Origin of the sequence: Streptococcus sp. V728 (genome assembly GCF_052077995.1) — a bacterium.
GTDB lineage: Bacteria > Bacillota > Bacilli > Lactobacillales > Streptococcaceae > Streptococcus > Streptococcus infantis_B.
Map to the genome: position 1 here is coordinate 168060 of NZ_JBQJJH010000002.1, position 691282 is coordinate 859341.

656 protein-coding genes, 16 tRNA genes, 1 rRNA gene, 1 other RNA gene, 9 pseudogenes, 2 riboswitches and 2 other annotated features (1 of these 687 running past the window's edge) are annotated in these 691282 nt (G+C 39.2%); of the genes and pseudogenes, 153 read left to right on the forward strand and 530 right to left on the reverse strand.

The features are described from left to right. From eno to lacD, 19 genes are all read left to right on the forward strand, one after another. A protein-coding gene (eno, locus tag ACTO1Y_RS02210; protein WP_006151137.1) for a surface-displayed alpha-enolase crosses the window boundary here: on the forward strand, positions 1 to 273 show its final stretch. The gene continues 1032 nt to the left of window position 1, outside the view; the window shows 273 of its 1305 coding nt (coding positions 1033–1305); the start codon falls outside the window, past its left edge; its stop codon occupies positions 271 to 273. A 177-nt stretch (positions 274 to 450) separates the two neighbouring features. After that, a complete protein-coding gene (gene xseA, locus ACTO1Y_RS02215; RefSeq protein WP_441348193.1) occupies positions 451 to 1791 on the forward strand; it encodes an exodeoxyribonuclease VII large subunit in 1341 nt (446 codons plus the stop codon). Next, on the forward strand, positions 1769 to 1981 hold the full coding sequence (locus ACTO1Y_RS02220; RefSeq protein WP_214261855.1) for an exodeoxyribonuclease VII small subunit: 213 nt from the start codon (positions 1769 to 1771) through the stop codon (positions 1979 to 1981). The genes xseA and ACTO1Y_RS02220 overlap by 23 nt, the downstream gene beginning before the upstream one ends. Further along, positions 1978 to 2853, forward strand: a complete 876-nt coding sequence (locus ACTO1Y_RS02225; RefSeq protein ID WP_441348194.1) for a polyprenyl synthetase family protein — start codon at positions 1978 to 1980, stop codon at positions 2851 to 2853. Before ACTO1Y_RS02220 ends, ACTO1Y_RS02225 begins: the two co-directional genes overlap by 4 nt. Then, positions 2846 to 3661, forward strand: coding sequence for a TlyA family RNA methyltransferase (locus tag ACTO1Y_RS02230; RefSeq protein WP_441348195.1), 816 nt, complete (start codon positions 2846 to 2848; stop codon positions 3659 to 3661). Before ACTO1Y_RS02225 ends, ACTO1Y_RS02230 begins: the two co-directional genes overlap by 8 nt. After that, complete coding sequence (locus tag ACTO1Y_RS02235; protein WP_254725819.1) at positions 3654 to 4085, forward strand: arginine repressor; 432 nt, start codon at positions 3654 to 3656, stop codon at positions 4083 to 4085. The genes ACTO1Y_RS02230 and ACTO1Y_RS02235 overlap by 8 nt, the downstream gene beginning before the upstream one ends. A gap of 6 nt (positions 4086 to 4091) precedes the next feature. After that, positions 4092 to 5759, forward strand: coding sequence for a DNA repair protein RecN (gene recN, locus ACTO1Y_RS02240; protein WP_441348196.1), 1668 nt, complete (start codon positions 4092 to 4094; stop codon positions 5757 to 5759). Continuing rightward, positions 5760 to 6488 (forward strand): metallophosphoesterase family protein, encoded by a 729-nt coding sequence (locus tag ACTO1Y_RS02245; protein WP_441348197.1) that lies wholly within the window; start codon positions 5760 to 5762, stop codon positions 6486 to 6488. It begins immediately after the preceding gene. A gap of 78 nt (positions 6489 to 6566) precedes the next feature. Beyond that, positions 6567 to 8390 carry a translation elongation factor 4 gene (lepA, locus tag ACTO1Y_RS02250; protein ID WP_441348198.1) on the forward strand — a complete coding sequence of 608 codons (1824 nt, stop codon included), beginning with the start codon at positions 6567 to 6569 and terminating at the stop codon, positions 8388 to 8390. A gap of 90 nt (positions 8391 to 8480) precedes the next feature. Beyond that, positions 8481 to 9092 (forward strand): hypothetical protein, encoded by a 612-nt coding sequence (locus ACTO1Y_RS02255; RefSeq protein WP_441348199.1) that lies wholly within the window; start codon positions 8481 to 8483, stop codon positions 9090 to 9092. A gap of 216 nt (positions 9093 to 9308) precedes the next feature. Further along, positions 9309 to 9893 (forward strand): hypothetical protein, encoded by a 585-nt coding sequence (locus ACTO1Y_RS02260; protein ID WP_441348200.1) that lies wholly within the window; start codon positions 9309 to 9311, stop codon positions 9891 to 9893. 189 nt (positions 9894 to 10082) lie between these two features. Beyond that, complete coding sequence (locus tag ACTO1Y_RS02265) at positions 10083 to 10559, forward strand: PTS sugar transporter subunit IIA (protein WP_441348201.1); 477 nt, start codon at positions 10083 to 10085, stop codon at positions 10557 to 10559. A gap of 40 nt (positions 10560 to 10599) precedes the next feature. Further along, positions 10600 to 10905 (forward strand): PTS sugar transporter subunit IIB, encoded by a 306-nt coding sequence (locus ACTO1Y_RS02270; RefSeq protein WP_000590575.1) that lies wholly within the window; start codon positions 10600 to 10602, stop codon positions 10903 to 10905. Between the two features lie 43 nt (positions 10906 to 10948). Next, the gene (locus ACTO1Y_RS02275) at positions 10949 to 12424 is read left to right on the forward strand and encodes a PTS galactitol transporter subunit IIC (protein ID WP_441348202.1); all 1476 of its coding nucleotides are present in this window, start codon (positions 10949 to 10951) and stop codon (positions 12422 to 12424) included. An 80-nt stretch (positions 12425 to 12504) separates the two neighbouring features. Beyond that, positions 12505 to 13413, forward strand: a complete 909-nt coding sequence (locus ACTO1Y_RS02280; protein ID WP_441348203.1) for an aldose 1-epimerase family protein — start codon at positions 12505 to 12507, stop codon at positions 13411 to 13413. A 265-nt stretch (positions 13414 to 13678) separates the two neighbouring features. Beyond that, positions 13679 to 14104, forward strand: a complete 426-nt coding sequence (gene lacA / locus ACTO1Y_RS02285) for a galactose-6-phosphate isomerase subunit LacA (RefSeq protein ID WP_000029280.1) — start codon at positions 13679 to 13681, stop codon at positions 14102 to 14104. 31 nt (positions 14105 to 14135) lie between these two features. Next, positions 14136 to 14651: a galactose-6-phosphate isomerase subunit LacB gene (gene lacB / locus ACTO1Y_RS02290; protein ID WP_001216925.1), complete on the forward strand. Its 516-nt coding sequence runs from the start codon at positions 14136 to 14138 to the stop codon at positions 14649 to 14651. A gap of 10 nt (positions 14652 to 14661) precedes the next feature. Further along, complete coding sequence (locus ACTO1Y_RS02295) at positions 14662 to 15591, forward strand: tagatose-6-phosphate kinase (protein WP_441348204.1); 930 nt, start codon at positions 14662 to 14664, stop codon at positions 15589 to 15591. Position 15592: 1 nt separating this feature from the next. Then, positions 15593 to 16573: a tagatose-bisphosphate aldolase gene (gene lacD, locus ACTO1Y_RS02300; protein WP_441348205.1), complete on the forward strand. Its 981-nt coding sequence runs from the start codon at positions 15593 to 15595 to the stop codon at positions 16571 to 16573. Positions 16574 to 16622: 49 nt separating this feature from the next. Here lacD and ACTO1Y_RS02305 read toward each other — a convergent pair whose 3' ends face one another. The 4 genes from ACTO1Y_RS02305 to nrdH all read right to left on the reverse strand — a co-directional run bounded on the left by ACTO1Y_RS02305 (position 16623) and on the right by nrdH (position 21076). Continuing rightward, positions 16623 to 17390: a DeoR/GlpR family DNA-binding transcription regulator gene (locus ACTO1Y_RS02305; protein WP_373113400.1), complete on the reverse strand. Its 768-nt coding sequence runs from the start codon at positions 17388 to 17390 to the stop codon at positions 16623 to 16625. A gap of 134 nt (positions 17391 to 17524) precedes the next feature. Beyond that, on the reverse strand, positions 17525 to 18487 hold the full coding sequence (gene nrdF, locus ACTO1Y_RS02310) for a class 1b ribonucleoside-diphosphate reductase subunit beta (protein ID WP_441348206.1): 963 nt from the start codon (positions 18485 to 18487) through the stop codon (positions 17525 to 17527). A 141-nt stretch (positions 18488 to 18628) separates the two neighbouring features. After that, the gene (gene nrdE / locus ACTO1Y_RS02315) at positions 18629 to 20788 is read right to left on the reverse strand and encodes a class 1b ribonucleoside-diphosphate reductase subunit alpha (protein WP_441348207.1); all 2160 of its coding nucleotides are present in this window, start codon (positions 20786 to 20788) and stop codon (positions 18629 to 18631) included. A 69-nt stretch (positions 20789 to 20857) separates the two neighbouring features. Continuing rightward, positions 20858 to 21076, reverse strand: coding sequence for a glutaredoxin-like protein NrdH (nrdH, locus tag ACTO1Y_RS02320; protein ID WP_006151154.1), 219 nt, complete (start codon positions 21074 to 21076; stop codon positions 20858 to 20860). Between the two features lie 362 nt (positions 21077 to 21438). Between nrdH and ACTO1Y_RS02325 the strand changes: the two genes are divergently transcribed. The 3 genes from ACTO1Y_RS02325 (at position 21439) to udk (ending at position 24202) form a co-directional block, all read left to right on the forward strand. Next, entirely contained in the window at positions 21439 to 21702 is a 264-nt protein-coding gene (locus ACTO1Y_RS02325) for a phosphocarrier protein HPr (protein WP_000146952.1), read from the forward strand. A gap of 4 nt (positions 21703 to 21706) precedes the next feature. Continuing rightward, entirely contained in the window at positions 21707 to 23440 is a 1734-nt protein-coding gene (gene ptsP / locus ACTO1Y_RS02330) for a phosphoenolpyruvate--protein phosphotransferase (protein WP_254726652.1), read from the forward strand. Between the two features lie 123 nt (positions 23441 to 23563). Then, entirely contained in the window at positions 23564 to 24202 is a 639-nt protein-coding gene (gene udk, locus ACTO1Y_RS02335; protein ID WP_006151141.1) for a uridine kinase, read from the forward strand. A gap of 33 nt (positions 24203 to 24235) precedes the next feature. On the opposite strand, the gene ACTO1Y_RS02340 is transcribed toward udk, so the two are convergent. Genes ACTO1Y_RS02340 through ACTO1Y_RS02350 form a run of 3 tightly spaced genes read right to left on the reverse strand, consistent with a single transcriptional unit; the run spans position 24236 to position 26035 of the window. After that, on the reverse strand, positions 24236 to 24799 hold the full coding sequence (locus ACTO1Y_RS02340; protein WP_006151113.1) for an ECF transporter S component: 564 nt from the start codon (positions 24797 to 24799) through the stop codon (positions 24236 to 24238). Continuing rightward, positions 24783 to 25334 carry a phosphopantothenoylcysteine decarboxylase gene (coaC, locus tag ACTO1Y_RS02345; RefSeq protein WP_441348208.1) on the reverse strand — a complete coding sequence of 184 codons (552 nt, stop codon included), beginning with the start codon at positions 25332 to 25334 and terminating at the stop codon, positions 24783 to 24785. The genes ACTO1Y_RS02340 and coaC overlap by 17 nt, the downstream gene beginning before the upstream one ends. Positions 25335 to 25345: 11 nt before the next feature. Next, positions 25346 to 26035 (reverse strand): phosphopantothenate--cysteine ligase, encoded by a 690-nt coding sequence (locus tag ACTO1Y_RS02350; protein WP_441348209.1) that lies wholly within the window; start codon positions 26033 to 26035, stop codon positions 25346 to 25348. A 220-nt stretch (positions 26036 to 26255) separates the two neighbouring features. On the opposite strand from ACTO1Y_RS02350, the gene ACTO1Y_RS02355 reads away from it, so the two are divergent. After that, on the forward strand, positions 26256 to 27926 hold the full coding sequence (locus ACTO1Y_RS02355) for a formate--tetrahydrofolate ligase (RefSeq protein WP_373113409.1): 1671 nt from the start codon (positions 26256 to 26258) through the stop codon (positions 27924 to 27926). Positions 27927 to 28010: 84 nt separating this feature from the next. Here the strand turns inward: ACTO1Y_RS02355 and lysS are convergent, their stop codons facing one another. From lysS to ACTO1Y_RS02380, 5 genes are all read right to left on the reverse strand, one after another. Further along, positions 28011 to 29501 carry a lysine--tRNA ligase gene (lysS, locus tag ACTO1Y_RS02360; protein WP_235083285.1) on the reverse strand — a complete coding sequence of 497 codons (1491 nt, stop codon included), beginning with the start codon at positions 29499 to 29501 and terminating at the stop codon, positions 28011 to 28013. Between the two features lie 140 nt (positions 29502 to 29641). Next, complete coding sequence (locus ACTO1Y_RS02365) at positions 29642 to 30265, reverse strand: histidine phosphatase family protein (protein ID WP_441348210.1); 624 nt, start codon at positions 30263 to 30265, stop codon at positions 29642 to 29644. Next, positions 30262 to 30747, reverse strand: coding sequence for an aminoacyl-tRNA deacylase (locus ACTO1Y_RS02370; RefSeq protein WP_414330428.1), 486 nt, complete (start codon positions 30745 to 30747; stop codon positions 30262 to 30264). The genes ACTO1Y_RS02365 and ACTO1Y_RS02370 overlap by 4 nt, the downstream gene beginning before the upstream one ends. Then, entirely contained in the window at positions 30747 to 31589 is an 843-nt protein-coding gene (locus tag ACTO1Y_RS02375) for a DUF368 domain-containing protein (RefSeq protein ID WP_441348211.1), read from the reverse strand. Before ACTO1Y_RS02375 ends, ACTO1Y_RS02370 begins: the two co-directional genes overlap by 1 nt. Before the next feature lie 108 nt (positions 31590 to 31697). Continuing rightward, on the reverse strand, positions 31698 to 32498 hold the full coding sequence (locus ACTO1Y_RS02380) for a glycoside hydrolase family 25 protein (protein WP_441348212.1): 801 nt from the start codon (positions 32496 to 32498) through the stop codon (positions 31698 to 31700). 157 nt (positions 32499 to 32655) lie between these two features. On the opposite strand from ACTO1Y_RS02380, the gene glmU reads away from it, so the two are divergent. From glmU to ACTO1Y_RS02410, 6 genes are all read left to right on the forward strand, one after another. Beyond that, complete coding sequence (glmU, locus tag ACTO1Y_RS02385) at positions 32656 to 34035, forward strand: bifunctional UDP-N-acetylglucosamine diphosphorylase/glucosamine-1-phosphate N-acetyltransferase GlmU (RefSeq protein WP_441348213.1); 1380 nt, start codon at positions 32656 to 32658, stop codon at positions 34033 to 34035. 9 nt (positions 34036 to 34044) lie between these two features. Next, positions 34045 to 34590: an NUDIX hydrolase gene (locus ACTO1Y_RS02390; RefSeq protein WP_006150703.1), complete on the forward strand. Its 546-nt coding sequence runs from the start codon at positions 34045 to 34047 to the stop codon at positions 34588 to 34590. A gap of 11 nt (positions 34591 to 34601) precedes the next feature. Further along, a complete protein-coding gene (gene macP, locus ACTO1Y_RS02395; RefSeq protein ID WP_441348214.1) occupies positions 34602 to 34913 on the forward strand; it encodes a cell wall synthase accessory phosphoprotein MacP in 312 nt (103 codons plus the stop codon). Between the two features lie 11 nt (positions 34914 to 34924). Then, positions 34925 to 35620: a 5'-methylthioadenosine/adenosylhomocysteine nucleosidase gene (locus ACTO1Y_RS02400; protein WP_441348215.1), complete on the forward strand. Its 696-nt coding sequence runs from the start codon at positions 34925 to 34927 to the stop codon at positions 35618 to 35620. A gap of 117 nt (positions 35621 to 35737) precedes the next feature. Further along, complete coding sequence (gene pcrA / locus ACTO1Y_RS02405; protein WP_441348216.1) at positions 35738 to 38026, forward strand: DNA helicase PcrA; 2289 nt, start codon at positions 35738 to 35740, stop codon at positions 38024 to 38026. Between the two features lie 167 nt (positions 38027 to 38193). Next, positions 38194 to 38454, forward strand: a complete 261-nt coding sequence (locus ACTO1Y_RS02410) for a SemiSWEET family transporter (RefSeq protein WP_006150712.1) — start codon at positions 38194 to 38196, stop codon at positions 38452 to 38454. Positions 38455 to 38501: 47 nt separating this feature from the next. Here ACTO1Y_RS02410 and ACTO1Y_RS02415 read toward each other — a convergent pair whose 3' ends face one another. Then, positions 38502 to 39311, reverse strand: coding sequence for a Cof-type HAD-IIB family hydrolase (locus ACTO1Y_RS02415; RefSeq protein WP_441348217.1), 810 nt, complete (start codon positions 39309 to 39311; stop codon positions 38502 to 38504). A 188-nt stretch (positions 39312 to 39499) separates the two neighbouring features. Between ACTO1Y_RS02415 and ACTO1Y_RS02420 the strand changes: the two genes are divergently transcribed. The 9 genes from ACTO1Y_RS02420 to ACTO1Y_RS02460 all read left to right on the forward strand — a co-directional run bounded on the left by ACTO1Y_RS02420 (position 39500) and on the right by ACTO1Y_RS02460 (position 54627). After that, positions 39500 to 40171 (forward strand): CPBP family intramembrane glutamic endopeptidase, encoded by a 672-nt coding sequence (locus tag ACTO1Y_RS02420; protein WP_441348218.1) that lies wholly within the window; start codon positions 39500 to 39502, stop codon positions 40169 to 40171. Between the two features lie 130 nt (positions 40172 to 40301). After that, positions 40302 to 43553 (forward strand): ATP-dependent nuclease subunit B, encoded by a 3252-nt coding sequence (rexB, locus tag ACTO1Y_RS02425; protein WP_441348617.1) that lies wholly within the window; start codon positions 40302 to 40304, stop codon positions 43551 to 43553. Then, positions 43550 to 47200: a helicase-exonuclease AddAB subunit AddA gene (gene addA, locus ACTO1Y_RS02430; protein ID WP_441348219.1), complete on the forward strand. Its 3651-nt coding sequence runs from the start codon at positions 43550 to 43552 to the stop codon at positions 47198 to 47200. The genes rexB and addA overlap by 4 nt, the downstream gene beginning before the upstream one ends. 87 nt (positions 47201 to 47287) lie before the next feature. Continuing rightward, on the forward strand, positions 47288 to 47785 hold the full coding sequence (locus tag ACTO1Y_RS02435; RefSeq protein ID WP_441348220.1) for a YkgJ family cysteine cluster protein: 498 nt from the start codon (positions 47288 to 47290) through the stop codon (positions 47783 to 47785). A gap of 197 nt (positions 47786 to 47982) precedes the next feature. Continuing rightward, positions 47983 to 49740 (forward strand): LPXTG cell wall anchor domain-containing protein, encoded by a 1758-nt coding sequence (locus tag ACTO1Y_RS02440; protein WP_441348221.1) that lies wholly within the window; start codon positions 47983 to 47985, stop codon positions 49738 to 49740. Between the two features lie 239 nt (positions 49741 to 49979). Further along, the gene (locus ACTO1Y_RS02445; protein WP_441348222.1) at positions 49980 to 51002 is read left to right on the forward strand and encodes a glycosyltransferase; all 1023 of its coding nucleotides are present in this window, start codon (positions 49980 to 49982) and stop codon (positions 51000 to 51002) included. 17 nt (positions 51003 to 51019) lie between these two features. After that, the gene (locus ACTO1Y_RS02450) at positions 51020 to 51931 is read left to right on the forward strand and encodes a phosphodiester glycosidase family protein (RefSeq protein ID WP_441348223.1); all 912 of its coding nucleotides are present in this window, start codon (positions 51020 to 51022) and stop codon (positions 51929 to 51931) included. Next, positions 51906 to 52331 carry a hypothetical protein gene (locus ACTO1Y_RS02455; protein WP_441348224.1) on the forward strand — a complete coding sequence of 142 codons (426 nt, stop codon included), beginning with the start codon at positions 51906 to 51908 and terminating at the stop codon, positions 52329 to 52331. Before ACTO1Y_RS02450 ends, ACTO1Y_RS02455 begins: the two co-directional genes overlap by 26 nt. A gap of 217 nt (positions 52332 to 52548) precedes the next feature. Further along, on the forward strand, positions 52549 to 54627 hold the full coding sequence (locus ACTO1Y_RS02460; protein WP_441348225.1) for a glucosaminidase domain-containing protein: 2079 nt from the start codon (positions 52549 to 52551) through the stop codon (positions 54625 to 54627). Between the two features lie 114 nt (positions 54628 to 54741). Here ACTO1Y_RS02460 and ACTO1Y_RS02465 read toward each other — a convergent pair whose 3' ends face one another. After that, positions 54742 to 56595, reverse strand: coding sequence for an Ig-like domain-containing protein (locus ACTO1Y_RS02465; protein ID WP_441348226.1), 1854 nt, complete (start codon positions 56593 to 56595; stop codon positions 54742 to 54744). Between the two features lie 512 nt (positions 56596 to 57107). On the opposite strand from ACTO1Y_RS02465, the gene ACTO1Y_RS02470 reads away from it, so the two are divergent. The 8 genes and pseudogenes from ACTO1Y_RS02470 (at position 57108) to ACTO1Y_RS02505 (ending at position 63213) form a co-directional block, all read left to right on the forward strand. Next, entirely contained in the window at positions 57108 to 57800 is a 693-nt protein-coding gene (locus ACTO1Y_RS02470; RefSeq protein WP_441348227.1) for a YjjG family noncanonical pyrimidine nucleotidase, read from the forward strand. A 61-nt stretch (positions 57801 to 57861) separates the two neighbouring features. Beyond that, entirely contained in the window at positions 57862 to 58515 is a 654-nt protein-coding gene (locus ACTO1Y_RS02475) for a uracil-DNA glycosylase (RefSeq protein WP_441348228.1), read from the forward strand. Between the two features lie 9 nt (positions 58516 to 58524). Continuing rightward, positions 58525 to 58989, forward strand: coding sequence for an NUDIX hydrolase (locus ACTO1Y_RS02480; protein ID WP_075567577.1), 465 nt, complete (start codon positions 58525 to 58527; stop codon positions 58987 to 58989). A gap of 12 nt (positions 58990 to 59001) precedes the next feature. Further along, entirely contained in the window at positions 59002 to 60270 is a 1269-nt protein-coding gene (locus tag ACTO1Y_RS02485; RefSeq protein ID WP_441348229.1) for a dihydroorotase, read from the forward strand. Positions 60271 to 60312: 42 nt separating this feature from the next. Beyond that, positions 60313 to 61653, forward strand: a complete 1341-nt coding sequence (locus ACTO1Y_RS02490) for an MATE family efflux transporter (protein ID WP_441348230.1) — start codon at positions 60313 to 60315, stop codon at positions 61651 to 61653. A gap of 181 nt (positions 61654 to 61834) precedes the next feature. After that, positions 61835 to 61954, forward strand: a pseudogene (locus ACTO1Y_RS02495) (pyruvate dehydrogenase); the annotation flags it as partial. Beyond that, positions 61945 to 62460: pseudogene (locus ACTO1Y_RS02500) on the forward strand (lipoate protein ligase C-terminal domain-containing protein); the annotation flags it as partial. The pseudogenes ACTO1Y_RS02495 and ACTO1Y_RS02500, both read left to right, overlap by 10 nt. 111 nt (positions 62461 to 62571) lie before the next feature. Continuing rightward, a complete protein-coding gene (locus tag ACTO1Y_RS02505; RefSeq protein WP_441348231.1) occupies positions 62572 to 63213 on the forward strand; it encodes a hypothetical protein in 642 nt (213 codons plus the stop codon). Positions 63214 to 63297: 84 nt separating this feature from the next. On the opposite strand, the gene xerS is transcribed toward ACTO1Y_RS02505, so the two are convergent. The 8 genes from xerS to ACTO1Y_RS02545 form a co-directional block, all read right to left on the reverse strand. Next, complete coding sequence (xerS, locus tag ACTO1Y_RS02510; RefSeq protein WP_441348232.1) at positions 63298 to 64368, reverse strand: tyrosine recombinase XerS; 1071 nt, start codon at positions 64366 to 64368, stop codon at positions 63298 to 63300. 357 nt (positions 64369 to 64725) lie between these two features. Beyond that, positions 64726 to 66276 carry a chloride channel protein gene (locus tag ACTO1Y_RS02515; RefSeq protein WP_441348233.1) on the reverse strand — a complete coding sequence of 517 codons (1551 nt, stop codon included), beginning with the start codon at positions 66274 to 66276 and terminating at the stop codon, positions 64726 to 64728. Positions 66277 to 66287: 11 nt separating this feature from the next. Further along, a complete protein-coding gene (locus tag ACTO1Y_RS02520) occupies positions 66288 to 67070 on the reverse strand; it encodes a ribonuclease HII (RefSeq protein ID WP_441348234.1) in 783 nt (260 codons plus the stop codon). Beyond that, a complete protein-coding gene (gene ylqF, locus ACTO1Y_RS02525) occupies positions 67057 to 67908 on the reverse strand; it encodes a ribosome biogenesis GTPase YlqF (protein WP_441348235.1) in 852 nt (283 codons plus the stop codon). Before ylqF ends, ACTO1Y_RS02520 begins: the two co-directional genes overlap by 14 nt. A 145-nt stretch (positions 67909 to 68053) precedes the next feature. After that, positions 68054 to 69028 carry a phosphate acetyltransferase gene (gene pta / locus ACTO1Y_RS02530; protein WP_006150671.1) on the reverse strand — a complete coding sequence of 325 codons (975 nt, stop codon included), beginning with the start codon at positions 69026 to 69028 and terminating at the stop codon, positions 68054 to 68056. A gap of 18 nt (positions 69029 to 69046) precedes the next feature. Next, the gene (locus tag ACTO1Y_RS02535; RefSeq protein WP_441348236.1) at positions 69047 to 69937 is read right to left on the reverse strand and encodes an RluA family pseudouridine synthase; all 891 of its coding nucleotides are present in this window, start codon (positions 69935 to 69937) and stop codon (positions 69047 to 69049) included. Further along, on the reverse strand, positions 69934 to 70752 hold the full coding sequence (locus tag ACTO1Y_RS02540) for an NAD kinase (RefSeq protein ID WP_303942013.1): 819 nt from the start codon (positions 70750 to 70752) through the stop codon (positions 69934 to 69936). Before ACTO1Y_RS02540 ends, ACTO1Y_RS02535 begins: the two co-directional genes overlap by 4 nt. Next, positions 70736 to 71407: a GTP pyrophosphokinase gene (locus ACTO1Y_RS02545; RefSeq protein ID WP_006150695.1), complete on the reverse strand. Its 672-nt coding sequence runs from the start codon at positions 71405 to 71407 to the stop codon at positions 70736 to 70738. Before ACTO1Y_RS02545 ends, ACTO1Y_RS02540 begins: the two co-directional genes overlap by 17 nt. A gap of 133 nt (positions 71408 to 71540) precedes the next feature. Here ACTO1Y_RS02545 and ACTO1Y_RS02550 point away from each other — a divergent pair, with 133 nt between their 5' ends. From ACTO1Y_RS02550 to ACTO1Y_RS02580, 7 genes are all read left to right on the forward strand, one after another. Further along, the gene (locus ACTO1Y_RS02550) at positions 71541 to 72110 is read left to right on the forward strand and encodes a CYTH domain-containing protein (RefSeq protein ID WP_441348237.1); all 570 of its coding nucleotides are present in this window, start codon (positions 71541 to 71543) and stop codon (positions 72108 to 72110) included. A gap of 123 nt (positions 72111 to 72233) precedes the next feature. Continuing rightward, positions 72234 to 73184: a ribose-phosphate diphosphokinase gene (locus ACTO1Y_RS02555; protein WP_006150727.1), complete on the forward strand. Its 951-nt coding sequence runs from the start codon at positions 72234 to 72236 to the stop codon at positions 73182 to 73184. A 15-nt stretch (positions 73185 to 73199) separates the two neighbouring features. Beyond that, positions 73200 to 74315, forward strand: a complete 1116-nt coding sequence (locus ACTO1Y_RS02560; RefSeq protein ID WP_441348238.1) for a cysteine desulfurase family protein — start codon at positions 73200 to 73202, stop codon at positions 74313 to 74315. A 4-nt stretch (positions 74316 to 74319) separates the two neighbouring features. Next, positions 74320 to 74667 (forward strand): DUF1831 domain-containing protein, encoded by a 348-nt coding sequence (locus ACTO1Y_RS02565; RefSeq protein WP_441348239.1) that lies wholly within the window; start codon positions 74320 to 74322, stop codon positions 74665 to 74667. Between the two features lie 9 nt (positions 74668 to 74676). Further along, complete coding sequence (locus tag ACTO1Y_RS02570) at positions 74677 to 74886, forward strand: DUF4649 family protein (RefSeq protein ID WP_006150724.1); 210 nt, start codon at positions 74677 to 74679, stop codon at positions 74884 to 74886. Between the two features lie 86 nt (positions 74887 to 74972). Continuing rightward, complete coding sequence (locus tag ACTO1Y_RS02575) at positions 74973 to 75614, forward strand: redox-sensing transcriptional repressor Rex (RefSeq protein ID WP_254725911.1); 642 nt, start codon at positions 74973 to 74975, stop codon at positions 75612 to 75614. Between the two features lie 15 nt (positions 75615 to 75629). Continuing rightward, the gene (locus ACTO1Y_RS02580) at positions 75630 to 76319 is read left to right on the forward strand and encodes a gamma-glutamyl-gamma-aminobutyrate hydrolase family protein (RefSeq protein WP_441348240.1); all 690 of its coding nucleotides are present in this window, start codon (positions 75630 to 75632) and stop codon (positions 76317 to 76319) included. Positions 76320 to 76342: 23 nt separating this feature from the next. On the opposite strand, the gene radC is transcribed toward ACTO1Y_RS02580, so the two are convergent. Together radC and ACTO1Y_RS02590 are read right to left on the reverse strand one after the other, a co-directional pair. Beyond that, positions 76343 to 77023 carry a RadC family protein gene (gene radC / locus ACTO1Y_RS02585; protein ID WP_414290801.1) on the reverse strand — a complete coding sequence of 227 codons (681 nt, stop codon included), beginning with the start codon at positions 77021 to 77023 and terminating at the stop codon, positions 76343 to 76345. Positions 77024 to 77086: 63 nt separating this feature from the next. Beyond that, positions 77087 to 78367 (reverse strand): O-acetylhomoserine aminocarboxypropyltransferase/cysteine synthase family protein, encoded by a 1281-nt coding sequence (locus ACTO1Y_RS02590; RefSeq protein WP_441348241.1) that lies wholly within the window; start codon positions 78365 to 78367, stop codon positions 77087 to 77089. Positions 78368 to 78558: 191 nt separating this feature from the next. Between ACTO1Y_RS02590 and ACTO1Y_RS02595 the strand changes: the two genes are divergently transcribed. Then, a complete protein-coding gene (locus ACTO1Y_RS02595) occupies positions 78559 to 79254 on the forward strand; it encodes a VIT1/CCC1 transporter family protein (protein WP_441348242.1) in 696 nt (231 codons plus the stop codon). A 37-nt stretch (positions 79255 to 79291) separates the two neighbouring features. Here the strand turns inward: ACTO1Y_RS02595 and ACTO1Y_RS02600 are convergent, their stop codons facing one another. The 5 genes from ACTO1Y_RS02600 to ACTO1Y_RS02620 form a co-directional block, all read right to left on the reverse strand. Further along, on the reverse strand, positions 79292 to 81283 hold the full coding sequence (locus tag ACTO1Y_RS02600; RefSeq protein WP_441348243.1) for an ABC transporter permease: 1992 nt from the start codon (positions 81281 to 81283) through the stop codon (positions 79292 to 79294). Between the two features lies 1 nt (position 81284). Continuing rightward, positions 81285 to 82043 (reverse strand): ABC transporter ATP-binding protein, encoded by a 759-nt coding sequence (locus ACTO1Y_RS02605; protein WP_006152604.1) that lies wholly within the window; start codon positions 82041 to 82043, stop codon positions 81285 to 81287. 339 nt (positions 82044 to 82382) lie between these two features. Further along, complete coding sequence (locus tag ACTO1Y_RS02610; RefSeq protein WP_441348244.1) at positions 82383 to 82655, reverse strand: PspC domain-containing protein; 273 nt, start codon at positions 82653 to 82655, stop codon at positions 82383 to 82385. A 59-nt stretch (positions 82656 to 82714) separates the two neighbouring features. Then, positions 82715 to 83164, reverse strand: a complete 450-nt coding sequence (locus ACTO1Y_RS02615) for a SprT family protein (RefSeq protein ID WP_441348245.1) — start codon at positions 83162 to 83164, stop codon at positions 82715 to 82717. Next, a complete protein-coding gene (locus tag ACTO1Y_RS02620; RefSeq protein WP_441348246.1) occupies positions 83151 to 85289 on the reverse strand; it encodes a Tex family protein in 2139 nt (712 codons plus the stop codon). The genes ACTO1Y_RS02615 and ACTO1Y_RS02620 overlap by 14 nt, the downstream gene beginning before the upstream one ends. A 155-nt stretch (positions 85290 to 85444) precedes the next feature. Here ACTO1Y_RS02620 and ACTO1Y_RS02625 point away from each other — a divergent pair, with 155 nt between their 5' ends. From ACTO1Y_RS02625 to ACTO1Y_RS02635, 3 genes are read left to right on the forward strand one after another with little or no spacing between them, the layout of a single operon-like run. Further along, the gene (locus ACTO1Y_RS02625) at positions 85445 to 85576 is read left to right on the forward strand and encodes an SPJ_0845 family protein (RefSeq protein WP_148131582.1); all 132 of its coding nucleotides are present in this window, start codon (positions 85445 to 85447) and stop codon (positions 85574 to 85576) included. Continuing rightward, positions 85577 to 86482, forward strand: coding sequence for a permease (locus tag ACTO1Y_RS02630; protein WP_441348247.1), 906 nt, complete (start codon positions 85577 to 85579; stop codon positions 86480 to 86482). Beyond that, positions 86479 to 87294: a TIGR03943 family putative permease subunit gene (locus tag ACTO1Y_RS02635; RefSeq protein ID WP_441348248.1), complete on the forward strand. Its 816-nt coding sequence runs from the start codon at positions 86479 to 86481 to the stop codon at positions 87292 to 87294. Before ACTO1Y_RS02630 ends, ACTO1Y_RS02635 begins: the two co-directional genes overlap by 4 nt. A 31-nt stretch (positions 87295 to 87325) precedes the next feature. On the opposite strand, the gene aguB is transcribed toward ACTO1Y_RS02635, so the two are convergent. The 7 genes from aguB to ACTO1Y_RS02670 form a co-directional block, all read right to left on the reverse strand. Then, the gene (gene aguB, locus ACTO1Y_RS02640) at positions 87326 to 88201 is read right to left on the reverse strand and encodes an N-carbamoylputrescine amidase (protein WP_441348249.1); all 876 of its coding nucleotides are present in this window, start codon (positions 88199 to 88201) and stop codon (positions 87326 to 87328) included. Positions 88202 to 88210: 9 nt separating this feature from the next. After that, positions 88211 to 89296 carry an agmatine deiminase gene (gene aguA, locus ACTO1Y_RS02645; protein ID WP_441348250.1) on the reverse strand — a complete coding sequence of 362 codons (1086 nt, stop codon included), beginning with the start codon at positions 89294 to 89296 and terminating at the stop codon, positions 88211 to 88213. After that, positions 89293 to 90420, reverse strand: coding sequence for a carboxynorspermidine decarboxylase (gene nspC / locus ACTO1Y_RS02650; RefSeq protein WP_441348251.1), 1128 nt, complete (start codon positions 90418 to 90420; stop codon positions 89293 to 89295). The genes aguA and nspC overlap by 4 nt, the downstream gene beginning before the upstream one ends. Further along, positions 90420 to 91679, reverse strand: a complete 1260-nt coding sequence (locus tag ACTO1Y_RS02655) for a saccharopine dehydrogenase family protein (protein ID WP_441348252.1) — start codon at positions 91677 to 91679, stop codon at positions 90420 to 90422. The genes nspC and ACTO1Y_RS02655 overlap by 1 nt, the downstream gene beginning before the upstream one ends. Continuing rightward, a complete protein-coding gene (gene speE, locus ACTO1Y_RS02660; protein WP_049504668.1) occupies positions 91676 to 92536 on the reverse strand; it encodes a polyamine aminopropyltransferase in 861 nt (286 codons plus the stop codon). Before speE ends, ACTO1Y_RS02655 begins: the two co-directional genes overlap by 4 nt. Further along, positions 92537 to 93991: an aminotransferase class I/II-fold pyridoxal phosphate-dependent enzyme gene (locus tag ACTO1Y_RS02665; protein WP_254804010.1), complete on the reverse strand. Its 1455-nt coding sequence runs from the start codon at positions 93989 to 93991 to the stop codon at positions 92537 to 92539. It lies immediately after the preceding gene. A 598-nt stretch (positions 93992 to 94589) separates the two neighbouring features. Next, positions 94590 to 95606, reverse strand: a complete 1017-nt coding sequence (locus ACTO1Y_RS02670; protein ID WP_441348253.1) for a hypothetical protein — start codon at positions 95604 to 95606, stop codon at positions 94590 to 94592. Positions 95607 to 95857: 251 nt separating this feature from the next. Between ACTO1Y_RS02670 and ACTO1Y_RS02675 the strand changes: the two genes are divergently transcribed. Beyond that, on the forward strand, positions 95858 to 96877 hold the full coding sequence (locus ACTO1Y_RS02675) for a hypothetical protein (RefSeq protein ID WP_441348254.1): 1020 nt from the start codon (positions 95858 to 95860) through the stop codon (positions 96875 to 96877). 52 nt (positions 96878 to 96929) lie between these two features. On the opposite strand, the gene ACTO1Y_RS02680 is transcribed toward ACTO1Y_RS02675, so the two are convergent. From ACTO1Y_RS02680 to ACTO1Y_RS02785, 22 genes and pseudogenes are all read right to left on the reverse strand, one after another. Further along, positions 96930 to 97241: a hypothetical protein gene (locus tag ACTO1Y_RS02680; RefSeq protein WP_006150722.1), complete on the reverse strand. Its 312-nt coding sequence runs from the start codon at positions 97239 to 97241 to the stop codon at positions 96930 to 96932. Positions 97242 to 97353: 112 nt separating this feature from the next. After that, positions 97354 to 98235, reverse strand: a complete 882-nt coding sequence (locus tag ACTO1Y_RS02685) for a diacylglycerol/lipid kinase family protein (RefSeq protein WP_006150701.1) — start codon at positions 98233 to 98235, stop codon at positions 97354 to 97356. A gap of 172 nt (positions 98236 to 98407) precedes the next feature. Next, complete coding sequence (locus tag ACTO1Y_RS02690; protein ID WP_441348255.1) at positions 98408 to 98767, reverse strand: insulin activator factor; 360 nt, start codon at positions 98765 to 98767, stop codon at positions 98408 to 98410. 29 nt (positions 98768 to 98796) lie between these two features. Further along, on the reverse strand, positions 98797 to 99558 hold the full coding sequence (locus ACTO1Y_RS02695) for a hypothetical protein (RefSeq protein ID WP_006150707.1): 762 nt from the start codon (positions 99556 to 99558) through the stop codon (positions 98797 to 98799). A 166-nt stretch (positions 99559 to 99724) separates the two neighbouring features. Continuing rightward, a complete protein-coding gene (locus ACTO1Y_RS02700) occupies positions 99725 to 100387 on the reverse strand; it encodes a DUF443 family protein (RefSeq protein WP_006150696.1) in 663 nt (220 codons plus the stop codon). Between the two features lie 115 nt (positions 100388 to 100502). Then, the gene (locus ACTO1Y_RS02705) at positions 100503 to 101120 is read right to left on the reverse strand and encodes an SAP domain-containing protein (protein WP_006150683.1); all 618 of its coding nucleotides are present in this window, start codon (positions 101118 to 101120) and stop codon (positions 100503 to 100505) included. A gap of 104 nt (positions 101121 to 101224) precedes the next feature. Next, on the reverse strand, positions 101225 to 101353 hold the full coding sequence (locus ACTO1Y_RS02710) for an ADP-ribosylglycohydrolase (RefSeq protein ID WP_080560899.1): 129 nt from the start codon (positions 101351 to 101353) through the stop codon (positions 101225 to 101227). A gap of 21 nt (positions 101354 to 101374) precedes the next feature. Next, positions 101375 to 102160 carry an alpha/beta fold hydrolase gene (locus ACTO1Y_RS02715; protein ID WP_235084115.1) on the reverse strand — a complete coding sequence of 262 codons (786 nt, stop codon included), beginning with the start codon at positions 102158 to 102160 and terminating at the stop codon, positions 101375 to 101377. A gap of 232 nt (positions 102161 to 102392) precedes the next feature. Further along, positions 102393 to 102884, reverse strand: a complete 492-nt coding sequence (locus tag ACTO1Y_RS02720) for a phosphoribosylanthranilate isomerase (protein ID WP_254725953.1) — start codon at positions 102882 to 102884, stop codon at positions 102393 to 102395. A gap of 88 nt (positions 102885 to 102972) precedes the next feature. Continuing rightward, complete coding sequence (locus tag ACTO1Y_RS02725; RefSeq protein WP_254725954.1) at positions 102973 to 103725, reverse strand: CPBP family intramembrane glutamic endopeptidase; 753 nt, start codon at positions 103723 to 103725, stop codon at positions 102973 to 102975. Between the two features lie 178 nt (positions 103726 to 103903). After that, positions 103904 to 104512, reverse strand: a pseudogene (locus tag ACTO1Y_RS02730) (Type 1 glutamine amidotransferase-like domain-containing protein). Positions 104513 to 104560: 48 nt separating this feature from the next. Further along, on the reverse strand, positions 104561 to 104989 hold the full coding sequence (aac(6'), locus tag ACTO1Y_RS02735; RefSeq protein WP_006149746.1) for an aminoglycoside 6'-N-acetyltransferase: 429 nt from the start codon (positions 104987 to 104989) through the stop codon (positions 104561 to 104563). 225 nt (positions 104990 to 105214) lie between these two features. Further along, positions 105215 to 106573 carry a 23S rRNA (uracil(1939)-C(5))-methyltransferase RlmD gene (rlmD, locus tag ACTO1Y_RS02740; protein ID WP_441348256.1) on the reverse strand — a complete coding sequence of 453 codons (1359 nt, stop codon included), beginning with the start codon at positions 106571 to 106573 and terminating at the stop codon, positions 105215 to 105217. A gap of 74 nt (positions 106574 to 106647) precedes the next feature. After that, a complete protein-coding gene (locus tag ACTO1Y_RS02745) occupies positions 106648 to 107622 on the reverse strand; it encodes a DUF1002 domain-containing protein (RefSeq protein ID WP_441348257.1) in 975 nt (324 codons plus the stop codon). An 81-nt stretch (positions 107623 to 107703) separates the two neighbouring features. Next, positions 107704 to 108306: a lysozyme family protein gene (locus ACTO1Y_RS02750; protein ID WP_441348258.1), complete on the reverse strand. Its 603-nt coding sequence runs from the start codon at positions 108304 to 108306 to the stop codon at positions 107704 to 107706. After that, a complete protein-coding gene (locus ACTO1Y_RS02755; protein WP_441348259.1) occupies positions 108306 to 109280 on the reverse strand; it encodes a nucleoid-associated protein in 975 nt (324 codons plus the stop codon). Before ACTO1Y_RS02755 ends, ACTO1Y_RS02750 begins: the two co-directional genes overlap by 1 nt. Before the next feature lie 6 nt (positions 109281 to 109286). Further along, positions 109287 to 110543: a serine hydroxymethyltransferase gene (glyA, locus tag ACTO1Y_RS02760; RefSeq protein ID WP_441348260.1), complete on the reverse strand. Its 1257-nt coding sequence runs from the start codon at positions 110541 to 110543 to the stop codon at positions 109287 to 109289. After that, a complete protein-coding gene (locus ACTO1Y_RS02765; RefSeq protein WP_263393635.1) occupies positions 110540 to 110986 on the reverse strand; it encodes a GNAT family N-acetyltransferase in 447 nt (148 codons plus the stop codon). The genes glyA and ACTO1Y_RS02765 overlap by 4 nt, the downstream gene beginning before the upstream one ends. Before the next feature lies 1 nt (position 110987). Then, positions 110988 to 111590, reverse strand: a complete 603-nt coding sequence (locus tag ACTO1Y_RS02770) for an L-threonylcarbamoyladenylate synthase (RefSeq protein ID WP_441348261.1) — start codon at positions 111588 to 111590, stop codon at positions 110988 to 110990. Continuing rightward, complete coding sequence (gene prmC / locus ACTO1Y_RS02775; protein WP_441348262.1) at positions 111574 to 112410, reverse strand: peptide chain release factor N(5)-glutamine methyltransferase; 837 nt, start codon at positions 112408 to 112410, stop codon at positions 111574 to 111576. The genes ACTO1Y_RS02770 and prmC overlap by 17 nt, the downstream gene beginning before the upstream one ends. After that, positions 112410 to 113489 carry a peptide chain release factor 1 gene (prfA, locus tag ACTO1Y_RS02780; protein ID WP_414264598.1) on the reverse strand — a complete coding sequence of 360 codons (1080 nt, stop codon included), beginning with the start codon at positions 113487 to 113489 and terminating at the stop codon, positions 112410 to 112412. Before prfA ends, prmC begins: the two co-directional genes overlap by 1 nt. Continuing rightward, positions 113486 to 114076, reverse strand: coding sequence for a thymidine kinase (locus ACTO1Y_RS02785; protein ID WP_441348263.1), 591 nt, complete (start codon positions 114074 to 114076; stop codon positions 113486 to 113488). The genes prfA and ACTO1Y_RS02785 overlap by 4 nt, the downstream gene beginning before the upstream one ends. Before the next feature lie 123 nt (positions 114077 to 114199). On the opposite strand from ACTO1Y_RS02785, the gene ACTO1Y_RS02790 reads away from it, so the two are divergent. The 3 genes from ACTO1Y_RS02790 to pepT all read left to right on the forward strand — a co-directional run bounded on the left by ACTO1Y_RS02790 (position 114200) and on the right by pepT (position 117116). Continuing rightward, positions 114200 to 114382, forward strand: coding sequence for a 4-oxalocrotonate tautomerase (locus ACTO1Y_RS02790; RefSeq protein ID WP_001117401.1), 183 nt, complete (start codon positions 114200 to 114202; stop codon positions 114380 to 114382). A 114-nt stretch (positions 114383 to 114496) separates the two neighbouring features. Further along, the gene (mnmE, locus tag ACTO1Y_RS02795; protein WP_441348264.1) at positions 114497 to 115870 is read left to right on the forward strand and encodes a tRNA uridine-5-carboxymethylaminomethyl(34) synthesis GTPase MnmE; all 1374 of its coding nucleotides are present in this window, start codon (positions 114497 to 114499) and stop codon (positions 115868 to 115870) included. Between the two features lie 22 nt (positions 115871 to 115892). Beyond that, complete coding sequence (gene pepT / locus ACTO1Y_RS02800; RefSeq protein WP_441348265.1) at positions 115893 to 117116, forward strand: peptidase T; 1224 nt, start codon at positions 115893 to 115895, stop codon at positions 117114 to 117116. 58 nt (positions 117117 to 117174) lie between these two features. Here pepT and ACTO1Y_RS02805 read toward each other — a convergent pair. The 10 genes and pseudogenes from ACTO1Y_RS02805 to ACTO1Y_RS02850 form a co-directional block, all read right to left on the reverse strand. Further along, positions 117175 to 120435, reverse strand: a pseudogene (locus ACTO1Y_RS02805) (pneumococcal-type histidine triad protein); the annotation flags it as partial. A gap of 7 nt (positions 120436 to 120442) precedes the next feature. After that, complete coding sequence (locus ACTO1Y_RS02810) at positions 120443 to 121369, reverse strand: metal ABC transporter solute-binding protein, Zn/Mn family (protein ID WP_441348266.1); 927 nt, start codon at positions 121367 to 121369, stop codon at positions 120443 to 120445. A 191-nt stretch (positions 121370 to 121560) separates the two neighbouring features. Continuing rightward, entirely contained in the window at positions 121561 to 122472 is a 912-nt protein-coding gene (locus ACTO1Y_RS02815; protein ID WP_441348267.1) for a bifunctional riboflavin kinase/FAD synthetase, read from the reverse strand. A 55-nt stretch (positions 122473 to 122527) separates the two neighbouring features. Beyond that, positions 122528 to 123463, reverse strand: coding sequence for a dihydroorotate dehydrogenase (locus tag ACTO1Y_RS02820; protein WP_441348268.1), 936 nt, complete (start codon positions 123461 to 123463; stop codon positions 122528 to 122530). 10 nt (positions 123464 to 123473) lie between these two features. After that, entirely contained in the window at positions 123474 to 124274 is an 801-nt protein-coding gene (locus ACTO1Y_RS02825; protein ID WP_441348269.1) for a dihydroorotate dehydrogenase electron transfer subunit, read from the reverse strand. 248 nt (positions 124275 to 124522) lie between these two features. Beyond that, entirely contained in the window at positions 124523 to 125212 is a 690-nt protein-coding gene (locus ACTO1Y_RS02830; RefSeq protein ID WP_441348270.1) for a sugar phosphate nucleotidyltransferase, read from the reverse strand. A gap of 12 nt (positions 125213 to 125224) precedes the next feature. Next, positions 125225 to 126103 carry a DMT family transporter gene (locus ACTO1Y_RS02835; RefSeq protein WP_441348271.1) on the reverse strand — a complete coding sequence of 293 codons (879 nt, stop codon included), beginning with the start codon at positions 126101 to 126103 and terminating at the stop codon, positions 125225 to 125227. Next, complete coding sequence (locus ACTO1Y_RS02840; RefSeq protein WP_441348272.1) at positions 126093 to 126962, reverse strand: phosphotransferase; 870 nt, start codon at positions 126960 to 126962, stop codon at positions 126093 to 126095. Before ACTO1Y_RS02840 ends, ACTO1Y_RS02835 begins: the two co-directional genes overlap by 11 nt. A 12-nt stretch (positions 126963 to 126974) precedes the next feature. Next, positions 126975 to 127997 carry a ribitol-5-phosphate dehydrogenase gene (locus tag ACTO1Y_RS02845; RefSeq protein ID WP_441348273.1) on the reverse strand — a complete coding sequence of 341 codons (1023 nt, stop codon included), beginning with the start codon at positions 127995 to 127997 and terminating at the stop codon, positions 126975 to 126977. Between the two features lie 4 nt (positions 127998 to 128001). Further along, positions 128002 to 128709 (reverse strand): IspD/TarI family cytidylyltransferase, encoded by a 708-nt coding sequence (locus ACTO1Y_RS02850; protein WP_006149770.1) that lies wholly within the window; start codon positions 128707 to 128709, stop codon positions 128002 to 128004. A 314-nt stretch (positions 128710 to 129023) separates the two neighbouring features. Here ACTO1Y_RS02850 and ACTO1Y_RS02855 point away from each other — a divergent pair, with 314 nt between their 5' ends. Next, positions 129024 to 129323, forward strand: a complete 300-nt coding sequence (locus ACTO1Y_RS02855; protein ID WP_441348274.1) for a YbaB/EbfC family nucleoid-associated protein — start codon at positions 129024 to 129026, stop codon at positions 129321 to 129323. A 40-nt stretch (positions 129324 to 129363) separates the two neighbouring features. Here ACTO1Y_RS02855 and ACTO1Y_RS02860 read toward each other — a convergent pair whose 3' ends face one another. From ACTO1Y_RS02860 to ACTO1Y_RS02915, 12 genes are all read right to left on the reverse strand, one after another. Next, on the reverse strand, positions 129364 to 131127 hold the full coding sequence (locus tag ACTO1Y_RS02860; RefSeq protein WP_441348275.1) for a glycerophosphoryl diester phosphodiesterase membrane domain-containing protein: 1764 nt from the start codon (positions 131125 to 131127) through the stop codon (positions 129364 to 129366). A 10-nt stretch (positions 131128 to 131137) separates the two neighbouring features. Next, positions 131138 to 131728, reverse strand: a complete 591-nt coding sequence (locus ACTO1Y_RS02865; protein WP_441348276.1) for a 3'-5' exonuclease — start codon at positions 131726 to 131728, stop codon at positions 131138 to 131140. Positions 131729 to 131797: 69 nt separating this feature from the next. Continuing rightward, positions 131798 to 132289 carry a DUF536 domain-containing protein gene (locus ACTO1Y_RS02870; protein WP_004252719.1) on the reverse strand — a complete coding sequence of 164 codons (492 nt, stop codon included), beginning with the start codon at positions 132287 to 132289 and terminating at the stop codon, positions 131798 to 131800. A 194-nt stretch (positions 132290 to 132483) separates the two neighbouring features. After that, complete coding sequence (gene truB / locus ACTO1Y_RS02875) at positions 132484 to 133362, reverse strand: tRNA pseudouridine(55) synthase TruB (RefSeq protein WP_441348277.1); 879 nt, start codon at positions 133360 to 133362, stop codon at positions 132484 to 132486. 19 nt (positions 133363 to 133381) lie between these two features. Further along, positions 133382 to 134467 (reverse strand): AAA family ATPase, encoded by a 1086-nt coding sequence (locus ACTO1Y_RS02880; RefSeq protein ID WP_441348278.1) that lies wholly within the window; start codon positions 134465 to 134467, stop codon positions 133382 to 133384. Continuing rightward, the gene (locus ACTO1Y_RS02885; RefSeq protein WP_441348279.1) at positions 134468 to 135268 is read right to left on the reverse strand and encodes a hypothetical protein; all 801 of its coding nucleotides are present in this window, start codon (positions 135266 to 135268) and stop codon (positions 134468 to 134470) included. It lies immediately after the preceding gene. A 9-nt stretch (positions 135269 to 135277) separates the two neighbouring features. After that, positions 135278 to 136948 (reverse strand): hypothetical protein, encoded by a 1671-nt coding sequence (locus tag ACTO1Y_RS02890; protein WP_441348280.1) that lies wholly within the window; start codon positions 136946 to 136948, stop codon positions 135278 to 135280. Further along, positions 136938 to 138230: a DUF2130 domain-containing protein gene (locus ACTO1Y_RS02895; protein ID WP_441348281.1), complete on the reverse strand. Its 1293-nt coding sequence runs from the start codon at positions 138228 to 138230 to the stop codon at positions 136938 to 136940. The genes ACTO1Y_RS02890 and ACTO1Y_RS02895 overlap by 11 nt, the downstream gene beginning before the upstream one ends. Positions 138231 to 138310: 80 nt before the next feature. Further along, positions 138311 to 139108: a formate/nitrite transporter family protein gene (locus tag ACTO1Y_RS02900; protein ID WP_016465911.1), complete on the reverse strand. Its 798-nt coding sequence runs from the start codon at positions 139106 to 139108 to the stop codon at positions 138311 to 138313. A 125-nt stretch (positions 139109 to 139233) separates the two neighbouring features. Beyond that, positions 139234 to 139893: a hypothetical protein gene (locus ACTO1Y_RS02905; protein ID WP_441348282.1), complete on the reverse strand. Its 660-nt coding sequence runs from the start codon at positions 139891 to 139893 to the stop codon at positions 139234 to 139236. A gap of 66 nt (positions 139894 to 139959) precedes the next feature. Next, the gene (locus tag ACTO1Y_RS02910; protein ID WP_315639080.1) at positions 139960 to 140373 is read right to left on the reverse strand and encodes a hypothetical protein; all 414 of its coding nucleotides are present in this window, start codon (positions 140371 to 140373) and stop codon (positions 139960 to 139962) included. A gap of 117 nt (positions 140374 to 140490) precedes the next feature. Beyond that, on the reverse strand, positions 140491 to 141000 hold the full coding sequence (locus ACTO1Y_RS02915) for a QueT transporter family protein (RefSeq protein WP_441348283.1): 510 nt from the start codon (positions 140998 to 141000) through the stop codon (positions 140491 to 140493). Further along, a riboswitch (PreQ1 riboswitch) is annotated at positions 140998 to 141095 on the reverse strand. Its footprint overlaps the gene before it by 3 nt. 28 nt (positions 141096 to 141123) lie before the next feature. On the opposite strand from ACTO1Y_RS02915, the gene ACTO1Y_RS02920 reads away from it, so the two are divergent. From ACTO1Y_RS02920 to ACTO1Y_RS02930, 3 genes are all read left to right on the forward strand, one after another. Further along, entirely contained in the window at positions 141124 to 141558 is a 435-nt protein-coding gene (locus ACTO1Y_RS02920; protein ID WP_441348284.1) for a GtrA family protein, read from the forward strand. A 70-nt stretch (positions 141559 to 141628) separates the two neighbouring features. After that, on the forward strand, positions 141629 to 142006 hold the full coding sequence (gene mscL, locus ACTO1Y_RS02925) for a large conductance mechanosensitive channel protein MscL (RefSeq protein WP_303942763.1): 378 nt from the start codon (positions 141629 to 141631) through the stop codon (positions 142004 to 142006). Between the two features lie 105 nt (positions 142007 to 142111). Beyond that, positions 142112 to 142183, forward strand: a tRNA-Arg gene (locus tag ACTO1Y_RS02930). Positions 142184 to 142220: 37 nt separating this feature from the next. Here the strand turns inward: ACTO1Y_RS02930 and ACTO1Y_RS02935 are convergent. Then, complete coding sequence (locus tag ACTO1Y_RS02935; protein ID WP_441348285.1) at positions 142221 to 144122, reverse strand: ABC-F family ATP-binding cassette domain-containing protein; 1902 nt, start codon at positions 144120 to 144122, stop codon at positions 142221 to 142223. Positions 144123 to 144273: 151 nt separating this feature from the next. Between ACTO1Y_RS02935 and ACTO1Y_RS02940 the strand changes: the two genes are divergently transcribed. Continuing rightward, positions 144274 to 145992, forward strand: coding sequence for a phospho-sugar mutase (locus ACTO1Y_RS02940; protein ID WP_441348286.1), 1719 nt, complete (start codon positions 144274 to 144276; stop codon positions 145990 to 145992). Positions 145993 to 146100: 108 nt separating this feature from the next. Beyond that, positions 146101 to 146448 (forward strand): thioredoxin, encoded by a 348-nt coding sequence (locus ACTO1Y_RS02945; protein ID WP_441348287.1) that lies wholly within the window; start codon positions 146101 to 146103, stop codon positions 146446 to 146448. A 36-nt stretch (positions 146449 to 146484) separates the two neighbouring features. Here the strand turns inward: ACTO1Y_RS02945 and ACTO1Y_RS02950 are convergent, their stop codons facing one another. From ACTO1Y_RS02950 to mutY, 4 genes are all read right to left on the reverse strand, one after another. After that, the gene (locus ACTO1Y_RS02950) at positions 146485 to 147294 is read right to left on the reverse strand and encodes an MBL fold metallo-hydrolase (RefSeq protein WP_441348288.1); all 810 of its coding nucleotides are present in this window, start codon (positions 147292 to 147294) and stop codon (positions 146485 to 146487) included. 1 nt (position 147295) lies between these two features. Continuing rightward, a complete protein-coding gene (gene vicK / locus ACTO1Y_RS02955) occupies positions 147296 to 148645 on the reverse strand; it encodes a cell wall metabolism sensor histidine kinase VicK (protein ID WP_441348289.1) in 1350 nt (449 codons plus the stop codon). Beyond that, positions 148638 to 149342, reverse strand: a complete 705-nt coding sequence (yycF, locus tag ACTO1Y_RS02960; RefSeq protein ID WP_235084093.1) for a response regulator YycF — start codon at positions 149340 to 149342, stop codon at positions 148638 to 148640. The genes vicK and yycF overlap by 8 nt, the downstream gene beginning before the upstream one ends. Positions 149343 to 149410: 68 nt before the next feature. Then, entirely contained in the window at positions 149411 to 150568 is a 1158-nt protein-coding gene (gene mutY, locus ACTO1Y_RS02965; RefSeq protein WP_441348290.1) for an A/G-specific adenine glycosylase, read from the reverse strand. Between the two features lie 171 nt (positions 150569 to 150739). Between mutY and ACTO1Y_RS02970 the strand changes: the two genes are divergently transcribed. Continuing rightward, positions 150740 to 153019, forward strand: coding sequence for a Xaa-Pro dipeptidyl-peptidase (locus ACTO1Y_RS02970; protein WP_441348291.1), 2280 nt, complete (start codon positions 150740 to 150742; stop codon positions 153017 to 153019). Between the two features lie 32 nt (positions 153020 to 153051). Here ACTO1Y_RS02970 and ACTO1Y_RS02975 read toward each other — a convergent pair whose 3' ends face one another. The 32 genes from ACTO1Y_RS02975 to ybeY all read right to left on the reverse strand — a co-directional run bounded on the left by ACTO1Y_RS02975 (position 153052) and on the right by ybeY (position 184095). Further along, on the reverse strand, positions 153052 to 153231 hold the full coding sequence (locus ACTO1Y_RS02975; protein ID WP_441348292.1) for a hypothetical protein: 180 nt from the start codon (positions 153229 to 153231) through the stop codon (positions 153052 to 153054). A gap of 9 nt (positions 153232 to 153240) precedes the next feature. After that, positions 153241 to 154551, reverse strand: a complete 1311-nt coding sequence (gene obgE, locus ACTO1Y_RS02980) for a GTPase ObgE (RefSeq protein WP_016465925.1) — start codon at positions 154549 to 154551, stop codon at positions 153241 to 153243. A gap of 75 nt (positions 154552 to 154626) precedes the next feature. Next, positions 154627 to 154761: a DUF4044 domain-containing protein gene (locus ACTO1Y_RS02985; protein WP_000863850.1), complete on the reverse strand. Its 135-nt coding sequence runs from the start codon at positions 154759 to 154761 to the stop codon at positions 154627 to 154629. 170 nt (positions 154762 to 154931) lie between these two features. Further along, a complete protein-coding gene (locus ACTO1Y_RS02990) occupies positions 154932 to 155381 on the reverse strand; it encodes a hypothetical protein (RefSeq protein WP_441348293.1) in 450 nt (149 codons plus the stop codon). Between the two features lie 20 nt (positions 155382 to 155401). Next, entirely contained in the window at positions 155402 to 155767 is a 366-nt protein-coding gene (locus tag ACTO1Y_RS02995; RefSeq protein ID WP_441348294.1) for a hypothetical protein, read from the reverse strand. Between the two features lie 229 nt (positions 155768 to 155996). Beyond that, on the reverse strand, positions 155997 to 156188 hold the full coding sequence (locus ACTO1Y_RS03000; protein WP_441348295.1) for a PspC domain-containing protein: 192 nt from the start codon (positions 156186 to 156188) through the stop codon (positions 155997 to 155999). Between the two features lie 26 nt (positions 156189 to 156214). After that, positions 156215 to 157531: a glycosyltransferase family 4 protein gene (locus ACTO1Y_RS03005; RefSeq protein ID WP_441348296.1), complete on the reverse strand. Its 1317-nt coding sequence runs from the start codon at positions 157529 to 157531 to the stop codon at positions 156215 to 156217. Positions 157532 to 157539: 8 nt separating this feature from the next. Next, complete coding sequence (locus ACTO1Y_RS03010; protein ID WP_235084085.1) at positions 157540 to 158583, reverse strand: glycosyltransferase family 4 protein; 1044 nt, start codon at positions 158581 to 158583, stop codon at positions 157540 to 157542. 111 nt (positions 158584 to 158694) lie between these two features. Further along, complete coding sequence (locus tag ACTO1Y_RS03015; protein WP_441348297.1) at positions 158695 to 159024, reverse strand: metal-sulfur cluster assembly factor; 330 nt, start codon at positions 159022 to 159024, stop codon at positions 158695 to 158697. 17 nt (positions 159025 to 159041) lie between these two features. Beyond that, positions 159042 to 160151 (reverse strand): RNA polymerase sigma factor RpoD, encoded by a 1110-nt coding sequence (gene rpoD / locus ACTO1Y_RS03020; RefSeq protein WP_004252673.1) that lies wholly within the window; start codon positions 160149 to 160151, stop codon positions 159042 to 159044. Positions 160152 to 160153: 2 nt separating this feature from the next. Continuing rightward, positions 160154 to 161914: a DNA primase gene (gene dnaG, locus ACTO1Y_RS03025; protein WP_441348298.1), complete on the reverse strand. Its 1761-nt coding sequence runs from the start codon at positions 161912 to 161914 to the stop codon at positions 160154 to 160156. 246 nt (positions 161915 to 162160) lie between these two features. Next, the gene (locus ACTO1Y_RS03030; RefSeq protein WP_441348299.1) at positions 162161 to 162919 is read right to left on the reverse strand and encodes an ABC transporter ATP-binding protein; all 759 of its coding nucleotides are present in this window, start codon (positions 162917 to 162919) and stop codon (positions 162161 to 162163) included. Beyond that, entirely contained in the window at positions 162916 to 163782 is an 867-nt protein-coding gene (locus ACTO1Y_RS03035; RefSeq protein ID WP_441348300.1) for an ABC transporter permease, read from the reverse strand. The genes ACTO1Y_RS03030 and ACTO1Y_RS03035 overlap by 4 nt, the downstream gene beginning before the upstream one ends. Positions 163783 to 163843: 61 nt before the next feature. Continuing rightward, on the reverse strand, positions 163844 to 164842 hold the full coding sequence (gene trpX / locus ACTO1Y_RS03040; protein ID WP_441348301.1) for a tryptophan ABC transporter substrate-binding protein: 999 nt from the start codon (positions 164840 to 164842) through the stop codon (positions 163844 to 163846). A gap of 133 nt (positions 164843 to 164975) precedes the next feature. Continuing rightward, positions 164976 to 165191: a binding site (T-box leader), on the reverse strand. Between the two features lie 94 nt (positions 165192 to 165285). Next, complete coding sequence (gene ppc / locus ACTO1Y_RS03045) at positions 165286 to 168111, reverse strand: phosphoenolpyruvate carboxylase (protein ID WP_441348302.1); 2826 nt, start codon at positions 168109 to 168111, stop codon at positions 165286 to 165288. A gap of 23 nt (positions 168112 to 168134) precedes the next feature. Continuing rightward, positions 168135 to 169346 carry a cell division peptidoglycan polymerase FtsW gene (gene ftsW, locus ACTO1Y_RS03050; RefSeq protein WP_441348303.1) on the reverse strand — a complete coding sequence of 404 codons (1212 nt, stop codon included), beginning with the start codon at positions 169344 to 169346 and terminating at the stop codon, positions 168135 to 168137. Positions 169347 to 169550: 204 nt separating this feature from the next. Next, positions 169551 to 170492: a peptidylprolyl isomerase PrsA gene (prsA, locus tag ACTO1Y_RS03055; RefSeq protein ID WP_441348304.1), complete on the reverse strand. Its 942-nt coding sequence runs from the start codon at positions 170490 to 170492 to the stop codon at positions 169551 to 169553. A 74-nt stretch (positions 170493 to 170566) separates the two neighbouring features. Further along, positions 170567 to 171280 (reverse strand): O-methyltransferase, encoded by a 714-nt coding sequence (locus ACTO1Y_RS03060; RefSeq protein ID WP_441348305.1) that lies wholly within the window; start codon positions 171278 to 171280, stop codon positions 170567 to 170569. A gap of 1 nt (position 171281) precedes the next feature. Next, entirely contained in the window at positions 171282 to 173084 is a 1803-nt protein-coding gene (gene pepF, locus ACTO1Y_RS03065) for an oligoendopeptidase F (RefSeq protein ID WP_441348306.1), read from the reverse strand. 18 nt (positions 173085 to 173102) lie between these two features. Next, positions 173103 to 174059 carry a competence protein CoiA gene (locus tag ACTO1Y_RS03070; RefSeq protein WP_441348307.1) on the reverse strand — a complete coding sequence of 319 codons (957 nt, stop codon included), beginning with the start codon at positions 174057 to 174059 and terminating at the stop codon, positions 173103 to 173105. Between the two features lie 81 nt (positions 174060 to 174140). Beyond that, positions 174141 to 175289, reverse strand: coding sequence for a hypothetical protein (locus tag ACTO1Y_RS03075; RefSeq protein WP_441348308.1), 1149 nt, complete (start codon positions 175287 to 175289; stop codon positions 174141 to 174143). 187 nt (positions 175290 to 175476) lie between these two features. Continuing rightward, positions 175477 to 176337: an SAM-dependent methyltransferase TehB gene (gene tehB / locus ACTO1Y_RS03080; protein WP_441348309.1), complete on the reverse strand. Its 861-nt coding sequence runs from the start codon at positions 176335 to 176337 to the stop codon at positions 175477 to 175479. Positions 176338 to 176351: 14 nt separating this feature from the next. Further along, positions 176352 to 176819, reverse strand: a complete 468-nt coding sequence (gene smpB / locus ACTO1Y_RS03085) for an SsrA-binding protein SmpB (RefSeq protein ID WP_006150623.1) — start codon at positions 176817 to 176819, stop codon at positions 176352 to 176354. Next, the gene (gene rnr, locus ACTO1Y_RS03090; RefSeq protein WP_441348310.1) at positions 176782 to 179124 is read right to left on the reverse strand and encodes a ribonuclease R; all 2343 of its coding nucleotides are present in this window, start codon (positions 179122 to 179124) and stop codon (positions 176782 to 176784) included. Before rnr ends, smpB begins: the two co-directional genes overlap by 38 nt. Positions 179125 to 179218: 94 nt before the next feature. Beyond that, positions 179219 to 179452 (reverse strand): preprotein translocase subunit SecG, encoded by a 234-nt coding sequence (secG, locus tag ACTO1Y_RS03095; RefSeq protein WP_000282517.1) that lies wholly within the window; start codon positions 179450 to 179452, stop codon positions 179219 to 179221. 39 nt (positions 179453 to 179491) lie between these two features. Continuing rightward, a complete protein-coding gene (gene rpmG, locus ACTO1Y_RS03100) occupies positions 179492 to 179641 on the reverse strand; it encodes a 50S ribosomal protein L33 (protein WP_001809104.1) in 150 nt (49 codons plus the stop codon). Then, a complete protein-coding gene (locus ACTO1Y_RS03105; RefSeq protein WP_254726020.1) occupies positions 179641 to 180840 on the reverse strand; it encodes a multidrug efflux MFS transporter in 1200 nt (399 codons plus the stop codon). Before ACTO1Y_RS03105 ends, rpmG begins: the two co-directional genes overlap by 1 nt. Further along, complete coding sequence (gene coaE / locus ACTO1Y_RS03110) at positions 180827 to 181432, reverse strand: dephospho-CoA kinase (RefSeq protein WP_441348311.1); 606 nt, start codon at positions 181430 to 181432, stop codon at positions 180827 to 180829. The genes ACTO1Y_RS03105 and coaE overlap by 14 nt, the downstream gene beginning before the upstream one ends. Further along, positions 181432 to 182256, reverse strand: a complete 825-nt coding sequence (gene mutM / locus ACTO1Y_RS03115) for a DNA-formamidopyrimidine glycosylase (protein WP_441348312.1) — start codon at positions 182254 to 182256, stop codon at positions 181432 to 181434. The genes coaE and mutM overlap by 1 nt, the downstream gene beginning before the upstream one ends. A 48-nt stretch (positions 182257 to 182304) precedes the next feature. Then, complete coding sequence (gene era / locus ACTO1Y_RS03120) at positions 182305 to 183204, reverse strand: GTPase Era (protein WP_006150601.1); 900 nt, start codon at positions 183202 to 183204, stop codon at positions 182305 to 182307. Between the two features lie 17 nt (positions 183205 to 183221). Further along, positions 183222 to 183617, reverse strand: coding sequence for a diacylglycerol kinase family protein (locus ACTO1Y_RS03125; protein ID WP_441348313.1), 396 nt, complete (start codon positions 183615 to 183617; stop codon positions 183222 to 183224). Further along, positions 183598 to 184095 (reverse strand): rRNA maturation RNase YbeY, encoded by a 498-nt coding sequence (gene ybeY / locus ACTO1Y_RS03130; protein ID WP_441348314.1) that lies wholly within the window; start codon positions 184093 to 184095, stop codon positions 183598 to 183600. Before ybeY ends, ACTO1Y_RS03125 begins: the two co-directional genes overlap by 20 nt. A gap of 104 nt (positions 184096 to 184199) precedes the next feature. Between ybeY and ACTO1Y_RS03135 the strand changes: the two genes are divergently transcribed. Together ACTO1Y_RS03135 and ACTO1Y_RS03140 are read left to right on the forward strand one after the other, a co-directional pair. Then, the gene (locus ACTO1Y_RS03135) at positions 184200 to 185852 is read left to right on the forward strand and encodes an Rqc2 family fibronectin-binding protein (RefSeq protein ID WP_441348315.1); all 1653 of its coding nucleotides are present in this window, start codon (positions 184200 to 184202) and stop codon (positions 185850 to 185852) included. A 62-nt stretch (positions 185853 to 185914) separates the two neighbouring features. Beyond that, the gene (locus ACTO1Y_RS03140; protein ID WP_303943719.1) at positions 185915 to 186763 is read left to right on the forward strand and encodes a YitT family protein; all 849 of its coding nucleotides are present in this window, start codon (positions 185915 to 185917) and stop codon (positions 186761 to 186763) included. 100 nt (positions 186764 to 186863) lie between these two features. On the opposite strand, the gene nox is transcribed toward ACTO1Y_RS03140, so the two are convergent. Then, positions 186864 to 188243: a H2O-forming NADH oxidase gene (gene nox / locus ACTO1Y_RS03145; RefSeq protein ID WP_441348316.1), complete on the reverse strand. Its 1380-nt coding sequence runs from the start codon at positions 188241 to 188243 to the stop codon at positions 186864 to 186866. Between the two features lie 318 nt (positions 188244 to 188561). On the opposite strand from nox, the gene ACTO1Y_RS03150 reads away from it, so the two are divergent. The 3 genes from ACTO1Y_RS03150 to ACTO1Y_RS03160 are packed head-to-tail and all read left to right on the forward strand — an operon-like array spanning position 188562 to position 191368. Continuing rightward, complete coding sequence (locus ACTO1Y_RS03150) at positions 188562 to 189482, forward strand: FAD:protein FMN transferase (RefSeq protein WP_441348317.1); 921 nt, start codon at positions 188562 to 188564, stop codon at positions 189480 to 189482. 33 nt (positions 189483 to 189515) lie between these two features. Further along, on the forward strand, positions 189516 to 190121 hold the full coding sequence (locus ACTO1Y_RS03155; protein ID WP_006150642.1) for an NADPH-dependent FMN reductase: 606 nt from the start codon (positions 189516 to 189518) through the stop codon (positions 190119 to 190121). A 17-nt stretch (positions 190122 to 190138) separates the two neighbouring features. After that, positions 190139 to 191368 carry an NAD(P)H-dependent oxidoreductase gene (locus ACTO1Y_RS03160; protein WP_441348318.1) on the forward strand — a complete coding sequence of 410 codons (1230 nt, stop codon included), beginning with the start codon at positions 190139 to 190141 and terminating at the stop codon, positions 191366 to 191368. 84 nt (positions 191369 to 191452) lie between these two features. Here ACTO1Y_RS03160 and ACTO1Y_RS03165 read toward each other — a convergent pair whose 3' ends face one another. The 5 genes from ACTO1Y_RS03165 to rplJ form a co-directional block, all read right to left on the reverse strand. Continuing rightward, positions 191453 to 191710, reverse strand: coding sequence for a DUF896 family protein (locus ACTO1Y_RS03165; protein WP_016465955.1), 258 nt, complete (start codon positions 191708 to 191710; stop codon positions 191453 to 191455). Positions 191711 to 191731: 21 nt separating this feature from the next. Then, positions 191732 to 193768 (reverse strand): glycine--tRNA ligase subunit beta, encoded by a 2037-nt coding sequence (gene glyS, locus ACTO1Y_RS03170; protein ID WP_441348319.1) that lies wholly within the window; start codon positions 193766 to 193768, stop codon positions 191732 to 191734. Between the two features lie 212 nt (positions 193769 to 193980). Continuing rightward, entirely contained in the window at positions 193981 to 194898 is a 918-nt protein-coding gene (gene glyQ / locus ACTO1Y_RS03175) for a glycine--tRNA ligase subunit alpha (RefSeq protein WP_000038760.1), read from the reverse strand. A 399-nt stretch (positions 194899 to 195297) separates the two neighbouring features. Further along, a complete protein-coding gene (gene rplL, locus ACTO1Y_RS03180) occupies positions 195298 to 195666 on the reverse strand; it encodes a 50S ribosomal protein L7/L12 (RefSeq protein ID WP_001196964.1) in 369 nt (122 codons plus the stop codon). Positions 195667 to 195742: 76 nt separating this feature from the next. After that, on the reverse strand, positions 195743 to 196243 hold the full coding sequence (gene rplJ, locus ACTO1Y_RS03185) for a 50S ribosomal protein L10 (RefSeq protein WP_001287274.1): 501 nt from the start codon (positions 196241 to 196243) through the stop codon (positions 195743 to 195745). Positions 196244 to 196281: 38 nt separating this feature from the next. Continuing rightward, positions 196282 to 196417: a sequence feature (ribosomal protein L10 leader region), on the reverse strand. A gap of 640 nt (positions 196418 to 197057) precedes the next feature. Between rplJ and ACTO1Y_RS03190 the strand changes: the two genes are divergently transcribed. After that, positions 197058 to 197603 carry an ECF transporter S component gene (locus ACTO1Y_RS03190; RefSeq protein ID WP_441348320.1) on the forward strand — a complete coding sequence of 182 codons (546 nt, stop codon included), beginning with the start codon at positions 197058 to 197060 and terminating at the stop codon, positions 197601 to 197603. After that, the gene (locus ACTO1Y_RS03195) at positions 197596 to 198111 is read left to right on the forward strand and encodes a transcription repressor NadR (protein ID WP_441348321.1); all 516 of its coding nucleotides are present in this window, start codon (positions 197596 to 197598) and stop codon (positions 198109 to 198111) included. Before ACTO1Y_RS03190 ends, ACTO1Y_RS03195 begins: the two co-directional genes overlap by 8 nt. Here the strand turns inward: ACTO1Y_RS03195 and ACTO1Y_RS03200 are convergent. The 5 genes from ACTO1Y_RS03200 to uvrB all read right to left on the reverse strand — a co-directional run bounded on the left by ACTO1Y_RS03200 (position 198108) and on the right by uvrB (position 204192). Continuing rightward, entirely contained in the window at positions 198108 to 198575 is a 468-nt protein-coding gene (locus ACTO1Y_RS03200; RefSeq protein ID WP_441348322.1) for an 8-oxo-dGTP diphosphatase, read from the reverse strand. The two genes, ACTO1Y_RS03195 and ACTO1Y_RS03200, sit on opposite strands and share 4 nt — an antisense overlap. A gap of 19 nt (positions 198576 to 198594) precedes the next feature. Further along, a complete protein-coding gene (locus tag ACTO1Y_RS03205; RefSeq protein WP_441348323.1) occupies positions 198595 to 199029 on the reverse strand; it encodes a hypothetical protein in 435 nt (144 codons plus the stop codon). Positions 199030 to 199031: 2 nt separating this feature from the next. Then, positions 199032 to 199532: a hypothetical protein gene (locus tag ACTO1Y_RS03210; protein ID WP_441348324.1), complete on the reverse strand. Its 501-nt coding sequence runs from the start codon at positions 199530 to 199532 to the stop codon at positions 199032 to 199034. Positions 199533 to 200372: 840 nt separating this feature from the next. Further along, positions 200373 to 202187 carry a DUF2971 domain-containing protein gene (locus ACTO1Y_RS03215; RefSeq protein ID WP_441348325.1) on the reverse strand — a complete coding sequence of 605 codons (1815 nt, stop codon included), beginning with the start codon at positions 202185 to 202187 and terminating at the stop codon, positions 200373 to 200375. 16 nt (positions 202188 to 202203) lie between these two features. Beyond that, positions 202204 to 204192: an excinuclease ABC subunit UvrB gene (gene uvrB, locus ACTO1Y_RS03220; protein ID WP_441348326.1), complete on the reverse strand. Its 1989-nt coding sequence runs from the start codon at positions 204190 to 204192 to the stop codon at positions 202204 to 202206. Between the two features lie 179 nt (positions 204193 to 204371). Between uvrB and ACTO1Y_RS03225 the strand changes: the two genes are divergently transcribed. The 3 genes from ACTO1Y_RS03225 to zwf all read left to right on the forward strand — a co-directional run bounded on the left by ACTO1Y_RS03225 (position 204372) and on the right by zwf (position 208194). Beyond that, complete coding sequence (locus ACTO1Y_RS03225) at positions 204372 to 205817, forward strand: amino acid ABC transporter substrate-binding protein/permease (RefSeq protein ID WP_441348327.1); 1446 nt, start codon at positions 204372 to 204374, stop codon at positions 205815 to 205817. Next, positions 205817 to 206557: an amino acid ABC transporter ATP-binding protein gene (locus ACTO1Y_RS03230; protein WP_441348328.1), complete on the forward strand. Its 741-nt coding sequence runs from the start codon at positions 205817 to 205819 to the stop codon at positions 206555 to 206557. Before ACTO1Y_RS03225 ends, ACTO1Y_RS03230 begins: the two co-directional genes overlap by 1 nt. Positions 206558 to 206706: 149 nt before the next feature. Further along, positions 206707 to 208194, forward strand: a complete 1488-nt coding sequence (gene zwf, locus ACTO1Y_RS03235) for a glucose-6-phosphate dehydrogenase (protein ID WP_441348329.1) — start codon at positions 206707 to 206709, stop codon at positions 208192 to 208194. A gap of 39 nt (positions 208195 to 208233) precedes the next feature. Here zwf and ftsY read toward each other — a convergent pair whose 3' ends face one another. The 6 genes from ftsY to rnc all read right to left on the reverse strand — a co-directional run bounded on the left by ftsY (position 208234) and on the right by rnc (position 216307). After that, positions 208234 to 209604: a signal recognition particle-docking protein FtsY gene (gene ftsY, locus ACTO1Y_RS03240; protein ID WP_441348330.1), complete on the reverse strand. Its 1371-nt coding sequence runs from the start codon at positions 209602 to 209604 to the stop codon at positions 208234 to 208236. Positions 209605 to 209607: 3 nt separating this feature from the next. Next, on the reverse strand, positions 209608 to 210426 hold the full coding sequence (locus ACTO1Y_RS03245) for a Cof-type HAD-IIB family hydrolase (RefSeq protein WP_441348331.1): 819 nt from the start codon (positions 210424 to 210426) through the stop codon (positions 209608 to 209610). Further along, the gene (locus ACTO1Y_RS03250; RefSeq protein ID WP_441348332.1) at positions 210426 to 211217 is read right to left on the reverse strand and encodes a Cof-type HAD-IIB family hydrolase; all 792 of its coding nucleotides are present in this window, start codon (positions 211215 to 211217) and stop codon (positions 210426 to 210428) included. Before ACTO1Y_RS03250 ends, ACTO1Y_RS03245 begins: the two co-directional genes overlap by 1 nt. A 114-nt stretch (positions 211218 to 211331) precedes the next feature. Continuing rightward, a complete protein-coding gene (locus tag ACTO1Y_RS03255) occupies positions 211332 to 211991 on the reverse strand; it encodes a trimeric intracellular cation channel family protein (RefSeq protein ID WP_441348333.1) in 660 nt (219 codons plus the stop codon). 87 nt (positions 211992 to 212078) lie between these two features. After that, a complete protein-coding gene (gene smc / locus ACTO1Y_RS03260) occupies positions 212079 to 215618 on the reverse strand; it encodes a chromosome segregation protein SMC (RefSeq protein WP_441348334.1) in 3540 nt (1179 codons plus the stop codon). Next, a complete protein-coding gene (gene rnc / locus ACTO1Y_RS03265; protein WP_441348335.1) occupies positions 215609 to 216307 on the reverse strand; it encodes a ribonuclease III in 699 nt (232 codons plus the stop codon). The genes smc and rnc overlap by 10 nt, the downstream gene beginning before the upstream one ends. A gap of 153 nt (positions 216308 to 216460) precedes the next feature. Here rnc and ACTO1Y_RS03270 point away from each other — a divergent pair, with 153 nt between their 5' ends. Together ACTO1Y_RS03270 and ffh are read left to right on the forward strand one after the other, a co-directional pair. After that, the gene (locus tag ACTO1Y_RS03270) at positions 216461 to 216793 is read left to right on the forward strand and encodes a putative DNA-binding protein (protein WP_000402062.1); all 333 of its coding nucleotides are present in this window, start codon (positions 216461 to 216463) and stop codon (positions 216791 to 216793) included. 12 nt (positions 216794 to 216805) lie between these two features. Next, positions 216806 to 218371 carry a signal recognition particle protein gene (gene ffh / locus ACTO1Y_RS03275; RefSeq protein ID WP_441348336.1) on the forward strand — a complete coding sequence of 522 codons (1566 nt, stop codon included), beginning with the start codon at positions 216806 to 216808 and terminating at the stop codon, positions 218369 to 218371. Between the two features lie 27 nt (positions 218372 to 218398). On the opposite strand, the gene ACTO1Y_RS03280 is transcribed toward ffh, so the two are convergent. The 6 genes from ACTO1Y_RS03280 to ACTO1Y_RS03305 all read right to left on the reverse strand — a co-directional run bounded on the left by ACTO1Y_RS03280 (position 218399) and on the right by ACTO1Y_RS03305 (position 223477). Beyond that, positions 218399 to 219289: an RluA family pseudouridine synthase gene (locus ACTO1Y_RS03280; RefSeq protein ID WP_441348337.1), complete on the reverse strand. Its 891-nt coding sequence runs from the start codon at positions 219287 to 219289 to the stop codon at positions 218399 to 218401. Further along, on the reverse strand, positions 219279 to 219740 hold the full coding sequence (gene lspA / locus ACTO1Y_RS03285; RefSeq protein WP_441348338.1) for a signal peptidase II: 462 nt from the start codon (positions 219738 to 219740) through the stop codon (positions 219279 to 219281). Before lspA ends, ACTO1Y_RS03280 begins: the two co-directional genes overlap by 11 nt. Then, positions 219737 to 220645 carry a LysR family transcriptional regulator gene (locus ACTO1Y_RS03290; RefSeq protein ID WP_441348339.1) on the reverse strand — a complete coding sequence of 303 codons (909 nt, stop codon included), beginning with the start codon at positions 220643 to 220645 and terminating at the stop codon, positions 219737 to 219739. Before ACTO1Y_RS03290 ends, lspA begins: the two co-directional genes overlap by 4 nt. Positions 220646 to 220796: 151 nt before the next feature. Next, the gene (gene sodA / locus ACTO1Y_RS03295; RefSeq protein WP_441348340.1) at positions 220797 to 221402 is read right to left on the reverse strand and encodes a superoxide dismutase SodA; all 606 of its coding nucleotides are present in this window, start codon (positions 221400 to 221402) and stop codon (positions 220797 to 220799) included. A gap of 69 nt (positions 221403 to 221471) precedes the next feature. Continuing rightward, positions 221472 to 222509 carry a DNA polymerase III subunit delta gene (gene holA / locus ACTO1Y_RS03300; protein WP_441348341.1) on the reverse strand — a complete coding sequence of 346 codons (1038 nt, stop codon included), beginning with the start codon at positions 222507 to 222509 and terminating at the stop codon, positions 221472 to 221474. A gap of 32 nt (positions 222510 to 222541) precedes the next feature. Next, a complete protein-coding gene (locus ACTO1Y_RS03305; RefSeq protein WP_441348342.1) occupies positions 222542 to 223477 on the reverse strand; it encodes a dihydroorotate oxidase in 936 nt (311 codons plus the stop codon). Positions 223478 to 223709: 232 nt separating this feature from the next. Here ACTO1Y_RS03305 and gdhA point away from each other — a divergent pair, with 232 nt between their 5' ends. After that, on the forward strand, positions 223710 to 225056 hold the full coding sequence (gene gdhA / locus ACTO1Y_RS03310) for an NADP-specific glutamate dehydrogenase (RefSeq protein WP_036754601.1): 1347 nt from the start codon (positions 223710 to 223712) through the stop codon (positions 225054 to 225056). Positions 225057 to 225195: 139 nt separating this feature from the next. Here gdhA and ACTO1Y_RS03315 read toward each other — a convergent pair whose 3' ends face one another. The 10 genes from ACTO1Y_RS03315 to budA all read right to left on the reverse strand — a co-directional run bounded on the left by ACTO1Y_RS03315 (position 225196) and on the right by budA (position 240651). Continuing rightward, positions 225196 to 230526 carry a Cna B-type domain-containing protein gene (locus ACTO1Y_RS03315; RefSeq protein ID WP_441348343.1) on the reverse strand — a complete coding sequence of 1777 codons (5331 nt, stop codon included), beginning with the start codon at positions 230524 to 230526 and terminating at the stop codon, positions 225196 to 225198. A gap of 286 nt (positions 230527 to 230812) precedes the next feature. After that, entirely contained in the window at positions 230813 to 233431 is a 2619-nt protein-coding gene (gene alaS, locus ACTO1Y_RS03320) for an alanine--tRNA ligase (protein ID WP_441348344.1), read from the reverse strand. Between the two features lie 16 nt (positions 233432 to 233447). Then, positions 233448 to 233933: an LURP-one-related/scramblase family protein gene (locus ACTO1Y_RS03325; RefSeq protein ID WP_441348345.1), complete on the reverse strand. Its 486-nt coding sequence runs from the start codon at positions 233931 to 233933 to the stop codon at positions 233448 to 233450. Between the two features lie 284 nt (positions 233934 to 234217). Continuing rightward, complete coding sequence (locus ACTO1Y_RS03330) at positions 234218 to 235288, reverse strand: ABC transporter substrate-binding protein (RefSeq protein ID WP_441348346.1); 1071 nt, start codon at positions 235286 to 235288, stop codon at positions 234218 to 234220. Continuing rightward, a complete protein-coding gene (locus ACTO1Y_RS03335; RefSeq protein ID WP_441348347.1) occupies positions 235285 to 236058 on the reverse strand; it encodes an ABC transporter permease in 774 nt (257 codons plus the stop codon). The genes ACTO1Y_RS03330 and ACTO1Y_RS03335 overlap by 4 nt, the downstream gene beginning before the upstream one ends. Continuing rightward, positions 236055 to 236861, reverse strand: a complete 807-nt coding sequence (locus tag ACTO1Y_RS03340) for an ABC transporter permease (RefSeq protein WP_006150748.1) — start codon at positions 236859 to 236861, stop codon at positions 236055 to 236057. Before ACTO1Y_RS03340 ends, ACTO1Y_RS03335 begins: the two co-directional genes overlap by 4 nt. Then, entirely contained in the window at positions 236842 to 237999 is a 1158-nt protein-coding gene (locus tag ACTO1Y_RS03345) for an ABC transporter ATP-binding protein (protein WP_006150793.1), read from the reverse strand. The genes ACTO1Y_RS03340 and ACTO1Y_RS03345 overlap by 20 nt, the downstream gene beginning before the upstream one ends. A gap of 138 nt (positions 238000 to 238137) precedes the next feature. Next, entirely contained in the window at positions 238138 to 239043 is a 906-nt protein-coding gene (gene murB, locus ACTO1Y_RS03350; protein WP_441348348.1) for a UDP-N-acetylmuramate dehydrogenase, read from the reverse strand. 114 nt (positions 239044 to 239157) lie between these two features. After that, positions 239158 to 239910, reverse strand: a complete 753-nt coding sequence (locus ACTO1Y_RS03355; RefSeq protein ID WP_441348349.1) for a YhfC family intramembrane metalloprotease — start codon at positions 239908 to 239910, stop codon at positions 239158 to 239160. 12 nt (positions 239911 to 239922) lie between these two features. Beyond that, a complete protein-coding gene (gene budA / locus ACTO1Y_RS03360) occupies positions 239923 to 240651 on the reverse strand; it encodes an acetolactate decarboxylase (RefSeq protein WP_441348350.1) in 729 nt (242 codons plus the stop codon). Positions 240652 to 240981: 330 nt separating this feature from the next. Here budA and ACTO1Y_RS03365 point away from each other — a divergent pair, with 330 nt between their 5' ends. Next, positions 240982 to 242256 carry an aminotransferase-like domain-containing protein gene (locus ACTO1Y_RS03365; protein ID WP_441348351.1) on the forward strand — a complete coding sequence of 425 codons (1275 nt, stop codon included), beginning with the start codon at positions 240982 to 240984 and terminating at the stop codon, positions 242254 to 242256. Between the two features lie 19 nt (positions 242257 to 242275). On the opposite strand, the gene ACTO1Y_RS03370 is transcribed toward ACTO1Y_RS03365, so the two are convergent. The 31 genes from ACTO1Y_RS03370 to ACTO1Y_RS03520 all read right to left on the reverse strand — a co-directional run bounded on the left by ACTO1Y_RS03370 (position 242276) and on the right by ACTO1Y_RS03520 (position 281160). Then, on the reverse strand, positions 242276 to 243091 hold the full coding sequence (locus tag ACTO1Y_RS03370) for an ABC transporter substrate-binding protein (RefSeq protein WP_441348352.1): 816 nt from the start codon (positions 243089 to 243091) through the stop codon (positions 242276 to 242278). Positions 243092 to 243248: 157 nt separating this feature from the next. Beyond that, positions 243249 to 243902 carry a phosphate signaling complex protein PhoU gene (gene phoU, locus ACTO1Y_RS03375; RefSeq protein WP_441348353.1) on the reverse strand — a complete coding sequence of 218 codons (654 nt, stop codon included), beginning with the start codon at positions 243900 to 243902 and terminating at the stop codon, positions 243249 to 243251. Positions 243903 to 243912: 10 nt separating this feature from the next. Further along, positions 243913 to 244671, reverse strand: coding sequence for a phosphate ABC transporter ATP-binding protein PstB (pstB, locus tag ACTO1Y_RS03380; protein ID WP_006148225.1), 759 nt, complete (start codon positions 244669 to 244671; stop codon positions 243913 to 243915). Between the two features lie 12 nt (positions 244672 to 244683). Beyond that, on the reverse strand, positions 244684 to 245487 hold the full coding sequence (pstB, locus tag ACTO1Y_RS03385) for a phosphate ABC transporter ATP-binding protein PstB (RefSeq protein WP_049495489.1): 804 nt from the start codon (positions 245485 to 245487) through the stop codon (positions 244684 to 244686). A 10-nt stretch (positions 245488 to 245497) separates the two neighbouring features. Further along, on the reverse strand, positions 245498 to 246382 hold the full coding sequence (pstA, locus tag ACTO1Y_RS03390; RefSeq protein WP_006150807.1) for a phosphate ABC transporter permease PstA: 885 nt from the start codon (positions 246380 to 246382) through the stop codon (positions 245498 to 245500). Further along, entirely contained in the window at positions 246372 to 247289 is a 918-nt protein-coding gene (gene pstC / locus ACTO1Y_RS03395) for a phosphate ABC transporter permease subunit PstC (RefSeq protein ID WP_441348354.1), read from the reverse strand. The genes pstA and pstC overlap by 11 nt, the downstream gene beginning before the upstream one ends. Then, a complete protein-coding gene (locus ACTO1Y_RS03400; RefSeq protein WP_441348355.1) occupies positions 247289 to 248167 on the reverse strand; it encodes a phosphate ABC transporter substrate-binding protein PstS in 879 nt (292 codons plus the stop codon). The genes pstC and ACTO1Y_RS03400 overlap by 1 nt, the downstream gene beginning before the upstream one ends. Before the next feature lie 110 nt (positions 248168 to 248277). Then, positions 248278 to 249591 carry an RsmF rRNA methyltransferase first C-terminal domain-containing protein gene (locus ACTO1Y_RS03405; protein ID WP_441348356.1) on the reverse strand — a complete coding sequence of 438 codons (1314 nt, stop codon included), beginning with the start codon at positions 249589 to 249591 and terminating at the stop codon, positions 248278 to 248280. 6 nt (positions 249592 to 249597) lie between these two features. Further along, complete coding sequence (locus ACTO1Y_RS03410; RefSeq protein ID WP_441348357.1) at positions 249598 to 250365, reverse strand: inositol monophosphatase family protein; 768 nt, start codon at positions 250363 to 250365, stop codon at positions 249598 to 249600. After that, positions 250355 to 250633 carry a UPF0223 family protein gene (locus ACTO1Y_RS03415; protein WP_441348358.1) on the reverse strand — a complete coding sequence of 93 codons (279 nt, stop codon included), beginning with the start codon at positions 250631 to 250633 and terminating at the stop codon, positions 250355 to 250357. Before ACTO1Y_RS03415 ends, ACTO1Y_RS03410 begins: the two co-directional genes overlap by 11 nt. Beyond that, entirely contained in the window at positions 250634 to 251035 is a 402-nt protein-coding gene (locus ACTO1Y_RS03420) for a Spx/MgsR family RNA polymerase-binding regulatory protein (protein WP_025170030.1), read from the reverse strand. It lies immediately after the preceding gene. Between the two features lie 137 nt (positions 251036 to 251172). After that, the gene (locus ACTO1Y_RS03425; protein WP_006150769.1) at positions 251173 to 251805 is read right to left on the reverse strand and encodes a TIGR01906 family membrane protein; all 633 of its coding nucleotides are present in this window, start codon (positions 251803 to 251805) and stop codon (positions 251173 to 251175) included. Next, on the reverse strand, positions 251795 to 252568 hold the full coding sequence (locus tag ACTO1Y_RS03430; protein WP_441348359.1) for a TIGR01457 family HAD-type hydrolase: 774 nt from the start codon (positions 252566 to 252568) through the stop codon (positions 251795 to 251797). Before ACTO1Y_RS03430 ends, ACTO1Y_RS03425 begins: the two co-directional genes overlap by 11 nt. A gap of 10 nt (positions 252569 to 252578) precedes the next feature. Then, positions 252579 to 253316 (reverse strand): acyl-[acyl-carrier-protein] thioesterase, encoded by a 738-nt coding sequence (locus ACTO1Y_RS03435; protein WP_006150809.1) that lies wholly within the window; start codon positions 253314 to 253316, stop codon positions 252579 to 252581. A 4-nt stretch (positions 253317 to 253320) separates the two neighbouring features. Further along, positions 253321 to 254451, reverse strand: a complete 1131-nt coding sequence (hemW, locus tag ACTO1Y_RS03440) for a radical SAM family heme chaperone HemW (RefSeq protein ID WP_441348360.1) — start codon at positions 254449 to 254451, stop codon at positions 253321 to 253323. A gap of 85 nt (positions 254452 to 254536) precedes the next feature. After that, positions 254537 to 254932 (reverse strand): YtxH domain-containing protein, encoded by a 396-nt coding sequence (locus tag ACTO1Y_RS03445; RefSeq protein WP_006150786.1) that lies wholly within the window; start codon positions 254930 to 254932, stop codon positions 254537 to 254539. A 14-nt stretch (positions 254933 to 254946) separates the two neighbouring features. Next, a complete protein-coding gene (locus tag ACTO1Y_RS03450; protein WP_441348361.1) occupies positions 254947 to 255330 on the reverse strand; it encodes a DUF948 domain-containing protein in 384 nt (127 codons plus the stop codon). 1 nt (position 255331) lies between these two features. Next, a complete protein-coding gene (gene lgt / locus ACTO1Y_RS03455) occupies positions 255332 to 256120 on the reverse strand; it encodes a prolipoprotein diacylglyceryl transferase (RefSeq protein ID WP_441348362.1) in 789 nt (262 codons plus the stop codon). Continuing rightward, positions 256113 to 257048, reverse strand: a complete 936-nt coding sequence (gene hprK / locus ACTO1Y_RS03460; RefSeq protein WP_441348363.1) for an HPr(Ser) kinase/phosphatase — start codon at positions 257046 to 257048, stop codon at positions 256113 to 256115. The genes lgt and hprK overlap by 8 nt, the downstream gene beginning before the upstream one ends. Before the next feature lie 183 nt (positions 257049 to 257231). Beyond that, positions 257232 to 259934, reverse strand: a complete 2703-nt coding sequence (locus ACTO1Y_RS03465) for an MBL fold metallo-hydrolase (protein ID WP_441348364.1) — start codon at positions 259932 to 259934, stop codon at positions 257232 to 257234. A gap of 429 nt (positions 259935 to 260363) precedes the next feature. Further along, complete coding sequence (gene rpsU / locus ACTO1Y_RS03470) at positions 260364 to 260540, reverse strand: 30S ribosomal protein S21 (protein WP_000048054.1); 177 nt, start codon at positions 260538 to 260540, stop codon at positions 260364 to 260366. Between the two features lie 149 nt (positions 260541 to 260689). After that, entirely contained in the window at positions 260690 to 262537 is a 1848-nt protein-coding gene (locus tag ACTO1Y_RS03475; protein WP_441348365.1) for an Ig-like domain-containing protein, read from the reverse strand. Positions 262538 to 262774: 237 nt separating this feature from the next. After that, positions 262775 to 263482 (reverse strand): glucosamine-6-phosphate deaminase, encoded by a 708-nt coding sequence (locus ACTO1Y_RS03480; RefSeq protein ID WP_006150776.1) that lies wholly within the window; start codon positions 263480 to 263482, stop codon positions 262775 to 262777. Between the two features lie 150 nt (positions 263483 to 263632). After that, positions 263633 to 266254, reverse strand: a complete 2622-nt coding sequence (locus ACTO1Y_RS03485; RefSeq protein WP_441348366.1) for a GbpC/Spa domain-containing protein — start codon at positions 266252 to 266254, stop codon at positions 263633 to 263635. 237 nt (positions 266255 to 266491) lie between these two features. Beyond that, positions 266492 to 273418: a Spy0128 family protein gene (locus tag ACTO1Y_RS03490; RefSeq protein WP_441348367.1), complete on the reverse strand. Its 6927-nt coding sequence runs from the start codon at positions 273416 to 273418 to the stop codon at positions 266492 to 266494. 390 nt (positions 273419 to 273808) lie between these two features. After that, complete coding sequence (carB, locus tag ACTO1Y_RS03495) at positions 273809 to 276985, reverse strand: carbamoyl-phosphate synthase large subunit (RefSeq protein WP_441348368.1); 3177 nt, start codon at positions 276983 to 276985, stop codon at positions 273809 to 273811. 201 nt (positions 276986 to 277186) lie between these two features. Next, complete coding sequence (locus ACTO1Y_RS03500; protein WP_254733501.1) at positions 277187 to 278266, reverse strand: carbamoyl phosphate synthase small subunit; 1080 nt, start codon at positions 278264 to 278266, stop codon at positions 277187 to 277189. 49 nt (positions 278267 to 278315) lie between these two features. Further along, positions 278316 to 279239 (reverse strand): aspartate carbamoyltransferase catalytic subunit, encoded by a 924-nt coding sequence (locus ACTO1Y_RS03505; protein WP_235084009.1) that lies wholly within the window; start codon positions 279237 to 279239, stop codon positions 278316 to 278318. 17 nt (positions 279240 to 279256) lie between these two features. Next, positions 279257 to 279778, reverse strand: a complete 522-nt coding sequence (gene pyrR, locus ACTO1Y_RS03510; RefSeq protein WP_000850019.1) for a bifunctional pyr operon transcriptional regulator/uracil phosphoribosyltransferase PyrR — start codon at positions 279776 to 279778, stop codon at positions 279257 to 279259. Positions 279779 to 279987: 209 nt separating this feature from the next. Then, the gene (gene nth, locus ACTO1Y_RS03515; protein ID WP_441348369.1) at positions 279988 to 280617 is read right to left on the reverse strand and encodes an endonuclease III; all 630 of its coding nucleotides are present in this window, start codon (positions 280615 to 280617) and stop codon (positions 279988 to 279990) included. Continuing rightward, positions 280618 to 281160: a YceD family protein gene (locus ACTO1Y_RS03520; RefSeq protein WP_441348370.1), complete on the reverse strand. Its 543-nt coding sequence runs from the start codon at positions 281158 to 281160 to the stop codon at positions 280618 to 280620. 168 nt (positions 281161 to 281328) lie between these two features. On the opposite strand from ACTO1Y_RS03520, the gene ACTO1Y_RS03525 reads away from it, so the two are divergent. Together ACTO1Y_RS03525 and ACTO1Y_RS03530 are read left to right on the forward strand one after the other, a co-directional pair. Beyond that, on the forward strand, positions 281329 to 281658 hold the full coding sequence (locus tag ACTO1Y_RS03525; RefSeq protein WP_441348371.1) for a helicase BlpT: 330 nt from the start codon (positions 281329 to 281331) through the stop codon (positions 281656 to 281658). Positions 281659 to 281902: 244 nt separating this feature from the next. After that, positions 281903 to 283462, forward strand: coding sequence for an ATP-binding cassette domain-containing protein (locus ACTO1Y_RS03530; RefSeq protein WP_441348372.1), 1560 nt, complete (start codon positions 281903 to 281905; stop codon positions 283460 to 283462). A gap of 43 nt (positions 283463 to 283505) precedes the next feature. On the opposite strand, the gene htpX is transcribed toward ACTO1Y_RS03530, so the two are convergent. Together htpX and ACTO1Y_RS03540 are read right to left on the reverse strand one after the other, a co-directional pair. After that, entirely contained in the window at positions 283506 to 284405 is a 900-nt protein-coding gene (htpX, locus tag ACTO1Y_RS03535; protein WP_441348373.1) for a zinc metalloprotease HtpX, read from the reverse strand. Position 284406: 1 nt separating this feature from the next. After that, positions 284407 to 284967, reverse strand: a complete 561-nt coding sequence (locus ACTO1Y_RS03540; RefSeq protein WP_178895183.1) for a LemA family protein — start codon at positions 284965 to 284967, stop codon at positions 284407 to 284409. 94 nt (positions 284968 to 285061) lie between these two features. Here ACTO1Y_RS03540 and rsmG point away from each other — a divergent pair, with 94 nt between their 5' ends. Together rsmG and ACTO1Y_RS03550 are read left to right on the forward strand one after the other, a co-directional pair. Then, positions 285062 to 285775, forward strand: coding sequence for a 16S rRNA (guanine(527)-N(7))-methyltransferase RsmG (gene rsmG / locus ACTO1Y_RS03545; protein ID WP_441348374.1), 714 nt, complete (start codon positions 285062 to 285064; stop codon positions 285773 to 285775). A 408-nt stretch (positions 285776 to 286183) separates the two neighbouring features. Further along, on the forward strand, positions 286184 to 287467 hold the full coding sequence (locus tag ACTO1Y_RS03550; protein ID WP_441348375.1) for a uracil-xanthine permease family protein: 1284 nt from the start codon (positions 286184 to 286186) through the stop codon (positions 287465 to 287467). A 51-nt stretch (positions 287468 to 287518) separates the two neighbouring features. Here the strand turns inward: ACTO1Y_RS03550 and ACTO1Y_RS03555 are convergent, their stop codons facing one another. The 5 genes from ACTO1Y_RS03555 to ACTO1Y_RS03575 all read right to left on the reverse strand — a co-directional run bounded on the left by ACTO1Y_RS03555 (position 287519) and on the right by ACTO1Y_RS03575 (position 293306). Then, positions 287519 to 288436: a DMT family transporter gene (locus ACTO1Y_RS03555; protein ID WP_441348376.1), complete on the reverse strand. Its 918-nt coding sequence runs from the start codon at positions 288434 to 288436 to the stop codon at positions 287519 to 287521. 9 nt (positions 288437 to 288445) lie between these two features. Further along, complete coding sequence (locus tag ACTO1Y_RS03560; protein WP_441348377.1) at positions 288446 to 289378, reverse strand: serine hydrolase domain-containing protein; 933 nt, start codon at positions 289376 to 289378, stop codon at positions 288446 to 288448. Then, positions 289375 to 290100, reverse strand: coding sequence for a CppA N-terminal domain-containing protein (locus tag ACTO1Y_RS03565; RefSeq protein WP_441348378.1), 726 nt, complete (start codon positions 290098 to 290100; stop codon positions 289375 to 289377). The genes ACTO1Y_RS03560 and ACTO1Y_RS03565 overlap by 4 nt, the downstream gene beginning before the upstream one ends. Before the next feature lie 148 nt (positions 290101 to 290248). Further along, positions 290249 to 291067: an endonuclease/exonuclease/phosphatase family protein gene (locus tag ACTO1Y_RS03570; protein WP_441348379.1), complete on the reverse strand. Its 819-nt coding sequence runs from the start codon at positions 291065 to 291067 to the stop codon at positions 290249 to 290251. Between the two features lie 52 nt (positions 291068 to 291119). Further along, positions 291120 to 293306: a PTS transporter subunit IIBC gene (locus ACTO1Y_RS03575; RefSeq protein WP_441348380.1), complete on the reverse strand. Its 2187-nt coding sequence runs from the start codon at positions 293304 to 293306 to the stop codon at positions 291120 to 291122. Positions 293307 to 293496: 190 nt separating this feature from the next. Between ACTO1Y_RS03575 and ACTO1Y_RS03580 the strand changes: the two genes are divergently transcribed. The 5 genes from ACTO1Y_RS03580 to ACTO1Y_RS03600 are packed head-to-tail and all read left to right on the forward strand — an operon-like array spanning position 293497 to position 298204. Continuing rightward, positions 293497 to 294444, forward strand: coding sequence for a TIGR01212 family radical SAM protein (locus ACTO1Y_RS03580; RefSeq protein ID WP_302851806.1), 948 nt, complete (start codon positions 293497 to 293499; stop codon positions 294442 to 294444). After that, a complete protein-coding gene (locus tag ACTO1Y_RS03585; RefSeq protein ID WP_254726150.1) occupies positions 294428 to 294985 on the forward strand; it encodes a tRNA (mnm(5)s(2)U34)-methyltransferase in 558 nt (185 codons plus the stop codon). Before ACTO1Y_RS03580 ends, ACTO1Y_RS03585 begins: the two co-directional genes overlap by 17 nt. Next, positions 294978 to 295232 carry a hypothetical protein gene (locus ACTO1Y_RS03590; protein WP_006150587.1) on the forward strand — a complete coding sequence of 85 codons (255 nt, stop codon included), beginning with the start codon at positions 294978 to 294980 and terminating at the stop codon, positions 295230 to 295232. Before ACTO1Y_RS03585 ends, ACTO1Y_RS03590 begins: the two co-directional genes overlap by 8 nt. Positions 295233 to 295243: 11 nt before the next feature. After that, positions 295244 to 297298: a cation:proton antiporter gene (locus tag ACTO1Y_RS03595; RefSeq protein WP_441348381.1), complete on the forward strand. Its 2055-nt coding sequence runs from the start codon at positions 295244 to 295246 to the stop codon at positions 297296 to 297298. 42 nt (positions 297299 to 297340) lie between these two features. Next, positions 297341 to 298204: a YihY/virulence factor BrkB family protein gene (locus ACTO1Y_RS03600; RefSeq protein ID WP_006150571.1), complete on the forward strand. Its 864-nt coding sequence runs from the start codon at positions 297341 to 297343 to the stop codon at positions 298202 to 298204. Positions 298205 to 298278: 74 nt separating this feature from the next. Here the strand turns inward: ACTO1Y_RS03600 and ACTO1Y_RS03605 are convergent, their stop codons facing one another. Together ACTO1Y_RS03605 and ACTO1Y_RS03610 are read right to left on the reverse strand one after the other, a co-directional pair. Continuing rightward, entirely contained in the window at positions 298279 to 299220 is a 942-nt protein-coding gene (locus ACTO1Y_RS03605; protein WP_441348382.1) for an ATP-grasp domain-containing protein, read from the reverse strand. A 14-nt stretch (positions 299221 to 299234) separates the two neighbouring features. Then, positions 299235 to 300485, reverse strand: a complete 1251-nt coding sequence (locus ACTO1Y_RS03610) for a dicarboxylate/amino acid:cation symporter (protein ID WP_441348383.1) — start codon at positions 300483 to 300485, stop codon at positions 299235 to 299237. A 245-nt stretch (positions 300486 to 300730) separates the two neighbouring features. Between ACTO1Y_RS03610 and ACTO1Y_RS03615 the strand changes: the two genes are divergently transcribed. The 3 genes from ACTO1Y_RS03615 (at position 300731) to ACTO1Y_RS03625 (ending at position 303778) form a co-directional block, all read left to right on the forward strand. Beyond that, positions 300731 to 301090 (forward strand): DUF3397 domain-containing protein, encoded by a 360-nt coding sequence (locus ACTO1Y_RS03615; RefSeq protein WP_025170012.1) that lies wholly within the window; start codon positions 300731 to 300733, stop codon positions 301088 to 301090. Positions 301091 to 301208: 118 nt separating this feature from the next. Further along, the gene (locus ACTO1Y_RS03620; RefSeq protein WP_441348384.1) at positions 301209 to 302879 is read left to right on the forward strand and encodes an N-acetylmuramoyl-L-alanine amidase; all 1671 of its coding nucleotides are present in this window, start codon (positions 301209 to 301211) and stop codon (positions 302877 to 302879) included. 167 nt (positions 302880 to 303046) lie between these two features. Then, the gene (locus tag ACTO1Y_RS03625) at positions 303047 to 303778 is read left to right on the forward strand and encodes a hypothetical protein (protein ID WP_441348385.1); all 732 of its coding nucleotides are present in this window, start codon (positions 303047 to 303049) and stop codon (positions 303776 to 303778) included. A 155-nt stretch (positions 303779 to 303933) separates the two neighbouring features. Here the strand turns inward: ACTO1Y_RS03625 and ACTO1Y_RS03630 are convergent, their stop codons facing one another. The 17 genes and pseudogenes from ACTO1Y_RS03630 to ACTO1Y_RS03710 all read right to left on the reverse strand — a co-directional run bounded on the left by ACTO1Y_RS03630 (position 303934) and on the right by ACTO1Y_RS03710 (position 319116). Next, positions 303934 to 304248: a hypothetical protein gene (locus ACTO1Y_RS03630; RefSeq protein ID WP_441348386.1), complete on the reverse strand. Its 315-nt coding sequence runs from the start codon at positions 304246 to 304248 to the stop codon at positions 303934 to 303936. Positions 304249 to 304423: 175 nt separating this feature from the next. Next, positions 304424 to 304496 (reverse strand) — tRNA-Thr (locus ACTO1Y_RS03635). Between the two features lie 101 nt (positions 304497 to 304597). Next, positions 304598 to 305383, reverse strand: a complete 786-nt coding sequence (locus ACTO1Y_RS03640) for an ABC transporter permease (protein ID WP_235083989.1) — start codon at positions 305381 to 305383, stop codon at positions 304598 to 304600. A gap of 1 nt (position 305384) precedes the next feature. Beyond that, positions 305385 to 306203, reverse strand: a complete 819-nt coding sequence (locus ACTO1Y_RS03645) for an ABC transporter permease (RefSeq protein WP_441348387.1) — start codon at positions 306201 to 306203, stop codon at positions 305385 to 305387. 1 nt (position 306204) lies between these two features. After that, on the reverse strand, positions 306205 to 307197 hold the full coding sequence (locus ACTO1Y_RS03650) for an ABC transporter ATP-binding protein (RefSeq protein ID WP_441348388.1): 993 nt from the start codon (positions 307195 to 307197) through the stop codon (positions 306205 to 306207). Positions 307198 to 307511: 314 nt separating this feature from the next. Beyond that, positions 307512 to 308057 (reverse strand): annotated as a pseudogene (locus ACTO1Y_RS03655) (histidine phosphatase family protein). 50 nt (positions 308058 to 308107) lie between these two features. After that, positions 308108 to 309040, reverse strand: a complete 933-nt coding sequence (locus tag ACTO1Y_RS03660; RefSeq protein ID WP_441348389.1) for an alpha/beta fold hydrolase — start codon at positions 309038 to 309040, stop codon at positions 308108 to 308110. A gap of 130 nt (positions 309041 to 309170) precedes the next feature. After that, a complete protein-coding gene (locus tag ACTO1Y_RS03665) occupies positions 309171 to 310052 on the reverse strand; it encodes a class II fructose-bisphosphate aldolase (RefSeq protein ID WP_001019005.1) in 882 nt (293 codons plus the stop codon). A 135-nt stretch (positions 310053 to 310187) separates the two neighbouring features. Continuing rightward, positions 310188 to 311519, reverse strand: a complete 1332-nt coding sequence (vncS, locus tag ACTO1Y_RS03670; protein WP_441348390.1) for a sensor histidine kinase VncS — start codon at positions 311517 to 311519, stop codon at positions 310188 to 310190. Further along, positions 311516 to 312172: a response regulator transcription factor VncR gene (vncR, locus tag ACTO1Y_RS03675; RefSeq protein WP_441348391.1), complete on the reverse strand. Its 657-nt coding sequence runs from the start codon at positions 312170 to 312172 to the stop codon at positions 311516 to 311518. Before vncR ends, vncS begins: the two co-directional genes overlap by 4 nt. Positions 312173 to 312242: 70 nt before the next feature. Beyond that, a complete protein-coding gene (vex3, locus tag ACTO1Y_RS03680) occupies positions 312243 to 313622 on the reverse strand; it encodes an ABC transporter permease subunit Vex3 (protein WP_441348392.1) in 1380 nt (459 codons plus the stop codon). A gap of 54 nt (positions 313623 to 313676) precedes the next feature. Beyond that, positions 313677 to 314318 carry an ABC transporter ATP-binding subunit Vex2 gene (gene vex2, locus ACTO1Y_RS03685; RefSeq protein ID WP_441348393.1) on the reverse strand — a complete coding sequence of 214 codons (642 nt, stop codon included), beginning with the start codon at positions 314316 to 314318 and terminating at the stop codon, positions 313677 to 313679. A gap of 13 nt (positions 314319 to 314331) precedes the next feature. Further along, positions 314332 to 315609, reverse strand: coding sequence for an ABC transporter permease (locus ACTO1Y_RS03690; RefSeq protein WP_441348394.1), 1278 nt, complete (start codon positions 315607 to 315609; stop codon positions 314332 to 314334). 134 nt (positions 315610 to 315743) lie between these two features. Next, positions 315744 to 315829 (reverse strand) — tRNA-Leu (locus tag ACTO1Y_RS03695). Positions 315830 to 315906: 77 nt separating this feature from the next. Next, the gene (locus ACTO1Y_RS03700; protein WP_441348395.1) at positions 315907 to 316482 is read right to left on the reverse strand and encodes a cysteine hydrolase family protein; all 576 of its coding nucleotides are present in this window, start codon (positions 316480 to 316482) and stop codon (positions 315907 to 315909) included. Further along, positions 316482 to 317270, reverse strand: a complete 789-nt coding sequence (gene codY, locus ACTO1Y_RS03705; protein ID WP_441348396.1) for a GTP-sensing pleiotropic transcriptional regulator CodY — start codon at positions 317268 to 317270, stop codon at positions 316482 to 316484. Before codY ends, ACTO1Y_RS03700 begins: the two co-directional genes overlap by 1 nt. Positions 317271 to 317541: 271 nt before the next feature. Further along, entirely contained in the window at positions 317542 to 319116 is a 1575-nt protein-coding gene (locus ACTO1Y_RS03710; RefSeq protein ID WP_441348397.1) for a DEAD/DEAH box helicase, read from the reverse strand. 340 nt (positions 319117 to 319456) lie between these two features. On the opposite strand from ACTO1Y_RS03710, the gene ACTO1Y_RS03715 reads away from it, so the two are divergent. The 6 genes from ACTO1Y_RS03715 to ACTO1Y_RS03740 all read left to right on the forward strand — a co-directional run bounded on the left by ACTO1Y_RS03715 (position 319457) and on the right by ACTO1Y_RS03740 (position 324800). After that, a complete protein-coding gene (locus ACTO1Y_RS03715) occupies positions 319457 to 320773 on the forward strand; it encodes an FAD-containing oxidoreductase (RefSeq protein ID WP_049503099.1) in 1317 nt (438 codons plus the stop codon). A gap of 89 nt (positions 320774 to 320862) precedes the next feature. Continuing rightward, positions 320863 to 321069, forward strand: a complete 207-nt coding sequence (locus ACTO1Y_RS03720) for a hypothetical protein (protein ID WP_441348398.1) — start codon at positions 320863 to 320865, stop codon at positions 321067 to 321069. 84 nt (positions 321070 to 321153) lie between these two features. After that, complete coding sequence (locus ACTO1Y_RS03725) at positions 321154 to 321393, forward strand: hypothetical protein (RefSeq protein WP_441348399.1); 240 nt, start codon at positions 321154 to 321156, stop codon at positions 321391 to 321393. An 82-nt stretch (positions 321394 to 321475) separates the two neighbouring features. Further along, on the forward strand, positions 321476 to 322819 hold the full coding sequence (gene murT / locus ACTO1Y_RS03730; protein ID WP_441348400.1) for a lipid II isoglutaminyl synthase subunit MurT: 1344 nt from the start codon (positions 321476 to 321478) through the stop codon (positions 322817 to 322819). After that, positions 322819 to 323601, forward strand: coding sequence for a lipid II isoglutaminyl synthase subunit GatD (gene gatD / locus ACTO1Y_RS03735; RefSeq protein ID WP_441348401.1), 783 nt, complete (start codon positions 322819 to 322821; stop codon positions 323599 to 323601). The genes murT and gatD overlap by 1 nt, the downstream gene beginning before the upstream one ends. A gap of 116 nt (positions 323602 to 323717) precedes the next feature. After that, the gene (locus ACTO1Y_RS03740; RefSeq protein WP_254726201.1) at positions 323718 to 324800 is read left to right on the forward strand and encodes a M24 family metallopeptidase; all 1083 of its coding nucleotides are present in this window, start codon (positions 323718 to 323720) and stop codon (positions 324798 to 324800) included. Between the two features lie 345 nt (positions 324801 to 325145). On the opposite strand, the gene nadE is transcribed toward ACTO1Y_RS03740, so the two are convergent. From nadE to ACTO1Y_RS03820, 16 genes are all read right to left on the reverse strand, one after another. Further along, complete coding sequence (gene nadE / locus ACTO1Y_RS03745) at positions 325146 to 325970, reverse strand: ammonia-dependent NAD(+) synthetase (RefSeq protein ID WP_441348402.1); 825 nt, start codon at positions 325968 to 325970, stop codon at positions 325146 to 325148. Further along, entirely contained in the window at positions 325967 to 327427 is a 1461-nt protein-coding gene (locus ACTO1Y_RS03750; protein WP_441348403.1) for a nicotinate phosphoribosyltransferase, read from the reverse strand. The genes nadE and ACTO1Y_RS03750 overlap by 4 nt, the downstream gene beginning before the upstream one ends. A 182-nt stretch (positions 327428 to 327609) precedes the next feature. Next, positions 327610 to 328206, reverse strand: a complete 597-nt coding sequence (locus ACTO1Y_RS03755; RefSeq protein WP_441348404.1) for an HAD family hydrolase — start codon at positions 328204 to 328206, stop codon at positions 327610 to 327612. A 52-nt stretch (positions 328207 to 328258) separates the two neighbouring features. Further along, positions 328259 to 328669 carry a GNAT family N-acetyltransferase gene (locus ACTO1Y_RS03760; protein WP_303942364.1) on the reverse strand — a complete coding sequence of 137 codons (411 nt, stop codon included), beginning with the start codon at positions 328667 to 328669 and terminating at the stop codon, positions 328259 to 328261. Between the two features lie 99 nt (positions 328670 to 328768). Then, positions 328769 to 330142, reverse strand: a complete 1374-nt coding sequence (locus ACTO1Y_RS03765; RefSeq protein ID WP_303942362.1) for an amino acid permease — start codon at positions 330140 to 330142, stop codon at positions 328769 to 328771. Between the two features lie 82 nt (positions 330143 to 330224). Continuing rightward, the gene (greA, locus tag ACTO1Y_RS03770; RefSeq protein ID WP_004252406.1) at positions 330225 to 330707 is read right to left on the reverse strand and encodes a transcription elongation factor GreA; all 483 of its coding nucleotides are present in this window, start codon (positions 330705 to 330707) and stop codon (positions 330225 to 330227) included. 76 nt (positions 330708 to 330783) lie between these two features. Then, positions 330784 to 332421, reverse strand: coding sequence for an endolytic transglycosylase MltG (mltG, locus tag ACTO1Y_RS03775; RefSeq protein ID WP_441348405.1), 1638 nt, complete (start codon positions 332419 to 332421; stop codon positions 330784 to 330786). Between the two features lie 82 nt (positions 332422 to 332503). Beyond that, positions 332504 to 332998 carry a GNAT family N-acetyltransferase gene (locus ACTO1Y_RS03780; protein WP_441348406.1) on the reverse strand — a complete coding sequence of 165 codons (495 nt, stop codon included), beginning with the start codon at positions 332996 to 332998 and terminating at the stop codon, positions 332504 to 332506. Beyond that, complete coding sequence (locus tag ACTO1Y_RS03785; RefSeq protein WP_441348407.1) at positions 332995 to 333510, reverse strand: GNAT family N-acetyltransferase; 516 nt, start codon at positions 333508 to 333510, stop codon at positions 332995 to 332997. The genes ACTO1Y_RS03780 and ACTO1Y_RS03785 overlap by 4 nt, the downstream gene beginning before the upstream one ends. A gap of 8 nt (positions 333511 to 333518) precedes the next feature. Beyond that, positions 333519 to 334853 carry a UDP-N-acetylmuramate--L-alanine ligase gene (gene murC / locus ACTO1Y_RS03790; protein WP_006150197.1) on the reverse strand — a complete coding sequence of 445 codons (1335 nt, stop codon included), beginning with the start codon at positions 334851 to 334853 and terminating at the stop codon, positions 333519 to 333521. 11 nt (positions 334854 to 334864) lie between these two features. Continuing rightward, positions 334865 to 335458 (reverse strand): cystathionine gamma-synthase, encoded by a 594-nt coding sequence (locus tag ACTO1Y_RS03795; protein WP_441348408.1) that lies wholly within the window; start codon positions 335456 to 335458, stop codon positions 334865 to 334867. A gap of 46 nt (positions 335459 to 335504) precedes the next feature. Beyond that, on the reverse strand, positions 335505 to 338603 hold the full coding sequence (locus ACTO1Y_RS03800) for a DEAD/DEAH box helicase (RefSeq protein ID WP_441348409.1): 3099 nt from the start codon (positions 338601 to 338603) through the stop codon (positions 335505 to 335507). Positions 338604 to 338695: 92 nt separating this feature from the next. After that, a complete protein-coding gene (locus ACTO1Y_RS03805) occupies positions 338696 to 339862 on the reverse strand; it encodes a MalY/PatB family protein (protein ID WP_441348410.1) in 1167 nt (388 codons plus the stop codon). Positions 339863 to 339866: 4 nt separating this feature from the next. Further along, the gene (locus tag ACTO1Y_RS03810; RefSeq protein ID WP_441348411.1) at positions 339867 to 340961 is read right to left on the reverse strand and encodes a cystathionine gamma-synthase; all 1095 of its coding nucleotides are present in this window, start codon (positions 340959 to 340961) and stop codon (positions 339867 to 339869) included. 145 nt (positions 340962 to 341106) lie between these two features. Further along, a complete protein-coding gene (locus ACTO1Y_RS03815) occupies positions 341107 to 343065 on the reverse strand; it encodes a peptide ABC transporter substrate-binding protein (RefSeq protein ID WP_441348412.1) in 1959 nt (652 codons plus the stop codon). 188 nt (positions 343066 to 343253) lie between these two features. Then, complete coding sequence (locus ACTO1Y_RS03820; protein ID WP_441348413.1) at positions 343254 to 344876, reverse strand: putative polysaccharide biosynthesis protein; 1623 nt, start codon at positions 344874 to 344876, stop codon at positions 343254 to 343256. Between the two features lie 105 nt (positions 344877 to 344981). On the opposite strand from ACTO1Y_RS03820, the gene ACTO1Y_RS03825 reads away from it, so the two are divergent. Continuing rightward, positions 344982 to 346427, forward strand: coding sequence for a UDP-N-acetylmuramoyl-L-alanyl-D-glutamate--L-lysine ligase (locus ACTO1Y_RS03825; protein ID WP_441348414.1), 1446 nt, complete (start codon positions 344982 to 344984; stop codon positions 346425 to 346427). Positions 346428 to 346461: 34 nt separating this feature from the next. Here the strand turns inward: ACTO1Y_RS03825 and ACTO1Y_RS03830 are convergent, their stop codons facing one another. The 22 genes and pseudogenes from ACTO1Y_RS03830 to ACTO1Y_RS03935 all read right to left on the reverse strand — a co-directional run bounded on the left by ACTO1Y_RS03830 (position 346462) and on the right by ACTO1Y_RS03935 (position 361965). After that, positions 346462 to 347112: a DUF1803 domain-containing protein gene (locus ACTO1Y_RS03830; protein WP_441348415.1), complete on the reverse strand. Its 651-nt coding sequence runs from the start codon at positions 347110 to 347112 to the stop codon at positions 346462 to 346464. Then, on the reverse strand, positions 347096 to 347608 hold the full coding sequence (locus ACTO1Y_RS03835; RefSeq protein ID WP_006150157.1) for a YiiX/YebB-like N1pC/P60 family cysteine hydrolase: 513 nt from the start codon (positions 347606 to 347608) through the stop codon (positions 347096 to 347098). The genes ACTO1Y_RS03830 and ACTO1Y_RS03835 overlap by 17 nt, the downstream gene beginning before the upstream one ends. A 63-nt stretch (positions 347609 to 347671) precedes the next feature. Continuing rightward, complete coding sequence (locus tag ACTO1Y_RS03840) at positions 347672 to 348607, reverse strand: manganese-dependent inorganic pyrophosphatase (RefSeq protein WP_006150313.1); 936 nt, start codon at positions 348605 to 348607, stop codon at positions 347672 to 347674. An 83-nt stretch (positions 348608 to 348690) separates the two neighbouring features. Next, positions 348691 to 348975: a GIY-YIG nuclease family protein gene (locus ACTO1Y_RS03845; protein WP_006150413.1), complete on the reverse strand. Its 285-nt coding sequence runs from the start codon at positions 348973 to 348975 to the stop codon at positions 348691 to 348693. After that, the gene (locus tag ACTO1Y_RS03850; RefSeq protein WP_441348416.1) at positions 348965 to 349714 is read right to left on the reverse strand and encodes a tRNA1(Val) (adenine(37)-N6)-methyltransferase; all 750 of its coding nucleotides are present in this window, start codon (positions 349712 to 349714) and stop codon (positions 348965 to 348967) included. The genes ACTO1Y_RS03845 and ACTO1Y_RS03850 overlap by 11 nt, the downstream gene beginning before the upstream one ends. A 48-nt stretch (positions 349715 to 349762) precedes the next feature. Then, on the reverse strand, positions 349763 to 350125 hold the full coding sequence (locus tag ACTO1Y_RS03855) for a S1 RNA-binding domain-containing protein (protein ID WP_025169983.1): 363 nt from the start codon (positions 350123 to 350125) through the stop codon (positions 349763 to 349765). 1 nt (position 350126) lies between these two features. After that, positions 350127 to 351527, reverse strand: coding sequence for a bifunctional Cof-type HAD-IIB family hydrolase/peptidylprolyl isomerase (locus ACTO1Y_RS03860; RefSeq protein ID WP_441348417.1), 1401 nt, complete (start codon positions 351525 to 351527; stop codon positions 350127 to 350129). Positions 351528 to 351606: 79 nt separating this feature from the next. After that, positions 351607 to 352116 (reverse strand): GNAT family N-acetyltransferase, encoded by a 510-nt coding sequence (locus tag ACTO1Y_RS03865; RefSeq protein WP_441348418.1) that lies wholly within the window; start codon positions 352114 to 352116, stop codon positions 351607 to 351609. A gap of 166 nt (positions 352117 to 352282) precedes the next feature. Next, positions 352283 to 352522 (reverse strand): 30S ribosomal protein S18, encoded by a 240-nt coding sequence (gene rpsR, locus ACTO1Y_RS03870; protein ID WP_000068664.1) that lies wholly within the window; start codon positions 352520 to 352522, stop codon positions 352283 to 352285. Between the two features lie 31 nt (positions 352523 to 352553). Further along, positions 352554 to 353024, reverse strand: coding sequence for a single-stranded DNA-binding protein (locus ACTO1Y_RS03875; RefSeq protein ID WP_254726245.1), 471 nt, complete (start codon positions 353022 to 353024; stop codon positions 352554 to 352556). Positions 353025 to 353035: 11 nt separating this feature from the next. Next, on the reverse strand, positions 353036 to 353326 hold the full coding sequence (rpsF, locus tag ACTO1Y_RS03880; RefSeq protein WP_001151775.1) for a 30S ribosomal protein S6: 291 nt from the start codon (positions 353324 to 353326) through the stop codon (positions 353036 to 353038). 128 nt (positions 353327 to 353454) lie between these two features. Further along, on the reverse strand, positions 353455 to 354111 hold the full coding sequence (locus ACTO1Y_RS03885) for a CBS domain-containing protein (protein ID WP_441348419.1): 657 nt from the start codon (positions 354109 to 354111) through the stop codon (positions 353455 to 353457). 315 nt (positions 354112 to 354426) lie between these two features. Then, positions 354427 to 355137 carry an ABC transporter ATP-binding protein gene (locus ACTO1Y_RS03890; protein WP_441348420.1) on the reverse strand — a complete coding sequence of 237 codons (711 nt, stop codon included), beginning with the start codon at positions 355135 to 355137 and terminating at the stop codon, positions 354427 to 354429. Further along, complete coding sequence (locus ACTO1Y_RS03895) at positions 355137 to 355901, reverse strand: ABC transporter ATP-binding protein (RefSeq protein ID WP_049503117.1); 765 nt, start codon at positions 355899 to 355901, stop codon at positions 355137 to 355139. Before ACTO1Y_RS03895 ends, ACTO1Y_RS03890 begins: the two co-directional genes overlap by 1 nt. Further along, entirely contained in the window at positions 355901 to 356857 is a 957-nt protein-coding gene (locus ACTO1Y_RS03900) for a branched-chain amino acid ABC transporter permease (RefSeq protein WP_441348421.1), read from the reverse strand. The genes ACTO1Y_RS03895 and ACTO1Y_RS03900 overlap by 1 nt, the downstream gene beginning before the upstream one ends. Before the next feature lie 3 nt (positions 356858 to 356860). Then, positions 356861 to 357730, reverse strand: coding sequence for a branched-chain amino acid ABC transporter permease (locus tag ACTO1Y_RS03905; protein WP_441348422.1), 870 nt, complete (start codon positions 357728 to 357730; stop codon positions 356861 to 356863). A 116-nt stretch (positions 357731 to 357846) separates the two neighbouring features. After that, entirely contained in the window at positions 357847 to 359007 is a 1161-nt protein-coding gene (locus ACTO1Y_RS03910; RefSeq protein ID WP_441348423.1) for an ABC transporter substrate-binding protein, read from the reverse strand. 88 nt (positions 359008 to 359095) lie between these two features. Then, positions 359096 to 359365 carry a YlbG family protein gene (locus tag ACTO1Y_RS03915; protein WP_235083949.1) on the reverse strand — a complete coding sequence of 90 codons (270 nt, stop codon included), beginning with the start codon at positions 359363 to 359365 and terminating at the stop codon, positions 359096 to 359098. Positions 359366 to 359440: 75 nt separating this feature from the next. After that, a pseudogene (locus ACTO1Y_RS03920) lies at positions 359441 to 360034 on the reverse strand (ATP-dependent Clp protease proteolytic subunit); the annotation flags it as partial. 169 nt (positions 360035 to 360203) lie between these two features. Further along, positions 360204 to 360833 (reverse strand): uracil phosphoribosyltransferase, encoded by a 630-nt coding sequence (gene upp / locus ACTO1Y_RS03925; RefSeq protein WP_006150334.1) that lies wholly within the window; start codon positions 360831 to 360833, stop codon positions 360204 to 360206. 88 nt (positions 360834 to 360921) lie between these two features. Next, on the reverse strand, positions 360922 to 361389 hold the full coding sequence (locus tag ACTO1Y_RS03930; RefSeq protein ID WP_006150202.1) for a deoxycytidylate deaminase: 468 nt from the start codon (positions 361387 to 361389) through the stop codon (positions 360922 to 360924). Positions 361390 to 361407: 18 nt separating this feature from the next. Beyond that, positions 361408 to 361965: a TetR/AcrR family transcriptional regulator gene (locus tag ACTO1Y_RS03935; RefSeq protein ID WP_004252362.1), complete on the reverse strand. Its 558-nt coding sequence runs from the start codon at positions 361963 to 361965 to the stop codon at positions 361408 to 361410. Positions 361966 to 362089: 124 nt separating this feature from the next. Between ACTO1Y_RS03935 and ACTO1Y_RS03940 the strand changes: the two genes are divergently transcribed. Together ACTO1Y_RS03940 and ACTO1Y_RS03945 are read left to right on the forward strand one after the other, a co-directional pair. Further along, positions 362090 to 362935, forward strand: a complete 846-nt coding sequence (locus ACTO1Y_RS03940) for a DegV family protein (RefSeq protein WP_254726252.1) — start codon at positions 362090 to 362092, stop codon at positions 362933 to 362935. Between the two features lie 56 nt (positions 362936 to 362991). Beyond that, a complete protein-coding gene (locus ACTO1Y_RS03945; RefSeq protein ID WP_235083947.1) occupies positions 362992 to 364167 on the forward strand; it encodes an NAD(P)/FAD-dependent oxidoreductase in 1176 nt (391 codons plus the stop codon). Positions 364168 to 364208: 41 nt separating this feature from the next. Here the strand turns inward: ACTO1Y_RS03945 and ACTO1Y_RS03950 are convergent, their stop codons facing one another. Next, complete coding sequence (locus tag ACTO1Y_RS03950) at positions 364209 to 364949, reverse strand: MerR family transcriptional regulator (RefSeq protein ID WP_441348424.1); 741 nt, start codon at positions 364947 to 364949, stop codon at positions 364209 to 364211. A gap of 197 nt (positions 364950 to 365146) precedes the next feature. Here ACTO1Y_RS03950 and ACTO1Y_RS03955 point away from each other — a divergent pair. After that, positions 365147 to 366541: pseudogene (locus tag ACTO1Y_RS03955) on the forward strand (sodium-dependent transporter). Positions 366542 to 366583: 42 nt separating this feature from the next. On the opposite strand, the gene manA reads toward ACTO1Y_RS03955, so the two are convergent. The 22 genes and pseudogenes from manA to miaA all read right to left on the reverse strand — a co-directional run bounded on the left by manA (position 366584) and on the right by miaA (position 395037). Further along, on the reverse strand, positions 366584 to 367528 hold the full coding sequence (gene manA, locus ACTO1Y_RS03960) for a mannose-6-phosphate isomerase, class I (protein WP_441348425.1): 945 nt from the start codon (positions 367526 to 367528) through the stop codon (positions 366584 to 366586). A 139-nt stretch (positions 367529 to 367667) separates the two neighbouring features. Then, a complete protein-coding gene (locus tag ACTO1Y_RS03965; protein WP_441348426.1) occupies positions 367668 to 368246 on the reverse strand; it encodes a DUF3592 domain-containing protein in 579 nt (192 codons plus the stop codon). Between the two features lie 147 nt (positions 368247 to 368393). Then, a complete protein-coding gene (locus ACTO1Y_RS03970; protein ID WP_441348427.1) occupies positions 368394 to 368741 on the reverse strand; it encodes a VOC family protein in 348 nt (115 codons plus the stop codon). Between the two features lie 109 nt (positions 368742 to 368850). Continuing rightward, positions 368851 to 370626, reverse strand: coding sequence for a pyruvate oxidase (gene spxB / locus ACTO1Y_RS03975; protein ID WP_441348428.1), 1776 nt, complete (start codon positions 370624 to 370626; stop codon positions 368851 to 368853). Between the two features lie 219 nt (positions 370627 to 370845). After that, on the reverse strand, positions 370846 to 373068 hold the full coding sequence (locus ACTO1Y_RS03980) for a heavy metal translocating P-type ATPase (RefSeq protein WP_441348429.1): 2223 nt from the start codon (positions 373066 to 373068) through the stop codon (positions 370846 to 370848). A gap of 9 nt (positions 373069 to 373077) precedes the next feature. Continuing rightward, positions 373078 to 373449 carry a cupredoxin domain-containing protein gene (locus tag ACTO1Y_RS03985; protein WP_441348430.1) on the reverse strand — a complete coding sequence of 124 codons (372 nt, stop codon included), beginning with the start codon at positions 373447 to 373449 and terminating at the stop codon, positions 373078 to 373080. Between the two features lie 10 nt (positions 373450 to 373459). Next, positions 373460 to 373855: a CopY/TcrY family copper transport repressor gene (locus ACTO1Y_RS03990; protein ID WP_441348431.1), complete on the reverse strand. Its 396-nt coding sequence runs from the start codon at positions 373853 to 373855 to the stop codon at positions 373460 to 373462. 216 nt (positions 373856 to 374071) lie between these two features. Next, entirely contained in the window at positions 374072 to 375208 is a 1137-nt protein-coding gene (gene lctO / locus ACTO1Y_RS03995; RefSeq protein ID WP_441348432.1) for an L-lactate oxidase, read from the reverse strand. Positions 375209 to 375451: 243 nt separating this feature from the next. Then, on the reverse strand, positions 375452 to 376084 hold the full coding sequence (gene pyrE / locus ACTO1Y_RS04000) for an orotate phosphoribosyltransferase (protein ID WP_303942299.1): 633 nt from the start codon (positions 376082 to 376084) through the stop codon (positions 375452 to 375454). Positions 376085 to 376123: 39 nt separating this feature from the next. Further along, positions 376124 to 376819 (reverse strand): orotidine-5'-phosphate decarboxylase, encoded by a 696-nt coding sequence (gene pyrF / locus ACTO1Y_RS04005; RefSeq protein WP_303942297.1) that lies wholly within the window; start codon positions 376817 to 376819, stop codon positions 376124 to 376126. Positions 376820 to 377026: 207 nt separating this feature from the next. Then, complete coding sequence (locus ACTO1Y_RS04010; RefSeq protein WP_441348433.1) at positions 377027 to 378292, reverse strand: cell division protein FtsQ/DivIB; 1266 nt, start codon at positions 378290 to 378292, stop codon at positions 377027 to 377029. A 9-nt stretch (positions 378293 to 378301) separates the two neighbouring features. Beyond that, on the reverse strand, positions 378302 to 379360 hold the full coding sequence (locus ACTO1Y_RS04015) for a UDP-N-acetylglucosamine--N-acetylmuramyl-(pentapeptide) pyrophosphoryl-undecaprenol N-acetylglucosamine transferase (protein WP_441348434.1): 1059 nt from the start codon (positions 379358 to 379360) through the stop codon (positions 378302 to 378304). A gap of 1 nt (position 379361) precedes the next feature. Then, positions 379362 to 380714 (reverse strand): UDP-N-acetylmuramoyl-L-alanine--D-glutamate ligase, encoded by a 1353-nt coding sequence (murD, locus tag ACTO1Y_RS04020; protein ID WP_441348435.1) that lies wholly within the window; start codon positions 380712 to 380714, stop codon positions 379362 to 379364. Between the two features lie 262 nt (positions 380715 to 380976). Continuing rightward, entirely contained in the window at positions 380977 to 381084 is a 108-nt protein-coding gene (locus ACTO1Y_RS04025; protein WP_441348618.1) for an LPXTG cell wall anchor domain-containing protein, read from the reverse strand. Then, positions 381082 to 387849: pseudogene (locus ACTO1Y_RS04030) on the reverse strand (SIALI-17 repeat-containing surface protein); the annotation flags it as partial. The gene ACTO1Y_RS04025 and the pseudogene ACTO1Y_RS04030, both read right to left, overlap by 3 nt. Before the next feature lie 257 nt (positions 387850 to 388106). After that, a complete protein-coding gene (locus ACTO1Y_RS04035; protein WP_441348436.1) occupies positions 388107 to 388664 on the reverse strand; it encodes an SMI1/KNR4 family protein in 558 nt (185 codons plus the stop codon). 15 nt (positions 388665 to 388679) lie between these two features. Further along, complete coding sequence (locus ACTO1Y_RS04040) at positions 388680 to 390428, reverse strand: glycoside hydrolase family 13 protein (RefSeq protein ID WP_441348437.1); 1749 nt, start codon at positions 390426 to 390428, stop codon at positions 388680 to 388682. Between the two features lie 157 nt (positions 390429 to 390585). Continuing rightward, positions 390586 to 391341: an SDR family NAD(P)-dependent oxidoreductase gene (locus ACTO1Y_RS04045; RefSeq protein WP_441348438.1), complete on the reverse strand. Its 756-nt coding sequence runs from the start codon at positions 391339 to 391341 to the stop codon at positions 390586 to 390588. A 20-nt stretch (positions 391342 to 391361) separates the two neighbouring features. Further along, positions 391362 to 392291, reverse strand: coding sequence for a ribonuclease Z (rnz, locus tag ACTO1Y_RS04050; protein ID WP_441348439.1), 930 nt, complete (start codon positions 392289 to 392291; stop codon positions 391362 to 391364). Positions 392292 to 392305: 14 nt separating this feature from the next. Then, positions 392306 to 392929, reverse strand: coding sequence for a cystathionine beta-lyase (locus ACTO1Y_RS04055; protein ID WP_441348440.1), 624 nt, complete (start codon positions 392927 to 392929; stop codon positions 392306 to 392308). Then, complete coding sequence (gene hflX, locus ACTO1Y_RS04060; RefSeq protein WP_441348441.1) at positions 392922 to 394160, reverse strand: GTPase HflX; 1239 nt, start codon at positions 394158 to 394160, stop codon at positions 392922 to 392924. The genes ACTO1Y_RS04055 and hflX overlap by 8 nt, the downstream gene beginning before the upstream one ends. Next, positions 394153 to 395037 (reverse strand): tRNA (adenosine(37)-N6)-dimethylallyltransferase MiaA, encoded by an 885-nt coding sequence (miaA, locus tag ACTO1Y_RS04065; protein WP_441348442.1) that lies wholly within the window; start codon positions 395035 to 395037, stop codon positions 394153 to 394155. The genes hflX and miaA overlap by 8 nt, the downstream gene beginning before the upstream one ends. A gap of 122 nt (positions 395038 to 395159) precedes the next feature. On the opposite strand from miaA, the gene ACTO1Y_RS04070 reads away from it, so the two are divergent. Then, on the forward strand, positions 395160 to 395330 hold the full coding sequence (locus tag ACTO1Y_RS04070) for a DUF3042 family protein (RefSeq protein ID WP_001051780.1): 171 nt from the start codon (positions 395160 to 395162) through the stop codon (positions 395328 to 395330). A 43-nt stretch (positions 395331 to 395373) separates the two neighbouring features. Here ACTO1Y_RS04070 and ACTO1Y_RS04075 read toward each other — a convergent pair whose 3' ends face one another. The 28 genes from ACTO1Y_RS04075 to ACTO1Y_RS04210 all read right to left on the reverse strand — a co-directional run bounded on the left by ACTO1Y_RS04075 (position 395374) and on the right by ACTO1Y_RS04210 (position 423391). Further along, complete coding sequence (locus ACTO1Y_RS04075; protein WP_441348443.1) at positions 395374 to 396213, reverse strand: thymidylate synthase; 840 nt, start codon at positions 396211 to 396213, stop codon at positions 395374 to 395376. 98 nt (positions 396214 to 396311) lie between these two features. Beyond that, entirely contained in the window at positions 396312 to 397271 is a 960-nt protein-coding gene (locus tag ACTO1Y_RS04080) for an ROK family glucokinase (RefSeq protein WP_441348444.1), read from the reverse strand. Positions 397272 to 397373: 102 nt separating this feature from the next. Continuing rightward, positions 397374 to 398219: an excalibur calcium-binding domain-containing protein gene (locus ACTO1Y_RS04085; RefSeq protein WP_441348445.1), complete on the reverse strand. Its 846-nt coding sequence runs from the start codon at positions 398217 to 398219 to the stop codon at positions 397374 to 397376. Between the two features lie 49 nt (positions 398220 to 398268). Further along, complete coding sequence (locus tag ACTO1Y_RS04090) at positions 398269 to 398892, reverse strand: alpha/beta fold hydrolase (RefSeq protein ID WP_441348446.1); 624 nt, start codon at positions 398890 to 398892, stop codon at positions 398269 to 398271. Further along, positions 398893 to 400614, reverse strand: coding sequence for an aminodeoxychorismate synthase component I (gene pabB, locus ACTO1Y_RS04095; RefSeq protein ID WP_441348447.1), 1722 nt, complete (start codon positions 400612 to 400614; stop codon positions 398893 to 398895). Between the two features lie 77 nt (positions 400615 to 400691). Then, a complete protein-coding gene (gene msrB, locus ACTO1Y_RS04100; protein WP_441348448.1) occupies positions 400692 to 401807 on the reverse strand; it encodes a peptide-methionine (R)-S-oxide reductase MsrB in 1116 nt (371 codons plus the stop codon). A 9-nt stretch (positions 401808 to 401816) separates the two neighbouring features. Further along, entirely contained in the window at positions 401817 to 402377 is a 561-nt protein-coding gene (locus tag ACTO1Y_RS04105; RefSeq protein ID WP_441348449.1) for a TlpA family protein disulfide reductase, read from the reverse strand. 167 nt (positions 402378 to 402544) lie between these two features. Then, the gene (locus ACTO1Y_RS04110; RefSeq protein WP_441348450.1) at positions 402545 to 403108 is read right to left on the reverse strand and encodes a TIGR01440 family protein; all 564 of its coding nucleotides are present in this window, start codon (positions 403106 to 403108) and stop codon (positions 402545 to 402547) included. A gap of 146 nt (positions 403109 to 403254) precedes the next feature. Beyond that, positions 403255 to 403992 carry an adaptor protein MecA gene (gene mecA, locus ACTO1Y_RS04115; RefSeq protein WP_006150176.1) on the reverse strand — a complete coding sequence of 246 codons (738 nt, stop codon included), beginning with the start codon at positions 403990 to 403992 and terminating at the stop codon, positions 403255 to 403257. Between the two features lie 147 nt (positions 403993 to 404139). Further along, positions 404140 to 404946 carry a LicD family protein gene (locus ACTO1Y_RS04120; protein ID WP_195183746.1) on the reverse strand — a complete coding sequence of 269 codons (807 nt, stop codon included), beginning with the start codon at positions 404944 to 404946 and terminating at the stop codon, positions 404140 to 404142. Continuing rightward, entirely contained in the window at positions 404947 to 405750 is an 804-nt protein-coding gene (locus tag ACTO1Y_RS04125) for a LicD family protein (RefSeq protein ID WP_254726312.1), read from the reverse strand. Between the two features lie 9 nt (positions 405751 to 405759). Next, a complete protein-coding gene (locus ACTO1Y_RS04130) occupies positions 405760 to 407247 on the reverse strand; it encodes an oligosaccharide flippase family protein (protein ID WP_441348451.1) in 1488 nt (495 codons plus the stop codon). Positions 407248 to 407400: 153 nt separating this feature from the next. Then, a complete protein-coding gene (locus ACTO1Y_RS04135) occupies positions 407401 to 408438 on the reverse strand; it encodes a prephenate dehydratase (RefSeq protein WP_441348452.1) in 1038 nt (345 codons plus the stop codon). Beyond that, a complete protein-coding gene (locus ACTO1Y_RS04140; RefSeq protein WP_441348453.1) occupies positions 408431 to 409897 on the reverse strand; it encodes an O-antigen polysaccharide polymerase Wzy family protein in 1467 nt (488 codons plus the stop codon). Before ACTO1Y_RS04140 ends, ACTO1Y_RS04135 begins: the two co-directional genes overlap by 8 nt. Positions 409898 to 409912: 15 nt before the next feature. Then, positions 409913 to 410899, reverse strand: coding sequence for a glycosyltransferase family 2 protein (locus ACTO1Y_RS04145; RefSeq protein WP_441348454.1), 987 nt, complete (start codon positions 410897 to 410899; stop codon positions 409913 to 409915). 1 nt (position 410900) lies between these two features. Continuing rightward, entirely contained in the window at positions 410901 to 412004 is a 1104-nt protein-coding gene (locus tag ACTO1Y_RS04150; protein ID WP_441348455.1) for a glycosyltransferase, read from the reverse strand. Beyond that, positions 411994 to 412830: a LicD family protein gene (locus ACTO1Y_RS04155; protein ID WP_441348456.1), complete on the reverse strand. Its 837-nt coding sequence runs from the start codon at positions 412828 to 412830 to the stop codon at positions 411994 to 411996. Before ACTO1Y_RS04155 ends, ACTO1Y_RS04150 begins: the two co-directional genes overlap by 11 nt. Positions 412831 to 412972: 142 nt before the next feature. Next, complete coding sequence (locus tag ACTO1Y_RS04160; protein ID WP_441348457.1) at positions 412973 to 414301, reverse strand: LCP family protein; 1329 nt, start codon at positions 414299 to 414301, stop codon at positions 412973 to 412975. Next, positions 414298 to 415146, reverse strand: coding sequence for a prephenate dehydratase (gene pheA / locus ACTO1Y_RS04165; protein ID WP_441348458.1), 849 nt, complete (start codon positions 415144 to 415146; stop codon positions 414298 to 414300). Before pheA ends, ACTO1Y_RS04160 begins: the two co-directional genes overlap by 4 nt. Continuing rightward, complete coding sequence (locus ACTO1Y_RS04170; RefSeq protein ID WP_441348459.1) at positions 415143 to 415619, reverse strand: shikimate kinase; 477 nt, start codon at positions 415617 to 415619, stop codon at positions 415143 to 415145. The genes pheA and ACTO1Y_RS04170 overlap by 4 nt, the downstream gene beginning before the upstream one ends. Then, a complete protein-coding gene (gene aroA, locus ACTO1Y_RS04175; RefSeq protein ID WP_441348460.1) occupies positions 415612 to 416895 on the reverse strand; it encodes a 3-phosphoshikimate 1-carboxyvinyltransferase in 1284 nt (427 codons plus the stop codon). Before aroA ends, ACTO1Y_RS04170 begins: the two co-directional genes overlap by 8 nt. An 89-nt stretch (positions 416896 to 416984) precedes the next feature. Continuing rightward, positions 416985 to 417323 carry a YlbF/YmcA family competence regulator gene (locus ACTO1Y_RS04180; RefSeq protein WP_006150064.1) on the reverse strand — a complete coding sequence of 113 codons (339 nt, stop codon included), beginning with the start codon at positions 417321 to 417323 and terminating at the stop codon, positions 416985 to 416987. 11 nt (positions 417324 to 417334) lie between these two features. Continuing rightward, positions 417335 to 418438: a prephenate dehydrogenase gene (locus tag ACTO1Y_RS04185; RefSeq protein ID WP_441348461.1), complete on the reverse strand. Its 1104-nt coding sequence runs from the start codon at positions 418436 to 418438 to the stop codon at positions 417335 to 417337. A gap of 9 nt (positions 418439 to 418447) precedes the next feature. Then, a complete protein-coding gene (gene aroC, locus ACTO1Y_RS04190; protein WP_441348462.1) occupies positions 418448 to 419614 on the reverse strand; it encodes a chorismate synthase in 1167 nt (388 codons plus the stop codon). Between the two features lie 9 nt (positions 419615 to 419623). Then, on the reverse strand, positions 419624 to 420691 hold the full coding sequence (aroB, locus tag ACTO1Y_RS04195) for a 3-dehydroquinate synthase (RefSeq protein ID WP_441348463.1): 1068 nt from the start codon (positions 420689 to 420691) through the stop codon (positions 419624 to 419626). 18 nt (positions 420692 to 420709) lie between these two features. Beyond that, positions 420710 to 421564, reverse strand: a complete 855-nt coding sequence (locus ACTO1Y_RS04200; protein WP_441348464.1) for a shikimate dehydrogenase — start codon at positions 421562 to 421564, stop codon at positions 420710 to 420712. Then, positions 421554 to 422231 carry a type I 3-dehydroquinate dehydratase gene (gene aroD, locus ACTO1Y_RS04205; protein ID WP_178895307.1) on the reverse strand — a complete coding sequence of 226 codons (678 nt, stop codon included), beginning with the start codon at positions 422229 to 422231 and terminating at the stop codon, positions 421554 to 421556. The genes ACTO1Y_RS04200 and aroD overlap by 11 nt, the downstream gene beginning before the upstream one ends. Continuing rightward, positions 422228 to 423391, reverse strand: coding sequence for a class I SAM-dependent methyltransferase (locus ACTO1Y_RS04210; protein WP_441348465.1), 1164 nt, complete (start codon positions 423389 to 423391; stop codon positions 422228 to 422230). Before ACTO1Y_RS04210 ends, aroD begins: the two co-directional genes overlap by 4 nt. Positions 423392 to 423651: 260 nt before the next feature. On the opposite strand from ACTO1Y_RS04210, the gene ACTO1Y_RS04215 reads away from it, so the two are divergent. Further along, entirely contained in the window at positions 423652 to 425103 is a 1452-nt protein-coding gene (locus ACTO1Y_RS04215; protein WP_441348466.1) for an alpha-amylase, read from the forward strand. A gap of 46 nt (positions 425104 to 425149) precedes the next feature. Here the strand turns inward: ACTO1Y_RS04215 and ACTO1Y_RS04220 are convergent, their stop codons facing one another. The 12 genes from ACTO1Y_RS04220 to cdaA form a co-directional block, all read right to left on the reverse strand. Further along, complete coding sequence (locus tag ACTO1Y_RS04220) at positions 425150 to 425824, reverse strand: DnaD domain-containing protein (RefSeq protein WP_303404259.1); 675 nt, start codon at positions 425822 to 425824, stop codon at positions 425150 to 425152. An 8-nt stretch (positions 425825 to 425832) separates the two neighbouring features. Next, a complete protein-coding gene (gene metA / locus ACTO1Y_RS04225; RefSeq protein WP_441348467.1) occupies positions 425833 to 426777 on the reverse strand; it encodes a homoserine O-acetyltransferase MetA in 945 nt (314 codons plus the stop codon). Positions 426778 to 426970: 193 nt separating this feature from the next. Beyond that, the gene (locus ACTO1Y_RS04230) at positions 426971 to 427483 is read right to left on the reverse strand and encodes an adenine phosphoribosyltransferase (RefSeq protein ID WP_006145170.1); all 513 of its coding nucleotides are present in this window, start codon (positions 427481 to 427483) and stop codon (positions 426971 to 426973) included. A gap of 139 nt (positions 427484 to 427622) precedes the next feature. Next, on the reverse strand, positions 427623 to 428216 hold the full coding sequence (locus ACTO1Y_RS04235) for a hypothetical protein (RefSeq protein ID WP_441348468.1): 594 nt from the start codon (positions 428214 to 428216) through the stop codon (positions 427623 to 427625). Further along, positions 428216 to 430084, reverse strand: a complete 1869-nt coding sequence (locus tag ACTO1Y_RS04240) for an ABC-F family ATP-binding cassette domain-containing protein (RefSeq protein ID WP_441348469.1) — start codon at positions 430082 to 430084, stop codon at positions 428216 to 428218. The genes ACTO1Y_RS04235 and ACTO1Y_RS04240 overlap by 1 nt, the downstream gene beginning before the upstream one ends. Further along, the gene (locus ACTO1Y_RS04245; RefSeq protein ID WP_441348470.1) at positions 430081 to 431280 is read right to left on the reverse strand and encodes a CCA tRNA nucleotidyltransferase; all 1200 of its coding nucleotides are present in this window, start codon (positions 431278 to 431280) and stop codon (positions 430081 to 430083) included. Before ACTO1Y_RS04245 ends, ACTO1Y_RS04240 begins: the two co-directional genes overlap by 4 nt. Then, a complete protein-coding gene (dapB, locus tag ACTO1Y_RS04250) occupies positions 431277 to 432044 on the reverse strand; it encodes a 4-hydroxy-tetrahydrodipicolinate reductase (protein ID WP_441348471.1) in 768 nt (255 codons plus the stop codon). The genes ACTO1Y_RS04245 and dapB overlap by 4 nt, the downstream gene beginning before the upstream one ends. Before the next feature lie 262 nt (positions 432045 to 432306). Continuing rightward, on the reverse strand, positions 432307 to 433155 hold the full coding sequence (locus tag ACTO1Y_RS04255) for a DegV family protein (protein WP_441348472.1): 849 nt from the start codon (positions 433153 to 433155) through the stop codon (positions 432307 to 432309). Positions 433156 to 433159: 4 nt separating this feature from the next. Next, positions 433160 to 433534 (reverse strand): DUF1149 family protein, encoded by a 375-nt coding sequence (locus ACTO1Y_RS04260; RefSeq protein WP_045614200.1) that lies wholly within the window; start codon positions 433532 to 433534, stop codon positions 433160 to 433162. A gap of 66 nt (positions 433535 to 433600) precedes the next feature. Further along, on the reverse strand, positions 433601 to 434950 hold the full coding sequence (gene glmM / locus ACTO1Y_RS04265) for a phosphoglucosamine mutase (protein WP_441348473.1): 1350 nt from the start codon (positions 434948 to 434950) through the stop codon (positions 433601 to 433603). 32 nt (positions 434951 to 434982) lie between these two features. Next, on the reverse strand, positions 434983 to 435762 hold the full coding sequence (locus ACTO1Y_RS04270; protein WP_441348474.1) for a CdaR family protein: 780 nt from the start codon (positions 435760 to 435762) through the stop codon (positions 434983 to 434985). Continuing rightward, entirely contained in the window at positions 435749 to 436606 is an 858-nt protein-coding gene (gene cdaA, locus ACTO1Y_RS04275) for a diadenylate cyclase CdaA (RefSeq protein ID WP_441348475.1), read from the reverse strand. Before cdaA ends, ACTO1Y_RS04270 begins: the two co-directional genes overlap by 14 nt. A gap of 134 nt (positions 436607 to 436740) precedes the next feature. Here cdaA and ACTO1Y_RS04280 point away from each other — a divergent pair, with 134 nt between their 5' ends. Then, positions 436741 to 437709: an NAD(P)/FAD-dependent oxidoreductase gene (locus tag ACTO1Y_RS04280; RefSeq protein ID WP_441348476.1), complete on the forward strand. Its 969-nt coding sequence runs from the start codon at positions 436741 to 436743 to the stop codon at positions 437707 to 437709. A gap of 31 nt (positions 437710 to 437740) precedes the next feature. On the opposite strand, the gene whiA is transcribed toward ACTO1Y_RS04280, so the two are convergent. From whiA to rlmD (ACTO1Y_RS04345), 13 genes are all read right to left on the reverse strand, one after another. Beyond that, positions 437741 to 438652, reverse strand: a complete 912-nt coding sequence (gene whiA, locus ACTO1Y_RS04285; RefSeq protein ID WP_006150403.1) for a DNA-binding protein WhiA — start codon at positions 438650 to 438652, stop codon at positions 437741 to 437743. After that, positions 438649 to 439626: a YvcK family protein gene (locus ACTO1Y_RS04290; RefSeq protein ID WP_441348477.1), complete on the reverse strand. Its 978-nt coding sequence runs from the start codon at positions 439624 to 439626 to the stop codon at positions 438649 to 438651. Before ACTO1Y_RS04290 ends, whiA begins: the two co-directional genes overlap by 4 nt. Beyond that, positions 439623 to 440513: an RNase adapter RapZ gene (rapZ, locus tag ACTO1Y_RS04295; protein ID WP_414293009.1), complete on the reverse strand. Its 891-nt coding sequence runs from the start codon at positions 440511 to 440513 to the stop codon at positions 439623 to 439625. Before rapZ ends, ACTO1Y_RS04290 begins: the two co-directional genes overlap by 4 nt. Positions 440514 to 440564: 51 nt before the next feature. Beyond that, complete coding sequence (locus ACTO1Y_RS04300) at positions 440565 to 440945, reverse strand: RidA family protein (protein ID WP_001140424.1); 381 nt, start codon at positions 440943 to 440945, stop codon at positions 440565 to 440567. 9 nt (positions 440946 to 440954) lie between these two features. Then, positions 440955 to 441542: a ribosome biogenesis GTP-binding protein YihA/YsxC gene (gene yihA, locus ACTO1Y_RS04305; RefSeq protein WP_006148034.1), complete on the reverse strand. Its 588-nt coding sequence runs from the start codon at positions 441540 to 441542 to the stop codon at positions 440955 to 440957. Positions 441543 to 441550: 8 nt separating this feature from the next. After that, positions 441551 to 442783, reverse strand: coding sequence for an ATP-dependent Clp protease ATP-binding subunit ClpX (clpX, locus tag ACTO1Y_RS04310; RefSeq protein WP_414259472.1), 1233 nt, complete (start codon positions 442781 to 442783; stop codon positions 441551 to 441553). A gap of 31 nt (positions 442784 to 442814) precedes the next feature. Further along, complete coding sequence (locus ACTO1Y_RS04315) at positions 442815 to 442985, reverse strand: hypothetical protein (RefSeq protein WP_000442255.1); 171 nt, start codon at positions 442983 to 442985, stop codon at positions 442815 to 442817. Beyond that, positions 442985 to 443491, reverse strand: coding sequence for a dihydrofolate reductase (locus ACTO1Y_RS04320; protein ID WP_441348478.1), 507 nt, complete (start codon positions 443489 to 443491; stop codon positions 442985 to 442987). The genes ACTO1Y_RS04315 and ACTO1Y_RS04320 overlap by 1 nt, the downstream gene beginning before the upstream one ends. Before the next feature lie 127 nt (positions 443492 to 443618). Then, positions 443619 to 444137, reverse strand: a complete 519-nt coding sequence (locus tag ACTO1Y_RS04325) for a Dps family protein (RefSeq protein ID WP_441348479.1) — start codon at positions 444135 to 444137, stop codon at positions 443619 to 443621. A gap of 149 nt (positions 444138 to 444286) precedes the next feature. After that, a complete protein-coding gene (locus ACTO1Y_RS04330) occupies positions 444287 to 446068 on the reverse strand; it encodes an ABC transporter ATP-binding protein (RefSeq protein ID WP_441348480.1) in 1782 nt (593 codons plus the stop codon). Between the two features lie 10 nt (positions 446069 to 446078). Beyond that, positions 446079 to 447815: an ABC transporter ATP-binding protein gene (locus ACTO1Y_RS04335; protein ID WP_441348481.1), complete on the reverse strand. Its 1737-nt coding sequence runs from the start codon at positions 447813 to 447815 to the stop codon at positions 446079 to 446081. A gap of 124 nt (positions 447816 to 447939) precedes the next feature. Further along, on the reverse strand, positions 447940 to 448695 hold the full coding sequence (gene tpiA / locus ACTO1Y_RS04340; protein ID WP_441348482.1) for a triose-phosphate isomerase: 756 nt from the start codon (positions 448693 to 448695) through the stop codon (positions 447940 to 447942). A gap of 117 nt (positions 448696 to 448812) precedes the next feature. Further along, positions 448813 to 450180: a 23S rRNA (uracil(1939)-C(5))-methyltransferase RlmD gene (gene rlmD, locus ACTO1Y_RS04345; RefSeq protein ID WP_441348483.1), complete on the reverse strand. Its 1368-nt coding sequence runs from the start codon at positions 450178 to 450180 to the stop codon at positions 448813 to 448815. 55 nt (positions 450181 to 450235) lie between these two features. Between rlmD (ACTO1Y_RS04345) and ACTO1Y_RS04350 the strand changes: the two genes are divergently transcribed. From ACTO1Y_RS04350 to ntdP, 3 genes are all read left to right on the forward strand, one after another. Beyond that, the gene (locus ACTO1Y_RS04350; RefSeq protein ID WP_441348484.1) at positions 450236 to 451012 is read left to right on the forward strand and encodes an aminoglycoside 3'-phosphotransferase; all 777 of its coding nucleotides are present in this window, start codon (positions 450236 to 450238) and stop codon (positions 451010 to 451012) included. Between the two features lie 10 nt (positions 451013 to 451022). After that, positions 451023 to 451799 carry a recombination regulator RecX gene (recX, locus tag ACTO1Y_RS04355; protein WP_441348485.1) on the forward strand — a complete coding sequence of 259 codons (777 nt, stop codon included), beginning with the start codon at positions 451023 to 451025 and terminating at the stop codon, positions 451797 to 451799. Between the two features lie 88 nt (positions 451800 to 451887). Then, a complete protein-coding gene (ntdP, locus tag ACTO1Y_RS04360) occupies positions 451888 to 452421 on the forward strand; it encodes a nucleoside tri-diphosphate phosphatase (protein ID WP_004252157.1) in 534 nt (177 codons plus the stop codon). Positions 452422 to 452498: 77 nt separating this feature from the next. Here the strand turns inward: ntdP and ACTO1Y_RS04365 are convergent, their stop codons facing one another. The 5 genes from ACTO1Y_RS04365 to ACTO1Y_RS04385 all read right to left on the reverse strand — a co-directional run bounded on the left by ACTO1Y_RS04365 (position 452499) and on the right by ACTO1Y_RS04385 (position 457914). Continuing rightward, positions 452499 to 453266 carry an epoxyqueuosine reductase QueH gene (locus ACTO1Y_RS04365; protein WP_006150335.1) on the reverse strand — a complete coding sequence of 256 codons (768 nt, stop codon included), beginning with the start codon at positions 453264 to 453266 and terminating at the stop codon, positions 452499 to 452501. 67 nt (positions 453267 to 453333) lie between these two features. Then, the gene (locus tag ACTO1Y_RS04370) at positions 453334 to 454533 is read right to left on the reverse strand and encodes an MFS transporter (RefSeq protein ID WP_441348486.1); all 1200 of its coding nucleotides are present in this window, start codon (positions 454531 to 454533) and stop codon (positions 453334 to 453336) included. Positions 454534 to 454756: 223 nt separating this feature from the next. Further along, complete coding sequence (asnS, locus tag ACTO1Y_RS04375; protein ID WP_441348619.1) at positions 454757 to 456100, reverse strand: asparagine--tRNA ligase; 1344 nt, start codon at positions 456098 to 456100, stop codon at positions 454757 to 454759. 150 nt (positions 456101 to 456250) lie between these two features. Beyond that, complete coding sequence (locus ACTO1Y_RS04380) at positions 456251 to 457429, reverse strand: pyridoxal phosphate-dependent aminotransferase (protein ID WP_441348487.1); 1179 nt, start codon at positions 457427 to 457429, stop codon at positions 456251 to 456253. Beyond that, a complete protein-coding gene (locus ACTO1Y_RS04385) occupies positions 457426 to 457914 on the reverse strand; it encodes a cell wall elongation regulator TseB-like domain-containing protein (RefSeq protein ID WP_441348488.1) in 489 nt (162 codons plus the stop codon). The genes ACTO1Y_RS04380 and ACTO1Y_RS04385 overlap by 4 nt, the downstream gene beginning before the upstream one ends. Positions 457915 to 458176: 262 nt before the next feature. On the opposite strand from ACTO1Y_RS04385, the gene ACTO1Y_RS04390 reads away from it, so the two are divergent. Beyond that, a complete protein-coding gene (locus tag ACTO1Y_RS04390) occupies positions 458177 to 458725 on the forward strand; it encodes an NADPH-dependent FMN reductase (protein ID WP_441348489.1) in 549 nt (182 codons plus the stop codon). A gap of 55 nt (positions 458726 to 458780) precedes the next feature. Here ACTO1Y_RS04390 and ACTO1Y_RS04395 read toward each other — a convergent pair whose 3' ends face one another. Then, positions 458781 to 459971: an O-antigen ligase family protein gene (locus ACTO1Y_RS04395; RefSeq protein ID WP_441348490.1), complete on the reverse strand. Its 1191-nt coding sequence runs from the start codon at positions 459969 to 459971 to the stop codon at positions 458781 to 458783. A 214-nt stretch (positions 459972 to 460185) separates the two neighbouring features. Between ACTO1Y_RS04395 and birA the strand changes: the two genes are divergently transcribed. Further along, positions 460186 to 461121 (forward strand): bifunctional biotin--[acetyl-CoA-carboxylase] ligase/biotin operon repressor BirA, encoded by a 936-nt coding sequence (gene birA, locus ACTO1Y_RS04400; protein ID WP_441348491.1) that lies wholly within the window; start codon positions 460186 to 460188, stop codon positions 461119 to 461121. A 60-nt stretch (positions 461122 to 461181) separates the two neighbouring features. Here birA and ACTO1Y_RS04405 read toward each other — a convergent pair whose 3' ends face one another. The 11 genes from ACTO1Y_RS04405 to ACTO1Y_RS04455 form a co-directional block, all read right to left on the reverse strand. Next, complete coding sequence (locus ACTO1Y_RS04405; RefSeq protein ID WP_235083873.1) at positions 461182 to 462372, reverse strand: acetate kinase; 1191 nt, start codon at positions 462370 to 462372, stop codon at positions 461182 to 461184. A 49-nt stretch (positions 462373 to 462421) separates the two neighbouring features. After that, the gene (locus ACTO1Y_RS04410; RefSeq protein WP_441348492.1) at positions 462422 to 463375 is read right to left on the reverse strand and encodes a class I SAM-dependent methyltransferase; all 954 of its coding nucleotides are present in this window, start codon (positions 463373 to 463375) and stop codon (positions 462422 to 462424) included. Positions 463376 to 463471: 96 nt separating this feature from the next. Continuing rightward, a complete protein-coding gene (locus tag ACTO1Y_RS04415; RefSeq protein ID WP_441348493.1) occupies positions 463472 to 465079 on the reverse strand; it encodes a CTP synthase in 1608 nt (535 codons plus the stop codon). A gap of 280 nt (positions 465080 to 465359) precedes the next feature. Next, positions 465360 to 465935, reverse strand: coding sequence for a DNA-directed RNA polymerase subunit delta (gene rpoE, locus ACTO1Y_RS04420; RefSeq protein WP_441348494.1), 576 nt, complete (start codon positions 465933 to 465935; stop codon positions 465360 to 465362). Positions 465936 to 466112: 177 nt separating this feature from the next. Beyond that, on the reverse strand, positions 466113 to 467312 hold the full coding sequence (locus tag ACTO1Y_RS04425; RefSeq protein WP_441348495.1) for an ABC transporter permease: 1200 nt from the start codon (positions 467310 to 467312) through the stop codon (positions 466113 to 466115). Beyond that, complete coding sequence (locus ACTO1Y_RS04430; protein ID WP_303943457.1) at positions 467309 to 468202, reverse strand: ABC transporter ATP-binding protein; 894 nt, start codon at positions 468200 to 468202, stop codon at positions 467309 to 467311. The genes ACTO1Y_RS04425 and ACTO1Y_RS04430 overlap by 4 nt, the downstream gene beginning before the upstream one ends. Positions 468203 to 468397: 195 nt before the next feature. Next, positions 468398 to 470803 carry a phenylalanine--tRNA ligase subunit beta gene (gene pheT, locus ACTO1Y_RS04435; protein WP_441348496.1) on the reverse strand — a complete coding sequence of 802 codons (2406 nt, stop codon included), beginning with the start codon at positions 470801 to 470803 and terminating at the stop codon, positions 468398 to 468400. A gap of 130 nt (positions 470804 to 470933) precedes the next feature. Then, positions 470934 to 471980 (reverse strand): phenylalanine--tRNA ligase subunit alpha, encoded by a 1047-nt coding sequence (gene pheS, locus ACTO1Y_RS04440; protein ID WP_441348497.1) that lies wholly within the window; start codon positions 471978 to 471980, stop codon positions 470934 to 470936. Positions 471981 to 472257: 277 nt separating this feature from the next. Further along, a complete protein-coding gene (gene ldcB, locus ACTO1Y_RS04445; protein WP_441348498.1) occupies positions 472258 to 472974 on the reverse strand; it encodes an LD-carboxypeptidase LdcB/DacB in 717 nt (238 codons plus the stop codon). 11 nt (positions 472975 to 472985) lie between these two features. Continuing rightward, entirely contained in the window at positions 472986 to 473447 is a 462-nt protein-coding gene (locus tag ACTO1Y_RS04450; RefSeq protein ID WP_441348499.1) for an HIT family protein, read from the reverse strand. 1 nt (position 473448) lies between these two features. Next, positions 473449 to 474486, reverse strand: coding sequence for a M42 family metallopeptidase (locus ACTO1Y_RS04455; protein WP_303943461.1), 1038 nt, complete (start codon positions 474484 to 474486; stop codon positions 473449 to 473451). 133 nt (positions 474487 to 474619) lie between these two features. Between ACTO1Y_RS04455 and ACTO1Y_RS04460 the strand changes: the two genes are divergently transcribed. Then, positions 474620 to 475159: a DUF1307 domain-containing protein gene (locus ACTO1Y_RS04460; RefSeq protein ID WP_303943462.1), complete on the forward strand. Its 540-nt coding sequence runs from the start codon at positions 474620 to 474622 to the stop codon at positions 475157 to 475159. A gap of 37 nt (positions 475160 to 475196) precedes the next feature. Here the strand turns inward: ACTO1Y_RS04460 and brnQ are convergent, their stop codons facing one another. From brnQ to ACTO1Y_RS04485, 5 genes are all read right to left on the reverse strand, one after another. Beyond that, complete coding sequence (gene brnQ, locus ACTO1Y_RS04465) at positions 475197 to 476522, reverse strand: branched-chain amino acid transport system II carrier protein (protein ID WP_303943463.1); 1326 nt, start codon at positions 476520 to 476522, stop codon at positions 475197 to 475199. Positions 476523 to 476683: 161 nt separating this feature from the next. Then, positions 476684 to 476965 carry a rhodanese-like domain-containing protein gene (locus ACTO1Y_RS04470; RefSeq protein ID WP_303943464.1) on the reverse strand — a complete coding sequence of 94 codons (282 nt, stop codon included), beginning with the start codon at positions 476963 to 476965 and terminating at the stop codon, positions 476684 to 476686. Further along, a complete protein-coding gene (locus ACTO1Y_RS04475) occupies positions 476962 to 477552 on the reverse strand; it encodes a uracil-DNA glycosylase family protein (protein ID WP_441348500.1) in 591 nt (196 codons plus the stop codon). Before ACTO1Y_RS04475 ends, ACTO1Y_RS04470 begins: the two co-directional genes overlap by 4 nt. A gap of 52 nt (positions 477553 to 477604) precedes the next feature. After that, a complete protein-coding gene (gene pepV / locus ACTO1Y_RS04480) occupies positions 477605 to 479005 on the reverse strand; it encodes a dipeptidase PepV (RefSeq protein ID WP_441348501.1) in 1401 nt (466 codons plus the stop codon). Positions 479006 to 479014: 9 nt separating this feature from the next. Continuing rightward, entirely contained in the window at positions 479015 to 479620 is a 606-nt protein-coding gene (locus ACTO1Y_RS04485) for a nitroreductase family protein (RefSeq protein WP_441348502.1), read from the reverse strand. A gap of 230 nt (positions 479621 to 479850) precedes the next feature. Between ACTO1Y_RS04485 and ACTO1Y_RS04490 the strand changes: the two genes are divergently transcribed. After that, complete coding sequence (locus ACTO1Y_RS04490) at positions 479851 to 480660, forward strand: amino acid ABC transporter substrate-binding protein (RefSeq protein ID WP_441348503.1); 810 nt, start codon at positions 479851 to 479853, stop codon at positions 480658 to 480660. A 63-nt stretch (positions 480661 to 480723) separates the two neighbouring features. On the opposite strand, the gene ACTO1Y_RS04495 is transcribed toward ACTO1Y_RS04490, so the two are convergent. The 5 genes from ACTO1Y_RS04495 to zapA form a co-directional block, all read right to left on the reverse strand. Further along, positions 480724 to 481557, reverse strand: a complete 834-nt coding sequence (locus ACTO1Y_RS04495; RefSeq protein WP_441348504.1) for a metallophosphoesterase family protein — start codon at positions 481555 to 481557, stop codon at positions 480724 to 480726. 102 nt (positions 481558 to 481659) lie between these two features. Continuing rightward, positions 481660 to 482556 carry a TDT family transporter gene (locus tag ACTO1Y_RS04500; RefSeq protein ID WP_441348505.1) on the reverse strand — a complete coding sequence of 299 codons (897 nt, stop codon included), beginning with the start codon at positions 482554 to 482556 and terminating at the stop codon, positions 481660 to 481662. Between the two features lie 199 nt (positions 482557 to 482755). Then, complete coding sequence (locus ACTO1Y_RS04505) at positions 482756 to 485092, reverse strand: endonuclease MutS2 (protein ID WP_441348506.1); 2337 nt, start codon at positions 485090 to 485092, stop codon at positions 482756 to 482758. Positions 485093 to 485201: 109 nt separating this feature from the next. After that, positions 485202 to 485750 carry a CvpA family protein gene (locus tag ACTO1Y_RS04510; protein WP_006150346.1) on the reverse strand — a complete coding sequence of 183 codons (549 nt, stop codon included), beginning with the start codon at positions 485748 to 485750 and terminating at the stop codon, positions 485202 to 485204. After that, a complete protein-coding gene (zapA, locus tag ACTO1Y_RS04515; RefSeq protein WP_006150060.1) occupies positions 485747 to 486049 on the reverse strand; it encodes a cell division protein ZapA in 303 nt (100 codons plus the stop codon). Before zapA ends, ACTO1Y_RS04510 begins: the two co-directional genes overlap by 4 nt. A gap of 86 nt (positions 486050 to 486135) precedes the next feature. Between zapA and rnhC the strand changes: the two genes are divergently transcribed. The 3 genes from rnhC to recD2 all read left to right on the forward strand — a co-directional run bounded on the left by rnhC (position 486136) and on the right by recD2 (position 490092). Continuing rightward, positions 486136 to 487017 (forward strand): ribonuclease HIII, encoded by an 882-nt coding sequence (rnhC, locus tag ACTO1Y_RS04520; RefSeq protein ID WP_441348507.1) that lies wholly within the window; start codon positions 486136 to 486138, stop codon positions 487015 to 487017. A gap of 3 nt (positions 487018 to 487020) precedes the next feature. Next, positions 487021 to 487635, forward strand: coding sequence for a signal peptidase I (gene lepB, locus ACTO1Y_RS04525; RefSeq protein ID WP_025169989.1), 615 nt, complete (start codon positions 487021 to 487023; stop codon positions 487633 to 487635). A 90-nt stretch (positions 487636 to 487725) separates the two neighbouring features. Further along, a complete protein-coding gene (gene recD2, locus ACTO1Y_RS04530) occupies positions 487726 to 490092 on the forward strand; it encodes an SF1B family DNA helicase RecD2 (protein ID WP_006150395.1) in 2367 nt (788 codons plus the stop codon). Between the two features lie 47 nt (positions 490093 to 490139). Here recD2 and tig read toward each other — a convergent pair whose 3' ends face one another. From tig to ACTO1Y_RS04605, 15 genes are all read right to left on the reverse strand, one after another. After that, on the reverse strand, positions 490140 to 491423 hold the full coding sequence (tig, locus tag ACTO1Y_RS04535; protein WP_006150120.1) for a trigger factor: 1284 nt from the start codon (positions 491421 to 491423) through the stop codon (positions 490140 to 490142). Positions 491424 to 491535: 112 nt separating this feature from the next. Then, positions 491536 to 492168: a response regulator transcription factor gene (locus tag ACTO1Y_RS04540; RefSeq protein WP_254726446.1), complete on the reverse strand. Its 633-nt coding sequence runs from the start codon at positions 492166 to 492168 to the stop codon at positions 491536 to 491538. Positions 492169 to 492179: 11 nt separating this feature from the next. Further along, positions 492180 to 493178: a sensor histidine kinase gene (locus ACTO1Y_RS04545; protein WP_006150180.1), complete on the reverse strand. Its 999-nt coding sequence runs from the start codon at positions 493176 to 493178 to the stop codon at positions 492180 to 492182. Continuing rightward, the gene (gene liaF, locus ACTO1Y_RS04550) at positions 493175 to 493873 is read right to left on the reverse strand and encodes a cell wall-active antibiotics response protein LiaF (protein WP_303943475.1); all 699 of its coding nucleotides are present in this window, start codon (positions 493871 to 493873) and stop codon (positions 493175 to 493177) included. The genes ACTO1Y_RS04545 and liaF overlap by 4 nt, the downstream gene beginning before the upstream one ends. A 94-nt stretch (positions 493874 to 493967) precedes the next feature. Next, complete coding sequence (gene fni, locus ACTO1Y_RS04555; protein WP_441348508.1) at positions 493968 to 494969, reverse strand: type 2 isopentenyl-diphosphate Delta-isomerase; 1002 nt, start codon at positions 494967 to 494969, stop codon at positions 493968 to 493970. Further along, positions 494947 to 495960, reverse strand: a complete 1014-nt coding sequence (locus ACTO1Y_RS04560) for a phosphomevalonate kinase (RefSeq protein ID WP_441348509.1) — start codon at positions 495958 to 495960, stop codon at positions 494947 to 494949. Before ACTO1Y_RS04560 ends, fni begins: the two co-directional genes overlap by 23 nt. Continuing rightward, positions 495947 to 496900 carry a diphosphomevalonate decarboxylase gene (gene mvaD / locus ACTO1Y_RS04565; RefSeq protein WP_441348510.1) on the reverse strand — a complete coding sequence of 318 codons (954 nt, stop codon included), beginning with the start codon at positions 496898 to 496900 and terminating at the stop codon, positions 495947 to 495949. The genes ACTO1Y_RS04560 and mvaD overlap by 14 nt, the downstream gene beginning before the upstream one ends. Beyond that, positions 496882 to 497760, reverse strand: coding sequence for a mevalonate kinase (gene mvk, locus ACTO1Y_RS04570; protein WP_235083847.1), 879 nt, complete (start codon positions 497758 to 497760; stop codon positions 496882 to 496884). The genes mvaD and mvk overlap by 19 nt, the downstream gene beginning before the upstream one ends. Positions 497761 to 497966: 206 nt before the next feature. Beyond that, positions 497967 to 498656, reverse strand: coding sequence for a response regulator transcription factor (locus tag ACTO1Y_RS04575; protein ID WP_441348511.1), 690 nt, complete (start codon positions 498654 to 498656; stop codon positions 497967 to 497969). 11 nt (positions 498657 to 498667) lie between these two features. Continuing rightward, positions 498668 to 500092, reverse strand: a complete 1425-nt coding sequence (gene gndA / locus ACTO1Y_RS04580) for an NADP-dependent phosphogluconate dehydrogenase (protein ID WP_006150418.1) — start codon at positions 500090 to 500092, stop codon at positions 498668 to 498670. 76 nt (positions 500093 to 500168) lie between these two features. Continuing rightward, on the reverse strand, positions 500169 to 501608 hold the full coding sequence (mapZ, locus tag ACTO1Y_RS04585; RefSeq protein ID WP_006150220.1) for a cell division site-positioning protein MapZ: 1440 nt from the start codon (positions 501606 to 501608) through the stop codon (positions 500169 to 500171). Continuing rightward, entirely contained in the window at positions 501601 to 502779 is a 1179-nt protein-coding gene (locus ACTO1Y_RS04590; RefSeq protein ID WP_441348512.1) for a THUMP domain-containing class I SAM-dependent RNA methyltransferase, read from the reverse strand. Before ACTO1Y_RS04590 ends, mapZ begins: the two co-directional genes overlap by 8 nt. 82 nt (positions 502780 to 502861) lie before the next feature. Continuing rightward, positions 502862 to 503243, reverse strand: an RNA gene (gene rnpB / locus ACTO1Y_RS04595) — RNase P RNA component class B. An 18-nt stretch (positions 503244 to 503261) separates the two neighbouring features. After that, entirely contained in the window at positions 503262 to 503597 is a 336-nt protein-coding gene (gene gpsB, locus ACTO1Y_RS04600; protein ID WP_441348513.1) for a cell division regulator GpsB, read from the reverse strand. A 69-nt stretch (positions 503598 to 503666) separates the two neighbouring features. Continuing rightward, a complete protein-coding gene (locus ACTO1Y_RS04605) occupies positions 503667 to 504194 on the reverse strand; it encodes an SLOG family protein (RefSeq protein WP_441348514.1) in 528 nt (175 codons plus the stop codon). Positions 504195 to 504261: 67 nt separating this feature from the next. Here ACTO1Y_RS04605 and recU point away from each other — a divergent pair, with 67 nt between their 5' ends. Both recU and pbp1a read left to right on the forward strand, forming a co-directional pair. Next, complete coding sequence (gene recU / locus ACTO1Y_RS04610; RefSeq protein WP_441348515.1) at positions 504262 to 504858, forward strand: Holliday junction resolvase RecU; 597 nt, start codon at positions 504262 to 504264, stop codon at positions 504856 to 504858. Further along, entirely contained in the window at positions 504855 to 507002 is a 2148-nt protein-coding gene (gene pbp1a, locus ACTO1Y_RS04615) for a penicillin-binding protein PBP1A (RefSeq protein WP_441348516.1), read from the forward strand. Before recU ends, pbp1a begins: the two co-directional genes overlap by 4 nt. 76 nt (positions 507003 to 507078) lie before the next feature. Here pbp1a and ACTO1Y_RS04620 read toward each other — a convergent pair whose 3' ends face one another. Next, entirely contained in the window at positions 507079 to 509055 is a 1977-nt protein-coding gene (locus tag ACTO1Y_RS04620) for a peptide ABC transporter substrate-binding protein (protein WP_375555696.1), read from the reverse strand. A 201-nt stretch (positions 509056 to 509256) separates the two neighbouring features. On the opposite strand from ACTO1Y_RS04620, the gene ACTO1Y_RS04625 reads away from it, so the two are divergent. Next, positions 509257 to 509739: an S-ribosylhomocysteine lyase gene (locus tag ACTO1Y_RS04625; protein ID WP_235083837.1), complete on the forward strand. Its 483-nt coding sequence runs from the start codon at positions 509257 to 509259 to the stop codon at positions 509737 to 509739. 55 nt (positions 509740 to 509794) lie between these two features. Here the strand turns inward: ACTO1Y_RS04625 and ACTO1Y_RS04630 are convergent, their stop codons facing one another. Together ACTO1Y_RS04630 and pflB are read right to left on the reverse strand one after the other, a co-directional pair. Further along, positions 509795 to 511897: an AAA family ATPase gene (locus tag ACTO1Y_RS04630; RefSeq protein WP_441348517.1), complete on the reverse strand. Its 2103-nt coding sequence runs from the start codon at positions 511895 to 511897 to the stop codon at positions 509795 to 509797. A 403-nt stretch (positions 511898 to 512300) separates the two neighbouring features. Continuing rightward, positions 512301 to 514616, reverse strand: coding sequence for a formate C-acetyltransferase (pflB, locus tag ACTO1Y_RS04635; RefSeq protein ID WP_006150108.1), 2316 nt, complete (start codon positions 514614 to 514616; stop codon positions 512301 to 512303). Positions 514617 to 514855: 239 nt separating this feature from the next. On the opposite strand from pflB, the gene dinB reads away from it, so the two are divergent. Continuing rightward, a complete protein-coding gene (dinB, locus tag ACTO1Y_RS04640) occupies positions 514856 to 515917 on the forward strand; it encodes a DNA polymerase IV (RefSeq protein ID WP_441348518.1) in 1062 nt (353 codons plus the stop codon). A 35-nt stretch (positions 515918 to 515952) separates the two neighbouring features. Here the strand turns inward: dinB and ACTO1Y_RS04645 are convergent, their stop codons facing one another. Both ACTO1Y_RS04645 and ACTO1Y_RS04650 read right to left on the reverse strand, forming a co-directional pair. After that, positions 515953 to 516798: an undecaprenyl-diphosphate phosphatase gene (locus tag ACTO1Y_RS04645; RefSeq protein ID WP_441348519.1), complete on the reverse strand. Its 846-nt coding sequence runs from the start codon at positions 516796 to 516798 to the stop codon at positions 515953 to 515955. A 62-nt stretch (positions 516799 to 516860) separates the two neighbouring features. Then, positions 516861 to 518756, reverse strand: a complete 1896-nt coding sequence (locus ACTO1Y_RS04650) for a DUF2207 family protein (RefSeq protein ID WP_441348520.1) — start codon at positions 518754 to 518756, stop codon at positions 516861 to 516863. Positions 518757 to 518886: 130 nt separating this feature from the next. Here ACTO1Y_RS04650 and ACTO1Y_RS04655 point away from each other — a divergent pair, with 130 nt between their 5' ends. Further along, positions 518887 to 520452 (forward strand): ABC transporter substrate-binding protein/permease, encoded by a 1566-nt coding sequence (locus tag ACTO1Y_RS04655; RefSeq protein WP_441348521.1) that lies wholly within the window; start codon positions 518887 to 518889, stop codon positions 520450 to 520452. Next, positions 520452 to 521192 (forward strand): amino acid ABC transporter ATP-binding protein, encoded by a 741-nt coding sequence (locus ACTO1Y_RS04660; RefSeq protein ID WP_235083828.1) that lies wholly within the window; start codon positions 520452 to 520454, stop codon positions 521190 to 521192. The genes ACTO1Y_RS04655 and ACTO1Y_RS04660 overlap by 1 nt, the downstream gene beginning before the upstream one ends. Before the next feature lie 84 nt (positions 521193 to 521276). On the opposite strand, the gene ACTO1Y_RS04665 is transcribed toward ACTO1Y_RS04660, so the two are convergent. The 13 genes from ACTO1Y_RS04665 to ACTO1Y_RS04725 form a co-directional block, all read right to left on the reverse strand. Next, positions 521277 to 521492: a capsule biosynthesis transcriptional regulator gene (locus ACTO1Y_RS04665; RefSeq protein WP_002893653.1), complete on the reverse strand. Its 216-nt coding sequence runs from the start codon at positions 521490 to 521492 to the stop codon at positions 521277 to 521279. A 105-nt stretch (positions 521493 to 521597) separates the two neighbouring features. Next, a complete protein-coding gene (locus tag ACTO1Y_RS04670; RefSeq protein ID WP_006150392.1) occupies positions 521598 to 522503 on the reverse strand; it encodes an SPFH domain-containing protein in 906 nt (301 codons plus the stop codon). 82 nt (positions 522504 to 522585) lie between these two features. Further along, positions 522586 to 523836, reverse strand: coding sequence for a threonine ammonia-lyase IlvA (gene ilvA / locus ACTO1Y_RS04675; protein WP_441348522.1), 1251 nt, complete (start codon positions 523834 to 523836; stop codon positions 522586 to 522588). 79 nt (positions 523837 to 523915) lie between these two features. After that, positions 523916 to 524938 carry a ketol-acid reductoisomerase gene (gene ilvC, locus ACTO1Y_RS04680; protein WP_441348523.1) on the reverse strand — a complete coding sequence of 341 codons (1023 nt, stop codon included), beginning with the start codon at positions 524936 to 524938 and terminating at the stop codon, positions 523916 to 523918. Between the two features lie 171 nt (positions 524939 to 525109). Then, positions 525110 to 525586 (reverse strand): acetolactate synthase small subunit, encoded by a 477-nt coding sequence (gene ilvN, locus ACTO1Y_RS04685; RefSeq protein WP_195184011.1) that lies wholly within the window; start codon positions 525584 to 525586, stop codon positions 525110 to 525112. After that, positions 525579 to 527279 (reverse strand): acetolactate synthase large subunit, encoded by a 1701-nt coding sequence (locus tag ACTO1Y_RS04690; RefSeq protein WP_441348524.1) that lies wholly within the window; start codon positions 527277 to 527279, stop codon positions 525579 to 525581. Before ACTO1Y_RS04690 ends, ilvN begins: the two co-directional genes overlap by 8 nt. A gap of 206 nt (positions 527280 to 527485) precedes the next feature. Continuing rightward, positions 527486 to 528175 carry a 50S ribosomal protein L1 gene (gene rplA, locus ACTO1Y_RS04695; protein WP_001085675.1) on the reverse strand — a complete coding sequence of 230 codons (690 nt, stop codon included), beginning with the start codon at positions 528173 to 528175 and terminating at the stop codon, positions 527486 to 527488. Between the two features lie 97 nt (positions 528176 to 528272). After that, positions 528273 to 528698, reverse strand: coding sequence for a 50S ribosomal protein L11 (gene rplK / locus ACTO1Y_RS04700; RefSeq protein WP_001085808.1), 426 nt, complete (start codon positions 528696 to 528698; stop codon positions 528273 to 528275). Between the two features lie 233 nt (positions 528699 to 528931). After that, positions 528932 to 529417 carry a GNAT family N-acetyltransferase gene (locus ACTO1Y_RS04705; RefSeq protein ID WP_441348620.1) on the reverse strand — a complete coding sequence of 162 codons (486 nt, stop codon included), beginning with the start codon at positions 529415 to 529417 and terminating at the stop codon, positions 528932 to 528934. Continuing rightward, on the reverse strand, positions 529392 to 529811 hold the full coding sequence (locus ACTO1Y_RS04710; protein ID WP_441348525.1) for a chromosome partitioning protein ParB: 420 nt from the start codon (positions 529809 to 529811) through the stop codon (positions 529392 to 529394). Before ACTO1Y_RS04710 ends, ACTO1Y_RS04705 begins: the two co-directional genes overlap by 26 nt. 27 nt (positions 529812 to 529838) lie before the next feature. After that, positions 529839 to 530489: a phosphatase PAP2 family protein gene (locus ACTO1Y_RS04715; protein WP_441348526.1), complete on the reverse strand. Its 651-nt coding sequence runs from the start codon at positions 530487 to 530489 to the stop codon at positions 529839 to 529841. Then, entirely contained in the window at positions 530479 to 531042 is a 564-nt protein-coding gene (locus tag ACTO1Y_RS04720) for an ECF transporter S component (protein WP_441348527.1), read from the reverse strand. Before ACTO1Y_RS04720 ends, ACTO1Y_RS04715 begins: the two co-directional genes overlap by 11 nt. Positions 531043 to 531188: 146 nt before the next feature. Continuing rightward, a riboswitch (FMN riboswitch) is annotated at positions 531189 to 531423 on the reverse strand. Positions 531424 to 531477: 54 nt separating this feature from the next. Beyond that, positions 531478 to 531981: a tRNA (cytidine(34)-2'-O)-methyltransferase gene (locus ACTO1Y_RS04725; RefSeq protein WP_006150349.1), complete on the reverse strand. Its 504-nt coding sequence runs from the start codon at positions 531979 to 531981 to the stop codon at positions 531478 to 531480. Positions 531982 to 532394: 413 nt separating this feature from the next. Between ACTO1Y_RS04725 and trkA the strand changes: the two genes are divergently transcribed. From trkA to ACTO1Y_RS04745, 4 genes are all read left to right on the forward strand, one after another. Further along, positions 532395 to 533744 carry a Trk system potassium transporter TrkA gene (gene trkA / locus ACTO1Y_RS04730; RefSeq protein WP_441348528.1) on the forward strand — a complete coding sequence of 450 codons (1350 nt, stop codon included), beginning with the start codon at positions 532395 to 532397 and terminating at the stop codon, positions 533742 to 533744. Between the two features lie 3 nt (positions 533745 to 533747). Then, the gene (locus tag ACTO1Y_RS04735) at positions 533748 to 535187 is read left to right on the forward strand and encodes a TrkH family potassium uptake protein (protein ID WP_006150084.1); all 1440 of its coding nucleotides are present in this window, start codon (positions 533748 to 533750) and stop codon (positions 535185 to 535187) included. 163 nt (positions 535188 to 535350) lie between these two features. Beyond that, positions 535351 to 535977 carry a hypothetical protein gene (locus tag ACTO1Y_RS04740; RefSeq protein WP_441348529.1) on the forward strand — a complete coding sequence of 209 codons (627 nt, stop codon included), beginning with the start codon at positions 535351 to 535353 and terminating at the stop codon, positions 535975 to 535977. A gap of 60 nt (positions 535978 to 536037) precedes the next feature. After that, positions 536038 to 536742, forward strand: a complete 705-nt coding sequence (locus tag ACTO1Y_RS04745; protein WP_006150425.1) for a CPBP family intramembrane glutamic endopeptidase — start codon at positions 536038 to 536040, stop codon at positions 536740 to 536742. 268 nt (positions 536743 to 537010) lie between these two features. On the opposite strand, the gene ACTO1Y_RS04750 is transcribed toward ACTO1Y_RS04745, so the two are convergent. The 3 genes from ACTO1Y_RS04750 to ACTO1Y_RS04760 form a co-directional block, all read right to left on the reverse strand. Then, positions 537011 to 538555, reverse strand: a complete 1545-nt coding sequence (locus tag ACTO1Y_RS04750; RefSeq protein WP_254726500.1) for a peptide chain release factor 3 — start codon at positions 538553 to 538555, stop codon at positions 537011 to 537013. 231 nt (positions 538556 to 538786) lie between these two features. Then, positions 538787 to 539479 (reverse strand): YwaF family protein, encoded by a 693-nt coding sequence (locus tag ACTO1Y_RS04755; RefSeq protein ID WP_254726503.1) that lies wholly within the window; start codon positions 539477 to 539479, stop codon positions 538787 to 538789. A 34-nt stretch (positions 539480 to 539513) separates the two neighbouring features. Then, positions 539514 to 540188, reverse strand: a complete 675-nt coding sequence (locus tag ACTO1Y_RS04760) for a YwaF family protein (protein WP_441348530.1) — start codon at positions 540186 to 540188, stop codon at positions 539514 to 539516. A 212-nt stretch (positions 540189 to 540400) separates the two neighbouring features. On the opposite strand from ACTO1Y_RS04760, the gene gatC reads away from it, so the two are divergent. From gatC to nusB, 8 genes are all read left to right on the forward strand, one after another. Further along, complete coding sequence (gene gatC / locus ACTO1Y_RS04765; protein ID WP_441348531.1) at positions 540401 to 540703, forward strand: Asp-tRNA(Asn)/Glu-tRNA(Gln) amidotransferase subunit GatC; 303 nt, start codon at positions 540401 to 540403, stop codon at positions 540701 to 540703. Beyond that, entirely contained in the window at positions 540703 to 542169 is a 1467-nt protein-coding gene (gatA, locus tag ACTO1Y_RS04770; RefSeq protein ID WP_441348532.1) for an Asp-tRNA(Asn)/Glu-tRNA(Gln) amidotransferase subunit GatA, read from the forward strand. Before gatC ends, gatA begins: the two co-directional genes overlap by 1 nt. Further along, positions 542169 to 543611 (forward strand): Asp-tRNA(Asn)/Glu-tRNA(Gln) amidotransferase subunit GatB, encoded by a 1443-nt coding sequence (gatB, locus tag ACTO1Y_RS04775; RefSeq protein WP_441348533.1) that lies wholly within the window; start codon positions 542169 to 542171, stop codon positions 543609 to 543611. Before gatA ends, gatB begins: the two co-directional genes overlap by 1 nt. Positions 543612 to 543698: 87 nt before the next feature. Further along, complete coding sequence (locus ACTO1Y_RS04780; RefSeq protein WP_441348534.1) at positions 543699 to 544694, forward strand: TIM44-like domain-containing protein; 996 nt, start codon at positions 543699 to 543701, stop codon at positions 544692 to 544694. Positions 544695 to 544703: 9 nt separating this feature from the next. Continuing rightward, complete coding sequence (locus ACTO1Y_RS04785; protein ID WP_441348535.1) at positions 544704 to 546068, forward strand: SPFH domain-containing protein; 1365 nt, start codon at positions 544704 to 544706, stop codon at positions 546066 to 546068. A gap of 79 nt (positions 546069 to 546147) precedes the next feature. Beyond that, the gene (gene efp / locus ACTO1Y_RS04790; protein ID WP_006150235.1) at positions 546148 to 546708 is read left to right on the forward strand and encodes an elongation factor P; all 561 of its coding nucleotides are present in this window, start codon (positions 546148 to 546150) and stop codon (positions 546706 to 546708) included. Positions 546709 to 546729: 21 nt separating this feature from the next. Beyond that, complete coding sequence (locus tag ACTO1Y_RS04795; RefSeq protein ID WP_006150382.1) at positions 546730 to 547119, forward strand: Asp23/Gls24 family envelope stress response protein; 390 nt, start codon at positions 546730 to 546732, stop codon at positions 547117 to 547119. After that, on the forward strand, positions 547112 to 547534 hold the full coding sequence (nusB, locus tag ACTO1Y_RS04800; RefSeq protein WP_006150319.1) for a transcription antitermination factor NusB: 423 nt from the start codon (positions 547112 to 547114) through the stop codon (positions 547532 to 547534). Before ACTO1Y_RS04795 ends, nusB begins: the two co-directional genes overlap by 8 nt. Before the next feature lie 118 nt (positions 547535 to 547652). Here nusB and ACTO1Y_RS04805 read toward each other — a convergent pair whose 3' ends face one another. From ACTO1Y_RS04805 to ACTO1Y_RS04865, 13 genes are all read right to left on the reverse strand, one after another. Further along, the gene (locus tag ACTO1Y_RS04805; protein ID WP_006150350.1) at positions 547653 to 548420 is read right to left on the reverse strand and encodes an acetyl-CoA carboxylase carboxyl transferase subunit alpha; all 768 of its coding nucleotides are present in this window, start codon (positions 548418 to 548420) and stop codon (positions 547653 to 547655) included. Further along, on the reverse strand, positions 548420 to 549283 hold the full coding sequence (accD, locus tag ACTO1Y_RS04810) for an acetyl-CoA carboxylase, carboxyltransferase subunit beta (protein ID WP_006150078.1): 864 nt from the start codon (positions 549281 to 549283) through the stop codon (positions 548420 to 548422). The genes ACTO1Y_RS04805 and accD overlap by 1 nt, the downstream gene beginning before the upstream one ends. Before the next feature lie 34 nt (positions 549284 to 549317). Continuing rightward, positions 549318 to 550685: an acetyl-CoA carboxylase biotin carboxylase subunit gene (gene accC, locus ACTO1Y_RS04815; protein WP_441348536.1), complete on the reverse strand. Its 1368-nt coding sequence runs from the start codon at positions 550683 to 550685 to the stop codon at positions 549318 to 549320. Between the two features lie 11 nt (positions 550686 to 550696). Beyond that, the gene (fabZ, locus tag ACTO1Y_RS04820; protein ID WP_006150183.1) at positions 550697 to 551119 is read right to left on the reverse strand and encodes a 3-hydroxyacyl-ACP dehydratase FabZ; all 423 of its coding nucleotides are present in this window, start codon (positions 551117 to 551119) and stop codon (positions 550697 to 550699) included. Continuing rightward, a complete protein-coding gene (accB, locus tag ACTO1Y_RS04825; protein WP_006150115.1) occupies positions 551116 to 551598 on the reverse strand; it encodes an acetyl-CoA carboxylase biotin carboxyl carrier protein in 483 nt (160 codons plus the stop codon). Before accB ends, fabZ begins: the two co-directional genes overlap by 4 nt. Before the next feature lie 2 nt (positions 551599 to 551600). Further along, on the reverse strand, positions 551601 to 552836 hold the full coding sequence (fabF, locus tag ACTO1Y_RS04830; RefSeq protein WP_006150427.1) for a beta-ketoacyl-ACP synthase II: 1236 nt from the start codon (positions 552834 to 552836) through the stop codon (positions 551601 to 551603). A gap of 22 nt (positions 552837 to 552858) precedes the next feature. Continuing rightward, on the reverse strand, positions 552859 to 553593 hold the full coding sequence (gene fabG, locus ACTO1Y_RS04835) for a 3-oxoacyl-[acyl-carrier-protein] reductase (RefSeq protein ID WP_006150279.1): 735 nt from the start codon (positions 553591 to 553593) through the stop codon (positions 552859 to 552861). A 32-nt stretch (positions 553594 to 553625) separates the two neighbouring features. Then, entirely contained in the window at positions 553626 to 554546 is a 921-nt protein-coding gene (gene fabD / locus ACTO1Y_RS04840; RefSeq protein WP_006150173.1) for an ACP S-malonyltransferase, read from the reverse strand. Continuing rightward, positions 554539 to 555513 (reverse strand): enoyl-[acyl-carrier-protein] reductase FabK, encoded by a 975-nt coding sequence (gene fabK / locus ACTO1Y_RS04845; RefSeq protein ID WP_006150194.1) that lies wholly within the window; start codon positions 555511 to 555513, stop codon positions 554539 to 554541. The genes fabD and fabK overlap by 8 nt, the downstream gene beginning before the upstream one ends. A gap of 116 nt (positions 555514 to 555629) precedes the next feature. Further along, complete coding sequence (locus ACTO1Y_RS04850; RefSeq protein WP_000257840.1) at positions 555630 to 555854, reverse strand: acyl carrier protein; 225 nt, start codon at positions 555852 to 555854, stop codon at positions 555630 to 555632. A gap of 59 nt (positions 555855 to 555913) precedes the next feature. Next, positions 555914 to 556888, reverse strand: a complete 975-nt coding sequence (locus ACTO1Y_RS04855) for a beta-ketoacyl-ACP synthase III (RefSeq protein ID WP_441348537.1) — start codon at positions 556886 to 556888, stop codon at positions 555914 to 555916. Then, positions 556888 to 557322: a fatty acid biosynthesis transcriptional regulator FabT gene (gene fabT / locus ACTO1Y_RS04860; RefSeq protein WP_441348538.1), complete on the reverse strand. Its 435-nt coding sequence runs from the start codon at positions 557320 to 557322 to the stop codon at positions 556888 to 556890. Before fabT ends, ACTO1Y_RS04855 begins: the two co-directional genes overlap by 1 nt. Before the next feature lie 91 nt (positions 557323 to 557413). Further along, a complete protein-coding gene (locus ACTO1Y_RS04865) occupies positions 557414 to 558199 on the reverse strand; it encodes an enoyl-CoA hydratase (RefSeq protein WP_254726521.1) in 786 nt (261 codons plus the stop codon). A 253-nt stretch (positions 558200 to 558452) separates the two neighbouring features. Here ACTO1Y_RS04865 and ACTO1Y_RS04870 point away from each other — a divergent pair, with 253 nt between their 5' ends. The 3 genes from ACTO1Y_RS04870 (at position 558453) to serS (ending at position 561679) form a co-directional block, all read left to right on the forward strand. Further along, on the forward strand, positions 558453 to 559817 hold the full coding sequence (locus ACTO1Y_RS04870; protein ID WP_441348539.1) for an aspartate kinase: 1365 nt from the start codon (positions 558453 to 558455) through the stop codon (positions 559815 to 559817). 2 nt (positions 559818 to 559819) lie between these two features. Beyond that, complete coding sequence (locus ACTO1Y_RS04875) at positions 559820 to 560191, forward strand: DUF956 family protein (protein ID WP_441348540.1); 372 nt, start codon at positions 559820 to 559822, stop codon at positions 560189 to 560191. A gap of 213 nt (positions 560192 to 560404) precedes the next feature. Next, positions 560405 to 561679 (forward strand): serine--tRNA ligase, encoded by a 1275-nt coding sequence (gene serS / locus ACTO1Y_RS04880; protein WP_441348541.1) that lies wholly within the window; start codon positions 560405 to 560407, stop codon positions 561677 to 561679. Positions 561680 to 561779: 100 nt separating this feature from the next. Here serS and groL read toward each other — a convergent pair whose 3' ends face one another. The 30 genes from groL to ACTO1Y_RS05030 all read right to left on the reverse strand — a co-directional run bounded on the left by groL (position 561780) and on the right by ACTO1Y_RS05030 (position 585904). Beyond that, positions 561780 to 563399 carry a chaperonin GroEL gene (gene groL, locus ACTO1Y_RS04885; protein ID WP_441348542.1) on the reverse strand — a complete coding sequence of 540 codons (1620 nt, stop codon included), beginning with the start codon at positions 563397 to 563399 and terminating at the stop codon, positions 561780 to 561782. Between the two features lie 15 nt (positions 563400 to 563414). Continuing rightward, complete coding sequence (gene groES / locus ACTO1Y_RS04890) at positions 563415 to 563699, reverse strand: co-chaperone GroES (RefSeq protein ID WP_441348543.1); 285 nt, start codon at positions 563697 to 563699, stop codon at positions 563415 to 563417. 135 nt (positions 563700 to 563834) lie between these two features. Continuing rightward, positions 563835 to 564128 (reverse strand): hypothetical protein, encoded by a 294-nt coding sequence (locus tag ACTO1Y_RS04895; RefSeq protein ID WP_000256768.1) that lies wholly within the window; start codon positions 564126 to 564128, stop codon positions 563835 to 563837. 101 nt (positions 564129 to 564229) lie between these two features. Continuing rightward, positions 564230 to 565084, reverse strand: coding sequence for a PTS system mannose/fructose/sorbose family transporter subunit IID (locus tag ACTO1Y_RS04900; protein ID WP_029689583.1), 855 nt, complete (start codon positions 565082 to 565084; stop codon positions 564230 to 564232). Continuing rightward, complete coding sequence (locus ACTO1Y_RS04905) at positions 565068 to 565910, reverse strand: PTS mannose/fructose/sorbose/N-acetylgalactosamine transporter subunit IIC (RefSeq protein ID WP_000156207.1); 843 nt, start codon at positions 565908 to 565910, stop codon at positions 565068 to 565070. Before ACTO1Y_RS04905 ends, ACTO1Y_RS04900 begins: the two co-directional genes overlap by 17 nt. A gap of 57 nt (positions 565911 to 565967) precedes the next feature. After that, positions 565968 to 566462, reverse strand: a complete 495-nt coding sequence (locus ACTO1Y_RS04910) for a PTS system mannose/fructose/N-acetylgalactosamine-transporter subunit IIB (RefSeq protein WP_006150277.1) — start codon at positions 566460 to 566462, stop codon at positions 565968 to 565970. A 14-nt stretch (positions 566463 to 566476) separates the two neighbouring features. Beyond that, entirely contained in the window at positions 566477 to 566914 is a 438-nt protein-coding gene (locus ACTO1Y_RS04915) for a PTS sugar transporter subunit IIA (protein WP_441348544.1), read from the reverse strand. Between the two features lie 139 nt (positions 566915 to 567053). Beyond that, complete coding sequence (locus ACTO1Y_RS04920; RefSeq protein ID WP_006150426.1) at positions 567054 to 568352, reverse strand: ABC transporter substrate-binding protein; 1299 nt, start codon at positions 568350 to 568352, stop codon at positions 567054 to 567056. Further along, on the reverse strand, positions 568349 to 569032 hold the full coding sequence (locus ACTO1Y_RS04925; RefSeq protein ID WP_004251853.1) for a response regulator transcription factor: 684 nt from the start codon (positions 569030 to 569032) through the stop codon (positions 568349 to 568351). Before ACTO1Y_RS04925 ends, ACTO1Y_RS04920 begins: the two co-directional genes overlap by 4 nt. Before the next feature lie 6 nt (positions 569033 to 569038). Continuing rightward, complete coding sequence (locus tag ACTO1Y_RS04930) at positions 569039 to 570355, reverse strand: sensor histidine kinase (protein WP_004251849.1); 1317 nt, start codon at positions 570353 to 570355, stop codon at positions 569039 to 569041. Continuing rightward, positions 570355 to 571299: a substrate-binding domain-containing protein gene (locus tag ACTO1Y_RS04935; protein WP_398577643.1), complete on the reverse strand. Its 945-nt coding sequence runs from the start codon at positions 571297 to 571299 to the stop codon at positions 570355 to 570357. The genes ACTO1Y_RS04930 and ACTO1Y_RS04935 overlap by 1 nt, the downstream gene beginning before the upstream one ends. A gap of 229 nt (positions 571300 to 571528) precedes the next feature. Next, the gene (locus ACTO1Y_RS04940; RefSeq protein ID WP_006151850.1) at positions 571529 to 571924 is read right to left on the reverse strand and encodes a single-stranded DNA-binding protein; all 396 of its coding nucleotides are present in this window, start codon (positions 571922 to 571924) and stop codon (positions 571529 to 571531) included. A gap of 75 nt (positions 571925 to 571999) precedes the next feature. Then, positions 572000 to 572761 (reverse strand): SDR family NAD(P)-dependent oxidoreductase, encoded by a 762-nt coding sequence (locus tag ACTO1Y_RS04945; RefSeq protein ID WP_024053718.1) that lies wholly within the window; start codon positions 572759 to 572761, stop codon positions 572000 to 572002. Between the two features lie 41 nt (positions 572762 to 572802). After that, positions 572803 to 573429 (reverse strand): YtpR family tRNA-binding protein, encoded by a 627-nt coding sequence (gene ytpR / locus ACTO1Y_RS04950; protein WP_303943511.1) that lies wholly within the window; start codon positions 573427 to 573429, stop codon positions 572803 to 572805. A 9-nt stretch (positions 573430 to 573438) separates the two neighbouring features. After that, positions 573439 to 573756, reverse strand: coding sequence for a thioredoxin family protein (locus ACTO1Y_RS04955; RefSeq protein ID WP_441348545.1), 318 nt, complete (start codon positions 573754 to 573756; stop codon positions 573439 to 573441). Then, on the reverse strand, positions 573753 to 574043 hold the full coding sequence (locus tag ACTO1Y_RS04960) for a DUF4651 domain-containing protein (RefSeq protein ID WP_441348546.1): 291 nt from the start codon (positions 574041 to 574043) through the stop codon (positions 573753 to 573755). Before ACTO1Y_RS04960 ends, ACTO1Y_RS04955 begins: the two co-directional genes overlap by 4 nt. 75 nt (positions 574044 to 574118) lie before the next feature. Further along, positions 574119 to 574373 carry a DUF1912 family protein gene (locus ACTO1Y_RS04965; protein WP_016466781.1) on the reverse strand — a complete coding sequence of 85 codons (255 nt, stop codon included), beginning with the start codon at positions 574371 to 574373 and terminating at the stop codon, positions 574119 to 574121. 9 nt (positions 574374 to 574382) lie between these two features. Continuing rightward, positions 574383 to 575717, reverse strand: coding sequence for a DUF438 domain-containing protein (locus ACTO1Y_RS04970; RefSeq protein ID WP_441348547.1), 1335 nt, complete (start codon positions 575715 to 575717; stop codon positions 574383 to 574385). Beyond that, on the reverse strand, positions 575717 to 575950 hold the full coding sequence (locus tag ACTO1Y_RS04975; RefSeq protein ID WP_000368739.1) for a DUF1858 domain-containing protein: 234 nt from the start codon (positions 575948 to 575950) through the stop codon (positions 575717 to 575719). Before ACTO1Y_RS04975 ends, ACTO1Y_RS04970 begins: the two co-directional genes overlap by 1 nt. Positions 575951 to 576054: 104 nt before the next feature. Continuing rightward, positions 576055 to 576834 (reverse strand): hypothetical protein, encoded by a 780-nt coding sequence (locus ACTO1Y_RS04980; RefSeq protein ID WP_441348621.1) that lies wholly within the window; start codon positions 576832 to 576834, stop codon positions 576055 to 576057. Positions 576835 to 576986: 152 nt separating this feature from the next. Continuing rightward, the gene (gene rbfA, locus ACTO1Y_RS04985; protein ID WP_006150303.1) at positions 576987 to 577337 is read right to left on the reverse strand and encodes a 30S ribosome-binding factor RbfA; all 351 of its coding nucleotides are present in this window, start codon (positions 577335 to 577337) and stop codon (positions 576987 to 576989) included. A 166-nt stretch (positions 577338 to 577503) separates the two neighbouring features. Continuing rightward, the gene (gene infB / locus ACTO1Y_RS04990) at positions 577504 to 580245 is read right to left on the reverse strand and encodes a translation initiation factor IF-2 (protein WP_441348548.1); all 2742 of its coding nucleotides are present in this window, start codon (positions 580243 to 580245) and stop codon (positions 577504 to 577506) included. Positions 580246 to 580261: 16 nt separating this feature from the next. Further along, the gene (locus tag ACTO1Y_RS04995; RefSeq protein ID WP_303943518.1) at positions 580262 to 580561 is read right to left on the reverse strand and encodes a YlxQ-related RNA-binding protein; all 300 of its coding nucleotides are present in this window, start codon (positions 580559 to 580561) and stop codon (positions 580262 to 580264) included. Next, a complete protein-coding gene (rnpM, locus tag ACTO1Y_RS05000) occupies positions 580554 to 580847 on the reverse strand; it encodes an RNase P modulator RnpM (RefSeq protein ID WP_006144965.1) in 294 nt (97 codons plus the stop codon). Before rnpM ends, ACTO1Y_RS04995 begins: the two co-directional genes overlap by 8 nt. Before the next feature lie 20 nt (positions 580848 to 580867). Next, a complete protein-coding gene (gene nusA / locus ACTO1Y_RS05005; protein ID WP_441348549.1) occupies positions 580868 to 582004 on the reverse strand; it encodes a transcription termination factor NusA in 1137 nt (378 codons plus the stop codon). 42 nt (positions 582005 to 582046) lie between these two features. Next, complete coding sequence (rimP, locus tag ACTO1Y_RS05010) at positions 582047 to 582526, reverse strand: ribosome maturation factor RimP (RefSeq protein ID WP_254726543.1); 480 nt, start codon at positions 582524 to 582526, stop codon at positions 582047 to 582049. 126 nt (positions 582527 to 582652) lie between these two features. Beyond that, complete coding sequence (gene trmB / locus ACTO1Y_RS05015; RefSeq protein ID WP_235083779.1) at positions 582653 to 583288, reverse strand: tRNA (guanosine(46)-N7)-methyltransferase TrmB; 636 nt, start codon at positions 583286 to 583288, stop codon at positions 582653 to 582655. Then, complete coding sequence (gene ccrZ / locus ACTO1Y_RS05020; RefSeq protein WP_441348550.1) at positions 583285 to 584079, reverse strand: cell cycle regulator CcrZ; 795 nt, start codon at positions 584077 to 584079, stop codon at positions 583285 to 583287. The genes trmB and ccrZ overlap by 4 nt, the downstream gene beginning before the upstream one ends. Positions 584080 to 584126: 47 nt before the next feature. Beyond that, positions 584127 to 585176 (reverse strand): ABC transporter permease, encoded by a 1050-nt coding sequence (locus ACTO1Y_RS05025; RefSeq protein WP_441348551.1) that lies wholly within the window; start codon positions 585174 to 585176, stop codon positions 584127 to 584129. After that, the gene (locus tag ACTO1Y_RS05030) at positions 585173 to 585904 is read right to left on the reverse strand and encodes an ABC transporter ATP-binding protein (protein ID WP_441348552.1); all 732 of its coding nucleotides are present in this window, start codon (positions 585902 to 585904) and stop codon (positions 585173 to 585175) included. The genes ACTO1Y_RS05025 and ACTO1Y_RS05030 overlap by 4 nt, the downstream gene beginning before the upstream one ends. A 67-nt stretch (positions 585905 to 585971) precedes the next feature. On the opposite strand from ACTO1Y_RS05030, the gene ACTO1Y_RS05035 reads away from it, so the two are divergent. The 3 genes from ACTO1Y_RS05035 (at position 585972) to ACTO1Y_RS05045 (ending at position 587406) form a co-directional block, all read left to right on the forward strand. Then, positions 585972 to 586382 (forward strand): HIT family protein, encoded by a 411-nt coding sequence (locus ACTO1Y_RS05035; RefSeq protein WP_441348553.1) that lies wholly within the window; start codon positions 585972 to 585974, stop codon positions 586380 to 586382. Between the two features lie 9 nt (positions 586383 to 586391). After that, a complete protein-coding gene (locus ACTO1Y_RS05040) occupies positions 586392 to 586679 on the forward strand; it encodes a hypothetical protein (RefSeq protein WP_254726550.1) in 288 nt (95 codons plus the stop codon). An 85-nt stretch (positions 586680 to 586764) separates the two neighbouring features. Next, on the forward strand, positions 586765 to 587406 hold the full coding sequence (locus ACTO1Y_RS05045; protein WP_441348554.1) for a hypothetical protein: 642 nt from the start codon (positions 586765 to 586767) through the stop codon (positions 587404 to 587406). A 69-nt stretch (positions 587407 to 587475) separates the two neighbouring features. On the opposite strand, the gene dnaJ is transcribed toward ACTO1Y_RS05045, so the two are convergent. The 22 genes from dnaJ to ACTO1Y_RS05155 form a co-directional block, all read right to left on the reverse strand. Next, entirely contained in the window at positions 587476 to 588612 is a 1137-nt protein-coding gene (gene dnaJ, locus ACTO1Y_RS05050; RefSeq protein WP_441348555.1) for a molecular chaperone DnaJ, read from the reverse strand. 421 nt (positions 588613 to 589033) lie between these two features. Further along, complete coding sequence (dnaK, locus tag ACTO1Y_RS05055; RefSeq protein WP_006150158.1) at positions 589034 to 590857, reverse strand: molecular chaperone DnaK; 1824 nt, start codon at positions 590855 to 590857, stop codon at positions 589034 to 589036. A 255-nt stretch (positions 590858 to 591112) separates the two neighbouring features. Next, complete coding sequence (grpE, locus tag ACTO1Y_RS05060; protein ID WP_235083768.1) at positions 591113 to 591628, reverse strand: nucleotide exchange factor GrpE; 516 nt, start codon at positions 591626 to 591628, stop codon at positions 591113 to 591115. Between the two features lie 26 nt (positions 591629 to 591654). Then, positions 591655 to 592689 carry a heat-inducible transcriptional repressor HrcA gene (gene hrcA / locus ACTO1Y_RS05065; protein ID WP_441348556.1) on the reverse strand — a complete coding sequence of 345 codons (1035 nt, stop codon included), beginning with the start codon at positions 592687 to 592689 and terminating at the stop codon, positions 591655 to 591657. 166 nt (positions 592690 to 592855) lie between these two features. Beyond that, positions 592856 to 593362, reverse strand: coding sequence for a DUF2812 domain-containing protein (locus ACTO1Y_RS05070; protein WP_441348557.1), 507 nt, complete (start codon positions 593360 to 593362; stop codon positions 592856 to 592858). A 34-nt stretch (positions 593363 to 593396) separates the two neighbouring features. Beyond that, entirely contained in the window at positions 593397 to 593972 is a 576-nt protein-coding gene (locus ACTO1Y_RS05075; protein WP_441348558.1) for a DUF2812 domain-containing protein, read from the reverse strand. Then, positions 593972 to 594292 carry a PadR family transcriptional regulator gene (locus ACTO1Y_RS05080; RefSeq protein WP_045763631.1) on the reverse strand — a complete coding sequence of 107 codons (321 nt, stop codon included), beginning with the start codon at positions 594290 to 594292 and terminating at the stop codon, positions 593972 to 593974. Before ACTO1Y_RS05080 ends, ACTO1Y_RS05075 begins: the two co-directional genes overlap by 1 nt. A 119-nt stretch (positions 594293 to 594411) precedes the next feature. Next, positions 594412 to 595758: a type I glutamate--ammonia ligase gene (gene glnA, locus ACTO1Y_RS05085; RefSeq protein ID WP_004251784.1), complete on the reverse strand. Its 1347-nt coding sequence runs from the start codon at positions 595756 to 595758 to the stop codon at positions 594412 to 594414. Between the two features lie 35 nt (positions 595759 to 595793). Beyond that, positions 595794 to 596150: a transcriptional repressor GlnR gene (gene glnR, locus ACTO1Y_RS05090; RefSeq protein ID WP_000659542.1), complete on the reverse strand. Its 357-nt coding sequence runs from the start codon at positions 596148 to 596150 to the stop codon at positions 595794 to 595796. A gap of 82 nt (positions 596151 to 596232) precedes the next feature. Beyond that, complete coding sequence (locus tag ACTO1Y_RS05095; protein WP_075568048.1) at positions 596233 to 596754, reverse strand: FUSC family protein; 522 nt, start codon at positions 596752 to 596754, stop codon at positions 596233 to 596235. A 131-nt stretch (positions 596755 to 596885) separates the two neighbouring features. Then, the gene (gene mraY, locus ACTO1Y_RS05100; RefSeq protein ID WP_254724542.1) at positions 596886 to 597866 is read right to left on the reverse strand and encodes a phospho-N-acetylmuramoyl-pentapeptide-transferase; all 981 of its coding nucleotides are present in this window, start codon (positions 597864 to 597866) and stop codon (positions 596886 to 596888) included. A gap of 1 nt (position 597867) precedes the next feature. Continuing rightward, positions 597868 to 600123, reverse strand: coding sequence for a penicillin-binding protein PBP2X (pbp2x, locus tag ACTO1Y_RS05105; protein ID WP_441348559.1), 2256 nt, complete (start codon positions 600121 to 600123; stop codon positions 597868 to 597870). Between the two features lie 3 nt (positions 600124 to 600126). Continuing rightward, positions 600127 to 600444 carry a cell division protein FtsL gene (gene ftsL, locus ACTO1Y_RS05110; RefSeq protein WP_235083757.1) on the reverse strand — a complete coding sequence of 106 codons (318 nt, stop codon included), beginning with the start codon at positions 600442 to 600444 and terminating at the stop codon, positions 600127 to 600129. Positions 600445 to 600453: 9 nt separating this feature from the next. Then, complete coding sequence (rsmH, locus tag ACTO1Y_RS05115) at positions 600454 to 601404, reverse strand: 16S rRNA (cytosine(1402)-N(4))-methyltransferase RsmH (protein WP_075230631.1); 951 nt, start codon at positions 601402 to 601404, stop codon at positions 600454 to 600456. 68 nt (positions 601405 to 601472) lie between these two features. Beyond that, complete coding sequence (gene uvrC / locus ACTO1Y_RS05120; RefSeq protein WP_441348560.1) at positions 601473 to 603299, reverse strand: excinuclease ABC subunit UvrC; 1827 nt, start codon at positions 603297 to 603299, stop codon at positions 601473 to 601475. Between the two features lie 68 nt (positions 603300 to 603367). Then, positions 603368 to 604069: a matrixin family metalloprotease gene (locus tag ACTO1Y_RS05125; protein WP_441348561.1), complete on the reverse strand. Its 702-nt coding sequence runs from the start codon at positions 604067 to 604069 to the stop codon at positions 603368 to 603370. A gap of 106 nt (positions 604070 to 604175) precedes the next feature. Further along, the gene (locus tag ACTO1Y_RS05130) at positions 604176 to 604955 is read right to left on the reverse strand and encodes an alpha/beta hydrolase (RefSeq protein ID WP_441348562.1); all 780 of its coding nucleotides are present in this window, start codon (positions 604953 to 604955) and stop codon (positions 604176 to 604178) included. 68 nt (positions 604956 to 605023) lie between these two features. Beyond that, positions 605024 to 606685 (reverse strand): ribonuclease J, encoded by a 1662-nt coding sequence (locus tag ACTO1Y_RS05135; RefSeq protein ID WP_441348563.1) that lies wholly within the window; start codon positions 606683 to 606685, stop codon positions 605024 to 605026. A 326-nt stretch (positions 606686 to 607011) separates the two neighbouring features. After that, positions 607012 to 607674 (reverse strand): COG3942 and LysM peptidoglycan-binding domain-containing protein, encoded by a 663-nt coding sequence (locus tag ACTO1Y_RS05140; RefSeq protein WP_006150122.1) that lies wholly within the window; start codon positions 607672 to 607674, stop codon positions 607012 to 607014. Between the two features lie 212 nt (positions 607675 to 607886). Continuing rightward, positions 607887 to 610106, reverse strand: a complete 2220-nt coding sequence (recJ, locus tag ACTO1Y_RS05145) for a single-stranded-DNA-specific exonuclease RecJ (protein ID WP_441348564.1) — start codon at positions 610104 to 610106, stop codon at positions 607887 to 607889. A 196-nt stretch (positions 610107 to 610302) separates the two neighbouring features. Next, positions 610303 to 610740, reverse strand: a complete 438-nt coding sequence (locus ACTO1Y_RS05150) for an Rrf2 family transcriptional regulator (protein WP_441348565.1) — start codon at positions 610738 to 610740, stop codon at positions 610303 to 610305. A 70-nt stretch (positions 610741 to 610810) separates the two neighbouring features. Then, complete coding sequence (locus ACTO1Y_RS05155; protein ID WP_441348566.1) at positions 610811 to 611650, reverse strand: metallophosphoesterase family protein; 840 nt, start codon at positions 611648 to 611650, stop codon at positions 610811 to 610813. 144 nt (positions 611651 to 611794) lie between these two features. On the opposite strand from ACTO1Y_RS05155, the gene ACTO1Y_RS05160 reads away from it, so the two are divergent. The 4 genes from ACTO1Y_RS05160 (at position 611795) to ACTO1Y_RS05175 (ending at position 614078) form a co-directional block, all read left to right on the forward strand. Further along, a complete protein-coding gene (locus ACTO1Y_RS05160; RefSeq protein WP_303943541.1) occupies positions 611795 to 612247 on the forward strand; it encodes a universal stress protein in 453 nt (150 codons plus the stop codon). Between the two features lie 477 nt (positions 612248 to 612724). Continuing rightward, positions 612725 to 613288: an alkaline shock response membrane anchor protein AmaP gene (gene amaP / locus ACTO1Y_RS05165; RefSeq protein WP_441348567.1), complete on the forward strand. Its 564-nt coding sequence runs from the start codon at positions 612725 to 612727 to the stop codon at positions 613286 to 613288. A 12-nt stretch (positions 613289 to 613300) separates the two neighbouring features. After that, the gene (locus ACTO1Y_RS05170; protein ID WP_006144923.1) at positions 613301 to 613471 is read left to right on the forward strand and encodes a DUF2273 domain-containing protein; all 171 of its coding nucleotides are present in this window, start codon (positions 613301 to 613303) and stop codon (positions 613469 to 613471) included. Between the two features lie 13 nt (positions 613472 to 613484). Beyond that, positions 613485 to 614078 carry an Asp23/Gls24 family envelope stress response protein gene (locus ACTO1Y_RS05175; RefSeq protein ID WP_006150062.1) on the forward strand — a complete coding sequence of 198 codons (594 nt, stop codon included), beginning with the start codon at positions 613485 to 613487 and terminating at the stop codon, positions 614076 to 614078. A gap of 75 nt (positions 614079 to 614153) precedes the next feature. On the opposite strand, the gene ACTO1Y_RS05180 is transcribed toward ACTO1Y_RS05175, so the two are convergent. After that, complete coding sequence (locus tag ACTO1Y_RS05180; protein ID WP_441348568.1) at positions 614154 to 615548, reverse strand: Cof-type HAD-IIB family hydrolase; 1395 nt, start codon at positions 615546 to 615548, stop codon at positions 614154 to 614156. A 65-nt stretch (positions 615549 to 615613) separates the two neighbouring features. On the opposite strand from ACTO1Y_RS05180, the gene ACTO1Y_RS05185 reads away from it, so the two are divergent. Then, a complete protein-coding gene (locus tag ACTO1Y_RS05185) occupies positions 615614 to 616576 on the forward strand; it encodes an asparaginase (protein WP_414277157.1) in 963 nt (320 codons plus the stop codon). A 38-nt stretch (positions 616577 to 616614) separates the two neighbouring features. Here ACTO1Y_RS05185 and ccpA read toward each other — a convergent pair whose 3' ends face one another. Then, positions 616615 to 617622: a catabolite control protein A gene (gene ccpA, locus ACTO1Y_RS05190; protein WP_441348569.1), complete on the reverse strand. Its 1008-nt coding sequence runs from the start codon at positions 617620 to 617622 to the stop codon at positions 616615 to 616617. Between the two features lie 205 nt (positions 617623 to 617827). On the opposite strand from ccpA, the gene ACTO1Y_RS05195 reads away from it, so the two are divergent. Further along, positions 617828 to 618145 (forward strand): DUF960 domain-containing protein, encoded by a 318-nt coding sequence (locus tag ACTO1Y_RS05195; protein ID WP_441348570.1) that lies wholly within the window; start codon positions 617828 to 617830, stop codon positions 618143 to 618145. Between the two features lie 34 nt (positions 618146 to 618179). On the opposite strand, the gene ACTO1Y_RS05200 is transcribed toward ACTO1Y_RS05195, so the two are convergent. The 7 genes from ACTO1Y_RS05200 to ACTO1Y_RS05230 all read right to left on the reverse strand — a co-directional run bounded on the left by ACTO1Y_RS05200 (position 618180) and on the right by ACTO1Y_RS05230 (position 629553). Next, complete coding sequence (locus tag ACTO1Y_RS05200; protein WP_441348571.1) at positions 618180 to 619463, reverse strand: DUF308 domain-containing protein; 1284 nt, start codon at positions 619461 to 619463, stop codon at positions 618180 to 618182. Next, positions 619456 to 620277, reverse strand: a complete 822-nt coding sequence (folK, locus tag ACTO1Y_RS05205) for a 2-amino-4-hydroxy-6-hydroxymethyldihydropteridine diphosphokinase (protein WP_441348572.1) — start codon at positions 620275 to 620277, stop codon at positions 619456 to 619458. The genes ACTO1Y_RS05200 and folK overlap by 8 nt, the downstream gene beginning before the upstream one ends. A gap of 38 nt (positions 620278 to 620315) precedes the next feature. Continuing rightward, the gene (gene folE / locus ACTO1Y_RS05210) at positions 620316 to 620870 is read right to left on the reverse strand and encodes a GTP cyclohydrolase I FolE (RefSeq protein WP_441348573.1); all 555 of its coding nucleotides are present in this window, start codon (positions 620868 to 620870) and stop codon (positions 620316 to 620318) included. A gap of 3 nt (positions 620871 to 620873) precedes the next feature. Then, complete coding sequence (locus ACTO1Y_RS05215; protein ID WP_441348574.1) at positions 620874 to 622172, reverse strand: bifunctional folylpolyglutamate synthase/dihydrofolate synthase; 1299 nt, start codon at positions 622170 to 622172, stop codon at positions 620874 to 620876. 1 nt (position 622173) lies between these two features. After that, on the reverse strand, positions 622174 to 623118 hold the full coding sequence (gene folP / locus ACTO1Y_RS05220) for a dihydropteroate synthase (protein WP_441348575.1): 945 nt from the start codon (positions 623116 to 623118) through the stop codon (positions 622174 to 622176). 141 nt (positions 623119 to 623259) lie between these two features. Continuing rightward, positions 623260 to 624459, reverse strand: coding sequence for a phosphoglycerate kinase (locus ACTO1Y_RS05225; RefSeq protein WP_441348576.1), 1200 nt, complete (start codon positions 624457 to 624459; stop codon positions 623260 to 623262). 228 nt (positions 624460 to 624687) lie between these two features. Continuing rightward, on the reverse strand, positions 624688 to 629553 hold the full coding sequence (locus ACTO1Y_RS05230; RefSeq protein WP_441348577.1) for an endo-beta-N-acetylglucosaminidase: 4866 nt from the start codon (positions 629551 to 629553) through the stop codon (positions 624688 to 624690). A gap of 299 nt (positions 629554 to 629852) precedes the next feature. Here ACTO1Y_RS05230 and ACTO1Y_RS05235 point away from each other — a divergent pair, with 299 nt between their 5' ends. Next, positions 629853 to 631484: a Na/Pi cotransporter family protein gene (locus ACTO1Y_RS05235; RefSeq protein ID WP_441348578.1), complete on the forward strand. Its 1632-nt coding sequence runs from the start codon at positions 629853 to 629855 to the stop codon at positions 631482 to 631484. 28 nt (positions 631485 to 631512) lie between these two features. On the opposite strand, the gene ACTO1Y_RS05240 is transcribed toward ACTO1Y_RS05235, so the two are convergent. The 12 genes from ACTO1Y_RS05240 to ACTO1Y_RS05295 all read right to left on the reverse strand — a co-directional run bounded on the left by ACTO1Y_RS05240 (position 631513) and on the right by ACTO1Y_RS05295 (position 639185). Beyond that, positions 631513 to 631809: an enterocin immunity protein gene (locus ACTO1Y_RS05240; protein ID WP_049510283.1), complete on the reverse strand. Its 297-nt coding sequence runs from the start codon at positions 631807 to 631809 to the stop codon at positions 631513 to 631515. A gap of 24 nt (positions 631810 to 631833) precedes the next feature. After that, the gene (gene pepA / locus ACTO1Y_RS05245) at positions 631834 to 632898 is read right to left on the reverse strand and encodes a glutamyl aminopeptidase (protein WP_441348579.1); all 1065 of its coding nucleotides are present in this window, start codon (positions 632896 to 632898) and stop codon (positions 631834 to 631836) included. 120 nt (positions 632899 to 633018) lie between these two features. Then, positions 633019 to 633255 (reverse strand): membrane protein insertion efficiency factor YidD, encoded by a 237-nt coding sequence (yidD, locus tag ACTO1Y_RS05250; RefSeq protein ID WP_016466835.1) that lies wholly within the window; start codon positions 633253 to 633255, stop codon positions 633019 to 633021. After that, positions 633255 to 633980: a pseudouridine synthase gene (locus ACTO1Y_RS05255; protein WP_016466836.1), complete on the reverse strand. Its 726-nt coding sequence runs from the start codon at positions 633978 to 633980 to the stop codon at positions 633255 to 633257. The genes yidD and ACTO1Y_RS05255 overlap by 1 nt, the downstream gene beginning before the upstream one ends. Further along, entirely contained in the window at positions 633967 to 634536 is a 570-nt protein-coding gene (gene scpB, locus ACTO1Y_RS05260; protein WP_441348580.1) for an SMC-Scp complex subunit ScpB, read from the reverse strand. The genes ACTO1Y_RS05255 and scpB overlap by 14 nt, the downstream gene beginning before the upstream one ends. Before the next feature lie 12 nt (positions 634537 to 634548). Then, complete coding sequence (locus ACTO1Y_RS05265) at positions 634549 to 635283, reverse strand: segregation/condensation protein A (protein WP_016466838.1); 735 nt, start codon at positions 635281 to 635283, stop codon at positions 634549 to 634551. Beyond that, on the reverse strand, positions 635283 to 636017 hold the full coding sequence (gene xerD, locus ACTO1Y_RS05270) for a site-specific tyrosine recombinase XerD (protein ID WP_441348581.1): 735 nt from the start codon (positions 636015 to 636017) through the stop codon (positions 635283 to 635285). Before xerD ends, ACTO1Y_RS05265 begins: the two co-directional genes overlap by 1 nt. Continuing rightward, complete coding sequence (gene cbpB / locus ACTO1Y_RS05275; RefSeq protein ID WP_049530037.1) at positions 636014 to 636475, reverse strand: cyclic-di-AMP-binding protein CbpB; 462 nt, start codon at positions 636473 to 636475, stop codon at positions 636014 to 636016. The genes xerD and cbpB overlap by 4 nt, the downstream gene beginning before the upstream one ends. Continuing rightward, entirely contained in the window at positions 636472 to 636993 is a 522-nt protein-coding gene (locus ACTO1Y_RS05280) for a metallophosphoesterase (protein ID WP_006150069.1), read from the reverse strand. Before ACTO1Y_RS05280 ends, cbpB begins: the two co-directional genes overlap by 4 nt. Beyond that, entirely contained in the window at positions 636969 to 637940 is a 972-nt protein-coding gene (locus ACTO1Y_RS05285; RefSeq protein ID WP_441348582.1) for a nucleoside-triphosphate diphosphatase, read from the reverse strand. Before ACTO1Y_RS05285 ends, ACTO1Y_RS05280 begins: the two co-directional genes overlap by 25 nt. Next, positions 637937 to 638731 carry a glutamate racemase gene (gene racE, locus ACTO1Y_RS05290; protein WP_441348583.1) on the reverse strand — a complete coding sequence of 265 codons (795 nt, stop codon included), beginning with the start codon at positions 638729 to 638731 and terminating at the stop codon, positions 637937 to 637939. The genes ACTO1Y_RS05285 and racE overlap by 4 nt, the downstream gene beginning before the upstream one ends. A gap of 208 nt (positions 638732 to 638939) precedes the next feature. Continuing rightward, a complete protein-coding gene (locus ACTO1Y_RS05295; protein WP_004251708.1) occupies positions 638940 to 639185 on the reverse strand; it encodes a YneF family protein in 246 nt (81 codons plus the stop codon). 283 nt (positions 639186 to 639468) lie between these two features. Between ACTO1Y_RS05295 and ACTO1Y_RS05300 the strand changes: the two are divergent. Then, positions 639469 to 641868, forward strand: a pseudogene (locus ACTO1Y_RS05300) (glycosyl hydrolase family 95 catalytic domain-containing protein); the annotation flags it as partial. Between the two features lie 347 nt (positions 641869 to 642215). Here the strand turns inward: ACTO1Y_RS05300 and ACTO1Y_RS05305 are convergent. The 6 genes from ACTO1Y_RS05305 to ACTO1Y_RS05330 form a co-directional block, all read right to left on the reverse strand. Further along, positions 642216 to 642416 carry a hypothetical protein gene (locus ACTO1Y_RS05305; protein ID WP_006147852.1) on the reverse strand — a complete coding sequence of 67 codons (201 nt, stop codon included), beginning with the start codon at positions 642414 to 642416 and terminating at the stop codon, positions 642216 to 642218. Between the two features lie 155 nt (positions 642417 to 642571). Continuing rightward, positions 642572 to 643498, reverse strand: coding sequence for an ATP-binding cassette domain-containing protein (locus ACTO1Y_RS05310; protein ID WP_441348584.1), 927 nt, complete (start codon positions 643496 to 643498; stop codon positions 642572 to 642574). A 10-nt stretch (positions 643499 to 643508) separates the two neighbouring features. Further along, positions 643509 to 644576 (reverse strand): ABC transporter ATP-binding protein, encoded by a 1068-nt coding sequence (locus tag ACTO1Y_RS05315; RefSeq protein WP_441348585.1) that lies wholly within the window; start codon positions 644574 to 644576, stop codon positions 643509 to 643511. A gap of 8 nt (positions 644577 to 644584) precedes the next feature. Then, a complete protein-coding gene (gene oppC / locus ACTO1Y_RS05320) occupies positions 644585 to 645511 on the reverse strand; it encodes an oligopeptide ABC transporter permease OppC (protein ID WP_441348586.1) in 927 nt (308 codons plus the stop codon). Next, complete coding sequence (locus ACTO1Y_RS05325; protein WP_441348587.1) at positions 645511 to 647007, reverse strand: ABC transporter permease; 1497 nt, start codon at positions 647005 to 647007, stop codon at positions 645511 to 645513. Before ACTO1Y_RS05325 ends, oppC begins: the two co-directional genes overlap by 1 nt. Before the next feature lie 65 nt (positions 647008 to 647072). After that, positions 647073 to 649052, reverse strand: coding sequence for a peptide ABC transporter substrate-binding protein (locus ACTO1Y_RS05330; RefSeq protein ID WP_441348588.1), 1980 nt, complete (start codon positions 649050 to 649052; stop codon positions 647073 to 647075). A gap of 179 nt (positions 649053 to 649231) precedes the next feature. Here ACTO1Y_RS05330 and ACTO1Y_RS05335 point away from each other — a divergent pair. Continuing rightward, positions 649232 to 649302: transfer RNA gene (locus ACTO1Y_RS05335), tRNA-Cys, on the forward strand. 85 nt (positions 649303 to 649387) lie between these two features. On the opposite strand, the gene ACTO1Y_RS05340 is transcribed toward ACTO1Y_RS05335, so the two are convergent. From ACTO1Y_RS05340 to ACTO1Y_RS05390, 11 genes are all read right to left on the reverse strand, one after another. Next, positions 649388 to 650719, reverse strand: a complete 1332-nt coding sequence (locus ACTO1Y_RS05340) for a hemolysin family protein (RefSeq protein WP_441348589.1) — start codon at positions 650717 to 650719, stop codon at positions 649388 to 649390. A gap of 118 nt (positions 650720 to 650837) precedes the next feature. After that, positions 650838 to 651665 (reverse strand): DNA/RNA non-specific endonuclease, encoded by an 828-nt coding sequence (locus ACTO1Y_RS05345; protein WP_441348590.1) that lies wholly within the window; start codon positions 651663 to 651665, stop codon positions 650838 to 650840. Between the two features lie 45 nt (positions 651666 to 651710). Continuing rightward, entirely contained in the window at positions 651711 to 651899 is a 189-nt protein-coding gene (locus ACTO1Y_RS05350; RefSeq protein WP_006150292.1) for a DNA-directed RNA polymerase subunit beta, read from the reverse strand. Further along, positions 651892 to 653178 (reverse strand): UDP-N-acetylglucosamine 1-carboxyvinyltransferase, encoded by a 1287-nt coding sequence (gene murA, locus ACTO1Y_RS05355; protein WP_441348591.1) that lies wholly within the window; start codon positions 653176 to 653178, stop codon positions 651892 to 651894. Before murA ends, ACTO1Y_RS05350 begins: the two co-directional genes overlap by 8 nt. A gap of 24 nt (positions 653179 to 653202) precedes the next feature. Beyond that, entirely contained in the window at positions 653203 to 653433 is a 231-nt protein-coding gene (locus tag ACTO1Y_RS05360) for a DUF1146 family protein (protein WP_033587493.1), read from the reverse strand. Between the two features lie 57 nt (positions 653434 to 653490). Continuing rightward, entirely contained in the window at positions 653491 to 654528 is a 1038-nt protein-coding gene (locus ACTO1Y_RS05365) for a SepM family pheromone-processing serine protease (protein ID WP_441348592.1), read from the reverse strand. Continuing rightward, entirely contained in the window at positions 654512 to 655000 is a 489-nt protein-coding gene (coaD, locus tag ACTO1Y_RS05370; protein WP_235083734.1) for a pantetheine-phosphate adenylyltransferase, read from the reverse strand. The genes ACTO1Y_RS05365 and coaD overlap by 17 nt, the downstream gene beginning before the upstream one ends. After that, positions 654990 to 655529 carry a 16S rRNA (guanine(966)-N(2))-methyltransferase RsmD gene (gene rsmD / locus ACTO1Y_RS05375; RefSeq protein WP_045762698.1) on the reverse strand — a complete coding sequence of 180 codons (540 nt, stop codon included), beginning with the start codon at positions 655527 to 655529 and terminating at the stop codon, positions 654990 to 654992. The genes coaD and rsmD overlap by 11 nt, the downstream gene beginning before the upstream one ends. Before the next feature lie 60 nt (positions 655530 to 655589). Beyond that, the gene (gene asnA / locus ACTO1Y_RS05380; protein ID WP_006150123.1) at positions 655590 to 656582 is read right to left on the reverse strand and encodes an aspartate--ammonia ligase; all 993 of its coding nucleotides are present in this window, start codon (positions 656580 to 656582) and stop codon (positions 655590 to 655592) included. A gap of 97 nt (positions 656583 to 656679) precedes the next feature. Next, entirely contained in the window at positions 656680 to 657363 is a 684-nt protein-coding gene (locus tag ACTO1Y_RS05385) for a Bax inhibitor-1/YccA family protein (RefSeq protein ID WP_006150400.1), read from the reverse strand. A gap of 53 nt (positions 657364 to 657416) precedes the next feature. Further along, positions 657417 to 658157, reverse strand: a complete 741-nt coding sequence (locus ACTO1Y_RS05390; RefSeq protein ID WP_025169994.1) for a TrmH family RNA methyltransferase — start codon at positions 658155 to 658157, stop codon at positions 657417 to 657419. 33 nt (positions 658158 to 658190) lie between these two features. Between ACTO1Y_RS05390 and ACTO1Y_RS05395 the strand changes: the two genes are divergently transcribed. Next, positions 658191 to 658469: an acylphosphatase gene (locus ACTO1Y_RS05395; RefSeq protein WP_001174501.1), complete on the forward strand. Its 279-nt coding sequence runs from the start codon at positions 658191 to 658193 to the stop codon at positions 658467 to 658469. A 77-nt stretch (positions 658470 to 658546) separates the two neighbouring features. Further along, positions 658547 to 659473, forward strand: coding sequence for a membrane protein insertase YidC (gene yidC / locus ACTO1Y_RS05400; RefSeq protein ID WP_303943586.1), 927 nt, complete (start codon positions 658547 to 658549; stop codon positions 659471 to 659473). 80 nt (positions 659474 to 659553) lie between these two features. Here yidC and pflA read toward each other — a convergent pair whose 3' ends face one another. The 13 genes from pflA to ACTO1Y_RS05465 all read right to left on the reverse strand — a co-directional run bounded on the left by pflA (position 659554) and on the right by ACTO1Y_RS05465 (position 671673). Next, on the reverse strand, positions 659554 to 660348 hold the full coding sequence (gene pflA, locus ACTO1Y_RS05405) for a pyruvate formate-lyase-activating protein (RefSeq protein WP_006150223.1): 795 nt from the start codon (positions 660346 to 660348) through the stop codon (positions 659554 to 659556). A gap of 132 nt (positions 660349 to 660480) precedes the next feature. Then, positions 660481 to 661734: a diaminopimelate decarboxylase gene (locus ACTO1Y_RS05410; RefSeq protein ID WP_441348593.1), complete on the reverse strand. Its 1254-nt coding sequence runs from the start codon at positions 661732 to 661734 to the stop codon at positions 660481 to 660483. A 72-nt stretch (positions 661735 to 661806) separates the two neighbouring features. Further along, entirely contained in the window at positions 661807 to 662631 is an 825-nt protein-coding gene (gene purR, locus ACTO1Y_RS05415; RefSeq protein WP_235083730.1) for a pur operon repressor, read from the reverse strand. 102 nt (positions 662632 to 662733) lie between these two features. After that, positions 662734 to 663675 carry a 3'-5' exoribonuclease YhaM family protein gene (locus tag ACTO1Y_RS05420; RefSeq protein ID WP_441348594.1) on the reverse strand — a complete coding sequence of 314 codons (942 nt, stop codon included), beginning with the start codon at positions 663673 to 663675 and terminating at the stop codon, positions 662734 to 662736. Further along, entirely contained in the window at positions 663665 to 664921 is a 1257-nt protein-coding gene (gene rmuC, locus ACTO1Y_RS05425) for a DNA recombination protein RmuC (RefSeq protein WP_441348595.1), read from the reverse strand. Before rmuC ends, ACTO1Y_RS05420 begins: the two co-directional genes overlap by 11 nt. A 1-nt stretch (position 664922) precedes the next feature. Beyond that, entirely contained in the window at positions 664923 to 665585 is a 663-nt protein-coding gene (locus ACTO1Y_RS05430; protein ID WP_441348596.1) for a thiamine diphosphokinase, read from the reverse strand. Further along, on the reverse strand, positions 665548 to 666204 hold the full coding sequence (rpe, locus tag ACTO1Y_RS05435) for a ribulose-phosphate 3-epimerase (protein WP_414278225.1): 657 nt from the start codon (positions 666202 to 666204) through the stop codon (positions 665548 to 665550). Before rpe ends, ACTO1Y_RS05430 begins: the two co-directional genes overlap by 38 nt. 11 nt (positions 666205 to 666215) lie before the next feature. After that, positions 666216 to 667094, reverse strand: a complete 879-nt coding sequence (gene rsgA, locus ACTO1Y_RS05440) for a ribosome small subunit-dependent GTPase A (protein ID WP_441348597.1) — start codon at positions 667092 to 667094, stop codon at positions 666216 to 666218. A 1-nt stretch (position 667095) separates the two neighbouring features. Then, positions 667096 to 667968, reverse strand: a complete 873-nt coding sequence (rsmA, locus tag ACTO1Y_RS05445; protein WP_441348598.1) for a 16S rRNA (adenine(1518)-N(6)/adenine(1519)-N(6))-dimethyltransferase RsmA — start codon at positions 667966 to 667968, stop codon at positions 667096 to 667098. Positions 667969 to 667980: 12 nt separating this feature from the next. Beyond that, positions 667981 to 668697, reverse strand: a complete 717-nt coding sequence (locus ACTO1Y_RS05450; protein WP_441348599.1) for a dimethyladenosine transferase — start codon at positions 668695 to 668697, stop codon at positions 667981 to 667983. Between the two features lie 89 nt (positions 668698 to 668786). Continuing rightward, positions 668787 to 670205: an SseB family protein gene (locus ACTO1Y_RS05455; RefSeq protein WP_441348600.1), complete on the reverse strand. Its 1419-nt coding sequence runs from the start codon at positions 670203 to 670205 to the stop codon at positions 668787 to 668789. Positions 670206 to 670336: 131 nt separating this feature from the next. Next, positions 670337 to 670900: a ribonuclease M5 gene (rnmV, locus tag ACTO1Y_RS05460; protein WP_441348601.1), complete on the reverse strand. Its 564-nt coding sequence runs from the start codon at positions 670898 to 670900 to the stop codon at positions 670337 to 670339. Further along, the gene (locus ACTO1Y_RS05465) at positions 670897 to 671673 is read right to left on the reverse strand and encodes a TatD family hydrolase (RefSeq protein ID WP_441348602.1); all 777 of its coding nucleotides are present in this window, start codon (positions 671671 to 671673) and stop codon (positions 670897 to 670899) included. Before ACTO1Y_RS05465 ends, rnmV begins: the two co-directional genes overlap by 4 nt. Positions 671674 to 671829: 156 nt before the next feature. Between ACTO1Y_RS05465 and ACTO1Y_RS05470 the strand changes: the two genes are divergently transcribed. Further along, positions 671830 to 673674, forward strand: a complete 1845-nt coding sequence (locus ACTO1Y_RS05470) for an APC family permease (protein WP_441348603.1) — start codon at positions 671830 to 671832, stop codon at positions 673672 to 673674. A 179-nt stretch (positions 673675 to 673853) separates the two neighbouring features. On the opposite strand, the gene rpmH is transcribed toward ACTO1Y_RS05470, so the two are convergent. The 30 genes from rpmH to rrf form a co-directional block, all read right to left on the reverse strand. Continuing rightward, on the reverse strand, positions 673854 to 673988 hold the full coding sequence (gene rpmH, locus ACTO1Y_RS05475; protein WP_000831905.1) for a 50S ribosomal protein L34: 135 nt from the start codon (positions 673986 to 673988) through the stop codon (positions 673854 to 673856). 144 nt (positions 673989 to 674132) lie between these two features. Then, positions 674133 to 675347: a pyridoxal phosphate-dependent aminotransferase gene (locus tag ACTO1Y_RS05480; protein WP_303943610.1), complete on the reverse strand. Its 1215-nt coding sequence runs from the start codon at positions 675345 to 675347 to the stop codon at positions 674133 to 674135. A gap of 474 nt (positions 675348 to 675821) precedes the next feature. After that, positions 675822 to 677282, reverse strand: coding sequence for a glutamate--tRNA ligase (gene gltX, locus ACTO1Y_RS05485; protein ID WP_441348604.1), 1461 nt, complete (start codon positions 677280 to 677282; stop codon positions 675822 to 675824). Positions 677283 to 677413: 131 nt separating this feature from the next. Further along, positions 677414 to 678763, reverse strand: a complete 1350-nt coding sequence (locus ACTO1Y_RS05490) for a glucose-6-phosphate isomerase (RefSeq protein WP_061564458.1) — start codon at positions 678761 to 678763, stop codon at positions 677414 to 677416. Positions 678764 to 678933: 170 nt separating this feature from the next. Then, on the reverse strand, positions 678934 to 679623 hold the full coding sequence (locus ACTO1Y_RS05495; RefSeq protein ID WP_049528328.1) for a gamma-glutamyl-gamma-aminobutyrate hydrolase family protein: 690 nt from the start codon (positions 679621 to 679623) through the stop codon (positions 678934 to 678936). Between the two features lie 289 nt (positions 679624 to 679912). Next, positions 679913 to 681679, reverse strand: a complete 1767-nt coding sequence (locus tag ACTO1Y_RS05500) for an ABC transporter ATP-binding protein (protein ID WP_441348605.1) — start codon at positions 681677 to 681679, stop codon at positions 679913 to 679915. Between the two features lies 1 nt (position 681680). Next, positions 681681 to 683387 carry an ABC transporter ATP-binding protein gene (locus ACTO1Y_RS05505; RefSeq protein WP_441348606.1) on the reverse strand — a complete coding sequence of 569 codons (1707 nt, stop codon included), beginning with the start codon at positions 683385 to 683387 and terminating at the stop codon, positions 681681 to 681683. Positions 683388 to 683578: 191 nt separating this feature from the next. Continuing rightward, positions 683579 to 684280, reverse strand: a complete 702-nt coding sequence (locus ACTO1Y_RS05510) for a histidine phosphatase family protein (protein ID WP_441348607.1) — start codon at positions 684278 to 684280, stop codon at positions 683579 to 683581. A 99-nt stretch (positions 684281 to 684379) separates the two neighbouring features. Then, on the reverse strand, positions 684380 to 684817 hold the full coding sequence (gene comGG / locus ACTO1Y_RS05515) for a competence type IV pilus minor pilin ComGG (protein WP_441348608.1): 438 nt from the start codon (positions 684815 to 684817) through the stop codon (positions 684380 to 684382). Further along, positions 684795 to 685256 (reverse strand): competence type IV pilus minor pilin ComGF, encoded by a 462-nt coding sequence (gene comGF / locus ACTO1Y_RS05520; protein WP_441348609.1) that lies wholly within the window; start codon positions 685254 to 685256, stop codon positions 684795 to 684797. Before comGF ends, comGG begins: the two co-directional genes overlap by 23 nt. Then, positions 685219 to 685521: a competence type IV pilus minor pilin ComGE gene (comGE, locus tag ACTO1Y_RS05525; protein WP_178895505.1), complete on the reverse strand. Its 303-nt coding sequence runs from the start codon at positions 685519 to 685521 to the stop codon at positions 685219 to 685221. The genes comGF and comGE overlap by 38 nt, the downstream gene beginning before the upstream one ends. Continuing rightward, entirely contained in the window at positions 685484 to 685918 is a 435-nt protein-coding gene (gene comGD, locus ACTO1Y_RS05530; RefSeq protein ID WP_441348610.1) for a competence type IV pilus minor pilin ComGD, read from the reverse strand. The genes comGE and comGD overlap by 38 nt, the downstream gene beginning before the upstream one ends. Next, positions 685881 to 686204: a competence type IV pilus major pilin ComGC gene (gene comGC, locus ACTO1Y_RS05535; RefSeq protein WP_441348611.1), complete on the reverse strand. Its 324-nt coding sequence runs from the start codon at positions 686202 to 686204 to the stop codon at positions 685881 to 685883. The genes comGD and comGC overlap by 38 nt, the downstream gene beginning before the upstream one ends. Then, complete coding sequence (comGB, locus tag ACTO1Y_RS05540; RefSeq protein WP_441348612.1) at positions 686205 to 687248, reverse strand: competence type IV pilus assembly protein ComGB; 1044 nt, start codon at positions 687246 to 687248, stop codon at positions 686205 to 686207. After that, the gene (gene comGA, locus ACTO1Y_RS05545; protein ID WP_441348613.1) at positions 687172 to 688110 is read right to left on the reverse strand and encodes a competence type IV pilus ATPase ComGA; all 939 of its coding nucleotides are present in this window, start codon (positions 688108 to 688110) and stop codon (positions 687172 to 687174) included. Before comGA ends, comGB begins: the two co-directional genes overlap by 77 nt. 51 nt (positions 688111 to 688161) lie before the next feature. Further along, positions 688162 to 688539 (reverse strand): DUF1033 family protein, encoded by a 378-nt coding sequence (locus ACTO1Y_RS05550; RefSeq protein ID WP_006150119.1) that lies wholly within the window; start codon positions 688537 to 688539, stop codon positions 688162 to 688164. Positions 688540 to 688705: 166 nt separating this feature from the next. Next, on the reverse strand, positions 688706 to 689857 hold the full coding sequence (gene nagA, locus ACTO1Y_RS05555; protein WP_441348614.1) for an N-acetylglucosamine-6-phosphate deacetylase: 1152 nt from the start codon (positions 689855 to 689857) through the stop codon (positions 688706 to 688708). Between the two features lie 254 nt (positions 689858 to 690111). Then, positions 690112 to 690195, reverse strand: a tRNA-Leu gene (locus ACTO1Y_RS05560). Positions 690196 to 690204: 9 nt separating this feature from the next. After that, positions 690205 to 690276, reverse strand: a tRNA-Gln gene (locus ACTO1Y_RS05565). A 13-nt stretch (positions 690277 to 690289) separates the two neighbouring features. Continuing rightward, positions 690290 to 690362: transfer RNA gene (locus ACTO1Y_RS05570), tRNA-His, on the reverse strand. A 12-nt stretch (positions 690363 to 690374) separates the two neighbouring features. Beyond that, positions 690375 to 690445, reverse strand: a tRNA-Trp gene (locus ACTO1Y_RS05575). Positions 690446 to 690451: 6 nt separating this feature from the next. After that, a tRNA-Tyr gene (locus ACTO1Y_RS05580) sits at positions 690452 to 690532 on the reverse strand. 16 nt (positions 690533 to 690548) lie between these two features. Then, a tRNA-Phe gene (locus ACTO1Y_RS05585) sits at positions 690549 to 690621 on the reverse strand. 4 nt (positions 690622 to 690625) lie between these two features. After that, positions 690626 to 690699 (reverse strand) — tRNA-Met (locus ACTO1Y_RS05590). Positions 690700 to 690713: 14 nt separating this feature from the next. After that, positions 690714 to 690803: transfer RNA gene (locus ACTO1Y_RS05595), tRNA-Ser, on the reverse strand. 7 nt (positions 690804 to 690810) lie between these two features. Then, a tRNA-Glu gene (locus ACTO1Y_RS05600) sits at positions 690811 to 690882 on the reverse strand. Positions 690883 to 690896: 14 nt separating this feature from the next. After that, a tRNA-Ile gene (locus ACTO1Y_RS05605) sits at positions 690897 to 690970 on the reverse strand. Between the two features lie 33 nt (positions 690971 to 691003). Then, positions 691004 to 691074 (reverse strand) — tRNA-Gly (locus ACTO1Y_RS05610). A 5-nt stretch (positions 691075 to 691079) separates the two neighbouring features. Beyond that, positions 691080 to 691152 (reverse strand) — tRNA-Val (locus ACTO1Y_RS05615). Between the two features lie 4 nt (positions 691153 to 691156). Continuing rightward, positions 691157 to 691272 (reverse strand): 5S ribosomal RNA (rrf, locus tag ACTO1Y_RS05620). Between the last annotated feature and the right edge of the window lie 10 nt (positions 691273 to 691282).

Below are 691282 nucleotides of genomic sequence, written 5' to 3' on the forward strand. Positions count from 1 at the left end.
AACCAAATCGGTACTCTTACTGAAACATTCGACGCTATCGAAATGGCGAAAGAAGCTGGTTACACTGCTGTTGTATCACACCGTTCAGGTGAAACTGAAGATTCAACAATCGCTGACATCGCAGTTGCAACAAACGCAGGACAAATCAAGACTGGTTCACTTTCACGTACAGACCGTATCGCTAAATACAACCAATTGCTTCGTATCGAAGATCAACTTGGTGAAGTAGCTGAATACCGTGGATTGAAATCATTCTACAACCTTAAAAAATAAAATAGTTCAGTGAACTAATAAAAGCCCTTGGAGTTTTCCAAGGGCTTTTGTATCTTATAAGACAAGGTCAAAGAAATCCAGTCTTGTTTTCGTATTCTAGAGGTGAAAAAAGAGATTTTTAAACGTTTTTTTGGTATAATAATACCCAGGAAAAACTAGAGAAAGAAGGAGGTTGAGATGGAAAAGTATTTATCGGTAACAACTTTGACTAAGTATCTGAAAATGAAATTCGATAAAGACCCATACTTAGAGAGGGTCTATTTAACTGGTCAGGTTTCTAACTTCCGGAAGCGTCCAACTCATCAATATTTTTCTCTAAAAGATGATCGAGCTGTTATCCAAGCAACCATATGGTCTGGTATCTATCAGAAACTTGGGTTCGACTTGGAAGAAGGCATGAAGATTAATGTAGTCGGCCGAGTTCAAGTCTATGAACCAAGTGGAAGTTATTCAATTATTATTGAAAAGGCAGAGCCTGATGGTGTCGGCGCACTTGCCCTTCAGTTTGAACAATTAAAAAAGAAACTTTCAGAAGAAGGTCTGTTTCAGGATCGTTTTAAACAGGCAATACCACAATTTGCAAAAAAAATTGGAGTTGTGACTAGTCGTAGTGGAGCCGTTATCCAGGATATCATTACAACAGTTACTAGACGTTTTCCAGGTGTAGAAATTATTTTATATCCAACCAAGGTTCAAGGCGAAGGTGCTGCAGAGGAGATTGCTCGGAATATTGCGAGGGCTAATGAACGTGACGACTTAGATGTTCTGATTATTGGGCGTGGAGGTGGATCGATTGAGGATCTTTGGGCCTTTAACGAAGAAATTGTTGTCCGCGCTATTTTTGAATCACGCCTACCTGTTATTTCAAGTGTAGGGCATGAAACAGATGTAACCTTATCAGACTTTGTAGCAGATAAGAGAGCAGCAACTCCGACTGCTGCAGCAGAACTAGCGACTCCTGTTACTAAGTTAGATCTTTTGACTTATCTGAAGAATCAAGAGAGACGTATGGCTACAGCTGTACAAAATACTTTATCTAAGAAAGAAAAAGCATTAAAAGTACTAAGTCAATCCGTTATTTTCAGGCAACCTGAACGCTTATATGATGGTTATTTACAACGATTGGATCAGTTACAGCTTCGTCTCAAACAAAGTGTAAATTCTGAACTTGTTAGACAGGAGCAAAGAGTATTAGAACTAGTTCATCGATTAGAGCAGTTATCACCAATCAATAAGGTTCATCGTTATCAGGACCGTCTACTCCAATTTGAAAAGTTACTTCGTAGTCAGATGGCAGTAGTTTATGATGCCAAGGTGGCCGAAGTTAAACGTTTGTCAGAAGCGCTACTCATGTTAGATACTAGTCGTATCGTAGCCAGAGGTTATGCCATTGTGAAAAAAGAGGATGCCGTAGTATCGTCAGCAAAAGATTTGAAAAAAACTGATCAAGTAACGTTATTGATGCGAGATGGTCAGGTAGAATTAGAGGTTAAAGATGTCAAAACAGAAGAAATTTGAGGAAAATTTAGCAGAACTTGAGACTATTGTTCAGAGCTTAGAAAATGGAGAAATTGCTTTAGAAGATGCCATTGCAGCTTTTCAAAAAGGGATGATCTTATCAAAGGAATTGCAGGCAACACTTGATAAAGCTGAAAAGACCTTAGTTAAAGTCATGCAAGAAGATGGAACAGAGAGCGAACTCGTATGAACAAGCAAGAAAAACTAGACTTGGTTGAGTCAGCGCTTGAGGAGTTTTATGGTGAACAGCAAATAGCTTCAAATCTTAGAGAAGCCGTTCTCTATTCCATTCATGCTGGTGGCAAGCGGATTCGTCCTTATCTTCTCTTAGAAGTTTTGGACTCTTTGCAGGTGCCAATCACACCAGCTCATGCTCAGGTTGCAGCAGCGCTTGAGATGATTCACACAGGTAGTTTGATTCATGATGATTTACCTGCTATGGATAATGATGATTATCGCCGAGGACGTTTGACCAATCATAAAGTCTATGGAGAGAATTTAGCAATCTTGGCAGGCGATGCGCTTTTCCTGGATCCCTATGCCATAATAGCGCGGGCAGGATTGCCAAACGAAATCAAGGTAGACTTAATAGCAAATCTATCACTTGCTTCTGGAAGTATGGGGATGGTAGCTGGACAAGTTTTAGATATGGAAGGAGAAGGAAAATACTTGAATTTAGAGGAACTTCGGACTATCCATGCTAATAAGACTGGTAAACTATTAGCCTTTCCTTTTCATGCAGCTGGAATCATCGCTGGATTGGATACAACTATTCAAATAGCTCTTAAAACTGTTGGAGAGTTGATTGGTCTTGCCTTTCAAGTGAGAGATGATATTCTTGATGTTACAGCTAGCTTTGAAGAAATTGGTAAAACACCCCAGAAAGATTTACAAGCTGAGAAATCGACCTATCCTGCCTTATTAGGATTAGATGAAGCAAAAGTTTTTTGTAACCAAACTTTGGATCAGGCAAATGCAAAGCTGGAAGAGATTAGTCAGTTAGTCACCTTTGCTAAGGAACCAATTGTAAAAATAGTAGAAAGTTTGAGAATCAATGGCTAAGGAAAGAGTAGATGTACTTGCCTACAAACAAGGTTTATTTGAGACGAGAGAACAAGCTAAGCGTGGCGTAATGGCTGGATTAGTAATTGCGGTCCTTAATGGTGAGCGTTTTGATAAACCAGGAGAAAAAATTCCTGATGATACTGAATTAAAACTCAAGGGTGAGAAACTCAAGTATGTTAGTCGAGGCGGCTTGAAACTTGAGAAAGCCTTAGAAAAATTTGACATATCAGTTGAAGGCAAAACGACCATTGATATCGGCGCTTCAACAGGAGGCTTTACGGATGTCATGCTTCAAAATGGAGCAAAATTAGTTTATGCAGTTGATGTCGGGACCAATCAGCTGGCTTGGAAATTGCGCCAAGACTCACGTGTTGTTAGTATGGAGCAGTTTAATTTTCGTTATGCTGAAAAGACTGATTTTGAACAAGAACCTAGTTTTGCAAGTATTGACGTGAGTTTTATATCATTGAGTCTCATCCTTCCAGTTCTACATAGAGTCTTAGCTGATCAAGGACAAGTTGTTGCCCTCATAAAACCACAGTTCGAAGCCGGTCGAGAACAAATTGGGAAAAATGGGATTATTAGAGATGCTAAGGTTCACAAAAATGTTTTAGAAACGGTAACAGAAATGGCGGTCAAAGAAGGATTTTCCGTTTTAGGATTGGATTTTTCACCTATACAAGGCGGCCACGGTAATATTGAATTTCTTGCTTATTTACGTAAGGAAGAACACGCAAGCAATCAGGTGGTTTCTGAAATAGAACCACTAGTAGAAAAAGCACATAGAGAGTTTAAAGATGAATAAAAAAGAGAGACTTGAGAAGATTAGAAGATTTGTGACTGATTATCAAATCGGTACTCAGGAAGAAATCGTTGAACATTTAAAAGAAGCAGGAATCACTGCTACTCAAGCAACTGTTTCACGAGATATCAAAGAACTAGGGATTGTAAAAATTCCATTGAAAGACAATACTTATGTCTATGAATTGCCAAAGTCAGTAGTCAAAAGTTTACAGTTGGCTGAGAACAATATTGAAAGTTTTGAGAGAATGGGAAATCTCATCAATTTAGATGTTATTCCTGGAAATACAATTTTTGTTAAAAGCCAATTAACCCAAACATTTTCAGATAAGATTTTTAGCTGTTTAGCAGATGATAATTCAATTTTAATTATAGCGCGAACTGAAGAAGCAGCTGTAGAAATTGTAGAGCAAGTTAAAAAGTGGTAGGACCTTATGTTACTTGAAATTTCAATTAAAAACTTTGCCATCATTGAGGCTATTTCACTTAATTTTGAGAAAGGAATGACAGTTCTTACTGGGGAAACTGGTGCTGGGAAGTCTATCATCATCGATGCTATGAACATGATGCTGGGAGCCAGAGCAACAACAGATGTCATTCGTCATGGTGCACCTAAAGCAGAAATCGAAGGTCTTTTCTCAATCGAAAATAGTCAAGCTTTACAAGAGATTTTTGATGAGCAAGGTCTGGAGTTAGGCGATGAAATCATCATCCGTCGTGAAATTTTACAAAACGGGCGCAGTGTTAGTCGAGTTAATGGACAGATGGTCAATCTTTCTGTTCTACGCGCAATAGGACAACATCTAGTCGATATTCATGGTCAGCATGATCAAGAAGAGTTAATGCGTCCACAATTACATATTCAGATGCTGGATGAGTTTGGTGATACAGATTTTCTTGAACTGAAACAATCTTATCAGACCAACTTTGAAGCCTACCGTCAAATGCGTAAGCAACTTCTTGAGATTAAGAAAAATCAAGAGGAACACAAGGCTCGTATTGAGATGTTGGAATTTCAAATGGCAGAGATTGAATCTGCAGCATTACAGCCAGGTGAAGACCTCAAACTCAATCAAGAACGCGATAAACTTCTGAATCATAAAAATATTGCTGATACGCTAACTAATGCTTATACCATGCTAGATAATGAAGAATTTTCAAGTCTGGCTAACGTGCGTTCTGCTATGAATGACATGGAAAGTTTAGAAGAGTATGATGCTGAGTACCGTGAAATATCAACTTCTTTATCAGAATCTTATTATGCATTAGAAGATGTCACCAAACGTTTAGAGGATATTATCGAAGATTTAGATTTTGACGGCAATCGCTTGATGCAGATTGAGAGTCGTTTAGATCTCATACATGCCATTACACGTAAGTATGGTGGAAATGTCGATGATGTCTTGTTATACTTTGCAAAAATAACTGAAGAATACAATTTACTTACTGGTAATAATCTTTCTTCAGAAGATATGGAAGCAGAACTCAAGCAATTAGAAGTAAGTCTGGTTGATTTAGCAAGTAAACTTGCATCTGCTCGCCATAACTTAGCTCAACAATTAGAAATTGAGATTCAACAAGAGCTTAAAGACCTTTATATGGACAAGGCTCGATTTCAGGTTCAGTTTACTAAAGGAAAATTCAGTCGTGAAGGGAATGAGAGTGTTGAATTTTATATTTCAACCAACCCTGGAGAAGACTTTAAACCATTAGTAAAAGTAGCTTCTGGTGGTGAGTTATCTCGTTTGATGTTGGCTATTAAGTCTGCCTTTTCTCGTAAGGAAGGTAAGACGAGCATTGTATTTGATGAGGTAGACACAGGAGTTTCAGGTCGTGTAGCTCAAGCAATCGCACAGAAAATTCATAAGATTGGTCAGCATGGCCAAGTTCTAGCTATTTCGCATCTTCCTCAAGTCATCGCTATCGCTGATTATCAGTTCTTCATTGAAAAGATTAGCAATGAGCATTCAACCGTTTCAACCGTTCGCTTGTTGACAGTTGAGGAAAGAGTAGAAGAAGTTGCTAAGATGTTGGCAGGTGAAAATGTAACTGAAGCAGCACTTAGTCAAGCGCGAGAATTATTGCAAAGTAAGGAGAAATAAATGACAGACTATTATGTTATTGGAGATGTTCATGGGAAAGCAGGGATGCTTGAGGATCTTCTAAAAACATGGGATGGTAAGACTCAATTACTCTTTCTTGGAGATTTGATTGATAGAGGTGAAGATAGTCGCCGAGTTCTAGAAATGGTTAAAGATTTGGTCGACAATCAGGGAGCTATTTGTTTGTCAGGAAACCATGAGTATATGTTTTTAACTTGGTTGGATAACCCTGAAGAAAGCTATGACCACTATCGTCGTAATGGTGGGGATACAACTATTAATTCTATTCTAGGTCGCCCATTGGATGCACCAGTAGATGGTGTAGCAGATGCTAAGCGTGTTGAAACTGAAGCGGCAGACTTAGTGGAGTTTATCCGTCAGATGCCTTTTGTGATTGAGACGGATAAATATATCTTTGTTCATGCTGGTATTGATTTGACTTTGGATGACTGGCATGATACTACAGATTACAAGAAAGTTTGGCTCAGAAAACCATTCCATGAAGTAGCTAATCATACTGGTAAAACGATTGTCTTTGGACATACACCAGTCTATGGTTTACTGAATCAAGAACGCGGTACAGCAGAACTTTGGATTACAGAAGACGGTAAGATTGGAATGGATGGAGGAGCTGTTTACGGCGGTGTCCTTCACGGTATTGTCTTTACTGACCAAGGTATGACTGACCGCTATTTCATCGAAAATGATGGCTTTATTGCTGAAGATTAGTACTCCTAGCAGGGTATGGTCTTGTCAAAATATTAAAAACATTTTATAATTAATAGATACCCTGAAAGGAAGAGAATCATGAACGTAGAAGAATTAAAAAAACGACAGGAGAAGATTCGTAACTTCTCTATTATCGCCCATATTGACCATGGGAAATCAACGTTAGCAGACCGTATTTTAGAGAAGACAGAGACAGTTTCCAGCCGTGAAATGCAAGCTCAACTTCTGGATAGCATGGATCTTGAGCGTGAACGTGGGATTACCATTAAACTCAACGCCATTGAGTTGAATTATGCTGCAAAAGATGGCGAGACCTATATTTTCCACTTGATTGATACACCAGGACACGTGGACTTTACTTATGAGGTATCACGTTCTCTAGCTGCCTGCGAGGGAGCAATTTTGGTTGTTGATGCCGCCCAAGGAATTGAGGCTCAAACTCTGGCAAACGTCTATCTTGCTTTGGATAATGATTTAGAAATCCTTCCAGTTATCAATAAGATTGATTTGCCTGCAGCAGATCCGGAGCGCGTGCGTACGGAAATCGAAGATGTTATTGGTCTAGATGCTAGTGAAGCAGTTTTAGCATCAGCCAAAGCTGGTATTGGTATCGAAGAAATTCTCGAGCAAATCGTAGAGAAAGTTCCTGCTCCAACCGGTGATGTTTCAGCACCATTGAAAGCCTTGATTTTCGACTCAGTATACGATGCCTATCGTGGTGTTATTCTTCAAGTCCGTGTTATGGACGGAGTCGTTAAACCTGGTGATAAGATTCAGCTCATGAGTAATGGTAAAACCTTTGATGTTATCGAAGTGGGAATCTTCACACCTAAAGCAGTGGGACGTGATTTCCTAGCAACAGGTGATGTTGGTTATATTGCAGCGTCTATCAAGACTGTTCAGGATACTCGTGTCGGTGATACAGTTACCTTGGCGTCGTATCCTGCTTCAGAGCCACTAGACGGCTACAAGCAAATGAACCCCATGGTCTTTGCAGGTCTCTATCCAATTGAGTCAAATAAATATAACGATCTTCGTGAAGCCCTTGAAAAATTGCAACTCAATGATGCTAGTTTGCAGTTTGAACCAGAAACATCTCAAGCACTTGGATTTGGTTTCCGTTGTGGTTTCCTTGGATTACTTCATATGGATGTTATTCAGGAACGTTTGGAACGTGAGTTTAACATCGATCTTATCATGACTGCACCATCCGTTATCTACAAGGTCAATCAAACTGATGGTGAATCTATGGATGTATCGAACCCATCTGAGTTTCCTGATCCTACAAAGATTGCGACCATTGAAGAACCATATGTAAAGGCACAAATCATGGTACCACAAGAATTCGTTGGAGCAGTAATGGAACTAGCTCAGCGCAAACGTGGTGACTTTGTGACGATGGATTATATTGATGATAATCGTGTCAATGTCATCTATCAAATTCCCCTTGCTGAGATTGTCTTTGACTTCTTTGATAAGCTCAAGTCTTCGACACGTGGTTATGCTAGCTTTGATTATGAATTGTCAGAGTATAGACCATCTAAGTTGGTTAAGATGGATATCCTTCTCAATGGAGACAAGGTGGACGCTCTTAGCTTTATCGTTCACAAGGACTTTGCTTATGAACGTGGGAAACTTATCGTAGATAAACTTAAGAAAATCATTCCTCGTCAACAATTTGAAGTTCCAATTCAAGCTGCAATTGGACACAAGATTGTAGCTCGTACAGATATCAAAGCCCTTCGTAAGAACGTACTTGCTAAGTGCTATGGAGGAGATGTTTCGCGTAAACGTAAACTTCTTGAAAAACAAAAAGCTGGTAAGAAACGCATGAAAGCTATCGGATCAGTAGAAGTCCCACAAGAAGCCTTCCTTAGCGTCTTAAGCATGGATGAAGAATAATTAATTTCTATTATTATTTAGAATGAATTACAGTTATCTTTTGACACTTTTATTTACATACATTAAAATAGGGATGAAAGGAGAAAGATTATGAAAAAAATCATCAGCTTATCTACGCTTTTAGTATGTTGCTTAACTCTTGCTGCTTGTAATACTTCAAAAACTAAGAAAGAAGCAGCCTCAGATACAACAACAGTTCAGGAAACTACCTCAGCACAAGAAACAACAACTGTAGCCGAATCAACGATTAAAGATACTCAGGTAATTGGTTCAGATGCTTATGGCTACGTAAAGGTTCCAAAATCATGGATTCATTTTACAGAAGTTGAGGGTGGTGATGATATTCAGTACTGTGATGGAACAGATGTCAATATTGTAACTTTAAATACCTTTAAACCAGAGCATTTAGGTGTTAGTGAAAGTGAATATGCTGCTCTTGATCCCGTTCAAGTTTCTACTAGTGTCTATCAAACCAAAAAACAAAGCAAGGATTTCTCTAAAGTATGGGGATCTAAGTCAAAAATTGGTGGTTATGATGCCTATGTTGTAAACTGTATTGCTAAAAACGGAAAATATCTAGTTATTTATATCTTTAAATCAGATGATGGTAAGTTTAGATATGTTTCTCTAGAAGGAACACGTGAAGTATTGAAAGATATGCTTCCGCTGATAGAAGAAAGTTGGACTAATAAAAAGGTTTAAAAGGCAGGATTTTTCCTGCTTTTTTATTTTATCCAGTTTTATTTAGGACTTCAAATAGATTTCCTGATTAGAACTTTTTGCAATGAAAATTAAAAGAATGAGTTTTTGTAAATATAGTAGTAGATTTATTGTATTTTCGATAATACTGCCAGTTTACAGTATATATTTGACACTTTGTTCTGCTTACTTTAGAATAGTAGTGAAAGGAGAATTATCATGAAAAAATTGATAACTTTATCTTCACTTTTGCTTTGTGGTATCACTCTTGCTGCTTGTAATACAAATACTGGTAAAAATGATGTAACAGCTGAAACTACCACAATTGTTCAGGAAACTACTAGTCAGGAAACAGCAGAAGCTACAACAACCGTTCCAACTAAAGATACACAATGGGTTGGATCAGATGATTATGGATACTTGAAAGTACCTAAATCTTGGGTTCAAAGTAATTTCGGTGAGAAAAGTGTTGATTTTAAGTACAATGATGGTACTGACAAGAATGCCATTTCAGTTAAAAGTATAAATGCAGACGTAAAAAATTTCACTAATTTTGAGACCAAATTTGTACAAAATATAAAAGAAAATCCTAGATTTACAAATGTTAGAACTAATAGGGGAAATATTGGGGGCTATGATGCCCTCAAAATTTATGCAGATTATAAAAATAGTAAAAAAGTACTTATTTGGGTATTTAAGTCGGATGATAATATGATTAGATTAGTTACTCTTGAAGGTGATTTAGAAATCGTAAACGAAATGACTCCAATAGTAGAAGAAAGCTGGACAGTGAAAAAGAATTAAAACTAAAACAGGATATTTATCCTGTTTTTTTATATATTTTCAACCTTTAAAGAATATGTATAAAATCAAATTGTTTACAATCAAACAAAAAAAATAAAAATCAAACAAAATACAACAAAAAAATATTGACAACGGTTTCATATAATGTTATACTTGTATCATAAAAGTTAAATATGAAGGGAGAAGATCATGGGATTAGATCATTTCTTCAGCAAAGACTTAGTCTTTTGTCTAGAAGCAGATAATCAAGAGCAGCTATTTGATCAAGTTGCAACCCTATTGGAAGAAAAGAAAGTTGTTACGGATACCTATCGATCGGCTTTGATTGAACGTGAAAAAATGTTCCCAACCGGTTTAGATATGGAATTTCTAGGGAAGGACTTGCCAAATGTAGCAATCCCTCACACAGATACGATTCATAATTTAACTGAAAATGTTGTTGTGGTTCGCTTACCAAATCCAGTAACATTCCACAACATGATTGCTCCTGACAAGGAAGTAGAAGTATCATTACTTTTCTTTATTATCAACAATTCAAGTTCAAGTCAAACAAACATTCTTGCTCAATTGATGGACTTCTTTACAGGTAACGGTCATCTAGAGGCGCTTTCTAAGATTACAGAACCAGAAGCTCTGTACCAGTATATCTCAGAAGCAACTGCTTAATTTTAAAATAAATAGAAACTAAAAAACGGAGGAAATCCAAATGATTAAAATTCTTGCTGCTTGTGGTGCGGGTGTTAACTCAAGCCACCAAATTAAAAGTGCTCTAGAAGAAGAGCTTTCAAACCGTGGGTACGATGTAAAATGTGACGCAGTTATGGTAAAAGACGTCAATGAAGACTTGATTAAAGGTTATGATATCTTCACACCAATCGCTGCAACTGACTTAGGTTTTGACCCTGGTATCCCAGTAGTTGAAGCTGGACCAATCTTGTTCCGTATTCCTGCTATGAGCGCTCCAGTTTATGACAATATTGAAGCAGCAATCAAAGAACACGGATTAAGTTAAATATTATTTTGTAAGTTTCCATAAAAAAAAGGGAGGAAAAATTATGGACGTCATTATTAACATAGCCAATGAGGTCTTTAAACCTATTTTGGAAATGGGTGCACCAGTCATCATGCTGATCGTGTTGACACTCTTGGCTTTACTCTTTGGAGTGAAATTCTCCAAAGCGCTTGAAGGTGGTATCAAACTTGCCATCGCACTTACTGGTATCGGTGCTATCATCGGAATGCTTAATGGAGCTTTCTCTGCTTCTCTTGCAAAATTCGTTGAAAATACTGGTATTCAATTGAACATCACCGACGTTGGTTGGGCACCACTTGCTACAATCACTTGGGGTTCTGCCTGGACACTTTACTTCTTGCTCATCATGTTGATTGTCAACGTTGTGATGCTTGCAATGAAGAAAACTGATACACTTGACGTTGATATCTTCGATATCTGGCACTTGTCTATCACAGGTCTTTTGATCAAATGGTACGCTGACAACAATGGAGTTAGCCAAGGAGTTTCACTCTTTATCGCGACTGCAGCAGTTGTTCTTGTTGGGGTTCTTAAAATCATTAACTCTGACTTGATGAAACCTACATTTGATGACCTACTTAACGCACCAAGTTCATCACCAATGACTTCAACTCACATGAACTACATGATGAACCCAGTTATCATGGTTTTGGATAAGATTTTTGACAAACTTTTCCCAGGTCTTGATAAATACGACTTCGACGCTGCTAAACTAAACAAGAAAATCGGTTTCTGGGGATCTAAATTCTTCATCGGTTTCATCCTTGGTATCGTTATCGGTTTGATGGGAACTCCACATCCAGTTGCTGGTGTAGAAGGCGCTGAAAAATGGGAACTTGTTATTAAAGGTTGGTTGTCACTTGGTTTGACTGCCGGTGTCTGCTTGGAGCTATTCTCTCTTATCGGTTCATGGTTCATCGCAGCCGTAGAACCACTTTCACAAGGTATTACAAACGTTGCTACTAAACGTCTTCAAGGACGTAAATTCAACATCGGTCTTGACTGGCCATTCATCGCTGGTCGCGCTGAAATCTGGGCTTGTGCCAACGTACTTGCACCAATCATGTTGGTTGAAGCTGTGCTTCTTTCTAATGTCGGAAATGGTATCTTGCCACTTGCTGGTATCATCGCAATGGGTGTAACTCCAGCTCTCTTGGTAGTTACTCGTGGTAAATTGCTCCGTATGATCATCTTCGGAACTCTCTTGTTGCCACTCTTCCTTCTTTCAGGTACACTTATCGCACCATTTGCAACTGAACTTGCTAAAGGTGTAGGTGCCTTCCCAGAAGGTGTGAACCAATCACAATTGATTACTCACTCAACTCTTGAAGGACCAATCGAAAAACTATTTGGTTGGGCAATTGGTAACGCTACAACTGGTGATATCAAAGCAATCCTTGGCGCATTAGTATTCCTTGTATTCTACGTTGGTATCTTTGCATGGTACAGAAAACAAATGATCAAACGTAACGAAGAATATGCAGCAAATGCTAAATAATTTGCTCCTAAAAATGTAAATTGTAAAAACTAGGTTGTCAGTTTCCAGCGTGGAGCAGTCAGCCTAGTTTTTTTGAAAAAATGGAGGTAACAGCTGTGATTGAAATAAAATCAGATCAATTGCAAGTACAGTTTCAAACTTTTGGAGGTGCTTTATCTTCAATTAAGGATAAAGATGGTGTAGAGTATCTGTGGCAAGGTGATCCAACTTATTGGAGTGGACAAGCACCTGTTTTATTCCCAATTTGCGGATCAGTTAGAAATGATACCGTCGTTTATGAGAATAAAGTCGGAAGTCATGAAATAGGAAAAATTCCGCGTCATGGTTTGGTAAGAAAAAAGGAATTTGATTTAGTTGATCAAACAGATAATTCTGTTACATTTGCTATTGAAGATACTGAGGAAATGTATGAGAATTATCCCTATCATTTCCGACTAGAAATCACTTATATTGTGACTGGTAAAACAATTCGTACAGAGTATAAAATTTACAATAAAGAATCTGAAAAGTGTATGCCATTTTTTATCGGTGGGCATCCTGGTTTTAACTGTCCCTTATTAGATGACGAGACATATGAAGACTACTATTTGGAATTTGAAAAGCCAGAGACTTGTTCAGTTCCAAAACCATTCCCAGAAACAGGAATGTTAGATTTCAAAGATAGAAGTCCTTGGTTAAATAATCAAAAAGAATTGGACCTAAATTATGATTTGTTTAGCTATGATGCAGTGACATTAGATGAGTTAGAATCTCGCACAGTAGCTTTGCGTTCACGAAAACATGATAAAGGTTTGAAACTTCACTTTGAAGAATTTTCTAACTTAATCGTATGGTCAACTCTTAATAAAGGGCCTTTTATTGCCTTGGAACCATGGTCAGGTTTGTCTACTTCAATAGAAGAAGGAGATAGACTGGAAGTTAAAAAGAATGTTAAGATTTTGAAACCTGGCGATTTTGATCACGTTGGATTTGATATCGAAATTTTATAAAAAAATAAACAAAAACAAACATAAATTGTTGACTTTTCCAACTAATAGTAGTATATTATGTTTATAAAGAACAATTTGTGTTTATTTTAACAAAGTGACTGTTCTAGTTTTTCTATGAAAAAAACTTATTAAGAACGGAATATGGTCTTCGTTCTTAATTAAAATTATTGTCAACAAAACTACTAGTGGACTTTTTGATGAAAGGATAATCTTTATCCATATCCATAAAATTCACTGGTCTATTATAAAAAAAGGAGTATACAATATGTCTATTGTTATTGGTGCAGATGCTGCAGGTTTAAGATTGAAAGAAGTTGTTAAAGACTTCTTGGAAAAAGAAAACTTCCATGTTGTGGATGTTACTGCTGAAGGTCAAGACTTCGTCGATGTAACTCTCGCAGTTGCTGAAGAAGTTAAGAAAGAAGAACAAAACCTTGGTATTGTTATTGATGCTTATGGTGCAGGTCCATTTATGGTTGCGACAAAAATCAAAGGAATGGTTGCGGCAGAAGTTTCTGATGAACGTTCAGCTTATATGACTCGCGGCCACAACAACTCCCGTATGATTACTATGGGTGCTCAACTCGTTGGTGATGAATTGGCTAAAAACATTGCTAAAGGCTTTGTAAATGGTAAGTACGACGGTGGTCGTCACCAAATCCGTGTCGACATGTTGAACAAAATGTGCTAATTTTTGATATTGAAAGAAAGGTAAGAAAAAAATGAGAATTGCAATCGGATGTGACCACATCGTAACTAATGAAAAAATGGCGGTTTCAGAATTTTTGAAATCAAAAGGACATGAAGTCATTGACTTTGGTACATATGACCATGCACGTACACACTACCCAATCTTTGGTAAAAAAGTTGGGGAAGCAGTAGTTAGCGGTCAAGCTGATCTTGGTGTATGTATTTGTGGTACTGGTGTAGGTATCAATAACGCTGTTAACAAAGTTCCAGGTGTTCGTTCTGCTTTGGTTCGTGATATGACAACAGCTCTTTATGCAAAAGAACAATTGAATGCCAACGTTATCGGATTTGGTGGTAAAATCACTGGTGAATTGCTCATGTGTGATATCATTGAAGCTTTCATCAATGCTGAATACAAACCATCTGAAGAAAACAAAAAATTGATCGCTAAAATCCAACACGTTGAAACTCATAACGATCACCAAACTGATGCCAACTTCTTTACAGAATTCCTTGAAAAATGGGATCGTGGTGAATACCACGACTAAGAGGTGACTTATGATTTTAACAGTCACAATGAATCCATCCATTGATATTTCTTATCCTTTGGATGAATTGAAAATTGACACTGTCAACCGTGTTGTTGATGTTACGAAAACAGCTGGTGGTAAAGGTCTTAATGTTACACGCGTCCTATCAGAATTTGGCGATTCTGTAGTCGCAACTGGTCTAGTTGGTGGTAAACTGGGTGATTTTCTAGTTGAAAATATTGACGATAAAGTCACCAAGCGTTTCTTCTCTATCCAAGGTGAAACACGTAACTGTATCGCTATTCTTCACGGTGATAATCAAACTGAAATTCTTGAAAAAGGTCCTGAGGTTCAAGAAAAAGAAGGACAAGATTTCTTGGCTTACTTCAAAAAACTTCTTAATACTGTAGAAGTTGTAGCTATTTCAGGTAGTCTACCAGCTGGACTCCCAGTTGATTATTATGCTAGTTTAGTGGAACTTGCTAATCAAGCAGGAAAACCAGTTGTCTTGGACTGTTCAGGAGCAGCTCTTCAGGCTGTTCTTGAATCACCACACAAACCAACGGTTATCAAACCAAATAATGAAGAATTGTCTCAACTATTGGGAAGAGAAATTTCTAAAGATTTGGATGAATTAAAAGAAGTTCTTCAAGATCCTTTATTTGATGGAATTGAGTGGATTATCGTTTCTCTAGGTGCTAACGGTGCCTTTGCAAAACACGGGGATACTTTCTATAAAGTAGATATTCCAAAAATTCAAGTAGTAAATCCAGTTGGTTCTGGTGATTCTACTGTAGCAGGTATTGCATCAGGTCTTTTCCATAAAGAATCTGATCAAGAATTATTGACTAAGGCGAATGTCCTTGGTATGCTAAATGCTCAAGAAAAAATGACCGGGCATGTCAATATGGCTAACTATCAAAATTTATTTGACCAATTAATTGTGAAAGAGGTATAAAATGACTTTAACAGAAAATAAACGTGCTTGTTTGAAAAAACTCTCAGATGAAAATGGAATCATCTCAGCTCTTGCATTTGACCAACGTGGTGCTTTGAAACGTTTGATGGCTCAATACCAAACAGAAGAGCCTACAGTAGCTCAAATGGAAGAACTCAAAGTTTTGGTAGCAGATGAATTGACTAAATACGCTTCATCAATGCTTCTTGACCCTGAATATGGTCTTCCTGCTACAAAAGCTCTTGCACCAAATGCCGGTCTTCTCCTTGCTTATGAAAAAACAGGATATGACACAACAAGTACAAAACGTTTGCCAGACTGCTTGGATGTTTGGTCTGCAAAACGTATTAAAGAACAAGGTGCTGATGCAGTTAAATTCTTGCTTTACTACGATGTAGATAGCTCTGACGAACTTAACCAACAAAAACAAGCCTACATCGAACGTATTGGTTCTGAGTGTGTGGCAGAAGATATTCCATTCTTCCTTGAAATCCTTGCTTACGATGAAAAAATTGCGGATGCAGGTTCTGCTGAATACGCTAAAGTAAAACCACACAAAGTTATTGGTGCTATGAAAGTCTTCTCAGACCCACGCTTTAACATTGATGTTTTGAAAGTGGAAGTTCCAGTTAACGTTAAATACGTTGAAGGATTCGCTGAAGGAGAGGTTGTTCACACTCGTGAAGAAGCAGCAGCATTCTTCAAAGCACAAGACGAAGCAACTAATCTTCCATACATCTATTTGAGTGCGGGTGTATCAGCTAAACTCTTCCAAGAAACACTTGTCTTTGCCCACGAATCAGGTGCAAACTTCAATGGTGTTCTTTGTGGACGTGCAACATGGGCTGGATCAGTTGAGGCTTACATCAAAAATGGTGAAGCAGCGGCACGTGAATGGCTTCGTACAACTGGTTTTGAAAACATCGATGAACTTAATAAAGTACTTCAAAAAACAGCTACTTCATGGACTGAACGCGTATAAAGTTCAGTAAGATATAATAATAAAAAAGTCTCACCAATGGTGAGACTTTTTAAGATGTTGATTTAATAATTTTTGTTTGTTTGGACAAAGCTTTTAGGGTTTCATCGCTAAGTTTTGAATCGGAGATAATGGTATCGATATCTACAATATTGTAAAAGGTGTAAAAATCAAATTTATCAAATTTACTATGGTCAGCCAAAAGGATTTTTTTATTTGCATTATTTAATGCTAGTTTTTGAACCTCACCTTCGTCTTCGCTAAATGTAGCAATAGCTTGATCTTTAATTCCGTTGCAACTAACAAAAGCTTTAGAGAATTGAAGGCTTTCGATATCTTGGAGAGTCAAAGTACCAACAAAAGCGCCAGTGATTTCTCGATAATTTCCACCAATTAAAATTAAATCTGTAAGTTTTCGTTCATTCAAGATAATAAAAACGGGTAGGCTATTTGTTACGACACGAATATTATCAATCGGAAGTTCACGAGCAAAGAACTCAAGAGTAGTTCCAGGACCGATAAAAATTGTTTCTCTTTCTTCAACTAAGTGACCGGCAAATCGAGCAATCTCTTGCTTTTCGGCGATTTGCAAGCCTTGTTTTTCGATATTAGAGCGCTCGTTTGCTAATAGAGAGCCTGAACGAAGCTTTTCAGCACCTCCGTGCACTCGAACAAGTAAATCCTTGTCAGCTAGCTCTTGTAGATAACGCCGAGCTGTCATATCCGAGATATCTAAACGACTCATAATTTCTTTGACAGTGATTGTTCCTTTGGTATTGACAATATCTAAAATCAAATCAAGTTTTTCTTGTTTTAGCATTGAATCACCCCCTATATCTAATATCATTTTATCATATTTTAAACATATCAGCAACTTAAAGAAAACAAAAATAAACAAAAATAAAAGAACATCTAAGTTTAAAACAAACACAGATGTTCTTTTCTAATTTCAAATTAATCTAACCCGTAGTTATAGTCATCGTCCTGCATAGCTTCAACTTCACCAAGTAGATATCCATTACCAACTTGAGAAAAGAAGTCGTGGTTAGATGTACCGGTTGAAATCCCGTTCATAACGATAGGGTTGACATCGTCAGCTGAATCAGGGAAGAGTGGATCTTGTCCCAAGTTCATGAGAGCTTTGTTGGCGTTGTAACGTAGGAATGTTTTCACTTCTTCAGTCCATCCAACACCATCATAAAGGCTTTCGGTATAACCTTCTTCATTTTCATAAAGTGTGTAGAGAAGGTCGTACATCCAATCTTTTAATTTTTCTTGCTCTTCTTCAGGTAATTCATTGAAACCAAGTTGGAATTTATACCCGATATAAGTACCGTGAACTGACTCATCACGAATAATCAACTTAATGATTTCAGCAACGTTAGCCAATTTGTTATTTCCGAGGTAGTAGAGTGGTGTAAAGAAACCAGAATAGAAGAGGAAGGTTTCAAGGAATACACTGGCTACTTTCTTTTCAAGAGGAGTACCATTGAGGTAAATTTCATTGATGATTTGTGCTTTTTTCTGAAGATATGGGTTTGTATTAGTCCATTCAAAGATTTCTTCAATCTCAGTCTTGGTATTCAAGGTTGAAAAGATAGAAGAATAAGATTTAGCATGGACAGATTCCATAAATTGGATGTTGTTAAATACAGCTTCCTCATGTGGTGTACGGATATCTGCACGTAGCGCTTGAACCCCAGTTTCAGACTGCATGGTATCCAAAAGTGTCAAACCACCAAAGACTTTTCCTACTAAGTCTTTTTCCTTGTTTGATAATTTTCTCCAGTCATCAAGGTCATTTGACAAGGGAATACGTGTATCGAGCCAAAATTGCTCAGTCAACTTCTCCCAAGTTGATTTATCGATGACATCCTCGATGGCATTCCAGTTAATGGCTTTGTAGTAAGTTTCCATTACAAATCTCTTTCTTTTGATTTTAATAAATAAAATAAGGATGAATAGTGTATCACTCTATGATTGGACTACCGCACAAAAAGTCGGAATACCGACTTTTTGTTACTGCCTAATCTTAGTATAGAGGTTATCAGTTAGTCCTTAAATCACACAGCTTTCACATTGGTTAGCACCAACTTCACCGCCGTCATCTGTATAGGTACGAACGTAGTAGATCGACTTGATGCCCTTGTTAAAGGCGTAGTTACGAAGGATAGATAAATCACGTGTTGTTTGTTTGTTCTCTTTCTTCCATTCGTAAAGACCTGTTGGGATATCACTACGCATGAAGAGTGTAAGTGAAAGCCCTTGGTCTACGTGCTCAGTTGCAGCAGCATAGACATCGATAACCTTACGCATATCCATATCGTATGCTGAAGTGTAGTAAGGGATGGTGTCAGTTGACAATCCTGCTGCAGGATAGTAAATCTTACCGATTTTCTTTTCTTGACGTTCTTCAATACGTTGAGTGATTGGGTGGATAGAAGCAGAAACATCGTTGATGTAGCTGATAGAACCATTTGGTGCTACAGCAAGACGATTTTGGTGGTAAAGCCCATCTGCTTTAACTTTATCACGAAGTACAGCCCAATCAGCTGCAGATGGGATAAAGATACCTTCAAAGAGTTCTTTAACACGATCAGATTTTGGTACAAACTCGCCTGTTACATACTTGTCGAAGTAGCTTCCGTTTGCGTAGTCTGATTTTTCAAAGTTGTGGAAGGTAACACCTCGTTCACGTGCGATGTTGTTTGATTCAACGAGAGTCCAGTAGTTCATGAGCATAAAGTAAATGCTGGTGAACTCAATAGACTCAGGTGATCCATATTCGATCAGTTGTTGGGCTAGGTAGCTGTGAAGTCCCATAGCACCAAGTCCGAATGTGTGAGCTTGGCTATTTCCATGGTCGATAGTAGGAACAGCTACAATGTGAGAACTATCAGTAACGAAGGTCAAAGCACGTACCATAGCTCGGATTGAGCGACCAAAATCAGGTGAAGTCATCATGTTGACCACGTTGGTTGAACCAAGGTTACATGAAACGTCAGTACCCATTTTAATGAATTCTTGTGCGTCATTAATCAAGCTTGGTTCTTGAACTTGAAGAATCTCAGAACACAAGTTACTCATAATGATTTTTCCATCAACTGGATTTGCGCGGTTAGCCGTATCGATATTGACAACATATGGATAGCCAGATTCTTGTTGCAATTTAGAGATTTCTGTTTCCAAATCACGCGCCTTTATTCTTGTCTTGCGGATGTTTGGATTTGCAACCAATTCATCGTATTTTTCAGTGATATCAATATAGTTGAAAGGTACGCCATACTCTTTTTCAACAGAATAAGGACTGAAGAGATACATTTCTTCGTTTTTACGTGCTAATTCGTAGAATTTATCTGGTACCACAACACCAAGTGATAAAGTCTTCACACGAACTTTTTCATCGGCATTTTCTTTCTTAGTTGAAAGGAAGGCGATAATGTCTGGGTGGAAGACGTTGAGGTAAACAACCCCAGCACCTTGACGTTGACCAAGTTGGTTAGAGTAAGAAAAGCTATCTTCGAAAAGCTTCATAACTGGAACGACACCAGAAGCCGCACCTTCATATCCTTTGATAGGGGCTCCAGCTTCACGAAGGTTGTTGAGGGAAATTCCGACACCGCCTCCGATACGTGAAAGCTGAAGAGCTGAGTTGATAGAACGTCCGATAGAGTTCATATCATCTGTTACCTGAATCAAGAAACAGGATACCAATTCACCACGACGTGCACGACCTGCATTTAAGAAAGATGGTGTAGCAGGTTGGTAGCGTTGGTGGATGATTTCATTTGCGATATCAGTTGCGATAGTTTCATTGCCATCAGCAAAGTAAAGAGCGTTAAAGAAGACACGGTCTTCCATGCTCTCAAGATAGTATTCCCCATCATTAGTTTTCAAGGCATATTGATTGTAAAACTTGTATGCTGCCATGAATGACTTGAATTGGAAGTTTTGATCTTTAATAAATTGATAAAGCTCTTCTAAGAATTCTGGACGATATTTTTGGATAAAGGCTGTTTCGATGTAGTCGTGTTTGATAAGGTAATCAATTTTATCAGTGATAGAATTAAATACCATAGAATTTGGTACAACGTTCTCTTTAAAGAAAGCATCCAAAGCTTCTTTATCTTTGTGGAGCATAATTTGTCCATTAACAGGACGGTTGATTTCATTGTTTAGACGGAAGTATGTTACATCCTCAAGTTGTTTTAATCCCATAAAATTCCCTTTATTTCATTACAAAAGAAAGGCTTCTAAGATTTACATAGAAGCTTTTAATCCTGATACTTAAGCAAGTTTTTTAAGTTTTGCTGGTTGGAAACCAGAGAAAACTTCAGTTGGTGTTTGAATGATAGGAGCAGCGCTGAAGCCTAGCTCTTTAACTTGTTCGATATATTCAGGTTGTTCATCAAGATTGATTTCGCGATAAGCGATGTTGTTACTATCTAAGAAACGTTTGGTCATTTTACATTGAACACAATTATTTTTAGAATAAACGGTTACCATTCTGTAACTCCTCCTTCAAAAATTTAATTACTTCTTAAGTATATCAGAAAAAAAATCTTTGTCAACGAAGAAAAACTAAATATTGTAGATTTCTTTTGGTCGAAAGACAACTAAACACAATATGTAGTGATTACAAAAAAATAAAACCCATAAATAACAGCGTTTTCTAAATGTTAAAATTATAAAAAACTACATGATGTATTTTGATATATAAAATAGAAGATTTTCAGCAAGTTATCTGAAAGGAAAAAGAAGAAATCCCATAAAATACTTGAAAAAAATCCCAGAAGATGATATAATACCAAACTGTAAGGGTTATCACATATAACTCAAAAAAGAAAGAACAAAAGGAGAGTCAAACTATGGCTTCTAAAGATTTCCACGTAGTGGCAGAAACAGGTATTCACGCACGTCCAGCAACATTGTTGGTACAAACTGCTAGCAAATTTGCTTCAGATATCACACTTGAATACAAAGGTAAATCAGTTAACCTTAAATCTATCATGGGTGTTATGAGTCTTGGTGTTGGTCAAGGCGCTGACGTAACAATCACTGCTGAAGGTGCAGACGCTGATGACGCTATCGCTGCTATCTCAGAAACAATGGAAAAAGAAGGATTGGCATAAGGAAATGACAGAAATGCTTAAAGGAATTGCGGCATCTGATGGTGTTGCCGTTGCCAAAGCATATCTACTCGTTCAACCGGATTTATCTTTTGAAACTATTACTGTCGAAGATACAAATGCAGAAGAGGCTCGTTTGGATGTTGCTCTTGAAGCTTCTCAAAACGAGCTTTCTCTTATCCGCGAGAAAGCTGTAGGTACGCTTGGAGAAGAAGCGGCACAAGTATTTGACGCTCACTTGATGGTTCTTGCCGACCCTGAATTGATCGGTCAAATCAAAGAAACTATCCGCGCTAAGAAAGTAAATGCAGAAGCAGGTCTGAAAGAAGTTACAGACATGTTTATCACTATCTTCGAAGGAATGGAAGACAATCCATACATGCAAGAACGTGCAGCGGATATCCGCGACGTTACAAAACGTGTTTTGGCAAATCTTCTTGGTAAGAAGTTACCAAACCCAGCTTCTATTAATGAAGAAGTAATCGTGATTGCACATGACTTAACTCCATCTGATACTGCTCAATTGGACAAAAACTTTGTAAAAGCTTTTGTAACAAACATTGGTGGACGTACAAGCCACTCAGCTATCATGGCTCGTACACTTGAAATTGCTGCTGTTTTAGGTACAAACAACATTACTGAACTTGTTAAAGATGGTGATGTTTTAGCAGTTTCAGGTATTACTGGTGAAGTTGTAATTAACCCAAGTGAAGAACAAATTGCAGAATTCAAAGCAGCTGGTGAAGCTTACGCTAAACAAAAAGCTGAATGGGCTCTTTTGAAAGACGCTAAAACAGTTACTGCTGATGGAAAACACTTTGAGTTGGCTGCCAACATTGGTACACCTAAAGACGTTGAAGGTGTGAATGATAACGGTGCAGAAGCTGTTGGTCTTTACCGTACAGAATTCTTGTACATGGATTCACAAGACTTCCCAACAGAAGATGACCAATACGAAGCCTACAAAGCAGTTCTTGAAGGTATGAATGGTAAACCTGTTGTCGTTCGTACAATGGATATCGGTGGGGATAAAGAACTTCCTTACTTCGATCTTCCTAAAGAAATGAACCCATTCTTGGGTTACCGTGCTTTGCGTATCTCTATTTCTGAAACTGGTAACCAAATGTTCCGTACACAATTGCGTGCCTTGCTTCGTGCATCTGTTCACGGTAAATTGCGTATCATGTTCCCAATGGTTGCTTTGTTGAAAGAGTTCCGTACTGCTAAAGGTATTCTTGAAGAAGAAAAAGCAAAATTGGTTGCTGAAGGCGTTGCTGTTGCAGATGATATCCAAGTTGGTATCATGATTGAAATCCCAGCTGCAGCGATGCTTGCGGATCAATTTGCTAAAGAAGTTGATTTCTTCTCAATTGGTACAAACGATCTTATCCAATACACAATGGCTGCTGACCGTATGAACGAACAAGTTTCATACCTTTACCAACCATATAACCCATCAATCCTTCGTTTGATCAACAACGTGATCAAAGCGGCACATGCTGAAGGTAAATGGGCAGGTATGTGTGGTGAAATGGCCGGTGACCAAACTGCTGTTCCACTTCTTGTCGGAATGGGCTTGGATGAGTTCTCAATGTCAGCCACATCTGTACTTCGTACTCGTAGCTTGATGAAGAAACTTGACACAGCTAAGATGCAAGAATATGCTAACCGTGCTCTTACTGAATGTTCAACGATGGAAGAAGTTCTTGAACTTTCAAAAGAATACGTTAACTTCGATTAATAATTTAAAAACCTTGTAACAATAAGTTACAAGGTTTTTTTGTTTCTGCGTATAGAAAACTCTGTCTGTAAAATTTCCAAAAATTATGGTAAAATAGACAACGGACAATACAAGGAGGCAACTATGCAAAATAGACCAATCATTATCGGAGTAACAGGAGGTTCTGGAGGAGGAAAAACAAGTGTTTCTAAAGCAATTTTATCTCATTTTCCAAACGAAAAAATTGCTATGATCGAACACGATTCCTACTATAAAGATCAATCTCATCTAACTTTTGAAGAACGAATCAAGACTAACTATGATCATCCTTTTGCTTTTGATACTGACTTGATGATTGAGCAAATCAAGGAATTGTTGGCGGGTCGTCCTGTAGATATTCCTACCTATGATTATGCTGCCCATACTAGAAGTTCGAAAACCTATCGTCAAGAACCTCAAGATGTCTTTATCGTAGAGGGAATCTTAGTTCTAGAAGACAAACGCCTTCGTGATTTGATGGATATTAAGATTTTTGTAGATACTGATGACGATGTACGTATCATTCGCCGTATTAAACGAGATATGGAAGAGCGTGGTCGTAGCTTGGATAGCGTTATTGATCAATATCTTGGTGTAGTAAAACCTATGTATCACCAATTTATTGAACCTACAAAACGTTACGCTGATATTGTGATTCCTGAAGGAGTAACCAATACGGTAGCGATTGATTTGTTGACTACTAAGATTGAAAAGATTTTAGAAGAAGCTCGTTTAGCTCAGTAATAACTAAAAAAACTGTATCTCTTGATACAGTTTTTATTGTTTAATTTTTTCAAGTCTTGGAACAATGGCGAGAGTTAAAATAGCCGAGATAATTAATTCTGCTATCGAATTTGTAGAGATAACAGTCGCTAATAGTTTTTGAATATTTCCATCAAAAACATTACCAAAGAGGAAGAAGATACCACCTAAGACAAATACTGTATTTGTCAGCGAGCCAAGTGCACCAGCAAAAATGAGCCCGGCTTTTCCCTTTAGTAGTTTATAAACGAAATAAGGTGTCAAACCAATCAAGATACGTGGGACAATTGCAATCACAACTGAATATAGGTTACCATTAGGTACAAAAGGTGAGAAGAGATAGCTGGTTGGTAGAATTGTAAGTGTATTAACTGTTAAGCTAATCATACCCATTAAAAATCCAAGGATTGCACCAATCCGTGGGCCGTAAATGATACTTCCAATAATAACAGGAATATGTACAATAGTAGGTTTAATTGGGAATGGTAATACATTAAATAAGATTGAGGTCAGCAGATGGATGACAATCATACTGGCAAAAAAGATAGCAACAGGTGCGATGTTAGAGCGTTTGTTCATTAAGAGTTTCCTTTATTCTTTCTATAATAATTTCCAAATCGGCTAAAGCGCCGCTTCCGAAATCGCCACAAGCTAAGAGAGATTCTTTAGGAGAGATGATCTCGTATCCATAGCTTTCAAGAGTTTTAAGATTTGTCTGTGTGGCAGGGTGGGTAAACATTTTTGTATTCATGGCAGGAGCAAGTAATTTAGGGATATTATCTGGTAATGCCAGAGCAGTACTAGTCACCATATTATCAGCAAAACCATATGCTAATTTTGCAATGGTATTAGCAGTTGCTGGAGCAATGATAAACAAGTCAGTTTCTTTTCCTCTTTCGATGTGATTGACTTGGTCTGGATAAGGTTCTTGCATGACATCGAGATGAACCAGATTTTGGGACAAAACTTGCAGTGTTAATGGTTGTATAAAATCTGTAGCAGCTTTTGTCATCAAGACCGATACACTATGTCCTTGCTTTTTCAAAGAACTGACTAAATCGGCAGCCTTGTAGGAAGCAATTGAACCAGTAATTGCAAGAGTAATATGAGCCATAACTTTCCTTTCTAAAAAGTAAATCCTTGAATTTTTTTAATTATTAGCTCAGCGATTTCTTGTTTGCTGTATGCTGTTTGATAATCGTTTTCTTCAACTAAGTAAGCCAGGTGTTGTTCAGAGTTTATTTGATTCAAATCGTTAGCAACAATAATGTCTGCTTGATTCTTTTTAAGACTTTCTCTAGCAACATCTATCAAATGATCCTTTGTGACATCAACCAGGAGTTTAAAACCTATTAGATGAATTTTAGGATTCCATTCTTTGACCAGAGAAATAATCTTAGGATTTTTCTTAAGAAAGAGAATCTGAGTATCTTCCTTTGAAGAAATTTTGGACTCAGTATTCTGCTTAGTTAGAAATTTAGATAGATCTTGACTTGCTTGTACCTCATCTATACTTGTCATGTAGACTGGGGTGTAGTCAGATACAGCCATAGAATGAATTAAAACTTGATAATCTTTAACAAGATTTCGCATCTCCTCAAGTAAATCCAAAGTATTCTTTATTTCTATGATTTTAAGATTTGGATGACTAGCTGGTCTAACTGCCTGAGAAGTTGTAATCAAGCAAACTTCATGACCTGCTTTTATTAAAGCTTCTGTTATAACCAAGCCAAGATGACCTGTAGAGTGATTAGTGATAGAGCGAACACGGTCTATAGCCTCACTAGTACCACCAGAAGTTACTAAAATTTTCATAGAACCATTTTACACAAAAAAGACTTTTAAGTCAAAGAAAGCGGTTTAGTTTAGCTTTGAGTTATTATAGTTATTATCTATAAAGACATATAAAAAATAGATAATTCTTGTAATTTCACAGAATTATGGCAAAAAATACGAACAATAAATTCATTTTTGTATAAATAAATCTTGTTTTATGATATAATGAGTTAACACATTAGATGTAGAGGAGTTTTGAATGAAAACAGATATTGAAATCGCACAGAGTATCGAGCTAAAACCAATCGTTGATGTTGTAGAGAAACTTGGTATTTCTTACGACGATTTGGAATTGTACGGAAAGTACAAGGCTAAGCTCAGTTTTGATAAAATCCGTGCAGTTGAGAGCAATCCAGTCGGGAAATTGATCTTGGTAACAGCCATTAACCCAACACCAGCAGGTGAAGGAAAATCAACCATCACTATCGGGCTTGCAGACGCCTTAAATAAGATTGGTAAGAAAACCATGATTGCTATCCGCGAACCATCTCTTGGTCCTGTTATGGGGATTAAAGGTGGTGCAGCTGGTGGTGGTTATGCGCAAGTTTTACCAATGGAAGATATCAACCTTCACTTTACTGGTGATATGCATGCTATTACAACTGCAAACAATGCTCTTTCTGCCTTGATTGACAATCACTTGCATCAAGGGAATGATCTAGGTATCGACCAACGCCGTATTCTCTGGAAACGTGTAGTCGACTTGAATGACCGCGCTCTTCGTCACGTAACTGTTGGCCTTGGTGGTCCGCTTAATGGTATTCCACGTGAAGATGGATTTGATATCACTGTTGCTTCAGAAATCATGGCAATCCTTTGCTTAGCAACTGATGTTGAAGATTTAAAACGTCGTTTGGCTAATATCGTTATCGGTTACCGTTATGACCGTACACCAGTTTCAGTTGGTGATTTACAGGTTGAAGGTGCCTTGGCATTGATATTGAAAGATGCTATCAAACCGAACTTGGTTCAAACCATCTATGGAACACCTGCCTTTGTACATGGTGGCCCATTTGCCAATATCGCACACGGATGTAACTCTGTCTTGGCTACAACTACAGCCCTCCATTTGGCAGATTACACAGTAACAGAAGCAGGTTTTGGTGCTGACCTTGGTGCAGAGAAATTCCTCGATATCAAAACTCCAAACTTGCCAACTGCGCCAGATGCAGTAGTTATCGTTGCAACCCTTCGTGCTCTTAAGATGAATGGTGGAGTTGCTAAGGATGCTCTTACAGAGGAAAATGTGGAAGCAGTTCGTGCAGGTTTTGCAAACTTGAAACGTCACGTTGAAAATATCCGTAAATTTGGTATTCCAGCAGTTGTTGCTATTAACGAATTTGTATCTGATACAGAAGCAGAAATCGCAGCTTTGAAAGAACTTTGTGCTTCCATTGATGTTCCGGTTGAGTTAGCTAGCGTATGGGCTGATGGAGCTGAAGGAGGAGTGGCTCTAGCTGAAACGCTTGTCAAAACAATTGACGAAAAACCTGCTAACTACAAACGTTTGTATGACAATGACCTTTCAGTACAAGAAAAGATTGAAAAGATTGTCACTGAAATCTATCGTGGAAGCAAAGTAAACTTCGAGAAGAAAGCTCAAACTCAAATCGCACAAATCGTACAAAACGGTTGGGACAAATTGCCAATCTGTATGGCCAAAACTCAATATAGTTTCTCAGATAATCCAAATGCTCTTGGTGCACCTGAAAACTTTGAAATTACTATTCGTGAATTGGTACCAAAATTGGGGGCAGGCTTTATCGTCGCACTTACTGGTGACGTTATGACCATGCCTGGACTTCCAAAACGACCAGCTGCTCTCAACATGGATGTTGAAAGCGATGGAACAGTTCTTGGTTTATTCTAAGTAAACAAAAAAAGACAACCTTACATTTGGAGGTTGTCTTTCTAGTTATTTAAAACTCCTAGAAAATTTCTAGGAGTTTTGTTTTTATTTCATAGTTGGGAAGAGCAATACATCACGGATAGTAGTAGTATCTGTGAGGAGCATGCAGAGACGGTCGATACCGATTCCCAAACCACCTGTTGGCGGCATACCGTATTCAAGGGCTTCGATGTAGTCATAGTCAATGCCTGTTGCTTCATCGTCACCAAGTTCTTTAGCTTTAGCTTGGGCTTCGAAACGGCTAAGTTGATCGATTGGATCATTCAACTCAGTAAAGGCATTTCCGTATTCTTTAGTCATGATGAAGAGCTCGAAACGATCTGTAAAGCGCTCATCTTCAGGATTTTTCTTAGCAAGTGGTGATACAGCTACTGGGTGACCGTATACAAATGTTGGTTGAATCAATGTTTCTTCAACAAATTCTTCAAAGAAGGCATTGATGATGTGACCAACTTCTGTGTAGTGTTTTTCAACTGGAACTTTCTTCTCAGCTGCGATAGCTTTAGCTTCTTCGAAAGTCATATCTTTCCAGAAATCAACACCAGTAATTTCCTTGATTGCATCAACCATGTGTACACGTTTAAATGGTTCATTGATTTTGATTTCAGTTCCTTGATAGATAACTGGACCGTCACCTTTAACAGCTTTAGCTACGTGTTGGATAATACCTTCAGTCAAGTCCATGATATCGTGGAAGTCTGCATAAGCTTGATAAACCTCGATAGAAGTGAACTCAGGGTTATGTGTAGCATCCATTCCTTCGTTACGGAAGATACGACCAATCTCATACACACGTTCCATACCACCAACGATAAGGCGTTTCAAGTGAAGCTCAGTCGCGATACGAAGTACCATGTCGATGTTTTGTGCATTGTGGTGTGTGATGAATGGGCGAGCAGCAGCACCACCAGCTTCGTTGTGAAGAACAGGTGTTTCGACTTCAAGGAAACCTTGAGCATCGAGGTAGCGACGAATTTCAGAAATGATTTTTGAACGTGTGACGAAGCGATCAAAGCTTTCACGGTTAGAAATCAAATCAAGGTAACGTTTACGGTAGATTGTTTCAACGTCTGAAAGTCCGTGGAATTTCTCTGGAAGGGGACGAAGGGCTTTAGACAAGTGTGTGATGTGAGTAGCCTTGATAGAGAGTTCTCCCATATCCGTACGCATCACTTCACCTTCAACACCTAGGAAGTCACCAAGGTCAGCTTTCTTAAAGATTTCGTAGTTTTCTTCACCGACAGCATCTTTACGAACGTAGATTTGGATTTGTCCTTCGCGGTCTTGGAGGTGAGCAAAACCAACCTTACCCTTACCGCGTTTTGTTACCAAACGTCCAGCGATAGTAGCAGTTTCGTTTAATTCGTGTAGTTGTTCTTTATCAAGGTCAGCAAATTTATCTTTTAGTTCTTGAGAGTTAGCAGTACGTTCAAAACGTTTCCCGAATGGATCAATTCCTTGTTCACGGAGCGCAGCCATTTTTTCACGGCGAACGATCTGTTGGTCATTCAATTCTTCCATATGTTCTGTTGACATGGGTTCCTCCTAGTTTTTAATCAAATTTTGAAATAATAAATCAATTTTTCACGATACTCCCATTTTATCATAAAAAGTCAAGAAATTCACGGATATTCTATAAAAACTAAAAAGAACTTGACGTAATTGATCAAGTTCAATTATTTTTTTTGATAAGAAGTATCGTTCCAAGTCTTAAGAGTAAATTTTTCGAAGTCGTCGGTCTCTATAATTGTTAGACTTGCATTGGCCAAACCACCATTATTACGAAGATGCGCTTCATTAAATCCTAAAAGTGTTCGAAGACTTGCAGTAAGATTTGCTCCGTGGCCAACCAGTAATAGTTGTTCTGTCTTCGTGTTTTTCAAAGATTTAATAAATTGAATGGTGCGTTGAGTTGTGCTGTAGAGTGATTCAGCTTCAAACATACTTGTATCAAACTTAGCTAAGTTCGTTTTAAAGGCTTGAATTTGCTGAGGGTAGATTGCGTTTAAAGTAGCAATTTTTAACCCTTCTAGTTTTCCAAGGTGCCATTCTCTTAGCTCGGGAACACTTTCCAAAGGACATGGGTTTGTCAGTTGGCTTTGGATAATTTCAGCTGATTTAACAGCTCTCGGTAAATCACTTGAATAAATCTTGTCGAATGAAATATCTTTAAGATATTGGCCTAGTTCCTTTAAAGTCTCAATGGATTCAGGAAGAAGTGGGGAATCTCCACCTGCACCTTGAAAGCGACCTTCTAGATTCCAGACTGTTCGACCATGACGAACAAAGTAAAGTTTCATAACTTGTTTTCCTCCAAAATATCTACAAAGTTCGCTTTAACAAAGTTTGCCAAATCTTGTGGAGTAATGATGATGCTGTGTCCGACTTCTCCAGCAGAAACAATCATTTTTTCCAATTCCAATGCCCTTTCATCAATATAAATAGGGTAGTTGTGTTTTTGACGGATACCGACAGGGTTATTTGCACCATGGATATATCCAGTTGTTTTTTCTAAATCCTTTTGCGGAATCATACTCACTTTTTTATTACCAGAAATCTTTGCTAATTTCTTTTCAGAAAGATGTTCAGTAATAGGAACAATCCCAATAACTGGACCAGTCTTGTCCCCTAAAAGAGCTAATGTTTTAAAAATGTGACTTCTCTCATACTCAGAAGGAAGCTCTCCCTCTAAAGCATTGATTTGAATCCCTTGGTGTTCAACACCTGCCTTAGCTAATATTTGCTCGACTAAGGTCTTTTTTACTTTAGTTTTTTTTGCCATTATTTGTACTTATCCTCCAATTGACTCATCCAAATCCCTAACCAAATGCCAAGGGCGAAGAAGAAGGCGATAATGACATAGGAAACAAGAGATAAGCCTCTATAGCTGATGCTTTCAGCATTGCCAGTATTTGGAATCAAAATCAGGAGAGTGCTTGAAAGGACGATCCCAATGATAAAGTGATAGACACGAGAGTGGTAGACACGAAGAGCATAATCCATTAATTTTGAGAAAATAATCAAAGTTGCTCCAGCTCCAATTGCGATTGGAAGAAAAGTTCCGATTAAATCAAAAGTCTTGAAACCGGTCAACATTGGACTATACAGTCCTAAAATTAAGAGAAGGTTTGAAGGACTTAATCCTGGGACTAAAACTCCTAAAGCAAGAAGGGCACCAGCTAAGATAAAGCTTGTAAAACTTGCATTTAGTGAACCTACTACAAAGTTTAAAGCATAAAGTCCAATCCCTGAAATGATGAAGGTTGCCCAAAACCAAATCATATCTATCTTATCTCTTTCGGAGTCCTTAGTAGCTTCCCTTACAAGACTTGGGACCGTTCCAATAATGGCACCCGCAAAGCTCCATAATACATAAACCTGATAGTGTTCAAGGAGATATTCAATAGGATATGAAAATAGTCCAATACCTAGTAACATCCCAATTGCAACTGGTAAAAAATAAAGAACATCTTCTTTAAAATTTTTAAATGGGTGAGCTAAGAATCGAATCATTCTCTCGTAAATACCCAAGATTGCTGCTAGAACACCTCCAGAAATTCCTGGTAAAATAAAGCCTAGCGCAATAACAATTCCCTTAATAATTTTTGAAATCCAAGATAACATAAACTCTCTCCGTACATTATTTTCATTAAAAACTCTTCTAGTATTATAACACAAAGTAAGAGAAATAAAAAAAGCAAGCAGAAGTAATGTCTAACTTGCTAATTACATTTAAGGTTTTAAGAATAACTTTCTAAATGTCTCTTCCTTATCTTTTGATAAGGAAATGATGTTTAAGTCTAAATGATGTTCAAATCCTACTATTTTTCCTTTTGAGGTATATTGGTGAAGGTCAAAGTCAAGTTCTGTATTTGGTGAACTTTCAAAGTAACCTGAGTCAAGTCCATAAGAAGGAATCCAAATAGCAGAAAATTTATCTGTACTGATGCTATGTTCTTGCATGAAGTAAACACCAATATAGATACCGATGTTTTTAGCACCAAGTGATTCTAGTTTAGCACGGAAAGCTTCAACCCCTTTGTTCATATCAGACATGGTTTTTTCTTCGACATCTAACCAATAGTAACTAGGGTTATAAGGCGAGGCTGAATTATAAAATGATTCAGCTGCTTTTTCCATTTCCTCTACACTTTTTCCAGAAACGTATGCATATACAGCAACTGGGATATTTCGTTTTTGAAACTCTGAAATATGACTTTTATAAGCTTTATCTATTCCATTTGTATAAGATGCATCGTTCTCAGTAGTGATCTGGTTTCCTCCGTGAACTCGAACAATCGCACCAGAGATGTTTTGAGATAAAATATCATAGTTGATTTCTGAAGGTCTTTGCCAGCCAGAGATATCGATGATAGGCTTATCCAAGTTATGTAGAGCTTGTGTTTCTATTTGTACTGGATTTTGTTTAGTTTTTACAGGGTGTTCTTCGAATCGTGGACGATTGAGAATCAAGAGTCCTATAAAAGCAGCAAATATAATAACTATACAAGCTGGACGAATTTTTTTTCTCATACCTCTCTAGTTTATCGTAAATATGTTAAAAAATCAAAAAAAACACTCAAAACTAGCAGTTTGAAGCAATAAGTCTCCATTTGTTTTATACAATTTTATCTTTGAAGAGGTAAAATATGGTATAATGTAATGGAAATTCTATAGAAAAGAGAAAAATATGGCAAATTATGCAATTATTTTAGCAGCGGGTAAGGGTACCCGTATGAAATCAGATTTACCGAAGGTTATGCACAAGGTTGCGGGAATTTCAATGCTTGAGCATGTTTTTCGTAGTGTAGGTGCAATTGACCCAGAAAAGACTGTTACAGTTGTTGGACATAAAGCAGAGTTGGTTGAGCAAGTGTTAGCTGGTCAAACTGATTTTGTGAGACAGTCTGAGCAATTGGGAACTGGTCATGCAGTAATGATGGCTGAGCCAATTCTTGAGGGTCTTTCTGGACAAACATTGGTTATTGCAGGTGATACACCATTAATCACGGGTGAAAGTCTAAAGAACTTGATTGATTTCCATGTAAACCACAAGAATGTAGCTACAATCTTAACTGCAGAAGCTGACGACCCATTTGGTTATGGACGTATTGTTCGTAATGACAACGCCGAAGTGCTCCGTATTGTTGAACAAAAAGACGCGACTGACTTTGAAAAACAAATCAAAGAAATTAATACAGGAACTTATGTTTTTGATAATGCTCGTCTGTTTGAGGCTCTTAAGAATATCAATACGAACAACGCACAAGGTGAATACTATATTACTGATGTAATTGGTATTTTCCGTGAAGCCGGTGAGAAAGTTGGAGCTTATACTCTGAAAGACTTTGATGAAAGTCTCGGTGTAAATGACCGTGTGGCACTAGCTACAGCAGAAACTGTTATGCGTCGTCGTATTAACCAAGCTCACATGGTCAATGGTGTTAGTTTTGTAAATCCAGATGCGACTTATATTGATGTTGATGTTGAGATTGCTCCAGATGTTCAAATTGAAGCAAATGTAACCCTCAAAGGTTCTAGTAAGATTGGTTCAGAGACTGTTTTGACAAATGGAACATATATTGTTGATAGTACTATCGGATCAGGGGCAGTGATTACTAATTCGATGATTGAGGAAAGTAGTGTTGCAGATGGTGCTACAGTTGGCCCTTACGCTCATATTCGTCCAGGTTCTAGCTTGGCAAAAGATGTTCATATCGGAAACTTTGTCGAAGTAAAAGGTTCTTCAATTGGTGAAAATACTAAAGCGGGTCATTTGACTTATATTGGAAACTGTGAAGTTGGAAGTGATGTCAATTTTGGTGCTGGAACAATCACTGTGAATTACGATGGTCAACACAAGTTTAAAACTGTCATCGGTAACAATGTCTTTGTCGGATCAAATTCAACGATTATCGCTCCAGTAGAACTAGGGGATAACTCTCTTGTTGGTGCAGGTTCAACAATTACTAAAGATGTGCCTGCTGACGCTATTGCCATCGGGCGAAGTCGTCAAGTCAATAAGGATGAGTACGCTACTCGCCTTCCTCACCATCCTAAAAACAAATAGGAGCTAACCATGGAATTTGAAGAGAAGACGATTAGTCGAAAAGAAATCTATAAAGGTCCTATTTTCCAATTGGTTCAAGACCAGGTTGAACTTCCTTCAGGAAAAGGGACGGCTCAACGCGATTTGATTTTCCATAACGGTGCAGTATGTGTTCTTGCAGTTACTCAAGAAAACAAGATTGTCTTAGTGAAGCAATATCGCAAGGCAATTGAAAAAGTTTCTTACGAAATTCCTGCTGGAAAATTAGAAGTCGGTGAAAATGCAGATCCAGAAGCAGCAGCTCTTCGTGAATTAGAAGAAGAAGCAGCCTACACAGGGGATTTGACTCTTTTATATGATTTCTATTCAGCTATTGGATTTTGTAATGAAAGATTGAAACTGTACTTGGCAAGCAACCTATCCAAAGTCGAAAATCCACGTCCACAAGATGAAGATGAAACTTTAGAATTACTAGAAGTTAGCCTTGAACAAGCAAAACAACTCATCCAGTCTGGTGATATTTGTGATGCCAAAACTATCATGGCCATCCAGTACTGGGAATTACAAGAAAAATAGAGGAGGAACCCATGGGAAAACCTTTATTAACAGACGAAATTATTGAACGCGCTAATCGCGGTGAAGACATCTCTGGTCCTACTTTAGTGGATGATCAAGAGACAAAGATATTATCTACTTCATCTCAACATTATAGAGCTTCACGTTCAAGTGACCATGGATTTAGTGAAGATACTCTAACGATTGAGGTTGAACCTCAAATCCATAAGAGTCGTCGAATCGAAAATACCAAGAGAAATGTCTTTAACTCAAAACTGAATAAGATTCTATTTGCTGTTATTCTTCTCTTGATTTTGCTAGTTTTAGCAATGAGATTTATTTAATGGGGGATGTCATGAAAATCGGTATTATTGCAGCGATGCCAGAAGAACTTGCCTACCTGATTCAACACTTGGAGAATGCCAGTCAAGAAAAGGTTCTGGGCAATACTTATCACACTGGAAGGATTGGGGCTGTTGAGCTTGTATTAGTGGAGAGTGGTATTGGAAAAGTCATGGCTGCCATGAGTGTCGCAATCTTAGCTGATCACTTTAAAGTGGATGCTGTCATCAATACGGGTTCAGCGGGTGCCCTTGCTGAAGGTATCTCAGTAGGAGATGTAGTGATTGCTGAAAAACTAGCCTACCACGATGTTGATGTGACTGCTTTTGGTTATGAATACGGTCAAATGGCCCAACAACCACTTTACTTTGAATCAGACAAAAAGTTTGTTACTTTGATTCAAGAGAGCTTGTCTAAACTTGATCAAAATTGGCATTTAGGTTTGATTGCGACTGGAGACAGTTTTGTAGCTGGTGATGATAAGATTGTAATGATAAAAGAAAATTTTCCTCAGGTTCTTGCAGTAGAGATGGAAGGAGCAGCTATTGCTCAGGCAGCACATGCCTTGGAACTACCATTCTTGGTTGTTCGTGCCATGAGTGATAATGCTAACCATGAAGCTTCTATTTCTTTTGATGAATTTATCGTAGAAGCTGGACGTCGCTCAGCACAAGCACTCTTGACACTCTTAGAATCAATTCATGATTAAAATACAAAGAACACTGCTTGGTGTTCTTTTTTTGTAAAATAAGCTCGTCCAAGTCCGAGTTATTTTCCGTCTTTTTTGATATAATAGAAACATTGATTTGAAGAATAGGAAGAGAAAATGAACCCTTTATTAAACGGTATGAATGACCGCCAAGCAGAAGCGGTACAGACTACAGAAGGTCCACTGCTAATCATGGCAGGGGCTGGTTCTGGTAAAACACGAGTTTTAACCCATCGTATTGCTTACTTGATTGATGAAAAGATGGTCAATCCATGGAATATCCTAGCTATTACCTTTACCAATAAGGCCGCTCGTGAAATGAAGGAGCGTGCCTATGGTTTGAATCCAGCTACCCAGGATTGTTTGATTGCGACTTTTCACTCTATGTGTGTTCGTATCTTACGTCGGGATGCAGATCATATTGGCTATAATCGTAATTTTACAATCATCGATCCAGGTGAGCAACGAACACTGATGAAGCGTATCTTAAAACAATTAAACTTAGATCCTAAAAAATGGAATGAACGTTCTATTTTAGGAACTATTTCTAATGCTAAGAATGACCTGATTGATGATGTGGCTTATGCTGCTCAAGCTGGAGATTTGTATACTGATATTGTGGCTAAATGTTATACTGCATACCAAAAGGAGCTTCGTCAATCTGAATCAGTAGACTTTGATGATTTGATCATGTTGACGCTGAGACTTTTTGATCAAAATCCTGATGTCTTGACTTACTATCAGCAAAAGTTCCAATATATTCATGTTGATGAGTACCAAGATACCAACCATGCCCAGTATCAACTAGTCAAACTTTTGGCTTCACGCTTCAAAAATATCTGTGTTGTTGGAGATGCCGACCAGTCTATCTACGGTTGGCGTGGCGCTGATATGCAGAATATCCTCGATTTTGAAAAAGATTATCCAGATGCCAAGGTTGTTTTGTTAGAGGAGAATTACCGGTCAACCAAAACCATTCTCCAAGCAGCTAACGACGTCATTAAAAACAATAAAAATCGTCGTCCTAAAAACCTTTGGACTCAAAATGCTGATGGAGAGCAGATTATTTACTATCGTGCAAATGACGAACAGGATGAGGCTGTTTTTGTAGCCAAAACCATTGATGAACTTGGACGTAGCCACAACTTCCTACATAAAGACTTTGCAGTTCTTTATCGTACTAATGCCCAGTCACGTACTATTGAGGAAGCTTTGCTTAAGTCAAATATTCCGTATACAATGGTTGGTGGAACGAAATTCTACAGTCGTAAGGAAATTCGTGATATTATTGCTTACCTCAATCTTATTGCTAATTTGAGTGACAATATCAGTTTCGAACGAATTATCAATGAACCAAAACGTGGTATTGGCCCAGGAACTGTTGAGAAGATTCGTGACTTTGCGAACATGCAAGAAATGTCTATGTTAGATGCCTCTGCAAATATCATGTTGTCTGGTATCAAGGGGAAAGCTGCACAATCTATTTGGGACTTCGCTAATATGATTCTTGATTTGCGTGAACAACTGGACCGATTGACAATCACTGAGTTGGTAGAAGCAGTAATAGAAAGAACAGGTTACGTTGATTTACTTAAGGCCCAAGCAACCTTGGAAAGTAAGGCTCGGGTTGAAAATATCGAGGAGTTCCTCTCTGTTACGAAAAACTTCGATGATGATCCTGAAAGTGACGAAGAGGAAACAGGACTAGATAAACTTAGTCGATTCCTGAACGACTTGGCTTTGATAGCAGATACGGACTCTGGTAGCCAAGAGACATCTGAAGTAACCTTGATGACTCTTCACGCGGCCAAAGGGCTTGAGTTTCCTGTTGTCTTTATCATTGGTATGGAGGAAAATGTCTTCCCACTCAGTCGCGCTACTGAAGATCCAGATGAATTAGAAGAAGAACGTCGTTTGGCTTATGTAGGAATCACGCGAGCTGAGAAAATTCTTTATCTGACCAATGCAAGCTCTCGCTTGCTATTCGGACGTACTAGTTACAATCGTCCCACGCGCTTTATCAATGAGATTAGTTCAGATTTGTTGACCTATCAAGGATTAGCACGTCCAGCTAATACGAGTTTTAAAGCGTCTTATAGTGGCGGAGGAACAGCATTTGGTAAAGGAATGAGTTTGGCTCAGGCGCTTCAAGAACGAAAACGGAATGTTGCTCCTACATCAATCCAATCAAGTGGTTTACCATTTGGACAATTTGCGGCTGGGAATAAGCAAGATTCTAGTGATACAAACTGGTCTGTTGGGGATATTGCCCTTCATAAAAAATGGGGTGAAGGAACTGTGCTGGAAGTTTCAGGCAGTGGATCCACTCAAGAATTGAAAATCAATTTTCCAGAGGTTGGTCTCAAAAAACTCTTAGCCAGCGTAGCACCAATTTCGAAAAAGTAAGTTTCTAAACGAATAAAATACCCTCTTGAAATAGCAAGAGGGTATTTTTTGATTCTCTTATCACAAGATTGTGATAATTTACGTTTTCATAACAATGGAAATTTTTGCTTACATGGTTTTGAAAAATAGTGTATAATACAGTGGTTCTAAGTCGAAAGGAGAAGAAAATGACTGAAAAGCAAATGAAAACGTTGGGTTGGATTGCAACCTTTATGTCTGTTATGATGTATATCTCATATATTCCACAAATTATGAACAACCTTGCAGGTCAAAAGGGAAACTTTATCCAGCCAGCAGTAGCTGCAATTAACTGCAGTCTTTGGGTTTACTACGGACTCTTTAAAAAAGAACGTGATATTCCTTTGGCAGCAGCTAATGCACCAGGTATTGTTTTTGGGATTATCACAGCTTTGACAGCTTTATTTTAAAAATAAAAAGCAACTAGCAGAATGTTCTGCTGGTTGCTTTTATTTGTTTACAAAATATATTTTTCAATAGCGCGTGCAACGCCCTCTTCTTCGTTGCTAGTTGTTACGGCATCCGCGAGAGATTTGACGTAGTCGCTGGCATTTCCCATAGCAATCCCTAACCCTGCAAACTCCAACATCTCAATGTCGTTATTGGCATCACCCATTGCCATGATTTCAGAAGGTTGGATATCCAAAATCTCAGCCAAACGAGAAAGTGCTGAAGCCTTGGTTGTACCGAGTGGCATTGCCTCATAGATAACAGGTTGAGAACGAACTCCGCTAAATCTCTGACAAAGTTCTTCAGCAAAACGTTGTTCAAAGTCATCCGTTTGTTCTTTTGTGCCTAGGAACATGCCTTGGAACATACGATACTTACCACTAGTAGCTTCTTCCAGTGAGATTTCAGTCAGATCAGCAAAGACAAGTGTCGCATCATATTGAACGATAGGATTCGGTTTACCTCCGAGAACGAAGTAGTGTTCCTCGTCAAAGAGAGTCAACTGGACCTTACTCTTTTCAGCAAGGTCATTCAGGTATTCGATGTCTGATTTGCTAAGTTCTCGCCAGTCAACAAGGCCCCAGTCACTAGTTTGGTGGGTAGAACAACCATTGTTGACAATAACGTATTCATTCTGCAAATCAAGACCTAGTTTTTTATAGTAGGGAAGAACTCCAAAGAGAGGACGACCAGTACAGAGGACCAGTTTGACACCTTTTTCGATAGCCTTATGAATAGCATCAATATGAGCCTGAGGAATTTCCTTGGCTTCGTTGAGAAGAGTACCATCCATATCTAGGGCAAGTAATTTAATCATAGTATTTACCTTTTTACGTGTTTTGCCTATATTATAGCATATTTTAGACAAATAAGGCTAAAGTAAGGAAAAATGCTATTTCTTTTTAGGATTTTTACTAGATAGATAACAAAAATATGATATACTAAATTTGCGAGCATTTAATATTAATATTATAGAGTAAAGTATAAAAAAGCAGAGGTCTTATCATGAAAAGAAGAACAGTACAGGTTTTACTAGCCTTATTGGTAATCATTTATAGGAAGACATGGTTTTGGTGGATTTTTAATCATTTTGCAGGTAGACTTGTGCCTGCTAGTAGAGAATTTTTTCAAATTCTTTCTTTTTTAGAGTTTAGCGTTACTTTTCTAGCTATTCTTTATTTACTAGTATTCGAAGGTAGGAAAATTCTTGAGTTGAAGTGGAAATGGAGATATCCAGTTTATTTGCTTCTTGCTTATGGAGTCAATCATCTTTCAGGTATTGTGTTTTCCTTTTTAACCCCAGCAACGTCCAATCAAATGGCTTTAAATGAATTAGTTGAGATGACAGGGAGACAAGAGTTACTATATTTATTGCTTATTACTTGTCTGCTAGGACCAATTACAGAAGAATTGGTTTATCGAGGAGTTCTCATGAATACATTTTTGAAGGATCCACCTTGGTATGGAGATGTTTTACTATCAGCCTGTGTCTTTGGCTATGTGCATGTTTCTGATGGTATAACACCACTTGCCTTTTTCACCTATGCAAGCGGAGGAGCGATTGTAGCATTCCTCTACCGAAAAACTCACTCTCTCTATTATCCTATTTTACTTCACATCATGATCAACATTACTGCATTTTGGGAATTATGGGTACTCTTGTTTTCTGGTAGGTAAATAATAAAAAGTCGGAGTTTATTCCGACTTTTTTGATATGGGACAGGTTAAAATTAGGGCTTTATATCAATCTGTTTTGACTTAAAAAATGATATAATAAAAGGTAATGACAAAAACAAATGAGGCAGAGATGAAACTACTTTATACCGATACTCGGACTTCTTTGACAGAAATCCTAACCAAGGAGGCTCAAGGACTAGTTGACCAAGGTAAACGTGTCTTTTATATTGCCCCTAACTCTCTTTCTTTTGAAAAGGAACGTGCCGTGCTGGAGTGCTTGAGTCAGCAGGCTTCTTTTGCGATTACAGTCACGCGCTTTGCTCAAATGGCTCGTTATCTGGTTTTAAACGATATACCAGCAAAGTCTAGTCTCGATGATATTGGTCTGGGTATGGCTTTCTATAAATGTTTGTCTGAGATAGATGCTAAGGATTTGCGTGTTTATGGGGCTATTAAGCAAGATCCTCAATTCATCCAACAACTGATTGAGATTTACCATGAAATGACAACTGCAAAGATGAGCTTTTTGGATTTAGAAAGTCTATCTGACGCTGATAAACGTTCTGATTTACTCATGATTTTTGAAAAGGTAACAGCTTATCTCAATCAAGGTCAAGTTTCGCAAGGGAGTCAATTATCATATCTGATCAATGCTATCGAAGTAAACAAAGTAAGTAGTGATTTTAGCCAGATTGCCTTAGTTATTGATGGTTTTACTCGTTTCTCTTCAGAAGAAGAACACCTAGTGGATTTGCTTCATCGTAAGGGTGTTGAAATTATCATTGGTGTATATGCGACTAAGAAAGCCTACAATAGCCCTTTTAGTGAAGGGAATCTCTATCAAGCTAGTGTTGAATTTCTACGTCATTTAGCCTTTAAATATCAGACCAAGGCCGAAGATGCATGTCAAGAACACGGAAATCTTGATGCCTTTGCTAAAGCCTCAAGGCTTCTAGAAAGTGCTTATGATTATTCCGAAATTAATTTAGACGTGAATGACGAAGATAGAAAGGACTTGCAAATCTGGTCTTGTCTAACACAAAAAGAAGAGTTGGAGTTAGTAGCTCGTAGTATTCGCCAGAAATTGCATCAAGATTCAGAACTTAGTTATAAGAATTTTCGAATCCTGCTAGGAGATGTAGAGTCATATAAACTGTCTTTGCAGACAATATTTAATCAGTATCAGATTCCATTTTATCTGGGCAAGAGTGAGTCCATGGCTCATCATCCTTTAACGCAATTTGTAGAATCCATCGGACGTTTGAAACGATACAATTTCCGTCAGGAAGATTTGATTAATCTCCTACGAACTAACTTGTATACGGACCTTAGTCAAGAGGAAATTGATAGCTTTGAACAATATCTTCGCTATCTGGGGATTGATGGTCTTTCTAATTTTAAACAAGAGTTTACAAAGTCACATCACGGAAAGTTTGATCTAGAAAAATTAAATGAATTTCGACTTCGTATCATTACACCTTTAGAAAATTTACTAGGAAGTCGCAAGCAAAAGGCTGAAAATCTTCTTGCTAAATGGAACAACTTTTTGAAGGAAGCTCATTTGACCGAGCAGTTACAAGTCTTAACAGAAACATTGGAGGTATCTGAACAAGAAAGACAAGAAGAAGTCTGGAAGGCTTTTTGTCATGTCATGGAGCAATTTGCAACCGTGTTTGAAGGTTCTCAGGTCACTTTAGATGATTTCTTGGCACTTCTTCTTTCGGGTATGTCTTTGTCAAATTACCGTACAATTCCAGCAACAGTAGATACTGTTCTGGTGCAGAGTTATGATTTAATTTCACCGTTGACATCCGATTATATCTATGCGCTTGGTTTAAGTCAGAACAACTTGCCAAAAATCACTCAAAATAACAGTTTGTTGAGCGATGAAGAAAGAGAAACCTTGAATCAAGTGACTCAAGAAGGTTCACAATTGATGATTGCTAGCCAGGAAAATCTTAAAAAGAATCGTTATACTATGCTTTCTCTGGTTAACTCTGCTCGTAAACAGTTAGTTTTGTCAGCTCCAAGTTTATTCAATGAAGACGAGAGTGAAGAGTCAATATATTTGAAGGAATTGCAGAACTTAGGATTTAGCAAAATCGAAAAGAAAATCGACAGAAAAAATCTATCGAAAGATGATATCGGTTCTTATCACAGTCTTTTGTCTAGTCTCATTGCCTATCACCAACAAGGTGAATCAACTTCAAGTGATGAAGACTTAACTTTTATAAAAGTTCTGGCTCGTGTCATGGGGAAAAAGTTGGAAGACCAAGGTTTAGAAAATCCAGTTTTACCAACAAGTCCAAAAAGTAAAACTTTAGCTAGTGATACACTGGAAGCTTTATATCCTCAGAAGCAAGATTTTTATCTATCAACATCTGGTCTAACAGAATTCTATCGAAATGAATACAGCTATTACCTCCGATATGTATTGGGTTTACAGGAAGAATTGCGATTGAAACCTGACGCTAGAAGTCACGGGAATTTCTTGCACCGTATTTTTGAACGTGCAATGAAACTTCCTGCTGATACATCCTTTGACCGACGTTTAGAACAGGCCATCTCTGAAACTAGTCAAGAAAGAGACTTTCAAGCTATTTATCAAGAAAGTTTAGAATCTCAATTTGCTAAGGAAGTTCTCTTAGATGTGGCACGCGCTACTGGACATATTCTTCGTCACAATGCTGATGTCGAAACAATTCAAGAGGAGGCTGTTTTTGGTGGCAAGGAACAAGCTTTTGTACAGTTAGATAATGGTCGTAATATTTATGTTCGTGGGAAGGTCGATCGTATTGACCGTTTGAAAACATCAGATGCTATTGGTGTTGTAGACTACAAATCTTCTCTAACTCAATTTAACTTTCCTCTCTTTTTTAACGGTCTAAACTCACAATTGCCAACATACTTGGCTGCTCTTAAGAAAGAAGGAAATAAAGACTTCTTTGGAGCTATGTACTTAGAAATGTCTGAACCAACTCAGTCATTACAAACTGTTAAAACTCTTTCAAAGGCAGTAACTGAAACCAATAAGAGCATGAAATACCAAGGTCTCTTTCTCGAAAAAGAGATGCAACACCTTGGAGAGTTTTACAATAAAAATAAGACGTATCAATTATCTGATGAAGAATTCCAATTATTACTAGACTATAATGCCCTTATCTACAAAAAGGCAGCAGAGAAGATTTTATCTGGTCAATTTGCTATCAATCCATATACAGAAAACGGTAGAAGCATTGCGCCCTATGTTCAGCAATATCAGTCTATTACAGGTTTTGAAGCTAATTATCATCTAGGTCAGGCTAGATTGTTAGATAAGGTAGCTAAGAGCAATGACAAGGAAGCATGGTTTAATAAAATCAGAGAGGAGTTGGAGCGATGAAATTTTTATCTCAAGAAGAGATTAAAGAGTTACAAATAGCAGAAGCTCAGTCTAACAAGAAACCTAAGAAAACAGCTGAACAAATTCAAGCAATCTATAGTTCTGGTCAAAATATTCTAGTCTCAGCTTCTGCTGGTTCGGGGAAAACCTTTGTCATGGCTGAACGTATTCTTGACCAACTAGCGCGTGGTGTAGAAATTCGCCAACTCTTTATCTCTACCTTTACCGTTAAGGCAGCAACCGAGTTAAAAGAACGCTTGGAAAAGAAAATCAGCCAACAGATCCAAGAAACGCAAGATGTGGAACTAAAAAAACATCTTGGTAGACAATTAGCCGATTTACCCAATGCTGCAATTGGAACCATGGACTCATTTACCCAAAAATTCATGGCCAAGCATGGATATCTACTAGATCTTGCTCCAAACTTTCGTATCCTTCAGAACGAAAGTGAACAACTTCTCTTAAAAAATGAGGTTTTTCGACAAGTTTTTGAAAGTCATTACCAAGACAAGGAGAAAGATGATTTTAGTCGATTGGTCAAGAACTTTGCTGGTAGGAGTAAAGATGCGCGTGGACTACGTAAACAGGTCTATATGATTTATGATTTTTTGCAATCTACTAGCAATCCTCAGGCTTGGCTAGAGGAATCTTTCCTAAAAGGTTTTGAAAAGGCTGATTTTACAGTTGCTAAAGAAAAACTTGTAGACGATATAAGGGAGAAACTCTGGGATTTAGAAAGCTTTTTCCGTTACCATTTGGATAATGATGCCAAGGAATTTGGTAAAGCAGCTTATTTAGAATCTGTCCAACAAGTTCTTGATGAAATCGGTTCTTTAACTCATGAATCTACTTTTGAACAATACCAAGAAGTTTTAGAGCGAGTTGTTAGTATCTCTAAGGATAAGGGAGGTCGTGCTCTTACAAATGCTAGTCGTAAGGCCGAACTGCAAGACTTGAAAGAAACCTACAACCAAGAGAGAAAAGCAAAATTTGAGAAGCTGATTGCACTCAATGATCAAATCACTTTACTAAAATTCCAAGAAGATTATCATCAAGAGTCCTGGGACTTGGCAAAGACATTCCAAGTGTTCATGAGAGATTTTGTTGATGCCTATCGACAACGAAAACGCGAAGAAAATGCCTTCGAATTTGCTGATATTAGCCACTATACCATTGAGATTTTGGAAAACTTCCAACAGGTTCGACAAGAGTATCAGGAACGCTTCCACGAAGTCATGGTCGATGAATATCAGGATACCAACCACATCCAGGAAAGAATGCTAGAACTCCTCTCAAACGGTCATAATCGTTTTATGGTGGGTGACATTAAGCAGTCAATTTATCGTTTTAGACAGGCAGATCCCCAAATCTTCAATGAAAAATTCCACAGCTTCGCTCAAGATGACAAAGAAGGTCAGTTAATTCTACTTAAGGAAAACTTCCGGAGCGGTTCAGAGGTTCTTGATGCTACGAACGATGTCTTTAAACACCTCATGGACGAGGAAGTTGGAGAGATATCTTATGACGGTATGCACCAGCTTGTTTTTGGAAATACTGATATTCAATCAAATCCAGAAAACAAGGCAGAAGTTCTCTTGTACGATAAGGATGATGATAGCGATTCTGATGATGAGGAGGACCTTGCAACTAACAAACTGACTGGTGAAATGCGGATGGTGCTTAAGGAGATAATTCACCTTCATAATGATAAGGGTGTACCTTTCAAGGACATGGCTCTCTTAACTGCTAGTCGAAGTCGTAATGATCAAGTTCTGCTCGCCTTGTCTGAATATGGTATTCCTGTCAAGACAGACGGTGCTCAAGCAAACTATTTGCAATCCCTAGAAGTCCAGGTTATGTTGGATACTCTTCGTGTCATCCACAACCCTCTTCAAGACTTTGCTTTGGTTGCTCTAATGAAATCTCCAATGTTTAGCTTTGATGAGGATGAGTTGGCTCGTCTCGCTCTCCAAAAATCTGAAGATAAAGTTCAAGAGAACTTTTATGAGAAACTAGTCAATGCTCAAGCGAAAACTAGTCTTCATAAGGATTTAATTAAGTCTGAACTCCATAAAAAATTAGAATTTTTCATGGAAACAGTCCAGGGTTGGCGCTTGTATTCCAAAACACATTCTCTTTATGACCTCATTTGGAAAATCTATAGCGACCGCTTTTACTATGACTATGTCGGTGCGTTGCCAAATGGACAGGCCAGACAGGCAAATCTCTACGCCCTTGCTCTAAGAGCTGATCAGTTTGAAAAGAGTAATTACAAGGGATTATCCCGTTTTATTCGAATGATTGACCAAGTCTTGGAAGCCCAGCATGATCTTGCCAATGTTGCTGTAGCACCACCTAAGGATGCAGTAGAACTTATGAGTATTCATAAGAGTAAAGGGCTTGAATTTCCTTATGTCTTTATCCTCAATATTGATCAAAAATTCAACAAGAAGGATACTATGTCTGAGGTTATCCTCAGTCGAACAAATGGAATTGGGTTAAATTATGTAGCTAGAGTCGCTACAAATGCAAAAGAGAAATATGTTCCAGCTACGATTAAGTTATCTATCCCAAGCTTAACATATACGCAAAATGAGGAAGAACTCCAATTAGCAAGTTATTCTGAACTCATGCGTTTGCTCTATGTAGCCATGACACGTGCTGAGAAGAAACTCTATCTGGTCGGAAAAGGATCACGTGAAAAATTAGAGTCTAAAGAATATCCGACAAATGGAAAAGGTCTTTTGACTCGAGAAACGAGACTAGATGCTCAAAATTTCCAGGATTGGATTTGGGCCATCTATCAAGCATTTTCTAAAGAGGATTTACACTTTAGTGTACGCTTTGAAGGTGAAGAAGACCTAACCAAAGAAGCTATCGGAGAATTGGAACATAAAAGTCAACTTCAAGACCTATCCCAAGCAGACAACCGCCAGTCAGAAACCATCAGGGAAGCTCTACAAATGCTGAAAGAAGTGGAAGTGTATAACGAAATCCACCGTGCAGCAATCAATCTTCCAAGTGTTCAGACACCGAGTCAGATTAAAAAGTTCTATGAACCGATCATGGATATGGAAGGAGTTGTAGTAGCTGGTCAAAGTAAACCAAAAGAGACTACTGTTCAGTTTGAGCTTCCAGATTTTTCAAAAACTGAAAAGGCTACAGGAGCTGAGATTGGTAGTGCAACTCACGAACTCATGCAGCGAATTAATCTTGTCAAGGAACCTACTTTAGAGATTTTGACAGAGGCTTTAGAGCAAGTGCAAGCAAGCCCTGCTGTTAAAGATAAAGTTAATCTTAATAAAATCTTGTCTTTCTTTGATACAGCTCTTGGTCAAGAGATTCTTAAAAATCAAGATAAACTTTATCGAGAACAACCCTTCTCTATGTTAAAAAGAGATGCTAAGAGTCAGGAAGACTTTGTTGTCCGTGGTATTTTAGATGGTTATTTGCTTTATAATGATAAGATTGTTCTAATTGACTATAAGACAGACCGATACGATTACGCTAGTCAACTGATTGAACGTTATCGTGGTCAATTAGAATTATATGCTGAGGCTCTATCTCGTTCTTATCAGATAGATAGAATTGAGAAACACCTAATTTTACTTGGCAAGGATACTGTAGAAGTAGTCGAGGTTAACTAACCTATTAAAACTATTGCTTTTTGGCAGTAGTTTTTATTTGTTTTCAGTTATGGTATACTAGTTTCAGAAAAGGATGTAAAAGAATTTATGCCAAAAGAAATCGATATTGAATATTATCATCAATTAGCATTGCATAAACAAAAGGAACACCGTAAGTTTCTTGGAAATTTGAAGAAAAAAGCACCAAAAAATTTAGATAAAATTGCTCTTGAGATTCACCAAGAGGTTTTTGAAGAGATTGATTGTACAGCTTGTGCTAACTGTTGTAAAACTCTTGGTCCCGACTTTAAAGAAGCTGATATCACACGCATTGCTAAGTATTTTAAGATGAAACTTCCTGCCTTCGAAGCCGAATTCTTACAAGTTGATGAAGATGGAGATAAGGTTTTTAAATCTATGCCTTGTCCATTTCTAGGTGGCGATAATCTGTGTTCTATCTATGATGTTCGTCCCAAGGCTTGTAGAGAATTTCCACATACTGACCGAAAGAAAATCTACCAAATCAACAACCTCACAATCAAAAATACTCTAACCTGTCCAGCAGCCTATCTTTTTGTCGAGAAGTTAAGAGAAAAAATAGAATAAAAGAAAAAACCTCCACTAGATAGAATTTGGTGGAATTTTTCTTGGATATAGATTATAGGTAAAATGTTCTTTAAAGAAGGAATTTATATAATTTGTTGCAATCTTAATCTTTTTTATTTATAATAAAGGATGATTTTTTTAGACTATGAGTCTAATTTTATTAACTGATATTATATTATAAGTAGGAGTCCTTAATCATGAATAAATTATTAAAATTCGGTATAGCATCTCTTTCAGTCTTCGTATTAAATTCTTATATCCAAACTAATGCTAAAGCAGATGAACAAGTTGGTGACACTAATAGTGCCATTCTTGAATCTCCAAGTGCAAATTTGAATTCAAACAACTCTGAGAATGCAATTCCGCATGTAGATAGTGTTACAGAAACACAAGGGAATGGATCTAATGAAACAGCAAATTTTTCTACTTCGGCAACTGATGAAAACACTACAAGTACTGAAATTTTAAAGAATGACAATATCATTTCTAATGGTGGTCAGGTTAATGTAGAGGGGCAAAATGCTACTGTAAGTGCCGATGGGAAAAGTGTCACTTATAGCTATACAGTTGCCTATCAGAGGATAAGTTCTAGCACTCATGGACAGACAGTAAATGATCTTTTGATTCGAATTCCTAAGATTAAGGATGCTACGGTAAAATTTACTCTTATTGGTACACGAGACGCAAAGGGCAAACCTATCAATGTCAATGCTCCAATGAAAGAGATTGGCTTTGATGATACAGAAAATTATGATCGAGAAACCTTTAATACACCGACTTCTGAAGAACTGGAATCTGGGAAAACACCTTATGTAGTCAATACTAGCAACTACGAATATGGATATATGACAGATGGCAAAGTTGAATCTTATGGTTTGTTTACCAATTTTGATAAGAGTCAAGCTTACAAAGTAGAAGTTACAGTTCCAATTGATGAAGCAAAGAAAATAAAATACTTACCAATTGATGCCAGAATGATTTGGAAATCTAGTCAAGAAGGTGGTGTTCAGAGTTATGAAACCGGATCTCAAAACTTAGAAGAATATTCTAACCATCATTTAGCAGTTGATTTGGATAATGGAGATATTGGTGGTATGGGAGACCCTTCATCCATTGATGAAAGTTATGTAAGGAATGGTCATCTTATCAAGTCAGTGTCCAATCCCAATACCTATATCACCCCAAATAATGGTGATTGGACAAGAATTCCTGAAGATACCAATATAGATAAATCAACTTTTTTCAATTATGTTGATAAATTTACGCTAAGGGCAAACACGAATGTAGTTTATTATGTATCTGAAAAAGAAGATATGGCTGACCAAGATGTATCGGCTTTATATACAGGTAATGTAGTTGTAGATTATCTTATCAAAGGTACTAACCAAAAATTAAAAGAAACATACAACAAGATTTCTGAACTTCCTATTTATGATTCAACTGGAGAGTTAGTTACATACAAAGTCGGGGATAATAACATTGAACGACCTGACAAAATAATGGTTGATGGAATCACATATCGTCTTGTTGGACTCTCGACTTCTTCTGATTCGGAAACTGGAACGTTGAAAAATGGAACAGTTCATATTGCTTATGAATATGAAAAGGAAATCATAACAACGACAGTAGAGCCGACAACTACAACGACAGTAGAACCGACAACTACAACGACAGTAGAGCCGACAACTACAACGACAGTAGAACCAACAATTACAACAGTAGAGCCAACAACTACAACTACGGTAGATCCGATTCCTGGTTCTAGTTCTGAATCTGGACAGATACAGTCTTTTAGTTCCGAAAAAGCAACAGAAGCAGAGTCAAAATCTGTAGCAGAACAAGCACAGTTACCAAATACAGGTGAGGCAAATTCTCAATTATTCTATACAATCGCAGCTATTCTAATGGGATTCTTTGGAATTTCACTATTAAAAGCGACACACGATAATAAGTGAGTCTCAATCAAAGATTTAACATGAGTCAACCCTTTGGGGCTGACTTTTTTATTTGAATGATTTGTTAAGTAAAGTTTGAAGCCATTTAAAGGACACCATGTATATTTATTATCAAGTAACATTCTTGTTTCTTTCAAAATCTTAAATTATTCTAAACTTTTTCTTAAAGAAAACTGATACAAGGTATCTTTAAGCGATATTCTGTATAGTTATACCATTACTAAGAAAGGAGTGCCGGTATGAACTATATTGTAATTCCAGCTTATCAACCTGATAATAAACTTATCAAACTCATCGAAAAAATTCACGAAAAGAGTGATTTTCATATTCTAGTTATCGACGACGGCAGTTCATCAAAGTGTCAAAATATCTTTGAAAAAGCTGAGCAATATACTACGGTACTCCGTCACGAAGTGAATCGAGGTAAAGGGCAAGCACTAAAAACAGCCTTCCAATTTATCAAAGAACAAAATAGTTATGGAACAGTAGTTACAGCAGATGCCGATGGTCAGCATAAGATTTGGGATATTTTCCGTACAGCTAACAAAGCTTCTGAAAATCCTAACAAACTAATCTTGGGTGTGCGTGCCTTCACAGGTAAGGTTCCCCTCCGTAGTCGTTTTGGGAATAGCTTGACAAAAGCACTTTTTAAATTACAAACAGGAGTAGGAGTAACAGATACTCAGACAGGCCTTCGTGCTTTTACAACAAATCTGATTCCTTTTATGTTGATAATAGAAGGTCAACGTTATGAATACGAAATGAACATGCTTCTGGAAGCAAGCAAAGAATATGAAATCTTAGAAGTACCAATCGAAACGGTCTATATCAATGATAATGAGGATTCACACTTCCGACCAATAAAAGATGGGCTCATGATTTATAAAAATATCTTTAAATTTGCCTTATCATCCCTTAGTAGCTTTGTTGTAGACTATATCGTTTACGCTATTGCAATCTTGTTTTTACCAACAGCGCTAACAAGTTTCCGAATTTTCCTAGCTAACGGACTAGCTCGTGTGACCAGTTCCATTTTTAACTATTCAACCAATAAAAAACTAGTCTTTAAAAACGAGGATAGTCTTGTAAAAACAGGTATGGGATACTTGGGTCTAGCAGTAGGACTCTTTGTTCTAGATACGCTTCTTATTCGTCTATTCTATGCAGTCTTTGGAATGAATCTATTAATCGTTAAGATTATTGTTGGAATTCTTCTCTTTGCTGTTTCTTGGACCATTCAGAAGAAATTCATTTTTAAGTAAAGGACATCAACTGTACTATGAAATTTTTAAAGAAACGATATGCTTATGCTTCGGTTTTCGGATTACTTCTGACAGGATCCTTTAGCTACTCCATGCTGAAGACTTTTGTCCTTGCTGAGACTATTTCGACAGTAGCAACAACTAGCACTAGTACAAATACTGCCACGGCAAGCCAAGCAGCTAAAACAGCAACAGTAACAGACTCAAGTTATAAGGATGATAATATCTCCATCAATTTGACTGAAACAACGGTCAAAAATACGCAAGTCTACGTTGCAGATATTACAGTAAGCTCATCAGATTATTTAAAAACAGCATTCGCTCAAAATGCCTTCGGAACCAATGTAACTGCAAAAACTTCTGAAACCGCTACTGATAACAATGCTATTCTAGCGATCAATGGAGATTACTACGGAGCTAACTCTACAGGATATGTTATCCGTAATGGAGTCGTCTATCGTGATACTGTCCGTGAAAATTCAAATAATGGTGATTTAGCCATTTATAAAGATGGTTCTTTCAAGATTATTTACGAGGATCAGATTTCAGCTGAGCAACTAGTTAAAGATGGTGTTGTCAATCTCTTGGCTTTTGGACCAACCTTAGTTGAAAATGGTGAGATTGCAGTAGGAACGAATGAAGAAGTTGGACGAGCTATGGCATCAAATCCTCGTTCTGCGATTGGCATTATTGATGAAAACCACTATATTATCGTAGTTTCAGATGGACGTACTTCTGAAAGCAAGGGGCTATCACTGTACCAAATGGCTGAAGTCATGAAATCATACGGTGTAAAATCGGCCTACAACCTTGATGGTGGTGGATCATCTACGCTTTACTTCAACGGTCAGGTTATTAACAAACCAACAACTGGAGGAAACAGAATTTCAGAAAGGGCGGTGAGTGATATTGTCTACATCGGTTATTAATCCTAACAAAAAACGCTTTAAAAAAACTGTCATCTCTTATATACTAATTACGGTTTTCTTCTTTGCTTTTTCTAGAATTTATGAAGCATTTAGTTTTGGAGAGACATCAGTTCATATGCATTACTTGTTCGCTGTACCTCTGGTGGGTGGGATAATACTAGCAATTTTGCTCAAAGTCCTTCCGTATTTGTCCAGAATTAGCCTTAATTTATGGAATTCGGCAGTAGCTATTTTTACAACAGGCACACTATTCCGTGGTATTGTCAATTTATCTGGTCGTTCAACCACACTCGATGCACCATATTGGTATGTAGGTATTAGTTTTGCAATCATAGCTATTCTATCTATATTTATAAATCCGCTTCTAACTAATAAACGTACCAAAATAATAGAAGGTTAATTATTAGAAAAAAATGTAGTCGTTCAGTTACTGTTCGACTGCTTTTTATTGACTTTTATTTCTAAAATGTTTTAACAATATTACAACTTTCTTTCTTCTTAATTATTCTACTTTTATCTTTAATAGAATATTGTATAATATAATGGATAATTGCTGTGTTTTAAACATTATGTATCAAAAACGAATAGATCATTTATATAATGATAAGGAGAATACAATGAAAAGGATTTTACTGGCAAGTACAGTTGCTCTCTCGATTGCAGGCTTTGCAAAATCTACTGTTTATGCCGATGATTCACAAACTAGAAATAAAGCTCAAACTTCAGAACAGGCTGTAGCTAATGGAGTTGAAAAAGAAGATCAAAAACAATCAAACAATCGTGATAAATCGACTAAACAAAGTTCTAACGAAAGTCTGAACAAGGCAGAAAAAGAATCTTCGCAAATTACGCCGAAGAAAGAAACACCTGAAAATAAGGAAAAAACAACAACTGAAACAAAAGTTGAGGAAGTTAATAAAGATGGCTGGCAAAAAGAAAATGGCCAATGGCGTTATTATGAGAATAAAAAGGCTGTCACAAATTGGAAAAAAATAGCAGGTCGCTGGTACTATTTTAACCAGGATGGCGTGATGCTTAGTGATACTGTTTATGATGACTACCTCTTAAGTAAAAGTGGTGCTATGGTTGAGGATTCTTGGGTTAAAATAGATGACAAGTGGTACTTTGCTACAAACTCAGGAAAAATCATCCGCAACAAATGGGAAAAAATCAACGGTGCTTGGTATTGCTTCGATGAATCTGGTGCCATGTTAACTAATACTGTTTACAATGACTACCTTCTTCAGAGTAGTGGAGCTATGCACGAAAGGGGTTGGGCGAAAATTGATGAGAAGTGGTACTATGCTACTGATTCAGGAAAAATCATCCGTAATAAATGGGAGAAAATCAATGGTTCATGGTATCGTTTTGATGAATCAGGTACCATGTTAAGTAAAACCATTTATAATGACTACCTTCTCAAAACTAGTGGCGCTATGGCTGAAAAGGATTGGGTGCAGATGGATGAGAAGTGGTATTATGCTACTGATTCAGGAAAAGCTATCCGGGATAAATGGGAAAAAATCAATGGTTCATGGTACTCTTTTCATAAAGATGGTGACATGTTAAGTAGCCAATGGAAAGAGAAATATTATCTAAAAGATAGTGGGGCCATGGCTCAAAGTGAATGGTTCTTTGATAAAAAGTTCGATAGTTGGTTCTACTTAAAATCTGATGGTGCTTATGCTGAAAACCAATGGCAAGGCTCTTACTATCTCAAATCTTATGGTTATATGGCCAAGAATGAGTGGATTTTTGATAAAAGTTATAACGCCTGGTATTATCTCAAAGAAGATGGGGCATATGTAACTGGTAATTTCACCATTAACGGTAAAGACTATTCTTTCCAAAGCAATGGAAAATGGATTTCCGATACAGCAGCATACTATAAAGTAAAACCAATTACAGCAAATGTATATAGTGCTTCTGGTGAAAAACTAAGCTATATTTCGCAAGGAAGTATTGTATCGATTGATGGAACCGAGACCAAAGACGGTCGACTTCCAGTCAAAATTTCAGGTCTTTCAGGATATATGAATAAGAGTGATTTAGTAGCTGTCAGCTCAGACAGTGAATTCATTCCTCACTATGCCACTGACGGTAATTATCTTTATCATGAGTTATCACCTTACACAAGTATTCGTGTAGCCCCTCATAGCTCATCAATGGCTATTGGTAAAAAATATTATTCAGCTGATGGTATTAACTTTGAAAACTTTACAGCGGAAAATCCTTTCTTATTTAGAGATTTAAGAAAACCAACAAATTACACAGCTGAAGAATTAGATAAAGTATATTCAGTTATGAATATTAAAGGAAGTCGTTTGGCAGGTAAGGGAGCTATCTTTAAAGAAGCTGAAGAACGCTATCAGGTAAATGCACTCTACCTTATAGCTCACAGCGCTCTAGAAAGCGCATGGGGACGTAGTCAGATTGCTAAGGATAAGAATAATTTCTTTGGTATTGCAGCCTACGATACTACTCCGTACGATTCAGCTAAGAGTTTCGATAATGTAGATAAGGGAATCTTAGGTGCAGCCAAATGGATTCGTCAAAATTATATAGATAATGGCAGAACTTACCTAGGAAATAAATCATCTGGTATGAACGTTCTTTACGCTTCAGATCCATATTGGGGTGAAAAGATTGCAAGTATCATGATGACTATCAATAGTAAACTTGGTGAAAAGGACTAAAATATTTTAAAATCGATAACTACAAACAGTTATCGATTTTTTATTGTTAATCATAAATATAAAAAAAGAATTTACTCATTAAAAGTAAATCCTTTTTTAAGTTCCTAATTTATATTAGTCTTCTTTTGACTTATGCAAGATTGCTACTAGGACAATTGATGAAATTAAAGTTACAGCCCCAATGATTGTAATCAATGTTCCTTTGCTTTCACCTGTATTTGGAAGACCTGACTCCTCTTCTGTAGTTGTAGTTTCAGAAGAAGCTGACGGAGCTGTAGATGTTGTTGTAGTTTCAGAAGATGAAGAAGGAGTTGGCACTTCTGGAGTTGTAGTAGTAGTTGAAGTTATAGGAGCTTCGGTTGTCGTAGTTGAAGTCGTAGGAGCTTCGGTTGTCGTAGTTGAAGTCGTAGGAGCTTCGGTTGCCGTAGTTGAAGTCGTAGGAGCTTCGGTTGTAGTAGTTGAAGTTATAGGAGCTTCGGTTGTCGTAGTTGAAGTCGTAGGAGCTTCGGTTGTAGTAGTTGAAGTCGTAGGAGCTTCGGTTGTAGTAGTTGAAGTCGTAGGAGCTTCGGTTGTAGTAGTTGAAGTCGTAGGAGCTTCGGTTGTAGTAGTTGAAGTCGTAGGAGCTTCAGTTGTAGTCGTTGTAGTCGTTGTAGTTGTTGTAGTTGTTGTAGTTGTTTCTTCTTTCGGATTCACGATTGTTTTTGTAACTGCGTGATCTGTTCCAAAGTCTTCAACGTTAACGACAGTATCAGCGTCTTTAATAACGAATCCTGCAGGAGCTTCTGTTTCTGTCAAGATATATTTATCTTTTAATAATGCATTAACAGTAATATTACCATTTTCATCAGTTTCGTATTCACCGATTACTTGATTGTTCGCTTCACGTACTACTTTAAATTTAGCACCTTTAATTGGTTGGTTAGCGTCATCCACTTTATGAACGTTGATTGTAAATACATAACCAACACCGGCACCACCAGCAATTTGAACTGCAGCAGCATTGGTTACTTCTTTAACAACGACACCTTTACCTTTTAATGTAGCGTCATTCTTTAATAATTCACCATCTACAGGTTCATAATTCAATTGTACTTTATAATCGATACGGTATTGATCTTGATCAGTAATATCACCTAAATCAATAACAAATGATTGTCCATCTTCACTGATTGTTATCTTGTGTTGATCAGTTACGTCGACGCGATTAGAGAATACCCACTCACCAGTTTCGTAAGAAAACTTACCTTTGATAACTTTGATACTATCTTTTACATAGGATGCATTAGTAAATTTCAAGTGATCTTCAATTGTTACACCATTGATATTTTGTTTGTTACGATTGACAGAAATTGTGTATTGAACTTCTTTACGATTTCCGCTATTAACCCAGCTAGTCTTTGTTAAAAGTCTTGGGTTACCGTCCCCGATACCTTTAAATGTTACTTTACCAGCTACTTTTGTTACTGAGTTCACTGTCACTTCAATTGGAATTTCTCCTTGTTGAGGGTGTTTTTTGAAGTCAATACGCGCATAAAAGAAGAACGATCCATTTGTATCGGAATGTTTTTCAACATAGTCTGTATACGTTAATGTTAATTTTTTGTTTTCAGCATCAACAGTAGCATGAGCGATAATTTCATTTGTGTTAATATCGCGAATTTCAAAACTATCAGATGTGATGATTAATGCATCTGGTACGGTAACTGTAGTTTGGTCACCAGCCTTAACATTTTTACCTGCTAAGTCATACGTTGCATTAATACGGAAAGTAGCCCATTGCTCTAAATCCCAATTTAGATTGCCACCTTCATTGCTTGTAACGTTCACAACCGTGATTGTATCTGCAAATTTACCAGTTACTGAAACTTCTGGAGTTTCAGCAAAAGTTTTATTCAAACTAAAAACAAAAATAGTTGTCAGGACGCAAATCAAAAACGAGAAAATACTAAACTTTTTCTTATTGCTCATAGTGTTTTACCTTCTAATAGAATTATTTAAAAATCAAAATAAACGACTTAACGATATAGGTTAATTTTGCAGACAAATCTTAATAAAGCCTCCCCCTAGTCTAATACTAAAACTCCCCTATACTGTGAATTATATCACATTAAAATAAGGACAGCAATGTTAAAGGTATCAAATTAATATTAAAATGTAAATTTTTCGAAATATTAGAAGTTTTATGTTTCTAATAACATAAAAAGATAGAATAACCGCTTACATCTTTTATTTTACAGGAAAAATAAAATAGGAAATTTACCTAAAATCCTAGTCAAATATTTCAAGGAGATTACAAGATTTAATATATTTTTTGTAGAATGTCCTTTTAATATTTTAATCAATTTTCACAGATTATTTCTCGATTTTTAAATTATTAGTCTATTTATAACAACAGTCGTTGCATAAGTGTATTTGGTTATTCTTGTTCTTTATGCTATACTTTGAAATGTGTAAATTATCGAAAGAAGGATATAAAACGGATGAGCTACAAATTTTTACTTTTCGACCTTGATCATACCTTGCTTGATTTTGATGCTGCTGAGGATGTGGCTTTAACACAACTACTAAAAGAAGAGGGAGTTTCTGATATTCAAATTTTTAAAGATTATTACGTTCCAATGAACAAGGCTCTCTGGAAGGATTTGGAAGAGAAAAAGATTACAAAACAAGAACTAGTCAACACACGTTTTTCTCGTTTATTTGCTCATTTTGGAATGATCAAAGATGGCATTCATTTAGCAGAACGCTACCAGTTTTATTTAGCACAACAGGGGCAAATTTTTTCTGGCGCTATGGAGCTTTTAGATAATCTGATTGATCGTGGCTATGAACTTTATGCAGCCACAAATGGGATAACTACCATTCAGACAGGGCGCTTAACTCAATCAGGACTTGCTCCTTATTTCAACCAAGTATTCATATCTGAACAGTTGAAAACACAAAAACCAGATGCTCTTTTCTACGAAAGAATTGGTCAACAAATACCTGGATTTTCCAAAGAAAAAACAGTCATGATTGGTGATTCACTAACAGCAGATATTCAAGGTGGCAATAATGCTGGGATTGATACTATCTGGTACAACCCTCATCATCTGGAAAATAAGACCCAAGCTCATCCAACTTATGAAGTCGACTCATATCAAGCTCTGCTAGAAATCTTAGATAAACTGTAAAAAGTGGTTTAGATAGCCACTTTTTGCTATAATAGAGGCAGTATAAATGAAGGAGTCAGCTATGGAACACTCGTCTTGGCATGCTTTGATTAAAGAGCAATTACCTGAGGGTTATTTTGGGAAAATTAATCACTTTATGGAACAGGTCTATGCTCATGGGACTGTTTATCCACCCAAGGAAAAGGTTTTTCAGGCTCTTTTGACGACTCCTCTGGAAGAGGTTAAGGTAGTGATTCTGGGGCAGGATCCCTATCATGGACCTGGTCAAGCTCAGGGTTTGAGTTTTTCAGTTCCTGATTCGATCCCAGCACCTCCTTCGCTTCAAAATATTCTAAAAGAACTGTCAGACGATATCGGAGTTAAGAAATCGCATGATTTGACAGCTTGGGCTGAGCAGGGAGTCTTACTCCTTAATGCATGTTTAACAGTGCCAGCAGGTCAAGCAAATGGTCATGCTGGTCAGATTTGGGAACCATTTACAGATGCTGTTATTAAGGTCGTCAATAACATAGATAGACCCGTAGTTTTTGTACTTTGGGGTGCCTACGCCCGTAAGAAGAAGGCTTTAGTGACCAATCCTCAACATTTGATTATCGAATCAGCACATCCAAGTCCTCTTTCTGTTTACAGAGGATTTTGGGGTTCCAAGCCTTTTTCTAAGGCCAATGCATTCTTAAAAGAAACAGGACAAGAGCCAATCGATTGGCTTAGATAAGGAGTTTATATGCCTCAGTTAGCGACAATTTGCTACATTGATAATGGAAAAGAATTGCTCATGCTTCATCGCAATAAAAAGCCTAATGATGTTCATGAAGGAAAATGGATCGGTGTAGGTGGAAAGTTAGAACGCGGGGAAACTCCACAAGAATGTGCTGCCCGTGAGATTTTAGAAGAAACAGGGTTGAAAGCTAAGCCGGTTTTAAAGGGTGTTATCACTTTCCCTGAATTCACTCCGGGCTTGGACTGGTACACCTATGTATTTAAGGTGACTGAGTTTGAGGGTGAGTTAATTGACTGTAATGAAGGAACATTAGAATGGGTTCCTTATGATGAGGTCCTCAGCAAGCCGACCTGGGAAGGGGACCACACCTTTGTTGAGTGGCTCTTAGAGGATAAACCCTTCTTTTCAGCCAAGTTTGTCTATGATGGTGATAAATTATTGGATACACAAGTGGATTTCTACGAGTAAAGGAGTATAGATATGTTACTAATCAAAAATGGCCGTGTAATGGATCCAAAGTCTGGTTTGGATCAAGTTTGTGATGTTTTGGTTGATGAAGGGAAAATCATTCAAATTGCTCCTCAAATTGATAAGGATGAAGCTCAAGTCATTGATGCAACTGGACTTGTGGTTGCGCCTGGACTAGTTGATATTCATGTTCATTTCCGTGAACCTGGTCAAACACACAAGGAGGACATCCATACTGGGGCACTAGCGGCTGCCGCAGGTGGTTTTACAACTGTCGTTATGATGGCTAATACCAATCCAACTATATCAAATGTTGAGACTTTAGAGGAAGTTCTTCAATCTGCAGCTAAGGAAAAGATTAACGTTAAGTCTGTGGCTACAATTACCAAAAACTTTAATGGTCAAGACCTAACTGACTTTAAAGCCCTTTTAGAAGCAGGGGCAGTTGGTTTTTCTGATGACGGGATTCCTCTTGAAAGTAGTAATGTTGTCAAGGAAGCCATGGAAGAAGCCAAGAAACTAAATACTTTTATTAGTCTTCATGAAGAAGATCCTGGCTTGAATGGTACGCTTGGTTTTAACGAGAATATCGCTAAAGAGCATTTTCATATCTGCGGTGCAACAGGAGTTGCAGAGTACGCTATGATTGCTCGTGATGTCATGATTGCCTATGCAACTAAGGCTCATGTTCATATTCAGCATTTGTCTAAGGAAGAAAGTGTCAAGGTTGTGGAGTTTGCTCAAAATTTGGGAGCTAACGTAACTGCAGAAGTAGCTCCACAGCATTTTTCGAAGACTGAAGCTCTTCTCTTGACTAAAGGAAGTAATGCAAAGATGAATCCACCTCTACGTCTGGAATCTGACCGACGTGCTGTTATTGAAGGTTTAAAATCTGGAATCATTTCTGTCATTGCTACTGACCACGCGCCTCACCATGCTGACGAAAAAAATGTTGAGGATATTACCAAAGCGCCATCAGGTATGACAGGTTTGGAAACTTCTTTGTCACTAGGTTTAACTTACTTAGTCGAAGCTGGTGAGCTGAGCTTGATGGAATTATTAGAAAAAATGTCTTACAACCCAGCTAAACTTTATAACTTTGAAGCAGGTTATCTATCAGAAAACGGTCCAGCTGATATTACTATTTTTGATGATAAAGCGGACCGAATCGTGGATAGTCATTTTGCTTCTAAAGCAGCGAATTCACCATTTATCGGTGAATCTTTGAAAGGGCAGGTCAAATACACCATTTGTAATGGACAGATTGTCTATAAAAATTAGGTGAAATCTGGTCTTTCGAATCATTGATTAGAGAGAGACGATATGTACCCAACCCATCATTTTAAAGACAAATTTATCTTATTTCTTAAGATTTTCTTTCCAATTCTAGTCTATCAATTTGCCAATTTCTCGGCTTCCTTTGTCGACACAACCATGACTGGCCAGTATAATACCATAGATTTGGCTGGGGTATCAATGGCGACAAGTCTATGGAATCCTTTTTTCACCTTCCTAACTGGTATTGTCTCAGCCTTGGTTCCTATAGTTGGACATCATTTGGGTCGAGGAAAGAAAAATGAAGTGGCTTCTGATTTTTATCAATTTCTTTATCTTTCACTTGGTTTATCAATTGTTCTATTTGCTTTAGTTTTTCTTGGTGCGCCACTAATTCTAAACAATATGGGTTTAGAAACAGCAGTAGCAGATATAGCAGTACGCTATCTATGGTTTTTAGCAATTGGGATTATTCCACTTTTACTTTTTAGTGTAATTCGATCACTGTTGGATGCGCTGGGACTGACCAAACTATCCATGTATTTAATGCTTTTATTGTTACCTCTAAATAGTGGTTTTAACTATTTACTAATCTATGGAGCCTTTGCTTTACCTGAGTTAGGAGGAGCAGGAGCAGGTCTTGGGACATCTTTAGCTTATTGGGCTTTGCTGGGGATTTCCATACTAGTCCTTCTTAAACAGGAAAAATTAAAAGAACTGCATTTAGAGAAACTATTACCCTTAGACTGCGATAAAATAAAAGAAGCAATCAAATTAGGCTTACCGATAGGTGGAACCGTATTTGCAGAGGTTGCTATTTTTTCAGCAGTTGGTTTGATTATGGCAAAATTTTCATCATTGACAATAGCTAGTCATCAGTCCGCTATGAACTTTTCGTCACTCATGTATGCTTTTCCGATGAGTATTTCAACAGCAATGGCGATTGTTGTTTCTTACGAAGTTGGAGCCAAACGTCTAGAGGACGCTAAGAAATACATTAAAATTGGACGACTATCAGCTATGGTATTCGCCGTTTTGACTCTCTCCTTTTTGTATATTTTCCGAGAAAATGTTGCGAGACTTTACGGTTATGATCCTGAATTCATTCAGTTAACTGCAAGTTTTATGACCTATAGCCTATTTTTTCAGTTGGCTGATACATTTGCTGCTCCGTTACAAGGTATTTTACGAGGCTATAAAGATACAGTCATACCTTTCTATCTCGGTCTCGTTGGTTACTGGGGAGTTGCTATACCTCTTGGTTTGTTTCTAGATTATTCAACAAATCTCGATGCTTATTCATATTGGATAGGTCTTATTGTAAGTTTACTTGTCAGTGGATTACTCTATCAGTGGCGTTTACAAGTTATTATGAAAAGATTCAAATAATTTGTTGAAAGCATCCTTGAAAATCACTTTGTGAAATAGTCATTTTATGTAAAGAAAAGTCAATGAAATCAAGACTTTTCTTTTTTTATATTGTGAAAAATTATCAAGCATAATCTTTGACTCTCATTAACGTATAAGTTAGAATAGAAATTTAAGAAATTAAACTTAGAAAGGCAAGATTATGTCAACTTTAGATAAAAATCTTTTGCTTGAGATGTTCCGTAAGATGGAAGAAATCCGTCGCATGGACTTGAAGATTACACAATTAGTAAAAAAAGGGAAAGTGCCAGGAATGACGCACTTAAAGTGTCTAAAGATAAGTTTGAATCAAAAGGTGTTAAATCAGTTCGCGCACGTGTAACCAATATCGTAGATGAATTGCCAGAAAAAATCACCGTAGAAGAATTCCGTGACCTACTTTTGGAATACATGAAAAAAGAATACCCTGAAATGACAGAGTATGTCTTCTCAGATGAGGAATTGGCTGAAATCAATCGTATCAAGGAAACTAAGTTTGGGACTTGGGACTGGAACTATGGTAAATCACCTGAATATAATGTCCGTCGTGGAACTAAATTCCCAAGCGGTAAGGTTGAAATCTTTGCTAACGTTATTGAGTCAAAAATTCAAGACATCAAGATCTACGGTGACTTCTTTGGTATCGAAGACGTTGCAGCTGTAGAAGATGTCCTTCGTGGTGTTAAATACGAACGTGAAGATGTCCTCAAAGCTCTTCAAACCATTAACCTAGGGCGTTACTTCGCAGGAATCACTGCAGAAGAAATTGCTGAGGCAGTGGTGGAATAAAGAAAGAGAGATCCATGTAATGTGGATTTCTTTTTTATTTAAACTTGATAATCGATCATCATGAGAGTATAATATAGTGGAAATTTTAAATATATAGAGGAAAAATTAATAATGATAAAGATTCCAGTTGAAAATCTTGGTCTATTTGAACAGTTAGATCGTACTGTGGTAGCATTTTTTAAGAAACAAGAAACTACAAATCCATACGATTTGAATGTCAGTATCACACAAGAACACTTCGATAAGAAAAGACAAGAGTTAGAACCTTTAGGTTTGCAAGCTGCCCAAATCCCTCTGGGAATGGCCTTAGACAATGTTATTCAGCAAGCTCATTTTAAAGACTTGATTATTGGGGGTCTTGCTCCTGAGGAAATCATCGTAAGCAAAGAAGCGTTAATGCCAATGAAAGACATCGTGGATAGTTTTTGTATTATGTACGCAGCAGCGAATAACCGACTTGAAAATTGTAAAGCTTATGAATTAATGAAAGATAAAACGGTCTACTTTATTGGAAAACTGCTTACTGACATTCCTCAAAAAGGTGATGAAATTGCTTATATGGGTATTGATAGAACAGCTAACGATGGTACGCCATATGAAGCTGTTAAATGCTTTCTAACAAAAGAAAGTGCTGAGAAGTACAACGAAGAGAAAAGACCTGTTAGCCCTGCGAATCTGGCTTATCTAAAGTCGTTTTGGGGAAAACCAGTCATTATTGAGCCACACCGTAATTATTGGATCGAATTTTTATAGAATAATAAAAGAGCGTAAGATTCGATAAAAAATCCTACGCTCTTTTTCTAACTCTAAAACATTACATAATTTATGTTATGTATCTTACAAACTATCCAGGGCATTCTTTTGCTCATCATTAACGATATGGGTATACAAGTCGGTAACTTGTGTGCTTGCATGTCCCAGCTGGTGACTGACCAGAACCTGTGATTTGGTTGCATCATATAGACGTGTTGCAAGCGTATGGCGTAGTTTGTGGGGGGTTACGCGAACTTTAAAGTCTTCCGAATACTTGGCGACCATTTTTTCAACACTAGAAGCATCGATACGGTTTGGAACACCTCGATACAAGGTCAGAAAGAGAGCTGTATCAGTCTTTTCTGTCTTATAACGTTTGTCTCTTATAGCAAGATATTGTTCTAAATAAGGCTTAGCAAATGCAGCAACATTGACTGAGTCTCGTTTTCCACCCTTTCGAGTGACGTCAATCACCATCATCTTTAGATTGAGATCTCGAAGGTCAAGGTTAACGGCTTCGGAGAGACGGACACCAGAGGCGAGAAGGAGTGCGATAATGGCTAAATCTCGCTCTTTATTCTTATTAAAAGAGGATAAAGCGCGATTAGAGAGAGTTTTAGGGTATTCCTCATCTATATAATTCAAAAATCCCTCTGTTTCATCACCTAAAAAGAGCTTTTGTTTGATATTTTCAGCTCGCGCAGCCAAGGTTTCTTTCTTTTTCTTGGTAGCAACCTTCTTCATGACGTTGCGGTAGAAATAAGGTTCTCCTTGCTCATTTTCAACTTCCTCAGTCAAATACTTATAAAGGCTAGACAATGCTGATAAAGTTCGGTTAATAGTTGTTTGGGAGACACCATTCTTTGTCGTATTAGCATTGAGTAAAGGACGTTCGCGTAAGTAAAGAATAAAAGATTCCATGTCTTTCTTGGTCATGTTCTCAAGAACATCCAAAGGAATATTAGCCATATTGTCAGCATTCGATATACCAGATTCCAAGACCCAGGTAAAAAATCGATCGTATTCCTTTAAGTATTCGTACAAGGTCGTAAAACTGTATGGAACAGCTAGTTTTGATTGATAGTATTCCAGAACGTACCAGGGCATGACTTGTTTGAGTTTATCAATCCGTTCTAATAAGATCTCGCGTTTCATGTTTTTCTCCAAATCTTTCTATACTAGTAGTATAGCATAGTTATATATTTTTTTCAAGAAAATTATAGTTTTTCGGAAAGATATTATAGGGGATATTTAGGCTTGCCTAACTAAGCTATATAATACCCAAAAAAATTATAATTTGTTAATCATTTCTTTATTGAACTTATAGGTTTAAATTTTTAAACTTCTACAGTTATTTGATTGTAATAAAAAACTCGATTCCAATTTTTTAGGAACGAGTTTTAATTTTGAAATTATTTCGATCTGTATGAATCTATCGTCTTAGTTACAAAATATTTTTCTTAAATTATAAACAACATTTTATACATAACATAATTTATGTAATATTATCTTCTACAACAACAAATCTTTTACTTTTCCAATTTCACTTTTTGGAATCACGAGATGAATCATATCCCCTAGATACATCCTTGTAGAACCATTAACTGTCTTACTTTTACCGTTATGTACCTGGGTTGTGATAAGTACGTTATGTGGTAAATTGAGTTCATGTACTTGCTTACCAGCTATCTTATCAGAAACTGGGATTTCTATCAGGGTAACTTCTCCATCATCAGTTGCTGATTCAGGTAACATTTTCTCAAGCATGGCTTCATAGACGGGCGCCCCTTTTAGCAGATCCATAACAATATAGGCAACTAGGGTCACCATCCCTAATGGCATTAGATTGCGGATATCACCGACCATTTCCGTCACGAGAATCATTGCTGTCAAAGGTGCTTTTGAGATAGCCCCAAAATAACCACTCATTCCAAGAATTACAAAAATAGGGAATTGCTGCTGGGTAACAAGTCCAAGATTGACACAAATAATACCGACCAGAGCACCAAGTATGGAACCTAAAGCTAAAATAGGTAGGAAAATTCCACCAGGAAGTCCACTTCCGTAACTGATCATACTCCAGATAAAGCGAATGATAAAGTAAATTAAGAGAATTTTAAAACTAAAATCCTGCTCTGTTAAAGATAAAACAACCTGATTTCCTCCACCAAGTATTTGAGGTAGAAATATTCCAACTGGAATAATCAGGAAAAAAGCTAGAATAGGGTAATAGGCCTTATCTAGATGAATTTTTGGACCAATCCAATCATATACTTTTCCGACATTTAGAACGGCTTTCTCATAAAGAAAACCTGAGAATCCAAGAAAAATTCCCATTACCAGATAAATCCAATATTGACTAAGACTCATGTGAGGAATATTATCCGGCATATCAAGCACAGGTGTTAAGCCAAAGATGAGAAGGGAAACAAAGTTTGCTACTAGACTGGCTGCCAAGGTAGAAACCCAGAAGAATCGTGAAAAATGGTGATAGACTTCTTCTACTACAAATAATAACCCTGCAATTGGTGCGTTAAAGGCTGCAGCAAGTCCAGCAGCAGCTCCACTAGCTATTAAAGAGCGCTCTTCTACTGGACTAGATTTCAGCCATTTAGCAATTCCTTTACCTCCAACGGCACCTAGTTGAATACTTGGACCTTCACGACCGAGCATGAGTCCACTAGCAATGGCCAAGGTACCTAGAATGTATTTTTTCCAGAGGACACCCCACCAATTGAGAGACATGAGACCTTTTAACTCTGCTTCAACTTGAGGAATACCAGAACCTTTAATATCTTTTTCTGAGCGTGTTAATTTGGCACTAAGTAAGCAAATTAGAATATAAAACAATAAAATGATCAATAGATTTCGAAGTAGATTTTCTTGGTCTAGATATAGTCCTTGAACTACATGAAAGCCTTTTTCAATCAAAAACCGAAATGACCCAACAATAAGGCCCACGACTAATCCAACGATAATTCCTCGCCCTACTTGAGATAGAATTGTACTTGACGCAAAGGCAAATTCTTTCTTGGAACTAAGTGTTTCCGACTGTTCCTCCATAATTTTCTCCTTTAATTATCTTTTTCAGCTTCTGAAACGATCGTTTTAATCGGTTCAAAGCTTGTGCGATGAATGGGTGTAACACCGTGCTTTTCTAAACCTTCTAAATGTTTAGCCGTTCCATAACCAGCATTTTGAGAAAAATCATAACCTGGGAATTCCTGGTCATAGTTAGCCATAATCTTATCTCTGGAAACCTTAGCAATGATGGATGCTGCTGCAATGGATAGAGAATTCGCATCTCCTTTGATGATGGATGTCTGAGAAATCGGCAAATCCAACTTCATTGCATCAATCAAAAGGTGTTCTGGTTGAGGGTCAAGCTGAGAGATAGCTTCTTTCATAGCTAGTTTAGTTGCTTCATAGATATTGACCTGATCAATGACTTGATTGTCCATAATGCCAATACCAATTGCTAGTGCATTGTTCTTAACGGCCTGAAAAATCTCCTCGTGTTTTTTCTTAGGGATTTTTTTACTGTCATTTAAACCTTTAATCTTACAATTTTTAGGAATAATGACTGCTGCAGCAACAACAGGACCAGCTAAAGGTCCACGACCAACTTCATCTACACCCGCAATTAAGCTAATACCTTGAGCATAAAGCTCTTTTTCATAAGATAACATTGCTTCTAAGCGGAGATTTTCATCAATTTCAGCTTGAATGGCTTTCTTACGCTTTTCGATTTCCTTTTGAACACCTGAGCGAGAATCTTTTTCAAATTTCTTAAACAAGGGACTTTCAAGATTTGTTATCTTTGCTAATTCTTCTTTTATTTCTTTAATCGTTGCCATTGAGGTCTTCCAATGTATCTAATGTATAATTGCCTAATTTTCCGTCACGAACTTCTTTGACGAAGAGGTTGTAAAAACGATCATAATCATCACGGAAACCAAGAATACGAGTCATATCCATGATGATTTCAGGAGCTTCATCTTCCAGATTCATTTGTTTAAAACGTTCCTGTAGCTTTTCAGGGTAATGTGTTTTAAAGTAATTAAGACCAAAAATCGTCACTTCATCCATTGGAAGCAACTGGTCCTTGATAGCTCCAGTTAAAGCCAACTTTAAAGCAACGGTTTCATCTTCAAATTTTGGCCAGAGAATCCCTGGAGTGTCCAAGATTTCCAAATCTTTATTTGTTTTGAGCCATTGTTGGCCCTTTGTCACACCTGGTTTGTTACCAACTACAGCAATTTTCTTACCAGCCAAACGGTTCATCAGGGTTGATTTACCAGCGTTTGGAATCCCGATAATCATGGTACGCAAGGTCTCGATTTGAATACCACGTTCTTTTTGACGAGCAATTTTATCTGCCATGAGTTTCTTAGCAGCGTCTGTTACGACTTTAACTGTAATTTGCTCTTTAGAATTGATTGCAAGTGTTTGAATTCCTTGGGATTCGAAGTACTGACGCCATTCTTTTGTCAATACTGGGTCTGCAAGATCTGCCTTGTTTAAAATCAATAGTCTAGGTTTGTCACCGATAATTTTAGTCAGCATCGGATTTTGACTAGACAAGGGTAAACGTGCATCAACTAAAACTGTCACAAAATCAACAAATTTTAAATTTTCCTGAACCTGTCTTCTCGCTTTTGACATATGGCCAGGAAACCATTGAATAATAGCCATTCTATTTCCTTTTCTTCATACAAACTTAATCGATAAATCATAGATGATTACTATCTATTTTACCATAATTTAGCTAGTTTTGCAGGGTGTTAGACAATTAAAAGACTAGAAAAGCCCCTCTTAAAGAAGTGGGGCTTTGGAAATTTTATTGGTAAATAGCTTGTGCTGCAGTGATGAGAGTAAGATTATAAACATCATCTGAGCTACATCCACGTGAAAGGTCATTAACTGGCTTATTCAAACCTTGTAAAACAGGTCCTACAGCTGAGAAACCACCTAGACGTTCTGCAATCTTGTATCCAATATTTCCTGCTTCGATACTTGGGAAGATGAAGACAGTTGCATGTCCAGCCACTTTACTTCCTGGAGCTTTCAAAGCTGCTGTTTCAGGGTGGAAGGCAGCGTCAAATTGCAATTCTCCATCAATTTCAAGGTCAGGACGCAATTCGTGTGCACGTTTAGTAGCTGCTACCACTTTATCAACGTTTTCACCGAAACCAGAACCTTTACTTGAGTAACTTAACATTGCAATTTTTGGCTCGATACCAAACATTTTAGCTGTGATTGCTGAGTTAATAGCAATTTCAGCTAGGGCATCAGCATCAGGATTAATGTTGATTGCACAGTCTCCGAAAAGATAACGTTCTGAACCACGAGTCATTAAGAAAGCACCTGAAGTACGAGTTACATTTGGACGAGTTTTAATGATTTGAAGTGCTGGGCGAACAGTTGCAGCAGTTGAGTGAAGTGCACCTGAAACCATACCGTCAACCAAGCCCATATAAACTAGCATAACACCAAAGTAGTTAACGTCTTCACTCAAGAGTTTAGTAGCTTCTTCTTCTGTTATCTTACCGTTACGACGTTCTACAAGAGAAGCAACCATATCGTCAAATTTATCGTAATGATCTGGGTCGATGACTTCATACCCCTCATGAATTCCTTCGATTTCAAGGTAGATTTTGATTTTTTCAGGTTTACCAAGCAAAACTGGGATAACATCTGTTTCTTTCACCAAACGTTTTGTAGCTTGTAGGATACGAGGTTCTTTCCCTTCGGGTAGAACGATGCGTACATTTTTACCAACTAGGTTGGTTTTTAGACTTTCAAAAACTTCCATGAGTTTTCTCCTTTAATATTAATTAATTGATAACTTAGTTATTAAATTCTTAAAATCATCTGGCAGCGGAGATGATATTTCCAACTGTTCTTCAAGAAAAGGATGATAAAAAGATAAGAAATGGCAATGTAGCGCTTGACGCTGTATGCCATGCTCTAAACTTCCGCCATAGAGGTCATCTCCAAGTAAGGGAAAACCAATATGTGAAAAATGAACACGAATTTGGTGTGTTCTCCCAGTATGTAATCGAATATCGACTAAATGTATGTCTCCATAGGATGCTATGACCTTGTATTCTGTGTGAGCATATTTACCACCTTTAGCTACACGCCTTGTGATGATAGAATCTTCGTCTCTCGCAATGGGAGCTATGATATTTCCTTCTGGTTCTAAAATACCTGCTCCTTTTACAAGAGCAAAGTACCGTTTTTCAATACTTTTTTTCTGAAGTTGTTTATCTAGCCTTGCATGAGCATATCCATGTTTGGCAAATAGCATCAAACCAGACGTGTCTCTATCTAATCTAGTTACAATGTGCACTTGCTGATTCTCGTAAACTTGTTTTATGTAGTAACCTTTAATAAAATTAGCAATAGTATTTGAGTGATTAACACTAGGAATAGAGGCCACACCGAATGGTTTGTTCAGAATTAGAAAGTGGTCATCTTCAAACAAAATATCCAAGGGATAATCTATGGCTTCCAGTGTCTCGAAACCTTCTTCTGGAGGAATATCAATGACAACCTCATCCCCAATATCTAAGAGGTAGGTAGCGTTCTGCGGATGCCCATTCACCCGAATATCACCACCTCGAAACTTAATCTTGGCAAGTAAACCTTTGGAAACTTCATGTTTCTTTAGAAAGGTTTTTACCTTAACATGTTCGTCTGCAATAAATTGAAACCTCATTCGTCCACCTCACCAATAAAGGCATCCTTAACTCGATTCCAAAAACTGGTGTGGCTTGGAGTGGCAACGAAATGAATCTTGTGGTGGTCGATTTGGTACTCTATTTTTTCAATATTTCGGAAAGAATAGATACTATTATCGATAGAGATAGTATGATAATCATTTCGAGTTGGTATTAGTTCGATTTTATCTTTCTTAGGAACAATGATTGAAGAACCAAGTGTTCGATAAATTCGATTATTCAGACTAGCAATTTCCGCTAATTGTAATGCTTCTATGGTCGGATGTAGGACAGCACCACCAAGTGATTTATTGTAGGCTGTACTTCCTGTTGGAGTTGATACAGTCAATCCATCACCTCGAAAGCGTTCGAAGGGGACGTGATTTATCACGACATCAGCAACCATAGTTCGATCTGCTCTACGAATACTAGCTTCGTTTAGAGCACGGAAGATTTTAACTTCACCATTTTCTAGATAAATTTTGACATTTAATAATGGATACGAAACCTTAGCTCCTGTATCCAACTGTAAATTAGTAACTAGCTGATCTAATTCAAAGTCTCTATAATCAGTATAGAAACCAAGATGTCCCGTATGAACCCCAACAAAACGAACCTTATCTAACTGATCTTCATACTTGTGAAAAGCAGATAGAAGCATTCCATCTCCTCCAATGGAGATAACAATATCAGGATTTTTATCATTAAGTATAAAATTATGCTTCTTCAAACGATCCTTGAGTTCGTACAACACTTTTCTACTTTGAGGTTTACGGTTGGCGATCAGATCAACCCTTTTACCTGTATTCTTCATCTGTATCGTCACTATTTCCTACCCCGTCATTTAATTTCCGATGCAAAGGATCAAAGAGTGCTTGTGCTTCTTGAATGTCATCTCGAATCTTGCTCATTTCCTCGTCTAGCTGATGAGAAATTCTAGCGGTAATCTCAAGCCTTTCCTTAATTTCTTCTGGGAAATCTCCTTGATATTTATAGTTGAGTGAATGTTCAATCGTCGCCCAAAAGTTCATTGCCAAAGTACGAATTTGAATCTCAACTAAGATGGTTTTTGCACCATTTATGGTATCGACTGTATATTCAATAACTACATGGTAAGAACGATAACCTGACGCCTTACGATGAGTGATATAATCTCGTTCTTGAACAACTCTCATATCCTGTCTTTTACGAAGGATAGATACAACCTCATTCACATCGTCTACAAATTGAACCATCACACGCAATCCTGCAATATCTTGCAAATCTTGTTCAAGCGTGTCATAGGTTATTCCACGACGAACCATTTTTTCTTTGATACTTTCAATAGGTTTCACACGCCCTGTTACGAATTCAATTGGTGAATGTCGATTTTGTTTGCGGTACTGTTTTCGAATCCCCCGTAGTTTTATTTTTAACTCGCCAACAGCTTGAATGTAAGGATCTAAAAATTCTTCCCATTCAGTAATCATAGATTTTATAGATTCACCCCTCTTTAGCTACAATATTCATTTACTCTTTGATTTTCATTTAAAAATCATATACAATAAATACAGTTATTATTATACCATAAATCGCTTTCAAACAAAATAAAAGGTTCTCAAAATGAAACATTTAGAAATAGAATTAAAAACTCTTCTAAAAAAAGAAGACTATATAAAATTAAAAGAATATTTTTCGGATATTACTCCTATTACGCAAAACAACTACTACTTAGATACTTGTGACTATAAGCTACGTAGCAATAAGATAGCCATGCGTATTCGGACATCTGAAAATAGTGCCGAATTAACCATAAAAATCCCACAAAAAGTTGGAAATATGGAATATAATCAAGCTCTCACTCTAGAAGAAGCAAAGAAATGTTTAGAGGAATGCAAACTTCCTCAGGGAATGATTTTAGAAGAACTTTCAAATCGAGGTGTTTCACCAAGTGGCTGGGTTGTCTTAGGTTGTTTAACTACTGTTCGTTATGAGAAAGAGACTTCTATCGGACTCATGGCTCTTGATCAAAGCAGCTACTTCGATGTTGTTGATTATGAACTAGAGTTGGAAGTCGAAAATGGAGACCAGGGAAGTCTTGATTTTCAGGAGTTTTTACAGGCAAATGATATCGAATACAAGAAAGCACCTTCAAAATTAGTACGATTTATAGAAAATATGAAAAATAACTGAAATAATCAACTTTTTTTGATAAAATATAAGAGATAAAAAATAATAGAATCTGTAATGGACTACAGTTGCTAATAAAATGTTTCCTTTTACTGATTCACATAGTTTATAGAGGACGGTTTATCAATGTCAGATACAAAGAATATGAAGCTTTTTTCACTTTCGTCAAATCATGAAATTGCTCAAAAAATCGCAGATGCTGCAGGTGTTCCGCTTGGAAAATTATCATCACGTCAATTTTCAGATGGTGAAATCCAAGTTAACATCGAAGAAAGTGTTCGTGGCTATGATGTTTATATCATCCAGTCTACTTCTTATCCTGTTAGCAATCATTTGATGGAACTTTTAATCACTGTTGATGCCTGTGTTCGTGCTAGTGCAAATACAATCAATGTTGTCATGCCTTATTTTGGTTATGCTCGTCAAGACCGTATCGCTTCTTCTCGCGAACCCCTTACAGCTAAACTTGTTGCAAATATGTTGGTTAAAGCCGGAGTTAGTCGTGTATTGACACTTGATCTTCACGCTGTTCAGGTTCAAGGTTTCTTTGATATTCCTGTTGACAACCTCTACACAATTCCTCTTTTTGCAAAACATTATTGTGATAAAGGTTTGACAGGTTCAGATGTGGTTGTTGTTAGCCCTAAAAATTCAGGTGTAAAACGTGCTCGTAGCCTTGCTGAGTACCTTGATGCACCGATTGCTATCATCGACTATGCTCAAGATGATTCTGAACGTAGCCAAGGATATATTATCGGTGAGGTTGAAGGCAAGAAAGCAATCTTGATTGATGATATTCTAAATACAGGTCGTACTTTCTCTGAAGCTGCTAAAATCCTAGAACGCGATGGTGCAACTGAAATCTATGCAGTTTCAAGTCATGGACTTTTCGTTGACAGCGCTGCAGAATTGCTTGATGCAGCTAATATCAAAGAAATCTTGGTTACAGATTCTGTCGTAACAGAAAGTAAAAAACCAAAAAATGTAAAATACATTACTGCAAGCGAATTAATTGGTGATGCCATGGTTCGTATTCATGAAAGAAAACCAGTTAGTCCACTATTCAAATTTAAATAGAAATTAGGTGAGTTTTTGATTTATTTGGATAATGCTGCTACGACACCCATGTCACCTGTAGCTATCTCAGCAATGACTCAAGTCATGCAAGAAACATATGGGAACCCTTCTAGTATTCATAGCCATGGACGTCAAGCAGGTAAATTATTACGAGAAGCGCGTCAAGAGTTAGCGAGTTTACTAGGAACAAAGCCACAGCACGTTTTCTTCACCTCTGGTGGTACAGAAAGTAATAATACAGCAATTATTGGTTACTGCCTTCGCCACCAAGGGCGTGGGAAACACATCATTACTACTGCTATTGAGCATCACGCAGTTCTTGAACCAATTGAATATTTGGTTGAAAATTTCGGGTTTGAAGTAACTGTTTTGAAACCTGTAAATCAAGAAATCACTGCAGACCAAGTCAAAAATGCACTCCGTGAAGATACCATCTTAGTATCTACTATGTTTGCAAACAATGAAACAGGAACTCTATTACCGATTGATGAAATTGGTGATGTTCTAAAAAATCATCCAGCTGTTTATCATGTTGATGCAGTTCAGGCGGTTGGTAAATTAGAGATTCTCCCTGAAGAATTGGGGATTGATTTTCTCAGTGCTTCTGCTCATAAGTTTTATGGTCCTAAAGGCGTTGGTTTCCTCTATGCAGCTTCTACAGATTTTGATTCTTATCTACACGGTGGAGATCAAGAACAGAAAAAAAGAGCAGGAACAGAAAACCTTCCTGCAATTATAGGGATGATCGCAGCTCTAAAGGATGATCTTGAACATATAGAGCCTAATTTCGAAAAAGTTCAAAAACTACAAGAAACATTTCTAGCTGAAATGGATGGATCAAACTACTATCTAAACCAAGGTAAAGAGCAACTTCCCTATGTCCTCAACATTGGATTTCCAGGACAACGAAACGACCTACTGCTACTTCGTCTAGACCTTGAAGGGATTTCTATCTCGACTGGTTCTGCTTGTACTGCTGGTGTTGTTCAGGTCAGTCATGTTCTTCAGGCACTCTACGGAGAAGATTCACCTCGTTTGCACGAATCCGTTCGTGTCAGCATTTCACCTCAAAATACAGAACAAGAGATGATAACTCTCGCTAATACTCTTAAAAATATCATCGGAGGATAACTCAATGGCATTCGAACAAACAATTAAACTAAACAATTGCCGTTACGATTACACACTTAGCCCAACTGTAAAGAAATTTACTCTTAAAGATAATACTTTTTTTGAAACTAAAGTTGGTAACTATGAACTGACACGTCTACTTGAAAAGGTTCCAAATAGTGGAGAAGGTTTCCAGCTGAAAATTATCATTAATAAAGACTTAACAGGCGCAAAAATTAATATCACTGATAAATCTGGTCTGCGTTTAGTTGATATTTTCAAATCAGAAGAAACACATATCCACCAAGAGAAATTCTACTTCTTGATGGATAGTCTTGTTGAGCGTGACGTATTTACAAAAAGCGAAAGATAGAAGATTATTATGTTTCGATTAACTTACAAGGACTCCTATCAAGTAGAGCGTGTGCAAGAATATGAAGACTATGAAGCTCTTATGCTCTCTCTATCGGGTTGTGTAACCCTTCCTGATACGACTCTTATCACTTCATTAACACACAATGGAGTTGAAATCTATCAAGGTCTTCTTGGGAACCTCTATCGTTTTTTAACAACCTATCACGAAAATACCTAAACTAAGATTTTTCTTAGTTTTTTTTCGTTATTGTTGCAATTTTCACAAGCTTTCTATAAAATAGTAGTTAGAAAGGTTGTGATTTTGTGAAAGAAAAACAGTCTGCTATTCCAAAGGCAACAGCAAAGAGACTTTCTCTCTACTACCGTATTTTTAAAAGATTTAATGCTGAGAAAATTGAAAGAGCTAATTCCAAACAAATTGCAGAGGCAATTGGAATTGATTCTGCAACGGTTCGTCGTGACTTCTCTTACTTTGGCGAACTTGGAAGACGTGGCTTTGGCTATGATGTCAAGAAGCTCATGAATTTTTTTGCCGATCTTTTAAATGATAACTCTATTACCAACGTTATGCTGGTTGGTATTGGAAATATGGGACATGCCCTCCTCCACTACCGCTTTCACGAGCGTAATAAGATGAAAATCGTTATGGCTTTTGACCTAGATGATCATCCTGAGGTTGGTACCCAGACTCCTGACGGTGTTCCAATCTACGGAATATCGCAAATAAAAGAAAAAATCAAGGATGCCAATATAAAGACAGCGATTCTAACTGTTCCTAGTGTTAAATCTCAGGAAGTTGCTGAATTGTTGGTTGATGCTGGCATCAAAGGTATTCTCAGTTTTTCTCCTGTTCACCTACATCTTCCTAAAGATGTAGTTGTTCAGTATGTCGATCTTACAAGTGAACTTCAAACTCTCCTCTATTTTATGCGTAAAGAGGATTAGAAAGCGTAAGTATTTATGAATAAACCAGTTATTGGGATTACAGGAAATGAAAAAGCTCATCCAGATGATGATATCATGCTCAGTTATGCAGCAAAAGGTTTTGTTGAAGGTGTTAAAGAAGCTGGCGGAATTCCCATTATCCTACCGATTGGTGATGAAGAAATGGCTAGCTATTACATCAGTTTGATTGATAAACTTATCCTTACAGGTGGGCAAAATGTTGACCCAAAATACTATGGTGAGCCAAAAGCCATTGATAGCGACGACTACCACCTTCAACGTGATATTTTTGAGTTGGCCCTCATTAAAGAAGCAATTAAGCAAAATAAACCAATTTTTTCTGTCTGTCGTGGTACTCAACTTTTTAACGTAGCCATGGGCGGGTCTCTTCATCAAGATATCGAAGATCATTGGCAAGATACTTCTGCCGAATACACCACTCAGCGGCTTGTTACCGAACCAGATACTGTTCTTAGAGAAATTTATGGAGAAATCTCTCATATCAATTCTTTCCACCATCAGAGCATCAAAGATTTAGCTCCTAATCTTCAGGTTGTAGCACATGATCCTAAAGATGGTATTATCGAAGCTGTGACAACTACGGATGGTTTCCCTTATCTCGGTGTTCAATGGCATCCAGAATTTCTCTTTGAAAATCGCCCCAAAGATAAAACGCTTTTTGACTATGTTGTCAATGAATTGTAAAACCTGTATATGATGCAGGTTTTTTATATCATATCCGTCTTCTCACGGTAACTAAAATAATCTGAATGTGAGACAATTAGATGGTCCAATAAGACCAATCCCATCAATTCGCAGGCTTCTTTAACAAGCTTCGTAACATGGTCATCATTGGGGCTAGGAACTACTGCACCTGATGGATGATTGTGAACCAGAATCACAGACGTTGCCATGTGCTTTAGGGCATAGTGGAGAATTTCTCTCGGTTCAGCAATGCTTCTAGTAGCTGACCCAATAAAAATAGTCTGCTGATGAATAATTTGATTTTGTGTATTCAGATAGAGCGCCACTAGGTGCTCTTGTTTTTTATCTCCAAGCTCAGCTTGCATCTTTTTAGCTAATTTACGACTGCTAAGAATGCTCTCCATTTCCACTGTTTCCCTTTTATGGATACGGTAGCCTAATTCGATAACAGCTTGTAATTCGATAGCCTTAACACGTCCAATACCCGATAGAGTCTGCAATTCCTGTAGGCTCATTCTTTTTAGGTCGGTTAAACATGTTAGCTGATTTAAGACCTTCTGTGCTATTTCAAAAACATTGGCCTGTTTTGTTCCTGTCCTTAGTAATATTGCTAGTAATTCTTGATTGCTGAGTGCTTCTACTCCTTCTCTGACTAGTCTCTCTCTTGGTAAAAGCGAATCTTCTTGAAATGAAATACTATACATAAAAATCCTCCTCACTTAATTATTCGTGAGAAGGATCCTTAATTCGATAAAAACTAGTTATTTTTAGATTTTTTCAAGAGCTAGTCGCAAATCTTCAATCAAATCATCGTCATTTTCAAGACCAATTGAAAGACGGATTTGATTTTTAGTTACTCCTGCTGCTTCTAAATCTGAGTCAGACAACTGAGCATGAGTTGTGGTTGCGGGATGAACGACCAATGATTTAGCGTCTGCTACATTGGCTAAGTTCGAAAAGATTTCCAAGTTGTCAATCACTTTACGTGCTTCTGCTTCTCCACCTTTAACGTGGAAAGTAAAGATTGAGCCAACACCTTTTGGTAGGTATTTTTCAGCCAAGGTATGGTAAGGACTATCTGGAAGTTTCGGATAGTTGACCTTTTCAACCTTTGGATGGTTCACAAGGAAATCTACGATTTTCTCAGCATTTTGAACATGGCGTTCAACACGAAGAGAAAGAGTTTCAAGACCTTGTAAGAGCAAGAATGAGTTAAATGGTGATAGCGCAGCTCCCATATCGCGAAGCAATTGCACGCGAGCAGCAACGATAAAGGCTGCAGCACCAACATCACGGGTATAACTGATATTGTGGTAGCTTGGGTCCTCATCGACTAATTGAGGGAATTTCCCTGAAGCAGCCCAGTCAAATTTACCGCTATCAACGATGACACCACCAATAGTTGTCCCATGACCACCGATAAACTTAGTTGCTGAATGAACTGCAATGTCAACACCGTGTGAAAAGACATTGATAAGATATGGTGTTGCAAAAGTATTGTCTGCAACCAAAGGAATCTGGTGTTTATGAGCAATTTCAGCGATTTTTTCGATATCAGGAATGTTGATAACAGGATTTCCCAAGGTTTCAATCAATACAAGTTTTGTATTGTCTTTAATTGCTGCTTCTACTTCTTCTAGATTATCAATATCAACAAAAGTTGTGGTGATTCCATAACGAGGAAGTGTTTCTTTCAAGAGGTTAAAGGTACCGCCGTAAATAGTTGATGCTGCAACGACGTGGTCTCCTGCGTGAGCTAGAGCTAAAATTGTGTAGGTAATAGCTGCCATACCTGACGCAGTTGCAAGTGCACCTACACCACCTTCAAGGGCTGCGATACGCTCTTCAAAGGCTGATGTTGTTGGGTTAGTGATACGAGTATAGATATTACCAGCCTTTTGAAGGGCAAAAAGATCTGCTCCTTCTTGGGTATCTTCAAATACAAAAGATGTTGTTTGGTAAATTGGTACAGCACGGGATTTTGTAGTCGCATCTACCACTTGTCCTGCATGCAATTGTAGGGTTTCAAATTTAAATTCACGAGTCATATTTAGACCTCCAAAGATTTCATTAGGTTCATTTTATCACCTAATTCGTTCAGTTACAAATACAACTTTGTTATATCTTGGCATAAGCAAAAGCTATGGCTATTATTAGAATTGTAGAACTTTTTTCAGATAGTTTAAAAAGTTTGTATTCACTGCTCCTATACTTTATAATGTTTAGAAAGGAGAACACTATGTCAGAAATTACACATGAAATCGATTCAAACTTTGCCGGTCGTTTAAATATCTTGCGTGCTGGTGTACTGGGTGCAAATGATGGAATTATCTCTATTGCTGGGGTTGTTATCGGTGTTGCCAGTGCTACAACTAATATCTGGATTATCTTCCTCTCAGGATTAGCTGCTATTCTTGCTGGCGCCTTTTCTATGGCTGGTGGCGAGTATGTATCCGTATCTACTCAAAAAGACACGGAGGAAGCCGCTGTAGCCCGCGAACAACTTCTTTTGGATAAAGATATCGATGCAGCTAAAAAATCTCTCTACGCAGCTTATCTTCAAAATGGTGAGTGTGAAACATCGGCCCAACTATTAGTTAACAAAGCCTTTCTAAAAAATCCACTTAAGGCTCTAGTCGAGGAAAAGTACGGAATCGAATATGAAGAATTCACCAATCCTTGGCATGCTGCAGCATCTAGCTTTATTGCCTTTGTCCTCGGAAGTCTCCCGCCAATGCTTTCAATAACTATCTTCCCAAGCGACTATCGAATCCCTGCTACTGTTGTTATTGTAGCAATTTCCCTTTTGATTACTGGATATACCAGTGCAAAACTTGGAAAAGCTCCCACTAAAACAGCTATGATTCGGAACCTTTGTATTGGCCTTTTGACCATGGGTGTTACTTATCTATTTGGACAATTGTTTAGCATTTAAAACATAAAAATACCTCGAAAAAATCGAGGTTTTTTTATTATAGCTGGATAATCTTACGATAGCTTCTTGAAGTAATCATAAATATTAGGACATAAACTAAAGCAAAGATTCCACAAATAGAAAGTGTTACGCTTAACATCATAGCTGTATCCACACCACCAATAACTTTGAGAATCAAACTCAACATATGATAGGCAAAGGCTAGATGTAGGAAGGCGAAGATTACAGGGAGGAAAAAGACAGTCAAGACTTGCTTGTTAATGGTTTGCTTAATTTGTTTTTGATCCAAACCAACCTTTTGCAGGATGACAAAGCGTTCACGATCCTCATAGCCTTCTGAGATTTGTTTATAGTAAATAACGAGTACAGTACCTATCATAAAGATTATAGAGAGGAAAATACCAATAAAGAGGACACCTCCATAGAGTGCATTCATTTGTGCAATTGCATCACTTGAACCATTACCCCCGTAAACCATAGCATCTTCACTCTTGAGATTATGGCTAAAGTTGTTCACATACGCATCAAAATCATCAGCTAGTTTTAACTGTTCCTCTTGACTTGCAGTCACATCCATACCACCATAAAACTGAGGGTAGACAGCGGAATCCTGGTACTGTTCCAAAAAACTTTGAAGATCTGGTACAACTAGGTAGTTAAAATCTGAAACTAAAAGAATATAGAGATTGGAAACATGGTTAGCTAAAAAATCTTGCTGGATTTCTTGCTTGATACTATACTCCTGACCGTTAAGACTAAATGATTTCTGACCTTTTAGTTGGTTATTTTTAGCCCAAAGACCTACTTCATTACCAGTAAGATTTAGCTTTTGTCCAGTCATTTTTTCGTAATCTTTTTGGTCAAAAACTAAGAAGACAGTCTTGGGCATAACACTATTCTCCCCTTTTTCAAAGGTGGTTAATTTGGTCCCATCTTGACTGGAAATGCCGAAGCTGGCATATCTAAGAACGTCTTTGTTGCTAATCGTTAAGTTCTTTTCACTTGCATACTGAGTCAAAAGTTTGTCTAAATCCTCAACTTCAATATTATTTCCCTTAACATCAAAATCGTGAGGATACATAATATTTTTTATATTTTCAGATCCGTTGTAGATACTGGTTGCTGCTGACATGGTAACCAAAACCATGGTTGAAAGGATGGCAATGGTTGCTAAACCGACAGCATTTTTCTTCATACGAAAGATGAGGTTAGATACAGAGATGAGGTTATTGGGTTTATAGTAATATCTTTTGTTTTTCTTGAGTAACTGTAAGAAAACTGTAATACCCGCATTGAATAAAAGATAGGTCGCAACTATTACCAACATGACGGCAATAAAGAAAGTAAGGGTTGCTGAAATTGGGTCTTTTACGCTTTGTGCTAGATAGTAGCCACCGCCTAGAGTAATTAGCCCTACAAGTGTCTGAAGGACTAGGAAACGCCCTTTTTTTTCACCTTTTGATTTCTCACGAGAGAGTTGGAGGGCATCCATACGGATAATGCGGATAGCATTTAGGAAGACAATGAGTAAAAATACAAGCCCAAATACCAGAAGGATAGAAAAAACAACAGACCATTGGAAAGTAGCTACTAGCTCTACCTTCATCTTTGCAAGTTTAAGCAATAATGCAAAGATGAGATTGTCAAAGAGGGCACCAATCCCAATACCAGCAGTGACTGTTACTAGCCCAAAAATCAAGAGTTCCTTGAAGGTCATACCAATCAAGTGACGTTTTTCTAAGCCCAACATGCCATACAAACCCAGTTCTTTGGATCGATTTTTCATGACAAAACTGTTGGCATAAAGAACGATAATGGCAGATGCAAGTGTCACTACGACAAGCCCTAGTTGTAGGGTAAATTGTATAGCAGATGCACCACGCAAATCACCAATTTTAGGATTAAAGGCTAGGGAATAAAAGAGATAGCTAATAGTGACTGCCAAAATGACAGACAGAGCAAAAGGATAATAGAGTTTGCGGTTTTTGATTAAGTTGGATATGGCCAACTTATTGGTTAATCGAAACATACTAGTTCACCTCACTTGCCATTACAGTCAAGGTGTCAGAGATTTCTTGGAACATCTGACGATCAGTCTTTTCACCACGGTAGATTTGATTATAGAGAATGCCGTCCTTGATGAAGAGGACGCGTTTAGCACGGCTAGCAGCTGCTGTTGAGTGGGTTACCATGAGAATGGTCTGTCCTTGTTCGTTGATCTGATCAAAAATATCAAGAAGGGCTGCAGATGATTTAGAATCTAGAGCTCCTGTCGGTTCGTCAGCAAGGAGAATTTCTGGTTCTGTGATGATGGCGCGTGCAACTGCTACACGTTGTTTTTGTCCACCAGAAATTTCATAAGGGTACTTCTCCTGCAATTGATTGATGCCAAGATTTTCAGCAGTCACCACCAATTTTTTCATCATTTCTGTAATAGGCTTTCTAGACAATACCAAAGGGAGTAAGATATTGTCTTTAACAGAAAGCGTATCTAACAAATTGAAGTCTTGGAAGACAAAGCCTAACTTCTCACGACGGAAACTTGATGCTTCAGAATTTTTAATGGTCGCTGTGTCAGTTCCGTTTAGGAAAACCTGGCCACGAGTTGGTTTGTCAAGCATGGCGAGAATATTGAGTAGGGTAGATTTCCCAGAACCAGACTCACCCATGATAGCAACATAATCGCCTTTTTCTACAGTAAAGTGAATGTCTTTCAGGGCTTCTACTTGGTTGCCTTGGAAACGAGTTTTATAAATTTTTTGAACGTGTTTTACATCTAAAAGTGTCATGATAATCTCCTTTTTAATATCCCATTAATTGAAACTGAGCCTGCATCATTTGAATGCCGAGCTCAACTCGCTCGATTTCCTTAGGACTCGGTTTACTTGTTTGTTTCTTTTGTAAAATTTTTTTCATAGTTTCGCTCCTTTATCTTTATGATATAAGTGTACTCTAAAAAAAGAGTTGGTTCCATAACATAACCTTACATTTGGAGCTTTAATCTTACATTTTTGTAAGATAAAGATATTTTTTTGAAATCAACTACTATTAGTTTACCACAAATTGTTAAGCAAAAGAAAAACCCTTGATACTACAAGGGTTTGATTTTTTATGAATGGTAAAGCGATTTACCAAAACCAACCTTTATCATCATCGATAGGTTCCGCTTCTTTCATCTTGCGTGGGCCAGTTCCGTACATCTCCGCTTCGATATCTTCCTTAGTTGGCAGGATATAGGCTAGGATGATGTAGATGATGATTCCGAGTCCAAAATTTGCGATTGTAAAGATAGCAAAAATGAAGCGCACCAATGTCACATCAAGATCCCAGCTATCAGATAGACCAGCAAGTACACCTGATATCATACGATTTCGTCTCATTTTATAAAATTTTCTATTCATGATTTGTACCTCTTTCGGTATTCTTGAAATAAGTATAACATGAACTAAAGCTCCCTGCATCAGTCCTTAGGCGGATTTTGTAGGATAAGTTTTCCATGACAAAGACCACATAGATAACGTTTGGTATCAATTCGACGCTTTCTTTGATAGACTTGGCCACAAGAGTGACATTTATAAACCAAAGCTGGTTTTTGACGAGCACTTGATAAAGGAGGTACAAAGCGGAGACCGTCCACTTCTTTTAGCAGTTCTTTAAAAGCTATATCTTTATGCTTATAACCCTTACCTTCATAGTATAGATGATAATGACAGAGTTCGTGACGAACAATCTTCCGAAAAACTTCTAAGCCTAGCTCTTGATAGACTTTAGGATTAAAATCCAAATGCCCATCCTTAGGGAAAAATCGTCCACCTGTCGACCGCAGACGAGTATTCCATTGAGCCTGGTGTTTGAAAGGTTTTCCGAAGTCTTCTAAAGAAACTTGCCTAACGTAATCAGTTAGATTCATTAGAGTCAGCTGGTGCAAGGAGCGACAGATTTACTTTTTCACGTTGGATATCGATTTTCTTCACCCAAACAGTAACCAAATCACCGACCGAAACGACTTGACTTGGATGTTTGATAAATTTCTTGCTCATGTGAGAAATATGAATGAGACCATCCTCATGGATACCGATATCAACAAAGGCACCGAAGTCAACGACATTGCGAACTACTCCCTCAAGTTTCTGTCCAACTTTTAAATCCTTGATATCCAAAACATCTTGGCGTAGAACTGGAGCATCGAAAGAATCACGGAAATCACGACCTGGTTTGAGAAGATCAGCAATAATATCTTTCAGAGTTTCCTGACCAAGTTCTAGCTCTTGAGCCATGTCAAAAACTGAAACCGATTTGAGCTTAGCTTGTGCTTCTTCATTTAGGTCTTTAATGTCCAAACGTTTGAAAAGTTCTTTAACCGCTGCATAGTTTTCTGGGTGAACACCTGTATTATCAAGGATATTGCTGCTTTCAGGAATGCGAAGGAAACCTGCTGCCTGTTCAAAAGCTTTTGCTCCCAGTCGAGGAACTTTCTTGATTTGAGCACGTGAAGTGACTTTGCCTTCTTCTTCACGATACTTAACGATGTTTTCTGAAATCGTTTTGTTAAGCCCTGCAACATGTGAAAGTAGCGCTGGACTGGCTGTGTTGACATTGACACCGACTTGGTTAACGACGGTATCTACGACAAAGTCCAGACTTTCAGACAATTTCTTTTGACTAACATCGTGCTGGTACTGGCCGACACCGATAGATTTGGGATCAATTTTAACCAATTCTGCAAGTGGGTCTTGCAAACGACGAGCGATAGAAATGGCCGACCGTTTTTCAACGGTTAACTCAGGAAACTCTTGACGGGCAAGTTCGCTGGCAGAGTATACAGAAGCACCACTTTCGCTAACAATAACATAGCTGACTTTTGGAAAATCTTTAAGAACTTCAGCAACAAAGGCTTCACTCTCACGGCTGGCAGTTCCATTTCCGATAGCGATGATTTCAACACCGTATTGGCCAATCAAATCTGCTAAATCACGTTTGGCTTCCTCAATCTGACGAGCTGAAGCTGGTTTGACTGGATAAATAACTTGTGTTGTCAACATCTTACCAGTCGCATCAACTACTGCAAGCTTAGCCCCTGTACGAAAGGCTGGGTCAAAACCTAGAACCACGCGTCCTTTTAGTGGTGCTACGAGAAGGAGATTACGAAGGTTTTCTGAGAAGAGTTGGATAGCTCCTTCTTCTGCCTTTTCTGTCAATTCAGTGCGAATACGGCGCTCGATAGCTGGCAATACTTTTTTCTTAACAGATTGTTGAATCACTTCGTCTATATAAGCATTCTTAACCTTGAAACGAGCAGCAAAGAAGGCTTGAATACGATCAACTGCATGCTCAAATCCAATCTTCAAAATGCCTAGCTTCTCACCACGATTAAGAGCAAGCGTACGGTAACCCTGCATATTGGCAACTGTTTCTGAGAAATCGTAATAAATCTGAAAGACTTGCTTCTCATCCAAACTTTCGTCCTTGACTTGTGAAGTAATCTTAGAATGTCTAAGGACCTCTTGATAAGTCATTGAACGCAAGTTGACATCTTCAGATAGTGCTTCAACCAAGATATCAACTGCACCCGCTAAAGCATCTTGTGGAGTCTCAAAACCTTCACAGACAAATGTTTCTGCTTCTTTTTCTAGGTCAGATACATTTTGTAAGATTAAGCGAGCAAGAGGAAAGAGTCCCGCCTCACGAGCAATCGTTGCCTTAGTGCGACGTTTTTCCTTATAGGGAAGGTAGAGTTCTTCGACATCTGCTAATTTTTCGGCAGCAAGAATTGCTTCTTCTAATTCCTTGGTTAACTTACCTTGCTCTTTGATTTTTGCTAAAACAGCTTCTTTACGATCGTTAAGAGCAGTTAGGCTTGTATCAAGGTCGATAATAGCTTTAATAGCTACTTCGTCCAGGCTTCCAGTCATGTCTTTCCGATAACGAGCGATAAAGGGAATGGTTGCTCCTTCGGCTGTCAAAGATAGGACTGTATCAATTTGTTTTAAGGTTACACCCAAATCTTGGGAAATTTTTTCATATTTTTTATCCATGAAACTATTATACCATAAGCAGGAAAGCTTGTTTTCATTAATTTGTTGCTTTATTTCAACTTTATAAAGATAAAAAGGAACTTGATTATAAAATATAACTATTTCCCAGAAATAATAGTATAATAGTGTTAACTAAAAGAATCGAGGTATGCCTTATGGCTGTTAAATTTACAAAAACTGATGACTTAGATAAAATGTTCGAAGAGTTTGCCAAACTTCCTGATTTGAAACAAGTAACATTTCCTGATGACAAAGAAAAGAAAGAAAAAGCAGAAAAGAAAAAATAGATGGATCTCTTTCAAAACCTGCATTCAAGTGTTTTACAAGCTGGTGCCATTTTTCTATCAATTATCCTTGAAGCTTTACCCTTTGTCTTAATTGGTAGCATAATCTCTGGTGCTATTGGAGTCTATGTCACTCCTGAAAAAGTTTATCAATTTCTCCCTAAAAATCGCTTGGGGAGAATCTTTTTTGGTACCTTTATAGGATTTCTCTTTCCTTCTTGTGAATGTGGAATTGTTCCTATCATTAATCGTTTCTTGGAGAAGAAGGTTCCAAGCTATACAGCTGTACCCTTTCTAGTAACAGCTCCTATCATCAATCCTATCGTACTCTTTTCGACCTATTCAGCTTTTGGCAATTCCTTTCAAATGGTTCTTCTAAGAGCTTTGGGCGCAATTCTAGTTGGTACTATATTGGGTATTTTCCTTGGATTTTTCTGGGAGGGACCTATTCAAAAGGAATATAAATTGGCTTGTCATGAGCATTATTTTTCTCACTTGAGTAAAGGTCAAAAAATCCTTCAGGTCTTTATCCAAGCTATTGATGAATTTTTTGATATGGGACGTTATTTGGTTTTCGGTTGTCTGTTTGCTAGCATAGTCCAGGTCTATGTACCAACTCGGGTTCTGACATCTATCAGCTCAACACCACTATTTGCGATTGTTCTTCTTATGGTCTTATCTTTCCTACTATCACTCTGTAGTGAAGCTGATGCCTTTATTGGCTCTTCACTTCTCTCCAGTTTTGGCTTTGCTCCAGTGCTTGCCTTTCTGGTTATTGGACCAATGCTTGATGTCAAAAACTTACTCATGATGAAGAACTATCTTAAAACTCGTTTTATTTGGCAGTTCATGACAATAGTGACTCTCGTTGTACTTATTTATTCTTATCTAGTCGGGGTGATGCTATGATACGATTTCTTATTTTGATGAGTTATTTTTTCTTAACCCTTTATCTACATCTATCAGGTAAGCTCAATCAGTATCTAAATCTCCACTATTCTTATCTGGCTTATATCACTATGGTTTTATCTTTGCTACTAGCCATCGTTCAAGCCTATATTTGCTTCAAGCGTTTGAAAGAACATAGTCACTTACATAGTATTTCAGCCAAGCTTGCTAGTTTTGTCCTCTTAAGTTTGCCTTTGTTAGTTGGATTCACTTTTCCAACAGTTACTCTGGATTCACAAACAGTATCGGCAAAAGGATATTATTTCCCTTTGTCGGAAGGAACTGACAAGGCAATCCAAGCAAGTGAAGGAACGAGCAGTCAGTATCTTAAGCCGGATACCAGTCGCTTTTATTCGCAAACAGCTCATGAAAATATTATTCGGAAGAGTGCTGATAAATACATAGCTCAATCTAGTATAGTTATCAATGATGAAAACTACCTAGAGGTCATGGAAGCTATCTACGATTATCCAAATGAATTTGAAGGCAAGGAAATCGAGTTTACTGGCTTTGTTTATAACGATCCAAATCATGCTAATAGTCAATTTGTTTTTCGCTTTGGCATCATGCACTGTATCGCTGATTCAGGAGTTTTTGGCCTCTTAACCATAGGAAATACCAATCATTATGAGAATAACACCTGGGTGAGAGTCAAAGGCAAGATTAGGAATAACTATCACAAGGAACTCAACCAGGTTCTCCCAACCCTTGAGGTCCAGTCTTTCATCAAAGTGGACAAACCTGAGAACCCTTATGTTTATAAAGAATTTTAAAAAAGTAGCCTGAGCGGGCTACTTTTTGTTATTATCTCACAATATCTTTATACATTTCCGGCCTTCTATCTCTAAACAAGCCCCAGTTTAGGCGTTCATTTGCACCCTTGTCGAGATCATAAGTAGTTAACAGGATGGCTTCGTCTTGTCGTTCTGCTTGGGTCAAGATAGCTCCTGTTTCATCGGTCATAAAGGATGAACCGTAGAAATTCAGACTTGAACTTTGTCCTCCATTTTCCTCGCAAGGAGTGACTTCTTCCAAACCATAACGATTGGCTGCAATAACTGGGACAATATTTGCTGCTGCGTGTCCTTGCATGGTACGTTGCCAATGTCCACAACTATCTGTATCTAAAATTGGCTCCGAACCAATGGCTGTTGGGTAAAAGAGCAATTCTGCACCATTTAAGGCAAGGCAACGGGCTGTTTCAGGGAACCACTGGTCCCAGCAGATTCCAATACCAATCTTGGCATAGCGAGTATCCCAAACTTTAAAACCAGTATTTCCAGGAGTAAAGAAGAATTTCTCTTGATAATAATGGTCATCAGGAATGTGAGTCTTCCGATAAACGCCTAGTACTTCTCCATCTGCATCAATGACAGCTATCGAATTGTATAAGACATTACCATCCTTTTCGTAGAAACTGATCGGTAAAACGACCATTAGTTCCTTGGCAATTACTTTAAAATGCTGAATAGCTGTATTTTCTGTCACCGACTGGGCATACTGGTAGTATTCATACTGACGTTCCTGACAGAAATAGGGACGTTCAAATAATTCAGGCAAGAGAATAATTTGCGCACCATGATCTGCAGCTTTACGGACCAAACGTTCAGCTGTTTGGATATTCGTTTCCACATCCTTAGCGCATTGCATCTGAATAGCTGCAACCGTTACATTTCTCATCTTTTTCTCCTATTCTGGAATTTGTTGGGTAATACAGTGGATATTTCCACCACCTAAAAGAATATCTCTTGCAGGGATTCCTACGACTTCACGGTCTGGGAAACACTTACTCAGGATATCCAAGGCCACTTGGTCGTTTTCGTCCTGAAATTGTGGCACCAAGACAGATTTATTGGCAATATAGAAGTTCACATAGGATGCTGCTAAACGCTCACCAGCATAGCGCTCCTCTTCTCCTTCTTCATATGAATAGCCCGGCAAATCTTCTTCCGTCACTACTTGATGAAGCGCTGGAATTGGAAGTTTATGGATGGTGAAACTCCGCCCCTTTGCATCTGTTTCATTCTCCAAAAGAGCTAGATTTGCAGCAGACATGGCATACTGGGGATCGTCTTGGTCGTCCGTCCAAGCTAAAACAACCTCAGCAGGACCAACAAAGGCTACTACATTGTCGACGTGTTCATTGGTTTCGTCCTGATAAATGCCGTAAGGTAGCCAGATGACTTTTTCAGCTCCAAGACTCTCTAGTAAGGCATTTTCAATCTCCTCTTTAGTCATGTGAGGATTACGACCCGGACTGAGGAGGCAACTTTCAGTTACAAGAATGGTTCCTTGACCGTCACTATGAATAGCTCCACCTTCCAGTACAAATGGTTTGGCATCGTAAACAGGTATTTCCAACTCATCAGCAAAACGACTGGCTACTTGGTCATCTGCTTCATAGTCTTGGTAAAGACCGTCAACAGCACCACCCCATGCATTGAAAGACCAATCTACCGCCAACTTTTCCCTTTGATCATTGAGGAGAATGGTCGGACCTGTATCACGAGCCCAGGCATCATTTGTCGGAATATCTAGATAAACAACATTGTCTTCAAGATAGGATTGTGCTTCAGATAGATAGTCCTTCTCCACCAAAAGGTAGACTGTTTCCCCTTGGACAATGGTTTTGATAATCTGGCTAAATGCTGTTTTTGCAGCTTTTCCTTGAAAAGGCCAAGAACCTGGTCGAGTAGGCCATATCATGAGAGTCCCATGATGGGGTTCATACTCTGCAGGCATACGATAACCTAATTTTTTGGGACTGTCCATCATGATAATCTCTCCTTAAAGTCTTGGTAGCCAAATGCTTTGACTAGACTGCACTCACCCTCTTTATCCATCAGATACAAACTTGGCAGTCCAATCCCATTAAAGGTATTATTTTTGACAAAGGAGTAGATTGCCATGTCCTCGAAGTACAGTCTATCTCCAATCTCAACTGGATTTTCGAAACTGTAGTCTCCAATGATATCACCAGTTAGACAGGTATTGGAAGAAAGTCTATATGTATAGTTTTTTTCTTGCACTTCAAAACCATCTCTCAATGGGGGACGATAAGGCATTTCAAGGACATCAGGCATATGACAGCTTGCTGAAGCGTCTAGCACTAAGGTCTCAATCCCATTTTCAACGATGTCTAAGACTTCAGTAGCTAAATAACCAGCATTAAGAGCAATCGCTTCTCCTGGTTCAATATAGACGTCAAGATTATAGGTTTCTCGAATTCGCTTAATCTCAGAAATCAGTAAGTCCACATCGTAGTCGGCTCTAGTAATATGGTGTCCACCACCCATATTAAGCCATTTAACCTGATGCAAGTATTGCCCAAACTGCTCTTCTACTGCTTTCAAGGTTGTCGCTAAATCATCTGCCCCTTGCTCACAAAGAGTGTGGAAATGAAGTCCGTCCACCAAGTCCAGCAAATCACTCGGTATCTTATCTGAAGTCACTCCGAAACGGGATCCAGGAGCACAAGGGTCATAGAGCGCGTGATCTCCCTGAGTAGAACACTGAGGATTGAGGCGTAGACCTACACTGATACCAGCCTCACGACAAATTTGACCGTATTTTCGTAGTTGTCTCTCCGAATTAAAAACAATGTGATCAGATATTTGAAGCAACTCTTCCATGTCAGCTTCCTTGAAAGCAGGCGCAAATACATGGACTTCCCCTGGGAACTCTTCTCTAGCTAACCTAGCTTCATAGAGACCACTAGCCGTTGTACCAGAAAGATACTGGCTAATCAAAGGATAGGTTTTATAGAGGGAATAAGCCTTTTGAGCTAGCAAAACCTTACAACCTGCCTTTTCCTGAACCTCTTGTAGAATGCGACAATTCTCTTCTAATTTTCCTAAGTCAATGATATAAGAAGGTGTTGGTACTTGTTCTAACTTCATTAGTCCACCATTTGTGGATTTTCAACCACAACCCATGGCAAACCGTATTTATTTAAAGCTTCCATGAATGGATCTGGATCCAACTCTTCAAGATTATACACTCCTGGTTGTTTCCAAGTGCCATCCATCACTAATTTTGTCCCAATCATGGCAGGAACACCTGTTGTGTAAGAAATTGCCTGTGAACCAACTTCTGCGTAACACTCCTGATGGTCACAAACATTGTAGATGTAGATAGTCTTTTCAACACCATCTTTGACACCTGTAAAGATACAACCAATATTGGTTTTTCCAACTGTACGTGGGCCAAGGCTTGCAGGATCTGGAAGCAAGGCTTTCAAGAATTGGATTGGCACGATTTCTTGACCGTTAAAGTTAATGGTATCTGTACGAAGGAGCCCAACATTTTCCAAGCATTTCATGTGAGTTAGATAGGATTGGCCAAAAGTCATAAAGAAACGAATACGTTTAACACCTGGGATGTTTTTAGCCAATGATTCAATTTCTTCATGGTGGAGGAGATACATGTCTTTTTGACCAACTTGAGGGAAATCATACTCACGCTTGATAGACATGGCTTCAACTTCTACCCATTTTCCATCTTCCCAGTAAGAACCTGGTGCAGACACCTCGCGTAGATTGATTTCGGGATTAAAGTTAGTTGCAAATGGATAACCGTGGTCCCCACCATTACAGTCTAAAATGTCGATATAGTGGATTTCATCAAAATAGTGTTTCAATGCATATGCAGTAAAGACGCTGGTTACACCTGGGTCAAAACCAGAACCAAGAAGAGCGGTCAAGCCTGCTTCTTTGAATTTTTCTTGGTAAGCCCATTGCCATGAATAGTCAAAATAAGCCGTAAATCCAAGCTCTTTGCAGCGTTTCTCATAAATCGCACGCCATTCTGGGTCTTCTGTATCCTCAGCCTCATAGTTGGCTGTGTCGATATAGTGGACTCCTGTCGCCAAACAAGCGTCCATAATAGTCAAATCTTGGTATGGTAAAGCTACGTTCAAAACGGCTTCTGGCTTGTAGCTTTCAATCAAGGCAATCACTTCTTCTACCTTATCAGCATCAAGAGCAGCTGTTTCAATTTTAGTACTTGTCTTGCCCTCTAATTTAGCTTTCAAGTCATCACATTTTGACTTGGTACGGCTAGCAATCATAATCTCTGTAAAGGTTTCGCTATCTTGGCAAATCTTTGAAATAGCAACTTGGGCAACGCCCCCACATCCGATAACTAATAAACGACTCATTTTTTTCCTTCCTCTTCTTCTAAAATGTCTTCTACATACTTAGGCAACATAAAGGCACCAATATGCAAGTTTGCAGTGTAGTATTCTGTGAAAAGCTGGCGTTTTTTCCAGCCTTCCTTATCAAAATCTTTGACAGGGTGATATTTTTTCGATGCAAACCCAAATAACCAATAGCCAGCAGGACTGGTTGGAATATGCGCCTGATAAACCCGACTGATTGGAAAGGCTTGATTGACCTTGCGATGCATGCTTCGGCAAGCAGACTCATCTTCGTCAAAAAATGGACTACCATGCTGATAAATCATGATTCCGTCTTCTTTCAAGGCTCTATAGCTATTGCCGTAAAATTCCTTGGTAAAGAGCCCTTCTGTATGTCCAAATGGATCTGTCGCATCGTTGATGATGATGTCGTAATCATCTTCACAGTTTCTCAAAAATCTCAGTCCATTTTGGTAGTAAATGGTAACGCGAGGATCATCAAGTCCTGCAGCAAAATCTGGGAAGTATTCTCGACAAACCTCAACCAGCATCTCATCTGGTTCCACAATATCGATTTGTTCCAATTCAGGATAAAGCGTTAATACTTGGGCAACACCCCCGTCGCCACCCCCGATAACCAAGACTTTCTTTGGATTGGGATGGACAGCCATGGGAACGTGGACAGTCATTTCGTTGTATACAAAATCATCTGCATCTGAAAACAAGACATGCCCATTTAAAATCAAAATCTTTCCAAAAGCTGGTGTGTCTAAAACTTCGATATCCTGCCATTCACTTTTACCAGCGTACAGTTGTTTGGCTGTTCTCAGGGATAATTTCACATCTGGAGTATGAACTTCAGAAAACCATAAATCCATTTAGTTCTCCTTTCTCTCAATAACATTGATGTGATTGACCTCTGGATCTTCCGTTCCTTGGAGGGAACAACCACGTTCTTTGGCGAATTGAATATAATCGACAATTTCTCGTGTAATGCGTTCACCTGGCGCTAGGATTGGAATTCCTGGAGGATAGCACATGACAAATTCCCCACAGACCTGGCCAACGGACTCGTCTAATGTTAAGCTTCTTCTCTCTGCATAGAAGGCTTCCTGAGGAGATAGCACCAACTCAGGCTGAATATATTCTCCAGCAATCAAGTCTTTTCCATCTCTAGAATAAAGTCTCTTGATATCAGCCAAAGCACCAACCAAGCGTTCAATGTCTTGGATACGGTCACCAATCGAAATGTAGGCCAAGATATTCCCTATGTCTCCAAACTCAATCTGAATGTCATATTCGTCTCGTAGGAGATCATAAACTTCAATACCTGTTAGCCCAATTCCCTGAGTATAAACGGACAGTTTGGTCACGTCAAAATCGCAAACAGACACACCGTCTACTAGCTCTTTTGAGTAGGCATAGTAGCCACCGATGGCATTGATTTCACGACGAGCGTACTCAGATAGCTCAATGACCTTCTCAAAGGACTCTTTACCACGAAGGGCTAGATTTCTACGAGAAACATCTAAACTAGCCATTAACAGATAAGATGCTGATGTTGACTGTGTCAGGTTAATGATTTGACGTACATACTCAGGATTCATCTGATCACCAACTAAAAGAAGCGAACTTTGTGTCAAGCTGCCACCAGACTTATGCATGGATACAGCTGACATATCTGCTCCTGCATCCATAGCGGATAGAGGAAGTTTATCTGTAAAATGCAGATGAGCACCGTGCGCCTCGTCTACTAACACTTTCATTCCTGCGGCGTGAGCCATCTCTGTTAATCCCTTAAGGTCTGAACAAATCCCATAATAGGTTGGATTGTTGATTAGGATAGCCTTAGCATCTGGATGGTCCTTTATAGCTTGTGCTACACGCTCATTTTCAAGTCCCAGTGCAATACCGATTTTTGGATCCACACTCATCTCGATATAGATAGGAATAGCACCACATAAAACGAGAGCGTTGATGGCTGACTTATGGACATTTCGAGGAAGGATGATCTTATCTCCCGCTTTACAGGTGGAGAGAATCATGGTTTGTACTGATGATGTTGTTCCACCGATCATTAAAAAGGCATGGGCCGCACCAAAAGCTTCTGCTGCTAACTCCTCTGCTTCTCGGATAATCGAAATGGGATGCCCTAGATTGTCCAAAGGTTTCATAGAATTAACATCTATACCTACACATTTTTCCCCTAAAAGTTCCACTAATTCTGGGTTACCACGTCCACGCTTATGACCTGGTACATCGAAAGGAACAATTCTTTTTTTTCGTAACTTGACCAGTCCCTCATAAATTGGAGCTTGGTTTTGATTTAACATTATAGAGACATACTCCTTTATCATATTTTTTACACCTTAACCATGTAAGGTTCTAAAGGATACTTATGAAAAAAGAGCAGGTTAGCACCTGCTCTACAATCTACTGACGTGTTTATGTTTGTTTCTTTTGAGTATGTCTGTTCCTGATGTTTCCTAACTCTCTAGTAGCAAATATTACGTACTTTATTGATCGTTTCACAAGATGACGTGTGCTTTCACCACACTAACAAATCTATACGAATTAGGACAAATGTCCTAACATCAACTTATAAAAGTAGGCTTTTAACCCTATCAATAATGTGGCTTTTCAACCACGCTTCGGCATTCAACCCTGCCTGTCCGTAGGCATTTTTTACTCGGGTTTATATTTGCTAGAAAACATCATCTCATTTTCTAAGCTTCATTACTATATCATGTTTTCAGATACTTGTAAAGTATTTTTAGAAACTTTTTTAAATAAATTCATTTTTTTGTTCGTAATAATTAACGAACCATAAAATAGAAACCGTTTTAAAATAAGTTCAAAAAAATTAAAAAGGAACTAAATCGATTAGTTCCTTAATTAGTTATAAGTACAGTCAACTATTCAAAAACCCATCTACTCATCACGTGCTATTTTCGCAGCCAGTTCAAAATCAGTCATCAAATAATTTTCATCTAGACGGATAAGGCTGTAATATTCATTCCAAAATAGAGAGTCACTGTTGCTGGACCACTGTAATCCATACCACAATTGAGTGACATCACTTGTATGTGATGGGGGAATTGACCATAGATGCTTTTTAAAAGTTTTTTGAACAAGAGGAAGGTCCAATCTCTTAGTTAAGTCGAGTTCATCTAACTTGAAAGTGATAGAATGTTTTTTCGCTGCCTCGATACTGTCCTTGTTAAATCGAACCTGAATAATCTTAGAATCTTTTAAAGCCACATCCTGGTCCTCAGCACCGTAAAAGGAAATACTGCCCAGTACTATGCCATCTTTTGCCAGGAGATAGGGAGCGTAAGGAACAGCATTGCTATCAAGTCTGAAGCCTTTTTCAATGGTGACTGTTTTATCGCCTGGATACTTTTGGAAATTGCCATCTGTCAGGAGGTCTTCGTAGTCGCTACCACCATCACCTTGTCTTACATAGATATCAAATCCAGCTTCCATCAGATCACTTGCTTTTGTTTCTGCTAACGTGATTTTACTTTCATTAATTTGCAAAATCGGTGCTTGAGGTGGGAGTCCAATCGAGAGATTAAACATGACTCCTACTAGAAAGACAAGGAAGGTTATAAGGAGGGCAAGTAATGACTTTCCAGTCCTTTTTCTCGCATTGAAAAGAGCCATTAGTGCAGGTAGGAGGATCATTTTGGCTAAAATAGAATTCCCAACACCACCTCTATTTAAGGTCTGAAAAGCAAAGATCCCTGCAATAGCAATCAGGGACAGGTAGACCAAAATCTCGCCTAAACCCAGTTTTTCTGTTCGAGTTTGTTGATTTACAGGGGTTTCGTACAATGACTGCCCATTCTCTTTCCTCTTTTTTAGAAAGAGATAAAAGCCCAGACCGAGCAGCAGATTAAAGATTGTAAAAACCATTAAAGTTCCTATAATTACCGCTCTACCCATGGCTCTCTACTCCTTTATGTTCTATCTCAAATCTTATCTTTCTCTTTAAAAGCAAATTCCCGACTAATAAAACGATTAGTAAGAAAGGACTACCTTCTATCAGTAAAATCGGTATAGCCTAAATGGCAATGATTCCCATCTTTTTATCTTTAAGGATTTTGCTGATATTTCTGGCGCTATTTCCCTAGAAAGTGCTATAATGGAGCTAATAAATTGATCTGTATTCATTGGTGAAAAAAGGGGAAATAGCCATGTTCACTACTATTGTTTTGATTTTTTATGCTCTTTTCTTTCTATCCTTATCCTTTACCTTTTATCTCTATATCAGACTTGTAATCGCAGTAAAAAAAGGCAAGGAAATTCCCAAATGGATTTATAAACTTGGGCATGCTATTCAAGGAAGAATTCACGTTGATTATGAAGAAATCACTGATGCCAATGCCCTAAAAGAGATCCATTGGTTCTTGTTGATCTATTTAATCGTAAATCTACTCGTTTTGGCTGTCTTCTACTATCATGGTAATAGCTTTCCTCAAGCAGTTTATGAATGTTTGAAAAAACAATTTTTCATCGTACTTGTTAGTATGGTTTTAAAAAGTATTGGTAAATTTATTGTACTAACTATCAGAAAAAACTTTCATAACAGTCATGCCTATGCATCAACCAATGCTTTTATTGGGACAGTTTTTTTAACAAGTTATGTTTTTATGTTCTGCATCATGATGAGTGGTCTTCCAGCTCAACCAGTTCCAGTTACCATTCAAGATACCACTATCATTATCGGAGAAACCAAGGCTTCCGAGCTTTTAGAGCATGGATTCACCTTCGAAGATAAAGGCGCAGATAGTCCAATCACCAATCCAAAAAACGACCACTTCTACTACGGTCAGCTTCTTGAAGTCAAGCGGGATGATCAATCCTATGGCTTTATGAGCCTTACTCCTACAGGAAAAGATACTGATCAACTCAAAAACTGTGTCATTACCTACTATAGAACGCCCAAGGATCCCCATCAGTTGCAGGAAATTTCTATCAATCATGTCAGTTTAGCCAATCTCAAGCTCCAAGATTTTCAAACACGAAAATTAATCGATATCTTTGAAGTCAATCCTGCTGATTACAATGTCTCTGATAAGGATAACAACTTTATCCTAACTATTCAAACAGCAGATTACGACCTCTGGAAAAGATACCTGATTGAAGCCAAGTTCAATTCAGACGGTTCTATAGAGAGTTATGGTGTTAGAGCTCAACACAGTATGTGGGAATAAGATAGTATCATTTCAATACGAGCAAGTATAGGATTAAGTAAATGATTAAAAACTACTTTATCTTATGCTTGTTCATTTTTTCTTGGAAAATATCTGTAAGAATTTGTCGCAATTCTTGGGCTTCCTTTGTTGGAAGCTGGCCTTCTTGTTCAGCGACTGCGTATAATTCTGGGTACTCAAGCGAAATTCTCTTGACTGTGCGTGTAATAGCATGTTTTCTAACGAAAAACGGTATACGTTTTATATAATCTTGAGGGATTAAGGCGATAATCTTATCAGCAGTTTCTTTATCACTAAGTTTAGAGAAAGTTAATCCCTTTTTTATCATTTCTTGTTCTTTTTCGGTAAAATCTTGTAATTCCATATTTTTACTCCTTATCTTCAACGACTTGTTTTTGTATGAGAGCTATTCTTACTATTCATGAAAATGGTATATCTAGATACCCACGTTTATGTATTTCTTTGTTAAAAATTTCTTATTCTTTTAACTGTGAATAAAGTTCTATATGCTGCCCTAGTACCTTGATTTCTACTGGTAAATTATCTGATTTGTCACCATCAACATCTGTTTCTAATTCACTATCTGAAGAGATTTTGATGTGACGAGCTTTTAGATACTCGATATTATCATTTACGACAACATCTCCCTTTAATAAATCAGGGATTACAGACAATTTAGTGAGAATAGACGCATCTTTTAAAATCAAAATATTGGCATAACCATCCTTGTTTTCGTCAAAAATCTTCTTGTCAGCGAAATAATTGGTGAGGAGAACTAAAACATGGCTGGCTGGGCCAATATAATTTCCATTTTCAGTCTCAACTGTAATGTTAAATACTTGATCTGTAACCACAGACTTCATGGTATTAATCGCATAGGCGAGCATGCCAAACTTCGTCTTATCTTCTATCCCAACATTATGTATGGCTTCTGGTAATGAACCAATACTAAAGATATAACCAAAATAGTTTCCGTTAGATTTTCCGATATCAATCTTGTTGGTAGAACTAAAATCAAGCTCGTCAATCGCACCGTCAATATCTTGATTGATTTCTAATAGTTTCGTGATGAGATTTCCAGTTCCTCCTGGAATAATCGCAAGTTTCGGAATGTAGTCTTTCTCAGCGATGCCAGAGATTACTTCATTAACAGTACCATCCCCACCAAAAACAAGGACTGCATCGTACTGCTCACGAGAGGCTTCCTCAGCAAAGTGTGTTGCATCCAGCGCTTTTTCAGTAATTTTGGTTTCCACGTGCTCAAAATAATCTTTGGCCTTATTCTCCAGCTTGACCTTATAATCCAAAGCCTTTTCCCCACCAGAGGTAGGGTTTATAATTAACATTGCTTTTTTCATTGATAATACTCCTTAATTTTTAAATAGAAATGTTAGTGTAACTACATCAGTCATTACATATAATGCTATTATAAAATGAAACCTCAGAAAATAGAAATCAGACGTACTGGAGATTGAGAGAATCAGTTCTAAAAAAGGTTGGATATGCTGAAAATGATAAATACCTTCTAGTTTATTCTTTTACCAATCGATTAAAATCAACCAGATATAAAATTCCAGCAATAAGAGCAAAAATTGCTGAAAAAAATGAAAGGAAGGGGATAAAACCTGTGATAGATGCAACTAAAAGAAACAAAAAGCTTTTCTTACGACCATTTGATTCTTTTCTATAAATGAAAATTGCAAGTATAGAACAAACAAGAAATATAAAACTAATTAAATTTACTGAAAAAGCCCATGCTGGTTTATCAACAAAACGAAGAGCCCCATTGATAAATCTTATCTCCCATCTATAGAAAAATGCAAATGCAATAATGGGAGAGCACGTTAAAGCAAAAATTTCATTAAAAAAAAATAAACTGTTTGATTTCATATTCAATCCTTTTCTGTACTTATTCATTGCTAATTAATAGATTCACTATTTAAAAATCCTTTAGACTTCTGGACGATATAGAGCTGTTCATCTTCTTGAGCGAGTATTCTAAACAATTCATTCGCCCTAGTCATATCTCCTTTTAATTCAGAGTTCAAAGCTTGATAGTAAGTGATTTCCAATTGTTGATATTTAAATTCGTTTTCCAAGTCTTCAAAGTAATCATTGGATTGATGAGCAATTGTTAAATCGTAAAGTGCGATACTCACGCTTTTTGTTTTCTCGGCTAGAGAGGAATCTGAGATGGACATTTTGTTTAGCATAAGATTAAGCTGGTCCCTGGTCAGGTTAGGATTTGCAAGAACTGTCGAACGAATAAGATAACTTTCTAAAAAATCCCTATATTTCAGCTTCAGTTTTTGATCAGTCATTGCTTCAGAAGCCTCCTTAATGGCAGCATCGAAATCACCAATCATATAGGAATACCCAACAGATGTTAGTGTCACATCCATTTTTATAATAGCTCTTTTTGCATCTTTCTTCAATTCAATGTATTGCTTCCAAGATGGTAAATCTAAGTCCATATACAGTAACTTAGTACCACTCCTTACATACCCTCTTCTGATTAGTGCAATGAAAAGAAATAAGAGTGCATTTATGAATAAAATACAAAGGGTTTGAATAGTCCTATCTTTCACCATCCAAGCTACAGAAAGAATGAGAAGAACAGCCAAAACAATCACGACTTTTCTATAAAATCCATATTTCTTGCGTATTTCTAAATAATTCATTTTTACACCTTTTCTAAATTATAAAATGTCATTACGAGAGAAGTTCTGAACCTTAAATGAGTTATTGAGCAACATAAACACTTTCTTCGCTATTACATAATTTTTTCTGATAAAATAACCCAATGTGACCTGCAAAAGAGGATCATAAAATAGCTTTCATCTTAACTTATAACTGCTCGATTTTTTCAAAAATAATCTCTTGCTTTTCGACACTTTCTCGGAGTGGTGACATGCCTAAAATCACTGTAAAGAATCCCAACAATAGAATACTATTAATAACAAGTAAGGCTCCCTCTGTTCCATTAACAGTATATAGATAGAATGCAAAACATCCAAGAGTCGGAACAAGGATAAAAGGAAGAAGTTTGTAATGTTTTAATTGACGTTTATTTCCTACTGGTTTAAAGGTTATTTGATAGTTTGAAACTTTATTCTCAAGTCTTTTTTGGACACTATGACGAGCTCTTATGGCAATGAACCAGAAAACAAGATAAGCTAGGAAGATGAACAGGCCATATAAGCCTATCTTTAAAGGAAGGTTGTGACTAATCCCATTGTTTCTAAAAAAATTCGTCACTAGACGATAGCCAGAACCCCCTATTGCTGTACCAATTGCAACCCCAATCGATTTACTCATAGTTGGAGCCACACTTTCAAAACGCGTATCTCTTTTATCTAACTTTTGCATTTTTGCAGTAATCTCATCAGGAATAGAACCCCAGAAATAGGATTTGGGGCTAACGGTCGTCAAATCTAGAATATACTTTTCTCCCTCTACTTCTACTATTTTGAAAAAAAACTTATTCGTTTCTTTAAATTTTACTTTCATAATCACCTTTCAAATCTTATCAGAGTTAAATTAATTCTTATATCAAAGACCTTATTTGTTTTACTTTTTTTGTATTGGCTTTTTTAAATTGTTTATTAAGCAAATAAATAATATCCTACTCACCATACTCGTTTATTTTATCTGCATATTTAGTTAAAAGATTCTTTGAATAAATTTTTTCATTACTTGAATTTCTAACTTCTTTCCAAAGAATAGAAGCTACTTTTAGTTTATTCAAGTAGTTGGCACTATTTTCGTCTACACAGAAATCCTTTAAAAATTGATTCCATTGACAAACCGAATGGTCATACTTGGCATAATCTGAATCTCCATAATAAACTTTTAGCATGTCTTGGATTGTAAAACTCAAATCATGTTCCCTTTTTACTTTTCTCCAGGCAGTGGCCATATCAGCAGTAAATTTAAAGGGCGAAACACCTGTTAAAGTAGAGAAATATTCTCTAAAGTGTGCATTAAAGGCGAATCTACATTCAAGTAAGGGCGTATCTAAGGTAACGACTTCTACTCGTTTCTTATTTCTTTTTACTGATGGTTTTTTAATCAAGTTTCCCTTGAAGTACTGCTCAATAATATCATTGAGTTCTTGTTTTGTACCTCTATATTCAAGCCCTAATGACCTGCATATCTGTGAAAGTTCATCACGATACCAGTAATATTTATTAAATTCATCAAAGGATGAGATTTTTTCAAACATAGGTCTGCTTTCTATCAATATTTCACCTCCTTAAAAACAGTTTAGGTTTTCATCTCAAAATAATGGAGTTTTAGTTTCTTTATTTTGAGGATTAACTACGTTTCACTAACAAACTCACACACTCAGCGGTTCGAACTTACCGTATCGTCCGTGAAAAAACAATCCTCACGAAATAATGGAAAGCCTTTCGTTTTAATATTTCCCCATTCGTAAACAGAACCTACAATGTCTCCTACTATTGCTCCTAGCATAAGATTCCTCCTTACAGCATATCAGATTCCCAATGGATCACTCTTTAAAAATGGTACTACCAAATCAATCCACTCTTGAGGTAGGTAAGCTGATAAATAGCCATGGTTATAGCCCTTTGCTTCATACAGGATCGTATTTGGATGTAGCTGCTGAAATAATTTCGCTGATGCTTTCACACAGTTTAATTCTTTTTCACCATAGATATACAGAACCTGGGCCTTACTAGCAGAAATCGTATCCTTCAGCTTGTAACGTCCCATATAGGTTTTGTAAATGGTCACCAATGTTTTGATAGGTGTCCTTGGCAGATCCTCTAAATAATATGCTTTTATCTCCTCTGGATAAGCCAGTTTAGGATAGAGTTTGTCCATCATGCTTAATTGAAGTTTGCAAGAGAATTTACTGAACAACAGTTTATCAAATAGTGATACTAGAAAGATGCTGATTTTAGCTAACCTTGGTTGAGGAATACAGAGGCTTCCATCTATGATGGCCTTCTCAGCTATCTCGCTGTCTAAGGATAAAAGTTCCATGGCAATTTGACCACCAAGAGAAACGCCACCGATCGCAAACAACTTTCCACCATAGTTTGCTTTGATATAGTTTAGGATCTCCAAAGCAGAATCTTCCGTAGAAACATAATCGAGTTGATACTCTTCACCATGGCCATTCAAAGTGGGTAGAATAACACGGTAGTCTTCTGACAAAATCCGTGCTTGACGAAGATAATTCCACCAAGAACTGCCACCGCCATGTATCAATAGGATAGGAAGCAAATTCTTATCCCCAAATTCATGGAATTTCATATATAAACTCCTTACTGTGAGACTTTCAATAGATACGTCCTTGTTTAATCTGTTTAAAGAAGCAGTAATCTAAATACATCAATCGTTACTTTCAATAATAGTTAAGCTGATCAAAAATTTAAAATATTTTTTAATTACTAATTCTATTACTCGCCAATATTGTATAAATTAAATAAGCAATAAAAATAACATAGCAGCCAGTCTTACAACTTACTACTTTTCATATGATAATTTATAAATGTCTTTCCAGCCACTCGATCTTTTTAAAATCCTTATTGTTATTGTGATCATTTCGATAGGAGTCTTGAGAAGAAGCTTTGTAAATACTTAGATACTGCTCCAGACTTGGAAGACGAAAAGTGATGCCTTCAATGTGAATAAGCTCTATATCCGATTCTGAAACTCCTGCAAAATCAAGTAAGGAATCGATACTTCCAAATTCAACACTCTCTCTATCCTTTTTGAATTCATGCTCATGAATATCTATTAGGACGTAGCCTAAGTCTTTCATCACTTTCATTATCTTGTCCCAGTCATAAATTCTGAGATGGTCAGGTGCTTCCCAACCTCTTGGATCACCAGGCACATGAATGTCAATGTCAGACGGCCCCCAATTTTCTTTCGTTCTAAACTCCAATCCCAAAGACCCCATCAATGTCGGTGTAATTCCGACTCGATTTAAATGGAAACAAATGGTTTTAAATTCTTCAAATAAGAGACTCATGTATACTCTAAACCTTTCATATAAATGTTCGTTATTTCTACTTTATTACCTTGAACAAAATCATCTTCATTTTCTAGAGTGTATCCATTTATTTTGGATACAAATTCTTTTCCTTACTAATTCTATTACTCGCCAATATTGTATAAATTAAATAAGCAATAAAAATGATAATAAAAATAAGATTAATCTTCAGCACAAAATAGAGATTTAACAAATTTGCGAACGCATGAAATAATATGCAGTAACCGACAGATTGGGTTTGACGGTAAAGAAGTCCTAAAACAAAACTTAAAAATAACGTATATATAAAAAATAAAATAAAAGGAAATCCTTGATGACTTTCTCCTACTATAAACCATAAAGGCAGATGCCAAATCCCCCAAATTGATCCTACAATCAAATTAGATTTCCAATAAGTATATTTTTTATCAAGTAAGGGTTGTAGTATGCCTCTCCATCCTAATTCTTCGTGACCACCACCAAAAAAGAGTAATTGAATAAAGAATAATGGCATCAGATAAATTGATAATTCATTTAATTCTAAGGAAGATACAGAAAATAGTATCAAAATTGCTAACAAATGAATAATGAAATAAATACTACTATTTCCTTTCTTACCAAATAGAAAATGTTGAAATTTTATATTATTCCTTTTTAAATAAAAGCCACTTGCAATAGCTGGTCCAAGTGCACCTACTATATGTAATGATCTCGCTATAATCGTTTCTAATCCCAAAATATGAGATTGCGTAATTATGGCGAGAAGCCCCCATGTTATATAAGTAATTCCAAATGTAATATAAAGATAATTTTTTAAATTCCTTTTATCAATTTCTGTCATTTCATCTCCATATCTTGATTATTTTAAATGTAATATTTGTTACTGCTTATTAGTTGGTCTTGATTATAACTACCTATATTTTATCACAAAAATACAAAAAAAGCCTTACAATCAAGGCTTTTCATTATTCATTTCGTCAATACTTTAGTTTCATAGATTCAGATTCGCATGATAAAAACTAGTCAATTTTCTCTATGATATTTCCAAGTTTATTCAATATAAGACATGAGTGATCATTTAGTGGAATTATGGGAACATCAACAAGTCCTTCAGCTATATCCTTATTTGCTTTATCATTCCATGAATCATAATGGACACTAATTAAAAACTGACTAAAGATTCCTAATCCATTTTTTATCTTTATCTGATGATCTGAATTATCATTAGGTGAGACATAGACTTTTTCTCCTAATAATAGGGCTCCTGCAGAAAAACCTATAACTTTCGCCCCTTTATTAATCATGTGATCGATATAATTTTTGAATTCCTGATTGACGTAAGTAGCTATATATTTTTCCGTATTTCCACCACCAATGATAATTAGATCAGCATCTAAATAGCTATCAAAATCAATCTGCTAAGAGTCCAAAAGTAAGTAATCAGTGTTTAGATTAGGAAATTGACTTTGGAAAACTTCCGTGTACTTTTTCATATAGGGTTGCCAATTATCTCGAAAAACTGTAAAAATAACAATTCTTCCAATCTTCCTTGATGACACAATTTTATTAACAATCGTATGGTTCTTTATCGGCGGATTTCCACCCATTAAAAAAATTTGTTCGTCCAATCTTTCACACTTTCTAAAAAATACATAAGTTTTGACCGCGTTCTGAAATTATAATTCTTTCTTAAAATGGATAATTCTATTTGCCTCCTGAAATCCAATATTGAGATGAAATTTTATAGAATCGGTATTCGTTAAAGTACAGTCACTTGCAAATTCCTTACATCCTTTATTTTTCGCCCATTCCTCACATTTTGTACAGAGATTTTTAGCAATATCCTTTAAACGATATTCATCGTCGACAATAATCCCTTCTAAGAATCCAACAGGACTATATTTACAACCTTCAACATAATCAAATCTGAGTGAACATAGTGCTAGACCTATAATTGTGTCACCTTCAACTTCAGTAAAGATTGCAGTATTTTTGCCATTCGTATATCTCTTTACTTCATCAATAGCTTCTTTATCGGTCAATTGGGGCCATAATTGTTTCATTAATTTAGCCGTTTTTATAGAATCTTTTGTTATTCCATCCATATTGATGTTCCTCCGCGAATTACAAGCAAATGTTACGAATCATGCTGTTACTTTGTTACTCATTGATTGATACCAATACCATCCCCTTCTACTTTTCGACTGTCTCAGATCGGAAGAGTAGAGCCACGCACTCAGCGGTTCGGACTTACCGTATCATCGCGTCGGTGCCCCTCCTCATTCTACGAGTCCTATCCCATGGGCGGAGCATCTACTTCTACTTCGCTACTATGTAGCTCGTACAAGTAGTGATACCGCCTCAACATGATGCGTTTGCGGAAAAAGATCCACCGGCTGGACTTTCTTCAATTCATAGCCCAACTCTTGGTAGAGTTTGATATCACGCGCCATGGTTGCGACGTTACAGGAGATATAGGCGATGCGTTTAGCTCCTGTTTGGGCGCTTGCTTTGATAAAGCTTTCGGTTAAGCCCTTGCGGGGTGGATCGACCAAGATCACGGTTGGTTGGATACCTTCCTTGAGCCAATTCTTCATGGCATTTTCAGCTGTATCGCAGACATAGTGGGCATTGGTGATGCCGTTTAAACTAGCATTCTTCTGGCTATTCTCCACGGCTTCTGGGATGACTTCTACGCCATAAACTTCCTTAACGTGTTTAGCGACGGATAGTCCAATGGTCCCAATTCCTGAGTAGGCATCAATAACCACATCGTCTTCTCTTAAATCAGCAAAGTCAATTGCTGTCTGATAGAGCTTCTCCGCCATTTCTGTATTGACCTGGTAAAAGGCTGGTCCAGAGATTTGGAAATCATTACCCAACATTTGATCGGTAATGTAGTCTTGACCATAGAGAACCCGCCATTCTTTCCCGAAAATCGCATTGGTGTTTTGGTCATTGATATTCTGCATGACAGACACAATTTCTGGGAAATGCTTAATCAATTGTTCAATCAACTGTTCAACTCGAAAGACTTTTGGACGAGTTGTCACTAATATAACCATGATTTGACCTGAATGATGTCCGCGACGAACAACAAGGTTACGAATCAAGCCAGACTGCTCCTTCTCATCATAAGACTTCAAGTCATAACGGCGAAGCAAATCACGTAAAGCCAAAATAACCTGATCAATAACTGGATCCTGAATGTAAAAATCTTCCAAGGGCATAAGGTCGTGAGAATTCTTACGAAAGAAACCCGTTTCTAGAACACCATTTACTCGGCGAACAGGGACTTGTGCCTTGTTACGATACTTGATCGGATGTTTCATACCAAGTGTATCAGCGACCTCTACATCCGTGATTTCGGCAATCTTATAAAGGCTGTCTTTTACTTGTTTAGTTTTAAACTTAAGTTGCTCTGGATAAGCAAAATGCCCCAAGTCAGCGATACCCGAACGCAAATAAGCCATATCTAAATCTTGATTACGATGAGGTGACTGAACGAGATACTTCTCGACCTTACCAAAACCAATCTTCTTGTTGACTTTAAGGACACGCATAAGGATTTTTTCAGTCGGCAGAGCATTCTCTACAAAAAAGACCAAGCCATCTACCTTGGCAACACCTGCTCCTTCATGGGTCAAATCGACAATCTCAACTTCTACAATATCATTTTTCTTTAACATAATTTTCACTTTCTATGAGCCGACAAAAAAAGACGGCAACAATCCTGTTACCATCTATTATACCATGAATTAACCTAAGCACCAAAACTCTTGAAGAAATCAAGGATGGCTTGCCAAATAGAGCTGAGGATGTTTCCTCCATCTTGAATAGCTTTATTGGCGTCAAAGTTAAGGTCGATATTGCTGAAACTGTCACCAGCTTGTGCAACGATACTTTGTTTCAAATCTTTTAGAGTCTTTGTAAAGTCTTCGTTATTAAGAATATCGCTCTTAGAAAGATTAAAGGCAAAGTTGATGATGACATTGACTTGATTGCCTGTAACAACTTGATCCAGTTTGTAGTTCTTCAAAGTATCTTCGACAATCTTACGAACATCATCCTCAGTAAGCTCTCCTTTAGACTCTTTAGCCTTAGCGACTGCAGCCTTGATATCGGCAAGGGCTACGTTCAGCTTGTTAGCATCGAAGCCTGATTTGTCCTTGTTTTCATCGTTAATATCTGACAAGGCCTTGAGCTCTTCCTGAGCTAAGTCTTTATTTTCTTGAGGCAACTGAACACCGTTAGATTCAAGAGAATAGTAAATACCTGCTAGAGCACTTTCGCCTGTAACAGGGATAGGTGCAGCAACGGTGATACGCGCGTGTTCAACACCCAAGGTAACAGCCGCATTACGGTACATATCTTGAGTTACTTTTGTGATATTTTCAGGTGTCTCAATCTTGACCTCAAGGGGAGATTTATCTCCTAGTTTTTGAATTTTCGCTGATGAATAAAGTTGAAGACTAGAGTCGTTGGCGACATTCATAATTTTTGAGTAGACATCTGGTGTCATGGTCTTCAAGTCTTTAGTATCTTTAGAGGCATCATAGCCTAGTTTTTTAAGTGTTTGATTTTTTTGATCTTCTGTTAGTGAAGAACCCAAGACATACTCAGGTTGAACATAGGTTTCATCAATGACTTTTTGAACATCAGTAGCTGCCTGGGCGCTTTGCAGTGTTGCAACTGCTAAAAGTACTGCAGCGCTAGTCAGAAAGAATTTCTTTCGCATGAGACGTTCCTCCTTTTCTCCTCTAGCATATTAAAGTATCCTTAAAGAAAACTTATAAAAGCACCTAGAATTTCTAGATGCTTAAAATAGATTAAAAATTTTCATGATATAGAGATTTACTTGAACCTGTCTAGAGTAATAATAGTTTCCCCCATCGACATAAAGTTCTCCACCCTGAAAAATGGAAATAGGATTGATGTAACGATAGGTTTTTCCTGTTGTATTCCCTAATGTCGGCGCAACTGTATCTCTAGAATATTGTTTAGCTAGAGCAATCGTGTTTTTCTTGCCATTTTGGGCGATAAAATCAATATAAGCAGGCCCAAAGTTATAAGCTTGAATGGCTGTCCAGACATCCACTCCTTTTTCTTGAGATAGATAGAGATTATCTGTCAAAGTTTGAACACCTTGACGAATACTACTAGCGTTATCGTTAATGGTATCAGTAGAACCGGTAGCAGACTCACTAGACTGCATCACGTCTCCTTCTTTACCCTTGGTTTCTGTATAGATCATGGCGAGCACAAGCTCTTCGTTTGCTGGAGTATCTCTTTCATTCAAGATTTCACGTACCATGGGTTGGTAGGTCATAACTTGTTTGACATCCTGACGAATGAGATAGGCTTTGTATCCAGCGAAAAGGAAGACTGCTAGCACCAGCACTCTTCGTATTAATTTAAACATTATTTATTTTGTATATCCTCGATGTTTTTGATTAAGATAGAGTAGGTTCCATTATCGTTTTGGATGAACTCAACGGATTCTGCATCTTGATAGACATTGTTTGGTACGATCAGTTCAATCCCGTTTGACAAGGAAAGTTTCTGATTCTCAAATCTCTTTAACTGACGACTGGCATCAATCTCATCAAACTGTACTGGCTCTGGTACTGCATCTTTGACCTGGTCAATGAAGCTAAGTCGAGCAGTAAGATTATTGTCAAAAAGATCATTGGCTAATTTTTCTGGAGATAGCTCATTATTCTCTTCAAGATTATTGAAAATTGCAGATTTTACCTTGGATTGAAATTGAAAATCATCCTTATTAAAAGTTTCGGCAATCTTTTGAGCCGTTTTTTCTAGTTCCTTAATGGATTTCTTAGGTGAAATCTTTGGTTGTGCTTGAATAAGATTCTCAGAAAAATAGTTTAAAAAGGCTCCATTATACTTGATGCGTTTTTCAATCAAGTGATACTTACGACTTTGAAGATTAACAACTAGGGCTTCATCTGCTCCAGTTCCAAACCCAGGTAAGTTATTTTGAGTCAGTTTGATTGGATTGTCAACCTCGCCACCCAAGTGTGTCAAGGTTTCACGCAATGCAATTCTTAGAAAGGCAAAGTGGTCTACTCCCTCTTTTGAAAACTGGACAAAAACCAAGTCATTAGTCTTTTGGTTTTCAGATACAGAGAATTCCTCTTTCCAGAGATTAGCAATTGTAACAGATGTTTCCATTAAATCTTCTGTGATGTGATTGAAAAAAGGATTATCCTTTTCAAAAATACCAGTTTTGGCATCATCCGAATACACACGCTCCACTTTTTTACGCAAGTATTCTTCGATTTTAGGAGTGATATTGAGAAACTTATCCGTCAAGAACAACTCTGTGTCATCAGGGCTGAACTGATGGATAATGGCTTTCTTAATATAAATATCCATAAAATATTAGTCCTCATATAATGGGAAGGCATCTGTCAAGGATTTGACTGCACTTCTCACTTCTTCTAAGACAGCTTCGTTTTCTGCATTCTTAAGGGCTTTAATAATAAGTTCAGCAACTTGACGACTTTCTTTTTCACCAAAACCACGAGCAGTAATTGCTGCCGCTCCGATACGAATACCACTAGTCTTAAATGGTGACAAGGTTTCGTAAGGGATTGAGTTTTTATTAAGGGTAATGTTGACCTCATCCAATAAGTTTTGGGCTACTTTTCCACTTTCTACAACCTTTGTGACATCCACTAAGAAGAGGTGGTTTTCAGTACCGCCAGAGATAATGCGGAAATCAGGATCTTGCAGGAATACTTCAGCCATAGCCTTGCTGTTCTTGATAACATTAGCAGCATATTCTTTAAAGGCTGGATCCAATACTTCTTTAAAGACTACAGCCTTAGCAGCAACAACATGCTCTAATGGTCCACCTTGGATACCTGGGAAAATAGCGGAATTGATTTTCTTAGCAAGGTCTTCGTCGTTAGTCAAAATCAACCCCCCACGTGGTCCTCGAAGTGTTTTGTGGGTCGTTGTCGTTGTGATATGTGCATATGGAACTGGACTTGGATGAAGGCCAGCTGCCACCAAACCAGCAATATGAGCCATATCAACCATGAGTTTTGCACCCACTGCATCCGCAATTTCACGGAATTTTGAGAAATCAATGATGTGAGAATAGGCTGAGGCACCAGCTACGATAAGTTTTGGCTGCACTTCTTGGGCTTGTTTCAAAATAGCATCAAAATCCAAGAGTTCTGTCTCCGGATCAACGCTATATGAAACAAAGTTATAGGTTTGACCTGAGAAGCTAACAGGAGCTCCGTGAGTCAAGTGCCCACCCGCAGCTAAATCCATCCCCATAACTGTATCACCTGGCTCAATCAAAGCCATGTATGCTGCACAGTTGGCTTGACTTCCTGAGTGGGGTTGTACATTAGCAAACTTTGCTCCAAAAATCTCCTTCGCACGTTCAATAGCTAGAGTTTCGATAATATCTACTACATCAGTTCCACCGTAATAACGACGTCCTGGATAACCTTCGGCGTATTTATTAGTCAAGATAGACCCTTGAGCAGCCATAACAGCCTTAGAGACTACGTTCTCTGAAGCGATTAATTCAATATTGTTTTGTTGGCGTTCCTCTTCTTTGGCAATGGCATTCCAAAGATCCGCGTCATAGGCTTTAAAATCATCTTTGTCAAAAATCATAGGTCTTCTCCTTTTATTAATTTAATGAATCGTTTCTGCATTTTATCGCAGGTATAACCAACTCTTTCATAAAATGCATGCGCACCTGTACGATGGTCTGCAGAATTTAAGCGAATAAAGTTATAGCTACGTTTTTCTGCTTCCTGTTCTAATCCTTCAAGCAATGTTTTACCGATTCCTTTACCTTGTGTTTGAGGTAAAACAGCTAAAGCCAGGATATTAAAACCTGGTTTTGAATAAAGGGATTCATAAACCTCAGCATGAACATAACCAAGTAAGTCATGGCTAATTGAATCCTCAAAACCAAGTAGGAAGTGATGGGAGTCTTGTGTCAACTTAGCTAGTTGACCAGCCGTTTCCTCTGGACTAAAAGCATAACCTAGCGCTTCTTTGTTAATGACACAAATTGTTTCGACATCTGTCGCTTTTAATTCACGTAGCATATCATACCTCCTCAAAAGGAATTTCAGGTATCTTGGCAAGGATATCTTCTCGAGTTATCGAACCTTGGCGTAGAATCTTCACCTTGCTGCCAGATAAGTCTATAATAGTCGAATCTTGACCAGTTAAAAAAGCATCGTCTTCCAAACCTAGAACATTTTGGTTAAAATCCTGCAGAATTTCCTTATAGGTCACACCGCTATCCTGTCCTGAAATGTTAGCAGACGGGCCGATTAAGGGACCTAACTCACGAATCAATTCTAGAGTGACGGGATGACTGGGCATGCGAAATCCAACAGTCGTCAAGTCTGAATTGACCCAGTAAGGGACCTTGTCATTAGCTTCTAGGATAATAGTTAAAGGCCCTGGCAAAAAACTTTTAACAAGTTGTTGTAAACAAGGTGGCTGATTCTTGGAAAAGTTCAAGATATCGTCTAAACTAGCAACATTGAGATTGAGAGCCTTATCTCTAGGGCGACGTTTGAGCCGATAAACATGGTCAACAGCCTTCTCATCCAAAGCTTTCGCAAAAAGGCCATAAACTGTCTCAGTTGGCAAAACTACTGCTCCACCCTTTTCCAACTCTTGCTTAATCTTCTCCATCATCAATGACAACCATCCTATCTTGGCCAAATTGGTCTTTGAGCGTTCGAACTCGTTTCTCAGGAAGATTTTCCATAAAGAGAGCGGGTACACTTTGACCTTGTTTGTAGCCAATTTCAAGATAAATCTTACCACCGTCATTTAGATAGTCCTTTGATTCTTCTGCGATTCTGCGATAGATCGCTAGACCTTCCTCGTCTGCAAAAAGGGCTAAATGTGGCTCTGAATGCAGAACATTCAAACCAACTTCTTCCTCATCTGCTCGAGAAATGTATGGTGGATTGGATACAATTATATCATATTTTGAAGAAATTTCGGAGAAACAGTCAGATTTGATAAATGTGATTTCTAAATCTAAACTCTTTGCATTCTCCGTTGCTAGGTCTAATGCATCTTGTGAAATATCAGCAGCTGTGACTGACCAATCTGCTCTATTTTTAGCTAAAGAAAGGGCAATTGCACCACTTCCTGTACCAATATCCAAGACCTTGAGATTTCCATTAGGATTTTCAGCTAGGATAAGCTCCACCAACTCTTCTGTTTCAAGTCGTGGTATCAAGACCCGCTCATCTACTTTTAACTGCATCCCAAAGAATTCAGCATGACCTATAATGTACTGGGCAGGAATATGGCTAGCTAGCTTGATGAAAATGTTCTCTACAAATTTGTAATCTTCATCAGTGACTTCTTGCTGAAGGGTAAAGATGAAGTCTGTAAAAGATAGATTTTTCAGGCTACGATAGACAAAAGAGAGGCTTTCTGCTTCCTCTCCTTGTACTATTAACTTTTCCTCAAAATCTTTAAATAGTTGAGTTAATTTCATTACTTGTTTAATTCTTCCAATTTTTGTGTTTGGTCGTAAAGAACCAAGGCATCTACAACTTCATCTAATTTACCAGCTAGAATTGTGTCAAGTTTTTGTAACGTCAAACCAATACGGTGGTCTGTCACACGGTTCTGTGGGAAGTTATATGTACGAATACGCTCTGAACGGTCACCAGTACCGATAGTAGACTTACGTTCAGCATCTTGCTCATCTTGGGCAATCTGAGCAAAGTGGTCTGCCACACGTGCACGAATGATCTTCATGGCCTTCTCACGATTCTTCTGCTGGGTACGTTCTTCCTGCATCTCAACCTTGATATTAGTTGGTAAGTGAACGATACGAACGGCTGTCGCAACCTTGTTGACGTTCTGTCCACCAGCACCAGATGCGTGGTAAATATCTACACGAAGGTCTTTTGGATCAATATCGTATTCAACTTCTTCGATTTCAGGCATGACCAGAACTGTCGCTGTTGAAGTGTGTACACGACCTTGGCTTTCTGTCACAGGGACACGTTGAACACGGTGGGCACCTGATTCGTACTTAAGTTTAGAGTAAACAGACTGACCTGATACCATGGCAACCACTTCTTTAAAACCACCAACACCATTCATAGAAGCTTCCATGACTTCAAAGCGCCAACCTTGGGCTTCAGCATACTTTTGGTACATAGTTAGAAGATCTCCAGCGAAGAGAGCTGCTTCATCTCCACCAGCTGCACCACGGATTTCTAGGATAATGTTCTTATCATCGTTTGGATCTTTAGGAAGGAGCAAGATTTTCAGTTTTTCTTCGTACTCTTCTTTTTCGGCCTTAGCATCCTTGAGTTCTTGCTTGGCCATTTCTTCCAAATCCGCATCTCCACCTGATTCCTTAATCATTTCCTCAGCGTCGACAATGTTTTGAAGAACTTGTTTGTATTCACGGTAGGTTGTAACGGTATCACGAGTAGAAGCTTCTTCTTTTGAAAGCTCCATAAAACGTTTGGTATCAGAGACCACATCAGGGTCACTCAGCAATTCTCCCAATTCTTCATAACGGTCTTCTACTGCTTGTAGTTGATCATAGATATTCATTCTTTCTTATTCTCCTTATTGATTTCAGGGGCAAAATAATGCTTGCGGCAAACTGAGATATAGGTTTCATTTCCACCAATCTGGATTTGTTCACCATCATAAACAGGCAGTCCGTTCTGCGTACGCAAGACCATAGTCGCTTTTTTCTTACAATACTGACAGATGGTCTTGATTTCATCGATCTTATCTGCTAAGAGCAAGAGGTGTTTGGAACCTTCAAATAATTCATTTCGAAAGTCATTTTTTAAACCAAATGTCATAACAGGTATATCTAACTCATCGACAACACGAGCTAGGTCGTAAACATTGTGACGCTTTAAAAACTGGGCTTCATCGACAAGTACACAGTAAGGTTTTTCAGGTAAATCTCGGATAAATCCAAAGATATCTGTTGTTTCGTCAATAGCAATTGCTGGTCTTTTCATCCCAATGCGACTTGAAACATAGCCAACACCGTCACGTGTATCCAGAGCTGAAGTCATAATCACAACTCCTTTTCCTTGCTCCTCATAGTTATAGGCAACCTTGAGAATCTCGATGGTTTTGCCAGAGTTCATGGTCCCATAACGATAATACAACTGTGCCATGCTTCTATTTCACGTCCATTTCTAAATTTTTGCTACATTCTAGTATACCATAATTTCTCAAAGCTTTAAATGGCAAAATGTGGTAAAATAGAAGAAATCAAATAACTAGTGGAGGACGCAATTATGCCATTTGTACGCATTGATTTATTTGAAGGACGCACTCTAGAGCAAAAAAAAGCCCTAGCTAAGGAAGTAACAGAAGCTGTTGTTCGTAACACAGGAGCACCTCAGTCAGCTGTTCACGTTATTATTAACGATATGCCTGAAGGAACTTATTTCCCACAAGGTGAAATGCGCACTAAATAAAGCTTAAGCAATCTGCTTAGGCTTTTCTTTATAAGTGGCATTCGTTGAATAAAACGCTATATTTTGATACAATTTTAAATGATATTTGTATATAAATTGTAAAAAGGAAATGAAATGATTACACGTGAATTTGATACCATCGCAGCAATCTCGACTCCGCTTGGTGAAGGGGCTATTGGGATTGTTCGTTTAAGTGGAACGGATAGTTTTACTATCGCCCAGAAAATTTTTAAAGGCAAGGATTTGAGCAAGGTTGCTAGCCACACCCTAAACTACGGACACATCGTTGATCCTCAGACAGGGAAGGTTATGGACGAGGTCATGGTTGGTGCTATGAAATCTCCAAAGACCTTTACTCGTGAGGATATTATAGAGATTAACACCCATGGAGGGATAGCCGTAACCAATGAAATTCTCCAGCTAGCTATTCGTGAAGGAGCTCGGTTGGCAGAACCAGGAGAGTTTACTAAACGTGCCTTCCTTAACGGTCGTGTGGACTTAACTCAGGCTGAAGCTGTCATGGATATTATTCGCGCCAAGACGGACAAGGCTATGAATATTGCGGTCAAACAATTAGATGGCTCCCTTTCTGAACTCATTAACAATACTCGCCAGGAGATTCTTAATACACTTGCACAAGTTGAGGTTAATATCGACTACCCAGAGTACGACGATGTTGAAGAAGCTACCACTGCTGTTGTCCGTGAAAAAACCATGGAATTTGAACAATTATTAACCAATCTCCTTAGAACAGCTCGTCGTGGTAAAATCCTTCGTGAGGGAATTTCTACCGCTATCATCGGACGCCCCAACGTTGGAAAATCAAGCCTTCTTAACAACCTTCTACGAGAAGATAAGGCCATTGTCACTGATATTGCCGGAACTACTCGTGATGTCATCGAAGAATACGTCAATATCAACGGTGTTCCACTGAAATTGATTGATACTGCAGGTATTCGTGAAACAGATGATATCGTCGAGCAAATCGGTGTTGAACGCTCCAAGAAAGCCCTCAAGGAAGCTGACTTGGTACTACTAGTACTGAACGCTAGTGAACCTCTTACTGCCCAGGACCGACAACTTCTCGAAATTAGTCAAGATACCAACCGTATTATTCTTCTCAACAAGACTGATTTACCAGAAGCGATTGAAACTGCTGAGCTTCCAGATGATGTCATCCGCATTTCAGTCCTCAAAAATCAGAATATAGATAAAATCGAGGAACGCATCAACAACCTCTTCTTTGAAAATGCTGGCTTGGTCGAACAGGATGCAACCTACCTATCCAATGCCCGTCATATTTCATTAATTGAAAAGGCAGTTGAAAGTCTGCAAGCAGTTAATGAAGGTCTTGAACTCGGTATGCCAGTTGATTTACTTCAAGTTGATTTGACACGTACTTGGGAAATTCTTGGGGAAATCACCGGTGATGCAGCGCCAGATGAACTCATTACTCAATTGTTTAGCCAATTCTGTTTAGGTAAATAAAAAATTATAAAAAGGAGTTACGATGAAATATCCAACATTACTAGATCGTTTTTTAACTTATGTCAAGGTTAACACACGTTCTGATGAACACTCAACTACTACACCTAGTACTCAAAGCCAAGTAGACTTCGCAACCAATGTCCTCATCCCTGAGATGAAACGTGTCGGTTTGCAAAATGTCTATTATTTGCCAAACGGTTTTGCTATCGGTACTCTACCAGCTAACGATCCAAGTCTAACTCGCAAGATTGGCTTTATCTCTCACATGGATACAGCAGATTTTAATGCTGAAGGCGTTAATCCTCAAGTTATTGAAAATTACGACGGTGGGGTTATCGAACTTGGCACTTCTGGTTTCAAACTTGATCCAGCAGATTTTAAGAGCTTAGAGAAATATCCAGGGCAAACTTTGATTACAACGGACGGAACTACATTGCTCGGTGCAGATGATAAGTCAGGTATCGCTGAAATCATGACAGCTATCGAATACTTGAACGCTCATCCTGAAATTAAACACTGTGAAATCCGTGTTGGCTTTGGTCCTGATGAAGAAATCGGTGTTGGCGCCAACAAATTTGATGCAGAAGACTTCAATGTTGACTTCGCTTATACAGTTGATGGCGGCCCTCTTGGAGAATTGCAATACGAAACCTTTTCTGCTGCAGGTGCTGAACTTCACTTCCAAGGACGTAATGTACACCCAGGTACTGCTAAAGGACAAATGGTCAATGCTCTCCAGTTAGCCATCGATTTCCACAATCAACTCCCAGCTGGTGACCGACCTGAGTTGACCGAGGGTTACCAAGGTTTCTTCCATCTTATGGATGTAACAGGTACTGTCGAGGAAGCGCGTGCTAGCTACATCATTCGCGATTTTGAAAAAGAAAGCTTTGAAGCGCGTAAGGCTGCCATGCAAGCTATTGCTGACAAGATGAACCAAGAACTTGGTAGTGATCGTGTAACCCTGACTTTGACAGACCAATACTACAACATGAAAGAAGTTATCAAAAAGGATATGACTCCAATCACCATCGCTAAAGCAGTCATGGAAAGTCTTGATATTACACCAATTATCGAGCCTATTCGTGGTGGAACTGACGGTTCTAAGATTTCCTTCATGGGAATTCCTACTCCAAATATCTTCGCTGGTGGCGAGAATATGCACGGACGTTTTGAATACGTCAGCCTCCAAACTATGGAGCGTGCAGTTGATACAATCATTGGAATTGTATCTTATAAAGACTAAAAAAAGAAGTAGCTTTGCTACTTCTTTTTTAGTTGACTTCTTTCTCTGTCGTTTCCGGAGAACTAGTCGTTGGATTGCTTGATTCAGTCTGTTTGTCGCTTACTTGTTTGCTAGTTGTTTCAGAACTTGCTTCACCCGGCTTAGCTTTAGATTGAAGTTCTTGGTTTAATGAGACAATTTCTTGCGCAAGTGCTAGAAGAGCTTGTTTGTCTTTGCTTGCAGCAGATAATTTATCAAACAAGGCGTCTACTTTTTCAAAGTCCGCATCAGAACCATTATTCATTTCCAAATAAGTATGAAGGGCAAGGACTCCATTATATAATTTTTGATAGAGAACCAAAACCTCTGGGTCTTGATTAGCATTCTCACGTTCAGTCTGAATGGTTTGAGAAATTCGTTTTATAAGATCTTGGACTTGCGTGTTTAATTCATCAAGGTCTACGTCCTCTTTATCTAGAGCAGCTTTCAGATTTTTCACTTCGTCAGCGAGTGAAGCTTTTACGCCTTCTTCTTTGACTTGAGCAACTAATTCATCAGCTTTCGTTAAGAGTCCTTCTACTTGAGCTTTTCGAACATGATTGCTTTGTTCCTCAGGCTTAATATCATCATACAAACCTTTCAAAAACTCATAGACTGCAGTTTTTGCACTATGGCCATCCACTTTTTCTGTATCTAAGATTGTTTCAGAAGGCTTACTTGTACCAGGTTCATTCTTCAGAGCTTCTTCAACTTCCAGTTTTGTTTGATAGATATCTGGGAATAGTTTGTTTAAGTCAGTCGCCTTAAGGAAGGATTGTGATTGATAAAGTGTCCAAGTTAAGTTAGCAACTTTATTTCTAAGAGTGTCATTTAAGTGATTATCAGATAAATGTTGATAGAAATACTTAATGTACTCAACTGTTGTAACTCCAGTTCGATCATTAAAGTCTTGAAGAGCTTCTAGTTTTGCTTCTACTGCATCTAAACCTGCTTCATCTTGGGCTAGTTTATTTTCCTGAAGCTGAGTCAAGAGATCCTTCTTAGGAAGTCCATATGCATCTGTATCCAAGGTATTAATCTTATCTACTAAAGCTTGATATTTCTTGTCTAAAGGACTGATTTCTGTTGGTTTTACGCTAGCATCAACATGGATATACTGCTTGTCAAAGAGATCTAATGCAGCTAGATACCCAGCTGTAGAGTTGGTTGAGAGCTTCTTCATATTTTCAGAAAATTGTCCCAAAGCAAGCTCGATCTGTCTTTGTTGAATTGGTTTATCCTTGTAAACTTCACGACTATCTGCTAGAAGTTGATCAACCTTATTTTGAACAGTCGCTTCATCAAAGGCTCCTGGCTGGTAGTTGGATTGCAAGGCAGGAATCTTATGTTTCAAAGCAACTTCATAACCTTTAGTCTGAACTTTAATGTAGTGGTTATGGTCACCATGGGGTATGACGAAGCTACCATTTTCAACCTGCAAGCTATAAGGAGAGACACCGTCACGAAGTGCAGTTGTATAGAGTTCGTTTAGAAAATCAAGCTCTGCAACACCTGTTTGAAGCGGAATTCGAACGTGTTCCTTTCGAACCGCATAAGGGTGAATGTGAGTTGGATCATAAGCTTGGTCTGGATTACCAAATACAAAGAATCCATTTGAAATACGGATCGCTTCAAGCGGAACACCATAGGTTTTAGAGATATAAGCCATCTTTTCTTCATCGCTGGCATCTCGAGAGAAACTTTCAACAGTCTTGGCAAGAGGTTTTACAGGCTCTGCCTGATGGTGTCTATGCAAATGTTCTTGAGCAGCTTTAATCTGATCTTGCGTCAAATCTTTTTTAAAGAAATAGTGATTATGATCTCCATGAGAAACAACAAATCCTTTTTCATCTTCACTGATCACTCGATCAACTGCAAAGCCATGATCATGTTCTTCTTCATGATGGTTTCCATGGTTATCATGATGGTGTTCTTCTGGTTTACTACTGTGGTTATTTGGGCTAGTTTCTGAATGTTTATTGCCGTACAAGTGATCTTGTGCGGCCTTGATTTGAGCAGGGGATAAATCTTTTTTAAAGAAGTAATGATTGTGATCTCCATGACTCATGATAAAACCAGCTGCATCTTCACTGATGACTCTATCCGCATCAAAGCCGTGATCATGGTCTTCACCATGATGGTGGTCATGCTCATCTTCATCATGGTCCTCATGACTTGGACTTGGTGTCACTGGTGACTTAGCTTTCAAATGATCTTGTGCTGCCTTGATTTGCTCAGGTGTCAAATCTTTCTTAAAGAAGTAATGATTGTGATCTCCATGACTCATGACAAAACCTTCTGAATCTTCACTTATAATTCTATTTGCATCAAAACCATGATCGTGTTCCTCTTCTTCATGGTGAACATGTGGTAACGGATTATTTGGTGTAGAATTAGAAGGACTTTCTAAGCTTGGAGTGTTAGATTGTGCTTGATGATTGTTAAGAGATGATTTAGGGATATAGTGATAGTGGTCCCCATGTCGTACGATATAAGCATCGCCAGTATCTCTGACAATATCATTAGGGTTAAAGACATAACCATCATCTGCTGCAGAAACACCATTATTCGGTGTCAGTGGCAAGGGTTGACTGAGAGCTGAACTATTGCCAGATAAATAAGCCTTTGCGGCAGCTAATTCACCCGCTGACAGATCACTCTTAGGAATATAATGGAAGTGTCCTCCGTGGGGAACGATATAAGCATCACCTGTATCTTTAATGATATCTGAAGCGTTAAAAACATAACCGTCATCAGTTGTATAACGTCCCTGTAATTTTGCTACTGATACTTCTGCGCTAGTTCCTTTCTCGTCTTTACCATGTTCTTGTTTTTGTTTTTCAATTTGCTCTTTGGTACGTATATTATCTGCATGACTAGCATCCTTCAAGTAGACATAGTATTTCCCATCCACCTTGATAATGTAGCCACCCTTAATCTCATTAACAATATCTTCATCTTTCAACTGATAGTTTGGATCTTTCATGACTAACTCTTCGCTAAAGATGGCATCATATGGTACCTTACCATTGTAAAAATGAAAATGGTCGCCATGTGATGTCACATATCCTTGATCCGTAATCTTAATAACAATTTGTTCTGCTTCTATTCCTTCCTTCTTGCTAACTTGGTCCGGTGTCAGAGATTCATTTTTCTTAGCTTCAGATTCTTTTCCATCAACATATGATACACGATTGCTTTCTTTTGTCTCAGGTGCTTGATGTTGATTTAAAGCATAGACACACACACTTAAGGCAAGGACCACTGCAGATCCTGCTAAATATTTTTTATTAATCTTCATAATCTCCTCATTTCAATTCTTGTGCTAAGATAGCCATATTTTCTTCAAGATTCTCCAAGTAAGACTTGTCATTTTGTGGATCAGCCTCTAAAGGATTTAAAGTTTTAAGACTCACACCTGTTGATTTTACAAGTGTGTCAGCAACTTTAGACGAAGCGTTGCTCTCTGTAAAAATAGTTTTAACTTTATAGGTCTTAACAAATTCTTGGATTTCACTCAGTTGTCTTGGGTTTGGTTCTTGATCAGGAGAAATACCAGCAATACCAAGTTGATTCAAGTCAAATCTCTTTGCTAAATAAGAAAAAGCAGTGTGTTGTGTCACAAACGTTCTTTGCTCCACTTTATCGAAAATAGGTTTATATTTAATTGTTAACTCATGAGCTTGATCAATAAACTTCTTAGCATTCGACTGATATATTTCTTTATTCTCACTATCTAATTCTGATAATTTATCAGCAATAATTTGTGCTTCCTCAGCTACCTTTTCAGGGTCTAACCAAGTATGGGGATCATAAAGACTTTTCTCATCAACACCGTTTCCGGCTTCCATATCTTCCAAGCCAGGCACACGCTCCAAGGTCATACCTTCAGACGCTTCTATGACTTTTACCTTAGATTTTTGCAAGTTCGGATCTAAACTTCCTGCCCATGACTCCAAGGTATGTGAATGATAAATAAAGACATCAGCATCATAAATAGCTGCAATATCATTTGCGGATGGTTCATAGGAATGAATACCGGAGCTAGACTGAATCATCCGAACATCATTTAAATCACCAGAAACCTCTTTAACCATGGCATAGACTGGATAAAAACTGGTCACTATTTTCATTCCCTTAGCTTTCTTGCTTTCTTGATTGCCCTTTTGTCCGCAAGCTCCTAAAATCAGAACAAAAAGACCAATCATAAACCAAAGGACACTTCTTTGTTTCATCACAACTCCTTAACTAGTGTTTAACCATTTAATTAACTAGTAAACATTCTACTCCTTAAAATTTAAGATGTCAAGCTAAAACTTTGCTTTTTCCCAAAATTTTACCGATAGTAAAAATATCTCCAAGACTCTTAATAGACTACTTTTGCAAAACAAAAAGCTCGAACAATCATTCGAACTTTTTCATTCTTTTATTTTCTTGCAGCTTTTTCATCTTCTTCAAGTTGTTTGACCAGTTGTTCAACACTGTCAAATTTTACCATATCTCGGATACGATCTAACCAGTAGACGGTCACAGTCTCTCCATAAATATCCTCATCAAAATCAAAGATATTGACTTCAAAGCGCTCTTCTTCTCCATCAAAGGTAACATTCTTACCGACACTTGCCATCCCTCGATAGAGTTTTCTCTTGATTTCGATATCAACAGTATAGACACCATCTGCTGGCATATAAGTACGGTCTAAGAGGACAAGATTAGCAGTAGGATATCCAATTGTACGTCCACGGGCATTACCATGTACCACAATTCCTCTTGTCGGAAGAGGGCTTCCTAGTAATTGCCCAGCTTCTTTCACATCCCCTTCTAGGATGGCTTGACGAATACGAGTAGAGCTAATCTTTCCTTTTTCATCTTCTACAGGTGGTACTACAACTACTTCTCCGTCGAAGATTTCTTTTAAATCCTCTGCAGATTTTCGATCTGAACCTAAACTATAGTCAAATCCAACTACAATGGTATCAGCTTTAACTTCTTTGACAAAGGTATCTACGAACTCTTGCGCTGTCATATTAGCAATACGACTTGAGAAATCTATCAGATAAAGATTTTCAACTCCTGCTCGTTTAAATTTGCGTTCACGATCGTCCGCATTTAGGATATGAAGCAAATTTTCTGGCGAATAAGCTTTTAAGGTTAATTTTGGTGATTCATGAAAAGTAATTAAGGCAACGCTTAATCTTTTCTTTGCAGCTATTTCACCAGCTATACTAAATAGTTTTTGATGCCCTAGGTGGATACCATCAAAATATCCTAATACTAGGACAGTCGGTCCTGGGGTTGCAATGTCTTTTTCAATTTTAATAGGTATTGTTACAATCATAGTTATATTATACCAAAAAGAAGAAGGCATTCAAAACATTACGAATTTAAAAAGACTATAAGCTACTTTTTACTTCTTTCCTAAGTTGTTCCAGACTTTCGATGTTATATTTGTCCATAACTTTTGGCAGATTTTCGATAATATCTGGACAAGCATACGGATTTGTAAAGTTTGCTGTTCCGACACCGATTGCTGAAGCACCTGCTAGATACATTTCTAGAGCGGCTTCAGCTGAATCTACTCCCCCCATACCGATAATTGGCAGACTCGTTGTTTGTGCTACCTGGCGAATTAATTTAAGTGCAACTGGAAAGACTGCTGGACCTGACATCCCACCTGTTCCATTTGCGAGGATTGGTTTTCTTGTCTTGAGATCAAAACGCATCCCAACAAGAGTATTAATCATGGTGAGACCTCTAGCTCCAGCATCTTCTACTGCTTTTGCAATAGTTACGATATCCGTCACACTAGGTGTTAATTTAACGTAAACGGGTACATCAGAAGCCTCAACAGCTGCCTTTACCACATCATAAGCCAACTCAGGGTCTTGCCCGATTAAAAGACCGTGATTTCCATGGTCAACGTTAGGACATGAAATATTGAGCTCGATAGCTTTTACATTATTTGCCTTTGAAATTCCATGAGAAACGGTTGCATACTCCTGTTTTGAAAATCCAGCAACATTGGCGATGATAGGGAGATTTGGATATTCTCTTTCAAGCCAAGGTAACTTTTCAGACAGAACGACCTCTAAACCAGGATTTTGTAGACCAATAGCATTAAGCATACCAGCAGGAGTTTCTGCCACTCTTGGAGTAGGATTCCCAAAACGTGGCTCAAGTGTAGTTGCTTTAATCATGATAGACCCTAAGAGATCTAAATCATAGTATTTAGCATACTCTTGACCAAAACCAAAACAGCCTGATGCGGGAATGATAGGATTCTTTAACTCTAAGCCAGGTAGAGAAACTTGTAATCGATTTGTAGTCATGACACTCTCCTTATAAAACTACTGTTCCGGTTTTAAATACAGGTCCATCTTCACAGACACGTTGACTAACTGTTTCACTATCTGGTACTTTTAGGACACAAGCATAGCAAGCCCCCATACCACAGGCCATACGTGATTCTAAAGATAGATAGGCTCTTGGATGGTCGTAAAAGGTTTGATTGATGTATTTCATCATACCAGGTGCTCCACAAGAGTATACAGCATCAAATTCAGTGTCTAATTCCTTAATCACAACTGAGACATTTCCCTTGATCCCATAAGAGCCATCATCAGTCGTCACAAAGACTTTGCTGTATTGGGATAATTCACTTTCTAAAATGACAGCATCTTTAGTAGCAAATCCTAGAACAGTTGTAATTTCCACACCACTCTTATGTAGTTGTTTAGCTACTTCGAGTAAGGGTGGTACTCCGATTCCTCCACCAACTAGAAGAACACGATTCTGCTTGTCTAAATCAGACAAATCAAATCCATTTCCTTGAGGTCCCATAACATCTAAGCTATCACCAGTTTTTAAGGTTGAAAAGATAGCTGTACCAGAGCCTTCGATGCGATAAATCAGATGACATTGTTTCTTAGATTTATCTATGGATGAGATTGAAATTGGACGACGCAAGAGGTGGGCATCATCAGGTACACGTAAATGAAGAAATTGTCCAGCTTTCATAGCTTCAACCATGTCTCCTTCAAGTACCAGCTCAAAGATTGCTGGTGCGATTTCCTCTTGAACAATCACTTTCATATTTTCCAAGCGAATAGCACCCATGCGTTTTCTACAATTTGGATTCATAACTTTTCCTCCTTAAATTTTAAGGGGATCAGATAAAGAAAAACCTTGCTATTGCAAGGTTTCAGTTAAGATATTTACACAAAAGTAGCAAATAAGCACTTGCTTACTTGTTCCTATTGTAGCTTCTTTTCTCTGACACCTTGTGAGTCTCTCTGGACTTCCCTTAAAGGTTAAATTTTCACTAGTATACTGTATCAAACATGAAAAGTCAAGTAAAAATAGGTAAGGTATCAGTTCATATAAGTTGCTTATTTTTGTGAAGAAAGAATTTTTTCTAGTTTTTGATAATCTTTAACACTGTCAATTTCGTAGATAGAATTTTCTTCTAACTCCTCTACGTAAACATCTAGTTCTTTGATATTATCTTTAACCATGTTGTCCCAGTAAAGGTCTACAAACTCGCCGCTTGCATAAGCCTCATCGATAAATCCAACAATTTTTTCAGCTGTTGGAGCATCCCAGAACGACACTCCACTCAAGATACGTCCGTTTTTGCTATCGACAATGATATCTTGAACTTTGTAATCATCTCCGTAAACTAGGAACCACTCATTATCACAATCTTCACGATAAACACTAAAATATGTTGAACGCTCGATATCATTGCGGAACATATTCTTGAAAAGATAATTATCAGCATCAATAACGTAGCTGTTAGCCAACTCTTCTTTTACCAAGTAAAGAGAGTAAAAGTTATTGTAATCCGCATACTTATCGTTGAAGACTAAACGCACACCGTACCTTTCTTTAAGATAGTCGAATTGTTCTTTTAAATAACCTACAACGATGATAATGTCATCAATTCCACGTTCTTTTAAAAATTCAATTTGATATTCAACCAAAGGTTTTTGATTGACTTGTACCAAGGCTTTGGGAGTATTTTCTGTCATGGGTCTCAAACGAGTTCCCAATCCCGCTGCTAAGATAATCGCTTTCACGCGTTTTCTCCTTTATTCTTTAATAATAATGTAAACACCAGCCATTACGATAAGTGAAGTAATGATGGTCAGCAAATTAAGGGGCGAACCCAAGAAAATTGCTGCAAACAGGACAGTCCATACTACATAACTCACATTTAATCCAGTAGCTTTTGCTGGCTGCAATCGATTGATAGCAATGTAGTAGGCAAGATAAGAAATCATATTACATGCTGCAAAGATAATCAAAAGTCCCAATAATTGTCCATTTGCCACTTCTGCAAATGAATGATGCGAGAAGAGAACAATAACAAGGTAGGACAAGAAAGATGTGACTTGTCGTATCAAGAGTGCTTCGAGTTCACTGAGTTCACTTTCCATAGCAAATGAGCTGAGAACACTTTCACTTCCCCAAGCAAGGGCACAGATCAAGGCACAGAGGATACCAATATAGAATGAATTGACCTGTTCAACCTTGTAGGTCTGAGCAATAATTCCTGCAATGATTAATAAAATTCCAAATACTGTATTCTTAGAAACCTTATGCTTTAAGAAAAAGAAAGCAAGAATGACAGATACTGCAGGATAAATAGCTGAAACAGACGAAGCTAAGGAACTACCGATATACTTGACTGCATAGAGATTGGCCTGCATGCCAATTGGTCCAGCCAATAGTGCTCCAATAATAACACTGACATTTCGAATGTTCAAGAAGATTGAAAAACGTACCTTACCTTCTTTAACTAAAAGATATCCTAGCAAGATAAAAATACTAAGAAAGTCGTGCGCTGCTGCTACTACAAAGGGCGATAAATCCGTGAATATTGAAAAGATATAAGCACTAATAGTTAATCCTAATCCCCAGAACACACCTGATAGTAGCCCAAAAGAAACTCCATTTTTAGTTTTCATCTAAATCTCCTTCACAATCTAATTCTTTTACAGCTCTATTGTAACGAGAGATTCCATAATCTCCGAAATCTGCACCATTTTCTTCTTTGTAAATAGTCCAAAGACTCCAAATGATATCTTGCAAGATTTTGTAAATACGAATTTTATCCCTTGAAACTGGAGTCTTGTCACTCTCGTAATGACTTAAAAAGTCTTCTTCTTCTGCACTGGTAAATTCAGACTCTAGGAAGAGAGCTGCCAAATCCCACATAGGATCATTCATAGATGAATATTCCCAATCAATGAGATAAAGGTGGCCATCCGGTCCTTCTATAAAGTTTTCTGGAACCAAATCAATGTGACACGATTTCTTATCCATTCCAATTTCTTCAAGTTGGTCTTTCAGAGAAAATACAGATTTTCTGACAACTTCATAATTAGGATAAGAAATCTCCCCTTGAATCAATGATTCATATTTTTTAATTTCCTCAAAAGGAGCAAACTCTCCTTTTAATTCTTTACCCGAAGCATGGATCGTTTGTAAAATTGGAGCTATCTTCTCAAATTTAGTTTTAATAGTAGTTGAATCAAGTGTCTCTGCATTTTCAATATATTGATTGACCTTGATACCTGCATCAATATCGAAAAGATAATTTTCTACATCTAATTTCAAATCTTTCAACAATTCAAGATTGAACTTTTCATTTTGGCGGTCGATTAATTTATCTGTACCTTTTCCGAAAAACTTAACAATATATTGATTCGAAGATGTTTTGACCAAGTAGTTTTGATTGGTCATCCCACCTAATTGTTCAACACTCTGAATTTCTTCACCACCAGATAATAAAGATGCAATCTTTTCTTTAACGATTTCCTTCATAATCATCCTCCATTAGACTTCCCACTTAAAGACTGTCTTAAAAGCAGTATTTAAGTCGGTTGCAAAAACTCGGTGAATATCTTTAATTTCTCTTACAGGTTCCTCTAGATAAATGATATTCTTCAAACGATTTGCAAATTTCTTGACTTCCATCATTTGAATTGCCTTTTCAAAGTCAATTCGCCCAGAACGAGAAGAACCTACAAGTAACAAACCTTTTTCGAGGGCATCACGGGTATTTATATTTACCTTATACTCACTAACACCCATCATTAATAGAGTTCCCTGGGGTTTGATGTAACGAATCAAGTCATTTATAGCAGGTCCACATCCATCACCACCACAGCATTCAAAACCATGGTCAAAACTAAGATCCTCTGGGATACTATCAGTGATGTAAAGCTCTTTAGCAAAAGAGAAGAGTTCCAACTTTTCCCAGTGACGACCAATTACGATAATTTCAGCTTCAGGCAAGGTATAGTTGATAATATTTGCCATGACAAAGGCTAGACTACCATCACCAATGACAGCTATTCTCTGTCTTCTGCTATGAGAAACTGTCAAAAAACGATTCATGGCATGCATACCAACACTGACAAATTCAGTGATAGCAGCTACCGTATCTTCGATGTCATCATAAGCTACTACACGATCTTTTGGAAGAGAAACAAACTCACGCATGAATCCATCATAACCACTTGACAAGAAGTAGGTACCTGTCATGTAGTTTTCATAGAACTCCTCGTCACTTTGCATAGGTGGTTGATTTGGAATCATAACAACCTTCTGACCAACCTTATAGGTACCTGTTGGATCAGAAATAACAGTTCCACAAGACTCATGAATCATAGCCATTGGAAGCTTTTTAGATAATATTTTGGGATCACGCTTTCCTTGGTAATAGCGTTGATCCGCATGACAAACCGCCATATAATTTGGTCGAATGAGGATATGATTCTCTTGGTCAATCTCTTCTTCCTGATATTTAATATTGATAAATTTTGGTTTTGTCAGTTGATAAATTTGATTAATCATGTCTCTAGTCTTTCTCAATCATGCTTTTAGCAATCTTCAAGTCTGTAACTGTTGTAATTTTAAGGTTTGAGTATTCACCTTTAGCCAAGGCCACATCTTTACCCTTAATGACAAAGATTTTACATGCATCTGTTAAAATTTCTTTTTCTTCTGCTGATAATGAACCATACAAATCAATAAAGTCTTTACAACGGAATGTTTGTGGAGTCTGTCCTTGGTAAAGATGAGCACGATTTGGAATATCTGTGATAAATTGTCCGTTTGTACTTTCAACAATTGTATCCACCGCTTCAACCACAGTGTCAACCGCATCATGTTTTTGAGCAAGAGCGATATTGTCTTGAATCATACGAAGAGTGATAAAGGGACGAACCGAATCATGTGTTACTACGATATCATCTTCTGTTAGTGGACGGTAAGCATCGATGGCTTCAATAATCTTTTCAATACTAGAATTACGATCAGCCCCACCTTTTGTAATGATGATACGTTCCTTGTGGAGTGGAAGGAATTTTTCAACTAAATCTTCTGCATGTGTCACCCAGTCGCCATGAACCCCAACAACGATTTTTTCAATACTTGGTTCTAAGACGAATTTTTCAATTGTATGAATTAGAATTGGGCGATCTCCCAACTCAAGAAATTGTTTGGGTAAATTACTAATTCCCATGCGCGTGCCGGTTCCACCTGCTAAAATTCCAGCATAAATCATATTGATTCTCCTTTGGTTTGTACTAAAAACTCATTCTTTCCTATTATATCATAATCTAGCACTATCTTAAAATAAATACTAGGTCCCTCTAGCTAGAAACTAGTATCAAAATCACGTTTTTGGCAAAATTGAGTTCTAATCTGTCATTTCTAGCTCTCGATTAATATAGAGTTCTTCAGAATAGTATAGAAAACTTAAAGAAACCTTAAAATGAATTTAGATAGAAAAAGAGCACTAAAATTAAAAATAGACTTTTCGTATTAAAATTGATAAAATAAAATAGAAAATAAAAGAAAAGGAAGCTAACTACCGCCATGATGAATATGCAAAACATGATGCGCCAAGCTCAAAAACTTCAAAAACAAATGGAACAAAGTCAAGCTGAGCTTGCTGCTACTGAATTTGTTGGAACTTCTGCTCAAAATCTGGTAACTGCAACATTAACTGGTGATAAAAAAGTCGTTAAAATTGATTTTGATCCAGCAGTCGTAGATCCAGAAGATATTGAGACACTATCTGATATGACTGTCCAAGCATTCAATGCTGCTCTCGAGCAAATTGACGAAACTACTAAGAAGAAACTTGGTGCATTCGCAGGTAAATTACCTTTTTAATATCGTACAAAAAGAGGCTGGTTAACAGCCTCTTTTTTGATTAGAATGCAAAGAATTCAGTTGCCTTTTTTAAAAGCAAGTCTGTATACTCAGGATCTTCCTGAGCTGTTTCTAGTTCATCTTTAATCATTTTCAAGTTATCCGTTATCATGCCGTTGACACCTAAGCGGAAAGACTTATCAAATGACTCAGAACTATTGATTGTCCATACATAGAGTTTCTGCTCTGTATTCCAAAGTTTGGTTACAAAGTATTCATCCAATGTAGAGTACTCCATAGTATAACCCGTTGCATTCGTTCTCGGAAAAACAGAATTGTAAGGAAGAATAAAGTAGATTGGAATATCCTTGTCATACTGAGTTACTTTCTCAACAACATGGTAATCCAAGGATTGCATTTGATGACCATAAACCTTTATTTTTGCAGCATACTTTTCGAGAAAATGATCCATCATTTGCGGACTATCTTTGTGGCTAGTCTTAATTTCAATAAGAAGTTTCTGATGCAATTCATTTGCGCGATTCAGGTAATCATCAAAACTCGAAATCTTCGTCGTATAACCATTCTCGTGTATGTCGATCTGTTGTAACTCTTCCAGAGTCAAATCCTGTGGCGTCTTATTCAAACCTGCTAATCCTCTAAGATTTGCATCGTGCATCATGACAAATTGACCATCCTTGGTTTCCTGGATATCCATTTCTATTAAATCCGGTTTTAATTGAGCAGTTTTTTCCAAGGATTGGATTGTATTTTGTACACCATTGCCATTTGATACGCCACGATGTGAAATTACAAGTGGCGGATTGACTACAGGAGCTTCTAGATAATTATATCCTTCAATTGCAAAGAAAGTACTTGCACAGACCATCACACCCCATCTCATGATATGGTCCTTCTCCCGTCTTGGCATAATGTCAAGTTCTTCTCCTGTTAGAAAAGAAGAGAATTTAATAAGGAAATAGGTTAATGCCATATAGTGAAAATTCTTGATGAGAGCAAAGTTAATAATAGCAAGAACTAGGGATTCTTTCTGTGTTATGCTATCCACTATAAACTGAATTGATAATATAGGGATGAGAGGTAGGTAAAAGAATAGGTTTGTCTTTACAATAATTAAGAATAAATGCCAGGCATAAAACCAAAAGTTATTCTTGGTTTTTTCAAGACTATAAAGAACGGAGTCCTTAACTGACATCTTTTCGTAAAAGACTTTTGGTAATGCGAACATCAACCGAACCGAAACATAGAAGAATAAAAGCGATAAGCTAATAATAGCTACCCACCACATCCAATATTTATCTTCCATGTAAGTTTGGATAAACTCCGGAATCACTATTTTATTGAAATAATAAATCTTAAATATCTTTCTGATAAAAGGAAATAGCATTGCCACAAAAAGAAAGATAAATAATGCTTTAGAAATAGTCAACTTCTTCATAAAAGCAAGGCTTTCACGGAATACTTTTCGACTATATTCTATGAGAGTTCTTTTTTCATGATAAAGGAGATGACGTGCTCCAATAAAGAGAATACTGAGTTGAAAATAGGCTACCAGTAGATTAATGGCTATCAAAACCACAAAACCAAGACTGACTATAGGAGCATTTTTTATGACTGAAAAAATATTGTTATAAGAAATAAACAAATATCCAGTCTGACTAAGTAAAAATCCAGCTATGACTGAGTTTAATGGCAACCAAATATAGTCAACCAGCATAAAGATTAGAAAGAATAGAAATAGGATTTTATCTAGATTAAGGTAAATCTTTTTAAAACCCAATTTTTTCGGTTTTTCAGGTTTCATAAAAAACCTCCTAATCAAAAAGTTGTGATAAATCTAAACCACCAAAAGGATTAGAATTGAGGTTGCTCTGAGTATTGAGTAAAAGCCGACTCTCATCCGACTCCAGAAAAGCTTCATAAACTTGCGCAGTCATGCGAGCGTCTTCTAAACTATTATGAGATTTTCCTTTAAAACCTAGAAAACTTGCAACAGTTTGCAATTTTAGATTAGTGATTCCGTGTAGATCAGAACTACGACGTTCAAAAGCCTCATCATACAGATCAACTTTATATTGATCACGATAGTCAAACCCATGTTCTAGTAAAATCGGTAAATCACTCTTTGCAGCATTGTATCCAACAAGGGGCAAGTTACCAACGAAATCTTGAAACTTTTGGAGAACTTCTTCTACCTTTGGAGCATCTTTGAGAGTCTCCGAAGTAATACCAGTCAAACCATTGATAAAACTTTTCAAAGGAACATCAGTGTAAACATAAGAGTCAAACGCTCCTACTTCTTCACCGTCTTTAAAATGTACCGCTGATACTTGAATCAAATGAGTCTTATACTGGTGTTTGTTAAATTCTAAATCAAATGAGATATAATCTCTTACTGTTTCCATCTTATCGTACCTAATTAGTTTGTAAAAAGAAACCACCTGGTCTATTTATAGAAACCAAGCAGTTTTTTCTTATTTTCCAAATAAGCGAGCAAAGAAGCCTTTCTTCGATGCTTGTACTTCTTGCTTAGCTTGATCCAACTCCAACTGAAGTGTTTCTTGATCCTTCATTGCTTGAAGAGTCAACTGTTGTTGTTGATCCAATTGCTTATCTTTTTCAGCGATTTGGCGGTCTTTAACACGCATCTGTTCATCTTTTTCAGCCAGTTGCTTGTCTTTAGCTTTTAATTGCTCATAAAGACGGATGATTTCGGCATTCTTTTCATCAACAAGAATCTCCATGAGTTCTCGCTGCTTAACTTCATCACTAACTGGTTCATCTTCAAAGATAGTCTTTTTGTAGATTTCCTCAAGTTTGATCAATCCACTACGGGTAACAACAGTGACACCTTTGTCGTTTTTTGTAATATCTTCTTCAGGTAATTCTTTGACACGATTATTGATTGCTTGTCGGGATAGACCCAAGACCTCAGCAATCTCACTGACAGTCATTTCAATACTCATAATATCCTCTATTTTTCTCTAACTTTTCTTAAATTAAATCTTATCATAAGTAAACCAAACTGTCAAATAACACTGTATTTTCAATGGTTTTTTAGGACATAAAATTTTAAAACTATTAATCTGCAAATATTTTAAAAAGATGAGAAGATCTCATCTTTGGACTAGTAAATAAAAATCATTAGTTTGTCAAATACTTAAGAGAAAACCTTTCTCGGTTTGTAAAGCTGTTCTCGTTTCTCCAATATAGCAAGAAGCTTCTCGCCTTCAAAAGCAGCTAATTGGTTTTCTGGTTGTTCTAACTCAATAAATCGTCCAAAACGGATTTCTTCTGCCTGTTCAGGTGTAAGAAAAACTTTGACAAGGTCACCAGTCCCAATCTCTAGAGGATGGAGAAAGTCCAATTCACCAGCTTGAACCTTTTCCTCAATTTCATTCAAGGTCAAAGCATCATCTAACCGCAAGCCTGCAGCGCTTGTTCGTGTTAAATGAGACATATGCGCAGCATAGCCAAGTTTCTCTCCCAAGTCGACTGACAAAGTACGGATATAAGTTCCCTTACTGCATTTTACACGAAAAGTGAATCGTGCAAGATGCCCATCATAAGAAATCGGACTCGTTCTTTCAAAACTATAAATCGTCACCTGACGTTCAGGACGCTCGACTTCCTGACCAGCACGCGCATACTCATAGAGTTTGCGACCATTGACCTTGACAGCTGAGTACATTGGTGGGATTTGAGTGATAGAACCAGTCAAACTAGCAATGGCTTCATCGACAAGTTTTTCATCCAGTGGAGCTAAAACAGGAGTTTCTGCAACAACTTCACCACTAGCATCCTCAGTTGTCGTTGAATAGCCTAGGGTGATTTCACCCTCATAGATCTTGCCCTCATCCTGCATAAACTCGACCATGCGGGTTGCCTTACCAACTGCAATGGGTAAAACGCCCACTACATCCGGATCCAAGGTACCACCATGGCCAATCTTCTTAGTCCCTAAAATCTTACGCAGTTTAAAAACCGCATCATGCGAGGTCATCCCTGCTTCTTTTTTTAAGTTGATAATACCATTCATGTGTTGCTTTCTATTTTATTTAAAATATGTCCTCTTCAAGAATTGTTAAATAATTCTCTTTTGTAACCAAAGAAAGTTTACTTAAACGTTTTGCTTGATTCATAACTATTTTATCAAATACATTTCTTACAAATCGACCATTCGCATTCTTATTTTCGGAAATATCACTTTGTTTTTCAAGAAATGTTTTTAACTTATCTGCAGCCGTTTCTTCTAAAATATAGTCTTCGTTCTTACAGTATGATAGAAAAATCTCGAACATTTGATTTACTGAATAATCTTCAAAATTAATAAAGTAATTAAAACGTGATTTTAAACCAGGATTAGATTCAAAAAATTTCTTCATTAGGTCATCATATCCTGCTACAATTACAACTAAATCATCACGATAGTCTTCCAAAGCTTTTGTAAGTTCTGTTAAACACTCTCTACCATAACTATCACTTTTTTCATTTTCTGTGATACTGTATGCTTCATCAATGAATAAAACACCTCCCTTAGCTTTTTGGATTAGTCTTTTAACTTTTAAAGCAGTTTGTCCTTGGTATTCAGCTATTAAGTCCGTTCTAGTCGCTTCAATAAAATGACCTTTGCTTAGTATTCCTAGAGAACGATACATATTACCAACAATTCTAGCAACTGTTGTTTTACCTGTACCTGGATTTCCGAGGAAAGCCATATGCATCGTTCTATTAGTTTTTTTCAGCCCAATCTTTTCTCGATTTTTCTGAACTTTATTAAAGATTACTAGATCTTCTATTTCTTGCTTTACGTTTTCTAATCCTATCAGTGAGTTTAATTCATCGGACAGCTCCTCAAATGATTTGGCATTGATTTCTTTTAAAATAGCATACTCACTATCTATTAATCTAGAACCAAGATATTTATAAAGTAACTCTAAAACTGTTGATTGTCTATCTTTAATTTTAGAAAATTTATCGTTATTTGATAAATTGCCTAAACGCTTTATAAATTCTAATTCTGAATGCTTTTTATTATCAACAATTTCTTGAATAATAGTCTCAAATTCATAAGAATTATTTGTTAAATCATCAAGCTTTTTCACTTCTGACTTTAACAATTTTAAATAAGTTTCACTAATCATCTACATTCCTTTAAACAATAGAAATAATACTATTAAAACAACGGCCACTCCAAGAGTATAGAATCCTTTTTTTAGAAAAACAATCTCCTCTTGCTTTTCTTCTAATTTTGTTTCAAGACCTTCAACAACTAACTTTAGATTATTTCCCTCTGTTATTGATTTATTACTGATTTCATCAAGATAATTTTTAAAATTATTTTGTGTTTCTTCAACTTGTAAATGCAAATCGTTAAAACTATTTTCTATTTTCACTAATGTTTTTAGCTCCGCTTTTAAACTATCAATTTCAATTTGAATTTCACTTTGCTTTTCTTCAAGTTGTTCTAACTCTTCTAGCTTTCTATGATGTTTCTTCAATATATCAATTAAATCTTTATTCTGTTTAAAAACATCATCTAATAGTTTTTTATTACCTGTTTGATATTCTTCTATCTCGTGCAATCCTTGTATAGCTTTATTATTTGCCTCTTGGGCTGCAATCAAAGATTCTGAAATTCTTTTAATATAGTCATCATCTAATAACTGAAAAGTTTCGTAAATTGTATTAAATTCTTGAATAATTTTTTTAATATGCTTGTTTTGTTCAATCATTCTATTTTGAACAGCATCCGTGAGTGCGTTTAAATCCTTACCTTTAACATCATATTCCGTACCAATAAATCCTAACATAAGTTCGTCTTGTGGAACGGTTGGTAAATCTGATTGTTCTGGAATCTCTTCACTAAAAGCTTTTAACGCATCTTTTTTCTCATTAAATTTTTCAGATATTGCTAAAACTTGAATCTCTAATTCTTCTGACATAACATTCTCCTATAATAAATCGTTTAATGCACTTTGCATTTCTTCAAGTTCACTTTGCTTTTCATCAAAGTACATTTCATTAGCTAATAATCGTTGTTTGAAATCAATCTTTGAATTAGAAAACTCATCTTGAACATTACCAAGGAGTTCTCTTAGTTTTTGATGATTCTTAGCCATCCTACTGAAGATATCATTTCTCTTAACAGCAACATTCTGCTCAGCAACAAAAATTTGAACATCCTGAATTCTTAACAATTCATTTTTCTTATTAGCTTGTTTCTTTTGATGTTCCTCAATTAACTTTCTGGAAATAAATTGATCAATTCCATTAATAATTATTGCTCCCAAAATTCCGGTTAGTAAACTAGCTAAAAACATTCCCAAGATATTTGCTATGGTCCCTAAAAATTTAATCTCAAATCCCATTCCTGGTAGTGGTAATAAGTACTTTTCAAAATATTCTCCTAAAAACATTGCTCCTACTCCTACTAATGCAGAAGTAATGATTTTTGAAATATGTGCAATTTTAATCTCAGTAGAATGTGACTGACTTTCGGGATTTGATAGATAAGAAATACTCTCTCTTATTGATCCAAATATTTGCTTAATCAAGTTTGGTAACTTTTTCAACTTTTGAGCGAAAGCTCCAATAATTTCTCCCACGATACTCCCAACAAAACTATCAATACCTACTTTGATAAAATCTCTAATTTTACCAAAGAAGGAATGAAGTGCATTTTTCATTTCATCTAAGAATGTATCAAACGAACGTTTTTTAGATTTGAAAAAGCGAACCAAAGCATTCATTATTTCTTTTAACATTCCAAATAGAGCATCAACAAACATTGCTTTTATAGCATCTTTACCAGCTTTATTGGCCATTCTGACAGAAGCTTTCTTTGCAATATCCTTATTAATAGCTTTCTTTGCTCTTTTCTCAGCCTTCAGCATCTTCTTTGAATCAGCTGCTAATTTATCATTTAATCTTTTATTATTTTCAGCTTTAAGATTTCGCTTTTCGGCATCTGAGATATTCATCTTATCAATTTTTTCATTGGCTCTTTGAACTTGATTCCTAAGTTCTTTTTCCCTCAGTTCTCTATTCTTTATATATTCACTATTGGATTTTGCTCCTTTACTTTTATTAAGTGATTCGTTTGTTGCAGCAAGATTTTCTGATTTGTTTGCTAAATCCGCAGTTTCTATATCAGCAATCTTTCTCCAAGGTTTTTCAAAAATTTGTTTTCTTGGTATGACATGATCCAAATTAGCTTTTTCGTTAATTTTAATTGTTTTTCCAGTATATTCATCCTTTAAATTTCCATTTTTTTGCTTTTCTTTCATAGCATTATTTGCATCAGTATACCTTTTATCTTTCATTATTTTAGCACCCTCTTCTTTTGTATAACTATTAGGATGTTTATCGTTATACTGCTTAAGAAGAGTGTCACTTGTCATATCTAAACCAATTTGATTCGCAAATTGATCCCAGATTTCATCCAAAATAACATCTCCTAATTTATCTGGTGAACTAATCTCTTTACATTCTAGTTTTAATTTTTCAAGATTAGAAAACTCCATTGTAAATTGCTCTTCCAATAGTTTTTCTAACTCATCATAGTTTAAATTTTCAGACTCATTTACTTCTTCAGTATTCAATACTAATAATTCATTTTCCACTGCTTTCTACTCCCCCCTTCAAGGCATCAAATTTCGCTTTCATAGTCGGATTTTTTCTTGTCAATTTTTTGACAGAAACATCATCTAGCTTGTTGTTAGCGAGACGAAGTTGATTTTCTGATGTGGTCAAGAATTTCTTGACTTCTTCCATACGTTTGATGGCCTTGTCAATTTCATCGATGGCCTTACCGAAGTTGACAGAAGCTGAATTGTAGTTCTTAGCAAAGGCGATCTTAAAGGCATCCAAGTCTTCTTCAAAATGAGTAATATCAATATTTTGTTCACGAATAAGCGCTAACTCCTGCTTGTATTTTAGAGAGTTAAGAGCCGCATTGCGCAAGAGACCAATCAACTGGATAAAGAACTGAGGACGGACAACGTACATTTTCTCATACTCATGACTGACATCGACAATCCCAGTGTTGAAGTAGTCATTATCAGCCTCTAGCATACTTACCAAAACTGCATACTCACAGTTTTTCTCACGGCGGTCCTTGTCCAACTCCTTGTAGAAATCAGCATTCTTGTGCTTCTTCTCAGTTCCATCCGCTTCATTTTTCATCTCAAACATGATGGAAATAAATTCCAGCCCATTTTCATCAAAATCACGGAAGATGAAGTCTCCTTTAGAACCACGCGCTGAAATCTTGTTGTCCTTTTCAAAATAAGCATTTGGAAAGGCAAAACTACGAACCTTGTTAAACTCGCTCTCCGCATACTGTTCTAGACTTTCACCAATAGCTTTTGTAGATTGTTGTGCCTTAAAATTCTTGTAAAACTCAACTTGCTCACTAGCTGCCTTAAGCTGGGCTTCATAGTTTTGTTTCACCGAAGCAAGAGAAAGTTCGTTTTCTTTTTCTTGTAAAAGGAGCTGATTTTTGACCTGATCGCGTTCTTTTTCAAGATCAGAAAGAGTTTTTTGTAGTTGATTTTCATGCTCCAAGCGCAAGGTAGCCAATTGATTCTCAAGAGCTTGGACCTCTTTTTCTTTTTCCAACAGACTTTGGCTAGCACTTTGCTCCACTTCTTTTTTGGCCAATTCTTTTTCTGTATCGAAGTTTTGGATTTGACTTTGTAGCTGGGCAATTTCTTGATCCTTTTGAGCGAGTTTTGCCTGTTGTTCATTTAAAGCTTTTTGTTCCACCAACGTTAATTCTTGCTTGATTCGGGCATGTAACTCCTTGTCAAACTCTACAGTGCGAACTTGAGAAATTAGTTCTGCATATTGACTTTCATTAACAGTAAAAACTTCGCCACAATTTGGACATTTAATTTCGTTCATGATTTTCCTCTAAATTTAACATTACTACTTTCATTATAGCATGGAAAAACAAAAAGAAAAAGTTGGAATCAATCCAACTTTTAATCTACATATGTATCTTCGTTTTTGTTTAAGAAAGCGTAAGGTAATCCAATTAGTAAACCACCACCAATAAAGTTACCGATAAAGGTCACACCCCAGTGACGAAGGATATTTCCAATACCGAAGTTTGCAATTGAATCAGCAGCGACACTGAATTTCACAATCGCAAATGATGCAAAGTTTGCGGCGATGTGTTCGTTCGTTAAGAATACAAACATGTAAATGGCTGAAAGAACCAACCAAAGTTTAGCTCCACCATCTTTAACCAAAACAAATGATAGAATTGCGATATTTACAAAGATATTCGCTAAAATACCTTCAAGTAATACCAATTCATTCGAACGTGCCAACTTCATTTCTACAACGCCAGAAATAAAGCTATCATGTGTTAAGTTTGCGTAAGCTGCTGAGTGTGCGAATCCCCAACCAGCGATAAGCGCACCAATTAAGTTAAAGAAAGTACAATACAAGAGAATTTCAGCTGTTTTTCTCCAGCTAATTTTTTTCAAAAAGCTACCAGCTGTAAGGAACATCATGTTTGATGTTACCAACTCAGCATTCAAGAAGACAATGTAAGCCAATCCCCAAGCAAAGACAAACGGGAAAAGGAAGCGTCCGCTACCTGGTGCAATCTTATTAATCAAATCTGCACCAACTGCTCCTGCTGCTGTACTGAAGGTAAGAAATGCACCTGCAAACATTGAACGGATAGCATACTTGAATTTGCTATTTGAATAAAGACTTTCTTTCTTTTTACAAGCAAATTCAATTTTTGAGATAAATTCTGATGAGACCATATAAACTCCTTAAGCTTTTATTTGTGAATATTATAACATAAAACTACATTTATGGGAAGCGTTTTCTTGAATCTAACAGGAGTATATTTCTAATCAAGATACTTAAAATAGACACAATACTTTAATTAAATAGAACCTCTTTCATCAATATTTCCGAAACGATTATAATTCATAATTTCTTCTGCAGTCAACCCTACCATCTCTGAAACCCACAAGCCGACAATATCAGACAAAACAGAATCGCAGACATATTCATTCTCACCATGACCATATTTACAAGTGAATAGAAGGGTTCTTATCGCTGATTGATAAAAATTGAACGCTAACTCTTGCAGTTTCTCTGGCTGAAATTCGAGTCCCAACTCTTGTGCAAGTCCAGCTCTCACTTTATCCCACTCTTCGCCTTTTGACTGGTAGTTTTCTCGTGCTTTATTGAGAAATCCTTGACAGAATTTTACCAACAGATCCTTGTTTTGATAGAGTAAACGACAAGAAAAATCAGTGATAGAACCAGCATGGAGTAAGAAGGTAAGCAAGTCATCAAGGCTTTCTGCTATCCGACCAACTTGGCCTTCACTCCCTATAAATCCGATACTATCATCTTCAAGAATTACATATTCTCCCCCACTACCGTCTTTAGCAAAGGCTATGGGCGAATGAGAATAAACTTCATTGTTCTGAGAAAATTCAACCTCTTTCAACTGGTCATAAAAGAGAATATCGCATTCTTGCATCAATAAAATTCTTAGTTGTTTATCTTCTCTTATTACTTGTAGTTGAAGCATATTAGCTACTCTCCTGGCTTTGACAATTGTCACAAGTGACAACAATTCAATTTTAGCAATCGACTCTTAATAATAATAGATTTTAATATGGCACTTCTTGGCCACATTGGCAAGATTTTTCAATAACTCCTCGTTTCTTTTGCTTTTTCCAAAATGAAAAGTAAAAGATTTTCCATCTTTCCTTGTAAAGTACAGATGATACCTGTCCCCATTCATTCTTCTCCCTCGAACGTAATCAATATCAATCTGTCTAATTTCAGCTAGAGGAACAATCCTTTTTCTAAAAAGAATAATCGTGTGAATGTATAATCTTCCCTTTGCAATATGAAAAGGATCCAACATACTCCCACCACTTTTTAAAGATGTCTTAACTCTTTGGAAAAAAAGATAGAAATAAAATAGTGCTAAAAAAATTAACAAAAATCTAATGACCTGATTTTTCCAAAGGACTTCAAAAACTGAAATACGATAACCATACATATTAAAATAATTCCTTTTTTCTTCATTATACCACTTTTGTTGAGCAACTAGTTTTATGTACAAAGAAAAAGACTGAACAACGTTCAGCCCTTTTCACAAATATTTGATGTGATATCTTTATCTAGTCAAATCTATACGTTGACCAATTTTACCAATGATAATTGCTCCTACAATAAGTGAGGCGAATTCTCCGATACCAGTCGTGAACCATGTAAAGAAGAAAGGTGCTTCTGCTACAATGTTCAATTCAGCAGCAATGGTTACCATTGAAATTGAAAATAGAATTGAAAAGAAGAAATGATCTTTACGAATCAATCCATTAAAAAGATAGTCTTTACTGTATTTGCTAAATAACAAGACTCCTAAACTTAGAAAGACAAGTGTTGACCCTCCACCTACAGCGACATCAATGAGTCCAAAACTGAAGAAGTTGGCAATCATACATCCAAGAGTAACACCGATAATGTACTTAGGATTGTAAAAAGCTAGGAAGTTCATCATTTCAGAAATACGGAACTGATAAGCACCATAACTGATAGCATTGAGTGGTGGTGTGATTGTCAAAACCACGTAAATAGCTGCGACAATGGCAATATCTGCCAAATCACGAACAGTTAGTTTTTTCATATTTTCTCCTTTAGCGGCTATCCCGCGTATAATATGCTTGGTGAAAGAAGCTAAGCACCAAGGGTTGAGCAAGTCAACTTTATAAGTATAGCACAATTATAGTCTTTATGCTATACTAATCTTATGAAAAGATACATAAAAAAATTCTTCGATAACGAAATTTTATCCTATTTATTTTTCGGTGTTGCTACTACCGTAGTATCGATATTTGTCCGCATCGTCATCTTTTATCTAACACAGCAAGAGCTAGTTGCGACTGCTCTAGGGAATATTGCTGGAATTCTATTTGCCTTTTTTACAAATGACACATTTGTATTTAAGCAACAAAGAAAAAACTGGTTTAACCGATTAATTAAATTTACCTCTGCAAGACTAATCACCTTTTTATTAGATCTTCTACTAACTTTTATTTTTGTAACAAGCTTCCCTCAGATCATTGGTTACTTTGTTGGAAATGATATTAATACAATTAATACAGTTGAAATCTTTATTGCACAGGTTACGATGGTTGTTCTCAACTACGTTTTTAGTAAGCTTTTTGTATTTAAAAAAAAATAAGCACTTTTCTTGCATTTAATATAAATTTACGATATAATCTAGACTGAAAAATTTCGAAAGGAAAAAGAAAATGTTAAAAGATCTTAAAGATTTCTTGCTCCGTGGCAACGTCGTTGACCTTGCTGTCGGTGTGATCATCGCTACTGCTTTTGGTGCTATCGTAACTTCATTCGTTAACGATATCATCACTCCACTTCTATTGAACCCAGCTTTGAAAGCTGCGAAAGTTGACCGTATTGCTGAACTTTCATGGAACGGTGTTGCTTACGGTAACTTCTTGAGCGCTGTCATCAACTTCGTAGTAGTTGGTACTGTTCTTTTCTTTGTAGTTAAAGGAATTGAGAAAGCTCAAAACCTTCGTAAGAAAGAAGAAGTTGAAGCAGCTCCAGCTGGTCCAACTGAATTGGAAGTTCTTCAAGAAATCAAAGCACTTCTTGAAAAAAACTAAGAATGTAAAAGGATTTAGATTTGTCTAAATCCTTTTTTTTACTTTTATTTAGCATTATATTGGTCTTGAGTAAAACTCCTATTTTTGATATAATGATGAGAGTTTCCACCCTTAGTGTAATGGATATCACGTAAGATTCCGGTTCTTGAAATGGGGGTTCGATTCCCTCAGGGTGGATAGATAGAATAAAAAAACAGCGTCAATCGCTGTTTTTTTATACCTGCTCGGACAACTCTTCCCACTCAAGCATAGCTTCTTCCTGCCGCTGGATAATCTTATCCAGTTCTGCTTGTAATTGCATCAGTTCATCTGCATCATTGGTAGTGTGCATTTGGTCAGAAATATCTTGGGTTTTATTTTCCAGTTCTTCAATTTCCATTTCCAGACTCTCAATCTGGCGCATCAACTTACGCAGTTCTTTTTGACTCTCTTTCTGAGCTTGGTAATCATTAACTGAAGAAACTTCTTTTTCTTGGTTAACAGCTGCCACTTCTTCCGCTTGACTAGCTACTAGCTCTGCTTTCTTTTCGACATAATAGTCATAATCACCAAGATAGAGGGTTGAGCCATTTTCAGATAATTCTAGAACATGAGTGGCTACTCGGTTGATAAAGTAACGATCATGACTGACAAAAAGTAAAGTCCCATCAAAGTCAATCAAAGCATTTTCCAAGACTTCCTTGCTATCGATGTCCAAGTGGTTTGTAGGCTCGTCGAGAATCAGGAAGTTATTGTTTTCCATAGAAAGTTTAGCTAAGAGCAAGCGAGCTTTCTCTCCACCTGAAAGCATACCAACTGATTTCTTAACATCGTCCCCAGAGAAAAGAAATGCACCTAAGCGATTACGGATTTCAACTTCTGGCGTCAATCTAAAATCATTCCAAAGTTCATCTAAAACTGTATTGCTTGGTGTTAACTTACTTTGAGTTTGGTCATAGTAGCCAACTTCGACATTAGCGCCAAAACGCTTCTCACCCTTAATAAAAGGAATCTGATCAACAATAGACTTGATAAAGGTCGTCTTACCAATACCATTAGGACCTACAATCGCTACTGCATTCATCTTACGAAGGTCGAGGTTGATAGGCTCTGATAATATTTCTCCATCATAGCCAATCGCAGCATTTTCAACAGTTAAAACAATATTACCAGATGTTTTATCAGAGTGGAAGGTCATATTAGCAGATTTAGTTCCAGCTTCAGGCTTGTCCAAACGCTCCATTTTTTCTAGTTGTTTGCGCCGTGATTGCGCACGCTTTGTTGTCGAAGCTCGAACAAGATTGCGATTGACGAAGTCTTCTAGAGCAGCAATTTCCTTCTGTTGCTTTTCGTAGTTTTTGGCTTCAGTTGCGAGTTTTTGCTCCTTCTGCTCCACAAAGCTAGTGTAGTTTCCTACGTATCTGTCTAAGGAATGTTTGGTTAAGTCAAGTGTTATAGTTGCAACCTTATCGAGGAAATAACGGTCATGACTGACGATAATAAGGGCACCATTATAGTTTACGAGGTAATTTTCTAACCAGGCGATAGTTTCAATATCTAAGTGGTTGGTTGGCTCATCCAAAACCAAGAGATTCGGTTTTTCAAGGAGCATTTTTGCCAGTGCAAGACGAGTATTTTGACCACCAGAGAGCTCGGCAATCTTCATCTGCCACATCGATTCATCGAATTTAAATCCGTTTAAAATAGCCCGAATATCCGCTTCGTAGGTGAAACCTCCGGCCTGACGGAAGTTTTCTGACAAACGATCGTAGTCAGCCATTAGTTTTTCTAAATCCGCACCTGTCTTTTCACCCATCTCGAGCTCCATCTGACGAAGCTGTTTCTCAGTAGACCGTAAGTCATCAAAAACATGCAACATCTCGTCATAGATTGTGTTGTCTGATTCAAATCTACTATCCTGTGCTAAGGAAGAAAGGGAAATATCTTTTTTCTTATTAATCTCTCCAGAGGTTGGTTCTTCTTCTCCGACTAATATCTTTAATAGTGTAGACTTACCCGCTCCATTTTTCCCAACAAGACCGATACGATCTCTTTCATCTACTTGGAGGTTAATATTCTCAAAAAGAACCTCTCCTGCAAAAGAGCGTTCGATTTTATTTGCTTGTAAAATAATCATACAGTTAGTATAGCATGTTTCTTTAAGCCGTTCAAGGCATGTTCTTAAGCTACATTTTACAACTTATCAGAAACTCATGCTAACGTTTTACTAAAACTTCATTTCATGGTATAATGAAGCCGATTAGAATATATAATAAAGGAGATTTCCTATGACTTATCAAGAAAATTACCAAAAATGGGTAAATTTTGCAGAACTTCCTGACTACCTTCGTCAAGATTTAGAAAATATGGATGAAAAAACAAAGGAAGACGCCTTCTATACTAATCTTGAATTTGGTACAGCTGGTATGCGAGGATTGATTGGTGCAGGTACAAACCGTATTAACATCTATGTAGTCCGTCAAGCAACTGAAGGTTTGGCTCGTTTGATTGAGTCAAAAGGGGGAAATGAAAAAGAACGTGGTGTAGCCATTGCTTATGATAGCCGTCACTTCTCTCCAGAATTTGCCTTTGAGTCTGCAGCAGTTCTTGCTAAACACGGTATTAAATCCTATGTCTTTGAAAGTCTTCGTCCAACTCCAGAACTTTCATTTGCTGTTCGTCACCTCAACTGTTTTGCAGGAATCATGATTACAGCTAGTCACAACCCAGCTCCATTTAATGGATACAAGGTTTATGGTGAAGATGGTGGTCAAATGCCTCCGCATGATGCAGATGCTTTGACAACTTATATTCGTGCTATCGAAAACCCATTTGCTGTTGAAGTTGCTGATGTAGAAGCTGAAAAAGCTTCTGGTTTGATTGAAGTTATTGGCGAAGCAGTCGATACCGAATACCTCAAAGAAGTTAAAGATGTAAACATCAACCCAGCCTTGATTAAGGAATTTGGTAAAGACATGAAGATTGTCTACACACCACTTCACGGTACTGGTGAAATGTTGGCTCGCCGTGCACTTGCACAAGCAGGATTTGATTCAGTTCAAGTCGTTGAAGCTCAAGCAACACCAGATCCAGACTTCTCTACTGTTAAATCACCAAACCCAGAAAATCAAGCAGCCTTTGCTCTCGCTGAAGAACTTGGTCGCCAAGTTGGCGCTGATGTTCTTGTTGCAACAGACCCTGACGCTGACCGTGTCGGTGTTGAAGTCCTTCAAAAAGATGGTAGCTACCTCAACCTTTCAGGAAACCAAATCGGTGCTATCATGGCTAAGTACATTTTAGAAGCCCACAAAAATGCTGGAACTCTTCCAGAAAACGCTGCTCTCTGCAAATCTATCGTTTCAACTGACTTGGTTACTAAGATTGCTGAAAGCTACGGCGCAACTATGTTCAACGTTTTGACTGGTTTCAAATTTATCGCTGAAAAAATCCAAGAATTCGAAGAAAAACACAATCACACTTACATGATGGGATTTGAAGAAAGCTTCGGTTACTTGATTAAACCATTCGTACGTGATAAAGATGCTATCCAAGCCGTTCTTGTAGTTGCTGAGCTTGCTGCCTACTACCGCTCTCGTGGTTTGACACTTGCAGATGGTATCGAAGAAATCTACAAAGAATACGGCTACTATGCTGAAAAGACTATTTCTGTTACCCTTTCAGGTGTTGATGGTGCTGAGCAGATCAAGGCAATTATGGCTAAATTCCGTGACAATGGTCCAAAAGAATTCAATAATACAGCAATTACTGTTGTTGAAGACTTTAAAGCTCAAACATCTACTGCTACAGATGGCACTGTAACAGCCTTGACAACTCCTCCAAGTGATGTCTTGAAATACACACTTGCGGATGGTTCTTGGATTGCTGTTCGTCCTTCAGGTACTGAACCAAAAATTAAATTCTATATTGCAGTGGTTGGTGAAAGCAATGAAGATTCACAAACCAAAATTGCAAACATTGAAGCTGAAATCAACGCTTTTGTAAAATAACAACTTAAAAAGATGAGATAGACCATCTCATCTTTTTTCGTATCAAATCTAAGCATTTTTAAAAACTTTATGGCATACTAGATTTATCAATGAAAGCGAGGTAAACTCATGGAACAATTCTTAGAAGATATTAAACATCTTGAAGTTACAACTGTAGCGCGTGCTCAAGAAGCCCTTGATAACAAAGAAACTGCAACTTTCTTTGTTGGACGTAAAACTTGTCCTTACTGCCGTAAATTTGCCGGAACTTTGGCTGGTGTCGTTGCCGAAACAAAAGCACACATCTACTTCATCAACAGCGAAGAACCAAGCCAGCTCGATGCATTGCAAGACTTCCGCTCACGTTATGAAATCCCTACAGTACCTGGATTCGTACATGTTGCTAACGGAGAAATCAAGGTTCGTTGTGATTCTTCAATGTCAGCTCAAGAAATCAAAGAATTTGCTGGTTTGTAAAAAACATAATAAAAAGGAGGCATTTGCCTTCTTTTTTTATATATCTGTCAATGGTGTTGCGGTGTCTGGAGATGTATCATAAACTTGGAAGTCTACTCCTACTCCCATATCAGCCTGGGCTAGTTGATTAACCATAGTCATATGAGCGAGTTCTTTAATATTATTTTCCTTAGATAAATGTCCTAAGTAAATTTTTTTGGTTCGGTTTCCAAGTGTACGTATCATGGCATCTGCACCATCTTCATTCGAAAGGTGACCGAGGTCAGAAAGAATCCGTTGTTTGAGTCGCCAAGCGTAAGATCCAGCTCGCAAAATTTCCACATCATGATTGGACTCAATCAGATAGCCATCTGCATTTTCAACGATACCAGCCATACGGTCACTGACATAGCCTGTATCTGTCAGCATGACGAAACTTTTATCGTCCTTCATAAAACGATAAAACTGTGGAGCCGCTGCATCATGACTAACACCAAAACTCTCGATATCAATATCTCCAAATGTTTTGGTTTTTCCCATTTCAAAAATATGCTTTTGAGAAGAATCAACTTTACCTAAGTACTTACTATTCTCCATAGCTTGCCAAGTTTTCTCATTGGCATAGAGATCCATGCCATATTTACGCGCTAAAACTCCAACACCGTGTATGTGATCCGTGTGTTCATGCGTGATTAATATCGCATCCAAATCTTCTGGTTTACGATTGATTTCACCTAATAAACTTGTGATTTTTTTACCGGATAAGCCGGCATCTACTAAAATCTTTTTCTTAGGGGTTTCTAGATAGAAGGAATTTCCACTAGAACCCGATGCTAAAATACTATATTTAAAGCCAGTTTCACTCATTCTAGTCTTCTACGTCATCCTCCCATACTTCTTCCTTCACAGCATCTCTATCATAAGGAAGTACAATGGTAAAGGTTGAACCCTTACCGTATTCACTCTTAGCCCAGATAAAACCATTATGTTGTTTGACTATTTCTTTTGCAATAGCAAGTCCTAGACCAGTACCACCTTGCGCACGACTTCTTGCCTTGTCAACACGATAAAAACGGTCAAAAATCTTTGGTAAATCTTCTTTAGGAATCCCAAGTCCTTGATCCGAAATAGATAAAATCATCTGATCATCAGTGGTTTTCATGCTAACCGTAATTTTCCCACCATCTGGAGAATACTTGATAGCATTGTTAAGAATATTATCAATCACCTGAGTCATCTTATCGGTGTCAATCTCAATCCATACAGAAGTAATCGGATAGTCTCGAACAATCTCATATTTCTTCTCCTCATCCTGGGCTCGAATCTTGTCAAAACGGTTCAGGATAAAAGTAATAAAAGCTGTAAAGTTAATCAATTCAACATCTAAATGACTGGTTGCATTATCAATACGAGATAGATGTAAGAGATCTGTGACCATTCGCATCATACGATTGGTCTCATCAAGCGAAACCTTTATAAAGTCTGGTGCAACTGGTTCTGAAAGTGCACCTTCATCTAAGGCTTCAAGATAAGATTTTACACTAGTCAATGGAGTCCGTAACTCATGACTAACGTTCGAAACGAAAAGTCTTCTCTCACGTTCTTCCTTCTCCTGTTCAGTCGTATCATGTAAGACTGCTACCAAACCAGAGATAAAACCAGACTCTCTACGAATCAAGGCAAAACGAACACGTAAACTGATATACTCCCCATTAACATTTTGAGAATAGATCATCAATTCTGGAATCTGTGTAATCAAGTCTCTAAGTTCGTACTCATCTTCAATCTTAAGCAACTCAAGTATATTCTGATTTAGAGCTTCATCACTTTCTACCCCAAGTTGTCTTTTAGCCATATCATTAATCATAGTGATTTGGCCACGACGGTTGGTTGCAAGGACACCATCAGTCATGTATGACAAGATACTGTGCAATCTTTTGCTTTCTTGCTCTAAGTTTTCCTGGGTCAGACGAATAACTTCTGACAAATCATTTAAGTTATTCGTGATATTAGTGATTTCACTATTCCCCTGCATATCCAGTACTTGGGAATAATCACCGGCTATCAAATCTTTAACCTTCTGATTTAATTGTTTGAGACGAATATTATCCCTTCGGCCTTCAAGCAAAAGGAAACTCACGAGCATGATAAATCCAATTAAAATGAGAACAAAGATAAAATCTCTTGTCAGAATCGTTTGTTTAATTATATTAATCATTATTTCTCATGTAATAACCCACACCACGACGAGTCAAGATATACTCAGGTCTGCTTGGTGTGTCTTCAATCTTCTCACGTAGACGTCTAATGGTAACGTCAACAGTACGAACATCACCGAAATAATCATATCCCCAAACAGTTTCAAGAAGGTGTTCACGGGTAATAACTTGACCAAGGTGAGAAGCTAAGTGATGCAATAACTCAAACTCTCTATGAGTTAAATCCAATTCTTCACCATATTTTTTAGCCACATAAGCATCAGGAAGAATCTCTAAATCCCCAATTTGAAGACTTTGTAATTTTGTATCTTCTTCTTGGTTCTCCACTGCTATTAAATCAGTGCGACGAAGAAGAGCCTTAACACGCGCTTGTAGCTCACGGTTTGAAAATGGTTTTGTTACATAATCATCAGCTCCAAGCTCAAGACCAATAACCTTATCAAACTCGCTATCTTTTGCTGAAAGCATGATAATTGGAACACTACTTGTCTTGCGAATCGTTTTAGCCACTTCCAGACCATCAATTTCTGGTAACATCAAGTCCAAAATAATAATATCAGGTTTTTCAGCTTCGAACAGTTCAATAGCTTCACGTCCATTAAAGGCTGTTACAACTTCATAACCCTCTTTAGTCATATTAAACTTAATGATATCTGAGATTGGTTTCTCATCATCAACAATCAATATTTTTTTCATATAGTCACCTTTTTCCTTATATCAATTATACCAAAAAAATGCAAAGAAGACACGAAAGACTAGTATTATCAGCATCTTTTTGAATACACTTGCCAAATCTTTTGTTGAGGTTTTGCTAGTGGGTAAAGGTCAAACTCTTCTGGAGTTAACCAAACAACTTCTTTATCGCTATATTCTTTGTCATCAACTACCTGCCCGGCTAAAATTCGGACATGCCACTTTCGATGGCTAAAGACATGTTTCACTTCTTCAAAATGGGTATCCTGCCAGTCAACCTCTAAATCATAATCCTGCTCAAAGCTTTCTTGAGGTGAAGGACCGAGCTGCTGGAATGATTCAGCCACTTGACTAAAGAGATTTAATTCTTCGTCTTTTGAAAATTCCTCTACCTCAATCAAGGGGAAATGCCAAAATCCAGCAAGCAACTTTTCACTTTCATTTTTCTCTAGTAAAAACTGTCCTTTACTATTTTGTACCACTAAAGCATTGAGATAAATAGGAACCGGCTTTTTCTTTGGTGCTTTAACGGGATAGCGATCCATAGTTCCATGTTTATAGGCAGCGCTAAATTCTTTAACAGGACTATCCTCTGGTCTAGGGTTAACTGGAGCCTCAATATCTGAACCTAAATCCATCAAAGCCTGATTAAAATCACCTGGACGATCAGGATCAATCAAAACTTCCATCATAGCTTGAAATATTTTACGATTGCTTGGATTGCCAATGTCGTGATTGACTTCAAATAGACGAGCCAAAACTCGCATGACATTCCCATCAACTGCAGGTTGTGAAAGATTAAAGGCAATGCTTGAAATTGCACCAGCCGTATAGGGACCAATCCCCTTCAGACTTGAAATTCCTTCGTAAGTTGAAGGAAATTCTCCATTAAACTCATTCATAATCTGCTGAGCTGCTGTTTGCATATTGCGAACACGAGAATAATAACCAAGTCCTTCCCATGCTTTTAATAAACGTTCTTCAGGTGCGATTGCTAAACTCTCTACAGTCGGAAACCATTCTAGGAAACGCTCGTAATAGGGAATGACAGTATCAACTCTTGTTTGCTGCAACATAATTTCAGATACCCAAATATGGTAAGGATTCTTGCTTCTTCTCCAAGGTAAATCTCGCTTATTTTCATCATACCAAGCTAATAACTTTTTGCGAAAAGAGCGAATTTTATCTTCTTCCCACATGGATACGCCATATTTCTCCAAATCTAACATATATCTAGTATAGCATATCCTTATAAGATACTCAAAAAATGGAAATAAGGCTTTATACTAGCCACATATGATTCTTTTCACTCGCCTATCACATATCTATCAACTGTTTCTGTTATTTTCCATATTTTTTTGATATAATGACTTTTGAATGAATCTTTAAAGGAGATATCAATGCGTTTTAATCAATTTAGTTATTATCCCGTTACAAATCAACAAGCACTAAAGGAATTATCTGATCTTTGCTTTAAACTTGATCTATCAGCTTCAAATAAAGAACAGTTTGAAGCTTTTGTTAGAACTTGTTTTTTCAATTACAAAAATACCGACTATCCACTTTCCGCTTTAGCAGTTGATAAAGAAACTGATCTGCTCACTTTCTTCAATTCAGAACGTGAATTAACTGCAGAGATTTTCTATACTGTAGCATTCCAGTTACTTGGATTCAGTTACTTAGTAGACTTTGAAGATAGTATTGCTTTTCATGAAGATACAGCATTCCCAATTGTTTACGGAAATTTGATTGATAATCTCTATCAACTCCTTAACACGCGCACTAAAAAGGGAAATACCTTGATTGACCAATTGGTGAGTGATGGTCTTATTCCTGAGGACAATAACTACCACTACTTCAATGGTAAGAGTTTGGCAACCTTCTCTGCAAACAATGTCATTCGTGAAGTTGTTTATGTAGAAACTTGTGTTGATTCTGATAGAGATGGACTTCCTGATCTCATTAAGGTGAGCATAATCCGACCAACATACCATGGAAAGATTCCTGCAGTTATGACAGCTAGTCCATACCATCAAGGAACCAATGATAAAGCAAGCGATAAAGCTCTTTACAAAATGGAAGCTGTGCTAGAAGTCAAGGAACCACATGAAATTACGCTAGATAAGCCAAACCTAGACTTGGTTGAACCAGTTGGTGACGCAGCACTCGTTTCTAATGCTGAAGAAAAACTCACTCATATCAATAGTAGCTACACACTTAATGACTACTTCCTTCCAAGAGGATTTGCAAATATCTATGTATCAGGTCTTGGTACCAAGGATTCTCAAGGTCAAATGACCAATGGTGACTACCGACAAGTCGAAGCTTATAAAAATGTTATTGATTGGATAAATAGTCGTTGTCGTGCCTTCACAGACCACAGTCGTAAACGTCAAGTCAAAGCTTACTGGTCAAATGGTAAAGTAGCAACTACTGGACTTTCTTACCTGGGAACAATGTCTAATGGTCTGGCTACTACAGGAGTTGATGGTTTAGAAGTCATTATTGCTGAAGCAGGTATTTCTTCTTGGTACAACTATTATCGTGAAAATGGCCTTGTGACAAGCCCAGGCGGCTATCCTGGAGAGGACTTCGATTCATTAGATGAATTAACTTATTCTCGTAACCTCTTAGCTGGTGACTATATCCGAGGAAACGAGGCTCATAAAGAGTCTATAGAAGAACTAAAGAAAAATCTTGACCGTAAAACTGGGGATTATAACCAATTTTGGCATGACAGAAACTACCTCCTTAAGGCTTCTAAGGTTAAGGCTGAAGTTGTCTTTACTCACGGTTCACAAGACTGGAATGTCAAACCACTACATGTCTATCAAATGTTCAATGCTCTTCCAAGCGATATTAATAAACACCTCTTTTATCATAACGGGGCACATGTTTATATGAACAACTGGCAGTCTATTGATTTCCGTGAATCCATGAATGCTCTTTTAACACAGAAATTATTGGGGCAAGAAACTGATTACCAGCTTCCAAGAGTCGTTTGGCAAGATAACACCATTCCACAAACCTGGCTAGCTCTTGAAGATTTTGGAAATCAAACCAACTACAAAACTTTCACATTAGGTACTGAAGAAGCTGTCATTCAAAACCACTATGAAGACTCTGATTTTGAACGATTCGGAAAAACCTACCAAACCTTTAATAATGAACTCTATCAAGGTAAGATCAATCAGGTTACCATTGACCTGCCAGTGACGGAAGACCTTCATCTTAATGGGCCTGTTAAACTGAACCTTCGTCTCAAGTCAAGTACAAACAAAGGCTTATTTTCTGCTCAACTTCTCGAACTTGGTCAAAAGAAATACCTACAACCTTACCCAGGAGTCTTGTCCGTTCGTACAATCGATAATGGTCGTTACCACATGCTTGAAAATCTTTGTGAACTTCCATTTACTCCAAATGCTCAGCGTGTTATTACCAAAGGCTACCTCAATCTTCAAAATCGTCATGATTTATTGAAAATTGAAGAAGTTAAGCCAGATGAATGGATGGAATTCCAATTTGAACTACAACCAACTATTTATAAACTAAAAGAAGGCGATACAGTCCGTCTCGTTCTTTATACAACTGATTTTGAGATTACGGTACGTGATAATACAGACTATCAATTAACTGTAGATCTTGCTCAGTCTAGTCTAGAAATTCCTTATCAAAAGTAGTTAGTTAATTAGAAAACCCGTGATAATAAATATCACGGGTTCTTATATTCTGATTTTTTTCCTTCTGCTTGTTTCTTCATTCTCGCAAGTCTCAATGAACGATTTGGATTAAGGCGATTAAAAAGTTCTTCTAATTTCTTTTCATTCCAAACATCAGCTGCTGAAACAAAATTTCCGTCAGCATCTCGGAAAGATATTGGTTTATCACCCATAGCTATCTCCTAGTCTACAAATTCAAACTCAAATTTACCAATACGAACAAGGTCACCATCCTTAGCACCGCGAGCACGCAGAGCTTCATCAACTCCCATTCCACGCAACTGACGGGCAAACTTCATAACAGACTCATCACGGTCAAAGTTGGTCATGTTAAAGAGTTTCATGAGTTTTTCACCTGAAAGAACCCATGTCGCATCATCGTCACGACCAATCTCAAATGGTTTTTCTTCTTCATCAAAGCCATAGTATGCTTCTTCTTCCATTTCAGATTCATCGTAAATTGGAAATTCTGGCGTCTTATCAAGAAGTTCAGCAGTTGCATCTAATAAAGGTGCAAGACCTTGCTTGGTCAAACCTGAGATTGGGAAGATTGGCGGTAATTCCTCAAATTCATCATAATTTGCAGCCAATTTTTTCTTGAACTCTTCAAGGTTTTCCTGACTCTCTGGCATATCCATCTTGTTGGCAACAATGATTTGTGGACGCTCCATCAGACGAAGATTGTAAGATTCAAGTTCCTTATTAATCGCTAGATAATCCTCGTAAGGATCACGTCCTTCACTGGCAGACATATCAATGATATGCAAGATAACGCGGGTACGCTCAATATGACGCAAGAACTGAGTTCCTAGGCCGACACCTTGACTAGCACCTTCAATCAATCCAGGAAGGTCTGCTACTGCAAAGGACTCACCTGATTGAGTACGTACCATACCAAGATTAGGAACGATTGTTGTAAAGTGGTAGGCACCAATTTTAGGTTTTGCAGAAGTGATGACACTAAGTAGAGTTGATTTACCAACAGATGGGAATCCAACTAAACCAACATCAGCAAGGATTTTAAGCTCTAGCTGTAATTCACGTTCCTGACCTGGTTCTCCATTTTCTGAGATTTCTGGCGCAGGATTTTTTGGTGTTGCAAAACGGATATTTCCACGTCCACCACGTCCACCATGAGCTACAATAAACTCTTGACCATTCTCAATCAAATCAGTAATGACTTTTCCAGTCTCGGCATCACGCACAGTTGTCCCTTGAGGTACACGGACAATTAAGTCTTCTGCCCCTCTACCGTGCATCCCTTTGGTCATTCCCTTCTCGCCAGATTGGGCTTTGAAATGACGATTGTAACGGAAGTCCATAAGGGTACGTAAACCTTCGTCTACAACGAAAACAACGTTACCACCACGTCCTCCATCACCGCCCCATGGTCCACCATTAGGGACGTATTTTTCACGACGAAAAGCAACCATGCCATCGCCACCATTACCAGCCTTTACCTTAATCTTGGCTGTGTCTAAAAACATACTCATATTCTCTTCTCACTTTAAAAAGGGCTGGGAAATCCCAGTCACCAACTATTTGAAATAAATCCTACAACTAGCAATTTAGAATCTGCTAAATACACCAATTGCAGTCGCAAAAATACCTGCTAAAGTAACAAACAACATGATTAATACGACAAACATTGTTAGTTTTTCAAAGAAAGTTTTTTTACGTTTACCATTATCACCGAATGCCATAATCTCTCCTTTATTATTATTCTCTAATTTTAAAAATCATTTGATACAGATGTATCACCAACAAAAACACATCAGATTCCCTATTTTATATCTGTCAAATTCGCATTTCCTCTCTATTTGTAATTTCCGAATATCTTATCAATAAAAGTCTCGAAAAAATCCGCTTTACATTATTCTCTGAAGTTTTTCAAGCTGATCGCATATCCGATGCCACTGATAATCGATAGGATCGCGACAAACTCTACCACTAGAAAAAATAGAGAGAAGGCATCTTGTCCAGAAAAAACCGTACTAAACAACCAATATAACAAGTCATTTAAGAAGGGAATATAGCCTATAAACCAAATAAAGATTGGGGCATATCCAATCGTCCCTGCTATTAAAAACGTATTGGTCACGAATTTAGAGACTCTATCATCGCCTTTATAGTAAAGCTTACTCTTCAACGCTACACAGAAACTCGTCAGATACGTAGACAGTATTAGAATTAATATAGAACCAAACATCTGGCCATTTGCTCCGATTCCTGCCGCGAGTAATCCCACGGGAGATACCATTAAAAATGCTCCTCCAACAATGCCCACAAAAACACACCAGATTACCCATTTCTTACTTTGCATGTTCTCGTCTCCTTTAAGTGTTAGTCCTCAAATTTCCATAGGCACATGGCATAATAAATGCCCCAGACAACGGATAAAATCGCTGATAGAAACATGAAACCGAGGGCACGTGCAAAGCCATCGCTTCCGTCGAACAAGGCATCCATTATCCAATCAATAAGTCCGCTGAACATTGGAATATTTGTCAAGGCAATCAGTAAGGTTACAACGAATCCTACCCCGCTTGAAGTTACAAATAAATTCGCAATCAACTGATTCACACGTTCGTCTTTTTTATAATAGTAAGAACTTTTCAATGCTACGAAAAAGATAATGGCAAATGTCACTACTGCTAAAGCAAGAGATATCAGTGCCCCCGAACGACTAGCACCAATCGCAGCAGCCAATAACGCACATATAAAGAAGATCGATAAGGGCCCTCCTACAATACCTACCAGTGCACTGATTTTGGCCCATCTTTTCTTTTTCATTATCTCAACTCCTTTAACGGACAAATCTATTTAATGAAATTTAATATCCCGCACCAGAAATCAACCCCAAATGAATCCCATTTTACCGATTTGAAGTTTCAAATCATTGAATATTATTAGTCTCGCTTTTACTCTAATCTTTTTCTTAAAATTCATCTGATACAGGAGCAATTGCCCACAAAATCAAGTAAGCAACGATTCCAGCTCCATAACAGAAAGCCAAAACTCCCCAAATAACACGAACAATGGTAGGATCAATATCAAAATAATGTGCTACTCCTGCGCATACTCCACCAATTTTTTGATCTCTACCGCTTCTCATCAATTTCTTTTTCATTGTTATTTTCCTTTCTTCAGCACATCTTAATCATTCAAGTATTCTCTTAAATTTCTTAATTGTTTTCTTGATGCCTTAAGCATACGTCTAGAACCTTTAACTGGCATCTTAACGGCCTGTTGCGGAATATAAAAGACTGTCTTTAGAATACGTTTTGTAACAGGTTCGTCAGCCCCTGTTTCTTTGGCAAAATTATTTGAAATAATGAGGTCTAGATAAAATTCATGGACTCTTCTACCAAAATTCTCAGCAGAAATTTCATATAATTTTTCAGCTAAGTGTTTTTCATCCATTGACGGTGTAGCAAGTAAGGCTTCGAGAATCGCTCCTGCCAAATCTCTTTCCTCATAATAAAGGGTTCCAAACATTTTATCGTTGATAAGATTATCCAGATAAGGATTCCCATGGGCAATAACAGGAGTCTTACTTGCCAAACTTTCAAGATAAGTCAATCCCTGAGTCTCACTTGTAGAAGCCGATATAAAGAAATCAGCTGCCTTATAATAAAGTGCCGTTTCATTTGGCGGAATCATACCTGTAAAGATAACAGAATCTTGAATCTGTAAGTCTTCTGCTTGCTCCTTAAGATTTTTCAAATAAGGACCATCACCAGCTACAACCAATTTAACATTTTGTTCTTCTTTTAAAACATCTGGTAAAGCTGCCAGAACTGCTTGAATGTTCTTCTCGTACGAAACACGAGAAAGACTTAGAAGCATCTTTTCATTTTTCTTGATACCAAGTTTATCTCGGAGGTCACTGATGTGCTCAGGACCAATCTCGGGCCGTTCAAACTTGGCGAGTTCAATACCTGTAGGAATGACACGCTTTTCAACCTTTACCTTATAATCGGATAACAAATCACGGACTATCTCACTAGGACAAATAACTCCGTCGACATCATGTAGAAAACCACGGACTAGGTATTTGACCATACCTGGACGAATCAACATCCCCTTAGCAATATAGTGAACATAATCCTCATATTGGGTATGATATGTATGAATGACTGGGATTTTCAGTTCACGAGCAATCCAAATTCCCAATAAACCAAGAGAAAACTCAGTCTGGGTATGAATTATATCGAGTTTGTATTGCTTCGCAATTTCAAGAGCTTTCGTAAATCCACGGTAAGCGAAACGACGGTCTTTAAAGGCAAAGAAAGGAACACTAGGAATACGGATAATTTGCCAGTCTTCATAACGATTGACGTCCTTATCGGTTGTCGTGAAGATAAAGACTGCATGCCCTTGCTTTTCAAGCTCTGTTTTTAAGGTTCGAATACTGGTCGCAACACCCGAGACCTGTGGGAAATAAGTATCTGTAAATAATCCAATTCGCATATACTACCTCATTTTTTTCCTAAAGCTGCTTGCTCCCGATAGAATTTAAGCCAGATTTCCAAGAGATGATCTTCTGAATATTCTCTAGAAATAGCCTTAGCCCTCTCTTTTAATTCTTTTAGTGCTTCTGGATGCGCTCTGTATTCCAAAATGGCTTCTTTCATATCTTCCACATCAGTAGTTGGTCGATAATTTCCTTCTAGAATCACCTTATAAAGATCTAAATCTCGAAGCATAATGGGTGCTTCACAACTTGCAGCTTCAAGAATGGTCATTGGAAAGAGCTCGTTATAACTAGGAAGTAAGAACAAATCTGCCAAAGCGTACAGCTCTCTCATCCGTTCTGGCTCAACAATCCCAGGGAAAATTAAATTTTTTGGAGGATTATCCATGATTTTTTTATAGCGTTCATAACCATCCGTGATACCACCAAAAGAGAAGCCACCAGCCCAAATAAAGGTAATATCTGGTAACTCTTCAGCAAGTGTAATGAAATCATCAATCCCTTTACGCTTTTGAACCTGCCCAGCTCCTACTACTACGAATTGATTTTCGCTCAACCCCATGTCATGTCGAAGTTTACTTACTTCTTCTACAGGAAGTGGATGCCATTTTTCTTTATTCACAAAGTTTGGGATATAGGTTACTTTTTCACGGGGAATCCCAGCTGCAACCAAATCTTCGATGAAAGTAGGATTGACCACAACCAAATGTTCCATACGGTCATAAAAGGAAAATACGTACCGCTTCACGATTCCTTTTAGGAAGAATGGAATCTTCAAGCTACCTTCTAAGGTATCAGGCAAGAAATGGACATAACCAATTCTACGACCAGAACGCTTCTTTTGGAATGTTGACAAATAATAAGGAAGATCGATTGTATGAAAATGAGTAACATCAGCTTCTACAGGAAGATTCTCCGTTACAATTAGTTGGTCTTTCGCATCACGTTTCAAAAGTTGCACAAGTTCACGGTAAGCTCCAGAAACACCTTGGCCTGCTACCTTTTCACTTGAGCTTAGCATATTGATGCGTAATTTCTCTTTTTCCATACTATCCATTATATCATTTTATTGAAAGAAAATCAGCAAATTAAAAGAGAGATAGCATAAAAGCCAGGGAAATTCCTAACAATTATGCTATTTCTCTTTTTTTGTTTTATTCTACTTAATTCCTAAAGCAATGCGCGCATAGCGACTCATTTTTTCAACCGTCCAAGCTGGATACCAAACTAATTTAACTTCGACGTTGGTAACCTCTGGAACATCTGTCATTGCATCATAAATTTGATCGGTTAAGAGATCTGCCAATGGACAACCCATAGTTGTCAAAGTCATATCGATCTCTGTATCTCCTGTATCACCATCAAAACGAATCTCATAAATCAGACCTAGGTTAACGATATCGATGCCTAATTCTGGGTCAATAACTTCTTCTAAAGCTGTCAAAATCCGTGTTTTGATATTTTCAATTTGCTCTTCTGTGTAAGTCATATTCAGTCTCCTCTATCTTAATCCTCGATAAAGTCACGAAGCGGTTTGCTTCGACTTGGTTGGCGAAGTTTTCTCAAAGCTTTTGCTTCAATCTGACGAATACGCTCACGTGTAACATTGAAGACTTTACCCACATCTTCTAGCGTACGCATTTTCCCATCATCGAGACCAAAACGAAGACGAAGAACATTCTCTTCACGATCTGTAAGAGTATCCAAAACTTCATCCAACTGTTCGCGCAAAACGATACGAGTTGTGTAGTCAACTGGATTTTCAATCACTTCATCTTCGATAAAGTCACCAAGATGGCTATCATCTTCTTCACCAATAGGCGTTTCTAGAGAAACTGGTTCTTGAGCAATCTTAAGGATTTCACGAACCTTATCAGGCGTCATATCCATTCGTTCAGCAATTTGCTCAGGAGTAGGATCTTGTCCTAACTCTTGAAGAAGATTACGTTGTTCACGAACAAGTTTGTTAATGGTTTCAACCATATGAACTGGGATACGGATGGTACGAGCTTGGTCAGCAATGGCACGGGTAATAGCCTGACGGATCCACCAAGTTGCATAAGTTGAGAATTTGAACCCTTTAGAGTAGTCAAATTTATCAACGGCTTTCATAAGCCCCATGTTACCCTCTTGGATTAAGTCAAGGAATTGCATTCCACGTCCAACATAGCGTTTCGCGATAGACACAACCAAACGAAGGTTAGCTTCTGCTAGACGTTGCTTAGCTTCAACATCGCCAGCCTCAACAGCAAGGGCCAACTCTTTTTCCTCTTCGTTTGTAAGAAGAGGTACAACTCCAATTTCTTTCAAGTACATACGAACAGGGTCATTGACCTTGGCAGATGTAGAACCAATTAAGTCCTCATCACTTAGTTCCGGTTCTTCTTCTGTACTTAGAACACGTTCACTTGGATTTCCTTCGTTATCCGTGATTGCAATACCTGCATCTTGAATACGTTGTAAAAGATTTTCAATCCCTTCAACATCAAGAGCAAAAGGAATTACAAGGACATTGTTAATTTCATCATCTGTCGCAGTACCAGTTTTCTTATGGTTACGAATAAACTCAGCGACTTGGACATCAAAAGTTGTTACTTCTTTTTGTTTTTTTGCCATTCTTACTCCATTCTTCTTTTTTGGGCAATTAAGCGTTCAAGCTCTTCTAAAGCAGTTTCTGTATCACCTACATGACTAGCTTCCTGAACCTTCTTTTTAATCTGCAAATTTTGTTGATTCAACAGAGCACGATTTCTCGACTCTTCCACTTCTTTTAACTCTTCTGGAGACATTTCAGAAGGTAAATCCAAGGCTAACACTTGGTACCAAGCATTTTCAACTTCTCTAGTCTGGTTAGCCAAATCTTCCGAAGTGATCGATCCATTATCAATCAGCAGACCATACAAGGTTTGAAACTCAGGTGTTTCAAATACAAAATTATCTCTCAAGCGATAATCATTGAGCACCAAAGGATGTTCCATCATACGGTAAAGAATATGCGCTTCAGCCCCCATAACTGCTGTCAGTTGTTTAGAAACTGACATAGTGACAGGTGTCGGATTAATGACTTGCTTAACCTTTTCTTGTCTCTGTCTAACACGACTTTCATTAATAATGTGCTCTACTTGTTGATAATCAAAAGATGGTAAATGATCAGTCAGTAAATGAATATAGGTGTTCTGAGCTGTGATAGAGGGTTCTTTGACGATAAGAGGTGCAATTTTCTCGATAAAATCAATCTGTGCTTGGAGATTTTCACTATTACTAGGTTTGTAATGATGGATATAAAACTCAATCGGACTGATTCGAGTATTGGATAAAAGATAAGCCAAATCCTCTGGAGAATTCTTTTGTAAATACTCATCAGGGTCCATTGCATCTGGAATCTGAACAATTTGAACTGGCAAATCACCAAGTTCCTCTAGAACTTTAGCGGTTGCTGCTTGTCCTGCCTTATCACCATCATAAGTGATAATCACTTTTTTAGTAAAGCGTTTGAGATGTTCAACGTGTTCAGCAGTCAAGGCTGTTCCCATGGAAGCTACAGCATTTTCAATACCAGCACGGTAGGCTGCAATGACATCCATAAAACCTTCCATCAGATAAATTTCAGGAGCTTTACCAGACCCTTTTTTTACTCTATCCAAATGATATAATTCGTAACTCTTATTAAAAATTGCCGTCGCTCGACTATTTTTATACTTGGCAGTTTGAGAATCCGTCTCTTGCCAAACACGACCAGAAAAAGCAATTACCTTACCTTGATCATTAGAGAGTGGAAATATAATCCGGTTATGGAAGGTATCAAAGAATTGATTACTCTCGGAAAGATAAAACAGACCTGAATCCAGCAAGTCCTTTTCGCTATAATCATTAGCTAAACGTTGGTAGAGATAAGAACGTTCAGCAGGAGCTAAACCAATCATAAAATGTTTAATGACATCATCAGTCAAGCCACGTTTATAGAGATAGTTTCTTGCTTCCTCACCCATTTTTGTTGTCATGAGAATAGCATGATAAAAGCGTGCAGCCTTATCATGCATCTCATAAAGATTTTGATGAGGGGACGTATGTTGAGCAGTGTTATGGACAGGAGTTTCCAGGTGCATCCCAAGACGTTCGCCTAGAATCCTCACGGCATCGGCAAAGGTAACTTGTTGATATTCTTCAATAAACTTAAAGACATCTCCAGAACGGCCACAACCAAAACAGTGGTAAAACTGCTTATCTTCCACTACGTTAAAGGAAGGGGTCTTTTCACCATGAAAAGGACAGAGCCCTAAAAAGTTCCGTCCAGATTTTTGTAAGGAAATTACTTCTCCTATGATTTCGACAATATTGGTATTGTTTTTGATTTCTTCGATGACTCTCTTGTCAACCATAGACAATACCTCCATTTTATCACAGTTTACTTTATATAGTATACTTTATTTCTGAAAAAAAGTAAACCATTTCATACCCTTTGCATGCTTCTATTTCATAGATTATGAACTTTTTTAAAGTTAAATTTCATTTAAAAGCAAATAACCTTGAAAATAAAAAAACGTAGTTAAAATTTTCTATTCGTTTCAAAAACAAAAAACTTAGAGGTAAAATACTCCCCCTAAGCTTATAGTTAATGTGAATTCTTAATCAAACAGTTGATAGTAATCGGAAATCTTCATTCTAGCTTTTTCATCCTTGTTCAAATCTTGGATGATTTGTCCTTCTTTCATAACAATGAGACGATTGCCATATTTGAGCGCATCTTCCATATGATGGGTAATCATCAAAGCTGTTAGATGGTCCTTGTTGACAAAGTCATTTGTCAATTCCATCAAGGCAATACTTGTTTTAGGGTCAAGTGCAGCCGTGTGCTCATCTAACAAAAGTAGTTCTGGACGTTTTAAGGTTGCCATTAAGAGACTCAAGGCCTGTCTTTGTCCACCTGACAAGAATTCAATCGGTGTATCCAAATGCTTCTCTAGACCATTGCCAACCTTCTCAATGGTTGCTTGAAATTCTTCTTTATAGGCTGAAAGTTTTCTTGGAAATAAACCACGTTTTTCTCCACGAAACTTAGCAATCAAAAGGTTTTCTGCGACTGTCATACGTGGAGCAGTCCCCATCTTAGGATCTTGAAAAACTCGAGAAAGATACTTGGCACGCTTTTCAGGGCTAAAATGAGTTACATCCTCGCCCATGATGCGAATGCTACCACTTGTCAAAGGTAGAGTTCCCGCAATGCAGTTAAAGAGGGTTGACTTCCCTGCTCCATTTCCACCCAATATCGTGATAAAGTCATGTTCATAAATTTCAAGTGAAACATCGTTTAGGATAATTTTTTCCTCGTCGAAGCCATTTTTCACAATTTTTGTGGCATTTTTTAATTCTACAATTGCTGTCATTTGCTTAATTTGACTCCTTTCAAGTATTTATCCTTAAGGCTTGGAATTACCAAGCAAGTTGCCAGGATAAGAGCACTGTACAAACGAAGGTAGCTAGTGTTAAAGCCGAGAGCAATAACCCCCCATACCAAGAATTGATAACTGATGGAACCAACAACAATAGTAACCAAACGCTCTGCTAGGGTAAGGCTTTTGAAGAGGACTTCACCAATAATCAAGCTGGCAAGACCAACTACGATAACCCCGATACCACGAGAGACATCTGCATAGCCTTCTTGTTGAGCGATAAGGGCACCAGCAAGTGCAATAACACCATTTGACAAGACCAAGCCCATAAGCTCCATGCGTCCTGTATTGATACCAAAACTACGAGCCATATCTGGATTATCTCCTGTCGCGATATAAGCTTGTCCCAATTTAGTATCTAGGAAGAAAAGCATGAGTAAAATGACCAAAGTCACAAAAATCAAACCTGTCAGTAATTGATTAATCTCAGATGAAAAAGGAAGAACATCTTGGATTTGCTTGGTATTTAAAAGCCCAAGGTTTGCTCGTCCCATAATCATGAGCATGATAGAATGACAAGAAGTCATGACTAAAATTCCTGATAAAAGGGTAGGAATCTTCCCTTTCGTATAAATAAGGCCCGCTGCTAAACCAGCAAGACAACCCGCTCCTACAGCTGCTAAAGTCGCAAGAAAAGGATTAACCCCTTGGGTAATGAGAGTAACTGCAACTGCTCCTCCCAAAGGGAAGGAACCTTCAGTTGTCATATCTGGAAAGTTCAGGATTCGAAAGGTCATAAAGATTCCCAAACCTAGAATAGCCCAGACCAATCCCTGTGAAATAATAGATATTAGCATGTTTGATTCATTTCCTTTATTCTAAAAATTGGAGGAGATGTCTCCAACTCCTCCTTTATTCTTATTCGATTACTTGACCAGCTTCTTTGATAACTGATTCAGGAATAGTAATTCCAAGTTCTTGAGCAACTTTCTTGTTGATCACTGATTTACCAGTTGAGAAGACATTGACTGGTGTATCTGCAGGTTTTTCACCCTTCAAGACTTTGGCAATCATTTTACCAGTAGCAACACCAAGATCATGTTGGTCCACAACGACTGATGCCAAACCTCCAGCTTCTACCATGGCAGTCGCACTTGGGTAGATTGGTTTTTTAGCTGTTTGGTTACTTGATACTACAGTTGAAAATGCAGATGCGATTGTGTTATCAATTGGAACCCAGATTGCATCAACTTTACCAGTCATAACGTTCACTGTTGAAGCAATTTCGTTCGTTGAAGGTACTGCAAAAGTTTCTACTTTCAAACCAGCTTTTTCAGCGTAAACTTTGAACTCTTCGACTTGTGATTTAGAGTTATCTTCACTACTTGAGTAAAGAGCTCCAACTGTCTTAACATCAGGAGTCAATGTTTTGATCAATTCAACCTGTTGTTCAGCAGGGTTGTGGTCAGACACCCCAGTGATGTTCCCACCTGGTTTTTCCAAGTTTTGTACAAGGTTAGCACCAATTGGGTCTGTGATAGCAGCCATGATAACAGGAAGGTCTTTTGTTGCACTTGCAAGACCTTGAGCCGCAGGTGTTGCGATTCCGACAACGACATCATTTCCGTTTGCCACCAATTGTTTACTCATTGTAGCAACCTTACTTTGGTCACCTTCAGAGTTCATAAAGTCGATTTTAACTTGGTCACCTTTATAACCTTCTTCAGCAAGTCCATCTTGGATTCCTTGGTAAATCAAATCAAGTGATGGATGGCTGACAAATTGTAGGACACCAACTTTAGCGGTCTTGTTAGCTGTCTCGGTTTTAGTTTCTTGTTTCGTCAAGTTAGAGTAGACCAAGCTTCCTCCAACTACAAGTGCTAGTGCTGCAATAATACCAATTAAACGTTTATTCATATCTATTTCTCCTTATTTTATTAAACTTAGTAATGTTCATTTCACTTTCAATACAACTTTACCAAGCGTCGCCATCGTTTTATTTCCATAATTTTTTCCTCCCCATAGAAAAAGTCCTCACACAAAAAACTTGTGTGAGGACGTCGATGCGCGGTGCCACCTCAATTATAGGAACTATTCCTATCGCTCTTACTCGCTTCACGAGTTGCACTATAAGGTGTGCTCACCGAATTCTTATGATTTCAAATTCTTAATAGCATTCAGCCCAATTTCATCATCTTCATCTATCTGTTTTCACCAACCACAGATTCGCTAGAAAAAATTCGATGATTACTTTCTGAATGCTTAAATTATATCATTTTACTAAAACTTGTCAAGGCTTTTTATGAATTATTTTTACAAATTATAAAAATTCCTACGGTTTTTAAATAATATAGCTTGTATTAACCTGAATTACGTAATCCTGTAGCAATTCCGTTAATAGTCGTATGAATTAATCTTTCTTCATCTGAAGAAAGCTCACCACGACGTTGACGCTTAATCAACTCCAACTGAATATAGTTAAGGATATTGAAATAAGGCATACGGTAGTTTAGACTATCTTTCAAGTACGTATTTTCTGCCAGAAGTTCTTCGTAGCCTTCGATGGCCAAGATAACGTTCTTGGTCAATTGCCATTCATCTAAGATAGTATAGAAGACTGCTTGTACTTCTTCACTTTCACATAGTTTAGCGTATTCAAAGGCAATGTTCATGTTAGATTTTGACAAAACCATATCTACGTTAGAGAGAAGAGACTGGAAGAATGGCCAGTTTTGATACATTTCTCTAAGCGTTTCGATATTTTTAGGATCCTGATCGATAAATTCCTTAAAGCTTGAACCCACTCCATACCAACCTGGGAACATAACACGACTTTGTGACCATGAGAATACCCAAGGGATGGCGCGTAGACCACCAATTTCAGTAATCGTTTTACGAGCTGCTGGACGAGAACCAATATTGAAACTTGAGATTGCCTTGATTGGACTAGATTCAAAGAAATAATCATAGAAATGTTCATTTCCAAATACGAGCTCACGGTAGATATCGTAGCTGCGTTCTACCACTTGATCCATGATGGCTTCATAGCGATTTGATGTATTGGTATCACTCTTCTTCTTAGTAATCATACGGTTAATAGCTGCTGAAACCAGCATTTCAAGGTTATAGTAGGCTGCATCCTTGTTTCCGTATTTATTTCCGATAACTTCACCTTGTTCAGTCAAACGGATACGATCCTTGATGGATTTGAGTGGTTGAGAAGCAATGGCATCATAAGTAGGGCCACCACCACGACCAACGGTACCACCACGACCGTGGAAGAAGGTTACTTTGACACCAAACTCATCACCAATAGCAGTCAATTGTTTTTGTGCCTTATAGAGTGTCCAACAAGATGAGAGGTATCCACCATCTTTGTTACTATCAGAGTAGCCAAGCATGATTTCCTGGTAATTATCTCTAGAAGCAATCCACTTCTTAGCAAGTGGTAAAGAGAAATACTTTCTCATTGTTTCTTCAGAATGATCTAAGTCTTCGATTGTTTCAAAAAGAGGAACGATTTGTACACGCGCTTTTTCATCATCTACAAGACCAACTTCTTTAAGCATGATTGCTAATTCTAACATATCAGATACGCTAGTTGCATGAGAGATAATTGTTTGACGAATAACGTCTTCTCCCAAACGATCTTTTAATTCACGAGCAGTTTGGAAAATAGCCAATTCTTTTTCGAGCAGTTCAGACTTCTCAGCATGAGTCGCTGACAAGATTCGAGGATCTTCTAACAATTCATGTAAAAGCAACTCGCACTTTTCATCTTCTGACAAATCGCTATAGTGGTCATTGATTCCAGCAGATGCCAACAATTCAGCCACACAGGCTTCGTGAACGCTTGAGTCTTGACGCATATCGATTGATGCCAGGAAGAATCCGAATACTTCGACTGCTTCTAAAAGCTCTGCAAACTCACCAGTGAGCAAAGCCTCTGCTTTATTCTCAAGTAATGAATCCTTAATAACATTTAAATCATGCTTAAACTCTTCAATTGTTTCATAGTAAGGAGGCCGCTCATCTGCTAAGTCTTGGATAGCACCTGTAAGTCGGCTACTGATATAGTCGGTTATCTCTCCCTGTTGGTACCCTTGAGCACCAAGAAGACGTTCGACATGATGACGTTCATCTGCTGATGAACCAACTACCGCCCACTCTTTTAGATTTAAAAGTGTTTGAATTAATTTAGATTGGATAAAGTGAAAAGCACGACGATAAGGTTCTTTCTCACGGAAGACAGATGTGTCACGAGATTGTGATGCCATTTCTTCGACAGCTTTGCTTGTCTTAGATAAATTTGTCGAAAGCGAGAATGTACGATAGAGACTAGAAATCTTACTGATATAATAATTTAATATTACTTCACTCTGAATAGTTGCTGAACGCATGAGAGTTTCAGCAGTTACAAATGGGTTCCCATCTCGGTCTCCACCAATCCACATTCCCATAGTAATAGGTTTTGCTTGTTTTAGGTCAATACCTTGCTCTTTTGCTAGACGTTTATACTCTAGCATTAGATTTGGTACTGCTTGAAGGAAGGAACTATTGTAGTATTCCATCACATTTGTGATTTCATTAGTTACTTTTAGTTTCTTTTCACGAATCATATCCGTCTGCATGATAATCTCTATATAGCGACGCAGATCATTGTGCCATTTTTCCTCGTTAATAAGACCCATTTTCACATCACGATACTTACGCAAAAGAGTATGAATATGTGTGGTCAAATCCAACATACTCTTCCGTTGCACTTGTGTTGGGTGGGCGGTCAATACTGGCACGACATTCAGACGTTCAAGAATCTCGGCCGCATTTTCTTTTTCTGCTACCATTTCAATGGTTGTTGACAATTTTCCAAGGTAATCTTGATCGATATTGTTTAAATGGTTAATCTCGTAAGCCAAGTCAACGTCTTCAGAAATATTGATTAATAGTGGCAAAATAGAGAAATATCTAGAGATGTAGACCATTTCATCATTTGAAAGTCCCGCCACAACTTTATCCAGTCCTTGATAGTCAAGCTTTGATGAAAGTTCCTTTAATTGTATAATTTTGTCAAAGGTCTCAGCAGGAAGCATATTTTTCGTGATATCTTCAAGTAAATCTGTCAAGATTTGAACTTCTTCTTGCACGACAGTTTTGTTACCAAAATTTTCTAACTTTTGAAGAGACATTTTTTTCTCCTTGTTACTATTTCTTAAAGCTGTGCTTCATATTCGCTATAGAGTTTTGCACGTTTTTCACTAGCATCGATATTTAAGACAAAGGCGATTGCTACAGACAGAACCAATAGACTATTACCCCCTTGTGAAAGGAATGGGAAGGTTACACCTGTAGATGGAATCAAGCCTGAGATTCCACCGATATTGACGAATACCTGAATCAATATCATTCCACCAATACCAATTGCTACCATTGAGTTGAATGGATCTTTTGCACGAACACCCACCAAGATAATACGGAGGATTAAAAAGAACAATAGAGCTAAGATAAGACTTGCACCTACAAACCCAAATTCTTCGATGACGATTGAGAACACAAAGTCCGTATGCGCCTCAGGTAGATAGCCACGCTTTTCGATTGAGTTACCTAAACCTAAGCCAAACCAGCCACCATTAACCATTGCATAGTACGAATTGGCTAATTGGTGTCCGGCACCAGCGACGTCATCAAATGGATTAAAGAAAGCACTGAATCGTTTAGCTACGTATCCAAATACTGGAATCTTAGAAAACTTATCCACACCAATCAATTTAATGGCTGTAAGGGAAACAAAGGATAAACTAGTCAATATTCCAAGAATAGTTGCAAACCATCGATGAGCAATCCCACTGATTGAGTACATCAGTAAAGCTACCAAAAAGAGAATTGTCGCATTTCCAAGGTCAGGGAAAATAGCCAAGCTACCAATCATGACTATGAGTACAAATCGCCAATCATTAAAAGATCTTGGTAACCATTGGTTTTGAGTTAAAACTTGAAAGTCATAGACACCAATTTCTTCTTGTTGTTTTGAAAAACGTTGAGCCAAGTACCAGATAATAATAATTTTCAAGTATTCGGCAGGTTGAACAGTAATTGGTCCTACTTTAATCCAACCGTAGGCGCCATTAATAGGAATCCCAATCAAACGTGCTAGAGCAAGCAATACTAACTCTGAAAACATCACAATGAATAACAAGCGTTCATTACGTAAAAATCCTAGCTTCAACTTATAGATAACTGCAATCAGTATTAAACTAGCGAACCAAAATATACCTTGGTTTCGAACTAATTGAAAAGCGCTCTGTCCTTCTTGGATTAAGGACGCACTCGTTGTCGAATATACCACTATCAAGCCCAAAACAGACAAGAGGATATAGGGCACTAAAATGGAATAATTCAACAGGTGCCGTTTACTAATTTTCATACTTCACCACTAACAAATCTTATTTTTTATTAATTTTAGTTTTCTTGCTATTATACCATTTTTTGAGTTAGAAAAAAACTCTTACCCTTTAACCAACTGAATTTCTATTTATTGAGATTCTCTATCAATTTTTGTTTTTAGAATTGGTATTCCAAATATATTAAAAACTCTACCTTTCTTAGTAGAAAGATAGAGTCTTAATCTTTAGTTAGAAGATGTAGTTGTAGTTTCTGTTGTTGAATCACTTTGGATGTATTGAGTAAAGATATTTTGGAAGGCTGGATCTTTAACCTTGATATTTGCAGCTTGCAATTCTTTACTAATGACACCTTGAACAAAAGTTGCATCATTTTGTTTTTGAGTTAAAATGATTGTTTTAAGCTTGTCTTTGTAGTCTTCCCAGTTACTTGATTTTTCAGTTTTTTTAGTCAATTTAACAATATAGAAACTGCTAGAATAAGCTTGTGTTCCTGGAGCTGTGATTACATCTGAAATACCATCTACATCAAGAGCAAATGCAGCTTTTTTAACAACGTCTGGCAATTCTGTTGACGCAGAGTCAAAAGTGATTTCTCCACCATTTGCTTTTGTCTTTTCGTCAGTTGAATTATCTTTAGCCAATTGTGCGAAGTCAGCTCCAGATTCTTTTGCTTTAGCAAGAACTTCTTTAGCCTTATCTTCACTATCAAGTTTAATAATTTGCGCAGTTACATCTGGTGTGTACTCATCGTAAGCTTTTTTGTAGTTCTCATCTGTCAATTCAGCTTCTGCAGCTTTTTTAACAGCGTATTCAACTAATTTACTTGTACGAATTTGAGCTTTACGACTTTCAGCTGTCATACCAGCACGAGAAAGAACGATTTGATAGCTATCACCATATTTCTTCTGTTCTTCTGCTACAGCGTCATCTACTTCTTTTTCACTTACTTCAGAACCATATTGTTTTTCGAAAACTTTTTGAATAGTCATGTTAAGTAAGACTTGTTGAGCAGTTGGATTATTCTTAACTTCTTCAAAGAATTGATGTTCAGTGATGACATCACCTTTCATACTGATTAAGTCAGCTCCTTGAGAGCTATTTGAACAAGCAGCCAAAGTAGCTACTGATAACAAAGTGATGGCACCAGCCAATAATTTTTTCTTCATGTTTACTCCTTTTTATACACTAGATAAATGTTTACCTTATCTATTTTACTAAATTGTCTTAAAAATATCTGAAATTAGTCAATATCAGGCAGTTCAACTTCTGCTTGATTCTTTCTCAGCATCAATATCCCATCTCCAAGAGGAACTAGACTAGCTGTTAATCCTGGATTATCAAGAGTTGCCTCAAAGAGCCTTTGTAAACCACGATAAATGGTTCGTTGTCCACGTCGAACTTCCATGATATCCTTAGCGATGTCTCCACCTTGAAAAACATCATCCAAGACGACTACTCCTCCAACATCTAGGTGTTTGAGAATTTCTGGAAGAAATACGATGTATTTAGACTTGGCAGAATCCATAAAAACAAAGTCATAGGTCTCTGTCAATGTTGACAAGATATCTACCGCATCCCCTTCTAAGAGAGTGATTTGTTTACGACTGTCAAATTTTGCAAAATTTTCTTTAGCAAAACCAATCATTTCAGGATTACGGTCAATGGTTGTAATCTTTGCATTTGGGGTATGTTGAGCCATCAAAAGTGCAGAAAAACCAATTGCGGTTCCAATCTCTAAAATGTTTTTGGGTTGTATTGTTTCCATTAGGAAACGAAAATAAGCGACAGTTTCATGAGGGATGATGGGAATGTTTTCCTTGCGAGCAAAGTTTTCTAGTTCTTTTAAGGAACCTGACACTTGCTTTTGTCGTTGACGTAAAAATTCGACGATTTCTTCTTTTACGACAGGACGTCGCATGTTGTGGTTAGCATTTTTACTGTATGACTCAACCATCTTATGCTAATCCTAATTTTTCAACAAGGGCTTCAAACTCATCCAAACGACGTTCAAAGACTGCAAAGGCATCGTTGAGATAATCTTCTTTTTCCATGTCAACACCAGCTTTACGCATGATGTTGAGTGGATAGTCTGACTTCCCAGCCTTCAGGTATTCAATATAACGGTCACGATCCTCTTGGCTACCATGAACAATCTTTTCAGCCAAGGCTGAAGCTGCTGCAAAACCAGTTGAATATTGATATACATAGTAATTATAGTAGAAATGAGGAATTCGAGCCCACTCGTACTGGATTTGTGGATTATCTTCTTTGCTCAAACCATAGTATTCTTGGTTCAAGTCTGCATAGAGTTTGTTTAGGAACTCGCTTGTTAAGACTTCACCGTTTTGATCTGCTTGGTGGATGGCATGTTCAAATTCTGCAAATTGAGTTTGGCGGAATACTGTTCCACGGAAACCATCCAAGAAGTTGTTGAGAATGGCAAAGCGTGTTGCATCATCTTGAACTTCTTGCAATAATTTTTCTGTCAGGATGTTTTCATTGGTTGTTGAAGCAATCTCAGCTAGGAAAATTGAGTAATCTCCGTAAACGTAAGGCTGAGTTTCACGTGTATAGCTAGAATGCATACTGTGACCTGTCTCATGTACAAGAGTAAAGAGATTATCGAGGTTATCCTGCCAGTTAAGAAGCATAAAGGCGTTGGTATCATATGATCCACCAGAGTAGGCACCTGATCGCTTCCCTTGATTCTCATAAACATCAATCCAACGTTCGCTGAAGGCACGTTTCACACGACTCAAGTAATCTTCACCAAGAACTGCCAAAGCTTCTTCTGCTTTCTTTAAGGCTTCCTCATAAGTAAAGCTGTATTCCACTGAAGACAAAGGAGTGTAGACATCGTACATCTTGAGGTCTGGAATACCCAAGATTTTTGAGCGAAGAGCTAGATAACGGTGCAAGAGTGGCAAATGCTTGCGAACAGCAGATACTAGATTGTCATAAACACTTTCTGGCACAAAGTTTGCTGCAAGAGCTGCTTCACGCGCACTCTTGTAGTTACGAACCTTAGCACGATAGTTTTGCACTTTAACATTGGTCTGCAAAGTTTTTGCGTAAGTGTGCTGGTATTGCTCATAGGTAGAGTAAAGAGCTTCAAAAGCTCCACGACGAACCTCACGATTTTTAGATTCTACCAAGCGCATATAAACACCGTGTGACAATTGAACTTCATTTCCATCTTCATCTTTAACGAATGGAAAGACAATATCTGCATTATCTAAAATAGCAAAGGTTTCACTAGCAGCACCGAAGATTTCACCAGCACCTGCAAGCAACTCTTCTTCACGTTGTGAAAGGACATGGTCCTTATTTTGCAATAGTTTATCAAAGAAGTGTTTATATGGTTGGAGTTTTGGTTCTTCTGCTAGAAAGTTTTGATATTGCTCTTCTGTGATAGCCATAAATTCTGGCTCATAGAATGAAAAGACTTGATCAAGTTGACTATAAAGAGCCATAGCTTTTGCATAGTATTCTTGATACTTAGCTACTCTTGTATCTTGATCGTTTTTCATATGTGCATAAACATAAAGTTTTTCAAGACGACGACTCAATTCTAGATAACGCTCTGTAATGTCAAGAAGACTCTCTGCACTATCCAAGAGATGTCCCTCAAGACTAGCTGCTTGTTTTGTATCTTCCGTTAGAAGGACAAGTTCTTCTTCCCATTTCTGGTCAGTTTCAAAGATCGTTGATAGATCCCATGTATCTTTTTCATTGATTTCATTTCGTTGTAATACCATAAGTTTCCTCCATCCTTTCTATTTTACCATATTTTTTAAGAAATATTGCTGATAAAAGGCAGGTGGATAGAGCTTTTGTAACTCAGTTTGAGGATTTTTTTGATAATAAATTCGAAAGTTGCGATAATAATCATGAATATCTTGTTTAATTTGACAAAAAGATCCGTTTTCTATCGGCCTTAATTGGGGATACCAGTCCTGTTTCTTCCGATTCAAAAGATTCTCTCCGCTCAAATAGGCTTGAGCTTGTTGCTTCATCCAATAGGGATTTTGATAGTAGAGTTGTTTTTGAATGTAATAACAGATGTTCCTGTCTTGCTCAACTGAAAAAGAAATCAGGTTTTGTTGTTGATAAGGAGTCCGTAATATTTCTAGAAGATTCCCTTTGCCATAAGAAAATTCGTTGACCTGATAATGAAGTTTTCCCTTCAAATCTTGGTGGAGTAAGTACTTAAGTCTCAAAACTCGTCTTTTATGGTCTAACTCCCAAAGATAAAAGCCCATATTATTACTGAAATAAAGAAAATCTCTCTGTAGTTGAGTTAGTCGCTCTTTTATCCATAGTTTTTCTCCAAGTAACCACAAAACTTGAATACCGAGTCTTCGATAACCATTGCTTCTCTCCCTTAAAAGTTCACAAGAAATTGGACTACACTGAACTTCTAGGGCTAGTTGTTTATTGATAAAGATATCAGCAATTTGCTTCAGTTCAGGTATCGGATATTCCATTTCAACCTCATCATTCTTCTTAGCCCAATAAAACAATTGCTCCTTGTTTTCCAGGTGTTCTGGTCCTTCATTTTCATGGAAAAAATCACATTTTTTTAGACTTTCATGAGCAAAATGCGTTCGTACATTTTTCCCTTTTCTCAAGCGAACACGTGCTCCACAAGCTGGGCAATAATAAGTTTGTTTCTTTACTTCATCCCCTAAAGCGCTAATTAAATTCCCATTTTTATCCCTCGCTAGAAACATAGAGACCTCCTTTTCTATTCCATTCGAAAAGAAGAAGAAAAAGGTTGATAGATTCAACCTTTTATACTATATAATTCTCAACTATTTTCTTTGATTTTTAATATATTTCTGAACCATAGGGATGAGATTTTGTATTTGATCCTGCTTAATCACAGTCACACCATATTCCTGACAACGATTGCTGTAGACGGGATTAATCCTACCAGAGCAAACAATCATCTTCAAACAATTATCACCTGCAAAATGATTGGCATAAACTTCAAGTTCATTAATAGCTTCAACTGATAAATCTGTCATTTTACAAGAAATGAAGATTACTGAGTGACCTTTACGAAAGATAACATCAATCTCATTTTGAACATTGTCCATCTCAGGAAAGATACCATTCCAATCAATCTCAGCGCCAATCAGGCATTCGTCAAAATACTCAGACTCAAGGGCTAGTAAATAGATATAAAGCTCCAAAATATGTCCCTTGGTGCGACATAATAAATGTGCTTCTGGACTGAGAAATGTATAGGCAACCCTATCACTTTTTTCCTCTTCGATTTTTAGTAAATTGGCATCCTTAAATAGAGGAATCAATTTAGCTGGATAGGAGTATGTTTTTCCGTTACTTTCCAAAACTTTTGCTGTTTCAGAGTGAAAATCGGCTGTTTTTGCTAGCGCAAAAAATTGAGTAATCTGATACCATTCTTCTGGATTCTCAATAGCGTACTTGGCCAATTTTTTGATAGCTTCAATTTGCTTAACCGTATGCTGAGGTCGTCTTGATTTCAAAATTTTCCCACCACGTAAGGCTACCAACTGTTCAATGGATAGACTAGGAATGTCTAGGACTTCATCCTCAATTTTAGTCCTTCCTAATGCATACTGTTTTCCTTGTTCAACATCCATAGCAATAATCGGAATATTATTTTCTAAACCATATTGAAATAAGACGATTGCTAATAGATTATCTCCACCAAAAACATCAATTGTAACTGAATCATAACTTTCTATAAAGAGGTCTAAATCCTGCCAGACTTTATTTAGCTTAAATTGACGAAAATGTACTTGTTTTAAGTGGGGTACTTGTTCCAATAAAAAATGTTTCAGGGACAATCTTTCTTCTTCAGCAATTTTTTTCAAAGATAAAAATAAAATTTCATCACAATCACTGACAAAAGCTTGGTAGACATTTTTCTCAATGGTATGACGGTCATACAGTTCAATTAAAAGACTAGTCATCCTAAGACCTCCTAGACAAAAAAGTCCGATGGAATAGTGGTCGATTAGAATCATTTTAAAACTATCACGATTCTGTTTAACTTCATCGACTTCTCCTACTTCTAGTATAGCATAAATTGAGAACTTCCTTTCTTATTAGGGTAACAAAAAAGGAAATAGAAAAATCCTTTTCTATTCCCTTAGTCTTTTATTTTACTTTTCTTGCCAACATGGTCGCAAAGCGTAGTTGAATACGATTGCCGTTTTCGTCACGACGATGTAAATGACCTGGATTTTCATTGTATTTAACCAATTCCCAGTCCTTGTAGTAATTAGCCAACTCCCCCTCTTTAAAGGTGAATGGGAAATTAACAGAACATGGGTAATCCTCTGTATCCATAGCACAAACAATCAAATTATAGCCACCGATAGAGGTTTGTTCTTGCATATTTTGAATGATAGACGAAATACGATCTGCTTGTAAAAACATGAGAACAACTGTCGATACGATAAAATCGTAAGTTTGGCCTATGCTTGCTGAATTAATATCATAGAGACCGACAGGCATTTCTAAATCTTCTTGCTCTACGATGCTTTGCAAGATTTCAAGGGATAGCTCATTTTGATCCACTGCTGTAACATCAAATCCTTGCCGAGCTAAAAAGAGTGCATTTCTTCCTTGACCACAGCCCAGGTCTAGTGCTTTACACGATTTCACGGTCTGCATAGCTTCTAAGACTTCCGAATGAACTGGATTGCTATTGTATTTCTTTGGGAAATAATCCTCTGGTTTACAATAAAATTCCAAGTACCACTCCACATCATCTGTGGCAGCTTCCACTCTGTGCCAAGCTTGAGGTTGTGCCATAGGATTATCAGCACCTGCTTCAAAGAGGTGCTCAGCTATAACTTCTCCCTCTTCAGTCAATTCAATAAACTTAAGAGCTCCTTTTAATACGGTAATCTTCCCCCAGGTTCCGACCTTAGTATTGTGTTTTCTTTGAACAGCCTCTGGCATGGTGTCTTTATTCCAGACAGGCATGCGTTTGTAGGCAACTAGTTTTTCCATATTCTTCACTCTTTCTATCGGTGGTTAACAGCTTTCATAACACGCGCGATATCACGATTTTGCTCACGACGTTTGATTGACTCCCGTTTATCGTAGTCATGTTTCCCTTTAGCAAGCCCTAAGAGGAGTTTGGCATAGCCGTCTTTGATATAGACTTTAAGTGGAACCAGAGTCATTCCTGTTCCTTTTGTTTCTTGCTCTAGTTTCTGGATTTGTTTTTTATGAAGGAGAAGTTTTCGACGACGTTCTGGTTCTTGGTTCCAGATATTGCCCTCCTCATAAGGAGCGATATGAACATTGCTCAACCAAACTTCGCCGTTTTTCACTTGGGCAAACCCATCTTTCAAATTGATACGAGCTGCTCGAACGCTCTTGATTTCAGTTCCTGTCAAAACCATTCCTGCTTCTAGCGTATCTACGATTGTATAGTCGTGGTGCGCCTTTTTATTTTGCGCGACGACCTTTCCCTCGCCCTTTGCCATGCTTGGCTCCTTTCTTTGCTACTTCCTTATAAAAAGGTTTCTTGCTCTTTTTCTTCTTGTCTTTTGATGAATGCTTGCGCTTATCACTTGAGTGACCGGCTTTTCTCTTGTCTTCTTTCTTATCCGAACGACGACCTCTATCCTTAGGACCAGACTGTTTCAAACCTTTCTCAATCACATCAAATTCACTTGGAATAAAGGAGAAATCAATCTCACCAGTCATCTTATCAGCTCTTTCAACACGAATACGTATCTGCTGACCCACTCGGAAAGTAATTCCTGATTTCTCCCCACGAAGGGTTAAATCACGTTCGTTAAAATGATAGAATTCAGGCAAATTGGTAATGTGAATTAAGCCTTCGACTGTATTTGGCAATTCAACAAAGAGTCCGAATTTTACAATACTGGAAACAACAGCATCATACTCTTCACCCACAAACTCTTCCATGTATTCGGCTTTTTTCATAGCTTCAACTTCACGCTCTGCCTCAATAGCTCTGCGCTCACGATTGGATGACTGGGTCGCAATCTCTGGAATGACCTGTTCAAAATGTTCCGCCACTTCTTTAGAACGTCCATAGTCACGAATCATACGGTGAACCAAGAGATCCGGATAACGGCGAATCGGACTGGTAAAGTGAGTGTAATAGTCTGCTGCTAGGCCATAGTGCCCATGGTTATGCTCAGAATAACGAGCCTGTTGCATCGAACGCAAAAGCATCATCGACAACACATCCGCGTAAGGTTCTCCCTCAACGGCGCGCATGATATCTTGGAGGGCTTCTTGACTAATCTCACTAGCAGTTCCGTAGATTCGTAAGCCAAAACTAGAAGCGTAATCAATAAACTTCTGAACTTTCTCAGCTTTAGGTTCCTCATGGATACGATAGATGAAAGGTAAATCAAGCTTGCTAAAATGCTCAGCAACTGTTTCGTTAGCAATCAACATAAAGGACTCAATCATACGTTCTGCAGTCCCACGATGACGAAGAACAATATCTACTGGTTTCCCTTTCTTGTCAACCAATATTTTAGCTTCATTGGTATCAAAATTTAGAGCTCCACGCTTAATCCGCATATCTTCAAGAATTTCATGAAGCTTGGCCATGAGTTCGATGCTAGGAACAATTTTCTTATACTCTTGTCTCTTCTCCTCGTCACCAGCTAAAATGTCATTGACATCACTATAGGTCATACGGTAGCTTGTCTTGATAACAGTCTGCGTAATAGTGTAATTACGAACACGACCATGTTTATCAATTTCCATAATAGCCGATTGGGTCAAACGATCTACTTGAGGATTGAGGGAACAAATACCATTTGAAAGGCGTTCTGGAAGCATTGGAACCACGCGGTCTGTTACATAGACAGAGGTCGCACGATTAAGGGCTTCCTTATCAAGGGCTGAACTCTCAGTAACATAATAGGAAACGTCTGCAATGTGGACTCCAAGTTCAAAATTACCATTTTTTAAAGACTTGATGTGAACTGCATCATCCAAATCCTTAGCATCCGCTCCATCTATGGTAAATGTAATTTCATCTCTCAGATCTAGACGTCCTTCCAAATCCGCCTCAGATGGTGTATCTGGAACGCTCTCTGCTTCCTTAAGAACAGCCTCTGGAAACTCTGAGACGATATCCATGGACTCTAGTACTTCTAGAACATCAATTCCTGCATCTGTCGAATGTCCTACCACATCCAGAACACTTGCGACAAAGAAATCATGCTTTTTACTTGGGTACTTTTCAATAAAAACCTTGAGAACTTCTGTTCCTTCTAGCTTGAGAGCAGGTTTCTTGACATAAATCGGTTGGCTAATTTTTTGATTTTTAGAACGGATATAACCAGCATACTTAGGTTTTTCCTCATCAAGAATGATTTGGCCAACAACTGTTGTTAAACTGTGTTCTAAAATATCGATAATCTTAGCTTCTGCAGCAGTTCCTTTTTGGCGATCTGCAACTTTCTTAATAACAATCTCTACAGTATCCCCATCAATAGCATAGTTAACATCATTTTTCCCAACAAAAAGATCGTCTTCTTCACCTTCTAAACTGACAAAACCAAAGCCGTTTTTATGAGCATGAAAAGTCCCTTTAAGGGTAATTTCATGCTTCTTCTTTTTGCTTAAACTGAGACTACCATCTTCTTCAAAGCGAATCTGGTGCTTTCTTTCCATCAGAGACAAAGTTTTGATGAGCTCACTAAAATCCTTAGAGCTCTCCTTTCCCAGAGCTTGAGCTAGATTATTTACCGTAACTCTTCCCTTCTCTTCTAAATATTCTTTTATTTTATCTTTCATGTTTTCTTTCTAGATTTGTATACTATTTTTTGTGTAAAACCTTATTTCTTTCAAAATAAAAATAGGCTAAGACCTAGTCTCGCCCATTATTTTCTTATCTACTTGATAATACCGTCAATGCTAAGGCAATGGCTAGCCAGAAAAAGACTAAGATTCCTGTCAAACGTTGCATTACGGCTTCAAAACCACGCGCTTTGCTACGTTCAAACAAATCACCTGAGCTGGCGTCAAATACATTGCTAGATTGGTTTTTAGTTGGTTGCATAAAAATTGCAATCACAATCACAACAGATAATACTAATAGAATGGTTAATAATAGGTTATACATATCAAACTCCTTAAAATCCCTATTATTTTACCATAATTTCTACTTAGATTCAAGATGTAGAGTCACTTTTCTTTCTTTGGGACAATACTTTAAGACTTCAATCTTATCTGGATGTGTTTTTGAGTTTTTACTGGTTAGATAATTGATGCTACCACAAGAGGAGCATTTTAAATTTATTTTTACGCGCACTAGATTTCCTTCACTTTTAATAATGTTCTAAATTGGATAAGATTAAATGTACAACTCAGAGCTACACAAAGAGCTGTTGCATAAAATACAGAGTGGTTGCCAAATTGGCCAGCTACTGCTGATCCTGCCAAGGGACCTATCACACCCCCTAGATAAAAGAAGACTTGATTAAAGGCAAATACTCTTGAAATGCCTGCTTTGGGAGTTATTTTACTGAGGAGTGCATTAACCCCCGGTATCAAAGCGCCTGTACCTAGCCCGAATAGAAAACGATAGAATCCTAATTGAAATGGACTTGTTGCATTTGCGCATAATAGATATATGAAAACTGAATATACCTGAGCCACAACAAGTAGTCGATGATTCCCTACTTTATCACCTAATTTCCCCATGACTCCTGCACTCATCATACTTGAAAACCCCATGCTAGACACAATCAAACCAGATACGAAGAGAAGATTCTCTTTCTGTCCAAGATCTCGTACATAAAGGGCAAGGATGGGACCTATCGATTGTGCAGAAAACTGAATTACAAAACTAGTTAAAAATAGATTTATCAAGAGAAAAGGATACTTAACAGATTTAAAAAGCTCTTTGGTCGGGAGTGCTTTTTCTTTCGTCACAGGTTGAAAGTCTTCTTTAATAAAAAGAATGGTTAGAATAGCAGCTAAAAACAAGAAACTGCCAACCAATAAAAACACATTCCGAATTCCAAAAAATTCTGCAATAAGACCACCAACAAATGGACCTGTTAAAGTTCCAGCGACAACGCCAGTTGATAAAGTTCCTAGGGCGTACCCCGACTTGTCTTTAGGGACTTGACTCGCAATCAAAGCTGTCGCATTTGGTACGAAACCTGTAAAAACGCCATTGAGAAAACGTAGAAACAAGAGCCAGAAAATATTTGGGACAAAAGCCAGTCCTCCCATGGTAATAGTCATGGCTAGCCCCGCACGAATCATCATAGGTTTTCGCCCATATTTGTCTGCTAAGATACCCCAGATTGGTGATACAAAGGCTGCAGAAACGGCAGAAACAGAAATAGCTAAACCTGAATAAAAAGCAACTTGATCCCCTTCAACTCCTAATTGCTCTACAAAAATAGGCATAAAAGGAACAACGAGAGAAATGCTGGCTCCTGTTAAAAAACAGCCAAACCAAGCAATACGAAGATTATCCTTCCAACTAATCTCTTGCATGGGTATCGCCTCCTTCAAGTATACTTACTACTTGACTCAAGAGCTGATCTCGACTTCCATTGTTGTTTAATATATGACTAGCCATTTTTTTCTTTTCTTCTAAAGGCCACTGAGAAGCTAACCGAGCTTCAGCTGCTTCATTTGATAGATTATCTCTCTTCATCAAACGTTCTAATTGCACATTTGGTGATACATAAACTAACCAAGTTTCATCAAACCATGAAGCATAGTCCTGTTCAAAAAGTAACGGAATATCCATGAAAAATATATCCTCAGTCTGAGCTAACTTTTCTCTCAGAGACCCCAATTCTTGACAGATAATTTTACCTTGAGTCTGTTTAGACCATTCTCTCTCATCAGAGTTGTTGAAAATTAGACTAGCAAGTAAGGGGCGATTCAGGTCTCCATTTTTCAGAAGGATTTTCTCACCAAAGTGTTCCACTAAAATCTGAAAAAGTCGGCCACCAGGCTTTTGGAGTTGGTGGACGACTGCATCCGCATCTACCACTTCAAATCCTTTTTGTCTTAGAAAATTTGTGACGGTGGATTTCCCAGATGCAATACCACCAGTTATTCCGATTATTTTTCCCATCACTTTCTCCTTTGACATTTTGGACAAAAATAGGTTCCACGTCCACCAAGTTGAATTTTTTCGATGGTGGATCCACAACGTGAACAAGCTTGTCCAGCTTTATCATAGACCTGATGAAACTCTTGCATGGTCCCGTCCTCGCCAAAAGCATTGGTATAGCTACGAATCGTTGAACCACCCTTTTCAACAGCCTGTCCTAAAACCTTAATCGTTTCATCATGGACTTTTCTGGCCTCTTGAGCAGTTAAACTGTTAGAATGTCTAGAAGGGTGAACCTTCGCTCTCCAAAGAACTTCATCAACATAGATATTTCCTAATCCCGCTACAAGAGTCTGGTCCAGCAAATGAGATTTAATTGGCTTTTTAGACTTTTTCAAGGCTAGTTTAAATCTTCCTAAATCAAAATCTTGATCAGTTGGTTCTGGTCCAAGTTTTTTTGAAATAAAGTAAGAATCCAAGAGTTCAGGCGCCAACAGTTCCATGGTACCAAACTTACGGACATCCTCATAAACTAAGGTGGTACCATCTTCAAAATGAACTAAGATATGGGCGTGCTTTCGTTCAGGAATCTCGTCAGGATAATAAAAATACTTCCCTTCCATCCGAAGATGAGAAATCAAAACTTTATCTCTAAGGTTAAAAAGTAGATATTTTCCTCGACGTCCCATTGACTGAATCACTTGACCAGGTAACTCTTTCTGAAATTGGTTTAAATCCGTCTTAATCATCTTAGGATAGCGAATCTCAATGTTTGAAATCTTCTTCCCTAGAATCAATTTTTCAAGACCTCGTCGAACTGTTTCGACCTCAGGTAATTCAGGCATAACTCCTCCTTCACTAAAAACAAGAAGCAGGCTACCGCCCACCTCTTCTTAATATTCTTTTTTGTTATAGCCAAAGTCAGCCAAATCCAGCTTTTTATCACGCCAGTTTTTCTTGACCTTAACCCAGGTTTCTAGGAAAACCTTATCTCCTAGCATAAGTTCGATATCTTTACGAGCCATGGTACCAATTTTCTTAAGCATGGCACCACCTTTACCGATGACAATTCCTTTTTGGCTGTCGCGTTCAACCATGATGGTTGCTCGGATATGAACTTTATCAGACTCCTCATCTCGTTTCATAGAGTCTACCACCACTGCAACTGAATGTGGAATTTCTTCACGAGTTAAGTGTAACACTTTTTCACGAATCATCTCAGAAACCAAGAAACGTTCTGGATGGTCTGTAATTTGGTCTGCTGGGAAATATTGGAATCCTTCTTCAAGGTTTTCACTGAGAATGTCGATTAGACGAGAAACATTATTTCCTTGAAGAGCTGAAATTGGCACAATTTCCTTAAAGTCCATCTGATTACGGAAATCATCGATTTGAGCTAAAAGTTGATCAGGGTGAACCTTGTCAATTTTATTCACCACCAAAATCACAGGAACCTTAGCAGCTTTGAGGCGTTCGATAATCATATCGTCCCCCTTCCCTCGTGGTTCATCTGCTGGCACCATAAAAAGAACTGTATCGACTTCACGAAGAGTGCTATAGGCTGACTCTACCATGAAATCTCCAAGAGCTGTCTTAGGTTTGTGAATCCCTGGGGTATCGATAAAGACAATCTGTTCCTTATCGGTCGTGTAGATCCCCATAATCTTGTTGCGCGTTGTCTGCGCCTTGTCACTCATGATGGCAATTTTTTGCCCCATGACATGATTCAAAAAAGTTGACTTCCCAACATTGGGACGTCCTAAAATGGCTACAAAGCCTGATTTAAATGTCATAGTTACCTCTATAATGTTTAAAATATCAAATCCCAAATCCTAGGGATGAAAATGATAAGTCCAGTCACTGCAGCAAATAAAGACACAACAAGAACTGCACCTGCAGCCATGTCTTTAGCCTTCTTTGCAAGCATATCGAAGTGATAATGGCTAGCCAAATCCACTACATTTTCAATAGCAGAATTCAAAATCTCAAAAGCAATTACTAAAAAAATGCTTAATAGGAGAAAGAGCCATTCAATTCTGGAAACTTGAAAAACAATGCCTGCAAGTAGAACTAAGAGAGAAGTCACCGCATGCTTTCTCATATTACGCTCTTCTTTTATGGCAGTAAAAATACCTGTCAGGGCAAAATCTAAACTTGAAAGCAAGTCGCGATTCTTCCATTTTCGTTTATTGTCTTGTGAGTCCATAGGCTGTTAAAATTTCTTCTTGTAAACCGAACATCTCCGCTTCTTCTTCCGGAGTGTAGTGATCATAACCGTTTATATGTAAAAATCCATGAACCGCTAGGAAGCCCATTTCACGTTCAAAACTATGACCGTACTCTTCAGCTTGCTCATGCGCTTTATCAATTGAAATGAATAACTCGCCGATATAAGAATCAAATTCTGACATCATTTCTGCTAAGTCAGGATCTTCTGCCAAATCCTCTTCGTCAAAGGTAATCTCTAATTCAGGTTTGTATTCAAGACTAATAACGTCTGTTGGACGGTCAGTATCACGAAACTCTAAATTGAGTACATGACTGCGTTCATTGGTAACAAAAGTGACTGCCATCTCCTTGTCTTCTTTTCCAATTTTTTTAGCAGCAAATTCCAAAATTTCTTTTGTTTGCTTTAAAATTTCTTTAGAAACCTGACCAGTTTCATCTACCATTTCAATATACATGTGCTTCTCGATTCTCTTTACTTGGCCTTATTATACCATATTTTTATGATTTTATTCTACCTTTTTGATATAATACTATGGAATACATTCATAAGGAGAGAACCATGTCATTTGATGGATTTTTTTTACACCACATGGTTGAGGAATTGCGAGCTGAACTACTAAACGGTCGCATTCAAAAGATTAATCAACCCTTTGACCAAGAATTGGTCTTACAAATCCGTAGCAATCGCCAAAGTCATCGTCTGCTCCTTTCTGCTCACCCTGTTTTTGGACGCATCCAGTTGACAGAAACGACCTTTGAAAACCCTGCTCAACCTTCTACCTTTATCATGGTTTTGAGGAAATATTTACAGGGTGCTGTTATCGAGTCTATCGAGCAGATTGAAAACGATCGAATCGTTGAAATCACTGTTTCTAACAAAAATGAGATCGGAGACGATATTCAAGCCACCCTCATCATTGAGATTATGAGTAAACATAGTAATATTCTCCTTGTAGATAAGTCTAGCAACAAAGTTCTTGAGGTTATCAAACACATTGGTTTCTCTCAAAATAGTTACCGTACACTCCTACCTGGTGCAACGTACATAGCCCCTCCAAGCACAGATGCTCTAAACCCCTTTACCATCAAAGATGAAAAACTCTTTGAAATTCTCCAAACACAGGAATTAACAGCGAGAAACATTCAAAGTCTGTTTCAAGGACTAGGTCGTGATACGGCGAATGAATTGGAAAATTTATTAGTTAATGATAAACTTTCTAATTTCCGTAACTTTTTTAAACAAGAAACTAAACCTTGCCTAACAGATAAGTCTTTTTCTTGTGTCCCTTTTTCTAATGCTATTGATGATCATTTTTCAAGTCTTTCTCAATTACTTGATGTTTTTTACAAAGATAAGGCTGAACGTGACCGTGTGAAACAACAAGCTAGTGAACTTATTCGCCGAGTTGAAAATGAACTACAAAAAAATCGCCAAAAACTTAGGAAACAAGAAAAAGAACTTCAGGCTACCGAAAATGCGGAAGAATTCAGACAAAAAGGGGAGTTACTAACGACTTTCCTTCATCAAGTCCCAAACGACCAAGACCAAGTCGTCTTAGATAACTACTATACCAATCAACCCATCACTATCGCTCTTGATAAAGCATTGACACCTAATCAGAATGCGCAAAAATACTTCAAACGATATCAGAAGTTAAAAGAGGCTGTTAAATATCTGACAGAGTTGATAGAGGAAACCAAGGCTACTATTCTTTATCTGGAAAGCGTAGAAACTGTTCTAAACCAAGCTGGACTAGATGAGATTGCTGAAATTCGTGAGGAATTAATCCAAACTGGATTCATCAGAAGACGTCAACGAGAGAAAATCCAGAAGCGGAAAAAACCTGAGAAGTATCTGGCTAGTGACGGTAAAACCATTATCCTCGTTGGACGAAATAACCTGCAGAACGAAGAATTGACCTTTAAAATAGCTCGTAAAGAAGAACTTTGGTTCCATGCCAAGGATATACCAGGAAGCCACGTCGTCATCTCAGGAAATCTTAATCCTACTGATGAAGTGAAGACAGATGCTGCAGAACTTGCAGCCTACTATTCGAAAGGACGCCTCTCAAATCTCGTTCAAGTTGACATGATTGAGGTTAAAAAGCTTAATAAACCAACCGGCGGAAAACCAGGATTCGTGACTTATACTGGTCAAAAAACGCTTCGTGTCACACCTGATCCTGATAAGATTCATTCCATGAAACTGTAAAATAAATTCTTATAGTCCAACTCTTACTACTTCATTTTTGTACAAAAATAGGAGGGAGCTCTATGCTACGGCATATTAAATCAACAATAACTATCATATTCGGAGCTGCTATCTTCGCCTTCGGACTCACCTATTTTGTTGTTCCACATCATTTATTTGAAGGTGGAGCCACAGGGATTACCTTGATTACCTACTATCTCTTTAATATCCCTATCTCATTGATGAACATCATCATTAACATCCCGCTCTTTATTCTCGCTTGGAAAATTTTTGGACTAAGATCACTATATTCCAGTCTACTTGGAACCATTGCCGTCTCCGTCTGGTTAGCTATCTTTGAGAAGATTCCTCTTCAGTTTAATCTTGAAGGTGATTTAGTTATCGTAGCTTTGGTCTCAGGAGTACTCCTAGGTGTTGGACTTGGTGTTATTTTCAACGCGGGTGGAACAACTGGTGGTACTGATATCGTCGCTCGTATCCTTAATAAATATACCAATATTTCAGTCGGAAAATTACTTTTTGGCTTAGACTTCTTCATTCTTATGCTAATTTTAATTATCTTCCAAGATCTACGTTTAGTAACCTATACTCTTCTATTCGACTTTATAGTATCTCGAGTTATCGATTTGATTGGAGAGGGTGGTTATGCTGGTAAAGGCTTCATGATTATCACACAAAAGCCAATGGAACTAGCTGATAAAATTAATGATGAACTTGGTCGAGGTGTAACTTTTATCTCCGGTCAAGGTTACTACAGTAAAAACGATTTAAAGATTGTCTACTGTATTGTAGCTAGAAATGAAATGGTTAAGATGAAAGAAATGATTCATTCTGTAGATCCTATGGCTTTTATCACTATTACTGAAGCCCATGAAATCCTAGGGGAAGGATTTACATTTGACCCAAGGTAAACTAGCAATTTAAAACAGAAAAGCAACCTAATCATAGGATTGCTTTTTTATTTCAATATACAAAAAAACAGAAGAGCATGCTCTTCTGTTTTAATAGATATTATTTTTCAGCTGACAATGCTGCCATTGTGATGTAGTTGTATGGTTTGTTGAAGTGTGGCAAGAAGAATAGATCAGTCAATGCCAATTTATCAATTGTAACATGTTCTTGGATAGCAAGTGAGAACATGTGGATAGCCATACTGATTGCTGAATCGCGAGATACCATTTGAGCACCAAGGATTTCACGGCTGTCGCGATCAAAAACAATCTTGATAGCAACTTCATGGTTATCATGTTTCATAAATTCTGGTTTTTGAAGGTCGTTAAATCCAGTTTCAGTTGCATTGTAGCCTGCAGCTTTAGCTTTTTCAAGTGTCAAACCAGTTGAAACCATGTGAAGACCATAGATAGAGATACCATTTGAGCCTTGAACACCGATTCCTTCAAGTTCATGTCCACAAGCGTTGTAAGCAGCGACAATACCAGTACGAACGGCGTTTGAAGCAAGTGCGATGTAGCTAGTGTCTTTACGAGCGTTGTCATAAACAGTCGCACAGTCACCAATAGCGTATACACCTGGGATTGATGTTTCTTGTTTCTTGTCAACAAGGAAAGCACCGTTACGGAAGAGTTCGATCTTACCGTCAGCAAGAGCAGTGTTTGGACGGAAACCAACTGCAAGAACAACCATATCAACGTCAAATGTTTCTTTGTCAGTTACCAAGCGTTCAACTTTACCTTCACCTTCGATAGCTTTAACAGTTTGTCCAAGAGCCAAACGGATGTTGTGGTCTTCCAAGTTTTTAGCCATCATTTGTGTGAAGTCTTTGTCATAGTATCCGTTCAATACTGTGTCAACGATATCAACAAGGACAACTTCTTTTCCAAGACGTTCGAAAGCTTCAGCAAGCTCAACACCAATGTAACCACCACCAACTACAGCGATACGTTCAAGGTGTTTGCTCTTATCAGCAAGTTTGTTGATAACTTCTTCAGCATTTTGGTATAACTTAACAAATTGTACGTTTTCAAGAGTTGCTTTGAACTCACGGTTACCTTTAACAATTTCAACACCTTCAATTGGAGGCAAAATTGGTGTAGAACCAGTAGCCAAGATCAACTTATCGTATGATTCTTTGTGTTCTTTTCCTTCAACTTCTGCAGTAACAACTTTGTTATCGTAGTCGATTGAAAGTACAGGTGAGTTCATGTAAATTTTCGCACCTTTAGCTTCAAGCGTTTCTTTATCAGAGTAGAACAAGCCTTCAGGACCGTCGATTTGCTCACCGATCCAAAGAGCCATTCCACATCCAAGGAATGAAATATTTGAGTTTTGGTCAAATACAACGATCTCGTTTTCGTTTCCAAAATTGTCCAACATTGTGTTGATACATGCAGTTCCAGCGTGGTTAGCACCCACAACTACGATTTTACTCATAAGATAATTCCTACCTTTTATTTAAAATTTTTTACTGTACTAGTATATCATTTTCTGTTAGCGTTTACAAGTTTTTTGTTTGAAATTACTTAATTTTGACTAGAATTAAATATTAATTTATTATAAAAAAAACTTATCAAGAGTATTATTTTTCATAATTATGTTTTTAAGCATTTTTCTTGACTTTTTGTTAAAAATAAATTGTGAAAACGCTGACTTTATGATATTCTATTTATATGGAAATGAAATATAAATCTTTAGAATACTATCAATTCAAGATTTAAACTCTTTCCAATCGATTTGAAGGGAGTTGATTTTTTGCCTCTCAGTTCATCATCTGAGCGATTAATGGGAACTACGATTACTATTTCCTTAGTACATGAACAAGCGGATAATCTTCTCCGTCAAGCTTTTAATTTGCTCAAGGAACTTGAATTCCGTTTCAATGCTAACAGTACTGAATCTGAATTAATGGAAATTAACTATCAGGCAGGTATTGCCCCAGTTAAAGTCCACCCTGATTTGCTTGAACTGATTTCATTAGGTCTAGAACAAAGTCAAGCACCTAAAAGTCATCTCAATATCAGTATCGGTCCTTTGGTTCAAACCTGGCGTATTGGTTTTTCCGACGCAAAGGTTGCTAGTCCTGAAGAGATTGCTTCTGTTCTACCATTGATAAACCCCAGTTATATCAAACTCGATTCAATACATTCCACAGTTTTCCTAGAAAAAAAGGGAATGAAAATTGACTTAGGATGTTTAGCGAAGGGCTATAGTGCAGATAAGGTTGCTGCTTTCCTGAGAGAAAAAGGTGTCACCTCTGCTCTTATCAATCTTGGAGGAAACATCCTCACAATTGGGAACAATCAATCAAAAGATGGACGTCCGTGGCAAATCGGCATTCAAGATCCAAATAATCCACGCGGTAATCACCTGATGACCTTATCTATTACTGGAAAATCAGTTGTTACATCTGGGATTTATGAACGGCATCTTGAAATCAATGGTAAGGATTATCATCACATTTTCGATAGTGAAACAGGTTATCCCATTGAAACGGATTTAGCCAGTTTAACCATTGTATCTGACCGTTCAGTCGACGGTGAGATATGGACCACTCGTTTGTTTGGCGAACGTAGCGCCTCTATTATGTGGCAAGTCGAAAATATTGATGGTATCGAAGCCATCCTCATTGACAAAGATGGACATGTCGCTTGTTCATCTGGTATCCAACGGTAATTAATTAATAATGCAAAAGAGAAAGGAAAGCCCATGCTTAAACTTATTGCTATTGTAGGAACAAACTCAAAACGTTCCACAAACCGCCAACTGCTTCAATATATGCAGAAACACTTTGCTGACAAAGCAGAAATCGAATTGGTAGAAATTAAAGATCTACCTGTATTTAACAAACCAGCTGACAAACAAATCCCAGCTGAAGCTACGGAAATCGCTGCTAAAATCGAAGCTGCTGATGGAGTTATTATCGGTACACCTGAATACGATCACTCAATCCCAGCTGTTCTTATGAGCGCTCTTGCTTGGATTTCATATGGTGTATTCCCACTTTTGAACAAACCTGTTATGATTACAGGTGCTTCATACGGTACACTTGGTTCTTCACGTGCTCAATTGCAACTTCGTCAAATTCTAAATGCTCCTGAAATCAAAGCAAATGTTCTCCCAGATGAATTCTTGCTTTCTCATTCTCTTCAAGCATTTGATCAGAATGGTGACTTGGTAGATCTTGATGTTATCAAGAAATTGGATGCCATCTTTGATGACTTCCGTATCTTTGTTAAAGTTACTGAAAAATTGCGTAACGCTCAAGAACTTCTTCGCAAAGATGCTGAAGACTTTGACTGGGAAAAATTGTAAGATAGGAGATCGAAAGAATGAAATTTGTTGGACTTGTTGGATCAAACTATGATCAATCATATAACCGCAAACTCTTGGAATTCATCCGCCGTCAGTTTAAATTTAAATTTGAACTAGAAGTTTTGGAAATCGATGAAGTTCCAATGTTTAACCAAGACGAAAAATGGGATGACAGCTTCCAGTTGCGCCTTCTTTACAACAAAATTACTCGTGCCGATGGTGTAATCATTGCAACTCCTGAACACAACCACACTATTTCTGCTTCACTTAAGTCTGTACTTGAATGGCTTTCATTTGAAGTTCATCCATTTGAAAACAAACCAGTTATGATTGTGGGTGCATCATACTATGACCAAGGAACTTCACGTGCTCAAGTTCACCTTCGTAAAATTCTTGATGCACCAGGAGTGAATGCCTACACATTGCCAGGTAATGAATTCCTCCTTGGAAAAGCTAAAGAAGCTTTTGACGCTAATGGAAACATTATTAACGAAGGAACAGTTAAATTCCTTGAAACTTGCTTAGATAACTTTGTCAAATACGTAGGAGTCGTTTCTAAATTGAAAAAACCAAAACCAATTGAACCAGAAGACTTGGATTGTGGCAAACCAATCGCTACAACTATTACAGAGGTTGATCCAGACGATCCAAACTGGGTAGAAAAAGTTGCAGAAATCACAGGTGCTGTTTCAGGTGATACATATGTTAAACTTGACCATGGTATCTTGACTGTTAACCAGATTGATATGTTCTTGAAAGCTATGCCTTTTGAATTGACATACGCTGACGATAACAATCAATTCCTCTACTATAACAATGCCCACCAAGACCCTAATACTATGTTTGCGAAGCGAGTTCCTTCCCAATCAGGCGGTCGTATGTCTACTATTCATGGTTCACTCCCTCCAGCACGTATGAAAAATGTAGAGTGGGTTATCGGAACACTTCGCAATGGCAACCAAGAATACGTACGTACAATTGTTCCTGGTTCACCTGCAGGTGTTATCAATACTCACAACTACCAAGCTATGTACTATCCTGATGGATCATATGCTGGTATCAATGAAATTGTCTTTAACTTCCAACCATGGCTTGATTGGTACTTGAAAGAAACCGGTCAACGTTTGGTAGGAGGTAGCGGCCCATTTGCTCCTGCTGGAGGACATGGTGATGCTGATGCTACTTCTGGTGCATCTGACGCTGGAGGACATAGTGATGCTGATGCTACTTCTGGTGCAAGTAACTAAAAAATAACCCAAAGGAACCAAATGGTTCCTTTTTTCAATATAAAAAACTTCGGTTAGCAGACACTAACCGAGGTTTTATTTAGCTTATGAATTGGGATCGTCTAGACTTCGACCGTGTAAACCTTTTTCGCGTTGCACTTGACGAAGCTTTTCAGGTGTAACGTCATTTCCTTCCTCATCCACGATTTTAATTCCTTCAACGTGGTGACGAACCGCACGACGATAGCCTTCGATATACTCTTCACGAAGTTTGGCTTGTTCTACTTTTTCTTCAGCAGTCAACCCTTCTGTTTTTTTCTTTTTAGCAAGCTCATTAATACGAGCAATTTTTTCTGGTGTCATATTAAGACCTCCAATTATTTTTTATTTTGTATTGAGAAGATTGAAAGCAGCCACTGTTTTTGCTTTATTTACAAGCTCAGCAAGAATAGCTAAACGGTTATTCTTCACATCCACATCCTCTGCCATAACCATTGTATTATCAAAGAAAGCATCAATTACTGGACTAAGAGCAAATAGTTGCGTTAATTTATCACTAGCTGAACCTTGCAATTCAAGACTTTCTACTGCTTGAGCAAGTTCTTTTTCTTGTTCATTTTCAAAAAGACTTGCATCGACTTTAACCAAACCATTTGCTTTTTCAGCTAAATTAAAGGCACGAGATAGAGACTCAACTGATGATTTGTAATCTTCAGTATTTGCAGCTTCGCTTAAAGCTTCTGCAGCTTCAATCATATCAGAAACAACAAAATTCGAACTTGCGAGAACAGCTTCTTTGATATCTTTTGCAGTAGAACCCATCATCTTATCAACACGAGCTTTAATGAAGTTAAGCACTTCTTCTTGATTATCATAAGTTAGACTTTCAAATGATAAGGCATAAAGGCTCGCAATCAATTCGTCCATTGGAATCTTCCAACCAAAGTCTTCCAAGATTCGAACAATTCCTTGTGTTGCACGTCGAAGAGCATATGGGTCGTTTGAGCCTGATGGAATCAAGCCAACCGAGAAGAAAGATAAGAGAGTATCTAATTTATCAGCTAGTGCAAGGATAGCCCCGACTTTAGACTCAGGAAGGGCTCCGTCAGCTGAATCTGGAAGATAGTGCTCGCGAATGGCTTGCGCAACTGTAGGATTTTCACAAGCAAGCAGAGCATACTTCTCACCCATGATTCCTTGAAGCTCATCAAATTCACCTACCATACCAGTCAAGAGATCAAACTTATAAATAGCTGCAGCACGTGCCAAATCTACAGTTTCATCAACTGATAAGCCAGCTTTTTCTGCTAGAAGGATCGCAATTTGCCCGGTACGGATCATGTGTTCACGTAATGAACCAATCTTTTCATGGAAAGTTACATGAGATAATTTAGCTACAAGATCTTCAATCTTCAATTTTTGGTCTTCACGCCAGAAGAATTCTCCATCTTCTAAACGAGCCACCAAGACTTTCTCATTTCCTCGAACAACATTTTCTAAGTGCTCAGCATTCCCATTACGAACTGAGATGAAGTTTGGTTTAAGATTCCCTTCAAGGTCACGGACAACAAAGTAGCGTTGATGAGTTTCCATTGAAGTAACCAAAACTTCTTCTGGAACTTCTAGGTATTTAGGGTCAAAATTCCCCATGAAGGCAGTTGGGTATTCAACCAAATTCAAAACTTCATTTAAAAGACCTTCATCAACCTGAACTTGAACACCTTGTTCTACTTCAATAGCCTTGATTTGTTCCCGAATCATATTTTCGCGTTCAATGCTATCAGCAATGACATAAACTTTACGCAAATCTTCTTCGTAACTATCAGCATGACGAATTTCCACTTCATGTCCAAGGAAACGATGTCCACGGCTAATTCGTCCCGAATGAATATCTAGAAAGTCCATATCAAGAGCTTCATCATCCAAAAGGACGATCAAAGTATGGACCGGACGAATGTATTCAAAGGTATTATTTGCCCAGTGCATACTTACTGGGAAGCTAAGGCTAGCCAATACCTCTGGAATTCCTGTCAATACTTCCTCAGCTGGTTTTCCAGCTTCATGTTTAGTCACGTAGACATATTCTTCACCCTTAATTTCACGGAATTCAATATCATCCACAGTTAAGCCTTTTCCACGGACAAATCCTTGAGCAGCTTTAGAAAAGTTCCCATCTGCGTCCAAGGCGATTTTCTTTGAAGGACCTTTAAAATCTTCAGTCAAATCTGTTTGTTGGTCTGCTAAACCAAGTACACGAACAGCCAAACGACGTGGTGTTGAGAAAGTTTGAATTCCTTCGTATGAAAGGCGATTTTCATCTAAGAAAGCTGCCATTTTTTCACCTAGTTGTTTTTCACTTGGTGTGACAACGTAGGCTGGTAACTCTTCGAGTCCTAGTTCTACTAATAAGTTTTTTGTCATGTTTTTTCCTTTACACAATTAATGTTCTTCAACAAGACCTTTAGTAGTGGGGGACGCAAGCAAACCTTCGGTTTCATTGCTAACTGTCAAGCCTTAAGTCTCGTCAGTTCCCCAGTCGGATAAGAAACTTCTTATCCGACTTTCACTACAGCGGTCTTGTTTTATTTAGCGACCTACGGTCGACTTTCAGTCATTTATTCCTGTAATTCTGTCTATTCTTCCTCTTCTGCTAGGAGTTTTGCGCGTGTGGCTTCATCTAGAAGTGGGTAGCCGAGTTTCTTGCGTTCTGCAACGAAGGTTTTGGCTACGACACGAGCCAAGTTACGGATGCGGGCAATGTAACCTGCACGTTCTGTAACTGATACCGCTCCACGAGCATCAAGCAAGTTGAAGGTATGTGAACATTTCAAAACGTAATCATAGGCAGGGTGAACAAGACCCAATTCCAAAGCACGTCCTGCTTCTTTTTCAAATTTCTCAAAGTTTTCAAGCAACATATCTTGATCTGAAACTTCAAAGCTGTATTTTGAATGCTCGTATTCTGGTTGAAGGAAGATTTCTCCGTATTTCACTCCTGGAGCCCACTCAATATCGTAAACTGAGTCTACTTCTTGAATATAAGAAGCCAAACGTTCCAATCCGTAGGTAACCTCAGCAGTAACAGGACCTGTTGCCAAACCACCTACTTGTTGGAAGTAAGTGAACTGAGTGATTTCCATACCATCAAGCCATACTTCCCATCCAAGACCAGCTGAACCAGTTGATGGGTTTTCCCAGTTATCTTCAACGAAACGAATATCGTGTTCCAAAGGATTGATTCCCAATTTCTCCAACGACTCAAGGTAGAGTTCTTGGATGTTTGAAGGTGATGGTTTCATAACCACTTGGAATTGGTGGTGTTGGTAAAGACGGTTTGGGTTTTCCCCGTAACGACCATCTGCTGGACGACGAGATGGCTCTACATAAGCAGCATTCCATGGCTCAGGACCGATGGCACGGAGGAAAGTATAAGGACTCATGGTTCCCGCACCCTTTTCATTATCATAAGCCTGCATCAGCATACAACCCTGGTCATTCCAGTATTGTTGCAAAGTCAAAATAATTTCTTGGAAGGTTAGTTTTTTAGACATCTTCTACTCCTTTTTTAAATTCTAACGACTTTGGATACAAAAAGAACCAAGTCTCTGCTCCTAAGTCTGTGACCTAGGGGCGTCAAAAACGCGGTTCCACCCTAATTTATTACTTCATTATTTTTCATTAAAATACCAAAAGCGCCACACTTATCTCTTAACCACCTGACTCCCACTACCACAGGCTCGCTTAGGATCTACTGATAAGATATTCTTTCTTGCCATCTATTATAACAAAAAGGAATTAAAAAGTAAATTTTTTACATAAGGAATCACTACTAAATAATCTAAAGATAGATCAACTATTGTTCTTGTAACACTTTTCGGACAAAAGAAAAACCACTACTCCTAAGAATAGTGGTTTAATCATGTTTTTTAGCTACAAGTGTAGTCGCTCTATTATTTAAGAGTAACTGAAGCTCCAGCTTCTTCCAATTTAGCTTTGATTTCTTCAGCTTCTGCAGTTGGAACGCCTTCTTTGATGACACCTGGTGCACCATCAACAAGTTCTTTAGCTTCTTTAAGTCCAAGACCAGTGATTTCACGTACAACTTTGATAACGCCAACTTTTTTGTCACCAGCAGCTGTTAATTCAACGTCAAATGAGTCTTTAGCAGCACCAGCGTCAGCAGCACCAGCTGCAGCAACAGCTACAGGAGCAGCTGCAGTTACACCAAATTCTTCTTCGATAGCTTTTACAAGGTCGTTCAATTCAAGGATTGAAGCTTCTTTAATTTCAGCAATAATGTTTTCAATGTTCAATGCCATTGTTATTTCCTCCAAAATAAGTTTAATTTTAATTTTTATAATTTTTTGTAGCTAGGCTACGCTGCGTAGCTTATGATTAAGCTGCGTCTTCTTTGTTGTCTGCAACCGCTTTGACTGCAAGAGCAACGTTGCGAACTGGCGCTTGAAGTACAGAAAGGAGCATAGAAAGAAGTCCTTCGCGGTTTGGAAGAGTTGCAAGAGCAACGATTTCTTCTTTTGATGCGACAGCGCCTTCGATTGCACCACCTTTGATTTCAAGTGCTTCAGCGTTTTTAGCAAAGTCGTTCAAGATTTTCGCTGGTGCGATAACATCTTCGTTAGAAAATGCTACTGCAGATGGTCCAACAAAAACAGATGCAAGATCTTCAAGACCAGCTTTTTCAGCTGCACGACGTAAGATTGAGTTTTTAATAACTTTATACTCAACTTCGCTTCCACGAAGCTCACGACGAAGAACTGTATCTTGTTCAACTGTCAAACCACGAGCGTCTACAACGACGATTGATGCAGCAGCTTTCATTTTCTCAGCTACTACGTCAACTAGTTCCGCTTTCTTAGCAATAATTGCTTCACTCATTAGTGTGTTCACCTCCGTAATTATTTTGCTTGGGGAATTTTTCCAAAAGAAAAACGCGCCCAAACCTAGACACGAAAGTACAATACGCTTCTTTTTACATGATACGTTTTGTCCTCGGTAGGATATTTATGAGTCGAGCTCCCCTACTGTCTTAGGCAGTTTTTTCAAACCGTTAATAAGTATATCACACTTGTTACTTCAAAGCAAGTCTTTTTGTAAAAAAAATTGATTATTTTTTGTCCTGCTTCTACTGATGTTTATGGAAGAAAATAATTAGATTTTATCATTGAATGGAAAAGATTGGTACCAAGGTAGTATAGATTAAGAGCGCATGAAAGATCAACATTAACACATGAAATATAAATGGAGAATTTTCTGTTATTTGGATATCCTGATTACTTTTTTGACTATCTAAGAAACAAGTTAAGGACAAGAAAAGTAAAATGATTCCGTAAATGATGCTAATATGAAAAAGAATTTCACCTATAACTGCAAAATAGAGGAAACCGAATATGGGAATCGAGAAAAGGAATAGTCCTAAGGATCCAAATGCAATTCTAATTAAAGATATAATCAAAAAACTATAGGCTGTAAATGTTGTGAATTTTGATACTTGGAATCCTATTTTTTTCTGCTTAGATATAAAATGAATGATAAAAATTGGATAAAGAATATCTATCATCTTGACTCTCTGCTCTTTCTAAGATACTTTACTTTATTTTAACTATTTTTTCCTCAAAATTCAATTTCTCTCTTGACGGGGAAAAATATATAGTGTACTATACAACAGTATATACAGATAAAAGGAGTTATGATGAATACAAAAAAGAAAACCCAATTCATGACTTTAACCGCATTGCTGACAGCTATCGCTATTTTGATTCCTATAGTGATGCCATTTAAAATCGTTATCCCACCCGCTTCCTACACTCTTGGAAGTCACGTAGCTATTTTTATCGCTATGTTTCTCTCGCCTTGGATGGCAATTTTTGTCATCATTGCTTCTAGTATCGGCTTCCTGCTAGCGGGTTATCCAATTGTCATCGTACTTCGCGCCTTCTCTCATATCTTCTTTGGAACCCTGGGAGCTTTCTACCTTCAAAAACATCCTCAAACCTTGGACAACAAGAAATCTTCCTTGATTTTTAACTTTGTACTTGGTATAGTACATGCTATCGCGGAAGTCTTTGCTTGTATCATCTTTTATGCAAGTACAGGAACTGTCCTAAAAAACATGTTCTATGTTCTCTTTGTATTAGTTGGTTTTGGAACTATTGTTCATAGTATGATAGACTATTACTTGGCACTGGCTGTGTATAAAGCCTTAAAAAACGCCGTTAAGAAAGTAAAACATGACTAAAGACCGCAAAGAATCACTTATTAAACTTTTAAAGGAAGCTCAAAAGCCAATGAACGGCCAAAATTTAGCAGAACATTTTCACGTGACTCGACAGATCATTGTCCAGGATATCGCTGTGTTGCGTGCTAATGGGGCTCCCATTCTATCAACCAATCGTGGCTATATTTATAAAGAAAATAAAGCCAATTCTTTTGTTCATAAACTCTTTAAGGTTAAACATAGAGAGGAAGATATGGAGCAGGAACTACTTGCTATCGTTGATAACGGAGGTCGGGTGCAAAATATTCTCATTGATCATCCTGTCTACGGTGAAATCGAAACCCTTCTCAAGTTGAGTTGTAGACGCGATGTCGAGCACTTTTTAAACCAGGTCAAGACGTCTGATTTCCGTCCTTTATCTGAATTAACAGATGGCGTCCATTATCACCTAGTCGAAGCTGAAAACGAACAAGACCTCCTCTATATCGAGAAGGCCTTGGACAAGTTAGGATATTTGGTAAAAGACTAAAATATTTCCTTTTCCCATCCGTCTTCGGTACGATGACGGTAGAAAAATTCTGACTTATCTGGAGCTTCCATCATCTCCATCAAAGGTAACATATCATAGGCCAGATCCAAATTTGGAATCTGGTCTTTTTGTACCCAGGAAACTTCTCCTTCTTCTGAAGAACGGAGAGCCCCAGTAAACTCAGTCGCCTTGTAACAAAAGACAATGTAACGCTCACCTGTATCTAACGGCCAATTTTTAATGCCGACAAGTTGGGGATTTCGAATCGTCAGACCTGTCTCTTCATAGATTTCTCGGATAACTGACTCTGCAAAAGCCTCTCCATTTTCAACGTGACCTCCTGGAAAGGCATAGCCAGACCAGTGGTTGGTTTCAGGTGATCGATACTGCATAACCACGCGCTTCTTTTCTAGATCTTCAATCATACAAATATTGGTAAGAATGGTTAATTGTGCTCGGGACATAGGACTCACTTTCTAATCTTTAATTCTCTATCATATATTTAATTTTAGACTTCATAAACAAGGGATTAATCCAGTCGTGATATTCTCGAATATCATCAAGAAAAGATCCTCTATTAATCCTTATCTCCTTGTCTTTAGTATTAACTTGATAGTCTATACTGACAGGAATCGATGAGTCTGGAATGAAAGATAGGAAAAAGAATATCATCAACCAGATTAAAAGTGCAAAAAAACCACTGAGAGCCTGAAAAATAAGATGATGCCATTGAAAAATTCTAGTCTTATAGAAGATTGTCCATGGATGAATAAACAAGGTTAAGCCAAGGGCCAAAAACCAGATATTCCACACGATAGGTGTAAAAGCTAAACCGAACAAACCTAAGATAAAATGAATCAGTACAAATACCAGGAACAAAAGGTAAATAATTCTAAAAACAGTTAGATGTTTCGTCATGATTAACTCCTTTTCTTTTCAATATATTTCATTACTAGAGTTATAATAAATGCCAAACTGAAAAAGATCAGATAGGTTGCTATAGGGAACCAGATATAGCGGTGATCTAGGGATAAGAGAGATGGCAAAATCCCTTTACTATTTTTTCCACCAACCCCGATAAAGAGATGGACTATTAAACCTATACTATTAAGATAGATAAATAAATCTGCATATCTTTTTATTGTCATCCTTGCCCCAGACAAGTCTAGGAACCAATAGTCAAATAATCGATACACCAGACAAAAAAGATTTAAATATAATGGAAAACTATAATTGATATCTCTATAGGGCGACGGAATAGGAAGACTATTAAAAATAAGATTAATACCTACTCCTAATCCTAAGATGAGACCAAGGATCAGGAAAAAGCCTATAATTTTATGAGAATCTAGCCAGAGCTGAAAACTTTCTTTCCTTGATAGATCCTTTTTTGTATTTGATTTTCTTTGATTATTTTTCATTTGAGTGGATTTTCCCCATTTTCTTCTTCTCTCTTTTTGTTATCAAGATGCTTGGAAATTAAAATGATCAACATAGCCACAAGAAAGAAGACTACATAGGTAAGAATAGGAAACCAGATGTAGCGGCGGTCTACAGTTAGCAAGGGAGGAATAGTCTTTCTATTTCGACCCATTATTCCGAAAAATGAGTGAAACAACAAACCTACTCCATTTAGGTACAAGAATGGATCTGCAAAATCTTGTATTGTCAGCATTCCATCGAAATTATCTCTAAAAACACCTTGATAAAGCATGTTCACTAAGAAGATAAGATTCAGAAAGAGCGGAAAGACATAATTGAAGTTTTGATAGGGTTTTGAAACAAGAGTTGTCCCAAGCCACAAATAGATTATCCCAAAAGCTGATAAAAAAATATACTACTATCTAATAGAAAGGCTATTTTTGAATGCTGTAGCAACCACAACTTTACTTTATCCGGCCAACTTATTTTTTGATTTGGCTTATAGTATTTTTTTGATTTTTTCTGTGTACTGTCTTTCTTACTCATTGCTTTTTAATCTTTCGTGTTAATAACTGTTCAAAGAGATTTATATTATAATCTCATTTTTGAGATACAATCTGATAAGTTTAATTTTATCAGCTAAATCCTACCAGTTCTGTTTTTTTCGTAACTTATAAGTTTATGATTCTGAATTTTTAAAGAGACACTGCTTCCTGAACGATAACCTTTAGCACCATAGTAGTAAGAGACAGTATAAATAGCATCTGGCAACTCTGCACTATCAATCCCATTTGAAATAAATTTTGTAAAATAATCTTCTTCTTTAAATTTTTCTCAACTTAACGATAAGGAATTTTCGAACTTTCTATCTCTATATCGGGATTAGCAAGTTTGAGATAAGGAGCAATATAGTCTGCATCCGTAACCTTTGGACCTAGAATTACTTTTGAGTATTTCAAAGGTAATAAATTGATGTATACAAATAAAGCATATCGCCCATCCTCCTTTGATTCTAAGTGAATATATTTCCTAAAATCATCATAACCGGATTCCTCATTTTCACTTAGGCCAATACTACCTGATAAACTTATGATTTCTTCTATTTTAATTCTATCATCTGTTAAGTGCTTCGGATTAAGTAGTCGCTCTATTTCCGAATCATCAAAGTTGATTAGTATACGAAACTCACTCTCATATTCATAATCAGACACCTTAAAAAGGTAAGATATTTTTGCTAAATTTTTAAAGATAGTTGTCATTATCAATTTGCTCTCTTTAGTATGTCTACCTTTTAATTCCTTAATTACCCTTTTTAATTCATTAAGTTTTTTAACAATATCAGAATCGTCTTCCCTTGTATTGTTTAAATAGAATATTCTCACAAATTCTAATGCTTCATGTTCAATTATTTTTTGCAAATACTTCTTATCGTACTGTAAAAATGCACCTCTAGATTCTTCTGCATATTCTTTCCACATTGGAAGACTATCTGATATAGTTGTCATTGAAGATAAGAAGACATTGGAATTCTGATAGCATTCCGATGAATCTTCTATTTCCAAGTAATCATAGACAGCTCTTCCTTCCATAGGATCATTTAATTGTTTAGAATTTGTTAATCTCAAATACGCAGGTTTACTTGCATCGCCAGATTTTATTGTTTTAATTAAATGATTCGTTAAAGTTTCAATTTTAGTATAATGACCAAATTCTTCACTATTTTCAAGGTCTTGAGCATTAATTGTCAAAAGTGAGCGAATTTTATCTATGAGAGTGTTTGCAATTTTCCCCAATTCATCTACTTGAATTTCTTGTAAATTTCTTTTCTCTTCATCTTGTATTTCATTCTCTTTCTCTAATATCTTAAGAATTGCACTTTTCCAAATATCTGAGTCTTCATAACTCAATATAGTTTTAAGTGTTTCTATAGATTCTTTGATAATATCTGTATGTTTAGTCTCTAACCACATCAAATAAAATCTTACAGTATAATGATCAGGATTATTTTTATAAAACTGATTAATTATATCTAAATGTTCCGCTTTAAAAAACTTTACGATGTTATCAAGTTGAAAATATTGAAAAGCTATGGAGCCGAATGGAAAATTTAAAAGAATTATATCACAAACAGATACTAAATCTTGTTTTATTTGTTCTTTTACTCTTTCAAAATCTTTACCTTTTTCAAAAATTGTCAGCATTATATTGAGTATGCCATAACAAACAAATTCATCAATACCATTTAAATCAAGATTTTTAATACGTTTAATAATTAAAAAGAAAATGCTATCATCATACAAAAAGTCTTCAAAGTCCTCAACTACAATATTTTTTCCCATATAGTTGTTCAAAGACCGTAAGTAATTATATAGAATATCAGCATCAATAGAAGCTTCAGCATTTTCTTTAATTAATGATTCTGCATCCAATAAAAAATTCTTAAAAATTGTTTTATCGACAAGGTTACTAAATTCTAATATTATATATAAAGTTGTTTCTAATTTTTCCCATTTTTCTTTTGGAGAAAATTGTAAAAAAGCTTCAGTTATATTCTTAATTTTCTCTACTTTACTATCTATGTTATCTAAAGACCGTATGTCAGTTTCTAATTCAAAATAGTAAGCACCATTTTTATAAGCATCTAATATATCCATTTCTTTTTTCCTTTCCCTAATCCAACGCCTTGACTTCCAACATCATATCACGGATTTGCGCTGCCAACTCGAAATCAAGCACTTCTACGGCTTCTTGCATTTGTTTTTCCAGTTTCTTAATCAATTCTTTGCGTTCTTGTTTGTTAAGACTATTGATATCGACTTCTTTGTCTTCTTCCTTAGCAACAGCTTTTGTAACAGAAATCAAGTCACGGATTTCCTTCTTGATAGTTTGTGGGACAATACCATGCTCTTCATTATAAGCCATTTGAATCTTACGACGACGGGCTGTTTCATCGATAGCTTTTTGCATGGATTGAGTCATAGTATCAGCATACATAATCACATGTCCTTCACTATTACGGGCAGCACGACCGATGGTTTGGATTAGACCACGTTCATTTCGGAGGAAACCTTCCTTGTCAGCATCAAGAATGGCAACCAAACTTACCTCTGGAACGTCAATCCCTTCACGAAGGAGGTTAATCCCGATTAAGACATCAAAAACGCCAAGACGCAAATCACGAATAATCTCCGTTCGCTCCAAGGTCTTGATATCCGAGTGCATGTACTTGACTTTGATGCCCATTTCTTTGAAATAGTCAGTCAAATCTTCTGCCATTTTCTTGGTCAAGGTAGTAATAAAGGTACGCTCGTTCTTTTCAACACGGGCATTGATTTCACCTAAGAGGTCATCAATCTGTCCCATAGTTGGGCGCACTTCCACTTCTGGATCCAAAAGACCTGTTGGACGGATGATTTGCTCAATCACGGTGTCTGTTTGCTCCATCTCGTAATCACCTGGCGTCGCTGAAACGTAGACAATCTGATGAACATGACTTTCAAATTCTTCACGACGAAGAGGACGGTTGTCTAGGGCAGAAGGTAAACGGAAACCATAATTAACCAACATTTCCTTACGAGAACGGTCTCCATTATACATCCCTTTAATTTGCCCCATGGTCATATGACTCTCATCTATCATAATCAAAAAATCATCAGGGAAGAAATCAAGAAGCGTATACGGAGGCTCTCCTTCGCTTCGTCCATCCATGTGACGGGAGTAGTTTTCGACACCATTTGTATAACCCATTTCACGGAGCATCTCAATATCATACTCCGTACGCTGTTTCAAACGCTGGGCTTCAAGGAGCTTACCTTCCTTCTCAAAGATAGCTAACTGCTCCTCCAACTCAGCCTCAATCTTAGCAATAGCTACTTCCATGTGGTCGTCATTGGTCATAAAGTGAGTGGCTGGGAAAATCGCCAAATGGTCCACTTCACCAAGGACTTGACCAGTTAGAGCTTCAACCTCACGGATGCGGTCTATCTCGTCCCCAAAGAACTCAACCCGGAAGGCATGTTCATCACGCGAAGCAGGGAAAATCTCTACCACATCGCCACGTACACGGAATTTCCCACGTTGAAAGTCAATATCATTACGTTCGAACTGAATATCAACCAAGTCATTCAAAAGTTTGTCACGAGAAATCTCAAGTCCTGGTCGCAGACTCACCACACTATCAGCATATTCCTTAGGAGAACCCAACCCATAGATACAAGAAACAGATGCGACAACGATGACATCGTTGCGTTCTAATAGAGCTGATGTTGCTGAGTGACGAAGCTTATCAATCTCGTCATTAACAGAGCTGTCCTTCTCAATGTAGGTATCGCTAGATGGCACATAAGCCTCAGGCTGATAATAATCATAGTAGGAAACAAAATACTCGACAGCATTCTCTGGGAAAAATTCTTTGAACTCCCCATAGAGCTGGCCTGCTAGGGTCTTATTGTGGGCGATGACTAGAGTTGGTTTATTAACTTTGGAAATCACCTGACTCATGGTATAGGTTTTCCCTGTACCAGTCGCCCCCATCAAGATTTGAGCTTTTTCACCACCCTCGATGTTATCTACCAACTGCTCAATAGCCTGCGGTTGATCCCCAGACGGTTGGTATTTAGATACTAGTTTAAATTTATTGTCTGTAATTCTATTGATCATAATAGCCTCATACACATTTTCTATCCTTCTATTTTACCATAAAAAGGAAAGAGTTTCTGTTTCTCAACAGACCACCTCACTTTATTATATGTTATATCTTCTAACATATAAATATAAAATATTTGCCGGATACAATTTTTTCTGCTATAATTTGAAAATACCCTGAAAGGAGACATCACATGAAGAAAAAAATCCTAGCATGTTTGCTTATTTTATTTCCTATTTTTTCACTAGGATTAGCAAAAGCTGATACAGAAAAAACCAAGTATGTCATTGCCAGTGACTCATCATTTGCACCATTTGTTTTCCAGGACTCAAGCAACCAATACACTGGTATCGATATGGATCTAATCAAGGCTATCGCTGAAGACCAAGGCTTTGAGGTAGAGATTACCAATCCTGGTTTTGATGCTGCTATTAACGCAGTCCAATCTGGACAAGCAGACGGTATCATTGCAGGTATGTCAGTGACTGATGCTCGTAAAGAAACCTTTGATTTTTCTGATTCTTACTATACAGCTAATACTATTCTTGGAGTTAAGGAATCAAGTACCATTTCTTCTTATGAAGATTTGAACGGTAAGACTGTAGGTGTGAAAAACGGTACTGCTTCACAAACATTCTTAAACGAGAATCAAAGCAAATACGGATACAAAATTAAGACCTTTTCAGATGCTGCATCTATGTATGATAGTTTAAATACTGGTTCAATTGATGCCGTTATGGATGACGAACCTGTTATTAAATATTCTATCAGTCAAGGACAAAAGTTGAAAACACCTATCGAAGGTACACCAATTGGCGAAACTGCTTTTGCTGTAAAAAAAGGAAGTAATCCAGAATTGCTAGAGAAGTTCAATAACGGACTTGCAAATCTTAAAGCAAATGGAGAATTCCAAAAAATTCTTGATAAGTATCTAGCAAGCAACTCTACTACTACAAGTTCAACTGCTGATGAAACAACTATTTGGGGATTGTTGAAAAACAACTACAAACAACTCCTCAGCGGACTTGGAATTACTCTCTCATTAGCCCTTATTTCATTTGTAATTGCGATTTTTATCGGAATTGTCTTTGGTATTTTTAGCGTCAGTCCTTATAAATCACTCCGTTTGATTTCAGAAATCTTTGTCGATGTGATCCGTGGTATTCCATTGATGATTCTTGCAGCATTTATTTTCTGGGGCATTCCTAACTTTATCGAATCTCTTACAGGACAACAAAACCCAATCAACGACTTTGTCGCTGGTACAATAGCCCTCTCCCTAAACTCAGCAGCTTACATCGCTGAAATCGTACGTGGTGGTATCAAGGCCGTTCCTGTTGGGCAAATGGAAGCTAGTCGAAGTCTGGGTATTTCATATGGAAAAACCATGCGTAAGATTGTCTTGCCTCAAGCAACCAAACTCATGCTTCCAAATTTCGTTAACCAATTTGTTATCGCATTGAAAGATACAACGATCGTATCTGCGATCGGTTTGGTAGAACTCTTCCAAACTGGTAAGATTATCATTGCTCGTAACTACCAAAGTTTCAAAATGTACGCAATTCTCGCAGTCTTTTACCTTGCGATTATCACTCTTCTAACTAGACTAGCAAAACGCTTAGAAAAGAGGATTCAATAATGGCAAAATTAAAAATTGATGTCGATAATTTACATAAACAATATGGGAAAAACAAGGTACTAAAAGGAATCTCTGTAAAATTCTACGAAGGTGACGTTGTTTGTATCATCGGTCCTTCTGGGTCAGGTAAGTCAACTTTCTTGCGTAGCTTGAATCTCCTTGAGGAAGGTACAAAAGGTCATATCACAGTTAATGGTTATGATTTGACTGACAAAGCAACCAACGTGGACCATGTTCGTGAAAATGTAGGAATGGTATTCCAGCACTTCAATCTCTTTCCACATATGACTGTCTTGGAAAATATCATTTTTGCTCCTATCGAGCATAAGTTATTAACCAAACCAGAAGCTGAAAAATTGGGGATGGAACTTCTTGAAAAAGTTGGACTTGCTGACAAGGCCAATGCTAATCCTGATAGTTTGTCTGGTGGACAAAAACAACGTGTAGCTATTGCTCGAGGTTTAGCAATGAACCCTGATATCATGCTCTTTGATGAGCCAACTTCTGCCCTTGACCCTGAAATGGTTGGCGACGTTCTTAACGTTATGAAGGAATTGGCAGAGCAAGGCATGACCATGATCATCGTAACTCACGAGATGGGATTTGCTCGTAAGGTTGCCAATCGTGTTATATTTACTGCAGACGGTGAATTTCTAGAAGATGGAACTCCTGATCAAATCTTTGATAACCCACAACACCCTCGTCTAAAAGAATTTTTGGACAAGGTCCTCAACGCTTAAAAAAACTGCAAGGTATCCCTTGCAGTTTTTTTCTTACTTGTATTGGAATTTTGGATTTTTTAGAAAATTATGATAAAATAAAGGATATGAAAATGGGGTTTTCCCCTGCCTAGTTGGACTAGGAAACAAAATAGAAATTAGGTAGCTGGATGTCATCTAAAGTTATTGTTACAATTTTCGGTGCAAGTGGAGATTTGGCTAAACGCAAGCTCTACCCTTCACTTTTTAGACTTTACAAATCAGGTAATCTATCTGATCATTTTGCTGTTATTGGAACTGCTCGTAGACCTTGGAGTAAAGAGTATTTCGAATCTGTTGTTGTCGAATCTATTTTGGACTTGGCAGATAGCGTAGAAGAAGCTCAAGCATTTGCTAGTCATTTTTACTATCAAAGTCACGATGTTAATGACACTGAGCACTACATCGAATTACGCAAGCTTCAGGCTGAGTTAAACGAAAAATATCAAGCTGAACACAACAAACTTTTCTTCCTCTCAATGGCACCTCAATTCTTTGGTACCATCGCCAAGCACCTCAAGTCAGAGCAAATCGTTGACGGTAAAGGCTTTGAACGTTTGATTGTTGAAAAACCTTTTGGAACAGACTATGAGACTGCAAGCAAACTAAACGAAGAACTCCTTGCTACTTTTAACGAAGACCAAATCTATCGTATTGACCACTATCTCGGTAAGGAAATGATTCAGAGCATTTTTGCCATTCGTTTTGCCAATATGATTTTTGAAAATGTTTGGAATCGTGAGCACATCGATAATGTTCAGATTACCTTTGCAGAGCGTCTCGGTGTTGAAGAACGTGGTGGCTACTATGATGAGTCTGGTGCCCTTCGTGATATGGTTCAAAACCATACTCTACAACTTCTATCACTCCTAGCTATGGATAAGCCCGCAAGCTTTACCAAAGATGACATTCGTGCGGAGAAAATCAAGGTCTTCAAGAACCTCTACCAACCTACAGACGAGGAACTCAAAGAACAATTTATCCGTGGCCAATATCGTTCTGGTAAAGTCGATGGCATGAAATATATTTCTTACCGTAGCGAACCAAATGTCAACCCTGAATCTATGACAGAAACATTTGCTTCAGGTACATTCTTTGTAGATACTGACCGCTTCCGTGGTGTACCTTTCTTCTTCCGTACAGGTAAACGAATGACTGAAAAGGGAACGCATGTTAATATCGTCTTTAAGCAAATGGATTCAATTTTTGGAGAGCCTCTAGCACCAAATATTTTGACCATCTATATCCAACCAACAGAAGGTTTCTCTCTCAGCCTTAACGGTAAAGAAGTTGGAGAAGAGTTCAAGCTTGCACCTAATTCGCTTGACTATAGAACCGATGCTACTGCTACAGGTGCTTCACCAGACCCATATGAAAAACTCATCTATGATGTTTTGAACAATAATTCAACCAACTTCAGCCACTGGGAAGAAGTAAGCGCATCATGGAAATTGATTGACCGTATTGAGAAACTTTGGGCTGAAAACGGTGCTCCCCTTCATGACTACAAAGCTGGTAGCATGGGACCTCAAGCTAGCTTTGATTTACTCAAAAAATACGGAGCTGAATGGACTTGGCAACCGGATATCGCCTATCGCAAGGATGGCCGATTAGAATAATCAAAAACAATCCTGCAAGAATTCTTGCAGGATTTTCTTTTATAGCAAACCTTCTAAAAGCCCCTTCATAAAGTTTTCAGAATTGAATTCACCGATATCATCGATTTTTTCACCAAAACCAATTAACTTAACAGGGATATTAAGTTCCTCACGGATAGCCAACACAACACCACCTCGAGCAGTCCCATCAATCTTGGTTAAGACAATCCCTGTAACAGGAGTAATTTTTGAGAATTCTTTGGCTTGTACAAGAGCGTTTTGCCCAGTTGACGCATCAAGAGCTAGGAAGGTTTCATGAGGTGCTTCTGGCACAACACGCTTAATGATACGACCAATTTTTTCCAACTCTGCCATCAGGTTTTCTTTGTTTTGCAAACGTCCAGCTGTATCAATCATGAGAATATCAATGCCTTCTGCTACTGCGCGTTCCATCCCATCAAAGACCACACTGGCCGGATCTGCTTTTTCTGGACCAGTAACGACAGGAACATCTACACGACGCCCCCATTCTGCTAACTGAGCAACCGCACCCGCACGGAAGGTATCAGCAGCAACAAGCATAACCTTTTTACCAGCTTGTTTGTATCGATGTGCCAATTTACCGATTGATGTTGTCTTTCCGACACCATTAACACCTACAAAAAGCATGACAGTCAACCCATCTTGGAAGTTAATGCTTTCGTTGTAGTTGCCATCCTTCTCATAGAGCTCCACCAATTTTTCGATGATAACACGACGAAGGGCTTCTGGTTTCTTGGCATTTTCAAGCTTGACTTCATAACGTAGCTCTTCTGTTAAATTGGATGCTACCTGAACACCAACGTCACTCATGATGAGCAGTTCTTCTAGCTCTTCAAAGAATACTTCATCAACTGAGCGGAAATTAGCAAAGAAGGCATTTAAACGGGCACCAAATCCCGTACGAGTTTTCTTGAGACTACGATCATACTTTTCCTGTACAGTCTCTTGTACTTGAGGAGTTTCCTCGGTTGCTTGATTTGCTTCCTCTTCTTCAAAAATTTCTGATTCTGTTTCGTCTGATTGAAGTTGATTAAAATCCTCTTCTTCTTCATCGCTTGAAGTCATATCTTCAACGTGAGATGATTCCACTTGAGGACTTTTTGCCTCTTCAAATAGATTTGATTCATCTTGAGAAACTTCAACTTCATCAAGAGGTTCAATGATAGCTTCTTCTACAACCTCTACTGCAGGTGAGTCTTCATTTGTTTCTTCCTGAGGTTCTGCAGGTAAGCTAACTTCTTCTGGTTCTGTCACTGTAGCATTTTCAGATTCCGATGTATCGTTTTGCTCGTTATCATCAGATAAATCAATATTTTCTAAAGCTTCTTTTACAACATCTTCAATTTTCGGTTCTTCTATTTTTCCAAATAAACGGTCAAATAATCCCATACTTTAATTCTCCTTCAGTACATATTTTTCAATAGCCCATGCGACGGCTTCTTCGTCGTTGGTCATAGGTGTTACCACATTTGCAACTGCTTTGACTTCAGGAACAGCATTTTGCATAGCTACACCAAGACCTGCCCATTCAATCATCGAAAGGTCATTAGCTTCATCTCCACAAGCCATCACTTGACTTCGATCAATTCCTAAATGCTCAATTAACTTAGCTAGTCCTGTCGCTTTATGAACATTCTTTGGTGACCATTCTAGCAAGAGTTCACGTGATTTAAAAATTTCATATTTGTCAAACAATTCAGGAGAAATCTTTTGAATAGCTGCATCCAAGGGTTCTTGAGGAAAGGCAGTGACACATTTATTGTAAGTAATCTGACTAGACAAATCTTCAAAAGCAGTTGGAACAAAAGTTAGAGCTGGGTTAAACTGAGCATATAAACTTTCCTGGTCTGATTGAATCTGATAAACGATGCCTTCAGAAATAGCATCTAATGGAATATTTAGTTTTTCAGTTTCTTCGTAAATACGGCTCACATCATCAATTGAAAAGACTGTCTTATCAAGTATTTCGCCCGTATTTTTCTGAACCAAACCGCCGTTGAATGTGATGGTATATTCGTCATCGTGACCATCTGTTCCAAGTTCTTTGAGGAAGAAATCCATAGCCTTTAGGGGACGTCCAGTTGTTAGGACTACCTTGACTCCTTGTTCACGCGCAGCCTTCAAAGTTGCCTTGGTACGTTCTGTCAATTTCTTGTCTGTCGTTAGCAAAGTTCCATCCAAATCCAAAGCAATTAATTTAATATCTGCCATTACAATTCCTCCATATATGCAATAACTGACTGGTCCTTGTGGTGACCGATAACTGTTTCAGCAAGTTCTAAAATCTCTGGACGTGCATTTTCAGGTGCGACCGGATGTCCTACAACCTGCATCATGTGAAGGTCATTGAGATTATCACCGAAAGCCATCACTTGATCCATATCCAGATTTAATTTTTTCGCTAGCTCTACAATTGCTACTCCCTTATCAACATAGTCTAAAACAATATCGATTGATTCAAAACCAGTAGTCATAGCCTTAACACCAGGCACATGTTCATTGACCCAAGCTTCTCCGGCTTCTACTGTCTCTTCAGTAAAGTTCGTTGTGAATTTGAAAATCTCATCGGTAATATCTTCGAGACTGGCTACCTTTTGGATGTTCTCATTGTAATGATGGCTAAACATAAGATAGGTCTCATCCACCGTATCAAGCACATAACAAGCCTCTTTACCAGTCAAAAGCATCTTCTTCTCATCAAAATATGGTGAAGTTTTTAGTTTTTCAAAAGTTGACAGGTAAAAATCACGTGGCATGGTTGCTTCATAGAGGTCTTGTCCATGAAAGCGAACGAGACTCCCATTTTCAGCAATGAAGATAATCTCATCTTTGACATCCGCAAAATGCTTTTCAAGTGACAAGAGTCCACGTCCCGATGCAACAGCAAAATAAATTCCTCGTTTTTTATATGAAGAGAGAAGAGCTTTTAAACGCTCCATATCAAATTGACCAGCTTCATCTAGAAAAGTCCCGTCCATATCAGTTGCGACTAGTTTAATCATAAATCCTTCTATTCTCCAGTAGTAAATCTACCTTCTATTATACCATAGAAAAAGTAAATAGCGCCTAATCCATACGAGATTAGACGCCTATATAAAATAAGTTTCGTTTATTCCTTAGTTCAAAGTTCTCTTATCCATATTTGGCAAAGAGAGCTTAAACTTAATAATACAGAGTCGAATCACAAAACCGACAATTGAGAGAATAATAAAGGCAGTAATTCTTGGAAAATGGAGGACAAAGGCCAACCAGTAATAAATAACTCCAATTACGAAAGATAGAAGGGCATAGATGTCTTCTTTTAGAACACTTGGAACTTCATTGATCAGGAGGTCTCGGATAATACCACCACCTGCTCCCGTTAAACAGGCCAAAATCCCTGCAGACATCAAATTCAATTTACTATCAGCTAAAGCTGTAGCTCCAATTAGAGAGAAGATAATTAAGCCAATGGAATCAAATATGAGATAAGCTTCTCTCAGCCACTTGTAGAATTTTTTTTCTTGACTTGCATTGGCTTGTTTTGAAGTCACAAAGATATACATGATAACCGCTACAAATATAGAGACATAAATCGGTCCAGGATCTGCGAGAGCGGAGGGAAAACGACTGATAATAGAATCTCTCAAAATCCCACCGCCTACTGCCGTTACAATTGCCAATAAACTAATCCCGAAAATGTCTAAACGTTTACCAAATCCTTTGATGGCTCCTGACGCCGCAAAGGCTATAGTCCCAATATAATTACAAATCATTAGGAATAGGTCAAAATCCATATAAACTCCTCAATTTATTTTTGTAACCTTTCCGACTTCTTAAAGGTCATTCTAAATGCTTAGCTGAAAGTTTGTATCAAGCACTAACTAAGCATCCATATTCTCTAAATCTTTTAGTTTTACAGAGACAATCTTTGATACACCAGATTCTTGCATGGTCACCCCATAGATAGAGTCTGCTGCTGCCATTGTACCCTTACGGTGGGTAACGACGATAAACTGGCTGTCTTTATCAAATCGATTGAGATAATCACCAAAACGCTTAACGTTAGCCTCATCGAGTGCGGCCTCCACCTCATCCAGAATTACAAATGGAATGGTCTTAACACGAATGATTGAGAAGAGTAAAGCTAGAGCTGACAAGGCCTTCTCCCCACCACTCATGAGGTTGAGGGATTGGATTTTCTTACCTGGTGGTTGCACAGAGATTTCGACACCTGCAGTCAATAAATCTCCTTCTGTCAGAATTAGGTCTGCTTGACCACCACCAAACATCTGCTTAAAGGTCACTTTAAAGGACTCACGAATAGCTTCGAAGGTTGACTTAAAGCGTTCTTTCACTTCATCGTTCATCTCTGTAATGGTTTCAAGAAGTAAGTTTTTAGCAGAAAGAATATCATCTCGTTGAGTATTCAAGAATTCCAAGCGTTCGTGTACTTCGTCAAACTGTTCAATGGCATCCAAATTGACCGGACCAAGTGAACGAATGGATTTCTCCAAATCCTTCACCTTTTGTTCAGCGATTGCCAAATCTTCTAACGGATTGACTTGCTCTAAAGCTTCCGTATAGCTAATCTGATATTCCTCTGTCAGCTGGCCTTGAAGATAACGAAGACGATCTGTAATCTTCTCTTTAGTCGCTTCCGCACGTGTTTGCTTACGAATCCATTCTTCATTTTGCTGACGAGCTTGTTCTAAATGACTGGCAATATCATCCAGTTGTCCCTCAATGTCGTCGAGTTCAAACTGCTTACGAATGAGTCCCTGTTGAATTTCTTCTTTTTGACTCTTGGCTTCTGCTTCCTGCTTGGCCAAAAGTTCTGTATCAACTTTTTCAAGATTGTCTACTTTTTCTTGCAAAAGACGTTCAATCTCTTCTTGCTCGATATTGAGGTTCTCAAGTTCTTTGTTAATCCGTTCAATATCCGCAACTTCGTAACGTTTTCGCCCTATCATTTCTGTTTTGAGCAGACGTTCTTGAGAAAGTTTATCCTGCAAGTTTTGGTAGCGTTCCTGAATAGCATTTTTATTGGACTTGATTTCTTCGATTTCAGATTCCAGCTTTTGCTTTTCAGTTGCAATAAATGCAAGTCGTTCTTGACATTTTTCCTTTTCAGCTTGCCAATCTCCACCTCTGAGGTTATTTAATTCTTTTTCCTGAAGTTCTAGAAGGGTTTCGAGTTCTTCGACCTGCTGGCTAGTTTGTTGATAAGCTAGGTACAAGCCTTGTTCCTGGATACGAGCTTGCTCCCCTTGGAACTTAATGGTCTCCAAAGTTTGACTAAGTTCATTCAAGGCTTCTTGAACTGACTTCAGATTTTCTTCCTCTTGGCGAAGAAGTTTTTCTTCTTGAGCGATTTCTTTTTGCAACTGCTCCAATTCAGGTTTGATGAATATGCTGTTATTTTGACGATTAGCACCACCTGCATAAGAACCACCTGTTCGTAGCTCTGTTCCATCTAGCGTTACCATACGAACTTGATAGCGTACCTTACGAGCAGCATCACATGCATGCTCCACTGTATCAAAGATAGCTGTCGTAGCTAGCAGATTTTTAAAGATAGCTTCAAGCTTGACATCAAAAGTAACCAGTTCATCTGCCATGCCAAGAAAACCAGGACTTGAGGCAATCACATCTTGATTCTGCCCAGAAATGCTCCGAGCCTTAATAGTTGTCAAAGGTAGGAAAGTCGCACGACCGGCTCGATTTCGCTTAAGGAAATCGATAGCTTTAGTCGCTGCCTGTTCATCTTCAACGATGATGTGTTGGCTACTTGCACCGAGAGCAATCTCAAGGGCTGTCTGATAATGAACATCAAAGGTTAAATGTTCACTAACTGCTCCAATAATACCACCCAAGCGATTTTTTTCTTGGAGAACACTCTTGACACCTGCATAAAAATTGCTATGGTTTTTAAGAATATTTTCCAAACTTTGCGCCTTGGCCTGTTTGTTTTTCAGACTATCCAAACGGTCAAAGAGTTGATTTTGCTGACTTTGATAAGCCTGCTTTTGTTCTTCTTCTTGCTTGGCATTGGTCTGGTATTCAGCAAGTAAGCTTTGTACTTCTTCTTTAGCTGATTTAAGGGCAAGCTCTTGTTCACTAGCCTTGGACTTGGCAGAAGCCAATTGTTCCTTCAAGGATTCTAATTGTTCTTCTTGCTTTTGAGTCTGTTGGCGACTATTTTCAAGGTCATTTTCAATACGTGTCAATTGGTTAGAGACATCCGCTTCTTCCTGTAAGAATACCACGAAACGTTCACGCAATTGCTCAATCATTTGATCTGGATCATCAGAAAAAGCTAATAATTCTGCTTCTAAACGATTGAGTTCCTTAGTATTGACCGCTAAATTTTCTTCTAACTGACTGAGATTTGCTTCTTTTTCTTCCTTCTCCTGAATGAGAGCATTTCTCTTTTCGTCCAAACTAGCCAAACGTGCCTGAGCTTCTTGTTGATTGAGAGCGACTTGCTCTGTTTCCAATTTTGATAAGGCTAACTTACGCTCTAAATCACTGATTAGACCAGTTAAATCCATCAGTGTGGACTGGTCTTTTGACATTTCAGCTTGTAAATCATGACGTTTCTTTTTAAGTGTTTGATTTTCTTCTTCTAATTCTTCACGTTTCTGATAGTAGCTCGTCAAAAGTTCTTGAACTTGGTTTAATTCTTCTTCTGTTAGTTCTAATTCAGTCTTACTAGCTTGAATCTGAGCGACCAGAACATCTAGATAGATTGCTTTACGTTGGCCGTCCAGGTCCATAAATTTACGAGCTGTTGCTGCTTGCTTTTCTAACGGCTTGATTTGATTATCTAGCTCATAGATGATATCTTCCAAGCGGTCTAGATTGTCTTGAGTTTGTTGCAGTTTGCTTTCTGTCTCTTTGCGACGAGTTTTATATTTTAAAACTCCAGCTGCTTCTTCAAAAATAGCGCGGCGTTCCTCAGGTTTGGAGTTAAAGATTTCTTCGACCTTCCCTTGGGAAATAATAGAGAAGGAATCGCGCCCAAGTCCAGTATCTAAGAAGAGATCATGTATATCACGAAGACGGACTTTTTTGCCGTCAATCTTGTACTCACTATCTCCTGTACGATAGATGTGACGCTCTACCTTAATTTCCTGACCTGCATCTTTGATGAAGCCGTCCTGGTTATCTAGGGTAACAACCACAGAAGCATAGTTTAAAGGTTTTCTACTTTCTGTTCCTGCAAAGATAACATCAGGCATCTTCCCACCACGCAAGCTTTTCACACTAGATTCACCTAGTGCCCAACGCAGACTTTCCGTGATGTTTGATTTTCCAGAACCATTAGGTCCTACAACAGCTGTAACCCCCTGGTCAAAAACAACCTTGGTCTTGTCAGCAAAGGACTTAAACCCCTGAATCTCAATTTCCTTTAAATACATGAATCCAGCCCTTCCTCAACTGCATTTTTTGCGGCTTCCTGCTCTGCTAATTTTTTTGAACGTCCTTGACCAGTTCCAAGACTTTTCCCTTCAACAAGGACTTCCACTTGGAACATCTTATCGTGGGCAGGTCCAATCTCTGATATCACTTGATAACGAATATCGACATCACCATTGACTTGGAGTAATTCTTGCAAGTGAGTCTTGTAGTCTTTAATCATTTCAAAATCGCCGGCTTCTACTTTTGGTATCATGACTTGATAGATAAAATCTTTCACTCTAGCCAGATTCTTGTCTAAAAGAAGAGCACCCAAAAAGGCTTCAAAGGCATCTCCCAAGATGGTATCACGATTGCGACCACCTGATTTTTCTTCTCCCTTGCCTAGCTTGATAAACTGATCAAACTGGCAATCACGCGCAAAACCAGCTAAACTCTCCTCGCGAACAATCATGGCACGAAGTTTAGATAAATCACCTTCTGGCTTTTTAGGATATTTCTTGTACAGATATTCTGAAATCAATAATTGCAGAACAGCGTCTCCTAAAAATTCCAAGCGTTCATTGTGTGAAATTTTTAAGAGGCGGTGCTCGTTTGCATAACTAGTGTGAGTAAAAGCTGTTTCAAGTAATTGTTTATCTGAAAAAACAAGATCAAAACGTTGCTCTAACACGGTTTCTAATTCCTTCATAAGAACCTCTTTCTAAAACATTATAATACACTCCATTATATCAAAAAAAGAATTCATAGTCAGAAAATAACCCTTAAAACGACTTTTTCTCACTTGCTTCTAAAATCAATCCATTACTAGCAGTCTAGCCTATTTTTTGGTATAATAAATCTTATGGAAATTGAAAAAACCAATCGAATGAATGCTCTGTTTGAATTTTATGCAGCCCTTTTGACTGATAAGCAGATGAACTATATCGAACTCTACTATGCAGATGACTATAGTTTGGCTGAAATCGCTGAAGAGTTCGGTGTCAGTCGCCAGGCTGTTTATGACAATATCAAACGTACAGAAAAGATACTGGAAGATTATGAAATGAAGCTTCATATGTATTCTGACTACATTGTTCGCAGTCAGATTTTTGATCAAATTTTGGAGCGTTATCCAGAAGATGCTTTTCTACAAGAGCAAATTGAGATTTTAACAAGTATCGACAATAGAGAATAAGAGGAATAAATAATGGCATTTGAAAATTTAACAGAACGTTTACAGAACGTCTTTAAAAATTTACGTAAAAAAGGGAAAATTACAGAGAGCGATATCCAAGAAGCAACCAAGGAAATTCGTCTTGCACTTTTAGAAGCCGACGTTGCTCTTCCAGTTGTCAAGGATTTTATCAAAAAAGTTCGTGAACGTGCGATTGGGCATGAAGTTATTGATACCCTCAATCCAGCTCAACAAATCATCAAGATTGTCAATGAAGAGTTAACCGCAGTTCTTGGTTCTGACACAGCTGAGATTATTAAGTCTCCAAAAATCCCAACTATTATCATGATGGTTGGTTTGCAGGGGGCTGGTAAAACAACTTTTGCAGGTAAACTTGCTAATAAACTCAAAAAGGAAGAGGATGCTCGTCCTTTAATGATCGCGGCCGATATCTATCGTCCTGCAGCTATTGACCAGCTCAAAACACTTGGACAACAAATTGATGTTCCTGTGTTTGCACTTGGAACTGAAGTTCCTGCGGTTGAGATTGTTCGCCAAGGTTTGGAGCAAGCCAAAGCCAACCATAACGACTATGTCTTGATTGATACAGCTGGTCGTTTACAAATTGACGAACTTCTCATGAATGAGCTCCGTGATGTTAAAGCACTTGCTCAACCAAATGAAATTCTTCTTGTCATCGATGCCATGATTGGTCAAGAAGCTGCCAACGTTGCACGCGAATTTAACAATCAATTAGAAGTTACTGGTGTCATCCTTACAAAGATTGACGGTGACACTCGTGGTGGTGCTGCCCTTTCTGTTCGTCACATCACTGGAAAACCAATCAAGTTCACTGGTACTGGTGAAAAGATTACTGACATTGAAACCTTCCACCCAGATCGTATGGCCAGCCGTATTCTCGGTATGGGAGATATGCTGACTCTGATTGAGAAAGCTTCCCAAGAATACGATGAGCAAAAAGCCCTTGAAATGGCTGAAAAAATGCGTGAAAATACCTTTGATTTCAACGATTTCATTGATCAGTTGGATCAGGTACAAAATATGGGACCAATGGAAGATTTGCTCAAGATGATTCCTGGTATGGCCAATAACCCTGCCGTCCAAAATATGAAGGTAGACGAAAAGCAAATTGCTCGCAAACGTGCTATCGTGTCTTCTATGACTCCGGAAGAACGTGAAAATCCAGATTTGCTCACTCCAAGTCGTCGTCGTCGTATCGCCGCTGGTTCTGGTAATACTTTTATCGAAGTCAACAAGTTCATTAAGGACTTTAACCAAGCTAAGCAACTCATGCAAGGTGTCATGTCTGGTGATATGAACAAGATGATGAAACAAATGGGCATCAACCCTAACAACCTTCCTAAAAATATGCCTGGTGGCATGGATATGTCAGCCCTTGAAGGTATAATGGGACAAGGTGGTATGCCGGATATGTCTGCTCTTGGAGGAGCCGGAATGCCGGATATGAGCCAGATGCTTGGTGGAGGCCTCAAGGGTAAAATCGGTGAATTTGCCATGAAGCAATCCATGAAACGCATGGCTAACAAAATGAAAAAAGCTAAGAAAAAACGCAAATAAAAAGGACTCAACTGAGTCCTTTTTTGTTTAGTTATTTCGAAGTTTTTCCAAAGTCTCTTTAAAGATAATTGGAATATCAGAAGTAAATTCCATAGTTTCACCAGTTCTAGGATGGGTAAAACCTAGAGTTTTGGCATGTAGAAATTGCCCATGACCTTTCAAGGTTTTACGAGGGCCGTAAACCTCATCTCCAGCAACAGGATGACCGATGTAAGCCATGTGCACACGAATCTGATGAGTACGTCCTGTTTCCAGTTGTAATTCCAGCAATGTATAATCACCAAAGCGTTCCAAGACTTGGAAACGTGTCACTGCTGGTTTCCCTTTAGCGGTAACAGCTTGTTTCTTACGGTCTTTTTCACTACGTCCGATCGGCGCTTCAATGACTCCACGATCATTTGGGAGATTACCGTGAACAATAGCCCAATACTTACGAAGAGATTTCTTGTCCTTCAATTCTTGAGCCAGTGCCATATGCGCTTCATCATTTTTAGCAATCATTAAGAGACCTGAAGTATCCTTATCAATACGATGGACAATACCTGGACGCAATACACCATTGATGCCTGATAGGTCCTTGATATGATACATGAGGGCATTAACCAAGGTACCACTGGTGTGACCAGCGCTTGGATGAACGACCATCCCTTGAGGCTTGTTAACTACTGCTACATCCTCATCTTGATAAATGATTTCTAAGGGAATATCTTCAGCCACATACTCTAAAACTTCTGGTTCTGGAACTTGATAAGTGATAACATCCCCTTCTTGAACCGAGTACTTAGCTTTTTTTAACTGACCATTGACCAAGACCTGACCAGACTTGATTTGTTCATTGGCGAGACTACGAGACAATTCTGTCAAATCGGACAAAGCCTTATCTAAGCGTACTCCACCGGTTTCAATTTTAATTTCCATTCATTTCCTCTTTTAGCATTGCAATCAATAACACAACTACTCCTACTGTCAGATAACTATCAGCTACATTGAAAATCGCGAAATTGATAAAGTCTAAGTGGAACATATCCACGACAAATCCTTGACTGATGCGATCGATAAAGTTCCCAAGGCCACCTGCAATAATCAAAATCAATCCAAAGACTGTCCAGGAGGAATCCTCTATATGCTTATGAAGATACCAGATACCTCCAACCATGACTACCAGGGTAATCACTGCAAAAAACCACTGTTGATCTTGAAGCATCGAGAATGCCGCCCCCCTATTTTGTAGATAGGTTAAACTGACTAGATTTGGGATCCATGACTTGATTTCACCAAGAGCAATATTCTTAACGACATAAGACTTTACCAATTGATCTAAGACAATCAAGGCTGCTATAATCCCTGCTACTATTCCTCTTTTTTTCATGCTTTCCTCTTCTGATCAAAATACTCTTGCATGACCTCTACAAATAAAGTCCCTGCTTGGCTCAAGTCTACTTCTTCACGTTTCACATAAACCATGCGATTATTGAGATTATCATTTAATGGAATAACGGTGATTCCGTTCACACTGTCGCTATCCAAGAATCCAGAACCAGTCGCATAAGCATTTGTTCTTTCAAGAATCCCATTTAAGGTAGCACGGTCAGTTACGTTAAACATTTGAGAGCTAGCACTAGTATCCACAAAGTTCTCTGAATAATAAAGATACTCATCCTTTTCCTGTGTGAATCGCACTGTTGGTAAATCTGCCAAATCATCCATGACCAGCTCTTTTTTCTTGGCTAAAGGATGTTCTTCACGCAGATAGATATGGGTTTGGAAAGGAATCAACTCAATCACTTCAAGTCCTAGCTTTTCAACCCGCTGCATGATTCCCTTTTGGTTTTGATTATTGAGGTAAATAATCCCAATCTCACTATGTCCTTGGGCTACTTCATCCAAGATTTGAACAGTTGTAGATTCAAAAATACGGAAATTCTTATATTCAGGATATTGTTGCGAAAAAGCTGTAATGGTTGGTGGCAAGAAATCATAGTGCTGGCTGGCTATTGAAAACTCATCCTTTTCCTCTTCAGGATTGGCATACTGGTTCTGGAAAACATCAAATCCTTTGACCAACTCTTGTGCCTTTTCATAAAATTCCATACCGCGACGAGTAAGGAAAGTTCCCGAACTGGTTCTGCGAAAAATCTTGAAGCCGAGCTCTTTTTCCAAGTCTCTTACAGAAATAGATAGACTGGGTTGGCTAACGTACATCTTCTCAGCCGCTTCACGAAAAGTACCACTATTAGCAATAGCCACAACGTAGCGTAATTGTTGAATATTCATGATTTCTCCTTCGATTTCTATCTTATCATTATACCATAAATCAAGCCTATCCAACAAAGGAAAATCATGAGACAGACACTTCTAATCCAAGCAAACAAAAAACACCTTTTAAGGTAGATAAAATTCTAACCAAAAGGTGTTAGTGTTACTATTATTTAGCTGCTGCGTAAAGTTCATCTACTTTATTCCAGTTAATCACTGAGAAGAAAGCTTTGATGTAGTCAGGACGAACGTTGCGGTATTTCACGTAGTAAGCATGTTCCCAAACGTCCAAGCCCAAGATTGGTTTCTTACCTTCTGAGATTGGTGTGTCTTGGTTTGCAGTTGAAGTCACTTCAAGCTTACCTTCTTTGTTAACAACCAACCATGCCCATCCAGAACCGAAACGAGTCGTTGCTGCTGCAGTGAAAGCTGCTTGGAATTCTTCGAATGAACCAAAAGCTTCATCGATTGCTGCTGCAAGTTCTGCTGAAGGAGCTGTCTTTTCAGGAGTCATCAATTTCCAGAAAAGAGCGTGGTTCAAGTGTCCACCACCGTTGTTGATAAGCGCTTGACGAATATCAGCTGGGATAGATTCAACATCTGCAAGCAATGCTTCGAGGTCTTCACCAATTTCAGGGTGTTTTTCAAGAGCTGCGTTTGCGTTGTTTACGTATGTTTGGTGGTGTTTGTCATGGTGCAAGTGCATTGTTTCAGCATCAATGTATGGTTCCAATGCATCGTAAGCGTATGGAAGATCTGGTAAGATAATAGCCATCTGTAATACCTCTTTTTCTTTTTATATAAAAATGATAACGCAAACAACCTATTTTTTCAAGTTTTTTGCTCAATTTGACTGGCTTGCAATTTGCAACAAAGCATTCTCAAACAGGTAGCCTTTTTCGTAAACACCAGTCTTAATTTGATAATCTGCTTGAATAAGATAACGGATAGAATCCTGTAAGAAATTCAAGGACAAACCTCGTGTGTCACGAAGAGCAAATTTTATTTGGTAAGGATTAGGATTGCGACCAAGATAGTGACCTAAACTGCTGACCATCTGAGATTCTGTCTGACCAGACTCTTGCAATATTTTTACCTGGGTATAGAGTCTAAACTGTCCCAGCATAATGGCAATCAGTTTAATCTCATCTTCTCCCTGCAAGGTCAAATCTTTTACTAAATCACGCGCCTGATCGATCTTCTTCCCTAAAATTAACTGAGTTAAATCAAAGATATTATCCTGCAAAGTCTTTGGTATGGCTTCAACAATGTCTTCTTCTGTAATGTCACCATTATCCTTGTAAGCCTGTAGGAAGAGTAGATTTTTTTGAATTTCACTGAATTGAAAACCTGATTTGATAAGCAACTGTTCGAAGGATTTTCCAGCAAAGGTAAGTCCTAATTCCTGAGCCCACTTTTGAAAATAAGCTCGTATTTCTTGCTCTTTTGGCTCGATGGCTTCAAAAACTGTCGCATCGCGCTTGAGCAATTTGACCAAACGTCTCTTACTATCCAACTTCCCTTCAGCAAAAATGACTAGTTTACTAGAAGGTAAAGGATTTTCCAGGTAGGCTTCGAAAGATTTAAGTTCATCATCAGATAGATAGCGTTTTTTAGCTGTCGTTATGTCGAGAAAATGATCTAAAATAACAATCTTTTCATCCGCAAAGAAAGGAAGACTAACTAGCTCTAATTCCAAGCTTTTGTAGTCTACTTCTTTCATGTCAAAATAAGCAAAGTTCAAATCTGCATGATCGTAGCCGATTTGTTTGAGAACCTGTGTTTTCATGACGTCATACTGGCCTTGGTCGCCCCCTGTAAACAGGGTCAAACTCGAAAGGTTAGCTAAGGACAATTTTCGACTTTCTTCTATGGCTAGCATCTATTCTCCTTTCTTTTTAGTTTCACTTTTATTTAATCAATATAATGTAATTTACCACGGAAATCATCTAGGCTTTGATAACCTTTTTCCACCATGATTTCTTTTAGTTCCTGGGTAATACGCTCAAAAGCACCTACTCCTTCTTTATGAAGAGTAGTTCCTACTTGTACCATGCTGGCACCACATAAAATATGTTCAAAGGCATCACGTCCTGTAAGCACACCACCAGTTCCGATGATTTGGATTTCTGGATTTAAGCGTTGATAGAAAGCATGGACATTAGCAAGGGCAGTTGGTTTAATGTATTCTCCACCAATTCCACCAAAGCCGTTCTTAGGACGAATCACGACAGACTCGTCTTCTATATAAAGACCATTTCCAATAGAGTTGACACAATTGACAAACTTGAGTGGGTATTTGTTGAAAATTTCTGCAGCTTGATCAAAATGTACAATATCAAAATAAGGTGGAAGCTTAATCCCTAGGGGTTTTGTAAAATACTCAAAAACTTCTGACAAGATACGGTCTGTTGTTTCAAAATCATAGGCAATCTGAGGCTTACCTGGAACATTTGGGCATGAGAGATTGAGTTCGGTTAAACCACGAAAATCACTTTCTTGCACCTTTTTTAAGATAGTATGAGTTTCCTCTGGAGACATTCCAACTAAAGATAGGAAAAAAGTACGATTTGGTTCCTTTTCTTGCAATTCCAAAAGGTAGTTCAAATAATAGTCTAAACCATTATTCGGTAGACCCATAGAGTTAATAGAACCAAGTGGAACATCTTGATAGCGTGGTTCAGGATTTCCCTGACGAAATTCCAAGGTTGCAGTCTTAGTGACAAAGGTTCCTGCTGCTGAATTTTTGACACCTTCCAATTCCTCAATTGTCATACAAGCAACACCTGCTGCATTCATCAAGCAATTATCAAACTCAAAACCAGCAATCTGTGTTTTCGTTGATACCATGATTCTATTCCTCCAAAATCCATTATTTATTTATTTATTATTATACCATACTTTGGCAGGAGCCATTTAATAAAACTAACCCTATAAAAAGGTTTCTAATTCAACTAATAAAACTAGCTTATTCAAATTGAAAGAATTTTTAGAAAATTTATGTTTTTTTCTTTACACTGAAAATTTTTTCTGCTATAATGTCTCATGTAATAAAATATGACAACAAAAAAAGGAGAACGATATGACATCTGCTAAAGAATATATCCAAAGCGTGTTTGAAACTGTAAAAGCTCGTAACGGGCATGAGGCTGAATTTCTCCAGGCGGTTGAAGAATTCTTCAGTACTTTGGAACCTGTCTTTGAAAAACACCCTGAGTATATTGAAGAAAACATCTTGGCACGTATCACTGAACCTGAGCGCGTAATTTCTTTCCGTGTTCCTTGGGTTGACCGTGATGGAAAAGTTCAAGTTAACCGTGGTTACCGTGTTCAATTTAACTCTGCTGTTGGACCATATAAAGGCGGACTTCGTTTCCACCCAACTGTAAACCAAGGGATCTTGAAATTCCTCGGCTTCGAACAAATCTTTAAAAACGTTTTGACTGGACTTCCAATCGGTGGAGGTAAAGGTGGGTCCGACTTCGATCCTAAAGGCAAAACTGATGCTGAAGTGATGCGCTTCTGCCAAAGCTTCATGACTGAATTGCAAAAATACATCGGACCTTCTCTTGACGTACCTGCTGGTGATATCGGTGTCGGTGGACGTGAAATTGGTTACCTTTACGGACAATACAAACGCCTCAACCAATTTGATGCTGGTGTCTTGACTGGTAAACCTCTTGGATTTGGTGGTAGCCTGATTCGTCCAGAAGCGACTGGTTACGGTTTGGTTTACTACACTGAAGAAATGCTCAAAGCAAACGGAAACAGTTTTGCAGGTAAGAAAGTGGTTATTTCTGGTTCTGGTAACGTTGCTCAGTTTGCCCTTCAAAAAGCAACTGAACTTGGTGCTACAGTTATATCTGTATCTGACTCAAATGGTTATGTCATTGATGAAAATGGTATCGACTTCGACCTTTTGTCAGATGTTAAAAACAACCGTCGTGCTCGCTTGACTGAGTATGCTGCAGAAAAACCTACTGCTACTTATTATGAAGGTTCTGTATGGACTTACACTGGTAACTACGATATCGCTCTTCCATGTGCGACTCAAAACGAGATCAACGGTGAAGCTGCGAAACGCTTGGTTGCTCAAGGCGTTATCTGTGTCTCTGAAGGAGCCAACATGCCTAGCGACCTTGAAGCTATCAAAGTCTACAAGGAAAACGGAATCCTTTATGGACCTGCCAAAGCTGCCAATGCTGGTGGTGTAGCTGTATCTGCTCTTGAAATGAGCCAAAACAGCCTTCGTCTTTCATGGACACGTGAAGAAGTTGACGGTCGCTTGAAAGATATTATGACTAACATCTTCAACACAGCTAAAACAACTGCAGAAACATACGGTCTTGGTACTGACTACCTTGCAGGTGCAAATATTGCAGCCTTTGAGAACGTAGCAAATGCTATGATTGCCCAAGGTATCGTTTAAAATGAATAACTAAAAACCCCAATCACTCCGACTGAGGTTTTTAGTTTCGCATTTAAGAGCTTTACATAATAAAAATAAGAGGCCCTATGGACCTCTTATTTTTTTGGATTCTTAAACAAGATTTTATTGAAGCTTACTCTTAATTTTTCTTCTTTTTAAGCAGATAAGCTGCAAGGCTAACTCCAGCAAGAGCTAAGATTAGGCTAAGAATAAATTCAGTCGAACCAGTATTTGGCAACTCAACTTTCTTTTTCGGTTCTTCAGTTGTTGTATTTGGAGGAATACTTGGTTCATGTTTATTTGTAAGAACAACATTACCTTGACCGTCATCGGTTTTCGTCACTTGATAACCTGTTGGAACATCGACTTCTTCCACCGTGTAGGTGATAGCTTTGCCCTTGACATTTTTGTCCAAATCCGCAAAGGTATGAGTCCACTTGTTCTCAGCTGACAATTCAATGATTTCACCAGATTTCTTACCATCCGCATAAAGTTGCACTTTCACACTCTTCGGACGAAGGCCGTCTTTGTCCTCTTGGTCATCCCACTGTTTGGTTACAGAGAGGGTTGTCTTACCTGGAGTGTGCGTATTGGTAATAGTATAGCTTTCTTGGTCAATGCTTGGTGAATAGTTTTCAACCTTTTCTTCTTGAAGGGTGTAGACGATTTCCTTGCCATCCTTAAACTTAGGAAGACCAGTAAAGGTTGCTTTCCAATCGGTCTCGCTTGTAATATCTTTGCGAGCCACTTCTCCACCATTGGCCAGAAGCTTCACAGTGATTTTAGCCGGACGAAGACCATCTTGGTTGTCATTGTCCACCCAGATTTTAGTGACTGGAATATCCACCGTACTTGGAGTGTGCGTGTTGGTCAAGACGACATCGCCCTTCTCCTTGCTCTCTTCTGTTACGGTGTAACCTTCCGGAACGTCCACTTCTTTCACAGAATAGTGAATGTCTTGTCCGTTTGCTTTTTCAGCAAGTTTCTCAAAGGTATGAGTCCATTTATTGTCTACAGACAAGACAACTTCCTTGCCTAGCTTTTGATCACCCGCATACAATTGGACGCGAATTTCTTTTGGACGTAGGCCATCTTGGTTATTAGCGTCATCCCATTTCTTTGTGACCTTAACTTGAGTGACAGTTGGTTCATGCTTATTGGTCAAGACAAGATGTGCTGGATCTTTATCATCGATCGAAAGAGTATAGCCTTCTGGGACATTCTCTTCTTTTACAGTGTAGTTAAGAGCCTTACCAGCTACATTTACATCAAGGTTTTCAAAGGTTCCATGCCATTGATTAGCTTCTGACAATTCCAGAGTCTGGTCTGTAGGTGCACCATCCTTATAGAGTCTAACCGTAATTGATGCTGGACGAATACCATCTTGGTTGTTGGCATCATCCCATTTCTTAGTTACTTGAACTTTAGTCTTAGAAGGAGTGTGGGTATTCGTAATCACTACCTGACCTGGATTAGTTGCTTCAACCGTTTGAGTATAACCTTCTGGCACTTCTGTTTCTTTCACTGTATATTGAACAGCTTTGCCATCTTTTTTCTCATCCAATTCAGAGAAGGTGTAAGTCCATTTGTTATCTTCAGAGAGCTCTACTACTTTACCTAATTCTTGACCATCAGCATAGAGTTGAACCTTGATAGTCTTTGGACGAAGGCCGTCTTGGTTTTCTGCATCATCCCATTTCTTAGTCACTGTTAAACTAGTTTTACCTGGTTTGTAAGTGTTTGTGATAGTTGTACCGTCGATAGTTGTTGTGTAGTTTGCTACAGTATCTTCTGTCACAGTGTAGATGATTTTTTGACCTTTTTTATAGACTGGTAGGTTTGTGAAGATATGACTCCATGTTTCACCCTTACCAGAAACTGTTACTGTTTGGACTTTCTCACCATTAGCTAAGAGATGAACTGTAATGCTGGCAGGACGGAGACCGTCTTGATTTTTAGCATCATCCCAAACTTTTTTCACGGTTACTTCTGTTGTTTCAGGAGTACGCTTATTGGTAATTGTTGCTTTTCCATCTACAAACTGAGCTTCTTCTTTATCAACTGTGTAATAAGTTGGTACTTTAACTTCTTTTACTGTATAGCTGATGAGGTTACCATCGCTATCTTTATCTGGAAGATTGCTAAAGGTTACTTTCCAGTCACTTCCTGCTGAAAGTGCTACTGGTTTGCCTTCTGCTTTTCCATTTTTGTACAATTGGAACTCGATGGATTCAGGACGAAGACCTTCTACGTTGTCTTGGTCATCCCAAACTTTAGTCGCTTCTAGATTGAGATATTTGATATCATTCTCATTTGTGATTAGTTTTGGTGAAGCTTTTGAACCAATAGCTTCTCCGTCAATTGTGACATGATAGATTTGTTGATCTGCATCGTAGGTCACCACGACTGCATGTTCAGTCTCATCCAACTTATAATTAGTTGGTGCTTTAGTTTCTTTAAGAGTATAAGTTCCTTCTGTTAAGGTTGTAAAAGCAACATTTCCATCCTTATCAGAAACTTGAGTCGCAAGGACTGCACCACTAGCATCCAATAAATTGAACTCAGCACCAGCTAATCCTTTGCTAGTATCATCTTTATCAACTTTCTTCACATGGAAGCTAGCCCCAAAAATTTGAGAAGTTACAGTATTAGACTCACGGTTTCCTTCATGGCCTTTAGCCTTGTAACCAAATTGGTTATGAGCTTGTACGACACCTGAACGACCACCATTATCCTTGTTATCTTCTGTACGGTCTAGCATCAATTGCTTAACTTGGTCTGTCAATTCACTTGGATTGACAACAGGTACAGCAATATCTACTTGACTACGAGCACCAATAGTGGTTCCTTCATTAGCAACAATCTTAATTCCTGTTACTTGACTGTAGTCTGTGATATCTGTTGTCCAAATATCTTTATCTGCAGCTTGTGCCATGGTACTAGATGTAACTGTGGTATCTGTTGTGTAGTATGCTGTCCATCCTTCTGGCGCAGTGATAGGACCGCGAAGACTTACAGTGTATTCTGTCTTACGGGCTGAAGCATCAAGTGTATTGACATCACCTACTTTTGGAAGGGCATCAAAAATAACAGTATTTTCAACAGGAGTATCTGTATTATTTTTGATTGTTAATTTATAATTAAAGGTTTCTCCTGGTTTAAAGGTACGAGTTACTGTTGATGCATCAGATAAGTCGTCATTCTTAGCAATGAACTTACGAGAATAAACACCTTCAGCTGCAACAATGGTATAGTTGGATTCCGCATGAGGGATTTTATCCGTTGTAGAACCATTGTTATTTAAATCATAGCTATCTACTGCAACTGTATTCGGGTTAGCAGTTTCTAAATCCCAAAGTCCTTCTCCCGCCATATAGATATGGTTGGTAAAGGTTCCGCCATCTGCCTTCCCTTTTAGTTTGGTATAGATAAATGGCAAACGAACTTGACCACCAGTCTCTAGAGAGCGTTTGATAAATTCCTTCTGATCCAAGTGAATAATCAAGGCAGAACGTCCAGAGTTGTGGTAGTTTTCGATGACCTCATAGGATTTATACCAAGGGCTATAATAGCGACCGTTCTTATCAAAATATTGATCTAAGTTATTGAAGTCGATATCCAGCGTATTTGGATCAAAGAGGTCAATGACTCGCAAGTCTTTGTAGTCCTTACCTGGATCCAAACGCACATTCTCCGCAGATAGAGCAAAACGAATAGTTTTCCCATCTGTGAACTGGACATTGTTATAATCAGTATTTTTAGTTAGTTCAACATTTTCTGTCAATGGAAGAAGCTTAAATTTCCATTTAGCAGATTGATCTCTATCTGCGCCTGATTGAGTTTTGTAAGTAATGCGACCAGTATTTTCATAGACATTCTTGGTCTCATCATTCTGATCAATATGAGTTTTTTCTGGATCTTTGAAGGCTGTGTAGGTAGTAATAAAAATCCCTTGGCCTGATGGAAGCTCGAAGTCGTCTTTCATCTCCAGTCTCCAGCCGACAACTGTACCATATTTGGTCAAATCAGTGCTTCCAAATCCATCCTTGTCTGCCTCTGGTTGGATTTCTTTAGTCGAACCATCTTCCATGGTTAAGATGATGCGTTTCACATATTGACTGATCAGAGGTCCATTCCCATAGATCCCAATCATCATACGAGCATATTCAATCTTAGTAAACTTCAAGCGCGAGTCTACTTGCTCATCATAAAAGACAACATTCTTTTGAGCAAATGGTGTGACGTTATTGTATTTCAAGAGCCACTTGTAGTTAGCTGCCTTGTAGTCTGTCGAATCGTAGACATTGCCTTCAGCTTGTTTGGCAAAAGACCCTTTACCTTCCAAGTCACGAGAAGTAAGTCGGAAGATGAGAGAATCTTCGGCAGTTACGTCCGGTTCGCCATCACCACGTTCCGCAGGAATCCCCATGACAGACGCAGTGTTGGTCAAATCTTTAACTAAAACATCCTCTAGGGTTTGGTCTTTTTCCATGACCAAGTCTGGGAATTTCAAGTACAAGAAACTCTTGTCTTGGATCTGTTGCATCAAATCAGAATGGTAGCTTTGAAGATTGGTATTTGCATTTGCTACAAAGGTTTTTGAAACCGTACCATCCCCATTGTCGACCCAGCCTTCAGATTTTTCCGTATCTAGAACCGCTGTACGAGTTTTTCCATCTTTGTCCGTATAGGTTGGCAGTTTATCTGTGATCGTTGCAGATTCCAGCTGGCGATAGCTACCGTTGTACTGTCCACGCATCCCATCTAACAAGAAGGCAAACGGAACTGAAGTTGCTTTTTCGATGTATTTTTTACCATCAGCTCCTGTCACAATCCCTGGAGATGCTTCCGCATAGTCCCTAGACATGGTAGCGTCATAGTTCTGATTAATAAACTTGGTCAAGGTATAGTCCTTGTATTGAGGTTTCCAGGTAATACTATTTAGGGCGGTTTCGGCACCATTAACATTCAATGTCCCTGTGATATCCATCGAGTAGTTGCTAGGAGGAAATCCTAGCTTAAACTTAGCGATGAATGGTAGTGTCAACACCTCTGACTTTTGGTAATTGGTGAAATGTAGGCTGATTTGGTAATCATCTCCCACCTTAGTCACTGTTGGTTCATCATGTTGGGAACTACTAGTGAATCCTGGAACACTGACTTCCGATAAGTATTTCCCAGGTAGGACTACATTCACCACGACATCATTGATATCTGTCGTCAGATTTTTTGGGGTAATCTGAATATAGCCAGACATGGTATCAGATGTGTTATAGGCCATACCACCCGGATGCTCTTGTTTATCTCCGTACAAGAGACTAACATCTAAGGCACCATTATCTCCGACTGCTAGTTCTTTAGCCAGAACCAATACAGTTCCTTGGCTCATTTGTCCTAGCATCATCAATATGGTAAATAGGGCAAAACCTTTCCTCAAAAAAGTTTTCCATAAGGACGTTCTCCTTTTCATTTTTCTTCTCCTTTATATTAATTTGAAACACAATGGCTCAAATTAATTTTATCACAATTTATAAAAATAATCTATAAAATTATACATTTTTTAATCCCTATGTGCATTTTTTTTATATTTCTGTGTTTTGAATACATCATATTTTTAGTGTTTGTTTCACCATTGGATGGATTGGATTCATTTACTAGTAAAGAAATGACCGTTATTTTCTAAATAGTTATGAAGAGAATATTTCTAATACCCCTAATCAATAAAAAAATCTACCAAAATTGGTAGATTTTTTATATTACAATTTACCTGCTACGGCATCCAACAATTCTTGGATTTTTGCTTGGTTGCTTCCTCCTGCCATGGCCATGTCTGGTTTACCACCACCACGTCCATCGACGATTGGAGCCAATTCTTTAACCAAGTTACCTGCGTGGATGTCTTTTGTCTTGCTGGCTACAAGGACATTCACCTTGTCACCGATGGCTGCGACAAGAACAAGCACATCAGAGTAGTCTTTCTGTTTCCAGTTATCCGCAAATGTACGAAGAGCACCTGCATCTGATACAGACACTTGGCTAGCAATGTAACGGTGTCCGTTTGCTTCTTGAACATTCTTGAAGATATCGCCTGCGGCTGCAGCTGCAGCTTTTTCCTTCAATTCTGCATTTTCTTTTTGCAATTGACGAAGTTGCTCTTGAAGTCCTTCAACTTTGTGAGGAACTTCCTTGAGTTGAGGAGCTTTCAAGGTTGCTGCGACTGCTTTCAGTGCATCTTCTTGTTGACGATAAGCTTCAAAGGCTTCCTTACCAGTCACTGCCAAGATACGACGAGTTCCTGAGCCAATTCCTTCTTCTTTGACAATCTTGAAGAGACCAATCTCAGAAGTATTGCCTACGTGAGTACCACCACAGAGCTCAACAGAGTAATCACCAATCGTTACAACACGGACTTCCTTACCATATTTCTCACCAAAGAGGGCCATAGCTCCCATTTCTTTAGCGGTGTCAATATCTGTCTCAACAGTTTCCACTGCGATGGCTTCCCAAATCTTCTCATTGACTTGTTGCTCAATAGCACGCAACTCTTCTGGAGTCACAGCTTGGAAGTGAGTGAAGTCAAAGCGGAGGAATTCTACCTCATTCAGAGATCCCGCCTGAGTGGCGTGGTGACCAAGGATATTGTGAAGGGCTGCATGGAGCAAGTGAGTTGCTGTGTGGTTCTTCATGACACGGTGACGACGATTGGTATCGATAGCCAAGGTGTATTCTTGGTTCAAAGCAAGTGGCGCAAGAACTTCAACGGTATGGAGTGGTTGTCCGTTTGGTGCTTTTTGAACATCTGTCACTGTCGCTACGACGTTTCCTGCAGCGTCCAAAATCTGACCGTGGTCTGCAACTTGTCCACCCATTTCAGCGTAGAAAGGTGTCTCTGCAAAGATAAGTGACGCAGTTCCTTCAGCTACAGCTTCTACTTCTGCATTGTCCGCTACGATAGCCACCAACTTAGAAGGCAACTGGCTGGCATTGTAGTTGAAGACACTCTCAACAGTGATGTTTTGAAGGGTTTCGTTTTGCATCCCCATAGATCCACCTTTGACAGCAGATGCACGCGCACGTTCTTGTTGTTCCTTCATGGCTGCTTCAAAACCTTCACGGTCGACCGTCATGCCAGCTTCTTCTGCGATTTCTTCTGTCAATTCCACAGGGAATCCGTATGTATCATAAAGTTTGAAGACATCTTGACCAGCGATGACGCTTTGACCTTTAGCTTTCAAGTCTGCTACGATGGTTTCTGCAAAGTGTTGACCTGAGTGAAGGGTACGAGCAAATGACTCTTCCTCACTCTTCACGATTTTTTCGATAAAGTCACGTTTTTCAAGCACTTCTGGGTAGTAGCTTTCCATGATTTTTCCAACAGTTGGAACGAGTTTGTAAAGGAAAGGCTCGTTGATGCCCAATTTTTGTCCATGCATAGAGGCACGACGGAGAAGACGACGAAGGACATAACCACGACCTTCATTTCCAGGAAGGGCACCATCCCCAATCGCAAATGAAAGCGAACGGATGTGGTCTGCAATAACCTTGAAGCTCATGTTGTCGCCATCTTGGTCGTAGACCTTACCAGACAACTTCTCAACTTCGCGAATAATAGGCATAAATAGGTCTGTTTCAAAGTTTGTCTTCGCCCCTTGGATCACCGCTACCAAACGCTCTAAACCAGCGCCCGTATCAATGTTTTTGTGTGGCAATTCTTTGTACTCGCTACGAGGAACCGCAGGGTCTGCGTTAAATTGTGACAATACAATGTTCCAGATTTCGATGTAACGGTCGTTTTCGATATCTTCTGCAAGAAGGCGAATACCGATATTTTCTGGGTCAAAAGCTTCTCCACGGTCAAAGAAGATTTCTGTATCAGGTCCAGAAGGTCCCGCACCGATTTCCCAGAAGTTGTCTTCGATTGGGATCAAGTGGCTTGGGTCCACTCCTACTTCAATCCAGCGGTTGTAAGAATCTGTATCATCTGGATAGTAGGTCATGTAGAGTTTGTCTTTAGGGAAGTCAAACCACTCAGGACTTGTCAAAAGCTCATATGCCCAAGTAATGGCTTCGTCACGGAAGTAATCCCCGATTGAGAAGTTCCCCAACATTTCAAACATAGTATGGTGACGAGCAGTCTTCCCTACGTTTTCGATATCATTGGTACGGATGGCTTTTTGCGCATTGGTAATACGTGGATTTTCAGGTTTGATAGTTCCATCAAAGTATTTCTTAAGGGTTGCGACCCCTGAGTTGATCCACAAAAGTGTTGGGTCGTTTACTGGAACCAAGCTAACAGATGGTTCTACTGAGTGTCCTTTACTTGCCCAGAAATCAAGCCACATTTGGCGGACTCGTGCACTAGATAATTGTTTCATATATATCTCCTTTTTACTAATTTGATTGGCTTTCTAGCATTTCTACATAGTCGATAGCGACACAGAGGGAAATAACTAGATCAGCATAAGATTCGTCGTAGACTGTTACAGTATAGGTAGAGGTTAAATGAAAAAGTTCCTTGGTAATCTCAGCAATCACTTGATCACGATCATCTAGGAGTCTAAAATTCAAATCCCATATATTTCCTTCAATACGAAGACCGAGATTGTCGAACTCATACTTATCTCTAAAGAAAGTCAGCTTCTTTCGAATATAGAAACTATCTCCATTACTTAGTTGAATCTCAAAACGTGGCATGAAGGTAAGAATTTCTTTACTAATTCCACTGACCTGTTCACCAACTGCATCACAGATGGTAAAGGTCTTTGGAATCTTTAAAAATGAACCCTCAACCTGATAGGCAACATTGCCCATTTCATCTTTGATATCAAATCGTTCGCCACCTAGACGAAACTTTTGTTTGACAAGAAATGTCTTCATAAGCACCTCCAAAAATAAAAGACAAATCCATATCACGAAGGGCGAAAAACCGCGGTACCACCTTCATTCAATGAACTTGTCATTCTTTGATTCTTATGCAATTGTTACAATCGAGTAGCATGATTTTCTATCTTAGATGGCTCGCAGCACCGCCAATTCTCTGAACTAAGATGGAGAGAAAATCAATTCTCAACTTTCTTATTATACCGTTTTTTTAAATTTGAGTCAACTGGGAATGCTAACAAAAAACGAACCAGCTTAACTGATTCGTTTTATTTATACTCCTACTTCCGATACATCTTAAATTGTAGGAAGAGGTCGCTGTAGATTCCTGTCCATTTATGGTCAAACTTCTCATAAACTTCTAAGTGTTTCATAGTATCTGCATCTGGATAGAAGGACTTATCCTCTTTTGTCTCCTCGGGGAGCATTTCCTTAGCAGCATTGTTTGGTGTTGAATAACCGACATACTCTGCATTTTTGAGAGCATTTTCGGGTTTTAACATGAAGTTGATGAAGGCATAAGCTGCATCCTGGTTCTTAACTGTCTTTGGTATCACCATATTATCAAACCAGAGGTTACTTGCTTCTGTCGGAACGACATATTTGAGGTTAGGATTTTTTTCCAACATCTGGCTAGCTTCCCCTGAGAAAGTCACACCGATGGCAGCGTTATTCTGAATCATGTAACCCTTCATCTCATCGGCTACAATAGCCTTGATATTAGGAGTTAGCTCATAAAGTTTATCGACCGTTTGTGACAGTTGTTGTGGATCTTTAGAGTTGAGGCTATAGCCTAATGAGTTAAGACCTAAACCAAGCACTTCACGCGCCCCATCAAAGAGCATGATTGAATCCTTGTATTCTGGTTTCCAGAGGTCATCCCAATGTTCAGGTGCTTCTTCTACCATGGTTTCATTGTAGACAATTCCCAAAGTTCCCCAGAAGTATGGGATTGAATACTGGTTGTTTGGGTCAAAAGACTGGTTTAGAAACTCTGGACCAATATTCTCAATTCCCTCAATCTTACTATAATCTAATGGAACCAAGAGGTCTTCGTCCTTCATTTTGTTAATCATGTACTCACTTGGTATGGCAATATCATAGGTTGTCCCGCCCTGCTTGATTTTCGTGTACATGGCTTCGTTGGAATCAAAGGTCTCATACTGAACTTGGATTCCCGTTTCTTCCGTAAATTTCTCCAGAAGTTCAGGGGCGATATAGTCTCCCCAGTTGTAGATAACCAATTTTTGACTATCACGACTATTGATTTTACTATCAAGATGGTAAGAAATTCCCCACAAGACGAGGATAATCGCAAGAATTCCTGCTAAAAATGAATAGAGTCGTTTCATGATTGCTCCTCCTTCTCACGTGAAATAAAGTAATATCCAACAACCAGGATAATACTAAAGAGAAAGACCAAGGCTGAGAGTGCATTGATTTCAAGTGAAATTCCCTTACGAGCTCGAGAGTAGATCTCAACTGAGAGAGTTGAAAAACCATTCCCCGTTACAAAGAAGGTCACGGCAAAGTCATCTAGCGAGTAGGTGAAAGCCATGAAATAACCTGCAATGATAGACGGTGTTAGGTAAGGAAGCATAATTTCCTTAAACATCTGGAACTGGCTAGCTCCAAGGTCATAGGCCGCATGAATCATATCTCCATTCATCTCTTTCAATCGAGGCAAAACCATGAGCACTACGATTGGAATGGAGAAGGCCACATGACTAGAAAGAACTGTTAAAAATCCAAGTGAAAACTTGAGTTGTGTAAAGAGAATCAAGAAACTAGCACCAATCATAACGTCTGGAGCAACCATCAAAATGTTATTGAGTGATAGAAATGCTTCTTGGTATCTCTTGCGTGATTGGTAGATATAGATAGCTCCAAAGGTACCAATCACTGTCGCAATCAAGGCTGATAGAAATGCAAGTAAAAAGGTCTGAACTAAAATCAGCATAAGCCTTCCATCACCAAACATAGTTTCAAAGTGAGATAAGCTAAAACCTGTAAAACTATTCATATCATCCCCAGCATTGAAGGCATAACCAATCAAGTAGAAGATTGGCAGATAGAGGACGATAAAGACGAAGGCTAGGTATAGATTCGATAATTTTTTCATCGTTCTCTCCTTTCCTTAGTCACCCACATAGTGACGAACATAGTCAGGATAAGAACAACACCTATAGTTGACCCCATACCGTAGTTATCATTAGTCAGGAAGTTCTGCTCGATAGCAGTCCCCAAAGTAATCACTCGGTTTCCCCCAATCAAACGCGTTAACATGAAAAGACTTAAACTAGGGATAAAGACAGATTGGACACCACTTCGCACTCCATTCATAGATAGAGGGAAGATGACATGCCGGAAGGTTTCCCACTTGGTCGCACCGAGGTCATAGCTGGCATTGATGAGATTGTTATCCATATCATCCAAAACATTGAAGATGGGCAAAATCATAAATGGAAGCTCGATATAGCTTGCTACAAAGATAAATGAGAAATCTGTAAAGAGCAACTGCTGCGAACCGATTCCGATAAATTCGAGGAATTGGTTGATAGAACCGTTTTGCCCAAAAATCCCGATAAAGGCATAGGCCTTAAGGAGCAGGTTAATCCAGGTTGGCAAAATAATCAGCATAAGCCATAGTTGACGGTGTTTAAGGCGGGTCAAAAAGAGGGCTGTTGGATAACTGATAAGTAGCGTCACTAAGGTAACAATCCCTGCATAGAGCACTGAGTTAAAACTCATTTTGAGATAGGTCAAGTTTTGTGACGCAAAGTAGGATTTATAGTTTTCTATACTGAACTGGCCTTCGATGTTAAAAAAGGATTGTCCAAAAATCAAGACCAAGGGTGCCAATACAAAGAGTGCAATCCAAAGCATGTAAGGCACTACAAAGAGTTTAGAGGTTGTTTTCTTCATCTCTTTCCTCCTCAATAGCGTTAATCAAACCTGCTTCATGCTCTTCGATTTCTACGTACTCTTCGATACGAGCATCAAACTCTTCTTCTGTTTCATTGAGACGCATGATGTGGATATCTTCTGGTTCAAAGTCCAGACCGATTTCCTCACCAACGATAGCCTTGCGAGTTGAGTGAATCATCCATTCATTGCCGAGTTCATCATAGGCAATGATCTCATAGTGAACCCCACGGAAAAGTTGGGTATCAACCTTCACTTGGAGCTTCCCTTCTTCTGGAAGAGTAATGCGCAAGTCTTCTGGACGAATGACGACTTCGACTGGTTCATTTGGCTTCATACCACCGTCGACTGCTTCAAAGCGTTTGCCGTTGAACTCGACCAAGTAGTCCTCAATCATGGTTCCTGGCAAGATGTTTGATTCACCAATAAAAGTTGCAACAAAGTGGTTGATGGGCTCATCGTAGATGTCCACTGGTGTACCTGACTGAACAATTTCACCATCATTCATGACAAAAATCCAGTCACTCATAGCCAGGGCTTCTTCCTGATCGTGGGTAACAAAAACAAAGGTAATACCCAATCGTTGTTGCAATTCACGCAATTCGTACTGCATGTCGGTTCGCAACTTCAGGTCAAGAGCTGACAAAGGCTCATCCAAGAGTACCACACGTGGTTGGTTGATAATCGCACGCGCAATGGCCACACGCTGACGTTGTCCTCCAGAAAGCTTACGAATAGAACGTTTTTCAAAACCTTCCAACTGTACCATCTTGAGAACTTCAAGCACACGTCGTTCGATTTCTTTCTTATCAACCTTACGCAAACGCAATGGAAAGGCAACATTTTCAAAGACATTCATATGCGGGAACAAGGCATAAGACTGGAAGACTGTATGAACATCACGCTTGTTGGTCGGGATATCATTGATTCGCACGCCGTCCAACAAAATATCACCAGTCGTTGCATCCAGCAAACCTGCGATGATATTCAGAATAGTTGATTTCCCTGAACCAGATGCTCCTAAAAGCGTGTAGAACTTTCCTTCTTCCAACTCAAAGTTAATATCCTTGAGAACCTTGGTGTCGCTATCTTCAAAAACTTTAGAAACGTTTCTGAATTCGATAATTGGTTTTTTCAATTCCTCTAAATTCCTTTTTCTTCGTAAATTAACAGATTGGGACCTTTTTGAATGCTAGAAAGAAGCTTAGGACATAAAATGCCCTAAATCTCATCTAGCGATAAAATCCCAATCTTTGAATGATGTGTAAAAATAATGTTATTCGTGCTCACCCAGGATACGAACTTCTCTCTCGAGGGTAACGCCTGAATGTTCTTTAACTTTTTCAATGACAGACTCAATTAAGTCTTCATAATCTCTAGCAGTTCCATCAGCTACATTTATCATAAAGCCTGCATGCTTTTCTGAGACTTCTACACCACCGATACGGTAGCCCTTCAAACCAGCTTCTGAAATCAATTGCCCTGCAAAATACCCAACCGGACGTTTAAAGACAGAACCACAAGATGGATACTCCAACGGTTGTTTGAGTTCTCGTAAATGAGTCAAGCGTTCCATTTCTTGTTTGATAGTCTCATAATTTCCTGGAGATAGTGCGAATTTAGCTGATAAAACGACTCCTCCAGATTCTTGAATGGCTGAATGACGATAACCAAAGGCTAAGTCTTTGGCAGATAAAGTCTCGATTTCACCATCTTTTGTTAAAATCTGACACGATTGCAAGATATGAGCAATCTCACCACCATAGGCACCAGCGTTCATAAAGACAGCACCACCGACGCTTCCTGGAATTCCACAAGCAAACTCAAAACCCGTCAAACTATGACGCAGAGCTATACGAGTCGTTTCAATCAAGTTAGCTCCAGCTTCTGCCTCAATCGTATAACCATCAACTGTGACATCATTCAATTTGTCACACATGATTACAAAACCACGAACTCCACCTTCACGAACGATAATATTACTTGCATTTCCAAGAACCATCCATGGGATATTTTCTTGATTGGCAAATTTAACGACACGAGCCATCTCGTAGCGATTACGAGGAAAAACTAAGTAATCTGCCTTCCCTCCAACTTTTGTATAGGTATAAGTTTTTAATGGCTCATCGAATCGAATGTCAATTCCTTCTAAGGTTTCTTTTAATTTATCTAATACAGTCATTTTTCTTATCCTTTTATAAAATCCATTCCATTATACCATTTTTAGCGATTTTTTTCGATGATTTTCTAAGCTTTTTCTCTGACAATATTAAAAAGAGGCTAGGCCTCTTTTGGTTTATTGTTTTTTATAAAAAATTGACTTTGTAAAGTATACAAATAAGATAACTTCCACGGCTAGTAATCCTTCCACTATTAGTGGATTTGAAATCCAACCAACCTGTGAAAGACTCGGAGCCAAATCAAATAGGGCATGTAGACCATAGGCAGCTACTAAGTAAATCCAATTCTTTTGACGAACTGCTTGATAAACCCAGAAAGAGAGTCCGATTTGCATCACCAGAGCAAGCACACGTTCAACACCTAGTAAATAAACTTGCCATACAGATAGGGACTGAACTGCTTCAAGTGTAGTTTTTGGAAGGAGATTCGCTACATCGGGATTTGAAGACTCTAATAATGATAGGAGGATCAAAAGACTAATCAAACTTCCCATTCCGAGGTAGAGCAATTCCAAACCTCCATGCCCCAACCCATAAGCTAAGGCATCTGAATCTTCTAAGTTTCTCTTCTTCTCTAACCATTTAAAGAAGACAAGGCGAGCCGTTTCTTCAAAGATAGCTGCCATAGCAATTCCATAAAAGACATATAAAAAAGGATGCTCCTGCATAAGCGAAATGGTTCCGTCTTTTTGTGGATGAAGCACCAAAAGGTGAACGATTTTCTCCAAGACTTGAGAAGAAACAAAGAATGCCACTGCCCCAAGACCTAGTACCGAAAGGTTAATCTTGTATTTCTTTTTTGCATACCAAATGGCTGCTATGAGAAATACAACTAAAGCTATCATAGTAATTATTACATGAATTTTCATACTTTGCACCTCTTACTCTGCTTGTTCGATATCTTTTTTCATCTCATCTACATTAAACTTAGCAAAAAGATATTTACGATCCTGAACAGGGAAACGTTGATCCAGCTGGTCAACAGCACCTACCTCTACAATACCTTCCTTGATAACAAAGTCCATAACGTGGCCACCAAAGGTTAAATCGTCTGAGATAAAGTGCAAATGGTAACCAGCAACACTGACGCCATGGAAAATTTCAGGTGTCCAGAATCCAACAATTGTTCCTGAAACATTGTCACAGCTATATTCAGGCTGATGAGTTGCAACCTCAGCAAACTTCGTTTCGCTTGTCGATTTTGGAATCATACGAACATGCATATGTTTAAAATCACCATGAATTTTAATCGAACGAAATAGGTTTTCCCCATCATAGTAGGACTCAATACGTTTTTCAAGTTCCTGATCAGTCATTTCAAAACGCTGACGAAAAATAACTTCTGCCTGGTGGGGTACAACTGCCGCATAAGGAATCAGAGCATCTGGCGACACTTCAACGATTTCAGGTTTATCACCTGACCCCTTAGCTTGATAAGCCTTTCCATCTAAGACAATTAACTCTCCATCAATAGAATCTAGGGTTCCTAGTCCTAAATCTCCATGTTCAAGCAATTCACCAACGGTCATAGTCCCACCGTAAAGTCCAGCCATCAAGGCTCCCAAAGTATTGTATTGGAATAATTTCACTGGTTCTTGCACCTTCATCATCTCACTATTCTTTGAAAATTTTACTTACTAAGTATATCACATTTCTGATTAGAATTGAATGCTAGACTGCCTTTTAATACTTAATGAAAATTAAAGAGTAAACTAGGAAACTAGCCGCAGGTTGCTCAAAGCACTGCTTTGAGGTTGTAGATAGAACTGACGTAGTCAGCTCAAAACACTGTTTTGAGGTTGTAGATGGAACTGACGTAGTCAGTAACATATATACGGCAAGGCGACGTTGACGCGGTTTGAATTTAATTTTCGAAAAGTATAACATTGCCAAACTTTTAAAAAAAAGGTACAATGTAACAAAATCAAGAGAGGTCTGGGATGAAGCAAGAAAGCAAGTACGAACAAGTCATACACTATCTAAAAAATAAGATAGAATCAGGTAGATTTGCGACAGGAAGTCGCCTGCCATCTATTCGAAAACTCAGTCAAGATTTCCACTGCAGTAAGGACACTATTCAGCGTGCACTCATGGAACTTCGATACGAGAAATACATCTACTCCAAACCTCAAAGTGGTTATTATGTATTGGAGCAACAAACCAGTCACGAAGACCTCATTATCTCCGTTAACGATGAACATGTGGCTGCCTATGATGATTTTCGGCTTTGCGTCAATGAAAGCTTGATTGGACGAGAAAATTATCTCTACAACTACTATGAAAACCAAGAGGGACTAGAAGAATTAAGAAAATCTGTTCAGACATTACTTTTTGATCAAGCGATTTATAGTAAAGCAGATCAGTTAGTCATGACATCTGGAACCCAGCAAGCACTGTTTATTCTTTCTCAGATTGATTTTCCAGGTCAAGCTCAGGAAATACTGGTTGAACAACCGACCTATCATCGGATGAATCAACTACTACTAGCTCAAAACATTCCCTATCAAACCATTGAACGTCGGGTGGACGGTATTGATTTAAACGAACTTGAAAAACAGTTTAAGAGTGGAAAGATTAAGTTTTTCTATACTATTCCCCGTTTTCATTATCCTCTGGGCCATTCCTATTCCGAGGAGGAAAAACTTGCTATCCTTGACTTGGCTGCAAAACACCAGATCTATATCGTTGAAGATGACTATCTAGGTGACTTGGATCCTAAAATGGGACAAACCTTTCATTATCTGGACCAGCATGATTTGGTCATTTATATTAAATCTTTTTCTACGAGTCTTTTTCCAGCCCTCCGGATAACTGCACTTCTTCTTCCAAATGCTATCAAGGATGCTTTTGTAACTTATAAAAATATTCTGGACTATGATAACAACCTTATCATGCAAAAAGCCTTATCTCTTTATATTGATAGTCAACTCTTTGAGAAAAACAGACTAGCAAGATTAGCACTTCAGGAAAAAAGTCAGGAGTATATCCAACAACTTTTACATAACTATCCCATTTCCTTGCCAATCTATCCTCTCCATGATGGAGTCTTACTTGATCTTAGAGACTATCCTAAGATTGCAAGTCTCAAACATAGTCCTTTAAATCTCGACTTTTTCGAATCATCCTACATAGGGACTTGTCCCTATCACTTTGCAAAAGTTCCCTTTGAAAATATTGAAGCAACACTAAACTACTTAAAAACAGAGCTGGACTAAAGTCCAACTCTGTTATTTTTTATTGTTCTAATTCGGTTAATTTAGAAGCTTTCTCAAGATAGGTTTGGTAAGTTCCGTCATCTTTCAATTTTTGGATGACCTTATCTACTACTTCCTTCAAATCTGAATTGCCTTTTTTGATAGCTACAGCATTTGCTTCGCCTTCTTTCATGGGCAAGCTTACTGTAGCAACTGCCAAGTCAGAGTTTTTACCAGCATAGCTTAGAGCAACTGGTTCATCCATATGAACAGCATCAACCTTGCCTGATTGAAGTTCATTGACTGCCTCACCCATGTTAGTCAAAGATGTTAACTGCACTTTAGGAAGTTGTTCTTTGACCATAGATTCAGGAACAGTTCCTTTTTGAGCCGCAATATTAGCACTTGCAAGAGAATCTAAATCCTTGTATTTTTCAAGGTCAGATTTTCTGATAAGGAAGCTAATTTTGTTTTCATAGTAAGGAATTGAGAAATCAAAGACTTCTTTTCTTTCTTCAGTTGCACTGATTCCAGCAATTGCCAAATCTGCTTTACCTGTTTGAAGACTAGTCAAGACATTATCAAAACTCATGCTTGAAACTTCCAATTTCACTCCAAGTTCATCAGCGATTGCTTGTGCCATGTCAATATCAGCACCTACGACTTGGTTCTTGCCATCCACAAGTGCTTGAAATTCAAATGGTGCATAGTCTGGGCTAGTTGCGACAACTAATTTACCTTTTTGTTTGATTGCCTCTACTGCAGACTGTGAACTTGAGCTAGATGACTGGCAAGCAACTAAAAAGAAACTTGCAAGAAAACTACATAAGACAAATATCCATTTTTTTAATTTCATAAATAAACAACCTCTCTGTCGATTTTGTATAATTATAACTCGGAAAACCTCGTTTGTCAAGTATAAATTTAATATTTATTTATTTTTTTCATTTTATTAAACAAAAAAGAAGCTTTTATTCATTATTCTGCTTCTTTTTCTGTATATTTAATCAATTTTACAATTCTACAATTTTACCTGTTTCAAAGTAAACAACCCATTCACAGATATTTTTAGCATAGTCACCGATGCGCTCCAAGTATGAAATCACTTGGAAGTAATCACGACCTGTAACAATTGCATCCGGGTTCTTTCTAATTTCTTCAGTTGCCAAATCACGAATATTTTCGAAGTAATGGTTGATTTTCTCATCCATGGTTGCGACTTCGTAGGCCTTATCAACTGATCCGTTTAGATAAAGTTCGAGGGTTGTTTCTACGAAATCTTTAACATCACGTCCCATCTTTTTGATTTCTTCTTCAACTGCTGGGATGCGTTGTTCACCCTTCATACGAATGGTTGCCTCAGCAATGGATACAGCGTGGTCACCCATACGTTCCAAGTCAGACACTGCCTTAAGTACTGTTAAAACTGTACGCAAGTCTTGTGAAACAGGCTGCTGAAGCGCAATAATTTCAAATGATTTCTTTTCAAGTTTTACTTCATATTCGTTTACTTCTGCGTCTTGCTCGATGACTTCTTTAGCCAAGTCACGGTCATGAGTCACAAAAGCACGTACAGTACGATTGATTTGGGAAAGAACTTCTTGTCCCATAGCGTAAAATTGGTTATGCAATTTCTCTAAATCTTCTTCAAATTGAGATCGTAACATCTTTTTCTCCTTATCCAAATTTACCTGAAATGTAATCTTCTGTTTCCTTATGTTGTGGATAGAGGAACATTTCCTTGGTATCGTTAAATTCAATCAAATCTCCATTGAGGAAAAAGCCTGTTTTATCAGAGATTCGAGATGCTTGCTGCATGGAACGAGTAACCAATAGCATGGTGTACTTGTCCTTAAGACTATATAGGGTTTCTTCGATTTTTCCAGCCGAGATAGGGTCTAAGGCTGAGGTTGGCTCATCCAAGAGGATAATCTTTGGACTAGTCGCCAATACACGGGCTACACAGACACGTTGCTGCTGTCCACCTGAAAGTCCAATAGCTGAATCATGCAAGCGATCCTTGACCTCATCCCAGATTGAAGCACGCTGTAAAGCTTTCTCCACAGCTTCGTCCAAGACTTGCTTGTCTTTCTCTCCATTAATTCTTAGTCCATAAACAACATTTTCGTAGATAGACATTGGGAATGGATTGGGTTGTTGGAAAACCATTCCGATTTCCTTACGTAACTCAACGGTATCAGTACGAGGGCTATAAATATTGTGCCCATTATAAACCACTGAACCAGTAGTAGTCACCTCTGGATTTAAATCTCCCATACGATTGATAGCCTTTAGAAGTGTTGATTTCCCAGATCCAGAGGGACCGATAAGGGCGGTAATTTCCTTAGGTTGGAAAGATAAGGAAACACTATTCAAAGCCTTCTTTTTATTGTAATAAACAGACAGGTCTTTGACCTGCAAAATCGGTTCTGTCATAGTGCTTCCTTTCTAACCAAAGTGTCCAGTTACATAATCATTGGTTGACTGTAGCTTAGCATTTTGGAAAATATTTGACGTTTTATCGTACTCAATTAAATCACCTAAGTAGAAAAATCCAGTATAGTCACTTGCACGCGCAGCCTGTTGCATGCTATGGGTCACGATGATGATGGTGAAGTCCTTCTTCAACTCCAACATAGTTTCCTCTAGCTGAGCTGTCGCAATCGGATCCAAAGCAGATGCCGGCTCATCCATCAAGAGGATGTCTGGTTTTACAGAAATAGCACGTGCGATACAGAGACGTTGCTGCTGGCCTCCTGAAAGCGTCAAAGCTGACTTATGAAGGTCGTCTTTAACCTGATCCCAAAGGGCGGCCTGACGAAGAGAGGTTTCTACAATTTCATCAAGGACTTTCTTATCCTTAACACCTGCACGTTCATGTGCAAAGGTGATGTTGCGGTAGATTGACTTCGCAAATGGATTAGGACGTTGGAAAACCATTCCAATGTGCTTACGCATTTCATAGACATTGATTTCAGGGCGGTTGACGTCAATTCCTTGATAGAGAATTTGTCCTGTAACCTTAGCAATGTCAATAGTATCATTCATACGATTGAGACTGCGTAGGTAGGTTGATTTTCCAGATCCTGATGGACCGATCAAGGCAGTAATTTTATTTTTTTCGAATTGCATATCCACGCCCTTGATGGATTCATTCTTACCATAGTAAACATGTAAATCCTTCGTAGAGAGGGCCACTTTTTCTTCTGGAAAAGTAATGATATGCCTTTCATCCCAATTATATTTTGACATGGCTTCTCCTTTAGGCTGCGGTTAATTTCTTGTGTAGATAGCTTCCGAGTTTACGAGCTCCAAAGTTAAAGATTAAGATAAAGATGAGGAGCACCGCAGCTGAACCTGCTGAAACCAAAGTTCCATCAGGAATAGTTCCTTCACTGTTGACTTTCCAGATATGAACAGCCAAGGTTTCTGCTTGACGGAAGATAGAGATTGGACTAGATACACTTAGAACGTTCCAGTTAGACCAGTCAAGTGCTGGTGCTGATTGTCCTGCTGTGTAGATAAGAGCTGCAGCTTCACCAAAGATACGACCTGATGCAAGTACTACACCTGTAACGATTCCAGGTAGAGCTTCAGGAATGACGACATGAAGGACTGTTTCCCAACGAGAAAGTCCAAGCGCCAAACCAGCTTCACGTTGTGTATGGTGAACGTGTTTCAAACTGTCTTCAACATTACGTGTCATCTGTGGAAGGTTAAAGACGGTCAAAGCCAAGGCACCTGAAATAATAGAAAATCCATACTCAAACTGAACTACAAAGATGAGGTAACCAAAGAGACCTACAACAACAGATGGTAGAGAAGACAAGATCTCAATACAGGTACGAACGAAATTGGTAACACGGCCTTTTTTAGCATACTCAGCCAAGTAAATTCCAGCCCCCATTGATAGAGGTACAGAGATGAATAAGGTAATGACCAAAAGGAAGAAGGAATTATAAAGCTGAATCCCAATACCACCACCTGCTTGATAAGAAGATGATTTTCCTGTCAAAAATGACCATGAAACATGAGGCAAGCCTCGTACCAGAATATAAAGAATCAAAGAAGCTAGAATAGTCACGATGATTCCTGCGATGGTATAGAGGACAGCTGTTGCAAGTTTATCTAATTTCTTAGCGTGCATAGTTTTTCTTTCCTCTTTCTTTCGTAATCAATTTAATCACACTGTTAAAGGCCAAACTCATCAAGAGCAATACTAAGGCCAGTGACCAAAGAACATTATTATCAACGGTACCCATAACAGTATTTCCGATTCCCATGGTCAAAACAGATGTCAGAGTCGCAGCTGGTGTCGTCAAAGAAGTTGGGATAACTGCTGAGTTTCCGACAACCATCTGAATCGCAAGGGCTTCACCAAAAGCACGCGCCATACCAAAGACTACTGCCGTAAAAATACCTGAACGAGCAGCCTTCAAGGTCACACGCCAAATGGTTTGCCAACGAGTCGCTCCCATAGCTAAACTAGCTTCACGGTAGTGACGAGGAACAGCACGTAGGCTATCTGTTGTCATGAAGGTTACAGTCGGCAAAATCATAACAAAGAGAACGAAAATCCCCGATAAAATACCAAAACCTGTTCCACCAAAGACACTACGTACAAAAGGTACGACGACCTGCAAACCGATAAATCCGTAAACTACCGAAGGAATCCCAACTAGAAGTTCGATAGCTGGTTGCAAAATCTTAGCTCCTTTTGGTGATACTTCTGTCATAAAGACTGCTGCCCCAATGGCAAATGGTGTTGCGATAAGAGCAGATAGGATGGTAACAATAAAGGAACCTAAAATCATTGGAAGGGCACCAAATTGCTTACCTGATGGATTCCAAGTTGCACCAAAGAGAAAATCAAAGATATTCACACCATTGACAAAGAAGGTCGACAAACCTTTTTGGGCTACAAAGATTAAAATCATAGCCACAATGATAACAATCAAAGAGAGGCAGGAAAAAGTTAGACCTTTCCCTAATTTCTCAAGACGAGAGTTCTTTGAAGGAGAGAGCAATTTTTTAGATAATTCTTCTTGATTCATTATTGACTCCCTTCTATCGCTGTCACAGTACCTGCAGCATCTTTTTCAACCTTCATTTCCTTGACAGAAATATAGCCCATTCCCTTAACGATTCCGTTCTGAACTTCGTCTGAAAGGACAAAGTTTAAGAATTCGGCAACCAATTCATTTGGTTCACCAAGTGTATACATGTGTTCATAAGACCACAACGGCCAATTATTAGTGGTTACATTCTCTGAAATTGGTTCATAGCCATTAAGTTTGATGGTCCCAACTGAATCATCAACATATGCAAATGCTAGGTAGGAAATAGCCCCAGGAGTTTGGGAAACGATTGATTTCACCATACCGTTAGAATCCTGCTCCTGACTTTGCACCGCTGACTGACCATTCATAATCACACTATCAAAGGTCGCACGAGAACCTGAACTCGCAGCACGGTTGATAATAGAAATAGCCAAATCTTTCCCACCAACTTCTTTCCAGTTGGTAATTTCTCCTGTAAAGATTTGACGGAGCTGGTCTGTCGTTAGATTATCGACATCCACCTCTTTATTAATAATAACAGCAATTTCAGCAACGGCTACCTTATGGTCTACCAAGGCAGAGGCATCAATACCGTCTTTTTCCTCAGCAAATACATCAGAGTTTCCAACATCTACTGCACCTGACTGAACTTGAGATAGACCTGTACCAGATCCACCACCTTGAACATTGACTGTTTTACCAATGTGAGCTGACGCAAACTCATCTGCTGCCGCCTCGACTAAAGGTTGAAGGGCAGTTGAACCGACAGCCGTCATAGACTCCCCACGGTCAATCCAACTTGCACATCCTGCTAGCGAACCAGCAAGTAAAAGAGTTGCAAGAGAAATGGTGAGTTTTTTAAATTTTTTCACTATTTGTCTCCTTGAAAATAATGATGAATAGCTTGGAATTTCGCCCGTATTTTCCATTGATTTTCACGAAAATTCCATACTTCCACTATAACATAGAATACTGATTTTGACTAGTTTTTTACCTTAAACCTCAAACCCTTAGGGAAATAATTCTTTAGAGTATTTCCGGTCACTTTTGCAAAGCCCAGACCATTCCCACCAACTAAAACTTGATACCAACCATTTTGCTGAGTTTCAGACAATTGAACTGTTTCACCAGATACGTATTTGACAAAATCTTCTTGATGAATCTCAATAACTTGCTTTACTTGACTCGGTTTTAAAGCCAGGCCAAGAGCAAAGCTTGGTTCAAAACGTTTCTTCTTAAAAGTTCCGAGATGAAGACCATTACGAGCAATTCTAAGTTTTTCTAAATCTGGTAGGATTTCTGGCAAGAGATAAAGCTGGTCACCGAAAACTTGTAGAACACCAGTCAGTTTTTCTTTTAGATGTTTCTTCTCAAAATCCTGCCATAAGGAAATCTGTTCACGAGAAAGGTTTGATTTAGAAGGTTTGAACTTCCCAGCCTTGTTTTGACCTTTAAACTGAAGATGAGCCACGAACTGACCTTCTCCCTTAAAGTGATGAGGGTACATTCTAGCTGTCTCAGCTTGGTTGATTCCTTGTGACATACCATTTATATGTTCTACTGGAATGAGTTCAAAGTCATAATTATCCTTGAGCCAGCTAATGATTTCTTCATTTTCTTCTGGCGCCCAGGTACAGGTTGAATAGACTAGTCGACCACCATCAGCCAACATTGTAACTGCATCTGCTAAAATCTCACGTTGTAAACTAGCGCACTGACTAGGATAATCGACACTCCAATAATCCATAGCATCAGGTTGTTTACGAAACATCCCTTCTCCTGAGCAAGGTGCATCTAAAACGATTAGGTCAAAATAGCCTTTAAAAATCTTAGCTAAACGGTCTGCTGATTCATTGGTCACAACGACATTAGTCGCACCAAAACGTTCCATATTTTCAACCAGTATTTTTGCTCGCTTACTTGAAATTTCATTGGAAACGAGAAGCCCCTCACCTTCTAGATAGGCTGCCAATTGTGTCGATTTTCCACCTGGTGCTGCTGCCAAATCCAAGACCTTCATGCCAGGAGTTGGATGAGCTACTTGCGCCACCATTTGTGCAGCTGGTTCTTGGGAATAGACCAAGCCAGTTACATGCTCTGGAGACTTTCCAGAAACCTTACCATAGTAGCCCCAAGGTGTATTGGGAATAGCGTCTGAAAAAGAAACTTGACTTTCTTTTAAGGGATTGACACGAAAAGCAGAAACGGCTTCATCATCAAAAGAGGCAAGAAAAGCTCTTGCCTCATCTCCCAATATTGTTTCATATTTTTTTACAAATCCTTCTGGAAATTGCATGTAAGTTTATTTCCTTTCGTAGATATAGGATTGAATTTCATCTTGCATCTCGACTGGTACCATCATAACAGCCTGCCGTGTTTGGAAATCAACTTCCTCACCAGCAATCGTAAGAACCTTATAACCTAAACTTTCACCTAGGATACTCGCTGCTGCATAATCCCAGGGTTGAAGATAAGTGATATACGTTAGTAGTCGACCTGATAGCACCTTTGCAAAACTAATGGCAGCACTGCCATAAACTCGTGTGCCAAGTGCAGCATTTCCCAATTCTGCCAAGCCCCATTCGTTGGTTTCTAGCATACCAGAATTACCAGCCACCAAAAATTCTCTTAACGGTTTCTTTTTAAATGCTGGTAAAGGTTCATCATTGCGACAAGGCGGAAAGTCTCCTCCACCGTGGTAGCAGTCACCTTTCATAACATCATAAATAATCCCAAATTTCCCAGCACCATCCTCAAAATAGGCTAGCATAACGGCAAAATCTTCACCTTGTGCAACGAAGTTGTTGGTCCCATCAATGGGATCGATAATCCAAACAGAACCTTTTTCTACTGCTGCACGCAGGCAACCTTCTTCTGCACAAAATAAATCATCGGGATAACGAGATCGAATTTTCTCAATGAGTATGGCTTGAACTTCTTTATCTAACTTAGTGACCAAATCTGTAGGCGAAGATTTTCTCTCAACATGGAGATCTTCTTTCATATGCTGGAGAATATATTCTCCAGCATCCCTAACAATTTCTTTGGCAAATGTAAATTTATTCTCCAAGTGAAATCTTCCCTTCTCCTTTTTCTTTTGCCAATTGGACTGCACGGTAGAAAGAATATCCACTAACTGCTTCAAATTCACGTCCCAAACGTTTTTCTTCACTCTTACTTGGAACAACTGACTTAAATACCTTGTAGGAATCTAAAAGTTTTTTTGCTTCTACCTTAGTTTCATAGGCGGCTTCAACATCATTAAAAAAAGAAAGCACTGAAGCAAGTTCTTCAGTGCTCCACGACAAATCTAGTGGGTAACTATACTGTTTATTCATCTAATTAATACCAGCTCTTAATGTAGCTTCTTTCAATTCTTGCTTACGGTAACTACGAGGAAGAAATGCACGAATCTCATCTTCATTAAAGCCAATCTGCATACGCTTATCATCAATAATGATAGGACGACGCAAAAGACTAGGGTATTGCTCAATTAAACTAAGCAACTCCGTCACCGAGATACTTTCCACATCGATATTTAACTTTTGGAAAATTTTTGAACGAGTTGAAATAATGTCATCGGTACCGTTTTCGGTCAAGGAAAGAATTTGTTGCAATTCTTTTCTTGATAAAGGACTGGTCATAATATTGTGCTCTTGGAAAGGCACCTTATGATTATTAAGCCAGGCCTTTGCCTTACGACATGATGTACAACTCGGTGATAAAAATAGTGTAATCATGCTATTCTCTTCTTTGCATACTTTTCTCACTCTATTATACAAAAAAATAAAGCGCTTGACTAGTTATTTCCGTAAAAAAACCTATTTTTTCAAGAAAATAGGTTTTTCGTACAATTTTTTAAAACATTTTTATGCATTTATTCTCTTTTTGGTAATTTTTTCCAACTTAAAAGATAAACGAATCCAAAAATCAACTCATACAAGCAGAAAAATAGGAGAAAGGCATGCAGGAAAAAGTCCTCTGGTAGAATAAGAATGACTGGGTCTTTTGCTGGATCAAAAAGCCAGGTATCATCACCTACAAAAAGAATTTGATGAAACAATGTAAAGAATTGTTCAAACCCAATGAAGACACCAACTAAACCAAGTACCAAAGGTAAAGACAGCATAATCAAGAGACCTCTGCGATATAGAGGCAGAAAACCTTTCTGAATGACTTGCTTCCAAAAAAGATAAAAAATCGGTAGGGTAACTATTGCTACTCCTTGCGCTAGGTGAAAGAGTCGCTTTACAACCACAAAGTGGTGAATTCCAGAGGCAGACGAAGGAAAATCTGGCATTGCTAATACTTGACTCAATGGATTGGTCAAATAATCCATCAAAACATTAAAGTTATGTTGGATGGTCTGAGGTTGGACATGAACTCGACTTGTCAGATTTAACCAAGAAATCTCCAGAGGGTAAATCAACCAAGACAGGTAGATGCTCAATAAAATAGCAAGCGAGAGGAGAAAGAACAGACTTCCTACAAAAGTATATTTAGTTTTCATCAAAATTCCACTCCGCTAGACTTGAGAGGACATGGGTTGGGGCGATTGGTAAATCCGCTACTTCTTCAGGTTTTGTAAAACCAGTAGTTACTAACAAAGTTGGAATTCCATTATCGATACCAGCTCGAATATCAGTAAGATAATTATCCCCCACCATGACAATTTCTTGGCGTTCAAGTCCTAGATGTTCAACAGCTTTATCCATAATAATCGCATTAGGTTTCCCAATATAAACTGGCTTTACGCGAGTTGCTGCTTCGAGCAGAGTAACCAGTGAACCAGCACCAGGTAAAAGGCCTCGTTCCGTTGGGATGTTCAAATCTGGGTTGGTGCCGATAAAATGAGCACCTTTATGGATAGCTAGGGTTGCCGTAGCAAATTTTTCATAGTCTACCTGCCAGTCCAAACCTACAACCACATAGGCAGGATTTTCTTTATCTTCAACATAACCAGCTGCTTGTATCGCTTCCTTGAGCCCTGCTTCTCCAATCACATAGACTGTCTTTTCAAGCCCCAAATCATTCATATAATCAATAGTCGCTAAGGTTGCAGTATAAATTGTCGATACAGGTGTGTCGATGTTAAAGTGATTGGCTAACATCTCCTGAACACTTTCTGGTGTGCGAGTTGTATTGTTAGTTACAAAAAGGTAGGGAATTCTACGCTTTTGCAAGTCATGAACAAAAGCTTCTCCTTCAGGGATGCGGTCTTTACCCTTGTAAATCGTTCCGTCTAAATCTATCAAATAGCCTTTATAAGTCATATATTTCTTTCTAATCTTTGTTAATTTCTTGCCAAGTTATCTTTGCCTGAGCATTGATGTCGCCATCACTTGTAACTTGGTGATTGCTTTCTAGTTGATTCAATTCATAACTAGAAGTAATCATACCACCTGGTCGAACTTCCTTGACATACTTTAGATTGATTTTTTTAGGGATATGATTGGTTAGGAACTCTGCTCCCATGACCTCAAAAATCCAGTCTAGGTATTTGCTATTATTGACATGGCCATTCATATCTAAGTCGTAAAAACGGACATGATAGTCCTTGCTAATCGCTTCTTCCAACTCAGCGTATTTTGGTCCACGGATCAGTTTCTTAGAAAACTCAGATTGATAAGGTGCGACTATTTCAGGTTCTACAGGATGAACCTTCCGACTATCACGATCCATAAGGACAAATGTAGCTACCATGCGAATGATTTCTTGACCATCTTCATCATAAATAGTAAATCGGCGGTAGCAAAATAGACGATTGTAGCTCAAGGCCTCTGTTTCGATGGTAATTTCCTCAGCAAAACGAGGAAGTCTAATCACATCGATATCATAATCAGTGATAATCCAAACTAGATTATACTGTTCTAAAACATCCTTGTCACTCACTCCTAGATTAATTGATTGCATTCCTGATACTTGTAGGGATAACAAGATAACATCTGGTAGCTTGATATGTCCGTTCATGTCAGCCATATCAAAAGGGATTTTAGTTTTCATTTGATAAGTTAAGCCCATAATTTTACTCCAATATAAATCGTTCTGCTACTGTATCACCTAAGAAGAGACCTCTCTTAGTCATACGAACATGATCGCCATCAACCTGCATAAGACCTTGTTGAATCAAGTCTTTGATGATATCTCCATAAAGTTCTTGGAAAGACTGTCCAAATTTTTCTTCAAATCTCTCCATGGAAACTCCAGACTTCTTGCGAAGTCCAAGGAACATCTCTTCTTCCATTTGCTCCCTTTGAGTCAGATGTTCTTCGTTGATACGAGCATTCCCATCTTCTACTGCCTTTAAATAATGGCGAATAGGCCCATGATTTTTATAGCGAACACCATCTACATAGCCAGATGCACCTGCACCAATACCATAATACTCAGCATTATCCCAGTACATAAGATTGTGACGACTTTCAAATCCTCGTTTAGAAAAATTAGAAATCTCATAATGCTCGAAGCCAGCTTTTTCTAGCTTTGAAATGATATACTCAAACATCTCAGCTTCTAATTCTTCCTTAGGAAGAGGTAATTTCCCTCGTCTCATACGATTCATAAAGACCGTATGGTTTTCCAAAATCAAACTATAAAGGCTCATATGAGGAATATCCAGAGCGATAGCCTTGGCAACATTCTCCTTAACCTGGTCCATAGTCTGACCAGGAAGTGCGTAGATTAAATCAATAGAGATATTATCAAAACCAGCCAATTTGAGGCGGTCAATATTTTCATAAATATCCTTCTCCAAATGACTACGCCCTATTTTTTTCAACATTTTGTCATCAAAGGTCTGAACACCTAGTGAAACACGATTGACTGCAGAATTTTTCAAAACAGCAATCTTATCAGCATCTAAATCACCGGGATTGGCCTCAATGGTCAATTCTTCTAAGACTGATAAATCTAAGTTTTTAGTCAATCCATCCAGAAGCAACTCTAACTGTGGCGCAGACAAGGCTGTCGGTGTTCCACCTCCAATATAAAGCGTACGCAACTTTTGAATGTCATAAGAATGAAATTCTTGCAGCAGATGCTCTAGATAGCTATCTACCGGTTGATTCTTGATAAAAACTTTTGAAAAGTCACAATAATAACAGATTTGTGTACAAAATGGAATGTGCACATAAGCTGATGTCGGTTTCTTCTGCATAGTATTTATTATACCACAAAGAGTTCACTCAAGAAAAAAATCACCATTCCTGATTCATTTGAAAATCAGGAAATGGCGATTCTATTTAGTCTTCTTGAATATCGATGACAATTTCTTGACCATCTTCTTGGTCTTCAACAACTACTTTTTCTTCCAATTGTTCTTTGAGACTGTTCAAGGTTTCTTTCGAAGCTTCAGTAGCTTGTTGAGCGTGATATTTTGCTTTATCGAGGACGGTATCGAGAGTAATTTCCCCAGATTCGATTTGTTCCTTTGTTTTAAGAACAAATTCTTTGGTTTGATCTTTGACATCAGTCAGCTTTTCGCAGACTTGTTCTTTAGCGTATTCAGGATCTTCTTTCAAATCTTCAATAAAGTCTTGTGCTCGACTCGTAACTCGTTTCCCTTTTTCACTTGTTAGGAATAAAGCAACGGCAACACCTGAAACAGTTCCTAAAAGGATTGATGATAATTTACCCATGAGCTATCTCCTTTTTATTTTTTAAAAAATTTACTTGCAACACGAATGGCAGACAAACCAGCACTAGTCTTTAACGTTTTTGAACCTGCAGATGAAGCTTTTTTACTCAAGACACGAGCCTGCTCATTTAAGTCAGAGACAGAAACAGAAAGGTCTGCAACTGCTGTAAAGAGTGGATCAATCGTTGCAACTTTGACATTGATATCGTCAGCAAGTACATTGACTTTTGCAAGCAGTTCATTTGTGTGATGTAGAGTGACATTTACATCCGAAGTTAGCGTTTTAACAGTATTTTCAGTTTCATCGATTACACGTCCAACTTTTTGAAGGGTTATAATCAAATAAACTAAGAATACAACCAAGGCAATAGCCACAATAATATAAGCAACTTCTAACATTTTAATTCTCCTTTTTTACATTATAAAATGGTGCTTTTTTCCGATTTTGATAAACGATAATATAAATTCCAAGTCCAATTAGAAGGACTGACAACCATTGAGATACTCGAAGTCCAAAGAACATGAGACTATCTGTTCGCATACCTTCAATGATCATACGTCCAAATCCATACCAAATTAGATAGAAGGCAGTGATATAACCACGACGAATACTCTTTAATCGACGTCTAAAAATAATAATCAACGTAAACCCAATGAGATTCCAGATAGATTCATAAAGGAAGGTTGGTTGCCGATATGAGCCATCGATATACATCTGATTCTTAATAAAACCAGGTAGGTAATCAAGATTTTCAACAGCTGCTCCGTAGGCTTCCTGGTTAAAGAAATTCCCCCAACGTCCAAGGCTCTGTGCAATCATAACGCTTGGAGCAGCAATATCCAAGAAATCCCATGTGTTGATTAATCTACGATCAGCAAAGAAATAGAGTACGATTGCTCCGGTGATTAAACCGCCGTATATGGCAAGACCTCCATTCCAAATGGCAAAAATCTCTCCCATGTGCTGACTATAGTAGTCAAATCTAAAAATGACATAATAAAGTCGAGCACCAATGATAGCTAAAGGAAAAGCAATTAAAATAAAGTCTAAAATGTCATCGGATAAGATGTTCTTTTTTGGTGCTTCTTTACTTGCAAGATAGACTGCTAAAATAAGACCTGAAACGATGCAGAGTGCATACCATCTAATACCCAAAGGACCAATTTGAAAAGCAACTGGATCAATCATTCTTCATCTCGTTCCTTTCAATTAGTTTTGTCAATCGTTCTTCAAAGAGGCGTGTCGCATCAAAGCCCATCTCCTTCGAACGATAATTCATTGCAGCCGCCTCGATAACGACAGAGATATTACGTCCTGTTTTTACTGGGATACGAATACGTGGAATAGAAACACCTGAGATTTCCAATTCTTCCGCATTATTCCCCAAACGGTCAAAGACCTTATCAGTATCGTAATTTTCTAAATAGACAGCCAATTGAACTTGTGAAGAATCCTTAACGGCACTAGCCCCATAAAGGCTCATGACGTCAATGATACCTACTCCACGAATTTCTAACAAATGTTTCAAAATTTCAGCAGGTTCTCCCCAAAGTGTCATCTCATCCTTAGAATAGATATCTACACGGTCATCTGCTACTAGACGATGTCCACGTTTGACGAGTTCAAGTCCAGTCTCACTTTTACCGATACCACTATCACCTTGAATGAGAACACCCATACCATAGATATCCATCAGTACACCATGCACACTTGCGCGTTCGGCCAAACGAGAGTCCAAGTAACTTGATAGTTCACCAGATAGACGACTGGTTGCAGTACGACTTGTTAAAATAGCGATTTTACATTCTCTAGCAGCCTTTAGCATTTCTTCTGGAACTACTAAACCACGCGAAACAATAACTGCAGGTGTTTCTGGTTGAAATAATTTCTTCAAAACCTGGTAGCGGTTGTGAGAAGACATGCTAATGAGATAGGACCACTCCTTCATTCCCAACAATTGAATACGCTCTGGAGTATAGTAATCAAAATAGCCTGTCATTTCGAGACCAGGTCGCGTTATATCTGCAGTATTAATTTCCTTTTCAAGTAATTCAGGCTCCCCATAGACAACGTCTAATCTAAGCTTATCAATTACTTCTTTGACTAAAACCGACATATATTTCTCCTTAAATCGAGTTCTCTTACTATTATATCAGATTGTAGAAATAAGTTTATGTTTTTAACAGTCTTTACGCTATTTATTTAGGAAGAACTCTTTAAAAGATTTAACCTATAGAAAAAGAGATTAAACAACAAACTGTTATTTAATCCCTTCTTTAAAATCTATTCGACAAAGTGATTAGTTAGAAGCTTTGTCATCACTAACTGGAACTGATTTTTCCTCACTAGTTTGGGTAGCATCTGTTGTAGGTTCAAAAGCTTCTCTAAGCGATGAATCTTTTGAAGTTGTTTCTTCTACACTCGTCGTTGTGGTAGTCACTCCATTTGAACGCCATCTACCATCACTAGCGACTTTATAGCCATCAGGTGTAATTCCATCACGAAGCATTTCACCACTTGGTTTGAAATAATACCAGTCCCCTTTTTTTTGAATCCAACCAACTTGCATTTCACCTGCAATATTAAAGTAATAATTATCTCCAGAGATTTCATGGATACCAGTAAGCATTTTTCCAGAATCACCATCTAGGAAGAACCATTTGCCAGAATATTTAAACCAACCAGTTTCCATGGCTCCAGATTCTTTATGATAGTACCAATCTTTGCCGTCAAATACCCATCCGGTTTCCATAGCTCCAGATTGGTTAAAGCTATATTTGACACCATCAATTTCCTGTCTGCCGGTCACCATAACGCCGTCATTTTGATTCAAGTAGTACCACTTACCTGCAGATTTTATCCAACCTTTTTTCTGTTCACCACTTGATGCATAATAGTACCATTTGTCTTCTGCTTGTTTCCAGCCAGTAACCATAGCACCACTAGCCTTAAAGCTATATTGTTGCCCATCGATTTCTTTGGTTCCTGTAACCATCTCTCCATCTTTCGAATCAAGATAGTACCAATCACCAGCATATTTAATCCAGCCTTTTTTCAATTCACCACTTGATGCATAATAGTACCATTTGTCATCTGTTTGTTTCCAGCCAGTAACCATAGCACCACTATCTTTAAAGCTATATTGTTGCCCATCGATTTCTTTGGTTCCTGTAACCATCTCTCCATCTTTCAGTTCGAGATAGTACCAGTCATTGTTGTATTTAAGCCAGCCTTTTTTCTGATCGCCACTAGATGTATAATAGTACCATTTGCCATCAAACTGTTCCCAACCAGTTGCCATGACGCCTCCATCATTGAAGCGATAGAGTTTGCCGTCAATTTTATTTGAACCAGTGAACATTTCTCCAGTTTTAGGATCTAGATAATACCATTTACCTGCATCATTGAGCCAACCACGTTTCATTTCACCTGAAGCGCTAAAGTAATACCATTTTTGGTGCGTATATTGCCAATAAGTTCCCATTTCTCCGGCTTCATTGAAATAGTACATCTTTCCATCAATTTCTTTGAAACCAATGGTCATTTTTTTATTTTCATCTAGGTAATACCATTTATTACCGATTTTATTCCAGGATGATGCTCTTAGTTCATTTGAAAGCGCACCTGTATCATCAAAGACCAGAGTTGCTCCATTCACTGTTCTGGTACCAGTTTGCATAATCCCTTTTTCGTCAAAGTAATAGGTCTTACCGTCAATGATTGCTAACTCGGACTCTTTTCGATATCCTTTAGAATCCACATAATACCATTGCTTGTCAATTTGAAGCCATTTGGAAGTTTGTAACTTCCCATCTTTATCCATATATAAAGACTTAAGAGTACCTTCGTCATCAAAATCTTGAAGCCATTTATCTTGTTGCAGATGTCCTTTCCCATTGAAGAAGTATTTTGCTCCATCAATTGTATGCCAACCTGTTGCCATCTGATCATCAGCGAAATAATACTTCTTATATCCATCTTCAGTGATCCAACGTGAATTCGTATTTGGAATATCCGGGAATTCTTGAGAAATATTATTAATACCATCTGTTTTTATATCAAAAACAGTCGCATCTTTCTTATCACTTGAAGCATGAACAACTTGGACATTCATCTGTTTCAATTTATCTCTCGTTGCTTGGACATTTATATCCAATCCTGTTGTTTGCACAACAATAGATGGGGAAAGATTATTAAGAAAATTAATGCTGTTTGAAACTTTTCCGTCAAGGTGATGGTTCCATTTCATTAAATCGACTTTCCCAATTTGTGGGCCTAAGCGATCTTCAGCTCCATAAACGTTATCAAGATCCCCACCCAGATAAATTTTCTTCCCATTTACTGTAACTACAGCAACAATAGAATTGGGATTGTCATCATATACTTTCTTTAATTTCCCATCTGGGCCATATTCATTTTTGTAGTTATACAACTGAATATCCATATCACCCAATTTGAAATGACTATCATTATCTGAGATATCTTGAATAAGATTAACGCCATATTTTCTAGCTGCATTCAGTGCATTATTATAGTTAAAAAGATTATCCCACAAGCCCCATTGAGTGGCAATTCGATCATCCGAATATCGTTTTAGATAAAATTTATCAACCTTATATTTTTTTAGAACTTCATCAGCTCCACCAATATGGTCACTATGGACATGCGTTCCAAGCATAAAGTCCAACTTCTTAACACCTACATGGTCAAGATGACGGAAAAGTCGATCTTCAATTGCATAGACATTTGAAGTAATAATACCCGATCTTAATGGATAAAGCGGATCGCTCCCATCTGGAAAGTCATAGTCTTCACCCATATCTATCAACGCATAATGCCCGTTACTTTCAAGTAAAATGGCATCAGTCCCTGGACTTCCTTTGGTATTAATGAAATGAATCCGATTGACGTCGGACCGCGAAGTTGTGTCCGCCTCTACTCTCGCGCCGACACTAAGAAACAAAAATGCTCCTAAAGCGACTGCGACTTTTGTTTTTCTCATGATAAAGCCCTCTCAGATTTTTTCTACTAATATTTTTAATTATACCAAAAAAACAAGAAAAAAGGGGGGTAAAATACAAAATGTCATTTTTACTGCGCCAAATGACTTTAGCAACACTGTTTCAGATTAATTGATGAGTTTTAATTTTCTTTTATCAGTAAATCTATTCTCAAAAATTGACTTTTAATAGTTTTTGTCAGCACCTATATCTAGCAGTTTTCCTATACTTCTGTCAGTATGTTTTTAATTTCCTCAACGAGGATACTTTCTCAACGTCAACATTTTAACTTTATATAAAACACATAACTACAATCAAAAAGCTTCCAAGTTTAGAATATCTGTTTAACACTGAATTAACAATCTTCACTGTGATTTTACTCTTTGTGATTAGCAAAAAAAGACTAGATAAGTCTAGTCTTTCATTTCAAATTAGAATTTTTTACGTTTACGAGCTGCTTCTGATTTACGTTTACGTTTTACAGAAGGTTTTTCATAGAATTCACGTTTGCGTGTTTCTTGAAGAGTACCAGCTTTAGTAACCGCACGTTTGAAACGACGAAGTGCATCGTCAAGAGATTCATTCTTACGTACTACTGTTTTAGACATTATTTTCACTCCCTTCAAGTTCAAGATCTATTCTATTTTACATGTATTGATGAAAATTGTCAAGAAAAATAGTGCATTTCATTATTTTTCATTGACAAATAAAAAGGACCCTAAAGTCCTTTTTATTAACTATCTTATTCTAAACTCAATTATTTAGAAAATTTCTTTTTCATAACGAGACTACCTGCCAAGATAGATACACCAGCAATTACTAATGCAATACCTGTAGACTCACCAGTATATGGAAGACCTGGCTTATCTTCTGTAGTAGTTGTCTCAGATACTTCTGGTTTTGAAGTTGTTATAGTCGTTGAAGTAGTCGTTGGCTCTTCTGTCGTTGTACTCGTTGATGTTGTTGTCGGCGCTTCTATCGTTGTAGTCGTTGATGTTGTCGTCGGCGCTTCTGTCGTTGTACTCGTTGATGTTGTTGTCGGCACTTCTGTCGTTGTACTCGTTGATGTTGTTGTCGGCGCTTCTGTCGTTGTACTCGTTGATGTTGTCGTCGGCGCTTCTGTCGTTGTACTCGTTGATGTTGTCGTCGGCGCTTCTGTTGTGGTTGTCGTTGATGTTGTCGGCGGCGCTTCTGTTGTGGTTGTCGTTGATGTTGTCGTCGGCGCTTCTGTCGTTGTAGTCGTTGATGTTGTCGTCGGCGCTTCTGTTGTGGTTGTCGTAGTTGTGGTTTGTTCTTTTGGATTGACGATTGTTTTTGTAACTGATTTATCAGCTCCAAAATCTGTTGCATTCACTTCTGTGTCTGCTGTATTTATCACATAACCTGTTGGTGCTTCAACTTCAGTTAAGATATACTTGTCTTTCAAAAGGCCAGTTACTGTAATTTTCCCTTCAGCATCTGTAACATACTCACCAATCACTTGATTGTTAGCTTGTCGAACAACCTTAAATTTAGCACCAGCTACCGGTTGGTTTTCATCATCAACTTTATGGATGTGAATCGTGAATACATATCCAATACCTGACCCACCAGATACTTGAACTACAGTTGATTGTACAACCTCTTTAATAGTTATTCCTTTACCTTTTAAGACAGCGTCATTATTCAAGATTTCGCCATCTGCTGGTGAATAATTGGCTTGAACATTATATTCAATGCGGTACTGGTCATTTTCTGTAATATCACCAAGTTGAATAACAAATGACTGACCATCTTCACTGACTGTAACAGTATGTTGGTCTGTTACATCTGTTCTATCTGTAAATTCCCAGAGACCTTTCACATAGTCAAACTTACCCTTGATCACTCGAATACTATCTTTGATATAAGATGCATTAGAAAACTTCAACGTGTCTTCTACAGTTGCATCTTGGACACTTTCTTTAGTACGGTTAATTGAGATAGTGTAAGAAAGTATATTTTGCTCTGCATTACTTACCCAACCTGTTTTAGAAAAAAGCTCTGGGTTTCCATCTCCAACACCGGTAAAGTTAACCTTGTCAACGATCTGTGTTTTTCCATTAATTGTTACCTCGACAGGGATTTCTCCTTTTTCAGGGTGTTTTTGGAAATCCACTCGAGTATAGACAAAGAAAGATCCACTGGTATCAGAGTGCTTTTCTACATAATCCGTATACGTTAATACGATATGTTTTTTAGTTTCGTCGATTTTAGCATTTGCGATGACTTCATTTGTTTTTTCATCACGAATCTCAAAATTTTCTGATTCGATATATAAAGCATCTGACAAATCTACAACCGTGGTATCACCAGCTTTAACATCTTTATCTGTCAAATCATATGTTGCGTTAAGCCTAAATGTAACCCACTGTTCCAAATCTTTCTCAAGATTACCACCTGAATTATTTGCAATATCTAATGATGTTATGGCATCAATAGTCTTACTACTTGCTGCATTTTCTGCAAAAGCTTTGTTCAAGCTAAGAGAAAAAATGATCGTAAATAAGCAAATAATGAACGAAAAAAAAGCTATTTTTTTCTTATTCACCTTAAATAGTCTCCTTAAATTTAATTGTTTAGACATTAAACGATATCAGTATACCAGTATTTTTTACTAAAGTCTAGTTTTATTCATAAAATAGTTTGAAATATATTTATAAAAAAACACTTTTTATATATTTTACGTTTATTAGGTGTTGTTATTTTATAATCCGTTCTTTTTTAAACCTGACTGCTAGATATTTTTAAATGTTTACTTATCAAATATCAAACAAAAAGACCAATCAAAGTAAGCCATAGATTGGTCTATATAAATGTCAACTTATTTCTTTAACAAGCTAAGTGCTTCTGCATCCGCAATAATAGTCACATCCGAATGATTTTGCAAACTACTTGCTGGTAGATTTTCAGTCACTGGACCTTCAACAGTTCCGGCAATAGCTTCTGCTTTTGATGGGCCATAAGCGAAGAGAAGAATAGATTTGGCATCTAAGATATTTTTAATACCCATTGAAATAGCTTGTGTTGGTACGTCTTCGATTTTATCAAAGAAACGAGCATTAGCCTCAATGGTAGACTGATCAAGGTCTACAAGATGAGTTTGGCTATCGAACGGAGTTCCTGGTTCGTTAAATCCAATGTGACCATTTCGACCAATTCCCAAGATTTGCAAATCAACCGGATGATCAGCAAGAATTTGATTATAGCGTTCTACTTCTTCTTCTGCATTGTCTTTAACTCCACGAGGCAAAAAGCTTTCTTTAAATGGCTTTTTATTGAACAGATGTTCTTGCATGAAATAACGATAAGATTGAGGATTATCTCCATCTAATCCTACATATTCGTCCAAGTTGACACTTGTAAGGTTTGAAAAATCAAGGTCACTCTCTACGATTTCTCTGTAGAACTCAAGTGGACTGCTACCTGTCGCAAGTCCTAATGTTTGAGCACCCTTTGCTAACTTTTCTTTTAAAATTTCAAAAGCTACTTTTCCACCTTCTTCAGGATTTTTTACTTGAATAACTTTCATAATTGTTCCTCCACATTTCTTTATTTCATTATATGGTATAGACCAATTTTTGTCAAGTGTAAACGGTTTAATATTTTAAATTTTATTGGATAAAGTTAAGTAAAAAAAGAAGACTAAACTAGTCTTCTTTTTTAAAACTGTCAGAATGAATTAGTCTTCTTTTTTCTTTCTTGACAAAGCATAACCGGCAGTAGCTAAACCAATAAGTGCTGAATAAGTCATGAATGATTGATCAGCTGAACCAGTATTTGGTAATACTCTCTCTGAATCTTTTTGATTAGTTTCTGATTTTGACTCTGACTTAGACTCTAGCTTAGGTTCTGGCTTAGGCTCTGGTTTTGGTTCCGGCTTAGGCTCTGGTTTTGGTTCTGGCTTAGGCTCTGGTTTTGGTTCTGGTTTAGGTTGTGGTTTTTCATTTTCCTTGATAAGCACAACATTTTTATTCCATTTAACAACTGGTTTTTCTGTTTCTTTCTTAACAGGATCCTTCACCAACTCAGGTGCTTCTGGTTTAACCGGTTCACTTGGTAAGACAGGTACAGTTTTATATTCTGGTTCTGTCGGTGGAACTGGTTTTTCTTTAACAGTTGGTACTTCTGTCAATTCTGGTTTTTCAGGTTTAACTGGAGGTGTTGGTTCTGTTGGTTTAACTGGCTCTTCACCTGGATCTTGAGGGAAGCCAACGTTTGAGTTGATAGAGAACCAATAGAGAGTTGCTTCGTCTGTTGCGTTAGCACCTTTTGCTGTAAATTCAAGATGACCATCTTTCAAAATAACAGCAGCACCACCATAGTAAAGGTAAGGGCTCTTAGGATCATCCCAACCCTTAGTTTCACTTGAAGAGTCTGCATTAAATGTAGCACCTTGAGCCATGTATTGGTTTTGTTCTTTAGCAGATACTTCTTTTGTCGATGAATATTGGTCTACACTTGAATTTGGAAGTTTAATAAACTCTTTGTCACCAATGTTTACAGACTCAACGTGAGGAGTATCTTGGTGTTTCATTTTTGGTGTGTATCTCAAAACACCTGATTTAGCGTCTACAGTGTAAGAACCGATAACGTCTGATTTATCACCGAATGTGTACTCTTCAGTACCAACTGAGTGACCATTTCCGCCACCAGATGCGTTCACTGTTGTAGCATCAACTGTTATTTCTTCAGTTACTTTGAAGGCATCAGCATCCCATGTTGCTTTTTGAGCAACAATTTTCAAAGGATTATCAGCATTGATATCAACTTCTGCACTACCGAAGTCAGCTTTACCGCTTTTCACAACAACGTCTGCACCATCAAGTTTTGGTTCACTTCCGTCTGAATATGGATCCCAAGTTCCACGAACTGTATTGCCTTCGCTATCTTTAGCTTCAACAACTAGAGGACGAGGTTTGTCATTTTCAACATAAGATGCACCATTCCAGTGGTTAAGTGAGTTAAGGGCAAGGATTGCATTGTGTTGTGACAAATCAATCAATTGGTCATTTTCATCATAAAACTCAATGTCAACACCAACTGTAACTGGGTTTTCAGTATCTGTTGAGCTACCAATTGTCATTGTAACTGCTGGATCGTTGTAAATTTGAACGATTCCTTTTCCATCTGATGATGGAAGGCTCTTCACTTCGTATTTATAAACAACTTTTGCAATACGTTTTTCTTCGCTACCTTTTACAATTTTAGCTTGAGTAAGTCCTGTGTATGTAACATCAAATTTGTCTCCGACTTTTACAACTCCCCACTCAATTTCATTGTTGGCATATGGATTTGTAGTTGTCACATCAGAATCTTGTAGATTCTTAGTTTCATACATCTTAGTAGCTTTACCATCACCGTACATACGAGCTTGACCTTCTTTTGTCAAGTAAGTTGTTAATCCAGTTGTTTGGTGTGTGATTTTAGTTGTTTCACCATCAGCAAGTTCTTCAGAGAGGAATGTCAAATCTTGTTTGTATTTCTCAGGATTTCCACCACGCTCTGCAACCATCTTATTGAAGGCATCTTTAGCATCATCGTATTGTGCTTTTTTCTTGTTGTAAATTTCGAGCTCAATCAAGTAAGCAGCTTGTGCTTCATCATAAGCAGCTTTTTTAGTCTTGTAGTCAGCTAATTTAGCTTCATATTCTGCTTGAGCTAATTTATTACTTTCAGTAGCTTCTTGATTTGCTGTTACAGATGCATTGTATGCTGCAAGTGCTGTGTTATATTCTTCAAGAGCTTTTTCATAAGCAACACGTGCCTCTTCATTACTCTGTTCTACTGCTGTTTTTTCTGCTGATTTTTCAGTCAATTCTTTTTTATAAGCAGTAAGTTTTTCGTTGTAAGCTTCAAGCTCTTTATCGTAGTTTGCTTGTGCAGCAGCATTTTTAGCATCAACTTCAGCTTTTTCTTTTTCGTAAGCTTCTTGATTTGCTGCTACTTCAGCTTTATAATCAGCTACAGTTTTATTAATATCTGTAACTTGTTTTTCGTAATCTTTAGCAGCAGCTTCCTCAGAATCTTGCTTTTTAGTCTCAGTTTCTTTAACTTCAAGACCTTCATTTGTGGCAGCAGTTTTAGCTTCTTCCAACTTCTCTGGAACCGCAACTTCTTTTGTTTCTTCTCCAGCTACTGTTGTAGTTGAAACAACAGGTGTAGTTGCTGATGAAGTTTCATCGGCTGATACAGTGGCGATACCTGCAGCAGCAATCACCGTTGCGACTGCAACAGAACCAAAAGCAACTGAGGTTTTTCTCAAGGCATACTTAATCGTTTTATTATTCTTTAACGATGACATGACAATTCCTTCTTTTATTTTAAATTTAAAATGTTCTCAAGCATAAAAGATTTGATTCTTAAAAACATACTAATTTTATCAAAAAAAATATGTGATTTCAATAATTTTCATTTTCTTTCAATAAAATTTCATAAATATTTCAAAATAATAAAAAGGCCTTGCTCTTTCGAGCAAAGCCTTTTCATTTCAGAACTAAAATCGTTAGTTCATCGCTAAATGAATGCGATTTTGTATATTTTATTCTTCACGTTTTTTACGTTTTACAACCAAACCTAGACCTACAAGACCAAGCGCAGCACCAAGTGCGGCAACTCCAGATTTAGATTGTTCACCAGTATTTGGCAACTCAGGACCTTTAGGTTTTTCTGGAGTTGGTGGTGTTACCGGTGTTGGTGGTGTTACCGGTGTTGGCGGCGTTGGTGGTGTTGGTGGTGTTGGCGGTGTTGGTGGTGTTGGCGGTGTTGGTGGTGTTGGCGGTGTTGGCGGTGTTGGCGGTGTTGGTGGTGTTGGTGGTGTTGGTGGTGTTGGTGGTGTTGGCGGTGTTGGCGGTGTTGGTGGTGTTGGTGGTGTTGGCGGTGTTGGTGGTGTTGGCGGCGTTGGTGGTGTTGGCGGTGTTGGCGGCGTTGGCGGTGTTGGCGGTGTTGGCGGTGTTACCTTGTTGTTAAACTCAGTATCTTCAGGCATTTGTGAAGTAAGGGTTAACACTTTACCATCCTTAGTTACAGTAACTCCAACAGTCACTATCATCTTGTCATACTCAACTCCAGCCTCTGTACCTTTCACTTCTTCTACATGATAGATATGAGTGCCTTCTTGACCACGTTTGAACTCAAGAGCTGAGAACTTGATCTTACCTTCTGCATCGTTGCTTACAGTTTCAATTACGTTGCCATCTTTGTCTTTCAATACGAAGCTGAATTCTCCAGCTTTCAACGCACGACCTTCCAATTTCTTCGTGAAGTTGAATTCAACTTTTACTGGGATATTAACAACACGTTTTTCAGTTGGTTTTTCTGGTTTTTCAACTGATTTCTTAGTTGGATCATATTGGTGAACAATTTGAGAAGCCGTATTTTCAATATCTACACCTTCCTTAGCAGTGTCCTTGATACGTGCAAGAATATCAAACTTATAGTAACGACCAAACGCTAGCTTAGTAGTATCAATTACTTGTGTATCTTCCGCATCTCCAAGAGACTTAGTCAAGTCAGCCTTAGATGTAGCAGTAATGACACCATCTTCAACCTTGATATCGAACTTGTCAGTCACATCAGCTCCAGTTACTGAATCGTAAGCCTTAATTTCAGATACATTAACATCCAAGTTTTCGTTGTCATATTTATCTGTAATTCCTACAGATTGAATATTGTGACCTTCTTTGAATTTAGTTGTATCCAACCATACTTGGTAAACAACCTTATCACCTTTATGGAGTGTTTGAGTATTGATATTTTGCTTTTCATTATTATCAACATTGTCCACATATGGATCTTTGTTGGTATCAGCTACTTTATCAGTCAACTCTTTATCATCATCCAGAAGTTTAGTTCCAGTAATATCAAATTTTTCTTCATTAAGGATGTATTTTTCTGGGTTAAACTCAGGAGTTTCTGGTGGAGTCACACGGTTGTTAAATTCTTTATCCGCAGGTTCTGTCACGTTTGTGATCAAGGCTTTCGCAGTACCGTCATGAGATACTGTTACAGTTACTTCTGCTTTCATTGTATCGTATGATACAGTTGCGTCTGTACCCTTAACCTCTGTTACAGTGTACTTGTAAGTACCTTCTTGACCCTTCTTGTATTTAAGGGCAGTAACAGTTTCACCAGCTTTATTAGTGTAATCTACTGGATCAAACTTGATCTTGCCAGCTGCATCGTTGGTTGCAGTCGCAATCACAACATTGTCGCTGTCTTTCAACTCGAATGTGAATTCGTTAGCTTTCAGTTCACGACCTTCCAATTTCTTAGTGAAGTTAAATTCTACTGAGATTGGAACACTGTTGACACGTTTTTCAGTTGGTTTGTTTGGTTTTTCAACAGTCTTGCTTACTGGGTTGTAGTAGTTAACGACTTGTGCTGCCTTGTTTTCAATATCTGCACCAGCTACGACATCGTCTTTCACTGTTGCTGGGATATCGAACTTGTAGTAACGTCCGAATTCGAATTTAGTTGTATCGATCACTTGTGTGTTTTCAGCGTCGCCAAGTGACTTCGTGAAGCCATCTTTCAGGTTAGCTGTCAGAACACCATTGTTATCAGAGATATCGAATTTCGTCGTAACGTCTGCACCAGTAACGGAATCGTAAACCTTGATATCTGAAGCACTAACAGTCAATTTATCCTTGTCGTAGTTATCTGTGATTCCTACTGTTTGGATATTGTCTTTGTTGTTTGCGTCAAATTTAGTTGTATCCAACCATACTTGATAGTAAAGTTTTTGACCACGTTCAACTGGTTTCGTATTCAAATTTTCATCTTCGTTGTTGTTAGTTGTATCCACATATGGGTTTGTATTTGTTTCACCATATTTATCTGTCAACTCAGAATCGTCATCAGCGAGCTTAGTACCTGTAATATCGAATTTAGCTTTAGAAACAACGTATTTCTCTGGTTGGAACTTAGGCTCTTCTGGAGGGCGAACTGTGTTATTAAATTCTTTATCGGCAATATCTCCGACCTTAGCAACTAAAGCTTTAGCTGTACCATCATGAGAAACAGTGACTGTTACAACAGCCTTCATATTGTCATACGTAACGGTTGAGTCTGTACCAGCAACTTCTACTACTTTGTAACGGTAAACACCGAGATCATTGTTTGTGTATTTAAGGCTAGTGAATTTAATCTTACCATCCTTATCATTAGTTGCTGTTTCAAGAACATTGAATTCATCATCGTCTAACAATTGGAAAGTAAACTCATTCGCTTTCAATTGACGACCTGCAAGAGCTTTCTTGAAGTCAAGTTCAATTTGAATTGGGACGTTGTTTACACGTTTTTCAGTTGGTTTACTTGGTTTTTCAACTTTTTTAGTCGTTGGGTTGTAGTAGTTTACTACTTGAGCCGCACTATTCTCGATGTCTACACCACCAGGAACATCAGCTTTCACTGTTGTTGGGATATCGAACTTGTAGTAACGTCCGAATTCGAATTTAGTTGTATCGATCACTTGTGTGTTTTCTGCGTCACCAAGTGACTTCGTGAAGCCATCTTTAAGGGTTGCAGTAATCACACCATCATTTACAGCGATATCGAATTTATCAGTTACTTCTGCACCTGTTACAGAGTCGTAGGCTTTGATGTCAGCTGCATTAAGATTTAATTTAGCTTCATCATAGTTATCTGAGATACCAACTGTTTGGATGTTGTCCTTGTTAGCTGCATCAAATTTAGTTGTATCCAACCATACTTGGTAAACTAATTTAGAACCACGTTCAACAGTCTTAGTATTTAAGTTTTCCACTTCATTATTGATGGTATTATCCGCGTATGGATTCGCGTTTGTTTCACCATATTTATCTGTCAACTCAGAATCGTCATCAATGAGCTTATCACCAGTGATATCGTATTTCTCTTTAGAAACAACGTATTTCTCTGGTTGGAACTTAGGTTCTTCTGGAGGAGTAACTGTATTGTTGAACTCTTTATCATCAGCATCTGTTACGTTGGCAACAATTGCCTTTGCTGTACCATCATGTGATACAACTACTTTAACAGTAGCAACCATTGTGTCATAATTGACAGTTGCATCTGCACCAGGAGTTTCTTCTACTGTGTAGTTGTATGTCTTACCAAGATCATCGCGACCGAACTCGAGAGTCTTGAAGACAACATTACCAGCAGCATCATTCTTCACGCGTTCAACTTCAACGCCGTCTTTCTTCAATACGAATTCGAATTCGTTGGCTTGAAGTTCACGACCATCCAAACGTTTAGTGAAGTTCATTTCCACTGGAACTGGAACGTTGTTGACGCGTTTTTGTGTTGGTTTTTCAGGTTTTTCAACTGTCTTGCTTACTGGGTTGTAAACGTGAACTGTTTGGTTGGCTGTATTTTCAATATCAGCACCAGCTTTAACAGATTCTTTCACAGTTGCTGGAATATCAAATTTATAGTAACGTCCAAATTCGAACTCAGTTGTGTTGATAACAGGAGCATGCACTTTATCTTTGATAAATTCATCTTTTGAAGTTGCAGTAATCGTACCATTTTCAACTTTGATGTCGAATTTATTGGTTACTTCTGCACCAGTTACTGAATCATATGCTTTGATATCCGCTGCATTGACGTCCAATTTATCAGCGTCGTATGTATCAGATACACCAACGTATTGGATGTTATTTGCTTCAGTGAATTTAGTAGTATCAAGCCATACTTGGTAAACTAATTTAGAACCACGTTTAACTGTCTTGGTATTCAAGTTTTCTGGTTCGTTGTTAGTGGTCTTGTCTACATATGGATCTGCATTTGTTTCAGTGTATTCATTTGCCAACTCATCGTCGTCGTTCATCAACTTGTTGCCAGTAATATCATATTTCTCTTTAGAAACGACAAATTTTTCTGGTTGGAATTCAGGTGTGGCTGGAGGAGTGACTTTGTTGTTGAATTCAGTATCTTCTTGAGTGTCAGTTGATTCCCCAGCAGCATTCTTACCACCTGTTGAAGCAATATCTGTAACAGTTGTTAAGGTATGGCCATTTTTAGCAACTTTTACACGGACAAATGCTTTCATGGTATCGTATGTCATACCAAATTCTTTATCTGCATCAGCTGGGATAACTTCCTCAACAGAGTATGAGTGGGTACCAATTTTAGTATTGTCATATGACAATTCAGTAAAGGTCACATTTCCTTCTTCATCATTCTTAACTGTTTCAATAACATTACCATCTTGATCTTTGAGAACAAAGCTGAATTCACCAGCTTTTAACTTACGACCGGCTAATTTTTTAGTAAAGTCAAATCTTGTAACAACTGGAGCAACAACATAGTTATTGAAGATTTTATCATCATTACTTGCGCTAAATCCACCTTCTGAACTGTATTTAACTGTAGCTTCCAAGTCACCCTGAGTGTTCTCAGTTACATTGACAGTCATGGTAACTGTCATTGAATCGTAATCTACATTTGCATCAGAGCCCTTCTGTTCAGTGATCTTGTATTTATAAGTACCAACTTTGTTAAAAGAAAGCTTGCTGAATGTAGCTTTTCCATCTTTATTGCTAACTGTTTCTTCATGTTTATCAGGTGTACTTTTCTCTTCTGTTAATTTGAATGTAAACTCACCGTCTGTCAAGACACGTCCGTCCAATTGTTTTTCAACTTCCGGAGTCACTTCAACTGGATTTTGTTTGACATAGTAATAAATTGGTTGTTTGTATGGTGTCAATGAGTTGAGCAAGTCAACGTTAGTACCGATACCGTTTACTCCACGAACCAATTGTTCGTTTGGAGAAAGGTGACCAATCTTATCTCCTAAGAATGGTACAAAGACTGTTTTCTTAGGTGTATATCCAGCAGCTGTTTGGAAGTCAAATGGAACTTCTTTACCGTTTGGATAGTTTACACCTTTACTATCTGTGAAAGCAATTGTGTTAAGAGGTGATTTCTTAACAACTAAATCTTCTTTATTGTAATCACCTGGTTTAATAGGCTTCGTTTCTGCTAGCAACATGTAGCCGTCAGTGCTCAATGTACCATCAGAACGTTTGCTTTGTTGTTTTGGATCAAGAAGATAAACACGAACAACTACAGATCCATCTTCACCTACGATTTCTTTAATCCGTTTAATTCCTGCACGCTCAGCGTCCATAAATTTAGTACCGACTTTGTATGGGCGACTTACATAGCCTGATTTATCGTTTGCATCAGCTGTTTGATACAACTTGTAGCCATCAAATTGACGCTCACCTGATGCTGTAAAGCTTTGTCCTTCCATAGCTTTAAGAGTATATCTAGCTAGGTCTACTTCATTACCATTTGGTACATAGTCTTGAACAGTTTTATCTGTCTTATTTGCGTTGAACGTCGCATTGTTTTTATCAACTACTCTATAGTAAGTTGTTTTTTCAACTGCTTCTGGGATTTTTGCATTTGAATCGGTAATTGTACGACCGTTATAAGCTGGTTCTACAACGTTTAAAATATCTGTTGTCGTACGAGCGTTATAAACCGCAGTATAAAGAGCTTGTTCAGCAGGTGTAAGGTTATGACCTGGTGCGACTAAATCTGTGATGCTCTTTCCAACTTCATAACCATTTTGAATAAATGGCTGAGTTGTTTTACCTTTTTCAGAAGTACCAGCTTGATAATCTATTTGGAACGTTAATTGACTATTAGACGCTGTTGTGGTAGTTGTGAATTTTTGAACACCACTTGTAGCTGTTACTGTTTTTGTTTCTACGACATTACCAGTTGTTTTATCAATCAATTCAACTGTTGTATCTGTAGATTCATCAAATCTCTTATAAGCACGTGCATAGTATTTTGTACCATAACGATTATTGAATTCAGTTAAATCCCAAACCGCATATGTATAGTAATCACCTTCTTTTCTTGCATATCCAGCTGGTACAGTTTGAGACCTAACCGTAGCTCCATTTGGATTCTGTATAGTTGGATCAACTGTTTCACCATCTTTTAGATAGGTACTAATACTGACAGGCTTAGAGTTGTGATCTCCAGAAACTGCATCTTCAGTTGTAGCACGACGATTACGAACTTTAGGTTTATCACCTTCTGAAATAGCTGGCTTAGTTTCTTCAGCTTTTTCAACCGGCTTAGCAGTTTCCTTATTAGCAACCTCAGTCTCAGTTGAAGCAGGTTTTACCTCTGATGCTTTTTCTGAAGTAGTCGCTTCAGATTTAGCTTCTTCTACTTTAGACTCAGAAGTAGGTTTTGCTTCTTCTACTTTATTTTCTTCAGCAAGCTCAGCTGTTGGAACATTTGCTACAACATCTTGTTCCTTTTTAGAGGAATCCTCACTGCTGACATCCTTTTTCACCAACTCAATTTTTTCTTCAGAAGCTGATTGTGTAGGAAGCTCAGAAGCTTGAACTGCACCACCATTAGCCATCAAAAAGCTAAGAGTTGTCCCTAAAAATACAGATGCAACACCTACCTTATATTTTCTCAAAGAAAAACGTTGTTGTTCCTTTCTTATCATATGGATAAGTTCTCCTTTTATATATTTAACTAACAGAAGGTAATATTTCTACAAATCTTGTACCCTATGCACAATAATTGAAAGCTGGAATTTACCCACTTTAGCATTTCCATCATATCAAAAAATCAATATTAATTCAATTAATTACATACTCTGGAAAACACTTTCTTATGGATTTTAACAGTGTTTTTAGCTATCTATAATTTATAATATATATTTACATATATGCATAAATCAGTCCTTATATACAAGATTTTTTTATTTAATAATCTTTTCATTTATTATATTTCTTTTTCTAAATATTTCAATTTGATTACATTTTAATGATTGTGAAAACCTTATCATTGTTTTCATAAATAAAAAAAGATTCTCCAAAGAGAATCTTATTTTTTAAATCGCTTCTGTGACAAAACTTCTGCTTTCTAATACTTTTAGCATGGCATCTGCTGTATCCAAAGCTGTAAAGAGAGGCACCCCATGTTCGATGGCAGATCGACGGATTTGTTCTCCGTCTTCGTCGGCTGTCCGTTTGGTACCGACGGTATTGATAATGGCTTGAATTTTTCCTTTGCGGACGTAGCTTGGGATATCGTGTTCATCATGACCGATTTTACCAACAAGTTGAGTCTGTAATCCATGACTTGCAAAGAACTCCGCTGTTCCTGCAGTTGCAAGGATTCCGTAACCAATATTTTGGAAACGACGCGCTAAATCTAAAGCTTCTTCTTTTGCATCGTCTGCGATGGTAAAGACAACGTTCCCAAAGGTTGGCAAGTGGAGGTATGAAGCTTCAAAAGCTTTATAGAGGGCTTTTTCAAGAGTGGTATCAGACCCCATAACTTCCCCTGTTGACTTCATTTCAGGACCAAGAAGGCTGTCTACCTTAGCTAGTTTGGTAAAGGAGAAGACTGGTGCCTTGATATGGACGCGAGTACTTTCTGGGTAAAGTCCATCTTGGTAACCAAGTTCTTCGAGACTTTGACCAAGAATCAACTTAGTCGCTACCTGTGCCATAGGGATATTGGTTACTTTTGAAAGGAACGGTACGGTACGGCTAGCACGAGGGTTTACTTCAATGACGTATACTTTCTCATCCTTGATAACAAACTGAATGTTCATCATACCAAGACAGTTGAGGCCAATTGCAAGACGCTTAGTGTAATCTGCAATCGTTTCTTGCACCTTTTGAGACAAGGTTTGTGGAGGGTAAACAGCCATTGAGTCACCTGAGTGGACACCAGCACGTTCGATATGTTCCATGATACCTGGAATGAGGACATTTTGTCCGTCTGAGATGGCATCAACTTCACATTCTTGTCCAACGATATAAGAGTCGACAAGAACTGGATGGTCTGGACTTGCCTTAACCGCAGTACGCATGTAAGAACGAAGGTCTTCTTCGTTCTCTACGATTTCCATAGCACGTCCACCCAAAACATATGAAGGACGAACAAGGACTGGGAAACCAATCTTACGAGCTGCAAGCACCGCTTCTTCTTCGTTTGTTGCAGTCTGGCCAGGTGGCTGTGGAATATCCAAGTCTTTAAGGGCTTGTTCGAAGAGGTCGCGGTCTTCGGCACGGTCTAGGTCAGCGACTTGTGTACCAAGAATGGTCACACCAGCTTTGGCTAAAGGCTCAGCAAGGTTGATAGCTGTTTGACCACCAAATTGAACGATAACACCTTTTGGTTGCTCTAAATCGATAACATTCATAACATCTTCGAACGTTAATGGTTCAAAGTAGAGTTTATCAGATACAGAGAAGTCTGTTGAAACTGTCTCTGGGTTTGAGTTCATGATGATAGCTTCATAGCCAGCAGCTTGGATTGCCTTAACAGAGTGAACAGTTGCGTAGTCAAACTCCACACCTTGACCGATACGGATTGGACCAGAACCCAAGACTAGAACAGATTCCTTATCAGACTTGATAGATTCATTTTCCCAACCATAGGTTGAATAGAAGTACGGAGTTTCTGATTCAAACTCTGCAGCACAAGTATCAACCATCTTGTAAACTGGGACAATCTTGTTTTCTAAACGTAGTTGGCGAACATGGTCAGCCGTAGTTCCCCAAAGTTCAGCAATTTTACGATCTGAGAAACCATTGAGTTTTGCTGTTTTTAGGACTGCTAGATCTTGTGGATGTGCGCCCAATTCTTGCTCAATCTCAAAGATATGCAAGAGTTTATCAAGATAGAAGATATCAATCTTAGTCAAGTCAGCAATCTCTTCTGGTGTATAACCACGACGAATGGCTTCAGATACGTAGAAAAGACGGTCATCTTGAGCTTTGACAACTTTTTCAATCAAGGCATCATCTGAGACTTCTGCAAGTTCAGGCATTTCATTGTGGTGAACTCCAATTTCAAGAGAACGACAAGCCTTAAGAAGTGATTCCTCGATGTTACGACCGATAGCCATAACTTCTCCAGTTGCCTTCATCTGAGTACCAAGACGACGTTCACCCTTTTCAAACTTGTCAAATGGGAAGCGTGGAATCTTTGCAACCACATAGTCAAGGGCTGGTTCAAACATAGCATAAGTTGAACCTGTAACAGGGTTAATAACCTCATCCAATGTCAATCCTACTGCAATCTTAGCAGCCAATTTAGCGATTGGGTAACCTGTCGCCTTAGAAGCAAGGGCAGAAGAACGAGATACACGAGGATTTACTTCGATGACATAATACTTAAAGCTGTGCGGATCCAGAGCTAATTGAACGTTACATCCACCTTCAATCTTGAGAGCACGGATAATGCTCAAACTTGCATCACGAAGCATTTGGTTTTCATAATCTGACATGGTTTGCGCTGGAGCAAATACAATGGAATCCCCTGTGTGGATCCCAACTGGGTCAAAGTTTTCCATGTTACAAACAACAAGGGCATTATCAGCTGAGTCACGCATGACTTCATACTCAATTTCCTTGAAACCAGCAATGGAACGTTCAATCAAACACTGGGTAACAGGTGACAACTTCAAACCATTTTCAGCAATCTCTCGCAATTCTGCTTCGTTGGCACACATACCACCACCAGTACCACCTAGAGTAAAGGCAGGACGGACGATAACTGGGTATCCAATCGTCGCAGCAAAGGCAACAGCTTCTTCAACTGTATTTACAATTTCTGATTCAGGAATTGGTTGGTTCAGCTCTTCCATCAACTGTTTAAAGAGGTCACGGTCCTCCGCTTGATCGATGGCTGACAATTTAGTACCGAGAAGTTCTACTCCGAGCTCATCTAAGATTCCGTTTTTGGACAATTCCATTGCCATGTTAAGCCCTGTTTGACCTCCAAGAGTTGGAAGCAAAGCATCTGGACGTTCCTTGCGGAGAATACGAGTTACAAACTCAAGTGTGATTGGTTCGATGTAAACCTTATCTGCAATCTCTTTATCAGTCATAATAGTCGCAGGGTTTGAGTTTACCAAGACAACCTCGTAACCCTCCTCTTTCAAAGACAAGCAGGCTTGGGTTCCAGCATAGTCAAACTCAGCAGCCTGACCAATAATAATTGGACCAGAACCAATCACCATAATTTTTTGAATATCAGTACGTTTAGGCATTTATAAGATATTAAGGGCGTCAAGCGGACAAAGCTAAAATAGGAGTTATGACGAAGAACTGTCAGTTCTAGTTATAACTATCTTTTTAGCACCGTCCGTAGCCCGTATTCAGTTCAGCAAATACGGACCACCCTTCTCCTTTCTATTCGGCAACTCTCAGGTTGCCATTAAATAAATTCTCCGACGATTTCACACTCGTCATTAATTTGTTTGTTTGAAGGCTTCCATCATCTCGATGAATTCATCAAATAGATAACTTGCATCATGAGGACCAGGAGCTGCGTCTGGGTGAAATTGCACAGAGAAACCTGGTTGGTATCTGTGGCGTACCCCTTCAACTGACTTATCATTAATTTCTTCATGGGTGATAATCAAGTGATCTGGTAAATCCTCACGGCTAACGGCGTAGCCATGGTTTTGACTTGTGAAGTCCACGCGCCCAGTTGCAATTTCTCGAACTGCATGGTTAAAGCCACGGTGACCAAACTTCATCTTGTAAGTCTTTGCACCATTTGCCATTGCAAAGAGCTGGTGACCCATACAAATACCAAAGATCGGAATCTTACCAAGAATCCCACGAATCATATCAAGTGCTTCTGGTACATCTTCTGGATTTCCCGGACCATTTGACAACATAACTCCATCAGGATTCAAATGTAGGATTTCCTCAGCTGTAGTTGTGTATGGAACTACAGTCACGTTACAATCACGTTTTGAAAGTTCTCGTAAAATAGAATGCTTAAGGCCAAAGTCTACTAGAACAACACTCAAACCAACTCCTGGAGCTGGATAAGAAGTCTTGGTTGAAACTTGTCTGATATTATCAGTCGGTAAAACAGTCGCTTTAAGTTGATCAGCAACATGATCCATACTGTCTCCAGCGTGTGTCAAAGTTGCTCGCATGGTTCCATGTTTACGGATAATCTTTGTAAGCGCACGTGTATCAATTCCTGAAATACCAGGAATTTTCTTAGCTTTCAAGAACTCATCCAGCGTCATCTGGTTACGCCAGTTGCTAGCTCTACGTGCCTCTTCGAAAACTACAACTCCCTTACAAGTAGGGCTGATAGATTCGTAGTCATCACGGTTAATCCCATAATTCCCTACCAGTGGATAAGTGAAGGTCAAGATTTGTCCATTATAAGACTGGTCTGTAATGGATTCTTGATAGCCTGTCATCCCTGTATTAAAGACGATTTCCCCTGTTACATCAATATCTGCACCGAAGGCTTTACCTTCAAAAACTGTGCCATCTTCTAAAACTAGAAGTCGTTTTGTCATATTCTCACCTCTCGTGGACGCTCACTGGCGTCTTTTAACGTTTTGTGTCTTATTTGGCTTTTCTGCTTGCCAATACGGATTCTAAGATTGCCATTCGAACAAAGACTCCATTGGTCATTTGTTGGACAATACGTGATTTTGGAGCTTCAACCAAGTGGTCAGCAATTTCTACATCCCGATTTACTGGAGCAGGATGCATAATGATTGCTTCTTCTTTTAAGCGATTGTAGCGTTCTTGGTTCAAGCCATGTTGAGCATGATAGCCTTCTTTTGAAAAGACGGCTCCACTCTCGTGGCGTTCATGTTGGACTCGAAGCAACATCAGAACATCCACCTGGTCAACAATCTCATCAATGGTAACAAACTGGCCATAGTCAGCAAATTCTTGGCTTCTCCATTCCTCAGGTCCTGCAAAGTAAAGTTCAGCTCCCAAACGTTTCAAAATCTGCATATTGGATTTGGCAACACGTGAATGATCCAAGTCTCCAGCAATCGCGACCTTGAGTCCTTCAAAATGTCCGAATTCTTCGTAAATTGTCATTAAATCAAGCAGACTCTGACTAGGATGTTGCCCTGAACCGTCGCCACCGTTGATAATCGAAGTCGTGATCGTCGGACTCGCAATCAATTCTCTGTAGTAATCAACTTCAGGGTGACGAATAACGCAGACATCTACACCAAGCGCTGACAAAGTCAGGATGGTATCATAGAGTGTCTCACCCTTGTTGACTGAACTTGTCTTTACATCAAAGTCAAGTCGTTCCAATCCTAGTTTAATCTCTGCAACTTCGAACGATTTATGCGTTCTTGTCGAATTTTCAAAGAAAAGATTGGAAACAATGGGATGGTCTTCGTAAGGCAACTGAGCTCCATTCTTAAACTCAATCCCTCGTTTAATCAATTTCATAACCTGATCCACAGTGAGATCTTCCATGGACACCACATGTTTCAGTACTTGTTGATTTTCTGACATGGCTACTCCTTTAGCTATTAAGCTTCTTCAGTAATCAAAACTCTATCTTGGCCATCAAGTTCTGTCATCTCAACGATGATTTCTTCAGAACGACTGGTTGGAATATTTTTCCCAACGTAATCTGGTCGAATTGGCAATTCTCTGTGTCCACGGTCAACTAACACCGCAAGACTCACGCGCGCTGGGCGACCATGTCCGACAATGTTATCGATAGCAGCTCGAATTGTACGACCTGTATAGAGCACATCATCCACCAAGATGACTTCGCGATCTGTCACATCGACAGAAATCAATGAAGTATCCTCACCACTCTTAACATCGTCACGGAAAGGTTTAGTATCTAATTCTACAACGGGAACAGAGATATTTTCCAATTGTTCCAAGCGTTCTTGAATACGGTGAGCAATAAAGACACCACGTGTTTTGATACCCGCTAAAATGATTTTATTCAAATCTTTGTTGCGTTCGATGATTTCATAAGTGATACGCGTAATTGCTCGCTTGACGGTTAATTCGTCTACAACTTCTTTTGTCTTCATGACAAACCTCCAAAAAGAAAAGTCTCCTTTTTCAAGGAGACTTGAGAATGTATAACTAAGCGAGCCTTACTGTAAACAGTAAAGACTTACCCTTCTACTTAATCCAGCTCCTTGCCTGCCTCACGGGACAGGTTTAAAGGAATATTTTATTGTCCTTACTATATCACAAAGCCTAGTTCAAAGCAAGTAAAAACATTCAATACGCGACCTTATAAAGAACTAAAATCGTACAACTGTGGATAGTGTTCGCATTCTGGATTTTTCGGATGGCAAATAGCACGACCAAAGTAAATCATAGCCTGATGGGCTGCCAACCATTCTTCTGGTGGCAAGACATCCATGACACGTTTTTCAACTTCAAGTGGCGTAGCTGATTTTTTAACGATATCGTGATGTTTACAGATACGCTCAACATGAGTATCTACTGCAAAAGCCGGAATTCCAAAGCCAACACTCATGACAACATTAGCTGTTTTACGACCAACACCAGCTAAGCTTTCTAATTCCTCACGTGTCTGAGGTACTTGACCATCAAAATCTTCTAATAACTGTTGCGCACATTTCTTGAGGAACTTAGCCTTGTTGCGGTAAAGTCCTAAACGAGAAATATGTTTAGCAATGTCACTCTCACTTGCGTCTGCCATAGCTTGAGGCGTTGGAAAAGCTGCAAAGAGGCCTGGTGTGGCCTTGTTGACCGCAGCATCTGTCGTCTGAGCAGATAGCATAACGGCAACTAAAAGTTCAAAATGATTACGAAAGTCTAGACTAGGTTTTGCATCTGGAAAAAGAGCGATGATTTCTTCAATGACATGACGGGCACGTTTCTTGGATAAAACCATCTACTCATCTCCATTAAACAGTCCTTGTAAACCTGCAAAAGGACTGTTTTCTTCTTTCTTAACTGCTTGTTGAGCTTGGTACTCTTCCTCAGACATGATTTGCCAGTCATTTCCGGAAACAAATCCCTGGCCAGCTTCTTCTTCAGCTGTTAAGACTTTGATTGGAATATTGAGCAAGATATTATCAGATACGCTCTCAGATAGGTCTATTTCATCATTTTCAATCGGTAATACTAAATCACCATCTAGAACTTCTTGGTCCAATTGATTGGTAGCACCTTCCATAAAGACTTCCGTCACTGGATATGATTCTTTCAATTTTACCGGTTCCATACTACGGCTAGAAGCTAAAACGATTGTATAAGATAAGAGATAGTCCAAGAAAAACATACGGTCTTCGTACTGAACCTTCCCTACTGCTTGGATATCTTTTACATCTATAATTTCTTGATTACGAGCACGTAAGTCAGCTGCCAAGTCTAAAGTTTGCTCAAAATGCAAACCTTCAGGCTGCTTACGAATTTCTTGAATATTTAATTTCATACTTCCTCCTTAAAGATTTACTCACTTGATTATACCATGAAAGGAGGTCAAGTAAAGCCTCTAAACTTTTAAAACATCTTTCTGTGTTTTTTGATATATTTATTATGACAATTTTATTTTTTGTGCTATACTATAGGCATTAATACATAAGCAAAGGAGGACGCTCATATGGAAGACAAAGAACTAATCATAGAAGCACATCAACTCATTTCCGAGTTAAATAAAGCTTACCAGACCTGTAAACAAGGTTTACCTGATGATCTACGCTTACAGCAAAATATAGACGAAATTCTCAGAGCGCTTAAAAAAGCTGAGAAAGTAGACAACGCCATCTTAATTGAACTGGAATCTTTTTACCAACGGACTAGCCTTTTGATTGGACTTGGCACACTTAAGCTAAATGAGCAAACTCGCACTGCTTGGAGAAACTATGACAAGTTCCACTACGATCACGTTAAACATACATTGACACTTTACGGACCTGTTTTTGGTCTTTAAAAATAGAGGATTTTCTGGCTTAATCTTGACAAATATTCTCAAAAAGAGTATAATGATTGCAATAATACTCGGAGGTAAGGGAGACATGAACAACTAAGTCTATCAAATAAAGAACCTTTATTTAGTAGACCTTGTTCTTGTCTCTTTTTGTGTACTCTTTTTTGTGGTGAATTTTCAGCCTTTTTAAAAGAGGATTTTTTGACATAGACGATTGGCTCTACTAGGTAAAGTAGAGCTTTTTATTATGCACTATCGACATTCTAGAAAGGGCAACAATATGATAAAAATCAATCACCTGACCATCACACAAAACAAAGATTTAAGAGACCTTGTTTCCGATTTAAACATTACCATCCAAGACGGAGAAAAGGTCGCTATTATAGGCGAAGAAGGAAATGGAAAATCAACCTTACTACGAGCTTTAATGGGGGAAGCTTTGCCTGATTTTACTATCAAGGGCGACATCCAGTCTGACCTTCAGTCCCTGACCTACATTCCCCAACATCTCCCTGAAGAACTGAAAAAAAAATCTCTGCAGGACTACTTCTTTTTAGAGTCTACAGATTTGGACTACAGCCTTCTCTATCGCTTGTCTGATGAATTACACTTTGACAGCAGTCGTTTTGCAAGTGATCAAGAAATTGGTAGTCTCTCGGGTGGTGAAGCTTTGAAAATTCAGCTCATCCATGAATTTGCCAAACCCTTTGAGATTTTATTTTTAGATGAACCTTCAAATGACCTGGATATAGAGATGGTTGATTGGCTAAAAAAACATATTCAAAAGATGAGGCAAACCGTTATTTTCATTTCTCATGATGAAGATTTTCTATCTCAAACAGCAGACACCATTACCCACTTGCGACTGATCAAGCACCGGAAAGAAGCGGAAACGCTAGTAGAGCATTTAGACTACGATAGCTATAGTGAGCAGAGAAAGGCTAGTTTTGTCAGACAAAGCCAGCAAGCTTCCAACGACCAAAGAGCCTATAGCAAAACTATGGAAAAACATCGCAGAGTTAAGCAGAATGTCGAAACTGCACTTCGAGCTACCAAAGACAGTACTGCTGGTCGCCTATTGGCTAAAAAGATGAAAACTATTCTCTCTCAAGAAAAACGCTTTGAAAAGGAAGCTCAGTCCATGACCCAAAAGCCACTTGAAGAGGAACAAATCCAACTTTTCTTTTCAGATATAGAGCCATTAGCAGCTTCTAAAGTCTTAGTTCGACTAGAAAATGAGACTTTATCCATTGGCCAACGAATTCTGTCTCAAGGGCTACAATTAACTGTCCGTGGTCAAGATAAAATCGGCATTATCGGTCCCAATGGCGTTGGCAAATCCACTCTTTTAGCAAAGTTACATCAACTACTAAGCGGCAAAAGAGAGATTTCGCTTGGTTTTATGCCACAAGATTACCAAGAAACACTGCAATTGGATCTATCCCCAGTAGAATTTCTCAGCCAATCTGGACACAAAGAGGAAATACAGAAAATCCAATCTCGCTTAGCCAGTCTTAATTTCAGCTATCCAGAGATGCACCACCAAATCCACTCCTTATCTGGAGGTCAACAAGGTAAACTCCTTCTTTTGAATTTAGTTCTGCGAAAACCAAACTTTCTCCTTCTGGATGAACCCACACGAAATTTTTCTCCAACTTCTCAACCAGAAATCAGAAAACTCTTTGCCACTTATCCTGGTGGTCTCGTCACTGTTTCGCATAATCGACGTTTCTTAAAAGAAGTCTGTACGAGTATCTATAGTCTGACAGAGCATGGTTTAGAAGTAGTGGATTTACAAGATCTTTAACTTTTGGAAATAAAACATCCATAGGAAAACCTCTGGATGTTTTTTACATATTTTTCAAACGTTCAATCCGCTCTGAAATGGGCGGATGAGTATAAAATAGTTTTTTCAAGAAACCTCGTTTTTGAGGATCATTGATATAAAGCGCACTACTAGCATCATCCACATGATGACTCATGGGTTGACTATTGTCTAATTTTTGTAAAGCATTGATCATCCCTTGAGGATTACGAGTTAGTTCTACGCTTGAAGCATCCGCCAAAAATTCTCGTTGGCGAGAAATAGCTAATTGTACTAAAGTTGCTGCAAGAGGCGCTAGAACGATGGCTAGGAGAGAAACAACTAACATAATCACTTCAAGTCCTCCACCATCACGGTCATTACTTCTACGACTACGACTAGCTCCACCCCACCACATCATACGACCAGCCATACTCGATAAAAGAGTGATGGCACTAGCAAGAGCAACAGCAATGGTAGAGATTCGAATATCTAAGTTGCGAATGTGACTAACTTCATGCCCGATTACTGCTTCTAACTCCTCACGATTCATAATCTCTAGAAGGCCTGACGTAGCAGCAACAGCAGCATTTTGAGGATTCGAACCTGTAGCGAAAGCATTCAAACCCGGGTCATCAATTACATAAACTCGTGGCATAGGAATCTGCGCCACCATTGCCATATCCTCGACAACATGATAGAGAACAGGTTCTTCGTTTCTATCAACCTCACGCGCACCATTCATACTCATGACAATCTCTGTAGATTGAAATATCATGGTCAAGGCATAGATCAAACCGATAATCATAGCTACAGTCACGCCCCAGATACCTGAGTTCATGAAGAGAAAACCAGCAGCATAACCAACCAAGGCTAGCAAAAGAAAGAAGACAATTAAAAGAATCCAAGTTTTACGTTTATTACTAGCAATTTGTTTGTACAGCATCTTAGTCACCTAAACCACTAAAATCAACTCTAGGCACAGCCTTTTCTTCTTCTGGAGTTTGAAGGAAATCCGCTGCCTTAAAGCCAAATATAGCCGCAACCAGATTACTTGGGAAAGTTTCTAATTTAATATTGTAGTTGCTAACGACACTATTATAGAGCTGACGTGAATAAGAAATTTTATTTTCTGTGTTAGTCAGTTCTTCTTGTAAGTGAGCAAAATTGCTACTAGCCTTCAAGTCAGGATAATTCTCTGCAACCGCAAAAATACCAGATACCTGACGAGTCAATGCATCACTAGCTTTCATGGCTTCTGCAGGTGTAGTTGCTGCAGCTACTTGTCTACGGAGTTCAGTCACCTTTTCTAGAGTAGAACTTTCGTATTTAGCGTAACCTTTTACTGTTTCAATTAAGTTTGGTAAGAGATCATTTCGACGCTTCAACTGAACATCAATCTGACTCCAAGCTTCCTTGGTCTGCATACGATTTTTCACCAATTTATTATAGCAGTCAATTACCAAGAAAATAATTAGAGCAAGAAGTCCATAAAAAATCCAATTCATCATAAAGCTCCTTTCTGCCTTTTGATTAGTACAAGTATATCAAAATTCCATGTTTTTGTGGTAAAATAAGATGATATACAAGAAGGATATAACTATGAAACCAGAAACTTTTTACACACTACTTGCTGAACAGAATATTAATCTTACTGACCAGCAAAAAGCACAATTTGAGCGCTATTTTGAACTCTTAGTCGAGTGGAACCAAAAAATCAACCTGACTGCAATTACTAAAAAGGAAGAAGTTTATCTTAAACACTTTTATGATTCCATCGCTCCTATCCTACAAGGGTTGATAGAAAACCAAGAAATTAAGTTACTTGATATTGGCGCTGGTGCAGGATTCCCAAGTCTTCCTATGAATATTCTCTACCCTCAGCTAGATGTGACCATCATTGATTCACTCAATAAGCGCATTAACTTTCTTCAGCTTTTAGCTGAGGAGCTTAATCTAGAAGGTGTTCATTTCTACCATGGGCGCGCAGAAGATTTTGCTCAAGAGAAGAATTTCCGTGCCCAATTCGACATTGTGACAGCTCGTGCAGTTGCCCGTATGCAGGTTCTCTCTGAGTTAACCATTCCCTACCTTAAAGTTGGTGGAAAACTTTTGGCCCTTAAGGCAAGTAATGCACCTGAGGAATTAACAGAAGCCAAGAATGCCCTTAACCTTCTCTTTAGTAAGGTTGAAGATAACATCAGCTACACGCTTCCTAATGGAGACCCTCGCTACATCACCATTGTAGAAAAGAAAAAAGAAACTCCAAACAAATATCCACGTAAGGCTGGTATGCCCAATAAACGCCCTCTTTAAGATATTTTAAAAAGATACCTACAAAATTAGCCTCGCGTCTTTATTTCCTTGCTCGGGAAAAATGATTTACAAAATCATGCCTCGCTCTCTTGTTTCAAGGCTCGGGAAAAAATGATTTACAAAATCATGCCTCGCTTTCTTGTTTCAAGGCTCGGGAAAAAATGATTTACAAAATCACACCTCGCTTTTTTGTTTCTTGGCTCGGGAAAAAATGATTTACAAAATCATTTTTTTCTGCTATACTATCACAAGCAAAGGTTTTTAATGTCATCCCGTGAGGTGACGAAGACGCAGATATACATAACATTCATTAAAATGTGGTCAATTATTTTTTAATGAAGTCTTACTCTGAGAGCCTATTGCTGTAAAATAATGGGCTCTTTTTTGATGCCCAAAAGTGAGGTATTTATGAAACAAGAATCAACTGTTGATTTGTTATTAGACGTCGACCAACGTCCTTCTGCTGGTAAGGGAATTCTTCTCAGCTTCCAGCACGTTTTTGCTATGTTTGGTGCAACAATTTTGGTCCCACTGATTTTGGGAATGCCTGTATCCGTTGCCCTCTTTGCTTCAGGGGTTGGTACCCTCATCTATATGATTGCAACAGGTTTTAGAGTTCCTGTTTATCTCGGTTCTTCTTTCGCCTTTATTACAGCCATGTCACTTGCCATGAAAGAAATGGGTGGTGATGTATCTGCTGCTCAGACAGGGGTTATCCTAACTGGTTTTGTTTATGTCCTTGTTGCTGCAAGCGTTCGCTTCGCAGGTACAAAATGGATTGATAAACTCTTGCCACCAATCATTATCGGGCCAATGATTATCGTTATCGGTCTCGGTCTTGCAGGATCTGCCGTAACCAATGCTGGTCTTGTAGCTGACGGAAACTGGAAAAACGCTCTTGTAGCAGTTGTTACTTTCTTGATTGCTGCTTTTATCAATACAAAAGGAAAAGGTTTCCTTCGTATCATTCCTTTCCTCTTTGCAATTATTGGTGGATATCTCTTCGCGCTAGCACTTGGCTTAGTTGACTTCACTCCTGTTCTTCAAGCTAACTGGTTTGAAATTCCTGGTTTCTACCTACCATTTAATACAGGTGGTGCCTTCAAACAATACGACCTTTACTTTGGTCCGGAAACAATCGCCATCTTACCAATCGCTATCGTAACCATTTCTGAACATATCGGAGACCACACCGTTCTAGGTCAGATCTGTGGACGCCAATTCTTGAAAGATCCAGGTCTTCATCGTACCCTTCTCGGTGATGGTATCGCAACTTCTGTTTCTGCCTTCCTTGGTGGACCAGCCAATACGACTTATGGTGAAAATACAGGAGTTATCGGTATGACTCGCATCGCTTCTGTATCTGTTATTCGTAACGCTGCTTTTATCGCTATCGCCCTTAGCTTCCTTGGAAAATTCACTGCCTTGATTTCTACAATTCCAAACGCTGTACTTGGTGGAATGTCAATCCTTCTTTATGGGGTTATCGCCAGCAACGGTTTGAAAGTTTTGATCAAGGAACGTGTAGACTTTGGTCAAATGCGTAATCTTATCATCGCAAGTGCAATGCTCGTGCTTGGACTTGGTGGAGCAATCCTTAAACTTGGTCCAGTTACCCTTTCAGGTACTGCCCTTTCAGCCATGACAGGTATCATCCTAAACTTGATCTTGCCATACGAAAACAAAGATTAAATATTTAAATATCTAAATATAAAAAATCCACTCAAATAAAGAGTGGATTTTTTATGACCTTTTTGGAGTCTGTTTCTTTTCTAACATTAAATCCTTCAAAGAAATAATAGTCACAGCCAGTAAAATCATTGCCATACCAAGAAAATCTACTGGATAAAAAATATCTCCCATAATCATAAAGGCAAAGAATACTGCAGAGATAGGCTCAATCGAAGCTAGAAGGCTAGACTTGACTGGTCCAATCATACTGGCACCTTTAAGAAAGGCAGTATAGGCAAAGACCGTACCTATCAGAATGATTCCTGCAAAAGCTAGAAAGATATCAAAAGATAAGGGAATACTAGCCCCGATAATCCCTGTAAAAGGCACTGCTAGAAAACCTGAGATCATCATTCCCACACCGATGACCAAAATACTCCCCCACTTTTGAATCAAATTAATGGGTAAAATGATATAAAGAGCATAGGTCAGAGCTGAGAATAAGCCCCAGAAGAGTCCAGCTGGTGTCATAGAAAGCTGATCCAACTGCCCATGGGTTGCAATGAGAAAGGTCCCACCTATAGCCAAAATCATAGAAATAATTTCAGCTATAGTAGGCGCTACCCTATCTTTTATACAAGTATAAGCTAAGATTCCAACTGGACAGACATACTGTAAGACCGTCGCTGTTCCAGCATTTGTCCCCTGAATAGCTGATAAATAGGCCAATTGATTTAAAAAGAGCCCAAATAAAGAAAATAACAAGAGAGAAAACAGACTTGATTTATCTTTTAGAAAAGATATGAATTGCTCCTTAGACTTGATATAGGACAAAAGAACCAAAAGGAGTCCTGCAATAATCAAACGGATATTGGTTAAAACAAGAGCAGAAATTCCATGAGCCATTAAGTATTGACCGCTAGTCCCTGATAGACCCCATGCGATACCTGCAATCACTGTAAAAAGAGTTCCTTTTAACGCTTTAGACATGGGCCCTCCCTAGTCTGCTTCACGAATCAAGTCCATGACCTGATTACGATCCAATATCCACTGAGCACGCTCATCTTTCTCATAAGTTCGATTAGATAAAAAGATTGCCGCCTCTTGTTTCTGTCGATTCCACATGATAAAAGTTCCAGTATAACCTGTGTGATCCAGCCAATCACCTTCTACATTCCAAGCCAATGAACGTTCCTTGTCATCCAAGTCTGAATAATTTTGACTTAAGTCTTCAGCAAAGGAATCCTGTAAATAATGCTCTAGGAAGATTTTTAAATCATGAACAGTTGAAAATAAACCTGCACTCCCAGCGTGTCTACCTAGTAAACGTGCCTTGGGATCATGTACCACTCCTGCTTTCTGTCCACGAACCGTTGGAACAGCACTGCTAACTGGACCAAACCGAGTTTCCTTCATTCCCCAAGGATTCAAAACTTGCTCTTGTAAAATCTGATCCAAGACCTTTTCAAAATAAGATTCTAAAAGAAAACCTAGTAAGAGAAAGTGCACATCTGAGTATAGAAAAGCTCTTTTCTCTCGACGATTCAGATGAAACATAGCTTCTCTTAACTGGTCTGCTGAAAGCTGATCTCTATTAGGAATAAAAGGATCTAAATCCGTTGCATGCGTCAGTAACTGTCGAATGGTGATATCTGGATAATCCGCCTCTGGTAGATAAGCTGTTATGGACTGGTCCAACTCGATTTTTCCTTCCTTCCAGAAGAAAGTTAAAACCGTCCCAACTCCAACGACCTTGCTCACACTTGCTAAATCATAGACCAACCCTTCACTCGTCTTCTCACCAATTTCAGGATTTGCTTTTCCTAGATACCAGTCTGACCAAACGCCATCCTGATAATACGCAAAAGAGGCACCAGGATAAATCCCTGCCTCAATTTGTTGCTCTATTTTTTGAATGATTTTTTGTTTCATACTGCTTCAAACCACAATTCGACATTGTTGGTATCCTTAGTTAGGAAGAACTTCTCAGATTTAGGAATAAAGTAACCTGTAGCTTCAAAACGTTGGCGAAGACTTGCTAGGTCAAGTTCTTTCACTTGGAATTTCAACATGGACAAGTCCCAAGTTACATTATTTTCAACAAGTAAATCACCGCCTTGAGCTTCTCTAAAAGCGATTCGATTTTCGATTTCTTCTTTTTCAAGTAAGCTGCTTGTATCTTCTGGCAAGTTAACTTCCACTGAGATTTCAAACGCCGTCAAATATTGCACGTTCTCATCTTTTGAAAAAGTGACTTCTTCTTCAACCTTTTCCAAATCTCTAATATCATCTTCCGCATGAACAAGGACACAATCGCCTTCTGGAGAAAGAACCTCAAAAGCATATCCCTTGTTTCCTTTATAGAGTTGAGGAAGCTTTTCCATTCTAGCTAGTAGCGCTTCAATCTCAGATGAATTTTCTACTTTTACAATCAATCTAGCTAATTTTTTTACCCCTTCAACCTTACGGCTTCTCATACTTGGTGATTCTTCTAAAACTAACTTTTCAATGCCTGACTGGTCTCCAAGTGATAAGAAGGCTGACTCTTCAAGTAAGGGTTTCATACCCAAAGTCTCAATATAAAATGATTCATTTAAATTTCTATTATTTACCTTTAGCGTCGGGATCATACGCATAATTTGATTTACAATCATAAATTCCTCCAACATTTTTATTTTAAAGGATTTTATGATATTTTACAAGTTATTCAATAAAAAACTTTAACTATATTAACTCTTTAAATAAATCAACCCCTTCTGTCAGTAGAAGGGGAACTTATTTATTTTTACTAAAAATCCTGGTTTAGTTTTTCCATGAGAGTTCTGCCTGAAGACCATAGTGATCGCTAACTTGAGGACTTTGTTTGCCATCGAAAACTACTTGCAGACGCTCTACCTGAATATCTTTACTTGTAAAGACATAATCAATTCGTAGAGGTTCAGTATTTCCTTTCCAACCATCAATTTCAGGCGGAACAGTATAACTACCACTTCTTTCTTTTGCAACTTCAAATGCATCTTGTAAGTCTAGTGGACTAGCTAGAATTGCTTGGTAACCCTCTTGGCCTGCAGGATTATTGAAATCACCTGCTAGTAAGAGAGGCTTATTTAATTCTTTCAAAACTGCTTCAAAACGCGCCCATTCCTCTTGGAAGCCTTTATCCCACCAAGAGAGATGCACACTCGCAACAGCAAGTTCTTTACCTTCAACTACTGTTTCTGCTAAAGCAACTCGTCGTGTGTGGTAATCTGTCGGGTCATCCACATCTGAAACTAAAATCTCACGCGCTTCAATCGGTGTTTTAGATAAGATTGCAACACCTTCATGATAGCGGTCATAACCGATATGGTTATAAGCCCATGTCCAATAGTATTTGAGTCCTTTTTCAGCTAATTTCTCTACCAAGAGACGAACATAGTGGTCTTGATGAATTGGCTCAGCAGATGGTAATGGCTGATAAAGTGGACCAGCCTCTACTTGCTCTGAGGTGATTTCTTGGTTAATTTCCTGAAAACAAATCACATCATAATTGTTTTCAAGGATGTCTTTTAATAAGAGCTGAAATTTTTCTTCAGGATTTTTTTCCATCCAACTATGAGTATTAAGGGTTAAAAATTTCATACTTTTTCTCCTATAAACAAGAGGTTGGAAAAAACTTCCAACCCCTAAACGATTACAATTCTACTTTTGCAACTGCTGTGTTAGCTGCAAGAGAACCTGTTTGTTCTAATTTAACTGACTTGATCGCGTCTCCATTTGTAAAGACAACTACAGTTGTAGTTTCACGACCTGCTGCTTGAATAGCACCTAAGTCAGCTGTGACAAGAAGATCACCAGCAGCAACTTGTTGTCCTTCAGCAACACGAACTGTAAATGGTTTTCCTTCAAGACTTACTGTGTCTAAACCAATGTGAACAAGTACTTCGAGGCCTGCTTCAGTCACAAGACCAAGAGCATGTTTAGTTGGGAAGATGCTTGATACAGTACCTGATACTGGAGATACAATGTTTCCGTTAGCTGGTTCTACTGCAAATCCATCACCCATCATTTTTTGTGCGAATACAGGATCCTTCACTTGTTCCAATTCAATAACTTGACCGTCAGCAACTGAGTAAACTTCTTCAGTCACACCTTTGTATACAACAGCGTCTTTTTGAGAAGATGCCATTTGACTTGGAAGAGTTTCAGGAATCACTTCACCTGAATCAAGAAGGTCTTGAATATCTGATTTCAAAACGTCAGCTTTAGGTCCATAAATAGCTTGGACACCTTGTCCTTTCATGACAAGACCCATAGCTCCTTCAGACTTCCATTGTTCTTCTGTTCCGACTTTTTCAGCGTCTTTTACAGTAACACGAAGACGAGTCATACATGCGTCCACATCAACGATATTAGCACGTCCACCAAGAAGGTTAATGATGTTAACAGCTTGAGAAGCTTCTGCAACTTTTGACTCACCAGAAGCAGCAGATTCTGATGAACCTTCAGCAGTTTCGTAGTTTCCGTTACGTCCTGGAGTAGCATAGTTGAATTTTTGAATCATGAAGTTGGCGATAAAGTACATGATAACTGCAAATAGTGCTGTTACCCAGATAAAGTTAATGATATCCATACCAAGACCAGCATTGATAGCTAGTGGAGTACGAGTCAAGAATTCAATTGAACCGAATGAGTGCACACGAAGGTGAACAATATCAGCCATAGCAAAGGCAGCACCTTGAACAAGAGCGTAGACAAGGTAAAGAGGTGTTGCAACGAACATGAACATATATTCAATTGGCTCAGTAACACCAGTCAAGAAAGTTGCAAGAGCTGTCGCAATCATCATACCTTTGTATTGGTGTTTCTTGTCTGCTTCAACATTACGGTAAATAGCAGCAGCCACACCCATCAAAATACCGAATGAACCAATCATTTGTCCAACTTTGAAACGAGCTGGAGTTACAGTTGTAAGTAAGTGTTGGTATTGGTCTGGATCTGTTCCTTTAAGGTTGACAAGGTCTGTTACCCATGCAAGCCAAAGTGGATCTTGACCAAATACTTGAGTTCCTTTTGCTGCACCAGTTAAGACATCATAAGTACCACCAAGAGCTGTGTAGTTCATTGGGATAGTCAACATGTGGTGAAGTCCAAATGGCAAGAGCAAACGTTCCAAAGTACCATACAAGAACGGTGCTAGAACTGGAGCTGTTTCTTGTGAGTTAGCAATCCAAATACCAAAGTTGTTGATACCTGTTTGTACAACTGGCCAAGCAACTGAAAGAACAATCGCTGCAATCGCTGAACGAAGGATAACAACAAACGGTACAAAACGTTTTCCGTTAAAGAATGAAAGTGCATCAGGCAATTTACGGAAGTTGTAGTATTTGTTAAAGGCAGTTGCCCCTACAAAACCAGAAATAATCCCTACAAACACACCCATGTTAAGGGCTGGAGCTTCAAACACACTGATAAAGTAATCAGAAACTTTGATAGAGTTACCAAAGATTGTTGAAACCATAGCATTTGGATCTTTCAGCATGTCTCCTGATACACCAAAGATTGTACCAGTGATACGGTTGATTAAGATAAATGCTAGACCGGCAGCAAAAGCACCACCTGCACGTTCTTTAGCCCAGCTACCACCGATAGCAAGAGCAAATAAGATATGTAGGTTACCGATAACTCCCCAACCAATTTGCTCTAGTACGCCACCAGTAATAACTAGGGGAGCAAGGTTTGGGTCAATCAATGCAAGTGACTTACCGATTGAAATCATCAATCCAGCCGCTGGCATAACAGCGATAACCACCATTAAAGCCTTACCGAATTTTTGCCAAAATTCGAAAGACAAGACATTTTTGAATGTATCTTTCATCATTCAAATCTCCTTAATTTATATTAATGCAAACGATTTACGAAAACGTTTGCACCGGTTATGTCTTAATTATACCACTTTTTATTTTTTTGTAAAGGCTTTTTTTTATTTTTTTGATATTCAAACTTTTTAACTTCTTACCAAGCGTTAACTGACTTTGAGTTTACAGGTGTTTTTTGATATAATATTAGCTATGAAATCCTATAATACCTTGAATGATTATTATCGAAATTTATTTGGAGAAAAGACATTTAAAGTTCCAATTGATGCTGGATTTGATTGTCCCAACCGTGATGGTACAGTAGCCCATGGAGGATGTACTTTTTGTACGGTTTCTGGTTCTGGAGATGCAATCGTTGCTCCTGATGCTCCGATTCGAGAGCAATTCTATAAAGAGATTGACTTTATGCATCGTAAATGGCCTGATGTCAAAAAGTATTTGGTTTATTTCCAAAATTTCACCAATACACATGAAAAGTTGGAAGTGATTCGCGAGCGTTATGAGCAAGCCATCAATGAACCAGGTGTTGTCGGCATCAATATCGGTACTCGACCTGACTGTCTTCCTGATGAGACTATCGAATACTTGGCAGAGTTATCAGAGCGAATGCATGTTACTGTAGAGTTAGGCTTACAAACTACTTATGAAGAAACTTCTGAATTGATTAACCGTGCCCACTCCTATGAACTCTACGTGGAGACTGTTAAACGCTTAAGAAAATATCCTAAGATTGAGATTGTTGCTCACTTGATTAATGGTTTGCCAGGTGAAACCCATGAGATGATGGTTGAAAATGTTCGCCGTTGTGTAACAGATAATGATATTCAAGGAATTAAGCTTCACCTACTTCACCTCATGACCAACACTCGAATGCAACGGGATTATCATGAAGGGCGCTTGCAACTGATGAGTCAAGATGCATATATCAAAGTCATCTGCGACCAGCTAGAAATTATTCCCAAACATATTGTCATTCATCGAATTACAGGAGATGCACCTAGAGATATGTTGATTGGTCCTATGTGGAGTCTCAACAAATGGGAAGTTTTAAATAGCATTGAAGCCGAAATGAGACGTCGAGGAAGTGTACAAGGTTGCAAGGCTTTAAAACAGGAGTTTATGAATGAAAAGACCACTTGAAATGGCGCATGATTTTCTTTCCCAAGTCATTACCCCAGAGGATATTGTTGTGGATGCAACCATGGGAAATGGCTACGATACACTTTTTCTTGCCAAATTGGCTAAACAAGTCTATGCTTTTGACATCCAAGAACAAGCTCTGGAAAAAACAAGTCAACGTATCCAAGAAGCAGGTTTGACCAATGTAGACTTAATCCTGCAGGGCCACGAAACCGTGGATCAATTTGTGACAGAAGTCAAGGCCGCCATCTTTAATCTAGGTTATCTGCCTTCTGCTGATAAAAGCATTATCACTCAACCTCAGACAACCCTTGAGGCACTAGAAAAACTCTGTCGGATGCTCGTTAAGGGCGGACGGATAGCCATTATGATATACTACGGGCATGAAGGCGGAGATATAGAGCGAGATGCTGTCTTAGATTTTGTCAGTCAGTTGCCACAACAAGAATACACTGCTACGATCTATCGTACTCTCAATCAAATCAACAATCCACCGTTTTTAGTTATGATTGAAAAATTAGAAAGGTATCGCCATGGATAAACAATACCTACGAGATAAAATAGAAGGACTTCGCCACAAATTCGTTGAATCAACCCAACATGAACGTGCGGTTGGTATGTTAGATGAAGCCCATATGAGTAAGAAGATGCTAAAAATCAAGAAAAAAATGATTACACTTGAAATGGAGCGTTGTCAAAAGAAAATTGAGCACAAGGATTGCTCGAAGATTGATCAAAAAATCCAAGAACAAAAGGAACTTTTTGAAGCTTGTCGAAAACAAAAATAAGGAGGTAGAAGATGGACTTACTTTTTTATCTCTTGATATTTTTACTTGTTCTCATTGTTTCTAGTACGACCAATAAACTACTTCCCTTTTTACCCATGCCCCTGATTCAAATACTTCTGGGGATTGGGATTGGTCTGTGCTTACCGAATAACCAGTATCACTTAGACACTGAATTGTTTCTAGCTTTAGTGATTGGTCCTCTCCTCTTTCGCGAGGCTCAAGAGGCAGATGTAACCTCTATTCTAAAGCACTGGAAAATTGTTCTCTACCTTATTTTCCCTGTTATCTTTGTATCAACATTGAGTATGGGAGGACTTGCCCATGTCCTTTGGATTGGCTTGCCATTAGCTGCCTGCGTCGCAGTCGGTGCTGCACTTGGTCCTACAGATCTCGTTGCTTTTGCTTCCCTTTCTGAACGTTTTACCTTTCCAAAACGCATTTCAAATATCTTAAAAGGAGAAGGCCTGTTAAATGACGCTTCTGGGCTAATTGCTTTTCGTGTAGCCCTCATCGCTTGGACAACGGGAACTTTTTCAATAACTCAAGCAGGGATATCTCTGGCTATCTCTATCGTTGGAGGGCTTGCAGTTGGTCTTATGACGGCTTTAATCAACCGATTCCTCCACTCCTTTCTTCTAAGTGTCCGTGCTACTGACATAGCCAGTGAATTGCTGCTAGATCTTAGTTTACCACTTCTAACCTTCTTCATCGCTGAAGGAATTCATGTTTCTGGAATTATCGCAGTCGTTGTTGCTGGTATTTTAAAAGCGAGTCGTTTTAAAAAGATAAATCTTCTTGAAGCCCAGGTTGATACTGTAACTGAAACCGTCTGGCACACTGTAACCTTTATGCTCAATGGTTCTGTCTTCGTTCTGTTGGGAATGGAACTGGAGATGATTGCGGAGCCGATTCTGAAGAGTGATTTTTATAACAATGTGCTTCTTCTGGTCACAGTCTTTCTTTTAACCTTCCTACTCTTTGCCATCCGCTTTGTAATGATTTATGGGTTTTACGCTTTGCGTATTAAGAAACTTCAAAAAAGTCTCCACAAGTATGTCAAAGATATGCTTCTTCTAACATTTTCTGGAGTTAAGGGAACAGTTTCTATTGCTACTATCCTCTTGATACCGTCAAATCTAGAGCAAGAATATCCTCTCCTTCTCTTTCTCGTCGCAGGTGTAACACTGGTCAGTTTTCTTACTGGTTTAGTAGTTTTGCCACACCTTTCGGAAGAGCAAGAACCATCTAAAGATCAGCTCATGCACATTGCTATCTTAAACGATGTTGCCATGGAACTAGAGAAAGATTTGGACAATACCAAAAATAAGGTTCCCCTCTATGCGGCGATCGATAATTATCATGGACGGATTGAAAACCTCATCCTCAGCCAGGAAAATAAGGAAATCCAGGAAGACTGGGAAGCTCTGAAACTATTGATTCTCAGTATCGAGAGCGATGGTTTGGAGCAGGCCTACGAAGAAGGCAAAATCGGCGAAAGAGGATATCGTGTCTACCAACGTTATCTGAAAAGCATGGAGAAAAATATTAAACGAAACTTCACTTCTCGACTAACCTACTACTTCCTTGTTTCTATTCGGATTATACGTTTTCTCCTACACGAGTTGCTTACATTTGGCAAAACCCTTCGTTCCTTGAAGAACAAAGAAACCCAAAGACTTCTGGCCATTGACTATGACCAGATTGCTGAACTCTACCTAGCCAACACTGAAATCATCATCGAAAGTTTGGAAAACCTCAAAGGAATTTATAAGAGTTCTCTAATTAGCTTTATGCAGGAATCTCGTCTACGTGAAACCAGTCATATTACCAGTGGTGCCTTTGTGGAGCGGGTTATCAATCGTATTAAACCCAATAATATCGACGAAATGTTGAGAGGTTATTATCTAGAACGTAAATGCATCTTTGAGTACGAGAAACAAAAACTCATCTCAGCCAAGTATGCTAAAAAACTACGACAAAATGTAAACAACCTAGAAACTTATTCCCTAAAAAAATCAGCCAACACGCTACCTTATGATATGATGGAGTTGGTTCGACGAAATTAAGATTAAGCTTAAAAGAGAGATTTTATTGTGGAGGATTATGCAATGAAAGAGTTGTGGAAACAACTAACTAATAGGCCCTTATTGAAAGCTTTTTTACACTACTATCGTGTTTCAGATATTGAATTAACCAGTGTAGCTGTGGCCTATTATTGGTTGATTTCAATCTTTCCACTTCTCATGATAGTGGTCAATATCCTTCCCTATTTTCAGATTCCAATCTCTGATTTTCTGATTTCACTGAAGGAATTTTTACCAGATACAATCTATGACGTAGTAGCAAAGATTGCCCGCGAAGTACTGACACAACCATCTGCTGGACTCTTGAGTTTTGCGGTGATATCAGCCCTTTGGACCTTCTCAAAATCCATGAATTTCCTCCAAAAGGCTTTTAACAAAGCTTATGGAATCGCTAAGAACAGAGGTCTTATTTCTCATCAACTGATGAGTATCCTGGTAAGTTTGGGTCTACAGATTCTCTTTGCCATCATTCTCTTCTTTAGTATGTTTGGTCATATGTTACTAGACTTTCTTAAGAACTACTGGAAATCTGAGAGTTCCCTATTTAGTTACTTACAAAATTTTACAGGGCCTTTAGTTTATGTATTCCTCTTTGCAATCCTCATCATGATTTATTACTTACTTCCAAACGTGAAAATCGGTCGTATTCGCTTCGTACTTCCTGGAAGTCTATTCGTATTCGTCACTCTTATTTCATTGTTAACTATCTTTTCAGCTTATTTCAATAACTATGTCAACTATCTCGTTGATGTTCGCTTTTTCAGTTCCATCATTGTTGTTGTCATGATGTTTTGGTTCATTATCATTGCCAAGTTATTGATTGTCGGTGCTGTGATTAATGCGAGTGTCCAAAGTCTTAAAGATCCAGACTTCAAGGTCAATCAATAATTCTCATCTACTTGTATGTAACGAAAACGTATAAATCCCCCAGTCATTGATACTGGGGGATTTTCTTTAGTACTTTATTGTCCACTCGTTAGGGCTTGCAATTCTGTTTTTAGATATTGAGCCAAATGTTGGTGAGCAAAAATATTGGCATTTTTTTCTGCGGTAGGATTGTAGTTTGTGTTGGTATTTACATCATAAACATAAATATCACCATTCTCTGACTGAACCCATTCAATAGCAGCAACTTCAATCTGAGCATTCTTAAGAAAATTTTCATAAGCTTCTCTTCGAGAATCTGGTAGAGGTTCTGTAATCTGGAATTTTTCAGACGTTTCTAGTTCTTCTGGTCTCTTGCCAATTTGACAACCATCTGCTGGACACAGTTGGAAACCATCTGAAGAATCGATTGAAACAGTATAAAGGAACTTTTGGTTGATAAACTCTGAACGGCGAATGCGTCCATCACTTGGTTTGATGTAGGCTTGTAACAAGGTAATCCCATCCACTGATGGTTCAAAGAGAGGACTATTGACATAAGCTTCCAATTCTTCTTCATTTTGGAAGAGTTGAACGCCTAACCCCTTACCTGCTCGATTGTGCTTGGTAATCAATGGATAGATGTTCAATTTTCTGGCTGCTTCAATAATATTTTCTTGACCTAAAACTGCAACTGTCGCAGGAGTCTCAATACCAGACTCGTTTAACTTCAAATATTGTTTGACTTTACTGATTTCTAGGTTGATAGCCCCAGTTCCATTCACAACCTTGCGTCCGTGTGCTTCTAACCAAGTAATCACCTGCTCTGTAAATTCTGGCGCATAGCGATGTCCTCTTGTGTGAGAAGACGCAGACATACGATTGTAGAAGATACCCTGTGGCGGTGGACTTTGCAGATCCAAAATTCCACTAGACAAATCCCACAGTTCATATGGAACTTCTAATTCTTCCAACCATTTGACCAAATGTTGGGTCCATTCAAGATTCTCATGAATTACATAAACTTTTGCTTCACTCATTACTTATAAACTCCTTAAGAAAAGCTGACTGATAATTGGCTTTCCTTTTCTTCTTCTAAAATATATCCTTCTGTTTTTTCGATAACGCTAACTGTTAAGATTTGACCCAAAACATTGATCATAGTACGGCCAGCATTGACAAAGAAATCAACTGCAAAAATCAAGGCTACTCCTTCTACTGGCAAGCCTAACTGAGGTGCTGCAGCTAGTAGAACCACGATAGCTCCTGATGGCACGGTTGCTGCAGTTTTTCCAATCAAGGTCAAGAGTAAAACAGTAAACAAGAGACTTGATAATGAAAATTGAATGCCATAGGCATGGGCGATAAAGATTGTCGCTACTGAGAAGTAAACCGCTGCTCCTTCTAAGTTAAAAGTATATCCTAAAGGAACAACTAAATCAATCGTGTGCTCGTCATGCCCTTGTTTTTTCAAATCTTTAAGAAGGGAAGGCAAGACAACACTAGAACTACCCGTAACAAAAGCCAGTGTCAAGAGACTCCAATTTTCACGAAAGGCTGACAAATACGGTACTTTAAAGAAGACAGCAATCAAAGGGAAAATAAGCAGAACCAAAACTGCATAAGCCAAATAAGTTCCGATTACAAATTGACCAAGTCCAATCAATTTGTCAACACCAGTCGTTGCAACATCTTTTGCGATAAATCCAAAAATTCCAATCGGTGATAGTTTAACAATCACTGCAACAATCTTGTAGATGGCTTCAATCCAGATTTGGAAACCTTCGATAATTTTCTGAGATTTCTCAGACTTAAGGTTACCAATTCCATAACCAAGAAAGATAGCGAAAACGATAATCGGCAATAGAGCACCATCTGAAAGAGATTTGACGATATTTGACGGAATAAAACCAAGGAGAAATTCGCTAAATTTTACATTATTGGCAATTCCATCAAGGTTTCCACCAGTTTGACCAATGTTCACACCTTGTCCAAATCCCAAATAATAACTAGCAAATACAAACAATAGGGTAATAGCAGTTGTTACTGCGAAAAAGTAAACCAAGCTCTTGGTCAAGATTTTCCCGAAAGATTTTTTCCCGATAACGCCGGCTACTGCAACAACGATAGTCGGGAAGATTAGTGGAATGATAACCATATTGATCAATTTAATAAAGGCTTGACCTAAAAATTGATAAAATCCTGCAAACTGTGGCCAGATGACTGCGGCAATCACACCCAAGACCAAAGCCACCAATAATTGGATTCCTAGTGAGAGTTTTGACCATAACGTAACTAATTTCATAATAAACTCCTTTGTTTTATTTGCTACTCATTCTACTACTATTCTTGCTTTCTGACTAATATATATTTTCTATGGTCACCATAAAAAAGATATATATTGAAGACTCTAACTATTACCTTTTTTGTATCCAACATACACTGAATTTGTATAAAGTATAAAAAATCAATTTCTAAACAAAAATTTTTAGAAAAACACTGTTAAATCAAAGAATATGCTTTTCTATTATTCAAGTTTTATGATACAATATTGTTATGATTTTAATGAAACTCGCTTCCGTCTTGCTTTTGGTATTAACCTTGGCTCTAGCAATTATTCTGAGCAGATTCTTTAAGTTAAAGAAAAGAGGCATTAACTTTGCTGATTTGGCTTTTCCTTTTCTAATTTTTGAATATTATTTTATCAGTGCTAAGGTTTTTACACACAATCAACTTCCCGTTTTGGGAGCAGCATTATCCTTACTAGCTATCATTCTAGCCTTTTTCTTCTTGAGCAAAAAACGTAGTTTTTATTATCCAAAATTCCTGAAATTCTTTTGGAGAGCTGGATTTCTACTTACATTGCTCATCTACATCATCATGATTGTTCAAATCTTCATGATGAAATAAATGGCAACAAATTTTGCCAGCACCTCAACAAAGTTGGCAACCCAACGTTCCATTTGAGGTGCTTTTCTAATGACATTTCAAAAAAAGATTATTAAAAAATAAATAGGAGATGAAACAAGTGAAAAAAACGCTCTTGGCAAGTGCCATCACGCTTACTTATCTAGGATTCGCAACAAGCTCAGCTTTAGCTGAAGAAAATCAAGCACAAACTACTTCAGCAGAGACGACGCAACAAACTACAACAGCTAACAAGGTTGAAACAAAGGAACCAGTTCCTTCTACTGAAGCAAGTTCAAGCATACCGACAACTTCTACAACAAACCCAAGTACTAGTCCAGCTAAGAAAGAAGAAAGCAAGGCTCCAGAAGTCAAAAAAGAAGGTTGGGTCTTTGAAGAAAACATCTGGCGCTTCTATGAAGCTCATAAACCTGCTTTAAATTGGAAAAAAATTAACGGAAAATGGTACTACTTCAATAAGGATGGTATCATGCTCAGCGATACAATCTATGATGGGTACATCTTGACTAGTAGCGGGGCTATGGTCGATAGTGGCTGGGCTAAAATCAAAGATAACTGGTATTATGCTAATCCATCTGGAAAAATCGTTAAACAAGATTGGAAAAAGATTGGCGGTGTATGGTACTACTTTGATAAAGACGGTATCATGCTCAGCAACACCATTTTTGATGATTATCTCTTTACCAATAGTGGGGCTATGGCTGAGAGGGCTTGGGTCAAACAAGATGGACAATGGTACTATGCTCAAGCTTCTGGTAGATTAATCAAAAATAAGTGGGATAAAATTGGTGGTATCTGGTACTACTTTAACAAAGATGCCACAATGGGAAGCAACCAATGGCAAGGTAGCTTCTACCTAAAATCTAGCGGTGCCATGGCTGAAAAAGAATGGATTTTCGATAAAAACTACAATAGTTGGTTCTATTTGAAATCAGGTGGTACTTATGCAGCGCGTGAATGGATTGGCTCATACTACCTCAAGGCCGGTGGTTACATGGCTAAGAATGAATGGATTTTTGATAACTACTATAATGCTTGGTATTACCTGGAAGATAGCGGGGTCTATGTCACAGGAACTCGTAAAATCGATGGAAAAGCACATCAGTTCCAAAGTAATGGAAAATGGATTGGTGAAGTGCCAGTAAGTCGTGGATTTGAAAAAGGAAAATACACATATACCGTTTTCATAGATCCAGGACACGGTGGTAAAGATCCAGGTGCTGTTTATTATAACACTAATGAAAAAGACCTCACCATGCAAGTTTATCAAAAACTACGCAAGGAACTCCAAGGTCTTGGTTATACAGTTCTTTCTTCGAGAGATAGTGATGTCTATGTCGACTTTGTCACCGAACGTTCAAAAATAGCCAACAACACGAACTCCGATATCTTCATTAGCATCCACTTCAATGCTAGCGGAAGCCCTGCTTCTAACCGTTCTGGTATTCAGACTTATTCTTACGAAGAAGCTGCTGGCTATCCTTCTCGGATTAATTCATACTGGCATAATCACCCTGATCGTATCAGTGAAAGCAATCGCCTTGCTGCTGATATCCACTCTTCACTCCTAGCTGAAACTGGCGCTAAGGATGCTGGCCTCCTCCAAAGCAGCTTTGCTGTCCTTCGAGAAACAGATAAACCAGCCGTTCTATTGGAGCTTGGTTATATTGACAATTTCAATGAAAACCAACAAATTCGTAGCGATGCCTACCAAAATAGATTGGTTGCTGGGATTGTCAAAGGTATTCAAAAATATTACGCAGGTAAATAAAGTAAAAGTCTCGAGAAAACTCGAGACTTTTTTTGCTTAAGAATTTTGAATGAAAAAATTTGTTTTTAAAAATTATAAATACTTGACAATATATACATATATGATACAATTAAAATAATAAGGTTCGCCTTAGAAATAAAATGAAAAATTAAAGAGGAGATAAAACAATGAAAAAAGTTTTATTAACAAGTGCATTAGCATTGTCAGCAATCGCTAGCGTTTCTTATGCAGCTACTGAAGTTCCTTCTATCCCAGGAGTAACTGCTTCAACTGCTGGGACAGTTACAAAGGCAAATGCTGCTAATAACCATAACAACCGTTTTGGTTTCGCAGTTTCTCCATTAAACAAGAAAGCTTTCAGTTTTGCAGGTGCTAAGACTTATCCAGCTAAGCCAGTTGCAGGTACTGATGGCAAACCATTGGATGATTCAACTCGTGAGTTTGGACACAACACTCGTTTTGGTGCAGGATTTAACGCTGCTAAATCAGCTAAACCAGCTACTCCAGCTCCAGCTAAACCAGCTAAACCAGCTACTCCAGCTAAACCAGCTACTCCAGCTCCAGCTAAACCAGCTACTCCAGCTCCAGCTAAACCAGCTACTCCAGCTCCAGCTAAACCAGCTACTCCAGCTCCAGCTAAACCAGCTACTCCAGATCCAAAAGCAATTCCAGGTGTAACACGTCCAACTACAGAAATTGTTACAGAAGCAGGTGCTGCAAATAACCACAACAACCGTTTTGGTTATGCTGTTTCAAAACAATATGACAAAGCTTACAGTGTATCAGGTGCTGAAACCTATCCAGCTAAACCAGTTGCAGGTACTGACGGAAAACCTTTGAATGATGCAACTCGTGAGTTTGGTAACAACACTCGCTTTGGTGCAGGATTCAATAAATAATCTTAGTAATTTACCTATTCTAGTTAATTTTTAACAAGTTAATTATAGGAGAAAATCATATTTGATTTTCTCCTTTTTCTTTTTCCAGAAATAAAATTTATATATTTATCTTTCTGTGTATACTTTAGCGTTATTATTTTTTTATGTACTTTAAATTACTTTACTTTCATATTTTTATCTGGAAAGAGAAATCCAATTCCCACGCAAGCCAGCACTCCAGCACCGATAACCAAACCACTTGAAAGTGGTAAGATATCCAGAATAGCATTTGCAATGATAAAAGCAATGATCAGGCACATGAGACTAGCCTTGTAATCTTTTTTCACTAGATTTTCAAGTGTAAAGAATAGAAATAGACCTACTGGAAAGAGGGCCCAGATGTTGACATCCAAACTTAGCCATCCAACAAAACCAAAATACAAGACCGCTACTGCAATAACTAAAAATCCGATCCCTAATACTTTTTTCATAATATTACCTCATTTTCTAATTTGTTAGGAAGTTTTATCTCCCTTTGACAGCTACTACTATAACAGAAATAAAAAACTCAAACAACAACTTTTGTCTATGTGGTAGTCATGATAGACTATGTGGTCAAAATCTTATTAAAAGAAAAAAAGAAGTCCAAGAGGACTTCTTTCACACTGCCGATTGCAGGGCTTGAACCTGTGACCTACGCGTTACGAGTGCGTTGCTCTACCAACTGAGCTAAATCGGCGATTACCCTTATAGTATAGCACTATAAGGAAGGATGTCAAGGAATTTTATCTCCATTAAAAAAAAAGCCTGTCCTAAGACGAGACTTTAAGTTTCTTCCTTTTACGAACCCGCACTTTCGTAGGCATCCAAGCCCCTGTCCCAGAGTTTCAAAGAAATGATAAAGAAGACAAGGGAAATCAGAATCAAACCACCAATATTAAAAAGTCCATCCTTGCCCTGCAAGAAATAGCTGGCAGGATAGTAGGCCGTAAAGGCAAAAGGCACGATAAAACTGATCAACCAACGAAGGAGCGAATTGTAAATGGAAATCGGGTACTTGGCAAAATCATTAAACATATAGAAAATGTAAATCATGGCACCTGACTGCTTGGTCCAAAAAGCGATGCTGGCTGTTGCAATTTTCAAGGAAGTATAAATCAAGGTCGCAAAAGGAATACAAACTAGAAAAATCAGGAATTTTGGAAGAGTCCAAGCAATGCTAGTCGCCGTTGTCGCTAGTAAAATTCCACCGACCAAAAGTTCACCCAAGGCATCAATCTGAAAGGTCTCAACGAGGATGTGAAAGAGAGGATTGATAGGACGAGTCAGATACTTGTCAAACTCCCCTTTTCGAACTAGTCGTTGACCTAAAGCCCAGAGATTGTCAAAAAAGAGATGATCTAATCCCTTTGGAATTAAGGAAAATCCATAGATAAAGGCAATCTCTTGAAAGGTCCAACCTTCTAGCGAGGGGATGTGTTGAAAGAGTACATTAAGAAACAAGAGGTTCAGGCCTTGAGTCAGAAAGACTCCCAACACACCAACCACAAAATCTACCTTGTATTCCATGATTTGCTTGATGTACTGTCTGATAAAAATCAGATGCATGCGTTGATATTTTTTCATACTATCCTCCCTGAATGGTGATAAATGACTGGACTCGTTTCCAAATCAACTGAGACAAGCCCACCATCACTATAAGCCAGAAAAGCTGAAGCAAAAGTGCTTGAAGAATCTGACTAGCATCGTATTTCCCAACAATAATCATGACCGGAGTGTAAATCAAGGATGAGAAAGGTAAGAAGGACAGAATATCTGAAATGACCTTTGGAAAGAAAGCCAAGGGAATCAAACTCCCAGACATAAAGGCCACTATGGAAGTCTTAAGTAGGTTGGAACCCCAAAGATTTTTAAATACAAAGGCTGAAAATCCAAAGCAGATATTAAAGAAAAAGTTAATCAGATAGGCCAGCGTTAAGCTAAAAAGATAAAGGGTAGTTAGTCCCAGCACTTCTACAATCCCTTGCCCAGATAAGATTTTCATCAAAACAATGACACTTAAAAATGGCAGTGCAACAGAGATAAAAATCAACCACTTGGAACCAAGCTCCGTAAAGAGGTAAGAAGCCGCAAAATGCACTGGTCGCAACAAGCGCATGATAATGGAACCATCCTTGACCTCATCACCAATCATAAAGGAAGAATCCGACCTAGTCAGAAGATTAGTCACAAAACTCATGATGATGTAGAGGGTGATATCCGCCATACTGAAGCCCTGAATCAAAGGCTCCTGGGAGGAATCAAAGACAGCCTTCCATAGATAAAAAGCCACAAAAGCACCCATGACATCGCCAATCCGATAAAGAATAAAGTTGACTCGATAGCTAATCAACTCCTGAATCCCTGCATTGATAAAGGGTTTATAACGTCTCCACAATTTGACCATCTTAGAGCTCCTTTCGATAGAAGCGACGGATAATATCTTCAATATCCGTATCTACCATCTTCAAATCACGGACCTCAAAATCAGATAAGGTTTGCTTGATAATATCGGCCGACTGGTAGCGAGAACTATCGAATTCAATATTGAGAGTATTTCCTTGTCTATCAATGGACATATCAGGCAAGCCCTCATAATGAGAGACTAGATGATTTTGACCTGGCGTCAGGTCAAAGGAGAGAGTCTTCATCTTTCCAAAGGTCTCCTTGAGCTGGCTAACCGTTCCATCAAAAATCTCTTGCCCCTTATCAATCATAAAAATCCGATCACAGAGTTGCTCAATATCACTCAAATCATGAGTAGTCAAGAGAATAGTTGTCTCTTCCTCCTGATTAATCTGGGTAATGGCCCGACGAATGTTGTCCTTGACCGACACATCCAAACCAATAGTCGGTTCATCTAAAAAGAGAACTTTGGGATTGTGAAGCAAGGAAGCCGCAATATCCGCCCGCATCCGTTGACCTAGAGAAAGAGTCCGCACAGGATCCTTGAAAAATTCCTTCAAATCCAAAACTTCATTCAAAAAGTCCATGCGCTTATGGAAAAGCGAGTCCGGTACATCATAGATTTCTTTCAAAACCGTGTAGGTCTCTTGCAGTGCCAAATCCCACCATAGCTGGGTGCGTTGTCCGAAAACGACTCCAATATCCTTGACATAATCTTGGCGATTATCCTGGGGAATCTTGCCGTTAATCCGACAAAAACCAGATGTCGGTTTTAAAATCCCTGTCAGCATTTTGATGGTGGTTGACTTCCCAGCACCATTTGCCCCGATAAATCCTAAAATCTGTCCTTTTGGAACTTCAAAGGTTAAATCCTTGACCGCTTCAAAGGTCTGCTTTTCAGGATGAATAAAGGAACGCAAAGCCCCCTTCAAACCTGGCTCCTTTACTGTCTTCACAAAATTTTTCTGAAGATGTTCCACTTCTATCATTGCCATATATCTCTCCCTTTAGTAAGAAACAACTTTGTATTTTTGACGACAAATATTCTAAACCCTTACTTTCTACACCTTCTCAATATTATTACAGAAGGATTTATACCAACCTATTATAATCCAATAAAAAAAGGAATGCAAGCGTTTGCTTATAGATTATGAAATTAGATATTTCTCTCTTAAAATAGTGCTTTTGAGTCAGAAATTCTGGTTTAATAGTTCCTTAAAACACCAAAAAACCTGCCATTAGGGGCAGGCTACGAATTGTAAAAAGGCAAACTATTTTGATCAATATGAATCACTATTTAATCAAAGAACTAATCTTTCATAATTCTTTTCACAATCCCATTTCTATCAATTAGAAAACAATCTGGAAAGGTCATCTGCTCCCACTTTTCATAATCAAAACTGGAATCAAAATGATGTAGTAGTATTCCTATCAAATTCCCGTGTGAACTAAGTAAAATCGTTTTTTCTGAGTATCTCTCTTCCAATTCCATTAAAAAATTTAGTACTCTAGCTAGTGCACCTTGATTTGATTCCCCTTCTGAAAGAGATTCACTGGGATTTTGCCATCAATATTTAATACTGTCTTCAAACTCAGAATCTTTTATAAAGGTTGAAGATAATTTTCGCTCTCGTAACCGATTATCAAGAACTATTTTATCAAATTGAATTGGCGAGCTATTAATCGTTTCAAATGCTCGTTTATAAGGACTAGAAAAATAATAATCAATATTAAAAGAATTCAAAAACTCTAACTGATCAAGAGATGAAAATCCTTTTTCTGACAAAGTTCTATTAAAATCATCACTTGAAAATCTTGAATGAGCATGTCTAAGTAAAATATAAGAATTATTCATAAGTCATTCCTTTCAATTATTGTCATCAGTCTCAATGGATTTTTAAGCGCTCAATTATTCTCTAAAAATTCTTCAATTCGAGAAACTATTTCATGACTTTGATAATGATAAAGTTCGTGAGGCGCATCCATATAGATGACTTGAACATTAGACTGGTCGCTTGCAAATGTCTCTGCATAATGATACCATTCTGACTTGCTAAAAGTCGTGCCTTTACCATTAGAAACCATGAGTAAGGTAGGAATTTTAGGATTGATGCTAGAAGGAACTTTCTTGGCATTTTCCTTTACCAAATGGGATTCATGAAGCATGGCTTGTGAGATTAACTGCTTATAGGCTAGTAATTTATATTGTTGTCGTTCATTTTCGGTCAGAGTTGGATTTTTTATATAAAAGGACTCAGGGAAATAGCGTAATAAGCCAATCTTACTGCTCCAATAAGCCACAGTAAGCAAGGCCTGATTATCCTTTAAATCCTCATAACTTGATGGCAATGCCCAATCTAGACCAACCAAGGCTTTCACTTCATTAGGATACTTCTCCTGCCAAGCCAGACTCTCAAGACTAGCCATTGAATGAGACAGAATGATAAAAGGTCCTGTTATATTTGCTTGTGATAGAGCTTGACGTGTCTCAGACAAAACCTCCATCACATCTCTTGATTGATTGCTATCATCACTATAACCATAGCCAGCTCGCTCCACGATGACTACCTTATATTTTTTTGATAAGGAATCCGACACATTCTTAAAGTCCAAGATTGGAGAAGCAATTCCAGCACCTGAGAGAATTACTATAGTTTCAGGACCATCCCCCTCAACGTAAACATTCATTTGGTGTCCATTGACAAGAACTTGTTGTCCCACAGGTGTTAGCGAGGCTTGTTCCTTTTCTAAACTGATACGGTGAAAGATAAATGTTGTCCCTAAAAACAAAAGAATAAAACTAAGAAAGCCAAGACTCCATTTTTTCAGTTTTTTCATAGCATTATTGTACAAAAATTAGAGTCTTTTAGCAACTTAAGTTAAAGAATTTTCCAATATAATCTGTATATATCCAGAAACAAAAAACCCACCTTCACAGGCGGGTTTCATTTTGTATGGTTCAGCTAGATTAAGCTTTACCTTCTGAACCGAATACGTCGATACGTTCTTCAACTGATGCTTGGATAGCTTTTACACCGTCAGCCAAGAATTTACGTGGGTCGAAGAGTTTTTTCTTGTCGTATTCTGCTTCGTTTGCTTCGTAGTCACGAGCAAATTTACGAGTTGCGTTAGCGAATGCGATTTGGCATTCAGTGTTAACGTTAACTTTAGCAACACCAAGTTTGATAGCTGCTTGGATTTGGTCATCAGGAATACCTGATCCACCGTGCAATACGATTGGGAATCCTGGTACAGCTTCAGTCAATTTTTGCAAGTGGTCAAGGTGAAGACCTTTCCAGTTTGCAGGGTAAGGACCGTGGATGTTACCGATACCAGCTGCCAAGAAGTCGATACCAGTTGCAACCATTGCTTTAGCGTCTTCGATTGGAGCCAATTCGCCATCACCGATGATTCCGTCTTCTTCACCACCGATAGTTCCAACTTCAGCTTCTACTGATACACCATTTGCGTGAGCAAATTCTACAACTTTACGAGCTTTTTCAAGGTTTTCTTCAACTGGAAGGTGTGAACCGTCAAACATTACTGAAGTATAACCAACTTGAATACACTCAAGTGCATCTTCGTAGTGACCGTGGTCAAGGTGGATAGCTACTGGTACAGTGATACCCATTGATTCTACAAGGTTAGCGATCAAGTTGCGAGCAACTTTGTAACCACCCATGTATTTAGCAGCACCCATTGAAGTTTGGATCAAAACTGGAGCTTTTTTAGCTTCTGCTGCGCGCAAGATAGCTTGAGTCCACTCAAGGTTGTTTGTGTTAAATCCACCAACTGCATAACCGTTGTCACGAGCTGCTTGGACAAATTTTTCTGCTGAAACGATTGCCATTTTATCAGGCCTCCTGTATATTTTTATGGGATATCCCATTTACATTGTTCATTTTATCACTTTTTGATAAAAAAATCTAGTTTTTCCCATACTTTAGATTGAATTTCTTCCAATCAGATTGATGTAAACCCTTTCTTAATCACTTTCCGGATTGACCTGTGGTAGCTTCATGAAAAATACTAAGTGATTCTTATCTCTTTCAAAATAATAGTCAATTTCTTCGTTCTCTAATAAACTCTTGACCACAAATAGTCCCAAACCAGCTCCCTTACTTTGGCGACTAGAAGTTGTAAAGGATTGTTCAAACTTATCTTGCTCTTCTGTTGTACAGGTATTTTCAATAAAAAACCAGTCATCTTCTGTCCCAATTTTTAGATAGCCACCTTGGATAGAATGCTTCACCGCATTACTGATAAGATTTGAAAGAATCAGCTTGAGTACCGAAGGATTTAGATAAACCTTCTGGTTAGTCAACTGATTCTCAATAGAGATTTCTCTCTCCTTGGCTAACAAGTCATAATCCATCAATAGGAGATTGGTCATATCCAGAAGGTTGATTTGCTCCTTCTTATCTCGTAATTCTTGCACCGAAGAAAGGGATAAAATCTGCTGGACATGGTGGCTTAAATCATCCACGATCCCCAAAGAAACACCCAGGTAATAGTCGCGATCTTTATAGCGACCTATGTTTGCTTGCATGTTTTCCAAAAGGATTTTCAGACTAGCAAGAGGTGTTTTCAGTTCATGGGAAGCTCCTCGCAAAAACTCAACCTTCATCTTTTCTAACTGGAGGATGGATTCATTTTTCTCATGCAAGTCCGCAATGACGGTCAAGAGATGCTGATAGAGACTATTGATTTGCTCCTTGAGATCCCCAATCTCATCCTTGGAATCCACGCGCAATCTCACTTCTTCATCCAAGTCCATCATCCTTCGAGTTACTCTCTTGATTTCCAATATCGGAGCTACGATAGTTCTGGCATAGATATATGCAATCAGGAGTGAAATCAGAAAAGAAGCTAACAGAGTATAGGGTAGGAATTGCAGACTCATATCTTCTGCTTCTTTCTGCAAATCCATAGAAGCAATAAACTGTATGGTCAAGGTCTGATCATCCTTAGATTGGACCTCTCTTTCCTCAATGACCAAGGAAGCCGTCTGTCGATCTCTATCAATTGGAAGATTGTCCTTGACTTCTAACTTATCCTGAGTCATTTCACCCTTGATGGATCCCTTAATATCACTGCTTTTAGAATAAAGTTCCAGGACTTCCTGAATAGCTTGACTGTCTTTGCCTTGGAGGGACTGGGCAATTTCTGTAGCCTTTTGCCCGATGCTTTCCTGACGATGACTGAGATAGGTCGGAGGAAAGAGGAAATAGATAGCCAAATGCAAACAAATGACCAAGGTAGAAAATACCGAGAAGGTATAGATAAAAATCTTTTTAAATAAACCTGAACGTCTCATTTTCTCTCCAATTTATAACCAACATTGCGCACGGTAAGAATACAGTCTAAATCCAATTTTTTCCGTAATTCCTTGATATAGACATCGATCACTCTGTCAAAAGGAACCTCATCTGTCATCTTCCATACAGCATCGATAATCTGCGACCGTGTTAAGGCTCGACCTTCATTTTTAACCAGATAGTCTAAAATTTCTAGTTCTTTTGCATTCACTGCAACTTCTTGACCTGCTACTTTAGCGCTATAACTGTCAAAGTCTACCTGGGTGTCCCTATAGGTAAAAATACGACCGGTATCATAATAACGTTTAAAGATGGCATCCACTCGTACTTTTAACAAAGATAGAGAAAAAGGCTTTTCCAAATATCCATCTGCTAATGCAGCAAAGGCACTCATCTTATATTCTTCGTCCTGAAAGGCTGTCAACATCAAGACCGGAACTTGACTGCTTTTACGGATTTCTGACAAAACCTCTAAACCATTGAGTTTCGGCATTTGAATATCTAAGAGAACCAAGGCAACTTGGTGATTGGAAAATTGTTCTAAGGCCTCAAGGCCATCTGCTGCCTGAAGGGTTTCGTAGCCACAATCCGTCAAATAATCACTAATTCCCTCACGGATCATGTCTTCATCTTCTACAATTAGAATTTTCATATAAATCCTTTTCTATCAAAAATGCTACCTATATTATATCTCATTTGAATGAGAATAGGTAGCATGTTTTTTATTCACTATCCAACAAGAGTTCTTTTGGTTGTTTAAAGAGGAGATTGCTTGAAGCAAGTGCCATAACTAATACTACAAGAACTAAACCAAGTACAAAGATGATAGCAAAGTCAGAAGGTTGAATGGATATATCCAGACTTGAAAGTGTCTTGCTAAAGCCATCAACTTCTGCACCACCACCAAGATTAGAGGCTTGTGCTGCCTTACTAGCTTGCTTAGCCACATCTGATGTGACATTTGCAAGCACTGTATTTCCAATAGTACGAGCAGTATAGTTGGCTAGGAAATAAGCTGAAATTAGTGCTGGAATAGCAATCATAACTGCTTCTGTGATAAATTGACCTAGAATACTTGCTTGTTTAAGACCAATTGAAAGGAGAATTCCAACCTCTTTACGACGAGCGTTAATCCATAGTGTAAGTAAGAGAGCCAGTAGAAGAGCAGAGAAGCTCAAGCTACCCCAGAAGAGAAGATTAGCCATCTTGTACATACCTGAGATAGATTGTTCGAGGGCAGGATAGTTAGATGAACTCTTAATCAAGCTATACATCTTCCAGTTGATACCATTGATCGACCCTAATTCTTGCATAACAGTATCTAGGTTCTTATCCCCAGCCACAAAGAAGGTAGCATCGCCATAAATCGCTGTATCTTCTGTATAACCATAGAGCTGGGCAGCTGTGTGAATATCTGTGATAGCTGTATTCTCATAAAGTTCTTGTGAGTAGGTTACAGCAGATTTGTTGTGTCCATCAAAAAGTCCTTTGATCGTTACTTCTACTGTTTCCTTGGCTCCTTTTTCATTATCTGCATCGTAAATATTGGAGTTCAGTTTGACCTTATCTCCTACCTTCCAGCTATGTTTAGCAGCCAAGTCTTTGTGCATGAGAATCTGGTATTTGTCATCGTTTGTTAAATGTTCTCCTTCGACCAGTTTGTAAGAGCCTGACACAAACTTGTCTTCTTTAGCCGAATCATTAACTCCTGTTATCATCAAGCTACTTCCAAAACGTTGAGCTCGATCTGCAGTTAGATTTTTCTTAGTTTCAGGCGTTTCAATCAGTTCATAGCCTGTCAAATCACCGATAGCATTAATCCGTTTGATGTAGGATTCAATAGCCTTATTCTCGGTAATTTTTTTGATATCTTCACCCTTGATATTCCCAGCACCACGTGGAGTTCCTTGGTTGACCCTACGGTTGATTTGCATGGAGAAACTATTGGTGATATTTTTAAAGGTTTCTTGAGAAGCCTTGGCTGTTGCTCCCTTGATAGACAAGCCGACTAAACTCAAACTAGCCATCAAGAGAATGATAAGAAAGATCACAATAGACTTGAAAAATTTTCTTGTGACGTAGGCAAATGCGTTGTGTAACATAAGATTCCTTTCTAGATTTACTTCCGTTTTTAATATGTTTAAAAGTTTTAGTTACTATTTTTTTCTTGTTTCAGTCAGTTTCTTATCCTTCAATTCAAGTGTAATATCTGACGCCTGTGCCACTTCCTTACTGTGGGTCACAACGATTACACACTTGCCTGTTTTCTCAGCGAGAGATTTGAGCAAATCGATGATATCTCCAGCAGTCTTAGGATCCAAGTTTCCTGTTGGTTCATCCGCTAAAATCACTGGTGCTTCAGATACAAGGCTACGAGCAATGGCTACACGTTGTTGCTGCCCACCTGATAATTGGAGAACATTCCGCTTGATCTGACTTTCATCTAAACCAAGTTCAAGAAGCGTATCCTTACTAGCCTTCTTATTAACCAAGCGGATATTTTCTAATGGAGAAAGATAATCAATCAAGTTATAGTTTTGGAAAACTAGTGAGATATGGTGCATACGGTGATAAGAATAACCTTGTTCACGAATGTCCTTACCTTCGAATAAGATTGCTCCTTCGACTGGGCTATCAAGTCCTGCCAATAGGGACAAGAGCGTAGATTTCCCTGCCCCTGATTCTCCAATGATACTATAGAATTTTCCAGGTTCAAAATCGTAATTGATTTTATATAAGACTGCTTCTGCAGTGTTTTTATAACGATAAGTAAGATCTTGTAATTGTAGTAAAGTCATGATTTCTCCTTTATTAACTGATGGATGATAAAATTTCTTTCGGTGATTTTCTAAATAAAAATAGGAAACAAAGTGCAACTGACAAGCAGCTGATTATAAGTAGGAAGATATAAGATTCTCCAAATGATAGAAGACTTGTTGGGAGATTTGTTGCTTTTGCTAGCGTATCTTGTAGTGTAGCTTGGTCGCCGCTTGCAAGTACAGTCTTCAAGAGATAGGAAGTAATGGCATTCCCAGCCACAAATGCAGGCAGAATAGATGCCAATGAAACTATGATGACTTCCAGGCAGAATTGGCTAAAGATTGCTACTTTTCCCTTACCTAGTGCCAATAAAATACCAACCTCGTAGACTCGCTCTCGTAACCAAAGTGACAAGACCAAGATCAGCGCTCCTACACCAGCAATCATAATGCCATAGAGGAAAATTTGTAAGAAGGTTTGGAAGGTCGAAACTGAATCCTTGATTTGTTCAAAAGCCTTATTTTCCTTTTCGATTTGGTAACCTTTAGTTTCTAGGGATAACTTTTCAACCTCTTGAATGATGCTGTCCATATCTTTTGGATTTTCTAGATAGAAACGAGCGGCAGTAACTTGAGCTTCCTTATTTCCAAGAAGAGTTTGGCTACTTTCGTAGTCTGTATAGACCGTGTTTTCACTAAAATCTGACGAAAGACCAGTGAATTTCTCTTGCTTCTTACCTGAGAAAATACCTACGATTTCATAGTCTAGCCTTTGTCCACTATTTCCTTCAACTTGACCAGGATTTAAACTAATCTTATCCCCAAGTTTTAAGTTATTCTTCTTAGCTAATTCTTCATGGACTAGGATTTTCTGACTATCTCCTTTTTCTAGGTGTCTTCCTTCTTTAAGGGTAAAGGCGGAACTTGTAAAAGAAACATCCTTGGAAGAGTCTTCTAATGCAATCAAACTGATAAGATTTTTTTCAGCCTCTGTCAAATCATCCCTTTGGATACTTTGTTCTCCAGTAACGACTTCTTTGTCAGTTAACTTGGCTATTGTTTCTAGCTCAGGTGAAATCTTCTCAAGACCCTTTATCTTTTTAAGGTCATCTAGTTGAGACAGTTGAAAGGTCTGATCTGCTTCTATTCTTTTAATAGAAAAAGACGTATTCAATGAGCGATAGAGATTATTTTCTACTGTTTTGTTGGACTTCATGAGCGTCAAACAAGCCGATATTCCAGCCAATAAGACAAATAGAATCAAGAATAATATGAGACTTCTCAGTCGTTTTCTGCTGACGTAAGCCCAAGCTCTTTGAGTGGGATTCATATAGCACCTCCATATTTGTAAAACCATTATAATATTCAAATATGAAATGTTTATGAAATACCAAAAAAAGAGCAAAAATATTTTTGCTCTTTTTAATGAAAAATAAAAAGCTAGCCAAAGCTAGCTCACTAATATGCGGAGAGAGGGACTTGAACCCTCACGACCTAAAGCGGTCACAGGATCCTTAGTCCTGCGCGTCTGCCAATTCCGCCATCCCCGCGTCGATTACTTTACTAGTATATCAACTTTGAAAAAAATTGTCAAGACTTTTTTCAGATTTTTTCATCTTGAAATGTATTATTCTGTAATTTCAAGCAAATTTTCATCAACCAATTTCGCACCAAGTGTATTCTTAAAATGTCCAAGTGCAAAGGCATGATTTTCAGGCCAAATGGATGCTACTGCTGGTTTGACAACTTCTATCTGATAACCAAGATTATAAGCATCAATGGCTGTATGCAAGACACAGATATCTGTAAGAACTCCCGTCAAAATGACAGTATCCACTTTACGCTCTCTGAGACGGATATCCAAATCAGTCCCGGAAAATGCTGAATAGTGACGCTTATCCATCCAGAAAACACGACTATCATCGGCGTATTCCTGATAGAACTCGGCTAGTTTGCCATACAAGTTTCGTCCACTAGTCCCAATAATATTATGTGGTGGGAATAGTTTGCTTTCAGGATGAAAGACATCATTTTCCTCATGAGCATCGATGGTAAAAAAGATATAATCTCCACGTTCAAAAGCCTTTTGAGTCACCCCATATATATCATCAGATATTGCTTGAGCTGGAGCTCCCGCAGTTAGTTTCCCATGATCCGCTACAAAATCTTCTGTATAGTCAATAGAAATTAAAGCCTTAGCCATTAATAGTCCCTCTTTTTCACTTCTTCAAAAATATCTGGAATGAGAACTTTGAGATAAGTTCCTTTCATACCAAGAGAACGACTCTCAATAATCCCTGCCGATTCAAGTTTACGAAGGGCATTAACAATTACAGAACGAGTGATACCGATACGGTCTGCAATGACTGAAGCTGTTAATTGACCTTCATTACCATTTAATTCAGTTAGAATAGCCGATACTGCTCTAAGTTCAGAGTACGAAAGGGTATTAACCGCCATAGTTACAGCCGTACGACGACGAATATTTTTCTCATCTTCCTCACGTTGGAAGTTCAAGAGTTGAATTCCTACTACTGTGCTGGCAATTTCAACAAGAATTAAATCTTCATCTTCAAACTTTTTATCATTACGCCATATAATCAATGAACCCAAGCGAATCCCTGAGACATGGATTGGAGCAATTGTTGTCAAACCATCTGGGAAATCAGAACGACTCTCAGTTGGGAAAATTGTCAAATCATGCTCTACTGGAAGATTGGCCTCCGTATCGTAGATCATGTTCGCACCTTGCACATAATCTTCTGGGAAAGTCTTTGATTGGAAGAATTGCTCAACTCGGTCATTATTAGTTTTGTAGCGCATAAAGTAGCCCAACAAACGACCCTTGCTATTCACAATACAAGCGTTACAGTCAATAATATCTGCTAATTGACGTGTAATGGCATTATAAGGAAGCTCATCTTGTAATTGCTCCTCCGAACGTTTTAACATTGATGTGATTTTTCTTGTTTTTTCTAATAAATGTGCCATTTTTTACCTCGCATATAATCGCTTTCATTATATCATAAAATTCTGACTACTTCAACAATTATCTGAAAATTGTTTATTGAATTGCAATTCAAGTGTATTCGAAAATTTTTCCTATTTTTTATTATTTTCTTATTGACAGCTTCCTGATTTTTTGATAGAATAATATTACAAGATAACAAATTTATAAATACAAACTTCTCGTATTAATTTCATATGACTCTCGGTCTCCTTATATATAAAAGCGATCCACCTCAGTGAACCGCTTTTTTTGTTATTTATCTCCTTTGTTACGAATAACAAAGCCTGTTTTCTTCTCGCTTGAAGTATTGCGTGGTTTTTTAGTATCCTTGCGGTAACGCTTCTCTTTATCAAAGCGATCCTTTGAACGTCCACCTTTACGATAGTCATCACGACGTCCATTTCCACGGCGATCACGGTCTCGACGGTCATCCCCACGACGGCCTCCTCGACCACCCTTGCCTTTGCCACCAAAGCCACCACCAGATGGTTTAAATGGTAAAGGTTTTTCACGTGCAATCTCAACCTCAGGAAGACTGTCTGGGTCTTGAACAGTTAAGCTGAGGATATACATAGCCAATTCTTCAGGACTGAATTCTGAGGCCAATTGACGAGCATCCTTACCAAACTTCTCAAAGTTGCTACGAATCTCCTCATTCGCAAAATCACGCTCAATTTTCTTAAGAGCTACTTGCTTCTTAGCTTGGAAGGCTTCTTCTGCACTCGCAGGCTTAAGACCTTTCATGCGTTTCTTAGTTAAGTTCTCAATGATTTGGAGATAACCCATTTCATTAGGTGAAACGAAAGTAATAGACTGACCTGACTTACCTGCACGTCCTGTACGACCAATACGGTGAACATAACTCTCAGGGTCTTGTGGGATATCGTAGTTGTAGACATGAGTCACACCTGAAATATCCAAACCACGAGCAGCTACGTCTGTTGCAACGAGGACATCAAGATTGCCATTTTTAAAATCACGAAGGACACGAAGACGTTTGTTTTGGTCCAAATCTCCATGAATCCCTTCTGCACGGAAACCACGGATTTTAAGCCCACGAGTTAACTCGTCCACACGACGTTTGGTACGACCGAAGACAATAGACAACTCAGGTTGATCAACATCCATAAGACGAGTCATTGTGTCGAATTTTTCTTGTTCTTTAACACGGATATAGTACTGGTCTACTAATTCTGTAGTTAATTCTTTGGCAACAATCTTCACATGCTCAGGTTCTTTCATGAACTGAACACCAATACGTTTGATGGCATCTGGCATAGTTGCTGAAAAGAGTAGAGTTTGACGTTTTTCTGGGACACGTGAGATAATTGCTTCGATGTCTTCAAGGAATCCCATGTTAAGCATTTCATCAGCTTCGTCTAAGATCAAGGTTTCAATATCATGTAATTTCAGAGCCTTACGTTTAATGAGGTCAAGTAGTCGTCCTGGTGTTCCTACAACGATATGAGCCCCTGATTTAAGAGCCTTGATTTGTTTTTCAATACTTGAACCACCGTATACTGAACGGACTTTCACACCCTTGCTTCGACCAAAGCGGAAAAGCTCTTCCTGGCTTTGAACTGCAAGTTCACGAGTTGGAGCAATTACCAAAGCTTGGATAGTTGCTTCTTCTGTACGAATTTTTTCAAGGGTTGGCAAGCCAAAGGCTGCTGTTTTTCCTGTACCAGTCTGTGCTTGACCGATAACATCTTTCCCTTCAAGAGCCAAAGGAATGGTTTGCTCTTGGATAGGACTTGCTTCTACAAATCCTGCTTTTTCGATTTCTGCTAACAAATCTGCAGAAAGATTAAATTCATTAAATTTCACGTTATTCTTCTTTCTAAAGATGGTGCGAAGCCATCCTATAGCGCTTAGTTTATACTTTTCTTGTCATGACGTACTTTCATACCTTTTATGAAAGACCGTGTTGCTTCTTTTCCACTAAAGAAAAGTACTGCTTTTTTGCAACTTATCTAGTATAACACAAGACAGGGGCAAAAGATAGTCTAACCACCTGATTAAATCATGTAAACGATTTTTCTATCTTTTGAAGTCGATTTATCTAAGCATTCTCGAGACTATTTTGTTTGGATATTTTTTCCCGTAGCAGATTTGTGCAAAAGTTTTTTTCTTGTGCTAGAATGAAATCAAATAGGAGGATTTAAAAATGTTAACATACGATTTAATTGTAATTGGATTTGGTAAAGCCGGTAAGACTTTGGCTGCTAAGATGAATGCGGCTGGTAAGAAAGTTGCTGTCATCGAGCGCAGTAAAGCGATGTATGGTGGTATTTGCATTAATTTTGCTTGTATCCCAACCAAGACTATGATTGTAGCAGCTGAAAAGGGCTGGTCATTTGACGATACCATGAAAGAGCGTGGTGCGGTGACTGGTCGTCTTAACGCTAAGAATTATAAAATGTTGGCAGACAATGGCGTTGATGTCATTGATGCAGAGGCACATTTCGTGTCAAATAAGGTCATCGAAGTAGTGGCTGGTGATGACCGCCAAGAGCTTACGGCTGAAACTATTGTCATCAATACAGGTGCTGTGTCTAATGTCTTGCCGATTCCTGGGTTGACAACAACTGAGCATGTCTACGATTCAACTGGTATTCAAACCCTTGAAGCCTTGCCAAAACGTTTAGGTGTCTTAGGTGGTGGTAATATCGGTCTTGAATTTGCTGGCCTTTATAACCGTTTGGGTAGCCAAGTGACTGTCTTGGATGCAGCGACTAGCTTCTTGCCACGTGTGGAGCCATCTATTGCTAAGTTGGCTAAGGAATACATGGAAGAGGACGGCATTGTCTTTGAGCAAGGTGTTAAAACTTCCGAAGTTAAGAATGACGGTGATGAAGTTGTCGTTGTTACTGATAAAGGAGACTTCCGTTTTGATGCACTCCTTTATGCGACAGGACGCAAGCCTAATATTGAACCTCTTCACTTGGAAAACACCGATATTGCCTTGACTGAGCGTGGTGGTATCCAGGTTAATAAGCATTTGGAAACAAGCGTTCCAGGTGTCTTTGCAGTAGGTGATGTCAATGGTGGTCTTCAATTCACTTATATTTCATTAGATGATTTCCGTATTGTCTTTAATTACTTGACAGGGGATGGTAGCTATAATCTTGAAACACGTGGAGCTGTTCCAACCGCTATGTTCCTCAACCCACCTTTGGCACAAGTTGGTCTTACTGAAGACCAAGCCAGAGCAGCAGGTGGACCAGTTGCTGTCAAGGAACTTCCAGTTGCTGGCATGCCTCGTGGTCATGTTAATGGCGATTTGCGTGGTGCCTTCAAAGCTGTGGTAAACCCTGAAACTAAGGAAATCTTGGGTGTGACCCTCTTTGGTCAAGAATCTCATGAAATTATCAATTTGATTACTCTTGCTATGAACCATCATATCCCATACACAGATTTGGCTAAACAAATCTTTACTCACCCAACTATGGCTGAGAACCTAAACGATTTGTTTGCGATTTAATTATTGTATAAAAAAGCATTTTCTGTATAGAAATGCTTTTTTTATTTTAAAAATATGTTATAATGGTATTAAAATAAAAAGGGGGGGTTATGATGAATAAAACACGAAAACTAATTGCCTTAGGACTATCTTGTTTATCAGTCCTTACACTTGTTGCTTGTAGTGGTGGAGCAAAGAAAGACGAAAACACTTCAAAAGATACAAAGGTAGAAACAACTTCAAGTCAAAAATATTCTGAGAATAAAGGCAAATTCACTATTGGAGATAAAGTAACTTTTGATAATGTAGCTGAGTAAACCATCACCAATGTTGAATGGACCGACGAACGAAATCAGTTTGATAAAAGCAATCCTGATAAGGTCCTAAAAGTTACTTATAACGTGAAAAATCTTTCTGAAAAAGATTTACCTGTAGGAATAGGAATGACTCTCTATGCTGGTGGTAAAAAAATGGAATCTTACCCTAATACAAATACCATGGATGCAATTTCTGCTGGTAGATCTATTGAAGGCGCAGTTGCTCACTTTGGTGTTACTGGTCAAGGTGATTTAGAATTAGAAATAAAACCTGCTTTTGATTTTAAATCAAAAGCTGCCATTGTGGCGTTTACAGTTGAATAAACAATACAGCCCTCTTTGGGCTGTTTTTTTATAAGTGAAATATCAAATCTATCTTTTCCATCTTTTATGATATAATAGAAACATGAAACTTGAAACTACTTTTGGGCTCCTAGTTGGACGTTCTTCTCACTTTATTTTAAGTCGTCTTGGACGTGGAAGTACCCTCCCAGGAAAACTTGCCCTTCAATTTGATAAAGATATTTTACAGCATCTAGCAAAAAACTATGAGATTGTCGTGGTAACTGGTACAAATGGTAAAACTTTGACAACAGCACTTACTGTCGGGATTTTAAAAGAAGTCTATGGCCAAGTATTAACCAATCCAAGTGGTGCCAACATGATTTCAGGAATCACCACTACTTTTTTGAATGCCAAATCTTCTAAAACAGGTAAAAACATAGCTGTCCTAGAGATCGATGAAGCCAGCCTCTCGCGTATCTGTGACTACATCCAACCTAGTCTTTTTGTGATTACTAACATCTTCCGTGACCAGATGGATCGTTACGGTGAGATTTATACTACCTACAAGATGATTTTGGATGCTATCCGAAAGGTTCCTACTGCTACGGTTCTCCTTAATGGAGATAGCCCACTTTTCTACAAGCCAGCTATTCCTAATCCTATTCAATATTTTGGCTTTGACTTAGAAAAAGGGCCAGCTCAGTTGGCACACTACAATACCGAGGGTATCCTATGTCCTAATTGCCACAGCATTCTCAAGTACGAACTTAATACTTATGCTAACTTAGGGGCTTATATCTGCGAGAATTGCGGATGCAAACGCCCTGATTTAGACTATCGAGTGACAGAACTGGTTGAGTTAACCAACAATCGCTCTCGCTTTGTTATCGACGGCCAAGAATACGGTATTCAAATTGGTGGACTCTACAATATCTACAATGCCCTTGCTGCTGTTTCTATTGCTCGCTTCCTCGGAGCTGAGCCACAACTTATCAAACAAGGATTTGATAAGAGTCGTGCTGTCTTTGGACGTCAAGAAACCTTCCAAATCGGGGATAAGGAATGTACACTCGTTCTTATCAAGAACCCCGTAGGAGCTACTCAAGCGATTGAGATGATTAAACTGGCTCCATATCCGTTTAGTTTATCAGTTCTTCTTAATGCATTCTATGCAGATGGCATTGATACCAGTTGGATTTGGGATGCTGACTTTGAACAAATTACTGATATGGACATTCCAGAAATCAACGCTGGGGGCGTTCGTCATTCTGAAATCGCTCGTCGTCTTCGTGTCACTGGCTATCCAGCTGATAAAATCACTGAAACAAGCAGTTTGGAACAAGTTCTTAAAACGATTGAAAATCAAGACTGCAAACATGCTTATATCCTTGCGACCTACACAGCTATGCTTGAATTCCGAGAATTACTAGCTAATCGTCAGATTGTTAGAAAGGAGATGAACTAATGGTTTATACTTCACTTTCATCAATAGACGGCAACTATCCTTACCAGCTAAATATAGCCCATCTTTATGGCAATCTCATGAATACCTACGGAGATAATGGGAATATCCTCATGCTCAAGTATGTAGCTGAAAAGCTTGGTGCCCATGTGACAGTTGACATCGTTTCTCTCCATGATGATTTTGATGAGAACTACTATGATATTGCCTTTTTTGGTGGTGGTCAAGACTTTGAACAGAGCATCATTGCTGGTGATTTACCTGCTAAAAAAGATAATATTGACAACTTTATCCAAAATGATGGTGTCGTTCTTGCTATCTGTGGTGGCTTCCAACTATTGGGTCAATACTATATCGAAGCTTCTGGCAAACGTATCGAAGGATTGGGTGTTATGGGACACTACACCCTCAACCAAACCAACAACCGCTTTATTGGGGACATTAAAATTCATAATGAAGAATTCGATGAAACCTACTATGGCTTTGAGAACCACCAAGGCCGTACCTTCCTCTCAGATGACCAAAAACCACTCGGTCAGGTCGTATACGGAAACGGAAATAATGAAGAAAAAATCGGTGAAGGTGTTCACTATAAAAATGTTTTCGGTTCTTATTTCCACGGACCCATTTTATCCCGTAATGCAAATCTAGCCTATCGTTTGGTCACTACTGCCCTCAAGAAAAAATATGGTCAGGACATTGTCCTTCCAGCTTATGAAGATATCCTTAGCCAAGAAGTTGCTGAAGAATACAGCGATGTGAAAAGTAAGGCAGAATTCAACTAATCTTTCTATTCCAACATGCTATTAGCTGTTGGAATTTTTTTGTAGTCTTTTCCCCCTTCTCTCTTGCATTTTCTACTAATTTTTGCAAAAATAGAGGGGTAGAAAGAAGGTAACATATGTCTAAATTACAACAAATTGTAACATATCTCGAATCTGAAAAGTTAGACGTCGCAGTCGTATCTGACCCCGTCACTATCAATTACCTCACTGGTTTTTACAGTGATCCACACGAACGCCAAATGTTCCTCTTTGTCCTTGGAGACCAGGAACCACTTCTCTTTGTCCCAGCCCTTGAAGTTGAGCGAGCAACTAGCACTGTTTCATTCCCGGTTGTTGGTTATGTGGACTCTGAAAACCCTTGGAAAAAAATCCAAAACGCCTTGCCACAACTTGATTTCAAACGTGTCGCAGTTGAGTTTGACAACCTTATTTTGACTAAATATCACGGTTTGAAAACTGTCTTTGAAACTGCTGAGTTTGAAAACTTGACTCCACTAATTCAGCGTATGCGCTTGATCAAGTCAGCTGACGAAGTGCAAAAGATGATGGTAGCAGGTGTCTATGCAGACAAGTCTGTCAAAGTTGGTTTTGACAATATCTCTCTTGATAATACTGAAACTGATATTATCGCACAGATTGATTTTGCCATGAAACGCGAAGGCTATGAAATGAGTTTTGATACTATGGTTTTGACAGGTGATAACGCTGCAAACCCTCATGGTATTCCTGGAGCCAATAAGGTTGAAAACAATGCCCTTCTCCTCTTTGACCTCGGTGTAATGGTGAATGGTTATGCATCAGATATGACTCGTACAGTCGCTGTCGGTAAACCTGATCAATTCAAGAAAGACATTTACAACTTGACTCTGGAAGCTCAACAAGCTGCCCTTGACTTTATCAAACCTGGTGTGACTGCGCATGAAGTAGACCGCGCAGCTCGTGAAGTGATTGAAAAAGCTGGCTACGGTGAATACTTCAACCACCGTCTCGGCCACGGTATTGGTATGGACGTCCACGAATTCCCTTCAATCATGGAAGGAAATGATATGGTCATCGAAGAAGGTATGTGCTTCTCAGTTGAACCTGGTATCTACATCCCTGGTAAAGTCGGTGTCCGCATCGAAGACTGTGGTGTTGTGACCAAGGACGGCTTTGACCTCTTTACAAGTACCAGCAAAGATTTGCTTTACTTTGATTAAGCTAAATCATTTACGATAAAAAAAGGACGAGATTTTATATCTCGTCCTTTTCTGATATTTAGTTTCTCATTTCTATGCTCAGGGTAAAAAGGTCCCCCGGACCTTCTTCGCTTTCTCATTTCTAGTCTCAGGGTAAAAACACTATACTCATAAACATTGAGAAAACAACAGTTCCCTCTAATTTCATGACGCAGTCGCTGTCTGGCTTGAAATGCACTTTAGCAAGTTTTTTCAAGCCTAGTCAGCCTTGCGGGGGTGAGACAACGAAATCGAACTCTTAGAGTTACCGGACCTTCCTCGCTTCTCTATTTTCATGCTCGGGCTAAAAAAGTCCCCCGGACTTTTTTACTCCCAAAACGTATCAAACACGGTGATTGGTAAGTGGCGTTTGTGTTGGCCTTTGTACCACCATTTTTCAATGGTTGCTTGGGCTTCTGGGCTGACTTGTTTACCTTCGAGGTAATCATCAATTTCATTGTAAGTGACTCCCAAGGCTACTTCGTCTGCAATGCCTGGTTTTTCTTCTTCTAAGTCTGCTGTTGGAACTTTTTCATAGAGGGCTGGATCAGCTCCAAGTTCTTTCAAGAGTTGTTTTCCTTGGCGTTTATTGAGGCGATAGAGTGGGAGAATATCTGCACCACCGTCACCAAACTTGGTAAAGAAACCTGTGATATTTTCCGCAGCATGGTCTGTCCCGATAACAGCTCCGCTATGAGCACCTGCAAGGGCATATTGGGCAATCATACGGCTACGAGCCTTGATATTTCCTTTGTTAAAATCGGAAACTACACTTCCTGTTGCTTCGACTGCTACTGTCATAGCATCAGCAGATTCCTTGATATTCACTACTAAACTCACATCTGGCTGGATAAAAGCTAGGGCTTTTTGAGCATCATCCTCGTCAGCTTGCACCCCATAAGGCAAACGAACTGCTATAAATTTATAACTATCATCGCCTGTTTCTGCTCGCATTTCTTCCATAGCTAGTTGAGCAAGACGTCCTGCTAAGGTCGAGTCTTGACCTCCAGAAATGCCTAATACAAACGTTTTTAAGAAGGGATGCTTCTTTAAATATCGTTTTAAAAAGTCAATCGAACAACGGATTTCTTCCTTGGCGTCAATCACTGGTTTTACACCTAGTTGCTGGATAATGGTTTCTTGCAAACTCATTCTTCTTCTCCTTCGCCTAGAGCTTCCTTACGCATCTTATCAATCAAGTCCATCTTGTCTTGCCATACGTCACGAGCCAAGTCCACAGGGTAATGTTGTGGGTTCAGTACACGTTTGTATTCATCCCAGAGCTTATCAAATTCCTTACGAGCATAGGCTTGAATTTCAGGCAGACTTGGTAAGTCATAAACCAGCTTACCTTCCTTAAAAATATCTACCAAGAGAGGAACAGCATCAAAATTACGGACAGTTTTCTTGATGTAAGTATAGGTTGGATGGAACATCTTGATTTCAGTCATGCTAGCAACATCGACACCATCATAGGTAATATAGTCACCTTCTGACTTGCCTTTTTCACGACTGGTGATGCGCCAAACTTGTTTCTTACCTGGTGTTGAAACTTTCTCTGCATTATTTGAAAGTTTAATGGTATTGCGCATATGACCATTCTCATCTTCAATAGCAACAACTTTGTAAACTGCTCCAAGTGCTGGTTGGTCATAAGCAGTGATGAGTTTAGTACCTACACCCCAGACGTCAATCTTAGCTTTTTGCATCTTGAGGTTAAGGATGGTATTTTCATCAAGATCATTGGATGCATAGATCTTAGCATCCGTAAATCCTGCTTCATCCAGTTGTTGACGAACTTTTTTAGAGATATAGGCCATATCTCCAGAGTCAATGCGGACACCAAGGAAATTAATCTTGTCACCAAGTTCACGCGCAACCTGAATCGCTGCTGGAACACCGATGCGAAGAGTATCGTATGTATCTACTAGAAAGACACAGTTTTTGTGCGTTGAGGCATAAGCCTTGAAAGCCTGATAATCATTTCCATAAACTTGTACTAAAGCATGGGCATGAGTCCCTAAAACCGGAATACCAAAGAGCTTCCCTGCGCGTACATTACTAGTTCCATTGGCACCACCAATAACAGCCGCACGAGTTCCCCAGATAGCTGCATCCATCTCTTGCGCACGACGTGTACCGAACTCCATCAAAGGCTCATCTTCAATGACTGAACGAATACGAGCAGCCTTGGTCGCAATCAAGGTTTGAAAGTTGACGATGTTCAAGAGGGCTGTTTCAACCAATTGACACTGAGCCAAAGGCCCTTCCACTTGAACGATCGGTTCATTAGCAAATACTAAGTCCCCTTCTTGAGCAGAACTTACAGTCAATTCCATCTTGAGAGTACGGAGATATTCCAAGAAGGCGCCATGATAGCCAAGTGATTCCAAATAAGCAATATCGCTCTCAGAAAAGCGCAGGTTTTCTAAGTAGTTCACAATTCGTTCCAAACCTGCAAATACAGCATAACCGTTTTTGAAAGGTTGTTGGCGGAAAAAAACTTCAAAAACTGCTTTCTTGTTATGAATGCCTTGGTCGAAGTAAACTTGCATCATGTTAATTTGATACAAATCAGTGTGCAAAGTTAAACTATCATCTGGGTACATATACTGTCCTTCTTCCCTATTTGTAAAAAGATGAAAATGTTTCTTCTTTTCTCATAAATTAGTACTATTATAACACATTTTAGGCACATTGAGAAAAGATGAACATAGTGCTACCTTATTCTGTTTTGTATTTTTTTTAACACAAAAACTCTCTACCACCAAAATGATAGAGAGTTTTCAGCTTATTCAAATTTTTTCAAAATATCTACAACGTCACTTCTCTGTTTGACTTGATAGGCTTTGATGCCTAAACTTTCAGCCATGTTGGTATTATCTTTTACATCATCTAGAAAAATACAATTTGAAGGATCCAACTCGTATTTACGGAGGATTTCTTCAAACATTTTTCGATCAGGTTTGATAGCCTTAATATCACAGGAAAGAACAAACCCATCTAAAATCTTTTCTAGAGGTGCTAGTTGATCTTTCAATAATTCATAAAAAACTGGTGAGGTATTAGATAGGACAAAAATACGATGGCCTTTTTCCTTTAAACGTGCAAGAAGCGGAAAGACTTCCGTGTAAATATCGATATAGGCAGGCCAGTTCCAAATGACTTCTTCAACCTTTTTCTGATAGCAATCTCCTAATAGGGAAAGAACCTTATCAACCAATTCTTCTCGAGTCAAGGTCCCCAGGTCCAACCTTTCCCATAGTCCCGACTGAAAAATAGCCTTGTCTAATATCAGATAATCTTTCTGGGTTTTAGCTACAGCTTTCAAAATCTTATCCTTGTTCCATTCCAGTAGAACATTACCCATATCCAGTATGATCTCCATCAACCTACCTCCATCATTATGTGAACAATCTCTTTAAGCGTCCAATGTCTGTTTATAAATCTTTTTGATAATAGTGCCTTTGTCCAGTGCAGGGATAGTCTTTTAAGGTAAAGACTTCCTGGTAATCATGTTTCTGATAGAAGGCTGGCGCTTGAAACTGATACGTATTCACAAAAACGTAGCGACAATTTCTATTCTTAGCTTCACTTTCTGCTCGCTGCAATAGTTGGGAACCAATTCCTTGTCCTCGCAAGTCATCCTTCACAAACAAATACTCAATTTCTAACCAATTCCCGAAAGTCTCTGCTACTAAGCCAGCTAGGAGTTGACCTTGTTCATCTTCGATATAAAGATTAAGTGGCTCACTTTCAGCAGTTTCCCTTATAGAACGATTATAAGAGCGAATCAAATTCCCTATTTCTTGTGCTTTCTGAGACTCTGTATTCTCCAATCTAATATGCATCAAACCCTCCTCAAAGACACTTACGCCTTGATTATATTCCTATTTTAAATAACTGTCAAATTAAAAAAACTCACCAACCTGAGTTGATGAGCTTCTGACTTATTTTCTAAACTTCCATTGGCTGTAAATCCCAAAAGCGACAATCCAGATTGCTGAACCTCTAGCTCCCATTACAGTTGACTCTTGTAAGAAGAGTGTTCCAAACACAAAGATAAAGAAGAGCATGGTCAGAGGATTTAGCAAGCGATATTGAGGCATGAGATAGCCATCTGCCATAAAGTCTTTAGACTTACGATATTTGAGATGGGCTACCATGATCAAGATGTAGATAGCGATATAAACACCTGATGAAGAAGCTGTAATCAAAGCAAAGGCATCTGATACTCCAGGAAGAACATTGATGAAGGCAGCAAAACCAATCAATACGGCAGAAGCAATGATTGCATTCTGAGGAACGTTGTGGCGTGAGAGAGTATCTGCCTTAATAGCCTTCAAGAAACGATTGGGTGAATCATGGGCAATTTGATACAAGTGACGACCTGTTGAGTAAAGGGTTGAATTCAAGGCTGACGCTGCTGAAGTCAAGACAACAAAGTTAATCAAAGCAGCCGCCCACTTAAGACCAACAAGTTCAAATACCGTTACAAATGGTGAATCTGCTGCAGAAAGCTCACGCCAAGGAATAATAGACATAATAGCTAAGAGAGCTCCACCGTAGAAAAAGATAATTCGCAAAGGAATTTCCTTAACAGCCTTAGGCAATACTTTTCTTGGATCCTTAGTTTCAGATGTAGTAACACCGATAAATTCAATCATCAAGTAGGCAAAGAAAACCATCTGGAAGGCCATGACAAAGTTCATACCACCATTTGGGAAAAGGGAGAAATGCTCACTGATATTTGTCAGGCTTGCTGAACCATAAGGAGTTTCAAAGCCGGTCAAAACCATAAAAACACCTGTCGCAATCATGGCAAGAATAGCCACAATTTTAATCATGGCAAACCAAAATTCTACTTCTCCAAAGATTTTAACAGCAATCAGATTGACCAGTCCTAAAATTGTTAGAAAAACAACCTGAATCAACCAAGATGGCCAGGATGGAAACCAAAACTGAACATAGTGAGAGATGGCTGTTATTTCAGCCATTCCGATAAAGATCACCGATAACCAATAAGACCAAACTGAGAAATAGCCCCAGCCCTTACCTAGATAACGAGTAATAAAATTGATAAAGGTATGTTGCTCTGGGTCCTGGTACAACATCTCTCCGATAGCTCGCATCATGAGATACATAAAACCACCCGTAATCATATAGACAAGGACAATCGAAGGTCCCGTTAAACTAATAGAGCGACCAGCTCCCAAAAATAGTCCAGTCCCAATTGTTCCCGCAATGGCCATCACCTGAACGTGACGATTGGTTAATCCACGTTCCATTTTACTTTTCTTTTTATGTTTATTTTCTGAATTCATCTAGTCTCCTCAAGTTTTTAGAATGAAGAAAAGGAGTGATAGGAAGCGCTTTCCCTGTATCTACTCCTTCTTTTCTATCCTATTAAACTGTTTTTTCAACTTTTAAAATCTTAACATCATAGCTTCCAGCAGGTGTTTCGATTGTAGCAATATCACCTGTTTTCTTACCAATCAAGGCTTGACCAATTGGGCTTTCATTTGATACTTTACCTGCAAAAGCGTCTGCACCAGCTGAACCAACGATAATGTAAACTTCCTCTTCGTCTTCTCCAACTTCTTGGATGGTTACAGTTTTTCCAATGGCAACTTCATCTTGAGCAACTGCATCGCTATTAACGATTTCTGCATAACGAATTTTTGTCTCCAAGCTTGAGATTTGTCCTTCAACAAAGGCTTGTTCATCCTTAGCTGCTTCATACTCACTATTTTCGGACAAATCACCGTATGAACGAGCAATCTTGATACGTTCTACAACTTCAGGACGACGCACTAATTTTAATTCTTCTAATTCTTTTTCTAGTTTTTCCTTTTCTTCCAATGTCATTGGATAAGTTTTTTCTACCATTTTTCTCAACTTTCTTTTAATTTTTTAAATATATTTTACTTTTTTAAAGCAAAATTATGTGGAAAACCACATAATTTTAGTTTGTGCTATTTGATTGATGTAATTTACTATTGATATGTTCTTGAACGTTACGGTCATGTTCTTCTCGTGTTGTTGCATAGTAAACTTTACCATCTTGAACATTGGCCACAAAGTAGAGATAATCACTCTTTGTTTGATTGATACTTGATTCGATAGCATCTAAGCTTGGACTATCAACCGGTCCAGGCATAAGACCTACTTTTGTATAAACATTGTACGGTGAATCGATAGAGATATCAATAGCTGCATCATCAGCAAGACTGATGTTTTGACCAAGTTTACCTTCTGCATAAAGGATAGCAATATTACTTTGAAGAGGCATATTTTGATTCAAGCGATTGTAGAAAATTCCAGCAATCAACTTACGATCCTCTGTTTTTGCTCCTTCTTTCTCAACAAGTGACGCAATTGTCAAGAGCTCATTAACAGTTAAGTTCTTTTCCTTGATAGCCGCATAATGTGGAGAGAGGTTCTTGTCCATAGCTGCAAGCATGTTATCAATTAAGCTTTCAATTGTAGTGCTTTCTTTGATAGCATATGTTGCAGGGAAAAGATATCCTTCTAAGCGATAACGGACACCGCTATCTTTAGCTGGTAAGCTTTCAAGTAAGTTTGGATATTTGGCAACCTCTTGGGCAATAAAGGTCTCATCTTGGACCTTAGCCATGAAAGCTTCTGCTGTCATAGGCTCTTTAAATTCACCTTGAAGTTGACCAACAGTATGAGCAATCTGTTCCAAAGTATAACCTTCAGGAATCGTTAATTCTGCAAGAGTAACTTCTTGAGGTTCAGGTGTGCCACCCTTTTGTAATTCTTTAATCACATCCTCAACACTCATGCTCTTTTGCAAGTTGTAATAACCAGACTTCAATTCAGTGTAGTTTTTATACTTGGCATATACTGTAAAGACCAAACCATTTTTAATGACTCCAGATTTTTCCAAAGCTGAACCAATTTGTTGTGTATTGGCTCCATCTGGAATTTGAACTCTCACATATTGTTTAGAATTTGGGTCTACAGGTTGTAGGGCTGATTTAGCATAACTAAGGCCAAAGAATCCACCAGCACCAAATAGAATCAATAGTACCAACGTTGTTACTAAACATCCTTTTAAGCGAGATTTTTTCTTTTTCTTAATTGGTTTTACAGATTCTCTACGACTTCTTCTAGGAAGTTCTGCCGCTTCAGTTTTATCTTCAGCATGATTTTCATTTGTAAACTCTTCTTTTCTTGAGGCAAAGCTTACTGCTTCATCTTCATCGGGAGAAGCATCTTGAGTTTGGTAAGAAACTGAAACCCTAGTTGGAATCGAGTATTTTTCTTCTTTTTCAGAGATTGTTTGAGGTGACTCAACTACCTCTTCTGCAGTTTCTTCTGTAACAGTTGGACGCGGAGGGACAACTGGTGCATTATCAATCAATTGGTCCACAGTTGAAACTGTTTTTGCAATTAACTCTTCTTCAGAAATACTTGGTTCTTTTTTTTCTGGAGTTGATTTAGAAGAATCTTCTAAAGCTGAAAAGAGATCATCAGTTTGTTCGGCTTCGTTGGCCTCTCTTTTAAGTCGTTCTAAATCGCGTAAAATTTGCTCTTTAAAACTTAACTTTTCTTCTTCATTTGAATTTTCGCTCAAAGGTATTTACCTCCTTGTTGATAATCCTTAATATTATATCTTAAAAACTAGAGAAAAGCAACCTTATAAGCCTTTCTCCCCTCTAATTCCTATTTTCCCAGACCATGTCATACCATTCTTCTCCAGCAAATTGAGACTTAGACTTGCCTTCATTCACAAAACCATGCTTTTCATAGTATTCAATGAGGTAGTCGTGGCAGGTCAGATTGATCCCCTCACGTTCATGCTTGAGAGCCACCTCCTTTAAGGCAGTTAAGAGTTTTCTTCCAAGCCCCAAGGATTGAGCCTTCTTTGCAACAGACAGACATGTCACAGATATATACCCACCTTCTTGATGACTGTGGTCTTCTATTTCTTCTGTAAAGGATTGGTCCTGCAAATAGCGATGAGGGACTACTGGACCTTCAATATAACCGAGAATCTCACCTTCTTTTTCTGCAACTAGAAAACTAGTTTTAATCTCCTTTAAATGTGCTTCAAAAACAGAGCGAGGTATGGCTTCTTCAATTGAGAAATTCTCTAATTCAATTTCCAAAATACGATCTAAGTCACTAAGTCTAGCTTGTCGAATAATCATAATTCCTCCTGGTAAAAAGGATTTCTCCAACACATAAGAAAGGCAACTTCACTGCTCCTTTCCTCTTCTACAATTCCTTGTTCCAGAAACCCATTCATTTCAAAGTAGGAAAGCAACTCATCTTTACAGAGCAAATAAATAGCTGGACTATTTTTCTGACAGGCAACTTCCTTGAGACTTGCAAGTAACAAGGTTCCAAAACCTTGTTTCTGAAAGTCTGGATGTACGGATATCTCTTCAAGGATGATTGCGTTATCTCGCCTAAAACCTTCCTTACTAATAGTTACTATCCATTTGTCTAAAGAGTCGTTCGTGAGAATCGTCGCTGAGATATAAGCAATCCCTTGCTCATTCAGACTAGCTAAGAGAAACGTATCCGCAAAATTGCGGATACGTTCTTCTAATATTTCTCGAGTCAATATATCTTTGGAATTCTGGCTACTCTCTTGTATCAAACAAATTTGTTCAATATCTGAAAACTGAGCTTCCCTGATGTTGATTGAAAACTCCATATTTTTCCTTACTGAACATTGCTTGTCAAATTAGACAAAAGACGTTCAAATGAATATTCGTAGGTTTGGATATCGCCAGCTCCCATGAAGACATAGACAGCATTATCATGGTCTAGGAGAGGAGATACATTTTCAACAGTGATGACTTGATGTTTTTTATGAATCTTATTTGCCAAATCTTCAACCTTGACATCTCCATGGTCAACTTCACGAGCTGATCCGTAGATTTGTGCGAGGTAAACTGCATCTGCTTGATTCAAGGCTTGGGCAAAATCATCCAACAAGGCAATTGTACGAGTAAAGGTATGTGGTTGGAAGATAGCAACAATTTCTTTACTTGGGTATTTCTGACGTGCTGCGTCAAGAGTCGCTACAATTTCAGTTGGATGGTGAGCAAAATCATCGATAATAACAGTATCATTGACAATCTTTTCTGTAAAGCGACGTTTCACTCCGCCAAAAGTCTTCAAGTGTTCACGCACTAGATTCAAGTCAAAACCAGCAGTATAAAGTAAACCAATCACTGCTGTTGCATTCATGATATTGTGGCGACCAAAAGTTGGAATGTGGAATTGACCCAATTCTTGACCACGGAAGTGAACTGTAAAAGTTGAACCTGTCGTAGAACGTAGAAGTTCGCTAGCTACAAAGTCATTGCCCTCTGCTTCAAAGCCATAATAATAGATTGGAGCATCAGACGTAATCTTACGCAACTCTGGATCTTCACCATAGACAAACAAACCTTTGCTGATTTGTTTCGCATAATCATTGAAGGCGTTGAAGACATCCTCTAAACTTGTAAAATAGTCAGGGTGGTCAAAGTCGATATTAGTAATAATAGAGTACTCTGGGTGATATGGCATAAAGTGGCGTTCATACTCGTCAGATTCAAATACAAAATACTTGGCATTTTCAGAGCCACGACCTGTACCATCTCCAATTAGATAGCTAGTATCAGTAATGTGTGACAAGACGTGAGAAAGCATCCCAGTTGTTGAGGTCTTACCGTGTGCACCAGCAACCCCCATGCTGATAAAGTCACGCATAAAGCTACCAAGAAACTCATGATAACGTTTGTAGCTTAGCCCATTCTTATCTGCATAGGCGATTTCAACGTTGTTATCTGGACGAAAGGCATTCCCAGCGATAATTTCTAAATCACCTTGAAGATTTTTCTCATCGAAAGGTAAAATTTTAATTCCTGCTTGCTCTAGCCCACGTTGTGTAAAGTAATATTTTTCCACATCAGATCCTTGGACCTTGTGCCCCATTTGGTGCAACATCAAAGCCAAGGCACTCATTCCTGATCCTTTAATTCCGATAAAATGATAGGTTTTTGCCATCTTTTTCCCCTTTACTCTGTCATCGTTGTCAAGTTTAATTCTTGAGCAATTTTACGTTCTTTTTCTGTTTGATTTACTTTTTTGTTATAAATCTGGCTTTTCTTTAGAAAATCATAATTATTCTTTTTTAGTCCGAGATGCTCTTCTTTGGTAGTTTGCTGCATCTGAGGTGTCATTTCAGCCAAAATATAATGGCTCTGAGTTAGTTTGTCACTATATTTGGTAAGCTCACCAGGATTTTCCTTTTGAAAAGGAGTTGTTGGCTGATTTGCCTGTCTAACTATATTATTTGAAGATTTATGACGTTTCGTAAAACTAACATCTTGAGTCAAATACTTTGCTGAACGTTTTCGTTTCAAATCAGCTCTTGCTTCCTCACGAGCTAGTTCAGCATAGGATTTTTCCTTGTGTTCAGACAGTTTCTCTGGCGCTTTAGTCAGTGACTTTTTTTCAGTAGTAATTGGGGAACACTCCAAGTAATTTTTATCTTGGTATTCTCCCTTGATGTTACTAATGAGATCCGACTCATCATATAAATTCATAAATGGCATCTCTGTCAGCATAATTTCATCATCTGACACTATTGGAAATCGTTCTAGCTTCATTTTTATTTCCTTTCAATACTCCATTATAGCGTAAAGTCTTGATTTTTCAAGTCTTGGCTTCAGAAATTCCTAATATTTCTTGAATTTCAGAAAGTGTCAGACTTCCACGAGACTCTGTTCCGTCCAAGACTTCTGAGACCAGATTTCTTTTCTGCTCTTGTAGCTCTTGAATCTTCTCTTCAATTGTTCCTCGAGTTACTAGGCGATATACTTCAACAGCTTGTTCTTGTCCCATACGATGAGCCCTACCAATAGCCTGCGATTCAACTGCTGGATTCCACCATAGGTCGACCAAAATAACTGTGTCCGCACCAGTAAGATTGAGACCAACTCCACCAGCTTTTAGAGAAATCAAAAATACATCGCATTCTCCTTGGTTAAAAGCCTTGGTCATTTCTTGGCGGTCCTGTGAAGGAGTTGAACCTGTAACCTTAAAGGAAGTTAAGCCAAGCTGTGGTAACTCCTCTTCTATGCGGTCCAACATTCCCCTAAATTGAGAGAAGATAAGTACACGATGATTTCCTTCAGCAATCTGACTCAGCAAATCTCGTAAACTATCCAGCTTCCCACTATCTCCCTTGTAATCCTCCATAAATAAGGCTGGAGTATCACAAATCTGGCGGAGACGCATGAGACCTGTTAAAATTTCGACACGATTTCGTTGAAATTCTGCAACTGTCACATGCTCTATACGTTCTTGCATCTGTTGCAGTTGAGCTAGATAGATGGCCTTTTGCTGATCTTCCAGTTCATTTTTATAAACGACTTCTATCAGGTCAGGCAATTCAGTTAGGACTTCTTCTTTTTTACGACGCATGACAAATGGTTTGATAAACTGAGCCACTCTCTCAGCCGGTAATTTCATAAAGTCTTTTTTTGCTGGTAAAAGTCCTGGCAAGACTATTTGAAAAATAGACCACAATTCGCCAATGTTATTTTCAATCGGTGTTCCAGATAGAGCAAAAACTGATGGTACCACAAACTTTCTCAACGTTTTCGCAATTTTAGTCTGGGCATTTTTCATCACCTGGGCTTCATCTAGAAATAGAAAGTCAAAAGATAAATCCTGATAAATCTCGCTATCTTGCCTGAAAGTAGCATAACTAGTCACATAAATCTGATGTTTTTCTGCTAAAATAGTCTCGCGATAAGGCTTCAATCCATGCACAACAACTACATCCAAATTTGGTGCAAATTTTTGAAACTCATCGGCCCAATTATAGATGAGACCCGATGGAGCAAGAATCAAGACACGGCTATTCTCCTGAAGCTGGCTACTCAGAAAGGCAATAGCTTGCAAGGTCTTACCAAGTCCCATATCATCCGCTAAAATCCCACCAAATCCATAATGGTGAAGCATTTGAAGCCATTGAATCCCCTTTTTCTGATAATCTCTGAGATCAGCTTTGATATTCAGAGCTGTCATCGGAAAATCCTCTGGATGCGTCAAATCGTGGGCCAAATGACGAAATTCTTCGGTAAATGTTACTTGGTCTTGATCCTTAAAAAGATGAGAAAGGGTATAAGCCAAAGATTTCCGTGCATGGAAAGAATCACTCTCTATCTCTTCCATTCCCAAATCATCCAAATCCTGACGGATACGTTTGGTCTCTTCGTCGAAATAATAAACCTGGTTAGTGGAAGAAATATAATAATCTTGCTTTTCAACCAGAGCCTTCATTGCTCGATTGATTTCTTCTTGATCTATATCTTGAAAATCAAATTGAATTTCTAAAAGACTCCCCTTGGATGAGATATGAATTTGAGGTTTCTGAACCTGATAAAGATTTTGCAAGCTCTCAGAAATCTTTAATTCTCCTAGTGCTTCAAAGGCTGGTAATACTTCCTGAAAGAACGTATGGACTGCTTCGGCTTTCAAACTCTGACGCCATGAACGAAAGTCTGCTTCAAATCCAGCAGATAAAGCCAACTGAAAAATCTGTTTTTCTAGTTGAATATCACTCGCAAAAGGGAGATTCTCTAGTTCATTTCGAGTAGTTACTAAGCAAGTTTCATATTGGAACTGCATATCTAAACGAATAGATCCGTCCTCTTCTCGTTCCATGTAGAAAGAGGGACGAAAAGATTGGATTTTAAGAGACTCAGGTGCCTCTACTTTTCCGAGTTCTTTAAACTGGAACAGAGTCGAAGCTAAGAGATCTCGAACGCTACTATCAAACTGCAAGATTTTCCTGCCACTATGATCTAAAGGAACTTTTCTAAGCGCATCTAATAAACTAGCCTGTTTTTTCGTCATCAGGTAAAATTTGCCTTTAGAGAATAAGACTTGTCCCCCATAAAAGACATTGACCCCTGTCCGTTCGAGGATTTCCATCTCATAATAGTTGGATTGTTCTTTAATCTCAAAAGAAAACAAACCTGCTTGACCATCAAAATCTTGGAAAAGAAGATGATGATATGTTGTAAGCTGGTGATCAAATTGGAATACATCTAAGCCCATCAGAAGACTGACACCTTGCTCAAAAAAAGTCTTAGGGAAATAGAGATGTCGCCCTTGATTTTGGAAAAAAGTAGGATTGTCTCTTTTCTCCTCAATCAAGCCTAGCAAGAAACTCAAAACTTCTTGGCTGGCTTTATCAAATTGTTCAAGTCTTAATGAAGACTCGTAATGTTTTCCTATCATGTAAGGTTTTGAAAGCTCTATGACTTTTAAGAAAAGAGGGATATCCCTAATCACATAAAACTTTTCTTGCTTAGAAAGACCAATTCTTAAGGTCCAGATAATACGATTAGTTCCTGCTTCTACCTGACCCTGTGCAGAAAGCTGATAAATGTTGGATTGACATGGCATTTGGATAGACTTTAAGAATTCTCCTCCAAAAGTCACTTGCGTCTCAACAGTCTCCTTCTCTTCCTGATTAGCCTCCAGATTAAGTAAAATTTTTTGTCCTAGTTGGTCATTTTTTAGGTAATATTCCAATGCCGCTAAATGAACACAGTAAGCTCTTTTTTTGAAAAAAGCACAGGTACAAAAAATCAAATCATCATCCAAACTATAGCGAATTTCTTCATCCGCTACACGCGCATAGATACGATGCTCTTGTTCTTTGATGATTTCAATCTGACCAGTTTCGTAGAATTCTACTCCCTCCATTCGAAGCTTTCCTGGAATCAATTTAGCCATAGTTTCCCCTTTACTTTATCTCTTAATTATACCACATTTCTGCCTATAAAAATAGCCTTCTAGGAGTACTTTTCTCCTAAAAGGCTAGATTTTTAATAATTTGAAAAAGTGGCAATGATTCGTTGACAAACTTCTTCCAAGACAGATGTCGGCATGGCTACATTCAAGCGAGCGTGAAGGGTTCCTTCTTCACCAAAGTCCAAGCCCCTATTCAGGATAACCTTGGCTTCGTCTCTTAAGACTTTTCTTAGTTCTTCATCGCTAATATCATAGGCTGAAAAATCAAGCCAAATAAGATAGGTCCCTTGAGGTTTCATGACCTTGATTTTAGTTTCTTTACCAAACAAATCGACTACATAATTGATGTGTTTCTCGATTAGTTCTTTGAGTTCTGACAACCAATCTTCCCCATAACGATAGGCTGCTTCTGTTGCCAAATATCCTAAACCTGAGATTTCATGTTGATTATTAGCCAGCTGACGTTTTTGGAAAGCCACTCTCAACTTAGGATTCTCGATAATAGCGTAAGAATTTTTCGTTCCCGCAATGTTGAAAGTCTTGGTAGCGCTACTTAAAATCAGTGAAAATTCTTTGAAGTCTTCATTTACCGTATTGAATGACTGGTGCTTGTTTCCAAACAAGGCCAAGTCTTGGTGGATTTCATCAGACACCAACAAAACTCCATGTTTTTGACACAGTTGTCCAATCTTCTCTAAGACTTCCTTCTCCCAAACACGTCCACCAGGATTATGAGGGTTGCAGAGAACATAGAGTTTCACTTCCTCTTCGACAAAATCTTTCTCCAATTGATCAAAGTCAATCTCAAAAAGTCCGTCTTTTTCTACTAGAGAGTTGGTGATTAGTCTACGATTATTAAGCTTAATACTACGAGCAAAAGGAGGATAAACTGGAGTGTTTATGAGCACTGCTTCACCCTCTTTGGTAAAGGCTTGAATGGCTGTTGAAATAGCTGGCACTACCCCTTCAATAAAGACTAGAGCATCCTTATCAAAGCGATAACCATGATGTTTTTCCTCCCAGTTTTGAACGGCTTCAATCAAGCCATCACTAGCATAGGTATAGCCATAGACTAATTGCTCTGCATAGTCATGGACTGTCTGACGAATCTCAGGTAACACTTCAAAGTCCATATCAGCAATCCAGGCTGGCAATACTTGACGGTCAGTCTCTGCTTCTTTCCATTTATAGGTATGGTGTCCAAAACGATTGGGCAAGGTCGTAAAATCATATTTTCCCATAGTTTTATCCTTCCAAGGCTTGACGCAAGTCTTCAATCAAATCTCTAACATCCTCAATACCAATAGACAAGCGTAAAAGGTCATCTGTCAATCCATAAGAATGACGAACCTCTGCAGGAATATCTGCATGGGTTTGAGTAGTTGGATATGTAATCAGACTTTCAACCCCACCTAAACTTTCAGCAAAAGAGAATACTTTCAAGGTATTTAAGATATGAGGAATACGCTTCTCATCAGCTACTTTAAAGGAAATCATCCCCCCACGTCCTGTATACAGGACTTCTTTAACTGCAGGTGATTGTTCTAAAAAGGCTACAATTTCTTGGGCATTGGCTGTTGAGCGCTCCATACGAAGTGACAAGGTCTTAAGACCACGAATCAATTGATAACTATCAAATGGTGACAAAACAGCCCCAGTCGTATTGAGATTGTAAAAGAGTTTTTCGTATAAATCCGCACTGTCTGTCACAACTACACCAGCTAGAACATCATTATGTCCTGCAAGGTATTTTGTCGCTGAATGAAGGACGATATCTGCCCCGTCTTCAATTGGACGTTGGTAAATCGGGCTATAGAAGGTATTATCAACGACAACTTTAGCACCTTTTGCATGAGCTAGTTTTGACAATTTTTCAATATCAAATTCCAACATCAAAGGGTTGGTTGGTGTTTCGATATAGAGTACATCCACATCCTTTTCTAGCTCAGCAATTAACTCTTCTTCTGTGTTGGCATAGGTAAAGTGGAAACGTCCTTCCTGCTCCACTTGATTGAACCAACGGAAAGAACCACCGTAAAGGTCACGGACAGCCAAAACCTTGCTTCCTACTGGGAAGACACTAAAGGCCAACACAATCGCAGACATACCTGAACTAGTTGCTAGAGCATAGTGGGCTGATTCAATAGCTGCCAAGACTTCCTCTGCTTTGCTACGAGTTGGGTTTTTAGTGCGAGTATAGTCAAATCCAGTGGATTGACCAAATTCTGGATGCTGATAAGTCGTTGAAAAGTGGATTGGTGTAACCAAAGCACCTGTTGCTTCATCAGACTTGATCCCTGCTTGTGCTAAAATTGTGTTGATGTGAAATGATTTACTCATACAATACCTCCAAATCTATAGTAACTATTGTACCACTTATTTTGGATCCTTCGTTTTCTTGTTTTCAAGAGCTAGTTATAGTTTCAAACTATACAAAAACGATAGCTTCCTGAGAAACTATCGTTTTTCCTGTTGAATAGACTGATTATTTAACGTGTTTTGCTAATTCTTCTTGGGCTTTTTTATTAGATTCTTCTTTTTCTTTCAGCCATTTTTGTCTAGCTTCTTCATATTCAGCTGTTGTGACAATCTTATCTTGCAGTTTAACGTATTTGTATGATTCAACACCCTTGTTACCCGCTTGAGAGAAAGCAGCAGAGAATGGAACTGTTTTTCTGATTCCTGGTGTTCCACCAAGAGATACGCTTGGAAGCGTGAGAGAGCTATCCACCAACCAAGCTTGTGCTTCAGCGTATTTGTCATAACGTTTTGTCAAATCTTGTTCAGTATTGGCTTCTTCTAGCATCTTAGTGTAGGTATCCAAGCCAACCGCAGTTGCTTTAGCATTACTTTCACCAGGTTCTAAGCCAAGGTTTTGCAATGAACCACCATTTGTAAGGTTAAGCGTATCAAGATAAGTTGATGGATCCTGGTAGTCAGGGCTCCAACCACCATTGTAGAGGTCATAGTCTTTTTGAGCCGCTGTATTGGCAAGGTAACCGATGCTATCCATTTCTTCAGTGCTCAACATTTGAATATCGATGACGACATTATCTGTACCCAAGACAGACTCGATAGATTGTTTGAAGGAACTTGCCTCTTGGACACCCTTCTTATATGATTGGTCTACTGGCAAGTCTAGGTGAATAGGGAATTGTACGCCTTTAGCTTCCAATTCTTTCTTGGCTTGTGCAAAAGCTTCTTTGGCCTTATCAGCATTATAATAGGCATCTTGTGCATCCGCAAAGTTCACATTTTGCCATACTTGGCCGTAGTTAACCATCTTAGAAGCGACGACATCCCCAAAATCTTTACCATCAAGTGTTACAAATGAAGGTGGAACAAGCAAGTTTCTGATAATCTTTGTTGCTCCCTCTTCCCCTTGTGACTGAGCTCCATAAGCTGTACGGTCATAGGCAAAGTTAATGGCTTGACGGAATGATTTGTTTAAAACTGCTTCTTGTTGGGCTGTCTTTTCAGCGTCTGTCGTTTTTGATGTGTGGTTATAAGATTTTCTATCTAAGTTAAAGTTAAAGTAGAAAGAAGTTGCAGTTTGCATACTGTAGATAATATTATCCTTGTATTTCTCTTGCACACCTGCAAAACTTGAACTATTTGGATAGAGACGGGCAAAACTATAGACACCTTCGCTAAAGTTACGAACAAGCGCATCTTGGTCGCTTCCATCATAGTAAGTCAATTTGACATCATCTACAAATACATTTTTTGCATCCCAATAGTTTGGATTTTTCTTGTATTCAAGAACAGATTTCGAAGTGAATGATTTGAGAATAAATGGACCATTATACAAGATGTTTGCTGGATCCACCTTACCAAAATCATCCCCTTTTGAGTTCAAGAAATCAGCATTTACTGGGAACAGAATAGTTGCAGTTGTTTTTGAATTCCAATAAGGTTCTGGTTGAGTCAAAGTATATTGAACAGTCTGGTCGTCAATAGCTTTTACTCCAACTGTTGAAAAGTCTGTAGTTTTTCCGCTAACATAGTCTGCCAAACCAGCAACAGAATCTTGCACTAGATACAAGGCTTCTGAATTTTTATCCGCGGCATACTTCAATCCTGTCACAAAATCTTGTGCTGTCACTGGTGCATACTCTTCACCATCTGCTGTATACCATTTGGCGTCCTTACGAAGTTTGTAAGTATAAGTCAAACCATCTTTGGAAACAGTCCAATCTTCTGCCAATGAAGGAATGTAGTTCCCGTATTGATCATTTTCCATCAAACCATCAACCAAGTTTGTCACAACATCACCTGTTGTTGCACGGTTTTCTAGGAGATAGTTAAGACTTGAGGGGTCATTACTATATACATAATTATATGTCTTTGTAGAACTAGCTGAGTTGCTACAAGCAGTCAATAATAAACCAGCACTTAGGACAGCGCCTGCCAGCGTCAGATATTTTGCCTTAGACTTTTTCATAAACAGAACCTCCAAATTTAAATATTTGTATCATTATACAGTTATTGTTTTTTTTAGTCAAGTCTTATGCTCTAAAAATTTATTTTTTTCTACATTTTTTATATTTTTTTGTATTTTTTCAAGAAAAAAAGAACAATTTAGACCTTTGTACGTAAAAAGTTCAAATCGTTCGTTTTATTTATTAAATATTATGATAATTTTAAGCGCGCTCGTAACTGGTCCGCTTTTGCCTGACCAATAACCTTATCCAAGAGTCGAGTATAGAGACTCATGACTCCGTAGAGCCCACCTCCGATTACACCGATTAGAGCGACATATATGAAGCTCCAGAAACGTCCAGTTGGTTGGAAGACAAATCCAATAATCCATTGCAAGAGTCCTACTAGAATAAACATAACTAAAGTCAAAATAGTAACCAAGATTGTTCTCTTCAGAATAATCTTTCGACGCGCACCTGTAATCTGACAGATTTCACGGTACATTAAAACAATTGGGATGATGAGGCCGATGGTCGTTGAAATTAATGGTCCATAACTGTGGAAAATCGCTATTGATGGTAGTTGTAAAACAATCTTAGCAAGCGAACCATAGATAAAATATAGAACTGCCTTACGGTTACGGAACATAGCCTGAAGCATTGGTGACAAGACCATGTACAAACCTAGGATTGTTGACTGCAAGACTGCAAAGATAAACAAGCCCAAAGCCAAACTATCAGGTTTACCGTAGAAAACTGTATAGAGCGGTTCTCCTACCATGACTACTCCAACTGTTGCAGGTAGTAGGAATAAGAAGAGCAAGGTGATACTATCTTGAACGAGACGAGAAGCTGCTGGCAAATCCCCTTTGACATAGTTCTCGGTCAAGAGGGGCAAACCAACGCTACCGATTGATACTCCTACGGAAATCAAAATCATGGTGATTTTATTAGGATTGGCAGAGAAATAAGAAAACATGACAACCAAATCTTCATTACTATAGTTAGTAAACCACTTCATGCTATTGATAAAGGTCATTTGGTCCAAGATTTGGAAAAGCTGAATAGCTGAACCTGTTATGATAAAAGGAATAGCTTCCTTAATCGTATCAACCAAAAGACTCTTACTATCAATCTTATCTCGGGTTTCAAATACCTTTTGAAGCAATCCTTCCTTGTAAAGGAAATAAAACAAGACTGCAAAACTAGCTACCATTCCCACAAAGGCAGCAAAGGTAGATTGGGTAACTGCTGATAGATAATCTTTTGAACCTAGCTTCATGATGATAAAGGTCGCTAAGAGCATCCAAATGACACGGATAACCTGCTCAGCGATTTGGCTCATAGCATAAGGCTTGAGATTATTCATCCCTTGGAAAAATCCACGGATAACACTCATAGATGGAAAAATCAAGACCGCCCACGCTAAACTTTGCATAATTGGAATTAAGTCCTTACCGACTCCGGAAAGGTCCGCCAACCAAGGTGCAAAGAGGTATAAGATCAAGGCAAAGGCAAGTCCTAGCACAGTCATAAAGCCCAAGAAACTTCGAATCAGGGCAAAACTATGCTCTTCTTCTTGCATGGTATTGTATTTAGCAACCTGCTTAGCTACAGCCACCGGGATACCTGCTGTCGAAATCAACAAGAACCAGGCGTAGATATTATAGCCCATGGTAAAGAGACCGTTAGCAGTTGCAGCATAAGTCCCCATCCAGATATACCAGGGAATAATGTAAATAGCCCCGAGCAGGCGACTGATAAAGTTACTAGCTGTAAGCCAGGCAGTCCCGCGTAACATCTGGGCCTGCTGATGATTATTTTCGTTAGACATAACTTCCTCATTCATTTTTAATCACTAGGAAAAGTTCCTTATCTTCCATTATAAACTTTTCCTTGTTACTTGTAAAATTCAGACTTTCAGTTTACAATAGAAAGTATGATAAAGATTGAAACCGTATTAGATATTTTGAAGAAAGATGGTCTCTTCCGTGAGATTATCGACCAAGGACATTACCACTATAATTACAGTGACGTCGTTTTTGATAGCATCTGCTACGATAGCCGAAAAGCAAATGAAAATAGCCTCTTTTTTGTCAAAGGAGCAGCCTTCAAAAAAGAATTTCTCCTTTCGGCAATTGAACAAGGACTTGGATGGTATGTAGCAGAACAGGACTATGAAGTCGGTATTCCCGTTATTGTCGTTAGCGATATTAAGAAAGCCATGAGTTTGATTGCCATGGAGTTTTATGGCAACCCTCAAGAGAAATTAAAATTACTTGCTTTCACTGGAACTAAAGGAAAAACTACAGCAGCTTACTTTGCTTATAACATCTTAAATCAAGAATATCGTCCAGCTATGTTGTCAACCATGAACACTACTTTGGACGGTAAGACTTTCTTTAAATCTGCTCTAACAACTCCTGAAAGCATTGATCTCTTTGAGATGATGGCCCAGGCAGTTGATAATGGAAGAACTCATCTTATTATGGAAGTATCCAGCCAAGCCTACTTGGTGAAACGGGTTTACGGCCTGACCTTTGATGTCGGTGTCTTCCTCAACATTAGTCCTGACCATATTGGTCCTATTGAGCATCCGACCTTTGAAGATTATTTCTATCACAAGCGTCTCTTGATGAAAAATAGTCGAGCAGTTGTCATTAATAGCGATATGGATCACTTCTCTGTTCTGAAAGAACAAGTTGAGAACCAAGAGCATGACTTCTACGGTAGCCAGTCAAGTAACCAAATCGAGAACTCCAAAGCCTTTAGCTTCTCAGCTACTGGTAAATTAGCTGGCGATTATGATATCCAACTAATTGGACACTTCAACCAAGAGAATGCTGTCGCAGCTGGACTGGCTTGTCTTCGTTTAGGTGCTAGTCTTGAAGACATTAAAAAAGGGATTGCTACAACACGCGTCCCTGGCCGTATGGAAGTTCTCACTCAAAAAAATGGCGCAAAAGTTTTCATAGACTACGCCCATAATGGAGATAGCTTGAAAAAACTACTCTCAGTTGTTGAAAGCCATCAAACTGGAAAGATTGCTTTAGTACTTGGTTCAACTGGAAACAAGGGAGAAAGCCGTCGTAAGGACTTTGGACTTCTCCTCGATCAACATCCTGAAATTCAAGTATTTCTAACGGCTGACGATCCAAACTATGAAGATCCAATGGCCATTGCTAATGAAATTAGTAGCTACATCCATCGTCCTGTTAAAAAGATTGCTGACCGTGAGCAAGCCATCAAGGCTGCTATGTCTGTTACAAGTCAAGAACTGGACGCTGTGATTATCGCTGGTAAAGGAGCTGATTGCTACCAAATCATCCAAGGGCAAAAAGAAGACTATCCTGGAGATGCTGCTGTTGCAGAACGTTATCTATAGTATATTTAAAGAAGGCTAGGAAAATTCCTAGCCTTTATTTTTTTATAAAGATGAAGCGTTCTTTATCAAATTCTACAGCTAACTCGTATTTCCCATCTTCATTTTGAATGATGTAACCCAATAAAACTAAACTATCGATAAAGATATCACGACGTTTCTGCATGAGTTGATCTTTTTTGAGGAACTTGAGCAAAAAAGTAGTCATATACTTAAGAGCATACTCAGGATTGACATCCCCTAAAATTTCATACAGTCTCTGCTGTTCTTCCGTCAGTGGATACTGATGCTTAACCTTATAAAAATAATTAGACAAGGTCATCTTTTCCCTAGCAAAATCCGTACGCTCTTCTAGGATAGCTGCATTTGTTTGATTGCGTAATTCCGTCTGAAAATGTTTCTCCAGGATTTCTTGATAAACAGGACTATCATCTCTCACAAAGACTTCCTGGTCTAGTTCAAGAGAATTTGTAGATTCTAGAAATGGGAGATTGAGAGAATAGCGTTTGTTCTCTCTCAAAATCAATCCCGCTTTAATATATTCCTCCAAATACTTGTCAACTGCAACCCCTGGAAACTGAGCCTTGATTTCACGGAGAATAACATCATCATGCTGATCAAGATAGTCAACCAAATCTCTAAAGAATGGTTGTCGTGTCAAACGAGATGGATTAAAAATCTGAATCATGAAGATTCCTTTCTTTACAAACTAAAAGTGGTGATGTTGCTAAATGACTCGGATTAGTGCCAGGCTGATTCAGAGGTACAGCTAGCCCTAGTTCTCTATAATATTCACTCCAGAAATCACTAATTTCCTGTGTATCACTCCCAAACTTCATGGGAATGGTCTCAAAAATAGGGAGTAGTTCAGCAATGAACTGGGAACAGTAATAACCATCTCCATCCGGATAAAAGGAAGAATTGTAGGGCGAACCCAAAAGGCTTTCTGCCTGCTTTTTGACTTCTTTGTGATCGATTTTCGGATAGTGATAAAGGTCATAGACTTTCTCAACTTCAAAGAAATCTTCAGGAGATTGGGCAAGGACGCCACCTTCCACCGTTGCATGATAAATGGAATCGTCCAAAAAGATGGCCACATGGCTATAGTTGCCAGTTGATGCCTGGATGGCCTGTCCCATATCTGACAGGTCCTTTACAAAAATCAAATCGCCATTTTCCAACATACTTCTCTCCTAGCAAAAAAGGAGCCGAAACTCCTTTTTAATAATGGGTTTCCCCATCGAACATTATGCATTAAAACTTTCAGTCAATTGTGGTACCACTTGTTTCTTACGTGAAACAGCACCTGGAAGGAAAGCGTGGTTGTTTTCAAGTTTGAAGTCGAAAGCTGCTTCTACTTTGTCCATGTTGGCGCCAAGAGCCAAAATTTCTGAGTTTGAGTTGACGATATCTGTAATCATCAAGACAAAATCAGAGTATCCGTTAGCTACATTTGCGGCTTGGATGGCTGCTTCGATTTCAGCTTGGCGTTCCAAAACTTCAGCGATATCAACTGTATTGACTTGAGCCACACGAACGTTGTTTCCGTTCAATTCAAAAGTCTTAGCATCGATGTCGATCAATTCTTCTGCTGATTTGCTTGCCAAGTTCGTACCAGCCTTGAGCATTGCAAGACCGTATTCTTCCAAGTTCACACCAGCCAATTCAGCCAATTCAGGCGCAATCACTTTATCAGATGGATGAGTTGTTGGAGATTTCAAAAGAAGGGTATCTGAAATCAAACCTGAAAGCATCAAACCTGCAATTTCTTTTGGTACAGCTACGCCATGCTCTTTGAACATGCGGTATACGATAGAAGATGCTGATCCGACCGGCTCCAAGCGCATATAAAGTGGGCTCGCCGTTTCAAAGTTAGCCACACGGTGGTGGTCCACAACACCATAAACTTCTACTTCAGCGATATCTGATACTGATTGTTGGAATTCATTGTGGTCAGTCAAGATAACTTGTTCTGCACCTTCTGCTTTAACTGATGTGATCACGCGTGGTGCTTCCACACCAAAATAGTCCAATACGAAAGCTGTTTCTTCATTTGGAGTACCAAGAGCTACTGCTTCTGTATCCAAACCATAAGCTTCTTTTGCAAGATAAGCAAAGGCTACAGATGAACCGATAGCATCTGAATCTGGATTTTGGTGACCAAATACTAGAATCTTAGACATGATAATACCTCGTTTCTTTATTCTCCTTATTGTAGCATTTTTTTCAATTTTTGACAAAAGTAAGAGGAGTCAAAGGACTCCCCCTACTCTTCAAAATGACTGAGTAAATTTTTTTCTTGGTTTTCAGATAAAAATCTTTCCTTTTGCGCTCTCTTCTTACGTTTGAGAAGGGCTTCAGCCGACATGGCTTCTTCTTTACTATCGAAACCTTGAGCATAGATGAGTTTTACCGGTAATCGAGCTCGTGTATATTTGGCTCCTTTGCCACTATTGTGGACAGCAACTCGTTTCTTCACATCTGTTGTATAGCCTGTATAGTAAGAACCATCACGACACTCAACTACATACATATAAGCCTTATGATCCATAATAAATCTCTTGAATTCCTGGTGTGTAGGAACCATCACTATTATGAACAATGAGTGGTGGTAAAACCTTAAAGCCACTAGTGGAGCCGTCTTTGATAGCCTCAATCAAAAGCATATTGGCTTCCTTTTCCCGTTTAGGGTAGACAAATTGCAGCCGCTTTGGAGCTAAATTGTGTTGTTGAAGGGTTTCTAAAATATCTAACAAACGATCAGGACGGTGAACCATGGCTAGACGCCCGTTAGATTTGAGTATACTTTGGGCACTACGACAAATTTCTTTTAGATTAGTCGTAATTTCGTGTCGAGCCAACAAGTAGTGTTCGCTTTCGTTCAGATTAGAATTTGCGTCCACCTTAAAATAAGGCGGATTGCACAAAATCAAATCAACCTTACTCCCCTGAATGTGGCTAGGCATATTTTTCAAATCATCACAAATAACCTGCATCTGCTCTTCTAAGCCATTTAAACGAACCGACCGTTCAGCCATATCAGCTAGGCGTTCTTGGATTTCTACAGAGAGAATTTTAGCCTTGGTACGACTACTGGCAAATAGTCCAACAGCTCCATTACCTGCACAGAAATCCACTATCAACCCATTTTTAGGAAAACGAGGAAAACGAGACAGGAGAACACTATCCACTGAATAGCTGAAAACCTCTCTATTTTGAATAATCTTGATATCTGTAGAGAAGAGTTGGTTAATGCGCTCTCCTGATTTTAATAATTGTTCTTCGTTCATACTTCTATTGCCACAAATTAAATAACATCAAAGATGGTTAGAAATTTATCAATTACTGTTTTTCTTTAAATGCTCCAAGGCTTCTCGAGTCCAAATAGGCATCATGCGACCAAGCGGTGCAAAACCATGTTTGATGCGATCATTCGAAAAACGTCTCCGTCTAGGAAGTTGATGCTTTTCTTCTTCCAAGGTACGAATGGAAAGGCTAGCTTTCCCAGTATATTCATCAAAATCTACTACCTGTACCTGGACTTCATCACCGATTTTTAAAACTTCATAGATATTTTCGATAAATCCTGTCCGAATCTCTGAGATATGAATCAGTCCAGTCACTCCTGTCTCAAGCTCAACAAAAGCACCATAAGGCTGAATCCCAGTAATACGGCCATTTAGCTTATCACCGATTTTCATTTTAGTCCTCAATTTCAATAGTTTCAATGACTACATCTTCAACTGGCTTGTCCATTGCACCTGTTTCTACACCTGCAATTGCATCCAGAACTTCATAAGAAGCTTCATCCGCAAGTTGACCAAATACAGTATGACGGCGGTCTAGATGAGGAGTCCCACCTTGTTCAGCATAAATTTCCGCAATTGGTTCTGGCCAGCCACCACGAGCAATTTCTTTCTTAGAATATGGCAAGTGTTGGTTCTGTACGATAAAGAACTGGCTACCATTTGTATTTGGTCCAGCATTTGCCATAGAAAGAGCTCCGCGAACATTGTAAAGCTCTTCTGAAAATTCATCTTCAAATGACTCACCATAGATAGATTCGCCCCCCATACCAGTACCAGTTGGGTCTCCACCTTGAATCATAAAGTCTTTAATAATACGGTGGAAAATGACACCGTCATAGTAACCATCTTTTGATAGAGCAATAAAGTTGGCTACTGTTTTTGGTGCATGCTCAGGGAAAAGCTTGATGCGCATATCTCCATGATTTGTCTTAATAGTCGCAATTGGACCATCTACTGCTTCAATGTCTACTTGTGGAAAATGTAATTCTTTTTCTACCATACCAAATCCTTCTAAGGCATCAAAAATGCCATCTTCTTCTAATGTTTTTGTAACATAATCTGCTTTTTCTTTGATTATGTCATGAGATATTCCCATAGCAACACAAATACCTGCATAATCAAAGAGTTCTAAATCGTTAAGTTCGTCTCCAAAAACCATGACGTTTTCAGGTTTTAAACCTAATTGGTCTACCACTTTGGCAACTCCAGCTGCTTTTGAGCCCGAAATCGGCACCACATCTGACGAATGTTCATGCCAACGAACTAGACGTAAAGTCGATGATAAGTTTTCAGGCAACGTCAAGTCATCTCCCTGATCCTCAAAGGTCCACATCTGATAAATATCTTCTTTTTGATAAAAATCAGGGTCCACATCTAAATCAGGATAAATTGGATCAATAGCCTGGCTAATCATTTCTGTTCGTCTAGATAGTTTAGCCTCATGACTACCAACTAAACCGTAGTCAATCCCAACTTCCTTAGTCCAAGCAATATACTCTTCAACCTTATCTCTAGCAATTTTATTACTATATATGACATTACCCTTTTTGTCCTCAATATAAGCACCATTCAAGGTTACAAAGAAATCAGGTTTGAGGGCTTTAATCTCTGGTACGACGCCGAAAATACCTCGACCAGTCGCAATTCCTGTCAAGATTCCCTTCTCGCGTAATTGTTGAAACACTGTTGGAATAGTGCTTGGAATAAAGCCAGTCTTTGAATTTCGTAAAGTATCATCTATATCAAAAAAGATAATCTTAATCTTCTTAGCCTTGTATCTTAACTTGGCATCCATTGTAAGACCTCCTTTAATTCACTCTTTCCATTATACCATAAAGTAGAGAAATCCCATACCCCAATAAAATCCTTGTCTCTTATCCGAATTCCTTTACTAGATACAAAACCAAATCATCATTATTTTGGCTAGTTGCGTTTATTTCCAAGGGTTGATTTCGATACCAGACACCTGTCCCATCTGGAATGTAGCCCCGTCTGATATACAATCTCTGAGCAGGTCCATAACCTGAGTGGAGCCCAACACCAAGCGTCACCTTATCCGATACGAGTTTAACTCGTTTTTCCGCTTCTTCCATCAAGAGATTTCCAATACCTTGATTTTGAAAAGTCTCAAAGACATTGAAATCTGAAAGTTCTGGATAGATTTCTGCAAAAGGACCATGTTTAGCAGAGGGCAAAATGGTAATGTAGCCCGCTACAACACTATCGACCTCTGCAACTAAGACTTCTCTCTCCCCACTTTCTTGCTCCTTAAAGTATCGAGTTAAATTTTCCTCTCTACTAGGCCAACCCTGATTGATAAAACCTTGGGACAGGTGTTGGATATCCGATTCAATCATTTTTCTAATAATAGCGTTTCCCTTCATAAGATACTCCTTTAGAATTACTACTATCATTATAGCACGTTTTAGAGAAAGAAAAAAAACTAGCCAGCTCTTACTCGCTGAGCTCATGAAAAAGAGCTCCACCCTGACCCCAACTCGTTCTCTTGTTTTCAAGTTCATGAAAAAAAGACCCGTAAGGGTCTTTCCTTTAATCTTCGTTTACGAAAGGCATCAAAGCCATTACGCGAGCACGTTTGATAGCTGTTGTTACTTTACGTTGGTTTTTAGCTGAAGTTCCAGTTACACGACGTGGAAGGATTTTCCCACGTTCTGAAACGAAACGGCTAAGAAGCTCAGTATCTTTGTAATCAACATATTCAATTTTGTTTGCTGCGATGTAATCAACTTTTTTACGGCGTTTGAATCCGCCACGACGTTGTTGAGCCATGTTTTTTCTCCTTTATAGTATTAATTGTCCATTAGAATGGTAAATCATCGTCTGAAATATCCAATGGATTGGTTGTTCCAAATGGATTTTCATCTCGTGAAAAGTCAGGTACTGATTGTGTAGGTGCTGAATAACTTGAACTTGGTGCAGAATGACCTCCACCAGTTTGGCCTTCACGCACGCTACGGCTTTCCAACATTTGGAAATTCTCAGCTACGACTTCAGTCACGTAGACACGTTGTCCTTGCTGGTTATCGTAACTACGAGTCTGGATACGACCTGTCACCCCGATAAGTGAGCCTTTTTTAGCCCAGTTAGCAAGGTTTTCAGCCTGTTGGCGCCACATGACGACATTGATAAAATCAGCCTCACGTTCACCATTTTGACTCTTAAATGTACGGTTTACTGCAAGAGTAAAAGTAGCTACTGCTACATTTGATGGGGTATAACGCAACTCAGCGTCACGTACCATACGCCCTACAAGTACAACATTGTTAATCATAATCTACCTTCTTACGCGTCAAGTTTGACGATCATGTGACGAAGAATGTCAGCGTTGATTTTTGACAAACGGTCAAACTCTTTAAGAGCTACGTCATCGTTTGCTTCAACGTTAACGATGTGGTAAAGTCCTTCACGGAAATCTTGGATTTCGTATGCAAGACGACGTTTTTCCCAATCTTTTGATTCAACAACAGTTGCACCGTTGTCAGTCAAGATAGAGTCAAAACGTGCCACCAAAGCGTTTTTCGCTTCTTCTTCAATGTTTGGACGAATGATATAAAGAATTTCGTATTTAGCCATTGATATGTTCCTCCTTTTGGTCTAATGACCCCAAGTCTTTGCATGGGGTAAGTGAGGTTTGCTCACAATAAACTATTATACTAGAAAAAAATTTTTTTCGCAAGTATAAAACAATAATTGTTTACTTTTTAGAGTTTCTTTGCAGAAGTCTGGGTAATTTCATCAACCAGAATATTCTCTTGTTCGAATTTCTTTTTCAAAGAAGTAAGATCAATTGTTCCCTCAATTTGAACTTCAATGACAATCTTACCATCTTTACGAGGGATATTAACGGTATGAGAAATATTAAGATTTTCTTCAACGATTAGAGAAACAATCTTACCTAGCACCCCAACTTCATTTTCTGTGATAAAACGAACACGGATTCCCTCTTCACCATAACCAGCAATTTCAAGAAAGGCTCCGAATACATCTCGATCTGTTATAACGCCATACAATTGATCATTATCAACAACTGGTAAGATACCAATCTTATTTTTCAACATGAGATAGGTTGCATCTTCTAAACTTGCATAGCCTGAGACAGTAACAACATCTCGAATCATGACGTCTTTTACTTTTGTCTTATTAAGCAGATAATTCATCTCGAAGATTGAAAGACTAGTCGCTTTTGAAGGACTAGCTTCAGCGATTGTACCTTCTGTTACCAAGCCTACTAATTTATCATTCTCAATAACAGGGAGACGGTGCAAGCCTTGTTCGCGCATCAAATCTGCTGCGTGTGCAACAGTTGTATCAGGACTGATATAAACGACCTTGCGTGTCATAAAATCTTTAACTGCCATAGGAAATCTCCTTTATGTTTATAGTTTTATTATACACTTTTTACGGAAAGCTATCAAACGCTTTCATCTCTTTTTCAAGATTCAGAAAAATCTGGTGAACTTTACGAAAAAGAGCTCCACCTAAGAGCTCTTAATCATTTACTTATGTGGATTCTATGGTTGCTTTGCAATCTCTATCCGCCGACTAAAAAGGTCCCCCGGAATAATGTGGATTGCTTGCGCAATCCTTATCCGCAACCTAAACTAGTCTCTCAGACTATACGAAGATTACTACACAATCCTTATCCGCCGACTAAAACAATCCACTGGATTGTTTTAGCCACCTAGATATGCTTTTCTGACTTCGTCTGAAGCTGCGAGTTCTTTACCTGTTCCTGAAAGAACGATTTTACCTGTTTCAAGAACATATCCTCGATCTGCAATGGCAAGTGCTTTATTGGCATTTTGTTCAATCAAAAGAACGGTTGTCCCTTGTTTTTGAATATCTTGGATGATATCAAAAATTTCTTGAATGAAAATTGGTGCCAGCCCCATTGATGGCTCATCCAAAAGAAGGAGTTTAGGAGTCGACATAAGTGCACGTCCCATAGCAAGCATCTGTTGCTCACCTCCAGATAGGGTTGCTGCATCCTGGTCTTTACGTTCTTCCAAACGTGGAAAACGTGAAAAGACTTTCTTCAAATTTGCTTGGTTCTCTTCACGGTTCTTCTTAAGAAAGGCTCCCATCTCCAAGTTTTCCATAACTGTCAAACCAGGGAAGACATGACGTCCTTCTGGCACTTGAGAAAGTCCTGATGCCACAATCTTTTGAGCAGGCATCTTTTGGATTTCTTGGCCCAAAAATTCAATTCGACCAGAACTTGGGCGAACAAGTCCTGATAGAGTACGAAGAATTGTTGTTTTACCTGCACCGTTAGCACCGATTAGAGAAACAACTTCTCCTTCATTAACTTCAAAGCTCACATCACGTACAGCTTGAATCATACCATAGTGTACTGAGAGGTTTTCAACTTTTAACATAGACATTAGGCTTCACCTCCAAGATAAGCTTCGATAACACGTTTATTACTCTTGATTTCATCTGGTGTACCATGAGCAATCAAACGACCATACTCAAGAACGTAGATACGTTCAGTAACTTCCATGACCAAGTTCATATCATGTTCAATCAGCATAATGGTAATGTTGAATTCATCCTTTATCCGACGAATCAACTCAGTCAATTCTGCCGTTTCTTGTGGGTTCATACCAGCTGCAGGCTCATCCAAGAAAAGGATTTTAGGCTCTGTAGCAAGAGCACGAACAATCTCCAAACGACGTTGTTGACCATAAGCTAGGTTTTTTGCTAAAGTTTCAGCATCTCCATCCAAATCAAAGATTTTTAGTAATTCTAAGGCTTTAGCTTTCAATTCTTTTTCATTCTTGTAAAAAGCTGGTAAGCGTAAGAAACTAGCAAATACATGTTGTTTATGATGATTGCTAAATGCAATGAGAACATTGTCTAAAACAGTTAAGTCTTTAAAAAGACGAATATTTTGGAAGGTACGCCCTAAACCAAGGGATGCGATTTTATAAGGTTGCTTTCCATTTAGTAGGTGCCCATCCAAAGTAACAGTTCCTTCACTCGGTTCATAAACTCCTGTCAGCAAGTTGAAAAGAGTTGTTTTCCCCGCTCCATTCGGTCCAATCAAGCCAACAAGTTCACCTTCATTCAATTCGAGAGTTACATCTCCAACAGCCGTCAAACCACCAAAATGTTTGGTTAAGTTTTTTACTTCAAGTAATGCCATTAGTTTTGTCCCTCCTTCTTACCTTTTTTAAAGAGACGTGATAGGCTCAATTCCCATGTACTAAGGAGTCCACCTGGTCTGAAAATCATAACAAGTACCAAAGCCAAAGCATAGATAATCATACGAACGCTAGCAACGTCTTGGAGTAACATGTTCAAAATTCCAAGAACAATGGCTGCGACAATTGATCCTGTGATTGATCCCAAACCACCAAATACAACGATGATTAAAACGTTGATAGAGTTGATAAAACTATAATCTTTTGGTACAACTGAACCGACAAATCCTGCTTGGAGTGATCCTGCAATACTTGCAGTCATAGCTCCAAATACGAAAGCAATAATTTTGATTTTTGTTGTATTGACCCCTACTGACTCAGCCGCAATTTCATCTTCACGAACAGACAAGGTTAAACGACCGATTGGACTACGTAAAAAGTTCAGTGTTAAAATAGTTGTAATCACGGCAAAGATATATACCATTTGCCAGTTAGTGAAGTTTGGAATTCCTAAAATACCTGCAGCTCCATTAGTTAGGCTACCACCATTGACAATCAAGATACGAATAATCTCAGCAACCCCAAGTGTCGCAACTGCAAGATAATCCCCCTTCAAACGAAGGGTAGGAATTCCTACGATGAGGGCAACCAAACCAGCAATGATGGCGCCGAGCAACATAGCTCCAAAGAAGGCACCATAAGTTGGAGATTTTGATCCAATAATAGCTGCTGCATAGGCACCGATAGCCATAAATCCAGCATGTCCAAGTGAAAATTGGCCAGAGAAACCAACGATTAGGTTAAGTCCTACTGCAAGAATAATATTAATACCGATTTGTTCCAGAATTTGAATATGGAAAAGGTTTAAAATACCAAGTGAAACTAAGAGGCTAATCATACCATATCCAAGCAACAAAAGGAATATCCAGAGAATATTAGCTTTTACATTTACTTTCATTGTTTACACCTTCTCTTTCACATTCTTACCAAGAATACCAGCTGGACGAACAATCAAGATTAAGAGCAAGATTCCATACACGATGGCATCACGGAAATCTGACAATCCAAAAGCAATTGCAAAAGTTTCCAATAGACCAATTACAAAACCTCCAAGAGCTGCACCAGGGATGATACTGATACCACCAAGAACGGCAGCAACGAAAGATTTAATACCTGGAGTCATTCCCATCAATGGTTCGAGAGAGTTGTAATAAAGGGCAATCAAGACACCTGCTGCTCCAGCCAAAGCTGAACCCAAAGCAAAGGTAAAGCTGATTGTACGGTTCACGTTAATCCCCATCAACTGAGCAGCATCGCTATCTACAGAAACGGCACGCATAGCTTTCCCCATCTTGGTTTTTTGTACGATAAGTTGCAAAAGAATCATTAAGACAATTGAGACAGTCAAAATCAACAATTGGATATTTGTAAGACTAATTGGTCCCAAGTCGTATCGTACAGTTTGGATTGCTTGAGGGAAGGCACGTGTATTGGCACCCACCAGATAGACCATTCCGTATTCCAATAAGAAGGATACCCCGATAGCTGTAATCAGTACAGAGATACGAGTTGAATGACGCAGTGGGCGATAAGCTAGAAACTCAATGATAACACCAAGAATGGCTGAACCAATCATCGATAAAATTAAAGCTAAAAAGAAATTTAATTGTAGGGAATTAATCAAGAAATAGCCCATAAAAGCCCCCATCATATAAATATCGCCGTGGGCGAAGTTTATGAGCTTGATAATTCCATAAACCATGGTATATCCAAGGGCTAATAATGCATAAACACTACCCAGGATTAAACCATTAACAAGTTGTTGGAGCATATAGTTCACTCTTTCTAATTATTTTTCTTAGGATTTATATAAAAAAATAATCCCTTTATAAACACCGAAACAGGGAGTGAGTAAAAGCTCATTCCCCATTTACGATATCTATAAAATTAAGGTTTTACGACTTCTGCTGCTTCTACTTTACCATTATTCATGGTCATCATGAAGGCTGTTTTCACAGTGTTATGATCTGCATCAAAGCTTGTTTGACCTGTAACACCTTCGAAGTTTTGTGTTTTAGCAAGGTTGTTCTTGAGATCGACTGAAGTTTTTGCACCTTTTGCTGCGTTAGCTACAAGGTAAACTGAGTCATAAGCAAGAGCTGCAAAAGTTGAAGGCTCTTCATTGTATTTCGCACGGTATGCTTCAAGGAAAGCTTTCGCCTTATCTGACACATCAACTGTTGATGAGAAACCAGAGATGAAGTAAATGTTTGATGCGCGTTCTGCTGTTGCTTGTTGAACAAACTCTTCACCATTAAATCCATCACCACCGATGATTGGTTTGTCAATACCCATACCACGAGCTTGGTTTACAATTTTACCTGCTTCAGTGTAGTAACCTGGTAATACGATTGCATCAAATTCTTTATCTTTGATTTTTGTAAGAGCTGCTTGGAAGTCAGTATCTCCTGATACAAATGTTTCATCAGCTACGATTTCACCTTTAAATGATTCACGGAAAGCTTTTGCAACACCTTTAGCATAGTCACTTGAGTTATCAGTATACAAAACAACTTTCTTAGCGTTCAATTTGTTTGAAACGTAGTTTGAGATGATTTTTCCTTGGAAACTATCTTGGAATGTTCCAATAAATAGGAAGTCTTGTCCTTTTGTCAAACCATCTTGAGTAGCACTTGGCGAGATTAATGGCACACCAGCTTGAGTAGCGTTTGCCACTGCAGCAGCAGTTGCTCCAGAAGTCGCAGGCCCTACGATAGCTGCTACTTTTGATTGAGTAACAAGGTTTGTAGAAACTGAAGCCGCTTCAGCAGTTTCAGATTTGTTATCTTTATCTACAACTTCGATTTGTTTTCCATCAACACCACCAGCAGCATTGATTTGATCAACTGCAAGTTGAGCACCCTTTTGTTCAGATGTACCGTAAGCAGCTACTGCTCCAGTCTCTTCGAAGTTGAAACCAATTTTTACAACTTTTTCATCAATTGGGTTACCAGTTGCATTCGATGCTCCTGACTTCACTTCCCCACAAGCTGCTAAGAGTGCTGTACTTGCAAGAGCTACGAGTGACAATGCAAATTTTTTCTTCATGTTTATCTCCTTTTAATGTTAAATTTAAATTACATGTTAAGAATATACCGAATTATCAGAAAATTGTCAACAAGTTTCTCTCACTTTTTTAAATGATAACGTTTTCGTTGGTTTTATATAGGTTCCCAACGAAAGGAGTTTCTAATTCTTGGATGTGACATCGTCTCACTTTCTTGATAAATTTCTCTTTATCTAAACGACCTACCAGGTTTTCTACTTCTTCTGTTGGAACATAAAGTTGTAGATAACGGTGTTTTTTTGAGTGATAACAAATATCGCCATAATTTGCGAGTTTTTTTGCATCACGATTATAGTATAGGTAGATAATCAGACCAGACCGATTTTCTTTTTGAAACATAATTCATCTTCCTTCTAGTAATCTTCCTCTTATTATACCAAAAAAAGCAAACTCAGTCGAGTTTGCTTTAGTAGATTAATTCAAAGAATTATTGGCCATAATTTCATCAATGAAACCATATTCAAGTGTTTCTTGAGCACTCATCCAGTAATCACGTTCAGCATCTGCATGTATTTGCTCAACTGATTTACCAGAGTTATCTGCAAGAATTTGCTCTAAAGTCTTACGAGTTTTAAGCAAATGTTCAGCAGCGATAGCCATATCTGTTTGCTGAGTACCACCACCTGTACCACCCATTGGTTGGTGAATCATGTACTCTGCATTTGGAAGCATGAAACGTTTGCCTTTTGCTCCACTTGAGGCAATAATTGTTCCCATTGAAGCTGCCATCCCCATAACGATAGTTTGGACATCTGCCTTGATAAAGTTCATGGTATCAACGATTGCCAAACCAGCTGATACAGACCCACCTGGTGTATTTACATAAAGGTAAATATCTTTTGTACTATCTTGGGCATCCAAGAAAAGCAATTGGGCGATAACTGAGTTTGCCATATTGTCTTCGACTGGTCCAGTCAACATGATGATACGATCTTTTAGAAGACGTGAGTATATGTCATATGAACGTTCTCCACGACTTGTTTGTTCAATAACTACAGGAATCATTCTTTTCTCCTTCTGATTTCAATATTTCTTAGTCAAACGACTCGATACAGGATTATTATATCTTTTTGGTCAAAAAAGGTCAAATTTTTGCTCCATTCTAAAGACAGACACAAAAATTCAACCTCCTTTCGAAACTAAAACCAATAAGCAGTTTTAGTCTATCCTTAGAATCTTATTTTGTACCGAACAAGCGGTCTCCTGCGTCACCAAGACCTGGAACAATATAGCCATGTTCGTTCAAACGTTCATCTAAAGCTGCAGTAAAGATTTCTACATCTGGGTGAGCTTCTTGGAGAGCTTTTACACCTTCTGGAGCAGATACCAGGCAGACAAATTTGATGTTTGAAGCCCCACGTTTTTTAAGGGAATCAACAGCCAAGATTGCAGAACCACCTGTTGCAAGCATAGGGTCAACCACAAAGATTTGACGTTGGTCGATATCTTCAGGTAATTTTACCAAGTATTCTACTGGTTGAAGGGTTTCTTCATCACGATACATACCGATGTGCCCAACTTTTGCTGCTGGAACCAAGCTCAACAATCCATCAACCATTCCAATACCTGCACGTAAGATTGGAACAATCGCTAATTTTTTACCAGCCAATTGTTTTTGAACTGTTTTTGTGATAGGTGTTTCGATTTCAACGTCTTCAAGTGGAAGATCACGAAGTACTTCATATCCCATCAACATTGCAATCTCGTTAACTAACTCACGAAAAGCTTTTGTAGAAGTGTCAGTGCGACGCAAGATTGACAATTTGTGTTGAATCAGTGGATGATTAATAACTTCAAGTTTTCCCATTTTCAGAATTCCTTCTTTCAATTTATTCTTCTTATTATATCAAAAAATGGCTTAAAAAGCTTTCTAAACCATTTATTTTTTATAATTTCTAGATTAGGTGAGCCTCTTGGAGAGCTGCTTGTACTGTTTCAAGTGGTAGGTGAGTTAATTCTGTTCCCTTTTCTTGATAAAGATGTTGGGCATAGTCATCCATACGGTATTGATTGATATAAACAACACGTTCACATCCTACCTGAAGCAGTTGCTTGGTACAGTTGAGGCATGGAAAATGAGTAACGTAAGCTGTAAAGCCTTTAGGAACGCCACGTTCTGCCCCTTGTAAAATAGCATTTACCTCTGCATGAAGAGTGCGGACACAGTGACCCTCAATCACCAGACAGTCGTGGTCAATACAATGTTCTGTTCCTGATACAGAGCCATTATAGCCTGTTGAAACAACCTTGTTATCCTTAACTAAAACGGCTCCTACCTTGGCACGTTTACAGGTTGAACGATTGGCAATCAATAGAGCTTGAGCAGCGAAATACTCATCCCAAGCCAGTCTTTTTTCTGTCATAGTTTTTCTCCTCTTAACTTATTTTTTGAAAAATGGCAAGCGTAAATCTGCAATTTTCTCAGCAGGAACCTTCATCCCATCTTTGATCCATTTAAGCAAGACCGATACGATGGCCGAACTCCAAAATGAATGCAGGTAAGAGCTGACACCTTTTGATTTCCCGTAGTATTTCTCTAGAAATTCTTGCATAGCTTGCACAAAGATTTTTTCCAAGTGATAGTCCAGGGCAAGCTGAATAACCTTGGCTTCTTTCTTGGCTTCTCGGAAAAGATGAACCCAAACTAGATAGAGATCCGTCTTGACATCGTAATGACTTAGTTGCTCCATGATGTTATGGACGCTACGTTTAAAGACACTTTCTAAAATCTCTTCTTTGGAATCATAGTTTCGATAAAAGGCTGCACGAGAAACGCCAGCACGTTTGACTAGCTCAGAAATGCTAATCTTAGCTAACTCCTTTTTCTCCAAGAGTTGCAAAAGAGCTGTTTCAATCGCTTCTCTGGTTAGCAAATTAGATTCTTGATTGGATTTTCTAAGATTTTCAAGCGATTTTTCAGATATTTTACGTTCAGACATAACAATTTCTTTCTACTTGTGACAACAGAGAGGTACTACTTTTGTTTCAAGGGCTTTCATGATATAATTGTAAAAAAAGACAGAACCTTTGTCAATGTATAAGTGATAAAGATGGAGAAATTCTATGACTTGGAAGATTATAGCTGACTCTGGTTGTGATTATCGTCAACTGGCAAATCCTGCTTTTGATACTGAATTTGTCAGTGTCCCATTAACGATTCAAGTTGCGGACCAGGTCTTTGTCGATGATGCCAATCTGGATATTGATCAGATGATGGAAACTATGTATGCGACTTCTGAAGCTTCTAAATCAGCTTGCCCTAGTCCTGATGATTATTTACGAGCATTTGAAGGTGCCAAACATATTTTTGTAGTGACCATCACAGGAACTCTCTCTGGTAGCCACAATAGCGCGCAATTAGCTAAAAACATTTATCTCGAAGACCACCCTGACACTCAGATTCACGTTATTGATAGTTTGTCTGCTGGTGGGGAAGTTGACCTAATTGTTGAGAAAATCAATGACTTGATCAACCAAGGACTTTCTTTTGAAGAAGTGGTTGAAGTTATTACTACTTACCAAGAAAAAACGAAGTTGTTGTTCGTTCTTGCTAAGGTTGATAACCTGGTTAAAAACGGTCGCTTGAGTAAGCTTATTGGTACAGTTGTTGGGCTCCTCAATATCCGTATGGTTGGGGAAGCAAGTGAAACTGGAACCTTAGAATTGCTTCAAAAGGCTCGTGGTGCTAAAAAATCCCTTCAGGCTGCTTATGAAGAGTTGATCAAAGCTGGCTACGCTGGAGGGCGTATCGTCATGGCTCATCGTAGCAATGAAAAATTCTGCCAACAACTCTCAGAACTCTTGCGAGAAAAGTACCCGCAAGCTAATATTAGAATTATCCCTACTTCTGGGCTTTGCAGTTTTTATGCAGAAGAAGGCGGACTTCTCATGGGATATGAAATTGGTTAATCAATCAAACAAGGGATGACTTATCATCTCTTGTTTTTTTATGGTACAATACTTTTATGAAACATTTTGATACGATTGTCATCGGAGGTGGTCCTGCTGGAATGATGGCTACTATTTCCAGTAGCTTTTACGGGCAGAAAACACTTCTCATCGAAAAAAATAGAAAACTTGGAAAAAAATTAGCTGGAACTGGTGGTGGTCGTTGCAACGTCACTAACAACGGAACCCTGGATGACCTATTAGCCGGCATTCCTGGAAATGGGCGCTTTCTTTACAGCGTCTTCTCCCAGTTTGATAACCATGATATTATCAACTTTTTTACGGAAAATGGCGTCAAACTAAAGGTAGAGGATCACGGGCGTGTCTTTCCTGCTAGCGACAAATCTCGGACTATTATCGAAGCTTTAGAAAAGAAAATCTCTGAATTGGGCGGACAAGTCATGACTCAAATAGAGATTGTTTCTGTTAAAAAGATAGACGACCAGTTTGTCCTCAAGTCAGCAGACCAGACTTTCACTTGTGATAAACTCATTGTCACAACAGGTGGCAAGTCCTATCCTTCCACTGGTTCGACTGGTTTTGGCCACGATATCGCTCGCCACTTCAAACATACCATTACCGAGCTTGAGGCAGCCGAGAGTCCATTATTGACGGATTTCCCACATAAAGCCTTGCAGGGGATTTCACTGGATGATGTAACTCTAAGCTATGGCAAGCATGTTATTACCCATGACCTCCTCTTTACTCACTTTGGTTTATCAGGTCCCGCTGCTCTTCGTATGTCTAGTTTTGTCAAGGGTGGAGAGGTTCTCTCATTGGATGTCTTGCCACAACTTTCTGAAGGCGACTTAGTAAACTTTCTAGAAGAAAATCGTGAAAAATCCTTGAAAAATGCCTTGAAATCTTTATTGCCAGAACGCTTGGCTGATTTCTTCTCGCAAGGATACCCAGAAAAAGTCAAACAACTAACTGAAAAAGAGCGAGAGCAACTTCTCCAATCTATCAAGTCCCTCAAGATTCCTGTGACTGGAAAGATGTCCCTTGCCAAGTCATTTGTAACTAAAGGTGGCGTTAGTCTCAAAGAAATTAATCCCAAAACTCTGGAAAGTAAACTGGTACCTGGTCTTCACTTTGCAGGGGAGGTGCTGGATATCAATGCCCATACGGGTGGCTTTAACATTACTTCTGCCCTCTGTACCGGATGGGTGGCAGGAAGCTTGCATTTTGATTAAACTTTAAAGTAAGAAATCGGCAGAGATTACTCCGCCGATTTTTATTTTGTCTGAGTTCGAACATAGTGGGCAATAACATCTGAAGTGTATTGAGCTGTTCCAGGTCCAAATTTATCAATATTTTCCTTAAACTCTGGGTTATAGACATAGCCTTTACCGATATGACCGAAGACTTCAATAGAACAATCAAACCCATACGTACGAATGGCCTGTAAGAGCTTGGTTGCTTCTTCTTGGTTTTCGGTTGCTGTTGTAGGTAGTCCATCTTTGAAATTTTGAGCCAGGGCTTGAAAGACTTGGTTGAAGGTTTCTGTAGCCTCATCTTCTCTACCAGTTTGACGTTCGAGAGCCTTATCCATGACTTCTTGACCATATTTCTCTACTGCTTCTTGGTGGTATTTTTGATTGTCTTGATAGCTAAATCCAGTGAATTTTTCCTCAATGGTCATTTTTATTTCTCCTTTTTGTTCTTGTATGGTTTTTTGCAAGGTAGATATCAAGGTATCCAGATGTTGCCTTTCTCGAGTTAAATAGTCCAGTTGCCTAATCAGATGGGGCAATAAATTTGTCCTTTCTTCCTTTAATAGCTCTGCTATTTTTTCTAAAGAAAAGCCTAGATATTTGTAATAAAGAATGATCTGAAGTCGTTCCAAATCATCCTGACTATAGGTTCGATAACCGTTTTCCGACTTTAAAGGAACCAAGAGTCCTAACTTATCGTAATGGTGCACGGTCTTTACAGAGACACCCGAAAGCTGCGCAGCTTCTTTGATATGGTACATGATTTTCTCCTTACAAGGATAGTATAACCCCTCCCCTTAGGTCAGAGTCAAGTGGTTTTACGAAAAATTTTTAACTTTTTGAGAAACTTTTGAAAACTTGAAAATCGCTTTCTTGACAGGCTTCAGAAAACATGATAGGATAATCAAGTCTATCAATCAAATAAAAAGCTCATAAAGAGCAATTGAGAGAAGGCTATTTGACAACTCAAGTAGCCTTTTCTTATTTTAGAAAATAGATTGGAGTTTTAACTATGTCTGAAAAATCGCAATGGGGCTCGAAACTGGGCTTCATTCTTGCGTCTGCTGGCTCTGCTATTGGTCTTGGAGCTGTTTGGAAGTTCCCTTACATGACTGCTGCCAATGGTGGTGGAGGATTTTTACTAGTCTTTCTCATCTCGACACTTTTGATTGGATTTCCTCTCTTACTGGCTGAATTTGCCCTTGGTCGAAGCGCTGGCGTATCAGCAATCAAAACCTTTGGTAAGCTTGGAAACAATCATAAATACAATTTTATTGGTTGGAATGGCGCCTTTGCCCTTTTCATCCTTCTCTCATTTTATAGTGTTATTGGGGGTTGGATTCTGGTATACCTTGGTATCGAAATTGGAAGATTATTCCACCTCATCGGAATTGGAGATTATGCCCAGCAGTTCTCTTCCATCATTTCTAATCCAGTTATTGCCCTAGGAGCACAAGCAGCCTTTATCTTCTTGAATATTTTCATTGTTTCACACGGCGTTCAAAAAGGAATTGAAAGAGCATCTAAGGTCATGATGCCCCTACTCTTTATTATCTTTGTCATTATTATCGGGCGCTCTCTCAGCTTGCCTAATGCCATGGAAGGTGTGGTTTACTTCCTCAAACCGGACTTTTCAAAACTGACAAGTACTGGACTCCTCTATGCACTGGGCCAATCTTTCTTTGCTCTATCACTTGGAGTTACCGCCATGCTGACCTATGCTTCCTACCTGGACAAGAAGACCAATATGGTCCAATCAGGAATTTCCATCGTAGCCTTGAACATTTCTGTATCGATCATGGCAGGACTTGCGATTTTCCCTGCTATGTCATCCTTTAATATCCAGTCTGAAGGTGGACCTAGTCTCCTCTTTATCGTTTTACCACAACTCTTTGACAATATGCCCTTTGGTACGATTTTTTATATTCTCTTTCTCTTGCTCTTCCTCTTTGCGACGATAACTTCTTCAGTCGTCATGCTTGAGATCAACGTTGGTAACATCACCAATCAGGACAATCGTAAACGTGCTAAGTGGAGTATGATTTTAGGGGTATTGACTTTTGTCTTTGGTATCCCTTCAGCCCTTTCATACGGTGTCATGGCAGATGTCCAAATCTTTGGAAAGACCTTCTTTGACGCCATGGATTTCTTGGTATCCAACCTCCTCATGCCTTTTGGTGCCCTCTGTTTATCACTTTTTACAGGCTATATCTTCAAAAAAGCACTGGCTATGAAAGAACTTCATCTAGATGAAACACCTTGGAAACGAGGACTTTTCAAAGTTTGGCTCTTCCTTCTTCGTTATATCATCCCAATCATCATCATCGTGGTTTTTATTGCCCAATTTATGTAATCATTAAAAAAGACTTGAGAATCAATCTCAAGTCTTTTCTTTTTATGGATGGCTTACAATCAATTCTAAATCTGATCCTTCCAAAGTCCATGCATCAACATCACTTGGAAGGATAAAGTGGCTACCTTTTTGGATTGGATAGTCTTTACCATCTACAGTCAATTTCCCTTGACCAGCCAAGACGCTAAATAAGCTATAGTCAGCTGTTTTTTCAAAGTCAACTTTTCCAGTGATTTCCCACTTGTAAACTGCGAAGAAATCATTTGATACAAGAAGAGTTGAACGTAGGTCATCTGCTTTAACAGTCACAGGACGGCTATTAGCAGGCTCACCAATGTTCAAAACATCGATGGATTTTTCAAGATGAAGCTCGCGCAAGTTGCCATTATCGTCCTTACGGTCAAAGTCATAGACACGGTAGGTTGTATCACTAGACTGTTGCGTCTCAAGGATCAAGATACCTGCACCGATAGCGTGCATGGTACCACTTGGCACATAGAAGAAATCTCCAGCTTTAACAGGTACTTTTGTCAACAAGGAATCCCAGTTCTTATCTTCGATTTGCTGACGGAGCTCCTCTTTTGACTTGGCATTGTGGCCATAGATAATCTCTGAACCTTCATCTGCTGCGATAATATACCAGCACTCTGTCTTTCCAAGTTCGCCTTCATGCTCTAGTCCATAAGCATCGTCTGGGTGGACTTGAACACTGAGCCAGTCATTGGCATCGAGGATTTTAGTTAAGAGTGGAAATACTGGCTCTGGACGGTTGCCAAATAACTCACGGTGTTCTGCATACAAAGTAGCTAGGTCTGTTCCCTCAAAACGGCCATTAGCTATCTTAGAAACACCATTTGGGTGAGCTGATATTGCCCAATACTCACCAATCTTTTCGCTTGGAATATCGTATCCAAACTCATCACGTAGCTTAGTCCCACCCCAGATTTTTTCTTGCATTACAGAATTTAAAAATAATGGTTCTGACATGTTACATCTCCTGTCTAATTTTTCACCCTCATTATAGCAAAAAAAGAGTCCTAATTGAACTCTTTTTCTTATCTTATAAAGTAGGGAGAAGATTTTATAAAAATAGTAACGATATAGACTTCTTATTCTATCGAGAAACTCAATTAACAAGATTTGGAAGAATGAACACGATAAAGAAAGCTAGAGCAACCATCAGAAAAACAAGGAAATAAGCTAAACATTTAGTCAACCATGCATAACGACCTGGTTTTAAAGGTCTTTCTACGTAGGAATGTTTTGGTTTTTTAGGATCATAATAAACAGTTACCTTTCCCCCAATTGGAAATCGTTCCATTAAAGGTGATTTTGTTAAAGAGATGAAACTGTTCCTATAAATCTTGTATCTTAAAACCTGAGGGATTTCACCATCTTCAAAATTATCCATCTTTACATCAGATACAATAGAACCTAAGGGAGTACTGATTGTATTTGAAATCGCAGATAGAAATTTTGGCCCGACAACCTTGTATTGGTTCCCATCAACAGTGTACTCGACAACTGGCAGGCTTATCCCGTTATAAAGAGCATAGGAATATCGGATAATGACTCCGTCCGTTCTTTCGGTGCATCTCTTGACATTTCTGTAATTACTGAAGATAAAAAAGTCGAACATGAAATAGGTGAAGGCAGCAAAGCCTAAACTCATTAAGCCAAATAATAGAAAGAAAGTTGTTGGCATCTTTTTCTCCTTAAAATATCCTATTGAATCTATTTTAACAGAAAAGACATAAAAGAAAAAGACCGGATTGCTCCGATCTTTCAATAGTTCATATGCGCACATTCTTTTTTAAGAATCATTATGGTTAACTTCAAATGACTAAGCGTCTTATCTCATACGATAAAAATCAATCACTAGACCAGCAGGACCACTTACTAGCAGGGATTCGGTTCCCCAATCAGTTACAACTGGCCCATGTAAAATCTCAATCCCTAATTCTTTCACACGCTTTTGATTCTGTTCCAAATCTTCAACTTCAATGTGTAGAATGATTCCTGACTGAAAATTTTCCAAAGGTATCAAATGATTTTGTGATAACATGAGGCAGTGACTGCCAATCGTGAACTGAGCAAAACCATCATCAACATAGTCTGCCTTCTTATCCAAAATACGCTCCAAGCTAGCACAGACTTGGGGAACATCTGACACGATAATATCTAGTTGATTTAAATTCATTTACTATCCTCCATAAAAAGACCGGATTACTCCGATCTTTTTAAGTTTCTCTCTATAAAATCAAAGAATATAATCTACAATATTTACATTTGATTTTCCATGAGAGGAATTATTTGATTGCGCGTGATTGCAATCCTTCTTCTTCCAAGAAGAGGCGGAATGGTACGAGCTCTTCAGCTTCGTATTTTTCCTTGAAGGCTTTGATTGCTTCTTCTGAGTGAAGTTTTGGATCCAATTCAAGTACTTCTACTGGAAGTGGACGGTGTTGCGTGATGCGAGCATCGATGACAACTGTCTTACCTTCTTTGTTCAATTTAACAGCTTCTGCAACGACTGCATCGATGTCTTCGATACGGTTTACTGTAAATCCTACAGCACCTTGAGCTTCAGCGATTTTCGCGTAGTCAGCATTTGTGAAGTCTACACCAAACAAGTGTTTGTTTGTGTCTTCGTATTTGTTCTTAATGAAGGCATATTCATCATTTGAGAAGACAACGTTGATTACTGGAAGGTTGTATTGAACGTTAGTGATCATGTCTGGGTAGCACATGTTGAATGCACCATCACCCATGATGTTCCATACTTGGCGATCTGGATTGTCTTTCTTAGCGGCGATACCACCAGGAAGGGCAATACCCATTGTCGCAAAGAGTGGAGATGTACGCCACATGTTCTTAGGTGTCATGTGAAGGTGACGAGTTGATGTTTGAGTAGAGTTACCTACGTCGATTGAGTAGATTGCATCTTCATCAGCATATTTGTTGATAGCGTTGTAAACTTGGTACAATTGCAATGGACCTTCAGTTTTACCTTCAAGCTTGTTCATGTAATCGCGCCAGTTTTGGTTATTCTTAACGTTTGCACGCCACCATGGAGTAGATTCAACTGGATTCACTTTGTCAAGGATAGCTTTGGCTGCTTGACCAGCATCACCAAGGATAGACGCGTCAAGGGCATGACGTTTACCAAGTTTGTAAGGGTCGATATCCACTTGGATGAATTTTTCAGTGTTTTTGAATGCTTCGTAAACTTCAGCAAATGGGAAGTTTGAACCAAGGAAAAGAACTGTGTCTGCTTCAAAGACCACTTCGTTGGCTGGTTTCCAACCAACACGGTAAGCAGAACCTGTCAAACCTTCGTAGTTCCATTCGAACGCTTCAAAGTTTTTACCAGTCGTAATGATTGGTGCTTTAATTTTACGAGACAATTCAGTGATCACATCACCAGCACCAACACCACCGAAACCAGCGTAGATAACTGGGCGTTCAGCATTGTTCAAAATTTCAACAGCTTTGTCAATTTCAGTTTCGTTCAAAGCAGGAGCGATGAATGAACGCTCGTAAGAACCTGATCCGTAGTATGAGTTTTCGTCAATTTCTTGGAAACCGAAGTTTACTGGAATTTCAACGACAGCTGGACCTTTTTTAGAAACGGCAGCACGGCAAGCTTCGTCAATCACTTTTGGCAATTGCTCTGCATAAGCTACACGTTTGTTGTAAACAGCGATACCGTTGTACATTGGATTTTGGTTCAATTCTTGGAAGGCATCCATGTTCAATTCGTTAACTGGACGTGAGCCAAGGATAGCAAGGAATGGAGTGTTATCCATAGCTGCATCGTAAACACCGTTGATCAAGTGAGTTGCACCAGGTCCACCTGAACCAACTGCAACACCGATAGATCCGCCAAATTTAGCTTGCATAACCGCTGCAAGAGCACCTGTTTCTTCGTGGCGAACTTGCAAGAAACGGATATCTTTGTCTTCAGCCAAAGCGTCCATAAGTGAGCTGAGTGTTCCTGATGGGATACCGTAGATAGTGTCTACGCCCCATGTTTTCAATACGTTGAGCATTGCTGCTGATGCAGTAATTTTCCCTTGAGTCATAATGATAACTCTCCTTCAAAATAATTTCATATATTTACAAAAAACGCTTTTATATAGTAATTGAAAACGATTCTGTAAATTTACAATCCTAATTTATCACATTTGATTTTAGATTTCTAAGTATATGCTCAGAATACTCCATTCTCTATTACAGTACAGTTTGAAAGCGGTTTGAAAATCTGTTTTAGAATAGCAAAAAAAGCGGTTAAGACCGCCTTTTTAATCGACTTTAGTAAAATTAAGCATGAGAGAGCTGATTAGAACAGAGACTGAACTAAAGGCCATGGCCAATCCTGCAAGTTCTGGATTGAGCACTAAACCAAGTCCTGAAAAAACTCCTGCTGCAATCGGAATACCAATGAGGTTATAGATAGAAGCCCAGAAAAGATTGAGTAGAATACGATTAAAGGTCTTCTTACTCATATCAAAAGCACGTGCCAATCCTAGTAAATTGTTGGTTGTAAGGACAAGATCTGCTGATTCGATAGCAATATCTGTACCAGAGCCCATGGCAATTCCGACATCGGCTACACTGAGGGCCGGTGCATCATTGATCCCATCTCCAACAAAGGCCAATTTGCCATTCTTTTGAAGCTTGTGAATTTCATGTGCCTTTTCCTCTGGCAAGACATTTGCGATCACTTCTTCGATTCCAATTTGCTCTGCAATCGCATGCGCTACTCCAGCATTATCTCCGGTAAGCATGACCGTTCTAAGACCACGTTTTTTCAATTTAGCAATAGCTTCTCGAGCATTTTCCTTAGGGACATCCTGCAAGGCAATTAAGCCTTTTAACTGACCATCTACGGATAGGAAGACAACTGTTTTTGCTTCCTTCTCAAGCAAATCAAATCGTTCTTGATAATCATGTGGAATAGCAAGGTCAGCTAAAAGTTTAGCATTACCAAGCAAGACTTTTTTCCCATTAATAGTCCCAGTCACACCTTTCCCATGCAAGGCTTGGAAGTTTTCCACTGGGTAAAGGCTAATTCCTAGTTCAGATGCACGATTAACAATAGCTTGAGCTAGCGGGTGTTGAGATACATCTTCCAATGAAGCAGCCAAACTTAGCACTTCTCTTTCATCACCAATAACATCTGTCACTACTGGCTTCCCTTCGGTCAAGGTTCCTGTCTTATCAAAAACAATGGTTTGGACTTTTTGGATTTCCTGTAGAACTGTACCATTTTTGAGAAGAATCCCCATCTTGGCACTTCGTCCTGTTCCAACCATGAGTGCTGTCGGTGTCGCGAGTCCTAGTGCACAAGGACAGGCAATAATCAAAACAGCAACTCCGTAGAGAAGTGAAGTCACAAAGCTATCTCCAAGTAGAACAAACCAGACCCAAAAAGTAAGAAGTCCTAAAATGACAACTGCTGGTACAAAAATCCCAGAAATCTTGTCTGTCAAATCTTGAATAGGAGCACGACTCGTTTGCGCTTTTTTCACAAAGTCCACAATCTGAGCCAGCATAGTCTCAGAACCCACTTTTTCAGCTCTAAAGATGATCGTACCACTATTATTGATAGTTGACCCAATAACAGCATCTCCAACTGATTTATCGACTGGAATACTTTCCCCAGTCACCATTGATTCATCAATACTCGTTTCACCTTCTAACACAGTCCCATCAACGGCAATTTTTTCACCTGGTCGAACGCGAATGAGATCCCCAACTTTGACCTGTTCTAGAGGTATTTGAACATAAACATCATCACGCAAAACCTCTGCTGTTTTTGCTTGTAGGTCTAATAATTTTTCGACTGCCTGCGAAGTATTTTTTCGCATTTTTTCCTCAAAAACTGCTCCCAAAAGAATGAAGAAGAGGATAAATGCAGCACTTTCAAAGTAAACGGGCAGACCAGTGAAGAGGGCAACTAAGCTATAGAAATAGGCCACTAGGGTTCCCAGAGCAACCAAGGTATCCATATTGGAATTGTGCTTTTTAAAACTAGCCCAGGCGCTTCTGATATATGGAACTCCAGCTACCAGCATAATGGGTGTTGTGGCTAAAAAGGTGCCCCAACGCATAACTTGGTGACTAATTCCTCCTGTAGACATCCCAATCATGAGAACCACAAGAGGCACAGTAAAGATACTAGTAATCCAAAAACGTTGTAAAAGACTGAGAGACTTTTTAGTTTTTTCAACAACGGTGTAGGTTCCCTTTTGCATCTTCATACCACATGAAAATTCATGTTCACCTAACTCTTGAGGAGTAAAGCGAATGACTTTTTCTTCGTCTTGAGCGATTGGTTCTAGAATCCCTTCTTCTTCGAAGAGAATTTCTTTATAACAGTTTGATGGTGTCACACGGTGAAAGGTAATCTCAGCAGGAATTCCTTTTTGTAGTTGAATATGGGCTGGATGATAGCCTTTTTCTGCTGTGATACGGATTTTTTGAACACCATTTTCAAGACTTGCTTTCACAATTTCGGTCATATTCCTCTCCTATTCTACAATCATCTTACCGTGCATCATATTCATTCCACAAGAGAAACCATATTCTCCTGCTTCTTCAGGAGTGATTTCAACCACATATTGGTCTCCCATAGGTAGGTCTGCATGCACGCCAAAGTCTGGAAATACGATTTGATCCAAGCAAGGTGAAGGATCTTTTCGATCAAAAATAATGCGAACTGGTAGCGATTTTTTGAGGATAATAGTTCCTGGAGTATAGCCTCCCATGACTTCCACTCGAATTTCTTGATAGCCATTCTTTTGTTGAGCTCTCTTTCCGTCTTCTTGAGGTTTTTTGAAAAACCAAAAGAGGATAAAAGCGATCATTCCTAGAACAATAATAGATACAAATAGATTTAACATAGCGTCTCCTTTACATACAATTACATCTTACTTCTGTTACAGCACTGGCTTTTTTCTTTGCAATCACTTCTTTCAAGCCTTCCAAGTCAGCTAGGGTAAAGTCACATTCTTCAATCAAATCAGCTAGTAACTGCTTTATTCTACGAGAACAAAGCTTGTCTTTGATATCTTGGACAAGTAACTTCCTACTATCTTCTTGAGTCAAAAGCGCTGAATAGATAAAGGACTTGCCCTGCTTTTCCCGAGTCAAACAATTTTTTTCTACCAAGCGGGCTAAGAGTGTTTGGATAGTGGACTTGGACCAGCTGAACCTTTTCTCTAATACTTTTATCAGATCCGTACTAGTCTGCTCTCCCTGCATCCAGATAATCTTCATGACCTGCCATTCTGCATCTGAAATCTGCATTCTTATCTCCTCCAAAATTTACATTTGTCAATTATAAACATAAGTATACTCTTAAAATCTACATTTGTCAATATTAAGTTTCCAATCTGATAATAATTTAAAATGTATCAAAATTTTTTTCTTATATGCTCGTTAAGTTCACTTTTTAAACTCTCTTTCATGTATACAAAGACATAACTTAAAAACCTCCACTTGGAGTGGAGGTTTGTTTTACTACTAATACAATTTTAAATCATGTGAATCAGCTGGGAAACTTGGATCATATGGATTGTGACGAAGCTTGAATCGTTTCACATCTTCAATTGTCTGTGTTCCAGATAACTGCATAACTGTCTTCAATTCATCATTCAAATGTTCAAAGACTTGACGTACACCAACACTACCACCAAGGGCTAAACCATAAATAACAGGTCGTCCAATGGCTACTAAGTCAGCTCCAGAAGCCAAGGCTTTAAAGACATGCTGACCACGACGAATACCAGAGTCAAAAACGATTGGCACACGTTTATTTACTGCTTCAGCCACTTCTTGAAGCGAGTCAAAAGCAGCCGGTCCACCATCAATCTGTCGACCACCGTGGTTGGTTACCCAAATACCTGAAGCCCCTGCATCCAGTGAGCGTTCAACATCTTCTCGGCATTGTGGACCTTTGACATAAACGGGAAGTCCTGAGTATTCTGCGATAAACTCTACATCTCGTGGAGATAGGCGTTGTTTAGCTGATTTATAGACATAGTCCATTGACTTACCAGCACCTTGAGGTAGGTATTCTTCTACGATAGGCATGCCAACTGGGAACACAAAACCGTTTCGTTTATCTACCTCACGGTTACCTCCTACTGTCGCATCGGCAGTTAAGACAATAGCCTTATAGCCTTCTGCCTTGACGCGATCCATGATGTGACGGTTAATACCATCATCTTTACTAAAGTAGAATTGGAACCAATGAGGTGTTCCTTGAAGGGCTTGAGAAATTTCAGGTAGGTCAACTGTTGAGTAGGAACTAGTTGTATAGAGTGAACCGAACTCGTGTACTCCACGCGCAGTCGCAACTTCTCCTTGCTCGTTAGCTAGTCTATGGGCTGCAACAGGTGCCATAATGATTGGTGAAGATAGTTTTTCACCATCAAATTCAATCTCTGTGCTTGGATTTTCCACATCACATAAGGTCCGAGGAACAATGAGTTTGTGGTTAAAAGCTCGGATATTCTCTCTCAAAGTAAAAGTGTCCTCTGCACCACTTGCAATATACCCAAAAGAAGCTTTGGGAATAACTTGTTGGGCCATAGGCTCCAAATCATAGGTATTTATAAAATCTACAGGTCCTTCTGCATTGCTTGTTTTATATGACATCAATAGTCCTCCTTAAACGTAAACGTTTACTTTTGTTTACTAGAATAGTTTAAACCTTTTTCATGATGTTTTCAAAAAATTTGTCTGTACTTTTCATCATAAAGGTAAACAGATTAAGAACTAGAAGTTAAAGATGATACAGATTCACTCCGCCTATCCTACTCTAAACAGAGACTATGGTTATAAACCTTCCATTAGACAAAAAGCTCAGGGAGTTCTATGAATACCTGAGTGTCTTTCTATTTATACATTTTGCCAATTTTCTTGGTCTTCTTTAAAACGTTTTAGGAGGTCAAGTCCTTCTGGTGTGATATAGCCTTCTTCTTGAGCTAGGTGAATCAGTTCGCTGTAGTTTGAAAGTGTTACTAGTTTGACACCAGCATCTGCAAAGTTCTTATCTGCTTTTGGCAATTGATAGCTGAAGATAGCCACAACACCAAGAACATCTGCTCCCTCACGTTTGGCAGCAACTACGGCTTCTAAAACTGATCCCCCAGTTGAAATCAAATCTTCAACAACGACCATCTTTTGGCCTTGGGCTACACGGCCTTCGATTTGGTTTCCAGCCCCATGGTCTTTTGGTTTGCTACGGATGTAAGCAAATGGCAGGTTCATCTTGTCAGCTATAATGGCACCATGTGGGATACCCGCAGTCGCTGTTCCTGCAATCACTTCTACCTCTGGGAATTCTGACTTGATGGCTTCTACAAAACCATTCTCAATCAAGGTACGAGTCTCTGGATAAGCAAGCGTCACTCGGTTATCTGTATAAATCGGCGACTTGATACCAGATGCCCAAGTGAAGGGCTCTTCTGGTTTAAGGTAAACGGCTTGAATTTTCAATAGATGGCTAGCAATGTCTTTAGCAAGTGTCATGGGATTCTCCTTTTGTTTTTATAATCTAATTCTTTAATTTTAGTCTTGGTTCCATTCATCCTTGATAGCATGATAAGCTGCTACTGGATCAGTGGCTTGAGTGATTGGGCGACCGACAACGATGTAGTCACTACCAATATGATAAGCATCTGCAGGTGTCATCACTCGTTTTTGATCTCCAACTGCAGCCCCTGCTGGTCGAATACCTGGTGTCAGGCAAATAAATTCTGGACTGGTAGCTTCTTTGATGAGTTTTACTTCTTGAGCTGAACAAACCACACCATCTAATCCCGCTTCAGCAGTTTTCTTGGCATAGTGAATAACCGATTCTTGAAGACTGGTTTGGATATTTTGAAAGTCTCTCATTTGTTCTTCAGAAGTTGAAGTCAGCTGGGTAACAGCAATCAATTTGGCTTCTTTCCCAAGACCTTCACGCGCAGCCTTCATCATCTCTACACCACCTGCGGCATGAACATTAGTCATGTCAACACCCAGATGAGACAAAACCTTCATGGCTGACTTAACCGTATTGGGAATATCATGAAGTTTGAGATCCAGAAAGACACTGTGACCTAAGTCTTTCAAATAAGAAACAATCTCCGGACCTGTGGCGTAATAGAGCTCCATACCTACCTTTAGATAGAGGCTCTCTTCTGCTGGAAATTGTTCTAAAAACTTCTTGACTGCGTCAAAGCTTGGAAAATCAAGAGCAATAACCGGACGAGATTCGCGCATACTTTTCTCCTTTTACCTTTGTCAGCGAGAGAGCATGAAAAAAGGAACCTGCCTACAGCAAGGTTCCACGAAAAATGGGTAGAATTCACCCTTTCACCGTCTAACCTTAGCTGCCTCTCTGGACTGCTTTAAAGGTTTTTTACTATTCTATTATTTAAAGCAATACTTGTCAAGTAAAAACAAGTAACTGAACGAATCATCTGAAACTTAGTGACTCTGTGTTGTTTGAGTCGTCTGTGTTGTTTGATCTTGATTTCCTTGCTCAGCTTGTTTTTTCTTTTCTTCTTCCTGCTTCTTCTTTTCCTCTTCTTTGGCTTTGATTCTTTCGTCATCCAGAGCCTTATCCACTAGACTATAGCTATAGATACCGACCTCCATGTCAATACCACTAGGTACTGTCAACTGTGGTTTTATCTTACTATAGTAGGGTAATTTCTTCCCTAGTTCTGATAATGGCACCAAAATCTCGTCTGTATCATACATGGTAATCTTTAGAAGGTCACTTGTTACCTTACTTGGTGCAAGTTCAATCTTCTCAATCTCTTGCTTAATTTCTGGACTAACTTCATTTAGCTGAGAAATCAATGTTTTTATCTGTTCCTCATCGTTAAATAAAACAGATATGTATTTCTCAGGTAAGTTGTCAGAACTAACGGCAGTTGATTCAATACTTCCGCTAGATAAGATTGGATAATAGTTATCTCCTGAAACTGAATAAGCTACAATTTCAAATTCCTTTACTTCAATAGTGAAATGAACTGGGAATTGATAAACTATCTTAGCCGATTCAATCCAGTGATTCGATTTGACCATTTCCGCATGCTTATCTTTATTTAAGAGCAAGCTAAGCGTATAGTCACTGTCACGAATGCCAGATGCTTCTCTAACTTGGTCTGCACTTGTCTGAACAGTACCCGTAACCTCAATATGTTTCATTGTAGCTAGAGGGCTTAGAAGATAAATAGACAAGAATAAGATTAGAAAACTAGGGACGAGGATCGTAACTGCTCGCCAGATATGTATAGAAGGAATAGCCGGTTTTGGATGTTTATTCTTGGTTTTTACCTTTTTCTCTTTCTTAACCTTTTCGTCAGCTTTTTCTTTCTCTACTTGATCCTGACTCTTAGAGTCTTCTTGAGGAGTTTCCTCTGAATCTTTCTCTTCATTTGAAGTCTCATCGCTAGTATCCGAATCCTTCTCTTCAGATTTTTCGGATTCTTGGTCCACTTCTTCAGAACTCGTAGATTTTTCTTCCTTTTTTTTACTCAAATACTCGTGGTGTTGTTTTTGCCATTCTGACACTTCTTGAGTATTATCAGATGACTCTGATACTTGTTCTTCTTTTTCACGAGCTTCTTCTTCGGCACGTTTCGCCTCTTCTTCAGCTTTTTTTTGAAGATATTCTTGATTTCGTTTTTGCCACTCTGACAATTCCTTGCCTTGAGTGTCCTGATTCTTTTTATCCTTTGACATCAATTTTCCTTATGATAAATCTTTTTTTAGTAGCTCATAAAAATCTGCCACAGATTCTAATTCCTGAGAATTCTTCATTGTATTTTGATAGTTCTCTTTGTTGGTCAAGAGTTGATTTACTTTTTCTTCCAAAGTAGACAAGGTCAAGTCATTTTCTTGCAACTCTTCAGCATAGCCCTTTTTCACGAAATAGGCAGCATTTTCAATCTGGTCTCCACGACTAGCTTCACGACCCAGTGGTACAATGATGTGCAATTTAGCCATAGCAAGGAGTTCAAAAATAGTATTGGCACCACCACGAGTGATGACCACATCAGCCAGATTCATGAGTGGTTGATAGAGTTCCGTCGCATAGTCAACACGGTAGAGGTTTGAACTTAGTTCATTTAAACTAGCATCTCCTGTCAGGTTAATGATATTATAGCGACTAGTCAGCTCTTCCTTGTGGTCTGTGACTAATTGGTTAAAGACACGCGCACCAGCAGAACCTCCGACGAAAAGAAGAGTTGGTAACTTGTCGTTGAAAGAAGTTCGGATATCCACCATTTCTTCAGGTTCTTCCATAACTGGACCAGAAACCTTGGTCACAGCTCCTACATGTTCTACCTTAGTGAGACTAGACGCTTGCTCGAAAGTAGAGTACATCTTAGTCGCAAACTTATAGGCAATTTTATTGGCCAATCCCATAGAGAGATCAGACTCGTGGATGAAGACTGGTACTCTGCATACTCGCGCTGCGATAACAGGCGGAACAGATACAAATCCACCCTTAGAAAAGAGGGCTTGTGGACGAACTCGAAGCATGATAAAGAGCGATTGAAGAATTCCAAAAGCAACCTTAAAGACATCAATCATATTTTGCCATGAGAAATATCGACGTAATTTCCCCGTTGCAATCGAATGGAAGGTGACATCTAAACCTGACTTGAGGATTTCATGATGCTCAATCCCATTTTTATCACCAATATAGTGGACTTCCCAGCCATCTTCGATGAACTTAGGCATTAACAAAAGGTTGAGGGTAACGTGTCCAACCGTTCCCCCACCTGTAAATACTATTTTTTTCATATTATCCCTTTAACTCCGCTACAGTGTCGATGAAAAGATCTCCACGTACTTCAAAGTTAGCATACATATCCCAGCTTGCATTAGCAGGACTGAGGAGAACCACATCTCCTTCTTCTGCAAGTTCATAAGCCTTGCGAGTTGCATCTGCAATATCAGTTGCGTCGACATAAGCCACACCAGCCTTATCCGCTGCACGTTTGACACGTTCTGCAGATTGACCTAGAATGACCATTTTCTTAAGTCCAGTGATATCTGGCACCAATTCGTCAAACTCGTTACCACGGTCCAAACCACCAGCTATCAAGATAACCTTGCTATTGTCAAATCCAGACAAGGCTTTTTGAGTTGCTAAGATATTGGTTGACTTACTATCATTGTAGAATTTCACACCCTTTATTTCATCTACGAATTGGAGACGGTGTTTGACACCTCCAAAGGCTGACAAGGTTTCCTTGATGGTTTCATTATCAACACCACGAAGTTTAGCAACAGCAATGGTGGCAAGAGCATTTTCCACATTGTGGCTACCTGGAACACCGATCTCATCAGCTGCCATGACTTTTTCACCACGGAAGTAGAGAAGACCATCCTCAAGATAAGCTCCGTCAACCTTTTCAAGTGTTGAGAATGGTACTACAGTTGCATTTGTCTTTGTCGCAAGTTCTTTAGCTAATTCCTGGTTGAAGTTCAATACTAGGTAATCAACTGCTGTCATATTGTTTTGGATATTCCACTTAGCTGCCGCATAGTCTTCAAAAGAACCGTGATAGTCAATATGCGTTGGCACCAGGTTGGTGATAACAGCAATTTCAGGATGAAATTCCTGGATTCCCATTAATTGGAATGAAGAAAGTTCCATGACAAGGGTATCCTTATCTGTTGCAGTTTGTGCCACTTGACTTGCAGGATAACCGATGTTCCCTGATAAAAGCCCATTTTGTCCTGCAGCAGTCAGAACTTCTCCAATCATGGTTGTCGTCGTTGTCTTACCATTTGAACCAGTAATGCCGATGATTGGAGCTTCTGAAATCAAATAGGCCAACTCAACCTCAGTCAAGACTGGAATACCTTTTTCCAGTGCTTTTTCAATCATTGGATTGCTATAAGGGATTCCTGGATTTTTTACCATCAAGGCAAAATCTTCGTCCAACAATTCCAATGGATGTCCACCTGTGACAACCTTAATCCCCTCTTCTAAAAGGCTCTGAGCTGCTGGATTTTCCTCAAAAGGTTTACCATCATTAACCGTCACAATGGCACCTAGCTTGTCCAAGAGACGTGCTGCAGACTCACCAGATTTGGCTAATCCAAGGACTAATACTTTCTTATTTTCAAATTGATCAATTCGTTTCATATCTAGAACTCCATTTCTACTCTTACTATTTTACCATTTTTATGAAAATAAAAAAGCCACAAAGGGCTTTCTTATTTGTTTTTTGTTATTTATGAAGTTGGTAATCAACTTTAACATCTGTGCCTAGGTATTTTTATACGAAGAAACATAAAAAAGCGGACAAATATTAGTCCTATCATTAAGGAACTAGCTTTGTCCGCTTTTTATTGTCGAGATTAGTCTTTTGAACCAATCTCTATGACTTAGATGTTTTTACATCATCTTATTCGTCTTCTTTTTTCTTTCCCATAGCAAACATACCAAGAAGTGCTCCTACAACACCTGCTGTTGCAAGGGTTGCATTATCTTTAGTACCTGTTTCAGGGAGGATATTTTGACGACTTGCAGGCGCTTGATAGGTCTTGTCTTGTGACATAACTAGAGCTACTTGTGATTGCTCATCTCTGTATGCTGGAGTTTCACAGGTAGTTGGGGCTGAACCATTCACACTTCCAGTAAATTCTAGAACTTGGTGTGCAGCTTTTTCTCTACCATGAATGCTACCTTTGAAGTGTGGAACATCATGAGTAACACCTTCTACTCCATTTACCTGACTAGTGTATTTTGGAACTTCGTGAACTGCTGCTTCTACTGCATTCACACCGCCAGTGTATTCTGGAACTTCATTGACTGCTGCTTCTACCGCATTCACTCCACCAGTGTATTCTGGAACTTCGTGAACTGCTGGTTCGACTACTTTCGCTCCTAAAGTATGTTCTGGTACTTCGTGAACTGCTGCTTCAACTCCATTCACGCCTCCAGTGTATTCTGGAACTTCGTATACAGCTGGTTCTTCGCCATTCACACCGCCTGTGAACTCTGGAACTTCGTGTACAGCTGGTTCTGTCTTAGCACTTTCAGCATCTGCTTTAGTCAATTGGATACGGTATTCCTTAACGTGTTTACCACTTTCTGAAACGAGACGTACCAAGACTGGGAGTTTGTCATCCCCACTATCGACAACTGTTGCCGCTACGTTTTCACTAGCTTCAACAGTTACTTTAGGACGGTTTCCACTATAGGTTACTTGATAGTCCTTGCGAGCTTCAGAGAAGTCAGCAAGCTCTCTACCATCTACTAGAAGTTTAGAAGCTGTATTGTCTTTTGGCGCTTCACTTGGGGCAATGAAGGTCATTTCAGTGATTGCAACACCCTTCTTATCAGCTTTTCTATCCATACGCCATCTCATAGCTTTGGTTTTAACAGGTTCGAAGGTGACATGGATATCGGTTCCGGCTTCAATTTCTTGATCTGCACGGTATTCAACTTTTTCCCAGTTAGAAGGTGTATTGAATGGATGTTCCGGATCGTATGGTTGATAGTTAGAATAATATTCTGGTGCATCAAAGTTTGGACCAACGTAGCGTTCTAGAACTAGTTTGGAAGGTGCGTCTGTTCCACCATCTGAGAAGAATCGAATGCTTCCTTCAGCTACTGTGCGTTCAACAATCTTACCAGCTTCCTTAAAGATAACACCTACTGAAACTTCTGGATTATCTGATGGGTTTGGAGACCAGTTAGTCCAACGACGACTTTCGTCGTCTGAGCCATCATTGACATAGTCTACACGGTCACGTGAACTTGAATCAATATCGTTGGTTGCTGAAGCAAATGAACGGTTGCTATCGTCATCAAAGTCAGGGTTGTCTGATAGATTTTCACCGAGTTTATCCGTTACACGAACAGCTACTTCAGCAGTTAAATCAGTACCCAAAACGCGACCATGAACTGTAAATTCACCTGCTTTTGTTAGATTTTCTGAAGGCACTGCTTCCCAGTCAACAGCCAAGTCTTTGACTTCATAGCCATCTTTACCTGTGAAGTAAACAGGGACTTTCGTAGGTAACTCAAGGGTTTGTCCTTTAGCAACCAAGCGAGATGATTTGGCAACAGTAACAGGTTTACTCGCGAGCAAATCTTTATCATTTGTGAAGTGTAGGCGGTATTCACCTAGGATATCACCGTTTTCAGCCTTAACGACAACTCGAACTGGATCCCCTTCACGAACGCTTGGAATTACTGTAGCAATACCATTATCTGATACACTTGCTGTTACAGTTGGTGATTGGTCTTCTTTAGCTTCTAGATAATAGTCAGTCAAGCCAGGGTTAAAGTTCGGTAAATCTTTTCCATCTACTTGAATTTGCGCTTGAACTTTCTTAGCTGCAGCTACTTGTTTAGAGAAGATTTGAATTTCTGTAATAGAAGTGCCCCATTTACCATCTGGTCTAACCATACGGATACGAACCGCATAAGTGTTGACTTTATCAAAGCTAAAGTAAGTCATTTCTCCAGCTCTCACTTGATCTGGAGCTTTAAGATTCGTTACTTGTTTCCAGTTTTTATCATCGTTAAAGACGTGGTCTTCACTAGCTACAAAGCTTGGATTCTTAGGAACTGTTGGAACATCTGTACCTACATAGTATTCGATGACATAAGACTTAGGTGCACCAACACCGTGGTCTTCGTGGAAAGCAACATTGAGGTTGTCAACCGAACGTTTAGACAGGATACCAGAATCTCCAAAGAGAATTCCGACTGATGCTTCACTTGTACGTTTCCAGTTTGTCCAGCGGTTAGCTGGTTGATCATTAAATGAGATTAGTTTGTCATTGACATTTGCTACTGAGTCACTTGGATTTGAGTCTGATGCAAAGGCAAGTGGTAACTCTGAACCTGTCCACTGGTCAGAAATGTTTGCACCAGTTTCTGTCTGAGCAGACACACGAACATGAAGTTTTGTTGGTAATTGAGTCCCTTCCACGTACCCTGTCACTGTAAAGTTGCCTTCATTTGCATATTGGCTTGGGTCAATTACGTCCCAAGTTACCTTAGCTGAAGATACTTGGCCATTTGAGTGGTAAGTACGGACGCTTTCTGGTAATTGAGGAGCTTCTGAAACTGGAGTTGTTGTAGTCACTTCTTCGACTGCAATGATACCTTCCACAGAAACTTTAGCATGAGCTTCGTCTGCAATTCCTTCAACTTTACCTAAGACATCAAAGCTATGATACTTAGCAAGGTCTTCCTTAGGAACTGCTTGCCAAGTAACCTTGTGAACCTTTGGAAATCCTTTGTCATATTCAACAGTTACGGTAGCAGGTAGACTTGCCTCTTGGTTCAAACCTGTTACTACGCTGACTGGGCGAATAGCTTGGACGACTTTATCTTCGGTATTTGCTTGGATGTTCAAGTCAATCTGACCTTCTGCTCCTTCAAATTGAGCTTTCAGAGTTACTTGACCAGGTTTGTGCAATTCAAGCATACCTTTACGAACTGCTACATCTCCTTCACCTGTAGTTGAAAAAGCCACTTTGTCAGCTTTTAAGATAGCCTGAGTACCATCTTGATAGTGTGCCGCTACCTTGATGCCAACTGTTTGGTCTTCTTTCAGAGTAGCTGCATTTTCGACCTCTAGGCTCAAACGTTCAATCTGAGGAGCCTCTTGTAAGAATTGGATAGCATAAGTTTGAAGTGGCTCACCATCATTTGGTTGAACATAAATGCTTGCACGCATACCATTTGCTTCGTTAGCTTGAATAACTGTTACTTGAGCATTTTCAGCTAAAGCTTTGACTTCAGGTAAAGCAGTTCCATAAGCAAGTTTATGGTATAGAACTGGTTGGTCAGTTGAGAGACCTTCTACTGCTTGGTCTGCTACTGTTACAGTCGGTACTACTGGACCATCAGGTTGACCTTCGGCAACTACGAATGTAGCTGTGATTTCATCATCACCTGAAATTCCTTTAACCTGAATGCGAGAACCTGGGATAGCTAGTTTAGCTTGATCTTCAGCTGCAACTTCCCACTTATCAACGTCATAGCTTCCTACAGTACCATCTGACAAAACATAGGTAACAGATGGATCAACCGTACTTAGATCTGTAGTTGGTGCAATTCTCTTAACTACAGGCAATTCTGTTTGAAGAGCCAAGACTTCAACACGCGCTTCGACGTCACGGCCGTCTGCCACACCTTTAACAGTAAAAATACCAGGTTGGTTGACATCAACTGCTGACCATTCTACTGGAAGTTTTGCACGACTGCCATCACTGTAGATAAATCCTACTTTTGAAGGCATTTTCGCAGCTTGACCGATTACTGTACGAACTTTAGGAACCTCTGTACCTAAAACAGTCTTTTCCTCTTGGTCTTTCTTACCTGTGAAAATGGTTATTTGACCAGATTTCAAGAAATCAGAGTGAGCAGTCAAGGTGAATTTACCTGCTTGCTCAGTTGATTTAACAATCACAACACCCTTACCATTAAAAGCTTTGCGAATCCAAGAGCCATCTGCTTGTTCTTTGTAACGTTCACGGCTGGCTTGTTCCCCATTGTCCACCCCAACAATCTGACCTTGACCATGTAACTGGAAGCGAACAAGGTTATTGGCTGTAGGAACTACGTTACCTTTACTGTCAACAATTTCGTAATAGATATAAGTAAGGTCTTTTCCATCAGCTGCGATAGCATTTTCTTCCTTGACCAAACGAACTCCTGCAGGTTCTCCAGCAGTCACAATCTTATCATGAGCAACAATATTCCCAGCTTCGTCACGAGCTACTGCTTCCAAAGTACCAGCTTCAAAAGCAACCTTCCATTCAAGGTAAAGTTCATTAGCGTTGGCACCTTCTTGGTAAGTGCGTCCATCGCTTGTTTGTTTTTTAGTAAATGTCTTCTTGCCTAGAGTTTCACCATTCAAATATAGTTCTACACTTGTAGCGTTAGAATAGGCACGGACTGGAATGTTACCATCTGCATCCGCTACATTCGCTTTTAGAGTAGGATTTTCCCAGTTCCAGTGAGGAAGCAAGTGAACCATTGGTTTCTTCTCAGCAGAAACCCATTGGCTTTGGTACAAGTAGTAATCATTCTTTGGAATACCAGCTGTATCTACGATACCAAAGTAAGAACTCTTAACTGGAGTTTGGTTTTGGTTATGCCATGGAGTAGGTTCACCGATATAGTCCGTACCTGTCCAGATGAACTGACCTGCATAGCCTGCATTGTCACGGTCAAAAGTCCAAGATGCAGTAGCTGTTTTACCCCAACCAACACGGTCATTACCGTAGTCTGATTGTTCGTAATTACGGTAAGCTTGATTGCTATGTACCAATTCACGTTCTGGGCGGAAATAACTTCCACGTGTACGAGTAGCTGAAGACGTTTCAGATCCGTAAATCAACCAATTTGGATGTTTTGCACGAAGTTTCTTGTAGTTGTCTTCTGAATAGTTAAATCCAACCGCGTCAAGTTCATTGGCAATCTTTTCATGGTCACCACTACCATCACCAAAGCGGAACTTGTCTGCTCCCATAGTGACATAGCGTGTCTTATCAACAGCCTTAATAACTTGAACCAAGCGTTTAACAGTTGCTAAAGAACGAGCTTTCCCGTCTGCTTCACCGATTTCATTACCGATTGACCACATAACGATAGCAGGGTTATTTTTGCCTCTTTCGACCATGGTACGAAGGTCAAAATCAGACCACTTTTCGCCCTTCTTAGCATCTGGGTGAGTGGCGTCTTTGTCAAAGAAACGTCCGTAGTCATATTGTTTCTTACCACCATACCAAGTGTCAAAGGCTTCTTCTTGGACCAACAAACCTAGTTCTGCAGCAATCTGCAAAGTTTGCTCACTAGCTGGGTTGTGGGTTGTACGGATAGAGTTCACACCCATATCCTTCATCTGTTTCAGGCGACGGTATTCTGCCTTATAGTTTTCTTCAGCCCCTAGAGCTCCGTGGTCGTGGTGAAGAGAAACTCCATGGAATTTAATGCGTTCACCATTCAAAGAGAAGCCTTCATTTGGTGTCCAGTTATAATAACGGTAACCAAACAAGTCCTTCTTAGCATCGACCAATTGACCATCACGATAAACACGAGTCACTAATTCATAAAGGGCTGGTTTATCATTAAGAACTGTCCAGAGTTTTGGTTTTTCAACTTGTAAAATAGCATTTAAGCTTGTTGATTGATGTGCTTTCAAGACTTGGCTATCTGTACGAACCAAGTCTGTTACAGCTTGACCGTTACGTTCAATAATTTGGTATTCAGCAAGAATTTCATGATCTTTGTCATCTGTGTTGACAATCTTACTTGTTACATGAGTATCAACCTTGCCATTCTGTTGTTTCTCAAGGTCTGGTGTTAAGATGGTTGTTCCATTCTTTTCAGCATGGACCTTATCTGTAACTTGAAGGTTAACATCACGGTAAATACCACTTCCTGAATACCAACGACTACTTGGTTGTTTATTAATGGCATGGACTGCGACGACATTTTCGCGACCGTCTTTATTGAGATAGTCAGTAATGTCATATGAGAATTGGTTATAACCATTTGGATAGTGACCAACTAGCTGGCCATTGACATAGACCTGAGAATCCATATAAACCCCATCAAAGGTGATACGAACATTCTTATTGAGGTCTTCTTCATCGAGTTTAAAGGTCTTGCGATACCAAGCATCACCACCATTAAGTTGTCCACCCTCATTTTGGGCAGGAGAATCATGGTCGAAGTCATTGTAAATACTCCAGTCATGAGGAAGGTCTAATTTCTTCCAGCTTGATACATCGGCATCTGGTTTGATAGCGTCTTTTGCATTGGCATTGAGTTTAAAATGCCAGTTTTGGTTAAATTCTACTTTTCTATCCTCAATCAACTGTTTTACCTCATCATTAGTTGCAGGTTTGAGCTCTGGTTTTTCTGTTTGAGCAGATTGATCCTGAGTCACAGCTGGAGCTTGCTTCTCTACATCAGAATTTTCTTTATTCTCAGAAGTAACCTCATTAGTTGGAGCCTCCTCTTTTTTCTCTCCTTCATGATTGGTTTCTACTGCTTCACTGGTAACAGTTTCTGTTGTTACAGGTTGTTCAGAAGCTTTTGATTCTACAGCATCTTCCTTAGTGGTTTCCTTATCTATATTTTCTGCAACAACAGCAACTGGTGTTTCATCTGCAGATACAGTACTTTCACCAGCTAGATTGGTTCCAAATAAAATAGCGCATGTTCCGATAAGCACTGAGCATGTCCCGACCGTAAATTTACGGATGCTATAGACTCTTTTTCGATTCCAATGATCTTTTCCCATAGGCTTCTCCTTATTAAGGAACCGCTTCTATTTTTTGTGAAAACGTTATACTTTTTTTGTTTTTATTATTTCTATTTTATTAAATAACATAAGATACTTCAATAGAATCCCTATAAAAATCATACTTTTGATTTATTTTTCTATAATTTGTAGAAAAGCTTAAATTTTAAAATGTGCATTTAGAAAAATACGTCAAAACAGCTGTTTCACTTATAGAAACAGCTGTTACTGAAAAACTATTCTGAATTTACCTTCGATTACTGATTATCCTTCTTTTCTTTTAACATCTTGAGCATCTCATTTTTACGCATTTCTAACTCTGCAATTTGCTGGAGTAAAAGTCCTGAAAAATCACATTCAAGCTCTTCCGTTTCTCCACTGTTATACCAATCTAGAGCTACTATATGATTGTCCTTATCAAAGCAGAAAATTACATCTCCATCACCAATTATAGACAGAAATGGAATATAATCAACAAATCCTAAATCATGTAATTCCTTGGTTTTAATTCGAATGTCTAAGAAGTCTGGGATGCCATTTGCAATTCCCAAGACCTTAATACCTCGGCAGAAGGTCCAAAAAGGAGCTACGTCATATGTCTTGGCTCTTGGCCATAGCTCTTCTCTGACTTCCATAAAGAGGCCTCCAAGAGCTGACATGGTGAATTCTCTAAAATCTTCTGGCAGAGAAATGCCATATTGAGTTTCAAAATCCTGAACATCTTCTTCCGATGGTTCATTGCCCATACAGGCGACAACTTGATAAGTGTCCTTATCATAGTGACGAAAATAATCATAAACTTCCTTGAGCGCCATTATTTTAATCCTTTTTTACTCAGAAATATAAACCACAAATCCATCTGGTAAGATGATTTGTTGTCCCTCCTTAACCTGACAATGACTAGACAAATCAACTGAATCTCTGTCCAAGACAAAATTTTCCTTAGACTGATTAAAGATAGCTTGAACTTCTTTTCGTTCGTAGGTCCATTCCAAGACAATAACATCTGGTTTCACTTCTTGCAAGCTATATGAACCATGCTGAATAATGCTTGCAACTTCCTTACGGACTTGGATTAATTTCTTCATGAAATTCAGCATATCATTGTCCTCAGACACGCGGTCCCAAGGCATGACACGACGGCAGTCAGGGTCTGGTCCACCTTTTAGTGCCAGCTCTGTTCCATAATAGATACATGGAGTTCCTCGCTGAAGGAAGAGGAAGGTTAGGGCAGCCTTAACATGCTGGATATTCCCATTGGCAGTTGTGAGGATGCGCTCTGTATCATGAGAATCCAGAAGGTTAAACATCACTTCAGCAATTTGTTGCTTGTAGTACATAGACTGGCTGTTGATTTCTGAAATAAACTGATCTGTCTTTTTATGCTGACGCAAGAAATAGTCTTTGATACTTTCAGAAAGAGGGTAGTTCATAACTGCATGAAACTCATCCCCTTTTAGCCAAGGTTGAGACGTGTGCCAGATTTCACCTAAAATATACAAATCAGGCTTTTTAGCCAGAACTGCCTTTCTGAAATCTCTCCAGAACTGGTGGTCAATTTCATTGGCAACGTCCAAGCGCCAAGCATCAATATCAAAATTCTCAATCCAATAGGTCGCAACACTTAAAAGAAATTCTTTAACTTCCGGATTGGCTGTATTTAACTTAGGCATATAGCTAGCAAAGGCAAAGGTATGATACGGTAGTTCTTTTGGCTTCTTCAGTTTATCCTCAGTAATTGGAAATTCTTGAATATGGAACCAATCCTTATAAGCTGACTTTTCTCCATTCTTCAGAACATCTTGCCACTGAGCCGACTGATAACCGATATGGTTAAACACCGCATCAAGCATGATCTTAATGCCACGTTTATGAGCTTCCTCTACTAGATTACGAAAGACTTCCTTGTCTCCAAAGTGACGGTCAATCTCAAAATAATCCGTGGTATCATATTTGTGATTAGTTGTAGCTTCAAAAATCGGACAGAGATAGAGCCCAGTGATTCCTAGGTCTTTGAGATAGTCCAGATGGTCGATAATTCCTTGCAAATCTCCACCAAAAAAGTCATCTCTACCCGGGGAAATCTCTGCATACCACTCTCTAGCTCCATCTGGAGTTAGGTCAGGATTTCCATTGGCAAAGCGTTCAGGAAAAATCTGATACCACACAGCTTCTGAAACCCAACTAGGAACCTGGCAACCATCGATTTCGTGAATGTAAGGAAGTTTAAAGCCATTTCCATCAGCATCCAAGTTTTCTTGAGTATATTCTACACAACCCTTATCACCATAGTAGACAACCTGGTCTTCTGTATCAAGAAGTTCAAAGAGATACTGAATCCGTGCAAAATCAACAGACACTGTAACCTGCCAATAATCAAATAAAGCATCTGAGGTTACTTTTGTCATTTCCTTCTTGGCTTCATACTTATCCTCAATGAAAATAAAGGGATCACCATAATACAAAATGACCTTTTGAATATCATCTTTCTTTGTTCTGATTCGGATATGCAACTGATTTTCTTTATAAAGATAAGCATACTCTGATTCTGGTCTATGATAAATGGCTGTTAATTCCATGTCTTGTCTCCTATAATCAATAAAAACGCAAACGTTTTCATAAACGATATTTCTAGTATACTACTTTAAGAATTGATTTGCAATACTTGGTCAAATTTCACAAAAAACACCCCAAGAGCCAGTTTTTTAGACTAACTTTTGAGGTGTGAGTGAGATTTTACTTATAATTAAAAGTCTCCCCAGCTAACTTATCTGCTAACTTAGGAAAGAGAGTATAAAATTTATGGGCTAAATTTAGCAAGGCTGGGAGATTGAGCTCGCGTTTGTTTTTGCCTATGGTCTTAACAATTTTTTTAGCTACTGCATCTGGCTCGAGTAGGAAACGGTCAACGGACTTAAGATAGGTCCCATCTGGGTCAGCCTGGTCAAAAAACCCTGTACGGATAGGTCCTGGATTAACAGTCGTCACATAGACACCATAGGGCTTGAGCTCTAGGCGAAGAGCATTTGAAAAACCAATGGCCGCAAACTTGGTCGCAGAGTATAGACTAGACTTGCCAGTTGCTATCAAACCTGCCAGACTGACGATATTGATGATATGTCCTTTTCGGATTTCCTTCATACGAGAAGCAACCAAACGAGACAGATTCATCAAAGCAAAGGTGTTAACCTCAAACATCTGATGAATATCTTGATTAGAAATCTTATCGAAATCCTCAAAAATCCCATATCCTGCGTTATTAATCAAAACATCAATCTTTCCATATCGTTCGTAAAGTTCAGCTACTAGGCTTTCTATAACTTGAGCATCGGTAATGTCAATCCCAATCAATTCTGCATGTGGATGATTTCCGTATAGTTGAGCTAGTTTTTCCTTATTTCTGCCGAGTAAGATGAGTTGGTCATCTGGTAAGAGTTTGACCATTTCTTGAGCTAGACCTCCGCTAGCTCCTGTTATGAGAACAGTACGCATACTTTTCCTTTCTCAATCTTCTAGATTTCCACTTCTTCCAAATCTTTAACTACATGGACATTTTCAAAAATCGTTGCCGCATCTTTCTTAAGCTGGCTAATATCTTTTGAAAGGAAGCGAGCACTGATATGGTTGAGCAAGAGTCGTTTGGCTCCTGCTTCTATTGCAACCTGTGCAGCCTGCATATTGGTTGAGTGGCCGTGATTGCGAGCAATCTTCTCGTCTCCCTTGCCATAAGTAGACTCATGGACAAGAACATCCGCATTGACACCAAGACGCACACTAGCATCCGTTTTTCGAGTATCACCCAAGATAGTGATAATCTTACCAGGGCGTGGGGCTGAGATATAGTCTTCTGCCTTGATCTCGGTGCCGTCTTCTAGGATGACATCCTGACCGTTTTTGATTTTTCCAAAGAGTGGTCCAAAAGGTACACCAGCAGCCTTGAGCTTCTCAGCATCCAGAGTGCCTTCTAGGTCCTTTTGAATGACACGGTAGCCCACACAGAAAATAGTGTGATCCAACTCTTCCGCATATACTGTAAATTTATCTGTTTCAAGAATCTTCCCTAGAGAAGCTTGGTCAAATTCATGGAAATGAATCTTATAGGGAAGGCGTGAACCTGACACTCGTAGGCTGGTCAAGACAAAAGATTTGATGCCTTGGGGACCATAGATTTCCAAATCTGTTTGCTCTTCATTGGCTTGAAAGGCACGACTAGAAAGAAAACCTGGCAATCCAAAAATATGGTCTCCGTGCAAGTGGGTGATAAAGATTTTGCTGACCTTACGTGGTCGAATTGTAGTTTCCAGAATGCGATTTTGCGTTCCTTCTCCACAGTCAAAAAGCCAAACTTCGTTAATCTCGTCCAAGAGTTTCAGAGCGAGACTTGAAACGTTGCGGGCTTTAGAGGGCTGACCAGCCCCCGTTCCTAAAAATTGAATATCCATTCGATACTTTCTAATTAATCAAAATATAACATAGCGGTGCGGTTTTCTGAGCGGTAATAAAACTTGCCAGAGAAAGATTTAGCTTCTTGTAGCAAGTCCTCTTGGCTGTATCCTTTGAGACGCTTGCGACCACCTGCCAAACTTTCCAAATCTGTCAAAGCTGTAAGATTTTCGACTTTAACAACATCCTCTTCTCCGACAGCCTTCAAGTAAATCTTACCAGACTCCTCAAAGACGAGCTGATGAGGAAAAATTTGCGCAATCTCAAAAAGTAAGTCAGCAGTGATGACTTCCTCAACTTCTGAAAAAATGCGACCAAGGCCTTCTCTCTCATAGCAAAATCCAAAAGATTTGCCTGATAGATTGAGGCGAATAAAGGGTTTGCTTTCTTCCGTGAAACTTGGCTCAACATTGTATAGATTCAGCTCCTGACTTACTTCTGCAAAATAATCTGTCGCAGCTTGAGGACTCTTTTTCTGGTAGAGTTCTGCAAAGTAAGCATTGACCACACTTGGTGGAGGAGTGATGAGAGCTAGCTGCTCCTCTTCAGACCTACCAGCTAGAAGCTGGTCCAAATAGACCTTGTCTAGACTTGTATAGCCACCATACTTGAGTGCTAAAGTTTTGATATCAGTCATAAAATTCTTCTAATCTCCATTTATTTTTCTCAGAAATGTAGCCTCTGATGACTTCGCCGTCATCTTGGTAATCACGTTCTTCTAGGATAGCGACACTTTCTAAATCATGAATCTTGTAAGACTTAGAAAAAGGAACGCGCAAAGTAAAGGGTTCAAAAATGTCCTTGATCTTATCTAACAACAAAGCCTGCAACTGTTCGCGGCTATTCTCAGACTTGGCAGAAATCAATGCATAAGGCGTTTGAGTCGGCGTGAAATCCTCCACCAAATCCGCTTTATTATAAAGGGTCAAACGAGGAATATCCTCCATATCCAAATCTTTCATGATAGACAGGACTGTTTTTTCATGTTCCTCATGGTAAGGATTGCTGGCATCAATAACATGAACCAGAAGATCTACATGCTTGCTTTCTTCCAAGGTCGACTTGAAACTAGACACCAACTCTGTCGGCAAATCTTGAATAAACCCAACGGTGTCAGTCAAGGTAACCTGAAGATTGCCCTCCAGATGAATGCTCTTAGTTGTCGCATCCAGAGTCGCAAAGAGCTCATCCGCCTCATACTGGGTCTTACTGGTCAAGGTGTTCATGATAGTTGATTTCCCAGCATTGGTGTAGCCAATCAAACCAATCTTGAAGGTGCTTGACTCCAAACGTTTTTCTCGAACTGTCGCCCGATTTTTCTTAACGACTTTGAGTTGACGCTCAATATCTGTGATCTGATTGCGAACACTACGACGATTAAGCTCCAACTGACTCTCACCTGGACCACGGGAGCCAATTCCCCCTGCCTGACGGCTAAGCATTATTCCTTGACCAACTAGACGAGGCAAGAGATACTTGAGCTGAGCCAAATGAACTTGAAGTTTCCCTTCATGGCTTCGAGCTCGCATGGCAAAGATATCCAAAATCAACTGCATACGGTCAATAACCTTGACCCCTAGAACTTCTTCTAAATTGACATTTTGACGAGGTGTCAGACGGTTGTTGACAATGACTGTCGTGATTTCCTCTGCGTCCACCATTTGAGCAATTTCTTCCAACTTACCAGAACCGACGAAGGTCTTGGAATCGTATTTTTCACGTTTTTGTCTGTAACTATCGACTACAACTGCCCCTGCCGTTTTAGCCAAACTAGCCAGTTCTTCCATGGAAAGGTCAAAATTATCCATGCCCTGGAGTTCAACACCAATCAGCAGGACACGCTCTTCTTTTTTCTCCGTTTCAATCATCTAAAAACTCCTCAATCTGGCTGAAAATACGCTCTTTCACACCAGATTCTCCAATCTGATAAAAGGTTACCTGCATGCGGTTACGGAACCAGGTCAACTGACGCTTGGCAAAACGACGAGTCGCCTGCTTGAGACTATCACTAGCCTCCTCCAAACTTTGCTCCCCTCTAAAATAAGGAAAAAGTTCCTTGTAGCCAATCCCTTTAGCAGCCTGCACATCTGGATAATGCTCAAACAACCACTTGGCTTCATCCAATAATCCAGCCTCAAACATCAAGTCCACACGATGGTTAATCCGTTCATAGAGTTGACTACGCTCATCATCCAGACAAATAATCAGAGCTTCATAAGGGCTCTCCTGATTTTCCAAATCTTGACCAAAATGGGCAATTTCCAAGGCACGCATGGCACGACGACGATTAAATTGGGGAATTTCAAGGCCTGCTTGCTCTAGGAGCTGGGCTAACTCCTCATCTGAAAAAGGCTCTAGACTAGCACGATAAGCTAAAATGTCCTCATGTGGTGTCTCCCCACCTAAATGATATCCTTCTAGCAGACTCTGGATATAAAGACCTGTCCCACCAGCAATAATAGCAAGTTTACCACGACTTTGAATATCCTCGATGGCTACCTTGGCTTCTGAAACAAAATCAAAAGCCGAGTAAGACTCGGTTACATCTCTCACATCAATCAAATGATGAGGGACAGTTGCCTGCTCCTCCGGACTAGCCTTGGCAGTCCCAATATCTAGGCCTCGGTAGACTTGTTGGCTATCTCCACTAACTACTTCTCCATTAAATCGCTGAGCAACTTCAATGGCAAGTGCAGTCTTTCCAACAGCTGTTGGACCAACAATCACAATTATTTTGTTTTTCATCGTTTTTCCTTGAAAAATTCCCATTTTTTCGTTACTATTATTATATCACAAAATGGACAGGCAGAAAAATGCTATTTCTTGAGCTAATTCTGCCTGATATATAAATTAAAGGAGGAAGACTAATGGCTAAAGGATTTGCTAAAGGTCTCGTAACAGGTGTTGCAGGAACTGTTGCTGCTGTTGCAGGTGCAGTATACGCATTCAAAAAGAAAGTGATTGAACCAGAAGAACAAAAAGCAGCTTTCATTGAAGAAAACCGTAAAAAAGCAGCTCGCCGTCGCGTATCACGTTAATAAACAAAAAAGAAGTTGTTTTTTCCAACTTCTTTTTTTGTTCTTAAATAGCTAGGTCAAACTTCAACTGCGGTTTCACTGGATCGTAGTCAACCAACTCAAAATCTTCTGCTTTAATATCAAAGAAATTTGTCTTGTCTGGTACATTTAAGACCAAACGGGGGTGACAATTTGAAGGTTGACGACGGAGCAATTCCTGAGCTTGTTCAAATTGATTGTCATAGATATGAAGATTGTTGATAAAGTAGAAGAATTTTCCAACTTTCCAACCAAAGTGTTTGGCAATCATCATTTGAAGAGCCACATACTGCATGGCATTGATGTGGTGAGCTACCAGCATATCATTAGAACGCTGGGTCAAGGTCGCATCTAGATAGATTTCCCCATCCACACGACGGACATCAAACATGGTCTGAAAGGCACATGGAAGGAGGCCATCTGTCTCCTCAAAGGCCTGATAATCCCAGAGAGAGATGATATTGCGACGGTTCCAAGGATTGGATTCCAACTGTTTGAGGATTTTATTGATGATGTCGTGCTTCTTAACCACAGCCCCATAACGCTCCCCAATAGTACCTGTGTCTCCCACTTCCCAATCATTCCAGTAGTAAACATTGTACTTGTCATTGAGAACTTCTAGACTATTTGACTGGTCTTGGTAGATCCAAAGCACTTCCTTGATAGCTGATTTGATAGCAATGGGACGCAAGGTCGTGATTGGAAATTCACCCTTAGACAAATCATACTCCGCAAAAGCACCCGTTACGTACTTAGAATTGGCCACAGTGCCATCCTTATACTTTGGACGAGCTTGTTCTGAAAAGACGCCTTCATTGAGAATTCGCTCAATATTTTCTTTAAAAATCTTATCTGCTTTTGTCATTTACCCTTACCTCAACTTTTATTCTTAACTAGTATAGCATAAAAAAAGAAAGGAGGAAAATCACTCGCTTAAAGATAGTGATTTTCTCCTTTTAATTCTTATTGCAAGACAAGAGATGCTGCTCCGATAACTCCAGCGTCATTTCCTAGAGTCGCAAGAGCCAATTTAGTGGTTGTGCGAACTTGTGGGAAGGTATTTTCGTCATAAACCTTTTGCACGCCTTGAAGAAGGAAGTCTCCTGCAGCTGATACTCCTCCACCGATAACGATAGTTGATGGGTTTAGGATAGAACCAATATTGGCACATGCAATACCCAAGTAACGTGAGAAGTTGCGGTAAACGATCAAAGCAAGGTCGTCCCCTTCTTTTGCCAAATCAAAGACAGTTTTAGCTGTTACTTCTTCTCCGTCATCAATCAAGCGTTTCAATTCCGCATCGCCTTCGTACTCATCTGCATAACGACGAGTCAAGTTAACAATCCCTGTAGCTGAAGCTACTGTCTCAAGACAGCCTTTTTTACCACACGTACATGCGATTGGTTGGTCAAAGTCAACTGTGATATGTCCAAGTTCACCTGCAGCACCAGCAACACCGTGGAGCAATTTCCCTTCTGCCACGATACCGCCACCAACACCTGTACCAAGTGTCATAAAGACAACGTCTGGTTGGTTTTCACCAGCACCCATCCAACGCTCACCAAGAGCAGCTACGTTGGCGTCATTGTCGATAAAGAATGGAATACCCAAGGCTTTTTCCATTTTTTCTTTGATTGGTTGAAGAGTTTTCCAGTTGAGGTTATAGGCACCGATAACAGTTCCTTTTTCACGGTCAACAACACCAGGTGAACCCATACCAATTCCACGAAAATCTGCAGCAGACAATCCAAGCAAGCCCAAACGGTATTGAATCGATTCAATCATATCGTCTACGATATGGCTTCCTTCATCCAAAATGTTAGTCTTGATAGACCATTTTTCTTGGATTTCTCCTTCCAGCGTTAAAATAGCAAACTTGATAGATGTCCCACCAAGGTCAATCCCAATAATCTTTTGACTCATCTTTTTCTCCTTATTATCAATTGAAAATGCTTACAGTACTAGTATAACAAAATCTGCCAATCAGTGCAAAGGTTTGCATTGATTTCCCAAATTTTTTCTATTCTATGGTTTCCACAAACCAGAGGCGTCTACATAGTAGCGTCCGCCATCAACTCGCTCATTTTTTGCCATTTTACCATCTGATTTGAGGTAGTAGTTTCCTTGCCATGCATTACGAGCATAAGATCCATCTGATTTTAAATAGTACCAAGATTGGTAAGAAGAATCATAAACCCACTCACTCTGAGCCATTTTACCATTTGACTTGAGGTAGTATGCACCTTGCCAAGCATTATGCGCATAAGATCCATCTGATTTGAGGTAATACCAGGCTTTGTAGTAAGAATCATAAATCCATTCACCCTGAGCCATCTTACCATCTGATTTGAGATAGTAACTTCCTTGCCAAGTATTGCGTGCATAAGAACCATCTGATTTGAGGTAATACCAAGCTTGGTAATAGTTATCGTATACCCACTCATTCTCAGCCATTCTTCCATCTGATTTGAGGTAGTAAGCACCCTGCCAAGTATTTGTTACTGGTTTCCCATTTTCAGAAAAATAGTACCAAGATCCATTCTGACGAACCCAGCCACTTACAGCTGCTACACTAGGGGTAGGTGCTGCACTATCAGGTGATACACTATTATTAGCTTGAGATGCACTTGTCTTTTTCTCTTTTAACACTCCCTTTGGTGCATTCTTAGATTCACAAGCGATTCCATCATGATCCTTATCCAGAGTAGCAGAATAACCTGGTTCTCCCTTATGAATATCTGCATATCCATTCTCCCAAGCTTCCTTACAGCTCGAAAAATGGATACTTTCATCTGCCACAACAGGTTGTAAAAACAGAGCAAGGACAGGTAAAGAAACTAGGCCTAGTTTTAATAAATGACGTTTGTTCATAATTTTCTCCTAAAATTATAATATCAATATCAATCTCAATATTATTTTATCAAACTTGTTTCAGCAATTCAAGAAAACTTCTAGTTATTTCTGCAAACTCTTTTGGTTTGGCCCTATTCAGAACATGAGGTCCATCAGGAATAATCTGAATCTGAGAATTTGGAATCAGTTGTTGCAGACCTTTCATAGACTTTAGATTAGGCTTATCCTGACTACCACAGATTAACAAAGTGGGATAGGAACAATTCTTTGCAATCTCTCTTAAATCAAGTGTTTTTAATTCTTCAGATACTCCAACTAAAAGCGATTTGTCTGCTCCCTGCTTCTCAAATATCCTTTTTGGGAGTAGTTTAAATATCAGAGATTGAATATAAAAAGGGATATTTCCCGCTAGTTTCAATGGACAACCTGATAAAATTAAGGCCTGAAGATTTGGTATCTCAAAACTTGAAAGCTCCAATGCAAGTGCAGCCCCTAAAGACAAACCGACTAGGACAAAAGGTTCTGTTCCCATTGATAAGTGCTGATAAATGCGTTCCTTGGCTTCTTGATAGGTCCCAACTCCTGCAGGAAATAAGTCCAGTGCTTCAGAGGGATAATCTATCAGCAAATCCTGAACTTCTTTCCAACTATCTGCCGACTGTCCCAAACCGTGTAAAAATATTAGTTTCATTTAGTGCTCCTTTACTGACAACTCATACAAGCCCCTAACTGCATTGCAGCCATAGATAGCTTCTGCTTGTGCCAAATCTTCTATGGTAAAGACCTTCTCTTCTACCTGCTCGCTTTCAAGTAAATGCTGACGATAAATTCCTGGTAACAGGCCTAGCTGACTAGGAGGTGTATAGAGCTTGCCATCCATTTTTAAGACCAGATTCCCAATAGAGGTTTCAAGCAATTTTCCATCAACAGTGTGATAGATGATTTCCTGATTTCCCATTGTCAAATGTGGTCGGTGTGTGGTTTTAAAGTAGGTAAAGGCCTGCTGTAAATCAGCTCCCTGTAGACAAAGTTTGGCTTTACAGAAGATAGAGCTAAGTGGTGTTAATACTTGTCGATTGATTTCTATCTTTCCAGACTTGTTGAGACTGATTCGCAAACGGTAGTCTTGATGAAGGTCACAAGCCTGGCACTCCTTCTCGAACTTTTGTCTCAAAACTTCTAGGTCAAATGGAAAGGCAAAATAACGACTAGCCTTTCGCAGTCTTTCTAGATGTTGGTTTAAAAAGAGTAATTTTTTCTGGCTAATTTTACCTGTCGTAATTAGTTGAAAACGAGGCTGTTTTCGGTAAAGAACAGCTGCCTTTTGCTGGACTTCACGGTATTCTGACTCCCAAGTACTATCCCATGTAATGCCTCCACCGACTCCATAGATGGCTTGCCCTCCATGCAGTTGAATGGTTCGAATGGCGACATTGAAAATTCGTCGTCCATTGGGAAGTAAGAGACCAACAGTCCCACAGTAGACTCCTCTAGCTTGTGGTTCTAAGTTCTTGATAATTTCCATGGTCGCTATCTTGGGAGCCCCAGTGATGGAGCCACATGGAAAGAGAGAACGGAAGATTTCTACTAGATTAACATCCGATCGTAACTGACTCTTGATGGTCGAAGTCATCTGCCAAACCGTTGAATACTGTTCCACCTGGCATAAACGTTCCACATGCTCACTCCCTACCTCAGACAGACGATTCATATCATTGCGCAAGAGGTCGACTATCATCATGTTTTCTGAGCGATTTTTGGGATCTTGTTCCAACCAAACTGCCTCTTTCAAGTCATCATAGTCATTCAAACCACGTTTAGTTGTCCCCTTCATAGGACGAGTGGTCAACTCACGACCATTTTGCTCAAAAAAGAGTTCTGGACTCATGGAAATCACTTCCATGTCGTCGTGCTCTATGTAAGCATTGTATCCCGCTTCCTGCTCAACCACCATGCGATTGTAGATAGCAAAAGGATTGGCAGACAACTCCTGTTCGAGTTTAACAGTATAGTTGACCTGATAAGTATCGCCTTGTTTTAAATGATGATGTATCTGGTCAATAGCCTTTTCATAGTCCTCTGCAGAAGTGATTTCCTGCCAGTTTGACGGCAAATCTACGTCCTCATAAGTCAGAGGGATACTTGATTTTTCTACACTTTCATGAACGGTGAAATAGAGGAGATACTCTCCTAACAAGGGACCTGAGTGTACTACTAATTTTTTCTCAAAAGCAGGTGCAGCCTCATAGCTGACATAACCCACCACATAATATCCCTGTTCTTGGTAGCTTTCCACTTGAGCTAATAAGTCCGTCACTTCTGCTAAATCTCTGGTTTTTAACTCTTTGATAGGCTTAGTAAAGGTGTATCGCTCACCCAAAGCCCTAAAATCAATCACTGTTTTTCTATGCATATCCTAAGTATACCATAAAAGCCAGACCCCAACAGGAGATCCGGCTTTTTTATGATTGATTGCTTTTAAGATATAACTCACTCTACATAATCCAACAAATATCCATAACCCTTTTCTTCCATCTGATCTTTAGGAATAAAGCGAATGGATAGACTATTGATACAATAGCGTAAACCTCCCTTGTCCTGAGGTCCATCTGTAAAAACATGTCCTAGATGGGAATCACCAGTTCTACTTCTGACTTCTGTTCTGACCATATTATAAGACTTGTCTTCCTTGTAGGTCGCAACATCTGGGCTGATAGGCTGGGTAAAACTTGGCCAACCACAACCCGATTCAAATTTATCTTTCGAAGAAAAGAGTGGTTCACCAGTTGCTACATCCACATAAATACCTGATTCAAATTTATCCCAGTAACGATTTGAAAAAGCACGTTCTGTTTGACCGTTTTGAGTCACTGCATACTCCTCTGGAGATAGGAGCTTTTTCAATTCATCGTCACTCGGTTTTGGATATTTACTCGCATCAATAACAGGATAGGCTGCTTGATTGACATTGATATGGCAATATCCATTAGGATTTTTCTGGAGATAATCTTGGTGATAGTCCTCAGCCACGATAAAATTTCTTAAGGCTTCCTTTTCAACCGCTAGAGGCTGGTCGTATTTCTGAGCAACTTGATCAAAGACTTGATTGATAACTTCTAGGTCTTGCTCGTCCTTATAGTAGACACCAGTCCGATACTGGGTTCCCACATCATTACCCTGCTTATTCTTGCTGATTGGATTGATAATACGGAAATAATGGAGCAAGATTTCTTTTAATGAGATTTGATTGGCATCATAGGTCACATGAACAGTCTCAGCATGCCCCGTTTGGCCAATCAATTCATACTGAGTTGTTTCTCCTCTGCCATTCGCATAGCCAGAAACAGCATCTGTCACACCTGCTACTCTTGAAAAATACTCTTCGACACCCCAGAAACAACCTCCAGCTAGATAGATATCATGTAGGTCAGCATTTTTATCTGGCTCCGTTTTTTTCGTGACTTTTTGCCCTTGACTAACTGCTGCCTTCTCGATTTGAGAGGTATCGGTGTAGCTTGCGCTCCTTTTTTCCAAAAGAAATAAAATTCCGATGATGATGCAAATGATCACTCCAATTAAGAGTATTGTTTTTAATTTATCATTCATAATAAGCCTCTAATTCATAGTCTTTAAATTCTCTAAAATAGTTTCTTTGTCCATAAAACCAGATTGAGTCTTCACCAATTTTCTTTCTTTATCAATAAAGGCCTGAGTCGGATAAGAACGGACTCCGTAGCTTGCTAAGAGTTTTCCCGAAGGATCAAGAAGGACAGGAAGATTTTTATAGTCCAATCCTTGATACCATTTTTTGAAGGCTTCTTCTGCTTGCTCACCTTTTTGACCAGGAGAAACCACTGTCAAGACAACATAGTCATCGCCTGCTTCTTTTGCAAGTTCATCGGTATCAGGGAGGCTAGCTAGACAAATAGAGCACCAAGATGCCCAAAATTTGAGATAGACCTTTTTACCTTTGTAATCCGATAGGCGATAAGTTTTACCATCAACTCCCGTGAGTTCAAAGTCTGGAACTAGTTCTCCTTTTTTTGCTAGCTGAGAGGTAACTTGCGCATTTTTGTCTCCATTTTGTTTATCAGCCTCGCTCGTCGTCTGATTTTTACAAGCCGATAGACAAACCAGACTAGCGCAAACCAATACAGTTGCTTGCCATTTTTTCATCTTCATCACCTTTCTAGCTCATCATATGAATATAGATATTTACTTTGTAGTTCTATTATATACCTAGCATCCTAAAAATACGTGAAATCTGTTTGGAAAATAAGGCATCTTTTTGGGGCACAAAAAACTCCCACCTGCTTAGCAGACGAGAGCTTTCAACTTTTTATCTATGTTTTTCTTATAAAATCTTGAGGATATTGTGCACGCGCTCCTCCGATTAGTTTTGGACGACTAGCGAGGGCAGTTACGTGGGCTTGCCCGATTGATTTCAAAACTGGACGTATCGGCACTTGAACATGTTTGACATGCATGCCAATAGCCGTATCTCCAATATCAAGACCTGCATCAGCTTTGATAAATTCGACTTCAACTGGATCTTTCATATAGCGAAAGGCAGCCAATTGGCCAGAACCTCCAGCGTTCAGTGTCGGAAGAACACTAACAATCTCAAGATTATATTTGATTGCAACCTCTCGTTCTACTACCAAGGCCCGATTGACATGTTCGCACCCTTGAACTGCTAGGTGGATTCCTCTAGCTGATAAGATTTCTAAGATTCTTTTAACAATTAATTCTCCAATTTCTTGACTAGAAGACTTCCCGATGTGTTCTCCTATCACCTCACTAGAAGATAAGCCCAAAACAAAGAGAGCTCCCTCCTGGAGAGAAGCCTTTTCCAGTACATCTTCTAGGATTTCCTCTACCTCTTTTTGTAAATGTTCTTGGTCCATACTTTACCTCGCTTACTTCCTTCTATGATATCGTTTTTTTATCATTTAATCAAGCTGGGAACATGGTCCTACTTCCAATAGACTGTTCCATATTATTCAAATCGAAAAAGACAGAGAAATTCTCTCTGCCTCATTTATAAACATAGTTATACTTTTTGAAGTCCTTGAACAGCATCATGATTGATGATGACTTGTCCATATTCTTGAAGGACTGAGCGACTGATATCACTATCATCCGCAAATTCGCGCATCCGTGCCAATAACCAAGCTGGATAAAGACTTGGATGATCCTCTACATCTACCAAAACTGTTAGATAATATTGGTCATTCATTTTGTAAAGTTCTGAAGTCTCCATTTGGTAATCGACTGTCTTTGCAAAAGAGACCAAACTAGTTAAGTCGTCAAATCGTAAGATGTAATAGATATAAGGTTCTCTTTTTCCTTCTTCAAGTTCAGAAATTTCCTCAATCGCTGCTTCCTCTTCTTTTTCAACCTGTTCTAAAGATTGAATAGCTTCAATATCTTCTTTTGTTTTTTCTGCCATGGTTTTTTCCAATGTTTTCAGAAACTCATCTGGAGACATTTTCGCCAACTCATCCATATCTGGAAGATCTGCTAAATCCTCAAAATCCAAGTTCTGGTCAATCTTAGATTTCGTTACAAAGACATCAACCTTGTCAGGCTTCGGTGTTACTCGGAAGCTAAGCATTCCTGTATCTAAAAAACTGTCTGGCATTTCTAGCTCATCCAAGATTGCATAGAAAAACTCTTCTGTTTTTTCTTGTGGAACGAGAAAGTCAGCGATTTCCATTCCACGATCCATCAAATCTTCTAGAGACATCGTGATTTTTAAAGTCGTATCACTGATTTGTTTCATTTTCATAGTTCGTAACCTCATACTTTCAGTTCTATCTATTATACAAGATTTAAATGATTTTATCAAAAGAATGGCGTTGGAATTGAGTCTAAAGATGCTCACTTGATGAATCAAGCGAGCATCTTTAGAACATCTATCTAGCCTATAAAATGTTTATTTTCGATAGGCTTTTATACTATGGCTATACCACTCCTGCATTTCTTTTGATGGCGGAGTCATATAATCCCCATACATCTGTGTTAGAAAAGCATCATAGTTCTTTGGAATAGGTACCATCCGACCTTCAAACTCTGTTAAAATCAGTTCTTTTAAAGTTCCTGCTGGAAAGACTTCTTTCATTTTTTCTTTCCCAACTCCAATGGCTCCTTCATATGCAGGATTTTCTGTCACACTATTTTTAACTAATTGATCTATTTTCTTATAGAAATATCTCGGATTAACAAGTCTAAGAGGATACCAGATACACAAACGAAGGAAATCTTTTAATTTGCTATCTCCGTGTACTGCACGTTCTTTTTTGATATAGGCAAGCTGACGCAAGGCAACATATTTATAGCTCTTATCAACGATGCTCAAATCTGAAAAATGATCGATTGGAAAGACATCAATAAACAAACTCGTATCATGACGCTTATATTTTACGTTATCTTCAATAACTGTTGATGTATCAAGAATAGCTGCAAAATTATGGAAATACCATGAAGAAGTATCGTAAGAAAGAACTCGATAAATAGGATGATTATCTTCCTCAATCGCTTTTAATAGACGCTCATAGTCTTTTCTATACAGTGAAATATCGATATCATCATCCCAAGGAATCATTCCCTTATGACGAACAGCTCCCAACATGGTTCCATAGCTGAGGAAATAAGGAATGTCATTTTTTTTACAAATTTCATCAACATAGTCCAGAATACCTAGTTGAATTTCTTTAATTTCATTTTTTTCTAAGTACTGCATTTAATCCTCCAATTGATAGGCTTCAAATTCGTGACTATAAAACTGTTTTTCTTTTGGTGGGAGAGTCATATAATCACCATAATACTGTTTCAAAATAGTATCGTATTGTTTCGGTGCTGAAAGCATCAGATGTTCAAAAGGAACTTCAATTAAATCTTCAAAAACTTCTTTGGCAAAAACTTCTTTTTCCTTAAACTTGGAAGGAATAAAAGCGATATATTTCCCATCTTTTACTCTATACTTTTGAATTTGCTTTTCAATTTGACTTGCAAAATAACGGGGAGAAATAGGACGAAAAATAAACCAGAAGAAGGTACGAATCAAGTCTTTTAACTTGCTATCTCCATAAACAATATTCTTATGTTTACTGAAAGACAATAATTTAAAGCTTTCCAACTTATAGCACACATCGATAACTTTAGGATCATTGAAAGAATCCATTGGAAAAATATCAATGAAAATTCCAGATTCATAAGTTTTCGTATTTCGAGTATCTTCTATTTTTGTTGTCGTATCTACAACCTTAATAAAATTATTATAGTATCTTTCATCAGTTTCTAATGCTAAAATCTTATACTTAGACTGCTCTTGATTAAATAACTGGATAAAGCGTTCGTAGTTATCTCGTGTCATAGAGAGGTCTATATCATCATCCCAAGGAATAAAACCTTTGTGACGGATAGCCCCAATCAAGGTACCATAATTAATAAAATAGTTAATATTATGCTTCTTACAAAAAGAGTCAATATAGGCTAAAATATCAAGCTCAATCTGCTTAGCTTCTTCAATGCTTAATTTTCTCATCTAATCCTCCTAAGATTTTTTTATACGTCTTTTAAGCGAAACAAAATGTCCTAAAAATTCATAAAAGATACTATCTTTTGTCCAAACAAGTAAACTAATATAGCTAATTGCCGATAAAAAGATAATAATCAGCATATTGATTAAGAAGGATAGGTTGATAACCATTTTAACTGGATAAACAAGATTAACTAAAAAGTAGATAGGAACAAATGTCGATGCGAAAAGAGAATAACGTAGAGTATATTTGAAAATATGTCCTAAACTAATGAGCTTAGTCTTATGAATAAAGATAACATAAAGAATTAGTAGAAAACTTTCTGATATCATAGTCGTAATCAGATAATACTCTGGTGTAATAATGTTATTAAAATAGAGAAGACTATCCATAACTAAATTCAATCCACCAGCAAATATCGTATAAACCGTAATTCTTTTTTCAAATCCATTTGTAAAAAGAATTTGAGATCCTAAAATCGTATCTAGGGCAAGAATAATGGTACGAAATGCAAAGAGGGATGTTAAGATTCCACCACCAATATATTTTTCACTACCATATAAAAGGATTGCATAGGGTCCTAAAATCATCAAGCCAAAACTAAGAGGGATGATGAAGAAGTTAAAAATCCGACTTCCTCGATTCACCAAATTTACATATTCTTCTTTTTTCCCGATTCCTAGATAATAGCTCAAGCGAGGGACACTGACTCCAATCGCACCTGTAACTACACCAGCAATGACAGTCACAATGCGTTGTGCGATTGTATAGTAGCTGACATTTACATCAACTCCAGTTTTTACCAGAAATAGACGATCTAGGAAAGTAAATAACATATTGGCATTTGCAAAGATTAACATGGCCGTCAAAGGAAGAAAGAGAGGCTTAAATTCCCCCAAGGAAACCTTTACAAATTTGATATCTTTCTTAATCCAAAAATAACTAATAAGATAATTAATGAGAGTTGATAGACTCATAATTAGTGTATACACAACAATATCATGCTCATTTCTTACAAACACAAAGATGGATACAAGCATGAGAACACGTATGAAAGCTGTTTTATAAAATAAAAAACTATAATTTTCAAGCGCCTCATTGACCCATTCGATTGAGAATATTTGAGCAATCAGCTGAACTCCCATTACCAAAAAGATTTTTTTGATAACAGGATTGCTATTAAAGAATAAGGGATAGGAGAACAGATAGACAATACTTGTTAAAATCGTACAAACTACACATAAATAAAAAAGGCTTGAAAAGACTTTATTTAGTTCTCTTTTATTGTCTTTTACATTACTAATAGCACGAAGTCCGTAACTATAGACTCCATAGGTCGCAAAAGGCAAGAAAAAAGACAGAATAGTATCGACAGAGTTAAAATAACCATAATCTGTACGATCTAAAACACGCGCGACATAAGTACCCGTCAAAATTGGAAAAATGATATTTAAAACACGAATACCCATATAAGCCAGGGCATTTAACTTAATACTTTTCATTCAATTTACCTCGTTGATTTATTATATCATAAACTTAGTTAAAAAGCCTACTTAGCTTAAAATCCTATTTCTTACTCGATGATGATCGGTGAAAAAAAGAGGAACCTTCAGTCCTCTTTTTCTGTATTCTTAATTTTTCCTTGATGATTGATATTAGAGCGCAAAAGCAATAACACCTAAAACAGAACGATTGAGATTTCTCACTTCTTGCAAACTTTCTTCAAATTTCTTATAGCGAGTGACACCATATTCTTCTACAAATAGTACATTCTCAAATGCTAAAAGTTCTTTGACATTCTGCAAATTAACAAACTGAACTCCTTCAAGATTCAACTTGTATTCTGACTTCAATTTATTCAAGATATGATTATCTGAACTTACAATTGCTAATGGTTTGCCTTGGCACATATAACTTAGGAGTTCAGAAAGATTTTCAACAGTGGTAATAGTTGAAACGAAATCTACTTGATAAGCAGAAAAATCACCTGCACGGTTGATAGTTGGATTAAAGAGATATACTAGGATATTTGCTAAAATAACTAAGACTACACAGAGGACACCAATAATCACTAAGCGTAAGATAAGGTTTTTCAAGTTAAATCCAAGCGCAACTTCTCCATTCGGAGTCAATTCTGTAGAGTTAACTGTTTCAAGTTTTTCAATTTTAACATCTGTAAAAGTAGACTTAAACTTATCAATCAAAGAGTCAAATTTGCTTTCAAGGAAATCATTTACTTCCTTACTTGGAGTTAAAATTTTAACAGTTACACCTGCATCATCAATTAATGGATTGATCGTTAATTTTTTTGTCCAATAGTCACTTGCAGAATTTTTTAATGCTGTTTCTGTTGTATCTAAATCATTTGCGATTTCTTTCATTTTAGCAGAATCAACATCGTTGAAAAGAAAGGCACCGTTTAGATTACCATCAATTAGTTTTGCATAGAAGTCACTATAGCCACCAACTTGATGATTCAAAATTGTTTTTGATGATTCTTCTGGAGCAGTTATCTTATAGGTAATATAAGTTGAATAGCTAGTAGAATCTTTGACTGTATTTTTATTTTTAACAGCTTTTAAAGTAAATGGTACAGCTATGAGAGCAAATAAGGCTAGTAAAGCTAGTAAATTCACTTTACGTTTTTTATAAAGATTTGCAAACAAATCAGCTACAGAATAATGTTCAAACATGTATTTCCCCTTTTTTGATTAAGTGATGATTTTCTTTTGTAAGCATTTTTGCTACGAAAATGATAAGAAGTACGATTGCCCAGAACTGCATTGTAAAAAGGTTAAAGAAACTTTCTGAGAAACTACTTCTAGGCATAAAGAATAAATTATTCAAGATTAACAAAGATAAAGCAAATAGGATTGGTCTTGAGCGATAAGCTACTTGTAGCATAGCTATAAAGAGCATACCAAGTAACAAACTTAGTAGAAATAGTCCCAACATACCATAATCAGTATACAATTCCATGATGTAACTACTTCCAATCCCATGCCCTTTTAAGTATTCTTTATTTAAAACGAGATAGGACAGATTATGGGCGTAACTATTACTGTCAATCGCTAGTTCGATACTATTTGTCGTATGTTCAAATGGTTTAGCACCGAAGATGATTCCAATACTACCTCTTGCAAAATAGTCGACAATCGGACCAAAAGTGAAATTACGGAAGTCTCTATACGGAAGACTACTATTGTACAAGAATCCTCTGGCTAAAACTCCAAAACTAGTTCCTTGTTTATAAATGAAATCGAGTAATAGATCAAAAACTCCACTATGGGACACTTGAGCATTATCACGAACATAGTTTAGTGCTCCCATCGCAAGCATGAGAACAGGTGTCCCAAGATAAATGGCTATTTTTTCTTTGAAACCAATCCATTTACCTTTCTCCGTTTGTTCACGCATAAAGTAGTATACAAAGGCAAAAATCAAACTTAGAATGAAGGGATTTCTGGTACCAATCACTAAGTGGATTAAGTTAGCTGTGATAAAAGCTACTAATACCATTGTCGCATGTGACTTTTTAGGTTTTGTCGCTAGGTACACACACATAGCATAAACTGTGAAAGTCGACAAGATATAAGTAAAGTAGGGCAGTTGACTTTCAAAATTTGCATAATAATTGTAATAAGAAGTTTGCAAACGGAATAGCAAGCGCTCAAATAGTCTAAGGAAATAAAAAGGATAGGTAAGCAAAAATACACTCAATGAAACAAATCGCAAATTTTTTACATAATTGACATTTGATTTTTTTTCCACTCTTACATCAGTTTTGCTGTTTCGAGTAAAATAATAACTTGCTATAAAGCCACCTACTGTCAGTCCTAAAATGGATACGATAACAACTAAGAAAGCAAATCGATAAGCAATCGGTTGATAGGTATCTAGTGCTCCATTCCTGAAATAATCAATAGTAGGTCTAGAAACCAAAAATATAAAAATTGTAATAAAGAATATAAAGTGAATCAAATAATATTTGATATTATTCCAGCAAAGTAACAGACTACTAATTAAAAGTAAAAGTAAAGTTGTCAGTAGTCCAACGTTATTACTGGTGAACAAATAAGCAAAACCGCTTATTATGGTTATGATATAACTAAAAATTGTAACAGTTAGCAACATTCGTTTGCCATCAATCATCTCTACCCTCCTTTTCTAATTAATTTTTTTCGATTGCTCAATATTTTTGAACAATAATATTCTATACAATCTTACATTTACAAATAATGCTAAAGCACTAATACGTCTTCCTTTTCTAAAAATGGTATTTTTGAAAATAGCAAAGGCATGTTTTTTCAAATAACGATAAATTCTTGGATAGTCTTTAAACTCTTTGAAATTATCATCTAAGAGCATCTTATCTAAAATAAAGAAATGCGCATATGCAAGTCTAAAGAAAGCTACTTCTGTTAAGCTTGGATAGTCTTTAACCACTTCATTATAAAATTTTTGATAAATATCAATGTAGGCTAAATCTTTTTTCGCATATGGTTTGGTAGTAATACTGTCTCCTCGGTGGAAATAGTAATAGTATGGTTTGGTATTTACAACATACTTTTTAGCTACTTTAATGAGATCAAAATGATAATAGGCATCTTCATAAATCAAGCCCTTTGGAAAACTTAACTGTGTTGCAATCTCTTTCTTGATAAGTTTGTTACAAATAGTACCAGGTATTTTCTCACCAATTAAATATTCTCTAAGGAATGTTTCAGTATCACATACAAAATAATCATCCTGGTTTTCAGTTTGGGGACTCTCACTATTGGCATAGACATTCATAACCCCACAGCTGGAAACGTCAGCATCTTCTTTGATTAATTGTTGATATAAGCTAGCAATCATTTCAAGATGAATGTAATCATCCGAATCTATAAAAATAACATAGTCCCCGTGCGCTTGCTTCAATCCATCATTTCGAGCTTGAGATAAGCCTTCATTTTCTTTGTGATAGACCAAAACTCTTTCATCTTGCTCAGCAATTTGTTCACACAAGCGACCACTTTCATCTGTCGATCCATCATCAACAAGAATAATTTCGAGATTTTTATAGGTTTGTTGCTGAATGGATGCTATTGATTTTTCAAGGTATTGCGCCACATTATAGACTGGAACAATGACACTAATTAATGCAGTTTCCATGCTACTCCTCTATTAGTTTTTCTACTTGTTCAATTTGTTTAGCAATTGTAAACTGTTGAATAAATTGGCTAGCTTCATTAACATCAAAGCTTGATACACCTGTCATGTAGTTATCAATCGCTTGAGCTGCTTCTTGATTACTATCAATGACTTTACCAAATCGACCTTCCTGAGATAATTCTTCTGCTCCGCCAACCTCGGTAGACACAAAGGGGACCCCTAGACTCAAGGCCTCAACATAGACTCCAGGAAAACCTTCCTGTTTGGACATGGATAATAGGACTTTCATATGAGAGAGATACTGATAAGGGTTCTTTTGATAGCCCAAAAAGTGAATGTAGTCTTCAAGTTGGTATTCTAGCACTCTTTTTTTCAATTCAGTTTCCATCTCTCCAGCCCCTATAAAATAGAGGTGGTATTTCTTACCTTGTTGGTGCAACAGTCGTATAACTTCTACTATTCGGTCAGAACCTTTATTTTCCTCAATACGTCCAATGGTACAGATACTTTGAGGAGCTATCTCAATAGCCACCTTCTCTTTTGATTTTTCCAAAATGCTTTCAAAATCATAACCATTATAGACTGTTACTAATTTCTGTGAGTAATCTGGATAAACTTCTTTGATAGAATTGCTGGTTTTTTTTGAAATTCCTATTATCCTATCAGCATCATCCAATTGTCGTCTATGAGAATCACGCTTCGAACTATCTGTTAAAAATTCTTCAATACTTCCATGAATCCAAGAAATCTTCTTCACTTCTTTTCGTTTAGAAAATAAAAGAGGAGGATTCATGATTGTAAAGGAAACCTCTACATCATATTGATCTTTTACAATTAAACGTCTTGTAAGTCTCGGAAAATAAATTCTCAATCTCCATAAAAGCGCTCTTAACCATCTTGGTTGGCGATAATCTTGAAAAGCTTTTAAAATTTTTACATTTTCAGGAACAGATTCGTATCCTTTATCAAAATGTTCCATTTCAAGAATGTCAATATCATACTTTTCCGGATCTAAGTTTGAAACAATCGTTGAAAGGATTTTTTCTGCACCTCCACCTAGAGAGAAGGACCACATAAAAAATAGAATTCTCTTCTTATCCACCATATTCTCCCTTATATTCAGTGTAACTCTTATCCATATCTGCTATAATGGCATCGTGGTGAGGTGCTTGCTTGTCTGCCGGCGGTGGTGTCATATAGTCACCAAAAGCTGTGCTGAGATAGGCATCGTACCCAACTGGAATAGGCATCTCTGTTCCTTCGAAAGGTAAGAAAATGCTATCTTCAAAGGCTTGAATTGGGTATTTCTTCTTCATGTAGCCTGGACCTGAACATAATTCTGTAATGCCATCACTTTCAGAAAGTCCATACTTGGTCATTTCTTTCTCGGCCTTTTTCCAGATGCGATAGCGAAGTGACTTTGGTGTCAATCCTAACAAAATAGTGCTGCCCCATTTCATGAGAGCTCCATGTTTTTCTGGGATGGTTTGTGCACAAAATAGGGAATAAATCAAAGCCCAGCGAACTTGTTTTTTCCGCTCTACTGGATTTTTAGGATAATAGTCCAAGGGAAGAACGTCTAAAGCCAGGCCATGAGGAAGATCTAAATCCTGCTGATAGGGTTTGATGCAAGTTGTTTCCTTATCTCGAATGGTGATAAAGAGGTTACGGTCCACATAGTCTTTGTGACTCTTTGACAAGAAATAACGCTCATCGGCATATTGAGACCATAATTCTGCTAGTTTTTCATAGTCCTTTCGCGGCATAAAGAAGTCCAAATCATCATCCCAAGGGATAAATCCTTTATTTCGTAAGGCTCCGATAGCTCCTCCCCCACATAAATAGCAGAGCAAGTCGTGTTCTTTACAAAAGGCGACAAAATATTCAGCCATTTCTAAGCTACGGGCTTGAATTGCCTTTAAATCACTCATCTCATTCTCATCCTCTTCTATAGAATTACATCATTTCATTATACCATAAAAAAAGCCAAAAAATCCATCTGATTATGTGAAAAATCAAAGCCCGAGACACCCATTTAGTTGGATGTTTCAAGCTTTGATTGATTGTTACATATTATCTAAATCCCATTTGGGCTAGCTTGTTCTGATAAGCCTTTTGATCCACTCGAAGGGCTTGACCTCCATAGACATCGTAATCGTCTACCCAGTCACCAAGCTCTGGTATTGTTAGTTTTTCAATACCATTCTGACCGCCTTCGAGGACTGATAAACCGTTAGTCAGTAAGAAGGTATAAGGAATGTTGGTAGACGTCATAGCGAATACTTTACCTAAAGCTTCTGAACCTGTGAAAAGTTTTGTAGGATCCTTAATCTGCTGTAAAACAGCTGTCATGACTTGTTGCTGTCTACGAGTACGTCCATAGTCCCCTTCATCATCATCACGAAAACGTGCATAGTTGAGAAGTGTTGAACCATTCATTTGTTGTGTCCCAACTTTAATAGTTTGTGTTGGTGATTCGGTTTCTGTAGCATGCAAATCATCCCCAACTGTAGCTTCTGTAACTGGAACACCGTTTAGGGTTGAAAATTGAGCATCAATGGTCACGCCGTCAGGGAAAAGCGTATCAATGGCAGTCGCAAAGGCTTGGAAATCGACAAGGGCATAGTATTTGATATCCAAGTCAAAATTATCTTTTAGGACCTTACGGACCATTTCAGCTCCTTGTTTTCCTTCTTGCTCACCTAATTCGTAGGCCAGGTTCAACTTATGGTCTGCTTGTTTTTGACCGTTAATAACTTGGCTATAGCCATCGATATAAACAAGGTTATCTCGCATAAAACTAACTAGCTTAAGCTTCTTATCTTTACCACTAACATTCAGAACCATGATAGAATCCGTCCGTGTTTCTGAACTATTCTGTCCGATACGGCCATCTGTTCCCAAAATAAGAATATTGACACCATCTCGGGTATCCTGCCCATTGAAAACTTCAACCTGTGCGGCTTTGGCATCTTTCGGTCCATTTGAGCTATTTGGATTCGCTGATTGGAATCCCTTTAAGAACATGAAAATCATTCCAACCGCCGCACAAATCAAAAGCATTCCTAACCATGCGAGAATACGTTTGATTCGAAAAACTCTTTTTTTCTTAGGTTTCTTTTGCTTTGGAAGCTTAGTTTTTGGTTGGGGTTGGCCAGTACGACGACTTGCACGACTACGATTTGTATAACTAGGTAGGCCTATGTTAGATTCAGTAAATTCTTGATAGGCTACATCATCTGCCTCTTCTGTTACAACTGGACGTACGTTCTGTTGACCATCTAATTTAGCTTGCAAAAAAGCAAACTCTCTTCTTTCCTTTTCATTGAGATAATGAATATTTTTCAAGAGATAGTCATAACGTAATTTTTCATGGTGTGTCAGAGGATTTTCTCTAGTCATTCCTTCTCCTTCCCTTTATCCTGTATGGTATAGATAGGGTAAGCTCCAAGTATTTTATACTGGATACCAATCGTTTCTAATTCTTTTTGAGCAAAATAGACCAATTCTTTATCAGCATAGTCCACATCAATGATAAAAAAGTATTCACCCAAGGCTGTTTTAAGGGGACGACTCTCAATCTTAGTCAGGTCAATCCCGCGCCAAGCAAAGGTAGAAAGTGCCTTATATAATGCACCTGGTAGATTATCCGGCAAGGTCAAGGCCAGGCTCATCTTTTCAGAACTTGCTTCCAAAGGGATTTGTGGTAAGTTAGGCCCCAAAACCCAAAAGCGAGTAAAGTTGGCTTCCATTTCTTGAATATCTTGAGCGACCAGTTCTAATCCATATTCCTCAGCAGAGCTTTTTGGAGCAATGGCTGCAAATGGTTGATCAGGATGCTCAGAAACATATCGCGCAGCGTAGGCTGTACTTGCCGTTACCTCTAATTGAGCGTCTGGAAAATGTTCATCGATAAATTTCTTCCCTTGAGCCAAGGCCTGCGGATGAGAAAAGATTTTCTCTATTTTAGACTGTCCTGATACTGCCATCAGCTGTTGATGGATTGGCTGAACAATCTCTGCCACAGCTTGAATGCGAGCCTGGTGGAAAAGATAGTCCAGAGTCTCATGGACACTACCTTCAATGGAATTTTCAACCGGCACTACTGAATAGTCTGCTAATCCCTGTTCATAGGCCTTGATAACGTCCGTAATATTTGAAAATGGCTCTAGTTCCTCATGAGGAAAAGCCGTTTGCACAACATGGTGCGAAAAAGATCCTTTGGGACCTAGATAAGCAATTTTCATCTTAGTTCCTCTATAATTTCTTCTGGGCTTAAGCTTGACACGTCTACAATCTGACTAGCTACTTCTTCATACCAAGCCTGTCTCTCATCAAAAATCGCAGCTAAATCTTCCTTGCTATTGTTTAGAAATAGCGGGCGTTGATTGTCTTTATCAGCTGAAATTCGCTGGTAAAGGGTCTCAAAATCTGCTTTTAGGTAAATGTTATCTGGATTTTGCTTGAGCAAGGCACGATTTCGAGGAGAAATAACGATTCCTCCTCCTGTGGAGATAACTTGATCTGTCTTTAGCAGATTAGCCAAAACTTCTTCTTCTATCTGACGAAAAGCTGCTTCTCCTTTCTCTTCAAAGAAACGAGCAATCGACATTCCCAGGCGTTCTTCAATCAGGGTGTCCATATCTACGAAGTCAGGTGCTAAATTTCTAGCAATGGTAGATTTTCCTGCTCCCATAAATCCAAGTAAAACCTTAGCCATGAATCAAAGTCTCCAAATCATAAAAGAAGCTTGGGTAGCTAGTATTAATAGCTTCTGCACGATCCAATTCGACCTCTCCATCTGCAACTAAAAGAGCTGCAATGGCTGTCATCATGCCGATACGGTGGTCACCAAATGTATTGACTCTGGCTCCATGAAGAGCAGATTTTCCTTTAATAATCATTCCGTCTGCTGTAGGAGTAATAGCTGCCCCCATGCTATTTAAAGCGTCTGCGACAACTTGAATACGGTCAGTTTCTTTGACCTTAAGCTCCTCTGCATCTTTGATAACCGTTTGCCCTTGAGCTTGGGTAGCAAGGAGCGCAATAATCGGCAATTCATCAATTAAACGCGGAATCAAAGCTCCACCAATCTCAGTTCCTTTGAGGTCTGAAGTTTCGACAGTTAAGGTTGCAGACTTGGCAATTGAATCAATATCAGTAATGTCCAATTTCCCACCCATAGCACGGATAACATCGATGATACCTGTACGTGTTTCATTAATACCAACATTCTTAAGCACCACTCGAGAATTTGGAACAATCAAACCTGCAACTAACCAAAAGGCTGCACTGGAAATATCTCCAGGTACGACAACCGTTTGCCCACTTAGTTTTTGTGGTCCCTGAACTGTTATTTTCTTACCATCGACACTCAAATCTCCTCCAAATTGACGTAACATATCTTCTGTATGATTACGAGTGCACTCCTTTTCAATGATGACTGACTGACCCTGAGCCTGCAATGCTGCAAAAATCAAAGCTGACTTAACTTGAGCAGAGGCAATCGGCAATTCATAATGAATAGGTCTTAATTTTGTTGTCCCTTTTAAGTATAAGGGTGGCAAGTCTCGTTCTGTTTGGCCATAAATAGTAACACCCATTTCTTTCAAAGGGAGAGTCACACGGTCCATCGGACGTTTGGAAAGACTGTCATCTCCAAACATCTCCACTTCAAAGTCTGCACCAGCAAGGACACCTGAAATCAAACGAATAGAGGTCCCAGAATTCCCCATATCTAGAGCATTTTGAGGAACTTTCAAACCATCCATACCGACACCTTGAATGGTAACGATACCGTCCTTGTCCTCAATCTCAACGCCGAGGTCGCGAAAAACTTGCATAGTTGACAAAACATCCTCACCACGTAAGATATCATAAACCTTGGTCTCGCCCTCAGCTAAGCTCCCAAAAATGATAGAGCGATGACTGATGGACTTATCCCCTGGTACGCGAATACTACCATTCAAATGCCTAACGTTTGTTTTTAACTTCATACTAGACCTCATACTGACAATACTTTTTCTTATTTTATCATAAAAAGTCAGAAATTTCTTAAAAATTCCTGACTTTATGAGGTAAATTCTTATTTTAGAAGTTCTGAAATTGGTTCAAAGACAATTTTTTCAATATCAGAAAGGTAGATAGAAAGTTGTTGCTGTTTTGCAAAGAATTCTGACAAGAGAGCGTTGCCCTGAATCAACTTGCCAAAGCTTTCCATTTTTTCTTGGAAAGAAGCGTCTGGCATTTGACCAGTTTGGGCCATCACTTGGATTTCATGCTGAAAAGCAATATAATCTGCAAAAATTTTGCTTGCTTCTGCATCTGCTTGGATGGCATCTCTAGCTTCCTTAACCGCCTTGTATTCAGGCAATTCTCGTAATCCACGACTAAGTGCATTTGCACTATCATAAATATTTGACATAATTGTCCTCCTTATTTAATTACGACTGTGTAGTCAGTATTTTCTGTAATGACTTGCTCAGCACGTTTTAAATCCTGAGCATTCTTAAAGGAAATTTGCAGAATCCCGTGAACATCTTCTCGGTTTTCCTCGTTAATATGGATATTGACCAAGGAAGTTCCTCTAAGCAATTCCAAGATGCGTAAAATCACATCTTCCTCATCGGGAACATCTACATAGAGGTCAAATGAGCTATCTACTCCTCCACGTTTATGGATTTCCATAGCCTGACGTTGCTCACGTGCTTGGTCGAAAAAATTCCAGATTTGGTTTTCGTCACCCTTACTAATAGCTTGTCCAACCTCGTCTAAACGTCGCTTGAAATCCTCGATGCGTTCAATAATGGTCTCTCGATTGGATAAGAGGATAGAAGTCCACATTCCTGGCTCACTTTCGGCAATCCGAGTCATATCACGGAAACCACCTGCCGCAAAACGTCGCGCCATCTCATGTTCTTCAGCATAACTGGCAGTTTGTTTCATCAATCCTGATGCTAAGATATGCGGAAAATGACTAATCTGAGAAGTCACTCGGTCATGTTCTTCAGCGTCGATTTCAATAAAACGAGCATGAAGACCTGACAGCAAGTCTTTCATTTCTTCAAGCGTATCTGGTGTCGTCAGACTTGAAGGCGTAAAGATATAGTAGGCATTTTCAAAAAGATTAACATCGGCAGAGGCAGCTCCTGTCTTATGACTCCCTGCCATGGGATGCGCTCCAACAAAGCGAACAGACTTATCTGCAAAACACTTATCTGCTGTAGCCACAATAGCTGACTTGGTCGATCCAGCATCGGAAATAATGACGCCTTCCTTTAAATCTAAGCTTGCTAACTTCTTGATGAAGGTAAGGGTCTGCTGTATAGGAAGTGTCAAAATGATAATATCCGCAAGGGGAGCGAAACTGGCAAAATCATCCGTCGCACGATCAATCATCCCTCGCTCCAAGGCAATATCTCTAGATGCCTGACTGCGATTGTATCCCAAAATCTCATAATCAGGATGATCCCGCTTGATTCCGAGTGCCATGGAAGCACCAATCAAACCCAATCCTGCGATATAGATGGTTTTCGCCATAAGAACTCCTTAATAATTCTTTGTATACTCCCGATGTTTTGTGACAGCTTCTTTTAACTCTTCCAGATTATCTGAGGAGAATTTCTCTAGAATTTCCTGAGCCAAGACCGTTGCTACGACTGCCTCCATAACGACGCCTGCTGCTGGAAGAGCAGTCGGATCACTTCTCTCTACTGTTGCTTTATAAGGCTCATGGGTTTCAATATCCACGCTCATCAATGGTTTATAGAGAGTCGGAATTGGTTTCATGACCCCACGGACAATAATCGGTTGGCCGTTAGTCATACCGCCTTCGAAACCTCCAAGGTTATTGGTACGACGAGTATAGCCGTCTTCTGGTGACCATAGGATTTCATCCATGACTTGGCTACCCTTGAGATAACCTGCTTTAAAGCCTAGTCCAAATTCCACACCCTTAAAAGCATTGATGGAAACAACTGCTTGAGCTAATCTTGCATCTAGTTTTCTATCCCATTGGACGTATGAACCCAGACCAACCGGAACACCACCGACAACCGTTTCAACAACTCCACCAATGGTATCACCATCGCGTTTGATTTGGTCAATATAGTCCTTAATTTCCTGCTCACGTTCTTGGTTAACGATAGAAACTTCTGACTGGGCAGCTAGTTTTTTGATCTCTGCGACTGTCAAGTTTTCTGGAACATCAATTTCCTTACCACCAAAGACAACAACATGGTTAGCAATTTCAATATCAAGCTCAGCCAATAGTCGTTTACCCACAGCCCCGACTGCTACTCGCATAGTCGTTTCACGAGCAGATGAACGTTCCAGGGAATTTCTCAAATCATCAAAGCGGTATTTGATACCTCCTACCAAGTCAGCGTGACCTGGGCGAGGATGAGTGATTTTTCGTTTACTTTTAAGTTTGTCTTCAATATCCTCTGCAGACATGATATCTAGCCATTTTTGGTGGTCTTTGTTAATGACATCCATGGTAATGGGAGCCCCTGTCGTCTTTCCATGACGAACGCCCGAAGTAAAGACAACCTGATCGCTCTCAATCTTCATGCGACCACCACGACCGTAACCACCTTGGCGACGTTTGAGATCCTCATTGATATCCTCTGCAGTCAAAGGAAGACCTGCTGGAATTCCTTCAATAATTGCTGTCAGACGAGGACCGTGTGATTCTCCTGCTGTTAAATATCTCATACATTCTCCTTATTTTACCAAGTAATCTTTCATTTCTTCGAGTGAGACGGGGTAAATAGTGGCTGAACCAAGCTCTGGTACCAAAACTAATTTCATAGTGTTACCACGCGCTTTTTTATCATGAGACAAGGCCTGATAAAGCTTATCAACATCCCAGTTTTCATAATCAACAGGAAGGCGAAATTTCTGACACATTTCTCGGATAGACTGAGTGATTCCAGCTGGCATGAGACCTTTTTGTTCGGCTACCTTAGAGACCTGAACCATTCCCATCGCTACTGCCTCACCGTGCATAACTCGTCCATAACCAGCAGTCGCTTCAATAGCATGGCCAATGGTGTGACCAAAATTGAGATACAGACGAATACCATTGTCCAATTCATCCTCGACTACCATCTTGCGCTTCACCTGGCAAGAATGCTCAATCAAACTTTCGGAATGTTCCAAAATACTCTCTACAGAACCATCAATTTCAGATAATATGTCCCAGAGTTCTGGATCTTCAATTAAGCCATACTTGATGACTTCCCCCATTCCTTCAATCAATTCTCTCTTCCCTAAGGTTTCAAGAACAGTCGGGTCAATCAAAACACCATCAGGCTGGGCAAAAGTTCCTACCATATTCTTGGCAAAAGGAGTATTCACTCCTGTCTTACCACCGATTGAAGAGTCCACTTGAGCAGTCAAACTGGTCGGAATTTGAACAAAATGAATACCTCGCATGTAAGTTGAGGCTACAAAGCCAGCCAAATCACCAACAACTCCACCACCTAGAGCTACGATACCATCGCTACGAGTCAAGTCTTGCTTAACTAGAAATTCATAAGCCTTTTGAACCGTGGTTAGATTTTTTCTCTCTTCACCCTCTAGGAAGTCAAAAACTGCCACTTGAAAACCAGCATCCTCTAGGCTCAATTTTACTTTTTCTGCATAGAGAGAAGCCACATGGTTATCGGTAATGATAACGACTTTTTGCGGTTGCCAAAGTTCCCGCAACCATTTTCCTGCTTGAGACAAGCATCCTTTTTCAATCTGAATATCATAGGGATGTTGGGGAAGGTCTATTTTGATTTTCATAGCAGTTCTCCTCTTTCTTTATTGATACTTTTGTTTTAATAATTCCCAGATTTGATCTGTTGGCATTTCCTTTCCGGTCCATAACTGAAAAGCTTCAGCTGCTTGGTAAAGCAACATGCCTAGGCCATTAACAGCGTGATTTCCCTGGCTCCTTGCCCACTTTAGAAATGGTGTTTCAAAGGGTTGATAAATCACATCTGCTACCAATAGCTTCTCTGGTAAAACAATGCTTGTTGGGATTGGCTGAAATGCCCCATCCATCCCCACACTGGTCGCATTGACCAAGAGTTCCGCTTTTCGAATGTTCTCTTGGAGCTCTTGAGCATCCTCTAAGGCAAACAAATCTACTCTAAATCCTGTTTCATGCTGTAGCTTCTCTAAGTAAGGTTGTGTTTTTCCCATTGAAGCCGATCGTACAAAGACAGAAACCTGACTGACCCCATCTAAGATTGCCTGCGCCAAAATTGCTTTAGCTGCACCACCTGCCCCTAACAGAACCATTCTTTTTCCAGATATTTTAAAAGAAGGCAAGCTCTTAAAGAATCCCTTGCCATCTGTGTTATATCCAATTAAAGTTCCCTCTCGATTCACAACCGTATTGACAGCACCAATCAAACGAGCTTCTTCACTCAATTGATCCAGATAAGGAATGACCTGCTCCTTGTAGGGCATAGAAAGATTAATTCCAAACATCTGATAACGACGAATATTGGCAACTGTTTCTGCCAAGTCAGTTCCTTCTATCTCCCAAGCAAGATAAACCCCATTGGTATTGGTTGCTTCAAAAGCTCTGTTATGAATGAAGGGTGAAATGGAGTGTTTGATAGGATTGGCGACTACAGCTGCTAAACGTGTGTAGCCATCAATCTTCATTTAGTATCTCCCGAATTTTTTTCATGCTAGAAAGTGAAATCTGTCCTGGCGCACTAGCTTCATCCAGACTTGCAAAAGACCAGCTAGAGCCCGTTACATCCGAAGTAATACGTGAGACCTTACCAACTTTCCCCATAGAAATTGTTACATATTCTTGTTCGGGATTTAGTGTTTTAAAACCACGTGTAAAGTTCATCAAATCTAATACATCTTGTTCTGTATGAGCCATAACCGCGATTTTTACAACTTTAGGATTTAAACTTGTCAACTCAGACAAGATTTCCATTAGATTTTCCGGTGTTTCTTGGAAATTATGATAGCTTAAGACCAGGTTTGGAAATTCTAACATCTCCTCAAAAACATCTCTATAACTAAAATACTCAAAATCAATATAATCCGGTTGATAAAGCTGGGCTACTTCCTTGATAATTTGAACATATTCTTCTGACGAGAGTTCAATTTGACCACCCTCAGCACGAGTACGCAAGGTAAAAACAAGCTCACGACCCGCGAATTTTTCAAAAATAGCGGGTGCTACCTGCAAAATAGCTTCCTTTGGTAAGAAGTCAGCTCGCCACTCAATGATATCGGCATCATGGTACCGCATCACATCAATAGCCTGAGCCTCCTCTAAACTTCTTGGCATTACGGAAACAATTAATTTCATTTACTAACCTTCATGGTAATCACTTTGAGGTAATTACTACTTTCATCTTTTTCGTTGTAGACAAAGTCTGCTGGAAGTCCATATTTATTTAAAATCTGGTACTTTCTTCCTGCAAATCCTTTGTTGATTTGTTCTGTGAATTTTTGACGAGAAACATTAGCCGCATTGGTACTAGCGATAATGATTCCACCGGGGTTTAAAATCTCTAGGCTTTGGGAAATCAACTTGTGATAATCCTTCGCTACAGAGAAGGTTTGTTTTTTATTTCGGGCAAAGCTAGGCGGATCCAGAACAATCACGTCGTAGCTCAACCCCTTCCTCTTAGCATATTTAAAGTATTCAAAGACATCCATGACAATCAATCGATGATGATCAAGACTCAGTCCATTAGCATAAAAATGAGCTTCTGATAGTTCTCTCGAACGCTTGGCTAGATCCACAGAAGTCGTTTCACTGGCACCTCCCATGGCTGCAGCAACTGAGAAAGCGGCTGTATAGGAAAACATATTGAGTAAGGATTTCCCCATAGCTAGACCATCAACCAGGCTCCCACGAACTTCATGCTGATCCAAGAAAATCCCTGTCATAAGGCCGTCATTCATAAAGACTTGGTACAAGACTCCGTTTTCAAGAACAGTGAAAAAATCAGCTGCTTCTTGACCATAGACGTGAGCAGACTCATAATCCAAACCTTTAAAACGAATTTTTTCATAGGCACCTAGGACTTCTGGAAACACCTGAGCAAAGGCGGCTATAATCTCTTGACGAAGGCTATAGATATAGGAGTTATACCAAGAAAAAACAACATAATCTCCATAAAGATCCAGTGTCATGCCACCAAATCCATCGCCTTCTTGATTAAACAAACGAAAGGCAGTTGTCAACTCATCTTGATAGTAGTTAGCGCGTCTTTGTTTGGCTTTTTTAAACAAACTTTCAAAAAAGGATTGGTCAAAAGAAACTTTCTGGTTAGATACAAACCATCCAATTCCCTTATTTTGATGGGATAAATAAGCCTTCCCTAAAAACTGTTTACTTTGATTGAAAAGCTCAACTTCTTGATCAGTTTCAGATAGCTCTGGAAAGTCAATCTCTTCCAAAACCATCTGATCCTTATTCAGCTTTTTTTCGACACGCCGGCTGACGAATACTTTTTTCATAGATACAATTATATCAAATTTGTTGAAATTTCACAAAACAGAAACTGGTTTTCTACATTGATTTCATAGGAAAGATGGCCCTTTATCCTTCATTTTCATCAATCGCTCTCAACAAACAGTCTCCCCTTTTATATTTTTCCAATGTCTAAGATAAAAAATGGACATAAAATATCACCCGTATATTTTACAGCGCAAACGTTTGCGTATTGCACAGCTTTGTGGTAAAATGATTGTCAAATTGTTAAGTATGAGGACTTTCTATGAAAAATCAAACCCTAATGCAATATTTTGAGTGGTATCTCCCACACGATGGAAAACACTGGACGCGACTAACTAACGATGCTGAACACCTAGCTAACTTAGGAATTAGTCATATCTGGATGCCACCTGCTTTTAAGGCTACAAACGAAAAAGATGTTGGTTATGGAGTCTATGATCTATTCGACCTTGGTGAATTTGACCAAAAAGGAACTGTTCGTACCAAGTATGGCTTCAAAGAAGATTATCTCCAAGCCATTCAAACACTGAAATCTCACGGAATCCAACCGATGGCTGATGTCGTCTTAAACCACAAGGCAGCGGCAGATCATTTAGAATCCTTTCAAGTTATCGAAGTGGATCCAGAAGACCGCACAATCGAACTAGGAGAACCTTTCACCATCAATGGCTGGACCGGTTTTACTTTTGATGGTAGACAAAACACCTACAACGATTTTCACTGGCACTGGTACCACTTCACAGGAACTGACTACGATGCTAAACGTCGTAAGTCTGGCATCTATCTCATTCAGGGAGAAAACAAAGGTTGGGCTCATGAAGAATTAGTCGACAATGAGAACGGAAATTACGACTATCTCATGTACGCAGACCTGGATTTCAAACACCCCGAAGTCATCCAGAATATCTATGACTGGGCAAATTGGTTTATCGAAACGACTGGCGTAACAGGCTTCCGCTTAGATGCTGTCAAGCATATTGACTCTTTCTTTATGCGTAATTTCATTCGTGACATCAAAGAGAAATATGGACAAGACTTCTATGTCTTTGGAGAATTCTGGAATCCAGATAAGGATGCAAACCTAGACTACCTCGAAAAGATTGAAGAGCGCTTTGACCTTGTCGATGTCCGCCTTCATATGAATCTCTTTGAGGCAAGCCAGGCAGGAGCTGACTATGATTTAACAACTATTTTTGATGATAGTCTGGCTCAAATCAATCCGGATCGAGCTGTGACCTTTGTCGAAAACCATGATACACAACGCGGTCAAGCCCTCGAATCTACTGTTGAAGAATGGTTTAAGCCAGCAGCCTATGCTCTTATTCTTTTGCGTGAACAGGGTCTTCCCTGTGTCTTTTACGGAGACTACTACGGTATTTCTGGTCAATTTGCCCAGCAAGACTTTAAAGATGTCCTTAACCGTTTGCTAACTATCCGAAAAGAGTTAGCTTACGGTGAGCAAACGGACTACTTTGATGACCCTAATTGTATCGGTTGGGTCCGTTCTGGCACTGACAACCAATCACCTATCGCCGTTCTTATCTCAAACGCTCAAGAAAATTACAAAACCATGTATGTCGGTCAAGAGTGGGCAAATCGAACATTTGTTGATTTGCTTGGGAACCATCCAGAACAAGTAACTATTACTGCCGAAGGATACGGCGACTTCCCAGTTGCTGAGCGTTCAGTCAGTGTTTGGGGGATTACTTATTAAGAGCACAAAAAAACTTGCCATAGGCAAGTTTTTTTATTGCTAAATATTAGTCTTTCCAAAGGTCCATGGCATTTTTAAAATCAGATGAAACTTGAACATTTTGAGGGTTTGTTGCCTCTCTCTCCTGACGTTTCGCTTCTACCTGGGCTACACTCTTAATACCCTCATGTCGCCAGTTTCGTAGGATTGCTTGGATATATTTCCAGTTTGGTTTTCCATTCAAAACAGCTTCACGCAAGGCTTCCTTTATCAAGTCTGCACTGGTTCCGTCTTCTTTCAAACTCTTTTCCAAATCTTCAATTTCAAAAGGACTCAAGAGTCGACCTAATTCCTGTTGAAAAGTTTCTACCAAACTCTTTAAATCATTTGGTGCAGACTGTACTTGACTTGTTTCCTGCTTCCCAAAAAGTTGGTCAAGACGTTCCAAGGCAAGAGTTGCATCGAAAATTACTTCTATTTCACCATTGAGTTCAATCGTTCGGTATTGAAGCAACCCCTTATCAGTCAAGCGGGAAATTGCTTGGTTGACTTCAGTAACTTGCTTGCCAATTTTTTCAGCAATCTGACTTGGAGACAGCTCACCCAAAGCGGTTGTGTTCTGTAAGTAAAAGAATTGCCAAACCAAGAAATCATCGCTTGACGAGAACAGTCGATTGTAGTTTAAGAGCAGTTCACTTGGTAACACCAAGTTCCCTGATTTAAAAGCATCTAAATATGTCATAATTCCTCTTATAAGTATCCAAAATGAGACACATCATCTTCTACACTCTTCCACTCAAAAGGCGTTTCTTGGTATACTGCATAATTTACCCAGTTACTGAAAAAGAGGGCTGCAGATGAACTCCACCTCATACAAGGAAGTTCATGAATGTCATCATTTTTGAAATAATTTTCTGGTATATGTGGATCTAAACCAGCATCTATATCTCTAAAATATTCTTTTGCGAGCGTATCGCGATCATACTCTAAATGCCCAAAGCTATAGACTTCTCTCAAATCTCGACTCGCAAGGATAGAGACTCCTACCTCTTCTCCTGATGCTAAAATCTCTAGATTTGTTTTGTTTAGAATATCTTCTTTGTGGACTTCTGTATGGCGAGAATGAGGGGATACATATAAATCATCAAAACCTCTCAAAAGAAGGTGACCTTCTTTTAAAACATCCTGAGGATAAATTCCCGAAAGCTTCTGCTCCATCTGGTATTTATCTACGCCATAGCGATAGTATAGACCTGCCTGTGCCCCCCAACAAATATGCAAGGTTGAAAAGACATGAGTCTTAGACCAATCGATAACTTGGGTAAACTCCTGCCAATAGTCAACCTCCTCAAATGGAAGGTGCTCAACTGGAGCTCCTGTGATAATCAAGCCATCGAAATAATCATCTTTGACTTCCGAGAAGGTCTTATAAAAGGTCTCCATATGCTCTGAGCGAGTTGTTTTTGATTGGTGACTTTCCATATATAAAAATTCAATATCTAACTGCAAAGGAGTATTGGCTAAATGGCGTAAAAGCTGAGTTTCTGTAACCATTTTCAGTGGCATCAAGTTTAAAATCAGAATTTTCAGTGGTCGAATATCCTGATGAGCCGCCCTCTGGTCATCCATGACGAAAATATTTTCCGTTCGTAAAATCTCAACTGCTGGTAATTTTTTATCAATTCGAATCGGCATAGAAATCTCCTTACTGTATCAATACTAGGCTCAAGTTAACATGCAGTCGTCAAATGAAAATCAGCTGACGATAGTCCTTCCTTTTATTATACTGTAAGAAGATATAGTTTTCAATTATAGTTTTTCTCTAACTAGGTATAGCCTTTTTTTATATCACTATGAAGAGAAAACAGCCCTAAGGACTGTTTTTTCTTTAATAATGCATGAGCACTTTGTAATCGTAATCTCCGATAGCTTCACGGCCTTTAAGTTCATCAAGCTCAATCAAGAAGGCACAACCAGCTACGATACCACCAAGTTTTTCAATCATTTCGATGGTCGCTTTAACAGTACCACCTGTTGCCAAGAGGTCATCGACGATAAGAACACGTTGACCTGGTTTGATAGCATCGGCGTGCATGGTCAAGGTATCAACACCATATTCTTTTTCGTAGTCAGCTGAAATCACTTCACGTGGCAATTTCCCTGGTTTACGAACAGGTGCAAAACCAATTCCCAACTCAAAAGCGACTGGACATCCAACGATAAATCCACGCGCTTCTGGTCCTACGATCATATCAATCTTTTTGTCAGTAGCATATTGAACAATTTCACGAACAGCATAGCTGTAGGCATTTCCGTTAGCCATCAAAGGGCTGATATCACGGAACGTAATGCCTTCTTGTGGGTAATTTTCAATACTTGCAATGTAATCTTTTAAGTTCATAGCATTTCTTTCTTTTTAAGTTTTTACTCCCTATTATACCATATTTCCTAGAAAAGCAAAATAGAAAGAAGCCTTGGTACTTAGTCCAAGACTTCCCTTTGCTCTTCAATAGCAAATGGTTAATCAGGCAATGAAATCCTTACTTCTTTTTACTTTTAGAGTTTTGGTTGCGTTGACGATTTTGTTGGATGCGCCACTCTCGTTCATAGTAGGACATGGTTTCAAATACCCTTCGCGGCAAACCCACATCCAGCAAGTGGATTGGAATTTTTAAAACGTTAGAATCTTTCGAACTTGTAAATCTACTTCGTAGACGTCGCCATAGAGAGCTATTGTTCAAAAGATTTGTATCATAAAAATGAACCTCAATAATATAAAAATCCCTTGAATTTCTACCACCCTTAATTCTCGTGAGAGCAAATTTTTCTACCTCTCCCCAGGAATAATACTGCCAGTCTTTCTTTGGATATGGTTTATAGGAAAATCCTTGAGCCGTACATTTCAAATACTCTTTATCAGAAAAAAGCCGTCGCAAATGTTGATACAAAATGAAGCCAACGATGATGATTAAGAAACCAATAAAGAGAATTAAAGCCACCAATCCCGCAGGTGCTTCTTCGGGATAGCTCATCAAAAACGAAAAAATCCAAAGTAGAAGAGCCAATTCTAGTAGGTAAAGAATAAGGCTCAAGACGATTTTCTTACTACTCCATTTAATAATTGTTTCTTCCATTATACTAACTCACTTAAATATTCATAGCGTTCATATTTTTCCAGCAAGTCTTCATTTTTCTCGTCTAATTCTTTTTGAAGGGTAGCTAGTTTCCCAAAGTCAGAACCATTTGCTAGCATTTCTTCCTCTATAGAAGAGATGCGGTTTTCCAAGGCTTCGATGTCACCCTCAATACTTGCCCATTCCTGCTTTTCTTGGTAAGTCATCCGTTTCTTCTCTTCACGGACTTTGACGACTTTTTCCTTGTCAGCCTTTTGGATTTGAGTTACTGCTTCTGCTTCAAAGGCCTTTTCATCTAGATAATCTGTATAATGGCCAAAGAAAGGACGGATGGTTCCATCTTCAAAAGCAAGAATCTTAGTTGCTACCTTATCAAGGAAATAGCGATCGTGACTAACTGTCAAGACTGGTCCTGCAAAACCTTGTAAGAAATTTTCTAGAACTGTTAAGGTCGCAATGTCTAGGTCATTTGTTGGTTCATCCAAGAGAAGCACATTGGGTTTTTCAAGGAGTAATTTGAGGAGATAAAGACGTTTCTTCTCTCCACCAGATAACTTCTCAATCAAGGTACCATGCGTTGATCGTGGGAAAAGGAACTGCTCTAGCAACTCAGCGATAGATGTCGTAGAACCACCACTGGTCTTGACTTCTTCTGCCACTTCCTGCAGGTAGTTAATAACCCGCTTGCTTTCATCCAAACCTTCGATTTGTTGAGAGAAATAAGCGATGCGAACCGTTTCTCCGATAATAACTTGACCTTCAGTTGGCTCGAGACTTCCTGCAATGAGATTGAGAAGAGTTGACTTCCCAACACCATTATCCCCAACGATTCCGATACGGTCTTTGGCTTGGACCAAAAGGTTAAAATCTTGCAAAATCGGTTTGTCATCATAGGCAAAGGAAACATCCTTAAACTCGATGACCTTTTTACCGATACGGCTAGTTTCAAAATTCATGCTTAAGTCTGTCTCAACACTAGTATCTGAAACTTCCTTCTTCAAGTCATGGAATCGATTGATACGAGCTTGTTGCTTGGTCGCACGAGCTTGAGGTTGTCGTCTCATCCAAGCCAATTCTTGTTTGTAAAGTTGTTCCTTTTTGTGAAGAAGAGCTGCATCACGCTCATCCTGTTCAGCTTTGAGGCGAACATAGTCCTGGTAATTCCCCTGATATTCTGTCAAACCAGCTCGGTCCAACTCAAAGATTCGCGTAGAAAGAGCATCCAAGAAATAGCGATCGTGAGTGATAAATAACACTGTTTTCTTGGAATTTTTCAAAAAGAGAGTTAACCATTCAATGGTCGCAATATCCAAGTGGTTGGTAGGCTCATCAAGAAGCAAGAGATCATGGTTTCCAAGAAGGACTTGCGCCAACTGAACCCGTCTACGGAGACCACCAGACAGAGCTCCAACAGGAGTTGATAAATCTTGAATGCCTAGTTTACTGAGAACCGTCTTGACCTGACTTTCGATTTCCCACGCTTGGAGGGAATCCATCTCAGCCATGACCCATTCCAAACGGGCCTGTTTGTCCTCATTGTAGTTAAGCATGAGCAATTCATACTCACGAATTAACTGGATTTCTTTCAAATCACTTGATAGGACAGTATCCAAGACAGTCTTGCTGTCATCAAAATCCGGATCCTGGGTTAAATAGCCAATCTTGTAATCATTCTTTGCTGAAAATGGGCTAACATCACCATCAAAACCTGAAACGCCAGAAAGCACATCTAAAAGGGTGGTTTTCCCGGTTCCGTTGACACCGATAAGACCAATTCTGTCCAAGTCATGGATGATAAAGGAAATATCTTTAAAGACAGTCTTATCTCCAACGGATTTACTTAGTTTTTCAACGATAAAGTCACTCATTTTCTCTCCCTTAGGTAGTCATGGATGGCTTGACGGTCATTTTCCAATTCTCCATCAACAATAGCATACTCAATTTCTTCTAAAACATCCCCTAATTCAGGGCCTGGCTGATAGCCGTATTCTTTGATGAGAATGCCACCATTGATTTGCATTTCTTTCTTATCATGAATGGTCAAACTCTCATAGGTTTCTGTGATAGCTTGCAGATTGACTTCTTTACCTTGAGCTCTGCGTAGATTTTCAGCCTGTAGAAGCAAGTCCAAATCAAATCGGTAACAATCACGCTTGCTCAGTTCTCCTTTTTCCCGTAGAGACAAAATAGTCAACAAATCCTGTACTTGCTTGGCAAATTGTCGTGATGTCTTCCAATGTTTTAAAAATTTTTGAGCATCTTCCACTTTTAAAACCCATAAAAGTGCTGCCCAAGCTTGTTCAGAAGATTCAAAAGTGAAATGATCTTCTAAATCAAATAATAACTGGAGTTTATCCTGACTACCAGCCATATCTGGAAGATAATCATAAGCTTTACTTGCAATCATAGAAGACAAACCCACTCGCCAATGAGGGGCTAGTAGAAGTTTGTCAAATTCAACAAAAGTACGCTCCACAGAGATTTTCTCTAAAAGTGGCGTTAAGGTCTTCATCGCTTCAAACGTTTCTTGTTCAAGTTCAAAACCAAGACTAGCTTGGAAACGAAATCCACGCATGATTCGTAGAGCATCTTCATTAAAACGTTCACTAGCTACACCAACTGCACGTAGAACTTGATTTTCTAAATCTTGTAAACCATCAAATAAATCAACGATTTCCCCTGTCTCATCCAAGGCAAAGGCATTGACTGTGAAATCACGTCGTTTGAGGTCCTCTTCTAACGAACGAACAAAAGAAACTGAACTTGGTCTACGGTAGTCTACATAGACATCTTCCGTTCTGAATGTGGTTACTTCGTACTCTTCATCTCCATCTAAAACCAAGACGGTTCCATGCTCAATGCCAATATCAGCTGTCCGTGGAAAAATCTTCTTGGTTTCTTCTGGATAGGATGACGTCGCGATATCCACATCGTGGATAGGACGATTGAGCAGGGCATCCCTAACGGATCCACCAACAAAATAAGCCTCAAATCCTGCTTCTTTAATTTTTTCTAATACTGGTAAAGCCTTCTGAAATTCAGAAGGCATTTGTGTTAATCTCATAGTAAGTGTTCTAATCCATAGACAAGCTCATGACGCTTGACAACTTCCTTGATTCCCAAATTCACCCCTGTCATGAAGGAGCTACGATCATAGGAGTCATGACGCAGAGTCAAACCTTCTCCTTGATTTCCAAAAATGACTTCCTGATGGGCTACCAAACCAGGTAAACGGATCGAATGAATTCGCATACCATCAAAATTAGCTCCACGTGCACCAGCAATGAGTTCTTCCTCATCACTAGCACCTTGTTGGATAGATTCGCGAACTTCAGCCATCAATTCAGCTGTTTTAATAGCTGTTCCACTTGGAGCATCTTTCTTCTTATCATGATGAAGTTCAATAATCTCCACATTTGGGAAGTATTTAGCTGCCTGTGCCGCAAATTGCATGAGCAAGACCGCACCCAAGGCAAAGTTAGGGGCAATTAAGCCACCCAAGTTTTTTGAACGAGAAAAATCTTTTAATTCTTCGATTTCCTGACTAGTAAAGCCTGTTGTTCCAACTACTGGAGCAAAGCCATTTTCAAGAGCAAAACGTGTATTTTCATAGGCAACTGCTGGAGTTGTAAAATCCACCCAAACATCAGCATCAAAGCCTGCCAAATCATTTTTATTATTGAAAACAGGAATACCCTGCCATTCAGAAGCAGACTCGAAAGGATCTAAAACGGCTACTAGTTCAAGTTCAGGATCAGACAAAACCATCTGACAAGCAGCTTGGCCCATTCTTCCCTTAAAACCTGCGATAATTACTCGAATACTCATCTTTACTCCTATCTAAGATACAAAGCCTGTAAGAACACAAAGTGAAAATAGGAGTTCTGATCAAGGAGTTTCTTCTCCTTGGAAGAACTATCTTTTTCACACAGGGTTCCAGGCGTGTTCAATTCTAAGATACAAAGGACCTTTGCTGCCCATGAAAAATAGGGAATAGCGCTGACTTTACACGAAAGGCAAGACAGGCATCTTTTTTCAAGAGGCAGATAGTCTGTGCTCAATTTTAAGATACCAAGACTGTAAGAACAATCTAGACGATTGGTGTATATGCCAAAGCGATGCTTCCTTCTCCCAGGTGGGTTCCAATGACACTACCAAAGGTTGCAATCTCAACATCTGTAGCTACTCCACTATCTAGCAAAAGCTGACACAAATCGGCTGCTTTTTGAGGAGCATTCCCATGAATTACAGTAATCTGATAATTTCCATTACTTGTTACTTCTTTGACAATTTCAACCAGACGTTTAGTTGCTTTCTTCTCAGTACGAACCTTCTCATAAACTTCGATAACACCTTGGTCATTAAAATAGAGAATTGGTTTAATGCTAAGAAGATTTCCTAAAATAGCCGCACCATTTGACAAACGACCACCTTTTACAAGATGATTCAAATCATCTACCATGATAAAAGCAGAGGTGTTTTCAATCTGTTCTGTTAACTTATCTAGTATAGACTGGAAGTCATCACCCTGTTCCACCCATTGAAATACACTCTCCACCATGAAACCTAGTGGTGCACTTGTAATTCGAGTATCAGGAAAAGCAATGCTTAGACCTTCAAACTCATCCGTCATATATTGGATATTCTGGAGAAATCCTGAGATTCCAGAAGAAAGGAAGAGACCCAAAACATGAGTATAGCCTTTTTCTTTTAATGATGATAAAATTTCATCCAACTTTGCAATACTTGGTTGACTTGTTTTAGGTAGTTCAGATGAACGAGCCATTTTTTCATAAAATTCTTGAGCGGTTAGATTTACACCTTCAACATACTCCTGTCCGTCGATATTCACAGGAATGTCAAGCACAAATAAATCTTCTTTCCGCAAGGTTTCCGCTTGTAGAAAAGCAGATGAGTCTGTTATGACCGCTAATTTCATTTTTTTAAAACTCCAAATTAATTCCTGGTAAATCTAGTGCAATTTCCGTCACTTCATAAGTCAAACGGTTTAGCATATCCAAACAAGGACGAGCAAGTGTTTCAACTTCTTCTTGAGTGAAATCACTTGGTTGGTCTACGATGCGACCTTCTACGTGGTTAACTTGAGAAATAGTGCCACTGATTACAAATTTATCAAAGACAATCATAAAACTCAAAACAACTACGAGAGAAGTCACTTGGTTTTCTTGATCATGTTGAAGTAGTTGGAAGTTGACATCAACCTTTGTTTCAGGAATTCCGTTTTCATTTTCCCATTCAAAGTTACGTGCATCAAAGTGATACTGACTAACAAATTCTTGTTCACGTTTTAAATTCATCATATTCTCCATGGTTACAATTTACTTTGACATTGTAACATATTTTCTTATTTTCTGCTAACTTTCCTAAATTCCAATCTCTGCTTTCACAACTTCGGCAATAGTATCCACATAGTAGTCTACTTCTTCAGTTGTTGGAGCTTCGGCCATGACACGCAAGAGTGGCTCAGTTCCACTTGGGCGTACGAGGATACGTCCGTTACCTGCCATCTCTTCTTCCATCTTATCGATAATAGCCTTGATAGCTGGTACTTCCATGGCTTTTTCTTTCATGGCATTTTCAACACGGATATTGACCAATTTTTGTGGGTAAATCGTTACTTCTGAAGCCAACTGAGATAAGCTCTTACCTGTTTCTTGCATGATTTTGGTCAATTGAACCGCTGAAAGCTGACCATCACCTGTGGTATTGTAATCCATCAAGATAACGTGACCTGACTGCTCTCCACCGAGATTGTAGCCTGATTTTCTCATTTCTTCAACGACATAACGATCTCCAACTGCAGTGACGGCTTTATTGATACCTTCACGATCCAAGGCTTTATGGAAACCAAGGTTAGACATCACAGTTGTTACGATTGTATTTTGTGCTAATTGGCCTTTTCCAGAGAGATATTTACCGATGATGTACATAATCTTGTCACCATCGACAATTTCTCCATTTTCATCAACCGCAATCAGACGGTCACTGTCGCCATCAAAGGCCAAGCCAATGGCAGATTGGCTTTCTTTTAAAAGTTCTTGCAAGGCTTCTGGATGAGTTGAACCAACATTCAAGTTAATGTTCAAACCATCTGGAGTTTCTCCAATGACAGTGATTTGAGCACCTAAGTCTGCAAAGATTTGGCGAGCACTAGTAGAAGCTGCTCCATTTGCAGTATCCAAGGCAACCTTCATCCCTTCAAGAGCTGTTCCAGTTGAAACCAGGTAGGCTTCATACTTGCGTAATCCTTCTGGGTAATCAACAACCGTACCTAATCCTTCTGCACTTGGACGTGGAAGAGTATCTTCACTCGCATCAAGTAAGGCTTCGATTTCTGCTTCTTTTTCATCGTCTAGCTTAAAGCCATCTCCACCAAAGAATTTAATCCCGTTATCTAGAGCTGGATTGTGGCTAGCTGAAATCATGACACCTGCGCTCGCTCCCTCAGTTTTCACCAAGTATGCTACTGCAGGCGTAGCAAGTACACCAAGTTTATAAACGTGAATTCCCACAGAAAGAAGACCAGCAATCAAGGCTGCTTCTAACATTTCCCCTGAAATACGTGTATCGCGTCCAACAAAAACCTTAGGCGCTTCTGTCGCATGTTGACTGAGGACATATCCTCCAAAGCGACCCAATTTAAAGGCCAATTCTGGCGTTAATTCTACGTTTGCTTCTCCACGGACTCCGTCCGTTCCAAAATATTTACCCATTTTAAGATTCCTTTTCTAGTTTAATATTTATTTTATGAATTTGACTTTGTCTCTGCCGCTGTCGTTGATGAGTTTTCTGTTGACGAACCATTACTTGTTGAAGTTGTACTACTTGTTGCTCTGACAGCTTTGGTCGTTACTTTCATAGTAGTTTCAAAAGGTGTGATAACTGTTGGTAAGACAGCTCCATTTTTATCAACAGCTTGCAAAGGAACTGAACCAGAGTAATTTCCTGTAATCTGTTCACTCGTTGGCAAAACTGCAACAATACGATCAATCTTAGACAGTGTATCTGCATCACTAGTTACTGAAACTTTTTCATCAGAAACAGTAACACGTTCGATTATAATCTTCTCATCAATTTGACTAGAATCGATTTGAGGAACCACAGGTACATTATCTCGAGTAACTTTCTTACCAATCTTGACTGTAATCTTTTGTGGTGTTGCTACAGCTGTCAAGCCACTTGGAAGATTTTCAATGGTCAAGGGAACTTCGATTGTTCCTTCTGTTGCTTGTGACAAATCAGCAGTCACTTTGAATTTACGAGTGCTTTCCTGCATCTCACTAGCCAAGGCCACCCGATTTGAACCAGTCAGAAATACTGTTACTTCTGAACTAAAGCCACTGATGAAATACTGCTCACTATCATACTGAATATCAATCGGTACATTGACTACTGTATTGGTATATGTTTCAGTTTTAGTTTGTCTCGCATTAGTATTGTTTTGATAATTGATTGATGTTGCATAGATAAATAGGACACATGCAAAGAGGAGTGAGGTGATGATATAAAGACTATTTCTTTTCATTATTCCACCCTCCTAATAAACGTTCTTTTAAGCTTGGTTCTTGTGAATCCTTAGGGATTAGAATACGACGTAGTTCTTCCTCGAATTCTTCCAAACTTAGATCATGTTTGAAGACTCCATTGTAGGTGATGGATATACCCCCAGTTTCTTCTGATACTACAAAAGTAAGGGCATCTGAAACTTCTGATAAACCAATGGCTGCACGGTGACGAGTTCCGAACTCTTTGGAAATACCTGTGTTTTCTGTCAATGGTAAATAGGCAGAAGTTACTGCAATCCGATCTCCACTGATAATGACTGCACCGTCATGGAGAGGAGTATTAGGGATAAAGATGTTAATCAATAACTCAGCAGAAATCTTAGCATCCAAAGGAATTCCTGTAACGATATACTCCTGCAAGGTTCTGACACGCTGAACAGAGACTAGTGCTCCTATTTTACGTGGACTCATGTATTCAACTGCCTTGACAAAAGCCTGGACCATCTGTTCTTCTGAACTCATTGGAGTAGTGGAAAAGAAATCCGTAGCCCTACCTAATCGCTCCAAACCTGTCCGAATTTCTGGAGAAAAGATGACCACCGCTGCAATAACTCCATAGGTAATCAATTGATTAATCAACCAGGAAATAGTTGTCAGGCCTAAAAAGTTAGCTGCTATCTGAGCTAAGATAAAGACTAAAACACCTCGAACCAGAATCATAATCTTGGTTCCTGCAATTGATTTTGTAAATTGATATAAGATATAAGCAACGATTAGAATATCAATCAAATTTATCACAATACTCCACGGACTGGAAAATAAACTAGACCAGTATTGGAGATTAGATAATTGCTGAAAATTCATCCTGGGACTCCTCTCCATAAAAAAAGCTTCTCTTCATTATACCATTTTCTATGAAAATTTTCTCCCCCTACTTGATTTTAAATTGGTAGAAAATATGATAGAATAAAAAGACAGAAATGAATTAAGGAGAAGCTATGTCTGAACTATATGATATCACCATTATAGGTGGTGGACCTGTTGGTCTTTTCGCAGCCTTTTACGCTCACCTTCGTCAAGCCAAAGTACAAATCATTGATTCTCTCCCACAACTAGGTGGTCAACCTGCTATTCTTTATCCCGAAAAACAAATTCTCGATGTGCCAGGTTTCCCAAACCTTACAGGGGAAGAATTGACTAACCGTCTCTTGGAACAACTCGAAGGATTCGAGACACCTGTTCACCTCAACGAAACCGTTCTTGAGATTGAAAAAGAAGATGGTATCTTTACTATCACAACCACTAAAGGAAGTCACAATAGCAAAGCTGTTATTATCGCTATGGGTGGTGGCGCCTTTAAACCTCGTCCACTCGAATTAGATGGCGTTGAAGGTTATGAAAATATCCACTATCACGTTTCTAACATTCAACAATTTGCTGGTCAGAAAGTAACTATTTTGGGTGGTGGAGATTCTGCTGTGGACTGGGCCTTAGCTTTTGAAAAGATTGCTCCTACTACACTTGTTCACCGTAGAGATAACTTCCGTGCCCTTGAACATAGTGTACAAGCTTTACAAGAATCATCTGTAAGTATCAAAACACCATTTGTGCCAAGCCAACTTCTTGGAGATGGAAAAAACTTAGACAAGCTTGAAATTACAAAAGTTAAATCCGATGAGACTGAAACCATTGAACTGGATCATCTCTTTGTCAACTATGGCTTCAAATCTTCTGTCGGAAACCTTAAAAATTGGGGATTAGAACTAAATCGCCATAAGATTATCGTCAATAGCAAGCAAGAATCAAGTCAAGAAGGAATTTACGCCATCGGTGACTGTTGCTACTACGAAGGTAAGATTGACTTGATTGCGACAGGTCTTGGTGAAGCACCAACTGCTGTCAATAATGCCATTAACTACATTGACCCAGAGCAAAAAGTACAACCAAAACACTCTACTAGTCTATAAGAAAAAACCACGAATCCTTTGATTCGTGGTTTTAAAGTTCATCAGCAATTTTATTTATCTTTCGCAATCTATGATTGACACCGCTTTTGGTAAGTGGATTTGTCAAACTGTCAGCCAATTGTTGAATAGAATAGTCTGGATGCTGGATACGCAGATGCGCTACTTCCTGCAAATCGACTGGTAGACTATCTAGACCAACAGTATCCATGATTTTACTGATATTGTTAATGGTTTTCATGCTTGCAGAAACCGTACGTGCAATATTAGCTGTCTCTGCATTATTAGCACGATTGAGATCATTTCGAGTTTCTCGGAGAATCTTGACCCCTTCAAAAGTATCACGCGCCTGCATGGCTCCCACCAAAATCAGGAAATCCATTATATCTTCTGCTCTTTGGAGATAGGTTACTGCTCCCTTTTTTCGTTCGATAACCTTAGCATCTAACAAGAACTGCTGCAAAAGCGAAGCAATCCCTTGCGCATGGTCCACATAGACGGAACTAATTTCTAACTGATACTTTCCTGACTCAGGATCCCGAATACTCCCATTTGCCAAAAAGGCTCCACAAAGGTAAGCACGTCCAGCTTCCTCATCTCCTAAAATATCTGGATCAATCCCAGTTTCTAGACCAAAGAAAGAATCAGCCAAACGCAAATCCGCTAAAAGTTCTTGAACTCGCTCATCAGTAAACACGGTATAAACACGATTTTTCCGAAGATTACTTCTCTGATGATGACGAATCTCCGACTTAATACCATAGAAGTGCAGGAAAGATTCATAGAGGTGACGAGCTAACTTAGCGTTTTCTGTAATGACGGATAATGTCAAACCAGAGCTAGATAAACCTACACTACCAGACATCTTGATAATAGCTGATAACTCATAGCGACTCAGATGGTGCTGACCTAGGATTTCTTCTTTTACTGCTACTGTGAAACTCATTTTCTCACCTGTATAATTCGCATCAACTCGTCCACGATTAGATCTCCATCATGGAAGGCTCCACCATTTTCCAAACGTAGGAAGTTTGATGAAATGACACGAGGTACTTGCTTACGCAAACCTTCAAAATCATGGTCAACCTGCACCAAATATTCATCAAAACGATTGGTATCCATATAATCTCTCGGAACCTTTTCAATATTAACAAGAACGGTATCGATAAATGGACGGCCCAAATGACGATGTAAGACTTCTACGTGATCACTATCTGAGAAATGTTCTGTCTCTCCACGCTGGGTCATGATGTTGCAGACATAGGCAATTTCTGCCTTAGTTTCCAGAAGTGCCTGACCGATTTCTTCGATGACGATATTAGGCAAAATCGAAGTAAAGAGGGAGCCTGGGCCCAACACAATCATATCACTCTCAAGAATAGTATTGACAACTCGACGGCTAGCCTGCGGTTTTTCATCATCTAGAGTGTTGGTAACATAGACATGGTCAATCATACCTGGATGATCTGCAATGTGACTTTCCCCAGCAACTTCTGTTCCATCTTTAAAGACGGCATGGAGTGTCAAAGGGTGGTCACTTGATGGAAAAATCTTACCTGTGGTATGGAAAAATTTACTCAGTAATTGCATGGCATTGTAGGTTGAACCCTGCATTTCAGAAAGTCCTGCTATGATAATGTTTCCTAGCGGATGACCTGCAAATGAACCAGCATCCTCAGAAAAACGGTATTGAAAGACCTTTTCATAGAATTTTGGCATATCTGACATAGCCACAAGAACATTGCGAAGATCCCCAGGAGGAGTCAACTGTTGAATGTTTTTACGAAGCTCTCCTGAAGAACCTCCATCATCAGCAACGGTTACAATGGCTGCAATTTCGACATCCTTTTCCCGTAAACTCTTTAAAATAACAGGGATCCCGGTTCCACCACCAATCACCGTAATTTTTGGTTTTCTCATGAACGGTTTACCGTTTCCTTTCTTCGGTCTTTATCACGATGACTTTCATTTACAGGCCAACTTTTAGATAGGTCATTTGCTAAACGCTTGGCAAAAGCAACACTTCTATGCTGTCCACCAGTACAACCAATCGCAATCGTTAAGACTGATTTGCCTTCTTTTTTATATCCTGGTAGGATTGGTTCAACCAAGGCTAACAAATGATGGTAGAAATCTTCAGATTCCTCATGGTTCATGACATAGTCATAAACAGCCTGGTCTTCACCTGTCTGGTTACGAAGTTCTGGCAAATAGTATGGATTTGGTAAAAAGCGAACATCAAATACCAAATCAGCATCAATTGGAATGCCGTATTTAAACCCGAAAGACATCACCTCGATTCGGAAAGACTGCGTTTGTTCTTGGTCTGAAAATTGTTCTGCAATAGTCTTGCGGAGTTCACGTGGAGTTAACTCTGTCGTGTCTACCACGTTTTGACTCATATTTTTCAAAGGTGCCAAGAGTTCGCGTTCCAACTTGATACCGTCCAAGATACGACCATCTGCTGCTAGAGGGTGACTTCTTCTAGTTTCCTTATAGCGTGCCACCAATTCCTTATCTGCCGCATCCAAAAAAAGGATTTTAAAGTCCAAATCATCTTGATTTTCCAATTCATCTAAGACAGCTTGAATCTCTGAGAAGAAAGAACGACTACGCATATCCACCACTAGGGCTAACTTATGGTCATCGTCCTTGGTCTCGACCAACTGCAAAAACTTTGGCAAGAGAGCAGGCGGCATATTATCAATGGTAAAATATCCTAAATCTTCAAAGGACTGAATGGCTACAGTTTTCCCTGCGCCACTCATCCCTGTCACAATCACCAGGTGAAGTTGTTTCTTTGTCATCATAGTCTCCTTATATCAAAAGAAGTTTGGAAGAACCAAACTTCTACTAGCTTATCCAATCTCTGCGATGACTTCAATTTCGACTTTTACATCGCGAGGAAGACGAGCTACTTCCACAGCTGAACGAGCTGGAAATTCCTTGTTAAAGGCTGTTTGGTATACCTCATTAAAAGGTACAAAGTCGTTCATATCACTCAAGAAACAAGTTGTTTTAACAACATGGTCAAAATCTGTTCCTGCTTCTGCTAAAATAGCTCCAATATTTTTCAAGACTTGTTCAGTCTGTTCTTGGATTGTTTCTCCTACGATTTCTCCAGTTTCGGGAGATAGTGGAACTTGACCGCTAGCGAACAAAAGGTTGCCAACGATTTTTCCTTGAACGTAAGGTCCGATTGCCTTTGGAGCTTTATCTGTATGAATTGTTTTTGCCATATGTATTCCTCATAATTTTTCTAAAATAGCATCCCAAGCTTGGTCCATTCCTGCTTTTGTCACTGAAGAAAAGAGGATAAAATCATCACTTGGATCAAAGTTTAATTTCTTTTTAATAGCTGATTCGTGCTTATTCCATTTACCACGCGGAATCTTGTCTGCCTTAGTCGCCACGATGATGACAGGAATCTCATAATACTTAAGAAATTCGTACATCTGAACATCATCTGCTGTCGGGTCATGACGAAGGTCAACGAGACTAACAACTGCCCGAAGATTTTCTCGAGTAGTCAAGTACTCCTCAATCATACGACCCCATTTTTCACGTTCCTTTTTGGAAACACGGGCATAACCATAACCAGGCACATCCACAAAACGCATCTTATCATCAATGTTAAAGAAATTAAGTAGTTGTGTTTTTCCTGGTTTTCCAGAGGTACGAGCTAGATTTTTACGATTGAGCATGGTATTGATAAAACTTGATTTACCAACATTTGAGCGTCCTGCAAGAGCAATTTCAGGAAGTTCATCCTGCGGATAGTGGGACTTATTGGCTGCACTCAGTAAAATCTCAGCATTGTGTGTATTGATTTCCATAGTCACCTCTAGGCTGTCTCTAGGATTGGCTTAGCCGTACCGTCAACCGCTTCTTTTGTGATACGAACTGTTTTCACATTTTCTTGACTTGGAACTTCAAACATAACGTCTAGCATGGTTTCTTCGATGATTGAGCGAAGACCACGCGCACCCGTTTTACGTTCGATGGCTTTATTGGCAATTTCCTGGAGTGCTTCGTCATCAAATTCAAGCTCAACATCATCATAAGAAAGCAAGGTCTGGTATTGTTTAACCAAGGCATTTCTTGGTTCCTTCAAGATGCGAACCAAATCATCTACGGTCAACTGCTCCAAGGCTGCAAAGACAGGCAAGCGTCCAATCAACTCAGGAATAATACCGAATTTTTGAATATCTTCTGCGATAATTTCTTGCATGTAAGAACTATTTTCGTCAATAGACTTGTTGTTTTGTCCGAAACCAATCACTTTTTCACCCAGACGCTGTTTGACAATCTCTTCGATGCCATCGAAGGCACCACCCACGATAAAGAGGATATTTTTTGTATCCACTTGAATCATTTCTTGTTGTGGATGTTTGCGTCCACCTTGAGGTGGCACGCTAGCTACAGTTCCTTCGATAATCTTGAGGAGTGCTTGTTGAACACCTTCACCAGAAACATCACGTGTGATAGACACGTTCTCGCTCTTCTTGGCAATCTTGTCAATCTCATCTACATAGATAATTCCACGTTCTGCACGTTCGATGTTAAAGTCAGCAGCTTGCAAGAGTTTGAGGAGGATATTTTCCACGTCCTCACCTACATAACCAGCCTCAGTAAGAGCTGTTGCATCTGCAATGGCAAATGGTACATTCAAACTTCTAGCAAGAGTTTGAGCAAGGAAAGTCTTCCCTGAACCAGTTGGACCAATCATCAAAATGTTTGACTTTTGCAAATCCACATCTTCTGACTCTTCACGAGTGTCATGGAAATTGATGCGTTTGTAGTGGTTATATACAGCTACTGCCAAGGCACGTTTGGCACGATCTTGACCGATCACATAGTGGTTCAAAATGTTTAGGAGTTCGATTGGTTTTGGTACCTCAGACAAGTCCGCCAAAACTTCCTCTGCCAACTCCTCACGAATGATTTCCTGGGCTAACTCCACACACTCATTACAGATAAAAGCGTTGTTCCCAGCGATTATTTTTTTAACTTCTTCTTGGCTTTTGCCACAAAATGAGCAATAAACCATCATATCATTTTTCCTATTTGTAGGCATGATTCCCTTCCGTTCTAATTATTCATTCTCTCTAAAATAAGGTCATATAAAAAGCATGAATGCTATTTACCAAGTTTGTAAAAGCATTAAGCCAAAGTAGAGTAGCAAGTCCAAAGCGCTTTTTACGAAAAGCGTGTGTTCCAGCTACAAGACAGACAGCACACAAAAGAGCTGTAAAAAATCCAAAAATACTGCGCTCCATTAGACTTCCTTTCTCTTTCTGTATTCGATGGTAAAATCATAGACATTTTTCTCATCTTTGGAATAAGATTTGCTTGCAACAGTCTCAAAAGCAGTCAAGTCAAAATCTTCTGGGAAATAGGTATCCCCTTCAACTTGAGCATGAATTTGTGTCACAATAATCTCATCGAGATAAGGTTCAAAAAGCTGAAAAATCTGCTTGCCACCAAGGATATAGAGATTTTTATCCTGGTTATGGTACCAGTCTAAAACATCCTCAACATTTTGGAAAACCAGTGCTCCTTCAATTGACTCTTCAACATTACGCGTCAAAATCAGAGTCTCACGTCCTGGAAGCAAACGTCGTCCTATTCCATCAAAGGTGACACGTCCCATCAAGATGGCATGATTCAAGGTTGTTTCTTTAAAATGTTTTAACTCTGCTGGCAAATGCCATGGTAAGCGATCCTCTTTTCCGATTACACCCTTTTCATCTTGGGCCCAGATGGCTACGATTTTCATTGTCATGCTTTCATCCTTTTTATTGATAGTTCTATTTTATCAAAAATCTTGAAAAAAGACTGTTTTGGAATGCCCTCCGAAATAGAAAAAATCCGTAGAAAGTTTCTACGGATTTTTGACAAAATAGAGTATCTTACAAACCAGGTGCTTGTCCTAATTCTGCTGCAAGCATCCAGACAGTTTTTTCAAGGTCTGCCTTAGCACCAACGAAGATATCATTGGTTACATCATCACCTTCCTCATCAGTTACATCCAATGCTTTTTGGAAGAGTGTGATGAGGTAACGATAAATTTCAAGGACACGTTCCAAGCTTTCTTCTACGTTACGGAATTCTCCAACTTCTTCTTCGATTTCACTGTGTTGAAGGAATTCTGTCAAAGTAGAGTAAGGTTTGCCACCAAGAGTGATCAAGCGTTCGCTGATTTCATCAAGGTAACCATCAAGGCTATCCATATATTCATCCATCTTAGGATGCCATACCATAAAACCACGTCCACGCATGTACCAGTGTACTTGATGTAAAGCGATATGTGCTACATACAAATCTGCTACTGCTTGATTCAAAACTTCCTTTGTATTTACTAGCGCTTCTGCCGCTGGTTTAGTTAATGTTGCTACGTCTTTTACTGCATCTTTTTTCAATTCAACCATTTTTTTCACCTCGTTAAATTATTTTTGTAACCATATTTATTGATTACTACCTCAGTATACTACACCTAGTAGACAAAAGCAAGAAAATTAACCCATATTAAAAAAGTTGTAATTGACTGATAATTTAAGAAAATGAGTGGCTATTTATCCTAGCTATTTTCTCTGTTTTTACTAGAAAATTGACTTTGATAAAGATCGTAATAGAATCCTTTTGCAGCTAAGAGACTTTCATGATTTCCTTGTTCGATAATCTGTCCATCTTTCAACACCAAAATCTTATCCGCTTCCTGAATAGTTGAAAGGCGATGAGCGATAACAAAGCTTGTTCTCCCCTTCATCAAGCGCTTCATGGCCTTTTGAATCAAGAGTTCTAAACGTGTATCAACTGATGAGGTTGCTTCGTCCAAAATTAAGATTTTAGGATCCGCCAAGAGAGCACGCGCGATAGTTAACAACTGCTTCTGACCAAGAGAAATATTACTTGACTCTTGGTTCATTTCCATATTGTAACCACCAGGAAGAGTACGGATAAAGTGGTCTACATTGGCAGCCTTAGCAGCTTCAACGATTTCCTCATCTGTTGCCTCAAGATTTCCAAAGCGAAGATTTTCCTTGATACTGCCTTCATAGAGCCAGGCATCCTGTAATACCATCCCAAACTGACGACGATAGTCCTGACGAGACAGGTCACGAATATCTTGACTATCTACTAAAATAGCACCTGAGGTCACATCATAAAAACGCATAAGTAGGTTGATCAAGGTAGTTTTGCCTGCTCCTGTAGGTCCAACGATAGCTACCATCTCTCCAGGTTTAACATCTAGGTTGAAATTGCGAATCAATGGTTTGTTTTCCACGTATTGGAAATCGACATTCTTGAAGCTAACTTGACCTGTCAATGGTGCTAGTTCTTTCACTTCAGCAGCTTGGACTTCTTCTTGTTCATCCAAAACTTCAAAGACACGGTCAAGCGAAGATTTAGCACTTTGCATTTGTCCCGCTAATTGAGTGATATTTTGTATTGGTTGACTGACCTGCCACACATACTGAACGAAAGCTTGCATATTACCAATCGTCAAGCGCCCTGCAATAACCTGCAATCCACCTAATACTGCAACAATCAGATAGGTTAAATCAGACACGATATGAAGGGCAGGCATCATCAATCCTGAAATAAAGCTCGCCTTAAATCCGACTTGTTGCAATTCATCCGTAATCTTTTCAAATCTCTCTTGAGAATTTTCTTCTCGTCCGAAAAGTTTTAAAACATTGAAACCTGTCAAGTTTTCCTGTACAAACCCATTCATACGTCCCAATATAGCTGCCTGCTGTTTAAAGTATGGTTGCGAACGATTCAGAATTGTTTTAGCCCCAAAATAAGTTATCGGAATTGACAAGATAACAATGATAGCCAACTGAATATTTAGATAGAGGACCATTCCCATAACAAAAAGAATGGTAAAGACTGCATTGACAATCTGTAAGAAGGATTGTTGTAGAGCGTTCGAAACAGTTTCAACGTCACTGGTAAAACGACTTAACAAATCTCCAAACTGATGCTTATCAAAGTAGGACACAGGAATACGATTGATTTTTTCACTCATTTCATTTCGCAAATCCTGTATCATGGACTGCACAGCATTGGTCATAAAGTAGTTTGAGTAGTAAGAACCCAACTCATAGAGAAGACCACGCAAGAGATAAATAACCAGAATCACTGCGATATAGCTGGTATTAATACCTGCTCCTGCAACACCATTTGCCATAGCAAGAAGATTGCTGGTTAACTCAGTGATAGCAAGCCCCAATACGAAAGGCTCGATAACACTCATAATAACGCTAACTATTTTCAAGAAGACTGCAAAGAAAACAGAGAAACGGTAGGCTTTTAAATAGCTCCATAGACGAGCTAGACTAGATTGTTGTTTCATCCTTTACCTCCTATTCTTCTGTCAGAGACGCATTTTTCAGCTGCGACTCAGCAATTTCTCGATAGATGTCATTGGTCTCCATCAATTCTTCATGACGGCCACGACCAACGATTTCACCCTTATCAAGGACGATAATCTGGTCAGCATCCATGATAGTTCCAACACGTTGAGCAACAATCAATACCGTTGCATCTTGTGTCACTTCCTTGAGACGACGGCGCAAAATAGCATCTGTACGGTAGTCCAAGGCTGAGAAAGAATCATCAAAGATATAGATATCTGGACCCTTGATGACTGCTCGTGCAATCGACAAACGTTGTTTCTGACCACCTGATAGGTTGCTTCCGCCTTCTGCCAGATGCGTCGCAAAACCTTCTTCTCGACTTTCGATAAAGTCTTTGGCTTGGGCCACATCTGCTGCTTGGTGCAAGTCCTCATGACTGGCATCCTCTTTCCCGTAACGGAGATTGTCTGCGATAGTCCCAGTAAAAAGCAAGGCCTTTTGTGGAATAAATCCAATCTTCTGACGGAGTGATTTGAGACGGTAATCCCGGACATCAACACCATCGACCTTGATTTTCCCTAGCGTAACATCGTAGAAACGAGGAATCAATTGAACTAGAGTAGACTTACCTGACCCAGTTGAACCGATAAATGCAATGGTTTCTCCCGGTTTAGCAGTGAAGGAAATATTATGCAAAACAGGGCTTTCTGTTTCCCCAGGATAGGCAAAGGTCACATTATCAAATTCTAGATATCCATGAGTTTCTGTTTCTTGAATTCCATCCTCATTTGGATCAATGGAAATGGGCATGTCCATGATTTCCTTCAAACGCTCACTAGATACAGCCGTACGTGGATACATGGTAAAGAGGTTTGACAAGAAGAGGAAGGATAAGAGAGCGTGGAAACTATACTCGATAAAGGCAACCAAATCCCCAATCTGCAAATTTCCATGCTTCAGTGGATCAAGGGCAAACCAAACGATAGCCACAATCATGGCAATAATAATTTGCACAAAAAGCGGTTCCGTCAAACCAGTTAATTTAAACAAGCGATTCGAATTATCCGCATAGATTGCATTTTTCTCTTCAAAACGTTTTTCTTGGAAGTCTTCACGAGCAAAGGCACGAATCACTCTCAAACCCATCAAATTTTCACGGACATACTGATTAATCTTGTCCAGTGTTTTTTGTTGTTTTTCAGATAAGGGGCGCGTTTTTACCGCCACATAAATGACAACAACAGCTAGAAAAGGTACGGAAAAAGCTACGATCCAGGCTAGTGAAGGACTCGTCAAAAAAATCATGAGAATACTCGACAGCATCATCATGGGAGTGATAACACCCAACTTAAGCGTTTGTTCCGCAAACTGCATGAGGACAAAGGCATCACTGGTAATACGAGTAACTAGCGAAGATACACCGATTTGTTCATATTCGTGATGAGAATACTCTTGCAATTTAGCATAAACATCATTTCGCATGTCCTTAACCATATTGGTGGTCAATTTACTTGCAGCATAGGCTAGAACAATCCGCCCACATGTTCCCAAGACGATTATGACCAACATTACGATAGCCCAAAAATAAAGCTTATCCTTATCGCCTTGGTTGATTCCCTGGTCAATCATGCGGGCCAGAACAGTCGGTAGACCCAGATTGACAATAACAAAGAAAATAGCTCCTAGGAAGTCTAAAACTAGCCATTTGGGATAACGCTTGAGATATGACCAAATATAAAGCATAATTCTCCTTTCTTTTTCTATTGAAACGTAGAAAAGAGCGTGCTTTCGCACGCCATTTTACCAAAAAGAAGACAGGCAGTCATAATCTCGAGTGAGGAAACTGTCTGTCTCAGATATTTGAGGCTTATTTTACAAAGTCAAGCAATGCCAAGAAGCTTTCTGGGTCAAGTGATGCACCACCAACAAGAGCTCCATCAACGTCTGGACAAGCCATGTATTCAGCAACATTTTCAGGTTTTACTGAACCACCGTATTGAACACGTACTTTGTCAGCTACTTCTTGACCGAAGTCAGCAGCTACAACGTCACGAACAACTTTACACATTTTTTGTGCGTCGTCTTGTGAAGCTGATTTACCAGTACCGATAGCCCAGATTGGTTCGTATGCGATAACTGTTGAAGCTACTTGTTCTGCAGTCAATCCAGCAAGAGCAGCTGAAACTTGAGCACCTACGAATTCTGCTGCTTTACCAGCTTCGTAAGTTTCAAGTGACTCACCACAACAGATGATTGGAAGCATACCGTTCGCAAAGATTGCTTTTGCTTTTTTGTTGATGTCTTCGTCTGTTTCGTGGAAGTAGTCACGACGTTCTGAGTGACCGATCACAACGTAGTCAGTACCGATTTCTTTCAAAACTTGTGGGCTAGTTTCACCTGTGAAAGCACCAGCATTTTCAAAGTAGCAGTTTTGAGCAGCAACTTTAAGGTTTGAACCTTTAGCAGCAAGTACAGTAGTCAAATCAACTGCAGGAGCTGCGATACCTGCTTCAACAAGGTCTGATGAAGGAAGTTTTGATGCTACAGCTTCAACGAATGCTTTTGCTTCTTCTGGGTTTTTGTTCATTTTCCAGTTACCAGCGATAAATGGTTTACGTGACATTTCACATACCTCTTTTTTCATTTTATTTTCTACTTATTTTATCATAAATAGAGGGAGCTTGCAAATCTTACTCTGTAACTAGAAGTCTTCTTTTCAAATACTTTCCAGTCGTCAATTCTATTTAGAGTCTGGCTTTTTCCTGGTTAATTTGACCACTGCTTCTGTCCTAGCAGTGTGCGGAAACATATCAACCGACTGGATATAATGCAGGTCATAGACCTCCATCAATCTGACTAAATCACGCGCCAGGGTAGATACATTGCAGGAAATGTAGACCATCTTTTCAGGAGCGTATTTAACGATGGTATCCAAGAGTTTGTCATCTAAACCTGTACGAGGCGGGTCTACAATCAAGGCATCGGCACGATAACCTTCCTTGTACCAACGAGGGATGATTTCTTCTGCAGTTCCAGCCTCATAGTGAGTATTGGTATAACCCATGCGCTGGGCATTTTCTTTGGCATCCTCAATAGCTTCTGGAATAATATCCATCCCTCTCAGACTTTTAACTTTTTTGGCAAAGGCAAAACCAATGGTTCCAACACCACAGTAGGCATCAATCAGATGGTCATTCTCATTTACGTCCAAGGCCTTAACGGCTTCACTATAGAGGATTTCAGTCTGTTCAGGATTGAGTTGGTAAAAAGCTCGTGGTGAGAGAGAAAACTCATAGTCTAATACACCCTCACGAATACTATCCTGTCCCCAAATAATCTCTGTCTTGTCCCCATAAATCTCACTAGTTTTAGCGGTATTGGTATTGACTGCGACAGTCACTACTTCAGGATAATCCTTGACTAGGTCTTTCACAAATTGAATCAGGTTCAATTGGCGATTAGTCACAATGATAATCTGAACTTGTCCAGTTTTCCGTGCTCGGCGAACCATGACGGTCCGAACACCCAGAATTTTCCGTTCATCCGTAATCGGAATTTGATGATAGGTCAAGAGTTCAGCAATGCGATTAGCAATTGCTTGCGTCTCCTTGTCTTGAACAAGACAGTCCTTTAACTCGACCAAATAATGGGAATTCTGAGCATACAAACCTGCCTTGACTTGACCTTTAAACTTTCGTGTCTGAAATTGTAGTTTAGCCCGATAATATTTTGATTTTTGCATGCCAATAGTTGGTCTAATCTCAAAGTTTTCATAGCCAGCAGGGGCAAATTTCTTCAGAGCTTGATGGAGAAGATCTGTCTTGAACTCCAGCTGCTTATCATAATGTAGATGCATGATCTGACAACCACCACACTCATTATAAATAGTACAGTCTGGAACCACTCGAAACTTAGATTTTTTATTGACCTCAAGCAGTTTAGCCTCAACGTAGTTACGCTTGACAGAAGTCACCTGACAATAGATATCTTCACCCTTGAGGGCGCCTGGGACAAAAACGAGTGTTTTCTGGTAAAAACCGATACCTTCCCCGTTAATCCCCATGCGCTTGATTTTTAATGGAATTTTTTGTTTGACTTTTAGATTCATAAGTCTATTATACCACGTAGTTTCTCAATGGTTAAGAATATGTTACAATAAAACCATGAATACAGAGACATCTCATTTTTCCCCATTGGATTTTCCTGAGCAATTACGAACTTATATAGAGGGGGCAACCCTTTCTGACAGCTCTTCTCATTCAGGAGCAAGGGTCCTCTATCTTGACTCAGGTTACTACTTGAAAATAGATCGAAAGGGAAGTTTAGAGCGAGAAGCTAGCATTGCAAGTTGGTTTGAACAAGAGGGAATAGGAACTCCAGTCATCCACTATCTATCTACAGATAAAGACTACCTCCTGACTAAAGAGGCTATTGGTCATGATGCTCTCGCTTTTTTAGACCAGCCAGAAAAAATCTGCCGAACAATGGCAGAGGCTCTTAAAAAGCTTCACAACTTAAACCCACAAAATTTTCCTTCAGAAAATCATTTAAAAGCCTATAAAGAAAGAGCCTTTAAAAACTATGAAAAAGGGGAGTTCTATGTCAAGGCGCTCCTACCCCAATTCCAGATTAACAGTCGCGAAGATGCCTTCCAACTCATCCAAGAACAAGGGCACCTTTTAGAAACAGATGCCTTTATTCACGGAGATGCCTGTCTACCAAACTTTATTCTTAAAGATGACAGCCATTTCTCTTGTTTTATTGACCTTGGTTTGGCTGATTTTAGTGACCGACATATCGATCTCTTTTGGGCAGTTTGGTCCCTAAACTATAACCTGAAGGACCCTAAATACGCTGAACTATTTCTCGACTATTACGGGAGAGAGCTGATTGATATCAATAAACTTCGACTCGTTGCTGCCTTTGAAGTATTCGGATAAAAGGAAAACCATGAAAATCACAAAACTAGAAAAGAAAAAAAGACTCTATCTGCTAGAAATTGACAAGGAGCAAACCTGCTATATTACAGAGGATACCATTGTTCGCTTTATGCTGACCAAGTATAAGGACATTAGTCCCGAAGAGTTTGCAGAAATTCAGACCTTTGCACAATTTTCCTACGGAAAAAATCTAGCGCTCTACCACTTATCCTTCAAGGCTCGCACTGAAAAAGAAGTCAGAGATTATCTAAGTAAACATGAAATCGATGAGAACATCATACCCAAAGTCATCCAATCTCTAAAAGATGACAACTGGATAAATGACCGTCAATATGCCTATGCTATTATCAACTCTAATCAGCTATCTGGTGACAAGGGAATCTATATGCTGATGCAGAAGATTTCTCAAAAGGGAGTTGCCAAATCCATCATCCAAGAAGTCTTACAAGAATTTGATCTGACGGAAGTGGCAGAGCGTACAGCCGAAAAACTACTGAAAAAGTATCAGGGTAAATTACCTGCCCGCGCTCTACAAGATAAGATTATTCAAAGCCTAACCAATAAAGGATTCTCATACTCTGAGGCCAAAACAGCCTTTGACCAACTAGATAGCCAAGTCGAAGAAGAAACTGTTCAGGAACTAATTTTTAAAGAGTTGGACAAGCAATATCGGAAATATTCACGAAAGTATGAAGGATACGAACTGAAACAACGTTTGACACAAGTTTTAGCAAGAAAAGGCTACGATTTTTCGGATATAGCCAGCGCTCTCAGAGAATATCTTTAACTTTTTCATGAAAAAACTAAGAACTTTAAATAAAAATGTGATACAATAGTAAACGATAAACTTATAAATTGTAGAAAGTTGGTTAGTTATGAAACTTCCAAAAGAAGGCGACTTTATTACAATTCAAAGTTATAAGCATGATGGGAGTCTCCACCGTACTTGGAGAGACACCATGGTACTAAAAACAACAGAGAACGCTATTATCGGCGTCAACGACCACACACTTGTTACCGAAAGTGACGGTCGTCGTTGGGTGACTCGAGAACCGGCTATTGTTTACTTTCACAAAAAATATTGGTTTAATATCATCGCCATGATTCGTGATAATGGGATTTCCTACTATTGCAACATGGCTAGCCCTTATTATCTAGACGAAGAAGCTTTAAAATACATCGATTATGATTTAGATGTTAAAGTTTTTACAGATGGTGAGAAACGCCTCTTGGACGTCGAAGAGTATGAACGTCATAAGCGTAAGATGAATTATCCTGATGATTTAGACTATATTTTGAAAGAGCATGTTAAGATTCTTGTTGACTGGATCAACAATGAACGAGGCCCCTTCTCAGAAGCCTATGTCAACATTTGGTACAAACGCTACGTAGAACTAAAGAATCGGTAAAGTTGTCAGAGGTCAGGAACAAAATCCTGACCTCGTTTTTTTTATAAGCAAAAACCTGCCTTAAGGCAGATTTTCCTTTAAATATCTAACTTCGTAACAGTAAATTTGATGTGGGAATAATCTTTCTCGATATCCTTATCTACCATAAAGGCTGTCGCATCCTTCTTGACCTGCACCAAGTCAATATTTTGAGCTTGAGCTGCATAGACACAGCCACAGTAACATTGGCGATAAATGTCATACTCTTCACACATTTCCACCGAACGTTTGTAACCTTGATTTTTCTTAAAATCACTGGGAAGATAATGAGTAGTGTAGATTTTCTGCACATCAATCCCAATACTATTGATGGTTTGTGAATTTTTGTGAGGGCTGATAGTAAGAGCTGAGCCAAAGTAATCAAATCCTAAGTCCATAGCCACCTGGGCTGTCTTATCCAGACGATAGTCAAAACAAACCTTGCAACGGTCCCCACCTTCAGGTTCTTCTTCCAAACCTCGAACCAGTTTACGGTATTCATTTGGTTCATAGGGAGCTTCTAGGTATTGAACATTATTTCCGGTTCGCTCATTAAAATCACTGACAAACTTTTTAGTTACATAGGCACGCTTGTGATACTCAGCTTTGGGATGGATATTTGAATTTGCAAAATAGATAGTCACATCTGCATATTTGGTCAAATACTCTAGAGTATAGGTGCTACATGGAGCACAACAGACGTGCATGAGAATAGTTGGTCTCTCTTCATTTTTTTCCCAAACTTGAACCATCTTTTGCATGACACGGTCATAGTTGATCTTTTGATTGGGATTCATCTTGCTTAGAATTTCTTCTACATCAATCATGCTCTTCTCCTTTTCTTCTTGTTATTTTATCACAAGAAGGCTCTTTGGGCAAATAGGGTTTCATGCTTTATTCAGTTATTAAGTCCTGATTTAATAGCTTGCCCATCCTTTTTAGACCAATTCTTAAGATAGGATAGGTTAATAGTAAGATAAGACCTAGAACTAAAAAGACAGCTACCAGACCCCAACGATCAATCAACCAACCTGTCAATGGGAAAATGACAATCATAGATAAACTAAAGAGCATAGAATTGATACTAAGCATAGTTGCTCTTACACTGGACGGTAAATAGCCTTGTAAGTCATTAAAATAGATTGGTTGATAAACTGCATAGAGTGTATCGGTTAAAAGATATACGAGAAGAAAAGCAAAGGGAGTTCCAAAAAATACCAATAGTAAGGCCAAGCCCGTTAGTGCAACAAGAGTCGGAAAAACTCGATTGCTATTCCATTTTTTTCCGATTTGACTAGCTACATAAACTGCTATAAGATTTAAGCCACTACCAATCAGCATGACCAGTGAAACCTGCCATCCTGCTAAGTCACTTATTTTCTGCTGATAGTAAAAGTAAAACATACACATGAGTGTTCCGACTAGCTGATAAGTCATCATCCAATAAAAGAGTACTGGTTTTTCATGCCATTCTTTTCGAACTTGCAGGACAATCGTTTTAAAGGTTAAGACTTCATTTTTTTCTCTCTTAGCCATTGGTTCTTTCATAAAATAAATCAAAATGATAGAAAGAAATGATAATCCAATAGCAATTAGATAGGTCCAAGCAAGTGCTCCGTGAATAAAGAAGCCTGCCACAACTGTACCTAGGGTTCGGGTGACTTCTGCCACACCAGACAAAAAGCTCGAAATCTGAAGATATCGGTCCTTTTGACCCGCTTCTACCGCAGAATCATATAAGAAAGCGGTGCTGGTTCCCGAGTCAAAATTATAGGACCAAGCACTGACCATCATAGCAAGAGCATAGATCCAAAAATTCCCCTGACCAAACAAAATCAAGATAGAGGATACAATACTGGCCAAGCGAGCCAAATAGAGATTAGTCTTGTAGCTAAATCGATCGGCCAACATACCAGATGGGATTTCACATAAGAGACTGGTCCCATGAAAGATACTTTCTAATAGACCGATTTGAAGTAAGGAAAGGCCATTCTGAATGAAAAATAAAATCCAAAAACTGGTAATCCCAAAATAAGATGTAAATTCCAGACCTGCTAGGAGTGGAATATTGCGTTTGTAAGTTCTTTTAAACATCGTTTTCTCTCTTTCAATATGTAATATGAGTTTTTCTAAAAGACTTACTTAGAGTTGCCTACATTTTCTCCACCTCTTTCATTTAAAGTAATACTCAATGAAAATCAAAGAGCAAACTAGGAAGCTAGCCGCAGGCTGTACTTGAGTACGGCAAGGTGAAGCTGACGTAGTTTGAAGAGATTTTCGAAGAGTATAAAAACGCCAATTGGCGTTTTTATAGTTATTAAGGTTTGATACGGTGCAACATACGTGGGAACGGAATGGCTTCACGGATGTGTTTTGTACCTGCTGCAAAAGTTACCATACGCTCGATACCGATACCAAATCCACCGTGTGGTACTGTACCATATTTACGAAGGTCAAGGTAAAATTCATACTCTGTACGATCCATGCCAAGAGATTCCATCTTCGCAACAAGGGCATCGTAGTCTTCCTCACGCATAGAGCCACCGATGATTTCTCCGTAACCTTCTGGTGCGAGCAAGTCTGCACAAAGTACGCGATCTGGATTACCAGGGACTGGCTTCATGTAGAAGGCCTTGATGTCTGCTGGATAGTTGATTACGAAGGTTGGTACACCAAAGTGATTTGAAATCCAAGTTTCGTGTGGTGAACCAAAGTCATCACCGTGCTCGAGATGTTCGTAGTCAGCATCTGTATCATTTTCATGCTCTTGCAAGAGATCAATGGCTTGATCGTAAGTGATGCGTTTGAATGGCTCAGCAATGTAGCGTTTCAAGAGGTCTGTATCACGGTCCAAGGTTTCTAAGGCTTGAGGAGCACGGTCCAAAACACCTTGAAGAAGAGCTTTGACATAAGCTTCTTGCAAGTCAAGTGACTCATCATGTGTCAAGTATGAATACTCTGCATCCATCATCCAGAACTCAGTCAAGTGACGACGAGTCTTAGACTTTTCAGCACGGAATACTGGACCAAAGTCGAAGACGCGACCAAGTGCCATAGCACCCGCTTCAAGATAAAGCTGACCAGATTGGCTCAAGTAGGCTGGTGTTCCAAAGTAGTCCGTTTCAAACAATTCAGTTGAATCTTCCGCTGCATTTCCTGAAAGAATTGGGCTATCAAACTTCATGAAGCCATTTTTATCAAAGAACTCATAAGTTGCATAGATGATAGCATTACGGATTTGCATAACGGCAACTTGTTTGCGTGAACGTAACCACAAGTGACGGTTGTCCATCAAGAAGTCTGTTCCGTGTTCTTTTGGAGTAATTGGATAATCTTGAGATTCACCGATAACTTCGATGTCTGTAATATCCAATTCATACCCAAATTTAGAACGCTCATCTTCTTTAACAATCCCTGTCACGAAAACAGATGTTTCTTGGCTAAGACGTTTGATGGTGTCAAATTTTTCAAGCCCCACTTCTTCTCCAAATTTTTCGATAAAGTTTGGTTTGAAAGCTACACCTTGGAAAAAGGCTGTTCCATCACGCAATTGCAAGAAGGCAATTTTCCCTTTTCCTGACTTGTTAGCAACCCAAGCACCGATAGTCACTTCTTGACCAACGTAGTCTTTTACTTCGATAATTGTTACACGTTTTGTCATCATTTATCTTCCTTTATTCGTTTAACTTGTCCAAAGACATTATTACTCACTATTGTACCACAAATAATGCCTGATAGCTAGCTAGTTTGACAGAAATTCATAAGTTTTTAAAAATAAAAACCTCCGTTATTAAGACGGAGGTTAAGCTTCTTATTTTTCCATAAATTGGTGCAAACGACGAATGGCTTCTTTAAGAGTTTCCAAGTCTGTCGCATAGCTGAGACGGACATTTTCTGGTGCTCCAAATCCAGCTCCTGTAATCAAGGCCAGACCAACTTCCTCAAGAATAGCCGTTGTAAATGCTGTTACGTCTGTATATCCTTTCATCTCCATAGCTTTTTTAACATTTGGGAAGAAGTAGAAAGCTCCTTGCGGTTTGACAACCTCAAATCCAGGGACTTGGCACAAGAGAGGATAGATGGTATTCAAACGTTCTTCAAAAGCTTGGCGCATGGTTTCTACAGAGTCTTGCGGTCCAGTTAAGGCCTCGATTGTTGCGTATTGAGATACAGCAGTTAGGTTAGAAGTTGTTTGACCAGTCAATTTACTCATGGCAGCAATAATTTCTGGATCACCCACTGCATAACCAACACGCCATCCTGTCATAGCATAGGCCTTAGACACTCCATTGATGACAATGGTTTGCTTACGAATAGCTTCTGACAGACTTGAGATTGGGACGAACTCATTCCCGTTATAGACCAAACGACCATAAATATCGTCTGCAAGAATGAGAACATCGTGTTCAACTGCCCAGTTTCCGATGGCTAAGAGTTCCTCACGAGAATAAATCATCCCAGTCGGATTAGAGGGTGAGTTTAGTACCAAGACTTTGGTCTTATCTGTTCGAGCTGCTTCTAATTGCTCTACAGTTACTTTAAAGTGATTGTCTTCCTTGGCTTGAACAAAGACTGGAACACCACCAGCCATTTTCACCTGGTCACCATAGCTGACCCAGTATGGTGTTGGAATAATGACCTCATCGCCTGGATTGACCACAGCCATAAAGAAAGTATAAAGGGAGAACTTGGCACCTGTAGCAAAAGTGACTTCATTTGCTGCCACAGAATAGCCATAATAACGTTTAAAATAGGTATTGACTGCTGCTTTTAACTCAGGCAAACCCGACGCTACCGTATAGAAAGAAGCACGCCCATCTCGAATGGCTGCAACAGCAGCGTCTTGAATATTTTCAGGAGTATGAAAATCGGGCTGACCTAAAGTTAAGAAAAGAACGTCTTTTCCTTCAGCCTTTAATTTCTTAGCCTTTGCATCACTAGCCAGAGTGACACTTTCTTCCATTTCTAAGACACGTTTGGATAATTTCATTGTTTCTCCTTTTCGACTAGGCTACCAGATTCAAAATCTACTAGATAATAGTCTCCTCCAGACTTGATTTCCCAGACAGGTTTATTAGCGTACCGTCCGAAAGTAATCTTGTCGATCTCAGTTGCTCCTTTTTCTTTGACAACTGCTTCTGCTTTTTCTTGAGAAGTTCCATTTTCTAGTTGGTAAACATAAATATTGTTGTTGCTTTTTTCTATTAAAACAGCAATGGGTTTCTGATTCTTATCTTGACCAAGAACACTGTAATAGCTTTCTAAACCATTAAAAATATCAACCTGGTTAACCGTTTCTAGATTCGCATACTGCTTAGCAAGTCTTTCACCTTCTACCTTTGCAGTTTGATAAGGTTTCATACTAAGCCATACCAAATAGAGAAAGGAAGAAGTCACAACTAGAGCCAGCATGGTTAGCCCAATAGTATACTGAAATAATAGGGAATTTTTTTCTTTTTTTTGTCTCTTTTTCACTCGTCTATTTTACCATCTATCCAAGTGAATTACAAGTGAATAAAGGGAGGGCTTCTTGATATCCCAGATGTTGTTAGACTTTCAAACTAAAGCACCAACCATTGATTCCACAGGCTTAGCTGCATGCGTCATTTAGAAATTTAATCTTACAATTCATTGATTTTTAATTTGTGAGCAAATAATTTGCAAATGATTATCATTTGTTGTAACATATATTGTAACAACAAATAAAACTCTGATTAAAATTTAAAGGAGACACCCTATGTCTAAAAAAGTATTATTTATCGTTGGTTCACTTCGTGAAGGTTCTTTTAACCACCAAATGGCCCTAGAAGCTGAAAAAGCTCTTGCTGGAAAAGCTGAGGTAAGCTACCTTGACTACTCAGCCATTCCTCTCTTCAACCAAGAACTTGAAGTTCCAACTCTTCCATCTGTTGCGGCTGCTCGTGAAGCTGTTTTAGCTGCTGATGCCATCTGGATTTTCTCTCCAGTCTACAACTTCTCAATTCCTGGAACAGTGAAAAACTTGCTTGACTGGCTTTCACGTGCCATCGACTTGTCTGATACCCGTGGAGCATCTGCACTTCAAGATAAGATTGTTACAGTATCTTCAGTTGCGAATGCAGGTCATGATCAGCTCTTTACGATTTACAAAGACCTCTTGCCATTCATCCGTACACAAGTTGTTGGTGGTTTCACTGCAGCTCGTGTCAACGATTCTGCTTGGGAAGATGGTAAATTAGTTCTCGAAGACAGCGTTGCTGCTTCTTTGAAACAACAAGCAGAAGACTTGCTTCAAGCTATTCAATAATTGCAACAAAAGGAAAAAGATAGTAGACAAATGTTATTTCTACTATCTTTTTTTGTTAATCAACAAGTTCTGCAATCATACTATGTTTGAGTGGTAGACTACACATCACTAGAAGGAAGATAAATGAAGACTGAACCCAGAAGAGGGCCAAGTCAAAAATTCCATGCACAGCAACCACTGTTAAAAATGAAAGATAGAGTCCAAGAATCGGTCGTTTACTTGGTACTTGACTCATATCAATTAATTTTCGGATTGGATCTGAAGAAGCAATCCCTAACAAGACAGTCCCTACTACACCGTAACTCAATATTGTATCGATATAGATACTATGCGCATGTTCATGATAAGGTGCAAAAATACGAGGATAAGCATGCATGTATGTTAGCGGGCCTTCTCCCCAGAAGGGGTTTTGTTTGAATAAGGTCATACCTGCATTCCAGATAGACACACGTTCTTCCATAGATGAATCAAGTGTTCCCATTCGAACTCCTAAATCACTAGAGAAGAGAAAGGCCAAGCCGATACCAAAGACTCCAATACTTAACCAGAAAGCACGCCAGTTTTTAATGGTAGTGAAAAGATAAATAATCGCACCAAATATGATAGCTGGAAATGCCGTTCTATTTTGAGTAAAGTTGAGCCCGAATAAATTCGCAAAGATTGCAATCACTGAGAAGATTTTCAACCATCTTAATCTAGTCGTACTTATCAGATAAAAACCAATCATGATACAGAAACAACAGATAATCCCATAATAGTTAGGATTAAAGAAGGCTACTTCAGCCCGATTCTGATGCCAAACCTGCATCTTTGGTGATAAGAAGGTATAATCAAATTTCTTAACAATTTGAAAATGCTCTAGAGCTGCGAAAACTGAGGCTAACACACTAAGCGATAAAATCCCTTGTAATACCAATCTAAAAAATTTAGGGGTTAGATGAGCCTGGTAATAGTAAAAGAAAATCGCAAAGAGGAACATTCCTAAAGTAGCAACCATCCCCATGACATTTTGAGCCAGAAGAGAGATGACACCACTATAGCCAATAAATAAAAGAAGAATAGCATGGTTAGAGAGTCGTTTTAGAATCCCCTTCATTTCTCCTGTAAATATCAGACCTATTAAATAAGCGATAAAAATAATGACGAAAATATAAAAAGGCAAGAAAATACTTAGAATAACAGCTAGCAAGATAAGTTCTTGCTTAGAGAAGCCTTTCAATTTTTCAATGATACCTATTGATTTCACAACAGATCCTTTCTCTCTGTGCCTTAGAGCTCAGATATATAAACTATTAAAACATTTTACCATTTTTCAAAGAATTTGAAAACCACTTTTTCTATATCATCCTAACTAAAACTTGGTAAAACTTTATAAGAAACGAGGATTCCTCTCATAAAAGCAGTCTATCTTTTGTAAAATTATGGTACAATTAAATTAATTTTCCCGGAAAGGCTCTACCATGAAATCTTACCAAGAAGTTTATAAAATATTAGCTAGTGAAACTGATTATTTAAGTGGAGAAAAAATTGCTGAACTATTAAACCTCTCTCGAACTTCTGTTTGGAAAGCGATTCAGCGTCTCCAACAGGAAGGTTTAGAAATTGACAGCATCAAAAACCGTGGCTACAAACTTCTTCGTGGAGACCTTATCTTACCTCAAGAAATCGAAAACAACAGCCCTATCACTGTTCAATTTAAACCTATCACCAAATCGACCCAGACTGATGCTAAGGAGGCCATGGAAGCTGGTACCAAAGGAGATACACTCTACCTCTCAACTAGCCAAACGATGGGCCGTGGTCGATTTCAGCGTCCCTACTACTCTCCAGACAAGGGGGGAATCTATATGTCCCTCCACCTAAAACCTAATCTTTCTTATCTAGATTTACCAGCTTACACACTCTTGACTGCAGCTGCTATTTATAAGGCTGTTAAAAATTTGAGCTTGATTGATTTAGACATCAAGTGGGTAAATGATCTGTATCTAAATCAGAAAAAAATAGCCGGTATCCTAACTGAAGCTATTACTTCTGTCGAAACCGGACTTGTTACAGATGTTATTATTGGTGTTGGGATTAACTTTTCTATCGCTGACTTTCCCAAAAATCTACAAGGGAAAGCTGGAAGTCTCTTCTCTCAGGACAGTCCTATCACTCGCAATGAACTGATTGCTGAAATCTGGAAATGTTTCTACGAAACAGATGCAGATGAGCTACTTTATCTCTATAAAAAACGCTCCATCGTTTTAGGAAAAGAAATTTCCTTCAAGAAGGATCAGGAAATAATCACAGGAAAAGCCTGTGACATTTCGGATCAGGGCCAACTGCAGATAGAATTAGCCACTGGTGAAAAAATCTGGCTCAATAGCGGTGAAGTTTCGCTTACCAAATGGTAAATACTCGTCAACAATATAAAAAATCGACCTCTCTATTGAGAAGGTCGATTTTCTTATCGTTTATTTTTTCAAACGTTCAACATCACGCGCAATAACAAGTTCTTCATCAGTTGGGATGACAAGGACACGAATTTTTGCAGCATCTGTAGAGATGTCTCCAGTTACACCAAAAACATTTTTCTCTGGATCTACATCACAACCGAACCAAGAAATACCAGTGATAACTTTTTCACGTACATCAGCTGCATTTTCACCAACACCAGCCGTAAAGATGATAGCATCAGCTCCGTTTAGGACTGCCAAGTATTGTCCAATATGTTTTTGGATACGGTCAACGTACATTTCAAGAGCCAAGGTTGCATCAGGATCACCTGCTTCCATCGCTGCTTCTACATCACGCATGTCACTAGATTTACCAAAAATACCTTGTAAACCTGACTCACGGTTCAATACATTGATTATATCTTCTGGTGTATTAAAATCATTTGTATGTTCCATAAGGTAAGGAATGATAGCTGGATCGATATCACCAGTACGTGTACCCATCATCACACCTGCAAGTGGTGTGAATCCCATAGATGTATCAACAGATTTTCCACCCTTAACCGCAGTAATAGAACCACCGTTACCGATATGACATGTAATTAATTTTAATTCTTCAAGTGGACGTCCCAACAGTTTTGCTGCTTCTTGAGCTACGAATTGATGGCTAGTTCCGTGAGCACCATATTTACGAACTTTATTTTCTGTGTAATATTTAGTTGGCAGTGGGTAGCGGTAAGCTTTCTCAGGCATAGTTGAGTGGAAAGATGTATCAAAAACAGCAACACTAGTTACGTTTGGTAACAATTCCTTGAAAGCGCGAATTCCGGCTACGTTAGCTGGAGTATGTAGTGGTGCAAGTAGACCCAACTCTTCGATTTGAGCCAATACGTCACCTTCTACTACTACAGAGTCTGTAAAGACTTCACCACCAGCAACAACACGGTGTCCAACTCCTGTGATTTCATCGTAAGATTTGATAATATCAAAACGAATCAAGTCATCAAGCAAAATTTTAACAGCAACAGTATGATTTTCAATATCAGTGATTTCTTTTTCAGCACGACCATCGAATTTAACTGTTGAGATAGAATCTTTCAAACCAATGCGTTCAATTAAACCTTTAGCAAGAACCTGTTCTTCTGGCATTTGATACAGTTGCCATTTCAAACTTGAGCTACCGGCATTAATTGCAATTGTTTTAGACATAATTTTTCCCCTTTTTTAAGCGTTTTCAACTATTATATCAAAATTTACATTAGATTTCATGTTCTTGACACCAATTTTGAAAATTTTCCTTAAATTCCATCAAAATTTCAGGGGCACGAAGACTCGTAAGTGGATAAACAAATGGTTCAATCGCTTCTCCCGTCTTCTTCTGTAGAACAAAAATTGTTTTAGACTGTGCTCCCTGTGCAAAGAGATCATCTGGTAAAGCTATGATTGCTACTAGTTGGGCTTTTTCAGTCAGCCATGATTTTAAAAGTTCACTCTGAGGACTCGTCAAAAGGTCCGTTGGAGCTAGAAAAATTGCATAACCACCTGTCTTAAGATACTTGAGTGATTGTTCCATTAACAGATGATGAGCATAGGTATGTTCATCTTTAGCTGCTACTTGATAACGCGAGGCTGTCTGATCATCTGGGTAGTAGCCGACCGGTAGATCGCTCACAATAATATCACTTTCTTTTAATACTTGTGGACGCACTGCATCTCCTTGGACAAAGCCCATTTGTAGATCCATAACTTCAGCCATGCTTGCTGCCAAATCAATCAAGAGATCATCTAGCTCTATTCCAAGGTAATCAACCTTTTTGTTCATGGATGTTAAGAAGATAGCTCCCAGAATGCCCATTCCAGAACCTAACTCTAACAGACTTAGATCTTCAGTAGGACAAAGCTGTTCTATGATAAAAATCATCAAGTGACCAATGGCATCTGGCGTGAACTGGTGGTTGGCTTGAAGAGGTTCTGTTTGCGCTGCCTTCATTAACAAAAATTGATAGGTCCGTAGCCACTCCTCTTTTCGAAGTGCCAAACGTTTTAAGGCATGGTTATTTTTTTTGACTTGTTCCAGATTGGTTTGACCATCTAGATAAATCCCATTTTGTTCAATCAAGGCGTCATAAAAGCTAGTCGCCAAATCGTTTTGAATGATTTGGACATTTTCTAATAAATAGGTATATGCTTGTTCAATTTTTTCAAAATCCATAATCTTATCTTACCAAATTCAGAGCTGATTTTCCAGATTTTCATGATACTGAAATCAAATAAAAACCTCTGAGTTGACTCTCAAAGGTTTATTCTACTATTTACGATTTTCAACTGCAGCTGTCACAAAAGCAGTGTAGAGTTCTTCTGGACGGTTTGGGCGACTTGAAAGCTCTGGATGGTACTGACAAGCCACAAAGAATTTGTTTTCTGGAATCTCAACTATTTCGACCAAGCGGTTATCTGGTGACACTCCTGAAAAGACAAAACCTGCTCCTTCAAACTGTTCACGGAAGGCATTGTTAAATTCATAACGGTGACGGTGACGACGTTGCACCACCTCTTTGTTATGATAAGCTGCCGCTGCCTTAGAACCACGTTTTAGCTTAGAAGGATAAAGTCCCAAACGAAGGGTTCCTCCCATGTCCTCAACATCAATCTGATCACGCATGATGTCGATGATAGGATAGTTTGTGTCAGGATCAAGCTCTGCTGAATTAGCTCCTTCAAGTCCTAAGACATTACGTGCAAACTCGATACAGGTCAACTGCATACCCAAGCAGACTCCAAGCATTGGTACATCATTTTCACGTGCATAGCGAATCGCTTCAATCTTACCTTCTGTTCCACGTTGACCAAAACCACCTGGCACAATGATCCCGTCAGCATCCGATAGGAGTTCTGCCACATTTTCAGCTGTCACGTCATTGGCATTGACCCAATCAATCTTCACTTCTGCATCATTGGCATAACCAGAGTGTTTTAAAGCTTCAACTACAGAGATATAAGCATCTTGTAACTCGACATATTTACCAACAAGTGCAATCTTGACTTGTTTTTTGAGGTTCATAACCTTATCAACCATAGCTGACCATTCTGTCATATCTGCTGCAGGTGCATCAATTTTCAAATGGTCACAAACGATTTGATCCATACCTTGTGCTTGCAGATTAAGTGGGATTTGGTAAAGATGATCCACGTCCAAGGACTCAATAACTGCTTCTGGTGCCACATCACAGAACTGGGCTAGTTTATTTTTAATCCCTTGTCCAGCTGGCTTTTCAGTACGGATGACCAACATATTTGGTTGAATACCCAAACCACGCAATTCTTTAACAGAGTGTTGAGTTGGCTTGGTTTTCATTTCACCAGCTGCCTTGAGGTAAGGAAGCAAAGTTGTATGGATATACATAACATTATCAGCACCGACATCTGCCTTCATCTGACGAAGAGCTTCTAAGAATGGAAGGGACTCGATATCGCCGACTGTTCCACCAACCTCTGTAATAATGACATCAGAGTCTGTCGTAAGAGCAGCACGCTTGATTTTTTCTTTCAAGGCATCTGTAATATGAGGAATAACTTGGACAGTTGCACCCAAATATTCACCGCGGCGTTCCTTACGAAGAACTTCGCTGTAGATTTTACCAGTTGTCACGTTTGAGTATTTATTGAGGTTGATATCGATGAAACGTTCATAGTGACCCAAGTCCAAATCTGTCTCAGCCCCATCATCAGTTACAAAGACTTCCCCATGCTGATATGGGCTCATGGTCCCTGGGTCTATATTGATATAAGGGTCAAATTTTTGAATGGTCACCTTCAAACCACGGTTTTTTAAAAGACGTCCAAGGCTCGCTGCAACGATCCCTTTCCCAATAGACGACACCACCCCACCAGTTACAAAAATATATTTCGTAGACATAGATTCCTCTTTCTAAAATGCTCAAGGTCCTGCTCACTAGTAGGGGAGATAGAAAACAAGACCTTCATCAATAACCACAATCCAGGATAAAAGTTCCTGGAAAAACAAAAATAGCTCCCTAATAACTAGGGAGCTCCGACCTCTAAAAGAGGTGCCCGAACAATATCTTACCTCAATTTGACTCATTTGTCAAATCAAATTGACTATCAGATTTTAGTGTCTTACCTTCAAGTATGAACAATCATTAAAAAAACAAGGAAATTTCCCTTGCTTTTTTGTATTATTCTTCTTCATCCTCAGAATCTTCGTCATCTTCTTCATTAAGATCGACATCTTCTCCAAGATCATCTGGTGCAATTTCGTTGATTTCAGCGTCGTATGCTTCTACTTCGTTCTTCTCATCATCTGGATTTTCATCATCATAAGAAAGAGCTGGATCTTCTTGGTAGGCATCTTCATCTTCTGGATCATCTGCGCCATAATCAATGGCATCAGCATCTCCGTCCATAAAGGCATTAACGCGTTTTTTCTTAGCTTTAGGAGCTACTTCCTCATCATCACTTTCCTCAAGCGCAATGATTTCTTCGTCAATTTCATCTACTCCATACCATGAACGAAGTCCCCATTTGTTATCTCCAAGAGAGATAAAGCTACCATCGAAGTTCAATTCTGTATAGAACAAAGGTAGTGCTTCACGAATATCGCTATTAGAGGTACCAAGATAGTTTTGGATTTCATTGACCAAATCGCTAAAATGCATTTCGTGATCGCGACCACGGAGTTCCAAGATGGCACGAGCCACCTCAATCATAGATAGTTCACTTTTTTCTTGCCCAGCAAATACTTCTAATTCCAAAGAGTTTCTCCTCATTTTTTACTACTAACGCCAGAGCATATAAACTCTGGTCTCATTTTATCATGTACTCTTTATTGTACGATAATTTTCGTTATTAGTCAAAGGTTTAGAAGAAATTAATGTGAAATATTTCAGCTAATTGAAAGACCTGGGAGATACACTCTCAGGTCCACTACTTTATTTATAGCTCAAAGCTCGTTTAAAGGTTTTCCAGATGCCTAAGTCATCTGTTTGAAGGACTAGGCTGGCATACATACGTCCGATAAAGGCTGTTGCAGTCACGGCAAATACAACTGTTATAGCAAGCGAAATCCATGCTTCTAAACTACTTGCATAACCATTAATAGCTCTAAAAGGCATAAAGAAAGTTGAGATAAATGGGATATATGAGCCAATCCTCAAAACCAAATTATCTCCAGATGTTCCTAAAGCAGTTACTCCAATAAATCCTACCATAATTAAAAGCATCAAAGGCGACAAGGCTTTACCAGAGTCTTCAGGCCGAGAAACCATCGAACCTAGAAAGGCAGCCAAAACCACATACATAAAGAGACTGACTAAGACAAACAATAAGGTATTGACCGAAAAGGCTTCTCCCAAGTGGTTTAGAATACCTGAATTAGCCAAGAAAGGCATATCTTTAAAGAATAAGAGAGCTCCAAATCCTCCAATGACGTAAATGCCAATATGGGTCAAAATGACAAGAAGTAAAGCAATCATACGTGCGTAAAAGTAATGGCTAGCTCGAATACTTGAGAAGACCACTTCCATGATTTTTGTACCTTTTTCACTGGCCACTTCTTGAGCGGTGACACTAGCATAAGTAATCAAAATCATATAGAGGAAGAAGCCTAGTCCTGCAGCCGCAAAGGTCTGAACCATCTTTTTATTTTCCTTGGCTTCATCTATCTGCTCTGTGAATTGAATTGTTTGCTCCAAACGTTTTTCCTGTTCCTGAGACAAATTTGCTTCTGAACGGTTTAGTTGGTATTGGAGTTCATTCAACTTAGTGGTCACAGCTAACTTTATACCACTTTCAAGGGAAGTTTCACCATGATAGACTGCCTTTAGTACACCATCTTCTTGATCAATGGTCAAATAACCTTTTATTTTTTCATCCTTGATGGCTTCTTGGGCACTGGCTTCATCCTTATAGTCAAAGTTAATGCCATTGGTCGATTTGAGTCCTTCTGTAACAGCAGGTACCGAACTAACCACTGCTACCTTATTATTTTGAGCTAGAGAAGAACCTTGGAGATACCCGATTCCTCCAGACAAGCCGATAAAGAGAAATGGCGAGATTACCATAAAGAAGAAACTCCAGGATTTGACATGACGTAGATAGGTTTCTTTGATTACAACCAACATATTTCTCATACTTCCACCCCTGATTCTAGTTTAAAGATTTCATCGATTGTCGGAGCTTGCTGGTCAAAGGTCGCAATATAGTGTCCTTGAGTCAAGATAGCAAAGAGCTCCTGTCCAGCATTTTCGTCATCTAGAATAAGCTTCCAAATCCCCTGCTTGGTCAAGCTAGCATGAGTGACATGTGGGAGTTTTTCCAACTCTTCCTGACTCTTTTCACTTGCAACAAAGAGACGAGTTTTACCGTATTGATTACGGACATCTTGGACTGGTCCATGCAAGACGACACGACCATCACGAATCATCAGGATATCATCACACAGCTCTTCGACATTGGTCATGACGTGGTCAGAAAAGATAATGGTCGCTCCACGTTCTTTTTCTTTGAGGATAACCTGCTTGAGCAACTCGGTATTAACTGGATCTAAACCACTAAAGGGTTCATCGAGAATAATCAAATCTGGTTCATGCATTAAAGTAATGATCAGCTGAATCTTTTGTTGATTCCCTTTTGAGAGGCTCTTAATTTTGTCTGTCAGTTTTCCCTTAACTTCCAGTTTTTCCATCCATTGAGGGAGTTTTTCTTTGACCTCTTTTGCATCCATGCCTTTTAATGTTGCCAAATAACGCACTTGTTCAAGGACTGTCAGCTTAGGCATGAGACTACGTTCTTCGGGTAGATAGCCAATCCGAGCATAGGTTTCCTGACGGATTTCCTGGCCATCAAACTGAATCTCTCCCTGATAATCCAAAAATTTCAAAATACTGTGGAAAATAGTTGTTTTCCCAGCTCCATTTTTCCCAACTAGACCCAAAATACGTCCTGACCGTGCTTGACAATCTACACCAAACAAGACTTGCTTAGGACCAAAGCTTTTTTCAAGATTGCGGATTTCTAACATAATCTACCTCCTACGAATCTTATCCTCATTATACTCTTTTTAATAAACATTACAAGGATTTATGTACATTTTTATTGGTAGAATTCGCTTGGAATTTTTTATACAAAAATAATAAAATTCACATTTATTTATCTTTCCAATACCATGCATTTACCAAGATAAAAAAATCCATCCCAAGGGATGGATTGAAGGTTCTTAACGCACTTCTGCATTCACTTTTTCTTCGAGAGAAGCTTGGATTTTTTCCATGTAGCGTGCGACTTCTTCATCAGTCAAGCTATCTTCTGGATTTTGGAAGGTCAAGCTATAAGCCATTGACTTCATACCAAGTCCTAGTTTTTCGCCAGAGAAGACATCGAAGAGTTTGATATCAGTCAAACGCTTCACGCCAGCAGCTTTGATGGCGTCTACCACATCTTGATGAGTCACTTCTGCCTTTAGAAGAAGAGCAATATCACGGCTGACTGCTGGGAACTTAGTAATTTCCACAAATGGAGTAGCTGGTTGAAGTGATGCTTCAATAGCAGACAAGTTCAATTCTGCTACATAAGTTTCAGGGATATCATAAGCCTTAGCTGTTACAGGGTGGACTTGACCAAGGAAACCAAGGACTTGGTCACCGAGTGAGATCAAGGCTGTACGTCCTGGGTGAAGACTAGCAATTTCAGAGGTTGCTGTATAAGTCACTTCCAGTCCTAGGCGAGTAAAGAGGGCTTCAAGGATTCCCTTAGCATAGAAGAAGTCAACAGGAACTGCTGCTGTTTGGAAGTCTTTTTCAGCGACTAAGCCAGTCAAAGCAAAGGCGAAACTGTTGATTTCGTTTGGCAATTCTTCTTTTGGATTACCAGTTTGCTCAAAGACTTTTCCAATCTCATAAAGAGCCAAGTTTTTATTCTTACGTGCTACGTTGTAGGCAACTGTATCAAGGATACCAGAAACCATATTTTGACGGAGGACTGAACGGTCCACGGTCATTGGCCACATGAGCTCTGTCAAGTGACTTGGCTGAATCGTAAATTCAACTGCTTTTTCAGGAGTTGTCAGAGCATAAGTAATGATTTCTGTCAATCCAGCACCTTCAGCAATAGTCCGAACTTGACGACGGAGTTTTTGTGTCGCAGTCAATTCACCAGCTGTACCATCGTCTTTTGGAAGACTAGTTGGCAAGTGGTCATAACCATAGATACGCGCAATTTCTTCAAAGAGATCAGCTTCGATGGTAATATCCCAACGGCGACGTGGAACGCTCACTGTAAAGCTTTCTGCATTTCCAGAAAGTCCAAATCCAAGGCGACGGAAGACATCTTCTACATCGGCGTAGGAAAGCTCTGTACCAAGGACACGGTTAACGTCTGCAAGGGTTGAAGAAACTTCTACATCAGAAGTGTCAAGCTCACCTGCTGAAACAATACCTTTACGAACAGTTGCTCCTGCAAGCTCTGCAATCATGCTGGCTGCCGCATCAAGGGCTTCATTGACGGTTGCCACGTTGATGCCTTTTTCAAAGCGAGAAGATGATTCAGAACGAAGGTTAAGACGACCACTAGTCTTACGGATCGATTTGCCATTGAAGACAGCTGCTTCAAGGACAACACGACTAGAGTTTTCAGAGATTTCTGTAGCTTGACCACCCATAACACCTGCAAGGGCTACTGGTGTGTCAGCAACAGTAATCACTAAATCAGTTGTTTCCAACTCACGCTCTTCCCCATCCAAGGTTACCAATGTTTCACCTTCACGCGCTTCACGCACACGGATTTCGCTGCCTTCAAAGGTATCCAAGTCAAAGGCATGCATCGGCTGACCAAAGTAAAGAAGGATATAGTTGGTCACGTCCACCACGTTATTGATTGGACGGATGCCTTCATTCATGAGGAGGTTTTGCAACCATTGTGGACTTGGTGCGATGGTCACATTGTCCAAGATACGGGCTGCATAGTATGGAGACTTGTCTGTGTCAATGCTGACAGAAAGAGCATCGGCTGTAGCTTGGTCTGTTTCTGAAAGAGCAAATTCTTTAAAGTTAACTGCCTTGTCATAAATCGCTGCTACTTCGTACGCTACCCCACGCATAGAAAGAGCGTCTGCACGGTTTGGAGTGATAGAAAGCTCGATAATTTCATCATCCAAGTCTAGGTAAGAGAAGACTTCATCTCCTGGAACAGCATCTTGAGGCAAGATTTGGATCCCATCTGCAAATTCCTTTGGTACAACGGAGTCAGAAATGCCCAACTCACCAAGGGAACAGATCATCCCGAGTGACTCTAAGCCACGGATTTTCCCTTTTTTAATCTTGTAGTTATCTGCGATACGAGCACCTGGAAGAGCCACCATGACCTTGATGCCTGCACGCACATTTGGTGCTCCACAGACGATTTGACGGGCTTCTTCTTCACCCACATTGACTTGGCAGACATGCAAGTGTGTTTCTGGCACATCTTCACAAGACAAGACTTCTCCGACGACAATTTTTGAGAGACCAGCAGCAGGTGATTCCACACCTTCTACTTCGATTCCTGTGGTTGACATTTTTTCAGCCAACTCTTGTGATGGCACATCAATGTCCACCAATTCTTTTAACCATTTATAAGATACTAACATAATTCTGAGTATAAGATCTCAAGGAGCGAGACCTTTTCGATTCCTTTCTTTTTCTTCGAGTCAGCTCTTATCATTTCACATCGAGAGGAAATGATAAAAACTGTATAGGACTGTGTTTCAGGTTTCAATCTTATTTAAACTGTTCTGAGAAGCGGACATCGCCTTGGTAGAATCCACGGATATCGTTGATTCCGTAACGAAGCATGGCTACACGCTCTTGACCAAGACCGAAGGCAAAACCAGAGTAAACACTTGAATCAATCCCACTCATTTCAAGGACACGTGGGTGAACCATTCCGGCACCCATAATCTCGATCCAACCTGTTTTTTTACATACGTTACAGCCATCTCCACCACACTTGAAGCATGAAACGTCAACCTCAACAGATGGCTCGGTAAATGGGAAGTAAGATGGACGCAAACGAATTTGACGCTCTTCACCAAACATTTTTTGCACAATCAACTGAAGCGTTCCTTGAAGATCGGCCATAGAAATGTTTTTCCCGACAACCAAGCCTTCGATTTGGTGGAATTGGTGACTGTGGGTTGCATCGTCCGTATCACGACGGAATACACGCCCTGGTGAGATCATCTTCAAAGGACCTTTAGAGAAGTCATGGGCATCCATCGCACGCGCTTGAACTGGAGATGTGTGGGTACGGAGCAAGATTTCTTCTGTGATGTAGAAAGTATCCTGCATATCACGGGCTGGGTGGTCTTTTGGAAGGTTCATACGCTCAAAGTTGTAGTAGTCTTGTTCTACTTCAAATCCATCCACGACTTGGTAACCCATACCGATGAAGATATCTTCGATTTCTTCACTAGTTTGTGTGAGAACGTGACGGTGACCAGTCGCAACTGGACGACCTGGAAGCGTCACATCGATGCTCTCACTTGCTAGTTGAGCTGCAACCTTCTTTTCTTCCAAGAGCTTAGCTGTTTCTTCAAAGGCAGCTGTTAGGACGTCACGAGCCTCATTTACGTGTTTTCCGATAACAGGACGCATTTCAGCAGAAACGTCTTTCATCCCTTTAAGGATTTCAGTCAGTGACCCTTTTTTCCCAAGGACTGAGACACGCAATTCTTGCATCTCTTTTTCATTTTCAGCAGTAATCTGCTTCAAGCTAGCTAGCGTTTCTTCACGAAGCGCTTTTAATTGTTCTTCAATAGTTGACATAATTCCTCCATCAGTCGATTATCAGAAAAAAAGAAAACCACATGCCAAAAACTCCACTCGGAGCGTTGACACGCGGTACCATCCGTTTTCATCTGACAAGTCAGACCTTTATTTCTGAATCCCTGCGCAAGTGAATTCACCCAGTTTTCATATAGAGAGCTTTCAGTCACGGCTCTCCTCCCTGATATATTTCCCCTGAGATACTAGTCTTGCAGATTCCTATTTAATTACTAAATATTTTATCAAATTTCAAGCATTCTTGCAAGGTATTTTGCGCCTAATCAACATAGTCTCCACCTTCAAAGCCGTAATACTCTTCCAAACTGAGGCCACTTGCAGCGATGTCCTTGGCTTCTTTTCCGACGTAGCGAAGGTGCCATTCTTCAGCCATATAGCCTGTTTCTTTTTCCTTACCTTTGAGATAGCGAACGACAAAACCATAGTCTGCAGCATGGTCTAAAAGCCATTGAGCAGCCTTTTCTTCTGTCACTAAGTTTCCATTTGTTCCTATTAGGTCAAAGGCAAGCCCAGTTTGGTGTTCACTATAGCCAGGTCTTGCAGAATAGCGGTCAGCCTCAGCCTTGCCATCTTGGTTGACATAATCCTGATACAGTTTAACCTGAGTTTCATAACTTCTAAATCCACTATAGTGGTCGCTAATCGGGAATCCTGCTTGCTGCATTGCTGCAATAAGTTTTAACAGTTCTGCCTTTGCGGTAGGATTTTCTCCAGGATTATAATCTTTGGACATAGGATAATGCTTGTTAGCTACAACAATCTCATCATACTTACCTTGAATACTGTAGTGATCTCCTTTGTCTACTACTTCTGCCTTCTTTTGGCTAGCTTCCTGAGACTTGCTACCAACAGTTCCTTCTTGTACAGTCGATTGCTCTGAAGAAGTTTTTGCGTCAGAAGTCTCTGTTTTTTCTTGTGAACAAGCTGCCAATGTCAAGGCTAATAAGCTTGACAAGACAAGATATCTTTTTTTCATGGTTTATCCTCTCATATGATAACTTTATCCAATTCAACAGATAACAATTGGATTAAGTTTTGTAATTGTTTTGGTTGCACTTGGCAATCTTCTGCTGCCATTTCTTCCCAAGGAACCCACCAGACTGGACCACGCCCATTAAGTCCGTGTCCCTTCATATCACCAGCTCGTCTTGGAAAAATATGCCAGTGAACATGAGCGTCTCCATTTCCCAACAACTCTACATTCATCTTTTCAGCAGAAAAAGCCTTAGAGACAGCTTCCTGAACCAGACTCATTTCCTCTAAAAAGCGGAGTTTGACAGTTGGATGTAGATGATGTAATTCTGTGACATGTTCCTTGACTAGAAAAAGAGTGTAGCCTTCAAAATACTGGTGGTCTCCGATGACAACATAGCCTGTTTCCAGTTCTTTTACAAAGTAGGGATTTTCCCCTGCCTTAATCAATTCAATTCGATCACAAATCAAGCACATTTTAGTTTACCAAGTCACTCTTAAGATAAGCATCTACCATACGCTCAGTAGCCACTACAGAATCAACATGAGTCCGCTCGTAAGAGTGACTAGACTCAATACCTGCACCAAGAAGAGCGTGTTTGACTTCTGCTCCAGCTGACATAGCTGCAGAAGCATCCGAACCGTAAAATGGATAGATATCTAGTTTAAATGGAATGTCTTGCTCTTTTGCTAGAGCTACCAAGTGTTGGCGGAACTCGTAGTGATAAGGACCTGAAGCATCTTTAACACAGATAGAAACTGTGTACTCGTCTGTCTGCTGGTCATCTCCCATCGCTCCCATATCCACAGCCAGGTATTCGACAACTTGACTAGGAATACTTGAGTTAGCACCATGCCCCACTTCTTCAAAGACTGAAAAGGCAAAATGAGTAGTAACTGGAAGCTCAATCCCTTCTTCTTTATAGACTTTAAGGAGATTGAGGAGAATAGCTGCACTCACCTTGTCATCCAAATGACGAGACTTGATAAAGCCTGTATCAGTCACGATTGTTCGAGGGTCAAAGCTGATAAAATCTCCAACTTCGATACCGAGTGCGCGTGTTTCCTTATCATTTGTTACTTTTTCGTCCAAACGTACTTCCATATTGTCCTGCGTACGTTCAGCTGTCCCCGCATCCTTGTAGACATGGCAAGAAGTTTGGTGGATCAAAATCGTACCTGAAACTGTTTTTCCTGTACTAGCCACATGGACCGTACAATTTTCACCTTCAATCATATTCCAAGGATAGCCTCCAATACGGTCCATTTTGAGGCGACCGTCTGGTTTAATAGCACGAACGATAGCTCCCAAAGTATCCACATGGGCAGTCACATAGCGTTGTTGCTCGTCATTTTTACCTTTGATTGTTACGTTGACACCACCTTTGGCAGTACGGATTGGTTGATAACCTAGTTTTTCAAGAGTCTCAACCAAATAATTGGTAATTTCACGGGTAAAACCTGTTGGCGACGCGATAGCAGTTAGTTCTTTAATATATTCTACAGTTTGATTCATTTCTTCACCTCTTCCTAATATTATATCACTTTTCCCTTTTTAGGCTGAGCAAAAATGAAAAACTTAGATAATTTGATTGCAAAAGTAAGCTGTGATATAATGAAGTTAGTTCTTAATTATGAAAGGAAAAGACATGAACAAATATTTTAAAATGACTCTTTGTGTAGCTTTACCATTAGCTATCTTGTTGGGATGTTCAAAACAATCATCATCTTCATCAACTAGCTCAGCAAAAGGTGAAACTACACAGGTAGACTCTACTAGCCAACAAACTACAGAAAACAAATCTGAAGTAAAAACAGTGACCTTTGTAAATGATACTCATAGTGATCTTAATTCTACTTTAACATACACTGTAGATGGAGATAACGTATTGAAACATTCAGGTCATAACGTCTATGACCCAGAAGCTATCGGTACTACTGCAGAAAAACTCAAAGCATCCGTTGAAGAAGCTTATAAAGGCTATGAAGGCCTCAAAGGTGTTACTCATAGCATTGAGATTAAAGACGGAAAAGTCGTTCAACATACTGAAATTGACTTCACAGTTGCAAGTCTTGACGAACTTAAAAAAGCCTTACCAGATGAATACTCTGGTATTGGTGACAGTGTTAGCTTTAGCGCCTCTGAAAAAATGTTAAAAGATCTTGGATATACTGAAAAAACGAACTAAGAGTAATTGAAAAAACCTTGGCATAAGCCAAGGTTTTTTATTCCATTTCGAACGCTTCACTTTCTTGTTTATTTGGAAGAACGAGAGAAAGTAAGATTCCAACAATTGCTGGCACTAACCATGGTAGAGAGGCATCCGCGAATGGTAGCGCGTTAACGATATTTGCAAGAAAGTCAATCTTAAATGTAGATCCTAAAACACTGGCAATAGCAATGGCTGTGACAAACCCAACAGTCAACTGCATACCTGGTTTAGATAGGGCGATAAACTTATTAACAATCACAATCATGACAATGGCAATCGTGATTGGATACAAGACAACTAACACTGGTACTGAATACTTGATAATGGCACTCAAACCAAGATTTGCGATAGCAAAACCAATCAAGGTAAAGATAGTTGCATAAACTTTATAACTGATTTGTGGGAAGCGGTCGTTAAAGAATTCAGCTGTTGATACAATCAAGCCTACAGTCGTTGTGAAACAAGTCACCGTTACCATGACTGCAAGGAAAAATTGCGCTATCGAACCAAAGATTTCTTGCGTTGCTTGTGACAAGATATAAACTCCTGGAGTTCCTTCGCTCATCACTTCAGCTGGTACTGGGAAATGATTTCCAAGGAAACCTAGGCCAATGTATAAAGCACTAAATCCTAAAGCTACAACGATTCCAACGACCCAAATAGTTGAAATGTATTCTTTCTTACTTGAAAATCCAAGCTGTTTCAAGGTTTGAACAGCGATAACACTAAAGGCAACAGAAGCAAGCGCATCAAGTGTATTATATCCCTCAAGGAAACCTGCACCAAAGGCTGAAGTTTGATAGGCACCTGATGCTGCTTGCGGTGCGTTCCCACCATATTTAAAGGCCCCAAGGATAACCAAAACAACAATCAAAATCGCAAATACTGGAGTCAAGATTCGTCCGATACGATCCAAGATTTTTGAAGGATTCAGGGCGATTAAATAGGCAGCTACAAAGTAAAGAATGGTGAAGACAATCAAACCTAAACCTTTATTTGCTTGATCCAAGAGTGGACTAATACCAACTTCAAACGATGTCGTTGCTGTACGAGGGATGGCAAAGAATGGGCCAATCGACAAGTACAAAACTGCAAGATAAATCGTCGCAAACCATGGAGAAATTTTCTTAGAAATCTCATAGATATAACCCTTAGGATTAAGAGTCCCAATAATCAAAGTTAGGACGGCAATCCCAACACCTGAAAATACAAATCCTGCAATGGCAGGAATGAAGTTTTCTCCAGACTGTGCGCCTAGAGTTGGAGGGAAAATCAAGTTACCTGCTCCAAAAAATATTCCAAACAGAAGTAATCCTGTTAAAGCACCTTTTTTAGCCATAAACTCTCCTTATAACATTAAAATACTTTCTTAGTATAACATGTTTAAAGGCATGAAAAGGCTATCTCGAAATAATTCTAAAATGTTTTCAATTTTCGGAATTTTAGAGCAAATAAATTCCCCTTGAAACTTTTTTATTTTGGTCTCAAAGGGAGTTTTTCTTATTCTAAGGCATCCATGCCACCTTGGACATTGATAACTTCGTAGCCCTGTTCTGCAAGAAATTGACAAGCGCGTGCTGAACGCATTCCTGATTTGCAAATCACGTAGTAAAGTTTATCTTTGTCTAGTTGTTCAAAAGTGTCAGTCAGTTGACTGAGAGGGAAATTATGAGCACCTTCTAAATGAAGAGCCTCAAATTCCTCTACTCCTCTGACATCCAGCACAGAAAGTGACTCTTTCTGATAAAGCTGGTAAAAATCGTTAAAAGTAATTTCTTTCATTTTGTTTCTCCAAGAATCTTTTTGACTATAGTCTTCAAATCAGGTAGAACTTCTTCTTCAAACCAAGGATTTTTTTTCATCCAGATTTGGTTGCGTGGTGACGGATGCACCAAAGGGAAATAATCAGGCAAATAATCCTTAAAGCGATGCACACGATCCGTTACCTTACCACTGACCTTTTCATGCAGATAATAAGCCTGAGCATACTGGCCAATCAAGAGGGTTAATTGAATATCTGGCAACTCCTTCAAAAGTTTTGGGTGCCATTTTTCTGCAAAATCTGGACGAGGTGGTAGGTCACCCGATTTCCCATGTCCTGGAAAGTAGAAATCCATAGGCATGACTGCAAAGTAACCTGAATTATAAAACGTATCTTCATCCACACCTAGCCACTCTCGCAAGCGGTCACCACTTTTATCCTTCCAGTAAAGTCCTGCTTCTTGAGTTTTGAGTCCAGGAGCTTGCCCAATGATATTGATACGAGCAGTCTTTGGTGCTGCAAAAAGAGGCTCGATGCCTTGCTCAGTATAGCTGGCATTCTGTGGATCAGCCATGATGGCTTGCTTGATTTTTTCGATTTGAGACATCTGTTTCCCTCCAAAAAGAAGTCCAAGCATAAAATCTCAGACTTCTAGATCATTATTTGATCAATTCATAAATAGCTTCAGCGTAGATGGCTGCTGCACGGAAGAGATCATCCAAGGCGATAAATTCATTGGCCTGGTGCATAGTATCGATAGAATCTGGGAACATAGCACCGTAGGCTACACCACGCTCTAATAGACGTCCAAATGTTCCTCCACCGATGACCTGTTCGTGACCTTGAAGACCTGTTTGCTTTTCGTAAACATTCAACAAGGTTTGAACGAGTGGATCTTCCATTGGCACATAGTGAGGAGTGTGTCCATGTTCAGAAAGGCTGACTGAAGCAACTGGCAAGCTTTCAAGAACTGACTTGATTTGCTCTGGGCTTGTTCCTTTTGGATAACGGAAGTTGAGGGCAATAGTATTGTCAGCACTTGTTTCATCAAAGCGGAAGACACCCGCGTTCATAGAAAGGGCACCCATTTTTTCATCCACATGAGCAACCTTCAAATTCTTGCCTTCGTGGTCATTCAAGAGAATCTTACCAGCAATATCGAGGTAGTCTTTTGCAGGTCCTTCAAAAGCAAATTGGCTGAGGAAGAGGGCAAGATAAGTTGCACCATTGACACCTGAAGCAGGCATGGCACCATGGGCTGATTTACCAATTACAGTCACCTTGTACTGACCGTTTTCTTCTTGGATTTCTCCTCTGAGTTTGTGCTCTGCAACGAAGACGTCTAGTTTCCCTTGCAAATCCGCTAAATCACCTGAAACAACTGCTGTTGCTGACTCTGGTACCATGTTTTCGCGCAAACCACCTGTGAAGCTATGAAGACGAGCTGCACCAGTATTTTCACCAGCAAAGTGGAGGTATTCTGTGATATTTCCTTTTTCACCATTGATGATAGGGAATTCAGCATCTGGAGAGAAGCCAAAGTCTGGTTTTGCAAGTCCTACATGCTCAAAGTAGTAGTCCATATCTGCCCAACCTGACTCTTCGTCAGTTCCGACGATGAAACGAACTTTCTTAGAAGTTGGAAGTCCCAATTCTTTGATGATTTTCAAACCATAGTAACAAGCTGTAGTTGGTCCCTTGTCATCAGAAGCGCCACGCGCATAAAGACGACCATCTTTGATAGTTGGCGTGTAAGGGTCAGTGTCCCAACCACTACCTGCTGGCACTACGTCCATATGGGCAAAGATTCCGAGAACTTCTTCTCCTTCACCAAACTCGAAATGTCCGGCATAATTGTCGACATTTTTTGTTGGATAGCCATCGCGGTCTGCGATTTCAAGGAATTTTTCCAAGGCTTTTACTGGCCCAGGTCCAAATGGATGTTGCGCATTTGCCTTGCTATCATCACGTTCTGAGTTGATTTCTAAAAGGCTAAACAAGTCAGCCAAGAGATCTTCTTTGCGTTTTTCTACTTCTGCTGTAAAATCAATAACTGTCATTTTTTCTCCCTATCTCTTCTCGATAATTTCATCTACTGGCAAGCGGTAGCTTGGTTCTAACTTCTCGTCTGTGTAACCCACTGTTATCAAAAGTTCTGGACGGAAACGTTCTTCGATTTCCAAGACTTCATTGGCTTTTGATTTGTCAAAACCAAGGATAATGTTTGAACCAATTCCCTGGTCAGTCAGTGCAAGGACCAAGTTCATAGCTACTAGTCCTGCATTAAGGGCCAAGTAGTCGCTGACTTGTTGGTCGCTGTAACGTGCGTACTCAGCTGGAAGATTCTTCATAAAGTATTGAAGTTGCTCTTCTGAGAAATTATTGGCACCACCAGTACGGGCAATCTTGCGGGCGCGTTTGGCTAAGTCTGTATCTGTAAACAAGGCAATGGTTACAGGTGCAGATGCTACTTGCTCATAGTTTGAACCGTAAGCCAATTTTGCTAGTTCAGCATTTTTCTCACGAACCACGACGAATTTCCAAGGCTGGCTGTTGTGGGCACTTGGTGCCAAGGTTGCGATTTCAATAGCTGTACGAACATCCTTCGGATCGACAGGTTTATCAATAAAATGCTTAGTCGCATGACGTTTTTTATTTAACTCAAGAAATTTCATAAGCAAGTTCCTTTTCTATTTCTACTGCTTCCATTTTACCACATTCTGAAAGAGCTTGCAGAGATTTTTCATTGGCGGAATAAATTATCTTATCTTATCTGCTTTGAATTTTAGATTATAGACTCAAACCGGAAATTATAATATTTTTCTATCACGTCCATAAAAAATATATATTGGCTATTTGATCGATTGTCTGGTAAGCTAGAAAGCATTAAGTAAAGGAGACTCTTATGAAAAAATTATTCTTATTATTTGCTATTAGTCCCTTGTTGGTTGCCTGCGGACAATCTAAACAAGAAAGTACTTCTACTTCCACTTCTAGTCCTAAAACCATTGTCGTAGCAACTGCCGGAGACATCCCACCTTTTGACTTTGAAAAAGATGGAAATCTGACTGGATATGATGTTGAAGTTTTAAAAGCAGTCGATGAAAAACTAGACCAATACAAGATTGAATTCCAAAAAACAGCCTGGGAAAGTATCTTCCCTGGATTGGATGCTGGCCGTTACCAAGCTGCTGCAAACAACTTGAGCTATACCAAAGAGAGAGCAGATAAATACCTCTACTCACTACCTATCGCTAAAAATCCTTTGGTTCTTGTAAGCAGAAAAGACAAGGCTCTTACTTCTCTCCAAGACATCGCTGGTAAAACAACTCAGGATGATACAGGAACTTCTACTGCCAAAGTCGTTACAGACTGGAATCAAAGCCACTCCGACAATCCTGCAACCATCCAATACTCTGGTGAGGATGTCGCTAAACGTCTGACTGACCTCGCCAATGGTGAGTTTGATTTCCTAATCTTTGATAAAATCTCTGTTCAAAAGATTATCCAAGACCGAGGTTTAGACTTGAACGTAGTCGACTTGGAAAGCAATGATAATCCAAACAACTACATCATCTTCTCAAGTGACCAAAAAGAATTTAAAGACCAATTTGACAAGGTCCTTAAAGAACTCTACCAAGACGGAACCCTTGAAAAACTCAGCAAAACCTATCTCGGTGGTTCTTACCTACCGGACCAATCTCAATTACAATAAGATATATTAAAAACGATTGACTAGTCCAATCGTTTTTTTAGTATTTGTTCGTTAAAGCAACTCTTACAAAAAATCAAAATAGTTTTTGACATCCTCGACATATCCATATTTTTCATTAAGACTAGCTAGCAAGTCTCTGTTATGGCCTTGGTAATTGTCTTCTCGTCGCAACTCTTCATACATTTCGATAAAAGGAAGTCCTTTTTCCTTGGCTGATTCTAACTCTGCTTCATAATCATAGACAACTTTACGAAATTGGATATTGACCAATTCACCATTTTCAACTTCAAGTAAGGCATACTGGGCTCGGTGATTTTTTAGCCCTTCCCAGTCAAAATAAGGCATACCAATCGAACCTGGATTAATGATTTGTTGACCTTGACTACCATAACGTAGAAGTTGTTTATGGACATGCCCATAGACGGCTACATCAGTAGTTTCATCAAGTAGCTGGTCAAATTTTTCGGTATTATTTTCAACCAGCAAATCACCACCATAATTTTTCTCAGGTAAATTATGTGAAAGAGAAAAGCGCAAGCCTTCTACTTCTTTCTTGGCTACCATAGGTAGCTTTCTAAACCAATCAATATACTCTGGCTTTAGGTCCTCCATCAGATACTGGGTCAATCGCATAAGCTGGATTTCTTGGGGATCCTCTAAACCATATTGCCCATCTAAAGCCTCTAAAACACAATCATCCCAGTTTCCTCGAACGCATGCTGTAAGGGGTAGGTCCTTCAAAAGATCCACCAAGTCATTTGCTCCCGGCCCAGGAAGAAAAATATCTCCCAAGAGCCAATATTCAGTTGCTCCCAACTTTTTAGCGTCCTCAAGCACTCCAGCTAAGGCGGTCGTGTTGCCATGAATGTCTGATAAAATTGCAATCTTATGGTTCATTTTTCACACTCTCTTTATTAGTATTTATTTATTCTAGCTATCCCTTACACCGTTATAGGTCTGCACCTTTCTTCATTTCACTTCTCAGTGCTAGGGGTTTTGTTATTTTCTTAAATATCTCACATATTCTACTAAAACGTAGACAAGGATTGTTAAACAAATGATCGTTTCTAACCAAACGAGGAGGTTAAGGGCTGGAAACTGTAGGATGCCCTGGGCCATTTTCAAGGAAGTTGCCGTGATAATAGTTGGGAAAGTTAGGGCTGAAAAGGCTGGTTGGAAGCCCTGTTTTAAAATCCTTGATAAGCGACTAAGAACAAAGAAAAAGAAAGTCTGAGATGCAAGGACCATGACCAGCAAAATCCAGCTAGGAAGGTCTGGACCTCCTATCCGAACTAGTGCTGCTAAAAGGAGAGAAAATGGAGCACAATAGATCCCTTCTTGCCCTAGTAAAGCCAGTGGTAATGGATTTCTTTTCAAATCTTGATAAATGAGAGGATAAAGGATAAGGGTTAAGATAAAACCAAAAATCCAAGCTCCATAGGCAATCCCAACTATCCCCACTACTGGGTAAGTCAAACTTGCCACTGCGATTCCCACATAAAGAACCGTCCAACTCGGCGTTGCGCTCGTCCTTGGTTTAGCTTGTACGTAATTAATAGTAAAGTAGATGATTAAGCCTACATCCAGTAGAAAGGCAAACCACCAGAGAACCTGCGCAATGAAGTTCAAGCTAACTGGTAGAATCCGTAGCAAATAGGTCGATAAAATCATCCCTGCCATGGGAAAAGTCGCCATGCCTGATAAAAGAGGGGCTTTCTTCAACTCTTGCTTACTTTCTTGCCAATCACGAAAATGACTATATAGAAAATAAAACCATAGAATCAAGCCTGACAAACTAAGCAAATGAGAAAGAAATGGGAAGGTATCTAAGATAAGATTTCCTGCACCAGCTAATCCCAATAAGCAACCTGAAAAGGCTAAGGGGAGTTTCTTCATGCTAACCTCCGAAAATAACGTTACTATCAGTATAGCATAATTAAAGCTCAGCTAGACAAGCCTTCATCAATTTTTTTTTGGCTATAAAACGATTGTCCCCTTTTAAAATACTCACTAACAATAATGATTAAAATAAATTCATCAAAAAAGTACCTATCACTTGATAGGTACTCTTTTGACATTTCATTCTATAGCTTGGTTAGCCTTTAAAGGTAACGATAGTCGCTCCAGAACCACCTGCATTTTGTGGTGCATAACCAAAGCTCTTTACCTGCTTGTTTCTTTGGAGGTACTTAGTTACACCTTCACGGATAACTCCTGTACCGATACCATGGATGATATCTACTTGGGCCATATTGTTGAGCAGAGCTTGGTCGATAAAGGCGTCTAAGGCTTCCATAGCTTCCTCGTAGCGTTTGCCACGAAGGTCTAGTCGAGCTTGCGGCCCTTTGCCACCTGCACGTTTAACCACGTTGACTTGTTTCTTCTTAACTGGTGCTTCTTGCTGAGCTTGTACCAAGTCAAACTCTTTTTCCTCAAGCGTCATCTTAATCAAGCCAACCTGAGCTTCCCAACGACCATCCTTGAGTTGATTGGTCAAGGTACCTCGTTGACCATAGCTTAAAACGATGATATCATCCCCAACTTTTGTAGCTCGTTTTTTCTTGGCTTTTTGAAGGACCTTATTTTTAGAAAGATCAACTTTTTCAGGTGCTAACTTCTTGAGTTTGGCCTTGGCTTCGATAATTTCATGTGGTTTTAGTTGAGATTTACTGTGAAGATTTTTAAGAATATCATCACTTTCAGCCAGAGCCAATTCAACGATTTCAGCAGCTTGCTCACGCGCCTTATTGAGTTCTGTTTCTTTCTCACGATTGAGTTCATTGTAGAGTTTTTTAAGCGCGCGGTTCATCTTGAGGTTTTCTTGCTCAACTTGGCGAATATTCTCAAGACGTTTGCGGCTTTCAAGTGTCTGCTCTTCCAATTGCTCAATAATGCGATTGACATCATTGTCTTGATTAATCTGCTTGCTAGCGTCACCTACGATGACATCTGACAATCCTAGACGTTTAGCAATCTCAAAGGCATTGCTTCGACCAGGAACCCCTTGCATAAAACGATAGGTTGGGCGCAAGCTTGCTATATCAAACTCCATGCTGGCATTTTGAACATAGGCAGTTTCAATTCCGTAGGCCTTGAGTTCAGGATAATGAGTGGTTGCCATAGTCTTGACCTGACGCAAACGCAAGTCTTCTAAGATAGACATGGCAAGGGCTGCACCTTCCTGAGGATCCGTTCCTGCTCCAAGCTCATCCAGTAACAAGAGCGAGTTTTGGTTGACTTTCCCAAGAATATCAACGATATTGGTCATATGACTAGAGAAGGTTGAGAGACTTTGCTCGATGGATTGTTCATCTCCAATATCGGCAAAAATCTCCTCGAAAATCCCTACACGACTGCCATTATCGGCTAGAATTGGCAGCCCAGACTGGGCCATGACTTGCGTCAATCCTAAGGTTTTTAGCATGATGGTCTTACCACCCGTATTAGGACCGGTGATGACGATAGCTGTCAAATCCTTCCCAAAGTGCACATCATTTGCGACAGCATTCTTCACCAAAGGATGGCGAACATGAAGGAGTTGGATTTCCTGTTCCTCAGAGACTTGAGGGACCACTGCTCCGGTCTCTTGGATAAAACGCACCTTAGCGCGAATCAAGTCTAAACGCCCAATAATCCAGGCATCATTGGCAATTTCAGCCGCATGCGGTCTCACTCGTTCAGAGAGTTCTTGAAGGATACGCATCATCTCATAGCGTTCATCTGCACGAAGACTAGCAATTTCCTCACTTAACTTAACTACTTCACGAGGTTCGATATAAACAGTGTTCCCACTGGCAGAAATATCGTGAACGACCCCAGCAATCTTATTCCGATAGGTATTTTTAACTGGAAGAACTTGACGACCATTTCTACTAGCGACAATACCTTCTGTCAACATCTGCGACTTCTGCTTGAGAAGGTCTTGCAAGACATCACGAACTTGGCTCTCACTATCATGGATTTTCCGGCGGATTCGTGCGAGTTCTTCACTCGCAAAATTCTCAATAAATCCAGCTTCGTTGATGGCTTGAAGGTTTCCTTGCAGATGTGGGAAATCATGAAGTTTCTCAAACCAATTTGCTAGGTGATCCAAGCGTACATTTTCAAGATTGTCATAGAAGTTTTTCAATTCACGACTGGCAAATATGACACGTTTGAGAAGGAGAAATTCCTCGATATTAAGGTCAGCCCCCATCTCCAAACGTTTGCAGGTTGCAGCAATATCTTTTGTTGCTGAAATGCTGAAGTGAGGATGCTCCACAAAAAGCTCCTGCATCTCCTGCATCTCTGCAAAAGCTTGTTTTATCTTGTCACCTTTATCCGTTGGAGTAAGTTCTTTTAACTGCTCTAGTCCCTGCTCCGTCAAAAGATGGGGTTCAAATAGAGCTTTGACCTTGTTAAATTCTAACGTTTCTAGTATTTTTGTATTCATTTCATTTCCTTAGTAAAAAAGTTATGGCTTTTTGTCATTTTCAAGTTTTTAAATCAATCTCTTACTTTTGAAATTGTAAACAAAAGGCTAGGAATAGTTCCCGCCCTTTTTATCCGATTAATTTGGTAACCCAAAGCTGCTTAATCAAACTGGTTGTGAATGGAATGCTTTGGATGATATGTCTAGCTACAAAGCTATTCTCAAGTGAATTTTGAACAATTTGTAATGGTACAGTCGCGAGGATCGTTAGCATCATCTGAAGGACAAATAAGGTTACTCCGACTGATAGAACACCCGCACCGATACGGTAGTATTTCCCATCAAGTATCTTAGTTGGCACCAGGTTTACAAAAAGACCAAGCAAACGACTGATGCAATAAAAGACTGTAAAGGCCAAGAGGAAACCGATACCCGCATAAAAAACCTTATCCAATTGGAAGAGTTGATTGGATGGGAAAAAGAAGGTACCCTGTCCTTCCTGAGGATTAGCATATGGGATTAGTAAGTTGAACTTCTGTCCTAAAGACTGGTAAGACTTGCTTGCAAAATAAGCAGAGACAATCGTTGCCACAAGATAAAATCCTTGTAATACGATTCCTCTGCGATAGCCAATATAAAAGCTCCAAGCAAGGATTAATAAGAGAAGGATAGAAATCATAGGGAATCCTCAATCTTACTCTGCTCCTGTTTAGCCGCAACCACCTTATAACGGAGCGATTCTAATTCTTGCTCCTTGTCATCAAACTCAATCTCACGGCTAAGCTGGGTAGATAGGCAGTTAACTGCTAAGAGGATAGCTATTGTCTCATCATCAGCTCCAGGCATTTGTTCTTTAATTGCTTCATATTTTTCCGTCGCAACCTTGGCAATCTCCTCCATAAAAAGATTGTCATGTTCAGTTGTCAGCGTTAATGTTTTTTTCCCAAATGTAAACTTGAATCGATTTAAATTTGCCATAAAATTCACCTCACGATATTATACCAAATTTCACTAAATTTGTCAGTTTTAACCAATTCTACTGCTTTTATGGTACAATAGAGACTATGGCAAGTATCACATTAATACCGAGTGAAAAAGAAATTCAAGCTTTTGTCCAAAAGCATGAACAAGCCCTCGCTCCAAGTAAAAATCCTTATATTCGCTACTTTTTCAAGTTTCCTCAAGCCAGTATTTCCATCTATACATCTGGAAAAGTTCTCTTGCAAGGTGAAGCCGCTGAAAACTATGCCAGCTTTTTTGGGTATCAAGTAGCACAAGTTACTAGCGGGCAAGATTTCCCTTTGATCGGAACAGATGAGGTCGGAAATGGTTCCTACTTCGGTGGTCTAGCTGTAGTGGCATCCTTTGTAACTCCTGACCAGCATGATTTTTTACGAAAACTAGGAGTTGGGGATTCTAAAACACTGACAGATCAAAAGATTCGTCAACTGGCTCCCATTTTGAAGGAAAAAATCCAACATCAGGCACTACTACTTTCTCCAAGCAAGTATAACGAAGTGATTGGTGAGCGCTACAATGCTGTTTCTGTCAAGGTAGCTCTTCATAATCAAGCAATTTTTCTCCTCCTTCAAAAGGGATTTGAGCCAGAAAAGATTGTTATTGATGCCTTTACGAGTACTCAAAACTATGAGAAGTACTTAAAAAATGAAGCCAATCATTTCTCAAATCCAGTTACACTTGAGGAAAAAGCTGAAGGTAAGTACTTAGCTGTCGCGGTTAGCTCTATCATTGCGCGTGATCTCTTTCTAGAAAATCTTGAAAATCTAGGACGAGAACTTGGTTTTCAACTTCCAAGCGGGGCTGGAACGGCTTCTGATAAGATAGCTAGCCAAGTCCTTCAAGCTTACGGTATGCAGGGACTCAACTTCTGCGCCAAACTACACTTTAAAAATACTGAAAAAGCAAAAAAAATGCTAGAAAGGTAAATTATGAAATACATTATAAATTTTTTAAAAGAATGGGGAGTTATCATTCTACTTATCGCACTAGTAGGGCTTAGTCGTCTCTTTCTCTGGAGTAATGTGCGTGTAGAAGGACACTCAATGGACCCTACTCTAGCAGATGGAGAAATCCTCTTTGTGGTTAAACATCTCCCAATCAATCGTTTTGATATTGTGGTTGCTCATGAGGATGAGGGAAATAAAGATATTGTAAAGCGGGTAATCGGGTTACCGGGTGATACTATTCGTTATGAAAATGATAAGCTTTATATCAATGGACAAGAAACCGATGAACCTTATCTAGCAGAGTATCTTAAACGCTTTAAGGAGGATAAACTCCAATCTACCTATACTGGCGATAGTTGGGATGGAAAAAAAGGCGAGTACTTCAGAAGTCTTGCTGAAAAAGCTCAAGCATTCACCTTAGATGTAAATTACAACACTAGCTTCACCTTCACTGTTCCAGAGGGGCAATACCTCCTACTTGGTGATGACCGTCTGGTATCTAGTGATAGCCGACATGTTGGTACTTTTAAAGCAAAAGATATCATTGGAGAGGCAAAATTCCGTTTTTGGCCACTCAAACGTATCGGAACAGTTTAAAAATATTAAGAGGCCGAGAATACTAATCTCAGCCTCTTCTCATTCTATTTTGAATGATATGATTTTCATTCATGAATGTAAAGGAATTATATGGAAGTCTATTTTACAGGTACGATTGAACGTATTATTTTTGAAAATGTCAGTAATTTTTATCGTATTCTTCTCCTTGATATCGAAGATACCAATGCTGAGGACTTTGATGATTTCGAGATCATTGTTACAGGGACCATGGCTGATGTCATCGAGGGAGAGGAATACACTTTTTGGGGGCAGATTGTCCAACACTCCAAATACGGAGAACAACTACAAATTACCCGTTATGAAAGAGCAAAACCGACTAGCAAGGGCTTGGTCAAGTATTTCTCAAGTAGCCACTTCAAAGGAATTGGTCTCAAAATTGCTCAAAAGATTGTGGAACTCTACGGAGAAAATACCATTGATGAAATCCTGGAGCATCCTGAGAAACTCGAAACCATCTCAGGACTATCTTCTAAAAGTCGTGAGACCTTCGTTTCTACACTTCGTCTCAACTACGGAACTGAGATGGTCTTGGCCAAGCTTGCAAACTACGGGATTCCTAATAAATTAGCTATTCAAATCCAGGATACCTATAAAGAGGAAACCATCGATATCGTTGAAAATTATCCTTATCAGTTGGTAGAAGATATCAAGGGTTTGGGCTTTACCATCGCTGACCAATTAGCACAGGAATTGGGGATTGAGAGTCAGGCACCTGAACGCTTTCGAGCAGGTCTTGTTCATAGCCTTTTAAATGCTTGTATGGAAAGCGGGGATACTTATGTTGAAGCAAGAGATCTATTAGAAAAAACTCTAACCCTACTTGAATCCTCACGACCTGTTGAACTGGAGCCCAGTCAGCTTGCACAAGAATTATCCAATCTCATTGAAGAAGAAAAAGTTCAGCAGGTTGATACGAAAATCTTTGATAACAGTCTCTTTTTCGCTGAAGAAGGAATCCACAATCACCTCATTCGGATCCTTGAAAAAGAAGAACCCAATAAACATGAAATAGAAATCATACAGGGTCATATCGCAACTGTTGAAGAAGAATTAGGCATTCAATACGATGCCATTCAAAAACAGGCTATCTGCGACGCTATCCAAAACAAGGTCTTTATCCTGACAGGTGGACCTGGTACAGGTAAGACCACTGTTATCAATGGGATTATTGGTGTTTATTCTCTATTAGAGGGTCTCGACCTTAGAAAGAAAAGCAGTCTACCGATTCTCCTTGCTGCTCCAACTGGTCGTGCAGCACGTCGCATGAATGAGTTGACAGGCTTGCCTAGTGCAACGATTCACCGCCACTTGGGTATGACTGGAGACGACGATACCAGTCATTTGGAGGATTATCTAGATGCTGATTTTATCATTGTAGACGAGTTCTCTATGGTGGATACCTGGCTTGCCAATCAACTCTTCTCCAATATCTCCTCTAATAGTAAAATTCTCATCGTTGGAGATAATGACCAGTTGCCATCGGTTAGTCCTGGTCAAGTTCTTGCTGACTTACTCCAAATTTCAAGTATCCCTCAAACACGCTTGGAAAGAATCTACCGTCAGAGTGAAGAATCAACCATTGTCACCCTTGCTAGCCAAATTCGTCAAGGAATTTTGCCTGCAGATTTCACTCATAAAAAAGCAGATCGTTCCTACTTTGAAATCGCTAGTAGCCATATCCCTGCGACCATTGAAAAAATCCTTGATGCTGCTATCAGAAATGGTATTCCCGCTCGTGATATCCAAGTTCTAGCGCCTATGTATCGTGGTACAGCAGGGATTGATGCCATCAATCAACTCATGCAAGAACTGCTCAATCCTCTTCAAAAGGGGCAGTTTAGTTTTGAGGCAAGTCAGTTTCATTATCGCACAGGCGATAAGGTCATTCATCTCGTTAACGACGCAGAAGTCAATGTCTTTAATGGAGATTTAGGTTATATCACAGATCTGATTCCTGGAAAATACACTGAATCCAAGCAAGATGAAATTGTCATCGATTTTGATGGCAATGAGATCTCCTATCCTCGAAATGAATGGTACAAGATTCGCCTCGCCTATGCTATGAGTATCCATAAATCTCAGGGTAGTGAGTTTCCAGTTGTGATTTTACCGATTACCAGTGCTAGCAAGCGCATGCTGGAGCGCAATCTCATCTACACTGCTATCACTCGTGCCAAAAGCAAGCTCATCCTACTTGGTGAACTGCAGGCCTTTGATTATGCGACCAAACACATTGGAACAGCTCGCAAGACCTATCTGATTGAACGTTTCAGCGACTTAACTGAAAGCTCTGAAGAAGCAAATAAGCCTATTCTTGAACCCACTGATCAGACTGATTCTCAGCAATCCTACATTCTGACCGAAGAAAACTGGACCAGTATTCCAGCTATGATTGGAATTAGCCAGGATGATCTTCAAGAATTTTTCGGAAAATAAAGCACAAGAAAGCCCACCGAATCCGGTGGGCTTTTTATCTTTTCAGATTATTTTACTGTTGCAGTGCTTGTGATCAATTCAACAGCTTTTTTGATTGTGATATCGTGTTTCAACATATCAGCTGAAAGCAAGCTTTGTACTTGAGCAACTTCCATGTTGTAGTCTGCAGCCAATTGCTCGATTTCTTTTTGGATTTCTTCTTCAGTAGCGTCAAATCCTTCAGCTTTCGCAACAGCTTCGATTACAAGGTTAGTCTTCGTACGTGACTCAGCTTCTGCTTCGTATTGTTTGTGAAGGTCTTCTTGAGTAGTTCCAGTGATTTGGAAGTACATGTCAGGGTTGATACCTTGACGTTGCAAGTTGCCAAGGAATTCATTTACTGAACGGTGAACTTCTTCGTGGATCATTTCTTCTGGAAGCTCAACGATTTCAGCATTTTCTACAGCTTTATCGATTGCTGCACCTTCAACGGCATCTTTGTATGCTTCTTCTTTAGCAGCAGCCAATTCTTTGCGGTATTTTTCTTTCAATTCGTCAAGAGTTTCAACTTCTTCGTCGATGTCTTTTGCAAGTTCATCGTCAAGAGCTGGAACTTCTTTAGCTTTTACTTCGTGGATAGTTGTTACGAATTTAGCTTCTTTACCTGCAAGATCTTCTGCTTGGTAGTCTTCTGGGAATGTTACGATAACGTCAACAGTTTCACCAGCTGAATGTCCAACCAATTGGTCTTCAAATCCAGGGATGAATTGTCCTGAACCAAGTCCAAGTGAGAAGTTTTCACCTTTTCCACCGTCAAATTCAACACCGTCGATAGAACCAACGAAGTCGATAACAACAGTGTCGCCTTCTTCAGCAGCACCATCTTTGATTACCAACTCAGCCAAGTTGTTGCGTTCACGTTCGATACGTGCATCTACATCGGCGTCAGTTACTTCTTTATCTACATCAACTGAAACTTCAAGGTTTTTGTATTCACCCAATTTAACTTCAGGTTTTGTAACAACTTCTGCAGTAATAACCCAGTCTTGACCTTTTTCCATAGAAGTTACGTCAATTTTTGGTTGAGCAACTACTTCAAGACCAGCTTCTTTAACAGCTGCTTCATAAGCATCTGGCAAAAGAGCGTTCATTGCATCTTGGTAAAGTGCTTCTTCACCAAATTTTTGGTCGAAGATAGGACGTGGAAGGTGACCTTTACGGAAACCTGGAACGTTAAGAGTTTTCTTTACTGAGTTAAATACACGGTCCAATTCTGGTTTGATTTGGTCTTGAGAGATAGTAAAAGTCAAGACACCACGGTTTGTTTCTTTGTTTTCAAATGATACAGACATTCTGTCATTTCTCCTTAAAATTTTTAATACAGTCCATTATACCATATAGTAGCGAATTTTTTCAAGTAATGGATGCGCTTTTCATCCATGCTTAAGTTACATCATAGCTTCCTTAAAATTCGTCAGGACCTACCAGGTGATGCTGAAAGGCGTAAACGGCTACCTGGGTACGGTCACTAACCTGAAGTTTAGCAAGAATGTTCGAAACATGAGTTTTAACAGTCTTTAGGGAGATAAAAAGCTCATCTGCAATACGCTGATTTTCATAGCCTTTAGCGATTAGTTGAAGGACATCTCGTTCACGAGCTGTCAGATCTTCATGTAGTTCGACGTGATTACGGTGGTATTCTACCTTCTTGCTCACCTCTTGTTCAATAGCAAACTCACCAGCTGCTACCTTACGAACAGCGTGCAGCAACTCATCTGCGCTCGAAGTCTTGAGCATATAACCCCTAGCCCCAGCATTCAAGACCGGCATAATTTTTTCATTGTCTAGGTAAGAAGTCACGATCAAGATTTTAGCCTCTGGCCATTCTTTGAGAATAGCTAGTGTTGCATCAATCCCGTTGACTTCAGGCATGACAATATCCATGACAATCACATCAGGACGGAGTTCCAAGGCCATGGAAACCCCTTCTGCTCCATTGGTTGCTTCTCCTACAACCTCTACATCATCTTGTAATTCAAAATAACTTTTTAAACCCAGACGCACCATTTGGTGGTCATCTACCAATAATAGTTTCATCTTACTTCCTCTTATTTATCCAAATCAAGCAAAGGAATGCGAATATCCACTGCTAAACCTTGCTTGGGAGCTGTTAATAATTGTATAGTCCCAGCCATATCTTCTACACGTTCTTTGATATTCCGTAAACCATAGCTCAGTTCGTCTCCATCATCTAGTTGAAAACCGCGCCCATTGTCTGCCACCTTCAACTGCAATTCCGTTTCCGTTTGATAAAGGTAAACATCCAGACAAGAAGCCTGCGCATGCCGAAGGGTATTACTAATCAATTCTTGGACAATACGGAAAATATGCTCTTCTATCTTTTTAGGTAATGCAGTTACCTGATATTTAAAGCTTACCTTCAGATCACTTTTTTCTTCTAGTTCTTTGAGGAGTATCTGAATCCCCTCCACCAAACTCTTTTGTTCCAGTTCAATAGGACGCAAATGCAAGAGTAGAATACGCAAATCTCTCTGGGCTGTCTCCAAAATAGCAGTCACACTCTGAAGCTGAGTTTGCATCTTTTCTCTATCTAATTTCGAAGCTTGTTGACTGAGTCCTGATAACATCATATGGGCAGCAAAAATTTCTTGGCTAACCGTATCATGCAAGTCACGCGCAATTCTCTTGCGCTCCTTTTCAACTATCTCTTCTTCTTTGACTAAGGCCTGATTGTCTGCTTTTTGAATAGCTTCTGTCAACAAACCAAGCTTTCCTGACAAGTTTCTAAAACTTGCGTCTAAATCTGCATCTCCAAGACTTTTAATATCTTTGCCAGCTAGCAGACGTTTAAGATTTGCTTGGATTCTTCTTCTTGAAATTTCATCAACCATTGTCCAAAATAGGACCAATAAGAAAGCAAGGGCAAGACTAAACATCAAAGCTAGAAATAGGACTTTTTCTGTCTTTTCTAAATCTTGGAAGAGAGAAGTCCACTCCAAATCTAAGACCTTAAAAATGCTTCGAAATAGAAAAGCAACAAAGAGAAATGAGGTGAGTCCAATTAAAATATAGGGTTGCTTTTTCATCCTCTCACCACCTCAACATCTCCAACCATGGTTGTCAAAAGAATCTTAACACTCTTAGGACTCTTGAGATAATCTCTCGTTTCTTGATGGAATTGTTCATTGCGCAAAGCTCGCTTAGGCTGGTCAAAGAAGGTTAAATCTCCATACAAAGAATTAACACTGAGGCTGACTTCTACATCCACTGGTACAATAATTCTGGTTGTGCCTATTAATTTTCTCAAGATGATGACATTATCATGATTGCTCAAAATCACGTGCTCTAGATGAATGGTATCTTTTCCCATAAGACGAAAAAGATTGATATCATCAAAGCGGCAAGTCTGGTAGCTTGAGAAGTGATGAAGGTTCCCAAACCAGCGATTTTTCTCCCTCTTTACCGTCACTACTTCTTCAAAAATCAGATTGGTATCTTCTTTTTCTTGGTTCATCATAGGATAAAGTAAGAATAGGCTGTAAATCAGAGCCATAAAAACAGCTAGAATGACAAAGGGATTGAGCATGATGATAAAGAAAAATAGGATGCTCACTGCCACTAATATGAAGTTATTACCCTGTCTTCCAGTATAGTATCGAATCAGCAGTAAAAACAAGAGCAAGATCAGCAGAAAACGGGAAAAATGCTCTGATACCATCATAATCAGAGCTCCTGTCAATAAACAAGCTTCAATAAATAGAAAAATTTGAAATTTTCTCATGTAACCGTCCTCTCTATTTTATTGTATCACAAAACCAAAATGTCACATCAGTCTGAGGAATGATAAAAAGACCGGGACCAAAATCCCGACCTCCTTATAGTTGATCTTTTGCTTCTTTTAATTTTCCATAAAGGAGATAGTCGACCTCTTGCAAATCCTCAATCCTTGCACAATTAAGGGCACACATAATCAAGCGTAGGTCTTCCTTCCAACCTTCAACAATGGAAATAACGACATCAACTGAGTAATTCTCAACCAGCTCTAACATGGTGCGTGAGAGTCCAACCGCCTTGGCTCCAAAGACCAAGCATTTGATGATGTCTAGTGGATTGCGAACACCTCCGCTTACCAGAAGCTCCATCTTATCTTTCCAGTCTTGGGCATTGATTAGAGCCTGCATGGTCGATTGCCCCCAATCATTGAGGTAGTCCCGTTGACCGCTACGACGATTTTCGATATAGGCAAAACTAGTTCCCCCACGGCCAGACAAATCAACCGTACGTATCCCCATCTCGTGCGCCTTAGCAATGGTCTTCACATCCATGCCAAAGCCGACTTCTTTTAAGACAAGGGGAACAGAGATTTGCTCAACATAATCTTTCAGATTATTTTGCCACAATCTAAATTGACGCTCACCTTCGGGCATGAGCAATTCCTGCATAACATTAACATGGACTTGCAAGAGAAGAGGATTCATCTCTTGGACCGTTTGTAGCCCCAGTTCAACAGGTTTATCCAAGCCAATATTGGTTCCGAAAAGAAGGTCAGGGTGATTTAACTTGACAGAGAAAGACTCGTCCGATGGATCCTTAAGAGCAGCACTGTAAGAACCTGTCACAAATAAAATTCCACAGGCCTCTGCCACCTGAGCCAATTTTTGATTGATTTCTCTGCCCCTGTCACTCCCACCTGTCATGGCGTTAATATAAAAAGGAAAACCCCATTTTCGCCCTGCAAATTCTGTCGAAAGATCAATCTCATCTAAGTCATATAAGGGTAGTGAGGAGTGGATTAACTCCACCTCATCAAAACTATTGTAAGAACTTTTTTGTTCAAGGGCATAGCGGATGTGCTCATCCTTCCGATTCGTCGTCATGTCCTATCCTTTCTTGATATAAGAGCTCAATTCCTAGATCAGCCCAGCGTTTTTTCAGTAATGTGGTCGAGTCTTGGTCAAAACTAAGGGCAATGCCGCAATCTCCACCACCGGCGCCACTACTTTTAGCAACAGCTTTCAAGTCATGACTGGCATTTTTTAATTGTCTGAGAGAAGGGGTGTAAATATCTGAACTCAAGTTTTCTAAGAGTTGACTAGCTTGTTCTAGTAGCTCCATTATCTTTTCTTCTTGGCCTTCATGCAATGCCTTCACCAAAGAGTCTACAGTTTCTTTTGAAGCCTGCAAAAAGCTAGTATTCATATTGTTCTTGATTTGCTTAACCATGTGACTAGACACCGCTACTTCCTTGGTCCAACCTACCAGAAAATCAAAGTCCAAGGCCGGTTCAACACTCCTAATAGAAAAGCCCCAATCACGTGCTAATACAGTTGGCAAGTCTTCCTTTTCTAGCCATTGTGCCACTTTCTCCCGGTCAAACGACTGATAGAGCACCAGGTCTTCTGAAACGATACAGGCGATGTCTCCCATGGAACCATTGTCTCCACGCTTGAGAAGTACAGCACTCGCCAATTTAAACAAGAGGTCTCTTTCAGCTGGTCTTTCATAGAGAGCAAGCATGGCCTTGATAACCAAGACAACGATACTACCACTAGAACCCAGACCAAACTTCTTGCCTTCACGTTCCATTTTCCCTCGAATCTCCAAGGAAAACGTCTGCAAATCAACTCCTTGGGCAGTCAGATAGTCCTCCACCAAGGCAACTGTTTCTTGAATCAAGGCATAAGAAGAATCCGGTCGCATATCTACACTATAAGTAAACATATCTGAGTAAAGTCGATAAACTTCTGAGGACTCAATCTCAGCCGTCATATAGATGGGAATGGCCTTCAGCAAGGCTAACTGCCCTGGCTCTAAAATGGCATACTCACCAGCCCAGTAGAGTTTCCCACAAGTTTTAACAATCGTCATCTTGGCTCAAATCCTTTGTTTTTGAAACGATTAAGCGATAGCGTTGACCTAAAAGTTCTGATAGATGTTCCAAGTCTTTTTCTAAACAAAGAACCTTGACATTAGGCCCCGCATCCATGGTGAAGTAACAAGATTCTCCTTGTTCTCTAAGCTGACGAACGAAATCCATAGCCTCATAACTCGCATCTGTGAGATAAGAGAACGGCGGATTTGCAGTTTTTGTCGTAGCATGCATGGCAAGAGCGTTCTTTTCTGTTAAAGCTCCAACCTTCTCAAAGTCATTTTCCTTGAGGTAGATCAACATATCCTTGTAATCTTGTTCAGACTGACGAATCCACTCCTCAAAAGTTGTCGAAGTTTCCACACAGAGTTTCATGCCATCTCGACTAGAGATTGGTTTTTTCTGGTCTTCCAAGACCAACATAATCATAGAGAGTTTCAAGTCAGTTTCAACTGGATAGATTTCTCCACTATCCTTGTCCCAAGCTGCTAAGGGACCATAAAAACTACGAGATGAAGAGCCCGATGCAAACTTAGCTTCCAAAGCCAATTCTTTACGATTTAGTCCTAATTGGAAATAGGCATTACATGCTTTTACCAGGGCAGACAAACCACTGGAACTTGAAGAAAGACCCGCTGCTGTTGGCATATTGTTCTTGGTATCGATACGAACAAAACCTGCCCCTTCAGGACGGTAGCGGTCAATGATTTTACTCATTTTGACATGCTCAGCTTCGTTTTGCAACTGACCATTGATGTAGAAAGCATCCGAGCTTGCATCTGCTGGCAAAGGTGAAAGTGTCGTCTCCGTATACATATTTTCTAAAGTCAGAGAGATACTGCTAGTCGCGGGAACCATCTCTTTTTCTTTTTTCTTACCCCAATATTTGATAATAGCAATATTGGCATAGGAACGTACTGTTACAGGCTTTCGATCCATGTCTGAACAGCTCCTTTCTCTTCTAATCTTTCTGCGAGTTCTTGTGCTTGACTGACATTAGCAACCAAGGCAATGATGCAACCGCCTAGACCACCACCACTCATCTTGGCTCCTAGAGCTCCATGTTCAAGGGCAGTTTCAACCAAGGCATCTGCCTCAGGGCTACTAACTCCGATTTCTTTTAGATTTCCATGAGCTTTGGTTAGAATTTCTCCCAGCTTCACGGCATCTTTTGTTTGAATAGCTTTTTCTGCTTCTTGGGTTAATTCTCCTAATGCATGCAAGAAAGGCAGAGCTTCCTTACCTTTGTTCTCTACGACTTGGATAGCTTCACGAGTATTTCCATAAACTCCAGTATCTGCAATGATCAGATAAGCTGACAAATCCATAGCTAATTCTTCAAAACCAACATTCTTGATAAAACGGATAGGTTGGTCACTAAGACAAGTCTTAGCATCTAAACCACTAGGATTCATATGGGCAATCATCTCCGCCCGATTGACCAAAATCTCTAAAACATCATGCGGAAGTTCTGCCTGGTAATAATCAAATACTGCACGAATGGCTGCAATACTTATGGCTGCTGAAGATCCCATCCCACGTTTTTCAGGAATAGCCGAGTCGATTTGACAACGGATGCAAGCATCTTTGATATTTAAATACTCGAGAGACGCATAAACAGCCATAGACAAGGTGTCCTCTTCAAACAGACGCCATGGTGTCGCCGCTGGTACCACTCGACAAGTCACTTCAACCTCTAAAAGAGGCAAAGAAATGGCTGGGTAGCCATAAACCACTGCATGCTCTCCGATTAAAATAATTTTACTATGTGCCTGACCGACACCAACTTCTTTTGTCATTTAATCCTACTATCAGATGAAAATCATCTTTTTCTAGATAAAATTTTAGAACTTTATTCCTTTCTATTTTATTATATTTTCACAAAAAAAGCGATTGTTTCCTTTCAGTTTCACCGAGCTAGAAATATATTTAATGATTAAATTAAAAAACGGTTTGAACTTGTTTAGATATTAAAAAAGCAGTTACATAACTGTAACTACTTTTACTACTCTTGCATGGTGTAACCAACACCACGCACAGTTTTGATGTAGCTCTTTTGACCTTTTACGTCAAGCTTGCTACGTAGATAACGGATATAAACATCCACAATATTGGTTTCGGTCGCACTTTCATACTTCCAAACACTTTCCAGCAACTGCTCACGAGTTAAGACCTTTTTGCTTCCCATAAGGGTTGCTAAAAGATCATACTCACGCCGAGTCAAAGCGATCATCTCATCGCCACGATAGACAGTGTGTTTTTCTAAATCCATACGCAGATTGCGATAGGATGTAGGAACCTTCATCTGACTACAATGTTGATCAATGAAGTCCCGACCTCGGAAAATCGCTGCAATACGATTGACCAAATCATCGATAATGACTGGTTTATAGATATACGAAACAGCGAAACGCTGGATTGTTTCAAGTTGGCCTTGCAATTCTTCTCGATGATCCAAAATCATGATAACCGACGCTGGCTTGGTGCGACTCAACTTATCTGCAAAATCCTGAGCTGTCATATCCCATAGATGAGCATTCAGTAAAATCAAGTCATAGTCTGTCTGAAGAGCCATGGAAAGGGCTTTTTGTCCCTCTTCTACCTGATCAACTCGGTATTGCTCTTTTTGGAGTTCCAGACTTAAAAAATGAGCTAGATTTCTTTCTTTCTCAAGTAACAAAATCCGTTTCCCCATGGCTGACCTACTTATTTTTCGTCATACCAAGAGTAGTGGAATGTTCCTTCTTTGTCTTTGCGTTTGTAAGTGTGAGCACCAAAGTAGTCACGTTGCGCTTGAATCAAGTTTGCTGGAAGATCAGCTGAACGGTAGCTATCAAAGTAAGTAATGGCTGCTGAGAATGTTGGTACTGGTACACCAGCTTGAACAGCAAGAGCTACGATGTCACGAACAGATTGTTGGTACTTAGCAGTAACATCCAAGAAGTACTCATCCAAAAGAAGGTTAGGAAGGTCTGCATCACGGTTGTATGCATCTGTAATCTTTTGCAAGAAACGAGAACGGATGATACATCCATCGCGCCAGATAGAAGCGATGTCAGCAAATGGTAAGTTCCAGTTATTCTCTTTAGAAGCTACTCGCAATTGCGCAAAACCTTGTGCATAAGAAATGATTTTTGAGAAGTAAAGAGCTTGGCGGATTTTTTCGATCAACTCAGCCTTGTCACCCTCAAATTTGAAAGCAGCTGGTTTTGGAAGAACTTTGCTAGCATGAACACGTTCTTCTTTGTAAGTAGAGATGTAACGCGCAAATACTGACTCAGTGATAAGAGACAATGGCACACCAAGGTCAAGTGCTGATTGGCTAGTCCATTTACCAGTTCCCTTGTTACCTGCAGCATCAAGGATATAGTCTACAATTGGTCCTTCATGACCTTCATCATCTTTACGGCTCAAGATATCAGCTGTGATTTCAATCAAGTAGCTGTCCAATTCACCCTTGTTCCACTCAGTAAAGATTTCAGCCATGTCTTCTGCTGAAAGACCAAGCAAGTGTTGCATAAGATCGTAGCTTTCTGCGATCAATTGCATGTCACCGTACTCAATCCCATTGTGGACCATTTTCACGTAGTGACCAGCTCCATCAGGACCGATGTATGTTACACATGGTTTTCCATCTTCTGGTGCTTTAGCAGAGATTTCTTCAAGAACATCTGCTACCAAGTCATAAGCTTCTTTTTGTCCCCCAGGCATGATAGAAGGACCTTCAAGGGCACCTTTTTCACCACCAGAAACACCTGTACCGATAAAGTTGATACCTGAGTTCGCCAATTCTTCATTACGACGAATAGTATCTTTATAGAAAGTATTCCCTCCATCGATCAAGATATCACCTTTATCCAAGTGTGGAAGAAGGGCTTGGATTGTTGCATCTGTACCAGGTCCTGCTTGAACCATAAGCATAATACGACGTGGTTTTTCAATAGAGTTTACGAAGCTTTCGATATCATAGCTTGGCACAAAGTTTTTATCAGGATGGCAAGCAATCACATCTTCAGTTTTTTCTTTACTACGGTTATAAATAGCAACTGTATAACCACGAGATTCGATATTAAGGGCAAGGTTACGACCCATTACGGCCATACCAACAACACCAAAGTTAGCTTTTGTCATGTGACACTCCTCTTATTTAATATGTTTTATTTTATCATGTTTATCTGTGAAAAGAAAGAATTTTATAACAATTTAACTAGTAGTCTAAATCATCAGCATGGCCAGAACCATTCCCTACAAAGTAACCTGTCTTACAGTTAAGGGTAAAGAGATAAGTTCCATCTGGTTTATAAAGATTGTAGTAACCATTGCCATTAACAATATTCACACGTTCCAAGATATATTTGTTTCCAGTGATGTATCCACGCGCACGTGATGTCTCAAGAATTCTTTCAAGGACACCATCTGCAAATGTCCAAGCAGGGTTACTGCTGTCATTAACAGCTGATTGATTGTACGGTACTCGGCTCACACCTCTTTGCAAATTAACGCCTTCACTCGATAAGCCACCATTAGTAGATGCAGAAGAATCGCTTATTGAAGTAGAGGGACTGCTTTCTGTAGTTGGACTTGACACTTCCTGGCTCGCTGCTGTTGTCGAATCTGTCGTCGTACTTGCTAGTTGACTCTTACCAAGACTGATTGCTTTATCTAGCAATTTATCAATTTCTGTATTTCCAGTTTTGATATCTGTAAATTTCGCGTCTGCTTTGATTTTTGCGTTTGTATCCAAGACACCATCTGTAATAGCTGGAGTTTCAAATTGAGAATTAACTTCTTGAATTGCTTTTATCTGAGTTTCCAAGCTATCATATTTTGATTTGGCAAGAGTATATTCTCTCGCTCCCTCAAGTTTATCCAGAAGCTCCTTCAATTGATTCAGTTGACTAAACTGGCTATTTTTAAGAGCCGTTTTGTTTTCATCGGTATAGAATGTATCGTAGAGAGTATTAAATTGTTCCAAAACTGACTGATTACTTACCAGACCTGAATCTGCCGCTTTCGTTTGAATTTCTTGAGAAGAACGAGAAATTTGGCGATAAACGTAATATGAACCTCCCAAAATTAAGAGGAAGACTAAAATAATGACTGACAGGATTGCCAATTTTTTCTTACTTTTTGGCTTCTCAATAGGCTGATCAGAACGAGACAAGGGTTGCAGTTGTTCGTCAGTTTCTTCATCAACTACTGCAGCTTGCGAATTAGCAACTTCAGCCATTTCAACAGCATCCAATTCGTTTTTAAAAGGTTGCTCGAGAACTTTTGTTTCTTCAGCATCAACTTCTTGAGCTACAATCTCCGTGGTCTCTGCAGCTACTGCATCTGCAATTGTTTCCCCTTCTGAACTTGATGTATTTTCTTTTTCAGTCGTTTCTCTCACTTCTTGAATCATATCATCCAAGCTTTGAGCAGGCTGGTCTTTTTTTGTTTGTAAATTTTCAAACTTATCAGCTTCGATTTCTTCACGATGTTGTTTAATATATTTGTCCAAGACCGTATCTTCTGGAGTTACACCTGCCTCAACTTCTTCGTTCTTACGAATGGCCTGACCAACCGTTAAATCTTTCGCTTCTTCAAATTCAAATTTAGATTCTTGCTCACCCTTATGATGGTGGTTACGTCTTTTCTTACTCATTTGCATTCCTTTCTAATTTGACATCTTGTCTTTTCACTCGTTGACCAAAATATTGATATAAATCAACTTTCAAGGTACCGTTATAGAGTTTCCGTTTTTTATCTGCCTGACTACCATATTTACTTTCAAAAGCTTCATCACTAGTCAGGATAAATTTACTCCATGTTTTAAGGGGGGCAAATACTTCTCCCATCTCAGCATAGAGCTTGGTTACTCCTGCATCATCTGACAAGCGTTCTCCATACGGTGGATTCGAAATAATAACTCCATTGATCTTGTCCGTTCGCAAATCCTGCACGCGCATCTGCTTAAAGTGGATACCCTTAGAAACTCCCGCAGCCTGAGCATTTGCCTTAGCAATTTCCACCATGCGGCCATCGATATCACAGCCCATGATGTCTAGCTCAATTTCACGATTAATCTTCTTGCTAGCTTCCGTACGAATTTGCTGAATTAACCGGTCGCTAACCCAGTTCCAATCCTCGAAAGCAAAGGAACGGCGTAAGCCTGGCGCCATATTACGAGCAATCATAGCTGCCTCAATACAGAAGGTTCCTGAACCGCAGGTCGGATCAATCAAGGGTTTATCAGGATACCAGTTTGATAATTGCAGAATTGCTGCTGCCATGTTCTCTTTAATAGGAGCCCCACCTTTTTCAGTACGATAACCACGTTTGAAAAGACTAGAACCTGTCGTGTCAATCATGATAGTCGCAATATCTTTAAGAATTGAAACCTCTATTTTAAACTCTGGACCATTTTCCATCAGCGGAACACCTTCTGGTCGAGCATAATGTTTCTGCAATTTCTTGACAACTGCCTTTTTAGAAATAGCTTGGACACTAGGTTCATTATGAAGTTTTGATTTGACACACTTAGCCTTAGAGATTGGGAAACGTGCTCCGAGTGGAAGATAGTTTTCCCAATCTAAGGCAAAAACTCCTTGAAAAAGCTCTTCAAATGTTTTTGCGGGAAAAGTCCCAACAACAATCTTAATCCTATCAGCAGCTCGTAGCCACAGATTGCTTTCAACAATTGTCTTCACATCTCCTTCAAAGCGAACGCGACCATTCTCAACTTGACAATCATAGCCAAGTGCACGCACTTCACGACCTACAACAGCCTCTAAACCCGCTGCAGCAGTCGCTATTATATTAAATGTTTGTTTCATGTCAGTCTTTAAAGACCTTTCTCTTGTTCACCTTTAAAAAATGAGGTTGAGAAAATTTCTCAGCCCCAACCTATATGCAATTTTCTATAAGCCATGTTTTGTTCCAGAAGTGACTAGGACCACTTCTTTCGATAATCATCTGTCTACCACTAACAGCTAGAAGCTGCTAGCAGTCAGAGTACTACGTTCGTTTCCGCGCACTCCATGCCCCGACCAAAATTTGGGTTGCTAGCTTGAGGGGTTTACCGCGTTCCACTCTCTCTGTTTCCAGAGAGACTTCGTCACTGTGGCACTTTCAGAGCTACTAAAACATATCCGAAAACTTAGTCTATTCACTCGCCGTAACGATTTCTCGTCCCTAGGCTTATGGTTTCGCCTAGCACAAACACTACAGGCATCACAGCCTGTGCTAGCATGGACTTTCCTCATGAAAAGATAAACTCTCCACGCGATTATCCAAAAATTGCACAACTGTATAATTCTTAGAAATCAGAATTTTCTACAATTTGTTTGCCAAATACTTCTTTTTCAAGACGATTCAAGCGTTTCAGGATATCAAAATTAGTCATAGAAGTCGTACTTCCAAACTCAGCAGGTTCAGACGTTACAGATACAGGTGCCGCCTGAGGTTTGTTCGCCAATTGCTCTTTCAATTCTGCGACTTCCAAACGTAGTGATTTAACCAACGCTGCATAGGTTTCATAGTCCTTGATAACGTCATCTAAGAATTCATCTACCTCTGCTTTACTGTATCCACGTACTTCTCTTCCAAAATCCTGCTCAAAAATATCCTTTGCTGTAAAAATAATACTTGCCATGTCTCTCTCCATTCTCAGTTACTAGTATTATTATATAAAAAAAGGCAAACAAAAAGCAAGGTCAAAGCCTCAATTTTCGGAAAAATTTTCGGCTATTTCGTTTAATTCCTCAAATGTTAATCTTTTTGTCATATAGTTGTCTTTCTTTTTCATCAGTTCGTAAAAAAATCTCATTTTTGTTTCGTTATCTTCGTCGTAAAAAATATAGGCGCCATCCGTATTTTCGAGTAAAAAAATCTGATAATCTCTCAATTGGCCTTTGTGCTCATAAGTTGGATAGGCATATTTGACAAAATCGACCTGTTTAAAATCACTCAATTTGACCTGGTTAGCCTCATTCCAGTTTGATCCATGTGTCTCAAAATCAAAAATAGTCGCTAGTTGAAATCCATAGGCCTCCTTCATGTCTCTAGCTACTTCTAAGACCCAGTGTTCAAAACCAAGAGAGCCTGTGAAAACTAGCCATTTTAACCCTTCCTCAGCTAATCTTTCCAAATCTCTACGAATGGCTTTTTTGATAATTTTTAACCGAATATCCTTTTCATTTAACAATCCTAAATCAAAAGCTGAGTATCCTAAAACCAAGGCTGTATGCATTTTTTCACCCTTTCTGTGCACCTTTATGGTATAATAGAGTGATGTTATTGTACCAATAAGGAGAATTATGGTCAACTATCCTCATAAACTTTCATCAAAAAAAAAACAACAAGTCTCCTCACAAACTAAAAATTTCGCAAATCGTGGGATGACCTTTGAAAAGATGATCAATGCTACAAACGAGTATTATCTGACACACGGTTTGGCTGTCATCCATAAAAAACCAACTCCTGTTCAGATTGTCCGCGTAGACTATCCTCAGCGTAGTCGTGCTAAGATTGTTGAAGCTTATTTTAGACAAGCATCAACTACCGATTATTCTGGAGTTTATGAAGGGTTTTACATCGATTTCGAAGCCAAGGAAACCAAGCAAAAACATGCGATTCCGATGAAGAACTTCCATCCTCATCAGATTCGGCATATGGAACAAGTCCTTGATCAAAAAGGGATTTGCTTTGTCCTTCTTCATTTTTCTTCTTATCAAGAAACGTATTTATTGCCGGCACTTGACCTCATCCGTTTTTATCATCAGGATATGGGTAAAAAGTCAATGCCGCTTGACTATATCAAAGAATTCGGTTATGTGATTGAGCAGTCTGCCTTTCCACAAATTCCTTACCTTGATACAGTCAAACAACATTTACTAGGTGGTAAAACAATATGAACAAACAAACTATCTTACGCATCGCTAAATACCTTGGCATTGGTGTAATTAGCTTATTTATCGCAGCTTTCCTACTTGGTGGTGGTGTATTTCTTTACTATGCAAACAAAGCTCCTGAACTTTCCGAGAGTAAACTTGTTGCAACTACATCAAGTAAAATTTATGATAGCAAAAATGAACTAATCGCAGATTTAGGTTCGGAACGTCGTGTTAATGCTCAAAGTAGTGATATTCCTACTGATCTTGTCAATGCGATTGTCTCTATCGAGGATCACCGTTTCTTTAACCACAGAGGAATTGATAGCATTCGTATAGCAGGAGCATTCCTTCGTAACCTTCGAAGCAATAGTGGTCTTCAAGGTGGATCAACTTTGACTCAGCAGTTAATTAAATTAACTTACTTTTCAACATCGACAGCTGATCAAACCCTATCCCGTAAAGTTCAAGAGGCTTGGTTAGCTATCCAGCTAGAACGAACTGCGACTAAGCAAGAGATCTTGACCTATTACATCAATAAGGTCTACATGTCAAACGGTAACTATGGTATGCAGACAGCTGCGGAAAACTATTATGGTAAGGACCTCAAAGACTTATCCATTCCTCAGCTAGCACTCTTAGCAGGTATGCCACAGGCTCCAAATCAATACGATCCTTATTCTCATCCTGAAGCTGCCCTTGAAAGACGAAACCTTGTTTTGTCAGAAATGCAAAGACAAGGATACCTTACAGCCGAACAATATGAAGCAGCCATCAATACTCCAATCACAGATGGACTTCAAAGTCTAAAATCTGTTAATAGCTATCCACAGTACATGGATAACTATCTTAAAGAGGTTATTGACCAAGTAGAACAAGAGACAGGTTATAATCTATTAACAACAGGTATGGAAGTCTATACAAACGTCGACCAAGAGGTACAAAAACACCTTTGGGACGTCTATAATACTGATCAATACGTAAACTATCCTGATGATGATATCCAAGCAGCTTCTACTATCATTGATGTATCAAATGGTAAAGTTATTGCCCAACTCGGATCTCGTCACCAAGCTAGCAATGTATCCTTTGGTACTAACCAAGCAGTGGAAACAAACCGTGACTGGGGTTCAACTATGAAACCAATTACGGACTATGCACCTGCACTTGAGTACGATATCTATGACTCAACTGCTTATATGCTTAAGGATGTACCATATAACTTCCCAGGTACTAGCACTCCAGTCTACAACTGGGATCGTGGCTATTATGGTAACATCACTCTTCAAACTGCTATCCAACAATCTCGTAACGTACCAGCAGTTGAAACTCTCGATAGAGTTGGACTCGATAAAGCCAAAAAATTCTTAAACGGACTTGGCATTGATTATCCAACCATGGTATATGCAAACGCAATTTCAAGTAATACGACTGAATCAGGTAAACAGTACGGTGCAAGTAGTGAAAAAATGGCTGCCGCCTATGCTGCATTTGCTAACGGTGGTATCTATCACAAACCAATGTATATCAATAAAATTGTCTTTAGCGACGGTAGTTCAAAAGAGTTTTCTGATCAAGGTACTCGTGCTATGAAAGAAACAACAGCTTATATGATGACCGAGATGATGAAAACAGTACTATATTATGGAAACGGTACTGGTGCTTACATTTCTTGGTTACCTCAAGCCGGTAAAACTGGTACATCAAACTATACTGATGCTGAAATTGAGAATCATATCAAAACCGATCAATATGTCGCTCCTGATGAAATGTTTGTTGGTTATACCCGTAAGTATTCAATGGCAGTCTGGACCGGTTACTCAAACCGCCTTACTCCAATCGTTGGTGATGGCTTTACTGTTGCCACTAGCATCTATCGTTCAATGATGCAGTATCTAGCCGAGGATGACCATCCCGGTGATTGGACCATGCCAGAAGGACTCTATAGAAGTGGAGATTACATCTTTAAGAATGGTGCACGTAATAATTGGATAACTCAAACTCCTCAACAGCCTATTACAGAAATTTCAAACGCAACAACAGAAAACCAAACCTCTGTCACTGAAGCTACTAACTCTAATACCACCCAAAATCCTTCGATACCAAATACGAATCAACCTCCTCAACAAAATCCTCGACAAAATCAAAATCCTCGAGGACAACAATAATCAAAAAACCTAGGAAACTATTCCTAGGTTTTTTGTATTTAAAAAAGGTGGAGTTAATCACTAACTCCACTTTCTTTTATTTTACATGGTTTGCAAGATCTTCTTGCGCTTTTTTATTGGATTCTTCTTTTTCTTTCTTCCATTTATCTTGAGCTTTTTGATATTCATCAGCAGTTACTGGTTTATCTTGAAGTTCAAGGTATTTGTACAAGAGAGGTTCAGTTGTTCCCTTGTTACCTGAGTAAGCAAATGGAAGCGTAAATGGTACCATCTTAGACAACATTGGACGTCCAGTTTGAGAAGATGTTGGAATAATCAAAGCGCTATCTGTCAACCAAGCTTGAGCTGCAGCATATTTGTCATAACGTTTTGAAACGTCAGTGTTTTCATTTCCAGCTTCAACAACCATCTTTTCGTAGTCTTCCAAACCAACTTGTTTGGCAGCAGCATTATTTGTTCCTGCATCAAATCCTAGGTAAGTTTTAGTGTTTTCACCGACTGATGGTTTGATGATATCAAGGTAAGTAGATGGGTCTGCAAAGTCTGGAGTCCAACCAACGTTATCTGAAAGGTCCCAATCTTCCCCAGCAGCTGATTCTGCAAAGTAAGTGACATTGAGAACTTCATCTTTTGGAAGTTGTTGGATATCAACGACTACGTTATCAGTTCCTAATGTTGCTTCAAGTGATTGTTTCAATGATTGAACACGTTGTACTTTTGTAGTACTTGTTTGGTCAACCGGCATATCCAAGTGAATTGGGAATTGAACACCTTCTGCTTGGAGAGCTGTCTTAGCTTTAGCAAATTCTGCTTTTGCTTTTTCTGGACTGTAAAGACCGTCTTGAGCATCGTCTAGGTTAACATCTTTCCACTCGTCACCATAGGTCACCAATTTTTCCTTAACTAATTCACCAAAGTTTTTACCATCTGCTTGAACAAATGTTGGTGGTACGAACAAGTTACGAAGAAGTTTTGTTGCTCCACTTTCTCCATTGATTTGAGAAGTATAAGCTGTTCTATCAATACCGAAGGCAATCGATTGACGGAAGTCTTTGTTAAGGAGAGCTTTCTTAGTTGAAGTTTTTTGCTCATCTGTAGTCTTAGAAGTATATTTATAAGACTGACGATCAATATTGGTACCAATTAAGTAAGTTGAAGAATCTTGTGGTGTATAAACGATATTGTCTTTAAACTCTTTTTCAGTTTCAGGATAACTTGCACTTGTTGGGAATAGACGAGCCGTTGAGAAACCACCAGACTTAAAGGTTTCTGCAGGTTTGTTTGTATCTTGACCATCCCAGAATGAGAGTTTTACTTTATCAATATGAACATTGTCCTTATCCCAGTAGTTTGGATTTTTTTCAAATTCTACTGAAGATTTAGCTACCAATGATTTCAACAAGTACGGACCGTTATAAAGGATACTACTTGGATCAGTTGCTTTGGCAAAGTTACTTCCTTGTGAAGTAAGGAATTCTTCATTGACCGGTGCAAGAACACCCATAGTTGTTTTAGAGTTCCAGAAGCTTTCAGGTTTGTTCAAAGTGTATTGAACTGTCTGATCATCAATTGCCTTGATTCCAACTTCAGAAAAGTCTTTAACTTCACCTTTCACATATGCATCAAGACCCTTAATAGAATCTTGAACGAGATAAAGTGCTTCTGATTTATTGTCAGCTGCATATTTAAGACCTGTTACAAAGTCTTGAGCTTTCACAGCTGCGTACTCTTCACCTTCAGAAGTATACCATTTAGCATCTTTACGGATTGTGTAAGTGTAAGTCAAACCATCTTGAGATACAGACCAATCTTCTGCCATTGATGGCACAAAGTTTCCGTAGCGGTCATTTTCCATCAAACCGTCAATGACGTTACTAGTGATATTAGCAGTTGCTGCTTTACCAGTTGTCAAATAGTTGAGGTTGTCTGGGTCGGTTTCATACGTGTAAGAAAAAGTTTTCTCACCTTTTGCGCTCGAACCTGAACAAGCTGCCAAAACACCTGACGCTAACAGAGTCACTCCTGCTAGGGCCATTACTTTTGAAAATTTCATAATAAACTCCTTTATGACTTTTTATACATTATAGTCCCTTTTTCGCCAAGTGTCAATACAATTGAATTTTTCAAATTGATTTGAAAATATTTTTTCCTATTTCTAACTTTTCAATAAACATCTGATACAAAGTTCTTTTTTTGACAATTATCAAATAAATCTTTATGATATAATGAAAGAAGAAAGTTGAAAGGAAATACTATGACAAAAGAAGTTATTGTTGAAAGTTTTGAACTTGACCACACCATTGTTAAAGCACCTTATGTCCGTTTAATCGGAGAAGAAACAGGTCCAAAAGGAGATATCATTTCTAACTTTGATATCCGCTTGGTTCAACCAAATGAGGACTCTATCCCTACTGCCGGCCTCCATACGATTGAGCACCTCTTGGCTAAGCTTATCCGTACTCGCATTGACGGCATGATTGATTGTTCCCCATTTGGTTGTCGTACAGGTTTCCATATGATTATGTGGGGACGTCATACTAGCGCTGAAATTGCTGCTGTCATCAAGGATTCACTAAAGGAAATCGCTGAGACTACAACTTGGGAAGATGTTCCTGGAACAACCATTGAGTCTTGTGGTAACTACAAGGATCATAGCCTTTTCTCTGCTAAGGAGTGGGCAAAATTGATTCTTGAACAAGGAATTTCAGACGATGCTTTTGAGCGTCATGTCATTTAACAAAAAAAGAACCAGCTTTTCAGCTGGTTCCTTTTTTGATTCACAAAACATTGATTTAGGCTTTTTCACGAATGACCAAGACACCATCTTCCATGTCAGCTTCAAGGTGTTTAGCATCAAGATTATCCAAATGGAAGTCTGTTACTTTGTCACGGATTTGTTGTTCAACTACTCGACGGAGTGGACGAACACCCATCACTTCATCATAACCTTCTTCAGTCATGTATTCTTTGGCTGCATCGCTCACTGCCAAGTCGATTTCTTTCTTAGAAAGAGTCTTATTGACATCAATCAACATCAAATCAACAATCTTAGAAAGATCTTCCTTACTCAAATGTGAGAATTCAATAACAGCATTGAAACGGTTGAGGAATTCTGGACGGAAGTAAGGTTTCAAACGATCCATAAGTTTTGGTTTATCAGCATCTTCTGTCAAGTTCGCTTCATAGCCAAATCCTGCATTTGAAGTTGCGATAATCACCGTATTCTTGAAGTTTACAGTGTTACCTTGACCATCTGTCAAACGACCATCATCCAATACTTGAAGAAGAAGAGTGATGACTTGAGGGTCAGCCTTTTCAATTTCGTCGAGAAGGACGATTGAGTATGGGTTACGGCGAACACGTTCTGTCAAAGTATTGTTGTTGTCATCATAACCAACATAACCAGCTGTTGTACCAATCAATTTAGAAACGGCTGTGCGGTCACTGTATTCTGACATGTCCAAACGAATGATGGCATCTTTAGTACCGAACATATCAAGTGCCAATTGTTTAGCCAATTCTGTTTTACCAACACCAGTAGGTCCTACAAAGAGGAAGCTACCGATTGGGCGATTTCCTTCATCAAAACCTGCACGGTTCCGACGAATCGCTTTGGCAACGGCTTCAACAGCCTTGTCTTGACCGATAACCTTAGTTTGCAAACGGTGGCCCATATCTTTCAAACGTTCAATATCAGTTGCACCCATTTGTGAAACAGGAATACCTGTCATACGTTCTACAGACTCAGCTACGTCATTTACAGTCGCTGTAACCTTGTGATCTTCTGTATGGTTAGCAATTTGCTTTTCAAGTTCTTCGATACGAACTTTTGCATTTAAAGCCGCTTCATAATCTTCTTTAGCAGCTGCAGCTTCTTGTTTAGCTTTTTCTTCTTCAATTTCATGTTCCACAGCATGTACATCTGTCACTGGGTGTTGTGCTGCCAAGTGAGCAGCTGTCACATCAACAAGGTCGATAGCCTTATCTGGCAAGCTACGTTGTGGAATATATTGAACAGAGTAATCAACAGCCGCTTTCAATACTTCATCTGGCAAGATAACATTGTGGTGTTGTTGATAAAGATCGCGAATCCCTTGGAGAATCTTGAAAGTATCTTCAGCAGATGGTGCATTAACTTTTACTTCGTTGAAACGACGAGCAAGAGCAGCGTTTTTCAAGATTGTATTACGATATTCATCTTGAGTTGTTGCACCAATCACGGTCAATTCCCCACGTGAAAGAGCTGGTTTCAAGATATCAGCAAGTCCTTTAGATCCTTGACCATCCCCTGTGCTACCTGCGCCAAGGATTTGGTGAATTTCGTCGAAGAAGAGGATAATATTCCCAGCTTCCTTGACTTCGTTTACCAAGTTTTGAATATTTTCTTCAAAGCTACCACGGTATTGAGTACCAGCTTCAAGTCCAGAAATATCAATTGAAATGATTTCTTTGTTCTTGATTGCTGCTGGAACATCACCATTCACAATAGCTTGTGCAAGGCCTTCTACTACAGCAGTTTTACCAACACCAGCATCACCGACAAGAACTGGATTGTTTTTTGTACGACGAGAAAGAATTTCAGAAGTTTCTTGAATTTCCTTGTTACGTCCAATAACCGGATCTAGCTTCCCTTCACGAGCTTCAGCAGTTAAATTACGTCCAAGTTTAGCAAGAATACCGTCTTGTTTCATACCTTTCCCTTGAACGTACTGAGCTTGATCACTTCCTTCGCTAGGAAGTTGACCTGTTTGACGGTAAATCGCGAATTCTTCAGGTGTTACTTCACGACCGTTAATCAAATAACGACGATTTTCTGAACTGTATCCACGCATACCACCCATCAATTGGTTAAACAAATCATCCATGTTGTTAAAGTTATTAAAGTTGTTATTCATATTTCATACCTCGTTAAATTCAAAATTAGTTAGTCAAATTAATTTGACTTTCTCTGACCTTTGTTTTAAAAATTTTAGACTAGCAATTTGCTACTCTACGTATAATTTCAGGTTTCTCTTTATCCAATACAGATTTTGTAATTGGATTTTCTAAAATACTAATGGTAAACATAGGTTGCACCTCTTTCTAGGTTTTACCCATACTTTGATCTTAAGATAAATTACACAATCACCTTAAAATCAATGTTTTCTAAGGATTTCCTCATCCTTATGTTCTTAGTATAGCACTTTGGTCAGTATTAGTCAATAGATTTGACCAATTTTGACCAACTTTTTTTAAATATTTTTTTATATCAAAAAAACCAGTCACTTTGACTGGTTTTTAATTTATTATTTATGAATCTTAGCTCAATGCATCATCCATTGAAAGAACTTCGTGGAAGACACGTTGTGTCAATTCAGTTTTTTGTTCTGGAGTGAGGTATTTAGTGTTTACACAGTATCCAGAGATACGAACGATTACGTCTTCACCTGACATGATCTTTTCGTAAACATCGTTCAAGTCCATAACGTTCAAGTTAACGTGTTGTCCACCGTTTTCGAAGTAACCATCAAGGATTGTTACCAAGTTATCAACTTGTTCGTCACGAGTCTTACCAAGAGCACGTGGTGAAACTTGAGTTGTCAATGAGATACCATCAGCTGCGTAACCAAAGTCAAGGCTAGCAAGTGAGTTCAAGTTTTGCAACCATCCACCTTTAGCTTTGTTAGATGGGTTAGCACCTGGTGAGAAGAATTCAAGTTTAGACAAGTTCACTGAACCATCTTCGTTGAGGTATACACCTTTGTGGACTGGTGAGTTACCAGTTTGTTTAGAGTAAGCAACGTTAGATGTGATTGTCAAAAGTGATACAGTAGCTTCTGCGTCTTTGTAAAGTTTGTGGCTACGTAGACGAGTTGTGTAAGCTTCGATCAACCATTCTGCCAATTCGTTTGAACGTGGGTCATCTTCACCCCAACGTGGGTATTCACCGATTGTTTCGTAATCGTAGATGTAGCCATTTTCGTCACGGATTGGTTTAACTGTAGCGTACTTAATAGCTGACAATGTATCAACAGTGTTGGCAAATCCACAGATACCGAATCCCATGTTAGCACGTTGTTTAGTTGGCAAGAAGGCCATTTGAACAGCTTCGTAGTTGTACTTATCAGTCATGTAGTGGATGATGTTCAAAGCATCTACGTAAGTGTCAGTCAACCAGTCAAGAGATTTTTCAAAGTTAGCTTTAACTGATTCGAATTCAAGAACTTCGTCACGGATTGGTTCGATATCAAATACTTTGTAGTCTTTATGAACATCGTCATAACCACCGTTCAAACCAGTAAGAAGAGCTTTAAGAACGTTAACGCGAGCACCGAAGTACTGGATGTTGTGACGTTGTTCTTCGTTTTCTGGGTCAAGTGGAGACACACAACATGAGATACAGCTCATTTCACCGTATCCATCTTTAGCCATTGTTGTAACACCTTCGTATTGGATTGAAGAGTGTTTGTGGCTCATGTGCATACAGTAGCGACGGAAGTTGTATGGCAATTTGTCAGTCCAAAGAACTGTCAAGTTTGGTTCTGGAGAGTTACCGATGTTGTCAAGAGTGTTCAAGAAACGGTAGTCCATCTTAGTAACACGGTGACGACCGTCGTTACCCATACCAGCCATAGAAGTTGTGATGAAGGTTGGGTCACCTGAGTACAATTGGTCATAAGCTTTTGTACGACCGAATTTAACTGTACGAAGTTTCATAACGAAATCGTCAACAAACTCTTGGATTTCTGATTCAGTAAATGTACCACGAGCAAGGTCACGTTCAGCAAAGATATCCAAGACGATTGGCACACGACCTAGAGATGTAGCTGCACCGTTGATAACGCGGCAGACAGCCATGAAGGCAATGTTTACCCATTGGATAGCTTCTTTAACGTTCATCGCTGGTTTACGAACATCAACTCCGTAAAGGTCACCTAAACGAACAACTTCTTGTAATGCTTTGTATTGAAGGTTGATTTCTTCACGAAGACGGATTGTCTCTTCATCGATTTCTTTGATAGCATTCCAATCATTCAATTTTTCTTGCATCAAGAAGTCAGCTCCATAAAGAGCAAGACGTGCGTACACACCAATGATACGTCCACGTGAGTATGAGTCTGGAAGACCAGTTACAGTGTGGGCGTGACGAGCACGAAGAATGTTAGAAGTATATGCACGGAAGATACCATCGTTTACTGTTGTAACGTATTTAGTGAAAATTTCGTGAACAGCTGGATCTGGCTCATAACCGTTTTCTCTCAAAGTAGTTTCAGCCATACGGATACCACCTTTTGGCATGAAATTCAATTTGAAGAGTTCATCGTTTTGGATACCGAAGATCAATTCGTTTTCTTTGTCGATAAATCCAGCTGGAATATCAGCAATAGAAGTTGGACGAGTATCCATTGGGAAACGAGTTTCTTCGTAGTGTGCTTTAGTTTCTTCTACGATTTTTTTGATGTGAAGTGAACGCTCTGTTGGTCCTGCAAGGAAGCTTTCATCTCCATCATAAGGTGTGTAGTTAGCTTGTACAAAGCGTGATACACTTGCTTTTTCTTTCCAGTCAACACCTTTAAAGCCTTCCCAGGCTTTGTCAAAAATGTCCTGTGCTTCAACAACTGTCTTAACAACCATGTTAATGTCCTCTTTTATCTTTCTAGTAACAGTCATCTGTTACATTCATGTATTCAGTATACCACACAGTAAACGATTTCAACAACTAAAATAAGTAATTTCCCCCACTTTCTTTTATAATACAGTTGTTGTTTTCGCAACAACTGTATTATAGTTTTGAAAAAAGATTTACCTATTTTCTATTTTTTCTGAAAAAGGTTATAATATAGCTAGTAATTCTACCAAAGAAAGGTCATTACATGCTGATATTTCCACTGATGAATGATTTATCTCGTAAAATCATCCATATTGACATGGATGCTTTTTTTGCTGCGGTAGAAATTAGAGACAATCCTAAGCTTAAAGGGAAACCCGTTGTTATTGGTAGCGACCCAAGAAAAACAGGAGGTCGCGGAGTTGTTTCGACTTGTAGTTATGAAGCGAGAGCCTTTGGCATCCACTCAGCTATGAGTTCCAAAGAGGCCTATGAGCGTTGTCCGCAAGCCGTTTTCATTTCTGGAAACTACGAAAAATATACTGCTGTCGGTCAACAGATACGAGCTATTTTCAAACGATATACAGATAAAATTGAGCCTATGAGTATCGATGAAGCCTATCTAGACGTAACTGAAAACAAACTCGGTATCAAATCTGCCGTTAAGATTGCTCGCTTAATTCAGCAGGATATTTGGCAAGAACTCCATCTGACCGCTTCTGCCGGTGTATCTTATAATAAGTTTTTAGCTAAAATGGCTAGTGACTATCAAAAACCTCGTGGTTTGACGGTTATTCTCCCTGAAGAAGCCGAAAACTTCCTCAAACAAATGGATATTCCTAAATTCCACGGCGTTGGCAAGAAAACTGTTGAGAAATTGCATCAAATGGGTGTATTCACAGGAGCTGATCTCATAGAAATCTCTGAAATTACGCTTATTGATCGTTTTGGACGACTTGGATTTGACCTTTACCGAAAGGCTCGTGGGATTGATAATTCTCCCGTTAAATCTGACCGTATTCGTAAGTCTATTGGTAAAGAAAAAACCTATAGTAAAATTCTTGGTCTGGAAGAAGATATCAAAAAAGAGCTAACTCTCCTTTCGGAAAAAGTCGCTCTTAGTCTTCAAAAATATGAAAAAAGTGGTAAGATTGTCATCTTAAAAATTCGCTACGCTGACTTTTCTACTTTGACTAAGCGAAAAACCCTAGATCAGCAAACACAAGATTCAGACCAAATCGCTCAATGCATTATTCAACTCTACGAAACACTCAGTGATAAGGATAAAGGCGTCCGTTTATTGGGAGTCACAGTGACTGGATTTTAAAAACCTTGAAGGAATCTTCCTTCAAGGTTTCTTTCTTATACAAATAATCGAACAAAGCTATAAAGTAGCAACACACTCCCAAGGACAATACGGTATTTACCAAACATTGTAAAGTCGTGTTTTTTGACATAGCTGGTTAAGAAACGAATAGCAACCATGCTGACTGCAAAAGCTACTACCATGGCTACTAAGAGCAAGAAGAATTGACCAAAACTCAAGACTTCTCCAGCCTTGATGAATTTAAAAATCTTCAAAGCGCTAGCTCCAAACATAACTGGAATTCCTAGATAGAAGGTAAATTCTGTTACCACTGAACGACTAGTTCCATTTAACAAACCACCTACGATAGTTGCTCCGGAACGGCTAGTCCCTGGTAGAAGGGCCAAGACTTGGAAAAGACCGATATACAATGCTGTTTTATAAGGTAATTTATCTAAATCAGTGACTGTTGGCTCAATCGCTTGCGCTTTATTACGTTTTTCAAGATAGATGAAGGCAACCCCATAAACAATCAACATGATGGCTACTGAAACTTTATTATAGAAATGGGTTTCAAACCAATCATCAAATTTAAAAACGGCTAATAAAGGAAGTGTAGCCACAAATACTTTGGACCATAATTGCCAGGTTCTACGAACTTGAACTTTATCCTTACCTGGTTTGAAGGGATTAAGCTTGTTAAAGTAGATAACCATAACGGCTAAGATTGCACCCAGTTGAATGACGACATTAAACATAGACATAAAAGTTTCATTTTGATCTTTAAACTGGATAAACTCTTGTGCTAAAATCAAGTGGCCAGTACTTGAAATCGGCAGCCACTCCGTGATTCCTTCAACAATTCCAAAAAAGATAGCTTTTAAAATTTCAAAAAAATACATAGATTACTCCTTTTTTCTATCCTCCATTATATCATACTTTTAAATGATGTGTTTAGTTTTCTTTAGAAAGCACCAACACTTCCACCACCGCCACCGCCTGAGAAACCACCACCAGAGCTACCGCTTCCGGATGATACAGAAAAGGTACTTGCTGTATTTGCGACTGAGGTGTACAAATTGATTTGAGTAGCAGATGTGTGAAATTGTTTATCCCACCCACAAGATACATAAAGATTCATAGCAGCGTTTTCAAGTTGAATATTGTGAAGTTTCATGATTTTATTCACCTTCTTAGCGTATCCATAGAGAGTTGCATAGACCAAAAGGCGATTCCAAACAACAATGCTCTCTAGTTCAGCCTTATCTAAATGTGCAATATCCCGAAGCATATTTTCAAAACTTGTCCAGAGATAAACAACTTCTGCCCCTTCTTCATTTAAGACTCCATCACGAGAAGGCCCTCGAGTTACAAAATGAATCAAAGCACTCGCTAGTAAACCAATTAAACCTAAGGAAAGTAACGGAAGCGAGAAATAGCCATGAGTTCGAGTGCTATAGTAAAAAATGATCAGTCCGACAACACCTGTTACAATCGAACAGACTTTCATTTTTTTCACAAGATTATTTTCTTTTTCCGTTAAAGGTCGATAATAACTTGGAATTCGTAAAATTTTCACCTTGTCTCGAACACAACTTTGCATGCGTTCAAGTCGTCTCTCGAAGGAACGCTTGAGGTGCATGCCGAATTCTCGAATATGCTTCTCATCAGCTTCCTTAGCACCATGAAACAAAGTTGAAGAAACTTGATATTCAAGGAAAAGGTCAGATAAAGCAATTTCTTTCTTAGTTGAAAGAGTCATGCGCAAGCATTCTTTTTCAAAATTAGACAAGCCTTTTTCACTATTAATTTTTATCCACGGTTCCTCTTCACCCTGAAAAATGGATAAATGCCCGCGATCGACTAAGTCCAACAAGGTTGCCTGGATTAGTTGTTCAAAGGTGAACTTACCAAACTTATGCTTATTTAGGGGACTAACTTCCTCTAAGGAGGTTGAATAGATTGCTTCTGCCAAAACCATTGGAGGTAAGTCCATTGGAGGTTCGTAAAGTCGATGATTCTTCGGATATACTTTTTGGAGACTTATCTGTTTACGAAATGCTCGATAATACATGATAGTAAGTAGCAATAAAGCCATAAAGAAAGTTGGGAAAATCCATTTTATCATGATATTCGCCTGCACTTTATTGGCTTTTATTTCTATCTCAACTCTTTTGAAGTTACTTAAATTATCTTCATTTAGGCCCTGACTCGGAGCACTTGAGAAAGCTTCTCTCGGCCAATAGGCATGAAGTTCAATCTGACGTTTTTTAGGAAGATTTTTCATCTTAACCCAGTAGATATCATTTACTTTCTCGACACTTCCCTCGTTGAGGAGTTTGCCAGTATGAAAAAAGAGTTTCTCTGCAGGACTATCTGAAGTTACTCGAAATTCTAAATCTTTGATATCTCCTGAACTATCTGTCAGTGGTTGCCAATTTAGCTCCGCGATATCGTTATACAAAAAGAGAATATTTGACAGTTGCCAGGTAACGGTTACCCGAACAGTATCTCCTGCATTTCCTGGATTAAGAACGAAGACCTTGTAGCCATCCTCTTCTTCCTTAGTATATGAGAGAACATCCTGAATGATTTGCCCATTTTTAGATACAAGGACAGTTGGGTCATCATCTATATCAAATCCTTTTGGCATTTTCCCTGCTTTACCGAGACCAATCAATTGACCATTAAAATCATCTTTAAAATGGTAGGTAATTGTTTCTTTGAAAACTGCTGTATTATCTGCATGAATATTCAAATCTCCCTTATAGGATAAAATATCAAAGTCTACAGCAAAAACCAAGCGCGGTACAAAAAGGAAACAGGTAAATATCAAAGCCAATAGCCATTTCTTTTTCATCTTACACTGCCTTCCAAGTTTTTTCACTATTATATCATTTTTTACAAGTAAAGGTTTACTTGTATTGAAAATCTCACCATTTTTAGATACAATAGAGGGAGCTATTTTTAGACTAGAAATAGGAGAAAACATGAAAAAATTATGCTTATCTATCCTTGCTAGCCTAGCCCTTACTCTAGGACTAGTTAGCCAGGTCCAAGCCGATGAATATTTACGCATAGGAATGGAGGCAGCTTACGCACCTTTTAACTGGACTCAGGATGATGACAGTAACGGTGCTGTCAAAATCGATGGAACCAATCAATATGCCAACGGGTATGATGTCCAAATAGCTAAAAAGATTGCTAAGGACCTCGGCAAAGAACCTTTGGTTGTAAAAACTAAATGGGAAGGACTCGTTCCAGCCCTTACCTCTGGTAAAATCGATATGATTATTGCAGGTATGAGCCCAACTGCTGAACGAAAACAAGAAATTGCCTTCTCAAGCAGCTACTACACTAGCGAACCAGTACTTTTGGTCAAGAAGGATTCTGCCTATGCTAATGCTAAATCACTAGAGGATTTTAGCGGAGCAAAAATCACTTCTCAACAAGGTGTTTACCTTTATGACTTGATTTCACAAATCTCAGGTGCTCAGAAAGAAACTGCTATGGGTGATTTTGCGCAAATGCGACAAGCTCTTGAAGCTGGGGTCATCGATGCCTATGTTTCTGAACGTCCAGAAGCCTTAACTGCCGAATCAGCAAACGCTAAGTTTAAAATGATTCAACCTGAACCTGGCTTTAAAACTGGGGAGGAAGATACATCTATCGCTATCGGTTTACGTAAAGACGACGAACGTATCAGTCAAATCAACGCTAGCATTGAAACCATTTCTAAAGAAGAACAAGTTGCGCTAATGGATCGTATGATCAAAGAGCAACCTGCCGAATCTACAACAACTGAAGAAAGCAACAGTAATTTCTTTGGCCAAGTTGCTAAAATTCTATCTGAGAACTGGCAACAACTCTTGCGTGGTGCAGGTATTACTCTTCTCATTTCCATTATCGGTACTATCGTCGGTCTCATCATTGGTCTTGCTATCGGTGTCTTCCGTACTGCACCTCAATCTGAAAATCAATTTATCTACGTAATCCAAAATCTACTTGGCTGGATTCTCAACGTCTATATTGAAATTTTCCGTGGTACTCCTATGATTGTACAAGCCATGGTTATCTACTATGGTACTGCACAAGCCTTTGGAATCAACCTAGACCGAACACTGGCTGCTATCTTTATCGTTTCTATCAATACGGGTGCCTACATGACAGAAATCGTCCGTGGCGGTATTCTAGCTGTTGATAAGGGACAATTCGAAGCGGCAACTGCACTTGGTATGACTCATAATCAAACCATGCGTAAGATTGTTTTGCCTCAAGTTGTTCGAAATATTCTACCAGCAACTGGTAATGAGTTCGTCATCAACATCAAGGATACTTCTGTATTGAACGTTATCTCTGTTGTAGAACTTTACTTCTCAGGAAATACAGTAGCAACACAAACCTACCAATACTTCCAAACCTTTACCATCATCGCAGTCATCTACTTTGTCCTTACCTTTACAGTAACGCGTATTCTCCGTTACATTGAAAAACGTATGGATATGGATACCTACACAACAGGTGCTAACCAAATGCAAACGGAGGATTTGAAATAATGAATCAACCCATTCTTGAAATCAAACACCTCAAAAAATCCTATGGACAAAACGAGGTCCTAAAAGACATCTCACTCACTATTCATAAAGGAGAAGTGATTTCTATCATCGGAAGTTCCGGTAGTGGTAAATCAACCTTCCTACGTTCTATCAACCTTCTCGAAACTCCAACTGAAGGTGAAATCCTTTATCACGGTGAAAACGTCCTTGAAAAAGGGTATAACCTTACTCACTACCGTGAAAAACTAGGTATGGTTTTTCAGTCCTTTAATCTTTTTGAAAATCTCAATGTTCTCGAAAATACGATTGTGGCACAGACAACTGTTCTCAAACGTGACCACTCAGAGGCAGAGAAAATTGCAAAAGAAAACCTTGAAAAAGTTGGTATGGGAGAACGTTTCTGGCAAGCCAAACCAAAGCAACTTTCTGGTGGTCAAAAGCAACGTGTGGCTATTGCTCGTGCTCTTTCTATGAATCCTGATGCCATTCTCTTTGACGAGCCTACATCAGCCCTCGACCCTGAAATGGTCGGTGAAGTTCTCAAAATCATGCAAGAACTAGCTCAAGAAGGCTTGACTATGATCGTTGTAACCCACGAAATGGAATTTGCTCGCGATGTATCAAACCGTGTTATCTTTATGGATAAGGGGGTTATTGCAGAAGAAGGTAAACCTGAAGAGCTATTTACCAATCCTAAAGAAGAACGCACCAAAGAATTTTTACAACGCTATCTTGGATAATCAAAAAAGACTGCAACCTGCAGTCTTTTTATATTTCCTAAAATGAAAAGGCAGGTTCTTTTCGAACCTGCCTATATCCAAAGACTAATCTTCAAATTTTTCATGATTTTTGTCGTAGAAATCAATTAAGCCGAGGGCTGTTTCAAAGGAAATGTTTTTAACTTTTGCACGTCCTTGAGCTAAAGCAATGATAGACATTTCACGTGCATTTGTTTCCTTAGAAATACGATACCCTGTGATTTTTTTATCACGAACCCAGCTAACAACTGATTCTACTTTTTCAAAGTTAGACTTAGCCATGTTATTCTCCTATTTTTTTCTTTGCGCTATTTCATTCTATATGTTTTTATAAGTATTGTCAATAAAAACGCATACATACACTGAATTAAAGCGCTCAGAACACAATTATTTGGCTTTTAAAGCCGATAATATATGGGTCCGTATATCTTCAACTCCATTAGGATTTGCTGGCAAGAATATAGTATTATTTCCTTGTTTGTCTGCAAAATTATTCAATGTATCTAAATACTGATTGGTTAATAGGATTGACATAATTTGTTCTTCAGTTAATTCGACATTAGCTCCTTTTAACTCTTTAATAGAATCAGCAAGTCCATCAACAATTGCTTTCCGCTGCTCTGCGATCCCCACACCATGAAGACGATCTTTTTCTGCCTCAGCTTCTGCCGCTGTAACGATCTTTATTTTGTCTGCTTCAGCCAATTCTTGAGCGGCCACTCTCTTACGTTGAGCTGCATTGATTTCGTTCATTGATTGTTTGACTTCTGCATCCGGCTCAACTTTGGTAATGAGCGTCTTAACGATAATATACCCATACGTTGACATTTCTTCCGCTACTTGTTTTTGAACTTCTAATGCAATTTCATCTTTTTTCTCAAACAATTCATCCAAAGTTAATCTAGGAACAGATGAGCGTAATGCATCTTCAATATAAGATTTAATTTGAGCTTCCGGTCTCATCAATTTATAGTAAGCATCTGTAACGTTTTGCTCATTTACACGGTATTGAGTTGCGACATTCATGGTCACAAAAACGTTATCTTGGGTTTTGGTTTCAACTACGATTTCACTTTGTAAAAGGCGTAGCTGTACACGAGCTGCAATTTTGTCAATGCCAAATGGTGCTCGCAGATGAATACCACTATTACTTAACTTTTGATATTTACCAAATCGTTCGATAATGGCAACAGATTGTTGACGAACGACATAAACAGAACTTACTAAAGTAACTCCCACAATAAGCATTAGAATTAATACAACAAGTATAACTGGTAAAACTGGTAAAACCATGGGAATCTCCCCCTTTCTTCATTTACATTATAGCACTCGTATATAGGTTAGGCAAATGATATGATAAAAATTTTATAGGATATTAAACAAGCATATTATATAGAGTTTCGTTCCCATTTAAGTTAATATAAGACGGATCGAATTTTTCCATTCGATGAATCAAACCCGCATAATCATGCTTGTTAGCAAGAGCAATCCCGATTAAGACTGGTCCTGTTCCCTTGCTGGCACGTTTAATATACTCAAAACGAGTGATATCATCATTTGGCCCCAAGATATCATTTACAAATTCTCGAAGAGCCCCTGGACGTTGTGGGAAGTTGACTACAAAGTAATGCTTGATACCATCGTAAATCAAGGCACGCTCTTCCATCTCTGGCATACGGTTGATATCGTTATTTCCTCCAGAAATGATACAACAAATAGTCTTTCCTTTTATATAGTCTGACAGTACTTCCAGAGCCGCCACACTAGCAGCACCCGCAGGTTCTGCTACGATACCTTGTTTAGAGTAGAGATCAATTAGGGTCTCAGAAATCAAACCTTCATCCACTCCGATAAGAGTCTGTACATTTTTACGAGTTGCCTCATAAGTCAACTGCCCTACTTTTTGGACAGCAATCCCATCAGCAAACTTATCAATTTCCTTAAGTTTGACTGGTCCTCCAGCTTCAAACGCCGCCTTCATAGAACGAGCCCCTTCAGCCTCAACACCAATTACTTCAATTTCTGAATTTGTTTCTTTAATATAGGTAGAAACACCAGAAATAAGACCTCCACCTCCTACAGGTACCAAAACAGTATCAAAATCAATGGATTCTTTGCGTGCTTCTTCTAAAATCTCGTAGGCAACAGTTCCTTGCCCCGCTTGAACATAAGGATCATCGAAAGGATCGATAAAGGTACGATTTTCAGCGACTGTAAACTCTTGAGCTGCCTTGGCTGACGCATCAAAGGTATCTCCTACCAATTTAATGGTTACAAAATCACCACCAAAGAAACGAACCTGACCAATTTTCTGTTGAGGTGTTGTAATTGGCATAAAGATTGTTGCAGGAATCTCCATCTCATTACATGTGTAAGCAACTCCTTGGGCGTGATTTCCCGCTGAAGCACACACTACACCACGTTCGCGTTCTTCTTTGTTTAATTGTGAAATCGCATAATAAGCACCACGAATCTTAAATGACCGAACACGTTGAGCATTTTCTTTCTTGAGATAAATTTTAGCTCCGTATTTCTCTGATAAGTAATGATCATATTCTAACGGTGTATTGACTACTACACCACTCAATACTTTATGGGCTTTTACCACATCTTTTGCACTAAGCATAATCTTCTCCTTAATTCGTTTTCAAGATAAAAAGCGGGTTAGGTACCCCCAACTCGCCTTCTATCTTTATTCTCAAAAATTAGTTGTAGATTTTGAATGCGTCATCGTCGTTTTTACCAACAAATGGCATTGCTTTACGCAATTCTGCACCAACCTTTTCAATTTCAAGGTTAGCAGCTTGTTCACGGTAAGCAGTCAATTTTGGACGACCAGCTTTGTAGTCGTTCACAAAGTCGTTGGCAAATTTACCATTTTGGATATCAGCAAGAACTGCTTTCATGTTTTCTTTCACTTGTTCAGTAATCACACGTGGACCTGAAACGTAGTCACCGTATTCAGCTGTGTTAGAGATTGATTGACGCATTTTCTTGAATCCACCTTCGTAGATCAAGTCAACGATCAATTTCATTTCGTGAAGCACTTCGAAGTAAGCCAATTCTGGAGCGTATCCAGCTTCAGTCAAGACTTCAAAACCAGCTTCGATAAGGGCAGTCAAACCACCGCAAAGAACTGCTTGTTCACCAAACAAATCTTCTTCAGTTTCTTCTTTGTATGTTGTTTCAAGAAGACCTACACGCGCTGCACCAACACCTTTACACCAGTCCATAGCGATGTCTTTAGCATTTCCTGTAGCATCTTGGTATACGGCGTAAAGCGCTGGAACACCAAATCCTTCTTCGTAAGTACGACGTACCAAGTGTCCTGGTCCTTTAGGAGCACACATGAAGACATCAACATCTGCAGGAACTTTGATGAATTCGAAGTGGATGTTGAAACCATGTGCAAAACCAACTGCATTTCCAGCTTCCAAGTTTGGAGCGATTTCTGCCTCGTACAATTCTTGTTGGATTTCATCTGGTGCCAAGATCATGATAACATCAGCCAATTTAGTTGCTTCTGCTACTGTGTATGTATCAAAACCATCTTCTTTAGCTTTATCAAATGATTTACCTGGACGAACACCGATAATCACATCGTGACCTGAATCACGCAAGTTTTGAGCATGCGCATGTCCTTGTGAACCATAACCGATAACGGCGATTTTTTTACCATCAAGTGCTGCTACTTTTACATCTTTTTCATATTCCATTTGAACTGCCATAGTTTTTTCTCTCTTTTCTATTTTTATTGCCTGATAGGCTAAATTAACAAATTTAGGTTGGATTCTTTTACTCAATGAAAATCAAAGAGCAAACTAGGAAGCCAGCTGCAGGCTGTACTTGAGTACGGTAAAGCGACGCTAACGTAGTTTGAATTTGATTTACGAAGAGTATTAATCACGGGTAAATCCAGTTGCACCCGTACGAGCAATATTCTTGATACCGTATGGTCGAATGACACGAATCAAAGCTTCACTCTTTTCTGCATTTCCCGTCATCTGAACGGTAATGGAGCTTGGAGCTACATCGACCACAGTTGCACGGAAAGGTTGAATGATTGCCAAAATTTCTGCTCGCTTCTCAGCTGGTGCAGCAATCTTAACCAAGATAACTTCTCGCTCTAGGTGAGGTTTATCAGTGATATCGCGAACACGGATAACATCGACCTGACGGTTAAGTTGTTTGATAATTTGCTCTACTTCATCATGCGAAGCAACATCAATGATAATGGTAATCCGCGATACATTAGGGTTTTCTGTTGCGCCAACAGAGATGCTTTCGATATTGACTTGACGTCTCGACAAGACTCCAGTAAAGCGGTTCAGAACACCTGAGCGGTTTTGAAGTTTGGCTGTTAACATTCTACGCATTAAACTTCACCCCCAACATCTCATGATTACTCTTACCAGCTGGTACCATCGGCAAGACATGCTCTTTCCGAGAAATGTCTACTTCGATGAACATTGGTACATCTTCTGTGATGACTTCCAAATCCTTCTCCAGAGTTTCAGGATTATCAAATTTATAATTCTTGATCCCGTAAGCTTGCGCCATCAATTGGAAATCCGGAAGGCTATCAAAGACTGACTCTGACGTCCGACCATCATAGAAGGCTTCTTGCCATTGACGGACCATCCCAAGCGAGTGGTTGTTGAGCATAACGACCTTGATCGGAACCTTATAAATATTTAAGATCGCCAATTCTTGGTTGGTCATTTGGAAACCACCATCTCCGACAAAGAGAACAACTTCTTTATCTGGATTGGCAATTTTCGCTCCGATAGCTGCAGGAACACCGAATCCCATCGTTCCTAGACCACCAGATGTTACCAATTGGCGCTCATTTTGGTAAGGATAGTATTGAGCTGCCCACATTTGGTGTTGTCCAACGTCTGTGACGACAATAGCGTCCCCCTTGGTCAACTCTCCGATGCGTTCGATCACAGCTTGTGGTTGCACAACCCGTTCTTTCTTGTCGTATGAACGAACCCGGTTCTTATCTTGGGTCACCTTTTCAATCCATTTTTCTGTGTTGTTATGAACCGTTGGCTCTGCTAGCAACTGTTGCAAGGCTTTCTTTGCATCGCCAACAACAGGAATGTCGACAGCAATGATCTTCCCAATCTCTGCAGGATCAATGTCAATATGGGCAACCTTAGCATTTTTAGCGAAAGTCTTTGGATTCCCTGTCAAACGGTCATCAAATCGACAACCAACACTGATCATGAAATCTGTCTCTGTCATAGCGATATTGGCCGCGAAGGATCCGTGCATTCCTCCCATCCCCAAAAACAGTGGGTGGCTAGTTGCAATTGTCCCTTGTCCCAAAAGACTGGTTACAACCGGAATTTGATACCGTTCTGCAAATTCAATCAACTCTGTGGCAGCCTCTGCGTAACTAATACCACCACCAGCAAGTAATACTGGTTTTTTAGCTTTAGATAACTGCTTCAAGATTTTCTTGATTTGCATATCATTTGGCTCAACGGTTGGTTGATAACTTGGTAAGATTACTTCTGGTGAGTAGATGAAATCAGTCTCAAGCGCAGAAACATCTTTTGGTAAATCAATCACAACTGGTCCTGGACGACCTGTTGTCGCAATATGCACCGCCTCTGTAATCACACGTGGAATATCTGCTGTTTCACGAACCTGATAATTGTACTTGGTAATTGGCATGGTAATACCGACAATATCTGCTTCCTGGAAAGCATCCTTTCCGATACCCGCTCTTGCCACTTGACCCGTAAAAACCAAAAGAGGAACACTGTCGCTCATAGCATCTGCAATACCCGTAATGGCATTTGTAGCTCCCGGTCCACTTGTGACGACTGCAACACCAAGTTTTCCTGTTGACTTAGCATAACCTTCAGCTTCATGAAGACATCCTTGTTCATGGCGACCTAAAATATGACGAATGCCTTTAAAATTATAAATAGCATCATACAAAGGCAATACTGCTCCGCCTGGATAACCAAAAATCGTATCAATTCCTAAATCACGGAGTGTTTCCAAAACAAGTTCTGATCCCGACTTTGGTGAATCTAAAATGATTTTCTCCATTGTTCCCCTTTCAGTTCTCTTAAAATGACTTGTTTCTATAATACCATTTTTTCAAAAATTTTCAAGACAAAAGAAGAAATTTTCTGAATTTTCTATCTAGATACTTTACAATATCAAATCGATTCCAAAGTTTATCCGTGTTTTTAACATTTTCATAGAAAAAAAGGTTGAGACTTATCGTCTTCAACCTTTTTACAAATTACTAATTAAAGTGAGTTTACATCGACCTTGATACCAACACCTTGAGTAGTTGTGATAGTCAAGTTTGTTACGTAAGTACCTTTAGCTGTAGCTGGTTTAGCTTTTTGAATTGTTTCGTTGAAAGCTTTGAAGTTTTCAACCAATTTTTCAGCTTCAAATGATACTTTACCGATGATTGCTTGAACGTTACCTGCACGGTCAGCACGGTAAGTAATTTTACCACCTTTAGACTCTTCAACTGCTTTCGCAACATCCATTGTTACAGTACCAGTTTTAGGGTTTGGCATCAAGTTACGTGGTCCAAGGACACGTCCAAGACGTCCAACAAGAGCCATCATATCAGGTGTAGCGATAACTACGTCGAAGTCCAACCAACCGTCGTTGATTTTAGCAACAAGGTCATCTTCACCTACGAAGTCTGCTCCAGCAGCTTTCGCTTCTTCTGCTTTAGCACCACGTGCGAAAACAAGAACGCGTGAAGTTTTACCAGTACCGTTTGGCAATACCATTGCTCCACGGATTTGTTGGTCAGCTTTTTTAACGTCGATGTTCAAGTTGTAAGCAACTTCTACAGTTGCGTCAAATTTTGCAAAGTTAGTTTCTTTTGCAAGTGCTACAGCTTCTTCTACGCTGTATGCTTTTGTGCTGTCGATTTTCTCAAGTGCAGCACGAAGTTGTTTGCTTTTTTTAGCCATTTTCTATTCTCCTTGTAAGTGGTTCAATCGATTTTCATCTCCCACGTCACTTCTCGAAATGATGAAGTCTTGCGGGTTATATTGGGGATGTTATTGATTAGTCAACAACAGTGAATCCCATAGAACGAGCAGTACCTTCAATCATACGCATTGCAGACTCAATGTTTGCTGCGTTCAAATCTGGCATCTTAGTTTCTGCAATTTCTTGTACTTGTGCACGAGTAACTGTAGCAACTTTAGTTTTGTTAGGTGTACCTGATCCCTTTTCAACACCTGCAGCTTTTTTCAAAAGAACAGCAGCTGGTGGTGTTTTAGTAACGAAAGTAAATGATTTGTCTTCGTATACTGAGATAACAACTGGAATGATCATACCAGCTTGATCAGCTGTACGAGCGTTGAACTCTTTTGTGAATCCCATGATGTTGATACCAGCTTGACCAAGAGCAGGTCCAACCGGTGGAGCTGGTGTAGCTTTACCAGCAGGGATTTGCAATTTTACAAGTTTTTCGACTTTTTTAGCCATTTCTAAATCCTCCTTTGTGGTTTTGGCGGTAATTTAAAGATTTTTACCTCCCACAAGTATGTTTTACACATACCCTACTATTATACACTAATCTTTCTCAAATGCAAGAGAAAAATTCTATTTTTACAGAAATTTTATAACGGAATTTGTCTATCATTTCGATTGTAAAAGTGTTGCAAACTATAAATTAAAAAACCGCCCTATTCTTGAGCGATTTTTAAAAATAATTTAGCCTAGTTAGTGTCCAGTTTTAAGAGAAAGCCAACCCCACTTTCAGTCCTTCTACTTTCCACAAACCCAAGAGACTCAAAACATCTTCTAGAGATAGGATTAAAAGTGTAGATTTCTTGAACTTTCATTTCTGTCCATCCCCTTTGACGAGCTAGATCAATCAAAGTCTTCAATACCTTGCGTCCAAGTCCCTGATGTTGATAAGTTGGATTGCCAATCACAATAGGAAGATTCTCCTGAGATAAGGTGACATCCCCAATTGGAAGCCACTCTCCCTTTTCTCGAAACTCAATCCAGAACAAATCCCCGTGTCTTTCTAAATAGGAATACATGGCATTTAATTTTTCCGGACTATAAGGTATTCTAATACCGTCTACAAGTTCCACCATATCCACATCTTGATACCAGGCCAAAGCTGCATCATGATGATCCGCTAAAAAATAGGGAACTAAACGCAAGGAATCATCTATCTGAATGATTTTTGTCATCATTTTCTACTCCTAATACTAGCTCCGCTGCTTGGTTAAATCCATCACACCAGTTATACCATTTTGCTTCATACTCATCTTGAGGTAAGATATGATCTTTTAAATCCAAAACAGAGTATATCTTTCTTTTCTCACAAGCTTTTGCATAAAGATGATAGAGTTCATCACCACCATCTTTATCCCACTCAGCAGAAATCGTATCTTGGCCCATTAACAAAGCCTGATAAGCCCTGTGATGCCCATCTGTAATCAACAAGCAATTTCCAAATGCAAGAATACTAATTGGATCAACATTGATTAGTTTTACCGACTGATAAAGCATCTGAATATCTTGCAACTTCTTCTCTGATAAGTAAAGTTGACTCGGATGAAGATCTTTTATCTTGACTTCCATTTTTACTTCCTCACAAAGGATTAATGCCTACTTCTGCTTGCCTGTAAAGCGCCATTGAAAACGGAGTTTGTCATAAAATGGAAATTCAATAAACAAGATTCCTAGACCTAGACTCAGGCTTGCTAGAACATCTGATGGGTAGTGGACACCAAGATATACTCTAGAGACAAGAACACTAACTAGGTAAAGTCCTAGTAGTCCTTGTAAAGCTAGCTTTGTAGTAGTGTTTTTCACTCTCTGACCTAGGATAATGATCAAGGAACCGATGAGTAAAGTCACCGCCAGTGAATGCCCACTTGGGAAAGAAAATCCTTTCTCCTCCACTAAGTGTAAAATATCTGGTCGTGGACGTTGATAGAGGTGTTTTAAAGACACAATTAAAATACCAGCCAGACCAAGATTCCCAGCTACCAATAGGCTCTCAGTTTTCCACTTTTTCAGGTAAAAGATAGCAATCAAAATAATAGCCCAACTAATGACAATAGGTAAATCAATCAGACGTGTAATTCCACGAAAAATCAAAGTTAAGGTCTCGGGTAAATCACCTCGAATAGCTGTTTGAACCGAGGAGTCCAATGCTACCAGTTGCTCTGGATAAAACTTAACGACATAACCCAGAATTACAAATAGTAAAAGGGCAAAAAAGCCCTTTGTTAAATATGTTTGTTTATCTTTCATAACGTTTTAAAGTTACCTTTAAGAAGACATAAATCAACCAAAATGCTAGTGCAAAGATAACACCTTCAATTAAGTTAAAAGGTAAAACCATTGTCAACAGATAGTTGCTTAGTCCTAGAATTTTCTCAATATCAAAATTAGCAAATTTAGCATATAATGGGACAGCATAAACATAGTTAAGAACTAGCATAGCCAAGGTCAAACCAATCGTACCAGCAAGAGAAGCTAGAGCAAAACGAATTGGCGTCCGATCTTTTTTCCAAATCAAACCAAATGCAAGAACAAAAACTCCTAAAGCCACAATATTCATCGGCAAACCAATATAGGTGCTGACTCCTTGATTGTTTAAAATTAACTTAAGCAAGGAACGGAGTAAAATTATCACAAAAGCTGCAGGTAAATCGAGTACTATTAACCCTACCAAAACCGGTAAGATGCTGAACTCAATCCTCAAAAAGGACGCCGCAGGCAAGAGTGGAAAGTCAAAGTACATCAACACAAATGAAAGTGCTGATAAAATTGCAATGGTCGAAAGTCGACGTGTGTTTGTCATAACAGGTTCCTCCAATTTTCTATAAAATCAGAAGAAGTTGGAAAGTCCCACTCTATCTATCAACTCAACTATATCAAAAACAATCTATTGGTCAAAAACACCAAAAGAACTTCCTATATATTTAAGTGGAATAGATAAAATCATTCTTTCGTCTTCTCCCATCCAGACTATACTGTCGGTTGTGGAATCTCACCACATCAGCTCGCGCTCGCGGACTTCTTTTAGAGTAGGGAAATGGAAATTTTTCTTTTAGACTAGGCGACAAGCTGTAGGCATAACTTTTGGTTAGGCAAAGCTTGGCAACAAAGTATAAAAGGAAAAGAACATTTCCTAGTAAAAGTCACCGCCGGTCGGGAATTACACCCAGCCCTGAAGACCCTTTTATCATAACAAAAAATGCTTGCAAGTGCAAGCATTAAGTATTCGCTTTCATGATTATTTCAACTTGTCCGTCTCATAGATATGAACCAAGTCCAAACCAGCAAAATTCTGTTGACGTAGAGCTTCGTATACGATCATACAAACAGTATTCGAAACATTGAGACTACGAACATGTTCATCATTCATAGGAATTCTGAGAGCTTTTTCAGGATGTTCACGCATAAATGCCTCAGGCAAGCCCTTATCTTCACGACCAAAGAGAAAATAATGATTTCCTTCAATAGTAAAATCAGCATCTGAATAGACCTTTTCTGCAAACTTGGAAATCAAGTAGAGTTGTCCATTCATTTTTCCCATAAATTCATCTAGACTATCATAGAAATAAATATCAAGTTTGTCCCAATAGTCCAGCCCAGCTCGCTTCATTTTACGATCGTCAATAGGAAAGCCCATCGGTTTGATAATATGAAGGGGCGCATTCGTCGCTGCACAGGTACGTGCAATATTTCCCGTATTTTGTGGAATTTGTGGTTCAAACAATACAATATGATTAACCATGCCATGCTTCCTCTCACTAGTGCAAAAAAATAGCCACACTGCCCGGAGTCAAGCTCAGCAAACAGCGTGGTTAAGGTATCGTTAACTTACCTCACAACAGGTTTGAAGTAAATCAGCGAAACTACTTTTCTAGTATATCACTTTCAGCCTGATTGTCAATAGAAATGTCTTGATTTTTTCATTTTTTTGCAAACATATTTACAAAAGTTCTACAAGCTCCACTGAGCCACTTTTATCATGGATTTAGCTTGTGTTAAAAATTTGGTCAATATGTACTCTTCCTTAATAGAATATTTATTTAACTTTGGATGTTAATCCGATTCCTCATAAGAGGAAATCAATCGGTTGTTTAGTGCAATTTTTACAAAAAAAAGGTATGATAGAGACATAATGAAAAAGTAGGTTATTTAACTATGAAAATTATTCTTGTCGGAGGGGGAAAAGTCGGTTCTGCCCTTTGTCGTTCACTTGTTGCTGACAACCATGACGTTGTCTTGATTGAACAGAACGAAACTGTTTTAAATTACATGACAAGTCGCTTTGATATTATCGGTATCGCAGGAAACGGTGCTGACTTTGCTATGTTAGAGGCAGCCAATGTTCAAGACTGCGATATTTTCATCGCCATGACACAGTATGATGAAGTTAACATGGTTTCAGCCGTTCTCGCTAAAAAAATGGGAGCCAAAGAAACCATCGTTCGTGTTCGTAATCCTGAATATTCTAATCCTTACTTTAAAGAAAAAAATATTCTCGGATTTTCACTCATTGTCAATCCAGAACTCCTAGCTGCTCGTGCCATTGCAAATATCATTGACTTCCCGAACGCTCTATCCGTTGAACGTTTCGTGGGTGGCTTGGTTAGCCTGATGGAATTCGTCGTTCGAGAAGATAGCAATATTTGTCAGATGTCCATTGCTGATTTTCGTAAAAAGTTCGATAATGTTATCGTCTGTGCCATCGAACGTGATCATAAACTGATGATTCCTAGCGGAGATGTTGTTTTAGAAGATAAAGACCGCATCTTTGTAACAGGACATCGTGTCGATATGATGCTCTTCCACAATTATCTCAAGTCCAGAGTTGTTAAGAGCTTGCTTATCATTGGGGCTGGTAAGATTGCATACTACCTACTAGGTATTTTAAAAGACAGTCGAATCGACACAAAAGTAATCGAGGTCAACCAAGAAAGAGCTACCTTCTTTAGTGAAAAATTCCCTAAACTTTATATCGTTCAAGGGGATGGAACAACTAAAGACACACTCTTAGAAGAAAGTGCTCAGAACTACGATGCTGTTGCCACTCTGACTGGAGTCGACGAGGAAAACATCATTACATCTATGTTCTTGGATAGTATTGGCGTTCAAAAAAACATTACCAAAGTTAACCGTACTAATCTCTTGGAAATTATCCACGCGACGGATTTCTCAAGCATCATCACGCCTAAGACAATCGCTGTTGACACTATCATGCACTTTATCCATGGTCGTGTAAATGCACAATATTCTGACCTTCAAGCTATGCACCACCTTGCAAATGGCCAGATAGAAACCCTTCAGTTCTTAATTAAGGAAGCAAACAAGATGACAGGCAAACCCTTGTCTCAACTGAAGCTCAAAAAAGATGTCTTGATTGCCGCCATTATCCGGAACGGAAAAACAATCTTCCCAACTGGAGAAGACACACTTCAAGTCGGTGATAAGCTTGTGGTTATCACTTTGCTATCAAACATCACCAAGATTTATGATTTGTTAGAGAGGTAAGCTATGAATAGAAGTATGGTACGCTTTCTTCTTGCAAAGCTACTCTTAATCGAGGCTGCCCTTCTCTTGGTACCAGTCAGTATCGCTCTTTACTATCGAGAATCTAGCCAAGTGTTTACAGCACTTTTCTCTACCATTGGTATTCTTGTCGTCCTGGGTCTTCTAGGCATCATTAAAAAGCCAAAAAAACAACGAATTTATGCAAAAGAAGGGGTCTTGATCGTTGCTCTATGTTGGATTCTCTGGTCTTTCTTTGGCGCCCTTCCCTTTGTCTTTTCAGGACAAATCCCCAATATGATAGATGCCTTCTTCGAAGTTAGTTCTGGTTTCACAACAACGGGTGCAACCATCCTAAATGACGTATCGGTCTTAAGCCGTTCACTTCTATTTTGGCGGAGTTTTACCCACCTCATTGGAGGGATGGGGGTGCTGGTTTTCGCCCTCGCTATTATGGACAATGCAAAAAACAGTCACTTAGAGGTTATGAAGGCTGAGGTTCCTGGACCAGTATTTGGTAAGGTTGTATCAAAATTAAAAAATACAGCCCAAATCCTCTACATCCTCTACTTAGCCATGTTCGCCCTCTTTGTAGTTATTTATTACATTGCAGGGATGCCTCTCTACGATAGTTTTGTTATCGCTATGGGAACAGCTGGAACTGGGGGATTCACTGTTTATAACGATGGTATTGCCCACTATCATAGTTCTCTCATCACTTATTTGACAAGTATTGGGGTTTTGATGTTCGGTGTCAATTTCAACCTCTACTACTATCTCATGCTTCGTCGATTTAAGGAATTCTTTTTCGATGAGGAACTTCGAGCTTATCTCTTGATTGTTGCTATATCTACCGGCTTAATCACACTCAACACACTGCACCTTTATAGTGGCGTTTCACAAAGTTTTGAGATGGCCTTCTTCCAAGTTTCTAATATCATTACCACTACTGGTTTTGGTTATGGAGACATCACGAACTGGCCTTTGTTTTCTCAATACATCTTACTAATGTTAATGGCAATTGGTGGTTCTGCTGGATCTACTGCTGGGGGTCTCAAGGTTATCCGTGGAGTCATCCTCGCTAAAATTGCAAAAAACCAATTCTTGTCTACTATATCCCCTCACCGTGTCTTAACTCTTCATGTTAATAAAACGGTCATCGACAAGGATACCCAACACAAGATTTTGAAGTATTTTGTAGTTTACATCATGATTCTACTCAGTCTGATCTTCATCGTCAGTTTAGATACTAACAATTTAATGGTTGTTACGAGTGCTGTTTTCAGTTGTTTTAACAATATCGGTCCAATTTTAGGAACGACTTCAAGTTTCTCAATATTTAGTCCATTTTCAAAACTCCTCCTATCCTTTGCAATGATTGCAGGACGTCTTGAAATTTATCCTATCATATTACTCTTTATGAAGCGAACCTGGTCTAAACGTTAGAATTTTATGATCAAATAGCACATCCTTCAAAAATCGAGGGATGTGTTTTTTGCTGGGTCTGATTAAAAAAAACAGTTGAGAGTCAAAAACTAACACTTGGGAAAAAGTTGATATTTTGTGAATCCATTTCGTTATAATGTTTAAAAAACGTAGGGGTTTATTTATGGAAAAAATTAGAAAATCAATCCAGCTTCTCTTATTGGGATCCGTAGCATATCTTGGACTCTGCAGCTGTGTATTTTGGTCTGGAATTTCTCTAACTCTAAAACAATCATACTTTTACTTGTTGCTATTCTTACTGGCATTAGCTGCTATGTGTACTTTTATCCACTATCTTTCGGGCCATGATCCTGTCAATAGTCAGCTACGAAATCGCAGCCGTTCTTTCTTTTTATTATATAGCACTATGATTGTCATTAATGTAGCGGGAGTCAGCCTTATCCTATTTGATAATCCTAACAGTGGCACTCTGCTTCAAAAAGAAGTTGTGGATTTGATGCTTATCTCTTTCTTTTTCTTACTTGGAGTAGATATTGCAACTTTTTTACCGCTCAAGAAATGGAAGAACTTACCAACTCATAATAAGACAAGAAAACTAATTAGCCTAATGATCTTTAGTTTATTTTTTCTGCATAATCCTATAACTATCCTTTCTGTCAGCTTTTATGTCCTATTAGGAGTTAGCTTCCTCAGCTTTTTATTCCCCCAAAAATTAAGACACGATTTATCCTTCTACAGTCATTTAATACGAAATATCTTACTAATTGTCTCTACACTCATGTTTTGGTAGTTTATAGAATTCCTATCCAAAGTATGCTATAATGAAATAAATTTTTTAGGAGATATATGAATGAATTTTTTTAAAGATTATCGTAAAAGACTGCTTTGGTTAGGAATCTTTTTTGTAGCAATGTTCCTATCTCAAGTTCCTATTTTGACTTGGGTATTGCTACAAAGAACTCAACTAGAATCTATTTGGGCATCTTTAATAGTAGGAATTGTCTCTACTACTGTTGTTACACTCTTTTTATATGGTGCTCACAAAAGCAAACTCTTAAATCTAAAATCGAAACTCTTTAGCATTAATGATGCCCCTCGAATCGCACTCAGCTATGCAGCCATTATCGCTGTAAATATGGTTGGTGGAATTTGGCTAAGACTTCTGAATCAAACTACTACTTCAAATCAAGAAACTATTAATAGCCTCATGTCAGAAACTTCCATCATTTCAAGCTTTTTCGTAGTTGTCTTGGTAGCTCCTGTTTGCGAGGAAATTATCTGCCGTGGTATTATACCTACTAAACTCTTTGAAGGATATGAAAAAATTGGTTACGTTTTTGGTTGGCTCCTCTTTACAATGGCCCATATCCCAACAAACCTACCTTCTTTCTTAATCTATGGTTGGATGTCCGCCGTCCTAACTTGGACTGCATATCGCACCAAACGTCTAGAAATGTCTATTTTCCTACATTTAGTAATTAATGGAATGAGCATTCTCATGCTTATCCTTCTGACAATTCTTATCAAGGTTGTTGGTATAGATGCTTTTCAATAAATGGAAGTTCCACTGCTAATAAAAAGACTAGAAATCTATTTAATTTCTAGTCTTTTTTGTCTATTTAAAACCGAAATACGAATTAAGTGTGAGAGGTTTCGACACGGATTTGATGAGGTAGTCAGCTAGACCACTCCTAAATGTTACGACACGAAGAGGCGAAAACGATTATTTTTCGCCGACGAGTTAGTAAGGCAGTTAGCTAAACCGCAAAATAGCGGCTAGCGTCCAACAATTAGGAACTTTAGTTCCAATTGTTGATACTGAATCACATTTTTTCTTCCAACTCCACATCTGGATACTTGTCCGCAAACCAGCGGAGGGCAAAGTCGTTTTCAAAGAGGAAGACAGGCTGGTCAAAGCGATCCTTCGCCAAGATATTTCGACTTGAAGACATGCGCTCATCTAAGTCTTCTGGTTTGATCCAGCGAACGGTCTTTTTACCCATTGGACTCATAACCACTTCTGCATTGTACTCATTTTCCATCCGGTGCTTGAAGACTTCAAACTGCAATTGACCAACGGCACCTAGCATGTATTCACCTGTTTGGTAGTTGGTATAGAGCTGAATAGCTCCTTCTTGTACTAATTGCTCGATTCCCTTGTGGAAGGATTTTTGCTTCATGACGTTCTTAGCAGATACCTTCATGAAGATTTCAGGGGTAAAGGTTGGCAGTGGTTCAAATTCGAATTTGTTTTTGCCAACTGTCAAAGTATCTCCCACCTGATAAGTACCAGTATCGTAAACCCCGATGATATCTCCTGCTACGGCATTAGTGACATTCTCTCGACTTTCCGCCATAAACTGAGTAACATTAGAGAGTTTAGCTCCCTTACCGGTACGAGGGAGATTAACACTCATACCACGCTCGAATTCACCAGAGACGATACGGACAAAGGCGATGCGGTCACGGTGACGAGGATCCATGTTGGCTTGGATTTTAAAGACAAAGCCTGAGAAATCCTTATCATAAGGATCGACAAGTTCACCGTCTGTCTTCTTGTGGCCATGTGGCTCCGGAGCAAATTTGAGGAAAGTCTCAAGGAAAGTCTGTACCCCAAAGTTAGTAAGAGCTGAACCGAAGAATACTGGAGTTAATCCACCAGCTAAAATAGCTTCTTCTGAAAATTCATTTCCAGCTTCTTGCAAGAGTTCGATATCCTCTTTCACTTGTTCGTAGAATGGGTTGCTAGCAAAGAGCTTGTCTCCATCTTCTAGACTGGCAAAGCGTTCATCCCCTTTGTAGAGTTCCAAGCGTTGGTTATAAAGGTCATAGAGTCCTTCAAAGGCTTTCCCCATCCCGATTGGCCAGTTCATTGGATAACTTGCAATGCCCAACACTTCTTCCAATTCTTGCAAGAGGTCCAGCGGCTCTCGACCGTCACGGTCCAGCTTATTCATAAAAGTGAAGACTGGAATACCACGGTGTTTGACAACCTCAAACAATTTCTTGGTCTGGGCCTCAATACCCTTGGCAGAGTCCACCACCATGACCGCAGCATCTACCGCCATCAAGGTACGGTAGGTATCTTCTGAAAAGTCCTCGTGCCCTGGGGTATCTAGGATATTTACGCGCTTGCCATCATAGTCAAACTGCATGACAGATGAGGTTACCGAAATCCCACGTTGTTTCTCGATATCCATCCAGTCTGACTTAGCAAAGTTTCCTGTTTTCTTCCCTTTTACGGTACCAGCTTCTCGAATCTCTCCCCCAAAGTAGAGCAATTGCTCAGTAATCGTCGTTTTCCCCGCGTCCGGGTGGGAGATGATGGCAAAGGTACGGCGTTTTTTAATTTCTTCTTGAATACTCATAACTTCTCTTTCTTTTTTCTTTTTATTTTCAATGATTTCAATAGATAATCACTCTTTGTTACATTGGACTCTTAAATTCCTTTCAACACTCCATTATATCGGATTTTAGGGAGTTTTTCAATCGCTGATATCAGAAAAAGCAGGTCTACATAGTAGACTTGCTTTTAAATAATAGATATCTCAATTTATATTTTACAATCGAATCTGTATCGTTTTTTACTTACTATGGTTTCATGAAAGAGTTGATTCTAAAGCCATTTTCTTTTGCCAGCGTTTCTTAAACAAAATATCAAAGAGCACCAAGGCTGAAGAAAGAATGATCGAAACCAAAAGATACTTGATCCAAATAGGGGCATCTGGAATAAACGGTGTTGTATTCAAGAGCCCGTAATTCCCACCAGTTACATGATTAACTCCAACTAGGAAAAGGTTGAGAATGAAAGTATAGGCAATAATGCGATACTTTTTAAGGAGGGTCTTATCATAGTGGTTCATGAGATAAACCAAGGAATTAACCAAAAGTGCATAATGACCAATCAAGAAAGAAAAGCTGGTAATATGCGGAAAATCATAGGGGTCGAAAACAGGGTAGCCCAAGGCAAATACTGCTCCACTAGCTCCCATAAGGGCAAAATACTGCTTAGTTTTCCATCTGTCTGGTAGGAAGACAACCGCGAACATAGCTAAACGACAATGGTAAAGAGGCAGACTATTTGAAAATGGAATGCTAAAACCAATATACCAAGTATAAAGAGCTAGCAGTTGCGCTAATTGAATCCACTTAAACAATCGAACAAATTTTGGATTTTTGTAGTAAGTAAGAGAAGCATAAATAGACAAAGCAAGAAGGCCTATCATGACTCCATACCAAAAAATGGAAATGGGAGGTGGTGTTGTTTGGGTTCTTGTAATAAAATGATGCATAAAATCTCCCTAAGTCAACGAATTCAGTTGTACATTAACTTTTCTTATGTTTGTATTTAACAAGTTGATTGATGAGGATGACAACTCCTGTCATCATACTGGTCACTATGAGATAGTTAACCAAAGCGCCATGATCCCCAATCACAGGGGGGTTACTCATAAAGCCATAATTTCCTCCTGTCAAGAGGTTGGCTAGAAAGATAATGGCATTGAGCCCAAAAGTCATCTGGCATATTTTCCAAGTATCCCCTTTTTCAACTTTATAATATCTAACAAGATAAATCAAGCAGTTAGCCAAGAGGGCCCAATGTCCGAAAACATTGTTCACAGACGAAACATGAGGGAAGGGAAAAGGATAAAAGACTGGATAAACCAAGGCCATGATAGAACCAAAAACTCCCACTAAGGCAAAATATTGCTTGAAAAAGGTCTTATTAGGGGCAAAAAGAATAATCCACATAGCCATGCGACTATGGTAAAAAGGGAGAGCCTCAGATAGGGGCAGGCGTGCAGCAATATACCAAGCGTTGATAATGAGCAACTGAATCAATTGTCCCCAATACCAAAATTCTCGGTAACGTTTTGAGCTTGCATAGCGAATCGATAAAAAAGCTATGATTACCAAAGAAGTAGGTAGTAAAAAGTAGAATGCTCCCAAATGAGGAGGGACTGTCTTTTTACTGGTAAAAAGTAACTCCCAAAGCTTCATGTGCCATCCTTAACGTGTTCTAGTTGGGTTACTGATACATTCTTTTTACCAACTAAGTACGACTGTTGTTCTTTCTTCTAGTTTCCTCAATTATATCGAATTAAAAAGTATTTTTCAATTTCTATTTCTTTTCAGTTTGACTTGCCTTATTTATAGGAAAATATGGTAAAATAGAACAGATAAAGAATCATCATTTCACGAAAGGATAAAAGATGAAAATTACGCAAGAAGAGGTGACTCACGTTGCCAATCTTTCTAAATTAAAATTCACTGAAAATGAAACAGCTGAGTTTGCGACAACCTTGTCTAAAATTGTTGATATGGTTGAGTTGCTCAGTGAAGTTGATACAACTGGTGTTGAACCAACGACTACCATGGCTGATCGTAAGACCGTATTGCGACCGGATGTTGCTGAAAAAGGAACTGACCGTAACCGCTTGTTTAAAAATGTACCTGAAAAAGAAAACTACTATATCAAGGTACCAGCTATCCTAGATGACGGAGGAGATGCCTAATGACTTTTAACAATAAAACGATTGAAGAGTTGCACAACCTCCTTGTCTCTAAGGAAATTTCTGCAACGGAACTAACCCAAGCGACTCTTGAAGATATCAAAGCGCGTGAAAAGACAATCAATGCCTTCGTTACGATTGCTGAAGACCAAGCCCTTGCTCAAGCTAAAGCTATTGACGAGGCTGGAATCGATGCTGACAATGTCCTTTCAGGAATTCCACTAGCTGTTAAGGATAATATCTCTACAGACGGCATTCTGACAACTGCAGCGTCAAAAATGCTTTATAACTACGAGCCAATCTTTGATGCAACAGCAGTTGCCAATGCAAAATCTAAGGGCATGATTGTTGTCGGAAAAACTAATATGGACGAGTTTGCCATGGGTGGTTCTGGTGAAACATCATACTACGGTGCAACTAAAAATGCTTGGGACCACAGCAAGGTTCCCGGTGGTTCATCTAGCGGTTCTGCTGCTTCTGTAGCTTCAGGACAAGTCCGCTTGTCACTTGGGTCTGATACTGGTGGTTCTATCCGCCAACCGGCTGCCTTTAACGGGATCGTTGGTCTCAAACCAACCTACGGAACAGTTTCACGTTTTGGTCTGATTGCCTTTGGTAGCTCACTAGACCAGATTGGTCCTTTTGCTCCAACCGTTAAGGAAAATGCCCTATTGCTCAATGCGATTGCTAGCGAAGATGCCAAAGACTCTACTTCTGCTCCTGTCCGCATTGCTGACTTTACTTCAAAAATCGGCCAAGACATCAAGGGAATGAAGATTGCCCTTCCTAAGGAATACCTTGGTGAAGGGATTGATCCAGAAGTCAAAGAAACCATCCTTAACGCAGCCAAACACTTTGAAAAACTAGGTGCAGTTGTAGAAGAAGTTAGCCTTCCACACTCAAAATATGGGGTTGCTGTATACTACATCATCGCTTCATCAGAAGCATCATCAAACTTGCAACGATTTGACGGTATCCGCTATGGTTTCCGTGCTGAAGATGCTAAGAACTTGGATGATATCTATGTGAACACTCGTAGCCAAGGATTCGGTGACGAAGTAAAACGTCGGATCATGCTTGGTACTTTCAGTCTTTCATCAGGTTACTACGATGCCTACTACAAGAAAGCTGGTCAAGTTCGTACCCTTATTATCCAAGATTTCGAAAAAGTATTTGCAGATTATGACCTCATCCTTGGTCCAACAGCTCCAAGTGTGGCCTTTGACTTGGATTCGCTCAACCACGATCCAGTTGCCATGTACTTGGCGGACCTCTTGACCATTCCAGTCAACTTGGCAGGTCTCCCAGGGATTTCAATTCCTGCAGGATTTGCTCAAGGTCTACCAGTAGGTTTGCAATTGATTGGTCCAAAATACTCTGAAGAGACCATTTACCAAGCTGCTGCTGCCTTTGAAGCAACAACAGATTACCACAAACAACAACCCGTGATTTTTGGAGGTGATAACTAATGAACTTTGAAACAGTCATTGGACTTGAAGTCCACGTAGAGCTCAACACCAATTCAAAAATCTTCTCACCTACTTCTGCCCACTTTGGAAATGACCAAAATGCCAACACCAACGTGATTGACTGGTCTTTCCCTGGGGTACTACCTGTTCTCAATAAAGGTGTTGTTGATGCCGGTATCAAGGCCGCTCTTGCCCTCAACATGGATATCCACAAAAAGATGCACTTTGACCGCAAGAACTATTTCTACCCTGATAATCCAAAAGCCTACCAAATTTCTCAATTTGATGAGCCAATCGGTTACAACGGTTGGATTGAAGTAGAACTTGAGGACGGTACAACTAAGAAAATCGGTATCGAACGTGCCCACTTGGAAGAAGATGCTGGTAAGAATACCCACGGAACAGATGGTTTCTCTTATGTCGACCTCAACCGCCAAGGAGTGCCATTGATTGAGATTGTATCTGAAGCGGACATGCGTTCTCCTGAAGAGGCCTACGCTTATCTAACAGCCCTCAAGGAAGTGATCCAATACGCTGGTATCTCTGACGTTAAGATGGAGGAAGGGTCAATGCGTGTGGATGCCAACATCTCCCTTCGTCCTTTTGGTCAAGAGAAATTCGGTACCAAGACTGAGTTGAAAAACCTCAACTCCTTCTCAAATGTCCGCAAGGGTCTTGAATACGAAGTGCAACGTCAGGCTGAAATTCTTCGCTCTGGTGGTCAAATTCGCCAAGAAACACGTCGATACGATGAAGCGAACAAAGCAACTATCCTCATGCGTGTTAAAGAAGGTGCTGCAGACTACCGCTACTTCCCAGAACCAGATTTACCACTCTTTGAAATCTCAGATGAGTGGATTGATGAAATGCGCACTGAGTTGCCAGAATTTCCAAAAGAACGCCGCGCTCGCTACGTATCTGACCTTGGTCTATCAGACTACGATGCTAGCCAATTGACTGCCAATAAAGTCACTTCTGACTTCTTTGAGAATGCTGTTGCCCTTGGCGGTGACGCTAAGCAAGTCTCTAACTGGCTCCAAGGTGAAGTCGCTCAGTTCTTGAACGCTGAAGGTAAGACACTTGAAGAAATCGAGTTAACTCCAGAAAACTTGGTAGAAATGATCGCTATCATCGAAGACGGCACTATTTCATCTAAGATTGCCAAGAAAGTCTTTGTCCACCTTGCTAAAAATGGTGGCAGTGCTCGTGAATACGTTGAAAAAGCCGGTTTAGTTCAAATTTCAGATCCAGATATCTTGATTCCAATCATCCATCAAGTCTTTGCCGATAACGAAGCTGCTGTCGCAGACTTCAAGTCAGGCAAACGGAATGCAGACAAGGCCTTTACTGGTTTCCTCATGAAAGCAACTAAAGGACAAGCCAACCCACAAGTAGCCCTCAAACTACTTGCCCAAGAATTGGCGAAGTTGAAAAATGATTAATCGAATAATTTAAGTATAACTGTCACAAGCTGATATAAAATTCTAGCTTGCTGCCTTGCACTCTGTATTCACATAGTTAGGAGACATATGAAAAAGTTATATACTCTTATCGCTACCTTCTTGCTTCTTCTCTTTGTGACACCTCTTCAATCAATCGATGCGGGTGTTGGACATTCTCGAAGTGGTAGTTCTAGCCGCAGCAGTTCACGAAGTAGTAGTGCTAGCCGCAGTAGTTCACGAAGTAGTAGTTCTAGTCGTTCAAGTGGTAGCTCTTCTTCTAGAAGCAGCTATCGTTCTGGCGGTAGTTACTCAAGTTCAGGTGGATCTTTAGGTACCGGGATGACTATTCTTATCATGTTTGGTGTCGGGGCTTTCCTACTCTTCATGCTCATCAAGTACCTTAACGATCAGAACACTCCATCTGAAACACCTTATAGAAGACCTACTACTAGCTACGAACCAGAGCCAATTAGCCATCGTAGAGTTGAAAATAATAACCAAGCTATCGACCGACTCAGATATTACGATCCAAACTTTGATGCCTCTGCTTTCACTTCATGGGTTAAAGAAGTCTACATCCAGTTACAGGCAGCCTGGACTAAGAAAGATTGGAACTTGGTGCGTTCTCTTGAAAGCGCCAGTCTCTATTCTCAACACAGTTCTCAACTAGAAGAACATATCCAATCCCAAACAACCAATGTCTTAGAACGAGTTTGTGTTGAAAATGTTAGAATCAAAGATTTCAATAGTAATCCAGATGGAAACGATACTTTAGTTGTTATCTTATCATCTACCTTGAGAGATTATGTCATCGAAGATAAGACTCGTAAGGTTATTGAGGGAGACCCTCAAAAAGATCTATTTACAGTTTATCAAATGAACTTCATCCGTAAACATGGCAGTCAAACTGAAAGTTCTGTTCAAGATGAAGCCGTTAGCGACCGCTGTCCAAACTGTGGCGCTCCACTGAAAATATCAGCAATCAGCAAATGTGACTATTGCGGATCTGATATCACCCGTAGTCCAAACCAATGGGTTCTTGACACCTATGACGTTGTGGATGAAGACGAATTATATAATTAGGAGGAAATTATGGGATTTATTCGTATGGCCAAAGAGCAAATTAAGGGAGTTGTTGATGTTGCCAAATCTGCTGGAATTAATAGTCTTAATGACAGTAAATTTAAGGAAGCCGTTGTGCTTCCAGACCACGTATCATCAGATGCATTAGCTGTTAAGGGAACTCTTCTTACAAAAGACCCTGACGGAGTTTCTAGACAAAGTAATCAACATACAGGACTTTTAACAGATGGCTCTGTCGTAATTGTGCCACAAGGGTATGTTGCTATCCTTGTAAATAACGGTACTTTCCTTGGTGATGTTTTAGAAGCTGGTAGCCATGAATGGCGCTCTGGCGACAACGCTTGGCTTCTAGAAAAAGGCGGAATTAAGGGCACTTGGGAAAACTTCAAGCACCGCTTCTCATTCGCTGGTCAAGTCGTAACTCAACAAGAAATCATCTTTGTCCGTATCCAACCGATTGCGGGTAATAAATTTGGTACCCAAAACGCTGTAGAATACTTCAGTGAACGTTACCAACAATTGCTCAACATCCGTTTCTATGGTTTGTTTGATATCAAGATTTCTGATCCAGTCCTTTTCTACGTTAGCTCGATCAGTCAACAAATTGAAGAACATAAACCATTTACACTCCAAGATATTGCTCAAGGAACTCTTCGACAAAATATCTCTCCTAAAATTGCTATCGCAATTTCCAAATTTACTAATGAGTACCGAGTTGATATCTATAGCCTAAATGCTAATCAGGATACCTTCAATGAAATCGCTAAACAAGAAGTCAACAAGGTATGGACAGGACTTTACGGTATTGAAGCAACCAATATCCTTCTTGAGGATTTGAGCTACGACCAAGAAAGCTTGGAACTTGTTCGAAAACTTGACAGTGAACTCGTTGCTATGAAATACAATACCATCGAAATTGAAGAACGTCGTGCTCGTAACGAAGCTCTCATTGCGGCAGCCAATAACGAAGGTAATGGCAATGGTATGAACATGATTATGGGTATGAACCTAGGACAAACACTTGGTGGTCAATTAAACCAACAAGCTCAACCTGTTAGTCCAAATCAAACTGTTCCCCCAGTACAACCTGCTGATCCAAACCAAGCATTTACTCCGGCCCAAACTGCAAGTCCTGAGCAAGTTGCTAGCCCAGTAGAAACTGTTATCCCTGAACAACCCGCTAACTCAGTAGAAACTACTAATCCAGAAGTAACAACTCCTGTTCAAGAATCTACAACTCAAGAAGTAACAACTCCTGCAGAAGAAACTACTAGTCAAGAAAAACCAACTAATAAAAACTTCTACATCGAAGTAGATGGTAAATATGTCTTGGTAACCAGAAATGAAAATGGGGATATTGTACCCGTCAACTAGGTCATCTTCTCTGATATTTGAGAATTCTAGGCTATTATGATACAATAAAGAGTAAACTATTTATAAAAGAGGTATAAACATGATTGAAGCAAGTAAATTAAAGGCTGGTATGACCTTTGAAACAGCTGACGGAAAATTGATCCGCGTTTTGGAAGCTAGCCACCACAAACCAGGTAAAGGAAACACTATCATGCGTATGAAATTGCGTGATGTCCGTACTGGTTCAACATTTGAAACTAGCTACCGCCCAGAGGAAAAATTTGAACAAGCGATTATCGAAACTGTACCAGCACAATACTTGTACAAAATGGATGAAACAGCTTACTTCATGAACACTGAAACTTACGACCAATACGAAATTCCTGTTGTAAATGTTGAAAACGAATTGCTTTACATCCTTGAAAATTCTGAAGTTAAAATTCAATTTTACGGAACTGAAGTCATCGGTGTAACAGTTCCTACAACTGTTGAATTGACAGTTGCTGAAACTCAACCATCTATTAAAGGTGCTACTGTTACCGGTTCTGGTAAACCAGCTACAATGGAAACTGGACTTGTCGTTAACGTTCCAGACTTCATCGAAGCAGGACAAAAACTCGTTATCAACACTGCAGAAGGAACTTACGTTTCTCGTGCCTAATCTCTAGAAAGAGGTCATTCTATGGGAATTGAAGAACAATTAGGCGAAATCGTTATCGCCCCACGTGTACTTGAAAAAATCATTGCTATCGCTACAGCTAAAGTTGATGGTGTCCACTCTTTTTCAAACAAATCAGTATCTGACACCCTTTCAAAACTTTCACTCGGCCGTGGTGTCTATCTAAAAGAATCTGAAGAAGAGCTAACAGCTGATATCTATCTCTATCTTGAGTATGGTGTCAAGGTTCCTAAGGTTGCAATGGCTATTCAAAAAGCTGTAAAAGATGCCGTTCGTAATATGGCTGATGTTGAACTCAATGCTGTGAATATTCACGTTGCTGGTATTGCACCAGATAAGACACCAAAACCAGCATTAAAAGATTTGTTTGATGAGGACTTCCTCAATGACTAGTCCATTATTAGAATCCAGACGCGAACTAAGAAAATGTGCCTTCCAAGCACTGATGAGTCTTGAATATGGTTCTGATATTGAAACTGCTTGTCGCTTCGCTTATACTCATGATCGAGAAGACGACGAGGTAAAACTCCCTAGTTTCCTAATCGATCTTGTATCTGGTGTTCAAGCTCAAAAAGAGGAACTAGATAAACAAATCACTCAGCATTTAAAGGCTGGTTGGACGATTGACCGTCTAACCTTAGTAGAAAAGAATCTATTGCGTTTAGGAGTCTTCGAAATTACTTCTTTTGATACTCCTCAACTCGTAGCTGTGAATGAAGCTATTGAACTTGCAAAAAGCTTTTCAGATCAAAAATCAGCCCGTTTCATTAACGGACTGCTCAGTCAATTTGTAACTGAAGAAAACTAAATCTCTAAAAAGTGTTTGACTTCCGTCAAACACTTTTTACTAAACTTCCATCGAAATTTGGAATTCAGGCAAACAAAAAAGCTAGAACTAAATATAAGTCTAGCTTTTTTTGTATTTCTTAGTATTTTCTAAAGCGTTGGTAACGTTCCTCAATGAGTTGATCTAATGGAAGTTTCCCAAGTTCATTGAGTTTTTCCTGAAGTTGTTCTTTGACTTGCTTGATTAAATCTTTGCTTGATAGACCTACCTCAGAGATAACCTTATCAACAATTTTCATATCTAGCAATTCAAAAGAAGTAATCTTCATCAACTCTGCAGCTTCCATGGCACGACTGCCATCCTTCCAAAGGATAGAAGCAAAACCTTCAGGACTGAGAACTGCATAGATAGAGTTCTCTAACATCCAGACACGGTCAGCTACTGCAAGAGCAAGAGCTCCACCAGAACCACCTTCACCAATAATAATGGCAATAATTGGTACCTTAAGATCGCTCATCTCCATGAGGTTACGAGCAATGGCTTCACCTTGACCACGCTCCTCTGCTCCTACACCAGGATAGGCACCCGCAGTGTTGATAAAAGTGACAATAGGACGACCAAATTTTTCAGCCTGTTTCATCAAACGAAGAGCTTTTCGATAGCCTTCTGGATGAGGTTGACCAAAGTTACGGTTAAGATTGTCTTGTAAACTTTTACCTTTTTGGATTCCAACAACAGTTACTGCTTGGTTTCCCAACCAACCGATACCACCAATAACAGCACCATCATCTCGGAAGGAACGATCTCCATGCAATTCAACAAATTCATCAAAAATTCCTGTCGCAAAGTCCAAGGCAGTTAAGCGGGTTTGTTCACGTGCTTCTCTGACGATTTTTGCAATATTCATCAACAATCCCCCTTATGTAACCTTACTAATCGTGCAATCATATCTGGCAATTCTCTCCGTTTAACAATCGCATCCACAAAGCCATGTTCTAACAAAAACTCTGCCTTCTGGAAATCCTCTGGCAAATCTTCCCTTACGGTATTTTCAATGACACGACGTCCAGCAAATCCTACCAAACTTTGAGGCTCTGCCAAGATAATATCACCTTCCATGGCAAAGGAAGCTGTAACACCTCCGGTTGTTGGATCTGTTAGGATAGTCAGATAAAAGAGACCTGCATTGGAATGACGTTTAACTGCTGCAGAGATTTTAGCCATCTGCATCAAACTCATGATTCCTTCTTGCATACGTGCTCCACCAGATGCTGTAAACAAGACGACTGGTAATTTTTCAGCTGTCGCGTATTCAAACAAACGAGTGATTTTTTCACCAACTACTGTTCCCATAGATGCCATGATAAAGTTGGAATCCATGATTCCGAGAGCAACTTTTTCACCCTTAATCAAAGCAGTTCCTGTAACAACAGCCTCATCAAGCCCTGTTTTTTCACGCATAGAGGCTAATTTTTTCTGGTAGCCTGGAAATTCCAATGGATCCTGCGTCTCAATCCCAGTAAACATCTCTAAGAAGCTTCCCATATCGATGGTCAAAGAAAGACGCTCTTGAGCTGAGATACGGAAGGTATAGCCACAGTGAGGACAAATACGCTCACTCCCTAGATCTTTTTGGTAAATGGTGTGTTTACAACCTGGACATTTTGAGAAGAGTTCGTCTGGAACCTCAGGTTTAGCTTGGGGCTTTTCTCTAAGTGAACGATTGGGATTAATTCGTATATATTTATCTTTTTTACTAAATAGAGCCATACATCCCCCTTTTCAGTCTCATACTCTTTTTATATTATTCTTTTTCTTGATAGTGTGGTAAGAAAGTTTCCATCAAGAATGAAGTATCGTAGTCTCCTGCTATCACTCGACGATCAGAAATCAAATCGAGCTGAAAATCAGCATTGGTGACAACCCCTTCAATTTCGAGTTCATAAAGAGCTCGTTGCATTTTCATGAGTGCATCAAAACGATTTTCACCATGAACAATAATTTTAGCAATCATACTATCATAGTATGGCGGAATGCTATAACCAGGATAAACTGCAGAGTCAACACGCAAGCCCACACCACCACTTGGTAGATAAAGATTGGTAATCTTCCCTGGGCTTGGTGCAAAATTAAAGGCTGGGTTTTCTGCATTGATACGGCACTCAATGGCATGTCCTTTTAGAACAATGTCTTCTTGTTTCAAAGTCAATGGTTGACCCGCTGCGATACGGATTTGTTCCTTGACAATATCTACACCTGAAACAAATTCGGTTACCGGGTGTTCCACTTGGACACGCGTATTCATCTCCATAAAGTAGAATTTGCCACTTGCTTCATCTAGTAGGAATTCAATGGTACCAGCATTTTCGTAGCCTACAGACTCCGCTGCACGAACTGCCGCAGCACCAATTTCATTACGAAGGGTTTTTCCAATAGCAATCGAAGGACTTTCTTCTAAAACCTTTTGGTTATTCCGTTGAAGCGAACAGTCACGCTCACCAAGGTGAATAACATGTCCCATTTGGTCAGCAAGAATCTGTACTTCAATATGGCGAGCAGGATAAATCACACGCTCAAGGTACATAGCTCCATTACCAAAGTTGGCTTTGGCTTCACTAGAGGCTGTTTCAAAGGCTGACACGAGATCTTCTGCTTTTTCAACCTTACGAATCCCTTTTCCACCACCTCCAGCTGAAGCTTTCAGCATAACTGGATAACCAATTTTTTCAGCAATAGCAAGAGCCTCTTCTGCTGTATGGACCTCTCCATCTGATCCTGGAATGACAGGCACGTTTGCCTTAATCATTTGAGCACGGGCGTTAATTTTATCTCCCATGACATCCATGACGCGAGCTGATGGTCCGATAAATTTGATCCCAACTTCTTCACACATAGTTGCAAATTTGGAATTTTCACTTAAGAAACCAAATCCAGGGTGAATAGCTTCAGCTTCAGTCAATACCGCAGCTGATAGGATGGCATTGATGTTCAGATAAGATTCTGTAGCCTTCCCAGGGCCGATACAGATAGCCTCATCAGCCAAAAGCGTGTGGAGAGCTTCCTTGTCAGCAGTTGAATAAACAGCAACTGTTGCAATTCCTAATTCTCGTGCCGCACGAATAATACGAACAGCGATTTCACCACGATTGGCAATTAAAATCTTACGAAACATGGAAAACCTCCCTAGTTTCCAATAGCAAAGGTTAGAGTACCGCTTGCTGCAAGCTTACCATCTACTTCTGCCTTCGCTTCTACTACGGCGATGGTGCCACGACGCTTGACAAAAGTTGCTGTCATGACAAGCTGATCACCAGGAACAACTTGTTTCTTAAATTTCACTTTGTCCATACCAGCATAGAAAACAAGCTTCCCTTTGTTTTCAGGTTTTGATAATTCCAAGACACCTGCTGTTTGTGCCAAAGCTTCCATGATCAAGACACCTGGCATTACAGGATAGGCTAGAAAGTGTCCGTTGAAGAAAGGTTCATTAATCGTTACATTTTTAATAGCAACGATTGTATCTTCACTGACTTCCAAGACACGATCCACTAAGAGCATCGGATAGCGGTGGGGCAAAGCTTCTTTAATTCCTTGAATATCAATCATTTGATACGTACCAAGCCTTTCCCGAACTCAACCATTTCTTCATTGGCAACAAGAATTTCTGTTACGACACCATCTTTAGGTGCTGGAATTTCGTTCATGACCTTCATAGCTTCGATGATGACCAAGGTTTGGCCTTTTTTAACAGTATCACCAACTGAAACAAAATTAGGTTTATCAGGTCCGGCAGCCAAATAAGCAACTCCGACAAGTGGACTTTCTACAAGGTCTCCTTCAGCTACAGACTCAGTAACACTTGATTCTGAAGCTGCTTCTGCAGCTGGTGTTGTAGTTGGAACTTGTGGTGCAACTGTAGGTGTAGTTGCTGGAACCACAGGTTGAGGTATTGGACTTGTTTCTGCAACAAGTTTTGCTTCATTCTTACTGAAGACCAACTCATCCGTTCCATTTTTATAAGAAAATTCTTTCAAGCTTGACTGGTCAAATTGTGCCATCAAGTCTTTGATTTCATTTAAATTCATCTTTACTTATTCTCCCAACGTTTGAAAGCAAGAACTGCATTATGTCCACCAAATCCAAAGGTATTTGAGATAGCATAAGGAATTTCACGTTCCACTCCTTGTCCATAAATTACGTTTGCTTCAATGTAGTCTGATAATTCTGTTGTTCCAGCTGTCATTGGAACATAGTTGTTACGAATTGCTTCAATTGTTGCAATGGCTTCAACTGCACCTGCTGCACCGAGCAAGTGTCCTGTAAATGACTTGGTTGAAGATACAGGTACTTCCTTACCAAGAACCGCTACAATCGCTCCACTTTCTCCTTTTTCATTAGCTGGAGTTGATGTACCGTGGGCATTGACATAGGCTACTTGGTCTGGTGTAATCTCAGCTTCATCCAAGGCAAGTTTGATAGCTTTAATAGCCCCTTGACCTTCTGGATGTGGTGAAGTCATGTGGTAAGCATCACAAGTGTTACCATAACCAACAACTTCGGCAAGGATAGTTGCTCCACGTTTTTCTGCGTGCTCTAAGCTTTCAAGAACCAACATACCTGATCCTTCACCCATGACAAATCCATTACGGTCTTTGTCAAATGGAATAGAAGCACGAGTTGGATCTTCTGTTGTTGAAAGAGCTGTTAAGGCTTGGAAACCTGCAATCGCAAATGGAGTAATAGATGATTCTGAACCACCAACCAACATGATATCTTGGAAACCAAACTTAATAGAACGGAAGGCATCTCCAATAGCATCATTTGATGAAGCACAAGCTGTATTGATAGATTTACAGATACCATTTGCACCAAAGCGCATAGCAACATTTCCTGCTGCCATATTTGGCAAGGCTTTTGGAAGTGTCAATGGTTTTACACGTTTTGGTCCTTTTTCGTGAAGTCGAAGGACTTGATCTTCGATTTCTCTGATTCCACCGATACCTGATGCAACAATGACACCAAAGCGATCTTTATCAAGCGCTTCTACGTCAAGATTTGCATTGTTCACCGCTTCTTGAGCTGCATACAAGGCATATAAAGAATAATCATCGAAACGATTGGTATCCTTTTTTACAAAGTATTTGTCAAACGGAAAATCGTTAATTTCTGCTGCATTATGAACATCAAAAGCGCTGTGATCAAACTTAGTGATTTCACCAATTCCAATGTTTCCATCTTTTAGATTGTTCCAAAATTCTTCTGGTGTGTTCCCGATTGGAGATGTTAATCCATAACCTGTTACTACTACTCGATTTAGTTTCATTTTCATACCTCTATTTTAACTCTTATTGCATGGTTAGTCCACCATCAATTGCAATGACTTGTCCCGTTAGATAATCTTGACTTGCAAGAAAGGCTGTGACCTCTGCGACTTGCTCAGCTTGGCCAAATTGTTTCATCGGAATTTGTGCCAACATAGCATCTTTTACCTTATCAGATAGAACTGCAGTCATATCAGATTTGATCATTCCTGGTGCAATGGCATTGACACGCACATTGCGATTGGCTACCTCACGAGCTACTGATTTGGTAAATCCAATTAGACCAGCCTTAGAAGCAGCGTAGTTCGCTTGACCGATATTTCCCATCAAACCAACGACACTCGACATGTTGATAATGGCACCTTCACGTGCTTTTATCATCTGCTTTAAGACTGCTTGCGTCATATTGAAGGCTCCCGTTAGATTGACTTTCAAGACCTTCTCAAAATCTTCTTCTGTCATCTTCAGCATGAGGGTGTCTTGAGTGATCCCAGCGTTATTCACTAGGACGTCAACTGAGCCTAGTTCTTCAATGGCTTGGTCTACCATATGTTTTGCATCTGTGAAGTCTGAGACGTCACCAGAAATAGCAAGAACCTTCACCCCGTAAGGTTTAAATTCGTCTAGAAGCTCCTCGGAGATTTCACCACGACTATTCAAGACAACGTTGGCTCCCAAGCTAGCAAATTTGTGAGCAATGGCGAGACCAATTCCTCGACTTGAGCCTGTAATAAAGACATTTTTCTGTTCTAGTTTCATTTTTCTCCTTTCAGAACTTCTACTATTTTGGTCTAATTTTCTAAGAGTGCTTGTAAACTTGCTTGATCTTCAACATTTGCAAGTTGAGCAGTTTTATCAATCTTTTTGACGAATCCTGACAAGACTTTTCCAGGGCCAATCTCGATAAAACGAGTGACTCCCGCTTCTTGCATGACTGCAATGCTCTCATAAAAACGAACAGGTTCCTTAACTTGACGAGTCAATAGTTCAGCAATTCGTTCTTTTTCCATGACCTTTGCTTCTGTATTTCCAACAAGAGGACAAGCAAAATCAGAAAATTCAACTGCTGTCAGGGCTTGTGCTAATTTTTGACTTGCAGGCTCCAATAAAGCTGTATGGAAAGGTCCAGAAACATTTAGAGGAATCAAGCGTTTTGCTCCCGCTTCCTGCAAAAGTTCAACTGCACAATCTACTGCAGCTACCTCACCACCGATAACAATCTGGCTTGGAGTATTGTAGTTAGCTGGAGTCACAACGCCAAATTGAGAAGCATCTTGACAAGCTTGTTCAATAACTTCAACTGGAGTATTGAGTACGGCTACCATTTTACCAGACCCAGCAGGTGCCGCTTCTTCCATATAAGCTCCACGTTTAGCAACTAGTGCCACTGCATCCTCAAAATTCAAAGCGCCACTAGCTACAAGGGCTGAATATTCTCCAAGTGACAAACCTGCCACCATATCAGGCTGGTAACCTTTTTCCTCTAGAAGTCGGTAAATCGCAACTGAAGTAGCCAAAATAGCTGGTTGTGTGTAACGAGTCTGATTTAACTTTGCTTCATCATTGTCAATCAAATCACGGAGATCATAACCCAAGACTTGGCTAGCTTGATCGATTGTTTCCTTGACGATAGCATATTGGTCATAGAGCTCGCGACCCATTCCTAGGTATTGAGCTCCTTGACCTGCAAATAGAAAGGCTGTTTTAGTCATTTCTTGTAACTCCTGCCCAACGAGCAGCTTCTGATTGAATCTTTTCAGCTGCACCGTAGTAGATATCTTTTAAGATTTCTTCAACAGTTTCTTCTTTAGAAACCAAACCTGCAATCTGACCGGCCATCACTGAACCACCATCCACATCACCATGGACAACAGCTTTAGCGAGAGCTCCCGCACCCATTTGCTCAAAGATTTCCAAATCTGGATTTTCTTGTTTAAAGGCATCTTTTTCAGCTTGCTCGAAATCACGAGTCAATTGGTTTTTGATGGCACGAACTGCGTGTCCAAAATGTTGTGCTGAAATCGTTGTATCAATATCACGGGCTTTTAAAATCTTAGCTTTATAGTTTGGATGAGCATTAGATTCTTTAGCAACTACAAAACGAGTTCCTACTTGAACAGCTTCTGCACCAAGCATAAATCCAGCTGCAGCTCCCTCGCCGTCTGCAATACCACCTGCAGCGATTACAGGAATTGAAACAGCCGCCGCAACTTGGCGAACCAAGGTCATAGTTGTTAATTTACCAATATGTCCGCCGGCTTCCATACCTTCAGCAATGACGGCATCTGCACCGATTTTTTCCATGCGTTTCGCCAATGCAACACTAGGAACTACAGGAATAACGGTAATTCCAGCATCATGGAATCGCTCCATGTATTTGCTTGGATTTCCTGCACCAGTTGTGACTACCTTAACCCCTTCTTCAATAACGAGGTCAACAATATCATCTACAAATGGAGACAGAAGCATAATGTTAACACCAAAAGGTTTATCTGTTAAAGATTTAATCTTATCGATATTAGCTTTAACAACTTCTTTAGGTGCGTTTCCTCCACCAATGATTCCGAGACCACCAGCTTTTGAAACAGCTCCAGCCAAATCGCCATCTGCCACCCAGGCCATTCCACCTTGGAAGATAGGATATTTAATATTTAATAGTTCAGTGATACGTGTTTTCATATTGCCTCCATAAGTCTTGCTTACGTAATAGTTCGACCTTATTATAATTTGACGATCAAACTATTACCTAAACAAGAGGGAGCGGGTCTCCCCTACTCCTTCTTTATTTATTCTAATTATTTTGTTTGCTCTTCAACGTAAGCAACCAAGTCGCCAACTGTTTTCAAGTTGTCTTCAGCTTCGATTTGGATATCAAAAGCGTCTTCGATTTCTGAGATTACTTGGAACAAGTCCAATGAATCTGCATCCAAATCATCAAAAGTAGATTCAAGTGTTACTTCTGATGCATCTTTTCCAAGTTCTTCAACGATAATTTCTTGTACTTTTTCAAATACTGCCATGATAGACTCCTTTAAAATAAATAGTTTTTTTTATAACAATGTGATCACCACATGATTACCTAAATTGTAACAATAAGTGTGCCCCATGTCAAACCTCCACCGAAACCTGACAAGAGAATTTTTTGGCTACCATCTAAATTGATGAGCCCTTCTTCTACACACTCAGAAAGTAAAATCGGGATACTTGCCGCACTGGTATTTCCATACTTCATCATATTAGCAGGAAGTTTGTCACGATCGACACCGATTTTTCTAGCCATCTTATCTAAAATTCGAATATTAGCTTGATGAAGCAAGAGATAATCGAGTTCATCTGCTGATATTGGACTTTTTTCGATGGTCTGTTTAATAGATTTAGCCACGTCTCGAATTGCAAAGTCAAAAACTGCTCTCCCATCCATTTTCAAGAAAACATCTGGTTCTTCTTGAATCGAAAATGGTGAAATCAATCCTGTCTTTCCATAGGTGAGACACTCACCACGAGAACCATCGCTATTGAGACTTTCTGCTAAGAAATGTTCTTGATCACTTGCCTCAAGTAGCACTCCGCCAGCTCCATCTCCAAACAAGACAGCTGTTGAGCGGTCAGACCAGTCCAAAGATTTTGACATGGTCTCACTACCGATAACAAGACCTTTTCGATATGTTCCTGAAGATATGAACTTTTCTGCAGTTGATAAGGCAAAGACAAATCCACTACAAGCGGCTGTTAAATCATAAGCAAAAGCCTTATGAGCGCCGATTTTGGCCTGAACACGAGCAGCTGTTGAAGGCATCATCGAGTCAGGTGTCATAGTAGCCAGAATAATGAAATCTAGCTCTTCAGCAGAAATCCCTGCCTTCTCTAGAAGTTGCCTTGCAACCTCTGTCGCTAAATTTCCTGTTGATTCTGTCTTAGAAATATGACGTTCTTTAATCCCTGTCCGACTTGAAATCCATTCATCACTCGTATCCATGACCTGAGCCAAGTCCTCGTTTGTGACAATCTGCTCTGGAGCATAATGAGCGACCTGGCTTATTTTTGCAAAAGCCATTATTTCAAATCCTCCAAAAAGTGATAAAGATTAGTCAACCCTCTACCCATAACATCCATTTCCTCAGGGCTCATTCCTTCGATAATTCTTTCGACCAGGGCCTTATGGAAACGTTTATGGAGACGATGTACAAGGCGACCTTTCTTTGTCAAATGTAGATGTACTACACGACGATCCTGATCTGAACGAATCCGTTCGATGTATCCTTTTCGCTCCAGATTGTTTAAGCTCGTTGTCACAGTCCCTAGTGTTACCATCAACTCTTTGGAAACTTGACTAGGAGTCACTTCTGGATACTTACCGATAACATCAATCGTATGCATTTCTTTGATAGAGATATCTTTGAAACGACTACCTCGCAAACTTACTTCCTCGATCACTAGGACGTTGTTAAAAATTGATGTTAAATAGTCATTGACTTGTTGGTAGTCCATTTCTCTTCCCTCCTTACCAAAAAAAGTTTTATAATCAAAACATTTGACTAGAAAAGTATATCAAACTTCAAAGAATTGTGCAAGCATTTTTTTATTTCCCGACAAATTTTGGACGTCTTCTCTCAGAATGTGCACGTACACCTTCTTTAAAATCTTCTGTGTAGGATAGTGATTCTTGCAATTCTAATTCAAGTTTAGCGTATTCATGCCACTGTTTAAACTCACTTTCCCAAACAAGTTTCTTAATCGCAGCATAGGAATTTGAAGAACCGCGTCTCAACTTCTTCAACAATTGTTCTCTAGTTTTTTCTAATTGTTCACTAGTGCATAGGCGATACAAAGCTCCTGCTTCAAAGGCTTTTTCAGCGGTAAAAGCTTCGCCTGTCATTGCTAATTGAGTTGCTCGAGTTGCACCTAGAGATCGTGTAAGCAAGAATAAGCCACCTGCATCAGGAGCTAAGCCCACACCTACAAAAGCCTGGATGAATTTAGCTTTGTCAGATGCAATACAGAAATCAACTGCTAGGGCCATATTTGCTGCGGCTCCAGCAACTGCTCCGTCAACTTCCATGATGACTGGCTTAGGAATCTGTTTAATCTTATAAGAAATTGTATTAACCAATTCAGCAATTCGTGCAAGTGAAGCAATATCATCTTCATCGACAGCACGTTTCATCTCAACCAAGTCTCCACCGACCGAAAATACCTTGCCTGCTGCATTGATGAGAATAAATGAAACAGAATCGTCTTTTTCAGCCAATTCCAGTGCTTCTAAAATTTCTTCACACATAGGAATATGGAAACCATTTGCCACTTCGGGACGATTTAAAGTAATTGTTGCTAAATCGTCTTGAATTTGAAAGATAATATGATTCATAGCTGCTCCTTTAATTTAAAAAGCTGATTAAATTATTTTATCTTCAAAGTATATCTTTTTATTTCCATTTACACAAGCAAAAATCGATAAAAAGTGTATCAGCCGATTTTGTAAATATATTTTCTATCTTTAAAATAGTTTGGTTGAGATAATCATGTCCAGACCTCTTACAAGAAGCTGGCTTTCCTATTGCAGATTGAAAAAAGACCTCCTTTCTGCTATAATCGTATAAAATACTATCTTAGGAGTTCTTATGAAAGTTGTAAAATTTGGAGGAAGTTCACTTGCCTCTGCAAGCCAGTTAAAAAAGGTTTTAGACATTGTAAAAAGTGATCCTGAACGTCGTTTTGTAGTTGTATCTGCACCAGGAAAGCGTGATGCTGAAGATACCAAGGTTACAGATGCTTTGATTAAATATTATCGTGACTATGTGGCAGGAAACGATATCAGTGCTAGTCAAAACTGGATTATCGACCGTTACGCTGCAATGGTTAGCGAACTAGGACTGAAACCAGCTGTTTTAGAACGAATCTCTAAAAGTATCCGAGCACTCGCTACTCTTCCAATTGAAAACAACGAATTTCTTTACGATACTTTTCTCGCTGCAGGGGAAAATAATAACGCTAAACTAATCGCAGCTTACTTCAACCAAAATGGATTAGATGCACGCTATGTTCATCCACGAGAAGCAGGTATTGTTGTAACAAGCGAACCTGGAAATGCTCGTATCATTCCTTCAAGTTATGATAAAATCGAGGAACTCAATAATGGCACAGAAGTCTTCGTTATTCCTGGATTCTTCGGTGTCACCAAAGAAAATCAAATTTGTACCTTCTCCCGTGGTGGATCTGACATTACAGGTTCAATCATTGCTGCCGGTGTCAAAGCAGATCTTTATGAGAACTTTACTGATGTTGACGGAATTTTTGCAGCACACCCTGGTATTATTCATAAACCACACTCAATCCCTGAATTAACTTACCGTGAAATGCGCGAATTGGCTTATGCTGGATTTTCTGTACTCCATGACGAAGCTCTCTTGCCAGCCTACCGTGGGAAAATTCCTTTGGTTATCAAGAACACTAATAACCCTGACCATCCAGGAACTCGTATCGTACTACAACATACCAGTGATAAATTCCCAGTAGTGGGAATTGCTGGTGACTCTGGCTTTGTTAGCATCAATATGTCTAAGTACCTTATGAACCGCGAAATTGGTTTTGGCCGCAAGGTACTTCAAATTCTTGAAGACTTAAATATCGGTTGGGAACATATGCCGACTGGTATCGATGACCTTTCTGTCATTTTGCGTTCACGTGAATTGACACCTATTAAAGAAGAAGAAATCCTTCGTCAACTTGTGCAAAAAGCAGAAGTCGATCATGCTGAAATTGAACACGACCTCTCTATCATTATGATTGTTGGTGAAAAGATGAAGCGTCATATCGGGGTAACTGCTACTGCTACTCGCGCCTTGTCTGAAAATAATATCAACATCCAAATGATGTCCCAAGGGTCTAGCGAAGTTTCTATCATGTTCGTTGTCCACAAAGACCAAGAGAAAGCAGCTATTAAGGCTCTTTATCAGGCATTTTTTGGCGAAAATAAGGAAGACTAAAGATGGCACAATCCCTCAACAAAGTCGTTGACATACAAACCACTGGAACTTCCTACCTTTCCATTTCAGGAAAGGTTGGAAAATTTCTGGTCGGAGATCAGGCTTTAGAATTTTACGCGGACCGTAATGTCGAAGATTACATTCAAATCCCATGGTCCAGCATTCATCAAATCGGAGCCAACGTCTCGGGACGTAAGGTCAGTCGTCATTTTGAAGTCTTTACAGACCAAGGAAAATTCCTCTTTGCCTCAAAAGACTCTGGAAAAATCCTTAAAATTGCTCGTAAAAAGCTAGGCAATGACAAGGTTGTTAAGCTACCTACCTTACTTCAAATCATTGGACGTAAAATTAAAAATCTATTTGCAAAAAAATAGAAACTTTAGTATAATCATAGAAACGGATAAGTAGGTTAAGTTGATCTTTCAGAAAGTCTGCGGGTGCTGTGAGCAGATAGAAAACTTAAGTGAAATTCTACCGTTGTTGCAAACTAAATACATAATTAAGTGCACACCTGTGAAGTTGGATGGAACCGTGGCCCTGCCACTCCAACGCTTTGTCAGGTGTGCTTTTTTCATAAAGGAGTTTATATGCTAGATATTAAACGAATACGTACAGACTTTGATGCTGTCGCTAAAAAACTCGCTACACGTGGTGTAGACGCTGCTATCTTGAACGAGATGAAAGAGATCGATACAAAACGTCGTGATATCTTGGTCAAGGTTGAAACGCTTAAAGCGGAACGTAATACAGTTTCTGCTGAGATTGCTCAAGCTAAACGCAACAAAGAAAATGCAGACGATAAAATTGCTGCCATGCAAGCTCTCTCTGCCGAGGTCAAAGCTCTGGATGCAGAATTGGCAGAGATCGATGCGAAATTGACAGAATTTACCACAACTCTTCCCAACATCCCTGCTGATAGTGTTCCTATCGGTGCTGACGAAGACGATAACGTAGAAGTTCGCCGTTGGGGAACTCCTCGCGAGTTTGGCTTTGAACCAAAAGCTCACTGGGATCTTGGAGAAGACCTTGGTATTCTTGACTGGGAACGTGGTGGAAAAGTCACTGGAGCTCGTTTCCTCTTCTATAAAGGACTTGGAGCTCGTTTGGAACGTGCTATCTACAACTTTATGTTGGATGAACACGGAAAAGAAGGCTATACAGAAGTCATCACACCTTACATGGTCAACCATGATTCTATGTTTGGTACTGGTCAATATCCAAAATTCAAAGAAGATACGTTTGAATTGAAAGATACGAACTATGTCCTCATTCCTACAGCTGAGGTTCCTCTGACCAACTACTACCGTGATGAAATTCTTGACGGAAAAGACTTGCCAATCTACTTTACCGCGATGAGTCCATCTTTCCGTTCTGAAGCTGGTTCAGCTGGTCGCGATACTCGCGGTTTGATCCGTTTGCACCAATTCCACAAGGTTGAAATGGTGAAATTTGCCAAACCAGAAGAATCATACGAAGAATTGGAAAAGATGACAGCTAACGCTGAAAACATCCTTCAAAAACTCAACCTTCCATACCGTGTGGTAGCTCTCTCTACAGGAGATATGGGCTTCTCAGCAGCAAAAACTTACGACTTGGAAGTGTGGATTCCTGCACAAAATACTTATCGTGAAATCTCAAGCTGTTCAAATACAGAAGATTTCCAAGCTCGTCGTGCCCAAATCCGTTACCGTGATGAAGCAGATGGAAAAGTGAAACTCCTTCATACTTTGAACGGTTCTGGACTTGCTGTTGGACGTACCGTTGCTGCTATTCTTGAAAACTATCAAAATGAAGATGGTTCTGTGACCATTCCAGAAGTTCTTCGTCCATACATGGGTGGAGCTGAAGTTATCAAACCATAACTAATTGAATGCAAAAAGAGGAAGCTGAACTTCCTCTTTAGAATTTACAAGAAAGAAAAACAGGTAGAAATCTTTATTTCTACCTGTTTTTTTATATTTCTTAGTAAGCACCCATCATAGATGGATCCATTGCTGGAGCTGGTGCTACTGGTTCTGGTTTGTTAGCTACAACTGCTTCGGTAGTCAAGATGAGACTTGCTACTGAAGCTGCGTTCTGAAGGGCTGAACGGCTTACCTTAACAGGATCGATGATTCCCTCCTCAATCATATTGACCCATTCACCTGTTGCAGCGTTGAAGCCAGTCCCAAGCTCTGCATTTTTCAAACGATCAATAACAATTGAACCTTCATAACCTGCGTTGTGGGCAATTTGACGTACAGGCTCTTCCAAGGCACGAAGAACAATATTGCGACCTGTTGCTTCATCGCCTTCTAATTCCAAGGCAGCGACAGCTGAGATAACATTAACAAGGGCAGTACCACCACCTGCAACGATACCTTCTTCAACAGCTGCACGAGTCGCGTTAAGAGCATCTTCGATACGGAGTTTCATTTCTTTCAACTCAGTTTCAGTTGCAGCACCAACCTTGATAACAGCTACTCCACCTGACAATTTAGCCAAGCGTTCTTGAAGTTTTTCACGGTCGAATTCTGAAGTTGTTGTTTCAATTTGAGACTTGATGACAGCGACACGGTTAGCAATTGCTTCAGGATTTCCCGCACCTTCTACAATAACAGTACTATCTTTATCTACAGTCACTCTCGCTGCTTGACCAAGCGCTTCAATAGTAGCATCTTTCAATTCAAGACCAAGATCTTCTGTGATAACAGTTCCGCCTGTCAAAATCGCGATGTCTTCTAACATAGCCTTACGACGGTCACCGAATCCAGGGGCCTTAACAGCAACGACGTTAAAAGTTCCACGAATCTTGTTCAAGACAAGAGTTGGAAGAGCTTCACCGTCAACATCATCAGCAATGATCAAGAGTGGACGGCTACTTTGAAGAATGCTTTCTAGAAGTGGCAAAATTTCTTGGATGTTTGAGATTTTCTTATCAGTGATTAAAATGTATGGATTTTCAAGGTCTGCAACCATTTTTTCATTGTCAGTGACCATGTACTGTGATAGATAACCACGATCGAATTGCATTCCTTCTACAACTTCAAGCTCTGTTTCCATACCACGTGATTCTTCAATAGTGATAACTCCATCTTTACCAACTTTTTCCATGGCTTCAGAGATGTATTCACCCACTTTTTCAGAGCGAGAGGATACGGCAGCGACTTGTGCGATTGCTTCCTTGCTTGATACTGGAATGGCATTGTTCTTCAAGGCTTCTACAGCAGTTGCAACTGCTGCTTCAATCCCACGACGGATACCGATTGGGTTTGCTCCTGCTGTAACGTTCTTGATTCCTTCACGAACGATGGCTTGGGTCAAGACAGTTGCAGTGGTTGTCCCGTCACCAGCAATATCGTTGGTTTTAGAAGCTACTTCTGATACCAATTTGGCACCCATATTTTCAAAATGGTCTTCTAGTTCAATTTCTTTAGCGATTGTCACCCCATCATTGGTAATCAATGGTGAACCAAATGATTTTTCAAGAACAACGTTACGGCCTTTAGGTCCCAAGGTCACTTTAACAGTATCAGCTAGGATATCAACGCCACGGACCATTGCTGAGCGTGCATCAGATGAAAATTTAATCTCTTTTGACATACTTATTTCCTCCTATTATTCTTCCACAATTGCTAAGATGTTAACCTCACCAACGATGACATATTTTTCATCACCATCTTTGACTTCAATACCCGCATGAGCTTCGACTAAAACTTGATCTCCAACTTTTACACTTGGAGCAACTAGTTCACCGCTCAAGGTACGAACACCTTGTCCAATAGCTACTACTTTAGCTGTTTTTGTTTTTTCTTGGGCTGATCCTGCAAGGACAAAGCCACCAACTGTTTGTTCTTTTTCTTCAATTTTCAAGACCACGCGGTCTCCTAATGGTTTCAACATCTGCTTTCCTCCATAAGATAATCATATTATTAGCACTCTTTGCATACGAGTGCTAAACCATAGTTCTATTGTATCACTTAGTCAGAAATAGTCAAGAAAAAACACCTCAAAAATGAAAGAGATGTTCCTTTAATATTAATTGAGAATCGTCAACTTTTGATTGAAATCATCGATAACCTTTTGGAGATTGATCCGCCCGCGGTAGATACCATATCCAAAAACCACCATTCCTAATATTCCAATCAAGGCAAGTAAAATTCCGAAAATTAAGAGTGGGAGGAAGGTTTTATGAAAAAGATAAATCAATACCACACCAATACTAGCAGTGATAAAGAGCAAACTGAACCAACGACCCAAATTTTCAAGCATGTGGCGTTGATACTTAATTTCTGTTTCATATCCATTAACAAGTTCTTGTTTTGTAACCATGAAAATCCTCCTGATAAAAATTGAGAATGAAGTGTAAGAGAAGGAGATTAGTCTACTTCATTCTCAAAATTTTTACTAGTAAATATTGGGTTCTCTTGACCTTAGTAATTAAGATGTGGGTCAAAGATACCTAGAGCAACACCAATTAAGGCAACAACAACTAGAATTAACATGACTTTGTTTGGTGAAACTTTTTTCTTAGACATCAACCACCAGCAAATAGTGATGAAGGTTGCTGTCAAGAGACCTGGATAAACACCATCAATCTTTTCTTGAATTTTAAGGAAGGCTTCTCCATTAGCATTTTTGAATTCGAGTGCTGTTGTAACAGAGACCCAAGTCGCTGCTACGGCACCAATAACCATACCACCGACAACGCTGATTGCTTTACGAAGAGCTTGTCCTTTTGGTCCTACTAGGAATTCAACGGCTTTATCCCCTAATTGATATCCTTTGAAGAAGGCAAAGCGCATACCAAAGTAGACTAGGAAGTTCCATACGACGATGTAGAAGATAGCACCAGCGACGTTACCACCTTTAGAAAGACCAAGTGCAATCCCCAAAAGAACTGGAATCAAGGTACCAACGATCAAAGAGTCACCAATACCAGCGATTGGTCCCATCAAACCGGCACGCATCCCATTGATGGTTTCACCATCTACTGCATCTCCATTTGCACGTGCTTCTTCCAAACCAGCTGTAATCCCTACAACAAGAGATCCAAGTTGCGGTTCAGTATTGAAGAAAGCAGTATAGGTTTGCATAGCATCTTTTTGTTCTTCTTTTGTATCATACATTTCTTCTACGATTGGAAGCATAGAAGTCAAGTACCCAAAGGTTTGCATGTGTTCTTGAGAGAAACAAGTCAAATGACCATAATACCAATGATGAAATGCTTTTGCTAATGTTTTCTTTGAAATTTTCTTTCTATCAGCCATTTTAAATATCCTCCTCATCATCGTCTACGTAAACAGCCCCAGCTGGAACAGCTTTCATAGATTTGATTACTTCAAGTTCATAGTAGATTACTGCAAAGATCAATGAAACAACCGCACTCGCTACCAAGTTCAAGCCGAGAGATTTAGCCAAGGTAAATCCAACAAAGAATGGAATGAAGTCAGTTGCTTTTGTAACAATTTGTTTCAACAAGATAGCAATACCGACACATGGGAGAAGAGCTCCGACTGTAAAGAGAGCTTTCATCCAGAAACCATCCATAGGAAGGTAAAGTTTCATCAAATCAACCATGTTTTCACCATATTTAGTGATAATCATAGTTGGAAGGAAAGAGAAGAGGAAGTGAGAGATCCATGGGTAAACCCAGTCAACTGCGTAGAGTTTTTTGAAGTTTCCTTCTTCAACGGCTTTCCAACCAATGTGTTGCCAAAGCAAGTTCATGGTAGCTGTTCCGTAGAAAAGAACAGTACCGATTGTCCCAACGGCCGCACCGATTGGGGCTGCAGCTGCTGCAATTCCAGCTTCATCTGTGATGTGATTTGCATGCACAAACAAGATAGCAAGAGGAACACCGATATAAGAAATGGCACGAACATCCGCAGATACGGTTCCACCAGGTGTTACCAAGGCGATATAAACGACTTGAAGGGCAACCCCTACCATAATACCGGTTGTCACATCTCCAAGAATTAAACCTGAGATCAACCCACCAATCAAGGGACGACCGAGTGTATAGTTCCCGATACTGGAACCTCCCATACCAGGCATTGAAGACAAGCTGGCGAAAACTGCAAGCAAGATTGCTTGAATCCATGAAATTGTCATAACAAACGCTCCTTTTTGTTTGTAAATTTATTTACCTAATTAATAAAATTGTTAGGTTTAAAAACCAAATTTAGATTTGAAATCATCCCAGTAACCAATCGAAACATCAGGCAACAACTGGAATTTCACCTTATAGCCTGCTGCTTGAATGGCTTGGAAGGATTCTGCTTCTTCCTGTGTGATGGATTGGTTATTACCCAATTTCACTGCACCAGGACGATCATTTGCAGGGCCTACGATGATTTCTTTAACATCCCCTGGAACAAAACCTTGGTCCACCAAAATTTCCTTCATATCGATTGGATTTTTGGTGATCAAGAAGTAACGACTATCTGATTCTGTTACTTTTGCTGATTTTTCTTTAAATGCTTCTTTTGTCCATACAAAGGTTTTTTTGTCTGATGCGCCTTTGTAAGCTTGGATCAAAACCTTGTTTGATGCTGCTGCATCGTTTACGGCAATCAAACCATCACATGGTTTTTCTTTTGCCCAGCGTGTGACTGTTTGACCGTGAATCATGCGGTCATCAATCCGTACAAATGTTACTACCATAAGGTACCTCCCTATTAAATATCGTCATCATCTTCTTCAGCACTAGTGGCTGAAACTTCAAAAGGCTGTAGTGCAGATCGTGCTTCTGATAAGATGGTGGCTGACAAATCGTCTCCATCCAACACATCCTTCATCACTACTGCTGTTAAAGCCATGGTAAGATTCATTCCACCAAGGATCAAAGCTTCATCTAGCTTCCCAACTTCTTCTAGGACAGTTGCTGCTGTGGTTAGTGGACTACCGCCTACAATATCTGTCAAGACCAGTACAGAATCATCTGCTGTCAATTCTGAAATGCTTTCTCTAAAATCAACTGCAAAATCATCGACCGACTTTCCTTCTTTGAGTCCAACTGCAATGACCTGGTTCATCTTATCACCAGCAAACATAGCTAGTGATGTTTTTAGGCCTTCTGCCAATCCTCCATGACTGACTAAAATGAGGTATTTCATTTTGCTACGCCTCCTTTATTTGACTCTATTGTAGATTATTTGAAAGCGTTTTTACATTGTCAAATGTCACATTATAAACATGACATTTAGCAATAAAAAAATGACATCTGTCACTTGACACGATGTCATCTTTTTTTCTTTAAAATCCTACCTGGAGACTACTTTCAATCTCCCTTTGAATTTGCGGCAGGCGGTTCTCAACATCTTGATTGCGCAAGGCATTGCCAATCAAGTAGTCCAGTTTTTCTAACACTTCTTTCGAGACATTCTTGGGACTACTTTCTACAGCTTGTTCCATGATTCGGTTCAAGGTCTGATTGGTTAAGGAATCTGCCCCAAAATCATCCACTTGCAGAAGGTCTTTACTAGAACGACTCTTGACTACATCAGGCATGACAGAAATCCCTTGAGATTCAGCAAAAAGAGTTTGTTGGATTTCTGGATCCTCTGTCAACACTTGCATCAACTCCCAAGCCAACTTTGAATGAGGAGTCCGAGCAGACATGGCAAAAGAAGTCGTCGTAACCAAGGTCGCCTTAGTGGTTTTTGACTTAGCAGGCATAGGAATACAGGTCCAGGTGAAGTTTGAATATTTGGAAACATGATAGGGATAAGGTTTATAAGTCCTATATTGAGCCAAAGTCATGGGGTAAAACGCTACTTTCCCCTGGTCAAAATCTTTGGAACTCACCTTATAATTTTTATTTAACTCTTCCAATTTTTGCAGAAAAGTCAAAGATTCTTTGACTTCTGGAGCCGTAAGTTTGAGCATCCCACCTTGAAAGAGACTACCCCCATTTGCTGCCAAAGCTTCTTTCCAGGTGTATTCTGTACTCCCAAACTGATCCAATTGACCATCTCCATTGGTATCTTTGGTTAGTTTTTTACAAATTGTATAGAACTCTTCCAAGCTCCAACCTTCTTTGGGAACCTCAATGCCTTCTTTATCCAGCAAATCTTTATTGACACACATCAAAATAGGATTACTTTCATATGGCAAGGCATAGGTTTGCCCCTGATAAACACCTGATTCAAATGCAACAGGATAAAAAGCAACTTGGTCTTCTTTATTCATATAGCCGTTTAACTTTTCTAAAACGCCACGTGCCGCCAATAAGGACAAATCTTTCTCAGAAACCATAAACACATCAGGGGTCTTTCCTGATACAATTTTTTCTGAGAGCCAGTTTGAATATTCCGACTGCGGAATTCCATTTTCATATTCCACACGGACATTAGGATGGGACTTTTCAAATTTTTGGATCGCAAGATCCAATGCATGAGAACGTTGACTGGTCGGTACATCCCAACTAGAGCCTGCATAAACTCCTATATGAAGGACGGTCGGTTGCTGTTTCCACCAATAAAAACCAGCACTCAAAGAGAGCATAAAAAGGAGACAAATCCCTAAACAAAGTTGCTTTCGCTTCAATTTCATTCCGTATTTCCTTTTGAAAAATCACGTCTGGTCACTCCTGTTTGGACTGACCAAATCGCTAATTGCGTTCGATCTCTTAGGTTTAATTTCGACAAAATCGTTGATAAGTAATTACGAACAGTTCCTTCTGATAAGAAGAGTTTAGCCGCAATCTCTTTATTTGACTCACCATAGCCAATCTCTTGGATAATGCGCCATTCCGTCGTGCTCAAATCCTTAACGTTATCCTCATCCACAGCAATAGAGAAATTTGATTTGGCCATTTGCGAGAAAATTTGAAAGACCTTGCTTGCGATATCAGGGTTGATCATTGCTCCTCCCTGATGCACCACCTTAATAGCTTCATAAAGCTCCTCTGTCGAGGCTCCTTTTAAGAGATACCCTGAAGCACCATACTTGAGCGCACTATAGATAAATTCATCATCGTCAAAGGTTGTTAAAATAATAATTTTGATATCCGGATAGTGCTCTTTTACTTCTTTTGTAGCCAAAACCCCATCCATGCCTGGCATCCGAATATCCATTAAGATTAAATCCGGATGCGAGTGTGGAATGCTAGACAAGACATGATTCCCATCTTCCACTGTGGCTACCACTTCAATATCTGAGTAGGCCGACAAAATAATTTTCAGAGATTCTCGAATCAAGGACTGGTCATCCGCCACCATTACTTTTATCATCATCTATTATCTCCCTTCTTTATATTTTGGTAAACTAACACGTGTGAAAAATCCATCGCGACTTTCAAATTGAAGCTGGCCTCCTAGAATTGAAATACGCTCCATCATCTGTTTGAGTCCGTAGCCATAGGTCAAGGTTTCAAACCCAACTCCATTATCCTGCAACTCAATCATGTAATCTTCTTCGTCCTCAAAAAAATGGAGGTCCATGTGGCTGGCATGACCGTGGCGGACCGCATTAGTCATAGACTCTTGTATCACACGAAAGATTGTATCTTCAATCATGACGTCCATATCGACATCGATCCATTCATAGTTGAGATCAACTTGCAAGTTTGAAAGAATTTGGTACTCGCGGATTGTCTTTTCTAAAGCATCTTTGAGAGTTCGCTCCTCAAGGGCTCCTGGACGAAGGCGATTGAGAGAGCCTCTCACATCCTGGATTCCTTCACGGACGACTTCTGATACGTTTTTTACCTGCTCTTTGGCACGACTTGGATTGATATCAATCAAGACCCCGACAGCATCTAAACCTGCTGAAATCCCTGTTAACGCGTGTCCCAAGGTATCGTGAATCTCCCGAGCAATCCGCTTGCGCTCCCGATCCTCTGCAATCTTCTCAGATAAGGCCATATAGTTGTTCAACTCGGTATTAACCTTGGACACCATGGCCAGCTCTTGTTCAACTTCATGGTTTTCCGCAAGGACATTCATGATATAAAATAAAAGTGAAATAATGAAGAGTACCATATTCAAGGCGTAGAGGGAATTCTTTAAGAAAAAGGCCAAAATACGGATAGATTCAGGATAAAAATGAATATAGGTATCAAGAGAAGGAATTGGGAAGAAAAGCGAAAAGACGTCTGAATTGGTTACAAGGAGCATCAAGAAGCTCACTAGGATAAAGGCAAACCAATACTTCCGATCTCTCTTGGTATTCAACTCTTTGGAGCCATAGAAGATATCTGCAAAAACCAAGAGAATGAGCCCGTTATAAGCTATGTTCTGAACCCACATCAACAGTAACATCAGGAGAATCTCTAGAAGATTCCTCTTATCAAAAATGGACCATCGACTTGTTTGAGGTCTATAACGACTCATTGAGATTAAGGCAATCCCAGCAAATAAGATTGCTGACAACCAAAAAGTCGTAGATGGAGCAAAAGGAATACGCTCTAGGCGCTCCAATAATAGAGAGGCTTGGCGTTGAGCAATGATATAGTTGGTTGCTTGAAGATAGATGATGCTGTTGAGCATAACAGCAATAAAATTCACGACCATAAGAATGGCCAAACTGTATCGAACACCTCTAAACTTTCTCATTACTGCCACCCATTCACATCAAACTGATCAATGTTTTCCTTTGTCATCATTTCAACTGGAATGATCACCTCTTTGGTATAGCTCTTCCCTTCAGAAATATCTTGGATAACTTCCATAACACGGTCTCCCATCTTCAAGGGAGATTGAGCAACGGTTCCCACTACATCATCCGTCGAGTGCAACAAGGATTTCATATCTGGTGAGCCATCGATTCCATAAATTGCAATGGACTGGCTATTTCCTTGCTCCTTAATTGCAGCTAAAGCTCCTATAGCCGAGCGGTCATTTAAGGCAACCAAGGTATCAATTTCAATCCCTGATTGTAAAAAATTCTGGACAGCCGGCATGGCGATCTCCGTTTGCCCCTTGGTTTCTAGTTCCGATACAATCTGATAAGAACTGTGCCCCTCTATAGTGTCTTTAAACCCCTGAATCCGCGTATCTGCTGAGACAGTCCCTTTATGCTCCAAAAGGAGGACTCGAGCGCTAGAAGAACGTTTCATGAGCTCTTTAGCAATCATTACTCCCGCTTGGTAGTTATCAGATACAATACTTGCATCGGGCTTAAAATTTTTCAATTGGGTATCGACTGCAATGATTTTAATTCCTTGTTTTCTAGCTTTTTCAAGAGCAGTTAAAATGGACTGGCTATCCCCCTTGACCGGATTGATCACAATCACATCAACTTTTTGAGCACAAAAATCATCAATCTGCTGGCTCTGCCTTTCTTCATCCAATTCTGGATCTCGGACGCAAACAAGAGCTCCTCTTTCATCGGAAATTCGACTAATTTCCGAATGAATACTTTTATAGAACTCATTGTTCATGGTCATATAGGTTACACCAATTTTAGTCTGATCCTTGATGCCACTTGTTTGACAACGGCCAAAAATCCAAAAGAGAATACAGACAACTGGAATCAGCAGTAATATACGCTTTATCATCCATTTCAACAATTCTCTTTTCTCTTTATTTTCCTTCAAATTTCATTCCTTTTCTGAAAATTTTGAATATATATTACTTTATTCTACTACTTTTTCAAAAAAAATGCTTGATTTTATTGTACAAGGACATTTATTTGACCTATTTTAAGAAGTAATTTCCGAACAATAAAACTAGAAACAATAGAAAAAGCCAGTCTATAAACGAACCAGCTTTTTTCTATAATTGATTCTAGAAAGGAAGCTCCTCCTCTTCCAAAACCAGATCTGCTAAGTCTTGACCAGCATTATTTTCACGCATAGCACGTTGAGCACGACTTTCCAAAAGTTGGAAGCCTGTAGCGAGAACTTCGGTCACATAGTTGGTCTGACCATTCTTCTCAAACTTACGGGTACGGAGCTCCCCATCGACAGAAATGAGACTGCCTTTAGTCGCGTAGCTAGCCAAGGTTTCAGCCAGTTTGCCCCAGACGACAATATTGATGAAGTCAGCTTCGCGTTCCCCATTCTGGTCCTTGAAACGACGGTTAATAGCAATCGTCGCACGAGCCACAGACTTGTCGTTGTTGGTTTTGTGCAATTCTGGTGTTGCAACGATTCTTCCAATAAGAATAACTTTATTATACATTTTTCATCCTCCTACTTATCTATTCGAAGGAAATCGAAAAAAGTTACAACATTTGTAACTTTTTTTAAAATAATATTAATCTCTGTGAATCGTAAACCCAGTAGCTTGTTGATTAGCCATGATTGTCATATCTGTGATTTGTACACGACGTGGTTGACTGGTCACATAAACTACTGCATCAGCGATATCTTGCGCTTGCAAGGCCTCAAGCCCCTGGTAAACAGTCGCAGCCCGTGCTTCATCTCCATGAAAACGTACCTTAGAAAAATCCGTCTCTACAATTCCAGGTTGAATAGTGGTCACCTTGATATCTGTAGCAATGGTATCAATCCTTAAGCCATCCGAAAAAGTTTTGACTGCAGCCTTGGTTGCTGAATAGACTGCTGCACCCGCATAGGCGTAAATACCTGCAGTTGAACCCATATTAATGATATGACCTTGATTGGCTGCAACCATGGAAGGCAAGAAGCAACGCGTAACCGCCATTAAGCCCTTGGCATTGGTATCTAGCATGGTCAACATATCCAACTCCTCATAGTCCTGATATGGAGCTAAGCCTAAAGCAAGTCCAGCGTTATTAACTAATACATCAATCGAACCTACTGCTCCAAGAATATCTGAACAAACCGTTTTAACCATTGTCATATCGGTTACATCTAGCGGAAAGGTCCAAACATTTTGATTCGGAAAGGCTTCTGCAAACTCTGCTTTTAGAGCTTCAAGTCTTTCTATTCGACGTCCTGTGAGAACAATATTTTCACCTTTTTCTAGATAGGCACGCGCAATTGCTTCACCAATACCTGATGTTGCACCTGTAATCACTACATTTTTTGCCATCTTACTTTCTCCTATCTAGTTTAATAGATACTCGTTACCAATTAAACTGTCCAGTGTTTAGCCGGATCGAATGGAGTTCCAACAACTTGGTCTTCTGACAATTCAATAACACCACGCTTTTGCGGAGCATTTGGTAAGGCAAGTTCACGAGGACTACACATCATCCCAAAACTCTTTTCACCACGAAGTTCCCCTGGAAAAATAAGATTGCCTTTTGGCATCATCGCACCTGGAAGAGCTACAATGGTTTTCAAGCCGACACGCGCATTAGGAGCACCCGCCACGATTTGTACTGTTTTGTCATTTCCAACAGCAACTTGGCAGATATTCAAATGGTCACTATCTGGATGTGCAACCATCTCTACAATTTCTCCAACGACAAATTTTGGTTCCTTGTCATTGATGATTTCTTCAGTAAATCCTTGAGCCTGTAGTTCTTGATTCAAACGAGCCACTTGGTCGTCTGTTAGAAATACTTGACCACGATTCTCAATCTCAAACAAGCTAGAAACTTCAAAAATATTCCAAGCGACAGTTTCACCAGTTTCCTTTAGAAAAACACGGGCAATATTGCCTTTACGCTCAGCATCTAGCTTGGCGTCACCACTGTTTTTCACGATGACCATAAGGACATCGCCTACATATTCTTTATTGTATGTAAAAATCATTCTTTTCTCCTATTTCAAACCTGCTAAAAAGTCATTGATTTGCCCCTTGGTTTTACGATCACGATTGACAAAACGTCCAATCTCCTTGTCCTTGTCTAAAACAACAAGACTTGGAATCCCGTATACATCCCAAAGTTTAGCAAGTTCCATGTACTCATCACGGTCTACCCGTATAAAAGTGAACTCTGGATTTGCCGCTTCAATCTCTGGCAAGGCAGGATAGATATAACGGCAATCGCCACACCAATCCGCAACAAAAAGGAAGACCTTCTTGCCATCCTGCTCTACTAAATCCGCTAATTCTTCTAAACTCTTAGGAGAAATCATAAGACTTCCTCCTCGTAGATGATATCTTCATCTTCATAGACAAAGGTATAGTGACGATCATCCTCAAAAATGACACCGCCAACGAGACGTTCTAGGCTGCTTTCGTATACTTGAACATAGATAGTCGCGATTTCACCCATATCTGAAAAGTAGTCACGCACAATCGCAGTCAACTCTTCCTGCGTCTTCATGAGCTTGTGCTCATCAGCTACTTTCTTTGCTCCAAAAGCAAGTGCTCCAAGACCTACTAATGCCAAACTTGTTTTAATGATATTTTTCGTTTTCATGCTAACATTGTAACACAAAAAGGTTCTAGGAACAATGAAAAAGGGAGTTGAACTCCCTTTTCTAATTCCTAAATTTTAATAATGTCTCTCACCAAATAAATCTTCTGGCAATTCATGGAACCCCTTGCCTGCCTTGAAATTTTCAAACTTACCAAGTAAGAACTGATAGGCATCCAAGCGACTTTCGTAGCGAATCATGGCATCTTTAGCACGCTCATCTTGATCTTCTTCATAGACTTTTTGGCTTTCTTTGAAGGCCATATCGTTAATCATGATTTGGGTATTGACCCAAGCTTCAAATTCTTTCATAAATTCTTGTTCGTAACTCATTGTCTCTCCTTATTCTATTCCTCGATAGTAGTCTGTATCAATCTCACGGTAAGGCTGGATATCCTGAACATACTCCAAGACTCCTTGAAACTCTCCGTCTTCATCGTGTACCGCAGCATAGGTGATATGGACAAACTTGCCCCGTGACTCCGACTTGAACCACATCTCATACTTGTCTTTTTCCCCCTCACGAAGACCTTTCATAATGGCCTTTACCTTGTCTAGGTACTTGGGTGGGTGACAAAGCTCAACATTTCGCCCGACTTGGGATGGTGTCCGCTTGAAAATCATCTCATCTGCTGGTGTATTATCGTTATAATACTGGAAGATATCATCCTTATTAACAAAGGTAATCTCCATAGGCAGGTGATTAAGGATAAGATTGGCTTGTTCAACCGAGAGATAACCGTTGCCAAAAGCCTGTTGGCTATTACGGTCTAGCACTGCTTCCTTTTCCTTAGGTGTAAAGGTAATAGTAAACTGCCCTTCTGGCGTATTAATCACTTGCTGAACTTGTCCATCTACAGTTTCTGGCTGAATTGGTTCTTCTACACTTTTTTCCTCAACAAAACTTTGACGTTCAGGAACCCATTTCTCAGACGGACGGATAATAGCATAGCCATAAGCATCACTTTCCTCAGCAATCTGAATCCAGTCATCCTGGGTAAAGGATTCGAGCAGAATCATGAGAAGGATTGATTCTTCCTTAAAAATCATACTTTCAAACTCTGTTGCAAAAGCTTCAAAAGCTTCCTTTACAGCGGAAATTGGCACTTCTGGGAGCGACTTAGCTGCCACTAAAGCTGTTTGAAAGAGCTCCCTAATCTGATCATCCACTCCCCACATAACTTTGGGAGGTGAATCATGGCCATAACGTTCCATGACAGGAAAGAAGAGCTCTTCCTTGCGCTGGTAGTGAATATCAAATTGACCAACAAGCCCCATCTGACGCACCAAACCCTTACGCATCTCCGCCAGCATTTCCTCGTCGTCCACAGATTCATAAGTCGAGAGCAATCTACGGACCCGAATCAAGGCAGCACGGAGAGCTAGATTTTCATCCTTAAAGACTCGCACAGGGTGACCAGGATGCTCGGTATCCTCAACTTCGACGCCCTTCACAGCATTTTTAAAAAGATTGGCATGGACATCACAGAGCTCCATGACATCTTCAAAGGTTACGCCTGAGTCAGAGTTCATCAACTCGTGCTCCATAAGGGAAATCTCAATAGCAGATACACCTGTAAAGGTCGCATCAAAGCGTTCTTGAACGGACTCTGGAGAGGCTCCATTATGCAATTCTAATAAAATATCCCGAAGGATATGAATACGTTCATCTGTCATTAGTCTAATCCAATCACTTCGTAACCATTTGCTTCAAGGGTTCGTACAATCTTATCCATAGGAGTTCCCTCAAGTTTTGAGCCTTGTTTAAGCGATACTTTACGCCCAACCGTATTTCGCATCAAGGGATTGGCTAGTGGTTTGAAACCAAGCTCTACAAGGATTTCCAAAACTTCTGGATGCTTGTCTACCACTTCAGCAACTGGAATTGATACATCGATTATATTGTCCATGAGAACCTCCATGAGTCTATTTCTAATCATTTAACTGTTTTTATTATACCATAAGGAATGGGATTAAAAAAACTAGCAACACAAGACTTGCTAGTTTCTTAATATCAGTCAGCTTCGATTGCTTCAGCCTCTTTTCGGATAATTGCCATATCATTTTGATATTGCACTTCAGAATAGTTAACTAATTTGGATAATTCTTTTTGTAATCTTTCACCCATGGGTTTCATAGTCGCATAGGTTAATCCCCCTGAAATAACCCCACCTAGAATAGGAATCGCTTTTCCCATTCCCTTTGCCAAGCCTCTCCTTGTAAGAGTAACCCCAAAAATTTTCATAACCTTTTTTAAAATAGGGTACCAGCCAGCCTTGCCTACGGCTTTCTGAGGTACTGTGGTCATTACATGTTTAGCGACTGTAACACCACCAGAACGAAGCAAGGCACCCGCTCCGTTTACCCCAAGCATGACCCCTAAATAAAGTAATAGTGTGTTTTTAGCTTCTTCACTTAAGTCATTTCTTGACGCCCAAAGATCATTAAATCCATAAATATATCCCAATTCTTGGGCTAATTTCAAGGAAAAAGCATAAAACTGAGCTACATCCGTTGGAATAGTAAGCGCCATTAGAATACCTCCAGGTAGACCTGCTAGAACAGATGTTCCACTTGCTCGTAAAACATTATCCTTTATGCAGGACCTGGCTACCCTATCTAAGGTTTCCTGGGGTAATAATGAAGGAGGACCTTGTTCTAACAATTTGGCAATATCCTTCTTATCTAATTCTTTAGAAAACTTCTCAACTAAAAATTTTTCTCTATTTACTTTCACGACAGGAAGCTTTACAACTTGTTGCAATACTTGCAAAGCTACATCTTGTTTAGACATCTTGTTTTTTTTCTCTTCTTCTATCAATTTTGAACTATATCATATCACATTTATTCTAGAAAAGAAATTTTCTGAACTCATTTTTTCTTGATAAGCTTTTAGTAAAGCAGAGTCCTCGTTTATAAAACAAAAAAGAGGGTTCCCCCTCTTTCTTAGTTCTTATCCAGATTGCGTAGCATCTCGTCAATCTTGTTTCCATACTCGATGGATTCGTCTTTAACGAAAGTTAAGTCTGGAATTTTATACAATTTCAAATTACGACCAAGTTCACGTTTGATGGTTCCGGTTGCTTTTTCAAGTCCGATTTGAGCTTTTTGATTATCTGAGGCAAGGTTACTCAAAATAGTATAGTAGACCTTAGCTACAGATAAGTCACCTAGCATCTGAACATCTGTGATGGTCACTCCTTGGACACGTGGATCACGGACTTTCTTTTGTAAAATCTCATTGACTTCACGCTTGATTTCCATGCCCACACGGTCCGTACGGAAATGATTTCCCATGCTATTCCTTCCTCTCTATTGAACCAAAAGCTAGGCCAGCAGACCTAGCTATTTTTATTAGATAGAGGAACTAGAGCCATTTGAATCTAGGAAACAAGCCTTAGATAGAACTAAGGGTTCATCAAGGCGTTGTTGACGACGAGTCAAATTGGCTATCGTTTCTCTATTATCTCTTAATTTCTTCCATGATGTATGCCTCAATCACATCATCTGTCTTGATATCATTGTAGCCATCAATCATGAGACCACCTTCACGGCCGTTTGTAACTTCTTTGACATCATCTTTATAGTGTTTCAAGCTTGCAAGTTCACCATCGTAGATAACGACTCCGTCACGAATAACACGAACTTTAGAGTCACGAGTAACTTTACCGCTAGTAACCATAAATCCACCGATTGTTCCGACTTTAGATACTTTGAAGGTTTCACGGATGATTGCTTCACCGATAACTTTTTCTTCGAATTCTGGATCAAGCATCCCTTTCATAGCTTCTTCCATCTCTTCGATAACCTTGTAGATAATGCTGTGGAGACGGATTTCTACATCGTCTGCTTCTGCTTGTTGACGAGCTTGTGGTGTAGGGCGTACGTTGAAACCAATGATAAAGGCATTTGAAGCTTCGGCAAGGGTGACGTCAGATTCATTGATCGCACCAACTGCTGAGTGAACGATGGTAACTTTTACACCTTCCACATCAATCTTTTGAAGGGAAGCATCAAGAGCTTCAACAGAACCTTGTACGTCAGCTTTGATGATGACGTTAACAGATTTAAGTTCACCAGCTTTAAGAGTGTCAAATAGATTTTCTAGGCTGACACGTTGAGTAGCTTGACGTTGCTTCATAAGAGCACGTTTAGCACGTTCTTCACCAGCTGCACGAGCAGATTTTTCATCTTCGTATACGGCAAAGTGGTCACCTGCCATTGGCGTTTCGTTCAAACCTGTGATAGAAACCGGAGTAGATGGTCCAGCCACCTTCACACGACGTCCAAGGTCATTGGTCATGGCACGTACACGACCGAAGGTATTTCCGACAACGATTGGGTCTTGAACGTTCAAAGTACCTTGTTGTACAAGGAGGGTTGCAACCGCACCTTTTCCTTTATCCAAGCGCGCTTCGATAACAGTACCGATGGCACGAACTGTCGGATCTGCTTTAAGTTCTTGGATTTCAGCCACAAGAAGGACAGTTTCCAAGAGTTCATCGATATTTTGGTTGAATTTGGCTGAGATTTCTACAAACTCAGAATCTCCACCCCAAGCAGTTGACATAACACCGTGTTCAGCCAATTCACCGATTACACGTTCTGGATTGGCACCTGGTTTATCAATCTTGTTAATGGCAACGATGATTGGAACATTAGCCGCTTTTGAGTGGTTGATAGCTTCGATAGTTTGAGGCATAACCCCGTCATCTGCCGCTACGACCAAGATGGTAATATCAGTAACAGAGGCACCACGTGCACGCATAGAAGTAAAGGCCGCGTGTCCTGGTGTATCGAGGAAGGTAATCTTCTTACCATTTTCTTCGATCTGGTAGGCACCGATATGCTGAGTGATACCACCTGCTTCTCCTGTAGCAACACGTGAATTACGTAGAGTATCCAAAAGTGTTGTTTTACCATGGTCAACGTGTCCCATGATGGTTACAACTGGTGGACGCTCAACCAACTCATCTTCATTGAGGTATCCATCTTCCACGAAGAAGCGTTCGATATCAGCATTATCCACTTCAACCTTTTGTTTAGCTTCAATTCCGTAATCAACCATAAGGAGTTCAATTGTTTCTCCATCCAGAGATTGGTTTTGAGTGGCCATTACGCCCATCATAAATAGTTTCTTAACAATCTCAGCTGGTTCACGTTTGATACGTTTTGCGATTTCCGCAACAGTCATACCATCTGTATATTCAAATTCTGTTGGCAATTCATGGAATTTACGCTCTGTAACAGGTTTTGGAGCCTGGTTACGGTTGTTTTGTTTGTTACCTTTTTTATTTTTCTTATTGTTATTCCAGTTACTATTTCTTTGATTTCTCACTTGATTCTGACTACTTCGATTCTTTTGTTGTTTTCTAGGACCATCTTCTTCACGATCGTAATCATCACGATCTTTGTCTGGTCGGGCTTGTTTTTTACGACGTGTATCCACTACAGGCTCTTTGACTACAGGAGCTACTTCAACCGCTTGCTGAGTTTGTTCAGCTAGCTTAGCAGCTTCTTCAAAGATTTCCTCTGGTTCTTTGCGTTTATTAGCTTGAGCCAAAGCTTCTTTAGCTGCTTGTGACTGTTTGAAGCGTTCCTCGCTTGAACGTGCGTATTCGGCATTTTGCTCCGCCTTCAGGGCTGCTGCACGAGCCTTGAAATCAATACGTGGGCCAGCTTGGTTCGGACGATTGTCCGCTTGTTGGCGGCGATCGTTCCCACGATTTCCTTGACCTTGCTGTTTCTTGGCTTGATCATTAAAACGACGATTGTCGCGGTTCCCTTGACCTGGTTTTCCACCATTACGGTTGTCATTCTTTTGACGGTTCCCGTTTTGTTGTTGGTCGCGGTTGTTTCCCTTATTTTGCTTGCGTCGCTCTGCTTGCTCTTTTGCACGAGCTTCACGCTCTGCCTTGAAGTTTCGGCTTTGTGGTCTAGCAGCTACTACTTTTTCTTCCTTAGGAGCTACTGGTGTTTCAGAATTCTTTTCTACCTTCGCTTCACTTGCTTTTGGTGCTACAGGTTTTGCTTCTGCTTTAGGAGCAGCAGGCTTAAAGCTAGCAACGATTTTTTCAGCAGCATCAGCTTCAACGCTTGACGAGTGGCTCTTCACCTCCAAGCCCAACTCTTTTGCACGCGCTACAACTTCCTTACTTTCTTTTCCAAGTTCTTTTGCGATTTCGTACAATCTTTTCTTAGACAAATCATGTCCTCCTCTTCTATTCCATAAGAGACCTCATTTTCTTTGTAAATCCAGCATCTGTCACAGCTAAAACCTTTCTTGATTTTCCAACTGCTATGCTTAATTCCAGTGTTGAAAACACGGTTACAACTTCTACTTGATAATAGTGACTTTTATCTTGAATCTTCTTGGTCAGGTTGGGAGCAGCATCATGTGCTAGAAATACCAGCTTAGCTTTCTGTTCCTGAATGGCTTTGACAACCATTTCTTCACCCGAGATAATTTTCCCTGCTCGTTGAGCCAATCCCAAGAGATTACCTACTCTTTGCTTATTCAAGTCCTAACTCTCTTCTTTTTACTTTGTGATCAACATAGGCGATCAACTCGTCATAAAAGCTTTCTTCAACTTCCATATTAAAGCTACGGTTAAAGACTTTTTTCTTTTTAGCCTCTAGGGCTTCTGCATTGTCTAGCTTGATATAAGCGCCACGGCCATTAGCCTTGCCTGTCGGATCGATAAAGACTTCGCCTTCTTTGTTCTTGACAATACGGAGTAAATCTCGCTTATCAATTACTTCGTTGGAAACAACAGACTTGCGCAAAGGGATTTTTCTTGTTTTCATCTTTCCCTCCTCTAGCAATCTTATTCTTCAATATACTCTTCTGTTGTTGCGTAATCAACTTGATCAGCTTCTTCCATCGCTTCAAACTCACTAGCTGACTTGATATCAATGCGGTATCCAGTCAAGTGAGCTGCCAAGCGAACGTTTTGCCCACGACGACCGATTGCAAGAGATAGTTTGTTATCTGGCACGACGACCAAGGCACGCTTGCTATCATTTTCATCAAAGATAACTTGATCAACTTCTGCAGGAGCAATAGCATTGTAAATAAATTCAGCTGGATCTGCTACCCACTCGATTACATCGATGTTTTCTTCTACAGGTACCATGCGGTCGCTCTTAGCATCGTAACGAGCTGGATGGAATTTGCTTGTGATTTTCTTGATGTTAGCACCACCGCGTCCTACGATTGTTCCGATAGCATCCACGTTTGGATTGTGACTACGAACTGCAACCTTGGTACGGTCACCCGCTTCACGAGCTACACTCATAATCTCAACAGTACCATCGTAGACTTCTGGAATTTCTTGTTCCATCAAACGTTTAATCATTTCTGGATGGCTACGGCTAACAAAGACGTTAACTCCACGAGGGTTATCTTCCACTTTGTAAACATAGACTTCGATACGATCATGAGAAGCAAAAACTTCTCCAGGAATTTGGTCTTGTTTTGACAATTGGGCTTCGATGCTACCAAGGTTGACATAAATGAATCGGTTATCAAAACGTTCGACTGTACCTGACATGATTTCTTGTTCATGTTCTTTGTATGTATTATAGGTAATGGCACGTGTTTGCTTGCGCATTTTTTCCATGATGGTTTGTTTCGCAGACTGAGCCGCTACACGACCAAACTCTCCTGGTGCTTCTTCAAATTTGATTTTGTCACCAAGCTCATAGGCTGAATTAATGGCAAGAGCATCTTTCAAGCTGATTTCCAAACGGCTATCAAATACTTCATCAACAACTTCGCGAACTGTGTAGACTGTAAAGTCACCTGTTTTTTCGTTGAAGTCGATAGCTACGCTATCTGATTGACCATAGCGTCTACGATAAGCAGAACGAAGTGATTCTACTACTGCGTCGATGATATCTTCTTTCTTGATTCCCTTGTCTTCTTCCAAAATGCGGAAGGCCTCTAGCATTTCTTTACTCATGTTCTTTTTACTTTTGAATTCTCAAAAGCTATCCTTTCTTTTCTATAATTTTACTGCTAAACGTGCTTTTGATACCAAGTTATATGGAATTTGGACTGTTTTCTTGCGCGTTTTATCCATATATTCCATTGTCAATTCATCCTCTTCAAAGGACAATAAGGTTCCTTCAAAAACCTTTTGCTTATCGATGGCTTGGTAGAGCCCGACATGGATGTATTTCCCGACCGCTCCAGCGACTGCTTCCTTGGTTTTCAAAGGACGCTCCAATCCTGGACTGGTAATTTCTAGGAAATATTGTTCTGGGAAGGGATCCGGCTTGATAGTATCTAGGACAGGACTGATAATTTCAGTCAAGTCTGCTGTATCATTCAAGGTGATTCCTCCAGGCTTGTCTACAAAAATACTAAGAATCATGTCACTGCCAATCTTTCCATACTCGATATCTACGAGTTCGAAAGGAGCTTCAATGACAGGTTCTACGACTTCTCTGACTAATTCAACGATCGTTGCGATTGCGTCCACCTCCTCATAAGCAAGAGGCGAAGATATCTCCCCGCCTCTCTTTCTTATATTCTTGCTTTTAGTATAGCACTTTTATGTACTAATGTAAAGTATAAGCACCCAAATAGCTTGGATTCAAGCTTTTTCTTAAAATTCCGCTTCAACTCGGTAAATGACTTGACCCTTGCTTGAGAACTTTTGCTCGTATTCCGTCATGACATTTCCTTCAAAATCACTAGCATGCAAATCAAGCCATACGCCATTGAGCTTCATGCCATATTGAGAAAAACTCACTAAACTATACTCAAACAAGCCACGGTTATCCGTCTTGAAGTGAATTTCACCATGTTCAGGCAAGATACGCTTAAAGGTATCCAAGAAGCTCTTGTAGGTCAAACGACGCTTTTCATGTCGTTTTTTAGGCCATGGATCCGAGAAATTCAAATACAAGCGGTCGATTTCGCCATCTTCAAAATAATTGGTCAATTCTGAACCATCAACCCATAAGAGTTTGATGTTGGGAACTCCAACTTCTAGCACCTTGTCCAAAGCATAGCTTAAAACAGATTTCTGAATATCAATTCCGATATAGTTGATGTCAGGGTTTTGTTTGGCCATTCCTGATACAAAAGCACCTTTCCCACTACCAACCTCTACATGGATTGGATTATCATTGCCAAATAAATCTCGCCACTTGCCTTTAGCTTCTGCCGGGTTTAAGACAACGTACTGTGGATTGGCCTCTAACAGTTCAGTTGCACCTTTTCGATTTCTAACTCTCATTTTTTCTTTCCATACTTATCTCGGAAGGTACGCAAAGCATAGATCTCCCGATTTACATTATCCAAATCTTGATTTTCATAGTATTTGGTAATCAGACTCAAAAAGGACAGTTGAGCATACCAATATAACTTATTCAAAACCGTTTGATTGTACTTGTATCCATAATTAGTCAGCCACTCTTGCCATTGAAACTCTGGAATATAGTGACAAAGCAGATAGGCCACATCAAACATACGATCCGTCAAGCGAACAGAATCCCAGTCTACCAAGTAAATCAAGCCACTCTCTGTCTCAAACCAATTGCTGTGACGAACATCCCCATGGACTATGGTTGCATAATCTTCTCTGAAGCCAGGAAGATTTTCACGCATATCACTCAAGACCAGTCGTAGATACTGGTTATTTTTCAACGCATCAGGAGCCTTATTTATCCATGACTGAAGTAAATCCGAAGGTGTTTCCATCGCATATCCCAAGCGTGTCAACTGGGTCATTAAGGGACGTGAACGGTGTAAACGTGTCAAAATATCGATAATTTGTTTACGGTTCATATCGCTTGGCGTCAAAATTTTTCCTGCCAACCACTCCTGAGCGGACATATCACGGCCGTCTGGTAAACGACGGCTCCAGAGCAATTGTGGTGCAATTTGCTCTCTAGCTAAACCAGGCAGGATTGGAGAAGTATTCATTTTTATAAAAACACGTTTTCCATCAGGATAAGTCCCCATATAAGCTTTTCCACTCTTCCCAGATATCGGGGTTAGCGTTAGCTCAATATCACCCAAGTCCATTTTTTTCCTCCGAATAAAGTTTCCTTATTATTCTACTAATTTTTATGCTATTCGTCAACCAATCTTCTCAGTTGATATGGCAAATAAAGATATTGCAATACAAGGCCTGCTCCCACAAGGACTAAAACTAGAATTTTGTCCTTGAAAACAAGCAATCCTAAGAGACTTTCCAAGGCTAGGGCAAACATGCCAATTGCTCTCAAGATTTCCTTCAAACCTCCCTCTTTTTGCCCCTTACCTACTGGGAATAATTGCGTCAAATATTGATAATCAAAGGCATGATAGAGAGCTAGAAGCTGAAACAATAAAAGATAATTGAATAAAATTACAATCGCTAGTGCAATCCAGGATTGTTCAATGAACGCGAGAGCTGATAAGGATAGGATTAAGAGTCGCAGACTAAGGGCGAATAAATCCCCATTTCTCAAATAGGAGCGGAGATAAAGATTCTGCCAGATTTTCCCCGGCACTTTCTGAACCCCTTTGAGGATAAAATCTAGATAAGCCCGTCTCTTAACGCTGTTTGAAATCCCCTTGACCTGGGTAAAGAGGGCAAAGAAACGAAGTAAGAACTGCTTGCGTTTGCTCTCTTGAGCAATAACGTAATCCCAGTTAAGTCCGTTTTCAAGGAAAAATTTGCTGGATTTTTGACGAAAAATCACGTATTTTATAATCCCTAGAACAAGGAGATAGACTCCAAAAATCGGTAAACTAAGACCCATGGCTAGAAATAAAGGGGCAAACAAGAGCAAAAAGAGAGTCTGTACACTGATCCAAAAAATGAAAGAAATCAGACTTTGCTTTTTTATATGTTCTTTTACTTTTTCTTCAGCCACCAAGAGAAAGAGTTTGTCAGAAGCTTCTAGATAAGTCGCAATACCACCCCAAAGCAAAAGTAAAATAGATATAATCCCAATCAAAATTAGGATTGGCAAATGATTTTCAGGAAAATGTTGCAATAACTGATTGTACTGGTAGGCCAAAAAACCTAGTAACACCAATAAAAACAAAACAAAATGATCATTGAGCACATAACGAAGGTAGCCCAAACATTCCTTGCGAAATTCCTGCTTTCGTTTTAAAAACAAGTCTTTCATAGCTCCTCCTCTTTGGTCAGAGCCAAATAGATATCATTAAGGCTTGCATCTGGCATGGTAAAGGCTTCTCGGAGTTGATCAAGATTTCCTTTAGCCCTAACTTGACCTTTGTGGAGAATGACAAAAGAGTCACACATCTTTTCAGCTGAATCAAGGACGTGGGTACTCATAAGGATAGACTTGCCTTTTTTCTTTTCCACTTCTAGAAGTTGAATCAAGTCTGAAATCGCCAAGGGGTCGAGGCCAAGGAAAGGCTCGTCTACGATAAAGAGACTTGGATCTACGACAAAGGCACAGATAATCATAACCTTTTGCTTCATCCCTTTGGAAAAATGAACCGGGAACCAATCCAATTTCTGGGCCAAACGAAACATTTTTAAAAGCGGTTCTACACGTTCGAAAGCGATAGTTTGTTCAATACCGTAGGCCATAGCAACCGTCTCAATATGTTCTCTGAGCGTCAATTCTTCATACAAACTAGGAGTTTCTGGGATGTAGCCAATTTTCTTACGATAGTTCGTAACATCCTCTCCTAGAGTCAATCCATCAATACTTATCTTTCCACTGTAAGGAGTCAAGAGTCCAATAATTTCGTTGATGGTTGTTGATTTACCTGCACCATTTAAGCCGATCAAACCAACCAACTGCCCGCTTTCAACAGTAAAAGATACATCCTTTAAGACAGGGACGTGGACATAGCCACCTGTCAGATTTTTAATTTCTAACATATTTTCTCCGAATCTGGTATAATGTAGCTATATTATATCAAAATTCAATACACTAGAGGTGGTTTTTATGTTAGATTGTATTTTTTGTAAGATTTTAGCAGGAGAAATCCCTGCATCAAAGGTTTATGAAGATGAACAAGTCCTTGCCTTTCTTGATATTTCTCAAGTAACACCTGGTCATACCTTAGTTGTTCCTAAAGAACACCATCGCAATCTTTTGGAAATGGACGCCACTAGCGCTAGCCAACTCTTCGCTAAGATTCCAGTCATTGCTCAAAAAATCATGAAAGCTACCCAAGCTGATGGTATGAATATCATTGCCAACTGCGAAGAAGTCGCTGGACAAACAGTCTTTCATACCCATGTCCACCTCGTCCCTCGCTATGGTGCCGAGGATGACCTCAAAATTGACTTTGTCGCCCATGAACCTGACTTTGACAAACTTGCCCAAGTCGCTGAAACCATCAAAAACGCTTAAGGAGTTCCTATGAAACTATCAAATTTACTACTTTTTGCTGGATCAGCAGTCGGATCTTACCTCCTCGTTAAGAATCGTGAAGTTATCACTGAAGAAGTTTTAGATACCACTGATCGCGTTGAAGCAATCAAAGATGATTTGGATGTCATCCAAAATAGTCTCCAAATTATCAATCAACAAAAAGAAGTCATCAAAGAATACCAAGAAGACCTCACTTACAAATTTAAAGTCTTTGAAAAAGACCTTCAAGCAAGACTTGATGTCATAAAAGAATTACGAGAAACTGAAGAAGACTAAGAAAAAGAAAGTTTCCAACTTTTCTTATATCCCCTTAAATTCACATTGGATTACCAGTTCCTAACAGAAAAGGGAGGGACTAAAAATGAAACTATTTTTAAAAGTCATCTTGATTATTTCTGGTGGCCTCTGCCTTCTTGCAACCCTGGCATTTTTAATACTGGCCAATCTGTTCAAGGCCTCACCGAGTGACATCAGAAAAGGAAATGAAGCCTTAAAACAAATCTTTATCTCCCTTGACCTACCTCCTGAGAAAGTAGAATCAAATGGCAGCTATCAATACGAGGGAGGAGGCTTAGATTTTTATGTGACTTTCTCTGATGATGTTGTCAATAGCCACCCAGTTCTAAAAGAAAGTCCAAACCTGACTAAAAACCGACTCAAAGTCTATGTCCTAAACACAGGAGATATTTCCTACCATTCAGTAGAGGACAACTTATTCAATCATGGTTTATCCCAATTTTTAGAGGAGGAAGGCGAGAAGTATTTCCGAGAAAACGGAAAAAAATCACATTCTTCTTATACAAGTCTAACTCTGAAGGATTCGGAAAGCATGAAAAAGGGAATCGCATTCTATGAAAAAGCGTTGACCTTGGTGGATATCCAGGATAATTCGGCGATTAAGCACATTGATACCGTAACTGTGAAACCTGGCAAGGAAGCAGAACTCAAGCATCTCATCCAGGAAATGGATGAAGCTGGCTTGTTCAGCCAAAGTTCTGAATAGCAGATCAGGCGGAGAAGCCTTTCTCCGTTACTAACTACAAACAAAAAGAGCCTCATGGCTCTTTTTGTTTTATTCACCCTCGAAGGCATCTTTTATATGGTCAAAGAATCCTTTTTTCTTTGGATTGACTTTCAAATCACCTGCAGCTGCAAATTCTTTCAAGGCTGCTTTTTGACGTTCGTTCAAGCCTGTTGGAGTCACGACATTAACAGTCACGTATTGGTCACCAACAGCACCACCACGTAGGCTCGGAGCTCCCTTACCACGTAGGCGGAATCGTTTACCGGTTTGAGTTCCCTCTGGGATCACCAATTCAACATCACCGTGAACGGTTGGAATATCGACAGTATCACCGAGAGTTGCTTGGACGATATTGAGGTTTAACTTGTAGAAAATAGTTGTTCCTTCACGCTCAAATTTATCGCTCGGTTCTACAGAAACCACCACATACAAGTCTCCATAAGGACCACCGTTAAAGCCTGCCTCCCCTTGACCAGCTAGACGAATTTGTTGACCAGTTTCGACACCTGCTGGAATTTTTACATGGACACTGTGGGCTTGTTTTTCATGACCTGTTCCATGACAAGTTGTACATGGATCTTTGATTTCTTTTCCGCGACCATGACAGACATCACAGGTTACTTGGCGACGCATCATACCAAGCGGTGTTTGAGTATCAACATTGATAACACCAGAACCGTGACAGAGTCCACAAGTAACTGGACTTGTGCCCGGCTTAGCACCTGATCCGTTACAAGTACGACAGCTTGATTCACGATTGTATTTGACTTCTTTTTCAGTACCAAAGATGGCTTCTTCAAAAGTCAAATTGACGCGATACTGGAGGTCATCACCTTGACGAGGAGCGTTTGGATTGCGAGAAGAACCGCCTCCGCCGAAAAAACTTGAGAAAATATCTTCGAAGCCGCCAAAACCACCTGCACCGTCGAAACCACCGAAACCGCCTGCACCACCAAAGCCACCATTGGCACCAGCAGCACCATATTGGTCGTAAGCAGCACGTTTTTGTTCGTCACTCAAAGTCTCATAAGCTTCTTGAACTTCCTTGTACTTTTCCTCAGCACCAGGCTCCTTGTTGATATCTGGGTGATATTTTTTAGATAATTTCCGATAGGCTTTCTTGATTTCATCCTGAGATGCATTCTTTGAAACGCCCAAACGGTCATAAAATTCAGTATTGTTCATACAAGATACTAAGAGCGAACAGAAAGCGACTGAAATTTAGGAAACCGACAAGAAATCCTGATTTCTTAGGTGGTTTATCTAATTTCCAAGCTTTCCGCTCGAGTTCAATTCCCCGAACGCTCTTTGTTCCTTTCTTTTATATTGAATTAGAAACTTTGGAACCCGTGTTCAGTTGCGAACACTCTTTGTTCCTTTCTTTCTAGTATTGCGAAACGAACTAAAATATTAGTATCGTCCCATTTTACCGAAAAACAGAGGCTGGGTTGCAACCTCTGGATTTCTTCTTATCATTTACTAGTTAGGCATTTAGGAAAGGGGCATAGCGATTGTCGTAGAATGACAATCACAAGAGTGAGTATTCATTATTAACGCCTCGCTCCCCGATTTTCAAGCTCGGGATAAAATAGTCCACTGGACTATTTTATTTTTCCGTAAACTCTCCGTCTACGACGTCATCGCCTGCGTTTCCTGTTGCTTGTGCTCCTTCTGCTCCTGCTTGGGCTTGTTGCGCTGCTGCGGCTTGTTCGTAGAGTTTAACGGCAAGTCCTTGTGCTTTTTCGTTCAATGCTTCAAGTTTTGCTTTCATTTCGTCCAAGTTGTTGTCTTCTTGGGCTTTCTTAAGGTCATCAAGGGCAGCTTGTGCAGCATCACGTTCTGCGTCAAAGCCTTTTCCTTCAGTTTCCTTGATTGTCTTTTCAGTCGCAAAGATAGCTTGGTCTACTTCGTTACGAAGGTCTACTTCTTCTTTACGTTTCTTATCTGCTTCAGCGTTAGCTTCTGCATCTTTCATCATGCGATCGATTTCTTCGTCTGTCAAACCTGAGTTAGATTGGATAACAATTGTTTGTTCTTTTTGAGTTCCAAGATCTTTGGCCTTAACAGATACGATACCGTTCTTGTCGATGTCAAATGTTACTTCTATTTGTGGGATACCACGAGGTGCAGCTGGGATATCAGTCAATTGGAAGCGTCCAAGAGTCTTGTTATCTGCTGCCATTGGGCGTTCACCTTGAAGAACGTGGATATCAACGGCAGGTTGGTTGTCTGCTGCAGTTGAGAAGACTTGTGATTTAGATGTTGGAATAGTTGTGTTGCGGTCGATAAGTTTTGTAAATACTCCACCCATTGTTTCGATACCAAGTGACAATGGGGTTACGTCAAGAAGGACAACGTCTTTTACATCACCAGTGATGACACCACCTTGGATTGCAGCACCCATAGCCACAACTTCATCAGGGTTCACTGATTTGTTTGGTTCTTTACCAGTTTCAGCTTTAACAGCTTCTACAACGGCAGGGATACGAGTTGAACCACCGACAAGAATCACTTCGTCGATATCTGACAAGCTCAAACCTGCATCTGAAAGAGCTTGACGAACTGGAACTTTAGTACGTTCTACAAGGTCACGAGTCAAATCATCGAATTTCGCACGAGTCAAGGTCATTTCCAAGTGAAGAGGTCCAGCCTCACCAGCAGTGATAAATGGCAAGCTGATTTGTGTTGAAGTCACACCAGAAAGGTCTTTCTTCGCTTTTTCAGCTGCGTCTTTCAAACGTTGAAGAGCCATCTTGTCTGTTGACAAGTCAATGCCATTTTCTTTCTTGAATTCTGCCACCAAGTAGTCGATGATTTTTTGGTCAAAGTCATCACCACCGAGTTTGTTATCCCCTGCAGTTGCCAATACATCGAAGACACCGTCACCAAGTTCAAGGATAGATACGTCGAATGTACCACCACCAAGGTCGAATACCAAGATTTTTTCTTCTTTATCAGTCTTATCCAAACCGTATGCAAGGGCTGCTGCAGTTGGTTCGTTGACGATACGTTCTACTTCAAGACCAGCAATTTTACCAGCGTCTTTAGTTGCTTGACGTTGAGCATCGTTAAAGTAAGCTGGAACGGTGATAACTGCTTTGGTTACTTTTTCACCAAGGTAGTCTTCAGCGTAACCTTTCAAGTATTGAAGAATCATAGCTGAGATTTCTTGTGGAGTGTATTCTTTACCGTTAGCAGAAACTTTTTCAGAAGTACCCATTTTAGATTTGATAGAGATCACTGTATCTGGATTTGTGACTGCTTGACGTTTTGCTGCGTCACCAACGATGATTTCACCGTTTTTGAATGAAACTACAGATGGAGTTGTGCGGTTACCTTCTGGGTTTGCGATGATTTTGCTTTCAGTTCCTTCAAGAACTGCTACTGCTGAGTTTGTTGTACCTAAGTCAATACCGATAATTTTAGACATGTGTTTTTCTCCTTAAATTTTATATTCTTTTTTCTTTTTGATACTCTTCTTAAGTGGCGACGCCGTCAGAGCTTGACTTCGTCAATCTCTTTAACTAAACTTTGAGCCTCAGGTCTCAAAGTTTGCGAAAATACCGCCACGGCGAAGAGTATCGCCTTTGGTTCGCTACGCTCACTATTGGTAAAGCCGAACCGTCTCTTATCTTTCTTTCATAGTTTAGTGTCGTTTCGGACAAGATTTTTCAAGTTTTCTAGCCTAATTGTAGACAACTACCATGGCTGGGCGTAAGATACGGTCATGTAGTTTATAGCCTTTTTGGAAGACTTGTGCGATGGTGTCTGCTGGATGCTCGTCATCGGCAGGCAAAGTTTGAATAGCCATGTGGTAGTTATGGTCAAATTCTCCATCTGCTGGAATTTCTTCAATTCCTTCTTCTTTCAGAGCATGTACCAAACTTTCTTGGACCATTTCCAAGCCCTTCTTCACATCATCCGTCAATCCTTCGACGGCAAGGGCGCGTTCGAGGTTGTCAAGTGACGGCAAAATTGCTTTTGCCAAATCTTGGCTACGATAGCGTTGCAAGAGTTGGCGTTCTTCATTGGCACGGCGTTGAATATTTTGCATTTCTGCATGAGCTCGAAGGTATTTGTTTTCAAATTCTTCGGCACGTTCATTCGCCAAGTCCAATTCAGACTTCTCAGGAGTTGTTTCTTCAGTTGTTTCCACAACTTCCTCTTCTTTTACTTCTTCATTTTTTATATCTTGGGCCATTTTCGCCTCCTTTAATGATTTCAATCTTAATTCACCTCATAGTGATTGCTGCTAAGATAGCGGTAAAAATCCGTCAACTTCATGGTTAGAACTCGATTGACAACGTTGAGTTGATTAACCAATTGTTGGTAATCCAGATTGACCGGACCTATAATCGCAAGAATTCCAAATCCACGATAGGGAATCAGGAATTTACTGCTAATCACTGCTAAGTCAGCAAGACAAGATTCTTGGCTATCCGCAACTCGGACACTCTGCATCTGGTCTCCAATCAAATTCTCTCGAATTTCCAATGCTACTTTTTGTGGATGATCAAAGAATTGATATGCCGCTAAATTAGCAAAATTCAAAAGATTGACTTTCCCAGAAACCACGATGTTTTCATTGAACATTTCTTTGAAGATATGTTCAACGAGGTCCATGACGTTATCCGTTGTTGTAAAGTAACGCTGAATAACTTGCGGAATCTCTGTCCGAATCTTGTAGTGAATATCCAAAACAGTCTGTTCCAGGAAACGTTCCTGAATCATAGTCTTGAGGCGATTTAAATCCTCTTGCAAGAAGTTTCGCGGAATCAAAAACTGACTGGTAACCGTTCTAGACTCATCAAGTGTAAAAACAGCAAGAGCTGTATGTTGCCCGAGGACAACAATATCAAAAGCTGTTAGCTTCTGCCTACTTGGTTCGACATCCAGTGCTACAACCGTACAACCACTCATGTCTGACAAGATTTTAGTTGCCTCTTGAAGGATATCCTCAAGTTTAAAGAACTCCTGATCAAAAGCTTTTACAATCTCATAAACTTGATTCTCAGCTAAACGGTCAAAGGATAAAGAGTGTTTGACATAGTATTGAAATCCAGCCACACTCGGCATCCGACCACTGGAAGTATGAGCCTTTTCAAGCAAACCTTGCTTTTCTAGAGCTGCCATATCATTTCGAATGGTAGCGCTACTAGAGTTGATAGACTCTTGCAAGGCTTTGGATCCAACAGGTTCGTGCGTTTTGGTAAAGATGTCAATAATCAGATTTAAAATATTCTGCTGACGTTCCGTAACCATCTCGTCACTCCTCTCTGATAGATCTTTTTAGCACTCGTAACATCCAAGTGCTAACTTATGATTCTATTATACACCCTTAGAAAAGAATGTCAAGACAAAAACTCAAAAAATTAGCACTCTTTCGCCAAGAGTGCTAAAAATCAGTCTGAGGACCTAGAAACTATTGTCAATCAACCAGATATTTCCGTTTAAGTCTATAAAAACTATAGATTAGATAAATAATCATGAGAGCATATAGGGCAAAAATAATGAAGAAGGACCGAGAGAGACTTTCGCGAAACAGACTCATACAAACAACTAGACCACCAGAGATAGAAACTGTAGCTGTACGAAGTCCAGATTTCACACCATCCCATCTAAGACGATTGTCCATGAAAAATCGATCATTTAAATCTACATCACAAGTCGATTTTCGAAAAACAGAATAAGAACAATTTCCCACAAATTCCCATCCTCTATCCTTAATACCTTGTAAATCTAGCTCATTTTTTCTAAGATAGCTAGTATTCCACACACGGTAAATTACATCATCAGGTTGGCATTGTTCAAAATAGAAAAAGCCAAAACGATTCGATTTAAATTTCCAACCTTTCAAATGCATCTCATGCAAATAATCTTCAACCTTATCCAAATCAAAAATGGTAAATATTCGAAATTGTACTTTGCTATTCATTGTCTGACCTCCAAATTAGAAAACATGCTTGATTTTATTTATCGGATAATTCTTTCCATTTTTGAAACAATCTCCAACAAATATAAGAAATCTGAATCGCAAAAACGATCAATAAAGTACAGTCTATGCTAACAATCAAAAACATTCCCAAACTGAAAGAACCTCTTCCACTGAGTAACTTTGAGAAAACCGGTAGTAGCACTGAAAAGAGAATCAAAACAGGAAGCATCCGCATTGTTAAAATGCGCTTGACCATGGCTAACTTCCCGGACGCGTCATTATAAATTTCAAACTCGGCATCCGACTCAACTCCAGAATAAAGCTTTCTAAAGTAGGAAAAACCATTAAAGTCTGCAATATGCTCCCAGCCACAATCTTTAAACAGTTGTAAATAGGAAGCTCTCTCTGACTTTTTCATAGGATAAAAATCCAACTGATAAACCACCTGCTCCGGTTGGCACTTTTCAAAAGTATACTTAACCGCAATTACTAAGCTAGAGTAACTTACTTCCTTAAGTTTCCAGCCCTCAGCATGCATTTTACTGAGATAGAGAGCCTCTCTATCATAATCCGCAATGGTACAAATCCTATAAACAACTTTCTTTTCCATCAAAGCTCCTCCCGACTATTTCTGTAGAGTCGTTCAATACGTTTCAACTCAATGTCTAAAACTTTTCGGCCCAAGTCTGTTATCTGATAGATTTTTCGTTTTTCCTCTTCTCGGACAAAGGAAATCAAACCATCCTTTTCCATCTTTGACAGGGTTCCATACATGGTTCCAGGACTAATTGAAACCTGTGAATCTGTCATCTCTTTAACCTTTTGTGTAATACCATAACCATGGTTCTCCTTTTGCAGACAGAATAGAATATAAAAACCCGTTTCAGTCATGGGAAGGTAGACCCGCCTAATCTTATCTGTTAATTCCATTTAACCAGACCTCCTATTTGGTTCGATACATCGCACTTCGTTATATAAAATATATCACACATCGATATAAATTGCAAGAAAAAAAGATTGTCCCCACGGACAATCTTTCTGATTTATCATTAGTAAAGATCTAGGTAGTTGTCAATTTCCCATTGTGAAACAAAGGTTGCATAGCTCGCCCACTCGATGCGTTTAGCTTCAAGGAAGCTAGTGTAGATGTGTTCACCTAGAGCTGCTTTAACCACTTCGTCTTCTGTCATAGCTTTCAATGCATTGTGAAGAGTTGATGGAAGGTCAGTAATGCCAGCCTCTTTACGCTCTTCTGCAGTCATAATGTAGATATTTTCTTCGATTGGAGCTGGTGCTTCGATTTTGTTTTCAATACCGTGCAAACCAACTTCCAAAAGAACAGCCATAGCGATATATGGGTTTGCCATTGGGTCTACTGAGCGCAATTCCAAACGAGTTCCCATTCCACGAGTAGCAGGAACGCGCACCAACGGAGAACGGTTACGACCAGCCCAAGCGATGTAAACAGGCGCTTCATACCCTGGAACCAAACGTTTGTATGAGTTAACTGTTGGGTTCATAATAGCTGTATAGTTGTAGGCGTGCTTGATCAAACCACCAAGGAAGTGATAAGCAGTTTCTGACAATTGCATTCCTTTTGGATCATTTGGATCAAAGAAAGCGTTGTTCCCTTCATCATCAAACAAGGACATATTGCAGTGCATTCCTGAACCAGCGATACCAAATTTAGGTTTAGCCATAAAGGTTGCATACAAACCATGTTTACGGGCAATTGTTTTAACAACGAGTTTGAAGATTTGAATCTTATCACAAGCACGAAGAACTTCATCATACTTAAAGTCAATCTCATGTTGACCTACGGCAACTTCGTGGTGACTGGCCTCTACTTCAAATCCCATCTTGGTCAAGACATTCACAATCTCACGACGAGTGTTATCGGCAAGGTCTGTAGGCGCCAAATCAAAGTAACCACCCTTGTCATTCACCTCGAGAGTTGGGTCTCCATTTTCATCAAGCTTGAATAGGAAGAATTCTGGTTCCGGACCAAGGTTGAATGATTTGAATCCAACTTTCTCCATATGATGAAGAGCTCGTTTAAGGTTGCTTCGAGGATCTCCAGCAAATGGCTCTCCTTCTGTTGTATAGACATCACAGATCAATCCTGCGACACTACCGTTCTCATCTCCCCAAGGGAAGACAGTCCATGTGTCCAGGTCAGGGTACAAGTACATATCTGATTCATTGATACGAACAAACCCTTCAATAGAAGATCCATCAAACATAGCCTTGTTTGACAAGACCTTGTCTAGTTGTTCATCTGTAGCAGGAATTTCGACGTTTTTCATTGTTCCCAAAATATCTGAAAACATGAGACGGATAAAGGTTACATTTTTTTCCTTAACTTCACGACGAATATCTGCAGCTGTGATTGGCATGGTTTTTCTCCTTATATATGACGACTTGCGGTTGCCTAACCGCGACCAAAAGGTGATTGTTGAGAAGCAAAGCGACTTTGTTGAAGAACTTCATTCCGAAGGGCACGACGAACCTCAGTTTGACTAACTGGTTTCTTGGCTTTCGCCTCACGTTCGGCATATTTTTTCTTGATAGCAGCAATGTTCAGACCTTCAGAGATATAGTCCTTAATCTCAAGCAACCGATCCATGTCATTTAAAGAATACATCCGGCGATTACCTTCGTTTCGATCAGGTTTTATCAACTCTTGATCTTCGTAATAACGAATTTGACGCGCCGAAAGATCGGTCAGCTTCATAACACTACCAATGGGGAAAACTGCCATATTGCGACGAAATTCTTTTTCCTTCATGTGCACTTCCTCTTCTTTCTGTCTATTATAGTCTAAAAAAAATCAATCGTCAATTGTTAATGTCATATCTTGTGACATTATTTTATTTTTTCTGTATGAGACTCCGCAAGCGATCAATATCATAATTTACTAGAATTGCTACAAAAACTCCCATAAAAGTCTCAAAAACTCGAGCAAACACGTACAAAACAGTCTCTCCGCTCGGAATTGATAGGGTAATAATCAGCATGGCTGCAACTCCCCCAATGACCCCTGACTTATTGTTCATGGCAACATTTGTCATGATGGTTAACATGGTACATATCGGAACCACAAGGAGAGTTACCCAAAAGGCTCCATGAAAAAAGTTATTCAAGAGAAAGAAAATCAGCGCATAAAAACCACCGATACTATTCCCTAAGATACGAGATGTCCCAAAATGGACACTCTTATCAAAGTCTTCTCTCAAGCTAAAAACGGCTGTAAGAGCTCCAATCTGAAGTCCCTTCCATCCAAAAAAACCAAAAATCATGAGGACCAAAAAAACAGCGATTCCTGTTTTAAAGGTGCGCATCCCCAACTTAAACTTAGATTTATCAAATCTATACTTTTTAAAATAACTCATCATTTCATCTTTCTTTTTTTCCATTTTATCATAATTTTACTTTTTTGAGAAAAGGATTCCTCAACTGAAGAAAATAGGAACTAAAAAGAGAAGGGTATAAATCCTTCTCTTTTATATTCCAATATTCTATTTTAGAATAAATACATGAAAGCCAAGGTGACGAGACTAGCAAGCAAGCCCACTCCCCAAAAGAAGAAATCGACTTTCCACTCACTCCATGCTTGACCTTTACCAGAAAATCCACCCAACTCAAAATGGTGATGAACTGGTGTCATTCGAAAGATACGTTTCCCGCCAGACAACTTAAAGTAGGTAACTTGCATCATGACAGATGTTGTTTCAAAAACATACACTATACCAATCAGGAGTAGCGTCCATTCTTGGTGCAGTGCCATAGAAATAGCGGCCAACATCCCTCCAAGAGCAAGACTTCCGACATCTCCCATGAATACCTTAGCAGGCTTATGGTTAAAGACAAAGAAACCAAGAAGACCACCAATCATGGCAAGAATCACTAGGAGAATATCCAATTGGTTTTGTACATAAGCAATGACTCCATAGGCAGATAGGCTAATCACTACTGAGATACTTGCCAAGCCATCAATTCCGTCAGTCAAGTTAACAGCATTCGAAAAACCAACCAACCAGAAGAGAGCAAAGAAAATGTAAAGAACGCCTAAGTGCAATGGATAACCAAATACATTTAAGACATCCCCTCCTCTTTCATAAAAGAGATAGAAGATAACTCCTCCTACTAATTGAAGCAAGAGCTTTTGTTTAGGATTGAGCCCTTCATTGATTTTACGAAAAACCTTGAGGAAATCATCTAAGAAGCCAACCAAACCATACAAAACGAGAATAAAGAGGATCATTCCGACATTGTTGGTTAGTTGATTAGTCAAAAGTGCAAGAACTAAACTAACTAAAACACTTGTTACGAGGAAGACTATTCCTCCCATTGTTGGCGTCCCAGCTTTTGCTTGGTGTTGTTTCACATCCTCATGCATCTGTTGACCAGTAATCTGTGCTTTACGGTAAAAACGGATAAAAGCTGGAATTCCTACCACTGTAAGAACAAAAGTAAGGATTCCAGGAAAGATAGAAACTAGCATTCTAATCTCCTAAAGTTATTTTTATTTTCTGTATATTTTTTAAAGCTGTATTAGAACGAACACTTTGTTTTTTAACAATTTCTCCTGTACCTTCAAATTCAACTTCAAGATTCAACCATTTGGCAAAGGTTTCAACATTTTTCTTAGACCAGCCATATAAGTCAGGCATCTCTTCTACCTTGTCTGAAAGGAGTAAGATTTGCTCATTAGCGTCTAGATTTGTTCCTTCTGCCACTGAACTGTCCTTGATTTTTGTTCCTGAACCGATAACGATTGGTTGAACAAGATTGCGTCTCAGTTCCTCTGCCATATCTCCCGGACTATAGTCCTTGGTCGCTGGCATTGCATAACTAGTTGTTGTTGTAACTTGATCCAGATTTTTAGCTGTAGACTGAAGATTAAGAGATTCTTTCATGGCAGAAGCTCGTTCAAGAATAGGATTAGCAAATTCTCCAAACCAAGGGTTAGAAAAGTGTTCTGGCTGTTGAACTGTTACGTAAAGAATAAAATCAGGATTTTCAGAAGGATGCATGGTTACTACAGAAAAGATATAATTGGTTTTCCCAACTAAATATCCTCCGTTTTGCTCATCGGCAATTTGAGCTGTTCCAGATTTTACAGAAACAGTCTGACCAGGAACAGTAATTACTGGTTTATTATCATTACGATTATACATGGTCCCATAAATAGGGTCTGTACCAACCAAAATCATATTTTCTCGAGTCAAACTAGCCGCTTCTTTAGAAACAGGATTCCCTACAACCTCTCTTTGTGATTTACGAACAGTCTGATCATTTGGATCATAGAGGGCACTAATAAACTTCGGTTCTAGCATAACCCCATCATTCGCAATTGCTGTAAAAGCACGAAGCATCTGGGTCTGAGTAACAGAAATCCCTTGACCAAAAGCACTCATGGCAATACTAACAACATTATCTTCAGGTAACTGACCAGCATACTCATCACTCATACCAAAACGGGTTGGAACTCCAAACTTAAATCGATTGAGGTATTCTAACCAAGTAGCATCCCCCATCTTTTGTTGGAGCAAGGTCATACCCACATTACTTGAGTGATCAAAACCTTGAGAGTATGTCATTATACTTCCTGCTGATAAACCATCATTAACATCCCAGTCTCTGATAGTCGCATCAGCAATCTTTAATTCACTGCTATTGAAATATTCTCCCCCAGGGAAGGTGTTGTTGTCAATCGCTGCCGCCAAGGTCATTACCTTCATGGTCGAACCTGGTTCATAGTTACTTTGGTAAAGGATATCACGCCAGACAAAGTCCTCTGTAATCCCTTCTTTGGTATCAGCATCAAAGGTTGGTCTTTGAGTTGTAGCGAGAATCTCTCCTGTCTTGGCACTAACCAAGGTCGCAGTCATATACTTGCCTTTTAGTTTTTCTTGGAAGGCATCCATTTGACTTTCCATAAAGGACTGCAAAGGACTAGATAGGGTCGTATAGACGTCTTTCCCGTTTACGGTCTGTTGGGTGACTTGTTCTGTACCAGGAACAATATTACCTAGACGGTCTTTTTCATAAGTAATAATACCATCTGTCCCTGCCAGCAAGCTATTTAAGGAGCTCTCGACACCAGACGTTCCAATGAGACTTTTTGTCCCATCTTCATTTTCATGTAACTGGGCTAAACCAATAAATGATGAAGCAAATTTCCCATTTGGATAACTTCGGTTAGGACTAGTGGTAAAATTAACCCCCTCGACCTTAGCAGTTTCCAAATCCTGTTTAATGGACATCATATTAGCGTAGGTAATCCCATTTCCTTTAGAACCAAAGGAAACCTGTTTGAGATTTGGTTGAGAGAGTTGATCCTTGACGTAGGTCTCCTCCATATCCAAGTACTTATGGAAAATTTCGGCTACCTTATTGTACTGAGATTCCTCTACATATAGAACATCTCCATTAGCTGATTTATAGTCCTTATCAATGACAGCATAAACATTATAGGACGTTGCATCCTCAGCAATCGGAGTTCCATTACGATCATAAATGGTTCCACGTTTTGCAGGAACTGTCCGAGTGGTTTGATGGACCTTACTTGCTTCTTTAACTAGGTTTACACCAAATTTTGAGCCTGTACCAATAATCACCGCAAAGTTAACCAAAAAAACAGCAAAGAGAAAGACGGCCAAAAGGCTCAAATTCTTTCCCACTAATCTGCGGTTTTCTGCTGGAGATTTACGATTTTTAATGGCAAAGCGTATGATTCTTTCTTTCCAGTTTTTCATTTACTACTCCGCCGATCGGATATTTTCATTATTCAATTGCAACTCTTGAGAATTTGCAATTCCGGTCAAACGTTCTGATCGGATTAATTCATTAACTTCTTGTTTGGCATCATCTAGCTCTGTCTTTTTTTCTTCAATTTGTGCATTGACTCTTGTCAAATCACTCTGGACCTGAAAAAGTTTTGTCTGCATATAGACTACACTAATTGCTAAGACAAGAGCTGTGATGGCAATTGAAAGGTAAAAGGCCTTTTCAACACGTGAAAATTGTTTAATACGAGCTTGTAGCAATTGGCTCGTTGTTCCTCTTGTTTCTGCCATTGTTTCCTCTTACTTGTGAATTTTTCTTGCCACTCGAAGCTTGGCTGAGTGGGAACGATTATTGGCTTCCAACTCTTCCTTGCTTGGCAAGATTGGTTTACGAGATACTAATTCCATCTTTGGCTTGAGATCGTCTGGAATAAAAGGCAAACCTTTAGGCACTTCAACTGTGGAAGCTTCCTTAAATAACTGTTTAGTCAAACGGTCTTCAAGCGAATGGAAGGTGATGACTGAAATTCTTCCGTCTAGAGCTAGAAGTTCAATCGCCTGCTGGATTGATTCATCTGCAGCACCTAACTCATCATTGACTTCGATACGGATAGCTTGGAAAATTTGTTTGGCTGGGTGACCTTTTTTCTTGAGCTCCTTAGCCGGTTTGGCAGATTTGATAATCTCTGCCAACTCAGTCGTTGTCTCGATCGGTTTAAGCTCACGCGCCTGTTCAATTTTTCGAGCAATCTGTTTGGAAAATTTGTCTTCTCCATATTTGAAAAAGATTCGTACCAAATCATGGTAGTCATAATGATTGACCACCTCATAAGCAGTCAAGCTAGCTTCTTGATTCATCCGCATATCTAGTGGGGCATCTTTTTTATAAGAAAAACCACGTTCACGTTGATCTAACTGCGGACTAGACACACCTAAGTCATAACAAATTCCATCAATTTCAGTCACACCTAAGTCATGTAAGCGGTCCTTCAAATGACGGAAATTATCCTTGATGAAGGTGACCATCCCCTTTTCGATATAGGGAGCCAAACGTTTTTGCGCATTATCAATAGCATTCTGATCTTGGTCAAAGGCATAGAGATGGCCTTTCTCGCTTAACTTACTTAATAAATACTCGCTGTGTCCTGCTCCTCCCAAGGTCGCATCAACGTAAATACCATCAGGTTTCACATCTAGCATATCAATGGTCTCATGGAGCATGACCGTTACATGATGAAATTCTTTTGTCATATCTTATCTATTTTACCACAAATCCGACTAGCTTGCACCCACTAAAGCCAAAACATTCCACTGCTACTTTATTCCTTGTATTCAAGAGGTTTCTCAGCTACTTGAGCTATCGCTGAGTCTAGTTCTGGATTTAAGTGTTGATGAACTGCTTCTGCCACTGCTCTTGGTATACCAACTGCAACAATCTCGTCCACGCTAGCTTCCTTGATTTTTGTCTGAGATTTAAAATATTTCATCAAATTCTGCTTGCGTTTTGGACCCAAACCTTCAATTCCATCTAATTGAGAAGAGAAGGAATTTTTAGAACGTAGTTGACGGTGGAAGGTAATCGCAAAGCGGTGGACTTCATCCTGAATGCGTTGCAGGAGGAAAAATTCCTGTGAGGTCCGTGAGAGTTCGATGACTTGGAGAGGATCGCCAAAGAGCAATTCATGGGTTTGGTGCTTGTCATTCTTTTGCAGGCCTGCGATCGGAATATCTAACCCCAACTCTTCTTGAATGACCTGTTTAGCGATATTGACCTGACCTTGTCCCCCATCAATGACAATCAAATCTGGCGGTGTCAAACCGTCACGTTGGACGCGTCCATAGCGTCTGCGAATAACCTCTCGCATACTTGCATAGTCATCTGGTCCGACCACAGTCTTGATTTTATACTTACGGTAATCCTTCTTGCTCGGTTTTCCGTTGACAAAAACAACCATAGCAGAGACTGGACTAGTCCCCATAATATTGGAATTGTCAAAGGACTCGATACGGACTGGGGTTGGAATCTTGAGCAATCGTCCTAAGTTTTCAATAGCCCCTTGGGTCTTTTCAACCGATTTCTCCAACAGATTAAATTTCTGCTCTAGACTGACACGAGCATTTTTGATGGCGAGATTGACCAGTTGCTTTTTCTCCCCGCGCTGGGGTTTAAGAATCTTGGTATCCACCAAAGCCTTAACTGCTTCTTCATCAATATCCTGAGGAATCAGAATCTCATTAGGAACCAAGTGTGATTTTTCTTGATAAAACTGCCCAACATAGGTTAAGAAATCTTCATCTGGATCATTGTAGTATGGAAAAAGGTTGACATCACGCTCAATGAGCTTACCTTGGCGGACAAAGAATACCTGAACACACATCCAACCCTTATCCACATAGTAACCGAAGACATCCCGGTTTTGGAGATCCTTGGCCATAACACGTTGCTTGGTTCGAAGGGTTCCAATGGCCTGAATCAAATCACGGTATTCAGCCGCACGCTCAAATTCCATGCTTTGAGCCGCCGCATTCATCTTTTCCTTGAGGTCATCGATGATTTTATCATCCTGTCCCTTAAGAAAATCAGAAACTTCTTGGGCCATAGCTTTGAAATAGGCCTCATCTTTATGGCAGACAGTATGTGCCATACACTGACCTATATGGTAATAAAAACAAACCTTCGATGGTGGATTGGTACATTTACGAAAAGGAAAAATCCGATCCAATAGCCGTTTGATTTCATTGGCCGCGCCCACATCCGGATAGGGACCAAAATAGAGTCCTCCGTCTTTCTTGACTTGACGGGTAATAATCAAACGAGGATAACGCTCATTGGTAATTTTGATAAAAGGATAGGACTTATCGTCCTTGAGCATAATATTGTATTTAGGCTTGTTTTCCTTAATCAGGTTGATTTCAAGTAGAAGAGCCTCAATATTGGACTCCGTAACGATAAACTCAAAATCCACAATTTCAGATACTAAGGCTTCTGTCTTGGTATCATGACTTCCACGGAAATAGGACCGTACACGATTACGCAGATTTTTAGCCTTCCCCACATAGATGATGGTCCCATTCTTGTCTTTGTGGATGTAACAACCTGGACTAGTTGGCAAGAGCTCCAGTTTTGATTTGATCAAGTTATTCATAGTTCCATTATAGCAAAAACTCCTTACCATTGCTGACATCAAGAAGTCCTATTTGAGCTTGAAAAGACTTATTCTCCAGATCCGTAAAGTTCCTGAACTGCTTGAACATCTTGAGCCTGAATACCATAGTATGACCCCGCTGGTTGCATGACCGAAACTTCATTGGTATGTTCCAAACCAATGGCATGCCCTAGCTCATGCTCTGCTGTATGCAAGATGCGGTCGTAGGTATAGCCATAATTTGGATTAGATAGATAGTAATGATTTAAACGAACGGTTACTGAAGTGAATTGTTTGGTTAGGAGATTTGTTTGACTCTCTGCCTCGCCAGCAACAGCTGTCGAACCATCGTTCATTTCGGTAGCGAAAATATTGGCTTGATCCGGCTCTGTTACAAGCACAAAGTTAAAAGCGCCGGTCTGATTCCAGTTGGAAATAGCATCAGCATAAGCTTTTTGGAAGCTAACATCCATTTGAGGATCGATATAAATCGTTGCTTCTGCCTTTGACCATTTTGCTCCTGAATCTTGGTGATGATCTGTCTGAGATAAGTCTTGCAATTTACCAGTTTCTTGCCATTGTTGCCAACCTCCTTGACCGACTTGAGCAAGTTTACTGACTTGGTTTAAGGCACCTGATAAATCCCCTGTCGCATACCAGAGAATCCCAAAAGTGATGAGAATTAAGAGTATAAGTGTCCATATAAGGCGCCAAAACATACGCAAAATTCCGAGTAAAAATCGATATATAACACGAATAATCCAGCTCATGATTTCCCACCTTTCTAAAAAAATAAGAACCCATCTTTAAGTTATGGATTCCCATTCTAAAGATAGATTCTTTATTTTACTGAAACAAACTAAAAGAAAGCTAAAATCAAGACAAGCGTTCTTCCAAAACAAAATCGATTGGTAAGGTGGTCAAAAAACGTTCCAATTGTTTTTCCCAATAATACCACTCATGGGTTCCTGCACTATGGCTATAGGTCACATCGAAACCAAGTTTCTTAAGATTTTTAACTGCTAGATTATTGGCAGAGTAAAGATAATCCTGTTCGCCACACCATACCCAAAGCTTGGTTTTCTTATCAGACTTTTTAGCGAGTGTTTCAAGTGAGTAAGGGCTATTCACCCAATCATTAACTTTACCAAAAACACCTCTCCAGTAGGCACGCGTCCCTAAATCTTGACTCTCAGGAGAAAACTCCTCGAAACTAAGTGCCCCAGAAAAGCTAGCGGCATGCGAGAAACGGTCAGTTGACAGTGCCAATTTGAAGGAACCGTAGCCTCCCATTGATAAACCAGCAATGAAGGTTTTTTCTCGCTTACTTGTCATATTAGGGAAGAAGCGTTTGAGCACCTTAGGCAATTCTTCTGCTAGAGCTGTATAGTAGTTATAGCCATACTGAGTATCTGTGTACCAGCCATTACTTGTATTTGGCATGACAACAATCAGATTGGTCCCTCGTAGCAAGCGTTCTACATTGGTCCGCTTGAGCCAACTATTGTGGTTTCCAGACATCCCGTGAAGTAGGTAGAGAACTGGGATATCTTTACTGTTTGGCTCTATCACCCGAGATGCATCAGGATAGAGAACATTTACTCCCCACTCCATATCTAAAACTTCTGAGTAATACTCAATCTTCATTACTGCCATAACTTGCTCCTTATTCGTTTGAGATAAGAAAAAGCCGAAACTCGACTTTCTCTACTGTTATTTAATCCTTATTTTGCTTCCATGACTACTGGTAGGATGGCTGGACGACGCTTGGTTTGGTCAAAAAGGAATTTTGCCAAATTATCACGGACCTTCCCTTTAAGATCAGCCCAGTCAAAGTCCTCACCTTGGAGGTAATCTTCAACTGTTTGGTTCACCAACTCTGTACTTTCACGTAAGATATCACGACTCTTTTTAAGATAGACGAATCCACGCGTATGTACTCGCGCTTTAGCAATGATTTTCTTCTCACGACGGTTAACAGTGATAGCTACGATAAAGATACCATCTTCTGACAAGACCTTGCGGTCACGAAGAACAACGTTCCCAACATCCCCAATGGCATTACCATCAATCAAGACATCACCTGCAGTAACAGCACCGGATGGAACGAAGTCTCCATGCTCATAAGACATGGTTGTCCCTTTTTTAGGGATAAAGATACGCTCTGGTAGCATACCAACCGCCATAGCAGCCTTGGCATGAGCATCCAACTCACGGTATTCTCCCTGGATTGGGAAGAGATACTGAGGATGTAAGAGATTAATCATTAATTGAAGATCACGCGCATTCCCATGTCCTGATACACGCAAGCTTTGAGTAATCGGTTTAACGACACCACCTGCTTGGTAGACCATGTTTTCTACACGTGCCATCACAGCTTCCTTAGCAATTGATGGCGTCGTAACGATATAGACCAAGTCACCATCTTTGATTTCAACATAGCGGTGACGACCAATGGACATTTTGCGGAGTCCGTTAATCGGTTCACCCATGCGTCCAGTTTCAAGGATGATTAATTCATGGTCCTCAAAACGAGACATATCTTTTGGTTTAATCAAGAGATTCTCATTTGCTAAAGACAATTTTTTCAAACGGATAGCTGTACGAACGATATTTTCAACGTCAAAACCAGTCAAAACAACACGGCGACCTGTATCCGCAGCCGCATCAAACACTTGCTGAATACGAGAAAGGTTACTTGCAACAGCAGCTACAATGATACGGCCATCCCAGTCAGAAATGGTTTGCGTAATTTCATCACCAACTTCACTCTCGCTGGCTACTTGAATATTACTGTCTGCATTTGCTGAGTCGCTTAGAAGGGCTAAAACTCCTTCGCGACCGATTTCTGCTAAACGACCAAAGTCAGTCGCATATGATTCGCTAGCCGTTTGGTCAAATTTGAAGTCCCCTGTATAAACGATACTTCCTTTAGATGTTTTCAAAACGACACCCAGACTCTCTGGGATAGAGTGAGTTGTGCGGAAGAAGGAAACCTCCGTACCGCCAAAGTCGATTTCTGTATTTTCATCAATAACATGGAAATCATCGAATTTTTTAGCACTATCATTTCCTTTAACAAAAAGCTTAGCAAGTTCGATAGTCAACTCTGAACCAAAGACAGGAACTTTCACTTCTGACAAAAGATAAGGAAGAGCTCCGATTGCATCCGCATGTCCGTGTGTTAAAAAGACTCCTGCAATACGGTCGCTGTTTTCAAATAGATATTCCATATTTGGAATAACGACATCGACACCCAACTGTTCATTTTCAGGATATTTCAAACCTGCATCTAAAACAAAGATTGAGTCGTTAATTTCTGCGATGTACATGTTTTTCCCGTTTTCACGAACACCACCCAAAGTAGTTAATTTAATATTGGTCATTTCCCCTCCGAAGTATTACTATAACGTGTTTATAGAGTCTATATAACTCTCTGTTTTAAAAGTTCAATTTACTTTTATCCGAATCTTTTCCTCTTATTATACCATTTTTTTACTAATTTTCAAAATGAAGACAGAATTTCAAATATAGAACATGCATACTAATAATTAATCGGATTGTTTTGTATCTTTCTTTATTTTCAAAATCTCTGTCCACCTTAGAACCTGTAATATTGTATAGCAAATATCTACTAAGCCAAAAGATAGCAAAAGGGTAATTCTCAGACAATAAAAAAAGATTTAGAAATTCTAAATCTTTTTAAGTATTTTTAGTTTGGATAAATGTATCTTACAGTACCTCTTGATGCTGTCGGATTAAACCAGCCACGATAGTTTCCGATTGGTTGAGTTCCACTACCATCATAGTTGCATTCAAATACTTGAATAGAAGTCTCGCTTTGAACATCTGTCACATAAGCAACGTGACCATATTCACCACCGTCCCAAACGGCGATTGCTCCTACTACAGGTACATTTCCTGTCTTAAAGCCTTGTGAACTAGCGTAGATTGCCCAAGTATTGGCATTCCCCCACCAGTTGCTAGCCCAAGGCGCTAATTCTTTCACGCCCCATGTACACTGACCAACAGGATATGAGTTCCCGTAGTTTGTTGGAGTATTTACGACAACATCATCAGCTGCTACCCCATTCACAGTGCTAGTTGCTTCATAAGATGGAGCACTGTATGAATAGCTAGCTTGAGTTAGGCCGCTGACTTCTAGTACATCACCTGGGTGGATGGTGTCAAAAATGCTTTTTCCATTATTTGCCGCTAACACATAAGGATCCATACCACTTGCAGCAGCAATACCAAAAAATGAATCGCCGTCTTGAACAACGTAAGAGTCAGCGCTAACAGTTTGAGCACCAACTGTAGCCAAAATAGCTATAGATGTTAAACCAAGAGTCAGTTTAGCAACTGTTTTTTTCATAACAATTTTCTCCTAAAATTTTATTGATAATTTCTAATTTTTTTGTTGACAAGAGAATCATACATCTTTTACATGTCAATTATTTTAGAGTTATGTTGTAGTCATGTTACAAATCTGTTTACTTTTACTACATGACGTTCTAAAGAACACAACATTTAAAATTATAAGAGACTACAAAAAAGCTGAGATAGATTACCTCAGCCTCTTTCCTTTTATTTTTCCATCAAGAAATCATAGATTTCCTGCACTGTACCTAGTGCCAACATTTCTTGGTCTTTAACAGTTTGCTTGAGATTTTGATAAATCTGACTTTCAGCAATATCCCGTTTAGCCGCATCTTTATTAACCCTCATCACACCATTTTCAATGGTGACAAAACCAAGCTCTTCAAAAATTTGAATCATCTTGACGAGTAAAATCTGTTCAATTTTAAGATAAGCTGATAGGTCTTTTAATTTATAACGGATATCGAATTCTGGAAACTGGTATATCGTCTTATAGAGCTTTGCAAATTGCTCTCTTGTGCCATACCCTGTCAAATAGTAGGGCTTCTCGATATCATTTTTAAAGTAAACAGCTGAGAAATCATGTTGCTGGAAAATGTCCTTGAGAATCCTGATGTCTTCTGGGATATTCTTGACAACGACTGCTGGACTCGATGAAATATCTGGCAATTCTCCAGTAAAATCAAGCACTGGCACTCCGTCTGGTAGAACAGCATTCTTCCCACGAATATTAAAGAGCTGAACACCGTCCACACGAGCATCTACCATCATCAACTGTAGAGTTGTTTGCCCATTCCATTGGTTAACGGAAAGAGTGACTGCTAACTCCAGTTGTTTTGTCTGCGCAAATTCTGTCGCTTTCGACCCTTGACCAAAGGCAACCACTTCAAAGTTCGCAGTTCCTTTGGAAATTTTTAACTTCAGGTGACTATCTCCTGCTCCCATAGAACGAGCATTTTCAACTTGAAAATCTCGAATGTAGAAGACAGGTTTTTGATTGTCCATTCCAAAAGGAGCTAACTTCTCAAAGCTTTTAACCGTATCTAAACTCAGGCTTTCCAAATCTAGTTCTTCATCTAGATATAATTTACTCTTTCCCTTAGCATCTATCCCTTTGTCTTTTACATAGGTTTCTAAAATTTCTGACAAGGCATCTAACTGTTCAGCCTCGAGCGTCATACCTGCGGCACCTGCATGGCCACCAAAGGCGATAAAGAGAGCGCGATGCGGATCCAAAGCTTCAAAGATATCGACTGCTTCAATACTCCGTGCGCTTCCCTTGGCACGACCATCTTCAATATTCAGAACAATAACTGTTTGACCTAGTTCTTCCAGTAAGCGTCCAGCTACAATTCCAAGAACCCCTGGGTTCCAGCCTTCCTTTGACAAAACCTGAACACTTTTACTAGGATCTACCATGTTTTTAGCTTCATCATAGATGGCTTGAACGATTTCCTTGCGTTCTTCATTTTTTTCTTGAATCATGAGGACAATTTCATGCACCTCTTCATCATCAAAGCCAGTCAGTAAATCAATCGCTGGATTGGGATCATCCAAGCGCCCCAAGGCATTTAACCGAGGTGCCAACTGAAAACCAACTGTTTCTTCTGTAATATCACTAGTAGCAATTCCTGCAATTTCAAATAGTTCTTGGAGACCAATTCGTTGAGTATTGCGCAAAACTTCTAGACCGTACTGAACCATGATACGATTTTCATCCGTCAGGCTTACCATATCCGCAATGGTTCCAATGGCAACCAAGTCAAGCAACTCAACCTGCACTTCCTCCAAGAGGGCACAAGCTAGTTTAAAAGCAACTCCACAGCCTGCTAATTGTTTAAAAGGATAATCTGCTTCTGGATGTTCAGGATGGACGATTGCATAAGCATCTGGTAAAACCTCTGGCATGGAGTGGTGGTCTGTCACAATGACATCCACTCCCATAGACTGAGCCAAGTCAATGGCTTCATGCCCAGCAACTCCATTATCCACTGTCACAATCAAAGACACACCCTGTTGCTCGATGAAATATTTGTAAACACTGGCATTTGGACCATAACCGTCTGTAAAGCGATTTGGGAGATAGACCAGACACTCTGCTCCTAATTGTTCCAAACTCTCCTTGACAATCGAAGCCGAAGTCATCCCATCTGCATCGTAGTCACCATAGACGAGAATCAATTCTCCTTGCTCGATAGCCTGGCGAATACGATCAACTGCCTTATCCATATCATGTAATAGATAAGGATCATGTAAATCTTCCAAAGAAGGTTCTAAAAATTTCTTCAGGCTGCTTTCGTCCTTGATTCCACGTTGAAACAACAAACAAGCGACTTCAGAACTCAAGCCTACACTCTTGGCAATCTTTGTAAAATCCGCATCCTCAACTTGCGGAGAAAATTGCCAATTATAAGTAGGAATTATCAAATAAATATCCACTCTTTCTTACGATTCTATTCATTTATTATAACACGATTTTTGGTTTTTCTCCTGATATTCAGACCATATTCTTTGCTAAATTTTTAAGCCACTTCAGCTAACACCTCGCCTATTTAACAACGAAAAAACACCTAAACAACTAGGCTTTTCAGTACAGCAATTCAGGTGTTCTTTAGTTTAAAATTTATTTTTTAATTCTCGCTTCTGTATCAGTTACAAGTTGAGCGAGACTAGTTAGGCTCAATTCTTTTTCCATAGCTTGCTGGATTTTTAGCAATTTCTCATCTAAAACCACATGAATATTGGCTCCAACTGGACAATTTGGATTCGGATTATCATGAAAGCTAAAGAGTTGACCCGTCTTCCCGAGACTTTCAACTGCTTGATAGATATCCAAGAGACTAATATCTTCAAGATTTTTGATAATTTCTGCTCCTCCAGTTCCACGCGCAACAGAAATCAATTCTGCTTTTTTCAGTTGAGACAAGGTTTTACGAATAATAACAGGATTAACCCCCACACTGCTAGCTAGAAAATCACTAGTAACTTTATTTTCCTTGCCTTCAAGGGCAATGATAACTAGCATATGGGTTGCAATGGTAAAGCGACTTGAAATTTGCATGCAGTTCTCCTTTCTCGTTAACTAAGCTCATTCTTCTCTTATATTTATTATAGCTCCTCTAGTTGTAATGTCAAGAGTTACGACTGAGCCAGTCATCCAATTCTGCATCATGCCCTTGACTTTGAGCAATTTCATGCAGTAAGTCCTGATTGTGGGTATGATGGATTCCATTGACTAAACTTTCATAATAGACCTGATAGTAGGGCAATTGCAACTCTCGAGCCAACTGCAACTCTGCTTCGACATCATAATCAACGCGACGAAAATCTACATCCTTCAATCCTTTATCATCAAATTCCAAAATCATATATTGGGCTCGTAAATCCTCACGCAGACTTGCTGATAAAAAGAAAGGCTGCCCAATCGAACCTGGATTCAAAATGAGTTGTCCACCACTTCCATAACGTAAAAATTGTTGGTGGATATGACCATAGATGGCAATATCGGAGTCAGGATTAGTCACCAAACGATCAAAATCTTCCTGCTTTCCAAGATGAATCAGTTCTCTTCCCCAATTTTTATCCGGTAAATGATGACTAATCCCCACCTTGAGATTTCCAAACTGGCGATGGGTGTGCATAGGAAAATCCTGAAGTTCTTCAATCTCATCTAGACTAATTTCTTCCATGATATACTGACATTGCCGTAAGAGGTAGCGATGACTGGGCCTACTTGTATCCAATTTTCGGTGAGCAGCCCGCCATAAACTTTCTTCCCAATTCCCCAGAACCCGAACCGTCATCGGCAATTCCTCCAATCGTCTGAGGATACTTTTTCGTCCCGTTCCTGGCATGAGAATATCTCCCAAAAGCCAATATTCCTCAACTCCTGCCTTTTCCGCATCTGTGAGAACTGCTTCCAATGCTCCTGTGTTGCCATGAATATCTGAAAGTACCGCAATTTTTGTCATATCAATCCCTCTTGTTTTCTCACATTTAATTATAGCACTCTTAAAAGCAAAGTCAAAAGCGTTTTCCTTCCTATCATTTTTTACTTTACTTTTTTAGTGAAAAGGATTACAATGAGGGTGATAAGAAATGAGGAGGTTTTTGCTATGACACAACGTTACGAAAACATCATGGTAGCAGTCGACGGTTCTAAAGAAGCTGATTTGGCTTTTGTTAAGGGAGTTCAGTCAGCTGTGCGTAACCAGGCTAAACTAACCATCGCCCATGTAATCGATACTCGGGCTCTTCAAAGCATTTCAACATTTGATGCTGAAGTTTATGAAGAGTTACAAGTGGAAGCCCAAGACTTGATGGCAGAATATGAAAAACGTGCAAGAGACGCTGGTCTTACAGATATTAAAGTTGTCATCGAAATGGGAAATCCTAAAACTCTTTTGGCCAAAACAATCCCGGACCAAGAACATGTTGATTTGATTTTGGTCGGAGCAACAGGACTTAACGCCTTCGAACGTTTGCTTGTCGGATCATCTTCAGAATATATCCTACGCCATACAAGTGTTGACCTTCTCGTCGTTCGAGACAAGGATAAAACTTTATAATGAGAAAAAAAGAGGTCGGGAAAATCCCGACCTTGCTTTTTATTAGTGATAGCCTTTTATACAGCAAGGACTATATTCGTCAAAAAATCCTAAACTAATCTGTAAAGTAAAGGAGAGGATGTTCGAAGATTGACAGCGGTTTCAAAGAGTGGTATACTAAAAGCAACTGAGAATGTAATCATAGTTTAGAAAAGGAGACTCGTTATTTTGCCACTTGTTATAGACGACTTGGCATTCTTACGTCTAAGGGTATCATACATTTTGTTTTGAAACTACTTACTCCATTTTCCTAGTTCTCTATTAACAATCCCTCGGGAATATGAGCCCTTCGTTAACTAAATTAGCTAACCTCATCTATCATAGTAGCACTTTTCAAAGTTACTAATTCCGTATTCTTCTATCTTGAAGATGATAGATTGTTGTACACCTCCCTAAACTGTTACAATAATCTATGAGTTTAATTCGAAAGGATTGTATATGTCAAAAACAAAGAAAATACTTTTACTTATTTTCTGCATTCTTATCTTGACAGTCTTCCTCCCCATCTTGGTTGATTACCAAAAAGCAAGTGACCTAGGCATTCAATTGTTTAGCTGGAGAGAATGGAGTTTTGTTGCATTCATTTCTAAATACATCTTTTGGGGGACATTAATCCTATCAGTATTAGTTTTATCATCAATCCTAGTTATACTATTTTATCCTAAGCAATATTTGGATATTCAATTAGGTACTAAAGATGATAAGCTTAAACTAAAAAATTCAGCTATTGAAGGGTTCGTTAGATGTGTTGTTGATGATTATGAGTTGATTAAAAATCCAACTATCCGTGTAAATATCAGAAGAAATAAATGTTTTGTTTACGTGGAAGGTAGAATAATTACTTCAGACAACATCTCTACTAAGTGCCAGTCAATTCAAAATGAAATAACTCAAGGATTAAGGCAGTTTTTTGGTCTTGAACGTGAGGTAAAACTTGAAGTTTTGGTTAAAAACTATCAACCTCCAACTCAACACAAGAAAACTACAAGTCGTGTAGATTAAGGAAGTGAAAAGATGGAATTACTTAAAAAGTATCAGTATCCAATTTTATCAGGCTTAATAGGTATTATTCTAGCTTGTTTAATTATTTCCTTTGGTTTCTTCAAAACACTATTTGTTTTGATTTTCGGAGCTTTAGGAATTGTAATTGGATTATATATCCAAAAAAACTATATAAATAAATAATAAGGAGTTGCATATGTCAAACTTGGAAAAAAACGTTTCTACAGAAAAAAATGAATCTACTGCTACTACTCATGAAGTAAAAGGAAGCCTTACTTATGAAAATAAGGTTATCCAAAAAATTATTGGTCTAGCACTAGAAAAAGTACCTGGTCTTTTGGACGTTGATGGAGGATTTTTCTCTAATTTAACTGAAAAAATTATTAACACAGATAATGTTACTCGTGGAGTTAATGTTGAAGTTGGTAAGACACAAGTTGCTGTCGATTTGAATGTTGTTGTAGAATACAAAATTAACGTTCCTGAACTATATAACAAAATTAAAAAAGTTGTCACTTCTGAGGTTTCACAAATGACAAATCTTGAAGTTGTTGAAGTAAATGTGAACGTTGTTGATATCAAAACAAAAGAACAATTTGAAGCAGATTCAGTGAGTCTTCAAGATAGAGTAACTGACGTAGCAGAGTCAACAGGTGAATTTGCATCCGAACAATTTGGAAAAGTTAAATCTGGTTTCAGTAATGGTGTATCAACTGCTAAAGAAAAAGCAAGTGAAGGTGTCGAAGCTGTAAAAGATGTAACATCTAAAGAAAAAAGTCGTGTAAACTAGCTGCAAAATCTAATATGAACAAAAATACCTATTGAATAAATCCAATAGGTATTTTAATTTTTCATCTTGAAGCTTCTAACTCATTCTATTTTCTCTTTCCTTATGGCGTTCATAAGCCTTAATTTGGCGCTCTATCTCCTTTTTGATCGCAGGTTCTGGAGCATATTTTTCTTTCCAGTTATCTGGTTTCAAGATTTTGTGGGTTACTGGATCAAAATGAGCTTTACCATCTGGGAAGATTTTACCCATATTCGCTTGATGGACAATTTCAAAGATTCGCTCTGGGTCTACCCCCATCAGAACAAAACTTCCATAGGTAAAGTAAAGTGTATCAATCAAAGCATCAACCTGACCAACGAGGCTTTTCTCAGCTGGTGTTGATTTACTTACTTTTTCAGCTGCTTTATCGAGTGCCTGATGCAAATCTTGTACAGCTTGTTGAAATTCCTCTTCAGAATTGCTTGCAGCACGGACAAATTCAACTAACTCTTCAATCTTAAAACCGGCGCGATGAGTTGCCCCTTGCAAATCCCAAGCTATTGGTTCTTCTTGAGTTCGCTCGTCCATCATATGATGGAAGGTTTTAACCTTGTTAAAATGATAGTCACGACTGACAAAGACTTTTTCAGAAGACAAAACTCCAAAATATTCCAAAGCCTTATGAATCCCATCGTTTTGGTTGCTGGCAGTAATATGCTTAGCAACTTCTTTTACGCTGTTGCTACCATTTCCCATGGCAACAGACATTCCAACGCCTGCCAACATTTCCAAGTCATTATCCGAGTCTCCAAAAGCCATGACTTGGTTGAGATCAAAACCATACTCTTTCCCGACACGACGGATACCCTCTAACTTAGAATTTCCTTGATTGATAATATCGGCCGCGAATGGATTACTTCTGGTAAATTTCAAATGATTTAATGCTTCAGCAGCATGGTTTGTCTCCTCAGGCGTCATCAACATAAGCACCTGATAGATCGGTTGGTTGATTAAGTCCAACAAATCATCTTCCTTCTGAGGAAGGGCCTTACTGACCATACGATTAAAGGAATGACTAACAGTACGAGTCAAAAATTTAGGTACAAATCGACTAACTAGCTGTGAAAGAGGGCTGAGTCCAAAGGACATAATCCGAGAACCGACAACGTCTTGTCGCGTTCCCATGGCAATCTCTTTTCGATTTTTCTTGGCATAAGAGATGATTTGTCTGAGGCTTCTCTTATCAATAGGGCTAGCAAAAAGAACTCGATCTTTGTTAAAGATATATTGGCCATTGTAGGTCACTGCAAAATCCAGATCCAAATCATCCATCAAATCCTTAACAAAAAAAGGTCCTCGCCCTGTTGCTACCCCAACAAGTACTCCTTGTTCTTTCACAATCTTGATAGCTTCCTTAGTGGACTTCAAAACACTCTTACTGTCATTTACAAGCGTTCCATCAATATCAAAAAATACAGCTTTGACTTCCATTCTATCTCATTCCTTTCTTTTATGATACAATGATTATACCACATTTCAGAAAAAGTGAGTGAATCATGACTAAGAAAATCCTTGTTTTACATACCGGTGGCACTATTTCCATGCAGGCAGATGAATCTGGAGCTGTAAGGACTAGTGCTGATAACCCTATGAATCATATCTCTAATCCTCTCGAAGGTATCGAAGTCCATTCCTTGGATTTTTTAAATTTGCCCAGCCCACACATCAAGCCTAAGCATATGTTAGCCCTCTACCATAAAATTAAACAAGAGGCATCGTCCTATGATGGTGTTGTCATTACACATGGGACAGATACACTAGAAGAAACGGCTTATTTCCTCGATACCATGGAAGTACCTCATATGCCTATCGTCCTGACAGGTGCCATGAGATCTTCCAATGAACTGGGAAGCGATGGTGTCTACAACTATCTTAGCGCCTTACGAGTGGCCAGTGATGACAAGGCTGCAGATAAGGGTGTCTTGGTCGTTATGAACGATGAAATTCACGCCGCCAAATATGTCACAAAAACGCATACTACTAACGTTAGTACCTTTCAAACACCAACTCATGGACCACTCGGGCTCATTATGAAGCAGGAAATTCTCTACTTCAAAACGGCTGAACCTCGTGTTCGTTTTGACCTTGAGAGCATTCAAGGGCTGGTCCCTATTATCCCTGTTTATGCGGGCATGACCGATGAACTTCTCGATTTACTTCCTGTTGACCAACTAGATGGATTGATTATTCAGGCTTTTGGCGCTGGAAATGTACCAAAGGAAACAGCTGAAAAATTAAAATCTCTCAGTCAAGCAGGACTTCCTATTGCACTAGTCTCACGTTGTTTCAATGGGATTGCAGAACCTGTTTACGCCTACGAAGGCGGTGGTGTTTGTCTTCAAAATGATGGTGTATATTTTGTAAAAGAACTTAACGCTCAAAAAGCACGACTGAAGCTTCTTATCGCAATCAATGCTGGACTTAAGGGCGAACAACTCCGAACATATATGGAAGGATAATAAAAAACCAGGAAATCAGCTAGATTCCTGGTTTTTTATTACTTTTTGCGAGTTGATTTGCGTTCTATCAAACCGTGAGGGAGGAGGACTTCACGTTCTTCTAATTCCTCTTTATGCATAATCTTCGTCAACATACGCATACTAATCGCACCTAAATCATACAAGGGTTGTGCGATAGTTGTAAGGCTTGGTCGAGTAAAGCGAGCGATTTGAGAATCATCACTCGTAATGATTTCAAAGTCTTCTGGTACTGAAACTCCATGATCAGCCAAGCCGTTCAAGAGACCAGCTGCCAATTCATCACCAGTCACAATCGCTGCAGTTGCTTTTGAAGAAACTAAGCGCTCTGCCAGAGCATAACCATCATCATAGCGATATTTAGATTCAAATACAAGTCCTTCACTATAGTTGACTCCTGCGGCTTTCAAAGCTTCTTTGTAGCCAACCAAGCGAATTTTACCGTTAATATCATCTACCAATGGACCACTCACAAAGGCAATTTTTTTGTTACGCTTCAACAAATGGCGAACAGCATCCGCAGTAGCATTCTTATAGTCAATATTAACACTTGGAAGCTGGTGTTCTACATCCACTGTTCCTGCAAGAACTACAGGGGTACGTGAACGTGAAAACTCTGAGCGAATTTTCTCTGTCAAGTGATAGCCCATAAAGATAATACCATCGACTTGTTTTGAAAAGAGTGTATTAACTACTGCTACTTCTTTTTCATCATCTTCATCGCTATTAGCGAGAACGATGTTGTACTTGTACATCTCTGCAATATCATCAATTCCTTTTGCCAGAGCAGCGAAATAAGTATTTGTGATATCTGGAATGACAACACCGACAGTTGTTGTACGTTTGCTTGCCAAGCCACGAGCTACTGCATTTGGACGATAGTCTAGGCGTTCAATAACCTCTAGAACTTTCTTGCGAGTGTTCTCTTTGACATTCTTATTGCCATTGACTACACGACTGACTGTTGCCATTGAAACTCCTGCTTCTCGGGCAACGTCATAAATTGTTACTGTATCATCTGTGTTCATACCGTTTCCTTTCTAATGTTGAAAATTTTGTTTTCATGTTTACACTACCTCCAGTTTACCATTTATTGTAAGCATTTTCAAGGGATATATAAACTTTCTTTGAAAAAATTTTACTGTAAATCATATTTTCTGAAATCAGTTAACTTTTCTTGATTTTTAGAGATGTTTGCAGTATGATTATTAAAAAATGAAGTAGGAGGCATCGATGGCTTTCACGGATTCGCATCGACGTTGTGCCAGTTTTGGCGTAGTAACTAATCTCCCAGATGATGTTATCGACTCAATCTGGTATATTATCGATCATTTTTTAAAGCATGTTTTTGAATTAGAAGATGAATTGGAATTTCGACTATTAAATAACGAAGGCTCTATCACCTTCCGTTTTTCTAGCCAACACCTGCCTACAACGATTGACTTCGACTTTAATCACCGTTTTGATCCATTGTATCCACCAAAAGTACTCGTTATGGATATGGACGGGAAGGAAACTATTCTCCTACCTGAAGAAAATGACCTATTTTAAAAACTCTAGTCTCTTGACTAGAGTTTTATTTTTGTTAATAAACGGATCGACTGACCACGATCCCACTTGGTTTCTTAAATTCTAAATCTAGATAGTCCTGATAGGTTCCAGGAACGATAAACCCTTGCGGGCTCAGGATATCTGTCCCAGCTTCTCCAACGATAGAATCTGCTAACAGAACACAGTTGGTACTAAGGACAAAATAGGTTTTGTATTTAGACGATTTAAACTTATAGAGACTGGCATCTGCTTCATGTTTCAATTGATAAGAGTAAGTATGTTTGATTTCCCCTTCTCTTCTTTTCATCAACTGCGAACTTGGTTCCCAAGGGATTAAAAGATTCTCTATTTCTTTCAATCGCTCTTCGATTGCCTTTTTCTGTTGTTCAGACAAGCTCAAGCCATAGACAAAGAGAGTTTTTTGACTTTCTCTCTTACAGAGTTCGATATACTTTTCTCGATTTGCCTTAAAGAGAACCCCATCACCAATCGTACCAAACAAACGTTCTGAGTGCGGGTCATAAGAACCATAAGAAATAACCTGACCTTGATAACAGATATCTACATGACCCATTGCCAAGAAGAAGGACGATTCTGAGGCATGGATAAAAATTTCTAGATCAACTGATTTTTCATTTTTTCTCTCTGAATGTACTTGACTTTCTTCCGTTTGATGGGTCGCTAAGGTTTCATTCCACTTTCGTAAGGTGTTAATGGGAATCAAAGCTGTCACAAATATAGGCAGTGTCATTCTCATTCTGCGCTTCAGCTTGGGATTGCTTCTCACTTTTTCAAAAAAGAAACCATCCCTGACACTGCTCGCTCCCAACATGATCAAGTAAAAACCAAGTAAGAGTAACTCAAAATTTGTCGCATCATGGAAAGGGGAGACACTGTAGAGACCAAATCCCATCATCCACAAAGCATCGAATAAGTAATTGACCCTTGGGCGAATATGATTCTTCCGATAAATCAACCAAGTAATCAGGCTAATCAGACCAGTACACAATTGATAACTTCCAATAGCAATGACTAAGAAATAGAGGGCTATTCCCTGCAGAATGACAGAATCAAATAGGATGACAGCAACAAAGAGCTTGGCTAATGTTATAAAAATATTTTCTCTACGGGACTTTTCCTGAAACCATCGTGTCAATAAATGCCAAACTGCTGACAAGAAAAAGTAACCCATCAATAGCTGGTAACCCAACCTCGGTACTATCTGCCCAAAACAAATCAGGAGAAGACCAAGGATAATAGCTAGCGCTCCCTCACCTAGACTTCTCCATTTACTATAAGTTTCGGAAAACTTAGGCATTTTCTTTCTCCAATTGACTATACAAGTGACGAATCGGTTGTCCTAGCACTGGATGAATAAAATGCGGAGCTATTTCTTGAAGGGATTCTAGGACAAAGAGACGCTCGGGAATATAGGGATGTGGCAAGATGAGGGCGTCAGTATAGATCACTTGATCCTCTACAAATAGCAAATCCAAGTCAATCAAGCGTGGTCCCCAATGTACCTCTCTAACTCGTCCCATTTCTGACTCAATCGCCAACAAGGTTTCTAACAAGATTGGAGCTGGCAACCAGGTTTCCACTTCAATGACTTGATTGGCAAAGCTAGCTTGATCTACCCCGCCCCAAGGTTCAGTCGTAATTACGCTAGACTCCTTGAGAACATGGATGCCATGAGCTCGCATTTTATCAATCGCTTGCTCAAGATTAGCTGTCTTATCACCCATATTACTTCCTAGAGCGATAAAAGCTCGTTGTTTACGACGATGGATGGTTACTGAACAGGTATCTAGTGGTAAATGGACAGGTGCCCATGGTTTTTTAAGTTCTAGCTCAATTTCTTGAACGATAGGGTAGGTCTCAAAAGTGCGCTCTACTAGTTTGTAGGCTACTGTTTCAATCAGGTCTTCAGTGGTTTCCTGGAACCAAGTCGTCCATTGCTGACAAAGTTCCCCATAATGGATAGAAGACTCCAAGTCCAACTCCGTCGCAGCCTTTGTCATATCATAGGATAAGCTAGCTGAAATGACAAACTTTTGCCCTAATTCCTTCTCACTAGGGAAGAGTCCATGAAAGGCGAAAACTTCCAGATCCTTAATGTGCAATTGATCCATAACTATTCCTTTCTAGAAAAATTCGTTTGAAGCGATTTTCATAGCCCCATGAGGCGATACGCTTGGTCTCGAAGATCCTTATCTGTTTCAAACACTCCACGAGCTACAGTGGTTAAGGTAGTAGTCCCTGGTTTTCGAACACCTCGCATACTCATACACATATGCTCTGCTTCAATCACAACGAAAGCACCTTTGGCACCAAGATAGTCCATCAAGGCGTCAGCTACTTCGATATTCAAGCGTTCTTGAATCTGTGGCTTTTTTGCATAAACTTCAACTGTACGTGCAAGCTTCGACAAACCTGCTACACGACCATCCGGGATGTAGGCGATATGAGCTTTTCCATAAAATGGCAAAAAGTGATGTTCACACATGGTATGGAAAAAGATATCCTTTTCCACTACCATATTATCATCAATAATCTCAAAAGATTTTGACAAGTGTTCCTCTGCAGTTTGACCAAGTCCTGAAAAAATCTCTTGATACATGCGAGCTACCCGAGCAGGAGTTTCCTGTAAGCCTTCGCGGTTGACATCTTCGCCGACCGCTTCGATAATCATTTTTACAGCTGTCTCAATCTTTTGTGTATCCATTCTCTAGTTTTTCCTCTCCATTAGATAGGCTCTCACCTGGCTCAAGAAATACAAGGAGCCCGTGACTATCCTAACTGTTTTTTTCTCTTCGTCATCTATCATATTTTGGTCTAGAAATGCCTGCCAACTCTGGTAGCTAAGATTTCTAGAATAAGCTACTTTCTTTAGCACTTCTTCATCCGTTGCTCGACCATCATCAAAATGTGTTAGTGTAAGATTAGTATCTGGTAAGTTCTCTAATAAATCTAACATATCCTCTAAAGCCTTGGTTTTAATACAAGTAAAGAGGATTTCCTTGTGATAGTCAGCAAATCGTTCATCCAAAGTTTCCAATAAAGCCTTGATGGCATGGGGGTTGTGGGCCCCATCTAAAATCATCAAGGGTTTTCTAGAAACAACTTCTAAACGTCCAGGCCAGCTTGTTTCCTCTAAAGCTTGAGCCACTAAATCATTTTCTGGCAATTCTCGCCCAGTCTCTTGACAATAGGCATCCAACAAAGTTAGTGCCATTCCGGCATTATCTATCTGGTGCAAACCAAGCAGACCTGTTTGAAAGCGACCTTGTCTAAGTGGGCTTAAATAGTCAAAGACTTCTCCCGTCTCCACACTCTCTTGATGACTGACTTGATAATCTTCCCCATAAATAAGCCTAGGAGCCTCTTTCCCTTTCGCAATCTGGTCAATAACCACCATAGCTTCTGGGACAATGTTCCCCGTTACAAGAGGAACTCTTGACTTGATAATGCCTGCTTTCTGCTCTGCGATGGCTTCCAAAGTATCACCAAGTAAAGCTACATGATCCAGTCCAATGGTTGTGATACCTGTTAAAATAGGCTGACAGACATTGGTACTATCCAAAAGTCCACCCATACCAACTTCCATAATAGCCACATCGACCTGCTCTGAGGCAAAGTAATCATAGGCTATAGCAGTGATAATCTCGAATTCTGTCGTTCCCTGCAAGGCAGGAGCGTACTCCCCTTCAAGTAGTGAGCGATATTCCGACATTAAGACTTCTAGTTTAGCTTCTGGGATTGACTCCCCATTAATGGCTATCTGATCCGTATAATGAATCAGATAGGGAGAGCTAAAGACACCAACTCTTAGTCCCATCTTTTCCAACATATTCTTCAAAAAAGCTAAGGTAGATCCCTTACCATTGGTTCCACCGATGTGGATAACCTTGAGCTTAAGATGGGGATTGCCACGTAAGGCTAACAATTCCACCATCCTCTCCAAGCCGAAATGCGGTTGATCTGTCCGATAGTTTGCTATCCACTGATTCGTTTCGTTTTTATTCATCTTACTTATATTGTTTCAAATCTAAATTTTCCGCATCATCTGCTAGGCGGACAGCAGACGCAATTTCGACTGCCATCTTGTGACTGGCTACATCATGTACACGCACCACTTCCACACCTTGTCTGGCAGCAATACTGGTTACATGAGCCGAAGCAATATCACGATTTCGGAAACCTACTTCTGTATCTGGATTGACTTCAAAGCCATTTTCTTCCAGAATATTGATGACAAAGCGCTTGCGAGAGACTCCTAGAAAGATAGGATAGCCCATCTCGTGCAATTTATCAAGGTCACGTAGAAGGATGAGATTTTCCTTTTTGGTCAAGCCAAAGCCAATCCCTGGATCCAGCATGATGTTTTCTTTTGCAATACCAGCTTCCTTCGCTCTTGCAAGTGCACGGCCAAAGAAAGCTGTCATCAATTCTTCTACTGGCAGTTGTTCAAATTCAGCCAAGTCTTCTTTTGTAAAAGGCTCTCCAAATCCAAAATGAGGGAAGATAAGTGAACTAGGGTGCTGAGGACGTACCATGACTGGATTAAACATGATGACCACCTGAGCTCCTGCTTTGGCAACCACTTCTGCCATCTTCTCATCCCCCATAAGACCTGTAATGTCATTGACTATATGGGCTCCAGCCTTTAGAGCCGCTTCTGCAACTTGACTTTTCCATGTGTCGACCGAAATCAAAACATCACTTTCTTGACGGATAGCCTGAATGACTGGAACCACACGTTGGATTTCCTCTTCAATCTCAACATAGCTACTTCCAGGTCGAGTAGATTCCCCACCGATATCTAAAATAGTGGCACCTTCAGCTATCAATTTTCGAGCCTGCTTTAAGGCTTCTTCAATAGCAAAGAATTGGCCCCCATCAGAAAAAGAATCTGGGGTGACATTGATAATACCGCAAATAGCTGTTTTAGTAAGATTCTCTCTTTTTTCCACGATTATCACTCAAATTTCATTTAGATTGGTATTTCTCTATTTTACTGTTTTTTTTGGATTCTGTCCAATTATCCATCGGTACTCCCAAACTTTAAAAGAGCGCAAAAAAAGGAGAACTTAAGTCCTCCTTGTTCTATGTTCTTATTTTTCAGTCAAAGCTGCAAGACCTGGAAGTTCTTTACCTTCGAGGAGTTCCATTGAAGCTCCACCACCAGTAGAGATCCATGAGAATTTGTCTGCACGACCAAGGTTGATAGCTGCAGCAGCTGAGTCACCACCACCGATGATTGATTTAACGCCTGGTTGTTTCACGATAGCGTCCATCACACCGATTGTACCAGCTTGGAAGTCAGGATTTTCAAATACACCCATAGGTCCGTTCCATACAACTGTTTTCGCACCAGTCAATTCTTGGTCAAATTTAGCGATTGATTTAGGACCGATATCCAGACCAAGGAATCCTGGATCTACTGCTTCACCTTCAGTGTCTTTCACTTCAGTGTAGTCAGCAAATGCGTTCGCTTCTTTTGAGTCAACTGGCAAGATCAATTTGCCGTTTGATTTTTCAAGAAGAGCTTTCGCCACATCCAATTTGTCTTCTTCTACAAGTGAGTTACCGATTTCGATACCTTGTGCTTTGTAGAATGTGTAAGTCATCCCACCACCGATTAGAACTTTATCAGCTTTTTCAAGCAAGTTTTCGATCACACCGATCTTGTCAGATACTTTTGATCCACCAAGGATAGCTACGAATGGACGTTCTGGAGCTTCAACTGCTTCTTTGATGTAAGCAATTTCGTTTTCGAGAAGGAATCCAGCAACAGCTTTATCAACGTTTGCAGAGATACCAACGTTAGATGCGTGTGCACGGTGAGCTGTACCGAAGGCATCGTTTACGAAGATACCATCTCCAAGTGATGCCCAGTATTTACCAAGTTCAGGATCGTTTTTAGATTCTTTCTTGCCATCAACATCTTCGAAACGAGTGTTTTCAACCAAGAGAACTTGTCCATCTTCAAGAGCGTTAACAGCTGCTTCCAATTCAGCACCACGTGTAACACCTGGGATAAATTTCACTTCTTGACCCAATTTAGCAGCCAAGTCAGCAGCTACAGGAGCAAGTGATTTACCTTCTTTATCTGCTTCTTCTTTTACACGTCCAAGGTGAGAGAAGAGGATTGCACGTCCACCTTGTTCAAGGATATACTTGATAGTTGGAAGAGCTGCAGTGATACGGTTGTCGTTAGTAATCACGCCATCTTTTACAGGTACGTTGAAGTCAACACGAACGAGAACTTTTTTCCCTTTCAACTCAACATCTTTAACAGTCAATTTTGCCATTAGATATGACTCCTTCTTTTTTTTTACGTGTTAATTATATCACAAAATCAATAAAAGAGATAGCAAAACCTTAAACTTTTGCCCTCAACCATTTCTTGATAGTAAATTAGGTTTTCTCTTGAAGCCATAACTGGATACTCTACAGCTTTCCTCTATACAAAAAAGATTTGACCCTTAAAAGTCAAATCTTTTTACTGTATGAAGTAAATGTTAGATACACTATCTAGCTTAATCTTCTTTTTTCTTTTGAGTGAGAAGTCCAAAACCACCCAAAACTCCTACCAATCCAAGAGCAATAAGATTTGCATCTACTCCTTCACTTGTACTTGGCAGTTGTTTTACTTCAGGTTTTTCAACTTGTCCTTCTGCTTTTGCTGGTTCCTGCTTCGCTGCTTGGTTTACTTGAACTGGCGCAACGGATGTTTCAGTCTTAGGTTCTGTTTTTGTAGTTTCCTTCTTAGTGTCCTGAGCCGCTGGAGTAGACACAACTGGTTGAGTAGTTGGAGCTTTAGCTACTTTTGGCCCAATCTCAACAATCTCAGTTACGGTTTCTTTAACTACTTCTGTCCCCTTAAGACTACGGTTGCCTTCTGCATCGACTTCTACGAGATTTCTACGAAGTCCTTCAACCCCTGCTTGAATCAGGCGACGTTCACCTGTTTGAAGATTAGGATTTATTCGTTCTTCATGTCCGTATGCAACTTTTTCTTCCTCAATCACTAATGCAGGATTGGTAATGGTCAAATCTTTGACTCCCTCTACTGGCTGAACACGACTTTCTACCTTCGTACCAACTTCAGTAATTTCTGCTACAGCTTCCTTGACAACTTCTGTTTGAAGAAGAGTACGGTTACCTTTGGAATCCACTTCAATAAAGTGACGGATTTGCCCTTCAACTCCAGTCTGAACAATGCGTCGTTCAGCCAATAAGAGGTCTCCTGACGGACGCTCTTGACGCTCGAAGGCTTGAGTTTCTGTCTCAATCACTAACTCAGGTAAAGCTTCAACTGTTGGAGCAGTTTCATCTTCTAAGCTACCTACATGATGGTTTTCTTCTGCAGGAGATAGTTTCTTATTCAGCTTTTCTTTCATGTCCGCAAAGGCTTCTGGAGTAAGATTTGTTGAACCAATGAGAGTTTCTGCTTGAGCTATGATTGGATCATCTGCATTTTTCTCACGAACTTCCCCTAAAAGAGTTTCAAGTTCTTCCTTAGCTGCTTGATAAACCTGTACACCATTCAAGTCAGCACCAGCTTGTTTCAAGTTATTCAAGGCTTGGTTGACTGCCTCTTGGCTAGCATCGTGGTTTTCTAAGATAGCTTTTGCTGCATCAATCTTCTCAACAAGAGCTGCTTGTTTTTCGGCATCCGCAAATGTATAAGCTGTTGTTCCTTTGCGTCCTTGAGCAGATGTGATTTCTTGTTTCAGATATTCGTCGTTTATCGCTGCCTTAGGTGATACTAGAACATCAAACTCGACAGTTTGACCTTGATAATGCAATTGAAGTTTTTGACGGCCTGTTTTTTGAGAATCATAGCCTGTAATTTCGACACCTTGGTCTGTAAAGCTATGTTCTGTTTCCGTTTCATCATCATACAAGACCTTGAAGCGGCCTTCTGATAAGTCAAGAGTATCGCCTACAAAGTAGTCAATTTTCGGTTGTTTGCTAATATACAAGGCTGCGACTTCTTTTGGACCAGCTTCTTCACCAGTCACTTGAACCTTGAAGCTTCCTGCAACTGGAAGACCAAGATAGGTCACTGTCAACTCTTGTTCACCATGGTGATGAGTATCATAGCCCTTAACAACTACACCTGCATGTGTAAGATTGATAACTTCATCCGCTTCTTCACCTTCGTATTTGACACGGAGAAGACCTCCTTTGAGATTCAATTCCTCGCCATCTTGGTAACTTGTCTTTTTAGGTGCTGTTTCTAGACTGACAGCCTTAATCTTTCTATCATCCTGAGGAATTGTTACAGCAAGGATATTACTGATTTCTTTGTCTGGTAATTGTGTACGATAGTATAGAAGGCTAGGACGTTTTTCAAAGTTTAATGAATCTGTCGCCAAATCCCCTCCAACTACTGTATTCAAGGTAGCGATTGGAGTTTTTGAATCTGGCTTGTCATAGACTGTGATGGTAGCTCCAGCAGGAACTTCTGAGAAACCAAGCTGAATCTTATTGTCCGTTAGAACACGCGCTGCAACTTTAGCCATTGGGATGTTTTGGCTCTCCGTATCAAGAGTTTCATACATCTTCCAGTTGTAGATACGAATGGCTTTCCATGGTGTTCCATTATCAGATGTGATGACATTCAAGCGCCAATCCTGCGCAGTTATTGGACTATCAAGAGTAATATCTGACACGTGGGCTCTATTGCCACGAACAGCCTTGGCTAGTTTCCATTCTCCAGCTTCATCCTTGTAGTAGAGGTCAAAGTCTTTCGTATTCATCAAACCGTCGTTGACTGATTCTCCACCAGCACCGGCATGGTCCATGACCCATCTAACGACACGGCGTGGTTGTGTCAAACGAATATCAACGCTACCACTCAACTGAGCAGAAGACCATTTGTCAGATAAGCTAGTGATAGTTCCATTCAACATCCCTTCGATACCTTCGCCGCCTTCTGTGTCTGGGAAGGTACTTCCAATAACAGTCGCTCCTGGAACGATGTTTTCTGCTAGAGGTCTTGGAAGACTTGTATCTTGAACAGTCATTCCCCAGTCAAAGTTTGTGGTTGCTGCTTCAGAGCGAAGTCCGTTCTTACCAACTGCAACAACCTTCAACTCTTGGCTAGTTCCAGTTGCACTAGCTGAACGGCTAACTTTTGGTAGGTAGATAGTAGTAGCTGATGATCCTGTCAATAGACGCCAAGTATCGCCATCCTTTTCATAGACTTCATAGAAGTCAGCATCTTTATTGCCCTTAAATTGAACAATGGCTTCTGCCTCTTGTGCGTTTTTAAGAGATTGCTTAGCTACTGTTAGAGTTGTTGGTGCTTGAGGAGCCTCTTGATTATCTGTAACAGTCAACTCTCCTAGATTGAATTGGTAATCCCTGACAGTTGCAGTATTTTCAAAGGTGAGTTTGATTCCATAAATCTTTTGCCCAGCCAATTCACTCAAGTCAAATTCGTCTTTTGTCCAATCATCAGTTAGAGTAAGCTCTTTACGGGCATTCTCTCCACCATAGGTATAATTTTTCTGAGTCGCAAACTCTACATAAACCTTACTTCCCTTACCACCCTTATGGGCAACACGAAGTTTTGTTTTATCTGTTACTTCCAGTTTTGTAGAGTAAAGACGAACATCTTGGTTGGTATTTTCAGCTAAATCACCCGCAAATTTGAGTGAATTCCCTCCATTGTAGGCATCTTCAAAGTCATAATCAGCTTGAAGTTTAGCCCCTGATGAAGTTTGCCACCAGCGCCATGTAGGCAAAATACCTGATACAGAACGATAGTTCCATTCAGAATTCTTAGAGACTTTACCGTCTACAAACCATTTTTTACCATGTCCTGTGTTAAAGGATGTTGTAAAGGTACGGCCTACTGCTGGTGTACGGTCAGCTACAAGGTTGGCAATTCCGTACCAGTCCTTATCTTCTGGTTTTTGTCCAGTTGGATCTCCTTGGTAGCCCGTGAAGAAGATATTTTCATTCTTGTGATAGTCTTCTCCAGTCTTCCCAAGACTCGTGATAGTATCAGGTGCAAAGAGTCCAAGTGACAAGCGAAGTTTGCCATTTTCATCAAAAAGGGCATCCCATTTTACTTTTGTCTTGTAAGAACCACCTTGTTGCAATTCCAAACCTGCAAAAACATCATACTGACTGCGTCCTAGCCATTGCGCCATTGTTACAGAGTAATCATTTTTCTCTTTAGTCCAGTTAAAATTTGCAAAGAAGTGATCTGCAGGTACTTTATCGCCTTCTTTTTCCATGAATTGATAGTTGTACTCACCAAGTCCATCCTCATGGTAACGGCCATATTCATAAGTCATGGCATCGTACCAAGAATACTTGACAGGATGGTTGACTTGAGCTGCATATTCCTTGGTATAGAGCATGAAGTCACGCATTTTCTTACCAAGAGGCGTTACGATATCTCCTGTTGTTTCTTGGTTGATAAAGTAGCCATCAAATCCATAATATTTAGCCAAATCAACTAACTTACGAGCGATAGGGAAAGTTCCATCCTCATCTTGTTGAAGAGCTGCAGCAAATTTTTCTTGGTCTGCAATACTATTAGACCAGTTGAAGAAGAGTGTACCCAATACAGGGACACCATTACGGTGACCAGCATCAATCACGTCCGGAGTTGGAACGAGCCCTTCCCAGAAGACCATTGAATTCAAGTATTGCCAGTAGTCAAAAGCATAGGCTTTAAACTCTTCACCACCTACAGAAGCGTGGTCTTTGGCCTTAGAGTTGGTATTGGCAAGAGCTTCAACCTTGGCATCCTTATTGGCTTTTTCGTTGACTACATGCCCACGGTAACGTTTAGCCAATTCAACTGAAGAACGGTTAATAGCGTCGTCTTCACGGGCACCCGGTTCCCATTTCAACAAATCTTCCCAAGTGTCAAACTTAATTTCTTTTGGTCGAAGACTTTTTTCTTCTTTCTTAGGAACATCTGAGACAGTTGCTTTCTCTTCAGCTTTATTTTCTGTAGCCACAGGTGCTTCTTCAGCCTTATTTTCTTTAGCTACAGGTGCCTCTTCAGCCTTAGACGCTTCAGCAACCGGACTAGTTGCTTCCTTATCAGCTGTAGTCAATTGGTCCAAGGTTGGTTTTTCTTCTGAAATAGGTTGTTCACTAACCTTGTTTTCAGTTTCCTCTAACTGCTTCAAGACTTCAGGTGAAGTTGTTGTTAGTTGTTCTGTAGTTGCAGTCGATGGCTGTTCAGCCGTGTTATTTGACGGTTGCTCTGTAGCTACGGTAGTCGTCGTTGTTTCATTTGCTGGAAGAGCAACTTCTTCTGCTAGAGCTTGGTTAGCAAACAAAACCGAGCCAATCATCAAAGAGCAGGCACCCACTGATAATTTTCGAATACTATAGCGACAACGTTGCTCAAAAAATGGATTCTTCATCTTTTCCTCCTTTTACTTCAAAAAGTAAGCGCTTTATTTTTGTTTTAAAAAAAGTAACTGCTCTTAAAATAGCAGAACTGTTCATTTTTATTTTACGTTATTTAAAGGAAGAGTCAACACTTGTCCATAGATATCTATAAAGGAGTGAATAAATGATATAAATTAGACAATCAGAAGCATTTTTTTACTTTTACTAGCATTTTTCTTAAAAAACTTCATTTACTACTTGTTAGATTGCTATTAATCCTTTAAAATAGAATGGGAGAAATTCCGTGATTATTTTTCGGAGGAAAAAGGAAATGTCCATTAATTGGCAGGAAATTATTTTTCACTTTTTAGGTGGTCTGGGACTATTTTTGTATAGTATCAAGACCATGGGAGACGGTTTGCAACAAGCAGCTGGAGATCGTCTTCGATATTACATTGACAAATATACTAGCAATCCTTTCTTTGGAATTTTAGTTGGAATTGGGATGACTGCCCTGATTCAATCGAGTTCAGGTGTTACGGTTATTACAGTTGGTCTGGTTAGTGCCGGACTATTGACTTTACGTCAGGCTATTGGGATTGTTATGGGAGCCAATATTGGAACAACCGTCACATCCTTTATCATCGGTTTTAAACTGGGAGACTACGCTTTACCGATGCTCTTTCTCGGAGCAGTCTGTCTCTTCTTCACAAAAAATAGAACCATCAATAACATCGGACGAATCCTCTTTGGTGTTGGTGGTATCTTCTTTGCCCTCAATCTTATGAGTGGCGCTATGGAACCCCTTAAGGATTTACAAGTCTTTAAAGACTATATGGTAGAACTTAGTAAAAATCCAATCTTGGGTGTTCTTGTCGGAACAGGTCTAACCCTTCTGATTCAAGCCTCCTCCGCAACCATCGGGATCCTACAAAATCTCTATGCTAGCAATCTGATTGACCTTCAGGGGGCCCTACCAGTTCTCTTTGGAGATAACATCGGAACAACTATCACTGCTATTATCGCTTCCTTGGGTGCTAATATCGCAGCCAAACGTGTGGCCGCAGCCCATGTAGCCTTTAACGTTATCGGAACTGTTATCTGTATTATCTTCCTCGTTCCATTTACAGGCTTAATCCAATGGTTTGAGAGCTTCTTAAATCTAGCTCCAGAAATGACCATTGCCTTCGCCCACGGAACCTTCAACATTACCAATACAATCATTCAGTTTCCATTCATCGGAGCTCTTGCTTTCTTAGTAACCAAACTTATCCCTGGAGAAGACGAAGTTGTTAAATACGAACCTCTTTACTTGGATGAACAACTCATCAAGCAAGCTCCTTCTATCGCCCTAGGAAATGCCAAGAAAGAACTCTTGCACTTAGGAAACTATGCGGTTAAAGCATTCGATCTTTCTTACGACTACATCATCAATTCTGACGAGAAAGTAGCTGAAAAAGGACACAAGACGGAAGAAGCTATCAACACAATCGACGAGAAATTAACACGTTACCTCATTAGTCTATCTAGTGAAGCATTGAGTCCAAAAGAGAGTGAAGTCTTAACCAACATCCTTGACTCTTCTCGAGACTTGGAACGTATCGGTGACCACGCTGAAGCTTTGATTAATCTTAACGACTACTTGCAACGCAAGAATGTTCAATTCTCTAACTCAGCCTTAGAAGAGTTGGAGGATATTTACCGTCAAACAAGCGATTTCGTTAAAGATGCTCTTGAGAGTGTTGAAAACAATGACCTTGAAAAAGCTCAATCTCTTATTGAACGCCATGAAGCCATCAACAAGATGGAACGCGTCCTTCGTAAGACTCACATCAAACGTCTCAACAACGGCGAATGTTCTACCCAAGCTGGTGTCAACTTTATCGATATCATTTCACACTACACTCGTGTGTCAGACCACGCTATGAACCTTGCTGAAAAGGTTTTAGCTGAACAAATCTAAGATAAAAAAATGCTTTGATTCGAACGAATCAAAGCATTTTAAATAGCTCTCCAATCATAAAGGAGGAGGCAGCTGCACCCTTGTACCTAGCTTCTTCCTTTTTGATATAGCGAGCCAGATTGACTAACTCTGGCGCTGGAGTCTTGGGATTCTTGAGTAGTTCAAGTGTGACTAGCCCTGAAAGTCGGACTGCAAGCAATCGCTCATTGGTGCTGGGCAACTGCTTAGCAGTCTCTAGGAGTGCAGCCACTAAATCTTCACTCAAGTTTTGACGGGCATGATTGTAAAGGTCCCGTATCAAGGTTTCTAGGTTTGGTTCTTCCATACCTATCACCTCCATCTTTTCAGTTTAATAATTTTTGATCAAATCTACAGTAGAGCGATCTAATTTTTTAACCAAGGCTTGTAAGAAAGCTTGAGCTTCTAAGAAGTCATCCATGGCATAAAGTGTTTGGTGAGAGTGGATATAACGGGCACAAACACCGATTGTTGTAGAAGGTACACCAGCATTTTTCAGATGAGCTGCACCTGCGTCAGTTCCACCTTTTCCACAGTAGTATTGATACTTGATTCCAGCTTCTTCAGCTGTCGTCAAAAGGAAGTCCTTCATGCCTGGGAGAAGCAAGTGACCTGGGTCGTAGAAACGAATCAAGGTTCCGTCACCAATCTTGCCTTGGCCACCATAGACATCACCTGCTGGTGAACAGTCTACAGCAAGGAATACTTCTGGATCAAATTTTGTTGTAGATGCGTGGGCACCACGAAGTCCAACTTCTTCTTGGACGTTAGCACCAAGATAAAGTTCATTTCCTAGTTTTTGGCCTGACAAGTTTTCAGCCAACTCGCTAACCATGAGCACACCGTAACGGTTATCCCATGCTTTTGAGATAATATTTTTTTCATTAGCAGTTAGGATAGCACTACTATCTGGAACGATTGTATCTCCAGGACGGATACCAAAACTTTCAGCCTCAGCCTTATCTGCAAAACCACCGTCAAAAACGATATCTGAAATAGCTGGCATGGTTGGTCCGCCTGTGCCACGAGTCAAATGTGGAGGAACTGAACCTGAAATTACTGGGATTTCACGTCCTTCGCGTGTAAAGAGTTTGAAACGCTGGCTACTAACAACCATAGGGTTCCAACCACCAATGCTGACTACTCGGAAGGTCCCGTCTGCTTTGATTTCACTAACCATGAAACCAACTTCATCCATGTGAGACGCCACTAAAACACGAGGTGCATTCGCAACTTCTGAATGTTTGATACCAAAAATACCACCTAAGCCATCTGTTACTACTTCATCCACGTGAGGAGTTATTTTCTCACGAAGATAAGAGCGTACAGGCGCTTCATGACCTGAGATAGCAGAAAGTTCTGTTACTTCTTTGATTTTAGAAAATAATGTTGTCATTTTAGTCCCTTCTTTCTTTCAACCATTTTACCACTTTTTATAGGAGAAAGGTAGTAGAAATCAACATTTTACCATCTAACTTATTTCCTGCAACAAAAAAGAATCACAAATGTGATTCTTTTATTTTGAATTTCTTTTTAATGAGAAAACATCCGGCACTGGATCTTTACCCTCTTCGGACCAAGGATGGCACCGTAAAATCCGTGCTAAGCCCATCAGAACTCCCTTGGCACCATGCTTTTCGATAGCTTGAATCATGTAGTTCGAACAAGTCGGTTCAAAGCGGCAAGATGGCGGGAAAGCAGGCGAGATAAATCGTTGGTAAAAGCGTACTGGCGCAATTAAAATTTTTTTCATTATTTATTATTGGTTACAGCCATGGTGTGTAATTGGCTGATTTCTTTTTTGTTAAGACGACGGGATTCTCCTGGACGAAGACCCGTTAAGTCTAGATGTCCAAAACGAGTTCGAGAGAGTTTATCCACTTGAAGGCCAACAGCTTCAAACATCTTTTTAACCTGGTGATTGCGCCCTTCATGGATCGTCAATTGAACAACTGAGCGGTTTTTAACTGGATCTACTTTGAGAATTTCGTAAACAGCTGGCTTGGTTTTCTTGCCATCAATTTCTACTCCTCGAGTCAAGGGACGGAGATTTTCTTTGTTGGCAATTCCTTTCACACGCGCAACATAAACCTTATCAATCTCATTACGAGGATGAATCATCTCATCTGTAAAGTCACCATCGTTGGTCAAAATCAAGACTCCAGACGTATCCCAGTCCAAGCGCCCCACAGGATAGATGCGCTCTTTCACATTGGGCAAAAGATCGACAACTGTCTTGCGGCCCTTGTCATCTGTCACGCTAGAAATCACACCGCGCGGTTTGTTAAGCAGATAGTAGACTTTTTCTTCGTTATAGATTGGTTGACCTTCAACTTCGACCTTGTCGCCTGACTTGATGGTCGTTGCAAGTTCACGCACGACTTGACCGTTAACCGTCACCAAGCCTTGCTTGATCAACTCTTCTGCTTTTCTCCTACTGGCCACTCCTGCGTGGGCAATATATTTATTGATTCTCATCTTCTTCTATCCTTTCACCAAATAATTGGCTTTCTTGTACTTGAATATCAAGCTCATCAATCACGGGCAACTCTTCCAAGTGATTAATCCCCATATAATCCAGGAAATAATCCGTCGTTACATAAAGATTAGGGCGTCCGAGAACTTCCTTTTTCCCGTCTTCTCGTATCAACTCAAAGGCCTGTAACTTAGCTAGCGCTCCACTTGAATTAACCCCCCGAATAGCATCAATCTCAATTCGTGTGATGGGTTGCTTGTAAGCAATGATGGATAAGGTTTCAAGGGCAGCCCGAGATAGACTTTGGTTGATTGGCGCCTTAGAGTATTCTTTTAAAATCAATGCAAATTGTGGCTTGGTCACCAATCTGTAGGCACCACCGGTCTCAATCAGTGCTAAACTGGAATTCTGGTCTTTTTCATACTTGTGGGCTAACTTTTCTAAGCTTTGCTGAATCCCAGTCGGTGGAAGCGATAGGACCTCAGCTAGCTGACGGACTCTAATGCCATCCTCCCCCGCTACAAACAGGAGTGCTTCTATTTCTGCTAAAGTACTCATATTTCCTCTCTATCAAGCTTGACTCTGCTCTACTTGATTTTCTTCATTCTTTTTCATGAGATAAATATCTCCAAAACTCTCTTTTTGAATCAAGAGAATTTCTTGGGTTTTAATCAACTCCAAGGTTGCTAAAAAGAGTGTAATGACCTCTTGTAAATCCTTGGTTTCTTTAAACAAATCCTGCAAACATAATTGTTGACCTTCAACCAAGGCTTCTCGAACGATGACCATCATATCTTCAATCTTATACTCATCTCGTAAGATTGTTGTGTGACTTTTAGAGAATTCTTCCTTTTTCTTGGTCAGTAAGGTTGAAAAGGCTAAGAAAAGATCAATCGTCGTCTTATCATGTACAAGTTCTGCATCCTCATAGATCAACTCTGTAGGTGCTTTTGAGTAATATTGAGCTCGTTCCTGGTGCTTCACTTCCAACTGCTCTCCCAAAAGTTTAAATTTACGGTATTCCTCAATCTGAGAAAGGAGATCCTGCTCTAGGTCATCCTCTAAATCCGTCACTTCTGCAACCTTTGGCAAGAGCTTGCGACTCTTAATCAGCATCAGTTGGCTAGCCATCACCATGTATTCGCCTGCAACTTCTAAACGCATAGCTTGTAATGTAGAGATATAGGCTAGATATTGTTCGATAACCTCTGTGATCGGCACATCATAGATATCCATCTGATACTTTGAAACCAAGTGTAGGAGCAAGTCCAAAGGCCCTTCAAAATCTTTTAATTTAATATCCATTATCTATATTTTTCTAAGGTCATGACTGTCTTTAATCCTAATTTTTTAGCAATTTCGTACAAGTCAACCTTTTCTTCGATTTGTCTTAATATAAACTGTTCTCTCAATCCTTGGGCAGATAAATCTGAAAAACCTTTTTCCTTTAAAAAAGCTTCCAACTGACGAAAGGCCCATTGACGAGAGTATGGCTTCCCAGCTTTTTCAAAGAGATAGGTCTGCCCCATCAAGGGCTCTAACTCCGCAAGCAAATTTGTGGGAAGGCTCAAGATTCTTTGTTGAGAAGCTTTATTGACTCTCAAAACTTGAAAATCCAGGTTCACATCCCCTGTTTTTAAGGCTAGAATTTCACTCGGCAAGAGGCCCAACTCTACTATTAACAAGGCTAGTAAGCGTCCTTCTGGATAAGCACTTTCTTGCCAGAAAGAACTGAGGTCTAAAAGTTCCGACTTCCCTTGCTTTTTCTCAGCCTGTTTGGGTAATTCCAAACGGTAAAAGGTGCCTATCTTTCCTTTTTGATATAAAAAGTAAAGAAATTGGTTGCAAGCAGAAACTTTCCGCTTTTGGGCACTCATTTTAAAATTTGATAATTGAGCTTGGTAGATTTTTAAACTTGTCTCTGAAATTTGTTTTCCAACAAAATCCAAAAACTGCTCCAAATCATACTTATAAGACTGCTTAGAATTACTAGATAGATTTTGTTTTTCTTCTAAAAATACTGGAATCCATTCTCTCATTTGCTTCGAATCTCATATTCCTTACTAAAATCATGCAGAAGGGCATTGACAGCCTTAAGGATTGATTTCCGTGTAATAATCCCTTGGAAAATTCCATCCTTATCAACAACTGGTAGGAAAGATTCATCCACTAACTTATGTAAAACATCTGTCAATGTATAATCCGGAGCTACCACTGCAACATCCTTCTTGGTCATGTGTACGATATCTGTATCTGCCATGGCTTCTTGACTCAATCCCTGCTCCATCTGGTAGGCAAGAATATCTCTAAGACCAATAGTCCCGACGAATTTTTTCTCATCCGTCACGACTGGCACTCTGGTATAGGTCATCTGACTAAGGAGGAGAATTGCATGATCTGCATTGTGAGTATCAATGAGCACAGCCAAATTTTCAGCAGGAGTTAAAAAGGTTTCCTCTTGCTCCAGTAAAAACTGTTCAAATTCTTTGGCAATCATCGAGCAAACTCCTTAGACAAGCCTGGATATACCTCATGGTCACGTGTCAAAAAGTCCACTTTAAAGTAGCTATCATCAATCTCCACACGAGCGTAGAGGCATTCTCTAATTGCACCACGTGGCTGACTGATAGAACCAGGATTTAGAAAGAGAGTCTTTCCTTCCATCCAAGCATCTGGGATATGTAAGTGCCCATAAAGACAGATATCTGCATCTTCCTCTTGAGCCCAGAAATCAAGCTTTTGGAAGTTGAAGTTAATATCAAACAAATGTCCATGAGTCTGGATGATCTTGGTAGGACCCAGTTGAGTCACTAAGCGTTCTGGATAGTCTGAATAAAAATCCATGTTTCCTCTGACTACCTGGATTCCTTCCCAGAGTGGTGAATCTGGGCGAAGTTCCGAGTCACCATCGTGAAAAATAGCATCGACTTTCCCAAGATAGCGGTCACGTATTTCTTCTACAATCAAGCTATCTCCGTGGGAGTCACTCATTACAATGATGGTTTGCTTTGCCATGATGGAAATACCTCCAAAAGTTTCTTAACGGCTAAGGCACGGTGGGATTGACTATTTTTTTCTTCGAGGGTTAATTCAGCTGATGATTTACCAGTTTCTCCTACTAAGAATAGCGGATCATAGCCAAAACCATTTTCACCCTTAGGTTCAAAATTAATGTAACCTGGCCAGTCAGCTTCGACGACCAAGCTTTCCTTACCTGGGCTAGCAACGACCAAGGTTGTGTGAAATTGCGCTGAGCGGTCCTTGAGATCAAAGACCATGGCTAATTCGTGCAAGAGTTTGGCGTTGTTTTCCTGATCGGTTGCTCCGACTCCTGCGAAGCGAGCCGACCAAACGCCTGGTAGACCACCAAGCACATCGACTTTAAGACCAGAATCATCTGCCAGAACCATCTTGCCTGTCAATTGAGAAATAGTTTCTGCTTTGAGGCGAGCATTTTCTTCGAAGGTCATACCCGTTTCAGCTACTTCAGGTAGGTCTGGATAATCATTGAGATTCTCCACATCATAGCCTAGCTTGTCAAAGATAGCACGAAATTCCTTGGTCTTCCCTTCATTACGAGTCGCTATGAGCAAGGTTTCTCTGACCTTATTTGTCTCGAAAAAGTCCTGAACGTTCACTCCTTCTTTAGGCAATTCCACATGCAAGAGTTGTCCATTTTCAACTAAGAGCAAGGCACCTTGGCGTTGAATGACTTCCAAGTTTCGGCCGGCTTCTGCATTTAAAATCTCAACGATAAAAGATAGCAAGCGGAAGTTGGAAGACCAGCGCATTACCGTAATCGTGATTGGAAAACCATTTTCCTCATCACGGAAAATGCGAGCCAAATCCATAAAATCAAGATCAAGAGGATCTTTTATGAGGCTATAGATTCCACCGTAGACGTCCCAGACACCTACATACCAGTCCTGGTCATCCTTGTATTCATAAATTTTGTTTGTCATAATGTTACATGCTCCACATGAATCTCTTTTTCAAGCCACTCGGCTCCAATTTGAGCAAAACTATGGCTATTTGCAGTCGTATAAAAACGGTGTTGTAGAGGCCCTGCATCGCGGCCACGATTAATCTCGAAATAATTAAGTAAGACAGAGATATCCCGCACGCACTCTGCACCACTATCAATCAGTTTTACGTCAGGCCCCATCACATTCTGAATAATAGGTCTGAGAAGCGGATAATGGGTACAACCCAAAATCAAACTATCCACTTTTCCGACCAAGGGACGTAGGGTTTCGTATACGACTTTCTTAGTCACACTGGTCGATAGAGCACCTGACTCGACCAAAGGAGCAAATTTGGGACAAGCCAAACTTTCAACTTGTAAATCCGGATCCAAGTCATGGATCTTTTGACGATAGATATCTGATTGTACTGTCATCGGTGTTCCAATCACTCCGATTTTCCCACCCTGACTTGCTTTGATAGCCGCTGAAGCGCCAGGTAAAATCACTCCAAGAACAGGAATATCTAACTGGGCTTTAATTTCTTCCCAGACGACTGCTGTTGCTGTATTACAAGCAATGACAATCATCTTGACATCCTTGGTCAAAAGAAAGTTGACCAACTGCCAAGTATATTCACGAATTTGCTCAGCAGGACGAGGGCCATATGGCGCCCGTGCCGAATCTCCAATATAGACGATTTCTTCATGAGGAAGCTGACGCATGAGCTCACGCACAACAGTTAAGCCTCCAACACCAGAGTCCAAAAAACCGATTGGTCGATTATCCATATAGTCTTCTTTCTAGTCTTATTATTCTGATTGATAGTTCATTATCATTACATTTCTTACTGAAATTTCCGACCGACTGATTCGTCATCAGTTGTCTCCAACTTAATCATAATCAAATATCAATAGAATGCAAGGAAAAAGTCTTAGTTCTAAATATCAGTTGAACATAGTGAGAAGTCTGGAACTTTCATCCCAGACTTTTCCTATTTTATTTCTTTTTATTGTTAGCAAGAGCTGCTTTTTGTTGGCGAATGATTTGGTGGTAAACTTGTTGTACCTTAGCTTCGCTTGGTTTTTGACCATTAGCACTCAAAAGGGTGCGAACTGCTTCTGCATTCAAACGTGGGTTGTCCGCAAACTCTTTTTCAATTTGTTTACGCACCAAGTACATGCCTCCTAGAGCACCTCCTAGAAAAGCTAAAACAATCAAGACAATCGCTAAAATAAGATCCATAATATTTCTCCTGTTTCTTTTAAAGTCTACTATATTATACCATAAAGTCCCACTGCTGACTAGTTTGATTTGCGCTTTCAGAAAGCAACTATGCAACATTTTAATTCACTTTACCTATAAAAAAGGCTTGCTTACTATCCATTATAAAATCTAGAATATACACTGTCCTTAAAATAAACAAATGAGGCCTTTAAAACCTTGCAATAAGTTAATATGTCTGCTATAGTAAAAGCATAGAATTCACTATACTACTTGCTTCAATAATAAAAAAACTATGGAAAATAAAAATAACTATCAACTTCATTATGATCAACCAACTGCTCCTTCTTATGACGGCTGGGAAAAACAAGCCTTGCCTGTCGGAAACGGTGAAATGGGGGCTAAGGTTTTTGGATTAATCGGTGAAGAAAGAATCCAATACAATGAAAAAACTCTCTGGTCTGGTGGGCCACAACCTGATAGCACCGATTACAATGGGGGGAACTATCAAGACCGCTATAAGGTCTTAGCAGAAATTCGTAAAGCCTTAGAAGAAGGAAACCGTCAAAAAGCCAAACAATTGGCAGAGCGCAACCTAGTGGGTCCAAACAATGCTCAGTATGGTCGTTACTTATCTTTTGGTGATATCTTTATGGTCTTTAACAACCAAAAGAAAGGCTTGGAGAATGTTACCGACTATCATCGTGGCTTAGATATTTCTGAGGCCATCTCGACGACTTCATATACTCAAGACGGTACAAACTTTAAACGCGAAACCTTCTCTAGTTATCCTGATGATGTTACTGTGACTCACTTGAGTAAAAAAGGGGATAAGACCCTCGATTTTACCCTTTGGAATAGCTTGACAGAGGATTTACTTGCGAATGGTGACTACTCTTGGGAATATTCGAAGTATAAACAAGGGGCAGTCACGACCGATTCAAATGGTATCTTGCTCAAGGGGACTGTCAAAGACAATGGCCTTCAATTTGCCTCTTATCTTGGAATCAAGACAGATGGACAAGTCACTGCCCAAGATGGCTATTTGACTGTCACTGGAGCCAGCTATGCGACCCTTTTACTCAGCGCCAAGACTAATTTTGCTCAAAATCCGAAAACTAATTACCGCAAGGATATTGATGTAGAAAAAACTGTTAAGTCTATCGTAGAAGCTGCCAAGGCAAAAGATTATGAAACTCTAAAAAATAACCACATCAAGGACTATCAAAGTCTCTTCAATCGTGTCCAACTGAATCTTGGCGGTAACAAGTCTAGCCAAACGACAAAAGAGGCCCTTCAAGGCTATAACCCAGAAAAAGGGCAAGAACTAGAAGAGCTCTTCTTCCAATATGGCCGATATCTACTCATCAGTTCGTCTCGTGATCGGACAGATGTCCTTCCTGCCAACCTACAAGGGGTCTGGAATGCTGTAGACAATCCACCTTGGAATGCTGACTACCACCTCAATGTCAACCTACAAATGAACTACTGGCCTGCCTACATGAGTAATCTCGCAGAAACGGCTAAGCCAATGATTAATTATATTGATGACATGCGTTACTATGGCCGTATCGCTGCTAAAGAATATGCCGGTATCGAATCCAAAGAAGGTCAAGAAAACGGTTGGTTGGTTCATACTCAGGCGACACCATTTGGCTGGACTACTCCTGGCTGGAACTACTATTGGGGTTGGTCTCCTGCTGCCAATGCTTGGATGATGCAAAACGTCTATGACTACTACAAATTCACCAAGGATGAAACTTATCTTAAAGAAAAGATTTACCCAATGCTCAAGGAAACTGCTAAGTTCTGGAATTCCTTCTTGCACTACGACAAGGCTAGTGACCGTTGGGTTTCTTCTCCATCTTACTCGCCAGAACATGGAACTATCACGATTGGGAATACCTTCGACCAATCTCTAGTTTGGCAGTTATTCCACGACTATATGGAAGCAGCTAATCATCTGAAGGTCGACCAAGATTTGGTGACAGAAGTGAAGGCTAAATTTGACAAGCTCAAACCACTTCACATCAACCAAGACGGCCGTATCAAGGAATGGTATGAGGAAGACAGCCCTCAATTCACTAATGAAGGAATTGAAAACCACCACCGTCACGTTTCTCATTTGGTTGGACTCTTCCCAGGAACCTTATTTGGCAAAGATCAGCCTGAATATCTGGAAGCAGCACGCGCAACTCTAAACCATCGTGGAGATGGTGGTACCGGTTGGTCTAAGGCTAATAAAATCAACCTCTGGGCTCGTCTCCTAGATGGAAATCGTGCCCATCGTTTGCTGGCAGAACAACTCAGATCCTCAACTCTAGAAAATCTCTGGGATACGCACGCGCCTTTCCAAATTGATGGAAACTTTGGTGCAACCAGCGGTATGGCAGAAATGCTCCTTCAATCTCACACAGGCTACATTGCCCCATTACCAGCTCTTCCAGATGCATGGAAAGACGGTCAAGTCTCAGGCTTAGTCGCTCGTGGTAACTTTGAAGTCAGCATGAAATGGAAAGAAAGAAATCTTGAAACACTATCTTTCCTTTCTAATGCGGGTGGAGACTTAGTCGTAGACTACCTAAATATTGAAGCTAGCATTGTCAAGGTAAATGGCAAGGAAGTACAAGTTACCCGCATCAAAGACAACCGCATCCAACTTGCGACTCAAAAGGGTGATGTGATCACCTTTGAAAAGTTACCTATACCATCATAAATGGATTAAACTAAATCTAGTCTATTTCCTAGACTCTCTACAAATCTGTTATTTGCATCAACTTTATAAATTTTCACGTTAATCTTATTGATATAAACAAAAAAGGAGGGAATATTTCCCATCCTTTTTTATGATAATAAAATTATATAGGAGTATCTATAAGTAACTACTCCCAATTTTTAGTTTCTAAAACAAACTAAAAAACCAATTAAAAATCGAATACAATACATTCATAAGGAAATCATAAAAAAATAAGCAAATGAGATACCAAATGAATTCTACAATTGCAATCAGTGGCTTGACTAGGATATAAAATAAAATATCCCAAATAAATTTCATTTTTTATCTTCCTTTCTAGGAAGTCCCGCAATCCAAGGCAGAGCAGATATCATTTTATAAGCCGCAAGAAATTTAACAACCTCTAAGGCTTTTGGCTCAGATTCCTTCTTCTCAGTCAGTACTTCCATTCCTTTTACCCAGAGGCATGTCCCAATAATTCTAGCCATTCCTGTAAAAAAATTTGGTTGGTTGTCCATGTGATTCTCCCCTAGTTCATGTCATTTCTAACAGATTAGTTCTTATTGTATTCAGTATATCAAATTTATATAGATTATCAAGTTTTTATCTGCAAAATAAAAAAGTTTCATAATCTTTCTAGAAGCCTTCTAGCTAGATTATAAAACTTTAGTGATTATTTCATTTCTTTTTTATAGCGTTCCAATTCTTCTTGGTTAGCCCAAACGTAATGACCTGGACGAATTTCAACCATAGAAGGTTTGTCTGTTTCATAGTCATGTTGGTCTGGATCATAGACTTTCAAAACTTTCTTACGTTCCAAGATTGGATCTGGAATCGGCACAGCTGATAAAAGTGCTTGTGTGTATGGATGAACTGGATTGTTAAACAATTCTTCAGTTTCAGCCACTTCAACAATAACACCCTTATAAATTACCGCGATACGATCAGAGATAAAACGAACTACTGACAAATCGTGGGCGATAAAGAGATATGTCAAGCCCAATTCCTTCTGGAATTTCTTGAGCAAGTTCAAAACTTGGGCACGCACTGAAACGTCCAAGGCTGAAATTGGCTCATCCGCGATCACGAAGTCAGGTTGCATAACCAAGGCACGAGCAATCCCGATACGTTGACGTTGTCCACCTGAGAACTCATGAGGGTAACGTGTCAAGTGTTCAGCCAAAAGTCCTACTTCACGAATGATGTTTTGAACTTTTTCTTTTCTTTCTTCTTCGTCTTTAAATAAATGGTGGTTGTAAAGACCTTCAGAGATGATATAGTCAACTGTTGCACGTTCATTCAAACTTGCGGCTGGGTCTTGGAAAATCATTTGAATGCGACGGATTAATTCCGCTGCTTGTTCACGTGATTTTTTACCATTGATTTTTTGTCCATCAAAGATGATATCCCCTTTGCTGGTATCATTAAGGCCGATAATGGCACGACCAATTGTTGTCTTACCACTACCAGATTCTCCAACAAGTGAGAATGTTTCGCCTTTGTTGATAAAGAAGTTTGCATTCTTAACGGCTACAAACTTTTTGCTTCCTTCACCGAAGGAAATCTCTAAGTCTTTAACTTCTACTAATTTTTCAGACATTTCCTTCCTCCTAATCCTCAAGATGAGCAAAGCCCATCTTTTCACGAATCTTATCGTGTAAGTCTGCAATCACTGCTGGTTTTGCAACTTTTGGAGCTTGTTCATGAAGCAACCATGTTTTGGCCCAATGAGTATCAGATACTGCAAACTGAGGAGGTTTTTCTTCGAAATCAATCTTCATCGCATAGTCTGAACGAAGAGCAAAAGCATCTCCCTTCAATTCAGTATAAAGTGATGGAGGTGTTCCAGGAATTGAGTACAATTCACCCTTTTCGTCAGCCAACTGTGGTAAGCTTGACAAGAGGCTCCATGTGTATGGATGGCGTGGATCGTAGAAGATTTCTTCAACTGTTCCATACTCAACGATTTCACCAGCGTACATAACTGCAACTTTATCTGCAATACTTGCTACGACACCAAGGTCGTGTGTGATAAAGATTGTTGTAAAGTGGTATTCCTGTTGCAGTGTCTTTAACAAGTCAATAATCTGAGCTTGAATGGTTACATCAAGCGCTGTTGTTGGTTCATCACAGATAAGGACATCTGGACGACAGGCAAGAGCAATTGCAATAACGATACGTTGACGCATCCCACCAGAATATTGGAATGGATATTCATTAAAACGTCTCTCAGCGTCAGGGATACCAACCTTATTCATGTAGTCAATCGCCAAGTCTTTTGCTTCTTGAGCTGTTTTCCCTTGGTGTTTCACAATAACTTCAGTGATTTGACTTCCGATTGTCTTAATTGGGTCAAGACTGGTCATTGGATCCTGAAAGATCGTTGCAATCTTAGCTCCACGAATTTGTTCCCAATCTCTATTAGAAGAAAGTTCAGTCAAATCCTGTCCGCGGTAAATAATATTACCTTTCGCAATACGTCCATTTTCTTCCAACATTCCTGTGAAGGTTTTTGTTAAAACAGATTTACCTGAACCTGATTCTCCAACGAGTGCAAGCACTTCGCCCTCAATCAACTCCAGAGATACTCCACGAATAGCTGTCAAAATTTTGTCACGAACATCAAATTCCACGACAATATCTTGAGCAGTCAAAATTACATTTTTTTCTTTTGTCATGTCTACTCCTATCTATGTGTACGTGGATCACTAGCATCCGCTAGGTTTTGACCAACTACGAAAAGTGACAAGGATACCATGACCAAAGTTGTCAATGGAATCCAGAAGAGGTATGCATTTGTTGTTACGTTCTGTGAATAATCTGAAATCAATCGACCTAAACTTGGTACTGTAATAGGCAATCCAAGTCCAAAGAATGACAGAAAGGCTTCATAGGAGATAAATGCTGGAAGCATTTGTGATGTAGTCGTAACAATAACAGATACCAATTGTGGCATGATATTTTTAATGACAATTTTGTATGTTGGAGTTCCGAGTGTGCGTGAAGCAAGGTTGTACTCTAAGTCACGGTAACGCATGATTTGGATACGAATTGAGTAGGCAATCCCAATCCAAGTCGTTACACTCATGGCAAAAATCAAATTCCAGAAACCTGCTCCGATTGAGTATGTTAGGACGATAACAATCAATAAGTGTGGGATGTTGGAAATAACGTTATAAACTTCCATCATGACGCGGTCAACTGATTTTGAAATACCCCAGATACCGCCGACAATAACACCAATTACAATATTGATAAAGGTCGCAATAACGGAAATCAAGATAGAGTTACGGGCTCCAAACCAGACACCATCAAAAAGAGACTTACCATTACTATCTGTACCGAACCAATGTTCAGCATTTGGTTTAATGTAGCGAGCGCTAAAATCATTTACCTTACTTACATCATTGAAGTCGAAATCAGAAAACATTGGGTAGATGAAACTCATCAATACGATGGAAATCAAAATACCAAGCATGATGATGGTTGATTTCTTTTTCAAAAATTGTCTAAAAACAGAACCCCAATATGAGTAGGCAGGAGCATCAATTACTTCAGAGGCAAAATCATCTCGTTTTACAAATTGAAATTTATCATTACTAATTGTAGACATTATTTGCCTCCTTTCTCTGTCAACTTAATACGTGGGTCAATAATTGTCATCCAAATATCCCCAATTAAGTAAGAGAAGATTGAGACGCAAGTAAAGATGAAAACTAGACCAACAACCATGTTATTATTTGACGCTTTTACAGAGTCAATCAACATTTTACCCATACCTGGGAAGGCGAAGACTGTTTCAGTAAGAGTAGCTCCACCAATAACACCGATAATAGAACCTGGAATACCTGAAACGAGTGGTACCATAGCATTTTTAAAGATGTGTTTGTTTGAAATTTCTTTCTCAGAAAGACCTTTTGCACGTGCAAAACGAACAAAGTCTTGTGATTGTAAGTCAATCATGTAACGACGAATCCAGATAGCCAAACCAGGAGCACCAAGTAAACCAAGAATAACTGCAGGTAGTACATATGAACGCCAGTCTCCAGCACCCAAGATAGGGAATGAATCAGGGAGTCCAATTGAAGAACCAATCAAACGAATGATATAGACAAGAGCGATAGTTGGAAGAGCAAGTAAGAATGTTAAAGCTCCTGTAGAGAAACTATCAATCCAAGTATTCTTGTAACGAGCCATTGCAGAACCAAGTGGAACCGCAATCGCGTACGAAATTGCAAGGCCAATCAAACCAGCAATAGCAGAACTGGTAATCATAGATGGATACTGATAGTTGCTTTCAGTAGCTGTATATGGATCACCTTTACCGTAGTTCGCTACTTCACGCGCATCAGCTTGACTTGGAGATTTATATGTTCTTGAGTAGATATTGACTGATGACATTTTCTTACCAGTTGGGAATTGAACTTCAGAAGTCTTCGTTTGTCCTTGCCCTTGTGTGATAACTTGAAGCACAGGAGTATTGGCATAAGTTGGGTAAGAATCTCCTAAGTTCAAGTTCACAAAGTTTTGATGAACAAACGGGAATTGACTGTTAAAGTACAAGAGGTATTTATGTTTAGTCCCTGAACCTACTAAAGACCATCCGATAGCTGGATCGTTTTCAAAACGCAAATAACGCTCTAAGTTAGGATTTTCTGGGTCTTGAATCTTGTTTGTATGGTCAATATCAAGCAAGTTTGCATAGAATTTGAACACACGCTCGAAAATAGGGATTTCACGAGTAGCATAGAATTGACCGCTCTCTGTAAACTCACCTAAAGTCCAACCGTTTCCAATTTGTTGGATGTATTTTTCGTAGATAGCTTTATTTGTATCGTTTGCATCAACGGTTACAGAAGGGTCAATGCTACTAGCTTTTTCCTGCAACTCTTTCGTATCGTAATATTCGATATAACCCATACGCTCAAAAACGGTATTTTCATAGTTATCGCGTTTATCAGCTGTAGTTGCAATTTTATTGTAGTTAGTATCTTGTTTGAAGATCAACTTCCGTGGAACCATCGTATAGATGATTGTGTAAATCAAGGTCGTTACTAAAAAGATAGAAACTAACGACCGCAAGATACGCATAAAAACATATTTTTTCATATTATTTCCTTTAAAATCCCAAAAGAACCTTCTCCTTTTGGAGAGAAAGTTCTGATGAGCATTATTTATTTCACGTGGCTCGCTAATTCTTTTTGAGCTTTTTCGTTTGATTCAGCTTTTTCTTTGAGCCATTTTTCACGAGCTTCTTTGTACTCTTTAGCAGTTACAGTGTTAGCTTGCAATTGAAGGTACTTGAAGTATACATCTGAACCTTTATCACCAGATTGAGTGTAAGAGGCTGAGAATGGTACTACACGAGAAATAATTGGTGCTGCACCACTTGAAGACATAGCAGGAAGGAAGAGTGAGCTATCTGTCAACCAAGCTTGAGCTGCTGCATATTTCTCATAACGTTTGTTAAGATCGCTTGTTTCATTTCCAGCTTCGTCAACTAATTTATCATATTCTTTCAAACCAACTTGAGCAACTGCTGGGCTAGATGGGTTGTCATATCCCATATAAGACTTAGTTGTTTCGCTATTAGTTGTTTTCAAGATATCTAGGTAAGTTGATGGGTCTTCGTAGTCAGGGTTCCATCCAACTGCACCTGAAAGGTCCCAATCTTCAGCTGCTGCACTACCTGCATAGTATGTGATATTTTGCAATTCATCTGTAGTGATTTGTTGGATATCGATGACTACATTATCTGTACCCAAAACGTTCTCAACAGATTGTTTAAATGATTGGATACGAGCGATATAGTTTTTAGAAGTTTGGTCAACTGGAATATCCAAGTGAATTGGGAATTTCACGCCATCTGCTTCCAAAGTCTTCTTAGCTTTAGCAAATTCTGCTTTCGCTTTATCAGCATTGTAAAGACCATCTTGAGCATCCGCAAAGTTTACATCTTTCCATTCATCACCATAAGAAACGACCTTCTCAGTGACCAAATCACCAAATGTTTTATCACCTGCAGAAACGAAGTCTGGTTTTACAAAAAGGTTACGAACAGCAAGGGCTGCTCCATCCTTACCATTTAGCTGAGCTGAATAAGCAGTACGATCAAAAGCAAAGTTCAAAGCTTGACGGAAATCTTTGTTAAGAAGGGCTTTCTTAGTAGAAGTTTTTTCTTCGTCAGTTGTTTTTGATGTGTACTTATAGCTTTGACGATCAATGTTAATACCTAAACCAGCAATACCTGCTCCCTGCGGAGTATAGTAGATATTGTCTTTATATGTTTCTGCTACCTTGGAATAGTTTGAGCTAGTAGGGAAGAGACGAGCATAACTGTATGCACCACTTGTAAAGTTACGCTCAAGTGACTCTTGGTCTGAACCATCATAATAAGAAAGTGTTACAGTATCGATGTGAACATTATCTTTATCCCAATACTGTTCATTCTTCGCAAATTCGATAGAAGACTTAGCCGTCAACCCTTTAAGCAAGAAAGGTCCATTGTAAAGCAATGATGTTGGATCTGTCGCCTTACCAAAGTCTTTTCCTTTTGATTTTTCAAACTCTGCGTTCAAAGGCCAAAAAATTCCGTAAGACAGTTTAGAGTTCCAGTATGGTTCTGGTTGGTTCAATGTATATTGAAGAGTGTAATCATCAACAGCTTTAACACCTACAGCAGAGAAGTCTGTATTGTTCCCTGATATATAGTCAGCCAATCCTTTAACAGAATTTTGTGCTAGGTAAAGAGCGGCTGATTTATTGTCGGCTGCGTGTTTCAAACCTGTAACAAAGTCATTTGCAGTTACTTCCGCATATTCTTCACCATCAGATGTGAGCCATTTTACACCTTTACGAATTTTATAAGTGTATGTCAAACCATCTTGAGACACTGACCAGTCTTCAGCGACTGCAGGAGTAAGGTTACCATACTTATCATTTGTAAAGAGTCCATCGATACCATTTGAAGTAGCAACTTTTGTACTTTGTTTCCCAGAGATAAGGTAGTCCAATGTTTCTGGGTCAGCAGTATAAGTATAGCCATAGGCTTTTGGTGCTTCAGCATTTGATGATTTTGAAGAACCGCAAGCTGCAAGAACACCTGTAGCAAGTAGGGCAACCCCTGCTACCGCAAAAATCCGATTTTTTTTCATGTTTATAAACTCCTCGTTTTAAATTGTGGATATTGAAGATTATACCACAGTTTTTTTAAAAAGTAAACGAATTTTCAGAATATTTTGTCGCATGCTTTTTTAAACATTTGAATCTTATGTTTTCAGAAAAGAAAACTATTGACGAGAAACAATTTTCAAGGTATAATAATAAAAGTTAAGGCGGTATAGCCAAGTGGTAAGGCACGGCTCTGCAAAAGCTTGATCGTCGGTTCAAATCCGTCTACCGCCTCTATATTAACGAAGACTCCGAGCGGAGTCTTTTCTTTTTAACAATTAAAAAGCTTTATCAGTATTTAGCTGATAAAGCTTTTGTTTTATTCAGTTTCTTCTTCTACTTCGACTTCCTGAATTTGAACCTTAACCTTGGTTACGCGTCCGTTTTTCACTTTGTCATTTGTCAGTATGATATGCTTGTTGCCACTTTCCACCTCATAACTAAGTTTCTCTGAGGTTGGAATGGTTCCCACACCGGTCAAATAATAACCCGCAATGGTATCTACGTCATCACTTTCAAGTTCGACATCAAAATAATCATTGAAGTCATTTAGGGTCATTGTACCTTGGACAATATGAGTGTTCTCAGCAATGGTATGAACGTAAACTTCAGCACGGTCGGTTTCATCATCAATTTCACCGACAATCTCCTCAAGCAAGTCCTCAAGAGTAACTAACCCTGCCATTCCTCCGTATTCATCAAGAAGAATTGCCATCTGTCTTTGTGAATTTCTCAATTCTTTTAACAGATCATCCACAAAAATAGTTTCAGGTACAAAGAGAGGTTCCTGTAATATCTTTCTCAATACGATATTGTCAAAACCATCGGTAAATCCTGCTTTTAGCAGACTCTTTGTATGGATCAAACCAATCACGTTGTCCTTGTCATCATCATAGACAGGAATTCGAGAAAAGCTTTGTTTTAAGATGCTTTCGATAATCGTCTGAGTGTCATCTTGAATATCTACCATGAAAGCGTCAGTTCTAGGAACCATGACTTCACGCGCCATGAGCTCATCTAGTGAGAAAATTCCTTGCAACATTTCGATTTCATCTGCATCCAAGGTTTCTTCACTATTGGTAAGCATATACTCAATCTCATCACGAGTCATTTTTTCATCTGCATCGTCAAATGTCATTGGCGTCAAACGACTCAAGAGATTAGTTGATGCTGATAACATCCAAACAAATGGACTCACAATCTTACCGAGAGCGATAATAAATGGCACTGTTCGGATAGCCAAGGCATCCTTAAGATTTAGCGCAATCCGTTTGGGATAGAGCTCACCAAAAACGATAGAGATATAGGTCAAGAAAGCAAGTGACAGGAAGCTTGCGATTGCATGCGCAGTTTCGCTATTCCCCATCCATGAGGCTATCAATTGTCCAAGAGAGTCTGCAAGTTTAGCCCCTGACAAGATTGTAATTAAGGTAATACCAACTTGAATGGTTGATAAAAAGTGATTGGGGTTTTCAAGTACCTTTAGCAAACGGATATAACGTTTATCACCTTCTTCAGCCTTTTGTTCAACACGTGAACGACTAAGGGAAACCATAGCCATCTCTGTCGCAGAGAAAAAAGCATTTAAAAAGGTCAAAACAACTAATAATACAAACTGCAGTAACAAATCCTGACTGCTCGGGTCTTCCATTTTCCTTCTCCTAAAAAGTATAATTGAGACTATTATACCATATTTTTCAATTTCTACACATTAAATTTCGATTTCTATAGTAAATCCCCTATCAAAACGATAAGGGATTATCTATTTATTAGTCTTTTGTAACCGTAACTTCTCCTGTTCGGTAATCTAACCGAATTCCCTTTTGAACATTAGGAATTACTACATTAAACTCCAATTCTCCGTCAGAGGATTTTGCTTCAATTTGAGAGACAGAAGGTACTAGGTCCTCTTCTGTCGCATACAGTAGCGTAACGCGGTAACGCACTCGTTTATTCTTATCTAGCGCTTTTCGAACTAAACCTTCATAGTAGTTTTGTCCTGTTGAATCTTCTGCGCGAGCTTGGTTGGCCCAGGCTGTTTGTACAGCGATGTTTTTAGGATTACTAGTAGATGCATCAAAGCCATCTAGACCACCAATCAAGGCATAGCCTAATAAATGTCCTCTATCTACAGCGTGATTATAACTTCCTTTTAGGTTCTTGACCTGATGCCAGCCTGCTGGAGTCCAAGAGGTCGAACCATTACCCGTCTCTTCGCGATCCTTATACTGTCGAGTTGCTTTTGACATGAGAGCATTGGCTACTGTAGGAACTGTCTCTCCTCCTACAGTTTTAGTTTTATTATCAGCATAAGGTTTACTTGATACCTTAGCATCTAGATTGGTTTTGTTTCCATTAACTACAAAAGCTCCTGCTCCATTCCACTCAATTGTGCCCTTGATTTGTTTTTTGACCGAGTCAGTCAGTACACTCTCTGCCAATTCTTGACTAGGAGTGTCGGATGACTGGGATTTTTGTGTCACTTGTGTTTGTGGTGTATTATTGGAAGCCTGCATTTTTTTAATGTAGTAACTTCCTGCCGTCAATAGTAGAAAAATCAGGAGACCTATGAGGGCCTGTCTGGTTTTTTTATTCATATTTCCTCCTTACTTTTATCCCTAGAAAAAGGCCGGTTCCCCAGCCTATTTCCCTGTAAATTTTGCAATCAATTCATGCCATTTATCGGGTGTCAAAATTGCCCATGGATCTTGACCTTTTCCTACGATACCATAGCCAATCATCAAGCCGATACCCAACGCCAAGACTCCTAGAAGCAAAACAATAATAACTAATAAAAATCGACGTAGCACATACGCTGCTTGTTTATTCATCTTCATCAGCTTCCACACTTACCCGTTCAATATTAGCTCCTAACTGAGCCAATTTTTCATGGAAACGATAATATCCTCTATCCAAATGGACAAGTTTTCCGACAACTGTCTCCCCTTCAGCTACTAGACCTGTTAAGATCAAAGCCGCACTTGCACGTAGGTCTGTAGACAAAACCTCTGCTCCTTGCAGAAGTTGCCCACCGACGATACGAGCTGTATCACGGATAATTTCAGAATGCAAGCCCATACGACGCATTTCCTCTAAATGTTGGAAACGATTTTCAAACACTGTTTCCACCATGGTTGACTCACCTTGAGCAACCGTCATCAGTGCAGTGAATTGTGCCTGCATGTCTGTCGGAAATCCTGGATGCGGAAGCGTCTTAACATGAACGGCTTTCAATTTATCTCGTTGAGAACGAATGCGGATGCCTTCGTCTTCATCAATGACTTCAACACCCATTTCTTGTAATTTCGCCAACAAGGGACGGTTGTGTTCCCAAATAGCATCTTGAATTAGGACATCTCCACCTGTCATTGCAGCAGCAACCATGAAAGTCCCTGCTTCGATGCGGTCTTGAACAACGTTATGGGTTGCACCATGCAAGTTTTCAACACCCGTTATTGTGATGCTTTCTGTTCCTGCGCCTTTGACTTTAGCTCCCATTTTATTTAAAAGAACAGCTAAATCTACAATTTCAGGTTCACGCGCAGCATTTTCGATAACAGTTACGCCATCAGCTAGCGTTGCAGCCATCATCAAGTTTTGGGTTGCCCCAACACTAGGAAAGTCCATATAGATATGGGCTCCATGCAAGCGTTCTGCCTTAGCTTCGATATAGCCAGCTGTTTGGGTAATCTTAGCCCCCATTGCTTCCAAACCTTTAAGGTGAAGGTCAATAGGACGACTACCGATCGTACAACCACCTGGCATCGAAACTTTAGCGTGACCAACCCTAGCCAGAATTGGACCCAGGACTACAATAGAAGCACGCATCTTGCTGACATACTTATACGGGGCTTCTTCTGTGATATCATCTGTCGCATCCACTTCAACAATGTGTGCATCTTGATCAAAATTAACTTGAGCATTTAATCCACGAACTACTTGGTTCATGGTAAAGACATCCGATAGGATAGGAACATTTTTTAAAACTGTTTTTCCTTCGCTTGCTAAAATTGTCGCTGCAAGTAGTGGCAAAACTGCATTTTTCGCGCCCTCAATGGTAACACTTCCGACAAGGCGATTATCGCCACCTCGAACTACAATTTTTTCCATAAATATTTTCCTTTACTTTCGAATTTAGAATAATGTCCGTACAGCTTCTTGCCATAATTGGTAGAGATTTAGGAAAAAAGAACTGATTAGATATCCTAAACCGATACTACACAATACTACCAAAAGTCGTACCTTCCTCGCATTGTCCTTGGTCACCTTCAAAATTTGATCCCATTTGACTAAATCTTTCAAAAGTTGAAAAACTAGGTAGACAAAAAACATATGACTACTGAGGGTAAAAAACAATTGAATCATCTGCCTATTATACCATCTTCTCTTTTTCTACGCTAGTCTATGGACTTGCACTATATTTTATGGGTTGTTTTTCAAGTAATCAATTGCATCCTGAAGTGTTTTTACAGGAACAATCTTCATGTCTGTTTTAATCATTTCAGCAGCTTCTACAGCCGTGTCATAATTACTTTTAGCATTAGGATTGGCCTTTTTAGCTTCTTCAGTTACTGGATTGTTTGGAGCAAAGAATACAGTAGCTCCTTTTTTTGCAGCAGCAACAACTTTTTTGTCAATTCCACCAATATCACCAACATTTCCATCTCTGTCGATACTTCCTGTACCAGCAATGATACGTCCATTTCGAAGAGTAGGGTCTGCAATTTGCGTATAGATGGATAAACTAAACATCATTCCAGCACTCGGACCACCAATGCCAGCAGTTGAAAACTTGATTGGCACATCACTTGACACTTCCGTGCGGTCAATCAAACCGATTCCGATACCGTTTTTCCCATTTTCCAGAGTAATGATTTTTCCTTCAGCGGTTTTGACTTTCCCATCTTCTTGATAAGTAACCTTAACCTTGTCACCTAGCGTTTGAGAATTAACGTAGTCGACCATTTCCTTGGAACTCTCAAAAGTCTTATCATTGACAGCTGTTACTGTGTCGGCAATATTCAGAATACCCTTAAAAGTTGAATTGTCTGTCACAGTCAAAACATAGACGCCCAGATATTTGAGCTCTATTTCCTTACCAGCTGCCTTGAGTCCTTGATATTTAGCCATATTTTGCGAAGTTTCCATGTAAAACTGGTTGATTCGCATAAATTCTGCATCTGAAGAACCACCTGTCATCTCTTTAGCACTTCGAATATCTGTAAAAGGTGTTAGCCAAGCATAAACCAAGTCAACCAGTCTAGCGTGCTTAACTCCAACTGTTACAAATTGGTAAGAACCTTCCTCTTGGTCAGCTTGATTATTGACTTGTAAGACTTTTCGAATATCTTCTGAAGTTCCTGGAACCTCAATGTAATAAGGCAGGGGCACTGTAAAAGCTATAAATGTGATAATAAGCCCGATGATTAAATATATGGGCCATCTAGTTTTTTTCTTCATGTTTTAACTCCTCTAAGACAGCATTTGGGACATACTTACTGATATCTTGACCAAACTTCAATAGTTCTCTCACAGCTGAAGAGCTGATGTAAACATGCTCTGGGCGGCTATGGAGATAGACTGTCTCAATCTCTCCTGCTAATTGATGATTGTAAAAATCAAAACTGGCTTCATACTGAAGGTCCGCAGCGTTACGCAAACCACGAACAAGAACATGGACACCCAGTTTTCTAGCAACATCAACTACTAATTCATCATGAGAGGCGATAACTTGGACATTCTCTAGATGTGCCACTGCTTTTTCAACCGTCTCTAGTCGGCTTTCTATCGGTAAAAATCCATTTTTGTGTGGATTATAAAAAATTCCTACATACAATTGATCAAAGAGCTCACTTGCACGCTCAATGAGGTCCAAATGGCCCTTTGTTATCGGATCAAACGAACCTGTGAATAGCCCAATTTTATCTGACATAAACCGTCACCTTACTAATCCCATATATTTTTTCCTTCCAGATGCCCAAACAGGCGATTTCTTCTGGAAGTTCTACTGATTTATCGGTCTCGCAGACCACCATGACATCTTCTGAAAAAAGATTTCTCTCCGCCATTTTTTCAATATCAGACACGATTTGTTCCTTTGCATAGGGAGGGTCCAAAAAGATGAGATCAAAAACGCCATCCACCTGCTCCAACGCACGACTGGACTCCATTTTCAATAATTGAAACTTTGAGGTTTCCTTGGTCATCCGGATATTTTCTGCCACAATATTCTGTGCTCGGCGATCCTTCTCAACTAGGACAGCGCTCGACATCCCTCTTGAAACTGCTTCGATGGATAAACCACCACTGCCAGCATAGAGATCTAGTACACGTCCTCCTTCAAAGTAGGGACCAATCATATTGAAAATAGCTCCTCGGACCTTGTCAGATGTTGGTCTCGTTGTTTTCCCGTCTAACGTCTTTAAAGGACGTCCTCCGTAGATTCCTGATACGATTTTCATAAGGTATATTATACCAAATTCTGATAAAAAAAAGAAAATCGAACCTTGCGGCTCGATTGATTAAAGAATATTGTCGTAAGTATCTCTGACTTCTTGTGGCCAAACACTAGTTTGAACTTCACCGATGTGCTTCTTACGAAGTAGGAACATAGCCATACGTGATTGACCAATTCCTCCACCAATTGTCAACGGGAAGAGTCCGTTTAGAAGAGCTCTATGCCATTCCAAAGAAAGACGGTCTTCATCTCCTGTAATAGCTACTTGTCGACGGAGGGTATCTTCATCAACACGAATTCCCATTGAAGATAATTCAAAGGCTGCACCCAAATTATCATTCCAGACAAGGATATCTCCATTCAAGCCATGATAGCCATTTTCAGATTCAGTTGTCCAGTCATCATAGTCTGGTGCACGTCCATCATGAGGTTTTCCATCCGACAATACACCGCCAATACCAATCAAGAAGACAGCACCGAATTCCTTACAGATAGCATTTTCACGTTCTTTTGGCGTCAAGTCTGGATAGCGTTCAACCAACTCTTCTGTATGGATAAAGGTGATTTGCTTAGGCAAAATTGACTCAATATCATATCGTGCTTCTACTGCTAATTCTGTTAAACGAATGGCCTTATAAATCTTTTCAACGGTTTCTTTGAGGTAGGCTAGATTGCGTTGTCCATTAGGAATTACCTTTTCCCAGTCCCACTGGTCCACATAAACCGAATGAGTCGCATCTAGTGAATCTTCGTCCGGACGAAGAGCCTTCATGTGAACGAAGAGACCTTCTCCTTCACCGAAACCAAAACGTGCCAAAGTATGGCGTTTCCACTTAGCAAGTGAATGTACCACCTCATAGGTTTCATCTGGGATTTGTAAAACCTTAACAGATACCGGATGTTCAATCCCTGAAAGGTTATCCTGCATCCCGTCTCCAACCTTACTTAAAATTGGCCCTTGTACTTCTACTACTTCTAACTTATCTTTTAAATACTGGGTAAAGGTATTTTTTACAAATGAAATCTCTTCCTGCTGGTGAATAAAACTTTTTTTCATATGTACCCCTCCTTTTGAATAATAAAAAGATTATACCCTTTTGCTAGTAAAAATGAAAGTAAAAAATAAAAAAGAGCTCATTTGAGCTCTAAAAGTATTAATCGTCATTTCCAAAGATACGCAAGAAGCTAAGGAAGAGGTTGATAAAGTCAAGGTAGAGGCTAAGTGCCAAAGAAATTGCCCAGCCTGTAGCGACCTGACCATCTGACTCTTCATAAACATAACGAATTTTTTGATTATCCCAAGCGATTAAACCTGCAAAAACAAGTACCATCACAATACTGATGATATAGTCCATTAGGCCACTATTTAAGAAGATATTAACAACCATGGCTAATATTAGACCAAATAAGGCTGCAATCAAAGCACGTCCGATACCACTCAAATCCTTTTTGATGACGACTCCGACAATCGCCATGACAAAGAAAAGGGCTGCACTGGAGATAAAGGCTGTTAGGACTGTACCAGGAAGGTAAAGCGATACAATGAAACTTAGTGAAAAACCGTTGACCACAGAATATAATAGAAATATTGGAAATGCTGCTGGACTGTTCCTTAACGCTAAACCACTTGCAAATAACACTAGAGCAACTTCAACGACTCCTGTTACGATTAGCCATATGCGTGCATTAAGCATTAACTGTACGAGAACATCTTGGAAGGTTGTTAACATCAAGGCTGAAACAACTGCAGATAAGGCAATCCCAATCCCTACAAAAGCATAAACTTTTGCATAAAATTGATTCAAACCAGAATGTTCTTGAATAATTGTTTGATTCATATCTTTTTCTCCTTATGAAATCTTTTTACTGATTATAACAAAAATAAATTGATTTAACTCAAATAAAACATGAGTATGCCTGCCGCAATAGCAACATTGAGACTTTCCGCCTGCCCTTTCATGTTGATGTGAACCAGTTGGTCTGCCTGGGCTGTCATGAATGAACTAATGCCCTGGCCTTCATTTCCCATCACCAAGGCAAAATCCTCTAGTCGAGCAAGTTCACGATAATCTTTAGAGTTTTGGGATAAGGTAGTGGCTAGAATCGGCAAATGACTCTTTTTCGCCTCTTCAACAAATGTATCAACAGGCATCCGATAAATTGGTAAATGAAAATGACTTCCCTGCATGGAGCGAAGAGTTTTGAGGCTGTATATATCAGCCGACTTGCTTGAAACGATGACTCCTGAAAAACCTGCCGCATCTGCCGTCCGTATCATGGTCCCTACATTTCCAGGGTCCTGCACATCTTCTAAGAAAAGATATTTACCTGAGGTCAAATCCGGCAACAGCTCCTCTTCCTTTTGAACAATAGCTACAATGCCCTGAGGTGTTTGTGAATCTGCTAAATCAAATAAGATTTCCTCTGTCACAAAGACAGTCTGAGGATAATCTACTAGTTTATCTCCATACTCTACTAGAGCAAATATTTTCTCAATCGTTGCTCCCGCCTGAACAGCTTCCTCAAATAAATGCCAGCCCTCAATTAAATAAGAAGATTTTCGATATTTTTTTTGATGCAATTTCTTGGCATTTTTTACCACAGAATTCGCTTTAGAGGTTATAATAGTCATAGGAGTATTATAACACAATCAAGGAGGTTTGGTATGCAAAAGGTCAAAATGATTGCACAGGGACGCGTTCAGGGCGTTGGCTTTCGTTGGGGCGTCTATACCCTTGCTCTCGAACTAGGCGGAATCACTGGTCGTGTCTGGAACAACGATGACGGAACAGTTGAAATCCTTGCCCAAGCAGAATCTTCTGCTATCATGGCTAAGTTCATCCAAGAGATCCGAAAAGGACCAACTCCTTTCTCAAAAGTGACCTATCTCGACGTCCAATTGAGTAACTTTCCTTCCTATTCTGACTTCAAAGTCGCAAATTAGGTCTCTAGAACTATTGTATATTTTCAAAAAAAACAGTAGAATAGAAAGGTATAATTTTTAAAGAAGGAATAAAAACAGTGAAATCAATTAAACGAATCGCCCTCTCAATCATGGGAGTGGCTATGCTATTAGTATTGACAGGATGTGTCCAGGTTGATAAAGCAACAGGTCAGCCAACCGGATTTATCTGGAATACCATCGGAGCACCTATGGCAGAGGCTATCAAATACTTTGCCAATGATCAAGGTCTTGGTTTCGGTGTTGGTATCATCATCGTAACTATTATCGTTCGCTTGATTATCCTCCCACTTGGTATCTACCAATCATGGAAGGCTACCCTTCACTCTGAGAAGATGAACGCCCTCAAGCATGTCCTTGAGCCACATCAGACTCGTCTCAAAGAAGCAACGACTCAAGAAGAAAAACTAGAAGCCCAACAAGCTCTCTTTGCTGCTCAAAAAGAGCATGGTATTAGTATGTTTGGTGGTGTAGGATGTTTCCCTATCCTCATTCAAATGCCTTTCTTCTCTGCTATCTACTTTGCTGCTCAACACACAGAAGGTGTTTCTGAGGCTAGCTTCTTAGGAATCGCACTGGGTTCTCCAAGTTGGATTCTCATCGCCTGCGCTGGTATTCTCTACTACATCCAATCACTCCTTTCTCTACACGGAGTTGAAGACGAGACTCAAAGAGAACAACTCAAGAAAATGATTTACATGAGTCCAATGATGATCGTCATGTTCTCCATCTTCTCTCCAGCCAGCGTCACACTTTACTGGGTTGTCGGTGGTTTCATGATGATTCTTCAACAATTCATCGTCAACTACATGATTCGTCCAAAACTTCGCAAAAAAGTACGCGAAGAATTTGCAAAGAACCCACCAAAAGCAAGCAAAACTTCAGGCGCTCGTAAAGATGTAACCCCTGAATCAGCAGCAGCTATCACAACTTCTAACAAGAAGAAAAACAAAAAACGCAATGCTGGAAAACAACATTCGAGATAAAAAATAAAAGGCTCGGCTAAATTGCTGAGTCTTTTCTATAATCGAAAAGAGGCCGAGAAAACTCGACCTCATTTTTTATATTATCCATGTACACGTTTCATGTAATCTTGATAGCTTTCTGTATCCATCAATTCCTTAGCGTTCTTGACACGATCTGCTGTCGGAGGTTTAACTCCTTCAAGCGAATACGGAATGCCAAGTTCACGCCACTTGAATTCACCCATCGTGTGATAAGGTAGGATTTCAAACTTATCAACGTTTTTAAGAGTTTTCACGAACTTCCCAAGCTCAATCAAATCTTCATCTCGGTCTGTCAACCCAGGTACGAGAACGTGACGAATCCAGACAGGTTTCCCAATATCTGACAAGTATTGAGCACAAGCTAAAATGGTTTTGTTACTTTGACTGGTTACAATCCTATGTTGAGCATCATTAATTTCTTTGATATCAAGAAGAACCAAATCAGTCACAGCCATTAATTTATCAAATTTTTCAAGATAGCGTGGTTTATTACGGAACGGAAGGGCACAAGTATCCAAGGTACAGTGGATACCTTTTTCTTTCGCCTTGGTAAAGAGGGCAATCAAGAAATCAATCTGCAAGAGGGCTTCTCCTCCGCTGACTGTGATACCTCCCTTGTCTCCCCAGAAACCACGATAGCGAAGCGCTTCTTCCAAGACATCATCTACTGTTCGTACACGAGATTTATTGGTTTCCATAGCCCATGTATCCGGGTTATGGCAATACTGGCAACGCATCTGACAGCCCTGCAAAAAGACAATGAAACGGATTCCGGGACCATCTACCGCCCCAAAACTCTCTGTCGAATGCACCATTCCTGTCACTTGTCCATAGTCAATTGTTTCTTCTGACATAACGTCACCTTCCTTGAAACCGTTTTATAATTTTATTATATCACGCTTGAAAGGAAAAACAATAGATTTTGTCTATTTTTTAGAAAACAATCTGTTTTTCACTTTCAACTTTCATGATTTTCAAAAATTCTTCTAATCCTTGTCAAAGTCAAACCCGTAAAGAGTCGCAAAATAGTCCTCAGGTCGCTCTGCTCTACGGATTAGTCGAGCACCACCGTCCTCTGTGTAGAGAAGCTCTGCCGAACGAAGTTTCGCATTGTACTGGTATCCCATAGAGAAGCCATGGGCACCTGTATCATGAATGACTAACAAATCACCAATTTCTGTTTGAGGTAGCTCACGATTTACTGCAAACTTGTCGTTGTTCTCACAAAGAGAACCAACAACATCAACCACTTCAGTCTGACCATCAGGATGCATCATATTAGTAATATGGTGGTAAGCACCGTACATAGCTGGTCTCATAAGATTGACAGCTGACGCATCGACTCCTAGATAAGTACGGTAGGTTTTCTTTTTATGAGTAACTGTTGTGACCAAAATTCCATGAGGTGCCAGCATAAAGCGCCCTAGTTCTGTAAAAATCTTAACCTGACCAAGACCTGCTGGTGTCAAAACCTCTTCATAAACCTGACGAACTCCCTCACCAATCAAAGCAATGTCATTAGCTTCTTGATCTGGGTGATAGTTAACCCCAATACCACCTGAAAGATTGATAAAATCCAGTGAAATACCTAACTTTTCCTTGATTTCTACTGCTAACTCAAAGAGCTGACGTGCTAATTCTGGATAGTAGAGGTGGGTCACTGTATTAGAAGCTAGGAAGGAATGAATCCCAAAGGTTTTAGCTCCCTTTTCTTTCAAAATAGCAAAGGCTTCAAAAAGCTGCTCCTTAGTCATCCCGAACTTAGCTTCGCCAGGATTATCCATAATGTCCGTTCCTAGTTCAAATACTCCACCGGGATTGTAACGGCAAGAGATGATTTCTGGGATACCTGCTGCACGCTCTAAATGTTCGATATCTTCAAAAGCATCTAAATTAATCGTCGCACCTAATTCACGGGCATAAGCATACTCTCTATCTGGAGTATTATTGGATGAGAACATCATATCAGAACCAGAAAATCCTAGCTTATGACTCATCAAGAGTTCTACATAACTAGAACAATCCACTCCACATCCTTCTTCTTGTAAGATTTTCAAGATAGCTGGGGTCGGAGTCGCCTTGACTGCAAAATATTCTTTAAAGCCCTGATTCCAAGAAAAGGCTTTGTTTACTGCGCGTGCTTTCTCGCGAATCCCTTTTTCATCGTAGAGGTGGAAAGGGGTTGGAAACTCTTCAACAATTTTTTCTAGGGCTTCACGATTAATAAATGGTGTTTTCATAGGACTCCTTTATATTCATTATCAAAGAAAGGCTGGGACGAAAGTTCCAACCTTTGTATTTTAAGTTCATTCTTATTTTTCTGCGTCAAAGATGTTTCCAACTTCAACAGCAATTTTTTGATTCTTCACATCAATGTTGGTAACCTTCAAGAGTGATTTGTAATCAAACTGTTGTTCGCGATCTTCTTGCGCATTATCGGCAAAGACGGCTACTCCAGCCAATTCAGAATCAAACTCAGACAAGAGGCTAATCATCCCGTTAATGGTCCCTCCACCCTTCAAGAAGTCATCAACGATCAAGACACGACTTCCTGCTTTAAGGCTACGTTTTGAAAGGAACATCTTTTCGATACGGTCACTAGAACCTGAAACATAGTTGACACTAACAGTTGAACCCTCAGTGATTTTCAAGTCGCGACGGACAATGACAAATGGAACATTGAGAACATTTGCTACCGCATTTGCAAGCGGAACCCCTTTGGTCGCAACAGTCATAACGGCATCAATCTTCTGATCCATAAAGCTCTTAGCAATAATGCGACCGATGTTTTTCAAAATAGCTGGAGTGCTCAATAGGTCAGATAAATAAATGTAGCCACCCGGAAGAATGCGGTCACTCTCTGAAAGTTTATCACGAAGCTCTTCGATAATCGTTTTAGACTCAAGGGTAGAGATCGATGGTGTAAAAATAACACCACCACCAGCACCTGTCACCGTTTGAATATGACCGATTTCTATTTCTTCGAAGGCACGCTTAATGATGACAATATCTTCTGAAATAGAAGACTTAGCAGATTCATACTTTTCTGCAAAGGTATTGAGACTGGTTAATTTGTAAGGATTGTTAATCAAGTAATTGGAAATAACAACCATCCGATCACTTCTTCTTAATTTCATTAGTTATTCACCATTCTTTTTAATTAGTCTTTTTCTCATTATATCACACTAAAGCAAAAAAAACGAACTTTATTGTCTAAATAAAGCTCATTTTTTTAGTTTCTAGTCTAATTTTGGCTTGTAGAAGGAACGATTGTCCATTGCAAAGACTTTATTGGTCATTTCACCCTCATCAACAAGGGCGAGCGCTGTTGACATCATCATCATGCTGGCATCTAGATTATCAATCATATGAATGATTTCAGCTTCCATCACACGAGGACGAACTGGACTACCATACTCAAGTAAACCATGGTGGCTGAGAATAACATGGCGTAAGAGCACTACTTCTTCACGAGTGTCATCAATGCCAAGTTCCATTACTGTTTTGGTGATTTCACTATCAATCAAGGCAATATGTCCGATAAGGTTCCCTCTGACTGTATACTCTGTCTGGTCTGGGCCAGTCAATTCAATAACCTTGGCTAGGTCATGGAGCATAATCCCCGCATAGAGCAAGCTCTTATTGAGTTGTGGGTATACATCTGCAATTGCCTCTGCCAAACGAACCATAGTAGCCGTATGATAAGCAAGTCCTGTTTCAAAGGCATGATGGTTGGTTTTGGCAGCTGGATAGGAATAAAATTCTTTATCATATTTGGTATAGAGAGCTCGAACGATTCGTTGCCAGATAGGATTTTCAATTTTGAAAATCATCTGCGCCATATATTCGCGTATCTCCTTGACATCCACTGGCGATTTGACCTTGAAATCTGCTGGGTCATTTGGTTCGCCAGGCTGAGGTAGGCGAAGGGTGATTTGATTAACCTGCGGAGTGTTATTGTATACCTCACGACGTCCCTGCATGTGAACAACTTTCCCTGCAGTAAAAGCTTCGACGTTATGAGGTTGGGCATCCCAGAGTTTCCCTTCAATTTCCCCACTGTCATCTTGGAAAGTGAAAGCCAGGTAATTCTTCCCAGCACGTGTCTGTCTTAGGTCAGCTGACTTGATTAGGTAAAAGCCCTCAAAAAACTCATCTTTCTTCATGTGACTAATCTTCATATTCTTCCTCATCTTCTTGGAACTGGAGTAGATCAAGCTCAGGCTCACCTTCTGATAACTCAATGTGACGGAGCGTTCGCTCGATAGCTGTAGTACGACGGTTTAATAAATCATCAATATTGGCAGAGGCATGTTGGAGATGTTTTTGTGCCTTGACCAAAATCCCCCCAAACTTGCCAAACTCGGTCTTGACACTGGCAAGAGTCTTGCTGATATGGTCGGCACTCTTTTGGATATTGAGAGTTTTGAAGCCAACTGATAGAGAGTTAAGAAGGGCTGATAAGGTACTTGGCCCTGCAATGATAATCTGCTCCTCCCGTCTCAAATCATCAAAGAAAATCGGATTGCGAACAATCTCTGAATAGAGACCTTCTGTCGGGACAAACAATACTCCAAAATTGGTTGTTCGAGGTGGCGCCAGATACTTACTCTTGATATCCTTTGCAAAACGCTTAACACTCGTTAAGAGTGACTTACGGCAGCGCTCGATCTCGTCCTTGTCACCTGATTCATAGGCTTCTTCTAGGCGGTAATAATCCGCCAATGGAAACTTAGAGTCAATCGGTAGATAAACATATTCTTGGTCGCCTTGCCCAGGCAACTTGATGGCGTACTCGACTCGCTCACTCGAATTTTCAACCGTTGCAAATTCTCGTTCATACTGGGCAGGTGTCATGATATCTTCAATAATCTGTCCCAGTTGTAATTCTCCTAGAATTCCTCGAGTTTTTGTACCAGATAAGACTTTATTAAGAGCGCCGACATCACGGGCAACCGTCTGCATTTCTCCAAGGCCGCGATTGACAGATTCCAATTGCTTGGAAACTGTCTCAAAGGAAGCCTGCAAGCGTGTCTGCAAGGTCTTTTCTAACTTTTCCTCGACCGTTTGACGCATCCGCTCTAAACGTTGTTCATTTGATTCCTGCAGGGCTTGGAGTCGTTGGTCGGTCTTATCTCTAGTTTGGAGAAGATTCTCATTCATCTCCTGTCGAACCTGAGTCAGACCTTGGTGCAATTCAATTCGCACTTCCTGCAAACGGTCGCTAACAGCCACTTCTAGATTTTTTTGGTCCAGCTGACTAGCTTGTCGAGCTTGTTCAAAACGATAATCTAGCTGGTCTGAAAGGTTGTCTGCCTGATCTTCTAAACTCTTGGTCAGATATTTCTCCTGCTTGTCCTGCCTTTGCCAAATGAGAAAGAGGCCGACTAGGTTAGCAATTAATAACAGTAGTAATACAATCTCCATCCTATCTCCTGTCCTTACTATGCAGTACGACCACATAGCCATCCGGGCATGTTACCGAAACTTCCCTATCTATATATTCGTTAGAAGCATAGACTTTCTTAAAGAAAAAGTTCTCCTCTGTCAATTCGTACTTGGCACCGATAATGGTCAGCTGACTATCCCTCACAGGCATAAAAGCAAGATAATCATAGTCTGACCGTGGTTCAAGTTGACTGGTCCCTTCTGGACAGTAACGAATCAAATTTTGTCCATCCTCAATCTCTATCTGACGCATATATGGCGCCAATTTAGGATTGCTAGGCAGAAACACATTAGCCAACATATGGTCAATGCGACCACCTAGGGCACCAAAAATGGTCACCTGAGCTTGAGGATTTTTTTCAAAAATCGTTAAAAGTGCTAGTTCCAGATCGGTATCATCTTTTTCTGGCTGGGCTTGAACAAAATGCTGGGCACGTTTTTGAATCAAATGACGTTCTTCTACAGTCACAGAATCAAAATCCCCAACGGCTAAAGCAAGAGGAAGTTTTTCCTCCAGTACCCAAAGTGAGCCTCGATCCACACCGACAAAGCAGTCAAAATCTGTCCGATAGTGACCGCGGTCTCCGCCTGCAAAAACTGCAACTTTAGTCCAGTTGTTTTCTGAGAGCTTGCACTCGTTCATTGACATCTCCCTTAAAGACATAGGACCCTGCTACAAAGACTGTTGCACCAGCTTCTTTGGCTTGAGCTATGGTCTGATCATCAATCCCACCATCCACTTCAATTTCAAAATTCAATCCTTTTTCCTCACGAAGGGCAGCCAATTCACGTACCTTATCCATGGTTTCTGGCAGAAAGGCTTGCCCACCAAATCCAGGGTTAACTGTCATGACTAATACTTGGTCAACTAAGTGTAGCACATGCTTAATCGCCTCAACAGGTGTACCAGGATTAATGACGACTGAAGGTTTGACTCCAAGAGAACGAATTTTTTGAAGGGCCCCATGGATATGAGGTGTTGCTTCTGCATGGATGCTGATGATGTCTGCACCTGCACGCGCAAAGTCTTCTAAATGATGTTCGGGATTTGATACCATCAAATGGCAATCAAAGACCATCTTGCTATGAGGACGAAGACTTTCGACTACACCTGCACCAAAGCTGATCTGAGGTACAAAGTGACCATCCATGATATCGATGTGGGCATATTCAGCCCCAGTTGCTTCTAGGCGTTTAATTTCACGTTCAAAGTTGGCATAATCTGCTGCCAGAATTGACGGAGCAATCTTGTATTGAGACATAGGGTTTCTCCTTATTTTGGAATTTTTTTGCTGACTTTTTTATAGGTTTCTCTACGATTTTCAATCTCACTGAGGAATTGCAGGTAGTTGTCAAAACGGAAGGTAGCAATGATACCCTCTTCTACTGCTGGTTTTACAGCGCAAGATGGCTCATGGGTATGGGTACAAGTGCGGAATTTACAATCACGACTGACACTAGCAATCTCTGGAAAAGCCTGATTCAGATCTTCTGCTGTTGTTACTTCGTAATCCAGCGATGAAAAACCTGGTGTGTCTGCGATTTTCCCACCATTGAGATTGTAAAAACTAACCGCTCGAGTAGTGTGACGACCACGACCCAGACTGTCTGAGATTTCTCCCGTTTCTAGATTGAGATCAGGTGCGATTTTATTGAGCAAAGTTGACTTTCCAACACCCGTCTGCCCCATAAAGACCGTAACCTTATCTGTCAACAAGGGTAAAAGTTCTTCTTTATTCGTCACAAAATCGTAACCAATAGCACGATAGGTTTTCTCGTAGAAATCCAGTTCTCTCCCATCTTTCAGTAAGTCCATTTTGGAAATATAGACGATAGGATGAATGCCCTTATGCTCTAAAAGAACCAAGAAGCGATCCAACAAGTTGCTATTAAAGTCAGGCTCTTTGACCGACATGATAACCACAGCTTGGTCAATATTGACGATCGGTGGGCGAACCAGACTATTTTTTCGTTCGTGAATCTTGAGAATATAACCTTCGGAATTTTCCTCCGCAGAAAAATCTACCCAATCTCCAACATAGGGCGTATGACCCTTTTTACGAAAATTTCCACGCGCGCGTGTTTGATAAACCTGACCATCACTCTCCACATAGTAGAATCCGGCCAAAGCTTTAATGATTTGTCCCTGCATCCTAGAGTCCTTGTCCTTTAAGCGCATCTGCTAGACTAGCGAATTCTTCTAAGCTAAGAGCTTCACCGCGTACACTTGGGGATAGTCCTGCCTGATCCAATGCCTTAGTCAATTTATCCTTGATTTCATCAGTCTTTCCAAAGTAACCTGTCAGATTATTCCACAAGGTCTTACGACGATGGGTAAAACTAGCCTTGGAAACTTTAAAGAAGAATTTCTCGTCTTCCACTGCTACAGCCGGTTCTGGGCGACGTACCATTTTCAGGATAGCTGAATCCACATTTGGTGCTGGCACAAAGACCGTACGAGGTACGATAAAAGCAACCTTAGCTGTCATGTAATACTGAACTGCAATCGACAAGCTCCCGTAAGCCTTGGTATTTGGCTTAGCAGATATACGATCTGCCACTTCTTTTTGCATCATAACCACAAACTCACTAAATGAAATGCCACTTTCAATCAAGTGCATGAGAATAGGCGTCGTGATATAGTAAGGCAAGTTGGCTACTACCTTGATTGGTAAGTCAGGATTTTTGAAATTTTGGATATGTTGCGCTAGGTCAACTTTTAGAATGTCCTCGTTGACTACGGTCACATTGTCAAAATCACGTAAGGTATCCGCTAGGATTGGTACCAAGCGGTGGTCAATCTCAAAAGCCATGACTTGAGCTGCACGCTCAGCTAAAAATTCCGTCAAGGCACCAATACCTGGCCCAATCTCGATGACATTGACTTGGTCATCAATTTCAGCCGTATCCACAATTTTTTGAAGGATATTGGTATCGGTCAGGAAATTTTGTCCGAAGGACTTTTTAAAGGTAAAACCGTGACGCTCCAGCACTGCCTTGGTCACGCTATAATCTGCAATTCTCATGTATTCTCTTTTCTATCTCTTAACCATCATATAAAAAATCAACCTAATTACTAGTGCAAGTATAAACAAATATACTAAACCATTCCTCCACTTGTTCGCTTTTGTATCGGCTCCAGTCATATCGCCCCCTTGCTTATCATCTTGAGGATTCATTTTATTCAGTTCATCCTGATAGGCAACCGAATCTAGAATATTATCTTCTGGCAATAATTCTGAAGCATAATAATCAGGAAAGCCCATAGCAAGACCAATTAGGTTCTTTTCTGTCAAAGAAAAATCTAAATCTTTGGGTTGATTTCCCCGAATAGCTCCTATATTTTTTAACAGTTTATCAGAAACAACAGACACTTGGTCCATAAAAACAACATCTAAGACATCAAATCCGAGTATATCACCATCTTTGACATTTACAAGAATATAACGAACAAAGGCATCATATAGTTGCACGGATTGTGGAACATTTTCTTCTAAAAAAGACCGGTTTTGGAGGGCGTTTTGCCGGAATTTTTCAATAGGAAGCAAGATATCTACATTCTGCTCTTGGTAAAACTTTTCTGCTTGCTCTTCATCTTCTTCGAGTTTTTCTGCTGTTTTCCAGAGAGCAATAGGAGTTCTTAAATCTTCTTCATCCCAAAACAATTGCCAAAAATAGGGTATCGTGTAAATTCCCTCTGTTAGAATACGAGCTTCATTTCCGTTTTTTAAGTAAATATAACTTCTATTCGCCATTCCATTTCCTTTCAAAATCTTTGAAAAAGGGTGGTGGTTCAAGTGGGATGTAGTTAAAACTATATAGTTTCCCAATGTAAAGAAACTCTCTAACCGTTAGCTTTGCCTTCTAGTTCCTCACTAAACTTTTGCATTTCTTTAAAAGCTGTTAGGCTAACATAAGCACCCGCTTCATAATACTCCGTTGGATTAATGGCATAGTCAAAAACTTCAATCATGCCTCCCGCTTCTTCAATCATGCCATTCCATTTTTCGTCAAAGACCATTCGCAGACGTTTCCAATCGGTAAATACCGGCACAGAATTTCTGCCATCTTTTCCTTCTTTGACTGGAATGTTGAAACTAGAATCTTTTTCCAAGACAAAGGAGCTTCCTTCCTGACTATCGTCCTTAAATTCCGAAGCCGCATCTAGAGGAATTAGGAATTTTGCTTTCAGCATAGCTTCAGAGAAGAACTTATAATAGAGTTTGTAAATTACTTCTTCATCTTCTGTTGTCGGACTATCCAGTTGTCCCATTAACAGCATCCATCTTACTAGGTCAGGGTTCATCACAGGAACTTGTATTTCTGGCAAATTAGAAAAATCTGGTTTTTGAACCAAGGCCGAGGCACTGATGCTAACTTCCTTGGAATTAAAGATTGCTCCCAAGGCACCATTTAAGTAAAAGGCTGTCCCAAGGAAATTCTCAATCCCTTTTTTATCTTCCGTATTTTCAATCAGTTTTACGACTGAGTTTGGTCGACTATCAATGGTTTCTTTAAATTGGCGATACCAAGATGGCGTCAAAAGCATGATCATGGGATCTGTGCACAAATAGCCCTCTTCTCCCCTATCATAGGTCGTTGAAAAAAGATAGGGTTCGCCTGTTTTTTCTGAATAAACTGCATAAACTGAATCTGCTGCTAACAACTTGTCCTTGACGATTTCCGCTAGACGTTCCAACTTACGAGTGTTGGCTTGATAGCTTTCTTCACTTTCAGTTTCCTGATTTTGACGGCATTTCCATAAAAAGAGACGTGAAATCTCTACGCTATCATCAAGGCTAGCTGCCAAATAGTCTTCATTAGTCAATTGCCCCTCCTGAATGGCTACAAAAGCACGATAAAGAGCATCTGAATAGCTAGATAATTTTTGCTCTTCCTCAATACCTGAACTAAAGAGAACACTTCCTTTTTTCAGTTTATCCAAAGAAGGAATCCTATCAACCACTAGATGGGCAAGAACTTCATCAGTAAGACTATCCGCATCTTTGTTTTGACTGCTAAGTTTTTTAACCTCTACAGTACCAAGACTTCCCATTCCTTGGTCGGGATTGCAAAACTGCAACTGATCTCCAACCTTGATACTACCTTCTAGACTCCCAACAATCAATAATTGATTCGTTTCCTTCATAGGAAGAAAATCTAGAACTCCCACACAAGCATTGTCTTTTGTTTCTACTGTTTCCTTATTGGATTCAGTTGTTTCAGTTGCTTCTGTCTTTTTTAAAAAATCAAAGATTCCCATAACTTTTCCTCATTATCTCCACTCAGCAAAAATCCTATGGAGTCACTTTTCTAATGCTTGCTACCAAGCCTAATTAAACCGTTTATGATTACTTCTATTGTATCATATTCCCCTTACATTTTGGGAGTTTCTCAATCCTCATAAGATTTCATGGCATCTTCAACTTCAGCTAAACGGATGCCAAATAATTCCAAACGCTTGAGAAGTTGCTTCCCATTGGAATAACCAATACGAAGGCTTTCTCCTAGATATTCTCTGCGTTTTCTGCTATCCGCCCCAGCCAAAAATCCCAATCGAATCAAGTCACTACGGCTAATATCAAAATCACTTTCTACTTCAAATTGCTCTGTCACCTGAGCCAAGGCTGTCTTCAAGTCTTCGTAGCTGGCGTGTTCAATTCCTAGAGAATGTCCCTTGGTCTTAGATTTAGGAACTGCCTCATCACGTTTGAGAAAGGCGTGCTGAACTGTCGGAATAGCTGTCATAATCATCCGACGGATTCTTTCCCCATTAAAGTCAGGATCTGTAAAGACAATCACCCCATGACGTTCATGTAGACGTTGGATTCGTTCAAGATCCTGCTCATTGATAGCGGAGCCACGAGTCTCATAGGTCTCCACATCAAAATAACGTTTAAGATTGGCCGTATCATCGCGTCCTTCAACTACGATGACTTGGGAAATTTTCTCCTTCATGATTTATGTTCCAATCCAAAGATTCGTTCAGCATTAGCACTTGTCACAGTAGCTAATTCTTCTGTTGTCATGCCACGTAGTTCCGCGATAAAGTCCACTACATAGCGCGTGTAAGCTGTCTTGTTTTCGCGACCACGCTTGGGTACTGGGGCTAAATAAGGCGCATCTGTCTCTACCAAAATCTTATCCAAAGGTAACTCTTTGGCTGCTTCCTGAATATCTGTTGCCTTCTTGAAGGTCACGACTCCAGAAAAAGAAATGGTCATACCTAGCTCCACAAACTTTTCAGCCCACTCTAGAGAACCTGAGAAGGAATGCATAATCCCACCTCGAGGACCAACGCCCTCACTCTTAATAATCTCATAGGTATCTTCTAGCGCATCACGGGTATGAACTACAAAAGGCAAGTCCATTTCCTTTGATAGCTGAATCTGACGACGGAAAACCTTCTCTTGAACTTCTTTAGGCGCTGTCATCCAGTGATAGTCCAAACCAATCTCACCCAAGGCAACAACTTTGGGATGTTTTAGTTTCTCCAACAGATAATTCTCAACATCCTCTGTATAGGTCCCTGCCTCTGTTGGATGCCATCCAATTGTCGCATAGAGTTGGTCATACTTGTCCACCAATTCTAAAGCACGCTCAATAGTCGGTTTGTCAAAACCAACAATATTCATCCGAGTCACACCCATTTCAGCTGCTAAGGCAAGCTCTTCTTCTTCACGTCCCAAAAATTCCTCTATATTTAAATGTGTATGTGTATCAAAAATCATTTATATTCCCTCGTTTTTTCTACCTTCTATTATACCAAAAAAACTAGTCGCATTCTTATAGGAAAAAAATATTTTGAAATCAATCATTTTCCCTTGACGGTATTTTTTCATAGCAGTATAATAGCTCTTGTTAAAATTTTCAAAAAAGGAAAGAAAATGTTTACAAAACTAAAATATACCTTTATCGGTCGTCCTCTCAAGTCCTTAACTGAAGGTGAAGGAGGGCTACTTGGAAAAACACAGGGACTTGCAATGCTCTCAAGCGATGCCCTTTCATCTATCGCCTATGGACCTGAGCAGGTCGTCCTTGTCTTGGCTAGTCTTTCTCCCCTTGCTATTTGGTGGAGTCTCCCTATCGGCATTTTTGTCCTCTTGCTACTTGCTAGTCTAACCATTTCTTACCGACAAATCATTCACGCCTACCCTCAAGGTGGGGGTGCCTATATGGTAACACGAGAAAATCTTTCTCCTGAGCTCGGTTTGATTGCTGGGGGAAGTCTGCTTGTTGACTACATGCTGACAGTAGCCGTATCTGTGGCTGCAGGTGCGGATGCAATCACTGCTGCACTTCCCGCACTCCATCCCTACAACCTCCACATCTCCATTTTTTTGGTCTGTTTGCTCATGCTTTTGAATCTGCGAGGCTTGAGGGAATCTGCTAGTTCGCTGATGATCCCTGTCTATCTCTTTATCTTTAGTACGGTCTTCCTCTTATTGTTTGGTATTTTCCAACTATTGACAGGTTCTCTCAGCTATCATGCAACTTCTGCAATTGGTCAAACTGTCCCAAGTCTCTCAATTGTCCTGATTTTAAGAGCCTTTACCAGCGGTTCAGCTTCATTAACCGGGGTTGAAGCAATCTCAAATGCTGTTCCATTTTTCAAAACTCCCAAAGAGAAAAACGCAGCTCAAACACTGACCATCATGTCTCTGATCCTTGGATTTCTCTTTGCAGGAATTACCTTCCTAAACTACTGGATGGGGATTACTCCTCAACACGGAGAAACAATCCTCTCACAAATGGCTAAAGGAATTTTAGGGGATTCAGCTCTCGGTCAAGTTGTTTATTATCTCTTCCAATTTTCAACAGCTCTCATCCTAGCCGTCGCTGCAAATACTGGTTTTTCGGCCTTTCCGATGTTAGCTTACAATATGGCCAAGAACAAGTACATGCCCCATCTCTTTATGGAGAAGGGAGATCGCTTAGGATACTCAAACGGGATCCTAACCTTGGCCTTTGGCGCTATGATTCTTCTGCTCATTTTTAACGGAAATACAGAACGCTTGATTCCTCTTTATACTATTGGAGTTTTCGTACCTTTTGCACTTTCTCAAACAGGGATGATTCGTCACTGGAAAAAAGAAAAAGGCTCTCATTTCTTAAAATCTGCCTTTGCAAATATCCTCGGAGCCATCATTTGTTATGCTATCGTTCTCATTCTACTCTTCTTCAGACTTGGAGATATCTGGCCCTTCTTCCCAATTATCCTAGTCTTAACCTTCCTCTTTTTGTCCATCCACAGTCATTACCAAAAAGTGGCCAAACAGCTTCGCCTTTATGAAGGAATTCAAAAGAAAACCTACGATGGCAATGTCGTCCTTGTCTTAGTAGGAAATGTTACCAGAGTCAGCGTTGGTGCTATTAACTACGCTCAAAGTATTGGAGATGAGGTTTTGGCTATGCACATTTCCACCAAGGAAACGGAGGAAAAAGACCAAGAAATCCTTCAAGAATTCGCGGACTACTTCCCAAATATCACTCTCAAAAATATTACTACTAGCTATCGCGATATCATCACACCTACCGTTCGCTATGTTCGAAAAATTTCTCAAGAAGCCAAGAAAAAGAACTACACAGTTACAGTTCTAGTACCCCAATTTATCCCTAACAAACCTTGGCAAAATATCCTTCACAATCAAATGAGCCTCAAATTAAAATATGCTCTCAGATGGCACGAAGATGTCGTCGTGGCTAGCTACTCTTATCATTTGAAAGAATAAAGAAAGCTCAAAATCAGAGAATTAATCTTCTGATTTTGAGCTTTTTCTAAATGTGATTTTTTCAAGACGTCTTCTAAAGTTTTCAGACTAAATCAATCACCTTAGAACATTCTCTTTTAGATAACAGAAAAGTCAGTAGGCTCGAGTTCCTACTGACTTCTTTGTTTAATTCGTTTGGGTTATGCAGCCAAAACTTTGCGTCCTTTGCGACGACGAGCTGCCAATACGCGACGACCGTTTTTAGTTGACATACGGTTACGGAATCCGTGTTTGCGCGCACGACGAAGTTTACTTGGTTGATAAGTACGTTTCACGATGAATACCTCCTCATAGATTTTGTATTCGTTTAGCCGGCTATAAAGTGATCAGTTACTAAACATACTTTACTATTCTATCTGATTCTTACTTATTTGTCAATAGCTCTGACAAATGTTTCCAGCTTTTTTACTATGAAAGCCTTATCTACGATACTGCTTCAAGAAACGAGTCATCTTCTCTTGGATTTGGGCTAACTCATCGACACGTGGAAGATAAACAATACGGAAGTGGTCTGGATCTTTCCAGTTAAAGCCACGCCCATGTACTAAAAGCACCTTTTCTTGTTTCAAGAAATTAAGGACAAATTGTTCATCATCGTCGATACGGTACATATTACGATCAATCTTAGGGAAGATATAAAGACCTGCTTTTGGTTTAACAGCAGACAAACCAGGAATATCTTGAATCGCATTATAAATAAAGTTTCTTTGCTCGTAGATGCGACCACCCGGTAAGAGCAATTCATCCACCGACTGATGACCACCAAGGGAGGTTTGAACTACCTGCTGGGCAAGTACATTCGAACAGAGGCGCATGTTTGAAAGCATATTGAGACCTTCAATGTAGCCTTTTACGTGATGTTTAGGTCCAGACAAGACCATCCATCCTACACGGAATCCAGCGATACGGTGAGATTTAGACAAACCATTCATGCTGACACAGAAAAGGTCTGGAGCCAAACTTGCTACTGGTGTGTGGACATTCCCATCCATAACCATACGGTCGTAGATTTCATCCGCAAAGATAATCAAGTCATTTTGACGAGCAATCTCAATAATATCTAGCAAGAGTTCTTTGGGATAGAGGGCACCTGTTGGATTATTTGGATTGATCAACACAATAGCCTTGGTATTTGAACTAATCTTAGACTTGATATCATCTAGGTCTGGATACCATTCAGCTTCTTCATCACAGAGGTAGTGTACGGCATTTCCTCCAGCCAAGCTAACTGCTGCCGTCCAAAGAGGATAGTCAGGCATAGGAACTAAGACTTCATCGCCATTGTCCAAAAGCCCTTGCATAGACATAACAATCAGCTCACTAACCCCATTTCCAAGGTAGATATCATCGATATCTACATTTGGGAAATTTTTCAGTTGGCAATATTGCATAATCGCTTTACGGGCCGAAAAGATTCCTTTAGAATCTGAATAACCTTCGCTATCACGCGCATTCATAATCAAGTCATGAATCACCTCATCCGGAGCTGTAAAGCCAAACTCAGCTGGGTTCCCTGTATTCAAACGAAGAATTTTTTCTCCATTTGCGCGCATGCGCATAGCTTCTTCCAAAACTGGACCACGAATATCATAAGCCACATGCTCTAATTTGATTGATTTGTTAAATTCTTTCATTTGAGTTCCTCTATTCATCAGGATAGTTAATATTATACCACTCCAAAACAAAATCGTAAATTGCCTAGTACTATTCCACAAAAAAACCTTGCTTAACGCAAGGTAACAGGACAAATCCGATTTCTTTCTATTTTTGGAGAAGAAAGAGTTGATAGGTTCTCTAAATAATGGCCAATAGCGACCAAAATCCTTATAGAAAAACTCTTGTGATCGAAAACAAGGTCTTTGTAGCGGATGGTAACTGCATAGATGAGGAATCTCTCCTTACATCCAGCAAAACGCAAAGAAAAAATAAGTAGACTCACCAACATTAAATGTAATGTCTGGGCTAATACGAGTCTCATTGTAAAGAATATACCATCGCATTACTTTATTTCCCTTGCCCTGTCACCTCATATTATACAATAAAATCTTTGCATTTTCAAATAAGTAAACACAAAAAAAGAACTCAATATATGAGTTCTTTTTAAGGTACTATTTTGCAATTTCTTCCAACATTTTTTCGATGTGTTGGATGGATTTTTCACGTCCAAGCAAGTAGATGGTGTCTGGCAATTCAGGACCATGCATTTCTCCTGAAACGGCGATACGGATAGGCATGAAGAGGTTCTTCCCTTTGATACCTGTTTCCTTTTGGACTGCTTTGATTTGTGGGAAGATATTTTCTGCCACAAACTCTTCGTCTGACATGGCTTCAAGTTTTGCTTTGAAGGATTCAAGTACCGTTGGCACTGTTTCACCAGCCATGACTTCTTTCTCAGCTTCTGTCAATTCTGGGAAGTCTGAGAAGAAGAGGTCTGTCAATGGAACGATTTCATCCACTGACTTCATTTGTGGTTTGTAGAGTTCCACCAATTTCTCAGCCTTGTCTGTCAAACGTCCTGCTGCTTCGAGGAATGGTTTGGCCATTTCAAAGATGGTCGCAAGATCCGCATTCTTGATATACTCATTGCTCATCCAGTCCATTTTCTTTTGGTCGAAGGCTGCTGGAGACTTGCTGAGGCGGTTTTCATCAAAGAGTTTGATGAGTTCTTCGCGAGAGAAGATTTCGTCTTCCCCACCAGGATTCCAACCTAGAAGAGCGATAAAGTTAAAGACTGCTTCTGGAAGGTAGCCTTTCTTCCGGTAATCTTCGATGAATTGAAGGGTATTAGTGTCGCGTTTAGACAACTTCTTACCAGTTTCAGAGTTGATGATCAAGGTCATGTGACCAAATTCTGGTGCTTCCCAACCAAGAGCTTCATAGACCATGAGCTGTTTTGGTGTATTAGCAATATGGTCGTCTCCACGGATGACGTGAGAGATTTGCATATCGTGGTCATCGATGACAACGGCAAAGTTGTAAGTTGGGTATCCATCTTTCTTTTGGATGACCCAGTCACCACCGATATTGCCACCTTCAAATTCGATATCACCTTTGACCATATCATGCCATTTGTAGATACCTGACTCATTCACTGCCAAGCGAACCGTTGGAATGACACCTGCTGCTTCACGTTCTGCGATATAAGCAGCTTTTTCTTCTTCGCTCATGCCGAGGTATTCGTTGATGTAGCGAGGTGTTTCACCCGCCGCTTCTTGACGTTCACGTTCTGCTGCCAACTCTTCTTCTGTAACGTAAGATTTGTAGGCTTTTCCTTCGGCTAGCAATTGGTCGATGTATTTTTGATAGAGTTCCAAACGCTCTGATTGGCGGTAATTTTCATGCGTTTCAGGACTTTCATCCCAGTCCATACCCAACCAACGAAGGTTTTCAAGCTGGGAACGTTCTCCGTCTTCGACGTGACGCTTGCGGTCCGTATCTTCGATACGGATGATAAAAGTTCCACCATGGTGGCGTGCATACAAGTAGTTAAACAATGCTGTACGGGCATTTCCGATGTGTAGTAGTCCTGTTGGACTTGGTGCATAACGCACACGAATATCTTTTGACATATCTTCTCCTATAAAGTATCTAGGCGTCTGCCTTTTTGCTCTCTATATTATATCACAAGTCGTGCCAGAGTCCAATTTCTCTTTTCGAGAAATAGTAAAAAGAGTGGTAAAACCACTCTTTTTTAAATCTATTATAGACGAGCGTTGAGTTCTTTGCTCAATTCTTCAAATCCTGGTTTACCAAGAAGGGCAAACATGTTACGTTTGTAAGCTTCAACACCTGGTTGGTCAAATGGGTTGATAGCGTTCAAGTAACCTGAAAGGGCGATTGCCAATTCGAAGAAGTAGATAGTGTAACCAAGAGTGAAGGCATCTTGCTCTGGAAGAGTCACGTACATGTTTGGCACGTCACCGTCAGTGTGGGCAAGAAGAACACCGTCAGTTGCTTTTTTGTTAACGAAGTCAACGTCTTTTCCTTGAAGGTAACCAAGTCCGTCAAGGTCTTCTTCCAAAGTAGGGATGATCACGTTCTTACGAGGTTTGTCAACGCGGACAACTGTTTCAAACATGATACGAGTTCCTTCTTGGATAAATTGACCCAATGAGTGCAAGTCTGTTGAGAAGTTAGCTGAAGTTGGGTAAATACCTTTTTGGTCTTTCCCTTCTGACTCACCAGCCAATTGTTTCCACCATTCTGAGAAGTATTGAAGTGATGGCTCGTAGTTTACCAAGATTTCAGTAGCGTAGCCTTTACGGTAAAGGATGTTACGAACAGCTGCGTATTGGTAAGCTTCGTTTTCAGAAAGTTTATCTGAAGTGTAGTCTTTACGAGCAGCATTCGCACCTTCCATAAGGGCTTTGATGTCTGCACCTGATGCAGCAATTGGAAGCAAGCCAACTGCTGTCAATACTGAGAAGCGTCCACCGATGTCATCTGGAACCACAAATGTTTCCCAACCGTTAGCATCTGCTTCAACCTTAACCGCACCTTTTTGGCGGTCAGTTGTTGCGTAGATACGTTTGTTTGCTTCTTCTTGTCCGTATTTCTTAACCAAGAGTTCTTTAAAGACACGGAAAGCAATCGCTGGTTCAGTTGTTGTACCTGATTTAGAAATTACGTTTACTGAGAAGTCTTTGTCTGCAACATACTCTACCAAGTCAGCAAGGTAAGTAGATGAGATTGAGTTTCCAGCATAAAGGATTTGTGGAGCTTTGCGTTCTTCTTTTGTTTGCAAGTTTGCAAAGTGGTGGTTCAAGAAGTCAATGGCAGCTTTCGCTCCAAGGTATGATCCACCAATACCGATAACGACCAAAACATCGCTGTCTGCTTTGATTTGTTCAGCAGCTTTCAAGATGCGGTCAAATTCTTCGCGGTCATAGTTTTCAGGAAGGTCCAACCAACCCAAGAAGTCGCTACCAGCACCAGTTCCTTTACGGATCAATTCATCAGCTGCTGTAACTTGTGCTTGCATGTATTCCACTTCATGTGGTGCAACAAATTTGTCTAATACTTTTGAATAATCAAATTTAATATGTGACATAGTATTCCTCCAATATTTCTTCTTTTCTATCATAACGCTTACCTTGAATTTTTTCAAGTTTTTATACTGAATTTTTCCAAATTTTATCATAATTCAAACGTTTGCGTAAAAAATATTACAATATTAAAATTTGAAGAAGCAAAACAAAAAAACGACTAGATTTCTAGTCGTTACAATTCATTCAATAAATACTCAAATAATTCTAAGTTGCCATCTTCTTCATTGACCAGAAATTCTGGATGCCACTGCAAGCCGATAATGCGGTGTTCATCGATAGATTCGATTGCTTCAACAGTTTGGTCACGTGGATCTACAGCCGTCACACGGAAATTTGGTGCCAAGTCTTTAATGCTCTGACGGTGCACTGAGTTTACTTGACTTTCTTTACCAAACAATTTTGACACAACACTTCCCTCAACTGTCTCAATGGAATGTGAAGTCCCAAAGGGTAGACCTTGCCAATGACCTTCAATCTCCTGATTGAGTGTACCACCAAAGGCAACATTGACAAGCTGAACCCCACGGCAAATGGCTAAGATTGGCTTATTCTGACGCAAGGCTTCTTGTAGAAGAGCGAGCTCAAACTCATCACGAGCTAGGTTATAATCATCACTATCAATCGTTTTTTCCTCACCATAAAACTGAGGGTGAACATTTTGTCCCCCAGTCAAGATGAGCTTATCAATCATTTCTACATAGTCATGGACCACCGACTCATCACCAACCGGAATGACCAAAGGAAGTCCGCCAACCTGACGAATACTCTCAGCAAATTTACAAGAGACTGATGAATGAATATTTTTACCTTCTGCGTCCACGGGACATAGATTTGCTGCAACTCCAACAACTGTTCTTGCCATTACTGATTTCCTTTCATCTTCTATTGATAATCTTATCTTATCATCCTTCCTCACTCCTGTCTAATATGTATTTTTTAAGTCCGTGATAAATTTTTTTTATAAGAAAAAGTTGCCCAAAATTAGGACAACTTTTTTGCTTATACTCAATGAAAATCAAAGAGCAAACTAGGAAGCTAGCCGCAGGTTGCTCAAAACACAGTTTTGAGGTTGTGGATAGAACTGACGAAGTCAGTAACACATATACGGCAAGGGGACGCTGACGTGGTTTGAATTTGATGTTCGAAGAGTATTATTCAAAGACAAATTGATTGTGATAAAGTTCGGAGTAAAAGCCTCCAAGCTTGAGCAATTCGTGATGGTTTCCTTGCTCAATAACTTCACCGTCCTTAAGGACAATAATCTGATCTGCATTGAGAATGGTTTTTAAGCGATGGGCAATTACAAAACTAGTTCTTCCTGCCACGATAGCTTCCATGGCATTTTGAATCTTACTTTCTGTTACAGTATCAACGTTTGATGTTGCCTCATCCAAGATTAAGACCTGTGGATCTGTCATCAAGGTACGAGCAATAGAAATCAACTGCTTCTGACCGGTCGAGAAGACACTTTGGTCATCATCAATCAATGTATCATACTTGTCTGGCAAACTTTCGATATATTCATGGATATGCGTGGCCTTGGCTGCTGCTTCAACCATTTCTTGACTGGCATCTGGGACACCAAAACGAATATTGTCCCGAATAGTTCCGCTAAACAAAACAGAATCCTGTAAGACAATTCCAACCTTGCTTCGCAAACTATCTAAATCAAATTCGCGGATATCTCTACCATCAAAACTGATACTACCTGCATCCACATCATAAAAACGATTGATGAGGTTCATGATGGTTGTTTTCCCCGAACCTGTCGGACCAACCACTGCAATCATTTTCCCTTTTGGAGCTGAAATGCTAACATCTTTCAGAATCGGTTTTCCTGGCAGGTAGGAGAAGTCTATGTTACGAATCTCCACCCCATCTTTTAATTCGCTAAAGGCTGGAGCATCTTGAGGGCGAATTTCTTCCTCTGCATCAAACATTTCTTGGATACGGTCTGCACCTGTAAAGGCCAGTTGCAAACTCCCCCAGCTCGCCGCTAATTGGATAATGGGTTGGTAATACTGTTGCGAAAACTGGGTAAACATGACAATCAAACCAAGTGCTGTTGCTGTCTCGATTTTCTTATCATTCAGCAATACAGCTGAACCTACAAAAATAACGACTGCTGTATTGACCAAACTCATTCCGTTCATGACAGGAAAGAGAATTCCTGAGAACATTCTTCCCTTAAAGGTTGCTTTTCGAACCCGTTCATTTTGCTCGACAAAACCAGCAATCACATCTTCTTGGATACCTTGAACGATAACTGCTTTTTGTCCAGAGATACTCTCATCCATATAAGCATTGAGTTTCCCAACTTCTTTTTGTTGGAGGTTGGTGTATTTCCGCGCTAGCTTTAAGATAAAGAACAACATGACAACTGCTATCGGAGTGCTAGCAGTCGTAATCAAAGCCAAGGTAACATTTTTTGCAAACATGACAATCAGCAAGCCAATATAAAGGGCAATATTAGTCATAACAGACACCAGGCTTTCATTAAAAGCTTGGAGGATATTATCCAAATCACTGGTAAAACGTGACAGGATATCCCCATCTTGATGACGGTCAAAGAAGGAAACGGTCAAGCGAGAAAGCTTGCCAAAAAGCCCCTTACGCATTTCATTTGTCGATTCGGCAATAATACGGCTCATCAAGACCATATAGATGAGACTAGATACTACTAAAACAATCAAAATATAGGCAAGATTAATAAGGAGTCCGTATAGACTTTGCCAAACCATATCTGAATTTCCATTTTGATAGGCTATAACCAAATTAGCCAGCTCTGTGACTGTTTGACCTGCAAAAACTGGAAAGAGGGCTTGTGCTACCGTTGCAATGATAATCATAGTGATAACAACGACAAAGGATATCTTGTAAACTTTAAAATAGTTCCAAAAAAATCGAAATGTCTTCATCCTACTCCTCCTTTCCTTTTTGCGTTTCGTAAATTTCTCGATAAACTGGGTTTGTTGCAACCAAGTCAGCGTGTTTGCCTTGACCAATCAAACGGCCTTGATCAAGCACTAAAATTTTATCCGCATGAACAACAGAGCTTATTTTTTGGGCGATGATAATCGTAGTTGTCCCCTTCAAATCCTTGTTAAGGGCTTCTTGAACCAAGCGTTCTGATTTGGCATCAAGTGCAGAGGTTGAATCATCGAAAATCAATATTTTAGGATTGCTGACAATCCCACGCGCAATAGACATTCGTTGTTTTTGTCCACCAGAAAAGTTGGTCCCACGTTCCTCGACCGGACTTTCAAAAGCCAAGTCCATGCGACTGATAAATTCACTAGCTTGTGCGATACGAGCTGCGCGTTCCATTTCTGAAACTGTTGCATCTCCTTTCCCTTGTCTGAGGTTATCTGCGATGGTTCCACTAAAAAGAATGGCTCTTTGTAGGACGATAGAGACTGTCTTGCGAAGTGTCCCTTCGCTAACTGTACGAATGTCCTTTCCTCCAATCTTGATAGAACCTTGCTGAGGATCAAACAGTCGTGGAATCAACTGAGCCAAGGTTGATTTCCCTGCACCGGTTGCTCCGACAACCCCAACCATCTCACCAGCTGCGATATCAAAGGAAACATCTTTTAGGATAGGTTCTTCATCATTTGGATAGGTGAAGGTTACATTTTCAAAACTGAGACTTCCTTCCAATTCTTCATCTTCCACATCCTTAAAAGTCATAGCTGGTACTGTATCAAGGATTTCACGAATACGACGGAGGGAAATCATGGCACGAGTGACTGAGTTCCCCAAAAATCCGACCATAACGATAGTAAAGATAATCTGACTCAAATAGTTCACGAAGGAAGCAATGGAACCAACCACTGAAGGATCTGACTCTGCCATACCTGCTACAAGCCAGATTGAAAGAAAGACAGCACCGTAAGAAATCAACATCATTGCAGGTTGAACAATAGAAAAAGCATAGCCGATATAAAGGTTTTCTCCCAGCAACTCATCTGACACTTGCGTAAACTTATTAAACTGATCTTTCTCTCGAACAAAAGATTTGACCACGCTCACACCACGTAAATTTTCTTTTGCAATAGCATTGATACGCTCTAATAAGGTCTGGAATTTTGCAAAGCGAGGCCCCATCATTCCCATCATAAGACCCGTCATAGCAACGATCAAAACGACCATAAGAACCAGCACCCACCACAACGAAGGCAAGGTGACAACAGCCAATATAAAGGAACCAATAAATAAAATCGGTAGTCGAAAGAGGATTTGGAAGGTCATCATAACGACGTTTTGAATCTGATTGATATCGTTGGTCATACGGACAACGAGGTTCCCTGCATTAAATTTCTCAATATTAGCGTATGAAAAAGTTTGAATCTTACGAAAGGCATCTTCCCGTAAGTCTGACGAAACTCCCTGAGCAATGTAGGCTGCTAATACAACATTAATTCCACCTGCGACTAGACCAATCAAGGCAACCAGGATTAACCAAAAACCGATATTGTAAATAACTTCATTATCTCCTGCTAGCAAGGCCTCTAAAACTTCCTGCAAATAACGTGGTTGCAGGAGTGAACTCGTTACCATTAGACCTGTCATAATTAAGGAAGCCAGAGCCTGCCATTTATAGGCTTTTATTTTCTGAAACAGCATATTTCCCCCTTATAAGATAGACAAAAGGGAACGACAGCTCTGTCAGTCCCTTCTTATGCTTTCATGTTGATGCTATTCTAACAAAAAAGAATGCTATTGTCAAAGCACTCAGCTCTCGCAAGCTTGTGCAATGACGACATCAGCATTCTATTAAATCATTTAAAAAAATCTTCTGCCTTTGTAGAGAATGTTTATTGCTCTGAACTAGCTTGCTCTTCTAACTTAGCTCGACCAATTTCACGGTAGCTACGGTCCCCAACAATCTTAACTGAGAACTGACCATCTTCATACTCAAGAATCGTCACACTTCCATTATCAAGACCATGCGGATGCATGCCGTTAATTAAATAAACAATGGTACCAATAGTCATTCCATGGCTGACTACGAGAGCATTCCCACCCCCATTAGCTTCCATTTCCTTGGCAATGGCTTCAAAACCTTCCCAGATACGACCACTTAGTTTTTCCCAGCCTTCAGCCCAACCTGCTGTGTCTACTTCTACCAGACCTTCAGCTAGCTCCGCATAGGACAAACGATGCACATGATCGACATTAAAGATACGAGGAATAATCCCCATAAAAAGATCTCCATCATAAGCACCATCAAAACTACCAAAGCACCATTCACGAATTCGCTTATCCATGCGATAAGGAATTTGCCCTGTCAAACCAAGTTCTTCAAGGATAATTCCCATTGTCTGAATGGTCCGCCCAGAATCGCTTGAATAAGCACGTTCAAAGGTTAAACCTGACTCCCGCAAACCAATCCCCAATTCATGAATGCCTCGTTCTCCCTCAGCTGTTAGAGGAGTATCACTCCAACCTTGAGCACGACCGATTGTATTAAACATTGTTTTCCCATGACGTACTAGATACAATTTTACACCTGACATATTCCGTCCTCCATATGTATCTATTATAGCATGATTTTAGACAAAAACCTCGTCCTAACTCACTGGCCTTCAACCTTACAACTGAAGCAAAAATCCAAGCTATTCTGTATCTTTCTTTGAAGGAGTAACTTCAGAAGACTTTGCAGTTTCTTTTTTCACCTGTTCTTCTTTTTTCTCCTCATTTCCTTCTTTGGACTTATTTTCTGTCTTCTTAGTCTTTTTATCGGTCTTTTTCAAAGGAGAAAAGTGAAATTCAAACTGATTTTTTCCTGTGTTAACAATCGTTGTAAAACCCTTTTGGTCATTACGATAAGTTGCCTTTCCTGCATTAAATGACTGGACTCCATTTTCAGAATTAGCCTTTTCATAGGTTCTCTTAGCCATTGCGAATGCAAGAAGCTTTTCTTTATTAAGGGCATAATCCTGATGATGTGCTACTTGCCGATTTAGATAAAACTGCAACAAAAGACTAAAAATTCCAGCAATAGTAATAGCGTATAGGAGAACTCCTGCTCTAACTTTTTTCTTTTTCAACACGATAGATAAATTCCCTCTCTAGTCCCTTTTCAAACTGAAAGTGAAAGTGCAGCTCCTGCCCTTTTTCTTGAATTCGAGCTGATTTTAGACCGTAGACCATGGGTTGATAACCACGTCCACTAGCATCTGTTTTCCGAAAATCATTTGACTTTGATTTACCCATGGCAATGGGTTTGCCTTCCTGTTTAAGGTGAAGCCTATCATTCTCCACTTTTTCAAATTGGGCTCGATTCAACTCTGCTTCCAGCTGATCCACAAATAAGAGCCATTCCTTCTGCTCACTTTTCTGCTGGTAGCGAACTTCTGAAACCAAGAGTTGACTCATAGATTGAAAAAGAAGTAAACTCCCACTAATCACAATAAGAGCAACCAGGGATTCTAAAAGAGTAAAGGCTCTGACTCTACTTATCTTGAATCGCCAGTAATTTCTCCGTTCCATGGTATACCTCCAAACCTCGCTCATTCGAGACAACATGAACCGTAAGGCCATTGACAGTCAACTCCTTTTGTCCAGTCTGCAAAGCCATACGAGCCACTCGCAAAACTTCTTCCTGTTTTAGAAGTTCTACTTCTCTTTTTCTACTTTCTTGAATTTGTCCCAGTAAGAGAGTTGCTATACTGGCAAAAATAGCTAGTGAAATCACTGCTTCCAGTAAAATAACCGCCTTAATTTTTTGCTTCTTGAATACGTTTAATCTTTCCATTTCCTAGATATAGTTGGTATCGAACCACTTCTTTCCTTGTTTGAAATCTCACGCTGGCCAGAGACGAATTCCCACCAGACTTGTCAAAGGAAATTGACTGATTGGACTGTAGTTGAATTCCTTTAGGGATGGTTAATTTATGATAGCCATTTCCAATACTTCTCTCTTCTAACATTAAGTTGATCTTTTGCTGACTAGCCAGACTTCGCTTCTGCGTTTCCCGATAAAGTTCCTCAAACTCCATAAAGAAAATCTGCTCCTCTACAGTCTCAAAAGTCGACTGAACTGAACTCGACAAACCCACGACTAACAGACTAACAATCCCTAATACCAATAGACTTTCTAACATGGTAAAAGCCTTAATCCGCAACTGTTTGACTTGTATTTTGTTTTGCATGGTATTCTTTATAGGCTTTTGCCTGCTCAGCAGTGATACGTCCATCTGCCTGTAATTTGCTTAGACTGGCATCTTCATTTTTATCTAGAGTATAGAGTTCAGCTTGGCTTTCTACCACCTTGACGACTGCTGCTTTACCTTTGTCATTGACTGCATCCTTTTGCTTAGTTAGGTTTGGCACAAACAGTAAGAGTAGAACACTAATGATGAGCAATACGACTAACATTTCTACCAGTGTGAAAGCTTTAACCTTGGCTTCTTTTAATTTCATCAACATTTTTTTCATCTAAAAATTTACCTCCATATTTTGATACATTGGCAGCAACATGGCTGCGTACAATAAAACGATTAGCAGAGCTACAAAAATAAAGACCAGGGGTTGAACTAAGTTCATCGTACGATTAACTCGGGTAAAGAAGGATTCCCACGTTTTTTCCGCATAGATTTCCAATTCGCTTCCCAACTTGGACTTGACTTCTCCATATTCAATGATTAGTCCCAACTCTCTTCTAAAAAAAGGATAATTCCGCACAACCATAGAAAATTCATGCCCATTTTGCAAGGACAGGGATAAATCATGTCCGATTTCCTTAAAAAGAGGATTTCCTTGCTCCTGCATCATCTGAAAAATTTGTGATAGCTCCAGACCTTGACCAATCATATTACCCCATTCTCGAGCATAATAGGCCGTCAGATAATACTGAACAAATACACCTAGAAAGGGAATTTTAGCTAGAAAAGAAAAGACTTGTATCTTCTTAGATTTTCTGTAAAATATCAGTCCTGTTAAAGAGACAAGACCTAACGCTAGAACAATCCCAAGAAAAATTTGTGGTAGATTACTAATCACTAAGGTAGCTATGTTACTACTATCCAGCTGAGGCAAGAGATAATTCCTCAAACCCAACATAATAAGCAATAAGAAAGCTAACAAAATGATTGGATAGGTCGCAACTTCGATTAACTTTTTCTTGACCTTAGCAAGATTATCAAGATACTCCTCAATTTTCCCTAAACTCAAATGAAGATTCCCATGTACTTCAGCTAAGGAAAGTTGCGTGACAATTGAACTTGAAAAACCTAAAATCCCCATCATTTCCGAGAAGGATTTTCCCTGCGAGAGTCCTAGACGCATCTGCGATACATATTCCTTTTCCAACAAATGACTTCTATCTAAGAAGGAAATGATCTCTACCAAGTGAAAACCACTCGAAAATAAATTGTTAAAGAGAGTGATGATTTTCTTCTGCTTACTAGTGGCTAATTTTCTCCGTTTCAGCTTGAATGGTAGTGATATGTCCTTCTTTAAGAAGTTGGTCAATTTGTTCATTCCATTTGTTTGCCTGGTGTTCCTGATAATTTTGGTTTGCAAAATCGATAATTCCTCCTCCCCCAATTAGTCTCTGGTAACAAACGCCTTGTAAAACAACTGCGAGTTCATCTTCACTAACTCCAAGTTCTACAAGGCGCTCATAGACCCCACGAACACTCTTTGCATGAATAGTCGAGAATACTGTAGCCCCTGTTAAACTGGCTCGTACAACAGCACGGGCTGTTTCACTATCCCGAATTTCTCCAATAATTAAAAGGTCTGGACGATGCCGTAGGGAGAGTTTTATCAAATTTTCATAGTTCAGCCCAATTGCTTCATTAAGTTGTAATTGTAGCATCTCTTCTTGCTTAATCTCGACTGGATCTTCAATCGACATAACCTGCTGTCCTTTAAACAATGACTTGGCTAATTCATGCATCAAAGTAGTTTTGCCACTTCCTACGGGGCCTGCAAAAAGATAAAGCCCGCGTTGCCTAAAGCCCTTTTTCAGTTCCTTAAGATCGTGAAACCAAAAGTGTAACTCACGTTCTTGGTCATGTAAAAGTCGGATTACTAGACTCTCGTATCCACGATAATCTCCTACAGTTGATAAACGGAGTGAAGAGACCTTGTCGCCATGATGATAGTCGCAGGAGCCAAGCTGACTACGTCGTTTTTCACCAACATTCATCCCTGCGATGAACTTAAAATGACTTATGACAGCGCCTAATTTTTCAAAATCATAGGTATCAATTAGACGTCTTTCATCTCCAATTCGCATATGTAGCTCATAAACCTGATTCTTGGGAACAAAATAAATGTCCTGCGCTCCATTCTTTTTTGCGAGACTAATCAATTCTTGTGCAAGTGCTTGTACCATATTTCCTCCTCAGTTTATTATTCGAAGAAAATATAAAAAAGAACAACTTTATTAAAAAGTTGTTCTATCTTTTTTGATACGACAAGTTCGGTGAATATCTAAACCAGTTTGTTTTTCATAACCAGGTCTAAACTTTTCGTCTGGTATAACTTGACCATCTTCCAGTAGAGCAAGCGAATGGTACTGTTGCAGAAAGTCATCACATTCCTCACACCAACGTTTATCTTCTGGATCCCAAAATATAGTCATTAAGTCTCCACGACTTTTGTAAAGCGGAATTTTCTTTTCCAGCTCAAACCAACAAGATTTATAGTACTTCAAAGCGTCATAGTAATTTTCAAATTTCTTACTCTTTATGACGTCTTCTTCCCATCCTTCTATGAACCACCAAGGCTCAAAATCCCCATACATTTCTATAACTCGATACATAGTTTCATTTCCTTTGTATCGTATATTATAGCGAATTTTTTTGCACAATGAAAGAAATTTGCTCGTTTTCAGTAACAGCCATAAAGTCTTCCTAATTTACGAAATCACACAAGAAATACAGCTAACAAAAAAAACAGCAACTAAGACTAGTCACTGCTTTATATTTCTATGCTTGATAACGTTTTTCACCGTCAAGATATGTTGCTACCAATTCCAAATCTTTATCAAGAACGATAAAGTCAGCATCGTAACCCTCTCGGATTTGTCCACAGACATCATCAATATGAACAGATTTGGCAGGATTCAAACTTGCCATCATGACAGCTTCGTGAGGATTTGCAATCCCCCATTCAACAACATTTTTCAAACCATCTTTAAGTTTGAGAATAGAACCTGCCAAGTTCCCTGTAGATTTAAGACGAGCAGTCCCATCCGCTACTACTACTGGGAATTCTCCTAACATATAGTCACCATCTTGTAAACCACCAGCTGTCATACAGTCTGTAATAAGAGCAATATTTTCAGTACCCTTTTGTTTAAGCAGAATATCACAGGCCTTAGGATCCACATGGTGACCATCACAGATCAATTCTGCATAAGTGTGTGGCAATTCATACATAGCACCAACCATTCCAAGTTCACGGTGAGTCAAGCCACGCATACCGTTATAGGCATGAACCCACACACTTGCACCAGCATCAACAGCTTTTTTGGCTTCCTCAAATGTTGCATTAGAGTGACCAAGAGCAACCGTTACACCTTCTCCAGTAATAGTACGAACAAAGTCTTCTACACCTTCACGTTCTGGAGCAAGAGCAATCTTATTAAGAAGACCATTAGCAGCCTTCTGCCAAGCACGAAATTCATCCATTCTAGGATCTTTCATATAAGCAGGGTTTTGAGCTCCCTTATATTTTTCAGTAAAGTAAGGTCCCTCAAAATAAATACCACGAATCTTAGCCCCAGTTGCTTCTTTGTAGCGGGCACCAATATTTTCAGTAACAGCAAGTAATTGTTCGTATGATGAAGTTAAAGTTGTTGGCAAAAAGCTGGTTACACCCGTACTAAGTAGACCCTCACTCATTGTATGAAGCGTACCTTCAATGTTATTATCCATAACATCAACCCCACCAAAACCATGAATGTGAGTATCCACAAGACCTGGTGCAATACTATAACCACTATAATCAATAATTTCAGAACCTTCTGGCACTTGATCTACATGTTTACCAAATTTTCCTTCAACAAGTTCTAAGAAACCGCGACGACGAACCCCATGCGGATAGAAAAATTGATCAGCTTTAATATATTTAGGCATAATCTTTACCTCCATAAAACAATTTTCTGATATTTATTATGTCAATTACATTATAAACCTTTATAATTAATTTGTAAATGGTATAGACCTATCTTAGTTAAAAATAATGTGAAATAATTGAAGATTTAGTAAAAATAAAGTAAAAAATATCAATAAAGGTGAAATTTATGAAAAGTAATTTTAAGTAACTATGAGAAAAAAATTGGAAGAAAAAATAAAAAAGACAAAGTCCGAAAACCTTGTCTGTATTACTATACCGGCGGCCGGGGTCGAACCGGCACGTCCTTGCGGACACTGGATTTTGAGTCCAGCGCGTCTGCCAATTCCGCCACGCCGGCAAATAGTAACTGGGGTAGCTGGATTCGAACCAACGCATGAGGGAGTCAAAGTCCCTTGCCTTACCGCTTGGCTATACCCCAATAATATAAAATAGGCGAGTGATGGGGATCGAACCCACGCATGCCAGAGCCACAATCTGGTGTGTTAACCACTTCACCACACCCGCCATATTATTAAACACGGGCAGTAGGAATTGAACCCACACTGAAGGTTTTGGAGACCTTAGTTCTACCTTTAAACTATGCCCGTAGAGGATGGAAGGGGAGGGATTCGAACCCCCGAACCCGAAGGAGCGGATTTACAGTCCGCCGCGTTTAGCCTCTTCGCTACCCTTCCGTATGTTATAAAAATATGGCGCGAGACGGAATCGAACCGCCGACACATGGAGCTTCAATCCATTGCTCTACCAACTGAGCTACCGAGCCAATATTGCGGGAGCAGGATTTGAACCTACGACCTTCGGGTTATGAGCCCGACGAGCTACCGAGCTGCTCCATCCCGCGTTAATAATAAATAAAGGAGGATGTGGGATTCGAACCCACGCACGCTTTTACACGCCTGACGGTTTTCAAGACCGTTCCCTTCAGCCGGACTTGGGTAATCCTCCAACAAAATAGTCCGTACGGGATTCGAACCCGTGTTACCGCCGTGAAAAGGCGGTGTCTTAACCCCTTGACCAACGGACCATATTTATAAAAAATGGGCACGAGTGGACTCGAACCACCGACCTCACGCTTATCAGGCGTGCGCTCTAACCACCTGAGCTACGCGCCCAAGTAAAAAACTTGGTACTTGAACAAAGTTCAAAGCGGGTGACGAGAATCGAACTCGCGACAACAGCTTGGAAGGCTGTAGTTTTACCACTAAACTACACCCGCTTAAATGGGAGTTAACGGGATCGAACCGCTGACCCTCTGCTTGTAAGGCAGATGCTCTCCCAGCTGAGCTAAACTCCCTCGAGCTAAGCGACTTCCATATCTCACAGGGGGCAACCCCCAACTACTTCCGGCGTTCTAGGGCTTAACTTCTGTGTTCGGCATGGGTACAGGTGTATCTCCTAGGCTATCGTCACTTAACTCTGAGTAA

Excerpts from the sequence above, each read along its gene's own strand:
- ACTO1Y_RS04630 (WP_441348517.1), bottom strand. The coding sequence starts at position 511,897 with ATGAATAACAACTTTAATAACTTTAACAACATGGATGATTTGTTTAAC.
- ACTO1Y_RS02505 (WP_441348231.1), top strand. The coding sequence starts at position 62,572 with ATGATAAAGATTCCAGTTGAAAATCTTGGTCTATTTGAACAGTTAGAT.
- amaP (WP_441348567.1), top strand. The coding sequence starts at position 612,725 with ATGTCAAAAACAAAGAAAATACTTTTACTTATTTTCTGCATTCTTATC.
- ACTO1Y_RS03445 (WP_006150786.1), bottom strand. The coding sequence starts at position 254,932 with ATGGGTAAATTATCATCAATCCTTTTAGGAACTGTTTCAGGTGTTGCC.
- ACTO1Y_RS03255 (WP_441348333.1), bottom strand. The coding sequence starts at position 211,991 with ATGGATTTTGACCTATTCCTAATGATTTGTAATTATATTGGGACTATA.
- ccpA (WP_441348569.1), bottom strand. The coding sequence starts at position 617,622 with ATGAACACAGATGATACAGTAACAATTTATGACGTTGCCCGAGAAGCA.
- ACTO1Y_RS02390 (WP_006150703.1), top strand. The coding sequence starts at position 34,045 with ATGGAATTTGAAGAGAAGACGATTAGTCGAAAAGAAATCTATAAAGGT.
- ACTO1Y_RS03215 (WP_441348325.1), bottom strand. The coding sequence starts at position 202,187 with ATGGATATATTAGATGCTTATAAAAATGGTGCTTACTATTTTGAATTA.
- ACTO1Y_RS05480 (WP_303943610.1), bottom strand. The coding sequence starts at position 675,347 with ATGAAAGAATTTAACAAATCAATCAAATTAGAGCATGTGGCTTATGAT.
- ACTO1Y_RS04665 (WP_002893653.1), bottom strand. The coding sequence starts at position 521,492 with ATGGCTAAGTCTAACTTTGAAAAAGTAGAATCAGTTGTTAGCTGGGTT.
- aroB (WP_441348463.1), bottom strand. The coding sequence starts at position 420,691 with ATGAAAATCAAAATAGACCTTCCCCAACATCCCTATGATATTCAGATT.
- ACTO1Y_RS03885 (WP_441348419.1), bottom strand. The coding sequence starts at position 354,111 with ATGGCAGTTAAAGATTTTATGACACGCAAGGTCGTTTATATCAGTCCT.
- ACTO1Y_RS03945 (WP_235083947.1), top strand. The coding sequence starts at position 362,992 with ATGAAACATTTTGATACGATTGTCATCGGAGGTGGTCCTGCTGGAATG.
- ACTO1Y_RS03155 (WP_006150642.1), top strand. The coding sequence starts at position 189,516 with ATGCTTAAACTTATTGCTATTGTAGGAACAAACTCAAAACGTTCCACA.
- ACTO1Y_RS05170 (WP_006144923.1), top strand. The coding sequence starts at position 613,301 with ATGGAATTACTTAAAAAGTATCAGTATCCAATTTTATCAGGCTTAATA.
- ACTO1Y_RS02865 (WP_441348276.1), bottom strand. The coding sequence starts at position 131,728 with ATGGAAACAGTAAGAGATTATATCTCATTTGATTTAGAATTTAACAAA.
- era (WP_006150601.1), bottom strand. The coding sequence starts at position 183,204 with ATGACATTTAAATCAGGCTTTGTAGCCATTTTAGGACGTCCCAATGTT.
- ACTO1Y_RS03690 (WP_441348394.1), bottom strand. The coding sequence starts at position 315,609 with ATGAATCCCACTCAAAGAGCTTGGGCTTACGTCAGCAGAAAACGACTG.
- ACTO1Y_RS02490 (WP_441348230.1), top strand. The coding sequence starts at position 60,313 with ATGTACCCAACCCATCATTTTAAAGACAAATTTATCTTATTTCTTAAG.
- udk (WP_006151141.1), top strand. The coding sequence starts at position 23,564 with ATGCAAAATAGACCAATCATTATCGGAGTAACAGGAGGTTCTGGAGGA.
- ACTO1Y_RS03420 (WP_025170030.1), bottom strand. The coding sequence starts at position 251,035 with ATGATTACACTATTTTTATCACCGAGTTGTACATCATGTCGTAAGGCA.
- ACTO1Y_RS02305 (WP_373113400.1), bottom strand. The coding sequence starts at position 17,390 with ATGCTAAAACAAGAAAAACTTGATTTGATTTTAGATATTGTCAATACC.
- ACTO1Y_RS02370 (WP_414330428.1), bottom strand. The coding sequence starts at position 30,747 with ATGGCAAAAAAAACTAAAGTAAAAAAGACCTTAGTCGAGCAAATATTA.
- efp (WP_006150235.1), top strand. The coding sequence starts at position 546,148 with ATGATTGAAGCAAGTAAATTAAAGGCTGGTATGACCTTTGAAACAGCT.
- addA (WP_441348219.1), top strand. The coding sequence starts at position 43,550 with ATGAAATTTTTATCTCAAGAAGAGATTAAAGAGTTACAAATAGCAGAA.
- tpiA (WP_441348482.1), bottom strand. The coding sequence starts at position 448,695 with ATGTCACGTAAACCATTTATCGCTGGTAACTGGAAAATGAACAAAAAC.
- ACTO1Y_RS05040 (WP_254726550.1), top strand. The coding sequence starts at position 586,392 with ATGAAACTATCAAATTTACTACTTTTTGCTGGATCAGCAGTCGGATCT.
- ACTO1Y_RS04780 (WP_441348534.1), top strand. The coding sequence starts at position 543,699 with ATGAAAAAGTTATATACTCTTATCGCTACCTTCTTGCTTCTTCTCTTT.
- smpB (WP_006150623.1), bottom strand. The coding sequence starts at position 176,819 with ATGGCAAAGGGCGAGGGAAAGGTCGTCGCGCAAAATAAAAAGGCGCAC.
- glyS (WP_441348319.1), bottom strand. The coding sequence starts at position 193,768 with ATGACAAAAAACTTATTAGTAGAACTAGGACTCGAAGAGTTACCAGCC.
- pepV (WP_441348501.1), bottom strand. The coding sequence starts at position 479,005 with ATGACAGTTATTGATTTTACAGCAGAAGTAGAAAAACGCAAAGAAGAT.
- ACTO1Y_RS05235 (WP_441348578.1), top strand. The coding sequence starts at position 629,853 with ATGTCCATTAATTGGCAGGAAATTATTTTTCACTTTTTAGGTGGTCTG.
- ilvC (WP_441348523.1), bottom strand. The coding sequence starts at position 524,938 with ATGGCAGTTCAAATGGAATATGAAAAAGATGTAAAAGTAGCAGCACTT.
- aroC (WP_441348462.1), bottom strand. The coding sequence starts at position 419,614 with ATGAGATATTTAACAGCAGGAGAATCACACGGTCCTCGTCTGACAGCA.
- ACTO1Y_RS02580 (WP_441348240.1), top strand. The coding sequence starts at position 75,630 with ATGAATAAACCAGTTATTGGGATTACAGGAAATGAAAAAGCTCATCCA.
- ACTO1Y_RS03985 (WP_441348430.1), bottom strand. The coding sequence starts at position 373,449 with ATGTTAAATCTATTTGTATCTATTATTGTTCTAGGAATGATCGCTTTT.
- hflX (WP_441348441.1), bottom strand. The coding sequence starts at position 394,160 with ATGATTGAAACGGAGAAAAAAGAAGAGCGTGTCCTGCTGATTGGTGTT.
- ACTO1Y_RS02535 (WP_441348236.1), bottom strand. The coding sequence starts at position 69,937 with ATGAGGTTTCAATTTATTGCAGACGAACATGTTAAGGTAAAAACCTTT.
- rexB (WP_441348617.1), top strand. The coding sequence starts at position 40,302 with ATGAAACTACTTTATACCGATACTCGGACTTCTTTGACAGAAATCCTA.
- whiA (WP_006150403.1), bottom strand. The coding sequence starts at position 438,652 with ATGAGTTTCACAGTAGCAGTAAAAGAAGAAATCCTAGGTCAGCACCAT.
- ACTO1Y_RS04855 (WP_441348537.1), bottom strand. The coding sequence starts at position 556,888 with ATGGCTTTTGCAAAAATAAGCCAGGTCGCTCATTATGCTCCAGAGCAG.
- pstC (WP_441348354.1), bottom strand. The coding sequence starts at position 247,289 with ATGAATCAAGAAGAATTATCTAAAAAATTGCTCTCTCCTTCAAAGAAC.
- accB (WP_006150115.1), bottom strand. The coding sequence starts at position 551,598 with ATGAATTTAAATGAAATCAAAGACTTGATGGCACAATTTGACCAGTCA.
- murB (WP_441348348.1), bottom strand. The coding sequence starts at position 239,043 with ATGACTGTATTAGATAAATTAAAAGAAACCTTAGAAGGAATTGACATT.
- ACTO1Y_RS04470 (WP_303943464.1), bottom strand. The coding sequence starts at position 476,965 with ATGAAAGAAATTACTTTTAACGATTTTTACCAGCTTTATCAGAAAGAG.
- nusA (WP_441348549.1), bottom strand. The coding sequence starts at position 582,004 with ATGAGTAAAGAAATGCTAGAGGCCTTCCGCATTTTGGAAGAAGACAAG.
- ACTO1Y_RS03645 (WP_441348387.1), bottom strand. The coding sequence starts at position 306,203 with ATGGTCAAATTGTGGAGACGTTATAAACCCTTTATCAATGCAGGGATT.
- ACTO1Y_RS03965 (WP_441348426.1), bottom strand. The coding sequence starts at position 368,246 with ATGCCAACAACTTTCTTTCTATTATTTGGCTTAATGAGTTTAGGCTTT.
- mvk (WP_235083847.1), bottom strand. The coding sequence starts at position 497,760 with ATGACAAAAGAAGTTGGTGTCGGTCAGGCACATAGTAAAATTATTTTA.
- ACTO1Y_RS03810 (WP_441348411.1), bottom strand. The coding sequence starts at position 340,961 with ATGAGTAAATCATTTCACATCAACACAATTTTAGCACAAGCAGGGATC.
- ACTO1Y_RS03195 (WP_441348321.1), top strand. The coding sequence starts at position 197,596 with ATGACTAAAGACCGCAAAGAATCACTTATTAAACTTTTAAAGGAAGCT.
- ACTO1Y_RS02620 (WP_441348246.1), bottom strand. The coding sequence starts at position 85,289 with ATGGATAAAAAATATGAAAAAATTTCCCAAGATTTGGGTGTAACCTTA.
- ACTO1Y_RS02935 (WP_441348285.1), bottom strand. The coding sequence starts at position 144,122 with ATGATTATTTTACAAGCAAATAAAATCGAACGCTCTTTTGCAGGAGAG.
- ACTO1Y_RS03575 (WP_441348380.1), bottom strand. The coding sequence starts at position 293,306 with ATGATGAAAGATACATTCAAAAATGTCTTGTCTTTCGAATTTTGGCAA.
- ACTO1Y_RS03105 (WP_254726020.1), bottom strand. The coding sequence starts at position 180,840 with ATGCAAGAGATTAGTTGGAAGGATAATCTTCGTATTGCTTGGTTTGGC.
- aguA (WP_441348250.1), bottom strand. The coding sequence starts at position 89,296 with ATGATGGACAGTCCCAAAAAATTAGGTTATCGTATGCCTGCAGAGTAT.
- mutY (WP_441348290.1), bottom strand. The coding sequence starts at position 150,568 with ATGTTAGATTTGGAGAAATATGGCGTATCCATGTGGGAAGAAGATAAA.
- spxB (WP_441348428.1), bottom strand. The coding sequence starts at position 370,626 with ATGACTCAAGGGAAAATTACTGCATCAGCAGCAATGCTCAACGTATTG.
- ACTO1Y_RS04485 (WP_441348502.1), bottom strand. The coding sequence starts at position 479,620 with ATGAAATTTCTTGAGTTAAATAAAAAACGTCATGCGACTAAGCATTTT.
- ACTO1Y_RS03230 (WP_441348328.1), top strand. The coding sequence starts at position 205,817 with ATGGCAAAATTAAAAATTGATGTCGATAATTTACATAAACAATATGGG.
- ACTO1Y_RS04430 (WP_303943457.1), bottom strand. The coding sequence starts at position 468,202 with ATGTTAGAAATCCGCAATCTTGAAAAAAGCTTTGGTCCTAAGCAAGTC.
- ACTO1Y_RS03555 (WP_441348376.1), bottom strand. The coding sequence starts at position 288,436 with ATGTCTAAAGCGTTAAAAGGAACTCTTTTTACAGTGATTGCAGGTATC.
- ACTO1Y_RS02545 (WP_006150695.1), bottom strand. The coding sequence starts at position 71,407 with ATGATTACTGAATGGGAAGAATTTTTAGATCCTTACATTCAAGCTGTT.
- yycF (WP_235084093.1), bottom strand. The coding sequence starts at position 149,342 with ATGAAAAAAATATTGATTGTTGATGATGAGAAACCAATCTCAGATATC.
- ACTO1Y_RS02815 (WP_441348267.1), bottom strand. The coding sequence starts at position 122,472 with ATGATTGTAACAATACCTATTAAAATTGAAAAAGACATTGCAACCCCA.
- ACTO1Y_RS04720 (WP_441348527.1), bottom strand. The coding sequence starts at position 531,042 with ATGACAAACACACGTCGACTTTCGACCATTGCAATTTTATCAGCACTT.
- sodA (WP_441348340.1), bottom strand. The coding sequence starts at position 221,402 with ATGGCTATTATCTTACCAGATCTTCCATACGCTTACGATGCATTGGAA.
- nagA (WP_441348614.1), bottom strand. The coding sequence starts at position 689,857 with ATGCCTAAATATATTAAAGCTGATCAATTTTTCTATCCGCATGGGGTT.
- ACTO1Y_RS04625 (WP_235083837.1), top strand. The coding sequence starts at position 509,257 with ATGACAAAAGAAGTTATTGTTGAAAGTTTTGAACTTGACCACACCATT.
- dapB (WP_441348471.1), bottom strand. The coding sequence starts at position 432,044 with ATGAGTATTCGAGTAATTATCGCAGGTTTTAAGGGAAGAATGGGCCAA.
- ACTO1Y_RS05310 (WP_441348584.1), bottom strand. The coding sequence starts at position 643,498 with ATGTCTGAAAAATTAGTAGAAGTTAAAGACTTAGAGATTTCCTTCGGT.
- dinB (WP_441348518.1), top strand. The coding sequence starts at position 514,856 with ATGCTGATATTTCCACTGATGAATGATTTATCTCGTAAAATCATCCAT.
- ACTO1Y_RS03665 (WP_001019005.1), bottom strand. The coding sequence starts at position 310,052 with ATGGCAATCGTTTCAGCAGAAAAATTTGTCCAAGCAGCTCGTGACAAC.
- zwf (WP_441348329.1), top strand. The coding sequence starts at position 206,707 with ATGTCATCTAAAGTTATTGTTACAATTTTCGGTGCAAGTGGAGATTTG.
- ACTO1Y_RS02275 (WP_441348202.1), top strand. The coding sequence starts at position 10,949 with ATGGACGTCATTATTAACATAGCCAATGAGGTCTTTAAACCTATTTTG.
- holA (WP_441348341.1), bottom strand. The coding sequence starts at position 222,509 with ATGCTAGCCATAGAAGAAAGTCGAAAATTGTCCTTAGCTAACCTTTCG.
- aguB (WP_441348249.1), bottom strand. The coding sequence starts at position 88,201 with ATGAGAAATGTAACGGTTGCAGCTATTCAGATGCAATGCGCTAAGGAT.
- ACTO1Y_RS03625 (WP_441348385.1), top strand. The coding sequence starts at position 303,047 with ATGAAAAAAGTTTTATTAACAAGTGCATTAGCATTGTCAGCAATCGCT.
- ACTO1Y_RS05135 (WP_441348563.1), bottom strand. The coding sequence starts at position 606,685 with ATGACCAATATTAAATTAACTACTTTGGGTGGTGTTCGTGAAAACGGG.
- rsgA (WP_441348597.1), bottom strand. The coding sequence starts at position 667,094 with ATGCAGGGACAAATCATTAAAGCTTTGGCCGGATTCTACTATGTGGAG.
- ACTO1Y_RS02770 (WP_441348261.1), bottom strand. The coding sequence starts at position 111,590 with ATGATGGAGAAGATTAAGCAAGAGTTGGAAAAGGGTGGAGCAGTAGTT.
- aroD (WP_178895307.1), bottom strand. The coding sequence starts at position 422,231 with ATGAAATTAATTGTTTCCGTAATGCCAAGAAGTTTAGAGGAGGCTCAG.
- ACTO1Y_RS04955 (WP_441348545.1), bottom strand. The coding sequence starts at position 573,756 with ATGATTTCTCCTAAGAGTTTAGAAGAATTAGCGGATTTAGTAGAGCAG.
- ACTO1Y_RS03835 (WP_006150157.1), bottom strand. The coding sequence starts at position 347,608 with ATGTTGGAAAATGGCGATTTGATTTTTGTAAAGGACCTGTCAGATATG.
- ACTO1Y_RS02880 (WP_441348278.1), bottom strand. The coding sequence starts at position 134,467 with ATGATTAGTGAAACTTATTTAAAATTGTTAAAGTCAGAAGTGAAAAAG.
- asnA (WP_006150123.1), bottom strand. The coding sequence starts at position 656,582 with ATGAAAAAAAGTTTTATTCACCAGCAGGAAGAGATTTCATTTGTAAAA.
- nth (WP_441348369.1), bottom strand. The coding sequence starts at position 280,617 with ATGGTTTTATCCAAGAAACGTGCCCGTCATGTCATTGAAGAAATCATC.
- ACTO1Y_RS02895 (WP_441348281.1), bottom strand. The coding sequence starts at position 138,230 with ATGAACGAAATTAAATGTCCAAATTGTGGCGAAGTTTTTACTGTTAAT.
- ACTO1Y_RS02325 (WP_000146952.1), top strand. The coding sequence starts at position 21,439 with ATGGCTTCTAAAGATTTCCACGTAGTGGCAGAAACAGGTATTCACGCA.
- pbp2x (WP_441348559.1), bottom strand. The coding sequence starts at position 600,123 with ATGAAAAACTGGAAAGAAAGAATCATACGCTTTGCCATTAAAAATCGT.
- ACTO1Y_RS03135 (WP_441348315.1), top strand. The coding sequence starts at position 184,200 with ATGTCATTTGATGGATTTTTTTTACACCACATGGTTGAGGAATTGCGA.
- ACTO1Y_RS04540 (WP_254726446.1), bottom strand. The coding sequence starts at position 492,168 with ATGAAACTATTATTGGTAGATGACCACCAAATGGTGCGTCTGGGTTTA.
- ACTO1Y_RS03595 (WP_441348381.1), top strand. The coding sequence starts at position 295,244 with ATGGACTTACTTTTTTATCTCTTGATATTTTTACTTGTTCTCATTGTT.
- purR (WP_235083730.1), bottom strand. The coding sequence starts at position 662,631 with ATGAAATTAAGAAGAAGTGATCGGATGGTTGTTATTTCCAATTACTTG.
- ACTO1Y_RS02985 (WP_000863850.1), bottom strand. The coding sequence starts at position 154,761 with ATGGCATTCGGTGATAATGGTAAACGTAAAAAAACTTTCTTTGAAAAA.
- ACTO1Y_RS03475 (WP_441348365.1), bottom strand. The coding sequence starts at position 262,537 with ATGTCTAAACAATTAAATTTAAGGAGACTATTTAAGGTGAATAAGAAA.
- mvaD (WP_441348510.1), bottom strand. The coding sequence starts at position 496,900 with ATGGATCGAAAGCCTGTAACAGTACGTTCCTATGCCAATATTGCTATT.
- ACTO1Y_RS02630 (WP_441348247.1), top strand. The coding sequence starts at position 85,577 with ATGGATCTCTTTCAAAACCTGCATTCAAGTGTTTTACAAGCTGGTGCC.
- ACTO1Y_RS03425 (WP_006150769.1), bottom strand. The coding sequence starts at position 251,805 with ATGAAAACTAAATATACTTTTGTAGGAAGTCTGTTCTTTCTCCTCTCG.
- macP (WP_441348214.1), top strand. The coding sequence starts at position 34,602 with ATGGGAAAACCTTTATTAACAGACGAAATTATTGAACGCGCTAATCGC.
- ACTO1Y_RS02295 (WP_441348204.1), top strand. The coding sequence starts at position 14,662 with ATGATTTTAACAGTCACAATGAATCCATCCATTGATATTTCTTATCCT.
- ACTO1Y_RS02765 (WP_263393635.1), bottom strand. The coding sequence starts at position 110,986 with ATGCTACGTGAATTAAAAGCGACAGATGTCGAAACAATTTGTGTCATT.
- ACTO1Y_RS04895 (WP_000256768.1), bottom strand. The coding sequence starts at position 564,128 with ATGGTTACAAAACAAGAACTTGTTAATGGATATGAAACAGAAATTAAG.
- ACTO1Y_RS03860 (WP_441348417.1), bottom strand. The coding sequence starts at position 351,527 with ATGGATGCCAAGTTAAGATACAAGGCTAAGAAGATTAAGATTATCTTT.
- murC (WP_006150197.1), bottom strand. The coding sequence starts at position 334,853 with ATGGCAAAAACCTATCATTTTATCGGAATTAAAGGATCAGGAATGAGT.
- ACTO1Y_RS03010 (WP_235084085.1), bottom strand. The coding sequence starts at position 158,583 with ATGGAAAAAGAGAAATTACGCATCAATATGCTAAGCTCAAGTGAAAAG.
- ACTO1Y_RS03140 (WP_303943719.1), top strand. The coding sequence starts at position 185,915 with ATGCTACGGCATATTAAATCAACAATAACTATCATATTCGGAGCTGCT.
- glmU (WP_441348213.1), top strand. The coding sequence starts at position 32,656 with ATGGCAAATTATGCAATTATTTTAGCAGCGGGTAAGGGTACCCGTATG.
- comGC (WP_441348611.1), bottom strand. The coding sequence starts at position 686,204 with ATGAAAAAAATGTTGATGAAATTAAAAGAAGCCAAGGTTAAAGCTTTC.
- ACTO1Y_RS02590 (WP_441348241.1), bottom strand. The coding sequence starts at position 78,367 with ATGACTCGTGAATTTAAATTTGAAACCCTACAATTGCATGCAGGACAA.
- recU (WP_441348515.1), top strand. The coding sequence starts at position 504,262 with ATGGTCAACTATCCTCATAAACTTTCATCAAAAAAAAAACAACAAGTC.
- rsmH (WP_075230631.1), bottom strand. The coding sequence starts at position 601,404 with ATGACAAAAGAATTTCATCATGTAACGGTCATGCTCCATGAGACCATT.
- ACTO1Y_RS03370 (WP_441348352.1), bottom strand. The coding sequence starts at position 243,091 with ATGAAATTAAAAAAATGGATATTTGTCTTATGTAGTTTTCTTGCAAGT.
- ACTO1Y_RS05490 (WP_061564458.1), bottom strand. The coding sequence starts at position 678,763 with ATGTCACATATTAAATTTGATTATTCAAAAGTATTAGACAAATTTGTT.
- mscL (WP_303942763.1), top strand. The coding sequence starts at position 141,629 with ATGTTAAAAGATCTTAAAGATTTCTTGCTCCGTGGCAACGTCGTTGAC.
- fabZ (WP_006150183.1), bottom strand. The coding sequence starts at position 551,119 with ATGATTGATATTCAAGGAATTAAAGAAGCTTTGCCCCACCGCTATCCG.
- phoU (WP_441348353.1), bottom strand. The coding sequence starts at position 243,902 with ATGTTACGATCTCAATTTGAAGAAGATTTAGAGAAATTGCATAACCAA.
- nox (WP_441348316.1), bottom strand. The coding sequence starts at position 188,243 with ATGAGTAAAATCGTAGTTGTGGGTGCTAACCACGCTGGAACTGCATGT.
- gatC (WP_441348531.1), top strand. The coding sequence starts at position 540,401 with ATGAAAATTACGCAAGAAGAGGTGACTCACGTTGCCAATCTTTCTAAA.
- prsA (WP_441348304.1), bottom strand. The coding sequence starts at position 170,492 with ATGAAGAAAAAATTATTGGCTGGTGCCATCACTTTGTTATCAGTAGCT.
- ACTO1Y_RS02520 (WP_441348234.1), bottom strand. The coding sequence starts at position 67,070 with ATGGCAACGATTAAAGAAATAAAAGAAGAATTAGCAAAGATAACAAAT.
- rpsF (WP_001151775.1), bottom strand. The coding sequence starts at position 353,326 with ATGGCTAAATACGAAATTCTTTATATCATTCGTCCAAACATTGAAGAA.
- ylqF (WP_441348235.1), bottom strand. The coding sequence starts at position 67,908 with ATGGCTATTATTCAATGGTTTCCTGGCCATATGTCAAAAGCGAGAAGA.
- ACTO1Y_RS04740 (WP_441348529.1), top strand. The coding sequence starts at position 535,351 with ATGGAAAAAATTAGAAAATCAATCCAGCTTCTCTTATTGGGATCCGTA.
- ACTO1Y_RS05315 (WP_441348585.1), bottom strand. The coding sequence starts at position 644,576 with ATGACAAAAGAAAAAAATGTAATTTTGACTGCTCAAGATATTGTCGTG.
- ACTO1Y_RS04795 (WP_006150382.1), top strand. The coding sequence starts at position 546,730 with ATGGGAATTGAAGAACAATTAGGCGAAATCGTTATCGCCCCACGTGTA.
- ACTO1Y_RS03875 (WP_254726245.1), bottom strand. The coding sequence starts at position 353,024 with ATGATTAACAATGTTGTACTTGTAGGGCGTATGGTACGTGACGCTGAG.
- ACTO1Y_RS03525 (WP_441348371.1), top strand. The coding sequence starts at position 281,329 with ATGGAAGACAAAGAACTAATCATAGAAGCACATCAACTCATTTCCGAG.
- ACTO1Y_RS04910 (WP_006150277.1), bottom strand. The coding sequence starts at position 566,462 with ATGGTAGTAACATTTGTACGGATTGATGACCGCATGATTCACGGTCAA.
- pstB (WP_049495489.1), bottom strand. The coding sequence starts at position 245,487 with ATGTCAAAATATAATTGGGATGAAAGGCATATCATTACTTTTCCAGAA.
- ACTO1Y_RS02715 (WP_235084115.1), bottom strand. The coding sequence starts at position 102,160 with ATGAAATTCCATGAATTTGGGGATAAGAATTTGCTTCCTATCCTATTG.
- ACTO1Y_RS02605 (WP_006152604.1), bottom strand. The coding sequence starts at position 82,043 with ATGACACTTTTAGATGTAAAACACGTTCAAAAAATTTATAAAACTCGT.
- ACTO1Y_RS03125 (WP_441348313.1), bottom strand. The coding sequence starts at position 183,617 with ATGGACTCACAAGACAATAAACGAAAATGGAAGAATCGCGACTTGCTT.
- ACTO1Y_RS02365 (WP_441348210.1), bottom strand. The coding sequence starts at position 30,265 with ATGAAACTTTACTTTGTTCGTCATGGTCGAACAGTCTGGAATCTAGAA.
- ACTO1Y_RS02255 (WP_441348199.1), top strand. The coding sequence starts at position 8,481 with ATGAAAAAAATCATCAGCTTATCTACGCTTTTAGTATGTTGCTTAACT.
- ACTO1Y_RS03765 (WP_303942362.1), bottom strand. The coding sequence starts at position 330,142 with ATGAATTCAGAAAATAAACATAAAAAGAAAAGTAAAATGGAACGTGGA.
- ACTO1Y_RS02710 (WP_080560899.1), bottom strand. The coding sequence starts at position 101,353 with ATGCTAGGAGCAATAGTAGGAGACATTGTAGGTTCTGTTTACGAATGG.
- ccrZ (WP_441348550.1), bottom strand. The coding sequence starts at position 584,079 with ATGGACTTGGGTGATATTGAGCTAACGCTAACCCCGATATCTGGGAAG.
- vncR (WP_441348391.1), bottom strand. The coding sequence starts at position 312,172 with ATGAAAATTCTAATTGTAGAAGATGAAGACATGATCCGTGAGGGAATT.
- ACTO1Y_RS02225 (WP_441348194.1), top strand. The coding sequence starts at position 1,978 with ATGAACAAGCAAGAAAAACTAGACTTGGTTGAGTCAGCGCTTGAGGAG.
- ACTO1Y_RS02380 (WP_441348212.1), bottom strand. The coding sequence starts at position 32,498 with ATGAGAAAAAAAATTCGTCCAGCTTGTATAGTTATTATATTTGCTGCT.
- rnc (WP_441348335.1), bottom strand. The coding sequence starts at position 216,307 with ATGAAGGAATTAGAAACCGTGTTAGAGCAACGTTTTGATCTTGTTTTT.
- ACTO1Y_RS04490 (WP_441348503.1), top strand. The coding sequence starts at position 479,851 with ATGAAAAAATTATTCTTATTATTTGCTATTAGTCCCTTGTTGGTTGCC.
- rnz (WP_441348439.1), bottom strand. The coding sequence starts at position 392,291 with ATGGATATTCAATTTTTAGGAACGGGGGCTGGTCAGCCCTCTAAAGCC.
- ACTO1Y_RS03070 (WP_441348307.1), bottom strand. The coding sequence starts at position 174,059 with ATGTTTCTAGCGAGGGATAAAAATGGGAATTTAATTAGCGCTTTAGGG.
- ACTO1Y_RS03540 (WP_178895183.1), bottom strand. The coding sequence starts at position 284,967 with ATGAATTGGATTTTTTATGGACTTCTTGCTCTAATTATTTTCTTGGTA.
- tehB (WP_441348309.1), bottom strand. The coding sequence starts at position 176,337 with ATGGAAAAACTAGTTGCCTACAAACGCATGCCTGTCTGGAATAAAGAC.
- ACTO1Y_RS02690 (WP_441348255.1), bottom strand. The coding sequence starts at position 98,767 with ATGAAATCAAACAGTTTATTTTTTTTTAATGAAATTTTTGCTTTAACG.
- murD (WP_441348435.1), bottom strand. The coding sequence starts at position 380,714 with ATGAAACGAATTGATCAATTTGAAAATAAGAAAGTATTAGTCCTTGGA.
- recD2 (WP_006150395.1), top strand. The coding sequence starts at position 487,726 with ATGGAAGTCTATTTTACAGGTACGATTGAACGTATTATTTTTGAAAAT.
- ACTO1Y_RS04125 (WP_254726312.1), bottom strand. The coding sequence starts at position 405,750 with ATGAGAAAATTAAGCATTGAAGAAGCTAAGCAGATTGAGCTTGATATT.
- pflB (WP_006150108.1), bottom strand. The coding sequence starts at position 514,616 with ATGGTTGTTAAGACAGTTGTTGAAGCACAGGACATTTTTGACAAAGCC.
- ACTO1Y_RS03740 (WP_254726201.1), top strand. The coding sequence starts at position 323,718 with ATGTCTAAATTACAACAAATTGTAACATATCTCGAATCTGAAAAGTTA.
- ACTO1Y_RS04335 (WP_441348481.1), bottom strand. The coding sequence starts at position 447,815 with ATGCTTTATATTTGGTCATATCTCAAGCGTTATCCCAAATGGCTAGTT.
- mecA (WP_006150176.1), bottom strand. The coding sequence starts at position 403,992 with ATGAAAATGAAACAAATCAGTGATACGACTTTAAAAATCACGATGTCT.
- ACTO1Y_RS03650 (WP_441348388.1), bottom strand. The coding sequence starts at position 307,197 with ATGGCAATGATAGAAGTGGAACATCTTCAGAAAAATTTTGTGAAGACA.
- ACTO1Y_RS02625 (WP_148131582.1), top strand. The coding sequence starts at position 85,445 with ATGGCTGTTAAATTTACAAAAACTGATGACTTAGATAAAATGTTCGAA.
- coaC (WP_441348208.1), bottom strand. The coding sequence starts at position 25,334 with ATGGCTCATATTACTCTTGCAATTACTGGTTCAATTGCTTCCTACAAG.
- vncS (WP_441348390.1), bottom strand. The coding sequence starts at position 311,519 with ATGAGACGTTCAGGTTTATTTAAAAAGATTTTTATCTATACCTTCTCG.
- ACTO1Y_RS04080 (WP_441348444.1), bottom strand. The coding sequence starts at position 397,271 with ATGAGTCAAAAGATTATTGGGATTGACCTTGGTGGGACATCTATCAAG.
- rmuC (WP_441348595.1), bottom strand. The coding sequence starts at position 664,921 with ATGGAGATTGTATTACTACTGTTATTAATTGCTAACCTAGTCGGCCTC.
- ilvA (WP_441348522.1), bottom strand. The coding sequence starts at position 523,836 with ATGCTTAGTGCAAAAGATGTGGTAAAAGCCCATAAAGTATTGAGTGGT.
- ACTO1Y_RS02595 (WP_441348242.1), top strand. The coding sequence starts at position 78,559 with ATGTCAGAAATTACACATGAAATCGATTCAAACTTTGCCGGTCGTTTA.
- ACTO1Y_RS04070 (WP_001051780.1), top strand. The coding sequence starts at position 395,160 with ATGGCTAAAGGATTTGCTAAAGGTCTCGTAACAGGTGTTGCAGGAACT.
- ACTO1Y_RS04415 (WP_441348493.1), bottom strand. The coding sequence starts at position 465,079 with ATGTCTACGAAATATATTTTTGTAACTGGTGGGGTGGTGTCGTCTATT.
- hemW (WP_441348360.1), bottom strand. The coding sequence starts at position 254,451 with ATGCAGAAGAAACCGACATCAGCTTATGTGCACATTCCATTTTGTACA.
- ftsW (WP_441348303.1), bottom strand. The coding sequence starts at position 169,346 with ATGAAAATTAGTAAACGGCACCTGTTGAATTATTCCATTTTAGTGCCC.
- ACTO1Y_RS04315 (WP_000442255.1), bottom strand. The coding sequence starts at position 442,985 with ATGGAGCGCAGTATTTTTGGATTTTTTACAGCTCTTTTGTGTGCTGTC.
- fabF (WP_006150427.1), bottom strand. The coding sequence starts at position 552,836 with ATGAAACTAAATCGAGTAGTAGTAACAGGTTATGGATTAACATCTCCA.
- ACTO1Y_RS04300 (WP_001140424.1), bottom strand. The coding sequence starts at position 440,945 with ATGGCAAAAACAATTCATACAGATAAAGCTCCAAAGGCAATCGGACCT.
- ACTO1Y_RS04330 (WP_441348480.1), bottom strand. The coding sequence starts at position 446,068 with ATGAAACAACAATCTAGTCTAGCTCGTCTATGGAGCTATTTAAAAGCC.
- ACTO1Y_RS02485 (WP_441348229.1), top strand. The coding sequence starts at position 59,002 with ATGTTACTAATCAAAAATGGCCGTGTAATGGATCCAAAGTCTGGTTTG.
- ACTO1Y_RS03865 (WP_441348418.1), bottom strand. The coding sequence starts at position 352,116 with ATGAAGGGAAACGCTATTATTAGAAAAATGATTGAATCGGATATCCAA.
- nrdH (WP_006151154.1), bottom strand. The coding sequence starts at position 21,076 with ATGGTAACCGTTTATTCTAAAAATAATTGTGTTCAATGTAAAATGACC.
- metA (WP_441348467.1), bottom strand. The coding sequence starts at position 426,777 with ATGCCGATTCGAATTGATAAAAAATTACCAGCAGTTGAGATTTTACGA.
- ACTO1Y_RS03500 (WP_254733501.1), bottom strand. The coding sequence starts at position 278,266 with ATGACAAAACGACTTCTAGTTTTAGAAGATGGCACAGTTTTTGAAGGT.
- trkA (WP_441348528.1), top strand. The coding sequence starts at position 532,395 with ATGAAAATTATTCTTGTCGGAGGGGGAAAAGTCGGTTCTGCCCTTTGT.
- lctO (WP_441348432.1), bottom strand. The coding sequence starts at position 375,208 with ATGTCATATAAAACAAGCAATGCAGAAGGACCTGTAGATTTTATAAAT.
- brnQ (WP_303943463.1), bottom strand. The coding sequence starts at position 476,522 with ATGGCTAAAAAAGGTGCTTTAACAGGATTACTTCTGTTTGGAATATTT.
- ACTO1Y_RS04710 (WP_441348525.1), bottom strand. The coding sequence starts at position 529,811 with ATGGAAGTCAAGATAAAAGATCTTCATCCGAGTCAACTTTACTTATCA.
- ACTO1Y_RS04230 (WP_006145170.1), bottom strand. The coding sequence starts at position 427,483 with ATGAACTTAAAAGATTACATTGCAAGTATTGAAAATTACCCACAAGAA.
- mutM (WP_441348312.1), bottom strand. The coding sequence starts at position 182,256 with ATGCCTGAATTACCTGAGGTCGAAACAGTTCGACGAGGTCTTGAAAAA.
- lspA (WP_441348338.1), bottom strand. The coding sequence starts at position 219,740 with ATGAAAAAAAGAGGAATAGTAGCAGGGATTATAGCAGCCTTGATTGTC.
- ACTO1Y_RS04715 (WP_441348526.1), bottom strand. The coding sequence starts at position 530,489 with ATGAAAGATAAACAAACATATTTAACAAAGGGCTTTTTTGCCCTTTTA.
- ACTO1Y_RS04500 (WP_441348505.1), bottom strand. The coding sequence starts at position 482,556 with ATGAAGAAACTCCCCTTAGCCTTTTCAGGTTGCTTATTGGGATTAGCT.
- ACTO1Y_RS03760 (WP_303942364.1), bottom strand. The coding sequence starts at position 328,669 with ATGCATATTAGATTGGAGAATACAGAGTCTCAGAAAGCACAAGAAATA.
- rsmG (WP_441348374.1), top strand. The coding sequence starts at position 285,062 with ATGAAACCAGAAACTTTTTACACACTACTTGCTGAACAGAATATTAAT.
- pta (WP_006150671.1), bottom strand. The coding sequence starts at position 69,028 with ATGGAAGTTTTTGAAAGTCTAAAAACCAACCTAGTTGGTAAAAATGTA.
- pflA (WP_006150223.1), bottom strand. The coding sequence starts at position 660,348 with ATGTCAGAAGAAACAATTGACTATGGACAAGTGACAGGAATGGTGCAT.
- ACTO1Y_RS02755 (WP_441348259.1), bottom strand. The coding sequence starts at position 109,280 with ATGGATATTTATATTAAGAAAGCCATTATCCATCAGTTCAGCCCTGAT.
- rnpM (WP_006144965.1), bottom strand. The coding sequence starts at position 580,847 with ATGAAAACAAGAAAAATCCCTTTGCGCAAGTCTGTTGTTTCCAACGAA.
- accC (WP_441348536.1), bottom strand. The coding sequence starts at position 550,685 with ATGTTTCGTAAGATTTTAATTGCCAATCGTGGTGAAATCGCTGTTCGT.
- ACTO1Y_RS04905 (WP_000156207.1), bottom strand. The coding sequence starts at position 565,910 with ATGACAATTTCATGGATTCAAGCAATCTTGCTTGCAGTTTTCGCCAGC.
- ACTO1Y_RS03250 (WP_441348332.1), bottom strand. The coding sequence starts at position 211,217 with ATGATTAAACTAGTCGCAACTGATATGGACGGGACTTTTCTAGATGAA.
- comGB (WP_441348612.1), bottom strand. The coding sequence starts at position 687,248 with ATGAACAAATTGACCAACTTCTTAAAGAAGGACATATCACTACCATTC.
- ACTO1Y_RS04240 (WP_441348469.1), bottom strand. The coding sequence starts at position 430,084 with ATGAGTGACTTTATCGTTGAAAAACTAAGTAAATCCGTTGGAGATAAG.
- lepB (WP_025169989.1), top strand. The coding sequence starts at position 487,021 with ATGAAATACATTATAAATTTTTTAAAAGAATGGGGAGTTATCATTCTA.
- ACTO1Y_RS03855 (WP_025169983.1), bottom strand. The coding sequence starts at position 350,125 with ATGAAAATCGGTGATAAGCTAAATGGCCGTATTACTGGGATTCAGCCT.
- ACTO1Y_RS04925 (WP_004251853.1), bottom strand. The coding sequence starts at position 569,032 with ATGATAAAAGTAATGGTGGCGGATGACCAGTCCTTGATTCGAGAATCT.
- nrdE (WP_441348207.1), bottom strand. The coding sequence starts at position 20,788 with ATGGGATTAAAACAACTTGAGGATGTAACATACTTCCGTCTAAACAAT.
- upp (WP_006150334.1), bottom strand. The coding sequence starts at position 360,833 with ATGGGAAAACTTGAAGTTATTAATCATCCACTGATTCAACACAAATTG.
- ACTO1Y_RS02745 (WP_441348257.1), bottom strand. The coding sequence starts at position 107,622 with ATGCGAAAGAAATTCTTTCTGACTAGCGCTGCAGTACTTTTAGCAGTT.
- dnaG (WP_441348298.1), bottom strand. The coding sequence starts at position 161,914 with ATGGTTGACAAGAGAGTCATCGAAGAAATCAAAAACAATACCAATATT.
- ACTO1Y_RS04145 (WP_441348454.1), bottom strand. The coding sequence starts at position 410,899 with ATGGAAACTGCATTAATTAGTGTCATTGTTCCAGTCTATAATGTGGCG.
- ACTO1Y_RS02410 (WP_006150712.1), top strand. The coding sequence starts at position 38,194 with ATGACTGAAAAGCAAATGAAAACGTTGGGTTGGATTGCAACCTTTATG.
- ACTO1Y_RS04915 (WP_441348544.1), bottom strand. The coding sequence starts at position 566,914 with ATGAAATACCTCATTTTAGTCAGTCATGGAGGATTGGCAGAAGGCCTA.
- ACTO1Y_RS04010 (WP_441348433.1), bottom strand. The coding sequence starts at position 378,292 with ATGTCAAAGGATAAAAAGAATCAGGACACTCAAGGCAAGGAATTGTCA.
- ACTO1Y_RS05280 (WP_006150069.1), bottom strand. The coding sequence starts at position 636,993 with ATGGCAAAGCAAACCATCATTGTAATGAGTGACTCCCACGGAGATAGC.
- dnaK (WP_006150158.1), bottom strand. The coding sequence starts at position 590,857 with ATGTCTAAAATTATCGGTATTGACTTAGGTACAACAAACTCAGCAGTA.
- pstB (WP_006148225.1), bottom strand. The coding sequence starts at position 244,671 with ATGACAGAACCGATTTTGCAGGTCAAAGACCTGTCTGTTTATTACAAT.
- rpsU (WP_000048054.1), bottom strand. The coding sequence starts at position 260,540 with ATGTCTAAAACAGTAGTACGTAAGAATGAATCTCTTGACGATGCACTT.
- ytpR (WP_303943511.1), bottom strand. The coding sequence starts at position 573,429 with ATGATTTTTACATACAATAAAGAATATGTAGGCGATGTCCTTATGGTC.
- pcrA (WP_441348216.1), top strand. The coding sequence starts at position 35,738 with ATGAACCCTTTATTAAACGGTATGAATGACCGCCAAGCAGAAGCGGTA.
- ACTO1Y_RS03785 (WP_441348407.1), bottom strand. The coding sequence starts at position 333,510 with ATGGAGTTTTCAATCAACATCAGGGAAGCTCAGTTTTCAGATATTGAA.
- ACTO1Y_RS02450 (WP_441348223.1), top strand. The coding sequence starts at position 51,020 with ATGAAATTTTTAAAGAAACGATATGCTTATGCTTCGGTTTTCGGATTA.
- ACTO1Y_RS03205 (WP_441348323.1), bottom strand. The coding sequence starts at position 199,029 with ATGACGAAACATCTAACTGTTTTTAGAATTATTTACCTTTTGTTCCTG.
- ACTO1Y_RS03815 (WP_441348412.1), bottom strand. The coding sequence starts at position 343,065 with ATGAAAAAGTCTAAGGCAAAATATCTGACGCTGGCAGGCGCTGTCCTA.
- yidD (WP_016466835.1), bottom strand. The coding sequence starts at position 633,255 with ATGAAAAAAATTTTAATTGCGCCAGTACGCTTTTACCAACGATTTATC.
- ACTO1Y_RS04960 (WP_441348546.1), bottom strand. The coding sequence starts at position 574,043 with ATGAAAACGAAAAATATCATTAAAACAAGTTTGGCATTAGTAGGTCTT.
- prmC (WP_441348262.1), bottom strand. The coding sequence starts at position 112,410 with ATGAAATTAACTCAACTATTTAAAGATTTTGAGGAAAAGTTAATAGTA.
- ACTO1Y_RS04350 (WP_441348484.1), top strand. The coding sequence starts at position 450,236 with ATGAATACAGAGACATCTCATTTTTCCCCATTGGATTTTCCTGAGCAA.
- ACTO1Y_RS02445 (WP_441348222.1), top strand. The coding sequence starts at position 49,980 with ATGAACTATATTGTAATTCCAGCTTATCAACCTGATAATAAACTTATC.
- rlmD (WP_441348256.1), bottom strand. The coding sequence starts at position 106,573 with ATGTTAAAGAAAAATGATATTGTAGAAGTTGAGATTGTCGATTTGACC.
- ACTO1Y_RS04160 (WP_441348457.1), bottom strand. The coding sequence starts at position 414,301 with ATGACTAGAGAAAATCCTCTGACACACCATGAAAAATTACGTTATGAC.
- ACTO1Y_RS03600 (WP_006150571.1), top strand. The coding sequence starts at position 297,341 with ATGAAAGAGTTGTGGAAACAACTAACTAATAGGCCCTTATTGAAAGCT.
- ACTO1Y_RS04045 (WP_441348438.1), bottom strand. The coding sequence starts at position 391,341 with ATGCGTACTGTTCTCATAACAGGAGCTAGCGGAGGTCTAGCTCAAGAA.
- ACTO1Y_RS03795 (WP_441348408.1), bottom strand. The coding sequence starts at position 335,458 with ATGAAGCTAGAACGATTTCCAATAGTGTCAGATGATGAAATTATGCTG.
- ACTO1Y_RS03900 (WP_441348421.1), bottom strand. The coding sequence starts at position 356,857 with ATGAAAGTAAATGTAAAAGCTAATATTCTCTGGATATTCCTTTTGTTG.
- ACTO1Y_RS05140 (WP_006150122.1), bottom strand. The coding sequence starts at position 607,674 with ATGAAAAAAACAGTTGCTAAACTGACTCTTGGTTTAACATCTATAGCT.
- ACTO1Y_RS02555 (WP_006150727.1), top strand. The coding sequence starts at position 72,234 with ATGTCAGATACAAAGAATATGAAGCTTTTTTCACTTTCGTCAAATCAT.
- ACTO1Y_RS05390 (WP_025169994.1), bottom strand. The coding sequence starts at position 658,157 with ATGACTATTATAACCTCTAAAGCGAATTCTGTGGTAAAAAATGCCAAG.
- ACTO1Y_RS03720 (WP_441348398.1), top strand. The coding sequence starts at position 320,863 with ATGATGAATAAAACACGAAAACTAATTGCCTTAGGACTATCTTGTTTA.
- ACTO1Y_RS04235 (WP_441348468.1), bottom strand. The coding sequence starts at position 428,216 with ATGGAAGAAACAATTATTAAATGGAGTAGTAAGAAAATCGTCTTGAGC.
- ACTO1Y_RS05155 (WP_441348566.1), bottom strand. The coding sequence starts at position 611,650 with ATGACAAAAATTGCGGTACTTTCAGATATTCATGGCAACACAGGAGCA.
- ACTO1Y_RS03805 (WP_441348410.1), bottom strand. The coding sequence starts at position 339,862 with ATGGGAAAATATGATTTTACGACCTTGCCCAATCGTTTTGGACACCAT.
- ACTO1Y_RS02565 (WP_441348239.1), top strand. The coding sequence starts at position 74,320 with ATGGCATTCGAACAAACAATTAAACTAAACAATTGCCGTTACGATTAC.
- ACTO1Y_RS04170 (WP_441348459.1), bottom strand. The coding sequence starts at position 415,619 with ATGGCTAAGGTTTTACTTGGATTTATGGGAGCAGGAAAATCTACCATT.
- rpe (WP_414278225.1), bottom strand. The coding sequence starts at position 666,204 with ATGTCTCAATACAAGATTGCTCCGTCAATTCTGGCAGCAGATTATGCC.
- ACTO1Y_RS03980 (WP_441348429.1), bottom strand. The coding sequence starts at position 373,068 with ATGACCGAAATTGTGAAAGCAAGTCTTGAAAATGGTGTTCAAAAAATC.
- oppC (WP_441348586.1), bottom strand. The coding sequence starts at position 645,511 with ATGTCTACAATTAGTAATGATAAATTTCAATTTGTAAAACGAGATGAT.
- ACTO1Y_RS02950 (WP_441348288.1), bottom strand. The coding sequence starts at position 147,294 with ATGAGTGAAACTGGCTTTAAATATAGTATTTTAGCATCGGGTTCTAGT.
- cbpB (WP_049530037.1), bottom strand. The coding sequence starts at position 636,475 with ATGATTGCCAAAGAATTTGAACAGTTTTTACTGGAGCAAGAGGAAACC.
- ACTO1Y_RS04865 (WP_254726521.1), bottom strand. The coding sequence starts at position 558,199 with ATGAATCATATTATCTTTCAAATTCAAGACGATTTAGCAACAATTACT.
- ACTO1Y_RS05095 (WP_075568048.1), bottom strand. The coding sequence starts at position 596,754 with ATGAGTTATTTTAAAAAGTATAGATTTGATAAATCTAAGTTTAAGTTG.
- ACTO1Y_RS04460 (WP_303943462.1), top strand. The coding sequence starts at position 474,620 with ATGAACAAATATTTTAAAATGACTCTTTGTGTAGCTTTACCATTAGCT.
- ACTO1Y_RS04505 (WP_441348506.1), bottom strand. The coding sequence starts at position 485,092 with ATGAATACAAAAATACTAGAAACGTTAGAATTTAACAAGGTCAAAGCT.
- ACTO1Y_RS05465 (WP_441348602.1), bottom strand. The coding sequence starts at position 671,673 with ATGATTTTTGATACACATACACATTTAAATATAGAGGAATTTTTGGGA.
- ACTO1Y_RS04280 (WP_441348476.1), top strand. The coding sequence starts at position 436,741 with ATGTCTGAACTATATGATATCACCATTATAGGTGGTGGACCTGTTGGT.
- ACTO1Y_RS03850 (WP_441348416.1), bottom strand. The coding sequence starts at position 349,714 with ATGAACGAAGAACAATTATTAAAATCAGGAGAGCGCATTAACCAACTC.
- ACTO1Y_RS03560 (WP_441348377.1), bottom strand. The coding sequence starts at position 289,378 with ATGAAACAAAAAATCATTCAAAAAATAGAGCAACAAATTGAGGCAGGG.
- ACTO1Y_RS04650 (WP_441348520.1), bottom strand. The coding sequence starts at position 518,756 with ATGAAAAAGAAATGGCTATTGGCTTTGATATTTACCTGTTTCCTTTTT.
- ACTO1Y_RS02260 (WP_441348200.1), top strand. The coding sequence starts at position 9,309 with ATGAAAAAATTGATAACTTTATCTTCACTTTTGCTTTGTGGTATCACT.
- gatD (WP_441348401.1), top strand. The coding sequence starts at position 322,819 with ATGGTTTATACTTCACTTTCATCAATAGACGGCAACTATCCTTACCAG.
- ACTO1Y_RS04075 (WP_441348443.1), bottom strand. The coding sequence starts at position 396,213 with ATGACAAAAGCAGATAAGATTTTTAAAGAAAATATTGAGCGAATTCTC.
- ACTO1Y_RS05500 (WP_441348605.1), bottom strand. The coding sequence starts at position 681,679 with ATGAAGACATTTCGATTTTTTTGGAACTATTTTAAAGTTTACAAGATA.
- ACTO1Y_RS02655 (WP_441348252.1), bottom strand. The coding sequence starts at position 91,679 with ATGAGTCGTTTATTAGTTATCGGATGTGGGGGCGTTGCCCAAGTTGCT.
- comGF (WP_441348609.1), bottom strand. The coding sequence starts at position 685,256 with ATGGAACGGAGAAATTACTGGCGATTCAAGATAAGTAGAGTCAGAGCC.
- ACTO1Y_RS04735 (WP_006150084.1), top strand. The coding sequence starts at position 533,748 with ATGAATAGAAGTATGGTACGCTTTCTTCTTGCAAAGCTACTCTTAATC.
- ACTO1Y_RS02465 (WP_441348226.1), bottom strand. The coding sequence starts at position 56,595 with ATGAGCAATAAGAAAAAGTTTAGTATTTTCTCGTTTTTGATTTGCGTC.
- ACTO1Y_RS02265 (WP_441348201.1), top strand. The coding sequence starts at position 10,083 with ATGGGATTAGATCATTTCTTCAGCAAAGACTTAGTCTTTTGTCTAGAA.
- ACTO1Y_RS05255 (WP_016466836.1), bottom strand. The coding sequence starts at position 633,980 with ATGAGAATCAATAAATATATTGCCCACGCAGGAGTGGCCAGTAGGAGA.
- ACTO1Y_RS04150 (WP_441348455.1), bottom strand. The coding sequence starts at position 412,004 with ATGGTGGATAAGAAGAGAATTCTATTTTTTATGTGGTCCTTCTCTCTA.
- ACTO1Y_RS04920 (WP_006150426.1), bottom strand. The coding sequence starts at position 568,352 with ATGAAATTGAAGCGAAAGCAACTTTGTTTAGGGATTTGTCTCCTTTTT.
- ACTO1Y_RS03550 (WP_441348375.1), top strand. The coding sequence starts at position 286,184 with ATGAAACAAGAATCAACTGTTGATTTGTTATTAGACGTCGACCAACGT.
- ACTO1Y_RS03520 (WP_441348370.1), bottom strand. The coding sequence starts at position 281,160 with ATGAAATTAAATATTCAAGAAATTCGTAAGCAGCCTGAAGGTTTGCAT.
- ACTO1Y_RS05345 (WP_441348590.1), bottom strand. The coding sequence starts at position 651,665 with ATGAATAAAAAAACCAGACAGGCCCTCATAGGTCTCCTGATTTTTCTA.
- ACTO1Y_RS03415 (WP_441348358.1), bottom strand. The coding sequence starts at position 250,633 with ATGAATAAACAGTATAGTTACCCACTAGATTTGTCGTGGAGCACTGAA.
- ACTO1Y_RS03490 (WP_441348367.1), bottom strand. The coding sequence starts at position 273,418 with ATGATAAGAAAGGAACAACAACGTTTTTCTTTGAGAAAATATAAGGTA.
- lacA (WP_000029280.1), top strand. The coding sequence starts at position 13,679 with ATGTCTATTGTTATTGGTGCAGATGCTGCAGGTTTAAGATTGAAAGAA.
- asnS (WP_441348619.1), bottom strand. The coding sequence starts at position 456,100 with ATGACAAAACGTGTAACAATTATCGAAGTAAAAGACTACGTTGGTCAA.
- ACTO1Y_RS03990 (WP_441348431.1), bottom strand. The coding sequence starts at position 373,855 with ATGCAGATTTCAGATGCAGAATGGCAGGTCATGAAGATTATCTGGATG.
- gltX (WP_441348604.1), bottom strand. The coding sequence starts at position 677,282 with ATGTCAAAAGATATTCGTGTGCGTTATGCACCAAGTCCAACAGGACTA.
- ACTO1Y_RS05470 (WP_441348603.1), top strand. The coding sequence starts at position 671,830 with ATGTTTACAAAACTAAAATATACCTTTATCGGTCGTCCTCTCAAGTCC.
- ACTO1Y_RS04655 (WP_441348521.1), top strand. The coding sequence starts at position 518,887 with ATGAAAAAATTATGCTTATCTATCCTTGCTAGCCTAGCCCTTACTCTA.
- groL (WP_441348542.1), bottom strand. The coding sequence starts at position 563,399 with ATGTCAAAAGAGATTAAATTTTCATCTGATGCACGCTCAGCAATGGTC.
- ACTO1Y_RS03430 (WP_441348359.1), bottom strand. The coding sequence starts at position 252,568 with ATGACTTATAAAGGCTATTTGATAGATTTAGACGGAACGATTTACAAG.
- ACTO1Y_RS04670 (WP_006150392.1), bottom strand. The coding sequence starts at position 522,503 with ATGGTTTTACCAGTTTTACCAGTTATACTTGTTGTATTAATTCTAATG.
- ACTO1Y_RS05495 (WP_049528328.1), bottom strand. The coding sequence starts at position 679,623 with ATGGCAAGAACAGTTGTTGGAGTTGCAGCAAATCTATGTCCCGTGGAC.
- ACTO1Y_RS04405 (WP_235083873.1), bottom strand. The coding sequence starts at position 462,372 with ATGTCTAAAACAATTGCAATTAATGCCGGTAGCTCAAGTTTGAAATGG.
- rsmA (WP_441348598.1), bottom strand. The coding sequence starts at position 667,968 with ATGAGAATTGCAGATTATAGCGTGACCAAGGCAGTGCTGGAGCGTCAC.
- ACTO1Y_RS05395 (WP_001174501.1), top strand. The coding sequence starts at position 658,191 with ATGCAAAAGGTCAAAATGATTGCACAGGGACGCGTTCAGGGCGTTGGC.
- ACTO1Y_RS03290 (WP_441348339.1), bottom strand. The coding sequence starts at position 220,645 with ATGAATATTCAACAATTACGCTACGTTGTGGCTATTGCTAATAGTGGT.
- hprK (WP_441348363.1), bottom strand. The coding sequence starts at position 257,048 with ATGTCGGTTTTAGTCAAAGAAGTAATTGATAAGCTTAGATTAGACGTT.
- ACTO1Y_RS03715 (WP_049503099.1), top strand. The coding sequence starts at position 319,457 with ATGTTAACATACGATTTAATTGTAATTGGATTTGGTAAAGCCGGTAAG.
- ACTO1Y_RS05330 (WP_441348588.1), bottom strand. The coding sequence starts at position 649,052 with ATGAAAAAAAATCGGATTTTTGCGGTAGCAGGGGTTGCCCTACTTGCT.
- comGA (WP_441348613.1), bottom strand. The coding sequence starts at position 688,110 with ATGGTACAAGCACTTGCACAAGAATTGATTAGTCTCGCAAAAAAGAAT.
- ACTO1Y_RS04390 (WP_441348489.1), top strand. The coding sequence starts at position 458,177 with ATGTCTAAAAAAGTATTATTTATCGTTGGTTCACTTCGTGAAGGTTCT.
- ACTO1Y_RS04690 (WP_441348524.1), bottom strand. The coding sequence starts at position 527,279 with ATGGAGAAAATCATTTTAGATTCACCAAAGTCGGGATCAGAACTTGTT.
- ACTO1Y_RS04455 (WP_303943461.1), bottom strand. The coding sequence starts at position 474,486 with ATGAATCAAACTGTAGAATATATTAAAGAACTAACTGCTATCGCGTCG.
- ACTO1Y_RS03800 (WP_441348409.1), bottom strand. The coding sequence starts at position 338,603 with ATGGCTAAATTGATTCCAGGAAAGCTTCGAATGGAGGGAGTAGAATTC.
- ACTO1Y_RS02235 (WP_254725819.1), top strand. The coding sequence starts at position 3,654 with ATGAATAAAAAAGAGAGACTTGAGAAGATTAGAAGATTTGTGACTGAT.
- glnA (WP_004251784.1), bottom strand. The coding sequence starts at position 595,758 with ATGCCAATCACAGCTGCAGATATTCGTCGTGAAGTTAAGGAAAAAAAT.
- gndA (WP_006150418.1), bottom strand. The coding sequence starts at position 500,092 with ATGACAAAAGCTAACTTTGGTGTTGTTGGTATGGCCGTAATGGGTCGT.
- ACTO1Y_RS03890 (WP_441348420.1), bottom strand. The coding sequence starts at position 355,137 with ATGTCTATGTTAAAAGTTGAAAACCTCTCAGTACACTATGGTATGATT.
- miaA (WP_441348442.1), bottom strand. The coding sequence starts at position 395,037 with ATGAAAAACAAAATAATTGTGATTGTTGGTCCAACAGCTGTTGGAAAG.
- rsmD (WP_045762698.1), bottom strand. The coding sequence starts at position 655,529 with ATGAAAATCGTATCAGGAATCTACGGAGGACGTCCTTTAAAGACGTTA.
- xerD (WP_441348581.1), bottom strand. The coding sequence starts at position 636,017 with ATGAGAGAATGGATTCCAGTATTTTTAGAAGAAAAACAAAATCTATCT.
- ACTO1Y_RS02850 (WP_006149770.1), bottom strand. The coding sequence starts at position 128,709 with ATGATTTATGCTGGAATTTTAGCAGGTGGAACCGGCACGCGCATGGGA.
- radC (WP_414290801.1), bottom strand. The coding sequence starts at position 77,023 with ATGTATAGTATTTCATTTCAAGAAGATTCGCTTTTACCAAGAGAGAGA.
- ACTO1Y_RS04755 (WP_254726503.1), bottom strand. The coding sequence starts at position 539,479 with ATGCATCATTTTATTACAAGAACCCAAACAACACCACCTCCCATTTCC.
- glyQ (WP_000038760.1), bottom strand. The coding sequence starts at position 194,898 with ATGTCTAAAAAACTAACCTTCCAAGAAATTATTTTGACTTTGCAACAA.
- ACTO1Y_RS05195 (WP_441348570.1), top strand. The coding sequence starts at position 617,828 with ATGGCTTTCACGGATTCGCATCGACGTTGTGCCAGTTTTGGCGTAGTA.
- ACTO1Y_RS04870 (WP_441348539.1), top strand. The coding sequence starts at position 558,453 with ATGAAAGTTGTAAAATTTGGAGGAAGTTCACTTGCCTCTGCAAGCCAG.
- ACTO1Y_RS05295 (WP_004251708.1), bottom strand. The coding sequence starts at position 639,185 with ATGGATCTTATTTTAGCGATTGTCTTGATTGTTTTAGCTTTTCTAGGA.
- rplL (WP_001196964.1), bottom strand. The coding sequence starts at position 195,666 with ATGGCATTGAACATTGAAAACATTATTGCTGAAATTAAAGAAGCTTCA.
- folE (WP_441348573.1), bottom strand. The coding sequence starts at position 620,870 with ATGGATACACAAAAGATTGAGACAGCTGTAAAAATGATTATCGAAGCG.
- ACTO1Y_RS02910 (WP_315639080.1), bottom strand. The coding sequence starts at position 140,373 with ATGTATGGTTATCGTATTTCAGTTTTTGAAGTCCTTTGGAAAAATCAG.
- ACTO1Y_RS03270 (WP_000402062.1), top strand. The coding sequence starts at position 216,461 with ATGGAAATTGAAAAAACCAATCGAATGAATGCTCTGTTTGAATTTTAT.
- rnr (WP_441348310.1), bottom strand. The coding sequence starts at position 179,124 with ATGAAAGATAAAATAAAAGAATATTTAGAAGAGAAGGGAAGAGTTACG.
- ACTO1Y_RS03580 (WP_302851806.1), top strand. The coding sequence starts at position 293,497 with ATGAAATCCTATAATACCTTGAATGATTATTATCGAAATTTATTTGGA.
- ACTO1Y_RS03845 (WP_006150413.1), bottom strand. The coding sequence starts at position 348,975 with ATGGATCATAAGGCTTATATGTATGTAGTTGAGTGTCGTGATGGTTCT.
- ACTO1Y_RS05030 (WP_441348552.1), bottom strand. The coding sequence starts at position 585,904 with ATGTTAGAAATTAAAAATCTGACAGGTGGCTATGTCCACGTCCCTGTC.
- codY (WP_441348396.1), bottom strand. The coding sequence starts at position 317,270 with ATGGCACATTTATTAGAAAAAACAAGAAAAATCACATCAATGTTAAAA.
- ACTO1Y_RS05360 (WP_033587493.1), bottom strand. The coding sequence starts at position 653,433 with ATGATTCAATTGTTTTTTACCCTCAGTAGTCATATGTTTTTTGTCTAC.
- ACTO1Y_RS02570 (WP_006150724.1), top strand. The coding sequence starts at position 74,677 with ATGTTTCGATTAACTTACAAGGACTCCTATCAAGTAGAGCGTGTGCAA.
- ACTO1Y_RS04120 (WP_195183746.1), bottom strand. The coding sequence starts at position 404,946 with ATGCAGTACTTAGAAAAAAATGAAATTAAAGAAATTCAACTAGGTATT.
- ACTO1Y_RS03910 (WP_441348423.1), bottom strand. The coding sequence starts at position 359,007 with ATGAAGAAAAAATTTGCATTGTCACTCGTAGCTCTTGCAAGTACAGCA.
- folK (WP_441348572.1), bottom strand. The coding sequence starts at position 620,277 with ATGGATCAATTGCACATTAAGGATCTGGAAGTTTTCGCCTTTCATGGA.
- ACTO1Y_RS04105 (WP_441348449.1), bottom strand. The coding sequence starts at position 402,377 with ATGAAAAAATGGCAAGCAACTGTATTGGTTTGCGCTAGTCTGGTTTGT.
- pabB (WP_441348447.1), bottom strand. The coding sequence starts at position 400,614 with ATGCATAGAAAAACAGTGATTGATTTTAGGGCTTTGGGTGAGCGATAC.
- ACTO1Y_RS05340 (WP_441348589.1), bottom strand. The coding sequence starts at position 650,719 with ATGGAAGACCCGAGCAGTCAGGATTTGTTACTGCAGTTTGTATTATTA.
- ACTO1Y_RS04215 (WP_441348466.1), top strand. The coding sequence starts at position 423,652 with ATGAAAAATCAAACCCTAATGCAATATTTTGAGTGGTATCTCCCACAC.
- ACTO1Y_RS02415 (WP_441348217.1), bottom strand. The coding sequence starts at position 39,311 with ATGATTAAATTACTTGCCCTAGATATGGATGGTACTCTTCTCAACGAA.
- fni (WP_441348508.1), bottom strand. The coding sequence starts at position 494,969 with ATGACGACGAATCGGAAGGATGAGCACATCCGCTATGCCCTTGAACAA.
- ftsY (WP_441348330.1), bottom strand. The coding sequence starts at position 209,604 with ATGGGATTATTTGACCGTTTATTTGGAAAAATAGAAGAACCGAAAATT.
- ACTO1Y_RS03305 (WP_441348342.1), bottom strand. The coding sequence starts at position 223,477 with ATGGTATCAACGAAAACACAGATTGCTGGTTTTGAGTTTGATAATTGC.
- ACTO1Y_RS05045 (WP_441348554.1), top strand. The coding sequence starts at position 586,765 with ATGAAACTATTTTTAAAAGTCATCTTGATTATTTCTGGTGGCCTCTGC.
- groES (WP_441348543.1), bottom strand. The coding sequence starts at position 563,699 with ATGTTGAAACCATTAGGAGACCGCGTGGTCTTGAAAATTGAAGAAAAA.
- ACTO1Y_RS02245 (WP_441348197.1), top strand. The coding sequence starts at position 5,760 with ATGACAGACTATTATGTTATTGGAGATGTTCATGGGAAAGCAGGGATG.
- ACTO1Y_RS03895 (WP_049503117.1), bottom strand. The coding sequence starts at position 355,901 with ATGGCATTACTTGAAGTAAAAAACTTAACCAAACATTTTGGTGGTTTG.
- ACTO1Y_RS05160 (WP_303943541.1), top strand. The coding sequence starts at position 611,795 with ATGACACAACGTTACGAAAACATCATGGTAGCAGTCGACGGTTCTAAA.
- ACTO1Y_RS03015 (WP_441348297.1), bottom strand. The coding sequence starts at position 159,024 with ATGACTTACACAGAAGAGCAAATTGAAAATATCAAAACACGGATTTTG.
- ACTO1Y_RS04055 (WP_441348440.1), bottom strand. The coding sequence starts at position 392,929 with ATGACTGATATCAAAACTTTAGCACTCAAGTATGGTGGCTATACAAGT.
- ACTO1Y_RS04545 (WP_006150180.1), bottom strand. The coding sequence starts at position 493,178 with ATGAAAAAGCAACCCTATATTTTAATTGGACTCACCTCATTTCTCTTT.
- ACTO1Y_RS03820 (WP_441348413.1), bottom strand. The coding sequence starts at position 344,876 with ATGTCTAACGAAAATAATCATCAGCAGGCCCAGATGTTACGCGGGACT.
- ACTO1Y_RS05430 (WP_441348596.1), bottom strand. The coding sequence starts at position 665,585 with ATGAACGAGTGCAAGCTCTCAGAAAACAACTGGACTAAAGTTGCAGTT.
- ACTO1Y_RS05075 (WP_441348558.1), bottom strand. The coding sequence starts at position 593,972 with ATGGAAAAGAAAGTTGTTTATAGGATTTGTACCATTGCGGATTATGAT.
- xseA (WP_441348193.1), top strand. The coding sequence starts at position 451 with ATGGAAAAGTATTTATCGGTAACAACTTTGACTAAGTATCTGAAAATG.
- ACTO1Y_RS04255 (WP_441348472.1), bottom strand. The coding sequence starts at position 433,155 with ATGAAATTAGCGGTCATAACAGACTCATCTGCTTTTCTACAAGCGGAA.
- lacB (WP_001216925.1), top strand. The coding sequence starts at position 14,136 with ATGAGAATTGCAATCGGATGTGACCACATCGTAACTAATGAAAAAATG.
- ACTO1Y_RS03660 (WP_441348389.1), bottom strand. The coding sequence starts at position 309,040 with ATGAAAAAACTGAAAAAATGGAGTCTTGGCTTTCTTAGTTTTATTCTT.
- ACTO1Y_RS03950 (WP_441348424.1), bottom strand. The coding sequence starts at position 364,949 with ATGTACCATATCAAAGAAGCTGCGCAGCTTTCGGGTGTCTCTGTAAAG.
- ACTO1Y_RS02610 (WP_441348244.1), bottom strand. The coding sequence starts at position 82,655 with ATGAATAGAAAATTTTATAAAATGAGACGAAATCGTATGATATCAGGT.
- recN (WP_441348196.1), top strand. The coding sequence starts at position 4,092 with ATGTTACTTGAAATTTCAATTAAAAACTTTGCCATCATTGAGGCTATT.
- murA (WP_441348591.1), bottom strand. The coding sequence starts at position 653,178 with ATGGAAAAAATTGTAGTTCGAGGTGGCGATAATCGCCTTGTCGGAAGT.
- ffh (WP_441348336.1), top strand. The coding sequence starts at position 216,806 with ATGGCATTTGAAAATTTAACAGAACGTTTACAGAACGTCTTTAAAAAT.
- ACTO1Y_RS04745 (WP_006150425.1), top strand. The coding sequence starts at position 536,038 with ATGAATTTTTTTAAAGATTATCGTAAAAGACTGCTTTGGTTAGGAATC.
- nspC (WP_441348251.1), bottom strand. The coding sequence starts at position 90,420 with ATGAAGTTAGAACAAGTACCAACACCTTCTTATATCATTGACTTAGGA.
- ACTO1Y_RS02475 (WP_441348228.1), top strand. The coding sequence starts at position 57,862 with ATGGAACACTCGTCTTGGCATGCTTTGATTAAAGAGCAATTACCTGAG.
- pyrF (WP_303942297.1), bottom strand. The coding sequence starts at position 376,819 with ATGCGCGAATCTCGTCCGGTTATTGCTCTTGATTTTCCAAGCTTTGAC.
- fabT (WP_441348538.1), bottom strand. The coding sequence starts at position 557,322 with ATGGACTACCAACAAGTCAATGACTATTTAACATCAATTTTTAACAAC.
- racE (WP_441348583.1), bottom strand. The coding sequence starts at position 638,731 with ATGGATAATCGACCAATCGGTTTTTTGGACTCTGGTGTTGGAGGCTTA.
- ACTO1Y_RS04575 (WP_441348511.1), bottom strand. The coding sequence starts at position 498,656 with ATGGGGAAACGGATTTTGTTACTTGAGAAAGAAAGAAATCTAGCTCAT.
- ACTO1Y_RS04930 (WP_004251849.1), bottom strand. The coding sequence starts at position 570,355 with ATGAGAAAGTTTAGAGGTGTTCGATACAGTTTGGCCATTCTTATGGTC.
- birA (WP_441348491.1), top strand. The coding sequence starts at position 460,186 with ATGAAATCTTACCAAGAAGTTTATAAAATATTAGCTAGTGAAACTGAT.
- ACTO1Y_RS03315 (WP_441348343.1), bottom strand. The coding sequence starts at position 230,526 with ATGAAAAGGAGAACGTCCTTATGGAAAACTTTTTTGAGGAAAGGTTTT.
- uvrC (WP_441348560.1), bottom strand. The coding sequence starts at position 603,299 with ATGAATAACTTGATCAAATCAAAACTGGAGCTCTTGCCAACTAGTCCA.
- ACTO1Y_RS05185 (WP_414277157.1), top strand. The coding sequence starts at position 615,614 with ATGACTAAGAAAATCCTTGTTTTACATACCGGTGGCACTATTTCCATG.
- nrdF (WP_441348206.1), bottom strand. The coding sequence starts at position 18,487 with ATGGAAACTTACTACAAAGCCATTAACTGGAATGCCATCGAGGATGTC.
- secG (WP_000282517.1), bottom strand. The coding sequence starts at position 179,452 with ATGTATAACCTATTATTAACCATTCTATTAGTATTATCTGTTGTGATT.
- pstA (WP_006150807.1), bottom strand. The coding sequence starts at position 246,382 with ATGCACGCTAAGAAATTAGATAAACTTGCAACAGCTGTCCTCTATACC.
- ACTO1Y_RS05420 (WP_441348594.1), bottom strand. The coding sequence starts at position 663,675 with ATGAAGATTAGTCACATGAAGAAAGATGAGTTTTTTGAGGGCTTTTAC.
- ACTO1Y_RS04180 (WP_006150064.1), bottom strand. The coding sequence starts at position 417,323 with ATGTCAAATATTTATGATAGTGCAAATGCACTTAGTCGTGGATTACGA.
- ACTO1Y_RS05510 (WP_441348607.1), bottom strand. The coding sequence starts at position 684,280 with ATGTCAGGTGTAAAATTGTATCTAGTACGTCATGGGAAAACAATGTTT.
- ACTO1Y_RS02945 (WP_441348287.1), top strand. The coding sequence starts at position 146,101 with ATGGAACAATTCTTAGAAGATATTAAACATCTTGAAGTTACAACTGTA.
- ACTO1Y_RS03330 (WP_441348346.1), bottom strand. The coding sequence starts at position 235,288 with ATGAAACGACTCTATTCATTTTTAGCAGGAATTCTTGCGATTATCCTC.
- ACTO1Y_RS03480 (WP_006150776.1), bottom strand. The coding sequence starts at position 263,482 with ATGAAAGTTATTCAAGTAAAAAATCCTGAAGAAGGTGGAAAAGTAGCT.
- ACTO1Y_RS05450 (WP_441348599.1), bottom strand. The coding sequence starts at position 668,697 with ATGGCGAATAGAAGTTATATTTACTTAAAAAACGGAAATGAAGCTCGT.
- rnhC (WP_441348507.1), top strand. The coding sequence starts at position 486,136 with ATGGCAAGTATCACATTAATACCGAGTGAAAAAGAAATTCAAGCTTTT.
- ptsP (WP_254726652.1), top strand. The coding sequence starts at position 21,707 with ATGACAGAAATGCTTAAAGGAATTGCGGCATCTGATGGTGTTGCCGTT.
- ACTO1Y_RS04935 (WP_398577643.1), bottom strand. The coding sequence starts at position 571,299 with ATGATAAAGCGTATATTACTGCTGATTCCAGTTGTCTGTATTCTCTTT.
- ACTO1Y_RS04900 (WP_029689583.1), bottom strand. The coding sequence starts at position 565,084 with ATGAGGAGGATATTTAAAATGGCTGATAGAAAGAAAATTTCAAAGAAA.
- truB (WP_441348277.1), bottom strand. The coding sequence starts at position 133,362 with ATGAATGGTATTATCAACTTAAAAAAAGAAGCAGGGATGACCTCGCAT.
- ACTO1Y_RS02665 (WP_254804010.1), bottom strand. The coding sequence starts at position 93,991 with ATGTTAAATCAAAACCAAGCTCCAATTTATGAGGGACTGGTCAAGTTA.
- pepF (WP_441348306.1), bottom strand. The coding sequence starts at position 173,084 with ATGGTATTACAACGAAATGAAATCAATGAAAAAGATACATGGGATCTA.
- ACTO1Y_RS04785 (WP_441348535.1), top strand. The coding sequence starts at position 544,704 with ATGGGATTTATTCGTATGGCCAAAGAGCAAATTAAGGGAGTTGTTGAT.
- rplK (WP_001085808.1), bottom strand. The coding sequence starts at position 528,698 with ATGGCTAAAAAAGTCGAAAAACTTGTAAAATTGCAAATCCCTGCTGGT.
- accD (WP_006150078.1), bottom strand. The coding sequence starts at position 549,283 with ATGGCTCTATTTAGTAAAAAAGATAAATATATACGAATTAATCCCAAT.
- lysS (WP_235083285.1), bottom strand. The coding sequence starts at position 29,501 with ATGTCAACAGAACATATGGAAGAATTGAATGACCAACAGATCGTTCGC.
- ACTO1Y_RS05200 (WP_441348571.1), bottom strand. The coding sequence starts at position 619,463 with ATGCCTAAGTTTTCCGAAACTTATAGTAAATGGAGAAGTCTAGGTGAG.
- ACTO1Y_RS03830 (WP_441348415.1), bottom strand. The coding sequence starts at position 347,112 with ATGATTCAGATTTTTAATCCATCTCGTTTGACACGACAACCATTCTTT.
- ACTO1Y_RS04475 (WP_441348500.1), bottom strand. The coding sequence starts at position 477,552 with ATGTCTCAAATCGAAAAAATCAAGCAAGCCATCATGGCTGATCCACAG.
- rlmD (WP_441348483.1), bottom strand. The coding sequence starts at position 450,180 with ATGAATCTAAAAGTCAAACAAAAAATTCCATTAAAAATCAAGCGCATG.
- ACTO1Y_RS03780 (WP_441348406.1), bottom strand. The coding sequence starts at position 332,998 with ATGATTATTCGACAAGCTAGACTTAGTGACTTAGATCGTATTTTGGAA.
- htpX (WP_441348373.1), bottom strand. The coding sequence starts at position 284,405 with ATGCTGTACAAACAAATTGCTAGTAATAAACGTAAAACTTGGATTCTT.
- ldcB (WP_441348498.1), bottom strand. The coding sequence starts at position 472,974 with ATGAAAAAAAGATATCTTGTCTTGTCAAGCTTATTAGCCTTGACATTG.
- glmM (WP_441348473.1), bottom strand. The coding sequence starts at position 434,950 with ATGGGTAAATATTTTGGAACGGACGGAGTCCGTGGAGAAGCAAACGTA.
- ACTO1Y_RS03915 (WP_235083949.1), bottom strand. The coding sequence starts at position 359,365 with ATGTTTCAAAAAGAAAATCGGTCTGGTCTGATTATCTACCTATACTAT.
- ACTO1Y_RS03605 (WP_441348382.1), bottom strand. The coding sequence starts at position 299,220 with ATGAGTGAAGCAAAAGTTTATGTAATTCATGAGAATCTTGAATGGACC.
- ilvN (WP_195184011.1), bottom strand. The coding sequence starts at position 525,586 with ATGCGTAGAATGTTAACAGCCAAACTTCAAAACCGCTCAGGTGTTCTG.
- pheT (WP_441348496.1), bottom strand. The coding sequence starts at position 470,803 with ATGTTAGTATCTTATAAATGGTTAAAAGAATTGGTGGACATTGATGTG.
- ACTO1Y_RS02790 (WP_001117401.1), top strand. The coding sequence starts at position 114,200 with ATGCCATTTGTACGCATTGATTTATTTGAAGGACGCACTCTAGAGCAA.
- fabK (WP_006150194.1), bottom strand. The coding sequence starts at position 555,513 with ATGAAAACACGTATCACTGAACTATTAAATATTAAATATCCTATCTTC.
- coaD (WP_235083734.1), bottom strand. The coding sequence starts at position 655,000 with ATGTCAGATAAAATTGGGCTATTCACAGGTTCGTTTGATCCGATAACA.
- obgE (WP_016465925.1), bottom strand. The coding sequence starts at position 154,551 with ATGAGTATGTTTTTAGACACAGCCAAGATTAAGGTAAAGGCTGGTAAT.
- ACTO1Y_RS05125 (WP_441348561.1), bottom strand. The coding sequence starts at position 604,069 with ATGAGCTGGATTATTCGTGTTATATATCGATTTTTACTCGGAATTTTG.
- vex3 (WP_441348392.1), bottom strand. The coding sequence starts at position 313,622 with ATGTTACACAACGCATTTGCCTACGTCACAAGAAAATTTTTCAAGTCT.
- ACTO1Y_RS04510 (WP_006150346.1), bottom strand. The coding sequence starts at position 485,750 with ATGATTTCTATCCTTCTCTTATTAATCCTTGCTTGGAGCTTTTATATT.
- ACTO1Y_RS05225 (WP_441348576.1), bottom strand. The coding sequence starts at position 624,459 with ATGGCAAAATTGACTGTTAAAGATGTTGAGTTGAAAGGGAAAAAAGTT.
- ACTO1Y_RS02860 (WP_441348275.1), bottom strand. The coding sequence starts at position 131,127 with ATGAAACCTGAAAAACCGAAAAAATTGGGTTTTAAAAAGATTTACCTT.
- ACTO1Y_RS04620 (WP_375555696.1), bottom strand. The coding sequence starts at position 509,055 with ATGAAATTTTCAAAAGTAATGGCCCTAGCAGGAGTGACTCTGTTAGCG.
- ACTO1Y_RS03365 (WP_441348351.1), top strand. The coding sequence starts at position 240,982 with ATGAAGCAAGAAAGCAAGTACGAACAAGTCATACACTATCTAAAAAAT.
- ACTO1Y_RS05025 (WP_441348551.1), bottom strand. The coding sequence starts at position 585,176 with ATGAAAGACTTGTTTTTAAAACGAAAGCAGGAATTTCGCAAGGAATGT.
- ACTO1Y_RS03335 (WP_441348347.1), bottom strand. The coding sequence starts at position 236,058 with ATGAAAAAATTATCGAATCTATACCTAGCCTTCGTCTTTATCGTCCTC.
- ACTO1Y_RS03840 (WP_006150313.1), bottom strand. The coding sequence starts at position 348,607 with ATGTCTAAGATTCTAGTATTTGGTCACCAAAATCCAGATTCAGATGCT.
- ACTO1Y_RS03905 (WP_441348422.1), bottom strand. The coding sequence starts at position 357,730 with ATGCTCCAACAACTTGTTAATGGTTTAATCCTGGGTAGTGTTTATGCA.
- ACTO1Y_RS04965 (WP_016466781.1), bottom strand. The coding sequence starts at position 574,373 with ATGAGTTACGAACAAGAATTTATGAAAGAATTTGAAGCTTGGGTCAAT.
- ACTO1Y_RS05130 (WP_441348562.1), bottom strand. The coding sequence starts at position 604,955 with ATGGCAGTAATGAAGATTGAGTATTACTCAGAAGTTTTAGATATGGAG.
- ACTO1Y_RS02460 (WP_441348225.1), top strand. The coding sequence starts at position 52,549 with ATGAAAAGGATTTTACTGGCAAGTACAGTTGCTCTCTCGATTGCAGGC.
- ACTO1Y_RS03970 (WP_441348427.1), bottom strand. The coding sequence starts at position 368,741 with ATGAATTTAAATCAACTAGATATTATCGTGTCAGATGTTCCCCAAGTC.
- gatB (WP_441348533.1), top strand. The coding sequence starts at position 542,169 with ATGAACTTTGAAACAGTCATTGGACTTGAAGTCCACGTAGAGCTCAAC.
- ACTO1Y_RS04705 (WP_441348620.1), bottom strand. The coding sequence starts at position 529,417 with ATGACAAAAATCATTCAGATAGATGATTCCTTGCGTTTAGTTCCCTAT.
- alaS (WP_441348344.1), bottom strand. The coding sequence starts at position 233,431 with ATGAAACAATTATCTAGTGCACGAGTCCGCCAAATGTGGCTTGATTTC.
- recX (WP_441348485.1), top strand. The coding sequence starts at position 451,023 with ATGAAAATCACAAAACTAGAAAAGAAAAAAAGACTCTATCTGCTAGAA.
- ACTO1Y_RS04750 (WP_254726500.1), bottom strand. The coding sequence starts at position 538,555 with ATGAGTATTCAAGAAGAAATTAAAAAACGCCGTACCTTTGCCATCATC.
- aroA (WP_441348460.1), bottom strand. The coding sequence starts at position 416,895 with ATGAAGTTAAAAACAAACGTTAGGCATTTGAATGGTAGTATTCGCGTA.
- ACTO1Y_RS02940 (WP_441348286.1), top strand. The coding sequence starts at position 144,274 with ATGACTTATCAAGAAAATTACCAAAAATGGGTAAATTTTGCAGAACTT.
- ACTO1Y_RS04155 (WP_441348456.1), bottom strand. The coding sequence starts at position 412,830 with ATGAGTGATTTAAAGGCAATTCAAGCCCGTAGCTTAGAAATGGCTGAA.
- gdhA (WP_036754601.1), top strand. The coding sequence starts at position 223,710 with ATGACATCTGCTAAAGAATATATCCAAAGCGTGTTTGAAACTGTAAAA.
- ACTO1Y_RS03030 (WP_441348299.1), bottom strand. The coding sequence starts at position 162,919 with ATGACAGCAATTGTAGAATTAAAAAATGCCACAAAAATTGTGAAAAAT.
- ACTO1Y_RS03355 (WP_441348349.1), bottom strand. The coding sequence starts at position 239,910 with ATGAAAATTCATGTAATAATTACTATGATAGCTTTAGTTGTATTTCTC.
- fabG (WP_006150279.1), bottom strand. The coding sequence starts at position 553,593 with ATGAAACTAGAACAGAAAAATGTCTTTATTACAGGCTCAAGTCGAGGA.
- ACTO1Y_RS02435 (WP_441348220.1), top strand. The coding sequence starts at position 47,288 with ATGCCAAAAGAAATCGATATTGAATATTATCATCAATTAGCATTGCAT.
- ACTO1Y_RS02920 (WP_441348284.1), top strand. The coding sequence starts at position 141,124 with ATGAAAAGATACATAAAAAAATTCTTCGATAACGAAATTTTATCCTAT.
- ACTO1Y_RS05175 (WP_006150062.1), top strand. The coding sequence starts at position 613,485 with ATGTCAAACTTGGAAAAAAACGTTTCTACAGAAAAAAATGAATCTACT.
- ppc (WP_441348302.1), bottom strand. The coding sequence starts at position 168,111 with ATGTCTCTTCAAAAGTTAGAAAATTTTGGTAACAAAACTGTCGTGCAA.
- ACTO1Y_RS04980 (WP_441348621.1), bottom strand. The coding sequence starts at position 576,834 with ATGTCTAAACAAGATGTAGCTTTGCAAGTATTGCAACAAGTTGTAAAG.
- zapA (WP_006150060.1), bottom strand. The coding sequence starts at position 486,049 with ATGGCAAATTTAAATCGATTCAAGTTTACATTTGGGAAAAAAACATTA.
- ACTO1Y_RS03565 (WP_441348378.1), bottom strand. The coding sequence starts at position 290,100 with ATGATTGTAAATCAAATTATGCGTATGATCCCGACGCTAAAGGTAAAT.
- serS (WP_441348541.1), top strand. The coding sequence starts at position 560,405 with ATGCTAGATATTAAACGAATACGTACAGACTTTGATGCTGTCGCTAAA.
- ACTO1Y_RS04135 (WP_441348452.1), bottom strand. The coding sequence starts at position 408,438 with ATGTTTGAACATTATTCTGTAGCTGATTTGTTTGCAAATCTTTATAAA.
- ACTO1Y_RS04185 (WP_441348461.1), bottom strand. The coding sequence starts at position 418,438 with ATGGCGAAAACCATCTATATCGCAGGATTGGGTTTGATTGGTGCTTCC.
- ACTO1Y_RS03485 (WP_441348366.1), bottom strand. The coding sequence starts at position 266,254 with ATGTCATCGTTAAAGAATAATAAAACGATTAAGTATGCCTTGAGAAAA.
- ACTO1Y_RS02725 (WP_254725954.1), bottom strand. The coding sequence starts at position 103,725 with ATGACAGAAATTGATAAAAGGAATTTAAAAAATTATCTTTATATTACA.
- glnR (WP_000659542.1), bottom strand. The coding sequence starts at position 596,150 with ATGAAGGAAAAAGAATTTCGTCGCAATATGGCAGTTTTCCCCATTGGT.
- lgt (WP_441348362.1), bottom strand. The coding sequence starts at position 256,120 with ATGATTGATCCAGTTGCTTTTCAAATTGGTCCTTTGGGTATTAGATGG.
- vex2 (WP_441348393.1), bottom strand. The coding sequence starts at position 314,318 with ATGACTTTACTACAATTACAAGATCTTACTTATCGTTATAAAAACACT.
- ACTO1Y_RS02270 (WP_000590575.1), top strand. The coding sequence starts at position 10,600 with ATGATTAAAATTCTTGCTGCTTGTGGTGCGGGTGTTAACTCAAGCCAC.
- ACTO1Y_RS04590 (WP_441348512.1), bottom strand. The coding sequence starts at position 502,779 with ATGAAACAAACATTTAATATAATAGCGACTGCTGCAGCGGGTTTAGAG.
- ACTO1Y_RS04040 (WP_441348437.1), bottom strand. The coding sequence starts at position 390,428 with ATGGAATTAACAGCCATTTATCATAGACCAGAATCAGAGTATGCTTAT.
- ACTO1Y_RS04015 (WP_441348434.1), bottom strand. The coding sequence starts at position 379,360 with ATGAAAAAAATAGTATTTACAGGTGGGGGAACGGTTGGACACGTTACC.
- ACTO1Y_RS03750 (WP_441348403.1), bottom strand. The coding sequence starts at position 327,427 with ATGTACCCAGATGATAGTTTAACTTTGCACACTGATTTGTATCAAATT.
- ACTO1Y_RS05070 (WP_441348557.1), bottom strand. The coding sequence starts at position 593,362 with ATGAATAGCAAAGTACAATTTCGAATATTTACCATTTTTGATTTGGAT.
- ACTO1Y_RS03000 (WP_441348295.1), bottom strand. The coding sequence starts at position 156,188 with ATGAAAAAGAAATTGATGAGAAGCGGTAGAGATCAAAAAATTGGTGGA.
- ACTO1Y_RS02440 (WP_441348221.1), top strand. The coding sequence starts at position 47,983 with ATGAATAAATTATTAAAATTCGGTATAGCATCTCTTTCAGTCTTCGTA.
- ACTO1Y_RS02720 (WP_254725953.1), bottom strand. The coding sequence starts at position 102,884 with ATGAGTCTCTTATTTGAAGAATTTAAAACCATTTGTTTCCATTTAAAT.
- pyrR (WP_000850019.1), bottom strand. The coding sequence starts at position 279,778 with ATGAAGACAAAAGAAGTTGTAGACGAATTAACCGTCAAGCGAGCAATT.
- dnaJ (WP_441348555.1), bottom strand. The coding sequence starts at position 588,612 with ATGAACAATACTGAATTTTATGACCGTTTGGGCGTTTCAAAGAATGCA.
- ACTO1Y_RS05385 (WP_006150400.1), bottom strand. The coding sequence starts at position 657,363 with ATGAATCAAACAATTATTCAAGAACATTCTGGTTTGAATCAATTTTAT.
- ACTO1Y_RS02915 (WP_441348283.1), bottom strand. The coding sequence starts at position 141,000 with ATGAAAAAACTAACTGTTCGTGATTTGGCAGATATTGCCATTGTCGCA.
- ACTO1Y_RS02785 (WP_441348263.1), bottom strand. The coding sequence starts at position 114,076 with ATGGCACAGTTGTATTATCGTTATGGGACCATGAACTCTGGCAAAACC.
- ACTO1Y_RS02820 (WP_441348268.1), bottom strand. The coding sequence starts at position 123,463 with ATGACTACAAATCGATTACAAGTTTCTCTACCTGGCTTAGAGTTAAAG.
- ACTO1Y_RS05180 (WP_441348568.1), bottom strand. The coding sequence starts at position 615,548 with ATGGAAGTCAAAGCTGTATTTTTTGATATTGATGGAACGCTTGTAAAT.
- ACTO1Y_RS02230 (WP_441348195.1), top strand. The coding sequence starts at position 2,846 with ATGGCTAAGGAAAGAGTAGATGTACTTGCCTACAAACAAGGTTTATTT.
- lepA (WP_441348198.1), top strand. The coding sequence starts at position 6,567 with ATGAACGTAGAAGAATTAAAAAAACGACAGGAGAAGATTCGTAACTTC.
- rpoD (WP_004252673.1), bottom strand. The coding sequence starts at position 160,151 with ATGGCAAAAAAACAAAAAGAAGTAACAACTTTTGATGTCCAAGTCGCT.
- ACTO1Y_RS04495 (WP_441348504.1), bottom strand. The coding sequence starts at position 481,557 with ATGAACCATAAGATTGCAATTTTATCAGACATTCATGGCAACACGACC.
- ACTO1Y_RS03280 (WP_441348337.1), bottom strand. The coding sequence starts at position 219,289 with ATGGAAATTAAAATTGAAACCGGTGGAGTACGCTTAGATAAGGCTTTG.
- ACTO1Y_RS03165 (WP_016465955.1), bottom strand. The coding sequence starts at position 191,710 with ATGACACCAGAAAAAATTGCTCGTATTAATGAGCTTGCTAAAAAGAAA.
- ACTO1Y_RS03225 (WP_441348327.1), top strand. The coding sequence starts at position 204,372 with ATGAAGAAAAAAATCCTAGCATGTTTGCTTATTTTATTTCCTATTTTT.
- ACTO1Y_RS02220 (WP_214261855.1), top strand. The coding sequence starts at position 1,769 with ATGTCAAAACAGAAGAAATTTGAGGAAAATTTAGCAGAACTTGAGACT.
- ACTO1Y_RS04130 (WP_441348451.1), bottom strand. The coding sequence starts at position 407,247 with ATGAAAAGTATTAAGTTAAATGCCCTGGCTTATATGGGTATTCGTGTT.
- ACTO1Y_RS05230 (WP_441348577.1), bottom strand. The coding sequence starts at position 629,553 with ATGAAGAATCCATTTTTTGAGCAACGTTGTCGCTATAGTATTCGAAAA.
- mapZ (WP_006150220.1), bottom strand. The coding sequence starts at position 501,608 with ATGAGTAAGAAAAGACGTAACCACCATCATAAGGGTGAGCAAGAATCT.
- ACTO1Y_RS02600 (WP_441348243.1), bottom strand. The coding sequence starts at position 81,283 with ATGTTTCGATTAACCAATAAGTTGGCCATATCCAACTTAATCAAAAAC.
- ACTO1Y_RS03435 (WP_006150809.1), bottom strand. The coding sequence starts at position 253,316 with ATGGGCTTAACTTATCAAATGAAAACTAAAATCCCTTTTGATATGGCT.
- manA (WP_441348425.1), bottom strand. The coding sequence starts at position 367,528 with ATGTCAGAACCATTATTTTTAAATTCTGTAATGCAAGAAAAAATCTGG.
- ACTO1Y_RS02975 (WP_441348292.1), bottom strand. The coding sequence starts at position 153,231 with ATGGGTGATAAACCAATATCTTTCCGAGATGCTGACGGAAATTTTGTT.
- ACTO1Y_RS04260 (WP_045614200.1), bottom strand. The coding sequence starts at position 433,534 with ATGAATTTAAAACGTGAACAAGAATTTGTTAGTCAGTATCACTTTGAT.
- ACTO1Y_RS02990 (WP_441348293.1), bottom strand. The coding sequence starts at position 155,381 with ATGCAAAGTAAGAAATGGGTAATCTGGTGTGTTTTTGTGGGCATTGTT.
- ACTO1Y_RS04200 (WP_441348464.1), bottom strand. The coding sequence starts at position 421,564 with ATGAAGATTGATGGCTACACACGTTTAGCAGCTGTAGTCGCCAATCCT.
- ACTO1Y_RS05285 (WP_441348582.1), bottom strand. The coding sequence starts at position 637,940 with ATGACAAACAAAATTTATGAATACAAGGATGACCAGGACTGGTATGTA.
- pheA (WP_441348458.1), bottom strand. The coding sequence starts at position 415,146 with ATGAAAATTGCTTATCTAGGTCCCAAAGGATCTTTTTCGCACCATGTT.
- uvrB (WP_441348326.1), bottom strand. The coding sequence starts at position 204,192 with ATGATCAATAGAATTACAGACAATAAATTTAAACTAGTATCTAAATAC.
- nadE (WP_441348402.1), bottom strand. The coding sequence starts at position 325,970 with ATGAGTTTGCAAGAAACCATTATCCAGCAACTAGGTGTAAAACCAGTG.
- ACTO1Y_RS03005 (WP_441348296.1), bottom strand. The coding sequence starts at position 157,531 with ATGCGAATTGGATTATTTACAGATACTTATTTCCCACAGGTCTCGGGT.
- ACTO1Y_RS03640 (WP_235083989.1), bottom strand. The coding sequence starts at position 305,383 with ATGAAAAAATATCAACGCATGCATCTGATTTTTATCAGACAGTACATC.
- ACTO1Y_RS04090 (WP_441348446.1), bottom strand. The coding sequence starts at position 398,892 with ATGAAACTAATATTTTTACACGGTTTGGGACAGTCGGCAGATAGTTGG.
- ACTO1Y_RS04425 (WP_441348495.1), bottom strand. The coding sequence starts at position 467,312 with ATGAGAAATATGTTGGTTGTAATCAAAGAAACCTATCTACGTCATGTC.
- ACTO1Y_RS03450 (WP_441348361.1), bottom strand. The coding sequence starts at position 255,330 with ATGTTAGAAGTTGCTTATATTATTGTGGCTATTGCCTTGGTTGTATTC.
- ACTO1Y_RS02750 (WP_441348258.1), bottom strand. The coding sequence starts at position 108,306 with ATGTTTAAATTAATACGAAGAGTGCTGGTGCTAGCAGTCTTCCTTTTC.
- ACTO1Y_RS02420 (WP_441348218.1), top strand. The coding sequence starts at position 39,500 with ATGAAAAGAAGAACAGTACAGGTTTTACTAGCCTTATTGGTAATCATT.
- ACTO1Y_RS03700 (WP_441348395.1), bottom strand. The coding sequence starts at position 316,482 with ATGGCTAAGGCTTTAATTTCTATTGACTATACAGAAGATTTTGTAGCG.
- ACTO1Y_RS04290 (WP_441348477.1), bottom strand. The coding sequence starts at position 439,626 with ATGAGAAAACCAAAAATTACGGTGATTGGTGGTGGAACCGGGATCCCT.
- ACTO1Y_RS04850 (WP_000257840.1), bottom strand. The coding sequence starts at position 555,854 with ATGGCAGTATTTGAAAAAGTACAAGAAATTATCGTTGAAGAACTTGGA.
- ACTO1Y_RS02480 (WP_075567577.1), top strand. The coding sequence starts at position 58,525 with ATGCCTCAGTTAGCGACAATTTGCTACATTGATAATGGAAAAGAATTG.
- ACTO1Y_RS02540 (WP_303942013.1), bottom strand. The coding sequence starts at position 70,752 with ATGAAGAATACAGGTAAAAGGGTTGATCTGATCGCCAACCGTAAACCT.
- ACTO1Y_RS03610 (WP_441348383.1), bottom strand. The coding sequence starts at position 300,485 with ATGAAATTAGTTACGTTATGGTCAAAACTCTCACTAGGAATCCAATTA.
- ACTO1Y_RS03405 (WP_441348356.1), bottom strand. The coding sequence starts at position 249,591 with ATGCAATTTCCAGAAGGATTTGTAAAAAAATATGAAACAATATTGGGA.
- greA (WP_004252406.1), bottom strand. The coding sequence starts at position 330,707 with ATGGTAGAAAAAACTTATCCAATGACATTGGAAGAAAAGGAAAAACTA.
- mraY (WP_254724542.1), bottom strand. The coding sequence starts at position 597,866 with ATGCTAGTTTCTATCTTTCCTGGAATCCTTACTTTTGTTCTTACAGTG.
- ACTO1Y_RS02870 (WP_004252719.1), bottom strand. The coding sequence starts at position 132,289 with ATGAGTATTGAAATGACTGTCAGTGAGATTGCTGAGGTCTTGGGTCTA.
- prfA (WP_414264598.1), bottom strand. The coding sequence starts at position 113,489 with ATGAATATCTATGATCAACTACAAGCAGTAGAAGACCGTTATGAAGAA.
- vicK (WP_441348289.1), bottom strand. The coding sequence starts at position 148,645 with ATGATTAATATAATTAAACAAACGATTCTGACAAGAGATTTTATCTTT.
- pbp1a (WP_441348516.1), top strand. The coding sequence starts at position 504,855 with ATGAACAAACAAACTATCTTACGCATCGCTAAATACCTTGGCATTGGT.
- ACTO1Y_RS03570 (WP_441348379.1), bottom strand. The coding sequence starts at position 291,067 with ATGAAATTTTTAACCCTTAATACTCATAGTTGGATGGAAAAAAATCCT.
- ACTO1Y_RS03590 (WP_006150587.1), top strand. The coding sequence starts at position 294,978 with ATGGATAAACAATACCTACGAGATAAAATAGAAGGACTTCGCCACAAA.
- ACTO1Y_RS03200 (WP_441348322.1), bottom strand. The coding sequence starts at position 198,575 with ATGTCCCGAGCACAATTAACCATTCTTACCAATATTTGTATGATTGAA.
- ACTO1Y_RS02695 (WP_006150707.1), bottom strand. The coding sequence starts at position 99,558 with ATGAATTATTTAGAAATACGCAAGAAATATGGATTTTATAGAAAAGTC.
- ACTO1Y_RS04270 (WP_441348474.1), bottom strand. The coding sequence starts at position 435,762 with ATGAAAAGAAATAGTCTTTATATCATCACCTCACTCCTCTTTGCATGT.
- rapZ (WP_414293009.1), bottom strand. The coding sequence starts at position 440,513 with ATGACAAAGAAACAACTTCACCTGGTGATTGTGACAGGGATGAGTGGC.
- ACTO1Y_RS04805 (WP_006150350.1), bottom strand. The coding sequence starts at position 548,420 with ATGAATATTGCAAAAATCGTCAGAGAAGCACGTGAACAAACCCGCTTA.
- trpX (WP_441348301.1), bottom strand. The coding sequence starts at position 164,842 with ATGAATAAACGTTTAATTGGTATTATTGCAGCACTAGCACTTGTAGTT.
- smc (WP_441348334.1), bottom strand. The coding sequence starts at position 215,618 with ATGTATTTAAAGGAAATTGAGATTCAGGGGTTTAAGTCCTTTGCTGAC.
- ACTO1Y_RS04605 (WP_441348514.1), bottom strand. The coding sequence starts at position 504,194 with ATGCATACAGCCTTGGTTTTAGGATACTCAGCTTTTGATTTAGGATTG.
- pyrE (WP_303942299.1), bottom strand. The coding sequence starts at position 376,084 with ATGACACTTGCTAAAGACATTGCTAGCCATCTATTGAAAATTCAAGCC.
- ACTO1Y_RS05350 (WP_006150292.1), bottom strand. The coding sequence starts at position 651,899 with ATGAATAAACAAGCAGCGTATGTGCTACGTCGATTTTTATTAGTTATT.
- comGD (WP_441348610.1), bottom strand. The coding sequence starts at position 685,918 with ATGCAAAACAAAATACAAGTCAAACAGTTGCGGATTAAGGCTTTTACC.
- ACTO1Y_RS02835 (WP_441348271.1), bottom strand. The coding sequence starts at position 126,103 with ATGAAAACTAAAAATGGAGTTTCTTTTGGGCTACTATCAGGTGTGTTC.
- ACTO1Y_RS02970 (WP_441348291.1), top strand. The coding sequence starts at position 150,740 with ATGCGTTTTAATCAATTTAGTTATTATCCCGTTACAAATCAACAAGCA.
- ACTO1Y_RS02685 (WP_006150701.1), bottom strand. The coding sequence starts at position 98,235 with ATGAAAAAAGCAATGTTAATTATAAACCCTACCTCTGGTGGGGAAAAG.
- ACTO1Y_RS04660 (WP_235083828.1), top strand. The coding sequence starts at position 520,452 with ATGAATCAACCCATTCTTGAAATCAAACACCTCAAAAAATCCTATGGA.
- ACTO1Y_RS03035 (WP_441348300.1), bottom strand. The coding sequence starts at position 163,782 with ATGCTAATATCTATTATTTCACAGGGATTGGTCTGGGCTATTCTAGGT.
- ACTO1Y_RS02340 (WP_006151113.1), bottom strand. The coding sequence starts at position 24,799 with ATGAACAAACGCTCTAACATCGCACCTGTTGCTATCTTTTTTGCCAGT.
- ACTO1Y_RS04940 (WP_006151850.1), bottom strand. The coding sequence starts at position 571,924 with ATGTATAATAAAGTTATTCTTATTGGAAGAATCGTTGCAACACCAGAA.
- ACTO1Y_RS02680 (WP_006150722.1), bottom strand. The coding sequence starts at position 97,241 with ATGGAATTACAAGATTTTACCGAAAAAGAACAAGAAATGATAAAAAAG.
- ACTO1Y_RS05365 (WP_441348592.1), bottom strand. The coding sequence starts at position 654,528 with ATGAAGAAAAAAACTAGATGGCCCATATATTTAATCATCGGGCTTATT.
- glyA (WP_441348260.1), bottom strand. The coding sequence starts at position 110,543 with ATGATTTTTGACAAAGATGATTTTAAAGCCTATGACGCGGATCTTTGG.
- ACTO1Y_RS02855 (WP_441348274.1), top strand. The coding sequence starts at position 129,024 with ATGATGAATATGCAAAACATGATGCGCCAAGCTCAAAAACTTCAAAAA.
- ACTO1Y_RS02885 (WP_441348279.1), bottom strand. The coding sequence starts at position 135,268 with ATGTCAGAAGAATTAGAGATTCAAGTTTTAGCAATATCTGAAAAATTT.
- ACTO1Y_RS03210 (WP_441348324.1), bottom strand. The coding sequence starts at position 199,532 with ATGAAAAATAATCAAAGAAAATCAAATACAAAAAAGGATCTATCAAGG.
- ACTO1Y_RS04365 (WP_006150335.1), bottom strand. The coding sequence starts at position 453,266 with ATGATTGATGTAGAAGAAATTCTAAGCAAGATGAATCCCAATCAAAAG.
- trmB (WP_235083779.1), bottom strand. The coding sequence starts at position 583,288 with ATGAGAGTTAGAAATCGAAAAGGTGCAACTGAACTGTTAGAGGCCAAT.
- ACTO1Y_RS02350 (WP_441348209.1), bottom strand. The coding sequence starts at position 26,035 with ATGAAAATTTTAGTAACTTCTGGTGGTACTAGTGAGGCTATAGACCGT.
- ACTO1Y_RS04875 (WP_441348540.1), top strand. The coding sequence starts at position 559,820 with ATGGCACAATCCCTCAACAAAGTCGTTGACATACAAACCACTGGAACT.
- mnmE (WP_441348264.1), top strand. The coding sequence starts at position 114,497 with ATGATTACACGTGAATTTGATACCATCGCAGCAATCTCGACTCCGCTT.
- ACTO1Y_RS03940 (WP_254726252.1), top strand. The coding sequence starts at position 362,090 with ATGACTTGGAAGATTATAGCTGACTCTGGTTGTGATTATCGTCAACTG.
- ACTO1Y_RS05410 (WP_441348593.1), bottom strand. The coding sequence starts at position 661,734 with ATGAAAACACCATTTATTAATCGTGAAGCCCTAGAAAAAATTGTTGAA.
- ACTO1Y_RS03530 (WP_441348372.1), top strand. The coding sequence starts at position 281,903 with ATGCACTATCGACATTCTAGAAAGGGCAACAATATGATAAAAATCAAT.
- fabD (WP_006150173.1), bottom strand. The coding sequence starts at position 554,546 with ATGACTAAAACAGCCTTTCTATTTGCAGGTCAAGGAGCTCAATACCTA.
- ACTO1Y_RS03465 (WP_441348364.1), bottom strand. The coding sequence starts at position 259,934 with ATGAGAAAAACAAAAGTCGCAGTCGCTTTAGGAGCATTTTTGTTTCTT.
- ACTO1Y_RS04370 (WP_441348486.1), bottom strand. The coding sequence starts at position 454,533 with ATGTTTAAAAGAACTTACAAACGCAATATTCCACTCCTAGCAGGTCTG.
- ACTO1Y_RS02840 (WP_441348272.1), bottom strand. The coding sequence starts at position 126,962 with ATGAAGGAAATCGTTAAAGAAAAGATTGCATCTTTATTATCTGGTGGT.
- ACTO1Y_RS02810 (WP_441348266.1), bottom strand. The coding sequence starts at position 121,369 with ATGAAACAAAGAAGTGTCCTTTGGTTTATGATTGGTCTTTTTGTTCTG.
- ACTO1Y_RS02700 (WP_006150696.1), bottom strand. The coding sequence starts at position 100,387 with ATGAAAGTAAAATTTAAAGAAACGAATAAGTTTTTTTTCAAAATAGTA.
- ACTO1Y_RS05265 (WP_016466838.1), bottom strand. The coding sequence starts at position 635,283 with ATGGATATTAAATTAAAAGATTTTGAAGGGCCTTTGGACTTGCTCCTA.
- ACTO1Y_RS03340 (WP_006150748.1), bottom strand. The coding sequence starts at position 236,861 with ATGAAGAAAACAACCTCTAAACTCTTTGTAGTGCCTTACATGCTTTGG.
- ACTO1Y_RS02615 (WP_441348245.1), bottom strand. The coding sequence starts at position 83,164 with ATGAATCTAACTGATTACGTTAGGCAAGTTTCTTTAGAAGACTTCGGA.
- carB (WP_441348368.1), bottom strand. The coding sequence starts at position 276,985 with ATGCCTAAACGTACTGATATTCAAAAAATTATGGTGATTGGTTCTGGT.
- ACTO1Y_RS05305 (WP_006147852.1), bottom strand. The coding sequence starts at position 642,416 with ATGGACAACCAACCAAATTTTTTTACAGGAATGGCTAGAATTATTGGG.
- gpsB (WP_441348513.1), bottom strand. The coding sequence starts at position 503,597 with ATGGCAAGTATTATTTTTACAGCAAAGGATATTTTTGAGCAGGATTTT.
- ACTO1Y_RS02400 (WP_441348215.1), top strand. The coding sequence starts at position 34,925 with ATGAAAATCGGTATTATTGCAGCGATGCCAGAAGAACTTGCCTACCTG.
- ACTO1Y_RS03075 (WP_441348308.1), bottom strand. The coding sequence starts at position 175,289 with ATGACTAGTCTTTTAATTGAACTGTATGACCGTCATACCATTGAGAAA.
- xerS (WP_441348232.1), bottom strand. The coding sequence starts at position 64,368 with ATGAAACGCGAGATCTTATTAGAACGGATTGATAAACTCAAACAAGTC.
- speE (WP_049504668.1), bottom strand. The coding sequence starts at position 92,536 with ATGGATTTATGGTTTTCTGAAGTTCATACTCCAGATGTGAAATTATCC.
- ACTO1Y_RS03825 (WP_441348414.1), top strand. The coding sequence starts at position 344,982 with ATGATAAAGATTGAAACCGTATTAGATATTTTGAAGAAAGATGGTCTC.
- ACTO1Y_RS04760 (WP_441348530.1), bottom strand. The coding sequence starts at position 540,188 with ATGAAGCTTTGGGAGTTACTTTTTACCAGTAAAAAGACAGTCCCTCCT.
- ACTO1Y_RS05550 (WP_006150119.1), bottom strand. The coding sequence starts at position 688,539 with ATGTATCGAGTTATAGAAATGTATGGGGATTTTGAGCCTTGGTGGTTC.
- rpsR (WP_000068664.1), bottom strand. The coding sequence starts at position 352,522 with ATGGCTCAACAACGTCGTGGCGGATTCAAACGCCGTAAAAAAGTTGAT.
- gatA (WP_441348532.1), top strand. The coding sequence starts at position 540,703 with ATGACTTTTAACAATAAAACGATTGAAGAGTTGCACAACCTCCTTGTC.
- ACTO1Y_RS04560 (WP_441348509.1), bottom strand. The coding sequence starts at position 495,960 with ATGACGATTGTTAAAACTTGTGGGAAACTCTACTGGGCTGGTGAGTAT.
- ACTO1Y_RS05240 (WP_049510283.1), bottom strand. The coding sequence starts at position 631,809 with ATGGAAGAACCAAACCTAGAAACCTTGATACGGGACCTTTACAATCAT.
- ACTO1Y_RS04725 (WP_006150349.1), bottom strand. The coding sequence starts at position 531,981 with ATGGTTAATCATATTGTATTGTTTGAACCACAAATTCCACAAAATACG.
- ACTO1Y_RS02900 (WP_016465911.1), bottom strand. The coding sequence starts at position 139,108 with ATGGTCTCATCAGAATTTATCTCAAAAATTGAATTTGCTTGTAAAAAG.
- ACTO1Y_RS02375 (WP_441348211.1), bottom strand. The coding sequence starts at position 31,589 with ATGTTATCTTGGATTTCAAAAATTATTAAGGGAATTGTTATTGCGCTA.
- ACTO1Y_RS02355 (WP_373113409.1), top strand. The coding sequence starts at position 26,256 with ATGAAAACAGATATTGAAATCGCACAGAGTATCGAGCTAAAACCAATC.
- ACTO1Y_RS02670 (WP_441348253.1), bottom strand. The coding sequence starts at position 95,606 with ATGGGTAGAGCGGTAATTATAGGAACTTTAATGGTTTTTACAATCTTT.
- ACTO1Y_RS04450 (WP_441348499.1), bottom strand. The coding sequence starts at position 473,447 with ATGTGCTTGATTTGTGATCGAATTGAATTGATTAAGGCAGGGGAAAAT.
- ACTO1Y_RS02905 (WP_441348282.1), bottom strand. The coding sequence starts at position 139,893 with ATGCTTCAACTACAAGTAATAAGAGAAGATAAACAACTAAGAATTTTA.
- ACTO1Y_RS04085 (WP_441348445.1), bottom strand. The coding sequence starts at position 398,219 with ATGAACAAACGTCATTTATTAAAACTAGGCCTAGTTTCTTTACCTGTC.
- ACTO1Y_RS04210 (WP_441348465.1), bottom strand. The coding sequence starts at position 423,391 with ATGAAAAAAGTATTCGTCAGCCGGCGTGTCGAAAAAAAGCTGAATAAG.
- ACTO1Y_RS04975 (WP_000368739.1), bottom strand. The coding sequence starts at position 575,950 with ATGGACAATATAATCGATGTATCAATTCCAGTTGCTGAAGTGGTAGAC.
- ACTO1Y_RS02825 (WP_441348269.1), bottom strand. The coding sequence starts at position 124,274 with ATGAATCCAAATTGTAGAAAACGCATGGGTGCTATTCGCTTGGAAAAT.
- ntdP (WP_004252157.1), top strand. The coding sequence starts at position 451,888 with ATGAAACTTCCAAAAGAAGGCGACTTTATTACAATTCAAAGTTATAAG.
- ACTO1Y_RS02515 (WP_441348233.1), bottom strand. The coding sequence starts at position 66,276 with ATGGAGGAACAGTCGGAAACACTTAGTTCCAAGAAAGAATTTGCCTTT.
- ACTO1Y_RS04140 (WP_441348453.1), bottom strand. The coding sequence starts at position 409,897 with ATGATTGATGGCAAACGAATGTTGCTAACTGTTACAATTTTTAGTTAT.
- ACTO1Y_RS04380 (WP_441348487.1), bottom strand. The coding sequence starts at position 457,429 with ATGAAATTATCCAAACGTGTCTTAGAAATGGAAGAAAGTGTCACTCTG.
- budA (WP_441348350.1), bottom strand. The coding sequence starts at position 240,651 with ATGATGAAGGTGCAAGAACCAGTGAAATTATTCCAATACAATACTTTG.
- ACTO1Y_RS05455 (WP_441348600.1), bottom strand. The coding sequence starts at position 670,205 with ATGGGAATCTTTGATTTTTTAAAAAAGACAGAAGCAACTGAAACAACT.
- comGE (WP_178895505.1), bottom strand. The coding sequence starts at position 685,521 with ATGGAAAGATTAAACGTATTCAAGAAGCAAAAAATTAAGGCGGTTATT.
- ACTO1Y_RS02675 (WP_441348254.1), top strand. The coding sequence starts at position 95,858 with ATGTTCACTACTATTGTTTTGATTTTTTATGCTCTTTTCTTTCTATCC.
- ACTO1Y_RS04220 (WP_303404259.1), bottom strand. The coding sequence starts at position 425,824 with ATGACATATTTAGATGCTTTTAAATCAGGGAACTTGGTGTTACCAAGT.
- ACTO1Y_RS03325 (WP_441348345.1), bottom strand. The coding sequence starts at position 233,933 with ATGAAGACATTTCTTGTCAAACAAAAGTTTCGTCTAGGTGGCGAACGA.
- ACTO1Y_RS03585 (WP_254726150.1), top strand. The coding sequence starts at position 294,428 with ATGAAAAGACCACTTGAAATGGCGCATGATTTTCTTTCCCAAGTCATT.
- ACTO1Y_RS03935 (WP_004252362.1), bottom strand. The coding sequence starts at position 361,965 with ATGTCTGAACGTAAAATATCTGAAAAATCGCTTGAAAATCTTAGAAAA.
- ACTO1Y_RS05505 (WP_441348606.1), bottom strand. The coding sequence starts at position 683,387 with ATGCTGTTTCAGAAAATAAAAGCCTATAAATGGCAGGCTCTGGCTTCC.
- ACTO1Y_RS03755 (WP_441348404.1), bottom strand. The coding sequence starts at position 328,206 with ATGGAGATCATACTGGATATGGGTAATGTTCTACTGGAATGGAACAAG.
- rnmV (WP_441348601.1), bottom strand. The coding sequence starts at position 670,900 with ATGAAGGAGAAAATTTCCCAAGTCATCGTAGTTGAAGGACGCGATGAT.
- coaE (WP_441348311.1), bottom strand. The coding sequence starts at position 181,432 with ATGGGAAAAATAATCGGAATAACTGGTGGTATTGCATCTGGGAAATCC.
- rplA (WP_001085675.1), bottom strand. The coding sequence starts at position 528,175 with ATGGCTAAAAAAAGCAAACAACTTCGTGCTGCACTTGAGAAAATCGAC.
- pepA (WP_441348579.1), bottom strand. The coding sequence starts at position 632,898 with ATGACAACATTATTTTCTAAAATCAAAGAAGTAACAGAACTTTCTGCT.
- ACTO1Y_RS02845 (WP_441348273.1), bottom strand. The coding sequence starts at position 127,997 with ATGATTAATCAAATTTATCAACTGACAAAACCAAAATTTATCAATATT.
- ACTO1Y_RS04320 (WP_441348478.1), bottom strand. The coding sequence starts at position 443,491 with ATGACAATGAAAATCGTAGCCATCTGGGCCCAAGATGAAAAGGGTGTA.
- rbfA (WP_006150303.1), bottom strand. The coding sequence starts at position 577,337 with ATGGGAAATCATTTCCGTACGGACCGTGTGGGCATGGAAATCAAGCGT.
- ACTO1Y_RS03630 (WP_441348386.1), bottom strand. The coding sequence starts at position 304,248 with ATGAAAAAAGTATTAGGGATCGGATTTTTAGTTATTGCAGTAGCGGTC.
- ACTO1Y_RS03060 (WP_441348305.1), bottom strand. The coding sequence starts at position 171,280 with ATGGTTGAGTCATACAGTAAAAATGCTAACCACAACATGCGACGTCCT.
- ACTO1Y_RS02280 (WP_441348203.1), top strand. The coding sequence starts at position 12,505 with ATGGAGGTAACAGCTGTGATTGAAATAAAATCAGATCAATTGCAAGTA.
- ACTO1Y_RS03160 (WP_441348318.1), top strand. The coding sequence starts at position 190,139 with ATGAAATTTGTTGGACTTGTTGGATCAAACTATGATCAATCATATAAC.
- pheS (WP_441348497.1), bottom strand. The coding sequence starts at position 471,980 with ATGTCAACTATTGAAGAACAATTAAAAGCGCTTCGTGAAGAAACGCTA.
- liaF (WP_303943475.1), bottom strand. The coding sequence starts at position 493,873 with ATGAGAAAATTTCAAATTTTTCTATTTATTGAAGCTTGTTTATTGACA.
- ACTO1Y_RS03505 (WP_235084009.1), bottom strand. The coding sequence starts at position 279,239 with ATGTCAGAAAATCAACAAGTACTGAAACATGTGGTGTCCATGGAAGAT.
- ybeY (WP_441348314.1), bottom strand. The coding sequence starts at position 184,095 with ATGTATATTGAAATGGTAGATGAAACTGGTCAGGTTTCTAAAGAAATT.
- hrcA (WP_441348556.1), bottom strand. The coding sequence starts at position 592,689 with ATGGTTACGGAACGTCAGCAGAATATTTTAAATCTGATTATTGACATC.
- ACTO1Y_RS04970 (WP_441348547.1), bottom strand. The coding sequence starts at position 575,717 with ATGACAGATGAACGTATTCATATCCTTCGGGATATTTTATTAGAATTG.
- ftsL (WP_235083757.1), bottom strand. The coding sequence starts at position 600,444 with ATGGCAGAAACAAGAGGAACAACGAGCCAATTGCTACAAGCTCGTATT.
- rplJ (WP_001287274.1), bottom strand. The coding sequence starts at position 196,243 with ATGAGTGAAGCAATTATTGCTAAGAAAGCGGAACTAGTTGACGTAGTA.
- ACTO1Y_RS02470 (WP_441348227.1), top strand. The coding sequence starts at position 57,108 with ATGAGCTACAAATTTTTACTTTTCGACCTTGATCATACCTTGCTTGAT.
- ACTO1Y_RS04325 (WP_441348479.1), bottom strand. The coding sequence starts at position 444,137 with ATGGTTGAATTGAAAAAAGATGCAGTAAAAGACGTAGCAACATTAACT.
- ACTO1Y_RS05325 (WP_441348587.1), bottom strand. The coding sequence starts at position 647,007 with ATGAAAAAATATGTTTTTATGCGTATCTTGCGGTCGTTAGTTTCTATC.
- ACTO1Y_RS05215 (WP_441348574.1), bottom strand. The coding sequence starts at position 622,172 with ATGAATAAAAACGAAACGAATCAGTGGATAGCAAACTATCGGACAGAT.
- ACTO1Y_RS03930 (WP_006150202.1), bottom strand. The coding sequence starts at position 361,389 with ATGACAGAAAAAAGACTGGCTTGGGATGAGTATTTCGCTGCTCAAGCT.
- ACTO1Y_RS02635 (WP_441348248.1), top strand. The coding sequence starts at position 86,479 with ATGATACGATTTCTTATTTTGATGAGTTATTTTTTCTTAACCCTTTAT.
- grpE (WP_235083768.1), bottom strand. The coding sequence starts at position 591,628 with ATGGCCCAAGATATAAAAAATGAAGAAGTAAAAGAAGAGGAAGTTGTG.
- ACTO1Y_RS05035 (WP_441348553.1), top strand. The coding sequence starts at position 585,972 with ATGTTAGATTGTATTTTTTGTAAGATTTTAGCAGGAGAAATCCCTGCA.
- ACTO1Y_RS04110 (WP_441348450.1), bottom strand. The coding sequence starts at position 403,108 with ATGGACCAAGAACATTTACAAAAAGAGGTAGAGGAAATCCTAGAAGAT.
- nusB (WP_006150319.1), top strand. The coding sequence starts at position 547,112 with ATGACTAGTCCATTATTAGAATCCAGACGCGAACTAAGAAAATGTGCC.
- ACTO1Y_RS05080 (WP_045763631.1), bottom strand. The coding sequence starts at position 594,292 with ATGGAATTAACAGATAAGATTAGGCGGGTCTACCTTCCCATGACTGAA.
- tig (WP_006150120.1), bottom strand. The coding sequence starts at position 491,423 with ATGTCTGTATCATTTGAAAACAAAGAAACAAACCGTGGTGTCTTGACT.
- ACTO1Y_RS03190 (WP_441348320.1), top strand. The coding sequence starts at position 197,058 with ATGAATACAAAAAAGAAAACCCAATTCATGACTTTAACCGCATTGCTG.
- ACTO1Y_RS04245 (WP_441348470.1), bottom strand. The coding sequence starts at position 431,280 with ATGAGATTAACACAAATGCCTTCTGAATTTCAGAAGGCTTTACCAGTA.
- ACTO1Y_RS04945 (WP_024053718.1), bottom strand. The coding sequence starts at position 572,761 with ATGGCAAAAAATGTAGTGATTACAGGTGCAACATCAGGTATTGGTGAA.
- ACTO1Y_RS02550 (WP_441348237.1), top strand. The coding sequence starts at position 71,541 with ATGAAACATTTAGAAATAGAATTAAAAACTCTTCTAAAAAAAGAAGAC.
- ACTO1Y_RS05150 (WP_441348565.1), bottom strand. The coding sequence starts at position 610,740 with ATGCAAATTTCAAGTCGCTTTACCATTGCAACCCATATGCTAGTTATC.
- ACTO1Y_RS04410 (WP_441348492.1), bottom strand. The coding sequence starts at position 463,375 with ATGGATTTTGAAAAAATTGAACAAGCATATACCTATTTATTAGAAAAT.
- lacD (WP_441348205.1), top strand. The coding sequence starts at position 15,593 with ATGACTTTAACAGAAAATAAACGTGCTTGTTTGAAAAAACTCTCAGAT.
- ACTO1Y_RS03245 (WP_441348331.1), bottom strand. The coding sequence starts at position 210,426 with ATGGCAGATATTAAATTAATTGCTTTGGATTTGGATGGAACTTTGCTA.
- clpX (WP_414259472.1), bottom strand. The coding sequence starts at position 442,783 with ATGCCTACAAATAGGAAAAATGATATGATGGTTTATTGCTCATTTTGT.
- ACTO1Y_RS04645 (WP_441348519.1), bottom strand. The coding sequence starts at position 516,798 with ATGTATTTTTTTGAAATTTTAAAAGCTATCTTTTTTGGAATTGTTGAA.
- pepT (WP_441348265.1), top strand. The coding sequence starts at position 115,893 with ATGAAATATCCAACATTACTAGATCGTTTTTTAACTTATGTCAAGGTT.
- cdaA (WP_441348475.1), bottom strand. The coding sequence starts at position 436,606 with ATGAATTTTCAGCAATTATCTAATCTCCAATACTGGTCTAGTTTATTT.
- scpB (WP_441348580.1), bottom strand. The coding sequence starts at position 634,536 with ATGAGTACTTTAGCAGAAATAGAAGCACTCCTGTTTGTAGCGGGGGAG.
- yihA (WP_006148034.1), bottom strand. The coding sequence starts at position 441,542 with ATGGAAATCAATACACACAATGCTGAGATTTTACTGAGTGCAGCCAAT.
- msrB (WP_441348448.1), bottom strand. The coding sequence starts at position 401,807 with ATGAATGATAAATTAAAAACAATACTCTTAATTGGAGTGATCATTTGC.
- murT (WP_441348400.1), top strand. The coding sequence starts at position 321,476 with ATGAAACTTGAAACTACTTTTGGGCTCCTAGTTGGACGTTCTTCTCAC.
- ACTO1Y_RS04035 (WP_441348436.1), bottom strand. The coding sequence starts at position 388,664 with ATGGCGCTCAAGGAAGTTTATGATTATTTTCGTCACTATGATAAGGAC.